Source organism: Burkholderia humptydooensis, from assembly GCF_001513745.1.
Lineage (GTDB): Bacteria > Pseudomonadota > Gammaproteobacteria > Burkholderiales > Burkholderiaceae > Burkholderia > Burkholderia humptydooensis.
In genome coordinates this window covers 57672-980417 of the sequence record NZ_CP013380.1, presented here as the reverse complement: position 1 = coordinate 980417, position 922746 = coordinate 57672, and the positions used below count along the sequence as shown (strand labels likewise).

Below are 922746 nucleotides of genomic sequence, written 5' to 3'. Positions count from 1 at the left end.
AGGACGTCGACTTCGAGATCGCCCGTGGCGAAACGGTTGGGATCATCGGACGCAACGGCTCCGGCAAGAGTACTCTGCTACAGATCGTGTGCGGAACGCTCGCGCCAACGACAGGCGACGTGCGCACGAATGGCCGCATTGCCGCGTTGCTGGAACTCGGCTCCGGCTTCGACGCCGAATATACTGGCCGCGAGAATATCTACATCAACGGCCAGCTTCACGGGTTAACGCGTGAGCAGATCGACGCCCGCGTCGAAGACATCATCGCGTTCGCCGACATCGGACACTTCATCGATCAACCGGTCAAGATTTATTCGAGCGGCATGTTCGTGCGCCTCGCGTTCGCGGTGATAGCGCACGTCGATGCCGACATTCTCGTCGTCGACGAAGCGTTGGCGGTCGGCGATGCCTTCTTCACCCAGAAGTGCATGCGCTTTCTGCGGCGTTTCCAGCAAACCGGAACGGTACTCTTCGTGAGTCACGACGCGTCCGCGATCCGCGGGTTGTGCGACCGCGTCATTTGGCTCGATCGCGGTCAGATACTTGAATCGGGTAGCGCCAAGGCAGTATGCACTCACTACTTCGAGGCGTTCTACAAGCAGCAGCAAGGCGAAGGCGTCACATGGCAGCATGACGAGAAAGTGAGCGCGAAGGCGTCGGTTGATCAGGCCGAGCGCGTCTCGGACATCGCGACGGCGGATCAACGGCTGCTTTTTCCGTTGCGCCAAACAGTCCCTGTCCCGCAAAACACAGGGATGTGCATCGATCCGCATACGCTTCCCATCCACCGCACTCGCGAGCTTATCGAATCGGCACACCTGACCAACGAAAACGGCTCGCCTATCACGTGGGTAATGGGCAGCGAGCACGTCGTGCTTCGTATCCTCGTACGACGCCCCAACTGCGGCTCAACGCCCACCATTGCGTTTTTTGTCAAGGATAGGCTCGGCGAACCGCTTTTCGGCGACGACACTTCGTTCGCACAGGTTGCGGACGAGGCTGGCGCACACGCGAGCCCCGCGATCATGGCCGAGTTTCGGTTCGACATGCCGATTCTGCCTCCTGGCGAATACGCATTCTCCGTTTTCTGCACGACCTGCAAAAACGGGCCAATCGAGGTCGCCGATTGCATTCACGACGCTTTGATCGTGAAGTCCGAAGCGTCCCGCGTGGCGACCGGCCTCATCGGCGTACCGATGAGCCGCATCGATCTCTACGTTCGTGAGTCCGCTGGGGAAATTTGAGCGGCGCGGCCGCGAAGCGCTCCGTCCAACTCGACTTGCGTATGCAGCCCAACATACATGACATCCGGCCAACCTTCCAATCTCCAGGCCACCGCGCCAACTCATAGCGATACGCGTGCGGGCGCTGAGCACGAGCCTGAACGAAGCAATGCAATTCAACGCATCGCCGAACTCGAGCACGAACTCGTCACCCTTCGCGCGGACCTCGTGCGCCATCTGTCGGCAGAAAGCAAACGCGAGCAATTGGAACGCGAATTGGCTGCGCTGCGCCAATCCGTATCCTGGCGCATCACAGCACCATTGAGGCAAATCGCGGCCGTCGCGCGAATCGTGCGCATCGTCAGCGAGACAATTCAGCGGCAAGCAAACGTTCAGGGCAATTATGTGGGCGCGTTCATGTACTACGGCAAAGCGCTTCGCCGCGAAGGCCTTGATGGCTTTTTCGCTCGCCTTCGACGTTTGCGCGGCGGCATGGGATTTGCTGACGCCCCGCCGTCCGAAGCTGTCTATCACGCATGGATCGACAAATACGACACGCTCGGTGATGCGCAGCGCCTGGAAGCACAGACGCTGATGCAGGCCTTCAAGCGCAAACCGGTGATTTCGATCGTCGTGCCGACATACAACAGCGACCCGTCGCTGCTGGACGCGATGATCCGGTCGGTGCGCACACAAATCTATCCGCACTGGGAACTTTGCCTTGCCGACGACGCGTCGACAAGTGACGCGCCTGGTCGGATCATCCGCCAGCACCAAGCCGAAGATGTGCGAATCAAGGCCGTGTTCCGCGAAACGAACGGCCACATCTCTGAAGCCAGCAACAGTGCGCTGACGCTTGCGACAGGCGAGTACATTGCGCTGCTCGATCACGATGACATCCTGCCCGCCCATGCGCTGTTCGTCGTCGCCCAATACATGAATCGCCACCCCGACGCACGCATGTTCTATAGCGACGAGGATAAGCTCACCGAGGACGGCAAGCGGACGATGCCGTACTTCAAGAGCGATTGGAATCCGGCGATGTTTGCGACGCAGAACATGTTCTCTCACCTCGGCGTCATTGAGACGGCGCTGGTCAAAGCCGCAGGCGGCTTTCGCCCGGGCTTCGAGGGCAGCCAGGATTACGACCTGGCGTGGCGATGTGTCGAAATCGCCGGGCACGCCAAGGTGGTCCATATTCCGCATGTGCTCTATCACTGGCGGATCACGCCGAGCAGTACCGCCGGGACCCGTGACGCAAAACCCTACGCAGCGCAAGCGGCGCTTCGCGCCGTCGACGAGCATCTGAAGCGGACCGGCATTGCGGCCACGGTCGAACAGCCATTCGATTCGCTCGGCATCCTGCGTATTCGCTATACGATTCCAAGCCCAGCGCCACGAGTTTCGATCGTCATTCCGACTCGGGATGGCGTCGCCCTCGTGCGGCAGTGCATTGACAGCGTCCTGCAAAAAACGCTCTACCCCAACTATGAAATCATTGTTGTCGATAACGGCAGTTTCGAAAACGAAACGCTCGCGTACTTCGCCGAAATCGGACAGCGGCCGAACGTCCGGATTCTGCGCGACGATTCACCATTCAACTTCTCCGCGTTGAACAATCGCGCGGCGGCCGTGTCGACCGGTGCCTATCTCTGCTTGCTGAACAACGATACCGAGGTTATCTCGCCCGATTGGCTTGATGAGATGGTGGGCCTCGCGTCACAGCCTGGCAACGGCGCGGTCGGCGCTGCGCTCTGGTATCCGAACGACGTGCTCCAGCACGGCGGTGTTCTGCTCGGCCTCGGCGGCATCGCTGGTCATATGCATCACATGTTGAGGCGTGGGCATCTCGGATATTTCAATCGTGCAGTGACGATGCAGAATCTGTCTGCGGTCACCGCCGCCTGCCTCGTGATTCGAAAGTCTGTATTCGACGAAGTCGGCGGGATGAACGAGGAACTCGCCGTCGCATTTAATGATGTCGACTTCTGCTTGCGGGTTCGCGAAGCAGGTTACGCAAACGTGTGGACGCCTTACGCCGAGCTCTATCACCACGAATCGGCGACGCGCGGCTCTGACATGGCGCCGGAGAAGTACGCACGCTTTGCAAGGGAAGTCGACTGGATGGAGCAACGCTGGGGGGCCGCGCTCGAACGCGATCCTGCCTACAACCCGAATCTGTCGCTAGGCACTGACGTTTTACCCTTCACGCTCGCCGATCCGCCGCGCGTGCGCATGTTCGACTGAACTGCGTCGGTCAGTCGATTCTCGAGAAAATCAATGGACGCGGTACGCTCCGAGTCGGCCGCGCCAACCGTCAACAATGCCGCGCCATGCCATCTTCAGGTGTGCTTTCCGGTCGGTGGGAAAAAAGCAGTAAACCAGCAGACGGACCGGCAACTTGACGAGTTCCGTCGTCTTCCACGTCATCGGCATCGACGCCCGCTTGACTAATGCGACCACGTTGCGGAACTGGTAATAGTGCCGCAACGGTCCGTGCATCGGATAGGCGCGGCCCAGCACGCGAACCGGCTCACCGCCGAGTTCATGAGTCATCCGAAGCCATGGCACTCCGACGACCCGATACCCCTTTTGCTTGGCTCGCACGCACCATTCGAGATCGACGAAATCAATGAATAGTGCTTCGTCCATCACGCCAATGTCCGACCAGCAAGCAAGATTGATGCAAGAGCCCGACGTGATGAGAAAGTCGACATCAATGGGCACGTCGCCGACGGGCGGAATACGCTTGAGCTTGCCCCACCCGAAGCGAACGAACGGCGCGACGCCGCGCAACCGGCGATCCTCGTAAGCCGGACCGGCAAGCGCCACCTGCAGACCCGTGGCATTCGTGTCCAGCAAGGCGCGCGGCAACTCCGAGAGCAGGTTCATCGGCGGATCGCTGTCCTGGTCGAAAAGAATGGCTATCTCGAAGCCGCCGCGAATCAGTGCGTCGACACCTCGGTTCAGCGCGGCTGCAATGCCCAGATTCTCGCCGTTCGCCACGTACTCGATCGACTCGGACAAGCCAATTGCATCGCGCTCCCGGACGACGGGCGTATTGTCGACGACCACACAATGCATCGCGTTAGCAAGACGATTGGCCCTCGCAACGCATACTTCGTCGGGATGAAAAAAAACGATCACCGCGCCAGTACGCGGACAATCACCGACAGCGTCGCTCAATCCGTTCCCAGGCATAGTCGCAGCGCGTCGCGCCAATCTGGTGCAGACACGCCAAAAGTCTCGGCCAGTCTTTGATTCGAAAGCTGGGAATTGAGCGGCCGCACCGCCGGCGTTGGGTAGGACGACGACAGAATCGCACGCACAACCGGCTTATTCATCAAATCGGAAAATGCGAAGATCGCCTCGGCAAACGCATGCCAGGACGTCACGCCTCCCGCCGTAAGGTGATATACGCCGGAACGTTCTCTCCACCAATCGACTTGCTGGGCACCTGTTACTACCGATTGTGCGAGCACATGTGCGGTCAACTCCGCGATCGTGCGCGACCATGTCGGCGCGCCAAACTGGTCGGCCACGACGCTCAACTCCTCGCGCTCCGCCCCGAGTCGCAGCATCGTGAGCAGAAAATTCCGACCTCGGGTTCCATACACCCAGCTTGTGCGGAAAATCAAGTGATGACAGCCGGAAGCCACGACGGCCTGCTCGCCGGCCAGTTTGCCCTTGCCGTAAACATTCTGCGGATTGACGCAATCATCCTCGACGTAGGCACCCACTTTCGTGCCATCGAATACATAATCGGTCGAGTAATGGACGAGCGCGGCACCGAGACGCTTCGCTTCCTCGGCCAACAAGCCGGGGACCTCTGCATTCAGGCGCATTGCCGCAGCCACGTCTGCTTCCGCCTTGTCGACCGCAGTGTAAGCCGCCGGATTCACGATCCAGTCAGGTGCAACGTCCCTCACGACCCGACGCGTCGCGTCCAGATCCGACAAGTCGAGTTCGCACCGATCAAACGCGACGACCCGACCCAGGCCTTGCAAACTACGAGCTAGTTCGTGACCGACCTGCCCGTTGATTCCCGTCAGCAGAATCACCCGCTCGCGTACCGTCATGCCCACCTCATGCGTAATGTTCGGCGTCGACAAAACGCTTGCCCGCCGCATCCTTCACGGCAAGCAGCGGCTCGAAATCGATCGGCCATTCGATCCCGATCGTCGGATCGTTCCACACGATGCTCCGCTCGAATTCGGGATACCAGTAATCGGTCGTCTTGTAGAGGAACTGCGCGGACTCCGACAGCACGACGAAGCCGTGCGCGAAGCCGGGCGGCACCCAAAGCTGCCGGTGATTCTCGGCCGACAGCGCGACGCCCACCCACTTGCCGAAGTTCGGCGAGCTCTTGCGGATATCGACCGCGACATCGAACACTTCGCCCTCGACGACGCGCACGAGCTTGCCCTGCGCATGCCGGATCTGGTAATGCAGCCCACGCAGCACGCCCTTCGCCGAGCGCGAATGATTGTCCTGGACGAACTCGACGCCCGCCTCCACCTGCTCGGCGAACTCGCGCGCATTGAAACTTTCGAAGAAGAAGCCCCGCGCGTCGCCGAACACCTTCGGCTCGATGATCTTGACTTCAGGCAGCGCCGTCGGCGTTACTTGGATGGCCATGCAACTTGATCCGTGAGAATGTGTTTCAGATATTGTCCGTAGCCGTTCTTCGCGAGCGGCTGCGCAAGCTTGAGCACCTGCTCCGCGTCGATCCACTGCCGCCGGTACGCAATCTCCTCCGGGCACGCGACGACGAGCCCCTGGCGCTTCTGCAGCGTCGCGATGAACGTCGCCGCCTCGATCAGCGAATCGTGCGTGCCGGTGTCGAGCCACGCGTAGCCGCGGCCCATGATCTCGACGTCGAGCGCGCCCGCCGTGAGATAGCGGGAATTCACATCCGTGATCTCCAGCTCGCCGCGCGCCGACGGCTTGATGTCCGCCGCGATGTCGCACACCTGGTTGTCGTAGAAGTACAGCCCCGTCACCGCGTAATTCGAACGCGGCTTCGCGGGCTTCTCCTCGATCGACAGCGCGCGGAAGTCGCGGTCGAACTCGACGACGCCGTAGCGCTCCGGATCGTGCACGTGATACGCGAACACCGTCGCGCCCGCTTCCTGCGCCGATGCCCGCTCGAGCTGCTTCGCGAGATCGTGGCCGTAGAAGATGTTGTCGCCGAGAATCAGCGTCGACGGATCGCGGCCGACGAATTCCCGGCCGATGATGAACGCCTGCGCGAGCCCGTCCGGCGACGGCTGCACCGCGTAGCGGAGGTTCATCCCCCACTGGCTGCCGTCGCCCAGCATCGCCTCGAAGCGCGGCGTGTCCTGCGGCGTCGAGATGATCAGCACGTCGCGGATGCCCGCCACCATCAGCGTCGACAGCGGGTAGTAGATCATCGGCTTGTCGTAGACCGGCAGCAACTGCTTCGACACGGCGTGCGTGATCGGATACAGCCGCGTGCCGGAACCGCCGGCGAGAATAATGCCCTTGCGCGCCATCGATTCAACCTTTACGCGCGTTGCGCGTAGTTCGTTTCGACCCATTTGCGGTAGTCGCCCGACACCACCTCGTCGACCCATTCCTGGCTGTCGAGATACCAGCGCACGGTCTTCCTCAAGCCGGTCTCGAACGTCTCGGCCGGCTTCCAGGCGAGCTCGCGCTCGAGCTTGCGCGCGTCGATCGCGTAGCGGCGATCATGGCCGGGGCGATCGGTCACGTACGTGATCTGATCGCGGTACGACCCGGCGGCCTTCGGCCGCGCCTCGTCGAGCAGATCGCACAGCGTATGCACGACGTCGAGGTTCTTCTTCTCGTTCCAGCCGCCGACGTTGTACGTCTCGCCCGGCACGCCGCGCGCGAGCACCTCGCGAATCGCGCCGCAGTGATCGCCGACGTACAGCCAGTCGCGCACGTTCTGGCCGTCGCCGTAGACGGGCAGCTGCTTGCCGCCGAGCGCGTTCGCGATCATCAGCGGAATCAGCTTCTCGGGGAACTGATACGGGCCGTAGTTGTTCGAGCAGTTCGTCGTGAGCGTGGGTAGCCCGTACGTGTGGTGATACGCGCGCACGAGATGGTCGGAGCCCGCCTTCGTCGCCGAGTACGGGCTGTTCGGCGCGTACGGCGTGGTTTCGGAGAACTGCGGATCGGCCGGCGACAGCGAGCCGAACACTTCGTCCGTCGACACGTGCAGGAAGCGGAACGCCGCCTTCGCGTCGGCGTCGAGCGCGCTCCAGTATTGGCGCGCGGCTTCGAGCAGCGTGAAGGTGCCGACGACGTTCGTCTGCACGAAATCGGCCGGACCGTGAATCGACCGGTCGACATGGCTTTCGGCGGCGAGGTGCAGGATCGCGCGCGGCTTGTGCTGCGCCAACAGCGCGTCGATTACGGCGCGATCGCAGATGTCGACGCGCGCGAACACGTGCTTCGGATTCCCCTGCAACGACTTCAACGTGCCGAGGTTGCCCGCGTATGTCAGCTTGTCGACGTTCAGCACCGCCTCGTCGGATTGAGCCAGCCAGTCAAGCACGAAGTTGGCGCCGATGAAACCGGCGCCGCCCGTTACCAAGATCATGGAATTCCTTTGCTGAAATTGGGAGTCGGTCAAACAACCGGCGTGATGCAGCATGGCCGGCATGTTCGGGAGAATGCCGTTGGTCGCTCGAATGTCACCGCCGGTTGCGGCCGCGTGGCTCGATCGAGCCATGCGCCCAAGTCGGCAGTGCACGGCTACTGCCCCACAAGGCCGCAATTATACGGGCAAGGAAGTGAAAAAACATCCCTCTAACATCTTGAAACAGCTCGATAAGTTTGCTGTCGATCTGCCATTTTCGAGAATGTTTCTACCGCAGAGATCGATGCAAGGTTAAATTTTCTCCGTCGCCGATCCACTCGGATCGATGTGGTTTCTTGTGATACCGTGAACCCGGTTTCGTCACGAATGCAAAGGAATGACAAATTTCTCCAGCAGCCCGCCGATCGCTTTCGGCGACCTCCAAGGCTGCCACGCCGCGTATCTGCAGCTCTTCGGCAAGCTCTCTCCGGCGGCCGACACCCCGCTCTGGTTTGCGGGCGACCTCGTCAACCGCGGCCCCGCGTCGCTCGCGACGCTGCGCGAGATCGTCGCGCTCGGCGAGCGCGCGGTCGCGGTGCTCGGCAATCACGATCTGCATCTGCTTGCGGTCGCGGCCGGGATTCGCACGCTGAAGCCGGGCGACACGATCGGCGAGATCCTCGATGCGCCCGACGCCGACGATCTGATCGAATGGGTGCGCCACCGGCCGTTCGCGCACTTCGAGCGCGGCATGCTGATGGTGCACGCGGGCCTGCTGCCGCAATGGGACGCGACGCTCGCGCTCGAGCTCGCCGACGAGTTGCAGCGCGCGCTGCGCGCGCCGAACTGGCGCGACACGCTGCGCAGCCTGTACGGCAACGACCCCAATTGCTGGAGCCCGGATCTGAAGAAGACGGACCGGCTGCGGGTCGCGTTCAACGCGTTCACGCGCATTCGCTTCTGCACGCCGGAAGGCGCAATGGAATTTCGGGCGAACGGCGGCCCGGCGTCCGCGCCCCCCGGCTATCTGCCGTGGTTCGACGCGCCCGGGCGAAAAACCGCCGACGTGACGGTCGTGTTCGGCCATTGGGCCGCGTTGGGGCTGATGCTGCGCGAGAACCTGGTCGCGCTGGATTCGGGATGCGTGTGGGGCAACCGGCTGTCGGCCGTGCAACTCGCCGACGCCCCGGCCGCGCGCAAGGTCACGCAGGTCGCGTGCGAGCGCTGCGAAGCGGCGGACGAATAGTCCAGGGCCGGGTCACGCGGGCAGCGCGCCCCCGCACGGCAGCGGGCGCACGCGCGTCGGCCGGCCGATGCGCCGACGCGCCTACCCTTCGCGGCGCGGGATCGCGTCGACGCCGACTTCGGGCTCGGCTGCGGCCTCGGGTTCACCGGCAGACTCCGCGGGCGCCGGGTACGCGGCGGCCGCGAGCCGCGCGAGATCGGCGTCGAGCGGACGCTCGACGTCCCGCTGCATCCGTGCGAGCGCGTCGGCGACCGCAGCGCGCGCGAGCGCGGCCATCTCGCGCCGGTCGCCCGTCGCGGCGATCGGCTCGCCTACGTAGAGGTGCGCTGTGAGCGGCCCGTTCGCCAATACCATATCGAGCGACTTGCCGAGCGGCAGGTCGCCGACATACGCGGGCGCGACCGACTGCCGGCCGTGCGCGTCCTCATACATCAGGCAGATCGGCTGCACTGAGCAGCCCGCCGACACCACCGCCTGGAACAGGTTCGAATGGAACGGCAGCAGCCCGAGGCCATCGGACGTCGTGCCCTCCGGAAACACGCACATCAGCTCGCCGTTGCCGAGACGCTCGGACAGCTCGTGCATGATCCGCTTCGCCTCGCTGCGCTTCTCGCGCTGGATGAACACTGTCCCGAGGCGCTCGGCGAGCCAGCCGACGACGGGCCATGCGCGCACCTCGGCCTTCGACACGAACGGCGTCGGCCGCCACGCGTTGATCACGTAGATGTCGAGCCATGAAACGTGATTGCCGACGACGAGCGCGCGCGCATCGAGCCGCGCCGCGTCGTTGTGCACGACGAGCCGCATCCCGCAGAGCTGCAGCATCTTCAACGTCCAGCGCCGCGTGATGTCCTGGCGGCGCTCGGGCGTCACGCGCTCGAAGAGCAGCGCGACGAGCGCCATCCCGCGCAGCAGATGCAGGACGAGGCGCGCCTTGCGTAGGGGTCTCATGATGTGGCTCTCGTCAGCGGCGTTCGAACGCGACCTGCCCCGCGACGAGCGTCGCGCACACCTGCGCGGGCAGCTCGTAGCCGAGGAACGGCGTGTTGTGGCCCTGGCTCTTCAGTACGCGGGGCTCGACGCGCCAGTGCGCATCCGGATCGAACACGCACAGGTCGGCCGGCGCGCCCTCGCCGAGGCGGCCGGCGGGCAGCTTCAGCACGTCGGCGGGCGCCGAGGTGATCGTCGCGAGCGCGCGCGCCAGCGGCACGCCCGCTTCCCGCGCCCACTTCACGGTCAGCGACAGCAGCAGCTCGAGGCCCGTCGCGCCGGGCGTCGCCTCGGCGAACGGCAGCAGCTTCTCGTCGTCGTCGACGGGCGTGTGGTCCGAGCAGATCGCGTCGATCGTGCCGTCGGCGAGCGCGGCGCGGATCGCTTCGCGGTCGCGCTCGGCGCGCAGCGGCGGATCGAGCCGGAACTGCGCGTCGAAGTAGCCGATGTCGACGTCGATCAGGTGCAGGTGATTCGCGCCGACGTCGCAGGTCACGGGCAGGCCCTCGGCCTTCGCCGCGCGCACGAGCGCGACGCCCGCCGCCGACGACAGCCGCGCGACGTGCACGCGCGCGCCCGTCACGCGCATCAGCTCGAAGAGCGTATGCAGCGCGATCGTCTCGGCCGCGACCGGCACGCCCGACAGGCCGAGCCGCGACGCGACGGGCCCACTCGCCGCGACGCCGCCCTTCGCGAGGAACGCGTCGAGGGGCCGCAGCCACACCGCATAGCCGTAGGTGCTCGCGTACTGCAGCGCGCGCAGCAGCACCTGCGTATCGGTGACGGGCACGTTCGCCTGCGTGAAGCCGATGCAGCCCGCCTCGGTCAGCTCGGCCATCTCGGTGATGACCTGCCCTTTCAGGCCGACCGTCAGTGCGCCGAGCGGATACACGTGCGCCTGATGCAGGTTGCGCGCGCGAAACTTCAGCATCTCGACGAGGCCCGGCTCGTCGAGCACCGGATCGGTGTCGGGCGGGCACACGAGGCTCGTCACGCCGCCCGCGACCGCCGCCGCCATCTCGGATTCGAGCGTCGCCTTGTGCTCGTAGCCGGGCTCGCGCAGCCGCGCCGACAAGTCGACGAAGCCCGGCGCGACGATCATCCCGGTCGCGTCGATCGTCTTCGCCGCGTTGAAATCGGCCGGCGCCGCGCCGATCGCGGCCACCTTGCCGGCCGAGACGAACACGTCGGCCAGCCGCTGCGTGCCGGCCGCCGGATCGACGAGCGTGCCGCCTTTGATATGAATCTTCATGCGCTGCCTGTTGATGCGTTGATTGCGTTGATTGCGTTGATTTCGTCGAAGCCGGCGCGCGGGCGAGAAACGTCCGCGACGCCGCGCCGCGTCAGTCGCTCGTGCCCGCGACGATCCCCATCACGGCCATGCGCACCGCGATGCCGAACGTCACCTGGTTCAGGATCACCGATTGCGGGCCGTCGGCCACTTGCGAGTCGATCTCGACGCCGCGGTTCATCGGCCCCGGGTGCATCACGATCGCATCGGACGCGGCGAGCGCGAGGCGCTCGGGCGTCAAGCCCCAGCTCTTGAAGTATTCCTGCGCGGACGGCAGGAGCGCGCCGCTCATCCGCTCGTTCTGCAGGCGCAGCATGATGATCACGTCGACGTCCTTCAGGCCTTCGTCGAGATTGTGGAACACGCGCACGCCCATCTGCTCGAGCCCGCCCGGCAGCAGCGTGCGCGGGCCGATCGCGCGCACTTCGGGCACGCCGAGCGTCGTCAGCGCGTGAATGTCCGAGCGCGCGACGCGCGAATGCAGGATGTCGCCGACGATCGCGACGCGCAGCTTCGTGAAGTCGCGCTTGTAGTGGCGGATCGTGTACATGTCGAGGAGGCCCTGCGTCGGGTGCGCATGACGGCCGTCGCCCGCGTTGATCACGTGCACGTGCGGCGCGCAGTGCTCGGCGATCAGGTACGGCGCGCCGCTCGACGCATGGCGCACGACGAAGAGATCGGCGTGCATCGCCGACAGGTTGTTGATCGTGTCGAGCAGCGATTCGCCCTTGCTCGTCGACGACGCGTTGATGTTCAGGTTGATCACGTCGGCGGACAGGCGCTTGGCGGCGATCTCGAACGTCGTGCGCGTGCGCGTCGAATTCTCGAAGAACAGGTTGAACACCGATTTGCCGCGCAAGAGCGGCACCTTCTTCACTTCGCGGTCGGTCACGCTGACGAACTGCTCGGCGGTGTCGAGAATCTGGTTGAGGATCGCGCGCGGCAGCCCTTCGATCGTCAACAGATGCTTGAGCTCGCCGTTCTTCGTGAGCTGCGGGTTGCCCTTCAGGAAGCCGTAGCGAAAGCGCTCGGCGGGTGCGGCCGCAGCGGGATTGCCGGTGCGGCCGGAGGTGTCGGTCGTCATGATGTGCGTGATTCCAACGTGTTGCCAAACGGCGCCCGGATGCGCGACGCGCGCGGGCGGCCGGAATGCGTTGCGCGCGTTAGCCGCCGCGCGCCTCGGTGCGAAGCGTGAATCGGCCCGCGTCCGCGCGCTCGAGCACGAGCGTCGCGTCGGCGTCGACGGCGAGCGTGCCGCCGACGAAGCGCGCCGCGACCGGCAGCTCGCGCCCGCCGCGATCGGCGAGCACCGCGAGCTCGACGGCCGCGGGCCGCCCGTAGTCGTAAAGCTCGTTGAGCGCCGCGCGCACCGTGCGCCCGGTATAGAGCACGTCGTCGACGAGCACGATGCGCCGCCCCTCGACTTCGAACGGCAGCGACGTCGGGCTTGCCTGGCTGTGCAGCCCCTTCTTCGCGTAATCGTCGCGATGCAGCGCGACGTTGACGACGCCGAAGCCCGGCGCGCCGAGGTCGCGCGCAAGACGCTCGGCGAGCCACGCGCCGCCGCTGTGGATGCCGGCGAGCACGGGCCCGCCGGCTTCGGCGAACGCGGCGTCGCCATAGGCGCCGCGAATCTGGTCGAGCAGGACGCGATAGAGCGCCTCGGCGTCAATTGAACTCATGATGATCGGGCAATCCGTCGAGGTATTGTTGAAGAATGACGCGGGCGGCTTCGGCGTCGACGCGATCCGCGGCGGCGCCGCGCGCGCGCAGGCCGGCGCGCGCTTCCACCGACGAATAGCGTTCGTCGACCCAGCTCACCGGCAGGTTGAAGCGGCCGTTCAACTGATTGCCGAAGCGCTTCGCCCGCTGCGTCATTTCGTGCGGCGCGCCGTCCGGATGCAGCGGCAGGCCGACGACGAGCGCGTCCGGCTTCCATTCGGCGATCAGCTCGCCGACCGCCTTGAAGCGGTGCTCGCGATTCAGATTGGGAACGATGACGAGCGCGCGGGCCGTGCGCGTCAGCAGATTGCCGATCGCCACGCCGATGCGTTTTTCGCCGTAATCGAACGCCAGGAGCGTCGCGTCGCGCGAAAGCGCCGCGCTCATGCGTGCCCTGCCTCGCCGGAAAGCATCGACGAGCTCACGCCGAGCAGCCCGAGCGCCGCTTCGAAGCGCTCCTCGGCGGGCGTGTCGAACACGATCCGCGGATCGGCCGCGACTGTGAGCCAGCCGTTCTTCGAAATCTCTTCCTCGAGCTGGCCCGCGCCCCAGCCCGCATGGCCGAGCGTCAACAGGAAGCGCTTCGGGCCCGTGCCCGTCGCGACCGCCTCGAGCACGTCCTTCGACGTCGTCATCTCGAGCCCGCCTTCGACCGCCATCGACGAGTTGTACGAGCTGCCCTCGACCGGCTCGTGCAGCACGAAGCCGCGCTCGGTCTGCACCGGGCCGCCGAAGTACACGGGGATGTGCAGGAGCGGCTCGATCTCGAGCTTCAGGTCGATGCGATTGAACAGCGACTCGAGATCGATGTCGGTCGGACGATTGATGACGAGACCGAGCGCGCCGCGCTCACTGTGATCGCAAAGATAGACCACCGTTCCCGAAAACGTCGGATCCGCCATGTTCGGCATGGCGATCAGAAACTGGTTGGTGAGGTTGATGCGATCGGAACTCTTTGGCATGGTTTGAATTTTAGCAAAGACCTCGCGGCGCGACGGGCGCCGCATGTCGCGGCCTCGTACGCCGCGCGGGTCGACACGACATATCGCTCACTCTATCACGCGTTCGCGACCAATCGGCACGCGCGCCGCGCGCGATTGCGCCGCATCGGCCGAAAGCAAGAATCCGGCCGTGCGGCACGCCCCGCCGCGTGCCCCGTCATGCGCCGCGGGCCGCCCCCGACAACGCGCCCGCGAGCGCCGCGCACGCGTCGGACAGATCGGGCGGCGCCATCCCCGCCGCGATCCTGTGCAATGCGGCGCGCAATGCGTCGACCGCCTGCCGGCACGCGGCGGCGCATGCGTCGTCCGTCGCGCCGAGATGCGCGTGGCGGCGCCATGCGAGCCCGAGCGCGTCGGCCAGGAGTGCCGTAGCCCCAAGGCCGAGCGCGCACGCGGCCGAGCCGACGCGATACGCGGCCTGCGCCGCCCGCAAGGCGGCGCCCGCGTCGGCCGCGCGCGGATCGAGCGCCAGCTCGGTCATCGACGCATCGGCCGTCTGCAGGAAATCGTCATACGCCTGAGCGTTGACCGTGACGACGCCGAGCTCGCGCGCCGCAGCGGCCCGCACCGCGTCCGCCTCGGCGCGCGCGGCGTCGGCCTCCCACAGGGCCTCGGACGCCTGCGTGCCCGCAACGTGCCACGCGACGGTCAGCCCGTAGTCGTGCAGCAGTTCGACGTCGGCGACGTCCTCCGCCGCCGCGCCGTACAGCGCGTAGTCGCGCCAGAAAAGCGCAAGCGCCTCGTCGACGAGCGCCGCGGGCGCGATCCGCAATCCGCGCGCCTGCTCGCCGAGCAACAGATTGCAGCGCGCGAGAAAACGCTTGAGCTCGACGCCGCCGCGCACGCGCAGCACCCGCATGCACGCGCCGGCGAGACGCCAAAAGTCGTAAGGAAACGGGCCGGCGAGTTCGGCCGCGCAATCGGCGAGCCCGTCGAGCGCCTTGTCGGTCGCCGTCTCGGACGCGCGCAGCGCGCCGAGGAGCGCCTGCTCGTAGCGCGCGCGCAGATGCGCGAGCGCATGCGGCGACAGCGCGTACAGCGTCGCGGGCGGCACCGGCCGGCCGGCAAGCGCGAGCGCGCCGTGCGGCGTATCCATGCGCAAGTCGCTCGCGGCCTGCGCGCGCAGCGCGCGGTAATGCTCGAAGAGAAGCGGCGAGCAGGCGAGCTCGCGCAAATTGTGCCGCTCGAGCGCCGCGCGGAAATCCCGCAGCGCGGCCTCGAATGCGATCGGCTGCAGTTCGGTCGCGGCGATTGGCGCAGCATGGGCCAGCGCGGCGACAAAGCGTTGCGCGGCGAGCCACCCGGCCTCCTGCAGCGCCGCCGCAGCGGCGGCAAGCGGCCCGGCCGGATCGGCTCGCCGCTCGAACGCCTGTTGCGCGGCGCGCAGCGCCGCCTCGGCCGCGGGCACTGCGCCGCCTCGCGGATTGGGCAAGGCGTCGAAAACCGGAACCGTCGCGATTTCAGAGGTAATGGGCACGAGCGTCAGCACCAGAAACGAAGCCGCGCCGCAAGCGGCGCCTCAACCCGTCGATGCTGCCGCGCCGGCGCGGGCGGTTCGCTCGATGCCGAACCGCCGACGCGAGACGGTCAGATCTGAACCATCTCGAAATCTTCCTTGCGCGCGCCGCACTCGGGGCATGTCCAGTTGATGGGAACGTCTTCCCAGCGTGTGCCTGGGGCGATGCCCTCCTCCGGCAACCCAGCTTCTTCGTCGTAAATCCAGCCGCAGATCAGGCACATCCAGCTTTTATATTCCATCTTAAGCCGCGTAAAGGAAAGTCCGTTGATTTGAGAGCCATGATGGTACCGTGTCGGCGGCGGACTGCCTAGCAATCGACCTCTAGTCGCGTTTGCTCGCTGCAACGCGATAAAAAAACGCTTCGAGCGGACCGAATCCGCCGCATAATTGACTGCGCGGGCGCACTGGGCTGGTGCATCCCGTCAATCGGCTTCATCGTTTCCTCATTCCCCATTTTCATGTCCAGCAACACCCCTCCGATCGTCCTCACTTTCGGCCTGTCCGATCCGACGGGCGGCTCCGGCCTGCAGGCCGACCTGATGACTCTGGCGAGCATGGGCTGCCACGGCGTATCCGTGCTGACGGGCTACACGGTGCGCGACTCCGCCGCGTGCGACGAAGTCACCGGCCTCGACCCCGATACCGTTGCCGCTCAGGCGCGCATGCTGCTAGAAGACATGCCCGTCGCGGCGTTCAAGATCGGCGCGGCGACGCGGGCGGAAGTCGTGAGCGCGATCGCCGAGGTGGTCGCCGACTACGACGGCGTGCCGCTCGTCCTCGCACCAGACTTTACGCTCGACGACGAGCACGTGCTCGCCGCCGACGACCTGCGCGAATCGATCGCCGATCTGCTCGCGCCGCAGACGACGCTTCTCGTCGCCGACCATGCGACGCTCATCGCGCTCGCGCAGCCGGACGGCGACGCCGAGGCGCCGAACCTCGACGCCGCGCTTTCGCATCTGCTCGGCCAGGGCTGCGAGTACATTCTGGCGACCGAGACCGGCTCGCACCGGCTCGTCAATTCGCTGTACGGCGAGGAAGGCCAGATCCGGCAGGACTTGTGGGAACGCACGCCGCACCGGCTGATGGGCATCACCGACACGCTCGGCGCGGCGATCGCCGCGCTGCTCGCGAACGGCCAGGAGCCGCCGGAGGCGGTGCGCGAAGCGCAGGAGTATCTGTACCAGGCGGCGCGCGACGCGTTTCGCCCCGGGATGGGCGCTTACCTGCCGGATCGCTTCTTCTGGGCCCGCAGCAACGAAGACGAATCGCCCGCGCCGTCCGGGCTCGCCAAGCGGACGAACTGACGCCGCGGTGCGCCGGCCCGGGCACGGGCTCGGCCGTCGCCGGGACATGCGGCATTCGGCGTCTCGCCCCACGGCTAGCGCGCGCCGACTTCCGATATCCGATTCCCGACGTCGGGCTATCGGCCCTGGGCCACGCGTCCCGCGCCGCCGGCATTCGATAACGCCGCCCCAAACGAAAACACCCGCATCGCTGCGGGTGTTTTCGTTTGGGAGAACGCGCGTCGCCGCGCGTCCTTCGATGCAATCGGCGTCAAGCCAATTACATGTCCATGCCCATGCCGCCCATGCCGCCCGGCATGCCGCCCGGCATCGGAGCGTCTTCCTTCGGCAGTTCGGCAACGGCCGCGTCCGTCGTCAGCAGCAGGCCCGCAACCGAAGCCGCGTTCTGCAGCGCGGTGCGCGTAACCTTCGTCGGATCGACGACGCCGGCTTCGACCAGGTCGCCATACTCGCCCGTCGCTGCGTTGTAGCCGTAGTTGCCCTGGCCTGCGGCAACCGCCGCCACCACGACGCTCGCTTCTTCGCCGCCGTTCGTGACGATCTGGCGCAGCGGCTCTTCCATTGCGCGCAGCACGATCTTGATGCCGGCGTTCTGGTCGGCGTTCACGCCGGTCAGGCTGGCGATCGCGGTGCGTGCGCGGATCAGCGCGACGCCGCCGCCCGGGACGATGCCTTCTTCAACGGCAGCGCGGGTAGCGTGCAGCGCGTCTTCGACGCGTGCCTTCTTTTCCTTCATTTCGACTTCGGTCGCAGCGCCCACCTTGATCACCGCCACGCCGCCGGCCAGCTTCGCCACGCGCTCCTGCAGCTTTTCACGGTCGTAGTCCGACGTCGCTTCTTCGATCTGCGTGCGGATTTGCTTCACGCGCGCTTCGATGTTCGTGGCTTCGCCAGCGCCATCGATGATCGTCGTGTTTTCCTTGCCCACTTCGATGCGCTTCGCCTGGCCCAGCTCCGCCAGCGTTGCCTTCTCGAGCGTGAGACCGGTTTCTTCCGCGATGACCTGGCCACCCGTCAGGATCGCGATGTCTTCCAGCATCGCCTTGCGACGGTCGCCGAAGCCCGGCGCCTTGACCGCAACGGTCTTCAGGATGCCGCGGATGTTGTTGACGACGAGCGTTGCGAGCGCTTCGCCTTCGACGTCTTCAGCGATGATCAGCAGCGGACGGCCTGCCTTCGCGACTTGCTCGAGCACCGGCAGCAGATCGCGGATGTTCGACACCTTCTTGTCGTGCAGCAGCACGAACGGGTTGTCGAGGACGGCGACTTGCTTGTCCGGGTTGTTGATGAAGTACGGCGACAGGTAGCCGCGGTCGAACTGCATGCCTTCGACGACATCCAGCTCGTCGGCGAGCGACTTGCCGTCTTCGACGGTGATCACGCCTTCCTTGCCGACCTTGTCCATCGCTTCAGCGATGCGATCGCCGATCGACGAATCGCTGTTCGCCGAGATCGAGCCGACCTGCGCGATTTCCTTGTTCGTCGTGCACGGCTTGCTGATCTTCTTCAGCTCTTCGACGGCGGCCGCGACGGCCTTGTCGATGCCGCGCTTCAGGTCCATCGGGTTCATGCCCGATGCGACGTACTTCATGCCTTCGCGGACGATCGATTGCGCGAGGACGGTTGCCGTCGTCGTGCCGTCGCCGGCGTTGTCGCTGGTCTTGGAAGCGACTTCCTTGACCATTTGCGCGCCCATGTTCTGGAGCTTGTCCTTCAGCTCGATTTCCTTCGCGACCGACACACCGTCCTTCGTGACCGTCGGGCCGCCGAAGCTGCGCTCGAGCACCACGTTGCGGCCCTTCGGGCCCAGCGTGACCTTCACGGCGTTGGCGAGAATGTTCACGCCTTCGACCATCTTCGCGCGTGCGGAATCGCCGAATACGACGTCTTTAGCTGCCATCTTCTAACTCCTTGAAATCTCTGAGATTGTGATCCGTTGGTGAACGCTTACTGAGCGTTGACCACAGCCATGATGTCTTCTTCGCGCATCACGAGCAGTTCCTGGCCGTCGACCTTGACGGTTTGGCCAGCGTACTTGCCGAACAGAACACGATCGCCGACCTTCACGTCGAGTGCGATCGGAGCGCCCTTGTCATCGCGCTTGCCCGGGCCGATGGCCAGGACTTCGCCTTGATCCGGCTTCTCAGCGGCTGCATCGGGAATGACGATACCCGAGGCGGTCTTGGTTTCCTGATCCAGGCGCTTGACGATCACGCGATCGTGCAACGGACGAAGGTTCATATTCACTCCTCTCTTGATTGAGACTGAAGAACGCTGAGGGAAACTACCGGTCGGCAAGCCGTCCGGCAGGATTTGTTAGCACTCTCGTGCAGCGAGTGCTAATTATATGGACGGGTTTTGACAAATTCAAGAAGTGCCGATGCGCACGATTCGGGAAAATTTCGGCGCCGCGAAATGTGCGGGAAACGCTTGGAAGGGGTCGCTAACGATCAGAAAAAAATCCAATAGAAACAATGACTTGTCAAGGAACGACGCAATCCTGGCGAATACCGGACGAAGGAACGCGCGTCTTTCCCGGAGCAAGACCGAAGCCGACTCCACGCCCGGATCGACCCGGCGCCGAGCGGATGATCATCGCATACATAATCCTTACATCCAAGTCCGGACTCCAGTCGTTCGCCCCTTCTTGACGCGCCTGGAACGGCGCCGGCAAGCTGGCGTCGCGGCCTTGCCCGCATCGCCGGCCAGACGACGGACGCGATGTGGAATCGGGATAGGGGCGGTCAGTTGATCTGACCGATCCCCTCCCACCACCCGGCATGCGGGTCAGCACCGGGCGGTTCGAGCAGTTGAGGTTATGAGAGCCGGGGCACCGCGTCTGTCCAACGCTCGATCCACCTCGTCCAGCAACACCCGGCAACACATTGGCCAGCAGCGGCGAGAGTGGGCCACCTTGCGGTGTGCCCTCGTATCGCTCACTGACCACCCCGCCATCCCTGCTCGGCGGCGCCTTCCATGCAGCTCTTGTTCATCGGCTCGCGATTTGCGATCCACGCTTCCTCCCCACACTTGGTCGCCCTCATGCAGTTGCGCTTCACTTCATTCGCCGTGACCAGCTTATGGCGGGACTTGCACCCGCAGGAGTGCGCCCATGCTGGGCGCACAACGACAAGGCGGCATGGCGTCGCCGCCATGCCGCCCTGCTTCGTCTTCCGGCCGGCCACGATGAGCGCGCCCCGCTACCGGGCCGGGGCGCGCCGCGCGCCATTACTTCGGCAGCGCGCCGGCGAGCGTCGCGATCGCCGCGGAAACCGGCGCAAGCGGATTCGACGCCGCAGCCGTCGACTTCGACGATGACACGCTCAGGTTCGGCAGCGACGCCACCACCGTGCCGACCGACGAGCCCACAGAGTTGACGACCGTGCTCGCGGCGGCGGCGGCCGTCGACAACAGCGAGCCGGTCGACGCGGCCGTGCTGCCGAACGCATTGCTGCCCGACGTCAGGACCTTGCCTGCCGAGGCCGCGCCCGAGCCCATCAGCGCGGAGCCGACGCTTCCGAGTTGCGAGCCCGTCGCGACGCCGGTGCCGGCCGCGCCCGTCAACGCGCCCGCGACGCCGCCGACAGCGCCGCCAATCGCGGCAGCCGGGTTGCTGCCCGCGACCGTTGCAATCGCGCCTGCCGCGTTGTTCGCCGTGCTCGTCAGGGCGCCGGCCGGATTGGCGACGGGCAGCGCGCTCACGAGGCCGCCGACCGCGCCCGTGACCGGATTACCGTTCGCAGCCCTCGTGAGCGTGCCCGCGACGTTGCTCACCGCTCCCGTCAACGTGGCCGTCGGGTTCGCGACGGGAAGTGCGCTCGTCAGGCCGCTCACGACGCTCGTGATCGGCGTGATCGGATTGCCGCCGATCGCGTTCGCGAGCGTGCCGACCACGTTGTTCACGACGCCCGGCAGCGGGTTGCTGTTCGCGAGATTCGTCAGCGTGCCGACCGCGGTGCTCGCGACACCAGACAGCGGATTGTTCGCCGCCGCGTTTTGCAGCGTGCTCACCGCGTTGTTCAGCGCACCCGGCAGCGGGTTGTTGCTTGCCAGATTCGTCAGCGTGCCGACCGCGTTATTCGCGACGCCGGACAGCGGATTGTTCGCTACCGCGCCTTGCAGCGTGCTCACTGCGTTGTTCAGCACAGCCGGCAACGGGTTGTTGCTCGCCAGATTCGTCAGCGTGCCGACCGCGGTGTTCGCCACGCCCGACAGCGGGTTGTTCGCCGCCGCGCTTTGCAGCGTGCTCACTGCGTTGTTCAATGCACCCTGCACCGGGTTGTTGCTCGCCAGATTCGTCAGCGTGCCGACCGCGGTGTTCGCGACACCAGACAGCGGATTGTTCGCCGCCGCGTTTTGCAGCGTGCTCACCGCGTTGTTCAATGCGCCCGGCACCGGGTTGTTGCTCGCCAGATTCGTCAGCGTACCGACCGCGGTGTTCGCGACGCCCGACAGCGGGTTATTCGCCGCCGCGCCTTGCAGCGTGCTCACCGCGTTGTTCAGCGCAGCCGGCAGCGGGTTGTTGCTCGCCAGATTCGTCAGCGTACCGACCGCGGTGTTCGCGACGCCCGACAGCGGGTTATTCGCCGCCGCGCCTTGCAGCGTGCTCACCGCGTTGTTCAGCGCAGCCGGCAGCGGGTTGTTGCTCGCCAGATTCGTCAGCGTACCGACCGCGGTGTTCGCGACGCCCGACAGCGGGTTATTCGCCGCCGCGCCTTGCAGCGTGCTCACCGCGTTGTTCAGCGCAGCCGGCAGCGGGTTGTTGCTCGCCAGATTCGTCAGCGTACCGACCGCGGTGTTCGCGACGCCCGACAGCGGATTGTTCGCCGCCGCGTTTTGCAGCGTGCTCACCGCGTTGTTCAGCGCACCCGGCAGCGGGTTGCTGTTCGCGAGATTCGTCAGCGTGCCGACCACTGTGTTCGCGACACCAGACAGCGGATTGTTCGCCGCCGCGTTTTGCAGCGTGCTCACCGCGTTGTTCAGCGCACCCGGCAGCGGGTTGTTGCTCGCCAGATTCGTCAGCGTGCCGACCGCGCCGCTCGCCACACCCTGAATCGGATTGTGGCTCGCCGCGTTCGCGAGCGCGCCAGCAAGGTTGTCGAGTGCGCCGTTGCTGATCGAGGCATCGGCCGAACCAAGCGCGCTTGCATGGATCGATCCATGTTGCGCTCCGCCGGCAAGCGCCAACGTCGCGCCGCCCCAACCGGCACCGCCAAGGTCGGCCACCGAAGGGGAAATCGGAAGCGTGTCCAACCCGCCTGCGACAGCCGGCGTCGCAGCCGCGACCCCAAATGCGACCGCAGCGGACAGTGCAATGCTCGTCAACCTGAAGTTTTGTTTCATATGTGACCTCGTGTGGATGGGTACCGCCGTCGTTACGGCGCCGAGGTCGTCGCACGGAGCATGCCAGCATGTGCGCCGGATCGATCGCGCACTATTTCCATCAGGAAAACGATATCAGGACGAATTTAATTGCTCGATACATCGCACAAACAGAATAGTTGACCTGAGCCGATGCCGCCGTTACGCAGGCCGTAACGTAACATCGCATTCCATTCCGTTACACTCGACGTTCAAATATCCCGTTGAAATACGCATGCATAAATTCCATAAAAATCCAATGAAAATTCAATAAAAAATTTCGCCGATATCTCACATCGAACCTGTCTGCCCCCTCAGCACGACGATCGCTGAAGAGCGGCCGACACGTCGCGCGAGTCAACGCACTTCCATAACCTTCCTCCAAGGGGACCGGTCAGCGTTCATCAGACTTGAACGCCCATCCCGTACGCGCTCCGCAGCGGGACAGCATCGGCCATTACCTTTCATATAGAAATACAAATCCTCATATCCTGCGCACACATTCCTTCCAAAATTTCACAATATTCCGTTTTGAATGAATAAGAAATGTCGATCCGAAAATTTTTCGGATCATGCCGTTCGCGCAAAAAAGATCGAATGAACTCGTGGCTGTTCATGAAGCGGACATCTTCGTCGGTATCTGGCACGGCGATCCACGCTTCCAAAGACGAGAAGGGAAAAGCCCGCGCCGAAGATCTCGACCGGCGTCCAGAGGAGCGCCCGCGACGTGCTTGTCGTGGACGTCGATCCCGCATCCGGGCTTGAAAAATCAGGCGAAGGCGCGCCTGGCCGATCCGCGGTCATCGGCGCGCTACGCGGCCTTCATCGCGCCGGCCGTGCGTTTGCGTGGCCGAGCCGGTGCGTCGCAGGTCGCCGCGTCGCGCGCCGACTCGGTCGAACCCACGGCCAACTGATGCGTCCGATACGCATCGCCCCATTCGCGCAAGCTGATCAGCACGGGCGCGAGCGTCTTGCCGAACGGCGTCAGTTCGTATTCGACCTTCGGCGGCACCTGCGGGTAGACGTGGCGCACGACGATCCCGTCCGCCTCGAGCTCACGCAATTGCAGCGTCAGCATTCGCTGCGTCGTGTTCGGCATCAGCCGCGTGAGCTCCATGAAGCGCTTCTTCTCCTTCAAGAGATGAAACAGGATCACGGGCTTCCACAATCCACCGATGACGGAAAGGGTCACCTCGACGGAACACCCGCTCTTGCTGTCGAAACGCTTCGGTCGCATCGCGCATATACCTACAAAATTGATAGTACCGGCTTTAATTGTACGTTCTTGCATCGAAAGAAGTACATGCGGACAATTTGCTCATCCGCCGCCGGCTGCCCCCAGCCGGCCGTTCCGGGCGCATCGTTCGCACACCGCGCGATGCGCTCGCCACTCACAGGAGTCGAATCGATGAAAGCCATCATGCTGCGCCAGCCCGCCGGCCTCGAGCATCTCGAACGCGTGACGCTCGCCGATCCGGGCGCGCCCGCCTCGGGAGAAATCCGCGTTCGCATTCACGCGAGCTCGCTCAACTATCACGACCTCGGCGTCGTCACGGGCAGGCTGAGCACTGCCGACAAACGCATTCCGATGTCGGACGGCGCGGGCGTCGTCGAAGCGATCGGCGAAGGCGTCACGGAGTTCGCGCCCGGCGATGCGGTCGTGTCGACCTTCTTCCCGCAATGGCTCGACGGCGGGCCGACCACCGCGGACTTCACGACGGTGCCGGGCGATGGCGTCGACGGCTACGCGCGCGAGGCGGTCGTGCGCCCCGCGCACTGGTTCACGCACGCGCCGAAGGGCTACACGCACGAAGAAGCCGCGACGCTGACGACAGCGGGCCTCACCGCCTGGCGCGCACTCGTCGTCGACGGAGGCTTGAAGGCGGGAGACAGCGTGCTCGTGCTCGGCACGGGCGGCGTGTCGATCTTCGCGCTGCAGTTCGCGAAACGCATGGGCGCGACCGTGATCGCCACGTCGTCGTCGGACGAGAAGCTGGAGCGGGCGCGTGCGCTCGGCGCGGATCACGTCGTCAACTATCGTCGCGACGCAAACTGGGCGGCGAAGGTGCTCGAACAAACGAGCGGGCGCGGCGTCGACCACGTGATCGAAGTGGGCGGCCCCGACACGCTCCCGCAATCGATCCAGGCATGCCGGATCGGCGGCCATATCGCGCTGATCGGCGTGCTGACCGGCATTGCCGGCCCCGTGCCGACCGTCGCGCTGATGGCCCGCCAGCAGAACCTGCAAGGCCTGATCGTCGGCAGCCGCCGGCATCAGATCGACATGGTGCGCGCAATCGACGCGACCGGCATCAAGCCGATCATCGATCGCGCGTACGCGCTTGACGACATCGCCGACGCCTTCAGCCACCAGGCCGCCGGCAAGCACTTCGGCAAGATCTGCCTGTCGATCTGAGCAAAACGGCGCGAGCCGCGCCGCGCGCGCGGCTCGCGCCGTTCAGCGCATCGATCTGCGCCTCGTGTGAACGATCGGATTGTGCTGCGACGTGAAGCTCATCGACGCGGCCACGCGCGCCAGCGCGGCCTCGCCCGCCTCGCCGATCCCGCTGCGCGCGGGCGACGCGAGCAGCATGTCGAGCCAGGCGCTCAGCGCGTCGCGATGAAACCGCGCGGAGATCGAGGCAACGGCCTGCGGCGCCGCGATCATCACGCCCGCGAGCAGGTAATACGCCCAGAAGCTGTCCGCGCCCGTCAGACGCTCGAGCCGGCAAACGGCAAGCGCGGCGAGCAGCCCTTCCGTCGACGCAAGGTCCCGGCGCTCGCGAAGAATCGCGGCGGCGACGCCGTTGTGCTCGCCGCCATATGCATCGACGGTGACCGTCGCATTCGTCGCGAGCGTCGCCGAAAACGCGGCCAACGCGGCCAACGCGTCGACACGCCTCTCGTGCGCGCCCCACATGCGTGCGATCGCCCGGTCGATCACCCGCCCCGCCGCCGGCCCATCGAAGCTGACGATGCCGCGCATCGCATCGTCCGCGGCTTCGCCATCCGCCGCGAACGCGCGCCCGATGCCAAACTCGATCGAATCGAGCGCGGCCCAGCCGACTTCGGGATCGTCGTAGCCGAGTGCGTCGGCGACGCCGTACGCACCGTCGAACACGGCCTTCGAACCCGGCAGGTAGCGGTCGACGGCCGCAAGCAGCCGTTTCGTCGGCGTGCGCGCCAATGCGCCATATTCGGCGGCGAGCGCCGTGTCGGCGGATGTGCCGTTGCCCCGCAGCGCCGCGAGCAGTTCGTTCAGGAGATCGGCGTCGGCCGTCGGCCCGCGCCGCGCATGCGCGTCCGCTCTCGCGAGCGTGTTGCACGCGGCAGTCGCGACGCGCGCTTCGCGGCTTGACGCCGCAGCGGATGCGAAACGCTCCGCGTGATCGAGGAGATGCCGAAGCCATGCTGCCGTGCGCAAGCTGCCGAGCGACGGGCCTTCGGCGTCGACGCGATGATTATGACTGTCAGGCATGGGTCATCCGAGAAATAGCGATGCGGATCGTGTCCGCACTCGGGCGACGGCAACTGTCGCTGCACGTCGCGCGCGCCGCCCTCGCCCATGCGTCGAAGGCTCGGTCCCGCGCGGCGTGTCGATGCTCGAACGCGTCGCCCCATTCTTTTCGACAACGGCCGACTCGCGCCCACCTTGCACTCGATCGGGCTCCGAAGCATCGGCACGACGGTCCCCTCGCCTTCATGCTCGTCTCGCATACCAGCGTGCGCCCCGTGCACGCATGCGCGACGCGCATCGCGGCGCGACGCGCTTGCCCCTCCAGCGCGATCGCGATGCTCGCCAGGCCGCACATGCCGGCACAACGGCATGTGCGGCTGCCCTCGCGTCAGGCGACTTTCCGTCACTCGTCGTCTTGCGAACGCGGCGGCTCCTGGCAGCCGCATTCGCGCGATGCACGCGGGCGGCTCATGATCGACGAGCCGCCCTGCGCCGAAACCGTGACGAATTACTGGACGTGGAACTTCGGCGACGTCACGACCGTCCCCGTGACCTTGCAGTCCGGCGCCAGCGCCGCATTGCTGAAGGTGAGCGACGAGTTCGTATCGCTCCACGCCGTCACGACCTTGCTCGGGCCGCACTGGCCGAGCAGCGACACGTTGACCTGCACGTTGTTGATCGTCAGTTGTGTTGCGCTGTCGGCCTGGCCCGTCCACGGATTCAGGCCGCTTGCGCTGCCCTTGATGAGGCTGCACAGGCTGTTGGTGCCGGTAAACGTCGTCGACGTGATGTTGACGATGCCTGCGGGCGTGATTGTGCCGTTGAACGTCGCGACACAGTTCGCGCTGATCGATCCCTTCGACAGCAGCGTTTCGTAGGGCGCCGACGTCGCCGAGAACGGCTCGCCGTTCGGGTTCATCGGCTGCCCGTCGGCGCGGGACACGGTGACGGCGAGTGCGGGCGTAGCTGCGGCCGCTGCGAATGCCAGCGCGACAACGAACGGAACAAATTTACGGTTACGCATGGGTCTGCCTCACTTGACGAATGGCGGCTTGCCGCCAGTGGCGTGACGTTGCGGCTGACGAACCTCGGTCCGCTCGGTCACAAGGAAGCCCGGGCGCCGGCGCCGCGCGCCCGCGGCTCAGAACTTGTAGGAAATCCCCACGAACGTGATGAGCGGATCGGCCTTCAGTTTCGTGCGCGTCGTTGCGAGCGTCGTGCCGTCGGCGGCCTTGATGACGAGCGACGAGTACGTCTTGAGCGGCATGTACGACAGCGTCGCCGTCAGCGCCCAGCTTTTCGCGAACGCGTAGCTCGCGCCGATGTTGTAGACCGGCGTGAACGACGACGAGGCCTTCCCCTCGACCGACGTCGGCCCCGGCTTGCCGGCGCCCGCGGCGAGCACGCTGCCGAGGTTGTCGTTGATGTCCTTGGCAAAATTTCCGTTGAGCTCGATGTTCGAGAACCAGCTATACGCGACGCCGATGCCGACGAACGGCCGGAACTTCGCGGTCGGCGAATTGAAGTAGTAGTTCAGGATGACCGTCGGGCTCCATTGCCGCGCATTCTTCACGGCGGGCTGATTCGCCGGATTGCCGAGATCGACGTTGCCGAGCGAGCCCGACGGACCGGGCGGCCTGATCACGCCGTGCCCCGTCAACGCGAATTCCGGCGGAATCCCGAGCACGGACGTCACCGCGATGTGATCGGTGAAGAAATACGTGAACGTGAGGCCCACCGTGTCCGCATTGTTGACCGTGAGACTCGTGCCCGGCGACGTGAACGAGCCGGGCAGCCGCAGCGGCCCGTTGATCGGCGAGTTCACGACGTTGGTGGTGAGGCCGTTGGTCGAATCCTGCGGCATCACGTGGAGCCAGCCGAGCGTCGCGACCAAGTCGCCCGCCTGCTGTGCGAAAGCGCCCGTCGATGCACCGGCAACGACGCACGCGGCAATCAGCTTCTTCATGAGGTCTCCTGATACTTCGATCGCGCGATGCGCGCCCGCGGGCCGCGCATCGCCGTGTGTCTCCTGTCTTGCGCGAGGCTTATTGCACGAACGCGCCCACCGTGAAGTACGGGTTGTTGACATCGCTCATGTCGAGAAAGCCGAATACGCCGCCCGTGAAGACAAACTTGCCGGTGGGCGGCCCCGACGCCGCACTGGTCTGGACTGTCGTCACGACGCCCGGCACGGCCTGCGTGTAGTCGAGATTGAGCGAGCGCGTGAGCGCGACCTGCGACGCATGGAACGGATCGAGCAGCGTCGCCTGCGCGCCGACGAGCGCGGTGGCGCGGTAATCGAGCAGGCTGTCGACGCCCGTGTACTCGCCGTCTTGCGAGCCCAATGCGAGCGTCTTCTGCGGGCTCAGGATCGAGATCCCCGATTCGTCGTCCGCGACGGGCGCGCCTTGCGTCAGATCGCCATTCGCCGCGCCGGTGCGAATGAAGACCGGCACCAGTTGATCGCGCAGCTTGCCGACGATCAGGATGCCCTTGCCCGCCTTCGAAGGATCGAGCGAAGCGAGCGTCGGCGGAATCTGCGGCTGATAGTTGAGCGACTGGAACACGGGCGCGTCGGCGCGCAGCGTCAGCTTCTGATTGACGATCGCGCTCGACGCGAGCGGCTGGCCGCCGTTCTTCTTGCCGAAGTTGTCGGTCTCGACGTACGTGCCGTCCGCATTGATCGTGACCTTCGCGTCGACGGCCGCCTGCGCGAAGTTCTGCGACGGCACCTGGTGATAGCCGAGCTGGTTGTAGTTGCCCGCGATCTTCGAAAGATCGGTCTCCTGATCGGAGAAGCTGATGAACGGATAGTACGGGAACGTCGTCTTCGGAATCTGCCCGACGCCGATCACGCCGCCGAATTGAATCGTCGCGCCGGGAATCGCGCCGCCCAGCACGCCCTCGCCGAGGAACACGCGCGCCGGGCGGCTCGGATCGAGGCTCGCGTTGTTCAGCCGGAACGTGCACTGGTTGAGCTTCTCGGTCGGCAGGCCCGTCTCGTCCGTCAGCGTTCCCGTCACGATGTTGTTCGGCGGCGTATCTCGGGTCGGCTGCACGGTGCCCGTCGTCGCCGGCACCGGCGACGCGAGATACGTGATCTGGAACGTCATCTTCGTCGTGTCGAGCTGCACGCGAACCAGCTCGCCCGAGCCGGAGCCGCCCGTAAACACGGTGTTGTAGTCGATCGTCTTCGGGCACAGCCGGACGACGGGCGCGGGCGGCGGATCGTCACCGCCGCCGCAGGCGCTCAGGACGGAAGCCAATACGGCGGCAGCCAGCGATTTTCTCCAATACATAGGAATCCTCGATATTTTGAAGTCCGCGGCGGCGCGCCGGCCGCCGCGAAGTCATGCGTTACTGAACGAAAGCGCCGACCGTGAAGAACGGGTTGTACTGGCTGTTGTTGACGACCATCCCGTAGACGTTGCCGACCTTGATGAGCCAGCCGTAATCTCCCTTCCTGAAGATCGCGACCGTGCCCGCGCTGCCTTGCGCGTCGAAGTCGCGCGTCGCCGTCACCTTGATCTTGCCGGGCGTCGTCTGTGTGTAGTCCACCGAGAACTGCGCGCTCACCGACGACGTCATCGGGTCCAGGAACGCGGCGGTCGCGCCCTGGAACAGCGTCGACGTATAGTTCGCCGCGAGCGTCGACACGGCCGAGCCATCCGTGCAATTGCCGGCGGACGGATAGAAGAAGCCGTCTCGATACGTGCCGGGCAATTCGGGATGAGGCACCGTGTTGTCGAACGCGGAACCGCTGTTGGCGGGGGCTGTCGAGGTGCCGCCGAAGCTCACGACGCCGCACGCGACCGCGCTCGTCGCGCCGATGTAGCCGCCTTGCAGCGAATTCGCCGCGACCGGCGTGGCGGGCGCGAGCACCGAGATGCCGATCTCCGCGTCCGCGACCGATCCGAGCGGATTGCCCGAGTCGACGTTCGCGTAGCCGACGCGAATGACGACGGGCACGAGCTGGCCATTGAGCCTGCCGACGATCATCACGCCCTGCGCCTGGCTCGGCGTCACGATCACGAGCGGTTGCCCTTGCCCGGCGGACGGATACGGCTGGTTCGGCTGCGGATGGCTCACGAACACGTTGTCGGACGTGCCGTCCGCGTTCTTGCGCAGCGTCCACGGGGTGCCCGTCGTGCGGCACGAATAGTCGCTGCCCGGCGTGATCGTGCACGAGCCGTCCGCGTTGAGCGTCTGCGTCCAGTTCACGACGTCCGGCTGCCAGCCTTGCGGCGCCACTGTCTGGAACGACGTGCCCGTCGGCTGAAGATGCACGCCGACTTCGTTGTATACGCCCGCCACTTTCGTGAAGTCCGTTTCGGTGTCCGTAAAGCCGATGAACGGATAGAAATCGAACGTGCGCGATGGCACCGCGCCGATCGTGAACCCCGGGAACAGTTCGAGGCCCGGGAACGCGACCGTCGCGCCCGGAATCCCGCCGCCCACGACGCCCATGCCGACGAACAGCATCGGCGGATCGGCGCGGTTGATCGTCACCGAGTACGCGCCATCGCTCGTCGCGCCGTTGTCGAGCACGAACGCACAGCGATTCTGCTCGGCGGTCGGCAGCCCGGTCGCGTTGTGGAACGTGCCGCTGATCGCGAGGCCGGCGCGCGTGTTGTTGATCTGCCCCGCCGACGTCGGCACCGACGATGCGACGAACTGCATCTGGTAAGTCTTCTTCGCCGTATCGAACTTGACCTTCACGTATTCGCCGCTACCCGAGCCGCCCGTGTACGTCGTCGAGTAATCAAGCGCGTCGGGACACAGCTTCGTCACCGTCGGCGGCGTCGTGCTCGGCCCGCTCGGCGGACACGAGCCTCCCGAGCACTGCCCGACTTGAATCGGGCCGGGATCGTCCCCGCCGCCGCAGCCGGCGACGAACGGCATCGCGGCAACCACACAGGACAGCACGGCTGCGCGAAGATTAGGAATGCAAAGCATCACCCCTCCTTTTTGATCGAATCCGGTCTCGTCCGGCGTAGCGTGATCACCCGCCGGCTGGTTGGTATTTCGGTGTCGCCGTCGGCGACGCGGCAATTCGCGACGCCTGGCCGCAAGCGCGAACAGTGCTGATCCGGCACGCGGAATTCAATGCGCGCGCCGATTCGCGGCGCGGCATGGCAATGCGGCGCCCTCAAGCGGAAAATTGAATGAAAATCGACGGCTAATTGGCGATGCGATTGCGCAGGAAAGCAATGCGTGCGACGACTTCCCGAACGGGAATTTGAAAATACAGCGGCTCCGCCGCCCCCTCGTATGTGCGTATCATCCTCAGTCTCCGTAAGTACGCTCGTAGTTATCGTGCTGCTTTATTTGCCATGACTATGATCCGATGAATCGGCCATGTAAACCGACACATGGTTCCAAACATTCGGGCCACGACAAACCTCGACCGTTCAATGCTCTCAACGTTTTTTCAAACATCGTACCAGATCATGTCAAATTCCGATCGAACAGCTTTCGCATCGCTTTCTCGTCAGCATAATGAATGACGCAGCGCACCAAGGCAACCCTTTCCGCACTTTTCTCTCGTTTCGCACGACAGAGGAAACAATGGCGATGATTCGATTCGTTTGAAAAGCGTCCGGCGGAAATGAAAATCACATCGCCGCGATATTTATTTTTCTCGATTTTCCGCAACGCTGATGCCGATGCGCCGAACGCCTGCGATCGCTCAGGCGCTCGCGTGATCCTGCTGAGCGTCGTAGGCCGTGCGCGCATCGAGCACGGCGTCGATGTGCGTTTCCGCCCACACGATGATCGGCGAGATCGAGCGCGCGAGCGTGTGGCCGAGCGGCGTCAACGCATATTCGACAGACACCGGCACCGTCGCGTATACGGTGCGCGTGACGAGCCCATCTCGCTCGAGCCGCTTGAGCGTTTGCGACAGCACCTTCTGCGACAGGCCTTCGATATGCCGCAGCAGCGCGTTGAAGCGCAGCGGCTCGTGCGACAGCAGCGCGAGGATCAGGACGGTCCATTTATCCGCAATGCGATCGAGCACGAGCCGCGTCGGGCATTCCGACGCGTACACGTTGCCCTTGCTCGGCGCGTCGAGCAGCGAGGGTTTCCTCTCGGTAATCTGCTCACCATCGGGTGCGTTCTTTCGCATCGTTGCCATCCAGTCTATAGTTTCTTCCGGTAACTACCCGCGGCGTAGATACTAGCACCGTTTGCACGACGGCCCGTTTCCGCGCCGCAACGTATATCGACGCACGCTGCAAGGCTTTCGCGGTGATCGACGACATCATCGGTTTCGCGTCGATCCATCGATTCGTTTTACTAACTTTCTTACAGCGAGGTGAGCGCCCAGAAACCGTTCCGACGACACCGTCCTGCCTCGACGACGCTGCATCGCCTGCTTGCGTCGCCCATACGACACCAAGACTTCTCAGGGAATCCTTCATGTTCTTACGCTCTCTCGTGGCGCTCGCCGCCGCAGCCGCCCCGATGCTCGGCGCGATCCCCGCGCACGCGGCCGGCGCCGGCGCGCCGCTTCAGATCGACGTCTACAACCCCGGCGAAAAGAGCCTCTTTCCCGTCTCGTCCGAGATCGTCACGGGCAGGACCGGCACGATCCTCATCGACGCACAGTTCCAGCGCAACGACGCCGAAGCGCTCGTCAACAGGATCAAGGCGACCGGCAAGCCGCTCAAGCTCGTCTATGTCAGCCACAGCGATCCGGACTACTACTTCGGCCTCGACACGATCATGGCCGCGTTCCCGGACGCGAAGATCGTCGCGACGCCGCAGACGGTCGCCGCGATCAAGGCGACCAAGGACGACAAGCTCGCGTACTGGGGGCCGATCCTGAAGGACAACGCGCCGCGCGCGCTCGTCGTGCCGCAGCCGCTTGGCGGCGACAGGCTCACGCTCGACGGCCACGAACTGCGCGTCGTCGGCCTCGGCGGTCCGTCGCCCGACCGCACCTTCGTGTCGATCCCGTCCGCGCATGCGGTCGTCGGCGGCATACCGGTCGCGGCGAACATCCATGTGTGGATTGCCGATACGCAGACGCCGGAGTCGCGCCGCAACTGGATCAGAACGCTCGACCGGATCGCGGCGCTGCGTCCGTTGCGCGTCGTGCCCGGCCACTACCTCGCGAATCCGGACGGCAGCGAGCCGTACACGCTCGCGTCCGTGAAGTTCACGCGCGACTACCTGGCCGCATTCGAAACAGAAGCCGCGAAGGCAAAAAATTCCGGAGAACTGATTGCCGCGATGAAGGCGCGCTATCCGAATCTCGCCGACGTGGCGTCGCTCGAAATGAGCGCGAAGGTCATCAAGGGCGAGATGCAGTGGCCCGTCGGCGTCGGCGCGGCGTCCGCGTTCCCCGCCGCGGGCAAGAAGGCGCTCGTGCAGTTCGGCGACATCGGCTTTCGCCTCGACTTCAAGGACGACCACACGATGACGTTCGTCGGCACGTCCGGCCAGTACCAGGGCGCAACCGACACAGTCGAATACGAGGCGACGCAGATCCGACCGCAAGTGTTCATGGTCCATTGGCACGAGCCGAAGAGCGGCGACAACGTCGTGCACGTCGAAGATTTCGAGAACGGCGTCGTCTACACGAACATCGCGCACCGCAACGGCGAGTTCCAGCATCTGAAGGGAACGATTCGCATCGAGGACGCGAAGTAAGCCAGCGTCAGCGCATCGAACCACCGCACAGGCCTCGTGTTCGTCTTCCCGACCATAGTCTAGTATTCTGGATTTTATTCCAATATACTGGAGCGCATGGATGTCAACCAACTGATCGCGCGCCGTGTGCGCGCCCTTCGGGATCGTCGCGGCTACTCGCTCGACGCGCTCGCAGAGCGCAGCAAGGTGAGCCGCTCGAACATCTCGCTCATCGAACGCGCGCAGAGCAGCCCGACGGCCGTCGTGCTCGAGCGGCTCGCGAACGCGCTCGGCGTGTCGCTCGCGTCGCTGTTCGAGGACGATCGCGCCGCGCACGCCGCGTCGCCGCTCAGTCGCGCGGCCGAGCAGCCGGTCTGGAAAGATCCGGCGTCGGGCTACGTGCGTCGCAGCCTATCGCCCGCGGCGCCCTCTCCGCTGCAACTCGTCGAAGTGAGGTTTCCGCCGGGCGAGCGCGTCGCGTACGACAGCGGCGAGCGCAACGCCGACTTCCATCAGCAGATCTGGATGCTCGAGGGCGAGATGGACATCGCGAGCGGCGACGAGACGTGGCATGTCGCGGCCGGCGACTGTCTCGCGATGCGTCTCAATCGCCCGGCCATCTTTTTCAATCCGGGCCGCAAGGCCGCGCGCTACATCGTCGCGCTCGCCGCGGCGAACGCTGTCCGTACCGGGAGAATCGATTGAGCGATGCAATCGACGTGCGATGCATCGGCCCGAACGAAGCGGCCGCATGCGTCGACGCGCTGTCCGACGTGCTGATCGATTGCGTCGACGGTGGCGCGTCGGTGAGCTTCATGGCGCCGCTCGCGCGAGACAAGGCGCGCGCGTTCTGGCGCGACGTCGCCAATGGCGTCGCGCGCGGCGAGCGCACGCTGTTCGTCGCCGAACACGCCGACGGCCGCATCGTCGGCACCGTCCAGATGATCACGCGCCTGCCCGAAAACCAGCCGCATCGCGCCGACGTCGCGAAGATGCTCGTGCATCGCGACGCGCGGCGGCGCGGCGTCGCGCAGCGGCTGCTTGCCGCGCTCGACGACGCCGCGCGCGCGGCCGGCAAGACCGTCCTCGTGCTCGACACCGTGACGGGCGGCGACGCCGAGCGGCTCTACGAACGCGCGGGATGGCAGCGCGTCGGCGTCGTGCCGGATTACGCGCTGATGCCCGACGGCGCGCCGTGTGCGACGACGTTCTTCTACAAGAAGATCTGAGCGACGGCTCGCGCCTTCTTCGTGCCTTCTTGTGCGCGCTTCTTCGCGCCGCACGCGCCCCCGCCGCCATCTTTCGATTGCCCGACACCGCGGCCGTGCTTTAAGCTCATCCGGACGGCCGTTTCGTCTGCGGATTGCGCCGCGCGCCATGCATGCCGCGTGACGCCTGTCCGTTTCCGCAAACGTCCGCGCGCCGCCGGAACGCGCGTCGGCCGCTTCGGCCCGGCGCGCATCGACGACGGCCGGCCCCGCGTTTACTCGACGAGCGATTCCCCATGACGGTCAACCCCACTCTCGCCTTCATCGCGACGTGCGTCGGCTTCGGCTTCATTCCGGGCCCGGCGCTGCTGCAAACCGTCTCGCTGACGTTGCAGCACGGCCGTCGCGCAGGCGTGCTCTCGGCGCTCGGCATCCATCTCGGCGCGCTCTTGCAGATTTGCGCGGTCGCGATCGGCGCGGTCGTCGTGCTCGACACGTCGCCGTGGCTCTATCACGCGCTGCGCATCGCGGGCGGCGGCTATCTGATCTGGCTCGGCATCCAGCGCATCCGCACGCGCGCCGCCGGCGACGACAGCGCGCCGTCCGCCGCGCCGAAGAACGTGATCTCGTCGAGCGCGCTCATCGAGGCGTCGAATCCGAAATCGGCGCTGTTCTATCTGTCGTTCCTGTTGCAGTTCGTCGACCCGTCCGCTTCGCTCGACGTCGGCTGGCAGCTCTTCCTGCTCGGCGCGGGCGCGAACATGCTGTTCTCGCTCGCCGATCTGACCTGCATCGCGCTCGCGCATCCGCTGCGCAAGCGCGCGGCGCCGGGCGGCGCGGCGATGACGGTCGGGCGCTATCTCGCGGGCGCGCTCTTCATCGCGCTCGGCATCGTCGCGATCGTCGAGCGCTGACGCACGGCCGGCGACGGGCTTGCGGCACCCGACACGACGCCGTCAGCGCGGCGTACAAAAATAGACAGCAATAAGTAATACATATGTAATCATCCGCTGCGACGATCGCATTCCGTCCGCGCCGACGCCCCCCTTTTTCCCTGGCTCGTTTTCGTTTCACAGGATCGACGACATGTTCTTCAAGCGCTCGTTCGCTTTCTCCCCGGTCGCGCTCGCGTGCGCGGCTGCGCTCGCGCTCGCTGCCTGCGGCGGCGACGACCCCGACTACACGCAGCCGATCTCCGCGAAGGTGCAGGTGGTCGGCCATCGCGGCGCGAGCGCGCTGCGCCCCGAGCATACGCTCGCGTCCTACCGCAAGGCGATCGAGGACGGCGCGGACGTGATCGAGCCGGACCTCGTCGCAACGCGCGACGGCGTGCTCGTCGCGCGCCACGAGAACGAGATCTCGGGCACGACGAACGTGTCGGCGCTGCCGCAGTTCGCGAGCCGCAAGACGACGAAGACGATCGACGGCGCGCAGCTCACCGGCTGGTTCACCGAGGACTTCACGCTCGCCGAGCTGAAGACGCTGCGCGCGCGCGAGCGCATCCCGCAGATCCGCCCGGCGAACACCGCGTACGACGATCAGTTCGAGATCCCGACGTTCGACGAGATCGTCGCGCTCGCGAAGCAGATGTCCGCGCAGGTCGGCCGCACGATCCACCTCTATCCGGAGACGAAGCACCCGACCTACTTCCAGTCGATCGGCCTGCCGCTCGAGGACCGCCTCGTCGACGCGCTGCGCAAGAACCCGTACACCGCGCGCGACGCGACTGTCTACATCCAGTCGTTCGAAGTCGCGAACCTGAAGGCGATTCGTGCGCGGATCGGCGCGAGCCAGCCGAACTGGAAACTCGTGCAACTGATGGACGAGCCGAAGCAGCGGCCGTACGACTTCGTGAAAGCGGGCGACGCGCGCACCTACGGCGACCTGTCGACGCAAAGCGGGATGCGCGAGATCGCGACGTATGCGAACGGCGTCGGGCCGTACAAGACGTCGATCATCCCGGTCGGCCCGGACGGCGCGCTGCAGCAGCCGACGCATTACGTGCGCTTCGCGCACGAGGCGGGGCTCGTCGTGCATCCGTATACGTTCCGGCCGGAGAACAACTTCCTGCCGGCGTCGCTGAAGGACGGCGGCGCGCCGGGCGCGCGCAACACGGCGGGATCGGTGCGCGAGATCCAGGCGTATCTGCGCGCGGGCATCGACGGCTTCTTCACCGACGATCCCGCGGTCGGCCGCACCGCCGTCGACACGTTCCGGCGGTAAGCGCCGCGCCGCATGCGGGCCGCGCGCCGCCGCGGCCCGCGCACGAACGAGGCGCCTGTCAGCAACCGGCAGGAAGACGGCTCACGACACGCTTACAATGCTGCCTCCCACCCTTCGGAGGCATTCCCGATGACCCACGGCCTGCACGGCCCGAAGCGCTGGTATGCGCTCGTCGTTCTCTGTCTCGGCGTGCTGATGATCGTGCTCGACTCGACGATCGTCAACGTCGCGCTGCCGTCGATCGGCGCGGATCTGCACTTCACCGAAACCGCGCTCGTCTGGATCGTGAACGCCTACATGCTGACGTTCGGCGGCTGCCTGCTGCTGGGCGGCCGGCTCGGCGACCTGTACGGCCAGCGCCGGATGTTCCTCGCCGGTCTCACGCTCTTCACGCTCGCGTCGCTCGCCTGCGGGCTCGCGCAGACGCAGTTCGTGCTGATCGCCGCGCGCGCGGTGCAGGGGCTCGGCGGCGCGGTCGTGTCGGCCGTCGCGCTGTCGCTCATCATGAATCTCTTCACCGAGCCGGGCGAGCGCGCGAAGGCGATGGGCGTCTACAGCTTCGTCTGCGCGGGCGGCGGCAGCCTCGGCGTGCTGCTCGGCGGCGTCCTCACGAGCATGCTCAGTTGGCACTGGATCTTCCTCGTCAATCTGCCGATCGGCGTCGCCGCCTATGCGCTGTCCGCCGCGCTGCTGCCGAAGGTGCGCGCGCAGGCGGCCGACGCGCAGCTCGACGTCGCGGGCGCGATCGTCGTGACCGCTTCGCTGATGCTCGCCGTCTACGGCATCGTCAACGGCAATGAAGCCGGCTGGCTGTCGACGCAGACGGTCGCGACGCTCGCGGGCGCGGCCGCGCTGCTCGCCGCGTTCATCGCGATCGAGACGCGCGTCGCGCATCCGCTGATGCCGCTCGCGCTCGCCACGCAGCGCAACGTCGCGGTTGCGAACACGATCGGCGTGCTGTGGGCGGCCGCGATGTTCGCATGGTTCTTCCTCTCCGCGCTCTACATGCAGCGCGTGCTCGGCTACGGCCCGCTCCAGGTCGGCCTCGCGTTTCTGCCCACGAACCTGATCATGGCCGCGTTCTCGCTCGGCCTGTCCGCGAAGATCGTGATGCGCTTCGGCATCCGCCGCGCGATCGGCGCCGGCCTCGTCGTCGCGGCCGTCGGCCTGGCCCTCTTCGCGCGCGCGCCCGCCGACGGCGGCTTCGCCGCGCACGTGCTGCCGGGCATGATGCTCGTCGGCGTCGGCGCGGGCGTCGCGTTCAATCCGGTGCTGCTCGCCGCGATGAGCGACGTCGCGCCGAGCGATTCGGGGCTCGCGTCGGGCATCGTCAACACGTCGTTCATGATGGGCGGCGCGCTCGGCCTCGCGGTGCTCGCGAGCGTCGCGTCCGCGCGCACCGACGCGCTCGTCGCCGCGCACGCGGCGCTGCCCGTCGCGCTCAACGGCGGCTATCACGCCGCGTTCGCATGCGGCGCGGCGTTCGCCGCCCTGGCCGCCAGCTTCGCGTTCGCGCTGCGCATCCGCGCGCAGTCGGACGCCGCGGCCGAACTGCAAGGCGCTGTTCACTAAACGGGGAAAAGCGCCGCCGCCCGCCGCATCCGCGGCGCTCGCCCCGATCTTTTTGCACTTTCCCGCATCGATCCGCGAGTTTTGCGACAATGGCGGATTCACTTCGCGCCGTCGCTTTCAAACGCCTAACGCTCTCCGCCGATGTCGTTGCCCCATATCGATCTGTTGTACTCCCTGTCCGGACTCTTCGTCGGTTTTCTCGTCGGCTTGACGGGCGTCGGCGGCGGCTCGCTGATGACGCCGATCCTCGTGCTGCTGTTCAACGTCCACCCGGCGACGGCGGTCGGCACGGACCTGCTCTACGCGGCGATCACGAAGGCGACGGGCACCTTCGTGCACGGGCTCAAGGGCACGGTCGAATGGCGGATCACCGGGCGCCTCGCGGCGGGCAGCGTGCCCGCCGCCGCGATCACGCTATGGTTCCTGCATTCGCACGGCATGCACTCGCAGGAAACCAGCCGGATGATCCAGTTCGTGCTCGGCGCCGCGCTGCTGCTCACGTCGCTGTCGCTGCTGTTCCGCCCGCAGCTCGCCGCGTTCGCCGCGAAGCGCACGCGCGCGCTGCCGCCCAGCCCGGCGCGCACGCTCGCCGCGACCGTGCTCACGGGCGCCGTGCTCGGCGTGCTCGTGTCGCTGACCTCGGTCGGCGCGGGCGCGATCGGCGTGACGGTCCTGCTGCTGTTGTACCCGGCGCTGTCGACGACGCGCATCGTCGGCTCCGACATCGCGCACGCGGTCCCGCTCACGCTCGTCGCGGGCGTCGGGCACTGGATGCTCGGCTCGGTCGACTGGTCGATGCTGGTTTCGCTGCTGATCGGATCGGTGCCCGGCATCGTCGTCGGCAGCCATCTGTCGGCGCGCGCGCCCGAAGGGCTGCTGCGCCGGCTTCTCGCGACGACACTCGTCGCGGTCGGCGCGAAGCTCGTGCTGTCCTGACGCACGGCGGCGCGCCAAGCAGCGTTCGCCGGCGTGCGGCGCGTGCGCGCCTCGCCGCCGTCCTTCGCCCCTTCGCCCCTTCGCGTCGTTCACCCCGCTCGACGCCGCCGGCGAACCGCCGCACCATCGCAAAAAAAACGCCTCGCGAGCGCCATGCGCGCGCGAGGCGAAGATCGCCGCGAAGCCGCCGTTTGTGTGAACCGCGCCGCTTGCTGCCGCTTGCCGCCGCGTGACGGCGGCGGGCGGGCGGCGGGCGGCGCGGCCGAAAACGGCTAGCCTCGCATCACTGCTCTTGCTCTTGCTGTTGCTTCTGCTGCTTCAACTGCAGCGCCTTCTGCTGACGCAGCAGCACGCGTTGCAGCGCCTTGCGGTCCGTGAGGATGCCGTCGTAGAACGTCGCGAGATCCGCCTTCATCGCGATCCGCGAGTGATCGTTCAGATAGATCATGTGACCCGACGGATAGTATTTCATCGTCAGGTTCGCCGACTTGATCGCCGGATCGAGCGGCATCTGCGCGAGCGTGAGCTCGGTCTGGTGGAACGGCGTCACCGCGTCGAAATAGCCGTTCGCCGACAGCACCTTCAGGTCCGGGTTCAGGCTCATCGTCGCGGCGAGATCGCCCGCCGTATACAGCGTGTTGCCGCCGCCGCGGTTCGCGCCCGTCGGGTCCGTGTGGCTGAAGTCCCAGTTGTTGAACACCTGGTCGTTCAGATCGACGAACGACGATGTCGACACGTACTTCAGGTCGTTGTTGATGTAGTCGTTCCACAGCACCGTGTACGCGCCGCCGACGTTGCTGATCGACGGATCGTTGCTGCCCGAGTTCGGCAGGATGTACGGCGCGATGCCCTTGCCCGTGTAGTTCGCGCGTCCGTCGTACTGGCCGATCTGGATGCCCGGCACGAGCGTCAGGAAGAACGTGTACGGCGGGTTGTCGTCGGACGAAGGCACGTTGCCGAGCGCGGCCGGATTGCCGAACGTCTGGATCAGCGAGACCGGATCGGTGCCGATGTACGCGCCCATCTGCTGCGCGGCCGCGAGGTTCAGGTTCAGCCGCACGTTGACGAAGCCGCCGTCCTGCGGATTCGGCGCCTGCGCGAGCGGCGTGAGCACGTTGTCCGCGTAGTTGCGCGCCTGCGCCATGTACGCGTCCAGATCGGCCGGTTTCGGGCTGACGGTCGTCTTGTTCCAGTAGAACGCATCGGCCGCGAGCGTCGGGAAGATGCCGATCGCGCTCACCGCGTTCGAGTAGTCGAGGATCGACGACTGCAGCGTGATCCCGTTCAGCTCGATGCCGTCCTCATGCAGCACCCACGACGTCACCGCGCTGCGCGCCGTGCCATACGATTCGCCGAACAGGAATTTCGGCGAGTTCCAGCGCGCGTACTTCGTCAGGTAGCGCTGGATGAAGCGGTCGATCGAGTGCGCGTCCTGGTCGACGCCCCAGAAGTCCTTGTTCTTCGCCGGTGCGATCGCGGCCGAGTAGCCGGTGCCGACCGGGTTGATGAACACGAGGTCCGAGCGGTCGAGCAGGCTCTCGGGGTTGTCGCGCAACCGGTACGGCGCGGGCGGCGTGAAGTTCGGGAACGACGACTGCAGACGCTTCGGCCCGAACGAGCCGAGCAGCAGGTACACCGACGACGAGCCCGGGCCGCCGTTGTAGAAGAACGTGACGGGGCGCGGCTTGCCCGGATTCGGATTGTCAAGCGTGTACGCGACGTAGAACATCTTCGCGTTCGGCTTCGACGTGATCGGATCGATCGTCACGAGGTGGCCGGCCGTCGCCGTGTAGGTGAGGATCTGGTCGCCGATCTTCACCTGCCGGTGCACGACCGCCGTGCCTTCCGTCGCGTCGGTGACTGAATCGTTCGGTCCGGTGCCGTAGACGTCGTTGTCGATATACGGCTGATCCGGCGGCAGCGCGGCGTTGGTCGTCGCGTTCGCCGACGTGTTCGTGTTCGCGACGTTCGCTGCCGCGAGCGACGGGCTGGCGCCGCCGCCGTCATCGCCGCCGCATGCGGCGACGAGCAGCGCGGCCAGCGCGGCAGCGGCGACCGGCCGTGCCACCCTGAACAATCCGAGCGCGAAACCGTCTTTCAAGGACTTCTGTATCTTCATTATTGCCCTCTCGAATAGAACGATAAATTCCGCCGATTGAAACGGATGATTTCATCGACGCGCTTCGCCAGGAATGCGACCGTTATGCGACGCGCACCCCGAGCATTTTCTCCATGCGCGGCATCAGCGCACGGAATTATTTACCCGCCCGTATTTCCGGCTCGACGCACTGGAATCAATTCCAGAATAAAATCGGCAAGCGCAATACCGATCGTGCGGGACGCCCCCTGCGTTCCGAGTAGACAAGCCCGCCCCTGCGCGCAGCGCGGGCGGCCGCGCACATTGTTTCCAGAAAAATAATCTCCCCTTCGATTTTCAATTAATCGAATAACGGAAATTCAGTTCGATTTTTCGAAGACCAAAAAATGTTTTCGAAAGTATTATTTAATAAAACTGAAATGCATGAGTCGCCTGTAATTTTTAAAAATGCGATCAAATACCGGCGCATATTAGAAGCGCCCGCCCGCAACGTAAAGTAAGAATTTGTTACAGCGGAACCGGCGAATCGCGCCGATGCGGCGGATGCTCGCCGGCCAATGAAAAACGGCCGGCCGCACGTGCGTGCAGGCCGGCCGTCGCGGCCAGCGAGTGTGCGCGGCGCGTCAGAGCGGCACGTCGATCACGCCCGCGTTCACGATGATCGCGTTCGCGCCCGGCGACTGGACGATCGGCGGCAGATTCGCCGTCGACAGCGCGGGCGCGGCGCCCGGCACGCCGCCGCGCGGCACCGTGCGAATCACCTGCGACGGCGGCAGCGGCGCGCCGTTCTTCAGGTGATTCCACATCAGGTTGAGCGCCTGCTCGTCGTAATAGTGAACCGGCACGAAGCGCGTGTCGAAGCCGGGCACCGCCAGGAACGCGTCGAAGTGCTGGCCGTTCGTCACTTCGTAGAACGCAAGCTGGCTCGCGCTGCCCTCGGTCGCGCTGTTTTGCGCGACATACGCGCGCGACGCGTGATTGACGGGCACGAGCGCGTCGCTGCGGCCATGCACGATGATAGCCGGCTTGTGCTGCAGATTCGCGGCCACACGCACCGCATCGACGTTCGCGCCGATGCCGAGCTGGCTCGCGGTCCATAGCTGGCGCAGGCAAAACGCGCCCGCGAAGCTCGCGTCCGGCGTCGCGAGCCGGTGGTCGACGCCGCCCGACGCGCCGTTGAACACGAGATTGATCCCGTTCGTCGGCGGCACGCCGTTGCCCGCGCCGAACAGGCTCGTCATCGGCGACGCGACGGGCGGGGCAACGGCGCCCGTCGCCGGGTTCGTCGTCGCGAAGCTGAAGTTGCAGAGGTTATCGGTGACGCGCGAGCGCGTGTAAGCGTTCGCATACGTAACCGCGATCGCCGGAATCGCCTGCGAATCCCACATCGGCGCCTGAAGCAGGTCGGAGTCCGCGAGGTAGCCGGCCGCATGCAGTTGCGCGAGCGCGTCGCTCGCCTGGGTCGCCGTATCGGCGCCCGACACGAGCCCGGCCGCCGCGAGCGTCGCGCAGCGCTGCGTGCGGATCGCCTGCGTGACGCCGACGGGCAGCGCGCTGAGGTAAGGCGCGCCCGTCGCGGCGATGGCCGCCGCCGCGCACGGTTGCAGCAGGTTCGCGAGCGTCGCGTAATCGGCAAGCGGCCGGCCGAACGACGGCACTCTCGCGCCGCCCTGCTCGACCGTCACGCCGGGCGTAAGGCGCACGTTGATCTGCGGCTCGCCGACGACGACCGCGGTGATCCAGCCGCGCGTGTCCTGCTCGGCCGCCGCGAGCGCCGACCCGCCGCCGTTGCTGACCGATGCGGCGATCGTCGTGATATCGCCCGGCCGATAGCGGATGCCGTGCTGCGTGATGTCGACGACGGGGCCGAACTGCTCGTTCAGCGCCCAGTACGCGAACTCGACCGCCTGCAGCGTCACGCGCCCCCAGTCCTGCTCGGGATTCTGCTGCGAATGCGCGTGCTTGTATGCGTAGCGGTTCGGAAACGCGCTGTTGAACGCGGCGAGCATGTTGCTCGACTCGCTCGCGGTGAAGAGGCTCGCGCTGCCCGCGCTCGACGCGTTCGCAAGCGTGCCGTCGATCAGCGTGACGAGCCCCGTGCCGATCTCGTGCGCGCCGTTGCCGCCGCCCTTGTCGTTGTACGCAACCGCGCAGCCCCGCTTCAGGCCCCACTCGCCCGCCGCGGCGATCGCGCCGTAGACGCCGCGCGAGCCTGACGCCGTCGCCGTCACGATGCACGGATTCGCCGGATCGAAGCTCGCCGGCACCTGCACGAGCAGCGTGACGTTCTTGCGGCCGCTGCCGTCGTCGGAGTACGCGAGATATTCGGTGCCGGGAATCTTGCCTTCGCCGAGCGTGTCGTTGCCCGCGAGGTCGACGTTCGGCCCCCAGAAGCGCCCGTAGCCGCCGTTCGGCGTGATGTCGACGAGCGCCCGGTAGTTCGAGTAGATCGCAAGGCGCCGCAGCTCCGCCGCGCTCGGTTGCGCCGGATTCGCGAAGCCCGGCCGCGTATCGCTGCCGAGGCCCGTCTTGCCGAGCCCCGCCGTCAGCAGATCATCGCTCGCGCCGTCGTAGGTCGTCTTGCGCACGCTGCCCGAAACGAAGCCGGGCAGCGCGTTCACCTGCGCGTTGTCGTCGCTGTGGCACGCGCCGAGCAGCACGCCGCCGAGAAGCGCGAGCGCCAGCATCGGCGCGCGCCTCGATCCGCCCCTGATCGTCGTCATTGTTGCCCCCAGTCTGCCTGATTGGGTCGAATCGCCCGCTCGCCGGGCGGCGCGCGCCGCGCCCAGGCACGGCCGGCGCGCGCGGCGGGCGGCGTCGCTGCGCCGCCCGCGCCTCGCCGTCACTGCGGCTGCACGGACAGCTTGTTGTCGACCGACACGACGCCCGCGACGCCCTTCGCCGCCTCGACCGCCTTGTCGATCTGCGACGCGTCCGGCACCGAGCCCTCGAGCGTCACGATTCCGCCTTTCGTGCGTACCGTGATGTTCGACACATTCACGCCGTTCGCCTTCGAGATCGCCTTGCGCACCGCGTAGCCGAGCTTGCGGTTCGACTTGCGCGCGGTCTTCGCGGCGGCCTTCGACGCGTTCTGCGCGGCGGCGGGCGCGCTCGCCTCGGGCGCGGCGTCGCTCCCCTGAGCGAGTGCGTTGCCGCATGCGAGCGCCGCGACGATCATGCCTGCGACAGCCTTCGATACGATCGGTTTCATGCGTTCTCCTGGTTCTGGTTGTTTCGACGGGAACCGCGACAGCAGGCGATGCTCGGTCATGAACGGACCGCGATGCGGCGTCGCGCGACGCCGCACGACGGCTGCGCGAGATGTTGCGGGAAAAGCGCCGGCCCGGAACCGGGCCGCGTCGCGCCGGGCGTGGCCGCGCAAAAAGGGCGTCCGCGCGGCCGCGTTCGATAGCTGAACGCGAACGCGCGGCGCGCCCTGCACAATGTAATCCACAGTGCGCATGCGCGCCAAGTTCTCGTGCTGCGGCGCGGCGCTGCCGCAGCGGCGCCGAACTCGGGTACCATCGCCGCGAACAGATCGCCTGCCGTCAGCCTCATGAAGCCAGAACCCACCCGCCGCCACCGGCCGCATCGCATCGTCGCCCGCTTCGTCGCGGTGTCGTGGCGCGATCTCGCGATGTCGATCGGGCCGACCGTCGTGCTGTCGATCGCCGCGATCTGGCTCGCGATCGCGCTGATCCAGCCCGCGCCGCCGACGTCGCTCACGATCTCCGCGGGCCCGCCCGGCAGCACGAACTGGCGCGCGGCGCAGCGCTACAAGCAGATCCTCGCGAAGAACGGCGTGATGCTCGACGTGCTCGAATCCGAGGGCTCGGCCGAAAATCTCGCGCGGCTGTCGGACCCGGCGCGCAAGGTCGACGTCGGCTTCGTGCAGAGCGGCATCGAGCAGAAGGAAAAGCACGAGGATCTCGTGTCGCTCGGCAGCGTCGGCTACGTGCCGCTCGCGATCCTCTATCGCGGGCCCGTGATCGAGCGGCTGTCGCAGTTCAAGGGCAAGCGGCTCGCGCTCGGGGCCGAGGGCGCGGGCGCGCACGAGCTCGGCCTCGCGCTCCTGAAGATGAACGGCATCGCGCCGGGCGGCCCGACCGCGCTGCTGCCGCTGTCCGGCGAGGACGCCGCGCGCGCGCTGACGGAAGGCCGCATCGACGCGGCGTTCCTGTCCGGCGACTCGACGCAGATTCCCGTGATGGCGAAGCTGTTCCGCGCGCCCGGCGTGCATTTCTATTCGTTTGCGCAGGCCGAGGCGTACACGCGGCGCTTCCCGTACCTCACCGACATCACGCTGCCGATGGGCGTCTACGATCCGGGCACGAACCTGCCGCCGTCGGACATCCACACGCTGTCGCCGACCGTCGAGCTGATCGCGCGCGACACGCTGCATCCCGCGCTGTCGGACCTGCTCATCGAGGCCGCGCGCGAAGTGCACGGCCGCGCGACGATCCTGCAGCGCGCGGGCGAATTTCCATCGCCCGTCACGCACAGCAGCTTCCTGTTGTCCGACGACGCCGCGCGCTACTACAAGTCGGGCAAGACGTTCCTGTACCGGAAGCTGCCGTTCTGGGTGGCGAGCCTCGTCGACCGGCTGCTCTTCATCGTCGTGCCGCTCATCGTCGTGCTGATTCCGGGGCTGCGGCTCGTGCCGGCGCTGTACGGCTGGCGCGTGCGCTCGCGGATCTACCGGTGGTACGGCGCGCTCATCGCGCTCGAGCGCAGCGCGCTCGGCGAGCACACCGCGCAAGAGCGCATCGTGCTGCTCGACAAGCTCGACGACGTCGAGGAATCGGTCAACCGGATGAAGATGCCGCTTGCGTACGCCGGCCAGTTCTACGTGCTGCGCGAGCACATCGGCTTCGTCCGCGAGCGGCTGCTCGCGCGCGAGCACGAGACGCCGCAGCCCGCCGCGGCCGCGCCGAAAGCCGCCGACGCGCCGCCCGCCGGCACGCGAGCGTCGGGCGACGCTTGAGCCGAAAATCCGTCGCGACGGCTGCATTTGCCCACGCCGCCGCGTAACATTCAACAAAGAGGCCGCGCGTTGCGTCCTATTCCTCAGGAGACTCTCCATGACCGTCGGCCTCGACGCCTCCCAGCCGATATGGTTCTACGACTTCCTGTCGCCGTTCTCGTATCTGCTGCTGGAGCAACACGACAAATGGCCCGGCATCGCGTTCGCGCTCACGCCGGTGGCACTCGCCGAACTGCATCGCCACTGGGGCCAGCGCCCCGCGTCCGGCGTGCCCGCGAAGCGCGTCTTCATCTACCGGCACGCGCTCTTTCGCGCCGAGCAGCTCGGCATCCCGTTCAGGATGCCGCCCGCGCATCCGTTCGATTCGACGCGCGCGCTGCTGCTCGCGATCGCGCTCGATTCGGACGTCCAGGCGATCCGCGAGATCTTCCGCTTCATCTGGCGCGAGGGGCGCGATCCGTCCACGCCCGACAACTTCGCCGAGCTGTGCGGCCGCGTCGGCATCGCGCACGACGACGACCGGCTCACGTCGGACGAAACGCGCGCGCAACTGCGCCGCAACACCGACGACGCGATCTCCCTCGGCGTATTCGGCGTGCCGACGTTCTGGCTGAACCGCCAACTGTTCTGGGGCGAGGACGCGCTGCCGATGCTGCTCTATTGCGCGCGCACGCCGAGCTGGCTCGAATCGAGTGAAGTCAGGCGCATCAGCACGCTGCCGTCCGGGCTCGCATGACGCTGTCCGCCTCGCCGCCCCGCGCTCGCGCGACGCGCGGCGAGCGCGCCTGATGTTGCCTTCCCCGCCACCGATGCGACCGGATCAGGAGCGCGCCGCGTCGCTCGACATCTGGCTCGTGCGCGTGCTGCGCACGCTGCTCGTCGAGCGCAGCGTGACGCAGGCCGCGCTGCGCCTGAACCAGACCCAGCCCGCGATCAGCGCCGCGCTGCGCAAGCTGCGCGACGCGCTCGGCGACCCGCTCCTCGTGCGCGGCAAGACGGGCATGGTGCCGACCGAGTACGGCGCGTCGCTTCTCGACGCGGCCGAGCGCGCGCTGCGCGACGTCGACTTCGTCTCGACGCCGCACGGCCCGTTCGATCCCGATACCGCGCGCCGCACGTTCCGGATCGCCGCGCCCGACTATCTGAACGACTTCTTCATGCCGACGCTCGTCGCGCGCTTTCGCGCGGCCGCGCCGCACGCGCGCATCGAGATCGATTCGCTGAATCCGTCGCTCGATCACGCGGCCGCGCTCGATTCGGGCGCGCTCGATCTCGTGATCGGCAACTGGCCGAAGCCCGATCCGCGCTTCGTGCGCACCGACCTGTTCTCGGACACCGTTGTCTGCCTGATGCGGCACGACCATCCGCTCGCGCGCGCGCCGCTCACGCGCGACGCGTATGCGAACGCCGTGCATCTCGCGCCCGCGCCGTACATCGGCGCGCGGCACAACGCGATCGAGCTCGGCCTCGCGCGGGCAGGCATCGCGCGGCGCGTTGCCGCGACGCTGCCGTACTTCGGGCTCGTACCGCAGGTGCTGCTGCAATCGGATCTGATCTTCACGACGACGCGCCGCTTCGCGCTCCATTACGCGCAACTGCTGCCGCTCGTCGTCGTCGCACCGCCCGTGCCGTTTCCGCGCATCCGGTGCTATCAGCTCCGGCACCCGGCGCCCGATCGGCCGACCGACGTCGACTGGCTGGGCGCGCTGATGGCCGATGTGTCGGCGGAATTGACGGCGCGGGGGAAGCGGCGGTAGCTGCCGGTGGTCGGCGTGATGGCCGATGCGATCAGCATCGAGCCGTCGCTGGCTGCGCCGCGCGCCGCCCGTTCGCCGATGCACGCATCGCCGAATCGCGAACGGCTCACTTCGCGCAGAACGTTTCCTGCAGATGCGTCCAGCACACCGCGCCCGTGCGCGGGTCGCGCTCGAACACGGCGGTCGAGCGGCGCGTCGGCAGCTCGCCTGTCGCGTCGGACTGGAACTCGCAGTAGCTGACGACGCCGCGCGCCGCGTCCGCGACGAGCGCGCGCATCTCCGAAAAAGTGATCCTCAAGCCGGGCTTGCGGCCGGCGAGCCGCGCGAACAGCGCGCGCGTGGCCGCGTGATCGTAGACGTCGCCGTCGGTGCCGACCATCGTGAAAGACGGCGCGAAGCGCGCCATCAGCGCGTCGAGCGCCCCGGGCCCGGACACGTCGCCCGAGAGCCAGCCGCCGATCGCGTCGCAGCCGGCGACGACTTCGTCGAAATATGGTTGATGTGCTTGCATGGGTCTGCCTCGTTGACGCGAGCGGCGTGTGGCGCGTGTGGCGCGCGAGATGACGAGTGTACCGGCTCCCGCGGCGCATGGTCGGCGCAATGCGCGGCGTCGCCCCCGGTGGCGCAACGAATCAGCGCGCCGGCACCGGGTCGAGGCCCGTCTTGCGCACGTCGTCGGCCGACGCGGGGGACGCCAGATAGTCGAGCAGCGCGCGCGCCTCGCGCGGATGTTTCGCACCGACAGGAATCCCGCCCGCGAAGCGCGTCACCGATTGCAGCGACTCCGGGATCTTGCCGACGAACGTCACGCCCCGCACCGGCAGCAGTTCGCTCACCTGCTGGAAGCCGAGCGCATAGGCGCCGTCGGCGACCTTCGACGCAACCGGAATGCGCGGCACCATCGTCGCCTTCGGCCTGACCTCGGCCTCGACGCCGAGCCGCCTGAAGAGCTCGTTCTGGACGTAGACGCCGCTCGCGCTGTCCGAGTACGCAACCGACTTCGCCTGCAGCAGCGCGGCCTTCAGCGCGCCGAGCGTGCCGATGTCGGGCACGGGCTCGCCCGCGCGCACGACCGCGCCGATCCGCGAATCCGCGAGCTCGACGCGCGAGCCCGGATCGACCTTGCCTTCGCTGATCAGCTTGTCGAGCGCATAGCCGACCATGATCACGACGTCGGCCGGCTCGCCGCGCGCGAGCCGGTTCGGGATCGCCTCCGGCGTCGCGCCCATCGACGGGCCGTACGCGATGTCGAGCGTATTGCCCGTCGCCGCCTCGAACTTCGGCGCGAGCAACTTGTACGCGGCCGTGAAGCCGCCGGAATTCATCACGTGCAGCTCGGCCGCGTGCGCTTGCGCGAGCGCGGCGGCCGCGGCCAGCAGCGCGGCGCCGATGGGCTTCGTCAGGGGATGTCTCATCGTTTTCGTCGTCGTCGGTGTCGATCGGTGTCGGGGAGAAAGCGACGATCATCTTCGCGGAAACCGGTTCCGCTGAAAAGCGCAGGTTTATACGGATCGGTTCAATTCGCTTCGCAGCGTCTCTGCGTTGCGCATTCGCGCGTCGCGGCAATCGTCGCATCGCGCGGCGCGCACCGCCTGCACCGCGCGCAGGATCGACTCGCCCGTCGCGGGCGCGGCGAGCGGCGGATTGATCGCGTAATCGCCGAGCGCCGCAATCGCGTCGCGGATCGCGAAGAACACCGAGAACGGCAGCAGCAACGGCGGCTCGCCGACCGCCTTCGAGCGGTGAATGCTGTCCTCCCCGTTGCGGTTGTCGAACAGCTTCACGCGGAAGTCCGGCGGACAGTCGTTGACGGTCGGGATCTTGTATGTCGACGGCGCGTGCGTCATCAGCTTGCCGCCGTCGTTCCACCACAGCTCCTCGGTCGTGAGCCACCCCATCCCCTGGATGAACGCGCCCTCCACCTGCCCGATGTCGAGCGCCGGATTCAGCGACGCGCCGACGTCGTGCAGCACGTCCGCGCGCAGCACGCGCATCTCGCCCGTCAGCGTGTCGACGACGACTTCCGACACCGCCGCGCCGTACGCGTAATAGAAGAACGGCCGCCCGCGCAGCGCCGCCTGATCCCAGTGCAGCTTCGGCGTCGCATAGAAGCCGTCCGACCAGAGCTGCACGCGCGCGCGATACGCATGCGCGACGAGCTCCTCGAACGGCACCGCCGTCTCGCCGACGCGCACCTCGTCGTGCGCGAAGCGCACGTCGGCCGCGCACGCGTTGCCGCCGCCGACATGCTCGGCCGCGAACGCGGCGAGCCGCTCGCGCAACTGGCGCGCGGCGTCCTGCGCGGCCTTGCCGTTCAGGTCGGAGCCTGTCGACGCCGCGGTCGCCGACGTGTTCGCGACCTTGCTCGTATCGGTCGCCGTCACGCGAATCCGCGCGAAGCCGACGCCCAGCTCGTGCGCGACGACCTGCGCGACCTTCGTGTTGAGCCCCTGGCCCATCTCGGTGCCGCCGTGGTTCACGAGGATCGAGCCGTCGGTGTAGATGTGGACGAGCGCGCCCGCCTGGTTGAAATGCGTGACGTTGAACGCGATGCCGAACTTCACCGGCGTGAGGGCGATGCCCTTCTTCAGCACCGGGCTCGCCGCGTTGAACGCGCGCGTCGCCGCGCGGCGCGCGCGATACGCGCTCGTCGCCTCGATCTCGGCGATCAGCTCGGGCAGTACGTTGTCCTCGATCGTCTGCCCGTACGGCGTCACGTTGCGCTCGGTCTTGCCGTACAGGTTCGCGCGGCGCACGTCGAGCGGATCGCGGCCGAGCGCGCGCGCGACGCTGTCGACGATGTACTCGATCGCGAACGCGCCCTGCGGGCCGCCGAAGCCGCGAAACGCGGTGTTCGACTGCGTGTTCGTCTTCCCGCAGCGCCCGACGATCGACACGTCGGGCAGCCAGTACGCGTTGTCGAAGTGGCACACGGCGCGCGTCATCACGGGCCCCGACAGATCGGCGGAGAAGCCGCAGCGCGACGTCATGTCGACCGAGACGCCCTCGATCACGCCCGCGTCGTCGTAGCCGACGTCGTAGCGGTAATGGAAGTCGTGCCGCTTGCCGGTGATCATCATGTCGTCGTCGCGATCGGGGCGCAGCTTCACCGGGCGCTGCAGCTTCCAGGCGGCGAGCGCGGCGCAGCACGCGAACAGGCCCGATTGCGATTCCTTGCCGCCGAAGCCGCCGCCCATGCGCCGGCATTCGACGAGCACGTCGTGCGACGCGAGGCCCAGCACGTGCGCGACGAGATGCTGCATCTCGCTCGGATGCTGCGTCGAGCTGTACACGTGCATCGCGCCGTCTTCCTTCGGCACCGCATACGCGATCTGCCCTTCGAGATAGAACTGCTCCTGGCCGCCCAACGTGAGTTCGCCCGCGTCGCGATGCGCGGCGCGCGCGATCCGTGCGGGCGCGTCGCCGCGCGCGAGCTTCATCGGCGGCAGCACGTACGAGTCGGCCGCGCGCGCGGCCTGCGCGGTCAGGATCGCCGGCAGCTCGTCGTATTCGATCTGCGCGAGACGCGCGGCGCGGCGCGCGGCATCGTGCGACGCCGCGACGACGACGAACATCGGCTGCCCGACGTACTGGACGACGCCGTCGGCGAGCACCGGATCGTCGTGGACGATCGGCCCGCAATCGTTCGCGCCCGGAATGTCGGCCGCGGTCAGCACCGCGACGACGCCCGCCGCCGCACGCACCGCGTCGAGCCGCATCGACACGATCCTCGCATGCGGCTTCGCGGACAGGCCGAGCGCCGCGTGCAGCGTGCCCGCGACGAGCGGGATGTCGTCGGTGTAGGTCGCGCGCCCGCTCACGTGCAGATGCGCGGATTCGTGCGGCCGCGACACGTGGACCTGCTTGAACGCGTCGCGCCCGGCGTCGGCGGTGAAGCTCAGGAAAGGTTCGGCTTGCTGATTCATGATGCGATGGCTCCGCTTGGCGTCGATCGGTCAGGAGGCGGCCGGCTCGGCGGCGACTTCGCGCACGTTCACGGCCGACGCGGGCAGCGGATCGTGCGGGCGGGTCTCCAGCCAGAAGCGGTACAGCAGGTTCTTCGCGGTCTCGAGCCGATACGCGCTCGTCGCGCGCATGTCGGTGAGCGGCGCGTAGTCGTCACCGAGCGCGCGCATCGCGGCGAGCGCGGCGGCCTCGTCCCATACGGCGTCGGCAAGCGCGGCTTCCGCGTGCGATGCGCGCTTCGGCGTCGCGGCCATGCCGCCGAACGCGATGCGCGGCGCGCGGATCGCGTCGCCGTCGGCGATGAACGCGAACGCCGCGCAGACGGCCGAGATGTCGGAATCGAAGCGCTTGGACAACTTGTACGTGCGAAAGCGCAGGTTCGCGCGCGCGCCGGTGCGCTTGGGCACCTTCAGCGCGACGACGAGCTCGTGCTCGGCCATGTCCTTCTTCTGATAGCCGACATACAGCGCCTCGAGCGGCAGCTCGCGCGTTGCGTCGCCGCCGCGCAGCACGACCCGCGCGCCGAGCGCGATCAGGCCCGGCATCGCATCGCCGATCGGCGAGCCGTTCGCGACGTTGCCGCCGATCGTCCCCGCGTTGCGGATCGGCAGCGACGCGAAGCGCTTCCACATCTCGGCGAGCTCCGGATAATGCGCGGCGAGCGCCGCATACGCGGCCTCGAGCGTCGCGGCCGCGCCGATCTCGATCCAGTCGTCGCGCTCGGCGATCCGGCGCAGCTCGGGCACCTGGCCGACATAGAGCACGTCGCCCAGATCGCGCAACTGTTTCGTCACCCACAGGCCGACGTCGGTGCTGCCCGCGAGCACGCGCGCGGCGGGCTTCTCGGCCTTCAGCCACGCGAGCGCGTCGAGCGTGCGCGGCGCGTCGAACGATCGGCCCGCGTGCTCGTAGTGGAACGTGCCCTCGCGGCGCAGCGCTTCCAGCGTGCGCGCGAGCGCGGCGACGTCGACGTGAACCTTCGGCGGCGGCGCGTCGAACATCCGCACCGCCGCGTCGACGATCGGCCGGTAGCCGGTGCAGCGGCACAGATTGCCGGTGAGCGCGTCGGCGATCTGAGCGCGCGACGGCGTCGTGCGATCGGCGCGCTGCGCGTCGTGCCCGTGCCGCGCGTAGAGCGCCCACATCGACATCGCGAAGCCCGGCGTGCAAAAGCCGCACTGCGAGCCGTGGCATTCGACGAGCGCGTCCTGCACCGGATGCAGCGCGCCGTCCGGCTGGCGCAGGTCCTCGACCGTGAAAAGCGCGCGGCCGTCGAGCGTCGGCAGGAACTGGATGCACGCGTTGACCGCCTTGAACTCGACGCCGCCCGCGTCGGCGAGCTCGCCGACGACGACCGTGCACGCGCCGCAATCGCCTTCCGCGCAGCCTTCCTTCGTGCCGGTGCAATGCGCGTCCTCGCGCAGATACTGGAGCACCGTGCGGGTCACGTCCGCGCCGCTGACTTCGCGGATCGCCCGGCGATGATAGAAACGAATCGGCTCACTCATGTTGCATCGTTCTCGCTGCGTCGTTCTCGAAAATGGGGACACGACCCGGCGCGGCGGCGGCGCGCGGCACCCGAGCGGTGCCCAAGCGGCGCGCGGACCGCCGCCGCGGCCGTCGTCGTCATATTTCGCACGCTATCACCGTCAAATTCCGGAACCCATAGCCGGCCGCGCATGCGGTTTATATCGCTGCGGCGATATGCCGCCTTGCACAGTGGTTTAACTAAGCGGTACCTGCAGGAAAACCGGTTCCATGTAAAAATTCGGCTTTCGCATCAACCGGATGCTCGCCTTCGTTCCGTCCCCGCAATGTCAGCCGATTCCGCCTCTTCCCCCCGCAGCGCGCTCGCGACGACGCTGCAGATCGTCTCCGTCGTCTCGTTCACGTTCGTCTGCTATCTGACGATCGGCCTGCCGCTCGCCGTGCTGCCGGGCTTCGTTCATGACGAACTCGGCTTTTCGGCGGTCGTCGCGGGCGCGGCGATCAGCGTGCAGTATTTCGCGACGCTCGCGTCTCGGCCGCTCGCCGGCCGCTACGCGGATACGCTCGGCCCGAAGCGCACCGTGCTGCGCGGGCTCGCCGCGAGCGGCGCGAGCGGCGCGCTCTTGCTCTGCGCATTCGCGTTCGCGCGCTGGCCGGCCGCGAGCATCGCGCTGCTCGTCGCGAGCCGGCTCGTGCTCGGCGTCGGCGAAAGCCTCGTCGGCACGGGCGCGATCCTGTGGGGGATCGGCCGCGTCGGCCCCGCGCACAACGCGCGCGTGATCTCGTGGAACGGCATCGCGACGTACGGCGCGCTCGCGATCGGCGCGCCCGTCGGCGTCGCGATCTCACATGCGCTGATTCCCGCGGTGCTCGGCGTGCTCGTGATCGCGCTCGCGGCGCTCGGCTACTGCCTCGCGCGGCGGATCGCGCCCGTGCCGCTCGTGCACGGCGAGCGGATGTCGTATGCAAGCGTGTTCACCCGCGTGCTGCCGCACGGCCTCGGCCTCGCGCTCGGCTCGGCCGGCTTCGGCTCGATCGCGACGTTCATCACGCTCTACTACGCGGCGCGGCACTGGCCGAATGCCGCGCTGTCGCTGACCGTGTTCGGCACGCTGTTCATCGGCGCGCGCCTGCTGTTCGCGAACACGATCAAGACGCACGGCGGGTTCCGCGTGGCGATCGTGTCGTTCGCCTTCGAATGCGCGGGCCTCTTGATGCTGTGGCTCGCGCCCGTGCCGCACGTCGCGCTCGTCGGCGCCGCGCTGACGGGCTTCGGCTTCGCGCTGATCTTTCCCGCGCTCGGCGTCGAGGCGGTCGCGCTCGTGCCACCCGCGAGCCGCGGCGCGGCGCTGTCCGCGTATTCGGTGTTTCTCGATCTGTCGCTCGGGATCACGGGGCCGCTCGCCGGCTACGTCGCGGGCGCGTTCGGCTATCCACAGGTGTTCCTGTGCGCGGCCGTCGCAGCGGCGGCGGGCGTCGCGCTGTCGACGGCACTGTATCAGCGGCAGGCGCGTCTGTCCGGCAGCGGCGCGCCCGCCTGAGCGGCCGGCCGGCGACGCCGCATCCGACGGCGGCCGCGCGCCGCGCCGGTTGCGGAACGAAACGGACGACGCACACGAAAAGGCCGCCCGCGCACGACGGCCCGCCGCGCCCCTCCGCTCAGGCGGTCCGCACGAAGAGCCGGCGCGTCAGATCGAACGCGACCAGATTGCCGGCAACGACGAGCATCAACCCGACGACCGCGACCGGCGACCACCGGTAGCCCTCGAACACGGTCGACACGGCGAGCGCGACGATCGGGAACAGCACCGTGCAATAAGCGGCGCGCTCTGGCCCGAGCCGGCCGACGAGGGTCAGGTATGCAGTGAACCCGATCACCGAGCCGGGCACCGCGAGATAGACGAGCGCGGCGAGATAGCGCGGGCTCGTATCGGGCGCGAGCGGCAGTCCGGCCGCGATGCTGCCGGCGGTCAGGATCGCCGCGCCGATCAGCATCGCCCATCCGTTGGTCGCGAGCGGATGCAGCCCCATCGCCTGCATCCGGCTCGACAGCAGATTGCCCGCCGAGAAGCACATCGTGCCCGCCAACGCGATTGCCAGGCCGATCCAGGTCGCGCGATCGTCGACGTGCCCCGCCATCTGCTGCCAGAACAGGCACCCGATGCCGGTCAGTCCGAGCAGCGCGCCCGCGATCGCGGACTGCCGCAGCGGCCGCCCCATGAACAGCCGCCCGTTGATCGAGTTCAGGAGCGGCGCGGTCGAGAACACCACCGCGACGAGGCCGCTCGGCACGACCTGCTCCGCGTAGTAGAAGCACAGGAAATTGTGGCAGAAGAGCGCGACGCCCTGCGCGACGAGAAAGCGCCATGCTTCGCGCGGCGGCCGGATCGGCCTGCGCATCGCGCGCAGCAGCACGAACATCGCCGCGGCCGCGAGCCAGAAGCGCCACGCGATCGACACGGGCGGCGGCACGCCGCCCAACTGCCATTTGATCGCGATCCAAGTGGTGCCCCAGATCAGCACGGTGACGACGTAAAGCGACAGATTCATGGCGAAAGCGAAAGCGGTGCGAAGACGAACACGACGACGAGAGGAGGACTCCGACTATGCCGCCTCGCTTCGGGCGCCGATTGTCTGGAATTGCGGTCTTTTGCCGGCGGCCGGGCTGCGCCCGCGCGTGCGCGCTTATACTCGCTCCATCATGCACGCGCCCTCCTCGCCTCCGCTCGACGCCCGCCTGTCCGTGCCCGTCGCCGATTTCGTCGGCGACGAGGTGCCGTTCGGCCTGCAATCCGTCTGCCGGACGCTCGCCGAGGAGAACGCGAGGCTCGAGCGCTTCGCGTGGCTCGGCGATCACCTCGCGATCGCCGAGTGGACGCGCGTCACAGACGAAAGCGAGACGGTGTACGCGCAGCCCGGGCATCACACGCTGTCGTGCTACCTGGACGGCGGCTACCGCACCGAGCGGCAGAAGATCGCGCGCTACGGCGCGCCGAGCCTGCTGTGCGCGCTGCCGGGCGACCACGAATCGCGCTGGTGGGTGCGCGGCCAGATGCACTTCGTCCACCTGTACTTCCTGCCCGAGCACTTCGCGCAGCGCGCGGTGCGCGAGCTCGACCGCGAGCCGCGCGAGCTGACGCTCGCCGATCGCACGTATTTCGAGGATGCGCGCGTCGCCGCGCTATGCCGCTCGCTCGCGCTCGAGCGCTGGGACGACGCCGACGGCCGGCTGCGCGTGAACGAAACCGCGCACGAGGTGCTGAGCCTCCTGCTGCGCGGGCAGAGCATGACGAACGCCGACGCGCCGTTCAAGGGCGGGCTCGCGCCCGCCGTGCGCCGACGCGTGCGCGACTACATCGACACGTACCTGACGCAGCCGATGACGCTCGGCGAACTGGCCGGGCTCGCGTCGCTGTCCGAATACCATTTCTCGCGGATGTTCCGCGTGTCGTTCGGCCGCGCGCCGCATGCGTGGATCGCCGAGCAGCGCCTCGCCCGCGCGCGCACGCTGCTGCGCACGACGTCGCTGCCGCTCGCGCAGGTCGCCGCGCAGTGCGGCTACGCGAACGCCGCCCATCTCAGCCATCGCTTTCGCGACACGCATGGCGCGACGCCCGGCGAGTACCGCCGCGCGATGCAGGCCACGTAGGCGGTCCGGGCAACGCGCGTCGCGTCACGCGGCGCGCCCCGACAGCGCCTGCTCAAGCGCCGCGACGCCCGACGGCAGATCGACGTCCACCTTCAGGTCGACCATCGTGCGGCCGAACGCGTGCAGCGTGCGGAACAGATTGTGCTCGCGGCACTGCTCGCCCATCTGGCCGATCCGCACGATCGGCAGGCCGAACGAGCCCGAGATCTCGACCTGATACTGCTTCGAGATGTGACCGCAGATGAGCCCCGGCGTGAGCCCTTCCGGCGCCGCGATGCCGACGACCGAGTTCAGCCGGCACGATTCGGGGGCATAGAGCTCGAGCCCCATTCCGGTGATCCCCGCCTGCAGCGCGAGCGAGCAGCGCAGATGCCGCGCGTAGCGGTTCTCGAGCGTCTCCGCGCAGACGAGCCGCAGCGCCTCGTGCAGCGCGAGCACGCCGGACACGGGCGCCGTGTAGTGATAGCCGGCGTTGTGCCAGAAGTTCTCGGCGAGCGCCATGTCGAGGCACCAGTGCGTGTTCGGCTCCGGGCGGCTCTTCATCCGCTCCCACGCGGCGTCGGAGAACGCGATCAGCGACACGCCCGGAATCGACGACAGCCCCTTCTGCCCGCCCGTGATCACCGCGTCGATGCCCCACGCGTCCATGTCGAGAGGCATCGTCGACAGCGTGCAGACCGCGTCGACGACGACGAGCGCGCCCGCCGCCTTCGCGATCGCCGCGATCTCCTTCAGATGGCGGTTCCACACGGTGTTCGACGTCTCGCCGTGGACGATCGTGACGATCTCGGGGCGCTCGCGCGCGATCGCGCCGGCGACTTCGTCGAGGCTCGCGACCGAGCGGTCGGGCACGTCGATCGTCGCGACGCTCGCGCCGACGCGCGTCGCCATCTCGGCCATCCGCGCGCTGAAGAAGCCGTTCTTGATCGACAGCACCTTCGTGCCGGGCCACGCGAGATTCGAGACGGCCATCTCCATCGCGGCGGAGCCCGGCCCCGCGACGCCCAGCACCCACTTCGTGCGCGTCTGGAACACGTAGCGGGCCATTTCCTTCACCTGCTCGATGATCTTCGCCATCGTCGCGCCCAGGTGGTTGATCACGATCGTGTTCGCCTTCGCGACCGCGGCGGGGATCGGCACCGGGCCGGCGCCCATCATGAGGAGCGGTTCTTCGGGCAGGATCGCGTCGAGCGGGACGACGACGGGACAGGGAATCGGCGAATGATCGGTCGTGGACATGGGCTGGCGGAGGACAACGGGTTGGAAAAAGCGGTGATCGATCGATCATTCCGCGAACCGATGCAATGCGCAAGTGTTTTGATCGACGCGCGCTTCGGATGCTTGCGCGGCGTCGGGTCGCGCTGGCCGGGCCACCCTGCGACATATCGGGGGTTGACGTCCGCCGCGCGCATCCCGGCACATGCCGACGCCGCACTCTTTCTCGCGCCTCGCACCGGAAAATTCCGGCCCGCCCCGCCCGAATAGGCCAAACCGGCATCAAATCGACTCCCCGTTAAATCGAAAAATCATTTTTTGCAAGCCGAGTCGTCAAGCTTTCCGTAAAAGCTTGCATTAACCATTCTGTGCGGCGCAGCAAACTATTTGTTCCGCGCAGGAAAAGAACCGTACACCTCATTGCAATTCGCACACAAAAATCCTCAAAAAAATACGCGAACGGCATCCTGCGCGCGGCGCGCCGCACTCCGAACCAGCGGAGTCCCGAAATGGAAACGGTCCCGCGCCGGCGCACCGCCCGGCCCGCCTTGCCGGGATTAAAACCGGCCCAATCGCCGAATATCGCGCGCGCGAATCGCGGAATCGGTTCACGCCCCATAAATAGGGGATCGCCGGGGCCGGCGGCCGATTTATTACATTCGGGATGAAATAATTATTTAGTTGACTGATGCTGTCAGCTTATTGAACAATTTGCCCAGCCTTCGATGATTCGTTATTTAAGACAAGTCCTGTGCTGATCCGACAGCCGGCGGCTTGCCATGATCGAAGGTGAAAAACACAACATAATCATTTAATGGGCCAACGAAAGCTATGAACCAAATCCAGACCATGCGTGTTTTCGTATGTGTTGCCGAACTGCAGAGCTTCCGCCGGGCGGCGCGCAAGCTCGGCGTATCGAATGCGCTCGTCACGCGTTCGATCGCGATGCTCGAAACACATCTGAACACGCGTCTCATCCATCGCACGACACGCAACCTGTCGCTGACGGAAGCGGGCATCCGCTATCTCGACGGCTGCCGGGCGCTCCTCGAGGAGTTCGATCAACTCGAGGCGTCGGTCGAACGGGCGGTGCACGAGCCCGTCGGCACGCTGCGCGTCGCCGTGTCCGGGTTGCTGTCGCCCGGCCGGATCACCCCTCTCGTCGACAGCTACCGTCGCCAGTACCCGAAGGTGCGCGTGCAGTTGACGCTGACCGAGGGGCCGCTCGACGTGATCGAAGCCGGCTACGACGCGGGCCTCGTCACGGGCGGCCGCCTCGACGGCAATCCGGCGCTGATCGGCCATCCGCTGATGCCGAACACGCTCGCGCTCTGCGCGGCGCCTTCGTACATCGAGCGGCACGGCGCGCCGCACCGCCCCGACGATCTCGTGCGCCACGCGTGCATCGCGCTGCCGGCCGGCCAGCACTCGTCGACCTGGCGCTTCGTCGATCCGGACCACTTCACGCACGTCGTGTCGCTGCAGCCCGTCTACACGGTCAACAGCACGTCGATGGTGCGCGCGGCGACGCTCGCCGGCACCGGCATTTCGGTGCTGCCGGAAAGCTACATCGCCGATGCGCTCGAAAGCGGCGAGCTGGTGCGGATCCTCGGCGACTACCGGATCGACGATCCCGACACGCAGTTGTCGATCGTCTATCCGAACCGCCAGTTCCTGCCGGCGCGCACCCGCAGCTTCGTCGAGCACGCGCTGTATCACCTCGGCGGGCAGAAGACGGAGACGAACGGCCACTACTTCATGCGCGAAGCCGGCACGGCGAAACGCCCGGACGTCGTCGCAGGGCTCCAGTGACGCCCGACTGAAGTAAACTGATGCGCACCTTTACCGGAGGCAAAGCGTGCGCGTGATTCTTTTCAGCAGCCGGCAGTACGACCACGATTCGTTCGATGCCGCCAACCAGTCGTTCGGCTACCGGCTGCACTTCCAGCCTTCCCATCTCGACGCGGAGACGGCGATCCTCGCGCGCGGCTATGAAGTCGTGTGCCCGTTCGTCAACGACACGCTCGATGCCGCCGTGCTCGAAGCGCTCGCCGCGGGCGGCACGCGCGTCATCGCGCTGCGCTCGGCCGGCTTCAACCACGTCGATCTCGCGGCGGCCGCCCGGCTCGGGCTCGTCGTCGTGCGCGTGCCCGCCTACTCGCCGCATGCGGTCGCCGAGCACGCGGTCGCGCTAATCCTCGCGCTCAACCGCCGCCTGCCGCGCGCCGTCGCGCGCACCCGCGAAGGCGACTTCTCGCTCAACGGGCTGCTCGGCTTCGATCTCTTCGGCAAGACGGTCGGCGTGATCGGCACGGGGCTCATCGGCAGCGTGTTCGCGCGGATCATGGCGGGCTTCGGGATGCGCGTGCTCGCGCATTCGCTGCCGCCGCACGACGACGCGCTGCTCGCGCTCGGCGTGCGCTACGTGCCGCTCGACGCGCTGCTCGCCGAATCGGACATCGTGAGCCTGCACTGCCCGCTGATGCCCGCGACCCATCACATGATCGGCGCCGATGCGCTCGCGCGGATGAAGCCGGGCGCGATGCTGATCAACACGAGCCGCGGCGGCCTCGTCGACAAGCAGGCGCTGATCGACGCGCTGAAGACGGGCCAGCTCGGCCATCTCGGGCTCGACGTCTACGAGGAGGAAAGCGGGCTCTTCTTCGAGGACCACTCCGACCGCCCGCTGCAGGACGACGTGCTCGCGCGGCTGCTCACGTTCCCGAACGTGATCGTCACGTCGCACCAGGCGTTCTTCACGCGCGAGGCGCTCGCGGAGATCGCGCACACGACGCTGGCGAACATCCGCGCATGGCAGGACGGCGCGCCGCGGAACGTCGTCGACGCCGGGCGGCAGGGCTGACGGCGCGGCGGGCGAAGGCGGACGCGGCGCGGCGCGCCGCGCGCCTCGACATGAACGACGCCGCGCCGCCACGAATCGGCTGAACCCTGATTGGCGCGCCGCGCGACTCTGCTATCGTTGCGGCGATTCGCCTTCACCCGCCTTGCCAGTCCACCATGCGTTTCGACGAACCCGCGATCGCCGCCGTCTACCGCGCGATCTTCGAACGGCGCGACATGCGCCATTTCACGTCCGCCCCGGTCGATTCCGCCGTGCTCGCGCGCCTGCTGCGCGCCGCGCACCACGCGCCGAGCGTCGGCTTCATGCAGCCGTGGCGCTTCATCCGCGTGACCGAGCCGGCGCTTCGCGAGCAGATCCACGCGCTCGTCGACGCCGAGCGCCGCGCGACCGCCGACGCGCTCGGCGAGCGGCACGACGAATTCATGCGGCTGAAGGTGGAAGGCGTGCGCGAATGCGGCGAACTGCTCGTCGTCGCGCTCGCCGACGGGCGCGAGCGGCACGTGTTCGGCCGCCGCACGCTGCCGGAAATGGATCTCGCGTCGGCCGCGTGCGCGATCCAGAACATGTGGCTCGCCGCGCGCGCCGAAGGGCTCGGGATGGGCTGGGTATCGCTCTTCGACGTCGACGCGCTGCGCCGGCTGCTCACGATGCCCGACGGCGCCAAGCCGATCGCCGTGCTGTGCCTCGGCCACGTCGACGCGTTCTACGCCAAGCCGATGCTCGAGGAGGAGCGCTGGGCCACGCGGATGCCGCTCGAAGCGTGCCTGTACGAAAACGGCTGGGACGTCGCGCCGACGCCTGCGCGCAACACCTGATCAGGCCCCAAACACCGGGGTTTTCCCTGAGATAAAATCGCGGCTGTTCCGCCCGCTTCCATCGGCGCGCCGCATCCCGCGGCGCCGGACGCGGCGGTCCTCCCGCGAGTCGTCCATGCCGCTGCCTCTCTTCGCCCTTGCCGTTGCCGCGTTTGGCATCGGTACCACCGAGTTCGTCATCATGGGACTCCTGCCGAACGTCGCGCGCGACCTCGGCGTGTCGATTCCGGCGGCGGGCATGCTCGTGTCCGGCTATGCGCTCGGCGTGACGATCGGCGCGCCGATCCTCGCCGTCGTCACCGCGAAGATGCCGCGCAAGGCGGCGCTCCTCGCGCTCATCGGCGTGTTCATCGTCGGCAATCTGTTTTGCGCGATCGCGCCCGGCTACGCGACGCTGATGGTCGCGCGCGTCGTCACCGCGTTCTGCCACGGCGCGTTCTTCGGCATCGGCTCGGTGGTCGCGAGCAGCCTCGTCGCGCCGAACAAGCGCGCACAGGCGATCGCGCTGATGTTCACGGGCCTGACGCTCGCGAACGTGCTCGGCGTGCCGCTCGGCACCGCGCTCGGCCAGGCGTTCGGCTGGCGCGCGACGTTCTGGGCCGTCACCGGCATCGGCGCGCTCGCGGCGGCGGCGCTCGCCTTTTGCGTGCCGAAGCGCCTCGAGATGCCCGCGGCCGGCATCGCGCGCGAGTTCAGCGTATTGCGCAATCCGCAGGTGCTGATGGTGCTCGGCATCAGCGTGCTCGCGTCGGCGAGCCTCTTCACCGTGTTCACGTACATCACGCCGATCCTCGAGGACGTGACGGGCTTCACGCCGCACGAGGTCACGCTCGTGCTGCTGCTGTTCGGCCTCGGCCTGACGGTCGGCGGCACCGTCGGCGGCAAGCTCGCCGACTGGCGGCGGATGCCGTCGCTCGTCGCGACGCTCGCGTCGATCGGCGTCGTGCTCGCCGCGTTCGCGGGCACGATGCGCGCGCCGCTGCCCGCGCTCGCGACGATCTTCGTGTGGGGCGTGCTCGCGTTCGCGATCGTGCCGCCGCTGCAGATCCTGATCGTCGATCGCGCGAGCCACGCGCCGAATCTCGCATCGACGCTCAACCAGGGCGCGTTCAACCTCGGCAACGCGCTCGGCGCGTGGCTCGGCGGCACCGCGATCCATGCGGGCGTGCCGCTCGCGAAACTGCCGTGGGCGGGCGCCGCGCTCGCGATGGCGGCGCTCGCGCTCACGCTGTGGTCCGCGTCGCTCGAGCGGCGCGCGGTTCCGGGGCCGGCCGAATGCGCGTGACATGCGTCGCGCGCCGGCTTGAATCGCTCGGAATGGCGCGACGCCAGGCCATCCGCCGGTGGTAGCATCACGGCCGTCATGAAAACGATCCTCACCCGCGATTTTCTCGCGCTCATTCTCAGCGTTGCCGTCGTCGGCCTGGGCACGGGCGCGACGCTCCCCCTCACCGCGCTCGCGCTCACCGAAGCGGGCCACGGCACCCGCATCGTCGGCATGCTGACCGCCGCGCAGGCGGGCGGCGGCCTCGCCGTCGTGCCGTTCGTCGCGGCGATCACGAAGCGGCTCGGCGGGCGGCAGGTGATCGTCGCATCGGTGATCGTGCTCGCCGCGGCAACCGCGCTGATGCAGTTCACGTCGAGCCTCGCCGTCTGGGGCGTGCTGCGCGTCGTCTGCGGCGCCGCGCTGATGCTGCTCTTCACGATCGGCGAGGCCTGGGTCAACCAGCTCGCCGACGATGCGACGCGCGGCCGCGTCGTCGCGATCTACGCGACGAACTTCACGCTGTTCCAGATGGCCGGGCCCGTGCTCGTGAGCCAGATCGCCGGCATGACGCACGTGCGCTTCGCGTTGAGCGGCGCGCTCTTTCTGCTCGCGCTGCCGTCGCTCGCGTCGATCCGCAAGACGCCCATCGCCGACGAGCCGCACCACGACGCGCACGATCGCTGGACGCGCGTGATGCCTAAGATGCCCGCGCTCGTCGCAGGCACCGCGTTCTTCGCGCTGTTCGACACGCTTGCCCTCTCGCTGCTGCCGCTCTTCGCGATGGCGCGCGGCGTCGCGAGCGAGGCGGCCGTGCTGTTCGCGGCGATCCTGCTGTTCGGCGACACCGCGATGCAATTCCCGATCGGCTGGCTCGCCGACAAGCTCGGCCGCGAGCGCGTGCACATCGGCGCGGGGGGCGTCGTGCTCGCGCTGCTGCCGCTCGTGCCCTTCGTCATCGCGACGCCGTGGCTGTGCTGGCCGCTCCTCTTCGTGCTCGGCGCGGCGGCGGGCAGCGTCTATACGCTGTCGCTCGTCGCGTGCGGCGAGCGCTTCCGCGGCTCGGCGCTCGTGACCGCGAGCTCGCTCGTGTCGGCGTCGTGGAGCGCGGCGAGCTTCGGCGGGCCGCTCGTCGCGGGCGCGCTGATGGAGCAGTTCGGCGGCGACGCGCTGATCGGCGTGCTGATCGTATCGGCGCTCGCGTTCGTCGGCGCGGCGCTGTGGGAGCGGCGCGCGTTGCCGATGCGCGCCACGCGGCAGGGGCGTTGACGCAATGCGGTGATCGCCGCCGTCGCGTCGCGGCGCTCTGCGCGCCCGACCGCATCATCGGTTCAACGCCGGCAGAATCTTCCCGACGCACGTGCCGAAGCCGACGCGATGCCCGTCGCCTTGACACCAGCCGGCGAGCGTCAGCTCGTCGCCGTCCTCGATGAACGCGCGCGTGCCGCCGTCCGCGAGCGCGACGGGCTCCTTGCCGTTCCACGTCAGCTCGAGCAGGCTGCCGAACGCATCCTTCGCCGGCCCGCTGATCGTGCCCGAGCCCATCAGGTCGCCGACTCGCGTGTTGCAGCCCGACACCGTGTGATGCGCGAGCTGCTGCGCCATCGTCCAGTACATGTGCTTGAAGTTCGTGCGCGCGATCGTCGTCGCGCCGGCCGCGCCGTCCGGCTTCAACCGCACTTCGAGCGTAACGTCGAACGCATGCTCGCCGCCGTGGCGCAGATACGCGAGCGGCTCCGGCGCCTGCTTCGGCTGCGCGGTGCGGAACGGTTCGAGCGCGTCGAGCGTAACGATCCACGGCGAGATCGACGTCGCGAACGTCTTCGCGTTGAACGGCCCGAGCGGCACGTATTCCCATTGCTGGATGTCGCGCGCGCTCCAATCGTTGAGCAGCACCATTCCGAAGATGTGCGACTCCGCGTCCTCGCACGCGATCGGCTCGCCGAGCGCGTTGCCGCGGCCGACGATGAAGCCCGTCTCGAGCTCGATGTCGAGCTTGCGGCACGCGCCGAACACCGGACGGTCGCGGTCAGCCAGCTTCAGTTGACCGTTCGGCCGGCGCACCGGCGTACCGCTCACGACGACCGACGACGCTCGGCCGTTGTAGCCGATCGGCATCTCCGACCAGTTCGGCAGCAGCGCGTTCTTCGGATCGCGAAACATCGAGCCGACGTTCGTCGCGTGTTCCTTCGACGAATAGAAATCGGTGTAGCCGGGAATGTCGACGGGCAGATGCAGCGTCGCGTCGCGCTGCTCGACGAGCACGCGCGCGCGCAGCGCCGCGTCGTCGCGCAGCCGCGCGCAGCCGCGCTCGAACAGCGCGCTCAACTGGATGCGCACGCTGCGCCACGCGTCGCGGCCGAGCGAGATGAAATCGTTCAGCGCCGGCCGCTCGAACACGGCCGCCCCGCCCTCGACCGTCAACAGGCCCGCGCGCGCGAGCTCGGCCAAGTCGACGATCCGGTCGCCGAGCGCGACGCCCGCGCGACGCGACGGGTTGCGCGCATCGCTGAAGACGCCGAACGGCAGGTTCTGGATCGGGAAGTCGCACGCGGCGTCGTTCGCCGCGTCGAGCCAGCTCTTGCGGGAAGGATCGAGGCTCGCGCGCAGCGCGTCGGGAATGGCGCTCATCGTTGCTCCGGATTGAAATGTTTCTTGAGGCCCTGCCAGCATTCGAAGTAGTTCGCCTGGAGCTGCGCGGTGTCGAGCGCAAAGCGCGTCGGCCGGATCAGCGTGCGGGTCTCGAACATGAACGCCATCGTGTCGCCGACCTTGTTCGGCGTCGACGTGTCGATCGAGGAAGCCTTCTCGAACGTCTCCGCGTCCGGCCCGTGGCCCGACATGCAGTTGTGCAGGCTCGCGCCGCCCGGCATGAAGCCCTCAGCCTTCGCGTCGTAGACGCCGTGCACGAGCCCCATGAACTCGCTCGCGACGTTGCGGTGGAACCACGGCGGGCGGAACGTATCCTCGGCCGCGAGCCAGCGCGGCGGAAAGATCACGAAGTCGATCGCGTCGACGCCCGGCGTGTCGCATTGCGACTGCAGCACGAGGAAGATCGACGGGTCCGGATGGTCGTAGCTGATCGAGCCGATCGTGTTGAAGTGACGCAGATCGTACTTGTACGGCGCGTAGTTGCCGTGCCATGCGACGACGTCGAACGGCGAATGATCGATGTCCGCGCGCCAGAGCCGGCCGTTGAGCTTCGCGACGAGCTCGAACGCGCCTTCGCGATCCTCGTACGACGCGTTCGGCGTCAGGAAATCGCGCGGATTCGCGAGGCCGTTCGAGCCGATCGGCCCGAGGTCCGGCAACCGGAGCAGCGCGCCGAAGTTCTCGCAGACATAGCCGCGCGCGTGCCCGTCCGGCAGCGCGACCGCAAAGCGCACGCCGCGCGGAATCACCGCGATCTCGAACGGCTCGACGTCGAGCCGGCCGAGCTCCGTCATGATGAAGAGCCGCCCTTCCTGCGGCACGATCAGCAGTTCGCCGTCCGCGCTGTAGAAGAAGCGCTCGCGCATCGAGCGGTTCGCCGCGTACAGGTGGATCGCGCAGCCGCTCATCGCGGCGGCCGAACCATTGCCCGCCATCGTCACCCAGCCGTCGACGAAATCGGTCGGCTGCGCGGGCATCGGCAGCGGGTCCCAGCGCAACTGGTTCGGCGGCGTCGGCGGCACGTCGTCCGAATCGCCGAAATCGGCGACGATCCGGCGCTCGCCGGACACGAGCTCGAACGGCCGGTGCATGGCGGCGGGCCGGATCCGGTACAGCCACGACCGGCGGTTATGGCCGCGCGGCGCGGTGAACGCGGTGCCGGACAGTTGCTCCGCGTAGAGCCCGTACGGCGCGCGCTGCGGCGAGTTGCGCGCGTGCGGCAGCGCGCCCGGCAGCGCCTCGGTCGCGAATTCGTTCGCGAAGCCGCTCTGGTAGCCGGCTTCGCCCGGTTTCGAAAAATTCAGTGCCATGATTGTCGTTTTCTCCATTCAAGCGACGTTCGATGCGGGCGCGCCGCGCCGCCGCGTCACGCCCGCGAGGCCGAGCACGAAGACGGCCGAGCACAGCACCGGCACGGCCGCCGCGTGAAACAGCGCGTCGTTCGACCAGCCGAGCGCGATCAGTTGCCCGCCGACGAGCGGCCCGAGCACGGAGCCGACACGGCCCACGCCGAGGCCCCAGCCGATGCCCGTCGAGCGCAGCGACGTCGGGTAATAGTGGCCCGCGAGCGCGTTGACCGCGGGCTGTCCGCCGACGATGCAAAAGCCGCCGACGAACACGGCTGCGAGCAGCCAGACGAACGCGTGCGCGGCCGAGCCGATCAGGCCGACCGCGACCGTCGCGCACGCGAAGCACGCGAACAGCACGCGCACGAAGCCGTGCCGCTCGATGAACCAGCCGAGCGACAGCGTGCCGATCACGCCGCCCGTCTGCAGCACGGTGCCGACGATGACGGCCGTGCCGCTCGCATAGCCCGCGTCGCGCATCACGGTCGGCAGCCAGTTCGACAGGAAGTACAGGTCGATCAGGTTCATGAAGTTGATCGCCCACAAGAGCAGCGTGACGCTCGCGCGCCCCGCGCGGAACAGCTCGGCGACGGGCGCGCCCTGCGGCCCCGCTTCGCGCACGACGAGCCGCGTATCGGGCGAGACCGCAAGCTGCGGCGCGAACTTCGCGAGCCACGCGCGCGCCGCGTCGTGCCGGCCGCGCAGCACGAGCAGTTGCGGCGATTCGGGCAGGCGCGCGGCCATCGCGGCCGCGAGCGCGAGCGGCACCGCGCCGCCGACGAAGAACACCGCGCGCCAGCCGAACGCCGGAATCAGCGCGGCGCTGACGAAGCCGCCCAGCGCCGCGCCGGCCGTGAAGCCGCACGACACGATCATCATCCGCTTCACGCGACGCGCGCTCGGGCTGCATTCGCCGACGAGCGCCATCGCGTTCGGCATGATGCAGCCGAGCCCCAGGCCCGTGACGAAGCGCAGCGCGATCAGCGTCGGAATCGACGTCGCGAACGGCGTCGCGAGCATCGTCAGCGCAAAAAACAGCGTCGCGCCGATCAGCACGGGGCGCCGGCCGATCCGGTCGGCGAGCACCGACAGGCCGAGCGCGCCGAGCAGCATCCCGAACAGGCTCGCGCTGAAGACGGGCCCGAGCGCCTGCTTCTTCACGCCCCATTCGGCGATCACGCTCGGCGCGACGTAGCCCATCGCCTGCGCGTCGAAGCCGTCGATCACGAGGCACAGCCCGCACAGCGCGAGCAGCATCGCGTGAAACGCGGGCCGGTGCGTGTCGTCGATCACGCGCTCGACTTCGAGCACGCGCGCCGCGCTCCCGCCCGCGCTCATCGCAGCGCGGGCGCGCCGGGCGCGCCTTCGAGCGTGGCCGCGCCGCTGCGCGCGAGCGCCATCGCTTCGCGCAGCACGTCGATGTCGCCGATCTGGTTCGCGAGCAGCAGGATCAGCTTCGCGTTGACGAGCTGGCTCTCGCTGTCGGGCAGATCGCGGTGCATGTCGATCAGCGCCTCGTAGAACGCGTCCGGATCGGGCAGACGCAAGCGGGTGTCGAGGTGCATCGGGTGTCTCCTGGTCTTGGTCGATGTTTTTTTTCGCTCACGCGTTGCAGATCGCGCGGGCGAGCGCCGCGCGCACCGCGTTTGCATCCGCCGTGCGAAAGCGCGCGCACACGTGCTGGTCCGGGCGCAGCAGATAGAACGTGCCGGGGCGCGCGTCGTAGCGCTGCGCGGCGAGCCCTTCGCTGTCCTCGATCACGTCGACGCCCGCGACCGCGCGCGCGTCGCCCTTCGGCACGACGAGCACGGGCACGATGGGCAGCGCGTGGCCGCGCGTCGCGTCGACGAGCGCGCCCGCATCGTCGATCGAGCCGAACAGGATGCCGACGAAGCCCCCCGTCAGATGCGGCAGCAGCCAGCCGGGCGCGCCGTTCGCGAGCACGGGCGCATCGAGCGCGACCGCGCCCGGCGCCGGCGCGCGCTCGAACGTCTCGCCCGCGCGATCGGGCGTGTTGAGCGGCGAAACGGCGAGCACGGCGGGCACCGACAGCCGGCCGCTGTTCACGAGCCTGCGCGCGAACTCGCAGTCGCGCGCGAGCTTGAGCGTCGCGTCGCGAAACACGCGCGAGATCGGACTCTTCGGCGTGATGAAGTCGGTCGAGCGCGTCGAATTGCGGATGTTCTCGTCGGCCGCGAATTCGCGCTCGCGCGCATACGTGTCGAGCAGGCGATCGGGCGCGCGGCCGTCGAGCACGAGCTTCAGTTTCCACGCGAGGTTGTCCGCGTCCTGCACGCCGCTGTTCGCGCCGCGCGCGCCGAACGGCGACACGCCGTGCGCGGAATCGCCCGCGAACAGCACGCGGCCGTGGCGGAAGCTATCCATCCGCTGGCAGCGGAACGTGTAGACGCTCACCCATTCGAGCTCGAACTCGACGTTCGGCCCGAGCAGCGCGCGCACGCGCGCAATCACGCGCTCCGGCGCCTTCTCGGCGACGGGATCGGCGTCCCAGCCGAGCTGGAAATCGATGCGCCACACGTCGTCCGGCTGCCGGTGCAGCAGCACCGACTGATTGCGATGAAACGGCGGATCGAACCAGAACCAGCGCTCGGCCGGGAACGGCGCCTTCACCTTCACGTCGGCGATCAGGAAGCGGTCCTTGAACGTGCGGCCGCGGCTGTCGAGCCCCATCATCGCGCGCAGCGGGCTCTTCGAGCCGTCCGCCGCGATCACGTAGCGCGCACGCAGCGTGTACGGCCCCTCCGGCGTGTCGACGTCGAGCTCCGCATGCTCGGGCGTCTGCCGGATGCCCGTCACGCGGCTCTTCCAGCGCAGATCGAGGTTCGGCAGCTCGAGCGCGCGCTCGGCCAGATAGCCTTCGACGTAGTACTGCTGCAGATTGACGAACGCGGGCCGCGCGTGCCCGACTTCCGGCAGCAGGTCGAACGCATAGATCAGCTCGTCCTGCAGGAACACCTTGCCGACGTGCCAGCTCACGCCCTTTTGCGCGACCCGCTCGCCGCAGCCGAGGCGATCGAAGATCTCGAGCGTGCGCTTCGCGAAGCAGATCGCGCGCGAGCCGGCCGACAGCGTGTCATCGTCGTCGAGCAGCACGACGGGCACGCCCTGCTGCGCGAGATCGATCGCCGCCGCGAGCCCGACGGGCCCCGCGCCGACGACGACGGCCGGATGCGGTTCGCCTTCGTCCGCACCGGCCGCGCGCGGGCGATAGTCGAACTTCAGCGTCTGATAATCGATGGTCATGATGTCGCCCGCCGCGCTCAGCCTTCGAGGGTGTGCCACATGTCCTTGTCGCGCTCGGCCGTCCAGATCCGCGGGTCCGGGTATTGCGTGGCCTCGTCGAACGCGCGCGTCACGTCGAACGGCATGCAGTGGTCGAAGATCACCCAGTCGCCGAACTTCGGCTTCAGTTGCGCGTAGGTCTCCTTGTAGATCGCGTTCAGGTCCCGGCCCGCCGCCGCGCCCGATTTCACCTTCGCGTACAGCTCGCTCACGAACGCGCGCGTGCCCGCCAGGCCGTCGGCGACTTCCCGCGGCGTCTTCAGCGCGGCGCCGCGCCCCGGCACGAGCTTCTCGGGCCCGAGCGCCGCGATCGCGTCGAGCGTCGCCGGCCAGTCCTGGAAGTACGCGTCGCCCGCATACGGCGTCGCACCGTATTCGACGAGGTCGCCCGACAGCAGCACCTTGTCCTGCGGCAGCCACACGACCGTATCGCCCTTCGTGTGGCCGCGGCCGAGCTGCATGATCTTCACTTCGAGCCTGCCGAGCCGCAGCGTCATCTCGCCCTTGAACGTGAGCGTCGGCCACGTGAGGCCCGGCACCGACTCGACCGAGCGGAACAGGCGCGGGAAGCGCTCGATCTCGCTCTTCATGTCGGCCGCGCCGCGCTCGGCGATCAGGTCGTATGTGTCCTGGCTCGCGATCACGTGGTCGGCGCCGTATGCGGACGCGCCCAGCACGCGCACCGCGTGGTAGTGCGTGAGCAGCACGTACTTGATCGGCTTGTCGGTGACTTCGCGGATCCGGCGGATCACGTCCTCGGCCATCACGGGCGTCGCCTGCGTGTCGGCGACGAGCACCGCGTCGTCGCCGACGACGATCCCCGTGTTCGGATCGCCTTCCGCCGTATAGGCGTAGGCGTGCTCGGACAGCCGCTCGAACGTCACCTTCTTCTCGGCCAGATCCGCCTGCGATGCAAATTTCTTGTCACCCGCCATTTGTCGCTCCTTGCTCCGTATTGAGGGATGCGCCGCTTTCGTCGGGCAAGCCGCGCGTCTGATTGACCGGATTGCTTGATCTGCGTCAACATCATGATTTACGAATAGTAAAACCAATTACGATTAGTGAAATCATCGTATACCCTAGGCGTCGGCGCGGAACCGATATCGATATGAGCAACTCACGCAGCCAATCGCGCGCGGCGCTGCTACTATCGTTCATATACGGCGGCCGTTTCGGCCGCCTTTCTTCCTTCCGGAGTCCATGGTTCCGCCCACCATTCCCGAGCTCGTCGCCCGCGCGGGCAAGCTCCCGTTCCTGTGCGACCACCTTGCGCTCGAAGACGGCGCGCAGGGCGCATACGCGCACCTGCGCGGTCTCAAGCTGGAGAGCGTCTACGAGCCGATCTACGACGTGTCGATGCCGGGCGCGCCGCAATCGACGTCGCTCTCCGACGCGATCGAGCGCTACGGCGACGAACTCGGCTTCCAGGCGGTCACGCACGCGGGCGGCGCACCGTTCGATCCGATCGGCGCCGTCGCCGACGATCAGGAGCTCGTCGCGCTCGACCGGCTCGCGCGCAGCCTGCACGCGATCAACTTCTTCGGCGCGCAGCGGCACGGCCTGCTGTTCCTGCGCGTGCACGAACGGCTGCTGAAGAGCGTCAAGTACGACCACGGCAAGCACTTCTCGACCGTGCTCAAGAGCTTCGGGCTACCGCCCGAGCGCGTCGTGATCGAGCTGCCGGCGGCGGCCGTCGCGCACAAGACGTTCCTCGGCTATCTGACGAAGAGTTATCAGCACTACGGCTTCAAGGTCGCCGACAAGCTGCCCGATCCGGGGCGCATCCTCGCCGTCGAATCGGACATGGCGCGGCCCGACTACATCAAGATGGACGCCGCGATCGCGCTGCGGGAAGGGATGGTGAAGGCGCTCGTCGGCTATGCGCAGCGCGTGCGCATTCCGCTCATCTTCGATCACGTCGTCGACGAGGCGCAGTTCGAGCTGCTGCGTCAGTACGACGTGCGGCTCGTGCAGGGGCCGGTGTTCTCGCAGCCGGCCGCGGTCTGACGGGACGCGGGCGCTCGCGGGCGATGCAGCGCCCGGCGCGCCGGGCGGAATGCGCGCGATAGGCGGCCGCGCTCGCGCGACGCCGGCTCGGCTCAGTGGTCGCCGTCGTCGCGCACCGGCAAACCGCCCGCCACTTCCAGGCCGGGGATGCGGCTCGCGTACCACGTATGCGCTTTCGGCGTGATCGCCGACGGATCGTCGAGCGTCGCGTAATTGACCTCGACCGTCGAAGGCGCATCCGACCGCCGGTATTCGAGCTGCGCGCCGCACTGCGCGCAGAAGCGCCGCTCGCCCCACGCGCTCGACGCGAACACGCGCGGCTCGCCCTTCACGTACTCGAACGCGCCGAGCGGCACCGTCGCCCATGCGAGCACGGCGGCGCCCGTCGTCCGCTGACACAGCCGGCAATGACAAAAGCCGGCGTCCGCAGGCATGCCGGCGATCCGGTAACGAATTGCGCCGCACGCGCACCCGCCTTCCAGCGATTCCGAGCTCGACATCACAAACCTCCTGTTCACGCGGCACCGGGATACAGCGATGAAAATCGGCATCTACGATACAACCGATTGCAGCCGATTGCAGCCGCATGCCGCCTCGCCTCGACGCGCGCGGCGGCAAATCGAACGGCGACGGTCCCGCGCCGGCTCAGCCCAGCTCCCCGAGCCGCCGGGCGAGCGCCTTCAGCTTCGGGCCGATCCGGCTGCGGAACACGTCCTCGCCCATCGACGACGCCGGCCCGCTGCAACTGAGAATCAGCCAGCGCCCTTCGCGCGGCTCGCGAAACGGCACAGCGGCAGCGTTCACGTCCTCGTGCCAGTCGCGAAACGAGTAACAGCAGCCATCGACGGCGAATGCGTCGACCGCATGCTCCGCCGCGTCGACGAGCGCCGCCCCCGCCCGCCCCTTCCCCGCCGTCTTGCGCAGCTCGGCAAAGAGCGCCGCGCGCGCGTCGGGCGGCTGCACCGCAAGATACGCACGCCCCATCGAGCTCGTCAGCATCGACAGCCGCGACCCCGACGCGAGCCCGAGCGTCAGCGCCGTCTCGCTGCGGATCGTCTCCAGGTAGATCATGTCGAGCCCGTCGCGGCAACCGAGCGACACCGCCGCGCCGATCTCGCGCGCGAGCGCCTGCATGTGCGGCCGCGCGAGCGCGAGCGTGTCCGAGCCCGCGAGCAGCGCGTAGCCGAGCGACAGCACGCCCGCATCGAGCGCGTACTTGCCGAGCGCGTCGTCGTAGCGCAGACAGCCGAGCACGGTAAGCGTGTACGCGAGCCGGTTGACGGTCGCCTTCGGCAAGCCGGTGCGCTCGACGAAGTCGCGGTTGCCGAGCATCGTCTCGCCGGGCCTGAACGCGCGCAGCAGATCGAGCCCCCGCGCGAGAGCGACGACGAACTTGCGTTCGTCGAGCGTGTCGGCATCGATGGTCGGAAAATTCATGCGGTGATACACTGGGTTCAATTTGCAAAACATTGTTCCGCATAGCGGAACTACAGTCAAGTGAGGAGATGACGAGATGGCTGCCGCAACCTTCCATTGGGACGATCCGTTGCTGCTCGACCAGCAGCTCACCGACGACGAGCGCATGGTGCGCGACGCCGCGAACGCTTACGCGCAGGGCAAGCTCGCGCCGCGCGTGACGCAGGCGTTCCGCCATGAGACCACCGATGCGGCGATCTTCCGCGAAATGGGCGAGGTCGGCCTGCTCGGGCCGACGATTCCCGAGCAGTACGGCGGCCCCGGCCTCAACTACGTGAGCTACGGGCTCATCGCGCGCGAGGTCGAGCGCGTCGATTCGGGCTATCGGTCGATGATGTCGGTGCAGTCGTCGCTCGTGATGGTGCCCATCTTCGAATTCGGCTCCGACGCGCAGAAGGAAAAGTACCTGCCGAAGCTCGCAACGGGCGAATGGATCGGCTGCTTCGGCCTGACCGAGCCGAACCACGGCTCCGACCCGGGCAGCATGGTCACGCGCGCGCAGAAGGTGCCGGGCGGCTACTCGCTGTCCGGCTCGAAGATGTGGATCACGAATTCGCCGATCGCCGACGTATTCGTCGTCTGGGCGAAGCTCGACGAGGACGGCCGCGACGAGATCCGCGGCTTCATCCTCGAGAAGGGCTGGAAGGGCCTGTCGGCGCCGGCGATCCACGGCAAGGTGGGCCTGCGCGCGTCGATCACGGGCGAGATCGTGCTCGACGAAGTGTTCGTCCCCGACGAAAACATCCTGCCGGGCGTGAAGGGCCTGCGCGGGCCGTTCACGTGCCTGAATTCGGCACGCTACGGCATCGCGTGGGGCGCGCTCGGCGCGGCCGAGTCGTGCTGGCACATCGCGCGCCAGTACGTGCTCGACCGCAAGCAGTTCGGCCGCCCGCTCGCCGCGAACCAGTTGATCCAGAAGAAGCTCGCGGACATGCAGACCGAGATCACGCTCGGCCTGCAGGGCGTGCTGCGGCTCGGCCGGATGAAGGACGAAGGCACCGCCGCCGTCGAGATCACGTCGATCATGAAGCGCAATTCGTGCGGCAAGGCGCTCGACATCGCCCGCCTCGCCCGCGACATGCTGGGCGGCAACGGCATCTCGGACGAATTCGGCGTCGCGCGCCACCTCGTGAACCTCGAAGTGGTGAACACGTACGAAGGCACGCACGACATTCACGCGCTGATCCTCGGCCGCGCGCAGACCGGGATTCAGGCGTTCTTCTGAGTTTGACGAACGTCGCGCGGATACGGCCGCATCGCCCAGGCGGCGCGGCAAACGAAAAAGCCCCGGCGACCGTGCCGGGGCTTTCGTTATCGCATGACCTTCAAGCCGCGTCAACGCGCGGCGCGCAAGCCGCTTACTTGTTCGGCTGCGGCGTCAGGCGCAGGTACGGGCGCACCGCCTTGAAGCCCTTCGGGAAGCGCTGCTTCAGCTCTTCCGGGTCCTGCAGCGACGGCACGATCACGACGTCGTCGCCATCCTTCCAGTTGCCGGGCGTCGCGACCTTGTAATTGTCGGTCAACTGCAGCGAATCGATGACGCGCAGCACTTCGTCGAAGTTGCGGCCGGTGCTCGCCGGGTAGGTGATGATGAGGCGCACCTTCTTGTTCGGATCGATCACGAACAGCGAGCGCACGGTCAGCGTCTCGTTCGCGTTCGGATGGATCATGTCGTAGAGTTCCGAGACCTTGCGGTCGCCGTCGGCGATGATCGGGAAGCCGACGCTCGTCGCCTGCGTGTCGTTGATGTCGTCGATCCAGCCCTTGTGCGACTCCACGCTGTCGACCGACAGCGCGATCACCTTCACGTTGCGCTTCTCGAATTCGCCCTTGAGCTTCGCGGTCAGGCCGAGCTCCGTCGTGCAGACGGGCGTGTAGTCAGCCGGATGCGAGAACAGGACGCCCCAACTATTGCCGAGCCATTCATGGAATTTGATGCGGCCAAGGCTCGAATCCTGCTCGAAATCCGGCGCGATGTCGCCAAGACGTAGACTCATGTTGCAGCTCCTTGAACTTGCATGGGTTGGGTGCCCGGACACACGATGCATCCGGACAGTTTTTTAGCTTAAGTGATCCCGCGGCCGGAGCGAACGATTATTCCGTCAGATATTCATGCCTTTTTATCATTTTTGCCGGTCGCGATTTGACAATCCCGGAAACTTTTTCGTTCCGGATCGGCTCTCTATTGCCACGGCAAGTCGTTTACCATGCTACTCAAGCGCGATCTTGCGCCGCCTGCGCGCCGGGCCGCCGCGCTCGCCCGCAGGCACGGGTTTCGCTACGATGCCCGTAGGACAACCCGCCTCGGCAAGAAGGGAGTCGCAATGTCTGAAGTCAACAAGGAGAAACTGATGTCGGATATCAAAACTGTTCTCGCGGACGCGGAAGACCTGCTGAAGCAGGCCGCGAGCAGCACGGGCGACCGTGCGACCGAGCTGCGCGAGAAGGCGCTTGCACGCCTGAAACAGGCGAAGGAGAAGGCGACCGACGTTCAGGTGGTCGTGGTCGAGAAAGGCAAGAAGGCGGCGCGCGCCACCGACGACTACGTGCACGAGCATCCGTGGACGTCGATCGGCGTCGCGGCCGGCGTCGGCGTGCTGATCGGCCTTCTGATCAATCGCAAGTAACGCGGCACGCCACCGCGAGAGACAGCCCCCGGCCCGCCCGCCTCCGCGCGACGGCCGGGGCCATGCGCTCCGGCCCGTTGCGGCGCCGGCCGTTCTCCGCGCGCAAGCGCCTCTTCCATGACGACAGAAACCTCATCGCACCAGTCCGGGCACGGACCGCTGCGCCGCCTGCTCGGCTCGGTGTTCGCTCTGCTGCAGACCCGGCTCGAACTCGTCGGCATCGAGCTCGCCGAGGAGAAGGAACGCCTGATGGGCGTGCTCTTTTTCGGACTCGCCGCGATGATGCTCGCGACGATGGCGCTCATCAGCCTGACGGTGCTCGTCGCGATCGCGTTCTGGGATACCTACCGCTGGCAATCGCTCGCCGCCATCACCGCGCTCTACGCGCTCGGCGCGTTCGCCTGCTGGCTGAAGGCGCGCTCGGGACTGCGCAACGCGCCCGTCGTGTTCGAAGCGACGCTGAACGAACTCGAAAAGGACCGCGAGCTGTTCCGCGGCAAGCCGTGAACGCGCGGCCGCGCTCCCCCTCTTCTCGCCCACTCCACGTCGACGCGCCATGAGTCACTCCGCCCCGGAACAACGATTCCACGCTGCTTCGCAGAAGCGGCACATGAGCGCGGCCCAGTACCGCGCGCTGCGCAAGGAACTGCTGATCCTGCGCTCCGACGTCGAGCGCCTGGAGCTCGCGCAGGCGGGCGCCGAGCTGCGCCAGTCCGTCACGCATTTCAAATGGCTGAAGCTTCTCGTGCCCGGGGTGTCGGGCGGGTCGCTCGGCAAGTCGGCGAGGAACGTGAACGCGATGCTCGGCGCGCTCGTCAGCCAGTATCCGCTGTTGAGCTCGCTGGCGTCCGTCGTGCTCGCAAAGCCCGTGCGCGCGCTGCTGCGCGCGAGCGCGCGCCCCGCACTCAAGTGGGGCGCCGTCGGCTTCGCGGTTTGGGAGGCCTACCAGATCTGGAAGCAGGCAAAGAACGGCGACGACGCATCCGACGCCGAGGCACCGCGCAGCACACGCCCATAGCGCTCGTCAGCCGCGGACCGCGAATCCGATCGCACCGGCTGCCCCGTTTCCGGCGTCGGGCAATCGGCTCTCGACGCGTCACATCTAGCCGGCTCGCCAGCACGCATCGGTTCCCGGCGCGCCTCCATCGAACGTGCCTCCCTCGGCAACGCGATTCTCGCGCGTGCCGTCCGCATGCAGCACGTAGACGCCGCATCTGTCGTCGCGCATCGCTCCATCGGCGGCTGGACTCGCCTCCAGTGCGTATCCGCCGCGCGCGTCGTCGAACGTGATCCGCAGCACGTAGAGAACCTTGCCGGAATCGGGCGCCCGGTTCATCCCTTCCGGTAATGCGGTGGGCGGCGCTTCACCGAACGCGTCCGCGTACTGTGCGGCGCGATACAGCGCGGCAATCGCGGTCAGCCGGTTCCCTCGTTCGACATGGCTGCGATACGACGGCACGGCAAACGCCGCGAGCACGGCCACGATCGCGAGCGCAACGACCACTTCGATCAATGTAAAGCCTCGCAAGCGCGCGCTGCGTTCAGTACACGACATCGCTATTTCCTCTTCTTTCTATGCTGGTCTTCCCACGACCCGGCGCCACCTGCGTTCGATGCGCCCGCTCTCGATCACAATCTGCAATTGCAGCCACTCGACCGTATCGTGCGTCGCGCCCACGCCGCGGGCGGTCACGAGGTAGGCGCGCACGTCGGGGCGCGCCGGCAACTTCCACGCTTCGATCAAGCAGCTTGGCGCCTGCGCCGCGCCCGGCCATCCGGCGTACGGACTGAATGCGCCGATGCCGTCGAATACGCCCGGTTGTCGCCACCCGCTCGGCTCGCGCGTCGGCGTCCCACCGCCGCTTGCCGACGGGAATGGCGCCGCGCTACTCTCCAGCGCGTCCGCGCATGCTTCGAGTGCGGCATCCGCTGCGCGAAATGCAATGGATCGGCTCGCGACGCTCGTCATGCGCTGGACCTCCGTCTTCGCGATCTCGAACCACGCGAACGACATCACGATGAGCGAAGCCGTCAAGGCGAGTACGCCCGGCAGCGCGACGCCCCGCGAACCGCGCATCGGCGACTCGCGCCGCCGCGGCGCATCACGCGGCGTCGAACGTTTCCGGACCACCCGTGGTCGCTCCGCATGCAGCCCGACTATGGAACGCGTCATGTGCCGGCTCGATTACGGACCGCAACATATCGTCGCAACGAAAGTCTCGCGCGCGTGTCCGGCGCGCCCGCCATTCGCCCCTCGCAGTCGACGTAACGCACCGGGCGCCCCGTGCGCATGCCTCGTACTTGCACGCAAACGGAAACAGCGGTCACATTGGCCCAGTCGTCGGCAGACAAGGCCGATGCATCGGCCCATCGCGCGGTGCCGTGCAGCCGGTAGCGCAGACGCAAGCGCTCGACGCCTTCGACGAGCGGCTGCGCGATGCCGGGTCTGCCGCTGCCTTCGCAGTACAGCTCCGGTTCGCCCGTCGACGCGCTGATGCGCGCGTAAAAGCGGTTGACGACCAGCGGCTGCGTGTCGGCCGCGCCGACACCCTGGCCAAGACAGTCCGTCGCCTGTCCGCCCGCCGTCGGCCACGTGGAGACGCCATCTCCTACGTAGCGGACGACGAGGCCGTCCGAACCGCTCGCCAGCGAATCGCATGCAGCGTGCCCGTCGGCGTTGACGGGTCGTCCCGCCGCGCAGCCGAACAGCCCCGATACCGGCCGCGCATCGTGCGCGTCGATCGGAACGAAGCCCGCCATCTGGATCTGCTGCGCGATCAGCGCGAGCGCTGCCTGCGCCGCGTCGCGCAAGCGCGCGGCATCGGCCGCAGCCGAATAGGCGGCCCGCTGCACGCGATAGAGGGACATCGCGGCAAGCAGGATCATCAAGCCGAGCGCCATCGCGATCATCACCTCGATCAGCGTGTGTGCGCGCCAGCGTGTCGCTCGCGTCATAGGCGATCCGCCGATGCATAAGCGAGTGTCGCGCATGGCTTGGCGGCAGCGCGTGCCGCCGCGACATCGCCGTCGCAACGCAACGGCCCCGCGGCGACCGCCCCCGGCCGTTCCCATTCGACCCGTACGCTCGAAATGCCCGCACCTGAGGCTGTCGCTACGAGCTTCCCGTGGCGCAATCCGGACATCGACGCGTCCCAATCGATGCCCGACGGCCCACCGGCTCGCGCCATCTCCGCCCACGAATCGGCGACGAGCATCGCCTGCTCGCGTGCCAAGGCGTCGCGCTCGCCTCGTATCGCCGCGAGCAATGCCGCAACCACGCCAAGCGCCGCGACTGCGAGCAACGCACACGCAATCGCCGCTTCGAGCAGCGTGCTCCCGCGCATCGACCGAGGACACGTCATGCCGGCCCCCCGCAACCGCCTTCGGCAAATCGCACGCGACCGCCCGCCGCGATCCGCAGGCAACGGCGCCAGCGCTCGCCATGCCACGCGCCCGATGCGTCGCTCGGCGCAAATTCGAAACTCCGGAAGCCGCCAATCACCTGGCCCGCGGGCGGCGTGAATATGACGTCGACGGTCGCGCCCGTCACGGCGACTCGGACATCACGCGCGATACGGCGCAACACGCGCGTCCCGCGCTCGCCGTCCGCGACAGCGACGGTCCAGCCGCATGACCAGTCGGCCGCCCCGTTGTCGCACGGCCGCCCCGCCGCAATACATTTCGCAGTCGCATCGCTGCGGCACAGCACTACGCGCCTGCCGAGCCTCACCGCCTCGCCGCGCGCATAGGCGAGCAATGCGCCGAACACGCGCGCACGCGCGTCGACCCGATCACGCATCCGAGCGCCGGCGAGCGTCGGCACGGTCAGCGTCGCGACAAGCGCAACCAGCACGAGCGCGACCATCAACTCGACGAGCACGAAGCCCGCCATTGCTCGCCTGCCACGCTCCGATCGCATCGACCTCTCCTTGAATCCGATGCGCCGACTGTACCCGCGCCGGCAAACGCCGACCATCTGCCGAACGGCCGAGTCGCGCGCCGCAGCCGGACGCACGACAATCGCCCAGGCGAGCACACAACCGCGTGCTACGCGGGAGAAACGAATGGAATGGGAAACGAAACGGGAAACGGAATGCGCAAGCTCAACGCTTGCGCGGCGGTTTCGCGGGCGCCGTGCGGCGGAATTCCTCGATCACGTCCGCGAATTCGGAGACGTCTTCGAACCGCCGGTAAACAGACGCGAAACGCACGTAGGCGATCGTATCGAGCTGGCGCAGCTCGTTCATCACAAGCTCGCCGAGCTTCTCGCTGCGGACTTCGCGCTCGCCGGACGCGAGCAACTGATATTCGATGCGGGCGACCGCCGCGTCGATCGCATCGGCTGCAACCGGGCGCTTGCGCAGCGCCAGTTGCATGCTCGCGACGATCTTGCGGCGGTCGAATTCAGTGCGGCTGCCGTCTTTCTTCACGACGGCCGGCAACGCCAGCTCGACGCGCTCGTACGTCGTGAAACGCTTGTCGCAAGCCGAGCAGCGCCGACGCCGGCGGATCGCGGCGCCGTCTTCCGACACGCGCGAATCCACCACTTGCGTATCGTCGTGCCGGCAGAACGGGCAGCGCATGGCCGATCAGCGATAGACCGGGAAACGCTTCGTCAGGTCGGCGACCTGCGCGCGCACGCGCTCGATCGTCGCCGCGTCTTCCGGACTCTCGAGCACGTCGGCGATCAGGTTGCCGACGAGTTCGGCTTCCTGCGGGCCGAAGCCGCGCGTCGTCATCGCCGGCGAGCCCAGACGCACGCCGCTCGTCACGAACGGCTTCTCCGGATCGTTCGGGATCGCGTTCTTGTTGACCGTGATGTGCGCATTGCCGAGCGCCGCTTCCGCCGCCTTGCCGGTGATGTTCTTCGCGCGCAGATCGACGAGCATCACGTGGCTTTCGGTGCGGCCCGACACGATGCGCAGGCCGCGCTTCACCAGCGTTTCCGCCAGCACGCGCGCGTTCTCGACCACCTTCTGCTGGTATGCCTTGAATTCCGGCGACAGCGCCTCCTTGAACGCGACGGCCTTCGCGGCGATCACGTGCATCAGCGGACCGCCCTGGATGCCCGGGAAGATCGCCGAGTTGATCTGCTTCTCGTACTCGGCCTTCATCAGGATCACGCCGCCGCGCGGGCCGCGCAGGCTCTTGTGCGTCGTCGTCGTGACGAAATCGGCGTGCGGCACCGGGTTCGGATACACGCCCGCCGCGATCAGGCCAGCGTAGTGCGCCATGTCGACCATCAGGTACGCGCCGACCGCCTTCGCGATCTTCGTGAGACGCTCGAAATCGATCTTCAGCGCGAACGCCGACGCGCCGGCAACGATCAGCTTCGGCTTGTGCTCGTGCGCGAGCTTCTCGGCGGCTTCGTAGTCGATGTCTTCGTTCTCGTTCAGGCCGTAGCTCACGACGTTGAACCACTTGCCCGACATGTTGACGGGCGAGCCGTGCGTCAGGTGGCCGCCGTGCGCGAGGCTCATGCCCATGATCGTGTCGCCCGGCTTGAGCATCGCGAAGAACACCCCCTGGTTCGCCTGCGAGCCCGAGTTCGGCTGCACGTTCGCGGCTTCGGCGCCGAACAGCGCCTTCACGCGGTCGATCGCGAGCTGCTCGACGATGTCGACGTATTCGCAGCCGCCGTAATAGCGCTTGCCCGGATAGCCTTCCGCGTACTTGTTCGTGAGCTGCGAGCCTTGCGCCGCCATCACGGCCGGGCTCGTGTAGTTCTCCGACGCGATCAGCTCGATGTGCTCTTCCTGACGGACGTTTTCCTGCTGGATCGCTTGCCAGATCTCGGGATCGACGTTCGCAATGGTGCTTTGGGCTCTGTCAAACATACGGTTTCCGTTAAGTGTGTACAGGTTGACCGAAGTGGCCGAGGACGTCGCGCAGCCGGCAGCGCAACCGGCTCGACGTGGCGGAGGGATTCCGAGGAACGCGAGGCGGGACAGCCACCGGCAAAGCACGCAACGCGGCGCGCACAACGGCTGCCCAGGCGAACGGCAAAAGCGACGCCCTACGCTTCACGGTGGGATGCTCCACCTTGACCCCGAAAGGCCGTATCGCCAGTCACGCAGGGGGTATTGAGCGCGTTAGTTTATTGGATGCGCCATGAATAGGCAACCGCGTCGGCTGTCCCGAATCATATTGGGGGACAAATCCACGAGGCGCGCCGGGCGGGGGTTTGCCGCGGGTGTCGCAAGCGAGCGCCGCCGCACCTTGCCGCACCGCCGCGATGCCAGTAGGCTAACGGGTTCCCCCCAGCAAGCCTCGTTTTAGGAGCAGCAGCAATGATCGTGTTCGTCACCGGTGCGTCGGCAGGTTTCGGCGCCGCCATCGCCCGCGCCTTCGTCAAGGGCGGCCACCGCGTCGTCGCCTCCGCACGCCGCAAGGAGCGCCTCGACGCGCTCGCCGCCGAGCTCGGCGGCGCCCTGTTGCCGATCGAGCTCGACGTGCGCGACCGCGCGGCCGTCGAGGCCGTGCCGACCGGGCTGCCTGCGGAATTCGCCGCAGTCGACGTCCTCGTCAACAACGCGGGGCTCGCGCTCGGCGTCGAGCCCGCGCACAAGGCGAGCCTCGACGAGTGGCAGACGATGATCGACACCAACTGCTCGGGCCTCGTCACGGTCACGCGCACGCTGCTGCCCGGCATGGTCGAGCGCGGCCGCGGCCATATCTTCAACCTCGGCTCGGTTGCGGGCAGCTATCCGTACCCGGGCGGCAATGTCTATGGAGCGACCAAGGCGTTCGTGCGCCAGTTCAGCCTGAACCTGCGCGCCGACCTGATCGGCACGCCGCTGCGCGTCACCGACATCGAGCCGGGCCTCTGCGGCGGCACCGAATTCTCGAACGTGCGCTACCGCGGCGACGACGAGAAAGCGGCGAACGTCTACGCGAACGTCCAGCCGCTCACCGCCGAAGACATCGCCGACACGATCTACTGGATCGCCACTCGCCCCGCGCACGTGAACATCAACACGATCGAGATGATGCCCGTCGCGCAGGCGCCCGCCGGTCTCACCGTCCACCGCGGCTAAGCGCGGCGCCGGGCCGCGCGCGCGGCCCGGCGGCCGTCCGGCGAAGGCAACATTCCGTTACGAATCAGGGGAATCGGGGTCGCCCGTTCCGGTAGAATGCGCGCCATGATCGAACCCAGCCGACAGCCCGACGCGGCGCCCGACTTCGCGTGGCCGGTCCGCGTGTATTACGAAGACACCGACGCCGGCGGCGTCGTCTATTACGCGAATTACCTGAGATTCTTCGAACGCGCACGCACCGAATGGCTGCGCGCATGCGGGATCGACCAGAGCCGGGTCGCCGACGAAACAGGCGCGATCTTCATCGTCCGCCACGCAAACCTCGACTACCGCGCACCGGCGCGGCTCGACGACACGCTGCAAATCGTCTGCAGAATCGCGCGCATCGGCCGCGCGAGCGTCGAATTCGAACAGCAGGCGTGGCGGGGTGACACGCTGCTCGTCGCGGCCGGCATCCGGATCGGCTGCGTCAACCGCTCGGCATTCAAGCCGGCTGCGATTCCGCCCCCCGTCTTCGCCGCGCTCGAGCGCGGACCGGCCGCAAGCGGCCGGCCAGCCGTGTCAACGGCGTATGCGTGAGTGCCGTTTAGACAGAGCTGATGAACTCGACCCCATGATCCGCCACTAAGCAGGGTTCGGCGGAAAGTTTTCCGGCTGCGCGGCGCGCAGCCGACCGCTCTACCCGGACGCCGCCGGAGCGCGCCGGCCGGATACATCCTGGCCAGGCCTCCCCGAAGGGACGTTACACAAACCTCTATGAACACTTCTCAAGACCTGTCGATCATTTCCCTCGTCCTCAACGCGAGCGTGCTCGCCCAGGCGGTGATGGGGCTTCTCCTCGTCCTGTCGCTGATGTCGTGGACGTTTATCTTCCGCAAATGGTTCGCGATCCGCCGCGCCCGCGCGCAAACCGAGCGCTTCGAGCGCGACTTCTGGTCGGGCGGCGACCTGCAGGCGCTGTACCAGAGCGCCGCGAACAACCGCCACACGATCGGCGCGCTCGAGCGGATCTTCGAATCGGGGATGCGCGAATTCCTGAAGGCGAAGGAAAAACGTCTGAACGATCCGGCGCTGCTCCTCGATGGCGCGCGCCGCGCAATGCGCGCATCATTCCAGCGTGAGATGGACGTCCTCGAGTCGAATCTGTCGTTCCTCGCGTCCGTCGGCTCGGTGAGCCCGTACATCGGCCTGTTCGGCACGGTCTGGGGGATCATGAACTCGTTCCGCGGCCTCGCGAACGTTCAGCAGGCGACCCTCGCGAACGTCGCGCCGGGCATCGCCGAGGCGCTCGTCGCGACCGCGATCGGCCTGTTCGCCGCGATTCCGGCCGTGGTCGCGTACAACCGCTACGCGCACGACATCGACCGTCTCGCGATCCGCTTCGAAACGTTCATCGAAGAGTTCTCGAACATCCTGCAGCGCCAGGCGCAATAAGGAGCACGCGATGGCCGGCACCCCCATTCGTTCAAGCATGCGCGGCGGCCGCTCGCGCCGCTCGATGGCCGACATCAACGTCGTGCCCTACATCGACGTGATGCTCGTGCTGCTCGTCATCTTCATGGTGACGGCGCCCCTCGTCGCGCCGTCGATCGTCAATCTGCCGACCGTCGGCAACGCCGCGCCGCAAGAACAGACGCCGCCCGTCGTCGTCAACATCCGGGCCGACGGCAGGATCAGCGTCCGCTACAAGGGCGATTCGGGCGCGTCGCAGGAAGACACGATGACGAAGGCCGAGCTCAACAGCTTCATTGCCGCGCGCCAGGCTGACCACCCGGATCAGCCCGTCGTGATCGCGGCCGACAAGACGGTTCAATATGACGCGGTGATGACCGTGATGTCCGATCTGAAGGCGCGCGGCGTGAAGCGCGTCGGCCTGCTCGTCAAATCGCAATGAAGCCTCGCCAGTCGCGCACCGCCGCCTATCCGCCCCGGCCGCCGCGCGAGCGCGGCACAGGCCGCGCGTTCCTGCTTGCCGCCCTGATGCACGTGCTGCTCGCGCTTTTCCTGTACCACGGCGTGCATTGGCAGAACAGCACGCCAGCCGGTGCGGAAGCCGAGCTGTGGACGTCGGTGCCGGACACGTCGACGCCGCAGCCGGTGCCGACGCCGCCCGTGAAAGTCGCCCCTCCCCCGCCGCCCGTAAAGAACGAGGAAGCGGACATCGCGCTGCAGCAGAAGCGGCGCGAGCAGCAGGCCGCGGCCGCCCGCGAGGCGCAGCTCGAGGAGCAGCGCCGGCAGCAGTTGAAGGCGCAGCAACTCGCCGCGCAACAAGCCGCCCAGCTCGCCGCGCAAAAGACCGCCGAGCGCGAGAAGCAGAAGCAGGCGGAGAAACTCAGGCAGCAGCAGTTGGCGGAGCAGCAGCGCAAAATCGAACAGCAGAAGCTCGAGCAACAAAAGCTCGAACAGCAAAAGAAGCAGGAGCAACTCGCCGCGCAGAAGAAGGCGGACGCCGAGAAAGCCGAGAAAGCGGCAAAGGCCGCGGCGGCCGCCAAGGCGAACGCCGCCGCGAAGGCGAAGCTCGACAAGGAGCGCCAGGCGCGCCTCGCGCAGTTGCAAGGCATCGCTGGCGGCGGCTCGGGCGGCGGCGAAGGCCTCGCGAAGAGCGGCACCGGCACGGGCTCGGGCGGCAACGCGGCGTCGCCGGGGTATGCGGACAAGGTCCGCCGGCGCGTGAAGCCGAACATCGTGTGGGCGGGCGAGCGCGACAGCCTCGTGACCGTCGTCGCGATCCGCTGCACGCCGTCGGGCGATGTGCTCAGCACGTCGATCCGCCGGTCGAGCGGAAATTCGGGGTGGGATCAGGCGGTCATCAACGCGATCCAGGCGTCGGTGCCGCTGCCGCCCGATACCAACGGTCGCACCCCATCCGAGATTACGATTACCTTCAAGGCGGCGGAATGAGCACGTTTGCGCTTACACTCCCGCCGTCGCACCGGGAACGAATCGGGTATTTTTGAGTCTCTGCGGTTGCGCAGCGTACATACGGGAACAAGAAGCATGAGTTTGATGACGAAGCTAGGTTTCAGGGCACTCGTGGCCTCGTGTCTGATTGCCGCGGGGGGCGCCGCCCACGCGCAGGTGAACGTCCTGATCACGGGCGTCGGCTCCACCCAGTTTCCGATCGCCACCGCGAATTTCGTCAATGAAGCGAGCCTGCCGCAGCAGGTCACGTCGGTCGTGCGCGCCGACCTCGCGAGAAGCGGCAAATTCTCCAACGTCGATGCAGGCAGCACGCCCGTGCCGGAAACGGCGTCGGTCGATTTCGGCGCGTGGAAGGCGAAAGGCGCGAACGCATTCGTCGCGGGCAGCGTGAACCGCGAGCCAAACGGCCAGTACAAGGTCAACTTCATCCTCTACGACACCATCAAGCAGCAAAGCCTCGGAGGGCTGTCGCTCACGACGTCGAACGACAACGAGGGGATGCGCAAGACCGGCCACAAGATCGCCGACTACATCTACCAGAAACTGCTCGGCGTGCGCGGTGTCTTCAATACGCGCCTGTCGTACGTGCAGCGCACGGGCAACGTCTACAAGCTGCTGATCTCCGATTCGGACGGCCAGAACGCGATCCCCGCGCTGACGAGCAAGGAGCCGATCATCTCGCCCGCATGGTCGCCGAGCGGCACGAAGGTGGCGTACGTGTCGTTCGAGCTGAGGAAGCCCGTCGTGTACATCCACGATCTGCCGACGGGCCGCCGCTACGTGATCTCGAATCAGAAAGGCAACAACAGCGCGCCCGCGTGGTCGCCGGACGGCCAGACGCTTGCCGTCGCGCTGTCGCTCACGGGCAATACGCAGATTTATTCCGTCAGCTCGACGGGCACCGGGCTGCGCCGCTTGACGCGCAGCAGTTCGATCGACACCGAGCCGTTCTACTCTCCTGACGGCAAGTGGATCTATTTCACGAGCGATCGCGGCGGTGCGCCGCAAATCTACCGGATGCCCGCCGAAGGCGAGAGCGCCGGCGCCGCTCAGCGCGTGACATTTACCGGCAGCTACAATACGAGTCCGCGCATCAGCCCGGACGGCAAGCTGCTTGCGTACATCTCGCGCACGGGCGGGGGCTTCAAGCTGTACGTTCAGGATCTGCAAACGGGTGCGGCGAACGCCGTCACCAACACGACGCGCGACGAATCGCCGAGCTTCGCGGCGAATGGTCAGTACATTCTGTACGCTACGCAATCGGGGGGCCGCAGCGTGCTGGCTGCCGTTCCGTCCGACGGCAGCGCGCCGCCGCAGATCTTGTCCGTTCAGGGCGGCGCGATCCGCGAGCCGTCCTGGGGGCCCTTCATGCAATGACCACAAGGAGAGTAACCATGATGTCGAAGAAACTTCGTCTGGCGTTCGCGATGCTGATGATCGGCGCGCTCGCCGCATGTAAGTCGGGCGTGAAGCTCGACGAGCACGCGAACCAGGGCGGCGCGGTCAGCACGCAACCGAATCCCGAAAACGTCGCGCAAGTGACCGTCGATCCGCTGAACGATCCGAACAGCCCGCTCGCGAAGCGCAGCGTGTACTTCGATTTCGACAGCTACTCGGTGCAGGACCAGTATCAGTCACTGCTGCAGCAACACGCGCAATACCTGAAGAGCCATCCGCAGCGCCACATCCTGATCCAGGGCAACACCGACGAGCGCGGCACGAGCGAGTACAACCTCGCGCTCGGCCAGAAGCGTGCGGAAGCGGTACGTCGCGCGCTGTCGCTGCTCGGCGTCGGAGATGCGCAGATGGAAGCCGTGAGCCTCGGCAAGGAGAAGCCGGTCGCGCTTGGCCACGACGAAGCGTCGTGGGCGCAGAACCGCCGCGCAGACCTCGTCTATCAACAGTAAGTAACGGAAGAATCGCTGTATGACGCACCGTTTTTCCTGGCTGCGCACGGCCGCCGCGCTGTGCGTGGCAGGTGCGGCCCTCGCGGCCGCGCCGGCGCACGCAGGCCTCTTCGATGACGACGAGGCACGCCGTGCGGTGCTCGACTTGCGCAGCAAATCCGACAGCCTCGCGAACCAGCTCGGCGCCGCGCAACGCACGATCCTCGATCAGACCAACCGCCTCGACCAGTTGAACCAGCAGGTCGCGACGCTGCGCGGCGAGAACGAGGATCTGACGAACCGCCTGACGACGCTCGAGCGTCAACAGAAGGAGTACTACACCGATCTCGATGCGCGGCTCAAAAAATTCGAGCCGCAGAAGACGACGGTGGATGGCGTCGAAGGCACGGTGCAGCCGGGTGAAACGGACGCGTTCAACGCGGCGTCGCAGCAGTTCCGCAACGGTAACTTCAAAGGCGCCGCGGCTTCGTTCCGCGCGTTCATCGCCAAGTACCCGCAAAGCCCCTATCAGCCGACCGCGCAATACTGGCTCGGCAACGCGCAGTACGCGCTGCGCGACTACAAGGGGTCGACGGCGACGTGGCAAGGCATCGTGAAGAACTATCCGCAGCATCCCCGCGCGGCGGATGCGCTGATCGCGATCGGCACCAATCAGTTCGAACAAGGCCAGAAGGCAGCCGCGAAGAAGACTTTCGAGCAGGTCGTGTCGCAGTTCCCCGGCTCGAATGCGGCTGAAACAGCACAGAGCAAGCTGGACGCGATCAAGTGACGGCGTGCGACGCGGCCGATCGATGGGTTGACATCCCCACCGGGCGGCCGCTATAATTTTGCCTCTTTTGGGTCGTTAGCTCAGCTGGTAGAGCAGCGGACTTTTAATCCGTTGGTCACTGGTTCGAATCCAGTACGGCCTACCAAAGACATCGAGGGCCTGGCGTTCGCGCCGGGCCCTTTTCGTGTCTGCGTCGTCTGTGCCGAGGCGAGGCGTCAGCAACGCCCGATGATGCACATCGCCCCCGCGACATCGACGACAAGCAACGCAAGGCAAACTGCGCCGCTTCACGTCCGCCTCGCATCATCAAGCAGCGTCAACGGGCGCGCGCACTGTCGCCCCGATCCACATCGCCGCAAACGCCGGCGCGCCGCAACGAGATGCCCGCCCCATGAGCGAGGCGCAACTCGACACGTCGACACGGCGCGCTCGAACGGATCTCTGCTTCGCGCTCAACCGTCCCGCCCTTTCCGGTTCACATCGTCTCGATCGCAAACGTCGCCCGGCGTATGACATAAGCGGCCACGGCCAGCGCAAGCGCAATCAGCCCGCCTTCGATCAACGCGATACCTGCCGGCACGAATCGATTCATGTTCACTCGTCCCCCGCAGGGCATGACTGCCGTTCGATTGTTGCGCGGACTCTTGTGCGGCGAGCGCACCCACCGGCGCGATGCGATTCGATTTCAGCGGATCAACGCCGATCTCGACACTTCGATGCAATTGCGTCGATACGGTGACTATTCGTAGCCGGAGCTGCAATCGAAGTGCGAGCGACGGCGCGGCCATCGACGTTCGCAACGGATATGCGCACGAGCGACTTCACGGCCGAAGCGTGGGGACTGGCTGAGGGCCATTTTTCGCGTATGGTCGCCCATCGATCGGGCAAGTCTCGGCGCGAGCAATCGCTCGCATCATGACCTACGCCATGCGAAGCGGCGAAATCGCGAACGATCGGGGCTGGCTGGGTTGCGAGCGCGCATGCACGTGCGCATTGGTGACACCCGACGAAGTCCCAGCGCAACCCCGGTTCTCCTTTCGCCGATCGAATCGGCTCACGCCCGCCCAGGCATCGCGTCGGCACGAAACTGGCAAACGAGTTCGCCGCCGTCCATGAGCCGTTCGAGTTGAGCCGGCGTCAACGTATCGAGCCAAATCGCCAACTCGTTCGAGATGCCAAGCATCGTCCGGGCACGTTCGTTGTCCTCGCACAGCAAACGTCGGGCGAGCCGGAGATACCGCCGATTGAATTCCGCAATCTCCTCGAGCACGTCTGTTTCTTCTTCCATGTCTGCCCCGTTTCGATGACGAACGCGTATGTCCGCAAACGTTCTCGCAAACGCGCTCGCCTGCCCGATGCACATTCGCCCGCGCAGACTAACGCATGCATGCCGCGCCCATCCGACATAATCCCGCCGCATTCCGCCAAATGACGATCCGCAAACGCACGCACGCCGCGCCATCACGCGCGCGAGCCTCACTGGCATCGACCGGGACGCCACGGGCGCCTCGTCTGTCTCGCATCGGCTCTCGATCCGCGATCGACTTGCAGTAGCCATCGGTCAATTGCTACGCCGAATCGGACAGAACGATAGGCGCGCTCGCGCGTCCGCCCTCATACTCGCTCCCGGCCAGCCGCTCCCCCCGAGCGGCGAACCTTCCGATCACTCGGAATTGGCCTGCCTGCGCGCGCCGTTGCGGGCGGGCCTTTTTTTGGTTCATCGCGGATTACCGGGGAACGCGGCGCGGATCTTGAGAAAGAAGTATTCCTCGTCGCGGTACCCGTAAGCCCGACGCTTGATGACCTTGATGGTGTTGTTGATGCCTTCGACGATGCTGGTATTAAGCGGATGTCGGCAGCGGGCCACGATTCCGTGCCAGTAACCCTGCAGGCGCTGCGCAAACAGTTGCAGCGCGGCAATTCCGCTTTGCCGGGCTTGCTCGATCCATTGTTCCCAGGCCTTTTCCGCCCAGGCAGGCTTGCGGTAGAACCAGAGCCGCTTGAGTTCGTCACGTAGCACGTAGACGCACAACAATGGCTGATTGGCGGCCAGCAGTTCCTTCAGATGCACGAACTGCTCGGGCTTCAGGTTGTGGCGGTTGCGCAGCAGCAACCAGCGGCTGGACTTCAGGACCTTCCGGGCCGGCCGGTCATGGCGCAACTGATTGGCCTGATCGACCCGTACCCGATCGATCACCTCACGCCCGTACTTGGCCACGACGTGGAACAGGTCGTAGACGACCTCAGCCTGCGGACACTGCGCTTTGATCTCCAACTCGTAGGCCGTGGTCATGTCGATGGCCACTGCTTCGATGCGCTCGGCAACACCCTGGGGAAGCTGTTCGAAGAAGGCTCTGGCCGTCTCGCGCGAGCGTCCCGCTCCAATCCAGAGCACTTGCCGACCAATCGGATCGACCACCACCGTGGCGTAGCGATGACCTTTATGGAGCGCGAACTCGTCCATCGCCAGATAGCGGATCGTCGACCAGTCAGGATCAGCCACACGCGCTCGCAAGCGCATCTTGTCGATCGATTTGACCGTGTGCCAGCCCAAATCGTAGAAGGCGGCGACCGCCTGCACGCTGGCCGCCTGCAGCAGTTTCTCGCAGGCCTTGGCAAATCGCTCCGTCACTCGCTGGTAACGGCCCAGCCACGCCAGTTTCTCCAGTCGCGGACCGCCGCAGCGTTCGCACCAGACTCGGCGGCGGGGGACGTGCAGTACCACCCGGTACTCGAACAGTGGCAGATCGCGCACCCGGCGAACCGTCGTCTCATGAATCTGCTGGCAGCGTGCACCGCACTGTTCGCAGTACATGACCTTGCTGACCGGCTTCAAATACAGCGACAGCGTACGGCCTTCTCCTTCCGGCCATTCCACCCCCTCTAACCGATAGCCGGTCCAGCAACCCAGTGCTTGAAGTGCCTTGCGATCGAGCAATTCTGCCTCCTGACCTCCTTAAAGTCAGGCGTCAGGTTACGCAATCGCCATCAAACCCTCCACGGTTTCCTGCGATGAACCCTTTTTTTCGCTCCAAGTTGGACGCGACGCGACGCGCTTACACCGAGCGCCGGGCGCGCTCATCGCAAACATCATCAATGTCCGCAGCTTTCTCTTCGCACGCGCGTCCATCGACGGTTGATCGAATCGGCATCGTGAGTAGCCTGTCCGATTGAACCTATATTTAGCGTAACCAAACAATTCAAACAGCCCTACCATCGCTTTACCGCGTGTGCATCGCCGGCATCGCTCATATTCAGTCACGCGCCGCCGGCTCGCACGCAAACGTTTAACGTCTTCGATGGAAGGTTCGACGCCCGATGCTGAAAGTCACAAAAGCCGTATTCCCCGTTGCCGGCCTCGGCACCCGCTTTCTGCCCGCGACGAAAGCGAGCCCGAAGGAAATGTTGCCGATCGTCGACAAGCCTCTGATTCAATATGCGGTCGAGGAAGCGATCGCCGCGGGCATCACCGAGATGATCTTCGTCACGGGCCGCAGCAAGCGCGCGATCGAGGATCATTTCGACAAATCGTATGAGATCGAGGCGGAGCTCGAAGCGCGCGGCAAGGAAAAGCTGCTGTCGCTCGTGCGCGGCATCAAGCCGCGTCACGTCGACTGCTTCTACGTGCGCCAGGCCGAAGCGCTCGGGCTCGGCCATGCGGTGCTATGCGCGGAGAAACTCGTCGGCGACAGCCCGTTCGCCGTCATCCTCGCGGACGACCTGCTCGACGGCCGCCCGCCCGTGTTGCGGCAGATGATCGACGTGTTCAATCACTATCACACGTCGGTCATCGGCGTCGAAGAGATCGCGCCGCAAGATTCGAAGTCGTATGGCGTGATCGACGGCAAGCGCTGGGAGGATGATCTCTTCAAGCTGTCGGGCATCGTCGAGAAGCCAGAGCCCGCCGCCGCGCCGTCGAATTTCGGTGTCGTCGGCCGCTATGTGCTCACACCGCGCATCTTCGATCATCTGCGCGCGCTCAAGCCCGGCGCCGGCGGAGAACTGCAATTGACCGACGCGCTGCAATCGCTGCTGAAGGACGAGCAAGTGCTCGCGCATCGTTACGACGGCAGGCGCTTCGATTGCGGCAGCAAGATCGGCTATCTGAAGGCGACCGTCGAGTTCGCGCTGCGCCACCCGGAAGTCGCAACGGAATTCGAGCAGTATCTGAGCGAGCGCTTCCCGGAACTCGTCGCGGCGTAGCACGTCGCGCGCGCCATACGCGAACGGCGCATGCATGCGTGACGATACGCGGCATGCGTCGCTCGCGGCTGCCCGCGCAAGCGACGCGCGCGCGGTTCGTGCGCCGCCGGCATTCAACGAACAAACCGCGACGAGATGGAGGAACCGGCTTCGCACCGATTCGTCCGTCGCCCCGCATCCCCCTACTTCTTGAACACCCCGACGACGTCCCCGCCGTCGAATACGAGCAGCGCGTTGATGCGTCGCGTCTCCATCATCAGCAACGCATCTTCTACGCGCGTGCCGAGCGGCACCATCGCCGGATCCTTCGACATCAGGTCCGACGCGGTGCGCCGGAACAGCGTGTCCCCATGCGCCTCGACTGCGCGGCGGATGTCGCCGTCGGTAACGATCCCGAAGCCCACTTCGCGCCGCACGATCGCGAGCCCGAGCCGGCCCCGCGTCATCGCCTGCAGCACGTCGATCGCCGGCGCGCGTTCGTCGACGAACGGCAGATCGTCGGCGGCCATTTCGTCGTCGACCTTCGACAACAGACGCCGGCCGAGCGAGCCGCCCGGATGGAAGCGCGCGAAGTTCTCCGGGCGAAAGCCGCGTGCCTTCATCAGCGTGACGGCAAGCGCATCGCCCATCGCGAGCGCTGCGGTGGTCGACGACGTCGGCGCGAGCTGAAGCGGACACGCTTCCTGCTCGACGCCGGCGTCGAGATGACTGTGCGCCGCCTGCGCGAGCGTCGATCGCGCATTGCCCGTCAACGCGACGAGATAATTCCGGTTGCTCTTCAGAAACGGAATCAACTTGATCACTTCGTCGGTCTCGCCCGAGTACGAGATCGCGAGAAACGTGTCGGCCGACGTCACCATGCCGAGATCGCCGTGATATGCCTCGCCCGGATGCATGAAAAAGCTCGGCGTTCCGGTGCTCGCGAGCGTCGCCGCAATCTTTCGTCCGATGATCCCGGATTTGCCCATGCCGCAGACGACCACACGGCCGCTCGAGCGCAGGATCGCGTCGACCGCGTCGCCGAACGATTCGTCGACGCGCGCGGAGAGACCCGCGAGCGCGCGCGATTCGATGTCGAAGACTTGCCGTGCGGAATCGAGATAGTTGTGATGGTTCATCTGGGAGCCGTCCACGGCGATGAAGATGTGTTGGGATGTCATTGGGCAGCGGCATGCCGAGCCCATTGATCGAGCAGCGGCCGATACGCGTCGCCGAGCGACAGCCCCGAGCGCAACAGCACGTGCTCGGCGACTTCGCGCGCCACGCCCTCGCCGCCCCCGCGCGACACGACATAATCGACGCGCCGCTTGACGAGCGCGTGCGCGTCGACGGGCGCATACGAGACGCCGACCGAATCGATCACGGGCAGATCATTCACGTCGTCGCCGACGTACGCGATCGCATCGTCGGCGAGCGTCTCTTCCGACTTGATGCGCGCGTAGCCGGCGCGCTTGTCGTCGCAGCCCGACACGAACACGTCGAAGCCGAGCTGCCGCGCGCGCCATGCGAGCGCCTCGCTGTGACGCCCCGACAGAATGCCGCTGCGAATGCCGTGCGCGCGCAGCAGCGCAACCGCAATGCCGTCCTTCGCATGGAAGCTCTTGATGAACTCGCCGTCGCCCGTCACATGCAGCCGGCCGTCGGTCAGCACGCCGTCGACGTCGAACAGCACGAGCCGAATCGCGCCGCGATAGGCGGACGCGCTCATCGGATATCGAGCGCCGGCATGCGCTTGACGAGATCGTCGATCGCCTTCATCTGCGACAGGAAGCCTTCGAGCAGATGCAACGGCAGCGCGCTCGGCCCGTCGCAGCGCGCGCGGTCGGGATCGGGATGCGCTTCGAGAAAGAGCCCGGCGATGCCGACCGCGACACCCGCTCGCGCGAGATCGAGCACTTGCCGGCGTCGGCCACCCGACGCATCGCCGAGCGGATCGCGGCATTGCAGGCTGTGCGTGACGTCGAAGATCACCGGGCAGCCGCCCGTCGTCTCGGCCATCTGCCGGAAGCCGAGCATGTCGACGACGAGATTGTCGTAACCGAACGAGCTGCCGCGCTCGCACAGAATCACGCGATCGTTGCCGACCTCGCGGCATTTCGACACCACGTGCTTCAATTGCGTCGGGCTCATGAACTGCGGCTTCTTCACGTTCACCGGCTTGCCCGTCTTCGCGATCGCGACGACGAGATCGGTCTGGCGCGCGAGGAACGCGGGCACCTGCAGCACATCGGCGACTTCGGCGACGGGCGTCGCCTGTTCGATCTCGTGCACGTCGGTGATCACCGGCACGCCGAAGCGCGCCTTCACCTCGGCGAAGATCTTCAGGCCTTCGTCGAGCCCGACGCCGCGGTACGAATGAATCGACGAGCGGTTCGCCTTGTCGAACGACGCCTTGAACACGAACGGAATGCCGAGCTTGCGCGTCACCGCGACGTATTCGCTGCACACGTCGAGCGTGAAGTCGAGACTCTCGAGCACGTTGACTCCGCCGAACAGCACGAAAGGCAGGCCGTTGCCGGCCGTGACGCCGGGGCTGATTGCTACGTTCATAGGTCAAATCTCCAAATGGACCGTCCCGTGCGCGCTGCGCACCGATTCCATGCGGCGGGCTCGCGCTCGGGACGGCGAATCCTCATGATGGGCGCGCGAGCCGCGACGCATAGACCCGCGCCAGTTGCCGGAAAAAACGTTCTTCGCCGAAGCGCTCGCGGGCTTCCCTTCTCGCCGCGCTCGCGAGCCGCGCGCGCAGCGCGGCATCGCGGTCGATCGACGCGAGCAGATCGACCGCGTCGTCCGCGCCGCGAAATATCGCGCCAGTTTGCAGGTGCCGGATGACGTCGACGTTTCCCGCGCACGCCGACGCGACGACGGGCAAGCCGAGCAGCATCGCCTCGATGACCGACACGGGCATGCCCTCCCACGACGACGTCGACAAATATACGTCCATGCGCCGCAATCGCGCGACGACTTCGGTGCGGCCAAGCCAGCCGGCGACCTCGACGCCGGCTTCGCGCAATTGCGCCTTGAGCGCGGCATCGCCGTCGCCAATCCACGTGAAGCGCATGCGCGAGCCGCGCAGGCGGCGCGCGATCTCGGCAAAGAGCTGCGGATTCTTCTGCACGCGAATGCCGCCGACCGTCACGATCCGAAATACCGGCTCGCGCGCGTCTTCCTGCTCGTCGGCGGCGGGCGCGGGCATCGCGCCGACTGCGTTCTCGACCACGACCACCGGCTGCCGCAAATGCGCGCGCACCGCGTCGCGCTCGCTATCCGAGCATGCGACGTAGAGACACCGCTTCACGCACGCGATCCGTTCGAGCGCGACGAACGCCGAACGCTTGAGCGCCGAAACGTCGCGGCGCATGAACGAGATGCAGTGCGGGCTGTAGAAGAACGCCGCATCGCGCAATGCGAACAGCGACGCGATTCTTCCGAGGAATCCCGCAAACGACGAATGCAGATGCACGATGTCCGGCCCGATGCCGATCAACGTGCGTCGCAGTTCGAGCAACATCGGCAGCAGCGGCACGCCCTTCATCTGGATGTGGCGCAGCTTGACCGTCGCATCGAACAGCGCGTGAAAGTCCGCGGGTGTGTCGGGCCGAAGCGAATGAATGACGTGCACGTCGTGTCCGTCGCGCGCAAGACGGTTCGCGATCAGGCATGCCATCGATAACGTGCCCGTCGCGCTCGATTCGAGGATCTGCACGATCTTCATTCGCGCATGGCCGTCGGCCTTTGCGTTGGTCTTTGCGAAGACCTTCGAATCGCCCTTCGACCGTGCATCGCGTCCCCGCATGCCGACGCCATCGATCGTCATCGCGCACCTCGCATCGACGAAACCGCCTCGAGACGGGCGAGCACGCCCGATTGCGCGATCACGGCCGTCCATCCGAGACGCCTCAGCCGCGCGGGATCGTTACTTTCCGCGCGCAGTTGCGCGAGCGGCAGCAGCTCGTCGAATATCGACGCGCCCGTGACGTGCGAGCGGATGCCAAGCGCCTTCACAGCGTCGACATTCGACGGCGCGTCGTTGCAGACGATCTTCTTGCCGAGCGCCGCGTATTCGAGCAGCTTCGTCGGCGTCTGAAAGCAGTGCGGGCGGTGGTACGGGAAATAGCAGACCGCATAGTCGGAGCGCAGCACGATCCTGAGCGCGTCGCGCTGCGGCACGCGCCCGACGAATGTGATGCCGTCGACATGCCGGAACGCGTCGTGAATTTCCGGCTCCGGCTGCCCGACGAGCACGAGCGTGTCGCGCATCGTGCGCGGCGCGGCGCGATACGCGGCCAGCACCTTGTGGAAGCCTCGCTCGCGGCTCATCTCGCCGATATAGCAGAACCGGCCGGCCGGACCTTCGCCCGCCGGTTCGTTCGCGATCCCGAAGATCCAGTCCGGCACGCCCATCGGCAGCAGCAGCGACGGTGTCCCGTCACGGAACGCCATCGCGTCGCGCATCCGCTCGTTCTGGAAGATCCGCAGATCCGGCTTCGCGTTCAGCGCGCGCTTGATCGAGTCCTTGATCGCCGCGAGCCTGCCGACCGACAGCGACCGGTAGTCGTGAATCACGAACCGCGCAGGCGGCAGCGATCGATAAAAACCCATGATGCACCACAGGATGCAGTCGCCTCGGCCGTCGAGCTTCGCATACGCGCTCGCGTCGCCATCATGGACGTCGAAGCCGCGCTGGCCGAGAAAATCGCGATATGCGGCGATTTCCGGGTAATTCGCCTTCCCCGGATGGAGGATGAATACTTTCATGCAGCGCTTTTCTCCTTGTCCAGCACGCGCGCCGGCACGCCCACCGCGACGCCGCCGTCCGGCACGTCCCGCAGCAGCACGGCGCCCGCGCCGATGCGCGCGCGATGGCCGATCCGAATCTCGCCGAGCGCGACGCTGTGCGCGCCGAACTCGACGTCGTCGCCGACGGACGGCACGCCGCTATAGGTGCCGTCCGGCCGCAGCGTGTTGCCGATCGTCACGCCGTGCCGCACCACGCAGCGCTCGCCGATCTCGCAATAGCCGTTGATGACGAGCCCCGTGCCGTGATACAGCGTGAGGCCCTTGCCGATTCTCGTCTTGACCGGAATCTCGATGCCCATGATCCAGTCGCAGACGACGATGTAGAGCGCGATCACCGGCGCGCCGAGCGCGAGCGTCAGCTTGCTGCGGCACGCGAGATAGTTCGCGATCCGGAAGAACACGACGACGCAGCGCGTCTTGAAGAACGCGTTGCGCCTGCAATCCTCGGCGATCGCGTCGATTGTCTGTTTCAGCGTCGTGCGCATGTCAGTGCTTCATCGAAAATACGTTTCTCGCGGCACGCGGCGCGATGTCCTCCTTGCCGAAGTAATCGATGCCGTCGATCAGAAACGCATGAATGTACTTGAGCAGCCTCGCGCGATCGAACTCCTTGTAGAAGCAGCGGCCGAGCGACATGACCGGCTTGCCGTACAGCAGCGCCTCCAGGCCGACCGTCGAATTGATCGTGACGACTGAATGCGCGTGCTTGATCAGATCGGTGGTCGGCGACGTGACGAGGTCGAAGTGATAGACCCGCTGCATCCGCACCACCTCGTCGATCACCGCCGTGTCGCACTCGGCCGGATGCAGCTTGACGATCAGGTCCGCGCTCTCGTTCGCCGCGTGCTCGAACGCGAGATGGATCGCCTTCAGGTTGTCGACGTCCGAATGCAGCTTGATCTGCGTATCGCCCGACACCTGCAGCGGCAGGAACACGTAGCGCAGCGCCGTCAGCTCCTTCACCGTCAGCGCTTTCGCCTGCGTCGGCGCACTCGCGCCGTTCGTCGCGCGCACCGTGTTCAAACGTTTGCTCGCCACGCCCAGCGTAGCGAGCTTCAGCGCATAGTTGACGGCCGACACCGCCTTGCGCATCCACGACGTGCGCGACTGCGGCAGCGGCCTCGCCTTGTACTGCTCGTAGCGCGCGAGCCAGCGGCGATGCTCGTCCTCGGTCGGCATCGGCAAGCCGTCGATGACGGCCGGATTGCGGCTGATCGACGACAGCGCGTTGACGCCGAGCCGGTCGACGAACAGCTTGTCCGGCAGGTTCGAGATCTCGACGAATTTCGTCGGGACCCCGTGCGCCGCGCACGCGTGCGCGACCGCCCGGCAAACGAGCTGCTGGCCGTTCCACATCAGGCACTGCGAGACGAGATGACGGCGGAACACGCCGCACATCGCGGCGAAGATCGCGGCCGCATCGGCGCGTGCAAGCTCGCCTGTCATCTGCCCGTTCAGCACCTCGATCGACGCATCGGAGCGAATCGCATCCGCCGCATCATGCGCGGCGGATGCGCTCGCGCCGCGCCGCAGATAGACCGATCGAAAACCCATGCTCAGCGCCATCAGGTGCGCGATCGGCTCGCTCGTCGCGAACAGAAAGTCGAACTCCTTCCTGACCGCCTTCACGAGCCGCGCGGCAAAGTAGTAACGCTCCATCGAATCGACGACGACGACAATCATGATCTGCGCTCAACGAAGAAATGGAAGAAACGTCATGCATCGGCGCGCCGACGCGACACGCTGCCGTTCATCACGCTGAATGTCAGCGCGATGCCGGCGATCATCAGCACGGCGCCCGAGAACGAAAACAGGCGCACGCTCGCGAGCACCGACAGCCCCGCGAGCTTCGCCGCGCACAACGCGCCGGCGAGCACGGCGCCGGCGCCGAGCTGAAACAGGAAATCGATGCGCTGCGCGCGCGCCGCGAGAAAGATCTGCGACAGCGGCACATAAATCATCTGGAATGCGAAGAGCGGGATCATGCACTGGAAGAACGCGATCGCGCCGCTCCAGCGCGCGCCGAAGAAAAGCGAGACGAGCGGGCCGAACAGCAGCACGCCGCCCGCCGCATAGCCCGCCGCGAGCAGCGCGAGCGAGCGCGCATACGTGCCGAACACCTTCGGCACCATCGCGTGCGCATCGTCTCTCGCCATCGCGGCCATCGCGTCGCGCCGGAATACGCCGCCCAGACTCTGTGCGATCAGCGACACGGGAAAGAAGCCGAGCCGATACGCGGCCGCGAAATAGCCGGCGCTCTGCGCATCGAACCAATGCGGAATCACGATCGCCAGCGCATAGGTCAGCACCGAGCCGCACAGCGTCGACGGCAGGATGTATTTCGCGAACCGGCTGTGCTCGACGAAGAACGCGCGCGTCACCGCGAACGAATAGCCGCGCCGCCCGCCGTGCAGCGCGACCGCGATCAGCATCAGCAGCGCGACCGACACCGTGACCGTCGTGTAGGCGTCGAACGTATCGACCGGTCCGAACTGCGCGCCGAACTTCGGCGCGAATGCCTCGGCGAGCAGGCAGACGAGAAACGATCCGTTGACGGCGATCCGGCTCGCGGCAATCCAGCCGTAGCGCCTCAGACTGTTCAGATAGCCGCCCGCCGCGAGCTGGACGAACACCGCGAACCCGTATGCGGCGACGACGTACAGGTCCGCGCGACCCGCGACGGAGATCGCCGCACAGCCCGCCGCGACCACGGCCGTGCCGAGCGCCGTCACATTGACGAACGCGTGGAACGAATCGGCCGGACTGTCGCTCACGCACGCCAGCTCGTAGCGGCACGCGAGCAGCGTGCCGGCGAACGTCGCCAACGCGAGCAGATAGTTGAAGTGGCCGAGCGCCTCCGGGCCCTGGAAGCGCCCGATCAGCGAAATGCAGCCGAAGAGCGCGATCTGCCCGGCGACGACGCCGCACAGCGACACGATCGAATCGCGGACGCGAATCATCGTCGCGCTCCCGCGTTCGCGCCCGCGCGCCGCTCGCCTGCCGGCGCAAGCGGGCGGCCGGCGCCGCGTCCGCCATCCCGCGTATCCTCGTCATGCATCGCGCTTCGCTCCGTATTCGTATGCGACGTAGCGATAGCCGCCGTACTTCGAGCCGTAACCGTACTGCCCGAGCCGCGGATTGATCCCGTTGAACACGATGCCGCTCAGACGCACGCCGTTCTGCGCGAGCCGCTTCGCGGATTCGGAAATCTCGCCGAGCTTCGTCGAGCCCGCGAGCGCGACGAGGAACGCGGTGCCCGCCGTCGCGGCGAGGATGCCCGTGTCGGCCACCGCGAGCACCGGCGGCGAATCGATCACGACGACGTCGTAGCGCTTCGAGAACGCGTCGATCAACTCCGGCACGCGCGCGTTGAGCAGCAGTTCCGCGGGGTTTTTCGGCATCGTGCCCGTCGAGATGAAATCGAGTCCGTCGATCACGTCGCGATGCAGCACGCCGTCCGGGTGCGCCGAGCCAGCGATCAGCTCGGAGAAGCCCTTGCCGCGCGCGAAGCCGAGATAGTCGTTCAGATGTCCTTTGCGAATGTCGCCGTCGATCAGCAGCACGCGCTTGCCCGCCATCGTCAGCACCGCGGCGAGATTCGCCGACACGAACGATTTGCCGACCCCCGGCGCGGGCCCCGCGATCACGACGACGTTGTTCTTCGCGTCGAGCATCGCGAACTGCAGCGCGGTGCGCAGGCTGCGCAGGCTCTCGACGGCCGGTTCGTCCGGATGCGCGACGGACAGCAGCGACAGCGCGCGCTCCTTGCGCTTCGCGCGCTCGGTCAGCGCCCGCTGCTCGTCGCTGCGCGGCACGGTCGCATAGACGTTCAAGCCGAGACGCCGCTCGATCTCGTTCGGATCGGAGATGCCGTGGAACAGCATCGAGCGGCCGACCGCCGTGCCGCAGCCTGCAAGCACGCCAAGCAGCAGCGACGCGAGCGCGACGAGCGCTTTCTTCGGCCTGACGGGCACTTCCGGCACCGCCGCCGTATCGACGAGCCGCACGTTGCCGACCTTGCCCGCGCGCACGAGCTGCAGTTGCTGCGTGTTGTTCAGCAGCGCCGTGTAGAGATCGGTATTGACCTTCACGTCGAGCATCAGCCGCACGAGCTGCTGCTGCAGATCCGGCAGCCGCTTGATCTGCTGCTCGGCCGTGCCGCGATAGCCGTCGAGCGCGGCGATCTGCTGATCGATCGCGATCACGCCCGGATGCTTCGGCGTGAAGCGCGACAGCAGCTCCTGCCGTTTTTGCTGCAGTTCGAGCAAGCGCGTCTTCGCATCGGCCGATTGCGCGAGCACGAGCTTCGCCTCTTCGGTCAGATCGACGGTGCCGTGCTCGTCGCGCAGTTTCGTGAGTCTCGATTCGGAATCGGTCAACTGCTGCTTGAGCGCCGGCAACTGTCCATTCAGGAACTCTAGCGATTGCGCGGCTTCCGCCGATTTGCGCTGGATGTTCTGCGCGACGTATTGCCGCCCGATTTCATTGAGCGCGCTGCTGACGAGGTCGGGGTCGGTGTCGCGCAGGCTCGCGACGACGACGTCGGACTGCTTGACGCGCTCCTGCACATCGAGGTTGTCCTGCAGATCCTCGATCGTTCGCAAACGGGAATTGCGCACGAGCACAAACGTCGCGCCAGGCCGCGCGTCGATCGCGTCGACGCGCAACGCGATCGCCCCGCCCTTCGCCGGAATGCGTTCGAGCCTGCCGACGACGCCCTCCGCACTGCGATCGAGATCGCCGCCGTCGAGCCGGTAGCGACGCGCATCGAGCATCGTCAGCTCGAACGTGTCGCCTTCCATCGGGCGCGGCACGTCGAATGTCGCGACGTCGATGCGCTCCTGGCCCCACGCGTAGCCGCCGAAGCCCGCGAAGCCCGGATTCGAGAGCCCGTCGCTGCGGCGCGCGAGCCAATTGCCGATCACCGGGAAGCGCTTCGGCTTCGCGTCGATGAAGAGTTTCAGATTGTCGACGGCGCGCGACACGACGAGCCGCGACGCGAGAATCTGCGTTTCGGCGGCCGCGGACGACTTCACGTCGAAGAGCGATGACACGTCGCCGAGCAGGCTCTTCGCGGCGGACGTATCGGGGCTGTCCTCGACCTGGATCAGGATGTCGGCCTGATAGACCGGCTTGCTGAGCACCGCATACGCGACGCCGACGATGAAACAGCCGAGCGCGATCGAGGCGATCAGCCAGCGGCCTTCGATCAGGATGTCGAGAACGGCGATGAAATCAGTGTCGCCTTCGCTGTCGGCAGGCGTCGACGCGCCGGTTGGATTGGGATTCATGGTTGGGGTCTTGGAGATTCGGTTCTACGTGTCGCGCGCGCTCACACGAGCCGCAGCCGCGACAGCCAGCCGTTCACGCCGAGCTCGAGGAGCCGCGCGGACCGCTCGAATACGAAGCGCGGTTGACGATAGGGATCGTGGACGTCGAAATTCTCGTGCTCGCCGATGCGGAACACCTTGCCGCGCGCGAGCGGATACCGTTCCTCGACGAGCCGCCGCTGAGCGCGGTCCATCACGAGAATCAGGTCCGCCGACGCGCACTGCGCGCGCCCGAGCTGCTGCGCGCGATGCGCGGACAGATCGATGCCGCGCTCGCGCATCACGCCCTGCGCGAACGGCGCGGCCGGCAGCCCGACGAGCGCGTTGAAGCCCGCCGACGCCACCGCGCGTCCCGGCAGCGCCGCCTCGAAAAGCGCGGCCGCCATCGGGCTGCGGCAGAGATTGCCCTCGCAGACGACGAGAATCGAGTCGATCATTTGGTCACGACCGCCGCGGTCAGGCCGGCATTGACGGCCGGCAGCAACAGGCTGAGCACGCGGCTGAACCGCACGAGCCCGTTGCCGTCGACATAGACGATGTCCTTCGGCTCCAGCTCGAACTGGTTCGCGAGCACCATCGCGACGGGCGAGCTCGCGTCGAGCCGATAGACGTGCGGCTTCGCGTCGAGCGAGCCGCGGATCACGTACAGTTGCGCGGCGTCGGCCGTCGCCGCGTTCAGGCTGCCCGCCTGCGACAGCGCATCGCTCAGCGTCAGGCGGCCGTTGCGCATCGGCAGCGCGGTGACGGGCTTGTTGACCTCGCCCATCACGAACACGCCGCTTTCGTCGCGCGGCGGGATGCGCAGCAGGTCGCCGTCCTTGAGCACGATCCGCGACGGACTAATCCCTTGTGCCGCGCCCGACAGATCGATCCGCTGCTCGGCGCCGTCGCGCACGAGCGTCACGCGGCTCTGGTCCGCGCTCGCCGAGAAGCCGCCCGCGCGACTCACCGCGTCGTACAGCGTCATCGGAATGTCGTTGAGCGCCTGCGAGCCGGGCGTATGCACTTCGCCCTCGATATAGACCTGCTTCGCACGGAACGACGCGATGCGCACCGTCACCTGCGGATCGCGGAACGTCTCCGCGAGCTTGCGCGCGAGCCGCGCCTGAACCTGCTCGGGCTTCAGGCCCGCGACCGCGATGCGCCCGACATACGGATACTGGAGCGTGCCGTCCTGATCGACGACGAAGCCCGCCGGCGCATCGGCCGCGCGCGCCGCCGTCTGCTGCTGCGTGCCGAGCGCCGCCGCGAGCTCGGGATGATCCCAGACCGTGATCTGCAGCACGTCGCCGCGCCCGACCGTATAGGCGGACGCCGGCAATCCGGAATCGGACGCACGGCGCGGCATCCGCTGCGCGTCGCGCTGCGTCCGGATCAGATTCAGGTCGATGTCCGTGATCGGAACCGGCAACTGCTCGCCGCGCGACTCGCGGCCGGCTTCGGCCGCCGCGCCCGCTACCGCGCTCGACACCGGCACGTTCGCCGGCTGCTTCATCCGCATGCCGGGCGCGACGCCGCACGCGCTCAATGTCGCGAATGCCGCGCACATCGGCACCCACATCGTCAACCAACGCACGCGCGCGCCGCACGTGCGTTTCGGCGGCACGACGCCGCCTGCTTCCCCCAGACTACCCATCTACACCTCTATCCATTTTCTAATTCTGGCCTGTTCCGGCCGCCGACCGACGTGCGGGGGGCGCTCAATACGCGCCCGATCCGCGCAGGACGACGTTGACCGTCTTCAACAGGATGGTCAGATCGCGACGAAGCGACCAATCCTTCACGTACGACACGTCGAGCGAAACCCGTGTCGCGTAACTGGTGTCGTTGCGGCCGCTCACTTGCCACAGGCCGGTCATGCCGGGCTTCGCGGCGAGGTAGTAGCGAACGTCGTCGCCGTAGCGCGCGAGTTCCGCCTCGACGATCGGCCGCGGCCCGACGAGGCTCATCTCGCCCCTCACGACGTTCATCAACTGCGGCAGCTCGTCGAGACTGCTTCGACGCAGGAAGCGGCCGATCGGCGTGATCCGCACGTCGTTCTTCAACTTGAATTCGCGCTCCCATTCCGCGCGCGCCTGCGGATCGCGCTCGAGCAGCGCCTTCAGCACGGCATCGGCGTTCATCACCATCGAGCGGAACTTCAGGCATTTGAACGGGCGGCCGTCGCGGCCGATGCGCACGTGTCCGAACACGGCCGGCCCGCCGTCGCGCCTCACGAGGAACGCGATGACGGCGAGCGCGGGCGACAGCACGGCGATCAGGCACGACGCGGCGGCAACGTCGAACGCGCGCTTGACGATCCGCTTCGCGATGCCCGACGTGCGCATGCGTTGCGCGACATGGCCCACCTGATCGAGCGTCGCGGCCTTCACTTGCCGGCTCGCGCGCTCGACGAGGCCGAAGATCGCGAGCGTGACAGCACGGAAGATCAAGAGCCCGATGCCGGTCGTCACGGTCCAGTAGACGAACCACGCGCTCGACAGGATCTGCGCGCGATGCAGCACGTACAGCAGCACGACGGTGCCGCCCTGCACGACGAGCCACGCAAGCGCGGTGCGGCTGATCAGGTGCACGGGCGAGCGCCGCCTGGACGTCTCGTAGATTCCGCACGCGGGGAAGACCGACAACGACAGCGCGGCGGCGAACGCCACCAGCGTGCCGTCGAAGATCTCGGCATGCGGGCCGCCCGATGCCTCGATCAGAATCGGAAGGAACGCGCCGAACACGATCACCGCAATGTCGACGACTCTGGGAAATATCGCTGGCATAAGTGAACCTCGATTGCGATTCGTCAATAATTTGCTTCGCACTTCTACATTCATGCCGGACACACTTCACGCGTTCGGCTTCTTCTCTCGCCACCTCATCTATGCATCGGAGTCCGAATCGGCTGATGTTCGACCGTCGTCGCTCAACGACGATCGAACGGCGCCCACGGCTTCTCACGCGGGCGTGGCTAAACGGCAGTTAAGGGTGAAACGACGGACGCGGCGCGCCGCTTGTCATGAAACCGATCCGCTCAGCCGCGAAACGAAGCCGCCGCACGCGAGATCCGCGTCCGAGCCTCGGCTGCGCTCGATCGCGCGGTACTCGGTCGGCGACATCGACAGATGCTGGCGAAACAGCTTCGCGAGGCGGTCACCGCTGCCGAGACCTGTGCGCCGCGCAATCTTGTCGACCGGCAGATCGGTATGCACGAGCATGTGGCACGCATGCTCGAGCCGGACTTTCTGTACGAATTCGGACGGCGTCACGCCGATTTCCTGCTTGAAGCGGCGCAGGAAATTGCGCTCGCTCATCGCCGCCGCATGCGCGGTATCGGCGATCGAAATCCGGTTGGCGCTGTTCTCGCGCAGTTGCTGGACCGAAGCGCGAATCAGCTTGCTCGCCCGCGCCTCGCGCGCGGCGAATGTCGATTCGGCGGGCAGTGCGCTCAGCGCCGGGCACAAACGTTCGGCAACCTCGTGTGCGGCGCTGTCGCCGCAATCGTGCCGGATGATCGCCAGCGCGGCCGAGAACGCCGCACGCTCCGCCGCCGTCGGGCGAACCTTCTCGGCGGATGCGGCGCCCGAGAGCATCGCGTCGATTGACAGGTCGTCCGCCGCCGCATCGCCGCCGTCGAGCGCCGCGAGCCCCATCAGGCGCCTCGTGCCGCCCGAGGCGCGAACATGGGCGCGTGCGCAGCGCAACCATTCGGACACCTTCTCGTCGTCACGATCGGACGCGCCCAGCTCGCCTATCGCAAAGATCGCATGCACGCTCTCGACCGCGCGCTCGTGCAGTGGCTGGGTCCAGACGGGAATGCCGGACGACGAATACACCGCGCCGCCCTTCGCCGACAACAGGAGCATCTCGTAGCCGCCGCCGGAATCCTCGCCCGCGTGCCGGAAGCGATTGGCAAGATTGAAGATCTCCGCCATGCGTCCGGCCTGCATCAACGAAAAGCCTTCAAACAAGACGACAGCGATCCCTTTTCGGTAGCACACGCCTCCGAAAGCTGCACCACGACTCACGTGTGCTCCCATCCGACCAATGTTGAACGCGCATTCCATGCCGCCGGCCCTTTCACTCATTCAGCAATGTCTATTCTGCGGCGCATCATATTCCTTCAAATCGCTGCAACAATCTTTCTGTCCGATTACGACGCCATGTTGTCGGATTGAAGCAGGACATCGATTCCATCATTTATCCGACGCACCAATTCGAATTGGTGCACGCGTTGCACCCAAAAGCACGCATGGGCTTGTCGAATTCGGACGACCTTTCGGCTACCGAATCACCGCTGGCGGGTGGCGCGTCCGATAAGGACGGCGGATAAGGACAGATGCGTCGGTTGCCGCATTGCACCTGCCCGCGAGCGCATTCGGCATGCGAATCGGAATGGCGGAATCCGCCGCATCGGCATCGCGCGACCTTGCGCCGGCGCGCTGCGCAGCCGTGTCTCTTCAGAGGAATAGGAAGGCGTCGCGCGCCGGGACCGTCGAAGCGCGCGTCGCTGCCGCGACGACTTTATCGAATTCGCCGCCGACCCGCATGTCTTTTTACATTTGGAATTGAACTTATATTACCGAAGCGCGATTCGGATATTGCATATTTTTCCGATATCGATCTAACGTCTTTCGATAATGGTTGACCGACGTCTATATCGCACCATGCACAATGCGCGATCGCCGCGCTTCGGAAATTTCCCATTTTCACGTGGCGATACGGGATATGCGCGAATTAGCACGATTTGCCCCGATCGGACAAATGAAGCAATGGCGCACTCGCGCGCCGCGAAACTGCGATCATTCGCACTGCCGCCTTACAATACGGCGTTTTTCTCAGGTGAATACAAGCGATGTGGCCTGCCATCAGCGATCTCGGCGATGCCGCCTTGACCCTTCCTCTTTGCGCCGCCTGCTGCGCATGGCTCGTCCACTCGTCGCCCGAGCGGCGCTATGCGGTGGCGTGGCTCGCGCTGCTCGCGGCCGGCATGCTCGTCGTCGGGTTGACGAAGATTCTCTACGCGGGTTGCGGCGTGCAGATTCGCGCGATCGACTTTCGCGTCGTCAGCGGGCACACGATGCTCGCATCGGCGGTGTGGCCGATGGCGCTGCTGCTCGGCCTGCCATGGCTGCGCTCGAACGCGGCGTTGGCGGCGGGCCTCGCGCTCGCCGCGCTGATCGGCACCGCGCGCGTGTTCGATGAAGCGCATACGATGTCCGAGGTCATCGCCGGCTGGGCGCTCGGCACGCTCGTCACGCTGTCGTTCGTGCGCTGGAAAACCGCGCCCGTGATGTCGCGACGCCTGTGGCCTTACGCTTGCGCGTCGCTGCTCGCGGTGCTGGCGATCGCCTATGGCCGGCACGCGCCGATTCAGGCTGCAATCGAACTGTATTCGCCGTTCCTGTGCCGCTCATTCCCGTGGTGAGCGTCGGTTGCCGCCACAGCAAGTCGCCAACCGCCAAAATCCCGCCCGAATCGGACACGCCCCCATGCGACGACACACGCGTCGCTATACTTCCAAGCACCACGCCGGGCGGATAGGCACATGCGGCGGCGTCGCGTTGAAACGCCACCGCGCACGACCGACGAACCACGGAGTCTTCATGCGACGCGCGAGCGTTCCCACCCTGCTCTTCGCCGCCAGCGCCTGCTTCTTCTCGCTGAACGCGTTCAGCGTGCGCGCGACCTTCGCGGCCTACGCGCTGCTCGCCCTCCTCGCGCTGTTGCGCGCGCCGACGCTGTTCGCGCGCCAGCAACGTCTGCCCGCGATCGCCGCATACTGGATGCTTTGCGTGAGCATCGCATTCATCGTGTCGGCGTTCGGCGATTTCTACGCGAACTTCTTCGTCAAGTTCGTGCTGATCGAAACCTACGTCGCGCTCGCATTCTGGATGTTCGCAAGCGGCGTGCTGTCGATGCGCTCGCTCGAGCGGACGTGCGAAACGCTGATCTACGTGCACGCGGCGTTCTTCGTCGTGCAGCTCGGCTTCTACCTCGCCTTCGGCCATTTCATCGATTTCGACAGCTACATCCGCGAGAGCGATTCGGAAGCGCTCTATGCGACGAAGGCGCTGAGCGACAGTCTCATCTCGATCCGCGCGCTCGGCCTGTATTCGGAACCATCGTTCTACGCAATGACGGTCGTGCCCGCGGGCGCCGTCCTGCTGCTCGCGAAGCGGCGCGCGACGGCGGCTGCGATCGTCGCGTTCGCAACCGCGCTGCTGTCGTTCTCGATCGCGGCGATCGTCATCTGCGCGCTGCTCGGCGGCGTGCACTTCCTCGCGGGACGCACGTCGATCCGGATCAAGCTCGTGATCGCCGCGGTCGCGCTCGCGATCGCGCCGGCGATGTACGGCGTGTACGACAAGCGCGTGAATCAATCCGCCGACTACGACGCAGTGGGCAGCCGCACGCTCGTGCTGCGCGAGCTGCGCGAGCGGGACGCGCTCACAGGCGTGTTCGGCAGCGGCCTCTTCTGGGACGAACGGAACAACGTCGGCAAGACGCACTTGCGCGGCTACCAGGTGCGCGACAGTTCGTTCTACGTGTATCTGCTGTTCGCGACCGGCATCGCCGGCGTTGCCGCGTTCTTCGGCACGTTGTTCATGCTGTTCCGGCGGCGCGGCCGCCGGTGCCTGCTGCTGTATCTGCTGCCGCTCCTCCTCTTCAAGTTTCACGCGCTATACGGCATGCTATGGCTCACGCTGCTGATGTTCGTCGTCGTCGCCGGGCACGCCGAGCGCTTGCCCGAGCGCCGTGAACGGCCTGGTACCGGTACCGGCTGGCTGAGCGCGGCCGGCGCATCGGGACCTTAGCCTTTGCCGCGCACACGCGCCGCTACGCAAAGGAGAATATCGATGATGACAACCCGCTGGAGGCTGGCCTGCCTGTTCTGCGCGTGCGTCGTTGCATCGTCGGCCGCGCAAGTGCCGCCCGCCGCGCCGCCCGGCAATATCGTCGCGCACAGCGCGGCGGCGACGCGCGTGTTCCTCGGCTCGCCGTCGCTCGCGATCCTGCCTGACGGCACCTACGTCGCGTCGCACGACATGTTCGGCCCGGCCGCGCTGCCCGACGAAGTGCGCGTGTTCGCGTCGCACGACAAGGGGCAGACCTGGGAAAAGCTGAGCGTCGTGACTGGCCAATACTGGTCGTCGCTCTTCGTCGTCGACGGCGCGCTCTACCTGATGGGCACCGATCGCTCGATGGGCACGCCGGTGATCCGCCGCTCGACCGACGGCGGCGCGACGTGGACGACGCCCAACGACGCGCTGACCGGCCGCTTCGACGTGAGCGGCCGCTACATCACGGCGCCCGTGCCGGTGCTCGTCGAGCGCGGCCGCGTGTGGCGCGCGTTCGAAGTGATCGAAGGCGGCGACCTGCGCTCGCTCGTGATGTCCGCGCCCGTCGACGGCGATCTGCTCGACACGCGCAACTGGCGCGCGACGAAGCCGCTGCCGTCCGACCATGCGTGGCTCGACAACAATTTCCTGACGTGGGAAGAAGGCAGCGTCGTGGCGACGGACGCTCGCGAGCCGGCCGTCGTGCTGCGCGTGAACACGAAGCACGGGCCGGAAAAGGTCGCGCTCGTTCACATGCTGGCGGACGGCCGGTCGCTGTCGTTCGATCCGGCGCACGATTTCATCGACTTTCCCGGCGGCGGCAAGAAGTTCACGATCCGCTTCGACGCCCGCTCGGGCCGCTACTGGTCGCTCGCGAACGCGGTGCCGAACGCCGACGGCAGCGCGAATCTGGAGCGCGTGAGAAACACGCTCGCGCTGACGTCGTCGCCCGACCTGCGCCACTGGAGCGTCGAACGCACGCTGCTGCAAAGCGCGGATTCGCAACGGCACGGCTTCCAGTACGCGGATTGGCAATTCGACGGCGACGACATCATCGCGGTCGTGCGCATGGCGTTCGACGACGGCGAAGGCGGCGCGCACAGCCAGCACGATTCGAACTACGTGACGTTCGTGCGGGTGCGCGATTTCAGGCACGCGCGTCAAAGCGCGAGGAACTCGGCTCGCTCGCAGCACGAGCACTAGCGGATTGGGGAAATGTCAACCGACTGCTGTCATGAGATCCGCCTCATGCTGCCCCATAAGCCGCTCGATCCTTAGCATATCGATGCGCACTTTCGCGCTTGCGGATACCCAAACGCGAATTTCCAAGTCATTCGCCGAGGACGCAAGCTCGAAGTCAAAGTGAGCAATTGAACCGCCCTTCTCGCCAGGCATCACGTCATGGCGCATCAGCACGTGCGTACCACGATCACACACGATATCCATCCAACTGCCGGCCGGGAATTCGCAGCAACCCTCGATACTCACGACGTAATAGCCCGCCGGGAGCGACACGTAAGGGCCAAACAGAAGAAACCCCTCCTGTCCGCTGCTCGTCATTGCACCCATTTGACGATGACCGACCTGTGTGTGCAAACGAACATCCGCGCCTCGATAAATCCTTGGGGCATTTGCGTCCGTCACTGTGAGTTCGAGGGACAGTGGAGTAAATCCATATTCGTCGAACCAGCCTTTATCATCGAACATCAGCGTCGCGACGAGCCGATAGCGGCCCCGAACGTCCGGTACGACAACACTCATCGGCAGGGTCAATGTCTCGCCCGGCGCGATAAAACTCACGGGCAGCGGCATCCGCTTTGGATCGGACGCAACAACGCAACCGGCATAGTCGAACCAGCGATACGAAAGATAAATCGGATTGAGCATCGAGCTGACCCAGGTTTGCGTCGACGCGTTCGTCAACTGCACGGGCAGTTCAAATGTTTCGCCGGCTGCCAACTGATCTGCCACTGCATCAGAACATAAGCAGCCCGCGGCATCGTGGATCTCTGCCGACACCGCGTCACCTGTCCGATGACAATCGAAATCCGCCGGCAAGCTCATGTAACCGACGCTCGGCATCACGCGCGGCATCACGACATTGAATGAAATAAGCTTCTTATGATATGCCAGTTCATTGTTACGCCTATCGCGATTGTCGCAGAATGCGAAGCCGGCTACGTACTGTCCTTCTGGAAGATCTGCACCGAGGTAATAACGCGCACAGTATGTTCCGCGTTTCAAATCCACAAGTGGCCGTTTCAAAAATGAATTGCTGCAACCGAAAGCGATTCGCCCGTCTCCGTCCGTGATCTCAATTCCGACTCCCAGTTCGGCGACATCGATGTTGATTGAGAACACGACATTAAAACGCATGATCTGTCCATGCAAGTATGTATCGCCGCCTTCGAGCGTCGCCGACAGCAGCGAGAATTCAGGTGTCGAAAACACGCGGTTCGTCGCAGGCTCATATGGCAGCCAACGTGCGACGTCGGGGGCGGCAACAACGGTACGGTTCGCGCGCTCCCGCTGCCAACGTGAGCGCAACAGGCTGTAGAACTCGATATCGAGTGCATTCAACATTTCGAGTTGCTTGCGCTGCAGCGGCGTGATTTGTCCGATTCCCGGCCGCGCGCGGGTCGCGTTGACTTTTTCGATATGACGTGGTGCGGGCAAACCGATCAATGTGGAAACATCCGACAAAAAAGCTGGCAAGTCCTCATAAAACCCATACACGTCATATTGCTCGACGCTCGAAAGCGCCGCAGCAATTTTCTCATCGTCGGTACGCGACATCGTGCCGGCTATGGCAGAGAAGTGTTCGACGTACGGATTCCTGATATCTTTGATGAAGCTTGGATCAAACGAGCGCTCGATCTCGGCGCAGAAATCGTCGCACGGCTCACCCAGCCCCGCGACGAAACGCTCCGCCTGCTCCCAAAGGCCCGGTAGCATGTTTGCATCGTGGTTGTTCAGCAAAAAGAAGAGCCAGGAAATCGCACGATCGATTGGCTCCCGCAAGCATGTCAAATATTGATACCGCGGGTCGAGCCCTGTTCCCTGGAAATCGATATGCGCCGAAATGACGGAGTACTCGCCACCGTAGCGCCGAATCAAGTCCCGATGGCTTCCGATCAGGTTCGGCGTCACACATCCCGGTCCAAGCATCTTGCTCAACCATGCGTTGACTGCTTGCCCAGCCGTCTTCTGCACATGATCGAAAATGACACGGCCGGCAAATACCTTACTCTTCCCCTTCATCACAGGAAATCCTCATAATTATTGCCGCGCGTGCTTGACTGAATAGAGCGAAATTCTGACACAAAAGAAAAGCGCGTCATTTGTCCAATGCGCTCCGTCCTTCGAGCGCATTGCGTCCACTTAGCGATGGACCGTATGTTGTACTGCTCATCCGAAAGCGACTGCCATGTGTCCAGGCTCCGATCCGGAGCACGCACGGACAACCTGACGAAATATAGCCGCCATATCATCATAAAATGCCGCTATCGGCCGCAATCTCTCGGCACCGCGATTGTATCCATGTCTCAGGAGCAGATGATGATGAAAATTATTCTCATCATTCTGATGTCGATCAGCATGTCTCCCACGTTCGCGGAAGCACAGTCCGCCCCCTTGGCTCCGGTGCTCCCGAACAATCCGGCATCCTACGGAGCGCACGCCGTGGTCGACCAGCCGTCGCCCCACGCGGCGGGCGAGATGTACTTTCAGCAGAAAGGCACGGGCAGCATACCCCGGGCATTTTCGGCAAAACTGGCGGATATCGTAAACGGCGCCGACTTTGGCATGTTGTGCAACGGATCGAACGATGACACAGCAGCGCTCAACCATGCGCTCGCATATGCAGCGAGCGTCGCCCCTGCCGTCGTGAATCTGCCGTTGTCGAACACACATTGCGTAATTACAGGTACTGTCAGCGTGCTGGATAACGTTACGCTCGCCGGCACGCATGGGCAAACCGCGAACTTGTCGGCGGGCGTCGTGAACCTGGACCCGATGATCTTGCTTGCCGGCAATGGCGCAGCGATCCGTGATCTCTATATCAACGCATCTGCATCCGGTCAAAATACGCGAGGTGCGACGATCGCGGTTAGAAACGTGAACGCCCCCGTGATCGCAGATGTCAATATCCAGGGACCATTCATCGGCATCGACCTGAACGGCAATCAAGCCCTCGTCGATCAGACAATCATCAGCAGCATCCATAGTGCGGGCAGCATCGGAATTCGGATCGGTGCACTCACGACGTACGGCGGAACAGTCGACGCGCGCATCTCGAATACGACCGTCATCGGCGACCCTTCACATCCCGGCGACGCCGCGATGCAGGTGCTCGATGCGGGCGGCCTACTCGTCACCGAATCCGACATGCAAATGACGAAGATCGGCACGCAGATCGCCCCCGGCGCGAATCAGTGGGTCGCATGGGCGAGCCTGAACAACACGTACGTCGGCGACACGAACGCGGTCAACGCGCTGGAGATCGATACGCGCGCGCCGAGCGCGCGCGTCGAAGGGCTCGAATGCAGCGCGTGCTGGACCGCATCCGCGCAGTCGGACAACATCCTGATCAGGAACACGGGCGGCGGGCTCGTGTCGGAGATCCATTTCAACGGGCTGCGCAACTACAACGGCGCGTCGAACGGCGCGAACGTCAAGGCGGGCACGTTCGTCACGTTCGACGCGAGCCGCTTCTGCGGCAACGGCCGCGGCGGCGGCGCGGCGGCGAACATCGTCTACGGCCCGAACGTGAGCGCGTACGCGGTGCGCAACTCCGAACTCGGCGGCAGTTGCGGCGGGCTCTTCAAGGCGGCGCCGCAGCACGGCATCGTGCTTGCCGGCAACAACGCGGGCGGGCTCGTCAGCGGCAACGACTTCAGCGGCTCGGGAACGCCGATCTCCGGCGCGCCGACGGGCGACAGCGTCGTGTCGTCGAACCTCGGCATCGACACCGCGCCCGCGACGGTCGCGAGCGCCGCGACGATCGACGTGCACACGGCGCCCGTCGTGATGCTGACCGGCAACGTGAAGATCAGCGCGATCAGGCCGACATGGAACGGCCGCACGCTGAAGCTGATTCCGACGAAGGGCACGGCGAGCTTCACGACGGGCGGCAATCTCTGCAACGCGGCGACGGCCGCGCAGAACGTGCCTGTCGATGCGTATTTCAACGGGATCTGCTGGAATCTGAAGTGATCGGCGAAGTCCGCGCGCCGCATGCCCGCCGCTTGCCGCCGGTTACTGGCTTCTTCATTCAGGCTTCAGCGCACGCCACGCGCCTGAGGCGACGCTTCGCCGCGCCGCACCGCCGAAGCGCATCCGCACCGACGCGAGCTCGCCCGGCAGGCTCGCGGACCTCGGCCGCGAGCGCGGCATCTCGACGAAGCCGAGACGCTCGTAGAGCGTGCGGGCGCGCACGTTGCTCGTCAGCACGTCGAGCACGACTTCCCTGCCCGGTTCCGCGCGAAAGAGACCGCCGCGCACCGCATCTTCAAACAGCGCGCTGAACGCGCCGCAGCCGCGCACGCGCGCATCGGTCGCGCAATGCGCGATCAGCGTTTGCGAGCGCTTCGGCGCGGGCAGCTCGCTTTCGAGCACGAGCCCGCGCAAGAGCATCCGGATCGTGCGCGCCGGGCCGAAGAATCGCAGCAGCATCCATGCGACGTGCAGATCGTCGAACGCGCTCGCGCGCCCGTCGTGCGCGGCGAGCACCGCGCTCACCGCACCGCCGTCGCCGACCGCGACACGATGGCGCCGCCACGAAAAGCGCCCGTGCTTGGACGCAAACGCGAATGCGAGAAACGCGATGCATCGCGCGGGCGGCTCGCCGAGGAAGTAGCCGAATTCGCGCACGCCCGATTCGAACACGAGCGGCGCGCACGCGTGCGCGTCGCTTGCCGCGGCCGCACGGAAACGCCACGGCGACGAGCGCGGCGCGGCTTCGCTCGAAGCGCGGCGCTCGCCGTCGGCAGGCGGAATCTCCATCGCCGCGCTCAGCGCGCGAGCCGCACGAGCGCCGCGATCGTGCGCTCGATCTGCTCGGGCTCGTGCGTCGAGCAGATGAAAAAGCGCAGTCGCGCGGCTTTCTCTTCGACGGCCGGATAGAAGATCGGCTGCACGTTGATGCCTTCGTCGAAGAGCGCATTCGCCCATTGCGCGGCCTTCAGCGAGCTGCCGGTGATGACGGGCACGACCGCGTAGCCTTCGCTCGTGCCCGTGTTGAGGCCGGCGTCGCGCGCCTGCGTGAGGAACTGCAGCCCGCGCTCGCGCAACGTCGCGATCCGCTGCGGCTCGGCCTGCAGGCGCTCGAGCGCGGCGAGCGACGCGGCCGCGAGCACGGGCGACAGCCCGACGCTGTACAGGAAGCCCGGCGCGAGATGGCGCAGGATGTCGATGAGCGGCTGGCAGCCGGCGATGAAGCCGCCGCAGCCGGCGAGCACCTTGCTCAGCGTGCCCATCCACAGATCGACGTCGGCCGACGGCACGCCGCAGTGCTCGCGGATGCCCTTGCCGTGCGCGCCGAGCACGCCGAGCGAATGCGCCTCGTCGACCATCAGGAACGCGCCGTAGCGCCGCTTGATCTCGACGAAGCGCGCGAGGTCCGGCAAATCGCCGTCCATGCTGTAGAGCCCCTCGATCGCGACGAGCACGTGCCGGTATTCGCGCCGCACGCGCGCGAGCAGCGCGTCGAGCGCGCGCCAGTCGTTGTGCGCGAAGCTCAGCCGCTTCGCGCCGCTCAACTGCGCGCCCTGCACGATGCTGTTGTGCGCGAGCGCGTCGTGCACGACGAGGTCGCCCGGGCCGAACAGCGAGCCGATCACGGTCACGTTCGTCGCATGGCCGCTCACGAACACGACGCAGTCGTCGGTCTCGTAGAACGACGCGAGGCCGCGTTCGAGCTCGCGCTGCACGGGCCGCTCGCCCGCGACCATCCGGCTCGCCGACGCGGACGTGCCGTAGCGGTCGATCGCGTCCTTCGCGCGCGCCGACACGACGGGGTCGCCCGCGAGTCCCAGGTAGTTGTAGTTCGCGTAGTTCAGGTATTCGCGGCCGCCGATGTGCGTCGTCGCGCCGGCGACGCCCTCGTGCACGCGGAAGAACGGCGATTCGACGCGCAGCTTCTCGCCCATCTCGCGGATGATCTTGACCTGCTGGTATTGCGGCATCGCCTCGAACCAACTGCGCGGATCGCCCGTCGCGTGGAGGGAGGCGGAAGGCGGCGCGCGGCGCGCGGCGCCGTCGTCGGACACGCGGTCCAGTTGCCGTTTCAGTGCTTTCGCCGCGAGTTGCTGGCGCAGGTGATCACCCAATCCCATCTGAACAATTCGCCCGTTTTCGTCAATGAAGCTCACATATTACGCGACGAACTCGGCCCATTCCCAGGCGCCGGCCGTCGACAGCAGCGCCTCGACGAGCCGGAAGTTCATCTCGTGGCTCGGCCGGAACGCCGACACGCGGCCGAGCAGCGGCGCGCCCGCGAGCGCGAGATCGCCGATCAGGTCGAGCACGCGATGGCGGACGAACTCGTCCGGCTGCCGCAGGCCGCCGACGACGCGCGAGCCGACGATCGACGCGGTGCACGACGGCCGCGCGCCGCGCAGGATCGGCACGCCGCGCAGGTAGCCGGCCACGATCGCGGGAATCGCCCATTTGACGCGCCCATACGAGCGCGACGGCGCGATCTCGGCGGCGAACACGTCGGGCGTCAGCACGCCGCTCCAGTGCATGTCGCCGAAGCCTTTCAGATCGTTGCGCACGCTGAGCTCGTAGCGCGCGGCGGGCTCGACGCGCATCTCGCGGCGCGCGTCGCCGCCGTCATCCGTCACGACAACGGGCTTCAGCACGCGGATGAAGCGCTTCGGCGCCGGCAGCGCCGCGCGGCCGCACGCGCGCAGCGCGTCGACCCACGGCCGCGCGCTGCCGTCGAGGATCGGCACTTCCTCCGCGTCGAGCTCGACCGTCGCGTGATCGATCTCGCACGCGAGCAGCGACGCGAGCAGATGCTCGACCGTACGCACGCCGATGCCGTCCGCGTTGCGCAGCATCGTGCATAGCGGCTGCGCGCGGCGCAGCGCCGGGCCGGCCGCGAGCGTCGCGAGCACGCGGCCGTCCCGCATGCGCCGGAACACGACGCCGCGCGTGCGCGCGCCGCCGTCGGCGGGCACGATCCGCACGCGCACGCGCCGCCCGGTGTGCAGCCCGTGCCCCGACAGCGCGAGCTCGCGCGCGAGCGTGCCTTCGCGCGCGTGCCAGCCGGCCGGCGCGCTCATGCGGTCACCAGCGTCTTCGGCGCGGCCGGCGCGGCGTCGGCGGGCTTGTCGTCGCCGACGTTCAGCGCCCGGCGCGCGTCGCCGTCGAACGCATGCTGCGCGGCGATCGCGGCGACCGTCGCGCGCCGCGCGTCGTCGCCTTCGCCCGCGCCCGGCTGCCCGGCCGCCGCGCCCGAGATCATGTCGACGATCCGCCCGGCGAGCGAACGCACGGTTGCGCCGTCCGCGATCGCCATCACCGACAGCTTGACCTCGAACGTCTCCTCGACCGCCATCCCGAGCTCCATGCCCATCAGCGAATCCATGCCCATCTCGAGCACCGACTTGTCGAGCTCGATCCGCTCGGGCGACAAATGCAGGATGTGCGCGATCTGCGCGCGCAGATTCTCTTCGACGACGCCGACCGCCTCGTCGCGCGCGAGCGCCGCCACTTGCGCGCGCAACCGCGTGCCGCCGTCGCGCGCGGGCTCGTTCGCGCCGCGCGCGCGCAGGAGCGCGTAGCGGCGCGCGTCGGCCGCGGGCATCCCGCGCGACACCGCGTGCCAGTCGAGCCGCACGACGGCCTCGCCCGCGTCGCCCGCGATCAGCACGCGCTCGAGCGCGGCGAGCGCCTCGTCCGAGGTGATCGACACGCCGCCGATCCGCGTCTGCAGCGACTCGCGCGTATCGGCGTTGCGCGCGAGAAAGCCGACGTCCTCGAGCGGCCCCCACGCCATGAACGTGCCCGGCAGGCCCGCCTCGCGGCGCTCTTCGACGAGCGCCTCGACGAAGCTGTTCGCGGCGACGTAGCTCGCCTGCCCCGGATTGCCGAGATAGGTCGTCGCCGACGAATAGACGACGAAGAAGTCGAGCGCGCGCTCGCGCGTCGCGCGATGCAGGTTCCACGCGCCCGCGACCTTCGGCGCGAGCACCGCGGCGAAACGTTCGTCGTCGAGATTGCGCACGAGGCCGTCGTCGATGTGCATCGCCGAATGCAGCACGCCCTTCAGCGGCGTGCCGCGCGCGTCGATCTCGCCGATCGTGCGCGCGAGCGCCGCCGCATCGGTCGCATCGCACGCGACGACGTGCGTCGTGACGCCGAGCTCGCTGCGCCACCGCTCGGCTTCGTCGCGCAGCGGTTCGGCGAGCGCCCCGCCGCGGCTCGCGAGCGTCAGATGCCGCGCGCCGCGCGACACCATCCAGCGCGCGCTCGCGAAGCCGAGCCCGCCCGTGCCGCCGACGACGAGATATGCGGCATGCGGATCGAGCCGCAGCGACGGCGCCTGCGCGGGCGCGACGCCGCGCGTCGGCGCGGGCGTGCCCGCCGGATACGTGACGAGCACCTTGCCGATCTGCCGCGCCTGCTGCATGTAGCGGAACGCGTCCTCGACGCGCGCGGCAGGAAACGCGCGATACGGCAGCGGATGCAATGTGCCTTCGGTGAAGAGCGCGATCACGTCGCCGAACAGGCGCGCGGTCAGATCGGCGCGCGCGCCCATCAACTGGTCGGCGTCGATGCCGAAGTAGCTGATGTTGTTGCGAAACGGCCGCAGGCCGATGTAGCTGTTCTCGTAGAAGTCGCGCTTGCCGAGCTCGAGGAAGCGGCCGAACGGGCGCAGCGTGTCGATGCCGCGCACCATCGCCTCGCCCGCGAGCGAGTTGAGCACGATGTCGACGCCTTCGCCGCCCGTCAGCGCGAGGATCTCGTCGGCGAACGACAGGCTGCGCGAATCGAGCACGTGGTCGGCGCCGATGAGCCGCACGAACTCGCGCTTCTCGCCGCTGCCCGCGGTCGCGAACACTTCGGCGCCGAAGTGGCGCGCGAGCTGGACGGCCGCGATGCCGACACCGCCCGCCGCGCCGTGCACGAGCACGCGCTCGCCGCGGCGCAGCCGCGCGAGCTCCGCGAGCGCGTAGTAAGCGGTGAAGAACGTGGTCGGAATCGTCGCCGCTTCCTCGAACGACAGCCGCGACGGCTTGTGCGCGATAGCGGCCGCGCGCGTCACGACGCGCGTCGCGAACGACGCGCTCGCGAAGCCGAGCACCGCGTCGCCGGCCGCGAAGCCGTCGACGTCGCGGCCCACGCGCACGACGCGCCCCGCGAGCTCCATGCCGATCGTCGCGCCGGCGAAGCCCGTTTCGACCGCCTCGTCGGACAGCAGTCCCATCGCATACATCACGTCGCGGAAGTTCAGGCCGGTCGCGACGGGCTCGATCTCGACTTCGTCGGGCTCGAGCTCGCGCGCGGGCTGCGCGAACCATTCGAGATTGCGCAGCGACCCCGGCACGTCGAACGCGAGCGCCGCCGGCGGCCGCTCGCCGATCGCGTCGGCCGCGCGCGCATCGATCTGCGCGGCGCCCAGCATGCGCGGCACGAGGCGCCCGCGCGGCGCGAGCAGCACCTCTTCCTCCGCGTCGTCGGCGAGCAGCTCGCGCACGAGCGCGTCGAGCGACGCGTCGCAGTCGGGATGCACGTCGATCAGCCGGCACGACAATTCGGGATGCTCGTTCGCGAGCACGCGGCCGAGCCCCCAGAGGCCCGCGTGCGTCGGATCGAGCGGCGCCTCGAGCGCGAACGGCGCGCCGCCGCGCGTGACGATCGACAGCCGCACGCGCGCCGTCGCGTCGACCACGCCGAGCTCGCGCACGAGCCGCGCGAGCGCGACGACGCCCGCATGCTGCGCGCGCATCATCGCCGCGCCGTCGATGTCCGCATCGCCGGCGGGCGGCGCGTCGGGCGCGACGAACACCAGGTGATGCGGCTGCGCGGGCGGCGCGAGCGCGACGACCTCGGCCATTCGCTGCAGCGACACGGCCTCCGCATAGCAGCCGGTGCTCGCGAGCGCGCCGGCGAGCGCCGCGCTCGCATCGCCGCCGTCGCCCGTCGCGACGAGCCAGCGCTGCGCATACGCGGCGGTGTCGAGGCTGTCCCACACGCCGCCGTCGAGCGCCTCGCGCGCGTCGCCCGCCTTCGCCGCGGGCTTGCGCGCGAGCATGAACGTCGGCGCGCCCTCGAGATCGAGCGATTGCTCGAGATGGCGCGCGACGTCGCGAAAGCCCGCGTGCGCGAGCAGCGACTGGATTTCCGCGGGCGCGAGCGGCGCGGCTGGGGCGGCTGGCGCGCCGCCCGCGCCGCCGCCCGCCGCGAGCGAAAACACGATGTCCGAGAAGCGGCTGCCGCGCGCCTCCACGAGCACGACGAGACCGCCCGGCGCGAGCCGCTCGAACACGACGCTCAGGAATGCGAGCGGGTCCTGCTGCGCGGCGAGCGCGCGATCGATCAGCACGACGTCGTAAGGCGTGCGGTCTTCGGCCGCGAGCGCGACGCTTTCGCCCGTTTGCAGCGCGATCGTCCGCACCGACGGATGCGCGGCCGCGTCGAAGCCCGCGAGCTGCTGCGGCGTGCCGGCGATCGTATGGTCGCAGCGCGCGGCGCACGGCGCGCCGCCGACAGGACTCAGCACGTCGCGATCCGGCGCGCCGATCTCGAGCACGCGCAGCCGGCGCGGCTCGCGCCAGGCGGCGAGCGCCTGCCCGACGCACGCCGCGATCAGCGCATGCGCATGGCTCCACGTCGGCGACGCGTCATGGAAGTGATCGACGAGACTGCCGCCCGTCGGCGACAGCACCTGCGCGGCGGCCATCTCGCCGCGCAACACGGCGGGCAGCGCCGCGCCGCAGTGCGCGAGCAGCGTCAGCTCCGCGACGTGCGCGGGCGATTCGGCAAGCAAGCCGCGCCACAGCTCGTCGAGCGCGGGCAGCGACGCGCACGCGGCGTCGTTGCGCGCAAGACGCGTGCCCGCCCATTGCGCGAGCCCGTCCTCGACGAGCATCGACGCCAGACGCGCGACGAGCCCCGCGCGCTCGTCGGCGGGCGGCACGGGCTGCCGGAACGCGTCGATCGCATCGAGCGCGCGCAGCGCATAGGCGCTCGCGAGCACGTCGAAGAGCGGCAGCATCTCGGTCAGATGGCTCGTGCGGCGCCCGAGATCCTCGCGCGACGCAAGCGTCGCGGCCGCACTCTCGACGAGCCGCGCCGGCGCGGGCAGCCCGCTTGCGTCGAACGCCGAAGGCAGCGGCTTCGCGTCGAGCGCGTAGACGAAGCGCGCAGGCGGATTCAGCCGGCGGCCGACGAGATCGACGCGGCGAAACCGGCATGCGGCGAGACGCGCGACGATCGCGCCGCTCGCGTCGAGAAAATCAAACGACGCGACGATCGAATGCGGATTGCGCCGCTCGATGCGCGCAAGCACGCGCGCGACGACGTCGCCGCGCAGGAAATCGATGCGGCCGATCCGCACCGGCACGTACGCCGCGCGCCGCGCACGCGCGTCGCGGCCGCCGCTTTGCGCGAGCAGCGCGAAAAGCGGATGGAAGCCGCTGTCCATCAGCGCCGGATGCAGCAGGTACGCGGCAAGCTCGGCGGCGTCGCCGCACGCGGGCGGCGCGGCGACGTCGGCGAGCGCCGCGTCGCCCGCGATCCGCAGCGCGCGCACCCAGCGGAACGCGGGGCCGTATGCGAGGCCGAGCGCGGCTGCGCCGTCGTACAGCGCGTCGGCGCTCGACGCGGGCTGCGCATCGAGGCGCGCGAGCGTCTCGGGCGACGCGGCGCTCGACGCGGCGAGCGTATTGCCGCTCTCGAGCAGCCGGCCGACGACGTTCTCGACCCACGGCGCATCGGACATCCGCTCGCGCGTCTCGATCCTGAACGACGCGGTGCGCGGCTCGATCATGAAGCGGAACAGCTTTGCCTGCTGCGACTGAAACACGACGGGCGTGCGAATCTCGAGATTCTCGACCGCGCAATCCGACGTGCCGAAGAACGCGCACGCGGCGGCGAGCGCCATCTCGACGTAGCCCGCGCCGGGAAACGTGACGCCGCCGTCGACGACGTGATCGGCGAGCATCGGCACGCGCACTGGATCGAGCTGGTTCTCCCACGCGAACGCGTGCTCGTGCAGCCGGTAGCCGAGCAGCGGATGCGCGCGGCGGCGATTGACGAGGCCGTAGCCTTCGGGGCTCGGATCGAGCCAGTAGCGCTCGCGCTGCCACGGATAGGTCGGCAGCGCGACGCGCGGCGTATCGGGCGCGAAGCGGTCGGGATCGATCCGCGCGCCGTGCGCGAGCGCCGCGGCGATCGTCTGGCGCAGCATCTGCGCGCCGTCCTGCTGGCGCTTGAGCGTCGGCAGCGTCGTGCCGGACAGCTTCATCGCGCTCAGCGTCTGCTTCACGTACGTGCGCAGGATCGAGTGCGGCGATATTTCGATGAACAGACGAATGCCTTCGGCCGCGATGGACGCAATGGCGTCGCCGAAGCGCACCGGCTCGCGGATATTGCGCCACCAGTAATGCGCGCCGAGTGCGTCGCCCGGAAAGCGCTCGCCCGTGACCGTCGAGACGAACGCGCCCGTGCCCGCGCGCGGCGCGAGGTCCGCGAGCTGCTCGAGCACGACGGGCTCGATCCGCTCCATCTGCTTGCTGTGGAACGCGTAATCGAGATCGAGCAACTGGAAGAACTGGCCGTTCGCGCGCAACGCCGCCTCGATCGCCTGCAGCGCATCGAGCGGGCCCGCGAGCGTCACCGATTGCGGACTGTTCACGCCGGCGATCTCGACGCTCGCGTCGAGCGCGAGCTGCGCGATCAGCGCGCGCGCGGCGGCGGCGCCGACGCCCGCCGCGGCCATGCGCCCACTGCCGCGGGTCAGCGCCTGCGCGCGGCTGCGAATCTTGATCACGCGCACCGCGTCCGCGAGCGACAGCGCATCCGCCGCCCACGCGGCGGCGATCTCGCCGACGCTGTGGCCCGCGACCCGGTCGAAGTACACGCCGCGCGCGTCGAGCACGCGCACGATCCCCACCTGGATCGCGAACAGCATCGGCTGCGCGTGCTCGGTCGCGGCGAGCCATTCCGCGCTCGCCCCCGCGCACATCACGTCGACGAGCGACGCGCTGCCGTCCGCGCACCACAATGCGTCGATTTCGCCGAGCGCGGCGCGAAACACCGCATCTTCCGCGTACAGTTGCCGCCCCATTCCCGCCCATTGCGAGCCATTGCCGGAAAAAAGAAGCGCGACGCGCGCATCGGGCTCGGCCGCATGCGCGCGCGCGACGCACGCGGGCGCCGCCGCGCCGCCCTGCGCGAGCGCGGCGAGCGCCGCACGACCTTCGGCGACGTTCGCTGGCGCGACCACCGCGCGCTCCTCGAACCCTTGCCTGCGCCGCACCGCGTTGGCGGCGAGCGCATGCCATGCGCAGCCGTCGTCGACGCGCTGCAGGTAGCGCGCGGCCAGCGCCGCGAGCGCCTGCGGCGCGCGCGCGGTGAGCACGAGCGGCGGCGGCGCGTCTTCGGCGTCGATGTCGGCCGCCGCCCCGCGCGCGCTCCGCGCGGCCGCATCGTCGCCACCGGCCGCCGCGGGCGCCTCGATCAACACGACGTGCGCGTTCGTCCCGCCGAAGCCGAACGAATTGACGCCGATCGCAAGCGGCGCGCCGCGCGCGTCGAGCGGCGTCAGGCGATCGACGACGCGCAGCCGCCCGCCCGCGAAATCGATGTTGGGGTTCGGCGTCTCGAAATGCAGCGAGCGCGGCACCGCGCGGTGCTTCAGGCAGCACACGGCCTTGACGAGGCCCGCCATCCCGGATGCGGTTTCGAGATGGCCGATGTTGGTCTTCACCGAGCCGATCAGCAGCGGATCGTGCTCGGGGCGCCGCGCGCCCGCGACTTCGATCAGCGCGCGCGCCTCGATCGGATCGCCGACCGCGGTGCCCGTGCCGTGCGCTTCGAGATACGCGAGCGACAGCGGATCGACACCCGCGCGCGCGTACACGTCGCGCAGCAGCGCGGCCTGCGTCGCGGCGCCGGGCACGCTGATGCCGCCCGGCGAATAGCCGTCCGAGTTCACGCCGGAGCCGGCGATCACCGCATGGATCGTGTCGCCGTCGGCGAGTGCGCGCTCGAGCGGCTTGAGCAGCACGAACGCACCGCCTTCGGCGCGCACGTAGCCGTCGCCCGTCGCGTCGAACGCGCGGCAGCGGCCGCGCGGCGACAGCATCGACGCCTTCGAGAAGCTGACGAAGCCGAACGGATGCGCGAGCAGGTTCACGCCGCCCGCGAGCGCGAGCTCCGCTTCGCCCGCCTGCAGCGCCCGGATCGCCTGATGCAGCGCGACGAGCGACGACGAGCACGCGGTGTCGACCGACATGCTCGGCCCGCGCAGGTCGAACAGATAGGACACGCGATTCGATGCGATGCTGAGCGTGTTGCCCGTCGCCGAATACGGATCGACCGAGTTCAGGTCGTCCATGCTGCGATTGCCGTAGTCCGGGCTCGCGACGCCCACGTACACGCCGCAGTTGCGCCCGCGCATGTCGGCGGGCCGCACGCCCGCATCCTCGAACGCTTCCCATGCGAGTTCGAGCAGCAGGCGCTGCTGCGGGTCCATCTGCGTCGCCTCGCGCGGCGAAATGCCGAAGAACGCCGCGTCGAAGCCGGCAACATTGTCCAGCACGCCCGCGGCGAACGTGTAGCTTTTACCCGGCTCGCGCTTCGACGGATGCTGATGGAAGTCCGTGCCGAAGCGCTCGACGGGCACCTCGGTGACCGCGTCGCGCTCGTCGCACAGCAGCCTCCAGAACGCGTCCGGATTCTCTACGCCACCGGGAAAGCGACACGCCATCCCAACAATTGCAATCTTTACATTCATCGTTGTGTCGTTTTTTCCGATGCATTCGCCGCGGGGCTGCCCGCCTCCTCCGCTTCGATCGCGCGAAGCAGGATCAAACCGAGCTCTTCGACGCGCGCATCTCGCCGATGGCCGTCCGGCGCGCCGAAATTCCGCCAGATAAAGTAGTCGCTGCGCTCGGGCGCGACGCCCAGCCTGCCGAAAACGTGCGGCAGCGCCGGGACGTGGTCGCCGTAGAAACACACGACCGTGTCGCGCCGCCGAGTGCGCAGATGCTCGAGCAGTCGCCCGATCATTGCATCCGCATTTGCGACATGGCGCAAGTAAACCGTCAAATCGCGCCATTCGCCGCCGTCGCCGAGCGCGTGGCGCACGCGCGACTCGCCCGGCTCGACCGCCTCCAGATGCAGCGGGCCGTGGTTCTCCATCGTCATCGTGAACGCGAAGAGCGGCTTCGCGCGCGGCGCGTCGAGCTCGGCGATCAGCGCCTCCGCGACCGCCGCATCGGCGACGTACGGGCCCGCGCGCGGCGCGTCGGCGAAATGGCGGATGTCGAGGAAACGCTCGAAATGCATCAGCGGGAACACGCGGTCGCGGCCGAAGAAATCCGCGTGGTAAGGATGGATCGCGACCGTCCGGTAGCCGCCGCGCCGGAACCAGCCGGCGAGCGAATCGCACGCGCGGCGCAGGAACGCGTAAGGGTAGAAGCGCGCATAGCCGAGCCGCTCGGACGCCAGCCCCGTCAGCATCGCGAATTCCGTGCGCATCGTGTTGGCGCCCCACGCGGGCACCGCAAGCTCGCCGTAAAACGTCGACTCGCGTCGCGCGCGATCGAACTGCGCGAAGAGCGACGGCTCGATGCCCGTCACCGCGCGCCGCGCATCGAAGAACGATTCGCTCTGGATCACGATCACGTCGGGAAACGCGGCGGCCCGGCCGGTTGCGAACGGGCTCGCCGCCGCCGCGCGCTCGAACGCGCGCAGCGTCGCGGGCCGCAGCCCGTTCAGCAGATAGGCGACGAACGTCGCGAAGAACCCGTGGCGCCGCTGGTCGACGCTCGCGTCGAGCGTGAGCGTGCGCGAGAGGCGCCTCGCGAGCGCGCAGCCGCAGGCGAAGCACGCGACGATCGCCGCGGCCGTCACGGCGAACGGCCGCGGCGCGAGCGGCGTCTCGGCCGCGTAGCCGGCCGCGAGCAGCGCGACGCCGGCCGCGATCGCGGCGACCTTGCCCGCGCTCAGGAACGGCAGATACAGACGCGGATGCGAGAACAACTGGCTGAAGAGGCTCAGATCCGTGAACACGAACGGCTCGCGCAGCGATTCGTGCTTCGCGTTGCTGACGACGGCCATCAGGCCGACGAGCGCGACGGCGACGAACGTCGAGAACAGCACGCGCGCCGTCACGAGCAGCACGCAGCTCGCGACGAACGCGAACGCGAGCGCGTGCAGCGCGGCGGCCGCCATCGGCCGGCGCCACGGCGCGCGCGGCGCCGCGAGCGCATCGAGGGCGAACGACAGCGCGGCCGCGATCGCGAAGATGAGCGCGAGCCCGCCGCTCACGCTAGCGCTCCTCGCGCGGCAGATACGACAGCCTGCCGAGAATCGCGTCCGCGAGCGCGGCGGGCAGGAGCGTCAGCAGGCGCATGCCGAACGCGAGCGGCGCCGGAAACGCGATCTCCGCGCGCCCGGCCGCGAGCTTCGCGCGGATGTGGGCGGCCGCCCTGTCGGCGGACCACAGGAACGGCTTGTCGCCTGGAAACACGTCGCTCATCGCGGTCTTCACGAAGCCCGGCAGGATCACCGACATCCCGACGCCGTCGCGCGCCAGCAACGGGCGAACCGAATCGGCATAGGCCTTGATCGCCGCCTTGCTCGCGCAATAGGCGGGCGAGATCGCCATGCCGCGCAGCGCGGCGAGCGAGCTCACCATCGCGATGCGCCCGCGGCCGCGCGGCCGCATCCGCTCGATCACGGGCAGCGCCGCCTGCAGCGCGCCGTAGAAATTGGTGTCGACGACTCTCGCCGTGCGCTCGAGCCCTTCCCAGTCGGATGCGGACGAGAGCGTGCTCGCGACGCCCGCGTTCGCGATCAGCAAATCGATCGGATGCGCATCGTCGAACGCCCAGAGCCACGCCTGCGCGCGCTCGGCGTCGCGCACGTCGAACTGCCCGACGACGACCTCGGCCCCGCGCGCGCGGCACGCCTGCGCGCACGCGTCGAGCCGCGCCGCATCGCGCCCGACGAGCCCGAGCACGACGCCCGGCGCCGCATACGCGAGCGCGAGCGCGCGGCCGAGCCCCGCGCTCGCGCCCGTGATGACGACGTGATGCGGCGCGGCGCTAGTCACGCGCCGCCTCAAGCCGTTCGAGCGCGCCCGCCGTCGCCATCTCGATGCCGGTGCGCGTGTAGAAATCGCCGTTGATCTGGGTGTGATGCATCACGTAGTCGAGAAACGCTTGGTACAGAGTCATGTCGGGCGGTCCGGCCTGCGTCCAGAAATCATCGAGGCTGCCTTGCCACGTCAGCCCCGGCATCACGTATACCGCGCTGCCGAGCGCGATTAGCGGGCGGCCATGATGCAGCGCCGACAGCCCCACCGTGCTGTTGACGACGACGACGCCCGCCGCATGCTCAAGCAGCGTCGGCAAATGGCCCGCGTCGATGAAGCGCAGGCGCTTCGCGAGGCCGAGCTCGGCCGCCAACTTGTAAGCGAAGCGCCGATAATCGATCAATCCCGTGTCGAGCGGATGGTTCTTGATGACGAGCACGGCATCGGAACGCGCATGCCGCGCAAACGAGCGCATCACCCGCTCGATCGCGTCCCGGATGCCGTCGAACGGCGAATGGACGACGATCTGCGCGTCCGAACCCAGTTGCAGCGGAAAAAAATAATAGGCGCATTTCGATTCGAGCAACGCCCGTACCACCTTCTCCGCCTCGCCGTGATGGCGGCTCTGCTGGAGCGCGCGCACGGCGAGTCCCGCATATTCGACGAAGCCGTTCCGCGGACGATGGCTGCTGTAATGCGGAAAGCGGCTTGCGTAAAGCGCATTCGCACTACGATACCGGATATCGTGGAACGCGCGCTCGTAAAGGTTGTAACCGGTCGGCCGTCCCGGCTGGCTCGGCGGCGTGACGCCGCGCTGCTCGAGATACCAGGCCGGATCGCGCGACAGCAGCGACCGCCCGTTGACGCCGTGCCTCTCGAGCGTCAGCCAGTGCGGGCGGACGTAGCCCTCCTCGAACACGTGCGTGCGCAGCCCGCAGGCATGCGCGACCGGATGCATGTGCCGATGGATTTCACGACAGTCGCCGAACATGACTACATCCGTCACTCCCTCCGTTCGGACTGCTTGCAAGTACCACTCGGGCAGCGCGTCGAGCGCGTCCCGATAGTCCCAGGCCGCGGTCGCCCCGCCATACAGGCGATCGCCGCCGCAGAAATTGACCCGGCGCACCGCGTGACCCCGCGTCGACAATGCTTCGGACAATCGGCTGAAAAACGATGAAGCCGTGCCTTGCAGCACAAGAAATGAGCGAGGCATCGAAAAAATGTCAACCGGCGAAATTGAGGCGCCCAAGGGTGAACATTTTCGCCCCCTCGAACGAACCCTTTATGAATATTGAAATATTGCGGCAGGCGGTTCGGCCGCTCTCTTCTTGGGAGCGGTGAATATAGCATCCCGCCAAAAAAAGCAAAACAGAAGGCGCCAAGCCGGCAGCGCGCTATTGCGCAAATCTGACGTAGAGCGCGCGGAGATGGCGCATTTCACCCTCGCTGGCTATAATCAGCCGCCCCCTTGGCCACCCGCTTCCCGCAAGCCCGGGCGGCAGCGAAAACGAGCTTGCCGGAAGTCATCCGTACGCGGTTCAATGCTGCAACGTGCACTCGAATGGGCGAAACATGCCCTCGCGCGCACGCGAACGTTGCGCAACCGCGTCACTTGATCGAAATCGCTCTTGCGTCGAAAGGCGAATGACGTAAGTCTTTTGACAGAACGCCGAGAGCCAATCAGCTTGGATGGAAGGAAGTTGGAAAACGTATCTGGCAGCGCCTCAGCTCCGATGACCGGAAAGCGGACGAACCTCATCGGGCGACTCAAGGGACTCAACAAGCTCTTCGTCCTGACGGTGGCCGCCCCCACCCTCATCGCGACCCTCTACTACGGCCTCATCGCCTCCGACATCTACGTGTCCGAATCGCGCTTCGTCGTGCGCAGCGCGCAGCGCGCGGCGCAGCCGAGCGTCGTCGGCGCGCTGCTGCAGGGCACGGGGTTCGGCCGCGGACAGGACGATACGTATCCCGTCATCGACTACATCCAGTCGCGCGACGCGCTCGCCGCGCTGAACCGCGACAACTACGTGCTCGACGCGTACTCGAAGCGCGGCGACGTCATCAGCCACTTCAACGCGACGCTCGACGGCAGCTTCGAATCGTTGTGGAAGTACTACGGCAAGCGGATCGTGAACGTGAATCTCGAGTCGTCGTCGGGGATCGCGACGCTGCAGGTGCGCGGCTACACGGCGGACGACGCGCTGAAGATCAACATCGAGCTGCTCGGCCTGGGCGAGCAGCTCGTCAACCGGATGAACGAACGCGCCGCGAAGGACACTGTAAGCTTCGCGCAGCGGCAGGTCGACGAAGCCGCCTCGAAGGCGAAGGAAGCGGCGGCGGTGCTCGCCGCGTACCGGAATTCGAACGCCGTGTTCGATCCGGAAAAGCAGTCCGCGCTGCAATTGCAGCAGGTGACGAGCCTGCAGTCGCAACTCTTCTCTGCGCAGACGCAACTCCGGCAACTGCAGGTGATCTCGCCGCAGAACCCGCAAATTTCGGTCCTGAAGAACAGCATCTCGGAGCTCGAGAAGCAGATCAAGGAAGCGACGGGCGGCGTCGCGGGCGGAAAGAACTCGCTGTCGAACAAGGCGGCAAGCTACGCGCGGCTGCAACTGGATTCGCAGTTCGCCGACAAGCAGCTCGCGTCCGCCCTCGCGGCAATGGAAACCGCGCGCGCCGAGGCGCAGCGCCAGCAGCTCTATCTGGAGCGCCTCGTCCAGCCGAACAAGCCGGACGTCGCGATCGAGCCGAAGCGGCTCAAATCGATCTTCGAGGTATTTGCGCTCGGCATGATCGCATGGGGCATCCTGAGCCTCCTGCTCGCCGGCGTGCGCGAGCACCACGACTGAGACCGGCCGGCGATGGCACATCACGACACCCCGCTCGCCCGCTCGCTCGCGATCCAGGCGCGCGTCGTCGGCGCGCTGCTGATGCGCGAGATCCTGACGCGCTTCGGCCGCCACAACATCGGCTTTCTGTGGATTTTCTTCGAACCGATGATGTTCACGCTCGGCGTGCTCGCGCTGTGGACGATAACGAAAGCAACACACGGCTCCAACTTGCCGATAACGGAGTTTGCGGTGACCGGCTACTCTCCCGTGTTGCTGTGGCGCAATTGCGCGAACCGCTGCGCGCTCGCAATTCAGCCTAACCAAGCGCTCCTTTATCACCGCAATGTGCGCGTGGTCGACTTCTTCTTTGCGCGCCTGTTGCTCGAAATTTCCGGCGCGACGATGTCGTTTACGTTCCTGACGATCTTCTTCATTGTCGCCGGCATGATGCATCCGCCCGAAAACATGATGATGGTCCTCGGCGCATGGCTGCATCTCGCCGCATTCGGATCCGGCCTCGCACTAGTTATCGGCGCGCTGTCCGAGCGCAGCGAATCGGTCGAGCGGATCTGGCACACGGTTGCGTATCTTCTGTTCCCGCTGTCGGGCTCGCTCTTCATGGTGGCATGGCTGCCCGAAAAATTCCAGAACGCGGTCCTGCTGCTGCCGATGGTGCACGGCACCGAAATGCTGCGCGGCGGCTACTTCGGCTCGCTCGTCACGCCGCACTACAGCATCCGCTACATGGTGTTCAGCGATTTGATCCTGCTGCTGATCGGCCTGTATTTCGTGCGCGACGCAGGCCGCAAGGTGGAGCCGGAATGATCGAGCTCGAGCGTGTCTGCAAGGACTATCACACGCGGCAAGGCATGCGCCGCGTGCTGAACCAGATCGACCTGAACGTGAAGCAAGGCGAGAAGGTCGGCATCCTCGGGCGCAACGGCGCCGGCAAGTCGACGCTGATCCGGATGATCAGCGGCGCCGAGCTGCCGACGTCGGGCCGCATCCGCCGCGGCATGCAGGTATCCTGGCCGCTCGCGTTCGGCGGCGCATTCCAGGGCAGCCTGACCGGCATGGACAACCTGCGCTTCATCTGCCGCGTCTACGGCGCCGACCCGAAGGCGGCCGAGCCGTTCGTGCAGGAATTCTCGGAGCTCGGCTACTACTTGCGCGAGCCGGTCAAGAGCTACTCGGCCGGGATGCGCGCGCGTCTCGCGTTCGCGATCTCGATGGCGATCGAATTCGACTGCTTCCTGATCGACGAGATCGTCGCCGTCGGCGACAGCCGCTTTCACGCGAAATGCCACCACGAGCTGTTCGAGCGGCGCAAGGATCGCTCGCTCATCATCGTGAGCCACGACGCGAGCTACATCCAGCAGCATTGCGACCGCGCATCCGTGCTGATCGAAGGCAAGCTGCATTCGTTCGACTCGGTCGATGATGCGTACGCGTTCTATCAAGAGAGCACCGCATGACGCGCGCCGTGCCGGCGTCCGAAGCTTGAGCCGGGCGCTGAAAGCCGCCGTCCTGCAGTGCGCCGCGATCTGGGTCGCGCCCGGCTTCGCGCGCGCGGCGCGGCGCGCGGTCAGCGCATGCGGCAGCGGCGCGCCGCGCTCGCCCGGCGCCCTGCGGCGACAACTGCTCGTCGACGTGTCGATCATCGCCGCGCACGACGCCGGCACGGGCATTCAGCGCGTCGTCCGCTCGCTCCTCGCGCAATTGCTGGCCTCGCCGCCCGATGGCTTCGACGTGCGCCCGATCCGCGCGACGCGCAAGACGCCCTATCGTTATGCGGACCACTTTCTCCCGCCCGATGCGGGCGAGCCACAGCACGCCGCATCGGCCCCGCCGGGCGAAGCCGTGCGCGTTCGCGCCGGCGACGTATTCATCGGCCTCGACCTGACGAGCCGCATCGTCCCGCGGCGGCAGCGCGACCTGCTCGCGTGGAAGCGGCAAGGCGTGCGCTGCGCGTTCGTCGTCTACGACTTGCTGCCGTTCCAGCATCCGCGCTGGTTCACGCCGCGCGCGCGGCGCTCGTTCCGGCATTGGCTGTCGACGCTCGCCGTGCACGCGGACGAGCTCTGGTGCATTTCCCGCACCGTCGCGCGCGAGATCGACTGGCTGATGCGGCGCCGCTTCGGCTTGACGAACGCGGACATCGCGATCCGCTCGTTCGATCTCGGCGCGGAAACGCTCGGCCACGCACACGCCGCGCCGGCGTCGATGCCGGCGCAGGCGGACCCGTGCCGTGACGCGGCGCACCCGCTGCTGCTGATGGTCGGCACGATCGAGCCGCGCAAGGGGCACGCACAGGTGCTCGATGCGTTCGATGCGCTGTGGCGCGACGGCGCCGAGGTCACGCTCGTCGTCGTCGGCGCGCCCGGCTGGCATGTCGAGCCCGTCGTGCAGCGCCTGCAGCGGCACGCGCAAAACGGCCGGCGGCTCATCTGGCTGCACGACGCGGACGATGCGCGCCTCGAGGCACTATACGCACAGGCGGACGGCCTCGTGATGGCGTCCGAGGCCGAAGGCTTCGGGCTGCCGATCGTCGAGGCGGCGCGGCACGGCAAGCCGCTGTTCCTGCGCGACCTCGACGTGTTCAGGGAAGTGGCGGGAAACCATGCGACGTACTTCCGCGCGGCGGACGGCGGCGCGCTCGCGCGCGAACTGTCGGCGTGGCTCGCGCAGCTAGCGGCCGGCGCCGCGCCAACGAGCGGCGGGATCGAGCCGATCACGTGGTCGGCGAGCGCCGATCAACTGAAAGCGCTCGTTGCGGCGCTCGCCGAAGCCGCCTGATTCACGCGACGCGGCGGCACACGTCGAGCGTGCGGCGCGCGCACCGCGCCCACGTCGTTTCGCTCGCGACCTCGAGCCCCCGGTCGATCGCGGCCGCCCGCCAAGGTTCGTCGCACATCACGTGCTCGATGCCGGCCCGCAACGCTTCATGATCGCCCGGCTCGACGAGCCATGCCGCGCCGCCCGCGACTTCCGGCAGCGACGAGCAGCGCGACGTCAGCGTCGGCACGCCGCTCGCGAGCGCCTCGAGCACGGGCAGGCCGAATCCTTCGTAGAGCGACGGAAAGAAGAACGCGTGCGCGCCCGCGTACAGCAGCGGCAGCGCCGCCTCCGGCACGAAGCCGAGATAGCGCAGCCACCCTTGCCGTTCGCCGCGCGCGATGTCCTGCCGCAATGCATCGCTTAACCAGCCCTCGCTGCCGACGAGCACGAGCGGGTAGCGCGCGCGCAGCGCCGCCGGCAACGCCGCATAGGCGGCGAGCAACGCGTCGATCCGCTTGCGCGGCTCGAGCGTCGACACGCACAGCGTATAGGCGCCGGGCGCGAGCCCGTATTGCGCGAGCGGCTCGGCAAGCGTCGCGCGCTCGCGGCGCCCGAACTCCGGCGGCACGCCGAGACGCACCGACGTGATCTTCTCGAGCGGCCAGCCGAAGCTGTCGGCCACCTCGTGCCGGATCGCTTCGGAATCCGTGATGATGTGCGCGGCGCGCGCGAGCGTCGACGCGAAGCCGCGCTCGAAGTGGCGGATGCGCTCGACCGGATGCGTCTCCGGATACTTGAAGACCGACAGATCGTGCACGGTGACGATACCGCCTTCGACCCAGTCCGGCAAAAAATAATTGGGAGAATGAAACACGTGCCCGCGGACCGCGCGCTGCTCGCGCCACTGCCGCAAGCCGGCCGACACGCGCGGCCACCAGCCTTTGCGGCGCGCGGCGCGCCCGCGTGGCGGACCGTCGAGCAAGACCCGCGGATCGCCGATCCACTGGCCCGCGAAGAAATAGCGAATCGACTCAAGCCCGCTGTCCGGCGTCGAATAATGCTTCGCGAGCTCCCACGCATAGCGCCCGATTCCGGTCAGCGGCGGCACGATCGCGTCCACCGCGAGGATCAGCTTCAAGCGGCGCGCTCCAGCATCCATGCGAGCGTATCGCGCAACCCGACCGCCAGCGGCTCGCCGATCGCGTCGCGCAGCTTCGTGCTGTTGCCGATCAGCTTGCGAACTTCGTTCGCACGCACGAAGTTCGGATTGACACGGATTTCAGGCCGGTAGCCCGTCAGCTCCTCGGCCATCGCGAGCACGTCGTGCAGCGAATAGCCGACGCCCGAACATACGTTGAACGTCTCGCCGGCGAACGCGCCGCCGATGAGCTTCTCATAAGCGGCGGCGACGGCGCGCACGTCCGAAAAATCGCGGATCACGTCGAGATTGCCGAGTTCGAGCACGGACGCACGCGAGCGAAAGTGCGACACGATCTTCGGCAGCAGGAAGTTCACCGCCTGACCGACGCCCGTGTAATTGAACGGCCGCACGACGACGATCGGCAACCGTTCGCGCCAGAGCCTCGCGACGAACTCCATCGACAGCTTGCTGACCGCGTAATCGTTCGCGGGCGCGGGCGGCACCGATTCGTCGATCCATTCGCGATCGGTGTTGCCGTAGACGTTGGCGCTGCTCGCGAGCAGCACCGAGCGCGGCGTGTGAGACGACGACGCCAGCGCATCGAGCAGGTTCCGCGTACCGACGACGTTGGTCTGGTAGATCGCGCTCACGTCATCGTGCGCGACGAACGCGATCGCGGCCAGATGCACGACCGCATCGGGCCGTTCGCGCTCGAAGACGTCCGCGAGCTGGCCGCGATCGAGCAGATCCGCGACGTGCGTGCGCCATTCGAGCCCGACACCCGCCCGATGGACGAGGCCGCACACGTCATGCCCGCTCTGCGTCAGCCGCCGGGCGAGATACCGCCCGGTGAAACCGCCGATCCCGGTAATCAGAACTTTTGCCATAAATCAGAAAGAAAAACCTGCTTCATTGCGCCGGATGTCGGCCTCGACCATCATCTGGCACAACTGCTCCAGCGTCGTGGCGGGCGCCCAGCCGAGCGCTTCGCGCGCCTTCTGCGGATCGCCGATCAGCAGATCCACTTCGGCGGGGCGATAGAACTTCGGATTGATCTTCACGATCGTCTTGCCCGAGACCTGGTCGATCCCGACTTCGTTTTCTTCGCGGCCTTCCCATGCAAGCCTGAAGCCCGCCGCGCGCGCCGCCATGTCGACGAAATCCCGCACCTTCTCGGTCCGGTTCGTCGCGAGCACGTACGTGTCGGGCTTGTCGGCCTGCAGCATCCGCCACATCCCTTCCACGTATTCCTTCGCAAAGCCCCAGTCGCGCTTCGCGTCGAGATTGCCGAGCTCGAGCACGTCGAGCTTGCCGAGGCGAATCTTCGCGATGCTGTCGGTGATCTTGCGCGTGACGAATTCGCGGCCGCGCAGCGGCGATTCGTGATTGAACAGAATCCCGCTGCAGCCGAAGATGTCATAGCTCTCGCGGTAGTTGATCGTGATCCAGTGCGCATAGAGCTTCGCGACGCCATACGGGCTGCGCGGATGGAACGGCGTCGTCTCCGTTTGCGGGATCGCCTGCACCTTGCCGAACATCTCCGACGTGCTCGCCTGATAGAAGCGGATCGCCGGATTCACGGTCCGGATCGCCTCGAGCAGGTTCAGCGGGCCGATGCCGGTGATCTCCGCGGTGGTGACGGGCTGGTCGAACGACACGCCGACGAAGCTTTGCGCGGCAAGATTGTAAACTTCCGTCGCGCCCGTGGTCTGCAACAGGCGGATGCTCGCGCTCAGATCGGTCAGATCGTATTCGACGAGATGGAGATTCGGATGAGCGCCGATGCCGAGCTCTTCGATGCGCCAGAAGTTGACCGAGCTCGTGCGGCGATAGGTGCCGTAGACCACGTAGCCCTTGTCGAGCAGGAGTTGAGCGAGATAAGCCCCGTCCTGGCCGGTAATGCCGGTGATAATTGCAGTGACGCTCATTGTTGACTCACTAGATTGGTGTCCATCATGCCCGGCGCGGCCGGACGAAGCACTCGCCGGGCCGACGCGCTCGATACCGCTACCGCTTCGTTATTTCCATTCTCGTCAGTTGCATCTGCGTGCCGTGATCGATGCAGCGCACCTCGAAGTCGTCCAGGTGCTGTTTCACGTCGATGTCGAACTCGACGACGAGCGACTCGGCATCGCCCGGCGCGCGCGGCACGCGCGCTTCGCCGCGCCAGAGGCACTGCCTGCCTTCGTTCGCGACGAAGTCGAACGACAGATTCGCGTCCTGCTGCTCGTCCGGCGTGCCGAACACCTTCACCGTATAGTTGCCGGCCGTCATCGCGCGGTGCGGGCCGAACATCAGGAATCCGTCGTTGCCCGTGCCCTTCAGGCCCGGGCCGGCGTGCACGCCGATCTGCGTGCTGCAGTCGTAGCCCGGATAGATGACGGTGCGCGCGTCCGCGCCCGCCGCCGCGATGCCGTCGATCACCTGCTTCACGACCTCGGCCGTGCCCGTCCACGTGCGCACGCGATACGCCTTCTTCACGCGCTGCTCGACCTCGTGGATCTTCGCGGGCGTCGAACACCATTCGAGCATCGCGTCAGCCCACGCCTGCACGTCCCATGCGGGCAGATAGCGAACGAGATCGCCGCCCACCTCGGGCAGCGATCCCTGATCGGAGCTCAGCACCGCCTTGCCCATCGCGAGCGCCTCGCCGACAGGCAGCCCCCAGCCCTCGTACAGCGACGGATAGGCGCAGAAGAGCGCGTGCTTGTACAACTGCATCAGTTCGTGATCGGTCACGTGATTGAGCTGCACGATCAGATCGCGCGTCAGCGGATCGAGCTCAATGTCCTTCAGCAGATCGCCGACGCCCCAGCCCGGCATCCCGACGAACACGAGCTTCGGCAGCTTGTGGCCGTGGCCTTCCCAGCACAGCCGGTGATACGCGCGGTAGAGGATCTCGTGATTCTTGCGGCGCTCGATCGTCGACACGAACAGGATGAACGGCTTTCTCAGCACGTCCTGCACCTGCGGCCCGACATCGCCGTCGCCCGTCGGCACGTTGTCGCCGAGCGGAATCACGTGCGACGGCCGGATCGGCGAGCCGATCCGGTTGCAGAGCTCGAGGTAGTCCTTCTTCGTCTGCTCGGAGATGCACAGCACCGCGGCCGAGCCCCACGCGAGAAAATTGAAGTACTCCTTGAAGCGGCTCGACACGTCGCCGACGCAGTATTGCGGAAACAGCACCGGAATCAGGTCATAGCAGCACGTGATCACGTGGATGCCCTTCTTCTTGCGCAAGTTGTAGAACTCGGACGAATACGACTGATCCCAGTCGAGACCGATCGAGACGAGGATGTCTCCGGCGGCGGGCGTGAGGCGATACTGCTGGTCGCCCACCGGCACGTCGAGCCGGACGCCCTGCGCGCCGCCGCGCGCGTGCGACTGCTTGCCGAACAGGTCGAGCGCGCGATACAGGAAGCGGCGCGACAGATCGAACGATTCGGTGCGCGGCAGCATCATGTCGACGACGTCGTCGATCTCGGCCGAACGCCCGGCGGCAGGCTCCGTCCACTCGATGAATTGCCCCTCGCGCCACACACACTTCCTGAAGCGACGCTTGCCGTACATCGCCTCGAGCTCCTTGCACAGCGCCTGCTCGACGCGGACGATGCCGACGGGCGGGCGGTTCCAGTTCGCACTGGTCGTGACGTTCATCCAAATCAGTGGGGCATTCTGTTGCGACATGCGTGATCCTTGGGTTCACTACCGGATGCCGCCGCCCGCGAACAGGCGACGTCGTGACGTATCGGTACGGGCTGCGTGCTTCAGGTCTGGCTTTGCAATTCGCGCTGCGGCTTCGGCGCGGACGACGCGCGCGGCGCGAGGCTCGCGACGTAGTCGACGAGCGCGCGCAGCGTCTCGTCCCACAGCACCGATGCGCGCGCGGCCTGCTCGTCGTGCGTGAGCCGCAGCGGCGGCGCCGCCATCGATTCGCGCAGCGCGGCGACGAAGCCGCGGCTGTCGTCGGCGATCGACACGCCGCGCGCCTTCGTGAACGCATCGAAGCCGCGCATCGCGACCGGCGTCGCCACGATGTTCTTGCCCGCCCACAACGCCTCGGCCGTCTTCAGATTGGTGCCGCCGCCGTGCGTGATCGGCAGGATGATTGCGTGCGCAAGTGTGAGGAGACCCTGCAGGCACTCTTCCGACACAACGCCAACTGATACAGTTGCACGCCCAAGGCCAGCAATCCTGTGAAAACGCGGATCCGACATGATCGCTGGTCCGGCACTCCCGACGAGCACAAGTAACTCATCCGGCGCGATACAGCCAACACCCTCGCCAAACATCTCGAAGAAACCGGTCATATTCGGCGGATGGGCCGATGCACAGAACAGCACAATCTTGCGGTGCTGTGTGATCCGGTTCGCCTGCTCGAGCCCCTCGTCCGTCGTCGTGCGGCGCGCGACGCCGTTCTGCGCGAGAATGCACTTCGCCTGCGTATGCCGCTGCATCCATTCGAGATCCTCCTGCGATACTGCACAGACACCATGCGCCTCACGAAGAACCTTCAGTTCGGTTTCGAGAATCAGATCACGCGCTGTCGTTGCGCGCTCAACCGACATCAGGTATTGAACGATAATTTCATAACGTAGCTCGTGCTCGATGTTCTCCGAGCTATATATCAATCGAGTCTCGCGCAGTTTCCTTTGGCTCACGAAGCGCTTTGCGAAATCAAATAGCCAGGGGTTCTCGATCAGAATCACGTCCGGATTCGAGTCGATCTTGTTTGCGAGCGACTGATATGCATCGTCATCTTGCACATAGAGACGCCCGATCGCAAAATCCTCCAGCAATCCCGGGTCCTGAACGTATTTCTGCAACTTCTCGTATCCGGGGAAATCACAAAAAGTCGGCTCCGACGCGTACTGCTCACTTCCAAGTACGCCTGCAGATTGCACCTGATGTCCGGCAGCGCGAAGGACACGCACGATGTTCGCCACCCGGTGCTGGCCGCCGTGCGCGGGCGTTCCGACGGGATACGTGCTGAGCGTCAGGATCTTCATTTGCCGCTCCCCGTGCCTTGCGATTTGATCGACGACTCCACGTAGCCCTGATAGTGCTGCTGCATCTCCTCTCCCATCCGGATCAAATGATTTTCGAGCGCCCGGAGATCCTTCAGGTGACGATTCACGCTGAAAAAGAAACAGGTGCCCTGAACCAGGCCGCCGATCACGGGAATGCCGAACAGCTTGTTCACGAACATCGCGCCCTTCAGGTGAGCGATCTTCGCGCCGCGCTTGCGGGCCTCTTTCGATTTCTGGATGTCCGACAGGATCTGGATCTTGCTCACGCCCGCCCGGACGCGGCTCAGATAATGCCGCTCGCCGTATTCGTCCGGCTCGCGGTTCAATAGCGCGAGATACGCGGCGCGCACGAAATTCCTGTCGTGCAGCGAAAGAAAATCGTCGAGGTTGTACTTTCCGTCTTCCCGAACGACGAATTCCGGCTGGAAATTGATTTTCAACATTTTCATGCGATCCACACGATGTTTCGCTGAAGCCGCGTCGCGCTTCGCTTCGGTCGACGGCGCGAAATAGCGCACGTCGAGCTTCGGGCCGTGGCCCGCGAACGAAAACGCTCTCGCAAACCAGCCCCGCGCCTTCTCCGCGCGCCCGAGGCGATATCCTTCCCACAGGTACTCCGCGTTCCGCTCGGCGAGCGCATGAGCGTGACGCGCATGGGCTTCGGCTTCGGCCTCGTACTTCGAGCTCAGCTCGTCGTATTCGCCATTGCGCCGCTCGAGCCGCGACTGCAAGAAAGATAAATCGCTTGCCGCCTGCTGCTCGCGACGAATCCGCTGCCCGTCGGATTCTCGCAGCAAATTCTCGTAGTGTTGAACCAATGTTGTTTTTTCGCGCTCCAGATCGCGCACGAAGACTGCGTGCTGCGTCACGAGCGTCGCGAGTTCCTCGCCGCGCGCCTGCGCGTCGAGAGCAGCCGCCTCGATCTGCTGCAACAGCAGCCGCTCGCGTTCGCGATGTCCGTCGCGCTCCTCGCGCTGCGCGCGGCGCAACTCCGCAAGGTCCACGCCGTGAACCGCCGCGAGCCGCGCCCGCTCCGCCTCCGCTTCCTTACGCAGCGAAAGCGCTTGCTGCGCAAGCTTGTCCTCGGTTTGCGCGTCGCGTTGCCGCAGCGCTTCCGAATGTGCGCGAATCTCGCTCTGCGCAGTCTGCATCGCATCCGCGAAACGGCGCTCGTGCTCGACGCGCGCCGCCTGCCATTCGCGCTCACGCTCCGCATGCGCGCTCGCCTGCGCCGCAAGTGCCGCGTCGGCCTTCGCGGACGCATCGAGCAATTGCCGCCGCGCATCCTGCTCGCGCAGCACCGAACTCTTGAGCGTATCCTCCAATTTTGTCCGGAGTAAGGCATGCTCGTACGATCGCTCCCGGTCGCGAGCCGCCCATTGCTGCTCCTGCTGACGGAATGCCTGTTCGTCCGCCACCCTCTGTTCCAGCGCAGCGCGCGCCTGTTCGGCGCTGCGCGCGGCGGCCGACTCGAGCTCGTCGTTCAGCGCGCGAATGCGCGCCCGGCTGTCCTCGTCGATCTGCTGCAATTCGGCCTTGGCCGCATCGAGCGCCGCCTGATCGCGCTCGACGATTTGGCGGTGAAATGGCGCATTCGATTCGCCGCTCAGCGCGAAATCGTCGAACACGTTCGGCGGCGCATGAAACGCCTGCTTGAGCTCGCCGTGCTGCTCCGAAACATAGTATCTATTTAGGCCGTCAAAATAGACCGCGCAATACCCAAGCCCGACGAGCGCCGATTCCCATTCGCGATGACGCTCGATCTGCGTCATCGGCCACGTGCTTTCGACGACGACGATCCACGGGCGGGCGCTCGCGCCGTTCCAGCTCTCGAGCACCTGCCGCTCGAATCCTTCGACGTCGATCTTCAGCCAATGGATGTCGCGGCCCGCGCCCAGTTCGAAGATCGATTCGAGCGTCGTGCACGGCACGACGATTTCGCGCGGCTCGAAGCCGCGCTCGCGATGCTGGGCGGCGATGTTCGGGTCTGCGGTCGAAATGCCGGTTCCCGGTATTTCATAAAACCGTAAAACGTCGTTCTGGTTCGCGACGGCCGCCTGGATCACGGTCTCGTCCGGCCGACGCTGCCGCAGCGCATCGGCATAGCGGGGCGTAGGCTCGACGTGGATGCCGCGCCAGCCGTGCTCGTAGAAAAGGAGGCTGACGGAATCGATGCGCGGATCCTGCGCGCCGATATCGATGTAGAAGCCGTGCTCGACATGCGCGAGCGCGCGCCACAACATCACGTCCTCGAAATTTTGTGCGTAAGAAGTAATCATCGGACCATGAACTCGAAGCGTGCTGCTCTCTGCCCTGGATAGATGCTGATCATGACGGCCGGGCTGGCTCGCCGCCCGGACCGAGCGCCGGTCATCGCGACGGACGCGCCGAGGCTGCGCGCATTCGAACCGCCGTGCCGCCCCCCGCCAAACGCGTCGTTATAGTCGCAGCCCGCTCCTGATGCCGAACGGGCCGTTCATTTCGCGCGCGCCGCACGCGGCGGTCAGGCACCTGCGGCCGCCGCGTCACGCACTTACTTGAAGGTCTGGACGCCCGTCACGACAGGATACGCGACCGAGAACACGAGATTCAGGAACTTCTGCAACTCGGCGATCGGTGCGTTCGACACGTAAAGCAAGTCCTTGTTGTCCATCATGAAACTCTGGGCGACAAAAAAAGAACTCGGGTCGCGCAGGTTCACCCGGTAGACGACGGGCACCTTGCCGTCGGCCGTCGTGCGCACCGGCTTATTCGGCCACTGGAGCGCGTTCGCGTCCTCGAGCCGGAAGATGAAGACCCCCATCGCGTCGGAGCGCGAATCCTGCAGCCCGCCCGCCCGTGCGAGCGCCTGCGCGAGCGTGATGCCCTGCGCCTCGAAATTGATTTCCTCGTTCTTCCCGGTCGCGCCGAGCGCGGTGAAGCTGTACGGCTGGAACAGCGCCGTCACGACGTCCCCGGCGCGCAGCGGCACGTTCTGCCGCGGATCGCGAATCACCGATTCGAGCGGCAGCGACGCGACGACGTTGCCGCGCGTCACCTGAATCGTCATCTTGTCGACCGGCTGGCGCACGCCGCCTGCCGTCGCGAGCGCGTCGAGCAGCCGCTCGCCGCGCGCGGACAGCGGCATCCGGTCGCTCCTCGCGACGTCACCGACGATCGTCACGTAAGAAGTTGCATTGCGCGACAACTTCACGAGCACCTGCGGGTCGTGCGCGATGTTCTTCAGGCGCGCCGCGATGATGCGCTGCAGTTCGGCCGGCGTATGGCCCACGGCCTTGATCTGGCCGGCGAACGGAACGTTGATCGTCCCGTCGCCGTCGATCACCTGGTCGGGCAGCACAGTGACCTTCGCGTTGGTCGCGCCCGCCTTCGTGTCGCTCGTCTGCGCGACGCCGAACAGCGTCGCGGGCGGCGCTTCCCAGATCGACACCTCGATCGTGTCGCCGACGCCGAGCTGCTGCTGGAAGCGCGCATCGTTGCCGAGCAGCTCGGAAAAATCGCCGTGGCGGCGCTCGACGTAGAGCTGGCGCGCGACGCCGTCGGTCACGTCGACCACCTGGATGGCGGGAAGATTCGCCCGGACCTGGGCTTCGTCCTGCGAGTGGCTCGGCGCCCGATCGATCTGAGAGCGGCTGGGGCCCGAGCTGGCGATGCTCGAACAGCCTGCGAGCAAGGCTGCGCTGACTGCAAGCGCGATATAAGAAGCACCGCAAGACAAACGTGACATGTATCGTTGGGCCCCAGACGTAGACGGAGGCGAAAATTGTCGCACTTTCGGAGATGCAATAGAATATTTCAGCATCAATTGTCGCCTATTGCAAACGCATTCCGGAAAGAGACCCGCCGTGCGCGAACAGCCGTCCGATCGCGCGCGTAAAGGTCATTCAAGCGATTCGTATTCTCATCGAAAGATTGCATCCCCGTGACACATATTTACCTGGACGTCACACGCCTGATAAGCCGGTGCTACAAGGGGCTGCTTCCGACGGGGGTCGATCGCGTCGGCCTCGCGTACGTCGAGCGGTACGGCGCCCGCGCGCGCGGCATCCTGAGCGAGTACGGCTTCTCCGCCGTTCTGAGCGAAACCGACTCGCAGCGAACGTTTGCGATGCTGCTTGCGCAGCGCCCGGACCGGCGCTACATCGCGAACCTGCTCGCCCGCACGTGGACCGTCAACCGGCTGCGGCCGGCGCCCGCCGGCTCGACGCTGCTGCACACGAGCCACACCGGAATGGAATATCCGCGCTATTACCAGTCGATGCGGCGAAGAAGCGGCCGCGCGGTATGCATGGTGCACGACCTGATTCCGTTGACGCACGCGGAATACAGCCGCCCGGGCGTCGACGACGTCCACCGCAAGCGCATCCACACAGCCCTTCGTCACGCCGACGGCCTCATCGCGAATTCGCAGGCGACGCTCGACTCGCTCGCGCAGGAAGCGAAGCGCGCGGCGCTCGCGCTGCCGCCCGCCATCGTCGCGCCGCTCGCGGGCGGCACCGGGCCGCAGCCCGCGCAGGCAGCGCAGGCCGCGCCGCTCGCGTCGCCGTACTTCGTGATGCTCGGCACGATCGAGCCGCGCAAGAATCACTGGTTCATGCTGCACGTGTGGCGCAGGCTCGTCGAACGCCTCGGCGACGCCGCGCCGAAACTCGTCGTGATCGGCCGGCGCGGCTGGGAATGCGAAAACGTCATCGACATGCTCGAGCGCTGCGCGAGCCTGCGCGGCGCGGTGATCGAGCAATCCGATTGTTCGGATGACCAACTACATGCGTGGCTGCAGCACGCGCGCGCGCTGATCTTTCCGTCGTTCGTCGAAGGCTACGGCATGCCGCTCGTCGAAGCGCTCGCGTCGAACGTGCCCGTGCTCGCGAGCGAGCTCGACGTGTTCCGCGAAATCGCGGCCGGCATTCCCGATTATCTCGATCCGCTCGACGGCCCCGGATGGCTCGCCCGCATCGAAGCGTATGCGCGCGCGGACAGCCCCGAGCGACGCGCGCAACTCGATCGCATCGCCGGCTTTCGCGCGCCGACCTGGGCGGCGCATTTCGATATCGTCGACCGCTTCATTGCATCGCTCGGTTAGATGGCCGCGCCCACCGCCCCCCGGTTCGACTTGCGCGGCATCACGCGCGGCGCGCGGCTCGCGAGCTGGATCGCGCGCCGCTCGGATCGTCTGTGGATCGATCATTGGAGCGGGCGCGCCGCGCTGCGCATCGCGCGCATCGCCGGCATCCGCGCGCGCGCCGCATGGCCCGGACCGATCGCTGCGCCCGATGCGCGCGGCGCGCCGCTGCGCTCGTGGTTCTGCGTGCCGGCCGATGCGAGCGGCCCCCAGGCGTTCGCCGACGCGATCGCCGATGCGCTCGCCGCCCATCCGTGCGCCGGCAGCGGCCCCGAAACCGCCGCGCTGATGCGGCGCGTACTGCTCGCCGACGCGCTGCATCTGTGCGGACGCGCCGCACGCGCGCCCATCGCGGTCGATATTTCCGCGCGCCGCACGCGCGTGCTGCTGATCGACGAGCGGCGTGCAACCTCGGCGAACGTGCACGCGCGCGCGCGCGACCGTTCGAACGATTTCGAAGCGATGATGCAAGCGGCGCGCGCCGCGCATCCGGATGCGGCGTTCTGGATGATCCGAAGCGGCGACGCCGCGACGGGGCGCTGGCTGTCCGCGGATTCGAACGCGCTGCCGGACGGCGTGCACCGCCTCGCGCCGCCGTATTCGCTCGCCGACCTGCTGCGGCACGTCGATCACGTGTATGTCGTCGACGCGTCCGAAGGCATGAGCGCGCTCCTCGCCGGCGTGCGCACGCACGTATTCGGGACACCGTACTATGCGGGCTGGGGCCTCACCGACGATCGCCACACGCTGCCCGGCCGCGACGCGCGCCCGACGCTCGCCGCGCTGTTCGATGCCGTGTTCGTGCGCATCGCGCACTACCTCGATCCCGCGACGCACGCGCCGGGCAGCCTGTCCGCCGCGCTCGACGGCATCGAGCTGCAGCATGCGGTCGCGGAGCGGTTCAAGGATCTCGAGCGGGTCGCCGGCGTGCGTTTCCAGCGCTGGAAACGGCCGTTCGCGACGCCGTTCCTCGCGGCAGGCGGGGGCCGGCTGCGCTGGGCGCATGCGCCCGCGGCCGTGCGCGCGAACGAATGCGCGGCGTTCTGGGGCGCGCGCAGCGCGGAGGGTCTCGCTCCCGGCGTCGCGCACGTGCGCATCGAGGACGGCTTCATCCATTCGCTCGGACTCGGCTCCGACATGAACGCGCCGTATAGCCAGGCGATCGACCGGCGCGGGCTCTATTTCGACGCGAGCCGGCCGAGCGATCTGACGGTGCTTTTCAACGAAGCCGATTTCACCGGCGCCGAGCTCGCGCGCGCGGCCGCGCTGCGCGAGCGCATCGTGCGCGCCGGTATCACGAAGTACAATCTCGGCCGCCGCGCGCCGGCGTGGACGCGGCCCGCGGGACGGCCGGTCGCGCTCGTGCCCGGGCAGGTCGCCGACGACGCGTCGATCCGCCTCGGCACCCGCGCGCTCGGCACGGCCGACGCGCTGCTGCGCGAAGTCCGCGCGCGCCGCCCCGATGCGTTCATCGTCTACAAGCCGCATCCGGACGTGCTGTCGGGCAATCGCGACGGTCTCGTCGACGCGCTGCGGCTCGCCGACGTCGTCGACGCCGAGTCCGATCTGCTGTCGCTGATCGAGGCGGCCGACGAAGTTCATACACTTTCGTCGCTGGCGGGCTTCGACGCGTTGTTGCGCGGCAAGACCGTCTACACGTACGGATTGCCGTTCTATGCGGGATGGGGCCTGACGCGCGACGCGCTCGCGCCGCTGCCGTGGCGCGAGCGCGCGCTGACGCTCGACATGCTGACGGCGGGCGCGCTGCTGCGCTACCCGCTGTACTGGGATTGGCGTCTGCGCATGTTCACGACGCCGGAGGCCGTCGTCGAGCGGCTCGCGGCGCCGGCCGCGCGGCCGCTCGGGCGCGTGCGCGGCAATCGCGCGCGGCCTTTTCTGAAGGCGGTTCGTTGGACGCGTAATGTACTATCGCATGCCGGATGGCGAATCACGCAGCGGATCGCGGTTCGACAGGATCGCCCGGACGGTTGAAAATCGGCCGGCACGCAGCAGCGAATCGGCGCATCGACGGAATCGAAACCCGCTGGTTTTTGCGCAACGAGCCAGCCCAGCTTTGCAAATCGAGGTCATTCATGAACATTTATCCAGTGATCCTGTGCGGCGGCAGCGGCACGCGCCTCTGGCCGATGTCGCGCGGAGGCTATCCGAAACAGTATCTGAAGCTCACGAGCGACAACACGCTCGTCCAGCAGACCGCGTTGCGCGTGCGCGATGTCGAGGGCGTCAGCGCGCCGATCGTCGTCACGAACAACGAGCAGCGCTTCCTCGTCGCCGAGCAGTTGCGCCAGGTCGGCATCACGCCGTCGTCGATCGTGCTCGAGCCGATGGGCCGCAACACCGCGCCCGCGATCGCGATCGCCGCCCTCCTCGCGCTGCGCGAATCGCCCGATGCGCTGCTGCTCGTGCTGCCGTCCGATCACGTGATCGACAACGAAGCCGCGTTCGTCGATGTCGTGAAGACGGCGGCAAGCGTCGCGTCCGACGCGCATCTCGTCACGTTCGGCGTCACGCCGACGCAAGCGCACACGGGCTACGGCTACATTCGCCGCGGCAAGGCGCTCGCGGGCGGTGCGCACGTCTATCGCGTCGACGCGTTCGTCGAGAAGCCGGACGCGCCGACGGCCGGGCGCTTCGTCGCGGACGGCGGCTATTACTGGAACAGCGGGATGTTCATGCTGAAGGCGTCGACCTATCTCGACGAGCTGCGCCGCCACGCGCCCGACATCGCGCGCCAGGCCGGGCTCGCGCTCGACGCGGCGAAGCGCGACTGCGATTTCCTGCGGCTCGACCCCGAAGCGTTCAGCGCGAGCCCGAACGTGTCGATCGACTACGCGGTGATGGAGAAGACGGAGCGCGCGGCCGTCGTTGCCGCCGTGAATCTCGGCTGGAACGACATCGGCTCGTGGAGCGCGCTCGCCGACATCGCGGCCACCGACGCGCAGCGCAACGCGCTGATCGGCGACGTGTACACCGACACGGTCGAGAACTCGTATATCCGCGCCGAGCACCGGATGGTCGCCGCGATCGGCATCGACAACATCGTGATCGTCGAGACCGCGGACGCCGTGCTCGTCGCGCATCGCGACCGCGCGCAGGACGTGAAGAAGGTCGTCGAATGGCTGAACGCGTCGGGCCGCCGCGAATCCGTCACGCACCGCCGCGTGATCCGGCCGTGGGGCGCGTACGAAGGCATCGATCAAGGCGAGCGCTTCCAGGTGAAGCGCATCGTCGTCAATCCGGGCGCGCAACTGAGCCTGCAGATGCACCATCATCGCGCCGAGCACTGGATCGTCGTGAAGGGCACCGCGCTCGTCACGAACGACGGCAAGGAAATCATCCTGACCGAAAATCAGTCGACCTACATTCCGCTCGGCGCAACGCACCGGCTGAAGAATCCCGGCAAGATTGCGCTCGAGCTGATCGAGGTCCAGTCCGGCTCGTATCTCGGCGAAGACGACATCGTCCGCTTCGAGGACACGTACGGACGCACGTCCGCGACCTGACGCGACGAGCCGCAACGGAAAGGCCGCACGACGACGATCCGCACGCGCCTGCGGATCGTTCCACGTTGCGCGCGGCGCGCGCGATCCGCTCGCCGCTGTTCGTCGCGCACGTTCGCTCGGCAACCGGCACGCCCGTGCAGGAAACCAACTGCCATCCGTTTCGCCGCGGCCGCTGGCTATTCGCTCGCAACGGACTGATCCGCCGCTATCACACGCTGCGGCGCGACCTGATGATGCGCATCGATCCCGCGCTCTTCGCGTCGATCGAAGGATCGACGGACTCCGAAGTGATGTTCCATCTCGCGCTCGCTCTTTCACAGCACGTCGTTTCGCCATCTGCACGAGCGCCATCCTCACGACCCGCGCATCCGCGCGATCGGCGACGACGCGTTCCTCGTGCTGTCCGAGCCGCTCGTCGACCTGCATGACGCGTGGGAAATCATCCCCGAAAGCACCGCGATCACCTAGCCCGCCGCGCGCGGCGAAGGTTGCTCCATCGCCGCGAGTCGGTTATAAAAAAACCCTTTCGCGTGGCTTCACGGCCGCCTCCGTTCAATTCATTTGGAGACCTCATCGTGGATCTCGCTTCCGTGCAAACCTTCATCGTCACTCGCGGCATCGACTTCGGCCTGCAGGTCATCGCGTCGATCGCGCTCTGGATCATCGGACGCTGGGCGATCCGGATCGTCACGAACCTGATGGGCAAGCTCATCCGCAGGAGCGGAAAAGTCGACTCGACGCTGTCGCACTATCTGGAATCCGTCGTGAGCGTCTTGCTCACGGTGCTGCTGATCCTCGCGATCCTGCAGGTATTCGGCGTGCAGACGACTTCGTTCGCCGCGCTGCTCGCGGGCCTCGGCCTCGCCGTCGGCACCGCGTGGGGCGGCCTGCTCGCGCACTTCGCGGCCGGCGTGTTCATGCAGGTGCTGCGGCCGTTCAAGGTCGGCGACGTGATCTCGGCGGGCGGCGTGACGGGCACCGTCAAGGAGCTGGGCCTCTTCGGCACGACGATCGTCACGGCCGACAACGTCGTCACGCTCGTCGGCAACAACAAGATCTTCTCCGACAACATCGCGAACTACAGCGCGACGCCGACGCGCCGCGTCGATCTGACGGCGAAGATCGCGAACGGCGTCGACGCGGCCGATGCGATCAAGCGGCTGAAGGCCGCGCTCGAGCTGATTCCGAACGTCGTCAAGCATCCGGCGCCCGACGTCGGCGTGCTGTCGTTCACGCCGGAGGGCCCGCTGCTGTTCGTGCGGCCGTCGACGCAGCCCGAGAACTACTGGCAAGTGTATTGCGACACCAATCGCGCGATTCTCGACACGTTCCGCGAAGCCGGCTATCCGACGCCGGAAACGCCGATCTCGCATCGGACCACCGCCGACATCGCGAAGTCCTGACGCCGACGCCGCGACGCGTCGCTGCCGCCCGCGCGCGGCGGCGCTCGCCGCGCGCCCGTCAGCGGTTCGCCTGCGACTTCTGCGCGCCCGGCTTGCGGCGCAGCAGCTTCCACAGCGCGCCGAGCGCGACGGGAATCACCGCCGCGCCGATCCCGACGAGCACGATCACGTTCAGGTAATGGCGAATGAACGGGATGTTGCCGAAGAAGTAGCCGAGGAAGACGAGGAGCAGCACCCAGAGCAGCGCGCCGATCACGTTGAATAGCTGAAAGCGCGCGAAGCTCATCGCCGATGCGCCCGCGACGAACGGCGCGAACGTGCGCACGACCGGGATGAAGCGCGCGAGCACGAGCGTCTTGCCGCCGTGCCGCTCGTAGAAATTGTGGGTCTTCTGCAGCGCGGCGCGATCGAGGAAGCGTTCCAGCCCCGGAATGTGCGTATTGAAGACCTTCGGCCCGATCGCGCGGCCGATCAGATAGTTGACCGTATTGCCGCCCACCGCCGCGACGAGCAGCAGCACGATGAGGCCCGCGAGCGTCATTTCGCCCGTCGCCGCGAACGCGCCCGCGATGAAGAGCAGCGAATCGCCCGGCAGGAACGGGAAGATCACGAGCCCCGTTTCGCAGAAAACGATCAGGAACAGCACCAGATAGACCCAGGCGCCATACTGCCGGATGAAATCGCCGAGAAATGCATCGATGTGCACGACGAGGCTGACGAAATGAAGCAGCGTTTCCAAATGCGTTTCCTTGGTGTCGGTGACGAAGTGAGCGCGCGCCGGCCTCAAAGGGGCCGGAAGCAAAAAAAGCAACGCTGTCATGATACCGAAAGTGCCTTAAGCGACCGTGAAATTTGGCCGACGAGCGGCGTCGCGCACCGAACGCGGCAAGCGGCGCGCCGCGCGGCCTCGCTATAATTCCGCCATGTCCGAATTCACCGATTCCGCCGCGGGCCGCTCGACCGCTTCGCCCGCCGACGCGTCCTCGTCCGCCCTGCGCCGGCTGCGCGCGATCCAGCCGCTGCCCGACCAGTTGATCAGCCAGATCGCGGCGGGCGAAGTGGTCGAGCGCCCCGCGTCCGTCGTCAAGGAGCTCGTCGAGAACGCGCTCGACGCCGGCGCCGGCACGCTGCGCATCCTGCTCGACGAAGGCGGCGTCAAGCGCATCTCGATCACCGACGACGGCTGCGGGATTCCCGCCGACGAGCTGCCGCTCGCGCTGACGCGCCACGCGACGAGCAAGATCCGCTCGCTCGCCGAGCTCGAGGCGGTCGCGACGCTCGGGTTCCGCGGCGAGGCGCTCGCGTCGATCGCGTCGGTCGCCGAGATGTTCGTCACGAGCCGCACCGAGGATGCCGCGCACGCGACGCGCATCGACGCGCAGACGGGCGTCGTCGCGCCTGCGGCCGGCACGCGCGGCACGACGATCGAAGTGCGCGAGCTGTACTTCAGCACGCCCGCGCGCCGCAAGTTCCTGAAGAGCGAGCAGACCGAGTTCGGCCATTGCCTCGAAATGATTCGCCGCGCGGCGCTCGCGCGGCCGGACATCGCGATCTCGGTGCTGCACAACGGGCGCGCGGTCGAGCACTGGAACGCGAGCGAGCCCGCAGCGCGCGTCGCGAAGATCCTGGGCGACGGCTTCGCGACCGCCCACCTGCCGCTCGACGAGCGCGCCGGGCCGCTCGCCGTCTACGGCTGCGCGGGGCTGCCGACCGCGAGCCGCGGCCGCGCGGACCAGCAATACTTCTTCGTCAACGGCCGCTTCGTGCGCGACAAGCTGCTCACGCACGCGGTGCGCGCCGCGTACGAGGACGTGCTGCACGGCGACCGCTATCCGTCGTACGTGCTGTTCCTCGACCTGCCGCCGGAAGCCGTCGACGTGAACGTCCATCCGTCGAAGATCGAGGTGCGTTTCCGCGACTCGCGCTCGATCCACCAGTTCGTGTTTCACGCGGTGCAGCGCGCGCTCGCGCGGCATGCGGGCGCGTCGCCCGAGACGACGGTGGGCGGCCACGCCGCGCATCTTGCGCCCGTCGCACCGGCGTCGGCCGACTCGACGGGCGCGCCGGGCGCGTCGTTCGTTCGCCCTGCCCCCGCGGCAGGCGCGGGCGCCGGCCAGCCCGCGCCCGGCAATACGTGGCTGCGGCAGTCGCGGATGACGCAGGGCACGCTGCCCGTCGCGCAACCGCTCGCGCTGTACGACGCGCTGTTCGGCCGCAAGGACACGGGCGCGGGCACGCCGCACGGCACGACGGGCGCGCTCGAAGCGCACGACGCGCCGGATGCGCCGGGCGCCCCGCTCTTCGCAACCGTGCCGGGCGGCGCCGCAGCGCCCGCGTTCTCCGCGGCGGGCGCAGCCGCCCCCGCGATGCACGACGAGCAGCCGCTCGGCTTCGCGGTCGGCCAGATCCACGGCATCTACGTGCTCGCGCAGAACGCGCGCGGCCTTGTGATCGTCGACATGCACGCCGCGCACGAGCGTATCCTGTACGAGCAGTTCAAGCGCGCGCTCGCCGATCGCACGGTTGCCGTGCAGACGCTGCTGATTCCAGTGTCGATGACGGCGACGCCCGTCGAAGTCGGCACGGCGGAAGAAGAGCGCGAAACGCTCGACGCGCTCGGCTTCGATCTCGCGGTGCTGTCGCCGACGACGCTCGCGATCCGCGCCGTGCCCGCGCTCCTGAAGGACGCCGATCTGCAGGCGCTCGCGCGCGCGGTGCTCGCGGATCTGCACGCGTTCGGCGGCTCGCGGGTGCTGACCGAGCGCCAGCACGAGCTGCTCGGCACGCTCGCGTGCCATCACGCGGTGCGCGCGAACCGGCGCCTCACGCTCGACGAGATGAACGCGCTGCTGCGGCAGATGGAGGCGACCGAGCGCGCGGATCAATGCAATCACGGCCGGCCGACCTGGTATCAACTGACGCTCGGCGACCTCGACAAGCTCTTCATGCGCGGCCAATGAGCGAACGCAACGCCGCCTCCGTGCGCACGGTCGCGTGCCTGCTCGGCCCGACCGCGTCCGGCAAGACGGCCGCCGCGCTCGCGCTCGCGGCGCGCCGGCCGATCGAGATCGTCAGCGTGGATTCGGCGCTCGTCTACCGCGGGATGGACATCGGCACCGCGAAGCCGACGCGCGACGAGCGCGCGGCGGTGCCGCATCATCTGATCGACATCGTCGATCCGGCCGACGCGTACTCGGCCGCCGAATTCCGCGCCGATGCGCTGCGCGCCGTCGCCGATATCGCCGCGCGCGGCCGCACGCCGCTCCTCGCGGGCGGCACGATGCTCTACTACAAGGCGCTGACGCAGGGGCTGAACGATTTGCCCGCGGCCGATCCGGACCTGCGCGCGGCGCTCGACGCCGACGCAGCGCGCGACGGCTGGCCCGCGCTGCACGCGCGCCTCGCGAGCGTCGATCCGGCCACGGCCGCGCGGCTCGCGCCGAACGATTCGCAGCGGGTCCAGCGCGCGCTCGAGGTGTATCTGTTGACGGGGCAGCCGATGTCGGCGCTCCTCGCCGCGCCGCCGCGCGACGACGATACGGCGGCGGGCCTGCGGTTCGTGCCGGTCGCGCTCGAGCCGTCGGATCGCGCCGTGCTGCACGCGCGCATCGCCGCCCGCTTCGACGCGATGCTGGCAGCGGGTTTCATCGACGAAGTCGAGCGCCTGCGCCGGCGCGACGATCTGCATCTCGGGCTGCCGTCGATGCGCTGCGTCGGCTACCGGCAGGCGTGGGAGTATCTCGACGGCGTCACCGACTACCGGACGATGCGCGACAAGGGCGTCTTCGCGACCCGTCAGCTCTGCAAGCGGCAACTCACGTGGCTGCGCGCGATGCCGGAGCGGATCGTCGTCGATTGCTGCGCGCAGGATGCGGCCGAGCGCGCGGTCGACGCGCTCGAGCGGGTGCTCGACGGCCGCGCGCCGGCCTGACGCGCGCCTCGCGGCGCTGCTCGCTGGTCAGGCCGGCGACGCGAGCAGGTTCGTGCCGCGCGACGCTGCGGCGAACGCTGCCTTGTCGAAGGGCGGCCGGCCGGGAACCATGAAGATCGCGTCGTCGGCGATCAGGTCCAGCGCCGTCGTCAGGTCGCCGCGACGGCTCGCGACAAACCAGGTCTCGATCAGTTGGCGGATCGCGTGTTCGTCTTCGGACATCGTCGTTCATCCTGTCGACCAGAGTTAGCGCTTTAGCGCTTACTCTGGTCCCATGCTTTGCGGTCGACCAGAGTTAGCGCTTTAGCGCTTACTCGGGTCCCATGCAAAGCTGTCGACCAGAGTTGGCGCTTCGCCCCCGCACCCAAGCCCCGCCGCCATCCCCGGAATTCCACGATGAAATCGAGTAGGGTGAGGGGTTACCCCCTCAGCCCTCTCACACCACCGTACGTGCGGTTCCGCATACGGCGGTTCAGTTAATGCTCTGGAGGCGATCCACCGTCCGACGGATCGAGACCAGTCCCCGTGCATCGAAGTAGGCATTGGGTAACGCCTGCTTCAAATGGTGAGAACCGGCGTTCCACCAAGGTCCTCGCCCGTTCACGCTCGATTTCCATGCCCGCTCCGGGCGTAGGCCCAGTGCGATCATGTTGCGCTCTCGGGTTCGGGGGCGCTTCCACTGCCGCCAGATCAGGCAGCGCAAACGCCTTCGCAACCATCCGTCCAGCCCCTCCAGCCGCTTGTGCTGCTGGCTGAGCCGGAAGTAATTTGCCCACCCCCGTAGGACCGGGTTGAGCTTCCGGATCGTCTGCTCAAGGGACCCGCTTCTTCCCTTCAACGTCAGATCCCGCACCCGCGTCATCAATCGCTTGATGCTTTCCGGTGCAATCCGGATCTGTGCTTGACCCAACCTCACCGCCACCCGGTATCCCAGGAACTTCCGCGTGCTCGGCCGCGCCACCGCACTCTTGGCCTCGTTCACGCGCAGCTTCAAGACCTTCTCGAGATAGGCCCTGATTCTCGCCATGACGCGCTGTCCTGCTTGTTGGCTGCCAACGTAAATGTTGCAGTCGTCAGCGTACCGGCAGAACGCCAGCCCTCGGCTCTCCAGCCTCCGATCCAGATCACTCAGCAATATATTCGACAGTAGCGGGGACAGCGGGCCGCCTTGCGGCGTGCCCTCCGTCCTCGCACGCGTCACGCCGTGCGCCATCATCCCCGCTTCGAGGAAGCGGCGAATCAGCTTCAGCGTCACTTTGTCTTTTACATGCCTCGCAACCCGGCCCATCAGCACATCATGGTTGACTCGATCGAAGAACTTCTCCAAATCGATATCGACCACCCAATGCCGACCACCCTGAACATAGGCTTGCGCCTGACGCACCGCGTCCAACGCACTCTTGCCCGGTCGGAATCCGTAACTACTCGCCGAGAACGTCGGCTCCAAGATCGGTTGCAATACTTGGTGCAGCGCTTGCTGGATCAGTCGGTCCACCACGCTTGGCACGCCCAGCGTCCTCACCCCGCCTTGCGGCTTCGGTATGTCCGCCCGGCGTACCGCCTGCGGTACGTACCGCCCTTCCAGCAGCGCCTGCTTCACACTCGGCCAGTGCATCTTGAGCCAGTCACCAAGGCCTTCCACGCTCAGCCCATCTACCCCGGCTGAACCCTGGTTCCTCAGCACCCGGCGGTATGCTCGCCTCATGTTGCCGCGTTCCACGACGCGCTCCATCAGCGCGTCGCCCTCCGATTTCGTTTGCCCAGATGTCGCCGTGCCCGTCTCCGCACCCCGCACGCAGCCCGGTGGCTTCCGGCCACCCCTCGCGTGCTCGGCCACTGTCTCCAGCGCTTCTGCATCCATAACAGGCTTCGAGATCATCCGTCCTACTCTCGGCATTCACTGTTCCGGCCTTCGGTCCCGGTCCTCTTCGGCTCTCCGCCTTCGCCTTGACCTACTATGCCTTCTGCTGACTTCTGCTTCCGCGTCCCGCCGCCTCTCGACCTCGGTAGCTGGCCTTACCGCGCCAGCACAGAAACAGATCTCCCCGGGTATTGCGCACTCACCTTCACGCTTATGCCTGTCGGATCTACGTAACAACGTCGGTGCAAGTTTCGGGCTTCGGTGAATTGGGACACCTTACCCAGTCGCTACGCCTCATATCCGCTTCCTGTTCGTCAGGCCAGCGCTTTGCCTCCCAGCTTCCTTCAGACTCCCAGTCACCCGGGAAACCCTTGCCTTCGGCTAACTCTTCCCCTTGCCGGGCGAGTAGAGGACTTTCACCTCCCAGTGAGTGCGCCCTGCCGGGCGCACCCGAAAAAAAGCCGCCCGGATCGATTCCGGGCGGCTTTCGAGATCATCTCGACGGCGCGGCGCGTCAGACCACGACCGTCTGCGCCTCGCCTTCGCGGCTCGCGCGCACGGCGCCGATCTTCCACACCTGCTCGCCCGCATCGGTCAACTGGCGAAGCGCTTCGTCAGCATCGGCGGCCGACACGATCACGGCCATCCCGATCCCGCAGTTGAACACGCGGTGCATCTCCGCATCCGCCACGCCGCCGTGCTGCTGCAGCCACTGGAAGAGCGGCGGCAGCGGCCATGCGTGCTTGTCGAGCTCGGCAGTGAGGCCGTCGCGCAGCACGCGCGGAATGTTCTCGACGAGGCCGCCGCCCGTGATGTGCGCCATCCCCTTCACCGCGATCTTCTCCATCAGCGCGAGGAGCGGCTTCACGTAGATGCGCGTCGGCGCCATCAGCGCGTCGGCGAGCGGGCGGCCGTGGAAATCGGCCGACAGATCCGGATTCGCGCGCTCGATGATCTTGCGCACGAGCGAGAAGCCGTTCGAATGGATGCCGCTCGACGCGAGGCCCAGCACGACGTCGCCCTCGGCGATCGTGCCGCCGTCGATGATCTTGCTCTTCTCGACCGCGCCGACCGCGAAGCCGGCCAGATCGTATTCGCCGTCCGGGTACATGCCCGGCATCTCGGCCGTCTCGCCGCCGATCAGCGCGCAGCCCGCCAGCTCGCAGCCCTGCGCGATGCCCTTGACGACGGTCGCGGCCGTCTCGACGTCGAGCTTGCCGCACGCGAAGTAGTCGAGGAAGAACAGCGGCTCGGCGCCCTGCACGAGGATGTCGTTCACGCTCATCGCGACGAGATCCTGGCCGACCGTGTCGTGTTTGTTCAGATGAAATGCGAGCCTGAGCTTCGTGCCGACCCCGTCCGTGCCCGACACGAGCACGGGCTCGCGATACTTCTTCGGCACTTCGAACAGCGCGCCGAACCCGCCGATGCCGCCGAGCACGCCGTCGCGCAGCGTTTTCTTCGCAAAGGGCTTGATCTTGTCGACGAGCGCGTCGCCCGCGTCGATGTCGACGCCCGCGTCACGGTAGGACAGGCCCTGGGCGTCGGGAGCGGATTTCGGAGGATTCATGGGGGAATGCGAGAAGGTCGGTAAAATGCAATTTTACCCGAAGCCGGCCGGGCGGCCGGAATTCCCCCGCACCGATTCCTCAGGGAAAGCATCTTGCCCCGCGTCATGCCGCAATCGTCACTGTTTTCGCTGTTCGAGCAGCCGCGCAGCCGCCGGCTCTGCGCCAGCCGCCCGCGCGCCACGCGCCCGTTGCGCGCTGGCGTGCGCCGGTCCGCCGCGGCCGCCGCAGGCGGCGCGCCCGGCCACGAAGCCGGCCACAAAGCCGGCCGCATGCCGACGACACCGCCGCGCCGCCGCCCTTCGGGCACGCAACACCGGACCTGATTCGCACCGTGACTGTATCCCGTCAACTGACGCTCGACCTCGGCACCCCGCCGCCCGCGACGTTCGACAACTTCTACTCGGGCACGAACGCCGAACTCGTCACGCGCCTGCGCGAGCTCGATCTTGCGCTCGCGGCGGGCCCCGTGGCCGACCGCACGTTCTACGTGTGGGGCGAAGCGGGCAGCGGCCGCAGTCACCTGCTGCAGGCGCTCGTGCACGACACGACGTACGGCCACGCGCGCTACGTGAGCCCGCAAGGCGGGCTCGACGCGCTCGCGTTCGATCCGCGCGTGTCGCTGTACGCGGTCGACGATTGCGACGCGCTCAACGACGCGCAGCAGATCGCGCTCTTCAACCTGTTCAACGAAGTGCGCGCACATCCGATGACGGCGCTCGTCGCGGCGGGCCCCGCCGCGCCGCTCGCGCTCGACGTTCGCGAGGACCTGCGCACCCGCCTCGGCTGGGGGCTCGTGTTCCATCTCACGCCGCTCACCGACGAAGGCAAGGTGGCCGTGCTCAAGCACGCGGCGAAGGAGCGCGGCATCGCGCTCGCCGACGACGTGCCGTCGTACCTCCTCACCCATTTCCGCCGCGACATGCCGAGCCTGATGGCGCTCCTCGACGCGCTCGACCGCTTCTCGCTCGAGCAGAAGCGCGCGGTGACGCTGCCGCTGCTGCGCGCGATGCTCGCCGCGCCGGAGCGCGACGAGCCCGCGCCGGGCCGGTTCAAGTAGCTTCAAGTAAAATGCGCATCCATGACTAATTTGGCACTTTTCGACCTGGACCACACGCTGATCCCGACCGACAGCGACCACGAGTGGGGCCGCTTCATGGTCCGGCTCGGCATCGTCGACGCGGACAGCTTCTCGCGTCAGAACGACCGCTTCTACGCCGACTACAAGGCCGGCAAGCTCGACATCCACGCGTACCTGAGCGCGATGCTCACGCCGCTCGCGAAGTATTCGCGCGCGCAGCTCGCGCAGTGGCACGACCAGTACATGCACGAGGTGATCCGGCCGGCGATGCTGCCCGCCGCGATCGAGCTCGTGCGCCGGCATCAGGACGCGGGCGACCTCTGCTGCATCGTCACCGCGACGAACGAATTCATCACGCGTCCGATCGCGACCGCGTTCGGCGTCGACACGCTGATCGCATGCGAAGTGGAAACCGTCGACGGCCATCCGGACTCCGCGTTCACCGGCCGCCCGACGGGCACGCCGAGCTACCGCGAAGGCAAGATCACGCGCACGCAGGCGTGGCTCGCGTCGCTCGGCAAGCGCTGGGACGACTTCGACCGCAGCTACTTCTACAGCGATTCGCACAACGACATTCCGCTCCTCGAAAAAGTCACCGACCCGATCGCGACCAATCCCGACGACACGCTGCGCGCATACGCACGCGACCACGGCTGGCGCATCCTCGACCTCTTCCAACCGTCGTGATTAAAAAACTCATCCGCAAGCTGCTCGGGCAGGACGCCCGTACGACGCAAGACGCGCCGCAAGACCCGGCCGCCCCGCTCGAGGCCGAGCCCGCCGCGCCCCCCGCGCCGAGCCGCGCGAAATCCGCGCGCGGCGCCGCGAAGAAGGCCCGCAACGGCGAGCCGGCCATCGTGCACGCCAACGTGCACGGGATCGATCCCGCACTCATCTCGAAAAACGCGATCCGCGTCACCGATACGCTGCAGCAAGCCGGCTTTCGCGCGTTCATCGTCGGCGGCGCGGTGCGCGACCTGTTGCTCGGCATCGCGCCGAAGGACTTCGACGTCGCGACCGACGCGACGCCGACCGAGGTCCAGCGCCTGTTCCGCCGCGCGCGGCTGATCGGCCGGCGCTTCCAGATCGTCCACGTGCAGTTCGGCCAGGAGCTGATCGAAGTGTCGACGTTCCGCGCGCTCGTCGACGCGCCGCAGGAGCCGCCCGCCGACGCCGCGCCCGCGAAGCGCCTGAAGCGCGACGAGCTCGACCGCCGCACGCACGCGGTCGACGCGAGCGGGCGCGTGCTGCGCGACAACGTATGGGGCGAGCAGCACGAGGACGCGGCGCGCCGCGACTTCACGATCAACGCGATGTACTACGACCCGGCGTCGCAGACCGTGCTCGATTACCACGACGGGATGGCCGACATGCGCGCGCGCCTGTTGCGGATGATCGGCGATCCGGCGACGCGCTACCGCGAGGACCCGGTGCGGATGCTGCGCGTCGTGCGCTTCGCGGCGAAGCTCGGCTTCGACATCGAGGAGAAGACGCGCGAGCCGATCAAGGAGCTCGCCGATCTGATCAACAACGTGCCGGCCGCGCGCCTGTTCGACGAGATGCTCAAGCTCCTGCTGTCGGGCCACGCGCTCGCGTGCCTGAAGCAGCTACGCAGGCAGGGGCTGCACCACGGGCTGCTGCCGCTCCTCGACGTCGTGCTCGAGCAGCCGCAGGGCGAGAAGTTCGTCACGCTCGCGCTGAACAACACCGACGCGCGCGTGCGCGCGGGCAAGCCGGTGTCGCCCGGCTTCCTGTTCGCGACGCTCCTCTGGCACGACATGCGCCAGCGCTTCGAGCAGTACGTCGCGAACGGCGAGTACCCGGTCCCCGCGATCAATCGCGCGATGGACGACGTGATCGACATGCAGACCGAGAAGCTCGCGATCCACAAGCGCTATTCGGCCGACATGCGCGAGATCTGGGGATTGCAGTTGCGCCTCGAGAAACGCTCCGGCCGCAGCGCGCTGCGCCTGCTGGAACACCAAAGATTCAGAGCGGGGTATGATTTCCTCCTGTTACGCTGCGAATCCGGCGAGCTCGATCCGGCCGCCGGACAGTGGTGGACGGATTTCATCGACGGCGACGCCGCGGCGCGCGAGGCCCTCCTCACGCAGGGCGGCAGTCGGGACAAGTCGCCCCGCAAGCGGCGCCGCCGCAGCGGACGCAGCCGCCGGACGGCCGACAGCGCCGAGAGCACGGAAGGCGCCGCGCACGGCGAGTCCGACGCGAACGACTGACGCGCTCGCGCCGTCGAACGACGCAGGAAGGAAAGCCATGACGGTTGCTTATCTCGGGCTGGGGGCCAATCTCGGCGACGCGCGCCAGGCCTTGAAGGACGCCGTGGTCTGCCTCGCCCAGCAGCACGCCATTACGGTGCTCGGCAAGTCGAGCCTGTATCGCACGGCGCCCGTCGACGCGGGCGGCGGCGACTACTACAACTGCGCCGTGAAGATCGACACGACGCTCGCCGCGCGCGCGCTGCTCGCGCTCTGCCAGAAGATCGAGCACCACTTCGGCCGCGAGCGGCCGTACCGGAACGCGCCGCGCACGCTCGACATCGACATCCTGCTCTACGGTGAACAGACGATCGACGAACCCGACCTCGTCGTCCCGCATCCGCGCCTGACCGAACGCGCGTTCGCGCTCGTGCCGCTCGTCGAGATCGAGCCGGCGCTCGCCATCCCCGCGCGCGGCCGCGCCGACGGATTCCTCGCCGACGTCGCGCACCAGCGTATCGAGAGGGTCCAGGCCTGCCAGTGCCTCGCGATGCGGGCCGCCGCCGAAAAGAACCGCTGCCGATGAACTCGACACCGCTTACCGTCACCGCCCCCGACTGGCGGCCGCCGTGCCGCTACCTCGCCATCGAAGGGCCGATCGGCGTCGGCAAGACGACGCTCGCGACGCTGCTCGCCGAACGCTGGTCGATGCGGGCGCTCCTCGAGCGCCCGCAGGACAACCCGTTTCTCGAGCGCTTCTATCGCGACACCGCGCGCTACGCGCTGCCGACGCAGCTCGCATTCGCGCTGCAGCGCGAACGCCAGGCGCGCGAGATTGCCGCGGCTTGCGAAGCGAACACCCCGATCGTTGCGGATTTCATGCCGCAGAAGAACGAAATCTTCGCGCGGCTCACGCTGCCCGACGACGAATGGCAGTTGTACCGCTCGCTCGCCGCGCATCTCGACGCGCCGACGCCCGCGCCCGACCTCGTCGTCTATCTGCAGGCAAGCCCCGAAGTGCTGTTTTCGCGAATCCAGAAGCGCGGCGAGGCGATGGAGCTGCAGATCGGCGACGCGTACCTGCGCTCGCTCTGCGACGCCTACAACGAATTCTTCTATCACTACGACCGCACGCCCGTGCTGACGGTCGCAGCCGAGCACCTGAACCCGCTCGACTCCCCCGACGATCTTGCGCTGCTCGTCGAGCGCATCGCCTCGATGCGCGGGCGCAAGGAATTCTTCGTCAAGGGCGGCAGCGCGCGCTGACGAACGCGCGCGGCGTCGCCGATCGCGACGCCGCCCTTTTCCTCACCATCGAATCGGACCTCCCATGACCTACCTTCAGGAATCCAGCCGACCGGCCGTGACGGTACCCAAGCTGCAGGCGATGCGTGAAGCCGGCGAGAAGATCGCGATGCTCACCTGCTACGACGCGAGCTTCGCCGCCCTCCTCGATCGCGCGGACGTCGACGTGCTGCTGATCGGCGATTCGCTCGGCAACGTGCTGCAGGGCCAGACGACGACGCTGCCCGTCACGCTCGATGAAATCGCGTACCACACCGCATGCGTCGCGCGTGCGCAGCCGCGCGCGCTCGTCGTCGCGGACCTGCCGTTCGGCACCTACGGCACGCCCGCCGATGCGTTCGCAAGCGCGGTGAAGCTGATGCGCGCGGGCGCGCAGATGGTCAAGCTCGAAGGTGGCGAATGGCTCGCCGAAACGGTGCGCTTCCTCGTCGAACGAGCGGTGCCCGTGTGCGCGCACGTCGGCCTCACGCCGCAGTCGGTGCACGCGTTCGGCGGCTTCAAGGTGCAGGGCAAGACGGAAGCGAGCGCCGCGCAATTGCTGCGCGATGCGCGCGCGGCCGATGACGCCGGCGCGCAACTCATCGTGCTCGAGGCGGTGCCGACGCTCGTCGCGGCCGAGGTCACGCGCGAGCTGTCGATCCCGACGATCGGCATCGGCGCGGGCATCGAATGCTCGGGCCAGGTGCTCGTGCTGCACGACATGCTCGGCGTGTTCCCCGGCAAGCGGCCGCGCTTCGTCAAGGATTTCATGCAGGGGCAGCCGAGCATCTTCGCGGCCGTCGAGGCTTACGTGCGCGCGGTGAAGGACGGCAGCTTCCCCGGGCCCGAGCATTCGTTCTGAGCGCGCGGCCAGCCGATTCCGGGCGGCGGCTTCGGTCGCATGCGAAGTCCGCTGCCCGTCGCGAAGTTCGAAAAAAAGCGGCATCCGGCGTATGCGGATGCCGCTTTTTTTCAGGTCTCGACGTCGTGACGCGAGAGGTGCGTGTGTCCGTTCGTGGCGGGCGCGCCTATCGCCCCGCCGCCGCTTCGCCCGCCCGCACGAGCCGGGCGGGCACTGCGCCGCGCAGCGCGTTCGTCAGCATCAGCGCGTCGGCGCGCAGCACGTCGCCGAGCGTCATCACGCGCTCGGACGCCTGCCATGCCGGATCGTCGAGCAGCGCACCGCGCATCACGCCCGGCAGCACGCCCGACGACAGCGGCGGCGTGAACCAGCGCCCGTCCAGCTTCACGAACACGTTCGTGCGCCCGCCTTCCGTCAATTCGCCGCGCTCGTTGAAGAACAGCATGTCGAACGCGCCGCGCGCCTGCGCGTCCTTCCACGCGCGATCGTAATCGGCGCGGCGCGTCGTCTTGTGCGCGAGCAGGAAATCGCCCGAGCGCATCGGCGCGAAACCGTGCTCGGGCGCGAGCAGCACGGCAAGCGCATCGCCCGCGAGCGGCGCGAGCGGCGCGGCTGCGATTTCGAGCGCGCCGTCCTTCGCAAGCGCGACGCGAAGGCGATGCTCGCCGTCGGCGAGCTGCGCGCAGCGCGCGTCGATGCGCAGCTTCGCGGCCGGCTCGTCGAACGCGAAGCCGAGCGCGTCGGCGCTCGAACGCAACCGCGCAAAATGGCGATCGAGATGACGCACGCCGGCGGTGCGCGTCGCGTGCATCGTCTCGAACAACTGGAAGCCGGGATCGGCATCGGTCAGGAAACGTGCCTTCAATTCACACTCCGCGTATTCGTCGGCGGCGACGCTGTCGAGCACGATCCCCGCGCCGACGCCCATCGTGCCCCGCCTGTCGCCGTCGGCCGAGGGCGCGCCGAGCGTCAGCGTGCGAATCGCGACCGACAGGCGGAAGTCGCCGCACGCGTTGGCCGGGCCCGCGCTCACCGTGCGGACGCGCTTCGATGCGTGCTCCGGCGCATGATCCGATGCGGCTTCGCCCGCGCGGGCGTCGTCCGCGCCGCCGTCCGAACGCGCATCGAGCCAGCCGATCGCGCCTGTGTAGAGCCCGCGCGGCGTCGTCTCGATCGCGTCGATCAATTGCATCGTCCTGTGCTTCGGCGCGCCCGTGATCGAGCCGCACGGGAAGAGCGCGCGCAGCACGTCGGCGAACGTCGCGCCTTCGACGATGCCCGCCTCGACTGTCGACGTCATCTGCCACACCGACGCATACGGCTCGACCGAGAACAGCGCCGGCACCGTCACCGAGCCGGTGCGCGCGATGCGCGCGAGGTCGTTGCGCAGCAGATCGACGATCATCACGTTCTCGGCGCGGTTCTTCGCATCGTTCGCGAGAAACCGGGCGGCGGCCGCGTCCTCGCGCGGATCGTCCGAGCGAGGCGCGGTGCCCTTCATCGGCCGGGCGCGCAGCAGCGCGCCCGACTTCTCGACGAACAGCTCGGGCGAACACGACACGACCCACGCGTCGCCCGGCAGCGCGATCAGCGCGCCGTAGCGCACCGGCTGGCGCGCGCGCAGGCGACGGTACAGCGCGAGCGGCGCGCCGAACGCGTCGAAGTGCAGCCGGTACGTGTAGTTGATCTGATACGAATCGCCCGCGCGCAGCGCGTCGTGCACGGCGGCGATCGCCGCGTCGAACGCATCGCGCGCGATGCTCTTCGTCACGTGCGCGACGCCCGCCGGCGACGGCTCGGCCAGGCCGCCGTCGCGCGCAGCGAGCCACGCGTCGACTTCGTCGCGCGACAGCTTCGCGCATTCGGAGAACAGCAGAAAACGCAGCGCGCCGCCGCCGCCGTGCGTGCCGAGCTGCAAGTCGCGCCCGAATTCGTAATCGCCGAGCACGACCGCATGCAGCCCGCGCCGCGCATCGTCCGCGACGGCCGCGCACACCGCGTCGAGCCCGGCTGGGCCGGCGCAGACGCGCTCGTGCGAGAAGCCCAAATACAAACGACTCGACCGCGCCGCCGCGGTCGAGTCGCAATCGTCGAAGAGCGCGAAAACCGCGCCCGTTTCGTCAGTCATCCTGCATCACCTGCGCGCTGCCGCCGTTGCGTCACTCGAAGAAGCTCTTCACCCGGTCGAACCAGCTCTTGCTCTGCGGGCTGTGACGCGGGCCGCCTTCCGCGAGCGATTTCTCGAACTGCTTGAGCAAATCGCGCTGCTGCTCGGTGAGCTTCACGGGCGTCTCGACCTGCACGTGCACGTACAGATCGCCTGCGATGCTCGAGCGCAGCCCCTTGACGCCCTTACCGCGCAAACGGAACGTCTTGCCCGACTGCGTGCCTTCCGCCACCGTGAACGATGCGCGGCCGGCGAGCGTCGGCACTTCGATCTCGCCGCCCAGCGCGGCCGTCGTGAACGGAATCGGCATCTGGCAGTGCAGATCGTCGCCGTCGCGCTCGAACACCGGGTGCGGCTTGATGTGGATCTCGACGTACAGGTCGCCGGACGGCCCGCCGTTGATGCCCGGCTCGCCGTTGCCGGCCGAGCGGATTCGCATGCCGTCGTCGATGCCCGCCGGAATCTTCACTTCGAGCGTCTTGGTTTCCTTCACCTTGCCCGAGCCATGGCAGTGCGCGCACGGCTCCGGGATGTAGGTGCCGGTGCCGTGGCACTTCGGGCAGGTCTGCTGGATGCTGAAGAAGCCCTGGGACATCCGCACCGTGCCCTGGCCGTGACAGGTCGGGCAGGTTTCCGGCTTCGTGCCCGGCTTCGCGCCCGAGCCGTGACAGACGCCGCACGACGCCCAGCTCGGCACGCGGATCTGCGTGTCGTAGCCGTGCGCCGCCTGCTCGAGCGTGATCTCCATGCTGTAGCGCAGGTCCGCGCCGCGATACACCTGCGGGCCGCCGCGCCCGCGGCCGCCGCCCGCCGCCGCCTGGCCGAAAATGTCGCCGAAGATGTCGCCGAACGCATCGGCGAAGCCGCCGAAGCCTTGCGCGCCGGCCGCCCCCATGTTCGGATCGACGCCCGCGTGGCCGTACTGGTCGTAAGCCGCACGCTTCTGGCTATCCGACAGCATTTCATAGGCTTCCTTCGCTTCCTTGAAATGCTCTTCCGCATTCTTGCTGTCCGGATTGCGGTCGGGGTGGTACTTCATCGCGAGCTTGCGATATGCCTTCTTGATTTCGTCGTCGCTCGCGTTCTTCGCGACGCCCAGAACCTCGTAGTAATCCCGTTTCGCCATATCGTTTCAATGCCGCCGCGCGAAGCGCGCGCAACGGCTCCTCTCGCTTCCATTAAGTCTTGCGACTGGTTGAGCGCCGCGCCCGCCGGCCCGCAGAAGCCGGCCGGCGCGGCGCTCGCCATAAAACAAATGTGCCCGGAGAGCCGCGAGGCCCGCCAGGCGCAAGTATGATCCGCCAATTCGGCAGTGAAGAAACGGACCCGGAAAAACCGCGCCGCGCACCCCGATCGGGGGTGCCCGGCGCGGTCGACCGCGACCCGGCTTCAGTCCTTCTTCACTTCCTTGAAGTCGGCGTCGACGACGTCGTCCACCGTCTGCGCGCCGCCCTGCGCCGCGCCGTCTGCTGCCGCACCGGCCGCGCCCGCGGCGCCTGCCTGCTGCGCCTGCATGTCGGCGTACATCTTCTCGCCGAGCTTCTGCGACGACGTCGCGACCGCTTCGATCTTCGCGTCGATCGCCGCCTTGTCGCTCGACGCGTTCTTCAGCACGTCCTCGAGTTCCTTGAGCGCCGCTTCGATCTTCTCCTTCTCGCCCGCCTCCAGCTTGTCGCCGTACTCGGTGAGCGCCTTCTTCGTGCTGTGCACGAGCGCGTCGCCCTGGTTGCGGGATTCGGCGAGCTCGCGCAGCTTGTGGTCTTCCGCCGCGTTCGCTTCCGCGTCCTTCACCATCTTCTCGATCTCGGCTTCGGACAGGCCCGAGTTCGCCTTGATCGTGATCTTGTTTTCCTTGCCGGTCGCCTTGTCCTTCGCGCCGACGTGCAGGATGCCGTTCGCGTCGATGTCGAAGGTCACTTCGATCTGCGGCACGCCGCGCGGCGCGGGCGGGATGCCTTCGAGGTTGAACTCGCCGAGCAGCTTGTTGCCCGCCGCCATCTCGCGTTCGCCCTGGAACACCTTGATCGTCACGGCGCCCTGGTTGTCGTCCGCAGTCGAATACACCTGCGAGTGCTTCGTCGGGATCGTCGTGTTCTTGTTGATCATCTTCGTCATCACGCCGCCCAGCGTCTCGATGCCGAGCGACAGCGGGGTCACGTCGAGCAGCAGCACGTCCTTGCGGTCGCCCGAGAGCACCTGGCCCTGGATCGCCGCGCCGACGGCGACGGCTTCGTCCGGGTTCACGTCGCGGCGCGGCTCCTTGCCGAAGAACTCCTTCACCTTCTCCTGGACCTTCGGCATGCGCGTCTGGCCGCCGACGAGAATCACGTCGTCGATGTCCGACACCTTGACGCCCGCGTCCTTGATCGCGATGCGGCACGGCTCGATCGTGCGCTCGACGAGCTCCTCGACGAGCGCCTCGAGCTTCGCGCGCGTGACCTTCAGGTTCAGGTGCTTCGGGCCCGACGCGTCGGCCGTGATGTACGGCAGGTTGATTTCGGTCTGCTGGCTCGACGAAAGCTCGATCTTCGCCTTTTCGGCGGCTTCCTTCAGGCGCTGCAGCGCGAGCACGTCCTTCGAGAGGTCGACGCCCTGCTCCTTCTTGAACTCGCCGATGATGTAATCGATGATGCGCTGGTCGAAGTCCTCGCCGCCGAGGAACGTGTCGCCGTTCGTCGACAGCACTTCGAACTGCATCTCGCCGTCGACATCCGCGATCTCGATGATCGACACGTCGAACGTGCCGCCGCCGAGGTCATACACGGCGATCTTGCGGTCGCCCTTCTCGGCCTTGTCGAGGCCGAACGCGAGCGCGGCGGCCGTCGGCTCGTTGATGATCCGCTTGACTTCGAGGCCGGCGATGCGGCCCGCGTCCTTCGTCGCCTGGCGCTGGCTGTCGTTGAAGTACGCCGGCACCGTGATCACGGCTTCCGTGACCGGCTCGCCGAGGTAATCCTCAGCGGTTTTCTTCATCTTGCGCAGCACTTCGGCCGACACTTGCGGCGGCGCGAGCTTCTCGCCGTGCGCTTGGACCCATGCGTCGCCGTTATCCGCCTTGATGATCGAGTACGGCATCAGGCCGATGTCCTTCTGCACTTCCTTCTCTTCGAAGCGGCGGCCGATCAGGCGCTTGACCGCGAAGAGCGTGTTCTTCGGGTTCGTCACCGATTGACGCTTGGCAGGCGCGCCGACGAGCACTTCGTTGTCGTCCATGTACGCGATGATCGACGGCGTCGTGCGTGCGCCTTCCGAGTTCTCGATGACCTTGACCTGGTTGCCTTCCATGATCGCAACGCACGAGTTCGTGGTGCCGAGGTCAATACCGATGATCTTTCCCATTTTTTCCTAATCTCCAGAAATCCTTGTTCGCTGCGGCATCGGCGGGTGGCTGCCCGCCTGGCCGCGCCAGATTCGACTCTGCACTCGAAATGAGTGCGGCCGCATCGTTTTCAAGACCCTGAAAGCGATGCGGCCATTAAATTTTTTCAATCGGCCGGGCGGCCCGCTTCGTCCACAGCGGCGCGCGAGCGCGAGCCCGGCGTCGAGGTTCGCGGCGTCCAGCTCCTGCATGTCGAACGCCGCGAACGCGGTCGCGTCGACGCCCGTGCCCGCTATCGCCGCCGCCCCTTACTTCGGCTGCGAGACCGTCACAAGCGCCGGGCGCAGCACGCGGTCGGCGATCGTGTAGCCCTTCTGCAATACGGCGACGACCGTGTTCGGCTCCTGGTCGGCCGGCACCATCGAGATCGCCTGGTGCAGGTGCGGATCGAACTTCTCGCCGACCGGATTGAGCGCCGCGACGCGGCCCTTCTCGAGCGCGCTCGTCAATTGGCGCAGCGTCAGCTCGACGCCCTCGCGGACCTTCGCGAGATCGCCGGACGTGTCGCCCACCGCCGCCTCTAGGCTGTCGAGCACGGGCAGCAGGTGTTCGGCGAAATTCTCGATCGCGAACTTGTGCGCCTTCGCGACGTCTTCCTGCGCGCGGCGGCGCACGTTCTCGGTTTCCGCCTTCGCGCGCAGGAAGCTCTCCTGCAGCTCGGCGATCTTGGCTTGAGCCTCGGCGAGCGCGGCTTCGGCAGCCGGCGCCGCGTTTTCCGCGGCCTGCGCCTCGCGACCGGTTTCCTCAGTCGTTTGGTCAGTCGGGTTCTCTTGCGTGTTTTCCATATCGCTAGAAAGTCGATTTAGAGGTTAAAGCCAAAACGGCAGCCGGTTTCGCGCCTGTTCGCGCAAACGGCCGGCGCCGCACAATATCGGTGCAAATGGGGCCTCGGGCAGTGATTTCAAGAGGGGATTCCGGCGCCGCCGCGCCCCTGCCGGCGGCGTCGCGCCGCGATGCGGTGCACGGCGGGCGACAAGCCCGGATTCGGGCCGAAACGGCCTGTAACAACCCTTACCGACCGTTCGCTGGATCGCAACAGTCCACTGAACTACACTTGCGACAAGCGCGTCGGGAACCGCGTATACCCTGCCCCGACAGCGCCCGACACCGGACCCAAGGCCCTTTCACCCGTCTTCTCGAGGGGGAGTACCGTGAAACTGACCTTCGCTATTTCGGCAGTCGCGCTGGTACTCATCGCCGGCACGACAACCATCTGCCTATCTGGCGCCGTCACCGAACGCACGACGGAATACGGCGGCGCTCGCGCGACGTTCGATCAACTGTTCAGCCCCCATTCGAAAATCTGTCGATGATCCGGCGGTCCCGCTTCGTCGGCCGCCCGTGCAGTTCGGCCGACGGCTCCCGGAAATGCCGGCGCCGCTCGAGCTCGGCAACGCGCTTCGCCCGCCCCGCTTCCGTCTCCGCGTAGAGCGTCTGCGCGACGCTCGCCGGCCCGCGCACGTCGCACACGCCGAGCACGTCGACTTCCCAGACGACATGCTCGATCGTCACGTCGACCCGGTCGCCGACGCGCACTTCCTTCGCCGGCTTGACGGCCGCGCCGCCGATCTTCACCCGCCCTTTCTCGACGGCGTCGGCCGCGAGCGAGCGGGTCTTGAAAAAGCGCGCGGCCCAGAGCCACTTGTCGATGCGCAGCCGCGCGCCGGGTGCAGTCGAAATCTTGAAATTCATGGCAATCAGGTCACGGCTTCCGGCGCCGTCGCGACGCGCACCGGCCAGCCTTGCAGGTTTTCGGCGGCGATCTCGCCGAGCGCCGCGATCCACGCGGGCGACGCGTTCAGGCACGGAATCCGGTGGAACTCCTTGCCGCCGCCGTGCAGGAACTCGTCGCGCCCCTCGATTCCGATCTCCTCGATCGTCTCGAGGCAGTCGGCGGTGAAGCCGGGGCAGAACACGTCCGCGCGCCGCACGCCCGCCGTGCCGAGCTCCTTGAGGGTCGGCGCCGTATAAGGCTGCAGCCACTCGGCCTTGCCGAAGCGCGACTGGAACGTGACCCGGCACTCGAACGTCGTCAGGCCGAGCGCGGACATCAAGAGCGCGGCCGTCTGCTGGCATTGATCGTGGTAAGGATCGCCGAGATCGAGCGTGCGCTTCGGCACGCCGTGAAAGCTCAGCACGAGCTTGTCGCCCGACTCGAATGCCGGCCGGCCGTGCGCCGCCCAATACTGGCGGACCTGCTCGGCGAGCGCGTGGACATAGGCCGGGTGATCCGCGTAGTGGCGCACCGTGCGCACCTCCGGCTGGTTGCGCATCCGGCCGAGCGCGGCGAACGCCGCATCGAACGCGGTGGCCGTGGTCGACGACGAATATTGCGGGTACATCGGCAGCAGCAGCACGCGCTCGGCGCCCGCGCGCTTCAGTTGCGCGAGCATGTCGGCGATGCTCGGCGTGCCGTAGCGCATCGCGTAGTCGACGATCACCCGGTAGCCGTTCGCCGCGAACAGCGGCTTCACGCTCTCGACCTGGCGCTCCGTATGGACGCGCAGCGGCGAGCCCTCGGGCAGCCAGACGGCCGCGTACTTCTTCGCGGACGCGCGGCTGCGCAGCGGCAGGATCAGCGTGCGCAGGATCAACTGCCAGACGAACTGCGGGATCTCGACGACGCGCGGGTCGGACAGGAACTGCGCAAGATAGCGGCGCACCGCGCGCGGCGTCGGCTCGTCGGGCGTGCCGAGATTGACGAGCAGCACGGCGACGCGGTGGGCGGCCGACGCGTGCGACGGCGGTTCGAGGTCAAAACGCATGGAAAGAGCGTGCCGGGGCACCGAATCGAACGTCACTCATTATAGCGGGGCGGCCCGGCGCCACCAGTCGGCCGTCCGGCCGATTGCGCGGCGCCCGGTGGAGCGGCACGATGCCGATGACGGATTCGAGCGGGAAAAAACGGCGTCCGACGCCGCAAAAGCGTGAAGAAAAGTATGAAGAAACGGCGATGAAAGGCGGACGGAACCGGTTACTGCTGACTGAGCGTCAACGACAGGAGGCGCGCGGTGATGTCGACGATCGGAATCACGCGGTTGTACGCCATCCGCGTCGGGCCAATCACGCCGAGCGTGCCGACGATCTGGCCGTTGACCTCGTACGGCGCGGTCACGACGCTCATCTCGTCGATCGGCACGAGCGTCGATTCGCCGCCGATGAAGATCTGCACGCCTTGCGCGTGGCTCGACACGTCGAGCAGTTGCAGCAGGCTCGTCTTCTGGTCGAACACGTCGAACAGCTTGCGCAGGCGCGCCATGTCGGACGACAGATCCGCCACTTCGAGCAGGTTGCGCTCGCCGGAGATCAGCACGGTCTCCTCGTCGTCGGGCTCCTCGGTGCTCGCCGTGACGGCCGCGTGCATCAGCGCCGTCATGTCGCCGCGCAGTTGGTCGATTTCCTCGCGCAGCCGGCGGCGCACCTCGTCGAACGACAGGCCGGCGAAGTGCGCGTTGATGTAGTTCGACGCCTCGGTGAGCTGCGCGGGCGAGTAGTCGCGCTGCGTCGCGATCATGCGGTTCTGCACGTCGCCTTCGGGCGTCACGATGATGAGGAGGATTCGCTTGTCGGACAGGCGCAGGAACTCGATCTGCTTGAACACGTGGCTGCGGCGCGGCGTCAGCACGACGCCCGCGAACTGCGACAGGTTCGACAGCACGCTCGCCGCGGCCGCGACGACCTTCTGCTGCGGCTCGCCCGCCTGCAGCGTGGTCTGCACGAGCCGCGTGACGGCGTCGGAATCGATCGGCGACTCGACGGTCAGCATCGTGTCGACGAACAGGCGATAGCCGCGCGGCGTCGGCACCCGCCCCGCCGACGTGTGGGGGCTCGACACGAGGCCGAGCTCCTCCAGGTCGGACATCACGTTGCGGATCGTCGCCGGGCTCAGCTCGAGCCCGGAATAACGGGACAACGTGCGCGACCCGACCGGCTGACCGTCGGCGATATACCGCTCGATCAGCGTCTTGAGGAGGGTTCGTGCGCGTGGATCTAACATGATGGAAAATTTTAGCGCAACCGGGCGGCCCCCGCGAGCGCCGCTTGCGCGCCGCGCCGCCCCGCGCCTGTTTTGCCGGCCGGCCGCCGGCGGGCGGTTCTTTTCGTCATCGAGCTATGGTGTAATGCCGGCATGAAAATCGGCCACCAATTCCATACCGTCGCGCTCGTCGGGCGCAGCAACACGCCCGGCATCGCCGAGCCGCTCGCATCGCTCGCCGCGTGCATCGCGAAGCGCGGCTTCGAAGTCGTGTTCGAGGCGGATACCGCGCAGGCGATCGGCAGCGCCGGCTATCCCGCGCTCACGCCCGCGGAGATCGGCGCGCGCGCCGACGTCGCGGTCGTGCTGGGCGGCGACGGCACGATGCTCGGCATCGGCCGCCAGCTCGCGCCGTACAGGACGCCGCTCATCGGCATCAACCACGGCCGGCTCGGCTTCATCACCGACATCCCGGCATCCGACATGCGGGAAGTCGTGCCGATGATGCTCGCGGGCAGCTACGAGCGCGAGGAGCGCACGCTGCTGGAGGCGCGGATCGTGCGCAACGGCGAGCCGATCTACCACGCGCTCGCGTTCAACGACGTCGTCGTGAACCGCAGCGGCTTCTCCGGGATGGCCGAGCTGCGCGTGTCGGTCGACGGCCGCTTCATGTACAACCAGCGCTCGGACGGCCTCATCGTCGCGACGCCGACGGGCTCGACCGCGTACGCGCTGTCCTCGCAGGGGCCGATCCTGCACCCGCAGTTGCAAGGCATCGTGCTCGTGCCGATCGCGCCGCACGCGCTGTCGAACCGGCCGATCGTGCTGCCGGATGATTCGAAGATCGCGATCCAGATCATCGGCGGGCGCGACGTCAACGTGAACTTCGACATGCAGTCGTTCACCGCGCTCGAGCTGAACGACACGATCGAGGTGCGCCGCTCGAAGCACACGGTGCCGTTCCTGCACCCGGTCGGCTACAGCTATTACGCGACGCTGCGCAAGAAGCTGCACTGGAACGAACACCCGTCGAGCGAAGAAGACGACGACGCATAAGCCCTGACGCCCCCTTCCGACCGACACCCATGCTCCGCCACCTCTCGATCCGCGATTTCGTCATCGTCGCCGCGCTCGATCTCGAATTCGACAGCGGTTTCACCGTTTTCTCAGGCGAAACGGGCGCCGGCAAATCGATCCTGATCGATGCGCTCGCGCTCGCGCTCGGCGAGCGCGCCGACGCGAGCGTCGTGCGCACCGGCAGCAGCCGGGCCGACATCAGCGCCGAATTCACGCCGCACGACCGCGTCGCGCGCTGGCTCGACGAGCACGCGTTCGACGCCGACGACACGGTGATGCTGCGGCGCGTCGTCGATGCGAGCGGCCGCTCGCGCGCCTTCATCAACGGCACGAGCGCGACGCTCGCGCAACTGCGCGAAGTGGGCGAGATGCTCGTCGACATCCACGGCCAGCACGCGCACCAACTGCTGATGCGCGCGGACGCGCAGCGCGAGCTGTTCGACACGCACGCGGGGCTCGCGGCCGACGCGGCCGCCGTCGCGCGCGGCCATCGCGCATGGCGCGACGCGACGCACGCGATCGAGGCCGCGCAGGCGCACGAGCGCGAGCGCCAGCTCGAACGCGAAAAGCTCGCGTGGCAGCTCGCCGAGCTCGACAAGCTCGCGCCGCAGCCGGGCGAATGGGACGAGATCGGCGCCGAGCACAGGCGGCTCACGCATTCGGCGAACCTGATCGACGGCGTGCAGGGCGCGCTCGGCGCGATCTCCGAATCCGACGACGCGATGCTCACGCAGTTGGGCGCGATCGTGTCGAAGTTGAGGAGCCTCGCCGAATACGACCCCGCGCTCAACGACGCGCTCGCGTCGCTCGAGCCGGCCGAGATCCAGTTGCAGGAGGCGTCGTACTCGCTGTCGCACTACGCGCAGCGGCTCGACCTCGATCCGGACCGGCTCGCGCAGGTCGAGACGCGGCTCGACGCGCTGCATTCGACCGCGCGCAAGTTCCGGCTGCCGCCCGAAACGCTGCACGACGAGCACGAGGCGCGCCGCGCGCAGCTCGCCGAGCTCGACGCCGCCGCCGACCTGAGCGCGCTGCAGGCGATCGCCGACCATGCGAGGCAAGCGTATCTCGCCGACGCGCGGAAGCTGTCGAAGGCGCGCGCGCAGGCCGCGAAGGCGCTCGGCGCGGCGGTGACGACAGGCATGCAGGAATTGTCGATGGCGGGCGGCAGCTTCGAAGTCGCGCTCGTGCCGCTCGCCGACGGCGGCGCGCACGGGCTCGAGCAGATCGAGTTCCGCGTCGCGGGCCATGCGGGCGTGCCGCTGCGGCCGCTCGCGAAGGTCGCGTCGGGCGGCGAGCTCGCGCGGATCAGCCTGGCGCTCGCGGTGATCGCGAGCGCGGCGAGCCCGACGCCGACGCTCATCTTCGACGAAGTCGACACGGGCATCGGCGGCGGCGTGGCCGAGGTGGTGGGGCGGCTGCTGCATCAGCTCGGGCAGATGCGGCAGGTGCTGTGCGTCACGCATCTGCCGCAGGTCGCCGCGCGCGGCGATCATCACTTCCAGGTCGCGAAGGGCGAGGACGGCGAAGGCGGCACCGTGTCGACGGTCGTGCCGCTCGATCGCGCGAGCCGGATCGAGGAAGTCGCGCGGATGCTGGGCGGCCTCGAGATCACCGCGACGACGCGCAAGCACGCGAAGGAAATGCTGACCGCGTGACGCGGCGCGCGCTCGCCGGACGCAACGGATCGACTCCGCGCGGTTCCTGCTGCGGTCCCTGCTTCGGCTCCCGCCGCTTCCCGCTACGCGCCGAACACGCGCGCCCACAGCGCGGCCACGGCCTGCCGCTCGGCCGCGACCCGCCCGGGCTCGACGCGCGCCTTTTCCATCCCGTCGAGGCGCAGCCGGTGCTGGAGCTTCCGGTAGGTCCGGTACGCGGCGCCGACCGTCTCCGCCTCCTCCCCGCTCATCAGCCCGAAGCGCGACACCTCGCGCAGCAGCGCGATGTTGCCGGTGTTGCGGATCATCTCCGGATGCTGCGCCGCGTGCAGCAGCACCCAGTACTGGACGACGAACTCGATGTCGACCATCCCGCCGCGGTCGTGCTTCAGGTCGAACAGCCCGGCCGTGTTCGGATGCCCGGCGAGCACCTTGCCGCGCATCTCGACAATCTCCTTCGCGAGCACCGCCGCATCGCGCGGCATCGTCAGCACCTGCACGCGGATCGCCTCGAACGCCGCGCCGATCCGCGCGTCGCCCGCGCTGTAGCGCGCGCGCGTGAGCGCCTGGTGCTCCCACACCCACGCGGTGTTCGCCGCGTCGCCCTCGCGCAACTGGTAGCGGCGGAACGCGTCGAGATCGGTGACGAGCAGGCCCGCCTCGCCGTTCGGCCGCAGCCGCAGGTCGATGTCGAACAGCGTGCCCGCGCCCGTCGCGGTCGTGAGCCACGTGATCAGACGGCGCGCGAACGTCGTGTAGACGTCGGCCGCGCGCTCGTCCGGATCGTCGTACAGGAAGATCAGATCGAGATCGGACGCGTAGCCGAGCTCCTTGCCGCCCAGCTTGCCGTACGCGATCGCCGCGAAGCACGGCGTGTCGCGATGGCGCTTCGCGAGCTGCGACCAGACGACTTCGATCGTCACGTCGAGCATCGCGTCGGCGAGCTCCGACAGGCGGTCGCTCACGTGCTCGACCGACAGCCTGCCGGCCAGATCGAGCAGCAGGATCCGGAACACCTCGGCCTGATGCGCGTGGCGCAGCAGGTCCATCTGATGCTCGGCGCCGTCGGCGGCCGCGAGCCGCCTGCGCAGCGCGTCCTTGAACGCCGGCCAGTCGAACGGGCTGTCGATCGCCTCGTCGTCGAGCAGTTCGTCGAGCAGTTGCGGGTGGCGAATCAGGTAGCCGCCGCCCCAGCGCGTCGCGCCGAGCACCGACAGCACGCGCCGCAGCGCGGCCGGGTACTCGGTCAGGAGCGCGAGATACGCGCCGCGCCGGCCGACCGTCTCGAGCAGGTCGAAGCAGCGCACGACGGTCTCGTCGCGATGCGCGGCGTCGATGCCGGGCGCCGCCTCGAGCGCGCGCTGCGCGACCCGGTCGAACCGCACGCGGCTCGATTCCGGCAGCCCGGCGTAGCGCGACGAGCGCCGCACCGCCTGCAGCCGCGCGAGCACGACCGCCGGATCGGCGAAGCCGAGCGCCGCCAGGCGCGCGACGAGCGCGTCGTCGGCGCCGTCGTCGGCGAGCGCGCCGCTCCAGACGCAGCCCGGCGCGTGGTCGTCCGCGCGGCGCTCGCCGCGCTCCGCCTTGTCGGCGAACACCTGGTCGAACTGCGCCTCGACGAACGCGCGGTGCCGGTCGAGCGCCGCGATCAGCGCCGCGTAATCGGCGAAACCGAGCGACGCGGCGAGCGCCGCGCGCTCGGCCGGGTCGACCGGCATCGCGTGCGTCTGCGCGTCGTTGCGGTATTGCAGCCGGTGCTCGAGCGTGCGCAGGAACAGATACGCGTCCGTCAGCCCCGCGCGCACCTCGTCGGCGATCAGCCCGCTCGCGCTCGCGTGGCTCAGCACCGCGAGCGTCGGCCGCACCCTGAAGCCCGCGTCCTGCCCGCCGCGAATCAACTGGAACACCTGCGCGCTGAACTCGATCTCGCGGATTCCGCCGCGGCCGAGCTTGATGTCGTCGGCCTTGTCGGGCCGCATCGTCGCGCGCCGCCGCGCCTCCTGGCGAATCTGCTCGTGCAGCGAGCGGATCGCGCCGATCACGCCGAAATCGAGATAGCGCCGGTAGACGAACGGCTTGACGATCGTGTCGAGCTGCTGCGCGAGGCGGTGCGCGGCGGCGCTCGCCCGCTCGGTCACGAGCCGGCCCTTGATCCATGCGTAGCGCTCCCATTCGCGCCCCTGCACGTAGAAATACTCCTCGAGCATCCCGAGGCTGCAGACGAGCGGGCCGGCATCGCCGTTCGGGCGCAGCCGCATGTCGACGCGGAACACGTAGCCGTCGGCCGTCGCCTCGGACAGCACGCCGATCAGGCGCCGGCCGAGCCGCGTGAAGAACTCGTGCACGGAAATCGGCGCGCGGGCGCCGCCCGCCGTCTCGCCGTCGTCCTCGTAGACGAAGATCAGATCGATGTCCGACGACACGTTCAGCTCGCGGCCGCCGAGCTTGCCCATGCCGACCACGCCGAGCGCGAGCCGCTCGCCCGACGGGCCGCGCGGCTCGCCGTACTGCGCCTCGAGGTCCGCCGCGAGCAGCGCGAGCGCGCGCTGGATCGCCGCCTCGGCGAGGTCGGTCATCGTGCCGGTGACTTCGGCGACGTCCGCGCGCCCCGCCAGGTCGCGCTCGGCGACCGCGCCGAACGCCTCGCCGCGCAGTCGCCGCAGCGCCTTTTTCAGCGCGCCCTCGGACGGCGGACGGCCGCCTTCGGCGAGCAGTTCGTCGAGGCGCGCATCGAGCGCCGCGCGCGTGACGGGCGCGGCCGCCCACGCGGCGATGCGCTCGGCGAGCGCCGGCCGCGCCGCGGCCGCGCGCGCGAGATAGTGCGAATAGGACAGGGACAGCAGATCGGGGGCGTCGGTCATCGTCGAGCGCGCGTTGCGCGGTGAAAGGCCGCGGGCTGCCGCGCAGGCAGCGCGCGGAGCCGGCGCGCGGCCGGACGGCCCGCACGGACGGCGTCGCGAAAGCCGTCGGCGGGGACCCGTGTGATACATTTGAACGTCAGTCCGCAAAACTACCATATCGCCGCCCCTTCGCCGCATGTCCGACCGTCAGGATTCCGCCGCAACGACCGAAGCCGGACCTCCGCAGCACCATCACCCGGTCCTGCGTCGCGTGTTCAAGGGCGTGCTGGCGATCGCGATCGCCGCGTACTTTGTCGCGGCCGCCGCCTTCCTCGGGCTGCGCTACCTGCTGCTGCCCCGCATCGACGAGTACCGCCCGCGCATCGAGGCGTTCGTGTCGCAAAAGCTCCACGCCGAACTGCGGATCGGCCGGCTCGCGCCGCACTGGTCGGGCATGCAGCCGGGCGTCGACATCAGCGACCTGACGATCCGCGGCCGCGACGGCCGCGTCGCGCTGTCGGTTCCCCATGCGACGGCCGCGCTGTCGTGGCGCTCGCTCGCGCGCCTCGCGCCGACGCTGTCGAGTCTCGTCGTCGACGATCCCGATCTGCTGACCGAGCGCCATGCGGACGGGGCGCTGTTCGTCGCGGGCGTCGCGGTGCCGACGACGAAAACGGGCGCCGACGACACGTTCAGCGCATGGCTGCTCAAGCAGGAGGCGATCGTGCTGCGCGGCGGCACGCTGCGCTGGCGCGACGCGCAGCACGACGCGCCCGAGCTCGCGTTGAAAGGCATCCGGATCGCGGTGCTCAACGACGGGATCGTGCACCGGATCGCGCTGCAGGCGCCCGCGAACGGCACGCTGTTCCACGGCCCGCTCGACTTCCGCGCGCGCTTCGTCCACAAGGCGCTCGCGCCGATCGGCAAGCCGTCCAACTGGACGGGCGACGCGTATCTGTCGACGGGGCCCGTCGACCTGCCGACGCTCGCGCACTACGCGAACATCCGCCTCACCGCCTACGCGGGCCGGATCGACAACGCGATCTGGGCGCATTTCGGCGACGGCCATCTGTACCGCGCGGGCGGCGAGCTGCGCGGCTACGACGTCGCGCTGCGCGTGCGCCCGACGCAGCCGCGGCTCGACATCCCGGTCGCGCGCTTCGGCTGGGACCTCGCGATCGATCCGAAGCGCGACTACACGCTGCATCTGTCGCGGCTGCACGCGGAGCTCGGTCAGCCGCCGCTCGCGGACGGCACGCCGCTCTCTCGCGCGCTCGCGCTGCACACGCTCACCGCGCGCTACCGCGTGCCGAACGTCGACGAAGGCCAGTTGCTGAGCGTATCCGGCGACCGCGTCGATCTCGGCATCCTCGCCGAATTCATCCGCGGGCTGCCGCTGCCGGCGCGGCTGCGCAACGAGCTCGTGCGCTTCGATCCGCGCGGGCTCGTCGCGAACTACGCGATCGAGGTCGAGCGCGCGAAGCCGGCGAGCCCCGAGTTCGTCGACGAAGAGCGCGAAAGCGGCACCGCGCCCATCATCCGCTACCGCTTCCAGGGCGACCTGCAGGGGATCAGCTTCGAGGCGCAGGAGCCGCCGCCCGGGCTCTCGCCGCACGGCCACCCGCGCGCGGGGATTCCGGGCGTCGAGAATCTGTGGGGCCACGTCGATGCGGACGAAAAAGGCGGCGCGGCGCGCTTCGACACGGTCGACGCGGCCGTCACCGTGCCCGGCGTGTTCGACGAGCCGCGCCTCGCGTTCGACAAGCTGCGCGGCCGCGCGAACTGGACCGTCACGCCCGCGCCCGGCGAGCGGCACGCGCGCGTCGACGTCGCGGTGCCCGAGTTCTACGTCGAGAACGCCGACGCGGCGATCGCGGTTGCGGGCAGCTACGCGAACCCCGGCCACGGCCGCGGCTCGCTCGACCTGAAGGCCGACTTCGCGCGCGCGGCCGTCGCGCGAATCCCCCGCTACCTGCCGACGAGCCTGTCCGATCACCTGCGCCTCTATCTCGGCCACGCGCTGCAGGCGGGCCAGGTGAAGAAAGGCGCGACGATCGTCGCGAAGGGCCCGCTCGAGACGTTCCCCTACGAGCATGATCCGAAGGCGGGCGTGTTCCACATCGTCGCGCCCTTCGCGGGCGGCACGTTCGAGCCGACGCCGCAGCCGCCGCGCACGCTCGCGAACGGCACGCCAAACGTGTGGCCCGCGCTCGACGGCATCGACGGCGTGTTCGAGCTCGAGCAGAACCGGCTGCGCTTCGACATCGACCGCGCGCGCTACAAGGGCGTCGCGCTCACGAAGGTGGCGGGGCGCATCGACGATCTCGGCAACCCGACGCATTCGCCGCTCGTGATCGAGGGCCGCGCGCACGGCCCGCTCGCCGACCTGCTCGACTACGCGAACCACAGCGCGGTCGCCGGGATGACGGGCCACATCGGCAACCTCGTGCGCGCGCAGGGGCCGGCGACGCTCGCGCTCAAGCTCACCATCCCGCAGCACGTCCCGCATCCGCACGTCGGCGTCGACGGCGCGCTCGGCTTCGCCGGCAACACGCTCGAGGCCGACGGCGTGCCGCCCGTCACGCGGCTGCGCGGCAGCGTGCGGTTCACGCAGCACACGGCGAGCGTCGATCGGCTCACCGCGCGCTTTCTCGGCGGCGACGTGCGCGCGCGCGGCGCGCTGTCGGAGAACGGCCGCTACGCGTTCGACGTCGACGGCCGGCTGTCGCTCGACGCCGCGCGCGGGCTGAACCTGCGCGGCGCGGCGGCCGCCGCGCTCGAGCGCGTCGTCGGCGACGCGCCGTACCGGCTCGCCGTGCGCGGCGCGAAGGGCGGCCTGCCCGACATCACCGCGAGCTCGGACCTCACGGGCGTCGCGCTCGACTTCCCCGCGCCGTTCGCGAAGCCGGCCGGCACGCCGATGCCGTTCAGCTTCGTGCTCGCGCCCGAGCCGCAGGCGAGCGGCAAGCCGCTCGAGCGCGCGGACCTGACGCTCGGCCCGCTCGCCGCGACCTACCTGCTCGACGTCGAGCGCGGGCAGCCGGTGCGCGCGGTGCGCGGCGCGATCGGCATGAACCGGATGCCCGACATGCCGCAGGAAGGCGTGAGCGCGGCGATCGACGTGCACGAACTCGACGCCGATGCGTGGCAGACGTTCGCGCAGGGCTTCAGCAAGTCGCCCACCGCGCGCGAGAAGCCGGCCGCGTCGCCCGTCGATCTCGCGAGCTTCGCGCCGAAGCGCTTCGCGCTGCACTTCGGCACGCTGAAGCTGCTCAAGCGCAACTGGGAGAACGTGATCGTCGGCGCATCGCACATCGACGACCTCTGGCAGGCGAACATCGCGTCGAACCAGGTGTCGGGCTACCTGTCGTGGGCGCCGGGCGGCGGCCCGACGGGCGCGGGCGTGCTGAGCGCGCGGCTCGCGAGGCTCGTGATTCCCGAGAGCGCCGAGCACGATCTCGTCGGCCGCGCGATCGATCTGCCGACGCCCACCCACCATGCGATGCCGGCGATCGATCTCGTCGTCGACCAGGTGGTCGCGCGCGGCCACGACATCGGCCGGCTCGAGGTCGACGCGCGCAACATCGACGAGAACGGCATCCCCGTCTGGCAGCTCGACAAGCTCGAGCTCGCGAACCCGGCCGCGAAGCTCACCGCGACCGCGAACTGGCGCACGTCGCGGCGCGCGCTCGCGCGCGGCGCCGAGGAGGACGACGCGCCGCGCCGCACGGTATTCGACTTCACGCTCGCGATCGGCGACGCGGGCGCCCTGCTCGATCGCGTCGGCCTGCCGCGCACGGTCGAGAGCGGGCGCGGCACGCTGTCGGGCAAGGTCGCGTGGCGCGGCGGCCCGACCGCGATCGACTATCCGACGCTGAACGGCCGCCTGTCGCTCGACCTCGCGCACGGCCAGATCCTGAAGGTCGACCCGGGCGCGGCGAAGCTGCTCGGCGTGCTGAGCCTGCAAGGCCTCGCGCGCTTCCTGACGCTCGATTTCCGCGACGTGATCGGCAAGGGGCTGCCGTTCGAGACGATCACGGGCACGGGCCGAATCGACAACGGCATCGCGCGCACGCAGGATTTCGAGATGAAGACCTCGCCCGCGAAGGTGACGGTGACGGGCTCGGTCGATCTCGCGCGCGAGACGCAGGAGCTGAACGCGCACATCGCGCCGAAGGTGAGCGCGAGCGCGGCCGCGATCGGCGCGGCGATCATCAATCCGTTCCTCGGCCTCGGCGTGCTCGCCGCGAATCTCGCGCTGTCGCAAACGCTCGCGCACGCGTTCGCGGTGGACTACGCGATCACCGGTTCGTGGGCGCATCCGCACATCGAGCGGGTCGGCGGCGATCGGGGTAAGATGGGCTTCGCGCCCGCGGCCGTCGAGCACTGACGCGGCCGCCGGGCCCGCACCCTTTTTTCGGCTACCCAACCCGTCATGACCGATCGCCATGCCTCAGCCTCGCCGTTCCGGGTCGCCGCGCTGCAGATGGTCAGCACGCCCGATCGCGAGCGCAATCTCGCCGAAGCCGGCCGGCTGATCGCCGACGCGGCGGGCGCGGGCGTGCGGCTCGTGCTGCTGCCCGAATACTTCTGCTTCATGGGCCACCAGGACACCGACAAGCTCGCGCTCGCGGAAGCCTACCAGGACGGCCCGATCCAGCGCTTTCTCGCCGGGCGCGCGAAGGCGCACGGCGTCTGGGTGATCGGCGGCACGCTGCCGCTCTCGGCGCCCGAGCCTTCGCGCGTGCTGAACACGACGCTCGTGTTCGATCCGCAGGGCCGCGAGGCCGCCCGCTACGACAAGATCCACCTGTTCAACTTCGAGAAGGACGACGAGTCGTTCGACGAGGCGCGCACGATCCGTCCGGGCGACGCGGTGCGCACGTTCGACGCGCCGTTCGGCCGGGTCGGGCTGTCGGTCTGCTACGATCTGCGCTTTCCGGAGCTGTACCGGCGAATGGGGGACTGCGCGATGATCGTCGTGCCGTCGGCGTTCACGTACACAACGGGCCGCGCGCACTGGGAGACGCTGTTGCGCGCCCGCGCGGTCGAGAACCAGTGCTACGTGCTCGCCGCCGCGCAAGGCGGCCAGCACGAGAACGGCCGCCGCACGTGGGGCCACAGCATGCTCGTCGACCCGTGGGGCGAGATCGTCGCGGTGCGCGACGAAGGCGCGGGCGTCGTCGCGGGCGAGATCGATCCCGCGCGGATCGCCGACGTGCGGCGGAGCCTGCCCGCGTGGCGGCACCGTGTGCTCGAATGAGCGCCCGGCCGCCTTCGCCCTTGAAAAACGGCCGCCGCGATCCATCCGGCCGTCCGACCGGAAAAAGGAAAGCGCGTCCGACAACCGTTTCAGAAATTGAGAATTCCCGAATCCGCATGAACATCATCGAACCCGGCGTCCACAATCTCGCGCTCGCGAAGGACATCCTGCTCACGCCGTACGGCCTCGACGAAAGCCTTCTCACGCGCACGCTCGCCGACATCTTCACGCATCGCGTCGACTACGCGGACCTGTACTTCCAGGCAACCCGCAGCGAGGCGTGGAGCCTCGAGGAAGGCATCGTCAAGTCGGGCAGCTTCAGCATCGACCAGGGCGTCGGCGTGCGCGCGGTCGCGGGCGAGCGCACGGCGTTCGCGTATTCGGACGACCTGTCGCCCGACGCGATCCGCCAGGCGGCCGCCGCGACGAAGGCGATCGCCGCCGCGGGCGGCGGCAAGCAGAAGATCCGCGCGGCTTCTTCGTTGAAGGGCATCTCGGGCCGCGACCTGTACCTGCCCGCCGATCCGCTCGCGTCCCTCGACGCAACCGCGAAGGTGAAGCTCCTCGAGCGCGTCGAGCAGATGGCGCGCGGCCGCGACCCGCGGATCACGCAGGTGATGGCGGGGCTCGCCGGCGAATACGACGTCGTGCTCGTCGCGCGCAGCGACGGCGCGCTCGCGGCGGACATCCGCCCGCTCGTGCGCGTGTCGGTGACGGTGATCGCCGAGCAGAACGGCCGCCGCGAGATCGGCTCGGGCGGCGGCGGCGGCCGCTTCGACTACGGCTACTTCACCGACGACGTGCTCGCGCGCTACGTCGACGACGCGGTGCACGCGGCGCTCGTCAATCTCGACGCGCGCCCCGCGCCCGCGGGCGCGATGACGGTCGTGCTCGGGCCGGGCTGGCCGGGCGTGCTGCTGCACGAGGCGATCGGCCACGGGCTCGAGGGCGACTTCAACCGCAAGGGCTCGTCGGCGTTCGCGGGCCGCATCGGCGAGCAGGTCGCGGCCAAGGGCGTGACCGTCGTCGACGACGGCACGCTGCCGAACCGCCGCGGGTCGCTCAACATCGACGACGAAGGCAACCCGACGCAGTGCACGACGCTCATCGAGGACGGGGTCCTGAAGGGCTACATCCAGGACACGCTGAACGCGCGGCTGATGAAGATGCCCGTCACCGGCAACGCACGGCGCGAATCGTACGCGGCGCTGCCGATGCCGCGCATGACGAACACGTACATGCTCAACGGCGACAAGGACCCGCGGGAGATCATCGAATCGGTCGAGCACGGCCTCTACGCGGTGAACTTCGGCGGCGGCCAGGTCGACATCACGAACGGCAAGTTCGTGTTCTCGGCGTCCGAGGCGTACATGATCGAGAACGGCAAGGTCACGTATCCGGTCAAGGGCGCGACGCTGATCGGCAGCGGCCCGGAATCGCTCAAGTACGTGAGCATGATCGGCAACGACATGCGGCTCGATACGGGCGTCGGCGTCTGCGGCAAGGAGGGCCAGAGCGTGCCCGTCGGGGTCGGCCAGCCGACGCTGCGGCTCGACAACATGACGGTCGGCGGCACCGCGTCGTAATGCGGCATTGCCGCATCGCGACGCAGACAATTCGCGCGAATCGCTTGCATCGCGCGGGTTGTCCGCATTTTCAGCGTCGCAGGATTGCAAGCCAGCGGCCGACCGGGTATAAATCTCTTTCTTGCATCGCTTCACATTGACGCACCGCATTTTCGCCATGTCCGCAAAGTTTTACTTTTACTTTTTTTGGTATCTCAGGCCGCTGGCGGATCGAGAGGGGTGATGGCGCGCGAAGCGCAACCGAATTCCCGAAAAACCGCCGGCGAACCCGGCGGTTTTTTTTCGTCCCGCCGGTTCGCACGCGCGGCTGACGGGCCGAACCACCGGCTTTCCCGAATCACCGATTTGTCGAATTGAACAGCCAGCCGCCCCGCGCACGCAGCCGGGCGGCGCACCGAACCGGAGAACTCAAGCATGCCCCCGCACAATACCGACGACGTCCGCATCCGAGAACTGAAGGAGCTGACTCCGCCCGCTCACCTGATCCGCGAATTCGCGCTCAGCGAGGCGGTGTCGGAGCTCATCTACAACGCGCGCCAGGCGATGCACCGGATCCTGCACGGGATGGACGATCGCCTGATCGTCGTCATCGGGCCGTGCTCGATCCACGACACGAAGGCGGCGCTCGAATACGCGGGCCGGCTCGTCAAGGAGCGCGAGCGCTTTGCGGACGAGCTCGAGATCGTGATGCGCGTGTACTTCGAGAAGCCGCGCACGACGGTCGGCTGGAAGGGGCTCATCAACGATCCGCACCTCGACAACAGCTTCAAGATCAACGACGGCCTGCGCACCGCGCGCGAGCTGCTGCTGCAGATCAACGAAATGGGGCTGCCCGCCGGCACCGAGTACCTCGACATGATCAGCCCGCAGTACATCGCCGATCTGATCTCGTGGGGCGCGATCGGCGCGCGCACGACCGAGTCGCAGGTGCACCGCGAGCTCGCGTCGGGGCTGTCGTGCCCGGTCGGCTTCAAGAACGGCACCGACGGCAACGTGAAGATCGCGGTCGATGCAATCAAGGCCGCGTCGCAGCCGCACCATTTCCTGTCGGTGACGAAGGGCGGCCACTCGGCGATCGTGTCGACGGCCGGCAACGAGGACTGCCACGTGATCCTGCGCGGCGGCAAGACGCCGAACTACGACGCCAACAGCGTGAACATCGCGTGCGCGGACATCGGCAAGTCGGGCCTCGCCGCGCGCCTGATGATCGATGCAAGCCACGCGAACAGCTCGAAGAAGCACGAGAACCAGATTCCCGTGTGCGCGGACATCGGCCGCCAGCTCGCGGCGGGCGACGAGCGCATCGTCGGCGTGATGGTCGAGTCGCACCTCGTCGAAGGCCGCCAGGACCTGAAGGACGGCTGCCCGCTCACGTACGGCCAGAGCATCACCGACGCGTGCATCAACTGGGACGACAGCGTGAAGGTGCTCGAAGGGCTCGCCGACGCGGTGAAGGCGCGGCGCGTCGCGCGCGGCAGCGGCAACTGAGCGCGCGGCGAAGCGCAGCCCCGTGCGCCACGAGCAGGCCGTCCAGAGCCGGCCTGACTCCGGCTCGGTCCCGGGCGAGCACTGCCCAGCAAAAAACCCGACGCATCGCGCCGGGCTTTTTCGTTTCGCTTCAGCGAACGTGCGTCGTTCGCCGATGTTTCGTCATTCGAGCGCGCCCGAACCGAAGATTTCCGTCTGCACGCGCTCCGGCGCGACGCCGAGCGCGACGAGCGCATCGCGTTGCTGCTTCATGAACGCGATCGGCCCGCAGACGTAGTAGTCGGCGTCCGGCACGAGCGCGTGGCGCTCGAGCGCGGCCGGCGTGATCCGGCCTTCGTAGTCGTGATCGACGCCGGCGCGGTCGTTCGGGCCGACTTCCTCGTAGAACACCGCGCGCTTCACGTTCGGATGCGCGTCCGTCGTGTCGTTCAGCCAGTCGCGGAACGCGTGCACGCTCGCCGACCGGCATGCGTGCAGGAACCGCACTTCGCGCTCGCTGCCCGACGCGACGAGCGTCGACGCCATCGACATCATCGGCGTGATCCCGACGCCGCCCGAAATCAGCACGACAGGCGTCGACGCGTTTCGGTTCAGCGTGAAGTCGCCCATCGGCGCGGTGACTTCGACGATCGAATCGGCGTCGACGCCATCGTGCATCAGCGTCGACACCTTGCCCGCCGGCACTTGCTCGCTGCGCCCCGCTTCGCGCTTGACCGAGATGCGCAGCCATTTGCCGTGCGGCGCGTCGGACAGACTGTACTGGCGCGGCTGATCGACGCCCATGTCGCCGACGAAGCGCTTCACCGACACGTACTGGCCCGGCTCGAACCCGGGCGCCACGCCGCCGTCGGCGGGCGTCAGGTAAAAAGACGTGATCTCGTCGCTCTCGCGCACCTTCTGCGCGACCTTGAACGGACGGAAGCCGCTCCACGCGGCGCTCTCGTACAGGTTCGCCTCCGCGCCGATCAGGATCGTCGCGAGCTGGCCGTACGCGATGCGCCACGCTTCGAGCGTGTCCGCGTCCACCGCGTCGCCGAGCACCTCGACGATCGACGCGAGCAGGTTCTCGCCCACGATCGGATAGTGCTCCGGCCGGATGTTCAGGCTCGCGTGCTTGTGCGCGATCCGCGACACGGCGCCGCCGAGCGCGCCGAGGTTGTCGATGTTCGCCGCGTACGCGTAGACCGCCTTCGCGAGCGTCTCCGGCTGGCTGCCCGTCTTCTGGTGCGTCTGGTTGAAGACGTTCTTCAGCTCGGGGTGACGCCCGAACATCCGCTGATAAAAATGCTTCGTGATCGTCGTGCCGTGCTCCGCGAGAACCGGGGCGGTCGCTTTCACTCGGGCCATTTGCTCGGCAGTCATCTGCGTCATGAAAGTATTCCTCCGTTAAACATTCGAAGACGATACATCTTTATGGACGCGCGCCCGGCGGTCAAATTGTCGCACCTCGCCACAACGGGCCTGCGATTGCAATGATGCGCATCAACGCGTTCATTGCGCGCGCGCGCGGTCCCACAGCACGTCGGCGCCGCCCGCCGCGCGGTTCAGCACCCGCGCGAGCACGAACAGCAGATCCGACAGCCGGTTCACGTAGCGGCGCGGCGGCGCGTTGAGCGGCTCGTGCGCGCCGAGCGCGACGATCGAGCGCTCCGCGCGCCGGCAGACGGTCCGGCACACGTGCGCAAGCGCCGCGCCGCGCGCGCCGCCCGGCAGGATGAATTCATCGAGCGGCGGCAGTTGCCCGTTGTAGTGCGCGAGCCAGTCGTCCAGACGCGCGAGATGCGCGTCGGTGATCGCCGCGCGCCCCGGAATGCAGAGCTCGCCGCCCAGATCGAACAGATCGTGCTGGATCGTCGAAAGCGCCGCGCGGACGTCGTCCGGCAGCGGCTCGGCGAGCAGCACGCCGAGTTGCGAATTCAGTTCGTCGACGTCGCCGATCGCCGCGATCCGCGCGTCGTCCTTGCGCACGCGGCTGCCGTCGCCGAGGCCCGTCGTGCCGTCGTCGCCCGTGCGGGTCGCGATCTTGCTCAAGCGCTTGCCCATTGTGCCTCCCGTCGTTGGCGGCGGCGCGCGCCGCGTCGGTGAAATCCCTATTATCGCAGCCGCGTCCGGGGCGGCGCGCATCCATTCGGGCGTAGAATGATCCGGTCCGCCTCGCCGCGGCGCGTGCCATAAAGATCGCCTCCAAGGAGACCCGCGTGAACCACCCCGCCCCGCCGCATCGCCCGCTTCCCGCCGCCTTCGTCGACGCGCTCGCCGCCCGGTTCGGCGCGCGCCTGTCGGTCGCGCAGGCGGTGCGCGCCCATCACGGCCGCGACGAATCGCCGTTCGACCCGCAACTGCCCGACGCCGTCGTGTTCGCGCACACGGCCGACGACGTGCGCGACGCCGTCCTCCTCTGCGCGCGGCACGACGTGCCGCTGATCCCGTATGGCGTCGGCTCGTCGCTCGAAGGCCATCTGCTCGCGGTGCGCGGCGGCGTGTCGCTCGATCTGTCGGAGATGAACCGCGTGCTGTCGATCGAAGCCGACGATCTGACCGCGACCGTCGAGCCCGGGCTCACGCGCCGCGCGCTGAACGACGCGCTGCGCGACACCGGCCTCTTCTTCCCGATCGACCCCGGAGCGGACGCGAGCATCGGCGGGATGACCGCGACCCGCGCGTCGGGCACGAACGCGGTGCGCTACGGCACGATGCGCGAGAACGTGCTCGGCCTCACCGCCGTGCTCGCGGACGGCCGCGTCGTGAAGACGGGCACGCGCGCGCGCAAGTCGGCGGCGGGCTACGATCTCACGCGTCTTTTCGTCGGCTCCGAAGGCACGCTCGGCGTGATCACCGAAATCACGCTGCGCCTGCATCCGCTGCCCGAGGCCGTGTCGGCCGCCGTGTGCGCTTTTCCGTCGATGAGCGCCGCCGCGCGCACCGTGATCGAGACGATCCAGATCGGCGTGCCGATCGCGCGCGTCGAGTTCGTCGACGCGCTCGCCGTGCGCGCGATCAATCGCAACGCGCAGCTCGGGCTCGCCGAGGCGCCGACGCTCTTCTTCGAATTCCACGGCACCGAATCGGGCGTGCGCGAGCAGGCGCAGCAAGTCGAGGCGCTCGCCGGGCAGAACGGCGGCCTGGGCTTCGAATGGGCGACGCGCCCCGAGGATCGCACGCGCCTCTGGTCCGCGCGCCACCACGCGTATTTCTCGATGCTGCAACTGAAGCCCGGCTGCCGCGCGGTGACGACCGACGTCTGCGTGCCGATCTCGCAGCTCGCCGCGTGCGTCGGGGAAACCGAAGCCGACCTGAACGCGTCGTCGCTGCCGTGCCCGATCGTCGGTCACGTCGGCGACGGCAACTTCCACGTCGCGATCCTCGTCGATCCGGCGAAGCCCGAGGAGCTCGCCGAAGCCGAGGCGCTCAACGACCGGATCGTCGAGCGCGCGCTGCGCATGGGCGGCACCTGCACGGGCGAGCACGGCGTCGGGCTGCACAAGATGCGCTTTCTCGCGGCCGAGCACGGCGAGAACGCGGTCGACGCGATGCGCGCGATCAAGCGCGCGCTCGATCCGCACAACCTGATGAACCCCGGCAAGATCTTCACGATCGACGCATGAAAACGACGACGCCGGCGACGAGATCGAACGACCACGCGCCGCGCGCCGCGCGTCGCGCAACAGGAGCAGACATGAACGCCCCCGCCGAACTGTCGGCCGATCTGCGCGCGCAGCGCCAGCGCGAAGTCGTGCAGGCGCTGATGGCCGTGCTGCCGACCCATTGCCTGCTGCATCGCGACGAGGACACGGCCGCGTACGAATGCGATGCGCTCTCCGCATACCGCCGGCTGCCGCTCGCGGTCGCGCTGCCGGAGACCGAATCGCAGGTGCAGCGGATCGTGCAGATCTGCCGGCGCATGGACGTGCCCATCGTGCCGCGCGGCGCGGGCACGAGCCTGTCGGGCGGCGCGCTGCCGATCGGGCACGGCGTCGTGCTGTCGCTCGCGCGCTTCACGCGGATCGTCGAAGTCGATTCCTATGCACGCACGGCGACCGTTCAGCCCGGCGTGCGCAATCTCGCGATCTCCGAGGCCGCCGCGCCGTACGGCCTCTACTACGCGCCCGATCCTTCGTCGCAGATCGCGTGCACGATCGGCGGCAACGTGTCCGAGAACTCGGGCGGCGTCCATTGCCTGAAGTACGGGCTCACGTGCCACAACGTGCTGCGCGTGCGCGGCGTGACGATCGACGGCGAGATCGTCGAGTTCGGCTCGCTCGCGCCCGACACGCCCGGCCTCGACCTGCTCGCCGTCACGATCGGCAGCGAAGGCATGTTCATCGTCGTCACCGAGGTCACGGTTCGCCTGATCCCGAAGCCGCAGTGCGCGCAGCTCGTGATGGCGAGCTTCGACGACGTCGTGAAGGGCGGCGAGGCGGTCGCCGCGATCATCGCGTCGGGCATCATTCCGGCCGGCCTCGAAATGATGGACAAGCCGGCGACGCAGGCGGTCGAGGCGTTCACGCACGCGGGCTACGACCTCGACGCGGCCGCGATCCTGTTGTGCGAATCGGACGGCACGCAGGAGGAAGTCGCCGAGGAAATCGTGCGGATGACCGCGGTGCTGCGCGAGCACGGCGCGACGCGCATCCAGGTGTCGCGCAGCGAGGCCGAGCGGCTGCGCTTCTGGTCGGGCCGCAAGAACGCGTTCCCGGCCGCGGGCCGCATTTCTCCCGACTATTACTGCATGGACGGCACGGTGCCGCGCCGCGCGATCGGGCCGCTCCTCGCGCGCATCGAGCAGATGGAGGCGAAGTACGGGCTGCGCTGCATCAACGTGTTCCACGCGGGCGACGGCAACATGCACCCGCTCATCCTGTTCAACGCGAACGACGCCGACGAGCTGCACCGCGCGGAGGCGTTCGGCGCAGAGATCCTCGAGAGCTGCGTCGAATTCGGCGGCACGGTGACGGGCGAGCACGGCGTCGGCGTCGAGAAGCTGAACTCGATGTGCGTGCAGTTCTCGCGCGAAGAGTGCGATGCGTTCTTCGCGGTCAAGCGCGCGTTCGATCCGCCCGAGCTGCTGAATCCGGACAAGGGGATTCCAACCCGCGCGCGCTGCGCCGAATACGGCCGGATGCACGTGCGCGGCGGGCTGCTGCCGCGTCCGGACCTGCCGCGCTTCTGACGCCGCCGTGCGGCCCGAGGGGAGCTTAGGGGTTCGGCCCGACTGTGCGATCGCGCCACCCCGGTAAAATCGACCGGAACGAACAGCGAAACACAACGTCATGGAAGAGGACGACATCGTCGCAGGCTGGGCCGCGCGCATCCGCGACGCCGCGGCGAGCGGCCGCGCGCTGCGCATACGCGGCGGCGGCACGAAGGACTGGTACGGCCAAACGCTCGACGGGGAAATTCTCGATACGCGCGCGCATCACGGCATCGTGTCGTACGACCCGGCCGAGCTCGTCGTCACCGCGCGCGCGGGCACGTCGCTCGCCGAACTCGAGGCGACGCTCGCCGAGCGCGGCCAGATGCTGCCGTTCGAGCCGCCGCATTTCGGGCGCGGCGCGACGCTCGGCGGCGCGGTGGCGGCGGGCCTCGCCGGCCCGCGCCGCGCGACGACGGGCGCGCCGCGCGACTTCGTGCTCGGCGTGACGATCCTGAACGGCCGCGGCGACATGCTGCGCTTCGGCGGGCAGGTCGTGAAGAACGTCGCGGGCTACGACGTGTCGCGGCTGATGGCGGGCTCGCTCGGCACGCTCGGATTGATGCTCGAGCTGTCGATCAAGGTGCTGCCCGTCCCCGCCGCCGAGGTCACGCTGAAGTTCGACATGAGCGCGACCGACGCGGTGCGCAAGCTCAACGAATGGGCGGGCCGCCCGTTTCCACTGTCCGCGAGCGCGTGGCGCTACGGCACGCTCGTGCTGCGCCTGTCGGGCGCGGAAGCGGCCGTGAAGAGCGCGAAGAACGCGCTCGGCGGCGAAGCCGTCGACGCGGTCGAGGCCGAGCGCTTCTGGGAAGGCGTGCGCGAGCAGAACGACCCGTTCTTCTCGTCGCTCGCGCCGGGCCACGCGCTCTGGCGGCTGTCGCTGCCGTCGATCACCGAGCCGATGCAACTGCCCGGCACGCAGATGATGGAATGGGGCGGCGCGCAGCGCTGGTGGATCACCGACGCCGACGCGCAGACGGTGCGCATGAGCGCGAAGCAGGCGGGCGGTCACGCGACGCTCTTTCGCGCGAGCAAAAGCTACGACAGGAGCGCGGGCGTGTTCACGCCGCTGCCCGCGCCGCTGATGAAAATCCATCGCGGCCTGAAGACGGCGTTCGATCCGGCGCGCATCTTCAACCGCGGCCGGCTCTACCCCGATCTCTAAAGCGCGATGCAGACGAACCTCGCCGATTTCATCCGCCATACGCCCGACGGCGACGACGCCGACGCGATCCTGCGCAGGTGCGTGCACTGCGGCTTCTGCACCGCGACCTGCCCGACCTACCAGTTGCTCGGCGACGAGCTCGACGGCCCGCGCGGACGCATCTACCTGATCAAGCAGATGCTCGAGGGCGCGGAGGTGACGCGCAGCACGCAGCAGCATCTCGACCGCTGCCTCACGTGCCGCAGTTGCGAGACGACCTGCCCGTCGGGCGTCGAATACGGCCGGCTCGTCGACATCGGGCGCAAGGTCATCGAGACGAAGGTGTCGCGGCCGCTGTCGCAGCGGATCGTGCGGCGCCTGCTCGCGAGCTTCGTGCCGAACGCCGCCGTGTTCGCGCCCGTGATGCGGCTCGGCCAGCACGTGCGGCCGTTGCTGCCGAAGCGGCTGCGCGACAAGGTGCCGCCGCGCGCGCGCCTGCTCGCGTGGCCGAGCACGCCGCGCGAGCGCCGCGTGCTGATGCTCGCGGGCTGCGTGCAGCCGTCGATGATGCCGAACATCAACATCGCGACCGCGCGCGTGCTCGACGCGCTCGGCATCGAGACCGTGGTCGCGCCGGAAGCCGGATGCTGCGGCGCGATCCGGCTGCACCTCGGCTATCACGACGAGGCGCTCGACGACGCGCGCCGCAACATCGACGCGTGGTGGCCGCACGTCGAGCGCGGCGTCGAGGCGATCGTGATGAACGCGTCCGGCTGCGGCGCGACGGTGCGCGAGTACGCGCACCTGCTGCGCGGCGATCCGGCGTACGCGGACAAGGCGCGCCGCATCGTCGAGCTGACGAAGGACCTGTCGGAGCTGCTCGGCGGCTTCGAAGCCGAGCTGATCGCGCTCACGCGCCGGCGCGCGATCCACACGGTCGCCTACCATCCGCCGTGCACGCTGCAGCACGGCCAGCAGTTGCGCGGCAAGGTCGAGCGGCTGCTGGAGGCGCTCGGCATCGAAGTGCGGCTGCCCGCCGACAGCCATCTGTGCTGCGGCTCGGCGGGCACCTACTCGCTCACGCAGCCGTCGCTCGCGTACAAGCTGCGCAAGCAGAAGCTCGCGAAGCTGCAGGCGACCGAGCCGCAGATGATCGTATCGGCGAACATCGGCTGCATCGCGCATCTGCAAAGCGGCACGCCGGTGCCCGTCGTGCACTGGGTGCAGCTCGTCGAGAACCTGCTGTACGGCTGACGCCGCGCGGCGCATGCCGCGCTTCGCACGCGCCGGTCGTTTGCGCCGGTCGTTTGCGCCGGTCGTTTGCGCCGGTTATCCGCGCCGGTTATCCGTATAATTCCCGCATTCGTCGCGCGCCGCGGCACGCCGTGCCGGCGCGCGTCTCACGTTTCGTTCGTCCTGCCATGTCCGATCTCGCCGCCCGCTTCGCCTCCGTTCATCGCCGCATCGACGACGCCGCCCGCGCGGCCGGCCGCGATCCGCGCGCGGTCACGCTGCTCGCGGTGTCGAAGACGTTTCCGGCCGACGCGGTGCGCGCCGCGCACGCGGCCGGCCAACGCGCGTTCGGCGAGAACTACGTGCAGGAATCGATCGACAAGATCGACACGCTCGCCGATCTGCGCGCCGAGCTCGAATGGCATTTCATCGGTCCGCTGCAGTCGAACAAGACGCGGCCCGTCGCCGAGCGCTTCGACTGGGTGCATACGGTCGACCGGCTGAAGATCGCGCAGCGCCTGTCCGGGCAGCGGCCCGCGCACCTGCCGCCGTTGAACGTCTGCGTGCAGGTGAACATCAGCGGCGAGGCGTCGAAGAGCGGCGTCGCGCCCGCGGACGCGGCCGAGCTCGCGCGCGCGGTCGCCGCGCTGCCCGCGCTGCGGCTGCGCGGCCTGATGGCGATCCCCGAGCCCGCGACCGATCCCGAAGCGAAGCGCGCGCCGCACCGCGCGCTGCATGCGCTCCTCGAGCAACTGCGCGCGGGCGGGCTCGCGCTCGACACGCTGTCGATGGGCATGTCGGACGACCTCGAGGCCGCGGTCGCCGAAGGCGCGACGATCGTGCGAATCGGCACCGCGATCTTCGGCGCGCGCGACTACGCCCACTGAACCCGTCACTTCTCTCTCAACGGTCTCATTCATCATGAAAATCGCATTCATCGGCGGCGGCAACATGGCCGCCGCGTTGATCGGCGGACTCGTCAAGCGCGGCGTCGCGGCAAGCGAGCTGCTCGCCGTCGACGTCAACGAAGACGCGCGCCAGCGCGCGCAAGCGCAATTCGGCGTGCGCACGGCGGCCGCCATCGACGCCGCGCTCGCCGGCTACGACGCGATCGTGCTCGCCGTGAAGCCGCAGGCGCTCAAGGACGTCGCGACCGCGCTCGCGCCGCATCTGTCGACGCAGCTCGTCGTCAGCATCGCGGCCGGCATTCGCGGCACGGACCTGTCGCGCTGGCTCGGCGATTACGCGCGCGTCGTGCGCACCATGCCGAACACGCCGGCGCTCGTCGGCCTCGGCGTGACCGGCCTGTCCGCGCTGCCGGGCGTCGACGCGGCGGGCCGCGATCTCGCATCGAAGGTGCTCGGCGCGGTCGGCGAGACGGTCTGGTTCGACGATGAATCGCAGCTCGACGCCGTCACCGCGATCTCGGGCAGCGGCCCCGCCTACGTGTTCTATTTCATCGAGGCGCTGCAGGAAGCGGCGCGCCAGCTCGGCATGAGCGACGAGCAGGGCCGCGCGCTCGCGGTCGCGACGTTCGCGGGCGCCGCGCAGCTCGCGGTGCAGTCGGGCGAGCCCGCGAGCGTGCTGCGCGAACGCGTGACGTCGAAGGGCGGCACGACGGCGGCCGCGCTCGCGTCGTTCGACGCGCAGCACGTGAAGGATGCGATCGTGCGCGGCGTGCTCGCCGCGCAGGCGCGCGCGAAGGAAATGGGCGACGAGCTCGGCGGAGCTTGATGATCGGCGGCGCGCGGCGGCCGGCCCTGCCGGCCCTGCGGCGCGCGAGGCCCGGCTGCGTTGTCGATCCGCCATTCGCCGCGCTCGCGGCGCACGCTCAATGCCCGAGGCGCGCTGCACGTCCGCACGGCACTCGCGATCCGCGCATCGCGTTGCGCATCAAATCGCCCTCGCCCGCAGCCACGCGGACGTCATGTCGATCAGCGTGACGACCGCAATGACGATGACGAGGAGCGCCGCCGTCTGCGCATAGTCGAACGAGCGAATCGCTTCGTACAGCACGACGCCGACGCCGCCCGCGCCGACCATCCCGACCACCATCGCCGAGCGCACGTTCGATTCGAACCGGTACAGCGCGTACGAGATCCACAACGGCAGCACCTGCGGCAGCACCGCATAGACGATCTCGTCGAGCGGCGTCGCGCCCGTCGCGCGCACGCCCTCGGACGGACGCGGATCGATCGCCTCGACCGCCTCCGCGAAAAGCTTCGCGAGCACGCCCGTCGTGTGGACCCACAGCGCGAGCACGCCGGAGAACGGGCCCAGGCCGACGGCGACGATGAACAGCATCGCGAACACCATCTCGTTGATCGCGCGGCAACAGTCCATCGCGCGCCGCACCGGATGCAGCAGCCACGCGGGCGCGATGTTGCGCGCCGACATCAGCCCGAACGGCACGGCGCTCACGATCGCGAGCGCCGTGCCCCATAGCGCGATCGACAGCGTCACGCCCATCTCGCTCGCGTAGTGCCGCCATTCGGAGAAGTCGGGCGGAAAGAAGCCGCGCGCGAACTCGCCCATGTTCGCGGACTCGGCGAGCAGATCGAGCGGCCGCATGTCGGCGCTGCGCCACGTACCGCCGAGAATCGCGAACGCGAGCGCCCATGCGAGCCATGTGCGCCAGCCGCGGCGCGCGTCGCCCATCGGCGCGATCGGTTCGCCGGGCGCCGCGCCCGCCGGCTCGCGCGCGTTCATGGCTTGTCCGCCTGCGCGCGGGCGGCATCCGCCGCGCCGGATGCGTCGAGCGCGGCGAGCTGCGCATCGAGCGCCGCGAGCTGCGCGCGGCGCGCATCGCCCGACAGCGTCGCGTCCGCCTCGATCTTCTGCTTCTGCTGGAAGAGCATGATCTTGCGCACCGGAATCAGTTGCGCGTCCGACGACGGCGCGAAACCGACCAGGTTGCGAATGCCCGCCATCACCTCTTTCTCGTGCGGATCGGTCTTCGCGTAGCGGTAGAAGAAATCGCGCAGCGTCTGCTTCGTCGCCTCGGGCAAATCCTTGCGCCACACGAGCGGATCGGACGCGATCTGCGGCGACGTCCACAGCACGCGCACCCGCGCGTATTGATCCGGATGCTGCTTCTTCAGCATGCCGAGCACGTCGGTGTTGTTCGTCGCGATGTCGATCTTGTCGTTGACCACCGCGAGCAGATTGCCTTCGTGGCTCGACGGCAGCACCGTCTTGAACGCGGTGCGCACCGCTACGCCGCGCTGCGCGAACAGATAGTACGCGGGCACGAGCGCGCCGGATGTCGAGTTCGGATCGCCGAAGCCGAGCGTCACGTCCTTCGGGTTCCTGAACACGTCATCGAGCGTCTTGAAGCGGCTGTTCGCGTTCGTGATCAGCACCGAGTAGTAGCCGGCTTCGCCGTTCGCGTGCACGATCTTCGCGAACACCTCGCCGTTCGAGCGCTCGACCGCCTCGAGCGCCGACGCGTTGCCGAAGTAGCCGAGCTGCACCTTGTTGAAGCGCATGCCCTCGATGATGCCCGCGTAATCGGTCGCGAAGAACGCCTTCACGTCGAGGCCCGTCTTGCGGTTCATGTCGTCGATGAGCGGCTGCCAGCGGCGCTTGAGCACCGCCGACGAATCGGTCGAGATGATGCCGAAATTCAGCGTCTGCGCATGGGCGGCGGCAATGCACGCAAACGCGGCCGCGCAGGCGACGAGGGAGCGGATCAGTTTCATGGGTTCGGTTCCGTCACGGTGGTCGGGCGAATGGAGCGTCCGGCGCGCGCGATTGCGGCGCACGGTGCAAGCGGCGTCATCGCACGGACGAGGCGGCGAACATCCGGCGCGGCGAGGCGTCGTGCTCATCGTGCTCATCGTGCGCGCCGACCACGCCGCATGCGACGGCCCGCACTTCGTCGCCGACGGCGAACGGCAGATGCGCGTCATCGCCGTACAGCGCGTGGAGCCGCTCGCGCGTGAGCGCGGCGCTCGGCCCGTCGAAGACGATGCGCCCCGCGCGCAACGCGACGGCGCGCGGACAAAACCGCAGCGCGACGTCGATCTGATGCAGCGACACGAGCACGGTCAGCCGATGATTCGCGTTGAGCGCGCGCAGCATCTCCATCACGCGCTGCGACGAAGCCGGATCGAGCGACGCGATCGGCTCGTCGGCGAGGATGATCCGCGCACGCTGCACGAGCGAGCGCGCGAGTGCCGCGCGCTGCTGCTGGCCGCCCGACAGGTTCGCCGCGCGCTCGCGCGCATGCTCGGCAATGCCGACCTCGCCGAGCGCCTGCGCGGCGAGCGCGCGGTCCGCGCGCGAAAAGCGTCCGACGAGCCGCCGCCACATCGGCACGCGCGCGAGCGCGCCGATCAGCACGTTCGTCTCGACGGACAGCCGGTTGACGAGATTGAACTGCTGAAACACGAAGCCGATGTCGCGGCGCATGCGGCGCACGTCGCGCGCGATGCGTCCGTCGCGCTGAATCGATCGGCCGAAGATGTCGATGCGCGACGGCTGCGCGTCGCTCGACGAAAAGCTCGCGATCTGCCGCAGCAGCGTCGACTTGCCCGAGCCCGACGCGCCGATCAGCGCGACCATTTCGCCCGGCGCGATCGCGAGATCGATGTCGTCGAGTCCTTTGCGGCCGTTCGGGAACGTCTTCGACAGACGTTCGATGCGGATGGCGTCCATGACACTCCCGTCGAGAGACCGGCCGATGCGGCCGGAGAGCGGATGCACGCCACTGTACGCACGCGCAATGACAATCCGGTGAATCCGTATATACGTCTAGATGTCTTGCCGCGCGTCGCGTCGAAAGCAAAACGGGCCGTCCCGAAGGGTCCGGCCCGTTCAATCGGTCGCGAATCGATTCGGCTCCCTACACGACGCGACGCCCGCGAACATACGTCGCGCGCGGCACGGGCAGCGTGCCGTGCAGCGCGACGCGCACGAAATCCGCGCGCAGCCCCGGCGCGATTTCGCCGCGATCGTGAAGCCCCGTATGACGCGCGGGCGAAGACGACACCGTGTCGATCGCGCGCGGCAGGCTCCAGTCCGCCTTGTGCACGAGGTCGAACGCCGCGCACAGCAGGCTCGACGGCACGTAGTCGGACGACAGGATGTCGAGGAGCCCCGCCTGCGCGAGCGCGAGCGCCGACACATTGCCCGAATGCGAGCCGCCGCGCACGAGGTTCGGCGCGCCCATCACCGTCGCGATGCCGTGCGCGTGCGCCGCTTCGGCCGCCGCGTGCGTCGTCGGGAACTCGGCGAGCGCGACGCCCTCTTGCGCCGCCTGCTCGACGTGCTCGATCACCGTGTCGTCGTGGCTCGCGACGGGCACGCCAAGCGCGCGGCAGCGCGCGACGATTGCATGCCGATGCGCATCCGCGTAGCGCTGCTGCTCGTCGGCCAGTTCGGCGATCGTCGTCGCCGCTTCCTCGTCGGTCCACTTGCGATGCCGCTCCTGATAGTTGCGCCATTGCTGCGGATCCTTCCACTGCCGCTGCCCCGGCGTATGGTCCATCACCGACGCGAGCCGCAGGCGCGGATGCGCCGCGAGCGAATCGAATACGTCGATGACGTCCTCCGTCGCGATCTCGCAGCGCAGATGCAGGAAGTGCTCGGCGCGCAGCAGCCCGTGCGACGCGAAGCGCGCGAGCGCGTCCGCGCACTTCGTCTGCACGTCGCGGCCGCGCACGCCGACGTTCAGGCGCGTGCCGATCGCGAGCGCGTCGAACACCGTCGTGATGCCTGCCGCCGCGACCTGCGCGTCGTGCGTGACGAACGCCGCGTCGACGTTCCAGTACACGCCCGGCCGCGGCGCGAGATGCTTCTCCAGGTTGTCGGTATGCAGCTCGACGAGCCCGGGCAGCAGATAATCGCCTCCCCAATCGTCGGCGTCGCGCGCGGCGGTCGTCCCGCGCGACACCGCGCGGATCGATTCGCCGTCGATCTGCACGGTGCCGATGAAAACGTCGTCGCGCGTGACGACGCGCGCATTGCTGATCAACATCGTTCGCTCCGCTAAGCGTTCACTTCATCGAAGGGCAGCCGCGCGCCGCAACGGCGGGCGCAGCGGGAAACAGCGCGTCGCAACGCGCTCGCGCGTCGCTTCGTCGTGGAAGATGCCGACGATCGCCGCGCCGCGCCGGCGCACGTCGTCGATCAGCTCGGCGACGACGTCGCGATTCTCCGCGTCGAGCGACGCCGTGGGCTCGTCGAGCAGCAGCACCGGATGCTCGGCGATCAGGCCGCGCGCGATGTTCACGCGCTGTTGCTCGCCGCCCGAGAACGTCGCGGGCGCGAGCGACCACAGCCGGCGCGGCACGTTCAGGCGTTCGAGCAGGCGCGCCGCCCGCTCGGCCGCGTCGCCGTCGGGCACGCCGCGCGCGACGAGCGGCGCGGCGACGAGCGCGAGCGCCGGCACCCGCGGGATCGCGCGCAGAAACTGGCTCACATAGCCGATCACGTCGCGCCGCAGCGCGATCACCTCGTGCGGCTCGGACGCCGTCAGCACGACGTGGTCCGCCGCGCGTGCGCCGGCGCGCACCGCGATCGCGCCGCGGCTCGCGAGATAGTTGCCGTACAGGCACCGCAGCAGCGTGCTCTTGCCCGCGCCCGACGGCCCGGTGAGCGCGACGCACTCGCCCGCGTCGACATCGAGCGATACGTCATCGAGCGCGTCGATCATCATGCCGCCGTGCGCGTGCAACGTGAACGTCTTGCCGACGCCGACCGCCTGCAGCATCAGCGCCGCGTTGTTTGCAAATGTGTCGGCAAATGCGTTATCGCATGCGCGAGCGGGAGCGAACGATTCGATGGTTTGCATCCCGAACCTCATACCGGTAGAACGGACGACACGAGCATCTGCGTGTACGGATGTTGCGGATCGTCGAGCACCTGATCGGTCAGCCCCGATTCGACGATCTCGCCGCGCTGCATCACCATCAGCCGGTGCGCGAGCAGCCGCGCGACGCCGATGTCGTGCGTGACGATCAGCATCGACAGCGCGAGCGTCGACGTGAGCGCGCGCAACAGGTCGAGCAGGCGCGCCTGCACCGACACGTCGAGCCCTGCGGTAGGCTCGTCCATGAACACGAGACGCGGCCCGATCACGAGATTGCGCGCGATCTGCAGGCGCTGCTGCATGCCGCCCGAGAACGTCGACGGCAGATCGTCGATCCGCGCGGGGTCGAGCTCGACGCGCGTCATCCAGTCGACGGCCGTCTCGCGCAGCCGCCCGTAGTGGCGCGCGCCGACCGCCATCAACGGCTCGCCGATGTTCGCGCCCGCCGACACGCCGCCGCGCAGCCCGTCGCGCGGGTTCTGCGTGACGAAGCCCCATTCGGTGCGCATCAGCGCGCGCCGCTGCGGCTCGTCGAGCGCGAGCAGATCCATGCGCTCGCCGTCGCGGCCCGTATAGCGCAGCGCGCCCGCGTCCGCCCCGGTTTGCAGCGACAGCACGTTCAGCAGCGTCGTCTTGCCGGAGCCCGATTCGCCGACGATGCACAGTACTTCGCCCGGATACAGATCGAAGCTCGCGTTCGCGAAACCGTTGCGGCCGCCGAAGCGCTTCGTCAGCCCGCGCGCGCTCAGAAGCGGCGTCATGTCGTCTCTCCTACCGGTTGTTCGGCGTCGGGCTGCGGCGACGGCCGCGCGCCGCCGCCGCGACGTTCGCTGCAATAGTCGCTGTCCGAGCACACGAAACGGCGCGTGCCGCGATCGTCGACGATCATCTCGTCGAGAAAGCTCTCGCGCGAGCCGCACAGCGCGCACGCGGCATCCCAGCGCTGGACTTCGAACGGATGATCGTCGAAATCGAGGCTCGCGACCGGCGTGTAAGGCGCAATCGCGTAGATGCGGCGCTCGCGCCCCGCGCCGAACAGTTGCAGCGCCGGGTTCATGTGCAGCTTCGGATTGTCGAATTTCGGAATCGGCGACGGCGAGCTCAGATAGCGGCCGTTGACGATCACCGGGTAATCGTATGTCGTCGCGATGCTGCCGTGATGCACGATGTCCTCGTACAGCTTCACGCGAATCAGCCCGTAATCGGCATGCGCGTGCAGCTTCGCGCATTCGGTCGCTCGCGGCTCGAGGCGAAAGAGCGGCTCCGGCATCGGCACCTGATAGACGAGGATCTGGCGCTCGGTGAGCGGCGTCTCCGGAATGCGGTGGCGCGTCTGGATGATCGTCGCGTCGGCCGTTTTCTTCGTCGTCGCGACGCCCGCGGTGCGCGCGAAGAAGCGGCGAATGTTGACCGCGTTCGTCGTTTCGTCGGAGCCCTGATCGATCACCTTCAGCGTGTCGTCGCGGCCGATCAGCGCCGCCGTCACCTGGATGCCGCCCGTTCCCCAGCCGAACGGCAGCGGCATCTCGCGCGACGCGAACGGCACCTGATAGCCCGGCACCGCGACCGCCTTGAGCAGCGCGCGGCGGATCATCCGCTTCGTCTGCTCGTCGAGGTACGCGAAGTTGTAGCCTTCGGCGGCGCTCGCGTCGGGCGCGGCCGCGGCGAGATGGTCGGGCGCGTTCATCGGGACTCCTCGGTTTGCGCGTCGGCCCGTTCGGCATCGGCGCGCGCATTCGTGTTCATGTTCGCGTTCGCCTGCGCCGCGTGTTCGGCACGCAGGCGTCTCACGAGCTCGAGCTCGGACTGGAAATCGACGTAGTGCGGCAGCTTCAGATGCTGAACGAAGCCGGACGCCTCGACGTTGTCGCTGTGCGACAGCACGAACTCCTGATCCTGCGGCGGCGAATTCGCGGTTTCGCCGAGCTCGGACGCGCGCAGCGCGCGATCGACGAGCGCCATCGCAATCGCCTTGCGCTCCGAATGGCCGAACGCGAGGCCGTAGCCCTGCGTGAAGCGCGGCGGCTCGCCGTCGCCGCCCGAAAAATGATTGATCATCTGGCACTCGGTCACGTCGATCTCGCCGATCTCGATCGCCTCGCCGCCCAGTTCGTCGAGCGCCATCTCGACGGCGACGGTGCCGAAGCGCAGCTCGCCCGCGAACGGATGCGAGTTGCCGTAGCCGCGCTGCGTCGCGTAGCCCATCGCGAGCAGAAAGCCTTCGTCGCCGCGCGCGAGGTTCTGCAGGCGCGTCGCGCGATCGGCCGGAAACGCGAGCGGCTCGCGCGACAGATCGCCCGGCGCGCCTGCGTGCGCCGTCGGCCGCTCCTCTTCGATCAGGCCCTCGTCGTTCAGCAGCGCGATCACGCGCGGAGCCGGCGGCGCAGACGCTGCCGCATCGGCCGTCGCTCGCGCCGGTTCGGCTTCGTCGGGCTCGCGCCGCGCGCCGCCGCCTTCGGCGAGCAGCGCGAAATCGAGCAGCCGCTGCGTGTAATCGTAGGTCGGGCCGAGCAACTGGCCGCCCGGAATGTCCTTGAACGTCGCCGAGATCCTTCGCTCGAGCCGCATCGCGCCGGTATCGATCGGCGCCGTGTAGCCGAAGCGCGGCAGCGTCGTCCGGTACGCGCGCAGCAGGAAGATCGCCTCGACGAGATCGCCCGCCGCCTGCTTGATCGCGAGCGCCGCGAGCTCCTCGTCGTACAGCGAGCCTTCCGTCATCACGCGCGCGACCGCGAGGCGCTGCTGCCCGCGAATCTGCGCGACGCTCAGTTCGGGCACGGCGGTTGCGCCGCGCCGCGCTTCCTCGAGCAAACGCCACGACGCCTCGATCGCGCGCTCGCCGCCCTTGACCGCCACGTACATCAGCATCCCTCCACGATCGTCGTGCGCGGCAGGCCGATCAGCGTATCGCCGCACACCAGATAGCAATCGATTCCACGCGGAAAGCGCGGGACGAAGTGCGCGCGCTCGCGCCAGAACGCGTGGGGCACGCCCGCCGGCGCGATCGTGCGCGCATCGCGAATGCCTGGCCCGCGCAGCGTGCGCGGCTCGCCGTCCGTCAGCGACGCGACGCGCAGGAACAGCGTCACCGCATGCTCGGGCGCTTGCGGCTCGCCGCTCGCGAAGCGCCGCAGCGACGGCAGCGCGCTCGCGTCGTCGATGTAGGCGAAGCAGGCGGCGCGCGGATCGTCCGCGATCGGCGCGCCCGTATGGAAACGCAGCGCCGACGCGAGCGCCGCGTCCGGCGTGCCGAGAAACACCGGCGTCGAGCCGTCGCACAGCGTGAGAAGCGAAGCGAACGCCGAGGGCGCGACGCGCATCGTGGGCGCGGCGTCCGAGCCGCCCGCGCCGACCGGCTCGATGCGCCCGAGCGTGCCGGGGCGCGCCATCGCGTCGAGCAGCGTGCGAAACACGCGCTGCGTGGCTTGCACCGGGTCCGCGAAGCCGGGTGCGACGTCGGCGAGCGAGAAACGCGTATCGATCATCGTCAATCGCCTCGCACCATCGTGAAGAATTCGACGCGCGTCGTCGCGACTTCGCGCGAGCGCGCGGCGCGCGCTTCGGCAAGGCGTGCGCGAAACGGCTCGATCAGCGCGGCGCGCAGCCGCGCCTGGCGCTCCGGCGTCTGCAACAGCGCGTCGGCAAGCGCGACGAGCTCCGCGCGCCGCTTGTCGCGGCCGAGCACGTATGCGATGCCGACCGTCGCGCCGTTCGCGCCATTCGCGCCGTTCGCGCGATCGCCCGACGCGCCGCGCAAGCGCAGCGCGGCGCGCGTGACGGTCGCCTCGCCGAGATTGAACGGATCGCCCGTGCCGCCGATACGCCCGCGCACCATCGCGAGCCCGGTCTCCGGCGCGCGCAGCCAGTCGAACGCGGGCGCGGGCGCGCCGTCGAGCGCGCGATCGAGCGCCCCTTCGAGTTCGGCGCGGGGAATTTTCGCCAGCACCGCGAGCCAGTCGCGTCGCGCGGCGTGCGAGGAGGAAACGGCTGAAGCGCTCATCTGAACTCCATCGGAATCGGAGCCTGCATTTAACCATCCGATTGTCTAAACGTCTAGACGTCTATATGTAAAATACGACTTGTCGGCACAGACGGAAATTTTCACAAAACCGCCACTGGCCGCGCACTACAATGCGCTGCATGCCCATTGAAACGCAACGCAATGACAACGCCATGACAACTGTCGACCACCTCTTGCAGGACTCGCCGCTCGAGCGCGGCAGCGGCGTCTCGGTGTGGCGGCAGATCGAGCAGATTCTCGCCGCCGAGATCGCCGCGAACGGCTTCGGCGAAGACGGCCGGCTGCCGAGCGAAGGCGAGCTCGCGAAACGCTTCGACGTCAATCGCCACACGGTGCGCCGCGCGATGCTCGGGCTCGCCGCATCGGGCCTCGTGAGCGTCGAGCAAGGCCGCGGCACGTTCGTGCAGTCGGGCGCGATCGACTATACGATCGGCCGCCGCACGCGCTTCACCGAAAACCTGAATCGCCACAATCACGCAGCCGTCGGCAAGATGCTGTCCGCCGCGCGCGTGAAGGCCGACCCGGCCACCGCGAAGGCGCTCGGCCTGCGCGCGGGCGCTTACGTGTACCGGATCGAATCGATCCACGAGGCGGACGGCGTGCCGCTCACCTACGCGCGCAGCGCATATCCGGCCGCGCGCTTCGCCGATTTGCCCGCCGCGCTCGAGCGCACCGACCGCGTCACCGACGCGCTCGCCGAATACGGCGTGGCCGACTACCTGCGCAAATGGAGCCGCATCGGCAGCGTGCTGCCGGAGGCCACGATCGCGCGCCGGCTCGGCATCAACAAGCAGCAGCCGGTGCTGTGGGTCGAGAACGTCGACGTCGATGTCGACGGCACGCCGATCAAATACGGCACGACCTACTTCGCGGCCGACCGCGTGCAGTTGCTGATCGAAAACGACAACGTGCCCGGCCATGCGCGCTGATCTCGCCGCACGGTCCGGCACCGCGCGCTTCGCCCTCTATTACGCGCCGCCGCGCGCATCCGCCTGGTGGCGCGCCGGCTGCGCGTGGCTCGGCCGCGATCCGGAAGACGGCGCGACGCTCGCGCCGCCGCAGCCAGGCGCGCTGCGCCGGCCGGTGGACGCGCTGACGGTCGCGCCGCGCCGCTACGGCTGGCACGCGACGCTCGTCGCGCCGTTCGCGCTGCGGCCGGGCGTCGCGGCGGGCGATCTCGTCGCGGCCGCCGCGGATTGGGCGCGCACGAGCGCGCCGCTCGCGATCGACGTCGACGTCGCGGCGCTCGGCGCGTTCGTCGCGCTGCGGCCGGCGCACGCGCACGGCGACGACGCGCTGCGCGCGCTCGCCGCCCACGCGCTCCACGCGCTCGCGCCGCTGCGCCGGCCGCCGGGCGAAGCCGAGCGCGCGAAGCGCGCCGCCGCGCCGCTGACCGAGCGCCAGCGCGCGCTGCTCGCCGAATGGGGCTATCCGTACGTGCTCGACGAATACCGGTTCCACATGACGCTGTCCGATTCGCTCGACGATCCGGCCGAACGCGCCACGCTGATCGACTGGTGGAAAGCGGCGGCCGCTCCGCTCGGGCCGCTGCCCGTCGATCATGCGGCGATTTTCGTCGAAGCCGAGCCGGGTGCGCCGTTCATGCTGTGGAAGCGGCTGCCGTTCGGCGAACGCGGCGCCGAAAGCACCGAATGCGCCGAATGCGCCGCTTCGGTCGATTCCGTCGATCCGGTCGATTCCGGCGAGGGGCGGCGATGAGCGCCGAGCGACTCGTCTATGTGATGGGCCCGTCGGGCGCAGGCAAGGACTCGCTGCTCGCGTATGCGCGCAAGCACGTGCGCGAGCAGCGCGTCGCGTTCGCGCATCGCTACATCACGCGCAAGAGCGACGGCCACGAGAACCACGTCGAGCTCGCGCGCGACGAATTCGCCGCGCGCTCGCAGCTCGGCTTCTTCGCGCTCGAATGGACGAGCCACGGGTTTCGCTACGGCGTCGGCGTCGAGATCGACGCGTGGCTCGCGGCGGGCAGCGTCGTCGTCGTCAACGGCTCGCGCGCGCATCTGCCGGCCGCGCTCGTCCGCTATCCGCGAATGCGCGTCGTGCACGTCGACGCCGCGCCGCACGTGCTCGCCGAGCGCCTCGCCGCGCGCGGCCGCGAAACCGCCGACGAGATCGGCGCGCGTCTCGCGCGCAGCGTGCGCTGGGTCGTGCCGGACGGCGTCGCGCTCACGGCAATCGACAATTCCGGCACGCTCGACGATGCGGGGCGCGTGCTGGTCGCGCTGCTCGAAGGGCTCGCGCGAAGCTGACGCGAGGCGGGCGACGCGCCGCTTACAACGCGGCCAGCGCGTAATGCGCGGCGATCCCCGCGAACAGCGCGCCGCCCAACCAGTTGTTGTGCCTGAACGCGGCGAAGCACGCCATCCGCTCGCGATCCCTGATCAGCGTGTAATGGTAGATCGAGCAGCCGGCCGCCGCCGCCCAGCCCGCCCAGTACGGCCAGCCGAAATGCAGCGTCGCGCCGAGCCACGCGTAGATGCCGAGCATCGCCGCGTAGCAGAGCATGATCGCGAGCACGTCGTGGCGGCCGAACGTGATCGCCGACGTGCGCATGCCGATCTTCAGGTCGTCGTCGCGATCGACCATCGCATACGCGGTGTCATACGCGACCGACCAGCACACATTGGCCGCCAGCATCGTCCACGCGATCACCGGCACCGTGTCCTGCACGGCCGCGAACGCCATCGGAATCCCGAAGCCGAACGCGATGCCGAGATACGCCTGCGGAATCGCGAAGAAGCGCTTCATGAACGGATAAGTCGCCGCGACGAACACCGCGACGACGGACAGCTCCTTCGTCAGCGCATTGAGCGGCAGGATCAGCAGGAACGACACGAGCGCGAGCCCGACCGCGATCGCGACCGCCTCCCATGCGCGAATCTTCCCCGACGTGAGCGGCCGCTCGGCGGTGCGCTTCACGTGGCGGTCGAAATCGCGATCGGCGTAATCGTTGATCGCGCAGCCGGCCGAGCGCATCAGCAACGTGCCGAGCGCGAAGATGACGACGAGCGACGGCGCCGGATGACCGTCGGACGCAATCCACAGCGCGTTGAGCGTCGGCCAGAGCAGCAGCAGGCTGCCGATCGGCTTGTCCATCCGGATCAGCCGCAAATAGAGAGGAAAACGGGCGAGCATCGGCGAGAACGGGCGGCGAGCCCGGAAACGTAACCCGGGCATTGTAGAACCGCTCGGGATTTGCGGCAAAAGCGCGGCGGCAGCGCTATTGCCCTTTTTTGTCGTTTCCGCTTGCGTTCGGGCTTTCGCCCCGCCCGACGGCTTCGCCCGAAACGAGGAGCCCGCCGGCGCGCGCGCTCACTCGCCGTCCGCGCCGAGCTTGTCGACGACCGCATCCTCGGGCCGCAACACGCGCCCGCCCTGCGTGCGCGGCCCCCCGCCGCTCGTCATCCATCGCTCACGCCAGCAGCGAGCGCAGCATCCACGCGGTCTTCTCGTGCGTCTGCAGACGCTGCGTCAGCAGATCGGCGGTCGGCTCGTCGCTCGCCGCGTCGGCGTCCGGGAAGATCGCGCGCGCGGTGCGCACGACGGCCTCGTGCCCTTCGACGAGCTGGCGGATCATGTCCTCGGCGGCAGGCACGCCGTCCGCCTCGGGGATCGACGACAGCTTCGCGAATTCGCGATACGTGCCCGGCGCGACGACGCCGAGCGTGCGGATGCGCTCCGCGACGAGATCGACGGCGAGCCACAGTTCGTTGTACTGCTCCTCGAACATCAGGTGCAGCGTGTTGAACATCGGGCCCGTCACGTTCCAGTGGAAATTGTGCGTCTTCAGGTACAGCGTGTACGTATCGGCGAGCAGACGTGACAGCCCTGCCGCGATCTTCTTGCGATCCTTGTCGCTGATGCCGATGTTGATCTGGGTTGCGTTGCTTTTCTTGGCCATCCTCGAGACTCCTTGTCCGATGGTTCGAACCGGCGAAAATGCATCGAAAAAACCGCGTGCCCGATGCGACATGCGCGGCGCGCGCGCTTGCGGCCCGCACGTTCAGCGCCGCACCAGTTCAGCGCCGCACCAGTTTAGCGTAGATCGCGATCGTGCAAATTGCGCGCAACGGATGCGCGCTCAACCACCCGCGGCGGCCGCGACGTGCCGCGCGGCCTGGGCGGCCAGCACGGCCGCGCCGCCGCCCGCGATCGCGAAACCGACCAGCCGCCGCAGCGTGGCGGCGCCCGCACGCCTGGCGGGCGCCGAGAGCGCCACGCGCATGTCGAGAATCATTTGCGTCATGATCGTCACTCCTTGAAACGAGGTCGGCGGCCCGGAGCGAAACGGGAAACGGCCAGCCGGATGACCGGCCGTTTCCCGCTCCGTTGCCGCATCGGCGGCGCGACGCCGCAATCACGCGAGGTCGAAGCGGTCGAGGTTCATCACCTTGTTCCAGACCGCGACGAAATCGCGCACGAACTTCTCCTGCGCGTCCGCGCTGCCGTAGACCTCGGCGAGCGCGCGCAACTGCGCGTGCGAACCGAACACGAGATCGACGCGCGTGCCCGTCCACTTGAGCTCGCCCGTCGCGCGGTCGCGCCCTTCGAACACGTCCGCGTCGGCCGCCGTCGGCTTCCACTCGGTGCTCATGTCGAGCAGGTTCACGAAGAAGTCGTTGGTCAATGCCTGCTCGCGCGCGGTGAACACGCCGTGCCGGCTCTGCCCGACGTTCGCGCCCAGCACGCGCAGGCCGCCCAGCAGCACCGTCATCTCCGGCGCGCTCAGCGTCAGCAGTTGCGCCTTGTCGACGAGCAGCACTTCGGCAGGCACCCGGTACTTGCCCTTCAGGTAGTTGCGGAAGCCGTCCGCGACCGGCTCGAGCACGGCCACCGATTCGACGTCGGTCTGCTCCTGCGATGCGTCCGCGCGGCCCGGCGCGAACGGCACCGTCACCGCGTGGCCCGCGTTCTTCGCGGCCTGCTCGACGCCCGCGCAGCCGGCCAGCACGATCAGGTCGGCGAGCGACACCCGCTTGCCGCCGGACTGCGCGGCGTTGAACGCCTTCTGGATGCCCTCGAGCGTCTCGAGCACCTTCGCGAGCCGCTCGGGCTGGTTCGCTTCCCAGTCCTTCTGCGGCGCGAGGCGGATGCGCGCGCCGTTCGCGCCGCCGCGCTTGTCCGAGCCGCGGAAGGTGGACGCCGCGGCCCATGCGGTCGACACGAGCTGCGACACGGACAGCCCCGACGCGAGCACCTTCGCCTTCAGCCCGGCGACATCGGCGGCGTCGATCAGCGGATGGTCGACGGCCGGAATCGGGTCCTGCCACAACAGTTCCTCGGCCGGCACTTCCGGGCCGAGATAGCGCGCACGCGGGCCCATGTCGCGGTGCGTGAGCTTGAACCAGGCGCGCGCGAACGCATCGGCGAACTGGTCGGGGTGCTCATGGAAGCGGCGCGAGATCTTTTCGTATGCCGGATCGAAGCGCAGCGAAAGGTCGGTCGTCAGCATCGTCGGCCGATGCTTCTTCGACGGATCGAACGCATCCGGAATCACCGCGTCGGCGTCCTTCGCGACCCACTGGTGCGCGCCCGCCGGGCTCTTCGTCAGCTCCCATTCGTAGCCGAACAGGTTCTCGAAGAAGTTGTGGCTCCACTGCGTCGGCGTGGTCGTCCACGTGACTTCGAGGCCGCTCGTGATCGCGTCCGCGCCCTTGCCCGTACCGTACGTGCTCTTCCAGCCGAGGCCCTGCGCTTCGATGCCCGCGGCCTCCGGCTCGGGGCCGACGTTCGACGCGGGACCCGCGCCGTGGGTCTTGCCGAACGTGTGGCCGCCCGCGATCAGCGCGACCGTCTCTTCGTCGTTCATCGCCATCCGCGCGAAGGTGTCGCGAATGTCGCGCGCCGCGGCGACCGGATCGGGCTTGCCGTCCGGGCCTTCCGGATTCACGTAGATGAGGCCCATCTGCACGGCGGCGAGCGGGTTCTCGAGGTGACGGTCGCCCGAATAGCGGCTGTTCGGGCCGCCGCTCAGCTCCAGCCAGATCTTTTCCGAGCCCCAGTAGACGTCCTCGGGCTCCCACGTGTCCGCGCGGCCGCCCGCGAAGCCGAAGGTCTTGAAGCCCATCGATTCGAGCGCGACGTTGCCGGTGAGGATCAGCAGGTCGGCCCACGAGATGCTGCGGCCGTACTTCTGCTTGATCGGCCACAGCAGCCGGCGCGCCTTGTCGAGGTTCGCGTTGTCGGGCCAACTGTTGAGCGGCGCGAAGCGCTGCTGGCCCTCGCCCGCGCCGCCGCGGCCGTCGGCCGTGCGGTACGTGCCCGCGCTGTGCCATGCCATGCGGATGAACAGGCCGCCGTAGTGGCCGAAATCGGCCGGCCACCAGTCCTGCGACGTGGTCATCAGCGCGTGGAGATCCCGCTTCACCGCCGCAAGATCGAGCTTCTCGAACGCTTGCGCGTAGTTGAAATCCTTGTCCATCGGATCGGACAGCGCCGAGTGCTGATGCAGGATGCTCAGGTCCAACTGATCGGGCCACCAGTCCCGGTTCGACGTGCCGTTGCCTGCGGCGTGGTGGAACGGGCACTTCGCTTCATTCGACATGCGATTTCTCCTTTGTTCGGGTACGCCCGCCTACGCGGCCCGGCATCGAAGCCGGGCCTCGTTCGCGGAGCGACTTTGCGGGGAAAGAAACAGGTTGATCCCTCCTGCGTGCGACGCGGCGCGCGGCGCGAAAAAGCGGGCCGGCACGCGGCGGCGCTCAGCCGCCATATGCGCGGTCCGCGAGATAGGCGAACGCAATCGGACGCAGGCTCCGGATGGCAGCCCTGGCACGATCAATGACCGTCGTGCGCGGCGCAATGTTCCGCCGCGCGCGCGGCAATGCCCGTTGCATCATGACATCCTCCCTTGACACCTGCAGTTACCGTCCGGCGGCGCTGCGCCGATCCATGCGAAGCATTTTACATATTGCTATTGATGTTTGTAATTTGATAAATTTTATTTATTCAATAGGCAAAAATAAACGGGGCTGCCAGGCCCCGTTCGCGCGCGGCGACCATCGGCCGCACGCGCGATGCTCAATTCACCGTCGCCGGGATGTCGAGCTTCACCACGCCGGGCAGGTCGCACGCGGCGATCGCCTCGCTGATCGCATCGATCGCCGGCATCCGCGTGAAACTCTTGCGCCACACGAGCACGACGCGCCGATCCGGCACCGGGTCCTCGAACGGCACGTACGACAGCAGGTCCGCGTCCGGCCCGTTCGCATGCGGCCCCACTTCGGCGACCGACATCCGCGGCAGCACCGTGATCCCGACGCCGCTCGCGACCATATGGCGGATCGTCTCGAGCGACGAGCCTTCGAACGTCTTCTGGATGCCGTCCGCCGTCTGCGAAAAATGCATCAGTTCCGGGCACACGCCGAGCACGTGGTCGCGGAAGCAGTGGCCGTTGCCGAGCAGCAGCATCGTCTCCTGCTTCAGGTCGGTCGCGTCGATCTTGCGGCGCTTCTCCCACGGATGCCCGGCGGGCAGCGCGACGACGAACGGCTCGTCGTACAGCGGCCGCACCATCAGGCCGGTCTCGGGGAACGGCAGCGCCATGATCGCCGCGTCGATCTCGCCTTGCTTGAGCAGCTCGAGCAGCTTCAGCGTGTAGTTCTCCTGCAGCATCAACGGCATCTGCGGCACACGGCGGATCATCTGCTTGACGAGCGTCGGCAGCAGGTAGGGCCCGATCGTATAGATCACGCCGAGCCGAAACGGCCCGATGAGCGGGTCCTTGCCCTGCTTCGCGATCTCCTTGATCGCGAACGTCTGCTCGAGCACGCGCTGCGCCTGCGTGACAATCTGGTCGCCGATCGGCGTCACGCTCACTTCGCTCGCGCCGCGCTCGAAGATCTGCACGTTCAGTTCGTCTTCCAGCTTCTTGATCGCGACCGACAACGTCGGCTGGCTGACGAAGCAGGCTTCGGCCGCCCGGCCGAAATGGCGTTCGCGCGCGACCGCGACGATGTACTTCAGTTCAGTAAGCGTCATTGCAAGTTAATCAATCATTTAATGACGATAGATTAAATTTATACACTGGTTTGGGCCGATTCGCCAACCTTTGCCGAAAAGATCCGGCGCCGCGCCGCGCGCTCAAGCCTTCAGGTATTGCTCGCGCGCGCCGAGCCAGCGGGCGAGGTGCTGCGCGACGATGTCCGGATGGCGGGCGATGAGGCGCGCGGCCGCGTCGCGCGCGGGCTCGATCAGCCAGCCGTCGTTTTCCAGATCCGCGAAGCGCAGCATCGCCGCGCCCGACTGGCGCGCGCCGAGGAATTCGCCGGGACCGCGGATCTCCAGATCGCGGCGCGCGATCTCGAAGCCGTCGGTCGTCTCGCGCATCGTCTTCAGCCGCGCGCGGCCCGCGATCGACAGCGGCCCGCTGTACATCAGCACGCACACCGACGCGGCGGTGCCGCGACCGACCCGCCCGCGCAACTGGTGCAGTTGCGCGAGGCCGAAGCGCTCCGCGTGCTCGATCACCATCAGCGACGCGTTCGGCACGTCGACGCCGACTTCGATCACCGTCGTCGCGACGAGCAACTGCACGTCGTTGCGCGAGAACGCGTCCATCACGGCCGCTTTCTCCGCGGGCGCGAGCCGGCCGTGCACGAGCCCCACCTTCAGCTCCGGCAGCGCGGCGGCGAGCGTCTCGTAGGTCTCGACGGCCGTTTGCAGTTGCAGCGTCTCGCTTTCCTCGATGAGCGGGCACACCCAGTACACCTGACGGCCCGCGAGCGCCGCCTCGCGCACGCGGCCGATCACCTCGTCGCGCCGCGCGTCCGACACGAGCCGCGTGAGGATCGGCGTGCGGCCGGGCGGCAGCTCGTCGATCGTCGACACGTCGAGGTCCGCGTAGTACGTCATCGCGAGCGTGCGCGGGATCGGCGTGGCCGACATCATCAGTTGGTGCGGCTGGAAGCCCGCCGCGCCGTCGGCCGCGTTCGCCGCCTTCGCGCGCAGCGCGAGCCGCTGCTCGACGCCGAAGCGATGCTGCTCGTCGACGATCACGAGCCCGAGCCGCGCGAATTCGACAGTGTCCTGAATCATCGCGTGCGTGCCGATCACGAGCTGCGCGGTGCCGAGCGCGGCCGCCTCGAGCGCCGCGCGCTTGTCCTTCGTCTTCAGGCTGCCGGCGAGCCACGCGACCGACACGCCGAGCGGCTCCAGCCAGCCGCGCAGCTTGCGCGCATGCTGCTCGGCGAGGATTTCGGTCGGCGCCATCAGCGCGGCCTGGTAGCCCGCGTCGATCGCCTGCGCGGCGGCGAGCGCCGCGACGACCGTCTTGCCGCTGCCGACGTCGCCCTGCAGCAGGCGCTGCATCGGGTGCGGCTGCGTGAGATCGTGCGCGATCTCCGCGACGACCCGCTCCTGCGCGGCCGTCAGCGTGAACGGCAGCGCCGCGTACAGGCGCGCGGACAGCGCCGCGCCGTCGCCGCGCGCGCGGCGCGGCATCGCGGGCGCGGCGCGCGTGCGGCGCTCCTCGTGCGCGCGCTTGAGCGACAGTTGCTGCGCGAGCAGCTCGTCGAACTTGATGCGCGTCCACGCGGGATGCGTGCCGTCGATGAGCGCCGCCTCGTCCGCGCCGGCGCCCGGGTGATGGAGGAGGCGCACCGCGTCGGCGAGGGGCGGCACGTCGAGCGGCTGCAGGTACGTGCGCGCGACCTCGGGCGGCAGCAGCTCGGGCAGCGGCGTGCGCGCGAGCGCGTTGTCGATCGCCTTGCGCAGATACGCCTGCGACACGCCCGCCGTGCTCGGATAGACGGGCGTCAGCGCCTGCGGCAGCGGCGCGTCCTCGTCGACGACCTTCACCGTCGGATGCACGATCTCGAGCCCGAAGAAGCCGCCGCGCACGTCGCCGCGCACGCGCAGCCGCTGGCCGACCGCCATCTGCCTGACCTGCGAGCCGTAGAAGTTCAGGAAGCGCAGCACGAGCTCGGCGCCGTCGTCGTCGCGCAGCTTCACGAGCAACTGGCGGCGCGGCCGGTACGCGATCTCGTTGTCGAACACGACGCCTTCCGTCTGCGCGATCTCGCCCGGCAACAGCTCGCGCATCGGCGTGAGCGTCGTCTCGTCCTCATAGCGCATCGGCAGATGCAGGACGAGGTCGATGTCGCGCGTCAAGCCGAGCTTCGCGAGCTTGTCGGCGGTCTTCACGGACTTCGGCGCTGCCTTGGCGCTGGCGGCGCCCGACGCGGCGGCGTCGGCGAATGCGTCGGCTTCGGCGGGATCGGCTACGGAACGGCGAACGGGCACTGGCATCGGTCAGAAGGCTTGCAAGTACAATAGCGGCTTTCACGTCGCACGAACGAGCGACGCCGGCCAAGCCGCGCAACCCCGCCATCATAGCGGCTCGTGCGCGCCGCGACGCGCTTTGTCCGTCAGGCCGGCCACCCCGACCCCGTTTCGCATGCTCACGCTTTCCGATTTCGATTTCGATCTGCCGCCCGAGCTGATCGCGCAAACCGCGCTGCCCGAACGCAGCGCGAGCCGCCTGCTCGAGGTGGACAACACGAGCGCGCCCCCGCGCCTCGTCGACCGGCGCTTCGCCGAGCTGCCCGCGTGCGTCGCGCCGGGCGACCTGCTCGTCTTCAACGACACCAAGGTGCTGAAGGCCCGCTTCTTCGGCCACAAGGCGAGCGGCGGCAAGATCGAGGTGCTGATCGAGCGCGTCACCGGCCCGCGCACCGCGCTCGCGCAGATCCGCGCGAGCAAGAGCCCCGCGCCCGGCACGACGCTCACGCTCGCCGACGCATTCGACGTGACGGTCGGCGAGCGCGCCGAGCCGTTCTTCACGCTGCACTTCCCCGACGACTGCCTCGCGCTGATCGAGCGCCACGGCCGGCTGCCGCTGCCGCCGTACATCGAGCACACGCCCGACGCGACCGACGAGACCCGCTATCAGACGGTGTTCGCCGCGAATCCGGGCGCCGTCGCCGCGCCGACGGCCGGCCTGCACTTCGACGACGCGGTGCTCGCCGCGCTCGATGCGCGCGGCGTCGAGCGCGCGACGCTCACGCTGCACGTCGGCGCGGGCACGTTCCAGCCGGTGCGCGTCGAGAACATCGCCGAGCACCGGATGCACAGCGAGTCGTACGAGCTGACCGGCGCGCTCGTCGAGAAGATCGCCGCGACTCGCGCGCGCGGCGGCCGCGTGATCGCGGTCGGCACGACGTCGATGCGCGCGCTCGAGGCGGCCGCGCGCGACGCGGACGCCGCCGGCCGGCCGCTCGCCGCGACGCGTGCGGACACCAGCATCTTCATCACGCCGGGCTACCGATTTCGCGTCGTCGACCGGCTCGTGACGAATTTCCACTTGCCGAAATCGACGCTGCTGATGCTCGTGTCCGCGTTCGCCGGCGTCGAGACGATCCGCGCCGCGTACCGGCATGCGATCGACGCGCGCTACCGGTTCTTCAGCTACGGCGACGCGATGCTGCTCACGCGGCGCGACGCGACCGAGGAAACGCGCGGCGGCGCGTAAGCGCGGCTGTTCGGCTTTGGCGATTTGGCAGTTCAGCGGCTCAGCGGCTCAGCGGCTCAGCGGCAACGTAACGCCGACCGCGAGCCGAACCGCCGCGCGCCGCGCTTCACCCTTTTTTCCATCGCGGCAAGCCCCCGGCTCGCCGCGCCTTCAACATGCGCCGGACTTGTCGATCCGGAGTCAGCGCTTCAGCGCATACTCCGGTCCCATGCAAAGCTTTTCCGGTGGCGAGGAGTCCAACCAGATGACGACCGAAGGTCCATCGCACGATACGCACGATACGCCCGCGGGCATTCGCCCGCACAACGGCCTGAAATTCGAGCTGCTGACGACCGACGGCCGCGCGCGCCGCGGCCGCGTGACGCTCAATCACGGCGTCGTCGAGACGCCGATCTTCATGCCGGTCGGCACGTACGGCACCGTGAAGGCCGTGCAGCCGCGCGAGCTCGACGAGATGCGCGCGCAGATCATCCTCGGCAACACGTTCCACCTGTGGCTGCGCCCCGGCCTCGAGACGATCGGCGCGCACGGCGGGCTGCACCGCTTCATGGGCTGGAACAAGCCGATCCTCACCGATTCGGGCGGCTTCCAGGTGTTCTCGCTCGGCGATCTGCGCAAGATCACCGAGGAAGGCGTCACGTTCGCGTCGCCGATCAACGGCGACCGGCTGTTCCTGTCGCCGGAAGTGTCGATGCAGATCCAGAAGACGCTGAACTCCGACATCGTGATGCAGTTCGACGAATGCACGCCGTACGCGACGAACGGCGTGCCGACGACGCACCAGGAAGCGGCCGAATCGATGCGGATGTCGCTGCGCTGGGCGAAGCGCTCGCTCGCCGAGTTCGATCGCCTCGGCAACCCGAACGCCCTCTTCGGCATCGTGCAGGGCGGCATGTACGAGGACCTGCGCGACGAATCGCTCGCCGGCCTCGCCGAACTCGGCTTTCATGGCCTCGCGATCGGCGGGCTGTCGGTCGGCGAGCCGAAGGAGGACATGATGCGCGTGCTCGAGCACGTCGCGCCGCGCCTGCCCGCCGACAAGCCGCACTACCTGATGGGCGTCGGCACGCCGGAGGATCTCGTCGCGGGCGTCGCGGCGGGCGTCGACATGTTCGACTGCGTGATGCCGACCCGCAACGCGCGCAACGGCTGGCTCTTCACGCGCTTCGGCGACGTGAAGATCCGCAACGCGGCGCACAAGAACGTGCTGAAGCCGCTCGACGAGACCTGCGGCTGCTATACGTGCCGGAATTTCTCGCGCGGCTACCTGCACCATCTGCACCGCGTCGGCGAGATCCTCGGCGCGCAGTTGAACACGATCCACAACCTGCACTACTACCTCGAGCTGATGCGCGAGATTCGCGAGGCGATCGAGACGCACACGTTCGAAGCATTCCGGAAACGTTTCGCCGAGGACCGCGCGCGCGGCGTCGACTGACGGAGCGCGGCGACCGGCGGGGCGCATCGCGCGGTCGCCCCGCAAACCTTACAATCATCTTTCGCCACGCGCGCGAACGCTGCGGGATCGAGGTTAACAGCTTGAAACCAAAGCGCATTTGCGCCGCTGTCGCGGATAGGGCCGGTGGTAGAATAACCGGCTTATTTTTCGATCTTCCCTAACGGAGAGACCAACGTGTCGTTCATTTCCAATGCCTATGCGCAAGGCGCAGCGGGCGGTGCCGAATCGAGCCTGATGAGCTTCCTGCCGCTCATCCTGATGTTCGCGGTGCTCTACTTCATCATGATCCGTCCGCAGATGAAGCGGCAGAAGGAGCATCGCAACATGCTCGCCGCGATGGCGAAGGGCGACGAAGTGGTGACGAGCGGCGGGCTCGTCGGCAAGGTGACGAAGGTCTCGGAAGCGTACATCGGCGTCGAGATCGCCGAGGGCACCGAGATCACCGTGCAGAAGGCCGCCGTCACGACCATCCTGCCGAAGGGCACGATCAAATCGCTGTAAGCCCCGCCCCGCGTCCGGCCGCCCGACGCCCGCGCCGCGAAGCGCGCGGCCGAGAGCGGCGCCGGACGCGCCGCCATCCCAGCCAACCATCCCGTTCGGCCCCCTCATGAATCGTTATCCAATCTGGAAATATGTGGTGATGGTCGTGGCGCTCGCCATCGGCTTTCTCTACACATTGCCCAACTTCTTCGGCGAAGCGCCGGCGGTGCAGGTATCGAGCGGCAAGGCTACGGTCAAGCTCGGCGCCGACACGCTCGCGCAGGTCGAAGCAGCGCTCAAGGCCAACCAGGTCGCGGCCGACGACGTCACGTTCGACAACTCCAGCGCCAACGCGACGATCCGCGTGCGCCTGAAGGACACCGACACGCAACTGCGCGTGAAGGACATGCTGCAGAAGACGCTGAACGCCGATCCGAACGATCCGCAGTACGTCGTCGCGCTGAACCTGCAGAGCGCGTCGCCGCGCTGGCTGACCGCGCTGCGCGCGCTGCCGATGTATCTCGGCCTCGACTTGCGCGGCGGCGTCCACTTCCTGCTGCAAGTCGACATGACGGGCGCGCTCACGAAGAAGCTCGATTCCGACGCGTCCGACGCCCGCACGCAACTGCGCGACAAGGGCATCCGCGACGGCGGCGTCGCCCGCGTCGATCAGACGGTCGTCGCGAACTTCGCCGACCAGGACACCGCCGAGCAGGCGCGCACGCTGCTCGCCTCGTCCGTCTCCGAACTCCAGTGGGCGACGCAGCCGGGCGGCGGCGGCTACCAGGTGGTCGGCACGTTCACGCCGGCCGTCCAGAAGGCCGTCGAGGATGCGGCGCTCAAGCAGAACCTGACGACGCTGCACAACCGCGTCAACGAGCTCGGCGTGTCCGAGCCGATCCTCCAGCAGCAGGGCAACGACCGGATCGTCGTCGAGCTGCCGGGCGTGCAGGACACCGCGAAGGCGAAGGACATCATCGGCCGCACGGCGACGCTCGAGGCGCGTCTCGCCGATCCGCTGAACACGCACCCGAATCCGAACGATCCGGTGCCGCCGGGCGAGGAGCTGTTCACGCAGGGCAACCAGGCGCCGGTGCTGCTCAAGAAGCAGGTGATCTTCACGGGCGACCGCATCATCGACGCGTCCGCGGGCTTCGACGAGCATCAGCGCCCGTCGGTGAACATCCGCCTCGATTCGGCGGGCGGCCGCGCGGTGCGCGCGGTGTCGCGCGAGAACATCGGCAAGCCGATGGCGATGGTGCTGTTCGAGAAGGGCAAGGGCGAGGTGCTGACCGTCGCGACGATCCAGTCCGAGCTCGGCGACCGCTTCCAGATCACGGGCCAGCCGACCCCGCAGGCGGCCGCCGATCTCGCGCTGCTGCTGCGCGCGGGCTCGCTCGCCGCGCCGATGGACATCATCGAGGAACGCACGATCGGCCCGAGCCTCGGCGCGGACAACATCCGGATGGGCTTCCATTCGGTGATCTGGGGCTTCGTCGCGATCACCGTGTTCATGATCGCGTACTACATGCTGTTCGGCGTCGTGTCGGTGCTCGGCCTGTCGGTGAACCTGCTGCTGCTCATCGCGGTGCTGTCGCTGATGCAGGCGACGCTCACGCTGCCCGGCATCGCGGCCATCGCGCTCGCGCTCGGCATGGCGATCGACTCGAACGTGCTGATCAACGAGCGCATCCGCGAGGAGCTGCGCCGCGGCGCATCGCCGCAGATCGCGATCCAGGAAGGCTATGCGCATGCGTGGGCGACGATTCTCGATTCGAACGTGACGACGCTGATCGCGGGCCTCGCGCTGCTCGCGTTCGGCTCGGGCCCGGTGCGCGCGTTCGCGATCGTGCACTGTCTCGGCATCCTGACGTCGATGTTCTCCGCGGTGTTCTTCTCGCGCGGCCTCGTGAACCTCTGGTACGGCGGGCGCAAGAAGCTGCAGTCGCTCGCGATCGGCCAGGTGTGGCGCCCCGCCGCCGCCGAAGCCGGCGCCGCGCCGCAGCTCGGCCAGGACGCGCGCGCGAACGCGCCGCAGGGCGCGCGCGTCGCCGCGCCGAAGCAGCCGGCTGGCGCGCCGCGCACCGGCAAGCCGGTCGCGCGCCGCCGCTCGGGCCCGGGCGTGCCGCCCAAGCAGGGCTCGTCCAACTAAGCGCCGGAGACGCACATGGAATTTTTCCGCATCCGTAAAGACATTCCGTTCATGCGGCACGCGTTGGTCTTCAACGTGATCTCGCTCGTGACCTTCCTCGCCGCCGTGTTCTTCCTGTTCCATCGCGGGCTGCATCTGTCCGTCGAGTTCACGGGCGGCACGGTGATCGAGGTGCAGTACCAGCAGGCCGCGCAGCTCGAGCCCGTGCGTTCGGCGCTCGGCACGCTCGGCTACGCCGACGCGCAGGTGCAGAACTTCGGCACGTCGCGCAACGTGCTGATCCGCCTGCCGCTCAAGCAGGGCTTGACGTCCGCGCAGCAGAGCGACCAGGTGATGGCCGCGCTGAAGGCGCAGAACGCCGACGTCGCGCTGCAGCGCGTCGAGTTCGTCGGCCCGCAGGTCGGCCGCGAGCTCGCGACCGACGGCCTGCTCGCGCTCGCGTGCGTCGTGATCGGCATCGTCATCTATCTGTCGTTCCGCTTCGAATGGAAGTACGCGGTCGCCGGCATCATCGCGAACCTGCACGACGTCGTGATCATTCTCGGCTTCTTCGCGTTCTTCCAGTGGGAGTTCTCGCTGTCGGTGCTGGCCGCGGTGCTCGCGGTGCTCGGCTACTCGGTCAACGAATCGGTCGTCATCTTCGACCGGATCCGCGAGACGTTCCGCCGCGAACGCAAGATGACCGTGCAGGAAGTGATCAACCACGCGATCACGAGCACGATGTCGCGCACGATCATCACGCACACGTCGACGGAAATGATGGTGCTGTCGATGTTCTTCTTCGGCGGCCCGACGCTGCACTACTTCGCGCTCGCGCTGACGGTCGGCATCATGTTCGGCATCTATTCGTCGGTGTTCGTCGCCGGCTCGCTCGCGATGTGGCTCGGCATCAAGCGCGAGGACCTCGTCAAGGAGAAGAAGTCCGCGCACGATCCGAACGATCCGAACGCGGGCGCGCAGGTGTAAGCGCCCCGCGGGTGTGAAGCCCGCCGGCGCAAACCCCGTTCCGCACGGCAAGGCCGGTTCCTCACGAACCGGCTTTTTTTCGTCTGCCGGGTTTGCGTTCGCCGGGCGCGCGGCGCCCGACGCCGCGCGTCACCGGAACCCGAAGCGCCGCCGCAGCGCGACGAGCGCCGCGATGCTCACGAGCGCGGCGAAGATCAGATAGAAGCTCGGCGCGGCCTTCGAGCCCGTCGCGCGGATCAGCCACGCGATGATGAACGGCCCGAATCCGCCGAAGACCGTCACCGCGACGTTGTACGCGAGCGACATGCCGGTCGTGCGCGTCTGAACCGGAAAGATCTCGGACAGCAGGCCCGGCAGCGCGGCGAAATAGCCGGTCATCAGGCATGCGAACACGATCTGCACGGCGATCAGCGCGCCGAATGTCGGATGCGCGGCGAGCCACGCGAACGCCGGGTAGATCAGCACGAGGATCGCGAGCGCGGGCGCGAGCATCGTGCGCACGCGGCCGTGGCGATCGGACCAGTGCCCGACCACCGGCGCGAAGCTCATCTGGATCACGCCGACGATGAGGATCGCGGCGAACGCCGAAGACGGCGCGAGCTTCAGTTCCTTGACGCCGTAGGTCGGCATGAACAGCACGAGATAGGTCGCGACGGTGCCGAGCACGACCGCGCCGATCGCGGCGGCGAGCCGCCCCTTGTGCGCGGCGAACGTGTCGCGCAGCGGGTTCGCGGCGGACCCCGATGTGAGGAATTCGGGCGTTTCGTCGACCTTCGAGCGGATGTAGTACGCGATGGGCCCGAGCAGCAGCCCGAAGCAGAACGGCACGCGCCAGCCCCACGACGCCATCTGCGCGGGCGTGAGCCACGCATTGAGCGACGTGCCGAAGAGCGCCGCGAGGAGCGTCGTGAGCCCCTGGCTCGCGACCTGCCAGCTCGCGAAGAAGCCGCGCCGCCCCGGCACGTGCTCGGCGAGGAACGCGGTCGCGCTGCCGAACTCGCCGCCCGCGGAGAAGCCCTGCATCAGCCGCGCGCCAACGAGCACGAGCGGCGCCGCGATCCCGATCGTCCCGTAGGTCGGCAGCACCGCGATGACGAGCGTGCCCGCCATCATCAGCAGGATCGACAGCGTGAGCGCGGCCTTGCGGCCGCGGCGGTCCGCGTAGGCGCCGAGCACGATCGCGCCGAGCGGACGCATGAAGAACGACACGCCGAACGTGCCGAGCGTCAGCAGCAGCGACACGGCGTCGCTGCCGGCGGGAAAGAGCAGCCGCGAAATCGTGACCGCGAAGAAGCCGTAGACGACGAGATCGAACCATTCGAGCGCGTTGCCGACCGACGCGGCGACAACGGCTCGCCACACGCGCGGGGAGACGGTATCGGTCGCGGGCGAAGCAGCGTCGGCTGCGTGCATGGTGTCTCCTGATCGTTGTCGGGTCGTCGATGTCCGTCGCGGCGGCGCCGCGCACCCGGGCGGCGAACGCGAACGATGAACGCGAACGACGAACGAGATGACGAATGCGGACGATTATAGGCACGCGCCCCACGCGCCAAAAAAAGAAAACCGCCGCGCCCGATACGGAGCGCGGCGGTTCGTCGGCGCGACGCGGCCCCCGCGCATCGCGCGCGGCGCGCGGCGGCTTCGCGAGCGCTTACTGCTTGACCGCTTCGGCCGTGATGAGGAGCTTCGTCTTCATCTTGAAGCCGTACTGCTTGCCGTAGTCGAGGCCGAAATCGTCGCGGTTGAATTCGCCGACCGCGTCGACGCCGCACACTTCCTTCTTCAGCATCGGATGCGGCATGCACTTGAACGAATCGATCTTCAGCGTCAGCGGCTTCGTGACGCCGTGCAGCGTCAGATTGCCGACGACCTCGGCCGGCTTGTCGCCTTCGAACTTGATCGTGCCCTTGTAGCTCGCTTCCGGATACTTCGCCGCATCGAAGAAGTCGGCCGTCTGCAGGTGCTCGTCGAGCTTCTGGCTGCCGGTCGCGATCGACGCGACCTTCGTCGTCACGTCGACGGTGCCCGTCTTCGCCGCGCGGTCGAGCGTCACGGTGCCGCTCGACTGGTCGAACTTGCCGCGCCACACCGACAGGCCGCCGAAGTGATCCGCCTCGAAGCTCGGATACGTATGGCTCGGGTCGAACTGGTACGTTGCGGGCGCCGCATGCGCCGAGAACGACAGGGCGGCGGCGAGCGCGCCCGCCGCGATCATCAGTTGCTTGTTCAAATCAATCTCCTTATGACGGCGCCGCGCTCCGAAGCGGCGCGAGGGTGGTGCGAACCGCCGCCCGCGTTACTTCGCGGCGACGATGTGAAACTTGATCTGCACTTCGTCGGCCACGACCGACGTGTCCTTCCATTCGCCCGTGCCGACGTTGAACGTCGAGCGCTTGATCGGCAGCACGCCGTCGAACACCTGCGCCGCGCCGTTCTGCGTGACCGTCACGGGCACGGTCACGGGCACCGTCTTGCCCTTGATCGTCAGCTTGCCGGACACGTTGTACTTGCTGCCGCCCGCGGGCGCGATCGCGGTCGACACGAACGTCGCCTGCGGGTACGTCTTCGCGTCGAACCAGTCCTTGCCCGCGACCTGGTCGTTGTACATCTGGTCGCCGAGATCATAGCTCGCAACGTCGATCGTCATCTGTGCGCTGCCCTGCGCGGCCTTCGCCGGATCGAACCTGATCTGCGCGGAAAACTTCTTGAACACGCCTTCCGTCGGCACGTTCATCTGCTTCGAGACGGCCGATACCTTGCTCTTCGCGACGTCGACCTGCGCGAACGCGCCGCCCGACACGGCGACCGAAGCGGCGGCGAACGCGGCGAGCATGTAGCGGTAGAACGAGACTTTCATAACGGTCCTTGTTATTTGAGGAAGGGAAGCATCCGCGACAGCACGCCGTCGCGGTCGAACCACTGGTGCTTGACGGCCGCCGCGACGTGCGCGGCGACGAGCGCGAGCAGGCCGTAGTTGAGCAGCACGTGCGCCGTCTTCAGCGTTTCCTTCAGCACGGGATCGGGGTCGATCAGGCGCGGCAGCGGCACGAGCCCGAGATAGACGACCGGAATGTTCGCGGCCGAGCTGTACAGGTAGCCCGTCACCGGAATCACGAGCGTCAGCACGTAGAGCAGCCCGTGCACCGCATGCGCGCCCGCCCGCTGCCACGCGGGCATGCCGGCCGGCATCGGCGGCGGCACGTGGGTTGCGCGCCAGAGCACGCGCACGATCGCGATCGTGAACACCGTCACGCCGATCCACTTGTGCCACGAATAGTATTTGAGCTTCGCTGGCGTGAAACCCGGAATGCCCGTCATCACCCAGCCGAGCGCGAAGCCGCACACGATCAGGAGCGCGATCAGCCAGTGGAGCGCGATCGCGGTGCGCGTGTAAGCTGCTGCGGGCGAAGCCGAAGATGAAAACGATGCCATGAATTCCTCAGTTGAGCGAAAAGCCGCGCCGGCGCTACCGCATTTCCCGCCCGACACATGTCACGGCCGCCATGCTACCGCAACCGCCGGCGAATGGCAGAATCCCGAAACGGCCGCCGCAGCCGGGCGGGCCGGGCGGCGCAGCGCCCGGCGCCATCTGCCCGCCATCGAGGCTTGACACTTCAAAAATCGCCTTTTGATAAGATTGGCGCGGGTTCCGGCCCTGTGAACGCGTCGCTGCGACGCCGCGCAACCGCCTTTCCATATGGATAGAAACACCCTGATTGCCTGTCACGAATGCGACGCACTGTTGCACAAACCGCGCCTTAGCGGCAAGGACACCGCCCGCTGCCCGCGCTGCGACGCGCTGCTCTACCGGAGCGGCTCGGCGCAGGTCGACCGCATCTGCGCGCTCACGGCGGGCGCGCTCATCACGTTCCTGATCGCGCAGGCCTTCCCGATCCTCGAAATGGACGTGAACGGGATGCGCGTGCAGACGACGCTCTTCGGCGCGCTCGAGGCGATGTGGAATCAGGGGATGCCGCTCGTCGCTGCGATGGTGTTCTGCTCGACGCTGCTGTTTCCGCTCGTCGAGATGTCCGCGCTCCTCTACGTGCTCTTTGCGCTGCGCTCGGGCGCGATTCCGCCCGGCTTCAACCGCGTGCTGCGCGCGATCCAGCTCGTGCGCCCGTGGGGGATGATCGAAGTGTTCATGCTCGGCATCCTCGTCACGATCGTCAAGATGGTGAGCCTCGCGCGCGTGATCCCCGAGGCCGCCCTCTTCGCGTTCGCGGCGCTCACGCTGATGCTCGCCGTCGTCGTGATGTTCGATCCGCGCACGCTGTGGGACATCGCCGATTCGCTGCGCGAGCGCGCGGCCGGCGCAGCGCGCGGCGCAAGCGACGAGGCGGGCGCGCGATGACCGGGATCGTGACCGCCGCGCGCGCGGGCCTGGCGAGCTGCCATGCGTGCGGCCATGTGCAGAAGCTCGCGCGGCCGTCGCCGGATTCGCTCGGCTCGCACGAGAAGCCCGAGCACTGCGCGCGCTGCGGCGCCGCGCTGCACCTGCGCACGCCGGACAGCATCGCGCGCACGCTCGCGCTCCTCATCGCCGCCGCGATCCTCTACATTCCGGCGAACCTGCTGCCGATCATGCGCACCGCGTCGATCGTCGGCTCGCAGGAAGACACGATCATGAGCGGCGTCGTCTTTTTCTGGACGTCGGGCGAATGGCCGCTCGCCGTCGTCGTGTTCGTCGCGAGCATCCTCGTGCCGATGCTGAAGCTCGGCGTGCTCACGATCCTCGTCTTCACCGCGCAGCGCCGCTCCGCGTGGCGGCCGATGCAGCGCACCCGGCTCTACCGGATCGTCGAGCGGATCGGCCGCTGGTCGATGCTCGACATCTTCGTCGTCACGCTGACGGTCGCGCTCGTCCATTTCCGCTCGCTCGCGGTGATCACGGCGGGGCCCGGCGCGCTCGCGTTCGGCTCCGTCGTGATCCTGACGATGCTCGCGTCGATGCAGTTCGACCCGCGCCTCATCTGGGACAACGTAGAAAACTCAGGGAATCCTCATGAATAGACCGCAAGGCCCGAAGCACGACCCGAACGCGGCCCCCCCCACTCCGCCCGGCGGCGAGCCGCCGGTGCTCCCCGAGCCCGTGATCACGCGGCGCTCCGGCTGGCTGCCGTCGCTCGTGTGGCTCGTGCCGCTCGTCGCCGCGCTGATCGGCATCGGGCTCGTCGTCAAATCGGTGCTCGAGCGCGGGCCGGAGATCACGATCAGCTTCAAGAGCGCCGAGGGCCTCGAGCCCGGCAAGACGCAGGTCAAGTACAAGGATGTCGAGATCGGGATGGTCAAGACGATCAAGCTGTCGAAGGATCTGTCGCACGTGCTCGTCGACGTGCAGTTGAAGAAGGAAGCCGAGGACTTCGCGGTGAAGGGCACGCGCTTCTGGGTCGTGCGGCCGCGCGTCGGCGCGACGGGCGTGTCGGGGCTCGGCACGCTGCTGTCGGGCGCGTACATCGGCGTCGACGCGGGCCGCTCGGACGAGGCCGAGAAGTCGTTCACCGGGCTCGAGACGCCGCCCGCCGTCACGGGCGACCAGAAGGGCACGCAGTACGTGCTGCGCGGCGATTCGCTCGGCTCGATCGACATCGGCTCGCCGATCTACTACCGGCGCGTGCAGGTCGGCCAGGTCGTCGGCTTCTCGCTCGACAAGGACGGCACGGGCGTCACGTTCCGCGTGTTCGTCAACGCGCCTTACGATCAGTACGTCGGCCTGAACTCGCGCTGGTGGCAGGCAAGCGGCGTGGACCTGCGGCTCGATTCGAGCGGCTTCAAGCTGAACACGCAGTCGCTCGCGACGGTGATCCTCGGCGGCATCGCGTTCCAGTCGCCGCCGAACCAGGCGGCCGGCCCGCCCGCGCCGAACAACATGACGTTCCGCCTGGGCGCCGACGAAGGCGACGCGATGCGCGAGCCGGACGGCGAGCCGGTGCAGGTCGTGATGAACTTCAACCAGTCGCTGCGCGGGCTGTCGGTCGGCGCGACCGTCGACTTCCGCGGCATCGTGCTCGGCCAGGTGACGAACATCGGCATCGACTTCGATCCGAAGACGAAGACCTTCACGATGCCGGTGACGATGAACGTCTACCCCGACCGGCTCGGCCGGAAGTTCCGCGAGGCGTCGCAGGACAAGGGCTACGCGGCGCGGCGCGAGATGCTGTCGCGGCTCGTCCAGCACGGGCTGCGCGGCCAGTTGCGCACGGGCAACCTGCTGACGAGCCAGTTGTACGTCGCGCTCGACTTCTTCCCGAAGGCGCCGCCCGCGAAGGTCGATCTCGACCACGAGCCGGTCGAGCTGCCGACCGTGCCGAACACGCTCGACGAGCTGCAGTTGCAGGTCGCCGACATCGCGAAGAAGCTCGACAAGGTGCCGTTCGACCAGATCGGCGCGAACCTGAACAGCGCGCTCGCGAACGCGGACAAGCTGTTCAAGCGGCTCGACACGGAAGTTGCGCCCGAGGCGCGCGACACGCTGTCCGCGGCGAAGCAGACCTTCACCACCGCGGAGGCGACGCTGCAGCAGGATTCGCCGCTGCAATCGGACGTGCGCGGCGCGCTGAAGGAGCTCACGCGCACGCTGCAATCGCTGAACGCGCTCGCCGACTACCTCGAGCGGCATCCCGAATCGCTGCTGAAAGGCAAACCAGGAGATCAGAAATGACCGCACGCTCGCTCCGACCGGCGCGTGTTTCGCGCGCCGCCGCGGCTGCCGCGGCTGCCGTTGCGGCGGCGGCCATGCTCGCGGCCTGCTCGTCGTCGCCGCCCGCACGCTTCTACACGCTCGACGCCGCGGCGGCGGCCGGCGCCGCCCGGACCGTCAGCGCGAATCCCGCGTTCCTGATCCAGGTGCCGTCCGTCGACGTGCCGGAGCAGGTCGCGAAGAATCAGCTCGTCGTGCAGAGGAACGCCGCGCGGGTCGACGTGCTCGAGGAAGAGCGCTGGGCGTCGCCGCCCGCCGACGAGATCCGCCGCGCGCTGTCGTCGGCGCTCACGCGGCGGCTCGACACGATCGACGTCGCGAACGCCGCGTATCCGGCGGGTGTGCCCGTCTACCGGGTCAGCGTGAACGTCCAGCGCTTCGAGTCGTGGCCGGGCAGGCACGCGGCGCTCGCGGCCGTCTGGAGCGTGCGCGCGCTGCCGAGCCAGGCGGTGATGACCTGCCGCACCGACGTCGTCGAGCCGGTGCAGGCGGGCTACGACGCGCTCGTCGCGGGCCACCGGCAGGCGATCGGCGCGCTCGCCGACCAGATCGCGGCCGGCGTGCGCGCGATGGCGGCCGCGCGCGCGAACGGCGCGGCGGATGGCGCGGCGGCGAGGAAAGCGGCGGCGATGGCGAAGAATGCGGCGGGCGACGCGGCACTCGCGACGCCCGTCGTGCGCTGTCCGGCGGGCCCGGCCGAGGCGGACTCGCAACGCGTCGGCGACGCGCCGTGACACCGGCCGCCGTGCGCAATCGCACCGACCCGGAATCCGGAGCCGGCGGTCGCGGCCGATAGCCGCAGATCGCCCGGCCCGGCCAGCGCCGAGCCGGCCGGAGCCGCCACGCCGGGCGCGTCCCGCCAGGCGCCCCTTTTGTCGTGCCGAACCCGGCTGGAAACCGCGCCCGTTGGCCCGTCCGTCTGCCCGTTCGGCCGAGCGTCCGCCCCGAACCGCTCCAGGCCGCCTGAGATTCCGAAGGCCGGACAATCCGAGGCCCGCAAGCCCCGCCGCCCCGTTTGACATTGTTTATCGATTCGACCGAGGAACCGACGCCGCCGCCGACAGTCGCCTTGCGTTTTTCGCGTCGATTGACGATCCTACGCACCTCCCGGCGAGCCGGGGCCATCATGTGCGCTGGCTGCGCCGCCCCGCCGCCGCTCCGGACCGTGCCGGTCCGCCATTGCGCCGCGCGCCACGGCGCCGCGCATTCGGAGAACGCCGCAACGCCTGCACGGCCGGCCGAACCGCCGCGCGCGAGCCGCCCTTGCGCCGCGCCGCCGGTTTGCACAGCATCCCGACAGAACCCTGCCCGTAGGGGCGCCCGATATTCCGCTTATGTTCGATTCCCTGACGACCCTGATCAAGAAGTGGCGCGCGTCGCGCAGCGCGAGTCATCAGCTCGACGCGCTCCTCGCGACAGCCGACGCCGGCGCGCCATACGCGGAACGCGCCGAGTGGCTGATCGAGCTCGCGCACTGGCTGCATCGCGACGGCGCGATGGCCGCCGCCGCGCCCGCGCAGGCCGAATCCGGCGAGCGCACGTTCGCGGCGGCGCACGCGCGGCTGCGCTACGTGCTCCACGTGCTCGAGCGCAATCCCGAATGGAAGACGAACGTCGCGCGCCTGCTGCGCGGCGTGCTGCGCGAAAGCGACGGCATCTCGCTCTTGTGCGACGCCGGGATGCCCGTGCATTCGGGCTTCTTCGGCGCGCTCGTCGAGCGGATCGATTCGTCGCTGATCCCGCCCGCGCCGAACCGCCGCGAGCTCGCCGCGCTCTTCACGCTGATGTTTCCGTCGCCCGCCGACGCGCAGTGGATCGACGCGCTGCCCGACGACCTGCTCGCGCGTCTGGCCGACCTGTTCGCGTTCGACGTGACCGACAAGGAGCGCCACCAGCCCGGCTCGTTCTCGCGCGATCTGCTCGCCGCGCTGCACAACCTTACGTGCCAGATCAGCTCGACGGGGCTGTCGCAGACCGTGCGCAGCCGCCTGTCCGACGAGGACGCGCGCACGCCGCTCGAGGCGCAGCCGTTCTACCGGCTCACGCGCGCGATGCTCGCCGTCGAGACCGCGCAGGCCGCGCTCGACGACGGCGGCGATCCGAGCAAGCTGCTGCACGAGGTCAACTATCTGCGCGTGCTGCTCGACGAGTGCCGCGTGTCGATCGACGACGTGTTCTCGCATCTGTACCGCAACGGCGTGTCGGTCGACATCGTGTTCCAGGTCGAACGGATGCGCATGCGCATCCTGCGCGCGGAGGCGCTCCTGAACGCGTGGATGGCGCGCGACGACCTGCGCGGCCTCGCGCACCTGACAGCCGAGCTCGTCGACGCGAACCAGAACAGCCAGAGCGTGGCGCACCTCGTGCGCAGCAACTTCGCCCTCTTCGCGCGCAAGCTCGTCGAGACGAACGCCGACACGGGCGAGCACTACATCTCGCGCGGCCGCGCCGAATATCTGAAGATGCTGCGCATGGCGGCGGGCGGCGGCCTCGTGACGGTCGCCACCGTTTGCATCAAGTTCGGGATCACGGGCGCGCACCTGCAATCGATGCTCGAGGGGCTGCTCGCCGGCATCAACTACGCGGCGAGCTTCATGCTGATGCACTTCCTGCACTTCACGCTCGCGACGAAGCAGCCGGCGATGACCGCGCCGACGATCGCGCGCGAACTCGACGGCACCGGCCACGAAGACGGCGTGAAGCAGTTCGTGTCGTCGGTGATCGCGCTGATCCGCACGCAGGCGGCCGCGATCAGCGGCAATGTGCTCGTCGTGCTGCCCGTGTGCTTCGCCGTGCAGATGTTCGCGAGCGGCGTTCTGCACACGAACCTGATCTCGCCCGAAAAGGCGCACGCGACGCTGAAATCGTTCTCGCTCATCGGCCCGACGCCGATCTACGCGGCGCTTACGGGCGTGCTGCTGTGGGCGTCGAGCCTCCTCGCCGGCTGGGCCGACAACTGGTTCGTGCTGCATCGCGTCGGCGACGCGCTCGCGTACAACCGCCGCCTGCGCATCACGCTCGGCGTCGCGGGCGCGGCGAAGCTCGCGCACTTCTGCCGCTCGAACGTCGCGGGCGTCGTCGGCAACGTCGGGCTCGGGCTGATGCTCGGGCTCGTGCCGGCGATCGTCAGCGCATTCGCGTTCTCGTTCGAAGTGCGGCACGTGACGCTCTCCGCCGGCTCGATCGGCGTCGCGATCGGCGTGCTCGGCAGGCAGACGCTGCACACGGCCGAGCTGTGGTGGGCGGTCGCGGGCGTCTTCGGCATGGCGATCCTGAACGTCGCGGTGAGCTTCGCGCTCGCGTTCACGATGGCGGTGCGCTCGCGCAGCCTGCGGCCGACGAAGGTGCGCGCGCTCGTCGCCGCGATCGGCCGCGCGGTGCTCGCGCGGCCGGCGAGCCTCGTGTGGCCGCCGCGCGGCGGCGGCGCGGCGGGCGAATCCCGCGCGCACTGACACTGAGCTCCGGGCCGGCCGTCGCGACGCGGACGCCGCCGCGCGGCGGCGGTGACGACGTAACGGCATGACGGCGTAGCGACGTGACGGTCCTAGCACGCACCCCGCGTACAATGGCGTAATTTTGCACGCAACAGCCCGCCTTATGTCCTCGCCGACCCTATTCGACTTCTTCGCTCCCTGCCCGCGCGGGCTCGAGGCCGCGCTCGCCGCCGAGCTCGCGGAGATCGCCGCGCGCCACGCGATCGCCCCGTACGACGCGGGCGCGCAGGTGCCGGGCGGCGTCCATTTCCGCGGCGGCTGGGCGGCCGGCATGGCGGCCAACCTGCATTCGCGGATCGCGAGCCGCGTGCTGCTGAAGATCGCGCACCGCCCGTACCGCAACGAGCAGGATGTCTACGCGCTCGCGCTCGAACAGCCGTGGGAGCGCTGGTTCGCGCCGACGCAGACGCTGCGCGTCGACATCACCGCGATCAAGTCGCCGCTGAAGAGCCTCGAATTCGCGACGCTGCGCGTGAAGGACGCGATCTGCGACCGCCTGCGCGAGAAGACGGGCGCGCGCCCGAGCATCGACACCGCGCAGCCCGACGTGCGCGTGTTCGCATTCCTGACGGCGGGCGACTGCACGCTGTATCTCGATACGTCCGGCGAGCCGCTCTTCAAGCGCGGCTGGCGCCTCGACAAGGGCGCGGCGCCGCTGCGCGAGAACCTCGCGGCGGGCATCCTGCGCCTGGCCGGCTGGACGCCCGGCACGCCGTTCTACGATCCGATGTGCGGCAGCGGCACGTTCGTCGCGGAAGCCGCGCAGATCGCGCTCGGCGTGGCGCCGGGCGTCGAGCGCCGCTTCGGCTTCGAGAAGCTCAAGCAATACGACATCACCGCGTGGCAGGCGCTGAAGGTCGCCGCGATGGACGCGAAGCGCGCGGCGCGCGGCAAGCGCGACGATCTGCTGATCTTCGGCAGCGACATCTCCGGCGACATGCTCGATAAGACGCGCGCGAACCTCGAGCGCGCGGGGGTGCCGCCGCTGTGGCTCAAGCAGATCGACGCGCGCAACATGACGCCGCCCGTCGCCGCGCCCGGCATGATCGTCACGAACCCGCCGTACGGCGAGCGGATCGAGGTGCGCGGCCGCGGCCCGCGCGGCGACGTGCGCGAGACGGGCAAGAACCGCGGCGGCGACGACGCGTTCCGCCGCACGCACGCCGATTCGCCCGACGGCGAATTCTTCCGCGCGCTCGGCGACGCGCTCAAGCAGCGCTTCACTGGCTGGCAGGCGTTCATGCTGAGCTCGGACCGCACGCTGCCGGGCCAGTTGCGGCTGCGCGAATCGGCGAAGACGCCGCTCTTCAACGGCGCGCTCGAGTGCCGGCTGTTCCGCTTCGATCTGATCGCGGGCAGCGTCCGGCAGCGCCCGGCGGCGGCCGACGACGGCGAATAACGCGCGGCGCGTTTGCCGCGCGGCGTGCGCGCAGGCTTCACGACGGCGGCGCAAACGTCTGCGCCGCCCGCCGCGCGCGCCGGCGCGGCGCACGCCCGTCACCGCCCGTCCGCGCTCCCGCCATGCCAGCGGCGCGCCGTCATCGCGAGCGGCCGTCCCGTCTCGAGCAGCGTCTTCAGGCTCGACAGCACGACGGGCCACCCCATTCTGATCCCGCGGTCCATGTCCGAATCCGGCACGAGGTTCTCGTGCCTGACGGTCAGGCGCACCGCATCGTCCATGAACGGCTCGACGGCGAACGTCACGCGCGTGTCCTCGCTGCCCGTCGGGAACCGCCACGAGATCACGAGCCGGTTCGGCGGATCGTTCTCGATCACGTCGCCGACGAGGTCGACCGTGCGCGGATCGTCGTAATCCTGATGCTCCCAGCGCGAGCCGGGCCGCCAGTCCGGCGATGCATTGCGGTGCCGGCACCAGTATTCCTTCGTCAGCTCCGCGTTGGTCAGCGCATCGAACACGCGCTCGGGCGTCGATGCGATATACGTCACGTACACATAAGCGAGGTCAGCCATCGTCGTCTCCATCGATGCGGGCCGTTTCGAATCCGCGTGCCGGGCCGGCGAGCCGTCCGTCCGGCGCTTCGGCACGCACGCGGCGAGCGCGATGCCCGCCGGAGCCGGCCGGCATCGCTTCATTGTGCGACCTGAAGCCGGCGCGTCAAGCGCCGTTACGCTGCTGACAATACGTTGTCAGCAGGCCCCGCGCACACTGCGACGCGGGTTTGGCGGAACGGATTCCCCCGCCCATCAACGTACATGGAGCTTGCAATGACTACCGCAAAAAGCGAAAGCGTGATCGCCTGGTTCGACCTTCCGTCAGTCGATTTCGACCGCGCGATCCGCTTCTATGAAACCGTGCTGCAGACGGCGTTGCAGCGCGAGGTGATCGGCGGCGTGCCGACCGCGGTCTTCGTGCATCCGGAAGCGGCCACGGGCGGCGCGGTCGTCTACGATCCGCAGCGGCTGAAGCCGGGCGCGGACGGCGCCGTCGTCTACCTGAACGCGAACGGTCCAGTGACGGCCGCGCTCGAGCGCGCGAAGCGCGCGGGCGGCATCGTGCAGGGCGCGGTGATCGAGCTGCCGAACAACTACGGCTACATCGGCTACCTCGTCGACACCGAGGGCAATCGCGTCGGCCTGCATTCGCTCAAATGCAGTTGAGCGCGTCGCCGGGCGGGCGCGGGCTCGCGCACGCGGGCAAGACGGGCGCCGCGCGCGTCGCCGCAACGCGCGGGGCCGCGCCGCGCGAGGCGGCGGAAACGTGGGCGGCAACGCTTGCGCAACCATTCGCCGCAACAATCGCGCGCATTGCGCCAACTACGAAAACCGCGCGCGCCAGCCGCCGCGCGCGGCGCTATCATCGCGGCATTCTCCACCCTGTTTCCCAGCCCGTAGCCCCGCGATGACGCGCCGCGCCGACCGCCTGTTCCAGATCGCCGAATTGCTGCGCGGCCGCCGCCTGACGACCGCGCAGCAGCTCGCCGACTGGCTGTCGGTGTCGCCGCGCACCGTGTATCGCGACGTGCGGGACCTGCAACTGTCGGGCGTGCCGATCGAGGGCGAAGCCGGAATCGGCTATCGCCTGAACCGCGCGGCGAGCCTGCCGCCCCTCACGTTTACGGCCGAAGAGCTTGCCGCGCTCGCGGCGGGCGCGCGGATGCTCGAAACGTGGGGCGGCGCGCGCTTTGCGGGCGGCGCGCGTTCGGCGCTCGCGAAGATCGCGTCGGCGATGCCCGCCGACAAGCGCGCGACGCTCGACCGGCTCGCGGTGTTCGCGCCGTCGTTTCACATCGACCGCACGTTCCCGGAAAAAGTGGATGCGCTGCACGAAGCGGTCGACGGCCGCCGCATCGTCAGCTTCGCTTACTGCGACCGGCTCGGCGCGCGGACGACGCGCCGCGTGTGGCCGCTCGGTCTCGTGTACTGGGGCGGACGCTGGACGATCGGCGCGTGGTGCGAGCTGCGCGAGGACTTCCGCACCTTCGACATCGCGCGCATGAACGAAGTCGCGGTGCACGACCCGTTTCCCGATCAGGAAGGCAAACGGCTCGCCGACTATCTGCGCAAGGCGAACGCGCCCGTGCGTTGAGCGCGGCGGGGCCGCATCGGCGCGCTTCCCCAAGGGCCGCACGCCGACCGGCGCGATTCACGACACGCGATTCACGATACGAGATGCCCCGAACGCCCGGCCGAGCGCCGGCCGGGCGCCCGCCCGCCGCGTCATTCGACCGACTTCACCATGTCCTCGATGACCTTCTTCGCATCGCCGAAGACCATCATCGTCTTGTCCATGTAGAAGAGCTCGTTGTCGAGGCCCGCATAGCCCGCCGCCATCGACCGCTTGTTGACGATCACCGTGCGCGCCTTGTACGCCTCGATGATCGGCATCCCCGCGATCGGCGATTTCGGATCGTTCTTCGCGGCCGGATTCACCACGTCGTTCGCCCCGAGCACGAGCACCACATCGGCCTGGCCCATCTCGCCGTTGATGTCCTCCATCTCGAACACGATGTCGTACGGCACTTCCGCTTCCGCGAGCAGCACGTTCATGTGCCCGGGCATCCGCCCAGCGACCGGGTGGATCGCGTAGCGCACGTCGACGCCCTTCTCGACGAGCTTGTCGGTCAGCTCCTTGAGCGCGTGCTGCGCGCGCGCCACCGCAAGCCCGTAGCCCGGCACGATCACGACCGATTCCGCGTTGCCGAGCATGAACGACGCATCCTCCGCCGAGCCCGACTTCACCGGCCGCTGCTCCTTCGCGCCGCCCGCCGCCGCACCCGGTTCCGCGCCGAAGCCGCCGAGCAGCACGTTGAAGAACGAGCGGTTCATCGCGTGGCACATGATGTACGACAGGATCGCGCCCGACGAGCCGACGAGCGAGCCGGCGATGATCAGCATCGCGTTGTTCAGCGAGAAGCCGATGCCAGCCGCCGCCCACCCCGAGTACGAGTTCAGCATCGACACGACGACCGGCATGTCCGCGCCGCCGATCGGGATGATGATCAGCACGCCGAGCGCGAACGCGATCGCCGTCATGATCCCGAACGGCAGCCACGATTGCGTGAGGAAGAACAGCGCGCCGAAGCCGAGCATCGCGAGCGCGAGCATCAGATTGATCAGATGCTGGCCCGGATAGACGACGGGCGCGCCCTGGAACAGCCGGAACTTGTACTTGCCCGACAGCTTGCCGAACGCGATCACCGAGCCCGAGAACGTGATCGCGCCGACGAACGTGCCGATGAAGAGCTCGATCCGGTTGCCGTACGGAATGAAGTTCGGCAGCGTCGCGTCCTGCGGCACGAGCCCGAACGCCTCCGGCTCCGCGACCACCGCGATCGCGATGCACACGGCCGCGAGGCCGATCAGCGAGTGCATCGCCGCGACGAGCTCCGGCATCTTCGTCATCTCGACGCGCGCGGCGATCACCGCGCCCACCGCGCCGCCGATCACGAGCGCGCCGAACACGAGCGCGAGGCCGAGCGGCAGGTTCGCGCCGAGCCACGTGGCCTGCTTCGCGATCAGCGCAACGGTCGTCAGGATTGCGATCGCCATGCCGACCATGCCGAATAGATTGCCTCGTCTAGCGCTCTTCGGGTTCGACAGCCCCTTCAGCGCCTGGATGAAGCACACCGAAGCAACGAGGTACAGCAGCGTGACGACGTTCATGCTCATCGCGCGCCCTCCTTCGCCTCGCCGGCCTTCTGCTTCGGCTCCTTCTTCTTGAACATCTCGAGCATGCGCCGCGTCACGAGGAAGCCGCCGAACACGTTGACGGCCGCGAGCGCGACGGCGAACGTGCCGAACGCCTTGCCGACGCCGCCGAGCGTGAGCGCCGACGCGAGCATCGCGCCGACGATCACGATCGCCGAGATTGCGTTGGTCACCGCCATCAGCGGCGTGTGCAGCGCGGGCGTCACGTTCCATACGACGTGGTAGCCGACGTACACCGCCAGCACGAAAATGATCACGTTGATGACCGTGTGATTGATGATCTCCATGACCTCCTCCCGTTATTTGCGCGCGACTTCGCCGTCGCGGCACAAGAGCGTCGCGGCGACGATGTCGTCCGAAAGATCGATGTCGAGCGCGCCTTCCTTCGTGACGATCAGCTTCAGGAAGTCGAACAGGTTGCGCGCGTAGAGCGACGACGCGTCGGCGGGCACCATCGCGGCCAGGTTCGTGTAGCCCGCGATCGTCACGCCCTGGTGAACGATCACCCGATCGGCGACGGTGAGCGGGCAGTTGCCGCTCTTCCTGCCGTCGAATTCGGGGCCGCGCCCCGCCGCGAGATCGACGAGCACCGAGCCCGGCTTCATCGACTGCACGGTCTCGACCGAGATCAGCGTCGGCGCGGGGCGGCCCGGAATCAGCGCGGTCGTGATCACGATGTCGGCCTGCTTCGCGCGCTCGTGCACGAGCGCCGCCTGCCGCCCGAGCCACGATGCCGGCATCGGTCGCGCGTAGCCGCCGACGCCTTGCGCCGCATCGCGCTCTTCTTGCGTCTCATAAGGAACGTCGAGAAATTTCGCGCCGAGCGATTCGATCTGCTCCTTGACCGCCGGGCGCACGTCGGACGCCTCGATCACCGCGCCCAGGCGCTTCGCGGTCGCGATCGCCTGCAGGCCCGCGACGCCCGCGCCGAGCACGAGCACGCGCGCGGCCTTCACGGTGCCCGCGGCCGTCATCAGCATCGGAAAGAAGCGCGGATACAGCGCCGCGGCGACGAGCACCGCCTTGTAGCCGGCAATGTTCGCCTGCGACGACAGCACATCGAGGCTCTGCGCGCGCGTGGTGCGCGGCGCGGCCTCGAGCGCGAAGCCCGTGACGCCCGCGGCCGCCAGGCGCGCCGCCTGCTCGGCGTTGAACGGCTCGAGCATGCCGATCAGAACCGAGCCTCGCTTCAGTTGCCCGCTCTCCGCGTCGGTCGGCGCCTGAACCTTCAGCACGATGTCCGCCCCGAACGCGGCGGCTGCGTCGGCCAGTTCCGCGCCGGCCGCCGCATACGCGTCGTCCGGAAAGCTGGCGGCCACGCCCGCGCCGCGCTCGACCGTCACGCGGTGGCCGGCCGCCGCGTATTTCCTGACCGTCTCCGGCGTCGCGGCCACGCGCGCCTCGTTCGCCCGCGTTTCGGCAGGCACTCCGATATGCATCGTCGATCCCTCCTCTTTCTTCGTTCTACTGCGACGGCGAGCCGGGCGACTGACATACCGGCTCGAAGGCAACGGCTGTTTCAGGCGCCACTTTAACCGAAAGCGGCGACGATTCAGCAATGCGCCCCTTTCCCGGTCGACACGCCGGTGCGCATCGGCAACGCCCGGAGTTGCACCGGGGTCGGAACCGCGCTATACGCGCGCTCGGCAGCGGCGCGGCGCAACCGGTAAAATGCGCGGCTATGAAACCCGAAATCTGGACCCCGCACGTGACGGTCGCCGCGATCGCCGAACGCGACGGGCGCTTTCTCGTGATCGAAGAACACACGTCGTCCGGCCTGCGCATCAACCAGCCAGCCGGCCACCTCGAAGCCGGCGAGACGCTCGTCGAAGCCGTCGCGCGCGAGGCGCTCGAGGAAACCGCGCACCCGTTCGAGCCCCACGCGCTCGTCGGCGTGTACGTCGCGCACTACGCGCGCCCGGCGAGCGTCGGCGCGACCTACCTGCGCTTCGCGTTCTGCGGCCGCGCAGGCGACGCGCTCGCCCACCGCGCGCTCGACGACGGCATCGTCCGCGCGCTGTGGATGACGGCCGACGAGCTGCGCGCATGCGAGGATCGCCACCGGTCGCCCGCGGTGATGCGCTGCGTCGACGACTACCTCGCCGGCCGCCGCGTGCCGCTCGATTTCGTGCATACGCATTCGGTCGCGCCGTATCGCGCGGCCCCGGATCATCAGGCGGTGGGCAAATGACGAAGCGTCGGGTCGTGGTGGGCATGTCGGGCGGCGTCGATTCGTCGGTGACCGCGTGGCTCTTGAAGGAACAGGGCTACGACGTCGTCGGCCTGTTCATGAAGAACTGGGAGGACGACGACGACGGCGAATACTGCTCAACGCGGCAGGACTGGATCGACGTCGTGTCGGTCGCGGACCTGATCGGCATCGACGTCGAGGCCGTGAACTTCGCGGCCGAATACAAGGACCGCGTGTTCGCCGAGTTCCTGCGCGAATACTCGGCGGGCCGCACGCCGAACCCGGACGTGCTGTGCAACGCGGAAATCAAGTTCAAGGCGTTCCTCGATCACGCGATGTCGCTCGGCGCGCAGACGATCGCGACCGGCCACTACGCGCGCGTGCGCGAGCGCGACGGCCGCTTCGAACTGCTGAAGGCGTTCGATCATACGAAAGACCAGTCGTACTTCCTGCATCGCCTCAATCAGGCGCAGTTGTCGAAGACGATGTTCCCGCTCGGCGAGATCCCGAAGACGAAGGTGCGCGAGATCGCCGCGCAGATCGGCCTGCCAAACGCGAAGAAAAAGGATTCGACGGGCATCTGCTTCATCGGCGAGCGCCCGTTCCGCGATTTCCTGAACCGCTATCTGCCGACGAAACCCGGCCCGATGAAGACGCCGGACGGCAAGACGGTCGGCGAGCACATCGGCCTCGCGTTCTACACGTTCGGCCAGAGGAAGGGCATCGGCCTCGGCGGCAGCAAGGACGGCAGCGGCGAGCCGTGGTTCGTCGCGGCGAAGGACATCGCGTCGAACACGCTCTATGTCGTGCAGGGCCACGATCATCCGTGGCTGCGCTCGCGCGAGCTCGTCGCGGGCAACGTGAGCTGGGTCGCGGGCGAGCCGCCCGCCGACGGCGCGCGGTGCGGCGCGAAAACCCGCTACCGGCAGGCGGATGCGCCGTGCGCGTTCGGCCGCGCCGCGCCCGGCGAGGCGGCGGGCGGCGAGCGCTTCTCGCTCGTGTTCGACGAGCCGCAATGGGCGGTCACGCCCGGCCAGTCGGCGGTGCTGTACGACGGCGACGTGTGCCTGGGCGGCGGGATCATCGAATCCGCGGCGACGGGGCGAGCCGACGCCGCGCCCGCGGGCCGCGCGCCGGCGCTCGTCGAAGCGCGCTGAGCCCCGATCGGTTTAGACTTGCGGCACGCGGAGCACGCCGCGCCAGCGAGGCGCCGTGCGCGCGCGCCGCCTTGCCGTTCGTCCGCGCATGGCGGCATCCGAAAAACGATATGGAGTCCCCATGCTTTCTCGACGCTATCTCGCGATGTGGTGCGCGCTCGCCCTCTTCGCGGCCGTCGCCGTGCTCGCGGCGCGGCACACGATCTCGTGGCTGTGGATCGCGCCCGTCGCCGCGCTCGTCGCGCTCGGCCTGTACGACCTGAACCAGGACCGCCACGCGATCCTGCGCAACTACCCGCTCTGGGGCCATCTGCGGTTCCTGTTCGAATTCATCCGCCCGGAAATCCGCCAGTACTTCGTCGAGGACGACACCGACGAGAAGCCGTTCTCGCGCGCGCAGCGCAGCGTCGTCTACCAGCGCGCGAAGAACGTGGCCGACAACCGGCCGTACGGCACCGAGCTCGACGTGAAGGCGGTCGCGCACGAGTGGATCAGCCATTCGCTCGCGCCCACCCGGTTGCCGAACCACGATTTCCGCATCCGCGTCGGCGCGAACCGCGCGCAACCGTACGACATCTCGATCTTCAACGTGTCGGCGATGAGCTTCGGCTCGCTGTCGGCGAACGCGATCCGGGCGCTGAACCTCGGCGCGAAGAAAGGCGGCTTCGCGCACGACACGGGCGAAGGCTCGCTGTCGAAGTACCACCGCGAGAACGGCGGCGACATCATCTGGGAAATCGCGTCCGGCTACTTCGGCTGCCGCAACGACGACGGCACCTTCAACCCCGACAGGTTCGCGAAGCAGGCCGCCGATCCGCAGGTCAAGATGATCGAGATCAAGCTGTCGCAGGGCGCGAAGCCGGGCCACGGCGGCGTGCTGCCGGCCGCGAAGATCACGCCCGAGATCGCCGAGACGCGCGGCGTGCCGATGGGCAAGGATTGCATCTCGCCCGCGACGCACTCCGAGTTCTCGACGCCGCGCGGGCTGCTCGAATTCGTCGAACGGCTGCGCACGCTGTCGGGCGGCAAGCCGACCGGCTTCAAGCTGTGCATCGGCCACCCGTGGGAATTCTTCGGGATCGCGAAGGCGATGATCGAGACGGGCATCGTGCCGGACTTCATCATCGTCGACGGCGCGGAAGGCGGCACGGGCGCCGCGCCGCTCGAATTCACCGACCATGTCGGCGTGCCGCTGCAGGAAGGACTGCTGCTGGTGCACAACACGCTCGTCGGGATCGGCGTGCGCGATCGCGTGAAGCTCGGCGCGAGCGGCAAGATCATCACCGCGTTCGACGTGGCGCGCACGCTCGCGATCGGCGCGGACTGGGTGAACTCGGCGCGCGGCTTCATGTTCGCGGTCGGCTGCATCCAGGCGCAGCACTGCCACACCGACCGCTGCCCGACGGGCGTCGCGACGCAGGATCCGGTGCGCCAGCGCGCGCTCGTCGTGCCGGACAAGGCCGACCGCGTCCACAACTTCCATCGCAACACGCTGCACGCGCTGCAGGAGCTCGTGCAGGCGGCGGGGCTGTCGCATCCGTCGGAGCTGCGCGCGCATCACATCGTGCAGCGCGTCGCGCCGCACGAGGTCCGGCTGATGTCGCAACTGCTCAAGTATCTGGAGCCGGGCGCGCTGCTCAACGGCGGCCATTGCGGCTTCTCGCTGTACGACAAGTGGTGGCCGCTCGCGCGCAGCGATTCGTTCTCGCCCGGCGAAAGCGTGTATGCGCGCGTCGGCAAAGGCGCGAGCGCGAGCGCGTAAGCCGGATCGGATGACCCGCCGCGGCACGGCGCGTTCGGCTCGCACGCACGCGCCCCGGCCCGGATCGCCGCGAACTTGGATCGCTGCGAACGCGCCGCGTGCGCTCAAAAAAACGCCCCGGACGGGGCGTTTTTTTATCGCCGGCGCGCGCGGCGACGCGTCATTGCGGCACCGTGTCGATGAACGGCTGGCGCTGCGCCAGCTTCGCGAAATGCTTGTCGAGGTTCGGATGGCGCTCGCGCCAGTTGATCTCGGGCATCCGGAACTCGAGGTAGCCGAGCGTGCAGCCGAGCGCGATGTCGGCGAGCGTGTAGTGATTGCCGACGCACCACGCCTTGCCTGCAAGGCCCTGCGACATCGCGACGAGGCCGTCGTCGATCTTGCGCTGCTGGCGCGCGACCCACGCTTCGCTGCGATGCTGCGGCTCGCGCTGCGTGTGCTCGATGCGAATCGCGACCGCCGCGTCGAGCACACCGTCGCCGAGCGCCTCCCAGCACCGCACCTCGACGCGCTCGCGTCCCGACGGCGGGATCAGCTTGCCGACGGGGGAAAGCGTGTCGACGTATTCGCAGATCACGCGCGAGTCGAACACGGCCGCACCGTCTTCCATCACGAGGCACGGCACCTTGCCGATCGGATTCGACGCATGGATGTTCGTATCCGGCGCCCAGACGTTTTCGAGCTCCAGCTTGTAGTCGATCTTCTTTTCAGCAAGCACGATCCGCGCCTTGCGGACGAACGGGCTGCTGAGCGAACCGATTAATTTCATCATCTGTCTTCGGTCGGGAATGGCGCCCGAGAGTATACGTTGTCGCCGATCATAACCGGCCGTTGCGCGTTCGTTGATAATCAGCCGTCCGGCCTGTGGATGGTTTGCAACAATCAATCGCGCCGCCGCGCGAGCCGGGCGACGGAGATGAAGCTGCGGTGGCTGCCGCGGGTTTCGTTTCGATCGAGTCCGCCGGGGTCGCGCGTGATTGGGGCGCAAATTCGCGCGGCCATCTTGCGGCGGCGATCGCGCGCACGCGACGCCCGCCGCGACGCATCCGCACGATCGCCGCCCCACCCGCCGCGCGCGCCCCGCGCGACGGCGCTACAATCGCGTGATGAATCAGCCGACCGAACCCGCCATCGCCCTCGACGTCTACCGCCAGCGCCGCGACCGCGTGCTGGCCTCGCTGCGCGCGCGAGGCGGCGGCGTCGCGATCGTACCCACCGCGCCGGAAGTCCCGCGCAATCGCGACAGCGATTATCCGTACCGGCACGACAGCTACTTCTACTACCTGACGGGCTTCGCCGAGCCCGACGCGCTCCTCGTCCTTGACGCATCGGCGGCGGGCGACGCGCCGCGCTCGATCCTGTTCTGCCGCGCGAAGAATCCCGAGCGCGAGATCTGGGAAGGGTTCCATTTCGGCCCCGAAGCCGCGCGCGACGCGTTCGGCTTCGACGCCGCGCTCCCGTACGACGCGCTCGACGCCGAGATGCCGCGCATCATCGCCGACGCGCCCGCGCTGCACACCCGCTTCGGCGCGTCGGCCGCCTTCGACGGCCGCCTGAACGGCTGGCTCGACACGGTGCGCGCGCGTGCGCGCGCAGGCGTCGCCGCGCCGGGCGCCGCGTTCGATCTCGGGCCGCTCCTCGACGACATGCGGCTCGTCAAGGATGCGCACGAGCAGGCGATCATGCGCCGCGCGGCCGACATCTCCGCGCTCGCGCACCGCCGCGCGATGGCCGCGTGCCGTCCCGGCATCCGCGAATACGAGCTCGAGGCCGAGCTGCTCTACACGTTCCGCCGCCACGGCGCGCAGTCGCCCGCGTACGGCTCGATCGTCGCGACGGGCGCGAACGCGTGCGTGCTCCACTATCCGGCCGGCAACGCAATCGTCGTCGACGGCGACCTCGTCCTGATCGACGCCGCGTGCGAGCTCGACGGCTATGCGTCCGACATCACCCGCACCTTCCCGGCGAACGGCCGCTTCTCGGGCCCGCAGCGCGCGCTCTACGACATCGTGCTCGCCGCGCAGGAAACCGCGATCGCGGCGACGCGCGCGGGCACGCCGTTCGACGCGCCGCACGACGCGGCGGTGCGCGTGCTCGCGCAGGGCATGCTCGACACGGGGCTCGTGCCGAAGACGCGCTTTGCGAGCGTCGACGACGTGATCGCCGAGCGCGCGTACGCACGCTTTTACATGCACCGCACCGGCCACTGGCTCGGAATGGACGTGCACGATTGCGGCGACTACCGCGAGCGCGGCGCGCCGCGCGACGACGACGGCGCGCTGCCTTCGCGCGTGCTGCATGCGGGCATGGCGCTCACGATCGAGCCGGGCCTGTACGTGCGCCCGGCCGACGACGTGCCGCAGGCGTTCTGGAACATCGGCATCCGGATCGAGGACGACGCGTTCGTCACGCCGACGGGATGCGAGCTGATCACGCGCGGCGTGCCGGTGGCCGCCGACGAGATCGAGGCGCTGATGCGCGACGCGCGGGCGCCGAGCCCGCGCCCGCAGCCGTGATCCGCACCCGCCGCTTCCCGCGCGAATTCCTACGCGGATTCCTGCGCAGCTTCCTATCGAGACCCACGATTCACGAACGATGACGACTGCCGCCTCCACGCCCGCTTTCGACTTCGACATCGCGATCGTCGGCGCCGGGCCGGTCGGGCTCGCGCTCGCCGGCTGGCTCGCGCGCCGCAGCGCGACCCGCGCGCTGTCGGTCGCCCTCATCGACGCGCGCGCCCCCGACGCGAGCGCGAACGATCCGCGCGCGATCGCGGTGTCGCAAGGCAGCCGGATGCTGCTCGATACGCTCGGCTGGCCGGCCGACGCGACGCCGATCGAACACATCCACGTGTCGCAGCGCGGCCACTTCGGCCGCACGCTGATCGATCGCGACGAGCACGACCTCGCCGCGCTCGGCTACGTCGTGCGCTACGGCGCGATCGTGCAGGCGCTCGCCCGCGCGGTGCGTGGCACGCCCGCGCACTGGCTCACGTCGACGTCCGCGCATTCGCCGACGCAGGACGCAGACGGCGTGACGATCGCGCTCGATACGCCGCAAGGCGCGCGCACGTTGCGCACGCGCGTGCTCGTCAACGCGGAGGGCGGCATCTTCAACGATCGCAAGCGCAAGCTGACCGACAGCGCGCAGAGCCGCGACTATGGGCAGACGGCGCTCGTCGGCACCGTCACGGTGTCGTCGCCGCGGCCGCGCGTCGCGTGGGAGCGCTTCACCGCCGAAGGCCCGCTCGCGCTGCTGCCGCTCGGCGGCCCGCAGCAGGCGGACTACGCGCTCGTCTGGTGCTGCGCGCCGGACGTCGCGCGGCGTCGCGGCGAACTGTCCGACGACGCATTCCTGCACGAGCTCGGCGCGACGTTCGGCTCGCGGCTGGGGCGCTTCACGCGGATCGCGGGGCGCGCGGCCTTCCCGCTCGGGCTCGCCGCCGCGCAAACGCTCGTCGAAGGGCGGATCGCGATCGTCGGCAACGCCGCGCAAACATTGCATCCGGTCGCGGGCCAGGGGCTGAACCTCGGGCTGCGCGATGCGCATACGCTCGCCGAGACGCTGTCCGAGCACGGCGCGACGCCGCTCGCGCTCGCGACGTTCAACGCGCGCCGCGCGCTCGACAGGCGCATGACGATCGGCGCGACCGACACGCTCGCGCGCCTGTTCGCGATCGATTCGCGGCCGCTCGCGATGCTGCGCGGCGCGGCGCTCACCGCGCTCGAATTCGTGCCGCCGCTGAAGACGGCCCTTGCGCGACAGATGATGTTCGGGCAGCGGCGATAAGCGCGCCGGGCACGCGCACCTGACGCATCGCGGCTACCGCGCTTCGCGGGCACGCACGATGCGTCATCCCGCCTTCACGCAAGATTCATCGACGATTTGACGATTGCCGACAATTACCCAATTCGGCGGCACTGGCGGTTACGGTAAAATACGCGTTTTCCCTTTCGCCTACTCCCCGCCCGCGCCCCGCGCGGGCGCTCCCATTGCGATGCCCGTCCTAGGCTCTCACGTCCTGCGCAACAACCTGTTCGTCGCCCCGATGGCGGGCGTCACGGACCGGCCGTTCCGCCAGCTCTGCAAGCGGCTCGGCGCGGGCTACGCCGTGTCGGAGATGGTCGCGTCGAACGCGCAGTTGTGGAAGAGCGAGAAGACGATGCGCCGCGCGAACCACGCGGGCGAGGTCGAGCCGATCGCGGTGCAGATCGCGGGCGCCGATCCGGCGATGATGGCCGAGGCCGCGCGTCACAACGTTGCAAACGGCGCGCAGATCATCGACATCAACATGGGCTGCCCGGCGAAGAAGGTCTGCAACGTCGCCGCCGGCTCGGCGCTGCTGCAGAACGAGCCGCTCGTGCAGCGGATCGTCGAGGCGGTCGTCGACGCGGTGGGCACGGGCCCCGGGGCCGTGCCCGTCACGCTGAAGATCCGCACCGGCTGGGACCGCGAGCACCGGAACGCCGTCGAGATCGCGAAGCTCGCCGAGGCGGCCGGCATCTCGATGCTGACCGTGCACGGCCGCACCCGCGCCGACCTGTACCGCGGCGACGCCGAATACGACACGATCACGGCCGTGAAGGCCGCCGTGCGCATTCCGGTCGTCGCGAACGGCGACATTACGTCGCCGCAAAAAGCGAAGGCCGTGCTCGACGCGACGGGCGCCGACGCACTGATGATCGGCCGCGCCGCGCAAGGAAGGCCGTGGCTTTTCCGCGAAATCGGTCATTTCCTGCAAAGCGGCGAGCTCCTGCCGCCGCCGCGCATCGACGAGATCCGCCAGGTGATGCACGAGCACCTCGAGGATCACTACGCGTTCTACGGCGAATTCACGGGAGTCCGTACTGCGCGCAAGCACATCGGCTGGTACACTCGCGGCCTTTCCGGCGCCAACGGGTTCCGGCACCGGATGAACACGCTCGAAACCACCCGCGAGCAGCTTGCCGCCGTCAACGCATTCTTCGACGCGCAACAGGCGCTGTCCGACCGCCTCGTCTATGTGGACGACGAAGACGGCGGCCGCGGCGAGCCGGACGATTCTAACCAGTTAGCAGCATGAGCAAGCACAACATCGAACAATGTGTCCGCGCCAGCCTGGACGGCTACTTCCGGGATCTCGACGGCTCCAATCCGCACGACGTCTATGAAATGGTGATGTCGTGCGTCGAAAAGCCTATGCTCGAAGTCGTTCTCGTACAGGCGGGCGGCAACCAGTCGCTCGCCGCGGAGTACCTCGGCATCAATCGCAACACGCTGCGCAAGAAGCTGCAGCAGCACGGCCTGCTGTAGGCGGCCGCCCCGTCCCCGTTTTCCTGGCTATTGGTGGTTCCATCATGATCAAGCAAGCGCTCATTTCCGTTTCCGACAAGACCGGCATCGTCGACTTCGCGAAAGCGCTGTCCGGGCTCGGCGTCAAGCTGCTGTCGACGGGCGGCACCGCGAAACTGCTCGCCGACGCGGGCCTGCCCGTCACCGAAGTGGCCGACTACACCGGCTTCCCGGAAATGCTCGATGGGCGAGTGAAGACGCTGCACCCGAAGGTGCACGGCGGCATCCTCGCCCGCCGCGACCTGCCCGAGCACCTGCAGGCGCTCGAAGCGCACGGGATTCCGACGATCGACCTGCTCGTCGTGAACCTGTATCCGTTCGTGCAGACGATTGCGAAGGACGACTGCACGCTCGCCGACGCGATCGAGAACATCGACATCGGCGGCCCGACGATGCTGCGCTCGGCGGCAAAGAACCATCGCGACGTGACGGTCGTCGTCGATCCGGCCGACTACGCGGTCGTGCTCGACGAAATGAAGGCGAACGGCAACACGGTGGGCTACAAGACGAACTTCCGCCTCGCGACCAAGGTGTTCGCGCACACCGCGCAGTACGACGGCGCGATCACGAACTACCTGACGAGCCTCGGCGACGATCTGCAGCACGGCTCGCGCAACGCGTACCCGGCGACGCTGAACCTCGCGTTCGACAAGGTGCAGGACCTGCGCTACGGCGAAAATCCGCACCAGAGCGCCGCGTTCTATCGCGACATCGCGACGCCCGCCGGCGCGCTCGCGAACTACCGCCAGTTGCAGGGCAAGGAACTGTCGTACAACAACATCGCCGATTCGGACGCCGCATGGGAATGCGTGAAGACGTTCGACGCGCCCGCATGCGTGATCATCAAGCACGCAAATCCGTGCGGCGTCGCGGTGGGCACGAACGCGGGCGAAGCGTACGCGAAGGCGTTCCAGACCGATCCGACCTCCGCGTTCGGCGGCATCATCGCGTTCAACCGCGAAGTCGACGAAGCCGCGGCTCAAGCGGTCGCGAAGCAGTTCGTCGAAGTGCTGATCGCGCCGTCGTTCTCGGATGCGGCGAAGCAGGTGTTCGCGGCGAAGCAGAACGTGCGTCTGCTCGAAATCGCTCTGGGCGAAGGCCATAACGCGTTCGACCTGAAGCGCGTCGGCGGCGGCCTGCTCGTGCAGTCGCTCGATTCGAAGAACGTGCAGCCGCGCGAGCTGCGCGTCGTCACGAAGCGCCACCCGACGCCGAAGGAAATGGACGACCTCCTCTTCGCGTGGCGCGTCGCGAAGTACGTGAAGTCGAATGCGATCGTGTTCTGCGGCAACGGGATGACGCTCGGCGTCGGCGCGGGCCAGATGAGCCGCGTCGATTCGGCGCGCATCGCGAGCATCAAGGCGCAGAACGCGGGCCTCACGCTCGCGGGCTCGGCCGTCGCGTCGGACGCGTTCTTCCCGTTCCGCGACGGCCTCGACGTCGTCGTCGCGGCGGGCGCGACCTGCGTGATCCAGCCGGGCGGCTCGGTGCGCGACGATGAAGTGATCGCCGCCGCCGACGAGCACAACATCGCGATGGTGGTGACGGGCGTGCGCCACTTCCGTCACTGATTCGTACGACGCATCGTTTTCGGCGAAACCCGGCGGTCGCTCACCGCCGGGTTTTTCATCGGCCGCGTGGCGGCGGTGCGTGATGCGGCGATCGTTGGTCGGGCCGAGCCCCGATCGCCGTGAGCGGCGCGCCGTAATCCCGCCCCCGCTTTCGCCGGGTTTCGGCGTCATTCGTGTAGTATCGGTCGCAGTCAGTCTTTCCGTTTCTCCATGCGAATCCTCGGCATCGACCCCGGCTTGCGTGTCACGGGCTTCGGCGTGATCGACGTCAGCGGCCATCGGCTCGCGTACGTCGCAAGCGGCGTGATCAAGACGCCCACCGCCGACCTGCCCACGCGGCTCGGCACGATCTACGACGGCATCTCGACGCTGATCCGCGAGCACGCGCCCGATCAGGCTGCGATCGAAAAAGTGTTCGTCAACGTCAACCCGCAATCGACGCTGCTCCTCGGCCAGGCGCGCGGCGCCGCGATCTGTGGGCTCGTGTCGGGCCGCCTGCCCGTGGCCGAGTACACGGCGCTGCAGCTCAAGCAGGCGGTGGTCGGCTACGGCCGCGCGACGAAAGAGCAGATGCAGGAGATGGTCGCACGCCTGCTGAGCCTGTCCGGCCTGCCCGGCACCGACGCGGCCGACGCGCTCGGAATGGCGATCTGCCACGCGCACGGCGGCGACACGCTGAACACGCTCGGCGGCATCGCACCCGCGCTCGCGAAGAAGGGGCTGCGCGTGCGGCGCGGACGGCTCGTCGGGTGACACGCGTTTGCGTGGCGCGCGCCGCCGTGCGCTACACTCGCGCTTTCCGTTCCGTCCCGCACTCGCCATGATCGGTCGCATCGCCGGCACCCTCCTCGAAAAGAATCCTCCGCACCTCCTCGTCGACTGCAACGGCGTCGGCTACGAAGTCGACGTGCCGATGAGCACGTTCTACAACCTGCCGCACACGGGCGAGAAGGTCATGCTGCTGACGCAACTGATCGTCCGCGAGGACGCGCACCTGCTGTACGGCTTTCTCACGCCGCAGGAGCGTTCGACGTTCCGCGAGCTGCTCAAGATCACGGGCGTCGGCGCGCGGATGGCGCTCGCCGTGCTGTCCGGCATGAGCGTCGCGGAGCTGTCGCAAGCGGTCACGCTGCAGGACGCCGCGCGCTTGACCCGCGTGCCGGGCATCGGCAAGAAGACAGCCGAGCGCCTGCTCCTCGAACTGAAGGGCAAGCTCGGCGCCGATCTCGGCCCGCTCGCCGGCGCGGCCTCGCCGTCCGATCACGCGGCCGACATCCTCAACGCGCTCCTCGCGCTCGGCTACTCGGAAAAGGAAGCGCTTGCCGCGATCAAGAACGTGCCGGCCGGCACCGGCGTGTCCGAAGGCATCAAGCTGTCGCTCAAGGCGCTGTCGAAGGCGTAACGGCGCGTCGTCGAAGACAGCTTCGCATGCCGGGCGCCGCGCCGCGACTCGGCCGTTCGGCCAGGTTGGCCGGAGCACGCCGCGCGGTACAATGGCCGCATGATCGAAACCGACAAACTCGCCGCCGAGCGGATCATTGCCGCCACGCCCGCGTCTTCGCACGAAGAGGCTTTCGAACGCGCGCTGCGCCCGCGCCAGCTCGACGAATACGTCGGCCAGGAGAAGGTGCGCGATCAGCTCGAAATCTTCATCGAAGCCGCGAAGCGCCGCGCCGAAGCGCTCGACCACGTGCTGCTGTTCGGCCCGCCGGGCCTCGGCAAGACGACGCTCGCGCACATCATCGCGCGCGAAATGGGCGTGAACCTGCGCCAGACGTCCGGCCCCGTGCTTGAGCGCGCGGGCGATCTCGCCGCGCTCCTCACGAACCTCGAAGCGAACGACGTCCTCTTCATCGACGAGATCCACCGCCTGTCGCCTGTCGTCGAGGAAATCCTGTATCCGGCGCTCGAGGATTACCAGATCGACATCATGATCGGCGAGGGGCCGGCCGCGCGCAGCGTGAAGCTCGACCTGCAGCCGTTCACGCTCGTCGGCGCAACGACGCGCGCGGGCATGCTGACCAATCCGCTGCGCGACCGCTTCGGCATCGTCGCGCGGCTCGAGTTCTACGACGCCGAGCAGTTGTCGCGCATCGTGCGCCGCTCGGCTGCGCTGCTGAACGCACAGATCGATCCGGCCGGCGCGCTCGAAATCGCGAAACGCTCGCGCGGCACGCCGCGGATCGCAAACCGCCTGCTGCGCCGCGTGCGCGACTACGCGGAAGTGAAGGCGGACGGCAACATCACCGCGGCCGTCGCGGACGCCGCGCTCGCGATGCTCGACGTCGATCCGGTCGGCTTCGACCTGATGGACCGCAAGCTGCTCGAGGCGATCCTGCACAAGTTCGACGGCGGGCCGGTCGGCGTCGACAACCTCGCCGCCGCGATCGGCGAGGAACGCGACACGATCGAGGACGTGCTCGAGCCGTACCTCATCCAGCAGGGCTTCCTGCAGCGCACGCCGCGCGGCCGCGTCGCGACGCTCCTCACGTACCGGCATTTCGGGCTCGCCGCGCCCGATGCCGCGAGCCCCGTGCACAATCTCTGGGATACGCCCGAGGCCGGGCGCTGACGCCCCCTGCCCCGACGAGCCGACCGATGTCCGCCCCATTACACGACCGCCCCGCACGCACGCCGCTCGGACGTCCGCTCGTCGAACGCGTGCGAGCGCGCGTCGCGGGCGGCGTCACGCATCTGACGACGGGTAGCGGCGGCCCGTCGCTCGACTACTCGTCGCCGCCGGGCGACCCCGGCCTCTTCGGCCCCGACGCGGTGTGCTGGAAAGTGCACGCCGATTTCACGTCGATGATGACGGGCGGCATCTCCGCGCTGCTACTGCAGGCGCTGCATCCGCTCGCGCTCGCGGGCGTATGGGACCATTCGACGTTCCGCACCGACATCCTCGGCCGCCTGCGCCGCACCGCGACGTTCATCGCCGGCACGACGTACGGCAGCCGCGCCGACGCGCTGAAGCTGATCGAGCGCGTGAAGGCGATCCACGAGACCGTCACCGGCATGGGGCTCGACGGCCGTCCGTATCGCGCGGCCGACCCCGCGCTGCTCACATGGGTGCACGTCGCCGAGGTGTCGAGCTTTCTCGCCGCGCACCTGCGCTACGTGAACCCGCGGCTGTCGGGCGCCGATCAGGACCGCTACTACGCGGAAACCGCGCGCGTCGCCGAGATGCTCGGCGCGGCGCACGTCCCGAAGACGCGCGCGGACGTCGCCGCGTACTTCGCCGCGATGCGCGCCGAGCTCGAGGCGAGCGAGCGCACGCGCGAGGTGGTGCGGATACTGATGAACGTGCCCGTCCCGAAGCCGGCGATGCGCCCCGCCGCCGCGCTGCTGTTCAACGCCGGCGTCGATCTGCTGCCCGCATGGGCGCAGCACATGCTCGGCCTGTCGTCGCTCGCGCCGGTGCGCCGCGCACTCGTTCGGCCGGGCGTGCGTATCGTCGCGCCCGTGATCCGCTGGGCGCTCGTCAACGGCGTATCGAAGCGCGCGCGCCGGCGCGTCGCCGCCCGGCCCGAGCAGCCGGACCGCAGCGGCACGTAGCCAAACCTGTCCAATTCATTTCAAATACCTGTCACATTGATTCGCGATGCTGACGGGTCCGCGCTCGCGCGTCGATCGCGCGCCGCCACCCTCGAACCCTCTTCGATTCCCATCGCCCATGCCGCGTCCGATCTTCCGCCTCGCCGCTGCCGCGTTCCCGTTCGTCGCCGCGCTCGCCGCCTGCGGCGGCGACGGCACCGCGCCCGTTTCCCCGCCTGCCGCCGTCGACGCCGGCGCCGCCGGCCCCGCGCCGGGCAATACGACGAATGCCGGATCGAACGCCGACACCCCGCCGCCGACGCCCGCTCCCGCGCCGGGCAAATGGAAGAACGCGCGCACGGGCGACATGCTCGACGTCGCGCTCGGCGAGCTGCATCCGACGCAAGGCGCGCTCGGCTACGACCAGATCCATTACAAGCTCGGCCGCTACGAGCGGCAGCCCGACAGGAAGTTCGACGATTTCTGCGCGGACGAAGGGCTCGGCGGCATCGCGCCGGACGGCTACACCGCGCAATCGACGCTGCGCGACGCGGCGAGCTACGCGTGCGCGACGAGCGCCGGCGCGCGCGATCGCACCGTGCTCAATCCCGTCGTGATCGGGCCGAACGGCGACACGCTGTACGTGACGGACGGCCACCACGGACTGTCGACCTATTACGAGACGCCCGACGGCGGCGCGGCGCTGCGCGTGCACGTCGTCGTCAAGGACAACCTCGGCGACTACTCGGGCCCGGCGTTCTGGCAGCAGATGCAAAGCCGCGGCTACACGCGCCTGAAGGACGGGAACGGCCGGCCGATCGCGCCGGACCAGTTGCCCGCCGGCCTTGGCCTGAAGCTCGGCATGCAGGACGACCGCTACCGGTCGCTCGTCTATTTCACGCGCGACATCGGCTACGCGAAGCCCGCGCAAGCAACCGACTATCTCGAGTTCTACTGGGCCGACTGGCTGCGGCAGCAGCCGGAAACGTTCTCGCTCGCCGGCTACGACCTCGCGCGCGCGGGCGCGACCGATCCCGATCCGGCGAAGGCCGATACGGGCTATCTGAATGCGGTATGGAACGCGTCGGCGCGGATGGTCGCCTCGACCGATCCTGTAATCGACGGCAAGACGGGCGCGGACCTCGGCCGCGCCGACCAGATCAACGGGGGCAAGAAATACAGCAAGGGGGAATTCGACAAGCTGCGCCAGCCGATCACGGCCGACAAGCCGGGCAAGATCGCGTATGCGCTCGATTACCGGTCACGCCACGGGCTGCACTGACGCGGCGCGATCGCCACGTGGCCGCGCCCGCCCATCGGCCGCGCTCACGCGCGCACGCGCCGCCAGCCGCGCGGCGACGCGCCGATCGTCACAGCACCTGCCGATAACCGTCGTCGTCGCTCGCTTCGTTCAGGTGATCGACGTCGGCCCAGCGCACGACGCGCGCGCGGCCATCGTCGTAATCGACGATATTGACGCTCGTATTCAGCAGCGCATGCTTGCGCGGCGCGTCGAGCGGCAAATCGCTCGCGAACCGGTACACGCAGTCGAGCACGCCGCCGTGCGCGACGCAAGCGATGCGCCCGCCCGGATGCGCGGCGACGATCCGCTCGACCTCGTGCAGCACGCGATGATAGAACGCGCGGTGTGACTCGCCGCCTTCCGGCTCGAAGCCCGGGTCGCGCGTCTGCCACTGCGCGAACGCGTCGGGAAAGCGCGCCTCGATCTCGGTGCTGTCGTGCCCCTGGAACACACCGTACGCACGCTCGCGAAGCCCCTCCCGCAGCATGAGCGGCAGGCCGAGCGCGTCGGCTGCCGGCTGCGCGGTCTGCCGCGCGCGCAACAAATCGCTCGTATAAATCGCATCGATCCGCGCGCCGGCGAGCGCCTCCCGCGCGAGCCGCCCGGCCAGTCGCCGCGCCTGCGCGAGCCCCGTGTCGGCAAGCGGAATGTCGATGTGGCCTTGAATCCGCTTGATGCGGTTCCAGGCCGTCTCGCCGTGGCGAATGAAGAGGATCTGCGTCGTGGGCATCGGTGCGGTCTCGAATCGAAGCGTCAAGGGCGCATCAGGGGCGTGCCTGCAACCAGAACGTCACGGGGCCGTCGTTGACGAGCGACACCTGCATGTCGGCGCCGAACTCGCCTGTCGCGACGATCGGGTGACGCTCGCGAGCCTGGCGCACGAAATAGTCGAACAGGCGCGCGCCCTCGTCGGGCGGCGCGGCCGGCGTGAAGCTCGGGCGCAGGCCGCTGTTCGTGTCGGCGGCGAGCGTGAACTGCGACACGAGCAGCAGGCCGCCCGCGCGTCCCGCGCCGTCGAGGTTCGACACAGGCAGGTTCATCTTGCCCGCCGCGTCGCTGAACACGCGGTAGCCGAGCACCTTCGCGAGCAGCTTGTCGGCGGCGGCCTCGGTGTCGCCGCGCTCCGCGCAGACGAGCGCGAGCAGGCCCGGGCCGATCTCGCCCGTCACACGCTCGCCGACACGCACGTCAGCGCGCTTCACGCGCTGGATCAGCGCGATCATGCGGTGAGCGTCACGCGCGCGAAGCGGCGCTTGCCGACCTGCACGACGAACTCGCCCGCATCGACCTTCAGCGCCTTGTCGGACACCGTCGCGCCGTCAATCTTCACGCCGCCCTGCTCGATGTTGCGCAGCGCCTCGCTCGTCGACGGCACGAGCCCCGCCTGCTTCAGCAACTGGCCGATCGCGAGCGGCGCGCCGGCGAGCGTCACGCTCGGGATGTCGTCGGGCACGCCGCCCTTCGCGCGGTGATTGAAGTCCTCGAGCGCGCGTTCGGCGTCGGTCTGCGAATGGAAGCGCGCGACGATCTCCTGCGCGAGCATCACCTTGAAGTCGCGCGGATTGCGCCCGCCTTCGATTGCGCCGCGGAACTGCGCGATCTCGTCGAGGCTGCGGAAGGACAGGAGCTCGAAGTAGCGCCACATCAGCACGTCCGAGATGCTCATCAGCTTGCCGAACATGTCGTTCGGCTTCTCGCTGATGCCGACGTAGTTGCCCTTCGATTTCGACATCTTCTCGACGCCGTCGAGCCCTTCGAGCAGCGGCATCGTCAGGATGCACTGCTGCTCCTGGCCGTACTGCTTCTGCAGCTCGCGGCCGACGAGCAGGTTGAATTTCTGGTCGGTGCCGCCGAGCTCGAGATCGGCGTTCAGCGCGACCGAGTCGTAGCCTTGCATCAGCGGATACAGGAATTCATGGATCGAGATCGGGATGCCGCCCTGGAAGCGCTTCGTGAAATCCTCGCGCTCGAGCATCCGCGCGACCGTGTAGCGCGACGCGAGCTTGATCATCCCGTCCGCGCCGAGCGGCATCGACCATTCGCTGTTGTAGCGGATCTCGGTCTTCTCGCGGTCGAGCACGAGCGCGGCCTGCTCGAAATAGGTCTTCGCGTTCGATTCGATCTGCTCGCGCGTGAGCGGCGGGCGCGTCGCGTTGCGGCCCGACGGATCGCCGATCAGCGACGTGAAATCGCCGATCAGGAAAATCACCGTATGGCCGAGATCCTGCAACTGGCGCATCTTGTTCAGCACGACCGTATGGCCGAGGTGGATGTCGGGCGCCGTCGGATCGAGGCCCAGCTTGATGCGCAGCGGCTTGCCCGTCGCCGCGCTTCTCGCGAGCTTCTGCGCGAACTCTTCCTCGATCAGCAGCTCGTCGACGCCGCGCTTCGTGACGGCGAGCGCGTGGCGGACTTCATCGGTGATCGGGAAGGCGGGCTTGGAAGTGGGATCGGTGCTCATCGGTGCAAGAGGAAGGAATATCGCAAAAAGAGCAATTTTCCCATAAGTTGCGCGCGGACCGCTTAACGGCGCGCCCGCATGCGCGGATAATCGGCGACGACGGCGCGCGGCGGGCCTTCCGCGCGCGCCCCATCTCGATTCCGGAGCAATCAACGTGGCGTCCAATCGCATGCAACCCGGCCATCCCGCGGATGGCGTGTATTTCGGCCTGATGTCGGGCACGAGCATGGACGGCGTCGACGGCGTCGCCGTGCGCTTCGAGGCGGGCAAGCCGCCCGCCGTGCTGTCCGAGGCGTTCGTCGGCTTCGCCGACACGCTGCGCGACGCCCTCTTCGCGCTGCAACAGCCGGGCGACGACGAGATCGAGCGCGAGGCGCTCGCCGCGAACGCGCTCGCCGCGCGCTACGCGGTGTGCTGCCACGAGCTGCTGCGCGCGGCGGGCCTTTCGCCCGACGACGTGCGCGCGCTCGGCGTGCACGGCCAGACGGTGCGCCACCGGCCCGAGCGCGGCTACACGCGGCAGATCAACAACGCGGCGCTGCTCGCCGAGCTGACCCGCATCGACGTGATCGCCGATTTCCGCAGCCGCGACGTCGCCGCGGGCGGCCAGGGCGCGCCGCTCGTGCCGGCGTTCCACGCGACGGTGTTCGGCTCGCCCGACGAGACACGCGTCGTCTGCAACCTGGGCGGCATCAGCAACATCACGATCCTGCCCGCCGCGCGCGGCGGGCGGGACGAACGGGGCGACGCGGTGCGCGGCCACGATTGCGGCCCGGCGAACGCGCTGATCGACGCATGGGCGGGCCGCCACCTGAAGCAGCCGTTCGACGACGGCGGGCGCTTCGCGGCGCGCGGCACGGTCGACGAAGCGCTCCTCGCCGCGCTTCTCGACGAGCCGTACTTCCGGCAGAGCGCGCCGAAAAGCACCGGGCGCGACCTCTTCAACACCGACTGGCTGGACGTGAAGCTCGCCGGTTTTCCGGGCCTCGCGCCGGAGGACGTGCAGGCGACGCTCACCGCGCTGACTGCGGCGAGCGTCGCAGACGAGATCGCGCGGCATGCGGGCGACTGCCGGGCCGTCTACGTGTGCGGCGGCGGCGCGCGCAACCCGGTGCTGCTCGACGCGCTCGCGACGGCGCTCGCGGCGCGCGGGCTCGACGCGCCCGTCGCCACGACGGCCGCGCTCGGCGTGCCGCCGCAGCAGGTCGAATCGCTCGCGTTCGCCTGGCTCGCGTACCGCTTCAACGCGCGCGCGCCGGGCAACGTGTCGGCCGTCACGGGCGCGGCGGGCGAGCGCGTGCTGGGCGCGCTCTACCCGCGCTGAAGCGGCGGCCCGGCCGAAGCCCGCCCGCGCGCACCGCACAGCCCGGCGCGCACGGCGGCGAAGCCGCAGCCCACCGGCACCGGCCGCGTCAGCGGACCGTGCTCGCGTCCTGCCCGAACAACACGCTGCGCGATTGCTGATCGACCGTCGGCGCCGTGTTGATCTCCTTCGCCCGCGCGTAGGCGCGCACGGTGGCCGGCCGTTCGGCGATCCGCGCGAACCAGGCGGCCAGGAACGGAAAATCCTCGAGGCGCTGCCGCTGCCGCTCGTGCGGCACGATCCACGGATAGCTCGCCATGTCGGCGATCGAATACTCGCCGGCGATGTAGTCGCGCCCGTCCGACAGATGCTTGTTCAGCACGCCGTACAGCCGCGACGTTTCCTTCACGTACCGCTCGATCGCGTACGGCAGCGGCTCGGGCGCGTACTGCACGAAGTGATGGTTCTGCCCCGCCATCGGGCCGAGCCCGCCCATCTGCCAGAAGAGCCACTGCAGCGCCTCGTTGCGGCCGCGCAGGTCGGCCGGAATGAAGCGCCCGATCTTGTCCGCGAGATACAGCAGGATCGCGCCGGATTCGAAGATCGACAGCGGCTCGCCGCCGTCGGCGGGCGCAGAGTCGACGAGCGCCGGAATCCGGTTGTTCGGCGCGATGCGCAGGAAATCCGGCTCGAATTGCTCGCCGCGGCCGATGTTCACCGGCACGATCCGGTACGGCAAGCCGGCCTCCTCCAGGAACATCGTGATCTTGTGGCCGTTCGGCGTCGTCCAGTAGTAGAGGTCGATCATCGCGTCAGGCCCCCGCCCCGGACGTGGCGGCGAGCCGTGCGTTCTGCGGGAACAGCACGCGGCGCGCCTCGTCGTCGAACTCCAGCTTGAACGCGTGGCGCGTCTTCAGCGCATCGGCGCGCTGCGCGGCCGGACGCGCATTGATCTCGTCGACGAGACGCTTCACGTTCGGCAACTGCGCCCACGCATCGTCGCCCAGCACGCGCGGAATCGCCTGCGCCCAGCCCCACACCGCCATGTCGGCGATCGTGTAGCGGTCGCCGACCATGTAGCGGCGGCCGGCGAGGCGCTCGTCGACGATGCGCCAGTGGCGCCACGCCTCGAAGTCGTAGCGGTTCGCCGCGTACGCCTTCGGCTCCGGCGCGAAATACTTGAAATGGACCGCCTGCCCGCAGTACGGGCCGATCCCCGTCGCGACGAACATCAGCCACGACAGCAGCTCGCCGCGCGCGGCGGGTGTATCGTCCGGCAGGAACCGGCCGGTTTTCTCGGCGAGATACAGCAGGATCGCGTTGCTGTCGAACACGGTCGCGTCGCCATCGGCGATCGCGGGCGTCTTCGCGTTCGGATTGATCGCCTTGTACGCGTCGCTGTGCTGCTCGCCCTTGCGGGTATCGACAGGCACGAGCTCGTACGGCACGCCAGCCTCCTCGAGGAACAGCGCGACCTTGGCCGGATTCGGCGACGGGTGATAGAAGAATCGGATCATCGACTGGGTCCTCCTTGTCATGCGGGACGGTGAGCGGAGTTGCCAATGTAGCGCACGCACTGAGACAATATGCGTCGATAAATCCCAATTACTTGACCAATCGTCTCATGAGCGATCGCCTGAAGGGCCTTCTCGCCCGTTTCGAGCTGCACGCCCGCGTGTTCCACTTCGGCATGCTGCCCGGCGCGTCGACGTTCGACATCTGCGAGGACGGTTTCCACATGCACCTGGTGCGCACGGGCGCCGTCTGCGTGACGGGCGGCGCGCTTGGCCTTCACGCGGTGCCCGAGCCGAGCGCGGTCTTCATCGGGCGGCCCGGCAAGTACCGGATCGAGGCGCGCGGCAACACGCCCGCCGAGGTCTTGTCCGCGACGATCGAGTTCGGGCTCGGCGACGAGAACCCGCTGTTGCGCGGCCTGCCCGATCTGCTCGCGATTCCGCTCGCGTCGATGTCGCCGCTCGACGGCGTCCAGCAGGCGCTGTTCGCCGAGGCGAGCGCGCCCGCATGCGGGCACGACACGGTGATCAACCGCCTGACCGAAGTGCTCGTCGTGCAATTGCTGCGCTTCGTGATGCGCAACCGGCTGGTGGCGAGCGGATCACTCGCCGGGCTGTCCGACGCACGGCTCGCGAAGGCGCTGAATGCGATGCACGCGGACCCGGCCCTGTCATGGCCGCTCGAGCGGATGGCCGCGATCGCCGGCATGTCGCGCTCGCGGTTCGCCGCGCACTTCACGGACACAGTCGGCCTGCCGCCGGGCGAATACCTGCTGCAATGGCGCGTCGGGCTCGCGAAGACGCTGCTCAGGCGCGGCTATGCGGTCAAGGAAATCGCGCCGGAAGTCGGCTACGGCAGCGCGAGCGCGCTGACGCGCGCGTTCGCGCAATGCACGGGACAAGCGCCGACCGATTGGCTCGCGCGTGCGAGCGACGCGGCCGGCACGATGCAGGAGATCGGCGTGCGTGCGGCATGAGCGAACGAAACGGCGAACGGACGAAAGAACGAAGGCCCTCAATCCGAAGCGCGACGCGCCGGCTTCGTCCGGACACAAAAAAACGGGGTATCGAGCCCCGTTTTTGTCGAGTGTGCGTGCGCTCAGACCGAGAACGACGAGCCGCAACCGCAGGTCGAGGTGGCGTTCGGGTTCTTGATGACGAACTGCGCGCCGTTCAGATCGTCCTTGTAGTCGATCTCGGCGCCGACGAGATACTGATAGCTCATGGCGTCGACGAGCAGCACGACACCGTTCTTGTTGAGCACGGTATCGTCCTCGTTGACTTCCTCATCGAACGTGAAGCCATACTGGAAGCCGGAGCAGCCGCCGCCTTGCACGAATACGCGCAGCTTGAGGTCGGGGTTGCCCTCTTCGTCGATCAGTTGCTTGACCTTGTCGGCCGCCGCGTCGGTGAAGACGAACGGAGCCGGCATCTCGGTGGTTGCCGTGGATTCGGTAACAGCGTTCATGCGAACTCTCCAAAAAACCATTGCCTGCTATTGTAGGACCGATCCGTAGATCGTGCTGACGCAGGCGAAATCAAGGTGCGCACCGCCGTTTTTCGCGCATTCGTTGCGCCAACGCAAGCCGCGCGCACATAAAAAAACCGCCAGCGTGAAAACTGGCGGTTTTTCTTGCAGCGATGCCGCCCGAGGGCGGCGTGCAGCACGAGCGATTAACGCTTCGAGAACTGCTTGGCGCGGCGTGCCTTGTGCAGACCGACCTTCTTGCGCTCGACTTCACGGGCGTCGCGCGTGACGAAGCCTGCGCTCGACAGAGCCGGCTTCAGCGTCGCGTCGTAGTCGATCAGCGCGCGGGTGATGCCGTGGCGCACTGCGCCCGCCTGACCCGTTTCGCCGCCGCCCGACACGTTCACCTTGATGTCGAACGTCTGCGCGTGGTTCGTGAGTTCCAGCGGCTGACGCACGATCATCAGCGACGTTTCGCGCGAGAAGTAGTCGGAGATGGGCTTGCCGTTGACGACGATGTCGCCCTTGCCAGCCTTGATGAAGACACGAGCGACTGCGCTCTTGCGGCGGCCCGTACCGTAGTTCCAGTTACCGATCATGTGGGCTCCCCTTAGATCTCGAGCGCCTTCGGCTGTTGAGCCGAGTGCGGATGCGTGGCTTCAGCGTAGACCTTCAGCTTCTTGATCATCGCGTAGCCGAGCGGGCCCTTCGGCAGCATGCCCTTGACCGCCTTCTCGAGCGCGCGGCCCGGGAAGCGTTCCTGCATCTTGCCGAACGTCGTTTCATAGATGCCGCCCGGGTAGCCCGAGTGACGGTAATACTTCTTGTCCAGCGTCTTGTTGCCCGTGACTTTCAGCTTGCTCGCGTTGATGACGATGATGAAATCACCGGTGTCGACGTGCGGAGTGAACTCGGGCTTGTGCTTGCCGCGCAGACGGCGTGCCACTTCGCTGGCGACACGGCCGAGAACCTTATCCGTCGCGTCAATCACGTACCATTCGCGCGCCACCTCATGGGCTTTTGCGGAAAACGTCTTCATGATCGATCCAAAATTGATTGCTTATGCCCAAACGTTCTTTCCTGCTTGTCTGCTCTTGGCAGGCGCTTCGTGGCGCGATGCAGGCTCTCCCTGTTCTTTTTCCGTGGGCATGGATGCGGAAAAGCCCTGAATTATAAAGGGATTCGAGCTGGGTGGTCAAAGAAATCCGACATCCGTCGTTTCGCGACTGCGGTGAAGCGTGCATCGCGGGCGCGAAGCGGCCACCGTCGGGCCGCCCAAGCTTGCACCGGACGAAAAAAAGCCCGAACCGCTGGTTCGGGCTTAATCCACCAAAGGAGGAGGGTGGAGGAGACATGCGGAGGTTGCCGCAACGCGACAACCAATGCCTCGCATTATACGAACCGGGAGTCGACAGCACAAGGAAAACCGCATGGAGAAATGCATTCTCATAATACGGAAAATTACCCAATCCCCAAGAAATCGGATTTTTCCTTTTAAATCAATAAGATAACAAATCACCCCTGAACGAATGGACTTTCCGCCTAGAGCAAAACCCCTAAAGATCGGAGGGCGATCGGCGCCGCCCGGACCGGACGCGATACGCGATCGGCCGCTGTTTTTGCCCGTCTTGCGGCGCATCAGCCGACTGTTGCGGGCGGGGCTACAATGCCGGATCACAATCGAATCAAGCAACGCTGGAGCTCGCGCATGGAATGCAAAGTAAGCTGGATGGGCCAGGACGGCATGGCATTCGCCGCCCAGACGGGCAGCGGCCACCTCGTCACGATGGATGGCGCGCCCGAAGGCGGCGGGCACAATCTCGCGCCGCGTCCGATGGAGATGGTGCTCGCCGGCACGGGCGGCTGCACGGCCTATGACGTCGTGCTGATCCTCAAGAAGAGCCGCCAGGAAGTCACCGGCTGCTCGGTGACGCTGCAGGCCGAGCGCGCGAGCGAGGACCCGAAGGTGTTCACGAAGGTCCACTTCCACTTCACGGTGACGGGCCGCAACCTGAATCCCGCGACCGTTGAGCGCGCGATCAACCTGTCGCACGACAAGTACTGTTCGGCGTCGATCATGATCGCGAAGACGGCCGAGCTGTCGCACTCGTTCGAGATCGTCGCCGCGTAACGCGCGTCGCCCGCCGCGCGGGTCGAGAAAAGGAAAAAGGCCGGCGCCGCATCGGGCGCCGGCCTTTCCTTTGTCATCGGGCGGCAAAGCGGGCCGATAAGCCGGATTCTGTGCGAACCGCGCGCCCGAAGGCGCGCGGCCCGTGGCAGCCATTCCTCTAGGCGCGCCATTGCTGACGCGCTCAAGCTTCCTACCCGCGAACGAGACGGGGGCACCGTCCTGCATCCGAAGATGCGCGTCCGCCTACTTGGAATTGCTCCGGGTGGAGGTTACCGTGCCGGTCTGCGTCGCCGCAGCCGCGGTGCGCTCTTACCGCACCGTTTCACCCTTGCCTGATCCCGGCTTGCGCCGGGCCATCGGCGGTTTGCTTTCTGTTGCCCTGTTCCGCGTGTCGCCACGGATGGCCGTTAGCCATCACCCTGCCCTGTCGGAGTCCGGACTTTCCTCGCCCTTCGCGGCGAACCGCGAAGGCCGCGACTGCCTGGCCTGCTTTGCGAGCGGGATTCTAGCACCGTAAAGCGGCGCTCGCTCGGGGCGATGGTCCTGGTCTCGTTGCAACGACGGTCCGAGGGGATCGTGCGCCAGTGCATGTGTGGTTGCCGGTCCGGCACGACGATGCTCGCCGTCCATTGGTCGGCCGATGCGGGGCATGTCGGCGCGCGTCACCCCGCGCGCGAACGGCGGCCGCTGCGAAACACCTGCGGATCGTCGTAGAAAGACGGCGATTCGTTCGCCGGCCACCAGCCGGGCACGCCGAGCACCGGCAGCGGCGCGAAGCCGCGGCTCGCGGGCTCGGTCGCGGCGAGCGCCGCCGCGACGCGTTCGTCGAGCGAGGCGCGGCGCGACTCGTCGCGCCAGTCGAAATACGCGGCCGGCACGTCGACGATCCACGCATGCGCGGTGCACCCCTTGTACGGATCGACGAGCTTTTCGAACAGCGCATGGCCGACGATCCGCGCGTCGCAGCGCGAACCCCACGCGTCGCGCGACGCGCGCATCAGCGTCGGCCAGTCGAAGCCGCGCAGCGCGGCGGCAAGCGCCGGGTCCGACGTCGCGAAGAGCGCGCCGTTCTCGTCGAGCAGCGTGAGGGCGTCGCGAACGCCGCCGCGCACGGAGCCGACGCCCGTCGCGTCGATCGCCGCGGCCTGGCGCGCGTTGAGCGCCGCCTTGATGCCTGGGTACGCGAACCAGACGAGCGCGTTGAAGAAATCGTGCAGGTTGTGGCGGGTCGGGACGGCGCCCGTTTCGGCGATGTGCGTCTCGTACGCGACGCCCGCCGGCAGCGCCGCCTGTTCGACGAAACGAAGCGGCTGGCCGCGGCCCGCCGCGAGCCGCCCGGCTCGGGCGTCGTCGTTCAGCATGCGCAGCCATGCCGCTTTGCCCTGCCGTGCCGCGTGCGCCCATCGCCCGCCGCGATCGGCCAACGGCGCGAGCCACGGCGCGGACCAATCGATTCGGTCGAAACAGGTTCCGTCACCGTCGGGATGCGACTCGCGCCAACGGTTCGAAGCACGAGACACACGGGATTCGCGGGATTCGCCCGGATCGCGATCGGCCGCCGAGCAGTCCGGGTGCGCCGGCCCGCGTCCGCCGTGCGGATCACCCGGGCCGAACGGCGCGCGCCCCCGGTCGGCAAGACCCGCCGCATCCGGACGCCGAGGATCGGCCGCGCCGTGCACGCCTGTCGGCCGCGGCGCGCCGCTCATGGCGTCCCAAGCGCCCCGAGCGCTCGTGTCGTCCTGCTCGCTCATCTCGTTGGCACCGAATCCGTCCGCGTGCGGCAACCCGGCCGGCCGCCGCGCCGCGCCGCGAGCGTCAGACGAGCCGCCAGCCGATCGCCTCGCCGCCGCGCAGCGGCACGACGGGGCCGGCGCCCGCGTCGATCTCGCGCGGCAGCTCCCATGTCTCGCGGCGCAACGTCACCGTCTCGGCGCTGCGCGGCAAACCGTAGAAGTCCGCGCCGAAGAAGCTCGCGAAGCCTTCGAGCTTGTCGAGCGCGCCCGCCTGATCGAACGCCTCCGCGTACAGCTCGAGCGCGTGCAGCGCGGTGTAGCAGCCCGCGCAGCCGCACGCGGCCTCTTTCGCGCCCTTCGCATGCGGCGCGCTGTCGGTGCCGAGGAAGAAGCGCGGATTGCCCGAGCTCGCCGCCTCGACGAGCGCGACCCGATGCGTCTCGCGCTTGAGCACCGGCAGGCAGTAGTAATGCGGGCGGATGCCGCCGAGGAAGATCGCGTTGCGGTTGTACAGCAGGTGGTGCGCGGTGATCGTCGCGCCGATCCGGCCGGACGCCGCATCGGCGTCGCGCACGTAATCGGCCGCGTCCTTCGTCGTGATGTGCTCGAACACCACGTCGAGCCCCGGCAGCGCGCGGCGCAGCGGGGTCATCACGCGGTCGATGAACACCTTCTCGCGGTCGAACAGGTCGATCGACGGATCCGTCACCTCGCCGTGCACGAGAAGCGGCATCCCGACTTCCTGCATCGTCTCGAGCGTCTTCGCGCATTTGCCGAGCAGATCGGTCACGCCGGCGTCCGAGTTCGTCGTCGCGCCCGCCGGATACAGCTTCACGCCGTGCACGAAGCCGCTTTCGCGCGCGCGGCGGATCTCGTCGGCGGGCGTGTTGTCGGTCAGGTACAGCGTCATCAGCGGCTCGAACGTCATGCCCGCCGGCAGCGCGGCGAGGATGCGCTCGCGGTACGCCTGCGCTTGAGCGGTCGTCGTGACGGGCGGCTTCAGGTTCGGCATGACGATCGCGCGGCCGAACTGGCGGGCAGTGTGCGGCAGGACGGCCGCGAGCATCGCGCCGTCGCGCACGTGCAGGTGCCAGTCGTCGGGGCGTGCGAGGGTGAGCGAGGCGGGAGCGGAAGCATTCATGGTGTCGTGGGAATGGCGCGCGGCGAGGAGCGATGCGCGGCGCGCCGGCCGCGCGCGGCGCCGACTGCACTGACGGCAAACCGCAACACGGAACCGCTCGCGCGCGGTTTTCGCCTTTTGCCGCTTGGGGCTCGGTGATATGCTTGAAGCCGACATTGTACCGGTTCCCTCCGGCGTACTCCCCCGCCAGCCTCAGCCGCACCCGCGATATGTGCCAACTCTTCGGAATGAACTGCGCCGAACCAACGGACGTGACGTTCTCGTTTACCGGCTTCGCGGCCCGCGGCGGGCTCACCGATCATCATGCCGACGGCTGGGGCATCGCGTTCTTCGAGGACAAGGCCTGCCGCCTCTTCATCGACCAGCAGTCGTCCGCGACGTCGCCCATCGCCGAGATGGTCAAGCGCTACCCGATCAAGTCGAAGAACACGATCGCGCACATCCGCAAGGCGACGCAGGGGCACATCCTGCTGGAGAACTGCCATCCGTTCATGCGCGAGCTGTGGGGCCGCCACTGGATCTTCGCGCACAACGGCGATCTGCACGACTACACGCCCGATCTCGACGGCAGCGTCTATCAGCCGGTCGGCACGACCGACAGCGAGAAGGCGTTCTGCAAGCTGATGCAGGGCCTGCGCGAAGCGTTTCCGAGCGCGCAGCCGCCGCTGCCCGAGCTGTTCGAGCAGGTCGGCGAGCTCACGCGCGACATCACGCGGCACGGCGTGTTCAATTTCCTGATGTCGAACGGGCAGGCGCTGTTCGCGCACTGCTCGACGCGCCTGCACTACCTCGTGCGGCGCTGGCCGTTCTCGACCGCGCACCTGATCGACGAAGACATCTCGATCGACTTCGCGAAATACACGACGCCGGAAGACCGCGTCGCGGTGATCGCGACGCAGCCGCTCACCGACGACGAAGTGTGGACCGCGCTCGAGCCGGGCGAGCTCGTGATGTTCCAGTGCGGCGACGTCGCGGCGACGATGCGCATCCCGGTGCCGGAAGCCGTGCTCGAGAAGCTGCGCAACCCGGCGCTCGACGCATCCGCGTCGGCGCCGCGCCGGGCGGCCGCGCTCGCGGCGAGCGGCGAGGCCGGCGATCTCGGCGACGATCCGGTCGATTTCTGAGCGACCATCATTGCCTGCCGCCCGAACGACGCTTGAACGGGAACGCGTTCGCCGCCTCGCGCCGCCGTCCGTCGGAGCCCGGCGCGCCCCCATCCGAAGCTGACCAGGACCGCTTGCCGCAGTGCGAGCGCGCCGACAAAAAAACGCCCGGCTCTCGCCGGGCGGCCTTCTCTTCGCCTCGCGAGCGACGCCGTGCGCAAGCGCACGACGCCCTCCCCGCGATCAATGCAGGATCTTCGCGAGAAAATCCTTCGCGCGATCCGACTTCGGATTCGCGAAGAACTCTTCCTTGCGGTCGTCCTCGACGATCAAGCCCTTGTCCATGAAGATCACGCGATGGGCGACCTTCTTCGCGAAGCCCATCTCGTGCGTGACGACCATCATCGTCATCCCTTCCTGCGCGAGCTCGACCATCACGTCGAGCACCTCGTTGATCATCTCCGGATCGAGCGCGGAGGTCGGCTCGTCGAACAGCATCGCGATCGGGTCCATCGACAGCGCGCGCGCGATCGCGACACGCTGTTGCTGGCCGCCCGACAACTGGCCCGGATACTTGTGCGCATGCGCCTTCAGGCCCACGCGATCGAGCAGCTTCATCCCCTTCTCGGCCGCTTCGTCCTTGTCGCGGCCGAGCACCTTGATCTGCGCGAGCGTCAGGTTCTCCGTGATCGACAGATGCGGAAACAGCTCGAAGTGCTGGAACACCATCCCGACCTTCGAGCGCAGCTTCGACAGGTTCGTCTTCTTGTCGCCGACCGATTGCCCGTTGACGAGAATCTCGCCCTGCTGAAACGGCTCGAGGCCGTTCACGGTCTTGATGAGCGTCGACTTGCCCGAGCCCGACGGCCCGCACACGACCACCACTTCGCCCTTCTTCACTTCCGTCGTGCAATCCGTCAGCACCTGAAACTGGCCGTACCACTTCGACACGTTCTTAATGGAAATCATCTTGTGACCTTTTTCTGGAGTCCTTTGACCAATGCGGATGCGGCCGAGCACACGACGAAATAGCATGCGCCCGCGAACAGGATCATCTCGACGCTCGTGCCGTCGCGATCGCCGATGTTCGCGGCCGTGCGGAAGAAATCCGCGAGGCTGATCACGTAGACGAGCGACGTGTCCTGGAACAGCACGATCGCCTGCGTGAGCAGGAGCGGCACCATCGCGCGGAACGCCTGCGGCAGGATCACGAGGCGCATCGCCTGCGCGTAGTTCATGCCGAGCGCGAACGCGGCGTTCACCTGCCCGCGCGGCACCGCCTGGATGCCCGCCCTGATGATCTCCGAATAATACGCGGCTTCGAAAAGCGAAAACGCGACCATCGCCGACGCGAGCCGGATGTCGATCGTCGGCGACAGCCCGAGCACGCCCTGCAGCACCTGCGGCACGATCAGGAAGAACCACAGCAGCACCATCACGAGCGGAATCGAGCGGAACACGGTGACGTAGCCCTGCGCGAACCACGCGAGCGGCTTGACGCCCGACAGGCGCATCAGCGCAAGCAGCGTGCCCCAGACGATCCCGATCACGATCGCGAGCAGCGTGATCTTGAACGTGATGATCGCGCCCGTCCAGAGCGTCGGCAGCGCGCCGGGAATACTACTCCAGTCGAACTGATGCATCACTTGCCTCCGATGTAGCCGGGCAGCCGGGACTTGCTCTCGACCCAGCGCATGAACGCCATCACGATCAGATTGATGACCACGTACGCGAGCGTGACCGCGATGAACGACTCGTAGGTCTGCGCGGTGTAGTCGACGAGCTGCCGCGCCTGCGCGGACAGGTCGAGCAGGCCGATCGTCGACGCGACGGCCGAATTCTTGAAGATGTTCAGGAATTCGGACGTGAGCGGCGGCACGATGATCCGGTATGCGACGGGCAGGAGCACGTAGCGGTACGTCTGCCATTGCGTGAAGCCCATCGCGAGGCCGGCCGCGCGCTGGCCCTTCGGCAGCGCGTTGATGCCGGAGCGCACCTGCTCGCAGACGCGCGCGCCCGTGAAGAGGCCAAGACAGACGATCGACGCGGTGAAGAATTGCGTGCCGGGCGGCAACTGCTTGATCCAGGTGCCGATCGACACGGGCAGCAATTCGGGCACGACGAGGTACCAGATGAAGAACTGCACGATGAGCGGGATGTTGCGGAAGATCGATACGTAGACCGTGCCGATCGCCGACAGCCATTTGCTCGGCATGGTGCGCAGCACGCCGAACAGCGACCCGACGACGAGCGCGATCACCCACGCGGCGAGCGACACCTTGATCGTCACCCAGAATCCCGACATCAGCCAGCCGAGATAGGTGGTCGGTTCGCCCGTCGAAACGGGGCTCAGGAAGATGCCCCAGTTCCAGTGGTAAGACATAGCCAGACTCCAACAAAAAGAAACGGAAGAAGCCGTGCCTCTTCCGTTTCGTCAGCGCTTGTTAGCTCGAACGGTTGGCTCGAACGGCCGTCCCGCTCAATCGAGCGCCTTGTCGTTCGGATTCGCGTAGAGCTTCTTCATCTCGTCGGAGAGCGGGAAGTTCAGATTCAGGCCCTTCGGCGGGATCGGATTCTCGAACCACTTCGAGTAGATCTTCGCGGCTTCGCCCGACTTCTCGACCTGCGCGATCGCGTCGTCGACCACCTTCTTGAACGCCGGATCGTCCTTGCGCATCATGCAGCCGTACGCCTCCTGAGACTGCGGCTTGCCGACGATCACCCATTCGCCCGGCTGCTTCGCCTTCGCGCGCTCGCCCGCGAGCAGCGCGTCGTCCATCATGAACGCGACCGCGCGGCCCGTCTCGAGCGTCTGGAACGACTCGCCGTGGTCCTTCGCGCTGATGATGTTCATCCCCATCTGGTTCTTGTTGTTCATCTCGCGCAGCAGACGCTCGGACGTCGTGCCCGCCGTCGTGACGACAGTCTTGCCCTTCAGGTCGGCGAAATCCTTGATGCCCGAGTCCTTCTTCGTCATGAGGCGCGTGCCGATCACGAAGATCGTGTCCGAGAACGCCGCTTGCTTCTGGCGGTCGAGATTGTTCGTCGTCGAGCCGCACTCGATGTCGACCGTGCCGTTCTGCACGAGCGGAATCCGGTTCTGCGACGTCACCGGAATGTTCCTCACCTGCAGGTTGGACAGATTCAGCTTCTTCTTGACCGCGTCGACGACCTTCATCTGGAAGTCGCGCGAATAGCCGACGACCTGCTGGCTCTGGTCATAGTACGAGAACGGAATCGACGATTCGCGGTGCCCCAGCGCAATCACGCCCGTATCCTTGATTTTTTTCAGCGTGCCCGTTTCCTGGGCGATGGCGCCGCCGGCGAATGTGCTCAGCGCCGCGACCACCAGCATTGCTTTCGGGAATTTCATCGTTGTCATCTCCTTGGCGAAAACCCGCGCCAGTTTATCAAAGTAATTCTTATGAAAGTAATGGTTGTTAACCACACTTCTGACCGGGCGGCATGCGCATTCCAACACGCGTTCGGCGCCCGGATACGCACGCGGGCGGCACCGGATCCGGCGCCGCCCGCGAGTGAATCACGACGCGGCCTCCAGCTTGCGCGTCGCCGATCGAGCCAATCCCGTCGATCAGGGGTACAGGCCGCGCATTTCGCGCGCCATCAGGATGCGCTTGCACGCGACGATGAACGCCGCCGTGCGCACCAACACGCCGTGCTCCTGGGCCACCGCCCACACACCGGCGAACGCCTCGCGCATCACGCGCTCGAGACGATGGTTGATCTCGTCTTCCGTCCAGAAGAAGCTCGAGAAATCCTGCACCCACTCGAAGTACGACACGGTCACGCCTCCCGCGTTCGCGATCACGTCGGGAATCACGAGCACGCCGTTCGCGCTCAGGATGTCGTCCGCGGCCGTCGTCGTCGGGCCGTTCGCGCCTTCGACGATGATCTTCGTGCGGATCTTCGACGCGTTCTTCTCGGTGATCTGGTTTTCTAGCGCGGCCGGAATCAGGATGTCGGTCTCGACGGTCCAGAACTCGTCGTTCGGCATCGGCTCCGCGCCTTCGAAGCCCGCGACGCCGCCCGTCACGCCGACGTGGTCGATCAGCTTGACGGTGTCGACGCCCGCCGGCTGGTAGATCGTGCCCGTGTGATCCTGCACCGCGATCACCTTCGCGCCCGCCTCCTGGAACAGCTTCGCGGCGATCCCGCCGACGTTGCCGAAGCCCTGGACCGCGATGCGCGCGCCTTCGATCTCGACACCCTTCTTCTTCGCGGCCTCGCAGCCGACGACGAACACGCCGCGGCCCGTCGCTTCCCGGCGGCCGAGCGAGCCGCCGAGCGAGATCGGCTTGCCGGTCACGACGCCCGTGGCCGTCTGGCCCTGGTTCATCGAGTACGTGTCCATCATCCACGCCATGATCTGCTCGTTCGTGTTGACGTCAGGCGCGGGAATGTCGGTGTTCGGGCCGATGATGATGCCGATTTCGCTGGTGTAGCGGCGCGTCACGCGCTCGAGCTCGCCGCGCGAGAGCTTGCGCGGATCGACGCGGATGCCGCCCTTCGCGCCGCCGTACGGCACGTTCACGGCCGCGTTCTTCACCGACATCCAGGCGGACAGCGCCATCACCTCGGACAGCGTCACGTCCTGGTGGTAGCGCACGCCGCCCTTGCCCGGGCCGCGCGATACGTTGTGCTGCACGCGATAGCCCTCGAAGTGCGCGACGGTGCCGTTGTCCAGCTCGATCGGCACGTCGACGATCAGGATGCGCTTCGGGCGCTTCAGCGTCTCGATCCAGCGCGACAGTGAGCCGAGGTACGGCGCGACGCGATCGACTTGCTGCAGATAGTTGCCCCAGGGGCCGAGATCGTCCGCGTGCAGGTACGACGGGATGGACTGCGCGACGGACGGGGACTGCGATTGCGAAGACATGGAATCTCCAACGGTCGAAGAATGCGCACATTGTCGAAAAAGCGAATTTCGAAATCCAATGCCGTTTGCTTATTCGATTATGCGTTTCGTGCATGATCGGTCTTTTGCGCGAAAAACCGTGCGTTCGCCGTGCGAACGGCTGCAATCCCGATGCGATTGCGCGGAGCAACTTTCGTGCGCGGGGTGGCGCGCAGCGGTGCGGGCCGCGCCGGGCGCCGAGGCGCCGGCGCAGGGACCGCGGCGATTGTCAGGCGGCCGCGCCGAGCTCCTCGCGCACGACGTCCCACAGCGCGCGCACGAGCTTTTGCCGCGGCTCGTCGCCCTGCACCGCGAGCTTGTCCCGGTACAGGCGGATCTCCATCGTCAGCGCGAACGGCTCCGCTGCGCCCTTCGCCGCGCGGCCGAGCTTCACGAGGCGGCCGCTCGCGAGCGCGTCCTCGACCGCGCTGTGCGGCAGAAACGCGACGCCGTGCCCGGCGAGCGCCATCGCCTTCAGCGCCTCGGCCATGTCGGTCTCGTAGACCTTGTCGAGATGGAGCGGCGCGCGCGCGTTCGCGATGATCACTTCGGTCATCCGGCCGAGGTACGCATTGGGCGTGTACGACAGATACGGCACGGGCGCGTCGGCCGTGCCGGGCAGCGCGTAGCGCGCGCGGCCGCCGCGGCCGGGCGCCGAGAACGGGCTGATCGGCTCCGTGCCGAGCGTCAGCATGTCGTAGCGGGCCGGATCGAGCGCGACGGGATGGCTCGGGTGGTGATAGCCCATCACGAGATCGCAGCCGCCCTCGACGAGCGACAGCACCGCATCATGCACATTCAGCGCGCGCAGCCGCGTGTGGACCTGTCCCATCTTCGCCTCGATCCGCTGCAGCCAGCGCGGGAAGTACGTGAGCGACAGCGTGTGCGGCACCGCGAACTCGATCGTCGGCACGGGCGCGCCGACGTGGCCGCGCAGCAGCGTGCGCGCCTCGTGCGCCTGCGACAGCATCGCGAGCGCCTGCTCGTAGAACACCTGGCCCGCCTGCGTGAGGCGGGTCGGATAGACCGAACGATCGATCAGCTCGGTCGCGAGCCACGCTTCGAGCGCCTGGATCCGGCGCGAAAACGCAGGTTGCGACACGTGCCGCAGCTCGGCCGAGCGGCTGAAGCTGCGCGTTTCCGCGAGCGACACGAAGTCTTCGAGCCATTTGAGTTCCATGCGTGCCTTTGCTGCGCAAAGCGAGTGCGAGGGAAGAAGCACGCATTTTAACGGTCGGGCGCGCCGATCGCCCCGGTGCGTCGGCGCACGGCGCACGACCCGCGAGGCGGCGAAGCCCGCCGCGGCGTGCGCGCCGGCAAACGGCCCGCGCCCCCGGACGCATCGCCATACGCTTGATTCCTCACACATTTTGGCGCGGCACCACCCCGCACCAATGCCGCGCGCACGCACAGGCGCAGTGCCGCGCGGCGCTCGCGCGCGCCTGCCGCCGGTGCGCGCGAGCGCCGCGCCGTCGCGCGAGCGCCACTCGCCAGCCGCTTTCATTGCTTTCGCCGCCTTTCCCGCCTGCCTTGCCCGGCGTGCGCTCGCACCGTTTGAAACAAAAACATGCACCCCATTGGCATGAAGCTTGCGGAACAGCGCACCGGCTCGTCGCCCCATTTCCACCATCCGCCGTCGACCGGCATACGCGAGGCTTCACCGATGGATACTCTGCGCACCTCCCTCCGAAGCGGCAACTGGCGCTCGCTTCTCGCGTGCTTCCTCTACTTCGACACGGGCTTCACCGTCTGGGTGCTGTACGGCCCGCTCGCGCCGTTCATCGGCAAGGACATCACGATGACGGCCGCGCAACAGGGCTTCCTCGTCGCGGTGCCGGTGCTCGCGGCGGCCATCCTGCGCGTCACGCTCGGCAACCTCTACCAGTCCGCCGACGGCCGGCGCATCTCGCTGATGGGCGTGCTGCTGTCCGCGCTGCCCGCCGTCGTTCTGCCGTTCGTGCCCGGCACGCCGTCGTACACGCTGCTCCTCGTGCTCGGCGTGTTCCTCGGGATCGGCGGCGCGAGCTTCGCGGTCGCGCTGCCGATGGCGGGCAGCAGCTATCCGCCGAAGGTGCAGGGCCTCGTGCTCGGCCTCGCCGCCGCGGGCAACATCGGCGCGGTGCTCGACGGCTTCATGTTCCCGCACATCGCGGCCGCGCTCGGCTGGAAATTCTCGACGGCCGCCGCGCTGCCGCTCCTCGCGATCGCGGGCTTCGCGCTCTTCGCGTGGGCCGACGACCGCGGCGAGAAGTCGGGCAACGCGAAACGCGCGTTCGGCGCGTTCGTGCTCACGCTCGTCGGCCTCGTCGCGCTCGTGCTCGCCGTGCATGCGGGCGTGTTCGGCGCGGGCAAGACGGGCGTGCTGCTGCTGCCCGTGATGGGCGCGCTCCTCGCGATCGCCGTGCTGCCCGGCCGCTATCGCGCGGTGCTCGCCGAGCGCGACACGTGGGTCATCATGCTGATCTACAGCATCACGTTCGGCGGCTTCGTCGGGATGTCGTCGTACGTGACGCTGCTTCTCACGACGCTCTACCAGATGCCGAAGATCGAAGCGGGCCTCTTCATGTCGCTGCTCGCGTTCCTCGGCGCGATCGTGCGCCCGTTCGGCGGCCACCTCGCCGACCGCATCACCGGCGTGCGCGCGCTGATGGTGATCCTCGCCGCGATCGCCGCCGCCGACTTCGCGTTCGCGGCCGTGATGCCGCCGCTCGCGGGCGGGATCGCGCTCCTCGTGTGCCTGTACGTCGCGTTCGGCCTAGGCAACGGCTCGACGTTCCAGCTCGTCCCGCACCGCTGGAAGGGCAAGACCGGCCTGCTGTCCGGCATCGTCGGCGCGGCGGGCGGCATCGGCGGCTTCTATCTGCCCGTCGTGATGGGCATCGCGAAGGAAAGCACGGGCAGCTACCAGCTCGGTTTCGCGACGTTCGGCGCGCTCTCGACCTGCGCGCTCGCCGCGCTCGTGATGCTGCGCGCGCAGTGGCTGCGCTGGGCCGCGCCCGAGCTCGCCGCGGCCGAGCCGGCGGCGGGCGCCGGGATGCCGATCGGCGGCGCGGCGCGCGCCGGCGACTGAGATTTTCCGGTGGCGGCGCGCGGCGGCCGGACGGCCGCGCGCCGATGGTAAAATCCGCGGTTCTCCCCTTCACGTTTGAACCGCGGCCGCGCGCCTCCAGCCCGATCATGTCCGACACCCGTCCCGATATCCTTTTCGCCCTCACCGCGCTCTCGCCGATCGACGGCCGCTACGCCAGCAAAACCGAAGCGCTGCGCGACTGGCTCTCCGAAGCCGCCTTCATGCGCCACCGCGTCACCGTCGAGGTGCACTGGCTGATCGCGCTGTCGCGCGCCGGCTTCGCCGAGGTGCCGCGCTTCCCGGAAGCCGCCGAGCAGTTCCTGCTGCAGCTCGTCGAGCGCTTCACCGCGCACGACGCCGCGCGCATCAAGGAAATCGAGCGCGTGACGAACCATGACGTGAAAGCCGTCGAGTACTGGCTGAAGGAATCCGTCAAGGGCCAGGCCGAGCTCGAGCGCGCGAGCGAATTCATCCATTTCGCGTGCACGTCGGAAGACATCAACAACACGTCGCACGGCATGATGCTCGCCGGCGCGCGCCAGCACGTGATCCTGCCCGCGCTGCGCACGGTGCACGGCCGCCTCGTCGCGCTCGCGCACGCGCACGCCGAGCAGCCGATGCTCTCGCGCACGCATGGCCAGCCGGCCAGCCCGACGACGCTCGGCAAGGAAATCGCGAACGTCGCCGCGCGCCTCGCGCGCGCGATCGAGCGCATCGAGCGGGTCGAAATCCTCGGCAAGATGAACGGCGCGGTCGGCAACTTCAACGCGCACCTGTCCGCATATCCGGAGTTCGACTGGGAAGCGTTCTCGCGCGACGTGATCGAGAACCGCCTGAAGCTCACGTTCAACCCGTACACGATCCAGATCGAGCCGCACGACTACATGGCCGAGCTGTTCGACGCCGTTTCGCGCGCGAACACGATCCTGCTCGACCTCGATCGCGACGTGTGGGGCTACATCTCGGTCGGCTACTTCAAGCAGAAGACGAAGGCGGGCGAGATCGGCTCGTCGACGATGCCGCACAAGGTCAACCCGATCGACTTCGAGAACTCGGAAGGCAACCTCGGCCTCGCGAACGCGACGCTGCGCCACCTCGCCGACAAGCTGCCCGTCTCGCGCTGGCAGCGCGACCTGACCGATTCGACGGTGTTGCGCAACATGGGCGTCGCGCTCGGCTATTCGCTGCTCGCGTACGACGCGCTGATCCGCGGCCTCGACAAGCTCGAAGTGAACCCGCAGCGCCTGAACGAAGACCTCGACAACTGCTGGGAAGTGCTCGCCGAGCCGGTGCAGACGGTGATGCGCCGCTACGGCATCGAGAACCCGTACGAGCAGTTGAAGGAACTCACGCGCGGCAAGGGCATCACGCGCGACGCGCTGCGGCAGTTCATCGGCACGCTCGCGATTCCCGAGGACGCGAAGGCGCGCCTTCTCGCGATGACGCCCGCGTCGTACATCGGCAAGGCGGTCGAGCTCGCGAAGCGCATCGCGTAACGCGCGTCGTCGACACGATGAAGAAAGGCGCCCTGCAGTTCGCAGGGCGCCTTTCTTTTGGTTCATCGCGGATTACCGGGGAACGCGGCGCGGATCTTGAGAAAGAAGTATTCCTCGTCGCGGTACCCGTAAGCCCGACGCTTGATGACCTTGATGGTGTTGTTGATGCCTTCGACGATGCTGGTATTAAGCGGATGTCGGCAGCGGGCCACGATTCCGTGCCAGTAACCCTGCAGGCGCTGCGCAAACAGTTGCAGCGCGGCAATTCCGCTTTGCCGGGCTTGCTCGATCCATTGTTCCCAGGCCTTTTCCGCCCAGGCAGGCTTGCGGTAGAACCAGAGCCGCTTGAGTTCGTCACGTAGCACGTAGACGCACAACAATGGCTGATTGGCGGCCAGCAGTTCCTTCAGATGCACGGACTGCTCGGGCTTCAGGTTGTGGCGGTTGCGCAGCAGCAACCAGCGGCTGGACTTCAGGACCTTCCGGGCCGGCCGGTCATGGCGCAACTGATTGGCCTGATCGACCCGTACCCGATCGATCACCTCACGCCCGTACTTGGCCACGACGTGGAACAGGTCGTAGACGACCTCAGCCTGCGGACACTGCGCTTTGATCTCCAACTCGTAGGCCGTGGTCATGTCGATGGCCACTGCTTCGATGCGCTCGGCAACACCCTGGGGAAGCTGTTCGAAGAAGGCTCTGGCCGTCTCGCGCGAGCGTCCCGCTCCAATCCAGAGCACTTGCCGACCAATCGGATCGACCACCACCGTGGCGTAGCGATGACCTTTATGGAGCGCGAACTCGTCCATCGCCAGATAGCGGATCGTCGACCAGTCAGGATCAGCCACACGCGCTCGCAAGCGCATCTTGTCGATCGATTTGACCGTGTGCCAGCCCAAATCGTAGAAGGCGGCGACCGCCTGCACGCTGGCCGCCTGCAGCAGTTTCTCGCAGGCCTTGGCAAATCGCTCCGTCACTCGCTGGTAACGGCCCAGCCACGCCAGTTTCTCCAGTCGCGGACCGCCGCAGCGTTCGCACCAGACTCGGCGGCGGGGGACGTGCAGTACCACCCGGTACTCGAACAGTGGCAGATCGCGCACCCGGCGAACCGTCGTCTCATGAATCTGCTGGCAGCGTGCACCGCACTGTTCGCAGTACATGACCTTGCTGACCGGCTTCAAATACAGCGACAGCGTACGGCCTTCTCCTTCCGGCCATTCCACCCCCTCTAACCGATAGCCGGTCCAGCAACCCAGTGCTTGAAGTGCCTTGCGATCGAGCAATTCTGCCTCCTGACCTCCTTAAAGTCAGGCGTCAGGTTACGCAATCGCCATCAAACCCTCCACGGTTTCCTGCGATGAACCTTTCTTTTTGCCGCCGCAGCGCGGCGATCGGCGACGGCGGCCGCGCCGCGGCCGCGCGCCGTCACTGTTGCTGCTGTTGCTGTTGCTGCTGCCGCTCGCTGCCGAGCTGGCTCATCACGCGCTCGACGATCTCGTCGGGCGTCAACTCGATGCTGACTTCGATCGCCTCGTCCGGGCCCGGCTCCTCGAGCGTGTCGAGCTGGCTTTGCAGCAGCGACGGATCGAAGAAGTGCCCGGTGCGCGTCTTCAGCCGCTCGCGCAGCACGTCGAACGAACCCTTCAGATAGACGAAGCGCACGTCGCGATCGTTGCCGCGCAGGATGTCACGGTACGCGCGCTTGAGCGACGAGCACGTGAACACCGCCGTCTCGCCCGCGCGCCGCTTCGCCTCGATGGCCTCGCGGATCGAGCGCAGCCACGGCCAGCGGTCCTCGTCGGTGAGAGCAATCCCGTGGTGCATCTTTTCCTTGTTGGCGGCGCTGTGAAACGCGTCGCCATCGGTATAGCTGCATGACAGGCGTTCCGCGAGCATTTCGCCGATCCGCGACTTGCCCGCGCCCGACACGCCCATTGCGATCAGAATCATTGACTACCCCTTGTTACAGAACCGCGCTCAGCACCAGCGTGAAGGCGAGACCGAGCACCGAGATGATCGTTTCGAGCAGCGTCCACGTCTTGAACGTCTGGCCCACGGTCATCCCGAAATATTCCTTGATCAGCCAGAAGCCGCCGTCGTTCACGTGCGAGAAGATCAGCGAGCCCGAGCCCGTCGCGAGCACGAGCAGCTCCGGCCTCACCGTGACGCCCGAGGCCGCCGCGATCGGCGCGACGATCCCGCACGCGGTCGTCATCGCGACGGTCGCCGAGCCCGTCGCGAGACGGATCAGCGCCGCGACGAACCAGCCGAGCAGAAGCGGCGACAGATGCGCGTGCGTCGCGGTCGCGACGATCTGCTGCGAGATGCCGCTGTCGCGCAGGATACCGCCGAAACCGCCGCCCGCGCCGACGATCAGCGTGATGCCCGCGATCGGCGCGAGGCAATCGCCGCAGAACTTCTGGATCTGCTCGCGATTGAAGCCCTGCAGCTTGCCGAACGTGAAGAAGCTCACGAGCACGGCGATCAGGAGCGCGACGTCCGAATTGCCGGCAAAGCGCAGCAGGCTGTTCGGCAGCGACTTCGGCGCGAACACGAGATCGGCCCAACTGCCGACGAGCATCAGCACGACGGGCAGCAGGATCGTGAACAGCGTGATGCCGAAGCCCGGCAGTTCGCGCTGCTCGCCCGGCGCGCGCGTCTCGACGAATTGCGACGCGAGCGGGTTGTGCTCCGGCAGCTTCACGAACTTCGAGATCGTGAGCGCGAACAGCGGCCCCGCGACGATCGCGGTCGGCACGCCGACGATGAGGCCATACGCGATCGTCTTGCCGATGTCGGCGCCGTATTGCTGAACGGCGAGGAGCGCCGCCGGGTGCGGCGGAATCAGCCCGTGCACGACCGACAGGCCCGCGACCATCGGCAGCCCGACGACAAGGAGCGATTTGCCGGTGCGCTTCGCGACGTTGAACGCGATCGGGATCAGGAGCACGAAGCCGACTTCGAAGAACACGGGCAGGCCGACGATGATCGCGACGAACATCATCGCCCAGTGGATGTTCTTCTCGCCGAACCAGTCGATCAGCGTGGTCGCGATCCGCTCGGCGCCGCCCGATTCGGCCATCATCTTGCCGAGCATCGTGCCGAGGCCGACGACGATCGCGATGTGGCCGAGCGTGCCGCCCGTGCCCCCCTCGAACGATTTCACGATCTTGTCCATCGGCATGCCGACCACGAAGCCGAGACCGAGCGACACGATGATCAGCACGAGGAACGGATAGACCTTGTAGCGCGCGATCATCAGGATCAGCACCGCGATCGCGATCACGGTGTAAATCAGCAGCATGCTGCCTTGGACAGCCCCCATGTAGCACTCCTCCTTGGGATATATCGGGCCGGACGCGGCTTGCCGCCGCCCGGCTATGCAGTTCTCCGAAACGAGGCGGCTCGCCGCCCGTCGGGACGCTGAATTCTACTTTTGTTTATCGGGTCGCGATAGAACCGGTTCCATAAGCAAAAACCCTCGGAAAAACAACCAGATCGATTGTTTCGTCCGAGGGTTTTCCGGATGCGGCCAAGCGATCGCGCTCAGCGTGCGAGACCGCTCGCCGCCTGCGCGAGGCGCGTGACCTCGGCCCAGTCCTGCGCGGCGAGCGCCGCCTTCGGCGTGAGCCACGAGCCGCCGACGCACACGACGTTCGGCAGCTTCAGGAAGCTCGGCGCGGTCTCGGCGGTGATGCCGCCCGTCGGGCAGAACTTGAGCGCCGGGAACGGGCCGTGGAACGCCTGCAGCATCGGCACGCCGCCCGCCTGCTGCGCGGGGAAGAACTTCACGATCTCGTAGCCGAGCTCGAGCGCGACGATGATGTCGGTCGGCGTCATCACGCCGGGCAGAAGCGGCAGGCCGGCGTCGACGGCCGCCTCGTGCATCTCCTTCGTGAGGCCCGGCGACACGCCGAACTTCGCGCCCGCCTGCTTCGCGAGCGCGCACTGCCCGGGCTTCGTGATCGTGCCGACGCCGACGACGATGTCGTCGGCGAGCTCGCTCGCGCGCTTGATCGCTTCGAGCCCGGCCGCGGTGCGCAGCGTGATTTCAAGCACCTTCACGCCGCCCGCGTGCAACGCGCGCGACACCTGTTCGCCCTGTTCGACCGAATCGAACGCGAGCACCGGAATCACCGGGCCCAGCTTCACGATCTCGCCAATCGTCTTCATCAATGCGACTCCTTTTCGCTTATGCGGTGACGTGGACCGCTTCGCCCACCAACGCGCCGAACACCGACGCGCCCTGCTCCGCCGGCGCGGCCGCCGCGCGGAACACGCCGAACAGTTCGCGGCCGAAGCCGACTTCGTTTTCCGCCTGATGCGCGGGCTGCGCGATCGCGCGCGCCGCCCATGCTCGATCGTCGATCTCGACGTCGAGCACGCCGGCTTGCGCGTCGATCACGATCGTATCGCCCGTCTGCACCTTGCCGAGCGGGCCGCTCAAGAGCGCCTCGGGCGACACGTGGATCACGGCCGGCACCTTGCCCGACGCGCCCGACATCCGGCCGTCCGTCACGAGCGCGACGCGAAAGCCCTGGTCCTGCAGCACGCCGAGGAGCGGCGTCAGCCGGTGCAGCTCCGGCATCCCGTTCGCGCGCGCGCCCTGGAAGCGCACGACCGCGACGAAATCGCGCTTCAATTCGCCCGCGTCGAACGCGGCCTGCACGGCTTCCTGCGAATCGAACACGATCGCGGGCGCCGTCACCTTGCGGTGCTCCGGCGCGACCGCCGAAATCTTGATCACGCCGCGCCCGAGCCTGCCCTGCATCAGGCGCAGCCCGCCATCCGGCTGGAACGGCGCGGCGATCGGCCGCAGCACCTTGTCGTCGGCGCTCGCGCCGACGCCGTCGACCCACGTCAGCTCGCCGTCGAGCAAGCGCGGCTCCTTCGTGTAGTGCGCGAGCCCCTTGCCCGCGACCGTCGTCACGTCTTCGTGCAGCAGGCCGCCTTCGAGCAGGTTGCGCACGAGGAACGCAATGCCGCCCGCCGCGTGGAAATGGTTCACGTCGGCCTTGCCGTTCGGGTAGATCTTCGCGAGGAGCGGCACCGCGGCCGACAGTTCGTCGAAATCGTTCCAGTCGATCAGGATGCCGGCCGCGCGCGCGATCGCGACGAGGTGCAGCGTATGGTTCGTCGAGCCGCCCGTGGCGAGCAGCGCGACGATCCCGTTGACGATCGCGCGCTCGTCGATCACGTGGCCGATCGGCGTGTACTGGCCGCGCTCGGCCGTGAGCTCGAGCACGCGGCGCGCGGCCTCGGCCGTCAGCGCGTCGCGCAGCGGCGTGTGCGGATGGACGAACGCCGAGCCCGGCAGATGCAGCCCCATCACTTCCATCAGCATCTGGTTGCTGTTCGCGGTGCCGTAGAACGTGCAGGTGCCGTGGCCGTGATACGCGGCCGATTCCGCTTCGAGCAGCGCGTCGCGGCCCACCTGGCCCGTCGCGAACTGCTGGCGGATCTTCGCCTTGTCGTCGTTCGACAGGCCGCTCGTCATCGGGCCGGCCGGCACGAAGATCGTCGGCAGATGGCCGAACTGCAGCGCGCCGATCAAGAGGCCCGGCACGATCTTGTCGCAGATGCCGAGACAAAGGGCCGCATCGAACATGTTGTGCGTGAGCGCGACAGCCGTGCTCATCGCGATCACTTCGCGCGAGAACAGCGACAGCTCCATTCCCGCGTTGCCTTGCGTGACGCCGTCGCACATCGCCGGCACGCCGCCCGCGAACTGCGCGACGCCGCCGCGCTCGCGCGCGGCCGCCTTGATGATGTCGGGAAAGCTCTTGTACGGCGCATGCGCGGACAGCATCTCGTTGTACGCCGACACGATGCCGATGTTCGGCTCGCGGATCGCCTTGATCGCGAACTTGTCGCTGCCTTCCAGGCCCGCGAAGCCGTGTGCGAGGTTCGCGCACGACAGCGCGCCGCGCGCCGGGAAGCGGCCTTGCGCGGCGTCGATGCGGGCGAGATAGGCTTGGCGGGTCGGGCGGCTGCGCGCGATCACGCGCTCGGTGACGGACGCAAGAGTGGGGTGCAGCGTGGCCATGCTGGGCGCTCCTCACATGAGCCGGGCGGGGCCGGCAAGCTGGAATCGTGGGTTCGTCCGTGTCGTCGGACGAACGGCGCGAGTTTAGTAGAAAAACTACACACCCGCAATCTCGCAGCGCAGCAAAACAATCGGCAATGCATCGCCATAGCCTTTAGATACGGCACATTAACCTAGCGTTAACCCTGATGCCCGACGATCGACACCGTGGCAATCGCTAGAAAATTCTTGTAGATTTTCTACAAGACAATCGTGATACTAGCGGCTGTCCTGTCATTTCACGCGCCTTTTCGCACCATGCTCCCCCGTATCGAGGCGATCCGCGCCCAGCTCCGCCCGTCCGAGCGCAAGCTCGCCGATTTCGTGCTCGCCGCGCCGCGCGAGGTGCTCGATCTGTCGATGACCGAGCTCGCTGCGCGCGCGGGCGCGAGCCAGCCGACGATCGCGCGCTTTTGCCAGGCGCTCGGCTGCAGCGGCTTTCGCGAGTTCAAGATCCGGCTCGCGCAGAGCGTCGCGCCGGGCGTCGCGTCGGTGTATCGCGACGTCGAGCCCGACGAGCGCGCGCCCGGCATCATCGGCAAGGTGTTCGACCGCACGATCGGCGCGCTGATCGAGGTGCGCAACAGCCTGTCGGCGACGAGCGTCGCCGACGCGATCGAGCTGCTCACGCGCGCGTCGCGCATCGAGTTCTACGGCGCGGGCGGCTCGGGCATCGCCGCGCAGGACATCCAGCACAAGTTCTTCCGGCTCGGCGTGCCGAGCGTCGCGTATTCGGACCCGCACACGTTCTCGATGTCGGCGGCGCTCCTCGGCGCGAACGACGTCGTCGTCGCGATCTCGAACACGGGGCGCACGCGCGACATCGTCGACGCCGCGCGCGCGGCGCTCGCGTGCGGCGCGAAGGTGATCTCGATCACGCACAGCCATTCGCCGCTCGCGCAGTTGTCGACGGTGAGCCTCGCGTCGAACGTCGCCGAGGAAACCGACGTGTTCTCGCCAATGACGTCGCGCATGTCGCATCTCGCGATCGGCGACATTCTCGCGGTCGGCGTCGCGCTGCGGCGCGGGCCCGAGCTCGTCGACCGGCTCGGCCGCGCGAAGGAGGCGATCACGCGGCGGCGGATCGGCGACGCGGGCGTGGCAAAGGAAAAAGCAAAGGTGTAAAACGAAGCGCGGCGCGCACCGGAAGACCGACGTGCGCGCGCGTGCGCCCAACCGGCGTTCGTCGATTTCCTGTCAGAGAGGCACATCAAGATGAACAACGTTGCGCTCGTATGCGTCGCCGTTCTGGGATGCCTGCTGTTCGGCCTCGGCTTGTCCGTGTCGATGATGCGTTTTCGCGAGCGCACCGGCTCGGGCCATCAGCCGGACCCGGCGAACCGGCTGCACAAGCTCGTCCGTGCGCATGCCAATACGGCCGAATATGCGCCATTCCTCGCGGCGCTGTTTCTCTATCTCGGCGCGCGATCGCCTTCGGCGGCGACCGTGTCGCTGATCGTCGCGGCCACCGTGTGCCGCTGCCTCCTCGTCGTCGGGCTGATCGCATGGCCGACGATGGCGAAGCCCAATCCGGCCCGGTTCGTCGGCGCGCTCGGAACCTACCTGGCCGGACTGGCGCTATGCGCGACGCTGTTGCGTTGAAATGACGCGCGCCCGCGTCAGAACGGCTTGATCACCGCGAGCGCGACGGCGGCGAGCATCCCGAGCACCGGCAGCTCGTTGAACACGCGATACCACTTGTCCGACCGGCGGTTCTCGCCGCGCTCGAACACCTTCAGCAGATGCCCGCAGTATGCGTGATAGACGACGAGCAACAGCACGACCGCGAGCTTCGCGTGCACCCAGCCCTGCCCCTGCCCGATGCCGATCACGAGCCACAGCCACAGCCCGCACGCGAGCGCGGGCACCGCGATGATCGTCATGAAGCGCAACAGCTTGCGCGCCATCGCGAGCAGCCGCCGGACCGCGGCGGGATCGGTTTCCATCGCGAGGTTCACGTAGATGCGCGGCAAATAAAAGAGCCCCGCGAACCACGACGCGATCAGCACGATATGAAAGGTCTTGACCCAGAGCATCGTCATCGATCGTTCTCCTTCGTCACTGACGCCCTTCGCCGTGCCCGAGCACGACATACTTCAGCGACGTGAGCCCTTCGAGCCCGACCGGGCCGCGTGCGTGCAGCTTGTCGTTCGAGATGCCGATCTCCGCGCCGAGGCCGAACTCGAAGCCGTCGGCAAAGCGTGTCGACGCGTTCACCATCACGCTCGCCGAATCGACTTCGCGCAGGAAGCGCATCGCGCGGTCGTGATCCTCGGTGACGATCGCGTCGGTGTGATGCGAGCCGTACTCGTTGATGTGCTCGATCGCGGCGTCGACGCCGTCGACGATCTTGATCGCGAGCACCGGCGCGAGATATTCGGTGCGCCAGTCTTCCTCGGTCGCGTCGACGAGCGGGCCGACGCCCGCCGCCTCGAGCACCGCGCGCGCATCGGCGTCGACGCGCAGCTCGACGCCCTTCTCGCGATACAGCCGGCCGAGCGGCGACAGCACCGCGGGCGCGATCCCGCGCGCGACGAGCAGCGTCTCCATCGTGTTGCAGGTGCCGTAGCGGTGCGTCTTCGCGTTGTCGCAGACGGTGAGCGCCTTCGTCACGCTCGCGCGATCGTCGACGTACACGTGGCAGATGCCGTCGAGATGCTTGATCATCGGCACGCGCGCCTCGTTGATCAGCCGCTCGATCAGGCTCTTGCCGCCGCGCGGCACGATCACGTCGACGTAGCCGGTCATCGTGATCAGCTTGCCGACCGCCGCGCGATCGGCCGTCTCGACCACCTGCACCGCGTCCTGCGGCAGCCCCGCCGCGGCGAGCCCTTCGCCGATCAGCCTCGCGAGCGCGGTGTTCGACTCGAGCGCCTCCGAGCCGCCGCGCAGGATCGTCGCGTTGCCGGATTTCAGGCACAGCGCGGCCGCGTCGACCGTCACGTTCGGCCGCGATTCGTAGATGATGCCGATCACGCCGAGCGGCACGCGCATCTGGCCGACCTGGATTCCGCTCGGGCGGTACTTGAGGTTGCTCACCTCGCCGATCGGGTCCGGCAGCGTCGCGACCTGGCGCAACCCCTCGACCATCGTCTTCAGCGCCTTGTCCGACAGCGTCAGGCGATCGACGAACGCCGCGTCGAGGCCCTTGTCCTTCGCGCGCGCGACGTCGCGCGCGTTGGCCGCCTTCAGTGCGTCGGCGTCGCGCTCGATTGCCTGCGCGACCGCTTCGAGCGCGGCGTTCTTCGCCGCGGTGGACGCGCGCGCGATCTCGCGCGAGGCGCGCCGCGCGCGGCGGCCGACGTCCGTCATGTACTGATCGATATCCATCGTGAGACTCGCAATGCAAGCCGCGTCGAGCGGCGAAAAAACGATTGTCGGAAAACGGGGGCGCCGCGTCGGCGCTCGCGCGGCCGGTTCACGCCGACCGGTTCACGCCGCCTGATTGTAAGCGCCGGCGCAAAAGCGCGCTCAGGCGGGCCGGCGCGGCGCGGCGCCGCCTGGCCCGGACGCGCGCGCGACGGTCATCGCGAGCTGGAACAGGCCGTCCCACGGATCGGGCGGCGGCTCGCCGCGCGCCGCACCGCGCGACACGGCGGAAAGCCCCTTGACCTGCCGATCGAGCCGCGCGGCGAACGCGAGCGCGTGCTCGAGCGCCGCCTCCGATACGCGCGACAGCGCGGGTCCGACGAGCCGCTCGCGCGGCCCCCACACGCGGTTCTCGCGCACGAGCACGGCAAGCGGCTTGCCGGCCGCGACGCCGCGCTTGATCCGCAGCAGCGTGCGCAATTCCTCGACGACCGCCCACAGCACGAGCACGAGCGCCTCGCCCTCGCCCTTCAGGCCGTCGATCATCCGCGCAAGCCGCGCGGCGTCGCCCGCGAGCATCGCCTCGTTGAGCTTGAACACGTCGTAGCGCGCGACGTTCAGCACCGCGTCTTGGATCTGCTCGAACGTCAGCGCACCGGCCGGATACAGCAGGCCGAGCTTCTGGATTTCCTGATGCGCGGCGAGCAGATTGCCTTCGACCCGCTCGGCGACGAACGCGAGCGCGCGCCGCCCGTCGTCGCCCGGCGCGACCCGCTGCCCCTGCAGCGCGAGCCGCTGGCCGATCCAGTTCGGCAATTGCGCGCGCTCGACGGGGTCGATCTTCAGCGCAACGCCGCCGTTCGCGAGCGCCGTGAACCACGCGGATTTCTGCGTCGCCGAATCGAGCCGCGGCAGCGTGACGAGCATCAGCACGTCCGGGTTGTCCGCGCCGGCGAGCGTCTTCAGCGCGTCGGCGCCGTCCTTGCCCGGCTTGCCGGACGGAATCCGCAGCTCGACGAGCTGCCGCTCGCCGAACAGCGACATCGCCTGGCTCGCGCCAATCGGCGTGCTCCAGTCGAAGCCGCGCTCGACGGTGTGCACCGAGCGCTCGGTGAAGCCCGCCGCGCGCGCGGCGGCGCGAATCTTGTCGCACGCCTCCTGCGCGAGCAGCGGCTCGTCGCCATAGACGACGTACAGTCCGGCGAGCCCCTTCGAGAGATGCGGCTCCAGCGCGTCAAGTCGCAGTTGCATCGGTTCGAGCGTCGATCGTTGAGGAAGAAAGGAACGCGGCGATCACAGCGGCGGCGGCGGCAGCGGCGCGCGCGGCGCGACGGCCGGCACGCCCTTGCCCGGCTCCGGATGCAGCGTGCGAACGATCGCGAGGCGGCGCATCAGTTGATCGATCGCGTCGTTCTGCATGTCCGCGAACAGGATCTCGGCTTCCTGCGCCTTCGCGTTCGTGTACTGCGCGCTGTACGTCATCGCGCGGTTGAGCGCGATCAGCGAAGGCGGAATCAGCGCGGTGCCGTCCTTGGCCAGAAGCGTGTAGTTCAGCGAGTAGTTGAGCTGGTATTCCTGCACCGTGCCGAACCGGTCGAGCGTCAGCGTGCCCTGGCCGCGCGATTCCGCGAGGTTCAGCACCGCGTCCGCCTCGTCGGGCGTCTTGACGATCTTCGTGTCGCTGCCGGCCTCGACGAGGCGCGTGAGCCGCGCCGCCGCGGCGGGCGGCGCGCCGGCGATGAACAAGCGCTTGAACGCGTAGTCCTGCTGCCCGCGCAGCTTGAAACCGCACGCGGACAACAGCATCGCGCTGCCCACGAGCATCAAAAACGATCTGCGGATCACCTTCGCTCCTTGCTGATGCATGCCTGCCCCGCCCGCGCGCGCCGTCAGACGACGACGTTCACGAGACGGCCCGGCACGACAATGATCTTCTTCGCCGGCTTGCCTTCGGCGAATTTCGCGAACATCTCGTCGGCGACGGCCGCCGCCTCGATCGCCTCGCGGCTCGCATCCGTCGCGACCTTCAGCGCGCCGCGCACCTTGCCGTTGATCTGCAGCACGAGCTCGATCTCGGCCTGCTCGAGCGCGGCCTCGTCGACCTTCGGCCACGGCGCGTCGAGGAGCGGCGCGTACTCGTCCGCGTAGCCGAGCGCCTTCCACAGCTCGAACGTGACGTGCGGCACGACCGGATACAGCACGCGCAGCAGCACGCCGTAGGTCTCGCGCTGCACGGCGGGCGTCGCGCCCTTCGCGCCTTCGATCGCGTTCAGCATCTTCATCGCGGCCGACACGACCGTGTTGTACTGCAGCCGCTGGTAGTCGAAATCGGCCTGCTTCAGCACGCCGTGGATCTCGCGGCGCAACGTCCTGTCCGCTTCGGCGAGCTGCGCGGCGTCGAACGACGCGCGCACGGCGAGCGCCTCGCGGTTCGCGAAGCCGAACGCCCACACGCGGCGCAGGAAGCGGCTCGCGCCGTCGACGCCCGCGCCCGACCACTCGAGCTGCTGCTCGGGCGGCGCGGCGAACATCGTGAAAAGGCGCGCGGTGTCGGCGCCGTAATGGTCGATCAGCATCTGCGGATCGACGCCGTTGTTCTTCGACTTCGACATCTTCTCGATGCCGCCCAGCTCGACCGGCTGCCCGTCCGCCTTCAGCACCGCGCCGACGGGGCGCCCCTTGTCGTCGAACGACACGGTGACGTCGGCCGGGTTGTACCAGGTCTTCTTGCCCGCCGCGTCCTCGCGGAAGAACGTCTCGTTGAGCACCATCCCCTGCGTGAGCAGGTTCTTCGCCGGCTCGCCGAACGCGACGAGGCCGAGGTCGCGCATCACCTTCGCCCAGAAGCGCGAGTACAGCAGGTGCAGGATCGCGTGCTCGATGCCGCCGATGTATTGATCCATCGGCATCCAGTAGTCGGTGCGCGCATCGACCATCGTCTCGGCGTCGGGCGCCGCATAGCGCGAGAAGTACCACGCGGAATCGACGAACGTGTCCATCGTGTCCGTTTCGCGCTTCGCGGCCGCGCCGCACTTCGGGCACGCGCAGTTCAGGAACGCGTCGGATTTGGCGAGCGGGTTGCCCGTGCCGTCCGGCACGAGGTCTTCCGGCAGCACGACGGGCAGGTCCTGCTCCGGCACCGGCACGTCGCCGCACGACGGGCAATGGATGATCGGAATCGGCGTGCCCCAGTAGCGCTGGCGCGAAATGCCCCAGTCGCGCAGCCGGTACGTGATCTGCCTGTCGCCGAAGCCGCCCGCCTTCAGGTCGGCCGCGATCGCGTCGACGGCCGCGTCGTACGCGAGGCCGTCGTACTTGCCGCTGTTCACGCACACGGCGCGCGTCTTGTCGGCGTACCACTCCTGCCACGCGTCGGTCGAGTACGTCTCGCCTTCCGCGGAAATCACCTGCTGGATCGGCAGGCCGTACTTCTTCGCGAACGCGAAGTCGCGCTCGTCGTGCGCGGGCACGCCCATCACCGCGCCCTCGCCGTAGCTCATCAGCACGTAGTTGCCGATCCACACCTCGACGGGCGCGCCCGTGAGCGGATGCGACACCGAAAAGCCGGTGGCGACGCCCTTCTTCTCCATCGTCGCGATGTCGGCCTCGGCGACGCCGCCGTGCCTGCATTCGTCGATGAACGCCTGCAGCTCGGGCTTGTCCTGCGCAAGCCGAGCGGCGAGCGGATGCTCGGCCGCGATCGCGCAGAACGTGACGCCCATGATCGTGTCCGCGCGCGTCGTGAACACGCGCAGCAGCTTCTGCTCGCCGTCGAGCGCGTACGGGAAGCCGAAGTTCACGCCGAAGCTCTTGCCGATCCAGTTCTGCTGCATGATCTTCACGCGCTCGGGCCAGCCGAGGCCGTCGAGATCGTTCAGCAGCTCGTCCGCGTACTGCGTGATCCGCATGTAGTACATCGGGATCTCGCGCTTCTCGACGAGCGCGCCCGAGCGCCAGCCGCGCCCGTCGATCACCTGCTCGTTCGCGAGCACGGTCTGGTCGACCGGGTCCCAGTTCACGATGCCCGTCTTCTTGTACGCGATGCCCTTCTCGAGCATCTTCAGGAACAGCCACTGGTTCCACTTGTAGTAGTCGGGCTTGCAGGTCGTGACCTCGCGCGACCAGTCGATCGCGAGGCCCATCGACTGCATCTGCTTCTTCATGTACGCGATGTTCTCGTACGTCCACTGCGCGGGCGGCACGCCGTTGGCCATCGCGGCGTTCTCGGCCGGCATCCCGAACGCGTCCCAGCCCATCGGCATCAGCGTGTTGTAGCCGTTCATCCGCAGATAGCGGTACATCACGTCGTTGATCGTGTAGTTGCGCACGTGGCCCATGTGCAGCTTGCCGGACGGGTAAGGCAGCATCGACACGCAGTAGAACTTCTTGCGGTTCGCGTCTTCCGTCGAGCGGTAGGCATCGGCTGCGCGCCAGTCGCTCTGGGCGGCGGCTTCGACGTCGGCGGGTACGTATCTTTCGTGCATGGTGTGGTTCGGGCTGGGCGTTGAGCGGCGCGCGGCGCGAAGCGCCGGGCACGCGCGCTCGAGTGGATCGAAAGTCGCGCTTCCCCGGCGGCCGGGGCGCGGCGCGGGGAAAACGTCGATTATACCGTCCGCGCCGGCCAGCAACGCCGTCCGAGCGGGCGCGGGCCGCGATCAGCGCGGCGCGGCAGGCACGGCAGGCGATTGCGGCCGCGGCTGCTGCGGCGCGGCGCGCGGCGGCGACTGCCGGGCCGGCGGCGGCGCGGACGCGTCGGTGACGAAGCCGATCCGCGCGACGCCCGCCTGCTGCGCGGCGCCCATCACCTGCGCGATCGTGTCGTAGCGGGTGTCGCGCGCGGCGCGCAGGTGCAGCTCCGGGTCCTTGCCGCCTGCCGCCGCGTCGCGCAGCCGCGCGGCGAGCGCATCGGGCGCGACGGGCGCGTCGTTCCAGTACAGCTTGCCCGCCGTGTCGATCGACACCGTGATCGTCTCGGGCGTCTCGCGCGCGGGCGCCGCCGCGACCTTCGGCAAATCGAGCCGGATCGCATGCGTCAAGAGCGGCGCGGTGATGATGAAGATGACGAGCAGCACGAGCATCACGTCGATGAGCGGCGTCATGTTGATGTCCGCCATCGGCTGCGACGTGTGCTGATGATCGAGTCCGCCGAACGCCATGCCGCCCTCCTCGCTGGGTGTATCGGATCGACGCCGCCCGTCAGGGCGCGGCGGCCGGGGTTGCGGCCGGCTCGCCGCAGACGAACACGTGCAGATCGCGTGCGAAGCCGTCGAGCTCCTCGACGAGCTGGCGCACGAGCCGCCCGAGGATGTTGTACGCGAGCACGGCCGGAATCGCGACGACCAGGCCGAACGCGGTCATGATGAGCGCCTCGCCGACCGGGCCGGCGACGTTCTCGATCTGCGCCTGCCCGCTCGCCGCGATGCTGCCGAGCGCGTGATAGATCCCCCAGACGGTGCCGAGCAGGCCGACGAACGGCGCGGTGCTGCCGATCGACGCGAGCAGCACCTGGCCGAATTCGAGCCGCCGCTGCGACGCGCGCAGCGCGTGGCGCAGCGCGCGCAGCACCCGCTCTCCGCGCTCGACGCGCGCAAAGAGCGCATGCGGCTCGACGCGCGACGCGGCGTCGGCATCGCGCGCGGCCTCGGCGAGCGGCGCGAACACGCGCTCCTTGTCGGCTGCGCGCAGTGCCGCGACGCCGTCGTCGAGCGTCGCCGCGCGCCAGAACGCGGCGAGCGCTCCGGGCCCCTGGCGCTTCGCGCGCACCAGCACCCACGCCTTCACGAGCAGGAAGCACCAGCTCGCGATCGACATCGCGAGCAGCACGTAAGCAACCGCGTGCGTGACGGCGTCGCCGCTCTCGAGGTAATGGAGGATGCCGGTCGGGGTCGCCATCGATGCCCGGAAGTGGCGCTCAGCGCAGGCCGAGCACGTCCTGCATGTCGAAGAAGCCGGTCTCGCGGCCGGCGAGGAAGCGCGCCGCGCGCAGCGCCCCTTGCGCGTACGACACGCGGCTCGCCGATTTGTGCGTGATCTCGATGCGCTCGCCGATGCCGGCGAAGAGCACCGTGTGATCGCCGACGATGTCGCCGCCGCGGATCGCCGAGAAGCCGATCGTCGACGGATCGCGCTCGCCCGTCACGCCGTGGCGGCCGTAGACCGCGCATTCGTCGAGCGAGCGGCCTGTCGCGGCGGCGATCGTCTCGCCCATCATCAGCGCGGTGCCGGACGGCGCATCGACCTTGTGCCGGTGATGCGCCTCGATGATCTCGATGTCGTAGCCTTGCGCGAACTGCTTCGCCGCGAATTCGAGCAGCTTCATCGTGACGTTCACGCCGACGCTCATGTTCGCCGAGAACACGAGCGCGATCCTCTCGCCCGCCGCGCGCAGTTGCGCCTTCTGCGGCTCGCTGAAGCCCGTCGTGCCGATCACGAGCTTCACGTCGTGGCGCAGCGCCGCATCCAGATGCGCGAGCGTGCCCTCGGGGCGCGTGAAGTCGATCAGGCAGTCGGCTTCGGCGCACACGCGCTCGATATCGTCGGTGAGCGCAACCCCGGTCTGTTTGCCGAGGAACGCGCCCGCGTCCTGGCCGAGCTGCGGCGAGCCCGTGCGGTCGAGCGCGCCGGCGAGCGTCGCGTCGGGCGCGGCGAGCACCGCTTCGATCAGCATCCGGCCCATCCGGCCGGACGCACCAGCAATCGCAATCTTCATGGACGACATGCGCTACCTGCTACGAATGAAAAACGGGCGGCGCGCGCCGCCCCGGATTGGTTCGGACTGCCGGATCAGCCGCCCGCTCCCTGCGCGCCGGATGCGGGCGCGGGCGCCGTGAGCGGCTGGTTCGGCAGGCTGTCGGCGCCCTGCGGGCCGACCGGCTGGCTCGCGCCGCCCTGCGTGGCGGCCGGCGGAGGCGGACGATGGAACTGGAACTGCGGCTGGATCGCGGGCGCGGCGCCGGGCGGCAAGCCGCCAGGGGTCGGAGCGTTCGGCGCCGCCTGCGCGGACGGCGAGAAGCGGGCCGCCGCGCCGCTCTGTCCGGACACCTGCGCGGTCGCGCGGTTCGCCGCGCGCGCCGCCTGCGCGTTCGCGTCGCTCTGATCCGCCGCCTGCGCGGCTTCGGGCGCCGCCGCCGCAACCTCCGGCGCGGACGCGGCGCTCGCGGCCGCAGCCACCTTGCGCGCCTTCTTGCCGCGACGATCGCCGTCGATGTCGGCGAGCAGATCGAGCTCGGACGGCAGATTGTCGGCGCCTGTCCAGCCCGCGAGGCGGTCGCCCGCGAAATTCACCACGAGATCGCGCTGCTGGACGACCGACGTCGAGCCGCGCTTGAAGTAGAAGATGTAGTCCCAGCGATCCGCATGGAACATGTCGGTCAGAAGCGGCGTGCCGAGCAGCGCGCGCACCTGCTCGCGCGACATGCCGACCTGCAGTTGCGACGCCTTTTCCTGCGACACGAAGTTGCCCTGGACGACGGTGATCCGATACGGCGTAATGCTCTGCGCGATCCGTTGGGTCACGCTGTCGTACGACGAACAGGCGGCCAGTCCGACCACGGCGACGGCTGCGATGACGGTGCTCCGCACGCGGCTCCTCTGAAGTTGCAAAAGCGATCTTGGAATCATGTCCCTCACCGTGCTGGCCCTTGTCCGAGGCCGCGCGAGAATGTCACAGATGACTGAAAAGGCGAAAAGCCGGTACTATTGAAGCCCTGCATTGTACTCTAGGGACGCCTAGCCATGACCAATCCGACCGATCTCAAAAACATCGGGCTCAAGGCCACCCTACCGCGCCTCAAGATCCTCGAAATTTTCCAGCAAAGCCCGGTACGCCACCTGACGGCTGAAGACGTCTATCGCAACCTGCTGCACGAGGAGCTCGACATCGGCCTCGCAACCGTCTACCGCGTGCTCACCCAGTTCGAGCAGGCGGGCCTGCTCTCGCGTAGCAACTTCGAATCCGGCAAGGCCGTGTTCGAGCTGAACGAAGGCTCGCACCACGATCATCTCGTGTGTATCGATTGCGGCCGCGTCGAAGAGTTCTTCGACGCCGAGATCGAAACCCGCCAGCAGGCGATCGCGAAGGAACGCGGCTTCAAGCTGCAGGAGCATTCGCTCGCGATGTACGGCACCTGCACGACGGAAAACTGCCCCTATCGCAAGCACTGAGGCCAGCACTCGGCGCGCGGCGCGGCCCGAGCGCCGCGCATGCGCAAGGCCCAGCCGGCGCAAGCCAGGCTGGGCCTTTTTGCGTCGCGCCTCGCGTGCGTGTCGAGCGCCAATCCGGCGCGTGTCAGGCGGCGCTTGCGTGCGCGTCGTCCGCGACGAGCCGCCGGTGCGCGTCGAGCGCGATCTCGTCGCAGTTCGGCTGCGCGCCGCCGCGATCGATCACGACGAAATCGCTCACCGCATCGAGTGCGAGGAGCGGATGGTGCCAGACACCCTTCGCATAATTGACGCCTTGCCAGCCCTGCGCGAGAAACGCGCGCATCCGGGTCGGATCGAATTCGCCCGCGGGAGCCACGACGATCGCGTAGCGCGCGATCGCCGCGAGCGGGACGAACGCCTGGCTGCCGAGCGGATGCCGCTCCATCATGTCGACCTCGATCGGCCACGCGCGCGGCTGCGCGCGAAAAAGGCTCACGAGCGGCAGCCCGCCCGCCTCCGTGACGTCGATCGACGCGAGATCGTGGAAGCGCTCCGTCGTCCCGCCGTTGATCAGGAAGCGGCGGGCACCCGCGAGTTCGATCACGTCGCCGAACGGCGCGAACGCTTCCCGCGTCAGGCGCTCGAGGCGCAAGGTATGCAGCGTCTGCATGCGCGGCCCCCGTTACGCGAGCTCGCCCCAGAGGCGCAGCCGCGACACGCCGCCGTCCGGATGAATGTTCAGGCGCACGTGCGTGACGGGGCCGAGCGCGGCGAGCTCCGTCTCGAACGTGTGCACGCTGTCCATCCTGAGCGGCTGCTCGCCGAGCAGCACCGGCCAGAACATCGCCTGCGTGACGAGCGACGCGTCGGTGCCGCCCGCGACGCGCGCCGCCTGCAGCGAGCAGCGGTCCGGGAAATTGCCCTTGAAGTGCGCGGTATCGACTTCGACCCTGCGAATCACGCCGGGCCGCGCGAGCGCGACGATCGCCCAGTCGTTGCCGGGCTCGCGGCGGCGGCGCGTCTCCCAGCCGTCACCCATGTTCGCGCCGCGCCCAGGCATCAGCATCCGCGACGCGGGGCCGAAGTGCTCGTTGTTCGCGGCGACGAGATACGCGCCGTTCTCGATCGCGGCGAGATCGACGAGCTCGCCGCGCGCCGCGCGGCTCCAGTCGCGCTGCGGCTGGCCGTACACGCGCAGCCGCGCGAGCCCGCCGTCCGGATACAGGTTCACGCGCAGGTGCGTATAGGCGCGAGGATTGCTCACGTCGATGTAGTGATGCTGGTTGCCCGCGAGCGTCGTCGCGGGCACGAGCGTCTCCCAGACGGCGTCGTCCGCCGGCGTGTCCGCGTCCGACACGCACGCGTCGATCGACGCGGCGGGCGGGAAATTGCCGGTGAAGTGGCTCGTGTCGAGATCGACGCCGTACACGACGCCCGGCCGCGCGAGCCGCACGACGCAGAAGTCGTGCCCCGTCGTGCGCTTGCGGCGCGTCTCCCAGCCGTCCATCCATTTGCCGTGGTCGTCGTACTTGCCGGGGATGAACACGGCGGGCTCCGGATCGAGCATCCGCTCCTTCGGCGCGAAGAATTCGTCGCTCGCGAAGAGCGCCTTCGCGCCGAGGCGCGGATCGGCGAGATTCATGTAGCGGCGCGTGAACGCGGGCGCGTTCGGATCGATGATCGGGGCGGCCATGTCGTCTCCTGTTGTTGGATGTAGGTCCGAAAAGCGGAAAAACCGAAAACCTGAAAAACGAAGTGCCGGCGCGCGACGCCGGGCGGCGCCGCGTCAGAGCGCGTGCGCGCCGCCGTCCGCGATCGCGCCGTTCGGGCTTTCCTCGCCCGCCGGCACGTAGCGCAGCTCTTCGTTCAGCACGCGCTTCGCGCGGGCGCGGTCGATGTCGTGCTCCCACACCGCGACGACGATCGTCGCAACGCAGTTGCCGAGCAGGTTCGTGAGCGCGCGCGCGATGCCGACGAACCAGTCGACGGGCAGGATCAGCACGAGCCCGAGCACGGGCAGCGCGGGAATCGCCGACAGCGTCGCGGCGAGAATCACGATCGCCGAGCCCGGAATCCCGTGCGCGCCCTTCGACGTGACGAGCGACACGAGCAGCACGACGATCAGGTCGTGCATCGACAGCGGCGTGTTGGTCGCCTGCGCGATGAAGAGCACGGCGAGCGTCAGGTAGATCGAGAAGCCGTCGAGGTTGAACGAGTAGCCGGTCGGGATCACGAGGCCGACCGTCGAGTCCTTCACGCCCATCCATTCGAGCTTGCGCATCACCTGCGGCAGCACGGCGTCCGACGACGCGGTGCCGAGCACGATCAGCAGCTCCTCGCGCAGATAGCGGATCAGCTTGAACACCGAGAAGCCCGCAAGCCTCATCACCGCGCCGAGCACGATCGCGACGAACACGACGCAGCTCGCGTAGAACACGATCACGAGCAGGCCGAGCTGCTTGAGCGACGCGACGCCGTACTTGCCGGTCGTGAACGCGATCGCGCCGAGCACGCCAAGCGGCGCGAGCTTGATGATGAAGCCCATCACGCGGAAGAACACCTGCGCGAATTCGTCGATCAGCGTGTTCACGCGCTTCGCCTTGTCGCCGAGCAGCGACAGCGCGGAACCGAACAGCACCGAGAACACGAGGATCTGCAGGATGTCGCCTTTCGCGAACGCATCGAATGCGGTCTCGGGGATGATCTTCAGCAGATAGCCCGCCGTGTCCTTCAGGCTCTGCGCGTTCTTCGCGTAATCGGCGAGCGACGCGGCGTCGAGCGTATGCAGATCGACGTTCATCCCGACACCCGGCTTCGTCAGGTACGCGAGCACGAGGCCGATGCCGAGCGCGAGCGTCGTCATCGCCTCGAAATAGACGACGGCCTTCAGGCCGACGCGGCCGACCTTCTTCAGATCGCCCGCGTTCGCCATGCCGCTCACGACGACGCAGAACACGATCGGCCCGATCACCATCTTGATCAGCTTCAGGAACCCGTCACCCAATGGCCGCAGCGACTGCGCGAAGTGCGGGAAGAAAGCGCCGAGCGCCACGCCGATCAACAGCGCGATGACCACCCGACCAAACAGCGAATTGAGAAACTTCGACACGGCGTTCTCCCGTCACAACGGTTGCGGATTCGTCTGTTCATACTGGTCCGACCAGTAATGTTATGGCTGATAGTAGGAAGCCGATATAGTCGAGTCAAGGACGCCAAAAATAGGGATTACCCCGGCTTTTCCGCTGCGATTGCGCAGCCGTGGCGCGCGCCGGATCATCGCTTTCCCGGAGCCGGGGCGCGTGGCGGCGCCGCCGGTTTAGAATGCCGGTCAGACCGCGCAATCGATCCACTGCATGAAGAACGTTCCGCATACCGTCACCGACGCCGCCATCGCCACGATCCGAGACCGGATCGAGCGCGGCTTCTATCCCGTCGGCAGCCTGTTGCCCGCGCAACGTCAATTGTCCGAAGAACTGGAGATCAGCCGCGCGTCGCTGCGCGAGGCGCTGTCGACGCTCGAGGCGCTCGGCATGCTGCGCATCCGTCCCGGCAAGGGCGTGTATGTCGAGAGCGCGCAGGCAAGCTCCGCGCACGCATGGCGCTTCGCCGAGCAATCGTCGCTGCCCGACACCTACCAGATGCGCTATGCGCTCGAAGGCTTCGCCGCGCGAATGGCCGCGCTCGCCGTCAGCGAGCAGGATCTCGCGTGGTTCGAAGAGAACATCGCCGCGCTGCAAGAGGCGCTCGCGAACGACGAGCTCGACAGCGCGTCGCAGCTCGACTTCGATTTCCACATACGAATCGTCAGTCTCGCCGGCAACGCGGCGATCGAGTCGATCCTGCGCGGCAGCGCGGACATCATGAAGGAAAGCCAGCGGATGCCGTTCTACCGGCGCGAGCTCGTGCTGTCGACGTATCGCGAGCATCGCGCGATTCTCAACGCGCTGATCGCGAAGGACCCCGCCGCCGCGGGCGCGGCGATCGAAGCGCACATCTCGAACGCCGCGCAACGCGCGGGCGTGTTCTTTCCGACGCCGAAGCACTGACGCGTCGGGCTCGGCATCGCGTCAGCGCACGGAAATCGCGCACCGCACGAACCGTCCCGCGCCTCGCCACTACTCGTCACTACTCGCCACTACTCGCCGCCCGACGGCGCGCCGTCGCGCCCGCCCCGCCGCGGCTTCCGATTTCGTGCCGCCTCGCCAGCACATGATCGACGAACGCCCGCGTCGCCGCGCTTCGATACCCGCCCTTGCGCATCAACAGCGCCGCCGTGCGTTGCGGCAGCGACGGCTCGAGCCGGATCGCGCACAAATCGTCACGACGCTCGGCGATCGCCGACGGCAGCACCGTCGCAATCCGTCCGCCGCGCACCATCTCCAGCATCGCGCTGATCGAGTTCACCTCGATCGCGACGCGTGGCGTGAGCCCGTTGCGATGGAAGTACTCGTCGACCTTGCTGCGCGTCGCGAACGCGCGGCTCAACAGGATCAGCGGCTCGTCGGCGGCCTCGCCGGGCGAAAGCGGCTTGCGGCGGCGCGCATGCCGATGGTCGCGGCCGACGACGAGCGCGAGCGTCTCGACCCAGAGCGGCGTCGCTTCGATTTCCGGCGACTGCGTCGCGTCGAACGCGATGCCGACATCGAGCTCGTCGTCGGCCAGGAGCGGCTCGATCTGCTCCTGCGGCAGCTCGCGGATCATCAGCTTCAGGTTCGGATAGCGCGCATTGAAGCCGTCGATCAGCCAGCCGATCAGATACGCGGAGAAGGTCGGCGTCATCGCGAGCCGCAGCGAGCCGCTCTGCAGATTCTCGACGTCGTGCACCGCGCGACGCCCGGCCTCGAGCTGCTGCAGCGCGGCCCGCGCGTGCCGCGCATACGCGGCGCCGAATTCGGTCAACCGCACGGCGCGAGCCGCGCGGTCGAACAACTGCACGCCGAGCGCGTCCTCGAGCTGCCTGATCTGCTGCGACAGCGTCGGCTGCGACACGTGCAGCGCCTCGGCCGCGCGCGTGAAGTTGCCCTGTTCGGCGACGGCGAGAAAATAGCGGATATGTCGGAGCAGCATCGCGTCCCGGATATTGGTTTTGCCTATGCGAACAATAATAAACCAGTCTTGGACGCTATGAATCGTTTGCCTCATTCTTCAGTCCTCGGCTTTTGCCACCGATCACGGAGCACACGATGCAGGACATCATCGAAGGGTTTCTGAAGTTCCAGCGCGACGCGTTTGCGCCGCGCACGGCGTTGTTCAAGCGCCTCGCCACGAGCCAGCAGCCGCGCGCCCTCTTCATCTCGTGCTCGGACAGCCGCCTCGTGCCCGAACTCGTCACGCAGCGCGAGCCCGGCGACCTGTTCGTGATCCGCAACGCGGGCAACATCGTGCCGTCGTTCGGCCCGCAGCCCGGCGGCGTATCGGCGTCCGTCGAATATGCGGTCGCGGTGCTCGAAGTGGCCGACATCGTCGTGTGCGGCCACTCCGACTGCGGCGCGATGCACGCGATCGCGTCGTGCGCGTGCCTCGACCATCTGCCCGCCGTGCGCGGCTGGCTGCGCTACGCGGACGCCGCGAAATGCGTGAACGAAGCGCGCGAACACGCAAGCGAGCAGGCGCGCGTCGATTCGATGGTGCGAGAAAACGTCGTCGCACAACTCGCGAACCTCAATACGCATCCGTCGGTGCGGCTCGCGCTCGAGCAAGGACGCCTCGCGCTGCATGGCTGGGTGTACGACATCGAAACCGGCTCGATCGACGCGCTCGACAGCGTGACGGGCCGCTTCGTCGCGCTCGCCGAGCATCCGCACGTGCGCGCGGCGTGATGCACGAAGCCTTGCGCGTCACGCATCGCGCCCGCCATTTCCCTTCGCTTCCCCGATCCCTCACCGCAAGGAGTCCGCATGACCCAATCGCAACATAGCCAGTCCGCACGCGATGCGCTCGCCGAGCGCATCGTCGACGCGAAGACGCGCAAGAACCTTACGTTCGAGCAGATCAACGAGGGCACCGGCCTGAGCGTCGCGTTCACGACGGCCGCGCTGCTCGGCCAGCATCCGCTGCCCGCCGACGCCGCGCGCGCCGTCGCCGCGAAGCTCGACCTCGACGACGACGCGGTGCGCCTGCTGCAGACGATCCCCGTGCGCGGCAGCATCCCCGGCGGCATCCCGACCGATCCGACGATCTACCGCTTCTACGAAATCGTGCAGGTGTACGGCTCGACGCTGAAGGCGCTGATTCACGAGCAATTCGGCGACGGCATCGTCAGCGCGATCAATTTCAGGCTCGACATCAGGAAGGTCGACGATCCGGAGGGCGGCTCGCGCGCCGTCATCACGCTCGACAGCAAATATCTGCCGACGAAGCCTTTCTGAACGCCGCACCGACACGCGGCTCGACACGCGGCTCGACCCGGCGGGCGGCTTCGCGCGGCCCGCCGCGCGCATCGCCAGCGGCCGCTCGCTTCGTTCGCTTCGTTCGCTTCGTTCGCTTCGTTCGCTCGAGCCGCTTCAGTCGCTTCGCTCTTTCCACCCCCATCCTTCTTCGCCACGCGCCTCATGAATTCCGTCACCGCCACCCCGCCCGCGCTGACGCGCGGGATGACGCTGCTGTTCGCATGCGCCTGCGGCATCGTCATCGGCAACCTCTACTATTCGCAGCCGCTCCTCGCGGCGATCGCCGCGAGCTTCGGGCGCAAACCCGCCGAGCTCGGCTATCTCGTCACGCTGACGCAGCTCGGCTACGCGGCGAGCCTCCTCGTCGTCGTGCCGCTCGGCGACGTCGTCAATCGCCACACGCTGATCGTGCGGCTGCTGATCGCCAACATCGTCGCGCTCGTCGCGGTCGCGTCGAGTACGAGCTACGGCTTCTTCATCGCGGCGAACATGTGCATCGGCTTCGTCACGTGCTCGACGCAGTTGCTCGTGCCGTTCGCCGCGTCGCTCGCCGGCGACGCGGCGCGCGGCCGCGCAGTCGGCACCGTGATGAGCGGCCTCCTGCTCGGCATTCTGCTCGCGCGCGTCGCATCTGGCGCGATCGCCGACTGGCTCGGCTGGCGCGCCGTCTACGCGATCGCGGCGCTGATGGTGCTGTTGCTGGCGGGCGTGCTCGCCGCGAAGCTGCCGAAGGATCGCCGCGACGCGCGCATCGACTACGCGGCGCTGATGAAGTCGCTCGCCGCGCTCGTGCGCACGCAGCCGCTGATCGCGCTGCGCTGCGCATATGGCGCGCTCGTATTCGCCTGTTTCAGCCTGCTGTGGACGGGCCTCACGTTTTTGCTCAGCCAGCCGCCGTATGGCTATACGGAAGGCCGGATCGGCCTGTTCGGCATCGTCGGCGCGGTGGGCGCGCTCGCCGCGGCTTCGGCGGGAAGGCTCGTCGACCGCGGGCACGGCAACGCGGCGACCGGCCTGTTCGCCGCGGCGGTGCTCGCGTCGTTCGCGCCGATCGCGGCGGGCGGGCAGTCGCTCGCCGCGCTGATCGTCGGCATCCTGTTGCTCGACGTCGGCGTGCAGGGCCTGCACATCTCGAACCAGAGCGTGATCTACGCGCTCGCCGGCGACGCGCGCAGCCGCGTCACGACGATCTATCTGACGAGCTATTTCATCGGCGGCGCGCTCGGCTCGGGCGCGGCGGGCGCCGCGTTCGGCCTTGACGGCTGGCGCGGCGTCTGCATCGCAGGTGCGATCCTGTCGGGCGGGCTCGTCGCGCTGTGGGGCGCGTCGCAGCGCGTCGGCGCGCGGCGACAGGCAGCGCCATAAGCGGCGGCGACAAAAGCGGGCAGCGACAAAAAAGCCCGGCAGGCAGCCGGACCGGGCTCGGTCGCGACGCGGGCCGCCGCGAGGCGGCCCGCGCGTGCGGGATCACTTCGCGTTCGCGAGCGCGATCGCCGTATCCAGCATGCGGTTCGAGAAGCCCCACTCGTTGTCGTACCAGCTCGACACCTTGACGAGGCGGCCCGACACCTTCGTGAGCGTCGCGTCGAACGTCGACGAAGCCGGGTTGTGGTTGAAGTCGATCGACACGAGCGGCGCGTCGTTGTAGCCGAGGATGCCCTTCAGCGCGCCTTCCGACGCTTCCTTCATGATCGCGTTGACTTCGGCCACCGTCGTGTCGCGCTTCGCGATGAACGACAGGTCGACGATCGACACGTTGATGGTCGGCACGCGGATCGCGTAGCCGTCGAGCTTGCCGTTCAGCTCCGGCAGCACGAGGCCGACGGCCGCTGCCGCCCCCGTCTTCGTCGGGATCTGGCTGTGCGTCGCCGAGCGCGCGCGGCGCAGGTCTTCGTGGTAGACGTCCGTCAGCACCTGGTCGTTCGTGTACGCGTGGATCGTCGTCATCAGGCCGGTTTCGAGGCCGATCTTGTCGTTCAGCGGCTTGACGAGCGGCGCGAGGCAGTTCGTCGTGCACGACGCGTTCGAGATCACGGTGTGCTCGGCCTTCAGCACGTCGTGGTTCACGCCGTAGACGACCGTCGCGTCGACGTCCTTGCCGCCCGGCGCCGAGATGATCACCTTCTTCGCGCCGCCCTTGAGGTGCGCGCTCGCCTTTTCCTTCGACGTGAAGAAGCCCGTGCATTCCAACACGACGTCGACGCCCAGCTCGCCCCACGGCAACTCGGCCGGGTTGCGGTTCGCGAGCACGCGGATCTTGTCGCCGTTCACGATGAGGTAATCGCCGTCGACCGACACTTCACCCGGGAACTTGCCGTGCGCGGTGTCGTACTGCGTCAGGTGCGCGTTGGTCTTCGCGTCGCCCAGATCGTTGATCGCAACGATCTCGAGATCGTGCTTCTTGCCGTTTTCGTAGAAGGCGCGCAGCGTGTTGCGGCCGATGCGGCCGTAACCGTTGATTGCAACGCGAATCGTCATGATGTATCTCCTGATGGCTGAAAAAATACTTCGTGCAGCTTCACGCGCGCCCGGCCGGCGCGGGGCACGGCCGCCCGGGCGTCGATTGGGTTACGCGAGCACCGCCTTCGCCGTTTCGACCACGTGCTCGACGGTGAAGCCGAAATGCTTGAACAGCACGCCAGCCGGAGCCGACTCGCCGAACGTGTCGATGCCAACCACGCCGCCTTCGAGGCCCACGTACTTGCGCCAGAAACCGGTGACGCCCGCTTCGATAGCGACGCGGCGCACGCCGTGCGGCAGCACGCGCTCGCGGTACTCGGCGCTCTGGCGGTCGAACACGTCGGTGGACGGCATCGACACGACGCGCGCGGCGATCCCCTGCCGCGCGAGCGGCTCGACCGCCTTCATCGCGAGCTCGACCTCCGAGCCCGTCGCGATCAGGATGATCTTGCGCGCGACGATCTCTTCGTCCCAGTCGCGCAGCACGTAGCCGCCCTTCTCGACGTTCGCGAGCTGCGCGTCGGTGCGCGCGTTGAACGCGAGGTTCTGGCGGCTGAAGATCAGGCACGACGGATTCTGGTGCGCGACCGCGTGGGTCCACGCGACGGCCGTCTCGACCGTGTCCGCCGGACGCCAGACGTCGAGGTTCGGGATCAGGCGCAGGCTCGCGACATGCTCGACCGACTGGTGCGTCGGGCCGTCTTCGCCGAGGCCGATCGAATCGTGCGTGAACACGAAGATCGACGGCACCTTCATCAGCGCGGCGACGCGCAGCGCGTTGCGGCTGTAGTCGGAGAACGTGAGGAACGTGCCGCCGAACGGCTTGTAGCCGCCGTGCAGCACGAGGCCGTTGATCGCGGCGCTCATGCCGAATTCGCGCACGCCGTAGTTGATATGGTTGCCCCACTGGACGCCCGGGCCGTCCGCATTCGCGCGCACCGCCTTCGACGCCTTCCAGTTCGTGAGGTTCGAGCCCGTCAGGTCGGCCGAGCCGCCGAGCAGTTCGGGCAGCACCGCCGCGAGCCCTTCGATCGTCTGCTGCGACGCCTTGCGGGTCGCGACCGTCTCGCCGCGCTCGTTCGCGCCCGCGACGATCGCCGCGGCCTTCGCGGCCCAGTCGGCCGGCAGCTTGCCCGCCATCCGGCGCTCGAACTCGGCCGCCTCGGCCGGATACTTCGCGCGGTATTGCGCGAACGCCGCGTTCCAGTCGCCTTCGCGGCGCTTGCCCGCCTCCTTCGCATCCCACGCCGCGTAGACTTCCTGCGGGATCACGAACGGCGCCCACTTCCAGCCGAGCGCGTCGCGCGTCTTCGCGATCTCGTCTGCGCCGAGCGGCGCGCCGTGCACGTCGTGGCCGCCCGCCTTGGTCGCCGCGCCGTTGCCGATGCGCGTCTTGCAGCAGATGAGGGTCGGCTTGTCCGAGCCCTTCGCCTTCGCGATCGCCGCGTCGATCGCGTCGACGTCATGGCCGGGCACGTTCGGAATCACGTTCCAGCCGTACGCCTCGAAGCGCTTCGGCGTGTCGTCGTGGAACCAGTTGACGACGTCGCCGTCGATCGAGATGCCGTTGTCGTCGTACAGCGCGATCAGCTTGTTCAGCTTCAGCGTGCCGGCGAGCGAGCAGGCCTCGTGCGAGATGCCTTCCATCAGGCAGCCGTCGCCGACGAACACGTACGTGTGGTGATCGACGATCTTCGCGCCGTCGCGGTTGAACTCGGCGGCCATCAGCGCTTCGCCGAGCGCCATGCCGACCGCGTTCGCGAGGCCCTGGCCGAGCGGGCCCGTCGTCGTCTCGACGCCCGGCGTGATCCCGTATTCCGGGTGGCCCGGCGTCTTCGAATGCAGTTGGCGGAAATTCTTCAGCTCTTCGATCGGCAGATCGTAGCCCGTCAGGTGCAGCAGCGAGTACAGCAGCATCGAGCCGTGGCCGTTCGACAGCACGAAGCGGTCGCGGTCGGCCCAATGCGGGTTCGCCGGATTGTGCTTCAGGTGGCGCGACCACAGCGCGACGCCGATCTCGGCCATGCCCATCGGCATGCCGGGGTGGCCGGAGTTCGCTTGCTGGACGGCGTCCATCGCGAGCGCGCGGATCGCGTTGGCCATCAGGGTGGTGGAGGCGGGAGACGAAGTCGTCATGTCGAGTCCGGAGAACGAGTCGAGAAAACGGGGCACGGGCGGCATCCGAAGCTCGCGGGCCAACCGTTCCCGGCGCGGGGTGCGGCGCCGGCAGGACGCAAAGCGGACGAGCAGACGGACGAGGTTGCAAAGCGGGTCATTTTAGCAGATGCCCTTCGCGCGAGCCTTGTCGGAATCCGCCCGTCCGTGCGGTTTCTCGGCCATCTTCCCACCCTCTATAATTCGGACTATCGGAACCGCCCCGCCCGACCCGCGCCCGCCGCCTTGAGCACCACTCTCCTCTTCCACCCGACCCCCGACGTCGCCTACGGCTTCCCGAACGCCCGGCGGCTCGCGCGCATCGAATCCGAGCATCAGCAGATCGAGGTCTGGGACACGGCGCTGCTCGGGCGGCTCTTCACGCTCGACGGCCGGCCGATGACGTCGGTCGGCGACGAGTTCGTCTATCACGAATGCATGACGCATCCGGCCGCGCTCGCGCATCCGGCGCCGAGGAAGGCGCTCGTCCTGGGCGGCGGCGACGGCGGCGCCGCGCGCCAGCTCCTCAGGCATCCATGCATCGAGCGGATCGTCGTCGCGGAGCTCGATGCCGCCGTCGTCGACATGGCGCGCCGCTATCTCGCCGACGTCCACCAGGGCGCCCTCGACGATCCGCGCGTCGAGCTCGTGATCGGCGACGCCGCGCGCTACGTCGGCCACGCGTGCGAGCACTTCGACCTCGTCGTATTCGATCTGACGCCGCCCGACTCGCCCGCGGCGGGCCTCTACACGCCCGAGTTCTACGCGCGCCTGAAGCGCATCCTGACGCCGCAGGGCGCGGTGTCGCTGCATCTCGGCTCGCCGCTCTTTCACAAAGCGCGCATCGCCGCGCTGCTCGCCGGGCTGCGCGCGAGCTTCGCGGTGGTCGCGCCGCTTTGCGCGCACGTGCCGCTGTATGGCTCGCCGTGGTTGATGGCGATCGCGAGCGACGCGCTCGACGCGGCATCGCTGTTCGCGCACGACGTCGAGGCGCGGCTCGCCGAGCGGCGCATCGAAGGCTTGCGCTTCTATGACGCGAAGCTGCATCCCGCACTCTTCACGCTGCCGCACGCGCTGCGCGATACTCTCGGCGTGCATCGCTAAGTTCGGCGAAGCATCCGCCTTTCCCGCAGGAGAACCCGCATGACCGACCCACGGCCGGCCGACGTGCCCTGGTTGACCCCTTATCTGACGGTGCGCAACGCGCAGGCGTCGATTCAGTTCTTTAGCGACGCGTTCGGCTTCGAGAAGCGCGATTTGATCGACGAAGACGGCGCGATCATGCACGTCGAGATGTCGTACCGCGGCCAGTTGATCGTAATGTTCGCGCCCGAGGGCGCGTTCGGCTCGACGGCGCGCACGCCGCGGCGCGCGGGCGCCGTCGCGCCGCAGTCGTTCTATCTGTACGTCGACGACGTCGATGCGACCTACCGCCGCGCGCTCGACGCGGGCGCGAAATCGCTGACCGCGCCGCAGGACCAGTTCTGGGGCGATCGCTTCGCGCAGATCGAGGATCTCGACGGCTACCGCTGGGCGCTCGCGCGGCGCATCGCCGCATGAGCGGCGCCGCCACGACCGCGGCGGTGCCGCGCTTTTTCGTCGACGCGGCGTTGCAAGCCGACGCCACGCTCCCGCTGCCGGTCGACGTCGCGCGTCACGCGCAGGTGCTGCGGCTGCAGCCTGGCGACTTGCTCGCGCTGTTCGACGGCACGGGCGGCCAGTACCGCGCGCGGATCGTCGAGATCGACAGGCGCGGCGCGCTCGCCCGGATCGACGCGTTCGAGCCCGTGGAAGCGGAGCCACCGTACCGCGTGACGCTCGCGCAGGGCATCGCCGGCGGCGACAAGATGGACTGGGTGATCGAAAAGGCGGTCGAGCTCGGCGTCGCGGCGGTTGCGCCGCTGTCGACCGCGCGCGGCGTCGTCAAGCTGTCGGGCGAGCGTGCGGACAAGCGCGTGTCGCACTGGCGAGGCGTCGTGCGCGCGTCGTGCGAGCAGTGTGGCCGCAATCGCGTGCCGGATGTCGCGCCGGTGCGCGGCTTCGACGCGTGGCTCGACGCGCTGCCCGCCGCGCCGGCCGAAGGCGAGCTGCGCCTGCTGCTGTCGCCGCGCGCGAGCGTGCCGTTCGCATTGCTGCCCGACGCGCCGCCCGCCGGCGACGTCACGTTGCTGATCGGCCCGGAAGGCGGGCTGTCGCCCGACGAGGAGCGGGCCGCGCGCGCGCGGGGCTTCGCCGCGCTGTCGCTCGGCCCGCGCGTGCTGCGCACCGAGACGGCGGGTGCGGCCGTGCTCGCCGCGCTTGCCGCGCGCTGGGGCGGATGGTGACGCGCCGCGACCGTCAGGCGCGCGTCAGCCGGCCGCGAGCGGCGGCGCGACGGCCGCGATGACGGGGCCAAACCCAAACCGCGATTTTCCCGAAAAATAGCGCGTGATGAAAGACTGTTGCCGGGTGAATGCGCGCTTCGGCCGCCCGCTTGCCGCGGCGGGCCGCAGACGCAAAAAACCCGCGCGAAGGCGGGCTTTCGACGGGCCGAGCGGCCCGGAATTACGCGAACGAGTAGAAGACGCGGAACGCGACCTTGCGCTCGGCCCAGAATTCCGCCGCTTCGCGGAACACGTCGAGCAGCGTCTCGCGCCCTTCCTTGTCGAACTTGTGCGCGATCGGGAGCGCCTCGAGCACGATCACGAAGCCGGGCTGGGCGCCCGCCTTGTGGACGAGATCCGTCAGGCAATCGTACAGCGCGTCGTAGTTCTTGCCGAAGTGCTTGGGAAACAGGAACGACGTCGCGATCGTCTCCAGCACTTCCTGCTTCGATTGGGCATTCCCGCAGTACGCATACAGGAAATGCTGGCCGAGCTGATTCGCTTCATCGGCAAGATCCTGCACGCGGAATGCACGGATCGACTGCACGAGATTCGGTCGCACGGTCGCAAAAAGGCTCATAGGCTCCTCGATGGATGAAAGCCCGGGGCTGGCCGCGCCGTCGGGCGCTCCGCCGGCGTGCGCCGTCATGCGCATCTGCATGACGCGCTGGAACAGGTTGCCGTCGCCGGCCGCGAACAGATCCGCCGCAGCCGATGTATCGCGCGCGTAGGTGTTGTCGCTCATGCCGCTCATCCCGAAGTCAATCAACGATACGTTTGAAACTGTTGTAGTGGTCGTCGGTGTAATAACAATTGTCGACGCGCCTCAAGGGACCGCCACAGACGATGCGCCGCGCGCCGCGGTTGCGGGCCCTCGGCGTCGGCACCGTGTACTCGTGGTAATAGCCGCGCCGCATCTTCGGCAAGATCCGTTCGTAGTTGCCGAATACCGCGCCGTCTTTCTCGTACGGATAGGGGCCGCCCGCGGCGATCAGGCTCAGCGTGCTCGCTGCCTCGCGCGGCAATCGGGATGCGGGGAGCGTGTCGACCTGCGCCGCCGCCCCGTTTGCCGCGGCGGCTTCCCGTGCGTATGCGGCGGAAACCAGACTGCCCGGCGAAGCGCCGATGTTGCCTATCGCGACGATCGCGACGATCGCGAAGACGGACGCGAGCGCGCCGTTGCGGAGCCACTTGCGTGCCATAAACGAGGGTTCCCGCTGTTAAATCAATAAGTTGACGACCAAGAAAGGCGTAAGCGTAGCGCTAATACACGCGGGAATCAATGCTCGTTAGGTAAATGAAAGGATAAAACAGCACCCATCGGCGCTATTTTTATCTTTTTTAAGCTAAAAATTGCTTACATGAGTTAAGATTGCCATGACGACGTCAACTGCGGCGGGTTTCTGCCTCCTCGCCGCCTCTTGCGGCCCAAGGGTGGCGTCGTCGGCTTCGGGAAGGCGCTTTCTCCGCCATGCTCGACGGCGCGCCCGCGATGGGCGCGCCTTTTTTTATCGTCGGGTAATTTCGCTCAACGCACCGCGTTCACGTCGGCAACCAGCAGCGCCGTCATGTTGACGATCCGGCGCACGGTTGCCGATTCGGTCAGCACGTGCACGGGTTGCGCGGCGCCGAGCAGGATCGGTCCGATCGCGATGTTGTTGCCGGCCGCCGTCTTCAGCAGGTTGTATGCGATGTTCGCTGCGTCGATGTTCGGCAGCACGAGCAGGTTGGCTTCGCCCTCGAGCGTCGATTCGGGCAGGATCTCCTTGCGCAGCGCCGCGTCGAGCGCGACGTCGCCGTGCATCTCGCCGTCGACGTGCAGTTCCGGCACGCGTTCGTGCAGGATCGCAAGCGTATCGCGCATCTTCTGCGCGGAAGGCGCGTTGCTCGTGCCGAAGTTCGAGTGCGACAGCAGCGCGACCTTCGGCTCGATGCCGAAGCGGCGCACTTCCTCCGCCGCCATGATCGTGATCTCGGCGAGTTGCTCCGGGGTCGGATCGACGTTCACGTGCGTATCGACGAGGAAGATCTGGCGGCCGGGCAGCACGAGCGCATTCATCGCGCCGTACACGCTGCAGCCGGCGCGCTTGCCGATCACCTGATCGATGAAGTGCAGGTGGCGGTGCGTCGTGCTGATCGTGCCGCAGATCATTCCGTCCGCTTCGCCCTTCTTGACGAGCATCGAGCCGATCAGCGTCGTGCGGCGGCGCATCTCCACGCGCGCGAGCTGCTCGCTGATCCCCTTGCGGGCCATCATCTTGAAGTAGGTCTGCCAGAAATCGCGGTAGCGCTCGTCGTGCTCGGTGTTGACGATCGTGAAATCGACGCCCGGCGTGAGACGCAGGCCGTAGCGCTGGATCCGGTGCTCGATCACGCCTGGGCGGCCGATCAGGATCGGCTTCGCGAGCTTCTCGTCGACGACGATCTGCACCGCGCGCAGCACCCGCTCCTCCTCGCCCTCCGCGAACACGACCCGCTTCTTCTCGGCGGGCGCGCCGCGCGCGATCTGGAACACCGGCTTCATCGTCGTGCCGCTGTGGTAGACGAACTGCTGCAGGTGGACCTTGTACGCCTCCATGTCCTCGATCGGACGGGTCGCGACGCCGCCGTCCATCGCCGCCTGCGCGACCGCGGGCGCGATCTTCACGATGAGGCGCGGATCGAACGGCTTCGGAATCAGATATTCGGGACCGAACGACAGATCCTGAATCCCGTATGCGGTCGCGACGATGTCGCTCTGCTCCTGCTGCGCGAGCTTGGCGATCGCATTGACGGCGGCGATCTCCATCTCGCGGGTGATCGTCGTCGCGCCGACGTCGAGCGCGCCGCGGAAGATGAACGGAAAGCACAGGACGTTGTTGACCTGGTTCGGGTAGTCGGTGCGGCCCGTGGCGAGCACGGCGTCCGGGCGCGCCTCGAGCGCGACTTCCGGCAGGATTTCCGGGGTCGGATTCGCAAGCGCGAGAATCAGCGGGCGCTCGGCCATCGTCTTCACCATGTCGGCCTTCAGCACGCCGGCCGCCGACAGGCCGAGGAAGATGTCCGCGCCGCCGATCACTTCGGACAGCGTGCGCGCACCGGTTTCGCGCGCGAAACGCTCCTTGTCCGGGTCCATCAGCTCGGTGCGGCCCTTGTAGACGACGCCCGCCAGGTCCGTCACCGTGATGTTCTCGAGCGGCAGGCCGAGGTCGACGAGCAAATCGAGGCACGCGAGCGCCGCGGCGCCCGCGCCCGACGCGACGAGCTTCACTTCCTTGATGCTCTTGCCGACGACCTTCAGCCCGTTCGTGACCGCCGCCGCGACGACGATCGCGGTGCCGTGCTGGTCGTCGTGGAACACCGGGATCTTCATCCGCTTGCGCGCTTCGCGCTCGACGATGAAGCAGTCCGGCGCCTTGATGTCCTCGAGGTTGATCCCGCCGAACGTCGGTTCGAGCGCGGCGATCACGTCGACGAGCTTGTGCGGATCGGACTCGTTGAGCTCGATGTCGAACACGTCGATCCCGGCGAACTTCTTGAAGAGGACCGCCTTGCCCTCCATCACCGGCTTCGACGCGAGCGGACCGATGTTGCCGAGGCCAAGCACCGCGGTGCCGTTCGTCACGACGCCGACGAGGTTGCTGCGCGCGGTGAAGCGCGCGGCGTTCAGCGGGTTCTCGACGATCTCCTCGCACGCGAACGCGACGCCCGGCGAATAGGCGAGCGCGAGATCGCGCTGGTTGATCATCTGCTTGGTCGATGCGATCGCGATTTTGCCCGGTGTCGGGAATTCGTGGTAATCGAGAGCGGCTTCGCGGAGTTTTTCTTTCGAGGAGGAGGACGAGGTGGACATGTGTCTCTACGGGGGGCTGCGGATTAGAATACCTGTTCGGCGCATTGTAGCGCCAATCCCACACGTAAAATTGTCGATTAGGGTTTGACAGCCGCGACCGAAACGTCACGAATCGGCCGCGCGCGGGCCGCCGCGCCGTCTGGCCGCAGCCCGAAGCGCCTTACAATGAGCGTCATCCCAACGCTCGAACATCCGCGCCCGTGGCCCATCCTTCCCTCTCGGAATTCTCGTTAATCGATCGCTTCTTCGCGCGCCACGCGAAAGGGCCACATGCGCGCGCCGCGCTCGGCATTGGCGACGACTGCGCGCTGCTTGCGCCGCAACCGGGCAAGATGCTGGCGATTTCGACGGACATGCTGGTCGAAGGCCGACACTTCCTCGCCGACGTCGATCCGCGCGCGCTCGGCCACAAGACGCTCGCCGTCAATTTGTCCGACCTGGCCGCGATGGGCGCCGTGCCGCGCGCGTTCACGCTCGCGTGCGCGCTGCCGCGCGCCGACGCCGACTGGCTCGAGGCGTTCTCCGACGGCCTCTTCGCGCTCGCGGACCGCCACGGCTGCGAGCTGATCGGCGGCGACACGACGAGCGGGCCGCTCAACCTGTGCGTCACCGTGTTCGGCGACGTCGCAGCCAACGCCGCGCTGCGCCGCGACGCCGCACGCGACGGCGACGACGTCTGGATATCCGGCGTGCTCGGCGACGCGCGCGCCGGCCTCGGCGTGATCCGCGGCGAATGGCGGGCGGGCGGGCGCGAGACAGCCGCGTTCCGGGCCGCGCTCGAGTGGCCGGAGCCGCGCGTCGCGCTCGGCGTCGCGCTCGCGGGCATCGCGCACGCGGCGCTCGACGTGTCCGACGGCCTCGCGGGTGATCTGCCGCACATCCTCGAGCGCTCGAACGTGCGCGCCGACGTGAACGTCGACGCGGTGCCGCGCTCGGCCGCGCTCGCGGCGCTGCCCGCCGACGTACAGCGCCGCTGCATGCTCGAAGGCGGCGACGACTACGAGCTGTGCTTCACGGCAGCGCCGTCCGCGCGCACCGCGATCGAGGCGGCCGGCGCGCGCACGGGCGTGGCCGTCACGCGGATCGGTACAATACGCGGCTTGTCCGCGCCGACGGACGCGCGCGCCGTCACGTGGCGCGACGCGTCGGGCGCGCCGCTTTCGCTCACGCTGCACGGTTTCGATCATTTCCATGCCAACTGACCCGACGCCCCGTCCGGCCGACTCCGCCGACCAGCCCGGCCAGGCGCCCTCGCCCGCGCCGCAGCGGGAGCCGCAGAAGATCGCGCGCCGCCGCGCGACCGTGCGGTTCATGTTCTCGCATCCGGTGCACATCGTGTCGCTCGGCTTCGGCAGCGGCCTCGCGCCGTTCATGCCCGGCACCTTCGGCACGATATTCGGCTGGCTCACGTTCGTCGCGCTGAACCGCTACCTGACCGTGCCCGAATGGTGGGCGCTCATCGTCGTCGGCTTCGTCGCCGGCATCTGGATGACGGGCTTCACCGCGAAGAAGATGGGCATCGCCGATCCGGGCCCCGCGGTCTGGGACGAGATCGTCGCGATCTGGCTCGTGATGCTGCTCGTCACGCCGGCGACGTTCGTCGAGCAACTATGGGCGTTCGTCGTGTTCCGCTTCTTCGACATGGTGAAGCCGCCGCCCATCCGCTATTTCGACCGGAATTTGAAAGGCGGCTTCGGCATCATGTTCGACGATCTGATCGCCGCGCTGATGACGCTCTTCGTGATCGCGCTGTGGCGCTCGTTCGCCGCGCAGTGACGCCGCGCGCCCGTCCGTCCCCGCTCGCACCGGAACTTCCCGCATGCCAACCGATTCCGTCGTTCACCAGCTCGCCATCCGCGTCGGCAACATGCTGCGCGACGAGCACCTGACGCTCGCCACCGCCGAGTCCTGCACGGGCGGCATGATCGCGACCGCGATCACCGACATCTCCGGCAGCAGCGGCTGGTTCGAGCGGGGCTTCGTCACCTATTCGAACGCCGCGAAGATCGAGATGATCGGCGTGCCCGCCGATCTGATCGACAAGCACGGCGCGGTCAGCGAGCCCGTCGCGCGCGCGATGGTCGAGGGCGCGCTGCGCAACAGCCGCGCGCAGGTCGCGCTCGCCGTCACCGGCGTCGCCGGGCCGGGCGGCGGCTCCGAGCACAAGCCCGTCGGCACCGTGTCCTTCGGCTGGAGCAACCGGCTGCACACGTCGGTCGAGACGCTCGTGTTCAAGGGCGACCGCGAGCAGATCCGCGTGCAGGCAGCCAAGCATGCGCTGCGCGGCCTCATCCAACTGCTCGACGAGCAGGAGCGCTGAAGCGAAGCGCCGGCGCTCAGCGATGCGCGTTGATCGCGTCGCGAGTCTGCCCGGCGACGCGCGCGGCCGCGTCGGCGAAGTCGTCGTCGCGGCTCGCGTACAGGATCGCGCGCGACGAGTTGATCATCATGCCCGCGCCGTCGGCCGTGCGGCCCGCGGCGACGGTCGCGGCGACGTCGCCGCCCTGCGCGCCGATGCCGGGAATCAGCAGCGGCATGTCGCCGACGATCCCGCGCACGGCCTCGATCTCCTTCGGAAACGTCGCGCCGACGACGAGCGCGAGCTGGCCCGTCTTCGCATTCCACTTGTTCGCCGCGAGATCGGCGACGACCTGATAGAGCGGCCGCCCGCCCGTTTCGAGAAACTGCAGGTCCGAGCCGCCCGGATTCGACGTGCGGCACAGCACGATCACGCCCTTGTCCTCGTAAGCGAGATACGGCTCGATCGAATCGAAGCCCATGTACGGATTGACCGTGACCGCGTCCGCGCGATAGCGCTCGAATGCCTCGCGCGCGTATTGCTCGGCGGTGCTGCCGATGTCGCCGCGCTTCGCGTCGAGGATCACGGGCAGGCCGGGATGCTGCAGATGGATGTGCGCGATCAGCCGCTCGAGCTGATCTTCCGCGCGATGCGCGGCGAAGTATGCGATCTGCGGCTTGAACGCACTCGCGAACGGCGCGGTCGCGTCGACGATCTCGCGGCAGAAATCGAAGATCGCATCGGGCTGGTTCTCGAGGCGCGCGGGAAACTTGGTCGGCTCGGGATCGAGACCGACGCACAGCAGCGAATTCGTGCGCTGCCAGGCGGCGCGCAGCGATTCGATGAAGGTAGGCGTGGAAGACATGGCGCTCACTCGCGGCTCGGCGGTTGGGAAGACGCGTATTTTACCTGCGTCGCGACGGGCAATCGCGACTGCGGGCGCGCGCCCAGCCCGCCCGCGCTACGCGATCGGGCGCCGCTTCGATTCGCGGGCGGCGGGCGTCGCGCGCGCATCGGTGCGCGCGACGGTGAAGCGAAAGCGCCGCATCAGGCGCTCGCCCGGCGCGAGCAGCGTCATCCCGTGCGCGGCGGCGCCGCCCGGCAGGTTCACCGCATCGATCGGATGATCGACCGGCTCGAAGCAGAAATACGGCTCGCCGGGCGGCGTATACAGCACATAGCAGTCGGCGTCGGCCGTGACCGTCAGCCCGAGCCGGCGCTGCGGCCACGCGATCGTCGCGCCGCCGCCCCAGCCGGTGAAAGCGTGATTGACGAGCGTGTCCGGCAACGGATACGCGATGCCGAAGCGCCACGCGGCGGGCGCGCCGACATGGCGCGACGGCAGCCAGTCGGGCGTCGCCAGCCACAGCCCGCTCGCGGCGGCCGCGAGCTCGGTCGACGCGTCGCGCACGATGAACGGATGCACGCCGAGCCCGAACGGCAGCCGCATCGCGCCCGTGTTCTCGATGCCGAGCGCGATCGTGAGCGTCGCGCCGTCGAGCGCATAGACCTGCGTCGCGCGATACGCATACGGCGCGCCATTGCTGCGATCGAGCGACAGACACAACTGCGTATCGGTCGCATCGTCGAGCCGCCAGTGCGCGAGCCAGCCGTCGCCGTGAATCGGCACCTGCTCGGTCGAGCGGTTGCGCGGCACGCGCACGAGCCGGCCGTCGCACTCGAAGCGCCCGCCGCCGATCCGGTTCGAGTACGGCAGCAGCGGATAGCACGCGAGCTCGTTCGGATCGGTGCGCGCGCCGGGCGCATCGCAGCGGCGAAAGATCGGCGTGAGCGCGCCGTCGCCGCGCCAGTCGAAGCGCGTGACGCCGCCGCCCAGGTGCGGCGCGACGTCGAGCCGCAGCAGATCGGTCGAGAGCGTCGCGATCGCCGTTTCGGTGACGCCCGCGCCGCGCGCGATCTGCGACGTCTGCGGCCCCGGGCTCACCAGATGCGCGGCGGCCGCGCGCCGCGCGGTGCGCGTCTGCAAGGTTTGCACCGCGTCGGTGGCCGTGGATCGAGAATGCGTCGCGGTCATGATTGCGTCCTCCTGCTTTCGTCGCACTTCGTCATCCGCACGAATGCTATGCCCAGCCGCCGTCGACGACAACGTCCTGCGCGGTGATCATCCGGCTGTCGTCCGCCGCGAGAAAGAGCGCCATCCGCGCGAGGTCGCCCGGCAGCAGCTCGGCGTCGATGCACTGCCCCGCCTTGATCGCCGCGCGGCCCGCGTCGTCGAGCCACAGGCGGCGCTGCTTGTCGGTCATCACCCAGCCCGGCACGAGCGTGTTCACGCGAATGCCGAACGGCCCGAGCTCGCGCGCGAGCGCGCGCGTGAGCCCCTGCACCGCCGCCTTCGCGGTTGCGTAGACCGGATAGCCCGCATTCTTCAGCATCCAGCCAATCGAGCCGAGATTGACGATCGAGCCGCCGCCCAGCCGCTTCATGTCGTCGATCACCGCCTGCGCGGCGAAGAACTGATGGCGCAGGTTCACCGCGATGCTCGCGTCGAACGATTCGGGCGTCACGTCGGCGATCGCGTGGCGCACGTCGTTCGCCGCGTTGTTCACGAGCGCCGCGATCGGGCCGACGCGCGCGCGGATCGCGTCGATCGCGCCGCGCAGCGCGGCGATGTCGGTGAGGTCGCACGCGGCGAACACGGGCGCGTGCGCGGCGTCGGCGAGCCGCGCGGCGAGCGCGCGGCCAGCCTGTTCGTCGAGATCGACGAACGCGACGCGCGCGCCCTGCCGCGCGAAGTGCTCGACGAACGACGCGCCGATGCCCGTCGCGCCGCCCGTGATCAGCACCGCGCGCCCGGCGAGGCTCGGGTAGCGCGCGTAACGTTCGTGTTGCGCGTCTTGTGCATCCTGCGCGCCGTTCGATTCGCGATGCGAAGCAATGTCGGTCATCTGTTCATTCCCGGAAAAGGGCGATGCGCTCAATCGCGCGCGCCGCGGTTCTTCAACTGGTCGAGCAGCACGGCGGCGAGCAGGATCGCGCCGCGCACCAGGTATTGATAGAACGCATCGATATTGAGCAGGTTCATCACGTTCTCGACGGTGCCCATGATCAACACGCCGATCACGACGCCCGAGATCGACGCGCGCCCGCCCGCGAGCGACACGCCGCCCAGCACGCACGCGGAGATCACGTTCAGCTCGAAGCCCTGCGCGGCGTTCGGCTGGCCCGACGTGATCCGCGACGCGAGGATCACGCCCGCGAGCGCGGTCACTGCGCCCTGGATCAGGAAGATGTAGACGCGCGTGCGCTCGACGTTGATCCCGGCGAGCCGCGACGCCTCCGGATTGCCGCCGATCGCGAGCGTGTTGCGGCCGTACACGGTCTGGTTGAGCAGCACGCCGAACACGACGAAGCACACGAGCGTCACCCAGATCGGCAGCGACACGCCGAAGAACGTGAGCCCGCCCAACGCGATGAACGTCTCCGACGACACGCCCACCGCCTGCCCCTTCGACACGATGAAGCCGAGCCCGCGCACGATCTCCATCGTCGCGAGCGTCGTGATCAGCGCGTTGATTCGCAGATACGCGATCACCGCGCCGTTGACGAAGCCGATGGCCGCGCCCGCCGCGACCGCCGCGGCGACAGCGACGAACGTATTGTCGGTCGCGTTGAGCACCATCGCGCACAGCACGCCGGCGAACGCGACCGTCGAGCCGATCGACAGATCGAAATCGCGCGACGCGAGGCAGAACATCATCGTGCACGCGACCATCCCGATCTGCGAGATCGACAGCGCGAGCCCGAGCATGTTGTCGATCGAGAAGAAATGATCGACCGTCAGCGACATCGCGACGAACATCGCCGCGAAGATCGCGACGAGACTGTAATCGGCGGCGTGCTGCCGCCAGCGCTGCCGGTCCTCGGCCGGCACGGCCGCCGCGTGCGCCGCGGCTTGTGGAAGGTTCTCTCTCGCTTGCATGTCGTTTGCTCCTCTGCCGGGCGGCGCGGCCGCCCTTCTCTCCAATCCTCGAATTCGCCGTCCCGCGCGTCGCGCAACGTGATCGCGCCGCGCGTCGCGCCAACCGCGCGTTCGTCATGCGGCGTGCGCGGTCGCGCCCTGCGGCAGCGCGAGATTGAGCACCGCCTCCTCGTTCGCTTCGCCGCGCGCGAGCTCGCCCGCGATCCGTCCTTCGCGCATCACGACGATGCGATCCGATACGCCGAGCACCTCCGGCAGCTCGGACGACACCATCACGATCGCGCAGCCGCGCTTCGCGAGCTCGTAGATCACGCCGTAGATCTCGTGCTTCGCACCGACGTCGATGCCGCGCGTCGGCTCGTCGAGGATCACGACCTTCAGATCCGGCTCGGCGAGCCAGCGCGCGAGAATCGCCTTCTGCTGATTGCCGCCCGACAGGAAGCGGATCTTCTGCCGACGGCTGGGCGTCTTGATCTTCAGCAGCTTGATGAAGCGATCGGCCGTCTCGGCCTCGCGCTTGCGGTCGAGAAAGAGTCCCGCGCGCAGCGCGTGGCGGCGACAACTGATGTTGATGTTCTCGGCGACCGACGCGTGCGCGACGATCCCCTCTTCCTTGCGATCCTCGGGGCACAGCACGATCCCGTGGCGGATCGCGTCGCGCGTCGAGCGGATGTCGAGCGGCTCGCCGTCGAGCGTGAGCGTGCCGCCCGTCCTGCGGTCCGCGCCGTAGATCACGCGCATCAGCTCGCTGCGCCCCGCGCCGACGAGCCCGAAGAAGCCGACGATCTCGCCCGCCCGCACGTCGAAGCTCGCGCCGGCGCGCAGCGTGTCTCCCTCGAGCGCGCGCGCCGACAGACGCACGTCGCCGAGTTCGCGCGGCGCGTAGTGATAGATGTCGCTGATCTCGCGGCCGACCATCTGCCGCACGAGCGTCTCGCGCGGCACGTCCGCGAGCGAGGCGTGCGATGCGACCTGCCGGCCGTCGCGGAAGATCGTGCATGCGTCGCAGAGCCGGTAGATCTCGTCCATCCGGTGCGAGATGTAGATGAGCGCGCGGCCGTCGCGACGCAGATCGTCGACGAGCTTGAACAGCACCTCGGTCTCGCGGTGCGACAGCGAGCTCGTCGGCTCGTCGAGCGCGATCACGCGCGCGTTGCGCAGCAGCGCCTTGCAGATCTCGACCATCTGCCGCTGCGCGATCGACAGCCGCCGCAGCTTCGCCTGCGCATCGAGATCGACGCCCATCGCGCCGAGCCGCTCGCGCACGAAGCGCTGCGCGTCGCGCTTCCTGACCCAGCCGAGCGCGCTCGGCAGCCGGCCGAGCAGCAGGTTCTCGGCCACCGTCAGATCGGGCACGTATTGCAGCTCCTGATGGATCACCGCGATGCCCGCCGCGATCGACGCGGCCGCGCTCGGAAAGCGCATCGCCTGCCCGTCGACGAGCACGCCGCCCGAGTCGGGCTGATATTCGCCGCCGAGAATCTTGAGCAGCGTCGACTTGCCCGCGCCGTTCTCGCCCATCAGGCCGTGCACCTGTCCCGCATGCACGTCGAACGAGATGCCGTCGAGCGCGCGCACGCCGGGAAAGACCTTGCCGATATTGTCAAAACGCAGTGCCGCAGCCACGTCGCCTCCGTCTCCTGCCATGCTTGTCGCCCTGTTGCCCTGTCACCTGCCGCACCGCCGCGCGCATCGCCGCCGCGAGCGCCGCGCATCGCGCGACGCCCGCACCGCGAAAACGCTGGCGCGCTTCGCCTACTTCGCCGCGAGCCCCATCGTCTCGCGCACCTGCGCGACGTTCTCGCGCGTCGCGAGCATGCCCGTCGTCAGCGTGAGCGGCGGTGGCGCCTTGCCTTGCGTGATCCACGCGTACATCAGCTCCGACGTCTCTTCGCCGTGGCGTTTCGGGCTGATGATCACGGTGCCGAAGAAGCCGGTCGGCTGCGGCTTCTTGAACTCGTTGAGCGCCGAGTCCGACCCGCCGATGCCGATGCCGATCATGTCGGCCGCCTTGAAGCCGCGCCCCTCGGCCGCGCGCACCGCGCCGAGCACCGCTTCGTCATTGAGACCGTAGGCGACCCAGTGCTTGAACTTCGGATTCTTCGTGAGCGCGATGTTCGCCGCGTTGAATGCGTTTTCGGTGTCGGTCTTCGCCTGCGCCGCGGCGATCACGTTCGCCTTCGGAAAGCCGGCGGCGACGAGCGCATCGGTCGCGCCCGTCGTGCGGTCATGCGCGGTCGGCAACTGCTCGTACGTGATGTCGATCGCGCCGACTTCGTTCATGTTCCAGCCGCGCTTCCTGATCTCGGCCGCGATCCCGCTGCCGACCTGCTTGCCGATGTCGTATGCGGAGATGCCCATGTGCGGGACCGATTCGATCAGCTTGCCCGCGCCGTCGACGAGCCGGTCGTCGACCGTCATCATCTTCAGGCCGTGCGATTTCGCTTTCGCGACGATGCCCGGCCCGAGCTTCACGTCCGGCGTGCAGATGATGAAGCCCTGCGCCTTCTGCGCGGCGAGATTGTCGATCGCGCTCATCACCTTCTCGCCGGACGGCGCGCCGATCTTCACGAGCGTGAAGCCCTTGTCCTTCGCGGCGAGCTCGGCGAATTTCCATTCGTCCTGGAACCACGGCTCCTCGGGCTGCTTGACGAGGAAGCCGATCTTCACGGGCTCGGCCGCATGCGCGGGCAGGCCCGCCGCCGCGACCGTCGCCGCTGCCGCCAGCGTGATGAACGTTCTGCGTTTCATGTTGCTTGTCTCCTTGTTGTCTCCGTCACCGGAGCCGTCGGCCGCTTCGTCGTCTCGACGCGGCGCGTGCGACCGTCGCGCGCCGCCTTCGCGCGTATGCGTCCGTCGCGGGCGCACCGCACAAGTGAATCAGTCGTGGTACAGCACCGATCGGCCGCCGTCGATCGTGATGCAGCTCGCGTTGATGAACGGCGCCTCGTCCGACGCGAGGAACACCGCGGTCATCGCGACTTCGTCCGGACGCCCGATCCGCTTCATCGGCTGCAACGCGAGCGTCTCGCGGCGCGCGGCCTCGGGATCGGGCTGCGCGCCCCACCAGTCATGCGTCAACTGCGTCTCGATGTAGCCCGGCGCGATCGCGTTCACGCGCACGTTGCGCGGCGCGTATTCGATGCCGAGCGCGCGCGTGAGGCCCAGCACGCCGTGCTTCGCGACCGGGTACGGAAAGCAGCCCGGGATGATCCTGAACGCGTGCGTCGACGCGATGTTCACGATGCTGCCGCGCCCGCGCTCGACCATGCCCGGCAGCGCCGCGCGGCAGCCGTTCCAGACGCCGTCGAGATCGATCGCGAAGCAGCGCCGCCAGTCTTCGTCGGTGAGCGCGAGCGGATCGCCGAACACGTTGACGCCGGCGTTGTTGACGAGCACGTCGAGCGGACCGAATGCGCGCTCCGTGCGCGCGAGCGCCGCCGCGACCGATTCGGCCCGCGCGACGTCCGTCGGCACCGCGAGCACGCGCGCGTCGGCGGCGTCGCGCGCGATCGCGTCGGCGGTCTCGTCCGCGAGCGCCGCGTCGAGCTCCGCAATCGCGACGGCCGCGCCTTCGCGCACGAACGCGCGTGCGATCGCCGCGCCGATGCCGCGCCCCGCGCCCGTCACGAGGGCGACCTTGCCCGCGAGCCGGTTCACCGCGCCACTCCCTTGCGGGCGATCCGCCATCCGTTGGCGAACGCCCGCGCGCGCGCGGCAGTGACGGCGAGCGCCTGCCCGGGCGCATACAGCGCCGAGCCGAGGCCGAAGCCGTTCGCGCCCGCCGCGAGATACGGGCCCATGTTCTCGGGCGTGATCCCGCCCACCGGCACGAGCGGCACGCGCGCGTCGATCACCGCGCGCCACGCCTTCACGGCCGGCGTGCCGAGCTGCTCGGCGGGAAACATCTTCAGCACGTCCGCGCCGTCCGCGAGCGCGGCGAACGCCTCGGTCGGCGTCGCGACGCCGGGCGCGCATCCGATGCCGAGCGTCTTCGCGCGGCGCACGACGTCGCCGTCCGCATGCGGCATCACGATCAGCTCGCCGCCGGCGCGCACGACTTCGTCGACATATTCGGCGCGCAGCACGGTGCCCGCGCCGACGATCGCGTCGGCGGGCAGCGCGGCGCGCAACGCGGCGATGCTGTCGAACGGATCGGGCGAATTGAGCGGCACCTCGACGATGCGAAAACCCGCGTCGTACAGCGCGGCGCCGTGCGCCGCCGCGTCGGCGGGCGTGACGCCGCGCAGGATCGCGATCAGCGGGCACGCGTCGAACGCGCGCATCAGCGCGCGATGCGGCGCATACGGCGCGGGAAAACGCAGTGCTTCGGCATCCATCGACATCTCATTTCCTCCAGCCACTTCGTGTCGAAACGCGCTTCGCGCCTAGTGCGGCGCGAGGGGCGCGGGCGGCGCGTCGCCCGCCGCGCCGACGAGCCCCGCCTGCACCGCGATGCGCCACAGGCCGCGCTCGGACGCGCGCTCGACGATGCGCGCCCCGCCGCAATCGAATTCGGCGAGCGCGCGGCGGTAGCGGTCGCACAACGCGGCGTCGCCGACGAGGCGCGGCGCGAGCGCCGCGAGCGACGCGCGCTGGCCGTCGAGCAGCGCATCGAGCGCATTCAGCTCGTGACCGATCAGCAGTCCGGACAGATAGTCGCCCTGCGCTTGCGGCGCGAGCTGCCCGGTGAGGCCGAGCGTGCGCGTGCTGAACAGCGTCGCGAGCAATCCTTCGCGGCGCTTGCGCCGCGCGATCCGCACGCCGCGCGCGAATGCGGACCAGTCGGGCGCGTCGCTCGCCCGCATCGTGCGGCCGAGGATCGTGTGCCCGCGCAGCGCGGCGAAAAGCTCGCCCGTCATGTAGGTTCGGAACCATTCGATGCGGCCGCCGCGCACCCACGCCCATTTCGCGTGCGTGCCGGGCAGCCCGATCAGCGCGCCCGCGCGTTCGGCCGCAAGCGACGGCTCGGCCGCGAGCGCGCCGACGATCTGCGTTTCCTCGCCACGCATCACGTCCGGCAGCTCGCCCGGTTCGAGCGCGCCCGGCACGATCGCGAACGCAAAGCCGCGCGCGGTATGAAACCGCACGAGACTCGATGCGAACGTGTCGGCGGCGGCCGGCATCGTCACGTAAGGCGCCTCGCGCCAGCCCTGCGCGCTGCCGACCATGCCGGCCGCGAGCGCGGGCACGTGCGGCGCGCGGTCGAGCCATGCGCCGCATGCTTGCTCGAACGCGGCATCGAACGCCTGCGACGGCGACGCGCCCGGCGCATCGGGCAGGCTCATCACGCCCGCGGCAAGCGCGCGCGTGTCAAGCACCGAGCCGTCGGCGGCGAACAGGTACGCGCGCAGCGATGTCGTACCCCAGTCGAGCCCGATCAGCGCGGGCGTGCTCGCGTGCGCGGTCATCGCTTGATCCGGCGCGTCGCCTGCGGCGCGCTCCAGCCGAGATCGGCCGAAATCGCGCGCGCGCCGCGCTGCACGAGCGGCACGAGCTCGTTCATCCGGTCGAGCGACATATACGGAATCGTGCTCGCGACCGACAGCGCGGCGACGATCGCGCCCGACGCATCGCGCACCGGCGCGGCGACGCAGCGAATCGACGTTTCGTTTTCCTCGAGATCGAACGTGTAGCCGCCCGCCGCATAGTGCGCCATACGCTGCAGGAACGTGCCGACGTCCGGGCGGCGGTCCGGCTTGAAGTTCACGCCCGCGAGCGCGCGCTTCGATGCGTCGAACAGCGAGCGCCACGTATCAGGATCGAGATCGAGCATCATCGCCTTGCCGATTCCCGTCGATGCGAGCGGCATCCGATGGCCGATCCGCGAGCGCATCTCCAGGCCGCGCGTGCCGGGAATCTTGTCGATGTAGAGCACGTCGTCGCCGTCGCGCACGCCGAGATGGATCGTGTCGAGCGTCGCTTGCGCGAGCGCCTCGAGATGCGGGCGCGCGACCGCCGTGAGCGGCATCTGCTCGAGCGCGATCGTGCCGAGCTCGATCAGCTTCGGGCCGAGCAGATAGCCGCCTTGCACCTGGCGCAGATAGCGCGCCTGCACGAGGCTGCTGACGAGGCGGTGCGTCGTGCTGCGCGTCGTGCCGAGCGCGGCGCCGATCGCGCGCATGTCGCGCGCGCCGCCCGCGACCGCCTCGAGAATCGCGAGCCCGCGCAGCAGCGTTTGCGTGCCCGCCTGCTGCGCGGCGAGATCGAGCGGCGTGCTCGTCGCGCCGATGCTGTCGGCGAGCGACGCGTCGGACGTGTCCGACGCGTCGGGATGGACGGCTGTCGCGCCGTTCAAGGCAAGCGTCATGGGCGTTTTGTTCATGGTGCGATGAACTCCGGCGAACCAGACGCGCGCGCCGACGATTTCCGGCGGCCGCGCATCTGCCGAAGCGTTTCGATGTGCTTCGGATTGTAGGAGGGTGCGCTGCAAGCTCCAATATTTGAATGAAGCTCTCATATATTGGGAATCCGGATCATACTCACAAGCCGGCCGCACGCATGAAAAAACGGGCTGAGCCGATTGCCCGGCTGAGCCCGTTCGATGCGCACCCCGTGCTCGCCGTGGGGTTGGCGATGTGCGGTCTGCTTACTTCTGCGTCGCGCTCTGCGATTGGATGTAGCGCTGCACGTCGGAGAACGACACGCGACCGGTATGGTTCGCGTCGATCTGCCTGAAGTTCTTCGCGACGTAGCCGAGGCCCGCAGCCTTCGCCTGCGCTTCGGTCAGGCCCGTATTGTCGACGTCGGCCGCCGCGAACTGGCGTTGCAGCTTGCGCACCACCTGCGCGTGCAGCGCGGCGCCGGACGTCTGCGTGCCGGCCGTCGGCTTGCGCGCGGCCGGTGGCACGTACGGATCGCCGAGTTGCGCCTGCGTATGGCGATCGGATTGCGCATCGCTCGCAGCTTCCTGCGCGAACGCGGTCTGCGTGAAGAGCGCGAGGCCTGCGACAACGAGCGCGGACCAAGCGAATGCCGATTGGATTTTCATGTCAGCTCCGAAGAGAAATGGGATCGTCACGGCCCGCCGCGCGGCGCGTGGGGCGCACGGCGCGGCGGACGCTGCAGCATCGTTCGGCGTCATCGCGCGGCGGGCGTCGCCGCATAGAACGTCGCCAGATCGGCTTTTTCCTGCGGCCGCGACGTATCGTCCAGGTAGACCATGTGCCCGCCCTGGTAGTCCCTGATCGTCAGATTGGGCTGCGCGCCGAGCCGGGCGAGATCGAGCTCCGTCTGATAGAACGGCGTCGCGATGTCGTGATAGCCGTTCAGCGACAGCACCTTCAGCGCGGGATTGAGCGTGAGCGCCGCGGCCAGATCCGGGATCGTGTCGGGCAGAGCGAGGCCGTCGTGGCTCCAGTCCCACGAGGAGATCGCATTGCTCTCCACAGCATAGGCCGATTTCGCCGTGTACTTGAGCACGTTCGGCAAATAGGTGCCGATCGTGTCGGTGAACGGCTTCGTGATGAAGCTGCTCGACGGATCGCCTCCCGATGCGAGCGGACTGTTCGTCGGCACGTTCACGCGCGCGTCGTAGCGGCCGATCAACGTGCCCGGAATCAGCGCGAGCTGATAGCTGTTGTCATACGAAGTCGGCAGCAGGTTGAAGTTCGCGCGCCAGAGCGGCACGGTCGCGCCCGTTGCGTTCGACATCGTCGTGACGAGGCCCGACGACGGCTGCGTGTGGTTCGCGAGATAGGCGTCCACGGCCGGCGAATAGGTGCCTGCCGTCAGCAGACGCATCTCGTCCGCGTACTGCGGCAGGTTCGCCGGGTTCGGATTGTCGAGCTGATAGTACGCGCCGATCGCGCCATAGCTCGGCACGAAGCCCGCGCAGCTCACCGTGCTCGATCCGTTGTTCGAGCTGCCGACGGAATTGCTCGCCATGTCGCAGTTGCTGTTGTAGTTGAGGATCGACGACTGCAGCACGATGCCGTCGAGCTTCACGCCCGCCGTCTCGAGCAGGTTCGCGAGCACGTCGGTGCGCGGCGTGCCGTACGATTCGCCGAACAGGTACTTCGGCGAATCGTTGCGCTGATTCGCCTGCAGATAGCGGATTACGAAATCGCGAAATGCTCCGGCATCCTGATCGACGCCCCAGAACGTCTGGTTCGTGTTCGGCGCGATCGCCTCGGAGAAGCCTGTGCCGATCGCGTCGACGAACACGAGATCGGTCGTGTCGAGAAGCGTTTGCTGGTTGTCGACGAACGGGAACGGCGTCGGGCTGTTCGCGTTCGGATCGCCCGTCACGAGGCGCTTCGGCCCGAACGAGCCGAGATGCAGCCAGACTGTCGACGAGCCGGGGCCGCCGTTGTAGAAGAACGTGACGGGCCGCTTGCCGGGCGGCTGGCTGTCTGCCGTGTACGCGACGTAGAAGAACGACGCTTCTGCGGCGCCGCTTTGCGGGTTGCGCGCGGTCAGGTGGCCCGCGGTCGCGGTGTAGTTGATCGCCTTGCCGTTCACCGTGATCTGATGATGCGTGATCGCCGCGTTCTCGGTCACGGCGGAGGGCGACAGCGAAGCGCTCGCACTCGACGAATAACGGTTGGGATCCCGATAGGGTTTGTCTGCGCCGGACGAGGCGTCGATGCTGGTCGAACTGTCCGCGTTCGCGGCGGCGCTCGCGCTCGAACCGGCGTCATCTCCATTGCACGCTGCGACGAGCAGCGAAGAGAATACTGCGGCTAATAACAGCTTCGTTTTACGTGCTGGCATAGTCGTTTTCCTTCTCTCATGTTGTTTTCCTGAGCAGCCGGATAGGCGCCCCCACCTTGCTCGATCGGCCCGATAAGCCACGGCGTCGGCCAATATACGCGACAAGTTCCGATTTGAAAAATGGCGAAACATTTGAAAGAAACACGGCTTACTTTATTCTTTCAGGCGCGATTTCCCATTTGAATGGAATCAGCGTGGAATCGGCTTTGGAACGGCGTTTTGTGAATTCCATTGCACCCAAACCCGCAGTCAGACGGATTTTTTATTGCTCGATTCGCACTGCGACGCAGAATTGATCTGGCAATCGAAATAAATCAGGGAATTACCCGAATTCCGGACGTATCGATTTTGAAAGATTTGTGGAAAGCGCGAATATCGGGATGATGCGCCGCAAGAAAGCACGCGCCCGGTCGGCAAGCGCGCATGCGGCGAGCGAGCGCGCCGCGGCCGCGCTCACTGCGACGCGGGCAATTCCGCCGCGCCCATCCGCCGCGCGATCACGCCCGCGCGCTGCGCGAGGTAAGGCGAGCCGCGGTGCATATCGAAATACTTCGGATTCGGCAGCATCACCGCGAGCCGCGCCGATTGCCAGGCGGAAAGCCGGCTCGCGGGAATCCGGTAGTAGTACTGCGCGGCGGCCTCCGCACCGTACACGCCGCGGCCGAACTCGACCGAGTTCAGGTAGATCTCGAAGATGCGCTCCTTGTCGAGCAGCGTTTCGAGCATCCACGTGATGATGAGCTCCTGCCCCTTGCGGATGTAGCTGCGCTCGCCGGACAGGAACAGATTGCGCGCGAGCTGCTGCGTGATCGTCGAGCCGCCCGACACGATGCGGCCGCGCGCGCGGTTCTTCTCCCACGCCTGCAGGATCGCGTCCACTTCGTAGCCCGAATTGTTCGCGAAATCGGCGTCTTCGGACGCGATCACCGCGCGCTTCAGGTTCCGCGAGATCCTGTCGTATGGCACCCACCGATGCCGGATCGCCGCCGCGGGCTGCGCGCTCGACAAGCGCCACGCGTCCGCGCGCATGAACGCGCTCGAACCCGGATCGAGCACCGACCACATCGCGATCTGCGCGACGTAATAGAGCTGCGTCGCGAGCCACGCGCCCGCAAACACGCCGCCCGCATACGCGAGCCAGCGCGCGACGCCGCGCTTGCGCGCGCGAGTCGCGCCGCGCGCCGGCGCGTAGCCCGGACCGGGCGAAACGGGACTGTTGCGCATCCCGCCTTCGCCTCTCGCGCTCAGTGCGCCGCGGACGCCGCGAGGGCGGCGCGCAGCGCGGCGAGCACAGGCGCGCCGTCGGGCCGCACGCCGCGCCAGAGGTGGAACGATTCCGCCGCCTGCTCGACGAGCATTCCGAGCCCGTCCGACGCGCGCGCGCCGAGCGTCGCCGCATGCTCCATGAAGACGGTCGGACGCGTGCCGTACATCATGTCGTACGCGAGCGTCGCCGGACCGAACGCCGCGGCGTCGCACTCGGGCAGCGCCGCGTCGAGGCTGCCCGCCGTCGCGTTGACGATCACGTCATACGGCTCGCGCGCGACCCGCTCGGGCCCGCCGCCCGCGAGCACGCAGCCCGCGTCGTGTGCCGCTTGCGTGAACTGGCCGACGAGTTCTTCCGCCTTGCTCGCGGTCCGGTTGACGATCGTGAGCGACGCGGGCCCGCGCTCGAGCATCGGCAGCACGACGCCGCGCGCCGCGCCGCCCGCGCCGAGCAGCAGGATTCGCGCGCCCGTCAGGCTCACGCCAAGATTCGTCTCGATGTCGCGCACGAGGCCGACGCCGTCGGTGTTGTCGCCGAAGATGCCGTCTGCGTCGAAGCGCAGCGTGTTGACCGCGCCCGCCGCCGCCGCGCGCGGCGACAGCGTATCGGCAAGCGCATAGGCCTCGAGCTTGAACGGCACGGTGACGTTCACGCCGCGCCCGCCCTGCGCGATGAATTCGCGCACCGCGGCCGAGAAGCCGTCGAGCGGCGCGAGCAGATGCGTGTATTCGATTGCCTCGCCCGTCTGTTCGGCGAAACGCGAATGGATGAACGGCGATTTGCTGTGCGCGATCGGATTGCCGATCACCGCGTAGCGATCGCGCGCGCGCGCTGCCGATTCGACGGTCGTGCTCATTTCGATTGTTCCTCACCGTTCGCCGGCGATTCGCCATTGCCATTGCCATTGCCGTCGCCGCTCGCCGCGCCGCCCGCCTCGGCGAGCGCCTCCGCTTCGCTTTCCGCCGATACGTCGGCGGCGTCGAGCAGCACGTCGTCGGCTGCGTCGGCGTCATCGTCGTCGGCCGGCTCGCCACTCGACACCGTCGGCGCGTCGAGCACGCTCACGAGCCGCACCGACGCCTCGATCGTCAATTCGTCGACCGACATCACGTCGAGCAGCACCCGCGTGCCGCGCGCATGCACGCCGAGCGCGGGCACGTGCAGCAGCAGCGGCACTTCGTCGAGGCGCACGAGATCGCCCTTCACGACGGCCGCGCTCACCTGCTTGCGGCCTTCCTGCTTGATCCAGCGCAGGCACCAGAAATACTCCATCCGGCGCTGGTGATCGGCGTAGGCGGCGTACGTGTCGTCGAAGCCCTGCACGACCGCGTACAGATCCGCGTCCTTCTGCTTGAACGGCGCGGCGAGCTTCGCGGTCACGCCGTGCTGCACGCACGCGAGCAACTGCCACTGGTTGACGAGGTCGACGTAGCGGCGCAGCGGCGACGTGCTCCATGCGTACTGCGGCACGCCGAGCCCCTCGTGCGGCGCGGCGCTCGTCTGCATCCGCGTGCGCTTCGGCCCGCTCGGCATGCCGAACGCGCGCTGCGTCCGGTAGATGCCGGGCACGCTGTGATCGTGCAGGAACGCGCCCCACGTCGAGTTCGCGAGAATCGCGAGCTCGGACACGATCAGATCGAGCGGCGAGCCGCGCCGGCGCGGCGTGATCGATACGTGCTCGCCTTCGACGTAGAAGTTGTAATCGGTGTTGCGCTGCGCTTCGCGCCTGAGCCCGTAGCCCGCGCGCGCGACCTGGCGCCGCTCGAAGAGCGCCTGCGCGAGCGGCCAGAGCACCGCGATGTCGTCCTTGTGCGGATAGTCGCCCGCGCCCGCGGCGAGCGCGTCCTCGGTGACGAGCTCGTCGAGCGTGTTGTGCCGCAGGTTGCTCTTCACGTAGACGAATTCGGCGCGCGTCTCGTTCGCGACGATCTCCTGCGTGTCGCGCTTCACGATGATGTACAGCGACAGCGCCGGACGGTAGTCGCCCTCCTTCAGCGTGAACACGTCGACGACGTCGTCCGGCAGCATCGTGATCTTGTCGCCCGGCATGTAGACGGTCGACAGCCGCGCGCGCGCGATCGCATCGACCGCGTCGCCGCGCGCGACGCCGAGCGCGGGCGCCGCGATGTGCACGCCGATCCGCACGCGTCCGTCGGACAGATGCTCGACGGAGAACGCGTCGTCGATCTCGGTCGTCGTGATGTCGTCGATCGAGAATGCGTTGACGTCCGCGCGCGGCAGGTCGTCGGGCAGCTTGCCGACCGTGACGGACGGAAAGCTCGTGCCGTGCGGGAAGTATTCGGCGAGGAAGCGCGCCTCGTGCAGCGCGCGCGCCGACGGAATGCCGCCGCAGTCGAGCATCAGCCGCGCGCTCGACACGCCGCGCGCGAGCGCCGCCGCGTCGAGCGCCTTGTATTCGATCGAATTCTTGTCCGGCTTCGTCAGCAGGCCGAGCGCCTTGCCCGCGAACGCATCGGGCAGCCTGCCCGCCTTCAGCTCCTCTTCGTAGCCGGCCTGCACGAGCGCCTGCTGGCGCTTGCGCTCGAGCGCGGCGAGCGCCATCTTCAGTTGCTCTTCGGGCGCGCGCTGATACTGGCCGCGTCCCTTGCGGCGAAAATAGACGGGCGCGCCGTGCAGGCGCAGCACGAGCGCCGCGCGTTCGACGGGGCCATAGCTCGCGCCGAAATATTCGTCGGCGAGCGTCGCGTACGCGAATTCCTCGGCGGGCGCGCACTCCCACAGAAAGTCCAGGTCGATCTGCTGGGCGGCTTCGTCCGCCTGCTGCATCAGTTCGCCCGCCGCGGGTTTCTCGAATTCAATCAGCACGTCCTTCGCGCGCACCTTCGCGCGCCGGCCGCCCGGCAATTCGACCTGAAACGCGTCGCCCTGGCGCGACAGCACGCTGCCCGCCTTGAAACTGCCCGATTCCTCGAAGAAAACGTTCACTCAGTACTCTCGTCTTTCGTTCAGACTTCCGCGCGCCGCGCTTCGCTTCGGAAGCCGTCGACGCCGCGTGTGGTGTATAGGGTGCCGCGCGCCGGATCTCGCATCCGGCGCCGGGCTATCCGGCGTCGCAAAATGCAAGAACGTCGTCGATATAGTCGGCAAATTCGCTGATCCCGTGATCGCTGCCTTCGATGACGCGGGTTCGCGCGCCTGGATAGCGCGCGAGCATGTCGTGGTAGTCGAGCACTTCGTCGCCCGTCGCCGCGAACAGATAGTAGCGCTCGGGCCGCGAGATCGCCGCGACATGCAGCGCGTTCAGCTCGTCCAGGTGACGCGGCTCGACGACGATCGTGCCGCCGCCGTGCCACAGCGGCTGCTCGCCCAGATGGCGGCGCAGGTCGCGCTGCGGCTGCGTCGCGGGATTCAGCAGCACCGCGCGCCAGCCGTGCTTTTCCGCTAGCCATGTCGCGTAATAGCCGCCGAGCGAGCTGCCGATCACGGTGACGCCGTGCGCCGGCGCGCCGGCGACTTCCGCCTCGGCGGCAGCGACGGCGTCGAGCGGCGCGACCGACAGCATCGGGCAGCGCCATTCGTCCGCGCGGCCGAGCTCGGCGAGCCGCGCGGCCAGCGCGCGCGCCTTGAACGACTGCGGCGACGAACGAAAGCCGTGCAGATACAGGATCACGCGCCGCTCCGGGCCGGCGCCGCGCCGCCGCGCACGGACAGCGCATCGAGCAGCTTCTGGTGGACGCCGCCGAAGCCGCCGTTGCTCATCACAAGCACGTGGTCGCCCGGCCGCGCCGACGCCGCCACGGCCTTCACGAGCGTGTGCAGGTCGTCGAACGCGCGCGCCTTGTCGCCGAGCGGCGCGAGCGCGTCGCGCAGGTTCCAGCCGAGCGCGTCGCGGCCGGTCGGCGCGCCGTAGCCGAACACGAGATCGGCGTCGGCGAGGCTCGCCGGCAGTTGCGCCTTCATCACGCCGAGCTTCATCGTGTTCGATCGCGGCTCCAGCACCGCGAGGATGCGGGTGTTTTCGCAGCCGATGCGCGCGCGAAGCCCGGCGATCGTCATTTCGATCGCGGTCGGGTGGTGGGCGAAATCGTCATAGACGGTCACTCCGTCGACGCTGCCGCGCACCTCCATCCGGCGCTTGACGTTACGGAACGTCGCGAGCGCGGCGGCCGCCTGCGCGGGCGGCACGCCGACGTGACGCGCGGCGGCGATCGCTGCGAGCGCATTCAGCCGGTTGTGCTCGCCCTGCACGTGCCAGCCGACGACGCCGACGCGCTCGCTGCGCCAATACACGGCGAAACGCTCGTCGACCGGCACGCCGTCCTCCGCAGGCAGCGCCTGCCAACCGCCGTCGACACCGAAACGCTCGACATCGCTCCAGCAGCCGCGCGACAGCACGCGCTCGAGCGCGTCTTCGCGGCCGTTCGTCACGAGCCGGCCGACGCCCGGCACCGTGCGCACCAAATGGTGGAATTGCGTCTCGATCGCAGCGAGATCCGGAAAGATATCAGCATGATCGAATTCGAGATTGTTCAGGATCGCGGTCCGCGGCCGATAATGGACAAACTTCGAACGCTTGTCGAAGAACGCTGTGTCGTATTCGTCCGCCTCGATCACGAAGAAGCTCGAATCGGTCAGCCGTGCGGACACGCCGAAGTTCAGCGGCACGCCGCCGATCAGGAAGCCCGGATTCAGGCCGGCGTCTTCGAGCATCCATGCGAGCATCGAACTCGTTGTCGTCTTGCCGTGCGTGCCGGCGACAGCGAGCACCCACTTACCTGCGAGCACGTGCTCGCCGAGCCATTGCGGACCGGACACATACGGCAGCCCCCGATCGAGGATTACCTCCATCAGCGGGTTGCCGCGCGACACCACGTTGCCGATCACGAACAGATCGGGCTTCAAGTCGATCTGTTCGGCGCCGTAGCCCTCGATCAACTGGATGCCCTGCGCCTCGAGCTGCATGCTCATCGGCGGATAGACGCCCGCGTCGCAGCCGGTCACGGTATGGCCCGCCGCGCGGGCGAGCACGGCGAGACCGCCCATGAAGGTGCCGCAGATGCCGAGAATGTGGATATGCATAGAGCTTCGCGCCGCGTGGGCGTAGTCGAATCGGAGGCCGGCCGCACGTCGCGCCGGTTGCCGGAAAAACATCCGCGGCGCGGCGCGCGCGCCGCCGCGCAAAGGGGGCTATTGTAACTGACACCCCCGACGCGAACGACGGTTGACGCAACCGCCGGGTCGCTCGGCACCGATCTAGTATGATTGCCGGATCATGTCTCGCAAAACCCTACTCGATCCGCGACGCGTACGTGACGAAATCGCGCTCGCCGCGGCACGCCTGATCGCCGAAGACGGGCTCGACTACGCCGGCGCAAAGCGCAAGGCCGCCCGCCAGGTGCTCGGCGACAGCCGAATTGCAGGCGAATGGCTGCCAGATAACGACCAGATCGAGGAAGAACTGCACGAATACCTCGCGCTGTTCCAGAGTGACACGCAGCCGGCCGAACTGCGGCGGCTGCGTGTCATCGCGCTCGCGTGGATGGAGCGGCTCGCGGCGTTCAATCCGTACGTCGCGGGCGCCGTGCTGAACGGCACGGCGAACGCGCATTCCGACATCCATCTGCAGACCTTCTGCGACAACCACAAGGATCTCGCGATCTACCTGCTGAACCAGAACATCCAGTACGACGTATCCGAAACCCGCCACTTCGCGGGGCGCAGCGACGTCGAGACGCTCAGCTTCCTGTGGCGCGAAGCGCGCGGCGCGGAACCCGTCGGCATTCACGTCGCACTGTATACAAGCGACGACCTGCGCGGCGCCGTGAAGGCGGACGCCCGCGGCCGTCTGTCACGGGCCGATGCGCAAGCGCTGCGCGCGCTCGTCGGCGCGCCGCCGTCCTCACCAACCGAATCCCGAACCGATGAATAGCAAAGGAATTTTCGCAGGCGTCGTGATCGCGGCCGTCGCGATCGCGGGCGGCCTCGCCGCCGGCCACTGGGCGCGCGGCAACGCGGCGGGCGGCGCGCCAGCGGGCACGCCGGCCGGCGCACCCGCCGCGGGCAACGCGGTCGACACGCTCTGGGCCGCGTCGTATCCGAACGTCGACGGCAAGCCGCAGCGGCTCGCGGCATTCAAGGGCCAGAAACTCGTCGTCAATTTCTGGGCGTCGTGGTGCGGCCCCTGCGTCGAGGAGATGCCCGAGCTCGTGAAGCTGTCGCGGGAATACGAGAAGAAAGGCGTGCATTTCGTCGGAATTGGTGTCGATTCCGAGCAGAACGTGAAGAATTTCCTGAAAAAGGTACCCGTCGATTATCCGATCGTCGTCAGCGGTTATGCGGGTGCAGATCTGGCCCGAAATTTCGGCAATACCGCCGGGGCGCTACCTTTCACCGTCGTCATCGATGAAACCGGTAAGGTTCGCGAGGCAAAATTGGGGCAAATCCATCCGGATGAGCTGAAACGCACGCTCGACACGCTCTGATCGGGGCCGACCGGCTGCCGGACGTTGACAGAATTTGAAATCTGATTAGCACCAAATTGCATGACGTTGGCAGATTCTGGCCGCGCGAACACGCCGATGCGCGCTCGCCGGCGCACTCGTCCATTCGGCAAAACTAGACAAATTTCTCTAATTGGCGATAAAGTTCGCGCAATTCCGCAGAAAAAGAAGCGACCTATGACACGATTGCTGGTGCTGCACGGCCCCAACCTGAACCTTCTCGGCACCCGGGAACCGGAGGTGTACGGCCGCGTGACGCTCGAGCAGATCGATCAGGCGCTGGCCGCGCGGGCGCAGGAGGCAGGCGTCGAACTCGAGTCGTTCCAGAGCAACCACGAGGGCGCGCTCGTCGATCGCGTCCAGGCGGCGAGAAACGACGGCACCGAGTTCATCCTGATCAATCCAGCCGCGTATACGCATACGAGCATCGCGATCCGGGACGCGCTCGCGGGCGTCGGGATTCCGTTCGTCGAGATTCATCTGTCGAACGTGCACCGGCGCGAGCCGTTCAGGCATCACTCCTATTTCTCCGATCAGGCCGAAGGCGTGATTTGCGGCCTCGGCTGGAAAGGTTATCTGTACGCGCTCGAATACGCGCTCGACAAGCTGCAAGGCGCGTCGCGCGGCTGATTTTCAAGAACTCGATTCAGCGCCGGTCCCGAACCGGCGTTTCACGTATTGAAAGGGGAACTCCCGATGGACCTTCGCAAGCTGAAAACTCTGATCGACCTCGTCTCCGAATCCGGCATCTCCGAGCTGGAAGTCACCGAAGGCGAAGGCAAGGTGCGCATCGTCAAGAACGCACCGCCGGTCTATGTGCAGCCGTCGGCCGGCTTCGCGCCGCAAGTGAGCGCCCCCGCCCCCGTCCTGACGGTGCCGACCGAAGGCGCGCTTGCCGCGGCACCCGCCGCAGCACCCGCGGCCGCCGCGCCGCAAGGCCACGTCGTGACGTCGCCGATGGTCGGCACGTTCTACCGCGCGCCGTCGCCGGGCGCCGATCCGTTCGTCCAGGTCGGCGACACGGTGAAGGAAGGCCAGACGCTCTGCATCATCGAAGCGATGAAGCTGCTGAACGAAATCGAGTCGGACAAGGCCGGCGTCATCAAGGAAATTCTCGTCGAGAATGGCCAGGCCGTCGAATACGGCCAGCCGCTTTTCGTGATCGGCTAAGACCCGCCGCGCGGCGCGCCCGTCAGCGACGCCGCTCCTCTCAAGGCGCGCGCTCGCGCGTCCATCGAAGAGACGAATACTCGCTATGTTTGAAAAAATCCTCATTGCCAACCGCGGGGAAATCGCGCTGCGCATTCAGCGCGCGTGCCGCGAGCTCGGCGTCAAGACGGTAGTCGTCTATTCCGAGGCCGACAAGGAAGCCAAGTACGTGAAGTTAGCCGACGAAGCGGTCTGTATCGGCCCCGCTCCGTCGAATCTGAGCTACCTGAACATGCCGGCCCTGATCAGCGCGGCCGAAGTCACCGACGCCGAGGCGATCCACCCGGGCTACGGCTTCCTGTCGGAGAACGCCGATTTCGCCGAGCGCGTCGAGCAGTCGGGCTTCACGTTCATCGGTCCGCGCCCGGACACGATCCGCATGATGGGCGACAAAGTCACCGCGAAACAGACGATGATCCGCACCGGCGTGCCTTGCGTGCCGGGCTCGGACGGCGCGTTGCCGGACGACCCGAAGGAGATCGTGAAAATTGCACGCTCGATCGGCTATCCGGTGATCATCAAGGCGGCGGGCGGCGGCGGCGGACGCGGGATGCGCGTCGTCCACACCGAGGCGGCGCTCGTGAACGCGGTCAACATGACGCGCGAGGAAGCGGGCCGCGCGTTCGGCAATCCGCAGGTCTACATGGAGAAGTTCCTCGAAAATCCGCGCCACATCGAGATTCAGGTGCTCTCCGATTCGCACAAGAACGCGGTCTGGCTCGGCGAGCGCGACTGCTCGATGCAGCGCCGTCACCAGAAGGTGATCGAGGAAGCGCCCGCGCCCGGCATCGCGCGCCGCCTGATCGACCGGATCGGCGACCGCTGCGCGGACGCGTGCAAAAAGATGGGCTATCTCGGCGCGGGCACGTTCGAGTTCCTCTACGAGAACAACGAGTTCTACTTCATCGAGATGAACACGCGCGTGCAGGTCGAGCATCCGGTGACGGAGCTGATCACGGGCGTCGACATCGTCCAGGAACAGATCAGGATCGCGGCGGGCGAGAAGCTGTCGGTCCGCCAACGCGACATCCAGTTCCGCGGCCACGCGATCGAGTGCCGGATCAACGCCGAAGATCCGTTCAAGTTCACGCCGTCGCCGGGCCGGATCACGTCGTGGCACACGCCGGGCGGCCCCGGCATCCGCGTCGATTCGCACGCGTACAATGGATATTTCGTTCCGCCCAACTACGATTCGATGATCGGCAAGCTGATCGCCTACGGCGCGACGCGCGAGCAGGCGATCAACCGGATGCGCATCGCGCTGTCGGAAATGGTGGTCGAAGGCATCCTGACCAACATCCCGCTGCATCGCGAACTGATGCTCGACTCGAAATTCGTCGAAGGCGGCCCCAGCATCCACTATCTCGAGAACCGGCTCGCGCAGAAGCTGCAGGCCGCGCCGGAAGAAGCGTGATCATGAGCTATCGGGAACTCGTCGTCGAGCTGCCCCGCGAGCGCGCGGAGGCACTGTCCGACGCGCTCGTCGAGTTGGGCGCGCTGTCGGTGTCCGTGGAAGACGCCGACGCCGACACTCCGGACGAGCAGCCGCTCTTCGGCGAACCGGGCCTCGTGCCCGAGCGCACCGCGTGGCAGCATTCGCGCGTGATCGCGCTCGTCGAGGCGACTCAGGATCCCGCGGTGCTGCTCGCCGCCGCCGCGAACGAAGCCGGCCTCGACGAAACGCCGCGCTTCGAGCTGCGCGAAGTCGAAGAGCAGGACTGGGTGCGGCTCACGCAATCGCAATTCGACCCGATCCACATCGGCGAGAAGATCTGGGTCGTACCGTCGTGGCACGACGCGCCGGAGCCCGACGCGCTCGTGCTCGAGCTCGATCCGGGCCTCGCGTTCGGCACGGGCAGCCATCCGACGACGCGCCTTTGCATGGAATGGCTCGAGCAGACCGTGCAACCCGGCCAGACGGTGCTCGATTACGGCTGCGGCTCGGGCATTCTCGCGATCCTCGCGAAGAAGTGCGGCGCGGGCAGCGTGACCGGCATCGACATCGATCCGCAAGCGGTCGAAGCGGCGCGCCAGAACAGCGAGCGCAATCGCACCGACGTCGCGTACGGTCTGCCCGGCGACTGCCCCGACGGCGAATTCGACATCGTCGTCGCGAACATCCTGTCGAATCCGCTGAAGCTGATGGCGTCGATGCTTGCGTCGAAGGTGAGGCCGGGCGGGCGCATCGCGCTGTCGGGCGTGCTTGCGCGGCAGGCGGACGAAGTCGCGAGCGTCTACGCCCGCTATATCGATATCGCCGTCTGGCGCGAACACGAAGGTTGGGTATGCCTCGCCGGAACTCGGCGCGAAAGCCATTAGAATAAGCGCTGTCCTTCACTCAGGCCCCGCTGGCTGCCCGGCTGACCATGCTCCTCGCGACGCGCTGCCCTCATTGTGAAACCGTCTTCCGATTGCAGCGGGAACAGCTTGCGCTGCACGACGGTCTCGTGCGCTGCGGCCATTGCCAGCAAGTGTTCGACGCGGCGCGCGCGCTCGTGCCCGCCGAGCCGGAAGCGGCTGCTGCGCAAGCGGCGCCGCGCACGCCGGAGCAGCAGCCGGCGCTGCAGCGCCTGTTCGACGCGACGTCTCCCGATCGCCGCCCGCTCGAAGCAGGCCATCGCGATTTCACACCAGGCGCCTGGGACATGTGGGGCCCCTGGCTCGACGGCGCGGTCGATCCGAAGCTGCAGATGACGAGCGCGAGCGCCGCAGCCGGCGTCGCGGTCGCAGCGCATGCGGGCGCGGACGAAACGCCCGAAGCGCAGGCCGCCGCAACGCCCGAAGCCGATCTGCCCACCGCCCGCGCTCGCGAATTTCCTCTTCCGCCGCGCCCGACGCTCGATCGCGACCTCGATCGAGGCGCGACCGCGCAACACGAGCCCGATCCCGCGCGCACATTCGCCCCGCTGCCCGGCGACGCGATCGAACCCGTACTCGCATCGCCCGCGGCCGCCGCGCTCGCCGGAATCCCTCACGATCGCGAGCCGCACTTCGGCTCAGCCGCGCCGTCCCGAGCGGATGCCGAGCCGTTCGCCGCGGCGCCCGAGACCGACAACCGCGAGCATTTCGCGATGACCCGCGAAACGCGGACGAACGCCGCGCGCGGCGGCTTCGCGCGCGCGCTCGGCGCGATCGTCGCCCTGGCGCTCGCGGCGCTGCTCGCCGCACAACTCGCGTGGTGGCAACGCGAAACGATCACGATCTACTGGCCGTCGACCGAGCCGCTCTTCAAAGAGGCGTGCGCGACGCTCGGCTGCACGGTCACGCCGCCGCGCGCAATCGACGGCCTGCGGCTCGACGCATCCGACCTGCGCCAGCTCGACGGCCCGCGCCTTCTCGAGCTGAAGGTGCCGCTCACGAACCGCTACCGCGTCGCGCTTGCCTATCCGTCGATCGAGCTCACGCTGCTCGACGAAGCGAACAACATCACCGCACGCCGCGTGCTCGCGCCGCGCGACTACGCGCGCCCCGGCACGCGCGTCGAAGCAGGCATGCCCGCCGGCGCGACCCAGACGATGATCGTCCGGATCGACACGGACGACATCGCCGCATCGAACTTCCGCGTGCAGATCTTTTATCCGTAACGCGCCGCAACGCGCGCGCGGCCTCGGCCTCAACCCTTGCGCCGCATCGGCGCACACACTTGGAGCACGAACATGAGCAAAGTCACGCTGGGCGGCAACCCGATCGACATCGCCGGCACGTTCCCCGCAGCCGGCTCGCAGGCGCCCGATTTCAAGCTGGTCGGCAAGGACCTCGCCGACGTGTCGCTCGCGACCTTCGCGGGCAAGCGCAAGGTGCTGAACATCGTCCCGAGCCTCGACACGCCGACCTGCGCGACGTCGACTCGCAAGTTCAACGAAGCGGCGAGCAAGCTCGACAACACGGTCGTCGTCGTCGTGTCGGCGGACCTGCCGTTCGCCGCGACCCGCTTCTGCACGGCGGAGGGCCTCGCGAACGTCGTCACCGCGTCGACGTTCCGAGGCGGCCGCGCGTTCGCCGACGCATACGGCGTGAACGTGACGAGCGGCCCGCTCGACGGCCTGACCGCGCGCGCGGTCGTCGTGATCGACGAGAACGACAAGGTGACGCACACCGAGCTTGTCGGCGAGATCAAGGACGAGCCGGACTACGACGCCGCGCTCGCCGCACTGAAATAAGCCGCACCGAACGGCCGCGGCGCGCCGCGCCCGCCTGCCGCGCGGCGGGCGAAAGACGCGCTGCGGCCGCCCTCTCACCTTCTCTACAGGAACGCACACCTTGGCTACGCTGATTTGCGGTTCGATCGCCTACGACAACATCATGACCTTCGAAGGGCGCTTTCGCGAGCACATCCTGCCCGACCAGGTGCACCTCATCAATCTGAGCTTCCTCGTGCCGACGATGCGTCGCGAATTCGGCGGCTGCGCTGGCAACATCGCGTACGCGCTGAATCTGCTCGGCGGCGACGCACGGATGATGGGCACGCTCGGCGCGGTCGACGCGCAGCCGTACCTCGATCGCATGGATGCGCTCGGCCTGTCGCGCGAACACGTGCGCGTGCTGCCCGACACGTATTCGGCGCAGGCGATGATCACGACCGATCTCGACAACAACCAGATCACCGCATTCCACCCGGGCGCGATGATGCAGTCGCACGTGAATCATGCGGGCGAGGCGAAGGGCATCAAGCTCGCGATCGTCGGCCCGGACGGCTTCCAGGGGATGGTCCAGCATACCGACGAGCTTGCGCAGGCTGGCGTGCCGTTCATCTTCGATCCGGGCCAGGGCTTGCCTCTCTTCGACGGCGCCACCTTGCGCCGCAGCATTGAACTTGCGACTTACATTGCTGTCAACGATTACGAAGCCAAGCTGGTGTGCGACAAGACGGGTTGGTCCGAAGACGAAATCGCCAGCCGGGTTCAGGCGCTCATCATCACGCGCGGCGAGCACGGTGCGACGATCCGTCACCGCGACGGCGAAGAGCAGATTCCGGCCGTGCACGCGGAACGGGTCATCGATCCGACCGGCTGCGGCGACGCGTTCCGCGGCGGCTTGCTGTACGGGATCGAGCACGGCTTCGACTGGGCGACGACGGGGCGCCTCGCGAGCCTGATGGGCTCGCTGAAGATCGCGCACCAGGGGCCGCAGACGTACGCGCCGACCCGCGCGGAAATCGATTCACGCTTCGAGACCGCGTTCGGCTACAGTCCAAAGTGAATCTTGTTTGGAGAAGATGAAACATGTTGACCAGGAAAACCCTCACGCTCGCCGCGATGCTGACCGCGACGGTGACGCTCGCCGGCTGCTTCACGCCGCCGGGTTCCGCCGACGTCTATAGCGCCGGCCAGGCGCAGCGCGAACAGACCGTGCGGATGGGCACGGTCGAAAGCGTCCGCGCGGTGCGGATTCAGGGCGACGGCGGCGGCAGCGCGCTCGGCACGCTCGGCGGCGGCGCGCTCGGCGCGGTCGCCGGCAGCGCGATCGGCGGCGGCCGCGGCTCGGTGCTGACCGCGATCGCGGGCGGCCTCGCCGGCGCGGTGGCCGGCAATGCGGTCGGCCAGGGCCTCAGTTCGGCGAACGGCGTCGAAATCACCGTGCGCCTCGACAACGGCGACCTGCGCTCGATCACGCAAGCGGCCACGCCCGAAGTGTTCCGCGCGGGCGAACGCGTGCGACTGCTGTCGAGCGGCGGCGTGACCCGCGTCACGCACTGATCGATCGGCGCCGGCGGCCACGTCCGGCATGCCGGAGCACGATGCGGCGCGCGCCGCACGAACGAAAACGCATGCGCATCTTTGCGCATGCGTTTTTTTATGCGCGCCGTCCGGACACGGGCGGCGCACGGCGGCCGCCATGAAAAAATCCCGCCACCGGCGAGCCGATGACGGGATCTCGATCGAGTAGGACTACTCGATTCAGGACACGACGGTGTCCGCTTTGGCGCAGCGAGTCTTTACGGACGGCTGCCGGTCGGGAACGGCCATGCCGCTGCCGGGTTGAGCGCGGTCTTCACGCCCGATGCCGGAGCAACCGATGCCGTCGACGCCGTCGTCGCCGGCGCAGCCTTCTTCACGACCGCCTTCTTCGGCGCAGCTTTCTTCGCAGCAGCCTTCTTCGCCGGCGCGGCCTTCTTCGCAACAGCCTTCTTCGCAACAGCCTTCTTGGCGGCAGCCTTCTTCGCCGGTGCGGCCTTCTTCGCCGCGACCTTCTTCACGGCGACTTTCTTCGCAGCGGCTTTCTTCGCCGGCGCCTTCTTCGCGGCAACCTTCTTCGCCGCAACCTTCTTCACGGCGACTTTCTTCGCAGCAGCCTTCTTCGCCGGCGCCTTCTTGGCAGCGACCTTCTTCGCTGCGACCTTCTTCGCCGGTGCAGCCTTCTTCGCCGCGACCTTCTTCGCCGCAACCTTCTTCACGGCGACCTTCTTCGCCGCAACCTTCTTCACCGCTGCCTTCTTCGCCGGTGCGGCCTTCTTGGCAGCGACCTTCTTCGCGGCAACCTTCTTGGCGGCCGGCTTCTTCTTGGCAAGTGCCATCATTTTCTCCTTCAGGTTCAGATGAGAGTCAGTTCAAACTACACCCTTCGTCAAAACCCGCTTCCCGCGGACGTTTGTCAGCACGTGCGCTGCGAAGCGGGCTATTCATCGGCGTACGCGGATGACACTTGCTTACGCTAATGAATACGGTATGGCGCGCCGTGCCCCTTGGCACCGCGCGCCAAATCAAGTCGGCAGCCGGCGCGCCCTGCACCGCCGCCCCTAATCGCTTGATCGAGCCGGCGGCCGCTCGGCCGCCCGCCCTTTCCGGAGGGAAGTTTGCCCATCCCACTGAAGGGTTCGCAAAGTGCCTGTCGTGTACTTGGGCCCTTGAGGCGCCGGACATGCTTTGCATCAGGCGTTCTTGCTCCTAAACCTTGCGCCGGGCTGCGCCCGGCATCCACATCGTTACTCGTCGGCTGCGCGTCGGGTCATTCCCACGACAGCGCACCGCCCGTCTGATACTCGATCACCCGCGTCTCGAAGAAGTTGCGCTCCTTCTTCAAGTCGATCATCTCGCTCATCCACGGGAACGGGTTTTCCTCGTTCGGGAACAGCGGATCGAGGCCGATCTGCTGGCAACGGCGGTTGCTGATGAAGCGAAGGTAGCTCTTGAACATCGACGCGTTCAGGCCCAGCACGCCGCGCGGCATCGTGTCCTCCGCGTAGCGGTACTCGAGATCGACCGCGTGCTTGAACAGCTCGCGGATCTCGGCGCGGAATTCGGCCGTCCACAGGTGCGGGTTCTCAAGCTTGATCTGGTTGATCAGGTCGATCCCGAAGTTGCAGTGCATCGACTCGTCGCGCAGGATGTACTGGTATTGCTCCGCCGCGCCCGTCATCTTGTTCTGACGGCCGAGCGCGAGAATTTGGGTGAAGCCGACATAGAAGAACAGGCCTTCCATGATGCACGCGAACACGATCAGCGACTTCAGCAGCTTCTGATCGGCCTCCAGCGTGCCCGTCGTGAAGGCCGGATCGGTCAGCGTATGGATGAACGGAATCAGGAACTCGTCCTTCGCACGGATCGCCGCGACCTCGTGGTACGCGTTGAAGATCTCGCCTTCGTCGAGGCCGAGCGATTCGACAATATATTGGTACGCGTGCGTGTGGATCGCCTCTTCGAACGCCTGGCGCAGCAGGAACTGCCGGCACTCGGGCGCCGTGATGTGGCGGTACGTGCCGAGCACGATGTTGTTCGCCGCGAGCGAATCGGCCGTCACGAAGAAGCCGAGGTTGCGCTTGACGATCCGGCGCTCGTCTTCCGTCAGGCCGTTCGGGTCCTTCCAGAGCGCGATGTCGCGGGACATGTTGATTTCCTGCGGCATCCAGTGATTCGCGCAGCCGGCCAGGTACTTCTCCCACGCCCACTTGTACTTGAACGGGACGAGCTGGTTGACGTCGGTCTTGCCGTTGATGATGCGCTTGTCGGCGACGTTGACCCGCGCTTCCGAAGCGACGGCGGCCGATGCATTCGGCGCCACGGCGAAATCGCCCGCGAAGATGTCGCGGGCCGACGAAGCTTGATGAGCGGCAGGCACCGCGGCCTGCAATCCGACAGCCATTCCTGCGGGGTCGCGCATCGCGTTGTGCTGCGCTCCGCTCGCGGGAGTTACGGCAGTCTTCTCGTCATCCCAGTTGAGCATAAATTCTCACCATCAATTTAGATCGGTTTGTACCATCTTTTCCTGAGCGATAAAAGGGTTCGCTCATGAAAAATCCTTTTTTCGATTCGCGTTGCAACCTCGATACAACACTTTGAGCAACGCATCGTCGTTCATGCGGAGCGCGATGTGTGCCGCGCGTGATTCGCGAGGAGCGCTCGACGCATCGAACGCGGATCGAAGCGCGACGTCGTCGGGGGATGTTTCGATCACTCTTCCCGCTCGCTGCAACGCGCTCGCCGCGTTACAGATTCCTTATCATTTTTTTAGTAGAGAGCGGCGCGCACTTCAACCTTTATCGGTCTTCGTCACGCGCCGCTCGCGCTCGTTTCGCGCTACGCGCGCCGCATCACTGGCACGCTTCGCACTCTTCGAAGCCCGGATCGCCCGGACGCATCGTGCACACCGGGCCGTCCGCCTCGATCGGCGCCGCGCTCATCGCGCCCGACGGCGCATCGCCGCCCGCCGCGCCGAAGCCGCCCGCCGCGCCTTGCGCGCCGCCCGCCGCCCCGCCGCTCGCGCCGCCCGAAGTCGGCACCGCGTTCAGCGCGCCGTGCGCGACCGTCGACTTCTCGACGTGCGTCGCCGCCATCGTGCGCAGGTAGTACGTCGTCTTCAGGCCGCGCAGCCACGCGAGCTTGTAGACCTCGTCGAGCTTCTTGCCCGACGCGCCGCCCATGTAGATGTTCAGCGACTGCGCCTGGTCGATCCACTTCTGACGGCGCGACGCCGCCTCGACGAGCCACTTCGGATCGACTTCGAACGCGGTCGCGTAGATCGCGCGCAGGTCGGCCGGGATGCGGTCGATGCGCGACAGCATGCCGTCGAAGTACTTCAGGTCGGCGACCATCACTTCGTCCCACAGGCCGCGCTCCTTCAGGTCGCGCACGAGGTACTCGTTGACGACCGTGAACTCGCCCGACAGGTTCGACTTCACGTACAGGTTCTGGAAGGTCGGCTCGATGCACGCCGACACGCCGATGATGTTCGAGATCGTCGCCGTCGGCGCGATCGCGACGCAGTTCGAGTTGCGCATCCCGAACGAGTCGATCCGCGCGCGCAGCGCCGGCCAGTCGAGCGTCGCGCTCGTGTCGACTTCGACGTAGCCGCCGCGTGCTTCCGTCAGCAGCTTCAGCGTGTCCTGCGGGAGGATGCCGCGATCCCACAGCGAGCCGCGGTAGCTCGAATAGCGGCCGCGCTCCTCGGCCAGCTCGGTCGACGCCCAGTACGCGTAGTAGCAGACCGCCTCCATCGAGCGGTCGGCGAACTCGACCGCCTCGCCGGAAGCATACGGCGTGCGCAGCAGGTGCAGGCAGTCCTGGAAGCCCATGATGCCGAGGCCGACCGGGCGGTGCTTCAGGTTCGAGTTGCGCGCCTTGGCGACCGCGTAGTAGTTGATGTCGATGACGTTGTCGAGCATGCGCATCGCGACGCTGACCGTGCGCTTGAGCTTCTCCTCGTCGAGTGCGTAGGTGCCGTCGGCCTGCTTCGCGAGGTGCGCGACGAGGTTCACCGAGCCGAGGTTGCAGACGGCGATCTCGGCGTCGCTCGTGTTCAGCGTGATTTCCGTGCACAGGTTCGACGAGTGGACGACGCCGACGTGCTGCTGCGGCGAGCGCACGTTGCACGGGTCCTTGAACGTGATCCACGGGTGGCCCGTCTCGAACAGCATCCCGAGCATCTTGCGCCAGAGCTGCTGCGCCGGGATCTTCTTGAAGAGCTTGATCTCGCCGCGCGCGACCTTTTCTTCGTAGCCGACGTAGGCCGCCTCGAACTCGGCGCCAAACTTGTCGTGCAGGTCCGGGCAAGTCGACGGCGAGAACAGCGTCCAGTCGCCGCCTTCCATTACGCGCTTCATGAACAGGTCGGGAATCCAGTTCGCCGTGTTCATGTCATGCGTGCGGCGACGGTCGTCGCCCGTGTTCTTGCGCAGCTCGAGGAATTCCTCGATGTCGAGGTGCCACGACTCCAGGTACGCGCACACCGCGCCCTTGCGCTTGCCGCCCTGGTTCACGGCGACCGCCGTGTCGTTGACGACCTTCAGGAACGGGACCACGCCTTGCGACTTGCCGTTCGTACCCTTGATATGCGAGCCGAGCGCGCGCACGCGGGTCCAGTCGTTGCCGAGGCCGCCCGCGAATTTCGACAGCAGCGCGTTGTCCTTCAGCGCCTCGTAGATGCCGTCGAGGTCGTCCGCGACCGTCGTCAGGTAGCACGACGACAGTTGCGAGCGGCGCGTGCCCGAGTTGAAGAGCGTCGGCGTCGAGCTCATGAAATCGAAGCTCGACAGCACGTTGTAAAACTCGATCGCGCGCGCTTCGCGGTCGATCTCGTTCAGCGCGAGGCCCATCGCGACGCGCATGAAGAACGCCTGCGGCATTTCGATGCGGGTGCCGTCGACGTGCAGGAAGTAGCGGTCGTACAGCGTCTGCAGGCCGAGGTAGCCGAACTGCAGGTCGCGGCTCGCGTCGAGCGCGTCGCCCAGGCGCTTCAGGTCGAACTGCAGCAGCTTGTCGTCGAGCAGCTCGGCTTCGACGCCGCGCTTCAGGAACTGCGGGAAGTACTCGGCGTAGCGCGTCGCCATTTCCGCCTGCGTCACCTCCTCGCCGAGGATTTCGCGGCGGATCGTGTGCAGCAGGACGCGGGCCGTGACCTGGCTGTACGCCGGGTCCTTTTCGATCATCGTGCGCGCGGCGAGGATCGACGAATCGTAGACCTGCGTCATCGGCACGCCGTCGTACAGGTTCTTGACCGTTTCCGCGACGATCGGCTCGGGGTTCACTGCGTCGCCCAGGCCTTCGCACGCCGATACGATCAGCGCCCGCAGCGCGTTCAGATCGAGCGCTCGCGTGACGCCGTTGTCCGTCACGTTGATGCCGCCGGCGGCCGACGATTCGACGGCCGCCGCCTCGCCCGCGTGGACGCGCTCGAGGTGGCGCTTCTCGCGATACAGCACGTACGCGCGCGCGACGTTGTGCTCGCCGCCGCGCATCAGCGCGAGCTCGACCTGATCCTGAATGTCTTCAATATGAAACGTGCCGCCGTTCGGGCGGCTGCGCACGAGCGCGCGCACGACGGTTTGCGTCAGTTGCTCGACGAGCTCGCGCACGCGCGCCGACGCCGCGCCCTGGCCGCCGTTGACGGCGAGGAACGCCTTCGTCACCGCGATCGCGATCTTCGACGGTTCGAACGACACCACGCTGCCGTTGCGGCGGATCACCTTGTAGTCGGCGTACGTCGTCTGCAACGCAAGTGCCGGCGCGCCTTGTGCGCCCCCGGCGAGAGGGCGGTTCGCCGCGCTCTCGAATTGGGACGTCGCGTTGTCGGTGGTTTGCATGGGCAAAACTCCTGGTGTTGGGTGATGCGGCAAGGAACCGCGGATTAAAACGAACGGTGCGCCACAAGGTGCGCGGGCGGTAAGACGCGGAAGAAGCGGCGGCGGCGCCGGTCGGGCCCGCGCGATACGCTCGATTCCACACTGGCCTTCATCATGCGTATCGCGCCTCTGGCTGCACTTTTCCACGCGGGTCGCAGCGCGCCGGACCGCCGGCCGGATGCGCCGCACTGAGAATGTCGCGGGCCGGCGGCGACGCCGGGACCGCGGTCGGGAGCGGAAAACGCCCCGATCGACACACTATATGTAGTGCCGAACTGCTCGATTGGCCCCAAGTATAGTGGAGCCTCGCCGAAGCGCCAAAGGAAAAATTTGCTCGCGATCTATTGACAAGCGCGATACGCCGACGCGGCAAGGCACGGCCAGCGAAACAATGCGACGCACATCAAAAAGACCACGCGCTCAGTGCTTCCGATAGGGAAAGTATCGCGGCGGGAAACCGGCATCGTCAGCGAGACGTTGCCAATCGAAGTGCGGACCGGGATCGGTCTTGCGTCCGGGCGCAACGTGCTCGTGGCCCGCGAACGCATCGATCGGGTAATGCGCGGCGAGCGCGCGCGCGAGCGCGGCGAGCGTTGCATACTGCGGCGCGCCGAACGCGACGTCATCCGCGCCTTCGAGTTCGATGCCGACTGAAAAATCGTTACAGCGCTCGCGGCCGAAGAAGCTCGACGCGCCTGCGTGCCACGCGCGCGCGTCGCACGACACGAACTGGATCAGCGTGCCGTCTCGCCTGATCAGGAAATGCGCGGAAACCCGCACGCCGCGCAGATGCGCGGCGTAGTACGGATGCGCGTCGCAGTCGAGACGATTCTGGAACAGCTCGACGATCGCGTCGCCGCCGAACTCGCCGGGCGGCAGGCTGATGTTGTGGATCACGACGAGCGAGACGACCTCGCCGTCGGGCCGCGCTTCGAAATTCGGCGACGGCTCGCGCCGCGCGCCGTCTACCCAGCCGTCGGCGCCGACGGCGAAGCGCCCCGCTTCGCTCATTGCTCGCTGCGGCTGCCCGAATGCGCGGCGTGACGCGCCGCGTGCTCCGGACTGCAGAAATACTCGCCGCCCGCGGCGATGGCGTCGCTCTTCGGCGCATGCACGCCGCATTCCGCGCAGCGGACCATCGGCTCCGGCAGCGCGGCGTCGCGCGCGCGGCCCGCATGTGCCGCGCCGCCCGTGCCGGGCGCGGAATCGGCCGTGCGGCCCGTGCCGCCCGCGAACGGGCCGTCGCCGCGCGCCTGCGCCTGGCGAATCTTTCTCGCGACCCACGAGCTCGCGAAGAACAGCACGATAAGAAGAAGGATTTGTCGCATCGGGTTCAGGTGTTCAGACCACGGAACGGTGCAGCAGCACCTCGAGAACGAAGCGGCTGCCGACGTACGCGAGCAGCAGCGCGACGAACGACGCGAGCACCCAGCGCGCCGCGCCGCGGCCGCGCCAGCCGGACGTCTTGCGCGCGACGAGGAGCCCGCCGAACATCAGCCAGGACAGGATCGCGAACACGGTCTTGTGATCGAGCTTGAGCGCGCGCGCGTCGATCTGCTCGCTGAACAGGATGCCCGTCGCGAGCGTCAGCGTGAGCAGCACGAAGCCCGCGCCGATCAGGCGGAACAGCAGCTTCTCGAGCGTGAGAAGCGGCGGCAGCGTGTCGAGCCAGCCGGCGACCCAGCCCGACGACTCGCGCAACCCGTCGTGCCGCAGCGCGTGCAGGCGCCGCTCGACCATCAGCATCAGCACCGCGTGGAGCGCCGCGATCGCGAAGAGCCCGTACGCGATGTTCGCGATCAGGAAGTGCACCTTGAAGAGCGGCGCCGCCGCATACGGCAGCACGCGCACGCCGCCGAACGCGAGCGGCAGGAGCGACGCGACGCCCGCGAGCGGCAGCACGAGAAGCCGCATCCCGTCGAGCGGGAAGAAGAAGCTCTCGATCCAGTAGATGCCGGCGCCGAGCCAGAACATCGCCGACAGCGCGAATGCGAAGCCGAACACCATCGCGTCGTGCGGGAAGATCGTCATGTGCAGCAGCACCCCATGCGCGAGCAGCGCGACGCCGAGAAGCGCGCGCCCGAGCCCGCCCATCCCGCCCGAAGCAGGTTCGCGCGCGGGCGGGACGGCCGGCACGCTCGCGACGAGCGGACGCGCCGCGCCGGCGCGGCGCGCGCGCCAGCCGGCGGCGGCGAGGCCGCCGTACAGGAGCGCGGTGAGGGCATACAGTACAATATCCATGTTCGAAGTTTACACTAGGCCCCCAACCCGCGACGGCCGGCTTTTTGTCCCACTCGCGCCCGCGGGCCTCACTGTCCATCGCTCCCCATGCTCGACAATCTCACCCAACGGATGGCGCGCGTCGTCAAGACGCTGCGCGGCGAGGCCCGGCTCACCGAGGCAAACACCCAGGAGATGCTCCGCGAAGTGCGGCTCGCGCTCCTCGAGGCCGACGTCGCGCTGCCCGTCGTCCGCGACTTCATCGCGAAGGTCAGGGAAAAGGCGCTCGGCGAGGACGTGGTCGGCAGCCTGTCGCCCGGCCAGGCGCTCGTCGGCGTGGTTCAGAAGGAACTGACCGCCGTGATCGGCGGCGACTACGAAGGCAAGGCGGCCGAGCTGAACCTCGCCGTGACGCCGCCCGCGATCATCCTGATGGCTGGCCTCCAGGGCGCCGGCAAGACGACCACCGTCGGCAAGCTCGCGAAGCTCCTGCGCGAGAAGTACAAGAAGAAGGTGCTCACGGTGTCGTGTGACGTCTATCGCCCCGCCGCGATCGCGCAGTTGAAGACGGTGAGCGAGCAGGTCGGCGCCGACTTCTTCCCGTCGACGCCCGACCAGAAGCCCGTCGACATCGCGAACGCGGCCGTCGACTGGGCCAGGCGCCATTATCACGACGTGCTGCTCGTCGACACCGCGGGCCGCCTCGGCATCGACGAAGCGATGATGCGGGAGATCGCCGCGCTGCACGCGGCGCTCGAGCCGGTCGAGACGCTGTTCGTCGTCGACGCGATGCTCGGCCAGGATGCCGTCAACACCGCGAAGGCGTTCAACGACGCGCTGCCGCTCACGGGCGTCGTGCTCACGAAGCTCGACGGCGACTCGCGCGGCGGCGCTGCGCTGTCGGTGCGCCACGTGACGGGCAAGCCGATCAAGTTCGTCGGCGTCGCCGAGAAGCTCGACGGCCTCGAAGTCTTCCACCCGGACCGAATGGCAAACCGGATCCTCGGGATGGGCGACATCCTCGCGCTCGTCGAGGAAGCGCAGCGCGGCGTCGACATCAAGGCCGCGGAGAAGCTCGCCAACAAGGTGAAGAAAGGCGGTGACTTCGACCTGAACGATTTCCGCGCGCAGATCTCGCAGATGAAGAACATGGGGGGGCTGTCGTCGCTGATGGACAAGCTGCCCGCGCAGTTCCAGCAGGCCGCCGCGGGCGCCGACATGGGCCAGGCCGAAAAGCAGATCCGCCGGATGGAAGGCATCATCAATTCGATGACGCCCGCCGAGCGCGCGAAGCCCGAGATCATCAAGGCGACGCGCAAGCGCCGGATCGCGGCGGGCGCGGGCGTGCCGGTGCAGGAGGTCAACCGGATGCTCAATCAGTACGACCAGATGCGCACGATGATGAAGAAGCTCAAGGGCGGCAACCTGCAGAAGATGATGCGCGGCATAAAGGGCATGATGCCCGGCCTGCGCTGATTCGCCGCGGCGCCGCGCGCGGGTATATGCTGTAGCGCGTGGCGTCGCATTGTTTCATTCTTATTGGTATCCCAGACGAGACCGCTCGCCAGACCTCATGAATCGAGAAGAAGCCCTCCACATTTTCCAACACTCCGAAGAGATCGTCTCCGCTGGCGAAGTCAACGCGTCGATCGGCCGGATGGCCGAGGAGATCCGCGGCCAGATCGGCGAGGAGTTTCCGCTCGTGCTGTCGGTGATGGGCGGTGCGGCGGTGTTCACCGGCATGCTGCTGCCGCACCTCGATTTCCCGCTCGAATTCGACTACATCCACCTGACGCGCTACCGCAACACGACGAAGGGCAGCCCCGAGATGCACTGGCGCGTCGCGCCGCGCGAATCGGTGAAGGACCGCATCGTGCTCGTGCTCGACGACATCCTCGACGAAGGCGAAACGATGGCTGCGATTCGCGACCGCATCCTCGAGATGGGTGCGAAGCGCTTCCTGTCCGCCGTGCTGTGCGAGAAGACGCTCGCGAAGGCGAAGCCGCTGCACCCTGACTTCTGCGGGTTCGCGGTGCCCGACCGCTACGTGTTCGGCTGCGGGATGGATGCGAAGGGCTACTGGCGCAACCTGCCGACGATCCGTGCGCTGACGGCGGACGTCTGACGGAACCCATGCGGCGGCCCCGGCTGCCTCGCGCCGGAGACAAAAAAAGCGGCTCGCGCATCGTGCGCGAGCCGCTTTTCCTTATTGGGCGGCACCTGATTTGATTGGGCGCCTGGCCGCGGCGCGCGGCCTCGACCGGTTGCCCCGCCGGTTCGTCATAACTGGCGAACGAACGCGCGGATGCCCGCCATCATCATCTCGACGGCAATCGCGACGAGCACGAGCCCCATCAGCCGCTCGAACGCGATCACGGTGCGCTCGCCGAGCCACTGCTGAATCCGTTCGGCAAGCACGAGCGTAAACGCACAGACGAGCATCGTCACGGTCAGCGCGCCGGCCCATTCGAGCATCTTGCCGGGCGCCTGCGACGTGAGCAGCATCACCGTCGCGAGCGCCGACGGCCCGGCAAGCGCCGGAATCGCGAGCGGCACGATGAACGGCTCGCCGCCCGCGCGCGGATCGTTGCCGAGCGCGCCGTCCGGATGCGGAAAGATCATCCTGAGCGCGATCAGAAACAGCACGATCCCGCCGCCGATCCGCATCGACAGGTCGGTCAGGCTCATCATCCGCAGAAAGCGGTCGCCGACGACCATGAAGAACAGCAGGATCACGAACGCGATCGCGACTTCGCGCAGGATCACCTTCACGCGACGCTCGCGCGGCACGTCCCGCAGCGCCGCGATGACGAGCGGGATGTTGCCGAGCGGATCGGTGATGAGAACGAGGAGCACCGTCGCCGACAGGAAATTCGACTCCACCGCACTCCTCCGCTTCGTCGACGGCCGGCGATCAGCGAGCGAGCGCCGCGCGGACCTTTTCGGCGACCGCCGTCGCGGCCGAATCGGCGGGCAGCAGCGTCGCTTCGGCGTCGCGGCGGCCCTGATACTCGATCTTGCCGTCCTTCAGGCCGCGCTCGCCGATCACGAGGCGGTGCGGCACGCCGATCAGTTCCCAATCCGCGAACATCACGCCCGGACGCTCGCCGCGATCGTCGAGGATCACGTCGACGCCCGCCGCGACGAGATCCGCGTAGAGCGTGTCGGCCGCTTCGCGCACCGCATCGCTGCGGTCGTAGCCCATCGGGCACAGCACGACTTCGAACGGCGCGATCGCTTCGGGCCAGACAATGCCCTTGTCGTCGAAGTTCTGCTCGATGGCCGCGCCGAGAATCCGCGTGATGCCGATCCCGTAGCAGCCCATCACCATCGGCTGCGTCTTGCCCGATTCGTCGATGAACGTCGCGCCCATCGCGTCCGAGTACTTGGTGCCGAGCTGGAACACGTGGCCGACTTCGATGCCGCGGCAGATGTCGAGCACGCCCTTGCCGTCCGGCGACGGGTCGCCCGCCTTCACGTTGCGGACGTCGGCGATCACGGGCTCCGGCAGATCGCGGCCCCAGTTCACGCCGGCGATGTGGTAGTCGACCTCGTTCGCGCCGACGACGAAATCGCTCATGTTCGCGACCGTGCGATCGGCGACCACGCGCACCGGCTTCTTCGTGCCGATCGGGCCGAGATAGCCGGGCGGCGTGCCGAACCACTCGACGATCTCCGCCTCGGTCGCGAAGCGATAGCCGGCCAGGCCCGGCAGCTTCGCCGCCTTGATCTCGTTCAGATCGTGGTCGCCGCGCAGCATCAGCAGCCAGACCGTCGGCTCGGCGCCTTCGTTGTCGGTGGCGAGCACGATCGACTTGATCGTGCGCTCGAGCGGGATGCCCATCAGCTCGGCCACCGCCTCGCACTTCGCCTTGCCGGGCGTCGCGACCTTCTGCATCGCCTCGGCGGGCGCCGCCCGGCTCGCGAGCAGCGGCAGCGCCTCGGCCGCCTCGACGTTCGCCGCGAAGTCGGACGTCGGACAATAGGCGATCGCGTCCTCGCCGGTATCGGCGATCACGTGAAACTCGTGCGAGCCGCTGCCGCCGATCGAGCCGTTGTCGGCCGCGACCGGACGGAACTCGAGGCCGATCCGCGAGAAGATCCGCACGTACGCGTCGTACATCTTCTTGTACGACTCCTTGAGGCTTTCGTGATCCTTGTCGAACGAGTATGCGTCCTTCATGATGAATTCGCGGCCGCGCATCACGCCGAAGCGCGGACGGATCTCGTCGCGGAATTTCGTCTGGATCTGATAGAAGTTCACCGGCATCTGCCGGTAGCTCTTGATCTGGTTGCGCGCGATGTCGGTGACGACTTCCTCGTGCGTCGGCCCGATCACGAATTCGTTCTGCTTGCGATCCTTGAAGCGCAGCAGTTCGGGACCGTACTGCTCCCAGCGCCCCGACTCCTGCCACAGCTCGGCGGGCTGCACGGCGGGCATCAGCAGTTCGATCGCGCCCGCCCGGTTCATCTCCTCGCGCACGATCGCCTCGACCTTGCGGATCGAGCGCAAGCCGACCGGCAGATAGTTATAGATGCCGCCGGCGACGCGGCGGATCATGCCGGCTCGCACCATCAGCTTGTGGCTGACGATCTCGGCGTCGGCGGGGGCTTCCTTCAGGGTGCCGATAAAGAAACGGGAGGCTCTCATGCGAACGGTTCCATTAGCGGCGGCCAACGCGGGCCGCCCGAAAAAAGTCTAAAGGTGAATTAACGGCTGCGCCCCGCGGTATGCGGCGCAGATGACATACCAGACAAATCGGGGACAGTGTAGTTGACGCACCCCGCCCGGATTCGCTCCGTTCCGGTGCGCAACGCCCGTTATCTGTTTATAATCAAAGCAATTTTAAAGGATTCGAAGGTGGTTGTATGCTGGATCGTGAAGGCTTTCGCCCGAACGTCGGCATCATCCTCTTGAACGCGCACAACGAGGTGTTTTGGGGCAAGCGGCTCCGCGAGCATTCCTGGCAGTTTCCGCAAGGGGGCATCAAGTATGGCGAGACCCCGATGCAGGCGATGTACAGGGAACTGCACGAGGAAACCGGGCTGCTGCCGGAACACGTCAAGATCATCGGCCGCACTCGCGACTGGTTGCGTTATGAGGTGCCAGACAAGTTCATCAAGCGCGAAGTGCGCGGCCATTATCGCGGCCAGAAGCAGATCTGGTTCCTGCTGCGAATGGTCGGCCGCGATTGCGATATCTGCCTGCGGGCGACGGATCATCCGGAGTTCGACGCGTGGCGCTGGAACGAATACTGGGTACCGCTCGACGCCGTGATCGAGTTCAAGCGGGATGTGTATCAGTTGGCGTTGACCGAACTGTCGCGTTTCCTGCGCCGCCCGGCGCAGCGTTCCGACAAGTCGCGCGGTCCGCGCGCGCTGCGCTATCCGCGCGTCGCGAACGGGCACGCGGCCACGGAGACACCGGCAGCGATCGACACGTCGGCAGTCTGTTCGGAAGTCGAGCCGGGCGCGAGCGCGCTCGACGAAATCCCTCCCCGCCTGATTCTGCGCGACTGACGCGCAGGCTCGTTCGACGGGAATGAAAACGCATGACCAGGCGCGGCATTGAAGGATGCCGCGCCTTTTTTACGAGGCACCCATATTGAAAGCGATTGTTCTTGCCGCCGCGTCGATTGCCGCGGCCGCCGCGCTGGCCGGCTGCGCCCATTCGAACACCCCGTCCAACAAGGACGATAGCGAGTTCGTCTACTTGCTCGACCGTCAGCCGCAATGGACTGAAAACAAGGTCGAGAAGCTGCCGCCGCTGCCGCAAACGAGCGATCTGCTGCCGTTCAACGTGTCGCAGAACACGCCGCTCAAGTTCTTCGTCGATTCGAAGTCGCTCGACGTCGGCACCGATGGCGTCGTTCGCTACGTCGTCGTCGTGACGAGTCCGGCGGGCGCGCGCAACGTCAATTACGAAGGCATTCGCTGCGACACCTACGAATGGCGCCAGTACGCGGGCCTGAACGCCGACCACGACGGCTGGGACCGCACGATCGAGACCGACTGGCAGCGGATCGAGAACGGCGAGCTGAATGCGTACCACGCTGCGCTCTATCAGGACTTCTTCTGCGCGAACAAGATGCCGGCGGCCAAGCGTCCGACGATCATCGAGAACATCCGCTACAACCGCACGCAGCTCAATCAGATCCGCTGATCGGGTGCGGCAGGCTGTGCCCGTCGCTCAGACGCAGCCTGCCGGCGACCGGAGGCGAATACGTCACAACGCGCGGGCTTTTGCCATTTGCTTCCGCTTCGAGCGACGCGCAACGCGACACGCCGCCGTCAGACGAGCACGAGATTGTCTCGATGGATCAACTCGGGCTCGAGAAGGTAGCCGAGCACCGCTTCGATCTCGCCGCTCGGCTTGCGCTGGATCAGCTTCGCTTCGGCACTGCTGTAATTGGTGATCCCGCGCGCGACTTCGCGGCCGGTATCGTCGACGCACGCAATCACTTCGCCGCGCGCGAACACGCCCTGCACGGCGACGACGCCGATCGGCAACAGGCTCTTGCCGCCCGCCGTCAGCTTGTCGACCGCACCCGCATCGATGACGACGTGGCCACGCACCTGCAGGTGGTCTGCCATCCACTGCTTGCGCGCCGCCATGCGCGCAGTGCGCGCGATCAGTTGCGTGCCAATCGCCTCGCCCGACGCGAGCCGCACGAGCACGTCGCGCTCGCGGCCGCTCGCGATCACCGTGTTCGCGCCGCTGTGCGCGGCGCGCTTCGCCGCGAGAATCTTCGTCAGCATGCCGCCGCGGCCGATGCTCGAGCCCGCGCCGCCCGCCATCGCTTCGAGCTCCGGCGCGCCGGCGCTCGCCTCGGCGACGAGCGTCGCGCCTGGGTCCTTGCGCGGGTCGGCCGTGAACAACCCCTGCTGGTCGGTCAGGATGATGAGCGCGTCGCCCTCGATCAGGTTCGCGACGAGCGCGCCGAGCGTATCGTTGTCGCCGAACTTGATTTCGTCGGTGACGACGGTGTCGTTCTCGTTGATGATCGGCACGACGCCGAGCCGCAGCAGCGTGAGGAGCGTCGAGCGCGCATTCAGGTAGCGTTCGCGGTCGGCAAGATCCGCGTGCGTGAGGAGAATCTGCGCGGTGCGAATCCCGTGCTCGGCGAAACGGCTTTCGTACACCTGCGCGAGACCCATTTGCCCGACGGCCGCGGCAGCTTGCAGTTCGTCGATCTCGCGCGGCCGCTTGCTCCAGCCGAGGCGCTGCATCCCTTCCGCGATCGCGCCCGAGCTGACGAGCACCACTTCCTTGCTCGCGCTGCGCAGCGCGGCGATCTGGGCGGCCCATCGGCCGATAGCGTCATGATCGAGCCCGCGGCCGTCGTTGGTCACGAGGCTCGAGCCGACTTTCACTACCAAGCGCTTCGAATCGGCGATGATCGAACGCATCGTGCGCTGTCTCCTTGAGTGATGCGCGATTGAATCCCGTGCGCCGGGCAAATCGCTCGGCGCCGTTTGCGACGGACGAGACGCTCAGGGCGCGTCGGCTTCGCGCTCGTGCGGCTCGCCAACTGCGGGCGGCGCGTCGCGAAAGCGCACGTCCGACGCCAGATCCTCCGCGAGCTCGGCGCGATGCGCTTCCGAATGCGCGACGAGATAGTCGTAGATCGCGTAGACAAGGCCTTCGCAGCCCTGCCCCGTCAGCGCCGAAATCTCGAACACGGGGCCCGTCCAGCCGAAGCGCTCGATGAAATCGGCGACGCGCGCGCCGCGCCCGTCCTCCGGCACCATGTCGAGCTTGTTCAGCACGAGCCAGCGCGGCTTCTCGTACAACGATTCGTCGTACTTGCGCAGCTCGCCGACGATCGCCTTCGCCTCCGCAACGGGATCGACGCTCTCATCGAACGGCGCGAGATCGACGAGATGCAGCAGCAGCCCCGTGCGCTGCAGATGCCGCAGGAACTGGTGGCCGAGACCCGCGCCTTCCGCCGCGCCTTCGATCAGGCCCGGAATGTCGGCGATCACGAAGCTCTTGCCCGGCCCGACGCGCACCACGCCGAGATTCGGCGCGAGCGTCGTGAACGGATAATCGGCGATCTTCGGCTTCGCGTTCGACACCGACGAAATGAACGTCGACTTGCCCGCGTTCGGCATCCCGAGAAGGCCGACGTCCGCAAGCACCTTCAGTTCGAGCTTCAGCATGCGCCGCTCGCCCGGCTTGCCGTCCGTCTTCTGGCGCGGCGCGCGGTTCGTGCTCGACTTGAAATGCAGGTTGCCGAGGCCGCCCGCGCCGCCCTTCGCGACGAGCACCTTCTGGTCGTGCTCGGTCAGATCGGCGATCAGCTCGCCCGTATCCATGTCGTTGATGACGGTGCCGACCGGCATGCGCAGCGTGATGTCGTCGCCGCCCTTGCCGTAGCAATCCGAGCCGCGGCCGTTCTCGCCGTTGCGCGCCATGTGCTTCTTCGCGTACCGGTAGTCGATCAGCGTATTGATGTTGCGATCCGCGATCACGTACACGCTGCCGCCGCGGCCGCCGTCTCCGCCGTCCGGTCCGCCGAACGGAACGAATTTCTCGCGGCGCATCGACGCGCTGCCATCGCCCCCGTCCCCGGCGATGACCTCGATTCGCGCTTCGTCAATGAACTTCATCCGTCACTCCGTCCAGTATGTGCTGCCATTCCTGCTATTGTGCCGCGCGACGCCGCGCTTGACCAATCGGCCGAACGGCCGATGCGCGCCGAATGCTTGCGCGCAGGACGCGCGCAAAATAAAAAAGGCCCCGCTGCTACCGCGGGGCCTTTTTTGGCTACGAAGCCCGTCGCGCCTGAGCTCAGGCAGCGGCCGGAACGACGACGACCGTGTGCTTCTTGTCGGCGCCCTTCGTCGTGAACTTCACATGGCCGTCGACCAGCGCGAAGAGCGTGTGGTCCTTGCCCATGCCGACGTTTTCGCCCGCGTGCATGCGCGTGCCGCGTTGACGCACGATGATGCCGCCCGCGTTGATCGCCTGACCGCCATACACCTTGACGCCGAGGCGCTTCGACTCGGAGTCGCGGCCGTTCCGGGACGAGCCGCCTGCTTTTTTGTGTGCCATCTGATTGCTCCTTTACCGAGGGAGGCGCTTACGCGTTGATCGCGTCGATGCGCAGCTCGGTGTAGTTCTGGCGGTGGCCGCCGTGCTTTTGGTAGTGCTTCCGGCGACGCATCTTGAAGATGGTGACCTTGGCATGACGACCGTGAGATACGACGGTAGCCTTGACGGAAGCCCCACTGACCAGCGGCGTACCGAATTTGATCGATTCGCCTTCGCCCACTGCGAGAACCTGGTCGAGCGTGATTTCTGCGTCAATGTCTGCCGGTATCTGTTCTACTTTCAGTTTTTCGCCAACAGCAACCTTGTACTGCTTGCCGCCGGTTTTTATGACCGCGTACATTGAAAACCTCACTCTGGATCCATTTTTCCGTGCACCGTGCGCGGAAAACGCGTGATTATACATAGAGTTAGCGCCTCAGTCAAAGCTCATCCGCGCCTGTCGTGTCCGACCGTGGCGCGGACATCGGCCGAACGGCCGAAAAACGCGCGATGAGGTCGCACGACGGCCCGGCTCGACGGCGATTCGCCTTATAATCCGCGGCACTACCCATTTCCATCATCATGTCGTCGACTGCCACCCCCTCCCTCAGCGCCGCCCACTTGCTCGCCCCGATCGCAAGCGACATGGAGCAGGTGAATCGCGTCATTCGGCAAAGCCTCGCGTCCGACGTGCTGCTGATCAACCAGATCGCCGAGTACATCATCGGCGCGGGCGGCAAACGGCTGCGGCCGGCGCTTCTTCTGCTCGTCGCGGGCGCGCTCGGCGAAAACACGAACCAGAAGCACGTGCTCGCGGCCGTCGTCGAATTCATCCACACGGCGACGCTGCTGCACGACGATGTCGTCGACGAATCCGAGTTGCGGCGCGGCCGCAAGACCGCGAACGCGCTGTTCGGCAACGCGGCGAGCGTGCTCGTCGGCGACTACCTCTATTCGCGCTCGTTCGAGATGATGGTGGGCGTCGGCAAGATGCGCGTGATGGAGATTCTGTCCGAGGCGACGACGATCATCTCCGAAGGCGAAGTGCTGCAGTTGCTGAACATGCACGACGCCGATGTCGACGAAGCCCGCTACATGCAGGTGATCCGCTACAAGACCGCGAAGCTGTTCGAGGCCGCCGCGCGGCTCGGCGCGGTGCTCGCGGGCGCCGACGCGCCGACGGAAGCCGCCGCCGCCGAGTACGGCCGCCGGATCGGCACCGCGTTCCAGATCATGGACGACTGGCTCGACTATGCGGGCACCGCCGAATCGATGGGCAAGAACGCCGGCGACGATCTGCGCGAAGGCAAGCCGACGCTGCCGCTCATCTATCTGATCGAACGCGGCACGCCCGAGCAGTCGACGCTCGCGCGCGAAGCGATCGAGCACGGCGGCACCGACCGCTTCGACACGATCTTCGACGCGATCACGCTTTCGGGCGCCCTCGACCATACGCTCGAATGCGCTCGCCAGGAGGCTCAGGCGGCGGCCACGGCAATTTCTTCATTTCCCTCTTCCGTTTTCAAAGAGAGCCTGCTAGAATTATGTTTTTACTCGACGTCACGTCAGTCTTGATCTAGACCAAAGCGACGAATCAGTACGAATCGAGTACAAATCGGGGTGTAGCTTAGCCTGGTAGAGCGCTACGTTCGGGACGTAGAGGCCGGAGGTTCGAATCCTCTCACCCCGACCAGGTTTCCTTGCAAAAACAGCGGACTAGATGTCCGCTGTTTTTGTTTTCAGGGTCAGCAGTGGCAAATCAGTGGCAATCTCCGCCACTTCGCTGCAAATCGCGAATCATCCCCCTGTCCTACGCCTATACGGTGCTCCACAACCTTGGAGCATCGCTGCCATGGCGTCCATCGAGAACCGCTCGCGCATCCGTGTCACCGTCCGCAATCGCGACGACCTGACCCGCACCTTTTCCCACAACGCCGACAAAGCCATCCAGCGCTACGTCCAGACGCTGCAGTTGCAAGGACTCAAGCCGAGGCTGGCCAGCCTCGACAACCACTATGTCGTCCGCACGCGCAGCGTCGCGCACAAGAACCAGTTCCTCACCGCGCATAGCGAAGCGGAAGCCATTGCCATCAAGCAGCGCATTGAGAGCGAGCAGCGCCAGGGGCTGTTCATCGACTATGCGAAGGGGCATAAGACGACCCTCGCCGACCTGCTGATTCGTTACCTCCGCGACGAGGCGCCGCGCGATAAGAGCTTCGAGGTCCTCGGCTACAAAATCAATGCGTGGCTGGAGGATGCAGGGTTGCCCCGGCAGGACCTCGCCGAGATTCGCGACGCGCATCCTAATCCGTGCCCCACGGTCGCGGCCATGAAAATCCGCAGGTCCACTGGCACTCGCGTCGGACAGCCGTCGGAGACCAGCAAGTTCATCCGCAAGCCCTTCGCCGCCATCGTCCCGGACGACTTCGCCGACTACATCGAGGAGCGCTGCCAGGTAGTCGAGCCAAGCACGGTGGACCGCGAAATCGACATCTTCTCGGCGGTCTGCCACATCGCCATCGACACCTGGCGGATTCACGTCGCCAAGAACCCGATGGATGGCGTGCGCCGGCCCCGCTACTACAACGAGCGGGACCGCCGCCTGAAGGATGGCGAGGAGGCGCGCTTGCTGGAGACCGCCCACGAGGAGGACCGTGCGTAATCCATCGCTCTGCGCCTAGAGCAACTGATGGCAGCAGAGCGCGAGGACGCGAACAATGCGACCACCGTGTACCGGCGCAAGCAGGTTATCAAGGACGCTCGGCAGCGCTACCAGGCGGAAGCCGAGCGGACGTACGAGCACATTCCGATGCTGGAGACTTTCATCCACTTCCAACTGATGACCGGGGCCCGCCGAAGCGAGACGCTGACGCTGACCTGGTCGAACGTGAACCTGGACGGCCAGGCCGCGTTCCTGCCAGAAACCAAGAATGGCCGGCCCCGCACCTTGCCTCTTCGCAGCGACCTCGTCGAATTGCTGCGCCAGTTGTCGCGCACCAGCGAGCTGGTGTTCCCAATTGGCGTCGACGGCCTGCGCAAGGCCTGGCAGCGCATTTGCATCGCCGCGGGCTTGACTGGCGGCGACGAGGTGCGCATCCATGACCTTCGTCATGAAGCGATTTCCCGCGTCGCCGAAGCCGGCAGCCGCACGCCGGGCGGGTTCTCGCTCGTCGACCTTCAGCACTTCAGCGGCCACCGCGATACCCGCATGCTGCTGCGCTATGCGCATCTGTGCGCGGGAAGCTTCGCCAAGCGGCTCGATGACGCTTTCCGGGTCGACTCGCCCGATTCGACGCTCCACCGTGGCCGACTTCGGCTCAAACAGGGTGCGTCCGTCTCGCTCAAAGAGATGTTGGACGACCATGCGTCGGCACCGTCAACCGCCCCGCTCGCCGACGACGTTGCGCCGTCAACGCGCGGTCCGAACGTCGCCAATACGATGCAGTCTTCAAGAAGCAGCCGTGAGAGTCTGGACGCTCGCGCCTGTCCGCAAACAGAGGAGCCGGTCTCATCGACGACATCGACCGGCTCGGCGGGGAACGTCATCCGCGTCGATTTTGCTCGCCGGGTCGCGTGACGGCCACTACTTGTTACGCTTGCCTGCCAAGATGGCGTCAATCATGGCCTTGATATGCTTGCGCTCGGTCTTGGGCAGGCGCACCCACGCGAGCACGAGGTCTGCAAGCTCGTCGTCTTCGCAGTAGAAATAGGCCGCAGGGAGATGAAGCGCCTCCGCCAGTTTGGCGGCGATGCCAAATGGGGGCTCGTGCGTCCCCGTTTCATAGCGGCTCATGCGAGCACTGGCCGTGCTCTCGTCGAGCCCAATCTGGACGCCCAGCCGGTCTTGCGGGATATCCGCCCGCTGCCGCGCAGCCCGCAGGCGGCGGCCGAATAGGGTGGCGGGCTCCTTTCTCGTCATCCTGCGAATATCGTAGGATTGCCTTGCCGTTTCTCTACGTAATTCGTAGAATCCAATGCCCGCGCTGGTGCCGCCACCTGCCAAGTGGAATTTCAGCGCCACCTGAGGGTCAAGCCGTGCATGTGACGCGGCGCCAGTTTCCCCCACCCAGGTCCCAGTTGGGCACGCACCACCCGAAACAAAATGCGGAAGGAGGTCCATCTGTGGATGGCCATCGGACACCCCGGCCAGCAGCGATTGCAGATACTGCGCCGACCCACAATGAACCGCGTGCACGGATGTCGATGGAACTGCAGCAGCGCCTGGCCTCGTCGTATCCGTTGTTTTTCCGCGCCATGAACTGTCCGGAGGCATATCCGTCGAACATCGCGCTCCTGGGCATTCAGTGTGGCGCCGGGTGGTACGCGATAATTGACCAGCTCGCGGATGAGATTGAGCGTGAGATTCAGGCGCTATGGGCAAAGCAGGCAGGCAGCCCCGACCTTCTCGCGTCACTCGAACAGGCGCTGCGGGAGAAAGCTCTTCTCGAGGCATACGACCCGTACCCTTTACTTCCTCTCTGCAGAAGCGTTCAAACGACGAACGGCCTGCTCGACATCGGGCTCGTATTCGGATTCTTCCGTGACGTGCCATCGTGGAATCGCATCCATGACGCGGTGGAGAAAGCGGAGCTTCACGCGCGAACTGTTTGCGAATGCTGTGGCGGTGCCGGCACGTTCCGCAAATATTGGTCGCGCGTGTACTGCAACGACTGCATCGCGGAAGAGCCGGAGTCGTGAACGCACCGCGAAGAGATTGACCGTGTTGTTGGCCGGCCGGTCGCCGCCGACGGCATGAAGCTTTTTTCTCACGTTTTCTCAGCGAATCTGAGAAAACCTCCCTGCTGCCCCGTCGTTGGCAACCGGCGCTCCGACCTACGAGATTCGAAAGGTTGTACTTGTCGCTTACCTACGTTATTCGTAGAATGCGTGGCTGAGTGTACCGATTGGAGCGCACGGGCCCGCCAATCGGAGGACTGCGAGCGCGGCTGGCACAACGACCGAGCCCGCGGCCAGGAGGGAACGGCCAACGAACGACCCCGACAACGGCGGTGGGAAGCGGCGTACGCGATGCGCGTCGCCTGCAGTACCTGAGTCGGCTCTCGAGCATTTCGCAATGCCATGCTGGATTCGGCATCAAAAGGCTATGCAGTTCGACAACGTTATGACGCTCAAGAAAATCTCCTTGGCTGCGGCCTTGTTTTTGTTTTCGCTCGCGGCTCACTGCACGGAATTCACGCAACTGCTCTGCAAGGCGGAAGAATCGACGACCAGCTATTTTCCGAAAGGGAAGGTGATTGAGGTGCCAGTCGAGAAGCTCGCCGAGGAAGGCACCGAGTATGTCGTCCGGGGTTGGCACTTCTCGAATGACATCTTCCGGGTATCACGGTCGAGCGGCGAATTTTCGTACGCTACAGCTATCAGCCGCTTTGACCATCCGGCGCGCGCAACGGGCGTTTGCGCAGCCAAGCAACAAAAGCTCCGGTTCTAGCAGAGCATGGGCGGGGCGCAACCGGTGTTTCCGCGCCAAGTAGCGACAGCCGACGAAAAGCTGCCGCCACGAGTACGTCGATAGTCCGTGCCCGTCCAACAGCGCTCGCCATTAGCCATAAGTCCCTGCACCCAAATTTGCCAAATGACTTGAACGAGCGGGCTGCATCCCGCGACCGTAGCCGACTGCGCACCGGTTGCCCTTCCTGCTACCAGGGGCCGGCACGGCACCTCGGAAGCGACCGCCGCGGGAAGCCACGGGCGGAAGCATTTGCACACCCGTTTCCGCAATCCCGCCCGTCCTGGCAAGCCAGTGCCGCGAGGGCGGATGATGTCCGCCCGCAGAGCGAGCGAAGACGCCGCGTGTTAGCAGCCGCGAGCGGAGCGAGCTGCCCTGCCCCACAGCGCCTTGTTTGAAATTCTCCTTTTTATGAATTGCCCGGCCAGCGCCAGGAAGAATCCGCACTATTCGCTGGCAATTTTTTCTGCGCGCCGTTCCGCAAGTCCCCACATTTCATCCGCAAGTCCCGGCGGCATTATCCGCAAGTCCCCTGACTGGCCGGCATGAATGATTCCGCAGCTATACTACCTGCCGTCCGTTGGGCGGCCACGGGACTACACGAGAGAGATGCAATGACCGCCCTCCAGAACGCCAGCCCAGTGACGTGGCCGAAACTGCGACTCAAGCACGGGTTGAACAATAACCTGGTGACGGCGCACGCGCTCGCGCGTAGCGCCATCTTCAGTACGCGGTTCTATCGTAGCCATGCCGAACGGCCTCTGTATCGCGAACGAACCCGGTTGCCATCAACGAGCGACATTGAGGTCTTCCAGACGGCTGGCCACCAACTCGACCAGGGTGACGCCGATGTCTTCTATGAGCTTCTGAGGCGTGTATTTGTCAGCGGCAACGAAACGTGCCGCGAGTCCCACGTCGTGTTCAGTCGCGCCGAGTTGCCAAGGGCGCTCGAACGCAGCGCCGGCGGCAAGACCCGGAAGCTTCTGGATGAATCGCTGGACCGCCTCTACCGCGCCGAGTTCGAGTTTTCGGTGCATGGCCTTTTGTCTGGCAAGTCCCGGCTCATTCTCAAGATGCATCAACTCGATAAAACGACGGCGGCCGGCGAGGACTATGACATTCTGCTCGATGTCGAACTGGCCCGACTGTTCGACGGTAATCAGTGGACGATTCTCCGGCGGTCACAGCGGCGGCTCCTTGACGGCAAACCCCTCGCGAAAGGCTTGCACGCCCTTTTCTCGACATGGTCGACCCCTTATCCCATGCTTCCGGAGACGTTGCTGCCGCTGGTGGGACGACAGGGAATGCAGCAAAGCAAGTGGCTCGACGTGTTGCTTCCTGCTCTCGCTGCTGTCAAGCTCGTGACTGGGTGGCCCAAATGCGAACTCGAAACGCAAGGCGTCCATGCGGGAAAAATCGTCGTGGAAAAGGGTGATTGCGCTCCTGCACGTGTAGGAAAGTCCAAAACCCGGGAGGCAATTTCTGAACAAGTCTACGAGCATGACATTGATGACGACATTTAGGCCGCCAGCTCGCGGCATCATATGCGCCGCCGCTGCCCCCTCTCTCTAAGTTTCTAGTATCCAGCCGATGGTCCAGCGACTTCAAGAGGTTGTGGGCAAGCTGTACAAGCCGCCGGCGAATGGTTCGCGCCAGGTATTCGCGCTGCCGCGTGGCGACGCCGAGAAGCTGCCGCGGCTACCGTCGATTGCCGTCATCTCGGTCACCGCGCCGGAGCGCCCACTAGCCAGCCTAGATGGCTTCGCCCATCTGCTACGGCTCAGTTTTGCGGACGTCGATTTCCTGAGCCCGAACCTCTCGAACAAGTCGCGAGGCAAGCTCGCACACGCATTCACCGCGGAGCAAGCTCAGGCGATTCACTCTTTCGTCGAGGCGCTGCCGATGGAGGTGTTGTCGGTAGTCGTTCACTGCGAGGGCGGCTATTCACGGTCATGCGCCATCGCCCTGGCGCTCCACCGGCTATACGGCTACCAAGCAGAAATCGAGCATTTTTCGCAGGCCAACCCGTCGGTCGTACAGATGATGGCCGGAAATAACCGCCCCCGTCGTCGGGAACGACAACAAACCCGTCGTTGAGACGTTTCAATGACCACGCCCGTCAGCCCGGCACTACACACCGACCGGCCAGCGGTCACGCTCACGGGCTCCAACGATGTGTTAAAGCGTTTCGACGGGTGCGTTCAGCGTAGTCCGTATGCTTGGCGAACTCCGTATCAGAACCTTCAATACGGCCGAACACCGATGCGAGGGTTCAGGCAGGCGTAGATGAGAGTAAATGCAATGAACAGGAGCAGGAAGCTGGCTACCGCCTTGCCTACGTCACCAGCCCGCTGGGTTTTGGTGAACAGAATGCTCCCGATGAGCACCAACGCGATACCCGTGAAGAAGTCAGTCGCCAGACCGCCGGCAGTCTGACCATCCACAAAGCTGAGGTAATCGTAGCTCAGCAGGTGATGGAGTTGGTCGACGCTCCTGAGGGAAAGCAGCGCACCAACGCTGAAGACCATGCCCACCAGGGAGAGGATGGATGCCGCTGTCGCCAGCACGATTTGCGTCCGCTTCTTCATAAGTTAGCCGACCGTATAGAAAGCTTGAGTTTGCGCGTAGAGCAGGATGACGAGCAATGCAACGGACCACCCAAGCACAAATGCGAAGCTCTTGCCGGTGCGCGCACCTCGGAACACCAATCCACTCGCTGCCAAGCTGATGGCCGCCAACACCAAGACATAAAAACGGCTCGCCAGCAATTCCGCTTCCGGTATCGCGCGGTCCAGTCGGTTAGCCCAATGATAGGTGATTGGCTTCAATGCGAGGCCCTCTCCTATTACGGAAGGCTTGAGGAGCAAGCCGATGGAAGGGACGCCAGCTGCGACGTAGCACAGCACGAGCGCCGCAAGCATAGCAACGGTGAGTCTCAGTTTCATAGGTTGTTGAACTCGGCGAAGTTCCAGCGCACGTGCTTGTTCATGCTTCCCCAGACATCGGCGTCCCAGTCTCGATAGTCGCCGTAGAGACGCTGATACATCCACTTGCCATTGCGCTGCTCGTACACGGCATTCTGAACAGGAGAGCCCAGGTAGTTCGAGCTTTCCCGGTTGCCAGTATTCGTCGCGCGAATCCAGGGACCGAGTTCCAGATAGCTTGTCCACTTTCGGCGGGGTGTCTCGCCCGGTCCAGGGAAGTTGCCCTGCATGATTTCTATCCGCCTTGGCCCCGCGCCGGTTACGACCTGGATATGCCCGCCGTTAAATTCGACGAAGAGGTCGCCTGGCAACAGGTCACTGTCCGCTACAGGGAGCGAGTTTTTCAGCACGTCGGGCGCGCCGCTGGCATAAGCGACATCAAGAGCAAATCCAGCCGGTGTCGGCGGAGCCGTCTTGTTTCCGGACTGATAGTCCATGTCGATGTTTTTAAAGACCGCGGAGCCGGTCTTGATTTTCAAGGGCAACTTGTTGCGGGAGGCAAACTCAATGAGAATTTCGAAGGCGAAATCCTCACAGGTAAATCGGTTCGTGTCATTTCCACCGGTAGGTGACCCGTCGATGGGTTCGCTCTCCAGCTTCGACATATCGACCTTTCGAGCCTGTATTTCCTTGGCCAATGCGGGTACTGCAGCATGGTATTGAGCTATCCACTGGGCATTCCATTCATGCCGGTGAATCCAGTAGATTTTGTGTTGAACCGTGACGGCCTTACGTTCGTCCTTGGGGGTCATCAGCGCGTTGGCCAGTTGCATTACTCACTCCCTCCCGCCAAGTGAAGAAAGAACTGGACATCATGCGCTTGGTCAGCCGAGATGAGTTCGGTTTTCCCGTTCGCTGATGTAATGCCTTGCACGGTTTTTCCATCCGCGCTCTTGAGCATATAAGGCAACCCTTCCACTGGTTCCCCGTCGCTGTTGATAATCCGAAAGTGCTGGTCGTGCGTCTTGAACGCGTGCTCAATCAGCTCGCCGCTTGGCGCAAAACCGAGCTCGGCCAAATGATTGCTCTCGAAGGTCATGTACATGTCGGTTTGAGAGGCAATCATCACCGGGGGCGGGTCGCATTTACAGGCGCAAATGTCACCTTCCAGCGCTGGCTCCTTACCCATCATTGAACCCGGCCAGCGTGGCCCCGTCGGGACAATACGGCCGACGGATTTGCAGGCCGGACAAGTCACCTGCGCACCGAGAAAGGTCGGTTCGGTGCCGTGATGGGTCGTCATAGGCACCCCTTCAATCACCGTTCCGTTGGCAGACGACTTGTCGCCCACCATCAAGTAGCTGCGCCTCATGCTGGTGATACCTTTAAAAACGTTGAACAGGCTAGTGGCCGTAGAACCATCCTGGCTTCCCGCAAATCCGTTCTTGCGGGGAAACCAACAACTTCAGTCGTCGAGTCAAAGCTTTGCCAGTGGCGCGGGGGATACAAAATGCCACTGCTCGAACTCGGCGTCGTAGAGCGCCATCTGGTTGTACTCGCTCTCCGCCGGCGCGAGGCCGCCCATCTTTTGCACGGCCGCCGTAACGGCTCGGTTGCGGCGCGTTTCAGGCCAGCCCATCATCGTGTTGAACGACTCTCGATACGCAAACAGGCCGGCGCTCATATATAGCTCGTCGAGAACTGCCAGGGTGCCCTGTTCAAGTCTGAACGCGATGTGATGAGCGTGCTCGGGTAGAACCTGCATCTCGTGATGCGAAGCGCAGGAGACGGGCTTGCCGTTGCGCCGGGCAATCAACTGGCCGTTCCGCGCCGGCCAGCCCAGGTGCACGTCGAGCGCAAGACGACCGTTGTTGTCGTCAATGAATGTCGTCGGAACGAATCCGCTAGCGGGAATTGCGTAGTAGCGCTTGCCTTGCTTCGAGGCGAAGATTGCATCGAGCATGGCATCCACCGGCGAGAGGTATGCGCAGATTGCGTCGCCCCCATCGTGCCGTTCGCACAACACGTTGACCCAATTCGGATTGTCCGGGCGAGGCTCATAGTTCGCCACCAGATACAGGGATGGCTCAGGGAAAAATACCTGCCCGGGCGAAAAATCGCTTTGTGCTGTTCGTGTTATCAAGACGTCTCTCTACGTCATTATCGCCACGCGAATTATTAGGTCAGAAGAATGTGTTTGTCCATCGGGTGACTGCATGTAGCGGCTGCTTAGCCAGCGAATTGACACATTTTCACGATGGCGCCGTACCGACGAGTACGCGCCGTCCCGGAAGCGCAACGCCGTCCCTCAACCGCGCCACACGGGAGCGTTCGGAGCAATGTCGAGCGTCGCTTCGACGTCCGCCAGGACGGTCAGCATCCGGAGGGCGACGGAGGCCTATCGGGCCGGAGTCGCAGGCCGGCGCCCACGCCGGACTGTGCCCTTTGGGCGGAACCACTAACGGGGCACACCGGCAGGTGTGAGGCGCCCCCCAGGTGCCAATTACTGGGCCGAGCGTCCAGCCAGTCGAGCCCTGTTTCCTCTCCTGCAGGTGCGGCAGCGCCGTAGCCCCCACGTTTCTGGTTCATTTCCCCGTCGCCTGAGAAATTTCGCCGGCCATGCCCCACGCACCGAGCTATACGGTTCGCGACGCAGATTTCTGCACGCCCTCTTTTTCGCCTGAGTATTACCTGCAATTGCGCCGCCCTCCAATCAGAAGGGAGGAGCGCCATGACCGCACAAAGACTCGACAAATCAGCGAGTTATAAGATTTGCAGGTATTTCACTCCATCGTCTTTAACAGCATCGCAGACGAGCAGCGTGAGGGGGCGGGCGCTTGGGAGCCGTATGGCCGTGCCCCTTACCTACCGCATCATGCTGGACGACCACGCCCGCAAGGTGCAGCTTGAGAATCTCAACCAGCAAACTGCCGCGAACCGCGTCTCCGCGCTGCGCGCCTTCCTCCGAGCAAATTGCCTGACCGAAGACGATGTTGTTGGCGACGAGATGCGCATGCGCTATCCCGAGTCTATCGAGCGCTTTGTCGCCGCCTTGCAGGCGGTCGGACGCTCTGCCAGAAACATTACGAACACCCGGTCTGCGCTTCGGCCCTGGAAGGAGTTCGTTATTGAGCATGACACTCGCGTGGCCATCGACCAGGGCGATGGCACTCCCTTTATGCAGGCACTCAAGAGCGTTCTGGACGACCAGTCCGTCGCCCGCGTCGCGAGAGATGCTGCGGTGCCGAAGGGTATGCTCTGGGGATGGCTTCGCGGCAAGACGCCCCGCGCCAGCAATGCACGATATCTCCTTCGCCTTGAAACTTATTTCGGGCTGGAGCGCAATAGCCTGCTCAACCTCTCTGGCATGAAGGTCTCCGGCCACAAGGTTGCTGTCGGCGGCCCACCCACGCCAATCCCGTACAACGAAATGGTCGGAAAGCTCACCAAGGTCGCGTTCCGCTACAAGCCCGCCGAGGAGTCGCCGTTACGCGGGCAATGGATGGAATACCTGCGCTACAAGACGGCGGCTGTACCGCTGTACAGGCGTACTGAACGCGGTCAATGGAGATTTTCACCGTGCCCGCTGACCCCTGAAACCGCTGCCAACTGGTGGGCCTTCTACAAGGGGCAGGAGGTCGCGTCGGCCAGAATCGCCTGGATGAAAACGTCGGCGTACTTCGGCTGGCTAACCATGCCTTCCCACCAGGGCGGCATTGGGCTCGCCGAGGAAGCTATCCAGACCCTCGCTTGGCTTGCCGTGCCGGACTACCTTGAGGCGTTCCTCGACTGGACTCGGTTGCGCATTGGAAAACGCAATCAAAGCGTTAATCAGTTTCTCGCGTTCGTTGCATCGCTCGTGCGGCCACGGTTTGGCTATCTGCGGCAACGCCCCGAGTTCAGGTCCACCCTGCCAAGCACGTATCAAGACCTCGATTGGGAGGTGATGTGCGAACGCCAGTTCGAGTTGACCCAGCAACTCGTCTCAGGCTATCGGCACGAAATCGAAGTGTCCCGGGACTCCTTCGAACCCATCCGGCATTTCATTGAATTGCCCCAACCGATGGACGCGGTCGTTGACATGATTCAGATGTGGCTGCGCGAATTTGGACAGTCGGATAAGTGGAGCGACCGGGGCCTGAGCCAGCGATAATGCCGGCAAAGGAACCTGGAAGATGACGAAGAGAACCCGACGGACGCACTCAGCGGCGTTCAAAGCGAAGGTGGCACTGGCAGCGGTCAAAGGCGAGCGGACGCTGGCCGAATTGGCGCAGCAGTTCGATGTACACCCGAACCAGATCACGGAATGGAAACGGCAATTGCAGGAGCGCGCGGCGGACGTGTTCGGCGTGGGCGGTGCGCCGTCGAACGAGCCGCCGGTTGATCTGAAATCGCTGCACGCGAAGATCGGGCAACTGACGCTGGAAAATGATTTTTTAAGCGGCGCGCTCGACAAGGCGGGATTGCTGAGCGCAAAGAAATGATCGACCGTAAGCACGCTTTGCCGATTTCGCAGCAGGCCCGTCTCGTCGGCGTGGCGAGATCGAGCGTGTATTACCGACCGCAGCCGGTGAGTGAAGCGGATCAGTTGCTGATGCGACGGATCGACGAATTGCACATGGAGTTTCCCTTTGCCGGGGCGCGGATGCTGGCGCGCCTGCTGCGTCGGGAAGGCCATGAGGTTGGCCGTCGCCGAGTGCGGACGTTGATGAAGCGCATGGGCGTAGAGGCGTTGTACTGCAAGCCGAACACGAGCCGTCGCAACGCGCAGCACAAGATCTGGCCGTACCTGCTGCGCGGCATGAAGATTGACCGGGCGAATCAGGCGTGGGCACTCGACACGACCTACATTCCGATGGCACGAGGCTTCGTGTACCTGACGGCGGTGGTGGACTGGTCGAGCCGCAAGGTTCTCGCGCATCGGGTGGCGATCACGCTGGAAGCCGTACATGCTGTCGAGGCGCTGGAAGAAGCGTTCGCCCGCTACGGGCGGCCGGACATCGTGAACACCGACCAGGGCAGTCAGTTCACGGCCAACGCGTTCACCGAGGCGGTACTCAGTCGGGGCATCCGGCTGTCGATGGACGGCAAGGGAAGCTGGCGCGACAACGTATTCGTCGAACGGGTCTGGCGGAGCATCAAGTACGAAGAGGTCTACCTGAAGGCGTATGAGTCGGTCAGCCATGCCCGGCGCTCCATCGGCGAGTACATCAGCTTGTACAACCGGAAACGGCCCCATTCGAGCCTGGCGGATCAGACGCCGGATGAGGCATACTTCGCGACGCTGCCTGCGATCAAATCGGCAGCATAATTGCCTCGGACGTTCCACTTAAAAATCTCAGAAGACTGTCCGAACGAGCGAAGCCACCTCTTTCAGCGCATGCGGGGGGACCGTCCCATTGGCCTACCACGAAAGGAAGCCGTGTGGGCGCGCGACATGATGCTCATCAAGATTCTGGCCAGCAATCCGCTCCGACGGCGCAATCTGGCTCACTTGACATGGCGTGCCGACAATACGGGTGAGCTGTATCAGCGCCTGGATAAATCGTGGTGGATTCGGATACAGAAAACCAAGTTCAAGAACCGCCGCGGCGCTGCGGGTGAACACAACTATGACTGCATGGTGCAGCCAAGCTGCTGGCCGGACATTGAACGATATCTGTTCATTTGCCGTCCGACGCTGCTGCGAGCGCCAACCGACCTGGTCTTCCTAACACAAAAACGGGGCGACAAGATTGGGCATGTGCCGTGGGCCGACTTGAGCAAGCGTGTCTACGAGCTTACCGGCAAGTACCTTCCGCGGTGCGCCGGCATTAGCGCGCACGCGTTCCGCCACCTGGTCGCGACGTCAATCCTGAAGGCAGACGGCGGTGACTACAAAACTGCGGCATTGGTACTGAACGACCGGACCCAAACCGTGGAGAAGCACTATGCGGGACTGCGCAGCAACGATGGCGCGGAACGAATGGGCACACTACTCAAGAGTCAGTTCAATCGCATGTAGTTAGGGGAGACGCCGGGGACGCACTCCGGCGCCGACAGGAGTAAATTCAGAAGCGCATGTACGCCCATGTCCAGCTTTCCGCCATGCTCAAATCCCGAAAGCCCCGTGCCACGAGCCTCAGCGAGAGAATGCGACGCATCCGGAGCCGGGACACGGCACCGGAATGGATTGTCCGGCGCACCCTTTGGCGGATGGGATATCGCTATCGGCTCCATGTCAAAAGTCTGCCCGGCACTCCAGACATCGTGTTCGCGCGCCGGAGGAAAGCGCTGTTTGTGCACGGCTGCTTCTGGCACCAGCATGGGTGCTCGCTAACAAATCTCCCGAAGACAAACATCGACTATTGGCACCCCAAGCTCCATCGCAATATCGAGCGCGATGCCGCGGCGATGCTGCAACTGGAGAAAGCTGGATGGTCAGTCCTTGTCGTATGGGAGTGTGAATCGGCCTTAGAAGACCTGCCGGAGCGGCTGCGGCTGTTCCTCGACGGCGAATAAACCTCGCCTGAGCCACATTGAACGGCGAACCCGGCAACGACTGATTCCCGCATCAGCAGCACAATCGCGGTTCCAGGTGAATATTACCGACGTGGTCGACGGCGCCCCCCCCTCTCGCACGACACCGCCGCCACCACCTCGCAACTCACTAACTTAAAGGAGCGCCGAAAGCGGCATCGCATGTTGACTGCAGATTTCTCCAATCTGCGCCCGGAAGCGCACATCCGAGATAAATCGCGAGTCACCTGCTGCAATTGTGGGCGCCGGTATGTGCCTAGCTGGCACCAGCATAAGCGACGCGGTCGCAGACGCCACATCAAAGGTCTGCCACTCGGTCGATTCAGCGTCGTCGCCCAAGGTCTCGATAACCAGTTGCCACAGCTTTGCCTGCCCCGCATCGGTGAGTTCCGGCGTGATGCGGCGTGCAAGGTCTAGGACTGATAGTCCGTCCGCGCTGCTACGAAGCACCACACTGGCTATGAAGTCGTCCGGCCGCCCGGACCGAACCTGCCGCAGCGAGAATTCGTGCTCCCGAATTACACTGGAAGTCGACTTCACCTCAATCCGGAATGCATCGGCGGCAAAATCGAAATCGTCGGTTGGCGCAACATGCCACGCGTCCACCATCCTCTGTGGTGACGGTGAGGCATTGATGAGAAGCAATTCTCCCCAGAGTCCCGTCATGGATGCCCGCGACGGCATTGCCATTTTTCGGAACAACTCCATCAGCGCTTCGACGGCCTCATCGACTGCCGAATCATCAAGTTGGTCGGGAAGGGAATTCGCTGTCGCCGCAAGCAGTTCGACAAAGTAGCCATGTAACGATGCGCTACTGGCGTCACACGCCACCTTGCAAAACCATTCGCTCGACGACTTCCCGGTTTCAGTGGCGGTCACCTCATAGCGAGCATCGAACTGGATGCTAACGTGCTTAAGCCTGATAGGCGCCCGAGGCGAGCGCCTTTGTGCCGTCGCGAGCAAAAGAATCGGTTCGTCGCGCTCACCTTTCAGCAGGAGATGCCTTTGTCCTACACCGCAACGGATTGTCCCCGACGCTTCGCCATCGTTAGATTTTTTAAGCGCCTGGAACCGCTGCCACAAAGAAGCCGGCACTTATACGCCCTCCGCCTGTATCAGCAACCGCTTCTTGAGCGACTCGGGCACGTGCATCGCGAACCATGGTACGTCCCGCTCTTCCGGCACCTTCGTACTCGCGTTCAGCAGATTGAAAGTCCGAAGATGCAGAGAAACTCGGCTCGCCGATACGAACTCTCGGTCACCTCCGTACAACAACTGAGAGCGGTCAGTAGTGTCGGGATTCTTACCCTGGAAAACCTGGTTAATCGCCCCAGCCTTCTTACTACGATTTTGCGCAACCAGTTCGCCAATGATGAAGACATCTGCGTGCGTCTGCCCATCCTTGATGAGTTGGCGTAATGCGAGAACGCAGCCTACCCTCAGCACGGCGTCATCGCCGTCGCCCATTCGCAATCGCTCAAGTAGGTCATCGATGACCGACTCAAGAGACACATTCTCGAACAGAATGTTCTTCTTGCCTGCGCGCTTGTCGATGTAGCGGTCGGGGTCCACATCGTTGGCGGCCACTCCGTTGTCGAGCCCTCCCAACTGCGCGATGAAGTCCTTGAAGACTTGGCGATTGTCTTCAACGCAGTGTGGGTCAACATGCGCCGCTTTCGGATGGACCCAGTTCGACGCGACAACCTCGTCCAGGGGAATGCCAATGACATTGCGCCGGGTGGGATTCATAGCCCCGTCGAGCGTGAACTGGCGGTTCCACTTGCTCAGCGGCTCACCTCGAGTCTTTCGGAGGCTCTCGTGTATCGCTTCTTCGTGCTCGACGTAGTTGCGGAAAGCGTCCTTAACATCTCGTCTCAAGTACACGCGGCAGTAGCCGATGTACTTCTGCTTATAGCCGTAGAACCGCGCACGCTGCTGGAGATTGTCCGCATTGCCGGTTCCTATCGGACGGGGCATGTAGGTAACGGTGAGCCCCTCGACGGTGAAGCCCCGGTCGAGCTTTGCTCCCCCGACCAGAATCCAATACTCGCATCCGGACCAGTCCACGGGCTCGGAGCCCGGGCCGGTAGAATTGACTTCTCGATAGTTCACCGTCTTCAGGACGTACGGCATATGCAACGCCAGTTCCTCCAACGACGGAAGCGTGTCGCCGACGGTCTCTGCAAGGTCGGCGTGCGCCTTGCGGAAATCCTCAAAGAACTCATCCTTCAGGGCCTCGTCGCTCGCCATGGGGCGCCAGGCATCCATGAGGTCAGCAATCCAGACCTGGTAGTCGTTGTGAAACGCGGTTTGCTGCGATGGGTGAATCATCATCGTGCGATGAGCGACTTTCCCCGAGGCTTCAACCGCGCACGCACCCAAGAGAAAAATCCGAAGCGCATCAACAAGTGTCTTTGGCGGTCCGTCAGGCGACGTGGCAAGCGAAGCATCTGCTTCGGCGTCGGGGATGGCCCGCGAATATTTCGCGAGCGGAGCGAAGAGCACTTTGCCGCCGACGTATCCGTCGCCAGGGCTTAGTAGCTCCGCGAAGGTCGGCGATAATGCATCCGAAAGCCCGACAAGCAGCGGCGCCTGCGGCGTCGCCGTGTACTGAACGTAGGTATGGTGCGGCAGAAGCGCCTTCAGTGCCGTAACTTCGCTATAGTTCGAACTCTTCTTATTGCTTCCAGTGCGTCTGTTCGCGTAAGCGAAGTTATTCAGGCTCGCCTGGTCTGCCTCGTCGTCGATGACCAGAGTCGGTACCGCGCTTAGGTCGAGGCCCTTCAGGCACGCCCGAAGGTTCCCCATGCGCTTGTGGTTCTTCAGCACGACGACCATCACCGTGCGTTTCTTCAGGGGTGAAAGGCTCGGGTCGCTCCACTTCGCAAGATGCTGCCGCAACTGAGTCTCGGATGCTTTGTCTGGCGTTGGCCTATCAATCAGTACCCACGGCCGGGCAAGCCCTCCGGCAAGATTGAGGTCGGTCGTCAGGCGCGTGAGCGTCTGCTTAAGCAGATTGTCGAGCACGCCAGCAATGAGCACTACCATTCCATAGCCGTTGTCGCGGGCAAGTGCTGCCAACGTCGTGAACGACAAGGTCTTGCCACTCTGGACATAGCCGACGGCCAGCCCAGTCGCACCCTCCGGTGGTTCGCCCGGGTTCACGCACCGGCCCAAGATTTGCTGGGCTTCGAATACAACCCGCTGCAGTGCCTCCGGCGGAATCTGGTCGTTTGCCTGCTTCCGCTTAACGAAGTCGTCAGTCTCTGCGCCGACCGCCGGCTCCCACAGCAGTGGCGGCCGCACATCCTTCAACTCTTTGACCACGACGCTCATTCGCTGTCTCCAGTGAGCGATTCACGCAGGAGCCGGTTCATCCAGCTCAACATAGGGGCGGACGGGTAGCCTCCACGACTCGCCTTTACTGCTGCCAAGGCGACCCCAACCGCAAATCGAAGAAAAAGCTCAGCATTTTCGTTTCTGGGGCCGATGAATTGCTGCACAAACGGGTGCGCCATCGACACATCAATTGCAACGTCATTGACCGACAACTGGCCCAATTGCGAACGCTCGGTTTTGCCCACCTTGAGCCAATCCGTGATGGCCGGGTCGACCAATGTTCGCACGGCGACATTCCACACCGCACCGTCGACTAGGACCGAGAATGCCTTCTCTGTCGCGACAAGAGGTGCCGCCGCGTCATCCGTTGGACCCGGCTCCTGTATGAAGCCCTCGTCTGACGGGCCCTCAGAATTCGCGTCACCGGAAAGCGCTGGCCCGCCGCGCTCTTCCATGTCGAGAGCCAATGACCGCGATGCCGCATTGAGCAGAGGCTGCAGCGCCGTCTTGGATGGCCGGGCGCGGTACTGCTCAGCTTGCCTCAAGAGATTCAGCGGCTCAGCCTCCAGATGGTCTCGAAGACTTTCAAGGAATTCCTCCTCGTACTCGTCCCAACTGAACCCGTCCTTCGTATGGCTGACCTCGAATCCCTCAACGTGGAGTTCTCCGAAAAGCCGTTGATAGCGATAGCTATTTGTGTTGCCGAAGACTTCGTGCGGCCTGTACGTCTCGTCATCGCTGCCCACTATCAATCGATTTCGACGAAACAGCGCAAAGCCGGCATGTGACGTAGATGCCTCACGCCGCAGCGCTGCAAAGCCCCATACGCGCCGGCCACCGGGCAAGTCAAAATTGATTTCCTTGCGCCACTGCACTGGCAGTGAGTTAGGGGCATTGTGCGGGGGTGCGACGAGACTCTCCGGCTCTTCATACATCAACCGCGAGTTGTCGTCGCCGAAATAGAGTTCGACTTCGCCTGTGCGGATATAGACCCGGTAGATGCTGGCGAGGTGGTCGCGCAGTTTCTTTTGTGTCTTCGTCTGGGGAAATTTCTTGCCCAGGTTTTCAAGCCGGACCACGGTGTAGTGAGACGACGGATTCGCCCGCGTCTCTTGGACGTTCAGGTCATCCAGATTTGCCTCGAGGATGTCGTGAATGTCGAACCGGACCGTTCGCTCCACCGGCTCGCCAAGAGCTTTCGTTCTGACGCTCCATGTATTCGTGAACCAGCAGGCAGCGGTCTTCATGCCCATGCCAAATTCGGACAGCCCACTGCGGTCCGGGGGCACCTCGGCCGGGCGGAACGCTCGCGGGAAATCGCGCCCCTGAATGCCCGCAGCATTGTCAGTGATTTCAATAAGTCGACTCGCGGCGTCCAACCGGATGACAACCTTGAGGACGAAGCTGTCTCCATGCAGGCGCTGCAACTGCCGACGGTTTGCGAAATAGCTCTGAATGCTGTTGTCGACGAACTCGGCTACGGCGAACCAGGCTTTGTAGTTCAGTCTCGAAAGTACCGAGAGCATCGATACCTTCGGCCGAATGCCGACCTTAGTTACGTGCTCATAGCTCTCTCCTGTCACGCCGGTGTCTCCGCTGGGTGGCGGTCAGCCCGGCTACCACGCGCGGTTGGCAGATTCGACCGCCGGGTGCCGTTCAACAGCGCCGCTGCGACAAACTCGACCACCCTAGAATTTACAGCGTTCCCCAATGCATGGAAGGCTTTGGTAGGAGTGGGCGGTAACTGCTCCAGCCCCTCCAGGCTTTGCAGTCGTGCACATTCCCGGGGCGTCATGTATCGCCGCTCCCAGCCAATAATCGGCACCTGCGTATCGGTCATTGCAATCAGGCTGGGGGCTGTGGTCCGGCGCTTCACGCGCACGCCCGACGCTCTGAATTGCAGCACGTACGCCCAGATGTTTCGCTCGCCGCCCTTCACGTTCCACTCAAGCTTTTGCAGGCTGGAAGGGAATTTGAGAATCTTCGGAAGCCAAGGGTCAATCCACTTCTTGTTATCGGCATAAAACTTTCGATTTTGCCGGATGAAGTCGCGCTTCCACTTAGGAAACTCATACTGCTCCGTGCGAGCATGGCTGGGCAATGCTGCCCAGCGGTCATCCACGGACTCCCAGTCCCCCAGTCGAACGCCATGTGACCCGCGCATATCGAACAGACCGCGCTTTCCCTTTTCGGTCAGAGCGGCATACGGCGTTGATTCTTCGAAGGGGTACGTTGCTCCCCATTCCATCGACCACAGCGGAAACGATGGCAATTCGACTGTCAGTGGACTACGGGCCAGGAAGTCATTCCAAACCTCCAGGCACTCCTTGACCTGCGCGGAAAGCTGTCTCGCGTCGTCTGGATTTTTGTCCAGAATGGTCTCGATAGACGTCGTAGCGTCAATCATTTCCGGCCACTGAAAGCTGGTTAGCGGTTCTGTCGAGCCCACGATGTAGACCCGTTCTCGAATCTGCGGTATGCCAAAGTTGTGTGGCGACAATTTCTCGGCTCTGATGTGATAGCCCAATCCATCCGGGCCGAGGCCGAGTTTTTCCTGAATCTTTTCCCATGTCCGCCCACCATCGTGCTTAAGCAGATTCGGGACATTCTCAAGAATAAAAAATCGAGGCATTTTCTCTTTCAAGATGGCCTCGACATTGAAAAACAGATTACCTTGCTTCGTGCATTCGAAGCCGAGTTGGTCACCTGCTTTTGAAAACGGCTGGCACGGAAAACCCGCAGTCAGCACATCATGACTTGGGACGTCCTTTGGTGATATCAGCGTAATGTCACCTTCCGGCCTCAGCCCGAAATTGACCTCATACAGGTCGCGAAGGTGCTCCTGCCATTCAGCAGCGTAGACACAGGTTCCGCCTAGGCGCTGGAGCGCCAGGTGAAAGCCGCCGAGCCCCGCGAACAAGTCGACGAAACGGAAAGACTTCATTTGCGCCACAAAGCGTCGAGATTAGTTTTCATTGGATATGGCCCATCGCTTCGCGCGCAGGCGCGGGGCGCTCGCCATTATGCCATCTACGGCACGCACTTCACCAACCCCCGCAGGATGCGAGCGGGCGCGCCACCACCACTGTATATCCATACATGTCTCTTGTACACCCCTCGGGAGGGCGGCGGGGGAGTCTTTCTGACCAGTTATCGGCGGGGAAAACGGGAAGGTTTAACCCAGCCCGCCGTCGCCGTACACGCCACGCAGCGTGTCAACACTCGCCCTGCAAACGCGCCAATTTCTTGTCCGTACTAGCTCGCAGGCCCGCCGCAACTGATTCGGGCAGTTTTGTGACTGGCTTCGGAGGCCTATGGGCTGGTGCGACCCTCTCTCCTGTCCATTCCGCGACAGGCTCGAGCAACCGCCGCGACAGCCACCCGAAAAAGACGTCGGGGTGCCAGTAAACACGGTTGCCCAGCTTCACCGGCGCCGGCAAGGTGCCGTCGTTTATCCAGTTCTCCACGGACCGGACAGAAATGCCCAAGACGTCGGCAACCGCCTGCTTCGTAAGAGGTGTGAAAGATTCGTGATGAGAGGTCATGGCAGTACGCACCGAGGTTGAGGTTCGGCCGTATAGAACCGCCTGCCGGGCATGGCCCGAACTATTTCGCGAAATCGACGACCAGCCGCACCCATATACTCGCTACGGCCGACGAGGTCAGTGGCAAATCAGTGGCAACTCCCCCCATATCGCCACTGCGCGCAGGTGCGCGAAATGGAGCGAACCCAAGCGCAAGCCATTGATTTATAATGCATCGACCGCAATCCGGAGCATCGTATCAGGCGGGGAAATCGCGTTCGGGACGTAGAGGCCGGAGGTTCGAATCCTCTCACCCCGACCAATCTAACTTGTTGATTGGTTGGAAAAATCAGCAAGATCAATGGCTTACGGAGCGGTAGCAGCCGGTGTAACATACACCTACTGTTCCGTAAGCTATGACAAATCATCTCCTCAAGCGCGGCACCCGGTATTACATCCGCCGCAAAATTCCACTTGATCTAATCTCGCACTATCGCGGCCGCAAAGAGATAGTCAAAGCTCTTGGCACGTCCGAACCCGCCAAAGCGCGCGAGCGCGTCCGGGAGGAAAGTTACCGGCTCGATCAAGAATTTGCCGCACTTCGACAGCCGACCGGAGATGTGCCGCAAACCGTCGAACTGCGGGAACTCATTCTTGATCCCGTTACGTCCGAGAGTGTACCGACTGGCCGCACCGCAAAAGTTGACCCGCGCCGCCCCGGCTCTTACGTCATCTGCGACTGCGACGGCGAGCAAGTGGCCGTGCTGTGGCCCAAAGATGCCGACGACGCCTACCACAAGCAGCGCCTCAAGCACGCCCGCACATTCGCACACGGGGTCTTGATCGCCCGCGCGTCCGGTACACCTTCCGCGCTGACAGCCTCCGTACCTCCGCAGATAGCATCCTCAGAAACACGCGGCGGCGCGTCATCGGGTCATCTTGCCGCGCTCGTTGAGAAATGGGCCGGGGAGCGCAAGCCCGAGTCTCGAACGGTACGCAAGGCGGAATTGATCGTAGAGCGGTTCTACTCACATGTGGGGCGCGTCCCGGTCGCGGGGATCACACGCGCACATGTCATCGCCTTTAAGGACAAGCTTCTCGAAACCGGTCAAACACCTGTCAACACAAACAAGCAACTAGAACTGCTCGGGACGCTGCTGAACTACGCAAAAGATAATCTACTGGTCTCGGAGAACGCCGCCCATCGCGTCCGTGTTCAGGTCAAAGGCACTGTGAGAGGCAAAACCCGCATCTCGTTCGATGTACCCGCCCTCACCGCGATCTTTTCCAGTCCCGTCTACACACGGAATTTGCGCCCGGTTGGCGGCGCGGGAGAGGCAGCGTATTGGTTGCCGCTACTTGGCTTGTTCACAGGCGCACGGCTAGAGGAACTGGCCCAATTGCGCCCCGACGACATTTACACCGAGAGTTACCACACCTCAAACAGCAGCGTGAAATCTTCCGCCGTGCTGCGCATCACGGATGCCGGGGATGGCCAGACCGTCAAAAACGCGGGCAGCGTGCGACGCATTCCCATCCACCCGGAACTACTTGAGCGCGGGTTCGTAGAGTATGTGCACGCCCAGCGCGGAAAGCCTCGCATTTTCTCAGCACTCGTCGCCAACAAGCACGGGGAGGAGTCCGCGCAATGGTCAAAGTGGTTCGGTAAATATCTGCGCGGGGTCTGCAAGATCACCGATTCGCGTATGGTCTACCATTCGTTCCGGCACGGCTTCAAGGACATGTGCCGCGACTCCGGCGTGCCGAAAGAGGTCGCGGACGCATTGCAAGGTCACAACGATGGCGATGCGTCGGGTGGATATGGCGCTGAATTTTACCCGCTCCGCCCGCTCGTAGAGGCTATGGGCCGTATCCGTGTCCCCGGCCTAACCCTCCCCGCGCCGCCACCAAGCCTTCCGGTAGCCGATCCGCAAACACTCTGATAAATTCGTCAGACGGTAATTGATGGGCGGCAGGCACACTGCCGTCCGCTTTCTGCGGAGCGCGCCGAATGGCTTCAGTGACTATCGACATGGGTTCTGGGAAGCGCGCTACGCTGACCAGTGCGGGAAACTCAACCGGAATGCGCCCATCGGTCGGTCAACGTAGCGCCGTCTCGGAATTGATGCTGCACTGGCCGAAGTATTCGGGGCTGACGACAGGTGCAGCGGGATACCTTCGGAAACTGGGGATTGGTGCGTTCCATAGCGATCCAGTCGCTGCGCTTAGGTCCGCCATAGAGGACGGGCGGGTATCGGTGTCCATCGATCAACCCGTGGCCCGTGGTGGTTCTGCCGGAGGTTCGCCCTCAACCCCGCCATTTCCACGGGCTAACAGGCTCGCCAGCGTGCCGGGAGTGGCCGCGTTGCCAGTAGACAAGCCGCTCCCGAGTTGGGCGACGCCCAGCGATGTGACGGCGGACGAACTGATAAGCTATCTGGAAAGCGTTGTCGCTGGTGCTGGTAGTAGCTTGGCCGGTAATGATATCGGAGGTGCGTCGTCGCTTCTTGGTGAGGCCGCTCCGTTCGAACTTGCTGCCGACGTGCCAAACGACGGGAGTTTTATTTTGGCGGGCACGCCTAACACGGGGCCGGCGGGGTCGTGGTATACGAATCCCGGCTCGGGGCAAATGCGTTTATTCGGAAATAACGGCCTACCCGTCGTAGACTTTGATTTCGATCACGACCACGGGCAGGGGATACCTCATGCGCACAATTGGGATGACGTGGGCGGGGGATTCCCGGTTCGTGGTCCCGGCGTGAGTTTCTCTCCGCTGCCCTGAGAACTAACAACCGACTGCCGCTATGAAAAATTACCACGACGCTGAATTCATCGGTTGCGAATATTCGCGTTCCGCTTCCGCCCTTTCGTTGAGCTTCGAGTGTGCAGACGGAAAAATGTCGAAATTGCTGCTATCCGGCGTCCGGGCGGTGCGCATTAACGACTTCACCCGTCAAAACGTTGTGGCGCGGCTTCTGGTTTCCCCGAAATACCAATTCACGTTGGATGAGGTTGCAACCTACGTAAATTGGGCGAGCAGCCAGCACGACTACCGGGCGCAAGCTAGTGCCGAGAAAATTCAAGCGGTTCACGCTGACATTGCATCAGGAAAGTGTCTGCTGTTCGTGATGGAGCAATCCGCCGGTGCCGAGGCTGTCGTGTTGTGCGACACCCTGCAAGAGACGCCGCTATAAATGCGTGCCCTCACGCCGCACAGGCCCGCTTGACCGTAGCCGTACTCACGCCGAAGCGCTCCGCCGTTGCCGCGATGGTTGCGCCGTTCTCGGCCCGCCAGCCCTTAATCTCGGCGTAGTCGGCGGCGCGCTGGCGTCCGGTGTACTTCCCTTCGGCCTTGGCAATCGCTACGCCTCGCCGCTGCATCTCCACCCGGTTCTTGTAGTCTGCTTCGCCCTGCGCGGCCATGAATGCCAGTACAGCGTCTCGCGTGGCTTTCTCAATCGGGTCCGTCGCGCCGCCATCGAATACCATGCCGTTCAACGTGCATTCGACGCGAACGCCCATATCCATCAAGCGGCGCATCGTGCGGTGCAATTCGTCGTATCGGCGGCTGATCCGGTCGAGCCAGCGGACAATCAGCACGCCGCCGTGCCGCAAGTCGTGTTCTACGCGTTGCCATTGCTGGCGTTGATCCGGCGCGACGTGATACCCGCTCACGCCTTCGTCAACGAACACGTCTTTTTCCTTGACCCCGTGCGCTTTCGCGTCGGCGTACTGGCTGACTGCTGATTGTCCGTCCGTGGTGGAAATGCGCCCGTAGTAGAGTTTCCGCATGGCTCGCTAGCTCAATTAAATTGATAGCTCAATGGTAGCTACTGGCTCACACACGGTCAATCCTATTGAGCCATATTTTCAATGACTCACGTTTGGCTCAGTCAGGTATACCCTATTGATCCGATTCGAACACTGTTTCCGCCCGGCATTCCGAATGAGCACGTAATACGACTCACGGCGAATTATTTTCGACGTGGGACGGCGCTTCCCGTAGATTACGGCGGTTCGTATTCGCCCAACTTTCCGCAGACTTTTTACGTCGCTTTTCGCGGCCGTCCGGGGCGCTTCGGCGGGTTCACTTGCCGGGGTATCATCCAATCTGGTGCACTCCCTGTTGCCAGCGTCATAACCTGTATCGCCGTCATTTGATCGGGGCGCGTCGGCAATCCCGCGAAGACCTGCCGCAGCCTCTGGTTACGCCCTTGCGAATGATTGCTGTCGCGCGGCTCATCGACCCTTGGCAATGCGCGCGGCTTGCCCTTCTTCCCACCCGTCTGTGGCCGCATCCAAACCGGCCATGCCGCTATGCCAGGCCGCGTGTCCCGCCAGCACGCATACACGATGCTCCGCCATACCGCCGCCTCTCTCCAGCGGTATTCCTGCACGCGCCATGCAGCCCGAATATCCTCGCGGCGCGCCCACGGGTGGGTGTCAGCGGCTTCGGCGGCTCTTTGGGTTCGGTCGGCTTGCTGGCGCATGGCGTCCTGTACGGCCATTTCAGCCAACCGTTTATGCTCATTCGCCCGCCATTCCATCCATTTCCAATATGTGTGATTCCGTGCGTTCGCACCCTTCGGCCATTCGGCTTTCTCGGGCGGCGTCTTCCCGGCAAAGTGTTTCCGCCACGACACCTTATCCGCCATGCGCTTCTGTACGGACCATTGCTGCTGTAGGCTGTCTATCGCGATCATGCAGCCCCATAGCCCATCGTGCGGGTTCCGTAACCACTGCTGTACCGCGCTCTTTGCCAGCCGATTCACAGCGCCCATTACAACCGTTGCTGGTGGCTCGGTCGGCATCGCCGCGCCGCCCCGTCCTCTCGATGCCATTGCAGCCACTCTTCAGCCCGTAGCCTTTTGCCTGCCGATCGCATCGCCTTACTCGCCCCGGCCCGTCAGATCGCGGTGCTTGGCGTGGCCACCACTGTTACTACCGGCAACTACCTTGCGTTCATCCATTCATTAACCTCGTTGCGCGCACAACCAATTTAAGCACGCCTGTACCGCTCGTGATTCACGGGTACACGCCCCCTAACCCGACACCCAGCCCCTACCACAGCGCTATACGCGCGCGACAAAGGTACACGCGCCACGCCCAGCCCCAGTGGGGGTGTTTGAATTGCGCGACCTTCGATCCCCGACACCGACCGGTTCGTCGGTTCAAAACGCAAACTGCAATAATTCTTGCCGATTGCGCGCGAAAACCGAGGCCGTTGTGCGCGCGCACGCGTGTACGCGCGTAGCCCAAATATGGGTAAATCAGTTATCCCGCCACCGATAGCCAATCAATTCCACGGCGGTGCAGCGCTATCACGGACTTATGGCATGCCGTAAATCCGTATTGAGCACGTTAAACAATGCGCGCAATTCGTCTTTCGTCTTGTCGCTCAACATTGCAAATGCTTCGCTCCCGTCGCCATGCATAAAATCAGTCAAAGCCGCCACCTGACCCAAGATACGAATAATGCGAGACTGCGGCGCTGGTTGCCATGTGCGTCTAAATTTTTCAGCCATGCAGCACCTCCGGGCAATTCTTCGCTCTGAGTTCATGAAGCGCGCTGCGAACTGCGGTGAGCGTAACGCCGTAAAGGTCGCAGATCGCTTTTTGCTCGTCCAAATCCGAACCGGAAAATAACGCTACGCCATCCTTGGCTGAGAGCAACTTCGATAAAGCGGACAGGTTATCGACACCGACGAGCGCGATATCGACTAGGGTAGGTTCCGAGAGTTCTGAACAAGCGGGGGGTTGATGCATGTCGGGCCTCCTATGAAAACGTAAGCCCCGCTCTCCCATCGCCAAATGGGCGGGCGGGCACAAGGCAGGGTTGGCGAACCGGCATAGGAGGCAACCGGCAGACCCGAAGGTCTCCCTGCCAAGGCCCACCCATTGATCGCATAGGCGCGCAAAGGCATGCAGACGAAAAAGCCGCACATGCGGCGGCTCGTCCGCCTCCTAATAATCGGGTCGCCAAACCCGGCCACGGTGTCTCCGTGACGGCCTCAACAGTAGCCAAATTTTGGGGTATGGTCAAATTGAGTGGGAATCTGCTACACTCTCATGTTCCAGCGGCTACGCGCTCAATTGTAACCTATTGATTTGATTGGGTGAACTAGGTTCGAATCCTCTCACCCCGACCAGATTTGTAAAAAACCGCGCACGCAATGCGCGGTTTTTTTTTGCGCGGCAACGGTGCCGCCCCGCCGCACGGGCAATGCGGCGCCGTACACGAACCGGCCGCGCCCCTCTGCTATAGTCTTTTTCATTCCTGTCATTCACCGACTCTGCGACGCGTGGACCAAATTCCCTTATGGGCGCAAATCAGCGCCGTCTTTCTGCTTCTCCTCTGCTCCAGCTTCTTCTCCATTTCTGAAACCGCGATGATGGCGCTCAACCGCCATCGGCTCAAACATCTCGCGGGCCGCGGCGCGCTCGGCGCAAAAACGACCCAGCGCCTCCTCGCGCGGACCGATCAATTGCTGAGCGTGATCCTGATCGGCAACAACCTGTTCAACACGATCATCCCGGTGCTGACGACGTCGATCGCGCTGCGCACGTTCGGCCACGACAACTTCGTGCTGTCGATCGCGACCGGCATCGTCGCCTTCCTCATCATCGTGTTCGCGGAGATCACACCGAAGATCGTCGGCGCGACGTTCCCGGAGCGGATCGCGTTGCCAGCGAGCGTCGTGATCGCGCCGCTGATGCGCGTGATGATGCCCGTCGTGTGGTTCGTCAACACGCTCGCGGGATCGATCCTCGCCGCGTTGCGGATCAACACGAAGGCCGGCCGCGACCAGCGGCTGTCGACCGAGGAGCTGCGCTCGCTCGTGCTCGAATCGGGCAGCTTCATGCCGACCAAGCACCGCAGCATCCTGCTCAACCTGTTCGATCTCGAGAACATCACCGTCGACGACGTGATGATTCCGCGCCGCCAGATCGAGGCGCTCAACATCCTTGCACCGCTCGACGACGTGCTGCACCAGCTCGAGACCTGCTACCACAATCGGCTCGTCGTCTACGAGGGCGACATCGACCGCGTGCTCGGCGTGCTGCACGTGCGCAAGACGCTCGCCGCGCTCCACAACCAGGATTTCGATCGCGAGACGCTGCGCGCGCTGCTCGCGGAGCCGTACTACGTGCCGTCCGGCACGCCGGTGTTCCAGCAGTTGCAATACTTCCAGGAAAGCCGACACCGCACGGCGCTCGTCGTCAACGAATACGGCGAGCTGCAGGGGCTCGTCACGCCGGAAGACATCATCGAGGAGCTGATCGGCGAATTCACGACGACCATGCCGCGCAGCGAAAACTCGAAAAGCGGCTGGGACGCGAACGGCGAATGCATCGTCGCGGCCAGCATGCCGCTGCGCGAATTGAACCGCTGGCTGCACCTCGGCCTGCCGACCAATGGGCCCAAGACGCTCAACGGCCTGATCCTCGAAGAGCTCGAGGAAATTCCCGAGGACGATGTCTGCCTGAAAATCGGCGACGTGATGATCGAAGTGATGCGCACCGAAGATCAGGGCGTGCGCACGGTCAAGCTGTTCAAGCCGCGCACGCCGCGCGGAGGGCGTGCGCCCGGCGCGTGACGCGCGGCGCGGTTGGCCGATCGGCCGACTGTCGGCCGCCCGCTCGACGCGCGATGATCGTTTCATCGTGTCGAGCAGGCGGCCGCGAGGCCGGTTCCGATGTCCGCAACGCCCTCCAACCCTTCTTTTCCTTCCATGCGGCAGGCGGCCCCCGGCGCCGCGGCGATCGCGCCACCCCGGCCACGCAATCCCGAGCTCGCCGACGACGCGCCCGCGGTCGGCATCGTCGCCGACATGCTGCGCGCAGCGCACGAGCGCGACGCGTCCGACATCCATGTCGAGCCCCGCGAATCCGGCTGGCGCGTGCGCCTGCGGATCGACGGCGTGCTGCACGAATTCGCGCGGCCGCCGGCTCATTTGCGCGACGCATGCGTGACGCGAATCAAGGTGCTCGCGCGGATGGACATCGCCGAACGCCGCGTGCCGCAGGACGGCCGGCTGCGGCTCGCGCTCGCGCCGGGGCGCGCGGGCGATTACCGCGTCAGCTCGCTGCCGACGCTGCATGGCGAGAAGCTCGTGCTGCGGCGTCTGGAGACGCTGCCCGCCGATCTGTCGCTCGCCGCGCTCGGCTTCGACGCGGCTCAGGCGCGCGGCGTCGAAGCGGCGATCGGCGCGCCGCACGGCCTCGTCCTTGTCACGGGACCGACGGGCAGCGGCAAAACGCTGTCGCTGTATTGCTTCCTGCAGATGCTGAACGACGTGTCGCGCAACGTCTGCACGGTCGAGGATCCGGCCGAGATCGAGCTCGACGGGATCAATCAGGTCGGCGTGCGCGAGAAGGCGGGCCTGACCTTCGCGGTCGCGCTGCGCGCGTTCCTGCGCCAGGACCCCGACGTCATCATGGTCGGCGAGATACGCGATGCGCAGACCGCCGACGTCGCGCTGAAGGCCGCGCAGACGGGGCACCTCGTGCTGTCGACGCTGCACACGAACGACGCGCCCGCTGCGGTGGCTCGCCTGCTCGACATCGGCGTCGCGCCGTACAACCTCGCCGCCGCACTGCGGCTCGTGACGGCGCAGCGTCTCGTGCGGCGCCTGTGTCCCGCTTGCCGCGCGCCGTCGGACGCATCGCCCGCTGTACTGCGCGCCGCGGGATTCGACGCCGCGCCGATCGACGCCGGCTGGCGCCCGTATGCCGCGAAGGGATGCGCCGCGTGCCATGGAATCGGTTATCGGGGGCGCATCGGCATCCATCAGGTGATGCCGCTGTCCGTCGAGTTGCGCAATCTGATCGTCGCGCGCGCGAGCAGCGCCGAACTCGCGCAACAAGCGCGCGCCGAAGGCATGACGAGCCTGCGCGATGCGGCGCTCGCCCGCGTTCGCGACGGCACGACGAGCTGGAGCGAAGCGCTCGGCGCAACGGAGGCGACATGAACACGCGTAGCCCGGCCATGCCGACCGAAGCCCGATACCGTTGGGTGGGCGTGACGATCGACGGCGCGCGACGCCGCGGCATGCTGGTCGCCGTCAATCCGTCCGCCGCGCGCGCGGCGCTCAAGCGCACGGGCATCACTGTGCTGCACCTCGAAGCGCGCGGCACAGCGCCGCAGCCCACCGCGCGGGCGAGCGAGGTCACGCGTTTCGCACGGCAGCTCGCGGGGCTCTTGCACGCGGGGCTCGCGCTCGCGCCGTCGCTCGAGTTGCTCGCGCAAGCGACGCGGCGAAGCGAAATGCCTCGCATTGCGGCGGGCCTCGCGCGCGAGATCGTCGCAGGACAGCAGTTCTCCGCCGCACTGCGCCGCTATCCGCGCCAGTTCGACTCGTTTTTCTGCCAACTGGTCGCGGTCGGCGAGACCGCGGGAGCGCTCGCTGCCGTGCTCGCACGGCTCGCAGACGATCGCGAGCGCGCAGCCGCGCAATATGCACGCGTCAGAGGGGCGCTCGCTTACCCGGTCGCCGTGCTGCTGTTCGCGCTCGCGATCACCGCGGCGTTGCTGATCTGGGTCGTGCCGACGTTCGAACAGATCTTCGCGGGTTTCGGCGCCACGCTGCCTGCGCCGACCCGTTTCATTCTGGCGCTGTCGGCCAGCGTGACGCGCTGGAGCGCGCCTGCCGCCGCGGCCACGCTGCTCGCCGGCGTTGCCGTTCGCCACGCGGCGCGCCGTTCCGCAACTGCACGCGTTGCGCTTGCGCAGGCGCTGCTGCGCGCGCCGCTCGTCGGACCGCTTGCGCAGACGCTCGCCGCCGCCCGATGGAGCCGCGCGCTCGGCACGCTGCTCGCCGCCGGCACGCCGCTCACCGACGCGTTCGCCGCACTGTCGAACGCGACCGGCAACCCACGTTTCGATCTCGCGACGGCCGGCATCGCCGCACGTCTGCAGCACGGCGAACGGCTCGCCCGCGCGATGCGCGCCGAAGGCTGCTTTCCCGACGACCTCGTCCAGCCAATCGCCGTCGCCGAGGAATCGGGCACGCTGGACACGATGCTCATCGACGTCGCGACGCTCTGCGACCGCCGCATCGACGAACAAATCGGCGTGCTTGCGAACCTGTGCGAACCCGTCGTGATCGTCGTGCTGGGCGCGCTGATCGGCGCACTCGTCGTCGCGATGTACTTGCCGATCGTCCAGCTCGGCAACGTGGTGTAGCATCGCAGCCGAATCCGACTCCATTCGCGATGCCAACCGCCTCGATGACGCCCAATCCGTTCTTTACCGGCCCTCCCGAACACGCGGCAGCAGCCGGGCCGCTCGCCGCGTTCGCGGCGCTCCCCACGGGCATGCAGCTTGCGTTCGCAATCGTGCTCGGTCTCGTCGTCGGCAGCTTCATCAACGTCGTCGTCCATCGGCTGCCGATCATGATGAAGCGCGCGTGGCTCGCCGAAATCGCCGAAGCGACGGGCGAGCCGTCCGTCGACGACGGCTTGCCGGCGCGCTACGACCTCTGCGTGCCGCGCAGCGCGTGCCCGCATTGCGGCCATGTGCTGAGCGCGTGGGAGAACGTGCCGGTCCTCAGCTATATCGCGTTGCGCGGCCGCTGCCGGCGCTGCCATGCGCCGATCGGCGCGCGCTATCCGCTCATCGAGCTCGCGAGCGGCGCGCTCGCCGCCGGCGCGCTCGCGCTCTTCGGGCCGAGCGGCGCCGCGCTCGCCGCGTTCGGCCTGTGCGCGGCACTCCTTGCGATGAGCGCGATCGACATGCAAACCGGCTTCCTCCCCGATTCGCTGACGCTGCCGCTCCTGTGGGCGGGACTGTGCGTCAATCTGTGGGACACGTTTGCGAGCCTTCGCGCCGCGGTGGTCGGCGCAATCGCTGGCTATCTGTTTCTCTGGTGCATTCTGTGGCTCTTCAAATTGCTGCGCGGCATCGAAGGTATCGGCTATGGCGACCTGAAGCTCCTCGCCGCGCTCGGCGCATGGCTCGGCTGGGAAGCCTTGCCGCAAGTCGTGCTGATCGCCGCGGTCGCCGGCGCCGCAGTCGGTCTCGTCGCAACCTGGCGTGGCCGCATGCGCTTCGAGGAGCCGCTGCCGTTCGGCCCGTTCCTTGCGGCGGGAGGCGCCGCGACCCTCTTTTTCGGCACGCCGTTCTACCTGCTGCTCGGAGGCTGAACCATGTTTTCGGTGGGATTGACGGGTGGAATCGGCAGCGGCAAGACGACCGTTGCCAATCTGTTCGGCGAGCTCGGCGTGACGATCGTCGATGCCGATCTGATCGCGCACCGCATCACCGCGCCGCAGGGCCTCGCGATGCCGTTCATCACGCGCGAATTCGGCGCGGAATTCGTCGCGGCCGACGGTTCGCTCGATCGCGAGAAGATGCGCGCGCTGATCTTCAGCGACGAATCCGCGCGCAAGCGGCTCGAAGCGATCACGCATCCGCTGATCCGCGAAGAAACCGAGCGCGAGGCGGGCGCGGCGCAAGGCGCGTACGTCGTCTTTGTCGTGCCGTTGCTGGTCGAGTCGGGAACGTGGAAGACGCGAGTCGACCGAGTGCTCGTCGTCGATTGCGACGTCGAGACGCAAATCGCGCGCGTGATGTCCCGCAACGGCTTCGCCCGCGAGCAGGTGGAAGCGATCGTCGCGCGACAGGCGTCGCGCGACGCGCGTCTCGCCGCCGCGGACGACGTGATCGTCAACGACCATGCGTCCGTCGGCAAGCTCGCGGCCGAAGTCGCCGCACTGCACCAACGCTATCTCGAATATGCGGCCGCCGCGCAAAATTGACGCGCTTGCGGCACGCATGTTGCGTCCGGCGCACGAAACCGCGCAGCGTGTCGCGCCCCCTGAAAAATGGCGCGATTGCTAGGGTAGACGGTGGGCATTAGAATGTCCCTGCAATTTTGGTCACCCCCAACGCGAGAGGCGAGCGCGCTTGATTCTTTACGAGTATCCGTTCAACGAGCGAATCCGCACGCTGTTGCGTCTCGAAGATTTGTTCGAACGCTTTACGTTCTTCGTGGCTCAAGAGGACGCGAGAGAGCATCATGTCGCGCTGACGACGCTGTTCGAAATCGCCGAAGTCGCGGGCCGCGCAGATCTGAAATCGGATCTGATGAAGGAACTCGAACGCCAGCGCCAGACGCTCGCGCCGTTTCGCGGCAATCCCGGCATCGAGCAGAACGCGCTCGAAGCAGTGCTCGGCGAAATCGAGCAGACGCTCGCGAACCTCGCGCAAATGCAGGGCAAGACCGGCCAGCATCTGATCGACAACGAGTGGCTCGCGAGCATCCGTAGCCGCGCGGTCATTCCCGGCGGCACCTGCAAATTCGATCTCCCGTCGTACTACGCGTGGCAGCAGTGGCCTGCCGGGCAGCGCCGCCAGGACATCGCGAAGTGGGCGATGCCGCTCCTGCCGCTGCGCGACGCGGCGATGATCGTGCTGCGCCTCGCGCGCGAATCCGGGCAAGCATCGAAGGTGATGGCGATGCAGGGCAGCTATCAGCAGATGCTGTCCGGGCGCACGTACCAGTTGATGCAGGTGCGCGTGCCGCACGAGCTGCGCGTGATTCCCGAAGCGAGTGCGAACAAATATATGCTGTGGGTGCGCTTCACCGCGCAGGACGGCGACGTGCGGCCGCGCGCGGTCGACATCGACGTGCCGTTCCAGCTCACGCTCTGCAATCTGTAACGGCGGCCTTGCGCCGCATCGATGATCCGTATGGCTACTGTCGTGAAATGCCCGTCCTGCGGCAAGGAAGTGCGCTGGACGCCCGAAAACCGTTTTCGCCCATTCTGCTCCGCCCGCTGCAAACAGCTCGATCTCGGTGCTTGGGCGGCCGAGAAATACCGGATCGGCGGAACCGACGACGAAGCGCCGTCCGACGACGACGCCGGCAATCGGGAAGGCGGCGACCGCGGCTGACCCCGCCCGTCGCGGTGGGCGCCCCGGCCGAATGCGGCCGGGGAGCGAAGGCTCCGCGCACGTTTATTGCGGCGCGGCGCCTTGCTCGCGCGCGAGCAAATCGAGCACCGGCAGCGCGGCGGGCAGCAGCGGCGCGACGTCGACGGGCAAATGCCGCCAGACGAACGCCTGCCCTTCGCGGCTGTGCGGCTCGCCCGTCCAGCCCGTCACCTTGCAGAAGTACAGACGAACATACGCGTGCGGATAATCGTGCTCGAGCGTATGCCAGCGATGGCATTCGGTCACGAAGATGCCCAGTTCCTCGTGCAGTTCCCGGGCAAGCGCCTCCTCGACGCTCTCGCCAGCCTCGAGCTTACCGCCCGGGAATTCCCAGTATCCCTCGTAAGGCTTGCCGGGCAGCCGCTGCGCGAGCAGGTAGCGGCCGTCCGGCTGCACCAGCACGCCGACCGCCACCTCGGTCACCTTGCGGCCCGCGCCGGCGGGCGCCGTCGCGTTCGTGACTTCGATACTCATACGTTCTCCTTGCGGCCCGCGCGATCGCGCGCGAACTGCCATGCGACCCGGCCGGAGCGCGAGCCGCGCTCGAGCGCCCAGACGAGCGCGTCGCCGCGCGCCGCTTCGACTTCGGCGTCGTCGCAGCCGAAATGCCTGAGCCAGTGGCCGACGATCGCCAGATAGTCGTCCTGCTTGAACGGATAGAAGCTGACCCAGAGGCCGAAGCGCTCCGACAGCGAGATTTTCTCCTCGACGACCTCGCCCGGGTGGATCTCGCCGTCCGGCAGATGCTTGTACGTCTCGTTGTCGCTCATGTACTCGGGCAGCAGATGGCGGCGGTTCGACGTCGCGTAGATCAGCACGTTGTCGGACTGCGCGGCGACCGACCCGTCGAGCGCGACCTTCAGCGCCTTGTAACCCGATTCGCCTTCTTCGAACGACAGATCGTCGCAGAACACGATGAAACGCTCGGGGCGCGCCGAGATCAGCTCGACGATGTCGCCCAGGTCGTGCAGATCGTCCTTGTCGACTTCGATGAGCCGCAGGCCGTCGGCCGCGTACGCGTTCAGGCACGCCTTGATCAGCGACGACTTGCCGGTGCCGCGCGCGCCCGTCAGCAGCACGTTGTTCGCAGGCTTGCCGTTCACGAACTGGCGCGTGTTCTGCTCGATCAGCACTTTCTGGCGATCGATGTTCTGCAAATCGTCGAGCTGGATCGTCGAACGCGCGGCGACGGGCTGCAGATAGCCGCGCCCCTGGCGCTTGCGCCAGCGGAACGCGGACGCGGCAGCCCAGTCGACCGCCGCCGCAGCCGGCGGGAGAATCGCTTCGAGGCGCCCAAGCAACGCTTCGGCGCGGGTGAGGAACTGCTCGAGTGGATCCATGATGTCGCGCCCCGGCCGCTTACGAACGATAGTCGGCGTTGATGCTGACGTAATCGTGCGACAAATCGCAAGTCCAGATCGTCGCTTGCGCATCGCCGCGGCCGAGCAGCACGCGAACCGCGATCTCGCTTTGCTTCATCACGCGCTGGCCGTCCTCCTCGAGATACGCGGGATTGCGGCCGCCCGCCTTCGCGACGAGCACGTCGTCGAGATACAGGTCGATCTTGCCGACGTCGAGGTCCGCGACGCCCGCGTAGCCGATCGCCGCGAGAATCCGGCCGAGATTCGGGTCCGACGCGTAGAACGCCGTCTTCACGAGCGGCGAATGGCCGATCGCATACGCGATCTGGCGGCACTCCGCAGTGCTCGCGCCGCCTTCGACCGTCACCGTGATGAATTTCGTCGCGCCTTCGCCGTCGCGCACGATCAGTTGCGCAAGCGTCTGCGCGACGGCCGTCACCGCGTCGCGCAACGCCGCATACGCGGGCGAATCGGCCGACGCGATCTCGGGCAGGCTCGCGCGGCCGGACGCGATCAGGATGAACGAGTCGTTCGTCGACGTATCGCCGTCGATCGTGATGCAGTTGAACGAACGGTCGGCCACTTCCTTCACGAGCGCGTCGAGCACGGGCTGCGCGACCTTCGCGTCGAACGCGAGGAAGCCGAGCATCGTCGCCATGTTCGGCTTGATCATCCCGGCGCCCTTGCTGATGCCAGTCAGCGTGATCGTGTGGCCGTCGATCGTCACCTGGCGCGACGCCGCCTTCGCCAGCGTGTCGGTCGTCATGATCGCCTGCGCGGCGTCGTGCCAGTTCGCGGCCGCGCGGTTCGCGAGCGCGGCGGGCAGGCCGGCCTTCAGGCGGTCGATCGGCAGCGGCTCGAGGATCACGCCCGTCGAGAACGGCAGCACCTGCTCGGGGGCGATGCCCGCGAGGCGCGCGAGCTCCGCGCACGTCTCGCGCGCATGCGCGAGGCCCGGCTCGCCCGTGCCCGCGTTCGCGTTGCCCGTGTTGACGACGAGCGCGCGAATGCCGGCGCCGCCCGCGCGCACCTTCGCCAGATGCTCGCGGCAGACCGTCACGGGCGCCGCGCAGAAGCGGTTCTCGGTGAACACGCCCGACACGGTCGCGCCTTCGTCGACGGAGACGACGAGCACGTCCTTTCGGTTCGGCTTGCGAATGTTCGCCTCCGCCCAGCCGAGCGTCACGCCGGCGACGGGATGCAATTGCGCGGGATCGATCGAGGGAAAATTGACAGCCATCTGAAGCACCTGCCCGAAGGAAAATGCCGGCGTTCGAGCCGGCATCGATTGGATTGAAGAACCGGCGGCCGCTCGCGCGCCGCCGCGCATCACACCTCAAAAAATCTTGCGCACAGACGACGCGGCGCGCTCATCGCGCGCCGCCTTCGATCACGTCAGCTCAGCTTGCCGTGACAGTGCTTGTACTTCTTGCCGCTGCCGCACGGGCACGGATCGTTGCGGCCGACCCGCGGCACTTCGCCCCCTGGGCCGCTGTGGCTCATCGCGTGGCCGACCATCTCGGCCGTCGCGTCCGCGACCACCGCGCCACCCGCCGTCGCCGCGGCGGCGGCCGCGAAATCGGCGTGCTGGAACTCGACGTTGCCGAGCTGGCCGCCCTGCTCCTCGATCTGCTCGGCCGCCTCCTCGAGCTGCTCGGGCGACTGGATCTGCACGTTCATCACGATCCGCGTGACTTCCTGCTTCACCGCGTCGAGCATCGCCGCGAACAGTTCGAACGCCTCGCGCTTGTATTCCTGCTTCGGGTTCTTCTGCGCATAGCCGCGCAGGTGGATGCCCTGACGCAGATGATCGAGCGCCGCGAGGTGCTCGCGCCACAGGCGGTCGAGCGTCTGCAGCATGATCGAGCGCTCGAACGCGCTGAACGATTCGCGGCCGACCAGCGCGACCTTCGCCTCGTAGTGCTCGTCGGCGGCCGTCGTGACGGCGTCGAGAATCTCGTCCGCGTTGATCGACGACGACTCGTTCACCATTTCCTGGATCGCGAGGTCGAGCTGCCAGTCGTTGCGCAGCGTCTCTTCGAGCTCGGGCAAATCCCACTGCTCCTCGATGCTGCCCGCCGGCACGAACTGGCGGACCACTTCCGAGATCACGCCGTGACGCATCGCGCCGATCGTTTCAGCGATGTCGTGCGCTTCGAGCAGTTCGTTGCGCTGCTGGTAGATCACCTTGCGCTGATCGTTCGACACGTCGTCGTATTCGAGCAGTTGCTTGCGGATGTCGAAGTTGCGCGCCTCGACCTTGCGCTGCGCCGATTCGATCGAACGCGTGACGATGCCCGCTTCGATCGCCTCGCCTTCCGGCATCTTCAGGCGATCCATGATCGCGCGCACGCGGTCGCCCGCGAAGATGCGCAGCAGCGGGTCCTCGAGCGACAGGTAGAAGCGCGACGAGCCCGGATCGCCCTGACGGCCCGCGCGGCCGCGCAACTGATTGTCGATCCGGCGCGACTCGTGACGCTCGGTGCCGATGATGTGCAGGCCGCCCGCGGCCTTCACCTGCTCGTGCAGCGTTTCCCATTCGTCGTGCAGCGTCTGGATGCGGCGCGCCTGCTCGTCGGCCGGAATCGACTCGTCGGCCTCGATGAACGCCGCCTGCTTCTCGACGTTGCCGCCGAGCACGATGTCGGTGCCGCGGCCCGCCATGTTCGTCGCGATCGTGACGCGCTTCGGCCGGCCGGCCTCGGCGACGATCGCCGCTTCGCGCGCGTGCTGCTTCGCGTTCAGCACCTCGTGCGGCAGGCCCGCCTGCTTGAGCAGATGCGACAGCAGCTCCGAGTTCTCGATCGACGTCGTGCCGACGAGCACGGGCTGGCCGCGCTCATGGCACTCGCGGATGTCGCGGATCACCGCGTCGTAGCGCTCCTTCGCGGTCTTGTAGATCTGATCCTGCTTGTCGATCCGCTTCGGCGGCCGGTTGGTCGGGATCACGACCGTCTCGAGGCCGTAGATCTCGTTGAATTCGTATGCCTCGGTATCCGCCGTGCCCGTCATGCCCGCGAGCTTCGCGTACATCCGGAAGTAGTTCTGGAACGTGATCGACGCGAGCGTCTGGTTCTCGCTCTGGATCTTCACGTGCTCCTTCGCCTCGACCGCCTGGTGCAGGCCGTCGGACCAGCGGCGGCCCGGCATCAGGCGGCCCGTGAATTCGTCGACGATGATCACTTCGCCGTTCTGCACGACGTAGTGCTGATCGCGATGGAACAGCGTGTGAGCGCGCAACGCCGCGTACACGTGGTGCATCAGCGTGATGTTCTGCGGCGCGTAGAGGCTCTCGCCGTCGCCGATCAAGCCCCATTCGGAGAGCAACCGCTCGGCCTTCTCGTGGCCCGACTCGGTCAGGAACACCTGGCGGCCCTTCTCGTCGAGCGTGTAGTCGCCCGGCTTCTCGACGCCCGTGCCGTCCGCCTTCTCCTCGCCGATCTGGCGCTCGAGGAGCGGCGGCAGCGCGTTCATCCGCACGTACAGCTCGGTGTGGTCCTCCGCCTGGCCCGAGATGATGAGCGGCGTGCGCGCCTCGTCGATCAGGATCGAGTCGACTTCGTCGACGACCGCGAAGTTGAGCGGCCGCTGCACGCGCGAATCGGTCTCGTAGACCATGTTGTCGCGCAGGTAGTCGAAACCGAATTCGTTGTTCGTGCCGTACGTGATGTCGGCCGCGTACGCTGCCTGCTTCTGGTCGTGCTCCATCCCCGACAGGTTGACGCCGACGGAAAGCCCGAGGAAGTTGTAGAGGCGGCCCATCCACTCGGCGTCGCGCTGCGCGAGGTAATCGTTGACCGTCACGACGTGCACGCCGCGGCCGGCGAGCGCGTTCAGATACGCGGCGAGCGTCGCGACGAGCGTCTTGCCCTCGCCCGTGCGCATTTCGGCGATCTTGCCGTAATGCAGCACCATCCCGCCGATCATCTGCACGTCGAAGTGGCGCATCTTCAGCACGCGGCGGCTCGCCTCGCGGCACACGGCGAACGCTTCGGGCAGGAGCTTGTCGAGCGACTCGCCCGCCGCGATGCGCTGACGGAACTCCCCTGTCTTGCCGCGCAACTGGTCGTCCGTCAGCTTTTCGATCTGCGTTTCGAGCGCGTTGATCGTCGCGACGGCCTTTTGGTATTGCTTGACGAGCCGCTGATTGCGGCTGCCAAAAATTTTCTGAAGAAAACCGGTTGTCATCGGATCGGGTGTGCGTCGGTGCAACGGCCCCGGAGCGGTGAACGCCCTCCCCGGCGCGCCGAGCCTCGGCGGCTTAGCGTAGAAGTGAATTCAAACGTTGAATTTTAGCACGCGCACCAAGGCGCGCCGGTGTCGGCGGCGGCAGCCGCCGTGGGGCGCGGCCGGGCCGGGCAAGCAGCCGAAGTTCACCGGCGAACGGGCGGCGGAGCGCGATTCTCGGGCGCTCGACAGCGCGGCGCATCGAAAGGCGGCGCGGGCGACGGGCTCACGCCGGTGATCCCGCGCCTGGCGTCGGTGTTCGGGGTCGGAAGACGGGCCGCAGCCGACAAACGATACCCGCGGCCGCCAAACGACATCGCGGTACAATCGTCGCATCGCTCCACCATCCGGTCGCCCGTCATGCGCCCAATCACGCGGCGCCGCCGACTTTCCTCATGAACCGACCGCCGAAGCAGCTATTTCGCCCCAACGACTGGTCGCGGCCGCGAGCGGCTGCCGACGTCCTCCAGCGCACCGACGCGTTCGCCGCGCTGCGCGCGGGCGTCGAGCAGGTCGCGGCGCTGAAGCGGGATCTGGTCGCGCTGCTCCCCGACTACCTGGCGAACCACGTCGAGCCGGGCTTCATCAAGGACGGCACGCTCACGCTGTTCGCTGCGCACAATGCGCTCGCCGCCCGGTTGCGGCAAGTCGAGCCGCGGCTGCTGTCCGATCTTCAGGCGCGCGGATGGGCGATCGCCACGCTGAAAGTGCGCGTGCGCCCGCAGCCCGCGCCCGAGCCGCCGCGCGTGAAGCAGGCGCGGATGTCGGCAGCCGGCACCGACGCGCTGCGCCAACTCGCCGATGCGCTCGAGCCGTCGCCGCTGCAAAGCGCGCTGGCGCGCATGGCCGCGCGCCACACGAAAACGCCTCGCTGATCCTTTTCGCCACGCGGAAGCCGTGCCCGCACGTACCGCACGACGCATCCGCAACCCATCACCGGACGGCCCCCGTGCGCGAGCGCGAGTGCCGATGCGCGATTCATTGTCTGGTCACCGGGCTCGCCGCTGAGCCCCTCCCAGCGCGTATTGGACTTGGCCGGAATGATGAAATGCCGGCTCTCACCGCCCGAGACCAGGTTGCACGGCAACTGGGCCCAGGAATCCTCTGTCGAAGACGGTAATGGTGTGGTCCGGCACGCGCGGGATGTGTTGGCGTGCCGAGATCATCTCGTTGACGTCGTAAGGGCCAAATTCCGTATCGCGCGCCAGGTGGGTAGGAATGGCCGTCAGCGTGACCGCGCGCAGTTGGGGATAGCTGCCCACCCGGTCATGCGTGGCCGCAGATGCCCCGAAATGCTCGCGGTTGGCGACGCTGTCGGCCGTGCGCAGCGTGTGCCGTCCATCGCGAGCCGCGACAGCCCGTTGACGTAGAACCCGTCAACGATCTCGCTGATCGACTGATGCCGGTGCAACGCCAGCGCGATCACCAGCCACACCACCTGAAAGGCGGGTGCGATTCAACCAGCGGGCGGAGGTCGTCGGTCGGCATGGCGATGAAAGTTAACATCGCCACGTCATGTTTACAACCGGTTGGCACAACAAAAATGCCGTTCAGTCGGTTAACTGAACGGCATTAGGCCCGCAGGCCACCTTCTTGTCGCCGTCTCGCGTGCGCAACGCATCAGCGCATCACGCGAACGCTGTCTGCGCGTCGAAGCCGAAGCCCGTCGGCGCCGCCTTCGGATCGTCGAACGTGACGATCTCATAGGCTTCCTCGTGCGCGAGCAGCTCGCGCAGCAACGCGTTGTTCAATCCGTGGCCCGACTTGTACGCGGTGTACGACGCGAGGAGCGGATGGCCAATCACGTACAGATCGCCGATCGCGTCGAGCATCTTGTGCTTGACGAACTCGTCGTCGTAGCGCAGCCCGTCGTTGTTGAGTATCCGGTACTCGTCGAGCACGATCGCGTTGTCCATGCTGCCGCCGCGCGCCAGCCCGAGCTCGCGCATCATCTCGACTTCGTGCGCGAAGCCGAACGTGCGCGCGCGCGCGATCTCGCGCACGTACGAGGTGTTCGCGAAATCGACCTCGAGCTCCTGGCCCGTCTTGTCGACGGCCGGATGCCGGAAATCGATCGTGAACTTCAGCTTGAAGCCGAAGTACGGATCAAGACGCGCGAACTTGTCGCCGTCGCGAATCTCGACGGGCTTCGTCACCTTGATGAACTTCTTCGCCGCATTCTGCTCTTCGATGCCGGCCGACTGGATCAGGAACACGAACGTCGCCGCGCTGCCGTCCATGATCGGGATTTCCTCTGCCGTCACGTCGACGTACAGGTTGTCGATGCCGAGGCCCGCGCACGCCGACATCAGATGCTCGACCGTCGACACGCGCACGCCATCCTTCTGCAGCACGGACGCGAGCCGCGTGTCGCCGATCGACAGCGCCGAAGCGGGAATGTCGACGGGCGTCGGCAGATCGACGCGCGAGAACACGATGCCCGTGTCGGGCGCCGCAGGGCGAAGCGTCAGTTCGACCTTGCGGCCCGAGTGCACGCCGATGCCGACGGTCTTGACGATCGATTTGATGGTGCGCTGCTTCAACATGGTCACTGTCTTCTTGATTGAGAATATCAATCAGGAGTTTTATTCGATAGGTGAGATTATAGCGTAAATCCCTATTTCGCGTCGTGATGATCGACGTTTCAAACTGTTTCGGCGCATTACCCTGCGGAAATGCGAGACGGGCCGACGCCCGGAACGGAGGCGTTCCCGGTCGTCGACCCGTGTTACAACCGCGTGTCGGGCACGCCGCGGCGTTCAGTGCGTCAAACTGGCCAGCACGCTGGCCGCATCGCTCACTTCGAACTTGCCCGGCGCTTCGACGAACAGCGTCTTGACCACGCCGTCGTCGACCACCATCGCGTAGCGTCGGGAACGAATCCCCATGCCGCGCGCGGACAGGTCCTGCGTCAGTCCCAGCGCATGAGTGAAAGCCGCGCTGCCGTCCGCCATCATGCGCACCTTGCCCGCGGTGTGCAGATCGCGTCCCCAAGCGCCCATCACGAATGCGTCGTTGACGGCAACGCACCAGATCTCGTCGATGCCCGCCGAGCGCAACGGCTCGGCATGCGCGACGTAGCCCGGCACATGCTGCGCCGAACAGGTCGGCGTGAACGCGCCCGGCAATCCGAAGATCACCACGCGCTTTCCCGCCGCCTGCTCGCGCACGCCAAAGGCGTTCGGCCCCAGCGTGCAGCCCGCGCGCGCGTCGTCGAGATACTCGAAGAGCTGCGCGTCGGGCAGCGTGTCGCCCACTTGAATCATGCCTGGTCCTTCATAGCGATACGGTCGTTCGCGACAGACGACGCGGCCCGGCCCGGCGTCGCGAAGCGACGCGGCCTGTCGTCAGCCGTTTCATCCGTCACGTCGGCTCGTGCCGCGCGCGAAACCGCGCGGCGCGAAGCCTCGCGCGCGTCAGTCGGCCTGCTTGCGCAGGAATGCCGGAATGTCGTACGTGTCGACACCCTTCTCCTGCAGCGCCTGCACGTGCGACGCCGCCGTCTCGCGCGAGTTGCGCCACACGGCCGGCGTATCGAACGCGCCGTAGTCGCCCGTGCTCACGTGATGCGAAGCCGCGTAGCCCTGCGGCGCCGCGCTGATCGGCTGATTGTCCGTGCCGGTGCGCAGCAGCGTCATCGGCGCGGACTGCTGCTTCTTCGCCGCGCGGCCGAGGCCCGTCGCGACGACGGTCACGCGCAGCGCGTCGCCCATCGCGTCGTCGTACACGGCGCCAAAGATCACGGTCGCGTCGTCGGCCGCGTAGCTCTTGATCGTATTCATCACTTCGCGCGTTTCCGACAGACGCAGCGAGCGGCTCGACGTGATGTTGACGAGCACGCCGCGCGCGCCCGACAGATCGACGCCTTCGAGCAGCGGGCTCGCGACCGCCTGCTCGGCCGCCAGGCGCGCGCGATCGACGCCGGCAACCGTCGCCGTGCCCATCATCGCCTTGCCCTGCTCGCCCATCACCGTCTTCACGTCTTCGAAGTCGACGTTCACGAGGCCGTCGACGTTGATGATCTCGGCGATGCCCGCCACCGCGTTGTTGAGCACGTCGTCAGCGCACTGGAAGCACTTGTCCATCTCGGCGTCGTCGCCCATCACCTCGAACAGCTTGTCGTTCAGGACGACGATCAGCGAATCGACGTGATCCTCCAGTTGCTGCGAACCGGCTTCCGCGACGCGCATCCGCTTGCCGCCTTCGAACTCGAACGGCTTGCTCACGACACCGACGGTCAGAATGCCCATCTCCTTCGCGATCTGCGCGACGACGGGCGCGGCTCCGGTGCCGGTGCCGCCGCCCATGCCGGCCGTGATGAACACCATGTGCGCGCCGCGCAGCGCGTCGGCGATCCGCTCGCGCGCCTCCTCGGCCGCCGCACGGCCCATCTCCGGCTTCGCGCCGGCGCCGAGGCCGGTGTTGCCGAGCTGGATCACGGACGGCGCGCGCGCGCGCGACAGCGCCTGCGCGTCGGTGTTCATCACGATGAAATCGACGCCCTGCACGCCCTTGTTGATCATGTGCTGCACCGCGTTGCCACCTGCGCCGCCAACGCCGATCACCTTGATGATCGTGCCGTTGGTTTCGGTTTCCAGCATTTCGAATTCCATTGTTGCCTCCGTCAAGAAAAGAACCGCTACTCGGCCGTTATTCGGCGGAAGATCGGGCAACCCTCCGTCGCGCGCCGGCCGCCGGCACCGGCGCGAATGTCGAAAACAGTCAGAAATTGCTCAGGAACCACTCCTTCATCCGCGAGAAGATCTGCCCCGCGGAACCGGATTGCACGGCGACCTTGCGGCCGCGCATCCGTTGAGCGCTGCCCTCGACGAGCAGCCCCATCGCCGTCGAATAGCGCGGATTGCGCACGACGTCCGAGAGCCCGCCCGCGTATTCCGGCGCGCCGATGCGCACCGGCTTCAGGAAAATGTCTTCGCCCAGCTCGACCATGCCGGGCATCATCGCAGCCCCGCCCGTCAGCACGACACCGGAACTGAGTAACTCTTCGTAACCGGACTCGCGCACGACTTGCTGCACGAGCGAGAACAGCTCCTCGACGCGCGGCTCGACGACGGCCGCGAGCGCCTGCCGCGACAGCGTGCGCGGGCCGCGTTCGCCCAGGCCCGGCACCTCGACCATCTCGTCCGGATCGGCGAGCGCCTGCTTCGCGATCCCGTAGCCGACCTTGATGTCTTCGGCGTCGGGCGTCGGCGTGCGCAGCGCCATCGCGATGTCGCTCGTGATCTGGTCGCCCGCGATCGGAATCACCGCCGTGTGGCGAATCGCGCCTTCGGCGAAGATCGCGATGTCGGTCGTGCCGCCGCCGATGTCGACGAGCACGACGCCCAAGTCCTTCTCGTCCTCCGTCAGCACCGCGAGCGACGACGCGAGCGGCTGCAGGATCAGGTCGTTCACTTCGAGCCCGCAGCGGCGCACGCACTTGACGATGTTCTGCGCGGCGCTCACCGCGCCCGTCACGATGTGCACCTTCACCTCGAGGCGGATGCCGCTCATGCCGATCGGCTCACGCACGTCCTCCTGGCCGTCGATGATGAATTCCTGCGTGAGGATGTGCAGCACCTGCTGGTCGGTCGGGATGTTGATCGCCTTCGCGGTTTCGATCACGCGCGCGACGTCGGTCTGCGTGACCTCCTTCTCCTTGATCGCAACCATCCCGCTCGAGTTGAAGCTGCGGATGTGACTGCCGGCGATGCCGGTGAAGACGTTGGTGATCTTGCAGTCGGCCATCAGCTCGGCTTCCTCGAGCGCGCGCTGGATCGATTGGACGGTGGCCTCGATGTTCACCACCACGCCCTTCTTCAGCCCCTTCGACTCGCTCTGGCCGAGGCCGATGACCTCATAGTGGCCCTCGCCCTTCAGCTCGGCGACGACGGCCACCACCTTCGACGTGCCGATGTCGAGGGCAACCAGCAGATCCTTGTAGTCTTTGCTCATAGAGTGCTCTTGCGTGTGATGTCGTGTTACTTCTTGCCCTTGTCGGTGTCGGCCAGGAACCGCATGCCCGCCGCGCGGATCGCGAATCCGTTCGGATAGCGAAGATCCGCGTACTCGATGTCGCCGCCCCAGCGCTGCGTGACCGAGGACCACGCGGCGACGAGGCGCTGGATCCGGTCGGGCAGCGTGTCGCTGTTGCGCTCGCGGCCGAGCTCGACCTGCATGCCGTTCGACAGCTTCACCGTCCATGCGTAGCGCGGCGACAGCGTCACTTCCTCCGGCGTCGCGTGGATCGGCGCAAACCATTTCGCGAAGTCGCGATAGCGCGCGACGACTTCCTTCGCGCTGCCCTCGGGGCCGTCGAACGACGGCAGCTCCGCGTCGAGCTCGCCCTGGTTCGCCGTGAAGAGCTCGCCGTCGACGCTCACGAGCTGATCGTTGCCCCACGTCCCGAGCGGCCTGTACTCCTCGAGCGTCACGGCGAGCGCGTTCGGCCACACCCGGCGCACGCTCGCGTGGCGCACCCACGGCATCTGCTCGAACGCGACGCGCGCGAGATCGAGATCGACCGTGAAGAAGTTGCCCTTCAGCCGCCCGACGACGCTCGCGCGCACGGTCGGCGCGTTGATGTGCTCGGTGTCGCCGTCGATCCGGATTTCACGCAGCGCGAACGCCGGGCGCTGGATCAGCCAGTAGCAGCCGGCCGCCGCCAACACGAGCAGCAGCAGCGCGTACAACGCGCTGGCGGCAAGGTTGAGCTGGCGAACGTTATTCCACATGGTTCAGGTCCGGTCCTGCATCAATCGAGCGTGAGCGACAGCACTTTCACCACCAGCTCCGAATAACTGATGCCGACCGCGCGCGCCGCCTTCGGCGGCAGCGAGTGATCGGTCATCCCCGGCGCGGTGTTCACTTCGAGGAAATACGGGTTGCCGGCGGCGTCGAGCATGAAATCCGCGCGGCCCCAGTCCGCGCAGCCGAGCACGTCGAACGCGCGGCGCGCGACGCGCTTGAATTCGGCTTCCCTTGCCGCGTCGAGGCCGCACGGAATCAGGTACTGCGTGTCGTTCGCGACGTATTTCGCGTGATAGTCGTAGAACTCGCCCGCGGGCACGATCTTGATGAGCGGCAGATCGAGATCCCCGGCGATGCACGCGGTGTACTCGCCGCCGCCCTCGATGCTCTTCTCGACGATCACGATCTTGTCGTGCTTCGCCGCCTCTTCCAGTGCGGCGGGCAACGCATCGGCGCTTTTCACCTTCTCGACCGCGACGCTCGAGCCCTCGCTCGCCGGCTTCACGAAGAGCGGCACGCCGAGCTTCGCGACGATGTCCTGCGCGCGCGCCGCGTAGTCGTCGCCGCGCATGACCGTCTCGAACGGCGGCGTCGGCACGCCCGTCTGCTGCCAGACGAGCTTCGTGCGGAACTTGTCGAGCCCGAGCGCCGAGCCAAGCACGCCGCTGCCCGTGTAGCGGATGCCGTAGAAATCGAGCGCGCCCTGGATCTGGCCGTTCTCGCCGTAGCCGCCGTGCAGCGCGTTGAACGCGCGCACGAAGCCTTCGTCCTTGAGCGCCGCGAGCGGCCGCTGCGCCGGATCGAACGGATGCGCGTCGATGCCCGCGTCGCGCAGGCCCTGCAGCACCAGCCGGCCGGAGTTCAGCGATACCTCGCGCTCGGAGGATTCCCCGCCGAGCAGCACCGCCACCTTGCCGAAACGTTTCGGATCGATCCCGCTCATGTCATCCCTTCTGTTGCGTGTTCTGCGCGAGCTTGCCCGGCACCCCGCCGATCGAGCCCGCGCCCATCGTGATCACCACGTCGCCGGCGCGCGCGAGCTTCGCGAGCGCGTCCGGCACCTCGTCGACCGCCGCGACGAACATCGGCTCGACCTTGCCCGCCGCGCGCAGCGCGCGCGACAGCGCATCGCCGTTCGCGGTCGAAATCGGCGCCTCGCCCGCCGCGTACACCTCGGTCAGGACGAGCGCGTCGACCGTCGACAGCACGTTGACGAAATCGTCGAAGCAGTCGCGCGTGCGCGTGTAGCGGTGCGGCTGGAACGCCAGCACGAGCCGGCGGCCCGGGAACGCGCCGCGCGCCGCCGCGATCGTCGCCGCCATCTCGACCGGGTGATGGCCGTAGTCGTCGATCAGCGTGTACGCGCCGCCGTCCGCGACCGGAATCTCGCCGTAGCGCTGGAAGCGCCGGCCGACGCCGTTGAATTCCGCGAGCGCCTGCTGGATCGCCGCGTCGGCGACGTCGAGATCGGTCGCGATCGCGATCGCGGCGAGCGCGTTCTGCACGTTGTGCAGGCCGGGCAGGTTCAGGACGACGGGCAGCGGCTCGCGCCCGTCGCGCAGCACCGTGAAATGCATCCGGCCGTCGCGTGCCTCGACGTTCTCCGCGCGCACCTGCGCGTCCGCGGAGAAGCCGTAGCGCACGACGGGCTTCGAGATCAGCGGCACGATCTGCCGCACGTTCGCGTCGTCGATGCACACCACTGCGCTGCCGTAGAACGGCAGCCGCTGCGTGAATTCGATGAACGCCTGCTTGAGCCGCGCGAAGTCGTGGCCGTAGGTGTCCATGTGATCGGCGTCGATGTTCGTGATGACCTCGATCACCGGATACAGGTTCAGGAACGACGCGTCCGACTCGTCGGCTTCCGCGACGATGAAGTCGCCCGTGCCGAGCCGCGCGTTCGCGCCGGCGCTCGTGAGGCGCCCGCCGATCACGAACGTCGGATCGAGCCCGCCCGCGGCGAGCACGCTCGCGACGAGGCTCGTCGTCGTCGTCTTGCCGTGCGTGCCGGCGATCGCGATCCCCTGCTTCAGGCGCATCAGCTCCGCGAGCATCACCGCGCGCGGCACGATCGGCACGCGCAGGCGGCGCGCGGCGAGCACTTCCGGGTTGTCCGAGCGCACCGCGGTCGACACGACCACCGCGTTCGCGCCTTCGATGTTCGCCGCATCGTGGCCGATCGACACGCGCGCGCCGAGCGCCTCGAGGCGCTCGGTCACCGCGTTGCGCGCGAGATCGGAGCCGCTCACCTTGTAGCCCAGGTTCACGAGCACTTCGGCGATGCCGCTCATGCCCGCGCCGCCGATCCCGACGAAATGAATGTGTTTGACGATGTGTTTCATTGCTTTCCTTCCAGGTTCGCGCCCGCCACCGCTGCGCACACGCGCGCGACTTCGTCGGTGGCGTCCGGCTTCGCGAGCGAGCGCGAACGTTCGGCCATCGCCGCGAGCGATTCCCGCGACTGGCCGCGCAGCCAGTCGGCGAGCAGCTCGGCCGACAGGTCGCGTTGTTGCACGAGCACCGCCGCGCCTTGCCCGGCAAGGAACTCGGCGTTGGTCGTCTGATGATCGTCGACCGCGTGCGGGAACGGCACGAACAGCGCCGCAACCCCGACCGCCGCGATCTCCGCGACCGTCATCGCGCCCGAGCGGCAGATCACGAGATCCGCGTTCGCATACGCGGACGCCATGTCGTCGATGAACGGCACGAGCGCGACGTCGCTGCCGCAGGAAAGGCCCGCGGCTTCGTAGTTCTCCTTGAGCGTATCGATGTGCTTCGCGCCCGCCTGATGCACGACCTGCGGCCGCTCGTCAGGCGCAAGGCGCGCAAGCGCGCGCGGCACGACTTCGTTCAGCGCGGCCGCGCCGAGACTGCCGCCGACGACGAGCAGCTTCAGCTTCCCGCTGCGCGCCGCATAGCGTGCTTGGGGCGGTTTCGTGCGCGCAAGTTCCGCGCGAATCGGATTGCCCGTCCATTCGGCGTTCGGCAACGCGCCCGGGAACGCGACGAGCACGCGTTTCGCGAGCTTCGCGAGCACCTTGTTCGTCAGGCCGGCGATCGAGTTCTGCTCGTGCAGCACGAGCGGGCGGCCCGTCAGCACGGTCACGAGGCCGGCCGGAAACGTGATGTAGCCGCCCATGCCGAGCACGACGTCGGGCTTCACGCGGCGCAGCGCGCGCAGGCTCTGCGCGCACGCGCGCAGCAGATTGAACGGCAGCGCGAGCTTCGTCTTCAGGCCCTTGCCGCGCAGCCCGCCGAAGCGCACGTATTCCATCGGAATCCCGTGCTTCGGCACGAGCGTCGCTTCCATGCCGGCCGGATTGCCAAGCCACACGACGCGCCAGCCCTGCGCCTCCATCCGGTGCGCGACCGCGAGCCCGGGGAACACGTGCCCCCCGGTGCCGCCCGCCGTCACCATCAGCGTGCGCTGCGTCGAGGTCATACCTTCCCTCCCCGCATCAGCACCCGGTTCTCGTAATCGACGCGCAAGAGCACCGCGAGCGCCACGCAGTTCAGCAGAATGCCCGAGCCGCCGTAGCTCACGAGCGGCAGCGTGAGGCCCTTGGTCGGCAGAAGGCCGAGGTTCACGCCCATGTTGATGAACGCCTGCGCGCCGAACCAGATGCCGACGCCCTTCGCCATCAGCCCCGCGAACGTGCGGTCGAGCGCGAGCGCCTGGCGGCCGATCTCGAACGCGCGGCGCACGATCCAGTAGAACAGCAGGATCACGACGAGCACGCCGACGAAGCCGAGCTCCTCGCCGATCACGGCAAGAATGAAGTCGGTATGCGCTTCCGGCAGGTAATTGAGCTTTTCGACGCTGCCGCCCAGGCCGACGCCGAACCACTCGCCGCGCCCGAACGCGATCAGCGAGTGCGTGAGCTGGTACGCCTTGCCCTGCGCGTAGCGCTCGTCCCACGGATCGAGATACGCGAAGATCCGCTCGCGCCGCCACGGCGACAGCCACACGAGCATCGTGAAGGTGCCGACCGCCGTCGCGACAAGACCGCCGAACAGCTTGCCGTTCACGCCGCCGAGGAACAGCACGCCCATCGCGATCGCGGCGATCACCATGAACGCGCCCATGTCCGGCTCGAGCAGCAGCAGCGCGCCGACCAAGCCGACCGCGCACGCCATCGGCAAAAAGCCCTTCGCGAAGCTCTGCATGTACTCCTGCTTGCGGACCGTGTAGTTCGCCGCGTAGATCGTCACCGCGAGCTTCATGATTTCCGACGGCTGCATGTTCGTGATGCCGAGCGGAATCCAGCGGCGCGCGCCGTTCACGCCCTTGCCGACGTGCGGGATCAGCACGATCACGAGGCCGACGAGCGCGATCAGGAAGAGATGCGGCGCGTACTTGTCCCACGTCGACACCGGCACGCGGAACGTGATCACCGCCGCGACGAACGCGACGACGAGCGACACGCAGTGGCGCAGCAGGAACGCGTAATCGTGATACGACGCGTATTTCGGCGAATCCGGCATCGCGATCGACGCCGAGTACACCATCACGACGCCGAGCCCGAGGAGCGCGATCGACACCCACAGCAGCGAGTAGTCGAAGTCGAGCATCCGCGAGCGGGTCGGACGCGCGCCGTTGACGACGCTCGCGAGGCCGCCCGCCGTGGCGCGCGCGCCCGAGGCCGCCCGCGCGGCGGTGCGCGGCGCGGCGCCGCCGCCCGCGTCACGGGCGCCGTTGAAGCGGGAAACGAGGCGATCGGACCAGCTCATAGCGTCGTTCCTTTTTCCAAAGCGATGTCTTCGACCGCGCTGTGGAACACGTCGGCCCGATGTGCGTAATTGCGGAACATGTCGAGGCTCGCGCATGCGGGCGACAGCAGCACCGCGTCGCCCGGCTGCGCGAGCGCGCTCGCCGCGCGCACCGCGGCTTCGAGCGTCGCGTGATCGGCAAGCGGCACGCCCGTGTCGGCGAGCGCTTCGCGAAGCGCGGGCGCGTCGCGGCCGATCAGCATCACCGCGCGGCACCAGCGCGCGACGGGCGCCGCGAGCGGCTCGAAATCCTGGCCCTTGCCGTCGCCGCCCGCGATCAGCACCGTGCGCTGCGCGAGCCCGTCGAGCGCCGCCACCGTCGCGCCGACGTTCGTGCCCTTGCTGTCGTCCACATAATCGACGCCGTCGAGCGTCGCGATCACCTCGACGCGGTGCGGCTCGCCGCGGTATTCGCGCAGGCCGTGCAACAGCGGCGCGGCCGGCAGGTCAATTGCGCGCGCAAGCGCGTAGGCCGCGAGCGCGTTCGCCGCGTTGTGCAGCCCGCGGATGCGCAACGCGTCGGCGGGCATCAGGCGCTTGAGCGCGATGTCGGGCGAATGCGCCGCTTCCTGCTTGCGGCGGCGCGACGGCGTGGCGGGCGCATCGGCCGCGTCGCGATCGACCGCCTCGACGAGCCATGCAATGCCGTTTTCGCGCAGCAGGCCGTAATCGCCATCGGCGCTCGGCTCGTTCAGGCCGAACGTGATCGCGCGCGGCGCGTCGGCGGCCGCGGCGGGCGGCGCGAACTTCATCACCTCGGCATCGTCGCGATTGAGCACGCGCACGGTGCGCGGCCCGAAGATCCGGCCCTTCGCGGCCGCATACGCGGCGAAGCCGCCGTGCCAGTCGAGATGGTCCTGCGTGATGTTGAGGATCGTCGCCGCGTCGGGCGCGAACGTGTGCGCGGTGTCGAGCTGGAAGCTCGACAGCTCGAGCACCCACACGTCCGGCAGCGCGGCCGCGTCGATCGCCTCGGTCAGCCTGTCGAGCATCGACGGGCTGATGTTGCCCGCGACCGCGACCTTCCTGCCCGCGCGCTCGCACAAGAGCCCCGCGAGGCTCGTCGTCGTCGTCTTGCCGTTCGTGCCGGTGATCGCGATCACCTTCGGCGCGTAGCCGTTCGCGCCGAGCGTCGCGAGCGCCTGCGCGAAGAACTCGAGCTCGCCCCACACGGGAATGCCCCGCGCGCGCGCGGCGGCGACGAGCGGCGCGAGATCTTCCGCGAGCGGCGACAGACCGGGGCTCAGCGCGACGAGCTCGATCCCGCCGTCGATGAGCGCCGGCGAAAACGCGCCGCCGACGAATTCGGCGTCAATGCCCGCCGCCGTCAACGCGGCAAGGTTGGGCGGCGTCTCGCGCGTATCGGCGACGCGCAGCCGGCACCCGTGCCTCGCGCACCACCGCGCGATCGCGAGGCCCGATTCGCCGAGCCCCAGCACGAGCACCATCGGCCGCTGCCGATCTCCGAACATCTCGCCAAACATCCTTACCTTCCCTTTACCGCAGCTTGAGGGTGGACAAACCGAACAGGCACAGCATCAACGTGATGATCCAGAAACGCACCACCACCTGCGTTTCCTTCCAGCCCGACAATTCGAAATGGTGATGCAGCGGCGCCATCTTGAAGATGCGCCGCCCTTCGCCGTAACGCTTTTTCGTGTACTTGAACCACGTGACTTGCAGCATCACCGACAACGTTTCCGCGACGAAGATGCCGCCCATGATGAACAGCACGATTTCCTGCCGCACGATCACCGCGACGGTGCCGAGCGCGCCGCCCAGCGCGAGCGCGCCGACGTCGCCCATGAACACCTGCGCCGGGTGCGTGTTGTACCAGAGGAACGCGAGCCCCGCGCCGCCCATCGCCGAGCAGAAGATCAGCAGCTCGCCCGCGCCCGGAATATGCGGAAACAGCAGATATTTCGAATAGACCGCGCTGCCCATCACGTACGCGAACACGCCGAGCGACGCGCCGACGAGCACGACCGGCATGATCACGAGGCCGTCGAGGCCGTCGGTCAGGTTCACCGCGTTGCTCGCGCCGACGATCACGAAATACGTGAGCGCGATGAAGCCCCAGACGCCGAGCGGATAGCTGATCGACTTCAGGAACGGCAGCATCAGGTCCGCGCGCGCGGGCAGCCCCATCGACAGGCCGCTTCGCACCCAGGCCATGAACAGGTCGAACACGCGGACGTTGCTCGCCTCGGACACGCTGAACGCGAGATAGACGGCCGCGAACAGGCCGATCACCGATTGCCAGAAATACTTTTCGCGCGACGACATGCCGCGCGGGTCCTTGTAGACGACCTTGCGATAATCGTCGACCCAGCCGATCACGCCGAAGCCGAACGTGACGAGCATCACGATCCAGATGAAGCGGTTCGTCAGATCGCCCCAGAGCAGCGTCGCGACCGCGATGCCGATCAGAATCAGCACGCCGCCCATCGTCGGCGTGCCCGATTTCACGAGATGCGTCTGCGGGCCGTCCTTGCGCACCGCCTGACCGACCTTCATCTGCGTGAGCTTGCGAATCACCCACGGACCGCAGACGAGACCGATCACGAGCGCCGTGATGGTGGCCATCACCGCCCGGAACGTCAGGTACGTGAACAAGCGCAAAAAGCTTGCGTCACCTTGCAGCCATTGCGCCAGCGCCAGCAGCATGCTTACTTCCTTCCTCAGTGTGCGCCGGGCGCAGCGCCCGACGCGGTTTCGTTCGCGAGCGCGTCGACCACGCGCTCCATCTTCATGAACCGCGAGCCCTTCACGAGCAGCGTCGCGCGCGCGCCGAAGTTCGCGGCGACGAGCGCGGCGACGAGCGCCGCCGCGTCGTCGAAATGCCGCGCGGCCGCGCCGTACGCTTCGCACGCGGGCAGCGTCGCCGCGCCGAGCGCGAACAACGCGTCGATCCCGCGCTCGCGCGCGTACGCGCCGATCTCGCGATGGAACGCCGGACCTTCGTCGCCGACCTCGCCCATCTCGCCGATCACGAGCACGCGCGGCGCCGATTGCGCGGCGAGCACGTCGATCGCGGCGCGCATCGAATCGGGGTTCGCGTTGTAGGTGTCGTCGATCATCGTCGCGCCCGCGAGCGAGCCGAGCGCTGCGCGCGCCACCTGCAGCCGCCCCTTCACCGGCGCGAACGCCTCGAGCCCCGCCTTGACCGCCGCGAGCGGCACGCCGGCCGCGAGCGCGGCCGCCGTCGCGGCGAGCGCGTTGCGCGCGTTGTGCTCGCCGAGCGCGTTGAGCCGCACGTCGATGCGGCCGGCGGGCGTCTCGATCGCGAGCCTGCTGCCGTCGAGCGCGCCCGTCACCGCGGCGGGCGCGTCGCTGCCGGCGCCGTGCAGCGCGAAATCGACGATCCGGTTGCCGGTCGCCGCGACGCGCCAGATGCCCGCGTACGCGTCGTCGGCCGGAAACACCGCGACGCCGTCCGGCCCGAGCGCGTGGATGACGGCCGCGTGCTCGAGCGCGACCGCCTCGACCGTCGCCATGAATTCCTGATGCTCGCGCTGCGCGTTGTTGACGAGCGCAACCGTCGGCGCGGCGATTTTCGCGAGCGTGTCGGTCTCGCCTGGATGATTCATCCCGAGCTCGATGACCGCGAGCCGGTGCGCGGCGGTGAGGCGCAGCAGCGTGAGCGGCAGGCCGACGTCGTTGTTGAAGTTGCCCGCGGTCGCAAGGCGCGCGGGCTCGCCGACCGCCGCCGCGAAGATCGACGCGATCATTTCCTTCACGGTCGTCTTGCCGTTGCTGCCCGTCACCGCGACCATCGGCATCGAAAAGCGCATCCGCCAGCCATGCGCGAGCGCGCCAAGCGCGGCGCGCGTATCCGCGACCTTCAGCGCGGGCAGATTCCACTCGGCCGGGCTGCGCGACACGATCGCGGCGCTCGCGCCGCGATCGGCGACGTCGCCGACGAAGTCGTGCGCGTCGAAGCGCTCGCCCTTCAGCGCGACGAACAGATCGCCCGGGCCCGCCGAACGGCTATCCGTCGACACCCGCTCGAACGACGCGCGCTCATCGCCGAGCACGGTCGCGCCAGGGATCATCGCGGCGGCTTCGCGCAAGGTCAGCATCGTCATTCGCCGCCTCCGCGTGTCTGTGTCGTGCGCGCGGCGAGCGCGAGGCGCGCGTGGTCCTGATCAGAGAACGCGCGCTTCTTGCCCATGATTTCCTGCGTCGACTCGTGCCCCTTGCCGGCGAGCAGCACGACGTCCTCGCGCGCGGCGCCGCGCACCGCCTGCAGGATCGCGCTCGCGCGGTCCTCGACGCGGCGCGCGTTCGCGGCGTCCTGCATGCCGGCGACGATCTGGTCGATGATCTTCTGCGGGTCCTCGCTGCGCGGGTTGTCGCTCGTCACGACGACCTTGTCCGCGAGCCGCTCGGCGATCGCGCCCATCAGCGGGCGCTTGGTCGCATCGCGGTCGCCGCCGCAGCCGAACATGCAGACGAGTTCGCCGCCGCGCGCCTGCGCGATCGGGCGCAGCGCGTCGAGCGTCTTCTCGAGCGCGTCCGGCGTGTGCGCGTAATCGACGACGACGAGCGGCTCGTCGTTCTGCAGCCGGCCGCCCAGCCGCTGCATCCGGCCGTTGACCGATTCGAGCTTCTCGATTTCGGCGAGCGCCGCGTCGAACGGCACGTCGGCCGCGAGCAGCGTGCCGAGCACCGCGAGCAGATTGCTCACGTTGAACGTGCCGAGCGTGCCGACTTCGACGTCCGCTTCGCCCCACGGCGAAGTCAGACGAAACGCGGTGCCCGTCGCGGTCGCGCGGACGTTCGTCGCGACGAGTTCGCGATCGGCGTCCGCTGCTTGCCGCCGCGCGTCGATGCCGTACGCGATCGTCCGCACGCGGCCGGCGAGATTCGCGAGCAGACGGCGGCCGACCGGATCGTCGCGATTGACGATCGCGCAGCGCAGCCCGCGCCAGGCGAAGAGCTTCGCCTTCGCCGCCTCGTAGGCATCGAACGTGCGGTGGTAATCGAGGTGATCCTGCGTGAGGTTCGTGAACACCGCGACGTCGAACGCGGTGCCGTTCACGCGCCCCTGATGCAGCGCGTGCGACGACACCTCCATCGCGACCGCCTGCGCGCCCGCGCCGCGCAACTGCGCGAGGCTGCGCTGCAGTTGCGGCGCGTCGGGCGTCGTGAAGCCCGTGTGAACCAGTTGGCCGGGCAACCCGCTACCGAGCGTACCGATCACCGCGCACGGCTCGCGCAGTGCGGTGAGCGCGGCCGCGATCCATTGCGTGCATGACGTCTTGCCATTCGTGCCGGTCACGCCGACCGCGAACATCGCGTCGCTCGGATCGCCGTACCAGCCGCTCGCGATGTCGCCCGCGAGCGCGTCGAGCGCGGGCACGGCAAGCGACGTCGCGGGGTCGAGGCCGCCGGCCGGGAAGCCCTCGGGCTGGTACAGCACGGCTGCCGCGCCGCGCGCGAGCGCGTCGGCAATGAACGGACGATTGTCCGCGCCGTCCACCGCATAGGCGACGAACACGTCGCCCGCTCGCAGGCTGCGCGTGTCGGCGTGCAATTGCGCGCCGGATGCGGCATGCGCGCGCAGCCACGCGAGCGCGGCTGCGATCTGTTGGTGCGCCGGATGAGAACTGCGCGCGGCGCTCATCGAACTACTCCAGGACGGTTGTGTGTCGTGCTCGACACGATCATGTGTTTCGCCGGCGCATTCGCGGCCAGCTTCTGCGGGGCGGCGGCGTTCGCCGTATCGTCCGACACGACGAGCTGCTTGACCGGCATGTTGGGCGGCACGTTCAGCGCGCGCAGCGTATCGCCGACGATCGCGGAGAACACGGGGCCTGACACCTGGCCGCCGAAGTGGCCGCCCGTCGTGGGCTCGTCGACCGACACCGCGACGACGATGCGCGGATTCGGCATCGGCGCCATCCCGACGAACGACGCGCGATACTTCTTGTGATCATAGCCGCGGCCGACCTGCTTGTAAGCGGTGCCGCTCTTGCCGCCGACGCGATAGCCGGGCACCGCCGCGTTCGGCGACGTGCCCTGCGGCGACACGACGGATTCGAGCATCGCGCGCACTTCGCGGGCCGTCGTCGGCGCGAAGACGCGCGGGCCGGTCGCGGGCTGCGCGTCGTTCGTCTTGAAGATCGTGACGGGCATCAGCTCGCCGTCGTGCGCGATCGCGGTGTACGCGCGCGCGAGCTGGAACAGCGACACCGACAGGCCGTAGCCGTACGACATCGTCGCCTGCTCGATGCGCCGCCAGTTCTTCCACGGGCGCAGCCGGCCCGCCGCCGCGCCGGGAAACCCGACCTTCGGCGCCTGCCCGAGCCCGATGCCTGTATACATATTCCACATTTCCTCGGGCTTCATCGTCATCGCGATCTTCGTCGCGCCGATGTTGCTCGATTTCTGGATCACGCCGCCGACGGTCAGCGTGCCGAAGCCCGAATCGTCGGTGATCGGCGCGCCGTCGAGCACGAAATGGCCGTTGCCCGTCTCGACGAGCGTGTTCGGCGTCACGCGATGCAGATCGAGTGCGAGCGACACCGTAAACGGCTTCATGATCGAGCCCGGCTCGAACACGTCGGTCAGCACGCGGTTGCGCAACTGCTCGCCCGTCAGGTGCGAGCGGTCGTTCGGGTTGTACGTCGGATAATTGACGAGCGACAGCACCTCGCCCGTCTGCACGTCGATCACCATCGCCGCGCCCGCCTTCGCGTGGAATTTCTCGACGGCCGCCTTCAGATTCGTATACGTGATGTACTGGATCTTGCTGTCGATCGACAGGTCGACGTCGGTGCCGTTGTGCGGCGGCAACTGCGCGTCGACGTCCTCGACGATGTGTCCGACGCGATCCTTGATCACGTGGCGGCTGCCCGGCGTGCCGACGAGCAGCTTCTGGTCGGCGAGCTCGACGCCCTCCTGCCCCTCGTCCTCGACGTTCGTGAAGCCGATCAGGTGCGCGGTGATCTCGCCTTCCGGGTAGAAGCGCTTGTATTCGCCGCGCTGATAGACGCCGGGAATGTCGAGCTTCGCGACCTGTTCGGCGACGTCGAGCGGCACCTGGCGCTTCACGTAGACGAACGTCTTGTCCTCCGACAGCTTCGCCTTCAGCTCCTTCGTCGTCATCCCGAGCAGCTTGCCGAGCGCGTCGAGCTTGTCCGCGCCGAGGTCGTCGGGCACGTCGGCCGGAATCGCCCAGATCGCGCGCACGGGCAGGCTCGTCGCGAGCACGAGACCGTTGCGGTCGAGAATCTTGCCGCGCGTCGCCGGCAACTCGAGCGTGCGCTGATAGCGGCTTTCGCCCTGCTTCTGATAGAACGCGTTGCCGGGGCCCTGAATCCAGAACGCGCGCATTGCGAGCGCGACGAACGCGATGAACAGCATGAACACGACGAGCTTCGAGCGCCACATCGGCAGATGGACCGACAGCACCGGGCTCGATGCGAACTTCACGCCTTGCGTGCGCTTCGAAGCGGGCTTCATCGCACGCCTCCCTTCGGCGCGGCGGACGCCGGCAGCGGCGCGTCGACCGCCTTCGCCGCGCCGGGCGAAAGCGTCAGGTATTGCGTGCGCCCCGTCGTGATCGACTGCATCTTCATCGAGCTCGTCGCGAGCTGCTCGATGCGCGACGTCTTCGACAGCGCGCTCTGCTGATACTGAAGCTGCGCATAGTCCTGCTGGAGCTGATGCTCCTGCGATTGCGCGCGCTGCAATTGAATGAAGATCTGCCGCTGCTGGTTCGTCGAATTGACGACCGACAGCGCGCATCCCATCACGATGATCAGCAGGAAGATATTGAGGCGGCTCATGGCGCGATGCGCTCCGCGATGCGCATCACCGCCGAACGGGCACGCGGATTGGCCGCGACTTCCGCGTCGCTCGGGAACATGCGGCCGAGCAGCTTGAGCGGCGGGCTGGGCAGGTCGACCGCGCGGATCGGCAGGCGGCGGTCGACCGCAGGCGCGCTTGCGTGCGTCTGCAGGAATCGCTTGACGATCCGGTCCTCGAGCGAATGAAAGCTGATGACCACCAGCCGGCCCCCTTGCTCCAACGACGACAGTGCTGCCTCTAGAACGACTTGCAGGTCCGCAAGCTCTTGATTGACGTGAATCCGTATAGCTTGAAAGGTGCGGGTTGCCGGATCCTTGCCCTTCTCACGGGTCTTGACGACGTGACCCACGATTTGGGCAAGCTCGCCCGTGCTGTCGAGAGGCCCGAGACGGTCGGACTCCGCCCGGCGAGCAACAATCGCCTTTGCAATCTGAAAAGCAAACCGTTCTTCCCCATAATCTCGTATCACCTCCGTCAATTCCTGCACCGACGCCCGGGCGAGCCACTCGGCCGCCGATTCGCCGCGCGTCGGGTCCATCCGCATGTCGAGCGGCCCGTTCGCGCGAAAGCTGAAGCCGCGCGCCGGATCGTCCACCTGCGGCGACGACACGCCCAGATCCAGCAGCACGCCCGACACCCGTGCCACCCCGCGCGCGTCGAGTGCGCCTTTCATCGCCGCGAAGCTGTCGTGGACGATCTCGAACCGCGCATCCGCGATGCCCTTCGCCGTCTCGATCGCGCGCGGATCCTTGTCGAACGCGATCAGGCGCCCAGCCTCGCTCAAGCGCGCGAGCACCGCGCGGCTATGACCGCCACGCCCGAACGTGCCGTCGACGTACACGCCGTCGGGCCGCGTCACGAGCGCATCGACCGCTTCATCCAACAGCACCGTGCGATGCTGCAATTCGTTTCCCATCGCGGGCGTCTTCCTCACCGCAATCAGAACGTGAAATTCTTCAGCGCCTCGGGCATGCCCTGCGCCATCGCCGCCTGCTCCTTCGCGGTGTAGGTCTGCGCGTCCCACAGCTCGAAGTGACTTCCCATTCCCAGCAACATGACTTCCTTTTCCAGCCCGGCTGCCATCCGCAGCTCGGGAGACACCAGGATCCGGCCCGCGCCGTCGAGATCGACGTCCATCGCGTTGCCGAGAAAAATGCGGCGCCACCAATGCGCATCCATCGGCAACGCGGCGATCTTCGTGCGGAACACCTCCCACTCGGGGCGCGGAAACAGCAACAGGCAGCCGTCCGGGTGCTTGGTCACAGTCACCCGTCCTTCTGCCTGCCCTTGCAGCGCTTCGCGATAGCGGGACGGCACCGACATCCGTCCTTTCGCATCGAGCGTCAGCGCCGACGCCCCTTGGAACACTTTTCCGCTCTCCCGATCAGGGCACCGAAGTACCCGCACAATGCTGAGAATCTAGCCGGAAAAGCCCGGCAAATCACACAAAAATACACTTTCTCACACTGTCTCCCACTTTAGAGGAACGCCTATGGGCGGTCAAGGGAGCCGGCCGTTTTTTTGACGAATTTTGTTAGTTAGAACAAGGACTTACGCTCGCCTCCTCAAGCTGACCCTCATAGCAAAAAACGTTATAAATGAATGAGCTAGTGCATCTTGTGAAAGTGGTACATGAAAAGCGCGCCCCAGGTAGGCGCGGCGGCAGGCATTTCGGAGGGGGGAAAGCGCGGGGAGAGAAGCGGGTTTCCGTCGTCAGCCGGGACGCCGCGAATGCGGCCGTCCCGGCGCATGTCTCACAAATAGTATGCAGTGCTTGTCATGACTTTGGACGCGGCGCGCATCAGCATGCGCGCCGGCATCGGCAGTTCGATGCCGCCCGCGTCGGTCGCCGTCTTGCCGTGCTTGACCTCGTCGGCGCGCATCTGCTCGACGATCGCGCGCGACTCGGCGTCGGCGACCGGCAACTCCGACAGATGGCTGTCGAGGTGACTTTCGACCTGCCGCTCCGTCTCGGCCATGAAGCCCAGGCTCACCTTGTCGCCGAGACGTCCGGCAACGACGCCGATCGCGAGCGCGCCCGCATACCACAGCGGATTGAGCAGGCTCGGCCGCGAATCGAGATCCTTCAGACGATGCGCGGTCCACGCGAGATGGTCCTCCTCCTCGCGCGCCGCATGCTCGAACATCTCCTTCAGCCCGGCCGAAGACGTCGTGAGCTTCTGCGCCTGATAGAGCGCCTGCGCGCAGACTTCGCCGACGTGATTCACCCGCATCAGCCCGGCCGCATGCTTGCGCTCGGCGGCGGAAAGCTCGGCAGGCGCCGCGGCGGCGGGCACGGGCACCGGGCGGCTCATCCGGCTCACGCCCGTGATCGAGCGCAGCCCCCGGTCAAATTCAGTGATCAACTCGTCAAACACCATCGCGTTTCTCCGTGCGGGCACCTTGCACGCAGTAAGGAATTCGTAACAATTTTATTGCGGCTACCTACGACGGTAGCGCTCGAAAATAGCGGTTAACCCGTGATTTTAACCATTGTTGCATAAAGGAAACATGGGAGACGCGCGTATCGCTCTTTCTCTTTGTCCCAAAAAGTCCTTTTGCTACATTACGAGCGGCTTCATTCGAAGTTCACGCGGGTATCGCCATCAAAAACAATCATCGGCCCGCCACAATAAATTTGTCATCCTTGGAGATCTTTTAATGAAAAAGTCGCTTCTCGCGCTCGTCGCGCTGAGCGCGTTTGCTGGCGCGGCTCACGCGCAAAGCAGCGTGACGCTGTACGGCATTATCGACGAAGGCTTCAACATCAACACCAACGCAGGCGGCAAGCACCTGTACAACCTGTCGAGCGGCGTCATGCAGGGTAGCCGCTGGGGCCTGCGCGGCACGGAAGACCTGGGCGGCGGCCTGAAGGCTCTGTTCGTCCTCGAAAACGGCTTCGACGTGAACTCGGGCAAACTGAACCAGGGCGGCCTCGAATTCGGCCGTCAGGCGTACGTCGGCCTGTCGAGCGGCTTCGGCACCGTCACGCTCGGCCGTCAGTACGACTCCGTCGTCGACTTCGTCGGCCCGCTGGAAGTGGGTGACCAGTGGGGCGGCTACATCGCCGCTCACCCGGGCGATCTCGACAACTTCAACAACGCGTATCGCGTAAACAACGCTGTCAAGTTCACGAGCGCGAACTACGGCGGCTTCACGTTCGGCGGCCTGTACAGCTTCGGCGGCGTTGCCGGCGACTTCAGCCGCAACCAGACCTGGTCGCTCGGCGCAGGCTACACGAACGGCCCGCTCGTGCTGGGCGTCGGCTACCTGAATGCGCGCACGCCGTCGACCGCGGGTGGCCTGTTCGGCAACAACACGACGTCGAGCACGCCGGCTGCCGTGACGACCCCGGTCTACGCAGGCTACGCGTCGGCCCACACGTACCAGGTGATCGGTGCGGGCGGCGCCTATTCGTTCGGCGCGGCGACGATCGGCGCCACGTACTCGAACATCAAGTTCATGAACTTCGCGAGCACGGTGTTCCCGAACCAGACCGCGACGTTCAACAACGCGGAAATCAACTTCAAGTATCAGTTGACCCCGACGCTGCTCGCCGGCGTGGCGTATGACTACACGCAAGGCAGCAAGATCGCCGGCTCGTCCGCGGCCAAGTATCACCAGGGCTCGGTCGGCGTCGACTACTTCCTGTCGAAGCGCACCGATGTCTACGCGATCGGCGTGTACCAGCACGCTTCGGGCAACGTGATCGAAGCCGACGGCAACACGGTCGGCCCGGCGACCGCCGCGATCAACGGCCTGACGCCGTCGTCGAACCGCAACCAGTTCGCGGCGCGCATCGGCATCCGCCACAAGTTCTAATAAGCAGGTAACACTCGGCAGTCACTTGAAAGGCGCCCTCGGGCGCCTTTTTTATCGCCTCGACTGCGGGAAAGAGCGGCTCGGCACGGAGCCGGCGGCCCTTTCGGACAAGAACGATCCGGATCGCGGCCAGCGAGCGGTTCGCGCCCGCATCGAGCGCCCGCCGCTTCGAGCCAGGCGACGAAGCCCGCCCGAAACAACGGCGACGGCGACGGCCGCGCTCGTTACGCCTTGCCGTTGCGCAACTCGCGCCGCAATATCTTGCCGACGTTGGTCTTCGGCAGATCGGCGCGGAATTCGACGTACTTCGGCCGCTTGTAGCCGGTGAGCCGGTCCTTGCAGTACGCGATCAGGTCCTTGTCGGTGAGCGCCGGGTCCTTCCTGACGACGAAGAGCTTCACCGCCTCGCCCGAATGCTCGTCGGGCACGCCAACCGCCGCGACTTCGAACACGCCCGGGTGCGAGGCGACGACATCCTCGACCTCGTTCGGGTAGACGTTGAAGCCCGACACGAGAATCATGTCCTTCTTCCGGTCGACGATTTTCACGTAGCCGCGCGCGTCCATCACACCGACGTCACCCGTCTTGAAGAAGCCGTCCGGCATCATGACCTTCTCGGTTTCGTCCGGGCGGTTCCAGTAGCCCGCCATCACCTGCGGGCCGCGAATGCAGATCTCGCCCGGCTGGCCGAGCGGCACGTCGTCGCCCGCGTCGTCGCGGATCGCGATCTCGGTCGACGGCAGCGGCAGGCCGATCGTGCCGCTATAGTCGGTCGCCGTGACCGGATTGCAAGTGGCGACGGGCGACGTCTCCGACAAGCCGTAGCCCTCGACGATCGGCGTCTTCGTCTTGTCGTACCAGCGCTTCGCGACGCTTTCCTGGATCGCCATCCCGCCGCCGTTCGCGACCGCGAGCTTCGAGAAGTCGAGCTGATCGAAGTCCGGATGGTTGAGCAGCGCGTTGTAGAGCGTGTTGACGGCCGGAATCGTGATGATCGGGTAGCCCTTCAGCTCCTTGATCATGCCGGCGATGTCGCGCGGATTCGGAATCAGGATCCCCGTGCCGCCCGTGCGCAGCGTCAGCAGCCCGCAGACGGTCAACGCGAACACGTGGTAGAGCGGCAACGCGATCACGGTGATGAACTGCTTCACTTCCGGGCGCTTCGAGTACGCCGGCTCGTGCCAGGCCTGCGCCTGAAGCACGTTCGACACGATGTTGCGATGAAGCAGCGTCGCGCCCTTCGCGACGCCCGTCGTGCCGCCCGTGTACTGGAGGAAGGCGACATCGTCGGGCGCGGGCTTTGCCGGCTTGAGCGTCTGCCGGCCGCCCGCAGCGAGCGCCGCGTTGAAGCGCGTGTACGAAGGCAGGCTCCACGCCGGCACCATCTTCTTCACGCGACGCACGACGTAGTTGACGAGGATGCCCTTCAGGCCGAGCAGATCGCCCATCGCGGCGACGACGACATGCTTGACCGACGTCTTCGCGATCACCGACTGCAGCGTCGTCGCGAAATTCTCGAGGATCACGATCGCCTCGGCGCCGCTGTCCTTCAGTTGATGCTCGAGCTCGCGCGGCGTGTAGAGCGGATTGACGTTGACGACCGTGTAGCCCGCGCGCAGCACGGCGGCGATCGTCACCGGATACTGAAGCACGTTCGGCATCATGATCGCAACCCGCGCGCCGCGCGGCAGGCCGCGGGACTGCAGCCACGCGCCGAGCTTGCGCGAGAGCGTGTCCAGTTCGCCGTAAGTGATCGCCTTGCCCATGCAGATGAACGCCTGCCGATCCCGATAAAGGCCGAAGCTCTCTTCGAGCAGATCGGGAACGGACGAATACTGGGACGCGTCGATTTCAGCCGGGACACCGGGCGGGTACGATTTCAGCCAAATTTTATCCATGCGGCGCGTCTCCTCACTGATTTTCGAATGGTCGTGCTAAAAATTGGCATCGTAACGGGTCGGCCCGGTCCAGACAACCGTGTTAGACACTCCTTTCCACTTTGCGTAACGATGCCGTGAGGGACGTCGTCGAATTGCGTCATGCCCGTTCGACCTCGACCAGGCAGTCGTAGAAGGTTGCACCGCGCCCAAGATCGGTCAGGGCCTGGCTCGTCACCTCGTTCGCGTTGCGCCCGTCCGGCGCAAGCTTTTTCCACCAGATCGACAGGCCAACGACGAGCCCTTCGCGCGCGCGATCAGTCACGCGGGCCTTTGCCCGGAGCGAACCGCGATCGTTGAAGATGCGCACTGCGTCGCCGTCGGCGATGTCGCGTCGCGCGGCATCGGCCGGATGAATGTCGAGGTGCGGCTCTCCCTCCGCCGTGCGCAGGCTCGCGACGTTGACGAACGTACTGTTCAGGAAATGACGGGCGGGCGGCGAGATCATCGCGAGCGGATAGCGGGCGGCCAGTTCCGGCGAGCCGTCCGTCGACTCGTGCGGCGGCAAGTAGTCCGGCAATGGATCGAGCCCCATGTCGACGAGGCGTTCGCTGTAGAACTCGCACTTTCCGGACGGCGTCCGAAAGCCGCCGTTCGCGAACGGCGCGTCGGCAAGCTTCAACTTGAGCCAGCCCGCCTGTTTGAGCGTGTCCCAGTCGCTTTGCAGCGACACATCGTGCCAGCGCAACGACGCGCGAGCGAGCGTTTCGTCATCGTCGTACAGCGCCGGCTCGTCGAGCCCCATGTCGCGCGCAATGCCGCGGAAAATTTCGGTGTTCGGCCGAGCCTCGCCGACCGGCGCAATTGACCGCAGATTCGCCATCACGTAGGTATGTCCGTACGATTTATGGACGTCGAGATGCTCGAGCTGCGTCGTCGCGGGCAGCAGAATATCGGCGTAATCGGCGGTATCTGTCTTGAAATGCTCGAGAACGACCGTGAACAGGTCCTCTCGCGCGAAGCCGGCCGCGACCTTCGCCGAATCGGGTGCGACCGCAACCGGATTCGAGTTGTATACGACGATCGCTTCGATCTTCGGCCCGAATTCCCGATCGCCAGGATGCAGCAACGCGTCGCCAATTGCATTCATGTTGATCGAACGCGGCAGCTTGCTCGGCCAGCCCGGCAGCAGATCAGGACGGCCAATGGCGGCGGCGTCGACGGGCGCCCACTCGGACGACGACAAGAGCAAGCCGCCGGCGCGGTCGCGCCATGCGCCCGTGAGCGCCGGCAGGCAGGCAATCGCGCGGACGGCGTTGCCGCCGCCGCGCACGCGCTGCATGCCGTAATTGAGGCGGATCGAAGCCTTTCGCGTGCGTCCGTAGAGGCGCGCCAGCTCTACGATTTCCGCAACCGTCACGCCGCAGATTTCGGCCACCCGCTCAGGCGGATAACTCAGTGCGCGCGCTTTCAGCGCGTCGAAGCCGAGCGTGTAGGCGCGGATGTAGTCCTGATCGACGAGGTCGTCTTCGATCAATACGTGCATGACGCCGAGCGCAAACGCGCCGTCCGTGCCCGGCTTCAGCGCGATGTGCTGATGGCATTTTTCCGCTGTCAGCGATCGATACGGATCGATCGCGATCAGGCGCGCGCCGCGACGCTTCGCTTCTTGAGCGCGCGTCCAGAAATGCAGATTGGAGGCAATCGGATTCGCGCCCCAGATCAGGATCAGTTCGCTTTCCTCGAAGAATTCGAAGTGCATCCCGACGTTGGCGCCGTACGTGTAGCGCAGCCCTGCCGCGCCGGCCGCCGAGCAGATCGTTCTTTCAAGGCGCGATGCGCCGAGCTTGTTGAAGAAGCGTTGGGCGATGCTCTCGCCCTGAATGAGCCCCATCGTTCCGGCATAGCTGTAGGGAATGATGGCTTCCGGTGCCCGACGAGCAACTTCCAATAGGCGCTCCGCCACCACTCTGTTCGCCTCGTCCCAACTGATCGGCTCGAATCGGCCTTCTCCTTTCCTGCCGACTCGCTTGAGCGGCACCGTGAGCCGCTCCGGGTGATGCACGCGATCCGCGTATCTGCTCACCTTGGTGCAAAGCACGCCTTGAGTAGGCGGATGATCGGGGTCGCCAGCGACCTTGATGGCTCTGCCGTTTTCGACCGTGACGCGAATTGCGCAAGTATCGGGACAATCGTGCGGACAAACTGCGCGGGCGAATTGTGCAGGGGGAGTCATGTTTGTACGCCGTTTTTTTATCGATTCGGCAATTTTACCGCTTGGCAGATATGGAAAGTTTCGAGTCGGAACGAAGGCCAGGGCTTCCGCATGAAGGCCCGCACGAATCAAGGCTGAGAGCGGAAAAGGTTGTTGTAAACATTTGGCGTCTCAGGTTTACTCTCGATTTTTGCCGGACGAGAGATGCCAACGATCATGGACGCGTTTGCCGAACTGCGGGACCCGCGCTGCCGCGCCTGCCGTTATCCGTTGCAGGAAATCCTGTTTGCCGCCCTGTGCGCGGTTTTATGCGGCGTGGAGGACTGGGAAACGATGACACTGTGGGGCCGCACGCAGCTTGCTTGGCTGCGTAGCCATCTGGCGTATGAGAACGGCGTGCCGTCGCCCGATACGTTTCGCCGGGTATTCGGCGCGCTCAGTGCGAAAGCGTTTGAGCGCTGCTTCATCGACTGGGTCGGGCAACTGTGTCCGGCGCTGGCTGGCCAGCATGTGGCGATTGACGGCAAGGCGGTGCGCGGCAACCGTAGCGGCACGCATGCGGCGCTGCATTTGGTGTCGGCATGGTGCTCGAACAACGGCTTGAGCCTCGGGCAAGTGAGCACGGCCGATAAGAGCAATGAGATCACGGCGATCCCGGAATTGCTGGCCGCGCTCGATTTGCAGGGCGCGACGATAACGATCGACGCGATCGGCACGCAGCACGAGATCGCACGCACGATCGTGGAGGCCGGGGCCGACTACGTTCTGGCGGTCAAGGACAATCAGCCGCGACTGGCCGAAGGCGTGCGCCAGTGGTTTGCGGCTGCCCAGGACGGCAAGCTCGAAAGCTCGTACTGGGAGCACACCGAACATGACAAAGGCCACGGGCGGCTGGAGACCCGGGTTTGCCGGGTCAGCGATGATGTGGCGTGGCTGAGCGGGACAGGACAGCACTGGGCGGGTCTCCAGCGGCTGGTGATGCTTGAGCGCACACGCCAGATTGGCGAGAAAGTGACGACCGAGCGCTGTTACTACATCAGCTCGAAAGCGGTGAAAGCAACTGAGATGGCTCCGGTCATCCGTGCTCATTGGGGCATCGAAAACCAACTGCACTGGGTCCTCGATGTCTCGTGGGGCGAGGATGCCAGCCTGATCCGCGACACCCTGGCCGCCCGCAACATGGCCAGTCTGCGCAAAATCACACTCAATCTCGCCCGGCTGGCTCAGAGTCGGCAGCCCAAGAAGGTGAGCCTGAAGAACATCCGTAACCTCGCCGCATGGGATACCGCTATGCGTGACTCCATCCTCGGCCTTGCCTGACATGCCTCTTCATGCGGAAGCCCTGGAACGAAGGCGGCGAAGCGGTCGCGCTTGCTGCGCGCCATCCATGAGAGAGCGCAATGCGCGCGTTGTTTTTGTTGAGGCTGGGGTAAAAGGCGAAACCCCCGCCTGTGAGGGACGGGGGTTTCAAGAGGAGGAGCCTGACGATTACCTACTTTCACACGGGGATCCGCACTATCATCGGCGTGGAGTCGTTTCACGGTCCTGTTCGGGATGGGAAGGGGTGGGACCGACTCGCTATGGTCATCAGGCAAAGAGGGTTGTTGCGCTGCTTGGCAGCGCAACCAATCTTGGAAGAAGCAGTAATTTTGGGTTGTGAGGTTGTATCTCACACATACGCGGTACTTCAACCGCTGTACGTCGAGTGCCTTGCACTCGACGCTCGATATCCGTAAGCGCTGAAGCGCTAACGGCTATCGAGACAGACTTGTTATAGGATCAAGCCTTACGGGCAATTAGTATCGGTTAGCTGAACGCATTACTGCGCTTACACACCCGACCTATCAACGTCCTGGTCTCGAACGACCCTTCAAGGGGATCAAGTCCCCGGGGAAGTCTCATCTTAAGGCGAGTTTCCCGCTTAGATGCTTTCAGCGGTTATCTCTTCCGAACATAGCTACCCGGCGATGCGACTGGCGTCACAACCGGTACACCAGAGGTTCGTCCACTCCGGTCCTCTCGTACTAGGAGCAGCCCCCTTCAAACTTCCAACGCCCACGGCAGATAGGGACCAAACTGTCTCACGACGTTTTAAACCCAGCTCACGTACCTCTTTAAATGGCGAACAGCCATACCCTTGGGACCGGCTACAGCCCCAGGATGAGATGAGCCGACATCGAGGTGCCAAACACCGCCGTCGATATGAACTCTTGGGCGGTATCAGCCTGTTATCCCCAGAGTACCTTTTATCCGTTGAGCGATGGCCCTTCCATACAGAACCACCGGATCACTATGACCTGCTTTCGCACCTGCTCGACTTGTCGGTCTCGCAGTTAAGCACGCTTATGCCATTGCACTATCAGCACGATTTCCGACCGTACCTAGCGTACCTTCGTACTCCTCCGTTACGCTTTGGGAGGAGACCGCCCCAGTCAAACTGCCTACCATGCACTGTCCCCGACCCGGATCACGGGCCAAGGTTAGAACCTCAAACAAACCAGGGTGGTATTTCAAGGACGGCTCCACCGAAACTAGCGTTCCGGTTTCATAGCCTCCCACCTATCCTACACAGATCGGTTCAAAGTCCAATGCAAAGCTACAGTAAAGGTTCATGGGGTCTTTCCGTCTAGCCGCGGGTAGATTGCATCATCACAAACACTTCAACTTCGCTGAGTCTCGGGAGGAGACAGTGTGGCCATCGTTACGCCATTCGTGCAGGTCGGAACTTACCCGACAAGGAATTTCGCTACCTTAGGACCGTTATAGTTACGGCCGCCGTTTACCGGGACTTCAATCAAGAGCTTGCACCCCATCATTTAATCTTCCGGCACCGGGCAGGCGTCACACCCTATACGTCCACTTTCGTGTTTGCAGAGTGCTGTGTTTTTATTAAACAGTCGCAGCCACCAGTTTATTGCAACCCCTTCACCCTCTGCGCGCAGGCGCATCAAGCTACCAGGGCGTACCTTATCCCGAAGTTACGGTACCAATTTGCCGAGTTCCTTCTCCCGAGTTCTCTCAAGCGCCTTAGAATACTCATCTCGCCCACCTGTGTCGGTTTGCGGTACGGTCATCGTTAGACTGAAGCTTAGAGGCTTTTCTTGGAACCACTTCCAATTGCTTCGCTCCCGAAGGAGCTCGCGCCACACCCTTGAATCCTGCGCCCGGATTTGCCTAAGCGCCTTCTCCAATGCAGCGACCGGGACTTCCAACACCCGGACAACCTTCCGCGATCCGTCCCCCCATCGCATCTAACGACGGTGCAGGAATATTGACCTGCTTCCCATCAGCTACGCATTTCTGCCTCGCCTTAGGGGCCGACTCACCCTACGCCGATGAACGTTGCGTAGGAAACCTTGGGCTTACGGCGAGGGGGCCTTTCACCCCCTTTATCGCTACTCATGTCAGCATTCGCACTTCCGATACCTCCAGCACACCTTACAGTGCACCTTCGCAGGCTTACGGAACGCTCTCCTACCATGCGTGCAAGCACGCATCCGCAGCTTCGGTATATGGCTTAGCCCCGTTACATCTTCCGCGCAGGACGACTCGATCAGTGAGCTATTACGCTTTCTTTAAAGGGTGGCTGCTTCTAAGCCAACCTCCTGACTGTTTTAGCCTTCCCACTTCGTTTCCCACTTAGCCATATTTGGGGACCTTAGCTGGCGGTCTGGGTTGTTTCCCTCTTGACACCGGACGTTAGCACCCGATGTCTGTCTCCCGTGATTGCACTCTTCGGTATTCGGAGTTTGCTATGGCGGGGTAATCTGCAATAGACCCCCCAACCATGACAGTGCTCTACCCCCGAAGGTGAGACACGAGGCACTACCTAAATAGTTTTCGGAGAGAACCAGCTATTTCCAGGTTTGTTTAGCCTTTCACCCCTATCCACAGCTCATCCCCTAACTTTTCAACGTTAGTGGGTTCGGACCTCCAGTACGTGTTACCGCACCTTCATCCTGGCCATGGATAGATCACCTGGTTTCGGGTCTACGCCCAGCAACTGAACGCCCTATTCGGACTCGCTTTCGCTACGCCTGCCCTATTCGGTTAAGCTTGCTACTGAACGTAAGTCGCTGACCCATTATACAAAAGGTACGCCGTCACCCCCGAAGAGGCTCCGACTGTTTGTATGCATGCGGTTTCAGGATCTATTTCACTCCCCTCCCGGGGTTCTTTTCGCCTTTCCCTCACGGTACTGGTTCACTATCGGTCGATCACGAGTATTTAGCCTTGGAGGATGGTCCCCCCATCTTCAGACAGGATTTCACGTGTCCCGCCCTACTTGTCGTACACCTAGTTCTTTCATACTGTTTTCGCCTACAGGGCTATCACCTGCTATGGCCGCACTTTCCAGAGCGTTCGGCTAACAATACAAATAAAGAGTACAGGCTCTTCCCATTTCGCTCGCCACTACTTTGGGAATCTCGGTTGATTTCTTTTCCTGCGGTTACTTAGATGTTTCAGTTCACCGCGTTCGCCTCACATGACCTATGTATTCAGTCATGGATACTCCAAAAGGAGTGGGTTTCCCCATTCGGACATCTACGGATCAAAGCTCGTTTGCCAGCTCCCCGTAGCTTTTCGCAGGCTACCGCGTCCTTCATCGCCTGTGATCGCCAAGGCATCCACCACATGCACTTGTTCGCTTGACCCTATAACGAGTCTGTCTCTCGATCATCGTTAGCGCTTTAGCGCTTACGAGGATCCGATACAAAGTACGTTACAGGTTGAGTTCTCGCGTTGTGCCGTATTCCAAGTATGAGTTCAACCTTGCGGTTCGAATCATCTTGAGATACATCGATACAATCACAACCCGGATAACTTCCACGTCCATCTCAAAGACGCTTCCGCTATCCAAATTACTTACTTCTTCCAGATTGTTAAAGAACGACAGCCGATACAGTTGCCTGCATCACTCTGACTGGCTCAATCGCCAAGGACAAAGATTCGACTCAAGTCGAACGCTTGTCATTGAAGATTGTGGTGGAGGCAGACGGGATCGAACCGACGACCCCCTGCTTGCAAAGCAGGTGCTCTCCCAGCTGAGCTATGCCCCCGTACAGAGACACTCAGGTTCCCTTCTCGCCAGACAATTGGTGGGTCTGGTTGGATTCGAACCAACGACCCCCGCCTTATCAAGACGGTGCTCTAACCGACTGAGCTACAGACCCCTGAGTCTGTCCTGATTCACAGCCGATAAGCGTGAGCGCTCAACTTCGCGGATTTAAGCTCGAGAAAGGAGGTGATCCAGCCGCACCTTCCGATACGGCTACCTTGTTACGACTTCACCCCAGTCATGAATCCTACCGTGGTGACCGTCCTCCTTGCGGTTAGACTAGCCACTTCTGGTAAAACCCACTCCCATGGTGTGACGGGCGGTGTGTACAAGACCCGGGAACGTATTCACCGCGGCATGCTGATCCGCGATTACTAGCGATTCCAGCTTCATGCACTCGAGTTGCAGAGTGCAATCCGGACTACGATCGGTTTTCTGGGATTGGCTCCCCCTCGCGGGTTGGCGACCCTCTGTTCCGACCATTGTATGACGTGTGAAGCCCTACCCATAAGGGCCATGAGGACTTGACGTCATCCCCACCTTCCTCCGGTTTGTCACCGGCAGTCTCCTTAGAGTGCTCTTGCGTAGCAACTAAGGACAAGGGTTGCGCTCGTTGCGGGACTTAACCCAACATCTCACGACACGAGCTGACGACAGCCATGCAGCACCTGTGCGCCGGTTCTCTTTCGAGCACTCCCGCCTCTCAGCAGGATTCCGACCATGTCAAGGGTAGGTAAGGTTTTTCGCGTTGCATCGAATTAATCCACATCATCCACCGCTTGTGCGGGTCCCCGTCAATTCCTTTGAGTTTTAATCTTGCGACCGTACTCCCCAGGCGGTCAACTTCACGCGTTAGCTACGTTACTAAGGAAATGAATCCCCAACAACTAGTTGACATCGTTTAGGGCGTGGACTACCAGGGTATCTAATCCTGTTTGCTCCCCACGCTTTCGTGCATGAGCGTCAGTATTGGCCCAGGGGGCTGCCTTCGCCATCGGTATTCCTCCACATCTCTACGCATTTCACTGCTACACGTGGAATTCTACCCCCCTCTGCCATACTCTAGCCCGCCAGTCACCAATGCAGTTCCCAGGTTGAGCCCGGGGATTTCACATCGGTCTTAGCGAACCGCCTGCGCACGCTTTACGCCCAGTAATTCCGATTAACGCTCGCACCCTACGTATTACCGCGGCTGCTGGCACGTAGTTAGCCGGTGCTTATTCTTCCGGTACCGTCATCCACCCCGGTTATTCGCCAGAATGATTTCTTTCCGGACAAAAGTGCTTTACAACCCGAAGGCCTTCTTCACACACGCGGCATTGCTGGATCAGGCTTGCGCCCATTGTCCAAAATTCCCCACTGCTGCCTCCCGTAGGAGTCTGGGCCGTGTCTCAGTCCCAGTGTGGCTGGTCGTCCTCTCAGACCAGCTACTGATCGTCGCCTTGGTAGGCCTTTACCCCACCAACTAGCTAATCAGCCATCGGCCAACCCTATAGCGCGAGGCCCGAAGGTCCCCCGCTTTCATCCTCAGATCGTATGCGGTATTAATCCGGCTTTCGCCGGGCTATCCCCCACTACAGGACATGTTCCGATGTATTACTCACCCGTTCGCCACTCGCCGCCAGACCGAAGTCCGCGCTGCCGTTCGACTTGCATGTGTAAGGCATGCCGCCAGCGTTCAATCTGAGCCAGGATCAAACTCTTCAGTTCAATGCCTGTTACTGTTTTCGGTTGTTTCCAACCGGTCGCTCACTCAAAGCTGACAGGTCGTGAATTGCTTCACAAACCTGACTTACTTTAGTGTGAGACTCTTGATACTTTTGCTCGCGATCCGAAGATCGTCCGCCACATCAAGCGCCCACACTTATCGGCTGTTCATTGTTAAAGAGCATATCTGCGAGAAGATTTCACTACTTGCCACCGCCTTCTCAGCAGCGCTGCGTTGTCAGCAGCAGAGAAATGAGATTATGATCACTTATTCGCAGCGCGTCAACAACTTTTTTACCTCCGCGCCACCGAAACTTCATCATCGCCGTCTCGCGCTTCCGTTCGTCCTCGCGGTCGACCGTACTGCCCAAGCTCAAGACTTCCCACTCCCCCCTTCGCGCCGCGTTCGCCGTAGCGCGAAAGAGGCGTGATTCTATGCACATCCCCTCCCTCGCGCAAGCTCTTTTTGAGAGAAAATTTTTGTGACTCGAGTTCGGGCACGCAACAGGCCCAAAACTCGAGAGACGCAGTCACCTTTATCAGACACGCGCCGCACGCCAAGAAACATAGGAAGCGCGCGGCACTTTGCTCTTCCGTGTTCAGCGGTGCTTGAAGACGGGCTTGCGCTTCTCGACGAACGCCGCCATCCCTTCCTTCTGATCTTCGGTTGCAAACGCCGAATGGAACAAGCGGCGCTCGAAGTGCACGCCCTCGGACAAGGTCGTCTCGTACGCGCGGTTCACCGCCTCCTTCACCATCATCACGGCAGGCAGCGAGAACTCGGCGATCGTCGCCGCCGCGGCAATCGCCTCGTCCAGCAGTTTGTCCGCCGGCAATATCCGCGACACCAAACCCGCACGCTCAGCCTCCTCCGCATCCATGAAGCGAGCGGTCAAGCACATGTCCATCGCCTTCGCCTTCGACACCGCGCGCGGCAAACGCTGCGTGCCGCCCGCCCCCGGCAACACGCCGAGCTTGATTTCGGGCTGGCCGAACTTCGCCGTATCGGCCGCAAAAATGATGTCGCACATCATCGCGAGCTCGCAGCCGCCGCCCAACGCGAAACCCGCCACCGCAGCAATGATCGGCTTGCGGATCTGACGCACCGTCTCCCAGTTGCGCGTGATGTAGTCGCCCTTGAAAACATCCATATACGAATAGGTCGCCATCATCCCAATGTCGGCGCCGGCTGCGAACGCCTTCTCACTGCCCGTCAGCACGATCGCGCCGATGTCCTCGTCCGCCTCGAATGCCTTGAGCGCCAAGCCAAGTTCATCCATCAGCGCGTCGTTCAGCGCGTTCAGCGCCTTCGGACGGTTCAGCGTAATCAGCCCCACCCGGCCTCGCGTCTCCACCAGGATGTTTTCGTAAGCCATCTGCTTCTCCTCGATCAATGAAACATGAAATGCCGCACACGCACGGACGATTTGATGCTAACATTTTTCGACCAACCGGTCGGTTAATTAATAACCTCCGCCTTCCTCAACGTTCACCAAGCCTGCCGCCATGACCCATCCTCTGTTCACGAAGCATGAAGACACGCTGAAGCACGCGCTCTCCACGATCGAAACGCGCGGCTACTGGAGCCCGTTCGCCGAGATGCCGAGCCCCAAAGTGTACGGGGAAAGCGCCAATGCAGACGGCGAAGCAGCATTCAAAGCCCGACTCGACAAACCTTTCGAACTCGATCAGCCCGCCTCGGGCGGAACGGTCGGCGCCGAGCGCTCGCCATACGGTTTCGCGCTCGGCATTCGCTACCCGAAATCGTCGCCCGACGAACTGATCGCCGCCGCCGCGCAGGCACAGAGCGCGTGGCGCAAGGCCGGGCCGTCCGCCTGGGCTGGCGTGTGCCTCGAAATCCTCGCCCGGCTGAATCGTGCGAGCTTCGAAATCGCGTACAGCGTGATGCACACCACCGGACAGGCGTTCATGATGGCGTTCCAGGCGGGCGGGCCGCATGCGCAGGACCGCGCGCTCGAAGCCGTCGCCTACGCATGGCAGGAACTGCAGCGCATCCCCGCCAACGCGCACTGGGAAAAGCCGCAGGGCAAGAACCCGCCGCTCGCGATGCACAAGCGCTACATGATCGTGCCGCGCGGCGCGGGGCTCGTGCTCGGTTGCTGCACGTTTCCGACCTGGAACGGCTATCCGGGCCTGTTCGCCGATCTCGCGACCGGCAACACGGTCATCGTCAAGCCGCATCCGGGCGCGATCCTGCCGCTCGCGATCACCGTGCGCATCGCGCGCGACGTGCTGCGCGAAGCCGGCTTCGATCCGAACGTCGTCACGCTGCTCGCGACCGAAGGAAACGACGGTGCGCTCGTCCAGGAGCTCGCGCGCCGTCCGGAAATCAAGCTGATCGATTTCACCGGCAGTTCGCAAAACGGCACCTGGCTCGAACGCAACGCGCATCAGGCGCAGGTGTATACAGAGAAGGCGGGCGTCAACCAGATCGTGATCGATTCCGTCGACGATCTGAAAGCCGCCGTCAAGAACATCGCGTTCTCGCTCGCGCTCTACTCCGGCCAGATGTGCACCGCACCGCAAAACATCTATGTCCCACGCAACGGCATCCGCACCGCGGAAGGGCACGTCGGCTTCGACGACGTCGCGCAGGCCATCACCGGCGCCGTGCAGAAGCTGACGGGCGACCCGGCACGGTCGGTCGATCTCATCGGTGCACTTCAGAACGAAGGCGTCGCGGCTCGCATCGACGACGCGCGCAAGCTCGGCCGCATTCTCGCCGACAGCCAGGCCCTCGAGCATCCGGCATTCAAGGATGCACGCGTGCGCACGCCGCTCGTGCTGCAGCTCGACGTCGCGGATCGCGCAAAGTACACGCAGGAATGGTTCGGTCCGATCTCGTTCGTCATCGCGACCGATTCGACCGCGCAATCGCTCGATCTCGCCGGCTCGATCGCGGCCGAGCACGGCGCGCTCACGCTGTCCGTCTATAGCACGGACGACGCCGTCGTCGAAGCGGCGCACGAAGCGGCGGTACGCGGCGGCGTCGCGCTGTCGATCAATCTGACGGGCGGCGTGTTCGTCAATCAATCGGCGGCGTTCTCCGACTTCCACGGCACGGGCGCCAATCCGGCCGCGAACGCGTCGCTCGCCGACGCCGCGTTCGTCGCGAACCGCTTCCGCGTCGTGCAGAGCAGGCACCATGTTGCGCCGAGGGCCGTTCCTGCGGAAGCTGGCCAAACAGCATAGCCCGTTCGGCCGAGCTGCCGATCACGCGATCGTTCACTACCATGAATGAACCCGCCCGCTCGCGGGTTCACCTTTGCCGGAATTCGACATGACCGAAGCATTCCTGTGTGACGCAATCCGCACGCCCATCGGCCGCTACGGCGGCGCGCTGGCCCCGGTGCGGGCCGACGATCTCGGCGCGGTGCCGCTCAAGGCGCTCGTCGAGCGCAACCGCGACGTCGACTGGGCCGCCGTCGACGATGTCGTCTACGGCTGCGCGAACCAGGCCGGCGAGGACAACCGCAACGTCGCGCGCATGTCGCTGCTGCTCGCCGGCCTGCCCCACGCCGCGCCCGGCGCGACGGTCAACCGCCTCTGCGGCTCCGGGATGGACGCGATCGGCATCGCCGCGCGCGCGATCAAGGCGGGCGAGGCGGACCTGATGATCGCGGGCGGCGTCGAGAGCATGAGCCGCGCGCCGTTCGTCATGGGCAAGGCGACGAGCGCGTTCTCGCGGCAGGCCGAGATCTTCGATACGACGATCGGCTGGCGCTTCGTCAATCCGCTGATGAAACAGCAGTACGGCGTCGATTCGATGCCGGAGACGGCCGAGCACGTCGCGGCCGACTACCGCGTGAGCCGCGCCGACCAGGACGCGTTCGCGCTGCGCAGCCAGCAGAAGGCGGCGCGCGCGCAGGCCGACGGCACGCTCGCGCAGGAGATCGTGCCGGTGACGATCGCGCAGAAGAAGGGCGAGCCGCTCGTCGTGGCGCGCGACGAGCATCCGCGCGAGACGACGCTCGACGCGCTCGCGAAGCTCAAGGGCGTCGTGCGGGCGGACGGCACGGTGACGGCGGGCAACGCGTCGGGCGTGAACGACGGCGCATGCGCGCTGCTCGTCGCGAGCGAGGCGGCCGCGCGGCGTCACGGCCTCGCGCCGCGCGCGCGCGTGCTGGGGATCGCGACGGCGGGCGTCGAGCCGCGGGTGATGGGGATCGGCCCGGCGCCGGCGACGCAGAAGCTGCTCGCGCGGCTCGGGATGACGCTTGCGCAGTTCGACGTGATCGAGCTGAACGAGGCGTTCGCCTCGCAAGGGCTGGCGGTGCTGCGGCTGCTGGGCGTCGCGGACGACGATCCGCGCGTGAATCCGAACGGCGGCGCGATCGCGCTCGGGCATCCGCTCGGCGCGTCGGGCGCGCGGCTCGTGACGACCGCGACGTATCAACTGCATCGCACGGGCGGCCGCTTCGCGCTCTGCACGATGTGCATCGGCGTCGGGCAAGGCATCGCGATCGCGATCGAACGCGTATAAGGCTGGCCAGCAGGCGAAGGACGCATCCCGTTGATTTCGAAGATATAAGGAGACAGCCGATGTCCTACCAAGCGATTCGCATCGAAATCGATCCCGCGGCGCGGATAGCGACGATCACGCTCGACCGCCCCGACAAGCTCAACAGCTTCACGCGCGACATGCATCGCGAGTTGCAATCGGCGCTCGACGACGTGCAGGCCGCCAACGCGCGCGCATTGATTCTCACCGGCGCGGGACGCGGCTTCTGCGCGGGCCAGGATCTTGCCGACCTCGATTTCACGCCGGGGGAAATGACCGATCTCGGCGACATGATCGACGCGCATTTCAATCCGCTCATTCGCCGCCTGCAAGCGCTGCCGCTGCCCGTCATCGCGGCCGTAAACGGCACCGCGGCGGGTGCGGGCGCCAATCTCGCGTTCGCCTGCGATCTCGTCATCGCGGCGAAATCGAGCAGTTTCATTCAGTCGTTCGTGAAGATCGGCCTCGTCCCGGATTCCGGTGGCACGTGGTTCCTGCCGCAGCGCGTAGGCTTCGCCCGCGCGCTCGGCCTCGCGCTCACGGGCGACAAACTCGGCGCCGAACAGGCCGAGCGTTGGGGGCTCGTGTGGCGCGTCGTCGACGATGCCGAACTCACGGATACCGCCTTGCAGCTCGCCCGACAACTCGCACAGCAGCCGACGCGCGCGATCGCGGCAATCAAGCAAGCGATGCGGGCGGGCGTCACCAATACGCTCGACCAGCAGCTCGATCTCGAACGCGATTTTCAGCGCGAGCTCGGACAATCGTACGACTACGCGGAAGGCGTGCGCGCGTTCATCGAAAAGCGCGCCCCGCGCTTCGAAGGACGCTGAGATGGCCGAACGCTCCCCAACGGCAGCCGCCGAACGCTCCGCCGAAGCGCTCGCCCGCGCAACCGCCAATGCAATGTACGCCGCGGACGCCTGCAGCCGCGGCCTCGGCATCGAGCTGCTCGAAGTGCGGCCGGGCTACGCGCGCACGCGCATGCCGGTGCGCACCGATTTCCTGAACGGCCACCAGATCTGCCACGGCGGACTCATCTTCACGCTCGCGGATTCGACGTTCGCGTTCGCGTGCAACTCGTACAACGTCAACACGGTCGCAGCCGGCTGCTCGATCGAATTCCTGCAGCCGGTGGCAGGCGGCGACGTGCTCACCGCGGAGGCGACGGAGCAGACGCTGAACGGCCGGCACGGCATCTACGATATCCGCGTAACGAACCGGGCGGGAGAAACCGTCGCGATGTTCCGCGGCAAATCGACCCAAATCAAAGGGACGGTGATCCCTGTAGACCGTTAGCGTCCACGTACCACATAAATATATTGGAGACATCATGGCAACCTCGCTTCCGCTCGAACCGATCGAACGGGCGAGCCGCGACGAACTGCTCGCGCTTCAGCTCGACCGCCTGAAATGGTCACTCGCGCACGCATACGAGAATTCGCCCGTCTATCGGCGCAAGTTCGACGAGGCGGGCGTGCATCCGACCGATCTGAAAACGCTCGCGGATCTGAGCCGCTTTCCGTTCACGACGAAGAACGACCTGCGCGACAACTATCCGTTCGGCATGTTCGCCGTGCCGCAGGAGCGCATCTCGCGCATCCATGCTTCGTCGGGCACGACGGGCAAGCCGACCGTGGTCGGCTACACGGCGCAAGACACCGACACGTGGGCCAGTCTCGTCGCCCGCTCGATCCGCGCGGCGGGCGCGCGGCCGGGCGACAAGGTCCACGTGAGCTACGGCTACGGCCTCTTCACGGGCGGTCTCGGCGCGCATTACGGCGCGGAGCGGGCCGGGCTGACGGTGATTCCGTTCGGTGGCGGCCAGACCGAAAAGCAGGTGCAACTGATCCAGGACTTCCAGCCCGACATCATCATGGTGACACCCAGCTACATGTTGTCGATCGCCGACGAGATGGAGCGCCAACACCTTGATCCCGCCCAGTGCTCGCTGCGGATCGGCATCTTCGGCGCGGAACCGTGGACCAACGACATGCGCGTCGCGATCGAGAAGCGCATGGGCATCGACGCCGTCGATATCTACGGGCTCTCCGAAGTGATCGGCCCGGGCGTCGCGTCGGAGTGTGTCGAAACGAAGGACGGCCCGACGATCTGGGAAGATCACTTCTACCCCGAAATCATCGATCCCGACACCGGCAAAGTGCTGCCGGACGGCGAGTTCGGCGAGCTCGTGTTCACGTCGCTCACGAAGGAGGCAATGCCGATCGTCCGTTATCGGACCCGCGACCTCACGCGCCTGCTGCCCGGCACCGCGCGCACGATGCGCCGGATGGAAAAGATCACCGGCCGTTCGGACGACATGATGATCGTGCGCGGCGTGAACGTGTTTCCGACCCAGCTCGAAGAGCAATTGCTCAAGCAGCGTGCGCTCGCGCCGCACTATCAGGTTGTCCTGACGAAGGACGGGCCGCTCGACGTGCTGACGCTCAACGTCGAGCCCTGCCCGGAGACAGCGCCGGATGCGGCCGCGATCGACGCCGCACGCCGCGGGCTCGCTCACGACATCAAGTCGCTGATCGGCGTGACGGCGATCATCAACGTGTTGCCCGTCAACGGCATTGAGCGCTCGGTTGGCAAGGCGAGGCGAATCGTCGACAAGCGACGCCCGTGACACTTCGCGCATAGCGGCGGACGGCGGTACGCGCCCCGCCCCACCGCCGATCACCCGCAAACAAAGCGCACCGCCCGGCATGCGGACGAACGCGGCGCGCAATCTGCCCGCCGACCCAACGCTGCAATGCTCAAGGCGGTCACGCAATCACGCTCACGCGCCCGGCGCGCGCACGCACACACTCACGAGCCGATCATGAATTCGGGAAGAGCAGCCACATCCGTCCGGTCTGCTTCATCCGGCCGGCCTGGTCGCCCGCATCGTCGCCGAGCCCCCAGAAGTAGTCTGCCCGCACGCCGCCCTTGATCGCCGTCCCGACGTCCTGCGCGAACACGAGGCGATTGAGCGGCGCATTCGTCATCGGACGCGTCGTCTGCAGGAACACCGGCGTGCCAAGCGGGATCGACGACGGATCGACCGCGATCGAGCGCTCCGGCGTGAGCGGCACGCCGAGCGCGCCGACCGGGCCGTCCGCTCCGCCGTGGGGCACGTCCTCCTGGGACGGCATCTCGCGGAAGAACACGAATCGCGGATTCGTGTCGAGCAGCGCATCGACCCGCGACGGATTTGCGCGCGCCCACGCCTTGATTCCTTGCATCGTCGCCTGCCCGGCGCCGAGTTCGCCATGATCGAGCAGCCACTTGCCGATCGAGCGGTACGGCTGGTTGTTCGTGCCGCCGTAGCCGACCCGCATCACTGCGCCGTCGTCGAGGACGACGCGGCCCGAGCCCTGCACCTGCAGGAAGAACGCCTCGATCGGATCGTCGACCCAGACGAGCTCGTTGCCGTTCAGCGCGCCCGAGCGCATGAGCTGCCCGCGCGCCGGCATCGACGCGCCCGCGCGGTAGCCGGCGGGCCAGCGGTAGAGCGCGTACTGATACGGGCCGCGCCGCACCCGCGAGCCGTGCAGCAGCGGCTCGTAATAACCGGTCACGAGGCCGTCGAGCGTGCCGTCGTTGTTCGCGAACTGGAATGGCGTGAAGTACGTCTCGAAGAAAGTGCGGGCGCTGCCGACGTCGAGATCGTCGAGCCGCAAGGCGGCCGCGCACGCGCGCTGCCAGTTCGCCTGCCGCGCGAGGCGCGCACAATTCTGGCGCAGCGCGATCGTCGCGCCGATCAGGCTATCGTCCTGCCAGCCGGGCACCTGCTGCCACGCGACGGGCGTGAGCCGCGCAGCCGCGATCTGCCCTGGTACGATCGCGGCACCCGTGGGCCGCGACGCCTGCCGCACCGGCGTGCCGCCGCATGCGGCAAGAAGCGCCGCCACCGCGGCGGCGGCCGCCCACCCGGCAAGCCGCCGGCCAAAACCCATACAATGTCCGTTGTTGATGGAAACCGCCATGTCCGATCTGCTCGACCAATACCCGATGCTCATCTTTGCGCTGGAAGCGTTGCTGGCGCTCGCCCTACTCATCTTCATCGTCGTCTGGACGGCTTCAGGCAAGAAGAAGCCGTCCAGCCGGCACGACAAGCCCCAGCGCTGACAGCGCCCCAATCTTCCGCGACCCGGCCGCGCCGCGCGCTCAATGCAGCGTGCGCGGCATGTGCAGCGCGAATTCGTCGACGGGCGCCTCGAAGCGCTCGCCGTCCTCCGCGACGCAAAAATACGCGCCGCGCATCGTGCCGACAGGCGTCGCGATCACGGCCCAACTCGTGTACTCGAACTGCTCGCCCGGCTGCAGCAGCGGCTGGTGGCCGACGACACCGAGCCCCTTCACCTCCTGAACCTGGCTCTCGCTGTCCGTGATGATCCAGTGCCGGGCGATCAATTGCGCCGCGACCTGGCCCGTATTGCGGATCGTCAGCGTGTACGCGAATGCGTATTGACGGCGTTCGGGGTCGGATTGTTCCGGCAGATAGCTGGTCTTCACCGACACGCTGAATCGATACTGGCTCATGGTGGTCCCGTCGAGGTCGCCCGCCGCAGCCGCTGCCGAGGCGCCCGCCCCGCGCGGCCGACGCGCCGCTTTGGTTCGGCATTCTGCTTGATGAGGCCCCGGCCCGCAACCGGGCGCCGCGCGCCGCGGCGGTAGAATGACGTTTTTCCGTATCGCACCGCTCCCCACGCACTTTCCGCTCATGACGCAATTCCGCATCGCCCCCAGCATTCTGTCGGCCGACTTCGCGCGGCTCGGCGAAGAAGTCCGCAACGTCGTCGCCGCCGGCGCCGACTGGATCCACTTCGACGTGATGGACAACCACTACGTGCCGAACCTGACGATCGGCCCGCTCGTCTGCGAGGCGATCCGTCCGCACGTGCAAGTGCCGATCGACGTGCATCTGATGGTGCGCCCGGTCGACCGGATCGTGCCGGATTTCGCGAAGGCGGGCGCGAACCTGATCAGCTTCCATCCGGAAGCGTCGGACCACATCGACCGCACGCTCGGCCTGATCCGCGATCACGGCTGCAAGGCGGGCCTCGTGTTCAATCCGGCGACGCCGCTCAACTACCTCGACCACGTGATGGACCGCGTCGACCTCGTGCTGATCATGTCGGTGAATCCGGGCTTCGGCGGCCAGTCGTTCATTCCCGAGGCACTCAACAAGCTGCGCGACGCCCGCGCGCGCATCGACGCGCATGCCGCGCGCACCGGCCGCGAGATCCATCTGGAGATCGACGGCGGCGTGAAGGCCGACAACATCGCGGAGATCGCGGCAGCGGGCGCGGACACGTTCGTCGCGGGCTCGGCGATCTTCGGCCAGCCCGACTATCGCCAGGTGATCGGCGAGATGCGCGACGCGCTCGCAGCCGTCGAGCGCGCGTGAGCACGGTGCCGACGTCGCCCCTCATCGACGCGCCGCGCATCGAAGCGGCGCTCATCGACCTCGACGGCACGATGGTCGATACCGCAGACGATTTCGCGGCCGGCCTGAACGCGATGCTCGCGCAGCTCGACGCGCAGGAAACGACGCGCGAGGAGGTGATGCGCTACGTCGGCAAGGGCTCGGAGAACCTGATCCGGTGCGTGCTGACGCCGCGCTTTTCCGCAGACGACGCGAACGCGCGCTTCGACGAGGCGCTCGCGCTCTATCAAGCCGAATACGCGAAGATCAACGGCCGCCACACGCGGCTCTACCCGGACGTCGACGCAGGCTTGCGGGCGATGCGCGATGCGGGCGTCAAGCTCGCATGCGTGACGAACAAGCCGCACCGGTTCGCGGTCGAGCTGCTCGCGCAGTACGAACTCGCCGGCTACTTCCGCGCGGTGTTCGGTGGCGATAGCGTGCCGCGCAAGAAGCCCGATCCGGCGCCGATGCTCGCCGCGTGCGACGCGCTCGGCGTCGCGCCGCGCGCGACGGTCGCGATCGGCGATTCGGAGAACGACGCGCTCGCGGGCCGCGCGGCCGGGATGGCGACGCTGACGGTGCCGTACGGCTATAACCACGGCAACGCTATACAAACGATCGAATCGGATGGTATAGTCGATTCGCTTCTCGCCGCCGCGCAGCTCATCGCCGCGCACAATTCGGCGAACTCAGCGGCAAGATCAGCCACCTGACTTTTTCTTCCATCCGCATGTTTCTAAACAAAAAACGGAGTCTGAGCAGCATCGACCGGGGAGCCTGGCCCTGGCGTCGCTGGTCGCGCCAACCTCGATGAGGTACGCTGAAGCTCGTCTTCAGCCCCGTTTTTTGTTTCGCTGCGCGTCCGCGCCCCCGATCGTCGTCCAACCCGTCGGCCCTGCCGCTGTCGAACGCTTCGCGTTCGGGCTGCCTGCCGGCGCGCGACGCACGATCGCCAGGCACAGCATCCGCCGGTTCGTCCGATCCGCCCCGCGAGGGGCCGTGCTCCGGGCGCGAGCGCAGCGCCACGCGATCCCCGGCGCGCCGCGCCGATCGTCCCGACGACAGGACCGGAACATGACCGAACTCGAATTCCAATCGCTCGCCAACGAGGGCTACAACCGCATTCCGCTCATCGCCGAAGCGCTGGCCGACCTCGAAACGCCGCTTTCGCTGTATCTGAAGCTCGCGCAGCCCGAACGCGGCGGCGCCAACTCGTTCCTGCTCGAATCGGTCGTGGGCGGCGAGCGCTTCGGGCGCTACTCGTTCATCGGCCTGCCCGCGCACACGCTCGTGCGCACGAAGAACGGCGCGTCGGAGATCGTGACGGACGGCCAGGTCGTCGAGACCCACGACGGCGACCCGTTCGCATTCATCGCGAAGTTCCAGAGCCGCTTCAAGGTCGCGCAGCGCCCCGGCCTGCCGCGCTTCTGCGGCGGCCTCGCCGGCTACTTCGGCTACGACGCGGTGCGCTACATCGAGAAAAAGCTCGCGCACACCGCGCCGCGCGACGATCTCGGCCTGCCCGACATCCAGTTGCTGCTGACCGAGGAAGTCGCCGTCATCGACAATCTCGCCGGCAAGCTCTACCTGATCGTCTACGCCGATCCGACGAAGCCCGAGGCATACACGAAGGCCAGGCAGCGGCTGCGCGAGCTCAAGCACCGGCTGCGCGCGAGCGTCGTGCCGCCCGTCACGTCGGCGAGCGTGCGCACCGAGATCTATCGGGAGTTCAAGAAGGAAGATTATCTGGCCGCCGTGCGCCAGGCGAAGGAATACATCGCGGCGGGCGAACTGATGCAGATCCAGGTCGGCCAGCGCCTCACGAAGCCGTATCGCGACAACCCGCTGTCGCTGTACCGCGCGCTGCGCTCGCTGAATCCGTCGCCGTACATGTATTACTACAACTTCGGCGACTTCCACGTCGTCGGCGCGTCGCCGGAGATCCTCGTGCGCCAGGAGAAGCGCGGCGGCGACCAGATCGTGACGATCCGCCCGCTCGCCGGCACGCGGCCGCGCGGCAACACGCCCGAGCGCGACGCCGAGCTCGCGACCGAGCTGCTCAGCGATCCGAAGGAAATCGCCGAGCACGTGATGCTGATCGACCTCGCGCGCAACGACGTCGGCCGCATCGCGGAAATCGGCTCGGTTCAAGTGACCGACAAGATGGTGATCGAGAAATACTCGCACGTGCAGCACATCGTGAGCTCGGTCGAAGGCAAGTTGAAGCCCGGCATGACGAACTACGACGTGCTGCGCGCGACGTTCCCGGCCGGCACGCTGTCCGGCGCGCCGAAGGTGCGCGCGATGGAGCTGATCGACGAGCTCGAGCCGGTGAAGCGCGGGCTCTACGGCGGCGCGGTCGGCTATCTGTCGTTCTCGGGCGAGATGGATCTCGCGATCGCGATCCGCACGGGCCTCATCCACAACGGCAATCTGTACGTGCAGGCGGCGGCGGGCGTCGTTGCCGACTCGGTGCCCGAATCCGAATGGCAGGAAACCGAGAACAAGGCGCGCGCGGTGCTGCGCGCGGCCGAACAGGTGCAAGACGGCCTCGATTCCGATTTCTGACCGGAGACTGACCATGCTGCTCATGATCGACAACTACGATTCGTTCACCTACAACCTGGTCCAGTACTTCGGCGAGCTCGGCGAGGACGTGCGCACCTATCGCAACGACGAGATCACGCTCGACGAAATCGCGCGCCTGAATCCCGACACGATCTGCCTGTCGCCCGGCCCGAGCAATCCGCAGCACGCGGGGATCACGCTCGACGTACTGCGCAAGTTCGCCGGCAAGAAGCCGATCCTCGGCGTGTGCCTCGGCCATCAGGCGATCGGCGAGGCGTTCGGCGGCCGCGTCGTGCGCGCGAAGACCATCATGCACGGCAAGGTAAGCCGGATCGAGACCGACTGCCGCGGCGTGTTCGCCGATCTGCCGAAGCATTTCGACGTGACACGCTATCATTCGCTTGCGGTCGAGCGCGAATCGCTGCCCGATTGCCTGGAGATCTCGGCGTGGACCGACGACGGCGAGATCATGGGCGTGCGCCACAAGACGCTGCCCATCGAAGGCGTCCAGTTCCACCCGGAATCGATCCTGTCGGAGCACGGCCACGCGCTCCTCGAGAATTTCCTCAAGGAAGCGCGGCAAGCGGCCGCTCATTCAGCCTGACGACGGCGGACCGAATCATGACGATCACTCCCCAGGAAGCGCTGCAGCGCACGATCGAGCACCGCGAGATCTTCCACGACGAAATGCTGCACCTGATGCGGCTCATCATGCGCGGCGACATGTCGCCCGTGATGGCGGCCGCGATCATCACCGGCCTGCGCGTGAAGAAGGAGACGATCGGCGAGATCGCCGCCGCCGCGACGGTGATGCGCGAGTTCGCGCGCCACGTCGAGGTGGAGGACAACGCGAATTTCGTCGACATCGTCGGCACGGGCGGCGACGGCTCGCACACGTTCAACATCTCGACCGCGACGATGTTCGTCGCGGCGGCGGCGGGCGCGAAGGTCGCGAAGCACGGCAACCGCGGCGTGTCGAGCAAGTCCGGCAGCGCCGACGTGCTCGAGGCGCTTGGCGTGAACATCGACCTGCAGCCCGATCAGGTGGCCGCGTCGATCGCCGCAACGGGGATGGGCTTCATGTTCGCGCCGAACCATCATCCGGCGATGCGCAACATCGCGCCCGTGCGCCGCGAGCTCGGCGTGCGGACGATCTTCAACATCCTCGGGCCGCTCACCAACCCGGCCGACGCGCCGAACCAGTTGATGGGCGTGTTCCACCCGGATCTCGTCGGCATCCAGGTGCGCGTGATGCAGCGGCTCGGCGCGCGGCACGTGCTGGTCGTCTACGGCAAGGACGGGATGGACGAGGTGTCGCTCGGCGCGGCGACGCTCGTCGGCGAGCTGCGCGACGGCGAAGTGCGCGAGTACGAAATCCATCCGGAGGACTTCGGGATGCAGATGGTGTCGAACCGCACGCTGAAGGTCGAGAACGCCGACGAATCCCGCGTGATGCTGCTCGAAGCGCTCAGCAACAAGCCGGGCGTCGCGCGCGAGATCGTCACGCTGAACGCGGGCACCGCGCTCTATTCGGCGAACGTCGCGGGCTCGATCGCCGACGGCATCCAGCTCGCGCGCGAAGCGATCGCGAGCGGCCGCGCCCGCGAGAAGGTCGACGAGCTCGTGCGCTTCACGCAGCAGTTCAAGCGCTGATCCGGCGCCTCGCGCCTTGACCGAATCCGAAACCGAATCCAGCACGCAGGACACCCATGAGCGACATCCTCGACAAAATCATCGCCGTCAAGCGCGAAGAGATCGCCGCCGCGCTCAAGAGCGCGCCGCTCGAAGAACTGAAACTGCAGGCGTCGGCGCGCGATTCGCGCGACTTCGTCGGCGCGCTGCGCAGCAAGCACGCGGCAGGACGCGCCGCCGTCATCGCCGAGGTGAAGAAGGCGAGCCCGTCGAAGGGCGTGCTGCGCGAGCACTTCGTACCGGCCGACATCGCCCGCTCGTACGCGGAGCACGGCGCCGCATGCCTGTCGGTGCTGACCGACGAGCAGTTCTTCCAGGGCAGCGCGCGCTATCTCGAAGAGGCGCGCGCCGCGTGCAGCCTGCCCGTGCTGCGCAAGGACTTCATCGTCGACGCGTATCAGGTGCTCGAAGCGCGCGCGATGGGCGCGGACGCGATCCTGCTGATCGCCGCCGCGCTCGACACGCCGCTGATGCAGGATCTCGAGGCGTACGCGCATTCGCTCGGGCTCGCGGTGCTCGTCGAAGTGCACAACCGCGACGAGCTGAACGCGGCGCTCGAGCTGAACACGCCGCTCGTCGGCATCAACAACCGCAACCTGCGCACGTTCGAGACGACGATCGACACGACGCTCGGCATGCTCGACGCGATTCCGGACGACCGGATCGTCGTCACCGAGTCGGGCATCCTGTCGCGCGCGGACGTCGAGCGGATGGAAGCGGCGGGCGTGCATACCTTCCTCGTCGGCGAAGCGTTCATGCGCGCCGAGAATCCGGGCGCGGAACTCGCGCGGATGTTTTTCTGAGCAGCGCGCGATGGCGATCGAACAGGAAATCAAGCTCGCGCTGCCCGCCGCGCAAGTCGACGCGGCGCGGCGCTTTCTCGATGCGCGCGCCGGCGCTAACGGCCGCGAGATCACGCTCGTGAACGTCTACTTCGACACGCCGACGCTCGCGCTCGCGCGCGCGAAGAGCGCGCTGCGGCTGCGGTATGCGCCGCAGGGCTGGCTGCAGACGTTCAAGACGGCCGGCGTGGCCGAACGCGGGCTGCATCGCCGCCATGAGTGGGAGATGCCCGTCGCGGGCGAGGCGCTCGAGATCGACGCGCTCTGCGCCGCATGCGACGTGCCGAGCGCCGCCGACGCGCTGCGCGCCGCCGCGCCGGAGCTCATCGCGCTCTTTCGCACCGACTTCTCGCGCACGCTGTGGCGCATCGAGCACGCGGGTGCGACGATCGAGGCGGCGCTCGATCGCGGCGAAGTCGTCGCGCAAGTGGACGGCGACGTGCGCCGCGAGCCGATCTGCGAGATCGAGCTCGAACTCGTCAACGGAGACGCGGGCGCACTCGCGACGCTCGCCGGCGAAGTCGCCGCGGCGCTGCCGGGCATCGCGCCGGACAACCTGAGCAAGGCGCAGCGCGGCTATCGGCTGCGCGGCGGCGACCTGCGCGCCGACTGACCGATCTTTTTCCGCATGACCAAGCCCTCTTCGTCTCGCCCGATGCAACAACCCTCGCTGTTCGACGATCACGCTCCACCCGCGCCGCCCGCCACCAAAGGCGGCGCATCCACGACCACCCTCGAATCGCAATTCGATGCGCTGCCGCCCGACTGGCGCGCGATCGTCGAGCCGTTCGTCGCGAGCGACGCGTATGCGCCGCTCTGCCGTTTCGTCGACGGCGAGCGCGCGGCCGGCAAGGCGATTTATCCGGCCGACGTGTTCCGCGCGCTGCGGCTCACGCACCCGGACGACGTGAAGGTCGTGATTCTCGGCCAGGACCCGTATCACGGCGAGGATCGCGGCATCCCGCAGGCGCACGGGCTCGCGTTCTCGGTGCCGCCCGGCGTGCGGCCGCCGCCGTCGCTGCGCAACATCTTCAAGGAAATCTCGGCCGACTTCGGCTACGAGCCGCCCCGCCACGGCTGTCTGGACACGTGGGCGCGCCAGGGCGTGCTGCTCCTCAACACGGTGCTGACGGTCGAGCGCTCGTCGGCCGCGAGTCACGCGAAGCGCGGCTGGGAGAAATGCACCGATACGCTGATCCACGAACTCGCGACGCGCCACCGTCACCTCGTGTTCATGCTGTGGGGCGCGCACGCGCAGGCGAAGCGCGCGCTGTTCGATCCGCGCGAGCATTGCGTGCTCGAAGCGCCGCATCCGTCGCCGCTGTCCGCGCATCGCGGCTTCCTCGGCTGCCGTCATTTCGCGCTCGCGAACGACTACCTCGTGCAGCACGGGCGCGCGCCGATCGACTGGCGGCTGCCCGACGAGGCCGAGACGCTCGCTTGACGCCCGTGCGCGGCGGGCGCGCGCGGCGCCGTGCGCGATCCCGTTCACGCCGCGCGACGAACGTCCGTCGAGCTCACGCGCCCCGGCCGATATCCGGCGCATCGCAGGCACAAACAAAAGCGCCGCGAACCTTCCGGTCTGCGGCGCTTTTTTCAGTTTTTTTCAGGCTGTCGCGCAATGACGCTCAAACCGCCGCGATCGCCTCGCGAGCGTTCGCGAGCGCTTCGTTCGCCGCATCCGGCCCGAGCGCGAGGCCTTCCGCGTAGACGAACGTCACGTCGGTCATGCCGATGAAGCCGAGGAACGTCTTCAGGAACGGCGTCTGGCTGTCGGTCGGCATGCCCACGTGCTTGCCGCCGCGCGCCGACACCACGTACACCTTCTTGCCCTTGATCAGCCCTTCCGGACCTTGCGCCGTGTAGCGGAACGTGACGCCCGCGCGGGCGATCCAGTCGAAGTACGTCTTCAGTTGCGACGACACGCCGAAGTTGTACATCGGCGCGCCGATCACGATCACGTCGGCCGAGCGCAGTTCGTCGATCAGGGTGTCGCTCTTCGCAACGATCGCGTTCTGCTCGGCGCTGCGCTGGTCGGCCGGCGTGAAGAACGCGCCCAGCACCGCGTCGTCGAGGTGCGGCAGCGCGTCGGCGAGCAGGCTGCGAACCTTGACGGTCGCGCCGGGGTTGGCTTGTTGCAGCCTGGCCGTCAGTTCGTCGGCGAGCATCGTCGACTGGGCGCCTTGCGAGCGGGCGGCGGAATTGATCTGGAGAATGGTCGTCATGTCGGGCTCCGGGTTTGGTTTGCGCCAAGTGCAGCGCGAGTGACGCCATTGTGCGGATCGTCGCCGCCGCGAAAAAGCGGCGGCCGGGTGACGGATTGTTGCAATAGCGAAACAATCCGCACCCGGTTCGGCGCGATTAACGACCGCCGCGCGCCGCCGGCAGCCCGAGCCACGCGCCGCGGTGGGCGCGCGCCGCCGCGGGTTTCGGCTGTGCGGTCAGCTTGTAGCGCGCGACGTCCGGGCCGTCGAGCTTGAGTTGCGCGACGCGCAGCTCGTCGCGCCGGAACGCGTGGATTTCGACCTTGTCGCCGGCCCGGTAGCGCGCGAGCAGCGCGTCGAGGTTCGAGCCCGTCACGCGCAACCCGTCGATCGCGACGAGCGCGTCGCCCGCGGACAGCCCCGCCCGGTGCGCGGCGCCGCCTTCGTAGACGGCCGCGAGCGTGCATTCCGCACCGCCCCGGGTGCGCGCGCCGAGCGTCGGCTTCGGGGGCGCATCGGCCGGGCCGTTCGCACCCGTGTCCGGCGCGAGCGTCACGCCGAACGGCTCGAAGAGCTCGGCGAGCGGCAGCTCGCGCGTGCCGGCCACCGCGTCGTCGAAGAGGCGGCCGAGATCGACGCCCGTCGCCTCGGCGATCAGCGCCTTCACGTCGTCCTCGCCGACGCCGTGCGGCTTGCCGTGATAGAAGTCGCGCCCGAAGCGCTGCCACAGAAGCCGCATCACGTCGTCGAGCGACTTGCGGTGGCGGGTCTGCGCGCGGATCGCCAGATCGAACGCGAGCGCGACGAGCGAGCCCTTCGTGTAATAGCTGACGACCGCGTTCGTCGCGTTCTCGTCCTGCCGGTAATACTTGATCCATGCGTCGAACGAGCTTTCGGCGACGCTCTGCTTGAGCCGGCCGGCGCCGCGCTGCACGCCGGCGATCGTGCGGCCGACGAGCGCGAAATAGTCGTCCTGCGAGATGAGGCCGCTGCGCACGAGCATCAGGTCGTCGTAGTACGACGTGAAGCCCTCGAAGAGCCACAGCAGCGACGTGTAGTTCTCCCGCGACAGGTCGTACGGCGCGAACGCGGCCGGCTTGATCCGCTTCACGTTCCACGTGTGGAAGTACTCGTGGCTGCACAGGCCGAGATACGTCCGATAGCCTTCCGTCTGCGCCGCGCCCCCCTTCACCGGCAGATCCGCGCGATTGCAGACGAGCGCCGTCGACGCGCGATGCTCGAGCCCGCCGTAGCCGTCGCTGACCGCCTGCGTCATGAACACGTAGCGCGGCATCGGCGCGCGCTTCGTCTTCGGCTCGAACAGCGCGATCTGCGCTTCGCACACGCGCTTCAGGTCGGCCGCGAGCCGTTCGAGATCGAGCCCGGTCACGCGGCCCGCGATCGCGACGTCGTGCGGCACGCCGTGCGCGTCGAACGACGCGAGCGCGAATTCGCCGAGCGTGACCGGATGGTCGATCAGCTCGTCGTAGTTCTGCGCGCGGTAAGCGCCGAAGCCGTAACGCTTCGTGCCGCGCGCCTCCGGCAGCGCGGTCGCGACCCGCCAGCGCCGGTACGCGTCGCCCGCCGGACGCTCGATCGTCACCTCGCATGGCACGCCCTCGTGCCCGAGCGGCGCGAGAAACACGCTCGTGCCGTTGAAGAAGCCGCCCGTGTCGTCCAGATGCGCGGCGCGCACCGACAGGTCCCACGCGTAGACGTCGTAGCGCAGCGTGATCGGCCCGGGCGCCGGCGCGGCCTGCCAGGTCTGCTTGTCGAGCTTGCCGATCCGCAGCTTGCGGCCCGCGTCGTTGAACGCGCGCAGCGTCACGATGTTGCGCGCGAACTCGCGCACCATGTAGCTGCCCGGAATCCATACGGGCAGCGAAAAGCGCTGGCCCGCCGGATCCGGGTCGGCGAGCGTGAGCGTCACTTCGAACAGGTGCGCGGCGGGATCTTTCGGAACGATCGTGTAGCGAATCGGCTTCATCGTCGGAATCGGTCGGGGCGAGGGAGAAACGGGAACAGGAACGAAAACGGATACGAAAAGAGGCGCCGGCTACACGCCGGCGCCTCTTTCGCGATGCAGGGAAGCCGCGTCACTTGACGCTGGCGAGCGCCTGATTCAGTTCGTCGGCGGACACAGCGCCCGGCAGGCGCGTACCGTCGGCGAGGAACACGGTCGGCGTGCCCGTCACGTTCATGCCGCGGCCGAGCGCGAGATTCTTGTCGAGCGCGGTCGTGTCGCAGTTCGCCGCGGCCGCGGGCGCGCGATGCTCGAGCATCCACGCCTGCCAGCTCTTCACGCGGTCGCTCGCGCACCAGATCGACTTCGACTTCGCCGTCGAATCGGACGACAGCACCGGATACAGGAACGTGTAGACGGTCACGTTGTCGACCGATTGCAGCGTCGTCTCGAGCTTCTTGCAGTACGGGCAGTTCGGATCGGAGAACACCGCGATCCTGCGCGCGCCGTTGCCCTTCACGACCTTGATCGCGTTCGAAAGCGGCAGGCTCGCGAAATCGATCTTGTTGATCTCGGCGAGACGCTCGGCCGTCAGGTTCTTGTGCGTCTTCGTGTTGACGAGCTCGCCGAGCAGCACGTAATTGCCCGACGCGTCGCTATAGACGATCTGCGAGCCGAGATTGACCTCGTACAAACCCTCGATCGGCGACTTCGTCACGCTCTTGATCGGGGCGTCGGCACCGAGGCGCGATTGCAGCGCGGCCTTCAGCTTGTCGGTGGACTGGTCGGCCTGCGCGGTGCAGCCGAGCGTCGCCGTCGCGGCGGCGAGCGCCAGCGTGGCGATACGAATCGTTTTTTTCATGCAAATCATCCTTCAAAGCGTGCGTGCATCGTCACAGTGTACGACTGACTGTGGCCGAGCAGTGTCCGACCGCCGCGCCGCACGAAGGTTCGCGGCGCCATCAGCCGAGCGCCGACGCAACCAGCCAGCGCTTGACGAGCGGCTGCGCGCCGACGAGCGCCATCCCCGCGTTGCGCACGACGCGCGCGAGCGCGCCCGGCAGCGAGAAGAGCCGCTGCAGGCCGTCGGTCGCGATCATCAGCGCGCGGATGTCCTCGCGCCGCGCGCGCTCGTAGCGGCGCAGCAGCACGGTGTCGCCGAGATCGCGGAACGCTTCGCGGTTCGCGAGGGTATCGGCGAGCGCGGCGACGTCGCGCAGCCCGAGGTTCATCCCCTGGCCCGCGAGCGGGTGAATCAGATGCGCGGCGTCGCCGACGAGCGCGACGCGCGGCGCGATCAGCCGGTCGACCGTCTGCAGCGCGAGCGGGAAGCCCTGCGCGGGCGTCACGCACTCGAGCGCGCCGAGGCGGTTCATCGTCACGCGCTCGACCTCGGCCGCGAGTTGCGCCGGATCGAGCGCGAGCAGTTCGTCGGCGTGCGCGGTGTGCGCGGACCAGACGAGCGACACGTGGCCGTCCGGCAGCGGCAGCAGCGCGATGATCTCGCCGTCGCGGAACCATTGATACGCGGTCTCGCGATGCGGCTGCGCCGCCTTGAAGTTCGCGACGACACCCGTCTGCCGGTAATCGCGCCGCTCGACCTTCGAGCCGATCTGCGAGCGCACCCACGAATGCGCGCCGTCCGCGCCGACGACGAGATCGCATTCGATCACGTCGCCGTTCGCGAGCGCGAGCGTCGCGGCGTCCGGCTTCACGTCGAGGCCCTGCGCGCGCGCGTCGAACCACGTGAGGTTCGGCTGGAAGCGCAGCGCGGCGTCGAGCGCGCATTCGATCAGCGACGATTCGCCGATCCACGCGAGCTGCGACACCGCCGCCTGGAACGCGGAGAAGTGCAGCTCGGCGTGCGCGTCGCCATAGACGCGCATGTCGTAGACGGGCGCGAGCCGGCCGTGGTCGAGCGCCTGCCACACGCGCAGCCGCTCGAGCAGCGCCTGCGAGCTCGCGGACAGCGCGTAGATGCGGGAGTCGATTGCAAGATCGGCAGGACGCGGGACGGCCGGCTGCGCGAGCAGCGCGGTCTTGTGGCCGGCCTGAGTCAGCGCGAGCGCGGCCGTCTTGCCGACGAGGCCGCCGCCGACGACGGCGACGTCGAAGGTCTGGTGATAGGCAGTCATGGCGGGAATTATAGCCGGGAGGGGCATGCCGCTTCGCTCGGGGAATTTGCGGTAAATCAGGGTGCGCGACGCGGCGACGCATGCGCCGGGCCGGTTTCGCGGCGGCCGTCCGATGCGGGTTTTCACGCAAGGACGAATGCCGCGCGGCGCGCCGGTCGCGCCGCCCGTCCGCGGCGATGTAACCGGTGCGCGAGCGCCGCGGCACGCGTACGGCACCGCGCATTACGCACCACACGTTTCCTTACAAACGCACACCGCTTGTCATGCGCACGGCCGCTACAGTGAGCCGACGCAACCACAGGAGATGTCGATGAAACGGATCGCGGCTCTCGCCGCCCTCGCGGTCGTGCTGGGCAGCGTGCTCACAGGATGCATCGTGGTGCCGGAAGGCGGCTACTATCATCATCGCGACTACTACTACCGGTATTGATCCGGTATTGATGCGGTGCGCCGATCGGCGCCGGCCGCGAATCGGCGGCTCGTCGCTCGCGGCTCGCGTCGCCGGTCCCGCCCCGCGCGATCGGCGGCGCCCGGCCCCAAGTGCGTTCCATCCCACTGAACGCTTGGCTGATTCCGCTCATCGCGTGCTATCGTTTCAATGACGACACGCCCCTTCCGCGAGCGTTGAAGAAACAGGTCTCAACCACCTTCGTGAGCACGGCCATGAGCGACCTGCGCCACCATCTCAATCAACAGGACCGAGTGGAGCTGCTCTGCTGGCTCGTCGTCGGAAATCTCGGCGCCTTTTACCTGAACGAGAGCTGGCCCGGTGCGGCCTTTCAGGTCCAGTCCGCGCACAAATGGCTCGATCGGCATGCGCGCGAGGCCGATTGGCTGACGCTCGCGAAGCTGTCGCTCATCGCGCTCGACATCGCGAAAAAGCACGCGGACTTCGTCAACGCGCCGTGGGCGCGCGATGCGGTAGAGGAAATCATCGACACCGACGATCTGAACTACGAAGCCCGCCTCGCGCAACTCGTGCTCGACGACTGCCGCGCGGCGCTCGCCGATCGGCGGATCGCCGACTAGCTCGGCCGGCGGCGGGCAGTCCCGCGCCCGTCCGAATCGCGCCCCCGAACGCGCTACAATTCATGCTTTCGTGGACGAAGCTCGTGCAAAATCGTCGGGCGACGCCCGATCCGGGCCTTTGTCCCGCCCCCGGATTTCGTCCAGCGACGGCCGCGCGCGGCTTCACCGGCGCACTCGACACGGCTCGCGGACCAGCCGTAACCCATTGAATCCCGAAGGAACCCATGAGCCTCAAATGCGGCATCGTCGGCTTGCCCAACGTCGGCAAGTCCACCCTGTTCAACGCGCTGACGAAGGCCGGCATCGCAGCCGAGAATTATCCGTTCTGCACGATCGAGCCGAACGTCGGCGTCGTCGAAGTGCCTGACGCGCGTCTGAAGGCGCTCTCCGAAATCATCAAGCCCGAGCGCGTCGTGCCGGCCGTCGTCGAGTTCGTCGACATCGCGGGCCTCGTCGCCGGCGCGAGCAAGGGCGAAGGCCTCGGCAACCAGTTCCTCGCGAACATCCGCGAAACCGACGCGATCACCCACGTCGTGCGCTGCTTCGAGGACGAGAACGTCATCCACGTCGCCGGCAAGGTGAGCCCGCTCGACGACATCGAAGTCATCAACACCGAACTCGCGCTCGCCGACCTCGGCACCGTCGAGAAGGCGCTCGCCCGCTATTCGAAGGCGGCGAAATCGGGCAACGACAAGGAAGCGGCGAAGCTCGTCGCGGTGCTCGAGAAGGCGCGCGCGCGCCTCGATCAGGGCAAGGCCGTGCGCGGCCTCGATCTGTCCGACGACGAACAGGCGCTCCTCAAGCCGTTCTGCCTGATCACCGCAAAGCCGGCAATGTACGTCGCGAACGTGAAGGAAGACGGCTTCGAGAACAATCCGCACCTCGACGCGGTGCGCAAGTACGCGGAAAGCGAGAAGTCGCCGGTGGTCGCGGTGTGCGCGGCGATCGAGGCGGAAATCGCCGACCTCGACGATGCCGACAAGGAAGCGTTCCTCGCCGACATGGGCATGGACGAACCGGGCCTCGACCGCGTGATCCGCGCGGGCTTCAAGCTGCTCGGGCTGCAGACGTACTTCACCGCGGGCGTGAAGGAAGTGCGCGCGTGGACGATCCACATCGGCGACACCGCGCCGCAAGCGGCGGGCGTGATCCACACGGATTTCGAGCGCGGCTTCATTCGCGCGCAGACGATCGCGTACGAAGACTTCATCTCGTACAAGGGCGAGCAAGGGGCGAAGGAAGCGGGCAAGATGCGCGCGGAAGGCAAGGAATACGTCGTGCACGACGGCGACGTGATGAACTTCCTGTTCAACGTCTGACGTTTTTTTCTGATCTCAAGAGCGCTCAGTAGCGCTCGGTGGACTGAGTGAGTCCTTTTAAATCAAGGGCTTGCCAAAAAATACGGTCTGCTGAGCGTTCCTATTGTTCATCGAGTTCTGAAAAATTCGGGGGTAGCGTTGGGGGGTACTCGTGTTCAACCGTGGGGGTACTTTTCCCCGCAGTGGAGTCCAACGATGCCCGAGAATCTACTCACCGACGCCAAGATCAAGGCGGTCAAACCTATTGATCGAGACTGGAAACTTTCAGACGGCGGGGGCTTGTTCCTGCTGGTCAAGCCAACCGGCGGCAAGCTCTGGCGGCGGAAATACCGCCTGCAAGGCAAGGAAAACCTCTTTGCCATCGGCAGCTTTCCCCAAGTAGGTCTTGCAGAGGCGCGCGCTGCCCGAGAACAGGCGCGCGCACTCGTCAAGCAAGGCATCCACCCGGCCCATGAGCGACAACGGGTCAAACAAAGCAACCTGGACGCGCTGGAAGAACGCAAGCGCGCCCGTGCAAGCTCGTTCGCCAAGGTGGCCCAGGCATACTTGGCCGAGATCAAGCCAGTCTTCGCGCCTAGCTCCTACCGCACGAAAGAGTCCCGCATCAGGAAGTACCTTTCGCCCAAGTTCGACGGGATGCCGATGAGCGACATTGGTGTCAAGCAGATTCGCCCGTTGCTTGAGGAATGCAAGTCCCACGGTGCCTGGGCGGCCATTCACGTCAAAGGCGATCTGTCGGCGATCTTTGAGTTCGCGGTGGTGCGTGGTTTGGTCGAGGCCAATCCAATTCCCAGCCTACGCGGGTTGCTACGCGTGCCGGTCAGCGAAAGTAAGGCGGCGATGGTGCGCGAGCAGATTCAATCGTTCTATCTGGCCTTGCGCGGCTACAGGGGCTACCCCGAAACCGCGCTGTGCCTGCGGCTCATTGCGCTGACCGCTTGCCGTCCTGGGGAAGCGGCTGATGCCGAATGGGACGAGTTCGACTTTGAGGATGCACTGTGGCGTAGGCCTGCGGCCAAGATGAAGGCGCGCCGAGATCATGTCAGCCCGCTATCTACGCAGGCCGTTGCAAGCACTGAAAGACTTGCAGCGCATCACTGGAGGTCAGCGCTATCTGTTTCCACACCGGAGCGGCAAGGGCTTCACCACGCCCAACCGACTCACCTACGCGATGCGCGACATGAATCTGGGCCGGGGCACGACGCCGCATTGCTGGCGGACGACCTTTTCGACCTGGGCCAACGAGAACGGATACCGGCCTGATGCGATTGAGCGGCAGCTTGCCCATGTGGAAAGCAACAAGGTTCGGGCAACCTATAACAAGGCGCTGTTGCTGGATCAGCGGCGGACGCTGTTGCAGGCCTGGGCGAACTATCTGAGTGCGGCGGAGGACAGCGGTATGGCATTGGCGGGATGTTGCCGTAGCTAGTGGGCAGGAGCAGCCCTTTCCCTTTTCTGGGTAGCGCCGTTGTCCCTTGGGGGCCGTTCCCTTGCCGTTTGCCTTTGCCGAGGGCTGGACGCTGGAAACAGGGGTAATTAAGAGGAAAAAGGGGTAATCCGAAACTTAATTGCCTATTTCTTTGGCACTCAGGCTCCGCCCCTTCTTTCTGGCCAGCCATGCCGGCCCCGCAAGGCTCTTATTGCCTCTTCTGCGTTCAGGAAACGGGGTAGTCAAACGATGATAATGAGGTATTTTTCGACACAATGCCCCATTTAATGACTATGATTACCCCATTTACACAGCCTGAGTTTACACTTTCATGCACTCGCTCACACCCGAGTACCTCGCCGCGCTTCGGTTCGATGGCACCCAGGCGGCCACGTTGCGCACACTGGGCGAGTACCAGGGCAAGCAGCAGCTATACGCCGCGCAGTCGCCAGAAGTCCTCAAGGGCCTACGGCAGATCGCGGTGGTCGAGTCCACCGAGTCATCCAACCGGCTGGAAGGTGTTGTCGTCGCGCCCTCGCGGTTGAAGTCTCTGGTTATCCGCAACGCAACACCAAAGAGTCGCTCGGAACAGGAGATCGCTGGCTATCGCGACGCCCTAGCGCTGATCCACGAGTCCGCCACGCACATGTCCTTCAACGAGGGCGTAGTGCTGCAATTGCACACCCTGCTGTACCGCTATATGCCGCAGGCGGGCGGGCGCTGGAAAGCCACCAACAACGACATCATCGAGCGCCATCCGGACGGCACGTCGCGGCTGCGCTTCCAGCCGGTCGCTGCGCACCTGACGCCCATGGCCATGGCCGATCTGGCCCGGTACTACGCGACCGCACTGGATCAGCACCTGGTCGATCCCTTGGTGCTGGTGCCACTGGCGATGCTCGACTTTCTGTGCATCCACCCCTTCCCGGATGGTAACGGCCGCATGTCCCGCTTGCTGACCTTGCTGCTGCTCTACCACTTCGACTATGCCGTGGGCCGCTACATCAGCCTGGAACGCATCTTCGAGGAAACCAAGGAAGGGTATTACGAGACGCTGGAAGCCAGCTCGCAGGGCTGGCATCAGGGGCAGCACGACGTCAAGCCCTGGCTCGATTACTTCTGGGGAGCCTTGCTACGGGCCTACCGCGAGTTTGAGGAGCGCGTCGGTACCATCGAGCGCGGTCGCGGTAGCAAAGGCGACCGGGTGCGCGCAGAAGTCTTGGGACGCACCCTGCCGTTTTCGATTTCCGAGATTGAAGAAGCTTGCCCGGGCGTAAGCCGGGACATGGTGCGGCTGGTGCTGCGGGCGATGAAATCGGAGCAGTTGATCAAATCAACGGGCAAGGGGCGTGGTGCGAAATGGAAGCGCATCGGCGCAGGCGGTAGCGGTAGCACGCTCAACGAAGATCAATAGAGGACGAGACGATGGACGTTTTCTCACTCAGAAGCCAGTTAATCGCGGACTACAGCAAGTTTGCGCGTTCCTTCACGTCCATACGAGCGGAAGACATTCAGACCGGCGTTCATGCGGCATATGCTGACGGCCGTTACTGGCCGGAGCCACTGATACAGATCAATCCACGCTATCGGCAGGGGCGCTCGGCGCAGCAGCTTGCCGCGACGAACGAGCTTTTGCCGACAACGGCTGCATTGTTTCCCATCGACCTCTACACCCACCAGGAACAGGCGATCGCTTTCTCCGCTCGGGGCGAGAGTTACGTGGTGACCACGGGAACCGGCTCGGGCAAGTCGTTGTGCTTCTTCATCCCGATCGTGGATGCGGTGTTACGCGCCAAGGCCCACGATAGCGCGCCTAGAACACGCGCCATTGTGATCTACCCGATGAACGCGCTGGCCAACAGTCAGCGTGAAGAGTTGATCAAGTTCGTCGGCAACGATGGTCCGGTAACCTTTGCGCGCTATACCGGCCAGGAAAGCAAGGAAGAACGCGATCGGATCAGGGACAATCCCCCCGATATTCTGCTGACCAACTTCATGATGCTGGAAATGCTCATGACCCGGCAGAATGAGACCGACAGTCGGGTGATCACCAACTGTGCCGGCCTGCAGTTTCTGGTGCTGGATGAACTGCATACCTATCGTGGACGACAAGGCGCTGACGTGGCCATGTTGGTGAGGCGTGTTCGAGAACGGCTGGCGCCGGAGCATCTGCAGTGCATCGGTACGTCAGCCACGATGGCCTCGGGCGGCAGCCAGGAAGGTCGCAATCAAAAAGTCGCTTCCGTTGCCTCCACTTTGTTCGCAACCCAGATCTCCCCCTTCAATGTCGTCACCGAAGATCTGGAACGGGCTACCGAGCCATCCGAAACTGCTGATTCGGTCAAACCGCAATTGGGCACCGCCATTGACGCGGGCGTTCCCTCACATGCCGATGATGCCACGCTGCAGCAGCATCCCTTAGCGATCTGGGTGGAAACACGCCTTGGCATCACGCGCGAACAAGGGGGGAAATGGGTTCGCGCCAATCCGCTGACCTTTGCCAAGGCCACCGAGCTCCTGGCCAAAGAGTCGGGCCGGGACGAGGTGGCTGCGGGTGCCATGCTGCGCGCCATGCTGCTGCTGGCAGCCCAGCCCGAAAAGCAGCGCAGTGCCGACGGACAGGGCAGCGAAAAAGCGTTCTTCGCTTTTCGTCTCCACCAGTTCATCAGCGGTGCTGGCGTCGTGTTCACTACCCTTGACGCTCCTGGAACACGTCCGGTCGAGTTGGAGGGACAACAATTTCTGCCTGGAGACGAGCAAAAAAGGCTGTACTCCACGCACTTCTGCCGAGATTGTGGGCAGGAGTACCATCCGGTCAGGATGCGCCGGGACGATACAGGTTGGGAGGTGCTAGCCCGTGACATCGACGATATGCCGAAAATGCGGGATGACGACACGGACGCCTCCGAAGTCGAAGAGGATGCCATCGGCGAACGGCTGGGCTTCCTGCTGCCCCTGAACGCCAACGATCCCATCGAATTCACGGGCAAGGTGGAGGACTATCCAGAGTCGTGGATTGAGACCACACGGCATGGTGAGGTGAGATTCAAGCGCACTCATCAGCGCTTGGAGGCCGAGCAACTGTCGATTCAAGGCAATGGCAAAGTCGGGCGAGGCCAGGAGGCCTGGTTCTTGCCCGGCAAGTTCCGTTACTGCCTGCGTTGCCGTACGGTGCATGGCGCTCAGGGCAAGGACGGCAACCGTCTTTCGGCACTGTCTGCGGAAGGGCGAAGCTCGGCGACTACGTTGCTGACTACCAGTGCGCTGCGCTGGATGCACGGCCAGCCATCCATTGGTTCCGACAAACGAAAACTGCTGGGCTTCACCGACAACCGCCAGGACGCAGCGCTTCAGGCGGGCCATTTCAATGACTTCACCTTCGTCAGCTTGTTGCGCGGCGCCATCTATCGAGCGCTGGTACAGGCGGGCACAACGGGTTTGAGCGACAGTGAGCTGGGGGCGGCCGTACGTGCTGCCCTAGGCTTCGATCAGCCACTGAGTGCGACGGAAACCCCGGAAGCAAGCCACCGTGGTGAGTGGATGCAGGAGCCGCAATCGGTCGGCCGGAACCTGGCTGATGCGGAGGAAGCTTTGCGCTTCGTGCTCGCGTACCGAGCCTGGTTCGACCAGCGTCGCGGTTGGCGCTACACCAATCCCAACCTGGAAGAACTGGGATTGTTGGAAGTGGACTACTCCGGCCTGCGGGCATTCTGCAGTGAGGCGGTGCGTTTCGACAAAGGGCCTGACCTGCTGCGAAACGCGACGCCGCTGGCCCGTGAAAAGGCCTTTCGCTGCCTCTTCGATTACATGCGCAAAGGACTGGCGGTGGATGCCGCCGCCCTCGATCCCAACCTGTTGCAGCAGCGTAAGGACGAAGCCTTGCGCTTGCTGTGCAATCCATGGGGCATTGGTCGGGAAGAGCGCCTGCTCGGCTGGCGCTGGCTATTTCTTCAGCCTCCCAATGCGAATGCATTGCGCGGCAAAGATGAAGAACTGGTGCTGCGCGGCGGGCTGCAGACGGTCCTGGGCAAGAGTCTGCGCAACTCGGCAGTATGGGAGCAGTCGGCGGCGGCCAACTTGCGGCGTGCCGACTATCAGACCTTGCTAAATGCCATGATCCGCGCCGCACAAGAGGATGGTTTCATTCGCAGGGATGAACACACTCTGTTCAACGTGCCAGGCTTCCGGCTCAATGCTGGCCGGGTGCAATTTCATCTGGGCGACACGTCCGGCACGCGGCCGAACGCTTTCTTCAAACAGCAATACCAAGCCATCGCCTCGATACTCGGACAACGCGATCGCTTCCTGTTCGGGCTGGAAGCGCGCGAACATACTGCCCAGGTCGATGGTGAACTGCGTGCACTGCGCGAAAGCCGCTTTCGCTTCGGCAGCAGCGAGCGAGACGCATTGAAAGACGGCGAACTGCACGATATCGCGCACAAGCAGGGCGAACCTACACGCTTCTTGCCCTTGATGTTCTGCTCACCGACCATGGAGTTGGGCGTGGACATCTCGGCGCTCAATGCCGTATACCTGCGCAATGTGCCCCCCACACCAGCCAACTATGTGCAGCGCGCCGGTCGCGCCGGTCGCAGTGGCCAGGCGGCGCTGGTAATGACCTACTGCGCCGCGCGCAGCCCGCACGATCAGTATTTCTTCCGTGAGCCCACCGCCATGGTGCATGGCGTGGTCAAAGCGCCGTTGCTGGATCTGGCCAACCAGGATCTGATTCAGAGCCATCTTCAGGCTGTCTGGCTGGCCGCTAGCCGCAAGGAGCTCGACAGCTCGATTTCCAACATCGTCGATCCTGGCGTGCCGCAACTGCCCGTGCGGGCGCACATCGTCGGAGCCTTGGGTCAGGAAGGGGTGACAACCGAGGCGACCCGGCAAGCCATCAACGTGCTGCGCATGGTGGAGGAACACCTGACGCCAGAGCGCGCTCCGTGGTTCACCGACTGCCAGGCCTATGCCGAGGCGGCCATTGCATCGGCACCGGAAGCCTTCCATCGTGCCTTCAATCGCTGGCGAGATCTATTCACTTCGGCGGAACGGCAGAAGCGCCTGGCCAATGAAACCTTGAACAACTACGCCATTACCGATAAGCGCGAGCGCGATGACGCCAAGCGCCGTTGGCGGCAGGCGTCCGATCAGATCGAGTTGCTCCTGCACGGCCGCGACTCCTTCTCCAGCGATTTCTACACCTACCGTTATCTGGCCACCGAGGGCTTTCTGCCGGGCTACAACTTTCCGCGGCTGCCGTTGATGGCCTACGTCCCCGGCCGGGCCGATGTGCGGGGCGGCAATACCTTCCTCCAGCGTCCACGCTTTCTGGCACTTTCCGAGTTCGGGCCTCGCAGCTTGGTGTATCACGAAGGCCGCGCCTACAGGGTAGTACGCGCTCGCATTGCATTGTCGTCCGATGATCCCGGCGGCGCCGGCGGCACGCTCAGTACCCAGTCGGTACGCATCTGCTCGAACTGCGGCGGCGCGCATTTCGAATCCTATTGGAACGACTGCCATGCCTGTGGCCAATCGCTGTTGGATGCGCTGAAGATCAACAGCCTGTATCGCATCGACAACGTTGATACCGAGCCCACCGAACGCATCACTGCCAATGACGAGGAACGACAGCGCCAAGCCTTCGAACTGCAGACCACCTTCCGCTGGGCGATCCGCAATCGCAACGTCGACGTGCGCACCGTGCTGGCCAAAGACGGTGACGGAGGAATATGCACTCTACGCTACGGTGCCGGTGCCACCATTACTCGCATCAACAAGGGATTGCGCCGGCGCCGAGAACCGAATGACTTCGGCTTCTTCATCAACTCTCGGACAGGGTGGTGGGAGGGAGAGGAGCGCCGTTCGGCCAACACCGCCAACGAAGGGGATCGTCTGCCGCCGCAACGCGTGGTTCCTTACGTCCAGGATCACAAGAACGCCCTGCTGCTGCAACCTTGTGGCTCCTGGGACGAACAGACCTTCGTCACTCTGCAGCATGCGCTCAAGCGCGGTATTGAAGCGGCTTTCCAGCTCGAAGAGGCCGAATTGCTGGCTGAGGCGTTACCCGATCTTCGCCATCGCAACGGTGTGCTGTTCTATGAAGCGACCGAAGGCGGCGCTGGCGTGCTTACCCGGCTGGTCAATGATCCATTGGCGCTGCAACAGGCTGCACGCCATGCGTTGCGCATCATGCACTACGACGTACCGGTTGACGGTGGTGAATGGCCGGCCCTTGAGAGCCGCCAGGAACAGCCTGATATCCGCTGTGTCGCGGGTTGCTACCGTTGCCTGCTGTCCTATTACAACCAGCCCGACCACGAACTGATTGATCGGCGCAACGCCGAGGCGGTTCGCATTCTCTGGCGCCTGGCCCAGGTCGAAGCCATTGCCCAGCAGCAAGAGGCCGAGCCGTTTCTACCCGCCGAGCCGGAAGCCTTGTCTGGCTGGGCAGGCCAATGGCATCAGGCGGTGGCTATGCATCTGCCCAGTGGCCCGCATCCGGCGAGCGTGGAAATCGAAGGCCTCGCCTTGCTGCACTGGCCCGACCATTACGCCGCCATCGCCCTGCCCGATACCCCGCGCGATTTGCAGGCCGCCTGGGAAGACCGCGGCTACACCTTTATCCGCTTCCCTGCCGACGCCGACGCCTGGCCGATGCTGTTCCAGCGTTTGGGCCGTCTGCTGGGACTATGAGAACCATCGAGATGTCTATTCCTCAATACACCCCGGGCTCCCTGATACATGCGCGCGGGCGCGAATGGATCGTGCAGCCCGGCAGCGTTCCCCCATTGTTGCGTTTGCGGCCCTTGTCCGGCAATGAAGAGGACGGCGCACTGATCCACATTGACCTGGAACCCAGCATCGAATCCGCTCACTTCCCGCCACCCGATCCCTCGCTGGAGGGCAGTCAGGGCGAAGCCATCCTGCTCTCCGATTCGCTGCGCTTGGCATTGCGTCGCGGAGCCGGTCCTTTCCGCAGCTTCGGCAACATCGCGGTAGAGCCGCGTACCTATCAACTGGTGCCGCTGTTGATGGCGTTGCGTCTTGATCCGGTGCGCCTGCTGATCGCCGACGACGTGGGGATCGGCAAGACCATCGAGGCCGCCCTGATCGCGCGCGAGCTGCAGGATCGCGGCGAGATCCAGCGTATGGCCATCTTGTGTCCGCCGCACCTTGTCGAACAGTGGCTGCGCGAACTCAACGACCGCTTTCACCTGCACGCGGTAGCTGTCACCGCGACCAGTGCAGCCCGATTGGAGCGCGGCATCCCGGTCGGTGAATCGTTGTTCCAGGTGCACCCAGTCACCGTCGTCAGTCTCGACTACATCAAGTCCGAGCGCCATCGTCACGACTTCATCCGTGCCTGCCCGGAGTTCGTTATCGTCGACGAAGCACACACCTGCGTCAGCGCGGGCCAAGCTCGGCAACTGCGCTTCGAGTTGTTGCGTGCGCTGGCAGCCAACAACGCGCGCCACCTGGTTCTGCTCACCGCCACCCCTCACAGCGGCGACCAGGATACGTTCTACAGCTTGCTGGGGCTGCTGAAACCGGGGTTCGCTGCGCTGGCGACCGCCAGCGGCGATACCAAGGAAAGGCTGCGCGATCAGTTGGCGTTGCACTTCGTGCAGCGGCGGCGCCCCGACATCGACGAATGGCAGGACGGCAGCATCTTCCCCCGGCGCGAAACTGCCGAGCTGACCTATCGCCTTGGAGGCCCGTGGGAAAACTTCTTTCAGGACGTGCTCGACTACTGTCGTGAAGTGGTACAACGCGCGGGTGGGGACGAGCGGAGTCAGCGACTCAGCTTCTGGGGCACCCTGGCCTTGATGCGCTGCGTCGCCAGCAGCCCGGCCGCGGCCGTACAGGCGCTGCGCACCCGCTTGCTGGCCGAACAGGTGGAACAGGCGCCTGAAGATATCCTCGGCCCGCTGTTCGATGGCGCGGAAGATGCGCTCAGCGAAGACGATGTGGTGCCAGCCGCTGACACCGGCGATCCTGCCCTGCTCGACCTGTTGAACAAGGCCGAAACACTGGCCGGTGAAGAGAGCGATCCCAAACTGCGTCTGCTCGGCAGCCACCTTAAGCAGCTTATCGACGATGGCTTCAATCCCGTGGTGTTCTGCCGCTACATCGCCACCGCCCGCTACCTGCATAACCATCTGACAGGCAGATTCCGCGGTGTCACCGTGGAAGTGGTGACGGGTGAATTCCCGGCCGAAGAGCGGGAGCGTCGTGTCGATGCCCTGGGCGAAGCCGAGCGTCGCCTGCTGATTGCCACTGACTGCCTGTCCGAAGGCATCAACCTGCAGGAAAACCTCGATGCCGTCGTCCATTACGACCTGTCCTGGAACCCCACGCGCCACGAGCAGCGTGAAGGCCGGGTTGATCGTTTCGGCCAGACCAGCCCCAGGGTGCGCGCCACCCTGATCTATGGCGCCAATAACCCGGTGGATGGTGCCGTACTGCAGGTTATCTTGCGCAAGGCGGAAAAGATCCGTCAGGAACTGGGCGTGCCAGTGCCACTGCCCGACGACGACCACACCCTCACCCAGGCGCTGATGAAGGCCGTGATGCTGCGCAGCGAACGTGCAGGCGGCCCGCAACGCTCCTTTGATTTCGATGACTACGAGGAAAGCCGGGCACTCGACGTCCGCTGGACCGGCCTGGCCGAAAAAGCTAAGAAGAACCGCACCGTATTCGCCCAGCGCCGCTTGCGGCCTGCTGACATACTGCCGGAATGGGAGCGCATGCGTGCCGTGCTTGGCAGCGGCGAAGACGTCAAGCGTTTTACCACCCAAGCCATGGCGCGTCTGGGGGCGGGATTGTCGCCGCGCGCCCGTGGAACCGCCGCGCCCATCAGCGCCTTGCCCGCAACGCTGCGGGAGCGGCTGGCAGCCGAAGGCGTGGATGGCGATTTGCGCATCGACTTCAACCAGCCCCCTGCGCCGCGCTGCCGTTTCATCCACCGCAGCCACCCGTTGATCGCTACCCTGGCCGACGAACTGCTGGAGCGTTCCTTGGCGGGGAAAACCCATGACGGCCAGCAACTGGCCACGCTGGGCCGGATCGGCGTCTGGCGCAGCCAGGCGGTGCAGAGCGTCACCTCGGTGCTGTTGCTACGCCTGCGGCACCAGATCAGCACCGTCCGCGATGGCCGTAACCATACCTTGCTGGTCGAAGAGGCCCTGCCCGTGGCCTGGCAAGGCCGTACCGATCCAGTTGAAATTCATGGTGATCAATTGCTTGCCTGGCTGGAGGCGCCAGCCCAAGGCAATCTGCCGGACGTGGTGCGTCGGCGCGAAATGCACAACCTGCTGGAGACGCTGCAGCAGCGCCAGGAGCAACTGCAACGCCTCGCCGATACCCAGGCCGAAAGACTGCTGGCAGATCACCGGCGCGTGCGCGAAGCCGCCGATGCACGGGGCCGCTATGAAGTCCGCGCACTCAAGCCGGTGGACGTCATTGCCGCCTATGTCCTGATGCCTGGAGGTGCTGTATGAGCCGTCGCAAGGATGCTGTGCTGCAGTTCGATGCGATCGCCATCGAAGGCGGACTGCTGCCGGCGGAGTGGCTGGCCAAGGTGGCCGCCCTGCAGGTCGCACACCAGGCCCCCACGGACTATGGCGTTCCAAAGGGCCTGAATCTGCGCGATGAACTGGGGCGCTACTGGCGTATCGCAGAGGCGCACTGGAACGATTTCGCCGCCGCCCGCGCGGGTGCGAGCAACGCCCATGCATTGACACAACGCTTCGTCACTCAACTGCTGCGCGAAGTGCTCGGCGTCACCGATATCGTTGCAGGCATCGAGCCGCAAATTCTGGATGAGCGCAGCTATCCACTCACGGCCACCGCTTGCGATGGACGGTTGCCGCTGGTGGTCGCTCCCTACCACCAGCGCCTGGAAGAGCGCGATCGCAGCTTTGGAGATGGCGGGCGCCAGCGCAGCGCCTTCGGCTTGTTGCAGGACTACCTCAATGCGGCCAACACCGCGTTGTGGGGCATCGCGAGCAATGGATTGTCGCTGCGGTTGGCGCGCGACAATGCCAGCCTGACCCGCCCGGCCTGGATCGAAGCCGATCTGGATCGCATCTTTACCGAGCAGCGTTTCGCTGACTTCTCACTGTTGTGGCTGCTGATCCACGCCAGTCGCTTCGGCCAAGGCCAACAACTGCCGCAGCAATGCGCATTGGAAGCCTGGTACGCCGCCAGCCGGGAGCAGGGCACCCGTGCCCGCGAAAAACTGCGTGTCGGTGTGGAGGACGCGCTCCAGACCCTGGGTCAAGGCTTCCTGTCCGAAGCCGCCAATGGCGCCTTGCGTCAGCGCCTGGCGAGCGGCGAACTCACGCCCGACGACTACTTCCAGCAACTACTGCGCCTGGTCTACCGGCTCATCTTCCTGCTGACCATTGAGGAGCGTGGTCTGCTGCACCCGGATCAAGCCGCCCCCGAAGCCATTCGTCTGTATCAGGACGGCTACAGCCTGCGTCGCCTGCGCGAACGCACCCGCCGCCGCCGTAGCTGGGATCGCCATACCGACCTCTGGCAGGGACTCAAACCAGTTTTTGCAGGGCTGGCCAGTGGGCAGCCGCTGCTGGCGCTGCCGGCACTGGGCGGTTTGTTCGCGATCGATCAATGCCCTGATTTGGATCACGCAGACCTGAACAACAGTGCCCTGCTGGCCGCGACTCACCGGCTGGCCTGGATACCTGATGGCAGTAGTCTCACCCGCATCAACTGGCGTGACATGGGGCCGGAAGAACTGGGGAGCGTCTATGAAAGCCTGCTGGAACTGGTGCCCCAGGTCGCCCAGGATGGCCGTGTGTTCCGCTTTGCCAATGCCGAGCAAAGCCAGGGCAATGCCCGCAAGACCAGCGGCAGTTACTACACGCCCGACCCTCTGGTACAGGAATTGCTGAACTCCGCGCTGGAGCCGGTCATCCGCCAGCGCATAGCGGGTGCCAGCGATCCGCAGGCCGCACTCCTGTCCATTACCGTTTGTGATCCGGCCTGCGGTAGCGGCCACTTCCTGCTCGCCGCTGCAAGGCGATTGGCCAACCACCTGGCGCAATTGCGCGCTCAAGGCACGCCCAGCGGCGACGACTACCGTCAGGCGCTGCGCGACGTCATTGGCCACTGCATCTACGGCGTGGATTTGAACCCGCTTGCGCTGGAACTGGCGCGCATGTCCCTGTGGCTGGAAGCCATGACGCCCGACAAGCCCTTGGGCTTTCTCGATCACCACCTGCAATGCGGCGATGCCCTGCTCGGCATCCTCGACCCAGCCACGCTCGACCTGGGCCTCCCGGATGCCGCCTTCACTCCCTTGAGCGGCGACGACAAGACCCTGACCAGTGTCCTGAAAAAACAGAACAAGCGGGAACGGGAAAGCTGGCAGCGTGCTCTGCAAAGCGGCGATCTGTTTCGTGAGGAACAACTGGCTGCCCGCACCGGTGCACTGGAGCAACTGACCGACGACGACCTGGGCCAGGTAGCCGCCAAGCAGGCTCGCTGGCAGCAGGCCCGCGCAGCCGCCCGGCGGAGCCGCCTTGCCCGTCTGGCCGACCTGTATATGGGCGCCTTCCTACTGTCCAAGACTGGCGACTGCCTGCTGCCCACTTCGCGCCACCTATGGGCGGTGGCCAACAACGAAGTGGAGCCAACTTTGGCCGACGCGGAAACGGTTGCTCGGGCCGCTTGTGCTCAGGCTCGGGTGCTGCACTGGTGGATAGCCTTCCCTCACATCGCCGAACATGGTGGGTTCAGCGTGATGCTGGGCAACCCGCCGTGGGAACGCATCAAGTTGCAAGAAGAGGAGTTCTTCGCCAACCGCCACGGCGATATCGCCAACGCTAGGAACAAGGCCGAACGCAGTCAACGCATCCAGTGGCTGAGTGAAGGAACGTTGGCCAGCAATTTGGATCCGAATGGGCATCGCTCTGAACTGGCGTGCGAAAGCGAACGTCGCATGTACCAAGAGTTCATCACTACCCGCCGCACCGCTGAGGCCACCAGCGCCTTCGTTCACGTCAAGCGCAGCGAGGGAGGACGCTATCCTATGACCGGTGTCGGCGACGTCAACACATATGCGCTGTTTGCCGAGACCTTCGCGCAACTGGTGGGGCAGCAGGGGCGCACGGGGCTGATCGTGCCCACTGGCATCGCTACCGACGATTCCACCAAGGCGTTCTTCTCCACTATCAGCCAATCTGGGCGACTGGTCAGCCTGTTCGACTTTGAGAACGTCGAAGGGGTGTTCCCCGGCGTGCATCGCAGTTACAAATTCTGCCTAATGACTCTGGGCAAAGCGGACGCTGCGCGATTTGTCTGCTTTGCCACTCAGGTTAGCCACTTAGCCGATTCCCACCGCCACTTCACCCTGAGCCCGCAGGAGTTCGCCCAGATCAATCCCAACACCAGTACCTGCCCGGTGTTTCGCAGCCAACGCGACGCGGAACTGACGAAAAAACTCTATCGCATGGCGCCGGTGTTGATTCGCGAAGCGCACGTGGACGAAAACGGCGATATTGTGGAACCGGAAGCCAACCCCTGGGGTATGCGCTTCCAAACCATGTTCCATATGTCCAATGACAGCCGTTTGTTCCGAGACGATGATTCACCGGATCGCTTGCCCCTGTACGAAGCCAAGATGATCCACCAGTTCGACCATCGCTGGGTCAGCTACGTGGGCGATCCCTCCCGTAAGGATGATTTGGCCACGGTGGGCTTGAGCAAGGCGCAAAAAGCCGATGCGGGCTTCACCCTGCGCCCGCGCTATTGGGTCGAGCAGTGTGAAGTGCTGGCTCGCATCGCTCGCGTCCCTCGCGCCGTCAGCAAAGCTTGGTTGGCCGGGCACCAGGCTGGCTCTCCAAGCGAGCGGCGCAGTGCACTGGATGCCCTGTGGCTGGCGCTGGCCCAGTGGATCACCGGCGAACTCTTCCGACGTGACGCCGGCTCTGTCAATCCTGACGGTAGCTACAACGATGCCTGGAAACTGCATACCACCCCGCGTGTGGAACATACCTTGGTCAGCAATTACCCTGCCTGCGCTGCGGCTCTGCGCGACAACGGAATCACCGGCAAAAAGGCCATCACTGAATTTGTGAAATGGGCACAGCAGGACAACAGCCTGCCGCTCACCGACCGCGAACTCGCGATTCTGCAAGGTATCGCCGCGCTAACCGCCGCAGATACCCGCGACAACGCCCTGCATACCGAACTCGACACCTGGATGGATCGCCGCAGTCCTCGCTGGTTGGTGGGCTGGCGGGATATTTGCCGTGCCACGGACGAGCGCACCGTAATCGCTTCGGTGATTCCGCGGGCTGGCGTAGGGCACACCATGCCATTGTGGCTATCACCAGAATCGCCCAAGAAACAAGCGGCGTTGCTTGGATGCTTGAATTCGCTCGTCCTCGATTACGTTGCGCGGCAAAAAGTCGGGGGAACACATCTCACCTATGGCTACACCAAGCAGCTTCCTGTGTTGCCTCCCGATAGCTACACCGAAGCCGATCTGGCCTTTATCGTCCCGCGCGTACTGGAACTGACCTACACCGCCCACGACTTGGCTGACTGGGCTGCCGACCTTGGCTATACCGGCTCACCCTTCCCTTGGCGCCCCGAACGCCGTGCCCATCTGCGTGCCGAACTCGATGCTTACTACGCCAGGCTCTACGGTCTCACCGGGGAAGAACTGCGCTACATCCTCGATCCCGCCGACGTGGCCGGCGAAGACTACCCTAGCGAAACCTTCCGCGTACTCCGAAATAATGAGCTGCGGGATCTCGGGGAGTACAGGGAGGAGTCGTCAGCTACGCCCCTTCGATTGGCCAGTGTCGATGGCGAAACCCGTCGCGACTACGTGCAGTACCGAACCCAGCATCTGGTGTTGGAAGCCTTCAAGCGGGGTATCCAGGTAGAAGACGCATTGCCTGTTCAGGGTGAAGTCATGGTTCGGCACGTCGTAGACCGCGCATCCCTGCCTGATGGATTCTTGACACGACCACAACAGGATGAAGTCGCTGAGACGGGGGTGGCCCTGGCCGCCTTGCTCAAGGCTGCGGAAGCCCCATGGCCAGTGTGCCATGTACGCCTTGCTGCCGTCTTGGCGCTTGAGCCCAGGCTGATGACGCCTTTGCTGGACGCGCAGGATGCTCTGGATTGGCAACGTCTGATAGGCGAAGAAGCCAGGCCGCTCTCCGGAGCGGTGTTGAGCTTCACACCGCGTGCAAATCAGGCTTGGGGCAGAGCTGTGCGTTTCCTGCGAAGCAATGGCTACCTGGTTGAAGATCTGGCGGCGGGAACTTGGGCCAAAGGTGCCGAACTGGATGTTCCTGCTGCCGAATGGGCCGAAGGGCGCGCCCGGATGGTTCTTGCTTTCCTGCAAGCGCGAGGACAGGACTTCGATCGTGTCATTCGTGAGTTGCCTGACGAGATAGGGGGATGGATTGAAACCGCAGCCTGACATGTTCCAGCAACAGCTATGCATCACTCCGCCGGCACAGATGCATGAGCCACGTCTATGGGTGAAGCGGCTGGTGATATGGGAAAAGCCTGGAGAGCAGCCTTTGCGGGATGTCTCATTACGCCCAGGCCTGAATATCGTCTGGACGCCGGACGACAATGGCATCGGCCATGGTGGAGGCAAGACCTTGTTCTGCAGGCTGCTGCGCTATTGCCTGGGCGAGGACAAGTTTGCTCCCGAAGATCAACGGGACGGAATCGGTTCTGCATTTCCCAACGGATGGGTTGGAATGGAGGTCGTGCTGGATGGCACCTGTTGGGCCGTTCTTCGGCCATTGGGCATCCGGAGGCGGCACTTCGCCGTATCGGGCGGCAATCTCGACGAGCTTGTCCTCAGCGAAATGCAGGCCACGAGCCTGTCTCCACTGCTCAACGCCATCGAAGAGAATCTCCTGACACCAGGCGTCAGGGATCTGATCTCTGGCAAAAAAGAAGGGCATCAGGCTTGGCAGATTGCCTTGGCGCTGTTGAGCAGGGACCAGGAATGCAGATTCGACCATGTCCTTGAATGGCGATCCTCGCTATCCGACTCGGAATCGCCGGCGCGTGGACTGAACCGAACCGAGAGACTGGAAGCACTGCGCGCCCTGTTGAACGCCATCGATCCATCCGAGCAGACGCTACGTGTCGACATTGCTGCCATGAGCGAGTCAAGTCGAAGCCAGGAGCAGGAAATAGGCCATCGCGCCTGGGAAATCCGCAAGCTCAGAAAGCAGCTTCTGGAAGTGCTTGGCGTCACAGACGATGAACTTGCGCAAGGCGCTCTGGGCGTCGAAATTCTGCGTCGGGCGGCGCAGGAACGGTTGGCAGCGGAAACTCCGTCCAACAGTTCGGGCGCAACTCCGGATATTGATTCCGTGCGGCAGGCGCACGAAAGCGCCCAGGCGGAGGTGGCAAGAATCCAGGCTGATATCGGAAAACAAGAGGCTGTGATACCTGCCATCGAGCGCGCGATATCCGCGATCAAGGGCGAACATCCAACCTTGGTCTACTCACTCAAGGAAGCAGAGAATTATCCCTGTCCCATCTGCGAGGTGCCGATTGACCGCGTGCTGGCGAGCCAATGCGGGTTGTCACATAAGGTTCCAGATCTGGAGGCCTGCAAGGCCCGGTTGGAGAGCGGTAGGAAAACGCTCAAGGATGAACAAGGGCGCCTCGAATCTGCCCAATCCCTACTGAAACAGTTGCGGCCTGGATTGGCATTAGCAAAACAGGATGCGGCGCGCAAGGAGCAGCGCTACCAGAATCTGCTGAAACTTCGCGAGCAACGCGATGGGACGTGGTATGCCGCGCGCAAGGCAGTGGACGACGTCGAGCGCTTGGCCGCGCTACTCGAACAGCAACAATCTGCCGAAGCCCGCCTGGACAGGCACCAGACCGACATTGAGCAAGCACGGGAGCGAATCGGAGCACTGCAAAACCAGAATGCAACGGCTTTCTCGAAGCTTGCCCAGAAGTTCGACCCGATCATCAGGCGTCTGGTCGGACCTGAAGCCAGTGGCGAAATCCGATTGACCGGAAACGGGCTGAGCCTGATTGTCCAGATGGGCGGAGATCGTTCGACATCGGCCATCGACTCGCTGAAGGTCGTGGCCTTCGATCTCGCGACCCTATGCATGAGCATCGAAGGTGACACCAGACTCCCGGCTTTTCTGCTTCATGACAGCCCGCGAGAAGCCGATTTGGGGCTCGCGCTGTACCACGGCCTGTTTCATCTTGTGCATGAACTGGAGGGGCTCGGGTCAGCTCCCCTGTTTCAGTACATCGTAACGACAACAACGCCACCGCCACAAGCATACGCACAGGCGCCTTGGGTCGCCATACAACTGCGGGGCTCTCCTGCTTCTGCCCGTCTCTTGAAACGAGATCTTTGAGGGGCAAGCATGAGTCCATGCGAAATGAAGCTGCCTACCCTTGTCGTGAAAGCCTTGACCGACAGCGGCTACGATTTACTTGCGGTGGACTAGACTAAATCTGACAGTGGTTGGTTTTTCGTGCTGGCGCGCATTGGCGCAGAGGGCGTAGCCCGTAGCGGCAATGCGCGCCGCGAACAGCAAGGAGTCCACCATGACTCAGGAGCAGAAGGTAATTCGCGCCAAGGTCGGCATACTCGAGTTGGCCCGGCAACTCGGCAACGTCAGCCAGGCCTGTCGCGTGATGGGTTACTCGCGCGACAGCTTCTACCGATTTAAGGAACTGTACGATCGGGGCGGCGAAGCTGCGCTGCAGGAGATTTCCCACCACCGGCCGCTACTCAAGAACCGCGTTGACCCACAGGTCGAGGCCGCCGTTGTCGAACTGGCCCTCGAATTGCCGGCCTACGGTCAGGTGCGTATCGCCAACGAGGTCCTCAAACGGCATGCCCTGTCCGTCTCTCCCCAAGGCGTCCGTAGCATCTGGTTGCGCCACGATCTGGAGACCATGCCGAAGCGCCTGAAGGCCTTGGAGGCCAAATCCGCCCAAGAGGGGTTGGTGCTGACCGAGGCCCAGCTCATCGCGCTCGAACGCGCCAAGCACGAGAAGGAAGTGCACGGCGAATTCGAGTCCGAATGTCCGGGCTACTGCGGCGCGCAGGATACGTTCTATGTCGGCTGCCTCAAGGGCGTCGGCCGTGTCTACCAGCAGACTTTCGTCGATACCTACTCGAAGGTTGCGTTCGCCAAGCTCTACGATCGCAAGACACCTTTGCCGGCGGCTGACCTACTCAACGATCGTGTTGTCCCGTTCTTCGACGGCTTCGGCATTCCACTGCTACGCGTGCTGACAGACCGCGGCACTGAATACTGCGGCAACCCCGAGCATCACGAATACGAGCTGTATCTGGCCTTGGAAGACATCGACCATACCCGGACCAAAGCCAAGTCGCCGCAAACCAACGGGATCGTCGAGCGGCTGCACAAGACTATGCTCAACGAGTTCTATCGCATCGCCTTTCGCAAGAAGATCTACGATTCGATCGCCACCTTGCAGACGGACCTTGATGCGTGGCTCGACCAGTACAACAATGAACGAGAGCATCAGGGGCGATGGTGTTACGGCAAGACACCGATGCGCACTTTCCTCGATTCGCTCGATCTCGCCAAGGAGAAACTCATCCCCCATTGATGACTCGTTCTTTGTCGGTCCGACTACCTGTCAGATCGAGTCCCGGCTAATACAATTTACTCTCCACAGCCGAAGACGGCTGGTTTCTGGCTGGAATCAGTGGAACTCCCATTCGTGTGGCAGTGCGTGTATCTGAACAGGGGGTCTTGTTCGCGGCGCCGGAACCCAACGCTATAGCTCGTATCGGCCTGATGCCCGTAACACAGCAGCTACCACGCGGTATGGCCAGTGCAGGTCTGGCTGCAGATGCCCCTCAACTTTATGACGTGCTACGCGTTCTCCATTCCTTGCAAACGCACCCGGCCTCGGTCTTGTCTGCCAAGATGGAAACGCGACTGGCTGCGATCCCGACTACGGAGCGTACCGACGAAGTACGCCAACGCATAGGGCAGGACGTCTTTCGTGAAGCCTTGCTGGAACTATGGGATGGACGTTGCGCACTGTCGGGCTGTGACTTGCCACTCTCTCTGCTGCGGGCCAGCCATGCCAAACCCTGGTCGTTGGCTGACAATAGCGAAAAGCTCGATCCGTTCAACGGCTTGCTATTGACCGTTCACTACGATGCGTTGTTCGACCAAGGCCTGATCACATTTGGCGACGACGGGGGGCTGCTGATCTCGTCGTCGCTGTCACGGGACGCGCAGCAGATTCTGCACCTGGACAGCTTTACGCGTTTGCGTTTCATTCTGCCCGGACATATCGAGTATCTAAGTTTTCACCGCAGGAATGTTGCCAAGCTGTAACTGGCATTTAACGCCGCAGCCTACCTTCCACAGTACACGCTGGTAATCTGCGTCCTCTCGTGTCCCAACTCGCGGCTGATGGCCTGCCGCGCCTGCGTGTCTAGCGTGCGCTGCGCCGGCGTCGGGGACCGAGCTGCAGGCCCGCCTGCGGCCGGAGCCTTCCAGCCCGTCAGCGCTTCATAGCGATCCTGCGCGTACCGATGCCGCAGACCGTGCATGTTGCTCAGGCCCGCCGCCTTGCATTGCCCGTCGTAGGTGTGGCGCTGCTGAATGTAGTTCTTGTGCGCCGGGATCAGCGAGCCCGCGCCGGCCAGTTGGTGCGCCAGATCGAGCACGCGCCGCTGCTCGGCCGTCGTGATCGGCACGGTACGCTCGCACCCGCCCTTGGTCCAACTCCCCTTGAGCGCGATATGGTCGCCCCGGTCGGCATAGACGGGCTGGAACTTGATGGACTCTTCCCGCCGCAGCCCGAAAGCCTGCTGCAATTGCAGGCTCATCCGCACATGCGCATCGCGCAAGCCGTCGAGTGCATCGTAAGCGCCTCGCGACGGCCGTTCGCAACGCGATGCCTGCGTGAGGGATGATCGGGAATCGGGCTACCGAGGTCTCACTGACAGGCAGTCAATGAGTCGGCCTGCCGAGGCAGTTTCCCGGCCACGTTCCAGGGCAGCAGTGCATCGATGCGGTTAATCGGATGGTCAGCGATATGGGTCAGGACATATTCGAGGTAGGCACGCGGGTTGATCCCGTTGAGCTTGCACGTCCCGATCAGACCATACATCGCCGCAGCCCGCTCGCCGCCGCTATCGGAGCCGGCGAACAGGAAGTTCTTGCGACCCAGACTCACGCAGCGCAGCGCGTTTTCGGCCAGGGCGTTGCTGATCTCGGCGCGGCCTTCTTCGCAGTACAGCACGAGCGCATCCCATTGGTTGAGCGAGTAGCGGATCGCTTTGGCCAGCTCGGATTTCTTCGACAGCGTGGCAAGCTTGTCCGTCATCCACGTCTTGATGATCACGAGCAGCGGCGCGCTTTTCTCCCGCCGCACGCGCAGCCGTTCAGCGGCAGGTTGGCCACGGATGTCTGCCTCGATGCCGTAGAGTTCGCCGATCAATTCGAGTACCTGTCGGGTCGCGTCGGTCGGCGTGCGGTCGTGAACCTCGTAGATGTACCGTCTCGCATGGTCCCAGCATGCCGCCTCACGGATCTTGCCGCTCTCGTACAACTCGTTGAAGCCGCCATAGGCGTCGGCCTGCAGGATGCCCTCGAATCCGGCGAGATGGGTCTGGGGATGGATGCCTTTGCGGTCAGGCGAGTAGGCGAACCACACCGCAGCCGGTTCCGTCGAGCCCGAACGGCTGTCATCGCGCACGTACACCCAGAGTCGCCCAGTCTTCGTCCTCTTGTTGCCCGGCGCGAGCACCGGGATCGGCGTGTCGTCCGCATGCAGCTTCGACGTTGCCATCGTGTAGCGGCGCAGCGCCTCGGTCAGCGGTTCGCAAAGCGCCTCGCACTGGCCGACCCAGCGGCCCATGCTGGCCGGGTCGAGCTTCACGCCGTCGCGCGCGGCAATCTGCGACTGCCGGTACAACGGCGTGTGGTCCGCGTACTTCGCGACGAGGATGTCGGCCAGCAGGCTCGGATGGGCGATGCTGCGCGTGATCGGCAGGCCGGGCATGGGCGGCTGCGAGAAGTGGTTGTCGCACGAACAGACCGTCTTGCGCCGAATCGTGCGAATCACCTTGAACATCGCCGCGACGCGAGCGAGCTGCTCGGACACATCTTCTCCGAGCGGTTGCATGGCGCTGCCGCACTTCGGGCAAATCGCGTCAGCGTCCAGCACGCGTGCTTCGCGTGGCAGATGCGGCGGCAACGCTTCTTTCGGCGACGCATCGCCGACAGGCGTGCCCGCGCTCGATTGGCGGGCGCGCCGCACATCGGCAACACCACGCTCGCCCGTCAGATCCTCGAGCGCGGTTTCGAGCCGCGCTATCTCCCGATCCAGTTGCTCGGACTTGCGCCCGAACTGCATGCGCTTGAGCTTGTCGATCTGCGCCTTCAACTGCTCGATCTCGAGATCGCGTTCGGCAAGCTGAGCACGGGCCTCCAGGAGCAAGGCCCGCAGCGTTTCAACATCGTCAGGAAGTTCGGCGCCGTTCGACATGCGGCGCAGTTTACGAGCCTTCCTCGCGGTTTACAACATCGACAGTGCCGCGGTACGGCGCGGCTGCCGATCGCGGTAGGGACGTCCCTTTCGGGACGCCCCCCCGCACAGATCCGGACGTGCCCAATTAAGGCATCCGGCTCCTACCGTCGGTGTTTGACGAGGAAGCGTTGTTCCGGCCATGGGTGCAGGACGCGTGGCATGGGCAGGTACTTCTCAACGATCACGTTCATGCGACGCCACGTAAGCCGCCGGCGCTGGCTCCGCCTCAGAAGGCTGAGATACCAGCGAATCTTGACCAGGTGGCGAACAGCACGAACAGCCTGAAGGTTGGTCGGCACCGCAAAGTAGGCGTAATGCCCCCGCAGTACCTGAGCCAGCCACCGGCCTTGCTCGTCGATAGGACTTGACCTCATGTGCCGCAGTTCTGTCGCGATTCGCTTGACCGTCTCGGTCTTACGCTTGCGCTTCGTCTTTCTCCAGAGCTGGAAGCCTTTGCCCCCTCGCTTCTTCCCGCAAATGTGCGTGAAGCCGAGGAAGTCGAAGGTCTCGGGCTTCGAGAGCCCTTGCGCCGCGCGCCGTTCGGCAACGAAGCGCCCAAACGCGATCAATCGCGTCTTCTCTGGATGCAGACTCAGCCCAAACTTCGCCAGTCGGTCTCGCAACTCACCCAGAAATGCGTGTGCATCTGATACATACTGGAAACCAACAATGGTGTCGTCCGCGTAGCGGACAACAATCATGTCAGCGTCTGCATGACGTTTCCGCCATGCCTGAACCCACAGATCGTACACATAGTGCAGGTAAATATTCGCAAGCAGGGGTGATATCACGGCTCCCTGCGGCGTTCCCTGAGATGTATCGATCCGCGCGCCTTGCTCCAGCACGCCCGCCTTCAGCCATTTCTGGATCAGGCGGATGATTCGTCGGTCGCCAATACGGTGCTCCATAAACTTGACCAGCCATTCGTGGTTGATCGTGTCGAAGAAGCGACTGATATCGGCGTCGAGAATCCACCAGATGTTGCGCCCCTTGATTCCGTACGCGAGCGCGTCCAACGCATCATGCTGGCTGCGCCCGGGCCGGAACCCATAACTGAAACCCAGAAACTCCGCCTCGTATATCGGCGTGAGGATCATGACCGTCGCCGCCTGAACGATTTTATCCTCCATGGCGGCGATGCCGAGTGGCCGTTGTTTGCCATCTGCCTTGGGGATGTACACCCGCCGCGAAGGCAACGCCCGATACGCTCCTGCGTGGAGCCGCTGATGCAGCCGCTGGAGATTCTCTTCCAGTGCTGCCTCGTACATTCCCCACGTCATCTGGTCAACGCCCGCTGATGCGCTCTTCTTCAACGACAGGAAGCCCGCACGCAGGACGTCAACGTCAATGTGATGCAGGAGCGCTGTCAGTTTCTCCTTCCCGTTTCTGTTGACAGCTTCCCGTATGCGACTCTGCGCCTGTGACACGGCTTCCCAGCTCTGCGTCCGGACCATGCTTTGCATCATCGCATTCCCTTCGGTCCCGCTCCTTCCCTCCCCCAGCTCCGCTGCGGCTGACGCCGCTTTGTTCGCCGGTTTCCCTGGTACTACGAGCGAGTCTGACTTCTCCGGACCGTGCATCATGGTCTACGGCTCCCAGCCTTCACCATGCGGCCCATCGCCCGGCTGGCGAGGGCGGTCTGGAGACCTCGCGGTTCCCGCTCAAGAGACGTACACGCATGCCAGGGTCTACCGACGACGCGGAGCCGCCCACCGCTCGCGATATCGCGGTGGGACGTATTGCCTTCTGCTGACTGGAAAGCATCAGCACTCCGATTGGGAAGTCTTTCGTCGCTCAATGGCTGGCCTACGTGCGCCCCTGTCAACGCTTCGGTGACACTCTCGCGAGTGCCCCCGCATGACTCGGGGTCGATGTGATTCGCTAGTTCTTCATCGCAAAGGACTTTCACCTTCTATCTCTTGACGGTCTCCCGTCGCACCCAATCGATGCCTTCGAGCAACATCGACAGTTGTGCCGCCGTCAGATGAACCTTGCCACCATCAGCCTGGGGCCAGACGAAACGGCCACGCTCAAGCCGCTTCGCGAGAAGCCAGAGCCCGTCATCGCTCGCCCACAGAACCTTCACAAGATCGCCGCGACGACCGCGGAAGATGAACACGTTGCCGCCCAGCGGATTCTCCTCGAGCGCCGTCTGCACCTTCGCCGCCAGCCCCTGGAACCCGCAGCGCATGTCAGTGACGCCCACCACCAGCCAGACGCGTGTACCCGTGGGCAGCGCAATCACGATCGCAAGCTCCCCAGTACGGCCCGCAGCGTCTCGGCGTCAACGACGCCGTCGACCTTGACGACTACGCCGCCGATCCGAATCTCGATCGTCCCGGTTCGCGGCGTCGGATGGCTGACGCCGGACGCTTCTGGCGGCATGGCCACACGCGCCGGCGGCCTCTCATGAACCACCGACACGGGAATCAGCGACGTCGATTCGGCCTGCAATTGCGCGCGATAACGGCTCCGCCAAGTGAACAGCATGTTGGCGTTGATGCCATTCTCCCGCGCCAGCTTCGCGACCGACACGCCGGGCTCACAGGCTGCGGCCGCCAGTCGGCGCCGAAACTCCGGATCATGGTTCGGGCGTCCCTTGCGGCTACCCGGCTTGGCTTCCGATTCCGTCACAGTGATGTCCATCAAATCGAAAATGATGGACATCACTTTGAGGTCGAGCATCGGTGCCGTCTAGGATGGTCGTCGCGAGGTGCTTACAGTGCATCCCCCAGCGTCTTTGACTTGTCGGCGTTGGTCACATGCTGCCGCTCAGGGATGCCGAGGCGGGCATTGTCGGCGGGAATGATGCCGGCCTTGCCTACCTTCTCGGCCCACCAGCGCAGATGAGCCATGCGGTTTTTCAGGGTACCGGTGGACAGGCCCTCGGCCTGCCAGCGCTCCACCAAGGTATCGACGTGCTTGCCCTTGAGCGAGCCGGCGCGCATTTGCCTAAAACCGGCCTCGCGCAGTTGGCGGCTAACCAGCGTCAGGGCACGAAGCCGGTCGGCCTGGGTGGCGTGGCTGCCGTCGCGGTTGCGCTGGCAAAGCTGGCGCAGCGTATAGGTCAAATCATCCATCGCATTTCTCCTGTTCAGGTGACGAGATGGCAAGGCTGAGTGGTACATCGGTAAGTGTTGTTGCCGACTCGCCAGGGCGAGACTCCCGAAGGACAAGGGCCGGGTGCTCAGTTCACCCATTGCCTCAGCTGAGGCGCCCGCCGTGCTTCCTGGAGGAAGGCTGGGCGGGAGGTACTGCGGGACAAAACAAAGCCAATGGCAGTGACAAAAACCTCCTGCGTAAAAGTGAGTGGGATGGAGCGCGGACGGCCCTGGGCATTGCGCTCAGAAAAAGACCGCGAGGAAACATGCGCCATGGGCGCGCAGGAACAGCAGACGAGCGCCGAAGCGCGGGAACAAAAAAGCTCTGCTCCGTGGGTAGGAGCGGCATGCGGGAGAGCCTGGGCATGCCTGGGGAGGGTTCCGCCCTGGATAGGGTGACGCTTGCAGGAACCAGCGTCTTTGGGGTTGCCGATGTACTAAGCCCATCGGTCTTGGTGTCGTTCAGGCCCAGTGTAGATGGGCATCGTCACGCATGCCGCAAACAATAGGAACGTGCCCAAGCCCATATTTCGCGCAGGGGCCGGGGGGCCGTCACTGCGGTGTGCAGTGACGGCCCGTCTCGCAGCGTTAGTTGTGCAACGGGTGCGGCAGGCGCGCATATCCTCTGCTTGCGGCGCTGACGCGGCCTTCGCCTTGTCGGCTGCCTGTGCAGGAGCGGCATGGGTGCGCCATGCCACTCCTGCACAGGCAGCTTGTCTGCAAAGCCGATCCAGCACACTTTGGTGAGGTCCGCAGGCCACTAACGGTGAAGGTGGAGCGTGCCTAGGCAGGCTGGGGTCGCCATCCCTTGGCCTGCATCACCCGTGCAGCAAGGTCTCCGGCTTTCAGCGGAGCGTTCAGCCTCTGGCGGATGTTGGCGATGTGCGCCAGCGCAGTTTCACGCGATGCCGGTTGCGTGGGCGGTTCCGGGCGGGCCTCGGTACGCAGCGCAGGTTGGCTCGCGACAGGTTGGGGGGCGGGAACCTCTTCCCTGCGGCCTGCCCACAAGCGAAACTCGCCTGCAAACACGCGCTTCACCAGGGCGAAGAAGTAGGCGACGACGTTGCGCACAGTGCCGCTCTGGCTACGGGCCTGCAATTCGTCCAGTACGTCTTGGCGCTGCTGTGGCGGCAACCTCCGTAGAGCAGACAGCACGTCTTTTTGCTGGTCTGCTTGGACGTTGGTCAGGCAGGGCGGCAAGGCCACCGGCCGTGATGCGGAATCGCCATCCTCATGCGCGCGTGTGCGGTACGTACGTTCCTTTTTATACAAATACGTCTTATACGTACTGCCTTGCTCGGGCGTCATCTGGCGTGCATGTTCGGTCTGCTGTGGAACTGCCATGTTGCTAGCGGAATCGCCGGATGCCAATACTTGGTCTGCCTTCTGGCTCACTGGCAATGGCGGCGTAGGCGGTGGGTCATCGTCATCACGGCGCTGTTCGTGGATAGCAGCAGGAGCCGCCTTGGGTGCCTGCGCAAGCGTTGCCTGGATGTGCAGGGCGACACGATCCACCTGATTGTTTTCGTGGCCGATGGAGGCTTGCAGAAGCTGCGCGAGACTGCCGTCAAGCGTGCATGCCTGCTGGAAGTCCAGGGCGCTTTCGTGAACCTGATACAACTCGCTGAGAACATGGCCGGTCAGAGGATCGCGGTGCTGGCCTACGAGGCTGATCCATCCCGTAAGCCGAAGCACGATGAGGACACGCCGGGCCGTCTCGTACCCGGCCCGCTGCCCCAGCGGGGTAGAGGTGAGGTAGCGACGCAACTGCCCTAAGTTCGCCAGCGGGCTAATACCCTCTGCAGAGCGCAGCATACGCAAAACCTGCCAGCCATTGCGCTCCAGCGGCGTGAGGCGGGCATCGAGCATGAGCGAGGCCGGCGTGGCGAACAAGGCATCTTGCCCCTGCGGGTTGTGGTGGGTGTGACGGTCTGCCATGAGATATCTCCAAGGTATGGGCCACAGCGGCCCGTTCCCCTGCATCTCATCGCGTGCCATCCCGGACGTCAGCCAACAATGCGGTCTGCGCCATAACCGTTTTGATTTGGCTGGAACAGTGTTGGCATCGTCATCAGGACTGGTCTATGATCCCGATACCCCCTTGGGGGTACAACTGGGGGTACTTCCAGCGATTCCCGCGAAGGCCGTGACGCGCTTTCCCCGTGAAACCTAGCGTTTATGGGCCTTTGCCGACGGATCAACGTTTAAACGTGTGATCAACGTCTGAGCCGCAGCGCCCGGCGGCGCGGGCAGCGGATGCAATCGCCCGCCGCCCGCGCCCGCCGGGCCGTTCCTCCCGAGCCGTTCGTCCTCTTCGCCGCATTTCAACCGCCGCCCGGGCATATCATGCCCGCTGGCCCGCCGCCGCCGCGCGTCGCATTCGTACAAGCCACCCGACGCAAGCGCGTATAGAGTCTGCGTTCGACACCGGCTCTTCGACTCCACTCGGCATGGCGAACCATCCCTTCACTCTCGAAAAAGACGGCTTCATCGTCACGACGCTCGACGCCGCGATGGCCGCCGCGCAGAAGAACAGTCTCTGGTACATGACGTTCGGCCTCGCATGCTGCGCGGTCGAGATGATGCACGCGGCGGGCGCGCGCTACGACATGGACCGCTTCGGGATGATCCCGCGCGCGTCGCCGCGCCAGTGCGACCTGATGATCGTCGCCGGCACGCTGACCAACAAGATGGCGCCCGCGATGCGCCGCGTCTACGACCAGATGGCCGAGCCGCGCTACGTCGTGTCGATGGGCTCGTGCGCGAACGGCGGCGGCTATTACCACTACAGCTATTCGGTCGTGCGCGGCTGCGACCGCATCGTGCCCGTCGACATCTACGTGCCCGGCTGTCCGCCGACCGCCGAGGCGCTCGTCTACGGGCTGATGCAACTGCAGCGCAAAGTCGCCGAGCGCAGCACGCACAGCCGGCCTAAACTGTTCGCGCGATCCTGACCGACGACGATCCATGCCCGCCTATCGACGACTCCACGCACCTCACCCACGCCTGCGCGACATCGTGAACTGCTATTTCGTGGAAGTCGCGCGCGCGGGCCCGATGCTGTATCCAGCCACGCCGAGCGCGTCGATCACGGTGTTCGCGAGCGGCGCGAGCGTGCATCCGGGCGGCGTCGCGCATACGGAGACGCTGATGTGCCGCCCGCAGCGCAGCGCGGTCTGGGCAACGCTGCTGCCGGGAACGACTTACGTGAGCGTCGTGTTCCGGCCGGGGCAGATCCGGCGCGTGATGCCGCGCGGCGCGACCGCCGCATACGACGACGGATCGCCGCTCGAAGCCGTGTTTGCCCGCGCGGCGGTGCGCGCGCTCGTCGACGGCGTGCGCCGCGCGCCGACGCTCGACCGTGCGGTCGCGGCGCTGGAAGACTGGCTGACGATGCAGGCGCATGTTGCCGAAGAACGCGACGGCGGCGGCATCCGGCTGCCGCCGGCATGCGTGGACGCGCCGCGCGACGCGCTCGCCGCGCAGCTCGGCCGCGGCCCGCGCCAGCTCGAGCGCCTGTTCGTCGACACGTTCGGCGCGTCGCAACGCGACATGCGCTCGCTGCTGCGCTACGCGCGCACGCTGTCGCGCCTGATCGCCGCCGATTTCTCGCTGCCCGCGCTGAGCGGCATGGCGATCGACTGCGGCTATTACGACCACGCGCAAATGACGCGCGACTTCCGGCGCTACGCGGGCATGGCGCCCGTACAGCTCGCCGCCGCGGTGCGCGACGCGCCACAAGCATCGATGGCGATGTATCGCTACGAGCACGCGGACAAGCGGATTCTGCTCGACGCGTGACGCGCATTCGGCGGACCGCCGCCGGTATCGCCGCACACCGCTCGATGCCGTCCTTCGGGCCGAAGCGCCCGCGTGCCGGCGTTGCGTCACCGCAGATTCGCGGACACCTGCGAGGCGGCGGGCGTTGGCTCGTCGCCGCCGCGCGCGCGCCGGTTCATCCGCGACGCGGCGACGACGGCGAGCGCGAGCACCGCGGTCGCGCCGACCTCCATCCGGTGATCCTCGCGCAGCAGCATCACGACGAGCACGCCGCAGATGAACAGGATCACCGCCCACGTGAGCCACGGGAAGCACCACATCCGCAGCGGCAGGCGCTCGCCCGTCGCATCGAGCGTCGAGCGCATCCGCAGTTGCGAGATCGCGATCACGAGATAGACGAGCAGCGCGATCGCGCCCGATGTCGCGAGCAGGAAGCCGAATACCTGTTCGGGCATCACATAATTCGCGATCACCGTGATGAAGCCGAACGCGGTCGACGCGAGCACGGCCGCGCGCGGCGTGCCGCTTGCGTCGGTACGGCGCAAGCGCGCGGGCGCGTCGCCGCGCGTCGACAGCGAGAAGATCATCCGCGACGCCGTATAGAGCGCCGAATTCAGGCAGCTCGCGACCGACACCAGCACGATCACGTCGATGATCGCCTTCGCGTGCGGCACGCCGATCAGCTCCATCGCGCGCTGATACGAGCCGTGCGTGGGCAGGAGCGCGTCGTTCCACGGCACGATCGCCGCGACGACGAAGATCGAGCCGAGATAGAACAGCGAGATCCGCCAGATCACCGAGTTCGTCGCGCGGACGATCTGGCGCTCCGGGTGCTCGGATTCGGCCGCGGCGATCGTGACGATCTCGGTGCCGAGGAACGAGAACATCGTCGTCAGCATCGCGGCGAGCACCGCGCCGACACCGTTCGGCATGAAGCCGCCCGCGTTCACGAGGCGCGCCGCGCCCGACACGTTCGAGCCCGGCAGCAGGCCGGCGATCGCCGCGCCGCCGATCGCGAGGAACACGACGATCGCGACCACCTTGATGAGCGCGAACCAGAATTCGAATTCGCCGTAATTCTTGACCGAGAAAAGATTCGTGACCGTGAGCACCGACGTGATGCCGAGCGCGAAGATCCACGTCGCGACGCCGGGAAACCACGCATTGAGGATCGTCGCGGCGGCCGTCGCCTCGATCGGGATCACGAGCACCCAGAACCACCAGTAGAGCCAGCCGATCGTGAAGCCCGCCCAATGGCCGATCGCGCGATCGGCATAGGTCGAGAACGAACCGCTGTCCGGCTGCGCCACCGCCATCTCGCCGAGCATCCGCATCACGAGCACGACGAGCAGCCCCGCGATCGCGTACGCGATCAGCGCGGCCGGCCCGGCCTCCGCGATCGCATGCCCCGAACCGACGAACAACCCGGCGCCGATCACGCCCGCGATCGACAGCATCGTGACGTGACGCTGCTTCAGGCCGGTTCCGAGGCCTGTCTGACTTTCTTTCATGTCTCCCTCCAAAAAAACGGTTCCGGTGTGACCGGGCATCGCGTGAAGGCGGCGCGGGGGCTTTGTTGTTATCGAACCGTGCACGGCGCGACGGGCGGCGCGCGTCAGCCGGACGTCATGCCTGCGGCCATCCGGACAAGCGCGCCACGCGAGATCTGCGAGACTGCGTTCGCCATGCGCCGCGCATGGCGGCGCGCCTGTCGTCGGCATCGTGACCGGCCGCCTTCGAAGCGAAGCAGTGTAAGCATCAAACGGTTCGCGACTAAGAACCAATTCGCGATTTTCAATGGAACCACTTGCCGGATCGACGAACGTGCGGCGCGGCGCGCGGCCTGTTCGGCGCGGTCGCGCGGCCCGCCTATTCGCCCGGCGCGCGAACGAGCGCCGGCGTGCGCCCCGTGACCGTGACGATCGCGAACGCGATCGCATTCGCCGCGGCGCTCGCGAGAATCGGCACCAGGTAGCCGCCGCCCGCGTCGTAGACGAAACCCGCGGCGGCGGGACCGATCAGCGTGCCGAACGCGACGCTCGTGTAGAGCACGCCGATGATCCCGCTCACGTTGCGCCCGCCGAAGCTGTCCATCACGACGGCGGGCAGCACCGCGACCCAGCCGCCGTAGAACACGCCGAACACGAGCGCGAACGCGGCGAGCGCCGCGAAATCCCGCGCGCCCGCCCACCCGACGAGCGCGATCGCCATGCCGGCGAACATCGCGAGCAGCGACGCGCGGCGGCCGAGCCGGTCGGCCAGGCCGCCGAGGAAGAACCGGCCCGCCGTGCTGCCGACGCCGATCGCGCCGAGCAACAGCACGGCCGCCGCGGGCTTCACGCCGTGATCGACCGCGTACGGAACGAGATGCACGAACGGCACGAACACGCCGAACGAGCAGACGAGGCACGCCGCATAAAGGCTCGCGAACGCGCGCGACCGGATCGCTTCTCCGACCGTCGCACCGGCCGGCATCGACGCCCGCACCGCGCGCGCAGCCGTCACCCCGGCCGCCGGCGCGGCCGCATCGGAAACGGGATCGCCGTCGGGCCGCAGTCCGCGCCCGCGCGGATCGCTCTCGATCAGCAGCGACATTCCCGCGCCGAATGCGGCCGCGAGCGCCGCGAGCGCGAAATACGCGCCGCGCCAGCCGACGTGCGCGATCAGCGCGGACGCGAGCGGCGGCATCGCGAGCGTGCCGACGCCGATTCCCGCCACCGCGAGCCCCGAAGCGAAGCCGCGCCGGCGCACGAACCAGCGCTGCACGGCGCCGACGGCGGGCACGTACGCGCAGCCGACGCCGAAGCCGACGCCGAGCCCATACGCGACGTAGACCTGAAGCAGCGTGCGCGCGGCGCCTGCGGCGGCGAGCCCCGCCGCGGTCAGCAGCATGCCGGCGACCGCGAGCCGCCGCGAGCCGAAGCGATCCGCGAGCGGACCGCTCACGACGCCGAAGCCGAAATACAGAAAACCGGCGAGCGAGAATACGAGCGCGATCGCACCGCGCGAAGCGGCGAATTCGCGCTGCAAAGGCTCGACGAACGCGCTGAACGTGTATGCGCTGCCGAAGCCGACGAACGTCACGGCGAAGGCGGCGGCGACCACATACCAGCCGTAGAAGACGCGCGAAGCGCGCGGGCGGTTCATCACGATGGGTCCTCTCAGGTCCGTTCCGGCACTGCGTCGAGCCGTGCGGCTCGTCTCCCGGATATAGTTGAACTACGCGTGTGAAATGATGACGAACCGCGCGATCGCTCGGCAACCAGCCCGCCTATCGCGCCGCCGCGTCGCACCGCAACGGCCGCGCGCGCAGCGCCGCCTCGACTTCCGCCATCTTGCGCGGAGAATCCGCGAGCACCGCGTCGAGCCCGAGGCACGCGGCCGCGCGGTAATCGTCGGCGTCGTTCACCGCGATCGCGAGGATTCGCACGTTCGCGCGCCGCCTGAAGCACGCGACGGTCGCGGGCGTCCACAGCGTCGCCGTCACGCTCGATACGCCTTCGCCTAGCGTGAAGCGCTCGCTCACCGTCAAGTTCCGATGCATTTCGAAGCCGGCCCATACGGGCGCATAGGACGCATTAGGCGCATCGGGCGCGCGTTCGCACGCGCCGCCGAGCAGCACGTTCACGAGCCGCCCGCGCGTCGCATCGCGCGATTCGAAGAGCCGCGCGTGCGGATACGACGCGAACGCGGCCTGATAAGCGGCGTCGGTCGAATAGATCGTCACGCGCGGCCATGCGGCCTCGCTCGTCAGCACGTCCGCGACGGCCTTCGCCTGCGGCGCGGCGGGCACCGCCTTCATGTCGAGCACGATCGGCATCGCGGGCGGAATCGCGCGCAGCGCGTCGCGCAGCGTCGGGATGCCGGCGGCGCGCGTGCGATACGGATACTGCCCGCTCGCGTCGCGGAAATGCCAGCCGGCGTTCATCCGCGCGAGCTGCGCGGCCGTGTAGCCGGCAACCGGGCCGCTCGACTGCGTGAGCGCCGACAGATCGGCGGGCCGGTACAGCACCGGGACGCCGTCGCGGCTCAGTTGAACGGTCAGCCAGATCGCGTCCGCGCGATTGGCGATCGCCGCGCGAATCGCGTCGAGCGTGTTCTCCGGCGCGTCGGCCGCGCCGCCGCGATGCGCGACGATGCGCGGCAGCGTCGCCGGCGCTTCGCCGACCGGGCCGCCGCCCGCACAGGCGGCAAGCCCGAGCGCGACGCCCGCGAGTGCCGCCCGCCGTCCGATGATGTCGATCAGTCGATTCATCTGTTTCGTTCCTCCGTTGAAATACGCTCCATCTCCTGGTTTGACGATGCGCGGCGGATTTTCTTCAGCGCTTCGCCGCAGTTAAGATGCCGTCGGGCCGCCTGGCCCATCGACCACGACAAACGAGAGAGACCATGCACATTTCGCTGCATCGAGCGGCGCGGCGCATTGCCGTCGCGCTCGCGATCGCGGCGCTGCCGCTCGCCCCCGCATTCGCCTACTCGCCGGGCGCGCCCGCCGGCGGCGGCGAAGCCGACCTCGGCCGCCACGATACGTACCACAACCGCGACGGAGAGACCGTGCACGCGCCGGCGCATTCGAAATCGGGCCGCGTCCCCGAAGGCGCGACGGCCCGCTGCCGCGACGGCGCGTACAGCTTCAGCCGGCATCGGCGCGGCACGTGCTCGGGGCACGGCGGCGTCGCCGCGTGGCGCTAGCCGGCGGCGGCGACCCGGCCGACGCCGCCGCGAAGCGGAGCAAGCTCCGCCGGATCGGCATCGCTCCCGCCGGTGCACGTTCGATGCAACGCCGAATCCGACGACGGCCGACATCGTATCGATATCGACGCGGCCGCGGCGCGTCGTCCCGACGCCGGCGCAGCCAGCCCGCGGCGCGCCGAGTACAATGTCGGCTTGCGCCGCGCAACCGCGGCACCGCCGCCGGCGTCGGGATGATGCGCCGCGGCCGCTTCCACGAACCGAATCCGCACGTCGTCGCCGCCGGCCCAGCCGGCGCGCGGCCGCGTGAATTTCCACTCTTTCAATCACGCAGATGGCCCAATACGTTTTCACGATGAACCGGGTCGGCAAGATCGTGCCGCCCAAGCGCCAGATCCTGAAGGACATCTCGCTGTCGTTCTTCCCCGGCGCGAAGATCGGCGTGCTCGGTCTGAACGGCTCGGGCAAGTCGACGCTGATCAAGATCATGGCGGGCGTCGACAAGGACATCGAAGGCGAAGCCACGCCGATGCCGAACCTGAACATCGGCTACCTGCCGCAGGAGCCGCAGCTCGATCCGCAGAAGACGGTGCGCGAAGCCGTCGAGGAAGGGCTCGGCGACCTGTTCCAGGCGCACAGGAAGCTCGACGAAATCTACGCGGCATACGCGGAGCCGGACGCCGATTTCGACGCGCTCGCCGCCGAGCAGGCGAAATACGAGGCGATCCTCGCAGCGAGCGACGGCGGCAGCCCCGAGCAGCAGCTCGAAGTGGCCGCCGACGCGCTGCGCCTGCCGCCGTGGGACGCGAAGATCGAGCACCTGTCGGGCGGCGAGAAGCGCCGTGTCGCGCTGTGCAAGCTGCTGCTCGAAAAGCCCGACATGCTGCTGCTCGACGAGCCGACCAACCACCTCGACGCCGAATCGGTCGAATGGCTCGAGCAGTTCCTGACGCGCTTCCCGGGCACCGTCGTCGCGGTCACGCACGATCGCTACTTCCTCGACAACGCGGCCGAATGGATTCTCGAGCTCGACCGCGGCCACGGCATTCCGTGGAAGGGCAACTACAGCAGTTGGCTCGACCAGAAGGAAGATCGCCTGAAGCAGGAAGAAGCGGCGGAATCGGCGCGCCAGAAGGCGATCAAGAAGGAACTGGAGTGGGTGCGCCAGAACCCGAAGGGCCGCCAGGCGAAGTCGAAGGCGCGTATCGCGCGCTTCGAGGAGCTGAGCAGCCAGGAATATCAGAAGCGCAACGAGACGCAGGAAATCTTCATCCCGGTCGGCGACCGTCTCGGCAATGAAGTGGTCGAGTTCAAGAACGTCAGCAAGGCGTACGGCGATCGCCTCTTGATCGACAACCTGAGCTTCAAGATTCCGGCGGGTGCAATCGTCGGCATCATCGGGCCGAACGGCGCGGGCAAGTCGACGCTGTTCCGGATGCTCACGGGCAAGGAGCAGCCGGATTCGGGCGAGATCGTGCAGGGCCCGACGGTGAAGCTCGCGTACGTCGACCAGAGCCGCGACGCGCTCGACGGCAGCAAGACCGTGTTCGAGGAAATCTCCGGCGGCGCGGACGTGCTGACGGTCGGCAAGTACGAAACGCCGTCGCGCGCGTACATCGGCCGCTTCAACTTCAAGGGCGGCGATCAGCAGAAGAACGTCGGCAACCTGTCGGGCGGCGAGCGCGGCCGGCTGCATCTCGCGAAGACGCTGATCGCGGGCGGCAACATGCTGCTGCTCGACGAGCCGTCGAACGATCTCGACGTCGAGACGCTGCGCGCGCTCGAAGACGCGCTGCTCGAATTCGCGGGCTCGGTGATGGTGATCTCGCACGACCGCTGGTTCCTCGACCGGATCGCGACGCACATCCTCGCGTTCGAAGGCGATTCGCAGGTCGTGTTCTTCGACGGCAACTACCAGGAGTACGAAGCCGACAAGCGCGCGCGCCTCGGCGAGGAAGCGGCGAAGCCGAAGCGTCTGCGCTACAAGCCGATCAGCCGGTAACGGCCGGCGCGCGGCGCGCGCCAAGTCCGCCGCGCAGCCGTCCCGCGCCGACGCGCCGACGCTTCGCCGCGTCGTCAGCCGGGCACGCCCAGCTCGCGCAGCCGCGCCTGAGTCGCTTCGGCGCTCGTGTGGTGAATCCCGTGCCAGCCGAGCGCGGTCGCGGCCGCGGCGTTCGTCGCGTTGTCGTCGATGAAGACGAGCTCGTGCGGCGCGACGCCCGGCACGTGCGGCACGATCCGCGCGTGCATCTCGCGGTAGATCGCCGGATCGGGCTTCACGAGCTTCACGCGGCCGGACACGACGATGTCCTTGAAGCGCCGCAGCACCGGAAAGTTCTCCCACGCATACGGAAACGTCTGCGCGGACCAGTTCGTGAGCCCGAAGAGCGGCACGCCGTGCGCGTCGAGCCTGTCGACGAGCGCAGCGCCGCCCGCGAGCTCGCCGCCGATCATCTCGTGCCAGCGCGCGTAGAACGCACGGATCAGCGCTTCGTGCTCGGGGAACTGCGCGACGCGCTCGTCGGTTCCCGCCTCGATCGTCTGGCCGCCGTCCTGCCTGACCACCCAGTCCGTCCCGCACACGTGCGTGAGGAACCAGCGCCGCTCGACTTCATCGGGAATCAGTTGCCTGTACAGATACTCGGGACTCCAGTCGATCAGCACGCCGCCGAAATCGAACACGACTGCCTTGATGGTCATGCGAACTCCGTGGCGAGCACGTCGTCGAGCGGCCGCGGTGCGACGCCGTTGCCCGAAAACGAACAGTTGTTCCAGATGAAATTGTGATGCGCGACGACTTGTGCCGCGCTCAGGTGCGCGCGGTCGTTCGTCGTATGCAGGTCGGAGACGACCGTCGTCCGGTAGCCGAGGAGCGCCGCGCGGCGCGCCGCCGAATCGACGCAGAACTCCGACGCGTAGCCGCAGATCACGACCGCGTCGACGCCGTGCGCGCCGAGCTGCGCGGCAAGCGGCGTGTCGTGGAAAGCGTCGCTCTCGCGCTTGCGGATTCGCCAGTCGGCACCCGCGCACACGAGATCCGCGTGCAGTTGCCAGCCGGGCGTGCCGGGCACGACGTCGTCGTCCGCGCCGCCGTCGTGCTGCACGAAGCACACGGGCGCGCCCGCCGCGCGCGCCGCCGCCGTCAGCCGGTTGATGCCCGCGACGACCTCGTCCAGCCGATACGCGGGCTTCGCCCGCTGCAACAGCCCGCGCTGCATGTCCACCACGATCACCGCCGCCTTCGCCATGCGTCGCCCTCCGTTTTTATCGCTCGATCATTCGTCCCGCCTGCCGCGCCGCTGTCGCGCCGTCGCCGGCGGACCGGCGTCGGGCGGCGTCGGCGGCCGCGCGCCCGTCAGATCGGCTGCGTGCGCGCGTCGAGCCACGCCTTCGCGTCGCCCGACACGTGCTTGCCGACCCGCTCGCGCACCGTCGCATGATACGCGTTCAGCCACGCGCGCTCGCCGTCGTCGAGGAGCGCGGGCAGCACGCAGCGCGTGTCGATCGGGCAGAGCGTCAGCGTCTCGAATTCGAGGAAGTCGCCGAACTCGGTCCGGCCCGCCGCGCGGTTCACGACGAGATTCTCGATCCGCACGCCCCACTTGCCTGGCCGGTACACGCCCGGCTCGATCGACGTGATCATCCCCTCTTCCATCGCCGTGTACGGCTCGGCGGACGCATAGTGCGAGATCACCTGCGGCCCCTCGTGGACGTTCAGGAAATAGCCGACGCCGTGCCCCGTGCCGTGCCCGTAGTCGAGCCCGGCCGCCCACATCGGCGCGCGCGCGATCGCATCGAGCATCGGCGAGCGGATGCCGCGCGGAAAGCGCGCGCGCGACAGCGCCATCATCGCCTTCAGCACGATCGTGAAATCACGCCGATGCGCGTCGCCGATCGCGCCGACCGGCACGACGCGCGTGATGTCGGTCGTCCCGCTCAGATACTGGCCGCCCGAATCGACGAGCAGCAGGCCGTCGCCTTCGATCGTCGCGTGCGCGGCGCGCGTCGCGCGATAGTGCGGCATCGCGCCGTTCGCGTTGAAGCCCGCGATCGTCGCGAAGCTCGGCGACACGTAGCCCGGCCGGCGCGCGCGCGCGGCCGTGAGCTGCTCGTCGATCGTCAGCTCGGTGATCGTCTCGCGGCCGAGCGCGCGCTCGAACCATGCGAAGAATTCGGCGAGCGCCGCGCCGTCGTGCTCCATCGTCGCGCGCACGTGCTCGATCTCGGCGGGCGTCTTGCGCGACTTCGCGAACGTCGACGGATTCACCGCCTCGATCACGCGCACCTGCTGCGGCACCGCCTGCAGCAGCCCGTACGTCACGCGGCGCGGATCGATCAGCAGCCCCGCGCCCTCGGGCAGCGCGGCGAGCGCCGCGGCCGCGGCGTCATACGGCTTCACGTCGACGCCGTCCCGCGCGAGCGACGTCGCAAGCTCGGCCGACACCTTGCCGTCGGCGACGAACAGCGTCGCGCGCTCGAGGCCGACGAGCGCATGCGCGACGAACACCGGGTTGTAGTTGACGTCGGCGCCGCGCAGGTTGAAGAGCCACGCGAGATCGTCGAGCGTCGACACGAAGTGCCACTGCGCGCCCTGCTCCTGCATCGCGCGGCGCACCTGCGCGAGCTTGCCCGCGCGGGCCGTGTCGGCCTGCGGCGCCGCATGCTCGAACACCGCGTCGTCGGGCAGCGACGGGCGCTGCGGCCAGATCGCGTCGAGCAGGTCGAGATCGGTGCGCAGCACGATGCCGCGCGGCGTGAGCGCCGACGTCAGCGCGCGCGCCGCCGCGACGCCGAGCACCGCGCCGTCGACGCCGACCGTCGTGCCCTCGGGCACGTGCTCGGCGAGCCATTCGACGTGCGGCTGCGTCTGCTGGCCGCCCGCTATCTTCATCAGTGCGACGCCCGTGCCGGCGAGCTGCGCCTCGGCCTGCACCCAGTAGCGGCTGTCGACCCAGAGGCCCGCGAAATCGGCGGTCACGACGAGCGTGCCGACCGAGCCGGTGAAGCCCGACAGCCATTGACGCGCCTGCCAGCGCTCGGGCAAATATTCGGACAAATGGGGATCGGCGGACGGCACCACGTAGGCGGTCAGATCCTCGCGCGCCATCGCGCCGCGCAACAGGGCAAGACGCGCCGGCACGGGCGACGGATCGGGAAGTCGGGCATTCATGATTTCACCTGCAAACGTTCAGCGGCGGGCCGACAGGCCCACCGTCACGGCAACGGCGAAAAGCGCGGCGGCAGTGCAGACCGGCCATTCGAGCGTCTCGCCATCGTAAAAGAGTCCTGCGACATTGCCTGCCATCTTCGCGGCCGCGGCGCCGAGCACGCCCGCCGCGACCGCGAGCCACAGCGACGCGCGGCTCAGCCGCCGCAGCGGATTGAGCGCCGAGCCGAGCAGGCCGACGGCAAAGCCCAGCACGACGATTCCAAACCAGTTCATTCCACGCCTCTTTCGCTGTCGGACTCGCCCCGTCGGCGCGAACGGCGTGCGACGTCCTCCATATCATCGACGCCGCGCGACGCGGCTGGCCGCGCGGGCGCGTCGGCTCGCAGGACGGGTTCCGGCCACGCAAACCGCCGATCGACGCATGATGCACCGACGGCGCAACGTCCGGTGCGATCCGGCACGGCCGCGGCACCGCTCGTTGCGACCGCATCGACACGCCGGCGCACCGAGCCGCCCGTTCGACGCCGCGCCCGCGTATCGCCCACGTATCGCCCGCATATCGCGAGCCATCGCGCGGGCCATCATTTTCGCACCGTTTGGGGGTCGATTTTCAAAAAGGCGCGGCATGGCGTCGCGCCTGGCGGACGGCCCGCCGCGACGGCGGGCGGCTTCGCTCCCGCGCGGCGCCCTTGCCGAGCGCGGCCGACGCGGCCCGCCGGGCCCGCGTGCGGGTGCGGAGGTGCGGAGGCGGCGCGCGGCCGCACGGATCGCGTGGACGGGCCGCGAACGGGCCGCGATATGCGCCGACCATCGATTTGTCGTCGAAACGCTATAATATGGGACTAAACGATAGCCTCTTGGACATGCAGCTCCTCACGATCGGAATCAACCACCACACTGCGCCTGTCGCCTTGCGCGAACGCGTGGCGTTTCCGCTCGAACAGATCAAGCCCGCACTCTCGACGTTCAAGAGCGTCTTCCTCGGCCATCCGGCGCCGAACGCGCCCGAGGCGGCGATCCTCTCGACCTGCAACCGCACCGAGCTGTACTGCGCGACCAACGATCGCGCGGCGCGCGACGCGGCGATCCGCTGGATGTCCGACTATCACCGGATTCCCGCCGACGAGCTCGCGCCGCACGTGTACGCGCTGCCGCAATCCGAGGCGGTGCGACACGCGTTTCGCGTCGCGTCCGGGCTCGATTCGATGGTGCTCGGCGAAACGCAGATCCTCGGCCAGATGAAGAACGCGGTGCGCACCGCGTCCGAGGCAGGCTCGCTCGGCACCTACCTGAACCAGTTGTTCCAGCGCACGTTCGCGGTCGCGAAGGAAGTGCGCGGCACGACCGAGATCGGCGCGCAGTCGGTGTCGATGGCGGCTGCGGCCGTGCGGCTCGCGCAGCGGATCTTCGAGCAGGTCGCGCAGCAGCGCGTGCTGTTCATCGGCGCGGGCGAGATGATCGAGCTCTGTGCGACGCACTTCGCCGCGCAAGGCCCGCGCGAGCTCGTCGTCGCAAACCGCACCGCCGAGCGCGGCGCGAAGCTCGCCGAGCGCTTCGGCGGCCGCGCGATGCCGCTCGCCGATCTGCCCGCGCGGATGCACGAGTTCGACATCATCGTGTCGTGCACGGCGTCGACGCTGCCGATCATCGGCCTCGGCGCCGTCGAGCGCGCGGTGAAGGCGCGCCGCCACCGGCCGATCTTCATGGTCGACCTCGCGGTGCCGCGCGACATCGAGCCCGAAGTCGGCAAGCTGAAGGACGTGTTCCTCTATACCGTCGACGATCTCGGCGCGATCGTGCGCGAAGGCAACGCGTCGCGGCAGGCCGCGGTCGCGCAGGCCGAGGCGATCATCGAGACGCGCGTGCAGAACTTCATGCAGTGGCTCGACGCGCGCAGCATCGTGCCCGTGATCCGCCACATGCATACGCAAGCCGACGCGCTGCGCCGCGCGGAAGTCGAGCGCGCGCACAAGATGCTCGCGCGCGGCGACGATCCGGCCGCCGTGCTCGACGCGCTGTCGCAGGCGCTCACCAACAAGCTGATTCACGGCCCGACGAGCGCGCTCAACCGCGCGAACGGCGCCGACCGCGATTCGCTGATCGAGCTGATGCGCGGCTTCTACCAGCACGCGCCGCGCTCGTCGGACCGTTAGCGGCGCCCGGCCTGCCCGTCCCCTCCTTCCCCTTTTCGAATTCCTCCCTGGGAGCATCGCTCCGCACCATGAAGACGAGCATGCAAAGCAAGCTCGACCAGCTCACAACCCGGCTGGCCGAACTGAACGACCTGTTGAGCCGCGAGAACGTCACCGCGGACCTCGACCAGTATCGCAAGCTGACGCGCGAGCACGCGGAGATCGGCCCTGTCGTCGAGCATTACGCGCAGTGGCGCCAGGCGCGCGCCGACGAGCTCGCCGCGCAGGAACTGCTCGCCGACGCCTCGATGCGCGACTTCGCCGAGGACGAGCTGCGCGGCGCGCGCGACCGGATGAGCCGCCTCGCGGCCGAGCTGCAGACGATGCTGCTGCCGAAGGACCCGAACGACGAGCGCAACATCTTCGTCGAAATCCGCGCGGGCACGGGCGGCGACGAATCGGCCCTCTTCGCGGGCGACCTGCTGCGGATGTACCTGCGCTACGCGGAGCGGCAGCGCTGGCAGGTCGAGATGATGTCGGAGAGCCCGTCGGACCTCGGCGGCTACAAGGAAGTGATCGTGCGGATCGCGGGCTATGGCGCGTACTCGCGCCTGAAGTTCGAATCGGGCGGCCACCGCGTGCAGCGCGTGCCCGCGACCGAAACGCAGGGCCGCATCCACACGTCCGCGTGCACGGTCGCGGTGATGCCGGAAGCCGACGAGATCGGCGAAGTCGAGATCAATCCGGCCGATCTGCGGATCGACACGTTCCGCGCGTCGGGCGCGGGCGGCCAGCACATCAACAAGACCGATTCGGCGGTGCGCGTCACGCACATTCCGACGGGGATCGTCGTCGAGTGCCAGGACGACCGCTCGCAGCACAAGAACAAGGATCGCGCGCTGAAGGTGCTCGCCGCGCGGATCAAGGACAAGCAGTATCACGAGCAGCACGCGAAGGAAGCGGCCACGCGCAAGAGCCTGATCGGCTCGGGCGACCGCTCCGAGCGGATTCGCACGTACAACTTCCCGCAGGGCCGGATGACCGATCACCGGATCAACCTGACGCTGTACAAGCTCGAGCAGATCATGGACGGCGACCTCGACGAGTTGATCGCCGCGCTCGTCAGCGAGCATCAGGCCGAGCTGCTCGCGTCGCTCGGCGACGCCGAATGACGACGCCCGCCACCGCCGCCGAGCTGCTGCGCGCGTCGCCGCTCGATGCGCTCGACGCGCGGGTCCTGCTCGCGCACGCGCTCGGCTGGACCCGCACGCAGCTCATCACGCGCGCCGACGAGCCGCTCGACGCGGCGGCGATCGAGCGCTATCTGGCGCTCGAAGCGCGCCGCGCGGCGGGCGAGCCCATCGCGCAGCTCACCGGCGCGCGCGAGTTCTTCGGCCTCGAATTCGACGTCACGCCGGACGTGCTGATCCCGCGCCCGGAAACGGAGCTGCTCGTCGAGACGGCGCTCGACGCGATCGACGGCATCGCGTCGCCGTGCGTGCTCGATCTCGGCACGGGCAGCGGCGCGATCGCGGTGTCGATCGCGTCCGGGCGGCCCGACGCGCGCGTGTGGGCGCTCGACCGGTCAGCCACCGCGCTCGACGTCGCGCGCCGCAACGCGCGCAAGCTGCTCGATCCGGCGCGCCCGGGCGGCCCGCTGCGGTTTCTCGAAAGCGACTGGTACGCGGCGCTCGATCCCGGCCTGCGCTTTCACGTCGTCGTCAGCAACCCGCCGTACATCGCGCGGCACGATCCGCACCTCGCCGAGGGCGACCTGCGCTTCGAGCCGCGCGGCGCGCTCACCGACGAGCGCGACGGGCTCGCCGCGATCCGCGCGATCGTTGCGGGCGCGCATGCGTTCGTCGCGCCGGGCGGCGCGCTGTGGATCGAACACGGTTACGATCAGGCCGCCGCGGTGCGCGCGCTCCTCGGCGCGGCGGGCTTCGCCGACGTCGAATCGCTCGCGGATCTCGCGTCGATCGAGCGCGCGACGGGCGGCCGCCTGCCCGGCTGACGCGGCGCCCGGCGCCCGCCAGCCCAAGGGAAATCCAGTATCATTTCTCATTCACGCCCAGCTACAGCAAGGTCAGTCATGGACACCCAACAACGCATCAAGCAAATCGTCGACGAAAACCCGGTCGTGCTCTTCATGAAAGGCACCGCGCAATTCCCGATGTGCGGCTTCTCGGGCCGCGCCGTCCAGGTGCTGAAGGCGTGCGGCGTCGACCAGTTCAAGACGGTCAACGTCCTCGAAGACGAGGAGATCCGCCAGGGCATCAAGGAATTCTCGAACTGGCCGACGATCCCGCAGCTTTACGTGAAGGGCGAATTCGTCGGCGGCTCGGACATCATGATGGAGATGTACCAGTCGGGCGAGCTGCAGCAGCTCTTCACCGCCTGATCGCGCCCCTCCGATGGAGCCCCGCCCGGCGCCGCCGCGGCGCCTGATCGTCGCGATCACGGGCGCCACCGGCGCGATCTACGGCGTGCGCATGCTCGACATGCTGCGCGCCTCGGGCGGCGTCGAAACGCACCTGCTGATCTCGAGCGCCGGCTGGCTCAACATCCAGCACGAACTGCAGTTGCCGAGGGACGACGTGCTGGCGCGCGCCGACGTCGTCCATTCGGTGCGCGACGTCGGCGCGAGCATCGCGTCCGGCTCGTTCGCGACCGACGGCATGATCGTCGCGCCGTGCTCGATGAGGACGCTCGCGAGCATCGCGCACGGGCTGTCCGACAACCTCATCACCCGCGCCGCCGACGTCGTGCTGAAGGAGCGCCGCCGGCTCGTGCTGCTCGTGCGCGAAACGCCGTTCAACCTCGCGCATCTGCGCAACATGACGGCCGTCACCGAGATGGGCGGCGTGATCTTCCCGCCGCTGCCCGCGTTCTACGCGATGCCGAAGACGATCGACGAGATGGTCGACCATACGGTCGCGCGCGTGCTCGACATGTTCGCGCTCGGCGCGCCGCTCACCGCGCCCTGGCAGGGGCTGCGCGAGCACGGCTGACGCCGTCGCGTCCCAGCCGGGACGGCGGCGTTTCCGTTCCGCGTCGGCTTGCTCGCCGACTCCATCCGTTCTGTCCGTGGTCTTCGTTCCTGCGCAGCCGCGCCTCGCTGCGTCGCGCCGCGGCAAGGAATCGGGAACCGCACCGCTGCGGTCGCACGATTAACAACAAAAGAGATACAATCAAATCCATTTTTCGCATTTATCAATGATCGGTGCGAGCCTATAGTCGTAGGCAATATCATTTCGCAGCAGTCCCGATCATCATGAACCGCCTTCCGTCCCTTTATCTGTCGCACGGCGCGCCGACGCTGCCGATCGACCCGGCGCTGCCGTCCGGCGCGTTCACCGCGCTCGGCGGCGAACTGCCGCGCCCGCGCGCGGTGCTGATGTTGTCCGCGCACTGGCTCACGCAGCAGCCCGCCGTCAGCACCGCCGAGCGGCCCGAGACGATCCACGATTTCTACGGCTTTCCGCACGCGCTCTATGAAATCCGCTATCCGGCGCCCGGCGCGCCCGACGTCGCGGCCCGCGCGGCTGCGCTGCTGGGCGACGCGGGCATCGAGACCGCCGCCACGCCGCACGGCCTCGACCACGGCGCATGGGTGCCGATGCTGCTGATGTTCCCGCACGCCGACGTGCCCGTCGCGCAGTTGTCGATCCAGCCGCGCGCCGATGCCGCGCACCACTTTCGCGTCGGCCGCGCGCTGCGGCCGCTGCGCGACGACGGCGTGATGGTGATCGGCTCGGGCCAGATCACGCACAACCTGCGCGCGGCGGATTTCTCGGCCGCGCCCGGGGACGCGGACCCGCGCGTCGCCGAATTCACCGGCTGGTTCGAGGAAAAGCTCGCCGCGCGCGACGTCGACGCGCTCCTCGACTACCGCCGCCAGGCGCCGCACGCGGCGCTGATGCATCCGACCGACGAGCACCTGTTGCCCGTGTTCGCGGCGCTCGGCGCGGCGGACGACGACTATCGGCTGAGGGTCCAGTCGCTCGGCACGTATCAGCGCGTGCTCGCGATGACGAACTACGTGTTCGACTCGGCGGCCTGACAGGCGCGAGAATCGTCCCAAAACACGAAGCCCGCCCGGGACATCCCGGGCGAGCTTCGTTCGGAAGATTCGGCCTCCGCCGCCGGCGATCTCGGGCGACGGATCGCGCGATTACGCGCCGACCCCTTCGAGGATCTCGTCGCGCGACTCGCGCTCGTCGAGATACTCGGTGCGATAGCCGGTGCTCACGCCCCAGTAATAGAACACGAGCGCGATCGCCGCGACGACCAGCATGTCCCAGCCGTAAGGCAGCATGCCGTGGCCGCCGAACTCCTTACTGCCGATGAGCGACAGCACGGCCATCGTCGGCAGGTACGCGACGAGCCACCACGCGGCCTTCAGGTCGCGGCCCCAGCCCTGCCAGCCAGCCTTGCCCTGGTAATAGAAGTAGACGGGCAGCGCGACGATCATCAGCAGGATGATCTCCCCCGTCAGCGGCCACTTCGCCCAGTACAGGATCAGCGACGCGCAGACGAACGCGAACGGCGCGATCAGCTTCATGCACGGAATCGACAGCGGACGCTCGAGATCCGTCGCCGCGCGGCGCAGCGCCATCAGGCTGATCGGGCCCGTCAGGTACGAAATCACGGTCGCGACCGAGATCACCGCCGCGAGCGAGCTCCAGCCGCGGAAGAAGAACAGGAAGACGAACGACACGATCAGGTTGAACCACATCGCGGGACGCGGCACGCCGTACAGCGGATGCACGCTGCCGAAGATCTTCGGCATCGTGTTGTTGCGTTCCATCGCGTAGATCATGCGGGTCGTCGTCGCCATGTAGGTCGTGCCGGTGCCGCTCGGGCTCACGAACGCGTCGACGTACAGCAGGATCGCGAGCCAGTTCAGGTTCAGCGCGATCGCGAGCTCCGCGAACGGCGACGCGAAGTTGAAATGCGTCCAGCCCTTCGCGACGTCGACCGGGTTCACCGCGCCGATGTACGCCACTTGCAGCAGCACGTAGATCACGAGCGCGATCAGGATCGACGAGATCACCGCGAACGGCACGCTACGCGACGGGTTGCGCGCTTCGCCGGCGAGGTTCACGGGGCTCTGGAAACCGTTGAACGCGAATACGATGCCGCTCGTCGCGACCGCCGTCAGCACGGCCGACCAGCCGTACGGCGCGAAGCTCGCCGAACCGCCCGCCGTGCCGAGGTTCTCGCCGTGGAAGCTCGACAGCAGCAGGCCCGCGATCGTGAGGCCGGGAATCAGGAACTTGAAGATCGTGATCGCGGTGTTCGCACGCGCGAAGAGCTTCACGCCCCAGTAATTGAGCAGGAAGTAGATGACGACGAGGACGGCGGACAGCAGCAGCCCCGGTGTCGTGAGCTCGCCGTTGACGAAGAGCGCGTGCGCCCACGCATAGGGCCACGTGCTCATGTACTGGATCGACGCCTCGGCCTCGATCGGAATCACCGAGACGATCGCGATCCAGTTCGCCCACGCGCTGATGAAGCCGACGAGCGAGCCGTGCGAGTAGCGCGCATAGCGCACCATGCCGCCCGATTCGGGGAACATCGCGCCGAGCTCGGCGTACGTGAGCGCAATGGCGAGAATCACGACCGCGCCGATGATCCACGCGCAGATGGCGGCGGGCCCGGCGATCTTGGCGGCCTTCCATGCGCCGAACAGCCAGCCCGATCCGATGATCGAACCCAGCCCTGTCAGCATCAAGGCGAACGGACCGATGTTCCGTTGAATAGAACTCTTCACAACCTCTCCTATGTCTCAACAAGCAAGGTCGGCACGCCGCCCGGGATCGAGCCGGACGGCACCGCGCATGCATTCTTGGGGGGACAGGTTGCCCGATCGGGAGCAACCCATCCGCGCGCGGCGCGTAGTTTAACGGTTGCACCGGGCAATGAACGCAAAATTCGATCATCCCCTACAAAAAATCCGTGACATTAGCAAGCTTTGTAAGCTCTAATGTTGGGTTATCTAAGAAAAACCCTGAGACATGATCGAAGACGATTGACCGTCGAATCGAATAGTCGTATAAACGGTCTGGCAGGATTTCAAGCGGCGAGTGAATAGGTTCTTTCGTAGTTCGCCCATCAACGGTACTCCGGTTGGTCCCATTACCCCCTTCCTTGATTTTCATGCGCTCCCCGGGCTTTGGCCCTGTTTTACATTTTTAGGAACAAGTTATGGCAATCGGTACCGTCAAGTGGTTCAATGACGCCAAGGGTTTTGGTTTCATCACGCCGGAAGGCGGTGGCGAAGATCTCTTCGCGCACTTCTCTGAAATCCGCGTCGACGGCTTCAAGACGCTGCAAGAGAACCAGAAGGTCGAGTTCGAAGTGAAGACCGGCCCGAAGGGCCTGCAGGCAGCGAACATCAAGCCGCTGTAAGCGCAGCGCGAGATTTCGCAGCACAGTGAAAAGCCCCGCTTCGGCGGGGCTTTGTTTTGTCCGGCGCGCGACGCGTCAGCCGCCGTACACGCGCTGCGCATGAATGCCGAGGCCCGTCGCGACGCTCGCAAGGCGATCGCCGTACACCGGCTGCGCATCCGGGAACGCCGCCGCGAGCGCGCCCGACAGGAACGCGAGCCCCGTCGAGCCACCCGTGAAATACAGCGCGCCGACGTCGGGCGGCGCGATCCCCGCGAGCCGCACCGTCTCGCGGGCGGCATCGACGATCCGCGCCGTCTCGTCGCGGCTCGCGTCGATCAGTTGATCCGCGTCGAACGCGATCAGCAGATCCTCCTCGACATCGTTCAGATCGATCATCGTCTCGCCGCCCGCCGACACGCCGATCTTCGCTTCCTCCGCGCGCGCGGCGAGCGCGTGGCCGAGCCGCTGCACGACGACGCGCAGCAGGCGATCGAAATGGCGTGCGTCCGCGTACAGGTGCTTCATCAGCTTGAGCTCGCCGATGCGCTTCGGCGTGTAGACGGTATTGATCAGGTGCCAGGTCGCGAGATCGAAATAGACCCGGTTCGGCAGCTCGCGGCCCTCCGGATCGAGCGCGCGGTAGCCGAACGCGGACAGCACCGCCGACAGCTCGACGCGCCGGTCATAATCGGTGCCCGCGATGTGCACGCCGTGATGCGCGAGCACGTCGCCCTTGCGCTCGAGCCGGCGCATCCGCTCGGGGCCGACCCGCACGAGCGAGAAGTCCGACGTGCCGCCGCCGATGTCCGCGACGAGCACGAGCCGCTCGGCGTCCTGCCGCGATTCGTAATCGAATGCGGCCGCGATCGGCTCGTACTGGAACTGCACGTCGGCCAGCCCGACCGCGTGCGCGGCCGCCTCGAGCTGCTGCTGCGCGAGGCGGTCGGCGCGCGGATCGTCGTCGACGAAAAACACCGGGCGGCCGAGCACCGCGCGGCCGATCGCGCCGCCCGCGCACGCCTCGGCCTTCTGCTTCAGATGCATCAGGAACAGCGCGATCACGTCGGTGTACGCGATCGCGGAGCCGTCGCCGAGATCGGTCGTCGTTTCCGCGAGCGGCGAGCCGAGGATGCTCTTCATCGAGCGCATCAGGCGGCCGTCGAAACCGTCGATGTACGACGCGAGCGCCGCGCGGCCGTACTCGCGGGCCCCTTCGTCGGTATTGAAGAAGATGGCGGTGGGCAGCGTCAGATGCTCGCCCTCGACGGGAGCGAGCCGCATCCCGGTCGCGCCGCCGCCGCGCGGCAGCGCGACCGCGGAATTGGACGTGCCGAAGTCGATCGCGCAATAAGTCATGGGCGGGCCGCCGGACAGCGGTGGGAAACGGAAGGACCGGCTTTTTATCACGAAACCGCCGCGCGTCACAACCGGGGCGCGAACGGATGCGGGCGAGGCTCGGGGCGTGGGTGAACAGCCGACGCAGGCGGGACGGCGCAGGGCGGTGCGGACGGGCGCGGCGGGGAAGGATCGAAGGGGCGGGAAGGCTCCGCCGCGTATCGGCTTTGGAAACCGCGCGGCGGCCCGGCGCGCTCGTCACCGAGGGCCACGATCGACGCAATCGCCCCCCATCGGCAACGCGCCGCGCGCGCCGGACATGCGTTTCGTTACATCAAGCCACCGACGAGAACGGCTTTTGCCACGCATCCGCGTAGACGACCTCGCCGATCGGATGGCGGGTGCGCGGCGCGCGTTCGCGCTCGCGCAGCACCGGCTCGAGCTTGTCGGCGTCGCCGTAGTGGCCAACCGAGATGATCGCGAGCGGCTCGACGTCGGCGGGAATCGCGAATGCGTCGCGGAACGCCTTCACGTCGAAGCCGCTCATCTGGTGCGCGGCAAGGCCGAGCGCGTGCGCCTGCAGCACGAGCGACATCGCAGCCGCGCCGGCGTCGTAGAGCGCCGTCGGACTCGGCTCGCCCTTCGTCGTGAGCGTGTGCGCGGTCACGGCGATCAGCACGGGCGCGGGCGCGTTCCAGCCCTGGTTGAACGGCACGAGCGTCGAGAACGCGCGCTTGAACGCGACCTCGTCCTTGCTGCGGTCGAACACGATGAAGCGCCACGGCTGCGCGTTGTATGCGGACGGCGCCCAGCGCGCCGCTTCGAGCACCGCATGCAGATGCTCGGCGCTGACGGGCTCGCTCGAATACGCGCGCGGACTCCAGCGGCCGGCGATCAGTTCATGAATCGAAACAGAAGTGGGAGCGGGTTTGACGGACATGCGTTTCCTCACCAATTTTTAAAAAAGGGCTCGGTCGCCCGGAACAGATACGTCAGCATAACCGCTTGTCGGCGAACTTGCCGGACCGGACGCGCAAATGCAAATCGGCGTCTGCGCAAAGGGAGGCCGGGCGCGGCTCGCCGGCCCGCGCTCCGGGCGCGGCGCGGCCGCGCCGATCACGCGACGCTCGCCGCTACCCGCGCCGCGCCGCGATTGATCCGCAACACGATCAGCGCGCCGACGACGCACAGCCCGCCCGAGATCATCGACGCGACCGTATACGTGCCGAGGCTCGCGCGCAGCATGCCGGCGCCGAGCGCCGCGAACGCCGCGCCGAGCTGGTGGCCCGCGACGATCCAGCCGAACACGACGGGCGCCGCGTCCTTGCCGTACACGTCGGTCGCGAGGCGCACGGTGGGCGGCACGGTCGCGATCCAGTCGAGCCCGTAGAACACCGCGAAGAGCGGCAGCCCGAAGAAATCGATGCCGAACGCGTGCGGCAGATAGATCAGCGACAGCCCGCGCAGCCCGTAATACCAGAACAGCAGCACGCGGCTGTCGTAGCGGTCGGACAGCCAGCCGGACATCGTCGTGCCGACCAGGTCGAACACGCCCATCGCCGCGAGCAGCGACGCGCCCTGCACTTCCGTCATCCCGTAGTCGCCGCACATCGCGATCAGGTGCGTGCCGACGTAGCCGTTCGTGCTCGCGCCGCAAATGAAGAAGCTGAAGAACAGCAGCCAGAAGTCCCGCGTCTTCGACGCGGTCGCGAGCGTGCCGAACGCGACCGCGATCGGGTTGCGCTTCGCGCCGTCGTCCGCGCGCGGCGCGTTCGCGGGCTCGCCGTACGGGCGCAGCCCCACGTCGGACGGCCGCTCCGGCAGCAGCAGCGCGACGAGCGGCACCGCGATCGCCACCGCCGCCGCCACCGTCAGCACGACGGGCCGCCATCCGTGGTGTTGCGCGATCGCCGCGAGCATCGGCAGGAACACGAGCTGGCCCGTCGCGGAGCTCGCGGTCAGCAGCCCCATCACGAGGCCGCGCCGCGCGACGAACCAGCGCGCGACGAACGTCGCCGACAGCGTGAGCGCCGCCACGCCCGTCGCGCCGCCCACCATCACGCCCCAGACGAGCACCATCTGCCACGTCGCCGTCATCATCGACGACAACGCGACGCCCGCGCCCATCACCACGAGCGCGGCGAGAATCGTCGGCCGCACGCCGAAGCGCTGCATCGCCGCGGCCGCGAACGGTCCGGTCAGCCCGTAGAGCGCGATGTTCACCGAGATCGCGAGCGAGATCGACGCGCGGCTCCAGCCGAACTCGTGCTCGAGCGGCACCATCAGCACGCTCGGCGTCGCGCGCGTGCCCGCCGCCGCGAGAAGAATCAGGAACACCACTGCCGCCGCGAGCCAGCCGTAATGGAAACGCCCGCCTATCCGCTTTGCCGCCCAGTTCATTCGTTTCACTCCTGACGCCGGCCGCGCCGAGCCCGTCGGCGCGCCGGTGGTTGAGGGGAAGATGCGCCGATCATTGTTACCGATCAGTCACAAGCGGTTGCGATCCTAGTGACTGCTCGGTAACATGTCAAGCATTCAATTTCGCAGTCGGGATCGAACATGGCCACCATCGTCGCCAAAACTGCCGCCAAGAGCGCCGCCCAACCGGCCGGCCGCCGCACGCGCGGCACCCAGGTCGCGGGCGCGCAGGCGCAGCAGCACCTGCTCCGCGCTGCCGAGGAGCTGTTCTATCAGGAAGGCGTTCGCGCGGTAGGCGTCGATGCGGTCGTCGAGCGCGCGGGCGTCAACAAGATGAGCCTTTACCGACAGTTCGCGTCGAAGGACGAACTCGTGCTCGCATACCTCGATCGAATGGACGCATGCTTCTTCGAGCGCCTCGACACGAGCGTCGCCAAGCATCTGGGCGATCCGAAGGCGCAGCTCGTCCAGTATTTCGACGACCTCGCGCAGCGCGCGTCGCAGCCGGGCTACCGAGGCTGTCCGTTTGTCAACGTCGCGACCGAATTTCCGGATCTCGATCATCCGGCGCGGCGCGCGGTCGCCGACAACAAGGATCGGCTGATGGCGCGGCTCGTCGCGCTGTCGGAAGCGGCGCGCGCGCGCGAGCCGCGGGCGCTCGCCGGCGCGCTCGCGCTGCTGATCGAGGGCATTTACGCGGCGAGCCAGACGTACCGGCCGGGCGCGTCCCCGATAGGCTGCGCGCCGGGTGTCGCGCGGCAGTTGATCGACGCGGCGTGCGCGTGACGCGCCGCCCCGGCCCGCTACAATCGCGGCTTGATCGCCACGCCGTTTCCGCCATGACCGAAGTCTCTCCGCCCGACGCCGACATCCTCGCCGCCACCCGCCACTGGCTGACGCGCGCGGTGATCGGGCTCAATCTGTGCCCGTTCGCGAAGAGCGTCCACGTGAAGCGGCAGATCCGCTACGCGATCAGCCGCGCGACGTCGCTCGAAGCGGCGCTGACGGATCTCGAAAGCGAGCTGCGCCGCCTCGACGCCGCCGATCCCGACGAAATCGACACGACGCTCCTGATCTTTCCGAACACGTTCGACGATTTCCTCGACTACAACGACGCGCTGTGGTTCGCCGATCGCCTTCTGCAACAGTTGCGCCTCGACGGCACGCTGCAGATCGCGAGCTTCCATCCGCACTATCGGTTCGACGGCGCCGAGCCCGACGACATCGAGAACTACACGAACCGCGCGCCGTATCCGATCCTGCACTTGCTGCGCGAGGCGAGCATCGAGCGCGCCGCCGACGCGTTCCCGGACGCGGCCGACATCTACGAACGCAATCAGGCGACGATGCGCCGCCTCGGCCACGCGGGCTGGCGCGACTGGATGGCGCAGCCCGGCGAAGGCGAAAGCGAAGACAAGAACGAAGGCAAGGAAGAAGCGCGGTAGCGCGCAGCGCGAAGGCACGCCGCCGAACGCTTTCGCTTCGCGCGCAGCGAATGGCGCGTCACGCGCCGGAGATCACGCGCGCGGCTGCCCGGAATCCGCCGCGGCCGGCTCGGCGTGCGCATCGCCCGCCGTCCGCGCATCGGGCACGAAGAAGCGCTCGCGCAGCTCCGCGAGCCCGAACATGTCGAGAATCTCGTCGAGCCGCTCGTTCGGCTTGCGTCGCGGCAGGTTCTTGTATTGCGCGATGATGAGTTCGTTCTTCATCGAATGCTCCCAGCCGACGAGCTCGGTCACGCTCACCTGATAGCCGTGCGCCTCGAGCTGCAGGCAGCGCAGCACGTTCGTGATCTGGCTGCCGAACTCGCGCGTGTGCAACGGATGCCGCCACACTTCGGCCAGCGCGCTCGCGAGCGACTTCCCCTTGTTCCTGCGCAGCACGCCCGCGACTTCCGCCTGGCAGCACGGCACGAGCACGATGTGCCGCGCGCGCTTCGCGAGCGCGAAGCGGATCGCGTCGTCGGTCGCGGTGTCGCACGCATGCAGCGCAGTGACGACATCGACCGTTTCCGGCAATTTCGGCGACGCGATCGAATCGGCCACCGACAGATTCAGGAACGACATCCCGCCGAAGCCGAGCCGCGCGGCCAGCTCGGTCGAGCGCGCGACGAGCTCCTCGCGCGTTTCGATACCGTAGATGTGCGAGCCGGCGTGCGGACGCTCCTTGAAGAACAGGTCGTACAGGATGAAGCCGAGATACGACTTGCCCGCGCCGTGATCGACGAGCGTCACGCCGCCCTTTTCCCGCGCGACGTCCGCGAGCAGCGGCTCGATGAACTGGAACAGGTGATACACCTGCTTCAGCTTGCGGCGGCTGTCCTGGTTCATCTTGCCGTCGCGCGTCAGGATGTGCAGTTCCTTCAGCAGTTCGATCGACTGGTTCGGGCGGATTTCGTAGGTCTTGGTCGACATCGGGAAGCGGGCCGGCGCGGCCGCCCGGACCGGGGGTCGGGCGGCGGTGGGCGGCGTCAAGGCGTGCATGGAAGCGTCACAGTTTACCGAAAACCATCCGGGCCGCCCCGGCGAGCGTGCGGCGCGCGGCCCGCTAGTTGCGGGCGGCGAGCCGCCAGAGCGACGTCGTCTCCGCCGCGCGCGCGCGATGCAGCGGGTCCGCGGGGTCCGACGCCTTCGGATGCGCGGGCTTCACGTCGTCGCGACCGACGACGACGAGGCCCGCCGCCTCGATCCAGCCGAGCAATTCCTCGCGCGTGCGCAGGCCGAGATGCTCGGCGAAGTCCGACAGGATCAGCCAGCCTTCGCCGCCCGGCGCGAGATGCGCGGCGAGCCCGGCGAGAAAGCCCTTCAGCATCCGGCTGTCCGGATCATAGACCGCATATTCGAGCGGCGAGCTGGGCCGCGCGGGCACCCACGGCGGATTGCAGACGACGAGCGGCGCGCGCCCGTCGGGAAACAGATCGGCTTCGACGACCTCGACCCGCGATGCGTAGCCGAGCCGCGCGACGTTCCGAGCCGCGCACGCGAGCGCGCGCTTGTCCTGATCGGTCGCGACGACGCGCTCGACGCCGCGCGACGCGAGCACCGCCGCCAGCACGCCGGTGCCGGCGCCGATATCGAACGCAAGCGATGTCGACGGCAGCGGCGCGCGCGCGACGAGCTCGACGTACTCGCCGCGCACGGGCGAGAACACGCCGTAGTGCGGATGAATCCGCTCGCCGCCGAGCGCGGCGATCGGCACCCCCTTCTTGCGCCATTCGTGCGCGCCGACGATGCCGAGCAGTTCGCGCAGCGACGCGATCGAGCGCTCGCCGCCCGCGCCGTACGCCTCCTCGCACGCGGCGCGCAGATCCGGCGCGCGGCGCAGCGCGATCGAATAATCGGCTTCGAGCGGAATCAGCAGCATGCCGAGCGTGCGGGCGCGCTGCGCCTGCGCCATCCGGTGGAGGTTGAACGCGTCGACGGGCGTCGCGGCGGGCTTGTTGACCTTCTTGGGCTTGCGCTCGACGCGGCGCGCGAGCGCCTGCAGCAGTTGGCGCGCGTTCTGGAAATCGCCTTGCCAGACGAGCGCCGTGCCTTCGCACGCGAGGCGATACGCGACGTCGGCCGTCGTGCGGTCGTTGGCCACGACCGTGCGGCGCGGCGGCGGCGAGCCGGCTTCCGAGCGCCAGCGGACTACGTGCTCGACGCCGTCGGCGTCGGTCCAATGAAATTCGGGAAAGGCAGTCACGAGGAATCGGGAATCGTTGAGTCGACGGGCGGCGCGACGTGCCGCGGACGACACAGTACCGCGCTTTGCGCCGGCCGGCAAAAAAGCGCCGGGCGCGCGCTGGCGACGTGCGGGTTTTTTTCGCGGCCAAGGTCGCCACATCGATCGCCGCTCGTCGAGCGCCGCGCCGCACATGCCGCCCGCAGCGCCCGCTTTCGTCAGACCTTCGCCGGCGCGGCCCCGGTGCGGCGCTTCGGCGTCAACGCATGCGCGAAGCGCACGAACGGCGCTTCGCAGAGCCGATGGCTCGCCCACGACAGCGCGATCGCCGGCAGGACCGGCAACGCCATGTAGAAGCTAAGCGGCAGGTCCGTGATCCCGTATCGTTCGCACGCCCACAGCAACAGATACAGCGGAATGCCGTGCAGCAGATAGATCGAGTAGCTGATCTCGCCGAGCCACGCGAAGAGCCTCAGCCGAATCTTCAATACAGTTGCTAGCGCAACGAAAATCGCGATGCCGAACACGTAGCCGAACGACGCCGACATGTGCACGAAGTCGCCGTGCCGCCAGTTCGCCGCCGCCATCAACAGCGAGATCGCGACGATGAAGAGCGCGAGCGCGACGGTCGCCGCGCGATACGTGAGCGGCCGGCGGCCGCGCATCCATTCGAACGTCTGCGACGGCGTCTCGTACGCTTGCCTGAAGCACGCGCCCCAGAACATGATCGCGAGGTGATAGAGCATCCCCTTGTACTGGCCGAGCGCGCTCGCCGGAACGATCTTGAGCGCCGACGTGACGACGAAGAGCACGCACAGCCCCCCGCAAACGGCGCACAGGTCGCGCATGCGATGCAGCGCGCCGGCGCGAAACAGCAGCACGCACAGCACGTAGAAGTACAGCTCCGTTTCGAGCGTCCAGTAGTGCCCCATCACCGGATCGCGGCCGAACGCAGTCGGGATCATCGTCACGTTCGCGAGCAGGCCGGACGCGTCCATTCGCAGCCCGAACAATAGCCAGTACACGAGATAGCCGAGCGGCAGCGACAGCCAGAATGCCGGATAGAGCCGAAAGAAACGGCGCACGACGAAGCGGCGCGTGCCCTGCGAAGGCGTGCCGCGCAGGCTGGTCGGAATCAGCATCCCGCTGATGCAAAAGAAGATGACGACGCCGATGCGCCCGAAATTCACCGAGCGCTGCACCGCGTCCAGCACGTGCTGCGAGGCTGCGAGCCTGTCGAACAGCTCCGCGTAGTGCGTCCACATGACGAACAGCACGGCGACGGCGCGCATTGCATCGACGTGCGCGAAACGGCTCGGGCTGGTGGAATCGGACATGGCTGGATCGATCGTACGGCTGGCGCTGCGCGCGAAACGGCGACGCGCGCAGACTCGACGCATGCGTGCGCGCCGAGCGGCATCGCCGCCTCGTCACCACACCGTACCGCGCGGCGCGCGCGCTTTCCGTGCGGCACCGCACGCAGCGGCGCGCGACCAGCGGGATCGATCAGCCGGGCGACGTCGCGTGCGGCCCGGTAAACGCTCCGCTCGGCGCAGAAGGCGCGGACGCATGTCCGCATGACGAACCGCGTCGCGCGCGAGATACGCATCGCCATGCGCGCGCCTCGGCGCACGCTCCTCCGCTCGTCAGCGAATCACGACTGCCGAAAGGCGCGGTCGTCCGCGAATCTCGCGTCACGCTCGCTCAATCGCCACCGCCATACCCGCCCGACGACGCCGGCAGACTGAGCGTGCCCGAATCGGTGAAGCGCACGCTGCCGAACATTCCGCCCGCGAGCTTGCCGCGCAGCACGTAGGGCAGCTTGCCGGATGCCGTCACGTCCGCGAGCCCGAACGCCTGCCGCGCGGCCGAGAACGCGGAGACCGTGACCGGTACGCTCAGCACCTGTTCGCCGAAGCGCGGCACCGTGCCCCGCGCGTCGCTCACGCCGCTCGCGAACGGCCGGCCGTTCAGTTCGAGATCGAGCGCGACGCCGTCGTAGTCGATCTGCGCGTCGTTCGGATTCTGCAGCCGCAGCTTCACGTCGAAGCGCATTTCGAGCCCCTGCCCGACGAGCGGCTCGATACCGACGACGCTCACGCGCACGGGATCATGCGCGGTCAGCGCCGCGCATCCGCCAAGCGCGAGCAGCGCGGCGAGCGTGGCAAACAATAGTCCAGCGAACGAGCGGGAGCGGTACCAGACATGCATCGACGACGATCCTCGAAACAGGGCGCGGGAGCCGCCATTTTAACCAGCGCCCGCACGACGCCCGCGGAACCGCCCGCGTGCCGCCCGGCACGCAACTCCCACCTTTCGTAGTTCGCCGATCGACTTCCCGCATGCTCCGTGCGCGCACTACGAACATTCAATTAGCACCATTCGCGGATTAAACATTCCGAAAATGAAATTGGAGGAAGAAATCGAAAAGCCGCCTCTCATCAAATTTTTTTTGATTCCTTTACGTTAATCCATCAAGTATATTGAGCCATCTTTCGAATTGCCTGACATTCCTTAAAGCAGCTTGACGAAGCTGACGTTCCGCCTGGAGAGGGGCGGATGGCCTTCGCCACGCCACATGGGATTGTACAGGCGACGAAGGCCGCCGGGCGCGCGTTCCGCCGCACCGGCCATCATTCACAAACCAGAATCAAAAGGGGGCACCCAATCATGATTAACTTCACGTAAGAATCCTGCAGTCTTTTCAAATATAACCGGGGTAATTCATTTCGCTGTCGATTGACGGCGGAGGCGAACTATTGCCCGTCGAATTCATGCAGGACCGGACGATTTCTTTTCAATTCGAGGTTCAGTATGTGGATAAACAATCGTAGATTGCGATATCTGTCCCTGCTCGGCGCGCTCGCGCTCGCCGCCTGCGGCGGCGACGACGGCGGCACCGGCTCGGCCGTGTCGCTCGGCGCCGCGCACAGCCCGTCGAACGGCGCGAACGGCAACGCAGCCGCGCCCGCCGCCGCAGTCGACAAGAGCACGAAGCCCGTCGAAATGCCCGACACCGTCGTGCCCGTCAACTACAAGCTCTGGTTCCGCCCGAACGCGGACCTGAATCAATTCAGCGGCCGCGCGGATGTCGAGATCAAGGTGCTCAAGCCCGTCAACGCGATCGTCGTCGCGGGCCACCGGATCCAGTTCACGAACGGCAAGACCACGCTGCAGCCCGGCAACGTGCAGTTGGTCGCGACGCCGCAGGACAAGGGCGACTTCTATCAGTTGCGTCCCGCGAGCGGCCAGATCGCCCCGGGCAACTATTCGCTGCATATGGAGTGGCAAGGGATCATCAACTTCAAGTCATACGACGACCCCGTCAATCACACGGGCGGCAGTTGCGGCAACGATCCGTATCCGGGCTGCTCGGCGGCCGAAGGAATCTTCCGCGTCGACCTGAAGAGCACCGACGGCACGACGAGCGGCGCGATCCTCACGCAGGGCGAAACGAACCTGTCGCGTCAATGGTTCCCGGGCTGGGACGAGCCCGCGTTCCGGCCGACCTATGAAGTGACGGCCGAAGTGCCGCAGGCATGGCGCGTCGTGTCGAATGCGGCCGAATTGCCGTCGGCGAACGTCGGCGGCGGCTACAAGCTGGTGTCGTTCGAGAAGACGCCGCCGATGCCGTCGTATCTGCTGTTCTTCGGCGGCGGCCTGTTCGACGTGCTCGAAGACGACTTCTCGAGCCCGCTGCCGGACGGCCGCGGCCTGCATCTGCGCATCTTCACGCCGCCCGGCATGCGCGAATGGGCACGCCCCGCGATGCAGCGCACCAAGCAGGCGCTCGATTACTACTATCGCTACACCGGCATTACGCTGCCGCTCAAGAAGTTCGACACGGTGGCCGCAAACGACGCGTTCAAGGACCAGAAGGGCCTGAACTTCGGCGGCATGGAGAACTGGGGCTCGATTCTCGAGTTCGCCGACGACATCCTGCCCGAACCGGGCAAGCCGATGTCGCGCTACGGCAACCAGGTGCTCACGCACGAAGTCGCGCACCAATGGTTCGGCGATCTCGTGACGACCGACTGGTGGGACGACGTTTGGCTGAACGAATCGTTCGCGCGCTTCTTCGAAACGAAGACGACGATCCAGTTCTTCCCGGACGAGTTCAACTGGCTCGATCACGTCAGGTCCAAGTATCGCGTGATCAACAAGGACATCAGCGCGGACGCGTTCCCGATTCAGCCGAACTTCAACGGCTGGGCGTCGAACGACTTCGTCGTGAGCGCGAGTTCCTTCGTCTATAACAAGGGCGGCATGGTGCTGAAGATGCTCGAGGGCTATCTCGGCGAACAGACGCTGCGCAAGGGCCTCCAGCAGTACCTGAACGACTATGCGTTCGGAAACGGCACGCCGAAGCGTCTGTGGGATGCGCTCTCCGCCGCGAGCGGCCAGCAGGTCGGCCCGATCGGCGACAGCTTCGTGCGTCAGACGGGCGTGCCGCTGCTGACGCTCGACACGCAATGCGATCTGACGAAGAACCAGAATGTCGTGACGCTCAAGCAGTCGCCGTTCCCGAACAAGAACAAGTATCCGGGCGCGCAGTGGACGATCCCCGTCACGCTCGCGTTCGGCGACGGCCTCGTCAATCGCAAGACGCTCGCGCTGAAGGATACGCAGACACAGATCCGCCTCGACGGCTGCTCGGCCGTCGTCGCGAATCCGAGCGGGTTCGACTACTACGTGACGAACTACAGCGATGCCGCGTGGAGCGCGCTCCTCACGCAGATCAATGCGTCGACGGACCCGGTGCTGCTGCTGAACCTGAAGAGCGAGGCCGCGCTGCTCGTCGCGTCGAATCTCGCGCCGCCTTCCCGCGAGACGAGCATCTCGTCGATCAATTCGCCGGCCGCGATGAAGCTGCGTCAGGTGCCGTCGATCCTCGAGACGCCGAAGGAACGCCCGCAACTGCGTTACCAGGGCGAGTTCACGCCGCGGCAACAGCGGACGGAATAAGCGGTTCGCGAACGTCGCCGCTCGACTCCGCCGCCGCGGCGTGCATGCGGCGGCGGAGAAACGGCAAGGCTATGATTCGCGATGCGAAGCAAATCATGCGGGCCTCCGATTGGAGGCCCGTTTTTATCTTCGCTGTCCCGTCGAAATCGACGTTCGAACGACGCCTCGAAACGATGTCCGTACTCGGTCATTTCAAATAATCGGTAATCGGGCGTACACAATACCCTCATTCGGCGCGTCGAATCTTTAAAGCATTTGACAATTTCCTGGACGAAAAGCAAATCCAATCGGTCCACCGCCTGCTCGCCAACCACACTTCCGGCGTGGCGCAAACGGCTTCTCGATCTCGTCCGCAGCCCGCCCCGCCTGATCTCGAATCATTCGATCTTTATAAGCATTTCATCGTGTTTTTCAGGCGCGCTTTAAACGCCGATTAAACGGACGAACTGCACCTCGTTGATGAGTACGCTACCGAACTTAACAGTTCAAACCGACCTTCGATAATTGCGTCACGACAACGCGAGCATCGAAACATGCCGCCGCGTCTTAGTGAATTCGCTGAACCCGCGCAATCGCATTCGCTCGATCGCGCGACGCGCCGCACGGCAGGCGCGCCGCAACCGGTCGACGCGCGTTGCCTGCGGCTCGGCGCCGTTCGTCGACGATCGAATCGCGATGCCCGACGACGAACGAACGTTGCTATTCATCCAAGAGCAAGTTCGGGGGGCCGATTGACGACGAAGGCAGAGGAACACAGCGTGGATCACGCATCCGGCGCATCGCGATCCGAATCGACGATGCGCCGAGCGCAAGGACGACACGGTCATCAGGCGTCGCGGACGGATCGGCGCGCCGCGCATCGATCCGCTCACCGCGACGAGCGATGACCGAAGACCGGATTGATTTGCAGCGCTGCGTGAACGGCGTCGCAGATCTGCCCCGCCAGATGGGCCATCTGGCAATTACTTGGAGAAAGGCAATGCAAGAGCTCAACCAACAAGAGATCGATCTCGTCGGCGGCGCAACGGTGGGCGGCGGTCTGATCGGCGGCCTCACGGGCCTGATCGGCGCTTACGGCGGCGCGCTGTACGACCTCGGCGCGAACCTGACGGGCGACCTCGTCGGCTTCGCGACGGGCGTGGTCCAGATCGGCGAAACGCTGGTCGGCGGCACGCTCGGCAACCTCGCGAGCATCATCACGGGCCCGAAGGCGTAACACCACCACATCGATGATCGATTGAGCGCCGGCAGATCCCTCTCTTCTTGTCTCGGCCGCTCGATGGATTTTCCAGCCACCTGCACATCATTCGGAGATTCACTATGCAAGAACTCAATCAACAAGAAATCGCCATGGTCGGCGGCGCTTCGCTCCTGACCAACCTGGTTGGCGCGATCGGCAACGAAGTGCTGCTGCTCGGCCAATCGGCCTACAATTTCGGCGCGAACCTGACCGACAGCGCAGGCGCGATCCTGACGCACACGGTCGACGGCATCGCCGGCGCGCTGACCAGCACGGTCGGCATCATCCAGGGCGTGCTGACGGGCAACTGATCGCGTCGCCACGCGACGACTATCGCAGCCGACGCGCCGAACGATCCTCCGGCGTCGACAGCTTAGTTAGTCATGCTGAGTGCGTGCCCGGCCCCGTCGCCGGGCACGCATGCCGAACGATTTCACCTTGCCTGCGCCGCCACACGCCATATCCGGCGCATGCGCGATCCGCAGCCCGCGGACACCGCGCCCGACATCCCCAAGCCGATCGCTTTCCGCTCGAATCGTCCGGCGCGCTGGGGGAAAGATTTCAAATATCGTCAAAACGTAGACCAACGCGCTTTCCTGTTCGACCAGGCTCCGATACCTTCTGATGCGACGCCAACGAATTCGAATCGTCCGCATCCGAGGCCAGGGCCGCCGCGCTTTTCAGCGAGTGGCCGCCGCGGACAATTCGTCGATGAAACGCCGAACGCCGCCTGCGCATCGCGGCTCCGTTCGCCGGGACATCGTCACGACATCCATGACGAGCCAGACATGCACGAATCGACTCGAGCACGCATCGAAGTCACAGCGCGCAGCGCGCGCCCCATCGACGCGGCGCGCGCACCCGCCTGAGCACGACGCGACCCCGCTTCGCGACGATCTACACGTTACTTTCGGCAGTCCTCCATGACGCCCAACACTCCACTCTTTCGCACGGCCGCCCAGGAAGCGCAGCGCACGCAGACGCTCGGCGAGATCGTGCTGATCCGCCCCGTGACGTTCGCCGTGCTTGCGAGCGCGGCCGCGAGCATGGCGCTCGGCGTGATCCTGCTCTTCACGTTCGGCACCTATACGCGGCGCACGACGGTCGACGGCGTGCTCACGCCGGACACGGGCCTCGTCAAGGTCTATGCGCAGCAGACGGGCGTCGTGCTGAAGAAGAACGTCGTCGAAGGGCAGCACGTGACGCGAGGACAGGTGCTCTATACCGTATCGACCGACCTGCAGAGCGCGGCCGCGGGACAGACGCAGGCCGCGCTCATCGAGCAGGCGCAGCAACGCAAGACATCGCTGCAACAGGAACTCGACAAGACCCGTCGCCTGCAACAGGACGAGCGCGACACGCTGCAATCGAAGATCGCGAGCCTGCGCGCGGAACTCGCGGGCATCGACGATCAGATCGCCGCGCAACGCACGCGCACGTCGATCGCGGCCGACGCCGCGTCGCGCTACGCCGGCCTGCTCGCTCAGGACTACATCTCGAAGGATCAGGCGCAACAGCGCCAGGCCGATCTGCTCGATCAGCGCTCGAAGCTGAACAGCCTGATGCGCGACCGCGCGAGCGCGTCGCAGGCGCTGAAGGAGGCACTCAACGATCTGTCGGGGCTGTCGCTCAAGCAGCAGAACCAGTTGTCGCAGATCGACCGCAGCGTGATCGACGTCGATCGCACGCTGATCGAAAGCGAAGCGAAGCGCGAGTTCGTCGTCACCGCACCGGAAACGGGCACCGCGACCGCGGTGATCGCCGAGCCGGGCCAGACGGCCGACACGTCGCATCCGCTCGCGAGCATCGTGCCGACGGGCGCGCACTGGCAGGCGTATCTGTTCGTGCCCAGTGCGGCGGTCGGCTTCGTGCACGTCGGCGATCGCGTGCTCGTGCGCTATCAGGCGTATCCGTATCAGAAGTTCGGCCAGTACGAAGCGAGCGTCGTGTCGATCGCGCGCACCGCGCTGTCGGCGGCCGAGCTCGCGACGAGCGGCGGGCCCGCCGCGCAGACGGCGAGCGGCACGTACTACCGGATCACGGTCGCGCTGAAGTCGCAAAGCGTGATGGCATATGGCCGGGCGCAGCCGCTGCAGGCCGGCATGGCGCTGCAGGCCGACGTCCTGCAGGAACGCCGCCGCCTGTACGAATGGGTGCTCGAACCTCTTTACAGCCTGACGGGCAAACTCTGACGCGCTCCAAGCCTATGTCACTCCTCGATCGTCTCTCGTTCGGCATCGGCAGCAAGCTGCCGATGATCCTGCAGACCGAAGCGGCCGAATGCGGCCTCGCCTGTCTCGCGATGGTTGCCGGCTTTCACGGCCATCACATCGACCTCGCAACGATGCGCGCGCGCTTCCCCGTGTCGCTGAAGGGCGCGGGCCTCGGCCGCGTGATCGACATCGCGCAGCGCCTCGACCTCGGCACGCGCGCGCTGAAGCTCGATCTCGACCAGCTCGGCCAGTTGCGCGTGCCCTGCATGCTGCACTGGAACTTCAACCATTTCGTCGTGCTGAAGGAGATCAGCGGCAAGCACGTGATCATTCACGATCCGGCGCAGGGCGTGCGCAAGCTGTCGTTCGACGAAGCGTCGCGCTCGTTCACGGGCGTCGCGCTCGAGCTGTGGCCGACGGGCAGCTTCAAGCCGCGCGAGGCTGCGCCCGCCGTGAAGCTGCGCCAGTTGCTCGGCCCCGTGTCCGGGCTGTCGCGCTCGCTCGGCCAGATCCTCGTGCTCGCGATCGCGCTCGAAGTGTTCACGCTCGTCTCGCCGTTCTTCCTGCAATGGGTGATCGACGAAGTGATCGTCAGCGCCGATCGCGACCTGCTGACCGTGCTCGCGCTCGGCTTCGGCCTGTTGCTGCTGATGCAACAGGCGACGAGCGCGATCCGGGCGTGGGCGCTGATGTATCTCGGCACGACGCTCAACGTGCAGTGGCGCGCGAACGTGTTCACGCACCTGCTGAATCTGCCGGTTCAATATTTCGAGCGCCGCCATCTCGGCGACGTCGTGTCGCGCTTCGGCTCGATCGACACGATCCAGCAGACGATGACGACATCGTTCCTGTCCGCGGTGATCGACGGCCTGATGACGATCGTCACGCTCGGGATGATGTTCGTCTACAGCCGCACGCTCGCGTTCGTCGCGCTCGGCACGATGGCGCTGTACGCGCTGCTGCGCTGGCTCTGGTACCGGCCGCTGCGCCGCGCGACGGAAGACCAGATCATTCACACCGCGAAGCAGCAGAGCCACTTCCTCGAAACGGTGCGCGGCGTGAAGACGATCAAGCTGTTCAATCGCCAGACCGAGCGCCGTTCGAGCTGGCTCACGCTGCTCGTCGAGCAGATCAACGCGGGCCTTCACGCGCAGAAGCTGCAACTGCTGTATCAGCAATTGAACGGCCTGCTGTTCGGCCTCGAAGGGCTCGTCATCATCTGGCTTGGCGCGCGGCTCGTGATGGACGGCGAATTCACGGTCGGCGTGCTGATGGCGTTCAACGCGTACAAGGGGCAGTTCGACAGCCGCGTCGGCAGCCTGATCGACAAGTTTTTCGAAGTGAAGATGCTGCAGCTTCAGGGCGAGCGGCTCTCCGACATCGTGTTCGCAAAGGGCGAATCCGACGTGGGCGTGCGCCACGTGCCGGGCGAAGCGGAGAATCTTTCCGCGAGCATCGAAGCCGACAACCTCGTGTTCCGCTACGCCGAAGGCGAGCCGGCCGTGCTAGACGGCGTGTCGCTGAAGATCGAGCCTGGCGAGTCGGTCGCGCTGATCGGCGCGTCGGGCTGCGGCAAGACGACGCTCGTCAACGTGCTGCTCGGCATCCTCGAGCCGACGGGCGGCAAGATCAGGATCGGCGGCGTCGACGTCGAGCGCCTCGGGCTCGACCGGCTGCGTTCGCTCGTCGGCACCGTGCTGCAGGACGACGTGCTGTTCGCGGGCTCGATCGCCGACAACATCAGCTTCTTCGATCCGGACGCCGATCCGAAGTGGATCGCCGAATGCGCGCAGCTCGCGGCCGTGCACGCGGACATCGTCGCGATGCCGATGGGCTACAACACGCTCGTCGGAGACATGGGCACGGTGCTGTCGGGCGGGCAGAAGCAGCGCGTGCTGCTCGCGCGTGCGCTCTACAAGCGGCCGAAGATCCTCGTGCTCGACGAAGCGACGAGCCACCTCGATCTGCAGCGCGAGCGGCAGGTGAACGCCGCGGTCGGCGCGCTGAAGATGACGCGCGTGATCGTCGCGCACCGGCCGGAGACGATCGCGTCCGCGTCTCGGGTGATCATGCTCGACGCGGGCAAGGTCGCGCTCGACAAGCCGACGGCCGCGCTCGCCGCAGCGCCGAGGCCGGCCGCGGCGCCCGCTCCGGCCGCCGCTCCCACGCCGGCTGCGACGCAACCGATCACGGGGCGATGATCGCGATGACGCCAGCACGCACTCTCGTCATGGTCGGCGCGCTCGCGCTCTTCGCGTCGCATGCGGCGCACGCGCAATGGCTCGATATTTACGGAACCAGAAAGAATGTGTCCGCTTCACCCGCCGCACCTCTGCTGAAGAACGCGACATGCCAGCCCGAAGCGGCGAGCCGTCCGATCGAGCTCGAAGACGCGATCCTGCAGGCGATCTGCGCGAACCCGCAGGCGCGGCGCGCGTGGGCGGACGCACGCGCGCAGGCGGCGCAGGTCGGCGTGAAAGAAGCCGCCTATCTGCCGACGCTGAATGCCACAGGCGGCATCCAGCGCAATTGGCAAACGACTACCTACGAAGTCAGTAACGGCATCGAATCGGCATCGGTGGATCAATCGCAGATTCAGACGAGCCGCTATGGCGCGCTGAACCTGAGCTGGGTGCTGTTCGATTTCGGCAAGCGCAGCGCGGCGCTCAGGCAGGCGCGCGAACTCCTCGCCGCCGCCAACGCGACGCAGGACGACACGTTGCAGACGATCCTCTTCAACGCCGCGCAAGCGTATTACAACTTGCGCGACGCGCAGGCGGCCGTCGACGCGGCACGCACGACCGAACGCGTCGCGCAGGACAGCCTCACCGCGGCGAAGGCGAAGCACGACGCCGGCGCCGGCACACTGAGCGATCGGCTACAGGCGCAGACGAGCTACCGCCGCGCGGTGCTCGACCGCGTGAGCGCCGAGGGCGACGTGCGAAACGCGACGGGCGCGCTCGCGGCCGCAATGGGGCTCGACGCGAACACGCCGCTGCAGATCGCGACCGCCGAGCCGCCCGTCGACCGCAACGAATTCGCGGAAGGCGTCGCGCAATTGATCGACGAAGCGAAGCGGCAGCATCCGAAGCTCGTCGCCGCGCGCGCGAAGCTCGACGCGGCGCACGCGAACATCGACGCGGTGCGCGCGCAGGGCCGCCCGACCATCTCGTTGACCGGCAGCCTCAGCCGCAACAGTCCCTCCTATCAGCAACAGCCCGGCCTCCAGACCACGGCAAGCCACGGCAGCATGATCGGCGTGCAGGTGACGATTCCGCTCTTCGAGGGCTTCGCGTCGGGCTACCGCGTCGCGGCCGCGCAGGCGCAGGCCGACGCGCAGGAAGCCGATGTGCGGAACACCGAGTTGAACGTATCGCTCGACGTATGGAAGAGCTACCAGAGCCTGCAGACCGACACCGCAAATCTCGACAACTCGAAGGACCTGCTCGGCGACGCGCAGCGCTCGCTCGACATCGCCCGTGGCCGCTACAAGGCGGGCGTCGGCACGTTCACGGAGCTGCTCAATGCGCAGACGGCGCTCGCCGACGCGCAGAAGCAACGCGTGCAGGCGATATCGAAATGGCGGACTGCGCGGCTCAAGCTCGCGGCGAGCCTCGGCAGCATCGGCCTGTGGTCCGCGCATTGAAAGAACGTGAATGCGGCGGCGTCGCGTTCACGCCCGGAATGACGAAGCGACTGCCGGATGCCGAGACGCGCGCCGCGATTCGACATCGGCGCGGAAAAACGCAAGATTGAAAGGCCGGCGAGAGATGCCGACCGAAAGCGCGACGCGTTCGCGTCACGCGCATCACGTCACGGCTGGCGGTTCTGCGTCGCGGAAGTCGGGCACGCCGGATCTTTGCCCCAGTGGTTTTCACACACGCGCCAGCGGCACAGTTGATCCTCGAAGAAACCACGCTCGCTGCACTCCTTCACGCGCGCAGCAAGCGATGCATCGGCGGATGCGGTTGCGGTTGCCGCCGCCGCGGCCTTCTTCGGCGTCGCGTTTGCGCTCGACTTCGCCGCATCGGCAGACTTCGCCGCGTCGGCCGGCTTCGTGCGCGCGACGAGCGCGGCGAGCAGATCGGCGTCCGGATCGTCCTTCCCGTTCTTCTTCGCAGCGGCCTCGCGGCGCGGCTTTCTCGCTTGCGCGGCTTCCGCGGTCTGGGTCTTTTCGTGGCGCTTGCGCGCCGCGGCCTCCGCCTTCGCGTGCACCGCGTCCTGCTTGTCCTGTTTCGCGGCGGCGCTCTTCTCCCCGCGTTTCGCCGGCTTCGCTGCTGCAACCGCAGCCGCGGCCGCCGTCGCGCCCGCGATGGCCCCGGTCGTCGACACGTCGGACGCGCCGTTCGCGAGCGCGCGCGACAGGCGGCTCTCGCCGCCCGCCGAAGCGGCAGCGGCCGGCTTCGCATCGCTCGCGACGTTGTCGTCATTGACGATCGTCGCAGGCTGCGGCGCCGATGCCTGCGCAACCTGCGCCGCGCTCGCCGGCACGGCGTGGCTCGCGCCCGCCGCCGCGACGGCGGGCGCCGACGCCGACGCGACTTCGGCCGATTCAGCGGAAGGCTGCTGCAATCGCCATGCGCCCCACCCGGCTACCGCGACGACGGCGAGCGCGACAAGCGCGATCGGCCCTTTGCGCGAACGCGGCGCGTTTTCGGTCTGGGGGGAGACGCGGCCTTCAAGATTCGCGAGAATACGCGAGTTGTTCGCGCCGCTCTCTTTGCCGGCATCGGAAGAAAGCAGGCTAGGCGGGGCTTTCGAATTCGAATCGTCCGACGCGCTCATTCAGTGTCTCGTTGAATCCTGGTTTAATTCGCCGCAATAATATTGTCCCGGCCTACGCGGAAGCAGGCCTGATTCTAAGATCAAGCATTGCAAATTACAATCGATTCCATATTCCGGGGTTTTCTTTGATCGCCGTCGTTCTAGTCGCCTATTTCGCCGTCGCCGTCCTCGCTGCGGCGCTGCTGTTATTGCCGGCAGTGCGCGCGACGGTATTCGATTCGGTCGCCCAATTTCATGGCCGAATCAGCCGGCGCGCATCCGATCGCGCGGCCCGTGCGCGCGAGCGTCTCGCGCAATCGGCAAAAATGTCGCGCTCGACTTTAAGCGGCATGCAAAATTTACTAGTGCGGCGGCGCTTGCTGATTGCGACCACGACAGGTATTCTTGCGACGCCTCCATTGATTGCTATCGCGTTGCGCGGTCGGCAACTATTCCAATACGACGATACATTGCGCGTCCCGGACGAGAAAATCGCCGCGCTTTTAAAAGGCGAGCAGCTCGTTCCGCCGCTGCCGCTGCCGCCCGAAGTCTTCGCCACCAGCGAGGTCGAGCAGGTCAGGCCCGCGCTGAAGGACGCAAGCCGCGATTGGAACTTGCTCGACACCGATTTCAGAACGCGCCTGCTGCTCGTCTACAAGATCATGCGCGAGCAGCACGGCTATGAAATGGCGCTGCTCGAAGGCTACCGCAGCCCCGAGCGGCAAAACCGATTGGCGCAAATGGGCGGCAACGTCACCAATGCGGCGGCGTTTCAGAGTTATCACCAATACGGACTGGCGGCTGACAACGCGTTCCTGCGCGACGGCAAGCTCGTCATCTCGGAAAAAGATCCGTGGGCCATGCGAGGCTATCAGTTGTACGGACAAGTCGCCGAAGAGGTCGGCTTGACCTGGGGTGGCCGATGGAAAATGATGGACCTCGGACACGTCGAATACCATAAGCCCGGCTTCAAGCTCGGGCGCTCGTCCGCTCGATGAAGGACGAGCAGTAAATAATGAGGGCGGCATGGGGCTACCAGACATCGCGACGGGATCACAATCCGGCATTCATTCGATCGACGCGCGACGCTCGATGGGCGCACCGCGCGCGAGCATGCCGTCGCACGTCCCGCTACGGCGGCCCTTCTTCTCCCCAGACGCAGTCGCGACAACGTGACGTCACCCGACGCCGTCACGCTTGTCGATGCGCGCCCATCGCGCGGCGCACACGTTTCGCGCCGTCACCCCATCGCCTGAACCGAATCTGAATCGCACCGGAACCTGAACGTCCTATGCAACGCTTCCTCAACGTGTTGACTCACCCTCGCACGCTCACGATCGTCGGCTTCGCCGCGCTCGCGGCGGTTCTGTTCATCGCGGCCGATGCGCTACAGATCGGCCTCGTATGGGCGGCCGTCGCGCTCGCCGCCGCGCTCGCGCTCTGGCTCGCGACGAAGCTCTGGCGCCGCTGGCGCGTGCGCCGCGCGAACCGCCAGCTCGGCGACATCCTCGAGCAGCAGGCCGAAACCGGCAAGGTATCCGCCGCCGTGGCCGAACCCGCGAAGCGGGCGGACCTCGACGTGCTGCGCACCCGCCTCGCCGACACGGTGAAGACGATCAAGACTTCGAAGATCGGCCAGGTGTCGGGCGGCTCCGCGCTGTACGAACTGCCGTGGTACATCGTGATCGGCAACCCGGCCGCGGGCAAGAGCAGCGCCGTCATCAACTCGGGGCTGCAGTTTCCGTTCGCGGACAAGAACAGCGCGGTGATCCACGGCATCGGCGGCACGCGCAACTGCGACTGGTTCTTCACGACGGAAGGCATCCTGCTCGACACCGCGGGCCGCTATTCGGTGCACGAGGAAGATCGCAGCGAATGGCTCGGCTTCCTCGATCTGCTCAAGCGCCATCGCCCGAAGGCGCCGATCAACGGGATCATCGTGACGGCGAGCATCGCCGAGCTGACGGGCAACCGCCCCGAATTCGCGATCAATCTCGCGAAGAACCTGCGCCAGCGCGTGCAGGAGCTCACCGAGAAGCTCGAAGTGTTCGCGCCCGTCTACGTGATGTTCACGAAAGCCGATCTGATCACGGGCTTCACCGAATTCTTCAGCAGCAACGATCGCCAGGAATACGACCGCGTGTGGGGCGCGACGCTGCCGTACGAGCCGGACGAGAAGCGCGACGTCGTCGCGCTGTTCGATCAGCGCTTCGAAGAACTGTATGACGGGCTGAAGGAAATCAGCGTCGCGCAACTGTCGATCAGCCGCGGCAACAAGCTTTCGCCCGGCCAACTGAGCTTCCCGCTCGAATTCTCGACGATCAAGCCCGCGCTGCGCTCGTTCCTCGCGACGCTGTTCGAGGACAACCCGTTCCAGTACAAGCCGATCTTCCGCGGTTTCTACTTCACGAGCGCGCTGCAGGAAGGCGAAACGAACAGCGCGGCCGCGCAGCGGATCGCGAATCGCTTCGGCCTCGATTCGCAAAGCCTGCCGAAACCGCACAGCGCGTTCTCGAAGAACGGCTTCTTCCTGCGCGACCTGTTCTCGAAGGTGATCTTCGCGGATCGCCAGACGGTGCGCCAGTTCGCGAGCCCGACGAAGACGCGCATGCGCTACGCGACGTTCTTCGGCTTCGTCGCGGCGCTCGCGCTCGCGCTCGGCGGCTGGACCTGGTCGACGATCGGCAACCAGCAGCTCGTCTCGAACGTGCAGGCCGACCTCGACAACGTGACCCGTCTGCAGCAGAACCGCAACGACCTGCAGTCGCGCCTGCAGGCGATGGACATCCTCGAGGACCGGATCGAGCAGCTCGAGCAGTTCCGCCGCGACAAGCCGCTGTCCGTGTCGCTCGGCCTGTATCAGGGCAATCGGCTCGAGCAGCATCTGCTGACCGAATACTACAACGGCGTGCGGCAGATCCTGCTCGCCCCCGTGTCGGACAATCTCGCGTCGTTCCTGAAGGACGTGAACGCGCATCCGGACCAGCTCGCGCCGATGACGCGCGCGCCCGAATCGGGCGCGACGCCGGCGGGCCCGATGCCGGTGTCGACGAATCCCGCGGCGCCGGGCGCGGCCCCGTCCTCCGCCGCCGCGCAGGGCCAGCAGCAGGGCGGCCTCTATAACGACGCGTCGCCGACCAACGTCGAGGACGCGTACAACGCGCTGAAGACCTACCTGATGCTGTCCGACAAGCGGCACGTCGAACAGGCGCACCTGACCGACCAGGTCGCGCGCTTCTGGCGCGGCTGGCTCGAGACGAATCGCGGCAACATGCCGCGCGACGAGATGATCAAGAGCGCGGAGCGGATGATCACGTTCTACCTGTCGCGCGTGTCCGACAACGACTGGCCGATGATCGAGGCGAATCTCGCGCTCGTCGACCAGACCCGCGAGAACCTGCGCCACGTCGTGCGCGGAATGCCGGCCCGCCAGCGCGTGTATGAAGAGATCAAGGCGCGCGCGTCGACCCGCTTCGCGCCGATGACGATCGCGCGCATCGTCGGCGAAGGCAACACGGGCCTCGTCGCGGGCAGCTACGCGATCCCCGGCACGTTCACGCGCGAGGCGTGGTTCCAGTACGTGCAGCCGGCGATCCGCGACGCCGCGACGAAGGAGCTGCAGGCGAAGGACTGGGTGCTGAACACCGCATCGGCCGACGACCTGACGCTCGAGGGCAGCCCCGAGCAGATCCAGAAGACGCTCGTCGCGATGTACAAGACCGAATACGCGCAGCACTGGCAGAAGTTCATGCAGGGCATCGCGGTGCAGGGCTTCGGCAACTTCACTCAGGCGGTCGACGCGATGAACAAGCTCGGCGACCCGCAGGATTCGCCGATCCGCAAGGTGCTCGAGACCGCGTACGACCAGACGTCGTGGGACAACCCGTCGCTCGCGAACGCGACGATCAAGAAGGCGCAGACGGGCGTCGTGAACTGGGTCAAGCGGTGGTTCACGCGCCAGCCGGGCGGCCAGATCGCGGCGAACGTCGACATCAACGGCAATCCCGCCGACGTGCCGATGGGCCCGATCGGCCAGGAGTTCGTCGGGCTCGGCCGGATCGTCGCGACGCGCGACGGCACGTCGATGCTCAAGGGCTACATGGACACGCTGTCGAAGGCCCGCACGCGCTTCAACGTGATCAAGAACCAGGGCGACCCCGGCCCCGGCGCGCGTCAGTTGATGCAGCAGACGCTCGACGGCAACGGCTCGGAACTCGCCGATTCGCTGAAGTTCGTCGACGAGCAGATGCTGACGGGCCTGACCGATTCGCAACGCAAGGCGCTGCGTCCGCTCCTCGTGCGGCCGCTGATGCAGGCGTTCGCGGTCGTGATCCAGCCGGCGAGCGTCGAGGTGAACAAGGTGTGGAACGCGCAGGTGTACCAGCCGTTCCAGAACTCGCTCGCGAACAAGTATCCGTTTGCGGCGGGCGCGAAGGTGGAAGCGGGCGCGGGCGAGATCGCGCAGGTGTTCGGCCCCGACGGCTCGATCGCGAAGTTCGTCGGCACGACGCTCGGGCCGCTCGCGGTGCGCCGCGGCGACACGCTGTCCGCGCGCACCTGGGGCGACATGGGCCTCGTGCTCACGCCGGACTTCACGAGCGGCTTCGCGCGCTGGGTCGCGCCGCTCGCGGGCGGCGCGGCGACGGGCGCAGGCGCGTCGTCCGAGCCGCAGACCGTGTTCCAGGTGTTGCCGCAGCCTAGCAGCGGCACGACCGAGTACACGATCGCGATCGACGGCCAGCAACTGCGCTACCGCAACACGCCTCCGCAATGGATGAACTTCGTGTGGCCGAACCCGCAGGGCTCGCCCGGCGCGACGCTGTCCGCGACGACATTCGACGGCCGCACGGTGCAGCTCGTCAACGAGCCGGGCCGCTACGGCCTCGAGAAGCTGATCAACTCGGCGCAACGCAAGCGCCGTCCGGACGGCACGTTCGATCTGACGTGGACGCAAGGCAACGTCAGCGTGTCGGTGACGATGCGCATCATCAGCACGTCGCAACCGACGGGCGGCGGCGGCGATCAGCCGCAGCAGCAGAGCCTGCGCGGCCTGCGCCTGCCGTCGTCGGTCGCCGACGCGAGCGCGGGCGGCGCGGCCAATGCAACGGCGCAGCCCGGCTCGGGCGCCGCGGCCGCGGCCCCGCAGGCCGCCGTCGCGACGGCTTCCGCATCGAACGCACAGGGGGCGCAATGACGCAAACGGTCCAGGCCCAGATCGCCTACTTCGGCAAGATCCCGTCGCGCGGCGACTTCGTGAAGAGCGCGCACAACCCGCAGTTGCTGCAGACGCTCGACCACTGGATCGCGCGCGCGATGGAGCTCCTCGCCGACGACCCGCGCTGGAAGATCGTCTACGAAAGCGCGAAGCCGATGCACTTCGCGTTTCTCGGCTCGAAGAGCCGGCTCGCGATCGCGGGCCACATGATCGCGAGCCACGACGCATCGAACCGGCGCTTCCCGTTCCTCGCCGCGACGGCGCTCGAAGTCGAGCGGCCGCTCACGTTCCTTGCGCGCAGCCCGCTCGCGTTCGCGCGGCTCTGGTCGCGCGCCGCCGCGCAGATGCAGTCGCTCCTCGGCCCGCAGGAGCCGCCCGGCGCGCTGCAGGCGCTCGGCGACACGCAGGTGCCGATCGACACGGGCGGCCCGGGCAGCGCGCACGACGGCACGTTCAACGATTTCATCGAGCACCAGACCCTCTTCGGCCTCGAGCAGATGCTGCTCGCGAGCGGCCATCCGGTGAAGCTGCGCGGCGCGATGCTCGCGCTCGGCTCGCTGCTGCGCCCGGTGATGCAAAGCGGCACGTCGCACATCGAGCGCGGGCTCACGCTGCCGCTGCCGACCGATCCGTTCTACCGGAGCCTCGTCGCCGCGTTCTGGCTCGAGCTCGTCGCGCCGTTCGTGTCGCGCGCCGACTTCGAGCTCGCGATCTTCATCGGCACGATCGCCGAGCGCGAGCGGCTCATCATCGGCTTCAACGGCGCGTCCGCGAAGACCCTGCACAGCGTGGTCGATCCCCAGACTTACGCCGAACACAACATCGACATCGACGATCCGGAATGGATCGACGCACATGCGCAAAACGACCATGGGATCAGCAAGCTCGTCAGTTATCTCGATCAACCGCAACTGTCGCTGCGCGTGTGCATCGACACGTTCCGCGAAGCATTCGCCGGAGCGTAATGCGATGACGAAGCCGCGCCTCTCCTCCCGCCCCGCTTCCCGTTTCGCGCTCGTGCTCGCCGCGCTCGCGCTCGGCGGCACGCTGGGCGGCGCCGCGCGCGCCGACAACGTCGGCCCCGCAACCGTCACGCCGATCGACGCGGGCGGCGTGCCCGTGAAAGCGACGCCGCTCGCCGCGCCCGCCGCGGTGGCAAACGGCGCGGCCGCGCACGCGGGTGCGGCCGTGGCGTCGCCGCCGCCGGCGAATGCGACGCCGGGCCAGGTCGTCGCCGGCGGCAAGGTCGCCGACGAAGCGACGAAGGCCGCCGTGCTGCAGCGCCTGCGCGACACGTACGGCGCCGCGAACGTCGTCGACCAGATCGAAGTCGGCGACGTCGCGACGCCGCCGAACTGGTCCGCGAACGTCCAGAAGCTGATCGGCCCGCAACTGAAGCAGATCAGCAAGGGACAGTTGAAGATCGACGGCACGCAGATCGACGTGAAGGGCGAAGTGCGCAACGAAGCGCAGCGGCAGCAGCTCGCGAGCGACATGGCGAACGCGCTGAACCCGACCTACACGATCAAGAACGGGTTGCGCGTGAGCGCGTCCGAGCAGGGTCTCCTCGACCAGACGCTCGCGAACCGCACGATCGAGTTCGAGACCGGCAGCGCGACGCTCACGCCGCAAGGCCGCGCGATTCTCGACCAGATGGCGGCCGCGCTCGCGAAGATGTCGAACCGGACGGTCGAGATCATCGGCCACACCGACAATTCGGGCAATCGCACGTCGAACATCGCGCTCAGCCAGGCGCGCGCGGATGCAGTGAAGGGCTATCTGGTGGCGAAGGGCATCGCGTCGCAGCAACTGACGACGACGGGCGTCGGCCCCGACCAGCCGATCGCGTCGAACGACTCGGCCGACGGGCGCGCGCGCAACCGCCGGATCGAATTCCGCGCGGGGCAGTAAGCGGCGCGCCGCCCGCACGCCCCACATCGACGACATCCGCGATATCGATGCCATCGCCGTCATCGGCGCATCGTCGATACGGAAATACAAAAAGAAAATACAAGAAAGCGACGGATGATCCCTCGGGACCTCTCCGTCGCTTTTTTTCGCGGCCGGCCGACGCGCTCCGGCCTGCGCTCACGCGTTGTCGTCCGGCTTCAGGCCGAGCAGCTCGCGGATATGCGCGAGCGAGCCGTCGTCCTTGACGACCGACGCGAGCCATTGATGCAGCGGCATGTCCGCCCACTCGGCCGCCTTGTCGGCGAGGTACGCGACCGGGCTGTGCGGCTCGGTCCCGCGGAAATACTTCGCGACCGCGCGCAACTGCTCGACCGCCTGCGCACGATTCTGGATGCCGGCGATCACGAGCGGCGCGGGCGCGGACGGCGCGTGTGCGTGTCTCTGCACGGGGTCCTCCGAATGAAGCGGCGTCTTGAAGCTCGGCTCCGCGCGCTCTTGCGACGCGCCCGGCGCATTCGGCGCGACGGCCTGCGGCTGCGCGTCGGCCGAGTAGCCCTGCTCCTTCGCGAAGCGCTCGGCGAGCCGGTAGACGGTGTCGTACGCGTCGCGCGCCTGCCGAAAGCTCGGCGCCGCGTCGCCCGCGCGCTGGCCGAGTTCCTGCTCGAGCGCGTCGAGCGCCGCCTGGAACGTTTTCAGCTCGCCGAGCAGCCGCGCATAGAACGCGACGGACGTCATCCGCTTCGACGCCTCGATCTGCTCGACCGACGGCTTGCCGCGCGCGATCTCGCTCGCCTGCTCGGGATCGCGCCGGATCGCCTGCGCGACGTGTTGCGCGACGTCCCAGTCGAGCTCGCTGAACGCGTTCGACGCGCCGTCGGTGAGCGGCACCGCGCGCAGCAGCTCGACTGTGCGCCCGGCGAGCCACGCGATGTTGCCGAGCCGGTACTCGGCGTCGTCGCCGTCGGGCAGCGGATGCACGTGATCCCAGAATTGCCGGCAAAGGCTCGTGAGCAGTGCGTAGCCCTGCGTGAGCCCGCCGATGCCGTCCTCGAGCGCGAGCGCCTCGGTCAGCCACACCGCGAGCCGCAGATCCTTGGTGCGCTCGCGCAACAGCGCGCTCGATTGCTCGACGACGAAGCTCCAGTCCGCTTCCTTGATGTCGGTGATCCACTCGCCCTGGTCGAGCGACGGATCGTCGAACTTGCGCGCGTGCTGGATCGCGTCGAATTCGGCGGAGAAGAGGAGATCGTCGCCGCACGGCGACGCTTCGCTGATCGGCGTCAGCAGCTCGGAGAGGTTGATCGGCATGGTCGAATGCTATGTCAGTGCGTTGCGGCGTCCATCGTTGCGTGAAGACACGCGCGGCGCGTGACGCGCGCGCCGCGCGCCGGTCTTACTCGACCGTGTACTCGAACTCGCCCGTCTCGGCCGCACGCGCGGCGATCCGCGCGATCGCCGCGCCGTCGGCGATGCGCGACAGCACGTGCTCGGCGATCTCCGGCAGCAGCGTGCCGTTCAGGATGTGATCGACGTTGCGCGCGCCCGAATCGACTTCGGTGCAGCGCGCGAGCACGGCGTCGACGAGCGACTCGTCCCATTCGAACGCGGCCTTGTGGTTCGCTTCGATCCGGCGGCGAATCCGTTCGAGCTTCAGCTCGATGATCTCGGCGAGCACGTCGTCGGAGATCGGATAGTACGGAATCACCTTCATCCGGCCGAGGAACGCGGGCTTGAAGGTCTTGTAGAGCTGCGGGCGCAGCGTCTCGGCAAGCGTCTCGGCGTCGGGCAGCTCTTCCGGCGCCTTGTTCAGGCACACCTGCATCACCGCCGACGAGCCGACGTTCGACGTCAGGATGATCAGCGTATTGCGGAAGTCGATCTCGCGGCCTTCGGCGTCGTCCATCGCGCCCTTGTCGAACACCTGGAAGAACATCTCGAGCACGTCCGGATGCGCCTTCTCGACTTCGTCGAGCAGCACGACCGAATACGGATTGCGGCGCACCGCTTCCGTCAGCACGCCGCCCTCGCCGTAGCCGACGTAGCCGGGCGGCGAGCCCTTCAGGCCCGACACGCTGTGCGCCTCCTGATACTCGCTCATGTTGATCGTGATCATCTTGCGTTCGCCGCCGTACAGCACGTCGGCGAGCGCGAGCGCGGTCTCGGTCTTGCCGACGCCCGATGGCCCGACGAACATGAACACGCCGCGCGGCTTGTTCGGGTCCTCGAGGTTCGCGGTCGCGGTGCGCACGCGCTGCGCGATCGCATCGAGCGCGTGGTCCTGGCCGATCACGCGCGCGCCGAGCAGCTCGCGCAGATTGAGCACGGTCTCGATCTCGTCCTTCACCATCCGGCCGAGCGGAATGCCCGTCCACGACGCGACGATTTCCGCGACGACATGGCCGTCGACCTGCAGCGGCACCATCGGCCGGCTGCCCTGCAGCGCGCGCAATGCGCCGACACGCTCGGCGAGCTTCGCGCGCGTCGCGTCGACGTCGGCCGGCCGTCCGTCGGCGGACGGCTCGCGCGCGGCGTCGAGCTCGGCGCGCAGCGCGCCGATTTCGGTCACGAGCGCGCGCTCCTCTTCGTAGCGCGCCTCGTCGTCGGCAAGCGCCTTCAGATCGGCTTCGCGCGCGTCGCGCAACTCGGCGAGGCGCTCATCGTGCACGGCGCCGCTCGCGGCCTCACGCTCGAGCGCCGCGATCTCCGCGTCGATCCGCTCAATGCGCTTTTTCGCATCGTCGATCGCGGCAGGCGTCGCGCTGTGCGCGAGCGCGACCTTCGCGCACGCGGTGTCGAGCACGCTGATCGCCTTGTCCGGCAGTTGGCGGCCGCTGATGTAGCGATGCGACAGCCGCACCGCCTCGGTGATCGCGTCGTCGAGAATCCGCACGCTGAAGTGCTGCTCCATCAGCCCCGCCATCCCGCGCAGCATCGCGGCGGCGAGCGGCTCGCTCGGCTCCTCGATCTTCACAACCTGGAAGCGCCGCGCGAGCGCCGCGTCCTTTTCGAAGTACTTCTTGTATTCGCTCCACGTCGTCGCCGCGATCGTGCGCAGCTCGCCGCGCGCGAGCGCCGGCTTCAGCAGGTTCGCCGCGTCGTTCTGGCCCGCCTGCCCGCCCGCGCCGATGATCGTGTGCGCTTCGTCGATGAAGAGAATGATCGGATGCGCGCTCTTCTTCACTTCGTCGATCACGCTCTTCAGGCGATTCTCGAACTCGCCCTTCACGCTCGCGCCCGCCTGCAGGAGGCCCATGTCGAGCACGTGCAGCGCGACGCCGCGAAGCGGCGGCGGCACGTCGTCGGCCGCGATCCGCAGCGCGAGCCCTTCGACGACGGCCGTCTTGCCGACGCCCGCCTCGCCCGTCATGATCGGATTGTTCTGCCGGCGGCGCATCAGGATGTCGATTGCCTGGCGAATCTCCGCGTCGCGGCCGATCACCGGGTCGATCCTGCCTTCGCGCGCGCGCTGCGTGAGGTTCGTCGTGTACGTGTCGAGCGCCGGCGTCTTCGACGGGCCGCGCGGCGCGCCGCCCGACGCGGCCGCACCGTCCGGCGCCGCCCCGTCGGCATCGGCCTGCCGCGGCTCGGCTTCGGCCGAGCCCGCGGCGATCTCGTCGAACTTGTGCTTCAGATCGTCGACGCGCACGCGCGCGAACTGCGACGACATCCGCTGCGCGAACTGCGCGAGATCCGGCCCCGTCAGCAGCGCAAGCAGCAGATGGCCCGAGCGAATCCGGCCGATCTGCGAATCGAGCGACGCGATGAGCCACGCCTGCTCGAACAGCTCGGTCAGATGCACCGAGAACACCGGCGTGCGCGTGTTGCCCGTCTTCAGTCCTTCGAGCTCGCGTTCGAGATCCGCGCGCAGCGCGTGCGGATCGACGCCGCTCGCGCGCAGCACGAGGGGCACGTCGCCGGTCGATTCGTCGAGCAGCGCGAGAAACAGGTGTTCGAGATCCACTTCGTAGTGACCGCGTGCGAAGCAGTGGCTGGCGGCGCGCTCGGCGGCCTTCCGGCACACCGGATTCAGTTTCGCGATCAGGGTCTTCAGGGGCGTGCTCATCGGTTACGGTCCACTCAGGTTCGATCGTTGTTATCAATGAATGACGTGCAGCTCGTAGCGCGCGTCGGCGCGATCGCGCTCGGCTTCGCGCGTGCAGAGGAACGCATCCCAGCCGAGCCGCGCGCCCGCGCCGAGGATGCTCGCGCCGACTTCCGTGCGGCGCAGCACGAGCGACACCTCGTATTCGAGCGTCACGCCGGCGAGCAGCGTCAGCATCCGCTCGAGCGCGATCGCGCGCTCCTCGCCGGGCAGGAACGCTTCGTAGTCGCGCTTCGACAGCGGGCCGACGACGAGCCGCGCGCGCATGTCGCGCTGCCACACGCGTTCGCCGACGAGCGCCGTCGCGCCGAGCGTCACGTTCACGTCGCCGAGCACGCTCAGTTGATCGGACGGCACGTCGTACCACTTGCCGACGAACTGCTCGATGCGAATCGGCACGCAGAAATACTCGGACAGCGTGCGCTGCAGATACGCGGCCGATACCGGCCGATGCCGCGCGGCGAGCGCGTAGCCGGCGATCGCTTCGTCGAGCAGCACGCCGCGGCCCTGCTGCACGGTCGAGCGCGCATCGTCGTTCGACACGCCCGCGAGCGCGAGCAAGAGCGGCAGATAGCGCTCGTCGCGGTCGAGCTCGTAATGCAGCGGCAGCCGGTACTTCTTCCACGCCGAGTAGAACAGCGCGGTCGCGCGGTTCGAGAAGACGTCGAAGAACGCGCGCGCGGCGTGATCGCGCTTCAACTGCTCGCGCGCGATGATCTGCTCGGTGTAGTGCAGCGGCAGCGCACCCTGGCCGCCCAGCAGCCCGAAGAACGCCGGCGTGAGCTCCACGCGCGACAGCGCGCCCGCCTCCACCGCCGCGTTGCGCTGCGAATCGTCCTTCAGCGCGTCGCCCGCTTCGTCGTACGACTGCGCGCGCTCGATCTCGCTCGGCGGAAAGCCGAGCGACAGCGTATTGCGAAAGCCGATCCGCCGCGCGACGATCTCGCCCGGCCGTCTCGCCGCATGGCGCTGCGGATGGCGCTTCGCGAACCAGGTCTCGAGCAGCCGCACCGCCTGGAAGAACTCGAAGCGATGCGGCTCGTCGAGCAGCCGCTCGACTACGCCAGGATCGATTCGCCGCTGCGCGGTTTGCATCGCATGATCTCCTCGCCGGTGCGCCTGGACACGACGATCAGTTGAACAAAGCTGTTGAGGTGCACGTACAGCCCGAAGAAGGCGTCGATCATCCGCACGAAGGTCGCGAGGCTCGAGCCGACGAAATGCTCGTCGTCGATCGCGAGCCGGATCTCGACGCCGCGCACGAACGTCGCAAACGGCTTGCCTGGCAGCCACTGCACGGCGCTCCTCTGCTCGATGCCGACGATTCCGTCGATGTGGCGCGTCGACACCGCGGAGCGTCTCAGATCGTACAGCACGAGCACCTCCTTCAGCGCGGCGAGCCCTTCTTCGGCAAGCGACACGTGACTGAGCGCGAGATGCGACACGAGTCGCCAGTGCGCGGCGTGGCCGCGCTCGAAGCGCGCGCTCGGCGTGGGCCGGCGCAGCAGTGCGATCGGGCCGCGCTGAGCATCACCTTCGATGAACAGATCGCCGCCGTCGAGCCCCGTCGCGAGCGCGGCCGGCAAGTCGCGGTTCGTGCAGGTGAGGTCGAGGCTCAGCGTGTCGGTTTGCGGCGCGCCTGGCTCGAAATCGACGTCGACGACCGAAATCTCGGTTTCGTAACCGGGGCTCTTGCGCGCGACGTCGTCGTTGCGGCGCGCGAACCAGTAGTGGCCGGCCTGCCCCGTCTCGCCGTGATGCAACGAATAGAACGGCCGGAATTCCACGACCGTTTCGCGATCCGCGCGCTGCCGCACGAGGTGCACCGAATCGATCGAATACACCTCGTAGGCGAACGCGCGGCGCGCGTCGCCGATCACCGGATACGATACCGCCCGATGGTCGATCCGGATCGGCTCGCCGTGCTGGCGGAACAGGTTGACGACCGGCGTGCAGAAAAGCCGGAAGTGGCTCGCACTCAGCAAGTCGAGCAGCCGCGCGACGTGCGAATCGCTGCGCACGTCGCGCAGCGCGATATGCAGCGTCAGTTGCCGGCAACGCCCGGCGCGCTGCGTGAGCGCGCTCAGGTCGAAGTCGACGAAGTTGAATTTGTCCGGGAATGCGAAGTATTCGGTCAGCAGCCGATAGGCCGGGTGCGAGCGGGCCGGATAGTCGATCAGCGCGTCGGCCTCGTCGAATCCCGCGTGTTCGAACGGCGTCTTGCCGAGCGCGATCCAGCGGCCGCTGCGATCGGGTTCGACATAGCAAGCAAGCGTGTGCGCGAACAGGCAATCGGTCAGCGCGGCGACGAACGACTGCTCGCCGTGCAGATGCGCGCGCAGCTTGCCGAGCTTCAGCGCCGCGAGGTCGAGCTGCGGCGACGTCGATTCGAACGCGATCGAGATCACGCCCGTCGCGTTGCCGGGGAGCATGGCAGCGGCGGGCGCCGCGGCGATCGATCCGTGGCGCGCGTCGGCAAGCCGGATCGGCGCGAGCGTCACGTCGTACGCCGTGCGGAACCGGCACTGCACGCCGCGAATCGCGCGGCTCTTCAACTCGGTGCCGCGCTCGACGACCTGCGGCCCGGTCAGTTCGGCGAACGCATGCGACGCGCCGAACTGCGCGATCGAGCATGAGGGGAACGGCCGCAGATAATGCGGATAGAGGACTTCGACGAGCGCTTCGGTGAATTCGGGATACTCGTCGTCGAGCTTCTTGTTGATCCGCGCGCCGAGCAGCGCGAACGATTCGATCATTCGCTCGACATGCGGATCCTCGCAATGCTCGCCCGCCTGCGACAGACGCGCGGCGATCTTCGGGTATCGGTTTGCGAATTCGGGCGAATAGCGCCGCAGAAACGACAGTTCGCGTTCGTAATACGGCAACAACTCTTCCATCGACGATCCCCGAAACCTTGATGCTCTCGTGCCGGGCTTCTCGTTGCCGCGCGGCGCCCGGCGGCTCACGCGCTACGGCTCACACCTTGGCGGCGCGCGAACGCGTCACCGAATATTGCAACGTCGACGGCTGCAGCATCGCATCGAAGGTCACCGGCTCCTCGGCGGGATGCACGACGAGCAGCGCCTGGATCGCGAAATAGAGCGCGCTCGTCGACTGCTCGTTCAGCTCGAACGTCACCGACACCTGCTGCAGCCTCGGCTCGTGCCGCGCGATCGCCTGCTGAATCGACTTGCAAATGAACGTGCGGTCGTAGTGGCTCGCGAGGCTCAGGCCGGCGAAATCGTTCAGCCCGTAGGTCAGCACCGAGCGCCGGCATTCCGGCAGCGCGGCGAGATCTTCTTCGGTCAGCGCGATGCGCGTGTTGAGGATCGCCTCGACGTCGCGCGCGACCGTGGTCTTCAGCTCTTCCAGCGACAATTGCCGCATCGCGGCTGGCGCCGGCACATGCGGTTCGTCGTCGAACAGCTTGTCGAGGAAGCTCGGTTCGAAGCGTTTCATCGGGCTCCAAGCAAAACGGGGCACGCACCGTGCCCCGTTCCCGCGTCGAACTTAGACCGCGTAGGTCTTGTCGTTCTTCGTGAGGCTCCAGGCGCCCTGCGTGTTGCCGCCCTGGTTGCCGCCGATCTTCTGCTGAGTCTGCTTCCACTGGACCGCCGCGTACTTCAGCGAGAAGGTCTCGATCGGCAGGCCTTCGTTCTGCACGCTCGGCGCGATGCTCGAGATGATCACGTACTTCAGCTTGATCTCGAGATACTTGACGCGCTCGCCTTCGCCGTCGGCGCGCAGGAAATCGATCGTCACCTCGTCGAACGTGGTGCCGCCCGACGCGTGCTGATACAGCAACGGGCTCGACGAATCGATTTCCTTCGTGAACACCATGTCGCCGTGTTCGCAACGCGTTGCCGTATGGCCGCCTGCGGTCGACGCGGTTGCCGAACGCGGCTGAACGATCGAGTGATCCCAGGATTTCAGTTCGATCCAGCCGGCGTGGTCCTTGTCCGCGGACTCGCCTTTGATGGCCGGATTACCGAACTTCAGATGCATGTGTAACATGGTCTTTCGACTCCCCAAAGAGGTGGTTTTAACGTCCTACCCGGGCGGCCCGCCCGGGCGATCTCAGCTCGCTCATGAATTTGCCGGTTTGGGCAGATCAGCGACAAGGCGCAGAGAAATCGACAACTCGTCGAGCTGGAAGTGCGGACGCAAGAACGCGACCGAACGATACGCACCCGGCTTGCCCGGAATCTCTGACACTTGTACGGAGGCCTCGCGCAGCGGGAACTGCGCTTTCTGTTCCTGGGTCGCGTCGTCGTCGAGCAGCACGTACTGCGAGATCCAGCGATTGAGGAACGTTTCGACGTTCTGCGCGGACGCGAAGCTGCCGATCTTGTCGCGCATCATCGCCTTCAGGTAATGCGCGATGCGCGATACCGAGAAGATGTACTGCAGTTGAGCGGACAGGACGGCGTTCGCATTGGCGCTGTCGGTGCTGTATTTCTTGGGTTTCTGCACCGACTGCGCGGCGAAGAACGCGGCGTAATCGGAATTCTTGCAATGCACGAGCGGGATGAAGCCGAGGTCGCTCAGCTCCTTCTCGCGGCGGTCGGTGATCGCGATCTCGGTCGGGCACTTGAGCGCGATTTCGCCGTCATCGGTCTTGAACGTGTGCGTCGGCAGATCCTCGACGAGGCCGCCGCCTTCGACGCCGCGAATCGCCGCGCACCAGCCGAAGTCGTCGAACGCGGCCGTCAGGCGCGCGGCGAACGCCCACGACGCATTGCACCACAGGTACTTGTCGTGATCGGTGCCGTCGACGTCCTCGACGAAGTTGAAGCCCTCCGCGATCGCGCCGTCCTTCGGATTGAACGGCAGGCGGCCGAGGAAGCGCGGCAGCGTGAGGCCGACGTAGCGCGAATCCTCGGAATCGCGGAACGACTTCCATTTCGCGTATTCGACGGTGTCGAACACCTTGCCGAGATCGCGCGGCTTGCCCAGATCGGCGAACGATTCGAGGCCGAGCAGCTCGGGCGCCGCCGACGCGACGAACGGCGCGTGCGCGGCCGCCGCGACATGCGACATCTGCTCGACGAAGTACAGGTCTTCCGGCTGGCGCGAGATCTCGTAATCGCCCACCAGCACGCCGAACGGCGAGCCGCCGAACGTGCCGAATTCTTCTTCGTAGACCTTCTTGAAGAGCGCGCTCTGGTCGAACTCGGTCGCGTTCTTGAAGTCGCGCACGAGATCGCGCTTCGGCGCGTGCAGCGCCTTGATCTTGATCGTCGAACCGGTGTTGCTTTCCTTCACCAGATAGTCGAGCCCGCGCCACGTGCTTTCGAGACGCTGGAACTCCGCCGCGTGCATCACGGCCGAGAGCTGCGACGAAATCAGGCGGTCGAGCTCCGCGACGCGCGCGTCGATCGTCGCCGACAGGTTGTCCGACACGACCACCGTGCCGTCGAGCACCTGATGGACGAGTTCGCCGATCAGGTCCTTCGCGCGCGCATGCTCGGATTCGGATTTAGCGACCTTGCTCTTCTCGACGATCTCGTCGAGCAGCGAGGATTGCGCGCCGACTTGAGCGCCGGTCGATTGGGCCGCAGCCGTTTGCTGGTTCATTTCACCACCCCGTTACTCATTCACCCTGCTTGTCGCCGCCGTCCGCGCTCTTCTTCAGCGCTTCGAGCTGCTGCGTGTTCGACAGCACTTCGCTCAGCAGGTCTTCGAGCTTGTCGTTGCCGGCCAGCTTGTTGCGCAGGTCGGCGAGCTTCGAGCGCGCCTCGAGCAGGCGCCGCAACGGCTCGACCTGCCCGACGACCTCGTCCGGATTGAAATCGTTGATCGAGCGGAACTTCAGATCGACCGCGAACTTGCCGCCCGCCTCGCTCAGGCGGTTCTCCACCTGGAACGTGGCGCGCGGCTCGATCGCCTTCATCACGTCGTCGAAGTTGTCGCGGTCGATGTTGACGAACTTGCGATCGCGCAGCTTCGGCTGCTCGACTTCCGATTGCCCCGCCAGATCGCCGACGACTCCGACGACGAACGGCAGTTCCTTGATCTCGATCGCATCGCCCCGTTCGACCTCGTACGTCAGTTGGACGCGGGGCGGCCGCACTTTCTGCAAGCGCTTTTGAATGCTTTCTTTCTTCGCCATCGACGGCTCCCGGTTAGTGTGTGGATCGAGCGCGGCTCAACGCAGTGCGCTGAACGGATCGCCGCCTGCCGCCTTCGCGGGCGCCGACGTGGTGGCGGGCGTCGCGGGGGTGGCGGGCGGCGTGGCAGGCGTAGCCGCCGCCGTCGCGTTCTCGGCGGGCGCGGCCTCGTGCACCGGCTTCGCGCGGCGGACGATGCGGCGCTTCTTCACGACGGGCTTCGTCGCCTGCTGCTCCGGCGGGAACAGCGCGGCCTCGCCGAGCGTGTCGCGCAGTTGCTTCGCGAGCGCTTGCGCGTCGGACTTCGCGTCGCCGGCGAGCGACGCATCCTGGCGCAGCTCGCCGAGCGATTCGGTCGCGATGCGCAGGCCCGCGACGGCGAGCACGCTCTTCGCCTGACGGTCAGTCTTGTCGCGCTGCAACGCTTCCTGCGCGGCGACGATTGCCTGGCCGTAGTGACCTTGCTGGAACTGGATCTGCGCGATCCGGGCCCAGGGCTCCTCACGCGTCGGATCGGACTTCGCGAGTTGCTGGTAAAGGCCGATTGCGCGCTCCTGATCGCCCGCCTTCGCCACCGCGTCGGCGTCGGCCAACGACTTGTTGAACGCTTCGGCCGTCGGCGGCGTCGGCTGCGATGCGCAACCGGCGATGATGCCGCAGGCCAGCACTACCCCAGAAAGTTTTGCGAAGAGACGGTCTTTCATCATTTATATCCCCGGCGCGGGAGTTTTAAATCGTTGAGAATTCGTGATTTTGCTTTGCCACAAGCGCGCGGGTATAGTACCGATCAATTTTTCATAATTCAATCTTCGCGTGAAGAGCGGCCGTTTTAAAAGCAGTGCGGCGCGCCGCCTGACGCGTCGCGCAAACTTCGGGAATCACACGTGTACCGCTTCCATTGCAATTATTGCCGCAAAAGAATTCGATTTCGCCCAATCGGCGGAAAATTTTTCCGAATAAGACAGCATTGACGGCAGCCATCCGGCATTTGAAGCCGCAGACATTTTTGCGCTGCCAAATCGGCAAAGTAACTGATAGTTTTGACAGGGAGCAATGGGCGCCACGCCCGGAAAAATCGATGAATCCGCATGTGACTCGTTACGCGCTGCCGCTCGCCGCCTGCATCCTGCTCGGCGGCTGCGCCGCCGCCGTGCCGCTCCTCGGTTCGGCGGGCAGCGCCGCGCTGCAGATGGTGGGCGTCGGCAAGCCCGACGTGCCCGATTCGCAGAAGCCGCCGCGCAATCTCGGCCTCACGCTCTATGCGGCGCAGAACCTCAACGCCGCGAACGACAACCGTCCGCTCGCGCTCGTCGTGCGCCTCTACGCACTGAAAGACCCGACGTCGTTCCAGCAGGCGTCGTTCGACAGCTTCACCGATCCGGCGAAAGAGAAGACCGCGCTCGGCGCCGATCTGCTGAGCGTGCGCGAAATCACGCTGATTCCGGGACAGCGCTACAACGCAACCGAAAAGGTGTCGCGCGAAGCGCAGGCATTCGGCATCGTCGCGCTTTTTCGCGACCCGGCGCTACAGCGCTGGAAGCTGACTTTCGATCCTGCGAAGTCCGAGAAATCCGGCATAATTATCGGCCTGCACAACTGCGCGATGACCGTGACGGGCGGCACCGTCCTGCCTTCGCAGCAAGGCATGCCGGCGCAGCGGCTCGATTTGCTGTCATCGGTGAATTGCGGGTGAAATTCGAGATGACGCTAAAAAGTCATTTAACAAGGATTAACGATTCGCTTGCAGATCACGACGCGAATTGACCGACCAACGGCCCAATCACATTTAAGCGGATTTGACATGAGTTATTCGGCCAAGGTGCTCTGGGGGGAAGGCCTCTTTCTGAGGCCGCAGCACTTTCAGCGGCAGGACGCGTACCATGAAGCGCGCCTCTTCGAATCGATTCAGGCGATCCAGCCGTACAACTGGGGCGTGCGCTCGGTGCGGTTCGACCGCGACGCGCTCGGCAGCAACGTGCTGCGCGCGAGCGAACTGTCGCTCGTGTTCCCGGACGGCGCGCTCTACTCCGCGCCGCAGGCCGACGAATTGCCGCCGCCCATCGCGCTCGACACGCTGCCCGAAGGCAGCAACGAATTCACGTTCTACCTCGCATTGCACCCGCTGCGCGAGGCCGGCTCGAACTACGCGGATAACCGCGACGCCGGCTTCGTGTCGCGCTTCGTCAGCGAGCAGGCGCGCGTCGCCGATCACTTCACCGACGCCGCCGAAGCCGACATCACGTTCCTGAAGACGAACGTGAAGCTGATTGCGCACGGCGAGCCGCGCGACCAACTGCTGTCGATCCCGCTCGTGCGCGTGCGCCGCACCGCGACGTCCGGCTTCGAGATCGACGACAACTTCGTGCCGCCGTGCCTCGCGATCGAGGCGTCGCCGATCCTGCATCAGCGCCTGCGGCAACTGATCGACGCGCTGCAGGCGAAGGTGAACGCGCTATACGGCTTCCATCGCGAGCCGACGAAGAACATCATCGAATTCCGCTCGGGCGACATCGCATCGTTCTGGCTGCTGCACACGGCGAGCGCCGCGTTCGCCGCGCTCGCGCACCTGCACCAGCATTCGGCGCTGCATCCGGAGCGGCTGTTCCAGGAACTGCTGCGCCTCGCCGGCCAACTGATGACGTTCTCGAAGGGCTATGTGCTCGCCGATCTGCCCGCGTATCGGCACGACGATCCGGGCCCCGGCTTCGCGCGTCTCGACTCGATCCTGCGCGATCTGCTCGAAACCGTGATCTCGACGCGCTACTTCGCGATCACGCTCGAGGAAGTGCGGCCGTCGTTCCATGTCGGGCGGCTCGATTCCGGCAAGATCGACGACAAGACCGCGTTCTATCTCGCGGTATCGGCCGACATGCCGTCGGTCGAGCTCGTCGATGCCGTGCCCGCGCGCTTCAAGGTGGGCGCGCCGGACGACGTCGACAAGCTCGTGCTGTCCGCGATGCCGGGCGTGCGCCTTGCGTATACGCCGCAGGTACCGCCCGCGATTCCCGTGCGCCCCGGCGCATGCTATTTCGCACTCGATGCGCGCAGCCCGCTCTATGAGCGGATGCTGCAGGCCCAGTCGGCGATGATCTATGCGCCGTCCGGAATCAATGATCTGAAATTCGAACTGATCGCCGTCACGTCATGAGTTACGCGCCCTCCCTCTTCGGCGGCAACACGCCGCCTCCCGCGCCGCAAACGGTGTCGTCGACCGACGCCGGCTTCCAGGCGCGCTCGCTCGTCGATCTGCTGTACGACGGCTTCTTCATGCTGTTCCTGCTGAAGAACGGCCGCGAGCCGAACGACGCGTCGGAATTCGGCACGCGCATTCAGGAATTCCTGAGCGAATTCGAGCGCGGCGCGAAGAAGCTCAACATCGCCGCCGAGGATGTCTATGCGGCGAAGTTCGCGTTTTGCGCGGCGATCGACGAATCGGTGCTGTCGTCGCAATTCAAGATTCGCGCGGACTGGGAACGCCGGCCGCTGCAGCTCGTGCTGTTCGGCGAACAGCTCGCGGGCGAGAAGTTCTATCAGTACCTCGAAGAATGCCGTGCGCAGGGCGCGGCGCGACTGCAGTCGCTCGAGGTGTTCCACATGTGCCTGCTGCTCGGCTTCCAGGGCAAGTATCTGCTCGAAGGGCCGGAGAAGCTTGCGTATCTGACCGCTCGGCTCGGCGACGAGATCGCGAACATGAAAGGCAAGCGCGCGCCATTCGCACCGCATTGGCCGCTGCCGGATCAGATCGCGCACCGGCTCAAGCGCGAAGTGCCGCTGTGGGCGATCGGGGCGGTGTTCGCGCTCGTAGGATTGCTTGCGTTCGTCGGGCTCAATACGTATCTGAAAAACAGTACCGTGCGGGCGCTTGCGCCTTATTCGCAAGTCATCAAGGTTGGGCCGGAGTCGGCCAATTTGACGATTTCGTTGCCTTGAGTGTGCGAAGCCCGGTGGATGCCGGGTTTTTGTGGTTCATCGAGAATCACCGGCGAACGATGGAATCGGCGATCGACGTACGCGTTTCGTCGCGCCGTTGTGCCGTTGTGCCGTTGTGCCGTCGACATGACATCGCGAACGGCGCATGCCACTCAGGTCGGATGTTCGATTCAATGCGAAAAAGCCTGTCCTGATTTTTCAATCCTTGAATTCCACCGACCGCTTCGCCCGCTCGTCGACCGATAGCGAAAATACGTCCGGCCGAGCGTAATGCCCAACGACGTCGAAGTCATATCGGGCGCGAACCAGGTCGTCCGTATCGATTTCGGCGACGACGAGCCCCGCTTGCCCTCTTAGCGGCCCGGCCAGCACGTCGCCGAGTGGACCGACGATGACGCTGCCGCCGTTGATGAGCGGCCGATCTCCGTCCCAGCCGGGTACGTCGATGCCAAGCTCGGCAGGCGACGGCTGAATCTGGCAAGCGCTCACGACGAAGCAGCGCCCCTCGTGCGCAATGTGCCGCATCGAGCACTGCCAGATGTCGCGCTCGTCGACCGTCGGCGCGCACCATAACAGCCGCTTCGCTTCGTCACGTCTCGACCGAGCATCAGCGAGCGACGTCGCTGGGTAGCCGAATTTGATATGATCTTTCTGCATCGGGACGGGATTCTCCACCGCATCCTCTCTCCTCACCGTCCCGATACGCGAAGACCGGCTTTCGGTCTTGATCCTCATCGTCTTTTCTGAAATGACATACGCAGTCTCGGCCACGGCATATCGATAACGGTCGGACTCGCTCTCCACGAACGGGGGGACCGCATGGCCGGGGAAGTCTTGCTGAAGGTGCTGCGCGGCGGCTACGCGCAGTTCAATCGCATCGTCAAACTCGACACGCCGCTTGGCGACGACTGGCTCGTGCCGCTGTACGTCAAGATCAATGCTCAGCTTGGGCGCAATTTCGAGGTGACCGTCGACGTGTCATCGGTCGTCGGCAACAAGATCAAGCTTAGCGCCCTCATGCTGCAACCCGTCACGCTCTGGATTCACCAGACGGACGGCGGCTACCTGCCGATCCACGGCTATGTGCAGCAGGTTCGCCGCCTTGGAAACGACGGGGCGTTGTCCTATTTCCAGCTCCGGTTCACTTCCTGGTTAAGCTTCCTCAAGCTCAGCAGCGACCGGCGCGACTGGCAGGAAACCCCCGGCTGGGAGATTCTGACCGACGTGTTCGACAAGCATCCGCAGGCGAACGGCAACTACGGGCTCGAGCTGCGCACGGCTATGCGTTCGTATTCGCACCGCGTGCAGTGGGAAACCGACTGGCATTTCGTGCACCGCAGTCTCGAGGAAGTGGGCGTGTTTCCGCGCTTCGATTTCGCGACGGACGGCAAGTCGCACAAGGTTGTCTTCATGGACGATCTGTATTTCGGACCGTCGCTGCCGAAATCGGAGATGCAATTCAGCCACGCGGGGACCGACGAGGATTTCGACGGGTTGACGCAATTGAGCGAGCAGCAGGAGGCGCAAAGCGCAACGCTCACGCTCGGCACGGCCGACTACAAGCGCCCGGATCTCGACAAGCAGGTCAGTACACCCGCGGCAAATCTGGACGAGCTACCCGGACAGGGCGAGGATTACCTCTACACTGGCTCGCAGACGTGGGCGGTATCGGACATCGGACAGCAACAGGCCAACATTCGCACCGAGGAATGGGCCTCGCGGGCGAAGCGCTATTTCGCGGTCGGCAGTCCGCGCTATGCCCTGCCCGGCTACTGGTTCAAGGTGACGGGGCACCCGGTCCTCGATACGCTACCGGCCGAGGACCGCGAGCTATCGATCATCGCGAGCGACTGGCTGATCCAGAACAACCTGCCCGGCCTCGACACACTCGCGCGGTTTCCGCGCAGCTTACGTGCCGAAATTGAGCAGGCGCAGGCGGCCGGCGCTGGCTCGGCGATTCCGCACCGCGATGGCGGCGTCGGCTTCCTCCTGGTCGAGATCGAGGCGCAGCACCGGCGCACGCCGTTCCGCAGCCCGTTCGAGCACGAGAAGCCCGAGATGCACCTGCAGACGGCGATCGTCGCGACGAACAGTGACGAGGAAATCCACACGGACGACGGCAACCGCGTGATGGTCTGGACAACCAACAGCCGGAAGGACCGGAATACGAAATCGACGGCGTGGATCCGCGCAGCGATGCCGGACGCGGGCGCGAAACGGGGCGGCTACTTCCCGCTGCGCAAGGGAGATCAAGTGCTCCTCGGTTTCGTCAATGGGGACTGTGACCGTCCCGTCATCATCTCGAGGCTGCACGGGGGCGCGACGATGCCCGAATGGCACACGCACGGCCTGCTGTCCGGCTTCCTGTCCCGCGAGTACGGCGGGAACGGGTTCAACCAGCTCGTTCTCGACGACGCCAGCGGCCAGAATCGCATCCACCTTTACTCGTCCAGTTATAGTTCTCACCTCCATTTGGGTTACCTGATCGAGCAGTCCGGCAACACGCGCGGCGCGTTCCTCGGCAATGGTTTCGACCTGAAGTCCGGCGCTTACGGCGCCGTGCGCGCCGAACAGGGGCTGTATGTGTCGACGCAGCCGGCCACCGCGCAGCCGCTGAACGTGACGGCCGCGACCGAGCCGCTCGCGGGCGCGGAAGCCGTATTCGAAACCGTGTCGAAGGCCAGCGAAACGAATCGCGCCGAAAGCCTGCAAGACGGCCAGGCCGCGCTGAAGTCGTTCACCGACGCGACGCAGCGCACGGTCGCAGGCGCCACCAGTGGCGGCCGCACGGCTGGCGGCGGCACCGGCAACGCGAACGGCTTTTCGAAACCGGTGATGCTGCTGTCGAGCCCCGAGGGCATCGCCGCATCGACGCAGCAATCGGTGCACGTCACGGCGAACCAGCACGCGAACATGGTGGCCGGCCAGAATGTCAACCTGGCGGCCGGCAAGTCGTTGTTGGTCAGTGTGCTCGACAAGATCAGCCTGTTCGCGCAGAACATCGGCATCAAGATTTTCGCGGCGAAGGGGTCGGTGGACATTCAGGCGCAAAGCGGCCCGGCATCCCTGGTCGGTCTTCAGGACGTGAAGATCGAGAGCGCGGACGGGCGTCTGATTCTGACGGCCGCGAAGGAAGTGTGGATCGGCGCAGGCGGCTCGTATATCAGCATCAAGAGTGGGCTGATCGAGAACGTGACGACCGGGCAGATTCTGGAAAAATGCGGGAATTGGGACAAGCCCAGCGGCGCGAGCGGGACGATTCGCGACCCGTTGCAGGCGACGCCGGTGTCGACCGATGGCGGGCGCGGTTCGCTGTTCTCGGGCTGACCCTGAGCCGGCCATCGTCCTGCCGCAAGAAAAAACGAGAAGCGAGAGATTCCGAGAAACGTGAGCAAGAACCCACCTTCCACGAAACCGGCGGCCGCGCCGAGCGCCCCCGCGACGCCGCCCTACACCCCGCTGAACTGGGCCTTTCCGTTCAGCCCCGCCGACCAGGCGGACGCGGCCGACCCGATGACCTACATGAAGGCGCTGGCCACGGCTGAAGACGGGTTCTATCCGTTGGGCGCAAACGGCATGTGGCACGGCGGCATCCACTTCGACCGGAACACCGGTGCCAAGCTGAAGCAAGGCGACGGCATCCGCGCGATCGCCGATGGCGAAGTCGTCGCGTATCGGCTCGACAGCAAGTATCCGGAACAGGACTATCAGGACGGCCGGCACGCGCTGTACTCGACCGGCTTCGTGCTGATCCGCCATCGGCTGCAACTGCCGCCGGCACCGCCGCCGAAATCCGACCCGGCGAAGGGTTCGTCCGCCCAGCCTGCGACCTCGTCGACGACGGCGAGCAAGCCCGCACCCGACGAGACGCTGACGTTCTTCAGCCTGTACATGCACACGATGGACTGGAACAGTTACCAGTCGGCTGCAGAACAGGCGAAAGTCGCTCAGGTCGACCACGCCAAACTGAACATGGGGCCCATGCCGTATTGGGAAGGCGAGCGTTACTATCGGGTCGGCGACAAGTCCAAGGACAAGCAGGAGATTCCCCGGCCGAAAGCGCCCGCGTCCAGTCATCGCGATGTGCTCGGGGAGTTCATCCAGAGTGATTTCAAGAAGGTGCCCGAGCCGAAAGAAGACACGGCGCCGCTCCCGCCCCCGGTCACGGGCCTGCGCATCCGTGATCTGCCGAACGGCAGGATCATCGGCATCTTGCCGCAAGGGGCGGAATTGACCGTCTCGGATACGGACGAACTGGCAAAAGCGAACCCGGGCTGGGCGAAGATCAAGACGATCAAGTCCGGCACGCCGGCCGCCGCGGTCGTCGGCAAGCCGGTGTCGCCGCACGCGCCGTACGGGTACGTGTTCGAGAAAGAACTCGACCCGATCGTCGACCCGAAGCCGCTGGATACGGTCGTGGTGCTGAAACAGCCGTACCGGGTCAAGGCCGGCGACGTGATCGGCCAGCTCGGCCACTATCTGCGCTACCCGGACGCGAAGCTGTTGCCGCCGAAGCCGACCCGCCCGTTGCTGCATCTCGAAGTGTTCGCCGGTCCCGAGCTCGAAGCATTCATCCAGAAGAGCCGCGAGCGGGCGAAGCAGTTGCCGGCGTCCAGGGCGTTTCTGGAAATCTCGCCGGGCGCGCGGCTCGTCACCCCACCGGAACCGGATCAGAAACTGCAACCCGGCACCAAGCTTGTCCCGCTCGCCGCCGACGCAAAGGGCAAGTGGGTCAAGGTGCAGCCGAAAATAGCCGCGCCCGTGCATGGCGGCCGGCACGCGACGCCGGTTTTCAACGACGCCGGCGCGCCCGTTTGGGTCGATAGCAGCCGCGCCAATACGACGACGAGCGCGATCGCGTCAGGCTGGAAGGATTTCCCGTTGCGCTTCTCGGACGCCACGGGGCCGGGCGCGGATTTCCGCTACGTGATCCGCAGCGTCGATCTGGAGAAGAACGGTGCGGAGAACATCGCGAAAGACGACAAGGGGCGCCGCTGGTATGACGTGACGATCGGCGCCAAGGACGGCAGTACCCGCACCGGGTGGGTGTGCAAGCAGGATCACCCGCTGGTGCGCATGTGCGGTCCGTGGGACTGGCCGGGCTTCGAACTGGCCGACAACAGCAGCATCATGCCGATCGACATGCTCAAACGCTACATCCATGTCGCTGAACAGTTTCTGGCCGACGAAGACAAGACCGAATTCGAGACGAGCGCGGCCACGGTCAACGCGAGCCCGCTCCTCTCGCAGCTCGAGAAGGCGATCGACGCGAACCACGACGGGAAGGTGACGGCGCAGGAGTTGAAGCACGCGCAGGAAACGCCGTGGATGGCTGAGGCCCTTTCCCATCTCGTCGTACGCTGCGAAAGCGAATGGGGCGGTGGCCCCGGGAAATGGGAAGCGCTGTCGCCGTTGATGAAGAAGCTGCTGTGGCTGTGGAAGACCGAGATCGAGCGGATAGGCAAGCTGCAATGGTGGGAACAGGTCACCAGTGTGGAAGGGTTCCCGAAGGAACCGAATCCGTGGCATTTCCATCCGATCGGAATCGTCGGGAATTTCATCAACTCCGAAATTAGCGGCAAAATACTTCAACTGTCCGATCAGGATGTAGTCGATTTAATTAAGGTTACAGCAACTGAGGTTGCCTTAAGCTTAGATGATGAAAATTTAGGAAAGCAAGCCGGCGCAGTTGTCGACACCATCCTAAACCGCCGGATGTCGGGCCTAAAAAAATGGAATACAATTAGAGGCGTAATTAATGAGAGATGGCAATTCTCAGATATTAACGCACCAAGACCAAGCGCTTATGGAAGCGTGCAAAACGTGCCTGATAGCCGAGTTTCCCCGAGAGTAAGATCTCTTGTTATCGCTCATTTACAAGACCGTGCCAACGGAGGAGCATCCCTAGTTGGGGATAACCTAAGTTATGCAAATCCATATGCGTTGGACGAGGCTTCAGACGCAACAAAAGCATGGGTTGAAGATGTCATCCGCCAAGCAAACGTTACTGGGTATAGATATGGGAAGGGGCGTGCGGTTCATGTGCACGGAACAACGCAAGGATTGATGTCTTCTAGACCAGCCCCTTATACAGTCGAGCTTCCCGAAGCATACAATCGCTAATTTTTTTGAGAACATTATGAAAAAAATCATTTCACTAACGCTTCTACTAATACCCCTTATCTCATTTGCTGATGCATGCATCAGAAGCGGAAATGTATATGATGATTTATCCTGCACCGATCAAGAACTAGCCAAATCAAAGAAGGATCTTAATTCAATTTATCAAAAATTATATGCATCCACACAGTATAAGGATGCGCTTGAGCAATCACAGAAGGCCTGGCTCAACTATAGAGAAAAGCAGTGTAACGGTTATATTGCCGCCGAGGCCTCGCAATCCCAAGGTGCCGGCCCGGGACTAATTACGAAAGATTGCCTCGTCACGATCACCAAACAACGAGTTGATTATTTGAAAACTCTTCTCGAGAAATAGTAAGTTGTTATGATGAATCTAATCCGCGTCGGCGATGACACAGACCACGGCGGCAAAGTCGAAACGGGCTCCACGACGATGCGCTTCGACGGTCGCTTCGTCGCACGCAAGGGTGATCGCGTGTCGTGTCCGCAGCATCCCGACGTGTCGCCCAACATCATTGAGGAAGGTGATCCGTCGATGACGGACGGCGGCATTCCGATCGCCCGGCACGGCCATCGTGCTACCTGCGGCTGTCACCTGATTTCCAGTCTCACCTGAGCGGCGGCGAAAGCGGGTCGCTCGCGGTCACGAAAAATTGAGACTGCACAATCAGGGCGCATAAAACTGCATAGAAGAATCGCCGCGTCAGTCGCGGCGCGGGCCGCACCGGGCGGCCCGACGCGCCCGGTGCATGCGTGCATAAAAACTGCTCGTTTTTGCGGGCAGGTGGTAAGCGCGAAATTCTCCGCACATAGCCGGCGCGGCTGAATCAATCCACGATTGCGTCCGCAGACTTGAATTGCGGACGCAAATGATGACCGACACTGACTTTGACTTTCTCCCTCTGCGAGTGACCCGGACGTGCGCGGATGGCAAGCATCGATACGATCCGGAGGGCAAGCGTAAGTTGATCGAAGCCTGCCGCCAACCGGGCGCGTCATTGGCTGGTCTGGCACTGAAGGCTGGGGTCAATGCGAACCAGTTACGCAAATGGGTACAGCTGCAAGAACGACGGGAAGTTACCGGCGTTTCACGTGATGCTATCGCGCAAGCACCGTCAGCCTTCGTGCCGGTCGTCTTGATCGACGAGTCACCGGTATCGACTCCTGCGGAATCGGCACTACCATCCCCGCAGCCGTCGCTGCAACGAGAGTCGCACCGTCCGTCGCCGCGAGCTGCACCGCTGGCGCGCTTGTCGGCGACACTGCCTAACGGTGTCGTGCTTGAGCTCGAATGCTCTGGGCGAGATACCTCGCTGGTCACGGCGATGATTGCCGCGCTGGGAGCGGGCTGATGTTCCGCTTCGACCACGACCTGAGGATCTACCTGCATCGCGAGCCGATCGACTTCCGGGCCGGACTGAATACGCTGGTGACGATGGTCGAACAGTCGATGCAGCTTGATCCGCTCGCACGAGCCGTCTTCGGATTCCACAACCGGAAACGGGATCGGGTAAAGCTGTTGCTCTATGACCGGGCCGGCTTCTGGCTGATGTTGAAACGGCTCGAGGTGGACCGTTTCGCCTGGCCCCGTCGTCAGCAGGCCGTGATCGAGCTCACGGTCGACCAGCTCCACCTGCTGCTCGACGGCGTCGATCTCGACGCGCTGCGTCCGCATCCCGCACGACAGTACTGCTTCACGAGTTGAGGCGCGGTATTGCGAACGTTGTTGGTCAACAACGGCCGTCCCGGCTGTTACACATCTCCGTAAACCTGTGCGACACCGCGCTTCGCTATCGTGAAGCGCATGAAAGCCGATCTCGCCCGATTGCCGCAGGCCGCCAAGGCCTACATCCACGAACTCGAAGCCGGTCTCGCCGAGCGCGATGCCAGGATCGACGAACTGACCAGGCGCCTGGATGCGCTGGAAGAGCAATATCGTCTCGCGTTGGCCCGGCAATACGCGCCGAAGAGCGAGAAGCGCAAGGATCGCGTGTTCAACGAGGCCGAGCAGGCTGCCGACGCCGAGCCTGTCGACGAGGACGACAGTGACGTGCCTTCGCTGCCGGACACCGGGTTGCCAGAGCTCGACAAGCCCGAGCCCCGTAAGCGAGGCCGCAAGCCGCTGCCTGCGGATCTGCCGCGCGAACGCATCGAGTACGATCTGCCCGAAGACCAGAAGACCTGCCCGTGCTGCGGCAAGGCCCTGCATCGCATGGGCGAGGACGTCAGCGAGCAACTGCACATGGAGGTCAAGGTGTCGGTGCTGCAGCACGCGCGTGCCAAATATGCGTGCCGACACTGCGACGGCGTGCGTACGCCGATCATGGTCGCGTCGATGCCGGCGCAGCCCCTGCCTGGCAGCCATGCCAGTCCGTCGATGATCGCCGCCGTCACGGCAGGCAAGTACGTGGACGGCACGCCGCTGTACCGGATGGAGGATGTGCTCGCGCGCTCGAACATTGCGGTCAGCCGCGGTACGCTGGCGAACTGGATCATCCGCCCCGCCGAACTGCATTACAAGCGGATCTACGATGCGCTCAAGCAGGTTCTGCGCAGCCAGTGGTTGATCCACGGCGATGAGACCACGGTCCAGGTGCTCAAAGAAAAGGATCGAAAGGCGCAGGACACGTCGTATATGTGGGTTTACCGAAGCGCTGCGGACAGCGAGCAGCCGGTCGTGCTGTTCGAGTATCAACCTGGGCGCGGTGGGGAGCATCCGCGTGCCTTCCTCGGTGACTACGCCGGCACGCTGATGACGGACGGCTGGCCTGCATGGCGCACGATCAAGACGGCGACGCATCTTGGATGCCTCGCGCACGCGAGGAGGCTGTTTACGGACGCGCTCAAGGGCCAGAAGAACAAGCCGAGCCCCCGCATCACGAAAGCCCTCGAGTTCTTCCAGGCGCTGTATCAGGTCGAGGGGCTGGCGAAGCAGACGGTTCCTGAAGGCGAAATGCTGACCGATTACCGGTATCGCCTGCGGCAGCAGCACAGCGTGCCGTTGTTGACGGCCTTCAAGGTGTGGCTCGACGAGCTGTTCTGCCGCAGAGCTTGCTCGGCGAGGCGATCGGATACTGCCGCCGGCAATGGCAGTATCTGATCCGCTACGTAGACGACGGCCGTCTGCCGCTTGATAACAACGTCATCGAGCGCGACATCAGGCCGTTTGCCACTGCGAGAAAATCGTGGTTGTTCAGCGACACAGTCGCCGGCGCGAAGGCAAGCGCGGTGGTCTACAGCTTGATGCTTACATGTCGCGCCTGCGGCGTCGAACCGCGCGCCTGGTTGCTACACGTGCTGACCGAATTGCCACAGCGCGCCGCAGACGCGGACATCAGCGACCTGCTGCCGTTCAACTACGCGAAGCGGCAAGCCGAGGCGAGCGTGAGTTGACGCACCAAGCACGCTTCGACCACCACGTCGGCGCGCACTATCGAAACCCAGATGTGGACATCGTCGGTCGATCCCGACCAGCGCGATGCAGCTATGCTCGCCCATCAGCCGCAAATGATTCTCCATTCGGTGTGCTGAATTTACCGCTTACGGCAGGTGGGGCGGGGTCACAACTGCGCGCGCCGGGTCTGAATCATCATCGCGCGGGCAGGGTCCGGCCCTTGGGATGGGCCCACCCGCGCGCAAGGCGGCCCGCCACGGCCCCGCGGCGAGCTGATCCGACCCTTGGGGGGTGCATCCGGGCGGCGGCCGCCCTGAGGCGCCCTATTCCGCCAACGCCGCGCACGGACGACGGACGCAAAAAAGCCGCCGGCACCGAAGTGCGCGGCGGCTTTGCTTTGCCGGTCGCGGCGTCGGGCGTCAGCCCTTCGGCGTCTCGAAGTCTTTGAAGCGCACGACCTCGATGCCGAGCCAGTCGTTCACCTCCCGCAATCGTGCCTTCAGCGGTTCGATCTCGAGCTCGTTGAACACCTCGGCCGCGTCGTGCACGTTGCCGAACCCGCCGGCGTTCGACGGGATGATCCCCATCAATTGCGGCGGCACGCGGCGTCTTGACGAAGGTTGCCATGTAGCTGTTCTGAGAGCTGACTGTACCGAAAATGTACTTTTCAACGCCCAGAAAGCACAAGGGGTTACGCGAAACTCACGTAACCCCTTGATTTCATTGGGGCTTTACGGATCGCGACGTCGGTCAACGGCATAAGGCATCTACCTTACAGCCCTAGGGGGCACTTTTCCCGGGGGCATTTGCCAGACTACGAAGATTCCCCCGGAGGTGCCCCCACATGCCCCCGGATTCAAACGGGCATCGCTGGACAACGCTGGAATAAAAAAACCCGTGAAGCCTTATGCTATCACGGGTTTCTGGATTTCCGAGGACTTCCTCAGATGAGTGTTTGGTGCCGGCTGCAGGACTCGAACCCGCCACCTGATGATTACAAATCAACTGCTCTGCCAGATGAGCTAAGCCGGCGTTGGGCCGGAAATTCTACCTCATTTCACGATCTTGAGGCGAGGCCGGCTGCCTTTCGCTCCATCGCCGTCACCATCGGACTTCGGCAGTTCGTCCGCCGGTTCGCCGGCCTCGGGCACCGCCTCGGCCGGAACGACGTGAGCACCGGCATCGTCACCCGCTTCCTCCGCAGCAAGCGCGCCGCCGCCCTCGGCATCGCCGGAATCCGCGGCGACATCGACCTGAAACGCCATCCCCTGCCCGTTCTCGCGCGCATAGATCGCGAGCACGTTCGCGACGGGCACCTCGATCTTGTGCGCCTTGCCCGAGAATCGCGCGGTGAACTCGATCCATTCGTTGCCCATCTGCAGTTGGCTCGTCGCCTCGAAGCTGATGTTCAACACGATCTCGCCGTCGCGCACGAACTGGCGCGGCACGCGCGTCGACTTGTCGACCCGCACCGCGATGTGGGGCGTATACCCGTTATCCGTGCACCACTCATACAGCGCGCGCAGCAAATACGGCTTCGTGGAAATCTCTTGCATCGCCATCCTCGAACGAAAACGGACGCGGCAGCAATGCCGCCGCATCCGCTCCCCAGTCACATACAGCTTAACGACGCATGACCTTTTCGGACGGCGTCAGCGCTTCGATATAGGCAGGACGGCTGAAAATCCGCTCTGCGTACTTCATCAGCGGCGCGGCGTTCTTCGACAGCTCGATCCCGTAGTGGTCGAGACGCCACAGGAGCGGCGCGATCGCGACGTCGAGCATCGAGAACTCCTCGCCAAGCATGTATTTGTTCTTCAGGAAGATCGGCGCGAGCTGCGTCAGGCGATCGCGGATCGCGAGGCGCGCCTTCTCGTGGCTCTTCTCGGCGGCCTTGCCTTTCTCGTTCTCGAGCGTGCTCACGTGCACGAACAGCTCCTTCTCGAAGTTGAGCAGGAACAGGCGCGCGCGCGCGCGCTGCACCGGGTCGGCCGGCATCAGTTGCGGGTGCGGGAAGCGCTCGTCGATATACTCGTTGATGATGTTCGATTCGTACAGGATCAGATCACGTTCGACGAGAATCGGCACCTGTCCGTACGGATTCATCACCGCGATGTCTTCCGGTTTGTTGAACAGGTCGACGTCGCGAATCTCGAAATCCATGCCCTTTTCGAACAGCACCAGCCGGCAACGCTGGGAGAACGGACAAGTCGTGCCGGAATACAGAACCATCATGTTTGCGTTTCCTCAAAAAGCCGAGGGCCAGCGCGCGGAAAAACCCCTTGCAGGCTCTTCCTTGCGCTGGCCCCACGCCAGTCTCGGCGTGATTACTTGATATCTTTCCAGTAGGCGGCATTGAGCCGCCATGCGAGGAACGTCAGGACACCAAGGAACAGCAGCACCCACACGCCGAGGCGCTTGCGGGTCTGCTGCGCCGGCTCGGACATCCAGTTCAGGTACGCGACCAGATCGCCGACGGCGGCATCGTAATCCGCCGGCGCGAGCGTCCCGGGCGTCACCTGCTGGAACCCGACGAGCTTGCGCACTTTCTCGCCCGTTTCCTCGTCCGTCTTTTCCTCGAATTTTGCATTGCGCTCCCCCTGAAGCTGCCACAGCACATGAGGCATGCCGACGTTCGGGAACACAGCGTTGTTCCAGCCCGTCGGGCGCGTATCGTCGCGGTAAAAAGTGCGCAGATACGTGTAGAGCCAATCACGGCTGCGGGCGCGCGCTTCGACGGAAAGATCCGGCGGCGCTACGCCGAGCCAGGTCTTCGCGTCTTCCGGCCGCATCGCAACGGTCATCGTGTTGCCGACCTTGTCGGTCGCGAACAGGAGATTCTTCTCGATCTCCTTCTGCGGGATGCCGAGATCCGTCAGCCGGTTGTAGCGCATCAGGTTCGCACTATGGCAATTCAGGCAATAGTTTACAAACAATTGCGCGCCATGCTGCAAGGAGACGAGATTCTCCGTGTTATCGGGTGGCCGGTCGAGCGGAAATTCCCCCTCTTCGGCCCGCACGGATACGCTCGTCAGCAGACATGCCGACACAATAAACATTGCGAGCGTCGAAAGCAATTTCTTCATACGAATTCCCTCTCGCTCACGTCAATGGGATTTGAACCGCACGCGTTCGGGCGGCTGCTTGAAGGTGCCGAGCGTCGTCCAGAACGGCATGCCGAGGAAGAACGCGAAGTACACGAGCGCGCACACCTGCGCGATCAGCGTCGCGGCGGGCGAAGGCGGTCGCGTGCCGAGGAACGCGAGCGTCAAAAACACGATGACGAAGATTCCGAAGAACACCTTGTGGAAGAACGGCCGGTAGCGGATCGATTTCACCGGGCTGCGGTCGAGCCACGGCAGGAAGAACAGCGTGACGACGGCCCCGCCCATCACGACGACGCCCCAGAACTTCGATTCGGTGAAGTACATGAAAACGACGAGCGCCGCGGCGAGCACGGGCAACGCGATCTTCCACTTGCCGCGCGCGCGAGCGAGCGCGAGGAGGCCGAGCGCCGCGATCACGATCATCAGCACGATCTTGAACGGGTCGGTCGTCGCGCGCAGCATCGCGTAGAACGCGGTGAAGTACCAGACGGGCGCGATCTCGGGCGGCGTCTGCAGCGGGTTCGCCGGGATGAAGTTGTTCGCTTCGAGGAAGTAGCCGCCCATCTCCGGCATGAAGAACACGATCAGCGCGAACACCATCAGGAACACGCAGACGCCGAAGAAGTCGTGCACCGAGTAGTACGGGTGGAACGGAATGCCGTCGAGCGGCACGCCCTTCTCGTCCTTCTTCTCCTTGATCTCGATGCCGTCCGGGTTGTTCGACCCCACTTCGTGCAGCGCGATCAGGTGCGCGACGACGAGCAGCAGCAGCACGAGCGGAATCGCGATCACGTGGAACGCGAAGAAGCGGTTCAGCGTGACGTCGGACACGACGTAGTCGCCGCGAATCCACAGTGACAGATCCGGGCCGATGAACGGGATCGCCGAAAAAAGGTTCACGATCACCTGCGCGCCCCAGAACGACATCTGGCCCCACGGCAGCAGGTAGCCGAAGAACGCCTCGGCCATCAGGCACAGGAAGATCGCGCAGCCGAAGATCCACACGAGCTCGCGCGGCTTGCGGTACGAGCCGTACAGCAGGCCGCGGAACATGTGAAGGTAGACGACGACGAAGAACATCGACGCGCCCGTCGAGTGCATGTAGCGGATGAGCCAGCCCCACGGCACCTCGCGCATGATGTACTCGACCGACGCGAACGCGAGCGCCGAATCGGGCTTGTAGTTCATCGTCAGGAAGATGCCGGTGACGATCTGGTTGACGAGCACGAGCAGCGCGAGCGACCCGAAGAAATACCAGGCGTTGAAGTTCTTCGGCGCGTAGTATTCGGAAAGATGCTGCTTCCAGGTGGAAGTGAGGGGAAAGCGCCGGTCGACCCAGCCGAGCAAGCCTGTTGTGGAGATCTCTTTGTTATCGGTCGCCATTTACGCTTCTCCTTTCTCGTCCTTGCCGATCACGATCGTCGTGGCCGACGTGAACATGTAAGGCGGAACGTCCAGATTCTGCGGGGCCGGCTTGTTCTTGAAGACCCGTCCGGCGAGGTCGTAGGTCGAGCCGTGGCACGGGCATAGGAAGCCGCCCGGCCAATCGTCGGGAAGGTTCGGCTGCGGCCCCGGCGTGAAGCGCTGGCTCGGCGTGCAGCCGAGGTGCGTGCACACCGCCATCACGACGAGAATGTTCTTGTGGTCGGCTCTCGACCGGTATTCGTTCGCGCAATACTCGGGCAACGGCATCGAGTACGTCGATTTCGACAGCGGATCGGCGACTTCCTTGTCCGCCTTGACGACGTCGGCGAGCATCGCATCGGTGCGATTCAGCACCCACACGGGCTTGCCGCGCCAGGGAACCGTGAGCATCTCGCCCGGCTTGAGCGCGCTGATGTCGACTTCGACCGGCGCGCCGGCCGCCTTGGCCCTGGTGGACGGCGCCAACGACGCCGCGAAAGGTATCACGGTTGCGACGCCACCGACGCCGCCCGCAACCGATGTCGCAATCAGCCATGTCCGGCGGCTGCTGTCGACGTGTTCCTCTTCTTTGTCTCGCATCCCACGCCCCAATTCCGAGTTGGATATCCGTCACGACATTTCACACCGCCGCTAGTTTGCTCGAATGGAGTCGGCATTTACAAGACCCGGACGTTAAATACCTCCTGAAGCTATTATTAATCAAGGGTTTCCCCGAGCTATCGAGATTCCCGTTCCGATAATTTGCGAAATGTACGCCGCATCACATTTTGTTTAGGATGCAGTGCGACAATTTGTTCGATTAAACCGGGTTATGAATATCGATAAAGATATGCTCGAGGTCAAAACGCTCCGATAAATGCTGACCGAGCGCCTGGATGCCGAAACGCTCGGTTGCATGGTGCCCCGCCGCAACGAATGCAACGCCGCTCTCGGCCGCCGCATGCGTCACGTGCTCGGACACCTCGCCCGTCAGGAACACGTCGGCGCCCGCGTCGATCGCCGCGTCGAAGTAGCTCTGCGCGCCGCCCGTGCACCACGCGACGCGGCGCAGTTGCTGATCCGAATCGCCGAGCACGAGCGGCGTGCGGCCGAGCGTATTCTCGACCTTCGCGGCGAAGTGCTCGAGCGTGACGGGCATCGACAGCGTTGCGAGCCAGCCGAGGTCCTGGTCGCCGAAATGCGCGTCGCCGATGAGGCCGAGGCGCTCGCCGAGCTGCGCGTTGTTGCCGAGCTCGGGATGCGCGTCGAGCGGCAAGTGGAACGCGAACAGGTTCAGGTCGTTCGCGAGCAGGCGCTTCAGGCGCTGGTACTTGCGGCCCGTGATTTGCGGCGCCTCGTTGCGCCAGAAGTAGCCGTGATGGACGAGCACCGCGTCCGCGCCCCATTCGAGGGCGCGATCGAGAAATGCGAGCGAAGCCGTCACGCCGGTGGCGATTTTTTCAATCTTTCGACGGCCCTCCACCTGGAGGCCGTTCGGGCTGTAGTCCTTGAACCGCCCGATTTCGAGGGTATTGTTCAAGTACAATTCAAGTTCGATCCGATCCATATAAACCTCTAGTATCTTCAAATGCTTAGACGCTTCTGGCTGTTCTTCGCCCAAGCGGTGACGGTGCTGCTCGCACTGATGTTCATCGTGGCGACGCTCAAGCCGCAATGGCTCCAACGGCAGGGCCAACTCGGCAAACAGCTCGCGGCGCCGATCGTCGCGCTGCGGGAAGTCGCGCCCGGCGTCGGCGGCGCGCCTGCTCAATCCTCGTATGCGGACGCCGCGCAAAAGGCGATGCCCGCCGTCGTCAATGTGTTCTCCAGCAAGGACGGTTCGCTGCCGCCCGATCCGCGCGCGAAGGATCCGCTCTTTCGCTATTTCTTCGGCGATCGCAACGCGCGCCGGCAGCAGGAGGAGCCCGCGGCCAACCTGGGGTCGGGCGTCATCGTAAGCTCGGAGGGTTACATTCTAACGAACCAGCACGTCGTCGACGGCGCGGACCAGATCGAAGTCGCGCTCGCCGACGGCCGCACGGCCACCGCGAAGGTGATCGGCAGCGATCCGGAAACCGATCTCGCGGTGCTCAAGATCAACATGACGAACCTGCCGACGATCACGCTCGGCCGCTCGGACCAGGCGCGGATCGGCGACGTCGTGCTCGCGATCGGCAACCCGTTCGGCGTCGGCCAGACGGTCACGATGGGGATCATCAGCGCGCTCGGGCGCAACCACCTCGGCATCAACACGTTCGAGAACTTCATCCAGACCGACGCGCCGATCAACCCGGGCAACTCGGGCGGCGCGCTCGTCGACGTGAACGGCAACCTGCTCGGCATCAACACGGCGATCTACTCGCGCTCGGGCGGCTCGCTCGGCATCGGCTTCGCGATTCCCGTGTCGACCGCGCGCAACGTGCTCGAGAGCATCATCACGACGGGCACCGTCACGCGCGGCTGGATCGGCGTCGAGCCGCAGGACGTGACGCCCGAGATCGCCGAATCATTCAGCCTCGCGCAAAAATCGGGCGCGATCGTTGCGGGCGTGCTGCAGGGCGGCCCGGCCGACAAGGCGGGAATCAAGCCGGGCGACATTCTCGTGTCGATCGACGGCGAGGAAATCACCGACACGACGAAGCTGCTGAACGTCGTCGCGCAGATCAAGCCCGGCACGCCGGCGAAGGTGCACGTCGTGCGCAAGGGCAAGGAGCTCGACGTGACGGTCGTGATCGGCAAGCGGCCGCCGCCGCCGAAGCAGGCGCTCGACGAGCAGAACAGCGACGAGGAGGAGTGAGCGCCGGCGAGACCGGCAGGCGCCAATTCCGGTCGCCCGCCGACGCCCGCCAATGACGCCCGTCAGTTCGCCGCGGCCTTGCTCTCGTCCTCATCCTTCGCGGGCGGCTTCACGAAAAGCCGTGCCGCGATGATCCCGGCCTCGTACAGCAGCACGAGCGGCAGCGCGAGCATCAGTTGCGAGAACACGTCGGGCGGCGTCACGACGGCCGCGACGACGAACGCGCCGACGATCACGTACGGCCGGATTTCCTTGAGCTTGCGCACGGTCAGCACGCCCATCCGCACGAGCAGCACGACGACGATCGGCACCTCGAACGTCACGCCGAACGCGACGAACATCCCGAGCACGAAGCTCAGGTAATTGTCGATGTCGGTCGACATCTCGGCGCCGAGCGGCGCGTTGTAGTGCGCCATCACGCGGAAGATCGTCGGAAACACGAGGAAGTACGCGAACGCCATCCCGCAGAGGAACAGCACATAGCTGCTGCCGACGAGCGGCAGGACGAGCTTCTTCTCGTGCTGATAGAGCCCAGGAGCCACGAACGCCCAGATCTGGTACAGCACGACCGGCAGCGCGATCACGAGCGCGACGAGCATCGTCACCTTCATCGGCACGAAGAACGAGCCGGTGACGTCGGTCACGATCATCTTGCCGCCCTTCGGCAGGTTCTCCATCAGCGGCCGCGCGAGCAGCCGGAAGATGTCGGGCGCCCAGTAGACGAGCCCGAGGAACACGACGATCACGGCCGCGCCCGCCCGGATGATGCGGTCGCGCAGTTCGACGAGATGGGAGATGAAGGTTTCTTCCGGACCTTCGTCCGGATTGTGCTGGGGGTCGCTCACACCGGCCCTCGGTTGAAATGACTAGCGCGAATCATCGATCAGAAGAAACGCGCGGGACGGCGCAGGCTCGACGGCTGATGCCGCGCAACACGCGCGGCGCCCGACTGCACCTGCGTGCGACGCAACGTTGCGCGCTTGTACCAGACTGGCGTCGCCGTCTTCTTCACGCGCCAGTTGCGGCGCTTCGCCGGCGCGGCGGCGACAGTGCGCCACGACGCTCCGTCGGACACCGCGGCCAGGCCGCCGGACGCGTCGGCGGCAGCCGGATCGCCCGACGACACCGCCGAATTCCACGCGGCGTTCAGATCGCGCTCGTGCTCGCGCAGGTTGTCGTGGATCGTGTTCTCGACGTTGTGCGCGGCCTGCTCGAAATCGCTCTTCATCGTGCGCAGCGCATCGAGTTCGATCTCGCGCGAGACTTCCGCCTTCACGTCGTTGATGTAGCGCTGCGCGCGCCCGAACAGCGCGCCCGCCGTGCGCGCGACGCGCGGCAGCCGCTCGGGGCCGAGCACGACGAGCGCGACGACGCCGATCAGCGCCATCTTCGAAAGACCGAGATCGAGCATCGCGACGCTCCGTCAGTTTCCGCGCGTCACGCCTTGTTCGAATCCGACGAACGCGCCGCATCCTTCGCGTCGACGTTCACCGAGCCCGAGCGCGGCAGTTGCTGCGGGTCGGCGGGCGTTTCGCTCTCCTTCATGCCGTCCTTGAAACCCTTGACCGCACTGCCGAGATCGTTGCCGATGTTGCGCAGCTTCTTCGTGCCGAACACCAGCGCGACGATCAGCAACACGATCAGCCAGTGCCAAATACTCAATCCGCCCATGATGAAACTCTCCTAAACCTCGCCGGTCTCGCGGCGCAAATCGCCGGCCCGTGCCGGCTTCGTTCGGATGACGGGCCACCCGCCATCTCATCCCATCCGGCGCCACGGACGCGGCCCGGCCAGAATATGCGCGTGCAGGTGATAGACCTCCTGCCCGCCGCCCGGCCCGGTATTGATCACCGTCCGGAACCCGGTTTCGCCGCCCGTATACGCGCAGCCCAACTGCTCGGCGAGCCGCGCGACGAGAACCATCATTCTACCAAGCAGCGGCGCGTCGTCCGCGGTGACGGCGGACAGCGTCGCCATATGCTTGCGCGGTATCACGAGCACGTGCGTGTCGGCCGCGGGCCGGATGTCCCGGAAGGCGACGAACTCGTCGTCCTCGTACACTTTCGTGCTCGGAATCTCGCCTGCCGCGATCTTGCAGAACAGGCAGTTCGGGTCGTGACTCATCGCGCTCCCCGACGCGTTCCCCGCGGCGTCAGAACCACGCCTGCGGATCGAGCGTCTTGTTGTCGTTCAGGTACAGCCAGCCTTTGATGATACGGTACAGCGTCCAGATCCACACCGCGCCCAGCACGATGAAGCCGATCCCGACGAACAGCAGCGCAAAGCCGATCAGATACGCGATCAGCGCGCGCCAGAACGTGCGGATCTGCCATTCGAAATGCGCCTGATACGCGGTGCCGACCGCATCGTCGCGCTTCACGTAGTTGATGATGATCGCGACGATGCCCGTGATGCCGCCCGTCAGCCAGTGAATCGCGTACAGCAGATAGAGGATGTGCGTCAGCGTGCGCAACGATTGCTGGCGTTCGCTCTCGGTCGCGCCCTGGTACGACGGCGGAAATTGGTTCGGCGACTCCGGCATGATGCTATTCCCCTTTGATGACAAATCTTGCGCGGCGTGCGGCCGCATCGGCTCACCCGCCGTTTTCCTCGCGCTCGCGGCGCTTGCGCAGCGCCTTTTCCTCGATGCCCGACATCCCTTCACGGCGTTCGAGCTCGGCGATCACGTCAGCGGGGCTCAGGTCGAAATGCGACAGCGCGACGAGGCAGTGGAACCACAGGTCCGCAACCTCGCCGACGAGCGCGGACGGCGCGCCGCCCTGGCGCACGTCCTTCGCGGCGAGCACGACTTCCGTCGCTTCCTCGCCGATCTTCTTCAGGACCGCGTCGTCGCCCTTGTCAAAGAGGCGCGACACGTACGATTGCTCGGGATCGCCGCCCTTGCGGCTGTCGATCACGGCGGCGAGGCGCAGCAGCGTGTCTTCGATCGTCGATTGCGTCATTTGTAGATATGTTCGGGATCTTTGAGCACCGGATCGACCGCGACCCATTCGCCGTCGTCGACGGTGCCCTCGAATTTCTGGAAAAAGCACGAGCGCCGGCCCGTGTGGCACGCGATGCCTTCGACCTGCTCGACCTTCAGCAGCACGACGTCCTCGTCGCAGTCGAGGCGCACCTCGCGCACGTGCTGCACGTGGCCCGATTCCTCGCCCTTGAACCACAGGCGCTGCCGCGAGCGCGAGTAGTACACCGCGCGCTTCAGCTCGATCGTCTTCGCCAGCGCATCGCGGTTCATCCACGCGAACATCAGCACGTCGTTCGTCGCCGCGTCCTGCGCGATCACCGGCACGAGGCCGTTCGCGTCCCAGCGGACCTTGCCCAGCCAGTCGCCCGGCTTCGCTCGTTCGTTCATCACAACCTCACTGCAATGCCGCGCGCGGCCATGAAACGCTTCGCCTCGCCGACCGTGTGCTCGCCGTAGTGGAAGATGCTCGCGGCGAGCACGGCGTCCGCGTGGCCTTCGGTGATGCCGGCCGCGAGGTGCTCGAGCGAGCCGACGCCGCCCGACGCGATCACGGGCACGGGCACCGCGTCCGACACCGCGCGCGTGAGCGCGAGATCGAAGCCCGCCTTCGTGCCGTCGCGGTCCATGCTCGTCAGCAGGATCTCGCCCGCGCCGAGCTCGGCCATCTTGCGCGCCCATTCGACCGCGTCGAGGCCCGTGCCCTTGCGGCCGCCGTGCGTGAAGACTTCCCAGCGCGGCGGCTCGCCGTCGGCCGACACGCGCTTCGCGTCGATCGCGACGACGATGCACTGCGAGCCGTACTTGTCCGCGGCGTCGCGCACGAGCTGCGGATTGGCGACCGCCGACGAGTTCATGCTGACCTTGTCCGCGCCGGCGTTCAGCAGGCGCCGCACGTCTTCGACCGCACGCACGCCGCCGCCCACCGTGAGCGGAATGAACACCTGCGACGCGACCGCCTCGATGATCGGCAGGATCAGGTCGCGGCCGTCCGACGTCGCGGTGATGTCGAGGAACGTGAGTTCGTCGGCGCCTTGTTCGTCGTAGCGCCGAGCGATCTCGACGGGGTCTCCCGCGTCGCGCAGTTCGACGAAATTGACGCCCTTGACGACGCGCCCGGCGGTCACGTCGAGACAGGGGATGATGCGTTTAGCTAGAGCCATGATGTTGCGCGGCATGCCGCGGGTAATGCCGCCCGCGCGGAGCGGACGGCTTGGCGAAAAGGCGTCGTGCCGAGACGGCGCGTCAGGCGTCGTCGAGCTCGCCGTTCAGTTCGTCCGCGCGCTTTTGCGCGGCGGCGAAATCGAGGTCGCCCGAGTAGATCGCCCGGCCGCAGATCACGCCTTCGATGCCCTCGTCTTCCACTTCGCAGAGCTTCTCGATGTCGACGATGTTCGACAGGCCGCCGCTCGCGATCACCGGAATGCCGACCGCCTGCGCGAGCTTCACTGTCGCCTCGATGTTGATGCCCTGCAGCATCCCGTCGCGGCCGATGTCCGTGTAGACGATCGACTCGACGCCGTAGTCCTCGAACTTCTGCGCGAGATCGATCACTTCGTGGCCCGTGAGCTTGCTCCAGCCGTCGGTGGCGACCTTGCCGTCCTTCGCGTCGAGGCCGACGATGATGTTGCCCGCGAACGCGCTGCACGCGTCGCGCAGGAAGCCCGGGTCCTTCACCGCCGCCGTGCCGATGATCACGTACGACAGGCCCGCGTCGAGATACTTCTCGATCGTCTCGAGGCTGCGGATGCCGCCGCCGAGCTGCACGGGGATTTCGTCGCCGACTTCGCCGAGGATCGCCTCGATCGCCTCGAGATTCTTCGGCTTGCCGGCGAACGCGCCGTTCAGGTCGACGAGATGCAGGCGCCGCGCCCCGAGATCGACCCATTTACGGGCCATCGCCGCGGGATCCTCGGAAAAAATCGTTGCCTGGTCCATATCGCCTTGTTTGAGGCGCACACACTGACCGTCTTTAAGATCGATGGCCGGAATCAGCAGCATAGCAATCGGGTGTTGTCAGGGAAAAATGAAGAGATCAAAAGGCGTGCGCCGGCCCATCCGGCGCGATGCCGTCTCGCTAGTTTAGTACAACTCTTTCTGCGTATCCGCTCGCGAAGCCCGTGCGGCGGGCGTTTTGCGCGCGCCGGGTGTGGCTCTCGCGCCACGTTCAGGGGTTCCAGTGAACAAAATTCCGGTACAGCCGCAGCCCCACTTCGGCGCTCTTTTCCGGGTGAAATTGGGTCGCGAAGAGATTGTCGCGCGCGACCGCGGACGTGAAGACGCCGCCGTACCGGGTTTCGCCCGCGGTGTGCGCCGGGTTGTCCGGCACCACGTAATAGCTGTGCACGAAATAGAAATACGCATCGTCCGGCACGCCTTCCCATAACGGGTGCGGCTGCGTCTGATGCACCCGGTTCCAGCCCATCTGCGGCACCTTGAAGCGCGAGCCGTCGTCCTGCAGCCGGCCTTCGAGGTCGAACCGCAGCACCTTGCCGGGCAGCAGGCCGAGGCCCTTCGTGTCGCCTTCGGCGCTCCAGTCGAACAGCATCTGCTCGCCGACGCACACGCCGAGGAGCGGCTTCGTGCGCGACGCCTCGACCACCGCCTCCTGCAGCCCGGACTCGCCGAGGCACCGCATGCAGTCGGGCATCGCGCCCTGGCCCGGCAGCACCACGCGGTCCGCCGCGCGGATCGCTTCGGGCCTGTCGACGATCTTCACGTCGGCCGAGGGCTCCGCCTTCATGAGCGCCTGCGCGACCGAGCGCAGGTTGCCCATTCCATAATCCACAATCGCAATCGAAGTTTTCATGTCAGTGCAGGCAACAATGCCTTCAGTCCGTCGACGATGAATTCCACCGCCAGCGCCGACAGCATCAATCCCATCAGACGCGTGACGATGTTGATGCCGGTGCGGCCGATCCAGTGCGCGATCGGCTCGGCGAGCCGCATCGCAAAGAAACAGATGAGCGCGAGCGCCGCGCCGATCGCGACGAGCCCGAGCCGGTCGTACCAGTGCCGGGCGTTCGCCGCGTAGACGATCGCCGTGCTGATCGAGCCCGGCCCCGTCAGGAGCGGAATCGCGAGCGGCACGACGGCCACGCTGTTCTTCGACTCCGCCTCGTCGCGCTCCTCGGGCGTCGACCGGGTATTGCCGATCTGCGCGTTCAGCATCGAGATCGCCATCAGCAGCATGATGATCCCGCCGCCGACTTCGAGCGAGCCCACCGAGATTCCAAAGAAATCGATGATCTGCTGGCCGAGCAGCGTCGTCACCGCGATCACGCAGAACACCGAGACCGCCGCGATGCGGATCGTGCGCCGCCGCTCGGCTTCCGCCTGCTGGGCGGTGAGGCTCAGAAAAAACGGCACAGCGCCGAGCGGATTGATCAGCGCGAGCAGGGAAATGAACGATTTGAGCAGATCCATCGCAAGCCGGCGCAGCCGCCGCGGCCAATGGGGTCGCAATAAGGTCGTTTCGGCTCCGGCCGGAAATCAGAGGCTGCCCTTCGTCGACGGAATCTGCCCCGCCGCGCGCTCGTCGAGCTCCACCGCCATCCTGAGCGCGCGGCCGAACGCCTTGAACACGGTCTCGAGCTGATGGTGCGCATTGACGCCGCGCAGGTTGTCGATATGCAGCGTCACCCCCGCATGATTGACGAAGCCGCGGAAGAACTCGATCGACAGGTCGACGTCGAACGTGCCGATCCGCGCGCGCGTGAACGGCACGTGGAATTCGAGGCCCGGACGCCCGGAGAAGTCGATCACGACGCGCGACAGCGCCTCGTCCAGCGGCACGTACGAATGGCCGTAGCGGCGGATGCCCTTCTTGTCCCCGACTGCCTTTGCAACGGCCTGGCCGAGCGTGATGCCGACGTCCTCGACCGTATGGTGGTCGTCGATGTGCGTATCGCCATGCGCTTCGATGTCGAGATCGACGAGACCATGGCGCGCGATCTGATCGAGCATATGGTCGAGGAACGGGACGCCCGTCGCAAGCTTCTGCTTGCCGGTGCCGTCGAGGTCGAGCTTCACACGGATCTGCGTTTCGCTGGTGTTGCGAACGACTTCCGCCACGCGCATGGTGATTCCTTGCATTGACTGAGGTAAATGGGGGACGGGAAAGACGGCGCCCCGGCGTGGCCCGTCAGGGCAGCGCCAGCTTCAGTGCGGCCAGCAGGCGCGCGTTTTCTTCGGGAGACCCAACCGTTACGCGCACGCAATTGGCGAGCAATGGGTGCATTTTACTCACGTTTTTGATCAATACCCGCTCGGTCAAAAGGATGTCGAACACGGCGGCCGCGTCCGGCACCCGCACGAGCAGGAAATTGCCCGCGCTCGGGAACACGGTCGCGCCCGGCAGCGCGCCGATCGCGTGCGCGAGCGTGGTGCGCGCGTCGCGTAGCTGCGCGGCCTGCGCGTCGAGCACGTCGAGCCGCTCGAGCAGAAACCCGGCCGCCGCCTGCGTCAGCACGTTCACGTTGTACGGCGGGCGCACCTTGTCGAACTGCGCGAGCCACGCGGGCAGCCCGGCCAGATAGCCCAGGCGGATGCCCGCGAGGCCGAGCTTCGACATCGTGCGCATCACGACGACGTTGTCGAACTCCGCCGCGCGCGGCAGCCAGCTACGCTGCGCGAACGGCTGGTACGCCTCGTCGATCACGACGAGGCTCGTGTTGGCCGCCGCGACGATCCGCTCGATGTCCTCGTCCGGGTACAGCGTGCCCGTCGGGTTGTTCGGGTACGCGAGATAGACGAGCGCAGGCCGGTGCTCGGCGATCGCCGCGAGCATCGCGTCGATGTCGAGCGTCAGGTCCGCGCGAAGCGGCACGCCGACGAACTCGAGCTGCGCGAACTTCGCCGACAGCTCGTACATCACGAAGCCCGGCACCGGCGCGAGCACCTTCGCGCCCGGCTTCGCGCACGCCATCGCGAGCATGCTGATGATCTCGTCCGAGCCGTTGCCGAGCAGCACGTCGCATGCGGCGGGCACGCCCATCACGGCGCGCAGCCGGTCGATCAGCGCGGCGGGACGCGGCGCCGGATAGCGGTTCAGCGCGACGTGCGCGAGCCGCTCGCCGAGCTCGGCCGCGAGCGGCGTCGGCAGCGAATACGGGTTCTCCATCGCGTCGAGCTTCACGAAGCCCGTCGCGTCCGGCACCGGGTAGCTCGTCATCGCGAGCACGTCGCGGCGGATGATGTCTTCTGGCGTAGTCATGGTGGCAACGGCGCGCGGGCGCCGGCATGGCCCTGGCCGAGGCGGCTCGCGCGGCGCATCGGTCGCGCCGCGCGAGCCGCCTCGCCAGGCAGTCTCGGGTTGTCGTCTTTTTGGGCTGGTCTCGTCTCGCGCAACCTGCGCGCTGGCTTACCGTTAGCCTTTCTGGCGGTCGCCCGCCCCTTTCATCCGATACTCGGCGCTCTTCGCGTGCGCCTGCAATCCCTCGCCGTACGCGAGCTCGGACGCGATCTCGCCGAGCGTGTGCGCGCCTTCGGCGCTCACCTCGATCACGCTCGAGCGCTTGAAGAAATCGTACACGCCGAGCGGCGACGAGAAGCGCGCGGTGCGCGACGTCGGCAGCACGTGATTCGGGCCCGCGCAGTAGTCGCCCAGGCTCTCGCTCGTGTAGCGGCCGAGGAAGATCGCGCCCGCGTGGCGGATCTGCTTGCCCCATTGGTGCGGCTCGAGCGCGGAGATCTCGAGGTGCTCGGGCGCGATGTCGTTCGCGATCTTGCACGCCTCGGCCATGTCGCGCACCTTGACGAGCGCGCCGCGCCCTTCGAGCGACGCGCGGATCACGTCCTCGCGCGGCATCGTCGGCAGCAGCTCGTCGATCGCCCTCTCGACGCGCTCGATGAACGCGTCGTCCGGGCACAGCAGGATCGATTGCGCGAGCTCGTCGTGCTCGGCCTGCGAGAACAGGTCCATCGCGACCCACGACGGATCGGTCGTGCCGTCGCACAGCACGAGGATCTCGGACGGCCCGGCGATCATGTCGATGCCGACCGTGCCGAACACGCGGCGCTTCGCCGATGCGACATACGCGTTGCCCGGCCCGCAGATCTTGTCGACGGCGGGCACCGTTTGCGTGCCATACGCGAGCGCGGCCACCGCCTGCGCGCCGCCGATCGTGAACACGCGATCGACGCCGCCCAACAGCGCCGCGGCGAGCACGAGATCGTTCTTCACGCCGTCCGGCGTCGGCACGACCATCACGATCTCGCCGACGCCCGCGACGCGCGCCGGAATCGCGTTCATCAGCACCGACGACGGATACGCCGCCTTGCCGCCCGGCACGTACAGGCCGACGCGATCAAGCGGCGTCACCTTCTGGCCGAGCACGGTGCCGTCGGCCTCGGTGTACTGCCAGCTATGGCTGCCGCACTCGATCTTCTGCTTCTCGTGGTAGCCGCGCACGCGCGCGGCCGCCGCCTCGAGCGCCGCGCGACGCTTCGGCTCGAGGCCCTCGAGCGCCGCTTCCAGCTCGCCCTGCGGCAGCTCGAGCGCCGCGACGCTTGCCGCGTTCAGCCGGTCGAAGCGATTCGTGTAGTCGAGCACCGCGGCGTCGCCGCGCGCCTTCACGTCCGCGAGAATCTGCGCGACCGAGCGCTCGATCGCGTCGTCTTCGCTCGCCTCGAACGCGAGCACCGCGCGCAGTTCGGCCGCGAAGCCTTCGCTTGCCGAATCGAGTTTGCGTATCTTGATAGCCATGCTGTCATCCGTTCCGGTAATGCGCCGAAAACCGTCTGGGTCAAGCGCCGCTACGCTGCGACGCGCGTTCGAACGCGTCGAGGAACGGCTTCAGCGCGGCGCGCTTCAGCTTCAGCGCGGCCTGGTTCACGACGAGGCGTGACGAGATCGGCATGATCTCCTCGACCTCGACCAGATTGTTCGCCTTCAGCGTGCCGCCCGAGCTGACGAGGTCGACGATCGCGTCGGCCAGGCCGACGAGCGGCGCAAGCTCCATCGAGCCGTACAGCTTGATCAGGTCGACGTGCACGCCCTTCGCGGCGAAGTGCTCGCGCGCCGTTTCGACGTACTTCGTCGCGACGCGCAGCCGCGCGCCCTGGCGCACCGCGTTCGCGTAATCGAAGCCCGCGGGCACCGCGACCGACATCCGGCAGCGCGCAATGTTCAGATCGATCGGCTGATACAGCCCGCCGCCGCCGTGCTCGAGCAGCACGTCCTTGCCGGCGACGCCGAAATCGGCCGCGCCGTACTCGACATAGGTCGGCACGTCGGTCGCGCGCACGACGATCACGCGCAGGTTCGGATCGGTGGTCGGCAGGATCAGCTTGCGCGAGGTCTCCGGGTCCTCGGCGACCGTCACGCCCGCCGCCGCGAGGAGCGGCACGGTTTCCTCGAAGATACGCCCTTTCGACAACGCCAGCGTCAGCGGTGCGGTCATGCTTCGCTCCCTGAAATGCGGCGCACGTTCGCGCCGACGGCCGTCAGCTTCGTCTCCATCCGGTCGTAGCCGCGGTCCAAATGATAGATGCGGTCGACGAGCGTCTCGCCTTCCGCGCAAAGGCCGGCGATCACGAGGCTCGCCGACGCGCGCAGGTCGGTCGCCATCACGCTCGCGCCCGAGAGCGTCGGCACGCCTGTGACGAGCGCCGTGTTGCCGTCGACCGCGATGTTCGCGCCGAGGCGGTTCAGCTCCTGCACGTGCATGAAGCGGTTCTCGAAGATCGTCTCGGTCACGTGCGCGGCGCCCTGCGCGACCGCGTTCAGCGCCATGAACTGCGCCTGCATGTCGGTCGGAAACGCCGGGTATTCGGACGTGCGGATCGCGACCGCGCTCGGCCGGCGGTCCATCCGCACGCGCAGCGTGTCGATGCCTTCGTCGATCGTCGCGCCCGCTTCGCGCAGCTTGTCGATCACCGCGTCGAGGATGTGCGCGCGCATGCCCGTCAGCGTCACGTCGCCGCCCGCCGCCGCGACCGCGCACAGGAACGTGCCCGCCTCGATCCGGTCGGGAATCACCGCGTGCGTCGCGCCGTGCAGGCGCTCGACGCCCTGGATCACGAGCCGGTCGGTGCCGATGCCGTCGATCTTCGCGCCCATCGCGACGAGCAGATGCGCGAGGTCCGTCACTTCCGGCTCGCGCGCGGCGTTCTCGATCACCGTCTCGCCGTCGGCGAGCGTCGCCGCCATCAGCAGGTTCTCGGTGCCCGTCACGGTGATCATGTCGGTGACGATGCGCGCGCCCGCAAGGCGCTTCGCGCGCGCCTCGATGTAGCCGTGCTCGATGTGGATCTCGGCGCCCATCGCCTGCAGGCCCTTGATGTGCTGGTCGACGGGCCGCGCGCCGATCGCGCAGCCGCCCGGCAGCGACACCCTCGCGTAGCCGAAGCGCGCGAGCAGCGGGCCGAGCACGAGGATCGACGCGCGCATCGTCTTCACGAGCTCGTACGGCGCAACCGGATTGTCGACGCGCGATGCGTCGAGCACGACGCGCGCGCCGTCCGTCTCCTCGCGCATGCCCATCTGGCCGAGCAGCGCGAGCGTCGTGCGCACGTCCTTCAGGTTCGGCACGTTATCGAGGCGCACGGGCTCGGCGCTCAGCAGGCTCGCGCAGAGGATCGGCAGCGCGGCGTTCTTCGCGCCCGACACGGCGATCTCGCCGGCGAGGCGCCGGCCGCCGTCGATCGCGAGCTTGTCCGTGCCATGCGCGTGCGCTTCCCGATTGCCGGCCGGGGTTGCCGTGGCGACGCGCTCGACGGCGTCGCGTTCGTTGACGTTGACTTGCACTGACTGTTTCCGTTTATGCGTTCTGCCATTCGGCGGGCGTCAGCGTCTTCATGCTGAGCGCGTGGATTTCCTGCTTCATGCGATCGCCGAGCGCCGCGTAGACGAGCTGATGCCGCTGGATCGGCCGCTTGCCCTCGAACGCGGGCGACACGATCGTCGCGAAGAAATGCTGGCCGTCGCCTTCGACTTCCAGATGCGTGCAGGCAAGGCCCGCCTCGATGTATTGCTTGACCAGTTCGGGAGTCGGCAACATGAAATGCTCCTGTCAGTACGCGCGGGGCCGCCCGGCGCGCGCGGCGACGCGGCGCGCGCGTCGTTTCATATCAATGACGCAGTTTGTAGCCGGTGGCGAGGAGCCGCATCGCGATCAGCGCGAGCAGCACGAAGAAGCCGGCGACGACCGAAAGGCTCGCGAGCGGATTCACGTCGGCAATGCCGAAGAACCCGTAGCGGAAGCCGTCGATCATGTAGAAGAACGGGTTGAGCCGCGACACCTCGCGCCACACGGGCGGCAGCGAATGCGTCGAATAGAACACGCCCGACAGGAACGTGAGCGGCATGATGAGGAAGTTCTGGAACGCGGCGAGCTGATCGAACTTCTCGGCCCAGATCCCGGCGATCAGGCCGAGCGTGCCGAGGATCGCCGAGCCGAACAGCGCGAACGCGACGATGTAGACGGGCGCGGCGAAGCTCATCGGAATGAACCAGATCGTAACGACGAACACGCCCGCGCCGACCGCGAGCCCGCGCACGACGGACGCGAGCACGTAAGCGCCGAAGATGTCCGCGTGCGACAGCGGCGGCAGCAGCATGAACACGAGATTGCCCGTGATCTTCGACTGGATCAGCGACGACGAGCTGTTCGCGAACGCGTTCTGCAGCACGCTCATCATCACGAGGCCGGGCACGAGGAAGCTCACGTATTCGACGCCCGGATACACGTCGACGCGGCCCGTCAGCGCGTGCCCGAAGATCGTCAGATAGAGGAGCGCGGTGACGACGGGCGCGAGCACCGTCTGGAACGACACCTTCCAGAACCGCAGGATTTCCTTGTAGAACAGCGTGCGAAACCCGCTCATGCCAACCCCTCGATCACATCGGCGCCGTTCATCACCTGCACGAACACATCCTCCAGATCGGCCTTGCGGATCTCGATCTCGTCGAAGCCACAGCCGGCCGCGCGGCATAGCGACAGAATCCGCTCGACCTCGTCGTAATCGGTGATCCGCAGCAGATGCTCGGGCGCCGCGGCGGGCGCGGGCTCGGCCTCGAGCGCGCGCAGCTCGGCGGGCAGCGCGCCGCGCGACAGCCGCACGAACAGTTGCAGCCCCGAGAAACGCTGCAGCAGCGCGCGCGTGCGGTCGAGCGCGACGACTTCGCCGCGCCGGAGCATCGCGATGCGGTCGCAGAGCGATTCGGCTTCCTCGAGATAGTGGGTGGTCAGCACGATCGTGTGGCCTTCGCGGTTGAGTCGCGAGATGAACTTCCACAGCGTCTGGCGCAGTTCGACGTCGACGCCCGCCGTCGGCTCGTCGAGCACGATCACGGGCGGCCGGTGCACGAGCGCCTGCGCGACGAGCACGCGCCGCTTCATCCCGCCCGACAGCGCGCGCATGTTCGCGTCGGCCTTGTCGGTGAGATCGAGGTTCGCCATCACTTCGTCGATCCAGTCGTCGTTGCGGTGCAGCCCGAAGTAGCCGGACTGGATGCGCAGCGTCTCGCGCACCGTGAAGAACGGATCGAACACGAGTTCCTGCGGGACGACGCCGAGCGCGCGCCGCGCCGCCCGGAAATCCTTGACGACGTCGTGGCCGCGCACCGCGATGGTGCCTTCGTCGGCGCGCGCAAGGCCGGCGAGAATGCTGATGAGTGTGGTCTTGCCTGCGCCGTTCGGGCCGAGCAGACCGAAAAACTCGCCTTCCTCGACCGACAGGCTGACGCCCTTGAGCGCCTGAAGCGACTTGTAGCGCTTCTTGACGTGACGGATTTCTATGGCTGACATGACTGAGCGCGGCACGACGGCCGCAGCGCCTTCTTTATGCTCGATGCGAAAGGGGAAATGGGGACCGTTCGGCAGTCCCGCAAAACGGTTGATTATAGGGCAAACCGGCCAGGCCGGCCGGCGTGGGGAACCCGGAGTCGACGCCCGGACGCGCGACGCGCGCCGCGAATGCGTCGAGCCGCGCTTTGCGCGCATCGGTCACGCCCGGCCCGGCTGGCGGCGGGCGCGCGCCCTGTCGATCAACGGAACGGAGCGGGCTCGCAAACGGCGCGGCGGCCGCAGGCGGGCCCGGACGCGGGCGTCAATGTCGCCCGGAGAGAAGTGTATCGACGCCGTACGCCTGCGCGAGGCTCGCGAGCTTCGGCGGCAGGTTGACGATGTCGAGCGTCACCCCGCGCGCCCGCGCGGCGCGCTGCCACGCGAGCAGCACCGCGAGCGCCGACGAATCGAACTGCGCGAGCGCGCCGCAGTCGACGGCGGTCGCGCCCGCGTCGATGCGCGCGAGCCCTTGCGCGAGCGCGGCCTTCGCGCTCGCGTGGGTCAGCGTCGCGCCGGAGTCGAAGCGGCTCACGATGCCTGCTTGCCCGAGGCAAGCTGCTGGTTGCGCTCGGTCAGGAACTGGATCAGGCCGTCGACGCCGCTTTGCTGGATCTTCTCGCTGAACTGCTGCTGGTAGGTCTGGATCAGCCAGGCGCCCAGCACGTTCAGGTCATAGACGCGCCAGCCCTGCGTCGTCTTGTACAGACGGTAGTCGATCTGCACCGGCTGGCCGTTGTTCATCGCGACCGTGCGCACGACGACGTCGGTGGCGTCCGCATCGGCGCGGAACGGCGGGTACTGGATCTGCTGGTCCGGCTTCAGTTGCGCGAGCGCGCCCGAATAGGTGCGGATCAGCAGTTGCTTGAACTGCTCGATCACCTGCTGCTGCTGGGCGGGCGTCGCGGTGCGCCAGTTGCGGCCCATCGCGAGCTGCGTCGTGCGGCGGAAATCGGTGTACGGCAGGATGTCCCTGTTGACGATCGTCATGATGCGGGCGGTGTCGCCCTGCTTGATCGTCTGCGCGCGCACCTCGTCGAGCACCTGCTGCGTCGCGGACTTGATGAGCGCCTGCGGGTTCGACTGGTCGACTTCCGCATGCGCGACGGCCGCGCCGAACGAGAACAGCACGGCAAAAACGGGGATCAGGAACAGTTTCTTCATAGGTATGACCTGCTTGTGTGAGTCGATGCCAGACTTGGAACCCTCGGCTGCCGCGCAAGTTCGCGCCGGCCGCCGTCAGAATCGTTTCCGGCTGTAACCGATGTAAGTGCCGAATCAGTGCAGCCGGATGCTCGGCAGACGAATGCCACCCGGCGACGGCGGCACGACCTGCTGCGCGGGCACGTTGGTCGCGCTGCCCGGATTCGGCGCCGAGGCCGTTGCCGGCGTGCCCGACCCCGCCGCGGCAGGCGCCGCGCCGGAGGCCGCCGATGCCGCGGCCGCGCCGCTCGCGGGCGCCGCGGCGCCCTCTTCCGGCATCTCGTAATTCGGCGGCGGCGCTTCGTTGCCGTAATCCGGCAGGTTCGACTGCGCGCCCGTGCTGCCGCCGATCAGCGCCTGGCGGCGCTGCAGGTACGCATTGCGCACGAACGAATACTTGTCGATCGCGGCCGCCTCGAGCACGTCGCCCGCGCCCAGCAGGTTCGCGCGCGTGTTCACGAGGTTCAGGCCGAACAGGCCCCAGCTCACGCTGTCGGGCCGCACGTAGGTGAGCGGGTTGCCCGCGTAGTCGACGGCGAGGCCCGCCGTATCGCGCACCGTGCTCGGGCCGAGCAGCGGCAGCACGAGGTATGGGCCGCTCGGCACGCCGTAGTGGCCGAGCGTCACGCCGAAGTCGTTCGCGTGCTTCGGCAGCTTCGCGAGCGTCGCGACGTCGAACAGGCCGCCCACGCCGAACACCGTGTTGATCACGACGCGCATGATGTCGCCGACGCCGTCGGCGATCTTCAACTGCACGAGGTTGTTCGCCGCGATGTAGACGTCGCCGATGTTCGAGAAGAAGTTCGTCACGCTGTCGCGCATCGGCTGCGGCACCGCCCACTGGTAGCCGCGCGCGACCGGCTTGAGCGCGTACTGGTCGACCTTGTCGTTGAACGTGTACATCGTCCGGTTGAAGCCTTCGAACGGATCGCCCTTCGTCGGCGTCTGGACCGTCGCGCAACCGCTCAATGCCGCGGCGGCCGAGATCGCCAGCACCGCGCGGCTGATGCGGATCGTCTGCATGATGTTCTTCCCCTCGCTTCTGCTCTCGTATGCCGCTTGCGCGGCGTTCACTGTGCCGCCGCGCCCGATGCGGCGGCGGCCGGCTTCGCGCCGCCCGCGTCCGCGGCCTTGCTGTACAGGAACTGGCCGATCAGGTTCTCGAGCACGATCGCCGACTGCGTCATCGTGATCGTATCGCCCGCCTTCAGCATTTCCGCGTCGCCGCCCGGATCGAGGCCGATGTACTGCTCGCCGAGCAGGCCCGACGTCAGGATCTTCGCAGACGAATCCTTCGGAAACGGGTATTGCTTGTCGAGATCGATCGTGACGAGCGCCTGGTAGGTGTTCGTGTCGAAGCCGATCGTCTTCACCCGCCCGACCACGACACCCGCGCTCTTGACGGCCGCGCGCGGCTTCAGGCCGCCGATGTTGTCGAACTTCATCTTCACCGCGTAAGTCGGCTGAAACGACAGCGAGCTCATGTTGCCGACCTTCAGCGCGAGAAACAGCAACGCGAGAAAGCCCAGCACCACGAAGAGGCCGACCCAGAAGTCGAGAGCAATCTTTTTCATCGTCATCCCAGAAAAGGCTTAGCTGAACATCAACGCGGTCAGCAGGAAATCGAGGCCGAGTACGGCAAGCGACGCGTACACGACAGTCTTGGTCGTCGCGTGCGACACGCCCTCGGGCGTCGGCTTCGCTTCGTAACCCTGAAACAGCGCGATAAACGTGACGGCGAAGCCGAACACGACGCTCTTGAGCACGCCGTTGCCGACGTCGGCCCACACTTCGACGCCGCCTTGCATCTGCGACCAGAACGCGCCGGGATCGACGCCGATCAGCAGCACGCCGACGATGTAGCCGCCGAGCACGCCCACCGCGCTGAAGATCGCCGCGAGCAGCGGCATCGCGATGACGCCCGCCCACATCCGCGGCGCGATCACGTTCTTCAGCGGATCGACAGCCATCATCTCGAGCGCGGTCAGTTGCTCGCCCGCCTTCATCAGTCCGATCTCGGCTGTGAGCGACGTGCCCGCGCGGCCCGCGAACAGCAGCGCCGACACGACGGGGCCGAGCTCGCGCACGAGCGACAGCGCGACGAGCAGGCCCAACGCCTGCTCGGAGCCGTAGCGGTTCAGCGTGTAGTAGCCCTGCAGGCCGAGCACGAAGCCGACGAACAGGCCCGACACGGCGATGATCACGAACGAATAATTGCCGAGGAAGTGGATCTGCTTCGTGACGAGCCGTGGCCGCCGCAACAGCGAAAAGAATTCGAGCACGACGCGCAAGAACATCCGGGTCGCATAGCCCGTGCGCCCGAGTCCGCCGATCACGAAACGCCCGATCGCGCTGATCATCTGCGCCCTCCGCCAAGTCCGAAGTCCGCCGCGAGCGGCTGGCTCATGTAGTGAAATTTGAACGGGCCGTCCGGCGCGCCGTCGATGAACTGGCGCACGCTCGGATCGGTCGACGCGCGCAGCGCGTCGGGCGTGCCCTCGGCCAGCACGCCGCCGTTCGCCAGGAAGTACACGTAATCCGCGATCGCGAACGATTCCGGCACGTCGTGCGTGACGAGAATCGACGTCGCGCCGAGCGCGTGGTTCAGCGTGCGGATCAGGTTTGCGGTGATGCCGAGCGAAATCGGGTCGAGGCCCGCGAACGGCTCGTCGTACATGATGAGCTGCGGGTCGAGCGCGATCGCGCGCGCGAGCGCGATGCGCCGCGCCATCCCGCCCGACACCTCGGACGGCATCAGGTCGCGCGCGCCGCGCAGGCCGACCGCGTTGAGCTTCATCAGCACGAGATCGCGGATCAGCTCTTCGGGCAGGTCGGTATGCTCGCGCAGCGCGAACGCGACGTTGTCGAACACCGACATGTCGGTGAAGAGCGCGCCGAACTGGAACAGCATGCCCATCTTGCGGCGCAGCGCGTACAGCCCGTCGCGCGTCTGCGCGCCGATGTCGGCGCCGTCGAACAGCACCTGGCCGCGGCGCGCGCGCACGAGCCCGCCGATCAGGCGCAGCACGGTGGTCTTGCCGCAGCCGGAACCGCCCATCACCGCGACCACCCGGCCGCGCGCGAAGCGCATGTTCAGGTTCGACAGGACGAGACGCTCGCCGTAGCCGAAATCGACGTCGCGAAGCTCTAGCAGGGACTCGGAGGAGGAGCTCACGGAGCTGACAATCCTTATACGCAGAACGCCGAATTATAGGGCCTGCATCGGAATGATGTCGTCAAGGCCGCTCACGCGCTCCAGTCAGAGATTGTCAAATTATCATGCGAAATTTTGCTGCATTGCAATAATCTCCGCCCGATAATCGTCCGCGCCCGTGATCGCACTGACGACGGCGGCGCTGCCGACGCCCGCCGCCAGCACCGCGCCGAGCGTGTCCACGGCGATTCCGCCGATCGCGACGAGCGGCGCCTGCGGACCCGCGAAGCGCGCGTAGCGCGCGAGCCGCGCGAGGCCCTGCGGCGGTGCGGCAACCGCTTTCGTCGCGGTCGCGAACACCGGGCCGAGCGCGAGGTAGCTCGGCTTCAATTGCAGCGCGACGAGCATTTCGTAGTAGCCGTGGCTCGACAGGCCGAGCCGCACGCCCGCCTGCGCGATCGCGCAAAGGTCGGCGGTCTCCAGATCCTCCTGGCCGAGGTGGATGCCGTACGCGCCCGCGTCGAGCGCGAGCCGCCAGTGATCGTTGATGAACACGCGCGCGTCCGGATGGCGGCGGCCCGCGGCGACGGCCCGCGCGACCTCCGCGCGCAGCGCGTCGGGCGACGCGTCCTTCACGCGCAACTGCGCGGTCCGCACGCCGCAGTCGAGCACGCGCTCGACCCATTCGGCGCTCGGCAGCACCGGATACAGGCCGAGCCGCTGCGGGCACGGCGCAAACGCAGGCTCGGGCGCGGCGGGCACGCCGAGCACGCGCGGAAAGCGCGCCGGCTCGACGGGCCACGGATCGTCGCCGCGCGCCTCGTCGCCGTCGCGCCACGCGAGCGCGAGCACGAGCGCGTCGGGCGCGGCGAAGCCGCAATCGAGAAAGGCGGCGAGCGCCGCGATCCAGTCGTCGGCGAGCGGCGCGCGCGAGGCGAGCGCATGGCGCGCCGCGCCCGTGTGGAGCGTCGCCGACACGTCGTCGATGACGATCGCCTGCGCACCCGCCGCGGTCAGCCGCGCGAGGTGCGCAGCGTGCGCGCCGGCCTCGCCCGCGGTCGCGACCCACAGGTCGCCCGCACGCGGATGCTCGGGCGGCGCGAGACAGATTCGCGTGCGCGCATCGGGCCGCGGCCACACGCCGAGCGTCGCGCGAATCCGCTCGGCGGCTTCGGTGAGCTCGTCGGCGGGAGGCCAGAACGCGTCGGGCAGCGCGGCGCTCATGCGTGGCTCCCGTCCTGGTGCCAGAACGGCATGCCGACGACGGGCGTGCTCGCGTGCGCGCTCTCGCGCGCATCCATCGGCCCCGCGAGATAGGCCGCGCGCCCCGCCTCGACGCCCCGCGCGAACGCGCGCGCCATGATTTCCGGATGCGTCGCCTGCGACACGGCCGTGTTCAGCAGCACGCCGTCGAAGCCCCACTCCATCACCTGGCACGCATGCGACGGCACGCCGAGCCCCGCGTCGACGATGAGCGGCACGTCCGGCAGCCGCTCGCGCAGCACGCGCAGCCCGTACGGGTTCACGACGCCCTTGCCGGTGCCGATCGGCGCGCCCCACGGCATCAACGCCTCGCAGCCGGCGTCGAGCAGGCGCCGGCCCATCACGAGATCCTCGGTGCAGTACGGCAGCACCTTGAAGCCGTCCTTCACGAGCAGCGTCGCCGCCTCGATCAAGCCGATCGGGTCCGGCTGCAACGTGTAGTCGTCGCCGATCAGCTCGAGCTTGATCCAGTCGGTCCCGAACACCTCGCGCGCCATCTGTGCCGTCGTCACCGCCTCGGCCACCGTCTGGCAGCCGGCCGTGTTCGGCAACAGCGGCACGTCGTGGCGCTTGAGCAGGTCGAAGAAGCCGGCCTCGGCCCCGCCGGCGTTCATCTGGCGCCGCAGCGCGACCGTCACCATGCCCGGCCGCGCGGCCGCGATCGAATCGGACAGCGATTGCAGCGACGGATAGCGCGACGTGCCGAGCAGCACGCGGCTCGCGAAGGTTTGGCCGTGCAGCGTGAGCGTATCGGCAGAAGAAAGAGGCTTCATCGGAAGATCCTGTGGAAACGGGGGGCGGGGGCGATGCTCGCGCGTCGGCGCGTCAGCCGCCCGCGACCGGATGCACGATGTCGAGCTTGTCGCCCGCGGCGAGTGTGCGCGCCGCATGCTGCGTGCGCGCGACGAACGCGCCGTTGACCGCGACCGCGAAAGGCGGACGCGCGCCGTATGCGGTGAGCGCGTCGGCGAGCGTCGCGCCGTCGGGCAGCGAGAGCGTCTGTTGGTTGACCTGGATGTCCATGATGGCTGTCGATGTCGATGGATCGGATTTGACCGGATCGCCGGGCGCTCACACGCTCGCGTGCGCCGCCCGGTGCTGCAGCAGCGCCGGCCAGCGCGCGTCGCGCCGCCACGCGGCGAACGTGTCGGCGTCCTTCACGGTGCGCTCGACGAGCGCCTGCGCGAAGCGGGCCGCGGCATCGGCGATTTCCGGCGCGATCATGAAACCGTGCCGGTACAGGCCGTTGACCGCGAGCGTCGCGCCGCCGTCCCAGACGAGCGCCGGACGATGGTCGGGCAGCGTCGGCCGGCACTGCGCATTCAGTTCGAGAATACGCGCTTCGCCGAACGCCGGATGCACCGAGAACGCGGCGCTCAGCAGCTCGAGCGCGGAGCGCACGCTGACGGGCGACATGTCCTCGCCTTCGATCTCGGTCGCGCCGATCACGTAAAGATCGTTCTCCTTCGGCGCGACGTAGAGCGGATAGCGCGGATGCAGCAGCCGCACCGGGCGCGTCAAGCCGATGCCGGGCGCATGCACGCGCGCGACTTCGCCGCGGATCCCGCGCAGCGCCGGCATCTGCGCTTTCGCGCCGAGCCCGCGGCAGTCGATCGTGATGCGCGCGGCAGGCGCGGCGTCGGGCGCGACGGCGACGTTCCAGTGCGCGTCGACGCCGCGCTCGGCGAGGCCCGCGGCGAGCGCGTGCAGCACCTGGCGGCTGTCGAGCTGGCCTTCGCGCGGCAGCAGCAGGCCGTGCGCGAAGCGTCCGGCGAGCGCCGGCTCGGCCGCGTCGACCTGTGCGCCCGCGAGCGTGACGAGGCCGCCGTCGAGCAGCTCGGCGCTCGCATTCGCGCGCACGCGGCGCTCGAAGAGCGGCGCTTCCGCCCGGTCCGCGTGGTGCCAGACGACGAGCGTGCCGTTGCGCTGGAAGAACACGGGCTCCGGCAGCTCGGCGAGCCAGCCCGGCCACCGATCGAGCGACGCGACGCCGAGATCGGTGATGAAGCGCTCGGCGCTCGCGGCTTCGGCGAGCGGCGCGAGCATCGCGGCCGCGATCCACGCGGCCGAGCCCGAGCCCGCCGCGTCACCGCGCTCGTAGAGCGACACGGGGTGCCCCGCGCCCGCGAGGCGCCACGCGATCAGACGGCCGACGAGGCCGCCGCCCAGCACCGCGAAATCGGGTTCAGACGCACGCATGTTCATCGCATCCGTCCGCCGTGTTCGTCACCGGGGAGCGGCTCGCAGCGGGAGCCGGGGAAGCCGCCGCGGCCGACGGCTCGCAGCGACGCAAAAGAACTGAAGATTGCACGGTCATCGATACCTTCCGCCACGCGCGAAGTTGCGCACTCAAAAGGACGAAACCGGCGACTGAGGCCGGCCGGGACCGTGATGCGCGCGGCTCGCCGAAACGGCGGCGGCGGGCATGGCCCGGCGGGATCGGAAACTTCCCGCGCCGGTATTACCCGGATCGGGTGCGAAGGGTCTCTCTCAGCCTCGCCGCGCATCCGGCCCTGCCGATCCGGCAGGCCGGGGCGCGCAGCAAAGCACCCCTGTTTCGTCGGCGGTCATTAGACCATAAAAGCGGAAACGGCCGCAAACCTCGCGCTGCGGCAAATTCGCCCGCCGCGCGGCGGCGCTGGCACAATGCCGCTGGAACCGGCGCATGGGCGACATCGTCGCCGCGCGCCGAGCCAGTGCCGTTCCCGGCGTTAAGCGCCGTTTAAGGCATGCTCGCCAGAATCCGCGGCACGCATGCCGCGCGCGGCGCCGAACGCACGCGCCGGGCGCGGCGCGCGCGTTGGCCCGGCGTTGCCGGCCTCATATCAGGAAGCTCATGACTCAATCGATGCAAGCCCTCGCCCTCGTCCCGGACGACCCGACGCAATCCCGATCCCCGGTCTCCACGTGGAGCCTCATCAAGCCCTACTGGGTCTCCGAGGAATGGAAGGTCGCGTGGGGACTGCTCGTCACGATCGTCGCGATCAACCTCACGCTCGTGTGGATCAACGTGCGGATCAACTCGTGGAGCGCGTCGTTCTACAACGCGCTGCAATCGAAGGATGTGCGCGACTTCCCGAGCCTGCTGATGACGTTCGCCGTGCTCGCGTTCGCGTTCATCATCCTCGCGGTGTACAGCCTGTATCTGCGGCAGATGCTCGGCTTCCGCTGGCGGCAGTGGCTCACGACGCGCTTCCTGAACGAATGGCTCGGCGATCGCAACTTCTACCGGATCGAGCGCGACCGGCTCGCCGACAACCCCGACCAGCGGATCGCGGACGACTTGCAGTCGCTCGCGTCGACGACGCTGTCGCTGTCGCTCGACCTGCTGTCGACGGTCGTCACGCTGATCTCGTTCGCGACGATCCTCTGGTCGATCGCCGGCGCGGCGACGATCTCGCTCGGCGGCCACGCGATCACGATCCCCGGCTACATGGTGTGGGTCGCGATGATCTACGCGATCGCGGGCTCGTACGTGATGCACCGCTTCGGCCATCCGCTCGTGTCGATAAACTACCAGCAGCAGCGCGTCGAGGCGGACTTCCGCTTCAGCCTGATCCGCATCCGCGAGAACGCCGAGCAGATCGCGTTCTACAACGGCGAGCCCGTCGAGACCTCGCACGAGCAGAACCTGTTCCAGCGTATCCGCGAAAACTGGTGGCGCGTGATGCGCTACACGAAGCGGCTCACGTTCGTGCTGAACTTCTATGCGCAGCTCGCGAGCCTCTTTCCGATCGCGGTCGCCGCGCCGCGCTACTTCGCGGGCGCGTTCACGTTCGGCGTGCTGATCCAGATCAGCCGCGCGTTCGGCACCGTCAGCGATTCGTTCTCGTGGTTCATCAACAGTTACGGCACGCTCGCCGAGTGGCGCGCGACCGTCAACCGTCTGCGCGAGTTCAAGCGCGTGATGGGCGCGTCGCATCTGAAGGAATCGATGTCGCCCGCGACCGAGCGCGGCGGCATCAACCTGCACTACGTCGACGCGCAGCAGATCACGACGTCGGGCCTGAAGCTCGCGCTGCCGAACGGCGCGGCGCTCGCGTCGATCGGCGACATCGCGATCGAGCCCGGCTCGCGCTGGCTCGTGCGCGGGCCGTCCGGCTCCGGCAAGAGCACGCTGATGCGCGCGCTCGCGGGCCTCTGGCCGTTCGGCGACGGCGCGATCGACGCGCCCGTCGCCGCGCGGATGATGTTCGTTCCGCAGCAGAGCTATTTGCCGATCGGCACGCTGAAGGCGGCGCTCGCGTATCCGTCGGCCGTCGACGCGTTCAGCGACGACGCATGCCGCGACGCGTTGCGCGCGTGCGGTCTCGCCGACTACGCCGAGCGGCTCGGCGAGACGGGCCACTGGACGCGCACCCTGTCGCCCGGCGAGCAGCAGCGCCTCGCGGGCGCGCGCGTGCTGCTGCACAAGCCCGACTACCTGTTCCTCGACGAGGCGACGAGCGCGCTCGACGCGGACAACGAGGCGCGCCTCTACCGGCTCTTCGACGAACGGCTGCCGAAGGCGGCGATCGTCAGCATCGCGCATCGCGAATCGGTCGCGTCGTTCCATCAGCAGACGCTCGACGTGCGCCGCGACGAAGCGCGCGTGGCCGCGTGAGCGCCGCGCACGCGCGGGTCGCGCTGATCACGGGCGCGGGCTCGGGGATCGGCGCGGCGCTCGCAGCGAGGCTCGCCGCACCCGGCGCCGCGCTGATGCTGCACGCGCGCGGCGCTGACGAAGCCGCGCGCGAGCGGCTCGCCGCCGTCGCCGACCGATGCCGCGCAGCGGGCGCCGCATGCGCGACGTTCGTCGCGGATCTCGCCTGTGCCGGCGCGGCTACGCGGCTCGTCGGCGCGACGCTCGACGCGTTCGGCGCGCTCGATCACGTTGCCGCGAATGCGGGCTACGCGGTGCGTCAGCCGCTCGCGGGCCTTGCGCCCGATGCGCTCGCCGCGTCGTTCGCGGCGATGCCGGGCGCGTTCGCGGCGCTCGTGGACGCCGCGCGGCCGGCGCTCGTTCGATCGTCTCGCGCGCGGATCGTCGCGGTCAGCTCGTTCGTCGCGCACCGCTATCGCGCCGACATGCCGTTCGCGGCGACAGCCGCCGCGAAGGCCGCGCTCGAATCGCTCGTGAAGACGGCGGCCGCCGAGCTCGCGCCGCGGCACGTGACGGTCAACGCGGTCGCCCCCGGCTACACGCGCAAGGACCGCGGGCCGAGCGAGGCGAACGCGGCCGCGTGGCGGCGCGCGAACGAGGCGACGCCGCCCGGCCGCATCGCGGAGCCGGACGATGTTGCCGCGCTGATCGCGTTTCTGCTCTCCGACGAAGCGCGCCACGTCACCGGGCAGGTGATTCACGTCGACGGCGGGCTGACGCTCGGTTGACGCCCGGCCGAACGCGCCGGCCGATTGACGAAATGGTTCGTACGGCCGCTTCGGCTTCGGCATTCCACACGCGACGCGTCCCCAACCGCGCGCCGCAACCGCATCGCGATGCGCGGCGCGCGTCCGATGCCGCGGCCGCTCCGATCACATTTTTTTCCGCCGTCGCCGCGCTCGTACAATAGCCCGCATCGCGCGCGACGAACGCGCGACGACGACGAAAGCGAGAGGAGCGGCGCGCATGCAGGCATTCCAGTGGTTTCACGAGCTGTCGGCGCGCGAGCGGCGCACGCTCTACGCGGGCTTCGGCGGCTATGCCGTCGACGCGTTCGACTTCATGATCTACTCGTTCCTGATTCCGTCGCTGATCGCCGCGTGGGGGATGTCGAAAAGCGAAGCGGGCATGATCGCGACGAGCTCGCTGATCTCGTCCGCGGTGGGCGGCTGGCTCGCCGGCATCCTCGCCGACCGCTACGGCCGCGTGCGCGTGCTGCAATGGACGATCGCGACGTTCGCGCTGTTCACGTTCCTGTCCGGCTTCACGCATTCGTTCTGGCAACTGCTCGCCACGCGCACGCTGCAAGGCTTCGGCTTCGGCGGCGAATGGTCGGTCGTCACGATCATGATGGCCGAGACGATCCGCTCGCCCGAGCATCGCGCGAAGGCGGTCGGCACCGTGCAGAGCAGTTGGTCGTTCGGCTGGGCGGCGGCCGCCGTGCTGTACTGGGCGTTCTTCGCGCTGCTGCCCGAGCCGCACGCGTGGCGCGCGTGCTTCTGGATCGGCATCGTCCCCGCGCTGTGGATTCTCTACATCCGCCGCAACGTGAGCGACCCCGACATCTACGTCGCCGCCCGCCGCGCGCGCGAGCGCGGCGTCGACCGCGCGCACTTCCTGCAGATCTTCGATCGCGCGCACCTGAAGACGACGCTCTTCGGCAGCGCGCTCTGCACCGGCATGCTCGGCGGCTACTACGCGATCACGACCTGGCTGCCGACCTATCTGAAGACGGTCCGGCATCTATCCGTATTCAACACGAGCGGCTATCTGATCGTGCTGATCGCCGGGTCGTTCTGCGGCTATCTGGTCGGCGCGCTCCTGTCCGACCGGATCGGGCGGCGCGCATCGTTCGTGCTGTTCGCGGTCGGCTCGTTCACGCTCGGCATGGCGTACACGATGCTGCCGATCACCGATGCCGCGATGCTGCTGCTCGGCTTTCCGCTCGGCATCGTCGTGCAGGGCATCTTCGCGGGCATCGGCGCATACTTGTCGGAGCTGTATCCGGGCGCGATCCGCGGCTCGGGCCAGGGCTTCTGCTACAACCTCGGCCGCGGGATCGGCTCGTTCTTTCCGATTCTCGTCGGCTCGCTGTCGCAATCGATGTCGCTCGTGAAGGCGATCGGCCTCGTCGCGGGCGGCGGCTACCTGCTCGTGATCGTCGCGGCGCTCGCGCTGCCCGAGACGAGGGGCAAGTCGCTCGTCGAGCACGCCGGCGCCGCGCATTGAGCGCGCATCGCTTCGAACCGACATGCATACGATCGTTCTCGGCGCCGGCGTGATCGGCGTCGCCACCGCGTTCCACCTGCGCGAGGCGGGCTTCGACGTCACCGTGATCGAGCGCGAGGCCGACGTCGCGCTCGCGACGAGCCGCGGCAACGCCGGCATCATCGCGCCCGGCTACGTGACGCCGTGGGCCGCGCCCGGCATGCCCGCGAAGATCCTCAAGTACCTGTTCGAGCCGGCGTCGCCGCTCGTGTTCCGGCCGACGCTCGACCCCGCGCAATGGCGCTGGATCGCGCGCTGGCTGCGCGAATGCGAGCTCGCGCGGTTCCGCGTGAACAAGCAGCGGATGCAGCGCGTCGCGTACTACAGCCGCAGTTGCCTGCACGCGTTCCGCAGCCGCCACCCGTTCGACTATGGCGCGAGCCAGGGCTATCTGCAGCTCTTTCGCAGCGCGTTCGACGTCGAGCTCGCGCAGCCCGCGCTCGCGGTGCTGCGCGACGCGGGAATCGCGCATCGCGAGGTGAGCGCCGACGAATGCGCGCGCATCGAGCCCGGCCTGCGCTGGGCGAACGTGCGGCCCGTCGGCGGGCTCCATCTGCCCGACGACGAGGCGGGCGACTGCGCGCACTTCACGCGCCAGTTGCGCGCGATCTGCGAGGCGAACGGCGTGCGGTTCCGCTTCGGCACCGATGTACGCGCGCTGCAGATCGAGCGCGCTCGCGCGTGCGGCGTGACGATCGCCCGCGCGGACGCGTCGTCCCCGCAGCCGGGGCGGCGTGCGCACGAAGAGCTGCACAAAGAGCTGCACGAAGAGCGGCTCGCGGCGGACGCGATCGTCGTCGCGCTCGGCGTCGACAGCGCGGCGCTGCTCGCGCGTGTGGGCGTACGCGTGCCGCTCTATCCGGTCAAAGGCTATTCGGCGACGCTGCCGATCGCCGACGCCGAAAAAGCGCCGCGCGCCGCCTTGATGGACGAATCGCTGAAGACCGCGATCACGCGCTTCGGGCCGACGCTGCGCGTCGCGGGCACGGCCGAGCTCGGCGACCGCCGCGCGACGCTGCGTGCGCAGGCGCTGCGCACGCTGATGAAGGTGCTCGACGACTGGTTCCCGCATGCGGCGCGCGCCGCCGACGCGCAGTTCTGGGTCGGCCGCCGGCCGATGACGCCGGACGGCGCGCCGCTGCTCGGCCCGTCCGGCATCGACGGCTTGTGGCTGAACGTCGGCCACGGCTCGACCGGTTGGGCGATGTCGATGGGATCGGGGAAGGTGGTGGCGGATCTCGTCGCCGGGCGCGAGCCGGAGATCGATCTCGACGGACTGACGCTCGCGCGGTACGGCAGCGGGCGGTAGGCGCACGGCGTGCGCGATGGGCGCGTGTCGCCGAATGGGCCGCCGATGAAGCCGCGATGCGCGGGCTCGACGATGCCGCAGCCGCGTCGTACGCAGTAAGCAATCCGCCCGCGTGGCTCGGGCGGCGCTTACTTCGGCAGCGCCGCTGCCGCGAGCACCCGATGTTCGGCGCCCATGCGCGTGAGGACGCTCTCGTAGAGCGTGAGCGTTTCGAACCGCAACGCGAGCGGCGTGCGGCGCTCGGCGCCGTTCGCGCCGTCGATCGTCACGCGATGCGCGTCGCGAGGCAACCGCGCGATCGTCACATGCGGCCTGAACGCGCGGCTGTCGGGCGGCAGGCCGAGCGCGCGCAGCGCGCCGCCCACCCGCTCGCCGAGCGCAAGCAATGGCGGCTGCGGCGCGAGCTCCGCGACGACGAGCCGCGCATGCGCGGTGCTCGGCCAGCAGACGACGCGCTCGACGTCGACGGGCGGCACCGCGCCGGCCGCCGCGAGCGCGGGGATGCGCGCGCCGAGCAGTTCGCTCTTCGCGCGCTCGATCGCGCCGAGGAACGCGATCGTCACGTGCAGTTGGTCGCGCGGCGTGCGCCGCGCGCCGGCGGCGACGGGCAGCGCGGCAAGCGCGTCGCGCGACGCCCGATCGAGCGTCAGCGCGACGAAGCAGCGCAACCGGTCGCTCGCCATCGTCATCGCGCGGAGCCGGCCGTCCCCGCGGCCCGAGCCGCGTCGACGCCCGAAGCGCGCCCCGCCGCGAGCCTGTCGCCTTGCGGCAGCGGCCCGTGCTCGCCCCACACGTCGTCCGGGAGCACCTTCGCGAGCGCGGGAATCGTCCTGCGGGTGAACACCGGATCGGCCACGCCCGCCGCGCGCTGACGCTGGTAATCGCACCACGCGGCGAGCGCGTACTTGCCGAGCATCAGAATCGCGATCAGGTTGATGAGCGCCATCAGCCCCATGCTGGTATCGGCCATCGCCCACACGAGCGGCAGTTGCCCGACGCTGCCGAACATCACCATCCCGAGCACCGCGAGCCGGAACACGAAGAGCGCGCCGCGCCGGCTCGTGACGAATCCGACGTTGCCTTCCGCATACGCGTAGTTGCCGATCACCGAAGAAAACGCGAGGAAAAAGATCGCCACCGCCATGTAGATGCCTCCCCAGTCGCCGACGTGGCTCGAAATCGCGCGCTGCGTGAGCGCCGCGCCTTCCATCGACGTGCCCGGCTCGTACTGCCCCGACAACAGGATCACGAACGCGGTCGCGCTGCAGATCACGATCGTGTCGACGAACACGCCGAGCATCTGGATCAGCCCCTGCGTGACCGGATGCCGCGTGCTCGCGGTCGCGGCCGCGTTCGGCGCGCTGCCCATCCCGGCCTCGTTCGAGAACAGGCCCCGCTTCACGCCGATCGACACCGCCTGGCTCACCGCGTAGCCGGTCAGGCCGCCCGCCGCCTGCTCGAGGCCGAACGCGCTCTTCACGATCAGCGCGATCATGTCCGGCACGAGCGCGATGTGCGTCGCGACCGCGTAGCCCGCGAGCGCGAGATAGCCGATCGCCATCACGGGCACGATCACCTGCGCGACGTGCGCGATCCGGCGAATCCCGCCGAAGATGATCGGCGCCGTCAGCGCGACGAGCGCGAGCCCGACCGCGGCGCGGCTCACGCCGAACGACGTGTTGAATGCCTCGGCGATCGCGTTCGCCTGCACCGCGTTGAACACGAAGCCGAACGCGAGGATCAGCGACAGCGAGAACAGCACGCCGAAGCCGCGCGAGCGCAACCCGATCTGGATGTAGTACGCGGGACCGCCGCGATACGTGCCGTCATGATGCGACACCTTGAAGATTTGCGCGAGCGTCGCCTCGACGAACGCGGACGACATCCCGACGAGCGCCGTCGCCCACATCCAGAAGATCGCGCCTGGGCCGCCCACCGTCATCGCGACCGCGACGCCCGCGATGTTGCCCGTGCCGACGCGACTCGCGAGCCCGGTCGCGAACGCCTGGAACGACGAGATGCTGCCAGGTTCGCCCTTGCTGCCGACGAGGCGCATGCTGAGAAACAGCGCGCGCAACTGGATCATCCTGAAGCGCAGCGTGAACCACGCGCCGGCGCCGAGCAGCAGCGCGATCAGCACGTAATTCCAGAGAATGGCGTTGATCCCGTCGATCATCGCGTGCGCAAAGCCTTCCATCCATCATCTCCTGATTTAGGGTCGAATTATGTATTGATTCCGGTCACGGCCGGCCAAGGGCCGACATGATATGACAGGTTGCACCGACTCTTACAAAATGAAATTTTTCGGGAGAAAAATGAAAGGATGCCGCCGAGGGCGACGCGTGTCGCACGATGCTCGCGATGCGCGTCGCGGCAAAGCGTCCGCGCACAAAAAAACCGGGCGCCCGCAGGACGCCCGGTTCGTCGAAACGACGTTCTGGCGAATGCCGCCCGCTCAGCGCGGCAACTCCGAGCTGCCCATCAGGTACGCGTCGACCGAGCGCGCGCACTGGCGGCCTTCGCGGATCGCCCAGACGACAAGCGACTGGCCGCGGCGCATGTCGCCCGCCGCGAACACCTTGTCGACCGACGTGTAGTACGCGCGATCGCCCTCGGTGCCCGCACGCGCGTTGCCGCGCGCGTCCTTCGCGACGCCGAACGCGTCGAGCACGGGCGCGGCCGGCTGCGTGAAGCCCATCGCGAGCAGCACGAGATCGGCCTTGATCTCGAACTCCGAATCCGGCACTTCCTGCATCTTGCCGTCGACCCACGCGACGCGCACCGCGATCAGCTTCTCGACCTTGCCGTTCCTGCCTTCGAAACGCTTCGTCGCGACCGCCCAGTCGCGCTCGCAGCCTTCCTCATGCGACGACGACGTGCGCAGCTTGATCGGCCAGTACGGCCACACGAGCGGCTTGTTCTCCGCCTCGGGCGGCTGCGGCAGCAGCTCGAACTGCGTGACGTGCTTCGCGCCGTGACGGTTCGACGTGCCGACGCAGTCCGAGCCCGTGTCGCCGCCGCCGATCACGACGACGTGCTTGCCCTTCGCGAGCAGTTGATCGGCCACCTTGTCGCCCGCGTTCACGCGGTTCTGCTGCGGCAGGAACTCCATCGCGAAATGGATGCCGGCGAGCTCGCGGCCCGGCACCGGCAAATCGCGCGGCGTCTCCGAGCCGCCCGTGATCACGACCGCGTCGAATTCGTCCTTCAGCGTCTCGGGCGAAATCGTCTCCTTCGCCATGTTGCCGATCGTCTCGGGCAGCGGATCGCGGCCGATGAACACGCTCGTGCGGAACGTCACGCCTTCCGCTTCCATCTGGCGCATCCGGCGGTCGATCAGCCACTTCTCGAGCTTGAAGTCGGGAATCCCGTAGCGCAGCAGGCCGCCGATCCGGTCGTTCTTCTCGAACACCGTCACGTCGTGGCCCGCGCGCGCGAGCTGCTGCGCGGCGGCGAGGCCCGCGGGGCCGGAGCCTACCACCGCGACCTTCTTGCCCGTCTTGTGCGCGGCGGGCTGCGGCGCGACCCAGCCTTGCGCCCACGCCTTGTCGATGATCGCGTGCTCGATCGACTTGATGCCGACCGGATCGTCGTTGATCCCGAGCGTGCACGCCGCCTCGCACGGCGCCGGGCAGATGCGGCCCGTGAACTCGGGGAAGTTGTTCGTCGAGTGCAGCACGTCGATCGCCTGCCGCCAGTCCTGGCGATACACGAGATCGTTGAAGTCCGGAATGATGTTGTTGACGGGACAGCCGTTGTTGCAGAACGGAATGCCGCAATCCATGCAGCGCGCGCCCTGGATCTTCGCGTCCTCGTCGGTCAACGCCGCGACGAATTCCTTGTAGTGCTTCACGCGCGTGAGCGGCGCTTCGTACGCCTCGTGACGGCGCTCGTACTCCAGAAAACCGGTGATCTTGCCCATGAGGTTCTCTTCTGAATCTGTTGAATCGGGTAAGGGGGACCCGCGCCCGCCGCTTCGGACGGGCGCGTTCGCTATGTCGTCGAGCCGCGTTGCGTCAGGCGGCGAGCACCTCGCCCGCTTTCTTCGCGCCGATTTCGCCGAGCGCGCGCTTGTATTCGTGCGGGAACACCTTCACGAACTGGCGGCGCGCCGCATCCCAGTTCTCGAGCAGCGACTTCGCGCGCGGCGAGCCAGTGAACTGGAAGTGGCGCTCGACGAGCCCCTTGAGCAGCGCTTCGTCCGTCGCGCCGCCATGCCAGAGCGCGGGATCGACCGTGCGCTCCTGCTCGGCCTGCTGCAGCACAGGATCGAGCGCGACCATCGACTTGTTGCACTTCGCGGAGAACGTGCCTTCCGGGTCGTACACGTACGCGAGCCCGCCCGACATGCCGGCCGCGAAGTTGCGGCCCGTCTCGCCGAGCACGACGACCGTGCCGCCCGTCATGTATTCGCAGCCGTGATCGCCCGTGCCCTCGACGACCGCCGTCGCCCCCGAGTTGCGCACGCAGAAGCGCTCGCCCGCGACGCCGCGGAAGAACGCCTCGCCTTCGAGCGCGCCGTACATCACCGTGTTGCCGCAGATGATGTTCTCCTCGGACTTGCCGCGGAAATCGTTGGTCGGGCGGATGATGATCCGGCCGCCCGACAGGCCCTTGCCGACGTAGTCGTTGCCGTCGCCGACGAGGTCGAGCGTCACGCCCTTCGCGAGGAACGCGCCGAAGCTCTGGCCCGCCGTGCCCTTCAACTGGATGTGGACCGCGTCGTCGGCCAGGCCGTCGTGGCCGTGCTTCTTCGCGATCGCACCGGAGAGCATCGCGCCGACCGTGCGGTTCACGTTGCGCACCGGCTGGATGAACGACACGTGCTCGCCGCTCTCGATCGCGGCCTTCGCCTTCTCGATCAGCACGTGGTCGAGCGCGCGCTCGAGGCCGTGCTCCTGCGATTCGACGTGACGGTGCGCGATGCCCTCGCAGCCTTCCGGCTGGTAGAACACGCGCGAGAAGTCGAGGCCCTTCGCCTTCCAGTGCGCGACGCCGCGGCGCATGTCGAGCAGATCGGCGCGGCCGACGAGATCGTCGAACTTCGCGATGCCGAGCTGCGCCATGATCTCGCGCGCTTCCTCGGCGACGAAGAAGAAGTAGTTGACGACGTGCTCGGGCTGGCCCGAGAACTTCGCGCGCAGCACCGGGTCCTGCGTCGCGACGCCGACCGGGCACGTGTTCAGATGGCACTTGCGCATCATGATGCAGCCTTCGACGACGAGCGGCGCCGTCGCGAAGCCGAATTCGTCCGCGCCGAGCAGCGCGCCGATCACGATGTCGCGGCCCGTCTTCATCTGGCCGTCGGCCTGCACGCGGATGCGCCCGCGCAGGCGGTTCAGCACGAGCGTCTGCTGCGTCTCGGCGAGGCCGAGCTCCCACGGCGTGCCCGCGTGCTTGACCGACGACAGCGGCGATGCGCCCGTGCCGCCGTCGTGGCCCGCGATCACGACGTGATCGGCCTTCGCCTTCGCGACGCCCGCCGCGACCGTGCCGACGCCCACTTCCGACACGAGCTTCACCGAGATGCTCGCGACCGGATTGACGTTCTTCAGATCGTGGATCAGTTGCGCGAGATCCTCGATCGAGTAGATGTCGTGGTGCGGCGGCGGCGAGATGAGGCCGACGCCCGGCACCGAGTAGCGCAGCTTGCCGATGTATTCGGACACCTTGTGGCCCGGCAACTGGCCGCCTTCGCCCGGCTTCGCGCCCTGCGCCATCTTGATCTGGATCTGGTCGGCCGACGCGAGATACTCGGCCGTCACGCCGAAGCGGCCCGACGCGACCTGCTTGATCTTCGAGCGCAGCGAATCGCCCTCCTTCAGCGGGATGTCGCGCACGATCTCGTCGCCGATCACCGATTTCAGCGTGTCGCCGACCTTGATCGGAATGCCGCGCAGCTCGTTGCGATAGCGGTTCTCGTCCTCGCCGCCTTCGCCCGTGTTCGACTTGCCGCCGATCCGGTTCATCGCGATCGCGAGCGTCGTGTGCGCCTCGGTGCTGATCGAGCCGAGCGACATCGCGCCCGTCGCGAAGCGCTTGACGATCTCCTTCGCCGGCTCGACTTCGTCGATCGGAATCGCCTTCATCGGATCGACCTTGAATTCGAACAGGCCACGCAGCGTCATGTGGCGCTTCGTCTGATCGTTGATCAGGTGCGCATATTCCTTGTACGTCTGGTACGAGTTGCCGCGCGTCGCGTGCTGCAGCTTCGCGATCGAATCGGGCGTCCACATGTGGTCTTCGCCACGCACGCGGAACGCATACTCGCCGCCCGCGTCGAGCATATCGGCGAGGACCGGGTTGTCGCCGAACGCGTCGCGGTGCAGGCGGATCGCTTCCTCGGCCACTTCGAACAGGCCGATGCCGCCCACCTTCGACGCCGTGCCCTTGAAGTACTTCTCGACGAGATCGGTCGCGAGGCCGAGCGCCTCGAAGATCTGCGCGCCGGTGTACGACATGTACGTGGAGATGCCCATCTTCGACATCACCTTCTGCAGCCCCTTGCCGACCGCCTTCGTGAAGTTGTAGATCGCCTTCTCCGGCGACAGGTCGCCCGACAGCCCCTGCGCCATCTTCGCGAGCGTTTCCATCGCCAGGTACGGATGCACGGCCTCCGCGCCGTAGCCGGCGAGCAGCGCGAAGTGGTGCGTCTCGCGCGCGGAGCCCGTCTCGACGACGAGGCCCGTGCTCGTGCGCAGGCCCTGCTGCACGAGGTGCGTGTGGATCGCCGACGTCGCGAGGAGCGCCGGGATCGCGACGTTCTCGGCGTCCGTCTTGCGGTCAGACACGATCAGGATGTTGTAGCCCGACTTCACCGCGTCGACGGCTTCCGCGCACAGCGAAGCGAGGCGCGCCTCGATGCCTTCCTTGTTCCAGGCGACCGGATAGCAGATGTTCAGCTCGTAGGCGCTGAACTTGCCTCCCGTGTAGCGATCGATCGAGCGGATCTTCGCGATGTCCTTGAAGTCGAGCACGGGCTGCGACACTTCGAGGCGCATCGGCGGGTTGATGTTGTTCGTGTCGAGCAGGTTCGGCTTCGGGCCGATGAACGACACGAGCGACATCACCATGTTCTCGCGGATCGGGTCGATCGGCGGGTTCGTGACCTGCGCGAACAGTTGCTTGAAGTAGTGATAGAGCGTCTTGTTCTTGTTCGACATGACGGCGAGCGGCGAATCGTTGCCCATCGAGCCGACCGCCTCCTCGCCCTGCTGCGCCATCGGCGCCATCAGGAACTTCAGGTCTTCCTGCGTATAGCCGAACGCCTGCTGGCGGTCGAGCAGCACGGCCGACGAGCGGCGCTCGGCGGCGACGTCCTCGTCCTCCGGCTCGATCTCGTCGAGCTTGATGCGCACCGCGTCGATCCAGCTCTTGTACGGCTTCGCGTTCGCGAGGTTGTCCTTCAGCTCCTTGTCGTCGATGATCCGGCCGTGCTCCATGTCGATCAGGAACATCTTGCCCGGCTGCAGACGCCACTTCTTGACGATCTTCGATTCGGGAATCGGCAGCACGCCGGCTTCCGACGCCATGATCACGAGATCGTCGTCGGTGATGACGTAGCGCGCCGGACGCAGACCGTTGCGGTCGAGCGTCGCGCCGATCTGGCGGCCGTCGGTGAACGCGATCGCGGCGGGGCCGTCCCACGGCTCCATCATCGCGGCGTGGTATTCGTAGAACGCGCGGCGGTTGTCGTCCATCAGCGTGTGCTGCTCCCACGCTTCGGGAATCATCATCATCACCGCGTGCACGAGCGGGTAGCCCGCCATCACGAGCAGTTCGAGGCAGTTGTCGAACGATGCGGTATCGGACTGGCCCGGATAGATCAGCGGCCACAGCTTCGGCAGGTCGTCGCCGAGCACGTGCGACGCGATCGCGCCGGTGCGCGCGTTCAGCCAGTTGACGTTGCCCTTGACCGTGTTGATTTCGCCGTTGTGCGCGATCATCCGGTACGGGTGCGCGAGCTCCCACGCGGGGAACGTGTTCGTCGAGAAACGCTGGTGCACGAGCGCGAGCGCCGACACGACGCGCTCGTCCTGCAGATCGCGGTAGTACACGCCGACCTGGCCCGCGAGCAGCAGGCCCTTGTAGACGACCGTGCGCGCCGACATCGACGGCACGAAGTATTCCTTGCCGTGCTTGAGCTTGAGCGCCTGGATCCGGTGGCTCGCCGTCTTGCGGATCACGTAGAGCTTGCGCTCGAGCGCATCCGTCACCATCACGTCCTTGCCGCGGCCGATGAAGATCTGGCGGATCACGGGCTCGCTCCCCTTCACCGTGGGGGAGATCGGCATCGCGTGGTCGACCGGCACGTCGCGCCAGCCGAGCACGACCTGGCCTTCCGCCTTCACCGTGCGCTCGAGCTCCTGCTCGCACGCGATCCGCGATGCGCTTTCCTTCGGCAGGAAGATCATCCCGACCCCATATTCGCCGGCGGGCGGCAGCGTCACGTCCTGCTTCGCCATCTCCTCGCGGTAGAACGCTTCCGGAATCTGGATCAGGATGCCCGCGCCGTCGCCCATCAGCGGATCGGCGCCGACCGCGCCGCGGTGATCGAGGTTCTCGAGGATCTTCAGACCCTGCTCGATGATTTCGTGGCTCTTCTTGCCCTTGATGTGAGCGACGAAGCCGACGCCGCAGGCGTCGTGCTCGTTTTGCGGGTCGTACAGACCTTGCGCGGCGGGAAGCGCGCTCTTCGGCTGCTGGTGGTCGATCATGGGGACACCGTCGGAAAGGGGGCCTCGCGGCCGTTGAAACCATTTGCTTGTTGCCCGTCGTCCCCCTTCGTGTGGATCGCGACGTGGCCGGCCGGGCAGGAGCGGGTGGGCCTGCGACTGCCGGAATTCGGAATATACGCGACGAATCAAGGGAATAGCAAATAAATCCCAATGGTCGAACCCCAATTACAAACTTGGTGCACGATCACTTCTTTTTATTGGGGTCGTATCAAAATGGAGCAAAAACAAGCGGCATCCCCGGATGCCGCTTCGCGTCCGCCGCCGGCGCGCTCACTGCTGGATGGGCGGCGTGTTCTCGCGCACCTTGCGGGGCCGCCCGCGCGGCAGCGGCGACACGCGCCGGTTCGCCGTGCGCGCCGCCCATTCGCGGTAGGTCTCGCCGCCCAGCACCCAGCCCTTCAGCGTCGCCTGCTGGAGCTGGTCGGCCTGGCGCTCGTCGAGCGGCTGCTCGCACAGCTCCTTGTACGCGCGCTGCCGCTCGAACGGCGTGTTGCCGAGCGCCCAGTAGAGCGGGTGGTCGGTGATCAGGCTGTCGACGGTGAGGCCGACGTGGTGCCGATAGCTCGACCAGCGGTACGCGTCCGCGCTCGTCACGAGCTGCGCGCGCACGGGGCTCATCTCGACGACGCGGCTCGCGAGCAGGAAATAGCGCTCGCCCTCGATGACGGTCGCGCGATAACGCCCTTCCCACAGCGTGCCGCGCCGCGAGTAGCGCCGGTTGAAATGCGCGACGTAGCGCCGGCCGACGGCCTGCATCGCCTTCGGCAGGCTCGCCTCGTCGCTCGGCGTCACGAGGAGCTGGACCTGGCGCGGCAGCAGCACGTATGCATGCACCGCCAGATGATGATCGCGCGCCGCCGCCTTCAGGCAGTCGATGAATAGTTCGTAATCCTGGTCGTCGACGAACGCCGGTTGCTGATCGAGGCCGCGTAAAATCACGTGCTGCGGCTGATCGGGAACGTAAAGTCGTGCTAGCCGTGCCATGCTGAATGTCCGTTTGATCGCGTTAGGAAATACCCGAAGGCCCGTACAAGTGCATCCGCGCCAAAGCCCGCCGCGGCGCGGGAATACGCACGGTCGTGCGAATTCTAGGGAAAACGTTCTAGCTTACAACTCTGTCCTGTTTGAAACGCCGTAGTCATAATGAGCACGCCTTTAATCGGAGGAGACTAAGGATGAAACAAAAAATGGCCATTACGGGGGCCGCTGCGCTCGCTTTCGCGGCAGCCGCAACGGCAGCGCACGCGCAATCCGCAGGCAGCTTCTACGTGACGAACGGCTGGTTCCATCTCGCCCCACAGGACAGCAGCGATCCGCTCAAGGTCATGAACGTGGGCGGCACGCCGGTCAATCATGAGGTGCCCAACACGGGCGCGGGCATCGACAATGCGGACACCATCGGCTTCGCCGCCGGCTACTTCCTGACGGATCACATCGCCACTGAATTGGTCGCCGGGATCCCGCCAAGGTTCAATCTGAACGGCAAAGGCTCGCTCGAACAGTTCGGCGTGCTCGGTCATGCTTACCAATGGAGCCCGGCGCTCCTCCTCAAGTACTACTTCAATGACGCGAAGGCGAAATTCCGGCCCTACGTCGGCATCGGCGCCTCGTACATCTGGTTCACCGGCGCGAAGATCACGAACACCGCATTCGAGCGCGGCGCGCTCGGCGGCCCGACGAGCGTGACGACCAGCAATCAGTGGGCGCCCGTCATCAACGCGGGCTTCACCTACAACTTCACCGATCACTGGTTCGGCGGGCTGTCGGTGTCGTACATCCCCGTCAGCCTGACGGCCACGCTGACGACGCAGCGCCCAACGCTGATCGGCACGCTCACGCAGACTTCGCAAGCGAAGATCACGCTGAATCCGATCGTGACCTACCTGAACATCGGCTACCGTTTCTAAGCGTAGTCGAATATTTGGGGAATGGTTAATTCCGCTGCAATTTGTAGCGGAATTTTCTTGAGGTTACGAGGTGGCTGTCGCCTCCTGCTCCGGCGGGCTCTCGCCGGAGCGATTTCGTTCGCGCGCGGCGCGCAAAACGCCGGTTTCATCCTTCCCGATCGGCGAAGTCCGCGCCGATCAGGTCGATCCGGTCCGTGCAAATGAGGTCCACGCCCCAATCCGCGAGCTCGCGCGCCCGTGCGGGTTCGTTTACCGTGTACGCAAGAATGCGCAGCCCCGACGCTTTCACGTCGCGCACGAGCGCCTCGTTGAATTGCGCGTGATGCGCGTGCAGCGACACACAGCCGAGCCGCTGCGTCTCCTCCAGCCAGTCCGCCGGAATTTCCTCGTACAGCACCCCGCGCGGCAGCGCCGGCGCGGCCTCGCGCGCCGCGCCGAGCGCCACCGCCGAAAACGACGACAACAGCGGCGGCACGGCGGCGTCGCGCCAAAGCTCGGCCGCCTGAGCCGCGACGGCGCGGCCCGTTTCCTCGTCGCGCTCCGGGCACGGCTTGATCTCGACGTTCGCCGCGAGGCCGAGCGCGAGGCAGCGCGCCGCCGCCTGCGCGAGCGTCGGCATCCGCTCGCCCGAGAAGCGCGCGTCGTACCACGCGCCGGCGTCGAGCGCGGCGAGCGCCGCGTAGCGCATGTCGCACGCGGCGCCCGCGCCGTTCGACGTGCGCTCGACCGTGTCGTCGTGCAGCAGGAACGCGACGCCGTCCGCCGACAGCTTCGCGTCGAATTCGACCATCTTGTGCCCGTAGCGCGCGCCCGCATCGAGCGCGGCGAGCGTGTTCTCGGGGGCCAGCGCGCCGCCGCCGCGGTGCGCGACCACGCGCGGATAAGGCCAGGTTCGCAGGATCGTCATCGCAATCTCGTCGGAAACGGTGAGCCGGGGGCTCGGGGATTCGAATCAGCCGGCGCGCTTGCCCGTCGCCGGATCGAAGAAATGCAGATGCTGCGCGGGCAGCGCGACGGGCAGCGTCTCGCCGCGCGACGGGCGCATCGCGTGCGGCAACCGCACCGCGACGTCGCGCGCGCCCCAGCGGCCGTGCGCGAGATTGTCCGCACCGAGCAGCTCGCACGAATCGACGGCGAGCGTCGCGAGCGCCGCGCCGGGCTGCGGCGTCATGTGCTCGGGCCGCACGCCGAGGACCCATTCGCGCCCGGGCGCGATCTCGCGGCCCGCGCCCGCCGCGCCCGCGACCGGCAGCCGGGGGCCGTCGGCGACGTCAAACGTCGCGCCGTCTTCCGACAGCCGCCCGTGCAGCAGGTTCATCGCCGGCGAGCCGATGAAACTCGCGACGAACGTCGTCGCCGGTTTCTCGTACACGTCGACGGGCGCGCCGATCTGCTCCGCATAGCCGCGATTCATCACGATCACGCGCTGCGCGAGCGTCATCGCCTCGATCTGGTCGTGCGTCACGTAGACGCTCGTCGTCGCGAGGCGCGCGTGCAGCCGCTGGATTTCGAGACGCATCTGCACGCGCAGCTTCGCGTCGAGATTCGACAGCGGCTCGTCGAACAGGAACACCGACGGCTCGCGGACGATCGCGCGCCCCATCGCGACGCGCTGCCGCTGGCCGCCCGACAGCTCGCGCGGGCGCCGCGCGAAGAGCGGCCCGAGCTCGAGGATCTGCGCGGCCGCCTGCACGCGCGCGTCGATCAGCGCGCGTTCGACGCCGCGGATCTTGAGCCCGTAGCCCATGTTCTGCGCGACCGTCATGTGCGGATACAGCGCGTAGTTCTGGAACACCATCGCAATGTCGCGATCCTTCGGCTCGAGCGCGTTGACGACCCGCCCGCCGATCGCGATCTCGCCTTCCGTCACCGTCTCGAGGCCGGCGATCATCCGCAGCAGCGTCGATTTCCCGCAGCCCGACGGCCCGACGAGCACGACGAACTCGCCGTCGGCGATGTCGACGTCGATCCCGTGCAGCACGTACTGCGCGCCGTCGTAACTTTTCCTGACGCCCTTCAAGCTCAGCGCGGCCATGCTTGGACTTCCTCCAGGTTGCGTTTCATTTTTCCGAATCGACGAGACCGCGCACGAACCAGCGCTGCATCGCGAGCACGACGACGAGCGGCGGCAGCATCGCGACGAGCGTCGCCGCCATCACGAGATGCCACTCGGTCGCAGCGTCGCCGCTCGCGATCATCGACTTGATGCCGACCACGGCCGTCGTCAGCGACGCGTCGGTCGTGATCAGGATCGGCCAAAGATACTGGTTCCAGCCGTAGATGAACGTGATCACGAAAAGCGCGGCGATGCTCGTCTTCGACAGCGGCAGCACGACGTCCCAGAAGAAGCGCAGCGGCCCCGCGCCGTCGATGCGCGCGGCGTCGACGAGTTCGTCGGGCAGCGTCATGAAGAACTGCCGGAACAGGAAGGTCGCCGTCGCCGACGCGATGAGGGGCAGCGTGAGGCCCGCGTAGCTGTTCGTCAGATGCAGCGTCGACACCACCTGCACGGTCGGGAAGATCCGCACCTCGACGGGCAGCATCAGCGTGACGAAGATCAGCCAGAACGCCGTATTGCGCAACGGAAAGCGGAAATAGACGATCGCGTACGCGGACAGGATCGACACCGCGATCTTGCCCGCCGCGATCACGAGCGCCATCACGATGCTGTTGACGAGCAGCGTGCCGAACGGCGTCGTCATCCCGCCGCTGCCGCGCCGCCAGATCGCGGCGACGTTCTCGACGAGATGCGTGCTCGGCACGAGCGACAGCGGCACCGTGAACACTTCGCGCGCGTTCATCGTCGCCGCGCAGAACCCGACGTACACCGGGAACACGATGACCGCGATGCCCGCGATCAGCACCGCGTGGCAGAACAGGTCGAAACCCTTGCGATTCTCGATCATGCGTATTGCACCCTGCGCTCGACGAAGCGGAACTGGACGACCGTCAGCGCGACGACGATCACCATCAGCACGACCGATTGCGCGCCCGAGCTGCCGATGTCGAGCCCCTGGAAGCCTTCCGCATAGATCTTGTAGATCAGCGTCTTCGTGCTTTGCCCGGGGCCGCCCGCGGTTGCGGCGTCGATCACCGGGAACGTGTCGAAGAACGCGTAGACGAGATTGACGACGAGCAGGAAGAAGCTCGTCGGTGACAAAAGCGGCAGCGCGATGTGAAAGAAGCGTCGCACGGGGCCCGCGCCGTCGATCGCGGCCGCCTCGATCAGCGAACGCGGAATCGCCTGCAGTCCTGCGTAAAAGAACAGGAAGTTGTAGCTGACCTGCTTCCACACCGACGCGATCACGACGAGCAGCAGCGCCTCGCCGCCGTTGAGCGCGTGATTCCAGACGATGCCGAAGCGCGCGAGCGCATACGTGATCACGCCGATGCTCGGATTGAACAGGAACGCCCACAGCACCGCGGCGATCGTCGGCGCGACCGCGTACGGCCAGATGAGGAGCGTGCGGTACGCGCGAGCGCCGCGGATCACGCGGTCGGCGCACGCGGCGAGCAGCAGCGACACGGCGAGCCCGCAGACGGTCACGCTCGCGCTGAACACGAGCGTCGTCCTGAACGAATCGATGTAGAGCGGATCGGCAAACAGACGCGTGAAATTCGCGAAGCCGACGAACTCGCTCGACGTGCCGAACGCGTCCTGCATTTGCGTCGACTGCCAGAGCGCGACGCCCGCCGGCCAGAGAAAGAAGATCGCGGTGATCGCGAGCTGCGGCGCGACGAGCAGGTACGGCAACGCGCTCGCGCCGAAACGGGGATGGGGTGTCATCGGCAGGATTCCGAACGGACGGACGTCAGACGAATGTGCCGGGCGCGGCCGCCGGCGCGACCCGTTCTCGCGCGCGGTTTCGCGAGCGAACGGGCGGCGCCGGCGAGAACGCGCGCCGGCGGCGCAAGCTCAGCCGCCCGACTTCTCGAAGCGGCGCAGCAACTCGTCGCCGCGCGCGGCGGCGGAATCGAGCGCCGCCTTCGGCGTCTTCTTCTGCGCCCACACCTGCTCGAGCTCCTCGTCGACGATCGTGCGGATCTGCGGCATGTTGCCGAGCCGCAGCCCCTTCGTGTACGGCAGCGGCGGCTTGTTCATCATTTGCCTGATCGCCGTGTCCGTGCCCGGATGCTTCGCGTAGAAGCCCTGCTCGCGCGCGAGATCGTACGCGGCCGTCGTCACCGGCAGATAGCCCGTGTCCTCGTGCCACTTCGCGGCGACCGCGGGCGAGCTCAGATACGCGAGGAACTTCGCGACGCCCTTGTACGTGCCCGGGTCCTTGCCCGCGAGCACCCACAGGCTCGCGCCGCCGATGATCGCGTTCTGCGGCGCGCCCTTCACGCTCGCGTCGTAGGGCATCATCCCGGTGCCGAAGTCGAACTTCGCATACTTGTGGATCGTCGCGAGCGCGCCCGACGACGTCGTCATGATCGCGCAGTCGCCGCTGTAGAACTTCGCGGTCGCCTCGTCCTTGCGGCCGACATATGTGAACGTGCCGTCCTTCGCCATGTCCTGCAGGAACCGGATGTGCGCGATCTGCTGCGGCTTGTTGAAGTCGAGCGTCGCGTCGGCGCCGTCGAAGCCGTTGTTGCGCGTCGCGAACGGCAGGCCATGCCACGCACTGTAGTTCTCGAGCTGGATCCAGCCCTGCCAGCCCGTCGTGTAGCCGCACGCGTAACCCGCCTTCTTCAGCTTTTCCGCGTCGGCCTTCACGTCGGCCCACGTCTTCGGCGGCTGGTCCGGATCGAGGCCCGCCTTCCTGAACGCGTCCTTGTTGTAATACAGCACGGGCGTCGAGCTATTGAACGGCATCGACACGAGGCGGCCCGTCTTCGCGTCGCTGTAGTAGCTCGCGATCGTCGGCACGAACGCCTTCTCGTCGAGCGGCACGCCCGCCTGGCGGAACACGTCGGACACGGGCAGCACCGCCTTCTTCGCCTGCATCATCGTGGCCGTGCCCACTTCGTACACCTGCAGGATCGCCGGCGCGTCGCCGCTGCGGTACGCGGCGATGCCCGCCGCGAGCGCCTGGTCGTAGGTGCCCTTGAAGACCGGCACGATCTTGTAGTCGCTTTGCGACGCGTTGAACTGCGCGGCGATCTCGTTCACGCGCTCGCCGAGCGCCGCCTCCATCGCATGCCAGAACTGGATCTCGGTGGCGGCGCACGCCGCCTGCTGCGCGCCGAACCAAAGCGCGCCCCCGAACGCGAGCGAGCGAACCAGCGTCTTGTATTTCATCGACCTCTCTCCTTTTCTCCTCGGTCCGGGCAACACGCGCCGAACGCGGCAAGCCGGACAGTCTAGTTTTCGTCCATGACAAACAAGCGTTGATACTCTTTCAGCGCGAAGCGATCGGTCATGCCGGCGATGTAGTGCGCGACGAGGCGCGGCTGGTGCGCGACGTCCGCCGCCTGATAGTCGGGCGGCAGCAGGCGCGGGTCGCTCGTGAACGCGTTGAAGAGGCCGGCGACGACCCGCTGCGCCTTGCTCGCCATCCGCATCACGCGGTAGTGGCGGTACAGGTTCTTGAACAGGAAGCGCTTGAGCGCCGCCGCCTGCGCGGCGATCGGCTCGCCATGCGCAACGAGGGGCGGCGCCGCGCGCACGTCGTCGAGCGACGCCGGCGCGTGGCGCGCGAGATTGCGCGTCGTCGCGTCGATCAGATCGACGATCAGCGTGTTGATGATCCGGCGCACCGTCTCGTGCACGAGACGGCGACCTTCGAGATGCGGATACTCGGCGAGCGCGGCCTCGTAATGGCGCTGCCACAGCTCGACCTCGGCGAGCTGCTCGATCGTGATGAGGCCCGAGCGCAGGCCGTCGTCGACGTCGTGATTGTTGTATGCGATTTCGTCCGCGATGTTCGCGAGTTGCGCCTCGAGCGACGGCTGGCGGCCCTGCAGGAATCGCTCGCCGAGCTCGCCGAGCTTGCGCGCGTTCTCGCGCGAGCAGTGCTTGAGGATGCCTTCGCGCGTCTCGAAGCACAGGTTCAGCCCATTGAACGCGCCGTAATGCTCCTCGAGCTCGTCGACGACGGCAAGGCTCTGCAGGTTGTGCTCGAAGCCGCCGTAGTCGCGCATGCACGCGTTGAGCGCATCCTGCCCCGCATGGCCGAACGGCGTATGGCCGAGATCGTGCGCGAGCGAGATCGCTTCGACGAGGTCTTCGTTCAGGCGCAGGTTGCGCGCGACGGACCGGGCGATCTGCGCGACTTCGAGGCTGTGCGTGAGACGCGTGCGGAACAGGTCGCCCTCGTGGTTCACGAAGACCTGCGTCTTGTATTCGAGGCGCCTGAATGCGGTGGAATGCACGATGCGGTCGCGATCGCGCTGGAATTCGGTGCGCGCCGCGGGCGGCGGCTCGGGATGGCGCCGGCCGCGCGATTGCGATGCGTGCGCCGCGTACGGCGCGAGATGCGCTTCGAGCGCGGCGGTGGTCGGCGCGGGGGCGGGGATCGCCTGCTCGCCGCCCGCGCGCGCGGGTCGCGCGTCGCGGGTTTCACGCGGGATGCTGCCGCCGGGTATTTCGCTCACCGTGTCGTGTCCTCCACGTCAATTGCGCCGGATCGGCCCGTATCGCGCTTACCGGATGGTTGCCGCCAGTGTCGCGAAGACGGCGTCGTCCGGCGCCGGGGTCATGATCGTCTCGCCGAAGCGCTTGAGCAGTATGAACTTGATCGCGCCCGCCTCGGCCTTCTTGTCGACGCGCATCAGCTCGACGTAGCGCGCATCGCCGAGATCCGGCGCGCGCGTCGGCAGGCGCGCGGCCTCGACGACGCGGCGCAGCCGCGCGCGCGACGCTTCGTCGAGATGGCCGACGCGCACCGACAGATCGGCCGCCATCACCATTCCGCAGCCGACCGCCTCGCCGTGCAGCCACTCGCCGTAGCCGAGCCCCGCCTCGATCGCGTGCCCGAACGTATGGCCGAAATTGAGGATCGCGCGCAGGCCGCCCTCGCGCTCGTCCGCCGCGACGACGCCCGCCTTGATCTCGCACGAGCGCTTGACCGCATGCGCGAGCGCATCGGGATCGCGGCGGTTCAGCGCGCCGACGTTCGCTTCGATCCAGTCGAAGAATGCGGCGTCGGCGATCGCGCCCGTCTTGATGATCTCGGCGACGCCCGCGGCAAGCTCGCGATCGGGCAGCGTCGACAGCGCGGCGATGTCGGCGATCACCGCCTGCGGCTGATAGAACGCGCCGATCATGTTCTTGCCGAGCGGGTGGTTGATGCCCGTCTTGCCGCCGACCGACGAATCGACCTGCGACAAGAGCGTCGTCGGCACCTGGATGAACGGCACGCCGCGCATGTAGCATGCGGCCGCGAAGCCCGTCATGTCGCCGATCACGCCGCCGCCCAGCGCGACGAGCGTCGTCTTGCGATCGGCGTGCTGCTCGAGCAGGCCGTCGAAGATCAGATTGAGGGTTTCCCAGTTCTTGTACGCTTCGCCGTCGGGCAGGACGACGGTCGACACGCGCTTGCCGAGCGGCGCGAGCGCCGCGCGCAGCGTGTCGCCGTAGAGCGGATCGACGGTGGCGTTCGTGACGATCGTGACGGACGCGCCGGCGATGTACGGCGCGAAAAGCTCGGTGCGGCCGATCAGACCGGCGCCGATGTGGATCGGATAGGCGCGCTCGCCCAGGTCGACATTGACGGTAATCATGCTTGTAGTGGCTTGGCGACGATGCCCGCCATTTCGAGCTGCATCAGCACCATGTTGACGAGCCCGTTGACGGACGGCCGCCCGGTTTCGATGACGAAGTGCGCGCATTCGCGGTAGAGCGGATCGCGCGCGTCGTACAGCGCCTCGAGCTTGGCTTTCGGATCGTCGGTTTGCAACAACGGGCGGTTCTTGTCCTTGCGGGTGCGCAGCCAGAGATCGTGCGGATTCGCGCGCAGATAGACGACAAGGCCGCGTTCGTGAAGCAGCTTGCGGTTCTCGGGGCGCAGGATCGCGCCGCCGCCCGTCGCGAGCACGACGTTCTCGCGTTGCGTGAGCTCGGCGATCATCTGCGCCTCGCGGTCGCGGAAGCCGGACTCGCCCTCGAGTTCGAAGATGACCGGAATGCGCGCGCCGGTGCGCGCCTCGATCTCGTGATCCGAATCGAAGAAGGGTCTGTCGAGCCGGCGCGCGACCGCCCGGCCCACGGTGGTCTTACCCGCCCCCATGAGCCCGACGAAAATTACGTTCACGTGTGGGTCCCGCGCTTGCAACGGCTTCCTCTGCTTCAATGAGTGTGTCGCGCAGCTTACTGGCAAAGCGCCCGCCTTGTCGAGCCTGGCTCCCACGGGGTTCAGGGCCCGATCACGACGGTCGGCGTGATGTACACGACGAGCTCGCTGCGCTGCGCGCGCTGCGCACGATGCCTGAAAAGCGCGCCCAACACCGGTATTTTGCCCAAGAGCGGCACCCGAGTCACATCGTCGCGGTCGTCGCTCTCGAAAATCCCGCCGATCGACACCGTTCCACCGTTTTCGACCTCGACGCGCGTCTGCACATGCTTCGTATGGATCGCGGGGCCGGATGCGGTTTCCTCGCCGACGCTGTCCTTCGCGATGTCGAGATCGAGGATCACGCGCCCGTCGGGGGTGATCTGCGGCTCGACTTCTAGCTTCAAGGTCGCGCGCCGGAACTGGACACCCGATACGCCGTTGCCGACCTTCGCCTGATACGGCAGTTCGGCGCCCTGCTCGACGATCGCCTTGGTCCGGTCGGCCGTCACGACGCGCGGGCTCGATACGATCTGGCCCCGGCCCTGAGCCTCGAGCACGCTCAGTTCGACATCGAGCAAGCGGCTCGCACGCGCGGCAAACAGCGTGAGACCAGCCGTCGCCGCGTCGAAGCCGCCGATCGGCCTTGCGGTGAGGTCGGCCAGCGTGCCGTTGCGGCCCGCGACGATGCCCGTCGCGCGGTCGCCCGCGTCGGGCGCGCGCAGCGCGAGACGCGCGCCGAGATTGCGCGAGAATCCGCGATCGCCCTCGACGATCCGCGCTTCGATCAACACCTGCCGCGACGGCGTGTCGAGCTTGCCGATCAGATCGGCGATCTGCGCGAGACGCCCGGACAGATCGGTGACGAACAGCAGATTCGTCCGAGGATCGGCGAGCACCGAGCCGCGCTTCGACAGGATCCGCTGGCCGGCCGAGCCTGCGAGCAGGCGCTGCACGTCGGCTGCGCGCGCGTAGCGGAGCACGAAGCTGCGGCTCGCGAGCGGCTCGAGCTGAGCGGCGCGCGCGTGCGCATCGAAACGCTGGCGCTCGCGCTCGGCGAGTTCCGCGACGGGCGCGACCCATATCACGCTGCCGCGCCGCGCCATCGCGAGGCCGTGGGCGTCCAGCAGCGCATCGAACGCACTGCGCCAGGGCACATTGTTCAGACGCAACGACACCATGCCGCGCACCCGCTCGCTGACCACTATATTGAGGCCGGTGAAGCGAGCGAATGCATCGAAGACCGCTGCGAGGCTCGCCTGTTGCAGATTGAGGGAGATCGCGCGGTCGTCGCCGGATTCGGCTGCGGCCTCGGTTTTGGCACCGGCGTTGGCGTTGGCCGCCGTGACTTCAGTATCCGGCCGCGGCGCACGATGCTCGTCGCTCATGCGTTGCCCCGGCGAGAGCGGGACGGGCGGCCCCTCCAGTGCCGCATCCTCCGCTTGCAGCGGCGCCGATGCCGCTCCGCTCGACGTTCCGGCGTCGGCCGACGCCGAATCGGACGGCTCCGCCGCCCCGGCTGCCGGCAGGCGTTCGTGCGCGGCGTCGCCGGCGAATCCATCCGCCAGTGCACCGTCGCCGCCCGCATCCGGCGGCGACGCTCCGGCAACCGAGCCACGCTCGAAATCGATTCGCCACCGCGACGCAACCGCCTCGGGCAACGGCGCGCGCCCCGCCGCACCGACCGAAGCGGACGTCGACCAACCGGCGGGCGCGCCCGCGGGCAACGGCGGCAGCGACGCGACCGCCTCGCCCGATGCTGCGATCGCGCAGCCCAGCATGAATCGAACGAATCCGCGCATCATCCTGTCGCCCCGCCCACGGTCATCAGGCGACGCCCGCCGCCATGTGTCGCGAGCGTCACGCCGCCCGCCCGGATTCGGGCGATGCGCGCGCCGTCGACCATCTGCCCCGGCGCAACCGACCACGCATCGCTGCCGCGCTCGAACAGCGCGAGCCCGCTGCGCCGGTCGCGCATCACGCCAACGAGCCGCGCGGCGTCGGCCGCATCGTCGATTGCCAGCATCGGCATCGCGGAGAAGGGATCGGCGACAGGCACTTCGCGCCCGTCGGCGCGCCGCCGCCCATCGGGCTCGCCTCCGGGTAACGCCGGCCAGACGTCGAGCCGGGCGTCCAGCATGGTCGTGCCGTCGTCGCGCTTGACGCTCGATGTTGCCGGCACCACGAGCGCAGGCAACGCAGCGAGCCCGGACAGGAAGCGGCATAGCGCATCGAAGTCGCCTTCCGCGCTGAAGGCGAACGCGTAGACGGCGCCATCGTCGCGCCGCTCGCCCGCGCGTTCGCCTTCTAGCCGTTCGAGCTTGCGCACCCGCAGCCCGCTCGCGCCCGCGTGGCCGGCAAGCCGCATCGCGAAATCGGAGGGCGTCTGCCGCTCGGCCAGCGAGCGTCCAGCGCCCGCCCGCGACGCCGGCCGACTGGACGGCGCGGCAAGGAGCAGCCGCGCGCGCGCCTCGCGCGATGCGACCGCTTCGAGCGCCGTCCGGCTTCGCTCGACGCCGCCCCAGTCGGCGTCGCGGCCCGCATACACGCCGCAGACGAACACGCCGCACGCGAGCGCCGCGCGTGCCGCGGCTCGCCAGCCGGCGCCCGATGCGCGGCACGAATCGGCCCATCGTGCCCACACGCGCCAACCTGCCACTCGTTCGACCGACATGTTCACGCGCCCTCCCGCACAGCCGCCGTCGCGCGCGCCGCCACGCTCGCGACGCGGCCCCGGTCGCCGGCGGGCCAACGAATCCGCACCGTGAACGAGAGCGACCGGCCGCCACCCGCCTCTCGCCCCCACGAAGTCCGCGCGGCCTGCAAACCCGCGACCTCCATCGTCCAGCCGCGCTGCGCGGCATCGAGATCGCGCAGCCATCGCTCGGCCGATGCCGGATCGAGCGCGCTCGCTTCGAGCAACGCATCGCGCCCGTCGCAGCGGATCGACCGCAGCCGCACGCCGTCGTAGCGCAGTTGCCGCAGTGCGTCGAACAGATCGACTGTCCGCTGGCGCGGCCCGGCGCGCTCGGCGGCCAGCGCCGCGCGTTCGCGCTCGGCGTCGCGCAGCCGCGCGGCCTGCTCCGCGGCTTTCAGTTGCGGCGCCCACGCGGCGAGCCGGCGCTCCATCAGCGCACGCTGCGCATCGAAGCGCGCACGCTCGAACGTGCGCCCGATACGCCAAAGCGCGACGCCCGCGAACCCCGCGCAAGCGGCGGCCGCCAGTTCGCCGAGGACGCGCCGCCGCGCCCGGCGCGCGTCGCGCGCGCGGTACGGCAACAGATTGAAGCCGCCAAGCCAGGCGCGCAGGAGCCGCGCGTTGCGCGGCGACGCGCCGCTCGCGACGCCGGGCGTCATTCGAACACCCCGCGCAGCGCAAGCCCGAACGCGACCGCGAAACCCGGCGAATGGGCGAACCCGTCGTCGACCGCGCCGAGCGGACCGCACGCCGCGCATTCGAACGGCAATACGATGCAGCCGAGAAGATCGCCGACGTCGGCAAGCGAAATCTGCGCGCCGCCCAACCATTCCGGGTCGCCCGCGACGAACGCGCAGCGCGGCGCGCCAGCCCGCGCAAGCTCGCGCAGCGCGTCGGCAAGATCTGCGTGCTCGGGCGCCGGATAGCGAATCTGCGCGGCAACCGCATCGGCCGACACGAGCCAGCCGTGCACGCCGCTCTCGCCGATCCAGACGCCGAGATACGGCTCGCCGCCGTCGACCTCGCGCGCGGCGACATGGCGTATCGCCCGCAAGGCGGCGGGCGGCTCGCCGTCGATCGCGACGAGTTCGACGCCCGCCGCCGCAGCCGCCTCGATCCGCACGTCGAGATGCACGTGCGCCGCAGTCGCAAACGCAACCTCCGGCGAAGCGCCCGCGTCGTTCACGCACCAGTCGACTGCGAGCGCATCCCGCGCGAGCCCGGTCAGCCGCTCGGCCGCCGCTCGCACCGCGGGCTCGACGGCTGCCGCGGCGTCCGCCCGCTGCCACGCGAGCGTCGCGGTCGAGAACGCGCCTTCCGGCAGCGCCATCACGCCCGCCATCGTCCACCGCGCAAACCCCGCCGGCCGCACCTGCGGCGCGCGGCCAAGCGCCGCCGTCATCGCGGCCGCCACGGCTGCCCAGTCGGCGTCGGCCGGCTCGTCGAACGCGCCGGCCGGCAAAGGCTCCGCGTCGAGCGCCTCGAGCCGGACCGTGCCGCCCCGGATGCGCCGGCTCAGCACCGCGATCCGCACCGCGCGCCGGTTCACGTCGATCCCCGCCGCGAAGCGCCGGCCGACCGACCACCACGAACGTCCTTGCATCTCAGTCCTCCATCAGCGCGCCTCCCGTCGAGGCACGATATGGAGCCCATTTTGCGAAGCCGGCCGGCGCGCCGGGAGTCTGCCGAACGGCCAACGCGTGCGCCGCCGGGCCGCCGGCGCGCTACAGTAAGTCATCGGCGCGCCGCCCGGCCGGGACGCGCCGGTTCCCGCCCGGAACCCTTCCGGAGTCCGGCAAAACCGGGCGGCTATAATCGCGGGAGTGTTTTTCTGGTGTGTCTATGCAATCTACGAATCCTACGTCCCCGCCCGAGCCGCGCCGCCGCCCCCTGTGGCAGAAGCTCGTGCTCGGCGTAGCAGGCGTGTGCGTGGCGCTCGCAGTCTGCGCCGGGCTCGTGCTCGGCTACGCGCTCGTCGTCGCGTCGCCGAACATGCCGTCGCTCGACGCGCTGACCGACTACCGCCCGAAGGTGCCGCTGCGCATCTACACGGCCGATCACGTGCTGATCGGCGAATTCGGCGAGGAACGCCGGGACATCGTCCGCTTGCAGGACGTGCCCGATTCGCTGAAGAAAGCGGTGCTCGCGATCGAGGACGCGCGCTTCTACGAACACGGCGGCGTCGACCTGACGGGCATCATCCGCGCCGGCATCGTCGCGCTGACGAACGGCCACGCAACTCAGGGCGCGAGCACGATCACGATGCAGGTCGCGCGCAATTTCTTCCTGTCGAGCGAGAAGACGTACACGCGCAAGATCTACGAGATGCTGCTCGCGTACCGGATCGAGCGCGCGCTCACGAAAGATCAGATTCTCGAGGTCTACATGAATCAGATCTATCTGGGTCAGCGCGCTTACGGCTTCGCCGCCGCCGCGCACGCGTACTTCAACAAGGACCTGAAGGACATCACGCTCGCCGAGGCCGCGATGCTCGCGGGGCTGCCGAAAGCGCCGTCCGCGTACAACCCGGTCGCGAATCCGAAGCGCGCGAAGGTCCGGCAGCAATATATCCTGCAGCGTATGCTCGAGCTGAACTTCATCACGCGCGAGCAGTACGACGAGGCGCTCGCCGAGCCGCTCGTCGTCAAGAGCCCGAGCCGCGAATACAGCGTGCACGCGGAATACGTCGCCGAAATGGTGCGGCAAATGATGTATGCGCAGTACAAGGACGAGGCTTACACGCGCGGGCTGAACGTCGTCACGACGATCGATTCCGCGGACCAGACGCTCGCGTACCGCGCGCTGCGCAAGGGCCTGATGACGTACGACCGGCGCCACGGCTATCGCGGCCCCGAAGGTTTCATCGAACTGCCCGCGAACGAAGACGACCGCGAGCAGGCGATCGACGACGCGCTCGTCGACCATCCGGACAACGGCGAGCTGATCGCGGCCGTCGTCACCGAAGCGAGCGCGCGCCAGATCCGCGTCGTGTTCCCGAACGGCAGCGACGCGACGGTGAGCGGCGACGATCTGCGGTTCGCCGCGAGCTCGCTGTCCGCGAACGCGCAGCCGAACAAGCGGATCCGCCCCGGCGCGATCGTGCGCGTGTTCAGGAACGATGACGGCTCATGGGCGATCGGGCAACTGCCGCAAATCGAAGGCGCGTTCATTTCGATCGTCCCGCAGGACGGCGCGATCCGCTCGCTGATCGGCGGCTTCGATTTCAACAAGAACAAGTTCAACCACGTGACACAGGCGTGGCGGCAGCCGGGCTCGTCGTTCAAGCCGTTCATCTATTCGGCATCGCTCGACAAGGGGCTCGGCCCCGCGACGATCATCAACGACGGCCCGCTCTACTTCAGCGCCGCCGAAACGGGCGGCCAGCCGTGGGAGCCGAAAAACTACGGCGGCGGCTTCGAGGGCCCGATGTCGATGCGCGTCGCGCTGCAGCGCTCGCGCAACCTGGTGTCGATCCGCATCCTGAACCACATCGGCCCGAAATACGCGCAGCAATACATCACGCGCTTCGGCTTCGACGCGGACCGCCATCCGGCCTATCTGCCGATGGCGCTCGGCGCGGGCCTCGTCACGCCGCTGCAGATGGCGGGCGCGTTCTCGGTGTTCGCGAACGGCGGCTACCGGATCAATCCGTATCTGATCGCCGAAGTGACCGATCCGAGCGGCAACATCGTCGCGCGCGCGCAGCCGCTCGTCGCCGAGCAGAACGCGCCGCGCGCGATCGACGCGCGCAACGCGTATGTGATGAACAGCCTGTTGCAGAGCGTCGCGCAGCGCGGCACGGGCGCGCGCTCGAACGTGCTGAAACGCACCGATCTCGCCGGCAAGACCGGCACGACGAACGACTCGCGCGACGCGTGGTTCGGCGGCTATCAGCACACGCTCGCGGCGATCGCGTGGATCGGCTACGACAGCCCGCGCAGCCTCGGCGATCGAGAAACCGGCGGCGGCCTCGCGCTGCCCGTGTGGATCGACTACATGGGGCCCGCGCTCAAGAACGTGCAGGAATACAAGATGCCGGCGCCCGACGGCGTCACCACGCTCGGCGGCGAGTTGTACTTCGACCAGTTCACGCCGGGCCGCGGCTTCGTCTCGGCAGTCGGCGTGAACCTGCCGGCCGCGCCGCCCGCCTCCGCGAGCGCCGTGCCCGGGCACGTCGACGAGCAGGAAAAGCAGGACATCATGAATCTGTTCCGCGGCGGCAACTGAGCGTCGTTCGTGTAAAAGACAAAAGCGGCCTTCCGGCCGCTTTTGTCATAGGTTGCTCGACTCGGCCGCGCTCGCGCGCGATGCGCGCCTTCGCCGGCCGCCGAAGCGCGCATCACGCGCCGAACGCGATCGGCATGCCCGCCTGCTGCGTCGCATAGCCCGTCAGCGCCGCGAAGAACTCTTCGCCGCTGCGCGTATCGCGCCATGCGCCGTCGACGAACCGATAATGGAACCCCCCCGCCTTCGCGGCGATCCACACTTCCTTCATCGGCGGCTGCAGGTTCACGATGATCTTCGAGCCGTTCTCGAACGTGAGCGTGAGCACGCTGCCGTTGCGCTCGAGATCGATGTCGGCGTCGCCGTCGTTGGCGGCGTCGACCGAGCGCTCGACGGCCGCCAGCACAGCTTCGGCCTGGGTCAGGTAATCGGTATCGGACATGCTAAACTCTATCGATTCAATTGTTTAGGGACGGTCATGCGTATCGTTTTGCAGATGAGCGCGATTGTAGCGGCTTTGGCGCTCGCGGGCTGCGGCCAGCGCGGGCCGCTGTACATGCCGGTCGTGCCGCCGCTGCCGCCCAAGCCGACTGAACAGACGCAGCCGCCGCCGTCGGACGTGACGCCCGACGCGGAAACGGCTTCGGCGCGCGACGACGGCGCCTCGGGCGCCGCCGGCGCGCCGCTCACGCTGTCGCCCGACCTGTCGACGCAACGCACGCCGAAGGCGGCGGCTGCGTCCGGCGCTTCCTCCGCCCAATGATCGATCCTGCATGACTCAAGCTGCATTCGACTACGTCGACGGCACGCTCCACGCCGAGCGCGTGTCCGCCGCCGACCTCGCCGAGCGTTTCGGCACCCCGCTCTTCGTCTATTCGCGCGCCGCGCTCACCGCGGCCTACGAGGCCTACGCGAAGGCCTGCGCCGGCCGCCGCGCGTCGATTCACGTCGCCGTGAAGGCGAACAGCAACCTCGGCGTGCTGAACGTGTTCGCGCGCCTCGGCGCGGGCTTCGACATCGTGTCGGGCGGCGAGCTCGCACGCGTGCTCGCGGCAGGCGGCCGTGCGCAGAACGTCGTGTTCTCGGGCGTCGGCAAGAACGCCGACGAAATGCGCATCGCGCTCGAAGCAGGCGTCAAGTGCTTCAACGTCGAATCGATTCCGGAGCTCGACCGGCTGAACGCCGTCGCGGCGTCGCTCGGCAAGCGCGCGCCCGTGTCGCTGCGGGTGAATCCGGACGTCGATCCGAAAACGCACCCTTACATCTCGACGGGGCTGAAGGCGAACAAGTTCGGCATCGCGTTCGATGACGCGCGCGCGACGTACCGCGCGGCGGCCGCGCTGCCGAACCTCGAAGTCGTCGGCATCGATTGCCACATTGGCTCGCAGATCACCGAGCTGAGCCCGTACCTCGACGCGATCGACAAGCTGCTCGACCTCGTCGAGCAGATCGAGGCGGACGGCGTGAAGATCGGTCACGTCGACGTCGGCGGCGGGCTCGGCATCACGTACGACGACGAAACGCCGCCCGACATCGGCGCTTACGTGCGCGCGGTGCTCGAGCGCATCGACGCGCGCGGCCACGGCCATCGCGAAATCTGGTTCGAGCCGGGCCGCTCGCTGACGGGCAACGCCGGCATTCTGCTCACGCGCGTCGAATTCCTGAAGCAGGGCGAAGAGAAGAACTTCGCGATCGTCGACGCGGCGATGAACGACCTTGCGCGCCCCGCGATGTACCAGGCGTTTCACGCGATCGAGCCGGTGACGCCGCGCATGGACGTCGCGGCCGCCGTGTACGACGTCGTCGGCCCCGTCTGCGAGAGCGGCGACTGGCTCGGGCGCGGGCGCTCGCTCGCGATCGCGCCGGGCGATCTGCTCGCGATCCGCTCGGCGGGCGCGTACGGCTTCACGATGAGCTCGAACTACAATACGCGGCCGCGCGCGGCGGAAGTGATCGTCGACGGCGCGAACGCGCATCTGGTGCGACCGCGCGAGACGGTCGAAAGCCTGTTCGAACGCGAAGCGGTCCTGCCCGACGGCCGGTAATCGCAGGCAAACGGCGCGCTTGCGCGGCGAACCAGCAAGTCGGCAAGCCCCGATCGAGAAAGGCGATGTCCGAACGGACATCGCCTTTTTGTTTGCCCGTCGCGCAGTACGACCCGTGCGGCCGGTACGGCCCGAGTCTCGGGCATGTCGTTCGGATCGCGCGCGCCGCGCGATCGCCCGCCACACTCGCGCTACGACGCGCGCCCGCCCGCCCCCGCACCGCCCCAGCGCTGCCGCGCCCACACGAGCGCGCGCCAGCCGAGCAGCACGAGCACGATCGCGCCATACAGCTTCGGCAGCACGAGATCGTGCTTGCCCGCCTTCATCCACCAGAAATGCAGGATGGCGAACGTCGCAATCGCATAGATCGCCTTGTGCAGCGTCTGCCAGTGCCGGCCGAGCCGCCTCGCGATCGCGCGCGGCGACGTCGCGGCGAGCGGAATCAGCAGCACGAACGCGGCGAAGCCGACCGTGATGAACGGACGCTTCACGACGTCCTTCGCGATCTCCATCACGTCGAACCATTTGTCGAACCAGATGTAGGTCGTGAAGTGCAGCACCGCGTAGAAGAACGCGTAGAGCCCGAGCATGCGCCGCAGCCGCAGCAGCGCGTTGATGCCCGTCAGCCTGCGCAGCGGCGTGACGGCGAGCGTGATGCACAGGAACACGAGCGTCCAGAGTCCCGTCGAGCGCGTGACGAATTCGATCGGATTCGCGCCGAGCTGGTCCGTCATGCCGAAGAACACGATGCGCGCGAGCGGATACAGCGCCGCGACGAACACGGCGATCTTCACGGGCGCGAGCCAGCGCGGCGCGCCGCCCGCGCGGCCAGCGTTCCGTTGCGGCGCGCGGCCGCGCGCGCCGGCGCCCGCGGTCGTCCCGGCAAATGTCGAGGGTTGCATGTCGTTCTCCATTCGCCGCACTCAAAAGTATTTCTTCAGATCCATGCCGCGATACATCGACGCGACCCAATCGCCGTAGCCGTTGAACATCAGCGTCTTGCGCTTCGGCGTGAAGAAGCCGTCCTCGCCGATGCGCCGCTCGGTCGCCTGGCTCCAGCGAGGGTGATCGACGTTCGGATTGACGTTCGAATAGAAGCCGTATTCGTTCGGTGCGTAAGTGTTCCAGCTCGTCGGCGGCTGCCGGTCGACGAAGCGGATCTTCACGATCGACTTCGCGCTCTTGAAGCCGTACTTCCACGGCACGATCACCCGCACGGGCGCGCCATTCTGGTTCGGCAGCACCTGCCCGTAGACGCCCATCGTGAGCAGCGTCAGCGGATTCATCGCCTCGTCCATCCGCAGGCCCTCAGAATACGGCCAGTCGAGGATTGGCGCGGACAGCCCCGGCATTTGCGACGGGTCCGCGAGCGTGACGAACTGCACGTATTTCGCGTTGCCGGTCGGCTCGACGCGCCGGATGAGCTCCGCAAGCGGAAAGCCGATCCACGGAATCACCATCGACCAGCCCTCGACGCAGCGCAGCCGGTACACGCGCTCTTCGAGCGGCGCGAGCCTCAACAGCTCGTCGATGTCGTAGACCTTCGGATTCCTGATCTCGCCCTCGACCGACACACGCCACGGATGCGGCCGCAGCGTGCCGGCGTTGCGCGACGGATCGCCCTTGCCGGTGCCGAATTCGTAGAAGTTGTTGTAGGTCGTGATGTCCTTGAACGACGTCACCTTCTCGGGGACGACGAACTTCGGATTGGTCGGCGCAGCGAGCTTGCGCGCCTTCGCGTCCGGCGACGCGTAGGCGGCAAGCGCGAGCCGGTGCGCGCCGACGAGCCCGCCCGCCGCGGCGGCGCCCGCCGCCTGCAGGATGCGGCGGCGGTTCTCGAACACCGCTTGCGGCGTGATTTCGCTGCGCGGGATGTCGTCGCCGGCAAGCGACGCGCGCAGCGTTTTCCTGATCAACATGTCGATGCTCCGTTCTGCCAGTCTGGACGCTCACGTCCCGACAAACCTTGGACTCCGTTCCGCGCCGGCCGTTTCGGCCGCGTAGCGCCGAATGGCCCGCGCAAGAAAAAACCGCCGGGCACGCAGTGCGTCGGCGGTTATTAGTCGTTCGAACGACGCGGATCTTACAGCTTGCCGTAACTGTGCAAGCCGGACAGGAACATGTTGACGCCGAGGAACGCGAACGTCGTGACGAGAAGGCCCGTCAGCGCCCACCACGCGGCAACCGTGCCGCGCAGCCCTTTCATCAGACGCATGTGCAGCCACGCCGCGTAGTTCAGCCACACGATGAGCGCCCAGGTTTCCTTCGGGTCCCAGCTCCAGTAGCCGCCCCACGCCTCGGCCGCCCACAGCGCGCCGAGGATCGTCGCGATCGTGAAGAACGCGAAGCCGACCGCGATCGACTTGTACATCAAATCGTCGAGCACCTCGAGCGCCGGCAGGCGATCGGCGAGCACGCCGCGCTCCTTCGCCAGATACGCAACCGCGACCATCGCGGACAGCGCGAAGCTCCCGTAGCCGATGAAGTTCGCGGGCACGTGGATCTTCATCCACCAGCTCTGCAGCGCGGGCACGAGCGGCTGGATCTGCTGCGCGTCGCGCGCGATCGAATACCACATCAGGAAGCCGACCGCCGCGCTAATCACGAGCAGCACAAACGCGCCGAGCGCGCGCGTGCCGTAATGCCCTTCGTAGTACAGATAGAGGAGCGCGGTGATGAGGCTGAACAGCACGAAGACTTCGTACAGGTTCGACACCGGGATGTGGCCGACGTCCGAGCCGATCAGATACGACTCGTACCAGCGCACCATCAGCCCGGTGAAGCCCATCAGCACGGCGATCCACGTGAGCCGCTGGCCGATCGCGCCGCCCGTCTCGGAGCGCGACAGCATGCCGATCCAGTAGAAAAGGGTCGCGAGCACGAAGAGCGCGCTCATCCACAGGATCGCCGACTGGCTCGACAGGAAATACTTGAGCAGGAACGCCGAATCGGCGCGCGCGAGGTCGCCGTGATAGAGCTGCAGCGACAAGAGCGACAGCGCGGCGATCGCCGCCATCAAGAGCCGCGCGGGCTTCCAGCGCCAGCCGAGCACGACGAGCGCGGGCACGGTGCCGATCAGCACGGCCTTGTCGTAGTAGTCCATGTGCGCGTGGTACTGCGCGAGCGCGAAGCCTGCGCCCGTCACGAGCGCCAGCGCGAACAGCCAGTCGACGAGCGACAGGCGGCGCAGGAACGGCCGGTCGTCGAAACGCGGCGGCTCGGCCGCGTCGGAAGCGCGCGGCGCGCGGGATAACGAAACTTGGGTCAGATCCATGATGTTACCGAGTCGAGTCCTTGGTGCCGGCGCCATCGGACGCGCGGGAGACAGGCGGCGCGCCAAGGGCGGTCCCGGCCGCATCGCGCGTCTGCACGAATTCCTTTTCGAAGTCGAACGTCTTGCGCGCGGTGGACATCGCCATCAGCACGCTGACGCCCGCGCCCGTATCCTTGAGCCAGAACCAAAGGCGTCGCTCGCGCACGTAGAACATCGCGAAGATGCCGGCGACGAGCAGCAGGCTGCCAAGATACACCAGATTCTTGCCCGGCGCGCGCGTCAACTGGAACACCGACGCCTGCACCTGCCTGAACGAATCAAGCTGCAGATAAACGGGCGCGCCGTACAGGAAACTGTCCGACAGCGCGTTGATCGCGTTCTGCACGAAGCGCACCGTGTCCTGCGCCTGCTCGACGGGCGGCTCGCCCGCGCGCTCGCGCGCAACCTGCCAGACCTCCCACATCGAACCCTCGAGCATCCGCAGCAGCAGCGCGGCGGCCTTTTCCTTCTCGTCCTTCGGCACCGAGCGGTCGATGAACGTCGCGACCGCCTGGAAGCCGCCGATCGGATTGCCGTCCGGGCCGCGGCCGATGCTGCCGTCCGCGCCGGCGAACAGGGTCAGGACGCGCCGCGCGCTGTCCTCGAGCCGGTCGCGCAGCGCGGCGTCGCCCGTGCCGAGCGAATGCTGCGCGAAGCGGCGCGCCGCCTCGTCGCGCACGGCCGGATCTTCGAGCGCCGCACGCAGCCGCATCCATTCGCCGACGGTGTCGCGGCTGTCGGCCGGAATCCGCAGATAGCGGAACGGATCGTTCGGGCTCGCGCGCACGCCGGCGAGGAACACGCGCTCGCCGCCCATGTCGACGGGCAGCATGTAGTTGTTGAATTCGCGCGCCTGGCCGTCCTTGCCGCGCACCTTGTACTGGACCGACGGCCCGATGTTGTGCAGCTCGACGGGCTTCGACGTCTTCGCACCGGAGCCGAGCCGCTCGTCGAAGATCTCCTTGATCGAACGGTTCGCCGCGACGCCGCGCGCGTCGGTCTTGCCGTTCGCGTCGGTGATGTTCTCGACGTTGATCGCGCGGAAATCGGCGAACTCGACAGTCTCGCCGTCGGCGCCCGCCGCCGGGAGCGGCACCGAATTGCCGATCGTGCCCTTGAACGGGAAGGTCGCCGCGCTCGCGCCCGTCATCGGAAACGCGGTCATTTCCATCAGCGAGCCGCCGTCCTGGAAGCTCGACTGATAGATCGACACGCCCTTGTACGTAAACGGCTTGTTGACCTCGACGCGCGCGGGAATCCGCTTGCCGGTCTCGCGATCGACGACGACGATGTCGCTCGCGAAGAGCTTCGGCATGCCGGTCGAGTAATAGTCGACGATGAATTTCTCGAGCTGGATCGAGAACGGCAGATCCTGGATCAGCGAGCCCGTCGGCTGATTGAGGATCGCGGTCGACACGTACTGGCCCTCCGGCACCCATGCGTAGCCGCGGAACGTCGGGTTCGACGCGGACAGCCGATGCTCGGGCCCGATCTCGCTGATCGTCGCGCTCGTGTTGACGGGGCTCTTGCCGAGCGCCCACATCTGGAATTTGATCGGCAGGTTGCTGTCGAGCAGGCCGCCCACGCAGATCACGACGATCGCGACGTGCGCGGCGATGTAGCCGAACTTCGTCATCGCGCCGCGCTTCGCGGCGACGAGCGTCGCGCCGTCCGCTTCGCGCACGACGTGCCGGTACCCCGCCTTCGCGACGAACGCCGCGACGGTCCGCGTCGCGCGCGCGCGGTCGCCCGCGACCGCGAACTCGGCCTTGTGGTGGAACGCGCGCAGGCTGCCTTCGCGGACCTTGTCCTTCCAGCTCTTCGCATCGGCGAGCATCTTCGGCGCGTTGCGGATCACGCACAGCGAGATCGACACGACGAGGAAGATCAGGATCAGCATGAACCACCACGCGCTGTAGACCGTATAGAGGCTCAGCGAGCGGAAGATGTCGGCCCAGAACGGGCCGAACTGATTGACGTAGTTAGGGTACGGATCGTCCTGCGTGAGGACCGTGCCAATGATGCTCGCAATCGACAGGACGACGAGCAGCGCGATCGCAAAACGCATCGAGCTCAACAGCTCGACCGCGCGCCTGACCGCGGACTGTCCCGCTCTCGACTGCAACCCCGACGTGGTAACGCTCATTCAAACTCCAACTCACAGCAAAAAAGGGCAAGGCGGCCGTTCTTCGACGGCGCCCCACCCTTTTCTTGTTCTAGCGGCCGCCGCACGGGCGGCCGGCTCGTTCATCCGGCTCGTGAACCGGACGCGGCTCAGTGCAGGCCGGCGATGTAATCGGCAACGGCCTTGACCTCGCTGTCCGTCAGCCGCAACGCGATCTGATGCATCGCGTCGTTGCTGCGCGTGCCCTGCTGGAATGCGGTCAACTGCGCGACCGTGTAGTCGGCCCATTGCCCCGACAGCCGCGGATACTGAACCGGAATCCCCTGCCCCGTCGGCCCGTGGCAGCTCGCGCAGGCGGGCACGCCCTTCTCGGCGACGCCGCCGCGATAGATCTTCTGCCCGACCGGCACGGTGGCCGCGTTGCGCGCGGCGCCCGGCTTCGCCGACTGCGACCCGTAATAGGCGGCGACGTTGCGCGCGTCCTGATCGTTCAGTGCGCTCGCGAATCCGACCATCACGGAATTGACGCGCACCGGCCCCTTCGCGCCCGGCTGCGCCTTGAAATCGTGCAACTGCTTGACGAGATAATCGGGGTGCTGGCCGGCGAGTTTCGGGAACGAACCCGTCACGCTGTTGCCGTCGACGCCGTGGCATGCCGCGCATACCTGCGCCGCGATTGCCTTGCCCCGGTCGAGATCCGGCTTCGCCGCATCCGCCGCCTTTGCCTCCGCCATGAAACCAACGAGCCCTGCCACCGCGAACTGAAGCACCACCAAAGACTTGCTCAGTCGATTCATTCGCACACCTTGTTTCGTCTTGTGGGAGTAATGAGGTTCTGCAAAAAACGACGGCGCCCAGTCTACCGTAGAAGCGCGCTCCGAAGCCTCCACCGCCTGCGGCAAATGCGTCGTATTGTACAATACGCCGATGAAAGCCTTGATGCCCATCAGGGCTACCTCGGGGCTCCCCGCCTTCCACCGCGCGGCTTGCGCCGCCCGTCGCCGTCCTGTCCCTCCCATGGCCTTCCTGCTCCATCAAGCCCGCTTCTTCACGACCGTCAACCATCTGCGCGACCTGCCGCCGACCGTGCAGCCCGAAATCGCGTTCGCAGGCCGCTCGAATGCCGGCAAATCGACGGCGATCAACGTGCTTTGCAATCAGAAACGGCTCGCTTTCGCGTCGAAGACGCCGGGGCGCACGCAGCACATCAATTATTTCTCGGTCGGCCCGGCGGCGGAGCCCGTCGCGCACCTCGTCGACCTGCCGGGCTACGGCTACGCGGAAGTGCCCGGCGCCGCGAAGGCGCACTGGGAGCAACTGCTGTCGACGTACCTGCAGACCCGCCCGCAGCTCTGCGGGATGATCCTGATGATGGACGCCCGCCGGCCGCTCACCGAGCTCGATCGGCGGATGATCGAATGGTTCGCGCCGACCGGCAAGCCGATTCACTCGCTGCTGACGAAGTGCGACAAATTGACGCGCCAAGAGAGCATCAACGCGCTGCGCGCGACGCAAAAGAGCCTCGACGCGTTTCGGGACGCCGGCTATGCCGGCAAGCTGACCGTGCAGCTTTTCTCGGCGCTCAAGCGCACGGGCCTCGACGACGCGCACGCGCTGATCGAGAGCTGGGTGCGGCCCGCGGCCGCCGACGAAGATCGCGAGGCTGTAGCAGAATGACGATCGCGCGGCGTGCTGCGTGACGACGTAACTGCGCGATGCACGTCCCACCTGACGGATGCGGACGTCGCGATTCGGGCTGCCCATAAAAAAACCCGCCGTTCAACGGCGGGTTAAACAGCCTAATCGAAAAACGACAGGCACCCGCTCAGGGAGGAGAAGCGGGGAGCATTACGCAGTGCGCTTTGCTCGATCGCTATCATATACCATTGTCTCAAAAGTTTACCGAAGGGAACTGTAAGGTTTCGTCGGACACCAATCCCAGCCATTCCGCCATGAGCATCCATCCCCTGCACCGCCCGCGCCGCATGCGTCGCGACGATTTCTCGCGCCGCCTGATGCGCGAAAATATCCTCACCACGAACGACCTGATCTATCCCGTGTTCGTCGTCGAAGGCACGAACGTGCGCCAGCCGGTGCCGTCGATGCCGGGCGTCGAGCGCGTGTCGGTCGATCTGCTGATGGGCGTCGCCGAGCAGTGTGTCGAGCTCGGCGTGCCGGTCCTGTCGCTCTTTCCGGCGATCGAGCCGTCGCTGAAGACGCCCGACGGCCGCGAGGCGACGAATCCCGAAGGGCTGATTCCGCGCGCGGTGCGCGAGCTGAAGCAGCGCTTCCCCGAGCTCGGCGTGCTGACCGACGTCGCACTCGATCCGTACACGAGCCACGGCCAGGACGGCGTGCTCGACGAAGCCGGCTACGTGCTCAACGACGAGACGGTCGAGATCCTCGTCGAGCAGGCGCGCGCGCAGGCGGAAGCGGGCGTCGACATCGTCGCGCCGTCAGACATGATGGACGGGCGCATCGGCGCGGTGCGCGAGATGCTCGAGAGCGAAGGCCACATCTACACGCGGATCATGGCGTACTCGGCGAAGTATGCGTCCGCGTTCTACGGCCCGTTCCGCGACGCGGTCGGCTCCGCGTCGAATCTCGGCAAGGGCAACAAGATGACCTACCAGATGGATCCCTCGAACAGCGATGAGGCGTTGCGCGAAGTGCGCCTCGACATCGACGAGGGCGCGGACATGGTGATGGTGAAGCCCGGCATGCCGTATCTCGACATCGTGCGCCGCGTGAAGGACGAATTCCGCTTCCCGACCTACGTCTATCAGGTCAGCGGTGAATACGCGATGCTGAAGGCCGCCGCGCAGAACGGCTGGCTCGATCACGACAAGGTCGTGCTCGAATCGCTGCTCGCGTTCAAGCGCGCGGGCGCGGATGGCATTCTCACGTACTTCGCGCTCGATGCGGCGCGATTGCTGCGCGCGCAGAAGTAATCACGCCGGCATACGTTCCGCGAGCATCGCGGGGCGCGCCGCACGTTCGCGCGCGGCATCGGCGGCGTCCGCGTCGCGCCGTCACGGCGCCGACAACGCGGCCGGCAACGACATCCGATCGAGACTGCGCAGGAAGCGATCGGCCGACTGATAGCCGACGACGCGCCCGCGCTCCTGCCCGTTCGAGTCGAACATGATGATGCCCGGCGGCCCAAACAGGCCGAAACGCTTCAGGAGCGCCTGCTCGTCGGGCGTGTTCGCGGTCACGTCCGCGCGCACGAGGCGCATCTGCGAAAACCGCGCGCCGACGCGCGCGTCGGTGAACGTCAGATGCTCCATCTCCTTGCAGCTCACGCACCAGTCCGCATAGAAGTCGAGCAGCACCGGCCGGGTCGACGTCTTCACGATCTCGTCGAGCTCGGCTATCGAGCGCACCGGCGCGAACGCCGGCCCTTCATACGCAGCCGCGCCGGCGTTGGCGACGCCGTTGCTCAGCGCCGCACGCGCCGCGAGCACGGCAAGCGGGCGCAGCGGATCGGTCGAGCCCGCCGCGAGACCGACGAGAAGCGTCGCCGCCCAGATCGCGAGCGCGGCGCCGAGCCCGCGCCCGAGCCGGCGCCAGATCGACGACGAGCCCGAATGCGGCGTGAAGAGCCCGAGCGCGGCGGCGGCGATCAGCAGCCACAACGCGCCCAGACCGAGCTGCGACGCGGCGTTCAGCGCCGGCCAGACGATCCACAGCGCGGCGGCGAGCAACACGACGCCGAAAAATACCTTCACGCCGTCCATCCATGCGCCGGCGCGGGGCAGCAGCGTGCCTGCACCGATACCGATGACGAGAAGCGGCACGCCGAGGCCGATTCCCATCGAGAAGAGCGCGGCGCCGCCGAGGAATGCGTTGCCCGTATGTGCGATGAACGCGAGGACGGCAAAGAGCGGCGCGGTCATGCAGGCGCCGACGACGAGCGCGGACAGCGCGCCCATCGTCGCGACGGCCACGAAGCGTCCGCCCTTGCGGGGCCCGGTCGTCTGCGCGGCGCCGCTCTGCCAGCGCTGCGGCAGCGCGATGTCGATGCCGCCGATCAGCAGCAGCGCGAACACGGTGAGCAGCAGCGCGAACGCGCCGAGCACCCACGGATTCTGCAGCCACGCGCCGAGGCTCTGCCCGACGAGCGCGGCCGCGACGCCGAGCGCCGTATAAACGAGCGCCATGCCGATCACATAGGTGAGCGACAGCGCGAACGCGCGCGCGCGCGTCGCATGCGCGCCTTCGCCGACGATGATCGCCGACAGGATCGGGATCATCGGATACGAGCACGGCAACAGGCTCAGCACCATGCCGGCCACGAAATAGAGCGCGATGATCGTCAGGAATCCGTGGCCTTCGAGCAGCGAGCGCGCGTAGTCGGCGCTCGTCACGCGTTCGTACCAACTGCCGCCGTCGGCCGCGGGCGAATCGGCGCCGGCGGCCGCCGCGACGGGCGCCGCGCCCGCTGCGCCGAGCGCCGCGCCGTCGATTCGCGCGACATGCTCGGCGGGCGGATAGCAGATCCCTTCGTCCGCGCAGCCCTGCGACGTCACCGCGAGCTCGAACGGCCCCGACGCCTGCTTGATCGGCAGGTGGATCGTCAGTTCGCCGCGGTAGGTTTCGACGTTCTTCTGGAACGTCGGATCGAACTTCACGTGCCCGGCCGGCAACTGCGGCTCGCCGAGCGTGGCCGAGCCGCTTTTCACCGCAAACGCGAAGCGCTCGCGATACATGTAATAGCCGTCGGCGATCTTGAAATGGATGTCGACCTGGCCTGGCACCTCGCTCACGCTGAATTTGAACGCGACCGCGGGATCGAGGAAATCGTCCGCCGCGCGCGCCGCGAACGACGTGCCGAACAGCGCGCCGAGCATCGCGGCGACGGCGATCAGGAAGCGAAGGAACTGCGTGTGAGGCGGAATACGGTTAAACATGAAATAGACGCTGAGTTTCGGTGGCGACCCAATGGCCGTATGCGGCGGTCGCCGTCGCCTGCCACGAGACGATCTCCGGGACGTCGTACGGATGGTGCGACTGGATGTACCGCTCGAGCTCCAGCGCGCGCACCGCGCTCGTCTTGAACAACAACTGGATCTCGTCGGCCGTCTCGACCTTGCCCTGCCAATGGTAGCTCGAACGGATCGCGCCGAGCTCGGATACGCACGCGGCGAGCCGGGCCGACAGCGCGCCGTCCGCGAGCGCGCGGGCGACGGCGGCGTCGGGCACGGTCGTCAACATCATCACGATCACCATTCGCGCCTCCGCCTCGTCGTTCAAACGTCATATCGTATCGCACGTCGGGCAAGCGCGCGGTTCGCGCATCCGCGTCAATCCGACGCACGAAATCGGTCAACGAAAAACAAAAAGGGCCAAGCATCGCTTGGCCCTTCGTGCTACGCGCGGGAAGACGCTTATTCGGCTTCCTGGACGTTTTCGGTCTCTTCGACTTCCGGACGGTCGAGCAGTTCGACGAGCGCCATCGGTGCGTTGTCGCCGACGCGGAAACCGAATTTCAGGATGCGCAGGTAGCCACCCGGACGGTTCGCGAAGCGCGGGCCGAGGACGTCGAACAGCTTCGCGACGGAATCGCGATCGCGCAGGCGGTTGAACGCCAGGCGGCGGTTCGCGAGCGACGGCTTCTTGCCGAGCGTGATGAGGGGCTCGACGACCTTACGGAGTTCCTTCGCCTTCGGCAGCGTCGTCTTGATGACTTCGTGCTCGATCAGCGAGTTGGACATGTTGCGGAGCATAGCCAGACGGTGGCTGCTCGTGCGGTTCAATTTCCGCAGACCATGACGGTGACGCATTTCAGTTTCCTTGATTCAAAGTTTTGATCCAGCTCTTCTATCGCGCGAGACGAGCAGGCGCACGGGCCGGTACGGAAAAAAGCAAGATGCGGATTTTAAAGGAAAATCCGCATCTTGACCAGTTACTGCAATAACCGGGATTACTTGTCGAGGCCAGCCGGCGGCCAGTTCTCGAGCTTCATGCCCAGCGTGAGACCGCGCGAAGCGAGCACTTCCTTGATCTCGTTGAGCGACTTGCGGCCGAGGTTCGGCGTCTTCAGCAACTCGTTTTCCGTGCGCTGGATCAGGTCGCCGATGTAGTAGATGTTCTCGGCCTTCAGGCAGTTCGCCGAACGGACAGTCAGCTCGAGGTCGTCGACCGGGCGCAACAGGATCGGATCGATCTGCGGCGCGCGCGACGGCGCTTCCGCGGCCGTTTCCGTGCCTTCCAGCGCCGCGAACACGGACAACTGGTCGACGAGGATGCGTGCCGACTGGCGGATCGCTTCTTCCGGCGTGATGACGCCGCTCGTTTCGATGTTCATCACGAGCTTGTCGAGGTCGGTGCGCTGTTCGACACGCGCGCTCTCGACCGCATAGCTCACGCGGCGAACCGGCGAAAACGATGCGTCGAGGACGATGCGGCCGATGATCTTCGCCGTTTCGTCGCCATAGCGGCGCACGTTGCCCGGCACATAGCCACGGCCCTTCTCGACCTTGATCTGCACGTCGAGCTTGCCGCCCTTCGACAGATGCGCGATCACGTGATTCGGGTTGATGACTTCGCAATCGTGGGCCAGCTCGATATCGCCGGCCGTCACGACGCCTTCGCCTTCCTTGCGCAGCGTCACCGTGACTTCGTCGCGGTTATGCAGTTTGAACACCACGCCCTTCAGGTTCAGCAGCAGGTTGACGACGTCCTCTTGCACACCATCAAGCGTCGAATATTCGTGCACGACGCCGGCGATCGTCACTTCGGTCGGCGCGTAGCCGACCATCGACGACAGCAGCACACGGCGAAGCGCATTGCCCAAGGTGTGGCCGTAACCGCGTTCGAACGGCTCCATGACCACCTTCGCGTGGTTCTCGCCCAGCGATTCCACGGCGATGATCTTGGGTTTCAACAAACTGGTTTGCATAGGTTTTCCTTTTCAATACCCTCGGCTCGTTACACCGATAAGGCTGACCGGTAACAACCTGAAAATGAACAGCCGAGGTCCTGCCTTGCGGGACGCAATAAGCAGGTTACCTCGGCCATCAATCGGATTAACGCGAATACAATTCGACGATCAGGCTTTCGTTGATGTCGCCCGCGATGTCGGCGCGCTCCGGCATTTGCTTGAACGTGCCTTCGAACTTCTTCGCATCGACCGCAACCCAGCTCGGCATGCCGCCTTGCTCAGCCAGCGACAGCGCTTCGACGATACGCGCTTGCTTCTTCGCCTTTTCACGGATCGAGACCACGTCGCCGGCCTTCACTTGCTGCGACGGAATGTTCGCGACGATGCCGTTGACGGTGATCGCCTTGTGGCTCACGAGCTGGCGCGCTTCAGCGCGGGTCGAGCCGAAGCCCATGCGGTATACGACGTTGTCGAGACGCGACTCGAGCAGTTGCAGCAGGTTTTCACCCGTGTTGCCCTTGCGGCGGTCGGCTTCGGCGAAGTAGCGGCGGAACTGACGTTCGAGCACGCCGTAAATGCGCTTGACCTTCTGCTTTTCGCGCAATTGCGTGCCGTAGTCCGACGTGCGCGCACCCGAGATGCGGCCATGCTGACCGGGCTTGCTGTCGAGCTTGCACTTGTCGGCGAGCGAGCGGCGCGCGCTCTTCAGGAACAGATCGGTGCCTTCACGGCGGGACAGCTTGGCCTTAGGGCCGATATAACGTGCCACGTTGCATTCCTCTATATCGATCACGCGGATCGAGATCCGCGCTAGTCCGCACCCTTTGGGGCGAACGGTGGGCTTAGTCAATCAAATGCGCAACAAAAAGCGCGGCCCGTCGACGCAAAGCGGCGACAGGCAAGGCGCCAACGCATCGTTAGATGCGGCGACGCTTCGGCGGACGGCAGCCGTTGTGCGGAATCGGCGTCACGTCGGAGATCGCCGTGATCTTGATGCCGAGGCCGTGCAGCGCGCGCACTGCCGACTCGCGGCCCGGGCCGGGACCCTTGATCCGCACTTCCAGATTCTTCACGCCATATTCCATCGCGACGCGGCCGGCCGACTCGGCAGCCACCTGTGCGGCGAACGGCGTCGATTTGCGCGAGCCCTTGAAGCCCTGGCCGCCCGACGTCGCCCACGCCAGCGCATTGCCTTGGCGATCGGTGATCGTGATGATCGTGTTGTTGAACGACGCATGAACGTGAACCACGCCTTCAGCGACGTTCTTCTTGACCTTTTTGCGAACGCGTTGCGCCGCGGTATTGGAAGCCTTAGCCATTACGTTTTCCTGTAACTGTCAGCTTATTTCTTCAGCGCTTGCGCTGCACGACGCGGACCCTTGCGGGTACGGGCGTTCGTACGCGTACGCTGGCCGCGCAGGGGCAGACCCTTGCGATGGCGGACGCCGCGGTAGCAGCCGAGATCCATCAGGCGCTTGATGTTCATCGTCACTTCACGGCGCAGATCGCCTTCGACGACAAACTTGCCCACTTCTTCACGCAGCTTTTCGAGGTCTGCGTCGGTCAGGTCCTTGACCTTCTTCGAAAACGCCACACCGGATGCCACGCAGATGCTGCGCGCGCGCGTGCGGCCGATACCGAAAATCGCCGTCAGGCCGATTTCGGTATGCTGGTGATTCGGGATGTTAACCCCTGCGATACGAGCCATTGTTTTTCCTCAAACAAAAAGCGCAAACAAACGCGCAGTCAGCCTTGGCGCTGCTTGTGACGCGGATCCGAGCTGCAGATCACGCGAACCACGCCTTTGCGCTTGATGATCTTGCAATTGCGGCAAATGCGCTTAACCGATGCCATCACTTTCATGATATTACCCTTTTTCCAAATCACTTCGCCCGGAACACGATCCGCGCACGAGACAGATCGTAAGGCGTCAATTCAACCGTCACCTTGTCGCCGGGAAGGATACGGATGTAGTGCATCCGCATCTTTCCGGAGATATGTCCCAATACGACATGGCCGTTTTCCAGCTTCACCCGGAAGGTCGCATTCGGAAGGTTTTCGATCACCTCACCCTGCATCTGGATTACATCGTCTTTGGCCATAAGTCCTTTTTAACGCATTGGGATGTTGCCGCCCTTGAAATTGGCTTTCTTGAGCAGCGACTCATACTGTTGCGACATAACGTACGACTGCACCTGCGCCATGAAGTCCATCGTGACGACGACAATGATCAGCAGCGACGTTCCACCAAAATAAAACGGCACGTTCCAGCGCAGCACCAGGAACTCCGGCAGCAGACACACGAAGACGATGTAGACCGCACCGGCCAGCGTGAGACGCGTGAGGATCCGGTCGATGTATCGCGCGGTCTGGTCGCCCGGACGGATGCCCGGCACGAACGCGCCGCTCTTCTTCAGGTTGTCTGCGGTTTCCCTGCTGTTGAACACCAGCGCGGTGTAGAAGAAGCAGAAAAACACGATTGCCAGCGTGTACAGCAGCACATAGACCGGCTGGCCCGGCTTCAGCGCTTCCGCGACGTTGTGCAGCGTGTCGGACAGCCATCCCTTGCGCTCGCCCGAGCTGAACCAGCTCAGGATCGTCGCCGGGAACAGGATGATCGACGATGCGAAGATCGGCGGAATCACGCCCGACATGTTCAGCTTCAGCGGCAGGTGGGACGACTGCCCGCCATAGATCTTGTTGCCGACCTGGCGCTTCGCGTAGTTCACGAGGATCTTGCGCTGACCGCGTTCGATGAACACGACCAGGTAAGTCACCGCGGCAATCAGAACGACGATGATGATCGCCGAAATGATGCTCATCGAACCCGTGCGCACCAGTTCGAACAGCCCACCGACGGCATTCGGGAACCCTGCTGCGATCCCGCCGAAGATGATGATCGAAATGCCGTTGCCGAGACCGCGCTCGGTGATCTGCTCGCCGAGCCACATCAGGAACATCGTGCCCGTCACCAGCGTGACGACCGTCGTCAGACGGAACACCGCGCCCGGATCGGTCACGAGCCCCGGCTGGTTCTCCAGCGCGGCCGCGATGCCGAAAGCCTGGAACGTCGCGAGCACCACGGTGAAATACCGCGTGTACTGCGTGATCTTCCGCTGTCCGGCCTGCCCTTCCTTCTTCAGCGCCTCGAGCTGCGGCGACACGATCGCCATCAGTTGCATGATGATCGACGCCGAGATGTACGGCATGATCCCCAGCGCGAAGATCGTGAAGCGCGACAGCGCGCCACCCGAGAACATGTTGAACATGCCCAGGATGCCGCCCGCCTGGCTCTGGAACAGCTTCGCCAGTTGATCCGGGTCGATGCCCGGCACCGGGATGTGCGCGCCGATGCGATAGACGATCAGCGCCAGCAGCAAGAACATTGCACGCCGGCGCAGATCGCCGAACTTCGCCGTGCTTCGACCGGGTTTTGCGAGACTCGGGCTGTTAGCCAAGTATCTTCTCCGATGCAAATGCTAGTGACGGCACGCGTTGCGTGTCACTCGGCAAACGAACCGCCGGCCGCTTCGATCGCGGCGCGCGCACCCTTCGTCGCACCGAGACCCTTGACGACGATCTTGCGCTTGATCTCGCCCGTCGCGATGATCTTCGCGCTCTTCGTCAGTTCGCCGACGAGGCCGGCTTGCTTCAGAGCGAGCAGATCGACTTCGTCGACCGGCAGCTTCTCGATGTCGCCAAGGCGCACTTCACCGACGAATTCCTTCGTCAGCGACGTGAAGCCGCGCTTCGGCAGACGACGCTGCAGCGGCATCTGACCGCCTTCGAAGCCGACCTTGTGGAAGCCGCCCGAACGCGATTTCTGACCCTTGTGACCACGGCCGGCCGTCTTACCGAGGCCGGAACCGATGCCGCGGCCAACGCGACGCTTCGCATGCTTCGCGCCTTCCGCCGGCTTCAGGTTATTCAATTCCATATCAACTCCTTGATCCGTAGTCGGCCGCTTAACCGATGACCTTGACAAGGTACGAGACCTTGTTGATCATCCCGCGCACCGCCGGCGTATCCTGCAGCTCGCTGACCGAGTTGAGACGGCGCAGACCCAGACCGCGCACGGTGGCGCGGTGCGATTCGCGGGTCCCAATCAGGCTCTTCACGAGCTGAACCTTGACAGTTTTTTCAGACATGGTGACCACCTGGGCTTAGCCCAAAATTTCTTCGACGGACTTGCCGCGCTTCGCCGCGATGTCAGCCGGGGTCGACTGCTTGCGCAGGCCGTCCAGCGTCGCACGAACGAGGTTGTACGGGTTCGTCGAGCCGTGGCTCTTCGCGACGACGTTCTGCACGCCCATCACGTCGAACACCGCGCGCATCGGGCCGCCGGCGATCACGCCGGTACCGTCCTTCGCCGGAGCGAGGAGGACCGTCGATGCGCCGTGCTTGCCGTGCACTTCGTGCTGCAGCGTACCGTTCTTCAGCGGCACCTTGAACATGTTGCGGCGGGCCTGCTCCATCGCCTTCTGAACAGCGACGGGCACTTCCTTCGCCTTGCCCTTGCCCATGCCGACGCGGCCATCGCCATCGCCGACCACGGTCAGCGCGGCGAAGCCGAGAATCCGGCCACCCTTCACGACCTTGGTCACGCGATTGACCGAAATCATTTTTTCGCGAAGGCCGTCGTCGCGCTCGTCAGCCTGAACTTTCGCTTGCATCTTTGCCATGACGATTCCTTCCTTAGAACTTGAGCCCAGCTTCGCGAGCTGCCTCGGCCAGCGCCTTCACGCGGCCGTGGTAGCGGAAGCCCGAGCGGTCGAAGGCGACGGATTCGATGCCGGCGGCCTTGGCCTTCTCGGCGATACGCTTGCCGATCAGCGTGGCGGCGGCGACGTTGCCGCCCTTGCCCGACTTGTCGGCGAGCTGCGCACGAACTTCGGCTTCGAGCGTCGACGCGCTGGCCAGCACCTTGGTGCCGCAGGGCGAGAACACCTGTGCGTAGATGTGCGTGTTCGTGCGATGCACGGCGAGACGCGCGACCTGCAACTCGGCGATCTTGATACGCGTCTGGCGAGCGCGGCGCAGGCGAGATTGAGTCTTATCCATGATTGCGCACCCTTACTTCTTCTTCGTTTCTTTGAGGATCACAACCTCGTCGGCATAGCGCACGCCCTTGCCCTTGTAAGGCTCGGGCGGACGGTAGCCGCGGACTTCCGCAGCCACTTGGCCGACTTTCTGCTTGTCGATCCCCTTGATCACGATTTCGGTTTGCGTCGGGGTTTCAGCCTTGATGCCTTCCGGCATCTGGTGCACCACCGGGTGCGAGAAACCCAGCGACAGGTTCAGCTTGTCGCCTTGCGCCTGCGCACGATAACCGACGCCCACCAGCGTCAGCTTGCGCTCGAAACCCTTGGTCACGCCGTGCACGGCATTCGCGATGATCGCGCGCATCGTGCCCGACAGTGCATTTGCTTCGCGGCTGTCGTCGACCGGCGACAGATTCAGCGTGCCGTCGTTGTTCGCCACGTTCACGAGCGGATTGACCGCTTGCGTGATGGTGCCCAGCGGGCCCTTGACGATGATCGCACCGTCGGCCAGCTTGACTTCCGCGCCTTGCAGCGCGATCGGGCTCTTACCTACTCGAGACATGTTCCTCTCTCCTTTCGGTTAAGCGACGTAGCAGATGACTTCGCCGCCGACGCCCGTAGCGCGCGCCTTGCGGTCGGTCATCACGCCCTTCGGCGTCGACACGATAGCCACACCGAGGCCATTCATGACCTGCGGAATCTCGTTGCGGCCGCGGTACACGCGCAGGCCCGGCTTCGACACGCGCTCGAGGCGCTCGATGACCGGACGGCCTGCGTAGTACTTCAGCGCGATGTTCAGTTCGGCCTTCGCGCCATCCGCCTTCACGGCGAAATCGTCGATATAGCCTTCGTCCTTCAGGACCTGCGCGATCGCAACCTTGACCTTCGACGAGGGCATCGACACCGAAACCTTCTCGACCATCTGCGCGTTGCGGATGCGAGTCAGCATATCGGCGATAGGATCACTCATGCTCATTTATGTTTCTCCTATTACCAGCTCGCCTTGGTCAGGCCAGGAATCTCGCCACGGAATGCGATTTCACGAATCTTGTTGCGCGCGAGGCCGAACTTGCGGAACGTGCCGCGCGGACGGCCCGTGATCGCGCAGCGGTTACGCTTGCGGGTCGGGTTCGCGTTGCGGGGCAGTTGTTGCAGTTCCAGGCGAGCGGCGTAACGCTCTTCGTCGGACTTGCTCGCGTCGTCGATGATCGCCTTCAGTTCAGCACGCTTCGGAGCGTACTTTTGCGCAAGGCGAGCGCGCTTCTTTTCACGTTCGATCAGTGCCAGTTTAGCCACGGTAACCTCAGTTTCTGAACGGGAACTTGAAGCTGGCGAGCAGAGCCTTCGCTTCGTCGTCGGTCTTCGCAGTCGTCGTGATGCTGATGTTCAGCCCACGCAGCGCGTCGATCTTGTCGTAATCGATTTCGGGGAAAATGATCTGCTCTTTCACACCGATGTTGTAGTTGCCGCGACCGTCGAAAGCACGACCCGACACGCCGCGGAAGTCGCGCACGCGGGGCAGGGCAACCGTCACGAAACGATCGAGGAATTCGTACATCGCACGGCCGCGCAGCGTGACCATCGCGCCGATCGGATAGCCCTGGCGAATCTTGAAGCCCGCGATTGCCTTGCGAGCCTTCGTCACGACGGGCTTCTGGCCCGCGATCTTCGTCAGATCACCGACGGCGTTCTCGATGACCTTCTTGTCGGCGACCGCTTCGCCAAGACCCATGTTCAGGGTGATCTTGGTGATGCGCGGCACTTCCATGACCGACTTGTAGCCGAACTTCTCGATCAGGCCGGGAACAACCTTCTCTTTGTAAAACTCTTGAAAACGTGCCATTTTTCTACTCCGCAGCGTCAGGCGCCCAGCACGGCACCGGTCGTCTTCAGGAAGCGAACCTTCTTGCCATCCTCGACCTTGATGCCAACACGCGAAGCCTTGCCGTTCGCGTCGACCAGTGCGACGTTCGAAATATGCAGCGGCATCGTCTTCGCTTCCACGCCGCCCGTCGTACCCTTCATCGGGTTCGGCTTCACATGCTTCTTGACGAGGTTGATGCCCTCGACCGTCACATGCTCGGCGCCCACGGCCAGCACGACACCGCGCTTGCCCTTGTCCTTGCCGGTGATGACGATCACTTCGTCACCCTTGCGAATCTTGTTCATCGCGACTCCTTACAGCACTTCCGGCGCCAGCGACACGATCTTCATGAATCGTTCGCTACGCAGCTCACGCGTGACCGGCCCGAAGATACGGGTGCCGATCGGCTCGAGCTTGTTATTCAAAAGCACAGCGGCGTTGCCGTCGAACTTGATCAGCGAGCCGTCTTGACGACGAACGCCCTTGGCGGTGCGGACCACCACGGCGTTGTAGATTTCGCCTTTCTTCACGCGCCCGCGCGGCGTTGCCTCTTTGACGCTCACCTTGATGATGTCGCCAATGCTGGCATAACGACGCTTCGAGCCGCCGAGCACCTTGATGCACATGACTTCACGCGCACCCGTGTTGTCGGCCACTTCAAGCCGAGATTCGGTCTGGATCATGGTTTGTCTTTCCCAACTTAATCCGGATACGCCACCATGGCGCATACGGTCAGTCTTGGTCCCGTCAGCCAATCGGCTGCTTGGGTTGGAACAGCAGCGACGGCTAACGAAACCCGCCATCGCAAATCGGTGAATCCTTCGGAGCAGGCCTGACGCCCGTCCGCTTCCCCCACCAGTTACTTCGCCCGCGACGGGGCTCCCATAAAGAGGGAAGACCGGGATTATAACAAATAATCCCGGTCACGCAAGCAAAAACTTTGCGATTTCAAGTACTTCACCTGCTGAAGCACTTTTTACTGCCGGTCCCGCTTAGATCACGCGGGCTGCCTCGACGAGACGCGACACCGCCCAGGCCTTCGTCTTCGAAACAGGACGGGTTTCCTGAATTTCGACGAGATCGCCTTCGTTGTAGGTGTTCGCTTCATCGTGCGCGTGGTACTTCTTCGAACGCACGACATACTTGCCGTAGATCGGGTGCTTGACGCGGTGCTCGACCAGCACGGTGACGGTCTTGTCCATCTTGTTGCTGACGACCTTACCGACGAGCGTCCGCTTCAGCGAGGTTTTCACGCTATCGTTCATTTCTGGTTCGCCTTCTGAGTCAGGACGGTCCGCACACGCGCGATATCGCGACGAACCTTCTTCAACTGGCTCGTGTTCGTGAGCTGCTGGGTCGCGAGTTGCATGCGCAGGCCGAATTGCGCCTTCAACAGGTCCGACAGCTCCTTGTTGAGCGCGGCCTGATCTTTCTGGAGAAGTTCGGAAGCCTTCATGTTTTCTCCTTAGGCGCCGAGCTGACGCACGATGAACGTCGTCTTCAGCGGCAGCTTCGCTGCGGCCAGACGGAACGCCTCACGCGCCAGTTCTTCGGTTACGCCATCCATTTCATACAGCATCTTGCCCGGCTGAATCTCGGCGACGTAGTACTCAGGGTTACCCTTACCGTTACCCATCCGCACTTCGGCCGGCTTCTGCGAAATCGGCTTGTCCGGGAAGATGCGGATCCAGATGCGGCCGCCGCGCTTGATGTGACGCGTCATTGCACGACGCGCCGCCTCGATCTGACGCGCGGTCAGACGGCCGCGACCGACAGCCTTCAGGCCGAACTCACCGAACGACACGGCGTTGCCGCGCGTGGCGATACCGGTGTTACGCCCCTTCTGCTCTTTGCGATACTTCCTGCGTTTCGGTTGCAGCATCGTTATTCTCCAGTCTTGCCGTCTTCCGGCTTGCCGGCGCCACGGCGCGGACCGCCACGGCGAGCGCCCGGAGCGCCGCCTTCGCCGTCACGGCGCGGACGACGGTCGCCCGGACGCGCATTGCGGCGCGGACGCTTGTCTTCGGTCACTTCCTCGACCACCGGCGCATCGTTGCGGCCGAGCGTGTCGCCCTTGTACACCCACACCTTGACGCCAATGACACCGTACGTCGTCTTCGCTTCCGAAGTCGCGTAATCGATGTCGGCGCGCAGCGTGTGCAGCGGCACGCGGCCTTCGCGGTACCACTCGGTACGCGCGATTTCGATGCCGTTCAGACGGCCTGCGCTCATGATCTTGATGCCCTGGGCACCCAGACGCATCGCGTTCTGCATCGCGCGCTTCATCGCGCGGCGGAACATGATCCGGCGCTCAAGCTGCTGCGTGATCGAATCGGCGATCAGTTGCGCATCGGTTTCCGGCTTGCGGATCTCTTCGATGTTGACGTGAACCGGCACGCCCATGCGGCGTTGCAGTTCCGTCTTCAGCAGTTCGATATCCTCGCCCTTCTTGCCGATGACGACGCCCGGACGCGAGCTGAAAATCGTGATGCGCGCGTTCTTCGCCGGACGCTCGATGACGACGCGGCCGACCGAAGCGTTCTTCAGCTTCTTCTTCAGATACTCACGAACACCGATGTCTTCCTGCAGCATCGCCGCGAAATTGTTGTTGTTCGCGTACCAGCGCGAAGCCCAATTACGGCTGACAGCCAGGCGGAAGCCAGTCGGATGAATTTTCTGTCCCATCGTATGGCTCCTTAATTCCCGACCGTCACAGTGATGTGACAGGATTGCTTCTCGATGCGGTTGCCGCGGCCTTTCGCGCGCGCGGTGAAACGCTTGAGCGACGCGGCCTTGTCGACGTAGATGCTCTTGATCTTGAGCTCGTCGATATCGGCGCCTTCGTTGTGCTCCGCATTCGCGATCGCCGACAGCACGACCTTCTTCACGATGCCAGCCGCCTTCTTCGGCGAGAACGTCAGAACGTTCAGCGCCTTGTCGACCGGCAAACCGCGGATCTGGTCAGCCACAAGGCGCGTCTTCTGCGCCGAGATGCGGGCACCGCGATGAATTGCTTTCACTTCCATCTTGATAGCCCCTTATTTCTTGGCCTTCTTGTCGGCCGCGTGACCCTTGAACGTACGGGTCAGTGCGAACTCGCCAAGCTTGTGGCCGACCATGTTTTCCGAGATGTACACCGGAACGTGTTGACGGCCGTTGTGCACAGCGATCGTCAGACCGATGAAATCCGGGAGGATCGTCGAGCGACGCGACCAGGTCTTGATCGGCTTCTTGTCGCGCGAAGCTGCAGCCGCCTCAACTTTCTTCAGCAAATGGGCGTCGCAGAACGGACCTTTTTTAACAGAACGTGCCATTGCCTACTCCTTAACGCTTGTGACGGCGCTGGACGATCATCGTCGTCGTGCGCTTGTTGCGACGCGTACGGAAGCCCTTCGTCGGCGTGCCCCACGGGCTCACCGGGTCGCGGCCCGCAGCAGTACGGCCCTCACCACCACCGTGCGGGTGGTCGATCGGGTTCATTGCGACGCCACGCACCGTCGGGCGGATGCCGCGCCAGCGGTTCGCACCGGCCTTGCCGATCTGGCGCAGGCTGTGCTCTTCGTTACCGACTTCGCCGATCGTCGCGCGGCACTCGATATGCACGCGGCGGATTTCGCCCGAACGCAGACGAACCTGCGCGTAGACGCCTTCGCGCGCCAGCAGCATTGCCGACGTACCGGCCGAACGCGCCATTTGCGCGCCCTTGCCCGGCAGCATTTCGATGCAATGGATCGTCGTGCCGACCGGAATGTTGCGGATCGGCAGCGTGTTGCCTGCGCGGATCGGCGCTTCCGAGCCCGACATGAGCTGCTGGCCCACCGTCACGCCCTTCGGCGCGATGATGTAGCGGCGCTCGCCGTCTGCGTACAGCACCAGCGCGATGTTCGCGCTGCGGTTCGGGTCGTACTCGAGACGCTCGACCTTCGCCGGAATGCCGTCCTTCGTGCGACGGAAATCGATCACGCGGTAGTGCTGCTTGTGACCGCCACCCTGGTGACGCGTCGTGATGCGACCGTTGTTGTTGCGACCGGCCTTGGAGCTCTGCGTGTCGAGCAGCGCGGCGTGCGGCTTGCCCTTGTGCAGGTCCTTGTTGACGATCTTGACCATCGCGCGGCGACCCGGCGACGTCGGCTTGACTTTGACGATTGCCATGATTACTTGGCCTCCGCTTCAAAGTTGATTTCCTGGCCGGGCTTCAGGCAGACATATGCCTTCTTCACGTCCTTGCGGCGGCCCATCGAACGGCCGAAACGCTTCTGCTTGCCCTTCTGGACCAGCACGTTGACGGAATCAACTTCAACCTTGAACAGCAGCTCGACAGCCGCCTTCACTTCCTGCTTCGTGGCATCCGGCGCGACTTCGAACACGACTTGCTCGTTCTTGTCGGCAACCAGCGTCGCCTTTTCGGAGATCACCGGTGCGAGCAGGACCTGCATCAAACGATGATCGTTCTTGCGAATCTCGCTCATGACAGCAACTCCTCGATCTGGGCGACCGCAGCCTTCGTGACCAGCACTTTCTTGAAGTAGATCAGCGACAGCGGGTCAGCGTAGCGCGGCTCGACAACCGCCACGTGGGGCAGGTTGCGCGACGCGAGGTACAGGTTTTCGTCGACCGTGTCGGTGATGACGAGCACGGATTCGAGACCCATGGCCTTGAACTTGTCGGCCAGCAGCTTGGTCTTCGGCGCTTCGAGAACGATGTCCTCGACGACCGACAGACGGCCTTCGCGGGCCAACTGCGAGAAGATCGAGCAGAGACCTGCGCGATGCATCTTCTTGTTGACCTTGTGCGAGAAGTTTTCGTCCGGCGAGTTCGGGAAAATCCGACCACCGCCACGCCACAACGGGCTCGACGACATACCGGCACGAGCGCGGCCCGTACCCTTCTGGCGCCACGGCTTCTTCGTCGTGTGCTTGACTTGCTCGCGATCCTTCTGAGCGCGGTTGCCCTGGCGAGCGTTCGCCTGGTAAGCAACGACGACCTGGTGGATCAGCGCTTCGTTGTAGTCACGGCCGAACACGACGTCCGACGCATTGACCACCGCACCTTCCTGACCATTCGAATTCAGGAGCTTGAGTTCCATTATTTCGCCCCCTTCACGGCACGCGTCTTCACGGCCGGCGTCACGAAAACCTTGCCGCCCTTCGCACCCGGAACTGCGCCCTTGACGAGCAGCAGCTTGCGGTCGGCGTCGATGCGAGCGATTTCGAGATTCTGAACCGTCACCGTCTCGTCACCCATGTGACCCGTCATGCGCTTGCCCGGAAACACGCGACCCGGATCCTGCGCCATACCGATCGAGCCCGGCACGTTGTGCGAGCGCGAGTTACCGTGCGACGCACGGCCGGAACCGAAGTTGTAGCGCTTGATCGTGCCCGCGTAGCCCTTACCGATCGACACGCCTTGCACGTCGACCTTCTGGCCCACTTCGAACAGATCCGGACCGATCACGGCGCCGTTCGACAACTCGGCGGCCTTGTCGGCTGCGATGCGGAATTCCTTGAGGATTTCACCGGCCTGGACACCGGCTTTGGCGAGATGACCTGCCAGCGGCTTCGTCACGCGCGATGCGCGGCGGGAGCCGAATGCAACCTGCACGGCCGTGTAGCCGTCGGTTTCAACAGTCTTGATCTGCGTCACGCGGTTGTCCGACACGTCGAGCACGGTGACGGGGATCGAATCCCCTTCCGCCGTGAAGATACGGGTCATGCCAACCTTGCGACCTACGAGTCCAAGGCTCATCGTTTTCTCCATTCCCGACTGCGATTGGTCGGGGCTAATTTACAAAACGCCGCAACCTGAAGAGACTCAGGCCGACGGCTTTTTACGCAAATACGCGAAAAGCCCAACATTATAGCTAGGCCCCTCGTTTTCTGCAAGCAATCAAAGACTTAGCGCCACCCGGCAAGCCGGACGGCGCTGGAAGCCTTACTGCAGCTTGATTTCCACGTCGACGCCGGCCGGCAGGTCGAGCTTCATCAGCGCGTCGACCGTCTTGTCGGTCGGATCGACGATGTCCATCAGGCGCTGGTGGGTGCGGATTTCGAGCTGGTCGCGCGACGTCTTGTTGACGTGCGGCGAACGCAGGATGTCAAAACGCTGGATGCGCGTCGGCAGCGGCACCGGGCCACGGACGATTGCGCCAGTCCGCTTCGCGGTATCGACGATTTCGGCAGCCGATTGATCGATCAGACGATAGTCGAAAGCCTTCAGGCGAATGCGGATTTTCTGTTGCTGCATGACAATTCCTTGAAAAGAGCGAGGCGGTGTTGCGCCGCCAGATCAGATAAAGAACGTGGAACCGGGCGCCTGCGGAGAGCAAGGCGCCCGGTCCCGATCGATACTTCTACTGCCAAATGATGGATTCTACACGAATCCGGAGACCATCGATATTACTCGATGATCTTGGCGACGACGCCTGCGCCGACGGTACGGCCGCCTTCACGGATGGCGAAGCGCAGACCTTCTTCCATCGCGATCGGCGCAATCAGCTTCACCGTGATCGACACGTTGTCGCCCGGCATCACCATTTCCTTGTCCTTCGGCAGCTCGATCGAGCCCGTCACGTCCGTCGTGCGGAAGTAGAATTGCGGACGGTAGTTGTTAAAGAACGGCGTGTGACGGCCGCCTTCGTCCTTGCTCAGCACGTACACTTCAGCCGTGAAGTGCGTGTGCGGCGTGATCGAACCCGGCTTCGCCAGCACCTGGCCGCGCTCCACGTCTTCGCGCTTCGTGCCGCGCAGCAGGATACCGACGTTGTCGCCCGCCTGACCCTGGTCCAGCAGCTTGCGGAACATTTCCACGCCCGTGCAGGTCGTCTTCGCCGTCGGCTTGATGCCGACGATTTCGATTTCCTCACCGACCTTGATCACGCCACGCTCGACGCGCCCCGTCACCACCGTGCCGCGACCCGAGATCGAGAACACGTCTTCCACCGGCATCAGGAACGCACCGTCGACCGCGCGCTCCGGCGTCGGGATGTACGTGTCCAGCGCGTCCGCCAGGTTCATGATCGCCACTTCGCCCAGCTCGCCCTTGTCGCCTTCCAGCGCCAGCTTCGCCGAACCCTTGATGATCGGCGTGTCGTCGCCCGGGAAGTCGTACTTCGACAGCAGTTCGCGCACTTCCATTTCGACCAGCTCGAGCAGCTCCGCGTCGTCCACCATGTCGCACTTGTTCAGGAACACGATGATGTACGGCACACCGACCTGACGCGCCAGCAGGATGTGCTCACGCGTTTGCGGCATCGGGCCGTCCGCGGCCGAGCACACCAGGATCGCGCCGTCCATCTGCGCGGCGCCCGTGATCATGTTCTTCACGTAGTCGGCGTGGCCCGGGCAGTCGACGTGCGCGTAGTGGCGGTTCGCCGTTTCGTACTCGATGTGCGCCGTGTTGATCGTGATGCCGCGCGCCTTTTCTTCCGGCGCCGCGTCGATTTCGTCGTACTTCTTCGCCTCGCCGCCGAACTTCGCCGACAACACCGTCGCGATCGCTGCCGTCAGCGTCGTCTTGCCGTGGTCAACGTGACCAATCGTACCAACGTTCACGTGCGGCTTGGTCCGCTCAAACTTCTCTTTTGCCATGATTCTCTTCTTTCAAAAAATAATCAGTTGGTAGATGCAGCTTACTTCGACTTCGCGCTGATGATCGCGTCGGCAACGTTCTTCGGAGCTTCGGCGTAGTGCTTGAACTCCATCGTGTACGTTGCACGGCCTTGCGTCAGCGAACGCAGCGACGTCGAATAGCCGAACATTTCCGACAGCGGCACTTCCGCGCGAACGATCTTGCCACCGCCGACCATGTCTTCCATGCCCTGAACGATGCCGCGACGGCCCGACAGGTCGCCCATCACGTTGCCCATGTAGTCTTCCGGCGTTTCGACTTCGACCGCCATCATCGGCTCGAGCACCACCGGATTCGCACGGCGCATCGCTTCCTTGAACGCCATCGAACCGGCCATGCGGAACGCGTTTTCGTTCGAGTCGACGTCGTGGTACGAACCGAACGTCAGGTGAACCTTCACGTCGACGACCGGGAAGCCCGCCAGCACGCCCGCCTTCAGCGTGTCCTGGATGCCCTTGTCGACAGCCGGGATGTATTCGCGCGGAATCACGCCGCCCTTGATCTCGTCGAAGAACTCGTAGCCCTTGCCCTGCTCGTTCGGCTCGAGCGTGATGACCGCATGGCCGTACTGGCCGCGACCACCCGACTGCTTGACGAACTTGCCGTCGACGTCCTTCGCCGTCGAGCGGATCGTTTCGCGGTACGCGACCTGCGGCTTGCCGACGGTCGCTTCGACGCCGAATTCACGCTTCATCCGGTCGACCAGAATTTCGAGATGGAGCTCGCCCATGCCCGAAATGATCGTCTGGCCCGACTCTTCGTCGGTCTGCACGCGGAACGACGGATCTTCCTGCGCGAGACGGTTCAGCGCGAGGCCCATCTTTTCCTGGTCGGCCTTCGTCTTCGGCTCGACGGCCTGCGAGATCACCGGCTCCGGGAACACCATGCGTTCGAGCACGATCGGATGCGCCGGATCGCACAGCGTGTCGCCCGTGGTCGCTTCCTTCAGGCCAACCGCCGCAGCGATGTCGCCCGCGCGAACTTCCTTGATTTCCTCACGCTGGTTCGCATGCATCTGCAGAATACGGCCGAGGCGCTCTTTCTTGCCCTTGGTCGAGTTCAGCAGCGTGTCGCCCGAATTCACGACGCCCGAATACACGCGGAAGAAGATCAACTGGCCGACGAACGGGTCGGTCATGATCTTGAACGCGAGCGACGAGAACTTTTCTTCGTCGGAAGCACGGCGCTCGGCCGCTTCGCCGCTTTCGAGCTCGCCCTTGACGGGCGGGATATCGACCGGCGACGGCAGGAAGTCGATCACGGCGTCGAGCATGCGCTGCACGCCCTTGTTCTTGAACGCGGTACCGCACAGCATCGGCTGGATTTCGCACGCGATCGTACGGTCGCGCAGCGCCTTGACGATGTCGGCTTCCGGCAGATCGCCTTCTTCCAGGTACTTGTTCATCAGGTCTTCGCTGGCTTCCGCCGCCGCTTCGACCATCTTTTCACGCCATTCCTGGCAGGTGTCGGCGAGCTCGGCCGGGATGTCGACGTAGTCGAACTTCGTGCCTTGCGACGCTTCGTCCCAAATGATCGCCTTCATCTTCAGCAGGTCGACGACGCCCTTGAAGTTCTCTTCCGCGCCGATCGGCACCACGACCGGAACAGGATTCGCCTTCAGACGCAGCTTGAGCTGGTCGTAGACCTTGAAGAAGTTCGCGCCGGTACGGTCCATCTTGTTGACGAACGCGAGACGCGGCACCTTGTACTTGTTCGCCTGACGCCACACCGTTTCCGACTGCGGCTGCACGCCGCCCACCGCGCAGTACACCATGCACGCGCCGTCGAGCACGCGCATCGAGCGCTCGACTTCGATCGTGAAGTCGACGTGGCCCGGGGTGTCGATGATGTTGATGCGGTGTTCTGGGTAGTTGTTGCCCATGCCCTTCCAGAACGCCGTGGTAGCAGCGGACGTGATCGTGATGCCACGCTCCTGTTCCTGCTCCATCCAGTCCATCGTCGCTGCGCCGTCGTGAACTTCACCGATCTTGTGGTTCACGCCGGTGTAAAACAGAATGCGCTCGGTCGTCGTCGTCTTGCCGGCGTCGATGTGAGCGCTAATACCGATGTTGCGGTAGCGCTCGATAGGAGTCTTACGAGCCACTTTGATCCTCTATTGGTTGGCACGATGCGACCCTTGTCGCAGCGCGCCTCAACACAAACGGGCGAGGCGCTCGAAAAAGCGCACCCGCCCGGAATTTTTCCGCTAAAGCCCAGCCTGGCGCTTAGAAACGGAAGTGCGAGAACGCACGGTTGGCTTCCGCCATCCGGTGAACTTCGTCGCGCTTCTTCATCGCGCCGCCGCGGCCTTCAGCCGCTTCGGAGAGTTCACCAGCAAGGCGAAGCGCCATCGACTTCTCGCTACGCTTCTTCGCAGCCTCGCGCAACCAGCGCATCGCCAATGCCATACGACGCGACGGGCGCACTTCGACCGGAACCTGATAGTTCGCACCACCAACGCGACGGCTCTTCACTTCGACCACCGGCTTCACGTTGTTGAGCGCGACCGTGAACACTTCCAGCGGGTCCTTGCCACCCTTGGTCTGGATTTGTTCGAATGCGCCATAAACGATGCGCTCAGCCACCGACTTCTTGCCGGACAGCATCAGCATGTTCATGAACTTGGCTACATCCACGTTGCCGTACTTCGGATCCGGCAACACTTCCCGCTTGGGGACTTCGCGACGACGCGGCATGATTCTTCCTTTACCTGTTCAGTTGGAGCTCGAAAGCCCCGCGGCCACCAACTAACCCGATCACATCTGCTCGACTAACCAGCTTGGCCGGGTGACCACTTACTCGACAGCACCGGCAATCCGGCACCACCGCCTTAACCGCCCGGAGGCGATCTCCATTCAGAGGCAGCTTACTTCGCAGCCTTCGCACGCTTCGCGCCGTACTTCGAGCGAGCCTGCTTACGGTCCTTGACGCCCTGCGTATCCAGCGAGCCGCGAACCATGTGGTAACGCACACCCGGCAAGTCCTTCACACGGCCGCCGCGGATCAGCACAACCGAGTGCTCCTGCAGGTTGTGGCCTTCACCACCGATGTACGAAATCACTTCGAAGCCGTTCGTCAGACGAACCTTGGCAACCTTACGGAGTGCCGAGTTCGGCTTCTTCGGCGTCGTCGTGTACACACGGGTGCACACGCCGCGACGCTGGGGGCAGTCCTGCAAGGCCGGGCTCTTGCTCTTCGTCGTTTCCGACGCACGGCCTTTGCGAACCAGTTGATTGATGGTTGGCATTGTTTATTCCTGAAATTGACCAAAATCGACACGCCGAACTCGGGCAAAGCGAAATCCGGCGTGCGTGACGCTCCGGAACGCGTGCGCGACGCCCGAGCTTGCGCCCAGGAACCAACCCACCAAGAACCGGAACCCGGCATGATATTCCGAAAATCCCAAGCGAGTCAACAGCTTGCGTGATTTTTGGTGCCAGAATCTGAAGGCGAGCGGCCCGGTCAGGCCGCTTCGACGACCTCGAGAATCTCGTCGCCGAAGCGATCGAGCTTGCGCGCGCCGATTCCGGGGATATGGCGCAGATCGTCGATCGATTCCGGCGCGTTGCGCGCGATCTCCGCGAGCGTCGCGTCGTGGAAGATCACGTATGCGGGCACGCCGTCGCTCTTCGCCGTTTCCGCGCGCCACGCGCGCAGGCGCTCCCAGCACGCGCGCTCGCGCGCGCTCATGCCGGTCGTCGGATCGACGCGCGCGCCACTACGGCCGGACGACTGTCGAGTGCGCGCCGGCTTCACGTAGCGGCGCAGCGTGACCTTCTCCTCGCCCTTGAGCACCGGCTTGCTCGCTTCCGTCAGCACGAGCGCGCCGAAGCCGCCGTGGTCGACGGCCAGATAGCCGAACGCGACGAGTTGCCGGAAGATCGCGCGCCACTCGGCTTCGGACAATTCGGCGCCGATGCCGAACGTGCTGAGACTATCGTGGCCGCGCTGCTGGACCTTCTCGGTACGCGCGCCGCGCAGCACTTCGATCAGATGGCTCGCGCCGAAATTGAAGCCGCTCGCGCGCTGCGCGCGGAATACGCACGACAGCGCCATCTGCGCCTCGCGCGTCGCGTCCCATGTCGCCGGCGGCTCGAGGCAGGTGTCGCAATTGCCGCACGGGCCGCTCGTCTCGCCGAAATACGCGAGGAGGCGCACCCGGCGGCACGACGCCGTCTCGCACAGCCCGAGCAGCGCGTCGAGCTTCGACGTCTGAACGCGCTTGTGCGTGTCGTCGGCCTCCGATTCGTCGATCATCTTGCGCTGCTGCACGACGTCGCCGAGCCCGTACGCCATCCATGCGTTCGCCGGCAGGCCGTCGCGGCCCGCGCGCCCGGTCTCCTGGTAGTAGCCTTCGACGCTCTTCGGCAGATCCAGGTGCGCGACGAAGCGCACGTCCGGCTTGTCGATGCCCATGCCGAACGCGATCGTCGCGCACATCACGACCCCTTCTTCGCGCTGGAACATCTCCTGGTGCTTCTGCCGGATCTCGAACTCCATTCCCGCGTGATACGGCAGCGCGCGAACCCCTTGCGCCTTCAGCCATTCGGCCGTCTCCTCGACCTTGCGGCGCGACAGGCAGTAGACGACGCCCGCGTCGGTCGTGCCGTCCGCATTCGTGTGCTCCGCGCGAATGAAGTCGAGCAATTGCGAGCGCGCGTTGTCCTTTTCGACGATCCGGTAGCGGATGTTCGGCCGATCGAAGCTCGACACGAAAATTCGCGCGTCGTCGAGCGCGAGACGATGGACGATCTCGTCGCGCGTGATCGCGTCGGCGGTCGCGGTCAGCGCGATCCGCGGCACGTCCGGGAAGCGCTCGTGCAGCACCGACAACTGGATGTACTCGGGCCGGAAATCGTGCCCCCACTGCGACACGCAGTGCGCCTCGTCGATCGCGAAGAGGCCGATGCGCGCGCGCTCGAGCAGATCGAGGAAGCGCGGCGTCATCAGCCGCTCGGGCGCGACGTAGAGCAGATCGATGTCGCCGTCGCGCAACGCGCGTTCGGTCGCGGCCGCCTCGGCGCCCGACAGCGTCGAGTTCAAATACGCGGCGCGCACGCCGACTTCGGACAGCGCGGCGACCTGATCCTGCATCAGCGCGATGAGCGGCGACACGACGATGCCCGCGCCGCGGCCCGCCTCGCTGCGCACGAGCGCCGGGATCTGGTAGCAGAGCGACTTGCCGCCGCCCGTGGGCATCAGCACGAGACAATCGCCGCCCGCCGCAACGTGCTCGACGATCTCGCCCTGTTGACCTCGGAAGGCGGGATAGCCGAAGACTTCGTTGAGAATTTCGAGCGCGCGGGACATGGATCTGGAGATGGATGGACTGCGAAAAGAGCCGGTGAGCGGAATTTTACCAACGTCGCCGCCGCGACAGGTGGACGAAGGTCGCACGTTGTCCGTTCGGCCGGCTCGCGGCCGCGCGGTGCGCACAAAAAAAGCCGCCCGGTCGAAACCGGGCGGCGTCATCGACTGGCAGGCAAAGCGGCTCGCGCCGCTTCGCTTACTCCGCCGGGTGCTGCGGCTCTTCGGCGGGCGTGCCCGGCGTGCCGAACTCGAACGCTTCTTCCGCTGCGATCTGGTCGAAGCGCTCGCGATCGGATTGCTCCTTCGCCTTGCGCGCCTTGTGGAACGCGAGACCCGTACCGGCCGGGATCAGACGGCCGACGATCACGTTTTCCTTCAGGCCGCGCAGGTCGTCGCGCTTGCCCATGATCGCCGCCTCGGTCAGCACGCGGGTCGTTTCCTGGAACGATGCCGCGGAGATGAACGAATCGGTCGACAGCGACGCCTTCGTGATACCCAGCAGGATGTTCTCGTACGTCGCCGGGCGCTTGTCTTCCGCGATCATGCGGTCGTTCTCGTCCAGCATGTCCGAACGCTCGACCTGCTCGCCCGGAATGAAGCGCGTGTCGCCGTTGTCGACGATCTGCACGCGGCGCAGCATCTGACGCACGATCACTTCGATGTGCTTGTCGTTGATCTTCACGCCCTGCAGACGGTACACGTCCTGCACTTCGTCGACGATATAGCGCGACAGCGCCTCGATCCCCTGCAGACGCAGGATGTCGTGCGGATCGGCCGGGCCGTCCACGATCATTTCGCCCTTGTTGACAACCTGGGCATCGTGGACCAGCACCTGCTTTTCCTTCGCGATCAGGAACTCGTGCTGATTGCCCTCGAGATCCGTGATGACGAGACGCTGCTTGCCCTTCGTGTCCTTGCCGAACGACGTCGTGCCGGTGACTTCCGCGAGAATGCCCGCATCCTTCGGCGAACGCGCCTCGAACAGTTCCGCCACCCGCGGCAGACCGCCGGTAATGTCACGCGTCTTCTGCGCTTCGGTCGGGATACGTGCGAGCACTTCACCCACCTGCACCTGCTGGCCGTCCTTCACGGTGATCAGCGCGCCGACCTGGAAGCCGATCTGCACCGCGTGCTCCGTGCCGGGGATCTTCACTTCCTCGCCGTTCGCATCGAGCAGCTTCACCTGCGGACGAACGCTCTTCGACGCCTGCGAGCCGCGCCGCTTCACGTCGATCACGACGAGCGTCGACAGGCCGGTCACGTCGTCGATCTGCTTGGCGACCGTCACGCCTTCCTCGACGTTCTCGAACTTCACCGTACCGCCGTACTCGGTGATGATCGGGCGCGTCAGCGGGTCCCACGTGGCGAGTTGCGTGCCTGCCTTGATGCTTGCGCCGTCGAGCTGCAGCAGCGTCGCGCCGTACGGCACCTTGTGACGCTCGCGCTCGCGGCCGATGTCGTCGGTGATCATCGCTTCACCCGAACGGGAAATGACGATCTGCTCACCCTTCGCGTTGGTCACGTAGCGCATCGTGGACGTGAAGCGCACGATACCGTTGCTCTTCGCTTCGACCGACGAAGCCACCGCCGCACGCGACGCCGCACCACCGATGTGGAACGTACGCATCGTCAACTGCGTGCCCGGTTCGCCGATCGACTGCGCCGCGATCACGCCGACTGCTTCGCCGACGTTCACGAGCGAGCCGCGGCCGAGGTCGCGGCCGTAGCACGATGCGCACAGGCCATAACGCGTTTCGCAGGTCAGCGGCGTGCGCACGCGCACTTCGTCGATGCCGAGGCGTTCGATTTCCTCGACCGCCGTTTCGTCGAGCAGCGTGCCCGATTCGTACAGCGTTTCCTGCGTTTCCGGATTCACGACGTCCGCAACCGCGACGCGGCCGAGGATACGATCGCGCAGCGCTTCGACGACTTCACCGCCTTCGACCAGCGCCTTCATCGCGACGCCGTTGCTCGTGCCGCAATCGTCCTCGACCACCACCAGATCCTGCGTGACGTCGACGAGACGACGCGTCAGATAACCCGAGTTCGCGGTCTTCAGTGCCGTATCAGCCAGACCCTTACGCGCGCCGTGGGTCGAGATGAAGTACTGCAACACGTTCAGGCCTTCGCGGAAGTTCGCGGTAATCGGCGTCTCGATAATCGAGCCGTCCGGCTTCGCCATCAGGCCGCGCATACCGGCCAACTGGCGAATCTGCACCGCCGAGCCCCGGGCGCCCGAGTCGGCCATCATGTAGATCGAGTTGAACGATTCCTGGCGCGTCTCGTTGCCGTCGCGATCGATCACCGGCTCCGTCGACAGTTGCTCCATCATCGCCTTGCCGACCGCTTCCGACGTCGCCGACCAGATGTCGACCACGTTGTTGTAGCGTTCCTGCGCGGTGACGAGACCCGACATGTACTGGCGGTCGTACTCCTTCACCTTCTTCGCGGCGTCGCCGACGATCTGTTCCTTCTGCGTCGGCACGAGCATGTCGTCGACGCAGATCGAGATGCCGGCGCGCGTCGCGAGACGGAAGCCCGACTGCATCAACTGGTCGGCGAACACGACGGTCGCGCGCAGGCCGCACTTGCGGAACGCGGTGTTGATCAGGCGCGAGATTTCCTTCTTCTTCAGCGGCTTGTTCAGCACCGAGAACGGCAGGCCCGGCGGCAGGATTTCCGACAGGATCGAGCGGCCGACGGTCGTCGCGTACAGCGAGATCTTCGGCACGAATTCCGGCGCGCCTTCGGACGTGTCCTCGTTGCGGACCATTTCGGTGATCCGCACGTTCACGCGCGATGCGAGCTCGACTTCCTTGTTCTCGTACGCGCGGATCACTTCCGACACGCCGGTGAACGTGAGGCCTTCGCCCTTGCCGTTGATCGCTTCGCGGGTCGCGTAGTACAGGCCCAGCACGATATCCTGCGACGGCACGATCGACGGATCGCCGTTCGCCGGGAACAGCACGTTGTTCGACGCGAGCATCAGCGTGCGCGCTTCCATCTGCGCTTCGAGCGACAGCGGCACGTGAACGGCCATCTGGTCACCGTCGAAGTCGGCGTTGAACGCCGCGCAGACGAGCGGGTGCAACTGGATCGCCTTGCCTTCGATCAGCACGGGCTCGAACGCCTGGATGCCGAGACGGTGCAGCGTCGGCGCGCGGTTCAGCATCACCGGGTGCTCGCGGATCACCTCTTCGAGGATGTCCCACACCACCGGCGTCTGGTTCTCGACCTCCTTCTTCGCCGCCTTGATGGTCGTAGCTACCCCCATCACTTCCAGCTTGTTGAAGATGAACGGCTTGAACAGTTCGAGCGCCATCAGCTTCGGCAGACCGCACTGGTGCAGCTTCAGCGTCGGGCCGACCACGATCACCGAACGGCCCGAATAGTCGACGCGCTTGCCGAGCAGGTTCTGACGGAAACGGCCGCCCTTGCCCTTGATCATGTCGGCGAGCGACTTCAGCGGACGCTTGTTCGCGCCCGTCATTGCCTTGCCGCGGCGGCCGTTGTCGAGCAGCGAGTCGACGGCTTCCTGCAGCATCCGCTTTTCGTTGCGGACGATGATTTCCGGCGCCTTCAGCTCGAGCAGACGCTTCAGCCGATTGTTCCGGTTGATCACGCGGCGGTACAGGTCGTTCAGATCCGACGTCGCGAAACGGCCGCCGTCGAGCGGCACGAGCGGACGCAGCTCCGGCGGCAGCACCGGCAGCACTTCGAGGATCATCCAGTCGGGCTTGATGCCCGAGCGCTGGAACGCCTCGAGCACCTTCAGGCGCTTCGCGTACTTCTTGATTTTCGCTTCCGAGCCGGTGTTCTTCAGCTCGGTGCGCAGCGTCTCGACCTGCTCGTCGATGTTGATCGAACGCAGCAGCTCGCGCACGCCTTCCGCGCCCATCTCGGCACGGAATTCGTCGCCGTATTCCTCGACCTTGTTGTAGTAATCCTCTTCGGTCATGATCTGACGCGCCTTCAGCGGCGTCATGCCCGGATCGATCACCACGTAAGCTTCGAAGTACAGCACGCGCTCGATGTCGCGCAGCGTCATGTCGAGCACCATGCCCAAACGCGACGGCAGCGACTTCAGGAACCAGATGTGCGCGACCGGCGACGCGAGCTCGATGTGGCCCATCCGCTCACGACGCACCTTCGCGAGCGTCACTTCGACGCCGCACTTCTCGCAGATCACGCCGCGATGCTTCAGGCGCTTGTACTTGCCGCACAGGCACTCGTAGTCCTTGGTCGGGCCGAAGATCTTCGCGCAGAACAGACCGTCGCGCTCGGGCTTGAACGTGCGGTAGTTGATCGTCTCCGGCTTCTTCACTTCGCCGAACGACCACGAACGGATCTTGTCCGGCGAGGCCAGACCGATCTTGATCGCGTCAAAAATTTCTTCTTGTTGGACTTGCTTGAATAGATCGAGCAAAGCTTTCATCGCTTCTCTCCAGTAGTCCTTTTAGTTCCGGTCCAGGTCGATGTCGATACCGAGCGACCGGATTTCCTTCACCAACACGTTGAACGACTCGGGCATGCCGGCATCGATGACATGGTCGCCCTTGACCAGGTTTTCATAAACCTTGGTCCGGCCGGTCACGTCGTCCGACTTCACCGTCAGCATTTCCTGCAGCACGTACGAAGCGCCATACGCTTCGAGCGCCCACACTTCCATTTCACCGAAACGCTGGCCGCCGAACTGCGCCTTGCCGCCGAGCGGCTGCTGCGTGACGAGCGAGTACGGGCCCGTCGAGCGCGCGTGCATCTTGTCGTCGACGAGGTGGTGCAGCTTCAGGTAGTGCATGTAGCCGAGCGTCACGCGGCGCTCGAACGGCTCGCCCGTGCGGCCGTCGTACAGGCGCACCTGATTCTTCGACGGGTTCATGTCGAGCTGTTCGGCGATGTCGTCCGGGAACGCGAGGTCGAGCATCTTCGACATTTCTTCCTCGGTCGCACCATCGAACACCGGCGTCGCGAACGGCACGCCTTCGCGCAGGTTCTTCGCGAGCTCGAGGATCTCGTCGTCGGTGAAGCTTTCCAGATCTTCCGCGCGGCCCGACTCGTTGTAGATCTTCGTCAGGAACACGCGCAGCTCCTCGATCTTCGCCTGACGTTGCAGCATTTCGCCAATACGCCAGCCGAGGCCCTTCGCGGCCCAGCCGAGATGCACTTCCAGAACCTGACCCACGTTCATCCGCGACGGCACGCCGAGCGGGTTCAGCACGACGTCGGCCGGACGGCCGTCGGCCATGTACGGCATGTCTTCGACCGGAACGATCTTCGACACGACGCCCTTGTTACCGTGACGGCCGGCCATCTTGTCGCCGGGCTGCAGACGGCGCTTCACCGCGAGGTACACCTTGACCATCTTCAGCACGCCCGGCGGCAGTTCGTCGCCTTGCGTGAGCTTCTTGCGCTTCTCTTCGAACGCGAGGTCGAACTGGTGGCGCTTCTCTTCGATCGAGTTCTTGATCGCTTCGAGCTGGGCGGCCGCTTCGTCGTCCGCCAGGCGGATGTCGAACCAGTGATAGTGGTCGAGGTCTTCCAGGTAGGCCTGGTCGATCTTCGTGCCCTTAGCGAGCTTCTTCGGACCGCCGTTAGCGACCTTGCCCACGAGCATGCGCGCGAGACGCTGGAACGCGTCGCCTTCGACGATGCGGAGCTGGTCGTTCAGGTCGAGACGGTAGCGCTTCAGTTCGTCGTCGATGATCTGTTGCGCGCGCTTGTCGCGCTGGATGCCTTCACGCGTGAAGACCTGGACGTCGATCACCGTGCCGCTCATGCCCGACGGCACGCGCAGCGACGTGTCCTTCACGTCCGACGCCTTCTCGCCGAAGATCGCGCGCAGCAGCTTCTCTTCCGGCGTGAGCTGGGTTTCGCCCTTCGGCGTGACCTTGCCGACCAGCACGTCGCCCGCTTCGACTTCCGCGCCGATGTACACGATGCCCGATTCGTCGAGACGGCCGAGCTGGACTTCCGCGAGGTTCGAGATGTCGCGCGTGATTTCTTCCGGCCCGAGCTTCGTGTCGCGAGCGACCACGTTCAGCTCTTCGATGTGGATCGACGTGTAGCGATCGTCCGCGACGACACGCTCCGAGATCAGGATCGAATCCTCGAAGTTGTAGCCGTTCCACGGCATGAACGCGATCAGCATGTTCTGGCCGAGCGCGAGCTCGCCCAGGTCCGTCGACGCGCCGTCGGCCAGCACGTCGCCGCGCGAGACCTTGTCGCCCATCTTCACGATCGGACGCTGGTTGATGTTCGTGTTCTGGTTCGAACGCGTGTACTTGATCAGGTTGTAGATGTCGACGCCGACTTCGCCCGCGGCCGCTTCGTCATCGTTCACGCGAATGACGATACGGCCCGCGTCGACATAGTCGACGACGCCGCCGCGCAGCGCCTGCACCGTCGTGCCCGAGTCGACCGCCACGGTGCGCTCGATGCCGGTGCCGACGACGGGCTTCTCCGGACGCAGACACGGCACGGCCTGACGCTGCATGTTCGAGCCCATCAGCGCACGGTTCGCGTCGTCGTGCTCGAGGAACGGGATCAGCGAGGCCGCAACCGACACGATCTGCGACGGCGCAACGTCCATGTACTGGATGCGGTCCGGCGTGACCATCATCGTTTCGCCGGCTTCACGCGACGACACCAGTTCGTCGACGAGCGTGCCGTCTTCACCGATCGCGGCGTTCGCCTGCGCGATCATGTAGCGGCCTTCCTCGATCGCCGACAGATAATCGATCTGGTCGGTCACCTTGCTGTCGGCGACCTTGCGGTACGGCGTCTCGAGGAAGCCGTATTCGTTCAGGTGCGCATACAGTGCGAGCGAGTTGATGAGACCGATGTTCGGACCTTCCGGCGTTTCGATCGGGCACACGCGGCCGTAGTGGGTCGGGTGCACGTCGCGGACTTCGAAGCCCGCGCGCTCGCGCGTGAGACCGCCCGGGCCCAGTGCGGAAACACGGCGCTTGTGCGTGATTTCCGACAGTGGGTTGGTCTGGTCCATGAACTGCGACAACTGCGACGAACCGAAGAACTCGCGAATCGCCGACGAAATCGGCTTCGAGTTGATCAGGTCGTGCGGCATCAGGTTTTCGCTTTCGGCCTGGCCGAGGCGCTCCTTCACCGCGCGCTCGACGCGCACGAGGCCCGCGCGGAACTGGTTTTCCGCCAGTTCGCCGACGCAGCGCACGCGCCGGTTGCCGAGGTGGTCGATGTCGTCCACTTCGCCCTTGCCGTTGCGCAGCTCGACGAGGATCTTGATCGTCGCGAGGATGTCGTCGTCCTGCAGCGTCATCGGGCCGGTGATTTCGTCACGGCCGACGCGGCGGTTGAACTTCATGCGGCCGACCTTCGACAGGTCGTACGCGTCTTCACTGTAGAACAGGCGGTTGAAGAGCGCCTCGACGGCTTCTTCCGTCGGCGGCTCGCCCGGGCGCATCATCCGGTAGATCGCGATGCGCGCGGCCGTCCTGTCGACGGTTTCGTCGACACGCAGCGTCGACGAAATGTACGGCCCCTGGTCCAGATCGTTCGTATAGAGCGTCTGGATTTCCTTGATCTTCGCCTCGCGCAGCTTCTCGAGCACGCCTTCCGTGATCTCGTCGTTCGCGTTCGCGATCACTTCGCCCGTGTCGCCGTCGACGACGTTCTTCGCCAGCACGCGGCCGAGCAGATAGTCTTCGGGCACCGAGATGTACTTGGTCTTCGCGGTTTCGAGATCGCGAATGTGCTTCGCGTTGATCCGCTTGTCCTTCTGGACGATGACCTTGCCTTCGCGATCGGTGATGTCGAAGCGGGCCACTTCACCGCGCAGGCGCTCGGGCACGAACTCCATCTGCGCGCCTTCGTCCATCAGCGTGAAGTTGTCGAAGACGAAGAAGTTCGCGAGGATCAGCTCCGGCGTGAGGCCGATCGCCTTCAGCAGGATCGTGACCGGCATCTTGCGACGACGGTCGACGCGGAAGTACAGCACGTCCTTCGGATCGAATTCGAAGTCGAGCCACGAACCGCGGTACGGAATGATCCGCGCGGAGAACAGCAGCTTGCCCGAGCTGTGCGTCTTGCCCTTGTCGTGCTCGAAGAACACGCCGGGCGAACGGTGCAACTGCGACACGATCACGCGCTCGGTGCCGTTGATGACGAACGAACCGGTCGGCGTCATGAGCGGAATTTCGCCCATGTACACTTCCTGTTCCTTCACTTCCTTGACGACGGGCTTGTTCGGCGACTCCTTGTCGAGGAGCACGAGGCGCACCTTCGCGCGCAATGCCGAGCAATAGGTCAGGCCGCGCTGCTGGCATTCCTTGATGTTGAATGCCGGCGACGACAACGCATAGCTCACAAACTCGAGACGAGCGAAGCCGTTATGCGAGACGATGGGAAACACCGATGTGAAGGCGGCCTGCAACCCCTCGGACTTGCGTTGCGCGGGCAGCACATCGGCTTGCAGAAATGTGCTGAATGATTCAAGCTGGGTGGCCAGCAGGAAAGGCACTTGGTGAACGATGGAGCGCTTCGCGAAACTCTTGCGAATACGCTTCTTCTCGGTGAAGGAATATTGCATACGATCTCCGAATCACGACGGGCGCTATCGAGGCGGGATACCTGGACGTGTCAAACCCGAGTGTTCACCGACTGAGACCCGATGGCCGTCCGACGGCACGAGCCGAGAAGCTTGGTGGTTGGCCGCTACCAACCGCTGGCTGACGGCAGCGGATGCCTGTGTTGCCCGCTGCCCGACCAAACTTGCCTTCTGCAGTCGCTTCAGAAGACAAAGAGAATCGCCGATCGTCGGTGGATGGGCGGTTTTCTTTGGCTTCTGTGGGCGCTCGTCCGACCTCTTCAAAGAGTGTCAAAACACTGCCTCCACAAAGCACAAAAAGGCCGGCGGTGAAAAACCGCCAGCCTTCGCACAGCGCGCGTGAACTTACTTGAGTTCGACCTTCGCGCCCGCGTCTTCCAGCTTCTTCTTGGCTTCTTCTGCAGAAGCCTTGTCGACGCCTTCCTTGACGGGCTTCGGTGCGCCGTCGACGAGGTCCTTCGCTTCCTTCAGGCCCAGGCCCGTGATTTCGCGAACGGCCTTGATGACCGAAACCTTGTTGCTGCCCGCTTCAGCCAGAACGACCGTGAACTCGGTCTTCTCTTCAGCAGCAGCAGCGGCGCCGCCGGCTGCCGGGCCCGCGACTGCAACAGCAGCAGCCGACACGCCAAACTTCTCTTCGAACGCCTTGACCAGCTCGTTCAGTTCCAGAACGGTCATCCCTTCGACTGCTGCCAGGATGTCTTCTTTTGCGATTGCCATTTGAAATACTCCTAAATTGAATTCGGATACAGCCAGCGATCAGTGACGCTGATGTGCGTTCGCTTAAGCAGCTTCCGCCTGCTTCTTCTCGGCGAGCGCAGCCAGTGCGCGCGCGAAGCCCGAAACAGGCGCCTGCATGACGAACAGCAGCTTCGAGAGCAGTTCTTCGCGGCTCGGGATGCTGGCGAGCGCTTGCACGCCAGCCTTGTCCATCACCTTGCCATCGAACGAACCAGCCTTGATGACCAACTTGTCATTGCTCTTGCTGAAGTCGTTGACGACCTTTGCAGCAGCAATGGCATCTTCCGAGATGCCGTAGATCAGGGGGCCAGTCATCTGCTCTGCCAGCGGAGCAAACGGCGTACCTTCGACGGCGCGGCGCGCCAGCGTGTTCTTCAGAACGCGCAGGTAAACCTTCTGCTCACGCGCTTTCGCGCGCAGCGTGGTCAGATCGCCAACCGCAATTCCACGATACTCAGCGAGCACAACGGTCTGGGCCTTCGCGACTTGCGCGGCGACCTCAGCAACGACGGCTTGCTTGTCTTCTCTATTAAGCGGCACGGTTAGCCTCCAGAAACGATGCGCTTCGCATGACGCGTCACGCACCTCGTTCAACAACGGCGTCCGACTCGTTAGGAGTATTTCCGCTGAAAACCGTCGATTGCTCGCCGATCTCCCGCTTCACCACTGCAAAACTTTTTCGGGTTCGCCATCTGCGTTGGCTTGCATTAAGGGATCGCCCGACTGCTGCTTTCCCACCAACGGTCTTTGATAACCGGCCATTCGACGATGCTTCTTCGAACGACCGCCCAAAGCCCTTTTGGGCCGCTTCTCATCGAAGCGGCCCGGATACTTCGCTTACTGCGCAGCCAGCGAGCCGTGGTCGACGCGAACGCCGACGCCCATCGTGCTCGACAGCGCGATCTTGCGCAGGTACACGCCCTTGCTCGTTGCCGGCTTCGCCTTCTGCAGCGCTTCGATCAGCGCGGACAGGTTCGTGCGCAGCGCGGTCGGCTCGAACGATGCACGGCCGATCGTCGCGTGGATGATACCGGCCTTGTCGACGCGGAACTGCACTTGACCCGCCTTCGCGTTCTTCACCGCGGTCGCGACATCCGGCGTGACCGTGCCGACCTTCGGGTTCGGCATCAGGCCGCGCGGGCCGAGGATCTGACCGAGCGTACCGACGATACGCATCGTGTCCGGCGAAGCGATCACGATGTCGAAGTCCATTTGACCGGCCTTGATCTGCTCGGCGAGATCTTCCATGCCGACCACTTCGGCGCCTGCGGCGCGCGCTTGCTCGGCCTTCTCGCCTTGCGCGAACACGGCGACACGAACCGACTTGCCGGTACCGGCCGGCAGCACGACCGAACCGCGAACGACCTGGTCCGACTTCTTCGCATCGATGCCGAGTTGAACTGCGACGTCGATCGACTCGTCGAACTTCGCGCTCGCGCATTCCTTCACGAGAGCGAGTGCGTCGTCGATCGGATACAGCTTCTGACGATCGACCTTAGCGGCAAATGCCTGACGGCGCTTCGAGATCTTGGCCATTTACACGCCCTCCACAGTGATGCCCATCGAGCGTGCGCTACCAGCGATGGTGCGAACGGCCGCGTCGAGATCAGCCGCCGTAAGATCCGGCATCTTGGTCTTCGCGATTTCTTCCGCTTGTGCGCGGGTGATCTTGCCGACCTTGTCGGTGTGGGGCTTGCTCGAGCCCTTGTCGACCTTCGCGGCCTTCTTGATCAGAACCGTCGCGGGCGGCGTCTTCATCACGAACGTGAAGCTCTTGTCCGCGTATGCCGTGATGACGACCGGCACCGGAAGGCCCGGCTCCATGCCTTGAGTCTGTGCGTTGAACGCCTTGCAGAACTCCATGATGTTCAGGCCGCGCTGGCCCAGCGCCGGACCGACGGGGGGCGACGGGTTGGCTTTACCTGCAGGAATCTGCAGCTTGATAAAGCCGACAATCTTCTTTGCCATTTGAAACCTCGTTGGAACGCATGAAAGCGTTCGGTGAGTGATAACGCGGGTTCGTCCTGAGACTACTGGCGCTCCTCAACGGCCAATTAACGCGGGCCGTAAGCGCGAAGGTGGGCAGCTCCCGGAGCTGCCCACCTGAACTTGCTCAAACCTTTTCGACCTGGCCGAATTCCAATTCGACCGGCGTCGCGCGACCAAAGATGGTGACCGACACGCGAACTCTCGATTTTTCGTAGTTCACTTCCTCGACCGTGCCGTTGAAGTCCGTGAACGGGCCTTCCTTCACGCGCACCATCTCGCCGACTTCGAACAGGGTCTTCGGGCGCGGCTTCTCCACGCCTTCCTGCATCTGCGACATGATCTTTTCGACTTCCCGCGGGGAAATCGGGCTCGGGCGATTGCGCGCCCCGCCGACGAAACCGGTGACCTTCGCGGTGTTTTTCACGAGGTGCCACGTTTCGTCCGTCATTTCCATTTCGACCAGCACATAGCCGGGAAAGAAACGACGCTCGGTCACTGCCTTGTGACCGCCCTTGACTTCAACCACTTCCTCGGTCGGAACCAGGATCTGGCCGAACTTGTCCTGCATGCCGGCACGCTCGATGCGCTCCTGAAGCGCACGTTGCACGCTCTTCTCCATACCGGAGTAGGCGTGCACGACGTACCAACGCTTTCCGCTCGGGGATGCCGGAGTATCGCTCATATCATTTCCAACCCAGAATCACCGAGAAAATCGCCCATTCGATGGATTTATCGCTTATCCAGAGAAAGAGCGCCATGACCAGCACAAAACCGAAGACGACGAGCGTGGTTTGCGTGGCTTCCTTGCGCGTGGGCCAAACGACTTTGCGCACCTCGCGATACGAATCCTTCGCAAAAGCAATGAAGCCCTTGCCAGGAAGCGACACCAGCGCAACGCCCACACCGGCGATCACCCCCACTGCCAAAGCAGCGCCGCGGATATACCACTCCTTGCCACCGAGCAAGAAGAAGCCCGCAAATCCGGCCAAGACCAACAATACACCCAGGGCCAGCATCAGCTTATCGCCGGAGGTATTAACAGTTTCGACGGAAGGATTCGCCATAACACTCTAAAACAAACGCCACGCAGAAGAACGTGGCTTATGTGGCAGGGGCAGAGGGAATCGAACCCCCAACCTTCGGTTTTGGAGACCGACGCTCTGCCAGTTGAGCTATACCCCTAGACCATGTTGGGATCGGCTAACGCCGATCCCCAAACTGTCGATCATCGAGTAACTGGCTTACTCGATGATCTTGGCGACGACGCCGGCGCCGACGGTACGGCCGCCTTCACGGATGGCGAAGCGCAGACCTTCTTCCATCGCGATCGGCGCAATCAGCTTCACCGTGATCGACACGTTGTCGCCCGGCATCACCATTTCCTTGTCCTTCGGCAGCTCGATCGAGCCCGTCACGTCCGTCGTGCGGAAGTAGAACTGCGGACGGTAGTTGTTAAAGAACGGCGTGTGACGGCCGCCTTCGTCCTTGCTCAGCACGTACACTTCAGCCGTGAAGTGCGTGTGCGGCGTGATCGAACCCGGCTTCGCCAGCACCTGGCCGCGCTCCACGTCTTCGCGCTTCGTGCCGCGCAGCAGGATACCGACGTTGTCGCCCGCCTGACCCTGGTCCAGCAGCTTGCGGAACATTTCCACGCCCGTGCAGGTCGTCTTCGCCGTCGGCTTGATGCCGACGATTTCGATTTCCTCACCGACCTTGATCACGCCACGCTCGACGCGCCCCGTCACCACCGTGCCGCGACCCGAGATCGAGAACACGTCTTCCACCGGCATCAGGAACGCACCGTCGACCGCGCGCTCCGGCGTCGGGATGTACGTGTCCAGCGCGTCCGCCAGGTTCATGATCGCCACTTCGCCCAGCTCGCCCTTGTCGCCTTCCAGCGCCAGCTTCGCCGAACCCTTGATGATCGGCGTGTCGTCGCCCGGGAAGTCGTACTTCGACAGCAGTTCGCGCACTTCCATTTCGACCAGCTCGAGCAGCTCCGCGTCGTCCACCATGTCGCACTTGTTCAGGAACACGATGATGTACGGCACACCGACCTGACGCGCCAGCAGGATGTGCTCACGCGTTTGCGGCATCGGGCCGTCCGCGGCCGAGCACACCAGGATCGCGCCGTCCATCTGCGCGGCGCCCGTGATCATGTTCTTCACGTAGTCGGCGTGGCCCGGGCAGTCGACGTGCGCGTAGTGGCGGTTCGCCGTTTCGTACTCGATGTGCGCCGTGTTGATCGTGATGCCGCGCGCCTTTTCTTCCGGCGCCGCGTCGATTTCGTCGTACTTCTTCGCCTCGCCGCCGAACTTCGCCGACAGCACCGTCGCGATCGCTGCCGTCAGCGTCGTCTTGCCGTGGTCAACGTGACCAATCGTACCAACGTTCACGTGCGGCTTGGTCCGCTCAAACTTTTCCTTGGCCATTTTCAACTCCCGAAAGGAATTTCACATGTTGCGCCGCGCGCAAACAGACACTGACTACCTGCTGGTGCCCATGGGCAGGATCGAACTGCCGACCTCTCCCTTACCAAGGGAGTGCTCTACCACTGAGCCACATGGGCGCTTTATGCCTCAACTGCCTGGACTGGAGCGGGTGAAGGGAATCGAACCCTCGTCGTAAGCTTGGAAGGCTTCTGCTCTACCATTGAGCTACACCCGCAAGGGCCAGCAACAATTCCCTGTACCGCTCCGTGCTATGTCTTGGTGGAGGAGGTTGGATTCGAACCAACGTAGGCGTAAGCCAACAGATTTACAGTCTGCCCCCTTTAGCCACTCGGGCACCCCTCCGTAGAGAACTGACAATTATGGGGGTACATCGAATTCGTGTCAAGCGCTTCGTTGAAATTATTTTGCGTCTTCTTCGACCGCGCTGACGTCGTCCGATCTGCGCCGCCGCTTTTCAGTTGTCATCTCCTCGGCAACAGGGCCAAGCTTGTGCGCTACTGAATCGAACGGGGCGTCTGGTACCGCCTTTCCTTTCGTCGCTTCCGTCTGCCCGGTGAAAACGCGCCGGAAAATGGAAGTCCTGAATCATACGGTGTTGGAGGAACGCCGCCAAGTGCCAAACGGCGGCCGTGCGCGAAAAAAGAAGTCACCGGGGATGCGAAGCTCGAATCAAAGATCCGGCCCCGAATGCGAATCGTCGCTAGCAGGGTTGATCAGGGATGTCAGCACACAGTTTCATGGCGCAGATGAGCGACGTTCAACGCGCAATAGCTCTGCGACGCTCGAGCCTGGGTCGCGCAGCGGGTTGCCAGGCGATGTCCTCGGTCACGTCGAGGTTGCCGGAGGCAATTCGGAGACGGCGCGGCATCTTCATTTGTTGTCGCTCGCGCGAGCTGGTGATTCGATTGTCTTCGTGCGATCGTGCCCGTCAGCCTTCGGTAAATCGATCACGGAAGCATTCCGAATGCTTGGCTTGACGGAAATTTGAGACGCCCTTTTCTTTCCGCGGCAACGATCGTGTGCCGTGAGTACGCGTTCAGTTCAAGATCAGATCGGCATTGTTCGCCGGCATTCCGCCAAAGACAGGAGAGCGGAGATAGGTTGTCAGATTACCAAGAGCACTCAGCCTTGATGGGCCATTCATTTTCCGCAGCTTTAGCCGCGGGCGAGGCCGCTCACAACTCGTTCAACTCGAAAACGCAGTTCTTGTGAATGGAAGCGTTCGATTACGGAGACTCGCGCCAGTGACATGTCATGCCAGAGCATACTGGTGAACTGAATCCCGACGAGTAAAAGGCGAAACCCCCGCCTGTGAGGGGCGGGGGTTTCAAGAGGAGGAGCCTGACGATTACCTACTTTCACACGGGGATCCGCACTATCATCGGCGTGGAGTCGTTTCACGGTCCTGTTCGGGATGGGAAGGGGTGGGACCGACTCGCTATGGTCATCAGGCAAAGAGGGTTGTTGCGCTGCTTGGCAGCGCAACCAATCTTGGAAGAAGCAGTAATTTTGGGTTGTGAGGTTGTATCTCACACATACGCGGTACTTCAACCGCTGTACGTCGAGTGCCTTGCACTCGACGCTCGATATCCGTAAGCGCTGAAGCGCTAACGGCTATCGAGACAGACTTGTTATAGGATCAAGCCTTACGGGCAATTAGTATCGGTTAGCTGAACGCATTACTGCGCTTACACACCCGACCTATCAACGTCCTGGTCTCGAACGACCCTTCAAGGGGATCAAGTCCCCGGGGAAGTCTCATCTTAAGGCGAGTTTCCCGCTTAGATGCTTTCAGCGGTTATCTCTTCCGAACATAGCTACCCGGCGATGCGACTGGCGTCACAACCGGTACACCAGAGGTTCGTCCACTCCGGTCCTCTCGTACTAGGAGCAGCCCCCTTCAAACTTCCAACGCCCACGGCAGATAGGGACCAAACTGTCTCACGACGTTTTAAACCCAGCTCACGTACCTCTTTAAATGGCGAACAGCCATACCCTTGGGACCGGCTACAGCCCCAGGATGAGATGAGCCGACATCGAGGTGCCAAACACCGCCGTCGATATGAACTCTTGGGCGGTATCAGCCTGTTATCCCCAGAGTACCTTTTATCCGTTGAGCGATGGCCCTTCCATACAGAACCACCGGATCACTATGACCTGCTTTCGCACCTGCTCGACTTGTCGGTCTCGCAGTTAAGCACGCTTATGCCATTGCACTATCAGCACGATTTCCGACCGTACCTAGCGTACCTTCGTACTCCTCCGTTACGCTTTGGGAGGAGACCGCCCCAGTCAAACTGCCTACCATGCACTGTCCCCGACCCGGATCACGGGCCAAGGTTAGAACCTCAAACAAACCAGGGTGGTATTTCAAGGACGGCTCCACCGAAACTAGCGTTCCGGTTTCATAGCCTCCCACCTATCCTACACAGATCGGTTCAAAGTCCAATGCAAAGCTACAGTAAAGGTTCATGGGGTCTTTCCGTCTAGCCGCGGGTAGATTGCATCATCACAAACACTTCAACTTCGCTGAGTCTCGGGAGGAGACAGTGTGGCCATCGTTACGCCATTCGTGCAGGTCGGAACTTACCCGACAAGGAATTTCGCTACCTTAGGACCGTTATAGTTACGGCCGCCGTTTACCGGGACTTCAATCAAGAGCTTGCACCCCATCATTTAATCTTCCGGCACCGGGCAGGCGTCACACCCTATACGTCCACTTTCGTGTTTGCAGAGTGCTGTGTTTTTATTAAACAGTCGCAGCCACCAGTTTATTGCAACCCCTTCACCCTCGAGGCGCAGGCCTCTCAAGCTACCAGGGCGTACCTTATCCCGAAGTTACGGTACCAATTTGCCGAGTTCCTTCTCCCGAGTTCTCTCAAGCGCCTTAGAATACTCATCTCGCCCACCTGTGTCGGTTTGCGGTACGGTCATCGTTAGACTGAAGCTTAGAGGCTTTTCTTGGAACCACTTCCAATTGCTTCGCTCCCGAAGGAGCTCGCGCCACACCCTTGAATCCTGCGCCCGGATTTGCCTAAGCGCCTTCTCCAATGCAGCGACCGGGACTTCCAACACCCGGACAACCTTCCGCGATCCGTCCCCCCATCGCATCCAACGACGGTGCAGGAATATTGACCTGCTTCCCATCAGCTACGCATTTCTGCCTCGCCTTAGGGGCCGACTCACCCTACGCCGATGAACGTTGCGTAGGAAACCTTGGGCTTACGGCGAGGGGGCCTTTCACCCCCTTTATCGCTACTCATGTCAGCATTCGCACTTCCGATACCTCCAGCACACCTTACAGTGCACCTTCGCAGGCTTACGGAACGCTCTCCTACCATGCGTGCAAGCACGCATCCGCAGCTTCGGTATATGGCTTAGCCCCGTTACATCTTCCGCGCAGGACGACTCGATCAGTGAGCTATTACGCTTTCTTTAAAGGGTGGCTGCTTCTAAGCCAACCTCCTGACTGTTTTAGCCTTCCCACTTCGTTTCCCACTTAGCCATATTTGGGGACCTTAGCTGGCGGTCTGGGTTGTTTCCCTCTTGACACCGGACGTTAGCACCCGATGTCTGTCTCCCGTGATTGCACTCTTCGGTATTCGGAGTTTGCTATGGCGGGGTAATCTGCAATAGACCCCCCAACCATGACAGTGCTCTACCCCCGAAGGTGAGACACGAGGCACTACCTAAATAGTTTTCGGAGAGAACCAGCTATTTCCAGGTTTGTTTAGCCTTTCACCCCTATCCACAGCTCATCCCCTAACTTTTCAACGTTAGTGGGTTCGGACCTCCAGTACGTGTTACCGCACCTTCATCCTGGCCATGGATAGATCACCTGGTTTCGGGTCTACGCCCAGCAACTGAACGCCCTATTCGGACTCGCTTTCGCTACGCCTGCCCTATTCGGTTAAGCTTGCTACTGAACGTAAGTCGCTGACCCATTATACAAAAGGTACGCCGTCACCCCCGAAGAGGCTCCGACTGTTTGTATGCATGCGGTTTCAGGATCTATTTCACTCCCCTCCCGGGGTTCTTTTCGCCTTTCCCTCACGGTACTGGTTCACTATCGGTCGATCACGAGTATTTAGCCTTGGAGGATGGTCCCCCCATCTTCAGACAGGATTTCACGTGTCCCGCCCTACTTGTCGTACACCTAGTTCTTTCATACTGTTTTCGCCTACAGGGCTATCACCTGCTATGGCCGCACTTTCCAGAGCGTTCGGCTAACAATACAAATAAAGAGTACAGGCTCTTCCCATTTCGCTCGCCACTACTTTGGGAATCTCGGTTGATTTCTTTTCCTGCGGTTACTTAGATGTTTCAGTTCACCGCGTTCGCCTCACATGACCTATGTATTCAGTCATGGATACTCCAAAAGGAGTGGGTTTCCCCATTCGGACATCTACGGATCAAAGCTCGTTTGCCAGCTCCCCGTAGCTTTTCGCAGGCTACCGCGTCCTTCATCGCCTGTGATCGCCAAGGCATCCACCACATGCACTTGTTCGCTTGACCCTATAACGAGTCTGTCTCTCGATCATCGTTAGCGCTTTAGCGCTTACGAGGATCCGATACAAAGTACGTTACAGGTTGAGTTCTCGCGTTGTGCCGTATTCCAAGTATGAGTTCAACCTTGCGGTTCGAATCATCTTGAGATACATCGATACAATCACAACCCGGATAACTTCCACGTCCATCTCAAAGACGCTTCCGCTATCCAAATTACTTGCTTCTTCCAGATTGTTAAAGAACGACAGCCGATACAGTTGCCTGCATCACTCTGACTGGCTCAATCGCCAAGGACAAAGATTCGACTCAAGTCGAACGCTTGTCATTGAAGATTGTGGTGGAGGCAGACGGGATCGAACCGACGACCCCCTGCTTGCAAAGCAGGTGCTCTCCCAGCTGAGCTATGCCCCCGTACAGAGACACTCAGGTTCCCTTCTCGCCAGACAATTGGTGGGTCTGGTTGGATTCGAACCAACGACCCCCGCCTTATCAAGACGGTGCTCTAACCGACTGAGCTACAGACCCCTGAGTCTGTCCTGATTCACAGCCGATAAGCGTGAGCGCTCAACTTCGCGGATTTAAGCTCGAGAAAGGAGGTGATCCAGCCGCACCTTCCGATACGGCTACCTTGTTACGACTTCACCCCAGTCATGAATCCTACCGTGGTGACCGTCCTCCTTGCGGTTAGACTAGCCACTTCTGGTAAAACCCACTCCCATGGTGTGACGGGCGGTGTGTACAAGACCCGGGAACGTATTCACCGCGGCATGCTGATCCGCGATTACTAGCGATTCCAGCTTCATGCACTCGAGTTGCAGAGTGCAATCCGGACTACGATCGGTTTTCTGGGATTGGCTCCCCCTCGCGGGTTGGCGACCCTCTGTTCCGACCATTGTATGACGTGTGAAGCCCTACCCATAAGGGCCATGAGGACTTGACGTCATCCCCACCTTCCTCCGGTTTGTCACCGGCAGTCTCCTTAGAGTGCTCTTGCGTAGCAACTAAGGACAAGGGTTGCGCTCGTTGCGGGACTTAACCCAACATCTCACGACACGAGCTGACGACAGCCATGCAGCACCTGTGCGCCGGTTCTCTTTCGAGCACTCCCGCCTCTCAGCAGGATTCCGACCATGTCAAGGGTAGGTAAGGTTTTTCGCGTTGCATCGAATTAATCCACATCATCCACCGCTTGTGCGGGTCCCCGTCAATTCCTTTGAGTTTTAATCTTGCGACCGTACTCCCCAGGCGGTCAACTTCACGCGTTAGCTACGTTACTAAGGAAATGAATCCCCAACAACTAGTTGACATCGTTTAGGGCGTGGACTACCAGGGTATCTAATCCTGTTTGCTCCCCACGCTTTCGTGCATGAGCGTCAGTATTGGCCCAGGGGGCTGCCTTCGCCATCGGTATTCCTCCACATCTCTACGCATTTCACTGCTACACGTGGAATTCTACCCCCCTCTGCCATACTCTAGCCCGCCAGTCACCAATGCAGTTCCCAGGTTGAGCCCGGGGATTTCACATCGGTCTTAGCGAACCGCCTGCGCACGCTTTACGCCCAGTAATTCCGATTAACGCTCGCACCCTACGTATTACCGCGGCTGCTGGCACGTAGTTAGCCGGTGCTTATTCTTCCGGTACCGTCATCCCCCCGCCATATTAGGGCAGAGGATTTCTTTCCGGACAAAAGTGCTTTACAACCCGAAGGCCTTCTTCACACACGCGGCATTGCTGGATCAGGCTTGCGCCCATTGTCCAAAATTCCCCACTGCTGCCTCCCGTAGGAGTCTGGGCCGTGTCTCAGTCCCAGTGTGGCTGGTCGTCCTCTCAGACCAGCTACTGATCGTCGCCTTGGTAGGCCTTTACCCCACCAACTAGCTAATCAGCCATCGGCCAACCCTATAGCGCGAGGCCCGAAGGTCCCCCGCTTTCATCCTCAGATCGTATGCGGTATTAATCCGGCTTTCGCCGGGCTATCCCCCACTACAGGACATGTTCCGATGTATTACTCACCCGTTCGCCACTCGCCGCCAGACCGAAGTCCGCGCTGCCGTTCGACTTGCATGTGTAAGGCATGCCGCCAGCGTTCAATCTGAGCCAGGATCAAACTCTTCAGTTCAATGCCTGTTACTGTTTTCGGTTGTTTCCAACCGGTCGCTCACTCAAAGCTGACAGGTCGTGAATTGCTTCACAAACCTGGCTTACTTTTGTGTGAGACTCTTGATACTTTTGCTCGCGATCCGAAGATCGTCCGCCACATCAAGCGCCCACACTTATCGGCTGTTCATTGTTAAAGAGCATATCTGCGAGAAGATTTCACCACTTTCCACCGCCTTCTCAGCAGCGCTGCGTTGTCAGCAGCAGAGAAATGAGATTATGATCACTTATTCGCAGCGCGTCAACATCTTTTTTACCGCCGCGCCATCGAAACTTCATCATCGCCGCCTCGCGCTCCCGTTCGTCCTCGCGGTCGACCGTACTGCCTGAGCTCAAGACTTCCCACTTCCCCCTTCGCGCCGCGTTCGCCGCAGCGCGAAAGAGGCGTGATTCTAAGCACATCCCCTCCCCCGCGCAAGCCCTTTTTGAGGGTCCCGTTTAAATTTCTTGCGTGGCCGCCGCATGCCACGTCCACGCTGCGCGTTCAGCGGCGCCCGGCCGCAGCCACCAACCGGTCCAGCGGCACCGCGTCGGCCATCGCCGCATACCCTCCGTCGCTCGGATGGATGTCGTCTCCGCTGTTATAGCGGCGCAGCAATTCCGACGGCTTCGCCGGATCGCGCAGCGCAGCGTCAAAGTCCACGACGCCGTCGAACGCGCCCGAGGTTCGAATCCACTCGTTGACCTCGCGGCGGATCGCTTCGCGCGCCGGAGGCAACGACGCCGGCGTCAGCGTCGCGCCGAACACCGCGATGCCGCGCGCATGCGCAGCCGCAATCACGCGGCGGTAGCCTGCGATCAACGATTGCGCGTCGACCTGCGTATGCGGCGCGTCACAATCGAGCCCCGAACGTGCGGGCATCGCCGCGAAATTGATGTCGTTGATGCCGATCAGCAGCACCGCGGCCTTCACGCCGGCGCGCGTCAGCACGTCGCGCTCGAAGCGGCGCTCGAGCGCGACGCCGTAACAGCGCGAATCGCTCAGCAGCCGGTTCCCGCTGATGCCGAGATTCACCACGCCAATGTCGCGCGCGCCCGCGCGTTCGAGCCGGGCCGCCAGCGCGTCCGGCCAGCGGCGATTGCGGTTCAGACTCGAGCGCAAGCCGTCGGTGATCGAATCGCCGACGGCCGCGATCGTCGCCGCGCCCGATCGCGGCGCCTCCACCGCCAACTCGGCGATCCACGCGGATTGCGTGAAGCGCGTCCGGAATGCGTCGGGTGCGGCGTCACTCGTGTGGTTACCCGGCGTCGACACGTAATTGACCTGATTCGACACGCGGTGCCAGACGGTCATCGTCTGGTGACTTCCCACATATAGGCTGAGCGTGTACGGCTCGCCAGCCGTTACGTCGTATGCAACGGGATCGCTTTCCCGCTCCTGCCCGGGCGGCACTTCCATCTCGCGACGGCCGCCGAAAGTCACCGTCGTCGAGCTGCCCGCCGCGACCGCCGCACCGCCCGTCGTCCGGCCGATGCTCATCTCGTCGATCACGAGCGGCGTCTTGCCGTACGCGTTGCTTACACGGACGCGGATCGCCCCGCCCGCGAGCGTCGGATAGACGATCTGGCGGATCGTACGGCCCGCGACGTCCGGCGCGCGGTACAACGGCGGCGGCGCAGCGAGATCCGGGATCGGCTGCAGCGCCGTCGCCCAGGACGCGACCCAGCGCGTCGGTTGCGCGGCACTCGCCGTCGGCGATGCAGCCAGCGCGAAACAGCACGAAAGAGCGGAGAGCCAACGTCGGAATGTCATTCGATACTCCTCACGGCAAAGCTTCGGATTTTGCCTGAACTCGGTTTGTACGCTCCGTTCGGTCGCGGGAACGCGGTTGTCGACGCTTGTCGGAGCGGCTCTCTGCTTTCGGTTCGCCACTCCTACTTCTTGGTGATCGCCAATTTCCAATCGTCGGTCGTCGACAGTAAGTCTATCTATCTGTCTGGCGCATCCGGAATCCGGAGATGGGAGCCAGCCATCCGCCCCAAAGCACGCACGGCTCGCTCATGCGCGGCACAACCGTCGCGTCCGCGGCAAATCGTCGTCGCACCAACTGCGAATCTCGCCCGTCCGCTAAAATGATCTATTAACCGACCGGTCGGTTGGTTTATACTGCGTGAACATTCCACCTGGACGAGAACATCGCCATGTACACGCAATCCCTCGACATCCCCGGCAACGTCGCGCCGCTCGATGCCGCCGCCGATTCGCCCGAACAGGCCGGATTCGATGCCGTCATCGCCGCCGACGGCAAGATCGAACCGCAGGACTGGATGCCCGACGCGTACCGCAAGACGCTCGTGCGGCAGATTTCGCAGCACGCGCACTCGGAAGTCGTCGGCATGCTGCCGGAAGGCAACTGGATCACGCGCGCGCCCAGCCTCAAGCGCAAGGCGATCCTGCTCGCGAAGGTCCAGGACGAAGCCGGTCATGGCCTCTACCTCTATAGCGCCGTGGAAACGCTCGGCGTGTCGCGCGACGCGCTGATCGACGCGCTTCACGCCGGCAAGGCCAAGTACTCGAGCATCTTCAATTACCCGACCCTCACGTGGGCGGACGTCGGCGTGATCGGCTGGCTCGTCGACGGCGCCGCGATCATGAACCAGATTCCCCTCTGCCGCTGCACGTATGGCCCGTATGCGCGCGCGATGATCCGCGTCTGCAAGGAGGAATCGTTCCATCAACGGCAAGGCTTCGACGCGCTGCTCGCGATGATGAAGGGCACCGGCGCGCAGCGCGCGATGGTGCAGGACGCAGTGAACCGCTGGTGGTGGCCCGTGCTGATGATGTTCGGCCCGCCCGACGCCGATTCCGTCCATAGCAACCAGTCGGCCAAATGGGGGATCAAGCGGATCTCGAACGACGATCTTCGACAGAAGTTCGTCGACGCGATAGTCGAGCAGGCGAAGGTGCTCGGCGTCACGCTGCCCGATCCGGACCTCAAGTGGAACGACACGCGCGGCCATTTCGACTACGGCGCGCTCGATTGGGACGAATTCCGGCGCGTCGTCAACGGCGACGGCCCGTGCAACAAGGAGCGCCTCGCCACCCGCGTGAAGGCGCACGAGAACGGCGCGTGGGTTCGCGAAGCCGCGCTCGCGCACGAGGAAAAGCGCCGCCGCCGCGCGCAGCAACAAGCGGCATGACCGGCATGGCGCGCGAAAAGCGCGGCCGCCGCGGTCCGTATTCAGGAGATTCAGGAGAAAGCGATGAACAAGGAATGGCCAATCTGGGAAGTCTTCGTGCGCAGCAAGCAGGGGCTCGACCACAAGCACTGCGGAAGCCTGCACGCGGCCGACGCGTCGATGGCGCTGCGCATGGCGCGCGATGTCTACACGCGCCGCCAGGAAGGCGTGAGCATCTGGGTCGTGCCGTCGGCGGCGATCACCGCGTCCGATCCGAACGAGAAGGCCGAGATGTTCGAGCCGGCGGGCGACAAGATCTATCGCCATCCGACGTTCTACACGCTGCCCGACGAAGTCAACCACATGTGAGCGGCACGCCATGACGACGACCCCACAACATCTCGCGTACGTGCTGCGCCTCGCCGACAACGCGCTGATCCTCGGTCAGCGCAACGCCGAATGGTGCGGGCACGGCCCGGTGCTCGAGGAAGACATCGCGCTCACGAACATGAGCCTCGACCTGATCGGCCAGGCGCGCCTGCTGTATTCGCACGCGGCCGAGCTCGAGCGGCAGCTCACCGGCGCCGCGCGGACCGAGGACGACTACGCGTACTTCCGCACCGAGCGAGAATTCGCGAACTACACGTTCGTCGAGCTGCCGCACTACGGCCCGCTCTGCGGCACCGCGCACACCGAGCCCGACTATGCGGTGACCGTCGTGCGCAATTTCCTCTATGCGACGCTGATGCTGCACGCGTGGACCGCGCTCGAGACGTCGGGCGACGCACAGCTCGCAGCGATCGCGGCGAAATCGGTGAAGGAAACGCGCTATCACGAGCACCACGCGCGCGAATGGCTGATCCGCTTCGGCGACGGCACCGACGAATCGCATCGCCGCGCGCAGGCCGCACTCGACTATCTGATGCCGTACACGAGCGAATTCTTCGCGACAGATGCGATCGACGACGCGGCGGCTGCGGCCGGCATCGGCCCGGCGAGCGCGTCGCTCGAGCCGGCGTGGCGCGCCGATATCGAGGCGGCGCTCGCCGAGGCGACGCTCGCGCTGCCCAAGGCCGGCCAGTACGTGCCGACCGGCAAGCGCGGCGAGCACTCGGAGCACATGGGCTATCTGCTCGCCGAGCTGCAGAGCGTCGCGCGCCAGCACCCCGGCGCGAGCTGGTAAGCCCGGGCATGACGAACGACGGAGCCAGACGATGTCCGCCCTCCCCGCACCCGCCCTCGGCCAGCCGGCCGCCGCCGGCAACCGTCCGGGCCAGCGCCCCGGCGCCGGCCGCGCCGCCGCGCCCGGCGACGATCGGCTCGTCGAACGAGCGTGGAACGCGCTCGAAGCGGTGCCCGATCCGGAGATCCCGGTTGTGTCGATCCGCGAGCTCGGCATCCTGCGCGACGTGCGGCGCGCCGCCGACGGTGCCCTCGAAGTCGTGATCACGCCGACTTACTCCGGCTGCCCGGCGATGCAGCAGATCGCCGAAGACATCGACGCCGCGCTCCGGCAGGCGGGTATCGCGCCGCACCGGATCGTGACCGTGCTCGCGCCCGCGTGGACGACCGACTGGATCACCGCCGACGCCCGCGAGAAGCTCCGCGCGTACGGCATCGCGCCGCCCGCCGGCTCATGCGGCGGGGCGGGCGGCGCAGACGCCGCGGCGCCGCGCGTCGTCCGCTTCGCGCCGAAGCCGCCCGCCGCGCCCGTCTGCCCGCGCTGCGGCTCCGCGCACACCGAGCGGCTCGCGCAGTTCGCGTCGACCGCATGCAAGGCGCTCTATCGCTGCATCGACTGCCGCGAACCCTTCGACTACTTCAAACCTTATTGATATGGCGACTCCGCAATTCCATCCGCTGCGCATTCGCGACGTGCGGCCCGAGACCGCCGACGCCGTCACGGTGTCGTTCGAGGTGCCGCCCGAGCTGCGCGACGCGTACCGCTTCACGCAAGGCCAGTTCGTCACGCTGAAGGCGCATGTCGACGGCGAGGAAACCCGCCGCTCGTATTCGATCTGCGTCGGCACGACCGACTACGACCGTAACGGCGAGTTGCGCATCGGCATCAAGCGCGTGCGCGGCGGCCGCTTCTCGAACTTCGCGTTCGATACGCTCAAGCCCGGCCACACGATCGACGTGATGACGCCGGACGGCCGCTTTTTCACGCACCTGAATGCCGAGCACGGCAAGCAGTACGTCGCGTTCGCGGGCGGCTCGGGGATCACGCCCGTGCTTGCGATCGTCAAGACGACGCTCGAGCTCGAGCCGCGCAGCACGTTCACGCTGATCTACGGCAACCGCAGCGTCGATTCGATCATGTTCGCCGAGGATCTCGAGGACCTGAAGAACCGCTTCATGCAGCGGTTCGTCCTCTACCACGTGCTGTCCGACGACGTGCAGGACGTCGAGCTGTTCAACGGCGTGCTCGATCAGGCGAAATGCGTGGCATTCCTCGATTCGCTCGTGCCCGCCGCGACCATCGACGAGGCATTCATCTGCGGCCCGGCGCCGATGATGGACGCCGCCGAAGCCGCGCTCGCCGAGGCCGGCGTGCCGCGCGAGCGGGTGCACGTCGAGCGCTTCGGCACGCCGCTGCCGCAGGCGGGCGCGCCCGCCGTCGAGATCACCGACGACACGCCCGCCGCCGACCTCGAAATCGTGCTCGACGGCAAGAAGCGCAAGCTGCGCCTGCCCTACGAAGGCGTGAGCCTCCTCGACGTCGGGCTGCACGCGGGCCTCGCGTTGCCATACGCGTGCAAGGGCGGCGTCTGCTGCACGTGCCGCGCGAAGGTGCTCGAAGGCGAAGTGCGGATGGAGAAGAACTACACGCTGGAGCCGCAGGAGATCGCCGACGGATTCGTGCTCACCTGCCAGTGCCATCCGGTCAGCGACCGGATCGTTGTCAGCTACGACGAACGGTAAGCGGCGTCTTGCCGCGCGGTTACGCGCCGCCCGCCATCTCGCTTACACTAGGGGCCGCCTGCAGGCCGGACGCGCGCCGGCTTCCCGGCGGCTTTTCTCATGTTGACGACAGGCCAATGAGCACCATCCACGTGACCATGGGCGGCTCCGCCGCCGCTTCTCTTCGCATCGCGCTCGCCGACGCGGGCCGCGACGAAAGCGTCGTCGGGCTGTTCGACGATCTGTCGGTCGGCCCGCTGCGCGGCGCGGACGACACGCCGGACGTGCGCGCCGCGTTCTGGGAGCGCGCGATCGGCGATGTGCAGCAGGACTGGATCGCCGGGCTCGGCGACGACTTCGCGAAGCTCGAGACGCTCGCGGCCGGCACGGGCCAGGTCGTCGTCTGGCACGCGCACAGCGTCGCCGATCAGTTGATGCTGCGGCGCGTCGCCTACCACCTGCGCAATGCGCCGCAGCGCCTCAACGAGGTGCGGCTGTCGAGCGCGGACATCGACGATCCGCAGTCGTGGGTGCGGTTGCGCGCCGACCAGGCGACGGCCACCGGCATCTTTTCGCCCGCCCGGTTGCTCGCGAAACTGCCGGAGGCGGCGCCGATCTCGGTGCTGCGGATCAGCCGGCTCGCGCTCGAATGGCAGGAAGCGAAGCAGACGAACGCCGAGCTGCGCTACTGGATCTGCAACACGTTCAAGAGCGGCCATTACGCGGACATCGACGCGCTCGTGCTCGAGCACGCGCCCGACGAATGGGGCCCCGCCGCGCGCACGGTCGGCGCCGTGATGGCGTTCGCCGACCACGGGCACCTGTTCGTCGGCGACGTGATCGCGTTCTGGCGCTGCCGCGAGCTCGCGGCGGCCGGCCGCATCGAGCTGCAAGGCGACGCCCGATCGATCGACGACCTGAGAACGGCGACGCTGCGCACGACGCCCGCCGTCGCCCTCCCCCGCTAAACCCGCCCCCGCTTCACGCACCGAACACGCACCGAATCACATGGCCCGCACCCGCGCCCCCGACCACGAATCCCAGCGCGAGCAGATCCTCGATCTCGCCGCCGCCAAGTTTGCGCAGACGAGCTACCCGAGCACGTCGATGACCGACCTCGCGAACGCGAGCGGCACGTCGAAGGCGCGCCTCTATCACTATTACGAGGGCAAGGAAGCGATCCTCTTCGACCTGCTCGACCGCTACACGAAGCGGCTGATGCTGATCATCGCCGAGGTCGAGGGCGCGAGCCAGCGGCGCGGGCTCACCGAGCGCGAGGCGTTCGCTGAGCTCGTGCGCGCGTTCCTTGCCGAATACGAGACGTCGCACAGCCGCCATGTCGCGCTGCTGAACGACGTGAAGTACCTCGAGGACACGCAGCGCCAGATCATCCTCGACCGCCAGCGCGACATCGTCGCCGCGTTCTCGCGCCAGCTTGCGCGCGCGTATCCGGAACGGATCTCGAAGGACAACCAGACGCCCGTGACGATGATGGTGTTCGGGATGATCAACTGGACGTTCACGTGGCTGAAGCCGGGCGGCCGCCTCGGCTATCGCGATTTCGCCGAGCAGGTGATCGGCATGATCGAGCACGGGCTCGGTAGCTGAATCGTCTGATTTATTGCAGAGCAGCAAGCGTTGCGCCGGCGTAACAGTGCGACGCTTTGCTCACACCCTTGTCAAAAATCATTTAAATACCAATAAGATCAAATACTTACGATCAGCAATCGGCAAGTTTAGAGCTTGACCTCGACTCAAATATCCGGGTTTTCCCCAATCTCCGCACGGCCGTTCGGTTAAAATTGCGCTGCAATGCACAAACCAATGTGCGGTCTTTTTGAGGAACCTACGATGAACAAGCCAGACCTTCGCCCTGCCGAGTCGGTCGGCATCGCCGGTCCCGCGCCAGTTCTCGTTCGGGAACTGGCTTCCGGCGACCGCCAGCAACTGCTCACCCATTTTCTCGCGCTCGACGAGGACGATCGGCTGCTGCGCTTCGGCCAGGCGGTGCCCGATCACGTAATCGAGAACTACGTGCGCACGATCGACTTCGGCCGCGACACCGTGTTCGGCGTGTTCGATCACGCGCTCGAGCTGATCGGCGTCGGCCATCTCGCATACTTGCCCGCGGAAGGCGACAAACGCACCGCCGAATTCGGCGTGTCGGTGCTCGAACGCGCGCGCGGCCAGGGCGTCGGCTCGAAGCTGTTCGAGCGCGCCGCGATCCGCAGCCGCAACACGCACGTGACGACGCTCTACATGCACTGCCTGTCGCGCAACGCGACGATGATGCACATCGCGAAGAAATCGGGAATGCGCATCGAGTACGCGTACGGCGAAGCCGATGCGTATCTGTCGCTGCCGCCCGCCGATCACTCGACGATCATCGCCGAGATGATGCAGGAGCAGGCGGCCGTGTTCGACTACGCGCTCAAGCGCCAGGCGCGCCGCGCGACGCAGATCTTCGAATCGCTGCTGCCCGCGGGCCTCACCGCGTAAGCGCTTCGCTACGCACGAACGAGAACGGGCGGCCCACGACGGGACGCCCGTTCTTTTTTGGCCATTCGGCCGATGCCGGCCGCTCGGCCGGCGCGCCACATCCGCATTCAGCGGATCGGCAGCGCGGTCGTCTCCTTGAAGCGTTCGAGCGAGAAGCTCGTCTTCACGTCGATCACCGACGGATGGTGCAGCAACTGCTCCTGCATGAAGCGCGAGAAATGCGCCATGTCCTCGACCTGCACGCGCAGCAGATAATCCATGTCGCCCGTCATCGCGTGGCACGCGACGACTTCCGGCCACGCCTGCACCGCCGCGCGGAACAGCTCGGCATGCGTCGCGCCGGCGCGCGCGGACGTCTCGTCGCCGCGCGCGGACGCAACGCCGCCGCGCTTCTCCAGCCGCACGCTCACGTACGCGAGCAGATCGAGCCCGAGCTTCTGCGGATCGAGAAGCGCGACGTAGCCGGTGATCACGCCCATCTCCTCGAGCCGGCGGATCCGCCGAAGACAGGGGCTCGGCGACAGATTCACCCGCTCGGCGATGTCCTGGTTCGACAAACGCCCATTCTCCTGAAGAATCGAAAGAATGCGCCGGTCAATCGCATCCAATTCCACGCGCGCCATTTCCTGTCTCCCTGCTTGTTCGTGTGGACGAGAAATTGCGCAAGCGTAGCGTTGCACGACCAAGTTCGCAAGTTTCCACCCGGCCCGCCCCGCTACACTTTGCCGCAGACATTCATCAAGACGCATGCCCCGCCGGGGGCCAGGAGACGCCATGCAAATCCCCACCTGGGACAATCCCGTCGGCACCGACGGCTTCGAATTCATCGAATACACCGCCCCCGATCCGAAAGCGCTCGGCCAACTGTTCGAGCGGATGGGCTTCACCGCGGTCGCGCGCCACCGCCACAAGGACGTGACGCTATACCGCCAGGGCGACATCAACTTCATCATCAACGCGGAACCGGATTCGTTCGCGCAGCGCTTCGCGCGGCTGCACGGGCCTTCGATCTGCGCGATCGCGTTCCGCGTGCAGGATGCCGCGAAGGCATACCGGCACGCGCTCGAGCTCGGCGCGTGGGGCTTCGACAACAAGACGGGGCCGATGGAGTTGAACATCCCGGCGATCAAGGGCATCGGCGATTCGCTGATCTATTTCGTCGACCGCTGGCGCGGCAAGAACGGCGCGAAGCCGGGCGCGATCGGCGACATCAGCATCTACGACGTCGACTTCGAGCCGATTCCGGGCGCCGATCCGAATCCGGTCGGCCACGGCCTCACGTACATCGACCACCTGACGCACAACGTCCACCGCGGCCGCATGCAGGAATGGGCGGAATTCTATGAGCGCCTGTTCAACTTCCGCGAAGTCCGCTACTTCGACATCGAGGGCAAGGTGACAGGCGTGAAATCGAAGGCGATGACGTCGCCGTGCGGCAAGATCCGGATTCCGATCAACGAGGAAGGCTCGGACACGGCCGGCCAGATCCAGGAATACCTCGACGCGTATCGCGGCGAAGGCATCCAGCACATCGCGCTCGGCGCGGCCGACATCTACAAGGCGGTCGACGGGCTGTGCGCGAAGGGCGTGACGCTGCTCGACACGATCGACACGTACTACGAGCTCGTCGACCGCCGCGTGCCGAACCACGGCGAGCCGCTCGACGAGCTCAGGAAGCGCAAGATCCTGATCGACGGCGCGCACGACGATCTGCTGCTGCAGATCTTCACCGAGAACCAGATCGGCCCGATCTTCTTCGAGATCATCCAGCGCAAGGGCAATCAGGGCTTCGGCGAAGGCAACTTCAAGGCGCTGTTCGAATCGATCGAGCTCGACCAGATCCGCCGCGGCGTCGTGCAGGACAAGGCGTAAGCGCGCCGCGCGCGGCGCGCGGGGGCCTCACTTGGCCCGACGGACGGCGCGATGAGCGGTCCCGCAAAAGAAACGGGCGGGAATCTTCGGGATTCCCGCCCTTTCGCATTGGCGTTGCCGACCGTCACGCGACGGACCGGCGATCACCCGCCGCGGCTTACTTTTGCATCGCGCCGCGCCCGTTCGTCGCGACGCTCGCGAACGCCGGCGCATCCACGCCGGTCGTCGCCGCAAGCTGCAGCATCCGGGTGCTCGCCGTCGCCAGCACGCCCGCACCTTCCGAGCGCGCCGGGCCGCTCATCGCGAAAAACGCGGCCGACACCATCAGGAAATTCTGGATATTTCGAGTCTTCATTGCATTGCACCTCCATTGCAACCGTCCGGCGCGCGATGCGCGGCGCGGGCACGAACCCGCGCCGTCCGCGCAATCGGACAGGGCCCTAGAGACTAACGGCAAACGCGTCGCGGGGCGCGCCGTTTTACATGCTTTTACAGCCTGTAACGCATTGATTCCTCACGTTTTCGGGTCGCACACCGGCTTTTTTTGACACGCAGCGGCGGGTTTTTCCCAGTGCTACCATCGAACGAAACCCGCCAATATTCGGGCCGACCGACGCGTCCACAAGACGCCGACGCGCCGATAGTTTTGGCGATCCCTAACCGGGTGAGGAGACACTGCATGAACGCCCCGCTAGACGCAGGCCAGCGCGCATCGCTCGAAGCCGCGCTGCAATCCGTCACGCTAGACGACAAATACACGCTCGAGCGCGGCCGCGCGTACATGAGCGGCATCCAGGCGCTCGTGCGCCTGCCGATGCTCCAGCAGGAACGCGACCGCGCGGCGGGCCTCAATACCGCCGGCTTCATTTCCGGCTACCGCGGCTCGCCGCTCGGCGGGCTCGACCTGTCGCTGTGGAAGGCGAAGCAGCATCTCGCCGCGCACCGGATCGTGTTCCAGCCCGGCCTCAATGAAGACCTCGCGGCGACGGCCGTCTGGGGCACCCAGCAAGTCAATCTGTATCCGGGCGCGAAGCATGACGGCGTGTTCGCGATGTGGTACGGCAAGGGCCCGGGCGTCGACCGCACGGGCGACGTGTTCAAGCACGCGAACTCGGCCGGCTCCGCGCCGCACGGCGGCGTGCTCGTGCTCGCGGGCGACGACCATGCGGCGAAATCGTCGACGCTCGCGCACCAGTCGGAGCACGTCTTCAAGGCGTGCGGGCTGCCCGTGCTGTTTCCGTCGAACGTGCAGGAATATCTCGACTTCGGGCTGCACGGCTGGGCGATGAGCCGCTATTCGGGCCTCTGGGTCGCGCTCAAGTGCGTGACGGACGTCGTCGAATCGTCGGCTTCCGTCGACATCGATCCGCATCGCACGCAGATCATGCTGCCGACCGATTTCGTGATGCCCGACGGCGGCCTGAACATCCGCTGGCCCGATCCGCCGCTCGTGCAGGAAGCGCGCCTCCTCGATTACAAGTGGTACGCGGCGCTCGCGTACGTGCGCGCGAACAAGCTCGACCGCATCGAGATCGATTCGCCGCACGCGCGCTTCGGCATCGTCACGGGCGGCAAGGCGTATCTCGACGTGCGCCAGGCGCTCGTCGACCTCGGCCTCGACGACGAAACCTGCGCGCGGATCGGCATTCGCCTCTACAAGGTCGGCTGCGTGTGGCCGCTCGAAGCGCAAGGCGCGCAGGCGTTCGCGCGCGGGCTCGACGAGATCCTCGTCGTCGAGGAAAAGCGCCAGATTCTCGAATACGCGATCAAGGAAGAACTGTACAACTGGCCGGACGGCCAGCGCCCGCGCGTGTTCGGCAAGTTCGACGAAAAGGACGGCGCGGGCGGCGAATGGTCGGTGCCGATGGGCAACTGGCTGCTGCCCGCGCATTACGAGCTGTCGCCCGCGATCATCGCGAAGGCGATCGCGACGCGCCTCGACAAGTTCGAGCTGCCGTCCGACGTGCGCGCGCGGATCGCCGCGCGCATCGCGGTGATCGAAGCGAAGGAGACCGCGCTCGCGAAGCCGCACGTGAGCACCGAGCGCAAGCCGTGGTTCTGCTCGGGCTGCCCGCACAACACATCGACGACCGTGCCCGAAGGCTCGCGCGCGATCGCGGGCATCGGCTGCCACTACATGACGGTCTGGATGGACCGCAACACGAGCACGTTCAGCCAGATGGGCGGCGAAGGCGTGGCGTGGATCGGCCAGGCGCCGTTCACCGACGAGAAGCACGTGTTCGCGAACCTCGGCGACGGCACCTACTTCCACTCGGGCCTCCTCGCGATTCGCGCGGCGATCGCGTCGAAGGCGAACATCACCTACAAGATCCTCTATAACGATGCGGTCGCGATGACGGGCGGCCAGCCGGTCGACGGCGTGCTGACGGTGCCGCAGATCACGCACCAGCTCGCGGCGGAAGGCGCGAGGAAGATCGTGATCGTCACCGACGAGCCGCAGAAATACGATGGCCGCACGTCGCTGCTCGCGCCGGGCGTGACGATCCACCATCGCGACCAGCTCGACGACGTCCAGCGCACGCTGCGCGAGATCGAGGGCACGACGATCCTGATCTACGACCAGACCTGCGCGACCGAGAAGCGCCGCCGCCGCAAGCGCGGCGCGTATCCGGACCCGGCGAAGCGCGTCGTGATCAACGAAGCGGTGTGCGAAGGCTGCGGCGACTGCTCGGTGCAGTCGAACTGCCTGTCGGTCGAGCCGCTCGAGACCGAGTTCGGCACGAAGCGGCAGATCAACCAGTCGACTTGCAACAAGGACTTTTCGTGCCTGAAGGGCTTCTGCCCGAGCTTCGTGACCGTCGAAGGCGGGAAGCTGCGCAAGCCGAAGGCGGTGTCGGTCGACGCGAGCGCGCTGCCGCCGGTTCCCGAGCCTGCGCTGCCCGCGATCGGCCGCGCGTACGGCGTGCTCGTCACGGGCGTCGGCGGCACGGGCGTCGTGACGATCGGCGCGCTGCTCGGGATGGCCGCGCACCTCGAAGGCAAGGGCGTGACGGTGCTCGACGTGACGGGCCTCGCGCAAAAGGGCGGCGCCGTGATGAGCCACGTGCAGATCTCGCACGCGCCCGCCGACATCCACGCGACCCGCATCGCGATGGGCGAAGCCGATCTCGTGATCGGCTGCGACGCGATCGTCACGGCGGGCGACGAATGCACGTCGCGGATGCGCCACGGCGCGACGCGCGTCGTCGTCAACAGCGCGAAGACGCCGACCGCCGAGTTCATCAAGAATCCGAAGTGGACGTTCCCCGGCGCGAGCGCCGAGCTCGACATCCGCGCTGCGGCGGGCGACGCGGTCGATCTCGTCGACGCGAACCACTTCGCGGTCGCGCTGCTCGGCGACGCGATCTACACGAACCCGTTCGTGCTCGGCTACGCGTGGCAGCGCGGCTGGCTGCCGCTCGCGTACGCGTCGCTCGTGCGCGCGATCGAGCTGAACGGCGTGCAGGTCGAGCAGAACCGCGCGGCATTCGAATGGGGCCGCCGCGCCGCGTTCGATCCGGCGAGCGTGCGCGCCGCCGCGGCAGGCGATGCGCAAGCCGGCGCAACGGTGATTTCGCTGCGTAGCACGAACCACGCGATCGACGCGCTGGTCGCGACGCGCGTCGAGCATCTGAGCGCGTACCAGAACGCCGCTTACGCGGCGCGCTTCTCGGCCGTCGTGGGCAAGGTGCGCGAGGCCGAGCGCGCGCTCGGCGCGGACACCGCGCAGGAACCGCTCACCGACGCGGTCGCGCGCAATCTGTACAAGCTGATGGCTTACAAGGACGAGTACGAGGTCGCGCGGCTGCATGCCGATCCGGCGTTCGTCGCGAAGCTCGCCGAACAGTTCGAAGGCGACTGGAAGCTCAGGTTCCATCTCGCGCCGCCCCTTTTCGCGAAGAAGGACGCGCACGGCCGCCTCGTGAAGAAGCCGTACGGGCCGTGGATGATGCCGGCGTTCCGCGTGCTCGCGAAGCTGAAGTTCCTGCGCGGCACCGCGTTCGACGCGTTCGGCCGCACCGAGGAGCGGTGCACCGAGCGCGCGCTGATCGGCGAATACGAGACGCTCGTGCAGGAGCTGATCGGCAGCCGCCTCACGCGCGACACGCTGCCGCTCGCGGTCGAGCTCGCGAGCCTGCCGGACGGCATTCGCGGCTACGGGCACGTGAAGGAGCACAACCTGCGCGCGGTGCGCGCGAAGTGGGCGCAATTGCTCGCGCAGTGGCGCTCGCCGGAGGGCGGGCAAACGCGCAACGTCGCGTGACGGATCGCGCGCGGGGCCGTCCGCCGAGAAAAAGAAACAAGGCGGCCGCCCGACTGAACCGCCCGCAAGTTGAGCCCCCACTTTGGGATACGGTTCGGCCGAGCGGCCGCCTTTTACCGCGCGCCACCGCGCGCCGCCGGCTGGAACGGCCCGCGGCGCGCGCTTTCGCGCGTTACTTCACCTGAACGTTCGCCGCGGCGACGGCCGTCATGTTGATGATCCGGCGCACGGTCGCGGCCGGCGTCAGGATGTGCACGGGCTTCGCCGCGCCCAGCAGGAACGGGCCCACGGTCACGCCTTCGCCGCCGACCATCTTCAGCAGGTTGTACGCGATGTTCGCCGCCTCGACGTTCGGCATGATCAAGAGGTTCGCCTCGCCCGTGAGCGTCGTGCCCGGGAACGCGGCCTTGCGGACCACTTCGGACAGCGCCGCGTCGCCGTGCATTTCGCCGTCGACTTCAAGGTCGGGCGCGCGCTCGACGATCAGCTTGCGCGCTTCCGCCATCCGGCGCGACGACGCCGACGGCGCGCTGCCGAAGTTCGAGTTCGACAGCAGCGCCGCCTTCGGCGTGATGCCGAAGCGCTCGATCTCGGCCGCGGCCTGGATCGTCATGTCGGCGAGCTGCTCGGCGCTCGGCTCTTCGTTCACGTAGGTGTCGCACATGAACAGGTTGCGGCCCGGCAGCATCAGCAGGTTCATCGCGGCGAAGTGCTCGGCGCCCTTCGCGCGGCCCAGCACCTGCTCGATGAACTTCAGGTGGCTGTGATACGTGTCGATCATCCCGCAGATCATGCCGTCCGCGTCGCCGAGGTGCACGAGCATCGCGCCAATCAGCGTGTTGAACTTGCGCAGCGCGGCCTTCGCGACCTCCGGCGTCACGCCGTCGCGCGCGCCGATCTCGTGATACGCCTGCCAGCACTGCTGGTAGCGCGGATCGTCTTCCGGATTGACCACTTCGAAGTCGACGCCTCCGACGAGCTTCGAACCGATCTTCTTCAACCGCATTTCGACGACCGACGGCCGGCCGACGATGATCGGCTTCGCGATCTTCTCCTGCAGCACGAATTGCGCGGCGCGCAGCACACGCTCGTCCTCGCCCTCGGCGAACACGATGCGCGCGGTCTTCGTCTTCGCGGTCGCGAACACGGGGCGCATCACCATGCCGGTGCGATAGACGGTCGTGCCGAGTTGCTCGCGGTACGCGTCCATGTCGGCGATCGGGCGGGTGGCCACGCCCGAATCCATCGCGGCCTGCGCGACGGCGGGCGCGATCTTGATGATGAGGCGCGGATCGAACGGCTTCGGAATCAGGTATTCCGGGCCGAATTCGAGCGAATGGCCTTCATACGCCTTCGCGACTTCCTCGCTCTGGTCGGTTTCCTGCGCGAGCCCGGCGATCGCGCGCACGCACGCGAGCTTCATCTCCTCGGTGATCGTCGTCGCGCCGACGTCGAGCGCGCCGCGGAAGATGAACGGGAAGCACAGGACGTTGTTGACCTGGTTCGGATAATCGGAGCGGCCCGTCGCGACGATCGCGTCCGGACGCACCGCCTTCGCGTCTTCCGGGCGGATTTCCGGCTCCGGGTTCGCGAGCGCGAGGATGAGCGGCCGGTCCGCCATCGTCTTCACCATGTCCGGCTTCAGCACGCCCGCGCTCGAGCAGCCGAGGAACACGTCCGCATCGCGAATCGCGTCGGCGAGCGTGCGCGCGTCGGTCGCCGCCGCGTAGCGCTGCTTCGACGGATCGAGATTGCCGCGCCCTTCGTAGATCACGCCCTTCGAATCGGCGACGAGCACGTTCGATTTGGACAGGCCGAGCTTCACGAGCAGGTCGAGACACGCGATCGCCGCCGCGCCCGCGCCCGAGCAGACGAGCTTCACGCCCGACAGATCCTTGCCGACCACCTTCAGGCCGTTCAGGATCGCCGCCGACGCGATGATCGCGGTGCCGTGCTGGTCGTCGTGGAAGACGGGAATCTTCATCCGCTCGCGCAGCTTCTGCTCGATGTAGAAGCACTCGGGCGCCTTAATGTCCTCGAGGTTGATGCCGCCGAGCGTCGGCTCGAGCATCGCGATCGCCTCGACGAGCTTGTCCGGATCGGACTCGGCGAGCTCGATGTCGAACACGTCGATGCCCGCGAATTTCTTGAACAGGCACCCCTTGCCTTCCATCACGGGCTTCGCGGCGAGCGGGCCGATGTTGCCGAGGCCGAGCACCGCGGTGCCGTTCGTCACGACGCCGACCAGGTTGCCGCGCGACGTGTACTTCTGCGCGTCGAGCGGATCGGCGTAGATTGCATCGCACGCGGCCGCGACGCCGGGCGAATACGCGAGCGACAGATCGAACTGGTTCGACAGCGGCTTCGTGGGCGTGACCGAAATCTTGCCGGGTTTCGGATTCTGGTGATAAGCGAGAGCGCTTTGCTTCAGTTGTTCATCCATGATTGACCTGCGAGAGACATGCGTAATTTTGAAGACTCAGTACCGAGCACCGGAAGCCGCGGATGCGGAAATCGAGGGGATGGTCGACTGCGGCGTCCGTCGCGCGCCGGATTGGCGCGGCTTCGAACCTTGGCGGGTGGCAAGCGGGGAGTACAAAGCACCGAGCGAATCTTAGAGGGTCGCTTAGTGTACACCCCGCGCAGGCGCGCCAGTTGCTGCGGCGCGGCAGCCCGCCGTTGCGGCGTACTGCCTTTCATCGCCGCAAGCCGGCGGAAAATCCGCGCGCGCGCCACGCTCACCCGGCCGCGCGAGGCGGCCGTCCGGGCGCGGAAAATCTGCCGCCGCCGCGCCGCCGGGCGTCTCGAAAAACCCGCAAATCGGGTAAAATAGCGGGCTACGCGCGCAGCGAAGCGGCTCGACGCCGGCGGTCATCGCCCATGTCGGCCCGCCCCCGGCCCTCACGGCGGGAATCACGCGAGCTGCGCCACCGGGCCCGCGCCCGCCCCTCGCTCATCACCAAGGAACGCCCTCATGACAGGCTTCGATCGTCAGACGATCTCCGACACGACCGCCAAAATGCTGCTCGAAGTGCAAGCGGTGCACTTCAACGCCGACAAGCCCTTCATCTTCACGTCCGGATGGGCGAGCCCCGTCTACATCGACTGCCGCAAGCTGATCTCGTTTCCGCGCGTGCGCCGCGGCCTGATGGAAATGGCCGAGGCGACGATCCTGCGCGACGTCGGCTTCGAGCAGATCGATGCGGTCGCGGGCGGCGAAACCGCCGGCATCCCGTTCGCCGCGTGGATCGCCGACCGGATGATGCTGCCGATGCAGTACGTGCGCAAAAAGCCGAAGGGCTTCGGCCGCAACGCGCAGATCGAGGGCTATCTGCAAGAAGGCTCGCGCGTGCTGCTCGTCGAGGACCTGACGACCGACAGCCGCAGCAAGATCAACTTCGTCAATGCGCTGCGCACCGCGGGCGCGAAGGTGAACCACTGCTTCGTGCTGTTCCACTACGACATCTTCAAGGAAAGCGTGTCGGTGCTGAAGGACATCGACGTCGACCTGCACGCGCTCGCGACCTGGTGGGACGTGCTGCGCGTCGCGAAGGCGTCGGGCTACTTCGAGACGAAGACGCTCGACGAAGTCGAGAAATTCCTGCACTCGCCGGCCGAGTGGTCGGCCGCGCACGGCGGCGCGACGGGCGCGCAGGAGTAACGCGCCCCGCATCGCCCACGCTCGCTCGGCCGCGCCCGCCCGGCCGACGCAACGAACCGCCCGCCGTCGTCGACCGCGGGCGGTTTTTTTTCGCACGCGCAGGCGGCGGTGGCGGGGCCGCGCGCGCCGGCCGGCCGTCGGGGCGCTGCCGCGGCCCTGTCGCCGGTCCTATGCGCCGGTCCGTCGCGAAGTTGACGCGACCGCATCCGCCATGCGTCCCCTAATGCTAGACTTCCCTTCATATTCGGGTTCGAGCATCACATCTCGACCACGATCGGCGCCGGGTCGCCCCGGCACAACTGACGGGAGAAGGGCCATATGCGTGTGGGTCGCCGAGTCGTGCCGCGAGGTTCGTCCCGTCGTCTGCTCTCGCTCGCCCTCGCCTGCGTTTGCGCTCTCGCGCCGACCGGCGGCTCGCACGCGCTCGCCGAAGACGCATTCACGCTGACGAGCGACGATCTGCGCCCCGGCGGCCGGGTCGGCGTGCCGCACGTGTTCAATCAAGGCGACTGCAAGGGCGGCAACCGCTCGCCGCAGCTCGCGTGGCGCAACCCGCCGCCCGGCACGAAGGGCTTCGCCGTCACGATGTTCGATCCCGACGCGCCCGGCCGCGGCTGGTGGCATTGGGCGGTCGCCGGGATTCCGGCGAGCGTCTCGAGCCTGCCCGCCGACGCGAGCGCATCCGGCTTCCTGCGCAAGCTCGGCGCGGCCGAGGCGCGCAACGACTTCGGCGTCGACGGCTACGGCGGCCCGTGCCCACCGCCCGGCAAGCCGCACCGCTACGTGATCACCGTCTACGCGCTGAAGGCAACCGACCTGCGCGTCGCGACGGGCCGCCCCGCGCAGATGTTCGACCACGAGATCGGCACCGAGTCGATCGGCTCCGCGCAGCTCGTCGTCACATACGGCCGCTAGTCTGCGGCGAGGCGCGGCGCGGCGCTGCGAACAGTCATCGTCCGCCGCGCTGCCCGCCCCAGCGCGCGCGGCTTCGTCGTCTCGTCGTCGTCTCATCTTGGAGAAACAGACATGTCGAATCTCGTCATCGTTTATCACAGCGGCTACGGCCACACGAAAAAGCTCGCCGAATCGGTGCTCGCTGGCGCGCGGGAAGCCGGCGCGAACGCGCGACTCGTCGCCGTCGGCGATCTCGACGACGCCGGCTGGGCCGCGCTCGACGCGGCCGACGCGATCGTCTTCGGCGCGCCGACCTACATGGGCGGCCCGTCGGCCGACTTCAAGAAGTTCGCCGACGCGACGTCGAAGGCATGGTTCGGCCAGGCATGGAAGGACAAGATCGCGGCGGGCTTCACGAACTCCGCATCGATGAACGGCGACAAGTTCTCGACGATTCAATATTTCGTCACGCTCGCGATGCAGCATGGGATGGTGTGGGTCGGCACGGGCCTGCTGCCCGCGAACACGAAGGCGGCGACTCGCAACGACATCAACTACGCGGGCGGCTTCACGGGCCTGCTCGCGCAATCGCCATCCGACGCGTCGCCGGACGAGGCGCCCTCGGATGGCGATCTCGACACCGCGAAGGCGTTCGGCGCGCGCGTCGCGGCGGCGACTGCCCGCTGGCTCGCCGGCAACGGCAAGTGAAATCGCCGCACGATCCAGCCCTTTGCCGGATCGTGCGGCGACACGGGCTTTTTTCGGCCGAACCGGTTACGGCGTCGCGCATCACGTCTTAAAATGATCGTTTTTCCGCGGCCGCGCGCCGCGCCGCCCCGATCCAGCGAGAGCGAGATGAGCACGAAAGTTTTTGTCGACGGCCAGGAAGGCACGACCGGTCTGAAGATCTTCGAATATCTGTCCGCGCGCAGCGACATCGAGATCCTGCGCATCGACGAAGCGAAGCGCAAGGACATCGACGAGCGCCGCCGCCTCATCAACGCATCGGACGTCACGTTCCTGTGCCTGCCCGACGTCGCGTCGCGCGAATCGGCGACGCTCGTCGAGAACCCGAACACGACGCTGATCGACGCGAGCACCGCGTTCCGCACGAGCGCCGACTGGGCGTACGGCCTCCCCGAACTGAACCGCGCGCAGCGCGAGCGCATCCGCGCCGCGAAGCGCATCGCGGTGCCGGGCTGCCACGCGTCGGCGTTCGTGCTCGCGATGCGTCCGCTCGTCGACGCGGGCGTCATCGCGCCGGACTTCGCCGCGCACAGCTACTCGATCACGGGCTATAGCGGCGGCGGCAAGAAGATGATCGCCGATTACGAAGCGGGCGGCGCGAAGCTCGCGAGCCCGCGTCCTTACGCGCTCGGCCTCGCGCACAAGCATCTGCCGGAGATGGCCGCGCACACGGGCCTCGCGAGCACGCCGATCTTCACGCCGATCGTCGGGCCGTTCTACAAGGGCCTTGCCGTCACCACGTACTTCACGCCGAGCCAGCTCGCGAAGCGCGTGACGCCGCACGACGTGCAGCGCGTGCTCGCCGAGCATTACGCGGGCGAGGCGTTCGTGCGCGTCGCGCCGTACGACGCGGCCGAGAATCTCGACGACGGTTTCTTCGACGTGCAGGCGAACAACGGCACGAACCGCGTCGACCTGTTCGTGTTCGGCACCGCGGAGCGCTTCGTCACCGTCGCACGGCTCGACAACCTCGGCAAGGGCGCGTCGGGCGCCGCGATCCAGTGCATGAACCTCAACATCGGCGCGCCCGAAAACACGGGGCTCGCGCGCTGAACGACGCAGGGCTTGCAGTGCGAGAGAAGCCGGCCCGGGTGGCCGGCTTTTTCATTGCATAGAATGGAAAACGAAAATTATTTAAATATTGTCACGGCGCTAACAGATATTTACAAACTTTCATTTCCATCCAAAAATAAATCCCGGAATTTCCAAAAGCATCGTGATTATCCCGAATAGGGATTTACCCGATGCGCGTGCTTTAAACGAATGATCCAGTGCACGATCCCGCGCACAAAACCCTGTAAAAACAAGAGCCTCCCCGTCCGCCCGGACAAATTTCAAACGCACGTCTCGTTTTAATTCACCGCCTCCAGCCACTCATTTCGGGAGCCCGAATACAGTCAATTGTTTAAATCGCCCGGGTTAGACGGTTCCGTCAATTGACAGCGGAAAACGACGCGGCCAAATTAGCCCAACACAATTAAACACATTGGAGACAGAGGCATGTCGGACGCCTTTTCGAAAGGGGTGGCAATGGCCATAGCCCTCGCCCCTTTGCTTGCCGCTTGTAGTGGAGGGGGCGGCGGCACCCCGGCTCCCATCGACGCGCCGCAATGCTCGGGCTCGAGCTGCGGCGTTCAGGGTCCGCCCAGCTCGAGCGCGGGCAACACGTCGCTCTGTCCCGCGAACGCGGACATCGGCAGCAGCACGTATCTCGGCGGCGCCGGCGGCGGCGAGGTCGTGAGCGTGAACATCAATGCGGCCACGATGACGTACACGCTCAAGTGGCTCGAGTCTCCGATTCCGCTCGCCACCGGCACGGTCACGCCGACCCGCGCCGGCACGACGATCACGGGCAGCGTCGCGCATCCGCCCGCGGGCACGCTGCCGACTGCCGAGCAGACGCGCTGCGCGTTCGTGCTGATGCCGGGCAGCGGCACGGCGCCCGCGACGAACTCGACGTACTCGACCGCGGCTGACTTCAACCAGGCGAACCCGCCGATGATCCTGATCGGCTTCGGCGTCGCGGGCGGCGGCATTCCGGGCGCGACGATCCAGTACAGCGGCCTCACGATCATCCCGGGCGTGCTGCAGAACATCGGCCAGGTGCCGCAGCGCCATTTCGACTTCTATCCGTTCCTCGGCTTCGCGAGCACGACGACCGATCTGTCGAAGCTGCCGGGCACGTACAACGCGCTCCTCTACCACACGGTGCCGTCGAGCAACTACGCGGCGAAGGCGACCAACTCGAACGAGACGTTCGATGCGAACGGCGCGTGCACGTCGACGAGCGCGTCGGGCTGCATGACGACCGGCAATCCGTGGACGGCGAGCGGCAACGGCTACTTCAACAGCACGCAGGCGCCGCAGATCCTGCCGCAGACGCAGTTGCCGCTCATTGGCGCGACCGGCAAGTCGGCTGTCGCGCACATGGTGCTCGGCCAGTTGAACGGCGCGACCGTGCCCGTCGTCGTGCGCACGGGCAACGTGAACCTCGGCACGCCGCCGCTGCATCTCGACGCGCAAGTCGACGACGAATCGGGCATCGCGGTGCTCGGGCTCGCGAAAGCGATCGCGTCGGGCGGCATCGACGGCGGCTACGCGGGCGCGGACTCGAACTTCAAGTACACGGCGACGGTGATCAAGGGCACGACGGCCACGTTCGTGAACCCGGGCACGCAGCAGGCGGAAACGGGCTTCACGCTCGACTACGGCCAATCGACGCCGGGCCTGCTCGGCGTCACGACGGCCGACACGTCGGCGCGGGGCTTCGTGATCGCGAGCGGCGGGCTCTATGCGGCGCTGATCCAGGGCACCGTCAACGGCAGGATCACGCAGAGCTCGGCGATCGCCGGCCAGACGCCGTCCGCGCCGTATTTCGGCGTCGGCGCGCAGGTCAGCAAGTAACGAGACCCGCACGCGCGGCCGGCGCGCATTGCGCCGGCCGCGCCGCAGCGGGCGAGATCGAGAGCGGCCGACAGGGAGCCGGCCGCCGGATAAAGACAATTGTGGAGTTTGGAGGAGCAACATGAAGCAGCAGAACCTGATCCTGGCGATGGCCTGCGCCGCGCCCTTTATCTCGGCGTGCAGCGGCGGCGGTGGCGGCGGCGAATCGCAGCCGCTCGTCGAGGCGGCGCTCTGCCCGTCGTCGGTCGACTACAACACGGTCTACACGGGCGGCGGCGGCGACGGCGAGCTCGTCAAGCTGCAGATCGACACGACGAAGATGACCTGGCAAATCACCTTCGTCGAATCGCCGGTTCCGAAGACGACGGGCACCGCCGCGCCGACGCGCGCCGGCACGACGCAAAGCGGCACGCTCACGCAGGAAACGCTGCTGCCGACGCAAAAGCTCAACAACTGCGCATTTCGCCTGAACGGCGCGAGCCTCGATCCGAATCGGCCGGCGCGCATCTTCCTCGGCATGGGCATCGTCGGCGGCACGATTCCGGGCGCGGAAATCCAGTATGGCGGCCTGCTCGGCCAGGGCGCGATTCCCGACACGAAGTTCCCGTACTACCCGTTCATCGCGTTCTCGTCGCTCGAGACGAACATCGCGAATCTCGCCGGCACGTATAGCCAGCTCGGCTACGGCCAGGTCCCGTCGCAAAATTTCGCGCCAACGACGATCGACGCGAAGGTGACGATCAACCCCGACGGCACGTGGAGCCGCTGCGACACGACGGGCATCTACGCGGGCGCCTGCCGGCAGCCGGGCACGAACCTCGCGCAGTCGGCGGACGGCACGGGCGCGTTCGAGACCGATCACTACCAGGGCCAGGTGAAGCCGACGCTCGCGACGATTCCGCAGGCAAAGGGCTTCGTCATCGTCGGCAAGCTGCGCAACCAGCTCGTGCCGGTCATGATCCGCACCGGCGTCGCGAACCCGAACCCGACGCCCGACGCGAACGGCGTGCCGGGGCTCACCGCCGACGACGAATCGGGCATCTCGATCCTCGCGCCGCAGACGGCGATTGCGGTCGGCTCGCAAAACGGCGAGTACATCGGCGTCGACAGCCAGTTCGACTACCGGACGACCGCGCTCGTCAACGCGCAGGCGACGCTCCTCGATCCGTTCCAGGCGTCGCAGGCGTCGCTCGCGACGGCGCTGAACCTCGACTACGCGCAAGCGGTGCCGGGCACGGTCACGTCGACGCACGTCGGCGCGAGCAGCACGACGCCGACCGGCAAGTTCATCTTCACGGGCGGGGTATTCGGCTTCCTCGACATGTCCAACTCATCGTCGCCGTACTTCACGGTCGGCGCGTTCGTGCAGTAACCGACGCTCGGGAGGCCTCATGAAAAAAGCACTCTGCGCGGCGCTCGGCGTCGCGGCGCTGACGCCGCTCGCCGCGCACGCGCAAAGCGCGGGCAGCAACGTCGTCACGCTCGGCTGGTTTCACGTGATGCCGCAGCAAAGCAGCACGCCGCTCACGACGAACGTCGCGCCGACGCCGATCAACACGCCGCTGCGGCTGCCGCCGACGTTCACGTCGGCGGGCACCGGCCTGTCGACGAGCGGCGCGGACACGGTCGGCCTGACCGTCAGCCACTTCCTGACCGATCACATCGCGGTCACGTCGGTGGCGGGCGTGCCGCCCGTCTTCAAGGTGTCCGGCCACGGCACGATCACGCCGCCCGGCCCGGCCGGCGCGCTCGGCACGCAGAACATCGGGCTCGGCCCGGTCAATCCGATCGTCAAGAGCGTGCGGCAGTGGAGCCCCGCCGTCGTGTTCCAGTACTACTTCGCGCAGGCGAGCGCGAAGTTCCGGCCGTTCGTCGGCGTCGGCGTGTCGTACAACTGGTTCAGCGATCTGCAACTGAACACGAACTTCATCAAGCAGACGCAGGACAACCTCGGCGCGATCCTCGCCGCGGGCGCGGGCAAGCCGGGGGTCACGCAGGTGTCGGCGAAGGCGTCGTCGTCGTGGCAGCCGGTATTCAATGCGGGCCTCACGTACAACATCACCGATCACTGGGGGCTCGTCGCGTCGGTCACGTACATCCCGCTGAAGACGACGTCGACAGTGACGATCAAGGCGGCCGACGGCACGACGCTCGCCGAGTCGAAATCGGACCTGAAGGCCGATCCGATCATCAGCTACGTGGCGGTGTCGTACAAGTTCTGACGACGAAGGGCCGCCCGCGCGGCTTGGCTCCGGGTTCGCGCGGGCAAAAAAAAAGCCCGCCTGAAGAGGCGGGCTGAATCCATATCAGAGGAGACATGGAGGAGACGGTTCGGACTATACCGGTTTGTTTGACGCAATGCAACATTTCCTTCGAGAAAATACGGATTTTCCCTCGAATGCTGGTTCTAATTCGCCGGCATTTCTGCTTCGCCGCCTAATCGCCGGCTTCTTTCCGCCTCCAGCACGGCAACGAGCCGCTCGCGCAGCAGCTCGACCGGCCGCATCAGCCGGCCCGGCAGCACGCCGTGCACGAGCCACACGTTGATCCCCGGCTCGACATCCGCCGTGTCGACGATCCGCAGCGCGCCGCGGTGCGGACTGCGCGCGAGCGCCGCCGCCGACGCGATGCCGAGCCCCGCGCCGCGCGCGACGAGCGAGAGCTGCAAATCCGAGCCGAACGCTTCGACCGCGACGTCGAACGGCAGCCCGGCTGCGCTGAACGCGCGGCTCAGCGCCGAGCGCATCCCGCAGCCATCCTGGCTCAGCACCCACGGGTAGCGCGCGAGCGCGTCGAGCGGCAGCGGCCCCGGCGGCAGCGCGAAGTCGCGCGCGGCGACGAGCACCGTCGGCTGCACGCCGAGCAGCGTCGACACGAGCGTTTCCGGCATCGGAAAGCTCGCCGGCATCATCACCGCGGCGGCGTCGAGCGCCGCACGCTCGACGTTTTGCAGCAGCGCCGGCGACCAGCCGGCCGTGATCCGCAGCGTGAGCCGCGGAAACGCGTCGCGCAGCCGGTCGATCGGCCCTTCGAGCGCGAGCTCCGACAGAAACGGCGGCACGCCGATCCGCAGTTCGCCCGCCGGCTCGCTGCCGGGCGAGGCAACGGCGAGCAGCTCGTCGACCGAGCGCAGCACGTTGCGCGCGAGCGCATAGACTTCGCGGCCCGCCGCGGTCGGCTTGAGCGGCTTGCTCTGCCGATCGAGGAGCGGCACGCCGAGCGTCGTCTCGAGGTTCTGCACGCGCCGCGTGAGGCCGGGCTGCGTCAGATGGAGCCTGGTCGCGGCGGCCACCATCGAGCCGCTGTCGACGACCGCCACGAAGGCTTGAAGATCACGCGTATTCAAAACAAACTCGCATAATTATATTAAACATATTTCAATTGTCGCATAACCGGCGCGTCTCTACGATGAGGGCTCGTTCATTTCCGAGACCCTTCCGATGAACCGCCCCGCCGATCTTCGCGCCGGCCCGGCCGCCGGGCGACCGCGCGCCGCCCCTGTCCCCGCGCCCACGCTCACGCTCACGCCCGCGCTCACCGTGTTCTTCTCGGCGACGGTCGGCGTGATCGTGCTCAATCTGTTCGCCGCGCAGCCGCTGACGGGGCCGATCGCGGCCGAGCTGCGGCTGCCCGCGGGCCTGACCGGGCTCGTTGCGATGCTGCCGCAGCTCGGCTACGCGGCAGGCCTCGTGCTGCTCGTGCCGCTCATCGACCTGCTCGAAAACCGCCGGCTCATCGTGACGACGCTCGCCGTCTGCGCGGCGACGCTCGCGCTACCCGCCGTCACGCGCTCCGGCGCCGTGTATCTGGCCGCGGTGTTCGTCGCCGGCGCGGCGTCGAGCGTGATCCAGATGCTCGTGCCGTTGGCGGCGTCGATGGCGCCCGACGAAAATCGCGGCCGCGCGGTCGGCAACGTGATGAGCGGCCTGATGCTCGGCATCCTGCTGTCGCGGCCGCTCGCGAGCCTGATCGCCGGCGCGGCGGGCTGGCGCGCGTTCTATGGCGCGGCCGCCGCCGCCGACATCGCGATCGCCGCGGTGCTCGCCGCGAGGCTGCCGCGGCGCGCCCCATCGCTGCCGACCCGCTATGCGGCGCTGCTTCGGTCGCTCTGGACGCTCGCGGCGACCGAGCGCGTACTGCAGCGGCGCGCGCTGTCCGCGGCGCTGTCGATGGGCGCGTTCAGCGCGTTCTGGACCGCGATCGGTCTGCGCCTCGCCGCTGCGCCCTTCGATCTCGGCTTGCACGGAATCGCGATGTTCGCGTTCGCCGGCGCGACGGGCGCGATCGTCACGCCGTTCGCCGGCTTGGCCGGCGACCGCGGCCGGGAGCGCGGCGCATTGCGCGGCGCGCACGTGGCGATGCTCGCCGCGTTGGCTGCGCTCGGCGTCGCGGGCGCGGGCTGGGCCGGGTTCGACGCGGCCGCGCATCCGGCGCTCGCGCTCGCGCTGCTCGTCACCGGCGCGGCGGCGCTCGATGCGGGCGTCGTCGCCGATCAGACGCTCGGCCGCCGCGCGATCAACCTGCTGAATCCCGCCGCGCGCGGGCGGCTCAACGGGCTCTTTGTCGGGCTGTTCTTCGTCGGCGGCTCGCTCGGCGCCGTGCTCGCCGGCGCGGCGTGGGCATGGGCGGGCTGGGGCGCGGTGTGCGCGGTGGGCCTCGCGTTTGCGGGCGCCGCGTTCGCGCTGGACTGGATCGGCTCGCGCGAACAGGCGACGCGCTGAAACGAAGAAGCCCCGCGCCGTAGCCGACGCGGGGCGTTTCGTTCTTTCATGCGGCGCGCGACCGGCGCGCGGCGCTTCGCCGGCCCGCGCCCGCTCAGTGCCGCACAAGCGCCATCATCGCGCCGAAGCCGACGAACAGGCCGCCCGTCAGCCGGTTGAACGCCTTCGCGACATTCGCGCTGCGCAGCGTCACGCCGATCCGCGTGCCGAACGAGGCATAGACGATATACCAGCTCACCTCGATCACCGCGAACGTCGCGACAAGGATGCCGAACTGCGGCAGCGTCGGCGTGGACGCGTCGATGAACTGCGGCAGCAGCGCGGCGGCGAACAGGATCGCCTTCGGATTGCTGCCCGCGACGAGAAAACCGTTGCGAAAGAGCGCCCAGCGCGACACCGAGGCGACTGCGTCCGCACGGCCCGCGTGCGGCGCGACGTCGGCCGCGCCCGCCGCGGATTGCCCGTCGACGCGCGCGCGCCACGCCTTCACGCCGAGGTAGATCAGATACGCGGCGCCCGCGAAGCGCAGCGCGTCGAACATCGCGGGCCACGCCTCGAGAAATACGCCGAGGCCCGCGGCGGATACCGACAGCATCGCGACGAGCGCCGTCATGCAGCCCGCCATCGTCGCCGTCGAACGCCGCAGCCCGTGACGCGCACCGTGCGTCATCACGAGCAGCATGTTCGGACCGGGAATCGCCGACACGACGAACACCGTCGCGACGAACAGCCACCACGTATGCAGATTCATTGCCGCCCCGCTTTCGAAAATGAAATGGAAATGTCAATTATGCCGGGGAACGCGGGCCGCTGTCAGCCGCGGGGCAGCCGCGCGACGCATGCCGCATCACGCGCGCATCATCGCCCCGCGCGGCGCGCCGCGACCTGGCCGAGCACCGCGAAATCCTTGTCGCCGTGGCCGTGCGCGACCGCTTCGATCAGGCTGTCGCGCACGACGCTCGCGACGGGCAGCGGCACCGACAGCGCGTCGCCCGCCTCGAGCGCGAGCCGCACGTCCTTCAGGCCGAGCCGCGCCTTGAAAAGCGCCGGCTCGTAGCGCGACTCGGCGATCATCGCGCCGTAGCCTTGATAAACGGGGCCGGGAAACACGCTGTTGGTGATCACGTCGAGATAGTCGTTCATCGCGACGCCGTGCGCGGCGAGGAGCGCCCCCGCCTCGCCCATTGTCTCGATGGCCGACGCGATCGTGAAGTTCGCCGCGATCTTCACCGCGTTCGCGTGCTGCGGCAGCGAGCCGAGCCGCCACGTCTTCTGGCCAATCGCGTCGAACGCGGGCTGCATCCGGTCGATCGCCTCCGCGGGCCCGGCCGCGATGATCGTGAGGCGCGCGGCTGCCGCGACGTGCGGGCGCCCCATCACGGGCGCCGCGACGTAGTGGATCGCCCGCTGCGCGTGCGCGTGCGCGAGCTGCTCGGCGAGCGCGACCGAAATCGTCGCCATGTTCACGTGAATGAGGCCGCGCAGCGCGTGCTCGAGGAGCGCCGCGTCGAACACCTCGCGCGCGGCTGCGTCGTCGGCGAGCATCGAGAACACCGCGTCGCCCGCGAACGCTTCGGCGACCGTCGCGACGTGCTGCGCGCCCAGCGCGACGAGCGGCGCGACACGTTCGGCCGAGCGGTTCCACACCCGAACGCGATGCCCCGCCTTCAGCAGATTCGCCGCGATCGCGCTGCCCATCTCGCCCGCGCCGATAAATCCGATGTCCATGTCGTGCTCCTTGTATTCGTCTTATTCGTCGAAAGCACGAGTAGAGCACAGGCGCGCGACATTTGCCGTTTCGCGGCAGCCATCGCGCGCGACGTGCGACAAGCGTGCGGCGGTGCGATACTGGGCCGATGGTCACCGTGACTTTCCGCTTCTACGAGGAGCTGAACGATTTCCTCGCGCGGCCGCTGCGCCGCCGCGAGTTCGAGCGCGCGTGCATGCGCGGCGCGAGCGTCAAGCACGCAATCGAGGCGCTCGGCGTTCCGCACACCGAAGTCGAGCTGATTCTCGTCAACGGCGAATCGGCGCCGTTCAGCCGCGCGCTCGAAGATGGCGACCGCGTCGCCGTCTACCCGACCTTCGAAGCGATCGACATCCGCCCGCTGCTGCGCGTGCGCGCCGCGCCGCTGCGCGTCACGCGCTTCATCGCCGACGCGCATCTCGGCGGGCTCGCGCAATTGCTGCGGCTGGCGGGCTTCGACACGCTGTACGACAACCACTACCCGGACGACCTGATCGAGGCGATCGCCGCGCGCGAAGCGCGGATCGTCCTCACGCGCGACCGCGAGCTGCTCAAGCGCCGCACGATCACGCACGGCTGCTACGTGCGCGCGCTGAAGCCGCAGGCGCAACTGCGCGAGCTGTTCGACCGGCTCGATCTCGCCGGCGCCGCGCAACCGTTCCGGCTGTGCCTGTCGTGCAACGCGCCGCTGCGGCGCATCGATCCCGCCGAGGCCGAAGGCCGCGCGCCGCAAGGCGTGCTGCAGCGTCACACGCGCTTCGTCACCTGCGACGTCTGCCGTCGCGTGTTCTGGGAGGGCTCGCACTGGCGGCGCATGCGCGCGCTGATCGACCACGTGTCGCCGCCGAAGCCGCCGCACGCGTGACGCGTGCATCGGGCGCGGATCACGCGCGCAAAAAACGAACCCCGCGTTCGCGAGAACGCGGGGTTCGTCGTCACGAGCCGACGGCGACGCATGCGCCGCCGCCGACAGGCGCTTACTGCTGCGCGCCCTTGCCGTTCGTGCCGGCTGCCGACGCGGCTTCCGCCTTCGCCTTGGTCTTCGCCGAGCCGTGCTTCATCAGCTCGTGCTTCGCCTTGCTCTTGCCTTGCTTCGCAGCCGAAGCTGCCGCCGGTGCCGACGCTGCCGGTGCCGACGCTTGCGCGAACACGGAAGCCGAAGCGAATGCGATAGCGGCGGTTGCCACCGAAGCGATGATCTTCTTCATTGTTTTTCCTTGAATATCCAAACGGAAATATCCGGTTAATGACGATGCGTTGGAGCGCATCCGACGCCGGTGTTGTTCGAGATTCACGGCTCGCGCCTTACGTGACGTAAGGCTTTTGTCGGCATGAATGCTCGTGCGCCGGCTCTATAACGCAGCGCGTGCGCGCCGCGTTGACACGCCGTGCGCGTCTTTCGAGGTGATTCGAATATCGGCTCGAAAGATCAAATAGATAGCATGATCGGCAAATGATCTTTCAGATCTCGGTCAAATGCCGCCCATTGTTTTTTTGCGTGCGATTCGATGAGCGAGCGTGAATCGTGCAATTCGCACGGTCGACGTCGACAGAAACCGCGTGCCTTCATGCATGATACGGTGACGCACGACGCGATCACATTCGCCCGGCATTCGATTCGCTCGCGATACGCGCGACCTCGAATGGGCCGCGGCGAACGCTCGCAAGCGGTACGACGAGCCCGATCGAAAACAATTTTTAACACAAACGACGCGCATGCCTTGTTAGGCTCGCGACACGATCGGATTTTTCCTCTATCGTTTCGGCGCGCCGCCGTTCGCGCGACGTCGCGCATCGGACCGACGCGAAACGCATGGAATCCGGATGCGTTTTTGCCGAACGACTCACCTTGGATCGCCCATGAAATCGACTCAGATTCTCGCTAGCTGCGCGCTCGCCGGCACCGTGGCTGCGCTCGCCGGCTGCGCAGGCTCGCCCGCGAACGGCCCGCAGGCCGAATCGCCCAGCGGCCGGATCATCTACGTCGCATCGCCGCGCAGCCCGCGCGATGTTGAAAGCTGCCTGACGAGCCGCGTACCGCAGGCGCGCGTCGCGCAACGCAACCCGACGACGGTCCTGATTGGCCCGTACTCGGCCGATTCGGACTGGACCGTCACGCTTGCGCCCACCGCATCGTCCGGCACGAACATCGGCGTCTATCGCCCGCGCAGCGGCGACGGAGATCCGGAGGAGTCGGAACTGCGCTTCCACATCGCGCGCTGCGCGGTCTGATGCGCATCGCGCATCGCGCATCGAACGTCACGCAACGCGCATCGCCGCAAGCGAGCGGCGCGCGATCGATGCCTTCACTGCGTCGCGGCTGCGCGCCGCGCACTTCGCCACGTCGCGCAGGCCACGAGCAGCAGCAGCACGCCGATCAGCGCGAACGGCGCCTGCGGGCGCCAGTCGTACAGTGCGGTGCCGGCGAGCGGCGCCACGATCATGCTGAGCCCCTGCGCAGCCGACATCGTGCCCGCACACGCGCCCTGCTCGCGCGCATCGACCGCCGCGCTCGCGAGCGCGCCCCAGCGCAGCCATTGCAGCGGCGCGATGCGCAGCAGCCGCGCAACCGCCGACTGCATCACGATCAGGCCGAGCCCCGCGCAGCCAAGCGCATAGCCGACGACGACCGCCGCGTGCCGCGCGTCGACGTGCAACCAATCGATCACGTAAAACCCGAGCGCACTGTTCGCGATCGCGATGACGCTGTACAGCGCAAATGCGCTGAGCCACGGCCGCCGGATCCGCGCGTCGGTCATCTTGAGCCGCGGCGGCGCACCGCGCACCACATGAGGCTCCTGTTCGTTCGATGAATGGATGCGCAACGCGCGCGCGGACGCGTCAACGCCGCGCAACGTGAGCGGCGAGACGCGCGTGCGCGGCGACGAGCGCCGCCTCGGTCGCGTCCCAGCCGAGACAGAGATCGGTGATCGAGCAGCCGTAGCGCAGCGCGCCGGCCCCGTCGTCGAGCGACTGCTGCCCTTCTTCGAGAAAACTCTCGAGCATCACGCCGCGAATCGAGCGATTGCCGGCGCAGATCTGGTCTACGACGTCGTCGAGCACCGCGACCTGCCGCGCATGCTGCTTGTCGCAGTTCGCATGCGAGCAATCGACGACGACGTTCGTCGTCAGCCGGTTCGCGCGCAGCGCGTGCTCGGCCGCCGCGACGCTCGCGGCATCGTAGTTCGGGCCGTCGCGGCCGCCTCGCAGCACGAGGTGCGCGTATGGATTGCCGTCGGTATGCAGCACGACCGGATAGCCTTCGTCGTGCAAGCCGACCGTTCTTGAATCCGACCGGCATCGGCAGCCCCGACGCCATCTCGCGATGCACCTGCGATTCGGTCGTGCGCGCGCCGATCGCCGCCCAGCTCACGAGATCGCCGAGGTAGTGCGGCGTGACGAGATCGAGCGCCTCGATCGCGGCCGGCAGCCCGAGCGCGTTCACTTCGCACAGCAGCCGGCGTGCGGTCGCGAGCCCTTCGTCGATCCGATGGCTGCCGTCGAGGCGCGGATCGTTGATGAGCCCCTTCCAGCCGACCGTCGTGCGCGGTTTTTCGAAATACACGCGCATCACGACGCAGAACACGTCCCGCACCGCATCCGCGAGGCGCGCGAGATGCAGCGCGTAGTCGAGCGCTGCCTGCGGATCGTGGATCGAGCACGGTCCGACGATCGCGAGCCAGCGCGGATCGCGCTGCTCGAGAATCGCCTGCACTTGCCGTCGGCCAGCGTCGACGGTCGTCTGGATGGCAGCCGAGAGCGGATAGCGGCGGCGCAGCGCGGCGGGCGTCGGCAGCCGCATGCCGACCCGCTGCCGCGCGACGCTCGCGCGCGCCCCGGCCACGCCGCCGTTCGGGTACAGGGTGATGTTTTGTTCGTCGGCACGATCGGCTTCGTCGGACTCGTCGGGCCGCACATCGCGAGACTTCTCGTCGGCGACGATCACCGCTACTACCTGCCGGGCGGCATGCTCGCGGGCGCAATCATGCTGTCGGGCGCGTCGATCCTCAGCAAAACGCTCATCAGCGGCCTCGTGCTGCCGATCGGCATCATCACCGCGCTCGTCGGCGTGCCGCTTTTCATGACGCTGATCAGTCGGCGCAGACGCGATGGCTGTTCGAGCAGTTACGCCTGCACCGGCTCGCGATGAAGCCGCTCGACAGCCTGTCGGGCAGCCAGCGCCAGATGGTCGGCCTCGCGCAGGTACTGGTGCGGAACACGCCGCTCCTGCTGCTCGACGAGCCGACGAGCGCGCTCGACCTGCGCTGGCAATTGCTCGCGCTGGAAGCGATGCGCGACGCGGCAAGCCGCCGCGCGGCGATCATCGTCGTCGCGATGCACGATCTGAATCTCGCATCGCGCTTCTGCGACCGGATGGTGCTGCTCGGGCCGGACGGCGTGCTGGCGGACGGCTTGCCGTCCGAAGTGCTCGAACCGACGCGCGTATGCGGTCGATGCGCGGGTCGAACGCACTTCGGAGGGGGAGCACCTCATACTCGTCGAGCGGGCGGTTCCTGGCGTCGATTACGAGACGACGGGCCGGTAAGCGCGGCCGCGTTGTCCGGGCTTTTCATCGGCATGCGCGCGGCGGAGATGCGCGCATGCACGCTTCGCTCTCTTCGGCGTCTTTTCCTTGTGCATATCGATTCGCATCGCCGCTGCGGATCGCGCTGCTTGGCGACGGAAGCAATCTACATTCAGCCGCGCAACGTCACGTTTTCCGCCAGCCCGTTTCTGTGCGCCTCCGTGAACGTTCGATGGCTGCGAGCTCGCTCGAATCCGAATCGACGCGACGACGCATCGGCACGCCTTTCTCCATCCAGTCGATTCGAACCGAACACAGTTCTCATCAACCCTGCCAATGCGGCTTTGTTCGATTCGACTCGTCGACTGCTTTCGGCGTCGACACAAGCGCCGTCGGCCGTTTTGTCTCCAATTCTTTTAATTGATGGATGTATACGTAGTAGAAGTTAACAAAAGCGGCTCTTTCCTGTGGACAACCCGGGTTTTCCCTGACGGATCAGAGCGGCATCAATTCCATAACTGTATCGGCTGTGCGTGAATATCCGCCGCGAGCAAAGGACAACTTCGATGCGTCCGGAAGCGAGGCCGGTTTTATCAAGATTTGGTCCACAGGCTGGGCGACGAGTTATCCCAAGGATTTCCAGGGCTGGGCGTGGATAACTCTTGTTCTTCGCACGCAGGCCCAATGTTTTCCTGTGTTTGCATTCGCTTTTACAGCCGCTTCAAGTCGACGCGCACGAACCCGGCATTCAGTCGAACGAGCCCGAAAAGCGGAGCCGAATCAGCGCTCCCAGCGCTTGCCGAACGACACCGTCGCTTCGCACATGCAGCCGATCAACACGCCGACTATCCCGATGAACGTGACCGTCGTCCCGAGCGACGAGAGCGCCGACGCATCGGGCGCGCGAATCTCGACGCCGAACGCCGCGAGCAACCCGAACAGCATCGCGCCGGCGCACGCGATCGCATAACCGCGCATCAGCTTCGGATAGCGCGCGTGGCGCGGCCCGAATGCGCGAAAGAGCGCATAGCCGAAACAGAACCAGTAGACGGCCGCAGGCAACCCGGTAGACGCAACCCAACCGCTGTCGATCGTCATGATCGGACTCCGTGAATGTCGTCGTTCGGATGGCGCGTGCGATCGGGGTATCGTGCACGACGCTGCGCGCTCGCACGCCCATAGTTTCTTTTACTAAAATTAAGACAAATACAGGAACATCCACTCGCGAACAGCCACTAGCATAGCGCCAAATACCAGACTCCGACCGAGGGGCATCTGTTCATGCATGCTGGAGACAACGCTCGATGCATCCACCGATTCGCCGCGCGAACCGATACGCGCGCACCACGCCCGCCATCGCCGCCGAGCGCCGACCGCGCCGCGCGACGTCATGCACCGCTTCACCGCGTGTTGTTCGCCCTATCTTCCACTTGAGTCACGCCGGCTCGCGCAAGCGGGACGTCCGCACCGCGCGCGCCTGAAGCGCTGCCCGCGCGCCTTCGCGCAGCCGATTCACATCCTGCTCGCCGTCCTCGAGACGACGCGAGGCATGCGCACGGCGCCGACGCATGCGTTGCCGATTTCACAAACTCAAAGGAGACATCCCGATGCAGAAAGGAAGTACGGAAACCGACCTACACCGAGGGCTCGGACAACGACAGATGCGCCTGATCGCGCTCGGCGCCGCGATCGGCGTCGGCCTTTTCCTCGGCTCGGCCAATGCGATCAAGATGGCGGGGCCCGGGATCATCCTGTCGTACATCATCGGCGGCGCCGTGATCTTCGTGATCATGCGCGCGCTCGGCGAGATGGCCGTGCACGAGCCGGTCGCCGGCTCGTTCAGCCGCTACGCGCGCAACTACCTCGGGCCGCTCGCTGGCTACCTGACGGGCTGGAACTACTGGTTCCTCTGGCTCGTCACCTGCATCGCCGAAATCACGGCGGTCGGCATCTACATGGGCATCTGGTTCCCGGACGTGCCGCGCTGGATCTGGGCGCTCGCCGCGCTGGCCGCGATGGGCTCGGTGAACCTGCTCACCGTGAAGGCATACGGCGAGTTCGAATTCTGGTTTGCGCTGATCAAGGTGGTGACGATCGTCGTGATGATCGCGGCCGGCATCGCGATGATCGCCTTCGGCATCGGCAATCACGGCGTGCCGATCGGCATCTTGAACCTCTGGGCGCACGGCGGCTTCTTCCCGAACGGTGCGCAGGGCGTGCTGATGTCGATGCAGATGGTGATGTTCGCGTACCTCGGCGTCGAGATGATCGGGCTGACGGCGGGTGAAGCGGAGAATCCGCAGAAGACGATTCCGGGCGCGATCAATTCGGTGTTCTGGCGCATCCTGCTCTTCTACGGCGGCGCCCTCTTCGTGATTCTGTCGATCTACCCGTGGAACGAGATCGGCACGCAAGGCAGCCCGTTCGTGATGACGTTCGAGCGGCTCGGCATCAGGACGGCCGCGGGCATCATCAACTTCGTCGTGCTGACGGCGGCGCTTTCGTCGTGCAACGGCGGCATCTTCAGCACGGGGCGCATGCTGTACAACCTCGCGAAGCAGGGCCACGCGCCGCGCACGTTCGGCGACGCGACGGCAAGCGGCGTGCCGCGCCGGGCGATTCTTGTTTCGATGGTCGCGCTGCTGGTGGGCGTGCTGCTCAACTACCTGGTGCCGGAGAAGGTGTTCGTCTGGGTGACGTCGATTTCGACGTTCGGGGCGATCTGGACGTGGGGCGTCATTCTCGTCACGCAGATGAGGTTTCGCGCGAGCCTCGCGCCGGCGGAGGAGCGCGCGCTGCGGTTCCGGATGCCGTTCTGGCCTTATGGGTCCTGGGTGGCGCTCGCGTTTCTCGTGCTCGTGGTCGGGTTGATGGCTTATTTTCCGGACACGCGGGTCGCGCTTTATGTCGGGCCGGCTTGGCTCGTGTTGCTCGTGGTGCTGTATTACGCGTTGAAGCTCGAACCGGAGGGTGGGAAGGCGGCGGGGCTGGAGCGCAGGTATGGGCGCGGTTGATTGATTCGCGAAGGAGAGCGGCGCGAAGTGGTTTGCGATGGCCGGTTGCGTGGGCTGCTGTGCGGTTCGGCGCGCTGCTCTGTTGAGTTGAGTGTTTTGAGGAGGTCTTAGCCGGCCAAACAAAAAAAGGGCTTGGCCATTCGGCCAAGCCCTTTGAATTCTTTGGTGGAGCGGAGGAGGATCGAACTCCCGACCTTCGCATTGCGAACGCGACGCTCTCCCAGCTGAGCTACCGCCCCTCACCAACAGCCGATGATAATACATCACATCATCAGCACTTGACAACAGATTTGCGCCGATTATTTCGACGGCGCGCCGGCCAGCACCCACTGAACGACCGAGCGCACGTCGGCATCGCTCATCCGCGGGTGCGCGGGCATCGGGATCGCGCCCCACACGCCCGAGCCGCCGTCCTTCACCTTCTTCGCAAGCTTCGGCACCGCCTGCTGATCGCTCTTGTATCGCTCGGCGATCTGCTGGAACGACGGCCCGACGAGCTTCCGGTCCACCGCGTGGCAGCCCATGCACGCGTTGCTGCGCGCGACCTTCAGGCCATCGCCGACATCCGCATGCGCCGGCGCGGCCGCCATCGCGCCGCCAAGCACCACAATCGAAGCAATGGCACCGCCCATCATCCTTTTCACGTACTTCGCCACCATCACGGCGTCCCCGCCTTCGGATTGCCCGGATGCACGTTCGTCGAATTGGAGACCGGCGCGGGCGTCTGCAGCGGCGTCGCGGTGACGCTCGAATCCGGCACCGCGCCGACCGTCGCGCCTTCGGCGGCCGTCGCGGGCGCGGCGGCCGCCGACGCGCCGCTCGCGGGCGTCGCCGCCGTCAGCGCCTGGGCTTCCTGCGGCTTGATGTACTGGAACACCTTGACGACCTTCTCGACGCCCGGCACACGGCTCGCGACGTCCGCGCCGCGGCTGCCTTCGTCGGTCGTCACGAGACCCATCAGATAAACGTTGCCGCGCTCGCACACCACCTTGTAGTTGTTCGCGGAGATGCCCTTCTCGGCGATCATCGCGGTCTTCACGCGGCCTTCGAGATACGAGTCGTTCGCCCGGTCCGACAGCGAACTCGCCGGCCCGACCCCGAGCTCGTTGACGATCGCGTTCACGTTGTTGATCCCGCGGACGATCTCTTCGGCGCGCTGCTTCGCGGCGTCGCTCGGCACTTCGCCCGTCAGCAGCACGCGGCGGTTGAACACCGTCACGTTCACGTGCGAGCCGTCCGGCAGCCCGTTGTTCATCTGCGTCAGCGCCTTCACCTGGATCTCGCGATCCTCGGTCTGCGCGCCGAGCGTGCGGCGATCGGTCGCGACGAGCGCGCCGCCGCCCGCCGCCGCGCCGGCAACTGCCAGCACGCAGCCTTGCAGCGTTGCGGCCAGGCCGGCCGACAGGCCGATCACGAGCGTAGTTCTGACTAGCGTCTGTCTGACGCGGCTGTTACTCATCGACGGCTCTCCTTCGAATCAATCCTCGCCCAGCAGCATCGCGTCGATGCCGTCGCACAGGCAATGGATGGTCAGCAGATGAACTTCCTGGATGCGCACCGCCCGCTCGGACGGCACGCAGATCTGAATATCGGTGTCGGCGAGCGACGCGCCCAGGCGTCCTCCACCGTTGCCCGTCAGCGCGATGACGATCATCTCGCGCTCGCGCGCCTCCTCCACGGCGGCCAGCACGCGCGGCGATTCGCCGAGCGGATCGAGCACGAGCAGCACGTCGCCCATCTGGCCGAGCGTGCGCACTTGTTGCGCGAAGATCTGATCTCCGTCGCCCCCGGTGCCGGAGCGGCTCGCATCGGTGTGGAGCGCGAGCCCGGGCAGGCCGGGACGCTCGCGCTCGAATCCGCCAATCAGCGCGGCGGCCAGCCGCTCGCTCGCGGCGGCCGACGGGCCGTCGCCGCATGCGACGATCTTGTTGCCGTTCGCGAGCGCCATGAACATCGCGTCGACGGCCGCCGCGATCGGCAGGGACAGCGCGTCAAGCGCTTCGCGAACGAGCGCGGCGCTGTCGCGGATATGTTGCTGAATACGTTCGACTGACATCGATTCCTAATCGGGTACTGCGCGCGTGGTCTGCGTCGCGCGGCATCGTGAGTGCGGCGAGTTTACCGCACTCCGCCCCCGCCGCCCGAGCGTCGCCGCATCTCCTTACATCTCGACACAAGCTAAGCGGGTTCGTCGGCGCGAAACGCGTCGCGCAGCCACTCGAGCCGGCCGCCCTCGAACGCGACGACGTCGAAGCGGCACGCGCTCGCGCCGCCCGTGCGCGCCCAGAACGCATGCGCCGCGTGCAGGAGCCGCATGCGCTTGCGCGCGCCGATGCTCGCCGCCGCACCGCCATAGCGGCCGCTCGTGCGCGCGCGCACTTCGACGAACACGAGCGTGCCGTCGCGCTCGCGCATCACGAGGTCGATTTCACCGCCGCGCACGGTCACGTTGCGCGCGACGAGCGCGAGCCCAGCGCGCTCGAGGAAGCGCTGCGCGCGCGTCTCAAACGCGGCGCCGACGACGCGCCCGGACCCGGCCGCCTTCGAAAAGTTGTTGCGCGGCGCGGCTTCGGCATCGCCCGCCTCCTGCCGCGACGCGCGCGCGTGGCACAATGCGGGGCTTCTTCCGTTTGCGCCGCGTGCGGGCGCCTTTCGTGTCATGACTTCCCTCCTCGATCTCGCGCAGGCGCAGCACTATCCGACGGGCGCCCTCTACGTCGTCGCGACGCCGATCGGCAACGCCGCCGACATCACGCTGCGCGCGCTGCACGTGCTCGCGCTCGCCGACCGCATCGCCGCCGAGGACACCCGCAACACGGGCCAACTGCTCGCGCGCTACGGAATCTCGAAGCCGCTCGTCGCCGTGCACGAGCACAACGAGCGCGCGGCCGCCGCGAAGCTGATCGATCACCTGCGCGCAGGCGAGCGGATCGCGTATGTGTCGGACGCCGGCACGCCCGGCATTTCCGACCCCGGCGCGAAACTCGTCGACGCCGTGCGCGCCGCCGGCTTCGGCGTGATCCCGCTGCCGGGCGCGAACGCGGCCGCCGCTGCGCTCAGCGTGGCGGGCGCCTGGGCGGGCGCATTCACGTTCGCGGGCTTTCTGCCGCCGAAGCCGAAGCAGCGCGACGCGGCGCTCCAGCCGCTGAAGACGCATCCATACGCACTTGTGTTCTACGAAGCGCCGCACCGGATCGTCGAGACGGTCGAGGCGCTCGCGGCGACGCTCGGCGGCGACCGCCGGCTGCTGATCGCGCGCGAGCTCACCAAGCTACACGAGGAGCTGTTCGAGGGCACGCTGGCCGAAGGGCCAACGTGGCTGCGCGCGGACGCGAACCGGCAGCGCGGCGAGTTCGTGCTCGTCGTCGAGGGCGCGCCGCAGGATGAGCGCGACGATGATGAACGCGGGCACGACGCGCTGCTCAAGCTGCTGCTCGACGAAGTGCCGGTCAAGAGTGCGGCGAAGCTCGCGGCGGCGCTGACAGGCGCGTCGCGCAACGCGCTCTATGCGCGCGCGCTCGCGCTGAAGAAAGAAGAAGAGGAGTAAGGATTCGCCGCACAAGCGAAAGGAGCCGCATGAAGCGGCCCCTTTCGCATGCGTTCGATCGTCTCGTCCGGGCGGCCGATGCGCCGCCCTTGCCGCGATTACTTCGTGAGGTTCGACGCGAGCGTCTCGTCGCGCGCGACGCGCGCCTCTTCGGGCGACAGCCCCTGGATCTTCACGCGCGCGGTGCCCGCGTGGACGAGGCCGATCACCTTCGCCGCCGCATATGACAGATCGAGGATCCGGCCGCGCGAGAACGGTCCGCGATCGTTGATCTTCACGACGACAGACTTGCCGTTCGCCTGGTTCGTCACGCGCACGTACGACGCGAGCGGCAGCGTGCGGTGCGCGGCCGTGAGCTCGTTCATGTTGAAGCGTTCGCCGTTCGCGGTGCGGCGGCCGTGAAAGCCCTTGCCGTACCACGATGCGCGCCCCGTCTGGCGGAAATCCGAAACGTCCGCGGCGTCGATCGGCTTCGCGTCCGCAAGCGACGGGCGCGATGCGTCCTGCGAGCCGGCGGCGGGCATCGAAGCGAGCGCCGTGTCGAAGTTCAGCGGCGCGCCCGCCGATTCCTTATTGTTGTTGGCCGCGCCTGACGCGGCCGTGCGCAGCGCGTCCTTCGCCGCGGCGCCTTTCGCCTGTTCGGACGTCGGTGCGTTCGGCGGCACCGCGCAGCCCGTCAGCGCGAAAAATACAGCTAGAGTCCCGAGGTGTCTCGGTAATCGAAATCTCATCGACGTGTCGCCTGCTTGTACGGATCGCGTCGCCACGAATGCGATCCGGACGGACATGCATGCCCCAGTCGCGCTCGCGCGCGGGCGGCTTGCATCTGGCGCGGCTCACGTTCTGCCGCAACCGGTCCTGATTAGCTTTCACGTCTGGCGCAACCTGTCCCCGGCAGCCTGACCAGACCCCACATGCCGCCAATCGAACATGGCTTCCACGTTCGTGCGCGTCGTGAACTCAAACGCGCAGGAACGGCGGCATAGGCCTCATCCGGCGTCGCGGCAGCAGGGCCGCAGCGGGCGCGTTGCGCCCGGCCGGACAAGACGTGAGCACCGACGAATCGGCACTGGATGCACCGCCGGACAACCGGCGGCTCTTGCATTGACGGCGTCACGGAAACCGGAAGAAAACAGGTTCCGAACGCCCACTGACGGCGTGGTCTTCCACGCACACTGGGCCGCATTATACATAAACGAAAACAGTCGCCTCAAAAACGACCGCTTCCGATGATTGATTCTCTCTATGATCGAAACAATCGACATTGAACCGGCGCGCGCGGCGGGCGATCCGTCGGGCCAGTACAATCGGGGCTTTTAGCCGCCGCTCGCGCCATGAAAGTCACGCTCATTCCGGTCACGCCGTTCCAGCAGAACTGCTCGCTGCTCGTTTGCGAGAAGACAGGGCGCGCCGCCGTCGTCGATCCCGGAGGCGATCTCGAACTGATCGAGCAGGAAGTCGCCCGGCAGAGCGTGCAGGTCGAGAAGGTGCTGCTCACGCACGGTCACGTCGACCATTGCGCGGGCGCGAAGCGGCTCGCCGCGCATTACGGCGTGCCGATCGAGGGGCCGCACGAGGACGAGCGCTTCTGGATCGAGAAGCTGCCGATGCAAAGCGAACGCTTCGGCTTTCCGGCCGCCGAAGCGTTCGAGCCGGACCGCTGGCTCGACGATGGCGATACCGTGACGTTCGGCGAAGAGACGCTCGAGGTCTATCATTGCCCAGGGCACGCGCCGGGCCACGTCGTGTTCTTCAGCCGCGCGCATCGGCTCGCGATCGTCGGCGACGTGCTGTTCGCCGGCTCGATCGGCCGCACCGACTTCCCGCGCGGCAACCACGCGGACCTGATCCGCTCGATCCGCGAAAAACTCTGGCCGCTCGGCGACGACGTCACGTTCGTACCCGGCCACGGCCCCGTGTCGACGTTCGGCAACGAGCGCCGCACGAATCCGTTCGTCGCAGACGGAGTGGCGGGATGAGCGCCGCGCCGACTATGCCGATCCGCGAAATCTACGTGAGCACCGACGTCGAGGCGGACGGCCCGATCCCGGGCCCGCATTCGATGCTGAGCTTCGCATCCGCCGCGTTCACCGAGGACAAGCAGTTGATCGCGACCTTCTCCGCGAATCTCGAGCTGCTGCCGGGCGCGGCGGCTCACCCGGTGCAGGATGCCTGGTGGAGGACGCAGCCCGAAGCGTGGGCCGCATGCCGGCGCGATTTGCAGGCGCCGGAGGCGGCGCTCGCCGCGTACGTCGAATGGGTCGAGGCGCTGCCCGGCAAGCCGGTGTTCGTCGCGATGCCGGCGGGCTTCGATTTCACGTTCATGTTCTGGTACATGATGCGCTTCACCGGGCGCTGCCCGTTCTCGTGGTCGGCACTCGACATCAAGACGCTCGCGTTCGCGATCACCGGCCTGCCGTACCGGAAGGCGATCAAGCCGCGCTTCCCGAAGCACTGGTTCGACGACCATCCGCACACGCACATCGCGCTCGACGACGCGATCGAGCAAGGCGCGCTCTTCTGCAACATGCTCGCCGACCTGCGCGCGCTGCAGACGGCGAAGGCGTCGGCGCCGCCCGTCGAAGAAGCTGACGAATCAGCACAAAATGCCGCCGACGGCCCGAGAAATTAGCGAATATCGCTCGTTTCAACGGCCTCGGATTGCCTTTCTTTTCACCCGCCTCTACCATTGCCAAATGATGTAGCCGCTTTGGAGGCGCAGGTGACCCTCGATACCTTTTCGCAAAAAATCCTTCGCCTGTTGCAGCTCGACGCGCGCCGCTCCGTGCAGGAGATCTCCGATCAGGTCGGCCTCTCCAGCACGCCGTGCTGGCGCCGCATCAAGGATATGGAGCAGTCCGGCGTGATCCAGCGCTACACCGCCCTCCTCGATCGCGAGAAGCTCGGGCTCCATATCTGCGCGCTCGCGCACGTTCACCTGACCCGCCACAACGAAGGCGGCGTCGAGCAGTTCGAGCGGGAGATCGCGACCTGCCCCGAGGTGACCGAGTGCTACAGCACGACGGGCGAGGCCGATTACATCCTCAAGATCGTCGCCCCGGACATCAAGGCTTACGACATCTTCCTGCACGAGCGGATCTTCAAGATTCCTGCCGTTTCGCAGGTGCGCACGAGCGTCGTGCTGCGCGAGATCAAGTTCGATACGCAGTTGCCGCTCTGACGCGGGCCCAGTCGGGTTCGAGCAGGTTCAGACGGCTTCGGCGCCGCTCGCGCCGCGTCGCGCTCGACCCGATCAGAACGGCCGGCCGACCGCCGCCGCGTCGCTCGACACGAGCGCGCGCGAAATGCTGAGGCGTCGCGCGCCGAACAGCCGCTTCAATGCTTCGATGTCCAAACGAGCGGCCGGATCGTGGTCGCCTTCCCGATCCCCGCTTGCGCCCGGCGCAAGCGTGATGTCGATTTCGAGCCCCGTGCTCAGGTAGTGCAGGTTGATCGTGCTCGCCTTCAGCCCCGCCTTCTCGAGCGCCGTCTCGATCTGCCCTTCGATCCGATCGCGCGGCGGCAGGTCGAGCACCGCGCGGCGCGCAACGTCGTGCTCGGGGTCGACGTGGATCAGCGCGTCGAGCACGCGCCGGTCGGTGAGCGCGCGCGCGCGCACGGCCTCCGCGATGTAGTGCCCCTCGGAGACGGACATCATCGGATCGACGAGGATATGCGCATCGACGAGCGCCGAATCGCCCATCTTGCGCGTGCGCAAATCGTGCACGTCGCGCACGCCGGGCGTCGATACGATGAGCGCGCGGATTTCGGCCGACGCGTTCTCGTCGAGCGCGCGATCCGACAGATCCTGCAGCGCGCCCCAGCCGAACGTCCAGCCCATCCGCGCGACCATGAAGCCGACGATCGCCGCGGCAATCGGGTCGAGAAGACGCACGCCGGCAAGACTGCCGACGATGCCGATCGCGACGACGAGCGACGACGCGGCGTCCGAACGCGCATGCCATGCATTCGCGACGAGCATCGCCGAGCGCACGCGCTGCGCCTCGCGCAGCATGTAGCGGAACAGCCCCTCCTTCGACAGCAGCACGACCACCGCGACCGCGAGCGCGCTCGCGTGGACGGGCGGGATGTTTTCGAGATGCACGAGCCGGTCGCCCGCGCGCCACAACATCCCGACGCCGACCGCGATCAGGATTGCGCCGAGAAAGAATGAAGCAACCGTTTCATAACGGCTGTGGCCGTAATTGTGGTCGGCGTCCGGTTTTGCGCCGCTATGCCGGTTGGCGAGCAGCACCACAAAATCGGAAACCAGATCCGACAAAGAGTGGACGCCATCGGCAATCAAAGCCTGGGAATGCGCAATAACACCGACGACCACCTGCAGCGTCGCCAGAATCACGTTGAGGACGATGCTGACGAATGTACTCTTGCGGGCGACGACCTGTTTTTCCGACGCCAGGTCGTCATTTGAAAACGTAGACATGAAATATCGAATGCGGCAAAGGACACCGCAATTCTATCAAGCCGGACTTGAAAGCGCGCGACGCGGGCTCAAAAAAACAAGCAAAATCAACCGCTTATGGAAACGCAACGCATTTTCATTTAGCATCAACATGACACTTTTATGACAAATGCCGGGCGCGGCGCCCGGCATTCAAAACACAAAAGGCCACGTTCTCCTCGAAAGGGCGTGGCCTTTTGTGTTTGGCGGGCAGGTTGCGCTCAGATTGCGAATTGCTCGCGATTCTTGCCGGCGATCCAGCGAGGAGGCTTCCCGCGGCCTGACCAGGTCGCGCCGGATTCCGGGTCGCGGTATTTCGCCGCGACACCGGCGCGGGGACGACCCGCCTTTCCAGCTTTGCCACGACCGAGACCGAGTTCTGCGAGCGTGAAACCGTAATCGGCGATCTTTTGCTTGACGTCGCCCAATACCTCCGCGTATTCGCGCGACTTGGCTTCTTCGATCTGCTTCTCTAGCTTCTCTCGCTGAGCGAGAAGGTCCTTGTAAGAAGACATAAATTCCCTTTTATCTGACCAAATGGCGCCGATCTTGAGCCGGCTTGCCATCTTAACTAACGATGCCTCGGATAATTGGATCAAAGGTTAGCACAAAAAAGAATTCAGTGAATACCGCATCGCAGAAAATAAATGTTGTACTTTGTGATTTGATTGTTCAAATTGACCAGCATCCGCTTCATTTGCAATTATCGCCAGTCTTACAAGTGGATTGGCAAAATTCAGGACATATTTTAAGCTCGCAAACTGCGCAATTGATCCGAACAATCGAAATTGGAAGTTTTCATGAAACGAAAGGTTCCGTTGATTGAAAGCATGGACGCCGTCTTATCTCGTTTAATACGCTCACAATGTGCGGAATCGCTCATAATCGGCGCAACCGCTTTACGTGAGCGAAACGGCGGCGGCCTCGCGCAGCGCCGCGGACAACGCTTCGGCATCCATTTTCGGCGCGTCGAACGGCGTGCGGCGCCTGCGCCCGTTCAAGCGCCAGTCCGCGCCGTAACGGTCGACGCCGAGCAGTTCGAGCCCCGCGCGCCGCTCCGGCGACGCGTCGTACTCGTCCCATAGCGCGCGCTCGTCGTCACAGCCGACGGGCGCGAGCGCGTCCAGCTCGGTTGCGTCGAGCCATCCCATCCGCCCGAATCCGCCGATATAGCGCAGCCGCTCGCACGCGAGCGCCCAGAACGTGAAGTCGCCGAGCGCGAGATAGCGCTCGCCGTCCGGGTGATAGCGCAGATAGCGCGCGGTCACGTGCGGATCGGCGCCAGCCGGCTCGAAGCGGCCGACGAGCGTGGCGCGCTCCGCCTCGAGCACGCTGTCCGCCGCGCCCGCCGCGTCGCCCAGACCGTCGACGACGAGAAACCCGGCGCGCGGATCGGCCGCGAGATTGCGCGTATGCTCGGCGAGCCCGCTCACGAGCACGACCGGCCGGTGCCGCGCGTCGACCGCGTACGGCACCACGGTCGGATACGGATAGCCTTCGGGCGCGCGCGTGTGCGTCGCGAGCGTGCCGAGCGCATTGCGGTGAAGCAAATGAAGCGGTAAGGCGGCGGAAATGTTCACGTGCGCAATCCTTGCTTGCAAGAGCGAAACGTTGGTCGCGCCGGCGCAACCGTCCGCGCCGGGCGCACGTCAAGCATGCGCCCGGCGGCATCTCATGCGCAACCCGGCAGCGCAAGCGAGATGCTCCGCGCTCCGCTAGAATCGGCGCTGTTTTCGTTAAGTGTCGCGTAAGCTTTGCAAGCTGTTCGCAACCGCTCTCCCTTCCTTCGCCCAGCTTCCCCGTGCCCGACCAGTCACCCGATCTCGCTTCGCCCGCCTCCGGCCATCGCCGGCTTCCCGCCTCCACCCGTCAGCGCGCGAGAGCGGCAACGATGGCGCTCTTCTTCGTCGCAGGCATGATGTATGCCTCGTGGGGCGTGCACGTGCCGACGGTGCGCGACAAGTTCGCGCTGTCGCCCGCGCTGCTGTCGTTCGCACTCCTCGCGGTCGCGATCGGCTCAATCGTCGCGATGACGACCAACGCGCGCTGGATCGCGCGCGTCGGATCGCGCACCGCGTGCCTCGCGGGCGGCCTCGCGATGTCCGCGTGCGGCGCGCTGATCCTCGTCGTGCCGACCTACCCGCTGCTGCTCGCGGTGCTCGCGCTGTTCGGCTTCTCGATGGCGACGCTCGACGTCGCGATGAACGCCGAGGCGAGCGCCGTCGAATCGGCATTCGGCAAGCCGATCATGTCAATGCTGCACGGGATGTTCAGCGTCGGGGGGATGGCGGGCGCGGCGGCGGGCGGCGCGCTGCTGTCGGCCGGCATGGCGAGCGCCGTGCATCTCGCGCTCGCCGCGCTCGTGAGCGCGCTTGTGCTCGGGCTCGCGTGCCCGGCCGTGCTGCCGCACGCGCCGCACGCGGCCGCCGCGCACGGCGGCCCGCGCGCGAACCGCTGGCGCTCGCCTGCGCTGTGGGCGCTCGGTGCGATCGCACTCGTCGCGTTGATCGCCGAAGGCGCGATGTACGACTGGGCGACTGTTTACATGCGCGACGTCGTCCTGGCGTCGCCGGCATTCTCGAGCGCCGCCTATGCGGCGTTCTCGGGCGGCATGGCCGCCGCGCGCTTTGCGGGCGATGCGGTCCGCGCACGTTTCGGCGCGCCGCAGCTCGTCTGCGCGAGCGCGACGCTCGCGTGCGTCGGCATGATCGGCGCGCTCGCGCTGCCGTATCCTGTCGTCGCGCTCATCGGCTTCACGCTGATGGGCCTCGGCCTCGCCAACATGATGCCCGTGCTGTTCGCCGCCGCCGCGCGGGTCGAAGGCATCCATGCGGCCGAAGGGCTCGCGCACGTCGCGGGGCTCGCGTACTTCGGGATGCTGTTCGGGCCGGTTGCGATCGGCGCGGTCACGCAGGCGGCCAACCTGTCGGTCGGGCTGTCGATTGTTGCGCTGTGCGCGGCGCTCGTCGCAATCGTCGCGCCGAAGGCGTTGAGCCGGCTGAAGATCTGACCCGGCAATCGGCGAGCCCGCGAGGCGACGCCCCGGCGCAGCGGCGGAACGGCGTTCAATCGGCCATCGGCCGCCGCGCGCATCGCGCGCTTTCCGCATCGAAAAAAAAACGAGGCGCGCATGCCTTCGGGCATGCGCGCCTCGCCCCCTCCGTCGGCCGCTCAGGCGGTTACATCTTCACTTCGTCCAGGAACGACTTCTTGCCGTTCTTGTAGTCGTACAGCGAAATCACGCCGTGTTGCAGGTCGCCCTTCGAATCGAAGGTCGTCGTGCCGATCACGCCGGTGTAGTTCGTCTTCGGCATCGCCGCGACGATCTTCGCCGGGTCCGTCGAGTTCGCGCGCTTCATCGCGTCGGCGATGATGTATACCGCGTCATACGTGAACGGCGCGTAGATCTGGATCGGCTGGCCGAAGCGCTTCTCGTACTTCGCCCTGAACGCCGCGCCGCCCGGCATTTTTTCCAGCGACGCGCCCGCTTCCGAGCACACGACGTTGTCAGTCGCATCGCCCGCGAGGTCCGCGAGCTTTTCCGTGCAGACGCCGTCGCCCGCGAAGATCTTCGCGCGCAGGCCGAGCTGCTTCGCCTGCTTCGCGAACGGGCCGCCCGTCGCGTCCATGCCGCCGTACATCACGGCATCCGGATTTTCACCCTTGATCTTCGTCAGGATCGCGCGGAAATCGACCGCCTTGTCGTTCGTCGCGTCATGCGACACCACCTTCAGGCCGAGCGCCTTCGCCTTCTTCTCGAACTCGTTCGCAAGACCCTGCCCGTAGGCCGTCGAATCGTCGACGACGGCGACGCTCTTGATTCCCTTCGAGCGCGCGTAGTTCGCGAGCGCCGGGCCCTGCTGCGCATCGGTCGCGACGACGCGGTAGGTCGTCTTGAAGCCTTGCTGCGTGTACGCCGGATTCGTCGCCGACGGCGAGATCTGCACGATGCCCGCATCGCTGTAGATCTTCGAGGCCGGGATCGACGTCCCCGAGTTCAGGTGGCCGACGACCGCGACGACCTTGTCGTCGACGAGCTTCTGCGCGACTTGCGTTGCGGTGCGCGGGTCGGCCGCGTCGTCCTGTGCGTCGAGCTGGAGCGTCACCTTCTGGCCGCCGATCATGAGACCCTTTGCGTTGATCTCCTCGACCGCGAGGCGCGCACCATTTTCGTTGTCCTTACCAAGGTGGGCGATCCCGCCCGTCAACGGTGCGACATGGCCGATCTTGACGACCTGGTCGGCGGCAGCGTTCGTGGCGGCTGCAGCCAACAGCATAGCCGCCGCGCTGATCGGCAGCAGCTTTTGCATCTTGATATTCATGTAAGTCTCCAGTTTCAATCCCAAGAAAACACTTTCACCGACGCCCCGCACCGATCCCCGTGCTCGACAAAAATCACTGGGCATTCGCCGGCTGCATTGCTTTATCCACCTGCACCAATTAAGCGCGCGATGCACCGCATGCGGGGCGGCCTTCACGTGCTTGCGCGCAAGTGTAGGTGATCAAATTTATCAGTAGGATATTTTTAGAGAACTGGGATGACTACCGATGTCGCCTTTTTTCAAGGCCGGGATCGCCGGCCGCAAACCCGCTCCACATAAGGGTTTGCGCCTATTCGGATGAAGAATGAATGCGGAAAATGAAAGGCATGCTTAATGATTGGGAAAGCGATTTTAATCATGTTTTTAATCAATGCTTTCCGGCTGAAATAATTCGGCAAGCAGAACGTATCGGCAATGCGGCCGGCGTGCTTTTTTGTCGCGCCGGCCAATTCGTCAGGCTACCGAAATACCCTGGCGAGAAAGGGTCGCGTGCCATTCGGCGTCGAGCGCGTCGATCAATTGAGCGGCCGTTTGCGCTCCATCGCGGTGCTTGCCGAGCGGCGCCCCCTGGCCGGACCACAACGACAAATACTCGGCGTCGCCCGCACGCGCGGCGGCTTGCCGCAACTCCTGCGTCAACGCGTTTTGCACCGGATAGGGCGCGACCGAATCGAGTCGCTCGGTCAGTTGCGCCATCAGCGCATTGCGGATGCCGCGCGCATGACGGCCCGTGATCGCGCGCGTGACGGACGTCGACGTATCGTCGCTCGCGAGCAGACGCGCTTTCCAGCACGCCGGAATCGCGCTTTCCGCGCACGTGAGGAACGCGGTGCCGAGCTGCGCCGCCTGCGCGCCGAGCGCAAGCGCGGCGGCGATCCCGCGCCCGTCCATGATGCCGCCCGCCGCGAGCACCGGCAGCTCCGTCGCGTCGACGAGCTGCGGCACGAGCGCCATCGTGCCGACGAGCGCGTCTTCGGCCGAGCCGACGAACGTGCCGCGATGGCCGCCCGCTTCGGCGCCTTGCGCGCAGATCGCGTCGGCGCCCGCCGCCCGCCACGCGAGCCCTTCGGCGACATGCGTCGCGGTGCCGATCACATACGTGCCCACGGCCTGCAGCCGCGCGACATCGTCTTTATCGAGCACGCCGAACGTGAAGCTCGCGGCCGGCACGCGCGCATCGACTAGCGCGTCGAGCTGCGCGCGGAAGTCGGGCGCGTAGCGCGCCGGCGGCGCGCCGGGCGGCAGCCCGAACTGCGCGCGCAGCGGATCGATCGCGCCGAGCGCACGGCGCACGACCGCGTCGTCCGGATGCGCGTCGGGCAGCACGAACAGATTCACGGCGAACGGGCGGCGCGTCGCTGCGCGCACCGCGGCGATCTCGGCGGCCAGCTTGTCCGGCGCGAACGACGCGCCGCCCAGACTGCCGAGCGCGCCGGCGTTGGAAGCGGCCGCGACGAGCGCGGGCGTCGTCGCGCCGACCATCGGCGCCTGCACGAGCGGCAGGCGCAAATCGAAACGGGCGGCGAACGGAGTCGTAGCGATACGGGAAGTCATGGCGAATCCTCGAATGGATGGGAGGCCGGGATGCGAAGGCGGTCATGCAAAAAGACGGGCGGAATCGAATACTCGACGAACCGACTCTACGCGCACGCGCGATGCGTGAAAAATGAATAATCCAGATCGGTCCGTTCGCGCGGCGAGAAGGCTCATGGGGGCGTGGGGGGCCCGCCGATTCGGCCGCCGCGCGCGCCGCGCGAGCCGTTTCGCCGCGCTGCAACGACGCGGGTTTGATGGCACACTGGGCGCCGCTTCCCCATTCACCGTCAGGACCTTCACCGGTCTTGCTTTGCCAGGAGATCAGCATGGCTTCGCAATGGATCGACATCCCCGCCGGCAACGACACGTTCGGCGGCTACCTCGCGCTGCCCAAGCGCGGCAAGGGCCCGGCCATCGTCATCATCCAGGAGATCTTCGGCGTGAACGGCCACATCCGTTCGATCGCCGATCAGTACGCGGCCGACGGCTACGTCGCCCTCGCGCCCGACGTGTTCTGGCGCACGCAGCCGCGCGTCGAGCTCGGCTACGAAGGCGCCGACCGCGACAAGGGCATCGAGCTGCTGCAGAAGACGGACGTCGCGCAGGCGGTCGCAGACATCGGCGCGGCCGCGGCGGCGCTGCGCGCGCGCCCCGAGGTCGAGGGCAAGCTGGCCGCGATCGGTTATTGCTTCGGCGGGCGTCTCGCGTATCTCGCGGCGGCGCAGCGGCACGTCGACGTCGCAGTCGCGTATTACGGCGGCGGCATTCAGAATCACGTCGACGTCGCGGCGAAGGTCACGCAGCCGATCCTGTTCCACTACGCGGGCCACGACCAGTCGATTCCGCCCGACGCGGTCGACACGGTGAAGGCCGCGTTCGCCGGCCGCGCGAACGCCGAATTCCACCTGTATCCGGACGCGCAGCACGGCTTCAACTGCCCGGACCGCGCATCGTACGGCCAGCGCGCAGCGGCGCTCGCGCACGGCCGCACGCTGACTTTCCTCGCCGAACACCTGTAAGCTGCCGGCAATCGCCGCGCCCGCGCATCGCGCGGGCGCGCGCCGTGTCACCGCTCTCGCATTTCGAAGCGTTCGCCGCTCGTCACCACGGGGGATGACTGTGCAGTCCGACTATCTGTGCCACGACGCGATCGGGCTCGCGCAGCTCGTCGCGCAGCGCGAAGTCAGCGCGCGCGAGCTGCTCGACGCCGCGATCGGCCGCGCGCAAGCGCTCAATCCGGCGCTCAACGCGATCGTGCTGAACGACTACGCGGCCGCGCGCGATCGCGCGACGAGCGGCGCGCTCAACGGCCCGCTCGCCGGCGTGCCGTATCTCGTCAAGGATCTCGGCTCCGCGGTGGGCGGGCTGCCGCTGTCGCTCGGCAGCCGCCACTATCGTCACTACGTGCCGGCCGAAGATTCGCCGCTCATCGCGCGAACGAGGGCGGCCGGGCTCAACATCTTCGGCAAGACCAACACGTCCGAGCTCGGGCAGATGCCGTACACAGAATCGGCGCTGTTCGGCGTGTGCCGCAACCCGTGGAATCTCGATCACACGCCGGGCGGCTCGAGCGGCGGCGCGGCGGCGGCCGTCGCCGCGGGCATCGTGCCGCTCGCGCATGCGTCCGACGGCGGCGGCTCGATCCGGATTCCCGCGTCGTGCTGCGGCCTGTTCGGCTTCAAGCCGTCGCGCGATCCGGCGCTTGCGCCGTGGCCCGTGCCGGGCGAGATCGTCGTCGAGCACGCGGTCTCGCGCAGCGTGCGCGACAGCGCGCTCCTCCTCGACATCACCACCGGGCGGATTGCGCCGGGCGCACTCGACGGTGCGGGCGCGCCCGGCACGTATCTCGGCGCGCTCGACGCGCCGCCGCCCGCGCTGAAGATCGGCTACGTGACGGACCCGATGCTCGCGCCGGCGCTGTCGGCCGACGTGCGCGACGCGCTCGATCACACCGCGTCGCTTGCCGCGTCGCTCGGGCACAACGTCGAGCCGGTAGCGTTCAACCTCGACTTCGCGCAGATCGGCGAGGTATTCCTGACGATCTGGGCGGCGATCGCCGACGAGCTCGTGCTCGGCGCGGAGCGCATCACTGGGCGCAAGCCGGCGCGCGCCGAATTCGAGCCGGCGACGTGGGCGATGGCGCAGGTCGGCCGCCGGCTCGCGCGCGAGCGGCTGCCGCACATGCTCGAGCTGCAGCGGCAGATCACCGCGCGCGTCGCGGGCCTCGTGTCGCGCTATGACGTGATCCTGTGCGCGACGCTCGCCGCGCCGCCGATCAAGATCGGCGCAATGCAGCCGACGCCGTTCGAGACGCGGCAGATGGCGCTGCTCGGCGTGCTGCCGATGAAGCCGCTCCTCAAGCGCATGCTCGCGGAAGCGTCGCAGCAGGCGTTCGCGTGGGCGGGCTGCACGGAGCTCTTCAACCTGACCGGGCAGCCGGCGATGTCAGTGCCGCTGCACTGGACCGCGCGCGGGCTGCCGGTCGGCGTTCAGTTCGTCGCGCGGCACGGCGACGATGCGCGCCTGTTCACGCTCGCGCGTCAGCTCGAGCTCGCGCAGCCGTGGTTCGACAAGCGGCCGCCGCTCGCGCACGCGCAGGCGTGAGCGGCGGGCGATGAGCGACGAATGCGGCGCGCAGCCGCACGGGCCGCGCCGGCCGGCGTCAGAGCCCCAGCCGCTCGCAGACGATCTTCGTCGCCGCCGCGCCGTTGAGCGTGTAGAAGTGCAGACCGGGCACGCCCGCGTCGACGAGCCGCCGGCAAAGCCCCGTGACGACGTCCGCGCCGAACGCGCGGATCGAGTCCTTGTCGTCGCCGAAGCTTTCGAGCCGGCGCGCGATCCAGCGCGGCACTTCCGCGCCGCACATCTCGGAGAAGCGCATCAACTGCGAGAAGTTCGTGATCGGCATGATGCCCGGCACGACCGGCACGTCGACGCCGAGCTTCGCCGCGTCTTCGACGAAGCGGAAATACGCGTCCGCATTGTAGAAGTACTGCGTGATCGCGGCGTTCGCGCCCGCCTTCACCTTGCGCGCGAAGTTCTCTAGATCGGCCTTCGGCGAGCGCGCCTGCGGGTGATACTCGGGATACGCGGCCACTTCGATCCGGAACCAGTCGCCGTGCTCGGCGCGGATGAAGCTGACGAGCTCGGACGCATAGCGCAGCTCGCCCACCTCGCCCATGCCGGACGGCAGATCGCCGCGCAGCGCGACGATGTGGCGGATGCCGTGCGAGCGGTACTGGTCGAGAATCGCGCGCAGGCTGTCCTTCGACGAGCCGATGCACGACAGATGCGGCGCGGCCTCGAGCCCCGCTTTCTGCATGTCGAGCACGGTGTCGAGCGTGCCTTGCTGTGTCGAGCCGCCCGCGCCGAACGTGACGGACACGAATTTCGGCTTGAGCGGCGCGAGCTGCGCGCGCGTCGCGCGCAGCTTGTCGACGCCTTCCGCCGTCTTCGGCGGAAAGAATTCAAAGGAAAGTTCGATCGGGTTCATGATTCAGGTGTCACCCCGTCAGCCGATATTGCGCTGACCGAAGATCAGGGCGGACAGCAGCCACGACACGATGCTGTACAGGATCGAACCGAAGAACGCGGACCAGAATCCCGACACTTCGAAGCCCTTCAGCAGCGACGCCGCGAGCCAGAAGCACAGCGCGTTCACGACGAGGATGAAGAGGCCGAGTGTGACGATCGTCACGGGCAGCGTGAGCAGGATCAGGACCGGCCGGATCACCGCATTGATGAGACCCAGCACGACCGCGACGACGAGCGCCGTGCCGAAGCTCTTGATGTGGATCGACGGCACGAGGTACGTGATGATCAAGAGCGCGAGCGCGTTGATGATCCAGGTCAGGATGACGGTCATGGATTGCTCCTTCTGCGGTTGACGATCCGGCCGGGCGCGGCCGCCCCGGAAGATGAGAACGCGCGACGCGTCGGGCGGCGCACTTCGCCCGCCGACGCGCCGCGCGCGGCGGACGTCAGGCGAGCGGCCGCCCGGCGCCCGCGCGCCGGGTACGGATCAAGATATCAGTAACGATAGTGATCCGGCTTGAACGGGCCCGCCTTCGACACGCCGATGTACGCCGCCTGATCGTCCGACAGCTCGGAGAGCTGCGCGCCGATGCGCGCGAGGTGCAGGCGCGCGACCTTTTCGTCGAGGTGCTTCGGCAGCACGTACACCTTGTTGCCGTACTCGCCGCCGCGCGTGAACAGCTCGATCTGCGCGAGGGTCTGGTTCGTGAACGAGTTCGACATCACGAACGACGGGTGGCCCGTCGCGCAGCCGAGGTTCACGAGGCGGCCTTCAGCCAGCAGGATCACGCGCTTGCCGTCCGGGAAGATGATGTGGTCGACCTGCGGCTTGATGTTCTCCCACTGGTACTGGCGGGTCGACGCGACGTCGATTTCCGAATCGAAGTGGCCGATGTTGCAGACGATCGCGTTGTGGCGCATCGCCTTCATGTGATCATGATTGATCACGTGGTAGTTGCCGGTGGCCGTCACGAAGAGGTCGGCCTTGTCGGCCGCGTATTCCATCGTCACGACGCGGTAGCCTTCCATCGCCGCCTGCAGCGCGCAGATCGGATCGATTTCCGTCACCCACACCGTAGCGCCAAGGCCGCGCAGCGACTGCGCGCAGCCCTTGCCCACGTCGCCGTAGCCCGCGACCACCGCGATCTTGCCCGCGATCATCACGTCGGTCGCGCGCTTGATGCCGTCGACGAGCGACTCGCGGCAGCCGTACAGGTTGTCGAACTTCGACTTCGTCACCGAATCGTTCACGTTGAACGCCGGGAACGGCAGGCGGCCGTCCTTTTCCATCTGGTACAGGCGGTGCACGCCCGTCGTCGTCTCCTCGGTCACGCCCTTGATGTGCGCGAGGCGCTTCGAGTACCAGTTGCCGTCGGCCTCGAGGTGGCGCTCGATCGACTTGAAGAGCGCGACTTCTTCCTCGTTGGTCGGCGTCGCGATCACCGAGCGGTCCTTCTCGGCCTTCGAGCCGAGGATGAGGAGCAGCGTCGCATCGCCGCCGTCGTCGAGGATCATGTTCGCGAACTCGCCGTTCGGCCATTCGAAGATGCGGTGCGAGAACTCCCAGTATTCGTCGAGCGATTCGCCCTTGAACGCGAAGACGGGCGTGCCGGCTTCGACGATCGCGGCGGCCGCGTGATCCTGCGTCGAGAAGATGTTGCACGACGCCCAGCGGACGTCCGCGCCGAGCGCCTTCAGCGTCTCGATCAGCACGCCCGTCTGGATCGTCATGTGCAGCGAGCCGGCGATGCGTGCGCCTTTCAGCGGCTGCTGCGCCTTGTATTCGTCGCGGATCTGCACGAGGCCGGGCATCTCGGTCTCGGCGATGTTCAGTTCCTTGCGGCCCCAGCCGGCCAACGCGATATCGGCGACGACGTAATCTTGTGCGGATTGGGAATCGATGACAGCGGCGTTCATCACGCCCTCCTTTCTAAAAAAAGTTCTAGAAAATTGTGACGTGAGCGCCGTTCAAGTAAGCGGCCGACATCGGCGGGAACGATCGCCGCTAAGCGACGATGCTGCGCCGACACACCGCTCGGTTGACCATTTCCGAGCCTGGCGGGCGGGGCCCGTCGCAACGCTCCTCGGAAACGAGGTGGGATTGTAGCAAATCGAGACGAAATTTTCCTGTCGGGCGGGGCCGGCCGCTCCCGTGCGGCATTTTGCCCGCTTCGCCGGCGCGCGCGGTTCAGCCGCGCCTCGCGCGCGAGGCCGCCGCGCGGCCGCTCAGCTCTCCGTGCCGACCCACGCCTGCTCGCGCAGCTTCGCGCGCAGCCGCGCGACCGCCTGGCTGTGCAGTTGGCACACGCGCGACTCGCTCACCTCGAGCACCGCGCCGATCTCGCGCAGGTTCAGCCCGCGCTCGTAGTACAGCGACATCAAGAGCTTCTCGCGCTCCGGCAGGTGCTCGATCGCATCGACGAGCGCGTCGCGCAGATGCTCGTCGAGCAGCGCCGACAGCGGATCGCTGTGATCGGCGCGGTAGCGGTCGAGAAACGGCTCGTCGTCGGCCGAGCGGTCGAAGTCCTCGTAGTAGACGAGCTGGCTGCCGTGCAGGTCCTGCAGCATCGACTGGTACTCGTCGAGCGGCATCTGCAGGTGCGCGGCGATCTCCGTCTCGTTCGCCGAGCGGCCGAGCCGCTGCTCGACCTGATGCACCGCGTGCTCGACCTCGCGCGAGGTCTTGCGCAGGCTGCGCGGCAGCCAGTCGTTGCTGCGCAGCTCGTCGAGCATCGCGCCGCGGATGCGCTGCGTCGCATAGGTCTCGAACTGCGCGCCCTGGTCTTCCTTGTAGCGGCTCGCCGCGTCGAGCAGGCCGATCATGCCGGCCTGGATCAGGTCGTCGAGGTCCACGCTCGCCGGCATCTTCGCGACGAGCTGCAGGCCGAGGCGACGCACGAGCGGCGCATATTGCGTCAGCACTTCGTCCTGGGAAATCTTGCCTTGAGCGTTATACATCATGCCCTCTCTTCGTCGTGGCGTTCAGGCGGCATGAGCCGCGCCTCGTTCAAACGCCGAACTTCCCGTCCGGACCCGGCCGATGCCCGGACTCGGGCGCATCGGCCAATACAGCAGATCGGCGGCGATCTGCCGGTAATCGCGCGCCGCCGCCGCCGACGGGAACGCGTCCACCACCGTGTGCGCGAGCCCTCGCGCGCGCTCGATCAGCGCATCGGCGGCGACGCAACCGGCGTTCGACAGCGACACGCACAGATACCGGCTCGCGACGCCCGCGAGGTTCTCGTAGGCGGCTCTCGCGTCGGCCGCGCTCTGCACGTGATTGATCAGCACGCGAAACTGCGCGAGCGCGTGCGCGTAGTGCAGCCGCTTCATGCACGCGTACGCCTCGGTGATCGCCGACGCCGACACGCGCGTGACGATGAGCACGTCGTGCGCGTCGCGCGCGAGCGCGGAGAACGCGCCGCTCGCGTCGAGCTGCGCGTCGACCAGCACGATGTCCGCCGCGCCGTCGCCGAGCGTCTCGAGCTGCGCATCGCTGTAGCCGACGCGCGCGAGCCGCGACGCCTCGCACACCGCGAAGCCGAGCTCGTGCCGCACCGGCTCGCCGTCGCGCAGCCACGAGCCGCACAGCGTCGCCGTGATCGAGCGGACGTTCGCGCGCTCGTCGACGACGAGCACGTCCTTGCCGAGCGCGGCGAGCGCCGCGGCGAGATTGGCGACCGTCGACGTGCAGCCGACGCCCGACGGTCCGCCCGTCACCGCGACGACGCGCGACGCGCGTCCGGCGAGCAGGCGCCGCAATCCTTCTGCCTGGTCGGCGATGCGCTTATCCAAAGCGGACCTCGTGCAGTTCGTTGCCGGTGCGCGGGCTCAACGCGGACAGCATCGCTGGCAGGTCGTCGTCGTGCGGCACGAACGGCGAATCCTCGCGCGGCGCGCAGAACGCGCTCTTGAGCAGGAATTTCTTCGTCGCGACGTACAGGTTCTCGGGCACCTTCTGGCCGGTCGACACGTAGTGGACCGGCAGCTTGTAGCGGATCACCGTGTCGAGCACGCCGCCCAGGTTGCTCGCCTCGTCGAGCTTCGTCAGGATGCAGCCCGCGAGATCGGGCAGGGCCGCTTCAGACTGGCCGGCCGCGCTGCGATACGCCTGCACGACTTCGTTGAGCGTGTCGCCGTGGCTCGTCGCGTTCAGCAGCAGCAGGCGCTGCACCGGCGTGTCCGCGCCGTGCAGCATCGCGATCTGGTCGGACACCGTGCGGTCGCGCTGGCTCATGCCGATCGTGTCGATCAGCACCATGTGCTTGTTGCGCAGCTCGGCGAGCGCGAGCTGCAGATCGCCGCCGTCCTTCACCGCGTGCACCGGCACGCCGAGGATCTTGCCGAAGATGCGCAGTTGCTCGTGGCCGCCGATCCGGTAGCTGTCCGTCGTGAGCAGCGCGACCTTGCTCGCGCCGAAGCGCATCACGCAGCGCGCCGCGAGCTTCGCGGTCGTCGTCGTCTTGCCGACGCCCGTCGGGCCCATCAGCGCGAACACGCCGCCGCGCTCCATCAGCGCATCCTCGCTGTCGAGCACGGGCAGGTTCGCCGCGAGCACCGACTGCGCCCAGTCGGCCGCCGCGTCGAGCGTGTCGTAGCCCGCGCCTTCCGGCAGGTTGTCGACGATCATCCGCACGAGCTGCGCGGAGAAGCCCGCCGCGAACAGGTATTTCGTCAGCGCGCCGTGCACCGGGTTGCGGCGCTGGCGCTCGTTCCACATCAGGCCCGCGAACTGCTCTTCCATCAGCTCGCGCAGCGAGCCGAGCTCCTGCATCACCGTATCGTTGACGATGCGCTCGATGCGCGCCTTCACCGCGTCCGCGACGGCGGTTGCCGCATCATCGGGCAGGCGCAGCGCCGGCTTCGCCGCCGAAGGTTCGTCGGGCGGCAGCCGGCGCGCGGCATGGCGCACAATGTCGAGCGCCCATTCGGGCGCTTCGTCGGCTACCGCGCGCTCGCGCGGCGCGTGCGTTGCGTGCGTTGCGCGCGCCGCAGCGCGCGGCCGCGCAACGAGCTCGTCGTGCTGCTTCGTCAGCCGCTTCGCGTGCTCGACGAGCCACGGCGCGGGCTCGGACGGCGCGGCGGGCTGGGCGGGCATGGAGACGGCGGGCTGCGCGTCGCCGTCGGCCGATGCGTCGACGCTCGCGCCGAACACCGACGAGAACACGTCGGGCATGCCGCCCGCCGCGTACGGATTCGCGGCCGCGCGCAACGTCGGCGCCGAGGCCGACGCGCCGGACGCGGCGGCGCTCGGCACGACGACCGATGCGGCGGGCGACGCGAACGACGGCCCCGAAGGCGCATGCGGCTGGGCCGCGCCGTGCGCGGCAGCCTCGGCCGCGCGGCGCGTCGAGATGTCGGCGAGCTCGGCGGCGGGCAGCGCGACGATCTCGACGCGCCCGTCTTCGAGCGTCCGGTTGGACAGTACCGCCGCGTCGGCACCCATCGCTTCGCGCACGAGGCGCAGCGCGTCGCGGCTCGTCGGACCAATGAATTTGCGAATGTTCAAGCGGTACCCCCAATGACGTTAACGACCTTGATCGTGCGCGTGTCCGGCACTTCGGCGTAGGACAGCACTTTCAATTGCGGCAGGCTGCGGCGCAGGAAGCGCGCGAGCATCGCGCGCAGCGCGTGCTGGACGAGCAGCACGGGCGGCAGCCCCATGTTCTGTTGGCGCAACATCGCGTCTTGCGTGCCGACGAGCAGCGTGTGCGCGAGCCCCGGCTCGAGGCCCGGATTCGCACCCGTGGCGAGCGCCTGCGACAGCACGCGCTCGAGATTCGCGTCGAGCCCCATCACCTGCATCTCGCCCGCGCCCGGATACCACTGCTGCGTGATCGCGCGGCCGAGCGAAAGACGCACGGCGGCCGTGAGGTCGTACGGATCGGTGATGCGGCCCGCCTGCTCGGACACGGCTTCGATGATCGTGCGCATGTCGCGGATCGGCACGCCTTCGTCGAGCAGGCTTTGCAGCACCTTCTGCAGCGTCGTGAGCGAGATCGTCTTCGGCACCAGATCCTCGACGAGCGACGGCGCGTCCTTGCCGGTGCGCTCGATGAGCGCCTGCACTTCCTGGCGGCCGAGCAGCTCGGCCGCGTGCTGGACGACGAGATGATTCAGATGCGTCGCGACGACGGTGCTCGCGTCGACGACCGTGTAGCCGTACACCTGCGCCTGCTCGCGCAGCGCCGTGTCGATCCACACGGCGGGCAGCCCGAACGCCGGGTCCTGCGTCGGCGCGCCCGGCAGCGCGGCCGTAACCTGGCCCGGGTTGATCGCGAGCCACTGGCCCGGATACGCTTCGCCCGTGCCGACCGCGACGCCCTTGAGCGCGATCCGGTACGCGTTCGGGCGCAGCTCGAGGTTGTCGCGGATATGGATGACGGGCGGCAAAAAGCCGATTTCCTGCGCGAATTTCTTGCGGATGCTCTTGATCCGCTTGAGCAGCTCGCCGTCGGCGTTCCTGTCGACGAGCGGAATCAGCCGGTAGCCGACTTCGAGGCCGAGCGGATCGATGAGCGTCACGTCTTCCCACGTCGCCTCGTGGCTGTCGGCCGGCAGCGCCGCGGGCGGCGCGATCTCGGCGACCATGCCCGCCGCCTTCTTCGCGGCCTCGCGCCGGGTCATCGTGCGCGACAGCCAGATCGCGCCGCCGCCGAGCAGCAGGAACGCGAAGTGCGGCATGTTCGGGATGAGGCCCATCAGCACGATGATCGAGCCCGTGATCATCAGCACGCGCGGGTTCGTGAAAAGCTGCGTCGTGAGCTGCGTGCCGATGTCCTCGTCGGTCGCGACGCGCGACACGATCACGCCGGCCGCGGTCGAGATCACGAGCGACGGGATCTGCGCGACGAGGCCGTCGCCGATCGTGAGCAGCGTGTAGTTCTTGCCCGCCGCGGCGAAGCTCATGTCGTGCTGGAGAATCCCGACGATGAGGCCGCCGATCACGTTGATCGCCATGATGATGAGGCCCGCGATCGCGTCGCCGCGCACGAACTTCGACGCGCCGTCCATCGACCCGTAGAACTCCGCCTCCTGCGCGACCGCCCGGCGGCGCTTCTTCGCCTGCTCTTCGTTGATGAGGCCGGCGTTCAGGTCGGCGTCGATCGCCATCTGCTTGCCGGGCATCGCGTCGAGCGTGAAGCGCGCGGACACTTCGGCGATCCGGCCCGCGCCCTTCGTGATCACCATGAAGTTGATGATCATCAGGATCACGAACACGACGATGCCGACCGCGAAGTTGCCGCCGACGAGGAAGTGGCCGAACGCCTCGATCACCTGGCCGGCCGCGTCGGGGCCCGTGTGGCCTTCGAGCAGCACGATGCGCGTCGACGCGACGTTCAGCGACAGGCGCAGGAGCGTCGAGAACAGCAGCACGCTCGGGAACGCTGCGAAGTCGAGCGGCTTCATCGTGTACATGCTGACGAGCAGCACCATCACCGACAGCGCGATGTTGAACGTGAAGAACAGATCGAGCAGCAGCGGCGGCAGCGGCAGGATCATCATCCCGAGAATCATGCAGATGAGGATCGGGCCCGCGAGCGCGCGCAGGTTCGTGCCCGCGAAAAGCTGCGCGCGCTTGCCGAGGAGGCCGGCCGGCACGTTCATGCGGCACCTCCGGCGGCGCGGCCGCCGAGCGCGTCCTCGGCCTCTTCGCGCTCGTCTTGCGGCGCGACGTGCGCGCCCTTGTCGAGTTCCGCCGGCACGTCGAGATCGACGGGCGTCTCGGGCGCGATCCCGCCTTCGGCGTGAAAGCGCTTCAACTGATACACCCACGCGAGCACTTCGGCGACGGCCGAATACAGCGTGCCGGGAATCTCGCGCTCGAGATCGACGTTGTGATAGAGCGCACGCGCGAGCGGCGGCGCTTCGAGGAGCGGCACGCGGTGCTCGGCCGCGAGCTCGCGGATCCGCGCGGCGACGAGGTTCACGCCCTTCGCGACCACCTTCGGCGCGCGCATCTCGCCGTCCGTGTACTTGAGCGCGACCGCGAAGCGCGTCGGGTTCGTGACGACGACGTCGGCCGTCGGCACGTTCGCCATCATCCGGCGGCGCGCCATCGCGCGCTGCTGCTGGCGAATCCGGCCCTTCACGTGCGGATCGCCTTCGTTCTCGCGGTGTTCGCGCTTCACTTCTTCCTTCGTCATGCGCAGCTTCTTGTTGTACTGCCAGAGTTGGTACGGCACGTCGAGGCCCGCGACGACGAGCATCCCCGCCACCGTCATCCCGCAGCACACGGCGACGAGATGCAGCGCGCCGGCGAGCGCCGCATCGAGCGGCTGGGTCGCGAGGCCGAGCAATTCGTCCTTGCTGCGCCAGATCGCGATGCCGCCGATCCCGCCGACGACGAGCGTCTTCGCAATCGACATCCCGAGCTGGATCGGACCTTGAATCGAGAAAATGCGGCCGAGGCCCGTGACCGGGTTCAGGCGATCGAACTTCAGCTCGAACGTCTTCGTCGACACGAGCCAGCCGCCGAGCGCCATCGGCGCGGCGAGCGCCGCGACGCCGGTGAGCGCGAGCACGGGCGCGAGCGCGTAGAGCCCTTCGAGGCTCAGCGTGCCCGCGTGCGACAGCATCCGGTTCGTGTCGAACGCGGCTGCGCGATCGAACGAGAACGCGGCGCGCATCATCGTGCGCAGGTGCTCGCCGATCGGGCCCGACAGCATCCACGCGCCATAGAAGCCTGCCGACAGCAGCGCGAACGAAGCCAGCTCGCGCGAGCGCGCGACCTGCCCCTCCTCGCGCGCCTTCTCGCGGCGCTTGGGCGTGGCGGCTTCTGTCCGGTCGAGATCGCTGTCCTCAGCCACGCGGGCCTCCAGATGGCGCGGCGGGATGCCGCTTTCCAGTGACACCGATTATTCCCGCGGCGGTCAACGGGCGATCGGTCGAGGAAAGCGGGAAAACCGGGGTATTTCTTCGAATCGGTTGCGGGGGCGAACGGCGGGTGTAAGGGGGTCTTGGGGGCGCGATCGGGGAGCGATCGGGGAGCGGGAGCGGAGGCCGGAAGCGCGAAGCGGACAGCGGCCTGCTCGCCTAGGCTCCCGCCGCCTGACGCGTCGCGCGCGGCCCCGCGGCTTTCGTCGTCTCGATGCAAAAAGGGGCGCGATTTTTCTCGCGCCCCTTTTGCCGTCAGTCGCCGCGCGCGGGCCCCAGGAACGGGACACCCGCGCGCGCCGCGTCACAACGCGACATACGGCGGCGGACCGCCGCTGCCCGTCATGTCCATCCCGAAGTACAGCGTCTTGCCGAAGAAGTGCGGCAAGCCGAAGTCGAGCATCCGCGTGTTGCCGAACGGGCCGCCCAGGTTCGGCACCGCCGATCCGTACGACGAAAACAGCGAGCTCGCATTGCCGATCGAGATCGACGGCGAAGCCTGCGCGCCGTTCAGGCCCACGACGGTGGCCGTCGTCGTTTGCATGCTCGACGGGCAGTAGAACGACGAATTGTTGCCGCACACGGGCAGCGAGACCGCCGTGCTGCCGCCCGTATCGAAGAAGTACGCATTCGAGCCGGTGTCGAAGAACGCCTGCGTGATCGCGCGGCCGAGCAGCGTGCCCGTCAGATCGCCCGCGGTCGTCGACGTGAGCTTCGTCACGCCCGCCGGCAGCGCGTTGTTCGACTGCGTGTTGATTCCGAACGTCAGCGTGCCCGTCGCGCTGCCGCCCGACGGCGGGTTCATTGCGACGATCACGCCGTTGTTGTCGCCCGCAAAGCTCGGCACCGGATTGGCGACCTGCTTCGCGAGCGGCACCGTCGTGACCTGGCAGCTCGTGTTGCCGTTCGGGCACGCGTAGTAGTTGCTGTAGAGCGTCGATGTCGTGCAATTCGAGCCGCAGTCGTACGGCGCGGGTCCGATCCCGAGAATGCCGTTCGCGCCGAGGTCGGCCGCGGTGTTCGACGGCGAGTTGCCGTTCGAGCACGACGTCGGCACGCCGGACGAGCCGAGGTCGCCGATGATCTGGACCGGCAGCGAGCTCGCCTGCTCGCCTGCGATCTTCACGTCGGCGGTGCGCACGGTGCCCCACGTGTAGCTCGTCACGAACTTGCCGCACTCGACGAGCGCGCCGCCGCTCACGCTCGACACGGGCAGGCTGCCGAGCACGCCCGACGCGGCGGTGTTGACGATCCGCAGCCCGTACGACGCGGTGTCGACGAGCACGTTGCCGATCGTCTGGCACGTCGACGTGCCGGGCGCGCAGATCGTCACGCTGACGGTCGGCATATTGATGATGGTCGCGACGCCCGTGCTGACGGTGATCGCCGCCTGGTTCGACGCGAGCGGCGTGCCGCCGGAACCGCCGTTCGAGCCGCCGCCCGCGGACGTGTTGCCGCCGCCGGAGCCGGTGTTCGCCGACGCGTTCGAGCCGCCGTCGCCGCCGCCGCACGCGGCGACGAGCGCGACCGTGGCTGCGGCGAGGCTCAGCGCGCCGAGCCAGCGAGTCAGAGTGTGTTGGAAGCGCAAGATCTGTCCCCTCCCGGCGCGATCACTGGATGTCGTTGATGGAGAAGCCGGCAGGCAGCGCCTGCGGCAGCCATGCCTGACCGGAATACGAGCCCATGTGGCCGCCCGTGTGGATGACGAGCCCGCTCGTGTCGATCGCGGCGGGCGCGCGCGGCCCGTGCGCGACGCGCGACGCCTTCACGCCTGCCTCGTACTGCGAAAAATAGGTGCCGAGCAGGTCGGACAGGTTCGGCGCGACCGGGCCCTGCCACGACAGCGCGAACACGGTGCCCGCCGTCGACACGTATTCGCGCACGACCGTGCCCGAGCCGAGCGTCGTTTCGCGCACCGTGTAGCCGGCGGCGGCTGTCGATGCGCCGCCCGCCGCGCGGATGCTGCGCTGCATCGAATGCACCGTCGCGGCGGTGTCCGCGGCGGGCGGGGTCATCGGCGCGCCGCCGAGGCCTGCGTGGGCGGGCGCGGCAAGCCACGCGCACATGAAGCCGGCCGCCGTCGCGGCGATCCGGCAGAATCGACTCGATCTCACTCCATTCCTCCTCGAATTCAGGCTCTGTATTCGGGCAGCGTAGGTCCGACGGACACACGCCGCTCATTATCGACAATCGAAAGTGAAAAGAAAGCCCTCGAGAGCCTGCAGATCAGGAGCGTAGTATGCCTGCAGCTTATGTCAAAAACCTATCGGCATTAATCTCGATAATTTTTAATTATTGCAAAACAATTTGACTCAAAATCCCAGACTCGCCAACAGATCGTCGACTTGCGCCTGATCCTGCACAACGTCTGCCTTTCCTTCCGGATTGATCTGCGGCCCATTGAGCAGCGATTCCGGCGTCATCGCGCCGCCCGCCTGCTCGGCGGCGAGCGCGGCGGCCGTCGCGGCGAACTGCTCGCGGCGCTCGGGCGCGATGTTCTCCACCAGCACGTTCAACAGTTGCTGCTCGATCAGGTAGACCATGTCCATGATCTTCTTGATCACCTGGCCCGTCAGATCCTGGAAGTCCTGCGCGAGCATGATCTCGAGCAGTTGCGCGTTGGTCGCGCCCGTCGCGTCCGGCAGCGCGCGCAGGAACTCGCGCGTGTCGTCCATCAGGCCGCGCACTTCCGCGCGCTCGATCGGCGTTTCATACCACTTCGCCCAGCGCGCGTCGAGCGCCGCGGCGTCCTGCTGCAGGCGCTCCTGCACGGGCTTCGCGATCTCGATCGCGGTCAGCACGCGCTCGGCCGCCTGCTCGGTCATCGCGACGACGTAGCGCAGCCGATCGCGAGCATCCGGCACGACTTCCGCTGCCTTCTCGACGTGCTTGTCGAGCCCCAGCTCGCGCATCGAGTCGCGCAGCGTGCGCGTCAACTGGCCGATGCGCGCGAGAATACGGTCGCTCGCCAGATCGGCGGCGTCGGCAAGGCGTTCGTCGGCGCTCGCGCCGGCAACCGCCACATCAATCGGCTCGTTCACGTCAGCTCCCCGCTTTCGCCATCTTTTCCAGAATCTTGTTGAGCTTCTCGTCGAGGGTCGCCGCCGTGAACGGCTTCACGACGTAGCCGCTCGCGCCCGCCTGCGCGGCCGCGATGATGTTCTCCTTCTTCGATTCGGCCGTCACCATCAGCACCGGCAGATGCGTGAGCGACGCGTCCGCGCGGATCTCCTTCAACATCGCGAGACCGTCGAGGTTCGGCATGTTCCAGTCGGAGATCACGAAGTCGTAGCCGCCGCCGCGCAGCCTCGCGAGGCCCGCCAGACCGTCCTCCGCCTCGTCGACGTTCGAATAGCCCAGCTCTTTCAGCAAGTTGCGGACGATCCGGCGCATCGTCGGAAAATCGTCCACCACCAGAATCTTCATGCTCTTGTCCATCGTCTGTTCCTTTCCTGATTCATGTCCTGTAACGGTGGCGCCTGGGGCCTGTCCACGCTGATGGCGTGGCCGGCGTTACACGCGCTGCACGCGATCGCCCATCGACGCGAGGCGCGCCATGATACGGCGACTCATGTCGGAAAGGGGCGCGACGTCGTCGACGCCGCCCATCGCGATCGCCTCGCGCGGCATGCCGAACACGACGCAGCTCACCTCGTCCTGCGCGAATGTATACGCGCCCGCCTTTTTCATTTCAAGCAGCCCGGCCGCGCCGTCGCGGCCCATCCCCGTCAGGATCACGCCGAGCGCGTTCTTGCCCGCGTGCTGCGCGGCCGAGCGGAACAGCACGTCGACCGACGGGCGATGCCGGTTGACGGGCGGATCGTCCGACAGGTGCGCGATGTAGTTCGCGCCGCTTCTCGCGAGCAGCAGGTGCGCGTGGCCGGGCGCGATGTACGCGTGGCCCGGCAGCACGCGCTCGCCGTGCTCCGCTTCCTTCACCGAGATCCGGCACAGCCCGTTCAGGCGCTGCGCGAACGAGCGCGTGAAACCGGGCGGCATGTGCTGCGCGATCAGCACGGCGGGCGCGTCGGGCGGCAGCGGCGTCAGCACTTCGCGGATCGCCTCGGTGCCGCCCGTCGACGCGCCGACGATGATCAGCTTCTCGGTACTGACGAGCGGGTTGTTGATGAGCGGCGCGACGGCGCCCGCGTGGCCGTGCGCGGCCGCGGCGGCAGCCGGATGCGGCTGCGGATTCTGCCGCACGCGCGCACGCGATGCCGCGCGCACCTTGTCGGCCAGCTTTTCCGCGTAGTCGAGCATCCCGTCGCGAATCCCCACGCGCGGCTTCGTCACGAAGTCGACCGCGCCCAGCTCGAGCGCGCGCAGCGTGATCTCCGAGCCGCGCTCGGTCAGCGACGACACCATCACGACCGGCATCGGCCGCAGGCGCATCAGCTTTTCGAGAAAGTCGAGGCCGTCCATCCGCGGCATTTCGACGTCGAGCGTCAGCACGTCCGGGTTGTGCTGCTTGATCAGCTCTCGCGCCACGAGCGGATCGGGCGCCGTCGCGCACACCTCCATGTCGGGCTGGCTGTTGATGATTTCGGTCATCAGGCTGCGGATCAGCGCCGAATCGTCGACGCACAGCACTTTGATTTTCTTCTGCACAGCGTTCAAGCCTCCTGCTTTCTTGTGGCGGGCTGCGTGGCCCGCGTACCGAACAATTCGATGCGAGGCTTCGCCTGAGCCTTCGGCGCGGGCGTGCCGAACAGCTCGACGCGCGGCCGCGCGCGGGCGGCGCGCTCGCCGCGCGGGCCGGCCGCCTCGCGCGCGAGCGCGGCTTCCCGCTCCGCGACGTCGGGCGCCTGCACGCGCAGCTTCTTGACCATCGCCTGCCCCGTGTGCGGCATGAACGCGACCTTGCGCGGATGCACGCCCTGCAGATCCTCCGCGGTGATGCGGATGCGCTCGAGCGCCAGATAGCGGCGCGCGAAATCGGCGTTGCGATCGCCGATGTTGATCGTCGTCATCCCGGCGAGCACGGCCGCGCCGCCGAACACCTTCGCTTCGAAGCGCTCGCGGCGGCCGCCCGCCTTGATCAGCTCGTTGATCAGCACTTCCATCGCATACGCGCCGTAGCGCATCGATTCGGACGCGGCGGCGGACGGGTCCGCGCCGTCGTCCGGCAGCATGAAGTGGTTCATCCCGCCGATCCGCGCGATCGGATCGTGCAGGCACGCGGCGACGCACGAGCCGAGCACGGTGACGAGAACCATGTCCTCGTGCGTCGTGTAGAACTCGTTCGGCAGCAGCTTCACGCCGCGGCGGTGAAAGTGCGCGTCGAAATAGAGATTGGTCGCGATCGGCAGCCCGCTCATCGGAGTTCCGCCTCCGCCGCCGCGACGCGCGCGCGCACGCGCGGCGCGGCCGGCTGCCCGTCGCGCGTCAGCTCGTAGACCGTCTGCCCGCGCAGGCGAAACGCCTGCGTCACATACGTGAAGTTCTCCGAATGGCCGGCGAACAGCAGGCCGCCCGGCTTCATCAGCGGCTCGAAGCGCGCGAGCACCTGCGATTGCGTCGGCTTGTCGAAGTAGATCATCACGTTGCGGCAGAAGATCGCGTCGAACGGCTTCGTGAGGCCGTAGTCGGCGTCGGTCAGGTTCAACTGCCCGAAGCGGATCATCGCGCGCAGCTCGGGGCGCACCTTCACGCGGCCCGCCTGCGCGCCCGTGCCTTTCAGAAAGAAGCGCTTGAGCCGCTCGGGCGACAGGTGCTTGACCTGCTCGAACGCGTAGACCCCCGCTTCGGCCTTCGCGAGCACCTGCGTGTCGAGATCGGTCGCGAGCACGCTCGCCGAGCGCGCGGCCGATTCGCCGAGCGCCTCGACGAGCGTCATCGCGATCGAATACGGCTCTTCGCCCGTCGACGCCGCCGAGCACCACACCGACACCGGCTGCTCGCGGCGCTTGACGAATTCGGCGAGGATCGGAAAGTGATGCGATTCGCGGAAGAACGCGGTCAGGTTCGTCGTCAGCGAGTTCGTGAACGCTTCCCATTCGGACGGGTCGTTTTCACGTTCGAGCAGCTCGAGGTAATCGCAAAAGCGGTCGAGCCCACGCGCGCGCAGCCGCCGCGCGAGGCGGCTGTACGCCATGTCGCGCTTGTGCTCGGACAGCGAGATGCCCGCGCGCCGATGGATCAGCGCGCGGATCTTCGCGAAATCGGCGGACGTGAATTCGAAGTCCCGCGCAGCGTCGCCCGACCGCTCTTGCGGTTCGAGTGCGTCGAGACGAGTGGCGGCGCGTGCGGGCGTCATGGCTCAGAAGGTTTCCCAGTCGTCGTCGGAAACGGCAGACACGGCCGCGGGCTTCGGCTCGCCCGACAGCACCGGGCGCTTGAGCGCGAAGGACGACGCGGGGGCGGGGGCGGCTTGCGGCGCGGCGGCGCCGGCCGCGTTCGTTGCCGGGCGCGCGGCGGCGCCGGGCTTCGCGAGCTTCGGCGCATAGGCGGACGACGCCGGCGATGCAGCGGAAGTCTTCGCGGAATGCGGCGCGGCGGCCGGCGCGACGGCCGCCGACACCCGCGACGATCCGGACACGCCGGCAGTTGCGGTCGCGCTCGCGGCACGCTGCCCGCTCGACGCGCTCGCGCGGGCATTCACGTTCGAACGCACGCTCGAAGCCGCCGACGACGAAGCAGCCGACGAATCCGCCAACGAATCCGGCGCCGCCGACGACGCGATCCCGCCTTCGACGCGCCACGCCGACACGATCTGCTTCATCTGCCGCGTCTGATCCTCGAGCGACGCGGCCGCGGCGGCGGCTTCCTCGACGAGCGCCGCGTTCTGCTGCGTGACGGCGTCCATCTGGCTGACCGCGCGGTTCACCTGGACGATGCCTGTCGACTGCTCTTCGGACGCCGCGCTGATCTCGCCCATGATGTCGGTCACGCGGCGCACCGCCTGGACGATCTCGGCCATCGTCGTGCCCGCGCGCTCGACGAGCGCGGAGCCGCTTTGCACCTTGTGCGCGGAATCGCCGATCAACTGCTTGATTTCCTTCGCGGCCGTCGCGCTCCTCTGCGCGAGCGAGCGCACCTCGCCCGCGACGACCGCGAAGCCGCGGCCCTGCTCGCCCGCGCGCGCGGCCTCGACGGCCGCGTTCAGCGCGAGGATGTTGGTCTGGAACGCGATCCCTTCGATCGTGCCGATGATGTCGGCCACCTTCGTCGAGCTCGTCGCGATGTCCTGCATCGTCGTGACGACCTGGCCGACGACCTCGCCGCCCTGCGTCGCGATGTCGGACGCGTTGACCGCGAGCTGGCTCGCCTGCCGCGCGTTCTCCGCGTTCTGGCGCACGGTGCCCGTCAGTTGCTCCATGCTCGACGCGGTTTCCTGCAGTGACGCCGCCTGCGATTCGGTGCGCGCGGACAGGTCCGCGTTGCCGCTCGAGATCTCGCGCGCGCCGACGTCGACCGCCTGCGCACCGCGATGCAGGGCCTTCACCATGTCGGCGACGGCCGCCTGCATCCGGCCGATGCCCTGGAACAGCCGGCCGATTTCGTTGTTGCCGGCGGCCTGCGCCGCCGGCGTGAGGTCGCCCGCCGCGATCCGCTCGAACTGCGCGATCGCGACGTTCAGCGGCTGCACGATGAGCCCGCGCAGCGCGAAGCGGATGCCGATCACCATCATGAACGCGGCGACGATGCCCGCCGCGATCAGCGCGATCATCAGCGAGATGCGCGCCTGCGTCGCGTCGAAGCGCGATTCCGCGCGCGTCGAATACGCGGCGACCACCGCGGCCGCCGCCTTGTCGTACGCGACGAACATCGGGCTGATCTTCGTGTCGGCGATCGCGTGATACGCGGCGAGGTCGCCCGCGCCCGCGGCGGCGAATTCCGGCTCGACGCCTTCCTTCGCGAGCGTCGCGTAGCGCGCGGCGAGCTCGTCGGTCAGCACCGGGTCGACGCCCTCCTTCGACGCGGCCGCATACGCCTGCCAGTTCTGCGTCGACTTCGCGTACAGCTCCTGCGCGCGCGCGAGCACCTTCTTCGCCTCGTCGGCGTTGCCGGCCTCGGACAGCGTCTTGAAGCGGTCGAGCGCGACGCGCGCGCGCAGCAGGTACGACGACGCGTCGTCGAGCGTGTGGATCGTCGGCAGATCGCCGTGCGCGATCGCGTCGAGCGAGCGGCTCGCGTGATTGAGCGCATACAGCCCGAGCCCGCCGACCAGCGCGGCGACGAGCACCAGCATGCATCCGACGGCCGTGAGCGTCGTGCGGATCGACCAGTTGTGCAGCATCGTCAGCTCCCCGTAATTCCGTTGCCTGCGTCGAGCCCGCTTATGCGCCGAGCGTCTCGATCAGCGCCATCTCCTTGCTCGTCATCAGCTTCTCGATGTCCATCAGGATCAGCATCCGGCCATCGACCGTGCCGAGCCCCGTCAGGTACTCGGTCGTCAGCACGCCGCCGAATTCCGGCGCGGGCATGATCTGCTCGGTCGACAGCGTGAGCACGTCGGACACGCCGTCGACCACCATCCCGACGACGCGATGCGCGACGTTCAGAATGATCACGACGGTCTGATGGTCGTAGTCGACACGGCCGAGGTGGAACTTGATCCGCATGTCGACGATCGGCACGATGATGCCGCGCAGGTTGATCACGCCCTTGATGAACTCGGGCGCGTTCGCGATCCGCGTGACGCTGTCGTAGCCGCGGATTTCCTGCACTTTCAGGATATCGATGCCGTATTCCTCGTCGCCGAGCGTGAAGACGAGGAATTCCTGGCCCGCCGCGTCGCCCTGCTCGGCGTCGCGGCGGCTGGCCGCGTTCGGCGCGGCCGGATGATTCGTTTGGACTTCGGACACGTTAGCCCCCAGGTCGATGGATCACGTAAATTAGGACACCGCGAGCGCGGCGCTCGCGTGCGAGCCGTGCGTCGTGCGGGTCTCGCGATTGAGCGCCGCGACGTCGACGATCAGCGCGACGCTGCCGTCGCCGAGAATCGTCGCGGCCGAAATGCCGTACACCTTGCGGTAGTTCGTCTCGAGGTTCTTGACGACCACCTGCTGCTGGCCGACCAGCTCGTCGATCAGCATCGCGAAGCGGCGGCCTTCCGTCTGCATGATCGTGACGATGCCCTGCGTCGGATCGGTGCGCGCGTCGTCGACCGAGAACACCTCGTGCAGCGCGACGAGCGGCAGGTATTCGCCGCGCACGCGCACGACGCGCTCGCCGTTGCCGATCGTGTAGATGTCGTCGGCCGCCGGCTGCAGCGACTCCATCACGAAGTTCAGCGGCAGGATGAAGATCTCGCTGCCCACCTTCACCGACATCCCGTCGAGAATCGCGAGCGTGAGCGGCAGCACGATCCGCGTCGTCGTGCCGCGACCGGCCTGCGACGAAATTTCGACGTGCCCGCCCATCGACTGGATGTTGCGCTTGACGACGTCCATCCCGACGCCGCGGCCCGACACGTCGGTCACGACTTCGGCGGTCGAGAAGCCCGGCGCGAAGATCAGGTTCCACACTTCTTCGTCGCTGATGTTCTCGGAGATCTGCATCCCCTGCTTGGCCGCCTTCGCGAGGATCTTGTCGCGGCTCAGGCCCGCGCCGTCGTCGCTGACCTCGATCACGATGTTGCCGCCGTGGTGCGCGGCCGACAGCACGAGCTGGCCGACCGCGTCCTTGCCTGCCGCGCGGCGCGCCTCGACGGTCTCGATCCCGTGATCGAGGCTGTTGCGCACGAGGTGCGTCAGCGGATCGATGATCCGTTCGATGAGACTCTTGTCGAGCTCGGTCGCCTGGCCGAACGTGACGAGCTCGACCTGCTTGCCGAGCTTGCCCGCGAGATCGCGCACGAGCCGCGGGAAGCGGCTGAACACGTAATCCATCGGCATCATCCGGATCGACATCACCGCTTCCTGCAGATCGCGCGCGTTGCGCTCGAGCTGCGCCATCCCGTTGTACAGGCGGTCGTGCAGCGCCGGATCGAACGCGCTCGTCGTCTCGGCGAGCATCGCCTGCGTGATCACGAGCTCGCCGACGAGGTTGATCAACTGGTCGACCTTCTCCACGCCGACGCGAATCGAGCTGCCCTCCGCGCTCGCGGCGGCGGCCGGTCGCGGCTTGCGGTCGTCGTGATGCTGCGCGGCGGCGGATGCCGCGGCCGGCGCCGGCGTGGCGGGCGCGGCGGCAGGTGCGCTCGGTGCGGCGACTGGCGCGGCCGGCCGCGCTTCGGCGACGAGCGCCGCTGCCGGCCGGGCCGCCGCCGGTTCCGGCGCGGCTTCAACGGCCGCGGCTTCATGGGCGGTTTCGTGGGCGGCTTCCTCCCGCTGCTGCGCCACCGGCGTCGCGGCGTCCGCCGCCTGCGCGTCGCCCGCGCCCGGCGCAGCGCCGCGGCCGATCGCGATCTGGCTTTCGTCGATCACGAAGCAGCACACGGCGACGATGTCGTCCGACGACACGTCGGTCTCGAGCCACAGCGTGAGCGCGTCGCCCGTCTTCGTGCGGCCGACGATCCGCCCGAGATTGCCGAGCTCCTCGGTCAGCAGTTCCTGGTCCTTGTCGCCGACGCCCGTCAGCGTGATCTTCAGATGCGGGCCATCGCCGCCGCCCGTGGCGCCAGGCGCGCCGGGCGCCGGGTGCGCGGCCTCGACCGCCTGCTCGACGACGTGCTCGGGCGCGCCGCACACGCCCATCGTCGACGCGGCCGGCTCAGCCGTGACGACGGGCGCGGCCGATTGAGCGGCGGCCGGCGCCGCGGCGGGCGCCGCCTGCGCGCCGCTCGCCGACGCCTTCAGCCGCTCGAGCTTCGCGCAGATCGCGGCCGCGGCGGCCGCATCGGGCTCGGCGCTCGCGCGGTAGTCGGCGAGCTGGTCGGACAGCACGTCCTTCGTCTCGAGGAACGCGTCGACCATCTCCTTCGTCAGGGTGAGCTCATGATTGCGCGCGCGATCGAGCAGCGATTCGAGGATGTGCGTCGTTTCCGTGAGCGCGGTGAAGCCGAACGTCGCGGCGCCGCCCTTGATCGAATGCGCGGCGCGGAAGATAGCCGCCAGATCCTCGGGATCGGGCGACGCGACGTCCAGGTTCAGCAGCAGTTGCTCCATCTGCGCGAGCAACTCGTCGGCTTCGTCGAAGAACGTCTGATAGAACTGTGTGATATCGAGAGTCATGCCGGTTCACCGCATAAAAACGTCGTGTTCGTCACGAAAGGCTCGACGACGCCGAAAGCGCCGCGACGAGCTCGATCAGCGCGTCCGGGTCGAGCGGCTTTTCGATCCAGCCGGTCGCGCCCGCCGCGCGCGCCGCATCCTTGAACGCGTCGCCGTTCTCGGTCGTCAGGACGAGAATCGGCGTCGCTTCGTAGGCCGACTGCGAGCGCAGCGCCGCGATCAGCTCGAGGCCATTCTTCTTCGGCATGTAGTGATCGGTCAGCACCAGGTCGAAAGGCGTGGCCATCGCGACATCGAGCCCGACTTCGCCGTCCGAGGCGACGGTCACGTCGTAGCCCGCTTCGCCGAGCGTCGCGCTGAGCAGCGTGCGCATCGTGGCGGAGTCGTCGATGGCGAGAATGGTTCGGATCATGTCGTGTCTCGAATGCGTGTCTCGAATGCGTCAGGGTTTCCTCGCGGCGGGGGCCGACGCGCCCGGCAACGCGGGCGCGTCGGCCGCGCCGGGCGGCGTGATCTGCTGCGCGAGCCGCGCCGAGCCGGCCGCGTCGGACGACAGCGTCGTCGTCGTCGCGTCGTCGCGCATCAGCGCGAGCTCGGACTTGCGGTTCAGCACGATGATGCTGATCCGGCGGTTCTCCGGATCGAGCGGGTCCGCCTTGTTCAGGTTCTGCGTCGACGCGAGGCCGAGCACGCGCAGCACCTTCGCCTCGTCCATGCCGCCCGCGATCAGCTCGCGGCGCGACGCGTTCGCGCGGTCGGCGGACAGCTCCCAGTTGCTGTAGCCCTTCTCGCCGCCCGCATACGGCACGGCGTCAGTGTGGCCCTGGACGATGATGCGGTTCGGCACGTCGTTGAGCGTCTTGCCGATCTCGCGCAGGATGTCGCGCATGTACGGCTCGACGGCGTTGCTCGACATCGCGAACATCGGCCGCTTCTGCGTATCGACGATCTCGATGCGCAGCCCCATCAGCGTCGAATCGATGCGGATCTGCTGCTTGAACTGGCGCAGCGTCGGATTTGCCTCGATGGCCGCCATCAGCTTCACCTGCAGGTCGTGCAGCCGAACCTGCTCGCGGCGCTCGAGCGAGCCCTGCGCCTGCGCGAGCGCGTCGTCTTCGCTCTTCTTCGCGACGCGGTCGGCGAGATGCGTGGAGCCGTCGGTGAGGCGCGTCGCGCCGGCTTCGACGCTCGAGATGTCGCGGCCGCCGCCCTTGACGATGCTCGAATCGTCGGCGCTACGGTCGCCGCTGCCGAAGATCGCAGCCTTCAGCGGCGTGTTGAAGTAGTCGGCGATCCCCTTCAACTGCACGGGCGTCACCGCGGACAGCAGCCACATCAACAGAAAGAACGCCATCATCGCGGTCATGAAGTCCGCGTACGCGAGCTTCCATGCACCACCGTGGTGCCCCTTCTTCTGCTGGCTCACCCGCTTGACGATGATCGCCTGATCCTTGCCCTTGCTCATGTCGGTGCCCTCGCGCTCACTTCGCCTTCACGCGGCGCACGTGCTCTTCGAGTTCGGCGAACGACGGGCGCTCGGTCGAGAACAGCACCTTGCGGCCGAACTCGACGGCGATCGCAGGCGCATAGCCGTTCAGGCTCGCGAGAATCGTCACCTTGATGCACTGGAACATCTTGGTCGACTCGGCGACGCGCTGCTCCGCGAGGCTCGACAGCGGGCCGATCAGGCCGTACGACAGCAGGATGCCGAGGAACGTGCCGACGAGCGCCTGCGCGATCATCGCGCCCAGCACCGCGGGCGGCTTGTCGGCGGACGCCATCGTGTGGACGACGCCCATCACCGCGGCGACGATCCCGAACGCCGGCATCGCGTCGCCGACGCGCATCAGCGCGTGCGCCGGACCTTCGCCTTCGGCGTGGTGCGTCTCGATCTCCTCGTCCATCAGGCTTTCGATCTCGAACGCGTTCATGTTGCCGCCCACCATCAGGCGCAGGTAGTCGGTCAGGAATTCGACGATGTGATGGTCGGCGAGGATCTTCGGATACTGGGTGAAGATCGGGCTCTTCTCGGGTTCGTCGATGTCCGCCTCGAGCGTGAGCGTGCCTTCCTTGCGCGCCTTCGCGAGCAACACGTACAGGAGCGCCATCAGCTCCATGTAGATGTCCTTGTTGTACTTCGAGCCCTTGAGCAGCGTGGGCAGCACGCGCAGCGTCGCCTTGATCGTCTTGATGCCGTTGCCGATGATGAACGCGCCGACGCCCGCGCCGACGATCATCAGGATCTCGACCGGTTGCACGAGCGCGCCCAGGTGCCCGCCCGCCAGCGCATAGCCGCCGAACACGGACAACAAGGTCACGAGAGTTCCCACGAAAATCAGCACTGCCTGTCCCTCACGAATGAGCAGCCGGGAGGCCGCCGTTAAGTGGTTTACGGCAGTCGCAACGAAAACTTTGGGAAACCGCCCCGGAGAGGCTCGACGGTGTAAACCAGCAGACGGGACAATGACGGAGGCAGGCCGCCCGATGCACGGCCGGCGCGGCCCGGCGAAGAAGCTTACGCGGCGATTGCGGCCTGGTCGGCCCGCGCGGCGGCCTTGCGGGTCCTGCCCGCGCGCGACGGCGGCTGGCAAAGGCCGCACACGTAGCCGTGGTGTGGGTCGTGCGCGTGTGCGACAAAGTGTCCGCCGCAACGGGTGCACGGCGTCGTCTCCAGCATCCCGGAATCGAAGAAGCGCACGAGCGTCCACGCGCGCGTGAGGCTCAGCACCGCCTCGTCGTCGGACAGCCCGACGTGCTCGAGATACAGCCGGTATGCCTTGACGATCGACTGGATCGAATCGCAGCCGCCGTGCTCGCGCATGAAGCGGTAGACGTTGTAGAACAGCGACGAATGGATGTTCGGCTGCCACGTCATGAACCAGTCGGTCGAGAACGGCAGCATTCCCTTCGGCGGCGACACGCCCTTCAGTTCCTTGTAGAGCTTGATCAGGCGATCGCGCGACAGGTTCGTCTCGGCTTCGAGCAGTTGCAGCCGCGCGCCCAGCTCGATCAGCTCGATCGCCAGGGTGATCTCCTTGACTTCGACCACTACGCTCTTGGACGCCATCGTCGCTCTCCGCCATTTACCCAAACAAAACAATCAGATTTCCCGCTTCCACTTATGCAGCAATGCGCCCGGGCGCGGCGCGCGGCTTTCCGTTCAGCGGAAGCTTTCGACCGGCTGGCCGGCCATCAGGATCGCCGAATGCGCGTGAGCGACTGCGGAATTGCGGCCCTTGTCGGCGAGCGACGACAGGAGCGCGTGGTCGTCGAAGCGGAAACGGCAGAGCATCTGGTTCGATGCGGCGAGCTTGACCGTCTGGGCGAGCGTCAGGTTCACGAGCACGTCGGCGAGTTCCCCCGAAATCCCCATGCGGAACATGCCCATGACCTTGTCCTCGCGCAACAGCCGCTGGGCGAGCAGCAGGTAAGACAGGTTGACTTCGTTGATCTCGGCGAGCATTTCGCTGGTTGCGCTCATGATTCGATTCCCCCGTAAGAAATCCTTGGCCAATCGGTAATGCCAGTGAAAACGTTTGCTCGATCTACCCACCGAGAAGGGGGCAATCGGCTTGTTTATATTCTTACGGGCATTTTGGCCAATCGTCGGGGGAGCCGCTATCAGTGAAGGGGAATGCGCTTTGCCGGAATTGTCTGTAAACCGTGTAGGAATTTTTCCGACAAAGGGTGGGAATGGCCCGCAAACGCCCGTCCGGCCGAAAGTCCCGCCAATCAAGGCCGGGAAAACACCATCTTCAGGCGCGACGGCAGCGGGCCGACGGAATTCGCGCCATTGCGGCGCGCGGCTTTCGCATCCCTTTTCTGCCACATCCTAGTCATTCGGCCGGGCGTTTTCTAGGGTTTTTGCGTATTTCATCCTGTAACAAGGGTTAAGCGTTTGAAAAATCGCTCGATACCGCACGGGCGATCCCGATAATGAATCGGAACGCCCGGTCCGGCGACGTTCGCCGCGCACCGCCCCGTCTGCCTGCACGCAGGCGCTCACCGCTTACCGGAGCGAAGCTCGCACCGCCCCCCCGGCGAGTTCCGCCCTCTTCGCAACGGAGAAACGCTCATGCGCATTGCCCAAATCGCCCCGCTCTACGAAGCCGTTCCGCCCAAACTCTATGGGGGCACCGAGCGGGTCGTGTCCTACCTGACCGAGGCGCTCGTCGAAATGGGGCACGACGTCACGCTGTTCGCGAGCGGGGATTCCGTCACGTCGGCGCGCCTCGAAGCCGCATGGCCGCGCGCGCTGCGCCTCGATCCGTCGATCCGCGATGCGATGGCGCCCCATATGCGCCTGCTCGAGCAGGTCGCGCGCGCCGCGCACACGTTCGACATCCTGCATTTCCACCTCGACTATCTGCCGTTCCCGCTGCTGTCGCGCCTCGACGCGCCGTTCGTCACGACGCTGCACGGCCGCCTCGACCTGCCGGAGCTGCAGCCCGTATTCGACGCGTTCCCGAACGCGCCCGTCGTGTCGATCTCGGATTCGCAGCGCACGCCACTGCCGCAGGCCGGCTGGGCGGGCACCGTCTATCACGGGCTGCCCGACACGTTGCTCACGCCGCAGGCCGGCCGCCAGCCCGAGTATCTCGCGTTCCTCGGCCGCATCTGCCCGGAAAAGCGCGTCGACACCGCGATCCGGATCGCCGCGCAAAGCGGCCTGCCGCTCAAGATTGCCGCGAAAGTCGACAAGGTCGACGAGGATTATTTCAAGGCCGAGATCGAACCGCTCCTCGATTCCGCGCACGTCGAGTTCATCGGCGAGATCAACGAAGCGCAGAAGCCCGCGTTCCTGTCGGGCGCGAAGGCGCTGCTGTTCCCGATCGACTGGCCCGAGCCGTTCGGCCTCGTGATGATCGAGGCGATGGCGTGCGGCACGCCCGTCGTCGCGTTCAACCGCGGCTCCGTGCCGGAAGTCATCGACGACGGCCTCACGGGCTTCATCGTCGAGGACGTGCAGGGCGCCGTGGGCGCGCTGCACCGGATCGACGAATTGTCACGCGATGCAATCCGCGCGCAATTCGAGCAACGTTTCAGCTCGCATGCAATGGCGCGGCGCTATATCGACATCTATGAAACGCTGCGCGACGCATCCAAGCAGCCGCAATGGCGACGCGTAGCGGCGGGTTAACCCTTTGGCCGGCGTCATTGCAGAAATGACGCGTCCATTACGTTTTGCATAGCAGAAAGCCGCATCGGGAAATGCGGCTTTCTTTTTGCCAGGCGCCGGATAATCAGCCGATCAAAAAGCGCTCGCGGTTTTTGCCGACGATCCAATGCGGGGGCTTCCCGCGGCCGCTCCACGTGCTGCCCGACTTCGGATCGCGGTACTTGGGGGGCAGCGGCCCCTTCTTCGGCGGACGGCCGCGCCGTGCCCGCTCGGCAAATCCCAAGTCCTGTGCCGTGAGCCCGTACTCGGCGATCTTGCCTTGCAGTTCGGCGACCACGGCCGCGATCTCCTGGCGACGCACTTCTTCGGCCTGGGCCTGCAGCTCCACGATCTGCGCCTTGATTTTCGCGTACTGAGACATTTCAACTCCCTATATCATGATCCGCCTGGCAATTCCCAGCCTAGACACAAAGGTTCTATTGCGCAATCAGAATTGCTACGAAATCTGCGGAAACCATTTCGTCTGATAAATTTTAAAATTCAATTACAATACGTCCTGCAATGCGGCCTTATTCTAATAAAAACGCCGATCGATCAATCTCAATTTGACAATCGTTGACCCTTCGGAGACCATAGAATTTCCTATAATCCAGTCGGCATTCGTGGATGCGTCCCTGCTTTTCACGGCGCAATCCGTTTTCGATTTTCACGACCAGGAACTACTCCAATGAAATTACCTCAGCGTCTCGCAGCGGAAGTGTTCGGCACGTTCTGGCTCGTCCTCGGCGGCTGTGGCAGCGCCGTTCTGGCGGCCGCTTTTCCGGGCCTCGGCATCGGCTTTGCCGGAGTCGCATTGGCATTCGGCCTGACCGTTCTGACGATGGCGTTCGCGATCGGCCACGTTTCCGGGTGTCACCTGAATCCGGCCGTGAGCGTCGGCCTGACGGTGGCGGGACGTTTCCCGGCCCGCGATCTCGTGCCGTACATCGTCGCGCAGGTCGTCGGCGCCACGCTCGGCGCGTTCGTGCTGTATCTGATCGCGACCGGCAAGCCGGGCTTCGACGTCGTCGGCAGCGGCTTCGCGACGAACGGCTATGACGCGCGCTCGCCCGGCCATTACTCGCTCGCGGCCGCGTTCATCTGCGAAGTCGTGCTGACGGGCTTCTTCCTGTTCGTGATCCTCGGCTCGACCGACAAGCGCGCGCCGGCCGGCTTCGCGCCGATCGCGATCGGCCTGTGCCTCACGCTGATCCACCTGATCTCGATCCCGGTGACGAACACGTCGGTGAACCCGGCGCGCTCGACGGGCCCGGCGCTCTTCGTCGGCGGCGAGGCGATCGGCCAACTGTGGCTGTTCTGGGTGGCGCCCATCATCGGCGCGGCGATCGCGGGCGTCGTGTATCCGCTCGTCGCGGGGCGCGACGAAAGCTGATGACGGCGCGGCCGGACTCGCGCCGGCCGCCGGCGACGGGACAAAAGCGAAAACGGGCGCCGCGGCGCCCGTTTTCGTTGCGGATGCGGCTGGCCGCGCGTGCCGGCGAGATCGGCGCGGCGCTCAGTGCGTGGTGGAATCCTCGAGCGCGAACAGCGCGCGCAGATGACGCGCGACGCCCGCTTCGAAGTTGTTGCCGATTCGCGGCACCTTCGGCAGGCGCACGACGAGATCGGGATTCGCATTGTTCATCATGAACGGATGCCCGGCCGTCTCGAGCAGATCGATATCGTTCATGTTGTCGCCGAACGCGACGCAGTGCGCGGGATCGACGCCGAGCCGCTCGAGCACGACGCGCAGCGCACGCCCCTTCGATACGTTCGCGGTCATCACCTCGAGGCAGTCAGGCAGCGAATACGTGACGTACAGCGCACCGCCGAACTGGCGCGCGAGGTTGTCCGACACGATGGCCAGATCCTCGGGCTCGCCGATGTACAGCACCTTCGCGATGTCCGCGCCGTCGTGCGACAGCATGTCGATGACGTCGTAGCGAAATCCGGAATCCTGATGGAATGCGAGCAGATGCGGCGCGTCTCGGTCGATCAGCCAGCCGTCGTTCGTGAACAGATTGACGATCACGCGGCCGTGCGTGCCGACGAGTTCGGGCCGCACCAGTTGCCGCACCGCGTCGGCGGGCACGTCCTGCGCGTGGATCCGCGTGTCGTCCGGCGCGTGCACGCGCGCGCCGTTCGATGTGATCAGGTAAGGGCGAATGCCTAGTACGTCCCGAATGCCGGCGACGTCCGCGTAGTGGCGCCCGGTTGCGATCACGAAGGGCACGCCGCCTTCCGCGAGCCGCCGCACGGTATCGATCGTATAAGGATCGAGCTGGTGGTCGCTGTTGAGCAGGGTTCCGTCGAGATCGGTGGCGATGACTTTATACATGGCGGACGTCGGAGGATGCGGGTGACACGGGAGGAAGCGGACATTTTATCGTCGGACGAAGAATGCCGCTCGCGGCGGGCCGTTCTCTCCCGCAGCCCGCCCCGATCGCGTTCAGCGCGGCGCCGCGAGCCCGAGCCGCGCCGCTTCCCGTTCGGCGAGCCGCAGCGCGCCGTGCGCGGAATCGGCTTGCGGCGCGACGAGCCGCGCGCGGTGCGGTTCGGGCACCGCACTCGCAAGCGCCTCCGCCAGCCCGCCGCACAACGCGACGGGTAGCGCCGCCGCCGGATCGAGCGCGTCGATCATCCTCGCGATCTCGATGCCCGCCTGCTCGATCCAGCGCGCGGCCGCCGGGTGGTCGCGATGGGCGAGCACGATCGGCGCGAGCCCCGCATATGCGGTTTGATTCGCTTCGCACGACCAGACGACGAGCGCATCGCGGCCGGACGCGCCCGTGTGCGCGACGAGCGCCCGGGCGAGCGCGTCGAGCGGCGCACGGCCGTCGAGCGCCTGCTGCGCGTACGACAGCGCGCGCAAGCCGAGCCACGCGCCGCTCGCCTCGTCGCCGGAAGGAAAGCCGTATCCGCCCGCAATCCGGCATGCGCCCGACGCATCGAGCGCGGCCGCGATGCTGCCCGTGCCGAGCGCGACGATCACGCCCGGCCCGCCGCCGTGCGCGCCGACGACGGTCGTATACGCATCGCTTTCCACCACGAATGCGGCAAGCGGCGCGCTCGCACGGAATGCGTTCAGCCACTCGCGATGATTCACGCCGGCAAGCCCGCAGCCGAGCACGCAATGCCGCCAGTCGAACGCGACGCCAGCGCGCGCGCAAGCGTCCGCGCTGGCAGCCTCGATCGAGCGCCACGCGGCCTCTATGCCGAGCGCGAGCCCGGAAGGCCCGGCGCTGCCCTGCGCAAGCTCGCGCCCGCGCGCATCGGCGAGCACCGCGCGCGTGCCGGTGCCGCCGCCGTCGATGCCGATCAGAAAAATGTCGTTGCCCATCGCGTGCTTCAGTTCAGTTGATTCGACGAAATGCCGTTGATGCAAGAAGCTTAACCGCAACGGCTCGCCGCGCCCATCGGCCGAACGGCCAGGCTTGCGCGCCCCCGTCGATCCGTTATGCTGACGCGACCAGATCGACGGGACATGCGAAATGCCGAAGCAGGAACGCTGCAGTTGGGTAAAAACCGAAGCGGACGCTCACTATCACGATACCGAATGGGGCGTGCCGTCGCACGACGACCGGCATCTATTCGAAATGCTCGTGCTCGAAGGCGCGCAAGCGGGCCTGTCTTGGTCGACGATCTTGAACAAGCGCGCCGGCTACCGCGCGGCGTTTGCCGACTTCGACGTCGACAAGGTCGCCCGCTTCACGCCGAAGCGGATCGACGAACTGGTGCTCGATGCGAGCATCGTGCGCAACCGCGCGAAGATCGAGGCGGCCGTCGCCAACGCGCGCGCGGTCCAGCAGATCCGCGCGGAGCACGGCTCGCTCGCCGCGTTCCTGTGGTCGTTCGTCGATCATGCGCCGCTGCAGAACGCGTGGGCGTCGTACCGCGACGCGCCGGCGTCGACCGAGCGCTCGGACGCGCTCAGCAAGGCGCTCAAGCGCTACGGCTGCAAGTTCGTCGGCTCGACGATCTGCTATGCGCTGATGCAGGCGACGGGCATGGTCAACGATCACGAAAGAACCTGCCCGTGCCACACGCGCTGCGCGGCGCTCGGCGAGAAGGCCAGCAGAAAGAGAAAGCCGGCCGCCTGATCCGACAGCCCCGCTCCGCTGCGGCAATCGGCGTCGCCGCGGCGAGCGACCGAATTCGAATGACGTCGCGCTCGGCCAGCGCGACATGACACTGTGCGCGTCGATCGACAACCCGAGGAGCCGGCGCTATCGGGAATTCCAGTCCAGTACGCGGATTACGCGAAGCCCGGCGATCCGCGCACGATGCGCATCACCGCGAAGATCAATTTCCAACGGATCGCATGCTGGCCGCGCCAAGGCGTCAAAGGGCGGCGGCGCGACGCGTGCGAGCAACGGCGCGCATTCGCTTGTGGCGCCTCGCCCTACCCCAGGGCGCCTCACCGGCGGCCACAAAACAAAACGGCGGCGCGGCTTCTTACGAAGCGGCACCGCCGTCGAGGCGAAGCGAACGAAGCTTAGTGGAGCTTCTTCGGCAGCATCTGGCTGCGCAGGCGCTTGTGCAGGCGCTTCACCGCAGCCGCCTTCTTGCGCTTGCGCACGGCGGTCGGCTTTTCGTATGCCTGGCGCTCGCGCAGCTCGGCGATCAGGCCGTTCTTCTCGATGGCGCGGCGGAAGCGGCGAATCGCCACTTCGAACGGCTCGTTTTCTTTCAAAAGAATCGTCGTCATGTCGTTCCTAATTTGCTTGATACGGTCAAAAACGTAGCGGCCAAGCGCCACGCACCGGCCTTCCGGGCGTTTCCACGAACGGGCGAAACGAGCGGGTAGCGGCCTCGGAGGCCGGAAAAGAGAGGCGGAATGCACCGCGAAACGCTCGGCAACCAACACCAGGCGCCGCGTTTGACTGCCAGCAGACATGCCCTACGCATGGGCGTAAACGGCAAAGGCGTGACAGAAATCTCAATTCAGCCCGCCATCATAACAGGTAAACATCGGCTCGACCACTAGTTTACCGCTTTCCGATCGAAAACCCGCGTCCGCGCCGCTGCGCGGCCCGCCGGACGGCGCCTCCAGCCGCGTACGCGAACGGGAGCATCCAACGTTTGCTCACCGAACGATCAGCGCAAATCGGCACGATCGGCACAAAAATTCGGGCCGAATCTCACTATGTCCCTCAAGTTTTTTTTGCATGCGCCGAAATCCAGCACAAGGCGGCCGGCAAAGAACGAGTGCTTCCGCCCACGCCAATAGTGGCATTGATGGGCTATACGGCTCAATTAGGAGATTTTCATGCTCGGAATCAACAGCAACATCAACTCGTTGGTCGCGCAACAGAACCTCAACGGCTCGCAAAGCGCCCTGTCCCAGGCGATCACCCGCCTGTCGTCGGGCAAGCGCATCAACAGCGCAGCGGACGACGCAGCCGGCCTCGCGATCGCCACCCGGATGCAAACGCAGATCAACGGCCTGAACCAGGGCGTGTCGAACGCGAACGACGGCGTGTCGATCCTGCAAACGGCATCGAGCGGCCTGTCTGCGCTGACCAACAGCCTTCAGCGTATCCGCCAGCTCGCGGTGCAAGCTTCGAACGGCCCGCTGAGCTCGAGCGACGCGGCAGCGTTGCAAAAGGAAGTTGCCGTTCAGATCGCTGAAGTGAACCGCGTCGCTTCGCAGACGAACTACAACGGCAAGAACATTCTCGACGGCTCGGCCGGCACGCTGAGCTTCCAGGTCGGTGCGAACGTCGGCCAGACGGTCAGCGTGGACCTGACGCAAAGCATGTCGGCCGCGAAGATCGGCGGCGGCATGGTTCAGTCGGGCCAGACGCTCGGCACGATCAAGGTCGCGGTCGATTCGTCCGGCGCGGCCTGGACGCCGGGAACCAGCACCGGCCAGGAAACGACGCAGATCAACGTCCTGTCGGACGGCAAGGGCGGCTTTACGTTCACCGATCAGAACAACCAGGCGCTGAGCGCCGGAGCCGTCACCTCGCTGTTCGGATCAACGACCGCCGGTACGGGCACTTCGTCTGCCCCGGCGTTCCAGACGCTGACGCTTGCCGCCGCCGGGACCAGTTCGCTGAGCGCGGCCGATCAGGCGGCCGCGACGGCAATGGTCGCGCAGATCAACGCCGTCAACCAGCCGCAGACGGTTTCGAATCTGGACATCAGCACGCAGACGGGCGCATACCAAGCGATGGTGTCGATCGACAACGCGCTCTCGACGGTGAACAACCTGCAAGCGACGCTCGGTGCGGCCCAGAACCGCTTCACCGCGATCGCGACGACGCAGCAAGCCGGCTCGAACAACCTGTCGCAGGCGCAATCGCAAATCCAGAACGCGGACTTCGCCCAGGAAACCGCGAACCTGTCGCGCGCGCAAGTGCTCCAGCAAGCCGGCATCTCGGTGCTCGCGCAAGCGAACTCGCTGCCGCAGCAAGTGCTGAAGCTCCTGCAATAACGTGTACCGAACGACGGGCCGCGCTGTCCGGCGGCCCGCCTTTGTGCGGCGGCGCAACACCCTCGTGGCCGCCGCACGTTTTTGTTATCTGACTCTTCCGAATTTCGCGATTTTCGCCCGCCATATCCGGCGGCGAAGGGAGCCACCCGATGTCCACGCCCGTCACCAGCACGACGCAGCAGCAAACCAATTCGGCGTTGCAGCAAGCAGCGCAGTCGATCATCAGCGGCTCGACGGGCAACTCGTCGATGGACGTCAACTCGCTCGTCACCGCGCTCGTCAACGCGAAGACGGCGGGACAAACCGCGGCGCTGTCGACGGCGGTCTCCACCGACCAGACGACGCTTTCCGCGCTCGGCACGCTGAAGGCCGCGCTCACCGCGCTGCAAGCGGGGATCGGCTCGCTCAGCGACGGCACGCTCACCCAGAAATTCACCGCCACGGCGACGGGCACCGGCCTCACCGCGACGACGGGCGCGGGCGCGGTGGCCGGCAGCTATTCGGTCGCCGTCACGCAGATCGCCACGTCGCAGACGCTGTCTTCCGGCGCATTCAATGCGACGCAGCAGCTCGGCACCGGCACGCTGACGCTGAGCGTCGGCGGCAAATCGACGTCGATCTCGATCGATTCGACGAACAACACGCTTTCCGGCATCGCCGCCGCGATCAACTCCGCGTCGAACAACCCCGGCGTGACGGCGACGATCGTCACGGGCACCGACGGCGCGCACCTCGTGCTGCGCTCGGCGACGACGGGCGCAGCCAACGTGATCAACGTCGGCGTGAGCAACCTGTCCGGCGACAACGGGCTGTCGAGCCTCGCCGTCACGTCGACGGCGAGCACGACGGGCGGCCAGTCGACGATCCAGTCGGGCGGCAGCGTCGCATGGACGCAAAGCACCTCCGCTCAGGACGCCGAATTCACGGTGGGCGGCATCGCCGCGTCGAGCGCGAGCAACGCGGTGTCGGGCGCAATCGCCGGCGTCACGCTGAACCTCACGCAAGCCGCCGTCGGCACCACGCAGACGCTCAACGTCTCCACCGACACGACCGCGCAGGCCGCCGCGATCACGAACGTCGTCAACCTGTACAACACGGTCGTCACGACGATGTCGTCGCTATCGTCGCTGTCGGGCGCGGGCACCAGCTCGCAAAGCGCGGGGCCGCTCCTTGGCGACTCCACGCTCAACATGATCCGCAACTCGCTCGCGCGCGTGGTCGGCGCGGGCGTCACGACGGGCGGCTCGGCCGTGTCGCTCGCGTCGATCGGCATCACGTTCGCCGACGGCTCGTCGTCCGCGCAAACGGACGGCACGCTGACCATCGATACGGCGAAGCTCAACGCGGCGCTGCAAAACAGCCCGTCGACCGTCGCCGCCCTCTTCAACTCGACGAACGGCGTCGGCGCGACGCTCAACAGCACGATTCAGAACTACGTGCAGACGGGCGGCGTCTTCGATACGCGCTCGAACGCGCTCAACCAGGACCTGAAGAGCCTCGCGCAGCAGCAGACGCAACTTGCATCGTACGCGTCGCAGTTGACGTCGCAATACAACGCGCAGTTCACCGCGCTCAACACGCTGATGGCGCAGATGAACAGCAACTCGAACTACCTGACGCAACTGTTCGGCGGCAGCAACAGCTCGGGCGCGATGGCGAACAACAAGTAACAACGAATCGAATGCGATGGAGAAGCCTGATATGGATCAGATGTCGTTGATCGAACACGTGCTGTCGATCACCCGCGAAATCGATCACGCGGTGCAGATGGCCGACTGGACCGAAGCCGCGCGCCTGACCGAAGAGCGCTCGCCGTATCTGATGTCGATCTCGGCCGAGCAGACGCCCGCGTCGCTCGCGCTCGTGCGCCAAATCCAGGCGATCGACACGGCGCTCCTCGCGAACGCGAAGGCGGCGCAGGCCGAGCTGCAGGTTGAATACCGCACCGCGATGGACCGGTTGGGCAAGGCGGGCGCCTATCAGGCGGCTGCGCAATTCTGAGCCTCAGGATTCCCCCACACAACAATAAATCACGCGTTTCGACGCGTGCTCGTTCTACTCCCACCCGCCGCAAGGCGGGTTTTTTTTAAGGCGTGCATACGCACGCGATTCGCCAGTCGGCAATCGCTTCCGGCTTGGAATCGCGCCGCGCAGCCCGATTGAGCCAACAGATCGCACTCGCTCAACAAAGCGAACTCGCTCATCGTGGCGATGACAAGTTCAGGCGCGCTGCCAGCATGGCAAATCAGCATTAGCCAGTTCAGTTCGCAGTTTTGCGGCCCGCTCACGCGGGCCGCGTCAAGCCGGCAGCGCGTCACCCGCTCAAACTTCGTCGGAGTGAATTTCATCGCCCGACGCCGTAGCGTCTCGCGGATGAGACCGGCACATCGGTTCAGTTAGCCGTTTGAATGAGCAGAGTCGCCTGCCCCGTGTTGTCGCCACAAGCGTCGTCACTGACATAGGCAATATATGTCGAGGTATTCCCAGGGACGTCGACGACCGTTGGCTGGGTAATGGTGGTGCCCCATCGGTTATTTCCAAACCCGCCTTGCAGCATCACGGAATTGATCAAGCAGCCGTTGGTCAGTACGCCAGCGGAGCAGCTCATATTGTTTGAGCCAATCGAAATGACATATCTTCCCGGTGCAAGCGTGAGCAGCGCTGGCGTGCCGCCAGAAACATTGCCAGTGTTCGAAAGACAATTGCGCTTCGCATCGACCACAACGGTGGCCGATGCTTCGCAGACGAAAGGAATGATGGACGCAAGCACGCCTGCGACAATTTTTTTGCGCATAAATGAGTTCTCTCATGAAATATTCAAGTATGGAATTGGCATAGCCATCGAGCGTGACTGTTCTATAGAGTTCCCAATCCGCCATTGCGGAACAGGAAGCCGAGGCCGTCATTGCGCCGATCAGCAGCTTCATTCGATTACGCATATACCCACGCAATAGCTCGTTGTCGAATCAGAAATACGCTGAACCCCCAACCCGCGCAGATGATTTAACGACCTCAATATTGAAAAATTGAGCGTGCTTATCACGACCGGCGAACGCTGTTGACGCGGAACAACGAATGACGAAAGGCAACCGCTTGACAAACCTTCCGCCGGCGTGGATCACTGACACCTTTCGCAACGCGAAGGCCCCCCATGACCGCCGCAACCTGGCTCGCCTTCGCCGGCGCGAGCATCGTCCTCCTGATGATTCCCGGCCCGACGATCCTGCTCGTGATCGGCGATTCGCTCGCGAACCGCAACCGCTCGTCGTGGAGCACCGTCGCCGGCGTCGCGGCGGGCGACACCACCGCGATGACGATCTCGCTCGCCGGCGCGGGCGCCTTGCTCGCGATGTCGGCGGCCGCGTTCACCGCGCTCAGGCTCGTCGGCGGCGGCTATCTGATCTATCTCGGGATTCGTTCGATCCTGCACGCGCGCCGCGTCGGCGCGACGGAAGTCAGCGTCGAGCGCCGCTCGGCGAAGCGGCGCTTCCTGTCCGCGTGGGCCGTCACCGCGCTGAATCCGAAGAGCATCGTGTTCTTCGTCGCGTTCGTTCCGCAGTTCATCTCGCCGCACGAGACGTTCGCGCGGCAATGCGCAGTCCTGCTGCCGACCTTCGTCTGCCTCGCGTCGATCAACGCGGCCTGCTATGCGCGCATCGCGCGTTTCGCCGCCGCACGGCTGACGGGCGCAGCCGCGCAGCGGCGCTTCGGCTACGGCGGCGGCGCCGCGCTGATCGGCGCGGGCGCGTTGACGCTCGGGATGTCGCGAAGCTGACGCTTCGCATGTGGCGTGCCGTTCGCAGCCGGATTTCCGCTGAACGTCAGCCGAGGTCGAGCGCCGCGGTCAGATCGCCCGGCGGCTGCGCGTCGCGCGCCGCGAACGCGCGCTCGCGCGCGAGCACGCCGTCGAGCGGCGCGAGCCCGTGCACGCGCGAGATGAAGCGCAGGATCGAGTTCGTGTCGTACAGCGTGTGATCGACGTAGCCCTTCTTCGCGAACGGCGAGATCACCATCGCCGGAATCCGCGAGCCCGGCCCCCAGCGGTCGCCCTTCGGCGGCGACACCGGGTCCCACCAGCCGCCGTTCTCGTCGACCGTCAGGATCACGACCGTGTGCGCCCCCTGCGGGCCGCGCATGATGTGGTCAATCACCGTCGCGATGTGCCGATCGCCCGACTCGACGTCCGCGTAGCCCGCGTGCATGTTCAGGTTGCCCTGCGGCTTGTAGAACGTGACGGTCGGCAGGCGGCCCGCGTCGATGTCGGCGATCAGGTGGTTCGTCGACGGATCGTCGCCGAGGCCCGCGTCGCGCAGGTGGCGCCGCCGCGCGTCAGTGCCCGGCGCGTAGTTCGCGAAGTAGTTGAACGGCTGATGGTGATACTGAAAGTCCGGCACCGGGCCCGTGTCGCGATGCTCGAGCGCGTACTGCCACGCGCCGCCGTACCACGCCCAGTCGACGCCCTTCTCCGACAGGCGATCGCCGATCGTCGCGTAATGCTGCGGCGGCAGCACGCGCGGGTTCGACGGGTCCGCATACGCCGGGTTGCCGTCGGCGGGCGGCCGCGCGCTGCTCGGCTGATACGGCGGCGCCATCGTGTTCACCGCGTAGCCGTCCGGCGTGAAGAGGCCGTCGTTCTCGAATTTCGGCGGGCCGTCGAGCGCCGACGCGGGCGAATCCGCCGCGAGCTTCAGCCGCGCGCCGGCCGGATCGTCGCCTTCGACAATGGATACGAGATGCTTCGCCGGGCTCGTGTGCACGTCCGGATAGAGCGGCGCCTGCGCGGAGATCAGGAAGATGTGGTTCAGCCACGAGCCGCCGAACGCGGCCATGAAGAAGTTGTCGCAGAGCGTGTACCGGCGCGCGAGATTCCAGAGCCGCAGCGTTTCGGCCGAATTGCGGTAATGCCCCATCACGAGCCCGCCCGAATCGGCCCAGGCGGCGAACTGGTCGTTGCGGCCGCCGTTGATCTGCATCTGGTTCTGATAGAAGCGGTGCCACAAATCGCGCGTGATCACGCCGTTCGGCAGCGGCTTGCCTTGCGCGTCGGGAATCACGAACGGCGCGTTCGGCAGCCCGGTGATGTCGTGCTCGCCGATCATGTAGCGCTTGCCGTCGACGACTTGCGCCTGCGGTACGAGGCCGCCCCAGATTTTCGGCAGCGTCGGCAGCGGCGTCCTGCCGTCGCGGTCGAACTGCGCGTAGCGTTCGGGCGATACCGCGCCAAGCGGCTGCTGCACGCCGGGGAAGTCGCCGAACAGGTTCGCGAAGCTGCGGTTCTCCGCATAGATCACGACGATGTTGCGCACTTCGCGGCGCAGCGCGGCGTCGAGCCGCAGATCGGCCGCCGAGCGCGGCGCGGCGGTCTCGCAGCCGGCGAGCGCGACGCTTGCGCCGAGCGCGGCGATGCCGCCGAGCACGCGGCGGCGGTCGGGGTCCTCGGGAAGGTCGGTCGACGGGGGATGCTTGTCAGTCACTTCTGCTCCTCGATCTTCTGGTTGGTCGTGCGGTCCATCAATGTCCGTCGATTGGCCGAATCGGCCTGGCCGCGCATTGTCACGAAAACGCCACAATCGCGACTATAGCGTGCCGCTTGCATGAAACCTTGCTTGATCGATGCATGAACAGAAAAACGAAACATCGATGCGCGATGTTGCGGCAAGCGCGGACCGAGCCGGCGCCGTCGCTCCAAAGAAAAACGGCCCGGGCCGGGCCGTTTTGAGTCGATCGCTCGAAACCTTCGCTCAATCGGTTCCGTACTTCGGCGAATGCGGGCCGTACAGCAGGCCGTTCGGCTGGCCGGCGGACAGCATCCGGCCGCTCGTGAGCCCCGCCACGTCGACCGCGTCGTCGCTCAGCGTGTGCGCGATCTGCTTGACGGCCGCCTGCGCGAGCGTCGCGATCAACCCGAAGCCGCTGAAATCCACGTTGGAGCCGAGTTCCTTGCCGGTCGCGCGCCCGCTGCCCTGCCACAGCAGGTCGCCCGTGCGCAGATCGACGAGCTTCGCGGACGCCGACACGACCGTCGTGCTGTCGAGCACCGTGTAGACGGAGCCGTACTGCGTGACCGTCGTGTACAGCGCCGCGTCCGCGCCGAAGATGTCGCGCAGCTTCGCGGGCGAAACGGTCTGGATGTCGGCGGCGTTCGTCAGGCCGTTCTGCTTGAACGTCTCTTCCATCACGGCGACGGGCACGACGTAGTAGCCCGCTTCGGCGACGGGCCGCGTCATCTGCGACAGCAAGCCGTACGTCGCCTTCACGTCCGACGTGTCGTTCTGCGGCGGCAGCAGCAGGATCGCGCGCGGCTGGCTCTTCTTGAACGCCGTGTAGTCGACGTGCTTCGCGGGCGCCGCGCACGCGGCGAGCAGCGCCAGCACGGACGCGGCCGACAGGAGTCTTGCGGAAATGAACTTGAACATGGCAGCCCTTATTGTTGTTGTGCTTGTACTTGCGTTTGCGCCGGCGCTTGCGGCTTCGATTGCGGCGCCGCGGCTTTCTTCTTCAACAGGAAATCCATGAACGGCGACGATTCGGGAAACGACGCCTTCTCGGCCTGGAACGCCTGCTCGGCCTGCTGCTCCTTGCCGACGCTCGCGTACAGCATGCCGAGATGCGCCTCGAAGCCGGGCGGCGGACGGTTGCCCTTCGCGCGAATCTGCTGCAGCGCCTTCTCGAGCGCGTCGATCTGGTCTTCGGGGCTCTTTTGCCCCTTGAAGTATTCGTAGACTTGCGGCTGATAGCCGTCCCATTGATAGAGCGGCTTCGGCTGATTCGCCGCGCAGCCCGCGAGCAGCACGCCCGCGGCCGGCAGCCAGACTCCCGTCTTGAAGGTCTTCTTCATTGTTGTCGTTGTCGATGGAAACGATGGATGAACGAATTCGTCCGCGCCGTGCGGGCGCGCTTACTTGCCTGACGCGAGCGCGCCCGCGTCGACCTGCTCGACGAGGTGATTGACCGCGTCCTGGATCGCGAGGTCGAGCACCTTGCCGTTGAGCGTCGAGTCATAGCCGGCCGTGCCGCCGAAGCCGATGATCTCGCGGTTCGACAGGCTGTATTCGCCCGCGCCCTGGCTCGACAGCACGACTTCCGACGTCGTCGTGTCGACGATGTTCAGGTTCACCTTCGCGTATGCGATCTGGCTCTTGCCGCGGCCGAGAATGCCGAACAGTTGCTGATCGCCGACTTCCTTGCGTCCGAACTCGGTGACGTCGCCCGTCACGACATAGTTCGCGCCCTTCACCGCCTGCGCCTTCTTCATGAACGCGGCTTCCTGCTTGATCTCGTCGAGGTTCTCGCGATCGAGCACGTTGAAGCGGCGGCTCTGCTGGAGCTGCGTGACGAGGATCGTCTTCGCCTGGCCGCCCAGGCGGTCGACGCCGTCGGTGAAGATGCCGCGCATGTAGCTCGAACGGTTGTCGAACTTGCCGACCGCGATGCCGACCGGCTTGCCCGCGAACGGCTTCTGCGCGCTCGCCGACGCGGGCACGGGCAGCGTGCGCGACGCCTCGGTCGCGCAACCGCTCAATGCGACGATGGCCGATGCCGCGAGGCACGCCAGAACTGTCTTCGAAGTTTTCAAACGATGGTCCCTCCTTGGAGATCGCTAAACATGCCGTGTCGACGGCGTCGCATCGCGCAAGCAACACGCGATGCGACGCCGTACGTCAGATGAGGAATCGAATGGGAAGCGCGAATGACGCGAATGGAGCGGATTCGCGCGCGGCGGCCGGCGGTTGCGGCCGCGCGCCGGCGCGTCCGTGCGGGCGCGCGACGCGGCGTCGCGTGCGGCCTGACGGCGCCGAGCCCGCACGCGCGACGCGAGGATTCGATGCGGCCGCAACCTTTCGCCGCCCCCCGATGCCTGAACGAAGCCAGGCGCAAACTTTTCTTATGTGCTGCCACTAAGCTCTCACAACACGCGATTATTGTCGTAGTGCGCAACGATAACGGCAACCATGCACGCGCGACAACAAAAAAGTGGTTCATCGCAGGAAACCGTGGAGGGTTTGATGGCGATTGCGTAACCTGACGCCTGACTTTAAGGAGGTCAGGAGGCAGAATTGCTCGATCGCAAGGCACTTCAAGCACTGGGTTGCTGGACCGGCTATCGGTTAGAGGGGGTGGAATGGCCGGAAGGAGAAGGCCGTACGCTGTCGCTGTATTTGAAGCCGGTCAGCAAGGTCATGTACTGCGAACAGTGCGGTGCACGCTGCCAGCAGATTCATGAGACGACGGTTCGCCGGGTGCGCGATCTGCCACTGTTCGAGTACCGGGTGGTACTGCACGTCCCCCGCCGCCGAGTCTGGTGCGAACGCTGCGGCGGTCCGCGACTGGAGAAACTGGCGTGGCTGGGCCGTTACCAGCGAGTGACGGAGCGATTTGCCAAGGCCTGCGAGAAACTGCTGCAGGCGGCCAGCGTGCAGGCGGTCGCCGCCTTCTACGATTTGGGCTGGCACACGGTCAAATCGATCGACAAGATGCGCTTGCGAGCGCGTGTGGCTGATCCTGACTGGTCGACGATCCGCTATCTGGCGATGGACGAGTTCGCGCTCCATAAAGGTCATCGCTACGCCACGGTGGTGGTCGATCCGATTGGTCGGCAAGTGCTCTGGATTGGAGCGGGACGCTCGCGCGAGACGGCCAGAGCCTTCTTCGAACAGCTTCCACCGGGTGTTGCCGAGCGCATCGAAGCAGTGGCCATCGACATGACCACGGCCTACGAGTTGGAGATCAAAGCGCAGTGTCCGCAGGCTGAGGTCGTCTACGACCTGTTCCACGTCGTGGCCAAGTACGGGCGTGAGGTGATTGATCGGGTGCGGGTCGATCAGGCTAATCAGTTGCGCCATGACCGGCCGGCCCGGAAGGTCCTGAAGTCCAGCCGCTGGTTGCTGCTGCGCAACCGCCACAACCTGAAGCCCGAGCAGTCCGTGCATCTGAAGGAACTGCTGGCCGCCAATCAGCCATTGTTGTGCGTCTACGTGCTACGTGACGAACTCAAGCGGCTCTGGTTCTACCGCAAGCCTGCCTGGGCGGAAAAGGCCTGGGAACAATGGATCGAGCAAGCCCGGCAAAGCGGAATTGCCGCGCTGCAACTGTTTGCGCAGCGCCTGCAGGGTTACTGGCACGGAATCGTGGCCCGCTGCCGACATCCGCTTAATACCAGCATCGTCGAAGGCATCAACAACACCATCAAGGTCATCAAGCGTCGGGCTTACGGGTACCGCGACGAGGAATACTTCTTTCTCAAGATCCGCGCCGCGTTCCCCGGTAATCCGCGATGAACCAAAAAAGTGCCGAATGTCGAGCGACCGCAACAGCACGCGCCTGTCGCGCATTTCGTCGATGCGATTCGATCCGTACATTTCGCGATGTCGACCGTGCAGACCCACTTGGCACGCGCAGACCGCACGAATTCGCCATTCGACGAGCGCCGCCCCCTGGGCAACGGCGACGGCCGCCTGTGCGCTCGATTTCGACAAACGGCCGAGATGGGGTGGTGCGACAATTTCCCCATCCCGCACTCGAAAGCGGCAATCCACACGATTGCCGCCGATTGCTTCGGCACGCGCATCGATTGCGCGCGTTCACCGAATTCCCTTAACCGATTCATTGCCAAGCGACCTTATCGACATGCCTTTCGTCACTATCGATGGCCAACCCCTGCACTATCAGATCAGGGGCTCCGGCGCGCCCGTGCTGTTCGGGCACAGCTACCTGTGGGATTCGTCGATGTGGGAGCCGCAACTCGAAGCGCTCTCGAAGTCGTATCGCGTGATCGCGCCGGACCTGTGGGGACATGGCCAATCCGGCCCGCTGCCCGACGGCACGAACGACCTCGACGATCTTGCGATGCAGATGTGCGCGCTCCTCGATCATCTCGGCATCGACACCTGCTCGATCGTCGGGCTGTCGGTGGGCGGCATGTGGGCGGTGCCGCTCGCGCATCGCGCGCCGCAACGGATCGACCGTCTCGTGCTGATGGACACCTACGTCGGCGTCGAGCCCGACGCGACGCGCAACAAATATTTCCAGATGCTCGCGGCCATCGACGCGCAAGGCGCGATTCCCGCGCCGCTGCTCGACGCGATCGTGCCGATCTTCTTCCGCCCCGGCATCGATCTCGCGAGCGAACTGCCTGCGGGCTTCCGGCGCGCGCTGCAGGCGTTCACGGCCGAAAGGCTGCGCGACTCGGTGATTCCGCTCGGCAAGATCACGTTTGGCCGCGAAGACGCGCGCGCGAAACTCAGCGCGCTGCCGGCTGAGCGCACGCTCGTGATGTGCGGCGCGAACGACGTCGCGCGGCCGCCCGAGGAAGCCGACGAAATCGCGGCGCTGATCGGCTGCGAAAAGGTGTTCGTGCCGAAAGCCGGGCATATTTCGAATCTCGAGAATCCGGCATTCGTCACGCAGGCGTTGATCGATTGGCTCGCGCGCGGCGGCGACTGAACCCGATGCGCTGCACCGCGGCTCGTTCGTCTCCGGGCGCATGCGACATGCCGAACCTGACGATGCCGGGCGACGCGTCGGCGCCGCTGAAAAAATGCGTCGCGCGCCGCCCCGAGGAATCGGATCACGCAACCTTGAACTTCCCGACCGCCTCGGCGAGTTCGACCGCCTGAGTCTGCAGCGCCGAAGCGGCCGCGGCCGACTGCTCGACGAGCGCCGCGTTCTGCTGAACCATCTCGTCGAACTGCGCCACCGCGCGATTCACTTCCTGGATGCCGCGCGTCTGCTCGTCGGCGGCGCTCGAGATCTCGCGCATGATCGTCGTCACGTTCGAAACCGTGCCGACGATGTCGTTCATCGTCTGCCCCGCCTGCTGGACGAGCGTCGCGCCCGTCGCGACGCTCGACACGCTCGAGTCGATCAGCGCCTTGATCTCCTTCGCCGCCTGCGCGCTGCGCTGCGCGAGCGAGCGCACCTCGCCCGCGACGACCGCGAAGCCGCGCCCCTCCTCGCCCGCGCGCGCCGCCTCGACGGCCGCGTTCAGCGCGAGGATGTTGGTCTGGAACGCGATGCCGTCGATCACGCCGATGATGTCGCTGATCTTGCCGGACGCGCCCTCGATCTCGTGCATCGTCGACACGACGTCGGACACGACCGTGCCGCCGCGCGACGCGACGCTCGCCGCATTCGTCGCGATGTCGTTGGCCTGGCGCGCGGCGCCCGCCGACTGCGTGACCGTCGACGTGATCTCCTCGATCGACGCGGCCGTCTGCTCCAGGCTCGCCGCCGCCGATTCCGTGCGCCGCGACAGATCGTGATTGCCCGACGCGATCTCGCCCGCCGCATGCCGCACCGAATCGCTCGCGTCGCGGATCACGCGCATCACGTCCTGCAGCTTGCCGACGAACGCGTTGAACGAGCGCGCGATCTGCGCCACTTCGTCGCGGCCGGCATCGGGCAGGCGCTGCGTCAGATCTCCCGTGCCCGAGCCGATCGATTCCATTGCGTCGCGAATGCGCGCGAGCCCCCGGAACGCGACGCCCGTGATCGCGCCGACGATCAGCGCGGCGGCGGCGACGAGCGCGACGAGCGTGCCGATCGACACGAGCAGCAGCGAATGCATGCCGGCCATCGCATCGGATTTGTCGAGCGCGACGACAGTCAGCCAGTCGGTGCCCGGCACGGCGCGCGCGCGCATCAGCTTCGCCGCGCCCGCGACGTGCGCGTCGATCGGCGCGGCGTTCTCGTCAGACGACGACGCGGCGAGCGCGTCGATGCTCAGGTCGTCCGCGAGATCGGTGACGGGCTTGAGAGTGAGCTTCGGATCGGCATGCGCGACGATGTGGCCGCCGCGGTCGACGAGCATCCCGAAGCTGCCGGGCGTCGGATGGATCGCCTTGACGTTCGCGATCACGCTGTCCATCGCGACGTCGCCGGACACGACGCCCTTCAGCGCGCCGTCGCGCACGATCGGCGCGGCGAACGCGACGACGAGCTTGCCCGTGCCGACGTCGACGTAAGGCGGCGTGACGACCGGCTTGCCCGCCTGCGCAGCCTGCTTGTACCACGGGCGGCCGGTCGGATCGTAGTCGGGCGGAATGCCGGTCGGGTCCGAGAATTTCGCGGTCTTGTCCGCGTAGCCGACATAGACGTTCGTGAATCCGCCGGCGGCGGCGATCTGCTTGAGCGAAGGGATCGGGTCGGGCGAGATCGCGGCGTCTTCGACCGACACGATCATCTGCGTCTTCGACGCAACCCAGTCGGCGATGCCGGTTTCGTGGCCGGTCAGCACCGCGCTGAGGTTCTGGCTGATGGACTCGCGGTTGTAGCGATTGGCGACGAAATAGTTGAGCGCCGTGTTGATGACGAGCGAGCCGATGACGATGGCAAGGCACGCGACGAGAATGCGGGACCGGATCGAGGAGAGCATGAGGAGCGGTGGGTGTGGAGCGGACCTATTGGTTTACGGCTGCGGGAACGGGCGACTTGACCCGAGGAAGGCGCGGTGCCAGGGTTTTTGCTCTAGGGTTTACGCGAAGTGCGCGAGCGTTTTTGTCTGATGCGATGCGACGCCTTTGCCGGCACCGGCCTCCGGCGGGCGGCGGGCGGCGGGCGGCGAGCGCGGCCGAAAGCGTTCGCCGGCCAACTCTCCGTTATCGCGCGGTCAACCGCGCGGCGGCGTCAGCGGAATCGACATCTCATGCCGGAACAGATTCCCCGGATCCACCGCCTGCTTCGTCGCGATCAGCCGCGCGGCCTTGTCGCCGTAGTACAGCTCGAGCCACCGCGGATCGATCTGCGCCGGATCGCGCTCGAGATACTTCATGTCGATGTCCGGGTAGTTGATGTAGCAGCCTTCGTAGCGGCCGCTCGCGTCGCGATATGGCTTGCCGCCCTGATCCGCGTGCACCGCAGAGAACAGGTCGTGCAGCCATTCGACGTGGAATGCGTCTTCGTCGGGATTCGTCCAGTAAGTCTGATACTGCGACTTCAACAGCGATTGCCGCTGACAGACCGACGTCGGATTCGCGCCTTCGTCGTTCGCGTTCACGCAGCCCCCGTACGAATCGATCTGCACGAGCGTCTGATTCAGACGCGGATCGTCCGCGGTATTCAGATATCGCCACAGCGCGTCGATCTCGGTGTCGCCGAAATTGCCGATCTGGTACGCCGACTTGTACTTGCCGCGCCGGTTCGCGCCCGAACCGTTGATCGTCTGCGTCAGATACAGCCAATCCATCTTCAGCGCGCTCCGTGTCGCGTGCGCCAGGCGCGCCCCGGCGAGCGGATGCCCGAGCGCCGGCAGATTCGGCGCGACGAACCGATCCCAGATGACAGGCATCCGGCCCGCGGCCGCATTCATCGTGTCGACGAAATCGATGAACGGCGCATCCGCCGCACCGCCGACCACGCCGTCCTTGCCCGTGTACTGGATCGCGAGCACGATCGGCCCGGTCGAGCGATGCTGCAGCTTCAGGAGCGTGAACAGCCCGCCGTTCGCGAGCGCCGGATCCGCGGCGTTCCAGTTCGCGTCGTTGCGGCTGAACCAGTCCCAGTAGGCCCGGATGAATTGGCCGAAGCTCGCCTGCGTGAAGTCCGACCAGTCGTAGGCGAGCGGCAGCCAATACGCGGTGCGCGGCGCGTCGGGCAGCGCGTTGAAATAGTAGTTCAGGATGATGCCGAAATTGCCGCCGCCTCCGCCGCGGCACGCGATGAAGAGCGCCCGGTCCATCGGGTCGGCGCTGCCGAGATGCACGTGCTTCGCGTCGAGCGCGCCGCCGCCGGAGGCGGGCGTCAGGATGTCGACGCCCGTCAGCCAGTCGACAGTCAGCCCGTGCATGCGCGACAGCAGCCCGTACCCGCCGCCGACGATATGACCGCCCGCGCCGACCGAGTAGCACGAACCGCCGGGCAGCGTCTTGCCCGTGGTCTTGTACAGGCCGACATAGCCGTCCCAGTTCTGGCTGCCCGCTGCGACGCGAACCCGATAGCGCGCCGAGCCGGCGGCATCGAACGGCGACGCGATCTGCCCGCGCGGATCGAAATCGAAACCCGACATCAGGCCGAGATCGACGATCGCGAGCGGCCGCCCGACGTCGTCCGGCAGCCGGTTCGCGACGAAGCCTTCGTAGCAGTGCCCGCCGCTGCGCACCGTGATCCGGCAGGCTTTTGCGAGCGCGTCGCGCGACGCCTCGATCACGTCGTCCGCCGTGCGGCAGACATAGATCGCCGCCGCGCCGGCCTTGGCCGTTGGCGGCCAACGCAGGTTGAAGCCCTTTTGAAGCGTCGAATAACGAGGATCGGCACCATCGACGTATACATAGGACATCGGAACCTCCGGCGAACGTGTCGCATGCTTCGAAGCCGAGCTGACGGCCGCGCAACCCGGGCGAACACGCACGATGCGAATCGCCGCGACAATCGAGGCGCGGGACGGCCACCGAACGGTCTCGAATCCGATGGCCGCGATGCTTCATTCGTGCCGCCAACCGCGGCGGATCGCGAAAACCGCAAGCCGATTCACGCGAAATTCAGGTCGATCACCTGATAGAACGCGTTGGCGGTATCGGCGACGTCCCACGTCGCGAGCAGCACGTGATAGCCGGTGCGAGCGGGCAGATTGAATTCGTGAATCGTGTCGCCTCTGGGAATCAGCTCCCGGTCTGCGTCCGGCCCCCAGTACGGCTGATACGTGTTCAGATAGACCTTCAGCGGATCGGGCTCGAAATGCGCGCGCGCGAGCCGCGCGTGGGTGTCCCATCCCGGCTTGGTGATCCAGTACGTCCAGCGCCGCGTCTTGTGCGGCATCGAATACGACCACGTGATTTGCAGCGACTGCCCCGAGCGCACCGCATGCTTCTGCCAATGTGCGACGGAATCGGGTTCGTTGAGTTGCGCACGGGCATCCGCCGTGCGCCCGCCGCTCGCGATTTCGCCGTCGTGCGGCGGCACGCCGTTGGCGACATCGTCCGGCGCGTCCGGATCTCTCAGCCCACCTTGTGTCGCGGGAAAGAATTTGCCGCCTTCCAGCTCGTTGACCTGCCCGAAGTCGAGCTTGCCTGCTTCGTAGAGATACACGGCGCGCGATTCGGGCGTGATGACGCGACCGTGCCGCGGAGAAATTGACGAGGACCTCGTTGCGCTTCTCGAATCGGTAGTGCTCATTTCGCCTCCTTTGCTGCAAACATGCCGGACATCGGCAAGACCGACGTTTGGAAGCTATTCGCGATACCAATGAAATTGATGCTAGGTTCTCCATTCGAATGACGCCAATAAATTTATCGAGAACCCCCTTTCTGTCGTTTTATATTTTTCATTAGAGAAATTGAATCAAGATCCGTGTATGGGGCGATCAATAAAGGATTCCTCCCGCCGCCGATCCGGTACTCGGAGCGTATGGTGATTACATAGATTCATGAAAAATTACAAATTTAGAAACATTGCGCCCGAAGCCGAGGGTGCGGCGCGGCGCGGCGCGCGATCAGGCGAGGGCGGCCCGTGTCCGGCGGCAAGCCAACGGAACTGGCGCGAAGGAACGCCGGCGCACGCGAGACGCTGACGAGCGCGGCGCGAGCCCGATGCCGCGTTGCACCCACGAGCAGGGTTGTCGGCAGTCAAGTCGCCGATTCGGCACGGACGCGATTCGTGTTCGGCGGAAGATGGAGATCGCGGTTGTCGCGCTACTTGAACGTGGGCCTCGCGCCTTCGCTCTGCCGAGAACAGGCGGCGACGAGCTCCTGCACGGCGTAAGTGTCCTTCACGCCCCCGAGGCTATCCAGGATGCACGTGTGATACGCGCGGTCGCGCGGCAGCAACATCGCCCAATTCCGGTAGAGCTGATCGCACGCATTGCGCATGAAGCCCGTCGCGGTCGGGTTCCGGCTTCCCCGCAACGCGTTGAGAATGCACTGGTTATACCCCTGCTCTTCGTTGAACGCGGCCGCCGAAAGCGGGCTGAGGATGGCGACGAGCAACAGACTCCTGGCGGTCAGATGCATGGTTTTCACCTTGAGGACTACGTTGGGTGTAGGCGTCGGGTTGCTTGGCGACATGGTGACGTGTCCGCGCTGCGGCGGAATTTTCGCGATCGTGAGCGTCAAGAGCGGACTCGACATGACGTTCGGCGTATGCGCCGCGTGAAGCGCGAGGCGACATTTCGGAGCTGCGCACGGCGCGGTATTTACGGCAGGCCTTGCGATCGGCTTCGACGAACGGCTCTCGCGCATCGCGCGTGTCCACCAGGAGGGCCAGAAGGCGTTCGTCGAGCCGGGCGGGCCATTCGCGCAGTATCCGGTTCGCGTCGTGCTCGGTTTCGCCGACGCCGATCGCGAACTCGTACGCGATCGACTACTACGCTATCTGCAGCGCTGAGTTCGCGCCTATACCCGCACCGACGTTGTACGGTGACCGGGGTTGCGCAAGCCATAAACGGCCCGTTAATGCCCGAATTCCAACTGGGGGCTTGTCAACAAGCAACTATCCTGGCAATTCTCTTTCACTTCAAGATTCTATCATCGGAAATAATGGGGCATGTGTGTCGTAAATTTTATGTACAAGCGACGTTACTCGGGAAATGACAACGACTATGCCAGCGTTACCAATCGGTCGAATTTCAAGCCTTTCATCTTCTACCCCGCTACTCGTGGTTGATTGATATATCCCCGCGCTCAATAGGCGATCGGTGTGGTAAAAAAATGGCCGCATACGATTACAACAACACCGGGCCAAAATGAACTCCGAACAACTCGCCTACAACGTGCTCAGCCGCATTACGCTGACTTGGGCAGCACTGACGATCGAGGCCCGACTCCTCATCGCCATTGCACTCGCTGCGATCGGTGTCGCCTTTCGATCGAGTCGCCGACGCGCGCAATTACATAGGCAAAGAGAACTCGATCCGATCAAGCGGGTGATCTACAACCCCAAGCAGTTCCGGCACCCCCGCCAGCGATAAATAGGAACCGATTTAACCCATACCGATACCCTGCTAGACTCCAGTCTTAGGAATAAGCCAATTTATTAGCAATTTCCCAAGTTCGAGAGAAGTATCTAGGAAAATGCTAAGTCGGCCAAGGGAAATGTTACGATGACTGCAGAACTGCTCGACGCCGCCCAACGGACTCAAGGGAGCCTGTCCGCATTCGCGGAGCAGCTCGGGGTCGCGCCGTCGAAGTTGTCGGAATGGCGGAAGGGCAAGTAAAAGCCCGATGCGACGCATATCGCCCAGCTTGCATAACTGACGGGGCTGCCGGTATTCGAGACGCTCGCGGCGATCGAAACGACGCTCGAAGCCGATCGGGCGTCAGTATGGATTCGTGCTTTGGGGAATCTGCGTGCGGCGGGCGTAGCGGCGACTGTGGTGCTTGGCGCTACCGCCGTGGTGAGCTTGACTTCAAAACCGGCTGACGCGGCTGAAAAAGCCGAAGAAAACAAAGACTTGGCGCGCCCGGCTGGGATCGAACCAGCAACCCCTGCCTTCGGAGGGCAGCGAGTGTGTCAATTCTTGGTAACGCTACTCGAAGCAGTCAAGCAACCGTTCAGAGCATTCAGCTTCTTCCTGTTGCCGTTAAGGAAACCATCTATCCACCAAGCTTAAAGTCAACTGCCCTCAGTACATCGATAAGCTGAACACATTCAAGCCCCCGTGCCTCACAAACGTTTGGAATTTTCGGAGCAGCATCTTTCTTTGCCATCGTCTCGTATGTCACAACAACGAGGCCATGCGCTTCCGCAAAAGCAACGACAGCCGGATCAGCGCCTGATTTTGTGGAGTTCACTTTCATAAACCCCGGGTGGTCATTGACTACTTTTTTGAACACCTCGATCACACTTCAGAGGTGGCTTCGCTCGTTCGGACAGTCTTCTGAGATTTTTAAGTGGAACGTCCGAGGCAATTATGCTGCCGATTTGATCGCAGGCAGCGTCGCGAAGTATGCCTCATCCGGCGTCTGATCCGCCAGGCTCGAATGGGGCCGTTTCCGGTTGTACAAGCTGATGTACTCGCCGATGGAGCGCCGGGCATGGCTGACCGACTCATACGCCTTCAGGTAGACCTCTTCGTACTTGATGCTCCGCCAGACCCGTTCGACGAATACGTTGTCGCGCCAGCTTCCCTTGCCGTCCATCGACAGCCGGATGCCCCGACTGAGTACCGCCTCGGTGAACGCGTTGGCCGTGAACTGACTGCCCTGGTCGGTGTTCACGATGTCCGGCCGCCCGTAGCGGGCGAACGCTTCTTCCAGCGCCTCGACAGCATGTACGGCTTCCAGCGTGATCGCCACCCGATGCGCGAGAACCTTGCGGCTCGACCAGTCCACCACCGCCGTCAGGTACACGAAGCCTCGTGCCATCGGAATGTAGGTCGTGTCGAGTGCCCACGCCTGATTCGCCCGGTCAATCTTCATGCCGCGCAGCAGGTACGGCCAGATCTTGTGCTGCGCGTTGCGACGGCTCGTGTTCGGCTTGCAGTACAACGCCTCTACGCCCATGCGCTTCATCAACGTCCGCACTCGGCGACGGCCAACCTCATGGCCTTCCCGACGCAGCAGGCGCGCCAGCATCCGCGCCCCGGCAAAGGGAAACTCCATGTGCAATTCGTCGATCCGTCGCATCAGCAACTGATCCGCTTCACTCACCGGCTGCGGTCGGTAATACACGCTCGATCTCGCCACGCCGACGAGACGGGCCTGCTGCGAAATCGGCAAAGCGTGCTTACGGTCGATCATTTCTTTGCGCTCAGCAATCCCGCCTTGTCGAGCGCGCCGCTTAAAAAATCATTTTCCAGCGTCAGTTGCCCGATCTTCGCGTGCAGCGATTTCAGATCAACCGGCGGCTCGTTCGACGGCGCACCGCCCACGCCGAACACGTCCGCCGCGCGCTCCTGCAATTGCCGTTTCCATTCCGTGATCTGGTTCGGGTGTACATCGAACTGCTGCGCCAATTCGGCCAGCGTCCGCTCGCCTTTGACCGCTGCCAGTGCCACCTTCGCTTTGAACGCCGCTGAGTGCGTCCGTCGGGTTCTCTTCGTCATCTTCCAGGTTCCTTTGCCGGCATTATCGCTGGCTCAGGCCCCGGTCGCTCCACTTATCCGACTGTCCAAATTCGCGCAGCCACATCTCTTCTATCAGGGTCTAGAAACATCTCGTTGGCTTCGCTCTCCGCCCAATCATGGAGGTCGTCCTTTTGCTTCTCCAACTCATGGAGAACATCGATAGGGGCGACGATGTCCCCCGCCTCACAAAGCTCGGTTAGTTTCTGCCAAATAGGCGCAAACAAGTCCGGCGGGTACAAACGTACCCAAGGCTCGATCAGAGCACTAGTATCAAAGCACCATCTCACGCAATAACCTCACCCCGAAGTGCATTCTTGATTTTTGGGAGGTGGTCAAGCTTGGTGTTCAGGATGCGAGAAAGCTCAGACCCCGTAATGGTGCTTGAAGCATAGGCATTAACTGCCAAACGCGTTAGATATCTGCCGTTACTAAGAAGCACCAATCGATACTGTGGCACTCGTCCACTACTATCCTCACGTAGCGCCTCATACTCCGCGACGAAGCGCGCACGCATCTCCTGGTAGTGCACCCTTGACGTCTTTCCCATGTCAAGTAAGCGCCTCAAGATGGCCTCACGACTGGCCCAGAATCTACGGCTTATTACTCGTAGCTGGTCATTTCCCCATGTAGTTGTACGGCTAGCCTGCTGAACGTCATTAAGCGCTAACAACTCGGTCCGAGGAACGAGAGCGTTACCAGCAACGTGATTGCAGTAAATTTCGACTTCTTCGTACAGCGGTTCGCGCTGACCGTCTTCAACGATATCGCAAAGGCTACTTTCAGCACGAGCCAAGTGAGTAAGCTCGTGGAGCAATGTAAATACGCGACCTAACGGACTATCAGCGCTGTTCAAGATGATGACCGGTAGAGGAAAGATTGCAAGGGAACACCCACGCATCTCCCTTATCGGTACCCTGCTCAATTGAACAACCATTACGCCAAGAGACTCGATCGCCGAACGCCAACCGTTCAATGCTTCGTAGTGGTCCGTCCATCTTGCTCGTGTCGCCATTGTGATGCCAAGCCGCTCCACCAACATCGCAGCGGCCGCCTCCGGCTGCATATCACGCGCGATTGACAGATTCCAAGCAGGTGGCTCGTCCTCCAACTGCGCCAAGATATCCAACGCAGCCTCACGTTTCGCTTCAGCCTCACGAATGCCATTTGCCAGCGCCGGAGTCATAAACTCGATCGCGCTAACCTCAAGCTGACGATAGTCAACTGGACGATGCGGAACCTTCGGGCGTTCGTTAAGAAAGAAGACTCCTATCGAACGCTTATAGACGTTAGCCAACGTCCTCAATTGAGAGAGTGTTGGAACACGCTCCCCGCTTTCCCATTCCGTCAAACGCTCCGTTGACTGACCAATTTTTTGCGCAGCAGCATCCACGCCCATGCGCGACTGTTCGCGCGCCCAGACGAGCAGGTCAGGATTTAGAAGTCCACTGAGATCGGGGCCGGCCATAGTGAAGAAAAGGATAGCAGATTCAGGACGACACCAGTTTCTGAACGACTGACGCGGGCTCGGATGGAACAACCATGTCCGGGGAACAACTCGGCTCAGGAAGGAGTCGCGGCTCAGGTTGCAGTTGGCGGCAAACCTTGGGAACCCTTCCCAAGTTTGCAGAACTACTAATCTTTCGGATAACGCTGCCGAGCACCGACAATGCGTACGATTTCGACCACCCCCGCCTTCTTTCTGACGCGATAGACCAACAGGTAGCTGGACGTCAGCACCATCTCGCGCGTTCCGCGCACCCGTCCCACCCGGTAAAGTTCCGGATGCTCGACCAACGCGTCGGTCAAACGCTCGATGCGGTCGTCCAGTTCAAGCGCGGCGACCGGATTATCAGCCGCGATGAAATCGAACAAGTTGCTGCGGTCTTCCCGTGCAAGCGCGCGCCATTCGACGATCAAACCTTACCCCCGGCCCGTGCCAGCCGTTTGCGCAGTGCGGCCTTCTTCACGGCCATCTCCTGTTGCACTTGTTCATGCGGAATACCGGGACGCGGATCATCGAGCGACGCTTGCACTTGCTCACGCATCCAGCGATCGTACGCCGCAGCCTCATGCGCATGACGCATCCGCTCGGCCGCATCGACGCGCGCGCGCGCCGGTTTGGCGGCCGCATCGTAACTGGTCGCGTCAACCTGAAAACGCGCGATCCCGAGGCGACGCAAAAACGCAACCAGCGTGTCGAGCTTTGGCCAGATGCGGATGTGACCGCGCCGCACCGCCAACACGCGCTCCGTCATCCCGTACTGAATCACGACGCCCCAGCCGCCAGCTTGGGCGATCACGTTGGCGCCGCGCACGCTGTTCGCCTGCACGAGCTGTTCGAGGGTGTGCTGATCAATCATATCGAGTGCGTGTGCCATGGCGGGGCCTCCCGGTTGCCAGTCATCTAGTGGTGATTCTACCAAACATCTAGTATTTGGTCGCCGCATAATAACTATCCGGCGCGATGACTAAACATAACGCCTCCTGCCGCTCCGACCAGCCAGTCACGCACAAACGTGCTGGCTACGCATCAGTCACATCTTTGTTTGCGTTGGCGGGCTGCACGTTCTCGCCTCTCGCTAGCCGCTGCACCTGCGGGCAGGTGGAACGCAAACCGTCGATGTGCTCTTGTAGGTTCGGAGAGATGCGCTGCCACATCGGATCGAGGATGAAGTCGATACCCTCGCGCCTCGCTTGCTTTGCGGCTGGCACGAAGTCCGCGTCTCCGGCCACAAGCACAATCTGATCAACCTGCTTCTTAAACGCCAACGAAGAAACGTCGACGCCGATTCGCATATCAACGCCCTTCTGGCGCACGTCGACCACAACGTCATCAGGCGTGATTTCCGCCGACTGCATCTTGCCTTTCAGCAAATCGGCGATCTTGTCCGGTTTGATCGTCCAGCGAGCATCCATCGACAGATGCCCCAAGCGGAGTGCAACTTTCCGCATCTCGCGCAAACGAGCATGCAGCTCCAACCGAAAGGACGCCTCCGGCGTTTTACCAAAATCAATCGCCCGACGGTCGATCGGGTTGTGCATCTTCTTGATAAGTGGCGGACAGTCGTAGAAGAAAATTCGGTACAGCTCGCGTCGCTCCGGATGCCGGCCACCCTGCTGATCCTGATTACCACCGTTGCGGCGGGATATTTTAGGGGACAGATGTGCGCAGGCCCATCGGTGTGCACACTCCGCCGCCCTCTCCGCATCGTACGCGTTTTGGGGTTCGATAGCGCGAAAGCGCTTAATAAAAAAGGCCCCGTCGATCAAAACCGCTGTAGGCATGCATGCCCCTTATGATTTTTTGAATTCAAAAAGCAAAAAGCCCTAGGGTTCGGCGCGTCGCTGGATGAGGTGCGACGGCTTACTGCCAAGGGCTCGATGGCGAAATGCTAACACTTACAGCTTTCAGTTGCAAGGCATAGCCGTGGCCGACTACGCGGTGTGCCCGCCTTCGGATCGCAAATCGCTTGCGAGCACGCCCCCGCAGCGCTATCTCGCTCAAGCGCATGCGTCTGAAGATTAAAACGGAGCCGAAATACTTCTGCCATCCCCATTTTTCGCCATTTGCAACAAGGCCGTACGGACTTCAACCAACCCAGACTCGAATGTGCCAAATAACGCCACCTGCGCGAGTGGCGATAAGTTGGCAAACGCGGAAACAACATCTTCAATCGCCAGCAGGCCCGCCAGCGCGCTAAGGCGCTCCACGTTTATCATTGCGGCGTCGAGCGGACTAGAGAAGGGCTTATGCATCAGCTCCCCCGCTCCTTGTGGCAATGGCTGCCAAAAGGCGCAGCGCGTCGCCGCACGCATCGAGGGCTGCTCGATCCGATGGCGCAACTGCGGCGGCACGTATCGCCGCGCGGATAATCTCAAGAGGGGATTGCGAAAGCTCAGGACGAGCGACAACTTCTTGCATGTTGCGGGCTCCTTGTGCGGGTAAGGTAACCCGGCCCCCAACGCCAAATGGGGTGGCCGGGCACAAGACAAGGTTGGCGTACCGGAGCACAAGGAACCGGCGAGCCCGAGGGCTCCCCCGTCAAGGCCCGACCATAAGCGGCACATGACGTGCAGGCGAAAAAATACCGCCTTTCGGCGGTCGCCCGCCTTGTGCATTTCCGGACGCCAATCCGGGTGTCTGCTGTTTTAGACACGGTGAAATGATAATCGCGAACCCACAGTGGATCAAGTAAATGCATGCCACGCAGGGCTCGCGCGGGTTACGACAAAGAATCAGAGAGTCTCGGCGTATCGAGGACCGCCGCTTTCGCGGCCAACAGTTCGTCGCTGGAAACATCGAGACGCCGAAGCCACGCGTTGCTGCTCGTCTTCGAGTTGAAAACCGGAGCGTCGCCGTTCACGGTTCCACGTTGAAGAATGGAGACACCATGTCGCCAAGTAAGGCGATTGCTTTTCCATAAGCAATAAATGTCGACATACAGGCGATCACTCGCCCTCCGTGCGTCGTCGTATCGCCCTCGTGGATGAACGCAAACCCCATCTTGAACCCCAACGAGAAAATCTCGCGGGGAATGTAGCACGAGGCAGAAAAGTGAAACCATCCTGCCAGTTTTGACAGGGTTTCATGTATTTTCCGCGCAAACATGGAGTGCAACGAGAGGCGCCCAGAAAGCCCGCCGAATTGTCACCGCGCTAGCAAAAACAATCATGCAACGGTTTGCAACGCTCACCTCTTCTGTTCGCCATATTGCGATACAACTGTCCGACATGCCATTTCAAAGGCTCTATTCCAGATCACTCTCCATCGTATTGTCACCTATGCTAGCGATGTCTTGCACCGGCTGCGACTGGCCCAGCAACTCATTCAGTAACTTGTCTCCAAGGGCCATTTGTTCAACCAAATCCGCCTCCGCTCTCTCCTGAGCATGTGTCACCGTGACATGAAAATGCTTGAGCGCGTCAGATACCTTCGTATACAACAACAGCTCACGCCTTTGACTTACTCGGTTCGAGAACTCTTGCCTCAGATGATCATTAATATACGACTTTGAGTCATATGTTGATCCGTAATCGCCGTCACGCGACACAATCACCAATTCTGCGTTCGCCTGAATCGAACAATCGATCATCCACTCCCAATTAATTGCATCTCCATACGACGTGTCGTTTCTCTTTCGCGGCGGGCATCCATGCATAAATCTTCTATATGCACGGTCGCGAATGTCCTTGCGCGCGTCGTTGTGCCTGTCTTCTCGTGTGAGCACGAGAGGATGATCACGGTGAAAGATTCGATGCACTACCTGGTAGATTTGGTCTTTTTCCGCGGGCCGCTCGAGTATCGAAATCAACTTGCCCTGTAAATTCTTGATGCGTTTTCTCGCGCTATCAATATCACGATTAAGCATTTCAAATTCCTTTGTGGTAGCCAACACCCCAATACTCGGCACCTTATCAGGCATTTTATTCTTAAGCTCAGACACACTCTCCAAAATAACATTTTGCCGATTCCGCTTATATTCCGACTCCAGTTGATGAGTGACGATAATTCTATTACTTAGCGTTTCGAGGCGCGGCAACAGCCCAAGATAGGCTTCGTTTCTCGCGCGATAGAAATCCAACCAAATGTTAGTATCAATGAACAGAAGCTTTTGAATACCGCCTGCCATTTTCGTCTCCCATTGCATGAATCCTCACGCGCTTTGGGAACCATTAAGCAAACGAAATCACCAATCTCTTGCCACACGCAGCAGCATACTTGCGCAGCGTCGCAAAGGAGGGTGAGTGCTTTTCACTAGACAGAGATGCCTCAAGTCGCGAAACCGCTGACGCCGTAGTTCCCATGCGCTCTGCCACTTGAGCTTGCGTCAATCCGGCCTCATGCCGAATAGCCAAAATGGCCCGCAGAGCCATGTACTCATCTTCCAGAGCATCATACGCCACTCTGACTCCCGGCTTTGCCAGCAGATGCTCCGTATCATCTACCGTGTGCTGGATCGGGTTGAAGCCTTCAGCACTAGCACGCTTCACGACTACCTTAGCCATTACGCACCTCACTTAAACGCACCCGAGCGGTTCGCAGCTCATTCTGAGGCGTCTCCTGCGTTTTCTTCACAAACGAATGCAGGACCACGACCCGCTGTCCAACATGGGTGCAGTAAAACACGCGCCCGATGCCTTCCCTGCCTTTTGGGCGCAACTCAAACAATCCGCCCCCCATTGCCCGCGAATGCGGCATGCGCAGATCAGCACCAAACTCCTGCATCAAATCTAGGAGCCGCAGATAATCCGCCAAGATCCCCGCAGGCAGTGCGAAAACGTCGCGCTTGACGCGCTCGTTATAGTAGACAATAGTCCAATTTTGCGTCATGTTAGCAAATTTGCTATATTTTTGCAATTTACCCACTGCCTCATAGCGGCGAGAGCTTCTGCACCGCCACGCGCCCGTGATCGGGCGACAAATGCGCGTAGCGCTCCGTCACCGTTATGGAGGAGTGCCCCAACAGATCCTTGACGACGTACAACGACACCCCCTCCATGACGAGCCACGAGGCGAACGTGTGTCGCAGATCATGGATGCGGAAATCCTCGATGCCGGCGCGAGCACACGCCGCGACGAACCCTTTTTGTAGGTTGCTGACTCGCCTTCCTGAGCTAGAGGCAAACACCCACTCAGACCCGGCGCAATGTCGCGCCACCCAATCACGCTGATCCCTCAGCGCCGACAACGCGCCACTGTTCAGCGGCACCAACCGACGCTTACCGTTCTTCGTGTGCTCGCACTCGAGTCGAAAATGCGAACGCTCGAAATCGACGCGGTGCCACTCGAGCGCGAGCAGCTCGTTTTTCCTGCACCCCGTGCTCAAGGCGAGCCGCACGAAGTTCCGAAGATGCGGTTGCCGTGCCGCCGCCCCGGCCGCGAGAATCAGCTCCACCGCCTCGCTTCGAGATATCCAGCGAACGCGCGACTCACCACCATCAAGGCCGAGGCTCTGCACCGGGTTCGCCAGTTCTGGATAGTCGTGCTCGGTCCGCACAAAGTTGATAGCCGCGGACAACAGCCTGAGCTCACGCTTCACCGTTGACTCACAGACGCCATCCGCGAGCCGAGCAGACACGTACCGTCGAACGTCGCCCCGCTTCAATTTCCGCAGATCGCGACCGCTGAAGTGCGGTTGTAACCGCTTCAAGGAGTATTGATCCCGCTCCTTGCTACGGTGCTTCTTCTCCAACATGTAGATTCCGATTACATCCTCAAAGACCATTCCAAACGCCTCTGCGTCATTGATCCAGCGAATATCGGTTGAACTGTTCAGCTCTTTAGTACGATGTCCGAATCAGCCTAGATTTGATGTCTTTTGCGCCTAGTTTTCGCGCGTCGATAACCAGAACACCCCGAGTTCCTGCCGCCAGAATGCTTGGCAGCGATCCAACGTCGCGCCGGCGCGCAACGCGGCTTCGAACGCAGTTTTCAGCGCCTCCGCAGGGTCGTTCGAGAGAATGTGACCGATCGGCATAACCTCCGGCACGACAATGCCGCGGCTCGTCCAGTAGCGCTTTTCGTTGAGCGCGTGCTGGGCAAAATCCTTCGCGATGTACTTCGCGAGATACGACGCGAGCTTGTGCCTCAGGCCCTTTTCCTTGAACGGGTTGCGCACGTTGATCTGCCCGTTTCCGATGCCGACGATGCTTTGCCAGATCGAGCGCAGAACGCGATAGTTCTGCCGGCCCTTCACCGCCACATGTAAATGCCACGCGCCGCGCTTCTGCCGCTCCGCGACGGCGACATACTGGAAGCTTCCCAGCGCGCCGAGACGCCGCCGCAGCTTGTCGAAATCGCGCTTGAGGCGCGCTTTGTCGAGCATGTTCTCCCGATACGTCAACGTGATCATTCGATCCGCTCCAATCGCCTTGCAACGCAACCGCACCTGCTGCTTCGCACGCTTCGCCGCGTCCATCAGGTTCGCTTCGCTGTTCTCCGACTCGCCACGCTTCGCCTTGGGCACGGCCCACATCGATTGAGCGCCCATGTACCGATCGAAACGTGTCGCCGTCACCTCGACCTGCCCGTCGCCGAAATTCCGACCACGGACAACCCACTCCCTACGAAACGGCGAGTAATCGCCTATACTTGCGTCGTGCATTGCAACTCGTCCTTGTAGTGCACTGCTTCACAAAGCCCCGATCGTTCCCGCGACCGGGGCTTTCCTTTTTCTGGACCGTCTTTCTGTCCTTGCTCGATGCGCTCGTCAGCGTGTCGTATCCGTTAAGTGTCCCTGATACAAGTTTAGGGGCCGCGCTGCGCGCGGCCCGCCCGGCGCGCTCTGCTGCGCTGGGCGAGCCGCGCGCTGCTGAACCCCAACCCTCCTCACGGAACCGCCTACGCCCGCGCCTATCGCGCCGGAAGCGCCCCGCGTGGCAGCGTCTTGCAGAAGGATGGTTTGCTGCCGCAACGCCTCCGCTCACCGACCTCGCGAGTACCCGCTACTCGGTCCGGCGAGCCGCGCTAAGCCGCGCGACGACCGCCCGGACTCCGCATTACCGCCGTCGCCCTACGTCGCTTCGACCACGGCCGGACACTCCTGACGCTAGACGCCTGATTTTTCGTTACGTCCGCGATCGAGGTAACGGTTAAACGCCGCAACGTCGTCGCGGAACGATCCCAGCATCAACTCGTCAGCCCAAAACGCCAAACGCTCAACCACATCAGCCTTTGATATCCCCGCATCAACCGCCAGCCGATCAAGCGCGAAATATGCCCGTTCGTCGAACGTAAAACTGAATCGGCGGCGATCGTAATCCTCACTCCCGCAAAGCGGCAGCCGCACCACGCGTCGAACCCAATCGACCTCATGCACGACTGACGTGCGCGATCGTTGCTCGCCGCTAGCCTTGCGCTTCGACGCCTCTAAATCGCGACGAAGCTGCGCCAATTCTTCGCGAAGCCGCTCGTTTTCCATGACCAGCTCGTCATAACCATCGGCAGCAGCCGGAATATTTTTCGTTACCGTAACGGGATTGCCTGATGCCTTGCGCCGTGCGCGGTATGCCGCCTGACGTTGCGCATTCGTCAACGCTCCACCTTCCTTTCGCGGACGACCGCGACCGCGATTTTCCGTTACAGGCGCGAGCGGTAACGGAATTATTTTCGTATCTTCAGGCTGGATCATGGCGCGTGCTCCTTATCGACATTGACCTTATTTTACGTTACGCGTAACGACAAATCAATATCCGTTACATGTAACGATAAATAAAATTCGCTGACTCGCTCAGATTCGCTGAACCTGCAACACGAGCAGCACCTCTGTCCGTTGCTTCGAGCTGGAACGACCATCGAAAAAGCTCGGCAGCCACGAATACCCACTGCGCGCCGTCGCGTCGCGATCCTGTATCAGCCCGCCGAGCACCACCAGTTCGCCATCCCTCAAGCGCGTGACCGTCTGTAGCTGGCGCGTATTTTTCGTCGGCGACGTGTCGACGCCGGTTTTCGTCGCGACGAAATCGGAAATCTCCTCACGCACCTTCAACTCGATCACATCGCGCATCACGGTCGGCTCCACGTCGAATATCAAGCCCGCATCCTGATACGTGATCGACTGAACGGGCGTGCCGCTCGACCCTTGATAGCTGACGCTCGATTGCGTCGGCACCTGTTGCCCGACATTCAGCCGCACGTGTTCGCCCGAGACGATCCGCACGTGTGGCGAGCTGACGACCTTGAATCGCGAATCGGCGTTCAGCGCGGATATCGCCGCGTCGACGCCCGGCCCCGTGAATCTCATCGCGCTTGCATCAGACGACGTGTCCCCGCTCGAAAGCCTGAGCTGTCCGCTCAACAACCGAACCGCGATGCTCCACGCCGAGTTAGCCGAATCAGTGTTAGCGACCTCATACACCCATCCGCGCACGACAACCTCACCCGGCGCGGTATCGAGATCGGGCACCAGCTTCCGAAGCATCGCGACTTCATCATGCGAGCCGACGATCACCAGCTCGTTACCGCGCGCCTGCACGCCCGCAGCCACTGGCGCGACCAGAACATCGCTCGCCGAGCTGATCGGCGCGCCCGGAACCTGAACCGGACTTGCCGCAGCGGGCGACGCAGCAGCAATCGCAGACATCGGCATCATCGATCGTGTGCCGATCACCGGCTCGACCAGGCCGCGCAGCGACTCGGCGCTTCGATAGCGCGGCCGATAGACGAACACCTCCTGATCGACTCGCGCCCGACTGTCAGCCGCCTTTCTCGCGACGTAATCGACGCCGTTCTTAGTCGTCACGCGAAAGCCGAGCGAATCGAGAAAATCGACCATGACAGCGCGCACGTCGCGGGTTTGATCGTCCAGGCGGAACGACACCAAGCGCATATCGTTGAGCACGTCGGGTCCGAGCACATAGGGCGTGCGCATCGCATCCTGATAGATCAAATCGACCACTTGCGCGACCGTCACGAATCGCAAATCAAACGCTGTGCCGCGCACGTGCTTCAACGGCGTGATGATCGGAGCGGCCGATGACGCCGGTGCCGCCACAGTCGCCAAACTCGGATCGGCCGGCAGCGTCGGTAGCGGAGGCACCGCGCCAGCAGCGACACCCGCGTACAGCACTACGCACCCAACAAGCGCCCACAATCGCATCATCTCGCCCTCTCGCCTTGTTCTGCTTTCCCCGCTCGCGCGCCCGTCCACCCGCTCACCATCTTTCCGTCCACATCACCCGTCAGCCGCACACCTTCGCCGCGAAAATCCGCACTGGACACAACACGCAACCGGCCGTCCGACGCAGCCAACACCACGTAACCCGCACTGCCGATCGCGTAACGCCCCGCAACGCGCCAATCGGGCGACTGCGCCGCAGCACCGGCCGACTGTTGCGACGACGAGGGCTGCGAAGACAGCGCTGTCGTCGCAACTGGCGCGGAAGCCCCCATTCCGGGCGTAATGCCGAAGCCGCCGCGCGCGTTATGGAAAATCTTCACCGCGAGCACGATGAACAGCACCAACGCGATCGGCACGACAAACAGCGCTTTGGGAATGACCGCCTGCTTTTTCGTATGGACTTCAGCGCTCGTGTAGAGCTTGAACACCTCACGCGGATAACGCCACTGCCGTTTCACCGCGTCTTTCAGGCTGCTCGGATTGTGGCAATGGTCCCATTCATACAGCATCGCGCGCTTGAGCCCGAACAGGTTGCGCACGTGGATATGCCGCCCGACCAGATCGCGCACCGTCTTGCTGATCCGCTGCGGATGCTGCGTGATGAGGATGAAGTCGACGCCCTTGTGACGATGCACGTGCAGTTGCTCCACGTCTGGCGTCGGCTTTTGGCTGACTGTCGTCGGCGGGTAGATGCGTTGCGCCTCATCGATCACGATCAGGTCGTGCGCCTCAGCTTTTTCATGCCACTGGCGCAACCAAGGTTCGTCAATCTCGACGTGCTCGATTGCCAGATCGCGAATGCCGTCGACCATCACGCGACGCCCCTTCGCAATCTTCGTCAGCAACCAGACCGCATGCAGCGTCTTACCGCTTCCCGGAACCCCTGTAATCAGCGTGATCATTTGCTGAACACCATCTTGGTTGTAGACGTGAGCATGTAGAACGACACGCGCGCCGAGAGCCCGCCGAGCACATACGCGATGCCATCGCCCACGCCACCGAGCGCCAGCACGTTCGCGATATCGGCGCTCAAACCGCCCACGCTCGCGCTCATCCACTGCACGACCTGATCGAACGCGAGATCGATTCCCGTGATCGTCACAAGACCGATGCCGAGCGCGACGAGCACACGCGTAACGATCGGCCCGACCAGCGACACCAGCAAGCTCGCCCAACTCATGCCATCAACCCCATGATGAAAATCAGACCGGCAAGCAGCGCGCACCCCAACAAGATCAACGGACGCAGCTTGATCGCGAACTCGCAAATCGGCTCATAGCTAAACGAAAGATCGGCCCCGAGCACCGTAACTTGGCGCGGCGGCGGACACACCCCATTCCGCAAGCCAACCGAGACAGGCGACAGTGAAACGCTCTTGGAATCGTGGCCGACCGGCACATCGTTCGCACTGCCGAGCGGCGCGCATCCGGACGCATCGGGATGCAAGGCGCACACGTCAGGCGGCGGCAGCGGTTTGCCGCCACCATCCCCCGGATTCGTGCCGGTACCGGGATTTGTGCCAGTGCCGGGATTTGTGCCAGTGCCGGGATTCGTGCCAGTGCCGGGATTCGTACCGGTACCGGGATTCGTGCCGGTACCGGGCTCCGTGCCCGTGCCGGGATTCGTGCCGGTACCGGGCTCCGTGCCCGTGCCGGGGTTCGTGCCGGTACCGGGCTCTGCGCCAGTGCCGGGGCTCGTACCCGCGCCGGGATTACCGTTCGGCATCGGAAGTCTTGTCGATCCGCCGCCTGGACTCACTGACGCGAACTCGTCCACACTCGGCACCCACTGCGGATTCCGCCGATTCCAGTCGCTCACGTCATCCGCACTGATCGGATAGGTTGGATCGTACGGCACGCCTTGATAACCGGGCTGGTTGCTCGCCTGTTGCCACAATGCGTTAGCCAGCGCCGCAACAATCGTCGGATTGATCGGCTTGGAACGATCCGAATCCGGCATTAACTTCAAAGCGTCCGTTACTGGTTGTGAGCGCCCTTGTTCACGGTAATTTGGCTCACGCTGACACTTCGGATATATGTCGCTGAGAAAAACAGTCAACCGGTTGCCATGGGCAATGACATCCGTCGGCAACTTACTCACGTCAACGTTAAAAAAACCAGTGATATCACCACGACGGCCCCCGTATCGATTGGGATCGGGCCAGCAAATGGCGCCGTCCGTGTTACTTGTACAAGCGTAGTACCAACTGGCAAAGCCAGTCGTCGGGCAAGGCGCGTTAGCGTTATCCGTCGCCTTAGCCACCTCCTTAATCGTAAGCGACGGTTTGCTCGGGAAAGCCCATCGAATCAAGCCATCCAGCGCAACCTGCACGGACGTGCCGACCACGGCACCTATCGCAGCGCACGCGGCCACACCAAGAAAACCGCTTCCTATCGAACAAGTCGCTGTCGCGAGCCCACCGGCAATCGTACCGCCCACGCTCGTGATCGTGTTGATATGCGCAATCGTCGCCTCAGCCACCGCGTCCAATGCGTCATGCCCCCGCTTCGCCTCAGTCGCAGCGATCACACCCGCCAACTGCATCGAACCACGCGATTCGGTAGCGACGGTCACGCGATCGAGCGGCGACGTTGCGTCGGTCGCCTCGACCACACGATCGAGCGGCCCCGCAGGTTTAGCGATCGTTCCCGGCTCGACCACGACATTTCCATGCGGATCAAAATGCACTCGTGCAGGCGCAGGTGCAGGCGCGGGACTCGGCGGCGCACCCGCTGATGCTGTCGCAAACGACGCAATCAGCAGCGCCACGATAAGAAGGTGAGCAAGCCTCATGACATCAAAATCAATCCGGCCGTATAGATGGTCACGACCACCACCCCGAACTCGATGCAGAACCAAAGCATGATCAACTCTCCGATGCCGAATCCACGAAGCGCCGCAATGCGCGCATACCGAACGCGATCGCCAACACCAGCAGCACTGCGCTGCCAACGGCCATACCTGCCTCAATACCGCCTGAAATCGGCGCATCGCCCGTCGCTCCATCGTTGACGAGCGTCAGATGCGCGACCTGCTGCACACCGGCCGAGCCATCCGACAACGTGCACGGCACTTGAACACCAACAGCCGCCGAAGCAGGCGCAGCGCCGCACACGACCACATCGATTCCCTGCGCTGCGTGCGCGCCCAAGGCGACGCCAACCAGCGCGACACACAGCAAGCGTTTCATTCGATCCGTTCCATGAAAAAAGCCCCCGGCGCAACGAGGCATACCGGGGGCCTGTCGTGCTCCGCGATCAGCGACCGATGAAGCCCTTGATCACGCGATAGCCGTACGTCACTGCCGCGAGCGCCAGCACCGCACCGCCGACGAGCGCGACACTCGGGCCAATGCTCTTGATCGAATCCACGACGACTGAAACGTCCATCGCCGGCATACCCGCGTCCGCCGCGAACGCGCCCACGCTCGCGACCGCCATAGCTGCTGCTGCAAACAGTTTCTTCATACTCTTTCTCTCTCAGGTTCTGGCCCGGATGTAGACGGCCGTTCTGGCGGGCCAGCTTCGAACGACCGATAGCCCATGACGGGTTATGCGGTAGCGTTCGCGGCCGGCTTCGCGGTCGGTCGGCCGAACGGAACGAGCGAGACGATGCGCGGCTCGAGCTTGCCTTCCATCGACTGTTGAAGCGCGAATTCGGCGAGGTAGTCACCGGGCGCAGAATCTTTCATCGCGTTCGGCAAGTTGATGGTTCCAACGAGGATTTGCTTGCCGTCGCTACTGTCCTGCTCTAACACGCATTGCGCCGTGTGAATTTCCCACGGTTGATTCGTGCGCTTCGAGATGCCGCTACGCGCGATCACTTGCAGAATCGTCAACTTTTGCTTTGCCATCGTCGTTCCTTGATTTAGGACTGCTATTCACGTTGAACGGAGCCGCCTGAACTCCGCATGCATGCGCGACGAACGCGCTAATCGAAAAAGGTGGACGCTAGGTCAGCCGTCCACAAAACACCGCGCTATCCGAGGGCCGAAATGGCGCGGCTTACCACAGGGGAACTACGCCCTCCTACGTCATGCGAGCGATAGCGCTAGACGGCGCACTGACTTGAACGGAAATTAACGTGAGGGACTCGGCGCGGCGACCGCGACGCGACAGCTCCGAGCGGGCCTTGCCGCGTGCACTTTCGGCATTGCGAGCCGTGATGGCGACAACGGCAACGCGGTTGTGACCGCACTGCGTGTAGGCATGGACTTGGTATTTCGGCACCACCTACCCCCGTTTGGTTGTGATATGGCCCCATCATCACGGGGTTTACCTTTCCCCATGGGCTGTTAGACTGCGCACATTACCTGATTGGTACATGTACCGTTTTGGGAATCCTACGTACCAATTTGGTACACGTCAAGAGGAATCGTATGGATATTGCGGAATTGATCGAACGCGCCAAGGATGCGACCGGGTCGCAGCTCGCCGTCGCCGAGAAAATCGGACGCCCGCACTCGCGCATAAGTGACTGGAAAGCGGGCCGACGCAAGCCCGATGCGGCCGACATCATGCTGCTTGCAGAGGTGGCAGGCGTACCCGTGTTCGAGACGCTAGCCGAAGTCGAAATGGAACTGGACGCAGAGCGTAGCTCGGTGTGGCAACGTGCTTTGGGGAATCTGCGTGCGGCGGGTGTAGCGGCGACTGTGGTGCTTGGCGCTACCGCCGTGGTGAGCTTGACTTCAAAACCGGCTGACGCGGCTGAGAAAGCCCAAGAAAACAAAGACTTGGCGCGCCCGGCTGGGATCGAACCAGCAACCCCTGCCTTCGGAGGGCAGTACTCTATCCATTGAGCTACGGGCGCTTACGGATGCGATGCGACCCTAGATGTTCGCAACGCGTAGCAAGATTGCAAGGATACCTTGTTTCCGCTGGACCGTCCACCGCGGCCCAGCATCCGCCAGGGCTTCCGCATGAAGAGGCATGTCAGGCAAGGCCGAGGATGGAGTCACGCATAGCGGTATCCCATGCGGCGAGGTTACGGATGTTCTTCAGGCTCACCTTCTTGGGCTGCCGACTCTGAGCCAGCCGGGCGAGATTGAGTGTGATCTTGCGCAGACTGGCCATGTTGCGGGCGGCCAGGGTGTCGCGGATCAGGCTGGCATCCTCGCCCCACGAGACATCGAGGACCCAGTGCAGTTGGTTTTCGATGCCCCAATGAGCACGGATGATCGGAGCCATCTCAGTTGCTTTCACCGCTTTCGAGCTGATGTAGTAACAGCGCTCGGTCGTCACTTTCTCGCCAATCTGGCGTGTGCGCTCAAGCATCACCAGCCGCTGGAGACCCGCCCAGTGCTGTCCTGTCCCGCTCAGCCACGCCACATCATCGCTGACCCGGCAAACCCGGGTCTCCAGCCGCCCGTGGCCTTTGTCATGTTCGGTGTGCTCCCAGTACGAGCTTTCGAGCTTGCCGTCCTGGGCAGCCGCAAACCACTGGCGCACGCCTTCGGCCAGTCGCGGCTGATTGTCCTTGACCGCCAGAACGTAGTCGGCCCCGGCCTCCACGATCGTGCGTGCGATCTCGTGCTGCGTGCCGATCGCGTCGATCGTTATCGTCGCGCCCTGCAAATCGAGCGCGGCCAGCAATTCCGGGATCGCCGTGATCTCATTGCTCTTATCGGCCGTGCTCACTTGCCCGAGGCTCAAGCCGTTGTTCGAGCACCATGCCGACACCAAATGCAGCGCCGCATGCGTGCCGCTACGGTTGCCGCGCACCGCCTTGCCGTCAATCGCCACATGCTGGCCAGCCAGCGCCGGACACAGTTGCCCGACCCAGTCGATGAAGCAGCGCTCAAACGCTTTCGCACTGAGCGCGCCGAATACCCGCCGGAACGTATCGGGCGACGGCACGCCGTTCTCATACGCCAGATGGCTACGCAGCCAAGCAAGCTGCGTGCGGCCCCACAGTGTCATCGTTTCCCAGTCCTCGACGCCGCATAAAACCGCGCACAGGGCGGCAAACAGGATTTCCTGCAACGGATAACGGCAGGCGCGGCAGCGCGGGTCTCGCAGTTCGGCAAACGCGTCCATGATCGTTGGCATCTCTCGTCCGGCAAAAATCGAGAGTAAACCTGAGACGCCAAATGTTTACAACAACCTTTTCCGCTCTCAGCCTTGATTCATGGGGGCCTTCATGCGGAAGCCCTGCAGCATCCGCCAGGGCTTCCGCATGAAAGCCCTTGTCATTGAAGGCCGAGAATGGAACTTCGCAGATCGGGATCCCAGGCGGCAAGGTTGCGGATGTTTTTGAGGCTGACCTTCTTGGGCTGCTGTTGTTGAGCCAGCCGGGCCAGATTGAGGGTCATTTTGCGCAAGGTCGCCATGTTGCGGGCGGCGATCTTGTCGCGGATCAGGCAGGCATCTTCGCCCCACGAGACATCGAGCACCCAGTGCAGTTGGTTCTCGATGCCCCAATGAGCCCGGATCAGTTGCATCATTTCCGCCGCCTTGGCCGGTTTCGAGCTGATGTAGTAGCGCTGCTCGGTCGTGAGCTTCTCGCCGATATGGGGTGTGCTCTCGACCATCACCAGCCGCTTGATGCCGGCCCACTCCCGGCCCAGTGCCGACACAGCCAGTCCACGTCCTCGCCGACGCGGCAGATTCGGGTTTCGAGGCGGCCGTGCGCCTTGTCATGCTCGACGTGCTCCCAGTAGGAGTGCTCCAACTGGTCCTGCCGGGCCTCGGCGAACCACCGACGCATCCCTTCGGCCAGCTTCGGCGGTTCTCCTTGACCGCCAGCACGTAGTCCGCCTTGGCCTCGACGAGGGTTCGCGCAATCTCGTGCTGAGTGCCCATTGCATCGATGCTCACCGTCGCGCCGGTCAACTCCAGCGCCTTCAGCAATTCCGGAATCGCCGTCAGCTCGCTGCTCTTATCGGCCGTGCTCACTTGCGCCAAGCTCAATCCGTTATTCGGGCACCACGCCGAGACCAGATGCAGCGCCGATGCCTCGCGGCTGCGGCTGCCTCGCACGCTCTTGCCGTCGATCGCCACGTGCTGGCCGGCAAGGCTCGGGCATAAGCCGCTGATCGAGGCAATCTCTCGGGCAAAAGTCGAGCGTAAACCTCAGCCGATTCTTGTTTACACCCCCCCTCCGGCTCCCATCCCTTTGTTTATCGAGGCCTTCATACGAAAGCCCTGCAGCATCCGCCCCGCCGCCTTCTGGCATCGCCCCGCCAAGCACCCCAAGCCCCCGACGTGCGGGTAAACACGCGCCAGCCGATCGCTCGCCGCCATGTAAACGTTCCGTCGTCTATAATCGACCGAGCTTCACCCCCAGCCATTCATTGCCGTACCGCTCACAATTCCTATTCACGGAGACGAGGCAAGCATGAGCGAAGCATCCCACGGAGCCCCCATCAAAACCCCCGGGCAACTCATCGCAGTTATCATCGCTTCATTCGTCATCCCGATCGCGATCATCGTCCTGTTCGCCACCTACGCCAATCACGCGTTCCGCACGGGCGCCGGCACCGACGGCCTGTCCGACGAAGCCATCGCGAAACGCATCGCCCCCATCGCGCAGGTCGACATCAAGGACGCGAATGCGCCGCGCGTCTACAAATCAGGCGAGGAAGTCTACAAGGCCGTCTGTGTAACCTGCCACGGCACCGGCGCGGCCGGCGCGCCGAAGTTCGGCGACACCGCCGCCTGGGCGCCGCGCATCGCCGCCGGCTACGACGAAGTCCTGCACCTCGCGCTGACCGGCAAGGGCGCAATGCCGCCGCGCGGCGGCACGAACCCCGACGACTATAGCGACTACGAAATCGCGCGCGCAGTCGTCTATATGGCAAATCAGGGCGGCGCGAAGTTCGCCGAACCGGCACAGCCCGCCGCAAACGCGGCCCCCGCCTCGGGCGCGTCCGCGCCGGGCGCATCCGATGCGACGGCCGCCAACGCGCAGGCCGCCGCCGCAATGGCCGCGATCGCCGCGTTGCCGAAATCCGGCGAAGCGCCCGCGGCCGGTGCAAACGCGGAAAACTCGGCGTCGGCCGGCAAGGCGCTGTACGAATCGACGTGCCAGGCCTGTCACGCCACCGGCGTGCTGAACGCGCCGAAGTTCGGCAACAAGGCCGACTGGGCGCCGCGCCTGAAGGATTCGATGGATACCGTCTACAACTACGCGCTGCACGGCAAGGGCGCGATGCCGCCGAAGGGCGGCTCGAGCGCGTCGGACGCCGACGTGAAGGCGGCGGTCGATTACATGGTCAACGCCGCCAAGTAACACGCGCGCCAGCACAACGAACGAAAAACCCCCGCGTTGCGCAAGCATCGCGGGGGTTCTGCTTTGTCGGAGGCCGGCAATCGGAGAGCAGTCTCGAAAGGCAGCCGCGCATCGGCCAATTCGCCCGTCGAGCTGGCTGGCCAATGGGCCGAACGCAACGCACCGAACGACATCATCCGCCATCGCACCGCGCGCCGGCCCGTGTCACTTCTGCAGCAACGCCTTCAGGCTCGCGAGCCGATCCTTCGGCGTCATCGGCGCCTCTTCCGGCGTCGGCGGCGGCGCTTCGTCGAGCCCCATCTCGGCGATGAAGCGCGACTGCTCGCAGACAATCGTCTCGCGCGCCCGCTTGCGCTTCTTGCACCAGTTCAGATGCAGGCTGCGCTGCGCGCGCGTGATCGCGACGTACATCAGCCGGCGCTCTTCCTCGATCCGCTCGTCGTCGATCGGGCCGTCGTCGCTGCCGCCGCTGTGCGGCATGATCCCTTCCTCGACGCCGACGAGAAACACGTGCGGATACTCGAGCCCCTTCGACGCGTGCACGGTCGACAGCCGCACCGCGTCCGGGTCCTCTTCCTTGCCTTCGAGCATCGACATCAGCGCGACCGTCTGGATCAGCCCGAGCAGGTTCTTGCCTGTATCGGCGAGGCCGTCCGCGTTGTGGAAGCCTTCGGCCTCGCCGTCGAGCGCCTCGCCCGGCTCCGGCTTCGTCCCCTTGCGCTTCAGCCATTCGAGGAATTCGAGCACGTTCTGCCACTTTGTCTGCGCCTGCCGTTCGTCGTACGCATCGTACAGATACGCTTCGTAGTGGATCGCGTCCATCATGTCGTCGAGGACGACGGTCGCGGGCTCCTTGTCCGCGCGATCGGTCAGCCGCTGGATGAAATCGCAGAAGATCCGCAGCGGCTCGATCTGCCGCGCGGACAGCCGCGCCTCGATCCCGCCCATGTACACCGCCTCGAACAGCGACACCTTCGCCTGCCCCGCGAACGCGCCGAGCGCCTCGAGCGTCGTGTTGCCGATCCCGCGGCGCGGCGTCGTGACCGCGCGAATGAACGCGGGATCGTCGTCGGCGTTCGCGATCAGGCGCAGGTACGCGCACAGATCCTTGATCTCGGCCTTGTCGAAGAACGACTGGCCGCCCGACAGCACGTACGGAATCCGCTCGCGCCGCAGCACCTGCTCGAAGATGCGCGCCTGGAAGTTGCCGCGATACAGGATCGCGTAATCGCGAAACTGCGTGCGCCGCTCGAACTTGTGCGCGGACAGGCGAAACACGACCGATTCGGCCTCGTGTTCCTCATCGTTGCACGGCGTGACGGTGATCGAATCGCCCATCCCGTGCTCGGACCACAGCTTCTTCTCGAACAGCTTCGGATTGTTCGCGATCACGTTGTTCGCGGCCGTCAAAATCCGCACCGTCGACCGGTAGTTCTGCTCGAGCTTGACCAGGTGCAGCTTCGGGAAATCCTTGCCGAGCTGCGCGAGATTTTCGAGCGTCGCGCCGCGCCAGCCGTAGATCGCCTGGTCGTCGTCGCCCACGGCCGTGAACGCCGCGCGCGGCCCCGCGAGCAGCTTCAGCAGCTCGTACTGGCACGCGTTGGTGTCCTGGTATTCGTCGATCAGCAGATAGCGCAGCTTGTTCTGCCAGCGGTCGCGCACCGGCTCGTTTCTCGCGAACAGCTCGGTCGGCAGGCGGATCAGGTCGTCGAAATCGACCGCCTGGTACGCGTGCAGCGTCGCGACGTAGTTCCGGTAGACGAGCGCGGCCTGGTGCTCGTCCTCGTTCGCCGCGATCGTCATCGCCTCCTCGGGCGTGACGAGGCCGTTCTTCCACAGCGAGATGATCGTCTGGATCTTGCGGATCAGGCCCTTGTCGGTCGTGCCGATCTGCTCCTGGATCATCCCGAAACAGTCGTCCGAATCCATGATCGAGAACTGCGGCTTCAGGCCGACGTGCTCGGCCTCCTGCCGCAGGATCTGCACGCCGAGCGAATGGAACGTGCACACCGTCAACTGGTTGACGGGCACCTTGCGGCCTTCCTTGCCGGGCGTCGTGAGCGTCTTGCCCTCGAGGAGCTTGCCGACGCGCTCGCGCATTTCGGCGGCGGCCTTGTTCGTGAACGTGACGGCGGCGATGTGGCGCGGCTCGAAGCCTTTTGCCTCGATCAGGTGCGCGATCTTCTGCGTGATGACGCGCGTCTTGCCGCTGCCCGCGCCGGCGAGCACGAGGCAGGGACCGTCGAGATAGCGCACCGCTTCGCTTTGAGCGGGATTCAGGCCTGCGGACATGATTGCGGATGGTGTTGCGGTTGACGGCGGCGAAGCCGGAAGGCGCCGCGAGCGAAGCGCGGCCGGCGTGCGCAAGGCCGCGCCCGGCGCGGCGAACGGCGTCGCGGGACGCGCATGTTAACACGGCGGCGGCCGGCGATTCTCTCGCAAATGTGAAACAACGGTCACGTTGGCCATTCGGACGGTGCGCGTCGGGCGTTCGCGCGACAGCGACGCCTGCCGGCGACGCGACGTTCGCCCGGACGGACGGCCGCTCCGCGTCTTCGCATCGCGAGGCGCTCTGGTAGCATGCTCCTTTTACCGGACGCCCCCGCGATGCTCGCGCTGAAGCTCACGCTGGTCCCGCTGTTTCTGCTGCTCGTGTCGATGTCGGGCAGATGGTGGGGGCCATCGATCGCGGGCTGGCTCGCCGGGCTGCCGGTCGTCGCCGGTCCGATCCTCTTTCTCGTCGCCGTCGAGCGCGGCCCAACGTTCGGCGCGCATGCGGCGCTGCTGTCGCTGTCCGCAATCGCCGCGTCCGAGGCGTTCAACTTCGCGTATGCGTGGACCTGCCGCCGGCATCGGTGGCCGCTCGCGCTCGCGGCCGGCCTCGCCGCCTGGGGCGCCGCAGCCAGCGCGCTCGCGCGACTGCCCGCGACGCCGCTCGCCGCAACGGCCGTCGCGCTCGCGGCGACATGCTTCGGTCAGTCCTGCCTGCCGCGCGGCGCGGCGGTCGTGCCGCGCGCGCCGTTGTCGCGCGCCGATCTGGCCGGCCGGCTCGCTGCGGGCGCGATGCTCGCGTTTGCCGTCACGTCGCTGTCCGGCGCGCTCGGCGCCGCATGGAGCGGCCTCCTCGCTGTGTTTCCGCTCCTCGGCAGCGTGCTGTCGGTATCGTCGCACCGCGCGCACGGGCCGGACTTCGTCGTCCACCTGCTGCGCGGGATGGTGCTCGGCCGCTTCTCGTTCGCGGCGTTCTGCCTGTGCGCCGCGCTCGCGCTGCCGCATCAGCCGGCCATTCCGGCGTTTGCCGAAGCCGCCGCGCTGGCGATCGTCGTGCAGGGCATGACGAGGCGGTTCGCGGGGCAACGCGCCCGGCCGCCCGCGCTCGCGCGGGCCGCGACGCCCGACTGAACAATCGCGCGCCGCTATCATGAATGAGCGCGCGCGCCCGACCTCGACGCCCATCCTCACGGAACGCCATATGGGATACCACTTCGCCACCGCCGCACTCGGCCCGTTGCTGCTCGCACAAGGCCGCCGCGTCAGGCGGGTGACACCGCGCCTCGCCGAAGCCGACGGGCCGCGCAGCGGCGTCGACGGCGCCGGGCCGCCGCTGCGCCTGCTCGTGCTCGGCGATTCGGCCGCTGCGGGCGTCGGTGTCCCGACCCAGTCCGACGCGCTCGTCGGGCAGCTCGTGCGCGCGCTCGCGCCGTTCCATCGCGTCGAGTGGCGGTTGCTCGCGCGCACCGGCGCGACGACGCGGGATCTGCTCGACTGGCTCGATGCCGAGCCCGACGCGCACGTCGACGCGGTCGTCACGTCGCTCGGCGTCAACGACGTGACGGACGGCGTGCCGCCCCCGCGCTGGCGCGACACGCAGGCGGCGCTCGTCGAGCGGCTGACGACGCGCTTCGGCGCCGCGCACGTGATCCTGACCGCGGTGCCGCCGATGCATCGTCTTCCGGCGCTGCCGCAGCCGCTCAGGTGGTATCTCGGGCTGCGCGCGGGGCGCCTGAACGCCGTGCTGTCGCGCTGGGCCGCCGGGCAGCCCGCTTGCGAGTTCCTGCGGGTCGACATGCCGCTCACGCGCGACGCCATGGCGTCGGACGGTTTTCATCCGGGCGCGCGGGCCTGTGCGGCGTGGGCCGAGCAGGCCGCCGCGGCAATCAGGCGGCGGTTGGCGGAGGCGGCGCCGTTGCAGGCGGCGGGCGGCTGACGCACTCCGGCGAACGCGTTTCAGCCTCCGGCTCACGAACCGGCAATCCGTCGACAATCGCCGGCCGATCGACGGAATGCGGGCGCACGCCCTGTCCGTTCGGCCAGCGTCGCCGACAAACCGTTCCGCCCCCCATTCGGCATGCCACAATAGGCATCCGTCGCCGTGCGGCGTCCGAGCCGCGGCGCCCCCGTTTCGCAAGCAGACAGGATCGTTCATGTCGTCAATGCTCAAGATTGGTTTGATGGGTTTCGGTTTTGCAGGCGCGACGTTCCACGCGCCCGTCATCGCGCACAGCGGCCGCACGCAGCTTGCCGCGATCGCGACCGGCCAGCCGGACCGCGCGGCCGCCGCGTATCCGGGCGCCGTCGTCGTGGCGGATCTCGACGCGCTCGTCGCGCGCGAGGATGTCGAGTGCGTCGTGATCGCGACGCCGAACGACACGCATGTCGAGCTGGCGAAGCGGGCGCTCGAAGCGGGCAAGCACGTGGTCGTCGACAAGCCGGTCACGCTGTCGGCCGCCGATGCGCTCGTGCTCGCGCGTCTCGCGGCCGCGTGCGGCCGCGTGTTCGCTCCGTTCCACAACCGCCGCTGGGACGGCGATTTCCTGACCGTGCGCCGGCTCGTCGAAAGCGGCGAGCTCGGCCGCATCGCCTATTTCGAATCACACTTCGACCGCTTCCGCCCGCACGTGCGCACGCGCTGGCGCGAGGAAGCGGCGCGCGGCGGCGGGCTGCTGTTCGATCTCGGCCCGCACCTGATCGATCAGGCGCTCGCGCTGTTCGGCGCGCCGGACACGGTGAGCGCGACGGTGAAGACCCGCCGCGACGGCGGCGACGCGCCCGACTTCGTCCACCTGCAGCTCGGCTATCCGGACAAGGACGTCGTGCTGCACGCGAGCGCGCTCGCGGCGATCGAGCCCGCGCGCTTCACCGTGCTCGGCACGCAGGCCGGCTATCAGAAGCACGGGCTCGACACGCAGGAGGATCAACTGAAGGCGGGCCTCACGCCGGACGATGTCGAATTCGGCGGCGGCAACCCGCCGGGTGTGCTGCGCGGCCTCGACGGCGAACTCGAAGTCGAGCGGCCTGTGCCGACGCTCGACGGCCAATACGCGGAGTTCTATCGCGCGCTCGCCGCGTCGATTCACGACGGCGCGCCGTTCCCCATCGCGCCGCAGGACGCCGTCGACGTGATGACGATCATCGAGCTTGCGATGCGCAGCGAACGCGAAGGCCGGCGTCTGCCGTTCGTGCGCGAAGTGGCCTGAGCAGGCGGCGGCGCGATCGTGCCCTTCGCGTCCGGGCCTGGATCGCCGACAAACGGTTACAAACAATTCGGAAACGAACGTCATCTCGGTGCCGGTCTGAGCCGTTCGTCCCTTTACTGTCCGGCATCGACAATCAGGAGAATGTAATGCAACGGTTGATCCGCGCGGCGGCATGCTGCGTCCTCGTCTCGTCGCTCGCGGCATGTGTGGTCGCGCCGCAGCGCCCGGCGCCTGCGCCTGCGCCCCGCCCCAGTCCGCAAGTGGTCGGCTACGAGCGGATGCAGCAAATCCAGGGCCGCATCGACAACCTGAGCCATCGCATCGACGCGCGTGTGAACGCCGGCTACTATCCGCCGCCGCAAGGCGCCGGGCTCCATCGCCGGCTCGACGTGATCCGCCAGGAATCAACCGACATGGCCGCCCAGCATGGCGGCGGCCTGTCCGCCGACGAGCAGCGCGTACTCAATCAGGAACTCGACGTGGCCGCGCGCGCAATCGGCGAGTAAGCGTCCGGCGGTCTCCGGGCCGTCCGTCAGACGATACTTCGACGCGCGGCTTCGGCGCCCTTTTCGCCCAGGCCGCGCGCGCCGAGGGAATGCTTCGCGATTCCGCCCCCGGCCCGCTCACCGCTCACGACGAACGAGCGCCCCATCCCATCCGCAGCCCGCGCCGCCAACGCCGGACGCGCCGCCGCTTGCCTTAAAGCGACAGCGATTTGCCCAAATTGACAACCCATTCGCGCTCGCGTACATTCGCCCGCACGCGTCGGGAGAGCGTGCGGCCGCCGTCCGTTGATCGAAAGGCAAGCCGCGCCGCCGAAGGGGCACACCCGCAAACTCTCAGGCAAAAGGACCGACCGCGTCGAAGAACCCGTCTGGCCACATGCGTCGGACGACGTTTTTCGCACTCTGGAGAGCGGCAGTAGCCGCGTGCGCGCAACGCGACGCACGGGCAGGCTGCCCACCGAAGGGGCGCGCGCGAGCCGGATCGAGTCCGTCGCGCAATCTCTCAGGTATCGAGGACAGAGGGGCATGCACGCATCGCAGGCGGCTTCATGCGCCGGCGGTTCGCCGAGTTGCCGTTTTGTTTTCGCGCCCGGGCTTCAAGCCCGGCCGTCTTGCCTGGGACCCCGATGACCGTTCTCAAAATCACCCCGCTTCACGCCGCGCATCGCGCCCTCAACGCCCGCATGGTCGATTTCGGCGGCTGGGACATGCCCGTCAACTACGGCTCGCAGATCGAAGAGCACCAGGCGGTGCGCACCGATGCCGGCATGTTCGACGTGTCGCACATGTGCGTCGTCGATTTCACGGGCCCGCGCGTGCGCGCGTTCTTCGAGCACGCGCTCGCGAACAACGTCGCGAAGCTGCAAACGCCCGGCAAGGCGCTCTATTCGTGCCTGCTGAACCCGCAAGGCGGCGTCATCGACGATCTGATCGTCTACTACTTCACCGAGGATTTCTTCCGCGTCGTCGTGAACGCCGGCACCGCCGACAAGGACGTCGCGTGGTTCAACCAGCTCAACGAGCAAGGCGGCTTCGGCCTCACGATCGCGCCGCGCCGCGACTTCGCGATCGTCGCCGCCCAGGGCCCGAACGCGCGCGCGAAGGTGTGGGACACGATCCCCGCCGCGCGCGCCGCGACGAGCGAGCTCAAGCCATTCAACGCCGCGCAGGTCGCAGGCACGCCGTTCGGCGACCTCACCGTCGCGCGCACCGGCTACACCGGCGAGGACGGCTTCGAGATCATCGTCCCGGCGACGCACGTCGAAGCGCTGTGGAACGCGCTCGCCGAGCGCGGCGTGCGCCCGTGCGGGCTCGGCGCGCGCGACACGCTGCGCCTCGAAGCCGGCATGAATCTGTACGGCCAGGACATGGACGAGACAGTGTCGCCCCTCGACGCCGGTCTCGCGTGGACGGTCGATCTCGCCACGCCACGCGCGTTCGTCGGCCGCGACGCGCTCGAAGCGAACGGCTCGCGCGCCGCGTTCGCCGGCCTCATCCTGCAAAAGGAGAACGGCCGCGCGGGCGGCGTGCTGCGCGCGCACCAGAAGGTCGTGACGCCGCACGGCGAAGGCGAGATCACGAGCGGCACGTTCTCGCCGACGATGCAGGAATCGATCGCGTTCGCGCGCGTGCCGAAGGACGTCGCAATCGGCGACACGGTGCACGTGCAGATCCGCGACAAGCAACTCCCCGCGCGCGTGGTAAAACTGCCGTTCGTGCGCAACGGCAAGGTGCTCGCGGTCTGACGCGAAGCAACCGGCGCGCCCGCGCGCGAATCGAGACTCACATTCAAACGCTTGCAAGCATTCAATCTCAGGAGCATCCGATGAGCAACGTCCCGGCCGATCTGAAATACACCGATGAACACGAGTGGGTGCGCACCGAAGCCGACGGCACGCTGACGGTCGGCATCACCGATCACGCGCAGAGCACACTCGGCGACATCGTCTTCCTCGAACTGCCGGAAGTCGGCAAGACCGTGTCGGCGGGCGACGCCGTCGGCGTCGTCGAGTCGGTGAAGGCGGCGTCCGACATCTACTCGCCGGTATCGGGCGAAGTCGTCGAAGTGAACGCGGCGATCGTCGACACGCCGGACGAAGTCAACAGCGACGCGTACGCGAGCTGGCTCTTCAAGATCAAGCTCGCCGACGGCGCGTCGACCGACAAGCTGATCGACGCAGCGGCCTACAGCAAGCTGATCGACTAACAACCATTCACGAACCGCGCGGCGCGTGGGCCGGCTGGCCCCGCCCCGCATGGGACCGCCACGGGGCTGGAGCAAGCGCTGAAGCGCTCACTCCAGCCAGCCGCGCCATGGGATCAGAGTAAGCGCTAAAGCGCTAACTCTGATCGACACAGGACCACCATGAAGCTCGAACACCCGGACCGTCTGATGAACCGCACGCCCCTCTCGCTCGCCGCGCTCGAAACGCACGACGCGTTCGCCGAACGCCACATCGGCCCCGATGCCGCCAGCCAGCAGGCAATGCTCGACACGCTCGGCTTCGCGTCGCGCGCCGACCTGATCGACGCCGTGATCCCCGCGCCGATCCGCCGCGAGGAGACGCTGCCGCTCGGCCCGTTCGCGCAACCGAAGAGCGAGGCGGAAGCGCTCGCCGCGCTGCGCGCGCTCGCGGACAAGAACCAGGTGTTCCGCTCCTACATCGGCCAGGGCTACTACGACACGCACACCCCGGCCGTCATCCTGCGCAACGTGCTCGAAAACCCGGCGTGGTACACCGCGTACACGCCGTACCAGCCTGAAATCTCGCAGGGCCGCCTCGAAGCGCTGCTGAACTTCCAGCAGATGATCGCCGACCTGACAGGCCTCGCAATCGCGAATGCGTCGCTGCTCGACGAGGCAACGGCCGCAGCCGAAGCGATGACGCTGCTGCAACGCGTCGGCAAGCCGCAGTCGAATGTGTTCTACGTCGCCGACGACGTGCTGCCGCAAACGCTCGAAGTAGTGAAAACGCGCGCGAAGCCGGCCGGCATCGAAGTGAAGACGGGCCCGGCCGCCGACGCCGCGGGCGCGAACGCGTTCGGCGTGCTGCTGCAATATCCGGGCGCGAACGGCGATGTGCGCGACTATCGCGCGCTCGCCGAAGCGATCCACGCCGCGGGCGGCCACGTCGTCGTCGCGGCCGACATCCTCGCGCTCACCGTGCTCACGCCGCCCGGCGAATGGGGCGCGGACGTCGCGGTCGGCAACACGCAGCGCTTCGGCGTGCCGATGGGCTTCGGCGGCCCGCACGCCGCATACCTGGCGGTGCGCGACGAATTCAAGCGGCAGATGCCGGGCCGCCTCGTCGGCGTGACCGTCGACGCGCAGGGCAAGTCCGCGCTGCGCCTCGCGCTGCAAACGCGCGAGCAGCACATCCGCCGCGAGAAGGCGACATCCAACGTCTGCACCGCGCAGGCGCTCCTCGCGATCATGGCGAGCATGTACGCGGTCTATCACGGCCCGCGCGGCCTGAAGACGATCGCGCTGCGCGTGAACCGCATCGCGGCGCTCCTCGCCGCGGGCGTGAAGCAACTCGGCTACGCAACCGTCAACGACACGTTCTTCGACACGCTGACAATCGACGCCGGCGCGCGCACCGCGCAGATCCACGCGCTCGCGAACGCGAAGCGCATCAACCTGCGCCGCGTGAGCGACACGCGCGTCGGCATCTCGGTCGACGAAACGACGACCCGCACCGATCTCGCCGACCTGCTCGCCATCTTCGCGCAGGCGGCAGGCGCGACGGCGCCCGACGTCGCCGCGCTCGACGCGGCCCTGCCGGGCACGGCCGTGCTGCCCGCCGGCCTCGAGCGCACGAGCGCGTACCTCACGCACCACGTGTTCAACCGCCACCATTCGGAAACGGAAATGCTGCGCTACCTGCGCAGCCTGTCGGACAAGGATCTCGCGCTCGACCGCGCGATGATCCCGCTCGGCTCGTGCACGATGAAGCTGAACGCGACGTCGGAAATGCTGCCCGTCACGTGGCCCGAGTTCGGCCAGATCCACCCGTTCGCGCCCGCCGAGCAGACGGCCGGCTATCGCGAGATGATCGACCAGCTCGAGCAGATGCTCGTCGCGGCGACGGGCTACGCGGCCGTGTCGCTGCAGCCGAACGCCGGTTCGCAGGGCGAGTACGCGGGCCTCCTCGTCATCCGCGCGTATCACGAGTCGCGCGGCGAGAGCCATCGCAACGTCTGCCTGATCCCGGCTTCCGCGCACGGCACGAACCCGGCGTCCGCGCACATGGCGGGCATGAAGGTCGTCGTCGTCGCGTGCGACGCGCAGGGCAACGTCGACATCGCCGATCTGAAGGCGAAGGCCGAGCAGCATGCGAACGACCTCGCGGCGATCATGATCACGTATCCGTCGACGCACGGCGTGTTCGAGCAGAACGTCCGCGAGATCTGCGAGATCGTGCATGCGCACGGCGGCCAGGTGTACGTCGACGGCGCGAACATGAACGCGATGGTCGGCCTGACCGCGCCCGGCCAGTTCGGCGGCGACGTGTCGCACCTGAACCTGCACAAGACCTTCTGCATCCCGCACGGCGGCGGCGGCCCCGGCGTCGGCCCGGTCGCGGTCGGCCCGCACCTCGCGAAGTTCCTGCCGAACCAGCGCTCGACGGGCTACGCGCGCGGCGAAGAAGGCATCGGCGCGGTGTCGGCCGCCCCGTACGGCTCGGCGTCGATCCTGCCGATCTCGTGGATGTACATCGCGATGATGGGCGCGAAGAACCTGACCGCCGCGACCGAAACCGCGATCCTCAACGCGAACTACATCGCGAAGCGCCTCGCGCCGCACTACCCGGTGCTGTACTCGGGTCCGGGCGGGCTGGTCGCGCACGAGTGCATTCTGGATCTGCGCCCGATCAAGGATTCGAGCGGCATCACCGTCGATGACGTCGCGAAGCGCCTGATGGATTACGGCTTCCACGCGCCGACGATGAGCTTCCCGGTGCCCGGCACGCTGATGGTCGAGCCGACCGAATCGGAATCGCAGGAGGAACTGGACCGCTTCGTCGCGGCGATGATCGCGATCCGCGACGAAATCCGCGCGGTCGAGGAAGGCCGCGCCGACCGCGAGGACAATCCGCTGCGTCACGCGCCGCACACGGCGGCCGTCGTCACCGCGAACGAATGGCCGCACGCGTACTCGCGCGAGCAAGCCGCGTTCCCGGTCGCGTCGCTCACGACGAACAAGTACTGGCCGCCCGTCGGCCGTGCGGACAACGCATATGGCGACCGCAATCTGTTCTGCTCCTGCGTGCCGGTATCGGATTACGCCTGACGCGCCGGCGCGGCCCGCGCGCCGCGCCGCCCTTCCTTCACCGACGACGCGCCGTCCGCAATACTTTGTTGCGGACGGCGCGCGTGTTCGCATTCGCCCGCAAGTCCGGCTAACATCTCACACCGCGATCCAGCCAACAAAGGAGTTCTGCATGGTGCGTCAGACGTTTCCGGGCCGCGCGCAGGCGATGCGGCGGCGCTTGAGCGCGCTCGCGCCGGCGCTCGTCGCCGCCGCCGCGCTGGCGGCGGCCGGCCCCGCGCGGGCGGCGATGAATTTCTGCGCCGCCCCCGCGCTGCAAAGCAGCGAGGCGACGCATGCCGAACCGGGCGTGCAGGCGCTCATCAAGAGCGTCGACGCGCACCTGAACGACGAGCCGAAGGCGCTGCCGCGCGTGCACACCGAGGGCACGCTGCCGCACGAGGGCATTTACGACCAGAGCGCCGAGGCGCTCAACGACCTGGAACTGATGCGCAACGCGGCGCTCGCGTGGCGCGTGACGAACCAGAGCCGCTATCTGGCGCTCGTCGACCGCTTTCTGTCGACGTGGGTGAACACGTACCGCCCGAGCTTCAATCCGATCGACGAGACGCGCTTCGAGAGCCTGATCCTCGCGTACGACATGACGGCGAGCGCGCTGCCCGTGAAGACGCGCAACGCGACGGCCGCGTTCATCGCGTCGCTCGGCAACGGCTACGTGCAGGAGATCGACGCGCAGAAGCGCCCGCTCAAGGGCACGTGGCGCAACAACTGGCAAAGCCACCGGATCAAGCTGATCGCGCTCGCCGCGTTCACGCTCGGCGACCGCAAGATGATGAACGCCGCGCAGCGGCTCTTCATCGAGCATCTCGCCGACAACATCGAGCCCGACGGCACGACGTACGATTTTCTCGAGCGCGACGCGCTGCACTATGCGGTCTACGATCTGCAGCCGCTCGTCACGGCCGCGCTCGCCGCGCGGCGCTTCAACCGCAACTGGCTGCGCGAGCGCGCGCCGAACGGCGCGACGCTCGCCGCCGCGCTCGACTGGCTCGCGCCGTACGCGCGCGGCGAGAAGACGCACGAGGAATTCGTCCACTCGCCGGTGCCGTTCGACGCGAAGCGCCGCGAGGCGGGCCTGCCCGGCTACTCGGGCGCGTGGGAGCCGAAGAACGCGACCGAGCTGTTCCATCTCGCCGCGCGCCTCGACGGCCGCTACACGGGCATCGCCCAACAACTGTCGCCGATGCCGCCGGCGTGGCTGGCCGCGTGCCTGCCGTTGCCGGCGCGGTGATCCCCTCATACATCCGGTCATTCAGGAAACGAAATGGCAGTCAGCGTGTTCGATCTTTTCAAAATCGGTATCGGCCCGTCGAGTTCGCACACGGTCGGGCCGATGCGCGCCGCGCTGATGTTCGCGCAAGGGCTCGAGCGAGACGCGCTGCTCGCCGCGACCGCGAGCGTGAAGGTCGAGCTGTACGGCTCGCTCGGCGCGACCGGCAAGGGCCACGGCACCGACCGCGGCGTGATGCTCGGCCTGATGGGCGACGCGCCCGACACCGTCGATCCGTCGACAATCGCCGCGCGGCTCGATGCGGTGCGCGACTCGAAGGCGCTCGCGCTGCTCGGCACGCACCCGGTGCCGTTCGTGCCGAAGGAGCACATCGCGTTCTACCGGCAGGCGCTGCCCGAGCATCCCAATGCGATGAAGCTGCGCGCGACCGACGCGACGGGCGCGGTGCTGCGCGAGGCGACGTATCTGTCGGTGGGCGGCGGCTTCGTCGTCACCGCGGGCGCGGCGAACACGAAGGTGCTCGCCGCCGCCGAGCAGATGCCGCACTCGTTCCGCACGGGCGCCGAGCTGCTCGCGCTCACCGCGTCGACCGGCAAGTCGATCGCGCAGTTGATGTGGGAGAACGAGCGCGCGTGGCACACCGACGAGGAAACGCGCACGGGGCTTATGAAGATCTGGGACGTGATGCAGTCGTGCGTCGCGCGCGGCTGCGGAATCGGCAATCCGGACGCCGACGGCAACCTGCCCGGCCCGTTCCAGGTCAAGCGCCGCGCGCCGCAGCTCTACCGCGCGCTGACGGGCAATCCGGAACGCGCGCTCCAGGACCCACTGTCGATGATCGACTGGATCAACCTGTACGCGATCGCGGTCAACGAGGAGAACGCGGCGGGCGGGCGCGTCGTCACCGCGCCGACCAACGGCGCGGCGGGCATCATCCCGGCCGTCCTCCATTACTACACGCGCTTCACGCCGGGCGCGAACGAGCAAGGCGTGGCCGACTTCCTGATGACCGCGGCGGCGATCGGCATCCTCTACAAGCTCAACGCGTCGATCTCGGGCGCCGAAGTCGGCTGCCAGGGCGAAGTCGGCGTCGCGTGCTCGATGGCGGCGGGCGCGCTCGCCGCGGTGCTGGGCGGCACGCCGCAGCAGGTGGAGAACGCCGCCGAGATCGGGATGGAGCACAACCTCGGCCTCACCTGCGATCCGGTCGGCGGGATGGTGCAGATTCCGTGCATCGAGCGCAACGCGATGGCGTCGGTGAAGGCCGTCAACGCCGCGCGGATGGCGCTGCGCGGCGACGGCAGCCACTACGTGTCGCTCGACTCCGTGATCAAGACGATGCGCGAAACCGGCGCGGACATGAAAACGAAATACAAGGAGACCTCGCGCGGCGGGTTGGCGGTGAACATCGTCGAGTGCTGAGTGCTGACGCGCGGGCGCGGCGCGCGAACATCGCTGCCGTGCAGCACGCGCCCGCGCCTTCCGCCGCCCCTTCAACCGGCGTAAGCTGTACGTCCCGCCACGAAGGGAGCCCGTCTTACATGTCGATTTCCCCGGACCGAGAGCAGCGCGCCGCCACCGGCGCACGCCTGCTCGTCGACGCCATGCTCGCGAATCACGTCGAGCGCGTGTTCTGTGTTCCCGGCGAGAGCTTTCTCGCCGTCCTCGATTCCCTCGCCGACGAGACCGAACGCATCCAGACCGTCGTCTGCCGGCACGAAGCCGCCGCCGCGAACATGGCTGAGGCGCTCGGCAAGCTGACCGGCCGGCCCGGCGTCGCGTTCGTCACGCGCGGCCCCGGCGCGACGCACGCGTCGATCGGCGTGCATACCGCGTTCCAGGATTCGACGCCGATGATCCTCTTCATCGGCCAGTGCGCGCGCGAGCATCTCGATCGCGAGGCATTCCAGGAAATCGACTATCGGCGGATGTTCGGCCAGCTCGCGAAGTGGGTCGCGCAGATCGACGATCCGCGCCGCGTCCCCGAATACCTGAGCCATGCGTTTCACGTCGCGATGTCGGGCCGGCCCGGCCCCGTCGTGCTCGCGCTGCCCGAGGACGTGCTGTCCGAGCCGTGCGCGGCGCAACCCATCGCGCCCGCGGCGAAGCGCATCGCCGCCGCGCCGTCCGCCGCGCAGATGAGCGAGCTGCGCGAGCGGCTCGCGCGCGCTCGGCGGCCGCTCGTGATCGCGGGCGGCAGCGGCTGGACGCCCGACGCGTGCGCGGATCTGCGCACCTTCGTCGAGCGCTGGCAATTGCCGGTCGCCTGCGCGTTCCGCTATCAGGACACGTTCGACAACGAGCATCCGCAGTACGCGGGCGACGTCGGCCTCGGCGTGAACCCCGAGCTCGCGCGCCGCATCCGCGAAGCAGATCTGCTGTTCGCGCTCGGCCCGCGCCTCGGCGAAGCGACGACGGGCGGCTACACGCTGATCGACATTCCGAAGCCGAAGCAGGTGCTCGTTCATGTGCATCAGGGCGCGGACGAGCTGGGGCGCGTCTATGCGGCCGATCTGCCGATCGCCTCCGGCATGCCCGAGATCGCCGCGCAGCTCGCCGCGCTCGAGCCGCCGGCGTCGCCCGCGTGGGCGGGCAGCGCCGCCGACGCGCATCGCGCGTACCTCGACTGGCGCGCGCCGCGGCCGATGCCGGGCGACGTGCAGCTCGGCGACCTGATGCGGCAATTGCGCGAACGGCTGCCGCACGACGCGATCGTCACGAACGGCGCCGGCAACTACGCGGCATGGCTGCATCGCCACTTCGCATACCGGCACTTCCGCTCGCAGCTCGCGCCGACGAGCGGCGCGATGGGCTACGGCGTGCCGGCCGCGCTCGCCGCGAAATCGCTGTATCCGCAGCGCACGGTCGTCGCGCTCGCGGGCGACGGCTGCTTCATGATGGCGGGCAACGAACTCGCGACCGCGATCCAGTACGGGCTCGCGATCATCGTGCTCGTCGTGAACAACGGCCATTTCGGCACGATCCGCATGCATCAGGAGCGCAACTATCCGGGGCGGGTGCACGGCACCGGGCTCACGAACCCGGATTTCGCCGCGTATGCGCGCGCGTTCGGCGCGCACGGCGAGACCGTCGAGCGCACCGCCGATTTCCTGCCCGCGCTCGACCGCGCGCTCGCGAGCGGCCTGCCCGCGCTAATCGAGATCCGCGTGCCGCAGGACGCGTGCACGCCCGCTGCGACGCTCGAGCAGGTGCGCGAGCAAGGGCTGCGCGCGCGGCGCGCCTGACGGCACGGCCGATGAGCGCTCCTTCGCGATGACGACGACATTCGATGAAACCGTGCTGTCGCCCGCCGACGCGCTCGCGTACCCCGGCACGCTGCTCGCGCCGGACGGACGGCTCGTCGCGCCCTACGATCTCGAATGCGCGGGCGCCGACGCGCGCGGCTACGTCGGCGCGGCGGCCCGCGCCAGGCTGTTGCATGCGGCAAGCCGCCCGTTCACGCTCGATTACGCGACGTTGTCGACGGTTCACGTGATCAACGGCATGGGCGTCGCGCTCGGCGATTCGGTGATCGGGCTGACCGCGCTCGCGGCGATCGAGGCGCGCCATCCGCACGTGCGCTTCGTGCTGTACCGGCCCGCGCGCGCGCCCGCGTATGTCGACGCGCTTTACCGGCTCGCGGCCGACACGATCGCGCCGATCCGCGCGCTGCCGTGGCCCGCCGCCGGCCTGCCGGCGCGCGACACGCGCATCGACCTCGGCAATCACCTGTACTGGCCCGCATTCGCGGCGCTGCCGATGATCGACTTCTTCCTCGCGTCGCTCGGCGTGCCGCCCGAGTCGATCGCGGCCGACGCGAAATGCAACCGCTGGCTCGCGCGATTGACGCTGCCCGCGCTGCCGCCCGAATGGCGCGGCCGGCCGTACGCGCTGTTCTGCCCGCAGGCGAGCACGCCGCTGCGCAGCATCCCGGCGGCGCGGCGCGCGGCGCTCGTCGAGCGGCTCGCGCGGACCTATCGGCTGCCCGTGCTCGGCTTCGGGCCGATCGATCATCCGGACTATGTCGACGTGAGCGGCCACTCCGCCGATACCGCGCATTTCGTCAGTTGGGTCGGGCAGGCGAGCGTCGCGCTCTGCGCGGACACGTCGGCCGTGCACATCGCGGCCGGGTTCGACGTGCCGACGCTCGCGTGCTTTTCGAGCATCGCGCCCGAGCTGCGGGTGCGCGACTATCCGTTTTGCACGGCAATCGAGCTCGATGTGCCCGAGATGCTGCGCAATCGCCACAAAAGCGAGGCAGCGGACGATATCGCGCAAGTCGACGCCGCGTATCGGCGAATCGACTGGGACACGATCGCGTGGCCGCAGCCGCGGGGGTGAGCGTCGGCGCGGCTGAGCGGCCGATCCCGCCGGCGCGCCGGGTGCGTCGCGACGAAGCCGCGGGACGCCGGCAGCCGGCGCGCCGTTCGCCGCCTCAGCAGGCGAGCGCGTCGCGCAGCGTCTCCGACGGCCGCGCGCCGAACATCCGCCGATAGTCGGTCGCGAACTGGCTCAGGTGCCAGAACCCCCACGCGGCCGCCACGTCCTGCACCGAATCCGCCGCGCGCCCGCGCAGGTCGCGCCGCACGCCGTTCAGCCGCAGCGCGCGCAGATAGGTCGCGGGCGCCATCCCGAGCACGTCCTGAAAACAGTATTGCAGCGTGCGCCGGCTCACGTGCAGTTGCTCGCACAGCTCCGGCACGCCGACGGGCCGCGAGCGGTGCGCGAGCACGTAGTCGCGCGCGGCCACGACGATCTTGCGGCGCCGCGACGAATGCTCGACCGTCGCGGCGGCGGCGGGCGACGCGCACAGATCGAACAGCGCCGCGAGCACCTCCGCCTGCAGATCGTTGCGCGCGCAGTCGGACAGCGGCGCGAGCGCCGCGCTCATCGCGTCCGCGTCGTCGAGACGATGCGCTAGCAGCGCGCACAGCCGCGTGAGCCGCGCCTCGCCGACGCGCACGACGGGCACGAGCGGCAATCGCTCGTCGAGCCCGCAGCGCTCGACCTCCTCCGCATAGCGGCGCAGCACCGCGCCGCGCACGACGACGCCGTAGATCGAGAATTGCGCGGGCGTCAGCAGCTCGAATTCGACGTTGCCGGGCCGGAACGCGAGCGCGTCGGCGGCGATCGGCCGCGCGTCGATGCGCGCCGCGCCGTCGCGCGCGACCGGAATGCCGAACCAGTACGCATCGCCGCGCACCTCGCATGCCTGCCGCAGCGTGTGGCTCGTCGTCTCGCGGAACACCTTCATCGTGTCGAGCGGCAGCTCGGTCAGCGTGCCGACGAAGCGGCCCGCCGCGAGCTGGTCGTAGGTCTGGCGCCAGCCGATCAGGTTGCGCGCCTGCTCGTCGGCGTCGTGCGCGACGCTGACGACCGCGCGCCCGGCCGCGCCGCCGTCGCCGTCCGCGCTGCGCCCCGTGTCCTCCGCCGTCGTCTCGGCGCCGGCGTGCCCGTAATCCATCGCGCCTCCTTTTGCGTCGCTGAAGCTGAAACGATCCGCCCGAATACGCAATTCCCGTGCCGAAGCGTACCCCCGCCAAAATCGCCTGCGTCGGCGCGACGCTGTGCCGCGCCTGAACAACCGGCGCGCGGCAGGTGTTCAACGACGGCGCAGTCCGCCGCGCGCAGCCGCGCCGCGCGCGCGCCGAGCCCCGCGCCGGCGCGCCGATGCACCGCGGCGCGGCCCGCTGGCACGGTTTTGGCGTAACGATGGGTGTCGCGCACGTCGCGCGGCGCATCACCGATACCGACATGCGAGGAGCAACGATGAATCACGCGGACATGCAACATCTGAACATCGAATTCCCGTACCGCAAGCAGTACGGGAATTTCATCGGCGGCGAATGGGTCGCCCCGGTCGGCGGCGAGTATTTCGACAACGTCTCGCCCGTCACCGGCCGGCCGTTCACCGCGATCCCTCGCTCGCGCGCAGCCGACGTCGAGCTCGCGCTCGACGCCGCGCACGCGGCGAAGGCGGGCTGGGCCGCGACGGGCGCGGCCGAGCGCGCGAACGTGCTGCTGAAGATCGCCGACCGGATGGAGGCGAACCTCACGCGCCTTGCTGTCGCCGAGACGATCGACAACGGCAAGCCGCTGCGCGAGACCACCGCGGCCGACGTGCCGCTCGCGATCGACCACTTCCGCTACTTCGCGGGCTGCATCCGCGCGCAGGAAGGCTCGATCGCCGACATCGGCGACGACATGGTCGCCTATCACTTCCACGAGCCGCTCGGCGTCGTCGGCCAGATCATCCCGTGGAACTTCCCGTTGCTGATGGCCGCGTGGAAGCTCGCGCCCGCGCTCGCGGCCGGCAACTGCGTCGTGCTCAAACCCGCCGAGCAGACGCCCGCGTCGATCCTCGTGTTCGCCGAGCTGATCCAGGATCTGCTGCCGCCCGGCGTGCTCAACATCGTCAACGGCTTCGGGCTCGAGGCGGGCAAGCCGCTCGCGTCGAGCAAGCGGATCGCGAAGATCGCGTTCACGGGCGAGACGTCGACGGGCCGCCTCATCATGCAGTACGCGAGCGAGAACCTGATCCCCGTCACGCTCGAGCTCGGCGGCAAGAGCCCGAACATCTTCTTCGCCGACGTGATGGACCGCGACGACAGCTACTTCGACAAGGCGCTCGAAGGCTTCGCGATGTTCGCGCTGAACCAGGGCGAGGTCTGCACGTGCCCATCGCGCGCGCTCGTCGAGGAGAGCATCTACGATCGCTTCATCGAGCGTGCGTTGAAGCGCGTCGAGGCGATCAAGCAGGGCCATCCGCTCGACGCGCAGACGATGATCGGCGCGCAGGCGTCGGCCGAGCAGCTCGAGAAGATCCTGTCGTACATCGACATCGGCCGCGGCGAAGGCGCGCAGTGCCTGACGGGCGGCGAGCGCAACGTGCTCGGCGGCGAGCTCGCCGAAGGCTATTACGTGAAGCCGACCGTGTTCCGCGGCCACAACAAGATGCGCATCTTCCAGGAAGAGATCTTCGGGCCGGTGCTCGCGGTGACGACGTTCAAGACCGAGGAGGAAGCGCTCGAGATCGCGAACGACACGCTGTACGGCCTCGGCGCGGGCGTCTGGACGCGCGACGGCAACCGCGCATACCGCGTCGGCCGCGGCATCCAGGCGGGCCGCGTGTGGACGAACTGCTATCACGCGTATCCGGCGCACGCGGCGTTCGGCGGCTACAAGCAGTCGGGCATCGGCCGCGAGACGCACAAGATGATGCTCGACCACTACCAGCAGACGAAAAACCTGCTCGTCAGCTACGGCGAGAAGCCGCTCGGGTTCTTCTGATCCCGCGCGGAAGCGGCGCGGGCGGCAGTCGCTCGCGCGCCGCATGATCGGCTTGGCCTGGCCCGGCGGACTCGCGTGTCGATGCGGTTCCGTCGGGCCTTTTTGCGCTTGCGTCGATTCTGCCTTGACGCTTCTGCCAGCCCTTCCGTCATTGGCCCTTCTTCCGCCATCGGCTCTTCAGCCGTTGCGTCGTCCGTCGCCGCATCGTTCGTCGGCCACGCGATCGCCGCGCCAAGCCGGCGTGCGGCCGCCGCCCCCTTTCAACCGCACTCGCGATCGAGCGTCAGCGCACGACGATCGCGCGAGCGCGCCGGCCCGGACGCCGGCTCGCCGTGCGCGCGGGTCCGGCTCAGGAACGCGAACGCGGCGAGCGCGCACAGCAGCGTGACGGCCGTCAGCCCTTCGAGCAGGCTGCCGAACGCGGCCGCATAGCTTTGCCGCAGCGCATCGCGCGCGACGCCCGGCAGCAGCGCGGCCGCATGCGCGAGGTCGCCCGTCGCGAGCCGCGCGGCGGCCTCGTGCACGGCGGCGGGCGCGGCGAGCGGCGCCGCCGCGTCGCGCACGTGCGATTGCGCGAACGTCGCGAGCATCGCATTGACGATCGCGAGCGCGATCCCCTCGCCCGCGACACGCGTCGTGCTGAAAATGCCCGTCGCCATTCCGGCGCGCTCCTTCGGCACGACGCTCACCGACAAACCGTCCATCAGCCCCCACGGCATCCCCGCGCCGAGCCCGATCGCGAGCATCGGCGCGATCGCCGCCGCGCCCGCGCCGGCGTGCAGCGCGCGGCCGAGCCACCCGAGGCCCGTGGCCGCGATCACGAGCCCGATGCCCGAGATCACGCCCGCAGACATCCAGCGCGTGAGCGCCGCCGCGAGCATCGGCACGACGAGCATCGGCGCGGACAGCGCGAGCATCAGCCAGCCGGCGTCGATTTCGCTGAAGCCGTCGATGCCGATGAAGCGCAGCGGCAGCACGACGAGCAGCACGACGTAGCAGCAGCAGGTCGCAACCGGCAGCACCTGCACGCCGACGAAGCGCGGGTAGCGAAACAGCGACAGGTCGAGCATCGGCCGCGCGACGCGCGCCTCGATCGCCGCGAACGCGATCGCGCAGAGCGCCGCGCCCGCGAGCAGCGCCGCGACGAGCGGGCTCGCCCAGCCGCTTGCCTGCGCCTGGATCACGCCGAACGTGAAGCACGACAGCATCGCGGTGAACGCGAGCGTGCCCGCCCAGTCGAGACGCTGCGCATTCGGATCGCGCGACTCGCGCATCCGCGGCACGCCGAACGCGAGCGACAGCGCGCCGGCCACGGCGCCCGTCGCGAAGATCGCGCGCCAGCCGAAGCGCTCGATCAGCACGCCCGCGAGCACCGGACCGAACGCGAGCCCGAGCCCGAACGTCGTGCCGAGCACGCTGAACGCGCGGGTGCGCGCGTCGCCGTCGAACTCCTGGGCGAGCGCGGCCGTGCCGCCCGCCAGCGCCGCGGCGGCCGCAACGCCTTGCGCGGCGCGCAGCAGATCGACGGCGACGATCGACGGCGCGAAGCCGAGCGCGAGCGAGCACGCGGTGAAGCCGCCGACGCCCGCCGCGAACACGCGCTTGCGGCCGAACTGGTCGGCGAGCGCGCCCGCCGCCATCAGCAGGCTGCCGAACGTCAGCATGAACGCGTTCGTGATCCAGTTCATCGCGACCGGGCCGCCGCCGAGATCGCGGCCGATCGCGGGCGTCGCGACCGCGCCGCCCGAAAAGCTGAGCGGCAGCGCGAGCGCGGCAAGGCAGACGGCCGCGAGTATCGCGAGCCGCGCAGCGGAAAAAGATCGGTCCATCATCGTCGCTCCGTTCGAAAAGCGCCGGTCGTCGCGCCGCGGTTTCATCTGCGGCGGCGAACCCTCCGGCCGAGCGACGAACGATAATCCGGATTCAATCGACGAAAAACAACGCAAGATTCCGTATATTGCGGAGCTGAATTCCGCAATATCGACCAACGAAGGGAAACGGAGCGATATGGACAACCTGAACGGCATCGTCGCGTTCGTCCGCACGGCGGAGACGCTCAGCTTCGTCGCGGCGGGACGCAAGCTCGGCGTGTCGGCGTCGGCGGTCGGCAAGACGATCGCGAAGCTCGAGCGCACGCTCGGCGTGCGGCTCTTCCACCGGACGACGCGCAAGGTCACGCTGACCGATGAAGGACGCCATTTCCACGAACGCTGCCACCGCGCGCTCGAAGAGCTGCGCGACGCGCAAGCGAGCGTGTCGCAGAGCGCGCAGACGCCGCGCGGCCGGCTGCGCGTGAGCCTGCCCGTGATCGGCTACCGGTTCCTGCTGCCTGTCCTGCCGGAATTCAAGCGCCGCTATCCGGACGTCGAGCTGGATCTCGATTTCAACGACCGGCTGGTCGACGTCGTCGAAGGCGGCTTCGACGCGGTGATCCGCAGCGGCGCGCTCAGCGATTCGAGCCTGATGTCACGCCGTCTCGGACCGTTCAGCTTTCTGCTGTGCGCGTCGCCCGCGTATCTCGCGCAGGCGGGCGCGCCGCGCACGCTGCGCGAGCTCGACGCGCACGCATGCGTGCGCTACCGCTTCCCGACGACGGGCAAGCTGCAGCCGTGGGGGCTGCTGCCCGACGGCAGCGAACCGCCGAACCTGCACACCGCGATGACGTGCAACAACATGGAGGCGCTGCGCGCGGCGGTGATGTCGGGGTTCGGCATCGGCTACATGCCGGATTTCCTCGCGCGCGACGCGCTCGCCGACGGCGCGCTCGCGACCGTGCTCGACGCATACCGGATCGGCCCCGGGCAGTTCTCGATCCTGTGGCCGTCGAACCGGCAGTTGTCGCCGAAGGTGAGGGTGTTCGTCGATTTCGTTTGCGAGCGGCTGTTTCGCGACGCGTGAGCGCCGGACCTCGGCCCGGAACGCGTATTGCGTGACACATCGGCTGCCCGCCGGCTCGAAAATACTCGTCCGATTTTCGGTTGCCGCCCGCGCGCGACGCGCGTTATCGTCGTCGCATTGCATCCGCTGGAGCCCGCCATGCGCATCGCCGACCCGCGGCTCGCCGACGTCTGTTACCGCGCGCTCGTCGAACGCTCGCCCGAGTATGCGGGCATGTTCTTCGTCGGCGTGAAGACGACGTCGGTGTTCTGCATCTCGACCTGCCGCGCGCGCAAGCCGAAGCGCGAGAACGTCGAGTTCTTCACGACGTTCGACGACGCGCTCGCGGCCGGCTATCGCCCGTGCAAGATCTGCCGGCCGACGCGCCCGGCGAGCGAGCCGCCCGCCGCCGTCGCGCGGGCGCTCGCGCTCGTCGGCGCGCATCCGCACGAGCGGATTTCCGACGACGCGCTGCGCGCGCACGGCATCGGCCCCGAAAGCCTGCGCCGCTGGTTCGCGCGGCACTACGGGATGACGTTCCACGCGTACCAGCGGATGCTCAGGATCGACGCCGCGCGGCAGACGATGCGCGACGGCGCGCGCGCGACCGACGCCGCATTCGACGCCGGCTACGGCTCGCTGAGCGGCTTCGCACACACGTTCAGGAAAATTTTCGGAGATACGCCGATGCAAGGCGCCCATGCGAACACGATCGTCACCGCCCGCTTCACGACGCCGCTCGGCCCGATGTTCGTCGGCGCGACGGACAACGGCGTCTGCCTGCTCGAATTCGTCGATCGGCGCACGCTCGCCACCGAATTCGCCGATCTCGAGCGCCTGCTCGGCGCGCGCGTGCTCGTCGGCGAGAACCGGCACACGCGGCAGGCGCAACAGGAGATCGCCGAGTATTTCGCGGGCGCGCGGCAGCGCTTCGACGTCGTGCTCGACGCGCCCGGCACCGCGTTCCAGCGCGCCGCATGGCGGCAGTTGCTGACCGTGCCCTATGCGCGCACCGCGTCGTATCAGGAGCAGGCGCGCAAGCTCGGCAGCCCGCTCGCGGTGCGTGCAGTCGCCGCGGCGAACGGCGCGAACCGCATCTCGATCATCGTGCCGTGCCACCGGATCATCGGCAAGGACGGGTCGCTGACCGGCTATGGCGGCGGCCTCGAGCGCAAGCGGTGGCTGCTGGAACACGAGCGCCGGCATGCGGACGTGCCCCTCGAGGCGGCTGAATCGGGCCGGTCGGGCCAATTCGCGTGACGGGCGCGCGGCGTCGCGCCATCGCCGGCCGCGCCGCAACGCGCCGAAACCGGCTCACTCCGCCGCCAGACGCTCCGCTTCCGTCCGCGCGGCGGGCAGCAGCGCATCGCTGTCGTCCTTGAGCCCGACGCCCGTGAGCCCGAGCCGCCGCGCATGCGTCAGCAGATAGTGCAGCTTGTGCGCGGCCGCGTCGTACGGCAGCCCTTCGGGCCGCACGTTCGAGACGCAGTTGCGCTGCGCGTCGTGGCAGCCGACCTTCGGCGCATACGTCAGATACACGCCGAGGCTGTCCGGCGAGCTCAAGCCCGGCCGCTCGCCGATCAGCATCGCGACGAGGCGCGCGCCGAGCAGCTCGCCGATCTCGTCGCCGAGCGCGACGCGCGCCTGCCGCGCGACGACGACGGGCCCGATCCGCCAGCCCTCGAGCTTCGGCCGCACCGCGCTCAGGAGCGGCAGCGCCTGCTTCGCGGCCGCGAACGCCGACAGCCCGTCGGCGACGACGAACACGACGTCCGGCGCTTCGCCGAGCGCCGCGCCGCACCCGGCGAGCAGCGCGCGGCTGTCGTCGGACAGTTTGCGGCCGAGGTCCGGCCGCCGCAGGTAATGCTGCCGGTCCGGCGCGGCGCTCTGCACGCCGAGCGTCGGCAGCCCGGCCGCTTCGATGTCGCGGCGCAGCGCATCGGCGTCGAGCGGCTGATGGACGGCATCGCGCGCCTGCGCATGCGACAGGTTGAACGCGAGCAGCGGCGCGGTCGGCAAGCTGTTGCCCGCGCGGCCGAGCGCGATCCGCGCGTTCGTGAACGACTTCAGTTGCCCCCACGGGTTCTTTTCGACCGCGTCGCTCATGCGGAAAACCCCATCCAGTCGTTCGCGCCGGCGAGCAGCGGCACGCGCGCCGACGCGGCGCGCAGCGCGCCGTGCGCATCCGTGATCTCCATCGTCTCCAGCCACTCCTCGAACTCGGGCGCGCGGCGCAGGCCGAGCACCTCGCGCACGTAGAGCTGATCGTGGAACGACGTGCTCTGGTAGTTCAGCATCACGTCGTCCGCGCCGGGAATGCCCATGATGAAGTTGATGCCCGCCGCGCCGAGCAGCGTCAGCAGGTTGTCCATGTCGTCCTGATCGGCCTGCGCGTGGTTCGTGTAGCAGATGTCGCAGCCCATCGGCACGCCGAGCAGCTTGCCGCAGAAGTGATCCTCAAGCCCCGCGCGGATGATCTGCTTGCCGTCGTACAGATATTCGGGGCCGATGAAGCCGACCACCGTGTTGACGAGAAACGGCTCGAACGCGCGCGCGACCGCATACGCGCGCACTTCGCAGGTCTGCTGATCGACGCCGTGATGCGCGTTCGCCGACAGCGCGCTGCCCTGGCCCGTCTCGAAGTACATCAGGTTGTCGCCGACCGTGCCGCGCTTGAGCGCCAGCGCCGCATCGCGCGCCTCGGCGAGCAGCGCGAGCGAAACGCCGAAGCTCGCGTTCGCCTGCTCGGTGCCCGCGATCGACTGGAACACGAGATCGACGGGCGCGCCCTTCTCGATCGCCGCGATCGTGTTCGTCACGTGCGTGAGCACACACGATTGCGTCGGCACGCGGTAGCGCTCGCGGAACGCGTCGATCATCGCGAGCAGCTTCGTGATCGCGGCGAGGCTGTCCGTCGCCGGGTTGATGCCGATCATCGCGTCGCCGCAGCCGTACATCAGCCCGTCGAGCATCGATGCGGCGATGCCCTTCACGTCGTCGGTCGGATGGTTCGGCTGCAGCCGCACCGACATCCGCCCCGGCAGCCCGACCGTGTTCCGGAAGCGCGTGACGACGCGGCGCTTTCTCGCCGCCGCGATCAGATCCTGATTGCGCATCAGCTTCGACACCGCCGCGACCATCTCCGGCGTGAGGCCGGGCGCGATCCGCTCGAGCGCGGCCGCATCGGCTGCGCTCGACAGCAGCCAGTTGCGGAAATCGCCGACCGTCAGGTGCGAGATCTCGGCGAATGCGTCGCGCGAATGCGTGTCGACGACGAGGCGCGTGACCTCGTCGTCTTCGTAGGGAATCACCGCCTCGTTCAGGAACGCGTCAAGCGGCACGCTCGCGAGCGCCATCTTCGCGGCGACGCGCTCCTCCTCGGTCGCGGCCGCGACGCCCGCGAGCTGGTCGCCGGAACGCAAAGGGCTCGCCTTCGCGAGCAGCGTCTTCAGGTCCGCGAAGCGGTAGGTGCGCGGACCGATCGTCTCCGTATATCGCATCTGGACTCCTTGTCGTCGCGGCCGCGCGCCGCCCTCCGGCGCGCGGCACGCGCTTTTCACTCCTCCAGCAGCGCGTCGGCGGGTGCGGCCGCGCGCTGCGCGCGCGTCGCGAGGAAGTAGCCGTACCCGAGCGCGACGAACGCGACGAAGATCGACGCGACAAGCGCGTTGAAGTACACCATCGTGCCGAGGCACACGAGCGCCGCGACGAGCGCGAACGCCGGGAAGAACGGATACAGCGGCGCGCGGAACGGGCGCGCCATCCGCGGCTGCGCGCGGCGCAGCTTGAAGAGCGCCGCCATGCTCACGATGTACATCACGATAGCGCCGAACACGGACATCGTCACGATGTTCGCGGTGAGCGTCTGGCCGCCGAACTGGATCAGCTCGTCGCTGTAGATCGCGACGATGCCGACCACGCCGCCCGCGAGGATCGCGCGATAAGGCGTCTTGAAGCGCGGATGCACCTTCGCGAGCCATTCGGGCAGGTAGCCTTCGCGGGCGAGCGCGAAGATCTGGCGCGAATAGCCGAGGATGATTCCGTGAAACGACGCGACGAGGCCGAACAGGCCGAGCCACACGAGCATGTGCATCCAGCCGCTGTTCGCGCCGACGATGTACTTCATCGCCTGCGGCAGCGGATCGTTGATGTTCGCGAGCTTGGTCCAGTCACCCGCGCCGCCCGCGAACACCATCACGCCGATCGCGAGAACGACGAGCGTCAGGATGCCGGCGACGTATGCGATCGGGATCGAGCGCTTCGGGTTCTTCGCTTCCTCGGCCGCCATCGCGACGCCCTCGATCGCGAGGAAGAACCAGATCGCGAACGGGATCGCCGCGAACATGCCGTGGAACGCGCCCGCGCTGAAGTGATCCGCGCCCGCCCAGCCGCCCTTCATGAAGTTGCTCCACGCGAAGCCCGGCGACACGACGCCCATGAACACGAGCAGCTCGAAGATCGCGAGCAGCGTGACGACGAGCTCGAACGTCGCGGCGATCTGCACGCCGACGATGTTCAGCGCCATGAACACGAGATACGCGCCCATCGCCGCGTGCTTCGGCTCGAGGCCGGGAAACTGCACGTGCAGGTACGCGCCGATCGCGAGCGCGATCGCGGGCGGCGCGAACACGAATTCGACAAGCGTCGCGACACCCGCGAGATAGCCGCCCGCGGGACCGAACGCGCGGCGCGCGTACGCGAACGGGCCGCCCGCGTGCGGGATCGACGTCGTGAGCTCGGTGAAGCTGAAGATGAAGGTCGTGTACATCGCCGCGACGAACAGCGCGGTGACGACGAAGCCGAGCGTGCCCGCGCTCGCCCAGCCGTAACTCCAGCCGAAGTACTCGCCCGAAATCACGAGACCGACCGCGATCCCCCACAGTTGCCACGTGCCGAGCGTCTGCTGAAGCGCCGGCCGCGCTGCGCCGCCGCCCGCGCCGGGGCGGCCATTCGACTCTGTCTGCATGAATCTCTCCTCGAAGGGGCGAAGCCCGGCGCCGAGATAGGCCCGCCCCGCCACTGAGAATCGATGCTAGTGAGTCATTAATCGACGTGTTATCGAAAATCGGCAAACGTCCGCGCTTTCATTTCGCATACGGAAATATTTCCGGCGGCTGGCGCGCGCGTGCGGTCCATCCGCCTTTCGTCATTCATCCGCTTCGACTGCTTCGACTGCCTCGGGCGCGTGGCGCGACAGCGAACTTATGTCGCCCGGCACACAGATCGCCGTCGCGCGCGCCCCTACATTGTCCGTACGCAGCAAGCGTACCGCGCGCCGCCTTCGAGCGGCGCGCGGCTTACCCACGAAAGACCATTCCAATGACCGAGAGACCATGCGGGACTCCTATCTCGATACCGCTCGGGGTGCGGGCATCATCCTCGTCGTATACGGCCACGTGCTGCGCGGCCTGTTCGCGGCCGGCCTCGTGCCGGCCGGCTGGCCGAGCGCCCTGCTCGCCGCGGCCGACTATACGATCTACACGTTCCACATGCCGCTCTTCTTCCTGCTGTCGGGGCTGCATGTGCCGAAGTCGCTGCAGCGCGCGGGCGACGTCTTCCTGCTCGCGAAGCTGCGCACGATCGTTTATCCGTACTTCGTCTGGTCGCTGCTGCAAGGCGCGGTGCAGATCGCGCTGTCGTCATACGGCATGAATCACGCGTTCACGCCGCGCGATCTGCTCGCGATCGGCTGGCGGCCGTTCGGGCAGTTCTGGTTCCTGTACGCGCTTTTCATCTGCATGCTGATTGCATGGGGAACGTCGATCGTCGCGCCGCGCATGCGGGCGCGCGGCGGCGCGAACGGCGAGCGAACGCGCGCGCTGCGCGCCGTGCCCGCCATGCCCGTCGCACTCGCCGCACTCGCGATCGGCGGGCTCGCCATCGTCGCGTTCGTCGCCGGCTCCGTGACGCAGTGGGGCATCGTGTCGATGACGCTTGCGTACTTCCCGTTCTTCGCGCTCGGAATGCTGATCGGCAACCCGTTGCCCGCACTCGTCGAACGCGCGTCGAACGGGCTCGCGCTCGTCGCCATCGCGGTGACGTTCGCGGCATCGTTGGCATTCGCGCACCGCTTCGGCGAGCCGGACAGCATCTGGGCGCTGCCCGCCGCGCTATCGGGCAGCGCGCTCGTGCTGCTCGTCGCGTATCGCGCGACACGGCGCGGCGACGCGGCGCAGCGTTCGCCAGCGCGTCGCCCGTCATGGCTCGAATACGTCGGCTTCGCGTCGATGCCGATCTATCTCGCGCACATTCTCGCGACAGCCGCGACGCGCATCGCGCTCGTCAGGCTCGGCATCGTCGAAGTCGGCGTGCAGCTCGCGCTCGGCACGCTCGCGGGCATCGTCGGCCCGATGCTGCTGTACGCGCTCGCGCTGCGCACGGGAGTCGCGCGGCTCGCCGGCTTCCCGCCGCTGCCGGCCGGCTGCGCGATGATGCCCGACAAAGGCCGGATCGGCAGCGCGGATGCGGCTTGAGCGCCGGCGCAGTCATCAGGAACGCCAACCGTTCTGCTCGCGCCGAGAATCCGGGACGAGATGCCGGAACGAGCCGTCGCCGTATGCGCGCTCGACCTTCGACACGACGACGTGATAGCCGTCGTACCAGCGGCGGGACTGGCGCTTCGCATCGAGATGCTTCGGATGCGCAGCGAACGCACGCAGCGTTTGCTCGTCGCGCCAGTAGTAGCTCGCGTTGAACATCAGGCCGTCGGCCGAGCGCCACGATTCCATGCCGACGAAACCGGGCAGGCTCGCCGCGACCGCGTCGATCGTCTCGGTCAATTGCCGGAATTCGTCGTCGATTTGACCGAGACGGTAAATGAATGCGGCGATATACATCGTTCGGGATCCTGTCGATTGCGCGCACGCGCGTTGTCGTGGTGTGTGAGTCGCTCAGGAGAGCCGCGACATCGTCGCGAGGCGCACCGCGAGCAGCACGAAGAGCGCGGCCAGGCCGGCCGACGCCGCGCGATGCCCGATGAAGCCCCGCACCATATGGCCCGCCGCGCCGAGCAGCGCATGAAACGCGACGCTGATCGCGGCTAGCGCGCAACCGAGCGCCGCCAGTTGGCCGGCGACCGACGCGCCGTGACGATCGACGAATTGCGGCAGAAACACGATGAAGAACAGCAGCGCCTTCGGATTCGACAGGCTGTTCAGCATCGCGCGCACGCCAACCGACCATAGCGACCGCTCCGTTGAGGCGACCTTGCCGAGCGAGCCCGGACGGCACACCGCGCGGTACGCCATCCACAACAGGTAGGCCGCGCCCGCATAGCGGATCAGATCGAACGAAGGCGGCCACGCGGCCACGGCAGTCGCGACACCCGCCGCCGTCAGCGCGGTGAGCACGAGATCGGCCGCGCCGATGCCGAGCGCCGCGGCAACGCCGCCGCGCAGCCCGTGTGCCGCGCCGTGCGCGATCACGAAGGCCATGTTCGGCCCCGGCGACATCAGCAGCACCAATACGGCCGCGGCGAAAAGCGACAAAGTGGATGTCTGGATCATGTCGGCGAAGGTTTGCGTGAACGACACGTGCAGCGTAATCTGGTCGCCCGATACAAACAAAGAATTGTTCTAGATACAACGCGATGGCCGAATCACGCTACCAGACGATCGTCGACGACTTCGCCGCGCGCATCCGCGCAGGCACGCTCGCGCCCGGCGCGCAATTGCCGACGGTGCGCGCATTGACGAAGCAGCACGGCATCGCGCTCGCAACGGCCTCGCGCGTGTACGCCGAGCTCGCGGAAGCGGGCCTCGTCGTCGGCGAGACCGGACGCGGCACGTTCGTGCGCGACACGTCGCTGCCGCGCGGGCTCGGCCTCGAGCAGCAGCCGGCGAAGGCGGGTGCGATCGATCTGACATTCAACTATCCGTCGCTGCCGGGCCAGGTCGAGCTGCTGCGCGGCGGCCTGCGCAACCTCGCGGCGTCCGGCGATCTCGACGCGCTCCTGCATTCGGCGCCGCAGGGCGGCCGCCGGCACGAGCGGCAGACCGTCGCGCGGCACCTGCGCAATCGCGGCATCCGCGTGCCGGCTGAGCAGGTGCTGATCGTCAACGGCGCGCAGCAGGGGCTCGCGGTCACGCTGATGGCGACGATGAAGCCGGGCGAACTGCTCGCAATCGACGCGCTGACCTATCCCGGCATGAAGGCGCTCGCGCACGCGCACCGGATCGCGCTCGCACCGCTGCCGCTGTCGGCCGCGCAGGATCTCGATCTCGACCGGCTCGATGCGCTTTGCAGGAAGCGGCCGGTGCGCGCGGTCTACACGATGCCGACGCTGCACAACCCGCTCGGCTCCGTGATGTCCGCGGCGAATCGCGCGCGTCTTGCCGGGCTCGCCGAGCGTCACGATCTGCTCGTCATCGAGGACGGCGCCTACGCGTTTCTCGCCGAGCCCGCGCCGAAGCCCGTGTTCACGCATGCGCCCGAGCGCACGGTCTACGTGTCGGGGCTGTCGAAGAGCGTCGCATCGGGCTTGCGGCTAGGCTTCGTCGCCGCGCCGGAACGGCTCGTGCCGGCGCTCGAGCGCGCGATTCGCGTGTCGACGTGGAATACGCCGTCGCTGACGGTCGCGCTTGCCTGCCAGTGGATCGACGGCGGAATCGTCGACACGCTCGAGGACCGCAAGCGCAAGGACGCGCGGCGGCGGCAGACGCTCGCGCGGCGGATCTTGCGTGACGGCGACGTCGTCTCGCATCCGTGCGCGTACTATCTTTGGCTCACGATGCCCGAAGAATTGCGCGCGGACCGCGTCGCGGGGCAGCTCGAACGCGACGGCGTGCTCGTGACGACGGCCGAGCCGTTCTCGACCGCGGCGAGTGCGCCGCATGCGCTGCGGATCGCGCTCGGCTCGATCGCGCTGGAGTCTCTCGAAGACGCGTTGCGCAAGGTGCGGCGCGCGGTGCTTGGCTGACGGCTCGCGCCGAGCACCGCGCGGACGCACTGTCACATGCGGTCACACGCGGCTCGGCGGCATCACTCCTGCTTGCCGCGCTGATTGAACCAGCGGTCGAGCAGCTTGCCCGCCGCCTCGCGGCCGCCGAGGCCGAACGACAGCGCGACCGCAACCGCGATCGCGCCGAGCACGAGGCCGAACGCGAGCTGCACGATCTCGTTCGCGATGCCCATCGCGCGCAAGCCCATCGCGAACACGAGGCCGAGGATCGCGAACTGCGCGATACGCGACAGCAGGCGGCTGTGCTCGTTGTCGGCCTGCTCGATTACGCGGCGCGCGAGGCCCGCGAGCCAGAAGCCGATCACGAGGATCACGCCGCCCATCAGCACGTGCCCGCCGAACTCGATGAACAGCGTGACGACATCGCGCACCTGCGTGAAGCCGAGCCGGCTCGCGGCTTCGACGGTCGCGAACAGCATCGCGAAGAACACGATCAGCCGGCCGGCGAGCACCGAAGGCTGCAGCATTCCGGTGAACACGCGTTCGACGCCGAGCATCGTGGGCAGGCCGTCGACGCCCGCGGCGACGAGCAGCTTCTGCACGAGCGCACCGACGAAGCGCGCGACGTAGAACGTGACGAGCACGATCACGACCGCCGCGACGATGTCGGGCACCGCGTTGAGGAACTGGCCGAGCAGGTCGGTCGCGGGCCGCGAGATCGCCTCGATCTTCAGCGCGTCGAGCGCGGAGATCAGCGTCGGCACGAACACGAAGATGAAGACGACCGTGCCGACGAGATTCGAGATCTTCACGGGCGTCGGGCTCTCGACGCTTTGCGTGAGCCGGTCGGCGCCCGCCGCGACGAGCAGGTTCGTGACGAGCCCGCGCAGGATGCGCGCGACGAGCCAGCCGACGAAGCCGATCACGGCCGCGGCGAACACGTTCGGCACGATCGCGAGGATCTTGTCGATCATCCCCTGCACGGGCGACAGCAGGCCGTTCAGATCGAACGCGGCGAGAATCGCCGGAATGAACATCAGGATCACGAGCCAGAACAGCACGTCGCCGAGATACGAGCTCATCGGCCGCATCCCCGCCGTCTCCGACAGCTTGCTGTCGATCTTGCTCGCCTTCAGCGTCTTGTCGGCGAGGCTGCGCAGCAGCGACGCGATCAGCCAGGCGACGAGCGTGAGCGCCGCGCCGCCGATGAGGTTCGGCAGATAGTTGATGATCTTCGTGACGAGCAGCGAGAACGGATTCGAGATCGCGTAGAGGTTCAGCACGTTGAAGATGCCGACCGCGGTCACGAGCAGGATGAGCCAGAACAGGCCGCCCGCGATGATGCGCTCCACCTGCGCGCCCTGGCCCGTGCTTTCGGCGATGCGCGCATCGACCTTCAGCGCGCCCAGCAGGCGGCGCACGCCCGCCCGGACGATCACGGCGATCAGCCAGCCGATGACCAGAATGCCGAGCGCGCCGGCGATCTTGGGCAGATAAACGCCGAGCGTGCTCTGCATCGACGTCAGGAAACTGGATGAATCCATATGTTCTCTCCCGAAAAGCGTGATGTTGCGTTGGACCTCGACGAACAACCTGCGGACTCCGAAGAAAACCGGGCTCCGCAGCCGGCGACCTTACACGGGGAACGATGACGGCTTCAATCGTGCTTCACTGTACTCGAACTTTAATCTGAGGGATCGATCCTGCTAACAAAAATCGTGCGCCAGCATGGTGCGGTGACGGCCCGCGCATGCGCGCGGATCGATGCCATTCGTTGGCGTAATGAAGGGTTCGCGCGCGCGGATGCGCGGTTCGCGTCGGCGAACCGCAAGCATGCAACGAATCGGCCGATTGATGAGGAATGGAAGAATGTGAACCGATGTTCGTTCGCCGCTCGCATGCGATGCGCCGATATGTTGTGCGAGCGCAAACGACGCGGCCCTGAATCCGAATGCCGGCCCGGTATTTGCTGGGCGATTCGCCGCGCCGATGCGCGGCGCATGGCCGCGCGCGTCTCCCTGTGCTGCTGCGGCGCGGCCGCGGTCCTGCGCGAGTGCCCGGCCGGCGCGCGGCCGGGCGTCGCAGGTCATCCGCGCTGCGGCGAGACGGCCGCCCCGCACTGCGGGCAGAAGCGCGCCGACGCATCGAGCGGCGCGCGGCATGCGCCGCACGCAGGCGGCGTCTGCGATGCGCCGCATTGCGCGCAGAACTTCGCATCCGCGCCGTTGATCGCGCCGCACTTCGCGCACGCGGCGCTCTGCGCGGGCGCGCTCGCTTCGCCGCGCAGCGGCGCGCCGTCACGCGCGCGATCCCAACCGCCGCCGCGCGGCGCATCCTGACGGCCCCAGCCCTGGCTACCGTAGCCGCCGTGGCCATGACCGCCATGACCGCCGCGATCGTCGTAGCCGCGGTCATGGCCGTGCCCGCCGCCCGCCCCGCCGTCATGACGGCCGCGCCGGCCGCCGCCTCCGTGATGCCGCCCGCCGACGATCCACTTGAGCCAATCCATCGCCGCCTCCGTTCATTGACCGCGGCGCAGCAGCCGCAAGCCATTGCCGACGACGATGAGGCTCGCGCCCGCGTCGGCGAACACCGCCATCCACATCGTGCCCATCCCCGCGACCGTGAGGCCGACGAACACCGCCTTCACGGCGAGCGCGAACGTGATGTTCTGCATGAGCACGCGATGCGTCGCGCGCGACAGCCGCACGAACGCCGGGATCTTCCGCAGATCGTCGTCCATCAGCGCGACGTCGGCCGTCTCGATCGCGGTGTCGGTGCCCATCGCGCCCATCGCAAAGCCGATGTCGGCGCGCGCGAGCGCCGGCGCGTCGTTGATCCCGTCGCCGACCATGCCCACCGCGCGGCCGCCCGCCGCAAGCTCTTCGACGGCGGCGAGCTTGTCCTGCGGCAACTGGTTGCCGCGCGCGTCGTCGATGCCGACCTGCTGCGCGATCGCTTGCGCGGTGTGCGGGTTGTCGCCCGTCAGCATCGCGGTCTTGATGCCGAGCGCGTGCAGTTCCGCGAGCGCCGCGCGGCTCGTGTCCTTCACCGTGTCGGCGACCGCGAAGAGACCGAGCACGCGCGTGCCGTCGATCAGCATCACGACCGTCTTGCCCTGCCGCTCCAGCTCGTCGAGGCGCGCTTCGAGCGCCGGCGTGCAGCACTCGAGCTCCTCGACGAGGCGATGATTGCCGAGCCAGTACGGCGCGCCGCCGATCGTACCGCGCACGCCGCGGCCGGGAATCGCCTCGAAGTAGGCGACGTCGAAGAATGACGCGCTCTTCGCGCGGCCGGCGCCGTCCAGGCCGCCCAGGCCGGCTTCGGCCGCGTTCGCCACCGCGACCGCCTGCGAAACCGGGTGGTCCGAGCGCGCGGCGAGGCTCGCGGCGAGCCGTCGCACGCGCGCGGCGTCGACATCGGCCGCGCGCCCCTCGAAATCGGTCTGCACCGGCTTGCCGCGCGTGATCGTGCCCGTCTTGTCGAGCGCGAGCCACGCGAGCCGGCGCCCCTGCTCGAGGTACACGCCGCCCTTCACGAGAATCCCGCGCCGCGCGGCCGCCGCGAGCCCCGACACGATCGTGACGGGCGTCGAGATCACGAGCGCGCACGGGCACGCGATCACGAGCAGCACGAGCGCGCGGTAGATCCAGTCGCGCCACGCGCCGTCGAGCACGAGCGGCGGCGCGATCGCGACAATGAGCGCGATCGCGAACACGATCGGCGTGTAGACGCGCGCGAAGGTGTCGACGAAACGCTGCGTCGGCGCCTTCGCGCCCTGCGCCTCCTCGACCGCGTGGATGATCCGCGCGAGCGTCGTGTTGCTCGCAACCGCCGTCACCCGATATTCGAACGAGCCGGCCTCGTTGATCGTGCCCGCGTACACCGCGTCGCCTTCGGCCTTCTCGACGGGCAGGCTCTCGCCCGTGATCGGCGCCTGGTTGACGCTCGAGCGGCCGGCGACGATCTCGCCGTCGAGACCGATCCGCTCGCCGGGCTTCACGCGCACGATCGCACCGAGCGCGACCTGCGCCGAGTCGACCGGCCGCCACGTGCCGTCGGGCTGCTTGACCGTCGCGGTGTCGGGCGCAAGGCGCATCAGGCTCTGGATCGCGTTGCGCGCGCGATCGAGCGAACGCGCCTCGATCAGCTCGGCGACGGTGAAGAGCACCATCACCATCGCGGCCTCGGGCCACTGGCCGAGCGCCATCGCGCCCGTCACCGCGATGCTCATCAGCGCATTGATGTTCAGGTTGCCGTTGGTGAGCGCGATCCAGCCCTTGCGGTACGTGCCGAGGCCGCAGGTCGCGACCGCGGCGAGCGCGAGCGCGGCGGCGAGCCACACCGGCAGTTGCAGCCACGTGGCCGCCTCCGACGCGGCCGCCGCGACGCCCGCGACCGCGAGCGGCCACCACGGGCGCGGCGCATCGGCCGGCGCGGATGCAGCGGGCCGGCCCGACGCGCCGGCATCCGCCTGCTCGGGCGTCATGCCGAGCGAGCGAATCGCGCGGGCGATGCCCGCCTCCGCGCCCGGCGCGTGCTCGACCGTCAGCATCCGCTGCATCAGATTGAATTCGAGCGCCGCGACTTCGGACATTCCGCCGAGCTTCTTGCGGATCAGCGTCTCCTCGGTCGGGCAGTCCATCTGCATGATCCGGAACGCCGAGCGCGCGCGGCCGTCGGCGGCCTTTCGCGCGCCGGGCAGCGGCGCGAACGCGACCGGCGCGGGTGCGCAGCACGCCGCGCCGGCGTGGTCGTGGTCGTGACCGTGTTCGTGCGGATGGTCGCCGTTCGCGTGCGAACCGGGAACCTGTCCGTGGCCGCGCGAATCGCCATCGCATAATTGACCGGCGTGACGTGCCTGCGTTTCGGCGTCGCCATGCGGATGATCGTGCGAGCAGCAGCCGTCGGCGCGCGCCGAAACGCGCGCATCGTTCAAATGCGCGCTGTCGCGATCGGATTCGGGCGTTCGCGGCCGGCTTTCGGCCCGGGTGGCCTCGGTCATGGCAACCTCCTGAGTGACTGACGGTGTACAGTTAACACCTTGAAGTCACTACAAGGTCAACTCTTTTGTAAGGAGATTCGAATGAAAATCGGCGAACTGGCGAAAGCGGCGCGGTGCACGCCCGAGACGATTCGTTTCTACGAAAAAGAGGGGCTGATGCCCGACGCGGAACGGACCGATTCCAACTATCGCAACTACACCGACGCGCACGTTGAGCGGCTGCGCTTCATCCGGAACTGCCGCGCGCTCGACATGACGCACGACGAGATCCGCGCACTGCTGCGCTTCACCGACGATCCGGCGGATCGCTGCGATTCGGTCAACGCGCTGCTCGACGAGCACATTGGTCACGTCAACACGCGGCTAGCCGAACTGCAGCACTTGCGCACACAGTTGATCGAATTGCGCGAGCGGTGCCAGGGCGAGCACGCGGTCGAGGATTGCGGGATCGTGCATGGCCTCGCGTCGATGGAAACGCCGGACATGCCGGGCAAGCGCACGCACGTCGGCTGACGCGCCGCCGCGGGATGCCCTGCCGGCAGGCGTTGCACGACTTTCGCCCTTTTATATCTAGTTATATAATAACTAGAAATTAATTAACTACTCATGCAATGGCTCGCGCGATGGCTCCACCCGCCTCTCGATACTCTCCGCTCGCGCTCGTCGTGCTCGCGATGCTCACCGAAGCGCCGATGCACGCGTACCGAATCCAGCAGCTCGTGAAGCTGCGCGGCAAGGACGAGGTGGTCAACGTCAAGCAGCGCAACAGCCTCTACCAGACGATCGAGCGTCTGCAGCGCGATGCGCTGATCGCCGTGCGCGAGACCGAGCGCGACGGCGCGTTTCCGGAGCGCACGGTCTACGAGATCACCGATGCCGGCCGCGACACGGCGCGCATGTGGCTGCGCGAGCAGCTCGCTCAGCCGGCGCGCGAATATCCGTCGTTTCCGGCCGCGCTGTCGGTGCTGCCGCTGCTGTCCGCGGACGATGCCCGCCGCCAGCTCGAAGCGCGCGCCGCCGCGCTTGAAGCCGAGCTGGCCCGCCTCGACGAAGCACAGGACGCCGCGCTCGCGATGCACATTCCGCGGCTCTTCCTGCTCGACGGCGAGCTGACGCGGGTGACGCTGGAAGCCGAGCTCGACTGGGTGCGCAGCATCGTCGAACATCTGAAGGTGGGCGCGCTCACGTGGAGCGAGGCTTGGCTGCGCGAGGTCGCCGCGCGGTTCGCGCAGGCGGATTCGTCGGATTCGGACTGAACGGGTCGGCGGCTCCTCCGATCTGCGGCAACATCCGTGCGAACGACATGCCGGTGCGTACGGCCCGCCCCCGAATCGCGCCGCGAGCGCGCCACAACAACGACAACAGCTACAACACCTTCCCTGGATTCAAAATCCCGAGCGGATCGAGCGCCGCCTTCATCGTCCGCATCACGCCGATCTCGGCGGCGCTGCGCGAATACCCGAGAAACGGCCGCTTGAGCACGCCGATCCCGTGCTCGGCCGATATCGATCCGCCCCGCTCGCGCACGATCTCGTAGACGGCGCGCTCGACGCGATCCGCGCCATGCACGGGCAAATCGGCAAGCGACACGCCGACGTGCACGTTGCCGTCGCCGACATGCCCGAAGCACAGGCACACCGCATGCGGCCAGTGCGCGCGAAGCACGGCATCGCAGTGCATGGCGAACGCGCCCAGTTCGGCGACGGGCAGGCTCACGTCGAAATTGAGCAGATGCGGCAACGTGTCGATCGCGAGCCCTTCGCGCAGCGTCCACATGTCGCGCGCCTGCCGCTCCGACGCGGCAAGCGCCGCATCGGTCACGAGGCCGGCGTCGGAGCACGCGCCGAGGCATTGCTCGAGCGCATCGCGCGCGTCCGCCTGCGGACCGTTCGCCATGCATTCGATCAGCACCACGAAATCGCCGTCCGCATCGAACGGCGCCGTCACGCCCGGCGTGTTCGCGGCGACGTAACGATAGAACGCGGGCCACATCGCCTCGAAGCTGACGACGCCCGGCAGCGCTGCGCGCACGTCGCGCCAGAGCCGCACGAGCGCGTCGTAGTCGGGCACGCGGCAGAGCGCCGTCGCGGCCTGCGCGAGCGGCGGATGAAGCCGCAGCACCGCACGCGTGACGACGCCGAGCGTCCCCTCGCTGCCGATGAAGAGCTGCTTCACGTCATAGCCGGCATTGTTCTTCAGCATCCGGTTCAGCGACGTGACGATCGTTCCGTCGGCGAGCACGGCCTCGATGCCGAGCGTCTGCTCGCGCATCATCCCGAAGCGGATCGCGCGCGTGCCGCCCGCGTTGGTCGCGAGCATCCCGCCGATCTGGCACGAGCCGCGCGCGCCGAGATCGACGCCGAACGAGAAGCCGGCCGCTTCCGCCGCGTCGTGCACCGCCTGCAGCGTCGTACCCGCGCGCACGGTGATCGTGCCGGCCGCCGCGTCGAGGTCCTCGATTCCGGCGAAGCGCTCCATCGACAGCACCACCTCGCCGCCGAGCGCGACGCCGCCGCGTGCGAGCCCCGTCAATCCGCCTTGCGGCACGACGGGCTGCCGCAGCCGCGTGCAGAGCGCGAGCGCGCGCGATACGTCGTCGACGGAACGCGGCCGCACGAGCGCGAGCGGACGCACGCCGGGCGCTTCGTTGTACGCGGTGAAGTAGCGCGGCTCGATCGCGGCGGAGCGCGTGACGAGCGCGTCGCCGAGTGCCGCGACGAGTGCCGATTCGATCGCGTGCGCGGCCGCATCGGATGTATCCGCGGCGACGGATGCATCCGCGGCGCCGTCAACTCCGAATGCATCGCCGCACGCGACGGTTCCCGCCACGCCCGCCGCATCGCGCGTCGTCCGCTCGCTCATCGCGCCGCCTCCGTCATTTCGTCGAGATGTCGATATCGCCGAAATACTTGCGGCCGAACGCCTTCACGGTGCCGTCCGCCTTCAGCTTGTCGATCGCGGCATTCAGGCGCGCCTTCAATGCATCGTCGCCCTTGCGCAGCCCGAATGCGATCCCGCTTCCGAGGATCTTGTCGTCGCGCACCGGTTGCCCGACGAACGCGAAGCCCTTCGCGTCCGGCCGCGACAGGAAACCGCGCTGGCCCGCGGGCGCAAGCACGAGCGTGCCGTCGAGGCGGCCCGCCATGAGGTCCGCATACACCTGATTCTGGTCCTGATACGCGACGACCTGCACACCCGCGCCCGCCCAGTGCGCATTCGCATACGTCTCCTGAATCGAGCCCTGCAGCACGCCGATCCGCCGGCCCCTCAACGATTCCGGCGTCGGCGCGAGGCCGCTGTCCGCGCGCGCGATCAGTTGCGTCGGCACGCGATAGATCACCGTCGTGAAGTCGATCGCCTGGCGGCGCTGGTCGGTCGCGTTCATCGCCGAATTGATCGCGTCGAACTTGCGGCCCTGCAGCGCCGGGATCAGCCCGTCGAACGACGTCTCGACCCATTTGCACGCGAGCTTCGCCTCCTTGCAGACGGCGTTGCCGACGTCGATGTCGAAGCCTTGCAGCTCGCCGTTCGCCGCCTTCGATTCGAACGGCGGATATTGCGCCTCGAGACCGAAGCGCAGCGTCGGCGCAGCGTCGGCGCAGCGTCGGCGCGCGCCGCGCCGGAACCCGCGGCGGCGCCCAATGCGCATGCGAGCGCGAACCAGAATTGCAGTCGTTTCATCGATGATTCTCCTTGAGGTCGGGTCTTGTCCGGTCGCCGGCGCAGCGCGCGCGTCGGAACGTCAGAGGCTGCGCAGACGGCGTGCGCCTTCGATCAGCGTCGCGTCGTCCTTCGAAAAGCTGAGACGGATGCAGCCGGTGTTCGCGCCGTCCGCGTAGAACGCGGACAGCGGGATCGTCGCGACGCGCGCGTCGCGAATCGCGCGCAGCACGAAGTCCGCATCCGCTTCGTCGGAAAAGTGCCGAAAGCGCGCGAGCATGAAAAACGAGCCCTCGCTCGGCAGCAGTTCGAAACGCGAGTCGGCGAGCTCGCGCGCGAGCAGGTCGCGCTTGCGCTCGTAGAACGCGCCGAGCTCGAGGTAGCTCGACGGTTCGGCGAGCGCTTCGGCGAACGCGTGCTGCATCGGCGTGTCGGCCGCGAACGTCATGAACTGATGGACCTTGCGCAGCTCGCGCGTGAGCCCGGCTGGCGCGAGGCAGTAGCCGACGCGCCAGCCCGTCACGTGATACGACTTGCCGAACGACGACACGATCACGCTGCGCTCGGCGAGCGCGCGATGGCGCGCCATGCTGTGATGGCGCGCGCCGTCGAATACGACGTGCTCATACACCTCGTCGGACAGCACCACGATGTCGGTGCCCGCGGTGAGCTGCGCGAGGCGCGCGATGTCGGCGTCGCCGAGGATCGTCGCGGTCGGGTTGTGCGGCGTGTTGACGATCAGCATCCGCGTGCGCGGCGTGATCTTCGCGGCCACCTCGTCCCAGTTCACGCGAAAGCCGTCGGACGACAGCTTGATCGCCACAGGCGTCGCGCCCTGCAGCCGGACGATCGGTGCGTAGCTGTCGAACGACGGCTCGAAGTAGATCACCTCGTCGCCCGGGTGGACGAGCGCGCTGATCGTGGCGTAGAGCCCCTCGCTCGCGCTCGCGACGACGGTGATTTCGGAGTCCGGATCGTAGCGCCCGCCGTACAGGCGCTCGGTCTTGACGGCGAGCGCCTCGCGCAGCGCGGCGACGCCCGCCATCGGCGCGTACTGGTTGTGCCCGTCGCGCATCGCGCGGGCGACGCGCTCGACGAGCGCCGGATCGGGCGCAAAGTTCGGCGCGCCCTGCGACAGATTCAACGCCTGGTGCTCGGCGGCGTGCATGCCGATGACCGTGAAGATCGTCGTGCCGACGTCGGGCAGCTTCGAACGGGGCGCGGCGGCGCTCTGCATGAATCCTCCTTGGCTCGTGGACGGGCGCGCCGGTCAACGCCGGCGCGCGGGGCAACGATGCGGATTTGGCCCGAGCCAATATCCGGCGGCAATCGAAAGTTCGTCATGGCATGCATGAGAAAAATTCATGGCTCATGACGGCGGCGCGCCCGGCGGCCCGGCGACTTGGCGGTTCTGCGTTGGCAAGACGGCTGCCGGCGATCACCGGCGCGCCTCGCGCCACAATTGGCATCCCGGCATCCCGGCATCCCGGCATCGACAGCAAAAACGTCAAGAACGCCCGATTCACCCGCCCCCCGCCGAGGCCATGAGATATGCATCCACCGCCCGATGCAGCTCGCCGCGCAACTGCGCGACATCGACCTTCGCGCCCTGCGTCAGCAGCGATTGCGACACCCACCCGTAGCACAGCGCATGCGCGACGCGCGCCGTCACGTCGAGCCGCGCATCGGCCGGCGCATCGCTCGCGCCGGCGAGCGCATCGCGCCATAGTGCGACGTAATCGTCGTAATGCCGGCGATACGCGTCGATCGGCGAAACCTTGCGCTCGATCGTGAACATCGCAGCCCACACGCGCGCGTCCTGCTCGACCACGTCGACCTGCGCGTCGACGAGCGCGGCCGCGACAGCCCGGCAGCCCGCGCCTCGCCGCGCATCGACGACCGCGCGCATGCGCGCCGCGAGCGCCTTCACGTAATGGTGGATCGTGAGCGCGGCGAGACTCTCCTTGTCGCCGAAATACTCGTAGAACGTGCCGACGCTCACGCCCGCGACCGCGGCGATCTCGCGGATCGTCGCCTTCGCGTAGCCGCGCTCGAGCAAAACCCGAACAAACGCCTGCTGCAGCGCCTCCGAGCTCGCGCGCGCGCGACGCTGCCGCGGGCGGCGGCGCAAGGCCGGCTGCGGCTGCGCGATCGACTTGTCGGGAGACGCCGAAACCTGAACATGTCGCGAAGTCATCTTTGCTAACCTGATCGAGCCGAACAACAACAAGGAGACGCCCATCATGGCCTGGTCGACGCACGAGGTGAGCAACCAGTTCGACGAATTGACCGACTATAACCTCTTCGCCACCGACCCGGCGCTGGGCGAAGCGCTCGACCGAGCGGGCGCGGCGTGGGCCGCGCCTCGGCTCGACGCGTTCGGCGCACGGCTCGGCGCGCGCGACACCGCGCAGCAGGCCGAGGACGCGAACCGCCACGTGCCCGAGCTGAACGCGTTCGACCGCCGCGGCCGCAGGATCGACCGCGTCGATTTCCATCCGAGCTGGCACGCGCTCCTCGGCCTGTATCGCGAACAGGGCCTGATCTCGCTTGCGTTTCGCGAATCGCGCGCGGGTCGCTGGGCGGCGAACGCAGCGGGCTTCTACCTGCACGGCCAGATCGAGGCGGGCACGCTGTGCCCGGCGACGATGACGCAGGCGAGCATTCCCGTCCTGCAAAAGGAGCCCGCGCTGTGGGCGCAGTTGAAAGACAAGCTCTACAGCGACATCCACGATCCGCGCGACGCGCCGATCGACGCAAAGCAGTCGATCATGATCGGCATGGGCATGACCGAAAAGCAGGGCGGCTCGGACGTGCGCGCGAACACGACGCTCGCCGTGCCCGTCGGCGCGTGCGGCCGCGGCGGCGAGCATCTGCTGCGCGGCCACAAGTGGTTCTTCTCCGCACCGATGTGCGACGCGCATCTCGTCGTCGCGCGCACCGAAGCGGGCGGCCCGTCGTGCTTCTACGTGCCGCGCTGGCGGCCCGACGGCACGAAGAACGCGGTGCGGGTCCAGCGGCTGAAGAACAAGGTCGGCAACCGCAGCAACTCGAGCAGCGAAGTCGAACTCGACGACGCGTGGGGCGTGATGCTCGGCGAAGAAGGCCGCGGCATTCCGACGATCATCGAGATGGCGACCTACACGCGCCTGAACTGCGTGCTCGGCAGCGCGGCGATCCTGCGCCAGGGGCTCGTGCAGGCGATCGCGTACGCGCGGCAGCGTCACGCGTTCGGCCGCGCGCTCGCCGAGCAGCCGCTGATGCGCGCGGTGCTCGCAGATCTCGCGCTCGAAAGCGAAGCGGCGCTCGCGCTCGCGATGCGGCTCGCGCAGGCGTTCGAGCGCGGCGAGCCGGCGTGGATGCGCATCGTCACGCCGGCCGCGAAATTCTGGGTCTGCAAGCGCGCGGTCGAGGCAGCGGGCGAAGTGATGGAAGTGTTCGGCGGCAACGGCTATGTCGACGACGGCCCGATCGCGCGGCTGTTTCGCGAAGCGCCCGTCAATTCGATCTGGGAAGGCTCGGGCAACGTGATGTGCCTCGACGTGATGCGCGCGATCTCGCGCGAGCCGGACGCGGCGCACGCGCTCGTCGACGAACTGCACGCGCTCGGCGGCCACGACGCGCGGATTCGCGCGGAGCTCGACGCGTTGCGCGCTCTGCTCGGCACGCCGCCCGACGCGCTCGAAGCGCTCGGCCGCGTGCCCGCACAGCGCATCGCACTCGTCGCGCAGGCGTGTCTGCTGATCGACGCGGCGCCCGCCGCCGTCAGCGACGGCTTCATCGCGACGCGCTTCGGCGAGCCGGCGTGGGGCCGCGTGATGGGTGCGCTCGATGCGCGGCGCGTCGACGTCGCCGCGCTGTTGCAACGCGCGTACGCCGCGTGACCACACGCCGCCCGCCGAGCCGCCTCGACCCGAACGATCGCCCGCAGCACGAACGGAGCACGACGCCATGAACCTGATTGCCGCACTCGAGCGCGCCGCGCGCGCGACGCCCGACAAGCCGTTCCTGCGCGACGACGGCGCGACGATCACCTATCGGCAGATGCAGCAGCGCTCGCGGCGCGCGGCCGACGTGCTCGCGTCGTTCGGCATCGCGCCGGGCGAGCGCGTCGCCGCGATGTGCCTGAACACGCCCGCGTTCTTCGACCTGCTGCTCGGCGCATGGCGCATCGGCGTAGTCGTCGTGCCGGTCAATCACAAGCTGCAGGCGCCGGAGGTCGATCACATCCTGCGGCACAGCGCGAGCCGCGCGGTGCTGTTCGACGCGGCGCTCGCGCCCGTGCTCGCGAAAGTCGAGCACGGCGCGCGCCGCCTCGTGACCGAAGGCGAAGCAAACGGCGCCGCGCCATTCGACCGCCTCGTCGCCGACGCGACCGGCCTCGCGTCGGGCGCGTCCGGCGCGCCCGACGACGCGGCGCTCGCCGAAATCCTCTACACGTCGGGCACGACGGGACGCCCGAAGGGCTGCATGCACAGCCACCACACGGTCGCGCTCGCCGCCGCGACGAGCGCGCTCGCGCTATCGATGACGGAGCGCGAACGCACGCTGATGGCGATGCCGGTCTGGCACGCGTCGCCGCTCAACAACTGGTTCGGCGGCACGCTGTACGTGGGCGGCACCGTCGTGCTGATGCGCGAATATCATCCGCTGCGCTTTTTGCAGACGGTCGAGGCCGAGCAGGCGACGCTGTACTTCGGCGCGCCGGTGTCGTACACGCTGCCGCTCGAGACGATCGCCGATTTCGCGTCGTTCGACCTGACGAGCGTGCGCGCGTGGCTGTACGGCGGCGGGCCGATCGGCGCGGCGCTCGCGCGCCGGCTGATGCATGCGTACCGCAGCGAGGCGTTCTATCAGGTGTACGGCATGACCGAGACGGGGCCCGCCGGCACCGTGCTGTACCCGTTCGAGCAGACCATGAAGGCCGGCTCGATCGGCCGTCAGGGCACACCCGGCGTCGACGTGCGGGTCGTCACCGCATCGGGGGACGACGCGCGGCCGAACGAAATCGGCGAGATCCTGTTGCGCGCCGACAGCATGATGCTCGGCTATCTCGACGACCCCGGCGCGACGCGCGCCGCGTTCGACGACGACGGCTGGTACCGCAGCGGCGACGTCGCGCGCGTTGACGCCGACGGCTATCTGTTCGTCGTCGACCGGATCAAGGACATGATCGTGACGGGCGGCGAGAACGTCTATTCGAAGGAAGTCGAGGACGTGCTGACCGCGCATCCGGCCGTCTCCGAGGCCGCCGTGATCGGCCGCGCGCATCCGCAATGGGGCGAGACCGTGGTCGCGCACGTCGTGCTGCGCGCGCCCGGCGGCACGAGCGGCGCAGGCGGCGCTGAAGCCGCGGTCGATGCCGACGCGCTGCGCGCGTTCTGCGAGACGCGCCTCGCCGCGTACAAGATCCCGCGCGAATACGTGTTCGCCGAGCGCCTGCCGCGCACGCCGACGGGCAAGCTTCAAAAGTACCTGCTGCGCGCGGGCGGCGGCGCATGACGCGGCGGCCGCCGCGCATTGCCTGCTTGGGCCCGCCGTCCGCCGAACCGCGAAAACCGCGAAATCGCCCCAAAAAAACAAAACCCCGGCTCCGCCAGCGCGGCCCCGGGGTTCGTCTATATCGGCATCGAAGCGCGCCGCGAACGCCGCTACGCGACGCCCGCGTCACGCCGCGCGGCGCTTACTTGCCGCCGATGCTCTTCAGGGGCTTCCATTCGCCCTTCTCGACCTTGTACATCGTGATGCCGCCGTTCTTCAGGTCGCCCTTCGCGTCATACGCGATGTGCGTCGACGTGACGCCCGCCATGTCGGTCTTCGCGAGCAGCGGCAAGTACTTCGCCGGATCGGTCGAGTTCGCCTTCTTCATCGCGTTGAACATCGCCATCGCGCCGTCATACGCGTACGGCGAGTACGTCTGCACGTCTTCGCCGAAGCGCTTCTTGTACTTGTCCGCGTACGTCTTGCCGCCGGGCATTTCGGCAAGCGGCAGGCCGGCGAGCGAAGCGATCGAGCCTTCGGCCGCGTCGCCCGCGATCTTCAGGAAAGTCGGCGTGTGCACCATCTCGCCGCCCATCAGCGGCGCCGTCACGCCGAGCGACTTCATCTGCTTGGCCATCGGCGCGGCCTGCGAATCCGCGCCGCCGTAGTAGACGAGATCCGGCTTCGACGCCTTCAGCTTCGTCAGGATCGCCTTGAAGTCGACGGCCTTGTCGTTCGTGAATTCACGATCGACGATCGTCGCGCCCGACGCCTTCGCCGCCTTCTCGAACTGGTCGGCGAGACCCTGGCCGTACGCGGTGCGGTCGTCGACGATCGCGATCTTCTTCATGCCGAGATCCTTCACCGCGAACGTGCCCGCGACCGAGCCTTGCTGCGTGTCGGACGTCATCATCCGGAAGGTGGTCTTGTAGCCCTGCGTCGTGTACTCGGGCGCCGTCGCCATCGCGATCTGGGGGATGCCCGCGTTCGCGTAGATGCGCGAGGCGGGAATCGTCGTGCCCGAGTTGAAGTGACCGAGCATGCCCTTGATGCCGTCGTCGACGAGCTTCTGCGCGACCGTCGTGCCGGTGCGCGGGTCGGCCTGGTCGTCCTGCGTGTCGAGCACGAACTTCACCGGCTTGCCGCCGATCGTCGGCTTCGTCGCGTTGATGTCCTCGATCGCGAGCACGATCCCGTTCTGCATATCCTTGCCGTAGTGCGCCTGCGCGCCCGTCATCGGCGCCGCGAAGCCGATCTTGACGTCATCCGCGTGCGCCGTCCCCGCGAGCGACATGACCGCGACAAACGTCGCGCCTGCCAGCTTTTTCATCGTGTGTTGCATATCTTCTCCTAGTACCAGGGTAAATGGAGCGACTTCGGGTTCGCCTTGCCGCTTCCGTTTCTTGAGGCGAAGGGCAAGGATTGCTCAGCCAATCGTCATCAAATTCGCATTGCCGCCTGCCGCCGCGGTGTTCACGCTCACCGAGCGCTCGGTGAGGAGCCGCTCGAGCGCGTAGTCCTCGTCGCCGCCGTTCTCGAACGCGCCCGCCGCGACGCCCTGCACCGACACGATCGGTCCCGGGCGCTGCGCGACTTCCTTCACGAGCGCGAGCAGCTCGTCGCTGTCGCCTTCGAACAGCACCGCGTCGAACGCCGCGTCCGCCTGCTTCCTCACGCCCGCCTGCGCCTTCAGCGATGCCGGCAGCGCCGCGGCGAGCGCCTCGCCCGCCGCGCCCGCGAAGAGCGCGCGGTTGCCCGTGGCGAGCACCGCCGCGAACTGCGCGCGCGCGCCGCTCGCCGTCGCCGCGATGCACAGCACCGTGCCGCGCGCGCCGAGCGTATACGTATTGCGCTCGCCCGTCGGCCCCGAGAGCACGGCGGTTGCGCCCGCGAGCACGTGCGACAGGTAGCCGTCGCAGCGCGCGGCAAGCGCCGGCTCGCGCTGCTCGATCAGCCAGTCGCGCAGCGCGGTCAGCGCGGCGGACGGATTATCGCGCGTCTCGCCTTCCTGCGGCGCGTCGGCGACGAGCGACGCCTCGAGCGAGCGCGGCAGCCCGGCCGGGCGCGTCGCGAGCAGGCGCGGCAGATAGAGCGCGCCGCCCGCCTTCGGCCCCGTGCCCGACAGCCCTTCGCCGCCGAACGGCTGCACGCCGACCACCGCGCCGATCACGTTGCGGTTCACGTAGATGTTGCCGACGTGCGCGTGCGAGATCACGTGCGCGATCGTCTCGTCGATCCGCGTGTGGATGCCGAGCGTCAAGCCGTAGCCCGTCGCGCGGATCTGCTCGAGCAGCTTGTCGAGGCCGCTGCGGCGATAGCGCACGACGTGCAGCACCGGGCCGAACACTTCGCGCTTGAGCTCGTCGACGTTGCCGATCTCGATGATCGTCGGCGGCACGAACGTGCCTTGCGCGCACGCGTCCGGCATCGCGAGCTGCGTAACCGCGTGCCCCTTGTCCTTCATCGCCGCGATGTGCGCGTCGATCGTGCGCTTCGCGTCGGCGTCGATCACCGGCCCGACGTCCGCCGACAGCCGGTCCGGATTGCCGAGCGCGAGCTCGCGCATCGCGCCCTTGAGCATCGTCAGCGTGCGGTCCGCGACGTCGTCCTGCAGACACAGAACGCGCAGCGCCGAACAGCGTTGACCGGCCGAGTCGAACGACGACTGCAGCACGTCGGCGACGACCTGCTCGGCGAGCGCCGACGAATCGACGATCATCGCGTTCTGGCCGCCCGTCTCGGCGATCAGCGGGATCGGCTTGCCGTCCGGATCGAGGCGCGACGACAGCGTCTTGTTGATGAGGCGCGCAACTTCGGTCGAGCCGGTGAACATCACCGCGCGCGTGCGGGAGTCCGCCACGAGCGCCGCGCCGACCGTCTCGCCGTTGCCCGGCAGCAGTTGCACCGCGCCCGCCGGCACGCCGGCGTCGCGCAGCAGGCGCACCGCCTGCGCGGCGATGAGGGGCGTCTGCTCGGCCGGCTTCGCGAGCACCGTGTTGCCCGCCGCGAGCGCGGCCGCCACCTGGCCCATGAAGATCGCGAGCGGGAAGTTCCACGGGCTGATGCAGACGACGGGGCCGAGCGGGCGATGCGTGTCGTTCGAGAACTCGTCGCGGATCTGCGCCGAGTAGTAGCGCAGGAAATCGACCGCCTCGCGGATCTCGGCGATCGCGTTCGGTAGCGACTTGCCCGCCTCGCGCACGATCAGGCCCATCAGCGTGTGCATCTGCGCTTCGAGAAGATCCGCCGCGCGTGCGAGGCAATCGGCGCGCGCGTCGACGGGCGTCGCCTGCCAGATCGGCGCGGCCGCGACCGCGTGCGCGAGCGCCGCGCCCACCTCTTCGGGCGTCGCCTCGCTGACCGTGCCGACGATGTCGCGCAGATCGGCCGGATTGCGCACGTCGCGCGGCGCGGCGTGCTCGAGCGCGTCGTCGGCGAGCATCGGCGCGGCGCGCCACGGATGATGCGCGCTCGCGAGCAGCGCCGACGACAGCGACGCGAGCCGGTGCTCGTTCGACAGATCGAGGCCCATCGAATTGACGCGCGACGCGCCGTACAGCTCGCGCGGCAGCGGGATCTTCTCGTGCGGCGCGCCGAGCGGCACGACCTTCGCGGCTTCGTCGAGCGGATCGGCGACCAGCTCCTTCACCGACACGGTCTTGTCGGCAATGCGGTTCACGAACGACGTGTTCGCGCCGTTTTCCAGCAGGCGGCGCACGAGGTACGCGAGCAGCGTCTCGTGCGTGCCGACGGGCGCATACACGCGGCACGGGCGGTTCAGCTTGTCGCGGCCGGTAACTTCCTCGTACAGCGGCTCGCCCATCCCGTGCAGGCACTGGAATTCGTACTGGCCGGGGTAGTAGTTCTGGCCCGCGAGGTGATAGATCGCGGCGAGCGTGTAAGCATTGTGCGTCGCGAACTGCGGATAGACGGCGTCGGGCGCGGCGAGCAGCTTCTTCGCGCACGCGAGGTACGACACGTCCGTGTAGATCTTGCGCGTGTAGACCGGATAGCCTTCGAGGCCGTCCACTTGCGCGCGCTTGATCTCGGTATCCCAGTACGCGCCCTTCACGAGGCGGATCATCAGGCGATGGCGGCTGCGGCGCGCGAGGTCGACGAGGTAGTCGATCACGAACGGGCAGCGCTTCTGGTACGCCTGCACGACGAAGCCGATGCCGTTCCAGCCGGCGAGCTCCGGATCGAAGCACAGCGCCTCGAGCAGATCGAGCGACAGCTCGAGCCGGTCCGCCTCCTCGGCATCGATGTTCAGGCCGATGTCGTAGCGGCGCGCGAGCAGCGCGAGCGAGCGCACGCGCGGCAGCAGCTCGACCATCGTGCGTTCCTGCTGCGAGCGCGAGTAGCGCGCGTGCAGCGCCGACAGCTTGATCGAGATGCCCGGGCCTTCGTAGATGCCGCGGCCGCCCGCCGCCTTGCCGATCGCGTGGATCGCCTGCTCGTACGACGCGTAGTAGCGCAGCGCGTCCTCTTCGGTCGTCGCCGCCTCGCCGAGCATGTCGTACGAGTAGCGGAAGCCGCGCGCCTCGTACTTGCGGCTGTTCGCGAGCGCTTCGGAGATCGTCTCGCCCGTGACGAACTGCTCGCCCATCAGGCGCATCGCCATGTCGACGCCCTTCCTGATGAGCGGCTCGCCGCCCTTGCCGATCAGCCGCGTGAGCGCCGACGACAGGCCCGCTTCGCTGTTCGTCGTGACGAGCTTGCCCGTGATCATCAGGCCCCAGGTGGCCGCGTTGACGAACAGCGACGGCGCGTGGCCGACGTGCGAGCGCCAGTCGCCCTTGCTGATCTTGTCGCGGATCAGCGCATCGCGGGTCGCGCGGTCGGGAATCCGCAGCAGCGCCTCGGCGAGGCACATCAGCGCGACGCCTTCCTGGCTCGACAGCGAGAATTCGTGGATCAGTCCCTCGACGCCGCCGCCCGAGCTCTTCTCGCGCAGCGCCTCGACGAGGCCCGCCGCCATCGACTGGACATCCGGCGCCAGGCTCGCGGGCAGCCGCGCCTCGCCGATCAGGAACGGCACGCACTCGGGCTCCGGGCGGCGGTACGCGGCCGTGATCGCTGCGCGCAGCACCGATTGCGGCTGCACGTTCTGCGCGAATTCGAGGAACGGGTGCGGCGCGCCGTCTTCGTCGCCGTCGGCGTGGCTGTCGGACAGGTCGGCGGCGCCCGTGTGGCCGGACAGCTCCGGCGGAAGCTGACCGTGCTCGATCCGCTCGAGATACGCGAAGATCGCCTGCTTGATCAGCCAGTGAGGAGTGCGCTCGAGCCGCGACGCCGCGTCCTTCAGACGCGAGCGGAGCAGATCGTCGACTTTGACGCCCAGTGTGGTGCTTGCCATGATTTTCTTCTAGCGCCGGCCCGATGCCGGCCAAGGACTTTAAAAGATCGCAAAATCGTAAGGCACCCAATAAAAAGGTGCAACCAAATCGCACACCTGGTTGCACCCGATTAATTTCCTTTTATATCAATGCGTTATGCAAAAATACGGATCGCGCGCACCACTTTGATCGATCGGTATTTTCCCTGATCCTGTCAGTTTTACCGGCTCGATTTCCGTGGCAATCTGGCGTGATATGGATGCGCGTGCGCCCGCTGCCCGCGGACGCGAAGGAGAACGCAGATGGACGGATGGGTAGTGATCGGCATCGTGCTCGCCGCGTGGATCGCGGGCGCGATCGTATTCGTGCACCGCGCGTCGGGGGTATTCTTCCAGGCGCTCGGGTGCGCGCACGGCGCGAAAAAGGGCAAGCGCCGCCCGCGGCTTTCCGGCCTGCGTGAAGCGCACGAATGACGCATCAGCGTCAGATGTCGAGCGGATCGACCTCGACGCTCCAGCGCAGCACGCCCTTCTGCTCGCGCAACAGCGGCTGCCACGCGCGCAGCGTGTGATGAAGCGCCGCGCGCGACGCGCTCTCGATCAACAGTTGCGCCCGGTGGACGTTCGCCACCTTGACGATCGTCATCGGCACCGCGTCGTAGACCGTCACGCGGTCCGCGCCCGACAGCGCCGAAAACGCGTCGGCCGCCTGCTGCAGGAACGCGAGCGCCGCGTCGAGCGTGCGCCCCTCGGCGCGCAAGAGCGCCTGATAGACGAACGGCGGCAGATACGCGTCGCGGCGCTCGCCGAGCGTCGCGCCGGCGAACCCCACGTAATCCTGCCGCGCAAGCGCGTGATAGAGCGCGTGGCGCGGGTAGCGCGTCTGGATCAGCACCTCGCCCGGCAGCCCCGCGCGCCCCGCGCGGCCGCTCACCTGCATCAGTTGCGCGAATAGCCGCTCGCTCGCGCGGAAATCGTGCGAGAAGAGCGCGGTATCCGCGTTCAGCACGCCGACGAGCGACACCCGCTGGAAATCGTGCCCCTTCGCGATCATCTGCGTGCCGACGAGGATGTCGACCTCGCCCGCGTGCACGTCCGAGAAGAGCGCCTGCGCGCTGCCCTTGCGGCGCGTGCTGTCCGCGTCGATGCGCAGGATCCGCGCGCCTGGCACGGCGTGCGCGAGCGTCTCCTCGACGCGCTGCGTGCCGCGGCCGAGCGGCGCGATATCGACGTTCCCGCATTCCGGGCACGACCGCGGAATCCGCGCCTCCCAGCCGCAGTGGTGGCAGCGCACCGCATGCTCGGGCTTGTGCATCACGACGTACGCGCTGCATCGCGGGCAACCGGCGACCCAGCCGCACGCGTCGCACGCGAGCGCGGGCGCATAGCCGCGCCGGTTCAGGAACACGAGGCTCTGCTCGCCGCGCTCGAGCCGCGCCTTCAACGCGGCAACGAGCGGCCCCGACAGCCCGCCCATCGACGCCCGGCCGCGCCGCCGCTCCTCCTCGAGATCGACGAGCCGCACCGTCGGCAGCGCCGCATCGGCGACCGCGCGCTTTGTCAGCGTGAGCCGCCGGTAGCGGCCCTGCTCGGCCTGCCACCAGGTTTCGAGCGACGGCGTAGCCGAGCCGAGCACGACCGGAATCGCGAGTTGCTTCGCGCGCCACACCGCGAGATCGCGCGCCGAATAGCGCAACCCTTCCTGCTGCTTGTAGGCCGGCTCGTGCTCCTCGTCGACGACGATCATCGCGAGCGCCGGCAGCGACGCGAGCACCGCGAGCCGCGTGCCGAGCACGATCCGCGCGCGGCCGGTATGCGCGGCGAGCCAGTGGCGCGCGCGCTCGCCTTCGGCGAGGCCGCTATGCAGCGTGACGATCGCGTCGGCGGGCAGCGTCGCCGCGAAGCGCGCGCGGAACGCCGCCTCGAACTGCGGCGTCAGGTTGATCTCGGGCACGAGAACGAGCGCCTGCGCGTCGGGCTGCCGCCCGAGCAGCACGGCGAGCGCGCGCAGATACACCTCGGTCTTGCCGCTGCCCGTCACGCCGTGCAGCAGGAACGGCGCGAAGCCGTCCGCCGACGCGATCGCGTCGAGCGCCTCGGCCTGCTGATCGGTCAGTTGCGGCGGTGACGCAACCGCGCGCCATCCGGCCGCCGGCGTCGAGTTGTCCACAAGCTGCGCGTCGGCGTGCGTGATCGCAATCTCGTCGCATGCGATCCAGCCTTTCGCCTGCCACGCGTCGAGCATCGCGACGGCCTTCGGGTGCAGCGCGCGAACCTCGGCAAGCGACAGCGCGGGCGCGTCGGCGAGCGCCTGCGCGAGCCGGCGCAGCGCCGCGCCGCGCGCGGGCAGCGCGTCCGGCAGCGCGGCGCGCCCGGCGTCGAGCAGCCGGTAGCGCAGCTCGGGCGCGAGCAGACGCCCCCAGCGCGGCACGTCGCGCAGCGCCTGCGGCAGCGCGGGCAATGCAACTTCGCCGAGCCCGCGCTGATAGTAGTCGGCCGCGAACGCGACGAGGTCGAGCCACGGCCGCGACAGCGGAGGCAGCTCCGCGCAGACCGCGTCGACCGCCTTCAGCTTGCTCGCCGGCACGTCCGTGTGAGCGGTCACTTCGCACACGAGCCCGACCGCGCTGCGCCGGCCGAACGGCACCTGCACGAGCATCCCCGGCGCAGCCGGGACGTTGCCGCGATAGCGATAATCGAACAGCGTCGGCAGCGGATGATCGAGCGCGACGCGCACGAACGCGTCAGCCATCGATGCGGTACCGCCGAATGCCGGTAGACCCGGCAGGCCAGACATCCGCGACGCCCGCGAAGTTAAAGTAAAACATCACTTTCGGCGCTAAGTTTTGGATTCTCATTAAGAATCGCGGCGCGACCGCCGATCCTGTGGATAACTTTGTTGAGAACTCGCTCTTGACTGCCGCGAAAAGGCGCTGCGTCCGGCCATCCACTGCCTTTTCGCGATTCGGCGAGCCAGCCGGAAAGCCTTATCCCACAAGGCTGCTATCCAATTTCCGCCGTCATAGCGCGGCCCGCTCGCCGATGCCGCCCTCTACCGCGCTGCAACGTGGAAAATGTGCATAAGTCAAGTCTTGACAAGCATGAGAGCGCCATTGGGCGGGCGCTTGCGCCCTGTTTAGTCGCGTTTGCACAAACTTGCCCCGTCGCGTCGCAGCATCGAACGGCTTGCGATTACGATCCAGAGCCGCTACGGATCGCTCGGCTATGGCGATGCACTTCGTCGACGAGTTCCGCGACGTGCTCGGGCGGCGTGAACTGCGAGATGCCGTGCCCGAGGTTGAACACGTGGCCCGGATGGTTGCCGTAGCTGTCGAGCACCGCGCGCGCCTCGGCGCGGATCGCCTCGGGCGGCGCGAACAGGATCGTCGGGTCGAGGTTGCCCTGCAGCGCGACGCGCCCCGCGACGCGCTCGCGCGCGCGGCCGAGGCTGACCGTCCAGTCGAGGCCGACCGCGTCGACGCCCGTTGCCGCCAGATCCTCGAGCCAGAGCCCGCCGCCCTTCGTGAACGCGATCGCCGGCACGCGCGCGCCGTCGTGCTCGCGCTTCAACTGCGCGACGACGCGCCGGATGTAGTCGAGCGAGAAGCGCTGATACGCGCCGTCGGCAAGCGCGCCGCCCCAGGTATCGAAGATCATCACGGCCTGCGCGCCGGCCTCGATCTGCGCGTTCAGGTAGGCGGCCACCGCCTGCGCGTTGACGTCGAGGATCCGTTGCATCAGGTCGGGCCGCGAGTACGCCATCGACTTCACGGTGCGGAAATCGTCCGAGCCGCCGCCTTCGACCATGTAGCACGCGAGCGTCCACGGGCTGCCGGAGAAACCGATCAGCGGCACGCGCTGGCGGCCTTCGCCGTCGGTGAGCGCGCGGCGAATCTCGCGCACCGCGTCGGTCACGTAACCGAGCGTCGCGCCGACGTCCGGCACCGCGAGCTTCGCGACGTCGGCCTCGGTGCGCACCGGATGCGCGAACCTCGGCCCCTCGCCCGCGGCGAAATCGAGGCCGAGTCCCATCGCGTCGGGGATCGTCAGGATGTCGGAGAACAGGATCGCGGCGTCGAGCGGGAAGCGCTCGAGCGGTTGCAGCGTCACTTCGGTCGCGTAATCGGGATGCTTCGCGAGCCCGAGGAAGCTGCCCGCGCGCGCGCGCGTCGCGTTGTATTCGGGCAGGTAGCGGCCCGCCTGGCGCATCAGCCAGATCGGCGTGTAGTCGGTCGGCTCGCGCAGCAGCGCGCGCAGGAAGGTGTCGTTGATGAGAGTCTGGGCCACGATGAATGCGACGAAGCGAAACGCAAAGGAGCATTCTACCGGACGCGGCGCGCCGCCCGGCGCTCGCGGCCATATGACGCTCGCCGGCCGTCCGTTATGATCCGGCGTTCGGACCAGCCCCACGTATCGAGGAGACACGATGAAAATGAAGAAGACGTTGCTCGCGCTCGCCTGCTGCGCGGGCGTCGCTCACGCGCAAACCCTGCCGCAGCCCGCCGCGCCCGCGTCGCGGCTCGACGACGTGCTCGCGCGCGGCGCGCTGCGCGTCTGCACGACGGGCGACTACAAGCCGTACACGTACCGGCGCGAGGACGGCGCGTTCGAAGGCATCGACATCGACATGGCGGCCTCGCTCGCGAAATCGCTCGGCGTGAAGACGGAGTTCGTGAAGACCACGTGGCCGACGCTCATCAGCGACTTCGTCGCGAAGTGCGACATCGCGGTGGGCGGCATCTCGACGACGCTCGAGCGGCAGAAGCGCGCGTTCTTCACGCAGCCGTACGTGACCGACGGCAAGACGCCGATCGTGCGCTGCGCGGACGTCGAGCGCTACCAGACGATCGCGCAGATCGACCAGCCGCAAACACGCGTGATCGTGAACCCGGGCGGCACGAACGAGCGTTTTGCGAAGCAGCATTTCACGCACGCGAAGATCGCCGTCTTTCCGGACAACGTGACGATCTTCAAGCAGATCCTCGCGGGAAGCGCGGACGTGATGGTCACAGACGCGTCCGAGACGCTGCTGCAGCAAAAGCTGAATCCCGGCCTCTGCTCGGTGCATCCGGACAAGCCGTTCCAGTTCGGCGAGAAGGCGTACATGGTGCCGCGCGGCGACGTCGTGTTCCAGCAGTACGTCGATCAGTGGCTGCATCTCGCGCGCGAGACAGGCGAGCTTCAGGCAATCTCGGACAAGTGGCTCAAATAGCGTGGCGGCGCCTTCGCGGCCACCGCGCCGGCGAGCGACGGATGCACGGGCTCGCCGAGCACCGTCGTGCCGGCGAGCAGCGGATTGACGGGTACGATCCGATAAGCGTTTTGCCGCAGGTAAGCAGCGACTTCATAACTGGACCGATAAGGTTTATCCGAAAGGCCGACTACCGCGATTACCCGATCGCGTTTCAAAATCTTTCTCAGAACTTCGTCCGTCGATATCGCTGTCATTTCAATGCATGTTTGATGGCGCCCGACAGCCTCGTCAGCCGGGGCAGGCCCATCGCAAAAGGGGCCTGGGCGGGCTCGAAAATACTTTTTTCAATACGGTAAAAATGACTTTATGCGCTTCTTTAAAAACAGTAAAAAGTCCCGCGAAGCCTTATCCGGCGCGGGTTACAACCTGAAACACTTTGTTACCGCGTGGGTGGGGTAATTCGCCCAAAATGCCTCTCACGGTTTCAACACGGATGCGGTCTCGTGTGCAGCGTGTGAGCGGACACAAGCACGAATGACGAGCCCGTCGGTCTCGTACCGAATCCCTGTTCAGGGGCATCCTTGTTGGAGTCGTCGTCGGCCCACGCCGATGCGTTCCATCTTTGGTCTCCTCGCGCTAACCCCGTAGCGTGTGGTTTTTAGCGGGCTCATCAGCCCGCTTTTTTTCGTCCATCGAAAACGTGCGCGGCACGTCAAGCCGTCTTCTGCACGCTCAATCCAAGTTCGTCGATCATCCTCTCGCGCATCACGAACTTCTGCACCTTCCCCGTCACGGTCATCGGGAGCTCGTCGACGAAGCGCACGTAGCGCGGCACCTTGTAGTGCGCGATCTGGCCGCGGCAAAACTCGCGCAGCTCATCGTCCGTCATCACCTCGCCCGTGCGCAGCACGATCCACGCGCACACTTCCTCGCCGTACTTCGAATCGGGAACGCCGAACACCTGCACGCTCTGAATCTTCGGATGCCGAAACAGGAACTCCTCGATCTCGCGCGGATAGACGTTCTCGCCGCCGCGGATCAGCATGTCCTTCAGGCGCCCGACGATGTTGCAGAAGCCCTCTTCGTCGAGCGTCGCCAAGTCGCCCGTGCGCATCCAGCCGTCGACGACGGCTTCGCGCGTCCTCGCTTCGTCGTCCCAATAGCCGAGCATCACCGAATAGCCGCGCGTGCACAGCTCGCCCGTCTCGCCGACAGGCACGATCGCGCCCGTCGCGTCGACGATCTTCGCCTCCAGATGAGGCTGGATACGGCCGACCGTCGTCGTGCGCTTCTCGAGCGAATCCGTCGTCGAGCTCTGGAACGATACGGGGCTCGTCTCCGTCATCCCGTAAGCGATCGTCACCTCGGACATGTGCATCTTCGCGACGACCCGCTTCATCGTCTCGATCGGGCACGGCGAGCCCGCCATGATGCCCGTGCGCAGCGTGCCCAGGTCGAAGCGGTCGAAATCCGGATGATCGAGCTCGGCGATGAACATTGTCGGCACGCCCTGCAGCGCGGTGCAGCGCTCGTCGGACACCGCCGCGAGCGTCGCGCCCGGCTCGAACGCCGCGCCGGGAAACACCATCTTCGCGCCCGCCGACACGCACGCGAGCACCGACAGCACCATCCCGAAGCAGTGATAGAGCGGCACCGGAATGCACATCGCGTCGGCCTCGGTGAGCCGCATCACGCGCGCGATCGAGCGCGCGTTGTTGACGACGTTGCGGTGCGTGAGCGTCGCGCCCTTCGGGCTGCCCGTCGTGCCGCTCGTGAACTGGATGTTGATCGGATCGCGGCAGTCGAGCGTCGCGCCGATCGCATCGAGCCGCGCGGAATCGAGCGCCGCCCGTCCGCGCGCGAGCACGTCGGCGAAGCTCAGCATGCCCGCGGGCGCCACGTCGCTCATCGTCACGACCGTGCGCAGGCTTGGCACGCGCGCCGCGTGCAGCGCGCCGCCCGCGTGCGTCGTCGCGAGTTCCGGCGCGATCTCGGCGATCATCTCGGTGTACGCGGACGTCTTGAAGCGCTCGGCCGCGATCAGCAGCTTGCAGCCGACCTTGTTCAGCGCGTATTCGAGCTCGGCAAGCCGATAGGCGGGATTGACGTTGACGAGCACCGCGCCGATGCGCGCGGTCGCGAATTGCGTGAGCAGCCATTCGGCGCGGTTCGGCGACCAGATGCCGACCCGGTCGCCGCGCGCGATGCCGAGCTCGATCAGCGCGGTCGCGAGCGCGTCGACTTCGCCCGCGAACTCGCGCCACGTCCATCGAACGCCCTGCTCGCGGAACACGACCGCCGCACGGTCGGGAAAGCGCGCGACCGTATCGAGCAGAAACTGCCCGATCGTCGCTTCGCTCAATGGGACGTCCGCCGTGCCGCGTACGTACGAAAGCCCCCGCTGCGGCGCGATCAGCGCGCCGACGCCCGAATCTGCTGCCATGAGAGTGTCTCCGCCATTGGAACGTTCTACGAACGTTTCGTCGTTTTGAATGCGTTTCTGTAAATTATTCTGCCATCCGCTTACGACACTCTGACATCAAGTGTTACCCGCAGTGCGGGCGTGCCCGCGGAAACAAAAAAGGCAGCCCGAGGGCTGCCCTTCCGATGCAATCGCTACGCAATTGCGATGCAAGGCGTGAACCGGACGCGTGCGGCGGGCACGCGAACGCTTCAGTGCTTGCCGCGGATCTTCGCGAGACGCTGGATCGCTTCGAGTTGCGCCATCGCGGTTGCGAGTTCCGACTGCGCCTTTGCGAGATCGATGTCCGATTTCGCGTTCTGCAGCGTTTCCTCAGCGCGCTTTCTCGCTTCCTCGGCCTTTGCCGCGTCGAGATCCTTGCCGCGGATCGCCGTGTCCGCGAGCACCGTCACGGCGCCCGGCTGCACTTCGAGAATGCCGCCCGCGACGAACACGAACTCTTCGTCGCCGCTTTCCGCCTCGATGCGCACCGCACCGGGACGAATCCGCGTGATGAGCGGCGTGTGACCCGGCAGGATGCCCAGCTCGCCGGCTTCGCCCGGCAGCGCGACGAACTTCGCCTGGCCCGAGAAGATCTGCTCTTCCGCGCTGACGACGTCTACTTTGATGGTTGCCATCTCGACTCCTGTCGACGGGAGTCAGCGCTTTAGCGCTGCCCCCCGTCCCATGCCGCGGTTGGCAAGAGTTGGCGCTTCAGCCGCTTACTCTTGCCCAGCGGCGGTCGATCGGAGCGAGCGCTTTAGCACTGACTCCGATCCCACGCACGGCGGGTTGAGCGTATTGCGGTTGGCGCGAGCCCGCCGTAAAGCGGATCGGTCAGACCCATTCGCTTTACTTCGGCCGGCACGCGCCAGCGTGCTACTCACTCGAACCCTTACTGGATCTTCTTGGCCTTCTCGAAGGCTTCGTCGATCGTGCCGACCATGTAGAACGCCTGTTCCGGCAGGTGGTCGCACTCGCCGTCGACGATCATCTTGAAGCCGCGGATCGTTTCCTTCAGCGGCACGTACTTGCCCGGCGAGCCCGTGAACACTTCGGCGACGTGGAACGGCTGCGACAGGAAACGCTGGATCTTCCGTGCACGCGCGACCGACAGCTTGTCTTCCGGTGACAGTTCGTCCATGCCCAGAATCGCGATGATGTCGCGCAGTTCCTTGTAGCGCTGCAGCGTCTGCTGAACGCGACGCGTGATCGAGTAGTGCTCTTCGCCGATCACGTTCGGGTCGATCTGGCGCGACGTCGAGTCGAGCGGGTCGACCGCCGGGTAGATACCCAGCGAAGCGATGTCACGCGACAGCACGACCGTTGCGTCCAGGTGGCCGAAGGTCGTAGCCGGCGACGGGTCGGTCAAGTCGTCCGCGGGGACGTACACGGCCTGGACCGACGTAATCGAGCCCTTCTTGGTCGACGTGATGCGCTCTTGCAGCTTGCCCATTTCTTCAGCCAGCGTCGGCTGATAGCCCACCGCCGACGGCATACGGCCGAGCAGTGCCGACACTTCGGTGCCGGCCAGCGTGAAACGGTAGATGTTGTCGACGAAGAACAGCACGTCAAGGCCTTCGTCGCGGAAGTGCTCGGCCATCGTGAGGCCCGTCAGCGCGACGCGCAGACGGTTGCCCGGCGGCTCGTTCATCTGGCCGTACACCAGCGCGACCTTGTCGAGAACGTTCGAGTCCTTCATTTCGTGGTAGAAGTCGTTCCCTTCACGGGTACGCTCGCCCACGCCCGCGAACACGGAGTAACCGCCGTGCTCCTTCGCGATGTTGTTGATGAGCTCCATCATGTTGACGGTCTTGCCCACGCCCGCGCCGCCGAACAGCCCCACCTTGCCGCCCTTTGCGAACGGGCAGATCAGGTCGATGACCTTGATGCCCGTTTCGAGCAGTTCGGTCGACGGCGACAGTTCGTCGAACGCCGGCGCCTTCTGGTGGATCGAACGCTTGTGTTCGCTGACGATCGGGCCCGCCTCGTCGATCGGACGGCCGAGCACGTCCATGATGCGCCCGAGGGTCGGCTTGCCGACCGGCACCGAGATCGGGTTGCCCGTATTCTTCACCACGACGCCGCGGCGCAGGCCGTCGGAGGCACCCAGACAGATGGTGCGGACCACGCCGTCGCCCAGTTGCTGCTGGACTTCGAGCGTCAGTTCCGAGCCTTCCAGAATGAGCGCGTCGTAGATCTTCGGCATGCTCTCGCGCGGGAATTCCACGTCGATAACGGCGCCGATGCACTGTACGATCTTGCCTTCTACCAAAGCAGCAGTACTCATCGCTTTTCCTTTCAATACCTGATTCTTTACTCGCGCAAAGGCGCAGTTTCGAGACGCAGCAGGCGTCGCGCGTTCCGCGTTACACCGCGGCGGCGCCGCCGACGATCTCCGACAGTTCCTTCGTGATCGCAGCCTGGCGGCTCTTGTTGTACGACAGTTGAAGCTCGCTGATCACCGTCTTCGCGTTGTCCGAAGCAGCCTTCATCGCGACCATCCGCGCCGACTGCTCCGACGCCATGTTTTCCGCGACCGCCTGGTACACCAGCGCCTCGACGTAACGCACGAGCAGCTCGTCGACCACCGCCTGCGCGTCCGGCTCGTAGATGTAGTCCCACGACGTGGCCGGCATGCCGTCGCTGCTGTCGAAATGTTCGGTCGACAGCGGCAGCAGTTGCTCGATCACCGCTTCCTGCTTCATCGTGTTGATGAAGCGCGTGTATGCGAGATAAACGGCTGACAGCTTGCCTTCCGAATACAGATCGAGCTGCACCTTCACCGCACCGATCAGCTTGTCGAGGTGCGGCGTGTCGCCGAGATGCACGACCTGCGAGATCACCTTCGCGCCGAAACGGTTCAGGAAGCCGAGGCCCTTGCTGCCGATCGCGGTGGCTTCGAGCTTCTGGCCCTTGTCGTCGAGCTCCTTGAACTTCTGCATCGACGCACGCAGCACATTCGTGTTCAGACCGCCGCACAGACCCTTGTCGGTCGTGACGAGGATGATGCCCGCGGTCTTCGCGCCGTCGTTCGCCACCATGAACGGGTGGCGGTACTCCGGGGTCGAGCGGCTCATGTGCGCGGCGATGGCGCGGACCTTGTCGGCATACGGGCGAGCAGCGCGCATGCGTTCCTGAGCGCGGCGCATCTTCGATGCCGCCACCATCTCCATCGCCTTCGTGATCTTGCGCGTGTTCTGCACGCTCTTGATCTTGCCGCGAATTTCCTTCATTCCAGCCATTGCTTGCTCCTTGACCGAAGCGGGGCGAGCGCTTTATGCGACCCGCGCCACTTCAAGGTGTCCCTCGCGGATCAATAGGCACCCGACTTCTTGAAGTCCTTGATCGCGGCGTGCAGCGCGCTCTCGTCGTCCTTCGACAAGTCCTTCGTGTCTTCGATGCGCTTGATGAGGTCAGCGTGGCTCGTCTTCAGATACTCGCGCAGGCCCTTCTCGAACGGCAGGACGTCCTTGACGTCGAGATCGTCGAGATAGCCGTTGTTCGCCGAGAAGAGCGACACGGCCAGCTCCCACACCTGCAGCGGCTGGTATTGCGGCTGCTTCAGCAGTTCCGTCACGCGGCGGCCGCGCTCGAGCTGCTTGCGGGTCGCTTCGTCGAGGTCCGACGCGAACTGCGCGAACGCGGCCAGTTCGCGGTACTGCGCGAGGTCGGTACGGATACCGCCCGACAGCTTCTTCACGACCTTCGTCTGCGCGGCGCCGCCGACTCGCGACACCGACACGCCCGCGTTGATCGCCGGACGGATGCCCGCGTTGAACAGGTCGGTTTCCAGGAAGATCTGGCCATCGGTGATCGAGATCACGTTCGTCGGAACGAACGCGGTCACGTCGCCCGCTTGCGTTTCGATGACGGGCAGCGCCGTCAGCGAGCCGCTCTTGCCCTTCACTTCGCCGTTCGTAAACTTCTCGACGTACTCTTCCGACACGCGAGCCGCGCGCTCGAGCAGACGCGAATGCAGATAGAACACGTCGCCCGGGTACGCTTCACGGCCCGGCGGGCGGCGCAGCAGCAGCGAGATCTGGCGATACGCCCAAGCCTGCTTGGTCAAGTCGTCGTAAATGATGAGGGCGTCCTGGCCGCGATCGCGGAAGTATTCGCCCATCGTGCAGCCGGCGTACGGCGCGAGGTACTGCATCGCAGCCGATTCCGACGCCGACGCGGCGACGACGATCGTATATTCGAGCGCGCCGGTTTCCTCGAGCTTGCGCACCACGTTCATGATCGACGAAGCCTTCTGGCCGATCGCGACGTAGATGCAGACGAGGTCCTTGCCCTTCTGGTTGATGATCGTGTCGATCGCCACCGCGGTCTTGCCGCACTGACGGTCGCCGATGATCAGCTCGCGCTGGCCGCGGCCGATCGGCACCATCGAGTCGATCGACTTCAGGCCCGTCTGCACCGGCTGCGACACCGACTTACGCCAGATCACGCCCGGCGCGATCTTTTCGATCGCGTCGGTCAGCTTCGCGTTGACCGGGCCCTTGCCGTCGATCGGGTTGCCGAGCGCATCGACCACGCGGCCGACGAGTTCCGGACCGACCGGGACTTCGAGAATGCGGCCCGTCGTCTTGACGATGTCGCCTTCGGAGATGTGTTCGTATTCGCCGAGAATCACCGCACCGACCGAGTCGCGCTCGAGGTTCAGCGCAAGACCGAACGTGTTGCCCGGGAATTCGAGCATTTCGCCCTGCATCACGTCGGACAAACCGTGGATGCGCACGATGCCGTCGGTCACGGAGATCACGGTGCCCTGGTTGCGAACGTCCGCGCTCGCTTCAAGGCCCTGGATCCGGCTCTTGATCAGCTCGCTGATCTCAGAGGGATTGAGTTGCATTATTCGCTCCTGATATTCAATTCTGTTGCGTGCCGGCCGCGTAGGCGCTCAGGCGGTCAAAGCCACCTGCATGCCGGCGAGCCGCGCGCGGACCGAGGTATCGAGCACTTCGTCGCCAACCGTCACGCGCACGCCGCCGATCAGCGACGCGTCGACTTCGACCGTCGGCTTCAGCTTGCGCTTGAATCTGCGCTCGAGGTTTTCGACGAGTTCGGTGAGCTGCGCGCCTTCCAGCGGAAACGCGCTGACGATCAGCGCATCCGCCGCGCCTTCGCGCGCATTCTTCAGCTCGTCGAACTGCGCGGAGATTTCCGGCAGCAGCGCGATACGATGATTTTCGACCAGCATCCCCACGAAGTTCTTCGCTTCCGCGCTGGTCGCGAGCGGCGCCTTCACCGCGGCGAGCAGCAGCTCGCTGACTTGCGCGCGACTCACCTTCGGACTCGACGCGACAGACAGCACTTCGGGCAGGTGCGCAACCTGAGCCAGCTCTTGCACGAGCGTGGACCAGGCGGCGATGTCACCACCCTCGGCCACGCGGAACAGCGCTTCTGCGTAAGGGCGGGCGATGGTTGCAAGTTCGGCCATGATCAGAGCTCGGCTTTCAGTTGATTCAGCAGTTCGGCGTGGGCCGTATGATCGACTTCGCGCTTCAGGATCTGCTCGGCGCCCTTCACGGCCAGCGAGGCGACTTCGCCGCGCAGCGTTTCACGGGCCTTCACGATTTGCTGATCGGCATCCGCCTTCGCCTGGGCGATGATGCGGGCCGCTTCGGCCTGGGCGTTCGCCTTGATTTCTTCGGCGACCGCCTGCGCGCGCTTTTCGGCTTCGGCGATGCGCTGCTGGCCATCGCTACGAGCCTGCGCGAGTTCCTGGTCGACGCGCTTGTGCGCCGCTGCGAGTTCCGCCTGCCCCTTTTCCGCAGCCGAGAGGCCATCGGCAATTTTCTTCGAGCGCTCGTCGAGGGCGTTGATCAACGGCGGCCACACGAACTTCATCGTGAACCACGCGAGGATCAGGAACACGACCATTTGCGCAAACAGGGTTGCGTTGAGATTCACGGTGTTTCCTTAATCTGCTATTCCGGAAAAATGAAACGACGAGGAGCGCACCGAAAAAAGCTTTCGAGTCGCGCTCACTTTCCGTTCCGCCCTGCGCCGGCAAGCCTGGCGCATTGGTATTTCCGAGGAACCCTTAGCTCGCGAGCTTCGACAGGAGCGGGTTCGCGAATGCAAACAGCATGGCCACACCCACGCCAATCAGGAACGCCGCATCGATCAGACCCGCCAGCAGGAACATCTTCGTTTGCAGCGGATTGATCAGTTCCGGCTGACGTGCGCAAGCTTCGATGTACTTGCCGCCCATCAGGCCGATACCGATACAGGCGCCGATTGCACCCAGGCCGATGATGATACCGATACCGATGGCGGTCAGACCTTGGATGTTGGCGATGAAAGCTTGCATGATCACTCCTTTGTGAAAAGACTTGGAACTGGAATTAAAAAAACTGAAAACAAACCTGCTTGATTGTCCGGCACGCCTAGTGCGACTCGTGCGCCTGACCGAGATACACCAGGGTCAGCATCATGAAAATGAACGCTTGCAGCAGAACAATCAGAATGTGGAAGATCGCCCAGATACTGCCTGCGAGGACATGACCGATGAAGCCGAGTATCGTTGCGTCCGCGCCGAAGCCCCACATGCTGCCGAGGAGGGCGATCAGCAGGAACAGCAACTCACCCGCGTACATGTTGCCGAACAGCCGCATGCCGAGCGACACGGTCTTCGCGACATATTCGACGATGTTCAACGCAAGGTTCGGAATCCACAGCAGCGGATGCGCACCGAACGGGGCCGACAGGAGCTCGTGCGCGAAACCGCCCGGGCCCTTGATCTTGAGGCTGTAGTAGATCATCAGCACGAACACGCCGAGCGCGATGCCGAGCGTGCCGTTCAGATCGGCTGTCGGCACGATGCGATGATGCGAAATGACTTGCGACAGGCCCAGCAAGCCGATCACGCGGCCCGGCAGGTCAACGGGGAGGAAGTCGAGCGAGTTCATCAGCGCGACCCAGATGAACACGGTCAGCGCGAGCGGCGCGATAAAGGTACGATTGCCGTGAACGACCGCCTTCGACTGGTCCTCGACCATTTCGACGATCATTTCGATCAGGCACTGGAAGCGTCCCGGCACGCCCGGCGTTGCCTTGCGCGCGGCCAGACGCAGGATGAGGATGGTGACGAGGCCGCAGACGATCGACCAGAACAGCGTGTCGAGATTCCAGACGTGGATATCGAAAATCGACGTCTGATGCGCGGTGGAAAGGTTTTGCAGGTGGTGCGCAATATACTCGGACGGGTCCAGAGCACGCGTTCCTTCGCTAGCTGCCATAATCGTTGATGTCACCCAAATTGTCGAAAATCGGTTTATCCGCTTCGCCGCAACAGTTCATTGCGGGAACGGGCCTACGCGGGAACTGTCGAATTCACGCGCGGCACTTGATGCCTTATCGCCAGGCGAGCGCAATCCAGTACGTCTTCAACACCAGCAGATACGTGACGAGCAACGGCACCCAATGCGCGCCGGGATACCCCCATGCGACAGCAACGAACATCGCAATCGTCGCGCCCATCTTGAGTACTTCGCCAATCACCCAGCCCATCACGGTATCCGCGCCTTTTTGCTTCAGACGCGCCGCGAACAATGCACTCGGCACCCAGCCGATCGCTCCGCCCAGAAATGCCGATTGAGCAGCGGCACCCGGCGACTTCGAAAACAGCCACCACGCCAGCGTTGCAACCAGGGACAAGACCATTTGCGCCATCACCACCCGGTAAGGCGTGACGCGCGATGGCCGATTCACTTCGGGGCCGAACAGCGCTTGTGCCTCGGCCCGTGTGAGCGGAACGATGTCATCGTCCTGCTGCTCGGCATCCCAATCGTCCGAGGCGGATTTCCGCCGCCCGACGGCCCCCGAAACGGTGCGTTGCGCTGCTCGCCGATCTTCGTGCCTTTTATCCGGCGCTCGATCCGCCATCGCAGTTGGTCCGCTCAATTCCTGTACGGCCCCAAAGCTTTCCGAAAGCTTTCAGGGGTGCCTAACTAACAAATCCGGGCGATTGTAAGCGATAGTTGCAGGCGGTTCAAGGCTTTAGACGCGACAAAAATCCGTATGAAACGCCGGTTCATGATGCGAAAAGTTCGTGAATTTTTGGCGTTCGATGATAGTTGTAAGGTGTGTATTTTCGGTCGCCCGAACCACGCGAAACGCCCCCTGCCCCGCCCCGTTCCGGTGCGCGCCGCTGCTCAAAAATAATGCAGCAGCAGCGCGCCGAGCACGGCGCTCGCGATGCCGAACGGGATGCTCGCGAGATGGAACGGCAACCACATCCCGCGCGCGCGGGATAGCCGGATCGCGATCAGGTTGGCGAGCGAGCCGATCGCGACGCCGAAGCCGCCGACGCTCACGCCGAACGCGAGCGCACGCCAGTCGCGCGTGAACTCCGACAGCAGGATCGCGGCCGGCACGTTGCTGATCGCCTGCGACAACAGCGCCCCCGCCGCATACGCGCGCAGCGGCGTGTCGAGCCCGACGCCGGCGATCGTCCGATGGACGGCCGGCAGCGACGCCACGCTGCGCAGCACGATGAACATCAGCACAAAGATCAGCAGCAAGAGCCAGTCGATCTTCAGCACCGCGTCGCGCCGCACTACCAGGTAGACCGCCGCGACCGCGAGCACGCCGCCAAGCGCATGATGCGCGTCCGCGAGCAGCACGAAGCCCGCGAACATCGCGACGGTCGCGAACGCGTGTGCGCGATCGACCGGCCGCTCGGCGCGGTCCTTCGACAGATCGAGCGGACGGCCGTCGAACGCGAAGGCGATCATCGCAAGCAGCAGCGCCATCAGCACGAGCGCGAGCGGCCCGAGCGCGATCACGAAGCGGCCGAACGAGACGCCGCTCAATTGCCACAGAAACAGATTTTGCGGATTGCCGAGCGGCGTCGCGATCGCGCCCGCGTTCACGGCGAGCGCGATGTAGATCACGAGGCGCTTGAACGGCAACGGCGTCAGCTCGCGCAGCGACAACACGAGCGGAATCACGACGAAGAGCGCCACGTCGTTCGTGAGCCACACGGACAGCGCTGCGGCGAACACGACGAGCAGCGCGGCGAGCGCGCGCTCGGACCGCACGCGATGGACGATGCGGTGCGCAAGCCACATCAGGAAGCCCGATAGCTCGAGCGCCTTCGTCAGCATCAGCAGGCCGGCGAGCGTCGCGACGGTCTGCCAGTCGACAAGCCGCACGAGCGCGGCCGCCGATTGGGGACGGACGAACTGCAGCGCAATCAGCGCCGCGACGAGAATCGACAGAACCGGCTCGCGCCGGACAAACGCGATGATCCGCGCGGGCGCGCGGCCGCCGACCGAATTCGACACGCCGCGTTACACGGCGACGTCGCCGCGCAGTCGCGCGAGGATGCCTTCGAGCGCGTCGAGGTCGCCGAAATCAATCGTCAACTGGCCTCGCCCTCGGCGACCGACCTTGATCTTCACGTTCGACGCGAGCAGGTCCGACAGCTCTTCTTCGAGGCGCCGCGTGTCGCGGCCGCCATCGTCCTTCGCCCGCGCCTTCACCGCCGGCTCAGCCTTCGTCGTGTGCGTGACAAGCTTTTCCGTCTCGCGCACCGACATCCGCTTGTTGACGACCTGATGCGCGAGCGTGATCTGCGTCGCCGCGTCGACCGCGAGCAGCGCGCGCGCGTGGCCCATGTCGAGATCGCCCGCAAGCAGCATCGTCTGCACGGGCATCGCGAGATTCAGCAGACGCAGCAGGTTCGACACCGCGCTGCGCGAGCGGCCGACCGATTCTGCCGCCTGCTCGTGCGTGAAATCGAACTCGTCGAGCAGACGCTGGATGCCGTGCGCCTCTTCGAGCGGGTTCAGGTCCTCGCGCTGGATGTTCTCGATCAGCGCCATTGCGGCCGCGGCCTGATCGGATACGTCCTTCACGAGCACCGGCACTTCTTCGAGGCCAGCGAGACGTGCCGCACGGAAACGGCGCTCGCCCGCGATGATCTCGTATTTGTCTGATGAAATTGGGCGCACGAGGATCGGCTGCATGACGCCCTGCGCGCGAATGCTCGCGGCAAGCTCCTGCAGGCTGCCCTCGTCCATTCGGGTACGCGGCTGGTACTTGCCGGCCTGCAGCTTGCCGAGCGCGAGCACGTTCGGCGCACCCTCGATCTTCACCGCTTCGGTGATGTCGGCGCTGCCGCCAAGCAGCGCTTCAAGGCCACGTCCCAAACCCTTTTTCTTCGCTACCGCATTCATGTTCTGTTCCCTCGATTCTTGTCTGGAAGGCGGGCTCAAAGCGCGCGCACCCGCTCGATCATTTCCGCGCCGAACTGGATATACGCTTGCGCGCCGCGCGAACCGCGATCGAACACGACGCCGGGAAGTCCATAGCTGGGCGCTTCCGCGAGACGCACGTTGCGCGGAATCACCGCGTCGAACACCTTGTCGCCGAAGTGCGCCTTCAACTGGTCGGAAACCTGTTGCTGCAGCGTGATCCGCGGATCGAACATCACGCGCAGCAGGCCGATCACCTTCAGGTTGCGATTAAGGTTCGCATGCACCTGCTTGATCGTGTTGACGAGGTCGGACAGCCCCTCGAGCGCGAAGTACTCGCATTGCATCGGGATCACGACGCCGTGCGCCGCGCACAGCCCGTTCAGCGTCAGCAGCGACAGTGCGGGCGGACAATCGATCAGCACGAAATCGTAATCGTCCGCGACTTTCGCGAGCGCGGCCTTCAACTGGCGCTCGCGATTCTCCACGCTCACCAGCTCGATTTCCGCACCGGCGAGCTCGCGATTCGCCGGAAGCACGTCGTACTTCACCGCTTCGGGGCGCACGCGCGCATCCGCAACGGTCACGCCGTCGACCAGCACCTCATAGACCGTCGACTCGCATTCCGCCTTGTCGATGCCGCTGCCCATCGTGGCATTGCCCTGCGGGTCCAGATCGATCAGCAGCACGCGTTGCCCCTGCGCCGCGAGGCTCGCGGCGAGATTGACCGTCGTCGTCGTCTTGCCGACGCCGCCCTTCTGGTTCGCCACGCAGAAGATCTTTGCCATCGTTGGTGTATTCCTTCTCTTCAAATGGTCCGGGCGCCCTGCGGCGCGCCGATTAAATTGCTTCGTCGAGCTCGACTTCGATCAAATGCCGTTCCGCATCGAGCGACGGGACCGTTAGACGGATCATCTGTTTGACGCGCGTGCCATCGGGCAGGCGACCGATTTCTTCATCGGGACGCACGCCCTTCATCGCCCAGATCGACCCGCCCGGCGCAACGAGGTGCCGGGCAAGTGTAACGAAGTCCGCCAGATCCGCGAATGCCCGCGACACGATCACATCGAATTTCCCTGGGACTTCGACCCCAGGGCGCAGCGTCTCGACGCGCCCCGTCACGACGGACAGATTGCCGAGCTTCAGTTCGGCCTTTGCCTGATTCTGGAATGCGGATTTTTTCTGGACGATGTCGTTCAGCGCCACCTGCCATCCGGGCAGCGCGATCGCGAGCACGATGCCTGGCAGACCGCCGCCGGAACCGACGTCCAGCGCGGACACCGCTGCGCCGCACGCGCCGAGATGCGGAACGATCGACAGCGAATCGAGGATGTGCTGAATCAGCATCTGCCGCGGATCGCGGATCGCGGTGAGGTTGTAGACCGCGTTCCACTTGGCGAGCAGCGCGACGTAATCGAGTAGCGCGCCGCGCTGCGCATCGCTCAATGCGACACCCAGCGCTTCCGCGCCATCCGACAGCAATGCTTGCAGCGTTTCCCGGCTGGCAATCGGGGCTTGACGACGTTGTGCCGTCATTGCTGCGTCGCGGCGTTGTTGGTTTCCGCGTCGGCGTTCGGCGCTCCATCCGCGCCCTTTCGCCGGCCCAACCCGCGCTTCTTCAGATGCACCATCAGCAGCGAGATTGCAGCGGGTGTCATGCCCGAGATCCGCGACGCCTGCCCGATCGTTTCCGGGCGGAACTGGTTCAGCTTCTGACTGACTTCGAACGATAGGCCGCGCACTTCCGTATAGTCGATCCCGTCAGGCAACCGCGTGTTTTCGTTCGCGCCGTTCCGTTCGATTTCACCGGCCTGGCGCTCGATATAGCCTTGGTACTTGATGCCGATCTCGATCTGCTCCTTGATCTGCGCGAGCAGGAGTCCGTCTTCGGCCAACGGTTCGGACGGGCCATACTCGCCGCCGCGCAAGCCGCACACGCCGTCGTAGCTGACGCCCGGCCGGCGCAGCAGTTCGGCGAGACTGTATTCGTGATCGATCGGCTTGCCGAGCAGTGCAGTCGCTTCGTCGGCCGGCAACGTCTTCGGCGTCACCCAAGTCGTGCGCAACCGTTCGGTTTCACGTGAAACAGCGTCACGCTTTCGATTGAACGCATCCCAACGGACGTCGTCGACGACGCCCAGTTCGCGCCCGATTTCGGTCAGCCGCATGTCCGCGTTGTCTTCGCGAAGGCTCAGCCGGTACTCGGCACGGCTCGTGAACATTCGATAAGGCTCAGATACGCCGCGCGTCACCAGATCGTCGACGAGCACGCCAAGATACGCCTGGTCTCGCCGCGGACACCACGCCTCTTTTTCCTGCGCATAACGGCCCGCATTGATGCCGGCGAGCAGCCCCTGCGCGGCGGCTTCTTCATAGCCGGTCGTGCCGTTGATCTGGCCCGCAAAGAACAGGCCGTGGATCGCCTTGGTTTCCAGCGACGATTTCAGCGCGCGCGGGTCGAAATAATCGTATTCGATCGCATAGCCCGGACGCAGGATGTGCGCCTGTTCCAGACCGCGCATCGAATGCACGAGCGCGAGCTGCACGTCGAACGGCAGGCTGGTCGAAATGCCGTTCGGATAGAACTCGTTGGTCGTCAGCCCTTCTGGCTCGAGGAAAATCTGATGCGAGTCTTTCGACGCAAAGCGATGGATCTTGTCTTCGATCGACGGGCAATAGCGGGGCCCGACGCCTTCGATAACGCCCGTGTACATCGGCGAACGATCAAGACCGCTGCGGATGATGTCGTGCGTACGCTCATTGGTATGCGTGACCCAACACGGCAGTTGTTGCGGATGCTGCTCGGCTCGGCCAAGGAACGAGAACACCGGGATCGGATCGAGATCGCCCGGCTGTTCCTCCAGCTTCGAGAAGTCGATCGTCCGGCCGTCGATGCGCGGCGGCGTTCCGGTCTTCAGCCGCCCTTGCGGCAGCTTCAGCTCCTTCAGCCGCGACGACAGGGATACGGCCGCCGGATCGCCGGCGCGGCCGCCCGTATAGTGATTGAGCCCGACATGGATCTTGCCGTCCAGGAACGTGCCGGCCGTCAACACGACCGCACGCGCCCGGAATCGCACGCCGACTTGCGTGACCGCACCGACTACTCGATCCCCCTCCACCATCAGGTCATCAACAGCTTGCTGGAACAGCCAGAGATTCGGCTGATTCTCCAGACGATGGCGGATAGCCTGCTTATATAGCACGCGGTCCGCCTGGGCACGCGTCGCACGGACCGCTGGCCCCTTCGACGAGTTCAGGATGCGGAACTGTATGCCGCCTTCGTCGGTGGCGGCAGCCATCGCGCCGCCAAGCGCGTCGACCTCCTTGACCAGATGGCCCTTGCCGATCCCGCCGATCGACGGGTTGCAGCTCATCTGCCCAAGGGTTTCGATGTTGTGCGTCAGCAGGAGCGTCTTTGCGCCCATGCGTGCGGAGGCCAACGCAGCCTCCGTACCGGCATGGCCGCCGCCAACGACGATGACGTCAAATTCAACGGGATAAAGCATTGCGGACTTCGTGCAGGACGGTGCACGAACCTATCAGAGAAATGTATGGGCCGAATTATAGCGGGTTCGGTTTTGGCCCGAATCTCGTTCGAATGGCCGAATCGAGTAGGGTGAGGGGTTACCCCCTCAGCCCTCTCACACCACCGTACGTGCGGTTCCGCATACGGCGGTTCAGTTAATGCTCTGGAGGCGATCCACCGTCCGACGGATCGAGACCAGTCCCCGTGCATCGAAGTAGGCATTGGGTAACGCCTGCTTCAAATGGTGAGAACCGGCGTTCCACCAAGGTCCTCGCCCGTTCACGCTCGATTTCCATGCCCGCTCCGGGCGTAGGCCCAGTGCGATCATGTTGCGCTCTCGGGTTCGGGGGCGCTTCCACTGCCGCCAGATCAGGCAGCGCAAACGCCTTCGCAACCATCCGTCCAGCCCCTCCAGCCGCTTGTGCTGCTGGCTGAGCCGGAAGTAATTTGCCCACCCCCGTAGGACCGGGTTGAGCTTCCGGATCGTCTGCTCAAGGGACCCGCTTCTTCCCTTCAACGTCAGATCCCGCACCCGCGTCATCAATCGCTTGATGCTTTCCGGTGCAATCCGGATCTGTGCTTGACCCAACCTCACCGCCACCCGGTATCCCAGGAACTTCCGCGTGCTCGGCCGCGCCACCGCACTCTTGGCCTCGTTCACGCGCAGCTTCAAGACCTTCTCGAGATAGGCCCTGATTCTCGCCATGACGCGCTGTCCTGCTTGTTGGCTGCCAACGTAAATGTTGCAGTCGTCAGCGTACCGGCAGAACGCCAGCCCTCGGCTCTCCAGCCTCCGATCCAGATCACTCAGCAATATATTCGACAGTAGCGGGGACAGCGGGCCGCCTTGCGGCGTGCCCTCCGTCCTCGCACGCGTCACGCCGTGCGCCATCATCCCCGCTTCGAGGAAGCGGCGAATCAGCTTCAGCGTCACTTTGTCTTTTACATGCCTCGCAACCCGGCCCATCAGCACATCATGGTTGACTCGATCGAAGAACTTCTCCAAATCGATATCGACCACCCAATGCCGACCACCCTGAACATAGGCTTGCGCCTGACGCACCGCGTCCAACGCACTCTTGCCCGGTCGGAATCCGTAACTACTCGCCGAGAACGTCGGCTCCAAGATCGGTTGCAATACTTGGTGCAGCGCTTGCTGGATCAGTCGGTCCACCACGCTTGGCACGCCCAGCGTCCTCACCCCGCCTTGCGGCTTCGGTATGTCCGCCCGGCGTACCGCCTGCGGTACGTACCGCCCTTCCAGCAGCGCCTGCTTCACACTCGGCCAGTGCATCTTGAGCCAGTCACCAAGGCCTTCCACGCTCAGCCCATCTACCCCGGCTGAACCCTGGTTCCTCAGCACCCGGCGGTATGCTCGCCTCATGTTGCCGCGTTCCACGACGCGCTCCATCAGCGCGTCGCCCTCCGATTTCGTTTGCCCAGATGTCGCCGTGCCCGTCTCCGCACCCCGCACGCAGCCCGGTGGCTTCCGGCCACCCCTCGCGTGCTCGGCCACTGTCTCCAGCGCTTCTGCATCCATAACAGGCTTCGAGATCATCCGTCCTACTCTCGGCATTCACTGTTCCGGCCTTCGGTCCCGGTCCTCTTCGGCTCTCCGCCTTCGCCTTGACCTACTATGCCTTCTGCTGACTTCTGCTTCCGCGTCCCGCCGCCTCTCGACCTCGGTAGCTGGCCTTACCGCGCCAGCACAGAAACAGATCTCCCCGGGTATTGCGCACTCACCTTCACGCTTATGCCTGTCGGATCTACGTAACAACGTCGGTGCAAGTTTCGGGCTTCGGTGAATTGGGACACCTTACCCAGTCGCTACGCCTCATATCCGCTTCCTGTTCGTCAGGCCAGCGCTTTGCCTCCCAGCTTCCTTCAGACTCCCAGTCACCCGGGAAACCCTTGCCTTCGGCTAACTCTTCCCCTTGCCGGGCGAGTAGAGGACTTTCACCTCCCAGTGAGTGCGCCCTGCCGGGCGCACCCAACAAAAAACGGCGTGTTTCACGTGAAACACGCCGTTCAGTCAGAGCTGGCGAAGCCGCCGCTAAACCGCTTTCTTCGCGAGCCCGAGGTAGGTTTCGATTACCCGGGGATTCTGCGCAAGCTCGCCCGCCGGGCCTTCCAGCGCAACCTCACCGGTCTCCAGCACATACCCATAGTCCGAAATCTGCAACGCCGCTCGAGCGTTTTGCTCGATCAGCAGCGTCGCGACGCCGGTTCCACGCAGCGCGCTGATGATATGAAAAATCTCCTTCACGATCAGCGGCGCAAGCCCGAGGCTCGGTTCGTCGAGCATCAGCAAATCGGGTTTGCCCATCAGCGCGCGCCCGACAGCCAGCATCTGCCGCTCACCGCCCGATAGCGTCCCCGCCGCCTGCTTGCGCCGCTCCTTCAGCCGCGGGAACAGCGAGAAAACCGGCTCGAGCTGGTCCAGGAAGTTCAAGTCGCCGGCCATCTTCCTCCGGTACGCCCCCAAAACAAGGTTGTCCTCGACCGACATCGTGCCGAACAGCTCACGCTTTTCGGGCACGAGGCACATGCCGAGCGCGACGCGCTGCTCGATCGGCAACGCGCCCACGTCGTCGCCGCGATAGCGGACCGTACCGGCCGCGTGGCCATTGGTCGGCAACGCCCCCATCACCGCATTGAGCAGCGTCGACTTTCCCGCCCCGTTCGGGCCGATCACTGTGACGATCCTCCCCGCTTCGACCGTCAGCGCCGCGCGATGCAGCGCCTCGACCTTGCCGTAGCGCACCGACAGATCCCTCACCGCCAGAATTGGCGTCATCTCCCGATCCGTCATCACTCCACCCCGCCGAGATAAGCTTCCAGCACTGCCGGGTCCTTCTGCACATCCTGCGGCAGACCTTCGGCGATTCGCGTGCCAAATTCCATCACTACCAGCCGGTCGGTCAGATTCATTACGAAGTCCATGTCGTGCTCGACGAGCAGCACACTCATGCCTTCCGCCTTTAGCTTGCGCAATAGTTCGGCCAACTGCTGCTTTTCCTGATAACGCAGGCCGGCCGCGGGTTCGTCAAGCAGCAACAATGTCGGATCGCTGCACAGCGCACGGGCGATCTCGAGAATCCGCTGCTGGCCGAGCGCAAGACTGCCTGCCTCGTCATACATGTGCGCATCGAGGCCGACGCGCCGAATCTGCTTCGCCGCTTCCGCCATCAGCCGCGTTTCCTCATGCGCGTTCAGCCGGACGATACTGCGCCAGATGCCAGCCGAGCCGCGCAGATGCGCGCCGATCGCGACGTTTTCCAGCACGGTCATTCCAGGCAGCAGCTTCACGTGCTGGAATGTGCGGCCGATACCCCGCTTCACGATTTCACGTGAAACAAGTTCGTCGATCCGCTCGCCGCGGAACGTGATTGCGCCGCTCGTCGGCTGCAGCACGCCGGTCACGAGATTGAACGTCGTCGACTTGCCCGCGCCGTTCGGGCCGATCAGGCCGACGATCTGCCCGGCCAGCACGCCGAAGCTCACGTCGTTCACCACGACGAGCCCGCCGAACTGCTTGCGCACGTTGTCGACGACGAGCAGCGCCTCGCCTGCCTGCGGCCGGGCGCGCTGCGGCAGCGGCTCCGCCTGGTCCGGCGCCCGGGCGGCGGGCTCGCGCGGAAAGAGCTTCGCGACGAAAGGCCAGACGCCCTGCCGCGCGTACTGCAACAGCAACACCATCAGCACGCCGAACACGATGATCTCGAAGTTGCCTTCCGCGCCGAGCAGCTTCGGCAACAGCGTTTGCAGATAATCCTGCAGCACGGTGACGATCGCAGCGCCGAGCAACGCGCCCCATACGTGCGCGACGCCGCCTACCACCGCCATGAACAGGAACTCGATCCCATGATTGAGCCCGAACGGCGTCGGATTCACCGCACGCTGCAGATGCGCGTACAGAAAGCCCGAAATCGACGCGAGCACCGCCGCATGGACGAAGATCGCCACTCGCATCCATCCGGTGTTCACGCCCATCGCCTCGGCCATCAGGCTGCCGCCGCGCAGCGCGCGAATCGCGCGGCCGGGCCTGCTATTAAGCAGATTCTGAACAGACACAACCGCCGCGAGCACGACGATCCAGATCAGGTAATAGAGACTGCGTCCTGTATCCAACGCTTGACCGAACACGGCAAGCGCGGGAATGCCGTTGATTCCGTCGTACTTGCCGAGCCAGTCGAGATTGCCGAACAGGAAGAACAGCGCGAGCCCCCACGCGATCGTTCCAAGCGGCAGGAAGTGTCCGGAGAGGCGCATCGTGACGGCGCCCAGCACGAGCGCGACAAGCGCCGTCAGCACGACGCCCGCGATCAGTCCGAGCCACGGCGACGCGCCGTGCGCCGTCGTCAGATAGGCGGTCGCGTACGCGCCGATACCGACGAACGCCGCCTGCCCGAAGCTCGTCATCCCGCCGATTCCAGTCAACAACACGAGCCCGACCGCGACGATCGCATAGAGCCCGATGTAGTTCAGCAGCGTGATCCAGTACTCGGGCACGCGCGCCGCGCCAGGCAACGCCGGCAGCGCGAACAGCACGACGAGGAACAGCCAGAACGCCTTGTTGCGCAAGATCGCTTTCATCGCGTCACGCCTCCTCATCTTCCGTTTGCGGCGCCGCAAGGCTGCGCCACAGCAGCACCGGCACGATCAGCGTGAAAACGATCACCTCCTTGTACGCGCTCGCCCAGAACGACGAATACGACTCCAGCACACCGACGAGAAGCGATCCGGCCGCGGCCAGCGGATAGCTGACGAGCCCGCCGATGATCGCGCCGACAAAGCCTTTCAGGCCGATCAGGAAGCCGGAATCGTAGTAGATCGTCGTCAGCGGCCCGACCAGCACGCCCGACAACGCACCGAGCCCGGCCGCGAGCGTGAACGCGAGCCGCCCGGCCTCGGTCGTGCCGATGCCGACGAGCTGCGCGCCGAGACGGTTCACCGACGTCGCACGCAGCGCCTTGCCGGGCAGCGTGCGCTCGAAAACCAGATAGAGCCCGGCGATCAGCACGAGCGCGGTGCCGACCACCCAGACGCCCTGCATCGAAATCGACAGGCTGCCGAGCGCGAGCGACGCGTCCGAGAACGCGGCCGTGCGCGAGCCCTCCGCGCCGAACATGACGAGGCCGAGCCCGACCAACACGAAATGCACGGCAACCGATACGATCAGCAACAGCAGCGTCGTGCCTTCGGCGATCGGCTGATACGCGAGCCGGTAGATGAATGGCCCGAGCGGCACGACGATCGCGAGCGTGAGCGCGATCTGCGCAATCATCGGCAACGGCTGCGCGGCAACGCTTCTCGTCACCGCGTAGATCGCAAGCGGCAGCAGCACATAGCGGCTCGCGAGCGTCGTCAGCGTGCGGGCGAGCCGGTGACGACGCGCGCGATACCGGATCAGCCCGCCCACTTCGAGCACGAAGCAAGCAATGCCCGCAACGAACAGCAGCCAGCAGGTTGCCGGAAACTTCTGCGCCTGTAGCGCGGCCAGTGTCAGCGCGCCGTAGGTGACGAATTCGCCCTGGGGGATGAAGATCACGCGCGTGACGGAGAAAACGAGCACGAGCGCGAGCGACAGCAGCGCGTAGATTGCGCCCGTCGTGATGCCGTCCTGCGCGAGAATTGCCGCGATGGAGAAATCCATGTGGTTTCTTCGGTTGAGAATGCGTCGACGGAAAAAACGGAAATATGGCCTGCGGAGCGTGGTCGTCGTGAAACGGCCCGGCGCAGCGCGCGTGCGATGCATCGCACGCGCCCTATCAGCCGACGCTCAATCGGCCTGCAGCTTCCACTTGTCGCCGACGATCTGCACGATCACGCGCGCGCGCGTATCGAAGCCGTTGTGATCCGCCGGCGTCGTGTTGATCACGCCGTGCGACACCGGCAGGTCCTTCACGTTCTCGAGCGCGCTGCGCAGCGCCTCGTGGAACGCCGGCGTGCCGGGCTGCGCCTTCTTCAGCGCGTCCGGAATCGCGCGCTGGAGCATCAGCCCCGCGTCCCATACATGACCGCCGAACGTCGACACCGCGCCCGCGCCATACGCCTTCTCATACGCGGCCTTATACGCGAGCGCCGGCTGCTTCGCCGGACTCGAATCGGGCAATTGATCGGCGACGAGTACGGGCCCCGCCGGCAGCAGCTCGCCGTCGCAGTCCTTGCCGCACACGCGCAGGAAATCGTTGTTCGCGACGCCATGCGTCTGATAGACCTTGCCCGTGTAGCCGCGCTCCTTCAGCGTCTTCGCGGGCAGCGCCGCAGGCGTGCCCGCGCCCGCGATCAGCACCGCGTCGGGACGCGCGCCCAGCGTCTTCAGCACCTGGCCCGTCACCGACGCGTCGGTGCGGTTGTAGCGCTCGTTCGCGACGATCTTGAGCCCATTCGCCGCCGCGGCCGCGCTGAACACGTCATACCAGCCGTCGCCGTACGCGTCCGCGAAACCGATGAAGCCGACCGTCTTCACGCTGTGCTTCGCCATGTAGCCGGCGAGCGCATCAGCCATCAGGCGATCGTTTTGCGGCGTCTTGAACACCCAGGCGCGTTTTGCGTCCATCGGCGCAATGATGTGCGCGCCCGCGGCGAGCGAAATCGTCGGCGTCTTGCCCTGCGCGACGACGTCGATCATCGCGAGCGCGTTCGGCGTGATCGACGAGCCGACGATCGCGTCGACATGATCCTCGTCGATCAGCTTGCGCGCGTTCTGCACCGCGCGACTCGTGTCCGACGCGTCGTCGAGCACGATGTACTCGACGCGCTTGCCGCCGATCTCCTTCGGCAGCAGCGCGACCGTGTTCTTCTCGGGGATGCCGAGCGACGCGGCGGCGCCTGTCGCTGACACCGTGACGCCGATCTTCACCTGCGCCGACGCGAGCCCGGCGGTACATAAGCAGCCGGCCGCGAGCGCGGCCTCGATCCATCGATTCATTTTCATTGTGTGTCTCCAAACGCTGCGCGAAACGCGATCGAGCAGCCGTTGCAACACGGCGCACCGATCGAACCTGCGCGCCGCCGCGGCCGGTTTCACGTGCAACGGGGACCCGGCGCGGGGCGCGTTCTTCTTGCTGTTGCGCTCCCCTGCGCGTGCGCATCGCACGCGCCCTTCTGCTGCTCCTGCTGCGATCTTCCGGCCGACGCCGCCCGTGTCGCGCTCACAAAAAAGCGCGGCCGACCGCACGCGCCCTCGCCACGCTTTACCCTCGGCCCCGCGCAAGCCTGCGCTCCGCGCTGACGATCCCGGCCATCATGCGAGCGGTTCGTCGAGGCCAACGCGCCCGCCGAACAACGTGCGCGACACGTTGCGAGCCGCGGGCACGCCAGACGCGCCGCGCGTCGACGCAACCGGAACCGCCCGCGCCAAAAGCGGCGCGGCACCGCGCGCATGCTCGCCGAGCGTCGGCATCTTGCCGGCGTCATATGCACCTTCACGCGCACGCTTGAATGCCGGCTCGAACGGCTTGCTGAAATTTGAATCGGGAAGAAACTGATCGTCGATAAGGATCGGGCCAGCGAGCCGACGCGTGCCGTTGCAGCCCTCCCCGCATACACGCAGGAAACCGTTGATCGTGATGCCTTGCGCGCGCGGCTGAACCTCGCCCGCGTCGCCGCGCACCCGCGGCGTGTCCAGTGTCTTGCGTGGCAGCGCGCTGCGGAATTCCGTCAGCGAGTTCAAGTTGCGCGCCTCGTTGAAACCAACGAACGCAACCGTCTTCATGTCGCGCATCGCGAAGCCGTGCCTGGCGATCGCGCTCGATAGCGGAATATCGTTTTGCCCTGCTTCGACGCCCCAGGCGCGCTTCGCATCGAACGGCCCGGCGCCCAAAGCAGCTACCGCCGACGAAATCGCCCGAACCGGCAACCGCGCGGCAATGCCGGCCAGCGCGAACGAACACAGGGAGACGGAGACGGTCGAGCCGATCCGCACATCGGCTTGATTTTCGCCCGCGAGCTTGTGGGCGTTGCTTGCTGCGTGCGTCGAATCGGCCGCATCGCCGAGAGCGACCGAGCCCGCTGCCCGCCCGCCGGTTTCGCTCGGCGGCAGCGCGATCGCATTCGTTTCGCAGAGGCCTGGCGGCGCAGCGAAGCAAGCGGCGGAAGCTGTGGACCAGGCGGCGAGATCGATCCGGGCGGCCGCGAACGCGACGCCCGAAACGGCCGCCCATGCGATCGCCGCACCGATTCCCCAAAACCGCCACGCCCCTATCATCGAGTTCGTCTCCGTGTCTCGCGCTCGGCCAATCCCTGACCAACGGGTCGGGGAACGGCGAGTGTAGCGGACGCGTTGCGCGTGCGACAACCGGGTTAGCCCGCAGCAGCATGGGCCAGCCGATGCAAGCGAGCGGCCATCGAAGGCGGCGTGACGAACGGCTTCAACGAAGACGGCCTGGTGCGCGGCCGCGAACGCGCAAATAAAAAGCGCTGTTGGAATGAATCCAACAGCGCTTTGGGTCGGGCACTCTGTGCCTCGAATGTCTCCTCGTTCTCCACCTGCAAATTCGTTTCGCGGTGCATCAGAACTGAAACGAAGGTTAATGCAAGCTCGCCGGGCGCGACAACCTAGCATTTACCCCTATGGTGCATCGCCGCACGAAATTGGGGCATATCATCGGCCACGTCGAGCCGGACTGAGCCGGACCTAGCCTGGCATTCGCCGTGCGCATTGCATCGGATTCCCAACGATCATTGCGCACCGCACGATCGCCCAGGCCGGGTCGCTCACGACGCCCGCAGCAGCCGCACCCGCGCGATCGCCTCGCCGACGATTCCACGCCGGAACGCGAGCACGCATGCGATGAAGATGAGGCCCGTGACAATCGTCGCGGATTCGCCGAGCGAGCGGAACCAGTCGATGTGCGTGACCGATGCGAGCCAGCCGCCGATGTCGCCCAGCCGATCTTCGAGCGCGACGATCAACGCCGCGCCGACGAGCGGGCCGAACAGCGTGCCCATGCCGCCCACGAGCGTCATCAGCACGACGAGGCCCGACATCGTCCAGTACGCGTCGCTCAGCGTCTCGAAGCCGAGCACGACGACCTTCAGCGCGCCGGCGAGCCCCGCGAGCGCAGCCGACAGGATGAACGCGAGCAGCTTGAAGCGATCGGTATCGTAGCCGAGCGACGTCGCGCGCGGCTCGTTCTCCTTGATCGCGACGAGCACCTGCCCGAACGGCGAATGCACGATGCGCACGATGAAGAAGCACGCGCACGCGACGACGCCGAGCACGACGTAATAAAGCGCGAGATCCGACGACAGATCGACGAGCCCGAACAGCCGCCCGCGCGGCACGCCCTGCAGGCCGTCCTCACCGTGCGTGAACGGCGCTTGCAGATAGATGAAGTACACCATCTGCGCGAACGCGAGCGTGATCATCGCGAAATAAATGCCCTGCCGCCGGATCGCGAACAGGCCGACGACGAGGCCGAGCAGCGTCGCCGCCGCGATGCCGGCCAGCACGCCGAGTTCGGGCGTCGCGCCGAGCGACTGCATCGCGTAGCCCGTCACGTAGCCCGCGGTCGCGAGAAACATCGCGTGGCCGAACGACAACAGGCCCGTGAAGCCGATCAGCAGGTTGAACGCGGCCGCGAAGAGCGCGAAGCACAGCACCTTCATCACGAACACCGGATACGCACCGACGAACGGCGCGACGAGCAGGCCGGCCAGCAGCAGCCCGTAGAGCGCTTTTCTCTGCATCATCTTTCCTTGCCGAATAAACCTGCCGGGCGAATCAGCAGCACGACCGCCATGATCACGAAGACGACCGTCGCCGATGCTTCCGGATAGAACACGCGCGTCAAGCCCTCGATCACGCCGAGCATCAGGCCCGTCACGATCGAGCCGAGAATCGAGCCCATGCCGCCGATCACGACGACCGCGAACACGGTGATGATCATCGGCTGCCCCATCAGCGGCGACACCTGGATCACGGGCGCCGCGAGCACGCCGGCGAACGCGGCAAGCGCGACGCCGAAGCCGTAGGTCAGCGTGACCATCATCGGCACGTTGACGCCGAACGCCTCGACGAGCTTCGGATTCTCGGTGCCCGCGCGCAGGTACGCGCCAAGCCGTGTCTTCTCGATCACGAACCACGTCGCGAGACACACCGCGAGCGACGCGACGACCACCCACGCGCGATAGTTCGGCAGGAACATGAAGCCGACGTTGGTCGCGCCCGCGAGCAGCTCGGGCACGTCGTACGGTTGCCCGGACGAGCCGTAGATCGCGCGGAACACGCCTTCGACGACGAGCGTGAGCCCGAACGTCAGCAGCAGCCCGTACAGGTGATCGAGCTTGTAGAGCCAGCGCAGCATCGAGCGCTCGATCAGGATCCCGAACAGACCGACGACGACGGGCGCGAGCACGAGCATCGCCCAGTACGGCAGGCCGAGATACGTGAGCCCCATCCATGCGAGCATCGCGCCCAGCATGAAGAGCGCCCCGTGCGCGAAGTTGATCACGTTGAGCAGCCCGAATATCACCGCGAGCCCGAGGCTCAGGATCGCGTAGAACGAGCCGTTGACGAGTCCGAGCAACAACTGGCTCAGCATCGCCGACATCGGAATGCCGAAGATGTCCATCGAATCTGCCGTCAGTCAGTATCAGGTCAAAATCGTTGCGCATGCAACCAAATGGGCGCGACGGCCGCGTTCGGGCGCGCCGTCGCGCGTGCATTCGCCGCGCGCCGCGGCGTGCGCGGCGCCGGCATGACGCGGCGTCACTTCCAGAGCGCGCAGCGCGTCTCCTGCTTCGTCGTGAACGCCTGCTCGCCCGGAATCGTCGCGACGACCTTGTAGTAGTCCCACGGCTCCTTCGATTCGGACGGTTTCTTCACTTCCATCAGATACATGTCGTGAATCATGCTGCCGTCCGTGCGGATGTAGCCCTTCGCGAAGAAGTCGTCGATCTTCATCTTCTTGAGCTGCGCCATCACCTTGTCGGAATCGGTCGAGCCCGCCGCCTGCACCGCCTTCAGGTAGGTCGTCACCGACGAATAATCGGCCGCCTGCAGGCTCGACGGCATCTTCTTCATCTTCGCGAAATAGCGCTGCGCCCACTGCCGCGACGCCGGATCGCGATTCCAGTACCAACTGTCCGTCAGCACGAGGCCCTGCGTCGTCTCGAGGCCGAGCGCGTGGACGTCGTTGATGAACATCAGCAGCGCGGCGAGCTTCATCGTCTTCGTGATGCCGAATTCCTTCGCCGCCTTGATCGCGTTCACCGTGTCGCCGCCCGCGTTCGCGAGGCCGAGGATCTGCGCCTTCGACGATTGCGCCTGCAACAGGAACGAGGAGAAGTCCGACGCCGACAGCGGGTGCCGCACTTCGCCGAGCACCTTGCCGCCGTTCGCCTTGACGACGTCCGCAGTGTTCTTCTCGAGCGCCTTGCCGAACGCGTAATCGGCGGTCAGGAAGAACCACGTCTTGCCGCCCTGCTTCACCACCGCCGAGCCCGTGCCCTTCGCGAGCGCCATCGTGTCGTACGCGTAGTGGACCGTGTACGGCGTGCACTGCTCGTTCGTCAGCGTGTCCGCGCCCGCGCCGATGTTGATGTAGACCTTCTTCTTCTCGGCCGCGACCTGGTTCATCGACAGCGCGGTCGCCGAGTTCGTGCCGCCGACGAGCAGATCGAGCCCGCCGCGGTCCATCCATTCGCGCGCCTTCGACGCGGCGATGTCCGCCTTGTTCTGGTGATCGGCGTACACGACCTCGATCGGCTTGCCGTTGACCTTGCCGCCGAAGTCGGCCACCGCCATCTTGATCGCCTCGAGGCCGCCCTGCCCGTCGATGTCGGCGTAGAGGCCGGACATATCGGTGATGAAGCCGATCTTCACGGTGTCCGCGGCCTGCGCGGCGCCGACCGACCACGCCGCGGCGGCGGCGAGACAGGCGTGCGCAAGGGTCTTCACTTTCATTGGCGTCTCCTGGTGTAGTGCGTTGTGGTTGTCAGGTTATGTACATCGGGGGACCGGCAAAGCGGCGCTATACGCCGAGCAGATCGTGCAGCACAGGCATCTTCCCTTCGAGCTCGGTCGCGCCGAAATGCTCGACGATGCGGCCGTGCTCCATCACGTAGAAGCGATCCGCGAGCGGCGCCGCGAAACGGAAATTCTGCTCGACCATCACGATCGTGTAGCCGCGCGCCTTCAGCGTGACGATCATTTTCGCGAGCGCCTGCACGATCACGGGCGCGAGGCCCTCGGAGATTTCGTCGAGCAACAGCAGGTTCGCGCCCGTGCGCAGGACCCGCGCAACCGCGAGCATCTGCTGCTCGCCGCCCGACAGCCGCGTGCCCTGGCTGCTGCGCCGCGACGCGAGATTCGGGAACATCTCGTAGATGTCCTCGAGCGACATCGCGCTCTTGCGATCGCCAAGCACGGGCGGCAGCAGCAGGTTCTCTTCGCACGACAGGCTCGAGAAGATCCCGCGCTCCTCCGGGCAATAGCCGACGCCGTAATGCGCGATCTTGTGCGTCGGCAGATCGATCGTCTCGTGGCCCGCGATCCTGATCGAGCCCTGGCGACGGCCCGTGAGCCCCATGATCGCGCGCAGCGTCGTCGTGCGGCCCGCACCGTTGCGGCCGAGCAGCGTGACGACCTCGCCGCGGTGCACGGTCAGATCGACGCCGTGCAGGATGTGCGATTCGCCGTACCACGCTTCGAGCCCCGCGAGCGCGAGCGCGGGCGTGCCGCTTTCGACGCTGTTCAACTCGCGCTCTTCCCGTTCGCTGTGGTTCATGCGTGCGCCCCCGCGAGGGCCGCGTCCGCGCTGCCCATGTACGCCTCGACGACGAGCGGATTCTTCGACACCTCCGCGTACGTGCCTTCCGCGAGCACTTCGCCACGCTGCAGGACAGTGATCGTATCGGAGATGCCCGCGATCACGTTCATGTTGTGCTCGACCATCAGGATCGTGCGGCCGTTCGCGACCTTCTTGATGAGCGCCGTCACGCGGTCGACGTCCTCGTGGCCCATGCCCTGCGTCGGCTCGTCGAGCAGCATCAGCTCGGGCTCCATCGCGAGCGTCGTCGCGATCTCGAGCGCGCGCTTGCGGCCGTAGGCGAGCTCGACCGTCGGCACGTGCGCGAAATCGGAAAGGCCGACCTGCGTGAGCAGATCCATTGCGCGATCGTCGAGACGCTTGAGCGAGCGCTCGCTGCGCCAGAAATGAAACGCGGTGCCGAGCGAGCGCTGCAGGCCGATGCGCACGTTCTGCAACGCGCTCAGATGCGGAAACACCGCGGAGATCTGGAACGACCGGATCACGCCGCGCCGCGCGATCTGCGCGGGGCGCTCGTCGGTGATGTCGATGCCGTTGTAGACGATCTGGCCCGACGTCGGCTTCAGGAATTTAGTCAGGAGATTGAAACAAGTGGTCTTGCCGGCGCCGTTCGGTCCGATCAGCGCATGAATCGAACCGCGCCGCACGCGCAGGTTCACGCCGCTGACCGCGGTGAAGCCCTTGAATTCCTTCGTGAGTCCGCGTGTTTCGAGAATCGTGTCGCCGAGAATCATGTTCCCTTCCTACGAAGTGAGGCGAAGCGCTGAGAGATCTCGCGCAAGCGGCCACGATGCATTCAGCGGATGAGAGGCTGCCCCCGAGCTTTGTATCTTTGCGCCGAGGCCGGTCTCCTCGCGCAAGTCGCAGATTCAGACTGCGTGTCATTGTCGCGCCGTTGGTGCAGTGCATTCATCGGGATTTGCACTTATAGGGCGCGACAGCCGCGAGCATTTTTTACTCGGTTTTTTTGTTTTGTAGATCAATGCGCTCGCTTATTCGCGCACTGCGGTCCGGTTCGCGCGGAATCGTTTCCGACCGCGCGCAAACCCTGGCGCCACATGCATTTTTTTGCGCGGGCGGCGAAAAGGCCCGCGACGAAAAACGCGTTCCGGTACAAATCGGAAAACCGCCGTCGCGATCGAGTACGCACGAGATCGCTCGCTTCGCTTTTGGGTTAACCCTCGGCTGTTTTTGATTCCGATTCTTTGCCGATTCTTTCAACGGATCGTGTCACTTTTACGTCGGCAGCGCTGCCTCGCCACGCGCGGCCACGCCGTGCTCCGGCGCGCCGCGGCGATCCGCGCGAATCATGTCGCTCGCCCGCTCGGCGATCATCAGCGTCGGCGAGTTCGTGTTGCCCGACGTGATCCTCGGCATCACCGATGCATCGACGATCCGCAGCCCCGTCACGCCGCGCACGCGCAGGCGGCTGTCGACGACCGCGTCCGGATCGTCCGCGCGCCCCATCCGGCACGTGCCGACCGGATGGAAGATCGTCGTGCCGACCGCGCCCGCCGCGGCGATCAGCTCCGCCTCGCTCAGATACTGGGCGCCCGGCAGGATTTCTTCGGGCGCATAGCGTGCGAGCGCGGGCGCCGAGGCGATCCGGCGCGTCAGGCGCAGCGCATTCGCCGCGACGTGCCGATCGTGATCGGTCGACAGATAGTTCGGCGCGATCGACGGCGCGCGCGCCGGGTCCGGCGACACCGCATGAATGCTGCCGCGCGACGTCGGCCGCAGATGGCAGACCGACGCGGTGAATGCGTTGAAGCGATGCAGCGGCTCGCCGAAGCGCTCGAGCGACAGCGGCTGCACGTGATATTCGAGATCGGGCCGCGTGAGCGCCGGATCGTTCGGATCCGATTTCGCAAACGCGCCCAGTTGCGACGGCGCCATCGACATCGGCCCGCGCCGCATCAGCGCGTACTGCGCGCCGATCCACAGCTTGCCCCACCAGTGCGCGGACAGCGTGTTCAGCGTGCGCACGCCGCGCACGCGAAACGCCATCCGCAACTGCAAGTGATCCTGAAGGTTTTCGCCGACGCCGCGCACGTCCGCGACGACGCCGATGCCGAGCGCCTGCAGCCGGCCGCCGTCGCCGATGCCGGACAATTCGAGCAACTGCGGCGAATTCACCGCGCCCGACGCAACCAGCACTTCCGCGCGCGCACGCGCGACGAACGGCGCGCCGCCGCCGAGATATTCGACCCCCGCGCAGCGCTTGCCGTCGAACAAGAGCCGCTCGGCTTGCGCGCCGGTGATCACGGTGAGATTCGGCCGCGCGAGCGCGGGGCGCAGGAACGCCTTCGACGCGTTCCAGCGGATGCCGCGCTTCTGATTGACCTCGAAATAGCCGACGCCCGTGTTGTCGCCGCGGTTGAAATCGTCGGTGGCCGGAATGCCCGTCTGCTGCGCGGCCTGCGAGAACGCCTCGAGGATCTCCCAGCGCAGCCGCTGCTTCTCGACGCGCCACATGCCGCCCGCGCCGTGCATGTCGGTCGCACCCGCGTGGTGATCCTCGCTGCGCCTGAAGATCGGCAGCACGCTGTCCCACGACCAGCCCGCGTCGCCCGTCGCGCGCGCCCAGTCGTCGTAATCGCCGCGCTGGCCGCGCATGTAGATCATCCCGTTGATCGACGACGAGCCGCCCAGCACGCGCCCGCGCGGATACGACAGCGCGCGGCCGTTCAGGCCCGCTTCGGGCTCGGTCTTGTAGAGCCAGTCGGTGCGCGGATTGCCGATGCAGTACAGATAGCCGACCGGGATGTGGATCCAGTGATAGTCGTCCTTGCCGCCGGCTTCGAGCAGCAGCACGGTCACGTCCGGGTCTTCGGTGAGCCGGTTCGCGAGCACGCAGCCGGCCGTGCCGGCGCCGACGATCACATAATCGAATTCGCCTTCGAGCGTACGTTCGGTAGCCACGGTCTGCCGTCTCCTCAATTCGGGTGCGGCGGTCTCTCTCGCGGACCGCCGTCGTGCGCCTCGGCGCCAGGCCGCGCATCGAGAGCCGATGCGCGCCGTTAAAGCATAGACCGCGCGGCCCCGTTGCGGGGGCCGCGCGGCGTCGTCAGAACGTCGAACGCGTGCGCGTCACTTCGCGACGGGCATCGTGAACTCCGCGCCCTTCGCGATGCTGTCCGGCCAGCGCTGCATCACGCTCTTGTAGCGCGTGTAGAAGCGCACGCCCTCCGCGCCGTACGCATGGTGATCGCCGAACAGCGAGCGCTTCCAGCCGCCGAACGAATGCCACGCCATCGGCACCGGAATCGGCACGTTGATGCCGACCATCCCGACCTGGATCTTCCGCGCGAACGCGCGCGCGATGCCGCCGTCGGACGTGAAGCACGACACGCCGTTCGCGAACTCGTGCGCGTTGACGAGCGCGACCGCGCTCGCGAAATCCGGCACCCGCACGACGGCCAGCACCGGACCGAAGATTTCCTCGCGGTAGATCGACATGCCGGTCGTCACGCCGTCGAACAGCGTGCCGCCGAGAAAGAAGCCGCGCTCGCATCCTTCGACGACGTGGTCGCGCCCGTCGACGACGAGCTTCGCGCCCGCGGCGACCCCCGCGTCGATGTACGCGGACACCTTCGCGCGATGCGCGGCCGTCACGAGCGGCCCCATTTCGACGTCGGGTTCCATCCCGTTGCCGATCTTCAGTGTCCTCGCGCGCGCGGCGAGCCGCTCGACGAGCGCATCGGCGACGCCGCCCACCGCAACCGCGACCGAGATCGCCATGCAGCGCTCGCCCGCCGAACCGTACGCGGCGCCGACGAGCGCGTCGACGGCCTGATCCAGGTTCGCGTCCGGCATCACGACGAGATGGTTCTTCGCGCCGCCCAGCGCCTGCACGCGCTTGCCGCGCCGCGCGGCTTCGGTATGAATATATTCGGCGATCGGCGTCGAGCCGACGAACGACAGCGCGGCCACGTCGGGATGCGCGATCAGCGCATCGACGGCCGTCTTGTCGCCGTGCACGACGTTGAACACGCCGTCGGGCAGCCCCGCTTCCTTCAGCAGCTCGGCGAGCCGGATCGACGCCGACGGATCGCGCTCGGACGGCTTCAGCACGAACGTGTTGCCGCACGCGATCGCGACCGGAAACATCCAGCACGGCACCATCATCGGAAAGTTGAACGGCGTGATCCCCGCGACGACGCCGAGCGGCTGCCGCAGGTTCCAGTTGTCGATGCCGCCGCCGATCTGGTCGGTGAAGTCGGTCTTCAGCAGATTCGGAATCCCGCATGCGAACTCGACGACCTCGATCCCGCGCATCACTTCGCCCTTCGCGTCCGAGAACACCTTGCCGTGCTCGCGGGTGATCAGCTCGGCGAGCTCGTCGTGATGGCGGTCGAGCAGCTCCTTGAACTTGAACATCACACGCGCGCGCTTGAGCGGCGACGTCTCGCTCCACGCGGGGAACGCCGCGGCCGCGGCCGCGACGGCCGCCTCGACTTCCGCGACGGTCGCGAGCGGCACACGCGCCGTCACCTTGCCGAGCGCCGGGTCGAACACGTCGCCGTAGCGGTCGCTCGCGCCGTCGAGCGCGCGGCCGCCGATGAAATGGGTCAGTGCGCGCACGCGCGAATCGTTCGAATGGGTACTGCCGGTCATGTCGTCCTCCGTGTTTGCCGTTGCCGCTTTCCGTCGTGCACGCGCATCGCGTGCTTCGGAAACGAAGGGTACCCGCGAGCCCGGCGCCCGATCCAATGAGTTATGCTCAATTGCGTTATAAGCCGCGCTAATATTGCTCGATGGACCTGACTCTGCTCCGCGCGTTCGTCGCGGTCGCGCGCGAGGGCAACCTCACGCGCGCGGCGGCGCAACTGCATCTGACGCAGCCCGCCGTCAGCCTGCAGATCAAGAATCTGCAGGACCTGCTCGGCGTCGCCCTGTTCGCGCGCACATCGCGCGGGCTCGTGCTCACGCGCGACGGCCAGGCGCTGCTGCCGCACGCGGAACGCGCGCTCGACGCGGCGGCCGACGTGAAGCGCGCCGCCGCCGCGCTCAGGCACGAGGTGCGCGGCCGGCTGCGGATCGGCACGATCCTCGACCCCGAATTCCTGCGGCTCGGCGGCTTCCTGAAGCGGCTCGTCGAGGCGCACCCGCGGATCGAGACGGCGCTGCGGCACGGCATGTCCGGCTGGGTGCTCGAACAGGTCCGCGCGCGCGAGCTCGACGTCGGCTACTACATCGGCCGGCCGGAGGAGGACGATCCGCGCGACGCCGAGCGCTTCCACACGGTGACGCTCACGCAGTTCCGCTATCGGGTGCTCGCGCCCGCCGGCTGGAAGGAGCGCGTGCAGCGCGCGCGCACGTGGCGCGAGCTCGCGGCGCTGCCGTGGATCTGGACGCCCGCCGCGTCCGCGCACCAGCGGCTCCTGTCGCGCCGCTTCGCCGACGCGGGCGCGCAGCCCGTCAAGGTCGCGGAGGTCGATCAGGAGACGTCGATGCTCGATCTCGTCAAATCGGGCGTCGGCCTGACGCTCGCGCGCGACTCGATCGCGCTGCGGGAGGCGCACGCGCACGCGCTCACGATCGTCGAGCACATCGCGGTGCCCGCCGAGCTCACGTTCCTCACGCTCGCCGAGCGCCGCGACGAACCGGCGATCGCCGCCGCGTTGCGCCTCATCGACGAGCAATGGGCGATATGAGCGCCGCTGATGATGGTCGGCGCGGCGGCTCGCGCGCATAGGGGAGCGTGAAAAAGCAACGATGCGCGCCCGCACGGCCGGCGCGCGGCCTTTTCGCATCGCGTCAAAATCGCTCGCGCCCCGATAGAATAGAAATTTCTGGATGGTTTGTCCGGACCCGCAAACGCTCTTCACAGGAGACCCGCATGGCCCGCAACATCGAGATCAAAGCCCGCGCGCGCGAATTCGAACAACTGCGCGAACGGGCCGCCGAGCTGGCGACCGAGGCGCCGCTCTTCTACCGGCAGCAGGATTTCTTCTACGACGTGCCGCGCGGCCGCCTGAAGCTGCGCCGCTTCGAGGACGGCACGCCCGCCGAGCTGATCTTCTACCAGCGCGACGATCAGGACGGCCCGAAGGCGTCGTACTACACGCGCAGCCCGGTGACGAACCCGGACGCGATGCACGCGCTCCTCGCGACGGCGCTCACGACCCGCGGCATCGTGACGAAGGAGCGGCACGTCTATCTGGCGGGCCGCACGCGGATCCACCTCGACCGCGTCGACGGCCTGGGCGACTTCGTCGAGCTGGAAGTCGTGCTCGGGCCCGAAGACGACGAGGACGGCGGCCACGCGGAAGCGCACGCGGTGTTCGCGAAGCTCGGCGTGCCGAGCGACGATCTCGTCGCGGTAGCGTACGTCGATCTGCTCAACGCGCAAGCCGAGCCCGCCGCGTAATGCGCGCCTGCGCGCGTCATGCGGCGGGCGCGCCCGACGCCAGATGGCCGAGCGGCAGCGGCCCGTTGCGCTTGAACGTCGTGAGCACGATGTTCGAGCGAACGCTGTCGACGCCCGGCACCCGCATCAGCTTCTTCATCACGAACGACGACAGCGCATTCAGATCCGGCGCGACGATCCTGAGCAGATAATCGGCGTCGCCGACCACCGCGTGGCATTCGAGCACTTCCGGCAGCACGTCGATCTGCTGCTGGAACTGCTCGATGATCGAATCGCCGTGATGCTTGAGCTTCAGGCTCGTGAACGCGGTGACGCCAAGCCCGAGCCGCTCGGGCCGCAGCACGACGCGGTAGCCGTCGATCACGCCCGCCGCCTCGAGCCGCTGCAGCCGCCGGCCGATCTGCGACGGCGAAAGCGGCACCTCTTCGCCCAGTTGCTGATGCGTCGCGCGGCCGAAGCGCTGCAGCACGTCGAGCAGCGCCAAATCGAAGTGATCGAGTTCCAGCATGAGGATTCTCCGCATAGTTGTGCATTTTGATGCATGATTATCGCATTTATAGGCCAATATACGCCGACTTTGCGTCCAATCCGCGCGAACCCCGCTCTACACTTGCATGCATCCTCACCACTGATGCGAAGCAAGGCGTACACCATGTCCACCGTCGTCACCGCGAAACTGAAGGAACAGTTCGACGCGGGCCTCGAAACCCGCGCCGATTTCACCATCGATCAGCCGCTCGCCCGCTACGGCGGCGTCGACCATGCTGTGTGGAAGCAGTTGTATACGCGGCAGGCGGCGCTGCTGCGCGGCCGCGCGTGCGACGCGTTCATCGACGGCCTCGCGCGCATCGGTCTCGCGCCCGAGCGCGTGCCGTCATTCGCCGACGTGAACCGCCGGCTCGAGCCCGCGACCGGCTGGCGCATCGTCGCGGTGCCGGGCCTCGTGCCGGACGCCATCTTCTTCGAGCATCTCGCGAACCGGCGGTTTCCGGTCACCTGGTGGATGCGTCGCCCGGATCAGCTCGATTATCTACAGGAGCCGGACTGCTTCCACGATCTGTTCGGCCACGTGCCGCTCCTGATCGATCCCGTATTCGCCGACTACATGCACGCATACGGCCGCGCGGCGCTCGGCGTTGCCCGCGATCCGCGCGCGCTCGCGCTTCTCGCGCGCCTCTATTGGTATACGGTCGAATTCGGCCTGATCCGCGGCGCGCGCGGCGAAAACGGGCTGCGGATCTACGGCGCGGGCATCGTGTCGAGCAAGGGCGAGACGCTCTACAGCCTCGAAAGCGCGTCGCCGAACCGGATCGGCTTCGATCTCGAGCGCGTGATGCGGACCCGCTACCGGATCGACACGTTCCAGAAGACCTACTTCGTGATCGACGATTTCACGCAGCTCTTCGCGCTCGCCGACGTCGACGCGCGCGCGCTCGCCGCGCGGCTCGCCGACGCGCCCGAGCATGCGGCGGGCGCCGTGCTTGACGGCGATCATGTGCTTACGCGCGGCACGGGCGAAGGCTGGGCAACCGACACAGACGCTTGACGAACAATTATGAAAGAATGGCCGATACGGCGCCCCGCCGCGCGAACGGGCACGGCCGCGCCGCCATCGGACGAGGTATGAAAATGATTCACAAGCTCACATCGGAAGAACGCAAGACGCAACTCGCAAGCCTGCCTCACTGGACCGCCGTTCCCGGCCGCGACGCGATCCAGCGCAGCCTTCGCTTCGCCGATTTCAACGAAGCATTCGGCTTCATGACGCGCGTCGCGATCAAGGCGCAGGAAATGGATCACCATCCCGAGTGGTTCAACGTCTACAGCCGCGTCGACGTCACGCTGTCGACGCACGACGCCAATGGTCTCACCGAGCGCGACATCAAGCTCGCGCATTTCATCGACGAAGTGGGCAAGCACGCGAAGGCTGCGTGATTACCCTGATGAGGATTCGATTTCGAATCGTCAACGTATCGCTTTCCGTAAGCGTTTTCTATGCTGAATAAAGCGAAAGCCTTCAGCTTTCCAAGCCGTTGTTAAGTAGAACGTAAGCGTCCCATGCGTTGCGCGCTTCAGGGTCCAATCCTTCCAGTTGCAGCGCACTTTGGCGCTGTACAATCAGCAACGCATACGGTTTGGAAAGCGCGCTAGCCTCTTCGCAGAGTTCGAGTTCGTCGCCGCTCGACGGCGAGCGGGCCCGCCAGAAATTGATCGCGGCTTCGAGTTCATGGATCGAGATGTTGGACATGATCGAAAGGTTCGTTGCTGGCCGTCCCGCTCGTTGCCGGGCCCCCGACGTTTTCGTGGAAACGGCGTCGTGCTGTCCCGCGTGCCTGAACCGCCAACCCATTGTACTTGAGCGAATCTCATGCGACTCCTTCTGATCGAAGACGACCGCCCCATCGCACGCGGCATTCAAAGCAGCCTCGAACAAGCCGGCTTCACGGTCGACATGGTTCACGACGGCATCTTTGCCGAGCAGGCGCTCGCGCAAAACCGCCACGAACTCGTGATCCTCGACCTCGGCCTGCCCGGCATCGACGGCATGACACTCCTGTCGCGCTTCCGCCAGACCAACCGCCACACGCCCGTCATCGTGCTGACCGCGCGCGACGAGCTGAACGATCGCGTGCAGGGCCTCAATTCGGGCGCCGACGACTACATGCTCAAGCCGTTCGAGCCCGCCGAGCTCGAAGCGCGGATTCGCGCGGTGATGCGCCGCAGCGGCCCGCACAGCGACATGCCGCGCCCGGAAGTGTCGCTCGGCGGCGTGCGCCTGTCGGGCGTCGATCGCCGCATCTTCAACGACGACAAGCCGCTCGAGCTTTCGCCGCGCGAATTCGCGGTGCTCGAAATGCTGCTGCTGCGCCACGGCCGCGTCGTCAGCAAGGCGCAACTGCAGGATCACCTGACGCACTTCGGCGGCGATCTCGGCGACACCGCGATCGAAGTCTACGTGCACCGGGTGCGCAAGAAGCTCGAGCAGTGCCGTGTCGAGATCGTCACGGTGCGCGGCTTCGGCTATCTGCTGCAGGAAATACGCCAGACCGCGAGCGTCTGACGGTCTGACGCCGCATGCTCGACCCGCGCCGCTTCGCGAAGCGGCGCTTATTCTTTTCTTTCGCGCGATGTCCCCTGATCCGGCTGTGACCAGCCTGCGCCGCACGCTGCTGCGGCGCCTAGCCGCGCCGCTGTCGATGCTCGCGCTGATGAGCGGCCTCATTGCGTACTGGCTCGCGTGGCAATACACGCAGCACGTCGTCGACCGCTCGCTCGCCGATCTCGCAGCGGCAATCTCGAAGCAGATCCAGATCGCCGGCCCCGACGCGCCGTTCACGGTGCCGCCGCTCGCGCAGGCGATGTTCTCCGATCCGACCGAACAGTTGATCTACCGGATCAGCGACGGCGAGCACGAACTCGCCGGCGATCCGAAGCTGCCGCTGCAGGGCGCGAGCGTGCGCCGGATGCACGTCGCGTACGTGTTCGAGGCCGAATACGACAACCAGGCGGTGCGCGTCGCGCAGGTGCGGGTCGAGCAGACGGAAAGCGGCAATCCGATGATCGTCGAGGTCGCGCAGCCGGTGCGCTACCGCTACCGGATCGCGGCGGAATTCCTGATCGCGATCATGATGCCGCTGCTGTTGCTGCTGCTCGCCGGCTGGGGGATCGTGTGGCGCGTCGTCAATCAGCAGCTCGGCCCGCTCACGCATCTCGCCGATTCGCTGAACCGGCAGACTCACACGTCGCTCGAGCCCGTCGACGAAACCGAGGTGCCGCTCGAGATCCGGCCGCTCACGAGCGCGATGAACGCGCTGCTCGGCCGCCTGAAGACCGCGCTCGATGCGCAGCGCAAATTCATCGCCGACGCCGCGCACCAGCTCCGCACGCCGCTCACCGCCATCAAGCTGCACGCGGAGCAGGCGGCCGTCGCGCGCGATCCGCAGCAGGCGCTGACCGCGGTGCGCGAGTTGCGCTCGGCGGCCGACCGCGCGGTGCGGCTGTCGAATCAATTGCTGTCGCTCGCGCGCGCGGAGCCGGGCGAGCAGGCCGCCCGCTTCGTCGACGTCGATCTCGCCGGCCTCGCGTTCGAAACCGGCGCCGAATGGGTGCCGCGCGCGCTCGCCGCGCACGTCGACCTCGGCTTTCAACGCGGCGACGGCCGCGCCGACGACGAGCCGCTCGTCGTGCGCGGCAATCCGGTGCTGCTGCGCGAAGTGATCGCGAACCTGCTCGACAATGCGTTGAAGTACGTGCCGCTCGCGCGGCCGCAAGGCGCGCGGATCACAGTGGACGTCTCGCGGATCGCGCTCGACGACGGCAAGGCGGCGGCCGAGATCGTCGTCGAGGACAACGGCTCGGGCGTGAGCGCCGCGCAGCAGGCGGACCTGTTCAAGCGCTTCTTCCGCGGCGACGCGCAGAGCGGCAACGGCGTCGAGACGGGCGCGGGCCTCGGCCTCGCGATCGTCCACGACATCATCGCGATGCACGGCGGCACGGTATCGTATGCGGACGCGCCCGAAGGCGGCTCGCGCTTCGTCGTGCGCGTGCCGCTCGCGGACAAGCCGTCCGCGCCGGCGCCGCATCCGTCCGAATCTCCGACCGCTTCGGTCTGAAGCAATCGCAGCGTGCGCGGCTTGCGCCCGCACGCTGCGGCGCGACGCAACTCGACGCGCACGGTCGAGCCGCAAACGCACCGCGCTATCGCGCCGTCTTTCTTCGCAATCCGGAACGTCGACGCGAGGCTTGAAGGCCGCACTCGCGGCAATCGGCGCCGCGCCGAACGGCGCGCGCCGCCAGGCGTCACTTCTTCTTTTTCTTGTCCTTGCCGCCCTTCTTCGCCTTCCTCTTTTTCTTGCCTTCGCCGTCTTCCGACGTTGCAAGCAGCGTGCCCCGGCACGTCGCCGTGCCGCAACGGCACGCGTATTCGCGCTTGAGCTTCTTCGTCAGGCGCGCATCGATCACGAGCCCGTAGTCGTAGAACAGTTCTTCCTGCTCGTCGATGTCGCGCAGCGCATGGATGTACACGCGCCCGCCCACCTCCTCGGCTTCGCAGTTCGGCGCGCACGAATGGTTGATCCAGCGCGCGCTGTTGCCGTCGATCTTGCCGTCGATCACGCCGCCCTCTTCGAGCGCGAAGTAGAACGTGTGATTCGGATCGTTCGGGTCGTGCGGATGGCGGCGCAGCGCCTCTTTCCACGAGATCCGCTCGCCCTTGTATTCGACTACGCGCTCCCCCGCCTTGATCGGTGCCGCGGCGAATACGCCCTTGCCGTGAACGCCCGAGCGGCGTACCACGATCCTGCGTGAACTCATCGAACGAATCCTTTGAAGACGACTTGGAACTGAAACGATCGCGCCGCGCATTGCGCGCCGGTCGCGCGGCTTCGTCCGTCGCGCCGCGTGCGGCGTGGGATGCCGCGCGCGGCGCCGGGTGCGAATCACCCGAATCCTACACGGTAGGGATTGCTTCGTTCAACATCGAATGGCCGCTCGATGCGCGAAGTCGCGCGAAATCCGCCCGAATCGCCAACTTTCGGCCGCATCGACAATCGAATCGGCATGCGCGGCGCTCAACGCTGGCCGAACGACACGTCGCCGAACAACGCCTTGTGCTCGCGCGGCTGCGAACGCCAGTACTGCGGCGGCGCACTGACCGTCGCACCGAGTTGCGCGGCCGCATGCCACGGCCAGCGCGGATCGTAGAGCATCGCGCGCGCCATCGCGACGAAATCCGCGTCGCCCGCTTCGATCACGCGATTTGCGTGCTCGGGATCGGAGATGAGGCCAACGGCGATCGTCGGCAGCTCCACCGCGCGCTTGACCGCCTGCGCGAACGGCACCTGATAGCCGGGCGACACCGGAATATTCTGAAGCGGCGACACGCCGCCCGACGATACGTCGACCCAGTCGCAACCGCGCCGCTTCAGTTCGCGCGCAAACGCGATCGTATCGTCGAGCTCCCAGCCGCCCGCCACCCAATCGGTCGCGGACACGCGCACGCCAACCGGACGATCGTCCGGAAACGCCGCGCGCACCGCGTCGAACACTTCGAGCGGAAAGCGCATCCGGTTTTCGAGCGAGCCGCCGTACGAATCGGCGCGACGGTTCGCGAGCGGCGACAGGAACTGATGCAGCAGATAGCCGTGCGCCGCATGGACTTCGAGCGCGTCGATGCCGAGACGCGCCGCGCGCTTCGCGGATTCGACGAACGCGCGACGAATGCGCTCGAGCCCCGCCGCGTCGAGCGCGAGCGGCGACGGCTCGTGCTCCCGATGCGCAACGGCGGAAGGCGCAAGCGGCTGCCAGCCGCCCCGGTCGACGGGAATCAGTTGTCCGCCGTTCCACGGCACGTCGCTCGACGCCTTGCGGCCCGCGTGCGACAACTGCATCGCGACGCGAATCGGCGAATGCTTGCGGATCGCCGCGAGCACGGGTTCGAACGCGGCTTCCGCCGCGTCGTTCCACAAGCCGAGATCCGCGGGCGAAATGCGGCCGTCGGGCTCGACCGCCGTCGCTTCGATGCAAAGCAGCCCCGCCCCCGACAACGCGAGTTGACCGAGATGAATCATGTGCCATGCGCGCGCCTCGCCGTTTTCGGCCGAATACTGGCACATCGGCGAAATCACGATGCGATTGGGAAGCGTCACGCCGCGCAGCGTGAACGAAGAAAACAACGCACTCATGGCAGCCGCCCTCACGAACGAAGTCGAGCGGCCGAGGTTAGCATGCAGCGCAAAAGCTTGCCGCGGACGCGACGGCGCGGGGCATGGAAATGGAATTCGGCGGAAACGGCCAGCGCCGGCGATCGACAGCGAACCCGATGCCGTTTTCGTTTCGGACGAGCGCGGCCGCCCTGTTGCGCTATCGCCCTACAGCCCGACGGAATCGAGCCACTCGCCGAACATCCCGCGCGCCGCGCATTCGAGCGTCGGACCGAGTTGCGCGGTCTGTTCGCGCAATCGTTTCGCGTCGGTGCCGGGCGTCGCCGCGATCTCGCCCGCATGGCCGATCAGCCAGGGCTCGAAGCGGTCCGCGCGGATCTCCGGATGGCATTGGAGCGCGAGCACGTGCGTGCCCCACGAGAAAGCCTGGTTGCGGCACGCCGGCGTCGACGCAAGATGAATCGCGCCCGCAGGCAGATCGAACGTGTCGCCGTGCCAATGCAGCATCGACGTGATCGCACCGTCGACGTGGCGCAGCGGCGACGCGCGCCCGGCATCCGTCAGCGTGAGCGGGGTCCAGCCGAGCTCCTTCGCCGCGGCCGGATACACGCGCGCGCCGAGCGCCCGCGCGATCAACTGCGCGCCGAGGCAGACGCCAAGCGTCGGCAAGCCGGCTTCGATCCGCTTGCCGACGAGCGCCGCCAGCGGCGCCGTCGTCGGATATAGATCGTCGTCGTAGGCGCTGACCGGTCCGCCGAGCACGACGAGCAGCGACGGTTCGAGCGCGTCGAGCACCTCGACGCGGGAGGCGCCGACATCGACGTACCGCACGCGCCGGCCGCGCTCGCCGAGCACCTGCTCGAAACTCCCGAGGTCCTCGAAATGCACGTGGCGAATCGCGACGGCTTCAGCGTTCATCAGCGCCTCCGGGCACGGCCGAGCATCCGCTCGACGCGCATCACGCCTGCGCGAAGAGTTTCCAGGTCTTCTTCTGCGTCAGGGTATCCGCTTCCTCGTGCACCGCGCAATCGAGACGCAGATCGCTGTCCGCCATCGCCAGATCGAGCAGCGAGCAGCGGTACGTCGGCTTGCGCGCCGCCTTGCCCGGCTGGAAATGCTTGCACGTCACGCACATGCGGTGCGGCGGAATGTCGCCGTTGACCTGCAGCTCGCGCAGCGTCTTCAGCAGCGCGCGATACAGCACGCCCTGCTCGTCGCCGCCGAGCGTGCCGACCGCCTTCGACAGGAAGTCCGGCCACTGCAGCGCCTTCTTCGCCGCTGTGCGGCCGCGCGCGCTCAGACGCACCGCGAGCGCGCGGCCGTCGTCGAGTGCGCGACGCTTCTCGACAAGCCCCTTGTGCTCGAGCGTGCTCACCGCGTCGCTCGTCGTCGCGGCGGTCAACTGCGTTTCGCGCGCAATCTCGCCCAGACGCATCGGCCCTTTGCGCTGGAGCAGCAGCACGAGGATTTCACCCTGCGTCGGCGTCAACCCCGCGCCTTCCGCCCAATCCCATGCCTGGCTCCGCATAGCCGTGCTCAACCGCAACAGGCTGTGGGTCACTCGCCCCGCAGCCTGGTTCCCGTAAACACCTTCGCTCATAGTCTTTTCGCTGTTGCCGGCCGTCTTTCGAAGGCGGCCGTTTGTGGGGAGATCAGGTCTCGATCTCTGTCTCAAAAGGGCGCACCCGGGCGAGCGCGTCCGACATGTTCGCCGCGAGGCACACGCCGCGAACCTGCACGCGGTTTCAGCACCCCCGTCGGCGCCGACCACCGCGAAGCCGACATTCTAAGCGAGAGCGGAAAATCGCACAGCTAAGTTATCCCGCCAAACCTGTGGATAACCACCGAATAACCACAGGAACGGACTGTGCGCCGTTTCTTGACAACCTGCCGCACAGGCGAGCCGAAAAAAATTCCGTCCCGGCGCGTCCGCCGGAATTCCGGCGCGATCCGCATCGTTGTCAATGTCACAGGTCTTTGACTTTGTGGCGAAATATCAAGTTATCCACAGAATCGGCGGAGGCTTGTTAACTACTACTACGTTTACATACGTATACGTCGAGGTAAACCTGAACCGGTGCTCGTCGAGTGCGAGGATTTGCAAAACTATTTTTCACTCGCGCCACCGCAGGCACTGCTGGCGAACCGTTTCGTTCAGTGATTTTTCCTGCTTGAAGATCGTCCGCAGCCACGACGCGTCGTTCACGCGCGCCTTCGCGAGCGCGCCGATCTCGTCGAGCGCCGCGCGCGAGCCGAGCGCAGCCGCATGCGGTGCAATGCGATCGAGCGTGTCGAGGATGTCCTCGGCGATCGTCCGGCGTTCTCCCGTCTGCGGATTCACGCAAGTGCCCTCGAGCCCGAAGCGGCACGCTTCGAAACGGTTGAACGTGTAGACGAGATAGTCGTCCTCCGACAGCTTGAGCGGCCGGTCGATCAGCAGATAGCGCGCGAGCGTCTGGATGTAGCACGCGATCGCGGCCGCGCGGTCGACCGACAGCGGCGTGTCCATCACGCGCACCTCGATCGTTCCGTAGCCGGGCTTCGGGCGGATGTCCCAGTAGAAGTCCTTCATGCTGTTGACGACGCCCGTGTTCACCATCTTCGTGAAGTATTCCTCGAAGCCGTGCCAGGTGAGCACGAACGGCGCGCGGCCCGACAGCGGAAACGCGAACACGGAATTGAGGCGTGCCGAATGAAATCCGGTGTCGACGTTCTGCACGTACGGCGAGGACGCCGAAAGCGCAATGAAATGCGGAATGAAGCGCGACAGCGAGTGCAGCAGGAACAACGCGCTGTCGGCGTCCGGACAGCCGATGTGCACGTGCTGGCCGAACACCGTGAACTGCTTCGCGAGGTAGCCGTACAGCTCGGAGATGTACTGGAAGCGCGGCGCGTCGAAGATCTGCCGCTCGCTCCATTGCTGGAACGCGTGCGTGCCGCCGCCGCAGAGGCCGACGTTGAGCTGGTCGGCCGCGTTGACGAGCGTGTCGCGGATGGCGTGCAGTTCCCCCAATGCCTGATCGTGCGTTCTGCATATGCCCGTCGACAGCTCGATCATGCTTTCGGTGATCTCCGGCGTGATGTTGCCGGGAAATTTCGCATCCTTGATGAGCCGCATCAGATCGGACGACGCTTTAGTCAGATCGTAGTTGTGCGTATTGACGATCTGGATTTCGAGCTCGATGCCGAACGTGAACGGTTCGGAATTGACGAAGGTTTCGAGTGCCATGGCGTGGTTCCGGATAACGGGGCGGTAAGCGTCGGGCGCGCGGATCAGCTCGCGTCGCGCCGCTCGCCGACGGCCGACAGGCTGCGATAGACGACAGGCGGCCCGATCAATTGCAGCACGACGATCGAGCACATGATGACCGCGCGCAGGCGCGGATCGAAATTCGGGTAGAGCTGGTAGGTGTCGTCGACGAGCAGGTACGCGAGCGCCGACATCGGCACGAGCGAGAAGCCGAGCGCGACGCCCTGCTTCACGCCGAGGCCGCTCGGCTTCGCGAACGCGAGCACGCCGACGAGCTTCGCGACAAAGCGCGTCGCAATCAGCGCGCCCGCGACGAGTCCGCCCGCGACGACGTCCTGCCATTCGAACGACGTGAGCGTCAGCACGAACAGGATCACGGTGAGAAGCCAGCCGGCCGTGCCGAAATGCTCGGGCCACAACTGCGGACGCGCTTCGAGATTCTTCACGATGATGCCGGCGAGCAGCAGCGTGAGCATCGTCGACAGCTTGAGCACCTGCGCGACCGCAATCGCCAGCACGACGAGGCCGAACAGCGCGACGAACGAATGCTCGTCGCGCATCGTCGCGGCGACGTGCCTGAACAGATAATTGCATGCGCGAGCGAACAGATACGCGACGATGAACGAGCCGGCGAGCAGATAGATCGGTTGCAGGATCGTCGCGAACACGTTGCCGTACGCTTCCTGATGCAGCCAGCTCGTGACGAGCTTCGTCAGCACGACCGCGTAGACGCTGTTCAGCGCGGACAGCGTGATGAGCCGCTGCGACACCTGCCCTTCCGCGCGCAATTCCGTCTTCAACTGGATCACCATCGCGGGCGACGTCGAGATCGCGATCGCCGCGAGCACGAGCGCGATCATCCCCGGCACCTTGAGCAGCAGCAGCACCGCGAGCACGAGCACGAACGTGAGCGTCGCCTCCGCGAGACTCGACGCGATGAGCCACGGGTTGCGGCGGATCCAGCGCAGGTCGAGCCGGCTGCCGAGCTCGAACAGCAGCAGGCCGAGCGCGACGTTGACGAGGAGCCGCGACGTGTCGTCGGTGCTCGCGTCGATCACGCCGAAGCCGAACGAGCCGGCAATGAGGCCGATCACCGCATAGCCCGTGATGCGCGGCAGGCGCCATGTGCGATAGCAGAGCTCGCCGCAGAGGCCGGCGGCGAAGAGCGCGAAGCCGGCCCAGAAAATCGCATCCGGGACGAGCGGCCAGTTGGGTAGAAACGAGAACGCTGACTTCATCGTGGTGACTTCTCCTTTGGAAGGCAACCTCCGGCGACGCGGATCGAGCGAGTCGAGCGAATGATGCGCGCTGGATGAGGGGTTGCCCTGTCGTTCGTTGTTCTGTACGACCGTTAGGACATGGGGTAAGCCCGCGTCGCTGAAAAGGGTGCGGTCAGTCGGGCTTGCGGCCGATCCGGGTCGGCCTGACGTGTGCGAATGGACAGCGCGATCTCAAATTCTCAGATTCGAATTCGAGCCGGCCGTTCCGTTGATGCCATCGTGGCGCAGCGCCACGACATGCGTGAAGGAAACCGATTGTGCCACAGGTCTCCCGGTCCGGATGGAAATCGGGCAGACGGTGGCCGATTGCAGGAGGCTAACCTCTTTATCTTGAGGTAAACCTGTATACATATGTAGTAAGAGTTAACAAGGCGGCCGATTTTCTGTGGATAACCCGCGTTTACGTCGGCGGATCATGTACTTGCGGACCGCATAACCGGATGCACAGCCTGTTTGCCCGCACAGAGTTTCGATGAGCAACTTTTTCGGGTCTGTGCGGCTGTGCGAAGTTACCCCGTTTACGTCCACATCGGTTGCACAGCGGTTGAGCGGGAAATTCGCGCGGTTATCCACAGGGCTGCGTGGATAACCGGCTGGCGCGTCTGTGATGGTCGTCGCCGCGAGCGGCTCAGGCGACGCGGCCGTGCCGCAATGCGCGAACGAGGAAGCGGGCCGGGTCGATCGCTTCGGCGAGTTCGCGTTCGAGCGGCCACGGCTCCCCTTCGATCTGCGCGGCGATCAGCTCGGCGCCGAGCGTCGCCCAGACGAGCCCGCGCGAGCCGTAGCCGAATGCGCCGTAGAGGCCTGTCGCGCGCGGCACGTCGCGCAGTTTCGCGCCCGCCAGCGCGGCCGAATCGCGAGCGGCCGCCGCTTCGTCGCCGAGCTCGCCGACGAGCGGCAATCGGTCGCTCGCGACGCAGCGAAAGCCGACGCGGCCCGTGAGCGCGAGCGTATCGGGCGCGTTCGCGGAAAATGCCGGCAGCAGCCGTTCGAGCCGCTCGAGGTTTTCGCGATGGCCGGCTTCGCGCAGCGCCGCATCCGTGTCGTCCGGCTCGTAGGTCGCGCCCGTCAGCGTGACGCCGTTCGCGAGCGGCAAGACGTAGCCGTCGCCGATCACGGGCAGCGGCACGGCGGGCGCGCTGCCCGGCGGCAGCAGCGTCAACTGGCCGCGCACGCGCTGCGTCGGCGCGTGCCGCAGGCCGGCGACGCGCGCGGCATCGGCTGCATTCGCGACGATGACGACGCTCGCCTGCGCAATCGTCGCGCCCGATGCGTCGAGCGCGCGCCAGCGGCCGTCGCCGCCGCGCTCGAGCCGCGCGACTTCGACGCCGACGATACGCGAAAGCCTGTCGCCCGCCGCCGCGCACTGCGCGGCCGCGAGCGCGGCGGGGCTGATCGAGCCGCCTTGCGGAAACAGCCAGCCGCCGTGCGCGACGTCGGTTCGCAACAGCGCTTGCGCGTCATCGCGCGACAGCGTCGATGCGAGCTCGGCCGGCACGCCGAGCGCGTCGATGCTCTCGCGCATCCGTGCGAATTCGTCGTCCGATGTCGCGAGCTGCACGAGGCCATGCGCGCTGCGCGCGAACGCGTGGCCGGCGCGCTCGAGCGCGCGCCAGCGATTCAGCGCGTGCAGGAAGCCGGCGCGCGACAGACGGGCCGCGAGGTTGTCGTCGCGCGCGATCATCGGGTGGAACACGCCGGCGGGGTTGCCTGACGCCTCGCTCGCGATCCGTTCGCGGCGCTCGATCAGCGTCACGTGCCAGCCGCGCGCGGCGAGCCGTTCGACGAGCGCGCATCCGGCGAGCCCCGCGCCGATCACGATGGCATCGCGCGTGCCGACGTCGAGCGCGCGCGGTGGCTCATGGCGCCGCACGCGCCAGCGCGGCGCGAACTCGCCGACGAGCATCGCGCGCTTGCTGGCGAAGCCCTCGACTTTCCGATGCGCGAAACCCGCTTCGTCGAGCGCGCGCTTGACGGCGCCCGAGCTCGTGTAGGTCGCGAACGTCGCGTGGTCGTCGGCGAGCTTCGCGAGCGACTTGAAGATCGCGGGCGACCACAAATCCGCGTTCTTCGACGGCGCGAAGCCGTCGAGATAGAACGCGTCCGCGCGCAGCGCGAGATTGCGCAGCACGTCGAGCGCGTCGCCGAACACGAGCGTGAGCGTGACGCGCCCATCGTCGAATTCGAGGCGATGCACGCCCGGTGTCAGCGAGGGCCATCCGTTCGCGAGCGCGTCGACGAGCGGCTCGATGGTTGTATATGCAACGATATGCGCGGCCGCGCGACGCAGATCGCCGCGCGCGAACGGATGCTTTTCGACCGACACGAAGTGAAGCCGCTCGCCGTGCGACGGATCAGCGCGCCATGCGGCCCACGTCGCAAGAAAGTTGCAGCCGGTGCCGAAACCCGTCTCGACGATCGTGAAAGTTCGCTTGTTCCGCCAGCGTTCGGGCAGGCCGTTGCCGCGGATGAACACGTGATCGGCCTGGGCGAGCGCGCCGGCCGCGCTGTGGTAGATGTCGCCGTAGAGGGGCGAGACGACGGTGCCGTCTTCGCGGAAGACGAGCGTCGCCGGAACGATTCGATCGGTCATGCGAAACAAAAAAGAAGGCGGCGAAAATGCGGCGAACCGCCGCGAAAGCCCCGTCCCGCCTGGCGTTGGCAAAATCCAACGAAACCGCGTGCGGGCTTCGGCCGAGCCGCGGCAAAGCCGGCTCGCGCGGCGCGAAAGCCGCGCGGAACGCGTCTAACTCGACAAAATTCGCTCGAAAATCTTTGAAACCCTTGTCGTTATTGGGTTTGCGCTGCGCTATCATAGCAAGCGCCGTATCGCGGAGCTGCCAGGAGGCAAACCCGACGGTGCGTTGCGCGGTGCAATACTTTGCGCCGTGCCGTTGCCACACACTATAGACGGCGCGGTTCGCGCACGTATAATCGGCGCGTTCGCGCTGTTCGTGTCAACCTAACCTGGAAAGGAACCTTAATGAACAAACAGGAACTGATCGACGCCGTCGCCGCCCAAACGGGCGCCAGCAAGGCTCAAACCGGCGAAACGCTGGACACGCTCCTCGAAGTGATCAAGAAGGCTGTGTCGAAAGGCGACTCAGTTCAACTGATCGGCTTTGGCAGCTTCGGTTCGGGCAAGCGCGCAGCGCGCACCGGCCGTAACCCCAAGACGGGCGAGACCATCAAGATCCCGGCAGCCAAGACGGTCAAGTTCACGGCTGGCAAGGCGTTCAAGGACGCAGTGAACAAGCGCTGAAACGAGCTGTTCGCGAACAAAAAACCCGCTGGAAGCAGCGGGTTTTTTCTTTTCGGCGCGGCTTTTTTGCCACGCTGCATCGCCTTTTTCAATCTTTGACGATCAGTGGCGGTGGACGATTTCGGCGTCGTCGCCGCGGTCGTGATCATGATCGTGGTGGTCATGGTCGTGGTCGTGGTCATGATCGTCGACGTCCCACGCCGGGAACGGATCCGCGTAGCTCGTCCACGCGTCCTTGCCTTGCGCGTACTCCGCGTCGGTGAGCAGGCACGCGTCGAACTTCGCGCGCCACGCCGCCGCGTCGAGCCCGACGCCGATCAGCACGAACTCCTGCCGGCGATCGCCGATCGAGGTGTCGGCGAGGTCGCCGTGCCAGTCCGCGACGATCTCGTCGTACAGCGCGTCGCCCTCCTCCGGCCATTCGGCGCGATCCTGCGCCGCCCACCAGTGCCCGGCCGGACCGTGCCGGCACACGCCGCCCGCCTGCGACAGCGAGCCCGCGATGTCGTTGCGCGTCGCGAGCCAGAAGAATCCCTTGCTGCGCAGCACGCCTTTCCATTCTTCGTGCAGGAGCGCCCAGAGCCGCTCCGGATGGAACGGCCGGCGCGCGCGATAGACGAAGTGGCCGATGCCGTATTCGTCGGCCTCGCTGTGCACGTGGCCATCGCCTTGATCGCATTCGTCCTCATCGTCGCCGTGCCGATGCTCGAGCGACGCGAGCCAGCCCGGCGCGTTCGCGGCCGCGTCGAAATCGAAGCGGCCGGTGTTGACCACTTCGGCGAGCGGCACGTCGCCGAAGCGGCTCACGATCTGCCGCGCGCGCGGATTCAGGTTCGCGAGGATCCGCTGTAGGCGCGCGAGTGCGTCGGCGTCGACGAGATCCGCCTTGTTGATGACGAGCACGTCGCAGAATTCGATCTGCTCGATCAGCAGTTCGACGAGCGTGCGGTCGTCCTCGGCTGTGGCGGCGAGGCCGTGCTCCGCGAGCGCGTCATCGCGCGCGTAGTCGCGCAGGAAGTTGAACGCGTCGACGACGGTGACCATCGTATCGAGGCGTGCGACGTCCTCGAGCGACGAGCCGTCGTCGTCGACGAACGTGAAGGTCTCGGCGATCGGCATCGGCTCGGCGATGCCCGTCGATTCGATCAGGATCGCGTCGAAGCGGTTTTCGGCCGCGAGGCGGCGGATCTCGACGAGCAGATCGTCGCGCAGCGTGCAGCAGATGCATCCGTTCGACATCTCGACGAGATGCTCCTCGACGTGCGACAACTCGGCCGCGTCGCGCACGAGCGTCGCGTCGACGCTGACGGCGCCGAGATCGTTGACGATCACGGCGACCTTCAGGCCGTCGCGATTCGCGAGGATGTGATTGAGCAGCGTGGTCTTGCCGGCGCCGAGGAAGCCGGACAGCACGGTGACGGGCAACGGCTGGTTCATTGCGGTGCGCACCAACGAAAAAAGCGGGAAGCGAGCCGCCGCGCCCCGGGGACGGGGGCGCCGGCGGGAAAGCCGCATTGTGCATCAAATATGGACAGACGGCCGCGCGCGGCCCGGCGCGCTAGCGCTGCGCGCTTTGCGTATCCTGCGCGGCGGGCGCGGGCATCAGCTTCCATCGAACGAGAATGTCGGCGATCTGCCGCGCGTACTTGTCGCGCAGCGAAGGCGTTTCCGAATGGTACGCGCCGACCGCCTGCCACGTGTTGCCGTACTTGTCCATCTTGCTGCGCAGATGCCAGGCGGCAATATAGACGCTCTTGCACGGCTCCATCAGCGTGTTCTTCGTGATCCCGTAGCGGGACAGCGTCGGCAGATGGATCGAGTTGATCTGCATGAGGCCGTAGTCGGTCGATCCGTTCGCGTTCTTGTTGAGCGCCTCCGGACGATTATGCGATTCCTGCCACGCGATCGCGCGCAGGATCAGCGGGTTCACCTTCTGGTACTTTGCGGCTTCGTCGTAACAGTCGGCGCGAGCCGGCGCGCTGGCGAACCATGCGCCGGCGGCGAACATCGCGATAATGACGAATCGCTTCCCCATCTGGAAATGAACCGGTGAATTGTTTTACGCTTCGCAGAAGGCCGGGAAAACCCGCACGCGCTTTTCGCGCGATGCCGCTCCGGCCGCCCGTATCATACCTGCAACCGAACGGTTCGCCACGCGGGGAGGCCACTCGGTTGGTTCGGACTACGGCGTTTGCCAAGCACGTTTATACCGCATTATCGTGCCGGCGCTGGTCGAAACTTCGCGTGCGAAAACTTACGTGCGGCATACGCGCCCGATTTTTTTTATGGCGTAAGTGAGACAGTTCCCGGTTCAATGTGATATTTCGGACATGAAAAACTGCTAATGTCTGCTTTTTTGATCCTGACCTTACGTAATACCATCGGAAACGGTCGCCGCCGGCATCGATCCATCACTCCATGACAAGAACTCGCTTTGCTTTGCGGCGCGTCGCAACGGCGCTCGTCGTCGCCGGAATTGTCGCCGCGCAGGCCGCTCACGCTCAGGTCACGCTCAATTTCGTCAATGCGGACATCGACCAGGTCGCGAAGGCGATCGGCGCCGCGACGGGCAAGACGATCATCGTCGACCCGCGCGTCAAGGGACAGTTGAACCTCGTCGCCGAGCGCCCCGTGCCGGAAGACCAGGCGTTGAAGACGATGCAGTCCGCGCTCCGGATGCAAGGTTTCGCGCTCGTCCAGGATCACGGCGTCCTGAAGGTCGTGCCGGAAGCCGACGCGAAGCTGCAGGGCGTGCCGACCTACATCGGCAACGCGCCGCAGGCGCGCGGCGACCAGGTCGTCACGCAAGTGTTCGAGCTGCGCAACGAATCGGCCAACAACTTGCTTCCGGTGCTGCGCCCGCTGATCTCGCCGAACAACACGATCACCGCGTATCCGGCCAACAACACGATCGTCATCACCGATTACGCGGACAACGTGCGCCGGATCGCGCAGATCATCGCGGGCGTCGACAGCGCGGCGGGCTCGCAGGTCGCCGTCGTGCCGCTGAAGAACGCGAATGCGATCGACATCGCCGCGCAACTCACGAAGCTGCTCGATCCGGGCGCGATCGGCAACACCGACGCGACGCTGAAAGTCACCGTGCAGGCCGATCCGCGGACCAACGCGCTGCTGTTGCGCGCGTCGAACGCGCAGCGCCTCGCCGCGGCGAAGAAGATCGCGCAGCAGCTCGACGCGCCGAGCGGCGTGCCGGGCAACATGCACGTCGTGCCGCTGCGCAACGCCGAAGCGGTGAAGCTCGCGAAGACGCTGCGCGGGATGCTCGGCAAGGGCGGCGAGAGCGGTTCGTCGGCGAGCTCGAACGACGCGAATGCGTTCAATCAGGGCGGCTCGCAGAGCGGCTCGAACTTCTCGACGGGCACGTCGGGCACCCCGCCGCTGCCGTCGGGGCTGTCGTCGTCGAGCACGTCGGGCGGCACGGGCGGCACGATGGGCGGCGGCGGGCTCGGCAACGCCGGCCTGCTGGGCGGCGACAAGGACAAGAGCGACGAGAATCAGCCGGGCGGCATGATCCAGGCCGACGCGGCGACGAACTCGCTCATCATCACCGCGTCGGACCCGGTATACCGGAACCTGCGCGCGGTGATCGACCAGCTCGATTTCCGGCGTGCGCAGGTGTATATCGAGGCGCTCATCGTCGAGCTGAACTCGAATACGGCCGGCAATCTCGGTATCCAGTGGCAGGTGGCGAGCGGCGCGCTGCTCGCCGGCACGAATCTCGCGGCCACCGCCGGCACCATTGCGGGCAACAGCATCATCAACCTGACGGCTGGAAATGGCACGTCCACCGGAGCCGGGGTGGCCGCCAATCTCGCCAGCCTCAACCAGGGGCTCAACGTCGGCTGGCTGCACAACATGTTCGGCGTGCAGGGGCTCGGCGCGCTGCTGCAGTACTTCGCAGGCGTGAGCGACGCGAACGTGCTGTCGACGCCGAACCTGATCACGCTCGACAACGAAGAGGCGAAAATCGTCGTCGGCGAGAACGTGCCGATCCCGACGGGCTCGTATTCGAACCTGACGAGCGGCACCACGAACAATGCGTTCAACACATACGATCGGCGAGACGTCGGCCTCACGCTGCACGTGAAGCCGCAAATCACCGACGGCGGCATCCTGAAGCTGCAGCTCTACACCGAGGATTCGGCGGTGGAGACTTCGACGCAAAATGCCGTGACGGGGCCGTCTTTCACCAAGCGTTCGATCCAGTCGACGATTCTCGCGGACAACGGCGAAATCATCGTGCTGGGCGGGTTGATGCAGGACAGTTACCAGGTCGCCAACAGCAAGGTGCCGCTTCTCGGCGACATTCCCTGGCTCGGGCAGTTGTTCCGTTCGGAAAGCAAGCAGCGGAAGAAGACGAACCTGATGGTGTTCCTGCGCCCGGTGATCATCAATGACCGCGAGACCGCGCAGGCGGTGACGGCGAATCGTTACGACTATATCCAGGGCGTGACGGGCTCGTACAAATCGGACAACAACGTCATCCGCGACAAGGACGACCCGGTCGTCCCGCCGATGCCGCTCGGCCCGAGCCAGGGCGGTTCGCCCGCGATGAACCTGTTCGATCTCGACAAGATGCGCCGTCAACAGCTCGCGCCGCCCGCGCCCGCCAGCGCGCCCGCGGCGGCGAGCGACGCCGGCAGCGCATCGCCGGGAGCCCGTCCGTGACGCAGGCGCTCGCGCAAGGCACTCAGGATCAGCCGGCCGCCGGCGCGCCGTCGCCGCTCGCCGCGCGGCTGTTGCCGTACGGCTTCGCGAAGTCCGGCCAGATCCTGATCGCGCACCAGCACGCGGACACGCTCGAAGTGTGGATCAGCGAGCGCACGAGCCCGGCCGCGCTCGCCGAGGTCGTGCGCAACTTCGGCGCGATCTCGTTGCAGCGCCTGCCGGCCGACGAGCTCGCGCAGGCGATCAACCACGCGTACGCGCGCCAGGACGGCAGCGCCGCGCAGATCGTCGGCGAGGTCGAGGGCGAGGTCGATCTGTCGCGGCTGATGCAGGACATCCCCGAGGTCGAGGATCTGCTCGAATCGGAGGACGACGCGCCGATCATCCGGATGATCAACGCGCTGCTCACGCAAGCGGCGCGCGAGCAGGCGTCGGACATCCACATCGAGCCGTTCGAGAACGCGTCGGTGGTGCGCTTTCGCGTCGACGGCACGCTGCGCGACGTCGTGCGGCCGAAGAAGGCGCTGCACGGCGCGCTGATCTCGCGGATCAAGATCATGGCGCAGCTCGACATCGCCGAGAAGCGCCTGCCGCAGGACGGCCGGATCACGCTGCGCGTGGGCGGGCGGCCCGTCGACGTGCGGGTGTCGACGCTGCCGACCGGGCACGGCGAGCGCGCGGTGCTGCGTCTGCTGGAGAAGGATGCGCAGCGGCTGAACCTCGAAGCGCTCGGCATGGGCCGTGACACGCTCGTGCAGTTCGACAGGCTGATCTCGCGCCCGCACGGCATCGTGCTCGTCACGGGGCCGACCGGCTCGGGCAAGACGACGACGCTGTACGCGTCGATGTCGCGGCTCGAGACCGCGACGACCAACATCATGACCGTCGAGGACCCGATCGAATACGATCTGTCCGGCATCGGCCAGACGCAGGTGAACGAGCGGATCGGGATGACGTTCGCGCGCGCGCTGCGCTCGATCCTGCGCCAGGACCCGGACATCATCATGATCGGCGAAATCCGCGATCTCGAGACCGCGCAAATCGCGGTGCAGGCGTCGCTGACGGGCCACCTGGTGCTCGCGACGCTGCACACGAACGATGCGGCGTCGGCCGTCACGCGTCTCACGGACATGGGCGTCGAGCCGTATCTGCTCGCGTCGTCGCTGCTCGGCGTGCTCGCGCAGCGCCTCGTGCGCCAGCTCTGCCCGGTGTGCAAGGAGGAGCGGCGCGAGGACGGCCGCGCGGTCTGGCACCCGGTCGGCTGCGACAAGTGCGGGCATTCGGGCTACACGGGACGCCGCGGCGTGTATGAGCTGCTCACCGTTGACGATTCGATCCGCTCGCTGATCCACCGCAACGCGGCCGACGCCGAGATTCTCGCGACCGGCCGCGCGAACGGGATGCGCACGCTGCGCGACGACGCCGAGCGCTGGCTCGCGGCGGGGGCGACGTCGCTCGAGGAAGTGCTGCGCGTGACGGGAGGCGCATAGCGTCATGCCGGCCTTCCGTTTCGAAGCGATCGACGCGTCGGGGCGCGCGCAAAGAGGCGTCGTCGAAGCCGACAGCGCGCGCAACGCGCGCGGCCAGTTGCGCACGCAGGGCTTGACGCCGCTCGTCGTCGAGCCGGCCGCGAGCGCGCAGCGCGGCGCGCGCAGCCAGCGCCTCGCGCTCGGGCGCAAGCTGTCGCAGCGCGAGCAGGCGATCCTGACGCGCCAGCTCGCGAGCCTGCTCGTCGCCGGGCTGCCGCTCGACGAGGCGCTCGCCGTGCTGACCGAGCAGGCGGAGCGCGACTACATTCGCGAGCTGATGGCCGCGATCCGTGCCGAAGTGCTCGGCGGCCATTCGCTCGCGAACGCGCTCGCGCAGCATCCGCGAGACTTTCCGGAGATCTACCGCGCGCTCGTCGCGGCGGGCGAGCACACCGGCAAGCTCGGCATCGTGCTGTCGCGGCTCGCCGACTACATCGAGGAGCGCAACGCGCTCAAGCAGAAGATCCTGCTTGCGTTCACCTATCCGGCAATCGTCACGGTGATCGCGTTCGGCATCGTCACGTTTCTGCTGAGCTACGTGGTGCCGCAGGTCGTCAACGTGTTCGCGAGCACGAAACAGCAACTGCCGCTGCTCACGATCGTGATGATGGCGCTGTCCGATTTCGTCAGGCATTGGTGGTGGGCGATCCTGATCGGGGTTGCGGCCGTCGTCTATCTGGTGAAGGCGACGCTGTCGCGCGATGGCCCGCGCCTCGCGTTCGACCGCTGGCTTTTGACCGCCCCGCTCGCGGGCAAGCTCGTGCGCGGCTACAACACGGTGCGCTTCGCGAGCACGCTCGGCATCCTGAGCGCGGCGGGCGTGCCGATCCTGCGCGCGCTGCAGGCGGCGGGCGAGACGCTGTCGAACCGCGCGATGCGCGGCAACATCGAGGATGCGATCGTGCGCGTGCGCGAGGGCTCGGCGCTGTCGCGCGCGCTGAACAACGTGAAGACGTTTCCGCCCGTGCTCGTGCACCTGATCCGTTCGGGCGAGGCCACGGGCGACGTGACGACGATGCTCGACCGCGCGGCCGAAGGCGAGGCGCGCGAACTCGAGCGTCGCACGATGTTCCTGACGAGCCTGCTCGAGCCGCTGTTGATTCTCGCGATGGGCGGCATCGTGCTCGTGATCGTGCTCGCGGTGATGCTGCCGATCATCGAGCTCAACAACATGGTGCAGTGACGGAAGGCATGCGCGGCCCGCGGCTGCGGCGGGCCGGCTGAAACGAAGCGGGCCCGCCGGGCGGCGCGTTCGGCTTCAGCGGACGTAGATCGCGGGCGAGGGCGTATTGGCGGGCAGAAAGATCTCGGAGCGCGCGCCGTTGCGCTCGACGACGATCGAGCGGTCGCGCACTTCGGCGAGCTTCGCGCCCTGCGCGATCTCGCTGCCGAGCGATACCGCGTGCGGGGCGTCGCCGCCGATGCCGACGATGGCCGCCGCGCCGCGCTGCAGCGCGAGGATGCCGAACAGGTGGATGTCCTGCACCGGGTTGCGGGTGAGCTGGCCGCCGAACAGCGCTGCGGCGTCCTCCGTGCGCACCGGCGTGCGGGCGGCGGCGGCGGGTAGCGGAGCCCGATGCGCGGAGAGCGTGACGACCCAATAGGTGGCCGTCGCGCAGAGCACCGCGAAGAGGGCGAGGGAAAGGAGCCGGATCGATAGCGCGTTCATGCGCACTATTGTACGGATGAATATGAAATTTGCGTTGAGTGGAAGCCCGAAGCAAGTCGCGTCTTACAATGCGGCTTCACGCAGCGGACGCCATGCGGCTCGCACCGCGCGCGTCACGGCGTCACATTCACTCACCGCTCATTTTTTGAAGAAGAGGTAGTACTCATGCAAACGTGGATCACTCGCCGCTCTCAGGCAGCACGCCGTCAACGCGGCTTCACGCTGATCGAGATCATGGTCGTGGTGGCGATTCTCGGCATTCTCGCGGCGCTCATCGTGCCGAAGATCATGAGCCGTCCCGATGAGGCGCGCCGGATCGCGGCGAAGCAGGACATCGGCACGATCATGCAGGCGCTCAAGCTGTACCGTCTCGACAACGGCCGCTATCCGACCCAGGATCAGGGCCTGAACGCGTTGATCCAGAAGCCGACCACCGATCCGATCCCGAACAACTGGAAGGACGGCGGCTATCTTGAACGCCTGCCGAACGATCCGTGGGGCAATTCGTACAAGTATCTGAACCCGGGCGTGCACGGCGAGATCGACGTGTTCAGCTACGGCGCCGACGGCAAGGAAGGCGGCGAAAGCAACGATTCCGACATCGGCTCGTGGCAATGAGCCGCTGACCCCACGCTCTCGCGCGACGCACGCACTTTTCTCGATGTACGCACGACCCGGCACGATTTTCGTTTGCGGCACGCGGCGTCACGCGGGGGTTTCCCGCGGCCGGGCCGCGCAGGCGCGCTTCAGGACTTCCGCGGACGCTTCGCCCGGCTGCCCGGCGGGAATCCTCCCGGCGCGCCGCGCGCGCGGCTTCACGCTGCTCGAAATGCTCGTCGTGCTCGTGATCGCGGGCATCCTCGTGTCGGTCGCGTCGCTCACGCTCAGGCGCAACCCGCGCACCGATCTGCGCGAGGAAGCGCAGCGCGTCGCGCTGCTGTTCGAGACGGCGGGCGACGAGGCGCAGGTGCGCGCGCGGCCGATCGCGTGGCGCGCGACCGATCACGGTTTTCGCTTCGACATCCGCACGGGCGACGGCTGGCGTCCGCTGCGCGACGACGTGCTGCGCGCGCGCGACTGGGACGGCGGCGTGACGGGCGCCGCGATCGACTATCCCGGCTCGGACACCCATACGGACGCGGTCGTGTTCGGCACCGAAAGCATCGACGTGCCGGTGCGCGTCACGCTGTATTCGGCGGTTGGCAGCGCGACGATCGTCGGCACGGGCAACGGCCGCTACGAGGTGCGGTGACGTGCGCGCGCCCGCCCCGCTCCGCTCGCCCGCGCGTTCGCGCGGCTTCACGATGATCGAGGTGCTCGTCGCGCTCGCGATCATCGCGGTTGCGCTCGCGGCGTCGATCCGCGCGGTCGGCTCGATGGCGACGGGCGCATCCGATCTGCACGCGCGCCTGCTCGCCGGCTGGAGCGCGGACAACGCGCTCGCGCAACTGCGGCTCGCGCACGCGTGGCCCGACATCGGCTCGCAGACGTTCGACTGCTCGCAGGGCAACGTCGCGCTCACCTGCACGCAGCGCGTGAGCTCGACGCCGAATCCCGTGTTCAGGCGCGTCGAGATCGCGGTGTCGATGAACGGCCGCGCCGGCGTGCTCGCGCAGATGGTTACGGTGGTCGCGAATGAAACCAGCCGTCCGCTCTGAGCGCCGCGCACCCGGCGAGAAGCGCCCCCGGCGGGCGCGCCGCGCCTTCCTGCGAAGCGCGCGCGACGGCGCGCGCGGCTTCACGCTGATCGAGATGATGATCGCGATCACGATTCTCGCGGTGATCGCGATCCTGTCGTGGCGCGGGCTCGACCAGATCATCCGCGGCCGCGAGAAGGTGGCGGCCGCGATGGAGGACGAGCGCGTGTTCGCGCAGATGTTCGACCAGATGCGCATCGACGCGCGGCGCGCCGCGACCGACGACGAAGCGGGCCAGCCCGCGGTGCGCGTCGCGGGCGACACGCTGCAGATCGTGCGCGAGTTCGACGCGCCGGGCGCGGCGCCGCGGCTGCAGGTCGTGCGCTACCGGATCTCGAGCGGCCGCGTCGTGCGTTACGCGTCGCCGCCGATCGGCGACGTCAACGCGTTGCGCGACGCGCTGCGCGGCGGCGGCACCGAAGGCTGGAGCGAGGTGCCGCTGATGCGCGGCGTCGGCATGATCAACGCGCGGCTGTACGTGCCGAAGGTCGGCTGGACGACCAGCATGCCGGACGCCGACAACGCGCTCGAACAGAACAACAACGCGCTCAAGGTGCCGATGCTCGGCAATGCGCCGCCGCCGCGCGCGGTGACGGGGCTCGAGGTCAGCATCGGCGCGACGTCGCTGCGCGTGCCGATCACGCGCGTTTTCCTCATCGGGGAGTGACATGCGCGCCTTCGCCCTCCTCGTTCGTTTCGCTTTGCTTCGCCGCTGGCGCGCGCCGCTTGGCCCGCACGCTCCGGGCCCGGCGCGCCCGGCGTCGACGCGTTTGCCGTGCGCGCCGCGCAGCGGCGGCAGCGGCGCAGACGGCGATTTCCGCGTTTGCCCGCCCGCGCGCTGTTCGCAAGCGCTCGCGCATCGCGAGCGCGGCGTCGCGATCATCAACGCGCTGCTCGTCGTCGCGCTGTCGGCGATCCTCGTCTCCGGGATGCTGTGGCGCCAGCAGGTGCAGGTGCGCCGGATCGAGAACCAGCGGCTGCTCGCGCAGGCGCAGTGGGTCGCGCGCGGCGCGCTCGACTGGACGCGGATGGTGCTGCGCTCCGAAGGCGACACGGCGCCCGGCATCACCTATCTCGGCGGGATCTGGGCGGTGCCGATCGCGAAGACGAAGCTGTCCGACTTTCTCGGCCGCGTCGGCGTGACCGACGCGGCCGGAGGCGCGGACACTTTTCTGTCCGGCTCGATCGAGGACGCGCAGGCGAAGTTCAACCTGCGCGATCTCGTGTCGTCGCCCGCGCCGGGTGCGCTGCAACTGAACGCTGCGCAGGTGCAGACGTTCCAGCGGCTGCTGTCGACGCTCGGGCTCGACCAGCAGCTCGCGAAGATCGTCGCGCGCCGCGTGCGCGCGGGACTCAGGCAGTCGGCGACGCGCTTCCAGGCGGCCCAGTTGCCGGGCGCCGCGAGCGGCGTGCCCGTTCCGCTGCCGGACGGCGGCACCGAGAGCGGCGGCAATTTCACCGACGAGCCGGGCATTGCGGGCGGCGAAGGCCGCAGGCCCGCGCCGCTGATGATGACGAGCGTCGATTCGCTGCTTGACGTCGAGGGTTTCACGCCGGAGATGGTCGAGCGGCTGCGCCCGTTCGTCACCGTGCTGCCGACGGTGACGCCCGTCAATCTGAACACCGCGCCCGCCGAGGTGATCGCGGCGCTCGTGCCGGGGATGTCCGTGTCGTCCGCGCAGGCGCTCGTGTCGCGGCGCGAGACCGTGTTCTTCCGCAACGTCGGCGACGTGACGCTCGCGCTGCGCGGCGCCGGCGCGCCGACCGTGAACCTCGATTCGGGCCAGATCGACGTCACGTCGAGCTATTTCATCGTGCATGGCCGGATCGAGCACGACCGGGCGGTCGTGGATCGCACGTCGCTCGTGTATCGTGATCCGACCACGCACACGACGCGCATCGTGCGCATTCGCGATCAGCTATAACAACGCCATCCGGGAGAGGAGCTCTTGAGCACGTTGATTGTCCTATTGCCGCCGCGCGAGCCGGCCGTGCCGTTGCAGGAATGGCAATGGCCCGAGCTGCCGTTCGCGCTCGTCGACAAGAGCGGCCACACGCAGCGCGCGGGCCGCGCGGCGTTCGCGCTGCTGCCTCAGGCGGCGACGACGGTGCTCGTCGTCGCCGCCCGCGACCTGCTGATGCTCGAACAGACGGTGCCGCCGCTGAAAGGGCCGAAACTGAAGCAGGCGCTGCCGAACATCATCGAGGATCAACTGATCCAGGATCCGCAGGGCTGCCATATCGCAGTCGACCCGGCGGCGCTCGACGGCGGGCGCCGCGTGCTCGCGGTGATCGACCGCGCGTGGTTCAAGTTCATCGTCGACGCGTTCGCCGCGGCGGGGCATCGCCATCTGCGCGCGGTCCCCGTCACGCGCTGCCTGCCGCCTGCGTCACGGCGCGATGCGGCTGGAGCGGCCGAGGCCGAGGCCGTTGCCGCGCTCGAGCAGTCGGCCGCGCGCGAAGCCGCGGCCGGCGCGCCGGGCAGCGGCCACGCGGCCGCCGACGGCGCGGCGGCGGACGCCGTTGCGCCGGCCGAATCGATCGTCGCGGTCGCGCTCGGCCTGGCCGCGACGGCGAGCGCGCCGTCGCTCGCCGAGGAATCGGCGGCGCTGCTGCCGGAGGTGGCCGCCGCGCCGCGCGTCGAGCTCGCGCTCGCGCGCGGCGCGCTCGGCGAAGGCTTCGCCGCGCCGGTGTCGACCGCGGTGACGACGCTCGAGGCGCTCGCGAACGGCACGCCGCTCGAGCTCTACGAGCTCGGCGAGCCGGGCGCCGAGCCGCAGCTCGCGTCGGTGCGGCCGCTCGACGACAAGCGCCTGCTGCCGGGCGCCGCGATCTGGCCGTTCGACGCGCTCGTGCGCCGCGCGCTCGACGCCCGTTTCGACCTGTGCCAGTTCGAATTCGAGTTCGCGCCGTGGCGCTTCGACCGCGCGACATTCATGCGCCTGCGCGCGCCGCTCGCGCTCGCGGCGGTGACGCTCGTCGTCGCGGTGATCGGCGCGAACGCGCACTGGTGGAAGCTCTCGCGCGAACGCGACGCGCTCGCCGCGCAGATCACCGAGACGCTGCTGTCGGCGTTCCCGAAGACGACGACGGTGCTCGATCCGCCCGCGCAGATGACGCGCCAGCTCGACCGGCTGCGGATCGCGGCGGGCGAGCTGTCGCCGAACGATTTCCTGTCGCTCGCGAGCGGCCTCGCGCGCTCGCTCGGGCCGTTGCCGCCGAACGGCATCGCGTCGCTCGACTATCACGATCGCCGGCTCGACGTCGGCTTCAAGCCCGAGACCAAGGTCGACCCCGATTTCGCGCAGCGCCTCGCGCGCAACGGCCTCACGGGCGAGATCGACAGCAGCACGGGCAAGTGGACCATTCGGAGCCGGTCATGAAAACGGAGTTCAACGAAGCGCTGACCCAGTTCTGGGAGGGCCGCACTGCGCGCGAGAAGCTGCTGCTTGGCTGGGGCGGCGCGGCGCTCGCGGTGGCGATCGCCTATTCGGTGCTGTGGTCGCCCGCGCAGGAAGGCCGCGCGCGAATCCAGCGCGAGCTGCCGACGATGCGTCACGAGCTCGCCGAGATGACCGCGCAGGCGAATGAAGCGCGCTCGCTCGCGGGCGCGGCGCAAGGCGTCGCGCCGACGGGCGTCGCGTTGAAGGATGCGCTCGCCGCGTCGCTGTCCGATCACGGGCTCGCGGCGGCGGCGCCGCAAGTCGTTGGCGGCGGCGTGCAGATCCAGTTGAAAAACGCGTCGTTCCCCGCGTGGACGCAGTGGCTCGACGACGTGCGCCGCCAGTTCAAGGCGCAGGTCGTCGAAGCGCACGTGAGCGCGCTCAAGGAGGACGGCCAGGTCGATCTGACGGCCGTGCTGCAGCCGGCGTCGGTCAAGTGAGCGATGTCGATGCGCTATACGGCCGGCGGAGTGCCCGGATGCCGATGACCTGGCCGATGCGCATCCGGCGCGTCGCGCCGTGGGTCGTCGTCGGCGGCGCGGCGATGCTCGTCACGCTCGTCGCGCTGCTGCCTGCGTCGTGGGTGACGCCGCAGTTCGCGCGCGCGACGGGCGGCCACGTCAATCTCGTCGACCCGGAAGGCTCGCTCTGGCGCGGCTCGGCGACGCTCCTGCTCGCGCCCGGCGCGGACCGCAGCGCGTCGACGCTGTTGCCCGGACGCGTCGAATGGCGCACGCAGTTCTGGCCGCTCTTCACCGGGCGCGTGCGGATGCGGTTGCGCCAGACCGACGCGATGCCCGACGGGGTCACGCTCGATGCGACGCTGCGCGGCGCGGTGCTGTCGGCGGGGGCGATGGCGGTGCCGGCGTCGCTGCTCGCGGGGCTCGGCACGCCGTTCAACACGCTCGACCTGCAGGGTGACGTGCGGCTCGACTGGACCGACTGGCGGCTCTTCGGCAAGGACGCGTTCGGCCAGCTCACCGTGACGATCACCGACATGAGCTCGCGCGTGTCGCGCGTGAAGCCGCTCGGGTCGTACCGCGCGGTGCTCGAGGCGCGCGGCGCGAATTCGACGCTCGACCTGTCGACGTCGAAAGGGCCGCTGATGATGTCGGGGCAAGGAAATTTCGGCGCGACGGGCGCGTCGTTTCGCGGCACCGCGAGCGCCGCGCCCGAGCAGCGCGACAACCTCGCGGGCCTGCTGAACCTGCTCGGCCATCCGATCGGCGGCGGCGCGGTGTCGTTGATCTACGGCGACGCGGCGCGCTGACGCCGAAGGCGGCAAGTTGCCGATGCGCCGATGCGCCGACCGGCGGGCCGCCGGCCGGTTTCGTCACTGCGCGGGCGTGGCGCTCGTTCGAACAGCCGGCGCATCGGTCGCGGCCGTCGCGACCACGGCCGCCGACCGGTCCGCCGGACGAACGGCCGCCGCCGGCGCGGCTGCCGGTGCCGCCGCCCCAGCCGGCGCGGATGCCGGCAGCGCGGCGGGCGCCTGCACGCCACCTGTCTCGCGCGCGATCTGCGACACGTCCCATCCGCCGCCCAGCGCCTTCACGAGCCCGACCGACGACACCATCCGCTGCCCGATGATCGTCGTGAGTTTCTGCCGCGCGCTGAACGCGGTCGTCTGCGCGGTCAGCACGTTCAGATAGCCGACGGTGCCCGCCTTGTACTGATTGAGCGTGATGTCGAGCGCATGCTGCGCGGACTCGACCGCCTGCCGCTGCACGACGATTTCCTGTTCGAGGATGCGCTGCGACGCGAGGTTGTCCTCGACGTCCTGGAACGCGGACAGCACCGCGGCCCGGTACGCGGCCACGTCCTGATCGTAGGTCGCGCGCGCGGCTTCCGTCTGCGCGGCGCGCAGGCCCGCGTCGAACAGCGTCGCGGCGAGCTGCGGGCCGACCGACCAGAAGCGCGCGGGCAGCGTGAAGAGCTGCGACCACACCGAGCTCTGGAAGCCGCCTGAGGCGGACAGCGTGAGCGTCGGGAAAAACGCGGCGATCGCGACGCCGATCTGCTCGTTCGCGGCGGCCGCGCGCCGCTCGGCGGCGGCGACGTCGGGCCGCCGCTCGAGAATCGCCGACGGCACGTCGATCGGCATCGCGGGCGGCTCGGCCGTGAGCGGCATCGGCGGCAGCGCGAACGTCGATGCCGGCTCGCCGACGAGCGTCGCGATCGCGTGCTCGTACTGCGCGCGCACGATGCCGTTGTCGATCGCGGCGGCCTGCGCCGATTGCAGTTGCGTCTGCGCCTGGATCACGTCCGAGCGCGCGGCGACGCCCTGCGCATACTGGTTCTGCGTGAGCTGCAGCGATTTCTGGTACGACGCGACGGTGTCGTCGAGGAGCTTTTGCGTCGCGTCCGCGGCGCGCAACTGGAAATAGGTCTGCGCGAGCGTCGCCTGCGCGGACAGCCGCGCGTTCGCGAGATCGGCGGCGGCGGCCGCTTCGCCCGCCTTCTGCGCGCCGACCGTGCGGCTCACCTTGCCCCACAGGTCCGGCTCCCACGACGCGTCGAGCCCGACGCTGTAGGTGTTGCCGATCGTGCGCGTCGTGCCGCGCGACGCGGTGCCCGACGACAGCGCGCTCGACGCGCGCGATTCGCTCGCGGTCAGCCCGAGCGTCGGGAAATACGACGCGCGCGCCTCGGCGACGAGCGCGCGCGCCTGCCGGTACGCGGCCGCATATTGCGCGACGGTCTGGTTCGACGCGTTGAGCTTGTCGATCAGCCCGTTCAGTTGCGGATCGTCGTAGACCGACCACCACGGTCCGCGGTCCGCGCGGTCGGCCGGCTGCGCGACCTTCCAGCCGGGCGGGGCTTCCTTGTACGCGGCGGGAATCGCCGCGTCGGGGCGGTGATAGTCGGGCCCGACCGCGCAGCCGGCGAGCAGCACGGCGGCCGCTGCGGCGACGGCGGCGCTCAGCGCGCGGCGCGCGCGCGGATGTGGGACATGCGGCATGTTCTGGATTCCTGTCGAGGCGGCCGCCGGTGAACCGGGCGAGCGGGCGATGCGGCCGAAACGCCGACGGCGTGGCCGAAATGGTAACTGACGGGTGCGGGAATGCGCAGACGCTAGGTTAAGGCGCGGATGGGGCCGGATGTGTTACCGGCGTGGCGGATCGGTTTACCGCGCGTTACGCGCGCGTCGGCAGCCGTGCGCGGACGGCCTTTCACGAGCAGCAGCGGGCGGGCTCGCCATGCGCAGCGGCGAGGCATGGCTGCGGCGTCGACGGTTCCTGAACCGACGTGGCCCGGCCGCCGCCGTTGCGCGCGCCGCGGTGCCGCCGCTGATCGAACCAGGCGAACCCGAGCGCCGCGAGCGAGCCGCCCGGCACGATCAGCAGCGCCGCGTACAGCGCGATCTTCCAGCCGCGATGCGGACCGGACAGCGTATGACGGGCGGTGTCGGAGAGGTTGCGGCGCAGCGCTCCGGCGGCATGTTTCAGGAACGGCATGGGGAAATCCTCGGGACGCATGCCGAACGAAAAGCGGCGGCGCGTGCTAAGCAGGTCAGAACGAGCGAGTCAGAACATTGTCTCTGGCGGCGCATTAAGCGTATAACTCATTGACCGAAATAATATTGACTATGCAATAAATATTCAAGATACTGGCGGCGTTTTTCCTGGAAAGCACTGTTGCGGTTCGTGCAATCGACCGGACAGCTTGACGATGAGCGGCCTTTACGACCCGGAGCACATGGAGCTCGAATCGAGCCTCGGCTATTACCTGACGAAGGCGCGGCAGGCGCTCGTCGAGCGGCTCGATCGCGCGCTCGGCCCGCTCGAGCTGACCGCGCAGCAGATCAGCGTGATCCTGTTGCTCGCGCGTGGCTATGCGCGCACGCCGTTCGAGCTGTCGCGCAAGCTGTCGTACGACAGCGGCTCGATGACGCGCATGCTCGACCGGCTCGAGAAGAAGGGCTTCATCGCGCGCGCGCGCAGCGAATCGGACCGCCGCGTGATCGAGCTCGCGCTGACCGAGCGCGGCGCGCGGGCCGCGCAGGCGCTGCCCGCGCTGATCGCGACCGAGCTGAACGCGCAGCTCGAGGGCTTCTCGGCCGACGAGCTCGCGCTCCTGACGGACCTGCTGCGGCGCTTCATCGCGAACGCGCCGGGCGCGGCCGATTCCGCGTGCGCCGCGTCGATCGCCGCGCCGCCGCCGGGCGATCGCTGACCGGGAAAGGCCATGAACGACCTTCGGATCGCGGCCCGTTTGCCGCACATTTATCTGTCTGGGCAGAAGCTGACAAGACACTTACTGCCGGCCGATATCGATGCACGAAAGCATGTCGGGGCAACAGTCGCCCCTCAGGAGAATTGACGCATGGCTGCGACGGCCCCCGCTTCCGCTTCCCTTCCCGCCGAGCCCGCGCCGTTGTCGGGCGGCACGCTCGCGCTGCTGACGGTCGGGCTCGCGCTCGGCACGTTCATGGAGGTGCTCGACACGTCGATCGCGAACGTCGCGGTGCCGACGATCTCCGGCAGCCTCGGCGTCGCGACGAGCGAAGGCACCTGGGTGATCTCGTCGTATTCGGTCGCCTCCGCGATCGCGGTGCCGCTGACCGGCTGGCTCGCGCGGCGGGTCGGCGAGGTGCGGCTCTTCACGCTGTCGGTGCTCGCGTTCACGATCGCGTCCGCGCTTTGCGGCCTCGCGGAGAACTTCGAATCGCTGATCGCGTTCCGGCTGTTGCAGGGGCTCGTGTCCGGCCCGATGGTGCCGCTGTCGCAAACGATCCTGATGCGCAGCTATCCGCCCGCGAAGCGCGGGCTCGCGCTCGGCCTATGGGCGATGACGGTGATCGTCGCGCCGATCTTCGGCCCCGTGATGGGCGGCTGGATCACCGACAACTACACGTGGCCGTGGATCTTCTACATCAACCTGCCGATCGGCATGTTTTCCGCCGCGTGCGCGTTCTTCCTGCTGCGCGGCCGCGAGACGAAGACGACGAAGCAGCGGATCGACGCGATCGGGCTCGCGCTGCTCGTGATCGGCGTGTCGTGCCTGCAGATGATGCTCGACCTCGGCAAGGACCGCGACTGGTTCAATTCGACGTTCATCGCGTCGCTCGCGCTGATCGCCGTCGTGTCGCTCGCGTTCATGCTCGCCTGGGAGGCCACCGAGAAGGAGCCGGTCGTCGATCTGTCGCTCTTCAAGGATCGCAACTTCGCGCTCGGCGCGATGATCATCTCGTTCGGCTTCATGGCGTTCTTCGGCTCGGTCGTGATCTTCCCGCTGTGGCTGCAGACCGTGATGGGCTACACGGCGGGCCTGGCCGGCCTCGCGACCGCGCCCGTCGGCTTCCTCGCGCTCGTGCTGTCGCCGCTGATCGGCCGCAACATGCACCGGCTCGATCTGCGGATGGTCGCGAGCTTCGCATTCGTCGTGTTCGCCGGCGTGTCGATCTGGAACTCGACGTTCACGCTCGACGTGCCGTTCAACCACGTGATCCTGCCTCGGCTCGTGCAGGGGATCGGCGTCGCATGCTTTTTCGTGCCGATGACGACGATCACGCTCTCCAGCATTCCCGACGAGCGGCTCGCGAGCGCATCGGGGCTGTCGAACTTCCTGCGCACGCTGTCGGGCGCGATCGGCACCGCGGTCAGCTCGACGTTCTGGGAAAACGACGCGATCTATCACCACGCGCGGCTCGCCGAATCGGTGAACGTCTACGCGCAGAGCACGCTCGACTATCAAGGCGCGCTCGCGCGGCTCGGCATCATGGGCGACGTGTCGACCGCCCAGATCAACCAGATCGTCACGCAGCAGGGCTTCATGATGGCGACCAACGACTTCTTCTACATTTCGGCGGTCGGATTCGTCGCGCTTGCGGCGCTCGTGTGGGTGACGAAGCCCAGGAAGGGGGCCGGGCCCGCGATGGGGCACTGAGCGGCGGGCGGCGGCGCGCGCCGTGCGTCATGCGAGTCATGCGCCGCGCCGCGCCGCGCTCAGCGCGCGCGCAGGCTGCCGAACGCGAGATCGTCGCCGGGATCGACGGGGCCCTTCTCGCGCGCGACGTCGAGCCACGCGCGCGCCGCGTGCGACAGATATCCCTTCTTGAGCCAGCCGATCGCGACCGCCCATGCGATCTCCGGCTCGACGATCGGCCGGCACGTGAACTGCGCGGCGTCGAGCCGCCGGCAATACGGCTCGGGCAGCAACGCGATGCCGACGCCCGCGTGCACGAGCGCCGCCATGAAATCCCAGTGGCCGCTGCGGCTCACGATCTGCGGCGTGAAGCCGACCTTGCGGCACGCGTCGAGCACCGCGTCGTGCAGCGCGAGGCTTTCCGCATAGAACACGAACGGCTCGTCGGCGAGGTCGGCGAGCGGCACGGATTCGTCGGCGTCCCAGCGCGAGCCGTGCGGCGCGACGAGATGCAGCGGCGCGCGCACCATCGGCAGCACGTCGAACACGGCCGGATCGACGGGCTCGAGCACGCCGCCCAGCTCCAGCTCGCCCGCGACGAGCGCCTCTTCGATCATGCGCGCGCCCTCCTCGAACAGCTTCAGCTCGATTCCCGGATAGCGCTGCTTGAACGCGGCGATCGCCGGCGTGAACAGCGAACTGCCGAGCGGCGGGATTCCGATCGTCAGCTCGCCGCGCCCGAGCGTGCCGAGATCGTTCAGCTCGGCCTGAAGCTGCGCCTGCGCGGCGAGCACGTCCTGGCCGCGCTGATAGACGATCCGGCCGGCGTCCGTCAGCACCATCTGGCGGCCGTCGCGCAGCAGCAGCGGCGAGCCGATTTCGTCCTCGAGCGCCTTCACCATCTTGCTGATCGTCGGCTGCGTGACGTGCATCTGCTCGGCCGCCACGGTGAAGCTCTGCTGCCTGACGACCTCGACGAAATAACGCAACGCGCGCAGCTCCATCGGCGACTCCTGTTCAGTGAGCGAATCGGTGAAGATTCCCAAACGGAATGGTTTTTATAGAACCAAGTCATTTTATTTATGAACGCGTGAATCCTATACTGCCTCCATTCTGTAAAGCAAGGCATTTCGGGAGCGTTCGATGAGCAGGATCTCGGCTACGGCAGCAGCGGCGGCCCGCCCGGCGGCGGCGCCCGCGCGCACCGGCCGCGCGGCGCGCATCGCGCTGCAGACGGCGGCGCTCGGCGCGCTGTGGGCGGCGATCGACTGGGCGGTGCGCGCGCTCGGCGTGCCGGTGCCGTCCGGCGTGGTCGGCCTCGCGGTGCTGCTCGCGCTGCTGCTGTCCGGCCGCGTCGCGCCCGGCTGGGTGAAGGACGGTGCGAACTGGCTGCTGTCCGACATGCTGCTCTTCTTCATCCCGGCGACCGTCGCGGCGGTCCAGTACGGCGGGCTCTTCAAGGCGGACGGCTGGCGGCTCGCGCTCGTCGTCGTCGCGGGGACCACGTTCGTGATGCTGTCGGTTGCGATCGCGGTCGACGTCGCGGCGGGCTTCGAACGGCGCCTCGCGGTGACGCGCGTGCGCGCCGGCCGCCGCCGCACGCGGGCCTGAGGCCGGCGCCCCAGTTTCACTTCCATTCGTTTATGGCATCGGTTCCAAGGACTGCATCATGACGACGCCCGATCTCTCGTTGCTTGCCGCGCCTTCGAGCGCCGCGATTTCCGCCGGCTGCTTCGCGCTGACGATCGCGCTCTATTTCGCGTCGAAGCGGCTCTACGCGTACCGCAAGACGCTGTTCTTCTCGCCGCTCGTGCTCGTGCCGGCCGTGCTCGTCTCGTTCGTCGCGCTGACGGGCATTCCGTACGCGGTCTACTTCCGCGACACGCGCTGGCTGATGTGGCTGCTCGGCCCGGCGACGATCGCGTTCGCCGTGCCGATCTACGAATACCGCGAGCTGATGAAGCGCCACTGGTTCTCGCTCGCGGTGGGCGTCGTCGTCGGGATCGCGGTCGCGATCTGCGGGTCGCTGCTGCTGTCGAAGCTGCTGCACCTGTCGCCCGAGCTGCAGCGCAGCCTCGTCACGCGCTCGGTGTCGACGCCGTTCGCGCTCGCCGTGTCCGACCGGATCCACGCGCCGCGAGACCTCACCGCGCTCTTCGTGATCGCGACCGGGATTTGCGGGATGCTCGTCGGCGAATTCGTGCTCGCGCTCGTGCCGCTGCGCTCGCGGCTCGCGCGCGGCGCGCTGTTCGGCGCGGCCGCGCATGCGGTGGGCACCGCGAAGGCGCGCGAGATCGGCAGCGAGGAAGGCGTCGTGTCGAGCCTCACGATGATGATCGCGGGCGTCGCGATGGTGCTGATCGCGCCGTTGCTGACGTTGCTGCCGATCTGATTCGCCGGGCCGGCGCCCGGCGGTTCGCGTCCGGTCAGCCCGAATTTCCCGTCCGCATCGTCCTGTTCTTCCCCCGTTCCTCCCTCCCGCTCACCCCGCCTTTTCGCCCCGCCTTTTCGCCCGCACAGCCAGGCCCGCCCGCCGCTCTCGCCCGCCGCATCGCTTGCGCCCGGCCGTGTCCGCCGCGCCCGATCGCCCCCGCCGCCCTCGCCCGCCCGACGGACAAACGGCTGAGATAGCCGCAAATCCCCCCTCTATTCCGCCCATCGTGCGCGGCCCGGATGCCGAACAATGCAGGCTACCTAGAGTCTTCCCGCAGGCACGTCATGGCTACCACCGCAAACCCGACCGTCGACAAACCGGCCTCGTCCGGCAAGCTCAAGCGCGTCGTCCTTTTCCTGCTGATCGGGATCGTCGCCGCCGCCGCCGCCGCGGGCGGCACGTATTTCGTGCTGTCGAAGGAAGGCGCGCGCGGCGCGGCGCCGAGCGCGCCCCCGCCGCTCGCGGTGCCCGTGTTCTTCGCGCTCGAGCCGCTCACCGTGAATCTCCAGTCGGACGACGGCGCTCAGCACTACCTGCGCGTCGGCCTCTCGCTGAAGCTGACCGATCCGAAGGCGCAGGAGTACCTGACCCAGCACATGCCGGAGCTGCGCAGCCGGATCCTGCTCGCGCTGTCGAACAAGCATCCCGAGCAGCTCGCGACGCTCGAAGGCAAGCACGCGCTCGCCGACGAGCTGAAGACGCTGATCGAGCAGCCGACTCAGCCGGGCAACCTGAGCGCGCGCGTCGACGACGTGCTGTTCACCGAGTTCGTCGTCCAATAACGCCGCCGGCAAAGGAGCGCGCATGGGCCACGAAGAATTCATGTCCCAGGAGGAGGTGGATGCACTCCTCAAGGGCGTCACGGGCGAAGACGACTCGGCCGACGAACCGGCCGAGGCGTCCGGCATTCGCCCCTACAACATCGCGACGCAGGAGCGGATCGTCCGCGGCCGGATGCCCGGCCTCGAGATCATCAACGATCGCTTCGCGCGCCTGTTGCGGATCGGCATCTTCAACTTCATGCGGCGCACGGCGGAAATCTCCGTGAGCCAGGTGAAGGTGCAGAAGTACAGCGAGTTCACCCGCAACCTGCCGATCCCGACCAATCTGAACCTCGTGCACGTGAAGCCGCTGCGCGGCACGTCGCTGTTCGTGTTCGATCCGAACCTCGTGTTCTTCGTCGTCGACAACCTGTTCGGCGGCGACGGGCGTTTCCACACGCGCGTCGAGGGCCGCGATTTCACGGCGACCGAGCAGCGGATCATCGGCAAGCTGCTCAATCTCGTGTTCGAGCATTACGCGAGCGCGTGGAAGAGCGTGCGGCCGCTCGCGTTCGAATTCGTGCGCTCGGAGATGCACACGCAGTTCGCGAACGTCGCGACGCCGAACGAGATCGTGATCGTCACGCAGTTCTCGATCGAGTTCGGGCCGACGGGCGGCACGCTGCACATCTGCATGCCCTACTCGATGATCGAGCCGATCCGCGACGTGCTGAGCTCGCCGATCCAGGGCGAGGCGCTCGAGGTGGACCGCCGCTGGGTGCGCGTGCTGTCGCAGCAGGTGCAATCGGCGGAAGTGGAGCTCGTCGCGGATCTCGCCGAGGTCCCGACGACGTTCGAGAAGATTCTCAACCTGCGCGCGGGCGACGTGCTGCCGCTCGACATCGCGGAATCGATCAGCGCGAAGGTCGACGGCGTGCCGGTGATGGAGTGCGGATACGGCATTTTCAATGGCCAGTACG

The 922746-nt window shown here is 66.5% G+C and carries 830 protein-coding genes, 13 tRNA genes, 6 rRNA genes, 1 other RNA gene, 23 pseudogenes and 5 riboswitches (2 of these 878 running past the window's edge); of the genes and pseudogenes, 329 read left to right on the top strand and 544 right to left on the bottom strand.

Annotated elements, in window-relative coordinates; all coding sequences use genetic code 11:
- Together AQ610_RS04490 and AQ610_RS04485 are read left to right on the top strand one after the other, a co-directional pair.
- Window positions 1-1244, top strand: partial view of an ABC transporter ATP-binding protein gene (locus tag AQ610_RS04490; protein WP_043282324.1) — the 3' portion only. Its footprint begins 184 nt before the window's first position; 1244 of the gene's 1428 nt are visible here — the last part of the coding sequence; its start codon lies beyond the left edge, outside the window; it ends in the stop codon at window positions 1242-1244.
- Between the two features lie 300 nt (window positions 1245-1544).
- On the top strand, window positions 1545-3470 hold the full coding sequence (locus AQ610_RS04485; protein WP_006025507.1) for a glycosyltransferase family 2 protein: 1926 nt from the start codon (window positions 1545-1547) through the stop codon (window positions 3468-3470).
- A gap of 30 nt (window positions 3471-3500) precedes the next feature.
- Here the strand turns inward: AQ610_RS04485 and AQ610_RS04480 are convergent, their stop codons facing one another.
- The 5 genes from AQ610_RS04480 to rfbB are packed head-to-tail and all read right to left on the bottom strand — an operon-like array spanning window position 3501 to window position 7812.
- Window positions 3501-4424 carry a glycosyltransferase family 2 protein gene (locus AQ610_RS04480; protein WP_043282321.1) on the bottom strand — a complete coding sequence of 308 codons (924 nt, stop codon included), beginning with the start codon at window positions 4422-4424 and terminating at the stop codon, window positions 3501-3503.
- On the bottom strand, window positions 4406-5302 hold the full coding sequence (rfbD, locus tag AQ610_RS04475; protein WP_006025505.1) for a dTDP-4-dehydrorhamnose reductase: 897 nt from the start codon (window positions 5300-5302) through the stop codon (window positions 4406-4408). The genes AQ610_RS04480 and rfbD overlap by 19 nt, the downstream gene beginning before the upstream one ends.
- Window positions 5303-5309: 7 nt before the next feature.
- On the bottom strand, window positions 5310-5861 hold the full coding sequence (gene rfbC / locus AQ610_RS04470; protein WP_006025504.1) for a dTDP-4-dehydrorhamnose 3,5-epimerase: 552 nt from the start codon (window positions 5859-5861) through the stop codon (window positions 5310-5312).
- Entirely contained in the window at window positions 5846-6739 is an 894-nt protein-coding gene (gene rfbA, locus AQ610_RS04465) for a glucose-1-phosphate thymidylyltransferase RfbA (RefSeq protein WP_006025503.1), read from the bottom strand. The genes rfbC and rfbA overlap by 16 nt, the downstream gene beginning before the upstream one ends.
- An 11-nt stretch (window positions 6740-6750) precedes the next feature.
- Window positions 6751-7812, bottom strand: coding sequence for a dTDP-glucose 4,6-dehydratase (rfbB, locus tag AQ610_RS04460; RefSeq protein WP_006025502.1), 1062 nt, complete (start codon window positions 7810-7812; stop codon window positions 6751-6753).
- A 376-nt stretch (window positions 7813-8188) separates the two neighbouring features.
- On the opposite strand from rfbB, the gene AQ610_RS04455 reads away from it, so the two are divergent.
- Window positions 8189-9037, top strand: a complete 849-nt coding sequence (locus tag AQ610_RS04455) for a symmetrical bis(5'-nucleosyl)-tetraphosphatase (RefSeq protein ID WP_006025501.1) — start codon at window positions 8189-8191, stop codon at window positions 9035-9037.
- 81 nt (window positions 9038-9118) lie between these two features.
- Here the strand turns inward: AQ610_RS04455 and AQ610_RS04450 are convergent, their stop codons facing one another.
- The 8 genes from AQ610_RS04450 to AQ610_RS04415 all read right to left on the bottom strand — a co-directional run bounded on the left by AQ610_RS04450 (window position 9119) and on the right by AQ610_RS04415 (window position 15799).
- Complete coding sequence (locus tag AQ610_RS04450; protein ID WP_006025500.1) at window positions 9119-9988, bottom strand: lysophospholipid acyltransferase family protein; 870 nt, start codon at window positions 9986-9988, stop codon at window positions 9119-9121.
- A 13-nt stretch (window positions 9989-10001) separates the two neighbouring features.
- Window positions 10002-11279: a dihydroorotase gene (locus AQ610_RS04445; protein ID WP_006025499.1), complete on the bottom strand. Its 1278-nt coding sequence runs from the start codon at window positions 11277-11279 to the stop codon at window positions 10002-10004.
- Window positions 11280-11370: 91 nt separating this feature from the next.
- The gene (locus AQ610_RS04440; protein WP_006025498.1) at window positions 11371-12402 is read right to left on the bottom strand and encodes an aspartate carbamoyltransferase catalytic subunit; all 1032 of its coding nucleotides are present in this window, start codon (window positions 12400-12402) and stop codon (window positions 11371-11373) included.
- A 79-nt stretch (window positions 12403-12481) separates the two neighbouring features.
- On the bottom strand, window positions 12482-13000 hold the full coding sequence (gene pyrR / locus AQ610_RS04435; protein WP_006025497.1) for a bifunctional pyr operon transcriptional regulator/uracil phosphoribosyltransferase PyrR: 519 nt from the start codon (window positions 12998-13000) through the stop codon (window positions 12482-12484).
- Window positions 12987-13427, bottom strand: coding sequence for a Holliday junction resolvase RuvX (gene ruvX, locus AQ610_RS04430; protein ID WP_006025496.1), 441 nt, complete (start codon window positions 13425-13427; stop codon window positions 12987-12989). Before ruvX ends, pyrR begins: the two co-directional genes overlap by 14 nt.
- Entirely contained in the window at window positions 13424-14002 is a 579-nt protein-coding gene (locus AQ610_RS04425; RefSeq protein WP_006025495.1) for a YqgE/AlgH family protein, read from the bottom strand. Before AQ610_RS04425 ends, ruvX begins: the two co-directional genes overlap by 4 nt.
- A 196-nt stretch (window positions 14003-14198) precedes the next feature.
- Entirely contained in the window at window positions 14199-15449 is a 1251-nt protein-coding gene (locus tag AQ610_RS04420) for a hypothetical protein (protein WP_045554822.1), read from the bottom strand.
- A gap of 179 nt (window positions 15450-15628) precedes the next feature.
- Window positions 15629-15799 (bottom strand): rubredoxin, encoded by a 171-nt coding sequence (locus AQ610_RS04415; RefSeq protein ID WP_004186709.1) that lies wholly within the window; start codon window positions 15797-15799, stop codon window positions 15629-15631.
- 219 nt (window positions 15800-16018) lie between these two features.
- On the opposite strand from AQ610_RS04415, the gene AQ610_RS04410 reads away from it, so the two are divergent.
- Window positions 16019-16867 carry a hydroxymethylpyrimidine/phosphomethylpyrimidine kinase family protein gene (locus tag AQ610_RS04410; RefSeq protein ID WP_006025493.1) on the top strand — a complete coding sequence of 283 codons (849 nt, stop codon included), beginning with the start codon at window positions 16019-16021 and terminating at the stop codon, window positions 16865-16867.
- Between the two features lie 259 nt (window positions 16868-17126).
- Here AQ610_RS04410 and groL read toward each other — a convergent pair whose 3' ends face one another.
- From groL to AQ610_RS04390, 4 genes are all read right to left on the bottom strand, one after another.
- Window positions 17127-18767, bottom strand: a complete 1641-nt coding sequence (groL, locus tag AQ610_RS04405; RefSeq protein WP_006025492.1) for a chaperonin GroEL — start codon at window positions 18765-18767, stop codon at window positions 17127-17129.
- Window positions 18768-18814: 47 nt separating this feature from the next.
- Window positions 18815-19108, bottom strand: a complete 294-nt coding sequence (gene groES / locus AQ610_RS04400) for a co-chaperone GroES (protein WP_009889537.1) — start codon at window positions 19106-19108, stop codon at window positions 18815-18817.
- A gap of 987 nt (window positions 19109-20095) precedes the next feature.
- Window positions 20096-22210, bottom strand: coding sequence for a beta strand repeat-containing protein (locus tag AQ610_RS04395; RefSeq protein WP_082724441.1), 2115 nt, complete (start codon window positions 22208-22210; stop codon window positions 20096-20098).
- Between the two features lie 829 nt (window positions 22211-23039).
- Entirely contained in the window at window positions 23040-23465 is a 426-nt protein-coding gene (locus tag AQ610_RS04390; protein ID WP_009913395.1) for a winged helix-turn-helix transcriptional regulator, read from the bottom strand.
- 171 nt (window positions 23466-23636) lie between these two features.
- On the opposite strand from AQ610_RS04390, the gene AQ610_RS04385 reads away from it, so the two are divergent.
- A complete protein-coding gene (locus AQ610_RS04385) occupies window positions 23637-24644 on the top strand; it encodes a zinc-dependent alcohol dehydrogenase family protein (protein ID WP_009913397.1) in 1008 nt (335 codons plus the stop codon).
- A 42-nt stretch (window positions 24645-24686) separates the two neighbouring features.
- Here the strand turns inward: AQ610_RS04385 and AQ610_RS04380 are convergent, their stop codons facing one another.
- The 6 genes from AQ610_RS04380 to AQ610_RS04355 form a co-directional block, all read right to left on the bottom strand.
- Window positions 24687-25706: a hypothetical protein gene (locus AQ610_RS04380; protein WP_006025487.1), complete on the bottom strand. Its 1020-nt coding sequence runs from the start codon at window positions 25704-25706 to the stop codon at window positions 24687-24689.
- Between the two features lie 487 nt (window positions 25707-26193).
- Window positions 26194-26709 (bottom strand): PraA/PraB family alkane oxidation protein activator, encoded by a 516-nt coding sequence (locus tag AQ610_RS04375; protein ID WP_009913399.1) that lies wholly within the window; start codon window positions 26707-26709, stop codon window positions 26194-26196.
- Window positions 26710-26826: 117 nt separating this feature from the next.
- On the bottom strand, window positions 26827-27651 hold the full coding sequence (locus AQ610_RS04370) for an OmpW/AlkL family protein (protein ID WP_006025485.1): 825 nt from the start codon (window positions 27649-27651) through the stop codon (window positions 26827-26829).
- A gap of 79 nt (window positions 27652-27730) precedes the next feature.
- Window positions 27731-28984 carry a DUF2957 domain-containing protein gene (locus AQ610_RS04365; protein WP_006025484.1) on the bottom strand — a complete coding sequence of 418 codons (1254 nt, stop codon included), beginning with the start codon at window positions 28982-28984 and terminating at the stop codon, window positions 27731-27733.
- Window positions 28985-29042: 58 nt separating this feature from the next.
- Window positions 29043-30641 carry a DUF2957 domain-containing protein gene (locus AQ610_RS04360; protein ID WP_009913401.1) on the bottom strand — a complete coding sequence of 533 codons (1599 nt, stop codon included), beginning with the start codon at window positions 30639-30641 and terminating at the stop codon, window positions 29043-29045.
- A gap of 733 nt (window positions 30642-31374) precedes the next feature.
- A complete protein-coding gene (locus tag AQ610_RS04355) occupies window positions 31375-31821 on the bottom strand; it encodes a winged helix-turn-helix transcriptional regulator (RefSeq protein ID WP_006025482.1) in 447 nt (148 codons plus the stop codon).
- Between the two features lie 284 nt (window positions 31822-32105).
- Here AQ610_RS04355 and AQ610_RS04350 point away from each other — a divergent pair, with 284 nt between their 5' ends.
- The 7 genes from AQ610_RS04350 (at window position 32106) to AQ610_RS04315 (ending at window position 39259) form a co-directional block, all read left to right on the top strand.
- Complete coding sequence (locus AQ610_RS04350) at window positions 32106-33341, top strand: MoaF-related domain-containing protein (RefSeq protein WP_080594963.1); 1236 nt, start codon at window positions 32106-32108, stop codon at window positions 33339-33341.
- A gap of 96 nt (window positions 33342-33437) precedes the next feature.
- Window positions 33438-34025 carry a helix-turn-helix domain-containing protein gene (locus AQ610_RS04345; RefSeq protein WP_009913402.1) on the top strand — a complete coding sequence of 196 codons (588 nt, stop codon included), beginning with the start codon at window positions 33438-33440 and terminating at the stop codon, window positions 34023-34025.
- Window positions 34022-34549 carry a GNAT family N-acetyltransferase gene (locus AQ610_RS04340; RefSeq protein WP_006025479.1) on the top strand — a complete coding sequence of 176 codons (528 nt, stop codon included), beginning with the start codon at window positions 34022-34024 and terminating at the stop codon, window positions 34547-34549. Before AQ610_RS04345 ends, AQ610_RS04340 begins: the two co-directional genes overlap by 4 nt.
- Window positions 34550-34824: 275 nt before the next feature.
- Window positions 34825-35442, top strand: a complete 618-nt coding sequence (locus AQ610_RS04330; RefSeq protein WP_006025478.1) for a LysE family translocator — start codon at window positions 34825-34827, stop codon at window positions 35440-35442.
- Between the two features lie 172 nt (window positions 35443-35614).
- Window positions 35615-36751 (top strand): glycerophosphodiester phosphodiesterase, encoded by a 1137-nt coding sequence (locus tag AQ610_RS04325; RefSeq protein WP_006025477.1) that lies wholly within the window; start codon window positions 35615-35617, stop codon window positions 36749-36751.
- 129 nt (window positions 36752-36880) lie between these two features.
- The gene (locus tag AQ610_RS04320; RefSeq protein WP_006025476.1) at window positions 36881-38323 is read left to right on the top strand and encodes a DHA2 family efflux MFS transporter permease subunit; all 1443 of its coding nucleotides are present in this window, start codon (window positions 36881-36883) and stop codon (window positions 38321-38323) included.
- Between the two features lie 141 nt (window positions 38324-38464).
- Window positions 38465-39259 carry a sulfite exporter TauE/SafE family protein gene (locus AQ610_RS04315; RefSeq protein ID WP_009913406.1) on the top strand — a complete coding sequence of 265 codons (795 nt, stop codon included), beginning with the start codon at window positions 38465-38467 and terminating at the stop codon, window positions 39257-39259.
- Between the two features lie 283 nt (window positions 39260-39542).
- Here the strand turns inward: AQ610_RS04315 and AQ610_RS04310 are convergent, their stop codons facing one another.
- The 3 genes from AQ610_RS04310 to AQ610_RS04300 all read right to left on the bottom strand — a co-directional run bounded on the left by AQ610_RS04310 (window position 39543) and on the right by AQ610_RS04300 (window position 44568).
- Window positions 39543-41378: a S10 family peptidase gene (locus tag AQ610_RS04310; RefSeq protein ID WP_006025474.1), complete on the bottom strand. Its 1836-nt coding sequence runs from the start codon at window positions 41376-41378 to the stop codon at window positions 39543-39545.
- Window positions 41379-41980: 602 nt separating this feature from the next.
- Window positions 41981-44080 carry a D-(-)-3-hydroxybutyrate oligomer hydrolase gene (locus AQ610_RS04305; RefSeq protein ID WP_043282319.1) on the bottom strand — a complete coding sequence of 700 codons (2100 nt, stop codon included), beginning with the start codon at window positions 44078-44080 and terminating at the stop codon, window positions 41981-41983.
- Window positions 44081-44199: 119 nt separating this feature from the next.
- Entirely contained in the window at window positions 44200-44568 is a 369-nt protein-coding gene (locus AQ610_RS04300; RefSeq protein ID WP_009913409.1) for a BON domain-containing protein, read from the bottom strand.
- A 345-nt stretch (window positions 44569-44913) separates the two neighbouring features.
- On the opposite strand from AQ610_RS04300, the gene AQ610_RS04295 reads away from it, so the two are divergent.
- From AQ610_RS04295 to AQ610_RS04285, 3 genes are all read left to right on the top strand, one after another.
- On the top strand, window positions 44914-46341 hold the full coding sequence (locus AQ610_RS04295; protein ID WP_006025471.1) for a TAXI family TRAP transporter solute-binding subunit: 1428 nt from the start codon (window positions 44914-44916) through the stop codon (window positions 46339-46341).
- 97 nt (window positions 46342-46438) lie between these two features.
- On the top strand, window positions 46439-47077 hold the full coding sequence (locus tag AQ610_RS04290) for a 2-hydroxychromene-2-carboxylate isomerase (RefSeq protein ID WP_006025470.1): 639 nt from the start codon (window positions 46439-46441) through the stop codon (window positions 47075-47077).
- A 73-nt stretch (window positions 47078-47150) separates the two neighbouring features.
- Window positions 47151-48098, top strand: a complete 948-nt coding sequence (locus AQ610_RS04285; protein ID WP_006025469.1) for a LysR family transcriptional regulator — start codon at window positions 47151-47153, stop codon at window positions 48096-48098.
- Between the two features lie 106 nt (window positions 48099-48204).
- Here AQ610_RS04285 and AQ610_RS04280 read toward each other — a convergent pair whose 3' ends face one another.
- From AQ610_RS04280 to xdhA, 4 genes are all read right to left on the bottom strand, one after another.
- On the bottom strand, window positions 48205-48609 hold the full coding sequence (locus AQ610_RS04280) for a nuclear transport factor 2 family protein (protein WP_006025468.1): 405 nt from the start codon (window positions 48607-48609) through the stop codon (window positions 48205-48207).
- Window positions 48610-48730: 121 nt separating this feature from the next.
- Window positions 48731-49513 carry a substrate-binding domain-containing protein gene (locus tag AQ610_RS04275; protein ID WP_006025467.1) on the bottom strand — a complete coding sequence of 261 codons (783 nt, stop codon included), beginning with the start codon at window positions 49511-49513 and terminating at the stop codon, window positions 48731-48733.
- 87 nt (window positions 49514-49600) lie between these two features.
- The gene (xdhB, locus tag AQ610_RS04270; RefSeq protein WP_006025466.1) at window positions 49601-52024 is read right to left on the bottom strand and encodes a xanthine dehydrogenase molybdopterin binding subunit; all 2424 of its coding nucleotides are present in this window, start codon (window positions 52022-52024) and stop codon (window positions 49601-49603) included.
- Between the two features lie 30 nt (window positions 52025-52054).
- Window positions 52055-53572: a xanthine dehydrogenase small subunit gene (gene xdhA, locus AQ610_RS04265; protein WP_006025465.1), complete on the bottom strand. Its 1518-nt coding sequence runs from the start codon at window positions 53570-53572 to the stop codon at window positions 52055-52057.
- Here xdhA and AQ610_RS38320 point away from each other — a divergent pair.
- A pseudogene (locus AQ610_RS38320) lies at window positions 53546-53792 on the top strand (hypothetical protein). The gene xdhA and the pseudogene AQ610_RS38320 sit on opposite strands and share 27 nt — an antisense overlap.
- Window positions 53793-53878: 86 nt before the next feature.
- The gene (locus AQ610_RS04260; RefSeq protein ID WP_006025464.1) at window positions 53879-55093 is read left to right on the top strand and encodes an MFS transporter; all 1215 of its coding nucleotides are present in this window, start codon (window positions 53879-53881) and stop codon (window positions 55091-55093) included.
- 118 nt (window positions 55094-55211) lie between these two features.
- On the opposite strand, the gene AQ610_RS04255 is transcribed toward AQ610_RS04260, so the two are convergent.
- Complete coding sequence (locus tag AQ610_RS04255; protein WP_006025463.1) at window positions 55212-56102, bottom strand: DMT family transporter; 891 nt, start codon at window positions 56100-56102, stop codon at window positions 55212-55214.
- A gap of 151 nt (window positions 56103-56253) precedes the next feature.
- Here AQ610_RS04255 and AQ610_RS04250 point away from each other — a divergent pair, with 151 nt between their 5' ends.
- The gene (locus tag AQ610_RS04250) at window positions 56254-57201 is read left to right on the top strand and encodes a helix-turn-helix domain-containing protein (protein WP_043282459.1); all 948 of its coding nucleotides are present in this window, start codon (window positions 56254-56256) and stop codon (window positions 57199-57201) included.
- A gap of 24 nt (window positions 57202-57225) precedes the next feature.
- On the opposite strand, the gene AQ610_RS04245 is transcribed toward AQ610_RS04250, so the two are convergent.
- Complete coding sequence (locus AQ610_RS04245; RefSeq protein WP_006025461.1) at window positions 57226-58440, bottom strand: pyridoxal-phosphate-dependent aminotransferase family protein; 1215 nt, start codon at window positions 58438-58440, stop codon at window positions 57226-57228.
- 807 nt (window positions 58441-59247) lie between these two features.
- Between AQ610_RS04245 and AQ610_RS04240 the strand changes: the two genes are divergently transcribed.
- The 5 genes from AQ610_RS04240 (at window position 59248) to AQ610_RS04220 (ending at window position 64627) form a co-directional block, all read left to right on the top strand.
- Complete coding sequence (locus AQ610_RS04240; protein ID WP_006025460.1) at window positions 59248-60228, top strand: LysR family transcriptional regulator; 981 nt, start codon at window positions 59248-59250, stop codon at window positions 60226-60228.
- A 46-nt stretch (window positions 60229-60274) separates the two neighbouring features.
- Window positions 60275-61279, top strand: coding sequence for a 2-hydroxyacid dehydrogenase (locus tag AQ610_RS04235; protein WP_006025459.1), 1005 nt, complete (start codon window positions 60275-60277; stop codon window positions 61277-61279).
- Window positions 61280-61434: 155 nt separating this feature from the next.
- Window positions 61435-62094: a 5,6-dimethylbenzimidazole synthase gene (bluB, locus tag AQ610_RS04230; protein WP_006025458.1), complete on the top strand. Its 660-nt coding sequence runs from the start codon at window positions 61435-61437 to the stop codon at window positions 62092-62094.
- Window positions 62095-62209: 115 nt separating this feature from the next.
- Entirely contained in the window at window positions 62210-63379 is a 1170-nt protein-coding gene (locus AQ610_RS04225) for an MFS transporter (protein ID WP_006025457.1), read from the top strand.
- A gap of 78 nt (window positions 63380-63457) precedes the next feature.
- Window positions 63458-64627, top strand: a complete 1170-nt coding sequence (locus AQ610_RS04220) for an MFS transporter (protein ID WP_006025456.1) — start codon at window positions 63458-63460, stop codon at window positions 64625-64627.
- Window positions 64628-64681: 54 nt separating this feature from the next.
- On the opposite strand, the gene fahA is transcribed toward AQ610_RS04220, so the two are convergent.
- From fahA to AQ610_RS04190, 6 genes are read right to left on the bottom strand one after another with little or no spacing between them, the layout of a single operon-like run.
- Window positions 64682-65989 (bottom strand): fumarylacetoacetase, encoded by a 1308-nt coding sequence (gene fahA, locus AQ610_RS04215; protein ID WP_006025455.1) that lies wholly within the window; start codon window positions 65987-65989, stop codon window positions 64682-64684.
- Entirely contained in the window at window positions 65986-67320 is a 1335-nt protein-coding gene (gene hmgA / locus AQ610_RS04210; RefSeq protein ID WP_015601085.1) for a homogentisate 1,2-dioxygenase, read from the bottom strand. Before hmgA ends, fahA begins: the two co-directional genes overlap by 4 nt.
- 18 nt (window positions 67321-67338) lie before the next feature.
- The gene (locus AQ610_RS04205; RefSeq protein WP_006025453.1) at window positions 67339-68694 is read right to left on the bottom strand and encodes an MFS transporter; all 1356 of its coding nucleotides are present in this window, start codon (window positions 68692-68694) and stop codon (window positions 67339-67341) included.
- Complete coding sequence (locus AQ610_RS04200; RefSeq protein ID WP_015600091.1) at window positions 68691-68921, bottom strand: DUF2783 domain-containing protein; 231 nt, start codon at window positions 68919-68921, stop codon at window positions 68691-68693. The genes AQ610_RS04205 and AQ610_RS04200 overlap by 4 nt, the downstream gene beginning before the upstream one ends.
- Before the next feature lie 37 nt (window positions 68922-68958).
- Window positions 68959-70620 carry an FAD-dependent oxidoreductase gene (locus tag AQ610_RS04195; RefSeq protein ID WP_009913431.1) on the bottom strand — a complete coding sequence of 554 codons (1662 nt, stop codon included), beginning with the start codon at window positions 70618-70620 and terminating at the stop codon, window positions 68959-68961.
- 17 nt (window positions 70621-70637) lie between these two features.
- Complete coding sequence (locus tag AQ610_RS04190; protein ID WP_006025450.1) at window positions 70638-71594, bottom strand: MBL fold metallo-hydrolase; 957 nt, start codon at window positions 71592-71594, stop codon at window positions 70638-70640.
- Between the two features lie 265 nt (window positions 71595-71859).
- Between AQ610_RS04190 and AQ610_RS04185 the strand changes: the two genes are divergently transcribed.
- Window positions 71860-72666 (top strand): EAL domain-containing protein, encoded by an 807-nt coding sequence (locus AQ610_RS04185; protein ID WP_006025449.1) that lies wholly within the window; start codon window positions 71860-71862, stop codon window positions 72664-72666.
- Between the two features lie 92 nt (window positions 72667-72758).
- Here the strand turns inward: AQ610_RS04185 and AQ610_RS04180 are convergent, their stop codons facing one another.
- Both AQ610_RS04180 and AQ610_RS04175 read right to left on the bottom strand, forming a co-directional pair.
- Window positions 72759-73166, bottom strand: a complete 408-nt coding sequence (locus AQ610_RS04180; protein ID WP_009913433.1) for a GFA family protein — start codon at window positions 73164-73166, stop codon at window positions 72759-72761.
- A gap of 145 nt (window positions 73167-73311) precedes the next feature.
- Window positions 73312-74103, bottom strand: coding sequence for an IclR family transcriptional regulator (locus AQ610_RS04175; protein WP_009913434.1), 792 nt, complete (start codon window positions 74101-74103; stop codon window positions 73312-73314).
- A gap of 76 nt (window positions 74104-74179) precedes the next feature.
- Here AQ610_RS04175 and AQ610_RS04170 point away from each other — a divergent pair, with 76 nt between their 5' ends.
- Complete coding sequence (locus AQ610_RS04170) at window positions 74180-75367, top strand: acyl-CoA dehydrogenase (RefSeq protein WP_009913435.1); 1188 nt, start codon at window positions 74180-74182, stop codon at window positions 75365-75367.
- A 133-nt stretch (window positions 75368-75500) separates the two neighbouring features.
- Here the strand turns inward: AQ610_RS04170 and AQ610_RS04165 are convergent, their stop codons facing one another.
- On the bottom strand, window positions 75501-76139 hold the full coding sequence (locus AQ610_RS04165; RefSeq protein ID WP_006025445.1) for a peroxiredoxin: 639 nt from the start codon (window positions 76137-76139) through the stop codon (window positions 75501-75503).
- 327 nt (window positions 76140-76466) lie between these two features.
- Here AQ610_RS04165 and AQ610_RS04160 point away from each other — a divergent pair, with 327 nt between their 5' ends.
- The 3 genes from AQ610_RS04160 to AQ610_RS04150 all read left to right on the top strand — a co-directional run bounded on the left by AQ610_RS04160 (window position 76467) and on the right by AQ610_RS04150 (window position 77787).
- Window positions 76467-76769, top strand: a complete 303-nt coding sequence (locus AQ610_RS04160) for an ElaB/YgaM/YqjD family protein (protein WP_006025444.1) — start codon at window positions 76467-76469, stop codon at window positions 76767-76769.
- Window positions 76770-76886: 117 nt separating this feature from the next.
- Window positions 76887-77276, top strand: a complete 390-nt coding sequence (locus AQ610_RS04155; RefSeq protein WP_006025443.1) for a phage holin family protein — start codon at window positions 76887-76889, stop codon at window positions 77274-77276.
- 103 nt (window positions 77277-77379) lie between these two features.
- Window positions 77380-77787: a DUF3318 domain-containing protein gene (locus tag AQ610_RS04150; protein WP_006025442.1), complete on the top strand. Its 408-nt coding sequence runs from the start codon at window positions 77380-77382 to the stop codon at window positions 77785-77787.
- 84 nt (window positions 77788-77871) lie between these two features.
- On the opposite strand, the gene AQ610_RS04145 is transcribed toward AQ610_RS04150, so the two are convergent.
- The 7 genes from AQ610_RS04145 to glyA form a co-directional block, all read right to left on the bottom strand.
- Window positions 77872-78324 carry a type IV pilin protein gene (locus AQ610_RS04145; RefSeq protein ID WP_043282317.1) on the bottom strand — a complete coding sequence of 151 codons (453 nt, stop codon included), beginning with the start codon at window positions 78322-78324 and terminating at the stop codon, window positions 77872-77874.
- Window positions 78325-78342: 18 nt separating this feature from the next.
- A complete protein-coding gene (locus tag AQ610_RS04140) occupies window positions 78343-78846 on the bottom strand; it encodes a pilus assembly protein (protein WP_006025440.1) in 504 nt (167 codons plus the stop codon).
- Between the two features lie 92 nt (window positions 78847-78938).
- Complete coding sequence (locus AQ610_RS04135) at window positions 78939-79724, bottom strand: type IV pillus assembly protein (RefSeq protein ID WP_009913438.1); 786 nt, start codon at window positions 79722-79724, stop codon at window positions 78939-78941.
- Window positions 79721-80131, bottom strand: coding sequence for a hypothetical protein (locus AQ610_RS04130; RefSeq protein WP_080594997.1), 411 nt, complete (start codon window positions 80129-80131; stop codon window positions 79721-79723). The genes AQ610_RS04135 and AQ610_RS04130 overlap by 4 nt, the downstream gene beginning before the upstream one ends.
- Complete coding sequence (locus AQ610_RS04125; RefSeq protein ID WP_041861592.1) at window positions 80128-80688, bottom strand: GspH/FimT family protein; 561 nt, start codon at window positions 80686-80688, stop codon at window positions 80128-80130. The genes AQ610_RS04130 and AQ610_RS04125 overlap by 4 nt, the downstream gene beginning before the upstream one ends.
- A gap of 184 nt (window positions 80689-80872) precedes the next feature.
- Window positions 80873-81352 carry a transcriptional regulator NrdR gene (gene nrdR, locus AQ610_RS04120; protein ID WP_006025436.1) on the bottom strand — a complete coding sequence of 160 codons (480 nt, stop codon included), beginning with the start codon at window positions 81350-81352 and terminating at the stop codon, window positions 80873-80875.
- 6 nt (window positions 81353-81358) lie between these two features.
- Window positions 81359-82606 carry a serine hydroxymethyltransferase gene (glyA, locus tag AQ610_RS04115; RefSeq protein ID WP_006025435.1) on the bottom strand — a complete coding sequence of 416 codons (1248 nt, stop codon included), beginning with the start codon at window positions 82604-82606 and terminating at the stop codon, window positions 81359-81361.
- Between the two features lie 145 nt (window positions 82607-82751).
- A riboswitch (ZMP/ZTP riboswitch) is annotated at window positions 82752-82852 on the bottom strand.
- Between the two features lie 207 nt (window positions 82853-83059).
- Between glyA and AQ610_RS04110 the strand changes: the two genes are divergently transcribed.
- The 10 genes from AQ610_RS04110 (at window position 83060) to AQ610_RS36740 (ending at window position 90153) form a co-directional block, all read left to right on the top strand.
- Complete coding sequence (locus AQ610_RS04110) at window positions 83060-83806, top strand: SDR family NAD(P)-dependent oxidoreductase (RefSeq protein ID WP_006025433.1); 747 nt, start codon at window positions 83060-83062, stop codon at window positions 83804-83806.
- Between the two features lie 96 nt (window positions 83807-83902).
- Window positions 83903-84385, top strand: coding sequence for a tol-pal system-associated acyl-CoA thioesterase (gene ybgC, locus AQ610_RS04105; RefSeq protein WP_006025432.1), 483 nt, complete (start codon window positions 83903-83905; stop codon window positions 84383-84385).
- Window positions 84386-84562: 177 nt separating this feature from the next.
- The gene (gene tolQ / locus AQ610_RS04100) at window positions 84563-85240 is read left to right on the top strand and encodes a protein TolQ (RefSeq protein ID WP_006025431.1); all 678 of its coding nucleotides are present in this window, start codon (window positions 84563-84565) and stop codon (window positions 85238-85240) included.
- 10 nt (window positions 85241-85250) lie between these two features.
- Complete coding sequence (gene tolR / locus AQ610_RS04095) at window positions 85251-85700, top strand: protein TolR (protein WP_009913442.1); 450 nt, start codon at window positions 85251-85253, stop codon at window positions 85698-85700.
- A complete protein-coding gene (gene tolA / locus AQ610_RS04090; RefSeq protein WP_006025429.1) occupies window positions 85697-86707 on the top strand; it encodes a cell envelope integrity protein TolA in 1011 nt (336 codons plus the stop codon). Before tolR ends, tolA begins: the two co-directional genes overlap by 4 nt.
- 96 nt (window positions 86708-86803) lie before the next feature.
- A complete protein-coding gene (tolB, locus tag AQ610_RS04085; RefSeq protein WP_009913444.1) occupies window positions 86804-88105 on the top strand; it encodes a Tol-Pal system beta propeller repeat protein TolB in 1302 nt (433 codons plus the stop codon).
- Between the two features lie 17 nt (window positions 88106-88122).
- Window positions 88123-88635: a peptidoglycan-associated lipoprotein Pal gene (gene pal, locus AQ610_RS04080; protein ID WP_006025427.1), complete on the top strand. Its 513-nt coding sequence runs from the start codon at window positions 88123-88125 to the stop codon at window positions 88633-88635.
- A 19-nt stretch (window positions 88636-88654) separates the two neighbouring features.
- Window positions 88655-89404, top strand: a complete 750-nt coding sequence (ybgF, locus tag AQ610_RS04075; RefSeq protein WP_006025426.1) for a tol-pal system protein YbgF — start codon at window positions 88655-88657, stop codon at window positions 89402-89404.
- 69 nt (window positions 89405-89473) lie between these two features.
- Window positions 89474-89549, top strand: a tRNA-Lys gene (locus AQ610_RS04070).
- A gap of 445 nt (window positions 89550-89994) precedes the next feature.
- The gene (locus AQ610_RS36740; protein WP_162486737.1) at window positions 89995-90153 is read left to right on the top strand and encodes a hypothetical protein; all 159 of its coding nucleotides are present in this window, start codon (window positions 89995-89997) and stop codon (window positions 90151-90153) included.
- Window positions 90154-90458: 305 nt separating this feature from the next.
- Here AQ610_RS36740 and AQ610_RS04065 read toward each other — a convergent pair whose 3' ends face one another.
- Window positions 90459-90692 (bottom strand): flagellar transcriptional regulator FlhD, encoded by a 234-nt coding sequence (locus AQ610_RS04065; RefSeq protein ID WP_006025425.1) that lies wholly within the window; start codon window positions 90690-90692, stop codon window positions 90459-90461.
- Window positions 90693-91121: 429 nt separating this feature from the next.
- Entirely contained in the window at window positions 91122-92342 is a 1221-nt protein-coding gene (locus AQ610_RS04060; protein WP_059213552.1) for an ISL3 family transposase, read from the bottom strand.
- Window positions 92343-92722: 380 nt separating this feature from the next.
- Between AQ610_RS04060 and galU the strand changes: the two genes are divergently transcribed.
- Window positions 92723-93607 carry a UTP--glucose-1-phosphate uridylyltransferase GalU gene (galU, locus tag AQ610_RS04055; protein WP_006025422.1) on the top strand — a complete coding sequence of 295 codons (885 nt, stop codon included), beginning with the start codon at window positions 92723-92725 and terminating at the stop codon, window positions 93605-93607.
- Window positions 93608-93789: 182 nt separating this feature from the next.
- Here galU and AQ610_RS04050 read toward each other — a convergent pair whose 3' ends face one another.
- The 13 genes from AQ610_RS04050 to AQ610_RS03990 all read right to left on the bottom strand — a co-directional run bounded on the left by AQ610_RS04050 (window position 93790) and on the right by AQ610_RS03990 (window position 107675).
- Window positions 93790-94725, bottom strand: coding sequence for a KpsF/GutQ family sugar-phosphate isomerase (locus tag AQ610_RS04050; protein WP_009913449.1), 936 nt, complete (start codon window positions 94723-94725; stop codon window positions 93790-93792).
- Between the two features lie 38 nt (window positions 94726-94763).
- Complete coding sequence (locus AQ610_RS04045; RefSeq protein ID WP_006025420.1) at window positions 94764-95315, bottom strand: KdsC family phosphatase; 552 nt, start codon at window positions 95313-95315, stop codon at window positions 94764-94766.
- Window positions 95312-96157: a 3-deoxy-8-phosphooctulonate synthase gene (kdsA, locus tag AQ610_RS04040; RefSeq protein WP_006025419.1), complete on the bottom strand. Its 846-nt coding sequence runs from the start codon at window positions 96155-96157 to the stop codon at window positions 95312-95314. Before kdsA ends, AQ610_RS04045 begins: the two co-directional genes overlap by 4 nt.
- 82 nt (window positions 96158-96239) lie before the next feature.
- Window positions 96240-97427, bottom strand: a complete 1188-nt coding sequence (locus tag AQ610_RS04035) for a glycosyltransferase (protein ID WP_006025418.1) — start codon at window positions 97425-97427, stop codon at window positions 96240-96242.
- Window positions 97424-98368 (bottom strand): glycosyltransferase, encoded by a 945-nt coding sequence (locus AQ610_RS04030; protein ID WP_006025417.1) that lies wholly within the window; start codon window positions 98366-98368, stop codon window positions 97424-97426. Before AQ610_RS04030 ends, AQ610_RS04035 begins: the two co-directional genes overlap by 4 nt.
- Complete coding sequence (locus tag AQ610_RS04025; RefSeq protein ID WP_006025416.1) at window positions 98365-98895, bottom strand: serine O-acetyltransferase; 531 nt, start codon at window positions 98893-98895, stop codon at window positions 98365-98367. The genes AQ610_RS04030 and AQ610_RS04025 overlap by 4 nt, the downstream gene beginning before the upstream one ends.
- Before the next feature lies 1 nt (window position 98896).
- Entirely contained in the window at window positions 98897-100093 is a 1197-nt protein-coding gene (locus AQ610_RS04020) for a capsular polysaccharide export protein, LipB/KpsS family (RefSeq protein WP_006025415.1), read from the bottom strand.
- A gap of 32 nt (window positions 100094-100125) precedes the next feature.
- The gene (locus AQ610_RS04015; protein WP_006025414.1) at window positions 100126-101370 is read right to left on the bottom strand and encodes an oligosaccharide flippase family protein; all 1245 of its coding nucleotides are present in this window, start codon (window positions 101368-101370) and stop codon (window positions 100126-100128) included.
- A 90-nt stretch (window positions 101371-101460) separates the two neighbouring features.
- On the bottom strand, window positions 101461-103701 hold the full coding sequence (locus AQ610_RS04010) for a polysaccharide biosynthesis tyrosine autokinase (RefSeq protein ID WP_006025413.1): 2241 nt from the start codon (window positions 103699-103701) through the stop codon (window positions 101461-101463).
- A gap of 41 nt (window positions 103702-103742) precedes the next feature.
- Window positions 103743-104177, bottom strand: coding sequence for a low molecular weight protein-tyrosine-phosphatase (locus AQ610_RS04005; protein WP_006025412.1), 435 nt, complete (start codon window positions 104175-104177; stop codon window positions 103743-103745).
- Window positions 104174-105376 carry a polysaccharide biosynthesis/export family protein gene (locus AQ610_RS04000; RefSeq protein WP_009913450.1) on the bottom strand — a complete coding sequence of 401 codons (1203 nt, stop codon included), beginning with the start codon at window positions 105374-105376 and terminating at the stop codon, window positions 104174-104176. The genes AQ610_RS04005 and AQ610_RS04000 overlap by 4 nt, the downstream gene beginning before the upstream one ends.
- A gap of 64 nt (window positions 105377-105440) precedes the next feature.
- Entirely contained in the window at window positions 105441-106508 is a 1068-nt protein-coding gene (locus tag AQ610_RS03995; protein WP_009913452.1) for a sugar transferase, read from the bottom strand.
- 234 nt (window positions 106509-106742) lie between these two features.
- Complete coding sequence (locus AQ610_RS03990; protein WP_043282311.1) at window positions 106743-107675, bottom strand: helix-turn-helix domain-containing protein; 933 nt, start codon at window positions 107673-107675, stop codon at window positions 106743-106745.
- A 905-nt stretch (window positions 107676-108580) separates the two neighbouring features.
- On the opposite strand from AQ610_RS03990, the gene AQ610_RS03980 reads away from it, so the two are divergent.
- The 3 genes from AQ610_RS03980 (at window position 108581) to AQ610_RS03970 (ending at window position 111770) form a co-directional block, all read left to right on the top strand.
- Window positions 108581-109153: a phosphatase PAP2 family protein gene (locus tag AQ610_RS03980; RefSeq protein ID WP_009913454.1), complete on the top strand. Its 573-nt coding sequence runs from the start codon at window positions 108581-108583 to the stop codon at window positions 109151-109153.
- Between the two features lie 178 nt (window positions 109154-109331).
- Window positions 109332-110543, top strand: a complete 1212-nt coding sequence (locus AQ610_RS03975) for a hypothetical protein (RefSeq protein ID WP_006025407.1) — start codon at window positions 109332-109334, stop codon at window positions 110541-110543.
- A gap of 45 nt (window positions 110544-110588) precedes the next feature.
- A complete protein-coding gene (locus AQ610_RS03970) occupies window positions 110589-111770 on the top strand; it encodes a sialidase family protein (RefSeq protein ID WP_043282309.1) in 1182 nt (393 codons plus the stop codon).
- 15 nt (window positions 111771-111785) lie between these two features.
- Here AQ610_RS03970 and AQ610_RS03965 read toward each other — a convergent pair whose 3' ends face one another.
- Window positions 111786-113828: a hypothetical protein gene (locus tag AQ610_RS03965; RefSeq protein ID WP_009913456.1), complete on the bottom strand. Its 2043-nt coding sequence runs from the start codon at window positions 113826-113828 to the stop codon at window positions 111786-111788.
- Between the two features lie 867 nt (window positions 113829-114695).
- Here AQ610_RS03965 and AQ610_RS03960 point away from each other — a divergent pair.
- A complete protein-coding gene (locus tag AQ610_RS03960; RefSeq protein WP_231748945.1) occupies window positions 114696-115781 on the top strand; it encodes a hypothetical protein in 1086 nt (361 codons plus the stop codon).
- A 54-nt stretch (window positions 115782-115835) separates the two neighbouring features.
- Here AQ610_RS03960 and AQ610_RS03955 read toward each other — a convergent pair whose 3' ends face one another.
- Genes AQ610_RS03955 through AQ610_RS03925 form a run of 7 tightly spaced genes read right to left on the bottom strand, consistent with a single transcriptional unit; the run spans window position 115836 to window position 130060 of the window.
- Window positions 115836-116570 carry a GNAT family N-acetyltransferase gene (locus tag AQ610_RS03955; protein ID WP_006025403.1) on the bottom strand — a complete coding sequence of 245 codons (735 nt, stop codon included), beginning with the start codon at window positions 116568-116570 and terminating at the stop codon, window positions 115836-115838.
- An 8-nt stretch (window positions 116571-116578) separates the two neighbouring features.
- The gene (locus AQ610_RS03950) at window positions 116579-117901 is read right to left on the bottom strand and encodes an aminotransferase class I/II-fold pyridoxal phosphate-dependent enzyme (RefSeq protein WP_009913461.1); all 1323 of its coding nucleotides are present in this window, start codon (window positions 117899-117901) and stop codon (window positions 116579-116581) included.
- Between the two features lie 39 nt (window positions 117902-117940).
- Window positions 117941-118855 (bottom strand): UDP-3-O-acyl N-acetylglycosamine deacetylase, encoded by a 915-nt coding sequence (locus AQ610_RS03945; RefSeq protein WP_006025401.1) that lies wholly within the window; start codon window positions 118853-118855, stop codon window positions 117941-117943.
- A complete protein-coding gene (locus AQ610_RS03940) occupies window positions 118852-126537 on the bottom strand; it encodes a type I polyketide synthase (RefSeq protein WP_043282307.1) in 7686 nt (2561 codons plus the stop codon). The genes AQ610_RS03945 and AQ610_RS03940 overlap by 4 nt, the downstream gene beginning before the upstream one ends.
- A complete protein-coding gene (locus tag AQ610_RS03935) occupies window positions 126534-128075 on the bottom strand; it encodes an LTA synthase family protein (RefSeq protein ID WP_006025399.1) in 1542 nt (513 codons plus the stop codon). Before AQ610_RS03935 ends, AQ610_RS03940 begins: the two co-directional genes overlap by 4 nt.
- Window position 128076: 1 nt before the next feature.
- Complete coding sequence (locus AQ610_RS03930; RefSeq protein ID WP_043282455.1) at window positions 128077-128862, bottom strand: SDR family NAD(P)-dependent oxidoreductase; 786 nt, start codon at window positions 128860-128862, stop codon at window positions 128077-128079.
- Window positions 128855-130060, bottom strand: coding sequence for a capsule polysaccharide biogenesis protein (locus AQ610_RS03925; RefSeq protein WP_043282303.1), 1206 nt, complete (start codon window positions 130058-130060; stop codon window positions 128855-128857). The genes AQ610_RS03930 and AQ610_RS03925 overlap by 8 nt, the downstream gene beginning before the upstream one ends.
- 487 nt (window positions 130061-130547) lie before the next feature.
- Between AQ610_RS03925 and AQ610_RS03920 the strand changes: the two genes are divergently transcribed.
- From AQ610_RS03920 to AQ610_RS03905, 4 genes are read left to right on the top strand one after another with little or no spacing between them, the layout of a single operon-like run.
- Entirely contained in the window at window positions 130548-131699 is a 1152-nt protein-coding gene (locus AQ610_RS03920; protein ID WP_041861590.1) for a KpsE/RkpR family capsule polysaccharide export protein, read from the top strand.
- Between the two features lie 12 nt (window positions 131700-131711).
- On the top strand, window positions 131712-132506 hold the full coding sequence (locus tag AQ610_RS03915) for an ABC transporter permease (protein ID WP_006025395.1): 795 nt from the start codon (window positions 131712-131714) through the stop codon (window positions 132504-132506).
- Entirely contained in the window at window positions 132503-133156 is a 654-nt protein-coding gene (locus AQ610_RS03910; protein ID WP_006025394.1) for an ABC transporter ATP-binding protein, read from the top strand. Before AQ610_RS03915 ends, AQ610_RS03910 begins: the two co-directional genes overlap by 4 nt.
- 25 nt (window positions 133157-133181) lie before the next feature.
- Entirely contained in the window at window positions 133182-134477 is a 1296-nt protein-coding gene (locus AQ610_RS03905) for a glycosyltransferase family 4 protein (protein ID WP_082262313.1), read from the top strand.
- Between the two features lies 1 nt (window position 134478).
- Here the strand turns inward: AQ610_RS03905 and AQ610_RS03900 are convergent, their stop codons facing one another.
- The 7 genes from AQ610_RS03900 to AQ610_RS03870 form a co-directional block, all read right to left on the bottom strand.
- Window positions 134479-135597: a glycosyltransferase family 4 protein gene (locus AQ610_RS03900; RefSeq protein ID WP_006025392.1), complete on the bottom strand. Its 1119-nt coding sequence runs from the start codon at window positions 135595-135597 to the stop codon at window positions 134479-134481.
- Window positions 135594-136487, bottom strand: a complete 894-nt coding sequence (locus AQ610_RS03895; protein WP_009917140.1) for an NAD-dependent epimerase/dehydratase family protein — start codon at window positions 136485-136487, stop codon at window positions 135594-135596. Before AQ610_RS03895 ends, AQ610_RS03900 begins: the two co-directional genes overlap by 4 nt.
- A gap of 3 nt (window positions 136488-136490) precedes the next feature.
- Window positions 136491-137528, bottom strand: coding sequence for a GDP-mannose 4,6-dehydratase (gene gmd, locus AQ610_RS03890; RefSeq protein WP_006025390.1), 1038 nt, complete (start codon window positions 137526-137528; stop codon window positions 136491-136493).
- A 79-nt stretch (window positions 137529-137607) separates the two neighbouring features.
- A complete protein-coding gene (locus AQ610_RS03885) occupies window positions 137608-139287 on the bottom strand; it encodes a glycosyltransferase family 4 protein (protein ID WP_009917141.1) in 1680 nt (559 codons plus the stop codon).
- Window positions 139288-139367: 80 nt separating this feature from the next.
- Window positions 139368-140609, bottom strand: a complete 1242-nt coding sequence (locus AQ610_RS03880; protein WP_006025388.1) for a glycosyltransferase family protein — start codon at window positions 140607-140609, stop codon at window positions 139368-139370.
- On the bottom strand, window positions 140606-142909 hold the full coding sequence (locus tag AQ610_RS03875) for an FkbM family methyltransferase (RefSeq protein WP_006025387.1): 2304 nt from the start codon (window positions 142907-142909) through the stop codon (window positions 140606-140608). Before AQ610_RS03875 ends, AQ610_RS03880 begins: the two co-directional genes overlap by 4 nt.
- Before the next feature lie 254 nt (window positions 142910-143163).
- Window positions 143164-144357 (bottom strand): polysaccharide biosynthesis/export family protein, encoded by a 1194-nt coding sequence (locus tag AQ610_RS03870; protein WP_015601843.1) that lies wholly within the window; start codon window positions 144355-144357, stop codon window positions 143164-143166.
- Between the two features lie 195 nt (window positions 144358-144552).
- On the opposite strand from AQ610_RS03870, the gene AQ610_RS03865 reads away from it, so the two are divergent.
- The 5 genes and pseudogenes from AQ610_RS03865 to AQ610_RS03845 all read left to right on the top strand — a co-directional run bounded on the left by AQ610_RS03865 (window position 144553) and on the right by AQ610_RS03845 (window position 150679).
- The gene (locus tag AQ610_RS03865; RefSeq protein WP_006025385.1) at window positions 144553-145713 is read left to right on the top strand and encodes a glycosyltransferase family 4 protein; all 1161 of its coding nucleotides are present in this window, start codon (window positions 144553-144555) and stop codon (window positions 145711-145713) included.
- Window positions 145714-147744: a capsular polysaccharide export protein, LipB/KpsS family gene (locus tag AQ610_RS03860; protein WP_006025384.1), complete on the top strand. Its 2031-nt coding sequence runs from the start codon at window positions 145714-145716 to the stop codon at window positions 147742-147744.
- Window positions 147745-147845: 101 nt separating this feature from the next.
- Window positions 147846-149276 carry a mannose-1-phosphate guanylyltransferase/mannose-6-phosphate isomerase gene (locus AQ610_RS03855; RefSeq protein ID WP_006025383.1) on the top strand — a complete coding sequence of 477 codons (1431 nt, stop codon included), beginning with the start codon at window positions 147846-147848 and terminating at the stop codon, window positions 149274-149276.
- Window positions 149277-149329: 53 nt separating this feature from the next.
- Window positions 149330-149744 (top strand): annotated as a pseudogene (locus AQ610_RS03850) (class II glutamine amidotransferase); the annotation flags it as partial.
- A gap of 107 nt (window positions 149745-149851) precedes the next feature.
- Window positions 149852-150679, top strand: a complete 828-nt coding sequence (locus tag AQ610_RS03845) for a mechanosensitive ion channel family protein (RefSeq protein ID WP_006025381.1) — start codon at window positions 149852-149854, stop codon at window positions 150677-150679.
- 58 nt (window positions 150680-150737) lie between these two features.
- Here the strand turns inward: AQ610_RS03845 and AQ610_RS03840 are convergent, their stop codons facing one another.
- Window positions 150738-151418 carry a DedA family protein gene (locus AQ610_RS03840; protein ID WP_009913482.1) on the bottom strand — a complete coding sequence of 227 codons (681 nt, stop codon included), beginning with the start codon at window positions 151416-151418 and terminating at the stop codon, window positions 150738-150740.
- 184 nt (window positions 151419-151602) lie between these two features.
- Between AQ610_RS03840 and mutL the strand changes: the two genes are divergently transcribed.
- On the top strand, window positions 151603-153639 hold the full coding sequence (mutL, locus tag AQ610_RS03835; protein ID WP_043282300.1) for a DNA mismatch repair endonuclease MutL: 2037 nt from the start codon (window positions 151603-151605) through the stop codon (window positions 153637-153639).
- The gene (miaA, locus tag AQ610_RS03830; RefSeq protein ID WP_006025378.1) at window positions 153636-154610 is read left to right on the top strand and encodes a tRNA (adenosine(37)-N6)-dimethylallyltransferase MiaA; all 975 of its coding nucleotides are present in this window, start codon (window positions 153636-153638) and stop codon (window positions 154608-154610) included. The genes mutL and miaA overlap by 4 nt, the downstream gene beginning before the upstream one ends.
- A 57-nt stretch (window positions 154611-154667) precedes the next feature.
- Here miaA and AQ610_RS03825 read toward each other — a convergent pair.
- The 3 genes and pseudogenes from AQ610_RS03825 to purM form a co-directional block, all read right to left on the bottom strand.
- Window positions 154668-154832, bottom strand: a pseudogene (locus AQ610_RS03825) (DUF4440 domain-containing protein); the annotation flags it as partial.
- Window positions 154833-155082: 250 nt separating this feature from the next.
- On the bottom strand, window positions 155083-156489 hold the full coding sequence (ltrA, locus tag AQ610_RS03820) for a group II intron reverse transcriptase/maturase (RefSeq protein ID WP_082262312.1): 1407 nt from the start codon (window positions 156487-156489) through the stop codon (window positions 155083-155085).
- 496 nt (window positions 156490-156985) lie between these two features.
- A complete protein-coding gene (purM, locus tag AQ610_RS03815; RefSeq protein ID WP_006025376.1) occupies window positions 156986-158041 on the bottom strand; it encodes a phosphoribosylformylglycinamidine cyclo-ligase in 1056 nt (351 codons plus the stop codon).
- 332 nt (window positions 158042-158373) lie between these two features.
- Here purM and hda point away from each other — a divergent pair, with 332 nt between their 5' ends.
- The 6 genes from hda (at window position 158374) to panB (ending at window position 163482) form a co-directional block, all read left to right on the top strand.
- Window positions 158374-159099, top strand: a complete 726-nt coding sequence (gene hda, locus AQ610_RS03805) for a DnaA regulatory inactivator Hda (RefSeq protein ID WP_006025374.1) — start codon at window positions 158374-158376, stop codon at window positions 159097-159099.
- 21 nt (window positions 159100-159120) lie between these two features.
- The gene (locus AQ610_RS03800; RefSeq protein WP_006025373.1) at window positions 159121-159807 is read left to right on the top strand and encodes a histidinol-phosphatase; all 687 of its coding nucleotides are present in this window, start codon (window positions 159121-159123) and stop codon (window positions 159805-159807) included.
- A complete protein-coding gene (gene pcnB / locus AQ610_RS03795; RefSeq protein ID WP_006025372.1) occupies window positions 159804-161357 on the top strand; it encodes a polynucleotide adenylyltransferase PcnB in 1554 nt (517 codons plus the stop codon). The genes AQ610_RS03800 and pcnB overlap by 4 nt, the downstream gene beginning before the upstream one ends.
- Before the next feature lie 37 nt (window positions 161358-161394).
- Window positions 161395-161922 carry a 2-amino-4-hydroxy-6-hydroxymethyldihydropteridine diphosphokinase gene (gene folK / locus AQ610_RS03790; protein ID WP_006025371.1) on the top strand — a complete coding sequence of 176 codons (528 nt, stop codon included), beginning with the start codon at window positions 161395-161397 and terminating at the stop codon, window positions 161920-161922.
- Window positions 161919-162602, top strand: coding sequence for a deoxynucleoside kinase (locus AQ610_RS03785; RefSeq protein ID WP_006025370.1), 684 nt, complete (start codon window positions 161919-161921; stop codon window positions 162600-162602). The genes folK and AQ610_RS03785 overlap by 4 nt, the downstream gene beginning before the upstream one ends.
- 64 nt (window positions 162603-162666) lie before the next feature.
- The gene (gene panB / locus AQ610_RS03780; RefSeq protein WP_006025369.1) at window positions 162667-163482 is read left to right on the top strand and encodes a 3-methyl-2-oxobutanoate hydroxymethyltransferase; all 816 of its coding nucleotides are present in this window, start codon (window positions 162667-162669) and stop codon (window positions 163480-163482) included.
- Window positions 163483-163648: 166 nt separating this feature from the next.
- Here the strand turns inward: panB and AQ610_RS03775 are convergent, their stop codons facing one another.
- The 5 genes and pseudogenes from AQ610_RS03775 to grpE all read right to left on the bottom strand — a co-directional run bounded on the left by AQ610_RS03775 (window position 163649) and on the right by grpE (window position 169813).
- Window positions 163649-165610 (bottom strand): chorismate-binding protein, encoded by a 1962-nt coding sequence (locus AQ610_RS03775; protein WP_009913491.1) that lies wholly within the window; start codon window positions 165608-165610, stop codon window positions 163649-163651.
- A gap of 31 nt (window positions 165611-165641) precedes the next feature.
- Window positions 165642-166775 (bottom strand): molecular chaperone DnaJ, encoded by a 1134-nt coding sequence (dnaJ, locus tag AQ610_RS03770; protein WP_006025367.1) that lies wholly within the window; start codon window positions 166773-166775, stop codon window positions 165642-165644.
- 263 nt (window positions 166776-167038) lie between these two features.
- A complete protein-coding gene (gene dnaK / locus AQ610_RS03765) occupies window positions 167039-168988 on the bottom strand; it encodes a molecular chaperone DnaK (protein ID WP_009913494.1) in 1950 nt (649 codons plus the stop codon).
- Between the two features lie 183 nt (window positions 168989-169171).
- Window positions 169172-169264 (bottom strand): annotated as a pseudogene (locus AQ610_RS32570) (thioredoxin family protein); the annotation flags it as partial.
- Between the two features lie 12 nt (window positions 169265-169276).
- Window positions 169277-169813: a nucleotide exchange factor GrpE gene (grpE, locus tag AQ610_RS03760; protein WP_006025364.1), complete on the bottom strand. Its 537-nt coding sequence runs from the start codon at window positions 169811-169813 to the stop codon at window positions 169277-169279.
- Window positions 169814-170179: 366 nt separating this feature from the next.
- Between grpE and AQ610_RS36735 the strand changes: the two genes are divergently transcribed.
- Entirely contained in the window at window positions 170180-170341 is a 162-nt protein-coding gene (locus tag AQ610_RS36735) for a hypothetical protein (RefSeq protein ID WP_009913495.1), read from the top strand.
- Here AQ610_RS36735 and AQ610_RS03755 read toward each other — a convergent pair.
- The 3 genes from AQ610_RS03755 to hrcA form a co-directional block, all read right to left on the bottom strand.
- Complete coding sequence (locus AQ610_RS03755) at window positions 170313-170720, bottom strand: Hsp15 family ribosome-associated heat shock protein (protein WP_006025363.1); 408 nt, start codon at window positions 170718-170720, stop codon at window positions 170313-170315. The two genes, AQ610_RS36735 and AQ610_RS03755, sit on opposite strands and share 29 nt — an antisense overlap.
- Window positions 170721-170725: 5 nt before the next feature.
- Window positions 170726-171793 carry a ferrochelatase gene (gene hemH, locus AQ610_RS03750; RefSeq protein WP_006025362.1) on the bottom strand — a complete coding sequence of 356 codons (1068 nt, stop codon included), beginning with the start codon at window positions 171791-171793 and terminating at the stop codon, window positions 170726-170728.
- Window positions 171794-172002: 209 nt separating this feature from the next.
- Entirely contained in the window at window positions 172003-173025 is a 1023-nt protein-coding gene (hrcA, locus tag AQ610_RS03745) for a heat-inducible transcriptional repressor HrcA (protein ID WP_009913496.1), read from the bottom strand.
- A 132-nt stretch (window positions 173026-173157) separates the two neighbouring features.
- Here hrcA and AQ610_RS03740 point away from each other — a divergent pair, with 132 nt between their 5' ends.
- A complete protein-coding gene (locus AQ610_RS03740; protein ID WP_006025360.1) occupies window positions 173158-174060 on the top strand; it encodes an NAD kinase in 903 nt (300 codons plus the stop codon).
- A gap of 29 nt (window positions 174061-174089) precedes the next feature.
- Complete coding sequence (gene recN / locus AQ610_RS03735; RefSeq protein WP_006025359.1) at window positions 174090-175739, top strand: DNA repair protein RecN; 1650 nt, start codon at window positions 174090-174092, stop codon at window positions 175737-175739.
- Window positions 175740-175822: 83 nt separating this feature from the next.
- Here recN and glnE read toward each other — a convergent pair whose 3' ends face one another.
- A complete protein-coding gene (gene glnE, locus AQ610_RS03730; RefSeq protein WP_006025358.1) occupies window positions 175823-178600 on the bottom strand; it encodes a bifunctional [glutamate--ammonia ligase]-adenylyl-L-tyrosine phosphorylase/[glutamate--ammonia-ligase] adenylyltransferase in 2778 nt (925 codons plus the stop codon).
- Window positions 178601-178775: 175 nt separating this feature from the next.
- Here glnE and AQ610_RS03725 point away from each other — a divergent pair, with 175 nt between their 5' ends.
- The 4 genes and pseudogenes from AQ610_RS03725 (at window position 178776) to AQ610_RS36730 (ending at window position 185651) form a co-directional block, all read left to right on the top strand.
- Window positions 178776-182969: a YhdP family protein gene (locus tag AQ610_RS03725; protein ID WP_006025357.1), complete on the top strand. Its 4194-nt coding sequence runs from the start codon at window positions 178776-178778 to the stop codon at window positions 182967-182969.
- Between the two features lie 45 nt (window positions 182970-183014).
- Window positions 183015-183842 (top strand): carbon-nitrogen hydrolase family protein, encoded by an 828-nt coding sequence (locus AQ610_RS03720; RefSeq protein WP_009913506.1) that lies wholly within the window; start codon window positions 183015-183017, stop codon window positions 183840-183842.
- A gap of 116 nt (window positions 183843-183958) precedes the next feature.
- A complete protein-coding gene (gene tldD / locus AQ610_RS03715) occupies window positions 183959-185428 on the top strand; it encodes a metalloprotease TldD (RefSeq protein WP_015601895.1) in 1470 nt (489 codons plus the stop codon).
- Window positions 185428-185651, top strand: a pseudogene (locus AQ610_RS36730) (hypothetical protein). Before tldD ends, AQ610_RS36730 begins: the two are co-directional and overlap by 1 nt.
- Here AQ610_RS36730 and AQ610_RS36725 read toward each other — a convergent pair.
- The gene (locus AQ610_RS36725) at window positions 185623-185844 is read right to left on the bottom strand and encodes a hypothetical protein (RefSeq protein ID WP_162486743.1); all 222 of its coding nucleotides are present in this window, start codon (window positions 185842-185844) and stop codon (window positions 185623-185625) included. The pseudogene AQ610_RS36730 and the gene AQ610_RS36725 sit on opposite strands and share 29 nt — an antisense overlap.
- On the opposite strand from AQ610_RS36725, the gene aroG reads away from it, so the two are divergent.
- A complete protein-coding gene (gene aroG / locus AQ610_RS03710) occupies window positions 185843-186916 on the top strand; it encodes a 3-deoxy-7-phosphoheptulonate synthase AroG (RefSeq protein ID WP_006025353.1) in 1074 nt (357 codons plus the stop codon). The genes AQ610_RS36725 and aroG overlap by 2 nt on opposite strands.
- 162 nt (window positions 186917-187078) lie before the next feature.
- Here the strand turns inward: aroG and hmpA are convergent, their stop codons facing one another.
- Both hmpA and AQ610_RS03700 read right to left on the bottom strand, forming a co-directional pair.
- Complete coding sequence (gene hmpA, locus AQ610_RS03705; protein WP_009913509.1) at window positions 187079-188287, bottom strand: NO-inducible flavohemoprotein; 1209 nt, start codon at window positions 188285-188287, stop codon at window positions 187079-187081.
- A gap of 120 nt (window positions 188288-188407) precedes the next feature.
- A complete protein-coding gene (locus tag AQ610_RS03700; protein WP_006025351.1) occupies window positions 188408-188959 on the bottom strand; it encodes a cob(I)yrinic acid a,c-diamide adenosyltransferase in 552 nt (183 codons plus the stop codon).
- Window positions 188960-189114: 155 nt separating this feature from the next.
- On the opposite strand from AQ610_RS03700, the gene AQ610_RS03695 reads away from it, so the two are divergent.
- The 6 genes from AQ610_RS03695 to proC all read left to right on the top strand — a co-directional run bounded on the left by AQ610_RS03695 (window position 189115) and on the right by proC (window position 196221).
- On the top strand, window positions 189115-190521 hold the full coding sequence (locus tag AQ610_RS03695; RefSeq protein WP_006025349.1) for an FAD-binding oxidoreductase: 1407 nt from the start codon (window positions 189115-189117) through the stop codon (window positions 190519-190521).
- 71 nt (window positions 190522-190592) lie between these two features.
- Window positions 190593-192086 carry an FAD-linked oxidase C-terminal domain-containing protein gene (locus AQ610_RS03690; RefSeq protein WP_009913510.1) on the top strand — a complete coding sequence of 498 codons (1494 nt, stop codon included), beginning with the start codon at window positions 190593-190595 and terminating at the stop codon, window positions 192084-192086.
- Between the two features lie 100 nt (window positions 192087-192186).
- Window positions 192187-193275: a glycolate oxidase subunit GlcE gene (gene glcE, locus AQ610_RS03685; RefSeq protein ID WP_006025347.1), complete on the top strand. Its 1089-nt coding sequence runs from the start codon at window positions 192187-192189 to the stop codon at window positions 193273-193275.
- A 6-nt stretch (window positions 193276-193281) separates the two neighbouring features.
- Window positions 193282-194508 (top strand): glycolate oxidase subunit GlcF, encoded by a 1227-nt coding sequence (gene glcF, locus AQ610_RS03680; protein WP_006025346.1) that lies wholly within the window; start codon window positions 193282-193284, stop codon window positions 194506-194508.
- Window positions 194509-194675: 167 nt separating this feature from the next.
- Window positions 194676-195374 (top strand): YggS family pyridoxal phosphate-dependent enzyme, encoded by a 699-nt coding sequence (locus AQ610_RS03675; RefSeq protein WP_006025345.1) that lies wholly within the window; start codon window positions 194676-194678, stop codon window positions 195372-195374.
- A 34-nt stretch (window positions 195375-195408) separates the two neighbouring features.
- Window positions 195409-196221: a pyrroline-5-carboxylate reductase gene (gene proC, locus AQ610_RS03670; protein WP_006025344.1), complete on the top strand. Its 813-nt coding sequence runs from the start codon at window positions 195409-195411 to the stop codon at window positions 196219-196221.
- A 159-nt stretch (window positions 196222-196380) separates the two neighbouring features.
- Here proC and phnE read toward each other — a convergent pair whose 3' ends face one another.
- The 10 genes and pseudogenes from phnE to phnG all read right to left on the bottom strand — a co-directional run bounded on the left by phnE (window position 196381) and on the right by phnG (window position 205301).
- Window positions 196381-197196, bottom strand: coding sequence for a phosphonate ABC transporter, permease protein PhnE (gene phnE, locus AQ610_RS03665; RefSeq protein WP_006025343.1), 816 nt, complete (start codon window positions 197194-197196; stop codon window positions 196381-196383).
- The gene (gene phnD, locus AQ610_RS03660) at window positions 197193-198188 is read right to left on the bottom strand and encodes a phosphonate ABC transporter substrate-binding protein (RefSeq protein WP_006025342.1); all 996 of its coding nucleotides are present in this window, start codon (window positions 198186-198188) and stop codon (window positions 197193-197195) included. Before phnD ends, phnE begins: the two co-directional genes overlap by 4 nt.
- A gap of 76 nt (window positions 198189-198264) precedes the next feature.
- Window positions 198265-199146, bottom strand: a complete 882-nt coding sequence (phnC, locus tag AQ610_RS03655) for a phosphonate ABC transporter ATP-binding protein (protein WP_006025341.1) — start codon at window positions 199144-199146, stop codon at window positions 198265-198267.
- Window positions 199147-199333: 187 nt separating this feature from the next.
- The gene (locus AQ610_RS03650; protein WP_009913521.1) at window positions 199334-200467 is read right to left on the bottom strand and encodes an alpha-D-ribose 1-methylphosphonate 5-triphosphate diphosphatase; all 1134 of its coding nucleotides are present in this window, start codon (window positions 200465-200467) and stop codon (window positions 199334-199336) included.
- An 11-nt stretch (window positions 200468-200478) separates the two neighbouring features.
- Window positions 200479-201283 (bottom strand): annotated as a pseudogene (gene phnL / locus AQ610_RS03645) (phosphonate C-P lyase system protein PhnL).
- An 8-nt stretch (window positions 201284-201291) separates the two neighbouring features.
- Complete coding sequence (gene phnK / locus AQ610_RS03640; protein WP_006025338.1) at window positions 201292-202062, bottom strand: phosphonate C-P lyase system protein PhnK; 771 nt, start codon at window positions 202060-202062, stop codon at window positions 201292-201294.
- Window positions 202059-202988 carry an alpha-D-ribose 1-methylphosphonate 5-phosphate C-P-lyase PhnJ gene (locus AQ610_RS03635; RefSeq protein WP_006025337.1) on the bottom strand — a complete coding sequence of 310 codons (930 nt, stop codon included), beginning with the start codon at window positions 202986-202988 and terminating at the stop codon, window positions 202059-202061. The genes phnK and AQ610_RS03635 overlap by 4 nt, the downstream gene beginning before the upstream one ends.
- Window positions 202985-204169 carry a carbon-phosphorus lyase complex subunit gene (locus AQ610_RS03630; protein WP_006025336.1) on the bottom strand — a complete coding sequence of 395 codons (1185 nt, stop codon included), beginning with the start codon at window positions 204167-204169 and terminating at the stop codon, window positions 202985-202987. Before AQ610_RS03630 ends, AQ610_RS03635 begins: the two co-directional genes overlap by 4 nt.
- A complete protein-coding gene (gene phnH / locus AQ610_RS03625; protein ID WP_006025335.1) occupies window positions 204163-204792 on the bottom strand; it encodes a phosphonate C-P lyase system protein PhnH in 630 nt (209 codons plus the stop codon). The genes AQ610_RS03630 and phnH overlap by 7 nt, the downstream gene beginning before the upstream one ends.
- Window positions 204789-205301, bottom strand: a complete 513-nt coding sequence (gene phnG, locus AQ610_RS03620; RefSeq protein ID WP_006025334.1) for a phosphonate C-P lyase system protein PhnG — start codon at window positions 205299-205301, stop codon at window positions 204789-204791. Before phnG ends, phnH begins: the two co-directional genes overlap by 4 nt.
- A gap of 173 nt (window positions 205302-205474) precedes the next feature.
- Here phnG and phnF point away from each other — a divergent pair, with 173 nt between their 5' ends.
- Genes phnF through phnN form a run of 3 tightly spaced genes read left to right on the top strand, consistent with a single transcriptional unit; the run spans window position 205475 to window position 207592 of the window.
- Entirely contained in the window at window positions 205475-206251 is a 777-nt protein-coding gene (gene phnF / locus AQ610_RS03615) for a phosphonate metabolism transcriptional regulator PhnF (protein WP_009913527.1), read from the top strand.
- The gene (locus AQ610_RS03610) at window positions 206241-207041 is read left to right on the top strand and encodes a DUF1045 domain-containing protein (RefSeq protein ID WP_006025332.1); all 801 of its coding nucleotides are present in this window, start codon (window positions 206241-206243) and stop codon (window positions 207039-207041) included. The genes phnF and AQ610_RS03610 overlap by 11 nt, the downstream gene beginning before the upstream one ends.
- Window positions 207038-207592 carry a phosphonate metabolism protein/1,5-bisphosphokinase (PRPP-forming) PhnN gene (phnN, locus tag AQ610_RS03605; RefSeq protein WP_006025331.1) on the top strand — a complete coding sequence of 185 codons (555 nt, stop codon included), beginning with the start codon at window positions 207038-207040 and terminating at the stop codon, window positions 207590-207592. Before AQ610_RS03610 ends, phnN begins: the two co-directional genes overlap by 4 nt.
- A 22-nt stretch (window positions 207593-207614) precedes the next feature.
- Here phnN and ubiA read toward each other — a convergent pair whose 3' ends face one another.
- From ubiA to recG, 7 genes are all read right to left on the bottom strand, one after another.
- Window positions 207615-208478, bottom strand: coding sequence for a 4-hydroxybenzoate octaprenyltransferase (ubiA, locus tag AQ610_RS03600; RefSeq protein ID WP_006025330.1), 864 nt, complete (start codon window positions 208476-208478; stop codon window positions 207615-207617).
- A 177-nt stretch (window positions 208479-208655) separates the two neighbouring features.
- Entirely contained in the window at window positions 208656-208748 is a 93-nt protein-coding gene (locus AQ610_RS03595; protein WP_009913533.1) for a hypothetical protein, read from the bottom strand.
- Between the two features lie 7 nt (window positions 208749-208755).
- Entirely contained in the window at window positions 208756-209244 is a 489-nt protein-coding gene (gene dpsA / locus AQ610_RS03590; protein WP_006025329.1) for a non-specific DNA-binding protein DpsA, read from the bottom strand.
- Window positions 209245-209424: 180 nt separating this feature from the next.
- Window positions 209425-209589: a hypothetical protein gene (locus AQ610_RS31740; protein WP_015600096.1), complete on the bottom strand. Its 165-nt coding sequence runs from the start codon at window positions 209587-209589 to the stop codon at window positions 209425-209427.
- Window positions 209590-209700: 111 nt separating this feature from the next.
- Complete coding sequence (gene katG, locus AQ610_RS03585; protein ID WP_006025327.1) at window positions 209701-211887, bottom strand: catalase/peroxidase HPI; 2187 nt, start codon at window positions 211885-211887, stop codon at window positions 209701-209703.
- Window positions 211888-212363: 476 nt separating this feature from the next.
- Window positions 212364-213323, bottom strand: coding sequence for a hydrogen peroxide-inducible genes activator (locus AQ610_RS03580; protein WP_006025326.1), 960 nt, complete (start codon window positions 213321-213323; stop codon window positions 212364-212366).
- Between the two features lie 102 nt (window positions 213324-213425).
- A complete protein-coding gene (gene recG / locus AQ610_RS03575) occupies window positions 213426-215591 on the bottom strand; it encodes an ATP-dependent DNA helicase RecG (RefSeq protein WP_043282293.1) in 2166 nt (721 codons plus the stop codon).
- A 148-nt stretch (window positions 215592-215739) separates the two neighbouring features.
- On the opposite strand from recG, the gene queA reads away from it, so the two are divergent.
- The 5 genes from queA (at window position 215740) to secF (ending at window position 221870) form a co-directional block, all read left to right on the top strand.
- Entirely contained in the window at window positions 215740-216813 is a 1074-nt protein-coding gene (gene queA / locus AQ610_RS03570) for a tRNA preQ1(34) S-adenosylmethionine ribosyltransferase-isomerase QueA (RefSeq protein WP_006025324.1), read from the top strand.
- Between the two features lie 244 nt (window positions 216814-217057).
- Window positions 217058-218251, top strand: a complete 1194-nt coding sequence (tgt, locus tag AQ610_RS03565) for a tRNA guanosine(34) transglycosylase Tgt (protein WP_006025323.1) — start codon at window positions 217058-217060, stop codon at window positions 218249-218251.
- Between the two features lie 195 nt (window positions 218252-218446).
- Complete coding sequence (gene yajC, locus AQ610_RS03560; protein ID WP_009913541.1) at window positions 218447-218773, top strand: preprotein translocase subunit YajC; 327 nt, start codon at window positions 218447-218449, stop codon at window positions 218771-218773.
- A 106-nt stretch (window positions 218774-218879) separates the two neighbouring features.
- Window positions 218880-220904 carry a protein translocase subunit SecD gene (gene secD, locus AQ610_RS03555; RefSeq protein ID WP_006025321.1) on the top strand — a complete coding sequence of 675 codons (2025 nt, stop codon included), beginning with the start codon at window positions 218880-218882 and terminating at the stop codon, window positions 220902-220904.
- A gap of 15 nt (window positions 220905-220919) precedes the next feature.
- A complete protein-coding gene (secF, locus tag AQ610_RS03550; protein WP_006025320.1) occupies window positions 220920-221870 on the top strand; it encodes a protein translocase subunit SecF in 951 nt (316 codons plus the stop codon).
- Between the two features lie 129 nt (window positions 221871-221999).
- Here the strand turns inward: secF and AQ610_RS03545 are convergent, their stop codons facing one another.
- From AQ610_RS03545 to AQ610_RS03530, 4 genes are all read right to left on the bottom strand, one after another.
- Window positions 222000-223283 (bottom strand): MFS transporter, encoded by a 1284-nt coding sequence (locus AQ610_RS03545; RefSeq protein WP_006025319.1) that lies wholly within the window; start codon window positions 223281-223283, stop codon window positions 222000-222002.
- Window positions 223284-223521: 238 nt separating this feature from the next.
- Window positions 223522-224100 (bottom strand): YceI family protein, encoded by a 579-nt coding sequence (locus tag AQ610_RS03540; RefSeq protein ID WP_006025318.1) that lies wholly within the window; start codon window positions 224098-224100, stop codon window positions 223522-223524.
- A gap of 66 nt (window positions 224101-224166) precedes the next feature.
- Complete coding sequence (locus AQ610_RS03535) at window positions 224167-224727, bottom strand: YceI family protein (protein ID WP_006025317.1); 561 nt, start codon at window positions 224725-224727, stop codon at window positions 224167-224169.
- An 11-nt stretch (window positions 224728-224738) separates the two neighbouring features.
- Window positions 224739-225302 carry a cytochrome b gene (locus AQ610_RS03530; RefSeq protein ID WP_006025316.1) on the bottom strand — a complete coding sequence of 188 codons (564 nt, stop codon included), beginning with the start codon at window positions 225300-225302 and terminating at the stop codon, window positions 224739-224741.
- Here AQ610_RS03530 and AQ610_RS38025 point away from each other — a divergent pair.
- From AQ610_RS38025 to AQ610_RS03500, 7 genes and pseudogenes are all read left to right on the top strand, one after another.
- Window positions 225301-225502 (top strand): annotated as a pseudogene (locus tag AQ610_RS38025) (hypothetical protein). The gene AQ610_RS03530 and the pseudogene AQ610_RS38025 overlap by 2 nt on opposite strands.
- Window positions 225503-225567: 65 nt before the next feature.
- Window positions 225568-226224, top strand: a complete 657-nt coding sequence (locus AQ610_RS03525) for a paraquat-inducible protein A (RefSeq protein ID WP_043282291.1) — start codon at window positions 225568-225570, stop codon at window positions 226222-226224.
- The gene (locus tag AQ610_RS03520; RefSeq protein ID WP_006025314.1) at window positions 226221-226883 is read left to right on the top strand and encodes a paraquat-inducible protein A; all 663 of its coding nucleotides are present in this window, start codon (window positions 226221-226223) and stop codon (window positions 226881-226883) included. The genes AQ610_RS03525 and AQ610_RS03520 overlap by 4 nt, the downstream gene beginning before the upstream one ends.
- Window positions 226876-228531, top strand: a complete 1656-nt coding sequence (locus AQ610_RS03515) for a PqiB family protein (protein ID WP_015600520.1) — start codon at window positions 226876-226878, stop codon at window positions 228529-228531. The genes AQ610_RS03520 and AQ610_RS03515 overlap by 8 nt, the downstream gene beginning before the upstream one ends.
- Window positions 228528-229304, top strand: coding sequence for a PqiC family protein (locus AQ610_RS03510; RefSeq protein ID WP_043282289.1), 777 nt, complete (start codon window positions 228528-228530; stop codon window positions 229302-229304). The genes AQ610_RS03515 and AQ610_RS03510 overlap by 4 nt, the downstream gene beginning before the upstream one ends.
- Before the next feature lie 600 nt (window positions 229305-229904).
- Window positions 229905-232022, top strand: a complete 2118-nt coding sequence (locus tag AQ610_RS03505; RefSeq protein WP_006025311.1) for a site-specific recombinase — start codon at window positions 229905-229907, stop codon at window positions 232020-232022.
- A gap of 145 nt (window positions 232023-232167) precedes the next feature.
- The gene (locus AQ610_RS03500) at window positions 232168-233463 is read left to right on the top strand and encodes a THUMP domain-containing class I SAM-dependent RNA methyltransferase (protein ID WP_006025310.1); all 1296 of its coding nucleotides are present in this window, start codon (window positions 232168-232170) and stop codon (window positions 233461-233463) included.
- 98 nt (window positions 233464-233561) lie between these two features.
- Here the strand turns inward: AQ610_RS03500 and AQ610_RS03495 are convergent, their stop codons facing one another.
- On the bottom strand, window positions 233562-234035 hold the full coding sequence (locus AQ610_RS03495) for an SRPBCC family protein (protein ID WP_015601061.1): 474 nt from the start codon (window positions 234033-234035) through the stop codon (window positions 233562-233564).
- A gap of 255 nt (window positions 234036-234290) precedes the next feature.
- On the opposite strand from AQ610_RS03495, the gene AQ610_RS03490 reads away from it, so the two are divergent.
- A complete protein-coding gene (locus AQ610_RS03490) occupies window positions 234291-234683 on the top strand; it encodes a VOC family protein (protein WP_009913551.1) in 393 nt (130 codons plus the stop codon).
- Between the two features lie 241 nt (window positions 234684-234924).
- The gene (locus AQ610_RS03480; RefSeq protein WP_006025306.1) at window positions 234925-235611 is read left to right on the top strand and encodes a helix-turn-helix transcriptional regulator; all 687 of its coding nucleotides are present in this window, start codon (window positions 234925-234927) and stop codon (window positions 235609-235611) included.
- A gap of 131 nt (window positions 235612-235742) precedes the next feature.
- Here the strand turns inward: AQ610_RS03480 and AQ610_RS03475 are convergent, their stop codons facing one another.
- From AQ610_RS03475 to AQ610_RS03465, 3 genes are read right to left on the bottom strand one after another with little or no spacing between them, the layout of a single operon-like run.
- Complete coding sequence (locus AQ610_RS03475) at window positions 235743-237194, bottom strand: NAD(P)(+) transhydrogenase (Re/Si-specific) subunit beta (protein ID WP_009913553.1); 1452 nt, start codon at window positions 237192-237194, stop codon at window positions 235743-235745.
- Window positions 237191-237520: an NAD(P) transhydrogenase subunit alpha part 2 gene (locus AQ610_RS03470; RefSeq protein WP_006025304.1), complete on the bottom strand. Its 330-nt coding sequence runs from the start codon at window positions 237518-237520 to the stop codon at window positions 237191-237193. Before AQ610_RS03470 ends, AQ610_RS03475 begins: the two co-directional genes overlap by 4 nt.
- A 12-nt stretch (window positions 237521-237532) precedes the next feature.
- Entirely contained in the window at window positions 237533-238672 is a 1140-nt protein-coding gene (locus tag AQ610_RS03465; RefSeq protein WP_009913554.1) for a Re/Si-specific NAD(P)(+) transhydrogenase subunit alpha, read from the bottom strand.
- A 242-nt stretch (window positions 238673-238914) separates the two neighbouring features.
- Between AQ610_RS03465 and AQ610_RS03460 the strand changes: the two genes are divergently transcribed.
- From AQ610_RS03460 to AQ610_RS03450, 3 genes are all read left to right on the top strand, one after another.
- The gene (locus AQ610_RS03460; RefSeq protein WP_006025302.1) at window positions 238915-239424 is read left to right on the top strand and encodes an NUDIX hydrolase; all 510 of its coding nucleotides are present in this window, start codon (window positions 238915-238917) and stop codon (window positions 239422-239424) included.
- Complete coding sequence (gene mnmA, locus AQ610_RS03455; protein ID WP_043282285.1) at window positions 239421-240581, top strand: tRNA 2-thiouridine(34) synthase MnmA; 1161 nt, start codon at window positions 239421-239423, stop codon at window positions 240579-240581. The genes AQ610_RS03460 and mnmA overlap by 4 nt, the downstream gene beginning before the upstream one ends.
- A gap of 121 nt (window positions 240582-240702) precedes the next feature.
- The gene (locus AQ610_RS03450) at window positions 240703-242343 is read left to right on the top strand and encodes an FMN-binding glutamate synthase family protein (protein WP_006025300.1); all 1641 of its coding nucleotides are present in this window, start codon (window positions 240703-240705) and stop codon (window positions 242341-242343) included.
- Between the two features lie 160 nt (window positions 242344-242503).
- Here AQ610_RS03450 and AQ610_RS03445 read toward each other — a convergent pair whose 3' ends face one another.
- Window positions 242504-243115, bottom strand: coding sequence for a glutathione S-transferase family protein (locus AQ610_RS03445; RefSeq protein ID WP_006025299.1), 612 nt, complete (start codon window positions 243113-243115; stop codon window positions 242504-242506).
- Window positions 243116-243449: 334 nt separating this feature from the next.
- Here AQ610_RS03445 and AQ610_RS03440 point away from each other — a divergent pair, with 334 nt between their 5' ends.
- The 10 genes from AQ610_RS03440 (at window position 243450) to AQ610_RS03395 (ending at window position 254061) form a co-directional block, all read left to right on the top strand.
- A complete protein-coding gene (locus tag AQ610_RS03440; protein ID WP_043282454.1) occupies window positions 243450-244859 on the top strand; it encodes an aminopeptidase P N-terminal domain-containing protein in 1410 nt (469 codons plus the stop codon).
- Window positions 244860-244938: 79 nt separating this feature from the next.
- Window positions 244939-246132, top strand: a complete 1194-nt coding sequence (locus AQ610_RS03435) for a UbiH/UbiF/VisC/COQ6 family ubiquinone biosynthesis hydroxylase (protein WP_006025296.1) — start codon at window positions 244939-244941, stop codon at window positions 246130-246132.
- A gap of 208 nt (window positions 246133-246340) precedes the next feature.
- A complete protein-coding gene (dusB, locus tag AQ610_RS03430) occupies window positions 246341-247405 on the top strand; it encodes a tRNA dihydrouridine synthase DusB (RefSeq protein WP_009913560.1) in 1065 nt (354 codons plus the stop codon).
- A complete protein-coding gene (locus AQ610_RS03425) occupies window positions 247402-247635 on the top strand; it encodes a Fis family transcriptional regulator (RefSeq protein WP_006025294.1) in 234 nt (77 codons plus the stop codon). The genes dusB and AQ610_RS03425 overlap by 4 nt, the downstream gene beginning before the upstream one ends.
- 44 nt (window positions 247636-247679) lie before the next feature.
- The gene (gene purH / locus AQ610_RS03420) at window positions 247680-249245 is read left to right on the top strand and encodes a bifunctional phosphoribosylaminoimidazolecarboxamide formyltransferase/IMP cyclohydrolase (RefSeq protein WP_006025293.1); all 1566 of its coding nucleotides are present in this window, start codon (window positions 247680-247682) and stop codon (window positions 249243-249245) included.
- A gap of 210 nt (window positions 249246-249455) precedes the next feature.
- Window positions 249456-249998 carry a crossover junction endodeoxyribonuclease RuvC gene (gene ruvC, locus AQ610_RS03415; RefSeq protein ID WP_009913561.1) on the top strand — a complete coding sequence of 181 codons (543 nt, stop codon included), beginning with the start codon at window positions 249456-249458 and terminating at the stop codon, window positions 249996-249998.
- Window positions 249999-250065: 67 nt separating this feature from the next.
- Window positions 250066-250647, top strand: a complete 582-nt coding sequence (gene ruvA, locus AQ610_RS03410) for a Holliday junction branch migration protein RuvA (RefSeq protein WP_006025291.1) — start codon at window positions 250066-250068, stop codon at window positions 250645-250647.
- Between the two features lie 99 nt (window positions 250648-250746).
- On the top strand, window positions 250747-251817 hold the full coding sequence (gene ruvB, locus AQ610_RS03405) for a Holliday junction branch migration DNA helicase RuvB (protein ID WP_006025290.1): 1071 nt from the start codon (window positions 250747-250749) through the stop codon (window positions 251815-251817).
- A gap of 26 nt (window positions 251818-251843) precedes the next feature.
- Window positions 251844-252800: an oxygenase MpaB family protein gene (locus AQ610_RS03400; protein WP_009913562.1), complete on the top strand. Its 957-nt coding sequence runs from the start codon at window positions 251844-251846 to the stop codon at window positions 252798-252800.
- 118 nt (window positions 252801-252918) lie between these two features.
- Entirely contained in the window at window positions 252919-254061 is a 1143-nt protein-coding gene (locus tag AQ610_RS03395) for a ParB/Srx family N-terminal domain-containing protein (protein ID WP_006025288.1), read from the top strand.
- Between the two features lie 88 nt (window positions 254062-254149).
- Here AQ610_RS03395 and AQ610_RS03390 read toward each other — a convergent pair whose 3' ends face one another.
- Genes AQ610_RS03390 through AQ610_RS38020 form a run of 4 tightly spaced genes read right to left on the bottom strand, consistent with a single transcriptional unit; the run spans window position 254150 to window position 256727 of the window.
- Entirely contained in the window at window positions 254150-254812 is a 663-nt protein-coding gene (locus AQ610_RS03390; protein ID WP_006025287.1) for a histidine phosphatase family protein, read from the bottom strand.
- A gap of 34 nt (window positions 254813-254846) precedes the next feature.
- Entirely contained in the window at window positions 254847-255305 is a 459-nt protein-coding gene (dtd, locus tag AQ610_RS03385) for a D-aminoacyl-tRNA deacylase (RefSeq protein ID WP_006025286.1), read from the bottom strand.
- On the bottom strand, window positions 255302-256543 hold the full coding sequence (gene tyrS / locus AQ610_RS03380) for a tyrosine--tRNA ligase (protein WP_006025285.1): 1242 nt from the start codon (window positions 256541-256543) through the stop codon (window positions 255302-255304). Before tyrS ends, dtd begins: the two co-directional genes overlap by 4 nt.
- Window positions 256497-256727, bottom strand: coding sequence for a hypothetical protein (locus AQ610_RS38020; RefSeq protein ID WP_006025284.1), 231 nt, complete (start codon window positions 256725-256727; stop codon window positions 256497-256499). The genes tyrS and AQ610_RS38020 overlap by 47 nt, the downstream gene beginning before the upstream one ends.
- Between AQ610_RS38020 and AQ610_RS03375 the strand changes: the two genes are divergently transcribed.
- Entirely contained in the window at window positions 256713-257867 is a 1155-nt protein-coding gene (locus tag AQ610_RS03375; protein ID WP_015601450.1) for an anhydro-N-acetylmuramic acid kinase, read from the top strand. The two genes, AQ610_RS38020 and AQ610_RS03375, sit on opposite strands and share 15 nt — an antisense overlap.
- Before the next feature lie 88 nt (window positions 257868-257955).
- Here the strand turns inward: AQ610_RS03375 and AQ610_RS03370 are convergent, their stop codons facing one another.
- Both AQ610_RS03370 and AQ610_RS03365 read right to left on the bottom strand, forming a co-directional pair.
- The gene (locus AQ610_RS03370) at window positions 257956-258654 is read right to left on the bottom strand and encodes a glutathione S-transferase N-terminal domain-containing protein (RefSeq protein WP_006025282.1); all 699 of its coding nucleotides are present in this window, start codon (window positions 258652-258654) and stop codon (window positions 257956-257958) included.
- 4 nt (window positions 258655-258658) lie between these two features.
- Window positions 258659-259363, bottom strand: coding sequence for a glutathione S-transferase family protein (locus AQ610_RS03365; protein WP_006025281.1), 705 nt, complete (start codon window positions 259361-259363; stop codon window positions 258659-258661).
- A gap of 107 nt (window positions 259364-259470) precedes the next feature.
- On the opposite strand from AQ610_RS03365, the gene AQ610_RS03360 reads away from it, so the two are divergent.
- Window positions 259471-260337 (top strand): AraC family transcriptional regulator, encoded by an 867-nt coding sequence (locus AQ610_RS03360; RefSeq protein WP_006025280.1) that lies wholly within the window; start codon window positions 259471-259473, stop codon window positions 260335-260337.
- 122 nt (window positions 260338-260459) lie between these two features.
- On the opposite strand, the gene erpA is transcribed toward AQ610_RS03360, so the two are convergent.
- The 3 genes from erpA to rplM all read right to left on the bottom strand — a co-directional run bounded on the left by erpA (window position 260460) and on the right by rplM (window position 261867).
- On the bottom strand, window positions 260460-260828 hold the full coding sequence (gene erpA / locus AQ610_RS03355) for an iron-sulfur cluster insertion protein ErpA (RefSeq protein WP_009913567.1): 369 nt from the start codon (window positions 260826-260828) through the stop codon (window positions 260460-260462).
- Between the two features lie 206 nt (window positions 260829-261034).
- Window positions 261035-261427, bottom strand: coding sequence for a 30S ribosomal protein S9 (gene rpsI, locus AQ610_RS03350; RefSeq protein ID WP_006025278.1), 393 nt, complete (start codon window positions 261425-261427; stop codon window positions 261035-261037).
- An 11-nt stretch (window positions 261428-261438) separates the two neighbouring features.
- Complete coding sequence (gene rplM / locus AQ610_RS03345) at window positions 261439-261867, bottom strand: 50S ribosomal protein L13 (RefSeq protein ID WP_006025277.1); 429 nt, start codon at window positions 261865-261867, stop codon at window positions 261439-261441.
- Here rplM and AQ610_RS37895 point away from each other — a divergent pair.
- On the top strand, window positions 261866-261997 hold the full coding sequence (locus AQ610_RS37895; protein WP_257721673.1) for a hypothetical protein: 132 nt from the start codon (window positions 261866-261868) through the stop codon (window positions 261995-261997). The two genes, rplM and AQ610_RS37895, sit on opposite strands and share 2 nt — an antisense overlap.
- Before the next feature lie 539 nt (window positions 261998-262536).
- A complete protein-coding gene (locus tag AQ610_RS03340) occupies window positions 262537-262959 on the top strand; it encodes an OsmC family protein (protein ID WP_009913569.1) in 423 nt (140 codons plus the stop codon).
- 81 nt (window positions 262960-263040) lie between these two features.
- Here the strand turns inward: AQ610_RS03340 and rnpB are convergent.
- The 3 genes from rnpB to pyrC form a co-directional block, all read right to left on the bottom strand.
- Window positions 263041-263452, bottom strand: an RNA gene (gene rnpB / locus AQ610_RS03335) — RNase P RNA component class A.
- A 169-nt stretch (window positions 263453-263621) separates the two neighbouring features.
- Window positions 263622-264710: a DUF3025 domain-containing protein gene (locus tag AQ610_RS03330; protein WP_231748944.1), complete on the bottom strand. Its 1089-nt coding sequence runs from the start codon at window positions 264708-264710 to the stop codon at window positions 263622-263624.
- Between the two features lie 64 nt (window positions 264711-264774).
- Window positions 264775-265833 (bottom strand): dihydroorotase, encoded by a 1059-nt coding sequence (pyrC, locus tag AQ610_RS03325; RefSeq protein WP_006025274.1) that lies wholly within the window; start codon window positions 265831-265833, stop codon window positions 264775-264777.
- A 209-nt stretch (window positions 265834-266042) separates the two neighbouring features.
- On the opposite strand from pyrC, the gene AQ610_RS03320 reads away from it, so the two are divergent.
- On the top strand, window positions 266043-266957 hold the full coding sequence (locus tag AQ610_RS03320; protein ID WP_009913578.1) for a class II glutamine amidotransferase: 915 nt from the start codon (window positions 266043-266045) through the stop codon (window positions 266955-266957).
- Between the two features lie 222 nt (window positions 266958-267179).
- Here AQ610_RS03320 and AQ610_RS03315 read toward each other — a convergent pair whose 3' ends face one another.
- The 6 genes from AQ610_RS03315 to AQ610_RS03290 form a co-directional block, all read right to left on the bottom strand.
- A complete protein-coding gene (locus tag AQ610_RS03315) occupies window positions 267180-267905 on the bottom strand; it encodes an amino acid ABC transporter ATP-binding protein (protein ID WP_006025272.1) in 726 nt (241 codons plus the stop codon).
- Window positions 267902-268579: a glutamate/aspartate ABC transporter permease GltK gene (gene gltK, locus AQ610_RS03310; RefSeq protein ID WP_006025271.1), complete on the bottom strand. Its 678-nt coding sequence runs from the start codon at window positions 268577-268579 to the stop codon at window positions 267902-267904. The genes AQ610_RS03315 and gltK overlap by 4 nt, the downstream gene beginning before the upstream one ends.
- On the bottom strand, window positions 268579-269319 hold the full coding sequence (locus tag AQ610_RS03305; protein WP_006025270.1) for an amino acid ABC transporter permease: 741 nt from the start codon (window positions 269317-269319) through the stop codon (window positions 268579-268581). Before AQ610_RS03305 ends, gltK begins: the two co-directional genes overlap by 1 nt.
- A 96-nt stretch (window positions 269320-269415) precedes the next feature.
- Complete coding sequence (locus AQ610_RS03300; RefSeq protein ID WP_009913579.1) at window positions 269416-270309, bottom strand: glutamate/aspartate ABC transporter substrate-binding protein; 894 nt, start codon at window positions 270307-270309, stop codon at window positions 269416-269418.
- A gap of 219 nt (window positions 270310-270528) precedes the next feature.
- Window positions 270529-271833 carry a Glu/Leu/Phe/Val family dehydrogenase gene (locus AQ610_RS03295; protein ID WP_006025268.1) on the bottom strand — a complete coding sequence of 435 codons (1305 nt, stop codon included), beginning with the start codon at window positions 271831-271833 and terminating at the stop codon, window positions 270529-270531.
- A 247-nt stretch (window positions 271834-272080) separates the two neighbouring features.
- Window positions 272081-273031 carry a LysR substrate-binding domain-containing protein gene (locus AQ610_RS03290; RefSeq protein ID WP_006025267.1) on the bottom strand — a complete coding sequence of 317 codons (951 nt, stop codon included), beginning with the start codon at window positions 273029-273031 and terminating at the stop codon, window positions 272081-272083.
- A 483-nt stretch (window positions 273032-273514) separates the two neighbouring features.
- Here AQ610_RS03290 and AQ610_RS03285 point away from each other — a divergent pair, with 483 nt between their 5' ends.
- Window positions 273515-274921: an MFS transporter gene (locus AQ610_RS03285; RefSeq protein WP_006025266.1), complete on the top strand. Its 1407-nt coding sequence runs from the start codon at window positions 273515-273517 to the stop codon at window positions 274919-274921.
- Window positions 274922-275028: 107 nt separating this feature from the next.
- A complete protein-coding gene (purB, locus tag AQ610_RS03280) occupies window positions 275029-276417 on the top strand; it encodes an adenylosuccinate lyase (protein ID WP_006025265.1) in 1389 nt (462 codons plus the stop codon).
- A gap of 62 nt (window positions 276418-276479) precedes the next feature.
- On the opposite strand, the gene AQ610_RS03275 is transcribed toward purB, so the two are convergent.
- From AQ610_RS03275 to edd, 5 genes are all read right to left on the bottom strand, one after another.
- Window positions 276480-277700, bottom strand: coding sequence for an ISL3 family transposase (locus AQ610_RS03275; protein WP_045554821.1), 1221 nt, complete (start codon window positions 277698-277700; stop codon window positions 276480-276482).
- 142 nt (window positions 277701-277842) lie between these two features.
- Entirely contained in the window at window positions 277843-278367 is a 525-nt protein-coding gene (locus AQ610_RS03270; RefSeq protein WP_006025263.1) for a gluconokinase, read from the bottom strand.
- A gap of 13 nt (window positions 278368-278380) precedes the next feature.
- Complete coding sequence (locus AQ610_RS03265) at window positions 278381-279742, bottom strand: GntP family permease (RefSeq protein WP_006025262.1); 1362 nt, start codon at window positions 279740-279742, stop codon at window positions 278381-278383.
- A gap of 221 nt (window positions 279743-279963) precedes the next feature.
- Window positions 279964-280590, bottom strand: a complete 627-nt coding sequence (gene eda, locus AQ610_RS03260) for a bifunctional 4-hydroxy-2-oxoglutarate aldolase/2-dehydro-3-deoxy-phosphogluconate aldolase (RefSeq protein ID WP_006025261.1) — start codon at window positions 280588-280590, stop codon at window positions 279964-279966.
- Window positions 280591-280609: 19 nt separating this feature from the next.
- Window positions 280610-282463 (bottom strand): phosphogluconate dehydratase, encoded by a 1854-nt coding sequence (gene edd, locus AQ610_RS03255; RefSeq protein WP_006025260.1) that lies wholly within the window; start codon window positions 282461-282463, stop codon window positions 280610-280612.
- Between edd and AQ610_RS38015 the strand changes: the two genes are divergently transcribed.
- The 3 genes from AQ610_RS38015 to AQ610_RS03245 all read left to right on the top strand — a co-directional run bounded on the left by AQ610_RS38015 (window position 282449) and on the right by AQ610_RS03245 (window position 284104).
- Window positions 282449-282640, top strand: a complete 192-nt coding sequence (locus AQ610_RS38015) for a hypothetical protein (protein WP_006025259.1) — start codon at window positions 282449-282451, stop codon at window positions 282638-282640. The two genes, edd and AQ610_RS38015, sit on opposite strands and share 15 nt — an antisense overlap.
- A 120-nt stretch (window positions 282641-282760) precedes the next feature.
- The gene (locus AQ610_RS03250) at window positions 282761-283627 is read left to right on the top strand and encodes a MurR/RpiR family transcriptional regulator (RefSeq protein WP_006025258.1); all 867 of its coding nucleotides are present in this window, start codon (window positions 282761-282763) and stop codon (window positions 283625-283627) included.
- Between the two features lie 90 nt (window positions 283628-283717).
- On the top strand, window positions 283718-284104 hold the full coding sequence (locus AQ610_RS03245; protein ID WP_006025257.1) for an MAPEG family protein: 387 nt from the start codon (window positions 283718-283720) through the stop codon (window positions 284102-284104).
- A 17-nt stretch (window positions 284105-284121) separates the two neighbouring features.
- On the opposite strand, the gene AQ610_RS03240 is transcribed toward AQ610_RS03245, so the two are convergent.
- The 9 genes from AQ610_RS03240 to AQ610_RS03200 form a co-directional block, all read right to left on the bottom strand.
- Complete coding sequence (locus AQ610_RS03240; protein WP_009913587.1) at window positions 284122-284544, bottom strand: CopD family protein; 423 nt, start codon at window positions 284542-284544, stop codon at window positions 284122-284124.
- Window positions 284545-284560: 16 nt separating this feature from the next.
- Window positions 284561-285832, bottom strand: coding sequence for a glutamate-5-semialdehyde dehydrogenase (locus AQ610_RS03235; RefSeq protein ID WP_006025255.1), 1272 nt, complete (start codon window positions 285830-285832; stop codon window positions 284561-284563).
- A 141-nt stretch (window positions 285833-285973) separates the two neighbouring features.
- Entirely contained in the window at window positions 285974-287062 is a 1089-nt protein-coding gene (gene holA / locus AQ610_RS03230) for a DNA polymerase III subunit delta (protein WP_006025254.1), read from the bottom strand.
- A gap of 42 nt (window positions 287063-287104) precedes the next feature.
- Window positions 287105-287656, bottom strand: coding sequence for an LPS-assembly lipoprotein LptE (locus tag AQ610_RS03225; RefSeq protein WP_015601197.1), 552 nt, complete (start codon window positions 287654-287656; stop codon window positions 287105-287107).
- A 44-nt stretch (window positions 287657-287700) separates the two neighbouring features.
- Window positions 287701-290295: a leucine--tRNA ligase gene (leuS, locus tag AQ610_RS03220; protein WP_006025252.1), complete on the bottom strand. Its 2595-nt coding sequence runs from the start codon at window positions 290293-290295 to the stop codon at window positions 287701-287703.
- 171 nt (window positions 290296-290466) lie between these two features.
- Window positions 290467-290967 carry an ExbD/TolR family protein gene (locus AQ610_RS03215; protein ID WP_006025251.1) on the bottom strand — a complete coding sequence of 167 codons (501 nt, stop codon included), beginning with the start codon at window positions 290965-290967 and terminating at the stop codon, window positions 290467-290469.
- A 40-nt stretch (window positions 290968-291007) separates the two neighbouring features.
- Window positions 291008-291703: a MotA/TolQ/ExbB proton channel family protein gene (locus AQ610_RS03210; RefSeq protein WP_006025250.1), complete on the bottom strand. Its 696-nt coding sequence runs from the start codon at window positions 291701-291703 to the stop codon at window positions 291008-291010.
- A gap of 19 nt (window positions 291704-291722) precedes the next feature.
- Complete coding sequence (gene dapB, locus AQ610_RS03205) at window positions 291723-292520, bottom strand: 4-hydroxy-tetrahydrodipicolinate reductase (RefSeq protein WP_009913595.1); 798 nt, start codon at window positions 292518-292520, stop codon at window positions 291723-291725.
- Between the two features lie 74 nt (window positions 292521-292594).
- Complete coding sequence (locus AQ610_RS03200) at window positions 292595-293392, bottom strand: outer membrane protein assembly factor BamE (protein WP_043282279.1); 798 nt, start codon at window positions 293390-293392, stop codon at window positions 292595-292597.
- Window positions 293393-293545: 153 nt separating this feature from the next.
- Here AQ610_RS03200 and fur point away from each other — a divergent pair, with 153 nt between their 5' ends.
- The gene (fur, locus tag AQ610_RS03195) at window positions 293546-293974 is read left to right on the top strand and encodes a ferric iron uptake transcriptional regulator (RefSeq protein WP_006025247.1); all 429 of its coding nucleotides are present in this window, start codon (window positions 293546-293548) and stop codon (window positions 293972-293974) included.
- Window positions 293975-294098: 124 nt separating this feature from the next.
- Here fur and AQ610_RS03190 read toward each other — a convergent pair whose 3' ends face one another.
- The 3 genes from AQ610_RS03190 to AQ610_RS03180 all read right to left on the bottom strand — a co-directional run bounded on the left by AQ610_RS03190 (window position 294099) and on the right by AQ610_RS03180 (window position 297062).
- A complete protein-coding gene (locus AQ610_RS03190) occupies window positions 294099-294623 on the bottom strand; it encodes an ureidoglycolate lyase (protein ID WP_006025246.1) in 525 nt (174 codons plus the stop codon).
- 12 nt (window positions 294624-294635) lie between these two features.
- A complete protein-coding gene (gene alc, locus AQ610_RS03185) occupies window positions 294636-295646 on the bottom strand; it encodes an allantoicase (RefSeq protein ID WP_006025245.1) in 1011 nt (336 codons plus the stop codon).
- A 93-nt stretch (window positions 295647-295739) separates the two neighbouring features.
- Window positions 295740-297062: a C4-dicarboxylate transporter DctA gene (locus AQ610_RS03180; protein WP_009913601.1), complete on the bottom strand. Its 1323-nt coding sequence runs from the start codon at window positions 297060-297062 to the stop codon at window positions 295740-295742.
- A gap of 244 nt (window positions 297063-297306) precedes the next feature.
- On the opposite strand from AQ610_RS03180, the gene AQ610_RS03175 reads away from it, so the two are divergent.
- Window positions 297307-297999, top strand: coding sequence for a FadR/GntR family transcriptional regulator (locus tag AQ610_RS03175; protein WP_006025243.1), 693 nt, complete (start codon window positions 297307-297309; stop codon window positions 297997-297999).
- Window positions 298000-298078: 79 nt separating this feature from the next.
- On the opposite strand, the gene cynR is transcribed toward AQ610_RS03175, so the two are convergent.
- Window positions 298079-299020 carry a transcriptional regulator CynR gene (gene cynR, locus AQ610_RS03170; RefSeq protein WP_006025242.1) on the bottom strand — a complete coding sequence of 314 codons (942 nt, stop codon included), beginning with the start codon at window positions 299018-299020 and terminating at the stop codon, window positions 298079-298081.
- Between the two features lie 116 nt (window positions 299021-299136).
- On the opposite strand from cynR, the gene AQ610_RS03165 reads away from it, so the two are divergent.
- The 3 genes from AQ610_RS03165 to AQ610_RS03155 all read left to right on the top strand — a co-directional run bounded on the left by AQ610_RS03165 (window position 299137) and on the right by AQ610_RS03155 (window position 301707).
- Complete coding sequence (locus AQ610_RS03165; protein ID WP_006025241.1) at window positions 299137-299772, top strand: carbonic anhydrase; 636 nt, start codon at window positions 299137-299139, stop codon at window positions 299770-299772.
- A gap of 78 nt (window positions 299773-299850) precedes the next feature.
- Complete coding sequence (gene cynS / locus AQ610_RS03160) at window positions 299851-300321, top strand: cyanase (RefSeq protein ID WP_006025240.1); 471 nt, start codon at window positions 299851-299853, stop codon at window positions 300319-300321.
- A gap of 183 nt (window positions 300322-300504) precedes the next feature.
- Window positions 300505-301707 carry an MFS transporter gene (locus AQ610_RS03155; protein WP_006025239.1) on the top strand — a complete coding sequence of 401 codons (1203 nt, stop codon included), beginning with the start codon at window positions 300505-300507 and terminating at the stop codon, window positions 301705-301707.
- Between the two features lie 102 nt (window positions 301708-301809).
- Here the strand turns inward: AQ610_RS03155 and gap are convergent, their stop codons facing one another.
- Window positions 301810-302820 carry a type I glyceraldehyde-3-phosphate dehydrogenase gene (gap, locus tag AQ610_RS03150; RefSeq protein WP_006025238.1) on the bottom strand — a complete coding sequence of 337 codons (1011 nt, stop codon included), beginning with the start codon at window positions 302818-302820 and terminating at the stop codon, window positions 301810-301812.
- A gap of 90 nt (window positions 302821-302910) precedes the next feature.
- Entirely contained in the window at window positions 302911-304983 is a 2073-nt protein-coding gene (tkt, locus tag AQ610_RS03145; protein WP_006025237.1) for a transketolase, read from the bottom strand.
- A gap of 219 nt (window positions 304984-305202) precedes the next feature.
- On the opposite strand from tkt, the gene speE reads away from it, so the two are divergent.
- The 3 genes from speE to AQ610_RS03130 are packed head-to-tail and all read left to right on the top strand — an operon-like array spanning window position 305203 to window position 307280.
- Window positions 305203-306060, top strand: coding sequence for a polyamine aminopropyltransferase (gene speE, locus AQ610_RS03140; protein ID WP_006025236.1), 858 nt, complete (start codon window positions 305203-305205; stop codon window positions 306058-306060).
- A gap of 39 nt (window positions 306061-306099) precedes the next feature.
- Window positions 306100-306516: a VOC family protein gene (locus AQ610_RS03135; protein ID WP_009913606.1), complete on the top strand. Its 417-nt coding sequence runs from the start codon at window positions 306100-306102 to the stop codon at window positions 306514-306516.
- Window positions 306513-307280, top strand: coding sequence for a 16S rRNA (uracil(1498)-N(3))-methyltransferase (locus tag AQ610_RS03130; RefSeq protein ID WP_006025234.1), 768 nt, complete (start codon window positions 306513-306515; stop codon window positions 307278-307280). The genes AQ610_RS03135 and AQ610_RS03130 overlap by 4 nt, the downstream gene beginning before the upstream one ends.
- 220 nt (window positions 307281-307500) lie before the next feature.
- Here AQ610_RS03130 and AQ610_RS03125 read toward each other — a convergent pair whose 3' ends face one another.
- The 3 genes from AQ610_RS03125 to AQ610_RS03115 form a co-directional block, all read right to left on the bottom strand.
- Window positions 307501-308064: a barstar family protein gene (locus tag AQ610_RS03125; protein ID WP_009889020.1), complete on the bottom strand. Its 564-nt coding sequence runs from the start codon at window positions 308062-308064 to the stop codon at window positions 307501-307503.
- A 16-nt stretch (window positions 308065-308080) separates the two neighbouring features.
- Entirely contained in the window at window positions 308081-308521 is a 441-nt protein-coding gene (locus AQ610_RS03120) for a ribonuclease (RefSeq protein WP_006025232.1), read from the bottom strand.
- Window positions 308522-308847: 326 nt separating this feature from the next.
- Complete coding sequence (locus AQ610_RS03115) at window positions 308848-311151, bottom strand: NADP-dependent malic enzyme (RefSeq protein ID WP_043282276.1); 2304 nt, start codon at window positions 311149-311151, stop codon at window positions 308848-308850.
- A gap of 200 nt (window positions 311152-311351) precedes the next feature.
- Between AQ610_RS03115 and thiL the strand changes: the two genes are divergently transcribed.
- The 3 genes from thiL to AQ610_RS03100 are packed head-to-tail and all read left to right on the top strand — an operon-like array spanning window position 311352 to window position 313471.
- Entirely contained in the window at window positions 311352-312353 is a 1002-nt protein-coding gene (gene thiL / locus AQ610_RS03110; RefSeq protein WP_006025230.1) for a thiamine-phosphate kinase, read from the top strand.
- Window positions 312343-312927 carry a phosphatidylglycerophosphatase A family protein gene (locus tag AQ610_RS03105; RefSeq protein WP_006025229.1) on the top strand — a complete coding sequence of 195 codons (585 nt, stop codon included), beginning with the start codon at window positions 312343-312345 and terminating at the stop codon, window positions 312925-312927. The genes thiL and AQ610_RS03105 overlap by 11 nt, the downstream gene beginning before the upstream one ends.
- 43 nt (window positions 312928-312970) lie before the next feature.
- Entirely contained in the window at window positions 312971-313471 is a 501-nt protein-coding gene (locus AQ610_RS03100; protein ID WP_006025228.1) for a CinA family protein, read from the top strand.
- Window positions 313472-313487: 16 nt separating this feature from the next.
- Here AQ610_RS03100 and pyrF read toward each other — a convergent pair whose 3' ends face one another.
- The 17 genes from pyrF to mpl all read right to left on the bottom strand — a co-directional run bounded on the left by pyrF (window position 313488) and on the right by mpl (window position 332412).
- A complete protein-coding gene (pyrF, locus tag AQ610_RS03095; RefSeq protein WP_006025227.1) occupies window positions 313488-314315 on the bottom strand; it encodes an orotidine-5'-phosphate decarboxylase in 828 nt (275 codons plus the stop codon).
- Window positions 314316-314411: 96 nt separating this feature from the next.
- Window positions 314412-315485 (bottom strand): aldose 1-epimerase, encoded by a 1074-nt coding sequence (locus AQ610_RS03090; protein WP_009913618.1) that lies wholly within the window; start codon window positions 315483-315485, stop codon window positions 314412-314414.
- Window positions 315486-315531: 46 nt separating this feature from the next.
- On the bottom strand, window positions 315532-316356 hold the full coding sequence (locus AQ610_RS03085; RefSeq protein ID WP_006025225.1) for an SDR family NAD(P)-dependent oxidoreductase: 825 nt from the start codon (window positions 316354-316356) through the stop codon (window positions 315532-315534).
- Window positions 316357-316385: 29 nt separating this feature from the next.
- Window positions 316386-317390, bottom strand: a complete 1005-nt coding sequence (araH, locus tag AQ610_RS03080) for an L-arabinose ABC transporter permease AraH (RefSeq protein ID WP_006025224.1) — start codon at window positions 317388-317390, stop codon at window positions 316386-316388.
- Window positions 317391-317504: 114 nt separating this feature from the next.
- Window positions 317505-319016 (bottom strand): L-arabinose ABC transporter ATP-binding protein AraG, encoded by a 1512-nt coding sequence (gene araG / locus AQ610_RS03075; RefSeq protein WP_006025223.1) that lies wholly within the window; start codon window positions 319014-319016, stop codon window positions 317505-317507.
- 129 nt (window positions 319017-319145) lie between these two features.
- Window positions 319146-320141, bottom strand: a complete 996-nt coding sequence (locus tag AQ610_RS03070) for an arabinose ABC transporter substrate-binding protein (protein ID WP_009913621.1) — start codon at window positions 320139-320141, stop codon at window positions 319146-319148.
- A gap of 129 nt (window positions 320142-320270) precedes the next feature.
- Complete coding sequence (locus tag AQ610_RS03065) at window positions 320271-321050, bottom strand: SDR family oxidoreductase (protein ID WP_009913622.1); 780 nt, start codon at window positions 321048-321050, stop codon at window positions 320271-320273.
- Entirely contained in the window at window positions 321047-321736 is a 690-nt protein-coding gene (locus tag AQ610_RS03060) for a 2-dehydro-3-deoxy-6-phosphogalactonate aldolase (protein WP_009913623.1), read from the bottom strand. The genes AQ610_RS03065 and AQ610_RS03060 overlap by 4 nt, the downstream gene beginning before the upstream one ends.
- 42 nt (window positions 321737-321778) lie before the next feature.
- Window positions 321779-322801 (bottom strand): 2-dehydro-3-deoxygalactonokinase, encoded by a 1023-nt coding sequence (locus tag AQ610_RS03055; RefSeq protein WP_006025219.1) that lies wholly within the window; start codon window positions 322799-322801, stop codon window positions 321779-321781.
- Complete coding sequence (locus tag AQ610_RS03050; protein WP_015601728.1) at window positions 322798-323715, bottom strand: IclR family transcriptional regulator; 918 nt, start codon at window positions 323713-323715, stop codon at window positions 322798-322800. Before AQ610_RS03050 ends, AQ610_RS03055 begins: the two co-directional genes overlap by 4 nt.
- Window positions 323716-323979: 264 nt before the next feature.
- Entirely contained in the window at window positions 323980-324381 is a 402-nt protein-coding gene (locus tag AQ610_RS03045; RefSeq protein WP_006025217.1) for an EF-hand domain-containing protein, read from the bottom strand.
- Window positions 324382-324470: 89 nt separating this feature from the next.
- Window positions 324471-326105 carry a S10 family peptidase gene (locus AQ610_RS03040; protein WP_006025216.1) on the bottom strand — a complete coding sequence of 545 codons (1635 nt, stop codon included), beginning with the start codon at window positions 326103-326105 and terminating at the stop codon, window positions 324471-324473.
- Between the two features lie 453 nt (window positions 326106-326558).
- On the bottom strand, window positions 326559-327329 hold the full coding sequence (mtgA, locus tag AQ610_RS03035; protein ID WP_006025215.1) for a monofunctional biosynthetic peptidoglycan transglycosylase: 771 nt from the start codon (window positions 327327-327329) through the stop codon (window positions 326559-326561).
- A gap of 20 nt (window positions 327330-327349) precedes the next feature.
- Window positions 327350-328228, bottom strand: coding sequence for a shikimate dehydrogenase (gene aroE / locus AQ610_RS03030; RefSeq protein ID WP_006025214.1), 879 nt, complete (start codon window positions 328226-328228; stop codon window positions 327350-327352).
- On the bottom strand, window positions 328225-330318 hold the full coding sequence (locus AQ610_RS03025) for a ribonuclease catalytic domain-containing protein (RefSeq protein ID WP_006025213.1): 2094 nt from the start codon (window positions 330316-330318) through the stop codon (window positions 328225-328227). The genes aroE and AQ610_RS03025 overlap by 4 nt, the downstream gene beginning before the upstream one ends.
- Window positions 330319-330433: 115 nt before the next feature.
- Window positions 330434-331003 carry a YqiA/YcfP family alpha/beta fold hydrolase gene (locus AQ610_RS03020; protein WP_006025212.1) on the bottom strand — a complete coding sequence of 190 codons (570 nt, stop codon included), beginning with the start codon at window positions 331001-331003 and terminating at the stop codon, window positions 330434-330436.
- Window positions 331000-332412 carry a UDP-N-acetylmuramate:L-alanyl-gamma-D-glutamyl-meso-diaminopimelate ligase gene (mpl, locus tag AQ610_RS03015; RefSeq protein WP_006025211.1) on the bottom strand — a complete coding sequence of 471 codons (1413 nt, stop codon included), beginning with the start codon at window positions 332410-332412 and terminating at the stop codon, window positions 331000-331002. The genes AQ610_RS03020 and mpl overlap by 4 nt, the downstream gene beginning before the upstream one ends.
- 193 nt (window positions 332413-332605) lie before the next feature.
- Here mpl and AQ610_RS03010 point away from each other — a divergent pair, with 193 nt between their 5' ends.
- From AQ610_RS03010 to AQ610_RS02965, 10 genes are all read left to right on the top strand, one after another.
- Window positions 332606-333262 (top strand): hypothetical protein, encoded by a 657-nt coding sequence (locus AQ610_RS03010; RefSeq protein ID WP_006025210.1) that lies wholly within the window; start codon window positions 332606-332608, stop codon window positions 333260-333262.
- Window positions 333255-333815, top strand: coding sequence for a TlpA family protein disulfide reductase (locus AQ610_RS03005; RefSeq protein ID WP_043282271.1), 561 nt, complete (start codon window positions 333255-333257; stop codon window positions 333813-333815). Before AQ610_RS03010 ends, AQ610_RS03005 begins: the two co-directional genes overlap by 8 nt.
- Before the next feature lie 195 nt (window positions 333816-334010).
- Window positions 334011-334463, top strand: a complete 453-nt coding sequence (aroQ, locus tag AQ610_RS03000; RefSeq protein ID WP_006025208.1) for a type II 3-dehydroquinate dehydratase — start codon at window positions 334011-334013, stop codon at window positions 334461-334463.
- Window positions 334464-334529: 66 nt separating this feature from the next.
- Window positions 334530-335003, top strand: coding sequence for an acetyl-CoA carboxylase biotin carboxyl carrier protein (gene accB, locus AQ610_RS02995; RefSeq protein WP_006025207.1), 474 nt, complete (start codon window positions 334530-334532; stop codon window positions 335001-335003).
- Window positions 335004-335088: 85 nt separating this feature from the next.
- Complete coding sequence (accC, locus tag AQ610_RS02990; RefSeq protein WP_006025206.1) at window positions 335089-336456, top strand: acetyl-CoA carboxylase biotin carboxylase subunit; 1368 nt, start codon at window positions 335089-335091, stop codon at window positions 336454-336456.
- 2 nt (window positions 336457-336458) lie between these two features.
- Window positions 336459-337361: a 50S ribosomal protein L11 methyltransferase gene (gene prmA / locus AQ610_RS02985; protein ID WP_009913636.1), complete on the top strand. Its 903-nt coding sequence runs from the start codon at window positions 336459-336461 to the stop codon at window positions 337359-337361.
- 47 nt (window positions 337362-337408) lie between these two features.
- Window positions 337409-338626 carry a DUF3426 domain-containing protein gene (locus AQ610_RS02980; RefSeq protein WP_043282268.1) on the top strand — a complete coding sequence of 406 codons (1218 nt, stop codon included), beginning with the start codon at window positions 337409-337411 and terminating at the stop codon, window positions 338624-338626.
- A 72-nt stretch (window positions 338627-338698) separates the two neighbouring features.
- Complete coding sequence (gene tpx / locus AQ610_RS02975; RefSeq protein ID WP_006025203.1) at window positions 338699-339202, top strand: thiol peroxidase; 504 nt, start codon at window positions 338699-338701, stop codon at window positions 339200-339202.
- 100 nt (window positions 339203-339302) lie between these two features.
- Window positions 339303-340241 carry a carbohydrate kinase family protein gene (locus AQ610_RS02970; protein WP_006025202.1) on the top strand — a complete coding sequence of 313 codons (939 nt, stop codon included), beginning with the start codon at window positions 339303-339305 and terminating at the stop codon, window positions 340239-340241.
- 23 nt (window positions 340242-340264) lie between these two features.
- The gene (locus tag AQ610_RS02965; RefSeq protein ID WP_006025201.1) at window positions 340265-340738 is read left to right on the top strand and encodes an outer membrane lipoprotein; all 474 of its coding nucleotides are present in this window, start codon (window positions 340265-340267) and stop codon (window positions 340736-340738) included.
- A 239-nt stretch (window positions 340739-340977) separates the two neighbouring features.
- Here the strand turns inward: AQ610_RS02965 and AQ610_RS02960 are convergent, their stop codons facing one another.
- The 7 genes from AQ610_RS02960 to AQ610_RS02935 form a co-directional block, all read right to left on the bottom strand.
- Window positions 340978-341556, bottom strand: coding sequence for a histone H1-like DNA-binding protein (locus AQ610_RS02960; protein ID WP_009913641.1), 579 nt, complete (start codon window positions 341554-341556; stop codon window positions 340978-340980).
- A 28-nt stretch (window positions 341557-341584) separates the two neighbouring features.
- On the bottom strand, window positions 341585-341911 hold the full coding sequence (locus tag AQ610_RS32500) for a hypothetical protein (RefSeq protein ID WP_009913643.1): 327 nt from the start codon (window positions 341909-341911) through the stop codon (window positions 341585-341587).
- Between the two features lie 76 nt (window positions 341912-341987).
- On the bottom strand, window positions 341988-343202 hold the full coding sequence (locus AQ610_RS02955; protein WP_015602388.1) for a ribonucleotide-diphosphate reductase subunit beta: 1215 nt from the start codon (window positions 343200-343202) through the stop codon (window positions 341988-341990).
- A gap of 367 nt (window positions 343203-343569) precedes the next feature.
- The gene (locus AQ610_RS02950) at window positions 343570-346557 is read right to left on the bottom strand and encodes a ribonucleoside-diphosphate reductase subunit alpha (RefSeq protein ID WP_043282265.1); all 2988 of its coding nucleotides are present in this window, start codon (window positions 346555-346557) and stop codon (window positions 343570-343572) included.
- A 459-nt stretch (window positions 346558-347016) separates the two neighbouring features.
- Window positions 347017-347607, bottom strand: a complete 591-nt coding sequence (gene ampD / locus AQ610_RS02945; protein ID WP_006025196.1) for a 1,6-anhydro-N-acetylmuramyl-L-alanine amidase AmpD — start codon at window positions 347605-347607, stop codon at window positions 347017-347019.
- Window positions 347604-347924, bottom strand: a complete 321-nt coding sequence (locus tag AQ610_RS02940) for a PP0621 family protein (protein ID WP_006025195.1) — start codon at window positions 347922-347924, stop codon at window positions 347604-347606. Before AQ610_RS02940 ends, ampD begins: the two co-directional genes overlap by 4 nt.
- A 13-nt stretch (window positions 347925-347937) precedes the next feature.
- Window positions 347938-348837: a cytochrome C assembly family protein gene (locus tag AQ610_RS02935; RefSeq protein ID WP_006025194.1), complete on the bottom strand. Its 900-nt coding sequence runs from the start codon at window positions 348835-348837 to the stop codon at window positions 347938-347940.
- A gap of 87 nt (window positions 348838-348924) precedes the next feature.
- Between AQ610_RS02935 and ffh the strand changes: the two genes are divergently transcribed.
- Window positions 348925-350292, top strand: coding sequence for a signal recognition particle protein (gene ffh, locus AQ610_RS02930; protein WP_006025193.1), 1368 nt, complete (start codon window positions 348925-348927; stop codon window positions 350290-350292).
- A 97-nt stretch (window positions 350293-350389) separates the two neighbouring features.
- Complete coding sequence (locus AQ610_RS02925) at window positions 350390-350941, top strand: hypoxanthine-guanine phosphoribosyltransferase (RefSeq protein ID WP_006025192.1); 552 nt, start codon at window positions 350390-350392, stop codon at window positions 350939-350941.
- Between the two features lie 155 nt (window positions 350942-351096).
- Here AQ610_RS02925 and AQ610_RS02920 read toward each other — a convergent pair whose 3' ends face one another.
- Together AQ610_RS02920 and AQ610_RS02915 are read right to left on the bottom strand one after the other, a co-directional pair.
- Entirely contained in the window at window positions 351097-351699 is a 603-nt protein-coding gene (locus AQ610_RS02920; protein WP_006025191.1) for a MarC family protein, read from the bottom strand.
- 31 nt (window positions 351700-351730) lie between these two features.
- Window positions 351731-353467 carry a proline--tRNA ligase gene (locus AQ610_RS02915; RefSeq protein WP_009917153.1) on the bottom strand — a complete coding sequence of 579 codons (1737 nt, stop codon included), beginning with the start codon at window positions 353465-353467 and terminating at the stop codon, window positions 351731-351733.
- Window positions 353468-353685: 218 nt separating this feature from the next.
- Between AQ610_RS02915 and AQ610_RS02910 the strand changes: the two genes are divergently transcribed.
- Together AQ610_RS02910 and AQ610_RS02905 are read left to right on the top strand one after the other, a co-directional pair.
- Window positions 353686-354336: an RNA pyrophosphohydrolase gene (locus AQ610_RS02910; RefSeq protein WP_006025189.1), complete on the top strand. Its 651-nt coding sequence runs from the start codon at window positions 353686-353688 to the stop codon at window positions 354334-354336.
- An 85-nt stretch (window positions 354337-354421) separates the two neighbouring features.
- Window positions 354422-354979 carry a CNP1-like family protein gene (locus tag AQ610_RS02905; protein ID WP_006025188.1) on the top strand — a complete coding sequence of 186 codons (558 nt, stop codon included), beginning with the start codon at window positions 354422-354424 and terminating at the stop codon, window positions 354977-354979.
- A 128-nt stretch (window positions 354980-355107) separates the two neighbouring features.
- Here the strand turns inward: AQ610_RS02905 and proB are convergent, their stop codons facing one another.
- From proB to rplU, 4 genes are all read right to left on the bottom strand, one after another.
- Window positions 355108-356226, bottom strand: a complete 1119-nt coding sequence (proB, locus tag AQ610_RS02900; RefSeq protein ID WP_006025187.1) for a glutamate 5-kinase — start codon at window positions 356224-356226, stop codon at window positions 355108-355110.
- A gap of 84 nt (window positions 356227-356310) precedes the next feature.
- On the bottom strand, window positions 356311-357429 hold the full coding sequence (gene cgtA, locus AQ610_RS02895; protein ID WP_006025186.1) for an Obg family GTPase CgtA: 1119 nt from the start codon (window positions 357427-357429) through the stop codon (window positions 356311-356313).
- Window positions 357430-357610: 181 nt separating this feature from the next.
- Window positions 357611-357874, bottom strand: coding sequence for a 50S ribosomal protein L27 (gene rpmA / locus AQ610_RS02890; RefSeq protein ID WP_006025185.1), 264 nt, complete (start codon window positions 357872-357874; stop codon window positions 357611-357613).
- 28 nt (window positions 357875-357902) lie between these two features.
- Window positions 357903-358214 (bottom strand): 50S ribosomal protein L21, encoded by a 312-nt coding sequence (rplU, locus tag AQ610_RS02885; RefSeq protein WP_006025184.1) that lies wholly within the window; start codon window positions 358212-358214, stop codon window positions 357903-357905.
- Between the two features lie 221 nt (window positions 358215-358435).
- On the opposite strand from rplU, the gene AQ610_RS02875 reads away from it, so the two are divergent.
- From AQ610_RS02875 to AQ610_RS02860, 4 genes are all read left to right on the top strand, one after another.
- Window positions 358436-359428, top strand: a complete 993-nt coding sequence (locus tag AQ610_RS02875) for a polyprenyl synthetase family protein (protein WP_009917157.1) — start codon at window positions 358436-358438, stop codon at window positions 359426-359428.
- Between the two features lie 41 nt (window positions 359429-359469).
- Window positions 359470-359546, top strand: a tRNA-Pro gene (locus tag AQ610_RS02870).
- Between the two features lie 159 nt (window positions 359547-359705).
- The gene (locus tag AQ610_RS02865; protein ID WP_006025182.1) at window positions 359706-360515 is read left to right on the top strand and encodes a site-specific integrase; all 810 of its coding nucleotides are present in this window, start codon (window positions 359706-359708) and stop codon (window positions 360513-360515) included.
- 27 nt (window positions 360516-360542) lie between these two features.
- Window positions 360543-361430, top strand: coding sequence for a site-specific integrase (locus AQ610_RS02860; RefSeq protein ID WP_006025181.1), 888 nt, complete (start codon window positions 360543-360545; stop codon window positions 361428-361430).
- 6 nt (window positions 361431-361436) lie between these two features.
- Here the strand turns inward: AQ610_RS02860 and AQ610_RS02855 are convergent, their stop codons facing one another.
- A complete protein-coding gene (locus AQ610_RS02855; RefSeq protein ID WP_009917159.1) occupies window positions 361437-361772 on the bottom strand; it encodes a helix-turn-helix domain-containing protein in 336 nt (111 codons plus the stop codon).
- 284 nt (window positions 361773-362056) lie between these two features.
- Here AQ610_RS02855 and AQ610_RS02850 point away from each other — a divergent pair, with 284 nt between their 5' ends.
- The 4 genes from AQ610_RS02850 (at window position 362057) to AQ610_RS02835 (ending at window position 365417) form a co-directional block, all read left to right on the top strand.
- Window positions 362057-362551 carry a hypothetical protein gene (locus AQ610_RS02850; RefSeq protein ID WP_231748943.1) on the top strand — a complete coding sequence of 165 codons (495 nt, stop codon included), beginning with the start codon at window positions 362057-362059 and terminating at the stop codon, window positions 362549-362551.
- Window positions 362552-362957: 406 nt separating this feature from the next.
- On the top strand, window positions 362958-363302 hold the full coding sequence (locus AQ610_RS02845; RefSeq protein ID WP_006025179.1) for a hypothetical protein: 345 nt from the start codon (window positions 362958-362960) through the stop codon (window positions 363300-363302).
- A 632-nt stretch (window positions 363303-363934) separates the two neighbouring features.
- Window positions 363935-364843, top strand: coding sequence for a plasmid replication initiator TrfA (trfA, locus tag AQ610_RS02840; RefSeq protein ID WP_009917160.1), 909 nt, complete (start codon window positions 363935-363937; stop codon window positions 364841-364843).
- Window positions 364844-364910: 67 nt separating this feature from the next.
- Window positions 364911-365417, top strand: a complete 507-nt coding sequence (locus AQ610_RS02835; protein ID WP_009917161.1) for a protein-tyrosine phosphatase family protein — start codon at window positions 364911-364913, stop codon at window positions 365415-365417.
- Between the two features lie 146 nt (window positions 365418-365563).
- Here AQ610_RS02835 and AQ610_RS02830 read toward each other — a convergent pair whose 3' ends face one another.
- From AQ610_RS02830 to AQ610_RS02810, 5 genes are all read right to left on the bottom strand, one after another.
- Window positions 365564-365908, bottom strand: a complete 345-nt coding sequence (locus AQ610_RS02830; protein ID WP_009917162.1) for a hypothetical protein — start codon at window positions 365906-365908, stop codon at window positions 365564-365566.
- 3 nt (window positions 365909-365911) lie between these two features.
- Window positions 365912-366265, bottom strand: coding sequence for a hypothetical protein (locus tag AQ610_RS02825; RefSeq protein ID WP_009917164.1), 354 nt, complete (start codon window positions 366263-366265; stop codon window positions 365912-365914).
- The gene (locus AQ610_RS02820) at window positions 366262-367077 is read right to left on the bottom strand and encodes a hypothetical protein (RefSeq protein ID WP_009917165.1); all 816 of its coding nucleotides are present in this window, start codon (window positions 367075-367077) and stop codon (window positions 366262-366264) included. The genes AQ610_RS02825 and AQ610_RS02820 overlap by 4 nt, the downstream gene beginning before the upstream one ends.
- Window positions 367077-367616, bottom strand: coding sequence for a PAAR domain-containing protein (locus AQ610_RS32480; RefSeq protein WP_080594949.1), 540 nt, complete (start codon window positions 367614-367616; stop codon window positions 367077-367079). Before AQ610_RS32480 ends, AQ610_RS02820 begins: the two co-directional genes overlap by 1 nt.
- Before the next feature lie 105 nt (window positions 367617-367721).
- The gene (locus AQ610_RS02810) at window positions 367722-368387 is read right to left on the bottom strand and encodes a hypothetical protein (protein ID WP_144411916.1); all 666 of its coding nucleotides are present in this window, start codon (window positions 368385-368387) and stop codon (window positions 367722-367724) included.
- A 705-nt stretch (window positions 368388-369092) separates the two neighbouring features.
- Between AQ610_RS02810 and AQ610_RS02805 the strand changes: the two genes are divergently transcribed.
- The 4 genes from AQ610_RS02805 (at window position 369093) to AQ610_RS02785 (ending at window position 372745) form a co-directional block, all read left to right on the top strand.
- Entirely contained in the window at window positions 369093-370397 is a 1305-nt protein-coding gene (locus AQ610_RS02805) for a hypothetical protein (protein WP_144411915.1), read from the top strand.
- A 22-nt stretch (window positions 370398-370419) separates the two neighbouring features.
- Window positions 370420-371555 (top strand): IS3 family transposase gene (locus AQ610_RS02795; RefSeq protein ID WP_374189343.1). Its coding sequence is split into 2 segments (ribosomal slippage): window positions 370420-370684 and window positions 370684-371555, totalling 1137 coding nucleotides; the frame shifts between segments, so codons are not numbered across the junction.
- A gap of 126 nt (window positions 371556-371681) precedes the next feature.
- On the top strand, window positions 371682-372248 hold the full coding sequence (locus tag AQ610_RS02790; RefSeq protein WP_231748942.1) for a site-specific integrase: 567 nt from the start codon (window positions 371682-371684) through the stop codon (window positions 372246-372248).
- A 56-nt stretch (window positions 372249-372304) separates the two neighbouring features.
- Window positions 372305-372745, top strand: coding sequence for a very short patch repair endonuclease (locus tag AQ610_RS02785; RefSeq protein WP_009913657.1), 441 nt, complete (start codon window positions 372305-372307; stop codon window positions 372743-372745).
- A gap of 153 nt (window positions 372746-372898) precedes the next feature.
- Here AQ610_RS02785 and AQ610_RS02780 read toward each other — a convergent pair whose 3' ends face one another.
- The 5 genes from AQ610_RS02780 to AQ610_RS38315 all read right to left on the bottom strand — a co-directional run bounded on the left by AQ610_RS02780 (window position 372899) and on the right by AQ610_RS38315 (window position 379647).
- A complete protein-coding gene (locus AQ610_RS02780; RefSeq protein WP_231748941.1) occupies window positions 372899-373858 on the bottom strand; it encodes a PD-(D/E)XK motif protein in 960 nt (319 codons plus the stop codon).
- Window positions 373859-376099 (bottom strand): Z1 domain-containing protein, encoded by a 2241-nt coding sequence (locus tag AQ610_RS02775; RefSeq protein WP_009913659.1) that lies wholly within the window; start codon window positions 376097-376099, stop codon window positions 373859-373861.
- The gene (locus AQ610_RS02770; protein WP_009913660.1) at window positions 376096-377628 is read right to left on the bottom strand and encodes an ATP-binding protein; all 1533 of its coding nucleotides are present in this window, start codon (window positions 377626-377628) and stop codon (window positions 376096-376098) included. Before AQ610_RS02770 ends, AQ610_RS02775 begins: the two co-directional genes overlap by 4 nt.
- Before the next feature lie 53 nt (window positions 377629-377681).
- Window positions 377682-379046 carry a DNA cytosine methyltransferase gene (locus tag AQ610_RS02765; protein WP_043282257.1) on the bottom strand — a complete coding sequence of 455 codons (1365 nt, stop codon included), beginning with the start codon at window positions 379044-379046 and terminating at the stop codon, window positions 377682-377684.
- A gap of 271 nt (window positions 379047-379317) precedes the next feature.
- Entirely contained in the window at window positions 379318-379647 is a 330-nt protein-coding gene (locus AQ610_RS38315) for a helix-turn-helix transcriptional regulator (RefSeq protein ID WP_080594948.1), read from the bottom strand.
- Window positions 379648-380042: 395 nt separating this feature from the next.
- Between AQ610_RS38315 and AQ610_RS36720 the strand changes: the two genes are divergently transcribed.
- Both AQ610_RS36720 and AQ610_RS02750 read left to right on the top strand, forming a co-directional pair.
- Entirely contained in the window at window positions 380043-381569 is a 1527-nt protein-coding gene (locus AQ610_RS36720; protein ID WP_006025171.1) for a site-specific integrase, read from the top strand.
- 861 nt (window positions 381570-382430) lie between these two features.
- Window positions 382431-382820, top strand: coding sequence for a hypothetical protein (locus AQ610_RS02750; RefSeq protein WP_038774581.1), 390 nt, complete (start codon window positions 382431-382433; stop codon window positions 382818-382820).
- A gap of 10 nt (window positions 382821-382830) precedes the next feature.
- On the opposite strand, the gene AQ610_RS02745 is transcribed toward AQ610_RS02750, so the two are convergent.
- The 4 genes from AQ610_RS02745 to AQ610_RS32460 all read right to left on the bottom strand — a co-directional run bounded on the left by AQ610_RS02745 (window position 382831) and on the right by AQ610_RS32460 (window position 385392).
- A complete protein-coding gene (locus tag AQ610_RS02745) occupies window positions 382831-383418 on the bottom strand; it encodes a recombinase family protein (RefSeq protein WP_006025170.1) in 588 nt (195 codons plus the stop codon).
- Between the two features lie 254 nt (window positions 383419-383672).
- Window positions 383673-384329: a hypothetical protein gene (locus AQ610_RS35750; protein WP_144411914.1), complete on the bottom strand. Its 657-nt coding sequence runs from the start codon at window positions 384327-384329 to the stop codon at window positions 383673-383675.
- Window positions 384330-384947: 618 nt separating this feature from the next.
- A complete protein-coding gene (locus AQ610_RS35745) occupies window positions 384948-385151 on the bottom strand; it encodes a hypothetical protein (protein WP_144411913.1) in 204 nt (67 codons plus the stop codon).
- Window positions 385144-385392 carry a hypothetical protein gene (locus AQ610_RS32460; protein WP_080594947.1) on the bottom strand — a complete coding sequence of 83 codons (249 nt, stop codon included), beginning with the start codon at window positions 385390-385392 and terminating at the stop codon, window positions 385144-385146. Before AQ610_RS32460 ends, AQ610_RS35745 begins: the two co-directional genes overlap by 8 nt.
- A 623-nt stretch (window positions 385393-386015) precedes the next feature.
- Here AQ610_RS32460 and AQ610_RS02740 point away from each other — a divergent pair.
- From AQ610_RS02740 to AQ610_RS02710, 7 genes are all read left to right on the top strand, one after another.
- Complete coding sequence (locus AQ610_RS02740; protein ID WP_231748940.1) at window positions 386016-387224, top strand: HlyC/CorC family transporter; 1209 nt, start codon at window positions 386016-386018, stop codon at window positions 387222-387224.
- A gap of 99 nt (window positions 387225-387323) precedes the next feature.
- Complete coding sequence (locus AQ610_RS02735; RefSeq protein ID WP_045554819.1) at window positions 387324-388598, top strand: GspE/PulE family protein; 1275 nt, start codon at window positions 387324-387326, stop codon at window positions 388596-388598.
- Window positions 388595-389812: a type II secretion system F family protein gene (locus tag AQ610_RS02730; RefSeq protein ID WP_043282256.1), complete on the top strand. Its 1218-nt coding sequence runs from the start codon at window positions 388595-388597 to the stop codon at window positions 389810-389812. Before AQ610_RS02735 ends, AQ610_RS02730 begins: the two co-directional genes overlap by 4 nt.
- 44 nt (window positions 389813-389856) lie before the next feature.
- Window positions 389857-390771: a prepilin peptidase gene (locus AQ610_RS02725; protein ID WP_006025166.1), complete on the top strand. Its 915-nt coding sequence runs from the start codon at window positions 389857-389859 to the stop codon at window positions 390769-390771.
- 3 nt (window positions 390772-390774) lie between these two features.
- A complete protein-coding gene (gene coaE / locus AQ610_RS02720) occupies window positions 390775-391386 on the top strand; it encodes a dephospho-CoA kinase (protein WP_006025165.1) in 612 nt (203 codons plus the stop codon).
- Between the two features lie 148 nt (window positions 391387-391534).
- Complete coding sequence (zapD, locus tag AQ610_RS02715; RefSeq protein ID WP_006025164.1) at window positions 391535-392290, top strand: cell division protein ZapD; 756 nt, start codon at window positions 391535-391537, stop codon at window positions 392288-392290.
- 30 nt (window positions 392291-392320) lie between these two features.
- The gene (locus AQ610_RS02710; protein WP_006025163.1) at window positions 392321-392524 is read left to right on the top strand and encodes a DNA gyrase inhibitor YacG; all 204 of its coding nucleotides are present in this window, start codon (window positions 392321-392323) and stop codon (window positions 392522-392524) included.
- Window positions 392525-392587: 63 nt separating this feature from the next.
- Here AQ610_RS02710 and AQ610_RS02705 read toward each other — a convergent pair whose 3' ends face one another.
- The 4 genes from AQ610_RS02705 to secA form a co-directional block, all read right to left on the bottom strand.
- Complete coding sequence (locus AQ610_RS02705) at window positions 392588-393037, bottom strand: NUDIX domain-containing protein (protein WP_006025162.1); 450 nt, start codon at window positions 393035-393037, stop codon at window positions 392588-392590.
- Complete coding sequence (locus AQ610_RS02700; protein ID WP_006025161.1) at window positions 393034-393903, bottom strand: ATP-binding protein; 870 nt, start codon at window positions 393901-393903, stop codon at window positions 393034-393036. Before AQ610_RS02700 ends, AQ610_RS02705 begins: the two co-directional genes overlap by 4 nt.
- Before the next feature lie 19 nt (window positions 393904-393922).
- Complete coding sequence (gene argJ, locus AQ610_RS02695) at window positions 393923-395164, bottom strand: bifunctional glutamate N-acetyltransferase/amino-acid acetyltransferase ArgJ (protein WP_009913672.1); 1242 nt, start codon at window positions 395162-395164, stop codon at window positions 393923-393925.
- Between the two features lie 155 nt (window positions 395165-395319).
- On the bottom strand, window positions 395320-398112 hold the full coding sequence (gene secA, locus AQ610_RS02690) for a preprotein translocase subunit SecA (protein WP_006025159.1): 2793 nt from the start codon (window positions 398110-398112) through the stop codon (window positions 395320-395322).
- Window positions 398113-398546: 434 nt separating this feature from the next.
- Here secA and AQ610_RS02685 point away from each other — a divergent pair, with 434 nt between their 5' ends.
- Entirely contained in the window at window positions 398547-399026 is a 480-nt protein-coding gene (locus tag AQ610_RS02685; RefSeq protein WP_006025158.1) for a DciA family protein, read from the top strand.
- Between the two features lie 183 nt (window positions 399027-399209).
- Here the strand turns inward: AQ610_RS02685 and AQ610_RS35740 are convergent, their stop codons facing one another.
- The 19 genes from AQ610_RS35740 to coq7 all read right to left on the bottom strand — a co-directional run bounded on the left by AQ610_RS35740 (window position 399210) and on the right by coq7 (window position 419870).
- Entirely contained in the window at window positions 399210-399413 is a 204-nt protein-coding gene (locus AQ610_RS35740; RefSeq protein WP_051990339.1) for a hypothetical protein, read from the bottom strand.
- A gap of 366 nt (window positions 399414-399779) precedes the next feature.
- Window positions 399780-400697, bottom strand: a complete 918-nt coding sequence (gene lpxC / locus AQ610_RS02675; protein WP_006025157.1) for a UDP-3-O-acyl-N-acetylglucosamine deacetylase — start codon at window positions 400695-400697, stop codon at window positions 399780-399782.
- Window positions 400698-400910: 213 nt separating this feature from the next.
- Window positions 400911-401417: a peroxiredoxin gene (locus AQ610_RS02670; protein ID WP_006025156.1), complete on the bottom strand. Its 507-nt coding sequence runs from the start codon at window positions 401415-401417 to the stop codon at window positions 400911-400913.
- Between the two features lie 150 nt (window positions 401418-401567).
- Window positions 401568-402764 (bottom strand): cell division protein FtsZ, encoded by a 1197-nt coding sequence (gene ftsZ, locus AQ610_RS02665; RefSeq protein WP_006025155.1) that lies wholly within the window; start codon window positions 402762-402764, stop codon window positions 401568-401570.
- 109 nt (window positions 402765-402873) lie between these two features.
- Window positions 402874-404106: a cell division protein FtsA gene (gene ftsA, locus AQ610_RS02660; protein WP_006025154.1), complete on the bottom strand. Its 1233-nt coding sequence runs from the start codon at window positions 404104-404106 to the stop codon at window positions 402874-402876.
- Window positions 404107-404132: 26 nt separating this feature from the next.
- Window positions 404133-404885 carry a cell division protein FtsQ/DivIB gene (locus tag AQ610_RS02655; RefSeq protein ID WP_006025153.1) on the bottom strand — a complete coding sequence of 251 codons (753 nt, stop codon included), beginning with the start codon at window positions 404883-404885 and terminating at the stop codon, window positions 404133-404135.
- Window positions 404886-404905: 20 nt separating this feature from the next.
- Complete coding sequence (locus AQ610_RS02650; protein WP_006025152.1) at window positions 404906-405844, bottom strand: D-alanine--D-alanine ligase; 939 nt, start codon at window positions 405842-405844, stop codon at window positions 404906-404908.
- 1 nt (window position 405845) lies between these two features.
- Window positions 405846-407243 (bottom strand): UDP-N-acetylmuramate--L-alanine ligase, encoded by a 1398-nt coding sequence (gene murC, locus AQ610_RS02645; protein ID WP_006025151.1) that lies wholly within the window; start codon window positions 407241-407243, stop codon window positions 405846-405848.
- Window positions 407240-408343 carry an undecaprenyldiphospho-muramoylpentapeptide beta-N-acetylglucosaminyltransferase gene (murG, locus tag AQ610_RS02640; protein ID WP_006025150.1) on the bottom strand — a complete coding sequence of 368 codons (1104 nt, stop codon included), beginning with the start codon at window positions 408341-408343 and terminating at the stop codon, window positions 407240-407242. Before murG ends, murC begins: the two co-directional genes overlap by 4 nt.
- Window positions 408340-409632, bottom strand: a complete 1293-nt coding sequence (gene ftsW, locus AQ610_RS02635; protein ID WP_006025149.1) for a putative lipid II flippase FtsW — start codon at window positions 409630-409632, stop codon at window positions 408340-408342. The genes murG and ftsW overlap by 4 nt, the downstream gene beginning before the upstream one ends.
- Window positions 409629-411143, bottom strand: a complete 1515-nt coding sequence (gene murD / locus AQ610_RS02630; protein ID WP_009913681.1) for a UDP-N-acetylmuramoyl-L-alanine--D-glutamate ligase — start codon at window positions 411141-411143, stop codon at window positions 409629-409631. Before murD ends, ftsW begins: the two co-directional genes overlap by 4 nt.
- Before the next feature lie 25 nt (window positions 411144-411168).
- The gene (gene mraY, locus AQ610_RS02625) at window positions 411169-412338 is read right to left on the bottom strand and encodes a phospho-N-acetylmuramoyl-pentapeptide-transferase (RefSeq protein WP_006025147.1); all 1170 of its coding nucleotides are present in this window, start codon (window positions 412336-412338) and stop codon (window positions 411169-411171) included.
- Between the two features lie 14 nt (window positions 412339-412352).
- Window positions 412353-413759: a UDP-N-acetylmuramoyl-tripeptide--D-alanyl-D-alanine ligase gene (locus AQ610_RS02620; protein WP_043282252.1), complete on the bottom strand. Its 1407-nt coding sequence runs from the start codon at window positions 413757-413759 to the stop codon at window positions 412353-412355.
- The gene (locus AQ610_RS02615; protein WP_006025145.1) at window positions 413756-415300 is read right to left on the bottom strand and encodes a UDP-N-acetylmuramoyl-L-alanyl-D-glutamate--2,6-diaminopimelate ligase; all 1545 of its coding nucleotides are present in this window, start codon (window positions 415298-415300) and stop codon (window positions 413756-413758) included. Before AQ610_RS02615 ends, AQ610_RS02620 begins: the two co-directional genes overlap by 4 nt.
- Complete coding sequence (locus tag AQ610_RS02610; RefSeq protein WP_006025144.1) at window positions 415297-417141, bottom strand: peptidoglycan D,D-transpeptidase FtsI family protein; 1845 nt, start codon at window positions 417139-417141, stop codon at window positions 415297-415299. Before AQ610_RS02610 ends, AQ610_RS02615 begins: the two co-directional genes overlap by 4 nt.
- Window positions 417138-417467: a cell division protein FtsL gene (gene ftsL / locus AQ610_RS02605; protein WP_006025143.1), complete on the bottom strand. Its 330-nt coding sequence runs from the start codon at window positions 417465-417467 to the stop codon at window positions 417138-417140. Before ftsL ends, AQ610_RS02610 begins: the two co-directional genes overlap by 4 nt.
- Window positions 417464-418405 carry a 16S rRNA (cytosine(1402)-N(4))-methyltransferase RsmH gene (rsmH, locus tag AQ610_RS02600; protein ID WP_009913686.1) on the bottom strand — a complete coding sequence of 314 codons (942 nt, stop codon included), beginning with the start codon at window positions 418403-418405 and terminating at the stop codon, window positions 417464-417466. The genes ftsL and rsmH overlap by 4 nt, the downstream gene beginning before the upstream one ends.
- 23 nt (window positions 418406-418428) lie before the next feature.
- Window positions 418429-418857, bottom strand: coding sequence for a division/cell wall cluster transcriptional repressor MraZ (gene mraZ / locus AQ610_RS02595; protein WP_006025141.1), 429 nt, complete (start codon window positions 418855-418857; stop codon window positions 418429-418431).
- A gap of 386 nt (window positions 418858-419243) precedes the next feature.
- Complete coding sequence (gene coq7, locus AQ610_RS02590; protein WP_006025140.1) at window positions 419244-419870, bottom strand: 2-polyprenyl-3-methyl-6-methoxy-1,4-benzoquinone monooxygenase; 627 nt, start codon at window positions 419868-419870, stop codon at window positions 419244-419246.
- A gap of 280 nt (window positions 419871-420150) precedes the next feature.
- Here coq7 and AQ610_RS02585 point away from each other — a divergent pair, with 280 nt between their 5' ends.
- Window positions 420151-421311, top strand: coding sequence for a porin (locus AQ610_RS02585; protein ID WP_006025139.1), 1161 nt, complete (start codon window positions 420151-420153; stop codon window positions 421309-421311).
- 224 nt (window positions 421312-421535) lie between these two features.
- Here the strand turns inward: AQ610_RS02585 and AQ610_RS02580 are convergent, their stop codons facing one another.
- Window positions 421536-423209, bottom strand: a complete 1674-nt coding sequence (locus AQ610_RS02580) for a long-chain fatty acid--CoA ligase (RefSeq protein WP_006025138.1) — start codon at window positions 423207-423209, stop codon at window positions 421536-421538.
- Between the two features lie 139 nt (window positions 423210-423348).
- Window positions 423349-425424 (bottom strand): molybdopterin-containing oxidoreductase family protein, encoded by a 2076-nt coding sequence (locus AQ610_RS02575; RefSeq protein ID WP_009913688.1) that lies wholly within the window; start codon window positions 425422-425424, stop codon window positions 423349-423351.
- Window positions 425425-425607: 183 nt separating this feature from the next.
- Between AQ610_RS02575 and AQ610_RS02570 the strand changes: the two genes are divergently transcribed.
- A complete protein-coding gene (locus AQ610_RS02570) occupies window positions 425608-426723 on the top strand; it encodes an ISAs1 family transposase (RefSeq protein WP_015601316.1) in 1116 nt (371 codons plus the stop codon).
- Between the two features lie 159 nt (window positions 426724-426882).
- Here AQ610_RS02570 and rrf (AQ610_RS02565) read toward each other — a convergent pair.
- The 6 genes from rrf (AQ610_RS02565) to AQ610_RS02530 form a co-directional block, all read right to left on the bottom strand.
- A 5S ribosomal RNA gene (gene rrf / locus AQ610_RS02565) occupies window positions 426883-426995 on the bottom strand.
- 183 nt (window positions 426996-427178) lie between these two features.
- A 23S ribosomal RNA gene (locus AQ610_RS02555) occupies window positions 427179-430058 on the bottom strand.
- A gap of 329 nt (window positions 430059-430387) precedes the next feature.
- Window positions 430388-430463: transfer RNA gene (locus tag AQ610_RS02550), tRNA-Ala, on the bottom strand.
- 37 nt (window positions 430464-430500) lie between these two features.
- Window positions 430501-430577 (bottom strand) — tRNA-Ile (locus AQ610_RS02545).
- Window positions 430578-430641: 64 nt separating this feature from the next.
- Window positions 430642-432172, bottom strand: a 16S ribosomal RNA gene (locus AQ610_RS02540).
- Together the 16S, 23S and 5S rRNA genes with 2 tRNA genes alongside form the textbook arrangement of a ribosomal RNA operon.
- A 596-nt stretch (window positions 432173-432768) precedes the next feature.
- A complete protein-coding gene (locus tag AQ610_RS02530; RefSeq protein WP_009913691.1) occupies window positions 432769-433545 on the bottom strand; it encodes an enoyl-CoA hydratase in 777 nt (258 codons plus the stop codon).
- 130 nt (window positions 433546-433675) lie between these two features.
- Between AQ610_RS02530 and paaN the strand changes: the two genes are divergently transcribed.
- From paaN to paaK, 5 genes are all read left to right on the top strand, one after another.
- Window positions 433676-435382, top strand: coding sequence for a phenylacetic acid degradation protein PaaN (paaN, locus tag AQ610_RS02525; protein ID WP_006029795.1), 1707 nt, complete (start codon window positions 433676-433678; stop codon window positions 435380-435382).
- 88 nt (window positions 435383-435470) lie between these two features.
- Complete coding sequence (gene pcaF, locus AQ610_RS02520) at window positions 435471-436673, top strand: 3-oxoadipyl-CoA thiolase (protein ID WP_015600691.1); 1203 nt, start codon at window positions 435471-435473, stop codon at window positions 436671-436673.
- Window positions 436674-436732: 59 nt separating this feature from the next.
- Complete coding sequence (paaG, locus tag AQ610_RS02515) at window positions 436733-437524, top strand: 2-(1,2-epoxy-1,2-dihydrophenyl)acetyl-CoA isomerase PaaG (RefSeq protein WP_006029796.1); 792 nt, start codon at window positions 436733-436735, stop codon at window positions 437522-437524.
- A 73-nt stretch (window positions 437525-437597) separates the two neighbouring features.
- Window positions 437598-437990, top strand: coding sequence for a hydroxyphenylacetyl-CoA thioesterase PaaI (paaI, locus tag AQ610_RS02510; protein ID WP_006029797.1), 393 nt, complete (start codon window positions 437598-437600; stop codon window positions 437988-437990).
- A 34-nt stretch (window positions 437991-438024) separates the two neighbouring features.
- Window positions 438025-439323, top strand: a complete 1299-nt coding sequence (paaK, locus tag AQ610_RS02505; protein ID WP_006029798.1) for a phenylacetate--CoA ligase PaaK — start codon at window positions 438025-438027, stop codon at window positions 439321-439323.
- 193 nt (window positions 439324-439516) lie between these two features.
- On the opposite strand, the gene mltA is transcribed toward paaK, so the two are convergent.
- A complete protein-coding gene (mltA, locus tag AQ610_RS02500; protein ID WP_009913696.1) occupies window positions 439517-440635 on the bottom strand; it encodes a murein transglycosylase A in 1119 nt (372 codons plus the stop codon).
- Between the two features lie 28 nt (window positions 440636-440663).
- Here mltA and AQ610_RS37170 point away from each other — a divergent pair, with 28 nt between their 5' ends.
- Entirely contained in the window at window positions 440664-440807 is a 144-nt protein-coding gene (locus tag AQ610_RS37170) for a hypothetical protein (RefSeq protein WP_009913697.1), read from the top strand.
- A 39-nt stretch (window positions 440808-440846) separates the two neighbouring features.
- On the opposite strand, the gene apaG is transcribed toward AQ610_RS37170, so the two are convergent.
- Window positions 440847-441221 carry a Co2+/Mg2+ efflux facilitator ApaG/CorD gene (gene apaG, locus AQ610_RS02495; protein WP_006029800.1) on the bottom strand — a complete coding sequence of 125 codons (375 nt, stop codon included), beginning with the start codon at window positions 441219-441221 and terminating at the stop codon, window positions 440847-440849.
- Between apaG and AQ610_RS37165 the strand changes: the two genes are divergently transcribed.
- From AQ610_RS37165 to AQ610_RS02455, 9 genes are all read left to right on the top strand, one after another.
- The gene (locus AQ610_RS37165) at window positions 441147-441356 is read left to right on the top strand and encodes a hypothetical protein (RefSeq protein ID WP_009913700.1); all 210 of its coding nucleotides are present in this window, start codon (window positions 441147-441149) and stop codon (window positions 441354-441356) included. The genes apaG and AQ610_RS37165 overlap by 75 nt on opposite strands.
- A gap of 46 nt (window positions 441357-441402) precedes the next feature.
- Window positions 441403-442089 (top strand): ribulose-phosphate 3-epimerase, encoded by a 687-nt coding sequence (gene rpe / locus AQ610_RS02490; RefSeq protein WP_006029801.1) that lies wholly within the window; start codon window positions 441403-441405, stop codon window positions 442087-442089.
- A 5-nt stretch (window positions 442090-442094) separates the two neighbouring features.
- On the top strand, window positions 442095-442823 hold the full coding sequence (locus tag AQ610_RS02485) for a phosphoglycolate phosphatase (protein WP_374189341.1): 729 nt from the start codon (window positions 442095-442097) through the stop codon (window positions 442821-442823).
- Window positions 442824-443184: 361 nt separating this feature from the next.
- Entirely contained in the window at window positions 443185-444678 is a 1494-nt protein-coding gene (trpE, locus tag AQ610_RS02480) for an anthranilate synthase component I (protein ID WP_006029804.1), read from the top strand.
- A 13-nt stretch (window positions 444679-444691) separates the two neighbouring features.
- Window positions 444692-445282, top strand: a complete 591-nt coding sequence (locus AQ610_RS02475) for an aminodeoxychorismate/anthranilate synthase component II (RefSeq protein WP_006029805.1) — start codon at window positions 444692-444694, stop codon at window positions 445280-445282.
- A 17-nt stretch (window positions 445283-445299) separates the two neighbouring features.
- The gene (gene trpD, locus AQ610_RS02470; RefSeq protein WP_006029806.1) at window positions 445300-446331 is read left to right on the top strand and encodes an anthranilate phosphoribosyltransferase; all 1032 of its coding nucleotides are present in this window, start codon (window positions 445300-445302) and stop codon (window positions 446329-446331) included.
- 56 nt (window positions 446332-446387) lie between these two features.
- Entirely contained in the window at window positions 446388-447173 is a 786-nt protein-coding gene (gene trpC, locus AQ610_RS02465; protein ID WP_006029807.1) for an indole-3-glycerol phosphate synthase TrpC, read from the top strand.
- A 10-nt stretch (window positions 447174-447183) separates the two neighbouring features.
- A complete protein-coding gene (locus AQ610_RS02460; RefSeq protein ID WP_006029808.1) occupies window positions 447184-447825 on the top strand; it encodes a CYTH domain-containing protein in 642 nt (213 codons plus the stop codon).
- Window positions 447826-447867: 42 nt separating this feature from the next.
- Window positions 447868-448656: a uracil-DNA glycosylase gene (locus AQ610_RS02455; protein WP_006029809.1), complete on the top strand. Its 789-nt coding sequence runs from the start codon at window positions 447868-447870 to the stop codon at window positions 448654-448656.
- A 184-nt stretch (window positions 448657-448840) separates the two neighbouring features.
- Here AQ610_RS02455 and AQ610_RS02450 read toward each other — a convergent pair whose 3' ends face one another.
- The 4 genes from AQ610_RS02450 to AQ610_RS02435 form a co-directional block, all read right to left on the bottom strand.
- Window positions 448841-449437 carry an FMN-dependent NADH-azoreductase gene (locus AQ610_RS02450; RefSeq protein WP_006029810.1) on the bottom strand — a complete coding sequence of 199 codons (597 nt, stop codon included), beginning with the start codon at window positions 449435-449437 and terminating at the stop codon, window positions 448841-448843.
- 136 nt (window positions 449438-449573) lie between these two features.
- Window positions 449574-451403 (bottom strand): M61 family metallopeptidase, encoded by a 1830-nt coding sequence (locus tag AQ610_RS02445; protein ID WP_006029812.1) that lies wholly within the window; start codon window positions 451401-451403, stop codon window positions 449574-449576.
- A gap of 109 nt (window positions 451404-451512) precedes the next feature.
- Complete coding sequence (locus AQ610_RS02440) at window positions 451513-452241, bottom strand: DsbC family protein (RefSeq protein ID WP_009913704.1); 729 nt, start codon at window positions 452239-452241, stop codon at window positions 451513-451515.
- A 100-nt stretch (window positions 452242-452341) separates the two neighbouring features.
- Window positions 452342-453514 (bottom strand): UbiH/UbiF family hydroxylase, encoded by a 1173-nt coding sequence (locus AQ610_RS02435; protein ID WP_006029814.1) that lies wholly within the window; start codon window positions 453512-453514, stop codon window positions 452342-452344.
- 663 nt (window positions 453515-454177) lie between these two features.
- Between AQ610_RS02435 and AQ610_RS02425 the strand changes: the two genes are divergently transcribed.
- From AQ610_RS02425 to AQ610_RS02380, 10 genes are all read left to right on the top strand, one after another.
- Window positions 454178-454543: a hypothetical protein gene (locus AQ610_RS02425; RefSeq protein ID WP_004186799.1), complete on the top strand. Its 366-nt coding sequence runs from the start codon at window positions 454178-454180 to the stop codon at window positions 454541-454543.
- A gap of 224 nt (window positions 454544-454767) precedes the next feature.
- A complete protein-coding gene (ychF, locus tag AQ610_RS02420) occupies window positions 454768-455862 on the top strand; it encodes a redox-regulated ATPase YchF (RefSeq protein WP_006029815.1) in 1095 nt (364 codons plus the stop codon).
- 195 nt (window positions 455863-456057) lie between these two features.
- A complete protein-coding gene (locus AQ610_RS02415; protein WP_009916496.1) occupies window positions 456058-457125 on the top strand; it encodes a tyrosine-type recombinase/integrase in 1068 nt (355 codons plus the stop codon).
- 497 nt (window positions 457126-457622) lie between these two features.
- Window positions 457623-458705 (top strand): Fic family protein, encoded by a 1083-nt coding sequence (locus tag AQ610_RS02410; RefSeq protein ID WP_009916497.1) that lies wholly within the window; start codon window positions 457623-457625, stop codon window positions 458703-458705.
- Window positions 458706-458716: 11 nt separating this feature from the next.
- Complete coding sequence (locus tag AQ610_RS02405; RefSeq protein ID WP_006029817.1) at window positions 458717-463984, top strand: DEAD/DEAH box helicase family protein; 5268 nt, start codon at window positions 458717-458719, stop codon at window positions 463982-463984.
- Window positions 463985-463995: 11 nt separating this feature from the next.
- Window positions 463996-466791, top strand: coding sequence for a DUF8741 domain-containing protein (locus AQ610_RS02400; protein WP_006029818.1), 2796 nt, complete (start codon window positions 463996-463998; stop codon window positions 466789-466791).
- Window positions 466788-471755, top strand: a complete 4968-nt coding sequence (locus AQ610_RS02395) for an Eco57I restriction-modification methylase domain-containing protein (RefSeq protein ID WP_043283404.1) — start codon at window positions 466788-466790, stop codon at window positions 471753-471755. Before AQ610_RS02400 ends, AQ610_RS02395 begins: the two co-directional genes overlap by 4 nt.
- Before the next feature lies 1 nt (window position 471756).
- Window positions 471757-473688, top strand: a complete 1932-nt coding sequence (locus tag AQ610_RS02390; RefSeq protein WP_231748939.1) for a chromosome segregation protein SMC — start codon at window positions 471757-471759, stop codon at window positions 473686-473688.
- A 193-nt stretch (window positions 473689-473881) separates the two neighbouring features.
- Window positions 473882-474919, top strand: coding sequence for an IS481 family transposase (locus AQ610_RS02385; protein WP_009917513.1), 1038 nt, complete (start codon window positions 473882-473884; stop codon window positions 474917-474919).
- Window positions 474920-475035: 116 nt separating this feature from the next.
- Entirely contained in the window at window positions 475036-475662 is a 627-nt protein-coding gene (locus AQ610_RS02380; protein ID WP_144411912.1) for an HNH endonuclease, read from the top strand.
- Window positions 475663-475682: 20 nt separating this feature from the next.
- Here the strand turns inward: AQ610_RS02380 and AQ610_RS02375 are convergent.
- The 7 genes and pseudogenes from AQ610_RS02375 to AQ610_RS02345 all read right to left on the bottom strand — a co-directional run.
- Window positions 475683-476174 (bottom strand): annotated as a pseudogene (locus tag AQ610_RS02375) (integrase domain-containing protein); the annotation flags it as partial.
- 95 nt (window positions 476175-476269) lie between these two features.
- Complete coding sequence (tnpC, locus tag AQ610_RS02370; RefSeq protein WP_006029855.1) at window positions 476270-477823, bottom strand: IS66 family transposase; 1554 nt, start codon at window positions 477821-477823, stop codon at window positions 476270-476272.
- 143 nt (window positions 477824-477966) lie between these two features.
- A complete protein-coding gene (gene ltrA, locus AQ610_RS02365; protein ID WP_082262311.1) occupies window positions 477967-479331 on the bottom strand; it encodes a group II intron reverse transcriptase/maturase in 1365 nt (454 codons plus the stop codon).
- 446 nt (window positions 479332-479777) lie between these two features.
- Window positions 479778-480110, bottom strand: coding sequence for an IS66 family insertion sequence element accessory protein TnpB (tnpB, locus tag AQ610_RS02360; RefSeq protein WP_045554722.1), 333 nt, complete (start codon window positions 480108-480110; stop codon window positions 479778-479780).
- Window positions 480107-480550: an IS66-like element accessory protein TnpA gene (tnpA, locus tag AQ610_RS02355; RefSeq protein ID WP_231748938.1), complete on the bottom strand. Its 444-nt coding sequence runs from the start codon at window positions 480548-480550 to the stop codon at window positions 480107-480109. The genes tnpB (AQ610_RS02360) and tnpA (AQ610_RS02355) overlap by 4 nt, the downstream gene beginning before the upstream one ends.
- A 35-nt stretch (window positions 480551-480585) precedes the next feature.
- A pseudogene (locus AQ610_RS02350) lies at window positions 480586-480945 on the bottom strand (phage integrase N-terminal domain-containing protein); the annotation flags it as partial.
- 804 nt (window positions 480946-481749) lie between these two features.
- Window positions 481750-482904, bottom strand: a complete 1155-nt coding sequence (locus AQ610_RS02345) for an STY4528 family pathogenicity island replication protein (RefSeq protein ID WP_009916279.1) — start codon at window positions 482902-482904, stop codon at window positions 481750-481752.
- A 512-nt stretch (window positions 482905-483416) separates the two neighbouring features.
- Here AQ610_RS02345 and AQ610_RS02340 point away from each other — a divergent pair.
- Together AQ610_RS02340 and AQ610_RS02335 are read left to right on the top strand one after the other, a co-directional pair.
- Window positions 483417-483920, top strand: coding sequence for a NuoB/complex I 20 kDa subunit family protein (locus AQ610_RS02340; protein ID WP_006029436.1), 504 nt, complete (start codon window positions 483417-483419; stop codon window positions 483918-483920).
- A 13-nt stretch (window positions 483921-483933) separates the two neighbouring features.
- Complete coding sequence (locus tag AQ610_RS02335; protein WP_015602381.1) at window positions 483934-484767, top strand: AraC family transcriptional regulator; 834 nt, start codon at window positions 483934-483936, stop codon at window positions 484765-484767.
- An 86-nt stretch (window positions 484768-484853) separates the two neighbouring features.
- Here the strand turns inward: AQ610_RS02335 and gabP are convergent, their stop codons facing one another.
- From gabP to AQ610_RS02320, 3 genes are all read right to left on the bottom strand, one after another.
- Window positions 484854-486257 carry a GABA permease gene (gene gabP / locus AQ610_RS02330; protein ID WP_009913713.1) on the bottom strand — a complete coding sequence of 468 codons (1404 nt, stop codon included), beginning with the start codon at window positions 486255-486257 and terminating at the stop codon, window positions 484854-484856.
- Between the two features lie 358 nt (window positions 486258-486615).
- Complete coding sequence (locus AQ610_RS02325; protein WP_006029432.1) at window positions 486616-487893, bottom strand: MFS transporter; 1278 nt, start codon at window positions 487891-487893, stop codon at window positions 486616-486618.
- Window positions 487894-488017: 124 nt separating this feature from the next.
- Window positions 488018-489001, bottom strand: coding sequence for a glycerophosphodiester phosphodiesterase family protein (locus AQ610_RS02320; RefSeq protein ID WP_006029431.1), 984 nt, complete (start codon window positions 488999-489001; stop codon window positions 488018-488020).
- Between the two features lie 134 nt (window positions 489002-489135).
- Here AQ610_RS02320 and AQ610_RS02315 point away from each other — a divergent pair, with 134 nt between their 5' ends.
- Window positions 489136-489438, top strand: a complete 303-nt coding sequence (locus tag AQ610_RS02315) for a DUF3761 domain-containing protein (RefSeq protein ID WP_006029430.1) — start codon at window positions 489136-489138, stop codon at window positions 489436-489438.
- Between the two features lie 334 nt (window positions 489439-489772).
- The gene (gene ettA, locus AQ610_RS02305; protein WP_006029428.1) at window positions 489773-491440 is read left to right on the top strand and encodes an energy-dependent translational throttle protein EttA; all 1668 of its coding nucleotides are present in this window, start codon (window positions 489773-489775) and stop codon (window positions 491438-491440) included.
- Window positions 491441-491514: 74 nt separating this feature from the next.
- Here ettA and AQ610_RS02300 read toward each other — a convergent pair whose 3' ends face one another.
- The 4 genes from AQ610_RS02300 to AQ610_RS02285 all read right to left on the bottom strand — a co-directional run bounded on the left by AQ610_RS02300 (window position 491515) and on the right by AQ610_RS02285 (window position 494881).
- Window positions 491515-492138 carry an HAD family hydrolase gene (locus AQ610_RS02300; protein ID WP_009913717.1) on the bottom strand — a complete coding sequence of 208 codons (624 nt, stop codon included), beginning with the start codon at window positions 492136-492138 and terminating at the stop codon, window positions 491515-491517.
- On the bottom strand, window positions 492135-492686 hold the full coding sequence (locus AQ610_RS02295; protein WP_006029426.1) for an isochorismatase family protein: 552 nt from the start codon (window positions 492684-492686) through the stop codon (window positions 492135-492137). Before AQ610_RS02295 ends, AQ610_RS02300 begins: the two co-directional genes overlap by 4 nt.
- 107 nt (window positions 492687-492793) lie before the next feature.
- Entirely contained in the window at window positions 492794-494608 is a 1815-nt protein-coding gene (locus AQ610_RS02290) for an aminopeptidase P family protein (RefSeq protein ID WP_006029425.1), read from the bottom strand.
- 18 nt (window positions 494609-494626) lie between these two features.
- On the bottom strand, window positions 494627-494881 hold the full coding sequence (locus AQ610_RS02285; RefSeq protein ID WP_006029424.1) for a hypothetical protein: 255 nt from the start codon (window positions 494879-494881) through the stop codon (window positions 494627-494629).
- A 590-nt stretch (window positions 494882-495471) separates the two neighbouring features.
- Here AQ610_RS02285 and hemA point away from each other — a divergent pair.
- From hemA to AQ610_RS02255, 6 genes are all read left to right on the top strand, one after another.
- Window positions 495472-496761 (top strand): glutamyl-tRNA reductase, encoded by a 1290-nt coding sequence (hemA, locus tag AQ610_RS02280; protein WP_009913721.1) that lies wholly within the window; start codon window positions 495472-495474, stop codon window positions 496759-496761.
- Window positions 496762-496829: 68 nt separating this feature from the next.
- Entirely contained in the window at window positions 496830-497912 is a 1083-nt protein-coding gene (gene prfA / locus AQ610_RS02275; protein ID WP_006029421.1) for a peptide chain release factor 1, read from the top strand.
- Entirely contained in the window at window positions 497909-498754 is an 846-nt protein-coding gene (gene prmC, locus AQ610_RS02270) for a peptide chain release factor N(5)-glutamine methyltransferase (RefSeq protein WP_006029420.1), read from the top strand. The genes prfA and prmC overlap by 4 nt, the downstream gene beginning before the upstream one ends.
- Window positions 498755-498832: 78 nt before the next feature.
- Window positions 498833-499141 (top strand): Grx4 family monothiol glutaredoxin, encoded by a 309-nt coding sequence (gene grxD / locus AQ610_RS02265; protein WP_004186955.1) that lies wholly within the window; start codon window positions 498833-498835, stop codon window positions 499139-499141.
- Window positions 499142-499154: 13 nt separating this feature from the next.
- Entirely contained in the window at window positions 499155-499751 is a 597-nt protein-coding gene (locus AQ610_RS02260; RefSeq protein WP_006029419.1) for a UbiX family flavin prenyltransferase, read from the top strand.
- Between the two features lie 263 nt (window positions 499752-500014).
- Window positions 500015-500803: a DODA-type extradiol aromatic ring-opening family dioxygenase gene (locus tag AQ610_RS02255; RefSeq protein WP_006029418.1), complete on the top strand. Its 789-nt coding sequence runs from the start codon at window positions 500015-500017 to the stop codon at window positions 500801-500803.
- 111 nt (window positions 500804-500914) lie between these two features.
- Here AQ610_RS02255 and AQ610_RS02250 read toward each other — a convergent pair whose 3' ends face one another.
- Window positions 500915-502516, bottom strand: coding sequence for an APC family permease (locus AQ610_RS02250; protein WP_009913727.1), 1602 nt, complete (start codon window positions 502514-502516; stop codon window positions 500915-500917).
- Between the two features lie 434 nt (window positions 502517-502950).
- Here AQ610_RS02250 and AQ610_RS02245 point away from each other — a divergent pair, with 434 nt between their 5' ends.
- On the top strand, window positions 502951-503154 hold the full coding sequence (locus AQ610_RS02245) for a cold-shock protein (RefSeq protein WP_006029415.1): 204 nt from the start codon (window positions 502951-502953) through the stop codon (window positions 503152-503154).
- 75 nt (window positions 503155-503229) lie between these two features.
- Here AQ610_RS02245 and AQ610_RS02240 read toward each other — a convergent pair whose 3' ends face one another.
- The 3 genes from AQ610_RS02240 to AQ610_RS02230 form a co-directional block, all read right to left on the bottom strand.
- Entirely contained in the window at window positions 503230-504492 is a 1263-nt protein-coding gene (locus AQ610_RS02240; protein ID WP_009913728.1) for an Hsp70 family protein, read from the bottom strand.
- Between the two features lie 313 nt (window positions 504493-504805).
- Window positions 504806-505411, bottom strand: coding sequence for a nitroreductase family protein (locus AQ610_RS02235; protein WP_006029413.1), 606 nt, complete (start codon window positions 505409-505411; stop codon window positions 504806-504808).
- 176 nt (window positions 505412-505587) lie between these two features.
- Window positions 505588-506871 (bottom strand): MFS transporter, encoded by a 1284-nt coding sequence (locus AQ610_RS02230; RefSeq protein ID WP_043283302.1) that lies wholly within the window; start codon window positions 506869-506871, stop codon window positions 505588-505590.
- A gap of 159 nt (window positions 506872-507030) precedes the next feature.
- Here AQ610_RS02230 and AQ610_RS02225 point away from each other — a divergent pair, with 159 nt between their 5' ends.
- Together AQ610_RS02225 and AQ610_RS02220 are read left to right on the top strand one after the other, a co-directional pair.
- Window positions 507031-507675, top strand: coding sequence for a TetR/AcrR family transcriptional regulator (locus AQ610_RS02225; protein WP_006029410.1), 645 nt, complete (start codon window positions 507031-507033; stop codon window positions 507673-507675).
- Between the two features lie 53 nt (window positions 507676-507728).
- Window positions 507729-508334: a DUF1415 domain-containing protein gene (locus AQ610_RS02220; RefSeq protein WP_006029409.1), complete on the top strand. Its 606-nt coding sequence runs from the start codon at window positions 507729-507731 to the stop codon at window positions 508332-508334.
- A gap of 72 nt (window positions 508335-508406) precedes the next feature.
- Here AQ610_RS02220 and AQ610_RS02215 read toward each other — a convergent pair whose 3' ends face one another.
- From AQ610_RS02215 to AQ610_RS02200, 4 genes are all read right to left on the bottom strand, one after another.
- Complete coding sequence (locus AQ610_RS02215) at window positions 508407-509303, bottom strand: class I SAM-dependent methyltransferase (protein ID WP_006029408.1); 897 nt, start codon at window positions 509301-509303, stop codon at window positions 508407-508409.
- 133 nt (window positions 509304-509436) lie between these two features.
- On the bottom strand, window positions 509437-510576 hold the full coding sequence (locus AQ610_RS02210; RefSeq protein WP_009913729.1) for a methyltransferase: 1140 nt from the start codon (window positions 510574-510576) through the stop codon (window positions 509437-509439).
- A 197-nt stretch (window positions 510577-510773) separates the two neighbouring features.
- Window positions 510774-511892 (bottom strand): acyltransferase family protein, encoded by a 1119-nt coding sequence (locus tag AQ610_RS02205; RefSeq protein WP_006029406.1) that lies wholly within the window; start codon window positions 511890-511892, stop codon window positions 510774-510776.
- Window positions 511893-512259: 367 nt separating this feature from the next.
- On the bottom strand, window positions 512260-512766 hold the full coding sequence (locus AQ610_RS02200) for an LEA/WHy family protein (RefSeq protein ID WP_043283301.1): 507 nt from the start codon (window positions 512764-512766) through the stop codon (window positions 512260-512262).
- A 603-nt stretch (window positions 512767-513369) separates the two neighbouring features.
- On the opposite strand from AQ610_RS02200, the gene AQ610_RS02195 reads away from it, so the two are divergent.
- The 8 genes from AQ610_RS02195 to AQ610_RS02165 all read left to right on the top strand — a co-directional run bounded on the left by AQ610_RS02195 (window position 513370) and on the right by AQ610_RS02165 (window position 522619).
- A complete protein-coding gene (locus tag AQ610_RS02195) occupies window positions 513370-515520 on the top strand; it encodes a M1 family metallopeptidase (RefSeq protein WP_006029404.1) in 2151 nt (716 codons plus the stop codon).
- Window positions 515521-516024: 504 nt separating this feature from the next.
- Window positions 516025-516255: a hypothetical protein gene (locus tag AQ610_RS35730; protein WP_043283300.1), complete on the top strand. Its 231-nt coding sequence runs from the start codon at window positions 516025-516027 to the stop codon at window positions 516253-516255.
- A 244-nt stretch (window positions 516256-516499) separates the two neighbouring features.
- Window positions 516500-516736: a hypothetical protein gene (locus AQ610_RS02185; protein ID WP_009913733.1), complete on the top strand. Its 237-nt coding sequence runs from the start codon at window positions 516500-516502 to the stop codon at window positions 516734-516736.
- A gap of 104 nt (window positions 516737-516840) precedes the next feature.
- Window positions 516841-517071: a hypothetical protein gene (locus tag AQ610_RS02180; RefSeq protein WP_006029401.1), complete on the top strand. Its 231-nt coding sequence runs from the start codon at window positions 516841-516843 to the stop codon at window positions 517069-517071.
- A gap of 159 nt (window positions 517072-517230) precedes the next feature.
- A complete protein-coding gene (locus AQ610_RS35725) occupies window positions 517231-517629 on the top strand; it encodes a hypothetical protein (RefSeq protein ID WP_156436714.1) in 399 nt (132 codons plus the stop codon).
- Between the two features lie 54 nt (window positions 517630-517683).
- On the top strand, window positions 517684-518952 hold the full coding sequence (locus tag AQ610_RS02175) for an HlyD family secretion protein (RefSeq protein ID WP_006029400.1): 1269 nt from the start codon (window positions 517684-517686) through the stop codon (window positions 518950-518952).
- A 14-nt stretch (window positions 518953-518966) separates the two neighbouring features.
- Window positions 518967-521174 carry a peptidase domain-containing ABC transporter gene (locus AQ610_RS02170; protein ID WP_006029399.1) on the top strand — a complete coding sequence of 736 codons (2208 nt, stop codon included), beginning with the start codon at window positions 518967-518969 and terminating at the stop codon, window positions 521172-521174.
- Window positions 521171-522619 carry a TolC family protein gene (locus AQ610_RS02165; RefSeq protein WP_006029398.1) on the top strand — a complete coding sequence of 483 codons (1449 nt, stop codon included), beginning with the start codon at window positions 521171-521173 and terminating at the stop codon, window positions 522617-522619. The genes AQ610_RS02170 and AQ610_RS02165 overlap by 4 nt, the downstream gene beginning before the upstream one ends.
- Before the next feature lie 167 nt (window positions 522620-522786).
- Here AQ610_RS02165 and AQ610_RS02160 read toward each other — a convergent pair whose 3' ends face one another.
- Window positions 522787-523758, bottom strand: a complete 972-nt coding sequence (locus tag AQ610_RS02160; protein ID WP_006029397.1) for a hypothetical protein — start codon at window positions 523756-523758, stop codon at window positions 522787-522789.
- 125 nt (window positions 523759-523883) lie between these two features.
- Between AQ610_RS02160 and AQ610_RS02155 the strand changes: the two genes are divergently transcribed.
- The 4 genes from AQ610_RS02155 to AQ610_RS02140 all read left to right on the top strand — a co-directional run bounded on the left by AQ610_RS02155 (window position 523884) and on the right by AQ610_RS02140 (window position 530863).
- Entirely contained in the window at window positions 523884-524735 is an 852-nt protein-coding gene (locus AQ610_RS02155; RefSeq protein WP_006029396.1) for a M15 family metallopeptidase, read from the top strand.
- Between the two features lie 293 nt (window positions 524736-525028).
- Window positions 525029-528931 (top strand): type VI secretion system membrane subunit TssM, encoded by a 3903-nt coding sequence (gene tssM, locus AQ610_RS02150; RefSeq protein WP_006029395.1) that lies wholly within the window; start codon window positions 525029-525031, stop codon window positions 528929-528931.
- Complete coding sequence (tagF, locus tag AQ610_RS02145) at window positions 528928-529917, top strand: type VI secretion system-associated protein TagF (RefSeq protein ID WP_006029394.1); 990 nt, start codon at window positions 528928-528930, stop codon at window positions 529915-529917. The genes tssM and tagF overlap by 4 nt, the downstream gene beginning before the upstream one ends.
- A gap of 4 nt (window positions 529918-529921) precedes the next feature.
- On the top strand, window positions 529922-530863 hold the full coding sequence (locus AQ610_RS02140; protein ID WP_006029393.1) for an OmpA family protein: 942 nt from the start codon (window positions 529922-529924) through the stop codon (window positions 530861-530863).
- A 177-nt stretch (window positions 530864-531040) separates the two neighbouring features.
- Here AQ610_RS02140 and tssA read toward each other — a convergent pair whose 3' ends face one another.
- From tssA to AQ610_RS35720, 10 genes are all read right to left on the bottom strand, one after another.
- On the bottom strand, window positions 531041-532171 hold the full coding sequence (gene tssA / locus AQ610_RS02135) for a type VI secretion system protein TssA (RefSeq protein WP_006029392.1): 1131 nt from the start codon (window positions 532169-532171) through the stop codon (window positions 531041-531043).
- Between the two features lie 85 nt (window positions 532172-532256).
- Window positions 532257-534926 carry a type VI secretion system ATPase TssH gene (gene tssH / locus AQ610_RS02130; protein ID WP_006029391.1) on the bottom strand — a complete coding sequence of 890 codons (2670 nt, stop codon included), beginning with the start codon at window positions 534924-534926 and terminating at the stop codon, window positions 532257-532259.
- A 33-nt stretch (window positions 534927-534959) separates the two neighbouring features.
- Complete coding sequence (gene tssG / locus AQ610_RS02125; protein ID WP_006029390.1) at window positions 534960-536060, bottom strand: type VI secretion system baseplate subunit TssG; 1101 nt, start codon at window positions 536058-536060, stop codon at window positions 534960-534962.
- Window positions 536024-537862 (bottom strand): type VI secretion system baseplate subunit TssF, encoded by a 1839-nt coding sequence (gene tssF / locus AQ610_RS02120; protein WP_006029389.1) that lies wholly within the window; start codon window positions 537860-537862, stop codon window positions 536024-536026. Before tssF ends, tssG begins: the two co-directional genes overlap by 37 nt.
- Window positions 537863-537941: 79 nt before the next feature.
- The gene (gene tssE, locus AQ610_RS02115) at window positions 537942-538424 is read right to left on the bottom strand and encodes a type VI secretion system baseplate subunit TssE (RefSeq protein ID WP_006029388.1); all 483 of its coding nucleotides are present in this window, start codon (window positions 538422-538424) and stop codon (window positions 537942-537944) included.
- 51 nt (window positions 538425-538475) lie between these two features.
- Window positions 538476-538979: an Hcp family type VI secretion system effector gene (locus AQ610_RS02110; RefSeq protein ID WP_006029387.1), complete on the bottom strand. Its 504-nt coding sequence runs from the start codon at window positions 538977-538979 to the stop codon at window positions 538476-538478.
- A gap of 72 nt (window positions 538980-539051) precedes the next feature.
- A complete protein-coding gene (tssC, locus tag AQ610_RS02105; protein WP_006029386.1) occupies window positions 539052-540542 on the bottom strand; it encodes a type VI secretion system contractile sheath large subunit in 1491 nt (496 codons plus the stop codon).
- Between the two features lie 16 nt (window positions 540543-540558).
- Entirely contained in the window at window positions 540559-541077 is a 519-nt protein-coding gene (gene tssB / locus AQ610_RS02100) for a type VI secretion system contractile sheath small subunit (RefSeq protein ID WP_006029385.1), read from the bottom strand.
- A 36-nt stretch (window positions 541078-541113) separates the two neighbouring features.
- Window positions 541114-541779: a tetratricopeptide repeat protein gene (locus tag AQ610_RS02095; RefSeq protein ID WP_015601514.1), complete on the bottom strand. Its 666-nt coding sequence runs from the start codon at window positions 541777-541779 to the stop codon at window positions 541114-541116.
- Window positions 541780-541870: 91 nt separating this feature from the next.
- On the bottom strand, window positions 541871-542056 hold the full coding sequence (locus AQ610_RS35720) for a hypothetical protein (RefSeq protein ID WP_006029383.1): 186 nt from the start codon (window positions 542054-542056) through the stop codon (window positions 541871-541873).
- 97 nt (window positions 542057-542153) lie between these two features.
- Here AQ610_RS35720 and tssJ point away from each other — a divergent pair, with 97 nt between their 5' ends.
- The 3 genes from tssJ to icmH all read left to right on the top strand — a co-directional run bounded on the left by tssJ (window position 542154) and on the right by icmH (window position 545005).
- A complete protein-coding gene (gene tssJ / locus AQ610_RS02090) occupies window positions 542154-542768 on the top strand; it encodes a type VI secretion system lipoprotein TssJ (protein ID WP_006029382.1) in 615 nt (204 codons plus the stop codon).
- 108 nt (window positions 542769-542876) lie between these two features.
- The gene (tssK, locus tag AQ610_RS02085; protein WP_006029381.1) at window positions 542877-544223 is read left to right on the top strand and encodes a type VI secretion system baseplate subunit TssK; all 1347 of its coding nucleotides are present in this window, start codon (window positions 542877-542879) and stop codon (window positions 544221-544223) included.
- Complete coding sequence (gene icmH / locus AQ610_RS02080) at window positions 544220-545005, top strand: type IVB secretion system protein IcmH/DotU (protein ID WP_006029380.1); 786 nt, start codon at window positions 544220-544222, stop codon at window positions 545003-545005. Before tssK ends, icmH begins: the two co-directional genes overlap by 4 nt.
- Before the next feature lie 198 nt (window positions 545006-545203).
- Here the strand turns inward: icmH and AQ610_RS02075 are convergent.
- Window positions 545204-545578 (bottom strand): annotated as a pseudogene (locus AQ610_RS02075) (nitrilase-related carbon-nitrogen hydrolase); the annotation flags it as partial.
- Between the two features lie 246 nt (window positions 545579-545824).
- Here AQ610_RS02075 and AQ610_RS02070 point away from each other — a divergent pair.
- The 7 genes and pseudogenes from AQ610_RS02070 (at window position 545825) to tnpC (AQ610_RS02050) (ending at window position 554539) form a co-directional block, all read left to right on the top strand.
- Entirely contained in the window at window positions 545825-548332 is a 2508-nt protein-coding gene (locus AQ610_RS02070) for a type VI secretion system Vgr family protein (protein ID WP_009913753.1), read from the top strand.
- A 186-nt stretch (window positions 548333-548518) separates the two neighbouring features.
- Window positions 548519-551128, top strand: coding sequence for a hypothetical protein (locus tag AQ610_RS02065; protein WP_006029377.1), 2610 nt, complete (start codon window positions 548519-548521; stop codon window positions 551126-551128).
- 16 nt (window positions 551129-551144) lie between these two features.
- Window positions 551145-551501: a lysozyme inhibitor LprI family protein gene (locus tag AQ610_RS32350; RefSeq protein ID WP_080595253.1), complete on the top strand. Its 357-nt coding sequence runs from the start codon at window positions 551145-551147 to the stop codon at window positions 551499-551501.
- A 9-nt stretch (window positions 551502-551510) separates the two neighbouring features.
- A complete protein-coding gene (locus AQ610_RS02060) occupies window positions 551511-551762 on the top strand; it encodes a PAAR domain-containing protein (RefSeq protein WP_006029376.1) in 252 nt (83 codons plus the stop codon).
- Between the two features lie 256 nt (window positions 551763-552018).
- A complete protein-coding gene (gene tnpA, locus AQ610_RS32345) occupies window positions 552019-552498 on the top strand; it encodes an IS66-like element accessory protein TnpA (RefSeq protein ID WP_231748961.1) in 480 nt (159 codons plus the stop codon).
- Window positions 552498-552851, top strand: a complete 354-nt coding sequence (gene tnpB / locus AQ610_RS02055; protein WP_006029374.1) for an IS66 family insertion sequence element accessory protein TnpB — start codon at window positions 552498-552500, stop codon at window positions 552849-552851. Before tnpA (AQ610_RS32345) ends, tnpB (AQ610_RS02055) begins: the two co-directional genes overlap by 1 nt.
- Before the next feature lie 99 nt (window positions 552852-552950).
- Window positions 552951-554539 (top strand): annotated as a pseudogene (tnpC, locus tag AQ610_RS02050) (IS66 family transposase).
- Between the two features lie 420 nt (window positions 554540-554959).
- On the opposite strand, the pseudogene AQ610_RS35715 reads toward tnpC (AQ610_RS02050), so the two are convergent.
- The 8 genes and pseudogenes from AQ610_RS35715 to AQ610_RS02015 form a co-directional block, all read right to left on the bottom strand.
- Window positions 554960-555220 (bottom strand): annotated as a pseudogene (locus AQ610_RS35715) (hypothetical protein); the annotation flags it as partial.
- Window positions 555221-555496: 276 nt separating this feature from the next.
- Window positions 555497-555572 (bottom strand) — tRNA-Thr (locus AQ610_RS02045).
- A gap of 20 nt (window positions 555573-555592) precedes the next feature.
- Window positions 555593-556096 (bottom strand): ClpXP protease specificity-enhancing factor, encoded by a 504-nt coding sequence (locus AQ610_RS02040; protein WP_043283306.1) that lies wholly within the window; start codon window positions 556094-556096, stop codon window positions 555593-555595.
- Window positions 556097-556163: 67 nt separating this feature from the next.
- A complete protein-coding gene (locus AQ610_RS02035; protein WP_004185176.1) occupies window positions 556164-556775 on the bottom strand; it encodes a glutathione S-transferase N-terminal domain-containing protein in 612 nt (203 codons plus the stop codon).
- A gap of 92 nt (window positions 556776-556867) precedes the next feature.
- Window positions 556868-557626 carry a cytochrome c1 gene (locus tag AQ610_RS02030; protein WP_006029369.1) on the bottom strand — a complete coding sequence of 253 codons (759 nt, stop codon included), beginning with the start codon at window positions 557624-557626 and terminating at the stop codon, window positions 556868-556870.
- A 21-nt stretch (window positions 557627-557647) separates the two neighbouring features.
- On the bottom strand, window positions 557648-559030 hold the full coding sequence (locus tag AQ610_RS02025) for a cytochrome b (protein ID WP_009913761.1): 1383 nt from the start codon (window positions 559028-559030) through the stop codon (window positions 557648-557650).
- Window positions 559031-559651 (bottom strand): ubiquinol-cytochrome c reductase iron-sulfur subunit, encoded by a 621-nt coding sequence (gene petA / locus AQ610_RS02020; protein ID WP_009913762.1) that lies wholly within the window; start codon window positions 559649-559651, stop codon window positions 559031-559033.
- A gap of 220 nt (window positions 559652-559871) precedes the next feature.
- The gene (locus tag AQ610_RS02015) at window positions 559872-560618 is read right to left on the bottom strand and encodes a Nif3-like dinuclear metal center hexameric protein (protein WP_009913764.1); all 747 of its coding nucleotides are present in this window, start codon (window positions 560616-560618) and stop codon (window positions 559872-559874) included.
- A 21-nt stretch (window positions 560619-560639) separates the two neighbouring features.
- On the opposite strand from AQ610_RS02015, the gene AQ610_RS02010 reads away from it, so the two are divergent.
- A complete protein-coding gene (locus AQ610_RS02010) occupies window positions 560640-561848 on the top strand; it encodes a Do family serine endopeptidase (RefSeq protein WP_009913766.1) in 1209 nt (402 codons plus the stop codon).
- A gap of 62 nt (window positions 561849-561910) precedes the next feature.
- Here AQ610_RS02010 and tatC read toward each other — a convergent pair whose 3' ends face one another.
- The 29 genes from tatC to AQ610_RS01865 form a co-directional block, all read right to left on the bottom strand.
- Complete coding sequence (gene tatC, locus AQ610_RS02005; RefSeq protein WP_006029364.1) at window positions 561911-562693, bottom strand: twin-arginine translocase subunit TatC; 783 nt, start codon at window positions 562691-562693, stop codon at window positions 561911-561913.
- A 38-nt stretch (window positions 562694-562731) separates the two neighbouring features.
- Complete coding sequence (gene tatB, locus AQ610_RS02000) at window positions 562732-563259, bottom strand: Sec-independent protein translocase protein TatB (RefSeq protein WP_006029363.1); 528 nt, start codon at window positions 563257-563259, stop codon at window positions 562732-562734.
- Window positions 563260-563285: 26 nt separating this feature from the next.
- Complete coding sequence (tatA, locus tag AQ610_RS01995; protein ID WP_009913767.1) at window positions 563286-563519, bottom strand: Sec-independent protein translocase subunit TatA; 234 nt, start codon at window positions 563517-563519, stop codon at window positions 563286-563288.
- Between the two features lie 87 nt (window positions 563520-563606).
- Entirely contained in the window at window positions 563607-563972 is a 366-nt protein-coding gene (locus AQ610_RS01990) for a histidine triad nucleotide-binding protein (protein WP_006029361.1), read from the bottom strand.
- Between the two features lie 28 nt (window positions 563973-564000).
- A complete protein-coding gene (locus AQ610_RS01985; protein ID WP_006029360.1) occupies window positions 564001-564390 on the bottom strand; it encodes a DUF4870 family protein in 390 nt (129 codons plus the stop codon).
- Between the two features lie 52 nt (window positions 564391-564442).
- Window positions 564443-564811, bottom strand: coding sequence for a phosphoribosyl-ATP diphosphatase (locus AQ610_RS01980; RefSeq protein WP_006029359.1), 369 nt, complete (start codon window positions 564809-564811; stop codon window positions 564443-564445).
- The gene (gene hisI / locus AQ610_RS01975) at window positions 564808-565221 is read right to left on the bottom strand and encodes a phosphoribosyl-AMP cyclohydrolase (RefSeq protein ID WP_009913768.1); all 414 of its coding nucleotides are present in this window, start codon (window positions 565219-565221) and stop codon (window positions 564808-564810) included. The genes AQ610_RS01980 and hisI overlap by 4 nt, the downstream gene beginning before the upstream one ends.
- The gene (gene hisF / locus AQ610_RS01970; RefSeq protein ID WP_009913770.1) at window positions 565221-565994 is read right to left on the bottom strand and encodes an imidazole glycerol phosphate synthase subunit HisF; all 774 of its coding nucleotides are present in this window, start codon (window positions 565992-565994) and stop codon (window positions 565221-565223) included. Before hisF ends, hisI begins: the two co-directional genes overlap by 1 nt.
- Window positions 565995-566076: 82 nt before the next feature.
- Window positions 566077-566832 (bottom strand): 1-(5-phosphoribosyl)-5-[(5-phosphoribosylamino)methylideneamino]imidazole-4-carboxamide isomerase, encoded by a 756-nt coding sequence (gene hisA, locus AQ610_RS01965; protein ID WP_009888536.1) that lies wholly within the window; start codon window positions 566830-566832, stop codon window positions 566077-566079.
- A gap of 166 nt (window positions 566833-566998) precedes the next feature.
- Entirely contained in the window at window positions 566999-567640 is a 642-nt protein-coding gene (gene hisH, locus AQ610_RS01960; protein ID WP_009913772.1) for an imidazole glycerol phosphate synthase subunit HisH, read from the bottom strand.
- On the bottom strand, window positions 567637-568257 hold the full coding sequence (locus AQ610_RS01955) for a YchE family NAAT transporter (RefSeq protein WP_006029354.1): 621 nt from the start codon (window positions 568255-568257) through the stop codon (window positions 567637-567639). Before AQ610_RS01955 ends, hisH begins: the two co-directional genes overlap by 4 nt.
- A gap of 66 nt (window positions 568258-568323) precedes the next feature.
- Window positions 568324-568911, bottom strand: coding sequence for an imidazoleglycerol-phosphate dehydratase HisB (hisB, locus tag AQ610_RS01950; RefSeq protein ID WP_009913773.1), 588 nt, complete (start codon window positions 568909-568911; stop codon window positions 568324-568326).
- 64 nt (window positions 568912-568975) lie between these two features.
- The gene (hisC, locus tag AQ610_RS01945) at window positions 568976-570046 is read right to left on the bottom strand and encodes a histidinol-phosphate transaminase (protein WP_006029352.1); all 1071 of its coding nucleotides are present in this window, start codon (window positions 570044-570046) and stop codon (window positions 568976-568978) included.
- Window positions 570047-570199: 153 nt separating this feature from the next.
- On the bottom strand, window positions 570200-571537 hold the full coding sequence (gene hisD / locus AQ610_RS01940; RefSeq protein ID WP_006029351.1) for a histidinol dehydrogenase: 1338 nt from the start codon (window positions 571535-571537) through the stop codon (window positions 570200-570202).
- Between the two features lie 40 nt (window positions 571538-571577).
- Window positions 571578-572234 (bottom strand): ATP phosphoribosyltransferase, encoded by a 657-nt coding sequence (hisG, locus tag AQ610_RS01935; RefSeq protein WP_006029350.1) that lies wholly within the window; start codon window positions 572232-572234, stop codon window positions 571578-571580.
- Window positions 572231-573580, bottom strand: a complete 1350-nt coding sequence (gene murA / locus AQ610_RS01930; protein WP_006029349.1) for a UDP-N-acetylglucosamine 1-carboxyvinyltransferase — start codon at window positions 573578-573580, stop codon at window positions 572231-572233. The genes hisG and murA overlap by 4 nt, the downstream gene beginning before the upstream one ends.
- A 13-nt stretch (window positions 573581-573593) precedes the next feature.
- Window positions 573594-573833 carry a BolA family protein gene (locus AQ610_RS01925; RefSeq protein ID WP_006029348.1) on the bottom strand — a complete coding sequence of 80 codons (240 nt, stop codon included), beginning with the start codon at window positions 573831-573833 and terminating at the stop codon, window positions 573594-573596.
- Window positions 573834-573903: 70 nt separating this feature from the next.
- Window positions 573904-574659, bottom strand: a complete 756-nt coding sequence (locus AQ610_RS01920; RefSeq protein ID WP_006029347.1) for an ABC transporter permease — start codon at window positions 574657-574659, stop codon at window positions 573904-573906.
- Window positions 574656-575582 carry an ABC transporter ATP-binding protein gene (locus tag AQ610_RS01915; protein ID WP_006029346.1) on the bottom strand — a complete coding sequence of 309 codons (927 nt, stop codon included), beginning with the start codon at window positions 575580-575582 and terminating at the stop codon, window positions 574656-574658. Before AQ610_RS01915 ends, AQ610_RS01920 begins: the two co-directional genes overlap by 4 nt.
- 301 nt (window positions 575583-575883) lie before the next feature.
- Window positions 575884-576153, bottom strand: coding sequence for an STAS domain-containing protein (locus AQ610_RS01910; protein ID WP_006029345.1), 270 nt, complete (start codon window positions 576151-576153; stop codon window positions 575884-575886).
- On the bottom strand, window positions 576150-576782 hold the full coding sequence (locus tag AQ610_RS01905) for an MlaC/ttg2D family ABC transporter substrate-binding protein (RefSeq protein WP_006029344.1): 633 nt from the start codon (window positions 576780-576782) through the stop codon (window positions 576150-576152). Before AQ610_RS01905 ends, AQ610_RS01910 begins: the two co-directional genes overlap by 4 nt.
- Window positions 576783-576896: 114 nt before the next feature.
- Window positions 576897-577844 (bottom strand): MlaA family lipoprotein, encoded by a 948-nt coding sequence (locus tag AQ610_RS01900; protein WP_015601666.1) that lies wholly within the window; start codon window positions 577842-577844, stop codon window positions 576897-576899.
- Window positions 577845-577891: 47 nt separating this feature from the next.
- The gene (mlaD, locus tag AQ610_RS01895) at window positions 577892-578401 is read right to left on the bottom strand and encodes an outer membrane lipid asymmetry maintenance protein MlaD (protein ID WP_006029342.1); all 510 of its coding nucleotides are present in this window, start codon (window positions 578399-578401) and stop codon (window positions 577892-577894) included.
- 12 nt (window positions 578402-578413) lie between these two features.
- Window positions 578414-579181, bottom strand: coding sequence for a lipid asymmetry maintenance ABC transporter permease subunit MlaE (gene mlaE, locus AQ610_RS01890; RefSeq protein ID WP_006029341.1), 768 nt, complete (start codon window positions 579179-579181; stop codon window positions 578414-578416).
- Window positions 579178-579996 (bottom strand): ABC transporter ATP-binding protein, encoded by an 819-nt coding sequence (locus AQ610_RS01885; RefSeq protein WP_006029340.1) that lies wholly within the window; start codon window positions 579994-579996, stop codon window positions 579178-579180. Before AQ610_RS01885 ends, mlaE begins: the two co-directional genes overlap by 4 nt.
- Window positions 579997-580098: 102 nt before the next feature.
- Entirely contained in the window at window positions 580099-581199 is a 1101-nt protein-coding gene (gene thiE / locus AQ610_RS35710) for a thiamine phosphate synthase (protein WP_006029339.1), read from the bottom strand.
- The gene (locus AQ610_RS01875; RefSeq protein ID WP_006029338.1) at window positions 581196-582011 is read right to left on the bottom strand and encodes a thiazole synthase; all 816 of its coding nucleotides are present in this window, start codon (window positions 582009-582011) and stop codon (window positions 581196-581198) included. Before AQ610_RS01875 ends, thiE begins: the two co-directional genes overlap by 4 nt.
- Window positions 582012-582063: 52 nt before the next feature.
- Window positions 582064-582261 (bottom strand): sulfur carrier protein ThiS, encoded by a 198-nt coding sequence (gene thiS, locus AQ610_RS01870; protein WP_006029337.1) that lies wholly within the window; start codon window positions 582259-582261, stop codon window positions 582064-582066.
- A 48-nt stretch (window positions 582262-582309) separates the two neighbouring features.
- On the bottom strand, window positions 582310-583443 hold the full coding sequence (locus AQ610_RS01865; protein ID WP_043283299.1) for an FAD-dependent oxidoreductase: 1134 nt from the start codon (window positions 583441-583443) through the stop codon (window positions 582310-582312).
- Between the two features lie 225 nt (window positions 583444-583668).
- Window positions 583669-583802, bottom strand: a riboswitch (TPP riboswitch).
- A gap of 272 nt (window positions 583803-584074) precedes the next feature.
- On the opposite strand from AQ610_RS01865, the gene AQ610_RS01860 reads away from it, so the two are divergent.
- From AQ610_RS01860 to AQ610_RS01845, 4 genes are all read left to right on the top strand, one after another.
- Entirely contained in the window at window positions 584075-585841 is a 1767-nt protein-coding gene (locus tag AQ610_RS01860; protein ID WP_009913796.1) for an ABC transporter ATP-binding protein/permease, read from the top strand.
- Complete coding sequence (locus tag AQ610_RS01855) at window positions 585838-586608, top strand: SDR family NAD(P)-dependent oxidoreductase (protein ID WP_006029332.1); 771 nt, start codon at window positions 585838-585840, stop codon at window positions 586606-586608. The genes AQ610_RS01860 and AQ610_RS01855 overlap by 4 nt, the downstream gene beginning before the upstream one ends.
- 238 nt (window positions 586609-586846) lie before the next feature.
- Window positions 586847-588109, top strand: coding sequence for an MFS transporter (locus tag AQ610_RS01850; protein WP_006029331.1), 1263 nt, complete (start codon window positions 586847-586849; stop codon window positions 588107-588109).
- A 22-nt stretch (window positions 588110-588131) separates the two neighbouring features.
- Entirely contained in the window at window positions 588132-589457 is a 1326-nt protein-coding gene (locus AQ610_RS01845) for a D-amino acid dehydrogenase (RefSeq protein ID WP_006029330.1), read from the top strand.
- A 128-nt stretch (window positions 589458-589585) separates the two neighbouring features.
- On the opposite strand, the gene thpR is transcribed toward AQ610_RS01845, so the two are convergent.
- The 5 genes from thpR to AQ610_RS01820 all read right to left on the bottom strand — a co-directional run bounded on the left by thpR (window position 589586) and on the right by AQ610_RS01820 (window position 599179).
- The gene (gene thpR, locus AQ610_RS01840; protein ID WP_043283298.1) at window positions 589586-590146 is read right to left on the bottom strand and encodes an RNA 2',3'-cyclic phosphodiesterase; all 561 of its coding nucleotides are present in this window, start codon (window positions 590144-590146) and stop codon (window positions 589586-589588) included.
- A complete protein-coding gene (locus AQ610_RS01835; protein ID WP_006029328.1) occupies window positions 590143-591654 on the bottom strand; it encodes an alanine/glycine:cation symporter family protein in 1512 nt (503 codons plus the stop codon). Before AQ610_RS01835 ends, thpR begins: the two co-directional genes overlap by 4 nt.
- A 258-nt stretch (window positions 591655-591912) precedes the next feature.
- On the bottom strand, window positions 591913-593379 hold the full coding sequence (locus tag AQ610_RS01830) for a glutamate synthase subunit beta (RefSeq protein WP_006029327.1): 1467 nt from the start codon (window positions 593377-593379) through the stop codon (window positions 591913-591915).
- A 94-nt stretch (window positions 593380-593473) separates the two neighbouring features.
- The gene (locus AQ610_RS01825) at window positions 593474-598174 is read right to left on the bottom strand and encodes a glutamate synthase-related protein (protein ID WP_006029326.1); all 4701 of its coding nucleotides are present in this window, start codon (window positions 598172-598174) and stop codon (window positions 593474-593476) included.
- Between the two features lie 291 nt (window positions 598175-598465).
- Window positions 598466-599179: a transposase gene (locus AQ610_RS01820; RefSeq protein WP_004196743.1), complete on the bottom strand. Its 714-nt coding sequence runs from the start codon at window positions 599177-599179 to the stop codon at window positions 598466-598468.
- A gap of 191 nt (window positions 599180-599370) precedes the next feature.
- Here AQ610_RS01820 and AQ610_RS01815 point away from each other — a divergent pair, with 191 nt between their 5' ends.
- On the top strand, window positions 599371-600102 hold the full coding sequence (locus AQ610_RS01815) for an OmpW/AlkL family protein (RefSeq protein ID WP_006029324.1): 732 nt from the start codon (window positions 599371-599373) through the stop codon (window positions 600100-600102).
- Between the two features lie 145 nt (window positions 600103-600247).
- On the opposite strand, the gene ugpQ is transcribed toward AQ610_RS01815, so the two are convergent.
- The 12 genes from ugpQ to AQ610_RS01755 form a co-directional block, all read right to left on the bottom strand.
- The gene (gene ugpQ, locus AQ610_RS01810) at window positions 600248-601009 is read right to left on the bottom strand and encodes a glycerophosphodiester phosphodiesterase (protein WP_006029323.1); all 762 of its coding nucleotides are present in this window, start codon (window positions 601007-601009) and stop codon (window positions 600248-600250) included.
- 45 nt (window positions 601010-601054) lie between these two features.
- Window positions 601055-602137, bottom strand: coding sequence for a sn-glycerol-3-phosphate import ATP-binding protein UgpC (locus AQ610_RS01805; RefSeq protein WP_006029322.1), 1083 nt, complete (start codon window positions 602135-602137; stop codon window positions 601055-601057).
- Window positions 602138-602162: 25 nt separating this feature from the next.
- Complete coding sequence (ugpE, locus tag AQ610_RS01800) at window positions 602163-603008, bottom strand: sn-glycerol-3-phosphate ABC transporter permease UgpE (protein ID WP_006029321.1); 846 nt, start codon at window positions 603006-603008, stop codon at window positions 602163-602165.
- Window positions 603005-603889, bottom strand: coding sequence for a sn-glycerol-3-phosphate ABC transporter permease UgpA (gene ugpA, locus AQ610_RS01795; RefSeq protein ID WP_009913813.1), 885 nt, complete (start codon window positions 603887-603889; stop codon window positions 603005-603007). The genes ugpE and ugpA overlap by 4 nt, the downstream gene beginning before the upstream one ends.
- Window positions 603890-604018: 129 nt before the next feature.
- Window positions 604019-605344: a sn-glycerol-3-phosphate ABC transporter substrate-binding protein UgpB gene (gene ugpB / locus AQ610_RS01790; protein ID WP_006029319.1), complete on the bottom strand. Its 1326-nt coding sequence runs from the start codon at window positions 605342-605344 to the stop codon at window positions 604019-604021.
- 62 nt (window positions 605345-605406) lie between these two features.
- On the bottom strand, window positions 605407-606639 hold the full coding sequence (locus AQ610_RS01785) for a deoxyguanosinetriphosphate triphosphohydrolase (protein ID WP_006029318.1): 1233 nt from the start codon (window positions 606637-606639) through the stop codon (window positions 605407-605409).
- A 48-nt stretch (window positions 606640-606687) separates the two neighbouring features.
- Window positions 606688-607767, bottom strand: a complete 1080-nt coding sequence (gene aroB / locus AQ610_RS01780) for a 3-dehydroquinate synthase (protein WP_006029317.1) — start codon at window positions 607765-607767, stop codon at window positions 606688-606690.
- A complete protein-coding gene (locus AQ610_RS01775; RefSeq protein WP_009913817.1) occupies window positions 607764-608318 on the bottom strand; it encodes a shikimate kinase in 555 nt (184 codons plus the stop codon). Before AQ610_RS01775 ends, aroB begins: the two co-directional genes overlap by 4 nt.
- An 80-nt stretch (window positions 608319-608398) precedes the next feature.
- The gene (locus AQ610_RS01770) at window positions 608399-610120 is read right to left on the bottom strand and encodes a type IV pilus secretin PilQ (protein ID WP_006029315.1); all 1722 of its coding nucleotides are present in this window, start codon (window positions 610118-610120) and stop codon (window positions 608399-608401) included.
- Window positions 610117-610989 (bottom strand): hypothetical protein, encoded by an 873-nt coding sequence (locus AQ610_RS01765; RefSeq protein WP_374189334.1) that lies wholly within the window; start codon window positions 610987-610989, stop codon window positions 610117-610119. Before AQ610_RS01765 ends, AQ610_RS01770 begins: the two co-directional genes overlap by 4 nt.
- A 2-nt stretch (window positions 610990-610991) precedes the next feature.
- On the bottom strand, window positions 610992-611672 hold the full coding sequence (locus AQ610_RS01760; protein ID WP_006029313.1) for a hypothetical protein: 681 nt from the start codon (window positions 611670-611672) through the stop codon (window positions 610992-610994).
- Entirely contained in the window at window positions 611669-612616 is a 948-nt protein-coding gene (locus tag AQ610_RS01755; RefSeq protein ID WP_006029312.1) for a type IV pilus biogenesis protein PilM, read from the bottom strand. The genes AQ610_RS01760 and AQ610_RS01755 overlap by 4 nt, the downstream gene beginning before the upstream one ends.
- Before the next feature lie 239 nt (window positions 612617-612855).
- Between AQ610_RS01755 and AQ610_RS01750 the strand changes: the two genes are divergently transcribed.
- A complete protein-coding gene (locus AQ610_RS01750; protein ID WP_015600166.1) occupies window positions 612856-615240 on the top strand; it encodes a penicillin-binding protein 1A in 2385 nt (794 codons plus the stop codon).
- A gap of 112 nt (window positions 615241-615352) precedes the next feature.
- Here AQ610_RS01750 and cyaY read toward each other — a convergent pair whose 3' ends face one another.
- Entirely contained in the window at window positions 615353-615679 is a 327-nt protein-coding gene (cyaY, locus tag AQ610_RS01745) for an iron donor protein CyaY (protein WP_006029310.1), read from the bottom strand.
- Window positions 615680-615715: 36 nt separating this feature from the next.
- Here cyaY and lptM point away from each other — a divergent pair, with 36 nt between their 5' ends.
- Both lptM and lysA read left to right on the top strand, forming a co-directional pair.
- The gene (gene lptM / locus AQ610_RS01740; RefSeq protein ID WP_009913837.1) at window positions 615716-616000 is read left to right on the top strand and encodes an LPS translocon maturation chaperone LptM; all 285 of its coding nucleotides are present in this window, start codon (window positions 615716-615718) and stop codon (window positions 615998-616000) included.
- Between the two features lie 10 nt (window positions 616001-616010).
- A complete protein-coding gene (gene lysA / locus AQ610_RS01735) occupies window positions 616011-617282 on the top strand; it encodes a diaminopimelate decarboxylase (protein ID WP_006029308.1) in 1272 nt (423 codons plus the stop codon).
- A 191-nt stretch (window positions 617283-617473) separates the two neighbouring features.
- Here the strand turns inward: lysA and msrQ are convergent, their stop codons facing one another.
- The 5 genes from msrQ to AQ610_RS01710 form a co-directional block, all read right to left on the bottom strand.
- Entirely contained in the window at window positions 617474-618196 is a 723-nt protein-coding gene (gene msrQ, locus AQ610_RS01730; protein WP_006029307.1) for a protein-methionine-sulfoxide reductase heme-binding subunit MsrQ, read from the bottom strand.
- Window positions 618197-618205: 9 nt separating this feature from the next.
- Entirely contained in the window at window positions 618206-619201 is a 996-nt protein-coding gene (gene msrP, locus AQ610_RS01725; protein ID WP_009913838.1) for a protein-methionine-sulfoxide reductase catalytic subunit MsrP, read from the bottom strand.
- A gap of 164 nt (window positions 619202-619365) precedes the next feature.
- Window positions 619366-620556: a c-type cytochrome biogenesis protein CcsB gene (gene ccsB, locus AQ610_RS01720; RefSeq protein ID WP_006029305.1), complete on the bottom strand. Its 1191-nt coding sequence runs from the start codon at window positions 620554-620556 to the stop codon at window positions 619366-619368.
- A 4-nt stretch (window positions 620557-620560) separates the two neighbouring features.
- Window positions 620561-622741 carry a cytochrome c biogenesis protein ResB gene (locus AQ610_RS01715; protein ID WP_043283297.1) on the bottom strand — a complete coding sequence of 727 codons (2181 nt, stop codon included), beginning with the start codon at window positions 622739-622741 and terminating at the stop codon, window positions 620561-620563.
- A 128-nt stretch (window positions 622742-622869) separates the two neighbouring features.
- Window positions 622870-623517: a c-type cytochrome gene (locus tag AQ610_RS01710; protein ID WP_015602090.1), complete on the bottom strand. Its 648-nt coding sequence runs from the start codon at window positions 623515-623517 to the stop codon at window positions 622870-622872.
- A gap of 220 nt (window positions 623518-623737) precedes the next feature.
- On the opposite strand from AQ610_RS01710, the gene yihA reads away from it, so the two are divergent.
- Window positions 623738-624397 carry a ribosome biogenesis GTP-binding protein YihA/YsxC gene (gene yihA / locus AQ610_RS01705; RefSeq protein WP_006029302.1) on the top strand — a complete coding sequence of 220 codons (660 nt, stop codon included), beginning with the start codon at window positions 623738-623740 and terminating at the stop codon, window positions 624395-624397.
- Between the two features lie 275 nt (window positions 624398-624672).
- The gene (gene hemB, locus AQ610_RS01700; RefSeq protein WP_009913842.1) at window positions 624673-625671 is read left to right on the top strand and encodes a porphobilinogen synthase; all 999 of its coding nucleotides are present in this window, start codon (window positions 624673-624675) and stop codon (window positions 625669-625671) included.
- An 81-nt stretch (window positions 625672-625752) separates the two neighbouring features.
- On the opposite strand, the gene dsbD is transcribed toward hemB, so the two are convergent.
- The 49 genes from dsbD to AQ610_RS01455 all read right to left on the bottom strand — a co-directional run bounded on the left by dsbD (window position 625753) and on the right by AQ610_RS01455 (window position 663554).
- The gene (gene dsbD / locus AQ610_RS01695) at window positions 625753-627633 is read right to left on the bottom strand and encodes a protein-disulfide reductase DsbD (RefSeq protein ID WP_006029300.1); all 1881 of its coding nucleotides are present in this window, start codon (window positions 627631-627633) and stop codon (window positions 625753-625755) included.
- A complete protein-coding gene (gene cutA / locus AQ610_RS01690) occupies window positions 627626-627952 on the bottom strand; it encodes a divalent-cation tolerance protein CutA (RefSeq protein WP_015600360.1) in 327 nt (108 codons plus the stop codon). The genes dsbD and cutA overlap by 8 nt, the downstream gene beginning before the upstream one ends.
- A 158-nt stretch (window positions 627953-628110) precedes the next feature.
- Window positions 628111-628506, bottom strand: a complete 396-nt coding sequence (rplQ, locus tag AQ610_RS01685; RefSeq protein ID WP_004197924.1) for a 50S ribosomal protein L17 — start codon at window positions 628504-628506, stop codon at window positions 628111-628113.
- A 140-nt stretch (window positions 628507-628646) separates the two neighbouring features.
- Window positions 628647-629624 (bottom strand): DNA-directed RNA polymerase subunit alpha, encoded by a 978-nt coding sequence (locus tag AQ610_RS01680; RefSeq protein ID WP_009888441.1) that lies wholly within the window; start codon window positions 629622-629624, stop codon window positions 628647-628649.
- A gap of 127 nt (window positions 629625-629751) precedes the next feature.
- Complete coding sequence (gene rpsD / locus AQ610_RS01675; RefSeq protein WP_009913846.1) at window positions 629752-630375, bottom strand: 30S ribosomal protein S4; 624 nt, start codon at window positions 630373-630375, stop codon at window positions 629752-629754.
- 148 nt (window positions 630376-630523) lie between these two features.
- The gene (gene rpsK, locus AQ610_RS01670) at window positions 630524-630925 is read right to left on the bottom strand and encodes a 30S ribosomal protein S11 (protein WP_004197937.1); all 402 of its coding nucleotides are present in this window, start codon (window positions 630923-630925) and stop codon (window positions 630524-630526) included.
- Window positions 630926-630948: 23 nt separating this feature from the next.
- Window positions 630949-631314 carry a 30S ribosomal protein S13 gene (rpsM, locus tag AQ610_RS01665; RefSeq protein ID WP_004197938.1) on the bottom strand — a complete coding sequence of 122 codons (366 nt, stop codon included), beginning with the start codon at window positions 631312-631314 and terminating at the stop codon, window positions 630949-630951.
- Window positions 631315-631352: 38 nt separating this feature from the next.
- Window positions 631353-631469 carry a 50S ribosomal protein L36 gene (rpmJ, locus tag AQ610_RS01660; protein ID WP_004199844.1) on the bottom strand — a complete coding sequence of 39 codons (117 nt, stop codon included), beginning with the start codon at window positions 631467-631469 and terminating at the stop codon, window positions 631353-631355.
- A gap of 20 nt (window positions 631470-631489) precedes the next feature.
- On the bottom strand, window positions 631490-631708 hold the full coding sequence (gene infA, locus AQ610_RS01655; RefSeq protein WP_004521905.1) for a translation initiation factor IF-1: 219 nt from the start codon (window positions 631706-631708) through the stop codon (window positions 631490-631492).
- Window positions 631709-631717: 9 nt separating this feature from the next.
- Window positions 631718-633064 (bottom strand): preprotein translocase subunit SecY, encoded by a 1347-nt coding sequence (gene secY, locus AQ610_RS01650; RefSeq protein WP_006029294.1) that lies wholly within the window; start codon window positions 633062-633064, stop codon window positions 631718-631720.
- 44 nt (window positions 633065-633108) lie between these two features.
- A complete protein-coding gene (rplO, locus tag AQ610_RS01645; RefSeq protein ID WP_006029293.1) occupies window positions 633109-633543 on the bottom strand; it encodes a 50S ribosomal protein L15 in 435 nt (144 codons plus the stop codon).
- Between the two features lie 28 nt (window positions 633544-633571).
- The gene (rpmD, locus tag AQ610_RS01640; protein WP_004202755.1) at window positions 633572-633754 is read right to left on the bottom strand and encodes a 50S ribosomal protein L30; all 183 of its coding nucleotides are present in this window, start codon (window positions 633752-633754) and stop codon (window positions 633572-633574) included.
- 15 nt (window positions 633755-633769) lie between these two features.
- A complete protein-coding gene (gene rpsE / locus AQ610_RS01635; RefSeq protein ID WP_004197945.1) occupies window positions 633770-634288 on the bottom strand; it encodes a 30S ribosomal protein S5 in 519 nt (172 codons plus the stop codon).
- A gap of 13 nt (window positions 634289-634301) precedes the next feature.
- Window positions 634302-634667 (bottom strand): 50S ribosomal protein L18, encoded by a 366-nt coding sequence (rplR, locus tag AQ610_RS01630; RefSeq protein WP_004197946.1) that lies wholly within the window; start codon window positions 634665-634667, stop codon window positions 634302-634304.
- Between the two features lie 12 nt (window positions 634668-634679).
- A complete protein-coding gene (rplF, locus tag AQ610_RS01625) occupies window positions 634680-635210 on the bottom strand; it encodes a 50S ribosomal protein L6 (RefSeq protein WP_006029292.1) in 531 nt (176 codons plus the stop codon).
- Between the two features lie 18 nt (window positions 635211-635228).
- Window positions 635229-635624, bottom strand: a complete 396-nt coding sequence (gene rpsH, locus AQ610_RS01620; protein ID WP_004185153.1) for a 30S ribosomal protein S8 — start codon at window positions 635622-635624, stop codon at window positions 635229-635231.
- A 14-nt stretch (window positions 635625-635638) separates the two neighbouring features.
- The gene (gene rpsN / locus AQ610_RS01615; RefSeq protein ID WP_004197948.1) at window positions 635639-635944 is read right to left on the bottom strand and encodes a 30S ribosomal protein S14; all 306 of its coding nucleotides are present in this window, start codon (window positions 635942-635944) and stop codon (window positions 635639-635641) included.
- A gap of 7 nt (window positions 635945-635951) precedes the next feature.
- Window positions 635952-636491 carry a 50S ribosomal protein L5 gene (gene rplE / locus AQ610_RS01610; RefSeq protein WP_006029291.1) on the bottom strand — a complete coding sequence of 180 codons (540 nt, stop codon included), beginning with the start codon at window positions 636489-636491 and terminating at the stop codon, window positions 635952-635954.
- A 17-nt stretch (window positions 636492-636508) separates the two neighbouring features.
- A complete protein-coding gene (gene rplX / locus AQ610_RS01605) occupies window positions 636509-636817 on the bottom strand; it encodes a 50S ribosomal protein L24 (protein ID WP_006029290.1) in 309 nt (102 codons plus the stop codon).
- A gap of 9 nt (window positions 636818-636826) precedes the next feature.
- A complete protein-coding gene (gene rplN, locus AQ610_RS01600; RefSeq protein WP_004197951.1) occupies window positions 636827-637195 on the bottom strand; it encodes a 50S ribosomal protein L14 in 369 nt (122 codons plus the stop codon).
- Window positions 637196-637504: 309 nt separating this feature from the next.
- Window positions 637505-637777, bottom strand: coding sequence for a 30S ribosomal protein S17 (gene rpsQ / locus AQ610_RS01595; RefSeq protein WP_004201274.1), 273 nt, complete (start codon window positions 637775-637777; stop codon window positions 637505-637507).
- Window positions 637774-637968: a 50S ribosomal protein L29 gene (gene rpmC / locus AQ610_RS01590; protein ID WP_004199856.1), complete on the bottom strand. Its 195-nt coding sequence runs from the start codon at window positions 637966-637968 to the stop codon at window positions 637774-637776. Before rpmC ends, rpsQ begins: the two co-directional genes overlap by 4 nt.
- A gap of 9 nt (window positions 637969-637977) precedes the next feature.
- Window positions 637978-638394 (bottom strand): 50S ribosomal protein L16, encoded by a 417-nt coding sequence (gene rplP, locus AQ610_RS01585; RefSeq protein ID WP_006029288.1) that lies wholly within the window; start codon window positions 638392-638394, stop codon window positions 637978-637980.
- A 2-nt stretch (window positions 638395-638396) separates the two neighbouring features.
- Entirely contained in the window at window positions 638397-639197 is an 801-nt protein-coding gene (rpsC, locus tag AQ610_RS01580; protein ID WP_009906433.1) for a 30S ribosomal protein S3, read from the bottom strand.
- An 11-nt stretch (window positions 639198-639208) separates the two neighbouring features.
- Entirely contained in the window at window positions 639209-639538 is a 330-nt protein-coding gene (gene rplV / locus AQ610_RS01575) for a 50S ribosomal protein L22 (RefSeq protein WP_004199272.1), read from the bottom strand.
- 12 nt (window positions 639539-639550) lie between these two features.
- On the bottom strand, window positions 639551-639826 hold the full coding sequence (rpsS, locus tag AQ610_RS01570) for a 30S ribosomal protein S19 (protein ID WP_004199273.1): 276 nt from the start codon (window positions 639824-639826) through the stop codon (window positions 639551-639553).
- A 10-nt stretch (window positions 639827-639836) separates the two neighbouring features.
- Window positions 639837-640664 (bottom strand): 50S ribosomal protein L2, encoded by an 828-nt coding sequence (gene rplB / locus AQ610_RS01565; RefSeq protein WP_009687195.1) that lies wholly within the window; start codon window positions 640662-640664, stop codon window positions 639837-639839.
- A gap of 2 nt (window positions 640665-640666) precedes the next feature.
- A complete protein-coding gene (gene rplW / locus AQ610_RS01560; protein WP_004199275.1) occupies window positions 640667-640981 on the bottom strand; it encodes a 50S ribosomal protein L23 in 315 nt (104 codons plus the stop codon).
- Window positions 640978-641598 (bottom strand): 50S ribosomal protein L4, encoded by a 621-nt coding sequence (gene rplD / locus AQ610_RS01555; RefSeq protein WP_006029285.1) that lies wholly within the window; start codon window positions 641596-641598, stop codon window positions 640978-640980. Before rplD ends, rplW begins: the two co-directional genes overlap by 4 nt.
- Window positions 641598-642257, bottom strand: coding sequence for a 50S ribosomal protein L3 (rplC, locus tag AQ610_RS01550; RefSeq protein WP_009913851.1), 660 nt, complete (start codon window positions 642255-642257; stop codon window positions 641598-641600). The genes rplD and rplC overlap by 1 nt, the downstream gene beginning before the upstream one ends.
- Window positions 642258-642443: 186 nt before the next feature.
- Window positions 642444-642755: a 30S ribosomal protein S10 gene (gene rpsJ, locus AQ610_RS01545; RefSeq protein ID WP_004199280.1), complete on the bottom strand. Its 312-nt coding sequence runs from the start codon at window positions 642753-642755 to the stop codon at window positions 642444-642446.
- A 152-nt stretch (window positions 642756-642907) separates the two neighbouring features.
- On the bottom strand, window positions 642908-644098 hold the full coding sequence (gene tuf, locus AQ610_RS01540; RefSeq protein ID WP_015601108.1) for an elongation factor Tu: 1191 nt from the start codon (window positions 644096-644098) through the stop codon (window positions 642908-642910).
- A gap of 41 nt (window positions 644099-644139) precedes the next feature.
- Window positions 644140-646242, bottom strand: coding sequence for an elongation factor G (gene fusA / locus AQ610_RS01535; protein WP_006029844.1), 2103 nt, complete (start codon window positions 646240-646242; stop codon window positions 644140-644142).
- Window positions 646243-646363: 121 nt separating this feature from the next.
- Window positions 646364-646834: a 30S ribosomal protein S7 gene (rpsG, locus tag AQ610_RS01530; protein WP_004198359.1), complete on the bottom strand. Its 471-nt coding sequence runs from the start codon at window positions 646832-646834 to the stop codon at window positions 646364-646366.
- A 170-nt stretch (window positions 646835-647004) separates the two neighbouring features.
- Window positions 647005-647385 (bottom strand): 30S ribosomal protein S12, encoded by a 381-nt coding sequence (gene rpsL / locus AQ610_RS01525; protein WP_004521903.1) that lies wholly within the window; start codon window positions 647383-647385, stop codon window positions 647005-647007.
- Between the two features lie 215 nt (window positions 647386-647600).
- Window positions 647601-649448 (bottom strand): DNA helicase RecQ, encoded by a 1848-nt coding sequence (gene recQ, locus AQ610_RS01520; RefSeq protein WP_006029842.1) that lies wholly within the window; start codon window positions 649446-649448, stop codon window positions 647601-647603.
- Window positions 649449-649644: 196 nt separating this feature from the next.
- A complete protein-coding gene (rpoC, locus tag AQ610_RS01515; RefSeq protein ID WP_009913853.1) occupies window positions 649645-653883 on the bottom strand; it encodes a DNA-directed RNA polymerase subunit beta' in 4239 nt (1412 codons plus the stop codon).
- Between the two features lie 21 nt (window positions 653884-653904).
- The gene (gene rpoB / locus AQ610_RS01510) at window positions 653905-658011 is read right to left on the bottom strand and encodes a DNA-directed RNA polymerase subunit beta (protein WP_006029840.1); all 4107 of its coding nucleotides are present in this window, start codon (window positions 658009-658011) and stop codon (window positions 653905-653907) included.
- Between the two features lie 363 nt (window positions 658012-658374).
- Window positions 658375-658749, bottom strand: a complete 375-nt coding sequence (rplL, locus tag AQ610_RS01505) for a 50S ribosomal protein L7/L12 (protein WP_006029839.1) — start codon at window positions 658747-658749, stop codon at window positions 658375-658377.
- 63 nt (window positions 658750-658812) lie between these two features.
- The gene (gene rplJ, locus AQ610_RS01500; RefSeq protein ID WP_006400668.1) at window positions 658813-659310 is read right to left on the bottom strand and encodes a 50S ribosomal protein L10; all 498 of its coding nucleotides are present in this window, start codon (window positions 659308-659310) and stop codon (window positions 658813-658815) included.
- 297 nt (window positions 659311-659607) lie between these two features.
- The gene (gene rplA / locus AQ610_RS01495; RefSeq protein WP_006029837.1) at window positions 659608-660306 is read right to left on the bottom strand and encodes a 50S ribosomal protein L1; all 699 of its coding nucleotides are present in this window, start codon (window positions 660304-660306) and stop codon (window positions 659608-659610) included.
- Window positions 660307-660738 (bottom strand): 50S ribosomal protein L11, encoded by a 432-nt coding sequence (rplK, locus tag AQ610_RS01490; RefSeq protein WP_004198368.1) that lies wholly within the window; start codon window positions 660736-660738, stop codon window positions 660307-660309.
- A 145-nt stretch (window positions 660739-660883) separates the two neighbouring features.
- On the bottom strand, window positions 660884-661441 hold the full coding sequence (nusG, locus tag AQ610_RS01485) for a transcription termination/antitermination protein NusG (RefSeq protein WP_004525645.1): 558 nt from the start codon (window positions 661439-661441) through the stop codon (window positions 660884-660886).
- 1 nt (window position 661442) lies between these two features.
- Entirely contained in the window at window positions 661443-661823 is a 381-nt protein-coding gene (gene secE / locus AQ610_RS01480) for a preprotein translocase subunit SecE (RefSeq protein WP_043283414.1), read from the bottom strand.
- Between the two features lie 42 nt (window positions 661824-661865).
- Window positions 661866-661941 (bottom strand) — tRNA-Trp (locus AQ610_RS01475).
- A 59-nt stretch (window positions 661942-662000) separates the two neighbouring features.
- Window positions 662001-663191, bottom strand: coding sequence for an elongation factor Tu (gene tuf, locus AQ610_RS01470; RefSeq protein ID WP_015601108.1), 1191 nt, complete (start codon window positions 663189-663191; stop codon window positions 662001-662003).
- Between the two features lie 62 nt (window positions 663192-663253).
- Window positions 663254-663328: transfer RNA gene (locus tag AQ610_RS01465), tRNA-Thr, on the bottom strand.
- Between the two features lie 24 nt (window positions 663329-663352).
- A tRNA-Gly gene (locus tag AQ610_RS01460) sits at window positions 663353-663426 on the bottom strand.
- A 42-nt stretch (window positions 663427-663468) separates the two neighbouring features.
- A tRNA-Tyr gene (locus tag AQ610_RS01455) sits at window positions 663469-663554 on the bottom strand.
- A gap of 229 nt (window positions 663555-663783) precedes the next feature.
- Here AQ610_RS01455 and AQ610_RS35705 point away from each other — a divergent pair.
- On the top strand, window positions 663784-664200 hold the full coding sequence (locus AQ610_RS35705; protein ID WP_156436712.1) for a hypothetical protein: 417 nt from the start codon (window positions 663784-663786) through the stop codon (window positions 664198-664200).
- A gap of 351 nt (window positions 664201-664551) precedes the next feature.
- Here AQ610_RS35705 and rrf (AQ610_RS01450) read toward each other — a convergent pair.
- The 5 genes from rrf (AQ610_RS01450) to AQ610_RS01425 form a co-directional block, all read right to left on the bottom strand.
- Window positions 664552-664664 (bottom strand): 5S ribosomal RNA (gene rrf / locus AQ610_RS01450).
- Window positions 664665-664847: 183 nt separating this feature from the next.
- Window positions 664848-667727 (bottom strand): 23S ribosomal RNA (locus tag AQ610_RS01440).
- A gap of 329 nt (window positions 667728-668056) precedes the next feature.
- Window positions 668057-668132: transfer RNA gene (locus AQ610_RS01435), tRNA-Ala, on the bottom strand.
- A gap of 37 nt (window positions 668133-668169) precedes the next feature.
- Window positions 668170-668246 (bottom strand) — tRNA-Ile (locus tag AQ610_RS01430).
- 64 nt (window positions 668247-668310) lie between these two features.
- A 16S ribosomal RNA gene (locus AQ610_RS01425) occupies window positions 668311-669841 on the bottom strand.
- Between the two features lie 92 nt (window positions 669842-669933).
- On the opposite strand from AQ610_RS01425, the gene AQ610_RS36715 reads away from it, so the two are divergent.
- Window positions 669934-670209: a hypothetical protein gene (locus AQ610_RS36715; RefSeq protein ID WP_162486741.1), complete on the top strand. Its 276-nt coding sequence runs from the start codon at window positions 669934-669936 to the stop codon at window positions 670207-670209.
- A gap of 154 nt (window positions 670210-670363) precedes the next feature.
- On the opposite strand, the gene AQ610_RS01415 is transcribed toward AQ610_RS36715, so the two are convergent.
- A complete protein-coding gene (locus AQ610_RS01415) occupies window positions 670364-671632 on the bottom strand; it encodes an SGNH/GDSL hydrolase family protein (RefSeq protein ID WP_009913857.1) in 1269 nt (422 codons plus the stop codon).
- 389 nt (window positions 671633-672021) lie between these two features.
- On the opposite strand from AQ610_RS01415, the gene paaA reads away from it, so the two are divergent.
- From paaA to AQ610_RS01375, 8 genes are all read left to right on the top strand, one after another.
- Entirely contained in the window at window positions 672022-673020 is a 999-nt protein-coding gene (gene paaA / locus AQ610_RS01410) for a 1,2-phenylacetyl-CoA epoxidase subunit PaaA (protein WP_006023750.1), read from the top strand.
- 63 nt (window positions 673021-673083) lie between these two features.
- Window positions 673084-673368, top strand: a complete 285-nt coding sequence (gene paaB / locus AQ610_RS01405; protein WP_006023751.1) for a 1,2-phenylacetyl-CoA epoxidase subunit PaaB — start codon at window positions 673084-673086, stop codon at window positions 673366-673368.
- Between the two features lie 10 nt (window positions 673369-673378).
- The gene (gene paaC, locus AQ610_RS01400; RefSeq protein ID WP_006023752.1) at window positions 673379-674182 is read left to right on the top strand and encodes a 1,2-phenylacetyl-CoA epoxidase subunit PaaC; all 804 of its coding nucleotides are present in this window, start codon (window positions 673379-673381) and stop codon (window positions 674180-674182) included.
- Between the two features lie 31 nt (window positions 674183-674213).
- Window positions 674214-674834 carry a 1,2-phenylacetyl-CoA epoxidase subunit PaaD gene (paaD, locus tag AQ610_RS01395; RefSeq protein WP_006023753.1) on the top strand — a complete coding sequence of 207 codons (621 nt, stop codon included), beginning with the start codon at window positions 674214-674216 and terminating at the stop codon, window positions 674832-674834.
- A 1-nt stretch (window position 674835) separates the two neighbouring features.
- Window positions 674836-675924, top strand: a complete 1089-nt coding sequence (gene paaE / locus AQ610_RS01390; protein ID WP_006023754.1) for a 1,2-phenylacetyl-CoA epoxidase subunit PaaE — start codon at window positions 674836-674838, stop codon at window positions 675922-675924.
- A gap of 116 nt (window positions 675925-676040) precedes the next feature.
- Window positions 676041-676871 (top strand): DUF1835 domain-containing protein, encoded by an 831-nt coding sequence (locus AQ610_RS01385; protein WP_015601954.1) that lies wholly within the window; start codon window positions 676041-676043, stop codon window positions 676869-676871.
- 40 nt (window positions 676872-676911) lie between these two features.
- Complete coding sequence (locus tag AQ610_RS01380; protein WP_006023756.1) at window positions 676912-677511, top strand: TetR/AcrR family transcriptional regulator; 600 nt, start codon at window positions 676912-676914, stop codon at window positions 677509-677511.
- A gap of 243 nt (window positions 677512-677754) precedes the next feature.
- Complete coding sequence (locus tag AQ610_RS01375; RefSeq protein WP_009913862.1) at window positions 677755-678402, top strand: GNAT family N-acetyltransferase; 648 nt, start codon at window positions 677755-677757, stop codon at window positions 678400-678402.
- Between the two features lie 107 nt (window positions 678403-678509).
- On the opposite strand, the gene AQ610_RS01370 is transcribed toward AQ610_RS01375, so the two are convergent.
- Complete coding sequence (locus tag AQ610_RS01370; RefSeq protein WP_006023758.1) at window positions 678510-679025, bottom strand: Lrp/AsnC family transcriptional regulator; 516 nt, start codon at window positions 679023-679025, stop codon at window positions 678510-678512.
- Between the two features lie 151 nt (window positions 679026-679176).
- Between AQ610_RS01370 and hppD the strand changes: the two genes are divergently transcribed.
- On the top strand, window positions 679177-680274 hold the full coding sequence (gene hppD, locus AQ610_RS01365) for a 4-hydroxyphenylpyruvate dioxygenase (RefSeq protein ID WP_006023759.1): 1098 nt from the start codon (window positions 679177-679179) through the stop codon (window positions 680272-680274).
- Window positions 680275-680431: 157 nt separating this feature from the next.
- On the opposite strand, the gene AQ610_RS01360 is transcribed toward hppD, so the two are convergent.
- Window positions 680432-680629, bottom strand: a complete 198-nt coding sequence (locus AQ610_RS01360) for a hypothetical protein (protein ID WP_006023760.1) — start codon at window positions 680627-680629, stop codon at window positions 680432-680434.
- A gap of 324 nt (window positions 680630-680953) precedes the next feature.
- Here AQ610_RS01360 and AQ610_RS01355 point away from each other — a divergent pair, with 324 nt between their 5' ends.
- Entirely contained in the window at window positions 680954-684538 is a 3585-nt protein-coding gene (locus tag AQ610_RS01355) for an indolepyruvate ferredoxin oxidoreductase family protein (RefSeq protein WP_006023761.1), read from the top strand.
- A gap of 172 nt (window positions 684539-684710) precedes the next feature.
- Here the strand turns inward: AQ610_RS01355 and AQ610_RS01350 are convergent, their stop codons facing one another.
- Window positions 684711-686981, bottom strand: a complete 2271-nt coding sequence (locus AQ610_RS01350; RefSeq protein ID WP_006023762.1) for an NADP-dependent malic enzyme — start codon at window positions 686979-686981, stop codon at window positions 684711-684713.
- Window positions 686982-687512: 531 nt separating this feature from the next.
- On the opposite strand from AQ610_RS01350, the gene AQ610_RS01345 reads away from it, so the two are divergent.
- The 7 genes from AQ610_RS01345 (at window position 687513) to AQ610_RS01315 (ending at window position 694966) form a co-directional block, all read left to right on the top strand.
- A complete protein-coding gene (locus AQ610_RS01345; protein WP_006023763.1) occupies window positions 687513-688199 on the top strand; it encodes an orotate phosphoribosyltransferase in 687 nt (228 codons plus the stop codon).
- A 318-nt stretch (window positions 688200-688517) separates the two neighbouring features.
- On the top strand, window positions 688518-689114 hold the full coding sequence (locus AQ610_RS01340; RefSeq protein WP_015600866.1) for a YbhB/YbcL family Raf kinase inhibitor-like protein: 597 nt from the start codon (window positions 688518-688520) through the stop codon (window positions 689112-689114).
- Between the two features lie 111 nt (window positions 689115-689225).
- The gene (locus AQ610_RS01335; protein ID WP_006023766.1) at window positions 689226-689801 is read left to right on the top strand and encodes a flavodoxin family protein; all 576 of its coding nucleotides are present in this window, start codon (window positions 689226-689228) and stop codon (window positions 689799-689801) included.
- A 147-nt stretch (window positions 689802-689948) separates the two neighbouring features.
- Window positions 689949-690893, top strand: a complete 945-nt coding sequence (argC, locus tag AQ610_RS01330) for an N-acetyl-gamma-glutamyl-phosphate reductase (RefSeq protein WP_009913868.1) — start codon at window positions 689949-689951, stop codon at window positions 690891-690893.
- Window positions 690894-691370: 477 nt separating this feature from the next.
- Window positions 691371-692744 carry a DUF2957 domain-containing protein gene (locus tag AQ610_RS01325; protein WP_009913869.1) on the top strand — a complete coding sequence of 458 codons (1374 nt, stop codon included), beginning with the start codon at window positions 691371-691373 and terminating at the stop codon, window positions 692742-692744.
- A 121-nt stretch (window positions 692745-692865) separates the two neighbouring features.
- Entirely contained in the window at window positions 692866-694116 is a 1251-nt protein-coding gene (locus AQ610_RS01320) for a DUF2957 domain-containing protein (protein ID WP_006023770.1), read from the top strand.
- 19 nt (window positions 694117-694135) lie between these two features.
- Window positions 694136-694966 (top strand): OmpW/AlkL family protein, encoded by an 831-nt coding sequence (locus tag AQ610_RS01315; protein ID WP_006023771.1) that lies wholly within the window; start codon window positions 694136-694138, stop codon window positions 694964-694966.
- A gap of 185 nt (window positions 694967-695151) precedes the next feature.
- On the opposite strand, the gene AQ610_RS01310 is transcribed toward AQ610_RS01315, so the two are convergent.
- Window positions 695152-696090: a LysR family transcriptional regulator gene (locus tag AQ610_RS01310; RefSeq protein WP_009913870.1), complete on the bottom strand. Its 939-nt coding sequence runs from the start codon at window positions 696088-696090 to the stop codon at window positions 695152-695154.
- Between the two features lie 94 nt (window positions 696091-696184).
- Here AQ610_RS01310 and AQ610_RS01305 point away from each other — a divergent pair, with 94 nt between their 5' ends.
- Window positions 696185-697465, top strand: coding sequence for an MFS transporter (locus AQ610_RS01305; protein ID WP_006023773.1), 1281 nt, complete (start codon window positions 696185-696187; stop codon window positions 697463-697465).
- Window positions 697466-697559: 94 nt separating this feature from the next.
- On the opposite strand, the gene AQ610_RS01300 is transcribed toward AQ610_RS01305, so the two are convergent.
- Window positions 697560-698216, bottom strand: a complete 657-nt coding sequence (locus AQ610_RS01300; RefSeq protein WP_006023774.1) for a LysE family translocator — start codon at window positions 698214-698216, stop codon at window positions 697560-697562.
- Window positions 698217-698323: 107 nt separating this feature from the next.
- Entirely contained in the window at window positions 698324-699193 is an 870-nt protein-coding gene (locus AQ610_RS01295; protein WP_006023775.1) for an NAD(P)-dependent oxidoreductase, read from the bottom strand.
- 128 nt (window positions 699194-699321) lie between these two features.
- On the opposite strand from AQ610_RS01295, the gene AQ610_RS01290 reads away from it, so the two are divergent.
- Window positions 699322-700077 (top strand): Mut7-C RNAse domain-containing protein, encoded by a 756-nt coding sequence (locus tag AQ610_RS01290; protein ID WP_006023776.1) that lies wholly within the window; start codon window positions 699322-699324, stop codon window positions 700075-700077.
- A 112-nt stretch (window positions 700078-700189) separates the two neighbouring features.
- On the opposite strand, the gene AQ610_RS36710 is transcribed toward AQ610_RS01290, so the two are convergent.
- The gene (locus AQ610_RS36710) at window positions 700190-700420 is read right to left on the bottom strand and encodes a hypothetical protein (RefSeq protein WP_009913877.1); all 231 of its coding nucleotides are present in this window, start codon (window positions 700418-700420) and stop codon (window positions 700190-700192) included.
- A gap of 652 nt (window positions 700421-701072) precedes the next feature.
- Between AQ610_RS36710 and AQ610_RS01280 the strand changes: the two genes are divergently transcribed.
- On the top strand, window positions 701073-701444 hold the full coding sequence (locus AQ610_RS01280) for a hypothetical protein (protein WP_006023779.1): 372 nt from the start codon (window positions 701073-701075) through the stop codon (window positions 701442-701444).
- Window positions 701445-701518: 74 nt separating this feature from the next.
- Here AQ610_RS01280 and AQ610_RS01275 read toward each other — a convergent pair whose 3' ends face one another.
- The 3 genes and pseudogenes from AQ610_RS01275 to AQ610_RS37865 all read right to left on the bottom strand — a co-directional run.
- Window positions 701519-702001, bottom strand: a complete 483-nt coding sequence (locus tag AQ610_RS01275) for an MFS transporter (RefSeq protein ID WP_006023780.1) — start codon at window positions 701999-702001, stop codon at window positions 701519-701521.
- A gap of 52 nt (window positions 702002-702053) precedes the next feature.
- Window positions 702054-702485, bottom strand: coding sequence for a DAHP synthetase I family protein (locus AQ610_RS37870; RefSeq protein ID WP_250636945.1), 432 nt, complete (start codon window positions 702483-702485; stop codon window positions 702054-702056).
- Between the two features lie 61 nt (window positions 702486-702546).
- Window positions 702547-703014 (bottom strand): annotated as a pseudogene (locus AQ610_RS37865) (3-deoxy-7-phosphoheptulonate synthase); the annotation flags it as partial.
- Between the two features lie 72 nt (window positions 703015-703086).
- Here AQ610_RS37865 and AQ610_RS01265 point away from each other — a divergent pair.
- Window positions 703087-703362, top strand: a pseudogene (locus AQ610_RS01265) (iron chelate uptake ABC transporter family permease subunit); the annotation flags it as partial.
- Window positions 703317-704186, top strand: a pseudogene (locus AQ610_RS37160) (ATP-binding cassette domain-containing protein); the annotation flags it as partial. The pseudogenes AQ610_RS01265 and AQ610_RS37160, both read left to right, overlap by 46 nt.
- A gap of 331 nt (window positions 704187-704517) precedes the next feature.
- Here AQ610_RS37160 and AQ610_RS01255 read toward each other — a convergent pair.
- Window positions 704518-704835, bottom strand: coding sequence for a hypothetical protein (locus AQ610_RS01255; RefSeq protein WP_006023783.1), 318 nt, complete (start codon window positions 704833-704835; stop codon window positions 704518-704520).
- Window positions 704836-705344: 509 nt separating this feature from the next.
- Between AQ610_RS01255 and AQ610_RS01250 the strand changes: the two genes are divergently transcribed.
- Entirely contained in the window at window positions 705345-706751 is a 1407-nt protein-coding gene (locus tag AQ610_RS01250) for an amino acid permease (protein ID WP_009913882.1), read from the top strand.
- 163 nt (window positions 706752-706914) lie between these two features.
- Here the strand turns inward: AQ610_RS01250 and AQ610_RS01245 are convergent.
- From AQ610_RS01245 to AQ610_RS01225, 5 genes are all read right to left on the bottom strand, one after another.
- A tRNA-Ala gene (locus tag AQ610_RS01245) sits at window positions 706915-706990 on the bottom strand.
- A 60-nt stretch (window positions 706991-707050) separates the two neighbouring features.
- The gene (locus tag AQ610_RS01240; protein WP_197417870.1) at window positions 707051-707413 is read right to left on the bottom strand and encodes a c-type cytochrome; all 363 of its coding nucleotides are present in this window, start codon (window positions 707411-707413) and stop codon (window positions 707051-707053) included.
- A complete protein-coding gene (locus AQ610_RS01235; RefSeq protein WP_043281834.1) occupies window positions 707410-708210 on the bottom strand; it encodes a BON domain-containing protein in 801 nt (266 codons plus the stop codon). Before AQ610_RS01235 ends, AQ610_RS01240 begins: the two co-directional genes overlap by 4 nt.
- 18 nt (window positions 708211-708228) lie before the next feature.
- Complete coding sequence (locus tag AQ610_RS01230) at window positions 708229-708807, bottom strand: SIS domain-containing protein (protein WP_006023787.1); 579 nt, start codon at window positions 708805-708807, stop codon at window positions 708229-708231.
- Window positions 708808-708929: 122 nt separating this feature from the next.
- A complete protein-coding gene (locus AQ610_RS01225; protein WP_009913887.1) occupies window positions 708930-709364 on the bottom strand; it encodes a YraN family protein in 435 nt (144 codons plus the stop codon).
- A gap of 46 nt (window positions 709365-709410) precedes the next feature.
- Here AQ610_RS01225 and rsmI point away from each other — a divergent pair, with 46 nt between their 5' ends.
- Window positions 709411-710298 (top strand): 16S rRNA (cytidine(1402)-2'-O)-methyltransferase, encoded by an 888-nt coding sequence (gene rsmI, locus AQ610_RS01220; RefSeq protein ID WP_006023790.1) that lies wholly within the window; start codon window positions 709411-709413, stop codon window positions 710296-710298.
- Window positions 710299-710396: 98 nt separating this feature from the next.
- Here the strand turns inward: rsmI and AQ610_RS01215 are convergent, their stop codons facing one another.
- The gene (locus AQ610_RS01215; protein ID WP_009913888.1) at window positions 710397-711029 is read right to left on the bottom strand and encodes a septal ring lytic transglycosylase RlpA family protein; all 633 of its coding nucleotides are present in this window, start codon (window positions 711027-711029) and stop codon (window positions 710397-710399) included.
- 603 nt (window positions 711030-711632) lie between these two features.
- Here AQ610_RS01215 and AQ610_RS01210 point away from each other — a divergent pair.
- The 3 genes from AQ610_RS01210 (at window position 711633) to AQ610_RS01200 (ending at window position 713479) form a co-directional block, all read left to right on the top strand.
- Window positions 711633-712277 carry an MBL fold metallo-hydrolase gene (locus AQ610_RS01210; protein WP_006023792.1) on the top strand — a complete coding sequence of 215 codons (645 nt, stop codon included), beginning with the start codon at window positions 711633-711635 and terminating at the stop codon, window positions 712275-712277.
- Complete coding sequence (locus AQ610_RS01205) at window positions 712274-712930, top strand: 3'-5' exonuclease family protein (protein WP_009913891.1); 657 nt, start codon at window positions 712274-712276, stop codon at window positions 712928-712930. Before AQ610_RS01210 ends, AQ610_RS01205 begins: the two co-directional genes overlap by 4 nt.
- A 90-nt stretch (window positions 712931-713020) precedes the next feature.
- Window positions 713021-713479, top strand: coding sequence for an Lrp/AsnC family transcriptional regulator (locus AQ610_RS01200; RefSeq protein WP_004195771.1), 459 nt, complete (start codon window positions 713021-713023; stop codon window positions 713477-713479).
- A gap of 72 nt (window positions 713480-713551) precedes the next feature.
- On the opposite strand, the gene AQ610_RS01195 is transcribed toward AQ610_RS01200, so the two are convergent.
- Window positions 713552-714742 carry a cation diffusion facilitator family transporter gene (locus tag AQ610_RS01195; protein WP_006023794.1) on the bottom strand — a complete coding sequence of 397 codons (1191 nt, stop codon included), beginning with the start codon at window positions 714740-714742 and terminating at the stop codon, window positions 713552-713554.
- A 239-nt stretch (window positions 714743-714981) separates the two neighbouring features.
- Window positions 714982-715275 (bottom strand): H-NS histone family protein, encoded by a 294-nt coding sequence (locus AQ610_RS01190; RefSeq protein WP_015600403.1) that lies wholly within the window; start codon window positions 715273-715275, stop codon window positions 714982-714984.
- A 62-nt stretch (window positions 715276-715337) separates the two neighbouring features.
- Here AQ610_RS01190 and AQ610_RS32285 point away from each other — a divergent pair, with 62 nt between their 5' ends.
- Window positions 715338-715586: a hypothetical protein gene (locus AQ610_RS32285; RefSeq protein ID WP_009913893.1), complete on the top strand. Its 249-nt coding sequence runs from the start codon at window positions 715338-715340 to the stop codon at window positions 715584-715586.
- A 73-nt stretch (window positions 715587-715659) separates the two neighbouring features.
- Here the strand turns inward: AQ610_RS32285 and AQ610_RS01185 are convergent, their stop codons facing one another.
- Window positions 715660-716340 (bottom strand): HugZ family pyridoxamine 5'-phosphate oxidase, encoded by a 681-nt coding sequence (locus tag AQ610_RS01185; RefSeq protein ID WP_006023797.1) that lies wholly within the window; start codon window positions 716338-716340, stop codon window positions 715660-715662.
- A gap of 221 nt (window positions 716341-716561) precedes the next feature.
- On the opposite strand from AQ610_RS01185, the gene AQ610_RS01180 reads away from it, so the two are divergent.
- A complete protein-coding gene (locus tag AQ610_RS01180; protein ID WP_041861558.1) occupies window positions 716562-717770 on the top strand; it encodes an MFS transporter in 1209 nt (402 codons plus the stop codon).
- Window positions 717771-717939: 169 nt separating this feature from the next.
- On the opposite strand, the gene AQ610_RS01175 is transcribed toward AQ610_RS01180, so the two are convergent.
- A complete protein-coding gene (locus AQ610_RS01175) occupies window positions 717940-719082 on the bottom strand; it encodes a branched-chain amino acid ABC transporter substrate-binding protein (RefSeq protein WP_043281838.1) in 1143 nt (380 codons plus the stop codon).
- A 453-nt stretch (window positions 719083-719535) separates the two neighbouring features.
- On the bottom strand, window positions 719536-720636 hold the full coding sequence (locus tag AQ610_RS01170) for an NAD(P)H-dependent flavin oxidoreductase (RefSeq protein ID WP_006023803.1): 1101 nt from the start codon (window positions 720634-720636) through the stop codon (window positions 719536-719538).
- A gap of 308 nt (window positions 720637-720944) precedes the next feature.
- On the opposite strand from AQ610_RS01170, the gene AQ610_RS01165 reads away from it, so the two are divergent.
- On the top strand, window positions 720945-721637 hold the full coding sequence (locus AQ610_RS01165; protein ID WP_009913901.1) for a dienelactone hydrolase family protein: 693 nt from the start codon (window positions 720945-720947) through the stop codon (window positions 721635-721637).
- A gap of 94 nt (window positions 721638-721731) precedes the next feature.
- Window positions 721732-723222, top strand: coding sequence for an amidase (locus tag AQ610_RS01160; protein ID WP_006023805.1), 1491 nt, complete (start codon window positions 721732-721734; stop codon window positions 723220-723222).
- A 58-nt stretch (window positions 723223-723280) separates the two neighbouring features.
- Here AQ610_RS01160 and metF read toward each other — a convergent pair whose 3' ends face one another.
- From metF to flhD, 23 genes are all read right to left on the bottom strand, one after another.
- Window positions 723281-724111, bottom strand: a complete 831-nt coding sequence (gene metF, locus AQ610_RS01155) for a methylenetetrahydrofolate reductase [NAD(P)H] (RefSeq protein WP_006023806.1) — start codon at window positions 724109-724111, stop codon at window positions 723281-723283.
- A gap of 18 nt (window positions 724112-724129) precedes the next feature.
- Window positions 724130-724483, bottom strand: a complete 354-nt coding sequence (locus AQ610_RS01150; RefSeq protein WP_006023807.1) for a phage holin family protein — start codon at window positions 724481-724483, stop codon at window positions 724130-724132.
- Window positions 724484-724647: 164 nt separating this feature from the next.
- Window positions 724648-726069, bottom strand: a complete 1422-nt coding sequence (gene ahcY, locus AQ610_RS01145; protein WP_006023808.1) for an adenosylhomocysteinase — start codon at window positions 726067-726069, stop codon at window positions 724648-724650.
- A 35-nt stretch (window positions 726070-726104) separates the two neighbouring features.
- A riboswitch (S-adenosyl-L-homocysteine riboswitch) is annotated at window positions 726105-726244 on the bottom strand.
- Between the two features lie 134 nt (window positions 726245-726378).
- On the bottom strand, window positions 726379-727113 hold the full coding sequence (locus tag AQ610_RS01140) for an RNA polymerase sigma factor FliA (RefSeq protein ID WP_006023809.1): 735 nt from the start codon (window positions 727111-727113) through the stop codon (window positions 726379-726381).
- A 21-nt stretch (window positions 727114-727134) separates the two neighbouring features.
- Window positions 727135-727947: a MinD/ParA family ATP-binding protein gene (locus tag AQ610_RS01135; protein WP_006023810.1), complete on the bottom strand. Its 813-nt coding sequence runs from the start codon at window positions 727945-727947 to the stop codon at window positions 727135-727137.
- Window positions 727940-729661 carry a flagellar biosynthesis GTPase FlhF gene (gene flhF, locus AQ610_RS01130; protein ID WP_006023811.1) on the bottom strand — a complete coding sequence of 574 codons (1722 nt, stop codon included), beginning with the start codon at window positions 729659-729661 and terminating at the stop codon, window positions 727940-727942. Before flhF ends, AQ610_RS01135 begins: the two co-directional genes overlap by 8 nt.
- Window positions 729658-731760 carry a flagellar biosynthesis protein FlhA gene (flhA, locus tag AQ610_RS01125; protein WP_006023812.1) on the bottom strand — a complete coding sequence of 701 codons (2103 nt, stop codon included), beginning with the start codon at window positions 731758-731760 and terminating at the stop codon, window positions 729658-729660. The genes flhF and flhA overlap by 4 nt, the downstream gene beginning before the upstream one ends.
- The gene (gene flhB / locus AQ610_RS01120; RefSeq protein ID WP_006023813.1) at window positions 731757-732962 is read right to left on the bottom strand and encodes a flagellar biosynthesis protein FlhB; all 1206 of its coding nucleotides are present in this window, start codon (window positions 732960-732962) and stop codon (window positions 731757-731759) included. Before flhB ends, flhA begins: the two co-directional genes overlap by 4 nt.
- A 371-nt stretch (window positions 732963-733333) precedes the next feature.
- A complete protein-coding gene (locus AQ610_RS01115; protein WP_006023815.1) occupies window positions 733334-734617 on the bottom strand; it encodes a DUF3443 domain-containing protein in 1284 nt (427 codons plus the stop codon).
- A gap of 22 nt (window positions 734618-734639) precedes the next feature.
- Window positions 734640-735143: a DUF2844 domain-containing protein gene (locus AQ610_RS01110; RefSeq protein ID WP_006023816.1), complete on the bottom strand. Its 504-nt coding sequence runs from the start codon at window positions 735141-735143 to the stop codon at window positions 734640-734642.
- Window positions 735144-735341: 198 nt separating this feature from the next.
- Window positions 735342-736070, bottom strand: coding sequence for a protein phosphatase CheZ (gene cheZ, locus AQ610_RS01105; RefSeq protein ID WP_043281840.1), 729 nt, complete (start codon window positions 736068-736070; stop codon window positions 735342-735344).
- Window position 736071: 1 nt separating this feature from the next.
- A complete protein-coding gene (gene cheY, locus AQ610_RS01100; protein ID WP_004185006.1) occupies window positions 736072-736467 on the bottom strand; it encodes a chemotaxis response regulator CheY in 396 nt (131 codons plus the stop codon).
- A gap of 75 nt (window positions 736468-736542) precedes the next feature.
- The gene (locus tag AQ610_RS01095; protein ID WP_006023820.1) at window positions 736543-737637 is read right to left on the bottom strand and encodes a protein-glutamate methylesterase/protein-glutamine glutaminase; all 1095 of its coding nucleotides are present in this window, start codon (window positions 737635-737637) and stop codon (window positions 736543-736545) included.
- A 5-nt stretch (window positions 737638-737642) separates the two neighbouring features.
- On the bottom strand, window positions 737643-738347 hold the full coding sequence (cheD, locus tag AQ610_RS01090; protein ID WP_006023821.1) for a chemoreceptor glutamine deamidase CheD: 705 nt from the start codon (window positions 738345-738347) through the stop codon (window positions 737643-737645).
- Window positions 738344-739285, bottom strand: coding sequence for a CheR family methyltransferase (locus AQ610_RS01085; RefSeq protein WP_006023822.1), 942 nt, complete (start codon window positions 739283-739285; stop codon window positions 738344-738346). Before AQ610_RS01085 ends, cheD begins: the two co-directional genes overlap by 4 nt.
- A gap of 3 nt (window positions 739286-739288) precedes the next feature.
- Complete coding sequence (locus AQ610_RS01080; RefSeq protein WP_006023823.1) at window positions 739289-741268, bottom strand: methyl-accepting chemotaxis protein; 1980 nt, start codon at window positions 741266-741268, stop codon at window positions 739289-739291.
- Between the two features lie 40 nt (window positions 741269-741308).
- Entirely contained in the window at window positions 741309-741836 is a 528-nt protein-coding gene (gene cheW / locus AQ610_RS01075) for a chemotaxis protein CheW (RefSeq protein WP_006023824.1), read from the bottom strand.
- Between the two features lie 30 nt (window positions 741837-741866).
- Window positions 741867-744146: a chemotaxis protein CheA gene (cheA, locus tag AQ610_RS01070; protein WP_006023825.1), complete on the bottom strand. Its 2280-nt coding sequence runs from the start codon at window positions 744144-744146 to the stop codon at window positions 741867-741869.
- 31 nt (window positions 744147-744177) lie between these two features.
- The gene (locus tag AQ610_RS01065) at window positions 744178-744558 is read right to left on the bottom strand and encodes a response regulator (protein ID WP_006023826.1); all 381 of its coding nucleotides are present in this window, start codon (window positions 744556-744558) and stop codon (window positions 744178-744180) included.
- A gap of 30 nt (window positions 744559-744588) precedes the next feature.
- Complete coding sequence (motB, locus tag AQ610_RS01060) at window positions 744589-745611, bottom strand: flagellar motor protein MotB (protein ID WP_006023827.1); 1023 nt, start codon at window positions 745609-745611, stop codon at window positions 744589-744591.
- A gap of 16 nt (window positions 745612-745627) precedes the next feature.
- Window positions 745628-746488 carry a flagellar motor stator protein MotA gene (gene motA, locus AQ610_RS01055; protein ID WP_009913920.1) on the bottom strand — a complete coding sequence of 287 codons (861 nt, stop codon included), beginning with the start codon at window positions 746486-746488 and terminating at the stop codon, window positions 745628-745630.
- Window positions 746489-746661: 173 nt separating this feature from the next.
- Entirely contained in the window at window positions 746662-747213 is a 552-nt protein-coding gene (gene flhC, locus AQ610_RS01050) for a flagellar transcriptional regulator FlhC (protein WP_043281844.1), read from the bottom strand.
- A 93-nt stretch (window positions 747214-747306) separates the two neighbouring features.
- Window positions 747307-747627, bottom strand: coding sequence for a flagellar transcriptional regulator FlhD (gene flhD / locus AQ610_RS37860; protein WP_006023830.1), 321 nt, complete (start codon window positions 747625-747627; stop codon window positions 747307-747309).
- Window positions 747628-748221: 594 nt separating this feature from the next.
- On the opposite strand from flhD, the gene AQ610_RS01040 reads away from it, so the two are divergent.
- Window positions 748222-749286, top strand: coding sequence for a glycosyltransferase family 4 protein (locus AQ610_RS01040; RefSeq protein ID WP_006023831.1), 1065 nt, complete (start codon window positions 748222-748224; stop codon window positions 749284-749286).
- Window positions 749287-749389: 103 nt separating this feature from the next.
- Here AQ610_RS01040 and AQ610_RS01035 read toward each other — a convergent pair whose 3' ends face one another.
- The gene (locus AQ610_RS01035; RefSeq protein ID WP_006023832.1) at window positions 749390-749686 is read right to left on the bottom strand and encodes an H-NS histone family protein; all 297 of its coding nucleotides are present in this window, start codon (window positions 749684-749686) and stop codon (window positions 749390-749392) included.
- Window positions 749687-749992: 306 nt separating this feature from the next.
- On the opposite strand from AQ610_RS01035, the gene aqpZ reads away from it, so the two are divergent.
- Window positions 749993-750697, top strand: a complete 705-nt coding sequence (gene aqpZ / locus AQ610_RS01030) for an aquaporin Z (RefSeq protein ID WP_009913923.1) — start codon at window positions 749993-749995, stop codon at window positions 750695-750697.
- 123 nt (window positions 750698-750820) lie between these two features.
- On the opposite strand, the gene AQ610_RS01025 is transcribed toward aqpZ, so the two are convergent.
- Together AQ610_RS01025 and AQ610_RS01020 are read right to left on the bottom strand one after the other, a co-directional pair.
- Window positions 750821-751642, bottom strand: coding sequence for a Cof-type HAD-IIB family hydrolase (locus AQ610_RS01025; RefSeq protein WP_006023835.1), 822 nt, complete (start codon window positions 751640-751642; stop codon window positions 750821-750823).
- 111 nt (window positions 751643-751753) lie between these two features.
- Window positions 751754-752644 carry a glucosamine kinase nucleotide-binding domain-containing protein gene (locus AQ610_RS01020; RefSeq protein WP_045554816.1) on the bottom strand — a complete coding sequence of 297 codons (891 nt, stop codon included), beginning with the start codon at window positions 752642-752644 and terminating at the stop codon, window positions 751754-751756.
- 151 nt (window positions 752645-752795) lie between these two features.
- On the opposite strand from AQ610_RS01020, the gene AQ610_RS01015 reads away from it, so the two are divergent.
- Window positions 752796-753404 carry a DNA-3-methyladenine glycosylase I gene (locus AQ610_RS01015; RefSeq protein WP_006023838.1) on the top strand — a complete coding sequence of 203 codons (609 nt, stop codon included), beginning with the start codon at window positions 752796-752798 and terminating at the stop codon, window positions 753402-753404.
- A gap of 395 nt (window positions 753405-753799) precedes the next feature.
- On the opposite strand, the gene rpsU is transcribed toward AQ610_RS01015, so the two are convergent.
- The gene (gene rpsU / locus AQ610_RS01010; RefSeq protein ID WP_004198205.1) at window positions 753800-754012 is read right to left on the bottom strand and encodes a 30S ribosomal protein S21; all 213 of its coding nucleotides are present in this window, start codon (window positions 754010-754012) and stop codon (window positions 753800-753802) included.
- Between the two features lie 561 nt (window positions 754013-754573).
- Here rpsU and AQ610_RS01005 point away from each other — a divergent pair.
- The 3 genes from AQ610_RS01005 (at window position 754574) to AQ610_RS00995 (ending at window position 757744) form a co-directional block, all read left to right on the top strand.
- On the top strand, window positions 754574-755743 hold the full coding sequence (locus tag AQ610_RS01005) for a flagellin (protein WP_006023840.1): 1170 nt from the start codon (window positions 754574-754576) through the stop codon (window positions 755741-755743).
- Between the two features lie 149 nt (window positions 755744-755892).
- The gene (gene fliD, locus AQ610_RS01000) at window positions 755893-757413 is read left to right on the top strand and encodes a flagellar filament capping protein FliD (RefSeq protein ID WP_006023841.1); all 1521 of its coding nucleotides are present in this window, start codon (window positions 755893-755895) and stop codon (window positions 757411-757413) included.
- Window positions 757414-757429: 16 nt separating this feature from the next.
- Entirely contained in the window at window positions 757430-757744 is a 315-nt protein-coding gene (locus AQ610_RS00995) for a flagellar protein FliT (RefSeq protein ID WP_006023842.1), read from the top strand.
- Between the two features lie 29 nt (window positions 757745-757773).
- On the opposite strand, the gene AQ610_RS35695 is transcribed toward AQ610_RS00995, so the two are convergent.
- The gene (locus tag AQ610_RS35695; protein ID WP_144411910.1) at window positions 757774-758091 is read right to left on the bottom strand and encodes a hypothetical protein; all 318 of its coding nucleotides are present in this window, start codon (window positions 758089-758091) and stop codon (window positions 757774-757776) included.
- 44 nt (window positions 758092-758135) lie between these two features.
- Window positions 758136-758537, bottom strand: coding sequence for a hypothetical protein (locus tag AQ610_RS31730; protein ID WP_015600857.1), 402 nt, complete (start codon window positions 758535-758537; stop codon window positions 758136-758138).
- A 357-nt stretch (window positions 758538-758894) separates the two neighbouring features.
- Here AQ610_RS31730 and AQ610_RS00990 point away from each other — a divergent pair, with 357 nt between their 5' ends.
- A complete protein-coding gene (locus tag AQ610_RS00990; protein ID WP_006023843.1) occupies window positions 758895-759518 on the top strand; it encodes a LysE family translocator in 624 nt (207 codons plus the stop codon).
- A 46-nt stretch (window positions 759519-759564) separates the two neighbouring features.
- On the opposite strand, the gene AQ610_RS00985 is transcribed toward AQ610_RS00990, so the two are convergent.
- From AQ610_RS00985 to AQ610_RS00970, 5 genes are all read right to left on the bottom strand, one after another.
- Window positions 759565-761217, bottom strand: coding sequence for an acid phosphatase (locus AQ610_RS00985; protein WP_006023844.1), 1653 nt, complete (start codon window positions 761215-761217; stop codon window positions 759565-759567).
- Window positions 761214-761381, bottom strand: a complete 168-nt coding sequence (locus AQ610_RS35690; RefSeq protein ID WP_006023845.1) for a hypothetical protein — start codon at window positions 761379-761381, stop codon at window positions 761214-761216. The genes AQ610_RS00985 and AQ610_RS35690 overlap by 4 nt, the downstream gene beginning before the upstream one ends.
- A gap of 103 nt (window positions 761382-761484) precedes the next feature.
- Entirely contained in the window at window positions 761485-762159 is a 675-nt protein-coding gene (locus tag AQ610_RS00980; protein ID WP_006023846.1) for a DUF799 domain-containing protein, read from the bottom strand.
- A gap of 8 nt (window positions 762160-762167) precedes the next feature.
- On the bottom strand, window positions 762168-762581 hold the full coding sequence (locus AQ610_RS00975) for a DUF4810 domain-containing protein (protein ID WP_006023847.1): 414 nt from the start codon (window positions 762579-762581) through the stop codon (window positions 762168-762170).
- Window positions 762582-762641: 60 nt separating this feature from the next.
- A complete protein-coding gene (locus tag AQ610_RS00970) occupies window positions 762642-763319 on the bottom strand; it encodes a CsgG/HfaB family protein (RefSeq protein WP_009913933.1) in 678 nt (225 codons plus the stop codon).
- Between the two features lie 481 nt (window positions 763320-763800).
- Between AQ610_RS00970 and AQ610_RS00965 the strand changes: the two genes are divergently transcribed.
- Window positions 763801-765021 carry an ISL3 family transposase gene (locus tag AQ610_RS00965; protein ID WP_045554815.1) on the top strand — a complete coding sequence of 407 codons (1221 nt, stop codon included), beginning with the start codon at window positions 763801-763803 and terminating at the stop codon, window positions 765019-765021.
- A gap of 349 nt (window positions 765022-765370) precedes the next feature.
- A complete protein-coding gene (locus AQ610_RS00960) occupies window positions 765371-766186 on the top strand; it encodes an alpha/beta fold hydrolase (RefSeq protein ID WP_009913936.1) in 816 nt (271 codons plus the stop codon).
- Window positions 766187-766310: 124 nt separating this feature from the next.
- Here the strand turns inward: AQ610_RS00960 and AQ610_RS00955 are convergent, their stop codons facing one another.
- The 4 genes from AQ610_RS00955 to AQ610_RS00940 all read right to left on the bottom strand — a co-directional run bounded on the left by AQ610_RS00955 (window position 766311) and on the right by AQ610_RS00940 (window position 771684).
- The gene (locus tag AQ610_RS00955) at window positions 766311-768116 is read right to left on the bottom strand and encodes a methyl-accepting chemotaxis protein (protein ID WP_006023852.1); all 1806 of its coding nucleotides are present in this window, start codon (window positions 768114-768116) and stop codon (window positions 766311-766313) included.
- Window positions 768117-768350: 234 nt separating this feature from the next.
- The gene (locus tag AQ610_RS00950; protein WP_006023854.1) at window positions 768351-770015 is read right to left on the bottom strand and encodes an FAD-binding oxidoreductase; all 1665 of its coding nucleotides are present in this window, start codon (window positions 770013-770015) and stop codon (window positions 768351-768353) included.
- Window positions 770016-770206: 191 nt separating this feature from the next.
- Window positions 770207-770851, bottom strand: a complete 645-nt coding sequence (locus AQ610_RS00945) for a lytic polysaccharide monooxygenase auxiliary activity family 9 protein (RefSeq protein WP_043281855.1) — start codon at window positions 770849-770851, stop codon at window positions 770207-770209.
- A gap of 515 nt (window positions 770852-771366) precedes the next feature.
- The gene (locus AQ610_RS00940; protein ID WP_006023857.1) at window positions 771367-771684 is read right to left on the bottom strand and encodes a VF_A0006 family four-cysteine protein; all 318 of its coding nucleotides are present in this window, start codon (window positions 771682-771684) and stop codon (window positions 771367-771369) included.
- A gap of 34 nt (window positions 771685-771718) precedes the next feature.
- On the opposite strand from AQ610_RS00940, the pseudogene AQ610_RS37155 reads away from it, so the two are divergent.
- The 4 genes and pseudogenes from AQ610_RS37155 to AQ610_RS37150 all read left to right on the top strand — a co-directional run.
- A pseudogene (locus AQ610_RS37155) lies at window positions 771719-771811 on the top strand (PAAR domain-containing protein); the annotation flags it as partial.
- A gap of 8 nt (window positions 771812-771819) precedes the next feature.
- Window positions 771820-772057 (top strand): annotated as a pseudogene (locus AQ610_RS32235) (phage virion morphogenesis family protein); the annotation flags it as partial.
- Window positions 772058-772415: 358 nt separating this feature from the next.
- A complete protein-coding gene (locus tag AQ610_RS32230) occupies window positions 772416-772640 on the top strand; it encodes a hypothetical protein (RefSeq protein WP_009913942.1) in 225 nt (74 codons plus the stop codon).
- 132 nt (window positions 772641-772772) lie between these two features.
- A pseudogene (locus AQ610_RS37150) lies at window positions 772773-773282 on the top strand (transcriptional regulator).
- Here the strand turns inward: AQ610_RS37150 and AQ610_RS32225 are convergent.
- The 23 genes and pseudogenes from AQ610_RS32225 to AQ610_RS00835 form a co-directional block, all read right to left on the bottom strand.
- Window positions 773266-773505 carry a DUF4411 family protein gene (locus AQ610_RS32225; protein WP_144411908.1) on the bottom strand — a complete coding sequence of 80 codons (240 nt, stop codon included), beginning with the start codon at window positions 773503-773505 and terminating at the stop codon, window positions 773266-773268. The pseudogene AQ610_RS37150 and the gene AQ610_RS32225 overlap by 17 nt on opposite strands.
- A gap of 75 nt (window positions 773506-773580) precedes the next feature.
- A protein-coding gene (locus AQ610_RS00930; RefSeq protein ID WP_374189343.1) for an IS3 family transposase occupies window positions 773581-774716 on the bottom strand; the annotation gives its coding sequence in 2 pieces (ribosomal slippage) (window positions 773581-774452 and window positions 774452-774716; 1137 coding nt in all).
- Window positions 774717-774769: 53 nt separating this feature from the next.
- Window positions 774770-775024 (bottom strand): DUF4411 family protein, encoded by a 255-nt coding sequence (locus tag AQ610_RS38310; RefSeq protein WP_082262309.1) that lies wholly within the window; start codon window positions 775022-775024, stop codon window positions 774770-774772.
- Window positions 775021-776274, bottom strand: a complete 1254-nt coding sequence (locus AQ610_RS32220) for an XRE family transcriptional regulator (protein ID WP_144411907.1) — start codon at window positions 776272-776274, stop codon at window positions 775021-775023. The genes AQ610_RS38310 and AQ610_RS32220 overlap by 4 nt, the downstream gene beginning before the upstream one ends.
- A gap of 95 nt (window positions 776275-776369) precedes the next feature.
- Complete coding sequence (locus AQ610_RS00915; protein ID WP_006023861.1) at window positions 776370-776654, bottom strand: type II toxin-antitoxin system RelE/ParE family toxin; 285 nt, start codon at window positions 776652-776654, stop codon at window positions 776370-776372.
- A complete protein-coding gene (relB, locus tag AQ610_RS00910; protein ID WP_043281857.1) occupies window positions 776651-777115 on the bottom strand; it encodes a type II toxin-antitoxin system RelB family antitoxin in 465 nt (154 codons plus the stop codon). Before relB ends, AQ610_RS00915 begins: the two co-directional genes overlap by 4 nt.
- A gap of 145 nt (window positions 777116-777260) precedes the next feature.
- Window positions 777261-778022 carry an NYN domain-containing protein gene (locus AQ610_RS00905; RefSeq protein WP_043281860.1) on the bottom strand — a complete coding sequence of 254 codons (762 nt, stop codon included), beginning with the start codon at window positions 778020-778022 and terminating at the stop codon, window positions 777261-777263.
- Between the two features lie 237 nt (window positions 778023-778259).
- Window positions 778260-778493: a hypothetical protein gene (locus AQ610_RS00900; RefSeq protein WP_009913949.1), complete on the bottom strand. Its 234-nt coding sequence runs from the start codon at window positions 778491-778493 to the stop codon at window positions 778260-778262.
- A 467-nt stretch (window positions 778494-778960) separates the two neighbouring features.
- Window positions 778961-779125: pseudogene (locus tag AQ610_RS38490) on the bottom strand (type VI immunity family protein); the annotation flags it as partial.
- A pseudogene (locus AQ610_RS37145) lies at window positions 779122-779241 on the bottom strand (PAAR domain-containing protein); the annotation flags it as partial. The pseudogenes AQ610_RS38490 and AQ610_RS37145, both read right to left, overlap by 4 nt.
- 244 nt (window positions 779242-779485) lie before the next feature.
- On the bottom strand, window positions 779486-780367 hold the full coding sequence (locus AQ610_RS32215; RefSeq protein WP_158354520.1) for a PIN domain-containing protein: 882 nt from the start codon (window positions 780365-780367) through the stop codon (window positions 779486-779488).
- A 43-nt stretch (window positions 780368-780410) separates the two neighbouring features.
- On the bottom strand, window positions 780411-780728 hold the full coding sequence (locus AQ610_RS32210) for a helix-turn-helix domain-containing protein (RefSeq protein WP_009913954.1): 318 nt from the start codon (window positions 780726-780728) through the stop codon (window positions 780411-780413).
- A gap of 7 nt (window positions 780729-780735) precedes the next feature.
- Window positions 780736-781068, bottom strand: a complete 333-nt coding sequence (locus AQ610_RS00885; RefSeq protein WP_009913956.1) for a type II toxin-antitoxin system RelE/ParE family toxin — start codon at window positions 781066-781068, stop codon at window positions 780736-780738.
- Window positions 781069-781108: 40 nt separating this feature from the next.
- Window positions 781109-781933: a tyrosine-type recombinase/integrase gene (locus tag AQ610_RS00880; protein WP_248845127.1), complete on the bottom strand. Its 825-nt coding sequence runs from the start codon at window positions 781931-781933 to the stop codon at window positions 781109-781111.
- A gap of 129 nt (window positions 781934-782062) precedes the next feature.
- Window positions 782063-782842, bottom strand: a complete 780-nt coding sequence (locus AQ610_RS00875) for a rolling circle replication-associated protein (RefSeq protein WP_043281862.1) — start codon at window positions 782840-782842, stop codon at window positions 782063-782065.
- A 444-nt stretch (window positions 782843-783286) separates the two neighbouring features.
- Complete coding sequence (locus tag AQ610_RS00870; RefSeq protein ID WP_009913959.1) at window positions 783287-783868, bottom strand: hypothetical protein; 582 nt, start codon at window positions 783866-783868, stop codon at window positions 783287-783289.
- A 99-nt stretch (window positions 783869-783967) separates the two neighbouring features.
- Complete coding sequence (locus AQ610_RS00865) at window positions 783968-785338, bottom strand: type II secretion system protein GspD (protein ID WP_043281864.1); 1371 nt, start codon at window positions 785336-785338, stop codon at window positions 783968-783970.
- Window positions 785335-786258 carry a zonular occludens toxin domain-containing protein gene (locus AQ610_RS00860; RefSeq protein ID WP_009913961.1) on the bottom strand — a complete coding sequence of 308 codons (924 nt, stop codon included), beginning with the start codon at window positions 786256-786258 and terminating at the stop codon, window positions 785335-785337. Before AQ610_RS00860 ends, AQ610_RS00865 begins: the two co-directional genes overlap by 4 nt.
- Window positions 786255-786536, bottom strand: a complete 282-nt coding sequence (locus AQ610_RS00855) for a DUF2523 domain-containing protein (protein WP_038777072.1) — start codon at window positions 786534-786536, stop codon at window positions 786255-786257. The genes AQ610_RS00860 and AQ610_RS00855 overlap by 4 nt, the downstream gene beginning before the upstream one ends.
- Complete coding sequence (locus AQ610_RS00850) at window positions 786533-788149, bottom strand: virulence factor TspB C-terminal domain-related protein (protein WP_043281866.1); 1617 nt, start codon at window positions 788147-788149, stop codon at window positions 786533-786535. Before AQ610_RS00850 ends, AQ610_RS00855 begins: the two co-directional genes overlap by 4 nt.
- 73 nt (window positions 788150-788222) lie before the next feature.
- Complete coding sequence (locus AQ610_RS00845; protein WP_009913966.1) at window positions 788223-788546, bottom strand: hypothetical protein; 324 nt, start codon at window positions 788544-788546, stop codon at window positions 788223-788225.
- Window positions 788547-788613: 67 nt separating this feature from the next.
- A complete protein-coding gene (locus AQ610_RS00840; RefSeq protein ID WP_043281867.1) occupies window positions 788614-788823 on the bottom strand; it encodes a major capsid protein in 210 nt (69 codons plus the stop codon).
- Between the two features lie 83 nt (window positions 788824-788906).
- A complete protein-coding gene (locus tag AQ610_RS00835) occupies window positions 788907-789209 on the bottom strand; it encodes a hypothetical protein (RefSeq protein ID WP_006023876.1) in 303 nt (100 codons plus the stop codon).
- A gap of 525 nt (window positions 789210-789734) precedes the next feature.
- Between AQ610_RS00835 and AQ610_RS37140 the strand changes: the two are divergent.
- A pseudogene (locus AQ610_RS37140) lies at window positions 789735-789845 on the top strand (transcriptional regulator); the annotation flags it as partial.
- Between the two features lie 244 nt (window positions 789846-790089).
- On the opposite strand, the gene AQ610_RS00830 reads toward AQ610_RS37140, so the two are convergent.
- The 4 genes and pseudogenes from AQ610_RS00830 to AQ610_RS37130 all read right to left on the bottom strand — a co-directional run.
- Window positions 790090-790165, bottom strand: a tRNA-Arg gene (locus AQ610_RS00830).
- Between the two features lie 122 nt (window positions 790166-790287).
- A complete protein-coding gene (locus AQ610_RS00825; RefSeq protein WP_006029871.1) occupies window positions 790288-791403 on the bottom strand; it encodes an ISAs1 family transposase in 1116 nt (371 codons plus the stop codon).
- Between the two features lie 140 nt (window positions 791404-791543).
- Entirely contained in the window at window positions 791544-791930 is a 387-nt protein-coding gene (locus AQ610_RS37135; protein ID WP_231748937.1) for an ISAs1 family transposase, read from the bottom strand.
- 163 nt (window positions 791931-792093) lie between these two features.
- Window positions 792094-792333, bottom strand: a pseudogene (locus AQ610_RS37130) (ISAs1 family transposase); the annotation flags it as partial.
- A 358-nt stretch (window positions 792334-792691) separates the two neighbouring features.
- Between AQ610_RS37130 and AQ610_RS00810 the strand changes: the two are divergent.
- Window positions 792692-793585 carry a c-type cytochrome gene (locus AQ610_RS00810; RefSeq protein ID WP_006023880.1) on the top strand — a complete coding sequence of 298 codons (894 nt, stop codon included), beginning with the start codon at window positions 792692-792694 and terminating at the stop codon, window positions 793583-793585.
- A gap of 204 nt (window positions 793586-793789) precedes the next feature.
- On the opposite strand, the gene AQ610_RS00805 is transcribed toward AQ610_RS00810, so the two are convergent.
- The gene (locus AQ610_RS00805) at window positions 793790-795877 is read right to left on the bottom strand and encodes a UvrD-helicase domain-containing protein (RefSeq protein WP_006023881.1); all 2088 of its coding nucleotides are present in this window, start codon (window positions 795875-795877) and stop codon (window positions 793790-793792) included.
- 315 nt (window positions 795878-796192) lie between these two features.
- On the opposite strand from AQ610_RS00805, the gene AQ610_RS00800 reads away from it, so the two are divergent.
- From AQ610_RS00800 to gcvP, 7 genes are all read left to right on the top strand, one after another.
- On the top strand, window positions 796193-796987 hold the full coding sequence (locus tag AQ610_RS00800; RefSeq protein WP_006023883.1) for a hypothetical protein: 795 nt from the start codon (window positions 796193-796195) through the stop codon (window positions 796985-796987).
- Between the two features lie 70 nt (window positions 796988-797057).
- Window positions 797058-797792 (top strand): SGNH/GDSL hydrolase family protein, encoded by a 735-nt coding sequence (locus AQ610_RS00795; protein WP_009913977.1) that lies wholly within the window; start codon window positions 797058-797060, stop codon window positions 797790-797792.
- A gap of 217 nt (window positions 797793-798009) precedes the next feature.
- On the top strand, window positions 798010-799062 hold the full coding sequence (locus AQ610_RS00790; RefSeq protein ID WP_009913979.1) for an oxidoreductase: 1053 nt from the start codon (window positions 798010-798012) through the stop codon (window positions 799060-799062).
- Between the two features lie 146 nt (window positions 799063-799208).
- The gene (locus tag AQ610_RS00785; RefSeq protein ID WP_009913980.1) at window positions 799209-799568 is read left to right on the top strand and encodes a hypothetical protein; all 360 of its coding nucleotides are present in this window, start codon (window positions 799209-799211) and stop codon (window positions 799566-799568) included.
- Window positions 799569-799818: 250 nt separating this feature from the next.
- A riboswitch (glycine riboswitch) is annotated at window positions 799819-799927 on the top strand.
- A 33-nt stretch (window positions 799928-799960) separates the two neighbouring features.
- A riboswitch (glycine riboswitch) is annotated at window positions 799961-800097 on the top strand.
- 97 nt (window positions 800098-800194) lie between these two features.
- Window positions 800195-801313, top strand: coding sequence for a glycine cleavage system aminomethyltransferase GcvT (gene gcvT, locus AQ610_RS00780; RefSeq protein ID WP_009913982.1), 1119 nt, complete (start codon window positions 800195-800197; stop codon window positions 801311-801313).
- Window positions 801314-801393: 80 nt separating this feature from the next.
- A complete protein-coding gene (gcvH, locus tag AQ610_RS00775) occupies window positions 801394-801774 on the top strand; it encodes a glycine cleavage system protein GcvH (protein WP_006023888.1) in 381 nt (126 codons plus the stop codon).
- Between the two features lie 159 nt (window positions 801775-801933).
- Entirely contained in the window at window positions 801934-804861 is a 2928-nt protein-coding gene (gene gcvP / locus AQ610_RS00770; RefSeq protein WP_006023889.1) for an aminomethyl-transferring glycine dehydrogenase, read from the top strand.
- On the opposite strand, the gene AQ610_RS38305 is transcribed toward gcvP, so the two are convergent.
- Window positions 804852-804977, bottom strand: a complete 126-nt coding sequence (locus tag AQ610_RS38305) for a hypothetical protein (RefSeq protein ID WP_006023890.1) — start codon at window positions 804975-804977, stop codon at window positions 804852-804854. The genes gcvP and AQ610_RS38305 overlap by 10 nt on opposite strands.
- Window positions 804978-805012: 35 nt before the next feature.
- Between AQ610_RS38305 and AQ610_RS00765 the strand changes: the two genes are divergently transcribed.
- From AQ610_RS00765 to AQ610_RS00750, 4 genes are all read left to right on the top strand, one after another.
- Window positions 805013-806131 (top strand): alginate lyase family protein, encoded by a 1119-nt coding sequence (locus AQ610_RS00765; protein WP_006023891.1) that lies wholly within the window; start codon window positions 805013-805015, stop codon window positions 806129-806131.
- A 33-nt stretch (window positions 806132-806164) separates the two neighbouring features.
- Window positions 806165-807553: an L-serine ammonia-lyase gene (locus AQ610_RS00760; RefSeq protein ID WP_006023892.1), complete on the top strand. Its 1389-nt coding sequence runs from the start codon at window positions 806165-806167 to the stop codon at window positions 807551-807553.
- A 119-nt stretch (window positions 807554-807672) separates the two neighbouring features.
- Complete coding sequence (locus AQ610_RS00755; RefSeq protein WP_043281870.1) at window positions 807673-809376, top strand: thiamine pyrophosphate-binding protein; 1704 nt, start codon at window positions 807673-807675, stop codon at window positions 809374-809376.
- A 28-nt stretch (window positions 809377-809404) separates the two neighbouring features.
- Window positions 809405-810472 carry a glycosyltransferase family 9 protein gene (locus AQ610_RS00750; RefSeq protein ID WP_006023894.1) on the top strand — a complete coding sequence of 356 codons (1068 nt, stop codon included), beginning with the start codon at window positions 809405-809407 and terminating at the stop codon, window positions 810470-810472.
- Between the two features lie 94 nt (window positions 810473-810566).
- On the opposite strand, the gene AQ610_RS00745 is transcribed toward AQ610_RS00750, so the two are convergent.
- Entirely contained in the window at window positions 810567-811595 is a 1029-nt protein-coding gene (locus AQ610_RS00745) for a helix-turn-helix domain-containing protein (RefSeq protein ID WP_006023895.1), read from the bottom strand.
- A 305-nt stretch (window positions 811596-811900) separates the two neighbouring features.
- On the opposite strand from AQ610_RS00745, the gene adh reads away from it, so the two are divergent.
- The gene (gene adh / locus AQ610_RS00740; RefSeq protein ID WP_009916405.1) at window positions 811901-813421 is read left to right on the top strand and encodes an aldehyde dehydrogenase; all 1521 of its coding nucleotides are present in this window, start codon (window positions 811901-811903) and stop codon (window positions 813419-813421) included.
- Window positions 813422-813681: 260 nt separating this feature from the next.
- Here adh and AQ610_RS32190 read toward each other — a convergent pair whose 3' ends face one another.
- The gene (locus AQ610_RS32190; RefSeq protein ID WP_043282129.1) at window positions 813682-815250 is read right to left on the bottom strand and encodes an MFS transporter; all 1569 of its coding nucleotides are present in this window, start codon (window positions 815248-815250) and stop codon (window positions 813682-813684) included.
- A 178-nt stretch (window positions 815251-815428) separates the two neighbouring features.
- Between AQ610_RS32190 and AQ610_RS00730 the strand changes: the two genes are divergently transcribed.
- Both AQ610_RS00730 and AQ610_RS00725 read left to right on the top strand, forming a co-directional pair.
- Complete coding sequence (locus tag AQ610_RS00730; protein WP_006023898.1) at window positions 815429-816319, top strand: LysR family transcriptional regulator; 891 nt, start codon at window positions 815429-815431, stop codon at window positions 816317-816319.
- A 138-nt stretch (window positions 816320-816457) separates the two neighbouring features.
- Window positions 816458-817558: a bifunctional transcriptional activator/DNA repair enzyme AdaA gene (locus AQ610_RS00725; protein WP_009913995.1), complete on the top strand. Its 1101-nt coding sequence runs from the start codon at window positions 816458-816460 to the stop codon at window positions 817556-817558.
- 54 nt (window positions 817559-817612) lie between these two features.
- Here AQ610_RS00725 and eutC read toward each other — a convergent pair whose 3' ends face one another.
- The 3 genes from eutC to eat are packed head-to-tail and all read right to left on the bottom strand — an operon-like array spanning window position 817613 to window position 821264.
- Window positions 817613-818404, bottom strand: a complete 792-nt coding sequence (gene eutC, locus AQ610_RS00720; RefSeq protein WP_006023900.1) for an ethanolamine ammonia-lyase subunit EutC — start codon at window positions 818402-818404, stop codon at window positions 817613-817615.
- Window positions 818401-819798, bottom strand: coding sequence for an ethanolamine ammonia-lyase subunit EutB (locus AQ610_RS00715; protein WP_006023901.1), 1398 nt, complete (start codon window positions 819796-819798; stop codon window positions 818401-818403). The genes eutC and AQ610_RS00715 overlap by 4 nt, the downstream gene beginning before the upstream one ends.
- A 56-nt stretch (window positions 819799-819854) precedes the next feature.
- A complete protein-coding gene (gene eat / locus AQ610_RS00710; protein WP_006023902.1) occupies window positions 819855-821264 on the bottom strand; it encodes an ethanolamine permease in 1410 nt (469 codons plus the stop codon).
- Between the two features lie 367 nt (window positions 821265-821631).
- On the opposite strand from eat, the gene AQ610_RS00705 reads away from it, so the two are divergent.
- Window positions 821632-822771 (top strand): acyltransferase family protein, encoded by a 1140-nt coding sequence (locus AQ610_RS00705; protein WP_006023904.1) that lies wholly within the window; start codon window positions 821632-821634, stop codon window positions 822769-822771.
- A 15-nt stretch (window positions 822772-822786) separates the two neighbouring features.
- On the opposite strand, the gene AQ610_RS00700 is transcribed toward AQ610_RS00705, so the two are convergent.
- A complete protein-coding gene (locus AQ610_RS00700) occupies window positions 822787-823134 on the bottom strand; it encodes an antibiotic biosynthesis monooxygenase family protein (RefSeq protein WP_006023906.1) in 348 nt (115 codons plus the stop codon).
- Between the two features lie 54 nt (window positions 823135-823188).
- Complete coding sequence (locus AQ610_RS00695) at window positions 823189-823803, bottom strand: LysE family translocator (RefSeq protein ID WP_043282131.1); 615 nt, start codon at window positions 823801-823803, stop codon at window positions 823189-823191.
- 83 nt (window positions 823804-823886) lie between these two features.
- Here AQ610_RS00695 and AQ610_RS00690 point away from each other — a divergent pair, with 83 nt between their 5' ends.
- Window positions 823887-825215, top strand: a complete 1329-nt coding sequence (locus AQ610_RS00690) for an aminotransferase-like domain-containing protein (protein ID WP_006023908.1) — start codon at window positions 823887-823889, stop codon at window positions 825213-825215.
- Window positions 825216-825277: 62 nt separating this feature from the next.
- On the opposite strand, the gene AQ610_RS00685 is transcribed toward AQ610_RS00690, so the two are convergent.
- The 4 genes from AQ610_RS00685 to AQ610_RS00675 form a co-directional block, all read right to left on the bottom strand.
- Window positions 825278-826741 (bottom strand): mechanosensitive ion channel, encoded by a 1464-nt coding sequence (locus tag AQ610_RS00685; RefSeq protein ID WP_009913996.1) that lies wholly within the window; start codon window positions 826739-826741, stop codon window positions 825278-825280.
- A 162-nt stretch (window positions 826742-826903) separates the two neighbouring features.
- Window positions 826904-827287: a hypothetical protein gene (locus tag AQ610_RS35675; RefSeq protein ID WP_156436711.1), complete on the bottom strand. Its 384-nt coding sequence runs from the start codon at window positions 827285-827287 to the stop codon at window positions 826904-826906.
- A complete protein-coding gene (locus AQ610_RS00680) occupies window positions 827284-827706 on the bottom strand; it encodes a zinc ribbon domain-containing protein (RefSeq protein ID WP_006023910.1) in 423 nt (140 codons plus the stop codon). Before AQ610_RS00680 ends, AQ610_RS35675 begins: the two co-directional genes overlap by 4 nt.
- 12 nt (window positions 827707-827718) lie before the next feature.
- On the bottom strand, window positions 827719-830202 hold the full coding sequence (locus AQ610_RS00675; RefSeq protein ID WP_006023911.1) for a heavy metal translocating P-type ATPase: 2484 nt from the start codon (window positions 830200-830202) through the stop codon (window positions 827719-827721).
- Between the two features lie 81 nt (window positions 830203-830283).
- Here AQ610_RS00675 and cadR point away from each other — a divergent pair, with 81 nt between their 5' ends.
- Both cadR and AQ610_RS00665 read left to right on the top strand, forming a co-directional pair.
- Window positions 830284-830715, top strand: a complete 432-nt coding sequence (cadR, locus tag AQ610_RS00670) for a Cd(II)/Pb(II)-responsive transcriptional regulator (protein ID WP_006023912.1) — start codon at window positions 830284-830286, stop codon at window positions 830713-830715.
- A gap of 110 nt (window positions 830716-830825) precedes the next feature.
- Window positions 830826-831458 carry a PadR family transcriptional regulator gene (locus AQ610_RS00665; RefSeq protein ID WP_006023914.1) on the top strand — a complete coding sequence of 211 codons (633 nt, stop codon included), beginning with the start codon at window positions 830826-830828 and terminating at the stop codon, window positions 831456-831458.
- A gap of 109 nt (window positions 831459-831567) precedes the next feature.
- On the opposite strand, the gene AQ610_RS00660 is transcribed toward AQ610_RS00665, so the two are convergent.
- From AQ610_RS00660 to AQ610_RS00645, 4 genes and pseudogenes are all read right to left on the bottom strand, one after another.
- Window positions 831568-833064 (bottom strand): FAD-binding oxidoreductase, encoded by a 1497-nt coding sequence (locus tag AQ610_RS00660; RefSeq protein WP_006023916.1) that lies wholly within the window; start codon window positions 833062-833064, stop codon window positions 831568-831570.
- Between the two features lie 13 nt (window positions 833065-833077).
- Window positions 833078-833883, bottom strand: a pseudogene (locus tag AQ610_RS00655) (ABC transporter substrate-binding protein).
- Window positions 833884-833944: 61 nt separating this feature from the next.
- On the bottom strand, window positions 833945-835099 hold the full coding sequence (locus tag AQ610_RS00650) for a pyridoxal phosphate-dependent aminotransferase (protein WP_006023918.1): 1155 nt from the start codon (window positions 835097-835099) through the stop codon (window positions 833945-833947).
- A 285-nt stretch (window positions 835100-835384) separates the two neighbouring features.
- A complete protein-coding gene (locus AQ610_RS00645; RefSeq protein WP_009914007.1) occupies window positions 835385-836059 on the bottom strand; it encodes a TetR/AcrR family transcriptional regulator in 675 nt (224 codons plus the stop codon).
- Between the two features lie 46 nt (window positions 836060-836105).
- Here AQ610_RS00645 and AQ610_RS00640 point away from each other — a divergent pair, with 46 nt between their 5' ends.
- Together AQ610_RS00640 and AQ610_RS00635 are read left to right on the top strand one after the other, a co-directional pair.
- On the top strand, window positions 836106-837746 hold the full coding sequence (locus tag AQ610_RS00640) for an acyl-CoA dehydrogenase family protein (protein ID WP_009914008.1): 1641 nt from the start codon (window positions 836106-836108) through the stop codon (window positions 837744-837746).
- A 67-nt stretch (window positions 837747-837813) separates the two neighbouring features.
- On the top strand, window positions 837814-839364 hold the full coding sequence (locus tag AQ610_RS00635) for a class I adenylate-forming enzyme family protein (protein ID WP_006023923.1): 1551 nt from the start codon (window positions 837814-837816) through the stop codon (window positions 839362-839364).
- 181 nt (window positions 839365-839545) lie between these two features.
- On the opposite strand, the gene AQ610_RS00630 is transcribed toward AQ610_RS00635, so the two are convergent.
- Together AQ610_RS00630 and putA are read right to left on the bottom strand one after the other, a co-directional pair.
- On the bottom strand, window positions 839546-840685 hold the full coding sequence (locus AQ610_RS00630; protein WP_009914010.1) for a branched-chain amino acid ABC transporter substrate-binding protein: 1140 nt from the start codon (window positions 840683-840685) through the stop codon (window positions 839546-839548).
- A gap of 84 nt (window positions 840686-840769) precedes the next feature.
- Window positions 840770-844699: a trifunctional transcriptional regulator/proline dehydrogenase/L-glutamate gamma-semialdehyde dehydrogenase gene (gene putA, locus AQ610_RS00625; protein ID WP_006023925.1), complete on the bottom strand. Its 3930-nt coding sequence runs from the start codon at window positions 844697-844699 to the stop codon at window positions 840770-840772.
- Window positions 844700-844981: 282 nt separating this feature from the next.
- On the opposite strand from putA, the gene AQ610_RS31715 reads away from it, so the two are divergent.
- The gene (locus AQ610_RS31715; protein WP_009914015.1) at window positions 844982-845152 is read left to right on the top strand and encodes a hypothetical protein; all 171 of its coding nucleotides are present in this window, start codon (window positions 844982-844984) and stop codon (window positions 845150-845152) included.
- Between the two features lie 10 nt (window positions 845153-845162).
- Here the strand turns inward: AQ610_RS31715 and AQ610_RS00620 are convergent, their stop codons facing one another.
- A complete protein-coding gene (locus AQ610_RS00620; protein WP_006023927.1) occupies window positions 845163-847430 on the bottom strand; it encodes a primosomal protein N' in 2268 nt (755 codons plus the stop codon).
- Between the two features lie 440 nt (window positions 847431-847870).
- A complete protein-coding gene (gene hemE, locus AQ610_RS00615; protein ID WP_006023928.1) occupies window positions 847871-848965 on the bottom strand; it encodes a uroporphyrinogen decarboxylase in 1095 nt (364 codons plus the stop codon).
- Between the two features lie 139 nt (window positions 848966-849104).
- Here hemE and AQ610_RS00610 point away from each other — a divergent pair, with 139 nt between their 5' ends.
- Entirely contained in the window at window positions 849105-849890 is a 786-nt protein-coding gene (locus AQ610_RS00610) for a transporter substrate-binding domain-containing protein (RefSeq protein ID WP_006023929.1), read from the top strand.
- Here AQ610_RS00610 and AQ610_RS32165 read toward each other — a convergent pair.
- The 29 genes from AQ610_RS32165 to AQ610_RS00470 all read right to left on the bottom strand — a co-directional run bounded on the left by AQ610_RS32165 (window position 849860) and on the right by AQ610_RS00470 (window position 883466).
- Complete coding sequence (locus AQ610_RS32165) at window positions 849860-850126, bottom strand: CoA-binding protein (protein ID WP_006023930.1); 267 nt, start codon at window positions 850124-850126, stop codon at window positions 849860-849862. The genes AQ610_RS00610 and AQ610_RS32165 overlap by 31 nt on opposite strands.
- A gap of 458 nt (window positions 850127-850584) precedes the next feature.
- A complete protein-coding gene (locus AQ610_RS00605; protein ID WP_006023931.1) occupies window positions 850585-852315 on the bottom strand; it encodes an AMP-binding protein in 1731 nt (576 codons plus the stop codon).
- 230 nt (window positions 852316-852545) lie between these two features.
- Window positions 852546-852971, bottom strand: coding sequence for a F0F1 ATP synthase subunit epsilon (locus tag AQ610_RS00600; RefSeq protein WP_006023932.1), 426 nt, complete (start codon window positions 852969-852971; stop codon window positions 852546-852548).
- A gap of 257 nt (window positions 852972-853228) precedes the next feature.
- Entirely contained in the window at window positions 853229-854623 is a 1395-nt protein-coding gene (gene atpD, locus AQ610_RS00595) for a F0F1 ATP synthase subunit beta (RefSeq protein WP_041861550.1), read from the bottom strand.
- Window positions 854624-854702: 79 nt separating this feature from the next.
- Window positions 854703-855578 carry a F0F1 ATP synthase subunit gamma gene (gene atpG / locus AQ610_RS00590; protein ID WP_006023934.1) on the bottom strand — a complete coding sequence of 292 codons (876 nt, stop codon included), beginning with the start codon at window positions 855576-855578 and terminating at the stop codon, window positions 854703-854705.
- Window positions 855579-855649: 71 nt separating this feature from the next.
- Window positions 855650-857191, bottom strand: a complete 1542-nt coding sequence (gene atpA, locus AQ610_RS00585; protein ID WP_006023935.1) for a F0F1 ATP synthase subunit alpha — start codon at window positions 857189-857191, stop codon at window positions 855650-855652.
- 48 nt (window positions 857192-857239) lie between these two features.
- The gene (locus tag AQ610_RS00580) at window positions 857240-857779 is read right to left on the bottom strand and encodes a F0F1 ATP synthase subunit delta (protein ID WP_006023936.1); all 540 of its coding nucleotides are present in this window, start codon (window positions 857777-857779) and stop codon (window positions 857240-857242) included.
- Between the two features lie 2 nt (window positions 857780-857781).
- Entirely contained in the window at window positions 857782-858252 is a 471-nt protein-coding gene (locus AQ610_RS00575; protein ID WP_009914023.1) for a F0F1 ATP synthase subunit B, read from the bottom strand.
- Between the two features lie 133 nt (window positions 858253-858385).
- A complete protein-coding gene (gene atpE, locus AQ610_RS00570) occupies window positions 858386-858655 on the bottom strand; it encodes a F0F1 ATP synthase subunit C (protein WP_009914024.1) in 270 nt (89 codons plus the stop codon).
- 76 nt (window positions 858656-858731) lie between these two features.
- Window positions 858732-859583 carry a F0F1 ATP synthase subunit A gene (gene atpB / locus AQ610_RS00565; RefSeq protein ID WP_006023939.1) on the bottom strand — a complete coding sequence of 284 codons (852 nt, stop codon included), beginning with the start codon at window positions 859581-859583 and terminating at the stop codon, window positions 858732-858734.
- A 115-nt stretch (window positions 859584-859698) separates the two neighbouring features.
- On the bottom strand, window positions 859699-860229 hold the full coding sequence (locus AQ610_RS00560) for an ATP synthase subunit I (RefSeq protein WP_006023940.1): 531 nt from the start codon (window positions 860227-860229) through the stop codon (window positions 859699-859701).
- Window positions 860230-860498: 269 nt separating this feature from the next.
- The gene (locus tag AQ610_RS00555; RefSeq protein WP_006023941.1) at window positions 860499-861632 is read right to left on the bottom strand and encodes an SLC13 family permease; all 1134 of its coding nucleotides are present in this window, start codon (window positions 861630-861632) and stop codon (window positions 860499-860501) included.
- Between the two features lie 6 nt (window positions 861633-861638).
- Window positions 861639-862526, bottom strand: a complete 888-nt coding sequence (locus tag AQ610_RS00550; RefSeq protein ID WP_006023942.1) for a ParB/RepB/Spo0J family partition protein — start codon at window positions 862524-862526, stop codon at window positions 861639-861641.
- A gap of 35 nt (window positions 862527-862561) precedes the next feature.
- Window positions 862562-863332: a ParA family protein gene (locus tag AQ610_RS00545; protein ID WP_006023943.1), complete on the bottom strand. Its 771-nt coding sequence runs from the start codon at window positions 863330-863332 to the stop codon at window positions 862562-862564.
- A gap of 52 nt (window positions 863333-863384) precedes the next feature.
- The gene (gene rsmG / locus AQ610_RS00540) at window positions 863385-864080 is read right to left on the bottom strand and encodes a 16S rRNA (guanine(527)-N(7))-methyltransferase RsmG (RefSeq protein WP_050802901.1); all 696 of its coding nucleotides are present in this window, start codon (window positions 864078-864080) and stop codon (window positions 863385-863387) included.
- Entirely contained in the window at window positions 864077-866050 is a 1974-nt protein-coding gene (gene mnmG / locus AQ610_RS00535) for a tRNA uridine-5-carboxymethylaminomethyl(34) synthesis enzyme MnmG (RefSeq protein ID WP_009914029.1), read from the bottom strand. Before mnmG ends, rsmG begins: the two co-directional genes overlap by 4 nt.
- A gap of 171 nt (window positions 866051-866221) precedes the next feature.
- A complete protein-coding gene (gene ltrA / locus AQ610_RS00530) occupies window positions 866222-867628 on the bottom strand; it encodes a group II intron reverse transcriptase/maturase (protein WP_082262312.1) in 1407 nt (468 codons plus the stop codon).
- 495 nt (window positions 867629-868123) lie between these two features.
- On the bottom strand, window positions 868124-868882 hold the full coding sequence (locus AQ610_RS00525; protein WP_009914032.1) for an ABC transporter ATP-binding protein: 759 nt from the start codon (window positions 868880-868882) through the stop codon (window positions 868124-868126).
- Window positions 868882-870666, bottom strand: a complete 1785-nt coding sequence (locus tag AQ610_RS00520) for a branched-chain amino acid ABC transporter ATP-binding protein/permease (protein WP_006023947.1) — start codon at window positions 870664-870666, stop codon at window positions 868882-868884. Before AQ610_RS00520 ends, AQ610_RS00525 begins: the two co-directional genes overlap by 1 nt.
- A gap of 4 nt (window positions 870667-870670) precedes the next feature.
- Window positions 870671-871726, bottom strand: a complete 1056-nt coding sequence (locus tag AQ610_RS00515; protein WP_009914033.1) for a branched-chain amino acid ABC transporter permease — start codon at window positions 871724-871726, stop codon at window positions 870671-870673.
- A gap of 126 nt (window positions 871727-871852) precedes the next feature.
- Window positions 871853-873010, bottom strand: a complete 1158-nt coding sequence (locus tag AQ610_RS00510) for an ABC transporter substrate-binding protein (protein ID WP_009914034.1) — start codon at window positions 873008-873010, stop codon at window positions 871853-871855.
- 309 nt (window positions 873011-873319) lie between these two features.
- Window positions 873320-874372, bottom strand: a complete 1053-nt coding sequence (locus AQ610_RS00505; protein ID WP_231748936.1) for a type 1 periplasmic-binding domain-containing protein — start codon at window positions 874370-874372, stop codon at window positions 873320-873322.
- Window positions 874373-874791: 419 nt separating this feature from the next.
- Window positions 874792-875766 carry a branched-chain amino acid ABC transporter permease gene (locus tag AQ610_RS00500; RefSeq protein WP_015600354.1) on the bottom strand — a complete coding sequence of 325 codons (975 nt, stop codon included), beginning with the start codon at window positions 875764-875766 and terminating at the stop codon, window positions 874792-874794.
- A complete protein-coding gene (locus AQ610_RS00495; RefSeq protein ID WP_009914036.1) occupies window positions 875766-876650 on the bottom strand; it encodes a branched-chain amino acid ABC transporter permease in 885 nt (294 codons plus the stop codon). Before AQ610_RS00495 ends, AQ610_RS00500 begins: the two co-directional genes overlap by 1 nt.
- 137 nt (window positions 876651-876787) lie before the next feature.
- The gene (locus AQ610_RS00490; RefSeq protein WP_006023953.1) at window positions 876788-877984 is read right to left on the bottom strand and encodes a beta-hydroxybutyrate-binding protein; all 1197 of its coding nucleotides are present in this window, start codon (window positions 877982-877984) and stop codon (window positions 876788-876790) included.
- Between the two features lie 67 nt (window positions 877985-878051).
- A complete protein-coding gene (locus AQ610_RS00485; RefSeq protein ID WP_006023954.1) occupies window positions 878052-878807 on the bottom strand; it encodes an ABC transporter ATP-binding protein in 756 nt (251 codons plus the stop codon).
- Window positions 878804-879583, bottom strand: coding sequence for an ABC transporter ATP-binding protein (locus AQ610_RS00480; protein ID WP_006023955.1), 780 nt, complete (start codon window positions 879581-879583; stop codon window positions 878804-878806). The genes AQ610_RS00485 and AQ610_RS00480 overlap by 4 nt, the downstream gene beginning before the upstream one ends.
- A gap of 502 nt (window positions 879584-880085) precedes the next feature.
- A complete protein-coding gene (locus AQ610_RS00475; RefSeq protein ID WP_006023957.1) occupies window positions 880086-881771 on the bottom strand; it encodes a GMC family oxidoreductase in 1686 nt (561 codons plus the stop codon).
- A gap of 168 nt (window positions 881772-881939) precedes the next feature.
- Window positions 881940-883466 (bottom strand): CoA-acylating methylmalonate-semialdehyde dehydrogenase, encoded by a 1527-nt coding sequence (locus AQ610_RS00470; protein ID WP_006023958.1) that lies wholly within the window; start codon window positions 883464-883466, stop codon window positions 881940-881942.
- 140 nt (window positions 883467-883606) lie between these two features.
- Between AQ610_RS00470 and AQ610_RS00465 the strand changes: the two genes are divergently transcribed.
- Both AQ610_RS00465 and AQ610_RS00460 read left to right on the top strand, forming a co-directional pair.
- Window positions 883607-884506, top strand: a complete 900-nt coding sequence (locus tag AQ610_RS00465; protein ID WP_006023960.1) for a LysR family transcriptional regulator — start codon at window positions 883607-883609, stop codon at window positions 884504-884506.
- Between the two features lie 185 nt (window positions 884507-884691).
- Entirely contained in the window at window positions 884692-885222 is a 531-nt protein-coding gene (locus AQ610_RS00460) for a class IV adenylate cyclase (protein ID WP_006023961.1), read from the top strand.
- A 16-nt stretch (window positions 885223-885238) separates the two neighbouring features.
- Here the strand turns inward: AQ610_RS00460 and AQ610_RS00455 are convergent, their stop codons facing one another.
- Window positions 885239-885730: an Lrp/AsnC family transcriptional regulator gene (locus tag AQ610_RS00455; RefSeq protein ID WP_004195800.1), complete on the bottom strand. Its 492-nt coding sequence runs from the start codon at window positions 885728-885730 to the stop codon at window positions 885239-885241.
- Between the two features lie 144 nt (window positions 885731-885874).
- Between AQ610_RS00455 and phhA the strand changes: the two genes are divergently transcribed.
- A complete protein-coding gene (phhA, locus tag AQ610_RS00450; protein WP_009914038.1) occupies window positions 885875-886768 on the top strand; it encodes a phenylalanine 4-monooxygenase in 894 nt (297 codons plus the stop codon).
- A gap of 83 nt (window positions 886769-886851) precedes the next feature.
- On the top strand, window positions 886852-887157 hold the full coding sequence (locus AQ610_RS00445) for a 4a-hydroxytetrahydrobiopterin dehydratase (RefSeq protein ID WP_006023964.1): 306 nt from the start codon (window positions 886852-886854) through the stop codon (window positions 887155-887157).
- 82 nt (window positions 887158-887239) lie between these two features.
- On the opposite strand, the gene AQ610_RS00440 is transcribed toward AQ610_RS00445, so the two are convergent.
- Entirely contained in the window at window positions 887240-887470 is a 231-nt protein-coding gene (locus tag AQ610_RS00440; protein WP_006023965.1) for a DUF3717 domain-containing protein, read from the bottom strand.
- 120 nt (window positions 887471-887590) lie between these two features.
- Between AQ610_RS00440 and AQ610_RS00435 the strand changes: the two genes are divergently transcribed.
- Together AQ610_RS00435 and AQ610_RS00430 are read left to right on the top strand one after the other, a co-directional pair.
- Window positions 887591-888283, top strand: coding sequence for a response regulator transcription factor (locus AQ610_RS00435; RefSeq protein WP_004195796.1), 693 nt, complete (start codon window positions 887591-887593; stop codon window positions 888281-888283).
- A gap of 85 nt (window positions 888284-888368) precedes the next feature.
- A complete protein-coding gene (locus AQ610_RS00430) occupies window positions 888369-889835 on the top strand; it encodes a sensor histidine kinase (protein WP_006023966.1) in 1467 nt (488 codons plus the stop codon).
- Window positions 889836-890022: 187 nt separating this feature from the next.
- Here the strand turns inward: AQ610_RS00430 and AQ610_RS00425 are convergent, their stop codons facing one another.
- The 4 genes from AQ610_RS00425 to AQ610_RS00410 all read right to left on the bottom strand — a co-directional run bounded on the left by AQ610_RS00425 (window position 890023) and on the right by AQ610_RS00410 (window position 893484).
- On the bottom strand, window positions 890023-890535 hold the full coding sequence (locus AQ610_RS00425) for an SET domain-containing protein (RefSeq protein WP_009914042.1): 513 nt from the start codon (window positions 890533-890535) through the stop codon (window positions 890023-890025).
- Between the two features lie 257 nt (window positions 890536-890792).
- Complete coding sequence (locus AQ610_RS00420) at window positions 890793-891905, bottom strand: NADH:flavin oxidoreductase/NADH oxidase (protein WP_006023968.1); 1113 nt, start codon at window positions 891903-891905, stop codon at window positions 890793-890795.
- Between the two features lie 186 nt (window positions 891906-892091).
- A complete protein-coding gene (locus AQ610_RS00415) occupies window positions 892092-892802 on the bottom strand; it encodes a glutamine amidotransferase (RefSeq protein WP_006023969.1) in 711 nt (236 codons plus the stop codon).
- 40 nt (window positions 892803-892842) lie between these two features.
- A complete protein-coding gene (locus AQ610_RS00410; protein ID WP_009914044.1) occupies window positions 892843-893484 on the bottom strand; it encodes a MarR family winged helix-turn-helix transcriptional regulator in 642 nt (213 codons plus the stop codon).
- Here AQ610_RS00410 and AQ610_RS32125 point away from each other — a divergent pair.
- A complete protein-coding gene (locus AQ610_RS32125) occupies window positions 893437-893700 on the top strand; it encodes a hypothetical protein (protein WP_009914046.1) in 264 nt (87 codons plus the stop codon). The two genes, AQ610_RS00410 and AQ610_RS32125, sit on opposite strands and share 48 nt — an antisense overlap.
- Before the next feature lie 297 nt (window positions 893701-893997).
- Here AQ610_RS32125 and AQ610_RS00405 read toward each other — a convergent pair whose 3' ends face one another.
- The 3 genes from AQ610_RS00405 to mnmC form a co-directional block, all read right to left on the bottom strand.
- On the bottom strand, window positions 893998-895113 hold the full coding sequence (locus AQ610_RS00405) for a YbdK family carboxylate-amine ligase (RefSeq protein WP_006023971.1): 1116 nt from the start codon (window positions 895111-895113) through the stop codon (window positions 893998-894000).
- Window positions 895114-895157: 44 nt separating this feature from the next.
- Window positions 895158-896372: a cation:proton antiporter gene (locus tag AQ610_RS00400; RefSeq protein ID WP_006023972.1), complete on the bottom strand. Its 1215-nt coding sequence runs from the start codon at window positions 896370-896372 to the stop codon at window positions 895158-895160.
- A gap of 670 nt (window positions 896373-897042) precedes the next feature.
- On the bottom strand, window positions 897043-899007 hold the full coding sequence (mnmC, locus tag AQ610_RS00395; protein ID WP_043281876.1) for a bifunctional tRNA (5-methylaminomethyl-2-thiouridine)(34)-methyltransferase MnmC2/FAD-dependent 5-carboxymethylaminomethyl-2-thiouridine(34) oxidoreductase MnmC1: 1965 nt from the start codon (window positions 899005-899007) through the stop codon (window positions 897043-897045).
- A gap of 390 nt (window positions 899008-899397) precedes the next feature.
- Here mnmC and AQ610_RS00390 point away from each other — a divergent pair, with 390 nt between their 5' ends.
- Window positions 899398-899676 (top strand): HU family DNA-binding protein, encoded by a 279-nt coding sequence (locus tag AQ610_RS00390; protein ID WP_004195781.1) that lies wholly within the window; start codon window positions 899398-899400, stop codon window positions 899674-899676.
- Window positions 899677-899778: 102 nt separating this feature from the next.
- Here the strand turns inward: AQ610_RS00390 and AQ610_RS00385 are convergent, their stop codons facing one another.
- Both AQ610_RS00385 and AQ610_RS00380 read right to left on the bottom strand, forming a co-directional pair.
- A complete protein-coding gene (locus AQ610_RS00385) occupies window positions 899779-901113 on the bottom strand; it encodes a GTP-binding protein (protein ID WP_006023975.1) in 1335 nt (444 codons plus the stop codon).
- Window positions 901114-901234: 121 nt separating this feature from the next.
- Window positions 901235-901711 (bottom strand): lytic transglycosylase domain-containing protein, encoded by a 477-nt coding sequence (locus AQ610_RS00380; protein ID WP_006023976.1) that lies wholly within the window; start codon window positions 901709-901711, stop codon window positions 901235-901237.
- A 383-nt stretch (window positions 901712-902094) separates the two neighbouring features.
- On the opposite strand from AQ610_RS00380, the gene gspD reads away from it, so the two are divergent.
- From gspD to gspF, 3 genes are read left to right on the top strand one after another with little or no spacing between them, the layout of a single operon-like run.
- Complete coding sequence (gspD, locus tag AQ610_RS00375) at window positions 902095-904365, top strand: type II secretion system secretin GspD (RefSeq protein ID WP_006023978.1); 2271 nt, start codon at window positions 902095-902097, stop codon at window positions 904363-904365.
- Complete coding sequence (gene gspE, locus AQ610_RS00370; RefSeq protein WP_006023979.1) at window positions 904362-905855, top strand: type II secretion system ATPase GspE; 1494 nt, start codon at window positions 904362-904364, stop codon at window positions 905853-905855. The genes gspD and gspE overlap by 4 nt, the downstream gene beginning before the upstream one ends.
- A 4-nt stretch (window positions 905856-905859) precedes the next feature.
- Complete coding sequence (gspF, locus tag AQ610_RS00365; protein WP_006023980.1) at window positions 905860-907077, top strand: type II secretion system inner membrane protein GspF; 1218 nt, start codon at window positions 905860-905862, stop codon at window positions 907075-907077.
- Between the two features lie 75 nt (window positions 907078-907152).
- Here the strand turns inward: gspF and AQ610_RS00360 are convergent, their stop codons facing one another.
- Window positions 907153-907563 carry a general secretion pathway protein GspC gene (locus tag AQ610_RS00360; RefSeq protein WP_009910818.1) on the bottom strand — a complete coding sequence of 137 codons (411 nt, stop codon included), beginning with the start codon at window positions 907561-907563 and terminating at the stop codon, window positions 907153-907155.
- Window positions 907564-907728: 165 nt separating this feature from the next.
- Here AQ610_RS00360 and gspG point away from each other — a divergent pair, with 165 nt between their 5' ends.
- From gspG to AQ610_RS00320, 8 genes are read left to right on the top strand one after another with little or no spacing between them, the layout of a single operon-like run.
- Window positions 907729-908181 (top strand): type II secretion system major pseudopilin GspG, encoded by a 453-nt coding sequence (gspG, locus tag AQ610_RS00355; RefSeq protein ID WP_004196811.1) that lies wholly within the window; start codon window positions 907729-907731, stop codon window positions 908179-908181.
- Between the two features lie 43 nt (window positions 908182-908224).
- Window positions 908225-908815: a GspH/FimT family pseudopilin gene (locus tag AQ610_RS00350; RefSeq protein WP_006023983.1), complete on the top strand. Its 591-nt coding sequence runs from the start codon at window positions 908225-908227 to the stop codon at window positions 908813-908815.
- 52 nt (window positions 908816-908867) lie between these two features.
- Window positions 908868-909221, top strand: coding sequence for a type II secretion system minor pseudopilin GspI (gene gspI, locus AQ610_RS00345; RefSeq protein ID WP_045554876.1), 354 nt, complete (start codon window positions 908868-908870; stop codon window positions 909219-909221).
- Window positions 909199-909927: a PulJ/GspJ family protein gene (locus AQ610_RS00340; protein ID WP_006023985.1), complete on the top strand. Its 729-nt coding sequence runs from the start codon at window positions 909199-909201 to the stop codon at window positions 909925-909927. The genes gspI and AQ610_RS00340 overlap by 23 nt, the downstream gene beginning before the upstream one ends.
- Before the next feature lies 1 nt (window position 909928).
- On the top strand, window positions 909929-911185 hold the full coding sequence (gene gspK / locus AQ610_RS00335) for a type II secretion system minor pseudopilin GspK (protein ID WP_043281882.1): 1257 nt from the start codon (window positions 909929-909931) through the stop codon (window positions 911183-911185).
- A gap of 24 nt (window positions 911186-911209) precedes the next feature.
- Window positions 911210-912643 carry a type II secretion system protein GspL gene (gspL, locus tag AQ610_RS00330; protein ID WP_043281885.1) on the top strand — a complete coding sequence of 478 codons (1434 nt, stop codon included), beginning with the start codon at window positions 911210-911212 and terminating at the stop codon, window positions 912641-912643.
- On the top strand, window positions 912640-913143 hold the full coding sequence (locus tag AQ610_RS00325; protein ID WP_006023988.1) for a type II secretion system protein M: 504 nt from the start codon (window positions 912640-912642) through the stop codon (window positions 913141-913143). Before gspL ends, AQ610_RS00325 begins: the two co-directional genes overlap by 4 nt.
- A gap of 38 nt (window positions 913144-913181) precedes the next feature.
- On the top strand, window positions 913182-913973 hold the full coding sequence (locus tag AQ610_RS00320; protein WP_006023989.1) for a type II secretion system protein N: 792 nt from the start codon (window positions 913182-913184) through the stop codon (window positions 913971-913973).
- A gap of 63 nt (window positions 913974-914036) precedes the next feature.
- On the opposite strand, the gene AQ610_RS00315 is transcribed toward AQ610_RS00320, so the two are convergent.
- Together AQ610_RS00315 and AQ610_RS00310 are read right to left on the bottom strand one after the other, a co-directional pair.
- The gene (locus AQ610_RS00315) at window positions 914037-915665 is read right to left on the bottom strand and encodes an efflux transporter outer membrane subunit (protein ID WP_006023990.1); all 1629 of its coding nucleotides are present in this window, start codon (window positions 915663-915665) and stop codon (window positions 914037-914039) included.
- A gap of 211 nt (window positions 915666-915876) precedes the next feature.
- On the bottom strand, window positions 915877-916161 hold the full coding sequence (locus AQ610_RS00310) for a hypothetical protein (protein ID WP_009910829.1): 285 nt from the start codon (window positions 916159-916161) through the stop codon (window positions 915877-915879).
- 208 nt (window positions 916162-916369) lie between these two features.
- Here AQ610_RS00310 and AQ610_RS00305 point away from each other — a divergent pair, with 208 nt between their 5' ends.
- Together AQ610_RS00305 and AQ610_RS00300 are read left to right on the top strand one after the other, a co-directional pair.
- Window positions 916370-916879 (top strand): MarR family winged helix-turn-helix transcriptional regulator, encoded by a 510-nt coding sequence (locus AQ610_RS00305; RefSeq protein ID WP_006023992.1) that lies wholly within the window; start codon window positions 916370-916372, stop codon window positions 916877-916879.
- 150 nt (window positions 916880-917029) lie between these two features.
- Window positions 917030-918592, top strand: a complete 1563-nt coding sequence (locus AQ610_RS00300) for a DHA2 family efflux MFS transporter permease subunit (protein ID WP_043281887.1) — start codon at window positions 917030-917032, stop codon at window positions 918590-918592.
- A gap of 59 nt (window positions 918593-918651) precedes the next feature.
- Here the strand turns inward: AQ610_RS00300 and AQ610_RS00295 are convergent, their stop codons facing one another.
- On the bottom strand, window positions 918652-919575 hold the full coding sequence (locus AQ610_RS00295) for a LysR family transcriptional regulator (RefSeq protein ID WP_009910831.1): 924 nt from the start codon (window positions 919573-919575) through the stop codon (window positions 918652-918654).
- 139 nt (window positions 919576-919714) lie between these two features.
- Between AQ610_RS00295 and AQ610_RS00290 the strand changes: the two genes are divergently transcribed.
- The 4 genes from AQ610_RS00290 to fliM form a co-directional block, all read left to right on the top strand.
- Window positions 919715-920182, top strand: a complete 468-nt coding sequence (locus AQ610_RS00290) for a CidA/LrgA family protein (protein ID WP_006023995.1) — start codon at window positions 919715-919717, stop codon at window positions 920180-920182.
- Window positions 920183-920240: 58 nt separating this feature from the next.
- Window positions 920241-920963, top strand: a complete 723-nt coding sequence (locus AQ610_RS00285) for an LrgB family protein (protein ID WP_006023996.1) — start codon at window positions 920241-920243, stop codon at window positions 920961-920963.
- A 326-nt stretch (window positions 920964-921289) separates the two neighbouring features.
- A complete protein-coding gene (fliL, locus tag AQ610_RS00280) occupies window positions 921290-921787 on the top strand; it encodes a flagellar basal body-associated protein FliL (protein ID WP_006023997.1) in 498 nt (165 codons plus the stop codon).
- Between the two features lie 22 nt (window positions 921788-921809).
- Window positions 921810-922746, top strand: the 5' portion of a protein-coding gene (gene fliM, locus AQ610_RS00275) for a flagellar motor switch protein FliM (protein WP_006023998.1). It continues 62 nt past the right edge of the window; only the first 937 of its 999 coding nucleotides appear in the window; its start codon is at window positions 921810-921812; its stop codon lies off the right edge, out of view.

Coding starts and splice junctions, on each gene's coding strand:
- AQ610_RS04480 (WP_043282321.1), bottom strand. CDS start 4,424: ATGCCTGGGAACGGATTGAGCGACGCTGTCGGTGATTGTCCGCGTACT.
- rfbD (WP_006025505.1), bottom strand. CDS start 5,302: ATGACGGTACGCGAGCGGGTGATTCTGCTGACGGGAATCAACGGGCAG.
- rfbC (WP_006025504.1), bottom strand. CDS start 5,861: ATGGCCATCCAAGTAACGCCGACGGCGCTGCCTGAAGTCAAGATCATC.
- rfbA (WP_006025503.1), bottom strand. CDS start 6,739: ATGGCGCGCAAGGGCATTATTCTCGCCGGCGGTTCCGGCACGCGGCTG.
- rfbB (WP_006025502.1), bottom strand. CDS start 7,812: ATGATCTTGGTAACGGGCGGCGCCGGTTTCATCGGCGCCAACTTCGTG.
- AQ610_RS04455 (WP_006025501.1), top strand. CDS start 8,189: ATGACAAATTTCTCCAGCAGCCCGCCGATCGCTTTCGGCGACCTCCAA.
- AQ610_RS04450 (WP_006025500.1), bottom strand. CDS start 9,988: ATGAGACCCCTACGCAAGGCGCGCCTCGTCCTGCATCTGCTGCGCGGG.
- AQ610_RS04445 (WP_006025499.1), bottom strand. CDS start 11,279: ATGAAGATTCATATCAAAGGCGGCACGCTCGTCGATCCGGCGGCCGGC.
- AQ610_RS04440 (WP_006025498.1), bottom strand. CDS start 12,402: ATGACGACCGACACCTCCGGCCGCACCGGCAATCCCGCTGCGGCCGCA.
- pyrR (WP_006025497.1), bottom strand. CDS start 13,000: ATGAGTTCAATTGACGCCGAGGCGCTCTATCGCGTCCTGCTCGACCAG.
- ruvX (WP_006025496.1), bottom strand. CDS start 13,427: ATGAGCGCGGCGCTTTCGCGCGACGCGACGCTCCTGGCGTTCGATTAC.
- AQ610_RS04425 (WP_006025495.1), bottom strand. CDS start 14,002: ATGCCAAAGAGTTCCGATCGCATCAACCTCACCAACCAGTTTCTGATC.
- AQ610_RS04415 (WP_004186709.1), bottom strand. CDS start 15,799: ATGGAATATAAAAGCTGGATGTGCCTGATCTGCGGCTGGATTTACGAC.
- AQ610_RS04410 (WP_006025493.1), top strand. CDS start 16,019: ATGTCCAGCAACACCCCTCCGATCGTCCTCACTTTCGGCCTGTCCGAT.
- groL (WP_006025492.1), bottom strand. CDS start 18,767: ATGGCAGCTAAAGACGTCGTATTCGGCGATTCCGCACGCGCGAAGATG.
- groES (WP_009889537.1), bottom strand. CDS start 19,108: ATGAACCTTCGTCCGTTGCACGATCGCGTGATCGTCAAGCGCCTGGAT.
- AQ610_RS04395 (WP_082724441.1), bottom strand. CDS start 22,210: ATGAAACAAAACTTCAGGTTGACGAGCATTGCACTGTCCGCTGCGGTC.
- AQ610_RS04390 (WP_009913395.1), bottom strand. CDS start 23,465: ATGCGACCGAAGCGTTTCGACAGCAAGAGCGGGTGTTCCGTCGAGGTG.
- AQ610_RS04385 (WP_009913397.1), top strand. CDS start 23,637: ATGAAAGCCATCATGCTGCGCCAGCCCGCCGGCCTCGAGCATCTCGAA.
- AQ610_RS04380 (WP_006025487.1), bottom strand. CDS start 25,706: ATGCCTGACAGTCATAATCATCGCGTCGACGCCGAAGGCCCGTCGCTC.
- AQ610_RS04375 (WP_009913399.1), bottom strand. CDS start 26,709: ATGCGTAACCGTAAATTTGTTCCGTTCGTTGTCGCGCTGGCATTCGCA.
- AQ610_RS04370 (WP_006025485.1), bottom strand. CDS start 27,651: ATGAAGAAGCTGATTGCCGCGTGCGTCGTTGCCGGTGCATCGACGGGC.
- AQ610_RS04365 (WP_006025484.1), bottom strand. CDS start 28,984: ATGTATTGGAGAAAATCGCTGGCTGCCGCCGTATTGGCTTCCGTCCTG.
- AQ610_RS04360 (WP_009913401.1), bottom strand. CDS start 30,641: ATGCTTTGCATTCCTAATCTTCGCGCAGCCGTGCTGTCCTGTGTGGTT.
- AQ610_RS04355 (WP_006025482.1), bottom strand. CDS start 31,821: ATGGCAACGATGCGAAAGAACGCACCCGATGGTGAGCAGATTACCGAG.
- AQ610_RS04350 (WP_080594963.1), top strand. CDS start 32,106: ATGTTCTTACGCTCTCTCGTGGCGCTCGCCGCCGCAGCCGCCCCGATG.
- AQ610_RS04345 (WP_009913402.1), top strand. CDS start 33,438: ATGGATGTCAACCAACTGATCGCGCGCCGTGTGCGCGCCCTTCGGGAT.
- AQ610_RS04330 (WP_006025478.1), top strand. CDS start 34,825: ATGACGGTCAACCCCACTCTCGCCTTCATCGCGACGTGCGTCGGCTTC.
- AQ610_RS04325 (WP_006025477.1), top strand. CDS start 35,615: ATGTTCTTCAAGCGCTCGTTCGCTTTCTCCCCGGTCGCGCTCGCGTGC.
- AQ610_RS04320 (WP_006025476.1), top strand. CDS start 36,881: ATGACCCACGGCCTGCACGGCCCGAAGCGCTGGTATGCGCTCGTCGTT.
- AQ610_RS04315 (WP_009913406.1), top strand. CDS start 38,465: ATGTCGTTGCCCCATATCGATCTGTTGTACTCCCTGTCCGGACTCTTC.
- AQ610_RS04310 (WP_006025474.1), bottom strand. CDS start 41,378: ATGAAGATACAGAAGTCCTTGAAAGACGGTTTCGCGCTCGGATTGTTC.
- AQ610_RS04305 (WP_043282319.1), bottom strand. CDS start 44,080: ATGACGACGATCAGGGGCGGATCGAGGCGCGCGCCGATGCTGGCGCTC.
- AQ610_RS04300 (WP_009913409.1), bottom strand. CDS start 44,568: ATGAAACCGATCGTATCGAAGGCTGTCGCAGGCATGATCGTCGCGGCG.
- AQ610_RS04295 (WP_006025471.1), top strand. CDS start 44,914: ATGAAGCCAGAACCCACCCGCCGCCACCGGCCGCATCGCATCGTCGCC.
- AQ610_RS04290 (WP_006025470.1), top strand. CDS start 46,439: ATGACCGTCGGCCTCGACGCCTCCCAGCCGATATGGTTCTACGACTTC.
- AQ610_RS04285 (WP_006025469.1), top strand. CDS start 47,151: ATGCGACCGGATCAGGAGCGCGCCGCGTCGCTCGACATCTGGCTCGTG.
- AQ610_RS04280 (WP_006025468.1), bottom strand. CDS start 48,609: ATGCAAGCACATCAACCATATTTCGACGAAGTCGTCGCCGGCTGCGAC.
- AQ610_RS04275 (WP_006025467.1), bottom strand. CDS start 49,513: ATGAGACATCCCCTGACGAAGCCCATCGGCGCCGCGCTGCTGGCCGCG.
- xdhB (WP_006025466.1), bottom strand. CDS start 52,024: ATGAATCAGCAAGCCGAACCTTTCCTGAGCTTCACCGCCGACGCCGGG.
- xdhA (WP_006025465.1), bottom strand. CDS start 53,572: ATGAGTGAGCCGATTCGTTTCTATCATCGCCGGGCGATCCGCGAAGTC.
- AQ610_RS04260 (WP_006025464.1), top strand. CDS start 53,879: ATGTCAGCCGATTCCGCCTCTTCCCCCCGCAGCGCGCTCGCGACGACG.
- AQ610_RS04255 (WP_006025463.1), bottom strand. CDS start 56,102: ATGAATCTGTCGCTTTACGTCGTCACCGTGCTGATCTGGGGCACCACT.
- AQ610_RS04250 (WP_043282459.1), top strand. CDS start 56,254: ATGCACGCGCCCTCCTCGCCTCCGCTCGACGCCCGCCTGTCCGTGCCC.
- AQ610_RS04245 (WP_006025461.1), bottom strand. CDS start 58,440: ATGTCCACGACCGATCATTCGCCGATTCCCTGTCCCGTCGTCGTCCCG.
- AQ610_RS04240 (WP_006025460.1), top strand. CDS start 59,248: ATGAACCAAATCCAGACCATGCGTGTTTTCGTATGTGTTGCCGAACTG.
- bluB (WP_006025458.1), top strand. CDS start 61,435: ATGCGTTTCGACGAACCCGCGATCGCCGCCGTCTACCGCGCGATCTTC.
- AQ610_RS04225 (WP_006025457.1), top strand. CDS start 62,210: ATGCCGCTGCCTCTCTTCGCCCTTGCCGTTGCCGCGTTTGGCATCGGT.
- AQ610_RS04220 (WP_006025456.1), top strand. CDS start 63,458: ATGAAAACGATCCTCACCCGCGATTTTCTCGCGCTCATTCTCAGCGTT.
- fahA (WP_006025455.1), bottom strand. CDS start 65,989: ATGAGCGCCATTCCCGACGCGCTGCGCGCGAGCCTCGATCCTTCCCGC.
- hmgA (WP_015601085.1), bottom strand. CDS start 67,320: ATGGCACTGAATTTTTCGAAACCGGGCGAAGCCGGCTACCAGAGCGGC.
- AQ610_RS04205 (WP_006025453.1), bottom strand. CDS start 68,694: ATGAGCGCGGGCGGGAGCGCGGCGCGCGTGCTCGAAGTCGAGCGCGTG.
- AQ610_RS04200 (WP_015600091.1), bottom strand. CDS start 68,921: ATGCACCTCGACACCCGCTTGCGTCTGCCCGATCCGGACGCGTTCTAC.
- AQ610_RS04195 (WP_009913431.1), bottom strand. CDS start 70,620: ATGACCATCGATTATCAGACGCTGAAGTTCGACTATCGCCCGCGCGCG.
- AQ610_RS04190 (WP_006025450.1), bottom strand. CDS start 71,594: ATGGCGGGTGACAAGAAATTTGCATCGCAGGCGGATCTGGCCGAGAAG.
- AQ610_RS04185 (WP_006025449.1), top strand. CDS start 71,860: ATGGTTCCGCCCACCATTCCCGAGCTCGTCGCCCGCGCGGGCAAGCTC.
- AQ610_RS04180 (WP_009913433.1), bottom strand. CDS start 73,166: ATGTCGAGCTCGGAATCGCTGGAAGGCGGGTGCGCGTGCGGCGCAATT.
- AQ610_RS04175 (WP_009913434.1), bottom strand. CDS start 74,103: ATGAATTTTCCGACCATCGATGCCGACACGCTCGACGAACGCAAGTTC.
- AQ610_RS04170 (WP_009913435.1), top strand. CDS start 74,180: ATGGCTGCCGCAACCTTCCATTGGGACGATCCGTTGCTGCTCGACCAG.
- AQ610_RS04165 (WP_006025445.1), bottom strand. CDS start 76,139: ATGAGTCTACGTCTTGGCGACATCGCGCCGGATTTCGAGCAGGATTCG.
- AQ610_RS04160 (WP_006025444.1), top strand. CDS start 76,467: ATGTCTGAAGTCAACAAGGAGAAACTGATGTCGGATATCAAAACTGTT.
- AQ610_RS04155 (WP_006025443.1), top strand. CDS start 76,887: ATGACGACAGAAACCTCATCGCACCAGTCCGGGCACGGACCGCTGCGC.
- AQ610_RS04150 (WP_006025442.1), top strand. CDS start 77,380: ATGAGCGCGGCCCAGTACCGCGCGCTGCGCAAGGAACTGCTGATCCTG.
- AQ610_RS04145 (WP_043282317.1), bottom strand. CDS start 78,324: ATGTCGTGTACTGAACGCAGCGCGCGCTTGCGAGGCTTTACATTGATC.
- AQ610_RS04140 (WP_006025440.1), bottom strand. CDS start 78,846: ATGCGCGGTTCGCGGGGCGTCGCGCTGCCGGGCGTACTCGCCTTGACG.
- AQ610_RS04135 (WP_009913438.1), bottom strand. CDS start 79,724: ATGACGCGAGCGACACGCTGGCGCGCACACACGCTGATCGAGGTGATG.
- AQ610_RS04130 (WP_080594997.1), bottom strand. CDS start 80,131: ATGACGTGTCCTCGGTCGATGCGCGGGAGCACGCTGCTCGAAGCGGCG.
- AQ610_RS04125 (WP_041861592.1), bottom strand. CDS start 80,688: ATGCGATCGGAGCGTGGCAGGCGAGCAATGGCGGGCTTCGTGCTCGTC.
- nrdR (WP_006025436.1), bottom strand. CDS start 81,352: ATGCGCTGCCCGTTCTGCCGGCACGACGATACGCAAGTGGTGGATTCG.
- glyA (WP_006025435.1), bottom strand. CDS start 82,606: ATGTTTGACAGAGCCCAAAGCACCATTGCGAACGTCGATCCCGAGATC.
- AQ610_RS04110 (WP_006025433.1), top strand. CDS start 83,060: ATGATCGTGTTCGTCACCGGTGCGTCGGCAGGTTTCGGCGCCGCCATC.
- ybgC (WP_006025432.1), top strand. CDS start 83,903: ATGCGCGCCATGATCGAACCCAGCCGACAGCCCGACGCGGCGCCCGAC.
- tolQ (WP_006025431.1), top strand. CDS start 84,563: ATGAACACTTCTCAAGACCTGTCGATCATTTCCCTCGTCCTCAACGCG.
- tolR (WP_009913442.1), top strand. CDS start 85,251: ATGGCCGGCACCCCCATTCGTTCAAGCATGCGCGGCGGCCGCTCGCGC.
- tolA (WP_006025429.1), top strand. CDS start 85,697: ATGAAGCCTCGCCAGTCGCGCACCGCCGCCTATCCGCCCCGGCCGCCG.
- tolB (WP_009913444.1), top strand. CDS start 86,804: ATGAGTTTGATGACGAAGCTAGGTTTCAGGGCACTCGTGGCCTCGTGT.
- pal (WP_006025427.1), top strand. CDS start 88,123: ATGATGTCGAAGAAACTTCGTCTGGCGTTCGCGATGCTGATGATCGGC.
- ybgF (WP_006025426.1), top strand. CDS start 88,655: ATGACGCACCGTTTTTCCTGGCTGCGCACGGCCGCCGCGCTGTGCGTG.
- AQ610_RS36740 (WP_162486737.1), top strand. CDS start 89,995: ATGTTCACTCGTCCCCCGCAGGGCATGACTGCCGTTCGATTGTTGCGC.
- AQ610_RS04065 (WP_006025425.1), bottom strand. CDS start 90,692: ATGGAAGAAGAAACAGACGTGCTCGAGGAGATTGCGGAATTCAATCGG.
- galU (WP_006025422.1), top strand. CDS start 92,723: ATGCTGAAAGTCACAAAAGCCGTATTCCCCGTTGCCGGCCTCGGCACC.
- AQ610_RS04050 (WP_009913449.1), bottom strand. CDS start 94,725: ATGAACCATCACAACTATCTCGATTCCGCACGGCAAGTCTTCGACATC.
- AQ610_RS04045 (WP_006025420.1), bottom strand. CDS start 95,315: ATGAGCGCGTCCGCCTATCGCGGCGCGATTCGGCTCGTGCTGTTCGAC.
- kdsA (WP_006025419.1), bottom strand. CDS start 96,157: ATGAACGTAGCAATCAGCCCCGGCGTCACGGCCGGCAACGGCCTGCCT.
- AQ610_RS04035 (WP_006025418.1), bottom strand. CDS start 97,427: ATGACGATCGATGGCGTCGGCATGCGGGGACGCGATGCACGGTCGAAG.
- AQ610_RS04030 (WP_006025417.1), bottom strand. CDS start 98,368: ATGAAAGTATTCATCCTCCATCCGGGGAAGGCGAATTACCCGGAAATC.
- AQ610_RS04025 (WP_006025416.1), bottom strand. CDS start 98,895: ATGCGCACGACGCTGAAACAGACAATCGACGCGATCGCCGAGGATTGC.
- AQ610_RS04020 (WP_006025415.1), bottom strand. CDS start 100,093: ATGATTGTCGTCGTCGTCGATTCGATGGAGCGTTACTACTTTGCCGCG.
- AQ610_RS04015 (WP_006025414.1), bottom strand. CDS start 101,370: ATGATTCGCGTCCGCGATTCGATCGTGTCGCTGTGCGGCGTCGTCGCC.
- AQ610_RS04010 (WP_006025413.1), bottom strand. CDS start 103,701: ATGAATCCCAATCCAACCGGCGCGTCGACGCCTGCCGACAGCGAAGGC.
- AQ610_RS04005 (WP_006025412.1), bottom strand. CDS start 104,177: ATGATCGACTCGATTCTCGTCGTCTGCGAGGGCAATCTCTGCCGCAGC.
- AQ610_RS04000 (WP_009913450.1), bottom strand. CDS start 105,376: ATGGGTAGTCTGGGGGAAGCAGGCGGCGTCGTGCCGCCGAAACGCACG.
- AQ610_RS03995 (WP_009913452.1), bottom strand. CDS start 106,508: ATGCCAGCGATATTTCCCAGAGTCGTCGACATTGCGGTGATCGTGTTC.
- AQ610_RS03990 (WP_043282311.1), bottom strand. CDS start 107,675: ATGCAGGCCGGACGCATGGCGGAGATCTTCAATCTTGCCAATCGCTTC.
- AQ610_RS03980 (WP_009913454.1), top strand. CDS start 108,581: ATGTGGCCTGCCATCAGCGATCTCGGCGATGCCGCCTTGACCCTTCCT.
- AQ610_RS03975 (WP_006025407.1), top strand. CDS start 109,332: ATGCGACGCGCGAGCGTTCCCACCCTGCTCTTCGCCGCCAGCGCCTGC.
- AQ610_RS03970 (WP_043282309.1), top strand. CDS start 110,589: ATGACAACCCGCTGGAGGCTGGCCTGCCTGTTCTGCGCGTGCGTCGTT.
- AQ610_RS03965 (WP_009913456.1), bottom strand. CDS start 113,828: ATGAAGGGGAAGAGTAAGGTATTTGCCGGCCGTGTCATTTTCGATCAT.
- AQ610_RS03955 (WP_006025403.1), bottom strand. CDS start 116,570: ATGGAGATTCCGCCTGCCGACGGCGAGCGCCGCGCTTCGAGCGAAGCC.
- AQ610_RS03950 (WP_009913461.1), bottom strand. CDS start 117,901: ATGGGATTGGGTGATCACCTGCGCCAGCAACTCGCGGCGAAAGCACTG.
- AQ610_RS03945 (WP_006025401.1), bottom strand. CDS start 118,855: ATGAGCGCGCCGGCCGGCTGGCACGCGCGCGAAGGCACGCTCGCGCGC.
- AQ610_RS03940 (WP_043282307.1), bottom strand. CDS start 126,537: ATGAATGTAAAGATTGCAATTGTTGGGATGGCGTGTCGCTTTCCCGGT.
- AQ610_RS03925 (WP_043282303.1), bottom strand. CDS start 130,060: ATGCCTCGCTCATTTCTTGTGCTGCAAGGCACGGCTTCATCGTTTTTC.
- AQ610_RS03915 (WP_006025395.1), top strand. CDS start 131,712: ATGGCACATCACGACACCCCGCTCGCCCGCTCGCTCGCGATCCAGGCG.
- AQ610_RS03910 (WP_006025394.1), top strand. CDS start 132,503: ATGATCGAGCTCGAGCGTGTCTGCAAGGACTATCACACGCGGCAAGGC.
- AQ610_RS03895 (WP_009917140.1), bottom strand. CDS start 136,487: ATGGCAAAAGTTCTGATTACCGGGATCGGCGGTTTCACCGGGCGGTAT.
- gmd (WP_006025390.1), bottom strand. CDS start 137,528: ATGAGCGTCACTGCAATTATCACCGGCATTACCGGCCAGGACGGGGCT.
- AQ610_RS03885 (WP_009917141.1), bottom strand. CDS start 139,287: ATGTCGCAACAGAATGCCCCACTGATTTGGATGAACGTCACGACCAGT.
- AQ610_RS03880 (WP_006025388.1), bottom strand. CDS start 140,609: ATGAAGATCCTGACGCTCAGCACGTATCCCGTCGGAACGCCCGCGCAC.
- AQ610_RS03875 (WP_006025387.1), bottom strand. CDS start 142,909: ATGATTACTTCTTACGCACAAAATTTCGAGGACGTGATGTTGTGGCGC.
- AQ610_RS03870 (WP_015601843.1), bottom strand. CDS start 144,357: ATGTCACGTTTGTCTTGCGGTGCTTCTTATATCGCGCTTGCAGTCAGC.
- AQ610_RS03860 (WP_006025384.1), top strand. CDS start 145,714: ATGGCCGCGCCCACCGCCCCCCGGTTCGACTTGCGCGGCATCACGCGC.
- AQ610_RS03855 (WP_006025383.1), top strand. CDS start 147,846: ATGAACATTTATCCAGTGATCCTGTGCGGCGGCAGCGGCACGCGCCTC.
- mutL (WP_043282300.1), top strand. CDS start 151,603: ATGTCCGAATTCACCGATTCCGCCGCGGGCCGCTCGACCGCTTCGCCC.
- miaA (WP_006025378.1), top strand. CDS start 153,636: ATGAGCGAACGCAACGCCGCCTCCGTGCGCACGGTCGCGTGCCTGCTC.
- ltrA (WP_082262312.1), bottom strand. CDS start 156,489: ATGATCTCGAAGCCTGTTATGGATGCAGAAGCGCTGGAGACAGTGGCC.
- purM (WP_006025376.1), bottom strand. CDS start 158,041: ATGAATCCTCCGAAATCCGCTCCCGACGCCCAGGGCCTGTCCTACCGT.
- AQ610_RS03800 (WP_006025373.1), top strand. CDS start 159,121: ATGACTAATTTGGCACTTTTCGACCTGGACCACACGCTGATCCCGACC.
- folK (WP_006025371.1), top strand. CDS start 161,395: ATGACGGTTGCTTATCTCGGGCTGGGGGCCAATCTCGGCGACGCGCGC.
- AQ610_RS03785 (WP_006025370.1), top strand. CDS start 161,919: ATGAACTCGACACCGCTTACCGTCACCGCCCCCGACTGGCGGCCGCCG.
- panB (WP_006025369.1), top strand. CDS start 162,667: ATGACCTACCTTCAGGAATCCAGCCGACCGGCCGTGACGGTACCCAAG.
- AQ610_RS03775 (WP_009913491.1), bottom strand. CDS start 165,610: ATGACTGACGAAACGGGCGCGGTTTTCGCGCTCTTCGACGATTGCGAC.
- dnaJ (WP_006025367.1), bottom strand. CDS start 166,775: ATGGCGAAACGGGATTACTACGAGGTTCTGGGCGTCGCGAAGAACGCG.
- dnaK (WP_009913494.1), bottom strand. CDS start 168,988: ATGGGAAAGATCATCGGTATTGACCTCGGCACCACGAACTCGTGCGTT.
- grpE (WP_006025364.1), bottom strand. CDS start 169,813: ATGGAAAACACGCAAGAGAACCCGACTGACCAAACGACTGAGGAAACC.
- AQ610_RS03755 (WP_006025363.1), bottom strand. CDS start 170,720: ATGAATTTCAAGATTTCGACTGCACCCGGCGCGCGGCTGCGCATCGAC.
- hemH (WP_006025362.1), bottom strand. CDS start 171,793: ATGCGTTTTGACCTCGAACCGCCGTCGCACGCGTCGGCCGCCCACCGC.
- hrcA (WP_009913496.1), bottom strand. CDS start 173,025: ATGTTAGATCCACGCGCACGAACCCTCCTCAAGACGCTGATCGAGCGG.
- AQ610_RS03740 (WP_006025360.1), top strand. CDS start 173,158: ATGAAAATCGGCCACCAATTCCATACCGTCGCGCTCGTCGGGCGCAGC.
- recN (WP_006025359.1), top strand. CDS start 174,090: ATGCTCCGCCACCTCTCGATCCGCGATTTCGTCATCGTCGCCGCGCTC.
- glnE (WP_006025358.1), bottom strand. CDS start 178,600: ATGACCGACGCCCCCGATCTGCTGTCCCTGTCCTATTCGCACTATCTC.
- AQ610_RS03725 (WP_006025357.1), top strand. CDS start 178,776: ATGTCCGACCGTCAGGATTCCGCCGCAACGACCGAAGCCGGACCTCCG.
- AQ610_RS03720 (WP_009913506.1), top strand. CDS start 183,015: ATGACCGATCGCCATGCCTCAGCCTCGCCGTTCCGGGTCGCCGCGCTG.
- tldD (WP_015601895.1), top strand. CDS start 183,959: ATGAACATCATCGAACCCGGCGTCCACAATCTCGCGCTCGCGAAGGAC.
- aroG (WP_006025353.1), top strand. CDS start 185,843: ATGCCCCCGCACAATACCGACGACGTCCGCATCCGAGAACTGAAGGAG.
- AQ610_RS36725 (WP_162486743.1), bottom strand. CDS start 185,844: ATGCTTGAGTTCTCCGGTTCGGTGCGCCGCCCGGCTGCGTGCGCGGGG.
- hmpA (WP_009913509.1), bottom strand. CDS start 188,287: ATGACGCAGATGACTGCCGAGCAAATGGCCCGAGTGAAAGCGACCGCC.
- AQ610_RS03700 (WP_006025351.1), bottom strand. CDS start 188,959: ATGGGCAAGCGCTTGAGCAAGATCGCGACCCGCACGGGCGACGACGGC.
- AQ610_RS03690 (WP_009913510.1), top strand. CDS start 190,593: ATGAACGCCCCCGCCGAACTGTCGGCCGATCTGCGCGCGCAGCGCCAG.
- glcE (WP_006025347.1), top strand. CDS start 192,187: ATGGAAGAGGACGACATCGTCGCAGGCTGGGCCGCGCGCATCCGCGAC.
- glcF (WP_006025346.1), top strand. CDS start 193,282: ATGCAGACGAACCTCGCCGATTTCATCCGCCATACGCCCGACGGCGAC.
- AQ610_RS03675 (WP_006025345.1), top strand. CDS start 194,676: ATGTCCGATCTCGCCGCCCGCTTCGCCTCCGTTCATCGCCGCATCGAC.
- proC (WP_006025344.1), top strand. CDS start 195,409: ATGAAAATCGCATTCATCGGCGGCGGCAACATGGCCGCCGCGTTGATC.
- phnE (WP_006025343.1), bottom strand. CDS start 197,196: ATGAACGCGCGCGAGCCGGCGGGCGCGGCGCCCGGCGAACCGATCGCG.
- phnD (WP_006025342.1), bottom strand. CDS start 198,188: ATGAAACTGATCCGCTCCCTCGTCGCCTGCGCGGCCGCGTTTGCGTGC.
- phnC (WP_006025341.1), bottom strand. CDS start 199,146: ATGGACGCCATCCGCATCGAACGTCTGTCGAAGACGTTCCCGAACGGC.
- AQ610_RS03650 (WP_009913521.1), bottom strand. CDS start 200,467: ATGTTGATCAGCAATGCGCGCGTCGTCACGCGCGACGACGTTTTCATC.
- phnK (WP_006025338.1), bottom strand. CDS start 202,062: ATGACGCCGCTTCTGAGCGCGCGCGGGCTGACGAAGCGCTTCGGCGGC.
- AQ610_RS03635 (WP_006025337.1), bottom strand. CDS start 202,988: ATGAACGCGCCCGACCATCTCGCCGCGGCCGCGCCCGACGCGAGCGCC.
- AQ610_RS03630 (WP_006025336.1), bottom strand. CDS start 204,169: ATGCTGATGTACGTGGCGGTCAAGGGCGGCGAGCGCGCGATCGAGGCG.
- phnG (WP_006025334.1), bottom strand. CDS start 205,301: ATGAGCGCTTCAGCCGTTTCCTCCTCGCACGCCGCGCGACGCGACTGG.
- phnF (WP_009913527.1), top strand. CDS start 205,475: ATGACAACTGTCGACCACCTCTTGCAGGACTCGCCGCTCGAGCGCGGC.
- AQ610_RS03610 (WP_006025332.1), top strand. CDS start 206,241: ATGCGCGCTGATCTCGCCGCACGGTCCGGCACCGCGCGCTTCGCCCTC.
- phnN (WP_006025331.1), top strand. CDS start 207,038: ATGAGCGCCGAGCGACTCGTCTATGTGATGGGCCCGTCGGGCGCAGGC.
- ubiA (WP_006025330.1), bottom strand. CDS start 208,478: ATGCTCGCCCGTTTTCCTCTCTATTTGCGGCTGATCCGGATGGACAAG.
- AQ610_RS03595 (WP_009913533.1), bottom strand. CDS start 208,748: ATGACGAGCGGCGGGGGGCCGCGCACGCAGGGCGGGCGCGTGTTGCGG.
- dpsA (WP_006025329.1), bottom strand. CDS start 209,244: ATGGCCAAGAAAAGCAACGCAACCCAGATCAACATCGGCATCAGCGAC.
- AQ610_RS31740 (WP_015600096.1), bottom strand. CDS start 209,589: ATGACGCAAATGATTCTCGACATGCGCGTGGCGCTCTCGGCGCCCGCC.
- katG (WP_006025327.1), bottom strand. CDS start 211,887: ATGTCGAATGAAGCGAAGTGCCCGTTCCACCACGCCGCAGGCAACGGC.
- AQ610_RS03580 (WP_006025326.1), bottom strand. CDS start 213,323: ATGACGCTTACTGAACTGAAGTACATCGTCGCGGTCGCGCGCGAACGC.
- recG (WP_043282293.1), bottom strand. CDS start 215,591: ATGCCAGTGCCCGTTCGCCGTTCCGTAGCCGATCCCGCCGAAGCCGAC.
- queA (WP_006025324.1), top strand. CDS start 215,740: ATGCTCACGCTTTCCGATTTCGATTTCGATCTGCCGCCCGAGCTGATC.
- tgt (WP_006025323.1), top strand. CDS start 217,058: ATGACGACCGAAGGTCCATCGCACGATACGCACGATACGCCCGCGGGC.
- secD (WP_006025321.1), top strand. CDS start 218,880: ATGAATCGTTATCCAATCTGGAAATATGTGGTGATGGTCGTGGCGCTC.
- secF (WP_006025320.1), top strand. CDS start 220,920: ATGGAATTTTTCCGCATCCGTAAAGACATTCCGTTCATGCGGCACGCG.
- AQ610_RS03545 (WP_006025319.1), bottom strand. CDS start 223,283: ATGCACGCAGCCGACGCTGCTTCGCCCGCGACCGATACCGTCTCCCCG.
- AQ610_RS03535 (WP_006025317.1), bottom strand. CDS start 224,727: ATGAAAGTCTCGTTCTACCGCTACATGCTCGCCGCGTTCGCCGCCGCT.
- AQ610_RS03530 (WP_006025316.1), bottom strand. CDS start 225,302: ATGGCATCGTTTTCATCTTCGGCTTCGCCCGCAGCAGCTTACACGCGC.
- AQ610_RS03525 (WP_043282291.1), top strand. CDS start 225,568: ATGGATAGAAACACCCTGATTGCCTGTCACGAATGCGACGCACTGTTG.
- AQ610_RS03520 (WP_006025314.1), top strand. CDS start 226,221: ATGACCGGGATCGTGACCGCCGCGCGCGCGGGCCTGGCGAGCTGCCAT.
- AQ610_RS03515 (WP_015600520.1), top strand. CDS start 226,876: ATGAATAGACCGCAAGGCCCGAAGCACGACCCGAACGCGGCCCCCCCC.
- AQ610_RS03510 (WP_043282289.1), top strand. CDS start 228,528: ATGACCGCACGCTCGCTCCGACCGGCGCGTGTTTCGCGCGCCGCCGCG.
- AQ610_RS03505 (WP_006025311.1), top strand. CDS start 229,905: ATGTTCGATTCCCTGACGACCCTGATCAAGAAGTGGCGCGCGTCGCGC.
- AQ610_RS03500 (WP_006025310.1), top strand. CDS start 232,168: ATGTCCTCGCCGACCCTATTCGACTTCTTCGCTCCCTGCCCGCGCGGG.
- AQ610_RS03495 (WP_015601061.1), bottom strand. CDS start 234,035: ATGGCTGACCTCGCTTATGTGTACGTGACGTATATCGCATCGACGCCC.
- AQ610_RS03490 (WP_009913551.1), top strand. CDS start 234,291: ATGACTACCGCAAAAAGCGAAAGCGTGATCGCCTGGTTCGACCTTCCG.
- AQ610_RS03480 (WP_006025306.1), top strand. CDS start 234,925: ATGACGCGCCGCGCCGACCGCCTGTTCCAGATCGCCGAATTGCTGCGC.
- AQ610_RS03475 (WP_009913553.1), bottom strand. CDS start 237,194: ATGAGCATGAACGTCGTCACGCTGCTGTACCTCGTTGCTTCGGTGTGC.
- AQ610_RS03470 (WP_006025304.1), bottom strand. CDS start 237,520: ATGGAGATCATCAATCACACGGTCATCAACGTGATCATTTTCGTGCTG.
- AQ610_RS03465 (WP_009913554.1), bottom strand. CDS start 238,672: ATGCATATCGGAGTGCCTGCCGAAACGCGGGCGAACGAGGCGCGCGTG.
- AQ610_RS03460 (WP_006025302.1), top strand. CDS start 238,915: ATGAAACCCGAAATCTGGACCCCGCACGTGACGGTCGCCGCGATCGCC.
- mnmA (WP_043282285.1), top strand. CDS start 239,421: ATGACGAAGCGTCGGGTCGTGGTGGGCATGTCGGGCGGCGTCGATTCG.
- AQ610_RS03450 (WP_006025300.1), top strand. CDS start 240,703: ATGCTTTCTCGACGCTATCTCGCGATGTGGTGCGCGCTCGCCCTCTTC.
- AQ610_RS03445 (WP_006025299.1), bottom strand. CDS start 243,115: ATGATGAAATTAATCGGTTCGCTCAGCAGCCCGTTCGTCCGCAAGGCG.
- AQ610_RS03440 (WP_043282454.1), top strand. CDS start 243,450: ATGAATCAGCCGACCGAACCCGCCATCGCCCTCGACGTCTACCGCCAG.
- AQ610_RS03435 (WP_006025296.1), top strand. CDS start 244,939: ATGACGACTGCCGCCTCCACGCCCGCTTTCGACTTCGACATCGCGATC.
- dusB (WP_009913560.1), top strand. CDS start 246,341: ATGCCCGTCCTAGGCTCTCACGTCCTGCGCAACAACCTGTTCGTCGCC.
- AQ610_RS03425 (WP_006025294.1), top strand. CDS start 247,402: ATGAGCAAGCACAACATCGAACAATGTGTCCGCGCCAGCCTGGACGGC.
- purH (WP_006025293.1), top strand. CDS start 247,680: ATGATCAAGCAAGCGCTCATTTCCGTTTCCGACAAGACCGGCATCGTC.
- ruvC (WP_009913561.1), top strand. CDS start 249,456: ATGCGAATCCTCGGCATCGACCCCGGCTTGCGTGTCACGGGCTTCGGC.
- ruvA (WP_006025291.1), top strand. CDS start 250,066: ATGATCGGTCGCATCGCCGGCACCCTCCTCGAAAAGAATCCTCCGCAC.
- ruvB (WP_006025290.1), top strand. CDS start 250,747: ATGATCGAAACCGACAAACTCGCCGCCGAGCGGATCATTGCCGCCACG.
- AQ610_RS03400 (WP_009913562.1), top strand. CDS start 251,844: ATGTCCGCCCCATTACACGACCGCCCCGCACGCACGCCGCTCGGACGT.
- AQ610_RS03395 (WP_006025288.1), top strand. CDS start 252,919: ATGCCGCGTCCGATCTTCCGCCTCGCCGCTGCCGCGTTCCCGTTCGTC.
- AQ610_RS03390 (WP_006025287.1), bottom strand. CDS start 254,812: ATGCCCACGACGCAGATCCTCTTCATTCGCCACGGCGAGACGGCCTGG.
- dtd (WP_006025286.1), bottom strand. CDS start 255,305: ATGATCGCGCTGATCCAGCGCGTGAAGCGCGCTGACGTGCGTGTCGGC.
- tyrS (WP_006025285.1), bottom strand. CDS start 256,543: ATGAGCACCGATCCCACTTCCAAGCCCGCCTTCCCGATCACCGATGAA.
- AQ610_RS03375 (WP_015601450.1), top strand. CDS start 256,713: ATGCAACCCGGCCATCCCGCGGATGGCGTGTATTTCGGCCTGATGTCG.
- AQ610_RS38020 (WP_006025284.1), bottom strand. CDS start 256,727: ATGGCCGGGTTGCATGCGATTGGACGCCACGTTGATTGCTCCGGAATC.
- AQ610_RS03370 (WP_006025282.1), bottom strand. CDS start 258,654: ATGATCGACCTCTACTACTGGACGACGCCGAACGGCCACAAGATCACG.
- AQ610_RS03365 (WP_006025281.1), bottom strand. CDS start 259,363: ATGATCCGATTCTTCTATCACCCGTCGCCGAATCCGGCCAAGGTCGCG.
- AQ610_RS03360 (WP_006025280.1), top strand. CDS start 259,471: ATGAGCGATCGCCTGAAGGGCCTTCTCGCCCGTTTCGAGCTGCACGCC.
- erpA (WP_009913567.1), bottom strand. CDS start 260,828: ATGAACGCTGTTACCGAATCCACGGCAACCACCGAGATGCCGGCTCCG.
- rpsI (WP_006025278.1), bottom strand. CDS start 261,427: ATGATCGGTAACTGGAACTACGGTACGGGCCGCCGCAAGAGCGCAGTC.
- AQ610_RS37895 (WP_257721673.1), top strand. CDS start 261,866: ATGATCGATCCAAAATTGATTGCTTATGCCCAAACGTTCTTTCCTGCT.
- rplM (WP_006025277.1), bottom strand. CDS start 261,867: ATGAAGACGTTTTCCGCAAAAGCCCATGAGGTGGCGCGCGAATGGTAC.
- AQ610_RS03340 (WP_009913569.1), top strand. CDS start 262,537: ATGGAATGCAAAGTAAGCTGGATGGGCCAGGACGGCATGGCATTCGCC.
- AQ610_RS03330 (WP_231748944.1), bottom strand. CDS start 264,710: ATGAGCGAGCAGGACGACACGAGCGCTCGGGGCGCTTGGGACGCCATG.
- pyrC (WP_006025274.1), bottom strand. CDS start 265,833: ATGAATGCTTCCGCTCCCGCCTCGCTCACCCTCGCACGCCCCGACGAC.
- AQ610_RS03320 (WP_009913578.1), top strand. CDS start 266,043: ATGTGCCAACTCTTCGGAATGAACTGCGCCGAACCAACGGACGTGACG.
- AQ610_RS03315 (WP_006025272.1), bottom strand. CDS start 267,905: ATGATTTCCATTAAGAACGTGTCGAAGTGGTACGGCCAGTTTCAGGTG.
- gltK (WP_006025271.1), bottom strand. CDS start 268,579: ATGCATCAGTTCGACTGGAGTAGTATTCCCGGCGCGCTGCCGACGCTC.
- AQ610_RS03305 (WP_006025270.1), bottom strand. CDS start 269,319: ATGTCTTACCACTGGAACTGGGGCATCTTCCTGAGCCCCGTTTCGACG.
- AQ610_RS03300 (WP_009913579.1), bottom strand. CDS start 270,309: ATGAAATTCCCGAAAGCAATGCTGGTGGTCGCGGCGCTGAGCACATTC.
- AQ610_RS03295 (WP_006025268.1), bottom strand. CDS start 271,833: ATGTCTTCGCAATCGCAGTCCCCGTCCGTCGCGCAGTCCATCCCGTCG.
- AQ610_RS03290 (WP_006025267.1), bottom strand. CDS start 273,031: ATGGAACTCAAATGGCTCGAAGACTTCGTGTCGCTCGCGGAAACGCGC.
- AQ610_RS03285 (WP_006025266.1), top strand. CDS start 273,515: ATGGATACTCTGCGCACCTCCCTCCGAAGCGGCAACTGGCGCTCGCTT.
- purB (WP_006025265.1), top strand. CDS start 275,029: ATGTCCGACACCCGTCCCGATATCCTTTTCGCCCTCACCGCGCTCTCG.
- AQ610_RS03270 (WP_006025263.1), bottom strand. CDS start 278,367: ATGATTCTGATCGCAATGGGCGTGTCGGGCGCGGGCAAGTCGCGGATC.
- AQ610_RS03265 (WP_006025262.1), bottom strand. CDS start 279,742: ATGGGGGCTGTCCAAGGCAGCATGCTGCTGATTTACACCGTGATCGCG.
- eda (WP_006025261.1), bottom strand. CDS start 280,590: ATGAAGACGATTGGCGAGATCGTGAAGCTGGGCCCGGTGATTCCGGTG.
- edd (WP_006025260.1), bottom strand. CDS start 282,463: ATGGCCACGCTGCACCCCACTCTTGCGTCCGTCACCGAGCGCGTGATC.
- AQ610_RS03250 (WP_006025258.1), top strand. CDS start 282,761: ATGCTCCCCCGTATCGAGGCGATCCGCGCCCAGCTCCGCCCGTCCGAG.
- AQ610_RS03245 (WP_006025257.1), top strand. CDS start 283,718: ATGAACAACGTTGCGCTCGTATGCGTCGCCGTTCTGGGATGCCTGCTG.
- AQ610_RS03240 (WP_009913587.1), bottom strand. CDS start 284,544: ATGACGATGCTCTGGGTCAAGACCTTTCATATCGTGCTGATCGCGTCG.
- AQ610_RS03235 (WP_006025255.1), bottom strand. CDS start 285,832: ATGGATATCGATCAGTACATGACGGACGTCGGCCGCCGCGCGCGGCGC.
- holA (WP_006025254.1), bottom strand. CDS start 287,062: ATGCAACTGCGACTTGACGCGCTGGAGCCGCATCTCTCGAAGGGGCTC.
- leuS (WP_006025252.1), bottom strand. CDS start 290,295: ATGCACGAAAGATACGTACCCGCCGACGTCGAAGCCGCCGCCCAGAGC.
- AQ610_RS03215 (WP_006025251.1), bottom strand. CDS start 290,967: ATGGCGTTCGGCGGACTCGATCATCAGCACACGTCGCAGCCGATGGCG.
- AQ610_RS03210 (WP_006025250.1), bottom strand. CDS start 291,703: ATGGCGACCCCGACCGGCATCCTCCATTACCTCGAGAGCGGCGACGCC.
- dapB (WP_009913595.1), bottom strand. CDS start 292,520: ATGAAGATTGCGATTGCTGGTGCGTCCGGCCGGATGGGCCGGATGCTG.
- fur (WP_006025247.1), top strand. CDS start 293,546: ATGACCAATCCGACCGATCTCAAAAACATCGGGCTCAAGGCCACCCTA.
- AQ610_RS03190 (WP_006025246.1), bottom strand. CDS start 294,623: ATGCAGACGCTGCATACCTTGCGCCTCGAGCGCCTGACGCGGGAAGCG.
- alc (WP_006025245.1), bottom strand. CDS start 295,646: ATGGCCGCCCCGATCATCGATCCGAACGCGCCCGCGTTCACGCGCCGC.
- AQ610_RS03175 (WP_006025243.1), top strand. CDS start 297,307: ATGAAGAACGTTCCGCATACCGTCACCGACGCCGCCATCGCCACGATC.
- cynR (WP_006025242.1), bottom strand. CDS start 299,020: ATGCTGCTCCGACATATCCGCTATTTTCTCGCCGTCGCCGAACAGGGC.
- AQ610_RS03165 (WP_006025241.1), top strand. CDS start 299,137: ATGCAGGACATCATCGAAGGGTTTCTGAAGTTCCAGCGCGACGCGTTT.
- cynS (WP_006025240.1), top strand. CDS start 299,851: ATGACCCAATCGCAACATAGCCAGTCCGCACGCGATGCGCTCGCCGAG.
- AQ610_RS03155 (WP_006025239.1), top strand. CDS start 300,505: ATGAATTCCGTCACCGCCACCCCGCCCGCGCTGACGCGCGGGATGACG.
- gap (WP_006025238.1), bottom strand. CDS start 302,820: ATGACGATTCGCGTTGCAATCAACGGTTACGGCCGCATCGGCCGCAAC.
- tkt (WP_006025237.1), bottom strand. CDS start 304,983: ATGCCGCCCGTGCCCCGTTTTCTCGACTCGTTCTCCGGACTCGACATG.
- AQ610_RS03135 (WP_009913606.1), top strand. CDS start 306,100: ATGACCGACCCACGGCCGGCCGACGTGCCCTGGTTGACCCCTTATCTG.
- AQ610_RS03130 (WP_006025234.1), top strand. CDS start 306,513: ATGAGCGGCGCCGCCACGACCGCGGCGGTGCCGCGCTTTTTCGTCGAC.
- AQ610_RS03125 (WP_009889020.1), bottom strand. CDS start 308,064: ATGAGCGACAACACCTACGCGCGCGATACATCGGCTGCGGCGGATCTG.
- AQ610_RS03120 (WP_006025232.1), bottom strand. CDS start 308,521: ATGGCACGCAAGTGGCTCCGCAACGGCGCGCTCGCGTCCGTCTTCGCG.
- AQ610_RS03115 (WP_043282276.1), bottom strand. CDS start 311,151: ATGTCCACCTCGTCCTCCTCCTCGAAAGAAAAACTCCGCGAAGCCGCT.
- AQ610_RS03105 (WP_006025229.1), top strand. CDS start 312,343: ATGCCAACTGACCCGACGCCCCGTCCGGCCGACTCCGCCGACCAGCCC.
- AQ610_RS03100 (WP_006025228.1), top strand. CDS start 312,971: ATGCCAACCGATTCCGTCGTTCACCAGCTCGCCATCCGCGTCGGCAAC.
- pyrF (WP_006025227.1), bottom strand. CDS start 314,315: ATGTCTTCCACGCCTACCTTCATCGAATCGCTGCGCGCCGCCTGGCAG.
- AQ610_RS03090 (WP_009913618.1), bottom strand. CDS start 315,485: ATGACCGCGACGCATTCTCGATCCACGGCCACCGACGCGGTGCAAACC.
- AQ610_RS03085 (WP_006025225.1), bottom strand. CDS start 316,356: ATGACCGACATTGCTTCGCATCGCGAATCGAACGGCGCGCAGGATGCA.
- araH (WP_006025224.1), bottom strand. CDS start 317,390: ATGCAAGCGAGAGAGAACCTTCCACAAGCCGCGGCGCACGCGGCGGCC.
- AQ610_RS03070 (WP_009913621.1), bottom strand. CDS start 320,141: ATGAAACGCAGAACGTTCATCACGCTGGCGGCAGCGGCGACGGTCGCG.
- AQ610_RS03060 (WP_009913623.1), bottom strand. CDS start 321,736: ATGTCGATGGATGCCGAAGCACTGCGTTTTCCCGCGCCGTATGCGCCG.
- AQ610_RS03055 (WP_006025219.1), bottom strand. CDS start 322,801: ATGACCGCGCACGCGAGCACGCCCGCGCTGATCGGGCTCGACTGGGGT.
- AQ610_RS03050 (WP_015601728.1), bottom strand. CDS start 323,715: ATGAACAAAACGCCCATGACGCTTGCCTTGAACGGCGCGACAGCCGTC.
- AQ610_RS03045 (WP_006025217.1), bottom strand. CDS start 324,381: ATGAAAATCCAATCGGCATTCGCTTGGTCCGCGCTCGTTGTCGCAGGC.
- AQ610_RS03040 (WP_006025216.1), bottom strand. CDS start 326,105: ATGCCAGCACGTAAAACGAAGCTGTTATTAGCCGCAGTATTCTCTTCG.
- mtgA (WP_006025215.1), bottom strand. CDS start 327,329: ATGCGCAACAGTCCCGTTTCGCCCGGTCCGGGCTACGCGCCGGCGCGC.
- aroE (WP_006025214.1), bottom strand. CDS start 328,228: ATGAGCACGACCGTCGAATCGGCAGCGCGCGCGCGCGATCGCTACGCG.
- mpl (WP_006025211.1), bottom strand. CDS start 332,412: ATGCATATCCACATTCTCGGCATCTGCGGCACCTTCATGGGCGGTCTC.
- AQ610_RS03010 (WP_006025210.1), top strand. CDS start 332,606: ATGTCTCGCAAAACCCTACTCGATCCGCGACGCGTACGTGACGAAATC.
- AQ610_RS03005 (WP_043282271.1), top strand. CDS start 333,255: ATGAATAGCAAAGGAATTTTCGCAGGCGTCGTGATCGCGGCCGTCGCG.
- aroQ (WP_006025208.1), top strand. CDS start 334,011: ATGACACGATTGCTGGTGCTGCACGGCCCCAACCTGAACCTTCTCGGC.
- accB (WP_006025207.1), top strand. CDS start 334,530: ATGGACCTTCGCAAGCTGAAAACTCTGATCGACCTCGTCTCCGAATCC.
- accC (WP_006025206.1), top strand. CDS start 335,089: ATGTTTGAAAAAATCCTCATTGCCAACCGCGGGGAAATCGCGCTGCGC.
- prmA (WP_009913636.1), top strand. CDS start 336,459: ATGAGCTATCGGGAACTCGTCGTCGAGCTGCCCCGCGAGCGCGCGGAG.
- AQ610_RS02980 (WP_043282268.1), top strand. CDS start 337,409: ATGCTCCTCGCGACGCGCTGCCCTCATTGTGAAACCGTCTTCCGATTG.
- tpx (WP_006025203.1), top strand. CDS start 338,699: ATGAGCAAAGTCACGCTGGGCGGCAACCCGATCGACATCGCCGGCACG.
- AQ610_RS02965 (WP_006025201.1), top strand. CDS start 340,265: ATGTTGACCAGGAAAACCCTCACGCTCGCCGCGATGCTGACCGCGACG.
- AQ610_RS02960 (WP_009913641.1), bottom strand. CDS start 341,556: ATGGCACTTGCCAAGAAGAAGCCGGCCGCCAAGAAGGTTGCCGCGAAG.
- AQ610_RS32500 (WP_009913643.1), bottom strand. CDS start 341,911: ATGCAAAGCATGTCCGGCGCCTCAAGGGCCCAAGTACACGACAGGCAC.
- AQ610_RS02955 (WP_015602388.1), bottom strand. CDS start 343,202: ATGCTCAACTGGGATGACGAGAAGACTGCCGTAACTCCCGCGAGCGGA.
- AQ610_RS02950 (WP_043282265.1), bottom strand. CDS start 346,557: ATGCAAACCACCGACAACGCGACGTCCCAATTCGAGAGCGCGGCGAAC.
- ampD (WP_006025196.1), bottom strand. CDS start 347,607: ATGAGCGAAGCGGGGCGCTTCGCCGTCGGCGCCGACGGCTGGGTAGAC.
- AQ610_RS02940 (WP_006025195.1), bottom strand. CDS start 347,924: ATGCGACAAATCCTTCTTCTTATCGTGCTGTTCTTCGCGAGCTCGTGG.
- AQ610_RS02935 (WP_006025194.1), bottom strand. CDS start 348,837: ATGGATATTGTACTGTATGCCCTCACCGCGCTCCTGTACGGCGGCCTC.
- ffh (WP_006025193.1), top strand. CDS start 348,925: ATGCTCGACAATCTCACCCAACGGATGGCGCGCGTCGTCAAGACGCTG.
- AQ610_RS02925 (WP_006025192.1), top strand. CDS start 350,390: ATGAATCGAGAAGAAGCCCTCCACATTTTCCAACACTCCGAAGAGATC.
- AQ610_RS02915 (WP_009917153.1), bottom strand. CDS start 353,467: ATGAGAGCCTCCCGTTTCTTTATCGGCACCCTGAAGGAAGCCCCCGCC.
- AQ610_RS02910 (WP_006025189.1), top strand. CDS start 353,686: ATGCTGGATCGTGAAGGCTTTCGCCCGAACGTCGGCATCATCCTCTTG.
- proB (WP_006025187.1), bottom strand. CDS start 356,226: ATGCGTTCGATCATCGCCGATTCGAAGCGCTTGGTAGTGAAAGTCGGC.
- cgtA (WP_006025186.1), bottom strand. CDS start 357,429: ATGAAGTTCATTGACGAAGCGCGAATCGAGGTCATCGCCGGGGACGGG.
- rpmA (WP_006025185.1), bottom strand. CDS start 357,874: ATGGCACACAAAAAAGCAGGCGGCTCGTCCCGGAACGGCCGCGACTCC.
- rplU (WP_006025184.1), bottom strand. CDS start 358,214: ATGTACGCGGTCATAAAAACCGGCGGCAAGCAGTACAAGGTTGCTGTT.
- AQ610_RS02875 (WP_009917157.1), top strand. CDS start 358,436: ATGTCGTCGACTGCCACCCCCTCCCTCAGCGCCGCCCACTTGCTCGCC.
- AQ610_RS02865 (WP_006025182.1), top strand. CDS start 359,706: ATGGCGTCCATCGAGAACCGCTCGCGCATCCGTGTCACCGTCCGCAAT.
- AQ610_RS02860 (WP_006025181.1), top strand. CDS start 360,543: ATGGCAGCAGAGCGCGAGGACGCGAACAATGCGACCACCGTGTACCGG.
- AQ610_RS02855 (WP_009917159.1), bottom strand. CDS start 361,772: ATGACGAGAAAGGAGCCCGCCACCCTATTCGGCCGCCGCCTGCGGGCT.
- AQ610_RS02850 (WP_231748943.1), top strand. CDS start 362,057: ATGGAACTGCAGCAGCGCCTGGCCTCGTCGTATCCGTTGTTTTTCCGC.
- AQ610_RS02845 (WP_006025179.1), top strand. CDS start 362,958: ATGCAGTTCGACAACGTTATGACGCTCAAGAAAATCTCCTTGGCTGCG.
- trfA (WP_009917160.1), top strand. CDS start 363,935: ATGACCGCCCTCCAGAACGCCAGCCCAGTGACGTGGCCGAAACTGCGA.
- AQ610_RS02835 (WP_009917161.1), top strand. CDS start 364,911: ATGGTCCAGCGACTTCAAGAGGTTGTGGGCAAGCTGTACAAGCCGCCG.
- AQ610_RS02830 (WP_009917162.1), bottom strand. CDS start 365,908: ATGAAGAAGCGGACGCAAATCGTGCTGGCGACAGCGGCATCCATCCTC.
- AQ610_RS02825 (WP_009917164.1), bottom strand. CDS start 366,265: ATGAAACTGAGACTCACCGTTGCTATGCTTGCGGCGCTCGTGCTGTGC.
- AQ610_RS02820 (WP_009917165.1), bottom strand. CDS start 367,077: ATGCAACTGGCCAACGCGCTGATGACCCCCAAGGACGAACGTAAGGCC.
- AQ610_RS32480 (WP_080594949.1), bottom strand. CDS start 367,616: ATGAGGCGCAGCTACTTGATGGTGGGCGACAAGTCGTCTGCCAACGGA.
- AQ610_RS02805 (WP_144411915.1), top strand. CDS start 369,093: ATGGCCGTGCCCCTTACCTACCGCATCATGCTGGACGACCACGCCCGC.
- AQ610_RS02790 (WP_231748942.1), top strand. CDS start 371,682: ATGATGCTCATCAAGATTCTGGCCAGCAATCCGCTCCGACGGCGCAAT.
- AQ610_RS02785 (WP_009913657.1), top strand. CDS start 372,305: ATGTACGCCCATGTCCAGCTTTCCGCCATGCTCAAATCCCGAAAGCCC.
- AQ610_RS02775 (WP_009913659.1), bottom strand. CDS start 376,099: ATGAGCGTCGTGGTCAAAGAGTTGAAGGATGTGCGGCCGCCACTGCTG.
- AQ610_RS02770 (WP_009913660.1), bottom strand. CDS start 377,628: ATGCTCTCGGTACTTTCGAGACTGAACTACAAAGCCTGGTTCGCCGTA.
- AQ610_RS02765 (WP_043282257.1), bottom strand. CDS start 379,046: ATGAAGTCTTTCCGTTTCGTCGACTTGTTCGCGGGGCTCGGCGGCTTT.
- AQ610_RS38315 (WP_080594948.1), bottom strand. CDS start 379,647: ATGACCTCTCATCACGAATCTTTCACACCTCTTACGAAGCAGGCGGTT.
- AQ610_RS36720 (WP_006025171.1), top strand. CDS start 380,043: ATGACAAATCATCTCCTCAAGCGCGGCACCCGGTATTACATCCGCCGC.
- AQ610_RS02750 (WP_038774581.1), top strand. CDS start 382,431: ATGAAAAATTACCACGACGCTGAATTCATCGGTTGCGAATATTCGCGT.
- AQ610_RS02745 (WP_006025170.1), bottom strand. CDS start 383,418: ATGCGGAAACTCTACTACGGGCGCATTTCCACCACGGACGGACAATCA.
- AQ610_RS35750 (WP_144411914.1), bottom strand. CDS start 384,329: ATGATCGCGATAGACAGCCTACAGCAGCAATGGTCCGTACAGAAGCGC.
- AQ610_RS35745 (WP_144411913.1), bottom strand. CDS start 385,151: ATGGCTGAAAAATTTAGACGCACATGGCAACCAGCGCCGCAGTCTCGC.
- AQ610_RS32460 (WP_080594947.1), bottom strand. CDS start 385,392: ATGCATCAACCCCCCGCTTGTTCAGAACTCTCGGAACCTACCCTAGTC.
- AQ610_RS02740 (WP_231748940.1), top strand. CDS start 386,016: ATGATGGCGCTCAACCGCCATCGGCTCAAACATCTCGCGGGCCGCGGC.
- AQ610_RS02735 (WP_045554819.1), top strand. CDS start 387,324: ATGTCCGCAACGCCCTCCAACCCTTCTTTTCCTTCCATGCGGCAGGCG.
- AQ610_RS02730 (WP_043282256.1), top strand. CDS start 388,595: ATGAACACGCGTAGCCCGGCCATGCCGACCGAAGCCCGATACCGTTGG.
- AQ610_RS02725 (WP_006025166.1), top strand. CDS start 389,857: ATGACGCCCAATCCGTTCTTTACCGGCCCTCCCGAACACGCGGCAGCA.
- coaE (WP_006025165.1), top strand. CDS start 390,775: ATGTTTTCGGTGGGATTGACGGGTGGAATCGGCAGCGGCAAGACGACC.
- AQ610_RS02710 (WP_006025163.1), top strand. CDS start 392,321: ATGGCTACTGTCGTGAAATGCCCGTCCTGCGGCAAGGAAGTGCGCTGG.
- AQ610_RS02705 (WP_006025162.1), bottom strand. CDS start 393,037: ATGAGTATCGAAGTCACGAACGCGACGGCGCCCGCCGGCGCGGGCCGC.
- AQ610_RS02700 (WP_006025161.1), bottom strand. CDS start 393,903: ATGGATCCACTCGAGCAGTTCCTCACCCGCGCCGAAGCGTTGCTTGGG.
- argJ (WP_009913672.1), bottom strand. CDS start 395,164: ATGGCTGTCAATTTTCCCTCGATCGATCCCGCGCAATTGCATCCCGTC.
- secA (WP_006025159.1), bottom strand. CDS start 398,112: ATGACAACCGGTTTTCTTCAGAAAATTTTTGGCAGCCGCAATCAGCGG.
- AQ610_RS02685 (WP_006025158.1), top strand. CDS start 398,547: ATGAACCGACCGCCGAAGCAGCTATTTCGCCCCAACGACTGGTCGCGG.
- lpxC (WP_006025157.1), bottom strand. CDS start 400,697: ATGTTGAAGCAGCGCACCATCAAATCGATCGTCAAGACCGTCGGCATC.
- AQ610_RS02670 (WP_006025156.1), bottom strand. CDS start 401,417: ATGATTCAAGTGGGCGACACGCTGCCCGACGCGCAGCTCTTCGAGTAT.
- ftsZ (WP_006025155.1), bottom strand. CDS start 402,764: ATGGAATTCGAAATGCTGGAAACCGAAACCAACGGCACGATCATCAAG.
- ftsA (WP_006025154.1), bottom strand. CDS start 404,106: ATGAGCAAAGACTACAAGGATCTGCTGGTTGCCCTCGACATCGGCACG.
- AQ610_RS02655 (WP_006025153.1), bottom strand. CDS start 404,885: ATGTGGAATAACGTTCGCCAGCTCAACCTTGCCGCCAGCGCGTTGTAC.
- AQ610_RS02650 (WP_006025152.1), bottom strand. CDS start 405,844: ATGAGCGGGATCGATCCGAAACGTTTCGGCAAGGTGGCGGTGCTGCTC.
- murC (WP_006025151.1), bottom strand. CDS start 407,243: ATGAAACACATCGTCAAACACATTCATTTCGTCGGGATCGGCGGCGCG.
- murG (WP_006025150.1), bottom strand. CDS start 408,343: ATGACCTCGACGCAGCGCACGCTGATGGTGACGGCGGGCGGCACCGGG.
- ftsW (WP_006025149.1), bottom strand. CDS start 409,632: ATGAGCTGGTCCGATCGCCTCGTTTCCCGCTTCAACGGCGCCCGTGAC.
- murD (WP_009913681.1), bottom strand. CDS start 411,143: ATGTTCGGAGATCGGCAGCGGCCGATGGTGCTCGTGCTGGGGCTCGGC.
- mraY (WP_006025147.1), bottom strand. CDS start 412,338: ATGCTGCTGGCGCTGGCGCAATGGCTGCAAGGTGACGCAAGCTTTTTG.
- AQ610_RS02620 (WP_043282252.1), bottom strand. CDS start 413,759: ATGACGATGCTGACCTTGCGCGAAGCCGCCGCGATGATCCCTGGCGCG.
- AQ610_RS02615 (WP_006025145.1), bottom strand. CDS start 415,300: ATGAGCGCCGCGCGCAGTTCTCATCCGGCGCACCAACAGATCGCAGCC.
- AQ610_RS02610 (WP_006025144.1), bottom strand. CDS start 417,141: ATGAAGCCCGCTTCGAAGCGCACGCAAGGCGTGAAGTTCGCATCGAGC.
- ftsL (WP_006025143.1), bottom strand. CDS start 417,467: ATGAGCCGCCTCAATATCTTCCTGCTGATCATCGTGATGGGATGCGCG.
- rsmH (WP_009913686.1), bottom strand. CDS start 418,405: ATGGGAAACGAATTGCAGCATCGCACGGTGCTGTTGGATGAAGCGGTC.
- coq7 (WP_006025140.1), bottom strand. CDS start 419,870: ATGGTGTTTGACGAGTTGATCACTGAATTTGACCGGGGGCTGCGCTCG.
- AQ610_RS02585 (WP_006025139.1), top strand. CDS start 420,151: ATGAAAAAGTCGCTTCTCGCGCTCGTCGCGCTGAGCGCGTTTGCTGGC.
- AQ610_RS02580 (WP_006025138.1), bottom strand. CDS start 423,209: ATGGATAAAATTTGGCTGAAATCGTACCCGCCCGGTGTCCCGGCTGAA.
- AQ610_RS02575 (WP_009913688.1), bottom strand. CDS start 425,424: ATGACTCCCCCTGCACAATTCGCCCGCGCAGTTTGTCCGCACGATTGT.
- AQ610_RS02570 (WP_015601316.1), top strand. CDS start 425,608: ATGCCAACGATCATGGACGCGTTTGCCGAACTGCGGGACCCGCGCTGC.
- AQ610_RS02530 (WP_009913691.1), bottom strand. CDS start 433,545: ATGGCTTACGAAAACATCCTGGTGGAGACGCGAGGCCGGGTGGGGCTG.
- paaN (WP_006029795.1), top strand. CDS start 433,676: ATGACCCATCCTCTGTTCACGAAGCATGAAGACACGCTGAAGCACGCG.
- pcaF (WP_015600691.1), top strand. CDS start 435,471: ATGACCGAAGCATTCCTGTGTGACGCAATCCGCACGCCCATCGGCCGC.
- paaG (WP_006029796.1), top strand. CDS start 436,733: ATGTCCTACCAAGCGATTCGCATCGAAATCGATCCCGCGGCGCGGATA.
- paaI (WP_006029797.1), top strand. CDS start 437,598: ATGTACGCCGCGGACGCCTGCAGCCGCGGCCTCGGCATCGAGCTGCTC.
- paaK (WP_006029798.1), top strand. CDS start 438,025: ATGGCAACCTCGCTTCCGCTCGAACCGATCGAACGGGCGAGCCGCGAC.
- mltA (WP_009913696.1), bottom strand. CDS start 440,635: ATGGGTTTTGGCCGGCGGCTTGCCGGGTGGGCGGCCGCCGCCGCGGTG.
- AQ610_RS37170 (WP_009913697.1), top strand. CDS start 440,664: ATGTCCGATCTGCTCGACCAATACCCGATGCTCATCTTTGCGCTGGAA.
- apaG (WP_006029800.1), bottom strand. CDS start 441,221: ATGAGCCAGTATCGATTCAGCGTGTCGGTGAAGACCAGCTATCTGCCG.
- rpe (WP_006029801.1), top strand. CDS start 441,403: ATGACGCAATTCCGCATCGCCCCCAGCATTCTGTCGGCCGACTTCGCG.
- trpE (WP_006029804.1), top strand. CDS start 443,185: ATGACCGAACTCGAATTCCAATCGCTCGCCAACGAGGGCTACAACCGC.
- AQ610_RS02475 (WP_006029805.1), top strand. CDS start 444,692: ATGCTGCTCATGATCGACAACTACGATTCGTTCACCTACAACCTGGTC.
- trpD (WP_006029806.1), top strand. CDS start 445,300: ATGACGATCACTCCCCAGGAAGCGCTGCAGCGCACGATCGAGCACCGC.
- trpC (WP_006029807.1), top strand. CDS start 446,388: ATGAGCGACATCCTCGACAAAATCATCGCCGTCAAGCGCGAAGAGATC.
- AQ610_RS02460 (WP_006029808.1), top strand. CDS start 447,184: ATGGCGATCGAACAGGAAATCAAGCTCGCGCTGCCCGCCGCGCAAGTC.
- AQ610_RS02455 (WP_006029809.1), top strand. CDS start 447,868: ATGCAACAACCCTCGCTGTTCGACGATCACGCTCCACCCGCGCCGCCC.
- AQ610_RS02450 (WP_006029810.1), bottom strand. CDS start 449,437: ATGACGACCATTCTCCAGATCAATTCCGCCGCCCGCTCGCAAGGCGCC.
- AQ610_RS02445 (WP_006029812.1), bottom strand. CDS start 451,403: ATGAAGCCGATTCGCTACACGATCGTTCCGAAAGATCCCGCCGCGCAC.
- AQ610_RS02440 (WP_009913704.1), bottom strand. CDS start 452,241: ATGAAAAAAACGATTCGTATCGCCACGCTGGCGCTCGCCGCCGCGACG.
- AQ610_RS02435 (WP_006029814.1), bottom strand. CDS start 453,514: ATGACTGCCTATCACCAGACCTTCGACGTCGCCGTCGTCGGCGGCGGC.
- AQ610_RS02425 (WP_004186799.1), top strand. CDS start 454,178: ATGAGCGACCTGCGCCACCATCTCAATCAACAGGACCGAGTGGAGCTG.
- ychF (WP_006029815.1), top strand. CDS start 454,768: ATGAGCCTCAAATGCGGCATCGTCGGCTTGCCCAACGTCGGCAAGTCC.
- AQ610_RS02415 (WP_009916496.1), top strand. CDS start 456,058: ATGCCCGAGAATCTACTCACCGACGCCAAGATCAAGGCGGTCAAACCT.
- AQ610_RS02410 (WP_009916497.1), top strand. CDS start 457,623: ATGCACTCGCTCACACCCGAGTACCTCGCCGCGCTTCGGTTCGATGGC.
- AQ610_RS02405 (WP_006029817.1), top strand. CDS start 458,717: ATGGACGTTTTCTCACTCAGAAGCCAGTTAATCGCGGACTACAGCAAG.
- AQ610_RS02400 (WP_006029818.1), top strand. CDS start 463,996: ATGTCTATTCCTCAATACACCCCGGGCTCCCTGATACATGCGCGCGGG.
- AQ610_RS02395 (WP_043283404.1), top strand. CDS start 466,788: ATGAGCCGTCGCAAGGATGCTGTGCTGCAGTTCGATGCGATCGCCATC.
- AQ610_RS02390 (WP_231748939.1), top strand. CDS start 471,757: ATGTTCCAGCAACAGCTATGCATCACTCCGCCGGCACAGATGCATGAG.
- AQ610_RS02385 (WP_009917513.1), top strand. CDS start 473,882: ATGACTCAGGAGCAGAAGGTAATTCGCGCCAAGGTCGGCATACTCGAG.
- tnpC (WP_006029855.1), bottom strand. CDS start 477,823: ATGTCGAACGGCGCCGAACTTCCTGACGATGTTGAAACGCTGCGGGCC.
- ltrA (WP_082262311.1), bottom strand. CDS start 479,331: ATGATGCAAAGCATGGTCCGGACGCAGAGCTGGGAAGCCGTGTCACAG.
- tnpA (WP_231748938.1), bottom strand. CDS start 480,550: ATGCTCGACCTCAAAGTGATGTCCATCATTTTCGATTTGATGGACATC.
- AQ610_RS02345 (WP_009916279.1), bottom strand. CDS start 482,904: ATGGCAGACCGTCACACCCACCACAACCCGCAGGGGCAAGATGCCTTG.
- AQ610_RS02340 (WP_006029436.1), top strand. CDS start 483,417: ATGGCGAACCATCCCTTCACTCTCGAAAAAGACGGCTTCATCGTCACG.
- AQ610_RS02335 (WP_015602381.1), top strand. CDS start 483,934: ATGCCCGCCTATCGACGACTCCACGCACCTCACCCACGCCTGCGCGAC.
- gabP (WP_009913713.1), bottom strand. CDS start 486,257: ATGAAAGAAAGTCAGACAGGCCTCGGAACCGGCCTGAAGCAGCGTCAC.
- AQ610_RS02325 (WP_006029432.1), bottom strand. CDS start 487,893: ATGAACCGCCCGCGCGCTTCGCGCGTCTTCTACGGCTGGTATGTGGTC.
- AQ610_RS02320 (WP_006029431.1), bottom strand. CDS start 489,001: ATGAATCGACTGATCGACATCATCGGACGGCGGGCGGCACTCGCGGGC.
- AQ610_RS02315 (WP_006029430.1), top strand. CDS start 489,136: ATGCACATTTCGCTGCATCGAGCGGCGCGGCGCATTGCCGTCGCGCTC.
- ettA (WP_006029428.1), top strand. CDS start 489,773: ATGGCCCAATACGTTTTCACGATGAACCGGGTCGGCAAGATCGTGCCG.
- AQ610_RS02300 (WP_009913717.1), bottom strand. CDS start 492,138: ATGACCATCAAGGCAGTCGTGTTCGATTTCGGCGGCGTGCTGATCGAC.
- AQ610_RS02295 (WP_006029426.1), bottom strand. CDS start 492,686: ATGGCGAAGGCGGCGGTGATCGTGGTGGACATGCAGCGCGGGCTGTTG.
- AQ610_RS02290 (WP_006029425.1), bottom strand. CDS start 494,608: ATGAATGCCCGACTTCCCGATCCGTCGCCCGTGCCGGCGCGTCTTGCC.
- AQ610_RS02285 (WP_006029424.1), bottom strand. CDS start 494,881: ATGAACTGGTTTGGAATCGTCGTGCTGGGCTTTGCCGTCGGCCTGCTC.
- hemA (WP_009913721.1), top strand. CDS start 495,472: ATGCAGCTCCTCACGATCGGAATCAACCACCACACTGCGCCTGTCGCC.
- prfA (WP_006029421.1), top strand. CDS start 496,830: ATGAAGACGAGCATGCAAAGCAAGCTCGACCAGCTCACAACCCGGCTG.
- prmC (WP_006029420.1), top strand. CDS start 497,909: ATGACGACGCCCGCCACCGCCGCCGAGCTGCTGCGCGCGTCGCCGCTC.
- grxD (WP_004186955.1), top strand. CDS start 498,833: ATGGACACCCAACAACGCATCAAGCAAATCGTCGACGAAAACCCGGTC.
- AQ610_RS02260 (WP_006029419.1), top strand. CDS start 499,155: ATGGAGCCCCGCCCGGCGCCGCCGCGGCGCCTGATCGTCGCGATCACG.
- AQ610_RS02255 (WP_006029418.1), top strand. CDS start 500,015: ATGAACCGCCTTCCGTCCCTTTATCTGTCGCACGGCGCGCCGACGCTG.
- AQ610_RS02245 (WP_006029415.1), top strand. CDS start 502,951: ATGGCAATCGGTACCGTCAAGTGGTTCAATGACGCCAAGGGTTTTGGT.
- AQ610_RS02240 (WP_009913728.1), bottom strand. CDS start 504,492: ATGACTTATTGCGCGATCGACTTCGGCACGTCCAATTCCGCGGTCGCG.
- AQ610_RS02235 (WP_006029413.1), bottom strand. CDS start 505,411: ATGTCCGTCAAACCCGCTCCCACTTCTGTTTCGATTCATGAACTGATC.
- AQ610_RS02230 (WP_043283302.1), bottom strand. CDS start 506,871: ATGAACTGGGCGGCAAAGCGGATAGGCGGGCGTTTCCATTACGGCTGG.
- AQ610_RS02225 (WP_006029410.1), top strand. CDS start 507,031: ATGGCCACCATCGTCGCCAAAACTGCCGCCAAGAGCGCCGCCCAACCG.
- AQ610_RS02220 (WP_006029409.1), top strand. CDS start 507,729: ATGACCGAAGTCTCTCCGCCCGACGCCGACATCCTCGCCGCCACCCGC.
- AQ610_RS02215 (WP_006029408.1), bottom strand. CDS start 509,303: ATGTCGACCAAGACCTACGAAATCCGCCCGAACCAGTCGATCGAACTG.
- AQ610_RS02205 (WP_006029406.1), bottom strand. CDS start 511,892: ATGTCCGATTCCACCAGCCCGAGCCGTTTCGCGCACGTCGATGCAATG.
- AQ610_RS02200 (WP_043283301.1), bottom strand. CDS start 512,766: ATGCATGTCTGGTACCGCTCCCGCTCGTTCGCTGGACTATTGTTTGCC.
- AQ610_RS02195 (WP_006029404.1), top strand. CDS start 513,370: ATGTGGATAAACAATCGTAGATTGCGATATCTGTCCCTGCTCGGCGCG.
- AQ610_RS02185 (WP_009913733.1), top strand. CDS start 516,500: ATGCAAGAGCTCAACCAACAAGAGATCGATCTCGTCGGCGGCGCAACG.
- AQ610_RS02180 (WP_006029401.1), top strand. CDS start 516,841: ATGCAAGAACTCAATCAACAAGAAATCGCCATGGTCGGCGGCGCTTCG.
- AQ610_RS35725 (WP_156436714.1), top strand. CDS start 517,231: ATGCGCGATCCGCAGCCCGCGGACACCGCGCCCGACATCCCCAAGCCG.
- AQ610_RS02175 (WP_006029400.1), top strand. CDS start 517,684: ATGACGCCCAACACTCCACTCTTTCGCACGGCCGCCCAGGAAGCGCAG.
- AQ610_RS02170 (WP_006029399.1), top strand. CDS start 518,967: ATGTCACTCCTCGATCGTCTCTCGTTCGGCATCGGCAGCAAGCTGCCG.
- AQ610_RS02165 (WP_006029398.1), top strand. CDS start 521,171: ATGATCGCGATGACGCCAGCACGCACTCTCGTCATGGTCGGCGCGCTC.
- AQ610_RS02160 (WP_006029397.1), bottom strand. CDS start 523,758: ATGAGCGCGTCGGACGATTCGAATTCGAAAGCCCCGCCTAGCCTGCTT.
- tssM (WP_006029395.1), top strand. CDS start 525,029: ATGCAACGCTTCCTCAACGTGTTGACTCACCCTCGCACGCTCACGATC.
- tagF (WP_006029394.1), top strand. CDS start 528,928: ATGACGCAAACGGTCCAGGCCCAGATCGCCTACTTCGGCAAGATCCCG.
- AQ610_RS02140 (WP_006029393.1), top strand. CDS start 529,922: ATGACGAAGCCGCGCCTCTCCTCCCGCCCCGCTTCCCGTTTCGCGCTC.
- tssA (WP_006029392.1), bottom strand. CDS start 532,171: ATGCCGATCAACCTCTCCGAGCTGCTGACGCCGATCAGCGAAGCGTCG.
- tssH (WP_006029391.1), bottom strand. CDS start 534,926: ATGAGCACGCCCCTGAAGACCCTGATCGCGAAACTGAATCCGGTGTGC.
- tssG (WP_006029390.1), bottom strand. CDS start 536,060: ATGCAAACCGCGCAGCGGCGAATCGATCCTGGCGTAGTCGAGCGGCTG.
- tssF (WP_006029389.1), bottom strand. CDS start 537,862: ATGGAAGAGTTGTTGCCGTATTACGAACGCGAACTGTCGTTTCTGCGG.
- tssE (WP_006029388.1), bottom strand. CDS start 538,424: ATGAAACGCTTCGAACCGAGCTTCCTCGACAAGCTGTTCGACGACGAA.
- AQ610_RS02110 (WP_006029387.1), bottom strand. CDS start 538,979: ATGTTACACATGCATCTGAAGTTCGGTAATCCGGCCATCAAAGGCGAG.
- tssC (WP_006029386.1), bottom strand. CDS start 540,542: ATGAACCAGCAAACGGCTGCGGCCCAATCGACCGGCGCTCAAGTCGGC.
- tssB (WP_006029385.1), bottom strand. CDS start 541,077: ATGGCGAAGAAAGAAAGCATTCAAAAGCGCTTGCAGAAAGTGCGGCCG.
- AQ610_RS02095 (WP_015601514.1), bottom strand. CDS start 541,779: ATGAAAGACCGTCTCTTCGCAAAACTTTCTGGGGTAGTGCTGGCCTGC.
- AQ610_RS35720 (WP_006029383.1), bottom strand. CDS start 542,056: ATGGCTGCCGTCAATGCTGTCTTATTCGGAAAAATTTTCCGCCGATTG.
- tssJ (WP_006029382.1), top strand. CDS start 542,154: ATGAATCCGCATGTGACTCGTTACGCGCTGCCGCTCGCCGCCTGCATC.
- tssK (WP_006029381.1), top strand. CDS start 542,877: ATGAGTTATTCGGCCAAGGTGCTCTGGGGGGAAGGCCTCTTTCTGAGG.
- icmH (WP_006029380.1), top strand. CDS start 544,220: ATGAGTTACGCGCCCTCCCTCTTCGGCGGCAACACGCCGCCTCCCGCG.
- AQ610_RS02070 (WP_009913753.1), top strand. CDS start 545,825: ATGGCCGGGGAAGTCTTGCTGAAGGTGCTGCGCGGCGGCTACGCGCAG.
- AQ610_RS02065 (WP_006029377.1), top strand. CDS start 548,519: ATGACCTACATGAAGGCGCTGGCCACGGCTGAAGACGGGTTCTATCCG.
- AQ610_RS32350 (WP_080595253.1), top strand. CDS start 551,145: ATGAAAAAAATCATTTCACTAACGCTTCTACTAATACCCCTTATCTCA.
- AQ610_RS02060 (WP_006029376.1), top strand. CDS start 551,511: ATGATGAATCTAATCCGCGTCGGCGATGACACAGACCACGGCGGCAAA.
- tnpA (WP_231748961.1), top strand. CDS start 552,019: ATGACCGACACTGACTTTGACTTTCTCCCTCTGCGAGTGACCCGGACG.
- tnpB (WP_006029374.1), top strand. CDS start 552,498: ATGTTCCGCTTCGACCACGACCTGAGGATCTACCTGCATCGCGAGCCG.
- AQ610_RS02040 (WP_043283306.1), bottom strand. CDS start 556,096: ATGCAAGAGATTTCCACGAAGCCGTATTTGCTGCGCGCGCTGTATGAG.
- AQ610_RS02035 (WP_004185176.1), bottom strand. CDS start 556,775: ATGATGGTTCTGTATTCCGGCACGACTTGTCCGTTCTCCCAGCGTTGC.
- AQ610_RS02030 (WP_006029369.1), bottom strand. CDS start 557,626: ATGAAGAAATTGCTTTCGACGCTCGCAATGTTTATTGTGTCGGCATGT.
- AQ610_RS02025 (WP_009913761.1), bottom strand. CDS start 559,030: ATGGCGACCGATAACAAAGAGATCTCCACAACAGGCTTGCTCGGCTGG.
- petA (WP_009913762.1), bottom strand. CDS start 559,651: ATGCGAGACAAAGAAGAGGAACACGTCGACAGCAGCCGCCGGACATGG.
- AQ610_RS02015 (WP_009913764.1), bottom strand. CDS start 560,618: ATGGATCGGATCGAACTTGAATTGTACTTGAACAATACCCTCGAAATC.
- AQ610_RS02010 (WP_009913766.1), top strand. CDS start 560,640: ATGCTTAGACGCTTCTGGCTGTTCTTCGCCCAAGCGGTGACGGTGCTG.
- tatB (WP_006029363.1), bottom strand. CDS start 563,259: ATGCTCGATCTCGGTCTTTCGAAGATGGCGCTGATCGGCGTCGTCGCG.
- tatA (WP_009913767.1), bottom strand. CDS start 563,519: ATGGGCGGATTGAGTATTTGGCACTGGCTGATCGTGTTGCTGATCGTC.
- AQ610_RS01990 (WP_006029361.1), bottom strand. CDS start 563,972: ATGAGTCACGACCCGAACTGCCTGTTCTGCAAGATCGCGGCAGGCGAG.
- AQ610_RS01985 (WP_006029360.1), bottom strand. CDS start 564,390: ATGCCGGAGTCGCCGAACCAATTTCCGCCGTCGTACCAGGGCGCGACC.
- AQ610_RS01980 (WP_006029359.1), bottom strand. CDS start 564,811: ATGACGCAATCGACGATCGAAGACACGCTGCTGCGCCTCGCCGCCGTG.
- hisI (WP_009913768.1), bottom strand. CDS start 565,221: ATGAACGAACGAGCGAAGCCGGGCGACTGGCTGGGCAAGGTCCGCTGG.
- hisF (WP_009913770.1), bottom strand. CDS start 565,994: ATGGCTCTAGCTAAACGCATCATCCCCTGTCTCGACGTGACCGCCGGG.
- hisA (WP_009888536.1), bottom strand. CDS start 566,832: ATGCTGCTGATTCCGGCCATCGATCTTAAAGACGGTCAGTGTGTGCGC.
- hisH (WP_009913772.1), bottom strand. CDS start 567,640: ATGAAAACTTCGATTGCGATTGTGGATTATGGAATGGGCAACCTGCGC.
- AQ610_RS01955 (WP_006029354.1), bottom strand. CDS start 568,257: ATGGATCTGCTCAAATCGTTCATTTCCCTGCTCGCGCTGATCAATCCG.
- hisB (WP_009913773.1), bottom strand. CDS start 568,911: ATGCGCGTGGCGGAAGTCGTTCGCAACACCAGCGAAACGCAGATCCGT.
- hisC (WP_006029352.1), bottom strand. CDS start 570,046: ATGACTACGCCAGAAGACATCATCCGCCGCGACGTGCTCGCGATGACG.
- hisD (WP_006029351.1), bottom strand. CDS start 571,537: ATGGCTATCAAGATACGCAAACTCGATTCGGCAAGCGAAGGCTTCGCG.
- hisG (WP_006029350.1), bottom strand. CDS start 572,234: ATGACCGCACCGCTGACGCTGGCGTTGTCGAAAGGGCGTATCTTCGAG.
- AQ610_RS01925 (WP_006029348.1), bottom strand. CDS start 573,833: ATGTTGCCGACTCCCGAACTGGTCAAGCAATACATCGAGGCGGGCCTT.
- AQ610_RS01920 (WP_006029347.1), bottom strand. CDS start 574,659: ATGAGCGGGTTTCGCACGCTGTTCTACAAGGAAATCCTGCGGTTCTGG.
- AQ610_RS01915 (WP_006029346.1), bottom strand. CDS start 575,582: ATGTCAGCCATAGAAATCCGTCACGTCAAGAAGCGCTACAAGTCGCTT.
- AQ610_RS01905 (WP_006029344.1), bottom strand. CDS start 576,782: ATGAAGAAACTGTTCCTGATCCCCGTTTTTGCCGTGCTGTTCTCGTTC.
- AQ610_RS01900 (WP_015601666.1), bottom strand. CDS start 577,844: ATGCAGACGATCCGCATCAGCCGCGCGGTGCTGGCGATCTCGGCCGCC.
- mlaD (WP_006029342.1), bottom strand. CDS start 578,401: ATGACGATGAAAAAGATTGCTCTCGACTTCTGGGTCGGCCTCTTCGTG.
- mlaE (WP_006029341.1), bottom strand. CDS start 579,181: ATGATCAGCGCGATCGGGCGTTTCGTGATCGGCGGACTCGGGCGCACG.
- thiE (WP_006029339.1), bottom strand. CDS start 581,199: ATGAGCGCCGCGCTGCCCGACGCGTTCTGGCCTCCCGCCGACGAGCTC.
- AQ610_RS01875 (WP_006029338.1), bottom strand. CDS start 582,011: ATGAAGCCTCTTTCTTCTGCCGATACGCTCACGCTGCACGGCCAAACC.
- thiS (WP_006029337.1), bottom strand. CDS start 582,261: ATGGACATCCAGGTCAACCAACAGACGCTCTCGCTGCCCGACGGCGCG.
- AQ610_RS01865 (WP_043283299.1), bottom strand. CDS start 583,443: ATGAACATGCGTGCGTCTGAACCCGATTTCGCGGTGCTGGGCGGCGGC.
- AQ610_RS01860 (WP_009913796.1), top strand. CDS start 584,075: ATGACTCAATCGATGCAAGCCCTCGCCCTCGTCCCGGACGACCCGACG.
- AQ610_RS01850 (WP_006029331.1), top strand. CDS start 586,847: ATGCAGGCATTCCAGTGGTTTCACGAGCTGTCGGCGCGCGAGCGGCGC.
- AQ610_RS01845 (WP_006029330.1), top strand. CDS start 588,132: ATGCATACGATCGTTCTCGGCGCCGGCGTGATCGGCGTCGCCACCGCG.
- thpR (WP_043283298.1), bottom strand. CDS start 590,146: ATGACGATGGCGAGCGACCGGTTGCGCTGCTTCGTCGCGCTGACGCTC.
- AQ610_RS01835 (WP_006029328.1), bottom strand. CDS start 591,654: ATGGAAGGCTTTGCGCACGCGATGATCGACGGGATCAACGCCATTCTC.
- AQ610_RS01830 (WP_006029327.1), bottom strand. CDS start 593,379: ATGGGCAAGATCACCGGTTTTCTGGAGTACGAGCGCCGTCACGAGGCG.
- AQ610_RS01825 (WP_006029326.1), bottom strand. CDS start 598,174: ATGATCGACCACCAGCAGCCGAAGAGCGCGCTTCCCGCCGCGCAAGGT.
- AQ610_RS01820 (WP_004196743.1), bottom strand. CDS start 599,179: ATGGCACGGCTAGCACGACTTTACGTTCCCGATCAGCCGCAGCACGTG.
- AQ610_RS01815 (WP_006029324.1), top strand. CDS start 599,371: ATGAAACAAAAAATGGCCATTACGGGGGCCGCTGCGCTCGCTTTCGCG.
- ugpQ (WP_006029323.1), bottom strand. CDS start 601,009: ATGACGATCCTGCGAACCTGGCCTTATCCGCGCGTGGTCGCGCACCGC.
- AQ610_RS01805 (WP_006029322.1), bottom strand. CDS start 602,137: ATGGCCGCGCTGAGCTTGAAGGGCGTCAGGAAAAGTTACGACGGCGCG.
- ugpE (WP_006029321.1), bottom strand. CDS start 603,008: ATGATCGAGAATCGCAAGGGTTTCGACCTGTTCTGCCACGCGGTGCTG.
- ugpA (WP_009913813.1), bottom strand. CDS start 603,889: ATGACACCCCATCCCCGTTTCGGCGCGAGCGCGTTGCCGTACCTGCTC.
- ugpB (WP_006029319.1), bottom strand. CDS start 605,344: ATGAAATACAAGACGCTGGTTCGCTCGCTCGCGTTCGGGGGCGCGCTT.
- aroB (WP_006029317.1), bottom strand. CDS start 607,767: ATGATTACCGTCAATGTCGACCTGGGCGAGCGCGCCTATCCGATCCAC.
- AQ610_RS01770 (WP_006029315.1), bottom strand. CDS start 610,120: ATGATGCGCGGATTCGTTCGATTCATGCTGGGCTGCGCGATCGCAGCA.
- AQ610_RS01765 (WP_374189334.1), bottom strand. CDS start 610,989: ATGTCGGTCGAACGAGTGGCAGGTTGGCGCGTGTGGGCACGATGGGCC.
- AQ610_RS01760 (WP_006029313.1), bottom strand. CDS start 611,672: ATGACGCCCGGCGTCGCGAGCGGCGCGTCGCCGCGCAACGCGCGGCTC.
- AQ610_RS01755 (WP_006029312.1), bottom strand. CDS start 612,616: ATGCAAGGACGTTCGTGGTGGTCGGTCGGCCGGCGCTTCGCGGCGGGG.
- AQ610_RS01750 (WP_015600166.1), top strand. CDS start 612,856: ATGCAATCTACGAATCCTACGTCCCCGCCCGAGCCGCGCCGCCGCCCC.
- cyaY (WP_006029310.1), bottom strand. CDS start 615,679: ATGTCCGATACCGATTACCTGACCCAGGCCGAAGCTGTGCTGGCGGCC.
- lptM (WP_009913837.1), top strand. CDS start 615,716: ATGCGTATCGTTTTGCAGATGAGCGCGATTGTAGCGGCTTTGGCGCTC.
- lysA (WP_006029308.1), top strand. CDS start 616,011: ATGACTCAAGCTGCATTCGACTACGTCGACGGCACGCTCCACGCCGAG.
- msrQ (WP_006029307.1), bottom strand. CDS start 618,196: ATGGAGAACGACATGCAACCCTCGACATTTGCCGGGACGACCGCGGGC.
- msrP (WP_009913838.1), bottom strand. CDS start 619,201: ATGTTGATCAGGAAAACGCTGCGCGCGTCGCTTGCCGGCGACGACATC.
- ccsB (WP_006029305.1), bottom strand. CDS start 620,556: ATGGATCTGACCCAAGTTTCGTTATCCCGCGCGCCGCGCGCTTCCGAC.
- AQ610_RS01715 (WP_043283297.1), bottom strand. CDS start 622,741: ATGAGCGTTACCACGTCGGGGTTGCAGTCGAGAGCGGGACAGTCCGCG.
- AQ610_RS01710 (WP_015602090.1), bottom strand. CDS start 623,517: ATGAATCGACTGAGCAAGTCTTTGGTGGTGCTTCAGTTCGCGGTGGCA.
- yihA (WP_006029302.1), top strand. CDS start 623,738: ATGGCCTTCCTGCTCCATCAAGCCCGCTTCTTCACGACCGTCAACCAT.
- hemB (WP_009913842.1), top strand. CDS start 624,673: ATGAGCATCCATCCCCTGCACCGCCCGCGCCGCATGCGTCGCGACGAT.
- dsbD (WP_006029300.1), bottom strand. CDS start 627,633: ATGTTTAACCGTATTCCGCCTCACACGCAGTTCCTTCGCTTCCTGATC.
- cutA (WP_015600360.1), bottom strand. CDS start 627,952: ATGGTGATCGTGATGATGTTGACGACCGTGCCCGACGCCGCCGTCGCC.
- rplQ (WP_004197924.1), bottom strand. CDS start 628,506: ATGCGTCACCGTCATGGTCTGCGGAAATTGAACCGCACGAGCAGCCAC.
- AQ610_RS01680 (WP_009888441.1), bottom strand. CDS start 629,624: ATGCAAACCAGTTTGTTGAAACCCAAGATCATCGCCGTGGAATCGCTG.
- rpsK (WP_004197937.1), bottom strand. CDS start 630,925: ATGGCTAAGGCTTCCAATACCGCGGCGCAACGCGTTCGCAAAAAGGTC.
- rpsM (WP_004197938.1), bottom strand. CDS start 631,314: ATGGCTCGTATCGCAGGGGTTAACATCCCGAATCACCAGCATACCGAA.
- rpmJ (WP_004199844.1), bottom strand. CDS start 631,469: ATGAAAGTGATGGCATCGGTTAAGCGCATTTGCCGCAATTGCAAGATC.
- infA (WP_004521905.1), bottom strand. CDS start 631,708: ATGGCCAAAGACGATGTAATCCAGATGCAGGGTGAGGTGATCGAAAAC.
- rplO (WP_006029293.1), bottom strand. CDS start 633,543: ATGGAATTGAATAACCTGAAGCCGGCGGAAGGCGCGAAGCATGCGAAG.
- rpmD (WP_004202755.1), bottom strand. CDS start 633,754: ATGTCTGAAAAAACTGTCAAGGTTCAGCTCGTGAAGAGCCTGATTGGG.
- rpsE (WP_004197945.1), bottom strand. CDS start 634,288: ATGGCAAAGATGCAAGCGAAAGTTCAGGCTGACGAGCGCGACGACGGC.
- rplR (WP_004197946.1), bottom strand. CDS start 634,667: ATGGATAAGACTCAATCTCGCCTGCGCCGCGCTCGCCAGACGCGTATC.
- rplF (WP_006029292.1), bottom strand. CDS start 635,210: ATGTCTCGAGTAGGTAAGAGCCCGATCGCGCTGCAAGGCGCGGAAGTC.
- rpsH (WP_004185153.1), bottom strand. CDS start 635,624: ATGAGCATGAGTGATCCTATCGCCGATATGCTGACTCGCATCCGCAAC.
- rplE (WP_006029291.1), bottom strand. CDS start 636,491: ATGGCACGTTTTCAAGAGTTTTACAAAGAGAAGGTTGTTCCCGGCCTG.
- rplX (WP_006029290.1), bottom strand. CDS start 636,817: ATGAACAAGATTCGCAAGGGTGACGAAGTGATCGTCATCACCGGCAAG.
- rplN (WP_004197951.1), bottom strand. CDS start 637,195: ATGATCCAGACCGAATCTCGGCTTGAAGTGGCCGACAACACGGGTGCG.
- rpsQ (WP_004201274.1), bottom strand. CDS start 637,777: ATGAACGATAGCGTGAAAACCTCGCTGAAGCGGACGCTCGTCGGTAAG.
- rpmC (WP_004199856.1), bottom strand. CDS start 637,968: ATGAAGGCTTCCGAACTTCTCCAGAAAGATCAGGCCGCGCTCAACAAG.
- rplP (WP_006029288.1), bottom strand. CDS start 638,394: ATGCTGCAACCGAAACGCAGGAAGTATCGCAAAGAGCAGAAGGGGCGT.
- rpsC (WP_009906433.1), bottom strand. CDS start 639,197: ATGGGACAGAAAATTCATCCGACTGGCTTCCGCCTGGCTGTCAGCCGT.
- rplV (WP_004199272.1), bottom strand. CDS start 639,538: ATGGAAGTGAAAGCAATTCATCGCGGTGCCCGCATCTCGGCGCAGAAG.
- rpsS (WP_004199273.1), bottom strand. CDS start 639,826: ATGGCACGTTCTGTTAAAAAAGGTCCGTTCTGCGACGCCCATTTGCTG.
- rplB (WP_009687195.1), bottom strand. CDS start 640,664: ATGGCAATCGTCAAAGTCAAGCCGACGTCGCCGGGTCGCCGCGCGATG.
- rplW (WP_004199275.1), bottom strand. CDS start 640,981: ATGAGCGAGATTCGCAAGAACGATCATCGTTTGATGCAGGTCCTGCTC.
- rplD (WP_006029285.1), bottom strand. CDS start 641,598: ATGGAACTCAAGCTCCTGAATTCGAATGGTCAGGAAGGTGCGGTGGTC.
- rplC (WP_009913851.1), bottom strand. CDS start 642,257: ATGAGCCTTGGACTCGTAGGTCGCAAGGTTGGCATGACCCGTATCTTC.
- rpsJ (WP_004199280.1), bottom strand. CDS start 642,755: ATGCAGCAACAGAAAATCCGCATTCGCCTGAAGGCTTTCGACTATCGT.
- tuf (WP_015601108.1), bottom strand. CDS start 644,098: ATGGCAAAAGAGAAGTTTGAGCGGACCAAGCCGCACGTGAACGTTGGT.
- rpsG (WP_004198359.1), bottom strand. CDS start 646,834: ATGCCGCGTCGTCGCGAAGTCCCCAAGCGGGAAGTGTTGCCGGATCCG.
- rpsL (WP_004521903.1), bottom strand. CDS start 647,385: ATGCCAACCATCAATCAACTGGTTCGCAAAGGCCGTGCGTCGGAAACG.
- recQ (WP_006029842.1), bottom strand. CDS start 649,448: ATGTCCCGCGCGCTCGAAATTCTCAACGAAGTCTTCGGCTATCCCGCC.
- rpoC (WP_009913853.1), bottom strand. CDS start 653,883: ATGAAAGCTTTGCTCGATCTATTCAAGCAAGTCCAACAAGAAGAAATT.
- rpoB (WP_006029840.1), bottom strand. CDS start 658,011: ATGCAATATTCCTTCACCGAGAAGAAGCGTATTCGCAAGAGTTTCGCG.
- rplL (WP_006029839.1), bottom strand. CDS start 658,749: ATGGCAATCGCAAAAGAAGACATCCTGGCAGCAGTCGAAGGGATGACC.
- rplA (WP_006029837.1), bottom strand. CDS start 660,306: ATGGCCAAGATCTCGAAGCGCCGTCAGGCATTTGCCGCTAAGGTCGAT.
- rplK (WP_004198368.1), bottom strand. CDS start 660,738: ATGGCAAAGAAGATTGTCGGCTTTATCAAGCTGCAGATTCCTGCAGGT.
- nusG (WP_004525645.1), bottom strand. CDS start 661,441: ATGAGCGATACTCCGGCATCCCCGAGCGGAAAGCGTTGGTACGTCGTG.
- secE (WP_043283414.1), bottom strand. CDS start 661,823: ATGGCGAATCCTTCCGTCGAAACTGTTAATACCTCCGGCGATAAGCTG.
- tuf (WP_015601108.1), bottom strand. CDS start 663,191: ATGGCCAAGGAAAAGTTTGAGCGGACCAAGCCGCACGTGAACGTTGGT.
- AQ610_RS35705 (WP_156436712.1), top strand. CDS start 663,784: ATGGAAGTCCTGAATCATACGGTGTTGGAGGAACGCCGCCAAGTGCCA.
- AQ610_RS01415 (WP_009913857.1), bottom strand. CDS start 671,632: ATGACATTCCGACGTTGGCTCTCCGCTCTTTCGTGCTGTTTCGCGCTG.
- paaA (WP_006023750.1), top strand. CDS start 672,022: ATGTACACGCAATCCCTCGACATCCCCGGCAACGTCGCGCCGCTCGAT.
- paaB (WP_006023751.1), top strand. CDS start 673,084: ATGAACAAGGAATGGCCAATCTGGGAAGTCTTCGTGCGCAGCAAGCAG.
- paaC (WP_006023752.1), top strand. CDS start 673,379: ATGACGACGACCCCACAACATCTCGCGTACGTGCTGCGCCTCGCCGAC.
- paaD (WP_006023753.1), top strand. CDS start 674,214: ATGTCCGCCCTCCCCGCACCCGCCCTCGGCCAGCCGGCCGCCGCCGGC.
- paaE (WP_006023754.1), top strand. CDS start 674,836: ATGGCGACTCCGCAATTCCATCCGCTGCGCATTCGCGACGTGCGGCCC.
- AQ610_RS01385 (WP_015601954.1), top strand. CDS start 676,041: ATGAGCACCATCCACGTGACCATGGGCGGCTCCGCCGCCGCTTCTCTT.
- AQ610_RS01380 (WP_006023756.1), top strand. CDS start 676,912: ATGGCCCGCACCCGCGCCCCCGACCACGAATCCCAGCGCGAGCAGATC.
- AQ610_RS01375 (WP_009913862.1), top strand. CDS start 677,755: ATGAACAAGCCAGACCTTCGCCCTGCCGAGTCGGTCGGCATCGCCGGT.
- AQ610_RS01370 (WP_006023758.1), bottom strand. CDS start 679,025: ATGGCGCGCGTGGAATTGGATGCGATTGACCGGCGCATTCTTTCGATT.
- hppD (WP_006023759.1), top strand. CDS start 679,177: ATGCAAATCCCCACCTGGGACAATCCCGTCGGCACCGACGGCTTCGAA.
- AQ610_RS01360 (WP_006023760.1), bottom strand. CDS start 680,629: ATGAAGACTCGAAATATCCAGAATTTCCTGATGGTGTCGGCCGCGTTT.
- AQ610_RS01355 (WP_006023761.1), top strand. CDS start 680,954: ATGAACGCCCCGCTAGACGCAGGCCAGCGCGCATCGCTCGAAGCCGCG.
- AQ610_RS01350 (WP_006023762.1), bottom strand. CDS start 686,981: ATGGATGAACAACTGAAGCAAAGCGCTCTCGCTTATCACCAGAATCCG.
- AQ610_RS01345 (WP_006023763.1), top strand. CDS start 687,513: ATGACAGGCTTCGATCGTCAGACGATCTCCGACACGACCGCCAAAATG.
- AQ610_RS01340 (WP_015600866.1), top strand. CDS start 688,518: ATGCGTGTGGGTCGCCGAGTCGTGCCGCGAGGTTCGTCCCGTCGTCTG.
- AQ610_RS01335 (WP_006023766.1), top strand. CDS start 689,226: ATGTCGAATCTCGTCATCGTTTATCACAGCGGCTACGGCCACACGAAA.
- argC (WP_009913868.1), top strand. CDS start 689,949: ATGAGCACGAAAGTTTTTGTCGACGGCCAGGAAGGCACGACCGGTCTG.
- AQ610_RS01325 (WP_009913869.1), top strand. CDS start 691,371: ATGGCCATAGCCCTCGCCCCTTTGCTTGCCGCTTGTAGTGGAGGGGGC.
- AQ610_RS01320 (WP_006023770.1), top strand. CDS start 692,866: ATGAAGCAGCAGAACCTGATCCTGGCGATGGCCTGCGCCGCGCCCTTT.
- AQ610_RS01315 (WP_006023771.1), top strand. CDS start 694,136: ATGAAAAAAGCACTCTGCGCGGCGCTCGGCGTCGCGGCGCTGACGCCG.
- AQ610_RS01305 (WP_006023773.1), top strand. CDS start 696,185: ATGAACCGCCCCGCCGATCTTCGCGCCGGCCCGGCCGCCGGGCGACCG.
- AQ610_RS01300 (WP_006023774.1), bottom strand. CDS start 698,216: ATGAATCTGCATACGTGGTGGCTGTTCGTCGCGACGGTGTTCGTCGTG.
- AQ610_RS01295 (WP_006023775.1), bottom strand. CDS start 699,193: ATGGACATCGGATTTATCGGCGCGGGCGAGATGGGCAGCGCGATCGCG.
- AQ610_RS01290 (WP_006023776.1), top strand. CDS start 699,322: ATGGTCACCGTGACTTTCCGCTTCTACGAGGAGCTGAACGATTTCCTC.
- AQ610_RS36710 (WP_009913877.1), bottom strand. CDS start 700,420: ATGAAGAAGATCATCGCTTCGGTGGCAACCGCCGCTATCGCATTCGCT.
- AQ610_RS01280 (WP_006023779.1), top strand. CDS start 701,073: ATGAAATCGACTCAGATTCTCGCTAGCTGCGCGCTCGCCGGCACCGTG.
- AQ610_RS01255 (WP_006023783.1), bottom strand. CDS start 704,835: ATGACGATCGACAGCGGTTGGGTTGCGTCTACCGGGTTGCCTGCGGCC.
- AQ610_RS01250 (WP_009913882.1), top strand. CDS start 705,345: ATGCAGAAAGGAAGTACGGAAACCGACCTACACCGAGGGCTCGGACAA.
- AQ610_RS01235 (WP_043281834.1), bottom strand. CDS start 708,210: ATGAGTAACAGCCGCGTCAGACAGACGCTAGTCAGAACTACGCTCGTG.
- AQ610_RS01230 (WP_006023787.1), bottom strand. CDS start 708,807: ATGTCAGTCGAACGTATTCAGCAACATATCCGCGACAGCGCCGCGCTC.
- rsmI (WP_006023790.1), top strand. CDS start 709,411: ATGACTTCCCTCCTCGATCTCGCGCAGGCGCAGCACTATCCGACGGGC.
- AQ610_RS01215 (WP_009913888.1), bottom strand. CDS start 711,029: ATGAGATTTCGATTACCGAGACACCTCGGGACTCTAGCTGTATTTTTC.
- AQ610_RS01210 (WP_006023792.1), top strand. CDS start 711,633: ATGAAAGTCACGCTCATTCCGGTCACGCCGTTCCAGCAGAACTGCTCG.
- AQ610_RS01205 (WP_009913891.1), top strand. CDS start 712,274: ATGAGCGCCGCGCCGACTATGCCGATCCGCGAAATCTACGTGAGCACC.
- AQ610_RS01195 (WP_006023794.1), bottom strand. CDS start 714,742: ATGTCTACGTTTTCAAATGACGACCTGGCGTCGGAAAAACAGGTCGTC.
- AQ610_RS01190 (WP_015600403.1), bottom strand. CDS start 715,275: ATGTCTTCTTACAAGGACCTTCTCGCTCAGCGAGAGAAGCTAGAGAAG.
- AQ610_RS32285 (WP_009913893.1), top strand. CDS start 715,338: ATGCCTCGGATAATTGGATCAAAGGTTAGCACAAAAAAGAATTCAGTG.
- AQ610_RS01175 (WP_043281838.1), bottom strand. CDS start 719,082: ATGAATATCAAGATGCAAAAGCTGCTGCCGATCAGCGCGGCGGCTATG.
- AQ610_RS01170 (WP_006023803.1), bottom strand. CDS start 720,636: ATGACTTCCCGTATCGCTACGACTCCGTTCGCCGCCCGTTTCGATTTG.
- AQ610_RS01165 (WP_009913901.1), top strand. CDS start 720,945: ATGGCTTCGCAATGGATCGACATCCCCGCCGGCAACGACACGTTCGGC.
- AQ610_RS01160 (WP_006023805.1), top strand. CDS start 721,732: ATGACTGTGCAGTCCGACTATCTGTGCCACGACGCGATCGGGCTCGCG.
- metF (WP_006023806.1), bottom strand. CDS start 724,111: ATGAACCCGATCGAACTTTCCTTTGAATTCTTTCCGCCGAAGACGGCG.
- AQ610_RS01150 (WP_006023807.1), bottom strand. CDS start 724,483: ATGACCGTCATCCTGACCTGGATCATCAACGCGCTCGCGCTCTTGATC.
- ahcY (WP_006023808.1), bottom strand. CDS start 726,069: ATGAACGCCGCTGTCATCGATTCCCAATCCGCACAAGATTACGTCGTC.
- AQ610_RS01140 (WP_006023809.1), bottom strand. CDS start 727,113: ATGATGTATAACGCTCAAGGCAAGATTTCCCAGGACGAAGTGCTGACG.
- flhA (WP_006023812.1), bottom strand. CDS start 731,760: ATGAACGTGCCGGCCGGCCTCCTCGGCAAGCGCGCGCAGCTTTTCGCG.
- cheY (WP_004185006.1), bottom strand. CDS start 736,467: ATGGACAAGAGCATGAAGATTCTGGTGGTGGACGATTTTCCGACGATG.
- cheD (WP_006023821.1), bottom strand. CDS start 738,347: ATGAGCGGGCTGCCGATCGCGACCAATCTCTATTTCGACGCGCACTTT.
- AQ610_RS01085 (WP_006023822.1), bottom strand. CDS start 739,285: ATGACGCCCGCACGCGCCGCCACTCGTCTCGACGCACTCGAACCGCAA.
- AQ610_RS01080 (WP_006023823.1), bottom strand. CDS start 741,268: ATGCTGCACAACTGGTCGATCCGCACGACGCTCACGGCCGTCGGATGC.
- cheA (WP_006023825.1), bottom strand. CDS start 744,146: ATGACTCTCGATATCACACAGTTCTATCAGACGTTCTTCGACGAAGCC.
- AQ610_RS01065 (WP_006023826.1), bottom strand. CDS start 744,558: ATGATCCGAACCATTCTCGCCATCGACGACTCCGCCACGATGCGCACG.
- motB (WP_006023827.1), bottom strand. CDS start 745,611: ATGAGCAAGGGCAAGGATCAGGCGATCATCGTCAAGCGGGTGAGCCAG.
- flhC (WP_043281844.1), bottom strand. CDS start 747,213: ATGGCGTCCAAGAGCGTAGTGGTCGAAGTCAAGGAGATCACCCTGGCG.
- flhD (WP_006023830.1), bottom strand. CDS start 747,627: ATGAGCGCAACCAGCGAAATGCTCGCCGAGATCAACGAAGTCAACCTG.
- AQ610_RS01040 (WP_006023831.1), top strand. CDS start 748,222: ATGCGCATTGCCCAAATCGCCCCGCTCTACGAAGCCGTTCCGCCCAAA.
- AQ610_RS01035 (WP_006023832.1), bottom strand. CDS start 749,686: ATGTCTCAGTACGCGAAAATCAAGGCGCAGATCGTGGAGCTGCAGGCC.
- aqpZ (WP_009913923.1), top strand. CDS start 749,993: ATGAAATTACCTCAGCGTCTCGCAGCGGAAGTGTTCGGCACGTTCTGG.
- AQ610_RS01025 (WP_006023835.1), bottom strand. CDS start 751,642: ATGTATAAAGTCATCGCCACCGATCTCGACGGAACCCTGCTCAACAGC.
- AQ610_RS01020 (WP_045554816.1), bottom strand. CDS start 752,644: ATGGGCAACGACATTTTTCTGATCGGCATCGACGGCGGCGGCACCGGC.
- AQ610_RS01015 (WP_006023838.1), top strand. CDS start 752,796: ATGCCGAAGCAGGAACGCTGCAGTTGGGTAAAAACCGAAGCGGACGCT.
- rpsU (WP_004198205.1), bottom strand. CDS start 754,012: ATGACGACGATTCTTTTGAAAGAAAACGAGCCGTTCGAAGTGGCGATT.
- AQ610_RS01005 (WP_006023840.1), top strand. CDS start 754,574: ATGCTCGGAATCAACAGCAACATCAACTCGTTGGTCGCGCAACAGAAC.
- fliD (WP_006023841.1), top strand. CDS start 755,893: ATGTCCACGCCCGTCACCAGCACGACGCAGCAGCAAACCAATTCGGCG.
- AQ610_RS00995 (WP_006023842.1), top strand. CDS start 757,430: ATGGAGAAGCCTGATATGGATCAGATGTCGTTGATCGAACACGTGCTG.
- AQ610_RS35695 (WP_144411910.1), bottom strand. CDS start 758,091: ATGAAATTCACTCCGACGAAGTTTGAGCGGGTGACGCGCTGCCGGCTT.
- AQ610_RS31730 (WP_015600857.1), bottom strand. CDS start 758,537: ATGCGCAAAAAAATTGTCGCAGGCGTGCTTGCGTCCATCATTCCTTTC.
- AQ610_RS00990 (WP_006023843.1), top strand. CDS start 758,895: ATGACCGCCGCAACCTGGCTCGCCTTCGCCGGCGCGAGCATCGTCCTC.
- AQ610_RS35690 (WP_006023845.1), bottom strand. CDS start 761,381: ATGTTTCGTTTTTCTGTTCATGCATCGATCAAGCAAGGTTTCATGCAA.
- AQ610_RS00980 (WP_006023846.1), bottom strand. CDS start 762,159: ATGTTCAAGTTCATTTCCGCAAGACTCCTGTCGGCCGCGTCCGTGCTG.
- AQ610_RS00975 (WP_006023847.1), bottom strand. CDS start 762,581: ATGAAGAAGACCTTCAAGACGGGAGTCTGGCTGCCGGCCGCGGGCGTG.
- AQ610_RS00960 (WP_009913936.1), top strand. CDS start 765,371: ATGCCTTTCGTCACTATCGATGGCCAACCCCTGCACTATCAGATCAGG.
- AQ610_RS00955 (WP_006023852.1), bottom strand. CDS start 768,116: ATGCTCTCCTCGATCCGGTCCCGCATTCTCGTCGCGTGCCTTGCCATC.
- AQ610_RS00950 (WP_006023854.1), bottom strand. CDS start 770,015: ATGTCCTATGTATACGTCGATGGTGCCGATCCTCGTTATTCGACGCTT.
- AQ610_RS00945 (WP_043281855.1), bottom strand. CDS start 770,851: ATGAGCACTACCGATTCGAGAAGCGCAACGAGGTCCTCGTCAATTTCT.
- AQ610_RS00940 (WP_006023857.1), bottom strand. CDS start 771,684: ATGCATCTGACCGCCAGGAGTCTGTTGCTCGTCGCCATCCTCAGCCCG.
- AQ610_RS32230 (WP_009913942.1), top strand. CDS start 772,416: ATGAACTCCGAACAACTCGCCTACAACGTGCTCAGCCGCATTACGCTG.
- relB (WP_043281857.1), bottom strand. CDS start 777,115: ATGGCACACGCACTCGATATGATTGATCAGCACACCCTCGAACAGCTC.
- AQ610_RS00905 (WP_043281860.1), bottom strand. CDS start 778,022: ATGCCTACAGCGGTTTTGATCGACGGGGCCTTTTTTATTAAGCGCTTT.
- AQ610_RS00900 (WP_009913949.1), bottom strand. CDS start 778,493: ATGCATAAGCCCTTCTCTAGTCCGCTCGACGCCGCAATGATAAACGTG.
- AQ610_RS32215 (WP_158354520.1), bottom strand. CDS start 780,367: ATGGCAGGCGGTATTCAAAAGCTTCTGTTCATTGATACTAACATTTGG.
- AQ610_RS00885 (WP_009913956.1), bottom strand. CDS start 781,068: ATGACGCAAAATTGGACTATTGTCTACTATAACGAGCGCGTCAAGCGC.
- AQ610_RS00880 (WP_248845127.1), bottom strand. CDS start 781,933: ATGTTGGAGAAGAAGCACCGTAGCAAGGAGCGGGATCAATACTCCTTG.
- AQ610_RS00875 (WP_043281862.1), bottom strand. CDS start 782,842: ATGCACGACGCAAGTATAGGCGATTACTCGCCGTTTCGTAGGGAGTGG.
- AQ610_RS00870 (WP_009913959.1), bottom strand. CDS start 783,868: ATGATCCAGCCTGAAGATACGAAAATAATTCCGTTACCGCTCGCGCCT.
- AQ610_RS00865 (WP_043281864.1), bottom strand. CDS start 785,338: ATGATGCGATTGTGGGCGCTTGTTGGGTGCGTAGTGCTGTACGCGGGT.
- AQ610_RS00860 (WP_009913961.1), bottom strand. CDS start 786,258: ATGATCACGCTGATTACAGGGGTTCCGGGAAGCGGTAAGACGCTGCAT.
- AQ610_RS00855 (WP_038777072.1), bottom strand. CDS start 786,536: ATGAGTTGGGCGAGCTTGCTGGTGTCGCTGGTCGGGCCGATCGTTACG.
- AQ610_RS00850 (WP_043281866.1), bottom strand. CDS start 788,149: ATGAGGCTTGCTCACCTTCTTATCGTGGCGCTGCTGATTGCGTCGTTT.
- AQ610_RS00845 (WP_009913966.1), bottom strand. CDS start 788,546: ATGAAACGCTTGCTGTGTGTCGCGCTGGTTGGCGTCGCCTTGGGCGCG.
- AQ610_RS00840 (WP_043281867.1), bottom strand. CDS start 788,823: ATGAAGAAACTGTTTGCAGCAGCAGCTATGGCGGTCGCGAGCGTGGGC.
- AQ610_RS00835 (WP_006023876.1), bottom strand. CDS start 789,209: ATGGCAAAGCAAAAGTTGACGATTCTGCAAGTGATCGCGCGTAGCGGC.
- AQ610_RS00825 (WP_006029871.1), bottom strand. CDS start 791,403: ATGCCAACGATCATGGACGCGTTTGCCGAACTGCGAGACCCGCGCTGC.
- AQ610_RS00810 (WP_006023880.1), top strand. CDS start 792,692: ATGAGCGAAGCATCCCACGGAGCCCCCATCAAAACCCCCGGGCAACTC.
- AQ610_RS00805 (WP_006023881.1), bottom strand. CDS start 795,877: ATGTCCGCAGGCCTGAATCCCGCTCAAAGCGAAGCGGTGCGCTATCTC.
- AQ610_RS00800 (WP_006023883.1), top strand. CDS start 796,193: ATGCTCGCGCTGAAGCTCACGCTGGTCCCGCTGTTTCTGCTGCTCGTG.
- AQ610_RS00795 (WP_009913977.1), top strand. CDS start 797,058: ATGGGATACCACTTCGCCACCGCCGCACTCGGCCCGTTGCTGCTCGCA.
- AQ610_RS00790 (WP_009913979.1), top strand. CDS start 798,010: ATGTCGTCAATGCTCAAGATTGGTTTGATGGGTTTCGGTTTTGCAGGC.
- AQ610_RS00785 (WP_009913980.1), top strand. CDS start 799,209: ATGCAACGGTTGATCCGCGCGGCGGCATGCTGCGTCCTCGTCTCGTCG.
- gcvT (WP_009913982.1), top strand. CDS start 800,195: ATGACCGTTCTCAAAATCACCCCGCTTCACGCCGCGCATCGCGCCCTC.
- gcvH (WP_006023888.1), top strand. CDS start 801,394: ATGAGCAACGTCCCGGCCGATCTGAAATACACCGATGAACACGAGTGG.
- gcvP (WP_006023889.1), top strand. CDS start 801,934: ATGAAGCTCGAACACCCGGACCGTCTGATGAACCGCACGCCCCTCTCG.
- AQ610_RS38305 (WP_006023890.1), bottom strand. CDS start 804,977: ATGTTAGCCGGACTTGCGGGCGAATGCGAACACGCGCGCCGTCCGCAA.
- AQ610_RS00765 (WP_006023891.1), top strand. CDS start 805,013: ATGGTGCGTCAGACGTTTCCGGGCCGCGCGCAGGCGATGCGGCGGCGC.
- AQ610_RS00760 (WP_006023892.1), top strand. CDS start 806,165: ATGGCAGTCAGCGTGTTCGATCTTTTCAAAATCGGTATCGGCCCGTCG.
- AQ610_RS00755 (WP_043281870.1), top strand. CDS start 807,673: ATGTCGATTTCCCCGGACCGAGAGCAGCGCGCCGCCACCGGCGCACGC.
- AQ610_RS00750 (WP_006023894.1), top strand. CDS start 809,405: ATGACGACGACATTCGATGAAACCGTGCTGTCGCCCGCCGACGCGCTC.
- AQ610_RS00745 (WP_006023895.1), bottom strand. CDS start 811,595: ATGGATTACGGGCACGCCGGCGCCGAGACGACGGCGGAGGACACGGGG.
- adh (WP_009916405.1), top strand. CDS start 811,901: ATGAATCACGCGGACATGCAACATCTGAACATCGAATTCCCGTACCGC.
- AQ610_RS32190 (WP_043282129.1), bottom strand. CDS start 815,250: ATGGACCGATCTTTTTCCGCTGCGCGGCTCGCGATACTCGCGGCCGTC.
- AQ610_RS00730 (WP_006023898.1), top strand. CDS start 815,429: ATGGACAACCTGAACGGCATCGTCGCGTTCGTCCGCACGGCGGAGACG.
- AQ610_RS00725 (WP_009913995.1), top strand. CDS start 816,458: ATGCGCATCGCCGACCCGCGGCTCGCCGACGTCTGTTACCGCGCGCTC.
- eutC (WP_006023900.1), bottom strand. CDS start 818,404: ATGAGCGACGCGGTCGAAAAGAACCCGTGGGGGCAACTGAAGTCGTTC.
- AQ610_RS00715 (WP_006023901.1), bottom strand. CDS start 819,798: ATGCGATATACGGAGACGATCGGTCCGCGCACCTACCGCTTCGCGGAC.
- eat (WP_006023902.1), bottom strand. CDS start 821,264: ATGCAGACAGAGTCGAATGGCCGCCCCGGCGCGGGCGGCGGCGCAGCG.
- AQ610_RS00705 (WP_006023904.1), top strand. CDS start 821,632: ATGCGGGACTCCTATCTCGATACCGCTCGGGGTGCGGGCATCATCCTC.
- AQ610_RS00700 (WP_006023906.1), bottom strand. CDS start 823,134: ATGTATATCGCCGCATTCATTTACCGTCTCGGTCAAATCGACGACGAA.
- AQ610_RS00695 (WP_043282131.1), bottom strand. CDS start 823,803: ATGATCCAGACATCCACTTTGTCGCTTTTCGCCGCGGCCGTATTGGTG.
- AQ610_RS00690 (WP_006023908.1), top strand. CDS start 823,887: ATGGCCGAATCACGCTACCAGACGATCGTCGACGACTTCGCCGCGCGC.
- AQ610_RS00685 (WP_009913996.1), bottom strand. CDS start 826,741: ATGGATTCATCCAGTTTCCTGACGTCGATGCAGAGCACGCTCGGCGTT.
- AQ610_RS35675 (WP_156436711.1), bottom strand. CDS start 827,287: ATGACCTGCGACGCCCGGCCGCGCGCCGGCCGGGCACTCGCGCAGGAC.
- AQ610_RS00680 (WP_006023910.1), bottom strand. CDS start 827,706: ATGGATTGGCTCAAGTGGATCGTCGGCGGGCGGCATCACGGAGGCGGC.
- AQ610_RS00675 (WP_006023911.1), bottom strand. CDS start 830,202: ATGACCGAGGCCACCCGGGCCGAAAGCCGGCCGCGAACGCCCGAATCC.
- cadR (WP_006023912.1), top strand. CDS start 830,284: ATGAAAATCGGCGAACTGGCGAAAGCGGCGCGGTGCACGCCCGAGACG.
- AQ610_RS00665 (WP_006023914.1), top strand. CDS start 830,826: ATGGCTCCACCCGCCTCTCGATACTCTCCGCTCGCGCTCGTCGTGCTC.
- AQ610_RS00660 (WP_006023916.1), bottom strand. CDS start 833,064: ATGAGCGAGCGGACGACGCGCGATGCGGCGGGCGTGGCGGGAACCGTC.
- AQ610_RS00650 (WP_006023918.1), bottom strand. CDS start 835,099: ATGCAGAGCGCCGCCGCGCCCCGTTCGAAGCTGCCCGACGTCGGCACG.
- AQ610_RS00645 (WP_009914007.1), bottom strand. CDS start 836,059: ATGACTTCGCGACATGTTCAGGTTTCGGCGTCTCCCGACAAGTCGATC.
- AQ610_RS00640 (WP_009914008.1), top strand. CDS start 836,106: ATGGCCTGGTCGACGCACGAGGTGAGCAACCAGTTCGACGAATTGACC.
- AQ610_RS00635 (WP_006023923.1), top strand. CDS start 837,814: ATGAACCTGATTGCCGCACTCGAGCGCGCCGCGCGCGCGACGCCCGAC.
- AQ610_RS00630 (WP_009914010.1), bottom strand. CDS start 840,685: ATGCAACACACGATGAAAAAGCTGGCAGGCGCGACGTTTGTCGCGGTC.
- putA (WP_006023925.1), bottom strand. CDS start 844,699: ATGGCAAGCACCACACTGGGCGTCAAAGTCGACGATCTGCTCCGCTCG.
- AQ610_RS31715 (WP_009914015.1), top strand. CDS start 844,982: ATGGACGGATGGGTAGTGATCGGCATCGTGCTCGCCGCGTGGATCGCG.
- AQ610_RS00620 (WP_006023927.1), bottom strand. CDS start 847,430: ATGGCTGACGCGTTCGTGCGCGTCGCGCTCGATCATCCGCTGCCGACG.
- AQ610_RS00610 (WP_006023929.1), top strand. CDS start 849,105: ATGAAAATGAAGAAGACGTTGCTCGCGCTCGCCTGCTGCGCGGGCGTC.
- AQ610_RS32165 (WP_006023930.1), bottom strand. CDS start 850,126: ATGACAGCGATATCGACGGACGAAGTTCTGAGAAAGATTTTGAAACGC.
- AQ610_RS00605 (WP_006023931.1), bottom strand. CDS start 852,315: ATGGCAGCAGATTCGGGCGTCGGCGCGCTGATCGCGCCGCAGCGGGGG.
- AQ610_RS00600 (WP_006023932.1), bottom strand. CDS start 852,971: ATGGCAACCATCAAAGTAGACGTCGTCAGCGCGGAAGAGCAGATCTTC.
- atpD (WP_041861550.1), bottom strand. CDS start 854,623: ATGAGTACTGCTGCTTTGGTAGAAGGCAAGATCGTACAGTGCATCGGC.
- atpG (WP_006023934.1), bottom strand. CDS start 855,578: ATGGCTGGAATGAAGGAAATTCGCGGCAAGATCAAGAGCGTGCAGAAC.
- atpA (WP_006023935.1), bottom strand. CDS start 857,191: ATGCAACTCAATCCCTCTGAGATCAGCGAGCTGATCAAGAGCCGGATC.
- AQ610_RS00580 (WP_006023936.1), bottom strand. CDS start 857,779: ATGGCCGAACTTGCAACCATCGCCCGCCCTTACGCAGAAGCGCTGTTC.
- atpE (WP_009914024.1), bottom strand. CDS start 858,655: ATGCAAGCTTTCATCGCCAACATCCAAGGTCTGACCGCCATCGGTATC.
- atpB (WP_006023939.1), bottom strand. CDS start 859,583: ATGGCAGCTAGCGAAGGAACGCGTGCTCTGGACCCGTCCGAGTATATT.
- AQ610_RS00560 (WP_006023940.1), bottom strand. CDS start 860,229: ATGGCGGATCGAGCGCCGGATAAAAGGCACGAAGATCGGCGAGCAGCG.
- AQ610_RS00550 (WP_006023942.1), bottom strand. CDS start 862,526: ATGAATGCGGTAGCGAAGAAAAAGGGTTTGGGACGTGGCCTTGAAGCG.
- AQ610_RS00545 (WP_006023943.1), bottom strand. CDS start 863,332: ATGGCAAAGATCTTCTGCGTGGCGAACCAGAAGGGCGGCGTCGGCAAG.
- rsmG (WP_050802901.1), bottom strand. CDS start 864,080: ATGACGGCACAACGTCGTCAAGCCCCGATTGCCAGCCGGGAAACGCTG.
- mnmG (WP_009914029.1), bottom strand. CDS start 866,050: ATGCTTTATCCCGTTGAATTTGACGTCATCGTCGTTGGCGGCGGCCAT.
- ltrA (WP_082262312.1), bottom strand. CDS start 867,628: ATGATCTCGAAGCCTGTTATGGATGCAGAAGCGCTGGAGACAGTGGCC.
- AQ610_RS00525 (WP_009914032.1), bottom strand. CDS start 868,882: ATGACGGATCGGGAGATGACGCCAATTCTGGCGGTGAGGGATCTGTCG.
- AQ610_RS00520 (WP_006023947.1), bottom strand. CDS start 870,666: ATGAAAGCGATCTTGCGCAACAAGGCGTTCTGGCTGTTCCTCGTCGTG.
- AQ610_RS00515 (WP_009914033.1), bottom strand. CDS start 871,726: ATGGATTTCTCCATCGCGGCAATTCTCGCGCAGGACGGCATCACGACG.
- AQ610_RS00510 (WP_009914034.1), bottom strand. CDS start 873,010: ATGAAAATGAATCGATGGATCGAGGCCGCGCTCGCGGCCGGCTGCTTA.
- AQ610_RS00500 (WP_015600354.1), bottom strand. CDS start 875,766: ATGCAGAGAAAAGCGCTCTACGGGCTGCTGCTGGCCGGCCTGCTCGTC.
- AQ610_RS00495 (WP_009914036.1), bottom strand. CDS start 876,650: ATGGACATCTTCGGCATTCCGATGTCGGCGATGCTGAGCCAGTTGTTG.
- AQ610_RS00490 (WP_006023953.1), bottom strand. CDS start 877,984: ATGAAAGTGAAGACCCTTGCGCACGCCTGTCTCGCCGCCGCCGCGGCG.
- AQ610_RS00485 (WP_006023954.1), bottom strand. CDS start 878,807: ATGAACCACAGCGAACGGGAAGAGCGCGAGTTGAACAGCGTCGAAAGC.
- AQ610_RS00480 (WP_006023955.1), bottom strand. CDS start 879,583: ATGATTCTCGGCGACACGATTCTCGAAACACGCGGACTCACGAAGGAA.
- AQ610_RS00470 (WP_006023958.1), bottom strand. CDS start 883,466: ATGACCGGCAGTACCCATTCGAACGATTCGCGCGTGCGCGCACTGACC.
- AQ610_RS00465 (WP_006023960.1), top strand. CDS start 883,607: ATGGACCTGACTCTGCTCCGCGCGTTCGTCGCGGTCGCGCGCGAGGGC.
- AQ610_RS00460 (WP_006023961.1), top strand. CDS start 884,692: ATGGCCCGCAACATCGAGATCAAAGCCCGCGCGCGCGAATTCGAACAA.
- AQ610_RS00455 (WP_004195800.1), bottom strand. CDS start 885,730: ATGCTGGAACTCGATCACTTCGATTTGGCGCTGCTCGACGTGCTGCAG.
- phhA (WP_009914038.1), top strand. CDS start 885,875: ATGTCCACCGTCGTCACCGCGAAACTGAAGGAACAGTTCGACGCGGGC.
- AQ610_RS00445 (WP_006023964.1), top strand. CDS start 886,852: ATGATTCACAAGCTCACATCGGAAGAACGCAAGACGCAACTCGCAAGC.
- AQ610_RS00440 (WP_006023965.1), bottom strand. CDS start 887,470: ATGTCCAACATCTCGATCCATGAACTCGAAGCCGCGATCAATTTCTGG.
- AQ610_RS00435 (WP_004195796.1), top strand. CDS start 887,591: ATGCGACTCCTTCTGATCGAAGACGACCGCCCCATCGCACGCGGCATT.
- AQ610_RS00425 (WP_009914042.1), bottom strand. CDS start 890,535: ATGAGTTCACGCAGGATCGTGGTACGCCGCTCGGGCGTTCACGGCAAG.
- AQ610_RS00420 (WP_006023968.1), bottom strand. CDS start 891,905: ATGAGTGCGTTGTTTTCTTCGTTCACGCTGCGCGGCGTGACGCTTCCC.
- AQ610_RS00415 (WP_006023969.1), bottom strand. CDS start 892,802: ATGAACGCTGAAGCCGTCGCGATTCGCCACGTGCATTTCGAGGACCTC.
- AQ610_RS00410 (WP_009914044.1), bottom strand. CDS start 893,484: ATGAGCGAAGGTGTTTACGGGAACCAGGCTGCGGGGCGAGTGACCCAC.
- AQ610_RS00405 (WP_006023971.1), bottom strand. CDS start 895,113: ATGGCACTCGAAACCTTCGTCAATTCCGAACCGTTCACGTTCGGCATC.
- AQ610_RS00400 (WP_006023972.1), bottom strand. CDS start 896,372: ATGAAGTCAGCGTTCTCGTTTCTACCCAACTGGCCGCTCGTCCCGGAT.
- mnmC (WP_043281876.1), bottom strand. CDS start 899,007: ATGACCGATCGAATCGTTCCGGCGACGCTCGTCTTCCGCGAAGACGGC.
- AQ610_RS00390 (WP_004195781.1), top strand. CDS start 899,398: ATGAACAAACAGGAACTGATCGACGCCGTCGCCGCCCAAACGGGCGCC.
- AQ610_RS00385 (WP_006023975.1), bottom strand. CDS start 901,113: ATGAACCAGCCGTTGCCCGTCACCGTGCTGTCCGGCTTCCTCGGCGCC.
- AQ610_RS00380 (WP_006023976.1), bottom strand. CDS start 901,711: ATGGGGAAGCGATTCGTCATTATCGCGATGTTCGCCGCCGGCGCATGG.
- gspD (WP_006023978.1), top strand. CDS start 902,095: ATGACAAGAACTCGCTTTGCTTTGCGGCGCGTCGCAACGGCGCTCGTC.
- gspF (WP_006023980.1), top strand. CDS start 905,860: ATGCCGGCCTTCCGTTTCGAAGCGATCGACGCGTCGGGGCGCGCGCAA.
- AQ610_RS00360 (WP_009910818.1), bottom strand. CDS start 907,563: ATGAACGCGCTATCGATCCGGCTCCTTTCCCTCGCCCTCTTCGCGGTG.
- gspG (WP_004196811.1), top strand. CDS start 907,729: ATGCAAACGTGGATCACTCGCCGCTCTCAGGCAGCACGCCGTCAACGC.
- AQ610_RS00350 (WP_006023983.1), top strand. CDS start 908,225: ATGTACGCACGACCCGGCACGATTTTCGTTTGCGGCACGCGGCGTCAC.
- gspI (WP_045554876.1), top strand. CDS start 908,868: ATGATCGAGGTGCTCGTCGCGCTCGCGATCATCGCGGTTGCGCTCGCG.
- AQ610_RS00340 (WP_006023985.1), top strand. CDS start 909,199: ATGAAACCAGCCGTCCGCTCTGAGCGCCGCGCACCCGGCGAGAAGCGC.
- gspK (WP_043281882.1), top strand. CDS start 909,929: ATGCGCGCCTTCGCCCTCCTCGTTCGTTTCGCTTTGCTTCGCCGCTGG.
- AQ610_RS00325 (WP_006023988.1), top strand. CDS start 912,640: ATGAAAACGGAGTTCAACGAAGCGCTGACCCAGTTCTGGGAGGGCCGC.
- AQ610_RS00320 (WP_006023989.1), top strand. CDS start 913,182: ATGCCGATGACCTGGCCGATGCGCATCCGGCGCGTCGCGCCGTGGGTC.
- AQ610_RS00315 (WP_006023990.1), bottom strand. CDS start 915,665: ATGCCGCATGTCCCACATCCGCGCGCGCGCCGCGCGCTGAGCGCCGCC.
- AQ610_RS00310 (WP_009910829.1), bottom strand. CDS start 916,161: ATGCCGTTCCTGAAACATGCCGCCGGAGCGCTGCGCCGCAACCTCTCC.
- AQ610_RS00300 (WP_043281887.1), top strand. CDS start 917,030: ATGGCTGCGACGGCCCCCGCTTCCGCTTCCCTTCCCGCCGAGCCCGCG.
- AQ610_RS00295 (WP_009910831.1), bottom strand. CDS start 919,575: ATGGAGCTGCGCGCGTTGCGTTATTTCGTCGAGGTCGTCAGGCAGCAG.
- AQ610_RS00290 (WP_006023995.1), top strand. CDS start 919,715: ATGAGCAGGATCTCGGCTACGGCAGCAGCGGCGGCCCGCCCGGCGGCG.
- AQ610_RS00285 (WP_006023996.1), top strand. CDS start 920,241: ATGACGACGCCCGATCTCTCGTTGCTTGCCGCGCCTTCGAGCGCCGCG.
- fliL (WP_006023997.1), top strand. CDS start 921,290: ATGGCTACCACCGCAAACCCGACCGTCGACAAACCGGCCTCGTCCGGC.